Here is a 922,746-nt window from a genome sequence, read left to right on the forward strand (position 1 = left end):
GCGGCGTTTTGTTAGCGAAACTCGAACGCGCCCCACAATGCGGGCCGCAGCATTGCCTCGTCGGGAACGTCGCTCACGATGCCGGTCGCCTTGTTGTGCCAGTAGAGGCGCGCGGTGGTCTGGTTGCCGTCGCCGCGGAGGATGCCGATGTCGCCCTTGAGTTTCGCGCCGGGTTTGAGCCGGTCGGGCGCGAGGCCGAGGGTTTTTAGCGGGACGGCGATTTCATAGACGCCGTCCTTGCCGGCGGTGAATTGGATTTGCGCGCTCACGTCGTCCACGCGGTCGAAATGAATCGTGCGCCAGGGCGAGGAGAAGGGGACGCGGTCCCTTGCCTTTGTGCCTGGCACGACGGCGCGATAGAGCAGGGCGAGCGGCTTGCCTTTCACGACGGTTATGAGGAGGCGCTGGTCGCCGGCCACCGGGGTTTTGCGCGCGGGATCGGCGCCGGCGTCGGCGCCGATCATGATGTCGAGCGCGCCGCCGGTTTTGAACGGGGCGACGGGCTGCTCGCCGGTGTTGGCGAGGAGTTTCGGATCGCCGGTGCGCCATTGCGCATGGAGCCTGTCGCCGGAAACGGCAAGGGCGGCGGTGACATCGTAGGGTTTGCTCCGCGAGCTGAAGTAGGCGGCGACGCCCGCCTTGTCGATGTCGACAAAACGCGCGGCGCCCCAGTCGGGCGCGCCGGATTTTTGCATTTGAATTTCAACCGTTCCGCTGCCCAGCGAACGCTGGCGGGCGGCCTCGGCCTCGACGCGCCAGGCGGCGGCTTTTTCGAGATCGGAGGCGGTGATGTTGATGGGGAAATCGGCCAGGCGGCGAATGCTGTCGATTCCGTCGAGCCGGATGAGGGCGCTGCGCGCGCCATCGACGATGTAAACGTTGCCGTCGGAGGTGCTGGTGATTGTGGGCCAGAAGTTTTCCTCGCCGAGCGTGACGCCGTCGAGCGGCATGTTGCGCGTGGCGGAGGGCATGCGCCAGATTTTGCCCTTGCGCATGTCCTCGAAGAGCGTGGCGGCGAGCAGTCCGTCGCGCGTGAAAATGTGGACGCGCCCGTGGTTGGTGTTGGTGGCCCAGAGCGGGCCGGCGTCGGAGGTTTTGCCGGGGCTGAAGAAACCGCCGAGAAGTCGCGTCGGCGCGATGAGTTGCCCGGCGCGGTCGGGGGCGGGCGCGCGGTGCGAGGCGTGCAGCCCGGGCCACGGATTCGGGTAGCTCCATTTGGGCGCGGCGTTTTGCGCGCCACTGATCGAGAGGCGGTCGTAGGGTGCGATGCCGAGCGTGACGGCGGTCCATCCGTCGTTGAGCGGGGAGACGAGGACTTGCGCGCCGCCCGACGAGGCGGGTCGCATGACGCCTTCGGCGAGGACGACGGGCTTGGAAATGTCGTAGCGCGGTGCGCCGTTGTTCGTGAACCCGACGGGCGCAAAGCGGACGGACTGGCCCTTGGTTTCGTTGCCGAGTCGGGCGACGCAGAACGACAGGTCGGGCATGATCGTGACTCCATCAACAATGCCTTTGATATAGGAAACTTCATTGGGCTGGGCTTGTGCGTCGCCGTTCAAGTCGTGCCAAATGAAGAAGACATTGGCGCGGGCATTTTTGGCATTGAGGTCCGTGCCCTCGGGCCAGCGTTTTTTGAAGGAATCTGTTTTGAGGACTGCCCAATCGGCGGCGCGGCCCATGGCGGCGCACGGGCGCGCGAGTCCGTCGCGCTCGATAAACAAAAACGCCGTGCCATGTCCGTTGGTGGGATTGCTGTTGTAGCAGTTGGTGAAGTAACGCCTGCCTTTGAAATAAAGCGGCGTCTCGGGGCCGGCGCTGCGGAATGCGAGCGGCATGTCGGTCGCGCTGGCGCGGTGATAAACGCGGGCGAGCTCATAGCCGCCCTTGTCCCAATCGAGGCGAAACTCCATCGCGCCGTGTTTTTCGTCGGCGTAATAAAAGCGCGTGCGATCCACGGGATCGAGCGTGCCGCCTCCGCCGTATTTTCCGGGACCGTAGATCGCCTTGGCGAGCTTGCCGTCGGGGGTCCAGATGCTGACGCGTTTCGGCAGAAAATCATTTTCGGCAACCCAGAGGCGTCCGCGCGAATCAACGGCGAGGCCGAATGGATTGTTCATGTGAAGCGGATCGTAGGCGCCGGCGGCGGGTGCGCCGGGGTTCCCGATTGTGCGGAGCGGTTTTCCGTCGGGGGAAAACACTTTCACCTGATGGCTGTTTCCGTGGTCGCTGATGTAGAGGGTGCCGCGCGCGTCACCGGTGTTTTGCGGGCCATCAAAATTGATCGTGATGCCCGCGGGCGCCTCAAGGCCGGTGGAGATGAGTGCGGCGGGGGCGGGAAGGGCGGAGAGATCGGCGAGCGAGTCGTAGCGGACGAGGCGTTTTCCGGAAATGGCGAGGAGGCGGCCCTGTGCGTCGAAGGCGAGGCCGCGCGGTTTGTCGAGCGGGATGGTGGTGAGGTGCCCGCCCGAGCGCGCGTCCACAAACATGAGCTGGTTTTTTGCGGTGAGACTGACTGCGATGAGGCCGTTATAAACGGCGATGCCGCCGATCTCCTTGCTGACGATTGTTTCCATTTCGTTGGCGCCGCCCTGCATGGGGCCGGAGCCGGGGATTTTTCCGAGAACGTATTTGATGACTTCGCGATCCCTGCCGGCGAAGGCATCGTGCGCGTTGGCGAGCGTGATGTTCTTGTTGGCGACGACGGCGGTGATGCGCAGCTCGGGTGTGCGGGTATTTTTCCCGGATTCCCAAGCGGACGCGACATAGGCGACATCGCCGGGGACTTTTTTCGCGGGATCGTCGCCCGTATCGCGCGCCATGTAGGGCGCGGCCGTCCAATGGCCGCCGACCCAGCGCTTGCCGCCGAGTTTGCGGCCGTCGAGCGTGACCCAGGCGAGTCCGGCGGGACCCTCGGTGATGAAGCAGCCGAGCAGCACCAGCGGCTCGTTTGCGACGGGCGATTGGTCCGCGGGTATAAAAAGCGCGGACTGCGGCGGCGTGTGGTTGGCGAGCCAGGCGCCGGAGGCGTCCGCGGTGTTCCACGGAGGATTGCCCGAGGCGTAAACCGAAAATTCGTAGTGCGGCTTGATCTCGTCGCGCACAAGTCCGCGCACGCGGTATTTGCCCGGGGCGACGGGGCGCGCGGGAATGTTGAAGACGCCGTGCATGGCCGCGTCGGGATCGCGCCCGAGGTCGTCGCATCCGTCCCACCACGCGGTGTTTTCACCGGCGGGGAAGGGCGTGTCGGAAAAGAGATTGCGGACGCGCGTGCCGTCGGGGTTTTCGATGACGAGCGTGACGCGGCCGGCGCGCGGAAGCGTGAAGCGAATCGGAATCGGCGGGTGCGCGGGCGGGGACGCGTCGAGCGCGGCGGCGAGGCTGGTCGCGAAAGTTTCGGGCGCGGTTGCGCCGAGGGAGGAGAGCGCGAGAAGCTCGCCGAGCCAGACGCGTTTGCCGGATTTCGCGGGTTTCACGCCGTCGCCGAGCGGCGCGGTGATTTTGACGCGGATGGCGCGCGTGGTTATTTCTCGCTCAAAGGGGAGATGGAGCGTGGAGTGGCGCTGGGGCTGTTTGTTTGCGTCGCCCGCGTTCGTATTCAAAATTCCGATACGCTCCCAGTGGGCGTCGCCCGCGTCGCGGGGATTTTGCTCCTCCGGCCCCGCGTAGGCTTGCGCCTCGGCGGAGGCGAAGCCGGGGCAGACGGCGACAAGGCCGCCGAGCGCGACGGGCGCCGGCCATGTGAGAACCGTCCATTCGGGGCGCCCCGGGGAAACGGACGGGGCGGATGCGCCGGGCGTTTCTTTGGCGTTGATGTTTGCCCAGGCGCCGTTCGCACCCTCGGCGGTTTCGTTGGAAATGCGCCCGGCATATTGGCTGTCGGCGCTGGCCGAGGCGACGGCGAGCGGCGCGATGTTTGCGAAACGCCCGGAGAGGAGCGTCACCGCGCCGAGCGTGCCCGCGTAGTGCAGATCGGTTTGCGCGGCGGTGTGGGTGAAGCGCAGCGCGCTTGTGACGGTGCCGGGAGGTAGCACCCAAAGCGTGAGCTGCGTGGTCTTTTGGTTGTCGGCGGCGCTGAGCCAGTGGATGTTTCCCGCGGCTCCGGTTCCCGGAACCTTGTCCGTCATGCGGCCGGCGGAGAAACGTTGCGCGGGTATCCATTGCGATTCGTCCGCCATGTCGCCGGGGACGGGCGCGCCGGGCTTGAGAACGCTTAACCGCCCGCCGCCAAGGACGAGGATGGAGCCGATTTCTTGCGGCGTGTGAAACGCGATGCGCAGATGGCGCGGCCCGTGCCTCTTGGAGTTGCCGAAGGTGATTGTGTTTCCGCGCGCTGTGATTGGTTTTTCGGCTCCGTTTTCCCACTCGGCAAGGGCGTCGTCGTTGACAACGCCGCCCGGCGCGAGGCTGAAGGGGAACACGGGCGTGATTGCCGCGGGGGCGGCGGCCAGTGTCGGGGCGAGGGCAAGAAAAACGGCAATGGCGGCGGAATGGATTTTCATGGTTTTGTATTTGATAAATGGATACGTCAGCGCCCGGCGGAGCAGATGCTCTCAATCCGAAGGTCCGCGCCCTTGGCGGCGTTCGAAAAATCGGGGACTATTTTGAGCGTGTGCGCGCCGTCGCCGAGTTGCTTGGTGATCATCACCCAGGCGAAGAGGCATCCGGCGCCGTCCGTGGGACTGTCAAAGCGCTTGGTGCTTATGTCCCAAAGAAACGGGTCGGCGGCTTTCGAGTTTGGCTGCGGGACCGGGGCGCCGTCTATCCACACCCGAAACGGCGCCGTTATCGGGCTGCTCTCCCCACGAGTCCCACAAATGAACCGCGGAACGCGACGCTCAGCGGGGCGTTGGTTTCAGTGCGCGCGACATCGCCGATCCAGCGGCCCGAAAGCCGGTCGAACCACATGGCGTTGCGGTAGCAATGAACCCGACTCCACCCCTCGGGCAGCGGCGTGTTTGCGAGAACATGGCGCGTGCGTTCGGGGTAGAGATCGGGGTAAACTGTTTTCGGCGGAATGGGCGCGGTTTTAGGCGCGGGCGCGGCGGCCGCTTTCACAAACGCATCGCGCACGGCCTCGAAAAAAATCTCGTAACCACAATCGTCCGGGTGTGTGCGGTCCCTGCCGAACGGATACATTTTCACCGGATCGGCGCGCCCCTCGGCGATGGCGCGGCGCGCATGATTCATGATGTCGGCGGTGTGAAGGCCGTAGGCGTCGGCGAGTTTTTGGTGCGCCGCCGTGCGCGCGGGTTGCGCGGGGTCGGTGTCGATCATCTGCGCCTGCATGCAGGTGAGCACGGGCATGACTGCCGCGCCGGACTCGAGCAGGTTGCGAACAATGCGCTCGTAGCTGGCCATGTTAAACTCGTCCGCGCCGGATATGCCGTCGTTGACCGTGAAATCGAGAAAAACGAGATCGGGTATGTGCGCGAGCACGTCGCGGTCGAGCCGGAAGAGGCCGAGCGCCGAGCCGGTGCCGCCGATCGCGGCATCATGAAAATTGAAGGATGTGCGGGGATATTTTTCGCGGAGCCACCGCATCATGCGCCCGCGATAACTGGTTCGGTTGGGATCGGAGGCGTTTGCGCCCCAAGTGAGCGAGCCGCCGAAAAACACGACGGTGAGCGGCTCTCGGGCTTCCGCGCGCGCTGCGAAACCGGCGATGGTGCTGCCCTGGCGCGCGGGTTGCGCGGCGTTGGTGTTGATGCTGGCGCTCATGCAAAAAATAAGGATGGCGAGCGTGCGTATGACGCTGGAGACGCGATGTGTCATGTGGGGGGATTAGGGAGGTGTTTTATATATGATCAAAAAAATACGACGGCACGGGTTAAGCCGCACAGAAATCATACAGTCCGCGTTTGCGCGGCGCGGAGCCACGCGTTTAGTTCGCGAACGTCACGATGCCAAACTCGCGTGTGTGAAACGCGCTTCCCGAATGTTGTTCAGGTCGTTCACGCCGAGGTTGGGCGGCGCCCAATCGGGCTTGCATGAAACAACATCCCGCTCGATCCGCCATCCCCGTGCGCGTGGCGGCGATTGTCACTTGGCGGCCTGGGCGACTGCCACGGAGTCAAACCACGTGGCGCCTTTTTCCCCGTTGCGGCTGAAGATCGAGAGGCGGTTGAATTTTCCGGTTGTCAGATTCACGACGTCCGCCGCCTTGCCCAGGCTCGTGTAAACGGCCTTTGTCTCGTCGTAATAAAACACCTCGGCCGTCGCGGGAAACCGGTCCTTGCCGGGGGTGACGACGAGTTTGAACGAGACCAGTGCACCGGGCTTTTTGAAAAGGCGCGAGGTGCTGCCGACATTGGTTCGCGTGCCCTTGCCCGCGGGATCGCGATAGGCTATGCCGACGGGCAGCGCGGGGCGGAGCGAGAGCGTGACAAGATGGTTGCCGGTGGATTCGCGAAGAGTGATCTCAAAGCGGCTGCCATCCGTGCCCCTGGGGTTTTCCGTGCGAACCCGGAAATAAACCGAGATGGGGCCGTCCGCGAGATCGACGATTTTTGGAAGGTATGCGTTGGACGCCACATCCTTGCCGTCCGAGATGATTGACGGTCCCCAAAATGAATCGGCGATCAGGGCGTGTTTGACAACGGGTTCGCCGGCAACGCTCGTCCATTTGTTGCTGTTGTCCGCAAAGTCTTCCGAGAAGACGACCGTCTCGCCATCGGAGACGACCGGGAGCGCCGCGTGAACAGCGGACAATGTGAAAACGCCGGCTGCGAGGACGGCAAGGGCGTGAATGCGCGGAAGGACACGACGATTTTTGGGGAGGTTCATAAGAATAAAAGGTGCGAACGGAACCGTGGCAAAAATAGGCGTTTTGAAAATCCCAAAAGGGCCGAAAATCGTGATACAGAATCGACACACAAATAATGATAAACGGAACACTGCCGCTGAGTGTATGGATATCGTGCCGGTGTTCAGCGCTGCAAAAATGCCGCAACCAATGGGGTTTCCTCAACAAAACATGAGCACCAATCCCGCCCCCGCCTCCAACCCCTACGGATATTTTGACGACGCGAATCGCGAGTATGTGATCACTCGTCCCGACACGCCCCTGCCGTGGCTCAACTACCTCGGGCAGGACGATTTTTTCGGCCTGTGCACCAACACCGCCGGCGGCTACTCGTTCTGGCGCGACGCGAAGCTGCGCCGCCTCACGCGCTACCGCTACAACAACGTCCCCATGGATCTCGGCGGACGTTACCTCTACATCCGCGACGCGGCGACGGGCGATGTGTGGAATCCCGGATGGAAGCCAATGAAAACCGCGCTCGACCGCTACGAGTGCCGCCACGGCACCGGCTACACGCGCATCACCGGCGCGCGCGACGGCATCGAAACCGAAATGCTCTTCTTCGTGCCGCCCGGCGAAACGCTCGAACTCTGGCGCGCGACCATCCGCAACACCGGCCCCGTGCCGCGCAAAGTGCAGATCTTCTCCTTTGTCGAGTTCTGCCTGTTCGAGGCGCTCAACGACATGACCAATTACCAGCGCACGTATTCCATCGGCGAAGTCGAGGTCGAGCCCGGCGACGGCGCGATCTACCACAAGACCGAATACCGCGAGCGGCGCAACCACTACGCGCTCTTCGGCTGCGCGCATCCAATTAATGGATACGACACGGACCGCGACGCCTTCGTCGGCGTGCACAACGGCCTTCACGAACCGCAAGCCGTCCTCGCGGGCAAGCCGCGCAACAGCATCGCGCACGGATGGAATCCCATCGGCTCGCACTTCATCGAACTCGACCTCAAACCCGGCGAGACGCGCGAGTTTGCCTTCGTGCTCGCCTACATTGACCAGGGCCCCGACTCGCCGGAGAATCCCAAGTTCACGGCGCCCTTTGTCATCAACAAAACCAAGGGCCGCGCGATCATGGCGAAATACCGAGACATCGCCGCCGTGGATGACGCCTTCGCCCGCCTGCGCGCCACATGGGCCTCGCATCTGTCCGCGTTTCAAGTCACCGACTGCCCCGACCCGATTGCGGCGCGCATGGCAAACACATGGAACCAATACCAGTGCATGGCGACCTTCAACCTCTCGCGTTCCGCCAGCATGTTCGAAACGGGCATCGGACGCGGCATGGGTTTCCGCGACAGCAACCAGGACATCCTCGGCTTCGTGCACATGCTGCCCGACCGCGCCCGCCAGCGCATCCTCGACATCGCCGCCACGCAACTCAGCGACGGGACTTGTTACCACCAATACCAGCCGCTCACCAAAAAAGGTAACGCCGAAATCGGCGGCGACTTTTACGACGACCACCTCTGGCTCGTCCTGAGCACCTGCGCCTACATAAAGGAAACCGGCGACCGTGCCATCCTCGACACACCCGTCGGTTACGCGGACAAATCTGGCAGCCGCGACACGCTCCTGCACCACCTCGAAACCAGCATCGCCTACACGATGAAACAACGCGGTCCGCACGGCCTGCCGCTCATCGGCCACGCCGACTGGAACGATTGCTTGAACCTCAACTGCTTTTCCACCGAACCCAACGAGTCCTTCCAATGCGCAGGCGACGTCAAGGGCTCCATCGCCGAGTCCGTGATGATCGCAGGCCTGTTTCTCCACGCCACACGCGAGCTCGAAGCGCTCTACCGCTGGCTGCAACGCGACACCGACGCCGCTCGCATCGCGGAACAGCACGCGACCATGCTCGACGCCGTCGAAACCCACGCATGGGACGGCGAGTGGTATATCCGCGCCTTCGACGCGGCCGGAAAACCCGTCGGCTCGAAAACCTGTGGCGAAGGGAAAATCTTTATCGAAAGCCAGGCGTGGTGCGTGCTCGGCGGCGCAGGCGCAAACAACGGACGCGCACGGCAGGCGCTCGAAAGCGTTCACAAACATCTCTACACACCCGACGGCATCATCCTGCAACAACCCGCCTACTCGACCTATCACCTCAACCTCGGCGAAGTCACCAGCTACCCGCCCGGCTACAAGGAAAACGCGGGCATCTTCTGCCACAACAACACATGGATACATCTCGGCTGGTGCCAGCTCGGCGAAGGCGACCGCGCCTACGAGTATTACCTGAGCATTTGCCCCGCCGCGAAGGAGCAACAAATCGAAACCTACCGCTGCGAACCTTACGTCTATGCGCAAATGATCGCGGGCCGCGATGCCGCGACGCCCGGCGAGGCGAAAAATGCCTGGCTCACCGGCACCGCCGCATGGACATTTGTGACGGTCTCGCAGGGCATCCTCGGAATCCAGCCGACCTACGACGGACTGCGCATCGACCCGTGCATGCCGAAAAACTGGCCCGGCTTCACCGTGCGCCGTGTGTATCGGGAAGTTGAATACATCATCACCGTTCGCAACCCGAGCAACCTCAGCAAGGGCGTCGCCCGCCTCACCGTCGATGGCCGCGAAATCACGGGCAATGTCATCCCGGCGGCTCCGTCCGGTTCAAAAATCATGGTCGAGGCCGAACTTTGTTAACCCTGATCGTGTTCGCGAAAGGTCCGCTTTATTCCTATCTGTCCCGCGATTATTGTTTGCGTGTATGCTTTCTGTTTGCAGCGCGTGCGAACACTGTTGCGATTTGCATTGTGTAACATTCCCAAACACTCCCCATGCGCACGACCCTGACAGACATCAATGTTTCCATCCTGCCGCGGCTGCTTGCGGAGATGCGGTTCGAAACAGCCCGGCGCGCGGGGGCAATTTTGGTGGGAAAAAAAGAAACCTGCACGGCCGCGGCGGTGTTCGGTTTGCATGACGCGCATGTGTCGCTCGCTGAATTTCACGAGGCGCAGGCGCTGCTCGAAAAACATGGGCGGGTGCTGAAAGACGAGGCGTTCGCCGTGGCGCGCCGTCTCGCGGAGGATGCGCACGGGTTGATACGCGAAAGCAGTTACCGGATTTCTCCTGAAGCCGTGGCGGGGCTCACGCTCGACGAGTATCAGTCGAAATACCGCGCGCTCGCGAAGGAGCGTTACGAGGCCGCGCTCAAGAAAGCAAAAAGCGACGATGACAGGATGGAGCTGGCGTCGAGTTTGCGCAAACGAGGCATGGCGTTTCCCCCGGGGCTCGCGGCGGACGCCGGTTTGGAGCGCCCCAGTGTTGTGGCGGAAGACACCGCTCCGGGCACCGGCAGCATAAGCGGAGTGATCCTGATGCCGGATGGAACCCCCGCGTCGCGCGTGACGGTGACGCTCGGATTGCCGGTGCGCGTGGAGCATGCGAATCCGGCCGCCTACACGCACTGGGCCGCGGACTACGCGCCTGTCATCGGGCCGATGAAAAAACTCGTGACTCATACCGACGAGGCCGGCGCGTTTTGCATAAAAGACGTGCCGGAAGGCATGCAGGAATTTCTGGCCGTGACACTCGATGCGAACACGCATGCGATCGCGACGCGCTTTCTGGCCCGGGCGATCAAGGTGCGCGCCGGTGAGGAAACGAAGCTCGGGCGCCTGGTCGCCGCCGAATGGACAAGCGCGCCGTCGCGAGAGATTGCGAATCCGCTGCCGGCGGTTCTCAACGATGCCTCGGGTTGCGAATGGCGAAAACTCGGGGAGACGCGCCTGCATAATCCGTTTTATTACGAATTCAGAAAACAGGCGCTGCGTCTTAAATTGCCGGAGAATTTCAACGCGTCGGGCGAACCGCTGCGCGTCATGCTTGCCGGTGATGGATGCGGCGCGAACGGCATGGAGATATCGCATCAGGTCGCCGGGGATGATGTGATCGTGATGGTTGACTTGCCGGCTCGCTCGAATCGTTTTGTCGGTTTTTATGCTTCCGAAAACGCGAAGCCGCGGCCTGTGACGGCGGAGCCTTCCGGCTTTCCGCGCCTGAAGAAGGAGGGGCTGGAAAATGGCGAATGGATTATCGACACCGGTGCGGCGCAGTTTCGAGTCAGCGGCCCTGATGCGCGGCCTGACGCGCCGCCGATTGTCGCGGTGCGCGGTGTGGATGAGCGCTGGCGCGGTCGCGGGCGCTTTGTTTTTCCGGAGGGCGTGCGCGTTGTGAAGCGCGATGTGCGCATTGTTCACGAAGGCCCTGTGATGGTGGAGATCAGTTGCGAACATGCGCTGAGCAACGGTTCCGTTTACACGTTGATACTCACGGCATACGCGGGCGAGGCGTTTCTTGGTGCGCGCGAAATCTCGCCAAGGCTGGACGGGGCCGCCTTCGAGTTTTCGCTGAAGGAGTTTTCCGGCGGTCGCGGTTTTCGAAACTGGACGAGGGAGAATCCCGATGGCGGACGGCACTGGTTTAACCTTGAGGCGAAGGATGCCGTGCATGGCGAGATGGTGGAGTCGGTGCCCTGGTGGGTGCCTCCGCAATGTTTTGCCTTTGCGATGACGGCGGACGGCCTGGCCGAACGTGATTACGTGGGTGTTTTTTCGATGCGCCGCGGCGAGTGGATTGACCGCGAGTTCGAGCATATTGCGCAGGGGCCGCTCGGGGAGGACGGGAAGCCGAATTACGAGCTCGACTGGCCGTATCCCGAAATGCTCGGTTCGTCGATCTCGCCGATTCACGCGGGCACAAGCAGGGCCGGCGACGCATTTTTTCGCTTTGGATTTTTCGACGGGGAGAGGCGCTGGGGATTGTTCGTTTCCTCGCTGGAGGCAAACGACGGCGTGTGGAAGGAATTTTCCGCCGCGCAACATGCGTATTCGTCGCCACGGTTGCAGGATTTCAAGGACTGGCATTTCGACGTGCCCGACGCGCAGGCGCGCCCGCATGCCGTGGCCAAACGCGGGCAGTTGCCCGGGCTTCGGAGGAAGCGCCGCTCGCCGCGCTTCGAGCGCTTGTGGAAAAAAATCGCGGGGGACAATGTGCGCGGGCCGGGGCGGGGGCTGGCGTTTGCGGTCGATGGCGATCCGCTTGTTGCATGGCGCAAACGAACCGAGCTTGTGTGCATTGCCGAGGTGCGCAGCCGCATGGTTTTGCTCGGGCGCGACTGGTCCGACATGTATTCGCCGGTGCTCGGCCGGCCGATCACCGAGTGGGCGGAGGAGTATGACCTGATCGCCGCGAGCGGCGTGTTCAGCGAGGAGGACGAGCGCACGGTTCGCGATTTTCTCGTGCTGATGGGGCACATGTATATGGAGACGGATTTCATGAACTGGCGCTTCAACGCGCGCAACGCCAACTTCGAGGCCGATCGCACGGATATCGTTGGCGCGGTGTGCGCGGCGTTCGACGGGCATCCGGACTCGGGAAAATTTCGCGCGCACCTGGTTGATGTCACGAAGCGCTCGCTGAAAGTGTATTGCACGCCGGGCAGCGGCAAATGGCAGGAGAATCCCGCATGCTACTATTTGCAGGCGGCGAAATGCAGGATGAATCTTGTTTATCATCTGGTGCAGCACGGTCGGGTGCGCCTGGACGAGATTCCCTTGCTCAAGGATTTTTTGATGTGGGGAATCAATTTGCTGACGCCTCCGAATCCGGTCTCCTACGCGGTCATGCGCGACGGCGCCAAGGACGGGGCGGAGAGCGGGGCGTCCCTGTATGCCCGTGTCGAGAAGGTGCGCAAGATCGCGCCAATCGGCGACCATGCGACCGTCGGGCGCTGGCTGCCGGAACACTACGCGACGATTGGAAAACTGTTTCGCGACACGGGCGCGACGGAGGTGGATAGAAAATTCGGACAGGAATTAATCGACGCGTATTTCCTCTCCAACGCCGATGGCAAACGCCTGCTCACAAACTATGCGCTGCCCGTCGAGCAGGAGGGCGAGCAGCTTTTCCACGACATTTATTCGAGCGCGACATTCGGCAACCTGCCGCTGTTTTTCACCGTGATCGATGAGGAGGACATTCCCTCCGCGCCCGTGATAAAACTGGAGAGCCGCCGCCTGGAGGGATTTGGCGCGATGCTGCGCCACGGCGTGGACACGGAACGCGAGGGCTGCGTGCTGTTGAAACAAGGGCCGGGCGGATACCGTTATCACCGCACCGAGGGGGGCATCATATTTTTCGCGGACGGGAAGCCGCTTCTTTTTGACGGCGGCGAGGCGGGCGAGGCGTGGCGGCACAGCACGCTGTCGTTTTATGATGTGAAGATGCCGATGATGGCGGGACGCCTTGAAAAAGTTTTCACGGCCTCGCCCGCATTTCAATTTACCCAAGGCTCGCACGCGGGGCCGGTGCCGCCGGACGAGCCCGTGTGGTGCGGCGACAGGCCGAGCCGCGAGCGCATTCAGGACTGCCTCCGGCGCTACCATGCGCCCGCGGGCATTGTGCGTTCGCTGGCGTGGATCGACGGGCGCACGCTGGTTGTGCATGACGCGATTTCGGTGTCGCCGGAAATCCCCAGCCAGTGGCATTTGCAGGTCGTGGGCGGTTCGCCCCGGGGCGGCGCGCAAAACGGTTTTGTTTTCCCGGGACGATTCGGGGTGGATTTGCAGGTCTTGTTCCCGGGGCAGCAAATGGATGCGGAGTCGGTGAGCGAACTGCCGACGTTTGAATACCGCGGCGCTCCGTCGGAGTGGTTTGCCATGCAGCATCTCGAAGTCGCAAAGCGCGGCGCGCGCGAATATCTGGCGGTGTTGCAGCCGCTCGACGCGGGAAGGGGCGAGCGGGATCAGGTGTGCGCGGAGGCGTTGAAAGACAACTCGGGGCGCATAACGGGCGCGCGAATAACGGGTGCGGACGGCACTGTTAATCGTGTGTGGTTTGGACGCGATGCGCGCATCGACAGTCATGGCGAAGATCACGAATTTTCAGGAAAATCGGGCGGCTTGCTGCTCGGCGCCGACCGCCAGGTGCTGGCCCTGATGGGCGAGGGGAGTCTTTCGCACGGCGGGTGGCGCGTGGAGAGCGACGGCCCCGGGATCGCCCTAACCATCACAGGTTCGGAGGCGCGCATGGCGGCCCAAGGGGCCGGGGAGGTTCGCATATTTCACAATAACAAAACTGAATCGATATTGGTGGGCGCGGATATCGAGCGGCGGATTATTTTATAATTAAGACAAATTAAGATCATGTCATTTCATCACACCGAAAAACTTCCCCCCGATGTCAGCATCGACCAAAAAACCGGCAAAAAGATTTGGTCGGTGGGCACGCTCCGCTACACGCAGGGCGGGCTGCTTGTGTTGTTCGGGTGGCTGATGTTTAATGATTTCTTTTTGATGCTGATGGAGCAGATCAAGCCGAACCTCACCGGCATTCTGATCCGCAGCCACGGGGCGACAAACACTGAAATCGCGTTGTATTTGGGCACGCTGGGATCGCTGTTTACTTTTTGGATAAATCCGCTTGCAAGCACATGGTCGGACCGCACCCGGACGAAGTGGGGGCGGCGCAGGCCGTTTCTGCTGATCTGCACCCCGCCCATGGTTATTATCATGGGATTGATTCCGTGGATGCCCGATATTTGGAACTGGTTTTCGCACCTGCCGTTTGTCGCGCAGTTTTGCACGCCGGGGTCGGCGCGTGGCGCGGTCGCGGCGATCGGTTTTTGTTATGTGGTGTCGGGTGTGTTTAATAATTTTATTCTGGCGATCTTCACGTTGTTTTTTATCGACGTGGTGCCGAAGTCTGTGATGGGACGATTTAATGCGATTTTGCGAATCGTCACAATGATACAACAGTTTATTTGGAATTATTGGGTGTTCGGACTTGCCGAGCATAATATGAAATGGATTTACGGCGGTTTGGCCGGGGCATGCGCCGTCTGTTATATCGTGAGTTTGATCATGGTAAAGGAGGGCGAGTATCCGCCGCCCGAACCAATCGCCCCGGGTGTTGAAAAGCCCGCGTGGCATGTGAGAATTTTCGGTCCGGTGGCGACCTATGTGAAGGAGTGTTATTTAAATCCGTATTATGTGTGGGTATTTCTGGCGTTCCTGGTGTATCAGGGCAGCAATGTTGCGAATACGTTCCGGCTGTTTCACTGGAAGGAGACACTCGGGTTCAGCATGGATACCATAGGGAAAATGCAGGCGTGGCCGCAGCTTGGGATTGTGATAATTGGGTATTTGCTCGGCACGATGGTGGATAAATTCAAATCGCTTCGCATGATGCCGATTGCGCTGGGCTTGTGGGCTTGCGTGAACGTGGCGTCGTTTTTCTTCCTGCGCACACCCACGACAATGCTCATTTTCATGGGGCTTATCACACTGTGCCACTTTCTGTTTTCGATTTCATGGGGCGTGATGAATGTGGAAATTTATCCTCGCGCCAAGATGGGCCAGTTCTGCTCCGCGCAAACGCTTTCCGCCACTGTTTTTGTGATGCTGCTGAACCTCGTCGTTGGTCCGTTTTTCGATTGGGTGGACAATTATCAATTTGCCTATGCGTGGAGCGCGGTGTGGCAGTTTGCCGCGGTGTTTCTCTTTATAAAAGTGTATAGAAACTGGAAAAAGAAAACCGCCGAGGACGCGCGACTGGCGGCGGCCGGTGTGCCTGGGCTGCCTTCTGATATGAAATCATAAAACTTCTGTTTTCATACCCATGGGCAAGGCCGGTTATGTATAATGCAATTGGGCGGTTGCCTTGCACGCAGCGGATGAGGTTGCGCGGGCGGTGGCGGCGCACTGAATAGATACATAACGAGGAGCAGAAATCCAAAAGGCATCCCCATCCATTATGACAACCGACACAATCCCCTTGTGGAAGGACGCGGCGCCCGGCGCTCTTGGCTCCGCGCCCACCGATATCCCGACGCTCACGCGCCACGCGGCGGCAAACCCAAACGGCGCCACCATGCTCATCGTTCCCGGCGGCGGTTATTGCAGCCTGACCGGACACGAGGGCGCGGGGTTTGCCCCGTGGTTCACGCAACGCGGCATCACCAGTTTTGTCCTCACCTACCGGCTTGCGTCCAACGGTTATCGCCATCCGTGCATGATGCTGGATGTCCTGCGGGCCATGCGTCTCGTCCGGCATCTCGCGCGCAAGGAGGGGCGTGACCCAAGCCGCGCGGGCATCATCGGCTGCTCCGCCGGCGGGCACCTCGCCTCGACCGCGCTCACGCATTACGACGCCGGGCGGCCCGGAGGCGACGATCCCGTCGAGCGCGAAAGCGCGCGCCCCGATTTGGGCGTTCTTTGTTATCCCGTGATTTCGTGCGGCACGTCCGCCGCCCACGCCGGATCAATGGACAATCTTCTTGGCCCGAATCCTCCCGCCGATCTCGCTTGGCAAATGTCCACTGAAACCCAGGTGACGCCGCAAACGCCGCCCACGTTTCTCTGGCACACGCTGGAGGATCCTGTCGTTTCAGTGGAAAACTCCATGTTGTTCGCGAACGCGCTGAGGCGCGCGTCGGTGCCCTTCGCATTGCATGTTTTTGAAAAAGGCGGCCACGGACTCGGCATGCTCCCGGGCTCGCCACCGTGGACTGTGTGCCTTGAAGGCTGGCTGAGGGAGCGAAAGTTCGTGTGAAGGCGCGGGCAATTAAACTGAAATGGCGCGTTTTTGCCGGGTGCTTTGCATCGCGAGATCGAGGATTTGAATCGGACGGCGCGCCCACTCGGGAGTGATGACGAGCGGTTCGCCCGTCACAAGATGGGCGGCGATATTTTGGTAGAACTTTTCACCTTGGGATGGCGGATTTTTGCCGCGCGTGGTTTGGCGATCGCCTGTCGGCAGCATGATTGTGGTTTCGTATCCGGAGCTGTCGATGAGGTGCGTGCCGCGGGTGCCGACGATGCGGCCCATGCCGCGCTCGGGCAGCACGTCGATGCTGGTTTGCGTGAGGCTGACGCGCTGTCCGCTCGAAAAACGCGCGACGAGCTGGGCCTCGTCCTCGTTGAGCACGCCGGGCGGGTGCGCTGCGTTTTTTTCGGCGGCCCAAAAACCGTCCCACGCATAAGCGCTTACCTCGACGAGTTCGCCGCGCACGATTTGCAGGGCGTATTCGAGGAGGTGCACGCCCCAGTCGTAGAGACTTCCGCCCGAAATCTCGCGCGATGAGCGCCACCATTTTTGCGGCCGTTCGTGCGCGCCGGCGCGCAAGTCAATGCGGACGATGTCACCGAGCGCGCCGGAGTTAACAACGTCGAGCGCCTTCAATATACATCCGTCCCAATGGCGGTTGTGATAGGTGCTGACGACGGCATGGTGTTTTCCGGCGGTGGCGATCAGGGTGTCGCATTCGGTGGTGGTGAGCGCCATGGGTTTTTCGAGGACGCAGTGGCGTCCCGCCTCCAAAATTTGCACGCCGAGCGCGGCGTGGGTGTTGTGAGGCGTGATGACTGTGACAAGATCAACGGCGGATTTCGCGAGCATTTCACCGACGGTCGCGTAGGTTTCAATGTCGGGAAAATCAGCGCGCGCGGCATTGAGGCGGTCCGGGTTGATTTCGGCGACGGCCAGGGGCGTCATGCCCGCGGCTTTCATCTCGTGGAGGTGATGGCGTCCCATGTTGTAGGCGCCACCGTAGCCGATGACGCCGGTTTTGATTTCGGCGGGTGCGGAGAATTTTTTCATGATGTTTGTTGGTTTCAGAGAATGCGTGCCGCCCAGAGAAGGCCGCGCGTGACAAGCTCGAGGGCGGCGGGATATTTTGAGAATTCCCCGGGCGCGTGGCCGAGCGAACAATAAAAGACGCGCCCTTGCCCCCATTGTTTTGTCCATGCGACCGGCATGGTTGTGATGCGGTTTTCGTAAGTGTAATCAGTGTCGGCGAGAATGTGCAGGCCGGGATCGACGAGCATGTAGTATTGCTCGGATGAATACGCAAAACTGGCAGGCAAACCCGCCGTGGCGGGGTGGGCCGTGTCGCGGATGCGCACGGTGTAGTCGCCCACATGCGGATGCCCGGCAAAGATGCCTCCGGTCATCCATTCGTATTCGGTGTTGCCGCGAAAGGCGTCGCACATTCCGCCGTGAATGCCGCCGAGCCCGGCGCCGGAACGGATGGCGGATGACAATCCTTGCGTCTGCTCATTGGTGATCAGCCCCATCGTCCAGTTGGGAATAATGAGGGCGTAGTCGGAGAGGCGCTTTGTGTCCGCCAGGATGTCGAGCGAGGTTTCGTTGTCACACTCGACGCCCCGGGCGCGAAGTGAAGTGGCGAGAATCTCGGAAAATTTGGCGGGTTGGTGTTCGGGCCAGCCGCCGGTGAGGATGAGTGCCTTGGTCATGAGTGGGAGGGAGTTTTAGCGTGTGTTTTGCAGTTTCAACAAATCGGGAAGCAGGGCGGCGGCGATGAGGTCGTTGCCGCGGGCGTCGGGGTGGACGCCGTCTTTGGCGAGGGTTTCGGGAGGGAGGATGCCGTGGAGTGTCGCGAAGCGAGTGTTGTGTTTTTCGGCGAGCGCGCGGTAGGCGGCGGCGAGGTTGCGAAGGTTGGCCTCGCGTTCGCTGGCGATGGGTTTGGAGGGGCCGAGGGCGTCTTTGTTTATGTTGGGCGGAGCGATGAGGAGGATGGAAAAATCCGCGCCGCGGACGGCACGGGCATGTTCAATCATGGCGGTTATATTGGCGGTGGCCTTGGCGACGCATTGGGCGGAGGTGTCGCGGGAATCATTTGTGCCGAGCATGATCGCGAGCGCGGTGGCGCCGGGGTGTCGGGCGAGGGCGGCTTTGAAATCGGCAACGCTGCCGGTGGGGCGTCCGCCCTTGCCTTCGTTGATGAGCGTGAGCCGCCCGTCTGAATTGCGCGCGGCCCGCCTCACCCAGAGGCGTTCGCGATCGGCGGCCGGGAGCATGTTGCCCGCGGTGAGCGAATCGCCAAATACGAGGATGACGGCGTTTTGCTTCGGGGCGTTGCCCGAGGCCGGACAGACGGGACCCGAAATTGCCAGCATGAGGAAAGCCAGCGCGGCGATTATGGAGCGATTATGGGCGGGCATGAGTAGGGAAATCCGCATGCCGGATTACAATGCGGGCGCGGCCGCGTAGGCGCGCACTTGTGTGATCGCGGCGGGCGCGCCGTGCGTGGCGAGGACTTCGATTGAAAGCGTTTTTGTCGAGACGGGGGAGGGGAGCGTTATGGTGATCCAGCCTTGGTGGTTGTCTCGGATTTCGGCGAGCGGGCGCCCGTCGTCGGCAAGAACGCGGATGTCTTTTACGCAGAAGGGAACCGCGCGCTCAGGGTGCCTGTAAACCACGGTTTCCATCGGGTGCTCGTAATCGGCGTCGAGGCCGATGCGAATGTGCGAGATGGTTTGCGACTCGGGCCACGAAAGTGTGAGCGCGGGAGCGAGGTCGCCGTCCGCGGCCACCCAGGTGTTGGTTTGATTGGTGGGCCGGTGGTAGCCGTTGAGGATGTTCGCGGGCGCGTAAGGCCGGAGCGGCGGATCGAAACGGAGGGCAAAATTGCGTCCGTCCGGGCGCCTGTCGGCGCGGAAAACCTCATATTCCTCACCGCCGACATCGGTCTTTTTCTCGGCGCGCCAGTTGCGAAGGGCGAGCATGCCGGAGACGCGTCCGGTGGTTGTGTGCCAGCGGACGCCGGCGGCCGGACGCAGGATGAGAAACGCGTAGCAGTTTTCGGAAATTGTGATGTCGCTGAAATCGAGCGTGTGCGCCTGCCGTATTCCCTTCGTGATTGCGAGCGTGCGCGCGGCGAGAGTGACGTCTGGCGTGTGGTGGTTGGGATCGCTGGTCGTGCGAAGTTCCGCGTGGATTTCGACGGAGGAGTCGGCGTCGAGCGTGAGCGTGATGCGCGGCGCGGCGCCGGGCTGGAGGGGAAACAGTTGGGCGCGGGCGCAGTCGAGGGGAACCGCGTTGGCGTCCGCCGGCAGTGATTCGATGATGCGCTCGCTGCTGGCTGTGATTGCGGCTTGCCGCGCAAGATCGTCGGAATCGCGAAGCGGGATGGCCGGGATGTGCTGTTCGTCTCGCAGGAGCTGGCGTTGGAGGCGGGCCAGCGCGTCGCCTTTGCCGATGGCGCGGGGCAATTGATCCAGTTTTTTGCAAAGGGCGGCGGCGGTGCCGACAACCTGCCCGCCGATGGCGCAGGTGCACATGACGCGGGTGGAGCCGAACGCCACGTGTGTCGCGCTGATGATGCGGCCGGCGAGGAAGAGGTTGTTTATGTTGCGGCTGTAATAACAACGGTAGGGGATTGAATACACGCCTTTCGGAAAGACGTGATGCGATCCGGCGACGGGCGCGAAAAGTCCGTCGGCGGGATGGAGGTCGATCGACCATCCGCCGTAGGCGACGGCGTCGGGGTGGTTGCGGCGCCCGACGATGTCTTTTTGCGAGAGCATGTAGTCGCCCTCGAAGCGGCGGCTTTCGCGCTTGCCGGGAATGAGGCCGACCCAGTCGAGCGCGAGGTTTTCGGACTCGGGAAATTTGCCGGAGTTTTTAATGTAGTCCCAAATGCCATAGGTGACGCGCCAGAGCTCCCATTTTATTTTTTCGGTGTCGTGAATGGTGTCGAGGCGCCCGCCCCATTCGAGCCACCAGAGATGGCAGCCGTGCTCGGTGCCGGAGATGTGTTTGTGGCGCGGAATCTTGCTTTCGATTTCGGTGCCCTTGAGCGCGAAGGACGGCGCGACGTAGGGAACGGGATGGCCGGTATCGCGCGATTGGAAATAGATGGAGTGCCCGAGAAGGTGCCCGAAATCGTCCGAGCGCGCGAAGGCCTCGTCGAATTCCCCGCGAGGTTCAGCGCCCATGCGAAACGCGGCTCCGGCGAGAAAACCAAGGATGCCGTCGCCGGAGGCGTCGCAAAAGAGCGGCGCGCGGGCGATGTGCAGCGTGCTTGTCTGGGCGTTGAACGCGGTGACGGAGGTGATGCGCGCCTCGTCATCCGGATGTTTTTCGCAGGCGTGGCAGGCGGTGTTGAGGAGAAGCGTGACGCGCGTTTCGGCGGCGAGTTTTTCGAGGAGAATGGTGTCCCATACGACGGGGTTGCCGCCCGGGTTGCGCCAGACGTTTTCCATCATGATCTCGTTGATGATTCCGCCCTCGCGCGCCCAGCGGTTGTTTGTGGTCATGTGGACGGTCGCGCCGAGCACCCACAAGCGGACTTCGCTGGATGAATTGCCGCCGGGGACGGGGCGGTCCTGGATGAGCACGACATTGAGGCCGTGGCGCGCGGCGGCGATGGCCGCGCACGCGCCCGAAAGCCCTCCGCCCACCACGACGAGGTCGGCATCGTGTTCAATGGTTCGCAGGGTGCGCGAATTTTTGGGTGAATCCGTGATCATTTGATGTGTCTCCGAAAAACGTGCCGCCGTGCCAAGGCACACAGATTATATTAACTTACGACAATCGGAATTGTTGCGTCATGGATTGGATCACCCGGAGTCCGGCGACAATTTGTTCGGGTGTCGTGAGCGACGGATCATCGGCGGGAATTTCGCGACGGACGGCGCGGGCAAAGTTTTCCCATTGATACGCGCCGCTGCCGCCGGAAACTTCGGCGCGGGCGACAATCTCGCGGCGGCCGTTGGTTTCGCGGTTGCTCGCCATGACGAGCGCGAGTTCGCTTTTGGCGCCCGCGCGCTCGGGGCCGCAGTTGCGGTAGATGGTGCCGTTTTCGTAATTGAGCGCGAGCGTGTTGCGGTAGTGGTCGCCGTCGTTGATGCAGAACGAGGCGAAGATGCTGCCAAGCGCGCCGTTTTCGAAGCGAAGCGAGAGCTGGGCGTTGTCGGCGGTGGGGCGCTTGGTGAAAAGGCGGGTTTGAAAAACGTGCGTGCCGGCGACGGGGCCGAAGAGTTGGACGAGGTCGTTGATGAGGTAGATGCCGAGGCGGAAAATCGGGGCGGCGGGGCACTTGACGGGATCATCATACCAGGTGCCGTCGGGTTGCTCGCGGTAGGAGACATGGGCCTCGGCGCGCACGGCAACGGGGGCGCCGAGATCGTGTTCGCGCACCCAGCGTTGGATTTGCGCGATGTCCGGGGCGGGGAGGGGCGCGGGGGAATTGAGGTGCACAACGCGTCCGAGCGTTCGCGCCTCGCGGAGAACTTGCAGCGCGGCGTCGGGATCGGTCTCGAAGGGTTTGGTGGTGATGATGTCCTTCCCGGCGTTGATGATCCGGCGAATGAGCGCGGCGCGTCCGGCGGGGCCGGTGAAGAGGCCGATGGCGGGAATGGCGGGATCGTCGAGCAGGTCCTGGATGTCGGTGTGGATCGCGACCGGCGGGTGGCCGGCGGGGAGTTTTTGGGCGATGGCCTCGGCGCGGGAGCGGTCGATGTCGCAAAGCGCGACGAGGCGCAGATGCGGGGCGCCTGTGCCGTTCACGATTTGATCCACGATGTGCCGGCCAAAGTTGAGGCCGACCATGGCGAGGGGAATGCGGGTGTCGGGAGTTGCGGGCATGGGGAGGAGGGCGTGAGGATTATTTAACGCGCACTTCTTTTCCGGTTTTCGCGGAGAGGTAAATGGCGTCGAGGATTTTTTGGACGGCGAGCGATTCGGCGGGCTTCACATAAGGCTCGGCCTTGCCGAGAAGGCAATCGATGAAGTGAGTCATGCGGTTTGTGCTCGCATAGGGCGCCGATGTTTTGACCAGTTCGGTGACATAACCGCGCGGGGTGTCGCGAAAGAGCTGGAGCGGGGGAAACAGAATTCCCGCGTCGGTGCCGAAGAGTTGCGTGCCGTTGAAATCGGGCGCGGGCTGGTGCGCGGCCCACGATGCCTCGAGCAAAACGGTGCGTCCGCTCTTGAGTTTGATGAGGGCGACGGAGAGGTCGTCCACGTCGAACCGGCGGGACGGGTCGATTTCGCCCTTGCCCCAGTTGCCGTCGCCCAAGCCGCGCGGACCAAACTTCGAGTAGGTTTGCCCGCTGACGGCGGCCGCGTCGAACTCGCCCATGAGATACAGGCAGCGGTCAAGCGCGTGCACGCCGATGTCGTAGGTGGCGCCGCCTGACGCGTATTTTTTCTGGGTAAACCAGGAGCCGATGCGCGGGATTCCCGCGCGGCGCGTCCATGCGGTTTTGGCGTGGTAAACATCGCCGGGCACGCCGTCGGCAATGAGTTTTTTCGCGGTCTGCACCTCGGGCGTGAAGCGGTTGTTCTGGCCGACCATGAGAAGCCTTTTTTGGTTTCGCGCCTCGGCGACAAGCCTGGCCGCGTCCGCCGCGCGGGTGGCCATTGGCTTGTCGATCATCACATGTTTTCCGGCGCGAAGCGCGGCGAGCGCGACGGGCGCGTGAAGGTAATTGGGCAGCGCGATGGAAATGACGTCGATGCCGGGGTGCGCGATGAGTTTTTTGTAGTCGGTGACGACCTCGGGGATATTGTGGAGCTCGGCGGCCTCGGAGCCGCGCGCGGCCGAGGTTTCGGCAATGGCGACGACGCGGGCGTTCGGGTGCTTTTGAAACGAGGTTATGTGGTCAATGCCGATGCCGCCGGCGCCGATGACCGCCACGTTGTAGATTCTGTCGTTCTTCTTTTTGTCCTTCATAAATTGCGATGCGCGGGGCGCGGGCCGGCGTGTTTAGCAGCGGCCCCATTTTTTGAATTGCTCGATTGAGAGACGGATGGATTCGAGCGGTTCGTGGTTGTATTTTTCGATTTCAAGAACCTGCCATTCAAGCGCGCCCACGGAATCGGCGGCGTCGAAAATGGGGGCGAAATCAACCGGGCCCAGGCCGATTTCCTTTTCGTCCTTGAAGTGCATGAGCTTGATGCGGCGGCCTTGTTCGCGAATGAAATCGACCGGGTTTTTTCCGGCCGTGTGCAGCCAGTAAACATCGGCCTGGCAGAGGAGATTTTGGGGCGCCGAAACATCGAGCATCCAGTCGAGAATGAGCCGGCCCTCGACCGTGCGCACTTCGTGGTCGTGATTGTGGTAGTGAAGTTGGAGCCCGTGGGCATGGAGCCGCGCGCCGAGCTCGTTGAGTTCGCGCCCGAGTTCGCGGGCGGCCGCGGCGGTGGCGAGCATCTCGCGAGGGAAATATGGCACGATGATGTTTGTCGTGCCGAGCAGATGCGCCTCGCAAACGACCTTGTTAAAATCGCCGCGCAAGGCGGCGATGGAGACATGCTGGCCGGAGCACGCGAGGCCCGCGGCCTTGATCGCCGCGGCGGCCCCGGCGGCATCAAGGTTTCCGTAGCCGGCGGTTTCGACTCCCGCGTAACCGTGGGAGGCGAGTGGCGCGATGGCCGCGGCGAAATCGTCCTTCGTGAGCGTGCGAAGTGAAAAGAGCTGGAGGGATACGGGAGGTTTTTTCATTGGAAAGGAGGCGTGGGCGGGTTCAGGTTTTGTGTTGCGGATTGTTTTGCGCGAATGACCCAGCGCGTGGGTGAAAGTTCATCCTCGATTGAAAACGGCATGGATGCGCGGCCTTGGAGCGAGGCGAGGAGCGTTTGCAGAAAACCGCATTCCGGCGGCGTGGCATCGACGGGGCCGAGGTCGTCGTCTCCGATGACGAGACGCGTGGTTTGGCCGCCGCCCCGTGACTCGACGATGCCCAGTGTGCCGATAATTTTGAGCGATTCATCGCCCCATATTTTGGTGCCGCGGGGGTTGAGGTAATTGGCCGCGATGCTGGCGAGGCCGCCGTTTTTTAATGTGAGCAGGAATGACGCGGCCATGCGGAGCCCGCCGTCGGGGCGCGGATTGCCGAGCGTGGTTTCCGCGGCGCGAATCGATGCGATGGGAACGCAGGCGACGTGCTCCACAAAACGGAGCGCGTGAATGGCGTTCTGCATGATGATGCCTCCGTCAACAGCCTCGTCCTGCGGGCGGGCGTCGAAATATGGGTAGGATTTTTCGGCGATGATTTGCACGATTTCACCAAGGCGGCCCGAGCGGGCGATTTCGCGCATGGCGAGGTAGGGTTGCGCGAAAGCGGTGCCGGCCATTTCGTGGAAGGCGCGTCCTGTTTCGCGCGCGGTGCGAATGATGGTGTCGAGATCGGCCTCGGTCAGCGCGCAGGGTTTTTCGGCGAGCACATGCTTGCCCGCGCGGAGCGCGCGGATGGCTTGGGCCGCTTGATCGGCGCGTCGTGGCGAGCAGAGCGAGACGAGGTCGATGTTCGGATCCGCGAGGAGTGCGTCGAGCGTCGGATGCTCGCGAATCGCAGTGTCGTCGCGAAGCGGGGGCGGGAGTTGCCCGCGTGGGAATTCGCAAATGGCGGCGATGCGCGCGCCGGGCTGCGAGACGAGCGCGTTTTGGATTTGGTGGCCGTTTGTTCCGTAAAGAGCGACACGCAGCATGATGAGATTTATTTTGTTGATGGGGCGGGCCGCCAATGAGCTCGAGGCGGCGCGGATGTGCGCAAACGTATCAAGGGATTTCGAACGGAGGCAAAGGTGAATAATTTGATCACGGCGCCGGCTCGATCTTGATTTGATGCCGCACGGGCTTGACCGCGGCGCGCGAGTCCTCGCGCTGGGCGCTCATTTTGGAGAATAGTTTTTGCGTGATCGCCTTGTATTCGGGCTCGGCGTCGGGGAGGTCGCGGCGCCATTTGATGAGCGAATTGAGCGGGCCCTTGATGGCATCCGTTTCAAAACGCTGCTGAGCCTGCAATTTTTTGGTCGCCTCGAAGAATGGCGCGCAAAACGGGTTTTGCGGAAACTCGGCGGCCAGGTTGACGCCCGAAGCGAGTTGCGCGGCGGTGAATGTTTTTTGCGTGCCGCCCCAAGTCACGCGTGTTTTGGCGGGCGCGTTTTTGACTACGAGAAGCAGCCGGTTGAGCTCGTCGTTGAACGGAATGAACGCGGTCATGGCGAGCGTGCCGGAGCCGTTCGGCTCGCCGGTGAAGCAGAACGGGTATCGGGTGGATTCGACGTGGAGCAGGCCGTCGGAGTAGTTGATGACCCGGTGCCCCCCGGTCGCGCTTGCGCGTTTTGCCGCGTAGTCAACGGTGTAGGCGCCGATATCGCCGCTGACGCCGAGCGCCTTGAGAAAGGCGTAGGCCATGACGAGCTGGCCGTTTTCCCCGGGATGCACGCCGTCGCGGGCGAGCGCATATTTTTCGCCGTGCGCGGCCTTGGCCCTGGTCATCGCGTCCATCATGGGTGTGTGGACATCGGCGAAGAGGACGCCCTCGGCGGTTGCGACTGCGCGCGCGGCGTCGCGCAATGCCGCGAGCGTTTTATTATAGTCGTCCGCGCTGGCACCGGCGCGCTTGAACCCGGCGGGATCAACGACTCCGGGCGATCCGACAATGATCGCGCGCACGCCCCCGGCCTTGAGTTTGTGGACGGACTCCGTGGTGGCGCTGCGGTAGATGGCGACGGTCTCGTCGTTGACGCGCTGATAGCGCCCGTCGTTCATGCCGTAGCAAGTGGTGGCCACGGTGGGCTTGAAGGGAAGGACGTCGTTGTCAACGCGCGCGACAAAACCGCCCGCGCGCTCGCCGCCCCAGCCGAATTGCATGGACATGAGCCCGGGCGCGGGCTGGCAGAAAAGCAAGTATTGCTGGATGTGGAGCGAGTATAATTTCTGCTCGGTTATGGAATCGCCGCAGACGGCTACAAGGTCGCCCGGTTGCAGCACCGGGGCCGGTTTTGCCGCGCGGATGTCCTGGAGCGCGACGGCGATTATAAATGCGGACAAAGCAATGGTTAGTTTTTTCATATAATATAATTTAGTGTTAAAAATGACGTTGTATTATTCTTGTGACACAAACCACCGGACCGCATAGGCGGGGAGTGTTGTTTGCCCGGTTGCCGTCCCGCCCGAAATCGCGTCGCGCCAGGGCCCGCCGGGAAGTGTGAGCGTCGCGGGTGTTCCGGTGACGTTGTGCGCGGCGACAATTGTTTGCCGGGCGTCGCGCGATTGCCGGCGCACCAGGAAGAGCGCCGCGCCCTGGTCGAGGATTTGCTGCGCCGCGTCCGGATGAAACGCGGGAAGCGTGGCGCGGATTCTCAGCAGTTGTGTTATTCGAGAAAGCACCGCCGGGCGCAGGGACGCGGCGTCCGCGAGCTCGCTGTCGAGCGCGGCGGTGTCGAACGAGGGGCGGTTGATGCTGCGCGGGCGTCCCGTTGCCTTGACGAGGTCGGTGGCGTTGCGCGAGCCTAGGAGGGAAGGGAGGTAAAAGGCGGGGATTCCCATGAGCGCCATGGGCACGGCTTGCGACAAAACAAAGCGATCTATTTGCGTGGAGAGCGGAGTGTCGCCGGATGGATTGTTGATCGCATCAAAATAGGTGATGTTGAGTTCATACACGGAGATCGAGCCGTCGGAATTGAATTTGCCCGTGATGTCGCCGCCGTTTTTCCTGGCGAGATCGCAAAGCTCCGCGCGTTGCGCCTCCGTGAGGATGCCCTCGGTCGGGCGCATTCCGATGCCGTCATGCGTGGCGGTGATGTTCAAATAAGTGGCATTGGGGCCGATGTATTCGAGCGTGCGCGCCCAGTCGGTGAGCACGCTCGCATTGCCCGAGTGAAGGCTCCAGAGAAGAAGCGGGGGAAGGGAAAAATTATATATAATCTGCGCCTCGTCGCCCGCGTTTCCAAAATAACTGATATTCTCGTCGTGGGGGACATTGGTTTCCGTGAGCAACAGCACGTGGGGCGCGGCGATGTCTATAATATCGCGCCAGAGCTTTATTATTTCGTGGGTTTGCGGCAGGTGCGCGCAGGACGTGCCGATTTGTTTCCACAGGTAGGGAATGGCGTCCAGGCGGAGGACGGACGCGCCGTTGAGAACATAGAAAAGAAGCACATCGGTCATCTCGACCAGGACCTTTGGATTCTTGAAGTTGAGATCGACTTGGTCGGCGGAAAATGTCGTCCAAAAATATTCCTGTCCTCGCTTGGTCGCGAACGGATGCAGCAAGGGAAGATTGCGCGTGCGCAGGACGCCGCTGGTGTCCGTCTTGGGGTCGAGCCGGACAACGAAGTCCATGTAGTCGGGATCGCCCGCGCAATGCCCCCGGACGTAGCGGCTGTGCTGGGACGCGTGGTTGACGACGGCATCGGCGACAATGCGATAGTGCGAGGCGAGCTTTACCACGTCGGTCCACGCGCCCAGCTCGGGGCGCACCTGGCGATAATCAATAATGGAAAAACCGTCGTCGCTGGAAAAAGGAAAAAAAGGCAGCAGGTGGACGAAGCTGATGGCGTCGCCGATATTGGCGGAAAGAAACCGGTCAAGCGCCTGCAGCGGCGGGCGGTTTGCGCTTTGGATTGTGTCGGCGTAGGTGATCAGCAGGGCGTCGCGCTGGGACCAGCCGGACGCGCGCGAAATAATGCGCTGTTTGTATTCACGGGCGAGCGCGATCAGCTGGCGCGCAATGGCGCCGGCTTGTTCACTCGGATACAGAAGGGCGATTCGCTCGCGGATCGAATCCTCCTTTGTTTCATTGGCGTCGCCGGGCGAAACGAGGACGCTGCCGGTTGTGTTAAGATCGTTTGTTTCCATTATATAGAATTATAGTATGCGAATTATGTAAGGCTGCGCCCCGGCCGGATCGCGGCGGGCGACGCCAAACCAGCGCGAGCTCCACGGATGGCCGTTCTCGGACCACATGAGGCGGGTGGGGGGACCGGACTCGTGCCGGTGCGTCCATACAATGGACAGTCCGAGTTCGCCGCCGTCCGGCCATTGTGTGATGCCGATTGTTTTGTATGGTATGAAAATTTCGCCGCCCGTGGTTCCGTCGCCGCCTGTTTTATACGCGGCCTTCAATCCCGCGTTTGCATTCAAAAACGTGTCGCCCGGCTTGAGGATGATTTTGCCGGACGGTTTTATAATTCCATCAACCCATGAATACGGCCCGGCTGTTCCCAAGTGTTCGGGCGGGCGTGTGTCGAAATACACGGCAAACGAATCCTTGCCGATGTCACCGCGAGCGCGAAAGGCGAGGTGGATGCCATCGCGTCCCGCCTTGAGCGCCCATGTCGTATGACATTCCGCGGGTGTTTTCCTGTAATCGGCGTGGCCCCGGATCCAGCGCGCCTGCACGGGTTCCCCGACGGGAAACCATGCGCCGACGGTGTCCGCGCCAAGCCACTCATCGAGCGATCCATCGGTGATGGCCTCGCCCGAAAACACGGCGGCCTGGCGCACATAAGCGAGTTCGCCCGCGATTGGTATCTGGCCTTGTGGAGTTTCGATTGTTGTTGAAAGCGGAATGCGCCCGACAGGGGAGCCCTCGGGGATCGGCACATTGATTTTGCGGATGCCCGATGGTGTTTTAATGCGGACCGCCGCGGTCGCATTTGTGGCAACGATACGTTCGCGCACGAACCCTACCTCCGGGAAAAATGGCGCGGGGATGGCGCGGACGCGGTTTCGTCCGTTTGCATAATTCACGATTTGAAGAAAAGGCGCCGGCCCGGCGAACACATGCACGCAGGGATGTGCAAGAAGATCACCGGGCGCGCCGACTCCGGGCCATGTGAAATCGTGCGCGAGCTCGCCGCCGGGCTGAAGGGCGTAGGCGAGCGTCTCATGCCGGTCGTCTTGTGGAAACGGATAGATCGCGAGCGTGCCGGAGCGGGCAAGCGAAGTTGTGTTCGAAATGGCGAGCCGGGTGATAAGTGTATAGGCGCCTTTGTCGTTTTGTTTCCAAAGTGTTTTTCCCGTGATTTCGAGCGACGCGGGTGTTGTTTGCGAAATCGTGTTGGTGATGGTTTCGTAAACCGCACAGGCCAGCAACTGGTGGCCGTATGCGTTTGGGTGAATGGTGTCCCCGCCGTCCCCCGTTTCGGTCAATCTTGAGAAGATTTCATTATAATGACGCGGATAATACGGCCGGAGATTGCGGGCGGTTTGTGCGAGGCTGGCACCCGCCCCGGCGTTCCATAGCGCATCGAAGGTGCGCGCAACCGGCGTGTTGGTTTTGGCGCCGAGCATACGAAGCGCTCCGGCAAACCCCAGCGTGCGAAATATGGAGGCCTCTGGCGGCGGCGGATTTTTGTCACCGGGCCGGGCGAGAATGTTGATATGGGGCGTGGGTTCGAGAAGGATCACATCCGCGCCGCGCGCGCGCAGGTGATTGATGAGCCATTCTGTTTGCTCAATGTAGGATTCGACCGGGGTGAGCGCGCCTTGGTCGTTAAGCCCGAACATGATTAGCGCAAGATCGCAGGGGCGCGCATCAATGTCCCTCCCCGAGCGGCGCACCGCGGCATCGACGCTTTTGCCCGGATACGCGGCGCGCGCGACGGCGATATTTTCGTTGCCCGTGGCCCGCCGCAAATAACGCGCGAGTATTTCCGGATAGGGGCCGGTGGCGGTGACTGAGTCACCGATGGCGAGGATTGTGAACGGCTCGCCGCTTGCCAGGCGCTTGCCATTCAGGGGGAGCGTGCGGTTTAGCGCGGCGGCATCCGGCGCCGGGAGCGGTGTTTCGTCCGCAAAAGCGAGCGCGTCCGGATCGCTCCATGGAAATTGTGATTTTGCGTCCGCACGCGATTGACCCGCGAGGGCGAGGAACATCGAAAGAAAAATGTGCGTGATGAGCTTGTTCACGTTTGATTGGCAAAAGGGGTGAAGGCGTGTGCATGTTTGCTCCAATTACGGGTTTCGGCCAAGTCGTCTTGAAGTGTATGGAATATGTCCATAACCCGCCGCGCACACTGTATAGACTGTTTAAAACGCGGACGTTTTGGAGGGGATTGTGAATCCGGCTCTTGCAAAGTGTGCCGGCCCGCGCATCAATCGGCCGCGCTATGGCGCGCAAACAAGTTATCCGTGATCTCCCCTCGCTTCAGGAATATGTGAATGCGTTCAAATCCCTCGGCCCGCAGGCCAACCGGCAGGCGGCGATATTGGACCTGTTGCGCAAAGCCGCGGAAAAAATGCGCAGCGAGGAGTCGCGGCCGTTTTATTCGATGCGCCAGATCGCGGCGTTGTTTGAGCTTCCGCTGCGCACGGTGGCGATCGCCTACGAGCAGCTCGAAAAAGAGGCGGTGCTCAATCGCATCCGGGGATCGCAAACGATTTTGGAGGGGCGCGCGGCGACATCGCGCGATCCGGTGCGCGCGATTGTGGGGCTGCCGATCTGGCTGCACGCGATCGTCGTGTCGCCATATTCGCGCATGCTGTATCTCGAGCTGGAGGAGCGGCTGCGGTCCCACGGATTCGTCGCGGACATTATTTTTTTCCGGGACAAGGAGGCCACGAGCCCCGACTTTGCGAGGCGCCTGTTGCAGCACCGGCTCGACTATGTGATCTGGCACACGCCGCATCCGCTTGCCAACCAGACGCTGCTCTCGCTCAAGGATCACGGCATCAAGCAGATTCTCGTGCACCCGGCCGACAATCCGACGAGCATCACGCTGCCCATGTATTTGCAGGACTGGACGCACGCGTATGCGGAGATGGCGGCGACGTGGGCCGAGGCGGGGATCCGAAAAGTGATCGTGCCGGACCCGCTTTACCTGCCGTCGAAACGGGCGCTGCGGAGTTTCACCGTGACGCTTGAGGCGCGCGGGTTGAAGATAAAATCCGTCGCCGGCGACGCATCGACAATCCTGGCGGAAGTGAGGCAGCAGCCGGCCGCGCGATGCGCGGTGGCATTTCTCGACCAGCTGGGCGCGGAGACGATTTGCAATTGCGAACCCGTCATCATGGAGCAGGTGATGAATCAGTCGCGGGTTGCGTTTTGCCGGGGCCCCATTCGCGTGCCTTATTTTCAATACCGTCCGGTTGCGATTGATTGCATAGGATTTTCCCCCACGGAAGTCGCGCACCGTGTGGTGGGCGATTTGCGCTGGGGCATCGCGCCGCCCACAAAACAAACGCCCACATTCACCGCCGTCTATCGCCCGCAGGTCCCGCTGAGCGAGGCGGCGGATCTGCTGTGATTTATTAACAGAACGGACTCTCAAGCCTGCCGGCGACCGCGGTCGTGGCGATGGTGATCGCGGCGGTGGCGGCGCTGTTGTTCGAAGTCGTCCGCATGGGCAACACGATCTGGGTCGAGTGCCTTGAGCCTATTTGCGCGGGCCTGATCACCGGCGCCGCGCTGATCGGCATCGGCGACGCGCTGATACAAAACGTGCTGCCGACCGTGCTGCCGATCTGGTGAAGTAAAACGGCGGGATACTGTTTCCACCCAGCCTCGCCTCACTTCGCCTTCATCAGCAACAGCTCGCAATCGTTGAGCACTTCGCTGAGCACGAGCGCGTCAACTTGCGCGAGCGGGATTGCGTTTTTGTGGTCGGGATACATGCGCGGCGTGTAAAGGCCGGGCACAAAAAACACGCGCTCGATCGTCTGCTCGCCCGCGCCTTCCCAATAGCCAACCGAAAACCCTTCGTCGTAGTTGATCACCGCCGTGATGTCCGCTCCGGGGAATTGCTTCGTGTGCTCGTTCACCCAGCCCGCGTCCTGCGGTATGCCGCGCTGCCAGCCGAGTTTTTCCAGGCCGAACACAAGCGTCTGAGCCACGAGTTTTCCGCGCGTGGCGAGGTGCTTGATCTCCGCGCCCTGCGCGTGCTCCGGCGCGAGCGTGTGAATCGTCCGTCCGAGTTGCGCGAAGGGCGGCACGATTTCGTAGTCGCCAAATATCTGTCCCCACTGGTCGAGGAGTTGCTTTTGCCCGGACATTTGCAACGGGTGCGCGAGGCCGATGCTCGCGCCCGCCGCGTCGCCGGGAAGCGTAAAATCGGCGTCGTTCTCGTCGGCGAAAGTCTGGTCCTCCGTCACGCGAAACGCGCCGGTGAGCTTGCCCTGCGCGTCGTAAACACCCCAGAGCAGCAGGCGCGCGAGGTTGATCATCAGCGGTTGTTTTACGATCAGTTGCTGGAATTCGCCCGGAGCCCAGCGACGCCCGGTGACCATCGCCTGCTCCAGCCGCACGGCCTGGATTTTTGCGACCTCGGCGATTTGTTTTTTCAACAACTTCCACTCGGCCACGGCGGCGGGCGCGAGCGTGGCGTCGTCCTTCGCGCCGGGTTTTGGCAGGTCGGATTTGATCGTGCCGTCGGCATGGCGGATCATTGGTTTCATCTCCGGGCCGAGGATGAAGCGGAACTGGCGCGGGCCGAAGTCGAACACGCGCGAGCCGCGCTCATCGAGTCCGCAATCCGGCACGATGCGATCCTCCAGCTGCGCGCGCGACATGCCGCGCGTTTCCGCGATCGCCTCCATGCACTGCGCGGCGCGCTCCTTGATGCCCTTGAATTTCACCTTCTGCGCGATGCCGTTTATCTGCATGAGCGCGGTGTCGGTGCCGATTGCGCGCAGCACTTCGAGTCCCATGACGGCGCGCTGATGCTGCGACTCGCCCGGCCACACGCGGATGAGCGGCGCGAGTTTGAGCACGGAGCAGTCGCCTCCGAGAAGTCCGAGCGCGAGAAACGCCCACTTCTCCTTCGAGGGCGCGCCCTCGCCGAGCCAGAGCTCGAACAGCCGCCAGCCAAACGCGTCGAGGCTGTCGGCCTCGGCGTGTTCGCGAAGCGCGACGGCGAGCGGGTGTTTTTGCTCCGGCGTGCTCGCCTGGAGCGCGGCGATCACCTCGCCGAGTTGCGCCTCGCCGAGCGCGTATTGCCCGCCCGCGATGTCGAGAATGAGCGGCGTCAAGTCGGGCAGTTTCACCCACGCGGGCCTCTTGTTTTTTCCAAGCGGCGCGGCGGCGAGCGCCCCGCCCCACCACGCGGGAATTTTTTCCGGCGGCAGCGCCGGGTAAACTTTTTCAACGACATCGAGCACGCTCGCGCGGATGCGTGCGACGGTATCGGCGGGGAAATGCGCGAGCTGCGCCTCGATGAGCGCGGAGGCTCCGCGGCGCTTGAGCGTGTTGAGATAATCGACGGCGGCCGCCGCGCCCTTGCCGCCCCCGGCGGCGACGGGGATCAGCCCGGCCACGCTTTCGGCGGGATGCGCGTCGAGCCATTCGCGCGATGAGCGCGGGGCTTTTGAGTTGTGCGCGAGGTCGAGCATGTGCGGCGCGGCCTCGGGCGCGTGCACGCGCCCGAACTCGGCGAACAATTCCTCGGCATCCTCCTTTTTGCCGATTGCGGCGATGCTGCGCGCGATGACGTCGAGCGCGGTGAGCCCGGTGCGCGCGAGAAAACCGCGGATGTAAACAGGCCGGTTGAGCGGCAGTTTCAGGCGGCGCATATGAAACGCGACAAGCTCGGGCGTGCCGAGGCCGAGCACGATTTCCTGCGGGCAATGGTAGTGCGCGTGATCCCACGAGGTGTCGGCGGCGTAAAGGTTGTCCGCCCAGCTTTCGACGAGAGAGAGAGCCTCGTCACGCAGGCCGAACATCACGCCGAACATAAACGGCGCCGGCGGAGTGGCGTAAAAATCAGTCGGCCACACGGCGGAATTCCACGCGGCCTTGGCGGCCTCCTTCCACGCGGCGCGCTCCGCGGCGGTCAGCCACGGGAAAACGTATTTGCGAAACCCGTCGCGGTAAACGCGCATGCGTGTCATTTGAAAACCAAAGCCGCGTCCCCCAACCGGGCGAAACATGTATTCGATTAACTCGGCGGGCGTCAGCAAAACCGCGAGGCAACGGACAAACTCGGCCGGCACATAATTGTTTTTTGTATCGAGCGTCGCCGGCGCCTTTCCGGTGAACACGGTGTTTTCCTTTCGGATTTTTTCGGCGTGCTCGGCGGGTTTCTCATCGCGTTTGCGCGGCGCGAGCATGACCGAGCACCAGAACTCCGCCTCCTCGCGCGAAAGCTGCGTGACGGGCAGCGCGGCGGAAAAATCCCATTCCCAGCCGTATGTGCGCGCGCGCACCTTGGTCGCGAGTCGCTTCAGGCAATCCTCCAGGTCAAACGGCTTCGCGGGCGGCTGTGGGGCGAGCGCGGCGGACATCACGCGAACCGCGCCGTCGGGCAGCGGAAAATCCTCCGGCACGGCCGCCCAATCGGCGGCATCAAGATCGATCTCGCGGCGCAGCGCGGCGTTGATGGAAAACGCCGGCGCGGGTTCGGGTGCGGGAGCCGGCGCGGCGGCCGGTTGCGCGGGAACCGCCTCCTTCTTCGCGGCCGCGACGGGCGCGGGTTTTTCTTTTTTCGCAACGGGAGCAACGGGCGCCAGGGGCGCGCCGGCGGTTTTTTCGACGTAACCTTTTTTCGTTTTTTCGGCGACGAGCTTGTCGAACGACTTTTGCGCGTCGGAGTCGGAGGCGAACTCCTTTGTCTGCGTCTGGCCCGCCGTGCCGATGCGTCCGTAGTTCACGGTGTGCGCCTTGCCGTCGAGTGTGATTGTCCAGAATTTGTTGGAGGAACCGTCGGAGAATTCAAACGTGCGGGTGGTCATGATGCGCACGAGGCAACGGATTTCGGCGCGTTAATGCGATGTAAAAGGCGGTGGAAGAATCTGGAAATTTTCCAGTGTCGCGTATTCGCGAAACGCAAAATCGGCGGCGACGGTGAGCGCGAGCAGCGCGCCGATGTTTTGGGCAAAACCGTTCGCGTCCGGCACGAGCGCGTCCAGGCCGAGCGATCGCCCGAGCGCGGCGAGGCGCGCGCTTTCGGCGGCGGTCGCGGACGGGCCGAGCAGCCACGTCTCGGCGAGGTGCTCCTGCAATTCGTCGATGTAATCGTGCAACGCGTCGGCGGCGGTTGCGGCGATTGATAACGACGAGGAAAGTTTTTCGGGGGCAGCGGGCCGGTTGTCCGGGCCGCTTTGCGGCGGCGCGTCGTCAACCCACGGCTGGATGCAGGTGCGCCCGGAGGCGTTTTCAAAAACGACGCTCAACGGCGCGAGCACGAGCTCCGCGCCCTCAAGCCGGGCCTGCGCGCACACAAAACGCACGTTGCCGGGCGTGGCGCGCAACGCGGCGAGAAGCGACTCGTTGCCGGCGGAGGCGCGCGTCACGCAGGGGTGCGCGAGGACCGCTGTGCCGCCCTCGGCGTCGGCGAGGCGCGCGCGGATTTCCTGCGACGCGACGGAAAATACGACCTCGCCCGCGCCCGCGACGGGGCACACTGCGAGGCGCGCGGCGACGCGGCGCGGACCGAGCGCGGCGGGCGGCTCGGCGCGGAGTTGCTCGCGCAGCGCGGCGAAACTGGAAACGAGCAGCGGCGCGCGGAGCGTCTCCCACGCGCAGGCCTGCGGCGTCACGCTCACCGGCGCGCGGCCGGCGATGAAGCGGCCGGAGGGCGAGCGGCGCCCGCCCTTGACAAGGAGCTGTCCGCGCCCGATGGCGGCGAGCGTGGCGCCCTTGAGCGCGAAGGTGCGGGCGAGCGCGGCAAAACTTTTCGGCGTCCCGCCCGGCTCGTGCGCGAAGGCGCGCGTGATGGCGAGCGTGGTGCCGGTGTCGGCATCCTGGAGGTAGGCGGAAATTTCCGTTCCCGTTTTCCAGGTGCGCGCGGCGCAGCCGAGGCCGATCAGGCGCGCGGAGGCGATTTCCGTCTCGCGGTCGCGCGGCGTGCCGCGAATGAAAAGCGGCGGCACCGGCGACACGCCCGAGCGGATGGCGTCGGCGCGCTGGAGAAGCTCGGCGGCGAGCGCGAGAAAATCGCGCGGCGCGAAGCGGGCGTCGCGCGCGAGGTAGGCGGTGTGAAGCTCCGCGATGTCGTGCAGCACGTCGGCGGGCCAGACGAGCGCGGCGTCGCGCGCGAGCGTGGAAAGGAGGCGCCAGGTGTCGGCCTGGAGCGGCGAGGAGCGGGCGAGCCCGGTGGCGGCGAACGTGGCGAGTTCCGCCTCGATCTGGCCGAGCACGGAGAGCGCGGCGTCATCGGACGCGGCGGAAATTTCCGCCGCGGTGGAGACAAGCGCGGCGGTTTGCCCGGCGGGCATTTTGCGCGCGGCCCAAATGGAGAGCAGCGCGTGGCCGCAGGGCGCGGTGGCGGCGCAATCGCACACGGCGTAGCGCGGGTCGCGCGGCACGAGAAAATTAACCGTGCAGCCGAGCGTGTGCAGGTGCGCGCGCGGCTTTGCGCCCGTCCAGATTTGGATGACGTGGCCGGCTTCGAAATCGCGCCGCCAGCGCGCGAGCTCGGCGGGCGAAAAAAACGCGTCGAGTTGCGCGTCGGTGATTTCGGCGGGCGACCATTCGGCATTCGCGGACACGGACGTGTTTTCGCCTTTGGGCGCCGGCGCGGAGGTTTGCGAAAGCTGGTAACGGATGACGGTGCGCAGGACGTGCCGGCAGAGCGTTGTCGAGGGGCAGGTGCAGCGCGCGTCGGTGAGGCGCGCGCCGGCGGGCAGGCGGCATTCGGGGCCGTCCGACCAGCGCGCGGTGATGTCGCCCGCGGGCGTCTCCTCGAACTCGCACGCGAGCGCGGACGATTCGGCCTCCTGGCGCGCGCGCCGGGCGAGGCCTCGGTTCGCGAGCGAGGCGAGATCGTCGTCGTTGAGTGCGAGAAGGTCGGCGCGCATGGGTTTCGATTTTTGAAATTTGGGAAAATGTTTTCGTTGGGCAGGTGTTGCTCAGCCGACTTTTTGGGCGATCCATTCGGCGAGCTCGCCGGGTGTCATGGCGCCGACATGCGCGCCGAGTTGCGCGAGCTGGCGCGCGACGTGCTCGTCGTAACGCGGGCGCGCGTCGGGGTCGAGCGCGGCAAGGCCCAAGAGCGTGGAGCCGCCGCCGATGATGCGGCGCGCCTCGGCGTAAAGGCGCCCGACGGGCGCGCCCTCGAAGAAATCGGTGACGAGCAGCACGATGGCGCGGCGCGGATTGTCGATGAGCGAATGCGCGTAGTTGAGCGCCTGGCCGATGTCGGTGCCGCCGCCGAGCTGCACTTTCATGAGCGTCTCGACGGGATCGACGCAGTGCTCCGTGACATCGACGACGGCGGTGTCGAAGAGCACGAGGTGCGTGCGCAGCGCGCGGAGATTCCAGAAGCAGGCGGCGGTGATCGCGGCGTGGATGACGCTGTCGAGCATGGAGCCGGATTCATCGACGAGGATGACGAGCTGCCAGCGGTCGGTCTGGCGGCGCACACGCGAGTAGAAGTGCGGCGTTTGGAGGACGAGGCGTTTTTCGTCGGGCCGCCAGTGCTTGAGGTTGCGGCGGAGCGTGGTGCGGATGTCGAAATTTTTGGCAACCCTGACGAGCGAGCGGCGGCGGCGGTCGAGCGCGCCGCTGAAGGGCTGGCGCACCTCGGAGGCGAGCTTTTCCATGAGCTGCGCGACGACGCGGCGCACGAGGTCGCGGGCGAGCGCGAGCACTTGCTCGTTCATGAGGTGCTTGGTGTGGAGCACGGCCTTGAGGAGCGTCTGGCTGGGCTGCGCGCGGGCGAGCAGGTCGGGGTTGGTGACCATTTCCTGAAGCTGGTAACGCTCCAGCGCGTCGCGCTCGATTCGCTCGATTGTCTTTTGCGGAAAGAGGCGGTGAACGTGGTTGATCCACTCGGGCACGGTGAGCCGCGATTCGCCGAGATCGCCGGCGGGATGGCCGCCGCGGACGTTGCGCCCGGGGGAGTATTCGCGGTTGTAGAGGTAGGCGAGCGCGGCATCGCGCTCGGCGTCCTCGCCGGAAAGCCCGCCAAGCGTGGATTCGACGCCGTCGCCAAGCACAAGCCGCCAGCGCGTCTGGCGCGTGCGGGTTTGTTCATCGGAAGATGGCGGGGAAACATTACTCATTTGACGAGGGGAGCGCGGAGGCCGTGGCGGACGAGTTCTTGTTGGAGGCGGGATTCGAAGGCGAGCGCGCGGGCCGCGGCGGCGGGGGAAACGGCGAGCGCTGGAAGCGGCGCGGCGGCGGTCGCTCCGGTCGCCTCGAGGAGGCGGCGGGCGAGGTGGTCTTTTTCGCGGGGCGTGAAATAGGTGAAGGCGAGGCGGAGCGCGGGCAGCGCGGCGAGAAACATTTCCGTGTCGTAGGCGAGCAGGTGGCGGTCAATCGCAAGGAGCAGGTCGGGGTGGCGTTGCGACTCCTCGCGAGCGAGCGCGAAGACGCCTTGCAGGAAATCACCGAGTTCGTCGGGCGCGGAGGGGATTTGGCCCAGGATATCGGCGAGGCCCGTCTCGCCAAGCGACCAGAGCGCGCCCGCCGCGCCGCCGCGCAGGAGCGGCGGATGCGATGATGTCGCGCAGAGGCGGCGCAGCGTGGCGACAAGCCCGGCGGTGTCCCACGCGAGCGTTTTGCCGGCGGTGTGGACGGCGGCGAGCAACGCGCGCAGGCCCTTGATCGCGGCTTCGTCGGCCGCGGGCGCCTGCGCCTCGAGGAGCCAGATGGCGCGCGCGTGGGACTCGGTGAGCAGCGCGGCGATTTCATCGCGCGTCGCGGCTGCGGCCATGGCGACGGAATCGTTGTAACGATAAAGATAATACAGGTGGCCGAGCGCGCGCGCCACGCTCACGAAGGAGGCGTCGGCGCGAAGCAGCTCGATCACACGCGCGCGCAGTCGCGCAAAACCGTCGTGCCAGCCGGCGAGCGCGGCGTTTTCGACAAGGCGCGCGCCGGCGGCGTCCGGAAGCGCGGCGCCGTAGAGCGAGCGCTCGATGCACGCGGCGTCGAAGTCGGGCGTCCAGCGAAGCGCCCACGTTTCCCATAGACGCGAGAGGTCGTCGCGCCCGGTGAAGTCGGTGCCGTCCGTGCGCGAGAAGCCGGGGATTTCGAGGATGCGCAGGCGGTGCAGCGTGTGCGAGCGGGCGATGTCGCCGGGTTTGTCGAGCGCGAGTTCGAGGCGGCGCTCCTGGGAGGGCGGCTCGATGTCGTGCGCGCGGAGCGCCGCGGCGATGTCGGCGACGAGCGGCGGGAGCGGCGTGCCGGGCGCGAGGCGTCCGCGCGCGTCGCCGCGAAACACGGCGTGCAGCGCGTCGAGAAACGGATGCCGCGCCGCGCCGGAGCCGCGCGCCGCCGTGGCGATTTCCTCTTTCACAAGCGCGCCCGTGAGCGCGTCAACGAGGTCCGTGCGCCAGACGATTGCGTGGCCGCGCAGCGTGGCGAGCGCGGCGGCGGTGGTCTCGACCGCGACGAGGTCGGCGGTGCTCGCGGTTTGCCCGCGCGCGCGGAGCGACTGCGCTGCGGCGGCGAGGAGCGCGGCGTGCGTGCCCGGCGAATGATCCAGCCAGACGCGGTGATAGAAGCCGGGATTAACGAGTCCGGCCTCATAGCCGGTGAGCGAATCGAGGCGCTCGTAGGAATACGGCGTGAGCGCGATGCCGTGACCGCCGGCGGGCGGGCGCGGTTGACATTCAGGCGCGATGACACCGTCGGGCGGGCTGGCGGTGTTTTCATTGTATTCGTTTTCCGAATACAGGCCGTCGAAGAGCGCGGAGCTGTGGAAGCCGCCGGTGACGACGAGCACGGGGCCGAGCGGATGTCGCGCGAGCGCGGCGCGGATGCGCGAGAGCATGAACGCCTCGCGCGCGAGGTCGGCGGCGCTCGCGCCGCCGTCGGCGAGGCGGGCGTTGCGGCAGAACGCGTGGCAGCGGCGCAAAAACTCGTCTGGCGAAAGCGCGGGGTCGATTTCGAAGAGCGTGTCCCAAAGCGTGTCCCAGTCGTCCACGCCGAGGCGGCGGCAGAGTTGCGCGGTGTAAGAGGAGCGGCCAAGCGCGCCGTCGGCGTAACGGTTGGCGGCGCGGTCGAGCGCGGCGGTTTCGCTCCACGGCAGGTCGATGAACTCGGCGGGGATTTCGAGCGCGGCGGCGGCGCGGAGCGCAACCCACTCGGGGGAGAATTCACAGAACGGATAAAACGCGCCACGCCGGTTTTGCCCGGCGTCGGTGAAGTAGCTGTAGATCGCGATCGGCAGCGTGTGCGGCGCGAGCAGTTCGCCCAGGCGCGGATTAAAATCGGACGGGCCCTCGATGAGAACGGCGGCGGGACGGAGCCGGCGAACGAGTTCACCGACAAAGCGCGCGCACGCGGGGCTGTGATGGCGCACCGGAAAAAACACAACCGGCCCGTCGCACGACCAGAGTCGCGGATCGGCGTCGGCTTTCAAAAAAACTTCTGCGCGCGCTTCGCTCACTTTTCGGCGGCGGGTTGGGGCAGGTATTTTATGCCGTCGTAAAACTCGGGCCAGCGGCCTTTTTTGCGGGGTTTCACGACGTGGTGAAAATAATGTTGCAGGCGCTTGATGTCGTCGGGGCTGTCCTTGAGCGCGGAGCCGAGCAGGCTTTGCACGAGGTGCGCGGCGGAGATTTTTCCGCCGTCATAATAATAGGCGTGCAGGCCGGCGGCGTAGGCCACGGAGACCGCCTCGGCGGTGCTCATCACGGTGCCGAGCGGTTCGAGCGCCTTGCCCTCGGATGCGGTTTTGCCGGTGCGCAATTCGTGGAACGTGGTGAGGAGCACCTCGGTGAGGTCGGCGGGGAGCGCGAGGGGAATGCCGGCGCGGGAGAGGAGGCGCGACGACTCGCGGCTCACAAGCGCCATCTCGTCGGCGAGGTTCGCGATGGGCGAGACGGTTTCGAAATTGAGGCGGCGCTTGAGCGCGGCGCTCATTTCGTTGACGCCGCGGTCGCGGGTGTTGGCGGTGGCGATGATGTTGAAACCGACCTGGGCGTAGAGCGTGCGGCCGTCGTCCTCGCGCTCGGGAATCGCCATGACGCGGTCGGAGAGGATGGTGAGGAGCGTGTCCTGGATTTCGAGCGGGCAGCGCGTGATTTCCTCGAAGCGCACGAGCTTGCCGTCGCGCATGCCGCGGTGCAGCGGCGCGGGGACGAGCGCGCGGCCGGTCGGGCCCTCGGCGAGCAGGAGCGCGTAGTTCCACGAGTATTTTATCGCGTCCTCGGTGGTGCCGGCGCTGCCCTGGATGATGAGCGTGGAGTCGCCGCTGATGGCGGCGGCGAGCAGTTCGCTGAGCCAGCTTTTCGCGGTGCCGGGCTCGCCGACAAGCATGAGGCCGCGGTTGGTGGCGAGCGCGACAATGCAACGTTCGAGAAAACTTTGCGCGCCGACGAATTTCGGCGCGCCGGGCGAGTCGGGCGCGGCGCCGGGTTCGCCCATGATAAAACGAAGCACGGAGCGCGGGGTAAGCCGCCAGCCGCCGGGGCGCGGGAGATTTTTATCGGCCTCGGCAAGGCGCGCCAGTTCGTCGGCGTAAAGGATCTCGGCGGCCGGACGCTGAAGCGCGGCGTTCTTGGATGCGGATGCGGGGGATACGGGCTTGGCGGACATGAAAAAAGGATGTGCCGATGCGTCCGCGCGGGACAAGCACATCCTTTGTTTGCGAAAAGCGGCGGGGTGACGCGGCTGACGAGCGGCCCGCGGGAAGTATCACAAGCGTGTGACGGCGCGGCGCTACGCAGCGCCGCGGCGGATGTCGGCGGCGTTCACACAGTGGTCGAAATGCGCGTGCGTGAGTTGAATCGCGCAAAGGTCGCCGGGCCGAATGCCGAGTTTGCCGAAGAGCGCGGAAAGTTTTCGCGGGGTGCAGCCGGGACAGGCGTCGATGAGAATTGCGCGTGTATCGGCACCGTGGGTTTCCGTAATGAGATGAGAGAATCCAAATGCGCCGCGGATGGGCTGGATTTGGATCATGTGAGTTCGTTGTTTTTATCTTTCGCGCAACGGCGCGGTGATTCGAAACGGAATACGTTTCTCACTCCGTTTCCCACAGCACGCAGCTCAGCGGGGGAGGAAGAGGTTTTCGGCGGGCGCGCGGTAGGGGTGCGCGGGGTCGCCGGGGGAGTAGAAACGGTCGTGGTCGGCAAGTTGGCGCCATTTTAGTTTCACGACTTCGGGGGGAGTTTGATCGTTACGTCGTTTTCGGTGGCGTTGATCGCGAAGAGGAGGCGGTGCGGGCCCATTTCGCAGTCGGCGTTGTAGAGCGTGGCGGCGGCGGTGGAGTTTTCAGCGAAGAAGAATCGGAAGAACTCGTCGCGCGGGCGGGTGTAGTGGCGGAGAATCGCGCCGCGCGGGGAGCGACGGAATGCAATCCATTCGGCGAAACAGGCGTGCGTGCTGGGGAAGCGCAGGATGCGGGTGTAGTCGAGCGCGTTGAGGTCGCCGCGCAGATAGGTGTTGTTCACGCCTTGCTTGGAGCGGAGAAAATCCTGCCCGGCGGAAAACATCGGGATGCCGAGCGACATGCAGAGGACGGAGGCCATGAGGCGGGTGCGGCGGCGGTCCTTGTAGGTGGGGATGTTGCCGTTGTGGCCGGCGTTTTCCGTGATGACGTCGAGCCAGCAGCGGTCGTCGTGCGACTCGGAGTAGTTGACGGTTTGCGCCGGAAACTTGGCGAAGTGCCACGGGGAGCCCTTGAGGTTGTATTCGTAGGATTCCTGACTGGAGCCGCCGCGGACGTATTCGCGAATGAAATTGCGGTAGCCGTCGTTCCATGAGGCCCAGCCGGTGTCGCGGAGGGCGCCGGCGATGTGGCCTTTGAAGCTCCAGGGTTCGGCGATGAGGATGATGTCGGGTTTTGTTTTCTTGAGGGCGCGCTCGATTTCCTTGAGCGCGTCGATGCCGAGGAGCTCGGCGAGGTCGAGGCGGAAACCGTCAACGCCGAAGGTTTCGACGAGGTGCACGAGGCTGTCGATGATGAGGCGGCGCGCCATGGCGGAATCGGCATTGATGTCGTTTCCGCAGCCGGACCAGTTGGAGAGCGAGCCGTCGGCGTTGGTGTAGAAATAGGCGAGCTGGTCGATGTGGAGCAGGTGGGCGGGTTCGCCGACGTGGTTGTAAACGACATCGAGGATGACGGCCATGCCACGACGGTGGAACGCGGCGACGAGCTGCTGGAGGTCGTGGATGCCCGAGGCGCGGGCGGGGTCGGTCGAGTAACTACTTTCGGGCGCGAAGTAGTTGTTGGTCATGTAGCCCCAATGGTAGTCGCCGGGGGCGATGTTGTCGAATTCCTGGACGGGTTGGAGCTCGACGGCGTTGACGCCGAGGCGGTGCAGGTAGAAGTCGGGATGCTCGACCCATTTGGCGAGGCCGGCGAAGGTGAGGCGTTCATCGGGCGCGAGGTCGATGGGGGCGCGGGCTATGAGATCGCGGACATGCGCCTCGCAGATGACGAGGTCCTGCCATGCGGGCGTTTGGAAGCGCGCGTGGTCGTGATGGCGCCGATGGGTGAGCCGCGCGCGGTCGATGATGATGCCCGGGCCGTCGCGATCAACGGCGGCGAGGGCGTAGGGATCGAGGATGCGTTGCGCGGGGTTGAAGCGGGTGAACTCGTTTTGCGCGCCGTCGATGTGATACCAATAATACCAGCCGTGAAGATTTTGGGAGAGGGTGATTTCCCACGTGTGATCGGGGTTGCGCTGGAGGGGGTAGCGGTGGGGCGCGTCGGTGCGGCCGAGGTCGTCGATCACGCAAAGCTCGACGCTGCCCGCGCGCGGCGCGTAGATGCGAAAGAGGGTTTCGTCCTTGCCGGGGATGGCGCCGAGCGGCGCGTCGGTGCGGTGTTCCGTGAAAAAGGTGGTGGGGCGGAGCGTGGCCTGCGGGTCGTTGTTCCAATGGGCGCGGTTGTTGGCTGCGAGGTCGAGCGGCGTGTCGAGTGTGAATTGATAGACGTGGAGGCCGGTGCGGGTGGGGTCGATCTGGCGGTTGAGGTTGCCGGTGTCGTCGCGGACTGCGTTGAACGCGGACTGGGGAACTTCGAGCCACTGATGCTGCCCGGTGACGAATTTGAAGCGTTTGGGCGGCTGCGCCATGAAGTCGGCCGCGGGGCCGCTCCATGTGAGAAGCTCCGTGCCGTCGTGGTTCGCGAGGTGGAGTTCCCATTCGGGATTGCCGACGGCTTTCTGCCACTCGTTGTGGTCGCCGGCGAGATAGACTCGGGGGAGCGGCTGCCTGAGTTCGGCGGGGAGGCTTTCGGGCCAGATGCAGAAATGAATCTCGTTGGTTTTGTGGTCGATGTAGTAGGCGGTGTGCCGCGCAAATTGGAGCGAGGGAACGGGGGTGATGGAGGTGAACGCGGGGGCGTCCGGGCCGAGGGAAAGCGGGGGCGGGGTGCGTCCGCGCCAGTCGGCGGCGAGCTCGATGTGGCCGCGATTCGGCGCTTCGAACCAGGCTTGCGTGATCTTTTTTTCGCGTGTGCGTATGGGCATGGAAAAGTTTTCTATGAGTGGAAGAACAATCGCGGAAGCGCGGAAGTGCGAAAACGCGGAAAAATCAATGGGACACAGAAACACGGAACCGCCCCCGGTTCAAGAGGCGTGTGCAAAAGCCGGGGCGGAGTTGCGCGGCGCGATCTTGCGCGCTACGCCGGCATGTCGCTGCTGGGGACGGGGACTTTGCGCACGCGTTCGCGGTAGATGAGATACAGGCCCGAACCCATTACGATGGACGCGCCGACGAATGTCCACACGTCGGGGCGCTCGCCGAGAAAGAGCATGGCGAGTCCCATCGCGAAGACGAGCTGCGCGTAGAAGAAGGGCGCGAGCACCGTCGCCGTGGCGCGTTGATGCGCGAGGATGAGCAGCCAGTGCCCGAGCGCGCCGAACACACCCGTCAGCAGCAAGCCCAGCCATGTGCCGATTGTCGGCGGCGTTTTCCATGCGAAGGGGATGATGGGGAGCATGACGATCGTGCCGCAAAGCCCCGTGTAAAATATGGTGGTTTTCGGCGAGTCGTGCGCGGCGAGCATGCGCGTGGCGACGGCATACAGGGCGTTGGTGATCGCGGCCAAAACCGCGAGCGCGATGGCGGGATGCACGCCATGGATTCCGGGGCGCGTGATCACGATCACGCCCGCGAATCCGACGAGCACGGCCACCACGCGGCGCGGTCCCATTTTTTCTCCGAGCAACGGCCATGCGATGACGGCGACGATAAGCGGCGAGGAAAACGTGACCGAGGTCACCTCGGTGAGCGGAATGTATTGCAGCGCGGTGAACGAGCACACGGTCGTGAGCACGATGCCGAGCGAGCGCAGAATTTGCAGCCCGGGGCGCTTGGCTTTCAGCATGGAAGTGCCGGGCGAAGGGCGCAGTAGAACGAGCGTGATCAAAAAACTGCCGACATAACGGATCGCGGCGATTTGCAGCGACGGCAGTGACGCGCTCAGCCATTTGACCGTGGTGTCCATGCACGCGAAACATGCCACCGCCGCGACAAGCAGGGCGATGCCTGCGAGCGTGGTGTTGGCACCGCCGCCCGCATCGGATGCGGAGCGTTGGGCGGCGATATTGCGGTCAGGATTTTTAGACATGAAAAAGCGCCACTATGCGCACGGATGCCGGAAGTCGTCAATGGCGGCGCGGCGGCGTCTCGTTGCCGGACGCGACGCAGTCGGGGCCTTTGAGTTGTTCGGTAATCTTTTTTGCGAGGTGCGTTGCACCTCGTCCGGCGGCGGGACGCCGCCGCTCCTTGCGCGCGCGTCACGCCGCGAAGATTGTCCCGATTGTGGCGCTGTCCGCGTCGATGAGTTTGTGCGCGGGCAGTTGCGTGCGAAACCAAGTGCGTTGTTTTTTGACAAGGCCTCGGGTGTTTTTTGTGATTTCAGCGGCGAGGGATTCGGGCGGGAGTTTGCCGTCGAGCATGGCGAGGGTTTCGCGATAGCCGATGGCCCCGGAACCGCTGGTGTTTTTCTCAAAGCCAAGCGCGCGCAGACGGCGAACCTCGTCAACCAGTCCGGCGGCGAGCATCGCGTCAACACGGATGGCGATGCGTTTTTCCAAGTCGTCGCGCTCGCGGTCGAGCACGGCAATGCGCGTTTTCCAGCCGGCGAAAGGGAGGGGGCGGCGCGCGAAGTCGGCGGCGAGTTCGGCGAGCGTGAGGCCCGATGCGCGGCAGCGCTCGAGCGCGCGGGTGACGCGGCGCGGATTGGCGGTGTCGAGCGCGCCGAGCCCTTCGGGGTTGAGCGCGCGGAGCCGCGCGACAAGCGCGGGCAGGCCTTCCGCGGCGAGTTGTCCGGCGATTTCGGAGCGGAGCGCGGGCGGCACGGCGATGTCATCAATGACGGGCGCGAAAAACGCCTTCAGGTAAAAACCGCTGCCGCCGGTGACGAGGATTTGTTTGCCGCGCGAGGCGATGTCGTCAACGGCGGCGCGCGCAAGGGCGATGTAGCGGGCGATGTCCATTTGCCGGGCGCAGTCGCACACGTCGACCAGGTGGTGCGGCACGCGGGCGAGTTCGGCGGGCGCGGGTTTTGCGGTGCCAATGTCCATGCCGCGATAAAAGAGGAGCGAGTCGCACGAGACGATCTCCGCGTTGTTCGCCCCGGCCCAGCGAAGCGCGAGCTCGGTTTTGCCAACGGCGGTCGGGCCGGTGAGCACGTGTAGAATTTTTTCGTTGGGCAGGGACATGCGATTCGTCCAACATGCAAACCATGAAACGTCCTCACGCCAAGTCTGCGCTCGCGTTTGCCGCGGCAATTTTATCCACGCTCGCGTTTTTCACCGGATGCAAACCCAAGCCCGATTCGGTGACGATCAAGTCGAAGGTTGTGGCGAGTGATGATTTTTCGGGCGGCCTCGACAAGTGGGTCGTCGAACAAATGCCGGGCGGCACCGTGACGGCGGAAAACGGAGTGCTCACAATCACGGACGCGAAGGGCTGCACGGTGTGGCTGAGGGAAAAGCTGACCGCGCCAGTCGCGATTTCCTACGAGGTCACGATGAGCTCCGCCGCGCGCGTGTCGGACATGAACTGTTTCTGGATGGCGACGGATCCGAAGAACCCGAAGGATTTGTTTCACGCGAAGCACGGCCGCACGGGACAATTTGCGACTTACGACGCGCTCAACCTCTACTATGCCGGCTACGGCGGCAATGCGAACACGACAACGCGCTTCCGCCGTTACGATGGCACGGGCGCGCGTCCGCTGCTTCCGGAGCACGACCTCACCGACGCCGGGCACATGCTCAAGCCCGATCACACATACAAGATCGTGCTGATCGCGCAGGATGGCGAGGCGCGCTTTGTTTGCGACGGCAAAACAATATTCTCCTACAAGGATCCAAAGCCGCTCAAGGAGGGCTGGTTTGGTTTTCGCACGGTGGACTCAAAAATGCAGATCAAAAATTTCCGTGTCACCACGCTGGATGTTCACGAGCATTTTGAGGAGGAGAAGGGCAAGTAAGGTTTGGGCGGACCGTGGGGCGCTCGCCGAAAACCGCGCCATTGTTTCGCGCTTTTGGTGAAACAATTTAACACGCGGGCGATTTATACTTTCGCCCAATATATTAAGGCGCCTTCCCGCGCGGGGTCATCACACGCAAACTTTGCGACAGGATTTTCACTTCGATTCGCGCCGCCGCTTCGCGCGGTTCGCCGTCGGTGTGAATCAGGCCCGGCTCGGGACGTTCGATGACAAATCCCGGCGCGCGCAGGTGCGTGACTTTTTTGCTGCCATACAGGCGGCGCGTGAGCAGGCGGATCGCAAGCGGCAGCGCGTTGAGCAGCGACACGCCGCGCACCAACGTCAGGTCGAGCTGTCCGTCGTCGATGCGCGCCAGCGGAGTGATGAAGCCGTCGTTGCCGTATTGGTCGGAATTGCCGATCGCCAAAATAAACGCCTCCGCCTCGAGCCGTTGCTTTGCCGTGGCGGGTGCCGGGAGTTCGTTTTCATCGAGGGGCGTGATTGCGCAGGACGCCGGTTTGTAGCGGAAAAATTCCGAGAGGATGATTTTCAGGTAGCGCGGAAATCCGCGTTTTTTGAGCGAGCGAAACCGGGCACTGATCCCGGCGTCGAAGCCGAGTCCCATCATGTTGAAAAACGGATGTTCGTTTGCCATCGCCGTGTCGATCATGCGCGGCGTGCCGTCGACAAGCGCGCGCAGGGCGCTTTCGTCCGGGCGGGGAATGCCGAGGTGCCGCCCAAGTCCGTTGCCCGATCCGCACGGGACAAGGCCGAGCGCAACCGGGGCGGGCGCGTTGACGAGCGCGGTCGCGGTTTCGTTTATTGTTCCGTCGCCGCCGACCGCGACGACGAGCTCGCATCCGTCCGCGATTGCGGCGCGCGCCAGTTCCGTCGCGTGATGCGGACGCTCCGTGCTCACGAGCCGCGCATCGAGCACGCCCGCCGCGTTTTGCTCCGCGATGAACCGCCGCACCCGTTCGACAACACGCGGATTGCTGATGTTGTAACCCGAGCGCGGATTAAAAATGAAGCGGGCTTTTTTCACGGAATATTATTCGGGCATTGTTGGTTTAAGCTCATCGATATTCTCACTCAATCGTTACGCGGTCGATCACGACGCTGGAGTCGATGCCGTGGAGATGCAGCGTGTGCTCGCCCGCGGTGAGCGTGGAGGGCGGAAGCGGGATGTCGAAGGTGCGCTCGTTGGCGAGGACGCCTTGCGCCCACTCGGGTTTGCCGTCGTTGATGATGAGTTCGGCGAGTTGCGGTTCGGGGGCACCGTCGATTGCGTAGGCGATGCGGAGTTTGCCGGAGCCGTCGATGGCGTGCGTGGGGAGGACGTGGATGCGCAGGGTTGCGGAATTGGGTTGGGCGGCGAGGGTGTATTTAAAAATAAGAGTGGGGGCTGTTTTTGCTTCTAATATCGATGTCGCTGATGTCGTGGCGGGAGTAATGGTAGTGACTGTTCCTGAGCGTCCCAATCCGTCAATCGGAGTGAGCATGCCTGTCGTCCAGATTTCGATTTCACTGAGCGTCGCTTTCGCGAGCGGATTTTTCGGCGCGGACGGAAGCGGTTGCTGGAAATTGGGGACGCGCCATTTCGAGATGCGCATGGATTTCCAGTCGTTGTCGGCGGGTTCGAGTTGCATGAGGTGTCGCCATTTGCCGCCGGCGATGAGGTTGTTGTAGCGGTGCGTGATGCGCGCGAGCTGGAGGTTGAGGACGTCGGCTTGGTAGCCGAGTTTGTTGAGCGCGGTTTTGTCGCCGGCGATGTGCTTGAGCGCGGCTTCCTCGCCGGTGAAGTAGCGGTTGTTGGCGAGAATGGAGCCTTGCACGGGATACTCGACGAGTTGATAAAACGCGTCCTGCTTTTCGGCGGGGATGCGTTCGCGGATCGTGGCGAGGAGTTCGTTCATTTTGCGCGCGAGTTCGTCGCGGCGTTCGCGTTGTGCGGGGGTGAACGTGGATGGTTTTGGTTTTTCGCGAGGCAGCCACCATTGCAGGTGCTCGGGGCGGCGTTCGAAATTGTAGCGGTAATACATGTCCATCAGTTGCGCGATGTCGGGCGCGTGTTCGGCGCCGAATTCGCGCGCGGCCCATTGGCGCAGAAAATCGGTTTGCACATCCGGAAGCGTGGCGATGGAACCGATGTCCCATGCCATTTGCAGGAAAAACTCGGTGGTGATTTCGGCGGGCTTGATGTCGCCGACGTTGGCGATCCAGATGCGGTCGGCGCCGAGCTGGTGGGCTTTGTTCATTTCCTCCCAGATGAGCGCGGGCGGCGTGGTGCTGAGCCAAAGGTAGGCCATGGGGCGTCCGAGGTAGGAGAGGTGGTAGTAGATGCCGAAACCGCCGGTGCGTTTGCCGTCGCGCATGGCGGCGCGATCGGCGGCGGAGGGGAAGTTGCGGATGTAGCCAAAGTTGTCGTCGGGAAACATGATTGTGACGTCGTCGGGCACGCGCAGGCCGCCGCGGTAGAGGTCGAGCACTTCCTTGTAGGCGCAGAACATTTGGGGAACGCGCTCGACGCCGGGCGAAACGTGCTTGGCGATGAGCGCGCGCTGGTCGGCGAAGATTTTTTCGAGGCGGGCAATTTGCTCCTCCCTGGTTCCGCCGCCTTGCATGCCGCTGTCGTGGATGCCGCGCATGCCGATGGTGTAGATGTTTTCGTAACGGCCGTTGGTTTTGGCGCGCTCCTCCCAGTAGGCAAGGACGCCGTCGCGGTTTGTGGCGTAGTTGTAGTCCTTGTGGGGGGCGGTCCACTCGGTGACGTTGTTGCGGAGCATGGGCTCGGCGTGCGAGCTGCCCATGACGATGGCGTAGTCGGAGGCGAGCGCGGCGTTGGCGGGGTTGCTGTTGAACGCGGGCGAGCAGGCGTGCATGGCGGGCCAGAGTGTGTTGGCCTTGAGGCGCAGGAGGAGTTCGAAAACTTTTTCGTAGGTCTTCGGGCCGATGCCGCCGTTTTCCGGCTCGAAGGTTTTTGCGGCCCAAGGCTGGAGGCCCCAGTCCTCGTCGTTGATGAAAATGCCCCGGTATTTGACCGAGGGCGGACCGAAAACGTGCGTGCCGGCGGGAATCGAAATGCGGGTTTTCTTTTCGGGCGTGACGTCCGCCCACCAATGCCAGGGCGAAATGCCGATCATGCGCGAGAGTTCGTAAACGCCAAACGACGTGCCGCGCGGATCGCTGCCGGCGATGACGAGCGTGTTGTTGTCGAGCGTGGTGATGAGGAAGGTTTCCCATTGGCCGCGCAGTGCGGAGACGTCGAGTTTGCCCGATGCGACGAGCGAATCGATGAGCGGCGATTTGCCGAGCGTGCCGACAAGCACCGCGGGAGCAGTGCTTGTGATTGCAAATTTCAAATCTGAAATTTCAGAGAGGGCGGGGCGTTTGCCAGAGACGCGTTCGATGTCGGCGGCGAGGTGGTTGGCGGCGATGGAAACGACCTTGGCGTCTGTATCGGAATAATGGATACGCGCGACGACGGTTTCGCCGGCGAGCGTGAAGTTTGCCGCAGTTGCGTTGAGTTTCACGTAAGCCGGCGCGTCGCGGTCGCACGAAATCACGCCGTCTTTTTCGCGGAGCTCGACGACTTGGATGGAGCTGCGGCGGAGTTCGAGGTTGTTTTTGTCGTCGGGCGAAATGGTGCCGTTGCGTCCGGGATGCGTGAAATAGAAGCAATACGCGCGGTCGGTGGCGTGATCGACCACGACGCCGCAATGCCCGCCGTTCACGCCGTCATCCGCGCCCTTGCCGGGTTTGCCGAGGAGCGGATCGCCGGGCTGCGGCGTCCAGTTAAGGAGGTCGTCGGAGCGGTAAACGCCGATGCCGCGCCAGAGATCGACGAGCATCCAGTAGTGTCCGCGCCAGCGGAAAACATACGGGCCCTCGCCGGGGCGCTCGCCGACGCCGGCGCACTTGCCCTTGTCGGTCCAGTTGTGGAGGTCGGGGCTGTCGGCGTAGTAGATGGATTTGGCGTCGCGCTCGTTGTTATACCACATGCGCCAGCCGCCTTGAGGCAGCGGAAACACGCACGCGTCAATGACACGGTCGCTGGCGAGCGCGAGCGTGCTTTGGTAGTGCCAGTCGATGAGGTTGCGGCTGGTGAGGTGGATGATGTCGCGTGGGTGTTTCCAATCGGTGAAAACGCCGGGCACGAGTGTGAGATACATGTGGTAAACGCCATCGTGCTCGATGACGTCGGGCGCCCAGTGCGTGAGCGTTTTTGGGTCGGCGCCCGCGGGGACCGGGATGCCGTGGAAGCGCGCGTCGCAACGGTAGGTCCACGTCGCGCCGCCGTCGTTGGATTGCGCGATGCCGACGGGCGTGCCGTGCACCCAGCTCACGCCGTCGAGCCCGGGGACGTTGGCGCGGCGGTTGGTGTAGAACATGAGCCAGTTGTTCTCGGCGCGGTTGTGAATGACGACGGGATCGGCAGTGCCGTCGTAAATGGTGTCGCGATAAAGAGGCTTGGGCGCGCGTGCGCCGTCGGCGCGCGCGCTAATGCAGAATGAAAAATGAAAAATGAAGAATGAAAAGACGGCGAGGGCCAGGGTGCGTGGAGATGTGCACATAAAGGGGAAAGTGCGGAACGTGGCGCGGGCTGCCAAGTCTGCTGTTGGTTTTTCGCCATTTTGTGAAGTCGCGCATGCGTTAAACCAGCGCCCGTTCAAAGCGTGTTCGATCGCGCGCGTTTTTCCACTTCCACCGCATAAAATACTGCCTACACATTTCAAACATGCGATTTCTCCATTTCCTCGCGCTGCTGTTTCTTTCGGCCCTTCAGCCTTTCGGTCTTTCAGCCCTTTTCGCGTCCTCTTCCGTCTTGCGCATCGGCAATGGCGCGGAGCCGCAGGATATGGACCCGCAAACGATGTCGGCCTACACCGACCAAAACATCGCAATCGCGCTCTTCGAGGGGTTGGTGGCGATCGACGAGGCCACTTCGCAACCCGTCCCCGCCGTTGCCGAGAGCTGGGAGACCTCGCCCGACGGACTCACGTGGACATTTCGCCTGCGCGCCGGCGCCCGCTGGTCCAACGGCGACCCGGTGACCGCGCAAGATTTCGCGACATCATTCCGGCGCATCCTTTCACCCATGCTCGGCGCCGAATACGCCTACATGCTTTACCCGGTCAAAAACGCCGGGGCCTTCAACACCGGCAAGCTCTCCGATTTTGCGCAAGTGGGCGTCGCCGCGCCCGACGCGCGCACTCTCGTGCTCACGCTCGATGCCCCGACGCCGCACCTGCTCTCCATTGTCGCGCAACCGATGTGGTTTCCCGTTCACGCGCCGACGATTTTGCGCTTTGGAAAGCTCGACCAGCGCGGCACGGCTTGGACGCGCCCGGAAAACATCGTCGGCAACGGCGCGTTCACGATGAAAAGTTGGGAGCCGAACCGCCAGATCACCGTTGAGAAAAATCCGCTCTACTGGGACGCCGCCGGCACACGGCTCGACGCGGTCGTGTTTTTCCCGAACGACGACATTGCCACCGACGAGCGCAACTTCCGCTCCGGACAGGTTGACATCACCTACGATATTCTCCCCGAAAAAATCCGCGCCTACCGCAAAAACAACCCCGCCGCCCTGCGCATCGACCCGTTGCTGGAAACCTTTTTCCTGCGCTTCAACACCAAGCGCCCTCCGCTCGACAATCCGAAAGTCCGCGCCGCGCTCGCCCGCGCCATCAACCGCGACCTGATCGCGCGCGTGCTCCACAACAGCCGCACGCCCGCGCGCTTTTACACGCCGCCGAACACCGGAGGTTACACCTGCGCGACCGCGATTCCCGACGACTTCGCCGCCGCCCGCTGCCTGCTCGCCGAGGCGGGTTATCCGAAAGGAAAAGGGTTTCCGAAACTCGACATCCAGATGAACAACGACGCAGTCAACCGAACCGTGCTCGAGGCCATTCAGGAAATGTGGCGGCGCGAACTCGGCATCAGCGTCACAATCACAAACAAGGAATACCGCGTGTATCTCGACGCGCAGCGCGCCATTGGCTTCGACATCAGCCGCTCGCGCTGGGTCGGCGATTTCAACGACCCGATCACCTTTCTCGACATGTTTGTGACCAACGGCGGGCAAAACCAGACACACTGGAGCAACGCCGAATACGACCGCCTCATCGCCGAGGCCGGCCGCGCGTCCGACCGGGAGAAACGCTTCGAGCTTTATCAGCGCGCCGAAAAAATCCTCCTCGACGAGGCTCCGATCGCGCCGATCTTCTTTGGCACGCGCAGCTACCTGATTTCCCCGCGAGTGAAAAACTGGGTGCCCTCGCTCCTGGGAATCCACCGTTATCAAAAAGTGTGGGTGGAGTGATTGTCGGGGAATCTCAAAGGCAAACGCTTCGGTTTCGACGTTCCTAGCGTTAGCGACAGTCTGCCAACCGCCCTGCCTTTGGTGGCGCTTTCCCGTTTGTTTAGGTTGCGTTTGCTCCGTGCCAAGAGATCCGTGATCAGAACTCAATGCCCGCGGTTGCGAAGAGGGTGCGCGGACGCACGGGGCCGTAAAAGTAGGTCGGATCGCGGTCTTCGCCATTGTCGAAAAGGTCATCCTGACGATCATCAAACAGGTTTCGCACGCCGACGCCGATTTTCAGGTCCATGTGTGTTGAGAGGCGGAAGGTTTTGCTCAGGTTCAGGTCGAACTCCCAGAACTTCGGGGTTCTGCGATGAATGTCCGCCTCCTCGCCGACGGCCAGCATGCTGCCGGTGTAGTTGAGCAGGGACACGAATTGCCAGCCCGCGCCGCAATCGTATGTAACGGAGAATTTACCCGTCCATTCCGGACGCTTGACAAACTCTCTCGTGGTCAGGCCAGTGACGCGAAAGATGGGATCGTCGAAGCGCGCGCGGATGTAGCTGATGCTGCCTTCGAGTCGCAAGCCGGGGACGACCATCCATTGGAAACCGTTTTCCCAGACAAAAACCCTGGCGTCGGGGCCGTTGACGCGTTCCCAAATTCCCGTGCCGTTGACGTCGCTGTCGTCAATGTCGAACGTGTCGTGCAGGAATGTGTAGTGGACGGTCGAGCTGAGCATGAGGCGTTTTCCAAGGGAGGGAACCAGCCAGTCGGCGCCGAGCGTGAAGGAGTCCGAGCGCTCCTCCTCAAGGTCGGGCGAGTTGCGCAGAAAAATGGCGCCGCCGGAACTCACGCCGATGTGGAGATCCTCGTTGTAGGCGCCGGGGGCGTTGAAGCCCGCCGAGTATGAGGCCCGCAGTGTGAGGGCGTTGCGCGGTTGGTATCGCAAGGCGACGCGCGGCGAAAAGATGGCGCCGCCAACATTGTCATGCCGGTCGACGCGCACGCCGGGCACGAGCTCGAGCCCGGGCCGGATTGTCCAGATGTCCTGGGCAAAAAATCCGTAGGTGGCAAAGTCGTCGGTGGTGTCGGCGATGGCGGGATCGTTGGGGCGGTGTTCCTTCAGCTTTTCGTAACGGTATTGCGCGCCGTAAACGAGCTCGTGCGCGCCGAGTTTTTGCGTGACTTGGGCGTCCAGAAAAACGACCTGGTTGCGCGTGTCGCTCCAGATGCGATGCGCGACGGCGTCGATTGCGGACTGGTTTGCGGGATCGGCGGCGAACACGTCCAGCGCGGCCTCCTCGGCGGGCGTGGGATTGTCGGGATCGGCGAATCCGCCAGCCTCGTCGAACGCGCCGAACTCGGCGTCAGCCCGCGCTCCGTAGAACGCATCGCGTTGCAGGCGCAGGTAGGAGCCGCGCAGCGAATAGGAAAGGGCGGGCGTGAGCTGTTGCTCCCACTGCAGGTTGATCATGTGGATTTTGTGTGCCAGTGATTCGGCGACGCGGGCCTGTTCCTCGGGCAAGTCAAGCCGGTCGCCGCCGCGGTGCGACTGGTCGATGTATTGATAGGAGGCCTTGAGCAGCTTGTCCTCGTCGGGGCGATAGTGAAACTGAAGGCCGACGACCTTGTTTTCAAATTCGGGCAGTTCGGTGAATCCGTCCGTCGTCAAGTCGAGGCCGTCCCGGTTCTCCCATAGACCGTAGACGGTGAGGGCAAGTTTTTCAGATCGGTCCAGCCAGCTGGATTTGAAGGTGAACTTCCACTCATCCGCGTCGTTTTTCAAATTGGAGTAGCTCAACAGCGCGCTGGTGTGGTTGTGCGTTGGCATCGTGGTGATGAGGTTGACGACGCCGGCGACCGCCTCCGGTCCGTAAAGCACGGAACTGCTGCCTTTGACGATTTCGATGCGGTCGATGAAAATCGTGGGGAAAAGATCGGCGCCATAAACCTTGGCCAGTCCCGAGTAAAGCGGCGCGCCATCAAACAAAATCGCGGTGTAATCGGTGCTGAGCCCGAGAAGCTGGATTTCGTTGAGGCCGCAATTGGAGCAGTTCGACTCGAAACGGGCGCTCGGTATCAAGCGCAGGCTATCGGCGAGGGTGACGCCCCCGTGGGCCTTGATTTCGGATGCGAGGAAAAACTCGGTTTTGACGGGCGCGTCGGAAGCCAGCCGCTCCGTTCGCGTGCCCGTAGTGACACTCATGCGGTCCAAATTGATGACCTCATCGTCAGAATGGGGCGCGCCATTGGCAACATAACAATTTGTTATGATGAAAGTTACACTGATAATTTGTGCGATTTTGCTCTTCATGAAACGACTTCGAAAAGATAAGTTAAAAATTACGGTTAAAGATACAGAGACGCAGTCTCAAAAATAGATTCGGCTGTTTTGCGAATGAGACGCAAGAAAAATATTTTTAGTGGCACGCGCAATTCGCCCATGCTTAGATCCGCACCATACTTTGATACCGCCTCCGCATAAAAATCCATTCAACGCCCCGCTCCCCCAAAAAAATCCTCTCCGTCCCCACCTCCTCCCACACGCACACATTCTCTCTCATTATCCACCCAACTCAAATCTTCGACTCGCCATCCCGCTTAATTTCAAACATGCCGCTTTCGCTGTCATGAAACGCAATCTCGCCCAAATATTTTCCTTTTCGTCCATGCTCGCCGCCGTCGCCATCGTCGCCGGATGCGCGAGCAGCGGCTCAAAATCCGGCGCGGTCGAAGTCGTGCGCGTCTGGCCGGAATACCGCGCGGCGGAGTCGTTCGACCGCATCTCGGAATATTTTTCCGACAAGGAAAACACGGGCGGCCAAATCGTTCTTCGCACACGCCCCGAAAGTCGGGAGGGCTACTACTTTTTCACCCGCGTGAAAATCCCCGCCGATATTTCGAACGCGCGCATTGTGATCGATGTCATCATGCCGACCTCGCCCGATCCGAAAATCCACTCGCTGCCCGTGCCGCCGCTGCGCAAGGGCACGGTGCTTCTCAATCCCGGACTCACCGGCGCCGACTGGCCTGACGCAAAGGCCCGTCCCACGGCCTGGCGCATGAGGCTGCTCGCCGCCGACGGCGCGGAAATTTTTGCGCGCCAAAGCTATCTCTGGTCGAAGTAAGCGCGGCGATTTCACCGCGACTTCACGCAGGCTTCATACTGCGTTCACGCAGCGCGCGCATGCTCGCGCGCATGGAAAACCCTTCGCATCACTTCGCGCCAAAGAACTTCAACCAAAAACTCAGCGCCCTGTATTTTGCCGCGGCGCTTTTGCTCGGCTTCATCGCGTTCGGCATCACGGTCGTCGCCGCGCCGGATCGCTCAGCCGACCTGGATGATCCCGATGTTTCGCTTTCGCCTTATTTTCAGGTGAAGGGCGCGGAGGATGGCGTTGACGCGCTCCCGCTCAAAAGCACGCAGGTCGATGCCGTGCTCGCGGGCGTGATCGCCGGGGTGCGAGTCGTGCAAACCTACCAAAACGAGGGTGCGACACCGCTCGAGGCGCGCTACATTTTTCCCGCCTCCACGCGCGCCGCCGTCCACGGCATGACAATGACCGTCGGTGAACGGCGCATCGAGGCGCAGATCAAGGAAAAGGCCGAGGCGCGCAAAACCTACGAAAAAGCAAGGCGCGAGGGCAAAACCGCGTCGCTTCTCGAATCGCACCGCAGCAATGTTTTCGAGATGAATGTCGCCAACATCCTGCCCGGCGACACGGTGACCGTCGAGCTTCGCTACAACGAGCTCATCACTCCCGAGGAGGGCGAATACGAGTGGTTTTTTCCGACTGTCGTCGGGCCGCGTTACACGAGGAAGGCGACCGGTCCCGCCCGGGAAAAACAGGAGACGCTTCCGCTCGACCCGCTCGCCGGCTCCAAGCGCCTCGGCGGCGAAGGCCTGGCATACTTGGGCGAAAACGAGGATGGCGAAAACGAGCCGGTTTTCACGCTCACCGCCGAAATCCTCGCGGGCACCCGCGTGCAAAAAATGAAATGCGTTTCGCACCGCATCGACACGGAGGCGACCGGCGGAGGCGTGCGCGTGTCGCTGCCGCCGCGCGCGGGCATCGCGATGAACCGCGATTTCATCCTGCGCTACCGGCTCGCGGGCGGCGCGCTCGCCACGGGGCTCATGGTCGATTCGTTCAAGGGCGAAAATTATTTTCTTCTCACCGTGCAGCCGCCCGCGCGCGTCGAACCCGCGCAAATGCCGGCGCGCGATTATGTGTTTGTCATGGATGTGTCCGGCTCGATGTGGGGATTTCCGCTGGAGGTCTCGCAACGCCTTCTCAAGGAAATGCTGATCAACTTGCGTGACATCGACACGTTCAACGTGCTGCTTTTTTCCGGCTCCAGCCGCACGCTTTTTGAAACCCCGGTCGCCGCCACGACTGAAAATATCGCCGCCGCCATCGCCCTTTTCGAGAGCGGGCGCAAATACAACGATTACGGCGGCGGCACCGAGTTGCTGCCCGCGCTCAAGCGCGCGTTTGAGCTGCCGCGGACGCGCGCGGGCGTGTCGCGCAACATCGTCGTGATTACCGACGGTTATGTCGATCTGGAGGCCGAGGCCTACGCGCTCGTGCATGAAAGCCTTGGCGACGCCAACCTGTTCGCGTTCGGCATCGGCAGCTCGGTGAATCGCGAGTTGATCGAGCGCCTCGCGCGCGCCGGGCGCACCGAGCCGACCGTGATCGAAAATGAAAAACGCGCGCAAAACGCCGCCGAGAAATTTCGCAAAATGATCGAGTCGCCCGTGCTCACCAACGTGCGCGTCGAGTTTGCCGGCGGCTCGCTCAGCGCGCCCGACGTGCTCTCGCAGCGCCCCATCGTGATGTGCGGAAAATGGCCCGACCACATTGACCCCTCGACCCAGACAATCCGGCTGGGCGGCCAAACCGGAGGCGGCGAATGGAGCACGGAAATCTCCGTGGCCGACGCCGTTGACCTGAACTCGAACGGCACGCTCGCGCTGCTCTGGGCGCGCGAACGCTTGTGGGAGTTGAAGGACTTGCACGCGCTGCGCGCGGACGCGCCGAAACAAAAGGCGGCGATCATCGAGCTGGGTTTGAAATACAACTTGCTGACGCCCTTCACCTCGTTTGTCGCGGTTGATTTGACGCCGCGTTTGTCCGCCGATGCCGCGTCGCAGGCGAAAAAAGTAACGCAGGCTTTGCCGCTGCCCAAGGGCGTGAGCGAGCTCGCGGTCGGAGTCACCGAGGAAGCCGTCGACAGCGTGCCAACATCGCCGGAGCCGGAAACGGTCGCACTCCTGATTGTCGCCGCGATGGTCGCCGCGGTGATGTGGCGCAAGCGCGAGCAAAAAATGCGGAGAGGCGCGGCGTGAACGACAGCGTGCGCGAATTGCGCGGGCAAGCCGCTCCGTGCGCCGGCGTGCTTCTTGCGGGCTGGCCGGTGTTGCGCTGGTTTGTGGCGCGGCTTGGCGACGGCGGCGACGAACGCTTCGGCTTGGTCGCGCTGGCCTTGGCACTCGTATTGACGCCGCGCGCGGTGTGGCGCGAACGCATTGCGGCGTGGCGGTTGATTGTCGCGGGTGTGTTCGCGCTGGCCGTCGCGTTTCCAGTTTCGGGGACGCCCATGCTGTTGCGCGCGCTGTTGCTGGTATGCGCGCTGTCGGTTTTGTTTTGCCGGGGCGGGGGTGCGTTGGGCCGCGCGGGATTGCTCGCGTTGTCGTTGCCGGTGACGGCCACGCTGCAATTTTTCGCGGGGTATCCGCTGCGTGTGCTGACCGCGGAGCTGGGGCGTCCGTTGATCGCGTTGTTTGGTGTCGCAACGGAACGATCCGGCGTGGCGCTGGAGTGGGCCGGCGGCGTGGTGGTGGTCGATGCGCCGTGCAGCGGCGTGCACATGCTTTGGACGGGCGGGGTGCTGGTGTGCGCGGTTGCGGCGTGGCTGCGCCTCGGCGCATGGCGCACGGTTTTTTTCGGCGTCGCGGGATTGTGCGCGATCCTGCTCGGCAACACGGTGCGCGCGGCGGTTTTATTTTTTATCGAATCGGGATTGTGGCGCGCGCCGGGCTGGGCGCACGAAGGCGTGGGGCTGGTAATTTTTGCCGTGCTCGCCGCGGGTTTGTTGTGGCTGGGATTCAGGCTGAAGGGTGCGAATCACGAGGGTGGTGCAAAACCTCCGGCCAAGTCGAAATTGGATGCGCCATTTGAGCGGGTTCGGCTCAGCCGGAGGCTTCGCCCCACCGTGTTTTTTGTGTTTACGGTGATGTGCTCCGGCGCGGCGGTGATGCCGTTGATCGGCCAGCAAGGAACGGTAACCGCGGCGTCGGACTCGGACTTTCCCGGCTGGCCGGAGTTGTTCGAGGGCAAACCGTGGATACGTTTGCGGAATCCCCGGAACGCCGCCGCATTCGCCTCCGGATTCGCGGGGAAAACAGGCGTGTTCAAGCAAACCGGCGCCGATGGCGCCGGGCGCATTGTGGTGCTGCGCTGGATACGCGAGGCGTCGCGCGGGGTGCATCCGGCGGCGGATTGTTTCCGGGCGAGTGGGTTTGAGATCAAGCCGGGCGGACTCGTCCGCGATGCCAACGATGTGATGTGGTCGGAGTTTCTTGCGACGAAGGACGGTGAAACCTGGCGCGTGCGCGAACGCTGGCACGATGACGCGGGCGGAGCGTGGACGGATGTGTCGGCTTGGTATTGGGCAGCGGTGCGCGGACGCGGTCCGTGGTGGGCGGTGACGGTGGCGGTGGCGTGCGGCGATTGAGCAAGGCGCGCGTGTTGGGGCTCCGATTAGTTTTCCCGCCCCCTAGCTTCTTTCTTGTCGCGGGGGCCCGGGCCGGTGATCCTTTCGGGTTTCACAACCTTCCATGCAGCGAAAACACACAGCGCGCGATTTTGATTTTGAAAAATACGAACCCTCATTCTGGGCGTTGAACGCCCGGTGGATGGCGCCGCTTGCCGTGTTCGTGCTGACGGTGGTGCTGACGGTGCTTTCGTTTCCGCCGTTCAGGGCGATGGCGTTTGCGTATGTGTTTGCCGCGCCGCTGTGTTTTTGGGCGCTTACCAAACCGCGTTTCAAAACCTACGCGCTCGTCATGCTCGGCGCGCAGGCCGTGGCGTGGACGATCATTCTGTGGTGGCTGCATCATGTGACGTGGGCCGGCGTTTTCCTGCTCGGGCCGTTCGTGGGCGCGTGGATCGGCGTCTGGTATCTCGCGGTGTGGTGGGCCGCGCGCAATTTCGCGGGGCGTCCGTTCCTGGTGCGCGCCGCGGTCATGCTCGGGCTGGCGGGATTGTGGGTTGTCATCGAGTGGACGCGCGTGTGGTTCCTGAGCGGATTTCCGTGGCTGCCGCTCGGCGCGAGCCAGTGGTATGTGCTCTCGTTGTGGCAGGTCGCCTCCTATACGGGGCAGGGCGGAATTGCGTTTGTGCTGATCGTGTTTAATTTTGCGGTCGCCTCCTATACGCACCGAATTTTCAAGGAAAAACACTCGGGGCTTCGCAAGCGCAGTCCCGAGTTCAGCATGGCGTTGATCATGCTCCTGCTTGTGGTGACGCCGTCCCTGACCGATGTCTTGATGACTAGGCGGACCGAGTCGGTTGCCGTTTTTAAGCTCGTGCAACCCGATATTCCCGCGGCCATCAAGTGGTCCAAGGAGAACGAGGAGTTGAGCTACCGGGAGCTTCGCAGGCTCAGCCTGGAGACGAAGCCAAAGACGCCTCACCCGGAGGTCATTGTCTGGCCCGAGGCGGCGCCGCCTTATGCCGTGTTTGGCTGGCCTTCGAGCGCGGAGCTTCGCGAGTGGCTGGTCGATGTGTCGGAAAAAGCCAGGGCGCCGCTGCTCACGGGGGCGATCACCGCTGACGATCCCGCGCGACCCGACGAAACCTTTTACAACGCGGCCTTCGTGGTCGATGCCGGGCGCGGGGGCGTGCAACCCGAGGGCTACAAAAAGCGGCACCTTGTTCCGTTTGGAGAATACGTGCCGCTGCGTCCCTTGCTCGGCTGGCTGGAAAAAGTAACCGACGCAAGCTCGGGCGACACTCAGGCCGGCGCCTCGGCCAAACCGCTCTACATTCACACGCCGCGCCGGATCATCGCCGCGGGCATGCTGGTTTGCTACGAGGATATTTTTCCGAGTCTCGCCGTGAACAACGTGATCTCGGGCGCGGATGTGCATGTGGTCGTCACCAACAACGGCTGGTTCGGGCAGGGCGGGGCGGCCTACCAGCACGCGGCGCATTCGATGCTGCGCGCCGTGGAGACGCGCCGCCCCGTCATTCGTTGCGGCAACAGCGGCTGGAGCGGCTGGATCGACGAATACGGCGGGATGCGCGGGATGATGAAAAACAAGGATGATTCGATTTATTTTCGCGGCACCGGGACGTTCGTTGTCGAACGCGACACGCGCTGGGTCGGGACGGAAAGTTTTTATGTGCGATACGGCGACTGGTTTGTCGCGGTGAGCGGCGCGCTGGCATTTTTCGGTTACATGATGACGCGGTTTTTCCATCCGCGCGACAAGGCGCCGATCGCATACACCGAAGCCGGGCGGTGAGGAACGTCCTCAGCGCGCGTCGCCCGCGCGTTTTCGCAACTGGCCGCATGCCGCGTCGATGTCGCGTCCGCGCGGTCTGCGGAAATGCGCCACCGCGCCGCTCTCGCGCAGCACTTTTAAAAACGCCATCGCCGTTTCCTCGTCGGCGCCCTCATACGCCGCGCCGCTCAGGCTGGTTCCGGTCGGGTTGTAGCGGAGCAGGTTCACGTGCATCCGCCGTCCCTTTAACAACGCCGCCAGTTGGTGCGCCTGCGCGGGCGAGTCGTTCACGCCCTTCAACAGGCAATACTGAATCGTCACAATGCGTTTTGTCTTCGCCTGGTAGCGATCCGCCGCGGCCAAAATATCCTCCACGCGAAAACGCTTTCCCGCCGGCAGCAGCCGCGCGCGCGTGGCGTCGTCCGGCGCATGAAGCGACACCGCTAGGTGGATGTTCAAGTCCGCCTCCGCCATCGCGTCGATTCCCGGCACGATGCCGACGGTGGAAACGGTGATCTGCCGCCAGCCGAGATTCCCCATGCCGTTTGACGCAATCCGGCGCACCGCCTCAAGCACGGCGTCGAGATTCAGCATCGGCTCGCCCATGCCCATGAAAACAAGCGTCTGCAATCGCCGGCCCGCCATTGCCGCCTCGCGACGGATCGCCAGGAACTGGCCGACCATTTCTCCGGCGGTCAGGTTGCGTTCAAAGCCCGTTTTTGTTGTCGCGCAAAAATCGCAACCCATCGCGCAGCCCACTTGCGACGACACGCACCCCGCCGCGCTATCCGACGCAAAGTTCGTCATCATGACGGCCTCGACCGTGCGTCCGTCGGCAAGCTTCAGCAGCACTTTCACCGTGCCGTCCTCCGCTTGCTGGCGCGCCGCGATTTCGCAGCCCTTTGCAAGTCCGCGCAAATGCTCCGCCAGGCCCAAGGGCAATTTCAGCGCGTCAAAATCCGCCGCGCCGTCTCCCTCATAAAACGCCTTCAACACCCGCGCGGCGTGCATGGGTTTGTATCCGCGCGCCTCAATGTGGCGCGCGAATTCTTCCGTGGAAAAATCAGCCAGTGATGTCATGGGCGAACAAGGACTCGCATCGCGCGCGCCCTTGCGAGGGTGTTAATAGAGTTTTGTTGCCTGATGGATTTCCTTGAGGCGGGCGGCGGGAATTTTTTCGATTTTGCGGTCGTAGGTCAGCAGGCCGTTGACCTCGCCCTCGACGTCGGTTGTTTGCGTGTAAACGCCGGCGCACATGCCTTGGTTTTCCGCAAACTCACGGAGTTGCGAGAGGCGGTCGATGTAGTGTTTTTCAAGGTCGGCGGCGTTGTGATAAGTCTGGTAGCCCCAGTTGCGCTTGTTCGTCCACCAGAGATGGCCCTCGATGGGATAACCGAGCCCGCCAAACTCGCCGAGCACGAGCGCGCGGCGCGTGTCGTTGCGCTCCATGACGGGCATTTTTTCCTTGTAGTTGTGGTAGTCGAGAATGTCGCCGGCGCCGGTGTCGAGCCAGCCGCTGACGTTGTTGACGAGGCGGCCCGGGTCGCAGGCTTTCACGGCGGCGCCGATGCGCACGCTGTCGTATTGGCCCCAGCCCTCGTTCATGGGCACCCAGACGACGATGCTCGGATGCGAATAGAGCGCGTCGATCATGGCGCGAAGCTCGGTCTCGAATTGCCGCGCGGACTCGGGGCTGCGCACCACTTCCCGGCGTCCCTCGCGCCTGACGAACTGGCTGTCCTCGCCGGGGACGCGCTCGGGGCTCTCGACCATGCCGCTGGGCATGTCCTGCCACACGAGCAGGCCGATGCGGTCGCAGTGCGCGTAGTAGAGCGCGGGTTCGACCTTGATGTGTTTGCGGAGCATGTTGAAACCGGCTTTTTTCAGGTAGTCCAAGTCGAAGCGCATCGCCGCCTCAGTCGGGGGCGTGAGCAGGCCGTCGGGCCAGTAGCCCTGGTCGAGCGGGCCGTAGTGGAAAAGCGGTTTGTTGTTGAGCATCATGACGACGCCCTTAGGACCCTGGCCGAGCGAGATTTTGCGCATGCCGAAATAACTTTTCACGGAGTCGATCCGCTCGGCGCCGTCGGGTAGTTTTGCGTAAAACGCCTGCTCCTCGGGGCCGAAATAACGCACGGGATGCCAGGTTTTAGGGTTGATTTTTTCACCCTTGAACGGGTTCTCGACGCGGAACAAATCGATCTGCAAATCGTAGAGGTGCGGTGAGTCAGGGCTCCATGTTTTTGCGTTGGGGACCGGGATGTTGAGCTCGCGGTTGAGGCGTCCGCTGGCCTCGGCGACGAGCTTGCCGCCGTCGAGCACGCGCGCGCGGATGGCGTAGTGCGTTTTGCCGAGGGCGACGCGGTTGCCGAGCGCGGTGAGCGTGAGCAGGCCGGCGTCGAGGTTGGGCTCGCATTTCACGACGGCGATGCTCATTTCGGCGGGCACGGGTTCGAGCCAGACGGTCTGCCAGATGCCGGAGGCGGGCGTATACCAGATGCCGTGCTGCTCGAGTTTTTGTTTGCCGCGCGGCTGGTCGCCCTCGCTCGTGGGATCGGTGACGGCGACAACGAGCTTCTGCTCGCCGCCCGCCTTGATGTAGGGCGTGATGTCGAAGCTGAACGGATCAAAACCGCCGCGATGCGAACCGACGGGCGCGCCGTTCACGTAAATGTGCGCCTCCCAGTCAACCGCGCCGAAATGCAGGAGCACGCGCTGTCCGTCCCACGCCTTTGGAATTGAAAAGCTGCGGTGATACCAGAGGCGCTGGTCGGGTTTGAACCCGCGCGCGACGCCGGAAAGGACGGACTCGACCGGATAGGGCACGCGGATTTTGCCGTCGTATTTTGCGGGCGCGGGCGCGGCGATGGGCGTGATGGCGTAGTCCCACTGGCCGTTGAGATTTTGCCAGGCGGCGCGCGTCATTTGCGGGCGCGGGTATTCCTGCCAGCCGCGTCCGGCCTGGGCGTCGGCGGCCCAGGGGGTGAGCATGGGCGCGTCGGTTTTGGTTTCGTTTTGGGCGGAGGCGATTGCCGTGAGCGAAAGCGCGAGCGCGCAGAGGCCCAGTGCTTTTATCGACGATGTGATGTTTGGGTTTTTCATGAGAAAAGAGGGTGGGGGGGAGTATCCGTGGATTACGTCCGGCATGGAAACAGGGCGAGATAAATGCGGCGGGTTCCTGTCACATGCGCCCCATGTGTGCGAGCGCGAGCGCGACGGCGGAGACGATCGCGGTTTCGAGGCGCAACACGCGCGGGCCGAGGTGCGCGAATGCGAAATGCGCGGCGCGGAGCCGGTCGCGTTCATCCGCCGTCCAGCCGCGTTCGGAACCGAGCGCGAGGATGAATTCGGAATTCGGGGCGCGGGGCGCGGAATGGGAGGAAAGCAGTTCGCCCAGCGACGCGGGGGACTCGTAGTTGTCGAGCGCGACGCGTCGCGCCGAGGGCCGGTCGCGTGCCAGGCTCGCGAGGGTTTCGTCGAGTGTATTCGAAAACTCAATACGCGGGATGCGCGTGCAAAAAGCCTGCGCGGCGCCTGCCTCCAGGTGACGGCGGTATTCGCCGGTTGTCCAGAGCGTGCTTTGCGCGTAGGAAGGCTCGCCGCGCGCGGTCGTGGCAAAGTGCATTTCCGAAACACCCAGCGCGGTGGCTTCGTTGAGGATTTTGCGCGCGGTTTGCGGCCGCGGAAGTCCGATGACAAGCGTGACGGGCGGGAGTGGCGGCGGCTCGGTTTTGTCCCACGCAAAGGCGAGCGAAATCGCGCCGTCGGATGCGATACCGGAGAGCGTGCCTTTGCCGCGAGGGCCGTTGACGAGGCCTGCGTCGAAGGTGTCGCCCGGCCTTCGGCGAAGCACGCCGATGATGTGCGCGGCGCGCGCGTCGTTTTTCGCGAGCGTGACAGCGTCCCGCGAGGCTGTCGAAAAATCGTCAGGCGTGAAAAGGATGAGGTTCAAACGGAAAGCGGTGGATGAATTTTTTTACGGCGCGAAGAAACCGCTCAATCGCCCGTTTCTCCGAGAAGCTGCTCCTTGGTCGAGCGCGGGCGGATCACCGAGGCGGCGTCGCCTTGGTAATAGGCGATGCTGTTGGCGGGCATCGATTGCATCAGCCACACGTTCGAGCCGACGATTGAGTTTTCGCCGATCACCGTGTCGCCGCCGAGAATCGTCGCGCCGGGATACACGATGACGTTGTCGCGCAGCTCCGGATGGCGCTTCACGCCTTTTACGGGATGGCCCTTTTCATCCAGCTCGAACGACTTCGCGCCGAGCGTCACGCCCTGGTAAATCTTCACGTGATTTCCGATGCGCGCCGTCTCGCCGATCACGACGCCCGTGCAGTGGTCGATAAAAAAATGCGTGCCGATTGTCGCGCCCGGGTGGATGTCGGTGCCCGTGCGTTCGTGGCCGTATTCGGTCAACATGCGCGGCAGCAGCGGCACGTTCAGCAGGTAGAGTTCGTGCGCGATGCGTTGCAGCGAAATCACCAGCACGCACGGATACGCCAGGATGATTTCCTCCACGCTGCGCGCCGCAGGGTCGCCCTCATACGCCGCCACCACGTCGGTCTGGGTCACGCGGCGCAACTCCGGCAGGCATTCAAGCAGCGCCATTGTTTTTTCCTTCGCGCGCGTTTCGGCATCCTCGATACCCGCGAAAACAAGACTTTTGCGGATGTCGTTTGTGAGGCGCGTTTCGATGCTTTCCAGCATCCGGTCGACGAATGCCGGCACGTTTTTTTTCTCAAGCGCGTCCTCCCCGAAAAATCCCGGGAAAAGGACATACATAAAATCGCGCGCGAGCTGGTTGATCGATTCCTCGGCGGGCAGGTTGCTGCCTTCGAGATGGTTGATGCCGCCTTCGTTTTGGTAGGAGGCGAGCAGGGCGCGTTTGATGTTTTCGAGGTTCATGTTGTGTGCGACCAGTCCGAAATGACAGAGCCGCGTTTTTAATAAAACACTTTTTCCAGAAAAAGTCCCCGCGGCGGCGCGGTCTGCACGCGCGTCGTGCGTTTTCCACTTTTTAGCAATCCGCGCAAATCATCGGGCGCGAGCTTGCCTTCGCCGACCGCCACGAGCGCGCCGACGAGGCTGCGCACCATTTTATACATGAACCCGTCGGCCTCGGCGGCGATGCGCACATGACGTCCGCGTTTCGCGATTTCGAGCCGCCGCAGGTCGCGCACCGTGTCTTCCTTTGGCGGGCCGTTCAGCGCGGAAAACGCGCGGAAGTCGTGTTTTCCTCGCAAAATCGCCGCGCCTTTTTTCATCGCCTCGATGTCGAGCGGACGCGGGCGGTCGATTGCCCACGCGTAAGGCCGTGTGAACGGGTCGGCGTCGCCGAGATACAAATGATACAGGTAAAGTTTTCCCGTCGCCGAAAAGCGCGAGTGGAAATCCTCCAGCACCGCGCGCACGGACTTGATTTGGATTTGCTGCGGCAGCCCGCCGCGCAACGCCGCGCGCAGTTTTTCCGGCCCGTGTTTCCATGCCGCGTCGAAATGAAAAACCTGGCCGCGCGCATGCACGCCCGCGTCGGTGCGCCCGCTCGCGTGCACGCGAATCAGCTCGCCGAAAATCTCGCGCAGGCGCGATTCGATCACGTCCTGAATCGCGCGCCCGCCGCGTTGCGATTGCCAGCCTTCGAACGGGGCGCCGTCGTAGGCGCAGACGCATTTCCAGCGGATTATTTTGCCGCCGCTCACAAATCATCCTCCGTTTCGGCTTGAAAGCCTTCGGGCGCGGGCAAGCGCAGATTCTGCTCCAGAAAATCTTGCAGGATGATCGTCGCCGCGCGCGAGTCGATCAGCCCGCTTGCGCGCACGTCGCGCCGCTGGGCTTTTGGAATCGACGACTCGGCCTCATAGGACGTGAGCCGTTCATCCACCAAATGCACCGGCAGCTGAAACTCGCTTTCCAACCGCCTCGCGAACTTTTCGACTTCCTTCGCCTTGAATCCCTCGGAGTCGTCCATGTTGAGCGGCCAGCCGAGGACGATGTCGGTGATGCGCCTTTGCCTTATGACGGATCCGAGCGCGGCCCAGCGTTTTTCGGCGTCGGCATCCGTGAGGGCGGGCAGGGGAGTGGCCACGCCGATCTCGTCGCCGTAGCTCAGGCCGATGCGGCGTTCACCGTAATCTATGCCGATTGCTCGCATGAAAATTTTACGAGGAAAAAAGCAGCGCGCATGCGATGCGGCAAGACGGGAGTATTCGCGGCTGTGCGCAGGCGAAAGGCGGAACACTCACATTCTTTGTCATGCGGGCTGATCGTTTTTATGTTGTTGACCAACAGGTGCTTTTACATTGCTAGCAATGCTTCGGCTGCACTTTCGTCAGTCAGGAGGGTTTTTAGCATGCCTCCTTTTAGCGCACCGGCGATGGCGGGGGCGCGCACGGCTCCCGATGAGATCCCGATTACTTGCGGGATTTTGCGCAAGTCGTCCAAGTCGATGCTGATCACCCGGTCGCGCCAGTAAGAGGCGCATTCGCGGCCGTTTTTGTCGAAGAAACGTCCGCAGATTTCCCCGACCGCGCCGATTTTTCTGAGTTGAATGAAATCATTTTCATCCAACACGTTGCGTTCAACGTAAACCGAAAGATCGAGCGGCCCAACACCCACGATCGCGGCGTCCGCTTTTTTCAGGCGTTCGCTCACGGATCGGATTTGCTCGGAGGCCAGGAAAAAATCGCGCGTTTTCTTGTCCTCCACGAAGGCGGGCGTGCTCAGTGTCAGGAATTCGCCGCCCCAGAGCTTCACAAGGGAGCGTCCGAGTTCGAGCGAGTCAACGGAGGAGACGTTGGAATCGATACTGCCCATTGCCTGCACGATTGTGAGGCGCCGGGCGTCGTTGCGCCGGAAGCGGTGCACCAATTCGGAGACGCTGCGCCCGCCGCCCATCGCGAGCGTGCCGGAGTTTGGGAGCTGTTCGGATACAAACGGCGCCCCGAAGTGGCCGACTGTCTGGCGCGCGGTCTCGGGATTCGCGTTCGGCGCGGTTTTCACGACGGCGACTTCCGTCAGGCCAAACCGGGCGCATAACTCGTGCTCCAGCTTGGGGTTACGCGCATTGTATTGGTCGACCGAGATGCGGACGATTCCGCGCTCCAAGGCCACGGCCAGCATGCGCGAGATTTTGGTCTGCGAAACGCGGACGAGGTTTGTGATTTCGGCCTGCCCCAAGCCGTCCACGTAGTAGAGTGTGGCTACCAGGCGGAGTTCATCATCGGAATAGTCGGCTTTTCTGGGCATGGGATATTGAAGTAATAAATAAAGTGGTTGAAATAAAAGATTAAATATTTATTCATATAAACTTTCCAATCGACAAGTCTTTTTTTTCCCTTCTCTTTTGAACGTTGCCCGCGTTATTTAAATCCCCAGTAAATTTGCCTACTTATTTGATAAAACGCCCAATATTCCAACACCCAAGAAAATGAAAACCCGCACAGCATCCGCTCTAGTCATCGCCGCGCTTGTGGCGTTCCCTTTCCTTTCCGGCTGCGCCAGCAAGGATAAAGCGCAGTCCACCGCTTCCGCGCCCGGCGCGCCCGTCGGCATCGTCGCCCACCGCGGCGCCTCCTATGACGCGCCCGAAAACACCCTCGCCGCCCAAAAACTCGCATGGGAACAGGGAGCCGACGCCGTTGAGACCGATATCTACCTGACCAAGGACGGCAAAATCATCGCCCTGCACGACAAAACCACCAATCGCACCACGGGAAAGAAGCTCACGCCCTCGAAATCCACGCTCGCCGAATTGCGCGCGCTCGACGCCGGCTCATGGAAATCCTCGAAATACGCCGGTGAAAAAATCCCCACGCTCGACGAGCAGCTCGCGCTGATCCCCAGCGGCAAGCGCATGTTCATCGAAATCAAGGTCGGCCCCGAAATCGTTCCCGAACTCGTCCGCTGCCTCGCCAAGGCCGGCGCCGGCAAGCACAACATCACTTTCATCAGCTTCAACTACGACGCCCTCAAGGCCGCCCATGAGGCGCTCCCTGAAATCCCCGCCCAGTATCTCAAGGGCTACCGCGATCCCGCCAAGCGCAAGCCCGGCTATGTGCAGCCCACGATCGACGAAGTCATCAAGGAGGCCAAGACCGCCAATTTCACCGGACTCGACTTGCAGTCAACCTGGCCCTCAGCAAGGCCGACGTGAAACGAATCAAGGACGCCGGGCTCGAATTGCACGTGTGGACGGTTGACGATCCCGTCTTGGGTAGACATTGGATCGAACTCGGCACGATGAGCATCACCACAAATCGCCCCGCTTACCTGCGCAAAGAGCTCAAACTCTGAGGTTTCAGTTTTTTTTATTAAAAAACGCACCCGCACGCTTTTATTGGGACACCGACATAAATGACCACATCCGCGCAAACAGCAGACCCCTCCTCCGCAGAAACCGCGAAACGCTTTAAGTATTGGCAATGGCGCACGATCATCGCGACGATGGTCGGCTACGCCTTGTTTTATTTTGTGCGGAAAAACTTCAGCATGGCCATGCCCGGCATGGAGGCGGACTTGGGTATTTCGAAAACAAGCCTCGGTATCTTTCTCACACTCAACGGTTTGGTTTACGGCGGGTCGCGTTTTCTGAACGGCATGCTGGCCGACGTGCTCAACGCCCGCTTCTACATGGCGACGGGGCTCGCCTTGTGCGCGCTGGCGAACTTCGCGTTCGGTTTCGGCGTGGACATCGCCGCTTGGATATCCGGTGAACCTTCGGGGCCGGCCTTTTCAAACGCTCTGATCTTGTTTCTGGGCATCACTTGGGTGGTCAACGGATTCCTTCAAGGCTCCGGTTTCCCTCCCTGCGCGCGGTTGCTCACGCACTGGGTTCCGCCGAAGGAGCTCGCCACAAAAATGTCGGTTTGGAACACCTCGCACTCCATCGGCGCGGGTTTGGTGGTCATCCTTTGCGGATACATCATGGCTCACATGGGCACCGGTGAAAACCACACGGGCGCGTGGCGCTGGTGTTTCTGGATACCGGCAAGCATCGCCCTGCTCGGATCGATCGGGCTGTTTGCGTTTTTGCGCGACACTCCCACCGACGTCGGCCTGCCGGAACTGGAGGGCACCACGGTAAAATTGAAAAAAACGAGCGGAAAAACCAAATCGGCGGAGCACTTGGCGCTTCTGCGCGAAAAGGTGTTTTTTAACCCGCTGATCTGGATTCTCGGATTCTCCAACTTCTTTGTCTATGTCGTCCGTTTTTCCGTGCTCGATTGGGGGCCGACGCTGCTCCAGCAATCCAAGGGCGTGAGCGTGGCGAAGTCGGGCTGGCTGGTGGCTCTGTTTGAGATCGCCGGCATCGTCGGAATGCTCGTGGCGGGGTGGGCGACCGACCGCTGGCTCAAGGGCCGCGCGCACCGCACCTGCGTGTTTTGCATGCTCGGCGCCGCGATTTGCGCCATCGCCCTCTGGCAAATCCCCGCGTCCGCCCCCATGTGGATGCTGCTGGCCGTCCTTTGCTCCACGGGCTTTTTCATTTACGGCCCGCAGGCGCTCGTCGGCATCGCGGCGGCCAACCAGGCCACCAAAAAAGCCGCTGCCAGCGCCAACGGAATCACGGGCATATTCGCCTACGCGAGCACCGCCGTCTCGGGCGTGGGCTTCGGCTACGTCGCCCAGCACTACGGCTGGAACTTCGCCTACATCGCCATCATCATCATGGCGTTCATCGGCATGGGCGGCTTTTTGCTGATGTGGGGCGCCAAGGCCGACGGCTACGACGAGCAGGCGTGAGCCCCTCCTGTTATATTTTCCAATAAACCATCGCTTCTTATTTTAATATATAAACCCAAAATGAAAAAAATAATACTTCCGCTCGTAATATTGGCGTTCTGCTCCGCGCAAACGATGTTCGCCTGGGGCAAGAGGGGCCACGACTCCATCGCCTACATCGCCGAGTGCAACCTCACCCCGAAGGCGAAGGCCACCATCGAGAAATACCTGGGGAACCGGTCGATTGTATATTATTCCACATGGATGGATGAATACAGGCGGACACCGGAATATAAATACACGCACCCCTGGCACACCGGCGGGGTTGACAAGAACTTGAAAAGCACGCCCGAGGGACGCAAGCCGGACGGCGACGCGGTTGCCGAGCTCGAAAAAGCCATCGCCACCCTGAAGAATTATAAGAAACTCGACGCTGCCACGGTCAACCTGAACCTGAAGTTTGTAATACACCTCGCCGGCGACATGCACTGCCCCGTGCATATAAAGTATCCCGACATCAAAATGAATTTTAAGGTGAAGATGAAGGGCAGGGAAATGACATATCACGCCGTCTGGGATTCCGGCCTGATCGAGGCCTCGCACGCTTGGGGCTACATGGAATACCGTCACCAGCTCGACCGTTATTCGAACGCCGAGCGGATCGCCATGAGCAAGGGCACGCCCGCCGATTGGTTTCACGAAAGCGCGAAGGACTGCGTTAAAATCTACGACTGGGCCAAGCCGGGCGCCGATCTCGGCCAGGATTATATAAACCAGGCGCACGAGCTCGCGGAAATGCAAATTGTAAAAGCCGGCTACCGCCTCGCCCGCACGCTGAACGAATTATTCGACAATTAATATAAAGTTTTTTCAAAAACCGCTTCAATACAGGCCAGAAAAACGCGGATAAACTCAAATCAACACAGACGCCAAGCCTCCTGATTCTTGTATCTACTCCGCGTTCATCCGTGACCATCTGCGGTTAAAAGAATTTCTGATTTTTTTAATATAAACAAAGCATCCATGTTCTCATTTCTCAAACCCGCTCCCGCCGCGACTCCCCTGCCGTCCGAACGCGTTGACGCCGAATACAAGCGCCTGCGCATTCAAGTGTTTATTGGAATTTTTATTGGCTACGCCGCCTTTTACTTGGTGCGGAAAAACATGGCGCTGGTGATTCCGGACATCCTGGCGGACTATCCCCAATACACAAAGGCGCAGCTCGGCTGGGCGATCACGGGACTTTCGGCCGCCTACGGACTTTCCAAGTTTGTGATGGGCTCGGTGTCGGATCGCAGCAATCCGCGTTATTTTCTTCCGCTCGGCCTGCTTCTTTCCTGCGCGATCATGCTGGTGTGCGGCTTCGTGAAAGCCGTTTATTCGTCGCTGATATTGATCATCCTTTTGCAAACCCTGAACGGCTGGGTGAACGGCATGGGCTGGCCTCCCTGCGGAAAAACGATGGTGCACTGGTTCAGCTCGCGCGAGCGCGGCACCGTGGTTGCCGGCTGGAATGTCGCGCACAATGTCGGCGGCGGCTTGGTTGCGACCTTTGCGCTGTGGGGCGTCATGCTTTTTGGCGACTGGGGGGCGAAGTTTTATTTCAACGCAATCATCGCGGGCGTCATCGCAATCATCGCGTTTGTGCTGATGCGGGACACGCCCCAAAGTTGCGGACTGCCGCCCATCGAGAAGCATAAAAACGACTATCCCGAAAAATACTCCGCGGACAACGAACGCATCCTCAGCTTCAAGGAAATCTTTTTCAAAAACGTCCTCAACAACCGCTATCTGTGGGCAATCGCCATCGCCAACGCCTTTGTGTATTTTGTGCGCTACGGCGTGGTTGACTGGATCCCCACCTACCTGCAAACAGCGAAAGGCTTTTCCTTCAAGGAATCGAGCATCGCCTGGTCGCTCTATGAATACGCGGCGATCCCCGGCACGCTGCTTTGCGGCTGGATGTCCGACAAAGTTTTCAAAAGTCGGCGCGCCCCGGCCACGATCCTGTTCATGGCGATGACCCTGCTCGGTGTGCTCGTTTACTGGTTCAACGCGAACGGCCCGCTGTGGATCGACTACGCCGCGCTGATATCGATTGGCTTTTTCGTTTACGGCCCCGTGATGATGATCGGGCTTCACGCCCTGGAACTCGTCCCCAAGAACGCCGCCGGAACGGCCGCCGGGTTCACGGGATTTTTCGGATATGTGTTCGGCTCGGCGATCGCGGGAACCGGCGTGGGCTGGCTGGCGGATCACTGGGGCTGGAACGGCGTGTTCATAGTCATGGTCATCTGCTGCGCGCTCACGATGGTGTTTAGCGCGCTCACGCTGAAACATCGCAATACACCCAACGATAAGCTTGCATCAAAATAAAAGATCAATAAAACCGACTCCGCTGTCTTTGATCAGGCTGATTCGCCGCAAAACGCAATAACCCAAAATAAGCAAATTGCCATACGCAGATTTGAAACTCTCACCTGTTTTGAATATATATTCATTTTTTTCATCCCGTTTCCCCATCGATCTTTATTATCATGTCGTCGAAGTTTCCAGCACCATTGAGGCCGGTGTTGGAAAACGCGGCGACCAATGACATTCATTCTGACCAACACCCACGCGCTCCACGCGAGCACCTTTTTCTACGAAATAAACAACGATAAGTTAATGAGTTTAAAGAGATGAATAATTATTCGTTTTAAAAAACATTGACTCATGAATTTTCCTTACCAGCTTTTTCACACACCAGCCCACTGGGATTTATCCCAGTAACCGTTCGCACCAGAGTCTTGAAACCTCACTGCTCCTACACAGCCCCCTTTTCGTCCCCCTGTCCCGGCATGTTTAACTGAGAAACACGCCCATCGTTTTTTCGTAAAAAACCATAACATCCACCAGCATCACTGCACCACCATCCCATCTTCCAAATATCCCGTCATGCACACCACACTCCCTCGAACACGCTGAACAAACTGACTCCCCGCAAAGCAATGCGCGCCGCGCTGGCGGGACTTCTGGTCATCTTCGCCTGCGCCGCCACGCACGATGCGGTCGCGCAGGGGGCTCGCACTGACAATCGCCGCCTCTTCTGGACAGGTGCCAACGGCGACGTGTGGGACACCACCACGGCATCTTGGATGACCACAGGATCCTATCTCTCATACTTAAATAACACCGCAGGCTCCGACACCTGGGTTGCCACTGACGCACTTCCCGATGCTTCCTTCATCGCTGGCGATGTGGTCGTTTTCGATAGCTGGACAGATCGCGGGTTTGTTTGGACTGGAAGTGTGTGGACGGGCCCTTCGAGCGGGCCTGGAGGCACCCGGGTCATCACCATCGCCGATGGTGGTGTCACCGCTTCAGATGTCATTGTCAACGCAGTGAGAGCCGTCAGCACCGAGGATGGTAGTATTGCCGAGAGCAACTATGTCTTTACCGGGGGGCCATTATTGCCGATCCCGCTGCCGTGGCACCCGGCTCGGTGCAGCTTTCCGGCACTGGTGTCGGACTTGCCGCCGGAGCCATCCCCCCGCAGGTCGCCTTATCAAACTCGGCGCGGGCAGTCTTACCCTATCCAATACCGCTGCCAATCGGTTTGCCGGTGGAGTTCATCTTTTAGAGGGCACACTTACCATAGCCGACAATCGCGCCCTTGGAGATAATCACATTGTTATGAGCTACTTAACCAACGTAGGCGGCGTTGCGGGCACATACGGTGATTATTTTGGCGAGAATTTAATCAACTTGATCCAGCAACCAGGTGTTTCAACAGGAGGCAACTTGCTGCCTGCCGTAGTCTTGAGCTCCGCCGGAGATCTTTTCACCAATAGCGGGCTCAGTGACGTCACTCTTCATATAGCCGATACTGCCGATGGGATTGATATCACGGGGGACATGTTCATCGCCAACCGCATCGTCACCCTCACCATCGACGGTGATGCCACTATCTCCGGCCGCATTGTGGGCAATGCCGGCAGCTATGGCTCCAGCGCGGGCACCCTCATCAAAAATGGCGCCGGCACCCTCACCCTTACCGGCACTCGCAACTGGTTTTATGGTTCCAGCAAGAACTACAACCAGATCAACGCGGGACGTGTGATTCTTAAAAGTCCCCATGCATTGGGCAGCGGCGCAACAACTATTGATCCCGATGCCTATCTTGAATTTAGTGGCGTCAGCGGCACAATGCGGCAGGCATTTGTGGGTGGGGGACACATTGAGGTTACCCATGGCAGTGATCTCACTTTCAACTGGCGCAACGGCACGCTCGATGATTTTGATGGCATGTCGGGCAATGGGAGCTGGCATCCCGCCATGAATGAGATTGGCACTCTTGCAATTTCAGGGCAGTCCCGCTTTTCGGCTATTGCCAGCGGCACCTACTCCAGCGTACTTGGCGGCGCTAGCGTCTACGTTACCGTCACTGAAGGCTCCTCCCTTGTTATTGGACGCGAGGGTTTGTCGGCTCGTGGTTCTGGAGCCACCAAAATTCCGATGACCTATGCGATACTTGCAAATCGCATTGACCTTTCCGACCATTCCACGCTCGTTCTCAAACCCAATGCCTATCTCAGCACGGGCGCTCTCATCGTAACCGACACGACTTGTGCCATCGCTTTTACCGCCTCCGGTGTATCCCGACTTCGCTGGCAAGAGGGCATCGACCCGGACACCATCACCCTGGTCTCGACGGGCAGCAACAGCGCCCGCTATATTGTGCCCCATGGCATGGAACTCATCGTCAATGACATTCCCGTGCCTGTTTCTCCCAACGAGAGCCTTCCCAACGACAATAGCTCCTCCGGCTGGTGTCGCGAGTTTGTCCTTGTAAATCAGGGTGCCAATCCCCTCAAGGACATTGCCATGACGTTGACGGCCATTGATGCCATCCACGACACCGTTTCCTCGCGCCTTGCTGACGAACTGATTGACCCTGTTACCTTTCACGTTCCCGCCAAGGGACGCAAATGGGTCAACGCAGCGTGGGTGCGTTATCTCACCAGCGATCTTGATTACGACAACGAGTCAAGCACAACCCCTGGTGTTGAGGGCAATATCAAGGGAGTCATTGCTGGTCTCGACGGCATGCTTCCCGGTCGCGTTATGCTTGGGTTCCATGCAGGCATCGCTGAAAACGAGCTCGACACAACAAACGACACCTCCCTCTCCTCAAAACAAAAGTTTCTCGGTCTCCATGCGGCACAGCGTTTTGGTAAATTCTATCTCTCGTTTTCCGCCGATATCGGGCGTGTCACCACCGACTCCTTCCGACATGAAGACGATAATTATGTTCGCGGTAAGTGGGATACCTCATACTACTCCGGATCCATTCAGTTTGGGGGCGTCTTTGAATCGTGGGCTAAAATCAAGCTCAAGCCCTATGTCGGCCTTCGCTATTCCAAAATCAAAATCACCAATCACTATGAACGTGGAGCCTCCCCACTCGTGATCGATAATTTCAATGACACTTCGTCTCAAGTCTTTTACGGCGTGGCCTTGGGCCGAAAGTTCGTCATCTTCAACCGTGATCTTGCAATCGATCTTTCCCTTGCCCGCAAACACACCGTCACTGCTCCGCGGGCGACCTTGGATACTCACTATTTCGACTCGCCCAACACACCTGTTACCCTCAAACGTGGCGACTACTACGATGATCCCATTGCCATCGGCGTCTCTGCTCGTGCCGCTTTGAGTCCGCACACTGTCGTCGGGTTCGCCTTCGACTATGAAACCGCATCCAATCATGATCGCACCACCCTCTCGGCACTGGTCGCATACACTTGGTAATCGTTTTCACCAAACGAATTATCTCGGTTCCAATCGAAAGCACGCCATCATTTACAATTTCTTTTAACACCACGCTTCCCCTCCATGAAAACGCACCGTCTACCATCATTATTCGCCCTTGCCGCATTCTTTGCATTCATTGTCATGCATTCCCCGTTAATGGCGCAGAGCACCGGGCAAACCGTGACCGTCACGGGCCGCGTCTTTAATGTTGATTCCGGCCTTTACATCAAGAGTGCTGAAGTTCGTCTCGATGGCACGAACACAATCGTCTACACCGAGGACGGCGGTCTTTACAGCATTGTCGTCCCTGTCGGCAAGGTGTCCCTTACTGCTAGTTATGCCAATGCCCGTTCCTCCACACTTACTATTGAGGCGCGTGTGGGGGCTCCAAACGTGCTTGATTTCGAGTTGCAACCCATCAGTTTAAGCACGGGCATTGGCACCACGGGCACATCAAAGGCGATTTCCAGCTCCGACTTGGTGGTTCTCGAAAAATTTACGGTTACCTCGGAACGCGCCGGCCAAGCCCAAGCCTTCATGGAACAAAAAGCCGCCGACAATGCCAAGACGGTCATTGCCGTCGATCAGTTTGGTGAACTAACCCAAGGCTCGGTTGGCGAGTTTATGAAATATATGCCCGGCGTTACTCTTGATCTCGATGACGAGGGGGAGACCGCATATGTCCGCGTCGGCGGTCTTGATCCCAAGTATGCAGGTTTCTCCATGGACGGGATTTCGCTTGCCTCAGCGACCGAGGGCAGCACTCGCGCCAATCACTTCCAGCAAATGTCCATTACCGCCATCGAGTCTATTGAGTTCAACCAAACACTCCTCGCTCGCATGCCCGCCAACACTCCCGCGGGCAAGTTTGAGATGAAAACCCGTTATGCCTTCAACCGCAAAAAACCCGAAATCAGCTTTGATCTCGGTCTTGACGGCACCGGCGAGACTATCGAATGGGGCAGCGCCTACATGCCTGATAACAAAAAGCACAGGCGCACTTACATTGGCGGGCGTCTCGGTTTTGGCGGAGCTTTCCTCAAACGCCGTCTTGGCATTGAGGCAGCAGTTTCTCGCTACCAGCAATACCGGAATGACCAGCGGCATACTGTCCAATACACCTATCCTGTCGCACCCCACTATAACATTACGGATGGTCAGTTTCACAATCCGAATCCCGGCACCACTTTTGTCTCACGCAACGGCCATCTCGAAGCGGTGGAAGGTCCCTCCATCCGTCAAATTGAATGGCTCGACGGCCCGCGTATCAAAACATCCGAATCCGCCAATCTGTCCCTCGATTTTAAGATCACGCCCGAGCTCACATTTGCTATTCGCAGTCAATACACCTACAATGAGAATGAATATTTCAATATCTACTACCAGTTGCTTGGCACGAATCGCGACGATGACATGGACGTCAATCTCTGGGCACCTACCCCCGGTCAGCACCCCACTTCCACGCTTACTCGCTGGGTTGTGGATCCCACCGGCCCCGGTGGCACCCAAGCACTGGAATCCGTCCTTACGGAATCGCCCTCTTTCCGCGTCAGCAAGAACGAGAATTATATGATTTCCCCTCGCCTCAATTACAAGAAGGGGCCGCTCGAAATCCAATTGCGCACCGCCTATTCATATTCTCACACTAAATTGAGCGATGGCGACGAAGGACGCTTTAGAGCGGTTCGCAACCGTCTTGGTGGAATTGGCTGGATTGCCGAACGTCCTTCCACTGACTCCCCCGAATGGACCCTTACCCAAACCGCCGGCTCCCTTTGGACCGAACCCCAAAACATAGGTCGTGCGGCCACCTATCTATGGGATACTTGGTATGACGATCCTCATTTTGTCAGAAACACTCAGCTTTCCGGTTATCTCGACGTTACCTACGCCGCCCGCGTTTTCGGCCATCCCGTCACTTTCCGCACGGGCGGGGCGTCCTTGAGAATGTTTACAGACGCCGTTACAGCCGGAAGCGCTACGACTACATCGGCCCCGAGGGACTTCAAATGTCCGCACTCTTTCCGTTTGCTGACAACTACGTTTTCAACATGGATCTCGGAGGCAAGTCCGGTAACGTAAACCAGCAAAACTGGACTGTTGTTGATCAAAATGCGCTTTGGTCTGTTTATGAAGAGCACCCGGAATGGTTTCTGCTGAATGCGACGGACAATGTCCTTCAGAAGCTCGTGGGGCGACGTGATCTGACTGAAAACATCGACGCCCTCTACGCCGAGGCCACCACTCGTGTCGGAAAATTTCAACTCAACTTCGGTATTCGTGGTGAGCGCACCTCGACGGAGGCTAAGTTTACTCGGATGCTTTCCAAGGAGGAAATGGCCCTCGCTGAAAAATATGCCACACCGGAAGAAATTGCCACTGGGAAATTTAACACAGGCACCGTCGAAGGTGTCCGTTTTCAATATAACTATGGCAACCGTGACGTGCGCAAAGAAAATTACGAAAATCTGTTCCTTTCAGGTGGTCTCAAATACGATTTTACCAAAAATCTGAGGTTTCAGCTTTCGTTCTCCCAAGCCATTCTCCGACCCGACTACGGTAATCTTTCTGCCACGGTGAACTATCCGGACTACTATCCCACCAGTCTGTGGATTCCCAATCCCAAGCTCAAACCTGAGAAAACTACCAAATTTTATGCCGGCTTCCAGTGGTATCTCAAGCCCTCCGGTATCTTTGAAATTTCCGCATATCGTCTTGATATCAAGGGATTGCAAATCGGAAATATGCAAATATCCAAGGAGCAGGCGGAAGCCCAACTTGGTTACTCTCTTCAAGATGCCATGAAAGGCCTGTTGGAGGAGTCCGAGGTTGTGATTGACGAGGAAACTTTGGAATCCGACGAGGTTTACAAGTCTATGAGAGACATGGTTTACCGATCCACCATCAATGCCGCGGGCACCCGCACCGTTTACGGTATCACTGTCAGATACGACCAGCAGCTCACATTCCTTCCCGGTCCACTCAAGGGACTTGGTATTTTTGGATCCTTTACCACAGCGTCGTTGAGAAACGCTGAAATCGACGAGGAAAAAATCGGACGCGCCAGCAAATCCGCCAACGGTGGCATCAAATACCGCTACGGACGCTTCAATATACAGCTCCGCGGTTCTTGGACGGACGATGCACTACGGTCCATCACCCGCCCTTATCCCGGACGCAAATGGACGCTAAATGAATATCAATATGTAAAGGCTCGGTTTGTCGTTGATCTTTCAGGTGGTTGGAAACTCAACAAAAACTTAGAGCTCGTCTTTTCCATACGCAATCTCACTCAGGAACCTTATATCCGTTATTCCAACGTCCCTGATCGCATGAATTGGTATAGTGTTCCCGATACCATCTGGAATCTTAGCCTGAGGGGCAAATACTGAGCGAGCCTCCGCCGCGCGGTTTAAGTTTCAAGTTTAACTCCAAATCAGACTACCTTTTATGAACACACACGCTCACGAAGACGCCGTCATTCAAATTGAAAACGGCATCCACTCGCCTCTCCGTCAGTTTGCCGTTCCGGAGAAAACGCAAAATGCCTCTTCGCTTAAGTCCAAGCTCACCGCGTTTGCCGTCTTTCTTTCACTGGCCATCCTTTCACCCTCGATTTTTTCCCAATCAACGGAAACTGTTGGCTCGATCTCCGGAACGCCTCTTGTTCCCGATATTGACGGCACATATTATTATCAGGGATTTGATGCTGCAAACAATCGTTATGTTTATATAGCGCCATTTTCCATCACTGATATAGATACTGGTGTCGTCACCACCACTGGCACCTATTATTATGTGGATACCGCTGGAGTTAGCACCATCGGTGGGGCGGCCGGCTATCCAGTTTCCTCGCCTTACCGCGCCATTGTCTCCAACGGAAAGAACACCAGCACCTTCCAGTTCATCAACTCCCATGCCGGGCTCCATACTGTTGACGACTCGGGAACCAGTTATGCCGTGCGTTCGGGCACATGGTATGCAAACGACACCACGTTTACGCTTAATGGCGACGAGGGTGATGCGGATGGGTCGGGCATTTGGCTTGTCGGTTATACCGGAACCACCATTCACCCAGTCGCTTTTTCCGGCACCAATATCACGGTTGACGCCACCGTGGGCAGCAACAGTTCACGGCAAGCTATTTCCGTCCGCAGCGGCGCGTCGATTTATCTTTACAGCAGCACCATTTCAAAAACCGTCACGGCCAGCGGCGATGGTTCGGAAACCGTTTACATGGTGGCCAATCAGGAGGGAGCGGGCAGTTCCGCGACATTCTATGGCAAGGATCTCACTATCGTTACTTCTGGACAGGCACTCGAGGCATTCAACCAGGGAAATGGCAACACTTCCGTCGAACTCTACGACACCACCATAAGCAGCACCATCGGCGGCGCCAACGCCAACACACAGGTCTTCAATCTCAACGACCAGCAATCCCAAGGAGGCGCTCACTTCTATGGTGAAAATCTCACAATAGAAGTGACCAACACCAGCAACATGGCCATCCGCACCTTCGCTTTTGGTTATGGCGCAAATAGCATCACGCTCAAAGACTCCACTGTCACAACCGGCGGGGGCAAGGGCGCTGTTTTTCGTTGGAAAACTGCCGAAGGCACCGGCGGAAACGCTGGCGGCAATGAAGCGATGGCGGACGGGTTTACCAGCAAGGTTTTTCTGGAAAATACAAATGTGACAGCCAACGGTGATTACGCGCCGATTTTTCAGCAGACCGGACGTCTTGGTTGGGCCGAGGTCACTGGCGGCACTCTCACCACAACTGGCATAGGCTCGCCCATTATTCGCCTCGCCGGAGCCAATGATGCCAGGGATGAATCCAAGTTCACCGGCATTTTTAAGGGTGTCGTCATGGAGGCCCAGAATTCCTCCGCCATTGACTTGGACATGTCAATCAAGGATACGGCCAACTACGGCGAGGATGGAGGAGGTGTTGGCAAGGAAGTCACCACGCTTATTACCAGCACATGGGATCTCATTTTTGTCAGCTCCACTCTTACCGGAACAAGCGCAGCCCGCATGGCAACCGCGGGTGCTATTAACAGTCCCTACTCAACGTGGGTAAATATGAATGTTTTTGACTCCACCATCAATGGTTGCATTGAGATGCTTGCTGGGGGGTCCATTGACGCCATGGCCGAAACCACTGGCGCTAGTCTTGTCGTTCAGGGCACCAATTCTGTTTTCACCGGCGGCTTCTTTATCACCGGCACTGAGGGCGCGCGCAAAGTTCATCTAGCTAGATTCGATCTCACTGACTCCACTTTTACCGGCGATATCACCGCCACCAATCGTGGTGAGTCCGTTTTTAATTTCGTTCGCACTCCGCTCACGGGTGATATTGTTCTTTCCGGCTCCACCAACACTTATCTTGACTTTATAGACTCGTCCATAACCGGTGGCGTCTATATTGAGGGCACGGCAACTCTACGGAATCGTCCCGGGCTCGATCTCCACAACCGTCGCGCGGTTCTCAAAAATTCCGCCATTACCGATGGGTTTACACTCGCGGGCGCCTCCACTGTTGATCTCACGTTTGTCGGCGCGGATTCTGTCGTTTCCGGCGGTATCACCGCCACTGACACAGCCACGGGTGTTTTCCGTTTTGAAGAGAGCTCCTCCTTGAATGGTGGCGTCACCCTTTCCGGCAGTTCCTCGGTTTTCATCGTGCTTTCCAGCGTCGATCAATTCACTGGCGATCTTGTTGTGCGTGATCGCGCGACTCTCGCGCTTTCCACCTTTGCCAATACCCCCATCTATCTCAACCGCGGACTCACACTCGGCGGTATTTGGAGGATTCCCGGAAAAACTACCCTTGAGGGGTCTCTGGATATCACCAGTTCCCTCGGCACCATCTCAATTGCCAATGCGTCCCATGACAGCCTCATCCTTGCAAACGGACTCACAGGTAATGGTCGTCTAGCCATTGAATCTTTCGACAGTGCCACGATAGGTGGATCTGAAATTCGTGTGATTTACGATCAGACAGGGAATTTTGCCCCGGACGCCCTAATTCTTGCGCATCCCGTTGATTACGGTCTCTTCGCCTATGACCTCGAAAACCGTCCGGATGGCGCTTATCTTGTCGGTGGTCTCGATTCAGGTTCCTACGGCGCGGGCGGCGCGGCGGTTTTCAACACCCAAGCACTCGTTGTCGAGGAGTGGTATGCCGCCCTTGCGCCGATCAACTACCGACTCAATCAACTTCGCGAAAACAACAGGGGAGTTCTTACTGGTGAGGACTCCCCATCAAGTGGCGATTCGGGTTCGTTCTGGTTCCAATCCCGCTTCAATTATACCCGTGTTGACCTAGATGGAAGCTCCCGTGACTTCACTTCGCGTGCTGTTGGCCTTACCGCCGGCGGCGATGCTCGTTGGGATTATGACACCAGCACCGTTTCCACAGGCATCTTTGCCGATACTTCTCTTACCGGACGCGATTTTATCGGCACTGGCGATGGACACACTACCAGCGCTGGTGCGGGCGCTTACGTTCATTACCAGCACCGCACGGGAGTCTTTGTTTCTGCCATTGCCCGTTTCGATATTTACGAGCACTCCCTCAACAATAATGATCCCACTAATGATTTGAGCGGGGATTACCATTCCCAGGCTGGTGGTGTCGCCATCGACATTGGCTGGCGTTTCAATCTTGGTGATGACTCCGGCTGGTGGTTTGAGCCCGCATATCAGATCGCCTTGGCCAAATTCCCCAGTGTTTCCTACACCACCAAGTCCAACAGGGAGGACAATAATATCGTTGATATTGATATCGCTGACGCCCGTGCCACCCAAAACCTCTTCCGTTTCGCATTCGGCAGGGCTCTTGGCAAGCGATGGAGCATCCGCGGCCATGTCTTGGCGGCAACAATTGACGCCAGCGGCGGTGAGTTCACTGCCAGAGGCGTTGACAAGGCCGACTTTACAATCGCCGAGGATCGCGCCGAAGTTTCCCTTGGTGTTTCTTGGCTCGTCGGACGCGCCGGACGCCTGAATCTCGATCTTTCCTATACCGAGGCCGATGCCTATGACCGCCCCTGCTCCGTCTACTTCGGCTACAGCCACCGCTGGTAAAAACCGATAATTTCAAAAAATCATTATGAAAACGCCCGATGCCACCCCCACGATGACCACCACACGCCCGTCCCTCTTAAACTTGAAATTTAAACTTCCGTTTATCTGCGCCGCGCTAGTCGCAGCCACGATGCCCGGTCTTCGATCCGCCGATGTTATTTGGACACCCGGTGTCAGCGGTGACTGGACCAGCCCTGTCAACTGGCAAGGAGGAGTCCTTCCAACCGAGGCTGACAGTGTTCTTGCGGACTCCGGGACGATCACTGTGGGCGACAGTGTTATCGTCGGCGTAACAGGAACATCCAAGGCAACCGGCACCACCGCCATTGGGCTTACCGCCGACAAGTCCTCCTCTCTTATCATTACCAGTGGAGGTCATTTGGTTACGGACAACAAGGTTTTTTCGGTTGGCGAGGCAGGCAGTGGTTACCTCGAAATACAGAGCGGCGGCACCCTTCAGACCGGCGGTTATATTTATGGCAATCAAATAGGCAATATCGCCGGCTCCAGCGGCACGGTCGTTATTAAGGACGGTGGCGTGTGGCGCAGCTACGGAGGCATCTATGTGGGCAATAATGGCACAGGGCTTCTTCATGTCGAGGCCGGTGGCACCCTCATCATCGATGGCGGGGCGTCGCTTTATCTTGGCGAGCGCACCGGTGGCAGCGGCACTGCCATCATTGATGGTTACTTCGAGACTGGTAAGAATGCAGCGGGCAATCCTGTATACCAGCCTATTGGAAAAAATAGCACAGATAACAGCGTTTTTATCATCGGAAGCACAGGCACGGCCATTACCGCACAGATGAATATCGGTATGAATGCCGGTGCCGTGGGCACTGCCATAGTCTCCGGTTATTGGCAGGCCAATGGCAACAATGCCATCGGAAACAAGGGCACCGGCACACTCATTGTCGAGGCCGGCGGTTCTATCAATAGTTCATCGGGATGGATGCGCTTCGGAAGTGTCGCCGGCTCCTATGGCACCGGCACTATTGCGGGCTCTGTCACCATTGCCAGCACAATGACCGTTGGCAGCAGTGGCAATGGTGATCTTGTCATCCTCCCCGGCGGTTATGTTAAGGCGGCCACCTTCTATGTAGGCGAAAACGGCGTTGGTTCCGTATACATTGCCGAGGGAGCCACGCTTGTCAACACCGCCAACGGCTGGTTTGGTCGCAATGCCGGCTCATCAGGCACTCTTACTGTTGACGGAAATTGGCTCAAGAGCGCCTCAGGAGACGCCTACAACGTCATTGGAAACGGCGGAGCAACTGCCGCACCTAGCGTCCTCAATGTCGGCGTTACTGGCACTGTCATCAGCAACGATTTGCGTATTGGCGGTAACAACACTGTCGCCATTGTTAACTTGGCGGGTTTTTATTCTGGCACCCGCGCTGGGGCTACCGTCGGTCACGGTTCAAACTCTAACGGGACTCTTCACATCACCACGACAGGCACGCTTCTTGGTCGGACAGTTGGTGTTGTTGCCAACGCGGCCGGTTCGACTGGATCTGCCATAGTAGAAGGTCTCTGGCAGGTTGGCGGCAATTTTACTGTTGGTAATAATGCCACTGCTACAGGCAGTCTTGATATCAAAACCACCGCCAACGTCATCGCCGGCGGCAATTACACACAGAACTCGCTTTCTACGCTTTCGGTTGAACTCGACAGAGGGCGGGCAGCCGATACTGTTGACCCGTCCCTATCCCGGCCACTTCTTTCCGCAAACGGTGCCGCCATGCTTTCCGGGACGCTTTATGTTCATGGTGATGCGGTCGCCGATATCCCTGAATTCAAATACGATGGAAGCGGGTATGCCAAAGCCAGCACCCTCACAGGCATTCCTGTTCTGCGCGCATCTGGTGGTATCACCGGCGATTTTGATACGGTCAAAATTGATGGCATGGTTATCCCCTCAGGGCTCCCTGATTTTATTCGTGGTGGGGGGCTCAAAGTCAACGAAGGTGGTCCGGTGGATACCCGTTACGATATAGGCTACGGGCTCGCTTGGCGGAGTGGCGTTGGGTCAGCACACGGTGAGTTCACTGTGGATGCTGGTAAAACATTTGAGGTGGATCTCCAGCTTTCTGACCGTGAGCTTGTATTCGATAGTGGTTGGGACGGCAAATCGCTCATCAAAAAAGGTGAGGGCACCCTTATCTTCTCTGTCGAGAACGCCTACACTGGCTTAACTAAAATCGAGGCGGGCACCATCATATTTACCGGGCCCAAATCACATATCATGGGTGAACTCGTCAACCATGGTGTCATAGATCTCGGAGGCACCGGACAACGGCTCCTTACCGCTTCATCGCTTGCCGGTTCCGGCACCTACCGCATGACGGTGAACCTCAACAACGGCACCGGAGATCGCATCGCAATCACCGGTGATGCGGCGGGCGCCCATCGTTTCCTAATTACCGGCATAGGGAGTGGAGAGCCGCCCACCGGCGACGAGCCCATGATCACGCTTCTCAGCATCGGCGGTGTGAATGAAATCACCCACGAGTCCGACATTTCGATCAGCGGCACGACATTCCACGGTAGTTTCGACCACGGCGTTTTCAAATACGCTGTCGAAATGCGCGGCAATAATCTTGTCATCGTAAACACCGGCTTGGATCCTGTCGTTTTCGATACCATTCGGGGTGTTCCCGGTGCGCAAAGCCTCCTCTGGTTTGACCAGCAGGACAATCTAGGACGCCGTCTCGGCGAGCTTCGCGCTCCTCGTGACACTGGTTTCGGACTTGATTTTTGGGTCCGTGCCCACGCCGCCAGCACAACGATCGGCGGCGGTGACACGGAAATGCGCAAATCCGACGTGGATGTTTGGGGCGCTGAAATTGGCGGCGACTACACTTGGCGCTTCGACAGTGATCGACTCACCGTTGGTGCCTTCATTGGGTTTAATTCCGCCGATCAAGACTTCCAGTCAGTTCCCTATGCCAATTCGGCCACGGGTGACAGCGATCTGTTCAGCATCGGCGCTTACGCAGCCTGGCTTTCCGATGCCGGCTGGTTTGTGAATTCCTCCCTAACCACGTCCCATTACAAAAATAAATTCGATGCGGTTGACCTCAGTTACAATCACGCCACCGGCGATTACAAGGATCGCGGGTTTGGTGTGACTGTCGAGGGCGGGCGTCGTTTTGACATAACCAAGGGCTGGTTTGTTGAGCCGGCGCTGCAAGGAGCGGTCGTCCGTCTCATCCGCGGCAGCTACACCACCGAAGGCGATTCAAATGCAGGCGGCTTGCGCGTGCATGGTGCCGATGCCACCATCACCCGCATGCGCGGAGTCATGCGCATCGGGCGCGCATGGTCGTTCGGCAACGGACAATGGATGGAGATCGCCGGTCGCGGCGGTGCCGTCCGCGAGCGCAGCACCGGTGGCGAGGTCAACATCGGCGAAGCCAATCGCTGGCGGCCCAATCTCGACGGCGAGCGATTCGAGGCCGGCGTAGGTTTCTATTGGATGCCGTTTGAATCGGGCCAGCTCTACTTCGATTACGAATTTGCTTCCGGTAGCAGCTACCAGAAACCTTGGGGCATTAGTGTCGGATTCCGTCTGTCACTCTAAATACGTTCTTCATCCACTCTTAATACGCAGGCCCTCGCCCTTTTTTTCCCGGAAAGGCCGGGGCCTGCCCCATCAATGCTGTTCCTCCGATATGATGCGAATGTTCGCATCATATCAGCGAAACAACTTGTGCCGCATGGTGCGGTGTCCGTCTTTCCTCTGAATCCCCCTTTCTTTTTGATTGGGGAAAAGTTTTCCTCATGCCGTCAGTTTTTCAGTTTACTGCAATGACATCCCCTGTAAAAAAACTCCACACCTTGATTCTAATTGCCTTTTTGCTGACAACTTCCGTCGCATTCTCCAAGGTGATTATTAAAAATGACTTCGAAAAGGGGGTTCCCCGGGAATACAGCCCCGATAAGAACTTCAAAATTTCGACGGACACCGCTTATGCTCGCTCCGGAAAAGCTTCGTTGCATCTCGCCAAGAATGCCGGAGCCACATCAAATGCCGTTTATTACGATCTCGATGGACGGATGGATTTTGTCGATGCCTGCGAATTTTCCGTTTGGGTCTATACCAAGTCCAAGACAAGGGTCGCCATTTACATTTCGACGGACGATGGTGGCGGCCGTTACAATGTTGCCGAGGCATATGGCACGCTCACGCCCGGCAAATGGTGCCAGATGAAGGGGGTTGTCCACGCGGGTGACTGGCGCAAGCAGGATCAGCAAACGCGCTTTGTCATTCGCAGCTATGGCGAGTGCTGGGTCGACGACGTTTCGCTTGAAACCAGCACGACCGCGACGCCCGCGCAAGCGTGGCCCCGCCTCAAGGCAATGATCCAATCGAGGACAGCCAAGCGCATCTCAACCGTCAAACTTGGCGACACCCTCACTCTCGACGCACGCAACGCCGTCCTCGCTCCCGACACTGCCCGCGTGGAAGTTTCCCTGCCCGACACTGCCTCGACTATCATCCCGGAAGAGGGACTGCTGGTGTTTGCCATTAACGCCACGGAAGATCTTGCGCTTACCGGCTCGCTCCAGCTCGAACCCGACGCTGACCTGCGCCCCGGATTGCGCGTCACTGTGCTTGCCGACGACACTGTTATTGCTGCTCCCGCCGTAAAGGCCAAGGCGTGGAAGGGGACTCAATCCGGCAATCGTCCCGGCCCCGCACCGAACATCAAGGGCGAGCGCCCATCCTCTACCGTCCCCCTTGCGCCCTTCCGTCTAAGCAAGGGGCGCCATTATATCACTGTCGCGGGGCCCCACATCCGCTCCGGGGGCACCTTTGCGAAACTCGAACTGCAGGCCGGCACGCAGCCTGCCGAGAAGCCCCTCTACACCTTCGGACTTCTTTCCGACACGCATCTTGGCAGCGGCCGCCCCGAATGGATTAACCTGAAACTCAACGCCCAGGCTGGCGCCGAGTTGGAGGCTGCGCTCCGCCAGCTCAAGCGCGAAGGCGCTGGCTTTGCAATCATTGCCGGTGATATGACCGATGCCGGGCGCCGCAGCCAATACGATGAGCTTTCCCGTATCGTCAAGCGCGCCAACCTGCCCGTTTACGGCTGCCTCGGCAACCATGACACTTTCCGCGATTCGCGCAAAAAAGACATCGCGGAAACAATACCGAAACTCTTCCCCGATGGTCCCACGAACACCGACTATGCCTTTTCCAAGGCCCCCTGCGCTTCATCGTGCTCGACGGTTCCCACTGGTATGGCAAGGATGCTCCTGTTCAAGGGTTCAGGGGCGGCAAGGCCGACAAAACCACCTATCGCGAGGGCATGATCGATTGGTTGCGCGCCACCCTCGCCACTGATACCGGCACACCCACCATTGTTATTTCCCACTATGAATTCTTTCTCAATCGTGGTGTTTCTCCCGTGAGCGGTTATGATCTCGGCAAAGGCTCCTCGATGGATAAAAAGCTCATGACCACGCTTGCCGCCGCGCCCAATGTTGTCGCCACAATGAACGGTCACATGCATTACAACGCCGTTGGTAATTACCAAGGCATCACCAGCATTCAGACCCCAGCCTTTGTTGAGTGGCCCAACGCCTATCGCGTCTGCCGCGTCTACCCCGACCGCATTGAATGGGAAGTTCGCCAGATGTCCAATCGCGGACTTATCCGCGAGGGGGTGGTAAAAGAAAAAGCGCTCCTGTGGATGCTTTCCACTACCAATGATGACCTTGCCGGCACCGTAAAACTGGCACCGCGCACACCTGTGACGACCGTGATTGACGAGGATTTCGAGGGAAGCACCCTGCCGCGCAGCGTTTTCGGTTATCGCGTGAGCCGTGAGATTGACACAACCCGCGCACATTCCGGCAAATCTTCACTCCGCGTTAAGACGACGGGCAAGGATTGGGGGACCGTCGGTTTTGACCTCGACCAACTGATGGACTTCAGCGCCGCAGGGGAGATTTCCCTTTGGGTTTATGCCGAGCCCGCCGCGCGCGTGTCGGCGTATGTTTCCGCACAGGTAATCGGCAATAAGGATCGCCATACGGTCGCTCGTGTCGCCGGCAAAATCGAACCTGGTAAATGGTGCCAGTTGAAAGCGCAAATCCCCGCCGGCTACTGGCGCATGGACGAGAAAGACGTCCGCCTTGTGGTTCGCACCCACGGCGAATGTTGGATAGACAGTGTCAAAATGCGAGCAGTCAGATAATTCTCAAATAATTGATTTAACTAAAACGCACAAAGATATCAAAATAAGTTGTGTAAACTTGCCCTAAATAAATTTTATGAAACCCCTCAAACACCCAAACATAAACATGAAAACCAAATTTGCGGGTGCCGTGGCGACGCTCGCACTTCTCCTTACCCCAGCCGGTGCTCAAGTCACCACATGGGCAGGTGGCACTGGCGCATGGGATGTCGGCGCAAACTGGACGGGCGGCGCTGTTCCGCTAGGCACAGGCACCGCCATCGTAAACAACGGCCTCGCCAACATCGCTCTTGGGACAACTGGTTCCGTCGCGATTCTTGACATCGCCGATGGCATTGACTCCACCGGCACTGTCACCATCGATGGATTTCTCTACACCAATGCTGTTTCCTATATCGGCGGGCGTGGTGACGGCACCATTATTATTGGATCATCTGGAACTTACAAAATTAACAACTCCTTCCGAGTCGGTGGTTACACCGGAGCTGGCGATTCCCCGGGCGGCAACTTTCTGCTTGGTTCAGGCAATGGTCATGCTGTCATTTACGGGTTTCTTGATGGAGCGGGCAAAACCATCGCCGCCGGCTTCGGCGGAACGGGACGCATTGACGTCATGGCAGGGGGCACCGTCAGTAACAATAACGTCTATATTGGCGACCACGTCGGTGCCAGCGGCACCATCAACATCTGGGGCTCATGGGTAAGCAAAGGCAACGGCATCTATCTGGGTGACTCCGGCACCATGGGTATCGGTTCAAACGTCATAAACATCCATGATGGCGGATCCTTCGTCGTCAACGCCACCGCCAACGGCGGCGGTTTTCGTGTCAGTAACGGTGCCAATGCCTCCGGCATCGTCAATATTGCCCAAGGCGGCACCATGGCCCTCAACACCTCGGGTTCGGCGACTCATTTCTACATAGGCACCAACGCTGCCGGTGCCTATGGCGAAGTCAATGTCGATGGCTATCTTTCCTACATCACCACCTACACTGCCGGCGACCGCGTTTTCGCAGTCGGCTACGGCGGCAACACCACTAACGCATCCACGGCAAATGCCATTGGTGTCCTCAATATCGGCCAGACCGGCACCGTTTATATCCAAGGTGCAACCGAAGTCAGCATTGCTCGCATGGGTGTCGGTTCAGGCACTGCCACCAACCATTACGTCACTTCAGCTTCTGGCACCGTCAATGTCGCCGGTCTGCTCAACACCAATGGCACACAGCTTCTTGTCGGTCGCTCCGGTGATGGCTATCTAAACATCGCCCAGACTGGCACTGTTCTCGCTGGCAATATCCGTGTTTCCAACGGCAATAACGTCAATGGCATTTCCTACAGCGAGATAAATATTGAGGGTTATTTGGCCAGCACTGGCTGGCTCGATATCGCAGGCGCCGGCAATGCGGTCGTCAATGTTTTGGCCAGTGGCACTGTCATCACCGCCGACGACTTTACCACCGGGCGCAGCACCGGCTCCAAGAGCCCCATTAACACTGGCACCCTTAATATCTGGGGGTATGCCTTGGCTGGCGACCAGTTCGTCATCGGCAATCAGGGCAGGGGCTATGTCAACATCTACGACGGGGCCACTGTCATCGCTAAAACCAGTGTTGACCTCGCCATGAGCACGGGCACCAGTAGCGCCTACCTCAATCTTGCCGGCGGTGTCCTTCAAACACCCAAAATTATTCAGGGCTCCGGCTCCACAGCCACCATTCTCTTCAACGGTGGCACCATTCGCGCCGGCGCAAATGCGGATAACTTCTTCGTCAACTTTCCCGTTGTTGCTCTTGGCGGCGGTTCGCTCACGCTCGACACCCAGGCCTACGCCATCACTATCACTAACGCCCTCGCCGGAACCTCCTCCGCCACCTTGGACAAAACCGGCGTCGGCACACTCAAGCTCACCGCCGACAGTTCCGCCTACTCCGGAGCCCTCAACATCCGCTCCGGCATCCTCGCCAGCGGAAACGACAGTGCCAAGCTCGGCGGCAACGTCACTATTTTCGACGGTGCCGCGCTCGACCTCCGCAACGCCGACCTCGGAACCACTGGCAACCTTACCTTCGCGGAAGGCGCGGTCTGGGCCTATTCGTTGGACACCCAGCACCAGCTCGCCGCCAATAATCTCACCATTGCTGGTGATGGCACGCTTTACCTTGATCTCGGCAGCCTAGGCATTGCCGATCTCACCATGCCCGCCGCTTACACCCTCGGCACCTACACCACCGGCAACGGCATCTCCAATCTTGCCAACTGGACCGTGACCGGCGGCACCATTGGCTACGGGGCCGCCATAGACACCTCCTCCGTCGCCAATACCATCAAAGTCAACGTCAACACCGCCGGTGTGGACTTCCTCTACTGGCAGGGCGGCGACGGCAATTGGGATAGCGCCTCTGCCACATGGAAACTTTCCGGCACCGCGGTCAAGTGGGGCTATGGCGGTCTCGGAGTCTTTGATTCCGGCGCCGGCACAGTGACCATTACCGGCATCCAAACCTTCGATGGACTCCAGTTCGACGTGGACGGCTACACCCTCTTGGGCACGGGCACCCTTGTTGGCAATTTCCTTACAGGTGATGGTTCCGCCAATTTCAACGTCACTAACGCAGCCGCCACCGCTACCATCAACACCGCCGTCGTCGGCACCAATCTCAAAAAAGCCGGTCTCGGCTCTCTCACACTCGGTGGCCCCGTCACAGCCAGCGGCACCACCATCATCAACGGAGGCACGCTCTCCATCGGCGGACAGCTCGATAGCACCGGAGTTTTTGTCGGCAACACGGGCGACGGCACCCTCGAAATCCTCTCCGGCGGTGTCGTGCGCAGCAGCGGGGCCAACCGCATTGGCTTCACCGCCGGCGTCAACGGCTCGCTTCTTATCCGCGACGGCGGCCTCTGGCAAAGCACCGGCGGCGTTACGGTCGGCTACAGCGGCAACGGCAAAATCCATGTCGCCCAAGGCGGCGCGCTCATCCTTGACGGCGCATGCCTCTACATTGCCGACCAAGTCGGCTCCTCCGGCGCAGTTACCATCGACGGATACTACCAGAGTGGCGGCAACGGCACCTATTACCAGCCCATCGGCTATCGCGGCGTCGGCGCCTTCAACATCGGTCTCACGGGAACCGCCAGAACCGGCGGATTTGAAATCGCTCGCGAAGCCGGTGCCACGGGCAGCGGCACCGTTGCCGGCCTTTGGCAGATCACCGGCGTCAACAACACCGTCATCGGCAAAAACGGCGGCTCGGTCGGCGCCCTTGTCATTGAGTCAACCGGCACCATCATCAACTCCACCACCGCCGTCGGCAACTACACCGCCATCGGGCTCAACGCCGGGTCCAGCGGCACCGTCACCGTCCATGGTTATTTCGACACGGGCACCCGCTCCAATGGCACCAATGACGGCAACCTCATCATCGGCCATTCCGGCACAGGTCACATGTTTATCGAGCAGGGGGCGACGGTCCTCGCCTCCGGCACCGGTTCCACCACCGCCGCCCTTACCATGGGCAAAAACGCCGGTTCCTACGGTTATCTCAATGTCGCCGGCCTTCTTGACATGCGCGGCGGTGGTTATACCCGCATCGGCATAGCCGGAGCCGCCGACTTGGACATAGCCTCCACTGGCACGATGCTCGTTGGCCACTATTTTCAAATCGGCTATGGCGCACCCTCCATCCTAAACATCGCCGAGGGTGGAGCCCTTCGCACTGGCCAGTTCAACACTGGCGCCGATATCGGCTATGCGCATCTTTGCGCTGTGACAGCCAACGTCGCCGGCCTTTTCGACGTGAACGGTTCCCTGCATATCGCCCCTCATGACGACGAGACCTCCATCCTCAACATCGCTTCCACCGGCACCGTCACCACAAGAACCTACACCAGCATTGGCCACTACGTCGGCACGGGCACGGGGATTGGCACCATCAATGTCGATGGCTATCTGAACACTCCCACCTACCTCCTCGTCGGTGGTTCAGGCGCGGGTGTCATGAACATTGCAGCCACCGGCACGGTTATCGTTGGCTCATACGCCAATGTCGCCGCCAACGCCAACTCCAGCGGCACGGCCAATGTTGCCGGTTTTTGGCAAGTCGGCAGCAACCTGCGCATTGGGCAAAATGGATTTGGCGCGCTTAATGTCGAGGACAGCGGCACTGTTACCGTCGGCGGCATTTTCCAAATTGGCTCCTACCATTCGGGCACGGCGCTCATCGACGGTTATGTTCACGCCGCCTCGGACGCTTATGTCGGCACTTACAATGGTGGCACAGGTGTTGCAACCATCGGGCAGGACGGTGTCCTCAACGCGGTCGGCAAGCTGGTCATTGGCCACGAAGCCACAGCCTCCGGCACTCTTTTTGTTGAAGGTCTCGCCAAGTCTGAAAATCTCATGGTTGGATCCACTGGCACCGGCGTGCTAGATATTCAGTCCGGCGGCACGGTCGCTGTAAGCAATACCGCCTCCATCGGCTACAATGCCGCAGGATCCGGCATGGTCAATGTGGCGGGCTTCTTCGATATTGGCAATGATCTCAACATCGGCACGGCCGGCTCCGGCATGCTCGGCATTAAATCGGGCGGCGAGGTGCGTGTCGGTGGCACGACCTTTGTCGGTGCCACGGGCACGATCAGTGTCCTTGCCGGCGATCCCGGCGCAAACGCGGCCAAGCTTGGCGGCGATGTGATCATCCAGTCCGGCGGCATGCTCGATCTGCGCACAGGTCCGCTCAGCATCACTGACAACATTACCTTTGAAAACGGAGCCTTCTGGCATTACTCCCTCACCGGGAAGAACGAGCTCGATGTCAGCGGCACGATTACCATTGGCGGCTTCGGCACGCTCTACATCGACCCGGATGGATTGAATATCGAGACAGGCGTTCCCGGCGTTTATACGCTTGCCAACTATCAGGACATCGTCAACTCGGGCAGTCTGGCGTCATGGCTGATCATGGGCCCCGGGTTTTCCCACGACGGCGTCTTGAGCGCCAGCACGGCGCCCGGTTCGATTACCCTCAATATCGGCACCGCCAAGTATGACATTCTCGTCTGGAAGGGTGGGGACGGAGACTGGGGCGTGCTCGACACGGACTGGCGGCGTGAGGGAGCGGATGCCAATTGGAACCTCGGATCCCTCGGTCTGTTCCAATCGGGCACCGGCACCGTGACGGTCACCGACCGGCAAACCATTTCCGTCCTCCAGTTTGATGATGTTGACTACACATTGGAAGGCCCCGGCTCCTTGGCGGCGTATGGAGGCAACGCCTTTATCAACACCACCGCCGCCACTGGCACCGCCACCATCAATGTCGCGTTCGAAACTGAAACGCTCGAAAAGACGGGCCCCGGCACCTTGGTTCTCGGCGGTGCGGCCAAATTCACGGACAACGTCAGTGTGGAATCGGGAGCCCTCGAAATCGCAGCAGCAGGCACACTGGACACCGGCAGCGTCGAAATTTCCGCCACTGGCGCCGGCAGGACTGCCTCCGTCACCGTCGCTGGTGTCATGACAAATACCGGCACACTCCTCATCGGCGGCACTGGCGCCGGCACGGGTGCGCTCGTCGTTGCCGACGGCGGCGTTGTCAACCAAGGCAGTGACACCTTCGTCGGCAGTGCCGATAACGCGTCCGGCCTTCTCCATGTCGAAAACAACGGCGTCTTCACGCAGGCTGCGGGCAATCTCATTCTTGCCAATGAAGCCTCCAGCAGCGGCACGCTCATTGTTGAAGGCAGTGGCACCGTCAGCGTGGTTGGTGACATCATCATTGGCGCACACGGTTCAGGCACCGCGCTCATTGACGGCGAGCTCAGCAGCGGCACAAACATCTATATTGGTGCCAATGCCGGGGCGCAAGGTGTTGCCACCATTGGCCAGAATGGTTTCCTTGATGCTGCGGCAGACCTGATTATCGGCCGAGACGCCACCGCAACCGGCACCCTAGCCGTCGTGGGCAACGCCAAGTCCGGTGGCAATCTTTACCTCGGCCAAAATGACGGCTCCGTCGGCAATCTCCTCGACATCGCCTCCACCGGCACGGTCACCGTCGGCGGCACCACTTTTGTCGGCAACGCCGTGGATTCCCTCGGCACGGCCAAGGTTTCAGGTGTTCTCGACGCCACGGGCGGTCTCATGATCGGAAACCTTGGAACGGGCGTGCTTGAGGTTGTTACCGGTGGCACGGTGCAGGCCGTCGCCGGTTTACGCATTGGCGATGCCGTCGGCTCCAGTGGCACCGTCAGTGTCGGCGGTGTGCTTAATGTCAGCAGTAACATGTATATCGGCAACGCAGGCAAGGGCAGCTTGGAAGTCCTCGCCGGGGGAACCGTTTCCGCGGGCAGCAGCCGTCACTATATCGGAGATGATCCCACCATGGACAGCAGCAGCACCGGCGTCGGCAGCGGTGTCGGCTCTCTCATTATTCACCGTGACGGCTATTTCACCAGCGGCGGTATCAACGTTGGCCGTTACGGCGCAGGCGAGCTCACCGTTAAAACCGGCGGCACCCTCGTGCTCGACCACGCGACCCTCTACGTCGCGGGTGATTTGGGATACAATGCTTCCTCTTCCGGTATCGTCAATATTGATGGTTATTACCAAAGCGGCACCAACGGCACCTATTATCAGCCCGTCGGCTACGGCAGCAATGCGGTTGGCGTTTTCAACGTCGGCGCCACCGGCACTGTGTTCACAGGACAAATTAAGGTTGGGATTGAGGCTGGATCCACCGGCACCGTTAATGTTGCGGGTTTCTGGCAGATTAACGGCGGATCAAACGAAGTGGGCAGTAACGGCAATGGTTCGCTCATCATCGGGCAAAGCGGCACCATGATTATTCGCGGTGGAAACAACGACGATTACCTCCTCATGGCGCGCTACGCCGGCAGCTCCGGAGAGATCACCGTCCACGGTTTGCTCGACACCGGCACCCGAGGCCACGCTTCGAACGCAAACCTCTATGTCGGCTATCAGACTACGGATGTGATGACGATTGAAAGCACTGGCACGGTTATTGCCTCGGGCACCGGCGCGGGCACCCGCGTTATCACAGTTGGTCACGGTGCGAACAGCCACGGCACGCTCAACGTCAAGGGCTACCTTGCCGTCAACAACGGCGAGATGCTCGTCGGCAATGCCGGCACCGGCATCCTTAACATCGCCTCGACTGGCACCGTCACCGTTGACGGCCCATACCGTCAGGGAGTTAACGGCACGCTTATCGTCGATGCCTCCGGCTCGCGCACAAGCCCCTACATTACCGCCGAAAGAGCATCGCTTTCCGGCACGCTCGCGCTCGACGGTGCCAGTTTCGGTTATGGCACCGTGACCAAGGCCAGCGAGCTTACTGACTTTGGTGCGCTTGTTCTCAAGGCAACCTCCGGCACCATTGCGGGCAATTTCACTTCCATAGTCGGCATCGACGGCGGTGTGACTCCCGGTTACATCACGATTGGGGGGCAATCTTGGGATAATGGCGATGGCACCGCCTCCTACTATGCCGGATACCGCCTTGCATGGAATTCCCTGAATGGTGCACACGGCACTTTTGAACTCTCGGATGGCGAGACCTTCGAGGTGGACACGCCGCTTGCCAATCGTGTTGGCGAGGGCCTCTCCGCAGATTGGGATGGTAAATCGCTCACCAAGCTCGGTGGAGGCACGCTTATCCTCAGCGCGCAGAACATCTTTACCGGCACGCTCAACGTGGCCGCGGGCACCGTTCAACTCGGAGGCCCCGCCGCGCATAACTACAGGGGTGGTTTGGTCAATAACGGTGTGTTCGATTTCGGTGACGAGCCGCTTGTTCGTGCGGATCCCGCCACCTATCGCACCGTGTCGGTTGGAGGGATAAGAGCCGGCGAAACCGGGCTCTCCGGCAACGGCTCCATCCTCATGCGCGCCGACCCCGGCACCGGCGCGAGTGATCGCCTTATTGTCAATGGCAACGCCGAGGGAACCCACAATTTGGTTCTCAGTGTCGCCGACGGCGCCACTGCGCCAACCAGCGACAGCCCGGCGCCCGTTCTTGCCACGATTTCCGGCGAAAACAACGCCACCTTCACCGGCGGCCTTGACTTCGAGGGCACCAACTACGCCGTTGTCCAAAGCGTGCCCGGCACCATCATTCTCGCCACCAACGGCCAGTCCGATGCGTTCAGCGCGATCAGCAGCGTCCACGGCGCGCAAAGCGTCATGTGGTTCGCCTCTCAGGACAACCTCTACCGCCGCATCGGCGAACTGCGTTCCATCAGCGAGGAGCCCTCGGGCAAATACTCAGTTTGGCTGCGCGCCCGAGCCGAAAACTCCAGCTTCAGCTCCAGCACCAACATGCGTCCGTTTGAGATGGATCTTTACGGCTTCGAGATCGGCGCCGACAAGACCATCGCCGCCCTATCCGGACGCATGGCTCTCGGCGTCTACCTCGGATATGGACACGCCTCGCAAGACTTCGACGCGCGCAATGGCTCGGCCGACGGCGACAGCGACCAGCTCAGCCTTGGCGCCTATGCCGCATGGATGAACACCGAAGGTTGGTTCGCCAACGCGACCCTTACCGGCGCGCTTTACGACAACGAATTCACCTCGACCGCCCAAAACGGGTCCACTCCCACCAAGGGCAACTACGACGACACCGCCATCGGCCTTTCTCTTGAAGTCGGCAAGCGCATCGCGCTCGACCAAAAGATCGGCGCGGGCTGGTTCGCCGAGCCTTCGACGCAGCTTTCGCTCGTGTATCTCATGCGCGACGATTACACCACCAAGGGTGACAATCTTGCCGTGGACAGCGACGACGCGACCATCGCCCGCCTGCGCGCCACACTGCGCGCCGGACGCGCTTGGAAGCTCGCCAACAGCCATATCGAAATCGCCGGACGCATTGGCGCGGCCTACGAGGATAGCTCCGGCGGCAAAATCCGCGTGAACGACGGCACCCCGTGGCGTCCCAACGTGGACGGCGCTCGTGGCGAGGCCGGTGTGGGCTTGATCTGGCGTCCGACCGCCGCCGGCCAGCTCTACTTCGACTACGAGTTCGCCACCGGCGAAGGCTATCAGAAGCCTTGGTCTGTCAGTCTCGGCTACCGCCACGCTTTCTAATCAAAAAACAATCCGCGTATTGCAACTTGGGAGCCGTCACATATAGACGGCTCCCATTTTCGATACACACATCAACACACTCCGCGCACATTCGACATCACTTTCCAATGAAACACCCGTTCGCTATTTTACTCCAATCGATAATGCTAATGGCGTTTGCCATGACGCCCTCGCTTCGCGCAGCCGATGTCTGGGCCGATCCGACACGGCAGCACGAGGGGCTCGAGCCCGCCGCGGCGGCGATGACCGTGTTTGCGGACTCCGCTTCCGCCCGTTCGCTCGACCGCGCGAAATCGCCTTTCTACCGCTCGCTCAATGGCGCGTGGAAATTCAACTGGGTTTCGAGTCCCGAAAAACGTCCGCTCGATTTTTGGCGCGCCGATTTCGACGACCGCGCGTGGAAAACCATTCCCGTGCCTTCGTGCGTTGAAACCGAGGGCTACGGCATTCCCATCTACACCAACACAACCTACCCGTGGCGCGACGTGACGCCGCCCGACATTCCCGGCGACTACAATCCCGTCTCCAGTTACCGCCGCACTTTCGCCACGCCCGCCGAATGGCGGCGCGACGGACGCGAGGTGTTTATCACGTTCGAGGGAGTCAGCTCGCTGTTCACCGTCTGGCTCAATGGCAAAAAACTCGGCTTCAACAAGGACAGCCGCACCGCCGCGACTTTCCGCCTCACGCCTCATCTGCGCACCGATGGCGGCGAAAACATTCTCGCCGTCGAGGTGTTCCGCTGGAACGACGGCTCGTATCTTGAGGACCAGGATTTCTGGCGCCTGAGCGGCATCTTCCGCGATGTCTGGCTGTGGAGCGCGCCCGGTGTGCATCTGCGCGATTTCAAAATCACCACCACGCTCGACGCTTCGCTTCGCAATGCCACGCTCGCGCTCACTGGCGAGTTGAAAAACTACACCACCGCCGCCAGCGCCGCGTCCGTTTCCGCCGTGCTGCTCGCGCCCGGTGGCAAGCAACTCGCCTCGTTCGACATCCCCGCGGCAAACCTCGCCGCGTCCGCTTCCTCGCGTTTCGAAAAATCCATTCCCGTCACCTCGCCCGCGCTTTGGTCCGCCGAGTCGCCCGCGCTCCACACTTTGCTCCTCGCCGTGAAGGACGCCTCGGGCCGCGCGCTCGAAGTCATTCCGTGGCGCGTCGGTTTCCGGTCCGCCGAGATGCGCGACGGTCAGTTTCTCGTCAACGGCAAGCCCGTCCTTTTCCGCGGCGTGAATCGTCACGAGTGGGATGCCGACAACGGCTACACCGTCACGCGCGAGGGCATGATCGCGGACATCCTGTTGATGAAACAAAACAATCTCAATGCCGTGCGCACCTGCCACTATCCGAACACGCCCGAGTGGTATGCGCTTTGCGACGAATACGGTCTCTACGTGATCGACGAGGCCAACATCGAATCGCACGGCCAGATGAGCGAGACCTACGCGGGGCGCGCCATCGCGCTCGCCAACCTGCCCGAGTGGCACGAGGCGCATCTCGACCGCATTCGCCGCATGTATGAGCGCGACAAGAATCACGCCTGTGTCGTCGGCTGGTCGCTCGGTAACGAATCCGCGCACGGCAAGGCGTTCATCGACGGCTACAACTGGCTCAAGGAGCACGACGCCCGCCCCGTCCAATACGAGGCTGACAACAGCGGCGAGTTCACCGACGTGATTTGCCCCATGTATCCCACGCCCGAGTCGGTTGTCCACTATTCCGACCTCCCGCGCGCCAAGCCCTTCATCATGTGCGAGTATTCCCACGCGATGGGCAACAGCAACGGCGGCATCTGGGCCTACTGGCGGCCCATCTACGACGGTGCGCGCCACCTTCAGGGCGGTTTCATTTGGGACTGGGTTGACCAGGGCCTGCGCACGCCCGTGCCCGCGTCGCGCAAAGTCGAATACGTCGAGAATCCGAAATCGCTCACGCTCGATCCGAAGCTCGGCTCTTTCTACGCCTACGGCGGCAGCTTCGGCGAACCCGGACGTTTCCCGCACGACGGCAATTTCTGCGCCAACGGCCTCATCGACGCCGACCGCACGCCGCATCCCGGACTCGCCGAGGTGAAAAAAGTTTACCAGCCAATCCAGATGCGTGACGGAAGACCTGTGCAAGCCATGCACGGACATGTTCTGCCGTCGAATCATTATGGAGCCTACCAAATCACCATAACCAATTGGGCTGACTTTCAAAATACCGCCGACTGGCTCGACGCCGCATGGCGCATCACCGCCGAGGGACGTGAAATTCGTAGTGGCAAACTTGGTAAAAAAGGTTCTCTTTCCCTTGCTCCGCGCGAGACCAACACCGTCATCATCCCAAGCGCTCTCGCCTTCTCTCCCGAGCCGGGCGTCGAGTATTTCCTCGAAATTGACTTCACGCTCCGCGCCGACACGCCTTGGGCCAAGGCGGGCCACGTCGTCGCATGGGAACAATTCAAACTGCCCGTTGACGCTGTGTTTGTCGAAACCCGCGCCGCAAAACCCAAGCCCGACGCCCTCGCCGTCAACGAAACCGCCGCTGCCGTTACCGTCACCGGCAAAGCCTTCTCCGCCGCCTTCGACCGCGCCACCGGTTTCCTTGTCTCGCTCAAAACCGGCGACGCCGAGCTCCTTGAAAAACCGCTCGCGCCGCACTACTGGCGCGCGCCCGTGGACAACGACCGAGGCAACAAAATGATCGATCCCGGCAACCCCGCCCGCGGTGACGCGCTTCGCTCCACCGTGAGCTACGATGGCAAAAAGCCAACCTACGCCCGTCCCTCCGCCTACGGTCCCGGCGCGTGGCGCACCGCTCCCGACTCCTGGAAACTCGACCGCTTTGAGGTGGTGAAAAACGCCGGGGACGGAAGCGTCACCCTCACCGCCGCCGGCAAGCTGGAGGCGGTCAACCGCGCGCAAGTCCTCACATGGACGGTTTGCCCCGATGGCGATATTTTTGTCAGCCTCAAACTCTATGGCGACCCCGATCTCCGCGGCGCCGCCGAGCTGCCGCGCTTCGGAATGCAGACCACGCTCCGCGCCGGATTCGACAACCTCGCCTGGTTCGGCAAAGGCCCGCACGAAACCTATTGGGATCGCCAGGACGCGCGCGTCGGTCTCTACAAAAGCAAAGTCCGCGACCAGTTTTTCCCCTACATAAAACCACAGGAGACCGGCAACCACGTCGGCGTGCGCTGGATCGCTCTCACTGACGACAAGGGTCGCGGCCTGCTCGCTGCGAAGACTTACAACGGCCCGCTCCTCAGCGCCAACGCGCTCCACCAGACCACCGACGACCTCTTCTTCCCGACGCACAAGAAGGGGCAGTTTTATCCCTACCAGCTCCCCGAGCGCGACACGGTCACGTTCAACATCGACCTGCACCAGCGCGGACTCGGCGGCGACAACTCATGGGGCCGCCTCCCGCACGAGCAATACCGCCTCAACCGCTGGGCGCTCGAATACAACTACCGCCTCCGCCCGCTCGCCGGCGGCGAGGACCTCTGGAAACTCGCGCGTTAAAACGCTGATTTAAACAGAGTGATTCATAGATGACGCGGATGCGCGCAGATACAAACCACTGACCTTGGTATTTATCCGCGTTCATCCGCGTCATTTGTGGATAATAGAACAAACCAAAAATGAACCTCCCCAAAAAAACGCCCGCCCTTTTCGTTCTCGCGTTTCTGTTCGCCGCATCCGCTCTCGCGAACACCAATACCGCCGCCGACATCACCGGCTCCGATTTTAAAACCATCACTTTTCAGAACGGCTCCGACGGTTATTCCGGCACGGTCGATGTGCGCGTCGCAAAAAATACTCCCGCCGCGCACGACCCGAAATCCGCCGTCTTTTGGATTCAATACGAGCGCGATCCCGAAACCAATAAATTCAAAAACAACAGCGTCGCCTTGCTTCGCTTCGACAATCTTTTCGGCAACGCCCCCGGCCAGATTCCCCCCGGTTCGCCCATCGTCAAAGCCACGCTCCGTCTCCACTCCGGACATTCCAAAAACGCCGAGAGCCGCAATCGTCTCAACCTAAACCGCATGCTGGTTCCGTGGGACGCTTCCGCCGCGTGGAATTATCCCGCGTGGGGTCGCAATGGCATCCAGACCGACGATCGCGAGGCGGCTGCCGAGCCCGACGACCTCGCCATCTTTAACGAAAAAGATGTCGCCCGCGACTTCGACGTCACCCGGACGCTGCGCGCCTGGTCCGGCGGTGCGCCCAATCACGGCTGGCTCCTGCATCACGTTTTCCGCAAGACCTCCAACGCGCTTGGCATTGTCTCCTCGCATTCGAAAGCCGCGCAAAAACGTCCGCAACTCACCATCACCTACGACGCCAATCCGGCCAATCGCGCGCCCGTCGCCGCGGACCTTGCCGCCGCCCGCGCCGCGCCCGGCTCCGCCACGCTCTCCCTGCGCGCCGACGATCCCGACGGCGGTCCGCTTACCGTCACCTTCCTCGCCCGCCGCCGTCCCGACGCGGCCCGCGACCTCAATCTCGTCCTGCTACCCGACACACAGTATTACGTTCGCGAGCGCCACAACGGCACCGCCGCAATGTTCATCGCGCAAACCGACTGGGTCATTCGCCACGCCCGCCCCCTCAACATCGCCGCCGTGCTTCACCTCGGCGACATCACCGACCGGGGCGATGTCGAGCGCAACGAATGGGTCAATGCCGCCAATGCCATGTATCGGCTCGGCGATCCCGCCGCCACCGGTCGCCCCGATGGCATCCCCTACATCCTCGCCGTCGGCAACCACGACCAGCGTTACGAAAACGGCACGTGGGAAGGCCCCGCGACACTCTTCAACGAATATTTCGGCGTGAAACATTTTTCGCAAAAAAGCTACTACGGCGGCCACTACGGAAAGAACAATAACAACTACTATATATTCTTCGACTCGGGTCCCGAGAAATTCGTTGTCGTCTCCCTCGAATACGACGCGTCTGCGAAACGCCCCGAAGTCCTCCAATGGGCCGACGGCATCTTGAAAAAGCACGCCGACCGCCGTGCCATCATCATCACCCATTCCACGCTCACCCCCGGCATCCAGTCCGCGCACACCAAGGACGGCGCCGCCGCCTACGCCGCGCTCAAGGGCAATAAAAACCTCATGCTCCTCATCGGCGGACACATCACCGGCGAGGGCCGCCGCACCGACACCTTCAACGGCTCCACCGTCCACTCCGTCCTCATGGATTTTCAGTCCGACAAAAACGGCGGCAACGGCATGCTCGGCATGCTCACGCTCTCCCCGCGCACCAACAAAATCCACGCCGCCGCCTTTTCCCCGCACACCAACAGCGGACGGCTCGACGGCTGCGCGACCTACACGCTCGACTACGATTTCGGCGCAAAAATCGAAGCCTTCGCCAAAGTCGCCACCGTCGAGGTTTCCGCCGGCGCGACCGCAACCGCGACATTGGAAAACATGGACGCCTCCGCCACCTACGAATGGGTTGCCGAAATCAGCGACAAAGGCAAAACCACGCGCACGAGCGCCCGCGCGATTTCGAACAAATAAACCATTCCTGAAAAGAATCAAAAAACGCAGATACAAGCCACTGAATCTTGGCATTATTCTGCGGCATCCTGTGGATAAAAACCAACTAGGCAAACGATCACTACTTTACAAAGGAGCATCTAAAAATAAAAACGCTTGCATCTTCATCATGGAATGTCCCCGAAAAATATTCATATGAAAAGCTTTGATCGCCTCAAAATCACTGGCCTTGTGATTGTCTGTTTGGTTGCCGGTTTGCTCACACGAGCGCAAGATGTCGGCGCATCCACGTCTTCCGAGACGACGATTGATCATAAATCCCTAAATTATTTTATGAATGATTTCTGTAGAAAAAAAATATGGGGAAGTCATATCTTGGTCGAACACGTTGAAGCGCTTCGGGATGTTGTTAAAATAGTTAAATATTCCGAGCGTTGGCTGAATAATGTTCAGTCTTTTGCTGAAAAGACTGGGGATAAAAGAACAGGCCGGAAAGCAGGGATCCTGCTGGAGCGATTGAAAAATGTGAATATCACAGAGGTCGAGCAGGAGATGAACGCCAGTCTGAATATTGGCAGGCCATATTTTCAGTTTATTACTATAAATGAAACCGACGGAAAAGTCAGAAACACCGACCTGCCGCGTGACGTCGCCAGTAGGCATTTGCGGAAAATTAGCGGTTTGAAAAAAGAATTGATGAAGTTTAGTGAAGAGTGTCAAACGGTGCTGGATGGCACGCCCGAAGGAAAAGTGATCGCCGGCCTTTTCCCGTTAAGCAGGCATAAGGCAAATAAGACGGAGGAAATTATATTCACGCCAACAATCCCGGTGGAGAAAATTGCATATAATCTTGAGATGATGATTTATACCATACTCAAGCAAAATAACAATATGATTGAATATAATATACAAGTTCGCAATGTAATCCATGTTTCCACTTTTGTGGATTCTTTGAAGGAAAGCGGGGCCGGGGCGTTGCAGATTTTAAAAAAAATGTATGATGATTATGAAACAAAACAAATTCCGATTTATGAAAATATGCTAGATTTATTAAATAAGATGAACGAAGATCCGAACGCCCAAACCGTCGGGGATATGAAAGCATTCATAGACGAACATTTACCCAAAATATACGGATTTTTTTGGGAAAAATATTTAAACACCGCCTATTTATATAAACATCACATCCAGCCCATCATGGCGGCTGAAGGAAATGTGGTAGCGGGTGCGGGGGATGCATTGCGCTATCTTCTGTATGAATTGAACTCAGACCAGGGCCCCTTCCCCTTTCCCGAACAAAGTCTCACGCGGTAATTCAAAAACACTCGATTCGATCAAAGTTGAACAAACTCAGTCCTCATATATTACTAAAATAAGAAATACAAATTCTTCCTCCGTGTCCCAATAAATGAACTCAAAGAAATACACTTCACTCCTCCTCACTTCCCTCCTTCTTGCCGCGCCCGTTGCGTTTTCCGCCACCGCGCCGGTTCACACCGATTTTGAGCGCGGCGCTCCGTCGGACATCGACGAAAACAAACTCACCACCGCCATCGATTCCAGCCGCGCGCACTCGGGCAAAAATTCGCTGCGCATCACCTCCGCGCCGAAGGCCGCTTGGGGATACTACTCGCTCGAGCTCGACGGCAAACTGGACTTCTCCGAAAACTACGATTTCTCCGTCTGGGTTTACACCGAGAAAGCCACGAAAATCTCGGTCTACATATCCGCCGAGGACAGCACCGGCGAACGCTACACGCTGATCAACGGCGCCGGCGCCATCAAACCCGGCCAATGGTCGCGCCTGAGCGGACGGGTGTTTGCGGGCGACTGGCGCAAACAGGATCGCACTTACCGCTTCATCGTCCGCGCCAACGGCACCTACTGGATCGACGACCTTTCGCTGCGCCCCAATCCCGAGAAAACGCCCGCGCAAGTCTGGCCCCAACTCAAGACCGCCCTCAATTCCGCGGCGGGCAAACGCGCCTCCTCGCTCAAGCCCGGCGGCAGCCTCGCGCTTGACGCCCGCAACGCCGCCCTCGCCCCCGACATCACCCGCGCCGAAACTTCGCTGCCCGTCGAAGCCGCCGCCGTCATTCCCGCAGACGGCATGCTCGTTTTTGCCATCGACGCCAAGGATGACCTGAGCCTCACCGGTTCGCTCCAACTCGAGCCCGACGCCGACCTGCAACCCGGCTTGCGCGTCACCGTGCTCGCGAACGACACCGTTATCGCAGCCCCCGCCGTGAAAGCCGACGCGTGGAAAGCCGTCCGACGTCCGCGTGGCGCGCGCACCATTCACGGCGTTCCCGAGGGGCTCCGCGGCGAACGCCCGTCCGCCACCATCGCGCTTACGCCGTTCCGCCTCGCGAAAGGCCGCAATTACATCACCGTCGCCAGCCCGCATTTCCGCGGCGCGGGCAACTTCGCAAAACTCGAACTGCGCGCCGACGCCAAGCCCGCCGAGAAACCGCTCTACGCCTTCGGACTCCTCTCCGACACGCACCTCAGCTACAACCGGCGCGAGTGGCGCAACACCATGGCCGGCGCGCCCTCCGGTCCGCAACTCGAGGCCGTGCTCCGCCAGATCAAGCGCGAGGACGCCGCCTTTGCCATCATCGCGGGCGACATGACCGACGACGCCCGTCGCGACCAATTCTCCGACCTCGCCCGCGTCATCAAGCGCGCCAACCTTCCCGTTTACGGCTGCCTCGGCAATCACGACACCTCGCGCGACTCCCGCAAGGACATCGCCGCCACCATCCCGATGATTTTCCCCGACGGCCCGAAAAACGCCGACTACGCCTTCGCCCGTCCGCCGCTGCGCTTCATTGTCCTCGACGGTTCCTACTGGCGCGATTCGTCCGGCAAACTCCACGATCACCGCACCAACAAAAACGACAAAACCACCCCCGCGACGGCGCGCTCGACTGGCTGCGCGACACGCTCGCGAAGGACACCACCACGCCCACCATTGTCGTTTCGCACTATACGTTTTATTCGCACGGCGGCGTTTCACCCGTGAGCGGCTACGACCGCGGCAACTCGCATTTGAACAAGAACCTCATGGCCGTCCTCGATGCCGCGCCCAACGTCGTCGCCGCGATGAACGGCCACATGCACTACAACGAAGTCGCCACGCACAAAGGCATCACCTGCATCCAGAACCCGGCCTTCGCCGAGTGGCCCAACGCCTACCGCATGTGCCGCGTTTATCCCGACCGCATGGAGTGGGAAGTGCGCCAGCTCCCCAACCGCGGCCTCATCCGCGAAGAATTCATCCCCGAACTCGCCCTCGCCTGGCAACTCTCCACCGACGAAGGCGATCTCGCCGGCACCGTCAACCTGGCACCTCGCGCCAAAAAATAATCCCGCAGTGGCATCGCTTGCGGCGCCACCCATTCACTCCCAAACAAAGTGATCCACAGATGACGCAGATGAACACAGATTCAAACCGCTGATGTTTGTATTTTATCTGCGTCCATCCGCGCCATCTGTGGATAAAAACCGAAATGAAAACCAAAACTCCACATACCCGCCTCGCATTCATCTTCGCACTCGCCGCCATGTTTCCCGCGGTCATCATGGCGCAGCCGAAAATCGTCCAGAAGGCCACGCTTGAATATGATTTTCCCGGACGCTACGAGGGGCAGGCCGCGCAGGGCATGGCGATTTACGAGGAAGTCGCCCTGCTTTTTAACAACGAGGGGCATTGCCGGATTTATAATCTAAAAACCAAGAAAAAGCTTACCGAGTTCAACCTCGCCAGCCACGGCGGCTCCAACCACGTCAACTGCGTTTCCTTCGGCGTGGAACAACCCAAGGGCGCGTTTTTTCCGGTGATCTACGTCTCCGAGTGCTACGGCAACCGCCAGTGTTTTGTTGAAAGCATCTCGCCCAAGGGACCGCGCCTGCTCCAGACCCTCACAATAAAAACCGGCGGCATCGAGGAGCGCAGTTTCGACTGGGTGGTGGATCGCGAAAATAAATTCATCTATTCGCTCGCCAGTCAGTCGAAGGACGGGAAAAAGGGCGTCCAAGTCACCAAGTGGAATTTGCCGCCCCTTGGGAAAAAGAAAATCACCTTTCAGAAAGCCGATATCGTCGATCAGTTTTTTGTCGCCTTCCCAAATCTCACCCAGGGCGCGTGCATCCGCAAAGGTTACCTTTACCTGCCCGTCGGTCTCCATGACGCACCGGAGGGCGCGCCGGATTTCAAGAGCCGCGAAATCATCGTCGTCAACCTGAAGACAAAGAAGATCGAGAAGAGCATAGACATCAACGCCAGCTGCCCCTACGAGCCGGAGGACTGCGATTTCTATGGCGATACCCTGCTTTTATATTGCGGCCAGCAAGGCGGCCTCTGGCGCATCCCCGGCGTTTTATAAAAACCATCACGCAATTTGAACCAACCGCGGATGAACGCAGATTAACACAGATACAAACTTCCTGTTTTTTGTATTTATCAGCGACCATCAGTGTCCATCCGCGGTTAAAAAATAAAATGAAACAAAAAACTCCACATCACCTCCCTGCCTTCTCACGGGTCTTCGCTTTCGTCTTTGCGCTCGCCATCATTTCTTCCGGCAGCGCTGCCGCGCAAACATCCGCGAAGCAGCCCGCCGACACTCAAAGGGCGTTTAGCTTTATAAAAAAATCCGATGCCATGCTTCAGGAGCAGGCGCGGGTCATCTTCAATCAGGCCCGCAAGGTTTTCGCCGCGCACCCGCCCTCCGCCACGCCTTCCGACGAACGGCTGCTCGCCTTCTACGCGCTCGACTCGCTTTTCCACGACACCCGCCTCGACAAGGGCGAGGCGTTCACCGGGTTCATGGAGGACACCGCCAAGCGCGTCGCCGACACTCTTGCCGGCCCCAAGCCCGCCTCCGGGCTGCGCATCATCCGTTTTTATAATCACGGTTTTATTTTGCAAACGCCCACGGTCACGATCGCCATCGACATCGTGCGCGGCGGCAAGCGCGTCATCACCGGCGTCGAGGAGGAACCCTTCCTCGACCTGGAACTCATTCGCCCGATCATTGAGCGTTGCGACGCGCTTTTTGTTTCGCATCCGCACAACGACCATGCCGACCTCCGCGTCGCCAAACTTTTCACCGAGGCCGGCAAACCCGTCGTCGCGCCGCCCGGACTTTGGACGGATGTTTCGCCGCTCGTCCTCCATCCGCGCGCCGCCGACGCCACCGAGCCGATCGACATCACCGTCGCGCTCCGCTCCATCAAGTCGCCGCTCGCCGTGCGCGTTTATCCCGGACACCAAGGCAAGGTTCCCAACAATCTCTACGCAATCACCACGCCCGAGGGTAAGACCATCCTGCATTCCGGCGACCAGACTGGCGGCGGCGCGGACCTTTCCTGGCTTCTCAAAATCCGCGAGCAAATCCGCGTGGATGTTTTCCTCCCGCAATGCTGGATGTCGCGCCTCCCGCTCGTCGTGGAAGGCGTCGCTCCCGCGCTTGTGCTCACCGGCCACGAAAACGAAATGGGCCACACCATTGACCACCGCGAGTCCTATTGGCAATGTGTGCGCCGTGTGCAAAAAATCTCCGCCCCGTCATCCTCACCGCCTGGGGCGAACATGTGGACATTCCCTGACCAGCAATCACCATCAAATAAAAGGGTAGGGCGAACCCTCCGGGTGAGCCGCTCCGTTTCGAGCCTCGGCTCACTCTGAGTGAGCGCCCTGCCAAATCCAAATTTTTAAGCACCAACTCCAAACTCTAAACACACCAAAACATGATCACGAAAAAATCATTTCTCCTGCCATTTAGCCTCGCGCTGGCCCTGATGTTCAGCGCCGCGTTGAACGCCGCCGACCGCGTTGACCAACTGCGCGCGAAGCTCTTCTCGCGCGACATCCCCGACGTGCTCGTCGTCGCGCATCGCGGCGACTGGCGTTACGCGCCCGAAAATTCCATGCAGGGCATCGAGCGCTCGATCTCGCTGGGCGTGGATGTCGTCGAGGTTGATCTCCAGCGCACCAAGGATGGCGTGCTCATCCTTATGCATGACAGCACGCTTGAGCGCACCACTTCCTACAAAGGGAAGGGCGGCGACAAGGGCAAGGTCTCCGAGAAAACCCTCGCGGAAATCAAAAAACTCACCCTCAAAAACGGCTGCGGCATCAGGACGCCGCACAAGGTCCCCACGCTCGAGGAACTGCTCGTCGCCACCAAGGGCCGCGTGCTCATCAACCTCGACAAGGCCGACCGTTATTTCGACGAAGTCTTCGCGCTCCTTAAAAAAACCGGCACCACCCGCCAGATCATCATGAAAGGCAGCAAGCCCAACGATGAAGTTAAAAAGCTCTACGGCGCGTATCTCGACGAGGTCATTTACATGCCCATCGTGAACCTCGACAAGGAAGGCGCCGAGCAAATCATCCGCGATTTCCGCGCCGGCATCAACCCCGTCGCCTACGAGCTGCTCTACAAGCACGACACCAACCCGCTCCCCAAGCAACTCGCGCGCGAGCTGAAGGGCAACGCGCTCATCTGGTATAACACGCTTTGGGCAAACATGGCCGGCGGGCACGAGGACGAGTGCGCGATCACGCAAGGCCCCGACGCCGCCTACGGCTTCCTTATCGACAACCTCGGCACGCGCATCATCCAGACCGATCGCTCCGAGCTCCTGCTCAACTACCTGAAAAAACGCCGCCTGCACGACTGAGCCATGTAGGGGCGCACCTCGCGTGCGCCCTTGCGTTGTCCGCCTTGTGCGAACGCACGCAACCCATCCTTCGCGCCATCCGGGCGCGCGTAAAGCGCGCCCCTGCGATGGAGGCAGATTACTAAGCCCCAAAAACATCCCCTCTCAAAATCCCATGCGAAACCCCGCAGTTACATCCCTTATGAAACCCGCCACCCTCACCGCCGCGGCCTTCGCCGCCGTCACGCTCCCGCTCGCCGCCGCCGACAAGGCGCCCGCGCCCGGAAAACAACCAAACATTATCGTCATCCTTTCGGACGACATGGGCTACTCGGACATTGGCTGTTACGGCAGCGAAATCCGCACCCCCGCGCTCGACGCCCTTGCCGCCCGCGGCCTCCGGTTCACCCAATTCTACAACGGCGCCCGCTGCTGCCCCACGCGCGCCGCGCTGCTCACCGGCCTCTACGCGCACCAAGCCGGCATGGGCGGCATGACTCGCAACCAAAAACTCCCCGGCTACACCGGCTCCATTCGTGAAAACTGCATGACCATCGCCGAAATGCTCCGCCCCGCCGGCTACGCCACTTACGCCGTTGGCAAATGGCATGTCTCCCGCAACGCCAGGGAGACGCAAAACCTCCCCCTCCAGCGTGGCTTCGACCACTACTATGGAATGCTAATCGGCTCCGCCAGCTATTACGACCCCTCCTCGCTTGCCCGCGACAACACGATCATCACCCCCTACAACGACCCCGAGGGTTACCGTCCCGCCAACAATCAATTTTATCTCACAGACGCCATTGGCGACAACGCCATCCGCTACCTCGAGCAGCACGAGCGAAAAAAATCAGCCGGCGCGTCCGCGTCCAAACCCTTCTTCATGTATGTCGCGTTCACCGCGGCGCACTGGCCCCTGCAAGCCTTCCCCGAGGACATCGCCAAATACAAGGGCGCCTACGATGCCGGTTACGACGCCATCCGCCAGGCCCGTCATAAACGCCTGGCCGAACTCGGACTACTCCCTCCCGGCACCAAGCTCTCCCCGCCCGACAACACCGCGTGGAAAGACATCCAGGACAAGGAATGGGAAATCCGCTGCATGGAGGTTTACGCCGCCATGATTGACCGCATGGACCAAAACATAGCCCGCATCGTCGCCCACCTCAAAACCACCGGCCAGCTCGACAACACCGTCATCTTCTTCATGCAGGACAACGGCGCCTGCGCCGAAATCTTTACCCAAAGGGACAACCTCACCTTTCGCTGGCACAACGGCCCCCCACCAGCCACGCCGAGCGCCGCGTCCTCATGCGCGAGCCTCCCAACGCCGCCACCGCCACCTACGCGCCCCTCGGCCCCGACGACCTCCAGACGAGAAACTATCCCGTGCAAACCCGCGACGGACGCCCCATGCGCACCGGCCCCGCGGTCATGCCCGGCCCCGACGACACCTACATCGGCTACGGACAGGACTGGGCCAACGTCTCCAACACCCCCTTCCGCGAATACAAGCACTGGGTGCACGAAGGCGGCATCAGCACGCCGCTCATCGTCCACTGGCCCGCCGGCATTCCCGCCGCGCTCAACAGCAGCCTTGTCTGCACCCCCGCGCACATCATCGACATCGCCGCCACCTGCGTTGACTTGGCCGGCGCAAAATATCCCGCCAAACGCGGCGACACCGCGATCACACCGCTCGCTGGGATCAGTCTGCGCCCGCTCTTCACCGGCGCCCAAGTCCACCGTCCCGCGCCGATATTCTGGGAGCACGAGGGCAACCGCGCCGTGCGCGATGGAGACTGGAAACTCGTCGCCAAAGGCCACGACGGCCCTTGGGAACTCTACAACATGACCGCCGACCGCACCGAGCTCAACAACCTCGCCGCGCAACACAAGGACATCACCAACCGCCTCGCCACCGCATGGGAAAACTGGGCCGTTGAGGCCAAGGCCAAACCATGGCCCTGGGACAAGACGCCCCCCGTCCAAGGCGGCGCGGCCAAGTCAAAATCAAAAAACAAGTCCGCCAAAAAATAACCAGCCATTCTTTCCATGAAACCCGCCACCCTCACCGCCGCGGCTCTTGCCGCCGCCACACTCCCGCTTGTCGCCACCGCCGCCGACAAGACGCCCGCGTCCGTGAAGCAGCCAAACATTATAATCATCCTCAGCGACGACATGGGTTATACCGACATCGGTTGCTATGGCGGGGAAATCCGCACGCCCGCAATCGACAAGCTCGCGCAGCGCGGCCTGCGCTTCACGCAGTTTTACAACAACGCCCGCTGTTGCCCCACGCGCGCCTCGTTGCTTACCGGCCTCTACGCGCACCAAGCCGGCATGGGCGGCATGAACCGCAACCAAAAACACCCCGGCTACACCGGCTCATTGCGCGACAATTGCATGACCATTGCCGAAATGCTTCGCCCCGGAGGTTATTCCACCTACGCCGTCGGCAAATGGCACGTCTCGCTCGAATCAGGCGAACCGGCAAACTGGCCCTTGCGGCGCGGCTTCGACAAGTTCTACGGCACCATTCTCGGCTACGGCAGTTTTTATGACCCCGCCACGCTCTGCCGTGACAACACCCTCATCACCCCCCTCAACGATCCCGGCTACAAGCCGCCATCGGGAAAATATTATTACACCGATGCCATCGCCGACAACGCCGTGCTCTACATCAAGCAGCACCAGCGCGACAACGCCTCTGCGGACGGCTCCACGTCCAAACCCTTCTTCATGTATGTCGCCTTCACCGCCGCGCACTGGCCCATGCACGCGCTGCCCGAGGACATCGCAAAATACAAGGGCGTTTATGACAACGGCTACGACCCCATTCGCGCCGCGCGTTACAAGCGCGCAATCGAACTCGGAGTCCTCCCGCCCGGCACGAAACTCACGCCGTCCGACAATGCCGGCTGGGACAACGTGAAGGACAAGGAGTGGGAAGCCCGCTGCATGGAAGTTTACGCCGCCATGATTGACCGCATGGACCAGGGCATCGCGCGCATTGTCGCCCAACTCGACGCATCCGGCCAGCTCGACAACACCATCATCATGTTCATGCATGATAACGGCGGTTGCGCCGAGCCGCAAGGCCGCCAGCCCGAGCCCGCCGCCAACGTGCCCGCGCCCGGCGAGACATTCCGTCCCCTCGGCCCCGACGAGCCCCAGCCCAAGGCCCGCCCTCCTCACATGCAAGCGCGCGACGGACGCCCCATCCGCACTGGCGTAGGCACGATGCCCGGCCCCGAGGACACCTACATCGGCTACGGACACGACTGGGCCAACGTCTCCAACACGCCCTTCCGCGAATACAAGCACTGGGTGCACGAAGGTGGCATCAGCACGCCGCTCATCGTCCACTGGCCCGCCGGCATCCCTGCCGCGCTCAACGGCACATTTGTGCGCCCGCCCGCGCACATCATCGACGTGGCCGCCACCTGCGTTGATTTGGCCGGCGCAAAATATCCCGCCAAACGGGGCGACACCGCGCTCACACCGCTTGCCGGTGTCAGTCTGCGTCCGCTCTTCACCGGCGCGCAAACCTTGCAGCGCCCCGCGCCAATATTCTGGGAGCACGAGGGCAACCGCGCCGTGCGCGATGGAGACTGGAAGCTAGTCGCCAAGGGCTCCGACGGCCCTTGGGAACTCTACAACATTGCAGCCGACCGTGCCGAGCTCAACAACCTCGCCGCGCAGCACAAGGACATCGCCAACCGCCTCGCCGCCGCATGGGAAAACTGGGCCGTTGAGGCCAAGGCAAAACCTTGGCCTTGGGACAAGATCAAGCCCGGAAACGTCAACGCCCAAAAAACAAAAACCAAAAACAAAAGAAACAAAGGCGCGAAAAGTTAGACGCGTTGCCGTCCATGGCCGCCTTCCAATCTTCAACGCAATATTCTCACCACTAAACAAACACTAAATCCTAAGCCTAAATAAAAACCATGTCTTCATTCACCCGTCGCCAATTCCTCGGCACCGCCGCCGCGCTCTCCGCCGCTCCGCTCCTCTCGAAACTTCCCGCCGCCGCGTTTGCGTCCGGCTCGGACCGCCTCAAAGTCGGCCTCATCGGCTCCGGCGGACGCGGTGTCAGCGCCATGCGCAACTGCCTCGACGCCGATCCCTCCGTGATAGTCTGGGCCATCGGCGACGCTTTCGCCGACCGTCTTGAAAGCGCCCGCGACAACTTGGTCAACGGCACCCCGAAGAGCCGCAGGCCGCGCCCGCCCGTCGCGCCCGAGCGCCTCGCCATTCCGCCCGAGCGCCAGTTCATCGGCCTCGACGCCTACAAAAAAGTCATCAACTCCGGCGTCGATCTCGTCATCCTCGCCACGCCGCCGCAATTCCGCCCGGAACACATGGAGGCCGCCATCAACGCCGGCGTGCACGTCTTCGCCGAAAAACCCGTCGCCGTGGATGTCGCCGGCGTGCGTCGCGTTATCTCCGTCGGCGAGCTGGCGAAACAGAAGCGCCTCGCGATCGTCGCCGGCACGCAATTCCGCTACAGCGGCCACTACATCGAGACCATGCGCCGCGTTCACGACGGCGACATCGGCGAGCTTGTCGGCGGGCAGTTTTATTATCTGACAAACGGGCTCTGGCACCACGACCGCAAACCCGGCTGGACGGATATGGAATACCAAATTCGCAACTGGCTTTATTACACCTGGCTGAGCGGCGACCACATCGTCGAGCAGCACATCCACAACATCGACGTCATGAACTGGGCCTTCGGCGGACCTCCCCTCAAGGCCATCGGCATGGGCGGACGCCAGAGCCGCACCGACCCGAAGTATGGCAACATTTTTGACCACTTCGCCGTCGAGTATGAATATGCGAATGGCGTCCGCGTGCAAAGCATGTGCCGCCAGGCGCCCGGCGCGTCCACCCGCTCCAACAACGAGCGACTCGTCGGCACCAAGGGCACCGCCCGGCTCCCCGCAGCCATCACCGGCCCGAAAGCGTGGAAGTTCACCGACGACACGCCCAACGGTCTCGTCGCCGAGCACGTCGCGCTGATCAAAGGCATTCGCAACGGCAACCCGCTCAACGACGCCAAGCGCGTCGCCGAAAGCACGCTGACCGCAATCCTCGGGCGCAACTCCGCCTACACCGGGCGCGAAATCAACTACGCGTGGCTGCTCAACGCCTCCAAGGAAAACCTCACGCCCGAAACCTGCCGCTTCGACATGGCCCCGCCGAAAAGCGAAATCGCCATCCCCGGCGTTACGCCGCTCGTGTGACCTGGGAGCGCGGGCGTCCCGCCCGCACAACCCTCCAAACCTGCGGGCAAGATGCCCGCGCTCCCGGGATGCAGCCGCATCCCAATGTCCCTTCATTTCGGAAAAACCAACAATAACCACTGCCACCAACCGCCAGCCAACGCGCCACCATGAACCTGAACCGTCGCACCTTCCTAAAATCCGCCGCCGTCCTCTCCGCCGCCTCGCTCCCATTGGGCGGCGGAGGGATTTTTGCGCAAGCCGCGCCCGCCTCGACGTCCTCGCGTCCCGCGGGTAATTTCAAAAAATCCATCATGTGGGGCACCGTCAAAATGGAGGGCTCCGTGCTGGAAAAATGCACCGCGATCAAGGCCGCCGGATACGAGGGCATCGAGCCAAACAGCCACATGGACCGCCGGGAGGTGATCGCCGCCGCCAAATCGACCGGGCTGGCGATCAGCAGTGTTTGTTGCAACACGCACTGGAAAAAACCGCTCTCGCATCCCGACAGCGCAGTGCGCCGCGAGGGAATCGATGGCATGATCGTCGCGCTCGAGGACGCCGCCGCCTACGGCACCGACGCCGTGCTGCTGGTTCCCGGAGTCGTGAACGCCGAGGTTTCCTACGACGACTGCTGGACGCGCTCCGTCGAGGGCATCAAGCGGCTGCTCCCCGTCGCCGAAAAACTGAAAGTCCAAATCTGCATCGAAAACGTCTGGAATAAATTTCTCCTCAGCCCGCTGGAGGCGCGTCGTTATGTTGACCAGTTCAACAGCCCCCTCGTGAAATTCTATTTCGATGTCGGCAACATCCTCGACTACGGATGGCCGGAGCAATGGATCCGAATCCTTGGCGACCGCATCGCCCGCGTTCACTTCAAGGAGTTCAGCAAAAAAATCGCCGCCGAGCAGGGCGCCCGGAAAGGCTTCAAGGTGCCCTTCGGCGAGGGCGACATTAACTGGCCCGAAGTGATGACCGCCCTGCGCGGTTCGTATAAGAACAGATGGATCGCCACCGAGCAGGGAAGCAACAAAACGCCCGCGGAATTAACCGACCTGCACGCGCGCTTCGAAAAAATACTCAGGCTTCCATAGAGCTTGTTAAACTGCGAATAGACGCGAATAAACGCGAAGTAAATCCAGTCGGCCGAAGTATTCGCGTTTATTCGCGTCCATTCGCGGTTAAAAAAATAAAAACATTGTTTGAGTAATATATTATAAAAAACAGTAATCATGAAAAACAATACAATCGCACTGCTCGCCCTCGCTGCGTCATGCCTTTTCGCCGTCAATAATCTTCCCGCCGCAGCATCCTCCGCGGAATGCGACAGCGGCGTCAGGCTGCGCGTGTCGAGCTACAATATACGATACGACTCCGCAAAGGACGGGGAGTCGGGCAACAGCTGGGATGCGCGCAAGGCCGCCGTCGCCGACCTGATTAAGCAAAGCCAAATCGACGTCGTCGGCACGCAGGAGGGCGACGAAAGGCAGATGGCCGACTTGAAAAAACTGCTGCCCGAATACGATTACGTGGCCCATCCTTACGGGGGAAAACAGGGCAATATACACACGGCCGCCATTGTGTATAGAAGTGATAAATACAAGGTGCTGGACAAGGGCGTGTTTTGGTTTAGCGAGACGCCCAATGAAAAAAGCATCGGCTGGGACGCCACCGACACGCGCATCTGCACCTGGGCCAAAATGAAGGACAACGCCTCCGGGCGGGAATTCTATTTCTTCACCGCCCACTTCTACTGGCGCTACGTCACAGCGAGGCAGAACTCGGGCCCGTTGATGGTTCGCATGGTCAGGGAAATCACCAAGGGCAGCCTCCCCGTGATCTGCACGGGCGACTTCAACTCGCCCGACACGACGCCTCAATACAAGGCGATCACGGAATATTTGAAAGACGCCTATCATGCGACGGCCACCCCGCCGCTCGGCCCGAAGGACACCAACATGGGCGCCGGAAATTTCCGCGGCGAACCCAGGGGGCGGATAGACTTTGTATTCATCAACGACCGGACAAAAGTTCTGAATTACACAGTGCTTACCAGCACCTACGACAAAGGCCGCCACCCCTCCGACCACCTGCCGATCGTGTGCGACGTGCTGTTGACAAAATAGCGTGACCGATTCCCGTCATTTTGAAGTAGGGCACAGGACGTAGAATGCAGGACAGGGCACAGGGCTCATGGCACAGGACGTAGGGCTCAGGACTCAGAACGCCAGGCAGAGGACGCAGGGCGAACGAATCCTCATAAGCGTTGCCTTGTTTCAAGGCGCCAAAGGCGCCTCACTCGTTAGCCCAGGGTCGAGCCTGCGAGACCCTGGGATTTTGAAATAGGGAGCACGCGCCCTGAAGGGGCGCCACATGCATCTCCATCCCTCATGCAACATTCATCGCGATTTTTTAATGCTGAATACAAGATGGACGGCAAGGTGGGTAAAGGGATTGGGGCATGATGACGCGATGTTGTGGCACCCTGGCAGGGCGCATTGTTTCCCATCGGCAATCCGGGGGTGCACGCCACGCGTTCACCCCGGGCTTACGAATGGCACGCCTTTGGCGTGCGGCAAATGACAGACAAGTTAGCACCTATGGGGTTCGCCCTACCCAAAGGCATCAGCTCGCAATGAAATACCCAACGATCTCCAAAATCCGCCCCGTGAAAACGCTCAAAAGCTAGTCGATTATGTGCGCAAACGCTCATTTTGTTTGGAAAATGATACTTTGTGCGAGGTTGCTTGGCCTAAAAGTGCTTGAAACGTCATTTTCGCGCAAAAAGACTGAATAGGTTCTCAGTAGTCGTCGCGTATCACTTTTCGGTGCTGTCGCGGCGCTCAATATCCCCGGTCAGAATCCCATTAAAAAGAATCCCAACAATCGAAGTTTTCGAAAGGTTATCATGAAACCCGCATCCAAACCCACGCGCAAAGCTCCCCTCCTTCCCACCTCCCGACGCAGCTTTTTTAAGGAAGCCGCCGCCGCCGCCGGCGTCCTCATGCTGCCGGGCTCCACCGTCCTGCACGGCCAAAACCTCTCCTCCTATGAAACGGGCGGATTCATATCCAAGGACGGAAAACTCGACACGCACGAGCACCAAGTCGACCTCTGTGTTGTCGGCGCCGGCCTCGCCGGCATGTGCGCCGCCATCGCCGCCGCCCGCCGCGGCGCGAAAGTCGCCCTCATGCACGACCGCCCCGTCCTCGGCGGCAACGCCTCCTCCGAAATCCGCCAGTGGATTGTCGGTGCCGGAACCCGCGTCCGCGACCTGCAGGAAACCGGCATCATGGAGGAAATCCTCGTCGAAAACATGTATCGCAATCCGAAGCGCAACTTCGCCATATGGGACAGCATCCTCTACGAAAAAGTCCGCTTCGAGCCCAACATCGACCTCATGCTCAACTGCTCCTGCTGCCAGGCGGAAATGGACGGCAAGACCATCAAAAGCATCACCGGCTACCAAACCACCACGCAACGCTGGCACAAAGTCAGCGCGCCGATCTTCATCGACTGCTCGGGCGACAGCATCCTCGCCCCGCTCACCGGCGCCGATTACCGCTTCGGACGCGAAGCCGCCGAGGAATTCGGCGAGGAGTTCGCCGTGGCCAAGGCCGACAAAAAAACAATGGGCATGAGCATCTTGTTTCAAGTGCGCGAAACCGAGCACCCCGTCAGCTTCACACCCCCCAAATGGGCTCACGTTTTCAAGACCGACGCGGAAATGAAAAACAAGCCCCACAACATCTACGCCATCAACACCAACCTCTACTGGGTCGAGCTCGGCGGCGAGCAAGACGGCATCGGCGACACCGAGGAAATCCGCGACGAACTTCTCAAAATCGCCTTCGGCGTCTGGGACCACATCAAAAATTGGTGCCCGCAGAAAAACGCCGCGAACTGGGAGCTCGAATGGATGGGCTTCCTTCCCGGCAAACGCGAAAGCCGCCGCTACATCGGCGACTACATGCTCAAGCAGCAGGACGTTGAAAACCACCCCGTCTTCCCCGACACCATCGCCTACGGCGGATGGCAGATCGACGACCACCTCCCGGGCGGCTTCGCGATGGACTCCGTTGACGGCGAAAAACACCTCCGCAAACGCCGTCTCTCCGAGCCCTACACGATCCCCTACCGCTCGATCTACTCGAAGAACATCAAGAACCTCATGTTTGCCGGGCGCAACATCAGCGCCACGCACGTCGGCATCGCGACCACCCGCGTCATGGGCACCTGCGGCATCCTCGGGCAGGCCGCCGGCACCGCCGCCTGGATTGCCGTGCAAAACAAACTCACCCCGCGCGAGGTCGGAAAAACCAAAATCCGCGAAATCCAAGCCGCGCTCATGGAGGACGACTGCTTCCTCCCCGGCTTCAAGCGCGAAATCTCCCCGCTCTCCAAGCAAGCCGAGCTGAGCTGCGACTACGGCGACTGCTCGCAACTGCACAACGGCATCGACCGCCGCATCTGGGGCCGCGACAACGGTTACTACGGCAAAACCAAAAAAGCGATCACCTACACCTTCAAGAAACCGACCAAAATCTCGCAAGTGCGCCTCGTCTTCGACAGCGACCTGAATCGCGAACACACGGGCGGCAATCCCGACGGCGTCCTGACCTCGTGGGTGATGTTCCACCCGCTCTCGCACAACAAGACGAGCTTCGGCTTCCCCGGCTGCATGATAAAATCCTACCGCATCGAGGCGCGTGTCGGCGGCGAGTGGAAAACCGTTTTCGAGACCGACGAAAACTACCACCGCTTCATCCGCCTCGATGTCAACGTCACCGCCGACGCCGTGCGCTTCATTCCGTTCGCCACGCACATGAGCGCGAAAAAAATCAACGACTACGGCAGCTCCACCGCCCACCTGTTTGCGTTTGAGGTGAGGTGATCCGCAATGTCGGACTTTCATGGGGTAGGGCGAAGCCTCCGGCTGAGCCGAGCCCACCCGCATCCATGTATTGGTCTTAACTTGCATCGACTTAATTCGATTTAAGTCGATGCTTCACGGCTCAGCCGGAGGCTTCGCCCTACCCAAAGTCCCGAAAACCCAGCCATGAACACCCGCCCAAACTCCGACCATCCCACCCGCCGTGACTTCATCACCAGCGCCGCCGCGCTTACCGGCCTGTTCCTGCTTCCCCCGCGCTCCGCGCCACGCGCACCCCGCCCAAGCCCGTCTTCGTTGCAGGCAAAAACGGCGGCATCTTCAGCGGTCCCAACACGCCGCAAAACCCGCGATTCATCGCGCATCGCGGCAGCCATTCGCTCGCGCCGGAAAACTCGCTGCCCGCGCTGGAGGGAGCCGCCAAGCGAGGCTTCTGGGCCGTCGAAAGCGACGTGCGCCGCACCAAGGACGGCATCCTCGTCTGCCACCACGACGCCACGCTCAAAAAAATGTTCGGCGTCAACGAGCGCGTTGCAAACCTGACATGGGGCGAAATCAAAAAACTCACCTACACCCGCGGAAATGGACGCGAGAATTATCCCGCCGCGCGCCTCCGCATGCCGCTCTTCGCCGAGTATATTGAAATCTGCCGCGACCACGGAAGCGTCCCTTTCATCGAGATAAAAGACGACGTGACCGACGAGGTCATCCGCATGGTGCGCGACATGAAAATGGAGGAGCGCTCGGTCATATCGAGCAGCAAGTTCCCTCACATTGAGGCGGCGCGCGCGGCGAGCAAAAAAGTGTTCCTGCATCACATATTCAGCGACGAGGAGCACATGCAAAAACTCGTCCGCCTCGGCCACGCCGGCGTCTCGCACAAGCGCACCGAACTTGACGACATCTCCGCCGCGCTGGTCGAAAAAACGCACGCCCTCGGACTCCGCGTCTGCCTCCGCGCCGGCGACACAAAGGAAACCGTCCTCAAAATGCTCGAAATGGGCCTCGACTACATCCCCACCAACGCGATCTTGAAAATGTGACCCGTAGGGCGTCGCTTGCGGCGCCTGGTTTGCATCCGTGAAAATTCGCACAATGCCAGGCCACTGCGGACTCGTGGGCGTGGTCAAAAACAAACCGAAAAAATCCTTTTGGATTACGGACCTCAAACCTCCTTATTTTTGTATTTTATCTGTATTTATCCGCGTCCATCTGTGTTCATCTGCGGTTAAAAAACGAATAACAACACGCGCACCCATATGAAGCCGAAACCCCGCAAAACCAAACCGACAAACACTCCGCCCGCCAACGACGACACACACTCGCGCCGCGCCTTTTTATCCGGTTGCGCCAAGGGCATCGGCGGAGTCGCCGTCGCGGGACTCGCCGCGCCCTCGCTCCTCGCGACTCCCGCCGAAGCATCGCGACAAGCCGCCGCCCCCGTCGTCGGCGAATACGACGTGGTTGTTTGCGGTGGCGGTCCCGCCGGCTTCATCGCCGCCGTTGCCGCCGCGCGGGGCGGCGCGCGCACCGCCCTTGTCGAACGCTACGGCTTTCTCGGCGGCATGGCCACGGCCGGCCTCGTTTCCCCCATCAGCGTCTTCAACCTCAACGGACGTCGTGTCATCGGCGGCACGCCTTGGGAATTTATCGAAAAACTCTCCGCCATCGGCGGCGCCGGAGTGGACCTCCCCCGGGGCAATGTCACCTTCTGCCCGGAAAAATACAAACTCGTTGCCCAGCGCATGGTCATTGATGCCGGCGTCACCCTTTACCTTCACAGCTACCTGACAGACTGCCGCCAAAACGGCCGCGCCCTCTCGCACGTCGTCATCGAAAACAAAAACGGCGCCCAAACCCTCGCCGCGAAATATTTCATCGACTGCACCGGCGACGCCGACCTCGCCCTCCGCGCCGGCGTCCCCATGCAGCCCGCCCCGGAAAACCTTCAGCCCGCCTCCCTTATTTTTATGCTCGGCAACGTGGACACCGACGCCATTCCGCCAAACCGTCTCCGTCACGGACTCCCCGGATCGCAGGACACTGACTTCCGCGCCATTCTCCAAAAACTCTCCAAGACCCAAAAAATTCCCCTCTTCGGCGGCCCCTGGTATAACAGCACCCTGGCCAAGGGTGTTGTCGTTGTGAACATAACACGAACCGCCGCCAACATGGCCGACAACCGCGAGGCCACCGAAGCCGAGTGCCTGCTGCGTGAGGATGTGCACACCTTCGTTGACCTGCTCCGCAAACACGCCCCGGCCTTCCGTGACGCCACGCTTCTCACCACCGCCACGCAAACAGGCATCCGCGAAACCCGCCGCATCCTCGGCGCGCACACGCTCACCGGCGACGAATACCTCGCCGCAACCAAGTTCCCCGACACCATCGCCCGCGGCTGCCACCCCGTTGATATTCACTCAAGCAACAGCGCCCGTCAGCGCGCCGAATACCTCAAGCAACCCGGCAACGTCCCCTATCGCTGCCTGCACTCCCCCGGGTTTCCGAATCTTCTCGTCGCTGGACGCCCCTTTTCCGGAGATGAAGTCGCCTCCGCCTCCGTCCGTGTCCAAGCCTCCGCCATGTGTCTCGGCCAAGCGGCCGGTGCCGCCGCCGCCCTCTGCCTTGCCGATAATCGCGATGTCTCCCAAGTAAACATCGGCCGCCTCCGCGAAACGCTCATCCAGTCCGGCGCCATCCTGGACTAAACTTCGGACATGCTCCAAAAACTAAGCCAAACCAACCGCGGTTAAAAAACGAATGCCGGCACGCGCACCGATATAAGCCGAAACCCCGCAAAGCCAAACCGGCAAGCACTCGTGACGCGCCTTTTTGTTCGCTTGCTCCAAGGGCATCAGCGGAGTCGCCACCATCCCATCGTTTTTCGCCATAACCAGCGCAATTTGGGGCTTTGCGCGCGCGCGGTTTGGTGTTCAATTCGCGTGCTATGTTTACCGGTATCGTTGAAGAAAAAGGTCGTGTCGTTTCGTTTGTTCAGGGCAGTGCCTCGTGGCGCTTAAAGCTGTCCGCAAAAACCGTCATCGAGGGCGTCGCGCACGGCGACAGCATTGCGGTCAACGGCTGCTGCCTCACGGTCACCGATTTCGACGCTGCGGCGGGAACGGTGGAGTTCGACGTGCTCGAGGAGACGCGCCGCCTCACGAGTTTTTCGGCGCTCAACGCGGGTTCCGCGGTGAACCTTGAGCGCAGCCTGCGTTTTGACGGAAAGGTCGGCGGGCATTTTGTCACCGGCCACATCGACGGGCTTGGTGTGATTGAGATTTTTGAGAAGCGCGGCAACGACTACTACATGCGCGTTCGCGCCCCGAAGGGCAATGGCCGCTACCTCGTGAGCAAGGGCAGCATCGCGATCGACGGTATTTCGCTGACGGTCGCCGAGGTTGAGGATGACTCGTTTGCGGTGTGGCTCATCCCGACGACGATCAACGTGACCAATCTTTCGGAAAAACACTCCGGCGATCCGGTGAACCTGGAGTTCGACCTGCTCGGCAAATACGTCGAGAAGCTGACCGCGTTTCACTCTGGACGCGCCGGTTGATCGGGCGCACAAACGACACCGACCCATGCACGCCACACTCAACGCGATCGCCGACGAACTCCGCCGCCTCAAGGCAAGCGGCGTGAAGGATGTCGTCGTGTCGAGCGAGACGATGGTGGCGTTGCGCAACGCGGTCGAGACGCGCGCGCCGAAAACGCAGCCGGAACAACCTCAGGTCGCGCCCGCGCCGGTTGTTTACTCGCAACTGCGCCAGCCCGCGGCGCGGCACACCGCGCCCAAAAAAACCGAGCCGAAACTGCCGCCCCCGCCGGCGGTCACGCTGCCCGAGGGCGACAAGAAAACGCGCTGGGACGCGCTGCTCAACATGGTGACGACCAACCCCGTCTGCCTTGAGCGCGTGCGGCCCGGAAAAAAAGTCGTGCTTGGCGTGGGCAATCTCGACGCGAAAATATTTTTCTGCGGCGAGGCTCCGGGAGCGGAGGAGGAAATCAAGGGCGAGCCGTTTGTCGGGCCCGCGGGGCAGCTGCTCACGAAAATGATTCAGGCGATGGGCGTGAAGCGCGAGGATGTTTACATCGGCAACATCATGAACTGGCGTCCGGATTTGCCAACGCCGCCCGGCCGCGAGCAAATCGGCAACCGCCCGCCTACCGAGGAGGAGATGCTTTACTGCATGCCGTATCTGCGCGCGCAACTGGAGGTCGTGAATCCCGAATTGATCGTCGCGCTCGGGGCGACGGCGGCGAAGGCGCTGCTTGGTTTCGACAGCTTTACGACGCTCGGTTCGATACGCGGTCAGTGGAAGGAGTTCGAGGGCAAGCCGCTCATGGTCACATATCATCCATCATTCATTTTGCGCACCCCGACCAACCGCACCAAACGCACGGTGTGGGAGGATTTCTTGAAGGTCATGGAAAAGGCGAACATGCCGATCACGGACAAGCAGCGTGGATATTTTTTGGGGAAGTAAGCGCCGTTTCGAACGCGACTCGTTGGAGGCAGCGTAGGGTTTTTCAATAACCGCACTTTGGCAATTTGCCCGGTCGATGATATCGTATGGCCACTCAAACGGGCCTTTGTTTCACAAGGCGTGAAATAATAAGTAAGTCGTAAAAACGCTACGTGAGAGCGGTTTGGGCATGGCGTTTTTCATGGATTGTCCCGGCGCGTAACCTTTTTTCCGAATCGCGGTCTGTTTCGTTTTTGATTTTCCACACAACCATGTTGTCTCGATTCAGATGTCAGGTGCTTTTGCGCGCAATAAGCGCGGTTTTGTGCGGCGTTGTCATGACGGCCGCCGCATCGTCGGCCGTTGCACAGGATGCGTTTGATTTTGAAAAATTGCAGGAGCGTGCCGCCGCGATGGCTGCCAAGCCTTACGTCGCTCCGCCATCGCGCGTGCCGGAGGCCTTGAGGCGGCTGAATTACGACGAATACCGGCAGATCGCCTACAGGGCGGATCATGCGTTGTGGGTGCGCGATGATATTCCGTTTCGCATGCAGTTTTTTCATCCGGGGTTCATCCAGTTGCACACGGTGCGGATCAACGAGGTCGTTGACGGCAGGGCGGCGCGGATTCCGTTTTCGGCGGAGGCGTTTGACTATCGCGGCGCGGCGCAGGCCGCCGGTTCCGGTCTTCCGGCGGACATGGGGTTCAGTGGATTGCGCGTGCACAACCAGCTCAACAAGCCCGGCGTGTGGGACGACTTGATTGTGTTTCAGGGCGCGAGTTATTTCCGCGCGCTGGCTAAGGGCTCGCATTACGGGCTTTCCGCGCGAGGGCTGGCAATCGACACCGCCGGGCCGGGCGGCGAGGAGTTTCCGGTATTCGAGGAATTCTGGGTCGAGCGTCCCATGGCGAATGCGAAGGGTCTGCGCGTGTGGGCGCTCATGGACAGCCCGAGCGTGACGGGCGCGTATCAGTTTTTGATCAAGCCGGGCGGCGTCACCCTGATTGAGGTTAACGCGGTGATTTACCGGCGCGCGGCGAAGGCGGAGGGGCGGCAGGTTTTCGGAATCGCGCCGCTCACGAGCATGTTTTGGTTCGGCAAATCGAGCGCGTCGCATCCGGATGATTTGCGTCCGGAGGTGCACGACTCGGACGGGCTTTCGCTGCACACGGGAACGGGCGAGTGGCTGTGGCGTCCGCTCGACAACCCGCGCGCGATGAGTGTTTCCAGCTTCTCGGACGAGAATCCGCGCGGCTTCGGGTTGATGCAACGCGAGCGCGATTTTGAAAATTACCATGACATCGAGGCGGCGTATCATTTGCGGCCGAGCGTGTGGGTGGAGCCGGTTGGCGACTGGGGCAGGGGAGAGGTGCGCCTTGTTGAGTTGCCCACGCCGGACGAGACCAACGACAACATCGTCGCCTTTTGGTCGCCCTTCACGCTGCCACCCGCGGGCGAGCCGTTGCGCGTGTCGTATCGGATGCACTGGTTCAACGAGGCCGGCGGAAACACGCCCGCGCCCCGGACGGGAATTGTCGTTTCCACGCGCCAGGGAAGATCGTTTACGCACGAAACAAATCTGCGGCGGTTCTGGGTCGATTATGGCGGCGACGCTCTGGCGAAGCTGTCCGCCGGGGAAAAGGTGGAGGCGGTTGTGACCGTGGGCGACGGTGCGAGGGTCGCGCATGTGAGCGCGGAAAAAAATCCCCACAACAACACGTGGCGCGCCGCGTTTGCCATCGAGCCCGACGGTTCCGGAAAGCCCGTGGAACTGCGGTGCTTCCTGCGCAACAACCGCGGCGGGGCGCTCACCGAAACATGGAGTTACCTGTGGAATCCGGAGACGCGATGAACGACCTGCTGCCGGAGGGATTTCGCCCGCGCACCGGCTCAATCGAGGCCTGGAACGCCGCCTATGCGCGCGTGGAGGATTATCTGCGCGCGCACCGGATTCACTCGCGCCTGCACCAGAGCCGGTTGATTCAGGCGATTCTCGAGCACGCCGCGAAACGCCATGAGCGGAATCCCTCGCTTGATCCCACCACGCTTGCCGCCGTGGAAACCGAAGCGTGGATGGATCGCTGGTTCGGCGCGGTGTTCGCGGGCTGCGACGTTCCTGGGGAGCGGCTGGCGGCGACGGGCCGCGTGGCGCTGCTGCTCACGAACGGCGCGACCAAGTGGCCGTATTCATTCCTGGATACAGGCGAAATCCCGGAGGAGTTCGCGAGGACCATGCGCGAGAGCTCGATCACGGCGGGGCCGAACATGGCGGTGTCGAACATGGTGCCGAGGCCGATTGACCTGGGCGTGATCACCGGGGCGGCGGGCGAGACATTGGAGCGCATGGAGCGCTGGCCGGTTTTGAAAACATGCGCGCTCTGGATTTTTTTCGCGGCGGTCTTCGCGGGCATCTTTTTGTTCACCCGATAAGGCGGGTTTTTATCGCATGACAATAACTCCGCACGAACTGAACGCTCCTCGAAAAATTGCGCGCCGCAGGCGTGTGTTTTTCACGCTCGTCTTCATGATCACGGGCGCCGCGACGTGGCTCATGGCCGATCTGTTCTGGCGTTTCGACGGGCGGCTCACCCCGCTGGAGTGCGCGATGCTTGTGTTGTTTGTGATTTTGTTTGCGCAGATCGCTCTGGGGTTTGTGACGGCGCTGACCGGCTTTGTCATCTCGATCCGGGGCGGGGATCGCCGGCAGATTGCCAATACCATCGCGCCTGGCGAATCTCCGCAACTGGCGGGCACGGCGGTCGTGATGCCGGTGTTCAACGAGGATGTGAGCCGCGTTTTTGAGGGATTGCGCGTGGTGTTTCGCTCGTTGCAGGAGACGGGGCGGCTGGAGCATTTCGATTTTTTCATCCTCAGCGACTCCAACCAGCCAAACCAGTTGGTTCAGGAGGAGGTGGCGTGGGTGGAGCTTTGCAAGCAGGTCGGGGGCTTTGGAAAAATTTTCTACCGCAAACGCCGCCAGCAAATTAACAAGAAGGCGGGCAACGTGGCCGATTTTCTGCGCCGCTGGGGAAGGAAATACCGCTACATGGTCGTGCTCGACGCGGACAGCATCATGTCGGGCGACGCGCTGGTGAAACTGGTCGCGATGATGGAAAAAAATCCCGGAGTAGGCATCATCCAGACCGCGCCGCGCCTCGTGAACGGCGAGACGCTTTATGCGCGCCTGCAACAATTCGCGAACCGGCTCTACAGTCCGTTGTTTCTCGCGGGGCTGAATTTTTGGCAGCAGGACACGGGCAACTACTGGGGGCACAACGCGGTCATTCGCGTGCAGCCGTTCATCGAGCATTGCGGGCTGCCGGAGCTGCCGGGGCACGAACCGTTTGGCGGACGCATCCTGTCGCACGATTTTGTCGAGGCCGCGCTCATGCGCAAGGCGGGCTGGCAGGTGTGGCTCGCGGGCGATATTGAGGGCACCTACGAGGAGGGGCCGCCGACGCTGATCGACAGCGCCAAGCGCGACCGGCGCTGGTGCCAGGGCAACATGCAGCACAGCTGGCTGCTGCTGGCGAAAGGGTTCAGGCCGGTCAACCGCCTGCATCTGCTCATGGGCGTGATGGCGTATGTGTCGTCGCCATTGTGGCTGTTGTTCATGATGCTCGGCACCGTTTATGCCTTTGGCGTCGCAAACTCGCACGGGCGGGCGGTGGGAGAGTCGTTCGCGGGAGCGCTTGCGACGCACGGCGACGCGTCGGTTTTTGGCATGCCGATGCAGGCGACGGAGGCGCTCACGCTCTTTTTGCTAACGATGGTGATGCTGTTTGCGTCGAAGTTCATGAGCGTTTTCCTGACGCTGAAAAATCGCGATGCGGCGGAGTCGTTTGGCGGGAGAAAAAATCTCGTCGCGAGCACGCTGCTGGAGGTTGCGCTCTCGGTGTTTCTGGCGCCGGTCAACATGCTTTTCCACAGCAAGTTTGTCGTTTACACGCTGCTGGGGAAGGGCGTGTCGTGGGTCACGCAGAAACGCGGCGGCGATGACGGCACCGACTGGCGCGAGGCGATCATCACGCACGCGCCGCACATCGCCTTTGGTTTGGCGTGGGGCGCGCTGGCGTTTTACATCCGTCCGGTGTTCTTCTGGTGGCTTTCGCCGGTGCTGGCCGGGATGGTGTTTTCGATTCCGATTTCGATCGGCCTGGGAAAACTGCGCTTCGGGCGCGCCGCGGCGGAGGCGGGATTGATTCTCACGCCCGAGGAAACGCGCCCGCCGTATGAACTGCGCCGGTTGCGTTTGAACTTGGAGGAATGTTACAAGCAGATGCGTCCGCTGGATGTGTTGCGCGCTGACTACGGTTTGCTTCAGGCCGTGCTCGATCCGTATGTGAACGCCGTGCATGTTTCGATGTTGCGGCAAAAGGAGACGAGCAGCGAGGAGGCGCGCGAATACTTCGCGCACTTGCGCGACCGCCTGCTTTTGGACGGCCCCGGTGCGCTCGCGCAGAAGGAAAAAATGAGCCTGCTCCACGATGCGGAATCCATGATCTGGCTGCACCGCGAACTCTGGCGGCGTCCGGCGCGCGACCTTGCCGAATGGTGGCGGCTCGCCGTGCGCCAATACAACGTGCTCACAACCACTCCCGTGACGGCGTTGTATCGCTGATGGCGCGTCAAAACCGAAAACGGCGCGGCTTGCTCACAATTAAAACGTCCCGCGTTGCGCGTTTTGTCGCATCCAGTGGTCGACGAGCACCAGCGCGGCCATTGACTCGACAATCGGCACCGCGCGCGGCAGCACGCATGCGTCGTGACGTCCGCGCCCGGTCAGTTCCGTTTGCGCGCCGTGCGCATCGACGGTTTTTTGCGGCAGCATAATCGTGGCGGTCGGTTTGAATGCCACGTTGAAAAAAATCTCCTCGCCGTTGCTGATGCCGCCTTGCACGCCGCCGGAGCGGTTTGTCGCCGTGCGCGGTTTTCCGTCCTGCGAGATCCATGCGTCATTGTGCTCGGAGCCTTTTAACAGCGTTCCCGCAAAACCGCTTCCGATTTCAAAACCTTTCGACGCGGGCAGCGAAAGCATCGCCTTCGCCAGGTCCGCCTCCAGCCGGTCAAACACCGGTTCGCCCAATCCGGCGGGAATGCCGCGCACGCGGCACCGAATCACGCCGCCCACGGAATCGCCCGCGGCGCGCACTTCCTTGATGCGCTCGATCATCGCCTCCGCCGTCGCCGTGTGCGGGCAGCGCACCGCGCTGGCTTCGATTTGCCCGGGCGATGGAAACGGCATTTCCGAAAGCACGGTCTCCGGTATTGCGACATCCTGCACACGCGTCACGAACGCGCGGATTTCGACGCCCTTGGTTGCCAGCAGTTTTTTCGCGATCGCGCCGGCCGCCACGCGGCCGATTGTTTCGCGCGCGGAGCTGCGTCCGCCGCCGCGGTGATCGCGCACGCCATATTTCGCCTGATAAGTGAAATCGGCGTGCGACGGGCGGAATTTTTCGCGCATCTCGTCGTATGCGCCGGGGCGCTGGTCGGCGTTGCGCACCAGCATGGCGATTGGCGTGCCGGTTGTTTTTCCCTCGAACACGCCGGATAGGATTTCCACCGCGTCGGCCTCGTTGCGCGGAGTCACGATGTCGCTTTGCCCCGGACGCCGCCGGTCGAGTTCGGCCTGGATTTCCTCCGCTGTGATTGGCAGAAGCGGCGGGCATCCGTCCACCACCACGCCCACGCCCGCGCCGTGGCTTTCTCCCCAGGTCGTAATCGTGAACATCTTTCCGAAACTGTTTGGCATCGTGTCGATAAACACACCCGCCGCGGCCCCGCTCCGCAAGATTCAAATGGCAATTGCGAGCGCGATGGGGGGCTCTTGAAACAATGTAGATTTGGCCGGCCTCGTTTTGGAAATGCGACGGGAAAGTGTGATGGCGAATCGTGGCTTGGTTCGCGCGGGCGCTGGCCCAGTTCTTGCTTCAAGGCATGGATGAAGTCCGTAATCCGCCAAAGCTCGTGCTTGAGTTCCCGTCCAAAAAACCTCATCAGAAACCCTTTCGCATATCCTCGTTCCGCATTCCGATCTCCGCACCACACTTCCCACATGAGCGTAAGCCCAGCACGATTAAGCGCGATCTCAGCCGCCAACAACTACCGCGTCACCGCAACCGTGGCCTTCAATGAAAGCCACACCGCCGAGTTGTTTGGGCGGAATGTTTTCACCGACGAGCTCATGCAGGCGCGCCTTCCCAAGGCCATCTACAAGTCGCTTCGCAAAACCATCGAGACTGTCTCGAAGCTCGAACCCGCCACCGCCGACGCCGTCGCCACCGCCATCAAGGACTGGGCGCTCGAGCGCGGCGCGACGCACTACGCGCACGTCTTTCAACCGCTCACCGGGCTCACCGCAGAAAAACACGACAGCTTTCTCGAACCCGACGGCAAGGACGGCGCCATCGCCGAGTTTTCCGGCAAACAACTCATCCTCGGCGAATCCGACGCCTCCGCGCTGCCCTCCGGCGGCATTCGCGCCACATTCGAGGCTCGCGGTTACACGGCGTGGGATGTGACCAGCCCGTGCTACCTTCTCGAGAATCCCAACGGCGCCACGCTTTGCATTCCGACGGTTTTTGTCTCGTGGACGGGTGAAAGCCTAGACCTGAAAACCCCGATCCTGCGTTCCGCCGAGGCGCTCGACGAACAGGCGCGCCGCATACTGAAACTTTTCGGTCACACCGATGTTCCCCTCGTCACGCCGACCGCCGGCCCCGAGCAGGAATACTTTCTCATCGACCGCAATTTCTTCCTTGCCCGGCCCGACCTCATGACCGCCGGGCGCACGCTGTTCGGCGCGCGTCCGCCCAAGGGGCAGGAGTTTGCCGACCAATACTACGGCGTCATCCCCGAGCGCGTGCTCGCCTACATGCACGAGTGCGAGGCCGAGCTCTACAAACTCGGCGTGCCGATCAAGACACGCCACAACGAAGTCGCGCCCTCGCAATACGAAATCGCCCCCGTTTACGAAAACGCCAATGTCGCCGCCGATCATCAGCAGCTCACGATGATCGTGCTCAAGCGCGTCGCCCGCAAATACGGCTTCGAGTGCATCCTCCACGAAAAGCCCTTCTCCGGCGTCAACGGCTCCGGCAAGCACCTCAACTGGTCGCTCGGCAACAGCGTGCAGGGCAACCTTCTCGATCCCGGCGCCACGCCGCATGAGAACATGCAGTTTCTCGTTTTCTGCGCGGCGATCATTCGCGCCGTCCACCGCCACGGCGGGCTCCTCCGCGCCCTCGTCGGCTCGGCCAGCAACGACCAGCGCCTCGGGGCCAACGAGGCGCCGCCCGCAATCATATCCATCTTTCTCGGCGCGCAACTTTCCGACGTTTTTGAGCAACTCAAGAAAGGCCGCGCCTGCTCCTCCAAAAAGGCGGGCACCATCCAGCTCGGCGTGGACTCGCTTCCCGTTCTCCAGCGCGACACCGGCGACCGCAACCGCACCTCGCCCTTCGCCTTCACCGGAAATAAATTCGAGTTCCGCGCCGTCGGTTCCAACCAGTCCATCGGCGCGCCCCTCGCCGCGCTCAACACCATCGTCGCCGGCTCGCTCAACCGCATCGCCGACCAGCTCGAAAAAGGCGTCGCCGACGGCAAAAAACTTGAGGACGCCGTCTCCGAGGTCCTGACCCAGATCGCCAGGGAAAACGGCGCGGTCATATTCAATGGCAACGGCTACTCGCCCGAGTGGCACCGCGAAGCCGAGCGCCTCGGCCTGCTCAATTTAAAAACCACGCCTGACGCGGCCGTGTGGATGGTCGCGCCCGACACCGTCGAGTGTTTCGAGCGCATGAAGGTGCTCACCAAGCGCGAGCTCGAATCGCGCCGCGAGATCGCGCTCGAGCAATACTGCAAGGCGCTCAACGTCGAGACGCGCATCGTAATCGAAATGGTGAGCACAAAATACATTCCCACCGCGATTCGCTACCAAACCGAGCTCGCCCGGAACATCAACGAAATCAAGGCCGTTGGCGCCGTGCCCGACACGCGCCTTTTCGAACGCGTCAGCACGCTCATCGCCGGCCTTCAAAACGAACTCGACAAGCTCACCGGCATGCGCGGCAAGCAGGCGACACTGCCCGACCTGCTCGCCGAGGCGCGGCACTATTGCCACGAAGTTCTCCCGCAGCTCAACGCGATTCGCCAGGCGGTCGACGCCCTCGAAACCGTGTGTCCCGACGACACCTGGCCTGTGCCCACCTACGAGGAAATGCTGTTCATAAAATAAGGCCCCGGCCTTTTATCGAACATGCGTTGAGCGTTCTTTTTCCGAAGGCGAACAACGGCAGTGCGCAAAAAAACGCGCCGGATATTTCATCCGGCGCGTCTTGTTTTGAATGGCTTTGGGCCGGAGTTTTTTACTCCGTCTTGGCGGGGATTCGCTCAACAACCACGTTGCGGAAGGAGACGGGTTTGTTGGTGTAATACTGCAGGCCGATGCGGCCTTCGCCGACCATTTCGGCATATGGCTTTTGGAATTTGTTCTTGGTGCCGTCCGGGTTCTTGCCGGCTTCCTTCCACTTGGAGAGGTCGATGTTGATCACACGCTCGCCGTCGATCGCGACCTGGAGCTTCGGACCCTGGGCGATGACAGTGGCGTGATACCAGCGGCCGGGTTCGATTTCGATCTGGCGGCTGGGCTCGGATATGTCAACCACGGCGCCCATGGCGTATTTCGGATTTTTGGATTCATTTTGCTGAATCTGCACCTCGATGCCGTTTTGCACCCATTTGGAAATGTCGGTGCAGCGCAGGATGATGCCGCTGTCGCCTTTTTCCGCGCAGCGGAAGTCGAGGTTCAATGCGAAGTCGCCGTAGTTTTCCTTTGTCCAGATGGTGCCGTTGGCCTTGCCGGTGAGGACGCCGTCAACGAATTCCCATGTGCCTGCCTTGAACTGCGCGTTGGAGAGGGTGTCGTTAAAGAGCGGGCTGGGGCCGGGCCAGCGTTCGGTGCTGGAGGGGCGTTTCTTGGCCCATTGCTTGGAGATGTTCTTTTCATTGACATAACCGGCGGGGAGCACGCGGCCGTTGCGCAGGTCGTCGTCGCTGGCGGCGAGGGCGCGGTGAAACCAGTCAGCGCAGAGGGCGGTGTCGGCGTCGAGTTGAGCGACCGGCACTTTGTTTTCGTATTCCATGTAGGCGATGCCCTTGAATCCCTGGCGGCGCAGTTCGAGGATTTGCAGGGCGGCGTCACTCGCGCCGGTGCCCCACGGCATGTCCTGCGCGGCTTTCACACCGCGCTCGGTGAGGTCCTTGAAGTGGAGCGAGACAAGGCGGCCCTCGGCTTTGCGAAGCGTGGCGACGGGGTCGTAACCGCTGCGCGTCCAGTGGCCGGTGTCGGCGCACAGTCCCATGGTTTTCGCATGGGGCGCGACGGTGGCGAGGGCGAATTCGGGATCGGCGTAAACGGTTGGTTTCGCGTGGTTGTGGACTGCGGCCTTGACGCCGTATTCCCCGGCGAGTTTGGCGATGAGCGGTATGACGCTGGTGTCCTTCGGCTCGACGGCGACATCGCGCAGGCCCATTTCCTTGGCGAAGGCGAAGATTTGGCGCCACTCGTCCTCGGTCTTGCCGTTGACGACGCCGTAGCTGGTGAGGTTGAGGCCGCGTTTCTTGAAGAGATTGCGGACCTCTGCCTTGGCGGCGGCGCTCATGTTGTGCCCGAACTTTTCATCGACCTTGGCGGAGATTTTATGCCCGGGATAGGCTTGGATGTTTTTGATTTTCATCGCGACCGCGCGATCAAGGGCATCCTCGAGGGTGAGGTTGAATTGCTTCGTGCGGAAGGTGTATGACTGGAGGCCGAGCTCGATGCCACCGGAGGCGGCATTGAGCGATGCGTGAAGGGTGAAGAGTGAAAGCAGGAGCGCGGAGAGCGCGAAGAGTTGTTTTTTCATGATGAAGTTTGATGTTGCGTTGTGTTTGTCGTGGTGAGGACCGGAGGGCTGGTTGACTGGCTTCAAATTTTCAAATTTCTGGAATTTGGTTTTCTGAATTCAGTCCTTCAGCCCTTCAGTTCTTCAGCCTTTTAATACACGCGGTAGTTTTTGTTGATGAGGATTTGGGCTTCGGGCATTCCGGTGCACACGGCGCGGGTGGCGTCCCATTGGATGGGTTTGCCGGTGCGCAGGGCGAGGTTGCCGAGCGAGACGAATTCGGTGAGGCCGGCGGCGTGGTCAACGATGTTGGAGCCGGGCGCGTGCTCGCCGCCCTGGATGGCGTCGAGCCACTCGCGGTATTGGTTGGCCTTGGGAATGCGGCGGATGGTCCTGGCCGGGCGCTTGGTGAATTCCTTCATTTTCGACTCGGGCAGGAGCTTGACGGATTCCGAGTAATCGCTCGGCGAATACATGATGCCCTTGTCGCCGTAGTAGAGCGTGCCGCCGGTGCTGAGTTTGCCGTCGGCGCCGAGTTCCTTGGGGGCGACGGGTTTGCGGCCGCCGTCATACCAGACGTATTTGATGGGCGGGAGCGAGCCGCGCGCGGGGAATTCGTAGGTGATCGTGGAGGCCTTGGGGCCGCAGACGGCGGAGCCGCCCTCGGCGTCGGCGGAGACTTTGCAATCGCCGCTGAGGTTGAGCGCCCAGTAGGCGGCGTCCATGATGTGGCAGCCCATGTCGCCGAGCGCGCCGCAGCCGTAGTCCCAGAAACCGCGCCAGTCGAATGGGGCGAGGTTGTGCGTGTAGGGGCGCACGGGGGCGACGCCGAGCCAGAGGTTCCAGTCGAGCGTGTCGGGGCTGAGCGCATAGCGCGTTTTCTCGGTGTCCTTGGTGGGCCAGGGAACGTCCTGCGGCCAGATCGGGCGGCGTCCGGGCACGCCGGGGCGGTTTGTCCAGCTGTGGATTTCGCGCACCGTGCCGATGACTCCGGCGTCGATCCATTCCTTGGTGAGGCGCGTGCCTTCCTTGGCGTGGCCCTGGTTGCCCATTTGGGAAACAACACCGTGCTTTTGGGTGGCGGCCTTCAGGACGCGCGCCTCGCCGATGGTGTGCGTGAGGGGTTTTTCAACGTAAACGTGCTTGCCGCGCTCGATCGCCATGAGCGTCGCCGGGAAGTGCATGTGGTCGGGCGTGGAAATGGCGACGGCGTCGATCTTCTTGTCCATTTCCTCGAGCATTTGCCGGAAATCGCGGTAGCGGGGCACATTCGGATGTCCGTAGAACGCGCGCGAGCCGCGCTCGAAGTGCACGTCGCAAAGCGCGGCGATTTCCCCGCCGGCGTCGATAATGCCGGAGAGGTTGCTGTAACCTCGGCCGCCGATGCCGATGCAGGCAACGCGGACTTTGCGGTTGGCGGAGACGAGGTTTCTATACGGGGACTTCGCTCCGGCGGCGGCCCAGGAGCGCGAGATGAACGGCGCGCCGAACGCCACTGCCGCCGTGGCTGTGGCGGCGGTTTGGAGGAAGCGGCGGCGTGAGAGCGCGTTGGGAGTCGCGGATGTGTTTTTGGTATTGGAGTGTTTCATTGTTAGGGATGTGTTTTTCGGAGAGTTATTTCTTTTTCGGAGGCGGTGCGTAGGGAGGGGGGGAAGGTCGGGAATCGGAGGCGGCGGCGGGAATGAGAGGTCGCGCACCCAGATGTTGCGGAAGGAGACAAGGTCGCCGCCGTGGTTTTGGAGCGTGAAGGGCAGCTTGCCGGCGTGGGCCTTGTATGCGGGCAGGCCCCGATACTCGGTGGGGCCGCGGAGCACGGTGTCGTGCTGGACGACCACGCCGTTGTGGATCGCGGTCATGCGCGCGGGCGAGGCGAGCGAGCCGTCGGCATTAAAGCGCGGCGCGATGAACACGATGTCGTAGGTTTGCCATTCGCCGGGTATGCGGGATGCGTTCACCAGGGGCGGAAATTGTTTGTAGATCGATCCGGCCTGTCCGTTGGCGTAGGTCGGGTTTTCGTGGGAGTCGAGCACTTGCAGTTCGTAGAGTCCCATGATGAGCACACCGCTGTTGCCGCGGCCCTGGCCCTCTTTTTTGATGACGGCGGGCGAGCGCCATTCGAGGTGGATCTGCACGTCGCCAAACGAGGCCTTGGTGCGCAGGTTGCCAGTCTTGGGAACGACGGTCATGGAGCGTTCCGCGGGGTCGAGTTTCCAGCGCGGCGTGGCGTTTTTCTTGTCGGTTGACTCCCACGCGTCGAGATTGCTGCCGTCGAAAAGCACAACGGCGTCGGACGGAATTCCGGTCGACGCGGGCACGCTGACGACGGGCGGAACCGGTTCCCATTGTTCGGTGAGTTCGGGCCTTGGAAGCGGCGGAAGCTCGGTTGCGTTTTGTTGCGCGTGCGCGACAAGCGCGCAAGCGAACAAGCTCATGAGGGCAGGGATGCGTATTTGCATAAGAAGCGAAAAATTTAGGGCAGCAATTAACTACCCGCATCGAATCAGGGCGAGGCGAAAAAGCCTGAATATTTAGTCACATATTTTGCAGCTCGTAACTCAATATGCTCAGTGCGTAAACCGCCGCGGTTTCGCAACGCAGCACGAGCGGCCCGAGCGTCACCGGCTCGATGGCGGCGCCGCGCGCCGCGTCCATTTCAGCCGGGGAAAAATCACCCTCGGGGCCGATGAGCCAGAGCACGTTTCGGGGCGCGTTGTTTTCGTGCGCGGCGCGGAAGTCGGCGAGGATGGTTTTGAGCGTGCGCGCGCCTTCGTGAAGGCTGGCGATGAGGCGCAGGTCATAGCCGGCCCCGGGCGTCGCGCTTGCGCGCATGAACGCGGTCGCATTTTGCACGGGCTGGATTTCGGGCAGCCAGGGGTTGCCGCATTGCTTGGCGGCTTCGAGTGCGGCGACGCGCCACTTGTCCGTTTTTTTATCCTCACGCTTGGAGTCAAAGTGCACTTGGGTGCGCTCGCTTTCGAGCGGCACGATGCGCGCGGCGCCGATTTCGGTGGCCTTGCGCACGATGGCGTCCATCGACGGCCCCTTGGGCAGCGCTTGCGCGAGTGTGATGCGAAAGGGAAACGCGGCGGCCTGGCGCGAGGAAAGGACTTTGAGCACGGCGGCGTTTTTGGAATCGCGCGCGAGTTCGCAGGTCCATTCGCGTCCGTGACCGTCGAATGCGATCACGGGATCGCCGCGGCGGGCGCGATTGACCGCGACGAGATGATGCGACTCCTCGGCGGAGAGCAAAAGCTCCGTTGCGTTCGCGGCATCAGCCGGGCTTGGGCAATAGGAACGAAAATCGGGCACGGAAATAAGTAGAAAGCAGAAATTAGGAATTAAGAAGTCAGAAAATTGCGGGTGCCTGTAAATGTTGGTTCCATTGCGCATGCGCCGTTGCCATTGATTTGGACTTCTTAATTCTTAATTCATACTTCTTAATTTTTCACATGGCTTCCTCCTGGCTTCATCCGCGCGACGAACTCGTCGAAACAATGCGTCGCATCTATCGTTACAAGATGACCACCACCTCCGGCGGCAATCTTTCCATCCGCGACGCCGACGGCGGCATCTGGATCACGCCCGCGCGCGTGGACAAGGGGCGGTTGAATTCCTCCGACATTGTTTGTGTTCGTCCCGACGGCACGCGCGAGGGGTTGCACCCGCCGTCGTCCGAGTTTCCCTTTCACCGCGAAATCTACCGCAGGCGGCCCGACATCAAGGCCATCGTGCACGCGCATCCCGGCGCGCTCGTGGCGTTCAGCATTTGCCGGTTGATTCCGGACACGCGGGTGCAGGTGCTCGCGCACGCCGTCTGCGGCAAGATCGCCTATGCCGCGTATGCGTGCCCCGGCAGCGAGGAGCTCGGGCGCAACATCGCCGAAACCTTTGCGGGCGGCGCCGATTGCGTGATGCTCGAAAACCATGGCGTTGTGATTGGCGGGCGCGATTTGAAGGACGCGTTTCAACGTTTCGAAACACTCGAATACGTCGCGCAGACCCTTTGCAAGGCCGCCGCGCTTGGCAAAATCAACACGCTCACGGATGCGCAGCTCGTGGAGCGCGCGCTGCCCGGGCTTGCCGAGCTTCCCCATGCCGGGCCGACCAGCCGCGAGAAGGAGCTTCGCACGCAGATATGCGATTTTGTGCAGCGCTCCTACAGGCAGCGCCTGCTCACCAGCACCGTCGGGTCATACTCGGCGCGGTTGGCGGGCGATGAGTTTGTCATCACGCCGCGCCGCCGCGACCGCCTTGAGCTCGAACCCTCCGGCATGGTGCGCGCCACGATCAATGCCTGCGAGGCCGGCAAGCGGCCCAGCCGAGCGGCGCTTTTGCACGCGCTCATTTATCAAAAAAATCCGGATGTGGGCGCGGTCATCAACGCCCAACCCGCCCATGCGAGCGCGTTTTGCATGACCGACGCCGCCCTGAGCACGCGCACGATTCCGGAGAGTTTTATCATGCTCAACGATGTGCCGCGCCTGCGGCACGCGTGTGTCGTCGCCGACGCGGAAACAATCGCCGCGCATGTGTCGCTCGCCAAGCGCCCCGTCATCCTCATCGAAAACGAGGGCGCTCTCGTGGTCGGCAAAAACGTGCTCGACGCGTTCGACCGGCTCGAAGTGCTGGAGGCGACATGCGAGGCGCTTTTCCTCAGCCGCCCGCTCGGCCCGCTTGTCCCGATGCCGGACGCGGCGATCGACGAGTTGAAAAAAGTTTTCGGTGTCGAATAAACGGGCGCGCCGCCACCCGCGTTGGTTTGCTCAAACGTCCCGGGGCTTTCTTACTGTTGGCCGTCCGCGGGGTTGACGCTTTGCGCGGCGGTCGAACACGATACGGGCACTATGAGACTTGGTGTTCGCGCGCATGATTTTGGAAAGATGCCACTCGACGATCTGGCACGGCGGATCGCCGCGCACGGGTTGTGCTCGGCGCAGTTTGCCGCGGTCAAATCGATTCCGGATTTCGAATCGGACGCGGGACGCGTGAGCCCGGGGCTGGCGACCCATGTGCGCGATGCGTTTCGCGCGGAGGGCGTTTCGATTGCGGTGCTGGGATGCTACATCAACCTGGGAACACCGGACGATGCGGACGCGCGTTTCCAGATGGGGCGCTTCAAGGAATACCTGCGCCATGCGCGCGATTTTGGATGCGGCATGGTGGCCACTGAAACGGGGTCGGTGCGCGCGGATTTCGCATTTCATCCGGAGAACCATGGCGAGGCGGCGTTTCAACGCGTGCTTTCGCGCGTGCGCGAATTGGTGCGCGAGGCGGAAAAATTTGGCGTGTTCGTGGCCGTCGAGGGCGTGGCCTCGTATGTGGTCAACAATCCACGGCGCATCAAGCGGCTGATCGACGAGGTGGAGTCGAACAATTTGCAGATTATTTTTGATCCGGTGAACTTGGTGAACGCGGACAACCACAAGGACCATGACGCGATCATCGAGGAATCGTTTGCGCTGTTCGGCGCGCGCATCGCGGCGTTTCACGCGAAGGATTTTGTCATCACGCCGGAGGGCGCATACAGACAAGTCGCGGCGGGGACGGAGGGCGGATTGCTGAACTATCCGCTGTTTTTTAAACTGGCGAAACAGCACAAGCCTTACGCGTATGTGCTGCTCGAGGACACAAACCCGGAAACGCTGGCGCGCACGGTGACGTTTGCCCGGGAGGCATGGGCGCGCGCGTAGGGGCGCGTGTGTGTGTGCGCGAGCGGGGTGGGGCGACTACAATTTTGCAATCAACGCGTCGATGAAGGCGTCGAGAGTGGCTTCGCCCGCCTCAAAATCGACGGGGATTTTGTTCTCGCGCATCGTCTCGCTGGTGTGCGGGCCGATGCTGCCGTAGAGGGGCTGTTTCGCCTTTTCGCCGCGGCGGAGCGATGCGCTTTGGGCGACGAAGGAATCGACTGTCGATGAGCTGGTGAAGAGGAGGGCGTCGGCGCCGTGCTCGCGGTAATCGGCGGCGGCGGGATTGTCGGCGAGGTTTGTCTTTTCGGTTTTGTAGAGGGGGAGGCGGTCAACAATGGCGCGGGCGTCCTCGAGTTTTTGCACGAGTGTGTCGCGGTTGAGATTGCCGGTGACGACGATCACCTTGGCGCTGTCGAGGCTGTCGGTGTCGATAAGCGCGTCGGCGAGGGATTCGCCGGTGGCGGTCTTGGGCATGCACTCGACCTTGATGTGGTGCTTTTCAATTTCGCGGGCCGTGGCGCGTCCGACGCAGGCGAAACGCAGGAGCCCGAGCGCGCGAATGTCGTCGAAGCCCTTGAAAAACTGCTCGAAGAAAATGCGCGCGCCGTTGGCGCTGGTGAAAACGATCCAGTCATAGCTTCCGAGTTCGGCGAAGATTTCGACGAGGGCGGTTTTGTCGATGGCCGGGGTGACGGTGATGAGAGGGATGTCGAGAACCTCGGCGCCGAGGTTTTCGAGTTTTTCGCGGAGCCCGGCATTTTGCGCCTGCGTGCGCGTGATGACGATGCGGCGATTGAGAAACGGCTGGTTGTTACTGGCGTTGGACATGGAAGAATCACCCAAGAGCAACGCGCCGGGGATTCAGGGCAAGCGGATAAAATCGTTTTTCCGAGGGGTGCTTTTTCGACCGGCGTTTTGCCTTCATCTTTTCCGAAAAGGACGCGCAACCCCCAAGCAGCGCTGAACAGACCGGGCGCGCCGCGGACAACATTAAGGGCATAAGGGAGCTTTGATTTGCAAAAAACAAAATCAAGAGACCGCCCGCGCTTCTGCCTCATGAAACGTTTTCAGCCAGATGCCGCAGTTTGTGGAGGGGCCGGCCAAGTGTGACTTATTAGGTTACTTTTCGGATAAAAAATGGGCGCGTTTTGAATCGCGGTGAACGGATTTCGTATAAAACGCACTTAAAGGGCCGTGCCTTTTTTGGGTATGAAAAGCGCGGTCATGTTTGCGCCTTCGAGTTCGAGCAGTTTGATTTTTTTATCAATGCCGCCGGCGTAACCGGTCAGGCTGCCGTTTGCGCCCACGACCCGGTGGCAGGGGATGATGATGGAGATGGGATTGTGCCCCACGGCTCCGCCGACGGCCTGGCTGGACATGCCCGGCCTGCCCATTCGCCGCGCCATTTTTTTGGCGATTTCGCCGTAGGTGATGGTTTCACCATACGGGATTTCGCGGAGGATTTTCCACACCGCCTGGCGGAACTCGCCGCCTTCGGGCGCCAGGGGCAGTTCGGAGATTTCCGGCTTTTGGCCTTTGAAATAGCGGTCGAGCCATTTTTGCGCGGTTTTGAACACCGGCAGTTCGGGGGCTTCCCTCATGTTTTGGCCCGCGGTGGCGGCGAAGTATTTTTGTCCGGACATCCAGAGGCCGGTGATGTTTTTACCGTCGCTCGCCAGCAGAAGCGGGCCGAGGGGAGATTCGTGGAGGGTGGAGCAGGTCATGATTTTTCTTTCGTCGGATTGTTTACAAAGTGTTCCACAAGTTGACCGTCGCGTAGCCCCGCCACGGGCGCCAGTTTTCAGCCAGCGCCAGGATTTCCTTTGATGAACGCGGGGCGAGGGCTTTTTTCACGCCGTAATCGGTTTCCAGAAAAGCGTCGGGCCATCCCATGGCTCGCATGGCGATGTAGTGCGCCGTCCATGCGCCGATGCCGGGAAGCGTCATCAGTTTTTTCACCTCGGCATCCGGTTGCGCGCAAAGGCTGAAATCGACCGTTCCTGTTTCAAATGCCTTGGCCAGTTCCAAAATGGTTCGCGCCCTCGCACCGGTGACGCCCAGGGCGCACAAGTGGTTTTCAATCGGGCCGTCCAGCGCGACGATGTCCCCGGCCGATGGAAACACATGCGTCAACCCATCGACGCCGGTTTGGATCGGGGTGCCGTGGGCGTTGACGATTCGCGTGGCCAGCGTGCGCGCCGCCTTCACTGTGATTTGTTGCCCCAGCACCGCGCGCACCGCCATTTCGAACGTGTCAAAACTGCCGGGCAAGCGCGTGCCCGGGACGCAAGCGCCGGGCTTGATGGCGTTCATAGACGCGAGCGACTCATGCACGGCGCCGGGATCGCAGCACAAATCGAACAGATGCCGGACGCGCGACAGCACCTGCGGCAGCGCCGGCAGCAGGGCGACGTCCACGCTGACGGCCAGTGTGCGGTTTTCCGGTTGATGCGCCACCCGCACCCAGCCGCGCGCCTCGCGTCCGTCGCCGGTTGCAAAACGCGCGGTGCGAAAGTATTCGCCGCCCTCGACTTTTTCCACGCCGGGAATCGAGCGAAACTCAAGAAAGTCCAGCAGCTTTTGCCAGCGATAGGGCGGGCGATATCCCAATGACACCGTTATGGAGCCCTTGTTTTTTTCCGCATCCGGGAGCTTTTTCCGCAGTGCGGTGGGGGCGAGGCGATAGCGTTTTTTGAAAAGGTCGTTGAATCGTCGCAGGCTGCCAAATCCGGCCGCCATCGCCACATTCAAGACCGAGAGGGTTGTGCTTGTGAGCAGATTTTTGGCGAGCAACAGCCTGCACGTCTGCATGTATTCAACCGGCGTGACGCGAAATTTTTCCAGAAACGCCCTGCGCAAATGACGATCCGTGCAGCCGAGCCGCTTGGCGATTTCCCTGACAACGTCCCCGTGGGCGCAGTTCTCCTCCATCAATTTTGCCGCCCGGTAAACGAGCGCCGCCTTCGCATCAACGGGCGCGTTGCCGGGAGCGAGTTCGGGGCGGCACAAAAGGCACGGGCGAAATCCCGCGCGCTCCGCTTCCGCCGCCGTGTCGTAAAATGTGCAATTCGCGGCCCGCGGCAATCGCGCGCGACACACCGGCCTGCAGTAAACACCCGTCGACAAAACGCCGACAAAAAACCGTCCGTCGAAGCGGCTGTCCTTTCGCTTGAAAGCTTCATACCAAACCCGCGACTCTTGTGGGTCGCTTTTTTCCGATGGGGTTTGCGAGTGCGTGCGCATGATAGGTCGAACTTTTTGAAGTGTTGTTGTGGTGTTCTTTTAACACGTTTTTCCGAAACATACTCGCCATTTTCGGACATGCATGTGTTTTCCCCAATTAATTTTTGAATGGGTAGAATCTGGGGGGCGATGCAGGATGCGGAAACGCTGCAACAAGCCGGCGACGGGGGGCGACAGGTATGCGGCTCTGTTGGTGTTGAATGCGGTCGTGCGAAGCCTATTTCGATTGTGCAACACTTGGCACAATTAAAGTTGAGTGTATTGCAAAAAAATGGCCATTATTTGTGATAATTTTATTAAAAAGTAGCATTTTTTTACGTAACTCGCTCAGCCATAAGGTGGAGCATGATTGTTCATATCCACCCTCAAAAGGATGATTAAAAACCGTCACTCACAGTCTTTTCGTTTGATTCATCAGGTTGCGCTTTTAATGGCACTTGTTGTCGGCATGTGTGCGGCTAAACCGATTGTGGAGGCACAATCCACATGGCAGAAAACGGGCAATGGCACTTGGGGTGCGGCGGCCAATTGGGACAACGGCGTGCCAAACGCCGCCGACGCGACCGCCATTATCAGCAACGACCTCTCGGCGGGCAATCATACAATCGACCTTGCCAACCCCGGCTTCACTGTCGGCACGCTCAGCATCGAAGGCAGCAATGCCACGGCTTCCACGATCCTCATTCGCACTTCCACCTTAACTTTCGCGGCTTCGGGTGGCCAAAGCGCGTTTCTCAATTACCAGGGCAGCAATTACATCACTATCAGCAGTGTGATCAACCTGCTCAGCGATCTTACCATTCAGGCCGGCACAGATCCGTCGCTGCCCGCTTTTGCGAGCAAGCTGACGATTTCCGGGCGCATCGACGGCAATGGCAACACACTCTATGTCAACGCCGGGCACGCGCCCGCCACCACCACCATCAGCGGCGCGATCACCGGCGTTGGCACACAGCTCGTCAAGACCGGCGGCGGCGCGCTCGTCTTTTCCAATTCGAACAACACGTTTTCAGGCGGCTTGGATATTTCCGCCGGCACGGTTAACACCACCCTCGCCAAAGCTGCCGGCGCGGGCACGATTCTTGGCGGCGGGGTTGCCGCGACCGGGGCGAATTATCTCGGCCTTGGCGACATCCGGATCGCCAACACCGGAGTCTCGCTCACGATCAATTCCGCCGCGGGTAATTTCGCCAACCAGCACGCCACAATTGCGGGCGGCCTCATCACGCTCGACAAAGGCGGCAGCCTCATCGTCACGGAAAACGACGCGCGCACGGCGTTTCGCCTTGTCCTCAACTCCGGCACGATCAGCGGCGGTTCGGACGCGGGTGATCGCGGCGTCCTGGCGCTCAATGGCGCCGACTTTGTTTACAACGCCGACGGTTCCGGCGGCAGCGCCTTCATTGATGCGCCGACGCTTGTTTTCAACACCGCGCAAAACACCACGGCCATGAGTGTGACGCTCAACAACACCGTCATGCAATCCGGCCTCGGCCTCGTGCGCAAAACCGGCGCCAACGCACTCACTTTTGCCGCCGGCGACACCGGCACGTTTGTCGCCGACGAGTTCGTGATCGAGTCCGCCCTCGGCGCCATCACGCTCAACCAGACCGCGCTCGACCTGGCAAACGGGATCACCTTTTCCGGCGCCAACGGCATCTTCACGAACCAGCTGACAACCACGACCGGGGGCCAGGTGTCCTTCGGTCGTGCCGACCAGTTGGGCGCCTCCTCGCTCAACATCGGCGGGGGCGTCATCACCAATTTGCTGCTCAACGGCCACGACCAAAACTTTTCGAGCATGAACCTCGGCAATGCCGCGCGCCTCGGCCTTTGGTTTGACTCCGCCACGCCTTCCACGCTGGGCATAAACGGCCTCGTCTTCGCCGGAAACAGCGAAGCCAACCCGTTTGCTGAAAATTTCCTCTCCATTTACAACTGGACGGGCAATCCCGCCAGCCATCTGGGTGACGGCGCGGTCGTGTCCGGCGGGCACACGGTTGTCGCCGGAGGCGGTGTGGATCTGTCGAAAATCTGGTTTCGCGGTTACGCGCCCGGCGCGGTGGACTTGGGCGGCGGCGTGCTTGCGCCGGTGGACTTTCTCACCACCACGCTCACGGGCGGGGGCAACTGGTTTGATTTCGCCCGCTGGACTCTGGACATTCCGGACCGGGCGGGCACCACGGTCATCGCGCCCCAGTTTGGCTCCGAAACCTCCGTCAATTTGCAGGGGCGCTCCGTCACCTTGGGGCATCTGGAAACCAGCCATCTGGGAAGCAGTCACAGCCGCACGCTGACGTTCACCTCGGGCACGGTTATTTTTGACAGCGGCCTCATGGTTGGCGGCACCAAAATGGCGTCCACGATCAGCGGCACGGGCGGGGTGCGAATCGTAAGCGCGATTGTGTTGGAAAACGACCTCGTCGTCACCGCGACCGGCGTGGTTTACGCAAACGGCGATGTTTTATACGGAGCGGCTCTGGGGGGGCGTTGTCCGGCACCGGCAACATCATCGCCGAAGGGAATCTGGTGTTGTATGGAGGCTCGGGTTACGCGCCCACTTACACAGGCACCGTCCATGCCTACAAGAGAATGATGCTGGGCGCTTACAACCACACCACGACCGGTCAGTTGTTTTACTGGGGTGGCGCGCTTGTCATGCACGAGGGATCGAGCTTGGGCTTGGGTTACCATAACAATGTCGGACTGAACACCCGCCTCATCATCGACGGCGATTTTTCTATGACCGCCGTTTACCTGAATTATGACGGCGATGTGGAACTGACCGCCGACCGCGTGATCACCACCAGCGGGAACGGCCAAAGGCATACTTTCCCGGATGTTGGTTTCGGCCCGGATTTGAACCTGACCGGCGCCGGGGCGTTGACGTTGAACGCCGTCAACACGCTGGTCATGAACAGCGGCTCCAATGTGTTTTCCGGCGGCTTCACCAAGTCCGGCGGGGGCACGGTGCGGGCGGATCTGCACAGCGATCTTGTCATGGGCGCCCTTGATGCGGGGCACAATTATTACGGCAGCGGCAGCGTCACGGTTGCCGGCGGCAATCTGTCCGTGGCCAACAATGGCTACGATGCCTACTTGCGCGGCCTCGTCACCACGACCGGCGGCAACTTGTTGTTCATTGGCAGCGGCTCCACTGTCGTCAGCGGCACCGTGCTCATGGGGAACGGCCGCAGCTTCACCGGCACCGGCGGCGGTGCCATCGAGTTTACCGACGCGTCGGTTTGGCAAACGACGGGTGCGAGCGGCGCGAACCTGATTTTTGACGGGGACTTGGTGGTAAACACGGCGTTTGTCGGCACCGGCGCCACGCAGCTTTACGCGCGGCCCACTCCCAATACGGAAATCCACATCACCTCGACGATGAGCGGCGGCATCACGAATGTCGGCACATTTTTCAAGCAAAGCGCGGGCGAGGCGTATCTCCACACCCCCGTGCACCTCGCCGCGCTCAACATTCAGGCGGGCAATCTCATCATCGGCGGGCACGATTATATGCTGCCGCGCACGGGCACCGTTGCGCCCACTCTCGCGATGGGCGGCGGCTTGCTCACGCTGGCGGGCGGCTCGACGGGCTCGCCAAACGTGACCACGTTCAACACCCTCACACTCACTGGCAACGCCGGGCTTTTCCTCAACGAGCATTCGTCCCTGTTGTTCAAGGGCGGCGTCACTTGGTCGGGCACCGGCTTCCAACTTTCACTCACCAACGACAGCGGCATTTGGTCGACGAGCGGCGCCCCGGGTGACTACGACACCTATGTTTATTTCACCAGCACCGCGGGATTTTCCGGGGCCAATGCCTGGCGGCTCGACCGGGTGAGTTTCACCGGCTACGAGGCGGGCGCGGAGTTGGTTCAGGTGAGCGGCAGCAACCTCTGGTTTCTCGCTCCCACCGGCGCCTCGCTCAACGAATGGGTGGGCGCGCGCGGCACCGGCATCGACACCGACCGCCTGTGGGGCTCCACGGTCAACTGGGTCGGCGGCGTGTCGAACGCCGCGGGCCGCACCGCCGTGGTGCGCGACGCCGACGGCTTGCTCAATGGCAACCGCATCCTTGTTGATGGCGCGTTTACCGTGGGGCAGCTGCTGCTGGAAAGCTCCGGCGGGCAGGTCTTCACCGTCGGCGGCACCAATGCCGGGGTGCTCGTGTTCGACAACGGCGGCGACAACGCCGTCCTGTCCAACTCCGGCAACCACACCGCCACCCTCGAAACGGACATGCGCCTCGATGGCGGCCTCGATTTCCGTCACACCAGCCCGAACACGCTTTACTTTAACAGCCGCGTCTCCGGCAGCGGCGGCATCGTTTACAGCAGCAACACCCTGATGTTTGTCGGCACGGCGGACGCCAGCGGCACGAGCGCCAGCGATTTCACCGGCGGCTTTCGCATTGTCGGCAGCACCGCCACCACCACTGGCGCGGCGGGCCTGCCGGTGGTGCGGATCGCAGCCGACGGCTCGCTGTTCGGCAGCGGCAGCTACAATGGCACCGACGCGGCGGGCAGCATCCAGTCGCTGACAATCGGCGACGGCACGCCCGGACGCTGGTATTACGTTGGGCTTGATACCGCGAATTCGGTGCGCGTGGTTGACGCCTCCCTGCGCATCGCGGGCAATTGGAATTTCGGCATCGGCGGCAACAACACCGGCGTGCTCACCTTCCGCAGCGCCGATCCCGGCTATGTGGAATCCGGCACATGGACGCTGCAGGGCAGCTACAACAGCGCCGTGTTGAACATCGAGCAGGATTTGCAGGGCCCCGGTGGACTGCGCATGAGCCTTTATGGCATGAGAGTGAACTTTTACGGCAACAACACGTTTGCCGGCGATGTCATCCTCGGGCATCTTAATAATATGTCCACTGGCGTCGGCTCCGACAGCGCGCTGGGCCGCGGAGTGGTGCGGCTGGTGGCCTCCCACCGACTCGACGCACTGGGTGGCGCCCGCACAATCAGCAACGAATTTGAATTCAATAGCACCCAAACAAGTGAATTTATCAATGGCTCCTTTATCCTGAACCACAGCGGCACCAGCACGCTCGCGCGGGACACTTCCGTCTCCGGTAATGTGGTTGTGTCCACCGGGCATGTTTTCTCCGGGGCAGGCAGTTTGGTGATTGGCGGCGCATGGCGGTTGGAAGGCGCGCATGAATACAGCGGCAACACTTCCATCAATCGTGGATCGACGCTGTCCATCGGCGACGCGCAATCCATCAGCAGCGGCACGCTGTTTTTTATCGCGTCCAACGAACCCCAAAAAACTTCCACACTGGCCTCTTGGGGCGGCCCCGTCACCCTGGCGAACACGGTGGTGTTTAATCATTACAACATCGGGTTGGACGGCGCGGCTGGCGCGCTGACTTTGTCGCAGACCAGCGCCCTGCCGGTTACATTGACCAACAACACAAACTTCACGGTCACCGGCAGCGTTGTGTTCGGGGAAAACTTCCGACTCACCGGCGCCTACGGCATCAACAAAACCGGCGCGGGCATGTTGACTATCAACAATAATAACAACGATTACACGGGCGATACGACCATCACGAACGGCACGCTGCGGGTGAACGCCGGCGGCGACATCGCGCTCGGCGGCGCCACGGCGGCGGGCGAGCACTACCTGGGCATGGGCCATGTGAAATTCACCAGCGGCAACTTCGCGCGCATGCTCGAACTGGTTGTCGGCGGCACGGCGGTGGATATCCACGGCAACCTCGCACTCAACGGGAACAGCGCCGTGAACACCGCGAGCATCAACATCACCGACACCGCCGGCGCGATCAGCGGCGCGAATATCGGCACCAACCTCGTCGTCGACACCGACTCCACCATCAGCGGAAACGCCTACGGCTACCTTCGCACCGCCGGCGATGTTATCAAAACCGGCGCGGCCACGCTGCACTGGACCGGCGGCAACATCGTGACGTCCAACCTCGTTTTGCGGGAGGGCGCGCTCGACCTTGGCAGCGTGAACAGCACGCGCACGGGCTTGGGGAACTTCACGCTCGGCTCCGCCACGCTCAACGTCAGCGGCAGCCAAACCTTTGCGGGCACGCTCTTCAATCTCGCCGGTTCCGGCACCATCAACATGAACGGCGCGTCCGGCTCCTCGCTGCTCACCTTCGCGGATGTGGGCTCATGGAACGGCACGCTCGACATCATCAACTGGAACGGCGACAGCACCTACGGCGGGGGCCTCACCCAAGTGCGCTTTGTCAACGATGTCCTAACCGCTTTCGACCACGCGAAACTCGCCACGATCAGTTTTTACAGCAGCGGAATCATCACCTACGCGCCCGGCGCCAGGGTCATCAAAACCACCCAGCAGTATTACGAACTCATCCCGACCGGCGTGAGTTCCATTTGGAACGGCAACGCCTCCCTCAACAACTGGAGCAGTGTCGGCAACTGGGAGACAAATGTGGCGCCCGGCGGCCCCGGCTCGGTGGCGGTCTTCTCGACTACACTCCAACTCAACGGCACCCCGGTGAACATCGACGTCGCAAACCTCACGCTCGGCGGCCTCATGTTCATGAACGACACGGGCGAAAACTATTCGATCGGGGGGCTGGCGTTCACCTTCGAGCAAATGGATTCCGATGAGGTCGCAAACCTGACGCTGCAAAACAACAACTCCGTGACGATCGCCAACGCCGGCGTTGCCCTGGCCAACCGTCTCGTCGTGAGCACGGTCGGCACCGGCACGCTCACGATCAACGCGCCCGTAAGCGGCACGCAAGGCATGATCAAAAGCGGCGCGGGCGAGTTGGTCTTGGCCAGTAACGCCAGCAGTTTTTCGGGCGGCATCACCCTGCTCGACGGCACGCTGACCGCGGCCGCCAGCTCGTCTGCTTCCTCGGGTTCCGTGATCGCCGGCCCCCTCGGCACCGGCACGCTCACGGTGGCTGGCACGCTCGCCCCGACGCTCGCCTTCACCGCCGCCGGCGCGCAAACAATCGACAACGCCATCAATCTCGACAGCCAACTCGACGGCACCGACGCGGTGGACATCACACTCAAACTCGACGCCGCCTCCGGCAATGAAACGACGCTGATCGGCGGCATCGCGCAGAGCGGTTCCGGCGTTGCTTCCCTTGAAAAAACCGGCGACGGCGCGCTCACGCTCGCGGCCGCCAGCGCGCACACCGGCACGACCACTGTGAGCGCGGGCACGCTCGCCTTCACCGCAGCGAACGCCATCGCCAGCAGCACGGCGGTCATCGTCAACGCAACCCTCGCGACCGGCGACATCGAGCAAACGCTAACCAATCTCTCCGGCACCGGCCACATCATCGCGGGCGCCGATGGCAACAACCTTACCGGTCACGTCATCGCGCTCAACACCGAGGCCACGACCTACTCCGGCAGCATCACCGGCGACGGCGCGCTCACCAAAACCGGCACCGGCGCGCTCACGCTTTCAGGCACAAATACCCACACGGGCATGACCACCATCAACGGCGGCGTGCTCGCCGTCACCGGCTGGACAGGCAGCGCCTCGGCCATCCACATCGGCGGAGCCGCCGGCACGAGCGGCACGGTCAACGTCAGCGGATATTTCGGCGCCGTCGGCAACCTGTATGTCGGCAACTCCGGCACCGGCTTCATGACGATCACCGACAGCGGCACCGTTCAAAACGTTCACGGCTACATCGGCAACAATTCCTCCCGCCTCGGAGTCGTGACGGTGACCGATTCCAGCGTTTGGCAGAACACGGGCAACTTGTATGTCGGCAACTCGGGCACCGGTTTTCTGTCCATTGAAGGCAACGGCACTGTTCAAAATACCACCGCCTACATTGGCTACAACACCTCCAGCTCCGGCAGCGTGATGGTGACCGGCTCCGGCTTTTGGCTCAATACCGCCGACTTGTATGTCGGCCATTCCAGCAAAGGTTTCCTGACCATTGAGGGCAGCGGCTCTGTGCAAAGCTCCCAAGCCTATATCGGCTTAGGCACCTACGGCACCGGCACCGTGACGGTGACCGGTTCCGGTTTGTGGGATAATATGAGTGGTCTTGGTCGCATGTCTGTTAACAAGGGCCACCTGGCCATTTTGGAGAAAGGCACCGTTAGGACCGACTCCATTAACATCGGTCCCGGCACCGGCAACCAAGGCAGTGTGACTGTCGGTGGATCCGGCTCCTTGATCGCCCGCTTCATTGGTCTGGCCTACTCAGGCAAGGGCAAGGGTTACCTGACCATTACGGACAACGGCTTCGTGTCGGGCGAGGCTTACATCAGCGATGCCAAGGACGGCTATGGCAGCGTGCTGATCGAAAAATCCGGCCACTGGCAAACAAACAAGACTTATTATGCCGGCAGATCAGGCACCGGGGTTTTGACCATAACCGACAGCGGCTCCCTGACGGCGACCGGTGCCTTCACTGTCGGCTATGGCAGCGACAGCCTGGGCAACGTGACCGTCGAAGGCTCCGGTTTGTTGAGGGCCGCCGGTGTCCTTACCATTGGCAGTTCCGGACGGGGAAATCTGACCATCGAGGACAACGCCATCGTCAATACGGGCTGGGTTCGGTTCGCGGAGGGGAGCGCCGCTTCGGGCATCCTCAATCTCAACGGCGGCTTGTTGCAAACCGGATCGCTGGCCAAGGTCAGCGGCACCGGCACGATCAATTTTAACAGCGGCACGTTGCAGGCGACCAAGGGCGGCGCGTCGTTTATTTCCGGTTTCTCGGGCGCCAAGGGAAGCCTCGTCATTCAATCCGGCGGCGCGTTCATCGACAGCAATGCGTTCAGCATCGGTGTGGCTAGGAACAGCGGTTTCAGCGGCGCCGGCGTCCTGCACAAACTCGGCGCCGGCACGTTGACCCTCGCCGGCACGAGCACCTACACCGGCGGCACGGAAGTCGAGGCCGGCTCGCTCGTCATCGCCACACTATCCGCAACCACCAGCTCCCAGACGATCGGCACCGGCACGCTGGCCGTCCACACCGGCGCGTCGGCGTATGTCGCGCCGCCCGCAGCGGTGGCGAACTACACCTTCGACAACGACCTCTCCGGCTCCGGCCTGTTTGACGTGAACCTGTATGTGGCGACCAACACGCTCACGCTCACTGGCAACACCGACGCCTTCACCGGCACGGCCAATTTCCGCAAGGTCACCCACACCCTTTCCGGCGGCGCCTTCAACGCCGCGACACTCATCAGCTCCGCCAATAGCACGATCATCGCCGGCTCCGGAAGCAACCGCGTCGGCAACTTCGTCTTCAACGGCGGCAACGTGGGCTTCGACCTCTCCGGCACCGGCAGCCGCGCCGCCGGATGGATCGACACCGGCGCGCTGGAACTGAAATCCGGCAACGTGCGAGTGGACCTCGCCCAAGTGACCGGCAGTTCCGCGACCCCGCTCCTGCAACAGGACGAAGGCGTCGTGCGGCAACTCATCAACGCGCAATCCATCACCGGCTCCGTGTCGAGCCTCAAGCTGAACGGCGGCGCCGTTTCGCTCAGCTCCGTGAGCTCCGCGATTCGTCAAAGCTCCACCATCGCCGGCAACAACGGTGACGTCGCCACCGGCTACTACGCCGTCGCCATGACCTCGACCGGCGCCGCCGGCACCGGCACGGGCCTGTATCTCGGCAGCGTCCTCACGCGCCTCGACCTGCGCTCCGGCTACACCACGATTTTGGACGGCGACACGGACAACGTCGCGGGCGGCGACGAGTTCCACGCGCAAATAACCGGCGCGGGCAACCTCGGGATTCAGGCTACCGGCACAATCACACTCAACGCCGCCAACACCCACACCGGCACGACCACGGTTTTCGACGGCGCGCTTCGCCTCGGCATCGACGGCGCGCTCGGCAAAACCGCGCGCCTCGACATCCATTCCGGCGCGATCGCCGACATCAACGGCCGCGCCCAGACACTCGGCGCCTTCAGCGGCTCTGCCGGCTCGACGCTGCTCGTGAACGGAGGCACCGTCACCGGCAGCAACGCCTCCGTCTGGACAATCGACGGCCTGGTTGACGCCACCGCCGCCGAATCGGTGATCCAGGCCGCCGGCACCGGCATGACCGCAAACATAAACTCCGGCACGCTCCTGCTCGCAAACAGCTCCACGCTCGCCCTCGGCTCCGGCGCGCTCACCGTCGGCTCCGGCAACACCGCCGCCGCCGTCCTGGACATCAAGGACAGTCTCGTGAGCAACCAGCACGCCACCATTGGCGGCCTCGGCGGCAACGGCCTCGTGACGATAAGCGGCTCCGGTCTCTGGCGCAACACCGGCAACCTCGCCCTCGGCTCCGCAGGCGCCGGCGCACTGGCCATCGGCGACTCCGGCTCGGTCGCAGTCGGCGGCATCTATTCGCAAGGCGCCAACTCCACGCTGACCCTCACCGTGGAAAACAACCGTGGCCTCGGCGACGCCTTCATCACCGCGAACAGCGCGACAGTCGGCGGCACGATCAGCGTGGACGGGTTTGGCGCGGACTCGGTTTTTTCGACGGCCGGCGCGGTGCTCGCCAGTGACCAGCAGGTTTTGATCAAGACGACCGGCACGATCAGCGGCACATTCGCCAGCGCCACGCTCGACGGTTTCGACGCCGCCAACCTGCCCGATTACCTTTACGGCGGCATCTATAAAACCGCAGACGCGAAACAATATCTCGCCGGTGTGAACCTCTCCTGGCTCGGCGGCGAGACCGACGGCCACGGCAACTTCACCGTGGCGAGCGGCACGAGCTTCGACATGGACATTTCCCTCGCCGACCAAAACAACAGCCCCTACGCCAGCGGTTGGGACGGACGCTCGCTGACCGTTACAGCCAGCAACAGCGGCACCCTCGTCCTCAGCGCGAGCAACAGCTTCACCGGCGACATTTTCATTCGCAACGGCGCGCTCGTCGCCGCCACCGGCACGAACGCCGGCTGGGCGCTCGGTTCCGGCGCGAACACCGTTTATTACGACGGCGCCGCCGGTTCCGCCGCGCGTCTCGTCTTCGCAACCGGCGGCACCATGACGCAGCGCCAGATCATTTCGGCCGGTGCCAACGCCACGCTCGAGGCTGTGTCCGGCGCGGATCTCACTGTGACAACCGCCCCCCTCGGCTCCAACGGCGGCGCGGTTTATGTCAACGCCGGCGGCACCTTCGGCATCACCGGCGGCGTCACCTTCACGGGCAATCGCGGATCGAGTGTCAGCGCCAACGGCGCCGCCATCTACAACGCCGGCGAGCTCAGCGCCACCGGCGCGATTTTCGCCAGCAACACCACAGCCGGTTATGCGGGGGCGATCTACAACACCGGCACCATGTCACTCGCATCGGGCACCCTCGCGGGCAATTATTCCGCGATGCAAGGCGGGGCCGTTTACAACACCGGCACGATCCGCGGCTCCGGTCTTTTGTTCGCAAGCAACACCTCCGGCTCCAACGGCGGCGCCGTTTTCCAAGAGGGCGCCACGGCCGCGCTCAACCTGCAATCAAGCGTATTCGACGGCAATTACGCCTCCTCCGGCGGCGCGATATGGAATGGTTCCCTCGCGCGCGTTGAAATCGCGAACTCGTCAACATTCTCCAACAACCGCGCCGCCCTCAAAGGCGGGGCCGTTTACACCACGGGCGCCTTCACCGGCGGCGGCGTTGTGTTTGCCAGCAACACCTCGGCGGGCTTGGGCGGCGCCATTTATGCGCAGGCCGCCGACGCCGCGGTCACCCTGCGCTCGGGAACTTTTGCAAACAATTACGCGGCCTCCTCCGGCGGGGCGTTCCACGGCAACGGCGCCACCCTCGCCGGCGTGGACCTCACCTTCGACGGCAATGTGTCCGGCTCCCACGGCGGCGCGATCCACAACAGCGGCGTCATCTCCGGCACCAACCTCGTCTTCACCAGCAACACCGCGCGCGCCGGTTCCGGCGGCGCCATTCACAACGTATCATCAATGACCGTCGACATCACCACGGGAAGTTTTTCGAGCAACCGCGCGGGTGGTGGCGGCGGCGCGATTTACACGGCGGGCACGGTCGAGCTGAACGGCATTGTCACGTTCGCGGACAACCGCGCCGGCGACGGTGGCGCCGTTGCCGTCGCCGCCGGCGGGTATTTCACGAACACCGGCATGGTCAGGTTTCTCGACAACCGCTCGACCTCGACCGGCGGCGCGATCAGCGTCGGCGGCACCGTCAATATCGACGGCGCGCTTTTCGAACGCAATTATGCGGCGGCATCCGGCGGTGCGATTGCCGCGACTGGCGCAGGGACGATCATTGTCAGCAACGCGCTCTTCGTTTCCAACTCGAGCAACGGCACCAACGGCGGCGCGATTACCGTGTCCAACAACAGCCGCGCAACCGTGACCAGCTCCACCTTCACCAACAATCGCGCCGCAAGCAGCAGCGGCGCCATCGCCGCGTTCCCCGGGGGGCGGGTTTCGATTGAGGGCTCCCGTTTTGAATCCAACCACGCGGTCACCTACGGCGGCGTCTCCGAAAATTACCTGGGCACGCTCACGATCAACAACTCCGTGTTTGTCTCCAACAGCGCCAACAGCAATGGCGGGGTCATCGCCAACTGCGGCACCATGGGCATCGCCGGCAGTGTCTTCACCGGCAACTACTCGGGCGGTGGCGGCGGCGCGCTCTCCAACTACGGCGCGGCCTACGTCAACACGCTCACCGATGTCATCTTCACCAGCAACACCGCCGCGGGCGTGGGCGGGGCGATTTACAACCAGGGATACGCCAACACCGTCATCGCCGTCAGCTCCGGCTCTACACTCGCCTACACCGGCAACACCGCGCGCGGCAACACCGCCGCGGCGACTGACAGCGCGGGCGGTTTCCTCTACGCCCATTCCGGCAGCGTCGTCTTCGACATCGCCGGAGCCCTCGCCATCGGCGACGAAAACTCCATCGCCATCCGCGCCGACGGCATCGCCGCCGTGAGCGACACAATCGCGTTCACCAAAACCGGAACGGGCACATTGACGCTCTGGGCGAACAACGCCTACACGGGCACGACATTCGTGAACGCCGGCAAGCTGAGCCTTCGCGGTTACCTGGCGAGCGCGCACACAATCGTCGCGGCCAACTCCACCCTCGGCGGCACCGGCACGACCGGCGGCAACGTCACGATCCTCTCCCATGGCCACATCGCGCCCGGCGCGAGCCCCGGCCGGCTCACGATCCTCGGCAACTTGACGCTCGAAAACAACGCGCAACTCGACTGGGAGCTCGGCGAGCGCACCGATCCCGGGCACATGTATCACAGCGGCACGAACGACCTCTTGGTCGTCGGAGGCAACGTGACGGTGAGCGGCACGAGCCACGTGAACATCACCACGACGGCGACGCTGAGCAAGGGCGAGTATGACCTGATTAAATACACCGGCACGCTCGGCGGCGATTCGACCAACTTCGCCATCGGCACGATCAGCGGCGACGCCGACACCAACCTCGCCAAATACAAAATCGTCACCAGCGAAACGAACTGGATCAAGCTTGCCTACGATCTCAACGGCTACGCGATCTGGGACGGCGCGGACAAGGATCTGTGGGACAACGGCGTGGCGAACGGAGGCAACGGCACGTGGTATGCGCCCGGCGCCCTGTCGGGCACGCACACCGCGTGGACGGGCACCGACGGCAACTCCAACGGCGAGTGGGAACAGGGCGAGTTCGCAATTTTCAAGGGCGTTTCGGGCACGGTCACCGTCGTCAACTCCGGCACGACCATCGAACTTTCCGGCGCGCAATTCCGCACCGACGGCTATCTTCTTACCGGCGGCACCCTCACGACAAGCGGCAGCGACGCGAACATAATCCTGCGCGTTGACGACGAGGATTACCAAACGCCCGGCCTGCTCGTGACGACCACCATTGCGACGACAATCACCGGCACGCACGGCGTCGAAAAAACCGGCGGCGGCACGCTCGTCCTTTCCGGCTCCAACGACTACGACGGCATCACCGACATCCTCGATGGCATGCTCGTCATGGCAGACGAGCACGCGCTCAGCGTGCACACCGCAACCATCGCCGCCGGCGCGACCCTGCGCGTCGCCACCGGCAGCATGACATTCAGCAACACGCTCACCGGCGATGGCCTCCTCGAAGTCGATCTCGCATCGTCCTCCGACGCCTTCTCTTTCAGCCTTCAGTCCTTCAGTCCTTCAGCCCTTTTTTCAGGAACTGCCAAGTTCCTGAAAAGCGCGTTCACGCTTAACAACAACGCCCTTGCCAACGCCGACGTGATCCTCGGCGCGAACAACACAACCACCGTGGCCACCGGCACGCACGCCATCGGCAACCTCGCCATCGACGGCGGCGCGCTCGTCTTCACCCACGCGACCGGCACGCGAGCCGACGGCATCATCCGCACTGGCACGCTCGACGCCATCGGCGGCACGGTCACGATCACCTCGACTTACAGCGGAAGCACGGGGCTTTTCGCCAAGCCGCTCCTCCAGCAGGACGAAGGCTACCGCGTGCTGCTCATCGACGCGACCGCCGTCACCGGCACCAACTTCGCGCTCGCGGACGGCGCGACCACGACCGCCGCCATCAAGAACACCGCATCAGTCACGACCGCCACGGCAACCTACGCGCAAACGCTCGACTACACCAACGGCCTTTCAGTCGCCTACGAACTTACGCAGCTCGACCTCCTCGCCAACCAAACCACCACGCTCGCCGACGACACCGAGCCGCCCGCCGGCGGCTCGGAACTGCACGCGCTGATCACCGGAGCGGGCAACCTGCAAATCGACGCCACCAGCGCGATCACGCTCAACAACGCCGCCAACACCCACACCGGCACGACCCTCGTGAACACCGGCACACTCGTCAGCGGCACGAGCAACGCGCTCGGCAACACCGCATGGCTCGCCGTCACCGCCACCGCCGCCTACAACCTCAACGGCCACACCCAAACAATCGCCAACGGCGCGCAAATCGACGGCACACTCCACGGTTCGGGCAGCCTCGGGCTCGGCGGCCTGGCGACAATAACAAGCACCAACGCGAACTTCGCGGCGAACATCGGCGTCACCGGCACGACGATCATCGCCAGCACGCAAGCCCTCGGCACGACCACCGGCACCATCGCCATCGCCGCAAACGCCGCCCTGCAAACCGCGAGCGCCACGGGCGCCTTCACCAAAACCCTTGCCGGCTCCGGCGCCTTCGAACTTCTCGGCACGAGCACCATCACGCTCGCCGGAGACAACACCGCCTACAGCGGCACCTTCGCGATCTCCGCCGCCAGCCGCCTCGCCGCCTCTACCAATGCGAACCTCGGCAATGCCGCGCTCTCCGGCTCTGGCGTCTTCGAGAAAATCGACGCCGCGACCGCGCTCACGATCGACCACGCCAACACCACCTTCACCGGCACGACGCTAATCACCGGTGGCACGCTGCGACTCGAAAACCTCCAGGGCGTCGGCACCAGTGCTGTCATCAACAACGCGATCCTCGACCTCGCCGCCACGGGCACCTTCGCCAACAACATCACCGGCACCGGCACGTCCCATGTGTCCTCGGGGTCTTATGGGTCCTACACAGTCCTAACCGGCACCAACTCCACCGACTGGAACATCACCGGAGCCGCGCAAGTCTCCTCGACCACCAACCTCGGCGCGGGCAACACGCACATCGACGGCGAGCTCTCCCTTGCCGCCACCACCGCGTGGGCCTACTCGAACACCCTCACCGGCACCGGCACCCTCGCCGTCAACCTTTCCGGCTCCGCGTTCACCTTCAGCCCTTCAGCCTTCAGTTCTTCAGCCTTTTTCGAAGGCGTCCTCGCCCTCGAAAACACCACCTACAACCTCTTCCACAACACCGCGAACGAGTCCGCCCTCGCCAACGCGACGCTGCGCACGCAAGCCGGATCGATCATCAACCTCGGCACCAACAGCGTGTCGGGCACGATGAAAATCAACGGCCTCGAACTGATCGGCGGCACGATCAACGTGCACCTCCAGTCGCCCGACACCGCGCACGTGCTCGAAGTCAACGAGCTCACCGTCGCCAACGCGGACTCGGTGAGCTTCAACCTCGACACGAGCCTCACGCCCGCCGGCGCGCCGACCACGGGCAACTTCCTCGACCAGGACAGCGGCACGAACAGCATCCAGCTGGTCAAGGCGGCCTCGCTCGACGAGGCCGGCAAACAAATGAACCTGCTCTTCAATGGAGCGGCGCCCTCGAACACCGGCACGACGCTCATAGTCGGCGACGGGCACGGCAACACCGACATCGAGGCCACCTACAACTACGCCGCGTTCTCAAGCGGCTCTGCCCACGTCACCGGCAGCGCGCACAGCAACCACATCGAGGGCCCCGGCATCTACGTCGACTACCTGCTCACCGAACTCAAGACGAACACCAACCTCGTGCTCGACAACGCCGGAGCGACGGACACGGTCCTCGGCGCCAAAATCACCGGCACCGGCAACCTGACAATCCAGGCGCGCGACACGCAAATATTCCTCAGCCACTCGAACGCCTACACCGGCACAACCACGATCAGCAGCGGGACGCTCATCGCCGCCGCCAACGATGCGCTCGGCCAAACCGCCCACCTGCTCATCACCGGCACCGCCGCCTACAACCTCAACGGCCACACGCAGACAATCGCCAACGGCGCGCAAATCGACGGCACGCTCCACGGTTCGGGCAGCCTCGGCCTCGGCGGCCTGGCGACAATCACAAGCACCAACGCCGCCTTCGCCGCCAACGTCGGCGTCACCGGCACGACGATCATCAACAACACTCAAGCCCTCGGCAACACCGGCACCATCGCGATCGCATCCGGCGCGACACTCAGCGCGGACGGAGCGACCGGCGACCTCTCCAAGACGCTGGCAGGGCAGGGCGGGGTTTCCCTCGTCAACAGTGCCACGATCACGCTCACCGCCGACAACACAAACTACAGCGGCACCTTCGCGATCTCAGCTACCAGCCGCCTCGCCGCCTCCACCAATGCGAACCTCGGCAACGCCGCGCTCTCCGGCTCTGGCGTCTTCGAGAAAATCAACGCCGCGACCGCGCTCACGATCGACCACGCCAACAACACCTTCACCGGCACGACGCTAATCACCGGCGGCACGCTGCGACTCGAAAACCTCCAGGGCGTCGGCACCAGTGCCGTCATCAACAACGCGAACCTCGACCTCGCCGCCACGGGCACCTTCTCAAACAACATCACCGGCACCGGCACGTCCCATGTGACCCAAGGGTCTTATGGGTCCTACACAGTCCTAACCGGCACCAACTCCACCGACTGGCACATCACCGGAGCCGCGCAAGTCTCCTCGACCGCCAATCTCGGCGCGGGAGCGACCCACATCGACGGCCTGCTCGACATCGACAGCGCGACCGCCTGGCTCTACACAAACGCGCTCAGCGGCACCGGTATCCTGAAAGTGGATACAAACAACAACGCCTTCTCCTTCAGCCCTTCAGTCTTTCAGCCCTTCAGCCCTTTCCGCGGCGTCCTCGAATTGCACTCCGCCGCCTTCGATCTCTCCGGCACCAACACCGCCGTTCTCACCGAAGCGACCCTGCAAATCGACGAAAACGCCTTTGTCGCCACCGGCAGCGGCGCGCAGCAAATCGGCAACCTCACGCTCACCAGCGGCACACTCGGCTTCACGCTCGCCGCGAGCGGCACGGAGGCGGCCGGCATCATCCGCACCGGCACGCTCGCCGTCCACGACACCGTCCTGGTCATCGACACCGGCGCCCTCCCCGGCAACACACTCCCGCTGCTTCAGCAGGACGAGCCGCACACCATCACCCTCGTCGAATCGACCACCCTCGCGGCCGGCGGCAAGACGCTCATCACCGGCACGCAACTCGTCGACCAACTTGGCAACCAAATCACCGACGCCACGCAACTCGACATCGCCCAGTCCGGCGACATCGTGGCGAGCGGCACCTACGACTTTGCCGCAGTTGCGAGCAACACCGGCATCCATCTTTCCTACGAGTTGACCGCGCTCGACCTGCTCGCCGGCAAGACCACGCTGCTCACCGGCGACATCGACGACGCAATCCTGAACGGAGCCGACGAACTGCACGCCAAGGTCAGCGGCTCGGGCAACCTCCGCGTCGAGGCGGCCGGGTCGATCACGCTCAACAACACCAACACCTACACCGGCACGACCACCCTCGCCACCGGCACGCTCATCGCCGGCGCGAACGAGGCACTCGGGCAAACCAGTTTCCTCGTCGTGGAAATCCCCGCCACCTACGACCTCAACGGCAACACGCAAACCCTCGCCAACGGCGGCCAAATCGACGGCCTCCTCACCGGCACCGGCGCGCTTACCCTCTCCACCGGCACGTTGCTCGTCACCAGTTCGAACACCGGCTTCACCGCGCAAACCAACATCAATGCCCCAGCCACCGCGCGCATTACCGATATCGACGCGCTCGGCTCCGCCGCGATCGAACTCGAAGGCATCCTCATTGTTGACACAACCGGCACCGGCGCGCTGCAAAACACCCTTTCTGGCACCGGCACCCTCATCAAGGACAACACCGGCATCGTGGCGATCAACCACTCGAACGCCGGCTTCACCGGCGACGCGAGCATCGACGAAGGCCGTCTCATCGCCGCCAAGATCGACGCGCTCGGCACCGCCGCGATCACCGTCGCCGACGGCGCGGCCTTCGAGCAACTCAACGTCACCGGCACGCTGCAAAACGAACTCCACGGCGAAGGCCTTCACCAGCTCACCAACAGCACGCTCACCCTCGCCAACCCCGCCGGCTACACCATCGCCGCCACCACGCTCGACGCGACCAGCGCGCTCATCCTCGAAACCACCGGCTACCGCTTCCGCGCCCTCGAGCTGAACAACGGCGCCCTCGCCTTCGCCGCCACCGCCCCGACCGCCGCCGCGCAAATCGACACCCTCGGCGACACCACCGGACGCTTCATCCTCAACGCGAAACTCGCCGACATCACCGCCGGCATCAACCCCGCCGGCACCGTCGCCAATCACCTCGCAATCGCCGACGCCGGCGCGGGCCGCCACGACGTTTACATCAACCCCATCAGCGAACCACCCGCCGCGATCAACTTCGCCATCGAACTGATCACGACCGGCAGCGGCAGCGCCACCTTCGCAATGGCAAACCCCGGCGGCAAACTTGAGTATGACCTCACCACCATCGAACTGGTCCAGGGCGACGGCAGCGTCTACACGCCCGACACAAACAAATGGTATCTCTCGGACCGCAACCTCAGCCACGCCGCTGACGCGATCATCAACACCGCCTCGACACTCGCGCTCGACTGGGCCTACGCCCTCGACGCCCTCCACCTGCGCCTGGGCGACATCCGCGCCGAAACCCTCACCCGCTCCGACAATCCAAAATCCGGAAACCTCTGGATTCGCGCGCGCGGCTACCGCCTCAACGCGGCGAACGACCTCTCCGGCATGTCCTTCCGCCAATACGGCTGGGGCATGACCGGTGGTGCGGACAAAATCTTCGAAACCGAAACCGGCGTGCACCTGCTCGGCGCCTTCATCGACACGGGCGGAGTGGACCGCGACTTCGACAACGGAGGCAACGGCAAGACGCGCAACGTGGCCGTGGGCGCCTACCTCACGCTGCTCAAACAAACCGGCTGGCACCTCGACGTGGTGGCGCGCCTGGACCGTTACTCGAATGAATTTGAGGCCAAGGCGGTGGATGGTCGCACGACACGCGGCAAATACACAACCGGAGCGCAAAGCCTGAGCGCCGAGTTTGGCCGCCGCCTGCAGCGCACCGACGGCTGGTGGGTGGAGCCGGGAGTGCAAGTGGCGGTGCTCAGTCTCGACAGCGCGAACTACTCGACGCAAGCAACCGCCGACCAGCGCGCGATCGACGTGCACGTGGACAGCTCCAAAACCTGGCAATACCGCGCTCTTGTGCGCTTCGGAAAACAAATCCCCGGCAGCCGCTGGGCGCCCTATGGCAAGTTTGCGGCGGTCTCCGTGGAAAGCTCCGACGGCGAGATCAGCGCGCACGGCAAGACATTTGAAGCCAACTACGACGGCAAGCGAGTCGAGTTCGGCTTGGGCACGAGCTACCGCATCAACGACATCAGCCAAGTTTACTTCGACTACGAGTATGCGAAGGCCCAGTTCTACGAACGCCCCTGGTCCCTAAATCTCGGCTACCGCCGCTTTTGGTAACGTGGAAGCGGCGTCCCGAACCGTCGCCGCAGGCAGGCGGTTTTTCGGTAGAGCGAAGCCTCTGGCTGAGCCCGATGCGGCTCGGGTATCATGGGCTTCCAGCCCATGCCATTGGCAGTTCGGGTGGCGTGTGCGATCCGCCCAAGCCTGGCTTTCAGTCACACATTCAATCACATCCAACCATGATGGATTGAATGTTTGACCACTGATGCAGGCGGTATAAGCATAAAAACCAACACACGATTCACCACCCCACTCAAAACAACATTCCAAGGCAGCCACTCCTCCAAAATGCCCCATGATTTTATTTACGCCCCTGCTTCTTTTCTACGCAGCCCCTGTTTCCCAAATATCAAAAAGCAAGGCCCGGCCCCGCCTCAGCTCTCTTACCCTGTCACCGTTCGCAACTATCTGACAACCCATAATATCCGTAAAAAGTGACAAGACGCGACCTGGTCCCATTTTTGACCTTTATGAAAAGTTTCTCTTTTATTTATAAATTGTCAAAAACTCAAGCGATGCGTGTATGAATTTCGTCTTGCGTATTTGTTTATTAATTTGTGTGGCTTGCGCCGGATGCGTGTCGAAGAATGATAGTAAGTTGGCGCTTGGGCTTGCGTCTTGGGAGTCAACGCTTCCACCATATGACAGTGTTATGTCTCCCAAATCGGAAGGAGACCCTAGCGAATTGGTCAATGCTAAGACTGTTAGTTTGGAAGAGTTGACTCCTCTTATTGAAGCTTTGAACAAAATTGATAATGCTTATTCAGGATGCCGAGCGTATTCTGTTATTGAACTGTATAAAAATCAGTCCGAACCCGATCTTAAAACTGTTTATTCATATGATGGATCAAAACCGCCCAAGGAAGTATATAGTTTTTTTTTAATTAGGAATAAGAAGTTATCTGATTTTGCAAAGGCTCAACTGGAAGAATCCCTCATGAACCGGTATGGAAGCAAGCGGCTGCCAAGGCGTTCTCGTTCTGCCGTGGTGAAAATTTTTTTGCAACGAGGTTCTTGTTATGTTGATTATGAACGTGATATGTTGCGGTTTTCAGTCCTCACTGAGACTCAAAGCAATTATTTCTTCCAGAATAGTTTTCTAAGGAGAAAACAATATTATAATAAATTCCCGAGTAAGCATGAATATGTGATAGATATGTCAACAAATCGTTTGGTAGAATATAATATTTTATTCTCAAAACCCCTTAGTGTGGAAAAACTCAATGGTGATTTTTTAGACGTGTTTGCTTACAACAGTAAATTTGCTTATGCTGATAGTGATTTTCCTATATCTGCGGAAAATCAGGTTTACTTTAAGCACCCGTCTGAATTGGGTAAAGCTAAAGAACAAGATGGTGGGACTATAATAGTTACTCGAACGGATATGCGCAAAGTTAAGTGTTATGATGACCTCCTTAATGTCAAGATGGGGGAACTCGAAGTGCTGGGATTTGAGCCCAAATGAATTGGCTTGTTTATGATCGTTCCCAACGCCTTTTGTTGGGGACAAAAATGGGAGCCGAACGAAGATGACAGGCCGGTTTTTTTAAAGAAAGGGGGATTCTACAATCCGGGCGGGCGAAATGCCGGCATGATTAACGGGGATGCCGGCGCATCTGTTCATGGCGTTTGTGAGCGCGGGATGAAACCTGAGGCGGTGTCACTGCCCAGGGCACTCGACTATTGTAGCGTGGAAGCGGCGTCCCGCCGCTTTGCCTTTTTTCCGCTCGGCCAAACCCAAAGCGGCCTGGATGCCGCTTCCACCTTGCCGCCCGAACCGCCCCGGATCACCGGGACGGTTCGCCCTGCCGTGAAAGGCCCTAAAGCATAAGGACGTTGAAGCCAGTTCAGTATTCCTTGTCCGCATCGCGTGATGGCGTTGCGCGAGGTGCCCGGGAAATTTCTGGATGCGGATGCTCACGCAGAAAAAACGGCCATCGTGCGCGCAAAAATCAGGCTCGGGCAATATGAGTGTAATCTGGGTTATTTTTTTCCGCCGGTCGCGTCTTGAAACTCAATCATGTCTGCAAGCCGTGAAAAATAATCCACCGACCAAATATCCATGACCTTGGTGTCTTTTATAAACGGTCGGACATCGGCCTTAACCGTATCGATGTTTGTGGCGGCGATTTTTTCCTTCAACAGTCGTTTGAAGGATTGCTTCGTGAGTTCGCCTTTTTTGAGCGAGCCGAATTGATACGCGCGTTGGCGAAAGTGCTCGAAGTGCAGTTTTATCCCGTTGCGGACATACCACTCGAAATCATACCAATCCCGGCCCTTCACGCGGTTTTTCCATGTGCGAAACATGAGAGCGTGCATTTTGCCCGCATACAAGTCCGGCAGCGAATAGCAGCGTGTCATGAACGAAAATGGCAACAGGAGGAGTTTTTGCTCGGTCGAAAACCCCGGCGGCGGATGGATGTCCACTTCGAGTTTTATTTTGATGTCATGCTCTTTTTTGAAGCGAAGATCATACACGGCGGTGTCGTCTTTTAAAAAGGCCGACTCGACGTTGGTTCGCCTCGCCTTCTGCTTTTTGCTGATAATGATGTCGCGGCCCAGCGCCTTGAACTCGGCGGTTATCGCGTCGAAATAATGCTCCAGCGAAAACGCGACGTCCTCTTTCAGCAGCGAAAAATCCATGTCCTCGGAAAAGCGCTGCATGCCGTGGAAAATGCGCAGGCAGGTGCCGCCGTAAAACGCGGCCTTGTCGAAAAAACCGCCCCGATGCAGACCGGCCAAGGCGATTTGCTGCATTACTTCGTGAAGCGCGTTTGCGTAGTCATCGTTTGTTTTCACCTCGTAGCGGGAAAACATTTGGTCAAAGACGGAGGTCATTTTTTCAGCAGCTTGTAAAGGTGGGTGAGTTCGCTTTTCTTTTTTCCACACGCGGCGCATTGCCGGATGATTTTGGTGTCGAAGGCGGCGAGGGCGTCGAAATCAACGCGCATGTCCTCCTCGAGCCAGGCGCGCACGGCCTTCGGCGATTGCAGGCGAAGCCCCCGCGTGGCGACAATCATGTCGCACACCGCCTTTTCGGGCGAGGCGATGAGATAGGCGTATTGCTTTTCGATGATTTGCTGGCGGATGCCGATGGCGTGGTATTTGGCCAGGACGGTGACATACTCGAAATCACCGAGCGGCGTGGCAAATTTCCTTGCGCGCTTGGTGGTCATGGAGCGAACCGCGTGCACGCGCTCCGGTATCAATCCATAATGGGCCAGGGCGCTTTCGAGCGACACATAGGACGGTCCGTAGAGATTGTTTGCGATCAGTTCGCGGGAAAAAGTTTGCCCGTGGATTTCCCCGGAAACGAGGTATGTGCCTTTTTTCAACCGGACCAGCGCGCCCTCCTTTTCCAGTGACGCGATTTTTTTGTGGGGAGATTCGTAATCGGCAAAAACATCCGCCAGTTCGTTGAAGCCAACCGGAATTATTCCGAATTGGGCCAGGGGATTCGAATGTCGCCGGGACACCTTCATATAGCGAAAATTGATACGATAATGTAATAAAAAGTAATTATCTGTGCAAAAATCACTGTATTTTGCGTGTGGTCAATCGAAAACTCCAATCGTTGGGTCATTTTCACTGGAAGGATTTCAGCTGTTTTTTCCCAGAGAAAGCAGAATTCTACAATCCGGGCGGGCGAAATGCCGGCATGATGAATGGGGATGCCGGCGTATCTGTTCATGGCGTTTGTGAGCACGGGATGAAACCTGAGGCGGTGTCACCGCCCTGGGGCACTCGACTACCGTAACGTGGAAGCGGCATCCCGCCGCTTCCACCTTGCCGCCCGAACCGCCCCGACTCACCGGGACGGTTCGCCCTGCCGTGAAAGGCCCGAAAGCATAAGGATGTTGAAGCCAGTTCAGTATTCCTTGTCCGCGTAGTCGCCGTATTTTTCCATGACGAAGTCGATGTCCTTGTCGCCGCGTCCGCTCAGGTTCACGAGGATGTCCTCTTGCGGGCGCTCCTTGGCGAGCTTCACCGCGTAGGCGACGGCGTGCGCGCTTTCGAGCGCGGGGATGATGCCTTCGAGTCGTGAGAGTTGGAAAAACGCGTGGATGGCCTCCGCGTCCGTGGCGGTCACGGTCTTGGTGCGTCCGATGGATTTCAAGTAGGCGTGCTCGGGGCCGCTCGACGGATAATCGAGTCCGCTGGCGACAGAATACACGGGCGCGGGCTCGCCTTTTTCGTCGGTGAGCATGATCGAGTTGAAGCCGTGCATGATGCCCTCCTTGCCGTAGGTGAGCGAGGCGGCGTGGTCGCCGAGTTTTGCGCCGCGTCCGAGCGGCTCGACACCGTGGAGATCGACAGGGTCGTCGAGGAAGCCGGAGAAAATGCCCATCGCGTTTGAGCCTCCGCCGATACAGGCGACGACGTTGTTGGGCAGTTCGCCGGTCATCTCGATGAACTGCTCGCGCGCCTCGATGCCGACGACGCGCTGAAACTCGCGCACCATGAGAGGGAAGGGGTGCGGCCCCATGACCGAGCCGATGCAATAGATGCTGTTGACGGGGTCCTTCAGGTAGGCGTCGAACGCGGAGTCGACGGCCTCCTTGAGCGTGCGGTTGCCGAAGGTGACGGGCACGACCTTGGCGCCGAGGATTTTCATGCGCACGACGTTCGGGTGCTCCTTGGCGATGTCGACTTCGCCCATGTGGATTTCAACGGGGATTCCGAAATACGCGCCCGCCGTGGCGAGGGCGACGCCGTGCTGGCCCGCGCCGGTTTCGGCGATGAGCTTTTTCTTGCCGAGGTATTTGGCGAGAAGCGCCTCGCCCATGCAGTGGTTGAGCTTGTGCGCGCCGGAGTGGTTGAGGTCTTCGCGCTTGAGGTAGATGCGCCCGCCGCCGACCTTGTCGCTGAGGTTTTTGCAATAATAGACCGGCGTGGGGCGGCCCTGGAAGTGCTTGCGGATGCTTCGCAGCTCGCGGATGAAATCGTGGCTTCGGCAGATGTGCTGGTAGCCGCGATAGATTTCGTCCATCTGCTTTTGGAGCTCGGGCGGGACGAACGAGCCGCCGAACTTGCCGAAGAAGCCGCGCTCGTCGGGCACCTGCAGGTGCATCGGGAGCTGCGGACGTGTGTATTGCGTGGGTGTCTGTGTGTTCATGTGTGTGTTTGTTTTCTGTTGTTTGGTTTTGTTGAAACTGAAGCGCCGCGATTAGCCGGATGGGAAAAATAAAAAACCTGCCGGATAATGACGGCAGGCTTCATGTTTAAATGGAATCGGTGCGTTGATATTACAGTGCGTGAGCGTGCGTCATTGTCTCGTTGAGGAGCAACGCCAGCGCCAGGTGTTGTTGATGTTTTTGTTCAAACGCATGTCTGAAAATTGAAGTGGCCCGCAAAATGCGCGGTGAGGGTTTGCGGAGTCAAGGGAAAATATTTTTGGGCAAAGGGCGCTTGTGACGCTCCGTCAACGGCGCGATTTTTTTCCCCGGAACACTCCGCGCGCGTTCCAGAGGATCAGGAGCGCGTTGGCCGCGGCCATCGGCCACGCGCGCGGGGTCGCGCCCGAAATTATCGCGCCCGCAATCATCCACGCATGGATGCCGAGCGCGATTGCCGAGACGCAATAATCCGCCCGTCGCGCCGCCTGTTCGCGCCATTGAATATATGCCACGGCGCACCAGACGGCGAGCGCCGCGACCGCGCCGGCCCGGCAAAATTGCGAGGCGCGCGCGATTTTTTCCTGATGCTCCAGCAGGAGCGTCAGCAGCCAGAACAGCAGTTGGTTGAAGTAAAGAAAGCCGGTCACGAGCGCCGATATCAGGTGCGCGTTCACGGGGAACTGGCCTTTCTCATCGACCGGCACACGAGCGAGCAGGGCGCAGCCGGCGCAGCAAAAATGGGTCGCCGGGGGAGTCTCGTTCGCCGCGCTCGCGACTGTCTTGAACGGGGTGCCGCAGCGGCTGCATGTTACGTTTTGCATGATTGGGTTGTTCTTTGTTGGAAAGGAGAGGGGCGTTGTTTTTTGAATTTTTTCAGGGTTCAAAGTGCCGGATTATCAATTCCTGCAGGGTGGCCAAAAACATGTAGGCCATGAGGGCGCGGCGCGCGGCGGGTTGCAGCGCGTCGAAATCGCCGATGCCTTGCTCCAATGTTTCGTCGGGGATGTCCGCAAGCTGGCGCAGGCGCATTTGCAGGCGCAGCGCGGTGCAGGCGCGGATTATTTGCATGCTTTCGGCGGCGTTGATCGTGACGACGCCTGTTTCGAAAAAATTGCCGTCGAATAGCGCGAGCAGGACGCCGACACCTTCGTTTTGCGTGGAGAGGAGCGAGTCCCGCCACATTTCGTCCATTTCGGCGTCGTCGCCGTTTGCGGGCGGATGCAGTTGCACGGCGAGTTGCGTCTTGAGCTCGTCCGCGGTGGCCTTGAGCAAGTCCAGCAGCGGCGCGACGATTTTCAGGCTGAGCGTGATCTCGATGCGGCTCATTTGTCGTCGGCCTCCAGGATCGCCCGCAGGTGCCATTCGTGAAGCGTGTAGGCGTAGGCCTCGGCTTTTTCCCGCAGGCCGCACCACACGACGGAACGGCCTTGTTCGTGCACCTCGAGCATGTGCTTTTGCGCCGTCTGGTCGTCGAAGCCGAGGACCTTTTTGAAAACGAGCACCACGTATGACATTAGATTTACGGGGTCGTTGAGCACCACCACGCGCCAGCCGCCGTCCTTTGCGAGCACGACGTGGGTGTCTGTTTTCGGGACTGTGAGCGTTTGGGCCGCCATGTTTGCATTTCATGCAAACCTGCGCATTATGACAGCGCAACATCGCACTTGTCAGCCGCGCGCAAATAAAGCGGAAATGAGTGCCGCGCCACACGCACAACCATCTCCTTAAACCATGACCTCCACCCAACGCACAACCCATCGCTGGAAGTTTGCCCGCATCGGCGGACTCGACCAAGTCATTCTCGAAACAGCCGATGATCTGCTCAACCTCGACCAACTCGACCAGAAGCTCTGGGTCGCCCTGAGCTGTCCGGTGAAAAGCCTCGAATACGACGAGGACACCCTGCAACTGCTCGACACCGACAACGACGGGCGCATCCGCGTCGCCGAAATCACTGGCGCGATCAAATGGCTTTCCACGCGCCTCGCCGACGTGAGCGTCATCCTCAACCCGCAGCCGCAGCTGCCCCCCGGGGCGATCAACGCCGGCACGCCCGAGGGCGCGCTGCTGCTCTCCACTGCGAATCTCCTCATCAGCGAGGGCAAAGCCGGGCTCAGCGTCGCGGGCATCGCTGAAACGCGAAAGCAATTTCTCGACGGCCGTTTTAACGGCGACGGCGTCATTTCTGCCGACACCACCGACACGCCCGAGCTCAAGCAGCTCGTCGAAAACATCATCGCCACTCAAGGCGCCGCGCAGGATCTGAGCGGCAAGCCCGGCGTGACGCAGGAAAAAATCGACGCGTTTTACGATGCGGTCGCCGCGCACATCGCGCGCAATGCCGAGGCCGCGGCGACGCAGGTTTTTGTTTTCGGCAAAACCACGCCCGCGGCCCACGCCGCGTTCAAGGCCGTGCGCGAGAAAATCGACGACTACTTCGAGCGCTGCCGCCTGGCCTCGTTTGATCCGCGCACGCTCGCCGCGCTCAACCGCCCCGAGTCCGATTACGCAGCGATCATCGCGCGCGACCTCAAGCCGGGCGATTCCGACCTGGCCGGGTTTCCCCTCGCAAAAATCACGCCCGACAAGCCGCTGGCGCTTGCCGCCGGCATCAATCCCGCGTGGACGACCGCCGTCGGGGCATTTCTCTCCGACACGATGCCGGTCGCGTTCAACGCGGGCAAAACCGACATCACCGCCGCCGAGTGGGAGTCGCTGAAAACGAAGTTCGGCCCCTACGAAAACTGGCTCGCGGCAAACGCCGGCTCGCCGATCACCGCGCTCGGCGATGCGCGCATCGAGGAAATCCACGCGACCGCCGCCGCCGACCGCGACGCGCTCGGCAAACTCGTCGCGCAAGACAAGGCGCTCGAATCCGAATCGCTCGCGCTCAGCGACATCAACCGGCTCGTGCGCTACTACAGCCAGCTCGGCGTGCTGTTGCGCAACTTCGTGAACTTCGCCGATTTTTATTCGCTGAAACACTCGGCGATCTTTCAGGCGGGCGTGCTATACCTCGACAGCCGCAGTTGCGAGCTGTGCATCCGCGTCGATGATCCCGCGGCGCATTCCGTGCTCGCCGCGCTCAGCCGCGCGTGCATCGCCTACTGCGAACTCAAGCGCGCGGGCGAGGCGCCGGTGAAAATCGCGGCCTGTTTCACCCAGGGCGACTCCGACTTTCTGATGGTGGGGCGCAACGGCGTCTTCTACGACATGAAGGGGCGCGACTGGGATGCGACGATCACCAAGCTCGTCTCGAACCCGATCAGCGTGCGCGAGGCGTTTTGGTCGCCCTATAAAAAACTCATCCGCACAATCGAGGAGCATCTCGCCAAGCGCGGCGCCGCGGCCGAGGCCGCCACCGGCGCCAAGCTCGACAAGGTTGCGGAAAACACCGCCAATGCCGACAAGCTCGCCGCCACGTCCGCAACCGCGACACCCGAGGCGCCGAAAAAAATCGACGTCGGCACCGTGGCCGCGATTGGCGTGGCCGCGGGCGCGCTCACCGGCGCGATTGCCGCGATCGCAACCGGAATCGCCCGCCTCGCGCCCTGGCAAATCCTCCTCATTCCGGTGGCGTTGTTGCTGATCATTTCCGGTCCGTCGATGTTCATTGCCTGGTTGAAACTCCGCCAGCGCACACTCGGCCCGATTCTTGACGCGGCGGGATGGGCGGTCAACGGACGCGTAAAAATCAATGTCCCGCTCGGCACCTCGCTCACGGACATCGCCACGCTCCCCGACGGCTCGCAGCGCACGCTTCGCGATCCCTACGAGGACAAGGCGGCCAAGCGCCGCAAGCGTCGCATCGTGCTGGTCCTGGTTCTCGCCGCGCTCGCGGCCTTCGGCGCATGGGCGTGGATCGATCACATCGAGACGAACACATGGATTTGGGACCGGTTGTTGTCGTCGAAATAATCAAACGCGAAGGACGGCGCGGATTTTTTCCCGCGCCGTTTTCAATTTCCAAGTGAAGACCCCAGACCTGCTCAATATACGTTTATACAATCAATTGCTCTCCGGCCATGAGCTGAAGCAACCGCGTGAGGTCGTGTCCCGGATGGGCGCGATGCAGTCGCAATCGCTGGATTTGGCGAAGTGGGCAATCGGAACGCGTCTCGAATCAAAGACGGTTGCGGATGTCGAGAAGGCCTTGAACACGGGGAAAATCATTCGCACGCACATTCTGCGCCCGACGTGGCATTTTGTGGAGGCGGATGACATTCATTGGATGCGCGAACTTTCCAACCCGCAAATAAAGCCGATTTATCTCTCCTATTGCCGGATGTGCGGCGCGGACGAGGCGGTCATAGCGCGCGCCGTTCCCATCGTGGAGAAATCCCTGTCCAATGGCGGGCATTTGGAGAAGCAGGAAATCGGGGAGGCCCTGAAGGCGCGAAGAATAAAGACGGATGCCACCTTGCTGAATCTTATTATACAACGCGCCGAGATGGAGGGGATTCTTTGCAACGGGAAAATACAGGGGAATAAACAAACCTATACTTTGCTAAACGAATGGGTTCCCCGGAAACGAAACCAAACAATAAGCCGGGAGGCTGCGTTGGAACGCCTGGCTCGAAGGTATTTCACGAGCCACGGACCGGCGACGCTTCTTGATTTTGAGTGGTGGTCGGGCTTGTCGCGCACCGATAGCAGGCGCGCTGTCGAGATGATCAAAAACGATTTTGCATGTGAAAAGGCAAACGGGCGCGAGTTCTGGATGCGAAATGATATTAAGACTCCGCCGAAAGGAAGCGCGTCGGCATTGCTGCTTCCGCCGTTCGACGAATTTGTGGTGAGTTACAAGGACCGTTCCGAGATGATTCACGATGCGCATTATGGAAAGGTGATGACCAGGAACGGTCTCTTTTCCCCGACTGTGATGCTCAATGGCGAAATTGTCGGCTCATGGAAAAAGACGAGCAGGAAAGGCGCTGTTCAAATAGAGCTCTCCTTTTTCGAGAAAACGTCCAAGCGAAAACAAGAGCTTTTCGAGCCGGAGATGAGACGATTGGAGAAGTTTTATTCGGACAGGGATGAATAGCCATGCTTGGCAGCGAAGCGCGCGAACGGTTTGTTGATTATTAAAACCAGTGACACTGGTTCTCCACGATGAACGATGTGTCGATATGAAATATATACATATTATAATAATCGACTATTCATTCTGTATATTCTGTTAATTCTGTCATGATCCTTAAGACAGAATTAATTGGATGCGCAGGATGCGGACGGGAGTGGAGGCACAGACAGGAATGTCTGTGCTACCTTGATTGGTTTTTTTTCGATTTGATTGGTAACGTTGGGGCAGGGCGCCGGAATTGCAAAATATCAATTCTCCGCCACACTCTTCCGCCTTCCCGGCGAGCGATTAATAAATTGTAAATTATTGCGAAAAATATAATTGTGAAAACCCGTTTGCGATGCTGGGATTTCGGGTGTTCATTTGGTTTCTTCCGCAATCATAACCCTGAAAAATTCAAAAACGCCCACACTATGAATGCTTATGTCGCTGAACTCGTCGGAACCGCCATCCTAGTCCTTCTTGGTAATGGCATCGTCGCAAACGTGAATCTCACCAAGTCCAAGGGCAACGGCGGGGGCTGGATCTGCGTGGCCGCGGGCTGGGCCTGCGCCGTGGCCATCGCCGTCTATGCCACGGGGCGCTTTTCCGGGGCGCATCTCAATCCGGCCGTCACACTCGCGCTCGCCAGCATCGGGAGCTTCGGCTGGGGGCAGGTGGCCGGATACATCGGCGCTCAAATGGCAGGCGGCATCATCGGCGCGGTTCTCGTTTACCTGACCTATTTTGCCCATTGGGGCGTGACAAACGACGCCGCCACCAAGCTCGCCTGCTTCTCCACCGCTCCCGCCGTGCGCCGGATGGGGGCCGCCTTCGTCACGGAGGTGATCGGGACCGCGGTTCTTTTGTTCGGCATCCTGGCCTTTGGAAAAGTGGCATTGGGCGCGCCCAGCGGACAGGAGGCGTGGGCCGCGGTTGTGGGCACTTGGTTTGGGCCTGCGTTGGTCGGCCTGCTTATTTTCTCCATCGGCCTTTCGCTCGGCGGTCCGTCGGGGTATGCCATCAATCCCGCGCGTGACTTGGGCCCGCGCATCGCCCACGCCGTGCTTCCCATTCCCGGAAAAGGCTCCTCCGACTGGCAGTATTCCTGGGTGCCCGTCGTGGCCCCGATTGTCGGCGGCATCATCGGCGCGCAACTCTTCGTTTTGCTCGGGTTTTAGGGCTAAAAATTTAACCACGGAGAACACTGAGATACACGGAGGGAAAACAAGAATGCCAGAGAGGCAGAGGCCGGAAATTCAGGTCAAGCCCCAGACGTTCAGACGCTCCTCCTCCGTGCCGCTCCGTGTCCTCCGTGGTTAAAAATCAGGACACAGTATTTCAGGATAACTTCTTAATCCACTCCACTCATCGTTAAAAAATCCATCGTCATTCAACATCATGAGCTCCCAAAAATATATTCTGGCCCTCGACCAGGGCACCACCAGTTCACGCGCCATCGTTTTTGACCATTCGGGGCGAATCGTTTCTGTCGCGCAAAAGGAATACCGGCAGCATTATCCGAAATCCGGCTGGGTTGAGCACGATCCGTTCGATATTTGGGCGAGCCAAAGCTCCACGGCGGCGGAGGCCGTTTCCAAGGCAGATCTTTCAACCGACGCCATCGCCGCGGTCGGCATCACCAACCAGCGCGAGACCACGGTCGTCTGGGATAAGGAGACGGGCAAGCCGGTTTACAACGCCATCGTCTGGCAGGATCGCCGCACGGCCGATTATTGCGCCGAACTTCAAAAGCAGGGCATCGAGTCCATGATCCGGGAAAAAACCGGACTGCGCATCGACCCGTATTTTTCCGGCACCAAAATCCGCTGGATACTCGAAAACGTGGACGGCGCGCGCGCCCTCGCCGACAAGGGCCGCCTGCTTTTCGGCACCGTGGACACATGGCTGATCTGGCAGCTCACGGAGCGCAAGGTGCACGTCACCGATGCCACAAACGCCTCGCGCACCCTCCTGCTCAACATCCACACCGGCGATTGGGACGACGACCTGCTCAAGCTCCTCGGCATTCCCCGCTCCATGCTCCCCGAGGTCAAGTCCAGCTCCGAGGTGTATGGAAAAGTCGCCGCCGGGATTTATCCCGGCGGAGTTCCGATTGCGGGCATCGCCGGCGACCAGCAGGCCGCGCTTTTTGGCCAGGCATGTTTCGAGCCGGGCATGGTCAAGAACACCTACGGCACGGGCTGCTTTACCCTGATGAACACGGGGACGGAGGCCGTCACCTCGAAAAACAACCTTCTCACCACGATTGCCTGGCGCATCGGCAACCGCACCGAATACGCGCTCGAGGGCTCGGTCTTTATCGGCGGCGCGGTCGTGCAATGGCTGCGCGACGAGCTCCGCATCGTTTCCACCGCGCAGGAAGTTGACCGGCTCGCCGCCACCGTGCCCGATGCCGGCGGCCTCTACATCGTGCCCGCCTTCACCGGACTTGGCGCCCCGCACTGGGATCCCTATGCCCGGGGCATCGCCGTCGGCATCACGCGCGGCACCAATCGCGCCCACTTCTGCCGCGCGGCCCTCGACGCCATCGCCTTCCAAACCGCCGACCTCATCTCGTGCATGGAAAAAGACAGCGGACTGACGCTCTCCGAGTTGCGCGTGGACGGCGGAGCCAGTCACAGCCAGCCCCTGCTCCAGTTCCAATCCGACCTGCTGGGCAGGCCCGTGATCCGCCCGAAATGCGTCGAAACCACCGCCATGGGCGCCGCCTACCTGGCCGGCCTCGCCGTCGGCTACTGGACCAGCCGCGACGACATCACGAAAAACTGGCAGGTTGACCAGAAGTTCAAGCCAGACACCGCGCGCAAGGACATCGACACCCTGCGCACCGGCTGGAACCGCGCGCTGGAACGCTCCAAGGGGTGGGAGTTGAGTAATTAGGGCGTGGGTGACTGGGTTTGCTGTGGCCTCAGAATGTCAAAAAAGGCTGAGGTGTTTTCGGGTTTCCTTCATCGCGCATAGCAATGTTCGTGTGTTCATACCCCTCATACAGAATTCCGCCTCATACAGAATTAGCTTTTGACTGTAATAAAAAAATCATCTACTCAGACACTATGGAAAAAATATCGGAATTTTTAACTCCGTTAAGGGTAAAAATAGATCAACTACTCCTTGATCCTAATAACCCCCGCTTTGCAGAACTAGGCGAAAATATTGATCAAGTTCCTGAGAACCGTTTCGCTGAAGAAAGAGTTCAGAAAGCGGCTTTCGAAAAAATGAAAGTGCCAAAGTTTAACGTAGCTGAGCTTCGTGATACTATCAAAGAATTAGGGTTTCTTCCTATGGACCGTATTGTAGTTAGGGAGTGGAGAGAGAAAACAACGCCTCAAAAATATATAGTTATTGAGGGTAATCGCAGGTTAACAGCCCTTACGTGGCTGCTTGAACTTCATGACGCAGGAAAGGAAACATTCAGTAAAAATCAATTAGAGAGTTTGGGAAATTTTGAAGTTTTATTACTTGATAGCCAGCGTGCCCCAAAAACTGCACGATGGATACTACCTGGATTGCGTCATGTTTCCGGAATTAAGGAATGGGGACCTTATCAAAAAGCTCGAATGGTTTTTGAACTCCGCAATACGGGCAAAACACCTCAAGAGGTAGCTCAAAGTTTGGGACTATCGACAAGAGAATCCAATCAACTTTGGCGCGCATTTCTTGCTCTTGAACAAATGGGGAATGATGAGGAATACCAAGAATATGCCGAACCAAAGCTTTACAGTTACTTTGAAGAAGTTTTTAAACGTCCAAATGTAAGGGAATGGTTAGGATGGTCAGATGAACAACAAAAATTCACAAAAGAAAAAGAAATCAGAGAATTCTACGGTTGGATGAAAGGAGAAATTGGTGAAAATAATGAGCTTAGCGATCCAAAACTACCAGAAGCAAAATCTGTTCGTGATTTTTCAAAAATTATTGAGGATTCAAAAGCGCTCGCCATATTCCGTTCAAATGAAGGCACCTTAACACATGCTTTGGCCAGATTAGAGGCTGACAATCCTATTGATTACATATCAATCGTAACAACCTGCGAGTCTACACTACGTTCACTGCCGCCTGACATCTTGCGCAAGATGAATGAATCTGAATTGAATAATTTGGAGCTACTGCGTTCAAGAATCGACCAAATCTTAATAGATCGAACACATTTACTTGGAGGTAACAGTGGGGAAGTTAAATCCTGACATTGTTGCTCAATGGGTTGAGCAAGATTGCCAACAAACAGACTATCTACCAGTCCGTGATGTTCTGGCTATATCATTACGCAATCGAATCCCTAATTTATCTGAAGAACAAGCATCAGAGTATTCAGAAGAGCTCACTCAAGAAGTATGCAAATCACTAGAGTCTCGCATATATCAATATGCGCAAGATGGCATTATTGCGCCTTTTAAAATAGACTCTGATGAAGGAGCTAATTATATTAAATCCTCGTCAACTGTTGAGTCGGATTTACTGTTGGAATTACGAAAACGATCATCTGAAATATTCGAATTATTCTGCAAAGTGATTCTTTCAAAACTTTATGCGGAGGCATTTGTAGTAGGTGGATCACACGATGGAGGGGTGGATTTTTACGCAATAGGTTTACCGTGGGATAATTTGACAAATCCCATGCCTCCGTCCTCTAAAGCTTTGGTTATTGGACAATCAAAACGATACAAAAAAAACAATACTGTTGGTGAATGTGAAATCCGAGAATTTATTGGAGGGGCTATAAATCAGGCTGATGAACTTCGTCGAAAGCATCCTGATCGCGTTGGCTTACTAACGCCTCTCTTACTTGCATTTTGGACAACAGGCGATTTTTCTGTAAGCGCTAAAAAATATGCTCGAAAATTAGGCCTATGGTATTTGAACGGAATCGGATTAGCTCAATTAGCCACTCGCCTTGGATTGCAAGTAGCAGATTTAGATAATTTATATAATCAGCAAAATACCTCAGGCCTTGCTTTTTGACATTGGCGATACCGTCTGCGCGAAGGGATGCATCGCAGGCTTTCGCGGCCATATTCAGACATGGGCGAGTCGCCCATGCCACTCAATCCATCCCGATTCCACGGGCGAGACGCCCCAGAAAGACAACAGGGGGACGAATGCAACGCGGCAGCGCCCGGGAGCGCGGGCGTCCGCCCGCAGGGTTGGAGGGTTGTGCGGCGCACGCACCGTCTTGCGGGCAGGATGCCCGCGTTCCCGGGATGCAAGCGGCGCGTTATAGTGCGCCTTTGCTTACTTTTGCGCGGGCGCGGATGGCGCGGCGGGTGTCGGGGCGACTGCCGCTTTGACGTCGCCGCCGTTGTCGGCGAGGCGCTGGTAGAGGGCGAAGCGGTCGTTGACTCCTTTTTGAGCCTCGGCTTCGAACACCGCCACTTGCTCCGGCGACACGGAGCGGGCCACCAGTTTGTAGCGGTTTTCGGCGCGGGTAAACGTGCTCAGCTCGCCTTTCGGCGCGGCGCTGTCGAGTTGCATCGGGTTCTTGCCTTCTGCGGCGCGACGCGGGTCGTAGCGGAAGAGCGGCCAATAGCCGGTTTCCACGGCGAGTTTCTGGCGGTCGAAGCCTTCATACATGGCCTTGAAGCCGTGCGAGATGCAGGGCGCGTAGGCGAGGATGAGCGAGGGGCCGTCGTAGGACTCGGCTTCGCGGATGGCGTTGAGCGTTTGCGCGTCGCGGGCACCCATGGCCACGCGGGCCACGTAGACGTTGCCGTAAACGGTGGCGAGGAGCGCGAGGTCTTTCTTGCCGGTGGGCTTGCCGCCGCCGGCGAACTTCGCGGTTGCACCGAGGGGCGTCGATTTCGAGCACTGGCCTCCCGTGTTGGAATAGACTTCGGTGTCGAGCACCATGATGTTCACGTTGCGGCCCGAGGCGATGACGTGGTCGAGGCCACCGTAGCCGATGTCGTAGGCCCAGCCGTCGCCACCGAAGATCCAGACGGATTTTTTGACGAGGTAGTCGGCGACTTTTTCGAGTTCGCGGGCTTGCGGGTCGTTGATGCCGGCGAGGGCGGTTTTCAGTTCCGCAATCTTGGCGCGGAGCGCGGCGATGGCGGGATCGTTCGACTGGTCGGCGGTGAGGATGGCGTCAACGAGCGGCTGGCCGATTTGCGCGGCGAGGGCGTTGAGGAGGCGCTTGGCGCGGTCGGCGCTGCGGTCCATCGAGAGGCGCATGCCGAGGCCGAATTCGGCGTTGTCCTCGAAGAGCGAGTTGGCCCAGGCGGGGCCGCGTCCGTCCTTGTTTGTCGTGTAGGGCGTGGTCGGGAGGTTGCCGCCGTAGATGGAGGAGCAGCCGGTGGCGTTGGCGATGACGGCGCGGTCGCCGAAGAGCTGGCTGACGAGTTTGATGTAGGGTGTCTCGCCGCAGCCGGCGCAGGCGCCGGAGAACTCGAAGAGCGGGTCGAGGAATTGCACGTTCTTCGGCGTGTCGGCCTTGAAGCTGGCGCGGTCGATCGAGGGCAGGTCGAGGAAGAACTTGAAGTTGGCGCGCTCGCGTTCGCGGATCGGGTATTGCTCGACCATGTTGATGGCGCGTTTCTTCGGGTCGGCCTTGTTTTTGACCGGGCAAACGTGCACGCAGAGTTCGCAGCCGGTGCAATCCTCGACGGCGACTTGAAGGACGTAATTGTTGCCCTTGTATTCCGTGGATTTGAAGGGCACGGACTTGAAGCCCTCGGGCGCCTTGCTGAGGAGCGCGGGGTCGAAGAATTTGGCGCGGATGGCGGCGTGCGGGCAGGCTTGCACGCATTTGTTGCACTGGATGCAAATGGAGGCGTCCCATTCGGGAACCGTGGCGGCCATGTTGCGTTTTTCGTATTGGGCGGTGGCGGAGGGCCAGGTGCCGTCAACGGGAAATGCGGAGACGGGGAGGTCGTCGCCGCGGCCGGCGAGGATCATGCCGGTGACGTTGCGCACGAAGTCGGGCGCGTCGGTGGGCACGGGGGGCTGGCGGAGCGCGGTGGAGTCGGCGGCGGCGGGAATCTTGACTTCCTTGAGCGCGGAGAGGGCGGCGTCGATGGCGCGGAGGTTTTGGTCAACGATTTCCTGGCCTTTTTTCGAGTAGGATTTGATCGCGGCCTTTTTGATGTTGTCGATGGCTTCGTCAACGGGGAGCACTTCGCTCAGTTTGAAGAAGCACACTTGCATGACGGTGTTGGTGCGGTTGGCGGGGAGGCCGGCGGAGCGGGCGACGGCACTGGCGTCGATCGCGTAAACGCGGAGTTTTTTGGCGATGATTTCCCGCTGCGTCTCGGCGGAGAGGCGGTGCCAGGCGGTTTCGGTGTCGCCGGGGGCGTTGATGAGGAGGATGCCGCCCTCGGAGGCGCAATCGACGACGGGTTGCTGGTCGAGGAGGTTGAACTGGTGGCAGCCCACGAAGTCGGCGTTCTTGATGAGGTAGGGCGCGCGGATGGGGCGGTCGCCGAAGCGGAGATGCGAGACGGTGAAGCCGCCGGATTTCTTGGAGTCGTAAACGAAGTAGCCCTGGGCGTATTTGCCGGCGTCGACACCGATGATTTTGATGGTGTTTTTGTTGGCGCCGACTGTGCCGTCGGAACCGAGGCCGAAGAAGACGGCGCGGGTGAGCGTTTCGTCGAGGCTTTCGATGTCGAGGGTGTTGTCGTAGGGGAGCGAGAGGCCGGTGAGGTCGTCGTTGATGCCGATGGTGAAGGTTTGTTTCGGTTTGTCCTTGGCGATTTCCTCGTAAACGGCGGCGACCATCGGGGGCGTGAATTCCTTGGAGCCGAGGCCGTAGCGGCCGCCGGTGATCTTGATGCGCGTGGCTGGAGTATGCTCTCGAATCGCGCTGCTGCTATATACGCCACCTATTTGAATGTGCGAATTTTGATGAGAAAGCATTCCCTTATCCTCGCCGTGGCGGACGGCGGCGACGACGTCGAGATAGAGGGGCTCGCCAAACGCGCCGGGCTCCTTGGTGCGGTCGAGGACGGCGATGGCCTTGATGGTTTTCGGGAGCGCCTTGAGGAAGGCGTCGACGGGGAACGGACGGTAGAGGTTGACGGAGAGGACGCCGGTTTTTTGGCCCTTTTTGTTGAGCCATGCGGCGGTCTCGGCGGCGGTCTCGGCGCCGGAGCCCATGATGACGATAACGTGCTCGGCGTCGGGCGCGCCCTCGTAGTTGACGAGGCCGTATTTGCGGCCGGTGGCGGCGGCGAACTTGTCCATCTCGGCCTGCACGATGGCGGGGACGGCTTCGTAGAATTTATTGCAGGATTCGCGGGCCTGGAAAAAGACGTCGGGGTTTTGGGCGGTGCCGCGGATGGCGGGCGCGTCGGGGTTGAGGCCGCGGGAGCGGAAGGCGGCGAGCGCGTCGGCATCGATCATCGAGCGGAGGATGTCGTCGCTAATGCGATGCACGGTGTTGATTTCGTGCGAGGTGCGGAAGCCGTCGAAGAAGTGGAGGAAGGGGACGCGCGACTTGAGGGTGGCGGCGTGGGCGATGGCGGCCATGTCGTGCGCCTCCTGCGGGGAGTTGGCGGCGAGCATTGCCCAACCGGTCTGGCGGCAGGCCATGACGTCGGAGTGGTCGCCGAAAATGGAGAGCGCGTGCGTGGCGAGGGTGCGCGCGGTGACGTGCATGACGCAGGGGGTGAGTTCGCCGGCGATCTTGAACATGTTGGGGATCATGAGCAGGAGGCCCTGAGAGGCGGTGAAAGTGCTGGTGAGCGTGCCGCCCATGAGCGAGCCGTGCATCGCGCCCGCGGCGCCGGCTTCGGATTGCATTTCAACGACTTCGGGGATGTGACCGAAGAGGTTGGTCTTTTTCTGAACACCCCAGTCGTCCATGAATTCCGCCATCGGGGTGGACGGCGTGATGGGATAGATCGTGAAGACCTCCGTCATTTTATAGGCGACATGCGCGACGGCTTCATTGGCGTCGATGGTGGCCGGTTTGGATTTGGTGGTTTCGGAGGCGGCTTGAGTTGCGTTCATTGTTTCTAAATTATGAATTAACCTGTTTGTTTTTAAAAAATTATGAAATTAAGTGGAGATGATGAAAAACTGGGCTGATTGAAGGCGGGCGTTTTTTGAAATCGGGGGAAAATATGTCGTAATTATTTAAATAGATATTCGGCAGAGTAGCAGAGTCAACCAGTGGGATGGTTTTTGGAAAGATAAAATGAAAAAAAATGAGCTGATTTTGACCAAATCCTGCGCATATATTGCTTTTTCGTTCTCAATGAACACCGAGTGCCTGACGTGCTGCTTAAGATTGGTATACGTGAATATGTATATTTTGTTCAAAATTGTCGGATTTAAGGCAATTTATGCGCAATTTTCGGTAATTTGTGCTGGTTTTGACGCAGTGGCAGCTTGAAGAGAAATGCACGTGGCGCATCAAATGGGGGAGGGCAGTTTCGCCGTTCCGCGCAACGGCGACATTCCGACAACCGCTGTGTTTGCCACTCGTAATTCTCGGCGCGCTCGGCGAGCACACCCCCACCTGTTGAAAATCAAAGCTGGTTTGTGAATTGTGTAACCCCAATAGGTTACGCTTTGGATGAAAACAGTCCCATTTAGGCTGTCGGAAATGGAATCCCGTTTTTGGTTGGGATTCGCTATTCCTCGTCCAGCGCGGGCAGGATTTCCAGATTGGTGTCGCCGTTGGGAAGGGCGGCTAGATGCCAGCGCTGGCGGGTTATTTTTTTCAGGAAGGCGCGGTCATGGCTGACGAGCAGCATGGCGCAAGGGCAATCCGCGAGCGCTTCCTCGAGGCAGAGAATGCTCGGCAGGTCCATGTGGTTCGTGGGTTCGTCCATCACGATCAGGTGCGGGCCGCGCACGATGCCGAGCGAGAGCAGGAGCTTGCGCACTTCGCCGGGGCTGGGCTGCGCGCTTTCAAGCAGGCGGGCGGGGCGCGAGCCGAGTCGGCTGATCGTTGTCATGATGCGGCCGCGCTCGTCGTTGGGGTGCAGTTTGATTTTTTCCAACAGCGCGCGCGAATCCTCCGCGGAAATTTCCTGTGGCACGCGCACGAGTTTGTCCCCGGGGATTTGTAGGTTGGAGAGGATGTGCCGGATGAGCGTGCTTTTGCCGGAGCCGTTTGCGCCGGTGAGCGCGATGCGGTCGGCGCCGCCGATGGCGAGCTCGGGAAAATGCAGATGGCGGTTTTCGTTTTCGCCGAGCGGGAGCTTGCCCGCGGGCAGGCGCAGCAGGAAGTCGCGCGGCGAGTAGGATGCGCCGTCGATCCAGATGCCGGTTTCGTAACGCTTGGTGACTTGGATGGAGGCGCGCTCTTTTTCGACCCGGGCGGCGCGGCCGCGCATTTGCCCGGCGAGTTTGTTGGCGTAGGCGTCCTTGCCGGTGAGTTTGGCGAGGCCGCGCATGGCGCGTCCGTCAGGGTCGTTTTTGGTGAGCTTTTTCTGGTGCGAGCCGCGGGCGGCGGCGGCTTTTTGCTCGGCGATGACGCGGCGGCGCTGCGCCTCGGCGCGCAGACGGGCGGCGGCGTGTTTGAGCGCGTCGCTTTCGTTTTGCGCGGTTTGCTCCTCAATGTCCTGCTGGGCGAGCGCCTCGGTGATGTTTCCGGGGCGGAGCGTGGCGCGTCCATGGTCGAGCATGAGGCACCGGGTGCAGAGTTCGTCGAGGAGTTCGCGGTCGTGGCTGACGAGGATGCCGGCGCCGTGGTAGTTTTTCAGGACTTGGATGAGAAGTGCGCGCGCGTCGGAGTCGATGTGGTTGGTCGGTTCGTCGAGCGCGAGGATGGCGGGCTCCCTCCAGAAGGCCGTCGCGATTTGCGCGCGCTTGCGCTCGCCGTGGCTGAGTGTGTGCCAGCGCTCGGGCCAGTCGTCGCCGATGCGCAGGCGCGATTTGAGCGCGGAGGCGTCGGGCGCCCAGATGAAATCCTCGAAGAACGGCGGCGGGTCGTCGGTGCGCTGGGCGACGTAGAGCGCGAGGCCGTTTGCGTGCGCGCTGCCGTGCGCGGGCGCGAGCGCGCCGGTGGCGATTTGGAGCAGCGTGGTTTTGCCGGAGCCGTTTGCGCCGACGATGCCGGTCCAGGTGCGGGCGGGAAATTGCACGGTCAGGTTTTCAAAGATTGGCGCGCCCATGCCGGGATAGGAAAACTCGATGTCGGTGAGCGTGAGTTGTGCGGAAGACATTGCGGAAATTTTGGATTTTCGATTGCGGATTTGACGGACTGTCAGCCTTGCGGCCTCGGTAGGATTTGGGAAACCCGCGACAATGATGACGTGTGTCGCGGACCGGATAAACTTGAATGTCCGCGAAACCATCCGCGTCCGGGGGACGCGTAGGGAATGCGGTTCAAAAATAAGTTTAGCGAATCGAAATCATATTGGCCCGGACGACTGCGCCGCCGAGTGGAAAACATGTAGAACAGGTTTCGCGGATTCGTCCAGTTTCAAAAAAACAGCGGCGCGAGCGACTCGTGCCGCGTTCTCATTCCCGGGGTTCAGAGCATGTTTTCCAGGAATGCGCGGGCGCGCTTGTGGATGGGGTTCTCGAAAAACTCGGCGGAGGGGCGCGCCTCTAGGATTTCGCCGTTGTCCATAAAAATAACCCGGTTGGCGACTTCGCGGGCGAAAGCCATCTCGTGCGTGACGACGAGCATGGTCATGCGGGCCTCGGCGAGCTGGCGCATGGTGCGCAGGACTTCGCCCGTGAGTTCGGGGTCGAGCGAGGACGTGGGTTCGTCGAAGAGCATGATTTCGGGGCGCATGGCGAGGGCGCGGGCGATGGCGAGCCGTTGTTTTTGCCCGCCGGAAATTTGCGAGGGGTAGGCGTCGCACTTGTCCCAGATGCCGACTTTGTTGAGGAGGATTTCGGCCTCGGGGAGAATGTCAGCGCGGGCGCGCCTGGCCACGGTCATCGGCGCGGCGATGACGTTTTCCAGCACGGTCATGTGCGGGAAAAGGTTGAAGTGCTGGAACACCATTCCCATGCGCGCGCGGATGCGGCGGACCTTGGAGTCGGGCGCGTGGCGGCAATGCCCGTCGGGCGTGGTGTGCGCGAGGTTGTCGCCCCCGATGTCGATGCGCCCGCTGTCGATTTTTTCGAGGCGGTTGAGGCAGCGCAGGAATGTGCTTTTGCCGGAGCCGGAGGGGCCGATGATGGCGACCACTTCGCGTTCGGCGAGGTCGAGCGAAACGCCCTTGAGAACTTGGAGCTCGCCGAAACTTTTGCGGACATCGACCGCCCTGATCATTGTCTTTTTCTCAGTCATAGACGGCGTAGTGTTTTTCCATGCGCTGGAAGACCCAGGTGAGCAGGAAGGTCATGAGCAAATAAAAGACGGCCGCGACGACGAAGGGCGCGGGGCTGAAATCGCGGAGCACGATGCCGCGGACAACTTTCAACAGGTCGCTGAGCGCGAGTACGTAGATGAGTGAGGTGTCCTTGACGAGCGTGATGGTTTCGTTGCTGAGGGGCGGAAGGACGCGCTTGATGACCTGCGGCATCACGATGTGGCGCATCGTTTGCAGGTAGGTGTAGCCGAGAACCTTGGCTCCCTCATACTGGCCCTTGTCGATCGACTGGATGCCTGCGCGGAAAACCTCGGAAAGGTATGCGGCGTAGTTGAGCGTGAAGGCGATGACTGCGGTGAGAAAATCGGGGAGGATGATCGGAAAGCCGGGGATGTTTGGCAGCGCGAAATAGATAAAGAACATTTGCAGCATGAGCGGCGTGCCGCGCATGAGCCAGATGTAGGCGTTGACGCCGGCGGTGAGCAGGCGAAAACGCGAGATGCGCATGAGCGCGAGCGCGAGGCCGAGCGGCATCGCAAGAATCACCGTGATGAAAAACAGCTCAAGCGTGACCCGGGCTCCGTGGAGAAGCGGGACGATGTTGTTGAACAGAGTGTCCATTCGTTTGCCTCGAATGATTAACCCGCGCGCGGCCCTTGATTTGGCGCCGCCGGGGACGCGAGGATGGGTTTGGTGTTATTTGATGACGTTTCCGCCAAACCACGCACGGGAGATGTGCACGGCGGTGCCGTCCCGTTTCATTTCGTTGAGCACATTTTGCAGGCGCTCGAGAAGGTCGGTGTCGTCCTTGCGCACACCGATGCCGTATTCCTCGGTGCCAAAGTGTTCCCAGAGGATGACGTAATTTTCCGGTTTTTTGGCGACGTAATAACGGCCCACAACCTCGTCCACGACGACGGCGTCGAGGCGTCCAATTTCCAAGTCCATGAGCGCGGTGACGTTGTCGGCGTATGTTTTCATTTCACTGAAACTTTCAAATGCCTTGGTGTCGCGCTTGACGGCGTCAATCGCGCTGCTGCCCTCCTGGATTCCGATGACTTTGCCGGCCAGCGCGTCCTTCGTGCGAATGGGGGATTTCGACGAGACGACGATGACTTGGTGGTTCTCCATGTAGGGATCGGTGAAGGCGATTTTCTCCTTGCGCTCCTCGAGGATTGTGAGGCCGTTCCAGATGACATCGATGCGCTTGCTGGAGAGCTCCGCCTCCTTGGAGTTCCAGTCGATGGGCTTGAACTCGACGGCGCAACCCATGCGCTTGAACGCCTCGCGAGCCATGTCTATGTCGAAGCCGACGATGTTGTGCTGCTCGTCGCGAAAGCCCATGGGCGGAAAACTGTCGTCGAGTCCGACGACGATTTTTTGGTTTTGCGCGCTGCCGGAAGCGCCCGTCCGAGCGGAATCATTTTTGCCGCAAGCCGCGAAAAGAAGGCTCGCAGCCAGCGCGACCAGGACGGAAAAGAGTCTAATTTGCATGTGTCAATAGACTTAAAACAGAGGCGAAAGGTCAAGACGCATGTTCCATACACAGCCGCCCGGCGGGGCGCGGCCGATTGTTTGGAAACGCGCTTTGGCGGTGCTTCATTATGCGAGCAACGATTTGAGATCGGTGAGTGTGAGTTTTGCGCTGAGTGCGTCGCTTGCCTCGAAGACGTCGGAGAGCAGCGCGCGTTTGCTTTCCTGAAGCTGGAGAACCTTTTCCTCAACGGTGCCGCTGCAAATGAGTTTGTAGCTGGTGACGACTCGTTTTTGCCCGATGCGGTGGGCGCGGTCGGTTGCCTGCGCCTCGACTGCGGGATTCCACCACGGGTCGAAGTGCACGACGGTGTCGGCGGCGGTGAGGTTGAGGCCGGTGCCGCCGGCCTTGAGCGAGATGAGAAAAACGGGAGGTTCGGGCGCGCCGGCGGGCGGATTGTTGAAGCGGTCAACCTCGGCCTGGCGCGCGCGAACGGACATGGAGCCGTCGAGATAGGCGAAGGGGATTTGCTGCGCGTCGAGCTCCTCGCGGACGAGTGCTAGGAGTTTTGTGAACTGGGAAAAAACGAGCAGGCGGTGTCCGTCGTCGATGGCCTCGGAGAGGATTTCGCGGAAGGCGGCCAGTTTCGCGGAGGCAAAATTGGAGGAGTCCGGAGATAGGATGGTGGAGGAGCCGCTGTCAGGGTAGGGCGAACCCTCCGGGTGAGCCGCATCCCGCACCGGCTCAGCCGGAGGCTTCGCCCTACCTAGCAGCCTCGGGTCGCAGCAGACTTGGCGGAGGCGGAGAAGCTGGGTGAGCGTGGCGAGGCGGATTGCGTTTTCACTGGCGCCACTGGTTTCGAGGGCGAGAAGTTCGCGCTCGGTGTTTTGCTGCACGTCGCGATAGAGGGCGGCTTGGGCGGGCTCGAGTTCGCAGTAGATGACCTGCTCGATTTTCTCGGGAAGCTCGGGGGCGACGGCGGTCTTGGTGCGGCGCAGAATGTAGGGCGCGGTGCGGGCGCGGAGGCGCTCGTCGTGCCATGCGCGTTCGTCGCCGCGCGCGCCGGGCGGAACGGGGGCGAGGTAGCCGGGCATCAGGACTTCGAAAAGCGAGCGGAGGTCGTCGAGCGAGTTTTCGAGCGGCGTGCCGGTGAGCAGAAAACGCGAGCGGGCGCGAAGGGATCGGAGTGTGCGCGCGTTTTGCGTGCGGCGGTTTTTGAGATGCTGGGCCTCGTCGGCGATGAGAATGTCGAATTCGATTTTTGAAAAAAACGCGCTGTCTCGGGCGAGCGTGCCGTAGGAGGTGATGATCAGGTCGTGCGAGGCCGCGTCGGCCGCGCGGGCGAGGCGGTTGTTGCCGTGATGGATGAATGCGCGGAGCCGCGGGGTGAAATGCGCGGCCTCGCGCCGCCAATTTTCGACGAGGCTGGCGGGGCACACGACGAGACCGGGCGCCGCGCCGGAGCCCGGTGATTCCGAGTGCGCGGCGGCGAGTAGCGCGAGCGCCTGAAGGGTTTTGCCGAGCCCCATCTCGTCGGCGAGGATTCCGCCGAGCTTGTGGTTGCGGAGATGCCAGAGCCAGGCGGCGCCGATGCGCTGGTAGGGGCGGAGCAGGGCGTCGAGTTGCGCGGGCAGGGGCGCGGGCGCGAGCTTGGAAAGATTGCGGAGCGCCTCGCTGCGCGCGCGCCAGGCGGCGGGCGGCTGGAAGTGCGGGGCGATTTCCTCGATTATGCCCTCGGCCTCGGCGAGCGCGGCGGCGGGGATGCGATGCGTGCGGCGCGCGGCGGGCGCAAGGCCGGTGTTGTCCGATGCGAGGGCGTTTTGCGCGCGCGCGAGCCGGTCGAGTTGCGCGGGCGGGACGAGGTAGATGCGTTTGTTTTCGGCGTCCTCAAGATAGGAGCGGCTGGAGGCGATGGCGTCGTGTATTTTGTTTTCGGACACACCCTCCGCGCGGAGTCCGAGGGTCAGGTCGTAGCCGCCGGAGGCGGCGGGCGTGGCGTCGCAGGCAACTTCGGCGCGAGTGATGCGGGCGGTGTTCTTCTTGAAGTTGTCGGTGAACCCGGCGTGGTAGGTGTCGCGGAGATCGTCGCCGTGGGCGGCGAGGAAATTCAGGACTTTGTGGCGGTTGCGCAGCCACCATTTGCGATTCGACGGTTCGAGCGCGAAGCCGTTGGTTTTGAGCAAATCGAGTATTGTGTGGTAGGAAACGGATTCGCGGCTGGGCAGCGAGATGGCGAGGTAGTGCTCGGAGCCGTCGACCAGAAGGCCGGATGCCAGAGTGCCGGAGGAGGAAGACGCGGAGAGGTTGGGTTTTCGGTTGCCGCTTTCTGGCTTTCTGGCCTCTGGAATTCTTGCCTCCGGTTCCCCGGCCTCTTGCAAATGCTCGCTGGCGCCTTGAAGGGCGGCGTCATTCCATGCGAGAGAAACGGCGGGTTTGTTTATCCAGAAAAACAGCGGTTGTCCGGCGAGGGCGGCGATGAGCTGGCGCAGTTGGGCGCGGGTGAGTTGGATGAAGGCGGGCGGTTTTTGCGAGTTGCACCACGTTTGGATGAGCGCGAGCGCGGGGAGCAATGCCGCGGCTGGCGGAGCGGCGAGATCGATTTCGAGTTTGATCGGAATCGCATCGCGCGCGGCGGCGGCGGGAAGATTGGGCGGCAGATAAATACGGAGCATCAGCGAGAAGAGAATTGGATATCAGGATTGCCGGGCAGGCGGCCCGCGTCACTGCCGGAGTCAGGGGAAATATTTTTTTCGGGCCTTCACCTGCACGATTCGTTTTTCGGGAAGGATGTAGGCGGTGAGTGCGCCACCCATGACGCACGCGGTGTCGATGCCGAGCGACCATTTGAGCTTGTAGGTTTCAGGGCGCGGAGTGTGGCCGTAAACGACAAAGGGCGGGCCGCTCCAGAGATCGGCCCAAAAGGGCGCGTTGGGCGCGTCGGCGCGCTTGCGGGGGCGGCCCCCGGCGTCGATGACCTGGATGTTGGTGACGGTTTCCGCGGATTGTTTTTGCCAGGGGATTCCGGGAAGAAAACCGCCGTGCACGAAGACGGTGTTGAGCGTTTCCTCGTGGTGGGTGAGGGGCATTTGACCGATGTATTCCCAGTCGGCGGGCCGGAGCTTGGAGAAGGTGTCGATGTCGGTTTCGCGGAGATGCGAGGGATCCTTGGTTTTGTGGTAGGCGAGGAGGCGCAGCTCGTGGTTGCCGAGGAGGGCGGTGGCGTGGTGCTGGCGCGCGAGGTCGATGACCTTGCAGGAGTCGGGGCCGCGGTTGACGAGGTCGCCGAGCAGGATGAGCCGGTCGTCTTTCGCGAGGTTGAGAAGGGCGAGCAGGTCTGAAAATTCTTGGTGGCAGCCGTGGATGTCTCCGATGGCGATGATGCGTCCGGTCATTTTTTTCGATTTGCAGAAATTGACTGGCAGCACGGGCCGCCTCAAGTAAACAAGTTGGGTGATGGAAATATCGATACAGCCTCAGGCAACCGTTTGTTGGGTTTCGCAGCAGCCTTTCGTGGAGGGGCGGCGCGTGGTGAGCGTGCTGCTGCGCGGGCGGCAGAATCCGGATGAGATTATGAGGCGCGACATGCTGGAGTCGGAAGCGGGCAACTTCGTCGCCGACGGGCCGTTGATGTGCCGCTGGGTGCGCGAATACAAGCCGCGCAAGGCCAACGAAAACCCGGAGCGCGAGCTCAAGCTGACCGCGGAAAACCTGTTCATGACGCTGGTCGATCCGGCAACGGAACTGACGCCGGAGACGGAGCGGCTGGTGAAGTTTCTGGCGCTGATGCTGGAGCGAAAACGCGTGTTGCGCCCGAAAGGTCGCTCGGCGGACGGAAGCAAGAATCTCTACGAGCACGCAAAAACAAAACAAATGATCGAGGTGCCGGGCGGCGAGCTGACGCCGGAATTTTTCATGCAAGTGCAGGAGCAGCTGAGCGTGCTCGTGGGCGGTGGCGAACCGAAGGAAACGGAGCCGGAGGCGGAAGTGAAAGCGGAGGCCGTAGCCGAAACGGAAGCCGAGCCCGCATCGCCGCAAGAACCGGAGACGGAAGTAGCGATTTCTCAGGACGTGCCGGAATCGCAGCAGGAGCCGGCGCAAGATTCGCAGGAGCAGCAGGACGACGAGAAGCCGGTGACGCAGGAAGGGTAGGGCGTTCCGAGCAAAGCGACAGTTTAACCCTGTCCCGGTGAGCCGCGAACAATGCGGCATGCAAAATCGACCCCGCCTGGGGCTTCGTCCTACCGCGATTGCAGGCTGAATTTGTTCAGGCCGGTTTTGCGGCAGGCATCCATCACGAAGGCGAGTGTTTTGAGCGGGGTGTCCTCGTCGGCGCTGATCAGCACGGGAATGTCGCGGCTGACCTGTTTCACTTGTTGGAGCAGATCGACGAGTTGGGCTTCTGTGGCTGGTTTGCCTCCGAAAAGGATTGTGCCGTCTTTCTCAATCGCAATGGTGACGCCCTCGACGTTGAACTGGTTGGAGCCGGCGGTGTCGACTTTTGGGAGCGTGAGGTTGAGCGTTTGCGTGTTGGCGAAACGCATCGTCACAAACGCAAAAAAGACGAGCAGCACGAGCACGTCGATCAGGGGCACCAGCGGCAGTTCGGGCCGGTGGCGGCGTTTGACGCGTAATCCCGTTGCGCTCATGCGGACTTGGTGAGTTGGTTGCCCTCGGAGGCGTCGCCGCCGTCGGTTTTGCGATACTGGAGCACGCGCTCGAGGAGCACGTCGAGCTTGGCGGCCTGCGCGTCGATGCGTCGCTGGAGGTAGCCGTTGCCGATCAGCGCGATGACCGCGACAACAAGACCGAGCAACGTGGCCGAGAGCGCGTAGCCGACGCTTTCGGTGAATTGCACCGGGTCGGGCATTTTTGTGACCGGGTCGATTTTTGAAAACGCTGCGAGCAGGCCGGACACCGTTCCGATCAGCCCGATGAGCGGCGCGCCCGTGTAAATGACATCCAGGTAGCTGACGCCGCGCTCCATTTTCATGACTTCGAGGCGGGCGTAGGCCTTGGCGCCCTCCATGTCGCCCGGATGCCGTTCGACAAATCCGATGATGCGTCCGAGCGCCGAGTGCGTGCCGGAGACGATGTTTTGCCCGCCGAGCACGGAGTCGGCGAGGTCGATCGGGATGATGGCGGATTCGCGGAGCGCGATGCTGCGTTCGCAGATGATGAAGATTGCGGCGACGGAACAGAAACCGAGCGGGTAGGCGAGCAGGCCGGCTTCCTTGATGATGCGCATGCCATCAATGGCGGAAAGGAGGGTCGTCATTAACATGTATGTCGTGAATGTATGGCGTGATCTGACGCGGTTTTATAGAAAAATGTTCAGAATATTTTTTTGGCCCTTCCCTGCGATAAGAAAAACGACTTGGGCCAAAATCGCGCGCGACTCGAAATTCCGGCGCGAAACGCGTTTTGCTTCGCAAGCGCGCGCCTTCGTGACATCAAGCCGTTCCCGGGCGCATCCATTGCCGCGCGCGGTTCGCCAGAAAATCGATATACGCCGGCTGGTCGTTCAGGCACGGGATTTGTTGGAAGCACTCGCCGCCGGCATCGAGGAAGGTTTTTTGTCCGGCAACCATGAGTTCCTCGAGCGTCTCCAGGCAGTCGGTCACGAAGGCGGGCGAGAGCACGAGCAGTCGCTTGATGCCGCGGGCGGGTAGTTGCGCGAGGGTCTCGTCGGTGTAGGGCGAGAGCCACGGTTCGCCGACGAGGCGCGATTGGAAGGTGATCGAATACCGCTCCGGCGCGATTCCGGCGCGCGCGGCAAATCCGCGCGCGGTTCCGAGCACTTGGGCTCGATAACACGTCGCGTGCGCGGGCGAATCGACTTCGCAGCAGTCTTTCGCGCACAGGCAATGCGCGCGCGATTTGTCGGCTTCGCGCAGGTGGCGCTCCGGGATTCCGTGAAAACTGATCAGCAGGTGATCGTGCGGTTGCGCGAGATACGGTTTCGCCGACTCGACAAGCGCGGCCAGATAATCGTCGTCCTTGTAAAACGGCTGCACGCAGTCGATGCGCATTTGCGGCGCGAGCCGCGCGGCCTGCGCATAAACCTCCACGACGAGCGTTTCCCACGACGACATCGCGTAGTGCGGATATTGAGGGAAAAGCAAAACATGCCCCACGCCGTCCGCGGCCATTTGCGCGACCACCGACGCGATGGACGGCTTGCCGTAGCGCATGGCGAGATAAACCGTCGGTGGCGAGGGTAGGGCGAACCCTCCGGGTGAGCCGTTGCTTGGCGTCTCGATTGGCGCATTCGCAGTCGCCGCCGATTCCGGCTCAGCCGGAGGCTTCGCCCTGCTATCGCAGCCCAGCACCGCCGCCAGTTTTTCACGCACCGACATCGAGGTCACGACCAGCGGCGAGCCTTTCTCCGTCCAGATCGATGCATACGCATGGGCCGAGTTTTCGACGCGCCTCGGGATGATGATCCGGTTCACAAGCAACGACCGCAGCCATCGCGCGCGCGGACGGTCGATCACGCGCGGGTCGCCCAAAAACTCGGAGAGATAAGCGCGCACATCGGCCACGGCGGGCGAATCGGGCGAGCCGAGATTGACGAGGAGGACTGCGCGTTTGGACATGGGCGGCGGGCGGTGTGGTCGGTTTGTTTGATTGCGGCGCGAATTGCCCGACGGATCGCCAAAAATGTCAACGATGTTGGCTGTTGTTAACAATACGCGGGCCGGCTTTTCCACGGGGTTGCGCAATAGCAAGGCCTTGCGCGCGGCCTGGGCGCGCCGGGTGGTTTCCTTTCTCCCGTTGTCAACTATTGCGGGCGCTCCGTGTTCGGTGGCTGGATGCGAAACACCAAAACCAGCCCCGTCAAAACCGCCACCATGCCCGCGATTGCAAGCAAGGGCATGACATTTCCCAAGATTACGAAATCGAGAATCACGGTGACCACCGGCACGAGGTAAAACAGGCTGGTGACGTTGACCAGGTTTCCACTGCGGATCATCCGGTATAGCAAAAGTTGCGACCCGACGGAAATCACCAGACCCAGCCAAAGCAGCGGTATTATGAAACTCAGGTTGAGCTCAAAATGGAACGGTTGGAACGGGACGAAACACAGGCACAGCACCAGCGTCGCGAGATATTGCAGCGGCAGGACTTCAATGGATGGTTGCTGGATCCGTTTCTGCAACAGCGTGCCAAAGGTGATGCACAGCAGTGCGCCAAGCGCGAATAGCATGCCAAGCACGGACAACCTGGCCATCACCAAACTTTGGAAAACCACGAGCACCAGTCCGCCCAGCGCCAAGAGCAATCCGAGCAGGCGCCATGACGAGAATCGCCGCTCAGTCAGCAGCAACGTAAGAACCGGCTGCACACCCATCAGCGTGGCCAGCAATCCGGGGGTGATTCCGTGCGCCATGGCCTGAAAATAGCAGACTGAATAACATCCGATCAAAAGCAGTCCGACCCCGGCGACCTGCCAGCGGGTTCCCGGCTTGGGCAGCCAGCGGCGGCCTCGCAAACCGATCAGCAGCAGCGCGCCGAGCGCCAGGGAAAACCGCAGGATGAGGACCGCAAACACGGAGGAATGATCGAGCGCCCACCGGGTAAAGATCGCCGCGCTGCCCCATAGCAGCACAAACGCGCACATGATGGCGAAAACGGCCAATTTGGAAAATTTCGAATTCATTGCATGAATGCGGCATGGATGTGACAACGGGGCCGGTATCTTCCAAGCGCTGGATGGTTGATCTTCAGGAATTTTTGGCAGGTGATTTTTGACGTCGTTAGATTTTTTTACATTTGGAAAAATCACACCGGCCGCAAGAACAAGCTCTGATGCGCGTCGGCTATTTTCAAAAAAACGACACCGGCGCCCCGGGGATGGGGCTGTGGGCTGTTGCGTTCGTTAAGGGGGATTTGTTGCGCGCCAAAATGCAAACAGGGATGCCCGGAGCTGTCCTCTTTTCCAAGAAAACCGTTCCCTGTGGAGGCGCGAGATTGGTCGTATTGTGGTGAATTTAGGCGGGAATTTTTGCCTTTTGTTACGGCGGTAGCGTTGTTTTAATGCGCGTTTCTTAAATTCTTATGAGCAAACCACAGAAGCCCGTTGTTCTCATCATCCGCGACGGCTGGGGGAAAAATCCCCACGCCGAGCAGCACGCTTTTAATGCCGTCGAACTTGGCAATTGCCCGACCGACGCCATGTTGCACGCAAAATACCCCTGCACGCTTGTCAAGGCGAGCGGCCTCGACGTCGGCCTCCCCGACGGCGTGATGGGCAATAGCGAGGTCGGCCACGAAAATATCGGCGCGGGCCGCATCGTCGACCAGGAGCTCGTCCGCATCAATAAACTCTTCTCCGAAAAACGCCTCGCCGAAAACACCGTTTGGAAGGAAGCCCTCGAACGCGTCAAAACCCGCGGTTCCAATCTGCACTTCATGGGCATCGTTTCCGACGCGGGCGTGCACGGAATGCTCGAGCACCTTTACGGGCTTCTTGCGCAAGCCAAGGCCGACGGTGTCGCGCCGGACAAGGTTTTCATTCACGCCTTCACAGACGGGCGCGACACGCCCCCGACCAGCGGCATCGGCTTTGTGAAACAAGTCGGGGACAAGTGCCAGGAGCTCGGCATCGGCCGCATCGCCACGGTGTGCGGACGTTTCTGGGCGATGGATCGCGACAATCGCTGGGAGCGCGTCAGCAAGGCATACGATTTGCTCACGGGCCGCGCCGCCGTCGCCACCGCGCCGGACGCGATCGCCGCCGTCCAGCAATACTACGACAAGCCCCTCAGCGAGACGCAAAAGGGCGACGAGTTTGTCGCGCCGACCGCCATCCTCGGCGCCGACGGCAAGCCGGTTGCCTCGATTGCCGACGGCGACGCCGTTGTCTTCTACAACTACCGCGGCGACCGTCCCCGCGAAATCACGAAGGCCTTTGTCCTCGACAATTTCGACGGCTTCGATCGCGGCCAGAAACTCGACCTCTATTTCGCCACGATGGCCGAATATGAAACCGGCCTGCCCGTGCATGTGATTCTTCCGAAACCGCCCAAGCTGAAAAACATCCTCGGTGAAGTTGTCAGCAACGCCAACCTCGCGCAGTTCCGCTGCGCCGAGACCGAGAAGAACCCGCACGTCACCTTCTTCTTCAACAACTATCGCAAGGACCCGTTCCCGGGCGAGGAGCGCGCGTGTCCCGCCAGCCCGAAAGTGCCGACCTACGACATGCAGCCGGAAATGTCCGCTACCGAGGTTACGCGTCTCTCCAAGGAGGCGATTCTCTCGGGCAAGTTCTCGCTCGTCGTGGTGAACTACGCCAATCCCGACATGGTCGGTCACACCGGTTCGCTCCCCGCCGCGATCAAGGCGGTCGAGGCGACCGACAAGGGCGTCGGCGAACTCCTTGAGGCAGTCGCGCAAATGCAAGGCAGCGCCGTCGTCTGCGCCGACCACGGCAACTGCGAACAAATGTATGACCCCTCCGCCAAGGGCCCGCACACCGCGCACACGCTCAACCTCGTGGAAGTGTTTGTCGTCGGTGAAAAATATTCCGCGCGCAAAACCAAGATGCGCACAGGCGGACGCCTCGCCGACATCGCCCCGACGCTTCTCGCGCTCATGGGCCTGCCCAAGCCCGACGAAATGTCCGGCGTGAGCCTGGTCGTGGACGAGGAAACCCGTCCCCCGTATTGATTCGGATTCCGGAGGCGGCCGGCGCGATCATTGCGCGGCCGCCTTCCAAAAACATTCCGAGCCGCTCAGATTGGTTGTTTTCTGGCGATAAACTTATCGCAGCAAAATGCCTTTGGGCAGGGTGAAGCCTTGGGTTGAGCCGTGGCATTCCCGGCGCACCGGGACGGTTAGCCCTACCTCAAAATGTGACTGAATAAACCAAAACCGCCCTAATGGGCGCGGACTAGCGCGCTTGGGCGGCGGGTTCCAATTCAAAAACCTCCTCGGGCTTGAAGAACCGCTTGATTTCGATTTCCGCGTTTTCGACGCTGTCGGAGGCATGCACGACATTGATCATGCCGGACTCGCCAAAGTCGCCGCGAATAGTGCCCTTGGGGGCTTTTGAGGAATCGGTGGGGCCGAGCATCTCCCGGACGCGGGCGATGACATTTTCGCCTTGAAGCGCGACTGCGACCACCGGACGCGAGCTCATGAACTGCTCGAGTTTCGGGTAAAATGGAAAATGGGTGACGTGCGCGTAGTGAACGCGAAGCAGCGCCGGCGTGAGGATCATCATTTTACAGCCGATAATGGAAAAACCAGCCTGCTCAAAACGGGCAAGGACAGTGCCGACAAGTTTTTTGTCGAGGCAGTCTGGTTTAAATATGATAAATGTTCTTTGCATGTAGGTGAGTCAGGCAAGTTACGAAATAAATACGCACAAAGTGAAGCAAGATCTGCGTATATTGAGTCGAAAAACCCTTTTTTGTTGCATTATTTGGCGCAAAAATGCCCCAAACGCGGGTAATAATAATTCGTTTTCATAAATGGCATGGCCGTTTTTGGCAGGGCGGATTTGCTGTTTCGAGCAACAGTGACATTCCTCCAACCGCCATTTTTGCGGTCTCCGATTCCCGGCGTGCGGGCGCGCCGCGCTTGTTTTGCGAAGGGGCTTTTCTTGATGCATTGCTTGCGAAGCCCGCATTCTTGTTCAAAGGTTGTTTGACTGTTTAATATAATATGAACCCATCCGCAGCCAGTTTTCGCCGAACCAAGATTATCGTGACCCTCGGGCCCGCCACCGAAAGCGAGGAGATGCTCGAGAAAGCCATTCGCGCGGGGGCGGATGTGTTCCGGCTCAACATGGCCCACGCCAAGCACGATTGGACGCGCACAATCATCCGCCGCATTCGCGGGGTTTCGCAGCGCGTCGGGCGCGAGGTGGCGATCATGATGGACATCAAGGGGCCGGAAATTCGCACCGGCGATGTCGCCGCGCCCATCGAACTCAAGCCGGGCGAGATTTTCGACTTCACCATGCAGCCGGGCGACGATGGCGGAAGCAGCACGGAGATCCGCTCCGTGCATGTGAATTACAAGGACCTCGTCAACGATGTGAAGGTCGGCGACACCGTGCTTGTTGACAACGGGCTCATTCGCCTGGAAGTGCTCGAAAAACAGGACGCGCGCATACGCTGCCGCGTGCTGATTCCGGGCGAGCTGAAATCGAAGCGCCACATCAACCTGCCCGGCGTGCGCGTCAACCTGCCCTCGTTCACGGCCAAGGACAAGGGCGACACGATCATCGGCATCGAGGAGGGAATTGATTTTGTGGCGCTGTCGTTTGTGCGCGAGGCAAAGGACATCGAGACGCTGCGCGATTTTCTCAAGAAGCAGGATTCAAAGGCGGGCATCATTGCAAAAATCGAGGACCAGTCGGCCATCGTGAACCTCGACGAAATTGTGATGGCGACCGACGCGCTCATGGTGGCGCGCGGCGATCTCGGCATCGAGTGTCCGGTCGAGGAGCTGCCGATCATCCAGCGCAAGGCGGTGCAGGCCTGCCTCCGCCACGGCAAGGCGGTCATCATCGCCACGCACATGCTCGAGTCGATGATCACGCAACCGATGCCCACGCGCGCGGAGATTACCGATGTGGCAAACGCCGTCTTTGAGCTCGCGGATTGCGTGATGCTCTCGGGCGAAACAACCGTGGGCAAATATCCGATCGAAAGCATCGAATACCTCGACAAAATTTCGCGGCGCATCGAGCAATTGGAGACGGGGGAGGCCAGGCTGGTCAAAGTCGAGATTCCGGCGATTCCCGAAAAACTGAAAGTGCTGCGCTCGGCCGCGATGATGGCGGGAGAGATTGACGACGCGCGCATCATCACCTTCACGAGGCAGGGCGTGATTGCGCGCGGGCTGGCGGCGCTGCGCCCGGGCCGCGCGCCGATCATCGCGTTCACGCCGTATGTGGAAACGCTGCGCCAGTTGCGATTGTTGCGCTCGGTCATCGGAATCCTGATGCCGTTCGAGGCGAATCCCGACGACACGATTGACCATGCCATCGCGCATTTGAAACACACCAAGCAAGTGGACATCGGGGACAAGCTGGTGGTGGTCACCGACATCCTTTCGCACGACCGTCTCGTTGACAGCGTGCAATTGCGAACAGTGCGGTAACGGCAGTGGCGAGTCGTAGTGGGTGGCAGGCATAAAGTCACCCGCGGCTTTGCCGCAATATACTTTGAAAACACGACCATGGTGGACGCCTTTGAATTTCTGCCTGCCACTTCATTGTCGGCCACTTGCCCACGGTATTCCCAATCAGCGCAACTTTATGATTGAAAATGCCGGAGGCCTGCCATTGAAGAGCGTTTTGATCGAAGCCCTTTGTTCCCCATGAGCTCCTCTCCCCATGATTCCCCACTCAGCGTGCCGCCTTGCGCGGACATGCCGGTGGAGAAATCGCAGTGGTTCAGAAACGAGGTGCACGCTCATGACGCCAAGCTCAAATCCTACTTGCGCGGCGCGTTTCCCGCGGTTGACGCCGAGGATGTCGCGCAAGAATCCTATCTGCGCATTTGGCTGGCAAGCGTGGGGCAGCCGATCAAGTCGGCAAAGGCGTTTTTGTTCACTGTGGCCAGGCGTCTTGCGCTCGACACGATTCGCCACCGGAAAAAATCCCCAATAATTGCAGTGCCGGATTTGGCCGTGTTGAACGTCATGGATGAAGGCAGGGATGCCGCCGAGGCCGCGTCCACCAGTGATGAAATCGCATTGCTGGCGGAGGCGCTCGACTCGCTCCCCGCCCGTTGTCGTGAAATCATTATCCTTCGCAAATTCCAACATCTCTCCCAACGCGAGGTCGCCGAGCGCCTTGGCATCGCCGAGTGCACCGTCGAGGAGCAAGTTTATCGCGGCATCCGCCGCATGGAGGCGTTTTTCGTCCGGCGCGGCGTGATCAAGCCGTGGCAGGGCAAACGAGGCAAACGATGAGCAACCGCGCCGACAACAAGAGTGTTTCCGATGTCGCCGCCCGCTGGGTGGCGCGGCGCGACGCCGGGCTGACCCCTTTTGAAACGGAGGAGCTTCAACAATGGCTGGACGCGGACGAACGCCACCGGGACGCGTTCGATCATTACGCGCGCGCGTGGTCGGCTTTTGATCGTCCGGCTCGGGCGGGCGCGCAAGACGCGGTGATGCGCGAGCTTCAGGCGCGCTCGAAACGCAGGCGCGCGCGGCGGGTTAGCGCGATGTCCGGGGCTGCGTGCGCTTTTGCCGTGGTCTTGGTGTTTGCGCTCATGCGGCGGCAACCCGACGCGGGTGAATTGAGCCACGCCGGGGCGCAGCAGCAGTCGAGCGTGGTGGTCTCCCGGCCCGAGAGTCGAGTGCTTGAGGATGGTTCGACAGTGGAACTCAAGCCGGGCGCAATTATAGATGTGCGTTATGACGAAACAACCCGCCGCGTGATACTGGAGCGCGGCGAGGCGCATTTTCAGGTTGCGAAGGGACTTCCGCGCCCGTTCGTGGTCGAGGCCGGCGGCATGGAAGTGCGCGCGGTTGGCACGGCTTTCGCCGTGCAAATCGACTCCGCGCAAATGGAGGTTTTGGTGACCGAGGGCCGAGTCGCGGTGGAAAAAACGCAGTCTTCCGCGCCGGCGCCATTGGACACAACCGGCGGGGACGATGATCCCGGGGCGGAGTTGGATGATGCGCGGATACCCCCGACATTCGCGGCGGCATCGCCGGCCGTTCCCATCGTTCCCGTGGCGGTGCTCGGCGTGTGCGAACGCGTTGTTCTGGATATCACCATGCCCACGGTGACCGCGCCCGTCGTGACGCCGGTCTCGCCCGCCGAGCTCAATGCGCGCCTGTCCTGGCGCATTTCGAGACTGGAGTTTTCGTCAACGCCACTGGCGGAAACCGTCGCGCTGATCAATCGCTCCTCGCATTTGCCGGATGGGAGCGCGGGTGCGCGACTGGTGCTGGATCCGGCGTCGCCAGGGCTGGCGGCGGAACCCGTGAGCGGGGTTTTCCGCGCCGACAATATCGAGGCGTTTGTGCAAGTGCTCGGGTTGAGCATGGGCATTGAGGCCGAGCGCCGGGGTGACGAGATTATTTTGCGCAAGCCGCGGTAATGGCACTGCGTTTTGGCGGGCTCGGGCAAGGCTCAGGCATGGAGGCGTTTTCACGCGCATTAAAATTTTATCATTATTTTTGTGCCAGATTTTCCGCGGTGGGGCGTCTGCATTGGCATGGTTACTCGCATATCGATCCCCTCCCGGGTTCTCATTTGTTTGTTTTCATTTTTTGCCGCCGCCAGCCTTTGGGCCGGTGTGGACGGACCGGCCAGGCATGCTCTCGATATTCCCTCCGACTCGGTGGAAAATGCCGTCAAAAAACTCTCCCACCTGTCCGGCGTGGACATTCTTGTCCCGAGCAGAATCGTCCGTGGCGTGCGCACCAAGGCGGTCAAGGGTGAATACACCGCGCGCGAGGCGCTGGAGCTCATGCTCAAGGACACCCGTTTTGTCGTGGAGCAGGACGCGAAGACCGGCGCGCTCACCGTGCGCAGGGCGAAGGACGCAGCCCGCGAAAAAAAAGCCGCAGTCAAGCGCGCCGCCGCCGAACGAGCTGTCAGTGACGATGATTTGGCCGGGACTGACTCGGACGGATCACTCGCGGCGACATCATCTTCTTCCACCGCCGCCCGTCCGACCCCGCTCGTCCCGAATCCCGGTAGCGATGTTGACGAGGAAGTTGTCATAATGACCCCTTTCGAGGTCGTCGCCAGCACCAAGGGCGACGGTCGTTACGAAACCTCCCGCTCCAACGCCATCACCGGCACCAACCTTCCGCTGGATCGCGTGCCGCTCACCGCCGACATCTTCAACGCCGCCTTCATGGAGGACATGGGCGTCGTTGACCTCACTGAAATGCTCACCAAATACGCGGGCTTTTCCGAGCCGGTCATGGGCAGCGCCGAGAGCGCGCGCGGTTTCGAACCGGGTGACGAAACCGATTTCAAAAACCTCCGTGTTCGCGGCCTTGAGGCCACCAACCAGCGACGCGAGGGTTTTCTCCATTCCGAGGGCACCACGCTCGACTCCTTCGACCTTGACGCCAGCGAATACATCCACGGCTCCCAGTCGCTCCTCTACGGCGCCGGCGGTCCCGGCGGTGTCGTGAACTTCGTTGGCAAGCGAGCCCGTTTTAACAGGAAAAACGCCATCGCCTCCATGAGGTTCGACTCCGAGGGCACACGCCGCTATCAGGGCGAAATCAACTTCGGCACGAGAAAATTTGCCGTTCGCGCCGTCGGTGTGCGCGACGACACCAAATATTGGAAGCAGGACCTCGGACGCCGGCACAGGGGCGTTTACGCCACCGTCGCAGTGCGGCCCGTCAAGTGGCTCGTCATCCGCGCGGAATACCGCAAATTCAACCGCCTCGAACCCTTGGCGCAGTCCTACACCGCCGCCATCCCGAACGAATACCTGCCCGAGTGGGCGCGCAGCCCTTCCTCCACATACGCCTCGCCGCGCCTGCGCAATCTCCTCTATCGCGAGGGCGACGGCTACCTCGGCTTCAAGTGGAGCACAGTGGATTCCGTTGGCGCCGGCACCAAGGTGCGCTCCATCGACCACGAATACTACGGCGTTTCAGTGGAGGCGCGCGTCTCCCGCAACCTCTCCCTCCAACTGCGCGTCGGTCACGACGAGCGCGACAACTTCGCCCTCGCCTCCAAAAGCAGCGCCGCCATTTACCACCCCGAGTTCACCAACTCCACTCTCGCCGCCATCCGCGCCCTCTACCCCGAACTTGATGGCAAGTGGATTTACCGCGTCAGTTACGGTGGCGAGGGGGGCACCGGCGCCACCACCGGCCAGGTCATCAACTCCCAGGAGGGCTTCCGTTTGGCCGGCAACTATCGCTTCAATGTTGGCAAATTTTCACGCCATGAATTCAACCTTTCGTATCAAATGCTCGACACCGAGCGCAGCCATACTTCCCAGCGCTTCTACAAAACGGATGCCAACGGCAACATCATCATTGACCCCGATGCCAGCGCCGCCGATTCCCTCGGCCGCATCCCTCTCAATACCTCAAATTCCACCACATCCTCCGGAGGCGGCAACAACTACTGGAACGCGATCCACTCTGGTGGATGGTATGGCGTTTCCTGGCCTTTCACCAGAGTCACCCATCCCATTACCGGCGACACTTACAAACTCGACGACATCAAGCACCGTGGCTCGGTCACTCCCACCGCCTCCAACCCGCTCGGCCTCAACTCCGGCGATGGCACTTACCGCATTTTCGACATAGACGAGGATGCTGTCGCCGGCACGCTCACCAGTTTTTGGTGGGACGAGCGTCTCACTTCCATGGTCGGCTACCGCCGCGAACGCTTCGTCACCAATCGTCGCGACACCGGTATCAAGCTCGGTCCCAATACCATGGACACCGCAACCGCCGGTTTCACTTTCGACATCTGGAACAATATCCGCCTCTTTTACAACTACTCCACCAACTCAAATATCCGCGAGGACATCCAAATCCGCGACCTTTGGGATAACCCGCTTCCCTACGCGCGCGGCACCACGCACGAGGCCGGTTTCAAGTTTAACACGCTTAATCGCCGACTCTCCGGCGCCGCCAGTTTCTTTCACACCCTTGTCACCAAGGAAGCCATTTCCCTCTCCGGCTTCCGCAATGAATTCGATCCCGAGGGCATCAACGGCCGCCATATTGACAGCACGCCCTACACCATCCGCGACCGTCTCTCCAAGGGTTTTTCCCTTACCCTTACGGTCAAACCCCTCTCCGGATGGGAAATCTACCTCCGCTTAACCCATGCCCCCGGCACTGTTAAAAACACCAACAACTACCTCCCCATTCTCTACAACGACCAATTTCACACCATGCAGGTCGGCGGCAACACCGTCGTCGCTCAAAAACAATCCGACGGCAGCCTCGCCCCGCTCATGGTCAATGAAACCTATGGTGACGACACCTCGCCTCTCGTTCCGCTTCAGGTCGACTGGCTTCGCTACCCCGACATCAACCCCGATTATTACGCCCCGCTCGACTCTGCCGAGGGGTGGTCGCTCAGGCCTTCCACCGCGCGCGACCTTCTCTCCCAGAGCGGCGTCGGCACCGGCCGCACCGGCCTCCCTCTCACCGCCCACCAACTCCGCGATGTCACCGCCGCCGAGGCCACCCATCTTTTTTCCTCCACTGGCGAAAAAATCACCGGTTACACCGTCAACACCTTTGCCATGGAAAACACCTATCGCTTCACGCGCGGCCCCCTTCGAGGACTTACCCTTGGCCTCAACACCCAATACAGGGGCGACATCCGCCGATACTATTATAACGACGTTGCCGATGGCGGAAAACGCAAACTCTGGAAGGACCCCAACCGCCTCAATTTCGACGCCACTGCTCGCTATACCCTTCGCGTGTCCAAGAGCGTAACTTGGTCAATCAACCTTCACATCGTAAACCTTCTCGACAAACAGCGCATCATCCCTGTGGCCAGTTCCACCACCGGCGAAATCATTCTCGGGCGCCCCTATTACTCGCCCCGTCTCTTCATCCTCAGCAACACCATCCGCTTCTGACCAAACGCCACCGTCTGCCCATATCCATGAAAACTGCCGTTCAAAGCGAAACCAAGGTTACTCATTTCTCCAAAACTGTCCGCGCCCTATGCTTTCTTTCCTGCCTCTTGGCGCTTCAGCTTTTCAACCCGCTGCTTCCGCAGGTTCGCGCTGATGCCAACTGGACCGGAGCCGGCGGCGACAACGACTGGTTCAACACCGCCAACTGGAATGCGACGCCATCCGGCAATGTCACCATCGGCAACGCCGCCATGCCCAGCGGCACAGCCATCATCACCTCCGGCAGCGTCCTCGTGGACAAATACCTTTCCGTCGGCTACGAAAACGGCGCCAACGGCACCGCCGTCCTCATTCTCAAGGGCACAGGCACTCTCTACAATACCAGCATCGGCATGATTGGGCGCGGCGGAGCCTCCGCCAGCACCCATGGCGCCGTCTATATGAACGACTCCGCCGTTTGGATAAACACCAATGAAATCTCCGTCGGGCGAGGCGGCGCGCTCGGCAGCACCGGCTACCTTGAAATTGCCGGCAACGCCTCCGTTCAGGCCAAAAAATTTAACATCGCCGCCGGCAGCTCCGCTGTGCGCGGCGAAATGCTCATCACTGACAACGGACGCCTCCACACCACCGATGTCGCCTATCTCGGCGGCAGCGCCTCTTCAGCGATCAGGGACGTCGGGGTTGCGACCATCGCCGGCAACGGTTTCTGGAGCGCCACCACCGCCGCCACCAATTCCTATGGTTTCGTCATAGGCGCCTACGGCACCGGCACTCTCACCGTTCAGGACAGCGGTTCAATCGCCCTCACTAGAAACTCCAGCGTCGCCGCCATGCTCATCGGACGCTACGCCTCCGGCACCGGCGCGCTCATTCTCAAGGACAACGCCAATCTCAGCATGACAGGCAACTCCAACGCGGCAATCATGGTCGGTGAGAGCGGCAATGCCCTCTTCCAAATTTCCGACAACGCCGTTGCCAACATCGGGCGCGTCTTCATCTCCGCCAGCGCCAGCGCCCACGGCGCCATCGCACTCAATGGCGGACGCCTCACCACCCGCATTGTCGAAAACCGCCTCGGCACCGGCTCGCTTATTTTCGCCGGCGGCACACTTCAGGCCGCCGCCGACAACACCACCTTCATCCGCACGACGGGCGGCGCCTTTGCCGTCACCACCACCGGCGCGGGTGCGTTCATCGACTCCAACGGTTACGCCATCACTGTTGCGCCTTCCCTTTCCGGCGATGGCGGCCTGACCAAGCTCGGCGAAGGCGTCCTCACGCTTTCCGCCGCGCAAGGTTACACCGGCACCACTGCGGTCACCGCCGGGACCCTCAAACTCGCCGCCGCAAACGCACTCGCCAACAGCGTCGCCGTCACCCTCGAGTCCACCGGCAGCATCGACGGCAACGCCGCCGACCAAACCCTAAAAAACCTCTCCGGTTCCGGCGTCATTCTCAACACCGCCGGACTCACGCTCGACTCCGCTGCCGACACCGCATTTGCGGGCGACATCACCGCCGTCTCCGTTGCCAAAACCGGCGCGGCCAGACTCGCCCTCACCGGCACTGTCACCGGCGCCCTTGCCATTAACGCCGGCGTCCTCGACATCACTGGCGGCGACCTCCACGTAACGGCCGGAGCAACCATTGCCGGCACGGGCACCCTTGCCATCAACACCGCCTCCGGACTCCTCTCCGTCGGCTCGCTTGCTTTCGGCAGCGGCGCCACCGTCAACGCCGTCAATTTCGATCCCACTGCCGGCGCCACCGTTACCCTCGTCGATTCCGCCGCCGCCATCACCGCGCCCCTCTCCAGTCTCACGCTTCTCGCCGATGGCGTCGCTCCCGCCGCCAGCCTCGAGCGCTGGGTGCTTCCTGTGCTCGCTCTCGACTCCACCGGCAAACTCCTTCAGGTCGCCCCCGATCTCGCATGGAACACCACCACCTACGCGGCCCACGGCACTTTCGATATCGCTTCGGGCGACGCATTCACCCTGTCCGCCGTGTTTGCCGACCGCTCCGGCGCGGGCTTCACCCCGTTTGAAAACTGGGATGGCAAAACCCTCGTGAAAACCGGAGCCGGTTCGCTCACCCTCGCCACCGCCGCCGCCTATACCGGCACGACGCTTGTGTCCGGCGGCACTTTGCAACTCGCCGTTCCCGACGCCATCGCCGCTTCCACCGCCGTCCAAATCGCCCCCGGAGCCACGCTCCTCGCCGAGGGATCCCAGACGATAAACAACCTTGCCGACGCCGGCGCGGGCGGCGCTCCCGTGCTCGCCGCCGCCCCGGCCGGCGCCGATTTCGTTTTGTATTCAAATCAGGATACTACCTTCTCCGGCGTCATAACCGGTCCCGCCAGCGTCACAAAAACCGGCGCGGCCACGCTCGCGCTCTCCGCCACCGGCGCAATCGCCACGCTCGAAAATCTCACCGTCTCCGCCGGCGCGCTCGCCCTCTCTTCCGGCACGCTTTCCGCCAGCGGCACGTTTGCCCTCGCCGGCACCGGCACCCTCGCCATTTCCGCCGGCTCCGCGCTCATGCACACCGGCACCGCCGTCTTCGCCCCCGGCGCCACCATCAACATCCTGTCCTTCGCCGGCAATGGAGACGTTGATCTTCTCGTTTCCGGCGCACTTCTCCCGCCCGACGCCCTCACCAGCATATCCCTCCTCAACAACGGCGTTGCCAACACCCTTTCCATCGACACCTACAATCTTTACGAACTCAAAACCGACCCCACCGGCAACAAACTCCAGCTCGCCGCCGACCTCGTCTGGAACAGCACCGGCGCCGCCCATGGCACCTACAACATCGCCGCCGCCGCCATTTTCGATCCCGCCGTTTCTCTTGCCGATCGCGCGGGCGGCTCCTTCACCGCCTTTGCCGGATGGGATGGCAAATCGCTGACGAAAACCGGAGCGGGCACCCTTGTGTTCAACACCGTCAACACCTACACGGGCACGACGCTTGTGTCCGCCGGCACGCTGCAACTCGCCTCAAAAAATGCCATCGCAACCTCCACCGCCGTCCAAATCGCCCCCGGAGCCACGATCCTCGCCACGGGCACCCAGACGATAAACAACCTCGCCACCGCCGGGCCGGATGGCTCGGAGGCGCCAGTGCTTGCCGCCGCTCCCGGCGGTGCCGATTTCATTTTGTATTCAAACCAGGATACGACCTTTTCCGGTCTGATAACGGGCGCGGCCAGTGTCACAAAAACCGGCGATGCCGCCCTCACTCTTTCCGCGAGCAACAGCTTCACAGGTGGCGCCACTGTCGCCGGTGGCAAACTCATAGCAACCCGCGCCGACGCTCTCGGCGCCGGCAATCTCACCATCGCCTCCGGCGCGACGCTCGAACTCGCCGCCGCCGGCCCCGCCACCGAATTCACCGGCGTTATCGCCGGTGGCGGCGCCATTCTGAAAACCGGCGCCGGGTCAGTTACCCTCGCCGGATCTTCGCTCGCCGCGAAGGACATCCTTGTCGATGCCGGCGAGCTTTCCATTGGTGATGCCACGCGCGCCACCACCGCGACGGCCGTCAGCGCAACCATCGCCACCGGCGGCAGCCTCGCCCTCGGCGCAGGCAGTTCCCTCACCGTCAGCGATGCCACCGCGTTCGAAGCCGGCTCCTCCCTATCCCTTATTATCGGCTCCGGCACAGGCCCCTCGCTTGCCGCCACCGACATCACTCTGGGCGCTGGTGTTTCGCTTAACATCGCCGGCGTCACCGGCAACACCTCAATGCCATTCACCCTTGTCCAGGCCTCCAACGCCATCACCGGCACCTTTGCCACCATCTCCATTGGAGGAGGAGCCATTGATGGAGTTGCCGACTACCTCACCATTGCCACCGAAAAAACCGCCGACGGGAAACGCTATCTCATGGACGCCATCCTCACTTGGTATTCCACCTCCACCGGCGCGCATGGCACATTCACCCTCAATGACGCGGGAGGCGCCTTCACCCTTGCCGCCATCCTCGACGACCAGTCCGCCAATCCCGCCCAAAACTGGGATGGCAAATCGCTGACGAAGGCGGGCCTCGGCACCCTCGTCCTTGCTGCTGCCAACACCTACACTGGCACGACACTTGTGTCCGCCGGCACGCTGCAACTCGCCACTCCCAACGCCATCGCCGCCTCGTCCGACGTTCGCATTGAAGCCGACGCCACCCTCCTCGCCACCGGCGCCCAGACAATAAGCAACCTCGTTGGCACCGGCACCCTTCAAGGCGCGGCCGATGCCACGCTCATCCTCAATTCCACCCAAGACACCACTTTTTCCGGTATCATCGCCGGGCCCGCCGCCCTCCAGAAAACTGGCACGGCCACCCTTGCCCTCACTGGCGAAAACACCTTTGCCGGTGACATTACCATCGGCTCGGGCCGGCTTGCCGCCGCCTCGTTCTCCGCTCTCGGCACTGGCACCGCCATCCACATCGGCGCGGACGGAACCCTCGAACTCGCCATCGACGCCGTCGGCGGCACACTCGCCCAAACCCTTTCGGGTGCTGGCGTTTTTCACGCCAACAGTGCGGGTGGCATCCTCGAGCTCTCCACCGCCAGCCCTGGGTTCTCCGGCACTGCCGGTATTTCTGGCGGCACGCTTCTCGCCACCCATGCCGAGGCTCTCGGCTCCGCCGCCGTTAACATTGCGGAAAACGCCACCCTTGAATACCGCGACATTGCCGGGGCCGAGCTTTCCAACGCCTTCGGCGGCGCCGGCGTGCTCCTGGTCACCACCGGCACGCTTGATTTCGTTGCCGCCGGTGCCGGTGTCGCCAACATCACCCTAGACCGCTCCACGCTTACCCTTGCTCATACCCTCGCTCCCGGTGCGGGCGTCGCGAGTGTTACCGCCGGCCCCGCCTCTCGACTCGTTCTCGCTGCCGACAATATTCACCTCGCCGCCCTAAACCTTAATAACGCCACTCTTGCCTTCGCCTCTCAAGTTGGAGGTGGCTCTCCGTCGAATTCACACCGCACCGCAACCATTAACACCCTTTCGGGTGCCGGCTCCATCGAAATGAATGTCAACCTCGCGACCGCTGCCGCAGGCGTCAACCCCGGTGGCACGACCGCGGACTTCCTTCGCGTCACCTCCGCGGCCTCCGGTTCGCACACCCTCGCGCTCAACCTCGGCGGCACACGCCCGGCCAATCACGGCGTCACCATTGAACTCATTTCGACCGGCCCCTCCTCGGCGGCCTTCACTCTCGACGCCCCTGGCGAAAAAATTACCCTCGGCCTCACCGCCTACGAACTCAAGCAGGGCGATGGTTCAGTCCTCCTCCCTCAAACGACCTCGTGGTATCTTGCGGACGCCGGCTACTCAACCATTGCCGACACGATTTACACGCATGCCGCCATGCTCACCAACGACTGGCACCATGCTCTCGACACACTCAACCTGCGCATGGGCGACCTCAGGGCCACCGCCTCGGGCAAAAAACCTCCGAAGGCAGATCGTTGGTTTCGCTTCCATGCCAATCGCGTCGACAGTGACGACACGCTCTCCGGCGTCTCCTTCGACCAGGTGGCATGGGGCTTTACCTTCGGCGCCGACAAACAATTCCGCTCCGGCAACATCACCACCGCCATCGGCGCCTTTATTGATATCGGCTACCTTAACCGCACTCACGGCCCCGCTTCCACTGACTCCAAAAATACATCAGCCGGCCTTTATGCCACCTACCTTGCCGGCAGTGGTTGGTTCACCGACATCGTTCTCCGAATCGACCACTACGACAACGATTTCTCTCTCCCGACCCGCAATGCCCAAATCCAAGACGCGGGCTATAAAAATCTCGCCAAGGGAGCCAGTATCGAATTCGGTCGCCGCTTCGACGGCGCCAACTGGTGGTTCGAGCTTTCCGCCCAGGTTGCCGCCGTCCTGATAGACGAGGCCGACTACGACATCCATCCCGAGCAAATACGTTTGCACGTTGAAATTGATGAGATCACCGCAATCCATACCCGTGCCCAAACCCGCATCGGCCGGCGTCTCGGCAAAAGCAAATGGCATCCCTACGTCCGCCTCGCCATCGCCAATAGCAACACTCGCAACGGCGCCATCCGCACACCCGGCCTCGAGCGCACCCTCGACGGTTATGACGATGTCCGAGGCGAATTCGGCGGCGGTTTCACTTATGCCATTTCCCGCCGCAGTCAGTTCTTTGCCGACTACGAATACACATACGCGGAGAGTTACACCCGCCCTTGGTCACTGAACACCGGCTACCGTGTCGCGTGGTAAGCATCTTTGTCTCCTGAAATAATCACACCCATTGTGTCTTTTCCCCGCTGACAAAAAACAACGCCAGCCACACTAAATGAATCCCATGCGCACGATGAACAAAAACGAATCCCGGCACGGTTTTTACGGTCTGGTGCATGTTAACCGAAAACTTGGGAATGGAATGGCGCAGGGATGCGTGGCGGCGGTGATGGCGATCCGGGGCAACCTCGCGGTGCAGGACGTGCCGGTGCCGGAATTGCAGGAAAAACTGAAGGCGCGCGGCCAGCGGCTGCGCATTGAGGAGGCTCCAACGAGAACGGGCGCCAAACAATCGAAGGCGAAGGGTTGATGTGCCGCATGATTTGCGCAAAGATTCCGATTTCGTTCGTGAGCGTTGCCGCCTCAAAAAAACTCCCATGAAAACAAATTTGCTCAAAAAATTGCTCCTCCCCTCCGCCATGCTCGTGCCGCTCGCGGTGGTGGCCGCGCAGCAGACGCCAAACGTCATCGTCATTTTCATGGACGATATGGGCTACGGCGACATCGGCACCACCGGCGCCATCGGATACGAAACGCCCAACCTCGACAAAATGGCCGCCGAGGGCATGCGCTTCACCCGCTTCTACGCCGCGCAAGCCGTGTGCACCGCCTCGCGCGTCGGTTTGCTCACCGGGTGTTATCCCAATCGCATCGGCTATTCCGGCGCGCTTGGGCCGTCATCCCGCATCGGCCTTGGCGAGAAGGAGGAAACCATCGCCGACGTTTTGAGGAAAAAAGGCTACGCCACGGCCGCCTTCGGCAAATGGCACATCGGCCACCTTCCCCACGCGCTTCCCCCGCGTCACGGTTTCGATGAATACTACGGCATTCCCTATTCAAACGACATGTGGCCGCGTCATCCCACGAGGAAATTTCCCGACCTCCCCTTGATTGAGGGCGACAAAACCATCGAGCTGAACCCCGACCAGAGCCAATTCACCACCAATTTCACAAACAGGGCGTTGCAGTTTATAGATAAAAATAAAAACAAACCGTTCTTTTTATATCTCGCGCATCCCATGCCGCACGTTCCGCTCGCGGTCTCCGAAAAGTTCAAGGGCAAAAGCCGGCAGGGACTCTACGGCGACGTCATCATGGAAATCGATTGGAGCGTCGGCCAAATACTGGACAAGCTGAGGCGCGAGGGCTTGGAGGAAAACACACTCGTCGTCGTCACTTCCGACAACGGCCCCTGGCTCAACTACGGCAATCACGCGGGAACCACCGGCGGCCTGCGCGAAGGGAAGGGCACCAGCTTCGAGGGCGGGCAACGCGTCCCCTGCATCATGCAATGGAAGGGCACCATTCCCGCCGCCACCATTTGCAACAAACTCTCCTCGACCCTGGACCTGTTGCCCACCTTCGCCCACATCGCAGGCGCGCCCCTGCCCCCGCACAAAATCGACGGGGTGAATATCATCTCGCTCCTGAGGCACGAACCCGACGCCAACCCGCGCGAGAGTTTTTGTTATTACTACCGCAAAAACAACCTTGAAGCCGTGACCGACGGAAACTTCAAACTCATCTTCCCCCATCCCCATCGCACCTACGAAGGTTTTGCGCCCGGCGTTGACGGCAAACCCGGCCCCGTGAACGAAAAGGCCAAGCTGGAAATCCCGCTTCTCTACGACCTCCGCCGCGACCCGGGCGAACGCTACAACGTCATCGGGCAATATCCCGAAGTCCGCGCCAAGTTGGAGCAAATCGCCGCTGCCATCCGCGAGGACATCGGCGACGACCTCACCGGCGTCGTCGGCAAAAACAACCGCAGCCCCTCCATTGCCCCCCGGTGAACACCGGGCATGCTGCCGCTTTGCGCGGCATGACAAACCAACCATAAATCTCACTCATCCATGAAAACCCGCATCATCACCCTTGCACTCGCCATTACCCTCACGCTCGTTGCCACCGCCGCGCCGGCGCCGGTCGAACGCGATATCGTCATTTACGGCGACAACTCCGCCGCCGTCGCAGCCGCCGTCCAGGCGCGCCGCATGGGCAAATCCGTTGTCATCGTCGGGCACTCCTCCCGCGTCGGCGGCCTCACCACGGGCGGCCTCGGCCAGACCGACATCGGCAATCGCCATGTCATCGGCGGCATCTCACGCGAGTTTTACCGCGCCGTCCGCGACCATTATCAAAAACCCGAGGCGTGGAAATGGCAGAAGTCGGAGGAGCTTCGCGCCTCCAAAAACCGCACCGAGGCCGATGTCTGGTGGATTTTCGAGCCGCACGTCGCGCTCGACATCTACAACGGCTGGCTCGCGCGCGACGGCATCGAGTATGTTAAAAACGCCCGCCTCGACCGTTCGAAAAACGGCATCGTGAAAAACGGCGCCCGTATCATTGCCATCCGCGACGAGGCGGGGCGCGAGTATCGCGGCAAAGTTTTCATCGACGCCACCTACGAGGGCGACCTCATGGCGCTCGCCGGCATCACCTACACCGTCGGACGCGAGGCCAATTCGTTGTATGGCGAAGCACTAAACGGCGTGCAAACTGCCATGGACAAATGGCACCAGTTTTTCCCGGGCGTTGACCCTTATGTGCGAAAAGGCGATCCGGCCAGCGGCTTGCTGCCGTTCATTGACCCGACCGGCCCCGGCGTCGAGGGCGCGGGCGACAAGCGCGTGCAGGCGTATTGCTACCGCATGTGCCTCACCGATCATCCCGAAAACAGAATCCCGTTTATAAAACCGGATGGCTACCGCGAGGATTGGTATGAGTTGCTTTTCCGCAACATCGAGGCCGCGCCTGACCTCGCCACTGTGAAAAAGTGGATATGGATAAACTCCCCCATGCCCAACCGCAAAACCGACACTAATAATCGCGGCGGTTTTTCCACCGATTTCATCGGCCAGAATTACGATTATCCCGAAGCCGACTATGCAACCCGCGAGCAAATCGCACGCCGTCACCTGCTATATCAACAAGGCCTCATGTGGTCGCTCGCCTACCATCCGCGCGTGCCCGCTGAAATCCGCGAATTCGTCTCGCGCTGGGGCATGACCAAGGACGAGTTCATCGAAGGCGGCGGTTGGCAGGGGCAGTTGTATGTGCGCGAGGCGCGCCGCATGGTTTCCGACTTGGTGATGACCCAGCACCACTGCCAGGGCCGCGAAACCGTGAACGACTCCATCGGCATGGCCGCCTACACGATGGATTCGCACCACGTCCAGCGTTACGTCGACAAAAACGGCCACGTTCGCAACGAGGGCGATGTGCAGGTCGGCAAATTTCCGCCCTATCCCGTCGGCTACCGCTCGATCGTGCCGCGTGAAAGCGAGTGCGTGAACCTCATCGTGCCCGTGTGCATGTCCGCCTCGCACATCGCCTACGGCTCGATTCGCATGGAGCCCGTTTTCATGGTATTCGGCCAGTCCGCCGCCACCGCCGCCGCGCTTGCGATTGATGACAATGTTTCGCTGCAAAAAGTTGATTACAAGAAACTCCGCGCCCGCCTGTTGAAGGACGGCCAGATTCTCGAACGCCCCGCGGATTCAGGCACAAAAACAACCGCCGCAGCTACCGGCAAACTGGCGGAGAACCTCGCCGCGCTGCAAGCGCGCGGAATCATACAACAGCCCGACTACTGGCTGAAAAACGCCCGTCCCGGCAAGACCTGCGCAGGCCAGTCCGTCGCGACACTGATTGTGAACGCCGTCTCGAAGAAAAAGCCCGGCGTGACGCTCGACGAGGCGTGCGATTACCTGCACGCCGCCGGCCTGATGTCCCGTCCCGCCGACTGGAAGCGCTATGCGCAAAAAGGCAAAACCTGCACCGGCGCCAGCACGGAAAAACTCATCGCCGCATTGGAACAACTCACGCGGCCGTAAAAACAACAGGCCGGTAGCGAATGAGTTTTATTCTTTGGTGAGCACAATGGTAGGGCGGCGTCGCCGAGGCCGCCGAGTTTGGCTCCCGTAATACCCGGCGCGCGCGCCCTACCCATTAGGGCGTTACCGGTTTAAGTTGTCGCATGGGAAAGCCTTTTGGTAGGGCGAAGCCTCCGGCTGAGCCGAAACCTGAAACGAAAGCTTGAGACGAGTTCAAAACCTGAGACGAACTCAGCCCTTGCCTTTTGACATTGGCCATAACCACGACGGATGTGATTAAAAGTGTGCCTGAGCCCGATGCGGCTCGGGTAGCATGGGCTTCCAGCCCATGACATTGGCGGTTCGGGTGACGTGCGCGACCTGCCCATGCCTGGCTTTCAATCACACTTTGAATTGCACCCCACACCCAGCCACGACGGACTGAATGTTTGACCACTGATGCAAATGGCATAGGAATGAAAACCACCGCCCGATTCACCAATCTATTCAAACAACATTCCAAGGCCGCGCGCATCCCCGAAATGCACTATGATTTCCTTTACCCTCCATGCTTCATCTCTACGCAGCCCTTGTTCCCAAAATGTCAAAAGCAAGGACTGCCCCCGTCTCTGGTCCTCTTTTTTGCCTCCCATGAAAAGTGACAAAACACGACCTGACCCCTTCCAAAACCTTATCGGGAGTTATAGATGGCATTTATGAATAGTAAAATAATATATATAGCAAATGTTATCTTATTGCTCAGTGCTTGCGTGGGATGCGCAAGGAGCACCTCGAAACCACTTATAAATAGCATGTCTTGCGAAGCAGTGAACTATATAGAAGTGCACATAGATGATTTATTTGATAATCCGGACAGGTATAATGGCCAGCCGATATCGGTGGCAGGGATATATGCTGGATACAGAGACATGTGGCCAATTCTTTATAAAAACATTAGTGATTTTACGACGAAAGAACCTAAAATTGGTATTAGAATAAGTGGACGCATCGGACGCCAAACAAACTATATTAATGTTAAAAACGGTGCCCCTGTTATCATTCGTGGCATATTCAGAGTTCCAGAAGAAAATATGCTCAAATTATTTTTTGCAGATATTATTGATGTGGCCTCTGTAACAGGAGGAGATGAAGCCCAAAGAAGACTAAAAGAGAACTAAATGTTACGAGCCGAATTCTGGTCGTAAAATCTGCCGAAGTGGCGCCGTAGGGTTTTTACGATAATTCCGGCGTGTTGCCGAACTGGCATCCACATTTGTCGCCAAATTGCCGCGCTCCGGTCGTATTTACGATACGCATGGCAAAACCGCATTTGTTTTTGCCCCCATTTTTGACGTGCAGATTTTGGAAGGGGGCAGTTTGGAAGGGGGCAGGTCGTGTTTTGTCACTTTTTTTGACGGGAATGAAAGGTGACGGGTCGAGTTTTGTTGATTTTTCCCTTTAGTCGCAATGCGAGCGGGCGCCCTTCGCCGGGGTGACGTTCTCCTGAGTCCAGACGGCGGGTTTTGCGGGGCGCGACGGAAGCGGCTTGCGGTCGTTGGCGACGATGTTGACGAGGCGCGCGCAGCCCAGAGGGCCACAAAAAACAAAAGCCAGAATACCAGCCCCGCGAAATGCGACGGCCTGGTTTTCTGGCTTCTGGTTCTCTGGCGCTCTGGCCTCTGGTATTCCGGCCTCTGTTCTTCTGAATTTCCTCAGAGCTGCACGAACTTCGCCATTTTGATGGCGGGGAGGGCTTTGATTTCCTTGCGGGCGGCCTCGCTCGGCTCGGTGTCAACGCGCACGACCATGTAGGCGGTGCCGCCGGGCGTGAGGCGCGAGAGCGACATGTCGGCGATGTTCACCTTGTCCTTGCCGAGGATCGTGCCAATCGTGCCGACCATGCCGGGCACGTCGGAGTTTTCCAACACGAGCAGTCCGCCCTCGGCCAGCACCTCGACCTCGCGGCTGTTGATGTTGACGATGCGCGGTTGTCCGCCCTTGCCGATGAGCGTGCCTTGCGCGGAATAAATTTTCCCGTCCGGCGTGATGACATCGACCGCCATGAGCTCGGTGTAACCGCAGTCGTTGTTGGACTTAATGGTTTCGACCTGCACGCCGAGGCGCTGCATGAGCGAGGGGGCGTTGACGAAGTTGACCTGTTCGCCGCTGATGCGGCGCAGGTAGCCGCGCTGGATGGAGCGCGTGATGGCGTTGGCGTCAAGATCGACGATCTTGCCCCAATAGGTGATGCGGAGCGTGGAGATTTGCTGCGGCGAGATTTGCTGCACGAGCGTGCCGAGCTTGGCGCCGAGGTCGAGGTAGGGCCCGAGAATCTTGATCGCGGCTTCGTCGATCGAGGGCATGTTGACGGCGTTGCGGATGACTCCGCCCTTGAGCACGTCGGCGATTTGCTCGGCGATCTCGATGCCGACCGATTCCTGCGCCTCCGCGGTCGAGGCGCCGAGATGCGGCGTGAGCACGACATTGGGCATGGAGCGCAGCGGGCTGTCCTTGGCGAGCGGCTCGCCCTCGAAAACGTCGAGCCCGGCGGCTGCGACCTTGCCGGACTTGAGCGCCTCGACGAGCGCGCTTTCCTTTATGATGCCGCCGCGCGCGCAGTTGAAGATGCGCAGGCCCTTTTTGCATTTTTCAAAGGCCGCCTCGTCGATCATATACTTGGTGTCCTCGGTGAGCGGCATGTGCACGGTGATGTAGTCGGCTTGCGCGAGGATGTCGTCGAGCGTGGCGATTTCGACCTGCATGGCCTTGGCGCGGCTGGGCGCGAGATAGGGATCGTAGGCGAGCACGCGCATGCCGAACGCCTGGGCGCGCTTGGCGACCTCGCCGCCGATGCGGCCGAGCCCGATGACGCCGAGCGTCTTGCGGAAGAGCTCGATGCCGCTGAAAGCCTTGCGGTTCCACTCGCCGTTTTTCATGGACGCGGCGGCTTGCGGAACGGGGCGCGCGCCGCAGAGGATGTGCGTGAAGGTGAGCTCGGCGGTGGCGATGGTGTTGCCCGCCGGGGTGTTCATGACAACGACGCCGCGCTCGGTGGCGGCCTCGACATCGACGTTGTCAACTCCCACGCCGGCGCGTCCGACGACCTTGAGGAGCGGAGCGGCCTCGAGCACCTGCTTCGTGATCTTGGTTTCCGAGCGCACGGCGATGGCGTGCACGTCCTTGACGAGTTCGAGGACTTTTTCCGGAGAAGAACCGTAAGCCTCGATGACTTCAAAACCCGCTTGTTTTCGCAGGTATTCAACTCCTTTTGGTGATATTTTGTCGGCGACCAGGATTTTCATGGGAAAAAATGGAAACGAACAGGCAACAGGCTGGGGCACCGCGGCGCAAGTGGTTTTTACAGAACAGCGGTTTTCCATTTACGCGGGGCGGCGAATGGTGTGTGTTTCCGCGCATAAATTTTCCTCATGGCCACTTTCATTCATCCCACTGCCATCATCGAACCGGGCGCGCAGATCGGCGCGGATTGCGAGATTCTCGCGGGGGCCGTCATCAAGGAGGGCGTCGTGCTCGGCGACCGCGTGGCTGTGGGTGAATACTCGGTGATCGGCGGCGCGCCGCAATCAATCGGTTTCGACCGGTCTCTCAAGACGGGCGTGCGGATCGGCGCGGACACGGTCATTCGCGAGCACGTCACGATCAGCCGCGCGACACACGAGGGCTGCGCCACCGTGATCGGCGAAAAATGTTTTATCATGGCGACGGCGCACGTGGCGCACGATTGCGCGCTGGCGGACAATGTCATCATGGCAAACGCGGTGCTGCTGGCGGGGCACGTGAGCGTGGGGACGAGCGCGTTTATCGGCGGGGGCGCGGTCGTGCACCAATTTGTGCGCATCGGCGAAAGCGTGATGATAAGCGGCAACGCGTCGATTTCGCAGGACCTGGCGCCGTTTACGCTCGTGGCGGAGCGCGACGGCGTCGTGGGGCTGAATCTCATCGGGCTGAAACGGCGCGGCTTTTCGCGCGAGGCGATTCGCGAAATCAAGGACGCGTTTCGCGAGGTGTATCACGCGCGGACCAACATCCGCAATGTGGCGGCGGACGCGCTCGCGGCGGGGCGCTACGCGACGCCCGAGGCGGGGCTTTTCCTGCAGTTTTTCTCGGGCGGGAAACGCGGTTTCGCGCGCCTGATGCGCAAGCACGGCGAGAGCGAATCCGGCGCGCCCGCCGCGGATTAATGTGGAACGACGGCGCCGAAAAATTTGTCCCAAGAGCATGCACGAAAAACCGCGAAGCCCGATTGTTCCCGCGCTGATCACCCTGGCGCTGATCGGTTTTATGGCGTGGACGCTTGTGAAACACCAGCGGCGCGCGGAGGGGCTGGCCGCGGCTGAAAAAGCGCGGACCGAGGCAACGGATGACCGGGCGGCGTTGACCGCGGCGGCGCAAAAAGCCCGCGCAAATGCGTTGACTGCGGAGGCGCGGCGACTCGGCGCGGCGGCGTTTAAGGAGCAACTGGCGGCGCACCTCGACAACGACCATGTCCGGCGAAACGAGGCCGTGCTCGCGTTCAAGGACGCGGGGGCGCTGCAACGTTTTCTGGCGCGGGCGAAAGACGCGGGGCTGACGGTGATGTCGAGCTCGGAAAAGTTGCTGTCGGCGCGCGTGCGTTATGCGTCGCTCGACGGACTGGCGTCGGAGATCACGGACAACTCATCCGATTACGAGGAGGTTGGCGGCAACTTTATCGCGGAGATTCCAACCGTGCCGGAGACCGAGGCGCGCACGGCGCGTTCGCAGGTTCCCGTGCGCGACAATTTGCTCGGGGCGATCGGCGTTGCGGGCGCGGACAACAGCCAATGGGGGCGAGGCGTGACGATCGCGGTGCTCGACAGCGGCGTGGCGGCCGACGCGACATTCGGGCAGCGCGTGCGCAGGCTCGACGCCGGCCACGGCGTTTCAATTGAGGCGGGGGAGGGGCACGGCACCGCCGTGGCATCGCTCGCCGCGGGCGCCGCCGCCGACGCGCCCGGTGTCGCTCCCGCGGCCGACATCCTGAGCATCCGCGTGACGGATTCAAACGGTCTTGGCGATCTCTACACCATCTCGGAGGCGATCATGCAGGCGGTGGATTCCGGCGCGCAGATCATCAATGTGAGCCTCGGCAGCTACGGGACGAGCGCGGTGTTGTTGCGCGCGATTGAATACGCGATGCAGGGCGGCGCGGTTGTCGTGGCGGCGGCGGGCAACGACCAGGCGGCGCAGCTCATGTGGCCCGCCGCCTATTCGCGGGTGATTTCGGTGGGGGCGACGGACGCGATGCAGCAGCAGCTCATTTTTTCCAACTCGGGCGCGCAGTTGCAGATAACCGCGCCGGGTTACGCCATACTGGCCGCGTGGGCGGATGAGTCGCGGGTTGGCTTCACGGGCACATCGGCGAGCGCGCCGGTGGTGTCGGGCGCGATTGCGGCGCTGATGTCGGCCTATGGCGGAATCAGCGCGCAGGAGGCGTGGGCGATTTTGGTGGCGCACGTCAACGACGCCGGCGCGGAAGGGCGCGACGATGATTACGGCGCGGGCGTGATCGACCTTGGCTGGGCGTTGGAAAGCAACGATCCCACGCGCGTGGACACGGCCATTTCGAGCCATTATTACAACAGCAAGGACGGCACGGTCGATGTCGTTGTGCAAAACCGCAGCGCCACGGCCATGTCGGGGATGACGCTTGTGGTGGAGGTCAACGGGGCTGTCTCGAATGTCGCGCTGCCGTGGGTCGACGCCCGCGCAACGACTGTCGTGAAAGTGCCGGTGCCCGAGGGCGCGGAAACCATTGTGAACACAACGCTGCTCAACGCCGGCGGTGTGACCGACAAAAATCCGGCGAACAATCACAAGGCCAGTGTCGTTTCCCTGGGTGGCGGCGAGTGAGATTTGTCGCGCGGACCGAGAGTTGGCCTGAGGGCCTCCTTCGTTGCTTTGCAGACTTGGCAGGCGGCGCGAGTTGGTTTTTGTTGTCCGTTTCACGTTTTCAATGAGCACACGTCCAAAACGCGCTTACGACGCATCCTTCAAAGTCACCGACGCCTATCGCGCGTCGCTGCCCGACGTGATGAAATGTCCGAACGACATCGAGGGCGCGCGGGTCGCCATCCAGCAGGTCGGCATCGACGGGTTCAAGCTGCCCATGCGTTTCGCGTTGAAGGCGGGCTCGGGGAAAAAGGGCGGGGCGGCGGCGAAACATGACACCGGTCCGGTCACGCTCGAGGCCCGCGTCACCGGCACCGTTTCCCTCGACGCGGCGCGCAAGGGCATCAACATGAGCCGCATCGTGAGGACGTTTTACGAGCACTGCGCAGATGTGTGCTCGCCGGAATCGCTCGGGCGCATTTTGAAAAAATATCGCCGGGTTCACGCCGCGCTCGAGGCGCGGTTGCGCGTGGCGTTTTCCTTTCCCGTGTGGCAGGCCAGCCTGCGCAGCGGCCTGGGCGGCTGGCAGTATTACGACGCGGCGTATGAAGTGGCGCTCGGGCGCGCCGGCGAACTGCGCCGTTATGTGGAGATGGATTTTGAATACTCGTCGGCCTGCCCGTGCTCGGCGGAGCTTGCGGAACATGCGCGCGAGGCTCGCGGCGTTTTTGCGATGGGCCACTCGCAACGCTCCAGGGCGCGCGTTCGCGTCGAGATCGCGCCGCGCCGGGCGTTCACCGTTGATACGCTTCGCGAGCACTGCCGCGCCGCGCTTCGCACCGAGACGCAGGTGATGGTGAAGCGCGAGGACGAGCAGGCGTTTGCCGAGCTGAACGGGGCGCATTTGAAGTTTGTGGAGGATGCCGCGCGCCTGCTTTACGCGCGCTTGGCGGCGGATGCGCGCGTGCGCGATTTTCGCGTGATATGCGCGCATTACGAATCGCTTCATTCGCACGATGCCGTGAGCGTCATTTGCAAGGGCATCCCCGGCGGCATGAACGCCGACTCGCTGGATTTTCGGATGTAAACCCGCGCGGCCGACGTTGGCGCGCAATTTCGCAGTCCCTTCGCTGCGCCGGACCGGCGTTTTGCGTCTTGCAACTTGCAATCCCGTGTTGCCCGCGGGGCGTTGCAAATTGCAACGAATGGTGATTGGGAGATAATACTCTAGTTGTGTTTTATGTTAATACTTATGTTTTTATGAAACGCGTGAGGAGTTGGCACGCATATAGCTTAATGGAGAGAAGCATAAAACATCATGAACATCCTAAACTCACTCAGCTTTTTGATCTTTGGGCTTATCATGCGCTTCCTGCCGGTGTTTGCGCCGGCATTTGTGGCTCCTGATGCGCTTAATTCCGCGGCGGCCGAGGCGACGACACGCGGGACGCTTCTTGTGGCGGCGGGTTATGCGTTTGCCGCGTTGGGTGCATGGTTGCTTGTGAGGGAAATGGCGCGCATCACCAGACATACGACGGCGGAGGTTCGCCGCGAACTTCAAGCGACCCGCGAAACTCGCGAGACTGCCAACGAGTGCGAAGCCCGTGCCCACGGGCTGGCAAGTCAGGTAGAAGTGCATGCACACTACTAACATGCGCGCAATATGCGCATGATCATCCGGCGGATAATATTGATGAACTTGAGTGTTACTTGGGCACAAAATGCTCAAATCGGTTGACCGCGAGCCGCGGGGGACTACTGTCTTTCCTTTGATCCTCTGCAGTGTTCGAGGTGCTTTTCAATAACCGCTCTCGGCCTTTGAGTCATTACGGGAGCCAAAACCGCCGTGGAAGATGCTAGGCCGCACACCGGAAAGCAGACGCCGCGTAGGAGGCGCCCACCTTAACATAAAAAGGACTAGAGCCTTTGGGCATACGGCACAGGTGGAGGATCAATCCTTTTTAAGCAAAGAACCCCGGGATTTGCCCGGGGTTTTTTGTTGAGCGGAAGGTCGGGACTGCGGCGGCGGCGGATGCCGTGGTGACCGCCGCGCGCTTTGGATCGCGGTTTAATCGATGGGCGATGTATTCAATCGCAGGTGTATTTTTGGCGAGCTTTGGGCTCCTTCACTGGATGTGGCGTTTACAACGCAGGTGAAATCGGGTGCGTCGTCCGGCACGGGGATTGTGAACTCGAAGGGAAAGGAATCACATTCTTTTTCCGAGGATTGTCCCGCAATCGTCCAGCGCAGGGTGGCTTTTTGAAGAGGGGTGGCGTTGTTCTGAATCCAAACGTGCACGGTGGTGAGGTCGCGACCAAGTCGAAGGGCTGTCGCGGTTACCTGGCCGAAGGGAGTTGCGACGGTTGCGGTGCTGTTTTTTGGGAGGGATGGCGTCTTGGGATCGAGCATCGCGTCTTGGATTTCAGTTTGCACGGCGACGTCGTTGATGGCGAGGCAGGTGATGCCTTTGGGGGCGACTTCGATCGTGGCGCGGCCGTCGGTTAGCTCGATGGCGGGCGCGGGTTTGTTGTTGATCCAGACGCGCGCGGATCGTTTGCCGTCCATGCGTGCGCGAGACGGATCAATCGCGATGGTCGTTTTTACGGGTTGCGACGACTGGTTGGCGAACGCGAGGTAGAGTTTGCCGTTTCCCCGGGCCGCGATGTGGTTGAGTTGTATTGATTCGGTGGATACAAGCTTGGGCGGAAGCCAGAGCCATGTGTTGTTTTCGTCGTAGAATTTCCCGGGGCGGTTGCCGTAGACTTTGTTGCGGAAATAGGCGCCGGAATAGGTGTATTCGGAGGGGAAATCGATTTGGGCGTCCGAGCGCGCGTAAACATCAGTGACGAGATAATCCACAAGAAAGGCGGCCATCGGGAGCGGGTGGTTGTAATGCGCCGAGGTGAATTTTTTGATCTCTTCAAAGCGGCGCAGGGGATAATCGGTTTTTTGGTGAAGGGTGGTGTAGCCGTTGCGATAGGCGTAGCTGGGATAGTTGGCGTATCGCCCGACGACGGCGTTGCGGGCAATGTCCGTGAAGAATGTTTCGCCGGTATCGCGGGCAAGCCGGTTCATGTAACCGGCGTAGTAGGCGCTCATGAAAATGCCGCGGTGGCTGTGCGCGGTGGCGGCGCATTCGGCGGCGAGACCGTTGGCCGAGACGACCCACGAGGGCACCGTTTCCTCCGGAACGGGTTGATTGTTATAGACACCGCCGGGATTGGCGGTGAACGGGGTGTCGGGAATGGGCTCCATGTAGATAAATGCGGTCATGGCGCGCATGGCTTCGGTGGCGGCTTGGAGATAACGGTTGTCGCCGGTTTCATTATAAAGCTCGTAAAGCAAATCATAGGATGGCGCGACGTCGGGCCAGAAGCTGCTGAAGATGCCGGTGAATGTTGTGGCGGGGCGTGTGATGCGCGTGTCGATGTAAAGATCGGCGGCGGCACATGCTTCCTGGAGGCGCGCCTTGTCCCCGGTGAGGCGGTAGGCGGCGAGGCTGTTGAGGAGCGCCCGGTTGCTGGTGCCGTAGTTGTTTGCGAAGATTTTGGGAGCATTGAGCTTGGGGAGAATTTTGCTTGGGATGACGGGGTTGCGCTTGAGGGTAAGGTGGTGGGCGGCGACAAGATCGACGGGATAGCGGAATCCGTCGCCCAACATGGCGGGATCGCTGAAGGGGCCTTGATTGGCCTTGCGGGAAAGCATGTATTCGAGGGTGGGGAGCGCCCGGCGCCGGAGGATGTCGGCACGGTCAAGAACCAGCGCGAGGGAGAGCGGATCGGCGGCGGATTGCTGGCGGCCGACATCGGGGCCCGCGTCGTTTTGGTAACCCCATGTCTTGTATTTTGGATACCAGTAGGAGTATTTGTCGTTGAGGAAAAAATCGGTGAGGTTTTCGAGTGTCGTGTTGAGCGAGCAAAGTGTGTTTTCGCGAATGTCGCGGAAGCCGCAAAGGGTGGATGCGAGGTGTTTGTAGGTATCAAACCAGGCACCGCGGCGGGCGACGAGTCGAAGCGTGAAGGCGTAGCTGGAACTGGCCTCGACTCGCGATTCGGGGCCGCCGAGCACGGGCGCAAAGAGCATCGGCTGGACGCGGCCTCCGGCGTTGCGCACGAGCACGCCGAAGCGTGAGTCCGCGCGCGTGGGCATGCGAAAGCGGATTTCGCTCGCATCGGCGCCGACGCCAATGGCGTTTCCGTCGATGCCCGCCATGACGAAGGGAATGGTGCATTGAAACTCGCGCGTCAGGTATGAGCGGTTTGGAAAGCGTTTGTCCTGCCAGACGAGGGGCTGCCAGATCCAGTCCGCCTTGGCGAGTGTGGCGGAGGGCGCCCCGGCGTAACCGATGGAGATTTGGCCGGGAGCCGCGGCGTCGAGTTGGAAAGCGAGCGTGGGTTCGGTGCCGTCGGGAGGCAGGGCGAGGGTGGCGGTGAGGGTGTAGTTTGGTTGCGAGGGAAATATCCACCGGAGGTTGTCGCCATCGCGTTCGATTTTGATGGGGCGAAGGCGCGCGCGCGGTGTGGCGGCGGTGAAAAAATCCGTTTCCTTTTCCCATGTTGTGACGAGATAATTTATTCCCCTGACCGGGCCACTGTCCGTATATTTCGCGGAACGATTATCGAGTTTGGTTTCCTGTCCTCGGGGCTGAAAAACAACGAGAAATTCGGGCGAAAAAACTGCCTTCGCACCGCTTTGTTTTTCGGTGATGGCGAGGGTGCCGTCGGGTTGCGAGGACAGGGCGTAGTTGGCGTTTTCAATGTGTGCCGCGGGGCCGATGGTTTCACCCTGGCGCGCCCCGGCTGTTGTTTCGACGGCGGAGCCGGGGGCCGTGTTGTTTGTCGCTAGAATATCGGGTGCGGCCCATTCGAGTATGATCTGGCCGGCGTTGTCGGTATTGGAAAACTCGACGACGAATTCGTAGGGTTTGGCCTGTTGGAGATCGACGGCGCTTGTGCTGCGCGTGTTCAGATTGCTTTCGGAGGCGGCGCGTCGAATGACCGGCTTGCCGTCGATTTTGAGCGTGGCGGCGCCGGTGGCGCGAAGCGAGATAGGGTGCCTGCCTGAACGATTTGGAGTGACGGTGGCGCTCCATTGCGCGGAGCCCCGGCGACCGTTGGGGATGCTGTTTGCCAGCGCATGCGTTGAAACATCAATGCGCGCTTCGAATCGAGTCATGGTTGGCGCGCCACCCAGCCGCGGCGCGTCGTGATAAGAAACATCGAAACCGCTGTCGCCGTCGCGGGTCGTGACCGCGCCGACTGGTCCGTTGGCGACGGGCGTGAATGCGGGCTGCGCGGCGGCAAACATGCGGGGCGACAGGCAAACAAAAGCGGCAAGGGCAATGAGGACGCCGGAGGTTATCCGGCGGATTTGAAGTGGCGGGGGGAGGAGCGTGTTCATGGGAAAACTGGGAGGGAACTCTTGCCTCTTGGGCGGGCTTGGCAAGATGAGGCGGGTGTCAATCGTTGACCGGGTTTGCCGGGGCGCGTGGATTTGGTGTTTTAGATTGGTCAACGGTCTAATGCTTTGCGGTTCGCTGAAAAAGCTCCGTTATTCAATTTCGAGACACACTCATCCCCTTTGGTATTTTTTAGCTTTTCCCATGATCACACCCATTGCGCTTGCAGCGACGTTGTTTGTATTGCCGAGCCCCGACGGAAAGAGTCGGGCCGAATTAACAGTTGGAGCCGAGACCGGCGGAGCGCCGGTTTACCGGGTCGAGTTCGACGGGCGCGCCGTCACGAAGGATGCGGCCATGGGGATTTCCGTGGATGGCGTTGATTTTGGCGCGGGCTCGAAAGTGGTTTCGTCGGGGACGGGCAGGGTTGTGGAAAAGTTTCCGACGCGCGGCAACCATCGGGAGGTGACGCTGACGTTCAACGAGCTGGCGATTTCATTGCGCGACCAATCCAGCGGCCGCGATTGGCGCATTGAGGCAAGGATGTCCAATGATGCGTTTGCGTGGAGGTATGTGGTGCCGGTAAAAAAGGAGGCGCGGGGGCTCGTGAAAGGCGAGGCATCGGAGTTTCGGCCCGTGGACAATTGTCGCGTGTGGCTCGCGGAGCGCCCGAACAGCTGGAAGTTGAAAAGTTACGCGGGCTATTGGATGCGCGCCGAGTGGGGCGAGCTGCCGAAAATTTCGAAGGCCGGGCCGGTTCAATGCCCGCCGCTGGTTGTGGAGTTGCCGGCAATCCGTGCGGGAGAAAAGGCGGACGGCTGGCTGGTGTTTACCGAGGCGGGACTGCGCAATTACAGCGGCATGCGCTTGAGGGCGTCCGGACGGGCGGATGGCGGCGGTGTGAGCACGATTGCGGATTTCACGGAGGGCGCGGACGGATTTTTTGTTGAAGGTGATGTGGTGTCGCCGTGGCGCGTGGTGAAGTTTGCGAGATCACTGGACTCGCTCGTGGACACGACGGATTTGCTTGAGGCTCTTTCCCCGGCGGCGGACGCGGCTTTGTTTGCAAACAGCGATGCGTGGGTTCGCAGCGGCCGCGTCACGTGGCACTGGTGGAGCAAGCGGCGCGCCGGCACACCCGCCGAGGAAACGCACATGATGGAATGCGCCGCGAAGCTCGGTTTCGAATACTCGCTCGTCGACGAGGGCTGGCTGAAATGGGATGATCCGTGGGCGCGCGTGCGCGAGTTGACCGCGGCGGGAAAGAAGCGCGGCGTGGGCATTTTGTTGTGGCGGCACATGCGGGACGTGATGAATCCGGAAAATGGATACGCAGATTTGCGCGCGTATTTCGACAAGCTGGTCGAGTCGGGCGTGGCGGGGGTGAAGATTGATTTCTTCAACGCGGAGTCAAAAGCCATGGTTGATTTGCAGGAGGCGATCATGCGCGAGGGCGCGAAACGCAAACTGCTCGTGCTGTTTCATGGCTGCCAAAAGCCGACGGGCGAGACGCGCACCTGGCCGAATCAGCTTTCGCGCGAGGGAATTCGAGGCCTGGAATTGAACGGCATGGCGGAGGGGCCGATTACGGCGGAGCATAATTGCGCGCTGCCATTCACCCGGCTTGCCGCCGGGCCGGGCGACTACACGCCGCTGGGTTTTTCGGATCCCGGCGAGACGACTTGGGCGCACCAACTGGCATCCGCGGTTGTCCTTTTGTCACCGTTGCAAGTGATCGCGGAGTATCCGCCGATGTTGCTCGAGGATGAGCGGTGCGCGCCCGCGCTGGATTTGATCAAGGCGCTGCCGGTTGAGTGGGACGAAACGCGTGTGCTTGCGCCGAGCGCGATTGGCCGGTGCGTGGTCATGGCCCGGCGTCTCGGCGACGAGTGGTGGGTGGGCGTGTTGAATACGGATGCCCGGAAAATTGACGCGCTGGACCTGGGTTTTCTTGGCGGGGGAAAGTATGGCGTGGTGATGATTTCGAATGGAACGGGCGGGCAGCCGCTAAAGCGAACCGAGATCGCCCGCGTGACAAAAAAGAGCGTGATCCCCCTGGCATTGTCGCAAAACGACGGTGTGGTGCTGCGATTTATTCCGATAAAAAAATGAGCACAAAATCTTCCATGCCCGTGAAGTTCGGGCGTGTTTTTTCGGCCGTGGCATTTCTGCTGTGTGGTGCCTGCGCGACGGCGGCAGTTGAAGTCCGCGTGGCGGATTTCGGAGTGAGCCCGGACGCACGGGCGGATGCCACGCCCGGCGTGCGCGCGGCGTTAAGCGCAGCGCTTGATGCGAAGGGCGGCGCGACACTGGTGTTTGAGCCCGGCGAGTATCATTTTTATCCCGAGAACGCGCGGGCGCTGGTGCGCTATGTTTCGAATCATGACAACAGCCGCGCGCCGAGGCGGTTTGTTTTTGATGTGAGCGGCGCAACGGACTTGGTCGTCGACGGGCGCGGGGCGCGTTTTGTGATGCACGGCGATGTGACTCCGTTTTTGATTGAGCGCTCCGAGCGTGTGTCGGTGAAAAACCTGACGATCGACTGGAATGTGCCGCTGCTTTACGAGGGCGAAGTGCTCGCCGCGGATGCCAGCGGTTTTACCGTGCGGGTGAGGGCCGACGAACCGTTCGAGGTGGATCGCGGCGCGTTTGTCATCAGCGCGGATGGCGTGCGCTGGCCGATGGATACCTTTTGTGAATTTGCGGGTGACGGGAGCGGACAGGCGGCGGGTTCGGCCGATGCTTACGGGTTCCGTTACCATGCGGAAAAAACCGGTGCGGCCGACGGGCGCACGGTGCGTTTTTCGGTGACCGATAATTATGCGCTGCCACGGGTGCCGCGAGAGGGGAATATCATTTTCCTTCGGTGCAATTTGCGCGCGGCTCCCGCTTTTTTTATGGAGCGGTCGATCAAGGTGTCGCTTGACGGCGTGGCGATACATCACGCTCCCGGCATGGGGGTGATTGCGCAGCGTTGCGAGGATGTCACCTTGAGGGGCATGCGCGTGATTCCGAATGATTCGCTGGGGCGGCAAGTGTCCACGAATTTTGACGCGACCCATTTTGTCGGATGTCGCGGACGGGTGCTGATCGAGGACGGCGAGTTTCGCAACATGCTCGACGACGCGATGAACGTGCACGGCGTTTATTTGCAGGTATTGCGCCGGCTCGACGATTACAGGCTGGTGGTGCGCATGCCGCATTTTCAGGCGCAGGGCTTCATCGCGGTGGAGGCGGGCGACCGTTTGCGGCTGGCGCGCTTCGGCACATTGTTGCCGGAGGGGGAAGCCGTGGTGACAAAGGTTGCGCGACGCGGACCGGACGAGATGACGATCACATTTGACGCGCCGATTGCGGCGGAGGTGAATCCGCTGGATGCGCTTGAAAACATATCGTGGACGGCGGATGTCGTTTTCCGGCGCAATACGGTTTCGGGAAATCGCGCACGCAGCATTCTCGTGAGCACGTCAGGGCGCGTGATCATCGAGGACAATCATTTCAACGCGACCGGCTCGGCCATACGCATATCGGGGGATGCGCGCAGTTGGTTTGAGTCGGGGCCAGTGGCGGACGTGTTGATCCAGGGAAACACATTCACCAATCCGCTGCGTTGCGGTTACGGACGCGCCGCCATTGACCTGGATCCCGAGGTGGATGTGCCATCCGGCGGCACTCCGGGATATTATCATCGCAACATCCGCATTATTAAAAACAAGTTTAGGCTGTGCGACCGCGCGGTTTTGCTGGCGCGCTCGGTGGACGGGCTGGAGTTTTCGGAAAACACGATTGAGCTTGCGAATGATTTCGCGCCGCTGAACCGGCAAAAAACGGAGTTCGAACTGGTGCGTTGCCGGAATGTGCAATTGGAGCGAAACACTTTTTCCGGCTGGCCCGCGAAAGATGGCATTGTGGTTTCGGGCGACGCGGACAGTTTGTCCACGATGAGGTTCACCCCGGGGCAGGGGATAAAAACCCGTGAGCATGGAGCCAAGGGTCAACGGTAAACTGCCCTCGCGTTTGATAAAACTATGCGGAATTATTTACTACTATTAATTATAAACCCCGTCATCCAATGAAAAAACTATTCCCTGTTCTTGTATTGTCCGTTGGCCTTGTATCAGTTGTGTCGAAAGCGCAAATCGCTGTTGTGAAGGGTGACGCTTCGTCCGCCGCCGAGGTGTCCGTGAATGCGGCATACTCGCAAAACTTCAATTCATTGCCGGCCCCCGCCTCGACAAAACCGGACAAGGCGGAACCGCTCGCCTGGAAAAATAATGTCACGTTGCGCGGCTGGTTCCGTGATGTCGGGCACTCGAAGGGAGACTGTTCGGCAAGCGGCGCTTATGTCGACGCCCCGGCATTTTTTAATTACGGCTTGGACGGAAATCCGAATCGCTCCGTGGGATTTCGAAACACGCAGGGCAATGAGCGCGACGCGGCTGCCGCGATCGTATTCCTCAATGAAACCGGTGCGCCGATCAAGGGCGTGAAAATTTCCTACACGGGCCGCCAGTGGCGGCGGCAGAGCGAGGCGGCGACGACGCTGGTCGTGGGCTGGCGTTTCTTCGGCAAGGAATTCAACGCAGACACTTTCACCGCGCGCCAAAAACAATGGTGGACGGATGTTCCGGCGCTGACATTTACCGCGCCGCAGCTCGAGGGTAGCAATGTCGTGAATGGAATGGCTCCCGAGTGCATGAAAAAGTTTCCTGCGACCGAGGTGATATTCCGCCGCGGTGTGTATCCGGGAGAGTATTTTTCGATTCGCTGGTATTATCCGACGGATCCGAAATCAACCGGCAACGGGCTCGCGTTGGATGATGTTGAGATCGAGTTTATAAAATAACGTCGCAAGCGGTATTGGTGCAAAGCACGCGTGCGCAAGGAGGGGCGGCGTCCACGCCGCCCGACGAGGCCAGCGAGCCTCGCCCTTTGTCGGAGCGTGTTCGATTGTAAATACAAATGTGAATGGGAATATGCTCAAGTATTCGAAAAACGAATACGCGAGGGGCGCTCGCGTTGTTCGCGTCCGGCGGCGGGATGCCGCCGCTCCTTGCGCACGCGTCATTCGAATAACTGTGCGCATATGCATGCATAAACCGGGCTAACACGAGGGCGCACGCAAGGTGCGCCCCTACGAAAATCCAAGGGAGTAGACATTGCCGTAATATTATTGGAAGTCGGCATGCCGCCGGAATTGCAGCTTCACCTCGCTTAACAAACCCGCATCCAGCAGAGGAGATTTTTCATTAAAATAGTTCCATGATGAGAACGCCACCCGGTTTGACGACGGACGGGGTTGGTTGTTAATCAACCATTCGGGATAGCGCAAAAGAGCGCGTCCGTCGGAACCGAGCGCATCCCCCCACTCGCAATCATTCGTGTAATTATTGTCACCGATAAGGCGGTTGGTCCATGTGTTGGTCACCGCTATGGAAATTTTGTTTTCACCGGATTTTATATATTGAGTGATGTCCACTTCATAGGGGGCGTGCCACAGGACCGCGACGTGTTTTCCGTTTATTGTAATTGATGCCAGGTCCTTCACGGTTCCCAAGTTGAGGGAAATGGAGATGTTTCGCCCAACTTGATTCTCCGCGAGATGCACGGTGTTATGATAGGTGGCGGTGCCGGAAAAATATTTGACCTGTTCATTCTGGGACTTCGCCCAGGATTCAAGTTTTCCAAATGTGGCGGAGAAGGCGCGCCCCAAGGGTGATTTAAAATCAACATTCCACTCGCCCCCGATGAGGATCTCTTCAGGGACGCTTGCAATTGACGCACGCAAGGTCCGCCCCTCGGTTGTGCGCAATTCAAATACGCCCGGGCTGGCCGTTTTTACGCACCAACCGTTCTTTTTACTGGTTTCTATCGTGAAAGCCTCCGAAGGAATTTGTGAGGCGACCGATGTGATAAAGTCGGACTGGTTGATTGGCCTTTTAAAAACGACAAACAATGCCTGGCTGGGAGCGAATTGGAGTGTCACGTCGGTTCCGCTTTCGGTTGGTTGCCAGACACTCGCCGGGGTGATCTTTCCAGACTCGGGATCCCAAATTTCAGGGGCTTTGTCTTTGGCCCTCAATGATACTTTTATTTGTTTTGCCTTGGCCTCCGTATTGGAAAAGTAAAATATATCAATATCCCCCGCCTGCCGGTGGCTCCAGCAAATGGAGTCATCAAGGTTTCCAATAAATGCAACATTTGGCGCAATGTTCATTTTTTTAAGCGCCTCCCCGACCGTATAACCCCAGAGCACTTTGCCTTTCCCACAAACGTTCTCACCGGAGGAAGCTTGTGTATTATGTCCCCATATCCGGGAGGCGAGTTGTTGATGATCTTTTATATTGAGGGAGATGTCCTTGAGCCCTTTGGGCTGCGAGGGTTTGGGGCCAAGTATTGTTGCGCCTTGCGAGGCGAGATCGAGCAACTTTGTCAAAACGGCATTGGAGAGTTCGCCGGTGTTGGGGACGGCAAGCAGGTGGTATTTCCTTCCTGAGGGACTGACAAGTTTTCCGTTTTCCACGCGGACATGGCTTAGCAGTGTCTTTTCAGAAATGACATCACCTCCGGGAATATATTCGTCCAATGATATGAAGTCGGAAACTTTTTGGCCCTTTTGCAGCAGATATTGGGAGCGGCTCAGGTAGACAATCCACGCCTTGCCGGATTCATACCAGGTTTGATTGCGTCCGAAGTGTGTTCCCCACGGCCCCATGCACATGCCCGGTTTTATATTATCAGGAAAAGGCTGGTGGACCCAATGGTGCAGAATCAATCGGTTTACTCCCTTGGAGAATGCGACGTCCCCGCTGAACTTGAGCTGCGCGGGCGTTTCGTTCCAACGGCTTTGGGAGCCGCCCCCGGTAAAAGCCTCGGCGCTTAATATATTGATTCCAAAAAAGGGTATGGCTGCGTTGACGTGCCATTTGTCTATGTCGACCTTGCGCATGCGGGTCCAGAATTCCGTGGTGGGCAAATCGGAAAGATGCGCTGTGTCAAAAGTATTGAATGGTCTGGGCACATTGACGGGGCCCGTGGCGTAGGGTTCGATTTGTATCAACATGCCAAGCTCCTTGAGCATCTGTTTTGGTATGCCATAGCTGTATTCAATAAACATGTCGGAGACGGTTCTTTTCAAATCCCACTTAAATCCGTCGGTGGCTTGTTTGCTTTCGAGTGTGCGTCCCGCCAAAACCGGGAGCCACGGAACGATGTCATAGCCATTTCGTTTCAGAAACTCCGCCCGCATAAGGGGCGTCCAGTTTTGGTCTCCCGCCTCGTAGCTGTCGAAAAGCATGTAAGTGAGCGTTTCCCCCAAATATTCGCCGAGGTTCTTTTTCAGCGGCTCCAGAACATTGTTCATGTGGAGCGTCATGGTTTGCGCGCTCATCTTGTCGGCTTCGAGCGCGTCTATATTTTCGGGGGCGGAGGTTGGCTTGGCCCCTGTGGGCGTATGACCGAAACGATAAATAGTATAGCCGCCTTTTGGAATCTCACAGATTAACTTTCCGTCGGCGCGCATCTTGCCGGAAACATCAATAATATGCCCGGCGCCGGGTTCGCCATCGGGCACGAGCAACACGGCAATGTCCCTATAAAAATTCAACCTGGACGGGGGCTGTTCCAAGTAGCCGACAAAATGCCTCGGTCCGTTGATTTTCATTTCCGACCAGACGACATGTTGCATTGCGGTTTCGGGTTTGATCCAGGGGCCGCCGCTGACGGACCATCCGATGCAGTTGTGCATTCCCAATTCCAAGCCGAGCCGTTTGGCCTCCGCCATGGTATGCCGCATCAGCTCCCACCATTTTGCGTTAAAGTAATCCACGCCTGTTGAATAATTGTTTGCCAGCGGAGGATATCTGTCGGTTGCGGTGGAAACGAGTTGGAACAGTGTCGCGCCGGCGATGCCGGCCTCTTTCATGGCCTCCAAATCCTTTGTGATTCCTTCTTTTTCGACATTATATCCAACCCAATGCCACCAGACAAACGGGCCGGACTCTTTTGGGGGATTACGGAAATCCCCGGGGTTATATCTGACGCCCTTCCTGTTTTTTTCGCAGGGCAGTTAACAATGGCTGCGGCGAGAAAGATCACAAACAGCAGTTTGAATTTCATATAAAATATGACTTGAGGTGAAGAACCGGGTTTTGGGTGGTAAAGGTAATTTATCCGCTCACGAGCATTGTGCGCATGTGTCTTGATACACAGAGTATGCGTTTCATTATGAGTCTGATATTTTGGCTTGAAGGTAAACCTATTTTGCGGTCAACAATTGACTCGTTTCAGGAGCCATATTTTGAAACCAAACGATCCGGGCCGATCGCTGAGGTTTACCGTTGACTGTATCTCTCGTTGCCTCGGTTTCAAAAACTGTTGCCGTTGCTTTTGCTCAAAAAACATCCCCCCGGTTAGCCGGGCATTTATTGTGCGCATTCCCAAAATATCACAACCCAACATACCATGAACCGATCACGCTTCGTCCTGTTTTTGCTGTTCGTATTCACCGCGCTTTCAGCAACCGCCGCGCCCAATGCGCCAAAACTTCTCACGCCAAAACACAATGAGGTTTCGCTCAACGCCACGCCCGTTTTTTCATGGGCGGCAAGCCCCGGCGCCGTTGCCTATGAGATCGAGGTTTCGGCGGATTATGATTTCAAAACGATTGTCGTTCCCCGCACGCGCGTCGAGGGCACCAGTTTCACTCCCGCAAAGCCGCTCCATCGCACAAACCGTTTCTGGCATGTCCGGGCGATTGATTCCGCGGGGAATCCCGGCAAATGGTCGTCGGCATACATTTATCGCCTGCAACCCGAGCCGAAAACGAGCGCGCCCGCGAAAGCCCCGGCATCCGCGACGCCCGCCGCTTCGGCGGTGAAAGAAAGCAAGACGTTGAAATTGCTCACTCCGAAACATAACGAGGAATCCACCAACGCGACGCCCGTTTTCACATGGACGCCGGTCACGGGCGCGGTGGCCTACGAAATCGAGATCGCGGCGGATTATGAATATAAGAAAACCGTCGTTCCCGTGACGCGCGTCGATTCTCCGAGCTTCACACCGGCGGAACCCTTGTATCCGTCAAACCGTTTCTGGCGCGTGCGCACCATCGACGCGTCGGGCAAGGCGGGCAAATGGGCCGGGACCTTTGTTTACAAACTGAAACCCGCGCCGGCCTCGCAGGCGCGCGCGATGACAAAGCGCCCCGCGGTCTATCCGGCAAACAACCAAACCGGCATTGTGCAAAACCCGAGCTTCACCTGGGATGCGGTGCCCGGCGCGGTGGCCTACGAGATCGAAATTGCGGCGGATTTCACATACAAAAAAACGGTCGTTCCCGTGACGCGCGTCGAAACGCCGCGCTACGTCCCGATGCAGGCGCTTTATCCCTCCGCGCGTTTTTGGCGCACGCGCGCAATTCAGGCAAACGGCAGGGCGGGGGAGTGGAGCGGCACGCGTGTTTACAAGCTGCACGCGCCGGCAAACAAGATCAACATTCCCGCCAATGCGACGCTTGCCGAAATCCGCGCGGCGATTGACGCGGCGCCCGCATCCTCGCTCATCACTTTCGCGCCCAACGCCACCTACCGTTTGAAAATGAACCAAAAGGATTCGCATTTCCTGACGCTCAGCAAACGCGACGACCTTATTATCGACGGCAACAATTCACTTTTCATCATCGATAATCCCAGTGCCGGCGCGTTCAACATGCGCGAGTGCCAGCGGATCACGGTTCGTCGCTTCCGTTTTGATTACGATCCGCTGCCCCACTCGGTGGGCGTGGTCGAGTCGTTTAATCCCGGAGAAGGCGCCGCCGCCACGGTCACGCTTCGCAGCCTTCCCGGCTATCCCGATTTTGACGCGCCGCACATGATCGCGAACTGGTCGTGGGGCGTGATTCTTGATCCCGTCATCACCGGTCGCATGAAAGCAAAGGCTCCCCTTGTGATGAATTTCCCCGGCGCCAAGGTCTCGCGCAATGCAGCCGGCCCGAATCTCTTCGACGTGGCGGTGCCGCATGTCAACTACGGCAAGTTTTTCTCGAAGGGCGACCGTGTTGTCATTTTTTCCCGCGAACGCGGACGCAGCCTTTGCTCAGCCGAGATGAACTGCGATGACATCACTTTCGATCGCGTCACCACGCACGCATCGCCCGCCGGGCATTTTATCGCCGTCAATTGCTCGGATGTGAAAATCCTCGCGTGCGCGTCGTCGCCCAAGGACGCCTCCCGGGTTTACGCGGGCAATGCCGATGGCGCGCATGTTCGCGCCAATCTTCTCGGTCCGTGGATCGAGGGTTGCACATTCGACAGCATCGGCGACGACGGCATCGCGCTTTATAACAAGGGCATGGCGATCAATGCCAGGCCCGCAAATGACACGCTCACGGTTGCGGGCACGTTTATGAATCTCCAGCCCGGCGATGCGTTTGTCATTTTTAATCCGTTCGACGGCAGCCTTGTCGGGGAAACACGCACTGTCACCGCGGTGAAACCGGCGGGCGGCGGGGCGCATAATGTGACGTTCAAACCGGCCCTTGCCACAAAGGACGATTTTCCGGCGGGGGACAAAACGTGGTGGAAGAATGCGCAGCTCTTCAATCGCACGCGCCAGAATTCCGGGTTTGTCATAAAGAACAACACCTTCAAATCGGTGCGCCGCTACTCGGTCATCGTGCGCTCCACCGACGGGATCATCGTCGACAACGATATCACCGGTTCATCCAATTCGGCGATCACCCTGCTCAACGAACCGCATTCCTGGGCGAACGGTCTGCATAGCGAACGGGTGCTCATCGCGCGCAACAAAATCAGCGCCTCGACCGTTGACGGCTCCGCCTCGTCCGGCGGAAGCATCGCGGTGAATCTTCGCAACCTTAACACTCCATCCGTTGATGCGAAGGCCGTCGGCAAGGCGTCAACCAAGCCGGCGCGCCTGCATCGTGACATTCGAATCGAGAACAACACGATCACCGATTGGAATTATCACGCGATCCTGTTGCGCAGCGCAACGGGATGCACGGTCACGGGCAATGTGATCTCCGCCCCGGCGGGCGCGAAATTCATCGCGCCGGAAAAAGAGAACATCGCTATCCTGGTCGACAACACCGATGGCTGCGTGATTTCCGGCAACGACACCAGTGGCGACCCGCGCCTCGGTTCGCCCGAGCAGCGACTCACGGTCATCGACAGCGACAACGCCACGGTGAAAAACAACAAACCCTGACGCATGAAAAGGCGCGTGCGCAAGGAGCGGCGGCGTCCCGCCGCCGGACGAGGCCAACGGCCTCGCTCTCCGGCTGTGCGCGCTCGAATGCGAGTGCGCTCTCGAAGATGTTTTGAGTTAGGAAACCAATTGCGCGAGGGGCGCTCGCATTGCTCGCGTCCGGCAGCGGGACGCAGCCGCTCCTTGTCGCACGCGTGGTTTGGTCACAATTCCGAGACATGCCCGCAGCAGTGGCGTGACATTGCCCGAATTTCGCCGATTTTATTCATGTTATGAAAGCGACAATAAAACCCCTCACCCTTGCCCTTTTGTCCGCGGTGGTTCTTCCACTCGCCGCCTTTGCGGGCGCGCCGGACCAGTCTGATATTCAAGTTCGCATGAGCAAGGCCTTCGCGTGGCAGGCGGCCCATCGCACCACGGACACCAGTAAATACGCCATGGACAGTCACGCCGGCCCGCGCGGCTGGGTGCATGGCGCGTTCATGACCGGCGTCATGGAGGCGTGGCGCACCACTGGTGAGAACGCCTACATCGACTATGCGTGGAAATGGGCGGAAGACGCGTCGTGGCAGCCCGGTCCGCGTCCGATCCATGCCGATGACCACATCGCATGCCAGTCGTATATCGAACTCCACATGCTCGATCCGAAGCGCGCGGACATAAAACCCACCATCGAGACATTCGACAAATTGATCGCCCAAAAACACAAGGGCGCGGAATTGTTCTGGTGGTGCGATGCGCTTTACATGCAGCCGCCGGCATGGGCGCGCCTGGCCAAGGCGACCGGCGATCAAAAATATCTTGATGAGATGACGCGTTTATATTGGGAGGCGGTTGATTATCTATATGACTCGCGCGAGCGTCTTTTTTTCCGCGACAAAAACTACATGCCCCATGACAAGGATTTCCGTCCGTCTGCGATAAGGAAGAACGGAACGAAAGCATTGTTTCAGGAGCGGAATGGGGAAAAAATGTTCTGGTCGCGGGGCAACGGCTGGGTGTTTGCGGGGCTTCCGCGTATTATTGAATGGATGCCCGGGGGCGCGCAGCGGGAAAAATTCGAAACCCTTTTCAAAACAATGGCGCCGCGCATTCTCGAACTCCAATCGCCCGACGGACTCTGGCGCATGGGCTTGCTCGATCCCGACGCCTACGGCCATGGCGAGGTCAGCGGCAGCGCGTTTTTCATTTATGGTTTCACGTGGGGTGTGCGCAACGGCCTGCTTGACGCGCGCGCGTATGTCCCGGCGATCGAGCGCGGATGGCGCGCGTTGCGCTCGTGCCAGCGTCCGGACGGCATGCTCGGTTATGTGCAACCCATCGGTGCCGCGCCCGGGGCGCATTCATCGAAGACATATCAGGAATACGGCACGGGCGCATTTTTGCTGGCGGGGTCTGAAATCTTAAAACTCCTGCGCGCCTCTCCCGATGTGTTTGCGTCCGTGAAGAAGGCAGCCGCGCCCGAGGCCGCGGAGCAGCGCGCCTATCAAGTCGCCGTTTTGAAACGCGTGGCCGGGCCCGTCCTGAATGCGGCGGCCGAGGGAAAGCTGAAGGAAAAGCTCCCAAAAGTTTATGTCGGCCGCGACCGGTTTGCTCCGCTTGAGGCATTGGGACGCACGCTGGCGGGAATCTCGCCCTGGCTCGAACTCGGCCCCGGCGAGGATGCCGAGGGCAGGCTTCGCGCCGAGTATATCGATCTCGCGGTGAAGGCCATTCGTTGCTCGACCGATCCCAAGTCGCCCGCGCATTTGATCTTTAACGAACGCGGCCAGCCTCTTGTTGACACGGCGTTTCTCGCGCAGGCGCTGCTTCGGGCGCCGACACAATTGTGGGGCAACCTCGATGAAAGCGCGCGCGCCAATGTCATCGCGTCACTGAAGGCCTCGCGTGTCACCAAGGCGCAGAAAAATAACTGGGAGCTTTTCAGCGCCACCGTCGAGGCCGCGTTGCTCAAGTTTTCAGGGGAGTGCGAAATGAGCGCCATCGAAACCGCGGTGGCCGACCATGACTCCTGGTATAAGGGCGACGGCACATACGGCGACGGCCAGCCGCTCCACTGGGATTATTACAACAGCTTCGTGATTCAACCGATGCTTTGGGATGTGCTCGCGGTGTGCGCCGAGCAAAAACTCCCGATTGCGAATCGACTGCCCGTGATTCAAACCCGCGCGCGCCGGTATGCGGAAATCCAGGAGCGCATGATTTCGCCCGAGGGCTCGTTTCCGGTGATCGGGCGCTCGTCCACCTACCGCTTTGGCGCATTCCAAACGTTGTCTCTCGTCGCGTTAAAAGATGAGTTGCCGCCGACGCTTCCCCGCGGCGCCGTGCGCGCGGCGTTGAACGCGGTCATCAAACGAATGATCGAGGCGCCGGGGACGTTTGACAGCGAAGGCTGGTTGCAACGCGGCGTTGTTGGCGCGCAGCCGCAAATGGCCGAGCGGTATATCAACACCGGCAGCCTGTATTTGTGCACGTTCGGGTTGCTGCAATTGGGACTGCCCCGAGTGATCCATTCTGGACCGAGCCGAGCCTGCCCTGGACGCAAAAACGAATTTGGGCGGGCGAGGATTTGCCGGCCGATCACGCACTCTAATTTAACCGACAATCAACCGATGAAAACAAACCGCCTGATAACCGCCGGCATTTTTGCCGCGCAGATTTTCATGTTCGCAACAACCAATGCGGCCGCGTCCGACGAGGCGACGCTTTCGAGCCCCGCCGCGCGCCTGCAATGGCGTCAGTCTTCCGACGGCTGGAAACTCGGCGGCGTTGATGTGCTCGGCGACGTTGCGGAAGGGAAGGGGATTCCGCTTGGCGAACCCTCGGGGCAATACCGCATTCTCTATTCGGAAACGGAACCGGATAAAACGCCCGTGCCGTTTTCCCTTTCCGACCGCACGGATGTTTTTCCCGAGCCCATCTATAAATATCCCGTGCCGCGCTGGGCCAAGGCGACCATTCCCGCGGCGCTCAACCTCGTCGGCGAGGAGCGCGTTTTTTATCCGTCGGCAATGGAATCATGCGCCGATGGCTCGCTGGTGTTTCGCCACCGGACTGATGTGGCGGATGTGGTTGCGCGTTGGAAAATCGACGCCTCGTTTCCCGGAGATGTGTGCGTGGAGCTGACGCTCACCGCCCGCAAGGACGGCTGGTTTTCACTGCCCACGCCGACACTCGCCACGGTTGCGCCACGCGATCTGAAGTGGGCGGTGGTGCCGGGTTACTTCAAGGGTGATCGTTTCAACCGCGATTTCCCGCTCGCATTCGCATACGGCCACGGCTTGCCGGACCGCCCGGTCATCGCCAATGAAGGCGCGGCCTCCACGCTTGCCTCGATCATCACCAACAAGGCGGGCGCCACGCTGGCGGTTATCGCCGAACCCGGCGTCGTCGATCCGTATTCTGCCAACGCCGCGACCCGCGAAATCTGGCGCATCGGGCTTTCGCACATGAACCGGGCGGGCGAGCTCACGCCGACTCTTTACCGCGCGCTTCTCGGCAGCCGTGATTCGCGACTGGAGGCGGGGCAGTCGCTCACGTTTTCGTTTCGCTACTCATTGCGCGCAGACGATTGGTTCGCCGCCATCAAGCACGCCGCGGAGGACATCTATCGCGTGCACGATTTTCTCGCTTTGAAGAAACCGGTTCGTTCGCTCAGCCAGCGGCTTCACTCGCTTCACGAATATGTGACTGATGACGCAACGTCGCTCTGGCACACCGAGGAATTCGGCGGCATGACAATCGGGGCGCAGGCCTACAATGGCGGCGTGGTCGGCGCCCGGCGCGACCCGAAAATAAAGGGAGATTACGACGCCATGAAAAACTCCGACTATGGCGCGATGTGGATGCTTGCGCGGCTCACGAATGATCCGCGCCTCGTGCGCGACCGGCTGCCCTACGCGCGCAATTTTAAACTCGTCCAGCAACAAAGCGCCCCCGGCTTTTTCCAAGGCGCGGCGCTCGGCCAATACTATCTCGCGAAGTCGCGCCGCTTCGTCGAGGAGTGGGGCGATTATGTCGAGCCTGTTGCCATCACCTATTACACGATGCTCGACATCGGCAACATCCTGCTCTTCGAGCCCGGCGATGCCGAGTTGCGCGAGCGTTTGCGACTCGGAGCGGAGCGATTGCTGGAGTGGCAGCGCGCCGATGGCAGCTGGGCGGTCGCCTATGATCACGCCACGCACAAGGAGCTTTTCACGGAACTGCCCGACGCGCGCGCGACATTCTACGGCTTGATTGTCGCCTACCGGATTCTGGGTGACGAAAAATATCTCGCGGCGGCGCGCCGCGGCGCGGACTGGATGATTAAAAACGCGGTCACGCCCGCGCGGTTTCTCGGAGTGTGCGGCGATGCGCGTTTCGCCCCCGACTTTGCCACGGTGCAGGCCGCGCAGGCGTTTCTCGACCTTTTCGATATCACTGGCGATGTGCGCTACCGCGAGGCGTCAATCGAGACTGCGCGGCAGTATGTGACGGATGTGTTTACCCAGCCGCTTGCGACCAATGCGAAGAAAACGCACAAGAAAAACACACTCGCCGACTGGCAGATCAACCAGACCGGGCTTGCCTTCGAGCATGGCGGAACCATTGGCACGGCGAGCGGCAGCGGGCCGATTCTTCTCGCCAGCTATGCCGGCCTTTTCATCCGCATGGCGGGGATCACGGGCGAGCCGCTCTTCCGCGATCTCGCGCGCGCCGCCGTGCTGGGGCGCGACGCGTTTTTGCATCCGAAGACCCAGGCGGCGACCTACTACTGGCTGCATGTGAACGCGGGCCCCGGCTCCTTTCCGCATCATGCGTGGTGGCAGTTTGGGTGGATAACCGACTATCTGGTTTCCGAGGTGGAATTGCGCTCCGCCGGCGGCATTGCCTTTCCGCGCGGATTCCTCACGCCCAAGGTCGGGCCTCATGCGTGTTTTGGGTTTGCCCCCGGAAAGCTGTATGGGGAGGCGGTCAATCTTGCGTGGGGGAATGTCGACACGGGAACGCCCGAGGTGGATTATATTGTGGCTCGCGGCGCAAACGGTGCGCGCACGCATGTGGTTCTTTTGAACAACAGCGCGCGTCCGGTGAAAACGACGGTGAAGGCTCCGCCATCCGCATTTGTTGGAGTGAAGGCCAGCGCATGGAAAAGCGCGACAATCCGCACCTCGCCGGACCGGATGGCGAAACTTGATACCGCGCAATCCGAGTGGTCTGTGGAGATCGCGACATACGGGCTCGCGGTTCTGAGCTTGGATGCGGAGTGATGCCGCGCCGGTTTTCGTATATATAATAAAATAAGATTCTTTAGAGAGGCGCGTGCGCAAGGAGCGGCGGCGTCCCGCCGCCGGACGCGAGCAACGCGAGCGCCCTTTGCGTATTTGTTTTTCGGATACAAAGAGCGGATCCGAATGCGGTCCGGCCAAGTGCGAGGCTTTGGCCTCGTCCGGCGGCGGGGACGCCGCCGCTCCTTGCGCACGCGTGGTTTTTTATAAGGGAATCGGCGGCCGGGGATTATTTCTTTTCGCGCAATTTTGCGGCGAGCAGCGCGAGTGCGGCGGCGAGATACCATGCCGAGGGGCGCCGCCACCACCACCGCCGCCTTTGTTTCCATTGTCGGGATTTTCGGGTTGTTCCGGATTTGTCGATGTTCCCGATGACACGATGGCGGTCATGGTTTGCACTTTGTTTGTCGAGTCGATCCGCCGGATTGCGCGATTGCCCGAGTCGGCGACATACAAGTATTCGCCGTTGTTGCCGAGCGCCAGATCGCGCGGATGATTGAAGAGGGCGTTTGTTCCCGTGGCGTCCTTGAAGCCGGCGATGCCGGTGACGCCATCAGCTCCGGGGTTGCCTGCGAGCGTGTTCACGTAACCGCCGGCTGTTATTTCGCGGATGGTCGAGTTGCCCGTGTCGGCGACATAGAGCGTGCCGTCACCATCGACGATGAGTCCCTCGGGTTGGTTAAAAAGCGCGTCGTCGCGGTGTCCATCGACACTGCCGTGCACAGTGGCGCAACCTGCGTGAGTGGCGACGCTGTTATTGTGCGCGAGGTCGATTTTGCGAATGGTGTGGTTGCCTGTGTCGGCGACATACAGGATGCCCGCGGCGTGGGCGATTCCCGCGGGCGCGTTGAATTGGGCGGCGGTGCCGCTGCCGTCGAGCGTGCCGGAGGTGTTGAGCTGTCCGGCAACGATGACCGGGTTGCCGGTCGCGGCTTCGATTTTGCGAATCACATGGGCGGATTTGTCGGCGGCATAAATGTTGCCCGCGGGGTCGATGGCGATGGCGGTGAGTTCGCCGGAGATAATCGCGGGATGTGTTTTCACTTCGCGCCCGGCGCTGATGGTGCGCAACCGGGCGTTGCCGGAATCCGCCACATAGAGTGTGCCCGAGCGCACGGTTATTCCAACCGGGCGGTTGAGACGCGCGTTTGTGCCGGTGCCGTCCAGGGCGCCGCTTTCGCCGGGCGCGCCGGCAAACACATTCACATAGACATTGGTGCTTCCGGGAGGCGTGAGCGTGTGGATGACATTTTTCTCCTCGTCCGAAACATACACGATGCCCGATGCGTCAACGGTCAACGCGGCGGGCGTGCCGTGGGCGCCGGTTTGCGATGGCACGATGGTGAGTGTCGCGGCGGTGCTGAGCGTGACGCCGTTTTGACCGGTGATGCGGACTTGATAGCTGCCACTGTCTGCCGGGATTCCGGCAAGGGTGAGCGTGGCGGAAGTGGCTCCGGCGATGGTCTGGCCGTCTTTCAGCCATTGATAAGTGACTCCGCTTTCGGGCGTGGTCACGGAGAGCGTGACAGAGGCGCCGCACTCGGTGTTTTGACTTAGCGGTTGAGTTGTGATTTGCGGCGCGGCGGCGTTGGAAATGTCCACCCTGGCGTGGGCGCTGTCGAAGCTCTCACCGTAGGCGTTTGAGGCGGAAATCACATAGTAGTAATCTTGGCCGTCGGTCAGATTTGTCGCGTCTGTGTATTCGATGATAGTGGCATCAGGCGATGCGGCGATTTGCGCAATTTTTTGAAACGGTCCGCCGGGTGTTGTGGCGCGCTTGATGTTGTAGGTGACCGCTCCGGGAGCGGCAGGCCATTTGAGCAGCGCGCCGCCATTGTCCATGTTGGTGGCGTTGAGTCCGCTTGGGTTGGCGGGCTTGGTGCCGTTCAATGTGAAAAGTTGCGTGGTTACGGCAGCACCTCCGGTTTGCTCAAGCTGAACCTTGAAGCGCACAACATCGCCGTAGGAAATGTCATCGGCGGTGAGCTCGAAGGGGCTGTGTCTTTTGTCGCGACCGCGCGCGTGCCGCCGGAGGCGTCGACAAAGAGGAGCGTCATTTTGCCATCATCCGGAATGCCGCTGAGGGCGACGTAGAGCGAGTCCGCCCCGTGAGGCGAGCGAATGCGGAACGCGTGCAAGTCCTCCCATGTCGCGTCGATACTGGCGACGATGGGTTTTTCGGAAAGTGCGGGGGCGTCGGGCGCCATGGTTTCGCGCGCCGCGTCAAACGTGAGCACGACGAGTCCGCCTTGCGCGAGCGTGACGGTGAACTTGCCATCGGCGTCGGGGGCGAGCGTGGAGGTGTTGCCGTTGGCGTCGCGCAGCAAGGCCGATGCCGGGAGGGCGATGCCGAGGGCGGCTTTGTCAATAAACACGCGGGCGGTGGTGTTGTCGCGCGCCTGGTTCATGAGCACGAGGTGAAAGCGGTTTTCACTGCGCGCGGCGATGTGGTCGACCTTGGGCGTGTTGACGTTGAATTTCTGATTGTCGAGCCAGAGCCAGCACGCCGGATCGTCGAAAATCCTGCCGGGGCTTCCCCCGTAAATTCGCGAGGAGAACCAGACATATCCCTGCGATTTGACGTAGGGGAAACGGATCGCGCCGCCGGTGCGGGCGTCCGCGTCGGTGACAAGAAAATCGACGAGCATCGCGAGATGCACGGGCGCGTGATGCCAGTAGAGCGATGTGATGTCTGGGCCGTTTTCGGTGTAACCGGGATTGTATTGTAAATCTGAATACAGGGAGAGGTAGTAGCCGGGATACGAGGCGCCGCGGCCGATGATGGCGTTGCGCGCGTGCGTGCGCCAGTAGTCCTCGCCGGTGATGGAGTGAAGGCGCATGAGGTTGGCGGCCCACACGGCGAGCTGGATGTTGTTGAGTCCGTTTGGCGTGAAATAAGTGGAGGGCTGCTCGAGCCCGAGTCCGGTGGTGGCGGGCAGCCACGCGGGGACATTTTTTTCGGGGATGTTGAAGGTCGCGGGTGTGCCGGGGGGATGATTTGGCGGGAATCCGATGCGCTTCCGTTCGTCGCCATCCCACCAGATCGTGCGTGTGACGCTGAGCGTGCCGCCGGCGTAGAGCGTCAGGTTTGCGGCGGGATCGGCGGGGACGATGGGCGTCACCCATTGCCCGGCGGTGGTGAGGCTCGCCCCCTGTCTGGCGTAGGCCAGTATTTCGGCGTCGCCGGTCAGCTCATAGAGGTCGAGCAAATCCCACCAATAGGGATAAAAGGACACATTATAAAAATAGGATATGTCACGCGGCGTCTGGTTTGCCGTGGTGTTTCCAAACTGGGTCGCGGCCCAGGTTTTCGCCTCGGCTTTGATTGTGTTGAGAAGCGCGATGTCGGGCATGCTGCGGTGGAGCGCGAGTTTTTCCGACCATGCGGGAACCTGTCCGCCCGCGGTGACGACATTGGTGCCGTTCATCATGTAGTCGCGCAGCCACGGGTTGAGTCCGCCGAGGAGATTGTCGAACCCCTGCCAAAGCGCGGTGCCGTAGAAGCTGCTGCGGAGGAATGAGAGGCGGATGTCCTCCGGTCGTTTCACATAAGTCTGGTCGGTGCTGAGGGCGAAGTGCGCGGAGGAACGGCTGAGCATGAACTCGAGCGTGGGAAGGCCGCGCGTTTTATAAAACTCGTCGTCACGGGTGAGCCGCGCGGCGGACACAAGCATGAGCGGCGCCGAGTGCGTGGCGGTGCTTCTGCTTTCGATGTTGGACGGTCCCTTGAGATTGTCATACCAGCGGAATTGCGGGCCGGATTTTATGAGCTTGATAATATTGATGGCCTGCTCGGTGAGCGAGGTGTTCCACGGTTCGCGGTAATCGCGCAGTCTCAGGATGCCGGTGTCGGTGTCGCGCATTGTTTCGAACCAGGGCTGCGGAGCGGTGACCACCCACCATGCGGCGTTCAGCGTGTCGCCGTTGTTTTTCTGCGAATTGTGTCCGCCAAGCACGGGGGAAAAAACAACGGGCTGCGCCGCCAGTTCCGCGCCGAGCAGGGAAAATCCGTGCGTGGCATTGTCGCGCTCGGCCCATTCGGACGGAAGGCGGTCGGGATCGGCGACGACGCCGTGCGTGAGCGCGGGCATGCCGGAAATCTCGGAGGTTTCCACGAGGGCCATTGGATGCGGAGCCATCGAGGACATGATCATGACGGGCACATCGGGCAGGCGCTTGAATTGATAAAGCGGCGGCAGTTGCACGGCGGTGACTTTGTCGAAGGAAACACCGCCCGCGCCGGTCGCGGCGAAGGCGAGCGAATAGAAACCCGACTGCACCGTGGTCATGGAAACTTCCATGCGCGCGGCATGGCCGGATTCGGGCACTTGCCAGGTGACGGTGATCTCGTCGGGAAACCCGGTGACGACGGCGCCTTGGCGCAGTTTGTAGAGAATCTTGATTGTTTTTGCGTCGACAACTTGCGCGACGGAATCGGGCAGATACGCGGCGCGCGCATCACCCGCGAGGAAGACGTTGCGCGTGTCGGCGGGCAATGTCCACGTGCCGCCATTGAACGTCCAATTTTCAAACTCGGCGCTTTTCCAGCGCGGAGCCCAGCCGGGGCGGACGGTGGATTCCGCCGCGCGGATGAGATAAATGGGCTCGGCATTTCCCCTCCACGAAAGCGTGGCGGCGTTGCCGGTGAGAAATTCGATTTCGCGCAGCAGAAATTCCTGTCCGTCAACAGTCCGCGCCTTGCGGAATCGCAGCGCCATGTCGTGGGTGCGCAGTTCCGCTGCGACGCCCGCCGCGCCCTCGGTGACAGTGGGGTTTTCCAACCCCGGGGATTGCACGGGAACGCGCGCGGCCTGCAAGGGTGTTTGCCGGTAGGTGTTGAGCGAGGCGCGCTCGACCGCATTGGGATCAAGCCCGGCGCTGGTGACAAGCACCGCTTCCAGCCGTCCGAGATATTGGGCGGTGTCCTTCACTTCAATGGTATGCGTGCCGGAGGTGAGCGGGATTTCCTTAACTCGTTCCCAGCGCCATCCGTTTACTCCGTGCGCGCCGCATTCGATGTCCGGTTCCTGTCCGTCGACCAGCACCTTGAATCGGCGGCTGCCGGGGCTGGTGTCGTAGTCGCGGGTGTTTGCCCATATCGTGTAAGTGCCGGCGGTGGTGATGCCGAAACCGGCAAGGGCGGTTCCGCCTGTGTTGGTGGCCTTGATGAATATTTCCGTCGTGCCGTCCTGTCCGTCCATCACCTCCCATCCGCCGCATGCGCGAAAAGTCTCGGGTTCAAGCAGCACGGTGTTGCTCTTGCTTGCGGTCTCACCCTTGAGCGTGGTTGATGTGGAAATGCCAAACAGCAAGGCGCAGAGTGCCATTGGCAAAAACATAAGGCGTTGGATTACTTGATGGTGCATGGCCGGGCGATGATTTGGATAGCCGGGGGAACGGGGCATAGGGCTCTTGAATAATTAACGACATACTGACTATTCATGCCCGGGTGAAAACATATTGGTATTTCAACCGTTGACTCATTGCCTTGTAACGCAGAGGCGGCCCGGGGCGAAACCATTGCGTTGATAAATATATGAGTGTTTTTGTTATGAACACGCAACGGCGGCAGTCATGCGCGTGTTTGCTCGATTCAAACGCGGACGATTTCACGAAAATGAAGTCAACGGTAAACCAGCGAGGTTATTGCGAGTAAACAACACTTCTTTTGGTATGCGGACAGTCATTCACAACACGGCCCTGGATGCGTCCCCACTTATGTTTTTCCCCACAGCAGATTCTTTTTTGGCATGCGCCACCACACGGCCTCAATTACAAGATGGCTGTCCCCGAAGTTATGGTTTGTCTTTCCCCTCCCATTCCGCCGGCGACGCCCCGTTCGCCAATGATATAAGAACTGATTAGACCCGAAGCGCAACAGACTGCGCGGCCGCCTGGCTGTGAGTGTAAATAATATCATATATAATAAATAAAACCGAAACCGGAATTCCCTCATTTATATTATGCAAAGTCCCAAAAACGAATTTCCCACGGCCAAATTATTCTTCTCGTGGCTATCCCTGATGCTGCTTGCCGGCGGCGGGCTCACGGGGCAGACGGTGGTGGAGGTTGAACGAAACCGATTCGAAGGCTCCCGCTTTCTTATTTCCGGCACCTATGCCATCAACGTCCACAACGGCGTCACCTACACCTATCAGAACAGCTCCTGGTTTGGTGACACGAATGGCGGCGGCGCGCTTTTTGTGAACGGCGGCGTGTTCACCCTCGGTCCCGTGGACGGCGGCACGGGCAGGACTGTGTTCACCGGCAACATGGCCAGGCGCGGCGGCGCAATCACCATAACCGGCGGCGCCATCGCATCCCTCACCAACGTGCGTTTCGGCACGCTTTCCAATGCCAGCTCCGGCAATCGCACCATCGGCGACCACGGCGGCGCCATCGACCTCGTCGCCAATAATAGCACACTTATTCTCCGCAACGCCGAATTCTATCGCAATGTTTCCGAACGCGGTGTGTCGCCCGGCAGCGCCGCGACCGGCGGCGGGTTCGGCGGTGCGATCTACATCCCCAACAGCGGCATTCTTGAAGTTCACGATTCCACTTTCGGCAGCCTTGCGCAGGCCGACCCGATGGACTTCTTCAGCACGGGCTGGACACCGGCGGTCAATGCCGCGGCGGGCACGGATCGCGGCACAGGCAATTGGGCCATCGACGGCCGCGGCGGCGCCATCGCATCCCAAGGCAACGTTGCCGCGCGCATTTCCATTTATAACACACAGTTCTACCACAACACGGCCGCCCGCGGCGCTCTCAACGCCAACGGCGACGGTGGCGCCATCGCATTGTCGGCCGGAACACAGCAAGCCACCATTGAGGACTCGCTCTTTTACGGCAACCGCTCGCGTGGCGGTTTGGGCGGCGGGGCCATTTACGCCGACAATCCCAACATTGTCGTGAGGCTCAAGGACACGGTTTTCACCAACAACATCGCCACCGGTAACGGCGGCGCGATTTACCTGAGCGGCGGCACCGTTAATATTACCGCCACCAAGGATATCACTTACGAGGGCAATTACGCGGCGACTGGCGCCACCAACGCCACTCCCAGCGGGAGCAAGGGCGGCTTTATCTATATGAGCGGTGCTGCCATCACCAATATCGACATCGCCACAGGCGCGACTCTCACCATTGGCGGCAGCGCCAACTCCGCGCACGACACCCTTGCCAGCAGCAACACCAATGTCGTCATCAATGTGAACTCCGGCGGCGACACAGGCACGCTCATTTTGCACGGCGCCAGCACCGATTACAGCGGCGCGTTGAACGTCCATGCGGGCAGTGTTTTGCTGGGCGGCACCGCCGCGCGTTTCACCGGGACGAGCCAAATCACAGTCAAGGCCGGTGCCATTTTCGGCGGCGTAGGGATTGCCAACAACGTCTCGGTGGAAAGCGGTGGCGTCTTCCAAGTAGGGCCATCCGGCGCGGACAACATGGGTTCCGGCGTTCTAGGTGTGAGCGGCACGCTGAAACTTTCCGGAGGCTCCATGATCACCGGTCGCGGTTCCCTTGGAACAGCCCTCGACGGAGTCAACGTCGTCGTGTTGGGTTCCGCCGCGGGCGACTGGGTGACTGCCGATGTGCAGGCCAACTCGACCCTTGCCATTACCGGAACTTACACAAGCTCACTCACCGGTGCAGGTGGGGTGGTTAAAACCGGGGCGGGCGAACTGCACATGGGGCGCACCGGCGGTTATACCGGCGGCACTCGGCTGGAGGAGGGACTCCTCAGTATTTCCACCGACACGGCTCTCGGCACTGGCGCCGTCAGTATCACCGGCACGGACACAGGGTTGTATTTTAGGGTGGGTATGGATTTTGCCAACGCGCTGGATATTTCGGGCGGTGTCACACTGACGGCCGCTGTGGGCGACGTGTCCATGCAAGGCGCCATCACTGGAGCCGGCACCCTGATAAAAACCGGCGTGCGCGAGCTCATGCTCGGCACCAACGCCTCGGCTTTCACCGGTTCGGTAATCATCAATCAGGGCATTCTCTCCGGCGACATCAACGCAGCCTCCGCGGTGCGCCTTGAAAACTTCGCCACTTACGCGGGGAATCTCGTTCGTTCGTCCGGACAATTGCTCGCTGGTTATGGCAGCATCAACGGCAATCTCACCCTCTCCGGTGGCAAACTCTCCTTCGATTTTCGTAACTGGGTGAGCGGTGGGAGCCTTGCCCCTGATCAGATTCATGTAACCGGCAATATTTCAAGCACCGGCAATAATCTTATCAACCTCGACAATATCGGCGCCCAATCGGCTTACGCTCTCTTGGTTGGGGCGATCTTTCGGGGTTCGATTTCGCAAACTTTTCGGTGGCCACCGTCAACGGCGAGGCGCTGACCAACCGCTACGATCCCCGTCTCTCGATTAGCACTTCGGGCACGGTTTTTGTTGTCAGTCCCGGCGTGCGCAACTTGCGCATGACGTGGGCGGGAAGCGACACCGGCGCGCCCACAACGTGGGACGGCCAGGTTGGAAATTGGGGCGAGTCTTCGGGAGAGCGTTATTTCCGGGATGGCGACAGCGTGATTTTTGGCGCGACTTCGTCGGGTGTTATTTCCATCGACGCGGCGGGGGTGACGGTCGGGGATCTCTCCGTTGAGACGGCCGCGGGGCAGGCGCTCACTTTCGCGGGCGGCGGAATCACCGGCACGAATGCGGCGACCGATTCCGACCGGCATGTCGGCGGCGCGGACGGCTTGGTTTATCTTGGCGGCGGCTCGACCGCGGCGGTGACCAGCAAGCTCGTCAAGGCGGGCGAGGGCACACTTGTTTTTGATAATGACGCCAATGTTTTTATGGGAGGCATTGAAGTCCGGTCCGGCACCATTGCGTTCAGCGACGGCGGGCAGCTTGGCGGCGCGGGCATCAGCTTTACGAACAACGCGGCTTTGCGTGTCGATGCGACCACCGCGCTGGCGACCAATGTTTCCATCTCGGCTGACAAAACCGCGACATTCGACACGCGCGAAAACTCGCTCGAATACAGCGGCACCTTGACCTCGGCGGCTTCATCAAAAATTGCCAAGGCGGGTTCCGGCGACTTGTGGATAAACAACACAAACCAGGCCGCGCATCATGGCGCGACGGAAGTGCGGGAAGGGCGCTTGTTGTTGGCGGGCAACGCGAGCTGGGGCGATGGCGCCGTGACGGTTTCTCAAGGCGCGGGATTTGGCGGGCATGGCGTCGCGCAAAACGTGACATTGCTCGGCGGCGGCGCGCTGCACGCGGGCACGCCCGATGCCTTGGTCGCGGAGCGACTGACCGTCTCCTCGGCGCTCACCCTTAACGCGGGCTCGTTGGTCAATTTCAGCATTATCTCCGGCGCCGCGAATCCGCTTGCCAGCGTGAACTCGTCATTGATGGCCGGGAGTGTGAATATCGTCGGCGGAGGCGTGTCCGATATCACCATCGATTTGGACCGGCTCGTGAACGGCGTCTTTAATTTGGGCAATGCCTCGACGCTGACCGGGGCAAAGATCACGTATTTCGGGCAGGAACTGGGAGAGCGCCAAAAGATCACCTATGAATCGACCGCGGCTTCCGGCACGCTCTTGATCAAAATAGACATGCCGGACAACCAGGTCATGCAATGGACGGGCGCGGTGAATGGCAATTGGAACATCAATACGCGCAACTGGCAGATCGCGGGCAGCGGTTCCGCGTATTCTTTTGGCGATGGCGACAAGCTTGTTTTCGATGGCGTGGCCGATGCCGGAAATCCCGACAATCGCACGATCACGATCGCCGGCAGGCGCATGACGCTGTCGGACATGGTGGTCACGGGAACCGCGGATTATGTTTTCCGTGGTGATGCCCAGATCATCACCGACGCGAGCTCGGCGACATCCAACATCTCCGGCAGCGCCCAGGGAAAATTGGTCAAGGAGGGCGAGGGCACGGTGTCCTTTGAAAATGTTGGAAACGAATTCAAGGGTGGCGTCGAGGTGAAGGGCGGCGCGGTGGCGTTTACCAAGGCGGAGCAGTTGAACACGGGCGGCGCGGGGATCGTGCTCGATTCCGGCACGCTGCGGGCCGCCGACGAGCTGATCGTGTTGTCCGAGGCAATTAACATCGCATCCGGAAAATCCGGCGCGTTTGACACGGACGGGCACACCGTTCGCTACACGGGTGTGTTTGCCCCGGCATCGAGCGGCACGTTTGTGAAAACAGGTGCCGGTGTTTTTGAAATGATGGGCGACAACTCAGGATACAACGGATCCCTGCTGGTCGCCGGAGGCGATTTGCTGTTGCGCAATGAGGCGATGACGTTGTCACGACTCGGAGGCACCGTGCGTGTGACCGACGGGGGCACTTTTGGCGGCGAAGGCGAGGTTCTTGGCAGTGTGACCGTGGGGCGGGGCGGGGCGCTGAGAATCGGCGCCGCGGTGACCGGGGCCGAACAACTTTCAGTGGCCGATTTGCGCATGGAAAACGGCTCGATGATTTATGGCGGCGGCATCCTTGCCGGTAGCATGAAAATCGGCGCCGCCGAGGGGGATTTGATTACGCTGACCAACATCACCGCCAAGCCGGTGACCATCACCGCGGCGACCGGCGGCGATGGAACACTTGTGAAGGCGGGCGGCGGATTGCTCACGCTTTCGGGCACCGCGACGATGGGGCACAAGCAGACGCGCATCGAGGGCGGCATCGTGTATGTCCGCGACATTGATCCGTCGGAGATTTCCTCGCTCGTGCATTCCTTTGACCTTGCGGGCGGCTGGCTGGACCTGGCCGATGTGCGCGACTTTGGCGATGTGCCGTATGACCAGTGGACCAACTTGACGCTCAGCGGAAACGCGGGCGGTGTCATTGGTTATGGCGACGCGATCACGCTGCGCGAGGGCGATGTGGGCTTCCAGATCGGCGGCTCGGGCACGGGAGTCGGCGTGTTTGTCGTGGTGGACGCCGGCACCGGCACGGCCACGCTCAGCGGCAGCAGCAATTATGTCGGCTACACCCGGGTGGACAGTGGCGTGCTCGCCGTCAGCAATGATTTTAACCTGGGCAACACCGACACGAGCATCGCCGCTCCCCGCGATGTCATTCTCAACGGCGGAAACTTGCTCGCGGCCGGCGGCTTCACCAGCGAGCGCAAGATCGAGATGCGCCAGGCAGGCTCGGTCATCGTGAACAGCGGCACCGCCTCGTTGCTAGCCCTCTCCGGAACGGGCGACTTTACAAAGGAGGGGAAGGGCACGCTTTTCCTCACGCTGCCCGGTAATGAAACCAGCACTCACACTGGCGCAAAGACTGTTGTCGCCGGTGTCCTCCAGGGCCGCGCCAATGTGTTGACCGGCCTCATCACCAACAGCGGCACGGTGGCCCTTTACGCCTCCGAGGATGATTATCCAACCGGTGTGTTCACCGGCACCATCAGCGGCGGCGCGTTTGCAAAGGCCGGCGACGGCATCGCCGATATCGGTTCCACCGCCGCGTTTATCGGACTCTCTTCCGTGCGCGTGGAGGACGGCGTTCTTACCAGCACAAGCCGGCCGTTGGTAATCTCGGCCGCGGCATCCGTTGACATTGGAGATCGAGGCACGTTCAGCTTTCCCAAGGGCGGGGTGTTGACGACGCCGCTGGTTCGCAATCAAGGCATGATACGCGTCGGCTTTGGGGCGGGCGGAAGTGTCCCCAACGAAAAACTGACCATCAACGGCGATTACCATGGCGGCGCATCCAACGACGCTCCCGGTTATCTCACACTCGGCCTCGGATCTGTCGTGGGCGGGCAGGTGATCGACGCCGACACGCTTTACATCACCGGTTCGGCGACCGGCAAAACGCATGTGACTTTTGTGCGCCAGACCGGGAACGATCCCTTTGCGGACAATCTCGCGGGCCAGGCCGATTCGCTTCCGCTCAATGTGATTCGAGTGGAGGGCGGCGGCGGCGAGTTTCTCCAAAGCGGACGCCTCACCTATGGCGTAAAAGATTACGTGCTCACTTACGAGCCGGACACCGGCACGAGCCACTGGCGCATTTCAACCGCCTCCGAGATTCCGGCGATCGTGGCGGTTGACGCCGCGCTTATGCTTGCCAACCACGCCTCGTTTGGAGGTCTTTCCCAGCGCCTTGAATCGATGGGATTGCTCGACGGTTACAAGGGACGGCAAGGGTTCGATTTCTGGGTCAACGGCATTTATCGCCGCGACAAATTCTCGGACACGATTTATGACGGCGCGACCGCCAACACCTACGGATGGCAGGCCGGTGTGGATTACACCGATGCCAACCGCACGTTTGCGCTCGGCGTTTTCTTTGAGCAGATCACCTCGGACACCGACATGCCCTACGCCACCGACACCAAGTCGGATACCGACGGGTTTGGCGCCTATATCACCTACCGTCCGTCCAAGTGGTTCTTTAATCTCCTCATTCGTTTGAGCAAGGGCACCTACGATATAAACATTCCCAACACGCCCCAATTCGGCACCGACACCGGCAGCGCGGGTATTTCCGTCGAGGTCGCGCGCTATTATGAATTTGGCAACGGCTGGTTGGTGGAACCGCAAGTTCAATTCCTGTGGAGCCGTTCCAATGTGGACAACACGAAGGACAGCGTGCCCGTGTCCGGCATCGAAGATCCCCTCACCAACTACGGGCGCGAATATCGTGTGAGCGCGATCGATTACAGCTCGTTGCGCGCCAGCGTCATGGTCAGCCGACGCTTCGTCACCGGTAATAATTGGGAGCTCCGGCCCTATGCCCGCGCCTCGTTTGCCAATGAGTTTGGCGGCGATACTGACATGACGGTATATACAATCGGCGAGACTATAAAATATAAGAACTCGCTCGGCGGAACCTACGGCACGCTCAGCGGTGGCGCGACTGTGCGCATTCACGACCGTTTCGATATATGGACTGATCTGGCCTGGTATTGCGCCGGCAAGATCGACGGGTTCAGCGTCAACTTCGGCGCGGGCTATCGTTTTTGATAAAACGCGGGCATGCCGAAAAAATTATCCAAAACACATGCAGTCATGAAAAACCTTTTTATGAAAACCCCGAATGATATTGTTCGCGCCGCCTTGGCGGGTTTGCTGCCGTTTGCGGCGGTCGTTCCCCTTTTCGGACAGGCGGTAACCTCCCCCGTGAACGACGCGCCACCAAACCCGACGGTGCCCGTCATCACAGGCACGGTCAACCCGGTGGCGGATGACCAGGAGGGCGAGGAAGTCGTCACTCTCGAAGAATTCACCGTTAGGGCCAGCAAGGATGCGTCCTACATCGGCGCGACCGCCACCGCCGGCGCCCGCGTGGTGGCCGATATCCTAGAATTGCCCTTTTCCATTCAGGTGCTTTCCAAGGACTTTATCGACGATTTCCAGCTTCTCGACTTTGAGGACCAGGCCGCTTACATCGGCGGCATGACGCCCGGAGATCCCGCCACCGGTGCTCCGTCAAACAGCCTGCGCGGTTATGCCGTGCCCGTTTTCCGCAATGGTTTTCGACGCACCCAGCGCCCGGAGTCCAACAGCATCCGGCAGACCGAGGTCATTCGCGGTCCTCAGTCCGCCCTCTTCGGTCGCACCTCGCCCGGCGGCGTGGTCAACATGCTTTCCAAGCAGCCCCTGACCAAGTTTAAGACCGGCGCCACGGGCATCTACGGTTCCTACAACAATCGCCGCGCCAGCGCCTACGTGACCGGCCCGCTCATTCGCGGCAAACTCTTCTACCGCGTCGACACCGAGTATTACGATATGGAGCGCAACACCGACTATTGGTTCGACCGCACTTTTAATATTTCGGGTTCCGTCATCTATAAGTTTACGCCCAACACCGCGCTTTCCGCCGAGTTTGAGCACTCCAAGAAATTCATGAACGACTCGACTGTCGGCAGCTACTTTATCGACCGCACCGATGATCCGAACTACGAGCAGTTTTTGGCCGATCCGTTCAACGCCGCCTACCAGAATACTGAATACGGCAAAACGTATTGGCGCCGCGTGGCCTTGAGCGAGTATGGCGACGACGATGTGCGCGACAGGCTCATGTCATTTAACGCCGCCGGAAGCGAACGCCGGACCAAGCGTGAAAACGACTCCTTTTATCTGAAACTCGAGCACCGGTTCGCATCCGATGTTTCCATGCGCGTCAATTTCGGTTACTCCGAGCGCGATTTTACCCGGGATTCCCTTTCGTCCCTTTCCACATGGGATCCCGACTGGCAGGCCGGTTATAATGCCTCCTATGTTCCCGCCAGCGAGCATCCCCACGGAAACTGGGGACTTCAGAGCGGGAAGTGGACGCAGAATGACAATAACACCGCCGCCTATCCCGGACGCCGCGCGCAGGCGCTTCATTACGAATACGACTACAAGGAATACGGTTTCCAAATCGACTTCACCAAGAACTGGCGCACCGCAATCCGGCAAAGCTCGCTGCTCACATTCGATTACTTCCGTGAAAAAAGCAGCTTCCGTGAATGGTATTTGCGCGGCGATCCCACGGCAACCACCGGCAGAAACAGCGCCCTGCGCGCCGCCATCGCGACCATGCTTGGGTATCCCTCCGCGGCACAGTTGCCAAATGAGATATGGAGCGCATACATCTCGCCCGATCCCTTTCATCTTGATGCCGCGATTCCCCTGCCCGGCGGACGCACCATCTCGGCCAAGGACCTTTATTCGCTCACGCCCTCATTCGACAACGCCACCTATCCTTGGGCGCCGCGCAACGGTTACGATGACGTCGCCCGCTTGTATAGCAATATTTACGACATGGACCGCCTCACCTACGGCGCTCTTCTCAGCCATCAAGTTTCGCTTTTTAGTGATCGTGTTTACATGATCGGCACCATTCGGCAGGACTTCTCCGAGGTCGAGCGCAAGATCCCCTTCGACTGGGTGCTTTCCGAGCACGCGAAAGCCCAGGCGCTGCATCCGAATGTCGATCTGGGCAATCCCATAGACATGAGCAATCCCGCAGTCGCCCAGATTGTAAAAGTCGGGCGTGAAAACACAGGCAACACTCGCGCCATGTCCTACAGTGCCGGTATCTCCTACTCTGTCCTCAAGGACAAAAAACTCGTGGCCTATGTGAGCTACGGAAAATCCTTCGATCCTGCCATGCAGGTGGATCCCTTCAAGGGGACTATTTTTGGCAACCGCACGGCCAAGGGTGTGGACGCCGGCATCAAGGGCGTTCTTCGCGCATCCGGCGGCGCCGTGTTTCAATACGAGGTCGCCGTTTATAAGATCAAAGAGGAAAACGCCGCCGTGCAAAATCCGCTGTGGGAGGACAACTCCAACCTGGCCAGCGAGGTGGATGATCTTTCGGATCTGCCCGACTACTATGTTCCCGTGACGAGCAAGGGGCAGGGCATGTCCATCGACATCAAGGGTGACAATGTCTTCATTCGCGGCCTGGCCTTGAACGGCAAGATCGACTGGCTCGACAAAACCTACGATACCTATCCCGGCCGCGACGATCCCGAACAGCCCGAATATCGTGTGGGCGGTCGTTTCACCAACACTCCGGTGCGTTCAGTGGGCGCGGGCGCATCCTACAAGTTTCAATCAGGTTTGTTGAAAGGGCTGAAGCTCGGCATGTCCCACACCTACACGCCCCGGCGCCTGATGGCTTATTTTGATCCCGCCACGAGCAGTGTGCTCGCGCAGGACGAGCGCTGGCTTCCCCGCCAGAGCCTCTGGCACGGGTTCATCAGCTATCCCCGGCGTTTTGCGAAGCGTCTGGTGATTTTCCAAGTGAACGTGGTGAACATTTTCGACGACATGACCATCACCCCCGGCAGCTACATGCCCAATGGTCGTGAGGTCCGCGGCACGATAACCCTTGAATTTTGAGCTCCATGAAAACGTCCAATCTTTTTGCGCCTATGTATGGCATGATTCGCAACATTCTGTTTCCGGCTGCGCGCCTGGGCGCGTGCGTGCTGGCCCTTTCCGCGATTGCCTCTTCTTCCGCCCGCGCGGAAACGGTCAACGCCCAAGTCATGGTTGACTTCAACGGCTACGACAACACTGCGGGCCAGAACATTCTCTCCGGCGAAAATCTCCCGACGCAGGTTTACGGCATAGACACGGGCCTTGTCACCACCGGCACCCGGGACTGGCTCGGCGGCACCTCGGGGCCGCACGTTCTTACCGGATCGCTTTCGGCGCCCGCTTCCGTGCCCGGCTATGCCATTGCCCAGCAGGCCGGCGCGACAGACACATTTGTTCGTGTTTATGGTTCCCCCAATACCGTGCTTCGCCAGGCCTTCCGCGATCTCGCGTTGCCCATGAGCGGCACTGTTTGGGGCAGCTTCCTCCTCGAACAAAGCAAAACCGAAAGCGAGGACAATGCCGGCACGCCCGTCTTTCAAAAAACCGGCATTACTTTCAACACCAAATCCATCGATCCCGAGCTTGCCGCCAACGTCAACCGGCGTCGCATCTACGCGCACGGCGCCGACCTCGTCATCAATGGCACCAACGCCTCCGGCGATGACGCAGTCACTGTTTCCTCCGTCTTCACTGCCGGCCAGACCGCGCTCGTTCTTTTCCGCCACGACACTGCCAGCAAACAAACCGACCTCTGGGTCAACCCCGCAGAGCTCCCCGCCGATCCCGCTCTTCTTCTCTCCGCTTCCACGGCGATCCACTCTGGTGTGATTGATCTCTTCGGTTCGGGCACGCTCACCACTGTTGGTGTTGGCGGCAACTACTTCGTTGACAGGGACAGCCCCGGCTCCAGCCCCAACGGCCGCTCCGGCGATCTTGACGCGCTTCGATTTGATTCCTCCGCGCACGCCTATTACGCGGTCACGGGATTGTCGTTGCCGCCAGATTTTCCGCGCGCTCCGGTAATCTCCAATTTCAACGACACCGCGGTCGGGCAGATCGGCAGCGCAACAAGTGTGACCAACGACAACAAGGGAATCGGATTTTCCTCCGCCAAATGGGATGGCAGCGCCAATGAGACCGCGGGCAACCAATTCTCCTCCGTTGTTGCCATTGGTGCCGAGGATCTCACTCCTCCCGCCTACACGCGCTACGCCGTCGCGCAATCCGGCCCTCCGCGCTGCGTGTGGGGGAACAACGGTGTCATCACCAATATTCGCGGCGCATGGCGCACCCTTGCCAGTCCGCTCTCCGGCGAAATATGGGGCAGCTTCCTCGTCCAAAACGGAAAGTCCGGGCACACTGCCGGCCTCTACTTCAACCTTTTCGGCGGCGGAGGCGGCGCGCCGGCCAAGAATCGCTGGATCGCCGCCGTCGGCACTTCGCTTGTCGTGTATAACTACGGCGGCACCCAGGTCGCCGATGTTCCCGACGCATTCACCCTCGGTGAAACCGCCCTCGTTCTTTTCCGCATCAATACCACCACAAAAAAACTCACTGTCTGGATAAATCCCGTCCTCCCCGATAACACCACCGGTCTTGACTCGCTCACGCCCGCCTGCGACGTCACCACCGAGTTTCTCGGCGACGGCAATCCGCTCGAGCGCATCGGTGTCATGGTCACCGGAGGCCAGACCTCACTGACCAGCAGCGCCGATAAAATTGACGCCATCTGCCTCGCCTCCGGCGATACCGGCTATTACGCCGTCACCGGTTTGCTCGCGAAACCGATCATTCTCACGCAGCCGGAATCCCAAACCCGCACCACGGGTGAGACCGCGACCTTTGCGGTCAGTGCGACAAGCCAGTGGCCGCTAGTGTATCAATGGACGCATGGCGGCACCGCCATCACTTCGGGCACGGCCGCCACGCTGACGCTTTCCAACGTCCAGACTGGTGACGCCGGAGCCTATCAGGTGATGGTTTCCCACAGCGGCGGCATCGGCTCCGCAGTGTCCAACATTGCGGTTTTGACGGTTGGCACGCCCGAGCCGCTGGTGATCAACAGCGGCCCCACTATATCGCCATCCGAAACAGTGGGGGCGGGAGATGCCGTGACGATGACGATTTCGGCCTCCGGCAACGAACCGCTCACATACCAATGGCTGAAGGGCGGCGCGGCGATCGCCAGCGCGACTTCGGCCAGCTACGTCATTAGTTCGGCGGTCGTCGCTGACGCGGGTGATTACTCCGTTGTTGTTGATGATCCTGTTCACTCGCCGCTCACTTCCGGCACCGTCACGCTCACCGTCGTCGGCCCTCCCGTGATTCTCACGCAACCCTCGGGCACGACGGTGATCAAGGGAGCCCCGGCCAGCTTTGCCGTTTCGGCCACTTGCGCCACCGGGCCGATGTCTTATCAATGGTTCCATGATGGCGCCGAAATCACCGGCGCAACCGCCGCGACCTACGTTATCGATAGCACGGATACGACCGACGCAGGCGGATACTCCGTGAAAATTTCCAACGCTTCCGCTCCCGCCCACTATGTGATGTCCTCAACAGCCGCGCTCAAGGTGAGCTTGGTGGACGTCCTGGACGCCGCGGTGGTGGTGGATTTTAACGATCACGTCGTCGGGGCGCTGAACAATTCCGGCAACATCGGCTCCGGCGTGGGTTTTGACACCACGGAAAACAATTGGGCGGTGAACACCTCTGTCGTCCTGACGACGGCGATTGATCTGGCCGCGCCTGCCAGCACCCGCTATGGCTTCACGCAATCGGGCAATCCGAGGAGCGTCACTGCCGTCAACGCAACCGATTATGTGCGGCAAAACACACGCAAGCTTGCCACTCCGCTCACCGGTTTGGTTTGGGGCAGTTTTTTGGTGCAGCACAATCTTTCGAGCAACACAACCGGCTTGACGTTCAACTATGCCAATAACTCCACCACACCCGTTGAACGGTGCCGGCTGACAGCCGAGGGCACTTCGCTTGTCGCATACAGCGCGACGCAAAAGGCGACCGCCGCCGATGTTCTCACCTTTGGGCAAACCGCCCTCGTCCTGTTTTCCTTTGATACGGAAACAAAACAATTGCGCGTGTGGGTCGATCCCGTGCTTCCCGATGTGGCCGCGGAGATTGAAACGCTGACGCCCGTGATCGACACGACTCTGGACATCTTTACCAACATTGCGCCGCACGTGATTACCCCGAATCTCGAGCGCATTGGCGTCATGGGGCGCACGGTGCAGGGTAAAAGCTCGGTTGATCCGGCTTCCAATGGGTTTCTAGACTCCATCCGTCTGGCTTCCGGCACGGATGGCTATTACCGGGTCACTGGTGTTTCCATTCCTCCCGTGATCCTTGAGCAGCCCGTGAGCCGCATTGTGCCCGTGGGCTCGCCGGCCTCGTTTACCGTTTCCGCCACCGGCATCGGCGCGCTCGCCTACCAGTGGTTGCACGGCGGCACCGCCATTCCCACGGGCACGGCTGCCACGCTTTCAATCAATCCCACGCTTCGCGAGGACCACGGACAGTATGAGGTTGTCGTCTCCCATGCCGCCGGCGCCGGGTCGGTTGTCTCCAAGGCCGCCGCGCTGATTTTTGACGACGAAAAAGTGCCGATTGAGATTCTCTCGTTCGAGCTTGTTCCCTCCTCGACTGTGCACACCGGCACCGCGGTTTCGATAATCGTCTCCGCTACCGGCACCGTGTTCGACACCGAGCCGATCACTTACCAATGGTTGAAGGACGGTGTCGAAATTTCCGGGGCCACTTCCGGCACGCTTACCATGGATCCCGTCACCACTGCCGATACCGGTGACTACTCCGTGCGCGTGGACGACGCGGCCAAGGAACCCATCACTTCCGGCACGCTCCCGCTCGCCGTGATCGGCGCGCCCATCATCTTGGAGCAACCCTCCGGCACAACAGTGATCGGACGCTCGCCTGTCACACTTTCCGTGACGGCCACCAGCGTGAGCCCCATCCTCTACCAATGGCTGCGCAACGGCGTGGAACTCCCCGGCGGCACCGCCGCGGATTACGACATCGCCAGTGCGCAAATGTCCGACGCGGGTGACTATTCCGTGCGTCTCACCAACGCGGATTTCCCCACTCTCTACACCACGTTCTCAGCCACCGCCGCGCTCACCGTCATTCCGGCGGATATCGTTGGCGCATCAGTCGTGGCCGATTTCAACGATCACGCCACCGGCGGCCTTGCCGCCACACAGGACACCGGCATCGGTTTCAAACCCGGCAGCAGTTGGGACAGCGGCGGCAGCACGCTCACCAATATCGCGGCGGAAGACCTCGTTGCTCCCGAGGCCACGCGCTACGCCATCACGCAGACGGGCAACCCGCGCTGCCTGTGGGGCAACAACAACGATTTTGCCAATATCCGCATGGGCACCCGCCTGCTTGCGACACCGCTTTCCGGTGAAGTTTGGGGCAGTTTCCTCGTCCAGAACGGCAACGCCGAGCACCGCACCGGCATAACCTTTAACCTTACTCCCGGCGGGAGCGGCACGATAAAGGAGGATGACGGCACCAGTTCGCGCTGGCTCTACGCGCGCGGCACCTCGCTCGTCGTGCGTGACAACGCCGGGCAAGAGACCGCTATTGTCCCCAAGGTGTTCACCCTCGGGCAGACGGCGCTTGTGCTCTTCGCATACGATTCGACCGCGCAACGTCTTCGCGTTTGGGTCGACCCTGTGTTGCCGGATGGCGTGGAAGACCTTGCCGGGATCACTCCAACCTATGATAGCGGTGACACCGTGCCGTTTGATCTTTTCGGCATCGACGGCGCGTTGATGCGCGTTGGCGTCTTTGTCAACGGCGGCCAGGCTTCCGCCGCCACCGCCGGCAAGCTCGATTCGCTTCGCCTTTCCTCCGGCCCCGCTGGCTACGCCCATGTGACCGGCATGTCCGAGCCGCCGGTCATCGTTACGCAGCCCGCGGCAAAAACAGTCGTGAATCGCGGCGCGTCGGTAACGCTCACCGTTTCCGCCACCGGTTCCAGCCCGCTGCTTTATCAGTGGACATTGTGGGACGCCCCCATTCCCGGCGCGACGGGAAGCAGCTACACAATTCCCGCCGTCCAGGCGGAGCACGTGGGCAAATATCGTGTCATCGTTCGCAACGACGGCGGCGCGGCCTCGGCGACTTCCGACCTGGCGGTCGTTTTGATCAGTGAGGATATTATTCCGCTCGCCATCACACAGCAGCCGTCAATGAATCCCTCCACGGTGGAGGACGGCTCGCCGGTGTCTCTGTCGGTGGCCGCGACGGGCACGCCGCCGCTGGAATATCAATGGCGCAAGAATGGGGTGGCCATTGCCGGCGCGACGGGCAGCGCGTTTTCGATTCCCGTCTCGCATGTCGCGGACAGCGGTGACTACGATGTCGAGGTCGTCGATCTTTCGCGGGAGAAACTCACGTCGAGCGTTGTTCCGCTTCGTGTCCAGACACAGCCATCGATCATCACCCAGCCGCAGGATGCCGTGAGTTATGAGGGCGGTCCGGTGAGCTTCACAGTCGAGGCGGAAGGCACCGATATTACTTATCAGTGGAAGCGCAACGGCGCTGACATCGCCAGTGGCACGAGCGCCATGCTCACTCTTTCCAATCTCACCGCGGCGGACAATGGCGCCACTTACAAGGTGGTGGTCGCCAATGGCGTCGGTTCCGTTGAGTCGGATTCCGTCACGCTCACGGTCGAGGGATCGACAAATCCGCCGACGTCCGGCTCAACCGAATCCGCCGCGGACGCCACCATTGAAAATGGCGCCAAGGCCTCGGCAAATCTCAATGCCTCCGGGCTGCTTGTCGCCGCCCCGGGCACGGCGGACGGCGCGCGCAAGAGCTATCTCGCGTTTGACTTGCCGCTCGCAGTCGAGTCAACCGATGCCACCGCCGCGTCGCTCACCCTCACCCTCGGCGCCGAACCGTTCATTGCCACGGGCACGGCGGCGACGCCTCCGAACAATCCGGTCAGGCTTCGCTTGCACGGCATCGTGGACGGCAACGATGTTTGGGCCGAGGACACAATCACGTGGGACAACGCGCCCGCCGCGGCCAGCTCGCAAACCTCGCCCGGCGCCGGCACGATTCCTCTTGCGGAGCTCACCCTCGACACGGCCGCCTGTTCGCCGGGGGACACCGTCACATTTGCCGATCCGCGCATCACGCAATTCCTCAACTGGGCCGCCGGCCGCCGTGGTGATCTCTATGGCAACGGCAAGGCCAGTGATTCGGATCACAAGGTCACCTTCGTGATCACGTCCCTCGACACGGGATCGGATTTTGCCGGCGTTCGGTTTGCCGACAAGGAAGCCGGCGCCGCCGCTCCGAAACTCTTCTTCGACACCGCGGCGTCATCGACCCCGGTGGTCTCGGACAAACTCGAAAATGATCGCTACATTGTCACGCTCGCGGCGGATCGCGGCGTCGATGTGCAAGACAAGGCAACCGGCGCGACGAAGCGCTTCGCCGCCGCGTTCGAGGTGGTGCATAATCCGAACAGCCCGGAGATCAACTATGCCTCGGTTGACAATGTCGGCGGGGCCAATTTGCAGATCAGCCTTCCCTCATGGAAAACCGATCCCTCGCTTTCCGCCGAATTGGGAGCGCGCGCGCACGATTACGGCGCGGCCGAGGGCACGCGCACTTACATCACGTCCAATCATGCCGTGATCAACGACGGGCGCATCGTCTGGCGTTTTGCGCCGGCGGACAGCGCGATTGCCGGCTTCTTCGCCTCGCTCGAACTGCCGGCCGGCACGGAGGCGCCGCGCCTGCGCTGGACACTTTCGGCCGCGGAAGCGCGTTACTACGCGGTTTCCTTCACGGGTCTGCCCGAGGTTGGCAATGAGGATGTGAGCTCCTTCTACATGCCCGGGGTCTGGGATGATCGCCGCTTCCCCGACAAACAATATGTCATCGACGAAATCCGCGCGACCATACCCGCGGTGTTGCGCAAGCTGGTCGATGAGACGGTGACCGCCGGCGTGGTGGTGGACCCGTTCGAAATTCCGAATCGCGTTTCGACGCGCCACAACGGCGGCTTCGGACTCAGCGCCAACGACCTCGCGGCGGCGAGCAGCGTGCCGGCGATCATCGCGCCGCTCTACGGCAGCGCCGGTTCGCTCACGGACGGCTCCCTGTCATTCTCCGTCAGGCTCGTTGTCAATGAGGACACCGTTGATGCGACAATCCACGATGTCGTGACCGGCATTTACGGATTCCGCGATTACCGCCGCAATCTCGAGGGCGGCTCGCTCAACACCGCGCTCGACAACCTCGTGGACTTGCTGCTCACCGAGGACGTCGATCCGAACGACAGCGTCGCCAAGGGCTACAGCTACTGGCGCGCGAACGACAAGGCCAACGAGTATGTCAACGATTCCCCCACGCTCGTCCGCTTCCAGTCCGCCGCCACCGCGCTCGGGCTCGCGATGGTTCGCGACGATGCGGGTTATTATGAGAAGCGCGCGCTTCCCTCGATCGAGTATTTCATGTCACGCCAAAAGGACACCATGCCTTTTGCCTCATACGATCCCGCCAGTCCGATGGGTGGCCCGGTGAGCACGTATTATTCGACCGACTTCTTCACACTGCTCGCCCTCACAGGCGGTCGCACCAGCGCTTTTGCCACACTGGCGGACCAGGCTTGGGCGAATTCCTTCAGCGGCGGCGCCACGCTGCTGGAGGTGATTGGAAGCAGTTCCGATCTCTCGAAAGCCGACACCTACAACTACGTCTTTTCGACATGGCATTCGCTCATCGCCGGCTATCGCGCCACGGGCAAGGACGAGTATTTGAAGGACGCCCAGGTGATCGCCGACAATTACATAAAGTATCGTTACACCGAGGGTCCCGCTCCGGATTTCAGCGACGTCAAGAACAGCTTCTGGAACCAGGTCAGCGGACGCTGGGAATCCTTGCTGGAGATGCATGAACTGACCGGCAACGCCACTTATGCCGAGCATGCAGCAAAGGCCATGGATGAGTTTATCCGGCACATCCAATTCGCCCCCGGTGTGAATGAACTCACCGTGGATGGCAAAAGCGCGACGACACCGGCCATCAAGTCCGCGCTTGTGTCCGAGGTCGGCCTTACATCCGAGGCTTCGGCCACGTCGCTCAGCCATCGCGGTATTTTCATGAGCGCCTATGCCGCGCCCTCGCTCATGCGTGTGGCGGGGCTCACGACCGATCCGTTCTACGCGGCGGTGTCGCGCTCCGGCATCATCGGCCGCTGGCTCAATTATCCGGGCTACACAATACGCGATCATTATTACGCCGATTTGCTTCGCGCCGATTATCCTCTGCGCTGGTATTCGGAATACCTGAACACGGCGCACATGAACCATCCCGCCATGCTCGCCTCGATCACGATCGACTACCTCATGGCGGACACGGAATACAAATCGCAGGGCGCGATCAAATTCCCCTATCAGTTCAGCGATTCGAAGGCCTACTTCCGCGGTCGTGTGTATGGCGGCGCGCCGGGCGAATTCTACGGCGAAACCGGAATCTGGCCCTGGCTGCCGCGCGGTCTCGTTTCGCTTTCGGGCGAAAATGCCGTGCAGCTCAATTACGTCGCGGGCCATGGCAACGGCCGTCTCTACATCGTCTTCTCAAACCAATCGCCGGATGCGGTCACCGCCACCGTCACCGTGTGCTCCGACAAGGTGCAGTTCACACCGGGCGCGCGCATGCGCGTGTGGGCCGACAATGTGTCGCAAAGCCACGGCAGCTTCGAGAACGGCGTGACGACGGTCACTGTTTCGCCGGGCGGCATCACCGCCATTGCGATCGACGACGCCGCGGCGCAACTGGAATTGCAGGCCGACTATCAGCATGGCAACGGGGCGGCGCTGCCGGAGGAGAGCTTCAGCCAGCGCACGGATGCCGACATCGGTCGCATCACCGGCGCCGTCCTCTCGCTCTCGCCGACCCGCCAAAGCGCTTACGTTTACACCGACGCCGCGCCGACACTGCTCTCGGCCGCCACGCTCACTTACAGCATTGACGGCGGTCCGGCGCAGACCTTGGTGAAGGATGCGTTTCCGTTTGAGTTCAGCGTGCCGCTTCCCGCGGACGCGCAATACTTCACCTACTCCGTCACCGGCGTTCCCGCTGGCGGTGGCGCTGAGATCGGCGACAACGAAGCCACGCTTTATCTCACGCCGGCGCCCGTCATCACCAATCACCCTGTTTCATTGACCAAAAACAGCGGCGAGCCCGTGCTCTTCACGGTCACGACCGACGACCCGGGCGGCGTGTATCAATATCAATGGTTCAAGAACGATGTGCCCATCCCCGGCGCGGATCATTCGTCCTACGGATTCCTTTGCGCGGCGTCTGATGATGGCAGCGAGTTCTACGTCGTCGTCAGCAAGGGGCGCATTGATGTCGTCAGCGATCCCGCGACACTCACCGTCGTGCCCAAGCCCGATCTGTCGATAACGACCCAGCCCGTGGGAGCGACGCTTGCCGTGGGCAATTCCTATACGCTTGAGGTCCTGGCCGAAAACGCGTCGGGTTACCAATGGTTCAAGGATGGCCAAATCGTGCCGGGCGCGACATCGAGCACGCTCCTGCTTTCCGGTGCGGATCATGATTCGGGCAACTATTACGTTATCGTTTACGGCCTGATTGGCGAGGTTGCCAGTTTCATCACGAGCGACACGGTCGCGGTGACATTCACACCGGTTGCCGGGGCTCCCGTGATCACGAGCCAGCCGGAAGGCAAGGCGGTCACGGCAGGCACCGCGGTCACGCTTTCGGTGACGGCCACGGGCGCGACTTCCTACCAATGGTATCACGATGGGAACGCGATAGCCGATGCCACGACCTCGGTGCTGAATCTGATTGGCGTGCAATCCGAGAACGGCGTTTACCATGTCGTCGTTTCCAACAGCGCCGGCGGCACGGTTAGCGAATCCGTGGTGGTTTCTGTTCTGCCGCCGCCGCAAACCATCATTACGCAGCCAACCGGCGGAACGGTGCAGTATGGCTCTGGATACACGCTTTCCGTGGAGGCGTCCGGCGACGTCGATTACCAGTGGCGCAGGGACGGCGTCGCCATTCCCGGCGCGACTTCCTCGACGCTTGTGCTTTCGGGCGGCGCGGCGGATGCGGGCGTTTATGACGTTGTCATCATAACGCCGGGCGGCGTGATCACCAGCGCCCCGGCCACGGTGACCATCACTCCCAATCCGGACAGCGAGTTTGCCCAATCCTCTGGAATCGTGGCGGATGCCACCGGCGCCATTTATGTCGCCGACTCGACGCGCCACATTATTCAGGTGATCGCGCCGAACAAAACCATGACGACCTTTGCCGGCATATCCGGTTATTCCGGCGCGGTGGACGGCGCCCGCTTGCAGGCGAGGTTCAACAAGCCTTCCGGCCTCACCGTGCGCTCGGGCACGCTCTATATTGCCGACACTGGAAACAACAGCATCCGGACAATCAACACGGCGGGCATCGTCGCCACCCTGGTCGCGGGAAGTGGCAATCAACTCAAGGCGCCCGCGGGAATCGTCGCCGATTCGTCGGGCAATCTTTATGTCGCCGACAGCGGCAATCATGTGATCCGCAAGATCACCGCCGCCGGCTCCGTGAGCACGGTTGCCGGGGTGTTGTCCGCGTCGGGAACGGCCGATGCCAGCGGCACGCTCGCGAAGTTCAACAAACCCGCCGGCATTGCGCTCAATGAGACCGACGCGATGCTTTACGTCGCCGACAGCGGCAACCACACCGTGCGCGCAATCGCGCTCGCCAGCGGCTCCGTCAGCACGCTCGCGGGCATGCCGGGAACCCCCGGCAGCGACGACGGGGCGGGCGTCGCCGCCCGTTTTAATGCGCCGGGCGGCTTGGTTGTTGATGGCGATGGCGACATTTACCTCGCCGACACGGGCAACTCGCTTGTCCGGCGGATCACGCCGACCGGTGATGTGACGACTGTCGCGGGTTATCCCGGCATCGACGAAATTGCCGGCGTTCCCGGCTTCAAGGACGGCACGGGCACCAATGCGTGGCTGGACCATCCCGCAGCTCTCGCCCTCGCGCCTGATGGCAGCCTCTATGTTGCCGACAGCGGCAACAAGGCGATTCGCGCGATTGATGCTTCCGACAAAGTGACCACGCTCACAGTCACCTCGACAACAAGCGGCACGACAACTCCGCCGCCTGTGGACTCGGGCAACAGTGGCGGCGGTGGCGGGGGAGGCGGCGCGCTTTCGCTCTGGATGCTTGCCGCGCTCGGATTGCTTGCGGTCATTCGCAGAAAACTCGCGTAACGCGGACTGCTTTTCGAAATATAGGGCGTTACAAATGAAACGGTATCAACATCGGGTAGGGCGCGCGTTGGCCGCCCTGCTGGAAACGGCCTCGTCATTTTGAAAATGCGATAGCGCGATGAAAAGAATCATCACATTGTGCATGGTGTCGCTGGTGTGCCTGGCCGTTGGCCGTGCGCAGTGGTATCCGTTCAAGCCCGATCCCGTGATCACGGAGGAGCAGGCGGCGCGGTTGCATGCGGTCAGTCCGGCGTCCGCCGCGGTGGCGCCGATGAAGCCGCGGCGCGTGCTGGTGTTTTCGCGCACATGCGAATTTCGCCACAATCAAGGAATCGCGACAATCAAGCACCTGATGCGGCACACGGGTGAAAAAACGGGCGCGTGGGAGGCGGTTGTGAGCGATGACCTGGCGAATTTCGAACCCGCGGTATTAAAGGGTTTCGCCTGCGTGGTGCTGAATAACAGCACCGGCATGTTTTTTGCGGAGCCCGAGCCCGAGCTTGAAAAAATGCCGCCGGAACAGCAGGCGCGCATCAAGGAGCGCGACGCCCGCCTGCGCGACAATCTCATCGACTACGTGGAGGCGGGCGGCGGCCTTGTCGCCTTCCATGCGGGCGCCGACGCCTATCATCGCACCGGGCAATATTACGCGCGTTTCATAGACATGATTGGCGGCAATTTTGCCGGCCATCCATGGACGTCCAATGACACGACGGTCGCGCTTGTGGAGGATCGCGACTCGCCGATTACGCGCGGACTGTGGCCCGCCGGGGAATTTGTGATGCGGCACGAAACTTACATGTTCGGTGACGCCTTCGACCGCTCAAAACTCCGCGTGCTGATGGCGCTGGACATGGAGCGCTCGCCCAAGCGCAAGAACGCGCGCGCCGACGGCGACTGCGCGCTGGTGTGGATCAAGCGGCACGGCAGGGGCCGTGTCGCCTACAGCGGTTTCGGCCACAACATGAACATTTTCCTCATTCCCGGAGTTCAGGATTTGCACATGCGCCTGGTCCAATTTGCCTGCGGCGATCTGGCGGCCGACACCGCGCCCTTCGCCAAGCCGCCACGCCTCGCCGAAGGATCGCACGAGAAAAAATAGCAAGTCGGACGCCAAAATAACGCATGCGCAAGGAGCGGCGGCGTCTCGCCGCCGGACGCGAGCAACGCGAGCGCCTCTTGCGTGGGTGTTTTCGAATGCACAACTACGAAACGAGCGAGGCTTTCGCCTCGTCCGGCGGCGGGGACGCCGCCGCTCCTTGCGCACGCGTATTTGTTATTCAATACATTTTTGCGCGCTCACTTTCAAAAAGCGTGTAATCGCAATCCGGCAGGCGCGCTTTTTCCGGATTTCTGCGAATGTAACGCACGCAGCGTCCGAAGTGTTTTTCGTCACGCACGAGACGATCGAAATAATCCTTTTGCCAGCCGGGCCATTTATCACCGAGCAGGGGTTTGAGTTTGTGCGCCGTGTAGCTTTTCCACGTTTGCACGAGATCGATCAGCGCCACGCCATTAAGCGTGGCGAACAGCGCATGCACATGATTTGGCATGATGACAAACGCGAGCTGATGACTGCGCACGCCTTCAAAATGATGAAGCGCGCCAGCGACGATCCCAGCGGCCTCGCGCTGGCGCAGCGCACAACAGCCAATGCCGGAGTCGAGCAACGTTTCCATCTGCGAAGAAAATCGTTCATGGTATTCGCGTTCCTGCGCGGCGGTGTGCGGGGACGGATTCTGTTTCAGCCACAGGTCGCGCTCCCATATCCACTGTTCCCTCAGCGCGCGCGGTATGGAATCCGCAAGCCGGAATGTGACAAAATATGTCGCGTTCAGTTGATCCCAATGTGGGAGCCGGTTGCGAAGAAACTCAATTTCGGCGTAAGGGTTGAAGAAACGCAAGGGGGCATCGGGGATCATTAAAACCAAGCATGAGCCAAAAATAACGCATGCGCAAGGAGCGGCGGCGTCCCGCCGCCGGACGAGGCGAAAGCCTCGCCCGTTTCGCAATAGCGTATTCGAAAACACCCACGCAAGGGGCGCTCGCGTTGCTCGCGTCCGGCGGCGGGGACGCCGCCGCTCCTTGCGCACGCGCATATTTGATGCGTTATTTTTCTTCCACGAGCTTGGTGAAAACCAGCCTGGCTTCTCCGATCAAACCCGAGGGCAGGGGACCGTATTTCCATGGATAATAATCAGTCGGTTTGATGGTTTTCGGATCGGGATAATGCGTTTGCATCGAGTTTGCCCATGTCAGCCGTTCGCTCTCCGGCAAGGTTGCGTCGTGGAGGCAGCGGTTAACCCAGGTGTTTGCGACTGAGATTTGCAGGGCGTTCTTGCCGACGCGCACGCAGTCGGTGATGTCGAGTTTGTAAGGCGGGCGCCAAAGCGTTCCGGCTCGTTTTCCGTTTACGGTGACTTCGGCAACCTCGCACACTTGGTCGATTTCAAGATAGACGCGCTGGTTTGCCGCCACTTCGCGGGATGTGAGTTCGATGTCTTTTGTGTAAACCGCCATGCCCGAATAATGCCTTATGCCGGGCACGGGAGATTCGGTCCACGAGACGAGTTTTTCGAAATGCTGTGTGTCGGCTGGCGCGCCCCATTTTGATTCGAACGTAACCGCAAAAGGCCCCGAAATGGTTGTCGGGGGAGGCACATTCTTTTCGAAGAGAACCATTTTCGAGCCGTTCGCCTTTTTGATTTCAAGGTTTCCGGGCGCGAGGAATTCCGCGGCGAGTTTGCCCGTGTTGGTCATGAAAAGCTTGGGCTCGGCAGTTTTGTCCCGCGAGTCGGTGATCCCCTCAGTTTTATTCATGAACGCAACGACTTCGGACGCGGACAACGCGGATTTTTCAATGGAGAAATTCGAGGCGCTTCCCTTGTATTGGGCGCGGACGGCCGAGGGCGGGTGCACAATGCGCCCGGATGATTTCGAGGCGGCGGCGACTTGTTTCCCGTTTATATACAAAGCGGGTGTGTTGTTTTTATATACAACGGCGATTCGTGTGTTTTCCGCCACCGGGTGGTCATGGACGATGATGCTGTTGAGATAGCCCGCACCGTGTTCGAAAACGGCGATGGAGTTTTTGCCGACGCTCAATCCGGCGCAGGCGTGCTTCATGTCATTGAGCTTGATGTGCATTTGCTCGGGATAGAGCGCGAAGTTTTCGTTGCCTCCTCCTCCCGGGGCGATGCCGGCCGCCGAGGCTTTTGTGATTTTGCGAGTGCCCGACGGGGAAACCGTGACGGCGAAGGTGAAGTCGCCCGAGATTTTTGTGTTATCGACGGCTTTGCCGCCAGTCACGGATTTCGGGAATATTTCTTTTCCGTTGGCGATGATTTTGACAGCGGTGTCCCGTGACGGCGTTTTGTTTTCAAAAATAACAAACACCCCCTCCAATTTTCCGAGCGACAGCGGAATGAGGGTGCGGCCCTCTTCCTCGATGGCGGCGGGAACCGGCTCTGTTTTTCCGGTCTCAGGATGCCAGAGCGAAGCCTTTTTGCCGGTGACTCGGAAGGACATGATGCCGGAGCGTCCGGCGCTGGAATCGCGATTGATAACCCAGAACCATTCCGTGCCGTCTGCGTGTTCGCGGTGCTGCCAGGCGAGGTCCTTTGAGTCGGCGGCGTTGTCGAGGACGCAGGTGAAGGGTTCGCGGAGTTTGAGCGCGGCGATTATTTCGTCCGGTGTGTGGCCAACGTGAAGCGTGCCCTTGCCAAGGCGGCGGGCGGCCTTGGAGCCGTCGCCGAAAAGTTCGTCGGCAAGCGCGTGCCAGCGTTTTTTTGCCGCGTCGCCGCCGCGGAGTGTCGGGTTGAAGACAGGTTTTTGCCCGGCTGCGATCGTGGCTCCGGCGGCGAGAAGCGATTTGAGTTTTTCGAGGGTTTCGAGACGGAGCGTGGTATGCGGGGAAATGAACATCACATCGTAGCGCATTTGCCCGGGGCTGAGGAGGCGGCCGTTTTCGACGCGAAGAAAATCGCGGACGCCGTCGCCGTTGATGATGTCGTATTGGTGCGCGGTTTTCGTGGACAGGGAACCGGGTGTCGTGGGGATTTCGTCGGAATAGAAGTGGAGTATCCGCGCGGCGTATTTGCCCTGCTGGAGCATGTATTGGACGCGGGCGATGTAGCTGAACCAGGCCTTGGAAAGCGGCCACCACGGCATTTTTCGGTTTTGTGAAACGCCCCAAGGCTCCATCTGCCAGCCGGGGGCGCGCTCATCGGGCTGGTGCGTGTAGGTGTGGAAAACGGAGACGTTGGGACCGGCGAGCAGAAGCGTGTCGAGCGTGCCCTTCATAATCCACGGGGTTTCCGCCCAGTTGCCCTTGCGACTGGTGAGCGCCTCGCAAGTGACATATTGCTTTCCGTAAAAATGGGCGGTGGATGCGGTCTCGCGGGAAAACGCGGTGCGGATTCCGGCGACAACCCCGGCTTCGCGCGCGTCCTGCCAGACTTCGGTCATGGGAAAATCGGCCTCGCGGTAAGAGTTCATCGGGTCGCGCATGAAGATGCCGCTGGCGGGCTCGGTTTCGTATTTTAATCCGGCGTCGCGCGCGAGGGAGCCGAGCTTTCCGTAGAAATTATTCATGACGAGCGACGAGAAAGTGCGGCGGAGGTCGCGGAGAAAGTTTTCAGTTGTATCCACACTTCCAATACACTCACCGGCATAGACGGGCAGCCAGGGGAGGATGTCGTAGCCGTTTTGCTCGCGGAAATACCGGTCGAAGTTTTCGCTCCAGTTTTGGTGCCCGGCCTCCCATGAGTCGGTCTCGATGATGGAGAAGGTTTTCCCGGCGAGCGGGCCGGCGGCGGCGATCATTTTGCGGTCGTAGGAATCGAAATGATGCTCGACGGCGGATGGCTCGAATTTGTCCACTTCAAGGCCGCGCCCGGCGGGCGTGGCGGGGTGGATGACCTTGCCCGTCGTGGTGTAGCCGATGCGCATGACAACCCACTCGCCGTCGGGAACGCGCCAGCGAAGGGTGTCGCCGTTGTCGGCGGTGTTCGCGGTGAGATTTTGAATTTCGCCGGGTTTGAGAATAAGTTTTTCGGGATAGGCCGCGGTTGTGGCGCGGACCTGCCCATGCGTGGCGACGACGCCCGCCTTGGCGGGGAAATTGTCGATCGGGAAGGCGGCGCGGGAGTTTTCCCCGGGAGCGAGAAGTTCGATTTCGGAAAGTTGGAAAACATGCTCCTTCACCACGCCGCGATGCACGCGCTCGGTGGGTTTTTTGCTTTGATAGCGGACAACCCTCCAAAACTTGGCCCGGCGCGGTTCAAAGGATGCGGAGGTGTCGGACTGGTGAAATTTGAGCTCGCACACCTTTTCGAAATTCACGCCGTCGTCGGACGCTTCGAGAAAGATGTTTAGCGGAAGTTCATAAATCCAATAAACCTCTGTGAAAATTCCCGCGGCTTCAAACGGCTCGGCGAACTCGAGCGTGACGCCTGCAAATTGATCGGGGCTTTTTTTCTCGTAGGAGAAGCCGACGCGCTTGTCATCCGCCATGCCGTCAAAAAGGCGGACGAGGCCTCCCTCGCCGTCGCTGGAGCGCTTGGGCAGCCCGCCTGGGCCGGGACGGAATTCGCGCTGACCGCTGGTGGCCTTTGTGTATTCGTTTGATGGATACACGCGTTGAAGGACGCCCGGTTTGTGCATGGCGAGGAGGGCGGGGCGCTTGGCGGGCCATGCGAGGACGGCGATGTCGCGTGCGAAGTCGAGTTTGCGATCGAGCGCGGGAAGCGGGATGGTTTGCTCCGCTCCGTTTCCCGTGACGCGGATGGTTTTCATCGACAGCTCCTTCATGGACAGCTCGGGCGTGATCCACGGGCCGCCCGCCTCGGACCAGCCGTCGCAGTTGTGGATGCCGATGCCCATTCCGTATTTCGAGGCGGTTTCGACGGTGAACTTGAAAGTGTCGAACCACTCCGGCGAGCCGAAGATGAGCGGCCCCTGAAGCTTGCTGTTGACGGAAAAGATGCGCGCGAAGCCATAGCCCTTGCCGGCCATTTCGCGCAGGTCGTTTTCAATGCCTTCGCGCGAGACGTTTCCGTTTATCCAGTGCCACCAAGTCTGCGGCTTGGCGAAACCGGAGGGGGCCGCGAAGTCGGCGGTATTGAGCGTGTGCCGCGGAAGATCGGGGTTGTGGGTGGTGTATTTGTGGAAGTCCATCGACGCGCTTGCGGTGCAGGCAAGCGCGCCGCAGAGAAGCATGCCGGCGGCGAGCGCGTGTGTTTTCATTTGAGGACAGGCGGTGAAAGCGGTTCGCCCACGAAGAGCAGGCCGCAAAGATAAAGGCCGTGCTGTTCATAGGCGGCGTCGGAGAGCCCCGGTTTTTTCATGATGGCGGCCTTGTCGATTTTTTCGTCGAGCAATTCGATTCGCACGTGATGCTCGGTGTCCTCGAGCGGCCTGGGAACGAACCACGGCTTGAGCGGGTGGCGCCCGGGAGTTGAGAAGGCGTCAAACAGGGTGCCGGTTTCCACGATTTTGCCGTCGATGGTGCAGCGAAACTTTCCATTCTCCGCGCCTTTCAATCCGATGATTCCAAAGCGCGTGCCCTTGAACGAGAACTCGATCGAGGCGCCGGGCTTGAATGTTGACCAGACCGGCGGCGCCATTTGCCCCGCGTGACGGGTCACGACATCGGTTGCGGAGAGTTTTTTCCATGCGCCGGATTTTGCGGCATCGGCCGGGATGATGAGTTTTGCGCGCGTCCAATTGTCGGCGCGAAGCGGGGAGGGCAGGGGGGCGGCCGCGGGGAATCCGGTTTTGAGGAGCGCGGGGAGCGTGCGTTCGAGCGTAACGGCGTAAACGCGGTGACCGGCCCCGGTCGGGTGTGTTTTGTCCCGGGTGAAAATGATGCGGCCTTCGGAATCGTTTCCATTGGCGTCGGCTTTGACAGAGGCCGGCGCCGAGAAGACGAGCGTGTTTGCGGCAACACGGCGCGCCACCTCAACGCCGAAGTGAATCGTCGGAATGCCGTAGTGCGCGGCCACTTTTTCCATGGCAATCGCGCTTTGTTGATAATTGCCGGACTGGAGCGCGGGCAGTTGCGGTTCCGAAAGTGTGTAAACAAAGCAGATGTCGGTGTCCGGGCTCCGTGTGCGCACCTGGCGAACAATGCCCTCCATCTGCGCCTCTATGAGCGCGGGAGCGACGCCCCCGTCGTTGACCGCGAATTCAACGAAGAGGAGGTCCGGATTTTTTTCGAGAACATCGCGCTCGAGCCGGCAGGCGCCGTAGTTGGAGCCGGTGCCGGAAACCGCGGCGAAAATCTCCGTAAACTTGGCGTTCGGAAACGCGCGTCGCAAAATCTCGAGCGTGTGCACGCGCCAGCCGTTGGCCGCGGTGATGCTGCCGCCGAGAAAGGCCACGCGCACGTTTTGCTTGCGGTTTATTTTTTCCGCTGCGTTGGGGAGCCCGGCGCGGACATTGAGCTCATTCGCCCCGGGGGCGGATGCCCGGGCTGAATGGGAGACGGGGAAAATTGCCGTGAGCAGGAGCGCGGCAAGGAGCAGGGTGGTGTGTTTCATGGAGATAAAGTGTTAGTTGGGCAGAACGCTGGCAAAACTCGTGCCGAGCCGAAATGTGGACGGGCGGACTTCGCCTTTGCCGGTTGTGTTTTCAATGCGAAAGGAGACGGCGCAACCATAGGCGGCGCGTTTTTGGTTGATGTGCCAGCCGTTGGTGATGTTGGTGCTGCCGGCCGCGGTTATGTTGGCGTAGAAAAAGGGCTCCTCCCCGGGCAGCGGCTGGTCGAGCGGGAAGGCGCACACGCTGATTGCCGGATGATTGAGGCCGCGCCGCGGGGTTATCCGGGCGACGAGAAGATAATCGGTGTCGTCCTTGAAGAAGGGTTCTTTCCGGTCGCAGGCGGGCCAGGCGGTTTTTGTGTTCGCGGGCGACCATTCATTGCCGATCGACGCGAGGAGATTGTTGCCCGCGTCGACGCCGAGCGTGGCGACGGGTTTGCCATCGATGTTGAGAAGCGCGACCCGGGGCGCGGCGCCGGCGGTCTTGCGAAGGGTGAAACTGATGTAGCTGGGATGGCGGTCGTTGACGTTGATGGGGCGGGTGATCGCAACGGGCGCCGAGTCCGGGCCCGGTGCTTTCAACCGCGTCTCTTGTATCGATTTTTTGGATACAAGAGACGCGGGTTTGTAAACGCGCACATAATCCACGGCCATGAAGGTGCCGTCGGCGGCGTCCGAGAGGGGCGACCATTTGTCGCCCCAGGGGAGGTTGGCAAATATGATGTTCATCCGGTCGCCGGTGTAGCCGCCCATGTAGCTCCAATCGGGCTGGCCGTGGCGGCCGTAGGCGGATTTTTCGCGATCCGCGGGCCATTGTTTGAGCTTGCCGACGCCCGTGCGCCATTGGTCGCGGTTCGCGGGGTGTTGCTCGCCACGCCAATACTCGACGCCGTCGAGATAATAAATCAGTTCGGTTTCGCCGAGCCAGAGTCCCCACGTGTGATAATCCCCGAAGCTGTGAAGGGCGACCTGCCCCTGGGCTATGTCGACGGGTTTGCCTTTTTCGTCCCTTGCGTAGGCAAATGTTTTCCAGTCGTGCCACGCCTGGTTTCCATTGCCATTGAGCATTCCGGGGAGATCGGGAACCCGCACGTCCTTGCGCGCCTCGACGATGTCGATTTCGTAGCGGTCTCGAAAGCCGTCCTTGCCCGGGTTGCTGATCGAGGCGAGCCAGAAGGCGTTGTTCACGCCGGGGCATTGTCCGGATTTGAAACGGGCCTCGATGTAAACATTGGGGCCGAATGTGTCCCGTGTGTAAACGTAGCCGGATGTCCATTTGACTGTGCGTTTGCCGACGGTGCGCGACTCCTTGCGCACATGGAGGAGCAACTCGCCGTTTCGGACTTCGAGATTGTCGGGCCCGCGCGCGGTGTCGTGCTTGATCTTGGTTTCGTAGGCCTGCGAAACCCACACGCGTTCATCAAGCCGCGGTCCGTCAAAGTCGTCGGAAAAAACGAGCGCGAAGTTTTCGCCGAGTGTTTGCGGCGGGGCGGAGAAAAGGACTGAAAAGCCGAGGGGCTGAAGGGCTGAAATGAGCGCGAGGGCGGCGAGGCGTGTGATTGGGCGAATCATGGCGGTGTGTTGTCAGCGGATTGCGGGTGTCTGCCATTCGTGTTTTTTCAGTTCCGCGGCGACATGATCATAGAGAGCGCGCGGTTTGAGGTTTTCGTCTACAATGCCCCAACGTCGGTAGCCGTCGAGCCCGGTGCCGGGATAGCGGCTGGAATAATCGTTGAAGGACCAGAAGGAAAATCCGCATATCCACGGGCGCGCCCTTACGATGGCGAACATTTGGTCGAAGTGGTCCAGGCGTTCTTGTTCATTTTTCACGCGGTCGGCGCGCAGGCCAAACTCGGTGATGAGCACGGGTTTGTCCGGCCATGCCTCATGAACGGGATCGAGAAAGGCGGCGGCATCCTCGGGTTTGAAGTAGATGTTGGTGCAGATGAAATCGACGTGGCTCATGCTGAACGTCTCCGGTGGTTGCTGTTTTTCACGGAGTATGCGCAGCGGCCTGCCGATGGCGGCAAAGGTGACGGGACGCGTGGTGTCGAGCGACTTGACGAACGCGGACATTTGTTTGGTCCACGCGACACCCTCGGGCAGCCATGATTCATATTCGTTGCCGACGCTCCACCCGACGACGCTAGGGTGGTTCCATGTGGCTCGAACGAGCGCGCCCATGCCCGCCTTGAAACGGGACTGCAGTTCCGGTCGCGCAAGATCGGCGGCGGGCGTGCCCCAAATCGGATACTCCGCAATGATGAGCATGCCGTTGCGGTCGGCCCAATCGAGCGTGTGTTTGCTGACCGGATAGTGCTGGAGGCGCGCGAAAACCAAGCCCGCGTCTTTCATGAGCTGAAGGCTATGGGCGACGGCTTCGGGGGCGATGACTCCGTCAATCGTGTTTTTCTCGCGCGTGCGATTGCCGCCCGCGAGACGGACGGGCTCGCCGTTCAGCAAGAATTGTCCGTTGGCGATGCGGATTTCGCGGATGCCGAACGCGTCCGTGCGCGTGTGTCTGGAGGATGGCGTGCGGACGGTGACGCGGCTTTCGTAGAGCTTGGGATTGGCGGGGGTCCAGCGGGTGATGTTTTTGAGCGTGAACTCAGCCGTCGTCCTGCCGTGGAGCGTCCGGGTTGCGATTGGTTTTTCGGGATTCTCGGGATCAATGATATCAATATTAATGACGGCGTCCTTGGGCAGTTTTTCGATGCCGGGCCACAAGGTGATCGCGACGCGGGCGGTGGTGGGGCTTGTTGGCGCGGCCTCGATTTTTTGCATGTCAATGCGCGCGGCGGGAAGCGATTCCAGTCTTACGGAACCGAGGATGCCGCCGTAGTTGATCCATGGATACAACTGGTCGTTGGCGCGTTTGCCGGTGCGCGAGCCGGGGATCGTGTTTTCGTTCCAGGAGTTGTCCACGGCGACCACCAGATAGTTTTGTTTGCCGGGCTCGATGGCGGCGGTGGCGTCGATGGCAACGGGAATCCCCACGCTGTCATGCGCGCCCATATCGCGGCCGTTGAGCCAGACGCGGCATCGTTCGCCGATGGCTTCGAATGTGATTCGCCATTCGGTGTCGCCGGAGCCGGGCGCGACGGGAACAAAGGAGCGGCGATACCACATGACACCGGTGTATTCGCCGAAGCGGGCGTCGTTTGTCCAGCAATGCGGCGAGCTGGCGAAGTCCCATCCATTTGCGGTGGCGGGCTTGGCACGGTTCCAGTCGGCGGGCGGTTTGTGCCAGTCGAGTTGCTCGCCCCGGCGCATGGGATCCATGGCGAGAAACCAGCCCGCGCCGTCCAGCGACTGAACGGTTGCCGCTGATAAAGTGAAAAAAACAAACGGCGACAAGAGGAGCGATAGTAAGAGGCGTAGTGTGGGATGTGTCATGATATGAAGTGGGTTTAATTCAAAGTGATGTTGGCGAGGCGCGCGTGCGCAAGGAGGGGCGGCGTCCCCGCCGCCCGACGCGTGCAACGCGCGCGCCCGTTTCGCATATTGGGCAACGAATAACTCAAGCGATTCGATTGCCCGCCGGTTAGCGGCGAGGCTTGCGCCTCGTCCGGCGGCGGGGACGCCGCCGCTCCTTGCGCATGCGTCGGTTTGTTCACTTGGTTGTTTCATTTTGGCGGGGGACGGTGGAGCGGGATGGCTACGTTAAATGTTTCGCCGCCTCCGGGTTGCTTGTCGATTGACGCGGCGCAGAAGAGCACCGCGGGTTCGCCGTGATGAAGCCAGACTTGGGGGCGCTCAAGCGCATGCAGCGAAACGCGAACCCCGGCGGTTGTGGTGTATTCGGTTTTGCTGACGAGCGTGTTTTGGGCGGGATTCCACTCAATGCCGTCCGCTGACTCCATGAGGGCGAGCGAGCGGCCCGCGCCGGTGAAGAAACCTTTCATGTCCTTCACGACTGCCATGTATTTGTTTTCCTGAAGCCAGATGCACGGATCCTCGGCGGGAAAATCGACGTCGGTTTTGGTGAAGACGGGCGCGTCAATTTTAGTGAAGGGACCGGCGGGATCGCGGCTCGTGGCGACGACATGGGTGACGGGGCCGCCGAAGGGCAGGGCGCGCTGTTTGGCGACGGCCTTGTAGATCATGAGAAAGCTGCCGTCGGGCCGGCGTGTGACCGAGGGATTGGCGCAGCACAACGCATCGTGGAAACCGTCAGTCGTGTCGATGAGCGGCTTGTCGAACCTGCGCCACGGACCGTCCGGCGAGTCGGCAACGGCAACGCCGATGCGCTGGTTGTTGCGATGAGTAAAATTGAGCCCCTTGGTGGGACGGCGGTCCCCGCGGTTTCCCATGTAGTAAAGATAATATCGCCCGCCGGACTCCATGACCGCGGGATTGTGCGTGCAGTGGCCGTCCCAGAAATCAGGGCCACGCGGAGGCAGGGCGACATCGACAGGGAGATAGGGACCGAACGGATCGTCGGCAACCGCATGCGCGACTTCGCTGTGAGTGACCCATGCGAAGAATCCTTCCGATGCGCGCCAGCGCGAGTAGTAAAGGTGGCAGCGGCCATCGCGACCGCGCACCATCGTTCCGCACCAGACATGATAACCGGGCTCGCGAAAAATGGCGCGCTCCGGGACGGGTTGAATCCAACGCGCGAGGTCGATCGCATTGGCTGGCGCCGAACCAATGGCGGGCAGTCGCGTCATGATCAGGGAAGCCGCGCCAGCGGAGGCGATGTGAATGAATTGGCGGCGATTCATGGCGCGGATACACTGAATTCAAGAACATGCGACTTGGCGCGACCAAGGCCTTGAACGACAATTTTATCCTCATGCAAATCGTCGGTCGGTTTTTTTATCTGCTCAAGTATGCGCAGGGCGGAGTTGTTCGATTTTCCACTGAGACACGAACCCAGCATTGCGGCGGCCCCCAGCCCAAACACGCAGAAGCGCGAAAAATAGCGAAGACCGATGAGGCTCATTTTGATTCGAGTGTGAGGAGCGCGAAACCGAATGCGGGAATCTCGACGGGCCATGTTTTTGCGGTGGCGGACAATGGCACGGACTGGCCCAAGGCATCACGAAGGGAAACGCTTTTCCATGCGCCGGCGAGTTTGACGGGACTCGTGACGGTGCGCGGGCTGTTGTTGAGCAGGAGAATGAAAGTTTTTGCTTTGTCGGGAGACTTGGCCGTGAGGTAGTCGATCTCGGGGCGTCCCGTTTCAACATCAAGCCATGCGAGATTGGCGGGCTCGCCGTGGATTTGCCCCGGCGCGAAACCGAAGCAGGCGTGCGGGCCGACCTTGGGCGCGATGAAACCGCGCGGAAACGAAACCGCCCCCGCCGTGCGTAGTTGAATTTCGGATACAAGGTAGTCGGTGATCCAGCCAATCTGCCACCATGCGTGGTGGGGAACGAGCCGGGGCCGCGGTTAAAATTGCTCCAATAATAGGAGGCGACCTGTGTCTTCGGATCGAGAAAGGCGTCGCGGCCGAGCGCGCTCGCACGGGCGAGGTCCTTGAACAGCGGCTCGCCGGTGATCTGCGCCATGCGCACGTAGAGGCCGGCGTAGCTGGCGAGCAGGATCGGGCCGCCGCCATTGGCGCTGCCGATGGTGCTGCCGTGCTCGAAGGCGAGGCCGGTCTGGTTGATTTGCCAGTCGGCGACGGGAACTTTGTTGGCAACCTTGGCCTCGGTCGTGGCGCGCGGGTGCGTGAAAATTTCCGTGACATACTGGCGTGCGGTTTCGATCGCGGCGTCGCGGTAGCGGGTTTCGCCGGTGAGTTCGTGAAGGTCGAGAAGCCCCTGCGCGATTTGCACGGTGGCAAAGTCGGCGGCGAAACGCGCGTCGCCGCACACGCCGACAAAACGCGCGGGCTTGACGGCATTTTCGACGAGCCAGTCGGCGCCGCGCCGGGCCGCGTCGAGGTATTTTTTGTCGCCAAGGATTTTATGGGCGACGAGGAGTCCGTAAAAAGTGGGGCGGTAGTCGGGAAGCTCGGTGAAAAGTTGTTTTTGCGTGGCGTGGTCGTAGGCGACAACCCAGCTGCCGTCGGAGCGTTGCCATGCGAGGAGTCGTTCGGCCCCGAGTCGGAGGCGTTCGCGCAGCTCGGCGTCGCCCGGTTCGAAGAGCAGGATGTTGCCGATGTCGAGCATCGTGTAGTAGGTAAGCGCGACGGGTTCGACGTAATCGCCCCATTCCTCCGTGAAGCGACTTGATTTCGCGAGGTAGTATTGGCCGAGCGCGGCGCCTTGGAAAAAGCCGGGGGCGGATTGTTGCTGGACGAGTTTGAAATTGCGGGCGTGGGGCAGGCGGTCCTTCACGAGCCGGGGATCACCGGTGATGCGCGCGAGCATCCACATGGCGCCGTAGTCCGAGTTTTTCATCGCGTCATAATCGGCGGGGTTCGACTTGTCGCGATTGGCCCCGACAACGCCGCCGTTGTATGCCTGCGCGCCGATGGTTTTGTTTTCAAACTGCTCGGTGTGCCAGAGCGAGGTGGTGTCGTCGGTGACGTATTTGTGGAGCGAATGGAGCCGCTGGCTGAGCGAGCGGACGGGTTGCTTGAGCGCGAGAAAATCCCTGAGCGCATAGATGTTTTCCGTGGCGTGCTTGACCGCGGCAAACCAGTCGCCGCGCCGGAGCGAGTAGCGGAAGGAGAGCGCGAGGGTTTCGCCGGCTTCGAGCCTGGAGCCCTCGCCGCCGAGGAGCGGACGGTAGAGTGTCGGGGAGAGCTTGCTGTCGCGCGTCATGTGCGAGAGGCCGAGCCGCCAGCGCTCGCGCGCGATTCTTTTGTCCGAGGACGGATCGACAAGACCGGGCTCGGCAATGACGGCGAGGGTGACGCCGGCTTTGTTTGTGATGATCGAGGCGAGCGTGGATGCGGAGCCTTCGCCGACGATCACGGGCCGGTCGGGCAGGCCGTGGCCGTAGCACATGGAGAGCACGAGGTCGGAGTTCAGTTCCGAGCCCTTGTAATAGCCGGGAACAACCGCCCATTCGAGATCGCGGGGATCGACCGTGGCGAGCGTCGGCGTGGTCATGGAAAACCAGCCGGCTTTGCGGGCGGTGAGCGTGAGCGTGACGCGGATGTCGCCGGGAAACGACGGGTCGAGGCTCCAGCGCGCGGTGATGTCGGCAACATCCGTGGAGTGGGTGAATGTGCGCGATCCGTCGGGCGCGGTGGCGAGGTCGGATGGATAAAAGGCGTGTTGTTCGCCCGCGAGGTTGAACGCGGCGGGAAGGAACGACTTCTTCCGCGTTGGCATGATGTATTTGTAGTTGGGCTCGGGAAAAACGTCGCCGGTCGCCTTGAACCGCGGCGGAACGGGATCGGCGGGCGGTTCCGTGGCGGAATAGAGGATGGTGTATTGCCCTGAGGTTGTCCCGAGCGGAATCGCCGTGGCGGATGTCGTCGCGGATGCGGGCGTGAGGGCGCTGGCTGTCGTTAGGCGCCAGCCATCCGGGGCGCGGGTCCATTCGAGCCGGGCGGTCGTGTCGGAGAGCGAGGCGGTTTCCGTCGCGGAAGCGTATTGGTGAATCGCAAGGAGTGCGAGAATGCAGGCGGTTATGATCGCGCGTGAGGTTTTCATGATATTTCAAAAGCAGTGAGGCGGAGGGGCTGCATTGATGCTGATTATCCTTTGGAGCGGAATCATGATTACATGCAAGCAGGCCGGAGGTGAAATGCGGGAAGTGGTTTACCGTTGACAAGGAGGGGCGGCGTCCCCGCCGCCCGACGCGTGCAACGCGCGCGCCCGTTTCGCATATTGGGCAACGAATAACTCAAGCGATTCGATTGCCCGCCGGTTAACGGCGAGGCTTGCGCCTCGTCCGGCGGCGGGGACGCCGCCGCTCCTTGCGCACGCGTCGGTTTGTCCACTTGGTTTGTTTTGTGGCATGACTTCGAATCGCGCCCGTTTCGTGGGTCACGGAGCGTGCGCGTCCTTGTAGTTGTTTTTCTTTCTGGTCTCCACCAGCGCGCGGGTTTGGTTGAAAATCTCCATGTTACCGGTGGCGCGCGGATCGCGGGTTTTTAATTGGTAATCGCGCATTTGCTTTTTCAGCCGGGCCTTGGTTTCGGCGTGCGCGGGCGAGGCGGCGAGGTTGGTCTGCTGCCACGGGTCGGCTTCGCAATCGTAAAGCTCCTCCCATGTCTCGCCGGGCTTGAGCGAGGTGGGCGCGCCGCGATTGGGCGGAGTGGCGGAAGGCGGGCGGATGCCGTAGTTGATGATGTATTGATAACGTTCGTCCCGAATGGCTCGGGCTGCGCTGTTGTAAGGGGGCATCTGGCCGTGCCATTCGAGCCCGGTCACGGTAAAGGAGCGGGTGGAGTCAATGCGTCCGGATTTTTCCGAGAGCAGGAGAGGCAGAATGCTGCGTCCGCTCATGCTTTCGGGGACTGGCACGCCAGCGGCCTCAAGGATGGTGGGCGCGAAGTCGGCAAAGTTGACAAAATCATCCACGCGACGGGCGGCTTTCATGCGCGCGGGCCACATGATGGCGAGTGGTTCGTGGACACCCCAATCGTAGGGCGACGCCTTGGAGAGGGGGATTGCGGTGCCGTTGTCGCCGGTGACGATGATGATGGTGTTGTCGAGTTCCCCGGATTGTTCGAGCGTGTCGAGGATGCGGCCCAAGTCGTCGTCGGCGCGGCAAAGCTCATGCCAGATGCCCGCGCGCTCACGGCGCGACTCCGGTTTGTCAGTTTGAAATCCGGGCATTTTTATATCATCCGGTTTTATGCCGTGGCGCGTTTCGAGATGTTTGTGGTTGTTCGGATCGATGGGATGATGCGGCTCGACACAGCCGACCCAAAAATAAAAAGGCGTGCCTGCGGGGCGTTTTTTCAGGAAGGCTTCAAAGTTGGCGGCGTAGTCGAAATCGCTCATGCCCGGCGATCGTTCTTCCTTCGGACGTTTGATGTTGTTGCAGGCTTTGCCCGCGGGATTGCGGTAATCGCGTTTGGAAACACCGGGCGGCGGGATGCCGGGCCCCCAGCCCTTGCCGGTGTAGCCGGTATGATAGCCGGCGTCGGCGAGCAAATCGGGCAGGAGTGGAAATTTTTTCGGCAACCACGCTTGAATAAACGCGCCCTGCTCAAGCTCCCAGAAATTGCGTCCGGTAAGAAGCGAGGCGCGCGAGGGCGCGCACGACGGCGCGGAGGTGTAACAACGCGTGAAAAGGGCGCCTTTGCGCGCCACACGATCGAAGTGCGGTGTGGGAAGATTCGACCAGCCATAGGCGGAACGCTCCAGCCAGCTTTCGTCGTCGGTGATGAAGATGACGACATTTGGTCGGGATGAAGGAGGCGGTGCGGCGGCTTGCGCGATGTCAGGCGCAACGGTGGCGATTGCGGCCAGCGTTGAAATGACGGGCAACGAGGCGCGGACGGATTTTTTCATGTTCCAGAAGACGGGTTGCGCGCGGTGCGATGTTATTCGTGAATTGGCCGCATCCATTCGATTTTCACGGGGCCCAACAGGCCGGCGGGGCGGAGCGGGGAATCCGGCGTGTAGTGTTTCCATGTGCTGAAAGTGTGGCGGGGATTTGTTTGCGCGCCAGTGGTGTCGGCGAGCCATGCGGGAAGTTCGAGCAGGCGGCCGTCGGTGAATTTGCTTCTTCCGGGTTTCTGGTAGGGATAATCGACGGGGATGCGTTCGTCGCCGATGAGCCGGTTCACCCAGCTGTTGGTGACGCGGATTTCCAGCGTGTTTTCGCCAACGCGAAGAAACCGCGTGATGTCGGCGCGAAAGGGCGGCGTCCAAAGCGTGGCGACGTCGTGGCCGTTGACGCGCAGTTCCGCGAGGTCGGCAACGCGGCCGATGTCGAGCATGGCGTTGCAGCCTTGGGGGATGGCTGCGAGCGTGAACGTCTTTGTGTAGGAGGCCGCGCCCGAGTAGTGCTTGATGGCGTCGTCGTCGTGGTCGCTCCATGAGATGAGTTTGTCGAAGGTCGCGCGCGCGGGAGCGCCGAGTTTTTTGTTCTCGAAACCAACCTGCCAGGAACCGTCGATCTCGACGGGCGTCGCGCCTTGCGCGGAGGTGTAATAACGGCCCGCGTGCATGACGAACTCGGGGATTTTTGCACGTTGCGCCGGCGCGGTGGCGGCGGGTGTTTTTTGGAAAACAACAAAGAGCGATCCGCGCGGAGCGAGTTGCAGCGGGATGGAGGTGCGACGGTCGTTCATCGCGTGATGCGCGGAAGCCACGCGCGTTCCCGCCACGGCGTCCCAGATTTCGGGCGCGCGATTTGTCACGGCAAAATGGAAATCGGAAACGACGGGCGCATCGCCCTGGTTCGAGATGAAATAAATGTGCGCGCCGCCGGCTGCGCGGCGGTGGGTGAATTTGATTTTGCCACTGCCGACGGATTCATCCCACGCGAGGTCGGGCAAGCCGCCTGTCGCGATGTTCATGGCGTGCCGGAGCGATTCGTTGCCCCAGCGAATTTCGGCGACGAGCGAGTTGAACTCGGCGAGTTGTCGCAGGTCGGAAACTCCCGCCGGCGAGACGGGCGGGTTGCCGTGGATGAGGAGCCCCGCCTTGGAGAAATCCCTCAGCTTGCGCAGGGTGGCGATGCTCGCGGCCCAAGGCATTTTTGGTGTGATGAGCAGCCGGTATGACGGCCCGTGCGGCAGCGCGAGGCGGCCGTCGCGCATGGTCATCGCGTCGAGATCATGCGGGTAGGCGATGTCAAAATCGTCGGTTTCGGGGAAGCCCGCGATTTCATTTGGGGGATACGCATAACCCATGTCCTCCGTGTGCAGATAGAGCGCGGCGGCGTGTTTCCATCCCTGTTGGAGGAGAAACTGGCTGCGCGCGATGTAGCTGGTCCACGCGGGCATCGCGGGCCACCAGGTTTGCATGCGGCCAAAGCGCGTTCCGTAGCGTCCGAGCGTGAAGCCGGGCGCGTTGTTGGAAAAGGGCTGGTGCGCGTAGGTGTGGAGGATGCAGCGGTTGACGCCCGCCGCGAAGCCGTGGTCGCCGGGGAGCTTGAGGCTGGCGAGTGTCACGGACCAGCCGTCCTCCTCGGGGCGCGCGGAAAACGCCTCCGCCGCGAGTATGTGTTTGTTGTGAACATTGACGATGGATGCGCAGAGTTTGATGCGGGGCAGGCGGTTGTCGCTGCCGTGGTGCCAAAACTCGTTCATGACAACATCCACGTAAGGCTCGATCATGGCGGGGTTGAGCGGGCCGCCCTGGGCCTCGGCGTAAACGATCAGGCCGTGCTTGTGCGCGAGGCGTTGCATGACGCCGAAATAGTTTTTCGCGAGGCTGGCGTTGATGAGCGCGCGGAAATCGCCGAGCACGCATTCAGTGAACGCAACCGACTCGATAACGCGGCCCGTGAACACGGGAAGGAGCGGCATTATGTCGTAATTGTGCGCGGCGCGAAATTGCGCGGGGAGCGTTTCGGTCCAGTTTTGGAACCCCGCCTCGAAGCTGTCGAAAAGGAGTCCGGTGAGCGTCTTGCCCGCCAGCGGTCCGGCTTCGCGGATGATACGGCCGACGCTTTTTTCGAACTGAAATGCGACGGCGTCGGGATCGAGTTTGTCGCACTCCAATCCGTGGCCCTCGGGAACGGCGGGATGATTTTTTGCGCCGGTTGACGTGAAGCCAAAACGAATCACGGCCCAGCGGCCTTTTGGCAATGTCGCGCGGCAGTTGCCATCGGCATCGGCTTGCGAGGTGATGTTGATGATGCGCTCGCGCGGAATCGCGCGCGAGTTGTCCGTGTCAACGGGAACGCGCGCCACGGCGTTTGAGGTGAGTTTAATTTTCTTCTCCCAGTCGGGGAGCCGGAAGGGTTTGGCATTGGGCGGGTCGGCCGGAACGGCGAGCACCGCGACGTCGCGATAAAAATTCTCCTTGGCGGAGGGGCGCTTGAGCGTGACCTGAACCGGCGACGCGCCATCGCTTTCAATCGTTGTTTCCGTCCAGACGAGTTTTTTCATGGATCGCTCCGGCGTTATCCACGGGCCTCCGCTGGCCGACCATCCGGGCGTGTTCATCAACGTTACCTCCATGCCAAGTTTCGCCGCGGTCTTGATTGCGAACTGAACATGCTCGTGCCATTCGTCGGAGCCGTAGCGAACCGGGCCGGCGGGCAGGTAGATGCTTGCGTCGAAAAGTTGCACGCCCGCGATGCCGGCGTCGCGCATGGCGGTGAGGTCGGCTACGATGCCGTCCTTGGTGACGTTGCCGTTGATCCAGTGCCACCACGTCAACGGGCGCGCGGAATCAGGCGGCGCGTCGTATCCGGACTCGAGAGGCGTGGCGGCGTTTAGCGCGCCGATTGAAAAAAGGAGCGCGAAAAACGGAATCGCGCGGATGAAGAGGCGGTGAGTGGTTTTCATTGCGGGTTATGTCAGGGCGCGTGCGCAAGGAGCGGCGGCGTCCCCGCCGCCGGACGCGAGCGATGCGAGCGCCATTTGCGTGTTTGGTTTTCGAGCACAAAAACTGATTCGAGTGCGCAACAGCCGGGAGGCGAGGCTTTCGCCTCGTCCGGCGGCGGGACGCCGCCGCTCCTTGCGCACGCGTTGGTTTGAGATCATGAGGGGATGGAGACGGTGTGTGTGCCGTTGGGATACTCGCGCGATGCGACGACGGCGGCGCAACCTTGCGGAACGGTGAAGGACAGGTCGATCCGGCTGCCGTTGCGTTTGCATTGGCCCTCGATTTTTCCGGCGGGCGTGGGAATGACGAAGCTGGCCTCGTCGAGCGACGAGGGGAGTCGCGGCGCGATTTCGAAGCGCTTGAACGCCGGTTCGAGGATTCGCACTCCGGCAAAACCCTCGAAGAACAAAACCAGCGGCGCTGCACCCCAAGCGTGCGAGGCGCTGTGCGCGTGGACGCGTCCCGACGGCACGGGATGAAACACTTTCCAGTATTCCCAAGTCGTGCCCAGGTCCGCGTCGACGATGGGTTGGTAGCGTTCGCGGACGAGCCGCCATGCGAGGTCGGCGCGGTTGTGGCGCAGGAGCGCGCGCATGACCAGCGGCATCGAATAGGGGCTGCTGATGACCGTCTCCGCGCGTCCGAAATGCAAAAGGATTCGGCGGTTCCGGTTCGTGTTATTCAGGTGAAGAATGGCGAGCGCGTTGGTGGGTTCGGAGATGCTTTTGCTGGCCTCGCCATTCACATAACAATCCGGATAAGCGCCGCGGGAATCGTCCCATAGATGTTTCGATATGGATGCGGCGAGCGTATCGGCGCGCGCGGTGAAGGCCGCTTGCGCGGTGGCATCGCCCAATGTTTTGGCCAGGTGCGCGGCGGCCCGGAGTGATTCGAGATAGAGCAGATTTAACGCGGTGATGATGCCGCCGCGCTCAATGTCGAGCTTGGGGCCGGCGGGATAACCGCCGAGATCAATGTATGACCAGAAGGGGACGTTTTCGAGGAGGCCGTTTTGGTTTTCGTAACGGGTGAACCAACGCAGCGCCATGATGATGTTGGGCCAGAGGTCGGCGGCGGGCGTGATGTCGCCGGTGAAGCGATGGTAGTCGTCAAACGACGTGACCCACGCGAGGCAGTAGGACGGAATCGGCGACCAGTTTTCATGGCCATCGGGATAGCGGGATTTTGTGAGACCCTCGGCGTCCTGCGAATAGGCGATCTGGTAAAGCAGGCGGCGGTGAAGCCGCGAGTCGCCGCTGAGATAATAATTATAAACGGCCTGCCAGCGACCGTCGCCCATCCATTGCTGTTGCTCGCGACTGGGCGAGTCGATGAAGCCGTCCTGCATGCAGCCTCGCAGCGCGTGCGCGCAGATGGCGTGAAGCTCCCGCTGAAAACCGTCGGGCGTGCGGACATGGCCGTATTGGTTTACCGGATACATGCGCGTGCGCAGGCTCGCGCCGTGCAGCGTGAACGCGCCGCCGGGATTGCGGATGATGAGCTGCGCGTAGCGAAAGCCTTTCCACGCAAATGCGATTTCCAAATCGTTGCGCCCCCCGGACAGAATGAAACTGTCGAGCGGGCGTTGCGCGGGCGGATTGAAGAGCGCGCAACGTCCCTCAAAGAGATCCTCGGCATACGCGATGTCGATGCGCGTGCCCGCCGGAGCCGTGGCGGAGAGTCGGAAATATCCCGGGGTGACTCGCGCAAAATCGACGGTGATAATTGTGACGCGGGCGTTTCCCGATGCGGCAACGCTGGTTTCCGCGAAGGGCGAAAATGAAAGGCGGGTTTTGATTTCGTCCAGTTCGAGGCGAGCGCGTTGCGGGAAAAATGTTTCGTCTTCGTGCGCAGTGACAACCTGCGCGGAGGAAATGCGCGCGGCGGGGATAATGTTTTCCTCAAGCATCGGAATATCGCGGGGCAGCAGGCGGATGTAGGGGATTTGCTCTCGGCCAAGAGAGCGGGCCTTGGCGGCGGGCCAGGCGGAGTCGTCGAAGCCGGGCTGCGTCCAGTTTTCGGGCTCGTTGCGCGCGTCGAAAATTTCGATGGCGCCCTGGCAACCGTTGACGCGCGGGGCGTCGGGATCAAACGACGCGGAGCGATGCACCTTCCATGAGGCGTCGGTGCGAAGCGCGCGTTTTTTCCCCGAGCCGTTTTCGATGTCGAGTTCCGCCAGCAGGCATGGGACGCGTGGCAAATACTGGCCGGTGTTGTATCCGTAATAGAGCACTTGAACGGCGATCAGATTGCGGCCCGCCTTGAGATGCGGCGCAAGGTCGAGGATGTCGAAGGCTTGAAAGCGCGGATCGCTACGCGCCGGGCCGCGGACGATGTAAGCGCCGTTCACAAAAAGGCGGTAGCGGGAATCGGCGAAAATGCGTAGCGCGGCCTTGGTTGGCGCGGCGGGCAGGTCGAAGGTCTTTCGGAAGTAGCACCACTCATTGCGCGGAGTGTCGAAATAGGCGCGATTATCGGGAAACCAAATCAGGGCGGAGCGCGATGAGAAGATGCGTCTGTAAGTCGTGCCGGGTGACGCTTGGAATAAAGGTGCCGCCGTCTGCGAAGATTCTGGCGCGCCTGCGCGCGGTTTTGAAACCTGTGTGTCCGATGCCGCATGAGCGGTCGGAATCAGTGTGGCCCCAGCTGCGTAGAGGGCGGAGTTTCGTAGAAATGTGCGGCGTTTCATGGAGTTGATGGAGATGTTCGGTGGTGATGTTTCGTCAGGGCTTTGCACCCATTTCGGCTTTTTCGCCCGGTTCGGGTTCGCGGGGTTTTTTGCCGGTGATTTCTTCGTATTGTTTTCTCATTCCAAAGCTCTCGCCGTCGAAACGCACGCCGCCGCCTTCGTCGGCGAGCTTGTTGATTTTGCGTTTGAGGAAGCTGCCTTCCGTGACGATCTTTCCGGCGCGGATATCGGCCTCGGTGAATTTTGCGAAAAGGATTTCCTGCATGTCCTTTTGATAGCGTCCGCGATCATGGACGGCGTAGATGAAGCCGTCGGGGATTGTGTCGCGTCGGGGTAGGAGACGTGGGTGCGCTCGTCGAGGACGAGTTTGTGCTGCCAGGTTTTGCCGTCGTCGTCGGACAGCATGGCGGTCATGTTTTCGCGTTTCCTTGGATGATCGTTGACGATGAGGAGCAGGCTGCCGCTTTTGAGTTTTCCGAAGTAAAAACGCGTGTTGACGTTGAAGTCTTTGGTAAAGGGTTCGATTTCGCGCCACGTCCGGCCTTTGTCGTTGGAGACGGCCCGGGCGATGCCGTATTTGGCGCGGGCGAGCATCAACAGGCTGCCATCCTTTCGCTCGGCAATCATGTGCTCGGTGAAGGGCGTGTCCTTGATTTCGACATGGCCGGTATGTTCAAAGGGTTTGTCGTAACCGGTGAATTTCCAGACGTGCGCGCCTTTGCGGGCGGGAAGAGGGGCGTCTGTTTTTTTGCTCATCGGGTCGACCATGTGAAGCCATTCGCCGTCCGAGGTGACAAACTCCTTGTTGAGCGAGTATCCGTAGCCGGCGAAAACGGGTCCGCGCCATTTCGCCTTTGGGTTGTCGGGCTCGGTGGTATGGAAACCCCAGCAGGTGCGCGGGTGAATGCCGGGCGATTGCATGACGCGATGGACGAACCACCAGAGGCGTCCGTTCGGATCAAGCCAGAGGTGCGCGTCGCCACCCGCGCCGCCGAGGAGCTGCCGTCCGGGATCAAAAACGGCGACGGGTTTTGACCATGTGAGGCCGTCGTTGCCGCTTGTTACGAGGAGTTGGTAATTGTGTCCCTTGCCCTCGCCGATTCCGCCGGAATACCATGTTGCCCAGAGGCGTCCGCCGGGCGCGCGCTCGATGCTCGGAATGCCCTGCCAGAGACGCATTCGCGGCCAGTAGGCGGGATTGGGATTAAACTCCAGTCGCGGTGGCGTGAGCGTGGTGATGCCGAAAGTTTCCCTTCCCGCGACAGGCAGGCTCGCCGAGATGGCAAGGAGGATGCAAAGAAGGGGGATGGTTTTCATGGGGAGTGGTTGTTTCGTTTGGACATCTGCTCAATCACTCCGGTTGAAAATGCCGAGATCCCATTTCGTGTGCCACTCGACGACGGGCTTGCCGTTTTTGATGAAAAGCGGAAGCCATGCGTAGAGTCCCTTTTCGGCATGATCCGGTCTCCATAGGTCGAACATCGCGATGTATGCGCCGGGGCGTCCCTCGACGGGAATGATGCACGATATCTGTCCGCCGAATGTTTTTTCAGGGCCGAGGTTGTTGTGCGGGTTTGTGCCGGCGCAGGGATTTCCGAGGTCGGTGAACGGACCGGCGGCCGCGGGAGCGCGGAACGAGCGGGCGGCGTTGGGTTTCCAGCCCGAGGAGCCGGAGCCGAGCATGTAGTGGGTGCCGTCGCCGAGTCGAATCATCGCGGGCGCCTCGGTGAGCGCGGGGATTTCGGTGAGCACGCGATAATCACCGCGCGGGTGGAGATAGTCGTCGGTGAGCCGGCCCGCGACAAACGCCTTGTCGGGTTTGCGCACGGTGTAGTGCCAGACATCGCCCGCCGCATCGCGAAACATGCAAAAATCGCCGGTGCCCTTGGGCGAGCCTCCGCCGACAAAACGATGGCTGTAAGTGAAAGGGCCGGCGGGTTTGTCCGCAACGGCAACGCCAACATAGCCGGTATCGTAGCCGGATCCCGGAGGGTAGAGTTTGAAATACATCACGTATTTTTTCGTGCGCGGATTATAAACAACCTTTGGGCGCTCGAGGATGCAACCTGCCGCGATTTCCGATTTTGGGTTCTGATAATCCACGGAAAGCACGAGCCCCTCGTCCCGCCAATTATAAAGATCGGTCGAGGAATAACAATGCACGCCGCCGTCGGCCTTTTGCGCCTCGGAGCGGTTGGGCAGCTTGTGTTCGCCATGCCAATAATAGCGGCCGTCCACAAAAATAACACCGCCGCCATGGGCGTTTATCGGGGCGCCATTGGTGTCCAGCCATGCGGTGCCGGGTGAGAACGCGGATTGCCCGGGGGATCCGGGCAGCGCGGTGAGACTCAGGCAGAGGATGACGAACAGGCTGGCGGGTAATTTCATGATCGTGCTGATTGTTGGACATGCGTGGCGTGCGGATCGGTTTGATCCGCACGCCATGGGAGAACTGGATTAAGGCGATACGCTTATTCAGCGTAAACTCTGACGGCGAAAAGGGCGGCGGGGATGTTCGGGGTCGGATGCGCGACTTCGATCCGCAGGGAGCTCGTCGTGACAGGCTCGGGCAGGACGTGCTCGCGGAGCGAGAGGTAGTTGCCGGTGACTTCCACGAGGGCGCGGTTGGTGGCGGCGTCGCGTATCGTGTATTTGGATACACAGAAGGGCATGTCGCTTTCGGGATGGCCCATTTGCACGGATTCCATCGGGTGGTCGTAGTCGGTGTCGAAGGCGATTGCGACGCGGCGGATTTTTTGCGGCGCATCCCATGCGAGCGTGACGGCGGGCGCGTTGTCGTCGGGGGAGGCAGCCCAGGCGTTGGGCGCGGAGACGGGGCGGTCGATACCGCTGACGAGGTTTTCTACGTTGTGGAGCGCGACGGGCGGCTCGATGACGCAGGCGAGGTTTTCGCCGTTGGGGCGGCGTTGCGGGAGCCAGAACTCGAAGGTTTCCACGCCGCTATCGGGCTCGGGGGTTTGCACCGCCGACTTGGCGACGGCTTTGTTGGCCGCGTGCGTGAGCGCGAGGATTCCGGTAACGCGTTTGTCGGAGATTGCCGTTTCGACGAGCGGGTTGGCGTGGATGATGTAGAACGCGTAGCAGGAATGCGGAATGCGGATTGCGGATTGCGGATTGTTCGGATCGGGGAAGTCGAGCTCGAGGTTGCTGTCGCCGGCGGGGGTTTTTATTTCGCGGGTGGCGAGTGTGGTGTCGGGGGTGTGGTTGCCGGGTTTGGAACTGATGCGCAGTTCGACTTTCACGGTTGTCGCTTCCGCGGCGCGGACTTGGTAGGTGACGCGGGGCGCGGGGCCGGGGACGACTGGAATCATCATGGCCCACGAGGCGTCGAGCCGGCGGTATTGGCCGTTGGGCGGGAGCGCGGCGAGCGTGAGCGCGCTGGTGGCGGCGAGCTTGGCCTTGGGCGCGAGGTCGGCGGGATCGTTGAGCGCGAGGCCGGGGATGTATTGGCCGCGCTTGAGGAGTTCGCGCTGGAGCTCGGCGAGTTTTTCGCCGGCGGCGAGGTCGCGGGGGAGCGCGTTGTGTTTTTTGCAGAGCGCGGCGGCGAGGCCGACGGCGGCGGCGTTGTGCCCGCAGGTGGCCATGACGCGGGTCGAGCCGTAGGCGACGTGCGAGGCGCTGATGATGCGCCCGGCTAGGAAGAGGTTTTGGATGTTGCGGCTATACATCGTGCGGTAGGGGATGCCGTAAACGCCCTTTGCATGGTATTGCGTGCAGCCGTCCTTGGGCGAATAGACGCCGTCGGCGGGGTGCAGGTCGATGGCCCAGCCGCCGAAGGAAACGTCGTCGGGGTGCGGGATTTGTTCGATGAGGTCGCGTTGGACGAGCATCGTGTCGCCTTCGAAGCGGCGGCTTTCGCGTTTGCCGGCGAGCTGGCCGACCCATTCGAGGGTCATGGTTTCGGCCTCGGGAAAGAGGCCGGAGTTTTTGATGTGGTTCCAGACGCCGTAGATGACTTTCCAGAGTTCCCACTTGATTTCCTCGGTGTCGTGGACGGTGTCCATGCGCCCGCCGTATTCGACCCACCAGAGTTTGCAGCCTTGCTCGGCGGCGGAGAAGTTTTTGTAGCGGGGGATTTTTGTGATGTCGTCGAGCGCGAAGGAGGGCGGCGTGAACGTCACGGGTTTGCCGGTGTCGCGCGAGTAGAAGTAGAGGGAGTGGCCGAGGAGTTCGCCGAACTCGTCGCCGGGGGCCATGAGCTCGCCAAACTCGTCGCGCTTTTCGGCGCCCATGCGGAAGGCGGCCCCGGCGAGAAAGCCGATGGCGCCGTCGCCGGTGGCGTCGCAGAAGAGGGGCGCGGTGATGGTGTATTCGGTGGCGTTTTGCGGATTGAAGGCGCGGATGGAGCGGATGGTGTCGGCGTCGGATTTTTCGAGGTCGTGGACGATGGTGTTGAGCAGAAGGGTGATGTTGGGTTCGCGGCGCACCATGTCGAGGAGCAGGGCGTCGACGAAGACGGGGTTGCCCTCGCGGTTGCGGTGGGTGTTCTCGACCATGAACTCGTCGATGATGCCGCCTTCGCGGGCCCAGCGGTTGTTGTTTCCCATGTGCGAGGTCGCGCCGAGTATCCACAGGCGCACTTCGCTCGAGCCGTTGCCGCCGAGCACGGGCCGGTCCTGCACGAGCACGACCTTGAGGCCGGCGCGCGCAGCGGCGATCGCCGCGCAGACTCCGGAAAGGCCGCCGCCGCCGACTGCGAGGTCGGCGTGGATGCGCGTGGATTTGAAGGGACGGACGTGATTGGTGGGTGGATTTGTGATCATTTGAGAAGGAAAATTTATTTGGCGTTTTTATGGATGCGTCCGAAATAGAGCATGGCCCAGGCGGCGAGGTGGAGGAACGCCATCAGCCAGAACCACATGGTGTAGCCGCCGCCTTGCACGGCGCGGAGGATGGGGCCGAAGACGGCATACACGGCGCGGTCGAGAAAACCGACGGGGTTGCTTGCGACGGGCGAGACCATCGCGGAGACGAGCGTGTTCATGATGATGCCGCCGACGGTGCTGCCCGCTGCGACGATGCTGAACACGGTGCCGAGGCAGGACTTCGGAACAGTGTCGACAACGAGCGAGCTGATGTTGATGAGCCACGCGAGCGCGGCGATGATGACGATCGCGGTGAAGCCCATCGTGGGTGTCATGCCGGTGACGTTCACGACAATGATGGACACGGGCATGACGCACGCGCAGCCGAGCATGATCCACATGCGGGAGGCGGCGGGGGCGATTTTGCGTTTCTTAATGAGCACGCCCGAGAGCCATCCGCCCGCGAGGCTGCCTACGCCGGCGGCGGCGTAGACGATCCATGTTATCGTGAGTTGGCTTTGGTCGAGGCCGCGCTCGGCGTGCAAAAACTTCGGAAACCAGAACTGGAAGAAATACCAGGCGGGATCGGTGATGAGGCGCCCGAGCAGGAGCAGCCAGACGACGCGCGAGGAGAAGATTTGTTTCCAGCTCCACGGGGCTTCGTTGACGACGCTGCCGGCGGACTTGGCCTCCTCGGCGTTGGAGTCGGCGAGAAGTTTCAGTTCCTTTTCAGTGGCGTGTTTCGATTCCTTGGGCTGGCGGTAAACGAGCATCCACGGGATGAGCCAGAGGAGGCCGGCGAGGCCGGTCAGGATAAACGCCATGCGCCAGCCCGCGCCCTCGCCGAGCAGGTTGCTGACAAAGGGCATGTGCGTGGCGAAGGGGAACGCGGCGAGCGGAATGACGATGTAGGGCGCGACGGTTGCGCCCACGGTCGAGCCCATCGTGTAAACACCGATTGCGAGGGCGCGTTCGCGCGCGGGAAACCATTCCGAGACTGATTTGGACGCGGCGGGCCACACGCCGGCCTCGCCGAGGCCGAGCATGAAGCGGAAAAATCCCATGGAACGCACGCCGTGCGCGGCGGCGGTGAGCATGTTGCTCACGGACCAGAAGGCGACGAAGACGGCCATGCCCAGGCGCGTGCCGAGCTTGTCCACCATGCGGCCCGACACGAGGTAGGAGATCGTGTAGGCGATCAGGAAGATGTTGACGATGTTGCCGTAGTCGCGGTCGGTCAGGCCGAGGTCCTTCTGGATTGTCGGCGCGAGCGCCGAGAGCGTCTGCCGGTCGATGTAGTTGAGCACCGCGGCAAAGAAAACGAGCGTGATGATGAACCAGCGGAAATTGGGAATCTTCATGGTGGGAAATGCGGAGTTCGAGAGGTGGAATTATTTGGGCTCGGCGGTGAGTTTGAGTTGAGGATCGTAACCGTCCGCCGGGGCGAGGTCTTTGCTAAATTCGAAGGGGAAGGAGTCGTCCGTGAGTGTCGTTGTGGTGCCGCCGGTGGTGATGGTGAGTTTGGCGTTGTTCCATTTGGAGTCGTCCTCGCGCAAATAAGCGTAGAGCCAGGTCGAGCGGTCGCCGAAACTGAAGGTGGCGGCGCGGGCGTCGCCGGGCGCGAGTTTTTGCACGCCGGTGGTGACGGGTTTTGCCAGGTCCCGGCCGGGCGTCCAGCCGATGGCGGGTTTCGCACCCTCGATGTAAATGGCGCTGATGCCGCTTGCGGCCACATCGACGGGAATGCCTTCGCGCGGATTGCAGGTGATTGTTCCGATGTATTTGTTTTCCCGATACAGCCGCACCTTCGTGTTTGCGGGAAGCGTGGAAAAACAGGACGGGTTCAGCAGAACCTTTGAGGAGACCGGGGCGAAGGATTGATTCGTGAACGCGAGCGCGACGCCGCCGGAGTTGTGGGCCGCGATATGATTGAGCTCATCGGAGCCGGCCGTGACTAGGTTGTCGGGTATCCAGAGATTGAGGCCGTTGATGTCATACATTTTTCCGGGGCGGTGTCCGTAGAAGCGGCTTTGGAGGTAGGCGTAGCCCTCGATGTATTGGTCGGGGAAATGGATCGCGTCGCGACTGCGGGTGATGACGTCGGAGACGAGGTAATCGAGCACCATCGAGGCCATGGGCCAGACGTGATTATAGTGGATGGAATTGTAGCTCATTTTCTCGTGCGGGCGGAGCGCATAGTCCGCCTTTTCGTAAACCGTGGTGCGCGCGGTGTTGATGTGGTAGCCGGGAAAACCGCGGTAACGACCGATCACGGCGGAGCGGGCGATGTCGTGGAGGAATGTGTCGCCGGTGAGCGCCGCGAGGCGCAGCATCCAGGGCGCGTGGTGCGCCATGAAAATGGCGCGGTGGCCTGTCGCCGTGCCGGAGGATTCGGGATTGAGGCCTTGCTCGGAGAGGCGCCACGCGGGCGCGGTTTCCTCGGGAATGGGAATCGCGGGAAAGCCGCGCCGTCCCAGATACCAATACACGGGTGCCTTGCCGCCGATGTTGACGCGGATGTCGGTGTCGGGGATGAGCGGGCACATCCAGATGTAGAGCGCGTTGAGGCGCGCGCCGCGATGCGCGGCGTCGAGGTAGCGTTTTTCCCCGGTGGCCTCATGAAGCATGAGGAGGTCAAGCCAGCGGGGCACGTAGCCGGTCCAGAAAAACGTGCCCTGGCCGTCGGGGTCCTTGAATGTCGTGGCGGGTTTGTCGACGCGACGGGTGATGTAGGCGTCGGCGCCTTTGCGTGCGAGTTCAAGCCAGTGCTTTTCGCCGGTCGAGCGATAGAGCGCGAGGGCGTTCCACCAAGTCGGGCCGCGGGAAACATCATCGAGATTGATGACGCGGTCGCGCGGGTAGAGTTTGCGCGCGGTCTCGATGAACACGTTGGTGTTTCCGTGGCTGATATCATGAAGCGCCGCGAATTCGCTGACGGGCGCGCACGGGCCGAGCAGGGCGCGCGAGGGCGACTGGATCTTTTGCTTGGGATCGAGACTGAAGAGGAATTTTTCCCGGGAAAAAAGATACTCGAGGATGGGGCGCGCCCGGTCGTTGAAAAGTTCCGGGCGTCCGGTGACGAACGCGAGTTCGAGCGGGTTGAGCGAGGACACGTTTTTGACGGCGCCGGGAACGTCGGTCGAGTAACCGCAGCCGCGGAGCGGGGCGTTCCAGTAGGAATACTTGCTCATGCCATAGTCGATGATGTTGGTGAGCGCGGCGTTGAGGGTGCCGAGGGCGTTGTGGCGGCGGTCGCGAAAGTCGTAGAGTTCGCGGGCTATCTTTTCAAAGGCGGCGGTGACATCGGTGCCGGGAAGCGCGACGAGGCGGAGTTTGAACGTGAGCGTTTCGCCCGCCTTGCCATGCGATCCCGCGCCGCCGAGCATCGGAAAGAAGAGCATCGGGCTCAGCGTTTTTTCGGCGGTGCGCAGGGCGACGCCGAAGCGCGAGTTGTCGAATGTCGGGAGCGGTTGGAATGGCAGCTCGGACGGATCGGCGACCACGCCGTAGAGCGTGCCCCCATGCCGCACGAAAGCGCCGGGAAGCGGGCACATGTGCGCGGTCGTCAGGTAGGGAAGCATCGGGAAGCGGCGTTCCGTCCAGATGAGGGGCTGCCAGCCTTCCTCCGCGTCGGCCTCGGCGCAGGCGGGCGCGCCTGTGTAGCCGATGGAAAGGTAGCCGTCGCGCTTGCGGGTTGCCGTGATTGTGAGCGTGGGAAACGCGCCGGTCGTCGTGTCGAGCACGGCCGCGAGGCGGACGTTGGGGTTTGTGTCGGGGAAGGAAAATGTGCCGCCGGAATCCGTGCCGGTTAACTCGGTGCGATCGGCGGCGTCGAAGAGATTGAAGGCGCGATTGCGCATCGCGCCGTCGAGGATGCGTTCGTCGAAGCCGTCGCCGCCTTGCGTGATGTCGCGCTTGGCCACGGTTTTTGCGGCGCGCGACGGGTAAACTTGCCACGAGGGCACGTTGTAGGGAACGCCGGAAATGCCGGCGGGGCGCATGGCAATCTTGGGATCGTCGGTGCGAAAGAGAATGGTGAAGGCGGGCTGGAAACCGGACGCGGGCCGGCCGGTGTTTTGCGCGCGTAGACATGCAACCGACAGGAGCAGGCCGGACAGAATAACGGGAACTAGGCGGCGAAGCGATAATGGCATGGCTGTTGTTTTGGGAAAATAAACTGAGGGTTGCGAAGGGGATTGCCTTGATAAACAGATTTCAGGGGGCGCTTGGCAAAGATGTAGTCTGTCAACAGTTGACTCGTTGAAAACTTACAAATGCAGGGCGATTGAAACACCCGCCTCCCACTGAAAACAGGGATGCGCGGATTTCCGCTGAACGGGGCTTCCGCGGCGCAGGCGTCAACTGTTGACTTTGCCCCGCATTGTCGGGAGCGGCTGATAAACCGTTTGGTATGTCCAAGGATTACGAAACCCGAAACGCATACCCGCAGCCTCTTAATATCATGAAATTACTCCCGGTTTTGGCTTATGGCGCTTTTTGCGCCGGTTTATTAATGTCGCCGCTTTGCGCGGCCGATGTGCCGCTCTATCGCGACACAAATCAACCCGTGGAGGCGCGTGTGAATGATTTGCTCGGACGCATGACGCTTGAGGAGAAAATCGCGATGTGCCACGCCAACACCTACTTCACCAGCTCCGGCGTGCCCAGGCTCGGCGTGCCGGATTTGGTAATGTCGGACGGGCCGCACGGGGTGCACGAGGAGAGGCTTGTGCATGGTTGGGCGTCGGCGGGGCGCACCGATGATTTCACGACCGACTTGCCCGCCGGCACGGGGCTCGCCGCGACATGGAACACCGTGCTGGCGTTGCGTTACGGCGAGGTGCTCGGCGCCGAGGCGCGCGCACGCGGCAAGGACATTATTCTCGGGCCGGGCGTCAACATTGCGCGGACGCCGTTGTTTGGCCGCAATTTTGAATTTTTCGGCGAGGACCCGCATCTGGTCTCGCGCATCACCGTGCCCTACATTCGCGGCGTGCAGGCGCAGGGCGTGGCGGCGTGCGTGAAACATTTTGCGGTGAACAACCAGGAAATCGGCGCGCGCGAGGGCATTGACGCCGTTGTCGACCGGCGCACGTTGCACGAGATTTATCTCCCGGCTTTCAAGGCGGCGGTGCGTGAGGCGGATGTTCTCAGCGTGATGGGCGCTTACAACAAGGTGAACGGCGAGCAGGCGTGCGAAAGCGACACGCTGCTCAACAAAATCCTGAAAAAACAATGGGGCTTCACCGGCTTGGTGGTGTCGGATTGGGGCGGCGCGCACTCGACGATGGGCTGCGCGCTTGGCGGCCTTGACCTTGAAATGAGCGGACGCCCCAAGCGCGATTACGACGCGATGTATCTCGGCCGTCCCTTTCGCGAGGCGGTGGGGCGGGGGAGGGTGCCGGAGTCCGTGCTCGACGACAAGGTGCGCCGCATCCTGCGCGTGATGATGCGTATTGGTTCCTTGGATACAAATGGCGCGCGTCCGCGCGGCGCCATGAACACGCCGGCGCACCAGGCGGTGGCGCGCCAGGTGGCGGAGGAAGGGATCGTGCTTTTGAAAAATGAAGGGAACCTGCTTCCCCTCGACGTGGAAAAACTCACCCGCGTTGCGGTCATTGGCGGCAATGCGACCAGAAAACATTCGCCCGCGGGCGGGGGATTGCCCGGCGGGGGCAGCTCGGCGGTAAAGCCGCTTTACGAAATCACGCCGCTCGACGGTCTGCTTGCCAGGCTCGGCTCGCGGGGTGTGACGGTTACGCATACCGCCGGCTACAGCGCCGATGCGGCGGGCGCGGCCGGTGTTTCAAAACTCGTCGGCGAATCAGGCGAGACAAGCATCGCCGGCGAACCGGGCGAAAATGCGGCGATTGGCGCGCGCGGCGCGGCGGTGCTGCGCGAACGGGCGGTCGCGGCGGCAAGGGAGGCGGATGCCGTCATTTTTGTCGGCGGCTTTGACCACTCGGTGGAGACGGAGATGAAGGATCGCGTGGACATGTCGCTGCCTTACGGCCAGGTGGAGTTAATCCGCGCGCTCATCGCCGCAAATCCGCGCACTGTGGTCATACTCATCGGTGGCTCGGCGATGGAGATGGACTCATGGGTGCGCGATGCGCGCGCCGTGTTGTTTGCGCCCTATGGCGGAAGCGAGGGCGGCTCGGCGCTTGCGCGGATTTTGGCGGGAGATGTGAATCCATCGGGCAAACTGCCCATCACGCTGGCGCGCCGGCTTGAGGATTATCCGCCCCATGCCACGGGCGATCGCGCAATGTATCCGGGCGAGGGGCACAAGATTCAATACCGCGAGGGAATTTTTGTCGGCTATCGTTATTTTGACGAAAAGAACATCGAGCCGCTGTTCTGCTTTGGTCACGGGCTTTCCTACACGCAGTTCGAGTATTCGGATTTGCGTGTCGAACCGGCGTCCGGTGCCGGCGTTTCGCGCACGGTAAGTTTTCGCGTTACCAACACCGGCAGGCGCGAGGGCGCGGAGGTGGCGCAGGTGTATGTTTCGCAAAAGAACCCGAAGATAACGCGCCCCGTGCGCGAGTTGAGGGGATTTGAGAAAGTGTTTCTCAAGCCGGGCGAATCGCGAACTGTGACCTGCGCGCTGAACGCGGACGCGTTTTCGTATTATGACACGGAGCGTGACGCGTGGCGGGTGAGCGCGGGCGACTATGTCATCGAGGCGGGCGCGTCCTCCCGCGACTTGCGGTTGCGCACCGGCGTGAGCGTGCGCTGAGCGGTGCCAGTCGGCTCCCCGCGATATAAACAACTGTAATTTTTTTAGAGAGCGGCGCGTGCACAAGGAGCGGCGGCGTCCCGCCGCCGGACGAGGCGAACGCCTCGCCCGTTTTCCAAGACTAACTCAAGTTCGTTTTTGTATTCGAAAATCAAATACGCAAAGGGCGCTCGCGTTGCTCGCGTCCGGCGGCGGGACGCCGCCGCTCCTTGCGCATGCGTTGCTTAATCCATCACGAACCACCGGGTGGTGGTTGTGGGCTGGCCGGGCGCGGTTAGCTCAAGCCGGAAGCGGACGGATTTGTCCATTGCGATGCCGGGCAGGGAAAACTCATAGGGGAAGGCATCGAGTGTTTGTGTCACGGGTGCGGCGCCGTCGGTTTCGATTTCAATCGTCGCGATTGAGCCCGCGGGCGGCTGGGCGGCAAGGGCGACGTAGAGCGAGTCGCGACCAAAGGGGGAGCGAATGCGAAAGGCGCGCATTTCGCCCCAGGGCTTTTCGAGTTTGGTTGTTACCGGCTTGGTCTGGAGCGCGGGAATCGCGGGCGCGGCTTCCTCGTTCGCGTCAAAGGTGATGACAGCAATGCCGCGGGCGGGAAGGGTGACGGTGTATTGCCCCTGCTTGTTGGCGGTGAGCCTGGGCTTCGTTTTTGCATTGGGATTTCCGATGATTCGCAGAAACGGTTTTTTGCCGATGGGGATTCCGATGGCGTTCCGGTCAATGGTGACGGCGGCTGTCTCGGCACCGCGCGCCTGGTTGAGAATCACGAGATGAAATTTTGTTTTTCCGCGCGCGCCAAAATAATCGAGCTTGGGATTGTCCACGCGAAATTTCTCGCGATCGAGCCAGAGCCGGCATTCGGCGTCGTCGAAAACGCGCCCCGGACGGCCGCCGTAAATGCGCGAGGTGAACCAGACGTAACCTTGCTGTTTTGAGTAGGGAAACCTGATCGCGCCCTTGGTGCGCACATCGGCGTCCGTGACGAGGTAATCCACGAGCATCGCAAGATGGACCGGCGCGTGATGCCAGTAGAAGGATGTGATGTCGGGGCCGGTGCGCGGGTAATCCGCGTTTTGCATGATGTCGGTGAAGCCGGAGAGATAATATCCGGGGTAGTTGGCGCCGCGCCCGATGATGGTGTTGCGGGCGAAGGTGCGATAATACTCGTCGCCGGTTTCCCCGTAGAGGCGCAGGAGGTTGGCCGCCCACACGGAAAGCATGATGTTGCTCATGCCGTTGGTGCAGGCGTTGAAGTAGGTCGTGGGTTGCTCAAGGCCAAGCCCGACCGGGGAGACCACCCACGCGGGAACCTGTTTTTCGGGGAGATCAAATGTGACCGTCGCGCGCGCGTGCGGCTTGAGTCCGTCGGGCCAGCCGAGTCGATAGGAGGCGTCTCCCTTCCACCAAATGGTGTGATTGCAAACGTATTTGTTATTTGGATACAGCGTGGTGTTTCCCCCGGCGGGTTGCGGGGCGACCCAAAGGCCGGCGATGGTGTGCGCCGCGCCCCGCCGGGCGGCGTCGACGTAGCGTTGCTCCCCTGTGAGTTCATGCAGGTCGAGCAGGTCCCACCAGCAGGGATAATAGGAAACATTGTAGAAGGGCTGGATGCCGATGGGACTGGCAAGATTGGGGTTCGTCTCAAACGCCCGCGTTATCCAGCCGTCGGCGTTTGCCTGGATGCGTTTCAGCAAAGCTGCGTCGGGTTTTTGCCGATAGAGCGCGAGCCAGCCGGACCAATCGGTTTCAGTGCCGCTGTTCGCGGGTTTGAAGGGACGGTTTTCCGCATCGCGGATGTAGCTGTCGAGCCAGGGATTCAGGCGGCGGGTGAGGTCGTCGACGCCCTGCCAAACGACTGAACCATAGAATAAGTTTCTGAAGCCGATGCGCGAACTGTTGGTGGTGACGTAGGAATTGTTTTTGGGCTTGGTTGCGAAATGGGCGCTGGGGCGGCTGAGGAGATACTCGATTGTCGGAAGGGCGCGCTTCCAATAAAAGTCCTCGTCCTTTGTGAGAAGCGCGCTCGAAAGATAAATGAGCGGCGCGGCATGGGTGACGGTGCTTGGGCTTTCAATGTTTTCGGGACCCTTGAGCCGGGCGTCCCATCCGCCGGCCTTGTCGTCGGCAATGAGGTCAATGATGTTGAGCGCTTGGTCGGTGATCGAGGTCGTGACGGGTTCGCGATAATCGGTGACGCCGTAGAGCCGCGTGTCGGCGTCCCTCATAACCTGCTCCCAGGATTGCGGCGCCATGACCACGTGCCAGGCGGCGCGGAGTGTGTCGCCGCGTTTTAACTGCGAGCCGTCGGCGCCGAGAATCGGGGAGAAACTCCACGGCTGCGCCTCGCCGTTTGGCGCGAGAAGCGTGAAGCCGAACCGGGCGTTGGTTCTGCCGGGCCACGCCGTGTCGAGGAAATCGGGCGCGGCAACGATGCCGCGGGTGATTGCCGGCGATTCGGCGCGCGCCTTGGCTTCGATGAGCGCGTAAGGGTGCGGCGTGATCGAGGAGGTTATCATCTCGGGACCCTCGGGGATGCGGCGGAATTGGTAAACCGGGGGAAGCATGACGGCGGCGACCTCCTCGCGCGGCACGGACTGGCCGCACGAAAAGGCAAACGAATACCACGCGTCTTTGCCGACTTCGTGCGACACTTCCACGCGCGCTGCAAAGCCATCGGCCGGAAGGCTCCAGATTGCGCGAATTGTGGCCGGGGTGCCCGGCGCGCCGGAATCGGACTGGTATGTGACCTCAACTTTTCCGTTCGCAAGCTGGCGCGCGCTTACCGGATCGAAGCGCGCAATCGCGCCCGCGACATACGGATCGCGCAAGTCGGCGGCGCGGCGCATCACATGCCCGCCAAGGCGCCAGTCAACCTGCGCGTCGGTTTTCCACACCGGATAAAACGCATTGAATGAGGCGGTGTTTTTCTCACTGGACAATAGAAACAATGGTTCCGCGCCGGCATCGATGGTGAGCGGCTGACCCTTGGCGTTTTTGCAGCGAACCTCCCGCCATACACGATTCTCGCCGCCGGCGGTTTGCGTGGCGCGAAAAACAATGGTTGCCGTTTTGTTTTTCAGCTCCGCAAGTGTGCGCGAGTTCGCGTCGGGCGCCGAAGGCTGCGGCGCGTGGGCTGTGAAAACACGCCCGGGTTGGACGACGGGCGTCCGGACCGAATTAAAGCTGTTGCGCGGGCGGGTGTTGGGATCGATCGCGGTCGTGGTGAGGAGAATGGCTTCGAGGCGTCCGTAGTTGCGCGCGGTGTCGACGATTTCGATCATGCGCAACCCGGCGTCGAGTTTCATCTCGCCCACATGTTCCCACGCCCAGCCGTCCGCTGTGTGCGCGCCCGATTCGCGGGCGGCGCGCTCGCCGTCGATCTTGATAAGGAGGCGGCGTTTGCCGGACTGGTTGTTGATGAAATTCTGGGTGCGCGTCCAGACGTGGTAGGAGCCGGGTTGTGTTATGTTGACGCCCGCGAAAGCCGTGCCGGGCTGGTTGCCGGACTGGATGTGATCGCGGACGCGCTGCCACGAATCGAGCGCGATAAAAGTCTCCGGCTCGACAAGCAAAGTCGCTTCGGCGGCGCGAACGGGTTGTGTTGATGTGGCGAGCGCAACGCATGCGAATGCAAGCATTGCAAGGCCGGCGGCGGGGGATTTCAGCATGTGCATGTTTTGGCGGCGGAAGTAAGACGCGGTCGGTTCAAGAAGTGAACGAACTGCGCCACGCATGCATGCAGTCGCGGCTGAAAAAGGGAATGCCGATTTTGGTCAACATTTGACCTTAACCGCCGCAACCGGTTACTGCAGAAAGCCGAGGAACTCGGGATGCTTGCTCTTTTTCGAAGTGTGCGGGGATTTTTTCCTGCGCGCCGGGCGGGCGTTTGGCGATATAAGCGTGTAGCCCTCGCGCTGGTGGCTGTCCGCCATCACGACCTTTGGATCGTCCGGCTCGCCGGTGAGGTTCAGGTTGAGCTGGCTGATCACAAGTTGAAACGCCTCCTCGCCGACCAACGGATAACGATGATCCACCCCGGCCGCGTCGGTGGGCGGCTCGGAGCGGTCTATGCTCGCAAAGCACACATCCTCGGGGATGCGAACGCCGATCTCGCGCAGCAGATGATACACGCTCGCCGCGCTGATGATGACATCGGGATCGTATTTTTTCACCCATGCGCGAAGGTGTTCGTGCGAGATTTGCGGCTTGGGCAAAATGGGAATGCGATCGCCCGGCGGGATCTTTGATTGGTAATAGAGAAATGACGAAGTGAAGAGCTTGTGGCCGATGCCGCCTTCGTTGTAAGTCATGACAAGCCCCAGCCGGCGATGCCCGAGATTGGTGGCTGTCTCGAGGAGTTCGTCCATCATCTGGAGATAGTCGGGACACGCCCGATGCATGCGCGGCGAAAGAATGCTATAGCCGGCGGTGGCGGCGGAAAAACCCGTGAGGTCGAAATCGATTTTCGCGACACCGCTGGCAAAAGGCGCAAAAATAACACCGCGTATGCCGCGCGCGACAAGGATGGAGCGAAGCCGCCGGGCGTTCATGCCAAGCTCGACCAGATAAAACACATCGACGCCAAACCCGACATTTTTTGCGATATTTCGCACGCCCTCAAGCATGCCAAGGATGGGAGGGTAGTGCTGCACCTGCTCGCGCGTGAGCTCGGGGATTACGAATGCGATGTTGGACGGCGCGCGATCAGCGCGGGCGACACGCAAATGCACCATTAATTCCGAAATGCGCGGATCGGTGCGATAGCCCATTTCCTTGACGAGCTTGAGAATCGCGTCACGCCGCTCGTCGGATATTTTCGGACTGTTGCGAAGGGCGAGCGAAACGGTCGAAACAGAAACGCCGGCAACCTCGGCGATCTCTCTCATGCTGACTGTGGTGGAGGGGGGCATGATGGTTAAGATAAAAGGCGCGAACCTGCCGTAGTCAACTATTGACTTGGCCGTGCCATCACGGGAGCGATTGTATTACTACCCCGTATATTCCACATAGTAATATGTTGTTGCGAAATAAATTAGACTGCAGGTGATTGCGCGGCCCAGATGCCGATTGAATCAAGGAACGCGCGGCTGCATCGCACGGCAAGCATGAGGCTTGTGGACGCAAGCAGCTACAAATATTTGCGGAGTTTGGGGATTTTGGCGCCTTCTTGGTTCTCATTCGGGGCGGCCTTGGTTGCCATTGAAGCCTGTGTTTGGTCGTGAATCACCCTCAATCAACAAGAAAGCCCTCTCCGATGAGGAGAAGGCTTTTCTGGTAAAATGGTCGGGCCGGAGAGATTCGAACTCTCGACCTCTTGCACCCCATGCAAGCGCGCTACCAGGCTACGCTACGGCCCGAACAAAAGGAGACGCAGCAAGGCTGACACCGCGCAAACTTGCAAGCGGTTTTTTCTTAAAAATATTCGTCCCCGTTTAATCGCAGCTTCGCGCCCGGCTCACTTTCCGCGCAGGGCTTGACAAGACTTTCACGCAATAGTTAATTTCGCACGCATATATAAACGTTCACTTTGCGAAAACCAAAGGTGGGCCTCTTGGCCTGCTTTTTTTTTCCTCACACACCAACACCTTACAACATCACTATGAGCAACGAAATCCTCGCCGTCCTCGAATACATGGAAAAAGAAAAGGCCATTCCGCGCGCCGACATGATTGCCGCCATAGTGAACGCAATCAAAACCGCCGCGCAAAAGGGCGTTAACGCGGGCCAGGAGCTCAAGATCGAAATCGATCCCAAATCCGGCAAGCTCAAGGCGTGGGCGCTGCTCAAGGTCGTTGACTCCGTGAGCAATCCTAAGACCGAGATTCATATCGAAAAAGCCCAGGCGCTCCAATCCAGCGTGCAACTCGGCGATATCATCGAGCGCGAAGTCGATCCCGCCATGCTCGGCCGCATCGCCGCGCAAACCGCGCGCCAGACCGTCATGCAAAAGCTCCGCCAGTTCGAGAAGGATCGCATTTACGACGACTTCAAGGACATGGTCGGAAACATCGTCACCGGCACCGTCCGCCGCAGGGAGCGAGGGGACATCGTTGTCGATCTTGGCAAGGCCGAGGCGCTTCTCACCAGCAAGGAACAGGTTCCCGGCGAGGAATACCAGGCCGGCGATCGCGTGCGCTGCATCTTGCTCGAAATCGAATCCACGCCGCGCGGCCCCGAGATCATTCTCAGCCGCGCCAGCTCGAAATTTGTCCGACGACTCTTCGAGCTCGAGGTCACTGAAATCGCCGACGGCACCGTGAAAATCGAATCCTTCGCGCGCGAACCCGGTTACCGCACAAAAATTTCCGTCTCCACGACCGACCCGAAAGTCGATCCCGTCGGCGCGTGCGTCGGCGCCCGCGGCGCCCGCGTGAAGACCATCGTTCGCGAGCTCAACGGCGAGAAAATCGACATCATTCCGCACCACGACGATCCGCAGCAATTCATCATCGAGGCCCTCAAGCCCGCGGTTCCGCGCGACATGGTCTTCGACGAAAAAATCACCGCGTCTCCCTGAAGGTTGACTCGGAAAACCTCGCCATCGCCATCGGACGCAAGGGCCAGAACGCGCGCCTCACCTCGCGCCTTGTCGGCTGGAAACTCGATATCGAGGAATACAAGGCCGCCTCGGCCGACCCGCGCGAGGACGCCATCCAGTCGCTCATCAAGGGGCTCGGTCTCGACCGCGCGATTGCGGAGCGCCTCGTCAACATCGGCATGAACTCGCCCGCCGTCCTTGAGGACGTCGAGCTCGACGACCTCACCGAAGCCGGCTTCACTGCCGACGAGGCCGAGGGCATTCTTTCGAAGCTGCGGAAATAAAACCTCCGCGCTTCCCGCTCACCACCCATCGCACGGCGCCCCGCGCCACTCGCCACCTGACACCACACGATTAAGATTCACAGCGCAGCAAACACTTACCTGAATGAGTATCCGCATCCACGAACTCGCTAAAAAAATCGGCATGAACAACAAGGAATTGTTGGCCATGCTGAAAGAGCGCAAATTTGACGTTAAAAGCGTCTCCAGCACCATCGACAACATCAGCGCCGAGGCAATTGTGGAGGAGTTCGCGGAAAAAAACAAAACGGCCGAGGCCGCCGCGCAACCACCGCCACCCGCGCCGGAACCGGAGGCCGCGCCCGCGCCTGTTCAGATTCCCACGGTAAAATCCGCCGCCGATGTCGCGCGTGAAAAAGAGGAGGCCGCCCGCGCTAAAAAAGCCGCCGAGGATGCCGCCAGAGCCGCATCGTCACCGAGCCCCGCCGCTCCCGTCGAAAAGCCCGCCGCGCCCCGCAAGGCCGCCCCGGCTGTTCCGCCGCCGCCCCCCGTTGTTTCCGCGCCGAAGCCGCCGCCCGCAATTCCCGCGCCCAAGCCGGCTTCGCCGCGCCCCGCAAGCATTCCCGCCGTCCGCTCCGCGCCCGCGGTTCCACCTTCGCCTCCGCAAACTCCCGGAGTGCGTCCCGCGCCCTCGGCCGCGCCCGCGCAATCCGCTCCGCGCCCGGCTTCGCCGCCGCCCGCGGCACCAGTCTCCCGTCCTGTTTCCGCGCCCCCGCCGCCAGCGCCGCGCCCCGTTTCCGCGCCGCCCCCGCCGCCGATTGCAAGCGCGCCGAAACCGACGCCCGCAATTCCCGGCACCACGCCGCCGATTGCCCCGGCGTCCGCAACTCCGGATCAGCCATCCGAGGCCGGTGACGGCGAGCTGAAAATAATCAGCCTCAAGCCGCCCGTGATCGTGCGCGATTTTGCGCCCGCGCTCGGACTCAAGCCTTTCAAGCTCATCTCCGAGCTCATGGGCATGGGCGTGTTCGCCTCCATGAACCAGGCGATCGACGAGGGCGTTGCCATCAAGGTTGCCGAAAAACACGGCTACCTCCTTGAGGTCAAACACCGCGGTGACGCCGCCTCGCAGCAAGCAGCCAAGGCCGAGGAGAAAAAAGCCCGCGCCAAGAAAGCCGCCGCCGAGGACGACCCGAAAAACCTCGCCCCGCGTCCGCCCGTTGTCTGCATCCTCGGCCACGTTGACCACGGCAAAACCTCGCTTCTCGACAGCATCCGCAAGGCCCATGTCGCCTCGGGCGAAGCCGGCGGCATCACGCAGCACATCGGCGCCTACCAGATCGAATACAACGGCCGCAAAATCACATTCCTCGACACTCCCGGCCACGCCGCATTCAACAAAATGCGCGCGCGCGGAGCCGACGCCACCGACATCGCCATTCTCGTCATCGCCGCCGACGACGGATTCAAGCCGCAAACCGAGGAGGCTCTCGCCCACGCGCAAAACGCCAAGGTGCCGATCATCGTTGCCGTCAATAAAATGGACGTCAAGGGCGCCAACCTCGACCAGGTCAAGGCGCAGATGCAGCAGCACGGAATCGCCCCCGAAGACTGGGGCGGCGAGACAATCACCGTTCCTGTTTCCGCAATCAAGGGCACCGGCATATCCGACCTCATGGAGATGATCCTTCTCCAGTCCGACGTCCTCGAGCTCAAGGCCAACCCGAAGGCCGATCCCAGCGGTGTCATCATCGAATCCCAAATCGACGTTGGTCGCGGTCCGCTCGCCACCGTCATCGTGCAACGCGGCACGCTCAAGGTCGGCGACTCCATCGTTTGCGGCCAGCAATGGGCCAAAATCCGCGCCATGTATGACGACCGCGGCAACGCAATCAAGGAGGCTCCTCCCTCGACGCCCGCGCGCGTCATCGGCTGGTCCGGCGCGCCCGACAGCGGCGCCACATTCAAGGCAGTCAAGAACGCCCGCGAGGCCGAGCGCCTTGCCGAGGATGCGCAGCACGCCGCCAAGCTCGCCGCCACCTCCCAAGCCGCCGCGCCCAAGGAAACTTCCATCGACGCGCTCTTCGCCAACATCGCCGCCTCGCAACAAAAGACGCTCAAGATCATCATCAAGGCGGATGTTTACGGCTCCACCGAGGCGGTTCGCAGTGTTCTCGAAAACATCAAGTCCAGCAAAGTCGCGCTCGAAATCGTTTCGACCGACGTCGGCCTTATTTCCAAGAACGACGTGCTCATGGCCAGCACCGGCTCCGCCACGATCATCGGCTTCAACACCAAGCTCGAAAACGGCGTCACTCCGCTCGCCAAGCACCACAAGGTTCGCATCGAAACATTCGGCATCATCTACGAACTCGCGGACCGCGTGCGCGAAATGATGGCCGACCTCCTCGAACCCGATCTCAAGGAAGTCAAACTCGGCGCCGCCGAAGTGCGTGCCACCTTCCCGCTCGCGAAGGGCTTTGTCGCCGGCTGTCTTGTCACCGAGGGCAAGATCACTCGCAACGCGCAGTCCCGCCTCCGCCGCGGCAACAAGATCGCCTACGAGGGCAAAATCGAAATGCTCAAACGCTTCAAGGACGACGCCAACGAAGTGCGCGCCGGCCTCGAATGCGGCATCAAGCTCGGCGACTACAACGCCTACGAAATCGGCGACGTCATCGAGTGCTTCGAGATTCAAAAAGTCAGGGCATCGCTCTGACTTTGAAAGCCTGAAAACTTGAAAGTCTGAAGACTGAAAACGGCGCGAACGAATTTGATTCTTCAGCCTTCAGGCCTTCAGACATTTCCTTCACACATGTCCAACCGAACACTCCGCGTCAACGAACTCATCCAGCGCGAACTCAGCGACATTCTTCGCAAGCGATATCAGAGCGAGGCGGTGACGATCACCATCAGCGCCGTTTCGACCGCGCCCGACTTGCGCGACTGCCGCGTGCATGTCTCCGTGGTGGGCGATCCCGATTTCGCCGGGCAAAAACTCCGCTGGCTGCGCAAAAAGGAAAGGGACCTTCGCCAGGAACTCGGACGCCGCATCATCCTCAAATACATGCCCAAGTTCACCTTCGCACTCGACACCTCCACCGCGCGCGGCAACCGCATCCTCGGCATTCTCGACGAGCTGGAGGAAAAGGCTGAAAAACCGAAAGACTGAAGGGTAGAGGTCGGAGCGCCGGAATTTTGAAACTCCCAACTTAAACTTTCATCGGCGCGGCAGCGTTATTCCGACTTCAGGCTACTGTATTCTGACTCCTGACTTCTTTTTTCCTTATGTATTTCCCGCAACTCACACCACTTTTCAAAGCCCTTCTCGACTCCGTATCCGGCCAGCCCGTCGCCGTGATCGGTCACGCCCGTCCCGACGGCGATTGCATCGGTTCGCAAATCGCGCTGGCCCGCGTTCTCCAATCACTCGGACACAAAACAATCTGCGTCAACGGCGACCCCGTTCCCCGTCGCATCCAGTATCTCGTTGCCCCTGAAACTCCTTTTTTCCTTCCCGACGAAATGCCCGGAACCACCGAGCCGCAGTCCGGCTCGTCTGATAATTCCACACTCACATCCATCTTCGTCGATTGCGCTGACCACGACCGCGGCGGCGCCAAGGTTCGAAACCGCTTTCCCTCACCCGCGGGTTGCATCGACCATCACCTTTCCAACGCCGATTTCGCCGCGCACAACATCGTCGATCCCGCCGCCGCCGCCACTTGCGAAATGCTCGCGGGCATGTTTCTCGACCTCGGCCTTCCCATCGACGAAATCACCGCCAGGGCTCTCTACGCCGGCATCAACACCGACACCGGCCAATTCCGTTTCGGCAGCACCACGCCCCGCACCTTCAAGCTCGCCGCCGAGCTCGTCGCGCGCGGAGCCAGCCCCGCCGAGGCCGGTTACGAAATCTACGAGCGCGAAAGCTGGGGCAAACTCAAGCTCCTCGACGCATTCCTCCGCTCGCTCACCCGCGAGTGCGACAATCGCGCCTGCATCGGCATTCTCCCCGACGGCATATTCGACCTCACCGGCACCACGCCCGAGGACACCGAGGGGCTGGTCGATTACGCGCGTTGCATCGACGGCGTCGAAATCGGCGTGCTCATCGAGGAGCGCCCCGGCGCGATCAAGGCCAGCCTTCGCGCCAAAAATCCCGCCATGCGCGTTGACCGCATCGCCGCCATTTTCGGCGGGGGAGGGCACGCTTGCGCCGCCGGCCTCAACATGAAAAAAGCCCCGTCGCTCGCCGAATTTCGCGCCCAACTCGTCACCGCCATCGCCGCGCAACTCGACGCGGTAAAAAATTAAGAACCAAGATTTTCAAAATTAAAAAACAAACCCTCAGGCATCGCACATGCACTCGAACTCGTTTCACACGCGGCGCGGCAGCATCCGCTTCTTAATTCTTAATTCTTAATTTTCATCATGTTGGTTCCACCCAAAGAACTCGAGGGCGTCCTCCTCATCGACAAACCCACCGACCACACATCGCACGACGTGATCGCGCGCCTCCGCGGCATCCTGAAAATGAAACGCATTGGCCACGCCGGCACGCTCGACCCGATGGCCACGGGCATTCTTATCGTGCTCGTTGGCAAGGCCACGCGCGCCTCGCAATACCTCATGAGCGTGGACAAGGAATACACCGGCACGATCTCCCTCGGCAAGGTCACCAACACGCAGGACGCCGAGGGCGAGATGCTTGAGACGCGCCCGGTGCCGCCCTTTACGCAGGAGCAAATCCTTGCCGCCATGAAAACCTTCATCGGCGACCAATACCAGACGCCGCCCATGTTTTCCGCCATCAAGATCGACGGCGTCCCGCTCTACAAAGCCGCGCGCAAAGGCGAGGAAATCGAGCGCGAGCCGCGCTTTATTCGCGTATCCAAATTTGAACTACATCGTTGGGAAACGCCCGAGATCGACTTCACTCTCCGTTGCAGCAAGGGCACGTATGTGCGCACCATCGCGCACGACCTCGGCCAGAAACTTGAATGCGGCGCGCACCTCTCGCGCCTCCGCCGCACCGGCACTGGCAAGTTCACCGACGCCCAATGCGTGACCCTCGAGCACCTGCAAAAACTCCCGCGTCCCGAAATCGAAAAACTTCTCATCCCCGTCCACGAAGCCGTCCCCAGCGTGGCATTGTGAGGGGCATGACATTGAATTGACCGGATCGAGTCGAGTGGCGCGGGCAGCCAACTTGTGGGTTTCAGCGAATGTTCGGTTTACCTTGCCGTATTGTGGTAGGGCGTTCCGGGCAAAGCGACAGTTTGACTACCGTCTCGGTGAGTCTCGGCCATCCTCACTTCGAAAAACCTTCCCGGCCCTAGCGTTTGGGCGATGTGGAAACGTCGGTAATAACCAAATGGCAAAATGCCAAAGCCCAGAATTTTAATATCTGAAAATCCCGCAGTTTTGATTTTGCCTCGCCTGTGTCACTGCTTGGCGCGCGTCAAAATCAACTGCGTCAACGTTGTGTCAACCTGTCTCATTTTTTAATTTTTTCGGTGTTTTTCTCCGCTAATTTTAGCCTCATTGTCTCATTTATAAATTTTCTACTCATTGGTTTTCAGCGATTAAAGTAAATCGTTATTTTTGACGGCACGCGCATTGCTTAATGATTCCACATTATGAGCCGCATTTTAGGAATAGACCTTGGAACGACCAACTCCTGCATGTCCGTCATGGAAGGCGGGGAAGCCGTCGTCATCCCCAACGCCGAAGGCGCGCGCACCACGCCGTCCGTCGTCGCGTTCACAAAAACCGGCGAACGTCTCGTCGGTCAGGCCGCGAAACGTCAGGCCGTCACCAATCCGCAAAACACCATCTTCTCGGCCAAGCGCCTTATCGGGCGCAAATACGCCGAAATCCAAAAGGAGGCCGCCAGCTTCCCCTTCAAAATCGTCGAGGGCAAAAACGGCGACGCCTACATCGAGGCCAAGGTCGGCGACAAAACCGAGACCTTCGCGCCGCAACAAATCTCCTCGTTCGTCCTCGCCAAGATGAAGGCCGACGCCGAGGCCTACCTCGGTGACAAAATCACGCAAGCCGTCATCACCGTCCCCGCCTACTTCAACGACGCCCAGCGCCAGGCCACCAAGGACGCCGGCAAAATCGCCGGCCTCGAAGTCCTCCGCATCATCAACGAGCCCACCGCCGCCTCGCTCGCCTACGGCCTCGACAAAAAGAAGGACGAAAAAATCGCCGTCTTCGATCTCGGCGGCGGCACCTTTGACGTTTCCGTCCTCGAAATCGGCGACGGCGTTTTCGAAGTGAAGGCCACCAACGGCGACACACACCTCGGCGGCGACAACTGGGACGAAGCCCTCATCACCTGGCTCGTTGACGATTTTAAAAAGGACAACGGCATCGACCTCCGCAAGGACCCAATGGCTCTCCAGCGCCTCAAGGAAGAGGCCGAGAAAGCCAAGATCGCCCTCTCCTCCACGCAGTCCGTTGACATCAACCTGCCCTTCATCACCGCCGACGCCACGGGTCCGAAACACCTCAACGTCACGCTCACCCGCGCCAAGATGGAGCAAATCTGCGACACCCTCTTCCAGCGCTGCACGCCGCCCTTCCAGAACTGCATGAAGGACTCCGGCCTCGCCGCCAGCAACATCGACGAACTCGTGCTCGTCGGCGGCATGACCCGCATGCCCAAGGTCGTTGAAATCGCCAAGCAACTCGCCGGCAAACAACCGCACCAAGGCGTCAACCCCGACGAAGTCGTCGCCATCGGCGCCGCGATTCAGGGCGGCGTCCTCAAGGGCGACGTGAAGGACGTGCTCCTCCTCGACGTCACGCCGCTCACGCTCGGCATCGAAACCGCCGGCGGCGTCTCCACGCCCATGATCACGCGCAACACCACCATCCCGTCAAAGAAGACCCAAACCTTCTCGACCTACTCCGACAACCAGCCCGGAGTCGAAATCGTGGTCCTCCAGGGCGAGCGCCCCATGGCGCGCGACAACAAACAAATCGGCACCTTCAAGCTCGACGGCATCCCGCCCGCGCCCCGCGGCACGCCGCAAATCGAAGTCACCTTCGACATCGACGCCAACGGCATCCTCCACGTTTCCGCCAAGGATCTCGGCACCGGCAAGGAGCAAAAAATTACCATCCAAAACTCCTCCGGCCTCTCCAAGGATGAAGTCGAAAAGATGACCAAGGAGGCCGAGCTCCACGCCGAGGAAGACAAGAAGCGCAAGGAAGCCGTCGAAACCAAAAACCAGCTCGACAGCACCATCTACCAACTCGAAAAAGCCATGAAGGACGCCGGCGACAAACTTCCCGCCGACGTGAAAGGCAAAGTCGAGCCCGCCCTCGCCGACGCGAAAAAAGCATTGGAGAGCGACAACGCCGACCAAATGAAGTCCGCCTTGGAAAACCTTCAAAAGATCGGCGCCGAATTCTATCAACAGGCGCAGGCCGCCCAGCAAGCTGCCGGAGCCGCGGGCGCAGCCGACGCCGGCGCGCAACCCCCGCCCGCCGGTGAGCCGAAAAAAGACGAGCCCAAAAAAGCCGACGTAGTCGACGCCGACTTCGAAGTCGTCGATGACGACAAGAAGAAGGAATAAACCAATTAACTAACCACGGAGAACACTGAGTCCGCGGAGAAAACAGAACGCATGTTTTTCATCTCTGTGCTCTCAGTGTCCTCCGTGTTTAATTGAGTTTTTTTAAAAAATTTCCCCTCAACCAACAATCCTCAACCCAAACCAAAAACCAAAACACACTATGGCCAAAATCAAAATCAAGCCTGTCGGTGATCGCGTCCTCGTGAAGCACATCGAAGAAAAAGAACAAGTCCGCGGCGGCATCATCATTCCCGATTCCGCCAAGGAAAAACCGCAGGAGGCCGAAGTCATCGCGCTCGGCTCCGGCAAGAAAGACGACAGCGGCAAAGTCGTTCCCTTCGAAGTGAAGGTCGGCGACAAGGTCCTCATCAGCAAATACGGCGGAACCGAGGTCAAAATCGACGACGAGAAATACACCCTCGTCCGCGAAGACGACATCCTCGGCATCTTCGCCTAATCCACCACTCACCAAATCTGAATATAAGAATTTCAACCGCGGATAAACACAGATGAGCACAGATCAAAACAGCCGCAAAAAAGCACAAGATGCGCAAAAAGGAACAATTCCGTTCTTTGCGACTTCTGTGCCCCTTTGCGGCAATCCTGTTTGAATCTGCGTCAATCCGCGTCCATCTGCGGTTAAAATCCGAATCAGAACCCGCCTTAAACTTAATCTTAAAACTTAAACTTATTTAATCACATGGCAGCCAAACAACTCCTCTTCGACGAAGCCGCACGCCAGAAAATGCTCAAGGGCGTCGAGCTTCTCTCCAAAGCCGTCAAGGCCACGCTCGGTCCCAAGGGCCGCAACGTCGTCATCGACAAAAAATTCGGCTCTCCCACCGTCACCAAGGACGGCGTGAGCGTCGCCAAGGAAATCGAGCTCCCCGATCCCTATGAAAACATGGGCGCGCAAATGGTGAAGGAAGTCGCCTCCAAGACCTCCGACGCCGCGGGCGACGGCACCACCACCGCCACCGTCCTCGCCGAGGCCATCTACAAGGAAGGCCTCAAGCACGTCACCGCCGGCGCCAACCCGATCTTCCTCAAGCGCGGCATCGACAAGGCCGTCACCGCCGCCGTCGCCGAGCTCAAGAAACAATCCAAGAAAGTCAGCGACACCGAGGAAGTGCGTCAGGTCGCCACTGTCTCCGCCAACTGGGACACCGAGATTGGCCAGATCATCGCCGACGCCATGAACAAGGTCGGCAAGGACGGCACCATCACCGTCGAGGAGGCCAAGTCCATCGAAACCACCCTCGATGTCGTCGAAGGCATGCAGTTCGACAAAGGCTACATCTCGCCCTACTTCGCCACCAACAACGACACGCTCGAAGCAGTCCTCGAGGACGCCTACGTGCTCATCCACGAGAAGAAGATTTCCAACCTCCAGGAATTTCTTCCCCTCCTCCAGACCGTCGCCAAGACCGGCAAGCAATTCCTCATCATCGCCGAGGAAGTCGAAGGCGAAGCCCTCGCCGCGCTCGTCGTGAACAAAATCCGCGGCACCATCAACGTGTGCGCCGTCAAGGCCCCCGGCTTCGGCGACCGCCGCAAAGCCATGCTCGAGGACATCGCCATCCTCACCGGCGGCAAGTGCATCACCGAGGACCTCGGCCTCAAACTCGAGAACCTCACCATCGCCGACCTCGGCAAAGCCAAGCGCATCGTCGTTGACAAGGAAAACACCACCATCGTCCAAGGCGCCGGCAAGTCGTCCGACATCCAGGGCCGCGTGAAACAAATCCGCCGCCAGATCGACGAAACCACCAGCGACTACGACCGCGAGAAACTCCAGGAGCGCCTCGCCAAGCTCGCCGGCGGCGTCGCCGTCATCAATGTCGGCGCGGCCACCGAAGTCGAGATGAAGGAAAAGAAAGCCCGCGTCGAGGACGCCCTCCACGCCACGCGCGCCGCGGTTGAGGAAGGCATCGTCGCCGGCGGCGGCGTCGCCCTCCTGCGCACCGCCAAGGCAATCGACGCCCTCGAACTCGACGGCGACGAAAAGATCGGCTCGCAAATCGTGCGCCGCGCCATCGCGCACCCCCTCAAGCAACTCTGCGCCAACGCCGGCATCGACGGCGGCGTGGTTGTGAAGGAAGTGCTCGGCTCGAAAGGCGCGATCGGCTACAACGTGGCGACAGACAAGTTCGAGGACCTCGTGAAAGCCGGTGTTGTTGACCCGACGATGGTCACCCGCACGGCGCTGCAGAACGCGGCCTCGATCGCCGGCCTGCTCCTCACCACCGAGTGCATGATCACGGACATTCCTGAAAAGGAAAAAGCCGCTCCCGCCATGCCCCCTGGCGGCGGAATGGACTACTAATTGATTCCCGCAGGGGCGCCGCCTGGCGTGCGCCCTCGCGAGACAAAAACTCTCAAGGCGCGCCGCACTCCGGCGCGCTTTTTTTTACCCTTGGGCATACGCTTCCCGCCCCATTTTCCATTGCGCGCCGGTTTAATTCACACCATGAAAAGTGGAAAACCCTCCCCATGAAAATCCCCTCGCACAGCATTTTACCGCTTTTGCTTGTCGCACTCCTAGCCCTTGGCGCATGCAATTGCTCCAAGCGCTGAACGCGCGCCGCGGCCTGCCTCCCTCAAAACAACATTCCCTGCCGCCCGTCGGGCTCGTCATCAGCCGCGGGCGGGGCGACGCACTCCGGGCCTGCGTTGCGCGTGTTGTTTACATGGCTTGAAACGCGCCTCGCGCGCATCAACGCATCCTCGAAAGGCAGCAATAATAACGTGCTCATGCCGTCTCGCGCATCGCCGTCGAGCCACCTGGTTGCGTCTTCGGGCGGCACGATCATTGGCATGCGGTGATGGATCGGGCGCATCACGTTGTTTGGCTCCGTCGTGATGATTGCGCACGCCCCGTTCGCGTCGCGGTCGGGCGAGCTGTCCCAGATGCCCGCCAGAAAAAACGGACGTTCATCCCTCAACTGAAAAAGCCACGGAAAACGCGCCCGCCCGGCCTTTTCCCATTCATAAAAACCACTCGCGGGAATCAGGCAACGGCGCGACATCAGCGCATCGCGAAACCCCGCTTTCGAGAGCAGCGACTCCGCGCGCACATTCACAATCGGCGGCGTGCTCGTCCGCTGCACCCCGGCGCCATGCCATCGCAATCCCCAGTGCAGCGACACGCATTCGCGCTCGCGTTTCACGCGCCCCGGTTTTGCCCGGACCACTTTTATTTTCGACGACGGCGCGATGTTGTAGTTGTCGCCTGGATACGCGGTGTCGCCCTCCTCGTCGGGAATGCCCGCCGCCGCGAGAAGATCCCGCGCATGGTCTCCCAAAAGCATGTAACGGCAGCACATTGCGCCCAGAAGTTAAGCGCCTGAAGTTTCCCGTGGCAATTCCGCAATGAGCCTCACGGCTTCGCCCGCCGCCGCGAGGCCGAACGCCCCTGTCACAAACACCGCCGTGCCAAAGCCGCTCTCGCAATCGAGCTTGAGGTTGCTCCCCGGCTCCTGCTCGGTCGAGCATGTGCCGTCCGCCCACGGATAAACCGGCTTCTCCGCCGAATACACGCAGCGCACGCCGTAGCGGTGTCCCTCGCCGCGCGCGAACCCGTGGTCGCGGCGCAATTTTTTTCGCACCAGCCGCAACAAATCATCGCTGACGGATTCGCCGAGGTCGCCCGTGCGGATCGCGCTCGCGTCACGCTTGCCGCCCGCGCCGCCCACCGTCACGCAGGCGAGTCCGCGTTGCGCGCAACTTGCGATGAGCAGCGCCTTGTTTGTCACCGAGTCAATCGCGTCGATCACGCAATCAAAGCGTGTCGCAAGCATTCGCTCCGCTGTTGCCGAGGTAAAAAACTCCGGCAGTGTTTCGACGCGGATTTCCGGATTGATCAGCCGCATGCGCCGCGCAAGCACGTCGACCTTGGGCCGTCCGATCTCGCCCTCGATTGCGGGCAGCTGACGGTTCACATTGGTCACGCACACATCGTCGAGATCGATGAGCGTGAGCGCGCCGACACCCGAGCGCGCCAGGCCCTCGACCGTCCAGGAGCCCACGCCGCCCACGCCCACCACGCACACATGCGCGTCGTGCAAACGCGACAGTCCCTCGCGTCCGAATAATCGTCCCGCACCGCCGAAACGGTCCTGATAGTTCTGGGAAAGTTTTGTCATTCTGTTTTTCGAGGAGGATCGAAACCTATGGCCGGGCCGGGATGGTTTGCCCCGCCATCTTGTTTCACAGTTCCGTGTATTTTTCCGAGCGCCCGCGCGCCTTCTCGACCGGGTATTTTTTTCCGTTGGCCTCCATCTTTGATTCGATCGCCGCCGCCACGTCGATGCCGGTCGCGTTTGCAAACTCAAGCGCGTAGATGATCACATCGGCGAGCTCCTCCTCGATCTTTTTGCGCCGGGCCGGATCATTTTTTGCAATGTCGCGGGACGCGCCGGCCTCGGCCCAGAGAAAATGCTCCATCAATTCGCCCGCCTCCGCGGCGAGCGCCATGCTCAGGTTTTTGGGCGCGTGAAACTGCTCCCACTCGCGCTCGTGCACGAACGCGAGGATGCGCGCCTTAAGCTCGGCCACCGTTGTCTTATCATCATTCAGTGATTTCATAATCGGGTAAAATCTATGCGAAATATTCGCGGGACAAAATAAAAACTTGTCGGGAACCTGTGGACGAATATCCATGTCACTCGTCAAGTCCATCACATGAATCTGTCATCACAGCATTATCGCAGCCACGCCGGCGCTTCGTTTACGAAGGCCCGCGCGTGTGTTTTCTGCGTTCAATTGCGACAGATTTCCGTCATGTCCTGGACAAAGAAAACGAACGGCACGGGCAATACGGCATAAACATCCGTTTTTCTTTCGGAACACGTTTTAGCCAATCAAGCCCGGCCTTCTCAAACCCGAGAGAGGAGTAACTGCACACATGCACACAATGATCCACACCGACACCACAACCGAAACCGACAGTAGCAACCGCATTGCCAAATCCGAGTTCCGCAATCCGCACTACGATTGTCAGCACGAAGGTGACTCCATGAAACTCATCGTCTACGTTCCCGGCGTCGACGCAACCGGGGTGGACATTACGATGCGAGGCCCCGATCTCACGATCACGGCGCGCAAGAAACGATTTATCCGGCGAAACTGGAACGGCCTCCAGCTCGAGCGCGTGCAGCGCGACTACATGCTCTGCCTGCGCGTGGGTTACGGTTACGATCCGTCAACAATGACGGCGGACCTTCGCAACGGCATCCTCACGCTCAACCTGCCCGTTCGAGCGGCGAGCGTCGCGCCGCCTGTTCCCGTGCTCGCCGGGGCCGCGTGATAAGCGCGCGGCGTCCAAGGGCTCGCGCACACACTTTGCCGGCAGGTGTTTCCTTCCCCGCAGTCCCGGCCATCCGGGCCGTCTGCGCGGATGGGACGCCGCCGGTGCATGTATTCGAAAACAAATACGCGCGCGATGTTCGCGCGCCAATTTTCCCCTCACGCAAACTCATAAAACATCGTGCTCTCGCCCGGGGGCACGATGGCAAACGGACACCGCAGTTTCGCGTCGATCCCGTCAAGCGCGCGCTGGATCGCCTCGGCGCTGTTGCATTCGCGGCTGAGGTGCGTGAGGTAAATTTGCCGCCACGCCGGGCTCTCCACGGATTCAAGCAGTTCGCGCACCGCGTGATTCGAGAGGTGCCCGTGGCGGCCGCTGATGCGCTGCTTGGTCGACCACGGGCGCCGCTTGTCAGCCTGCAACATTTCCGGGCAATGGTTCGCCTCGACCACCAGCACCTCGGCGTTGCGAATGCGCTCGTGGATGTGCCGCGGCGTGTGCCCCAGGTCGGTCAGCCACGCGACGCTGCGCGCGGCGCCGTTGTTCTCCGGCGCGGCATTGCCGTGATGCGTGAACAAAAAACCCACCGGTTCCTGCGCGTCATGCGGCACGGAAAAACTTTCCACCTGCAGATCGAGAAAATCAAAGCGCGCGCCTGTCTCGAACAACTGCCACGCCGGGGTGTGCTTTAGTTTTGCCTGCACAACGCGCGCCGTCGCCCGGTTCGCGAACACTTTTATTTGCGCGTGTTTCGCCAGCCCGCAGATCGCCGACGCATGGTCGCCGTGCTCGTGCGTGATAAAAACCGCGTCGATGTTCGCAAGCGACTCACCCACGCCCGCAAGCAGTTCGTTCGTGCGTCGCGCGGAAAATCCCGCGTCAATCAGCACACGCGCGCGCGGAGTCTGGAGCAGCGCGCAATTGCCATCGCTGCCGCTCCCCAAAATACAAAAACGCATGCGCGGAACACTCATTTTTCGAGAAGCACGGATAAGATCACTTCGCGGGCCAAAACACAACACACACGCACGCCGGCACGCCGAATCGTTTTGCGGGCTCCGCGAGTTTCCCTGTCGTCGCGTCGATGCGGAAACTTGCGACGTTATTCGCATCCTGGTTCGCGCAGAGCAGCCAGCCGCCGTCCGGGCTGATCGCAAAATGCCGCGGGTGCGCCAGGCCGCCCGTGCGCTGCAAGAACGCCAGCCGTCCGCTCGCCGGATCGACGGCAAACGCCGCGATGCTCTCGTCGTTCGCGCGATTTGACGCATACAGGAATTTTCCCGAGCGATGCACCGCCACTTCCGCCGACCAGCGGCGTCCCGAAAAATCCGGGGGAACCGTCGAAACGGTTTCGATTTCGCGCAACCCTCCGGTCGCGGCATCGTAGGCGAAAACCGTCACCGTTGCGGCCAGCTCGTTGATCGCATACATGAACCGCGCGTCCGGGGAAAATGCCAGGTGCCGCACGCCGCAACCTTCCGCAAGCGCCGCGGCCACTTTGCCGTCGGCCAGTTTGCTTTCAGGCGTGATGCGATATGAGAAAATCCTGTCCGCCGCCAGGTCCGCCGCAAATGCGAAGCATCCGTCAGGGGACACTTTGATGCAATGCGGATGAGGCGCTGATTGCTGCGGATGTTTTCCCGTCAGCGTGTGCTCGACACGCGACGCGCACTCGCCGAGCGAGCCGTCCGCGCGAATCGGAAACGATTGCAAATACCCGCCCGAATAATGCGCAGTGAGCACTGTGCGCCCGTCCGGTGTGACCGAGATGTAAGTGCCGTTTGTCGCACCATCGGCGACTTGGTTGATAAGCGTGAGCCCTCCCGATTTCGGATCAATCGCGTATGCCAGCACAACACCGCCCGTCTTGTCGTCGCCGCCCACCGCGTAAAGCACCGGCAGTGTCGGATGCGTTGCCAGAAAGGTCGGGTTCGCCGCTTCCGCCGCCAGCGTCGGCTCGGATGTCGCGCCAACTTTTTCATCAAACCCCGCCACATAAATCCCCTGCTCGGAGGTTTGCGTGTGTAAGTGCCAAAATAAACGAACTGCCCGGATGTCGCGAGAGAAGTCATGATGAAAAGAAAAGTTGAGAGAAATAAACGCATGCGAAACCAAACCCTGTGCCAAGTCTATGGGAACGGATAAAAGGCGCGCCGCACCCGTTCGCAAGGGCGCAATTAAAAGAAAGATCGCCTCCTCTCTCCATTCCGACGCTTTCGGCTTCCATTTTGCCCGATTCCCGCTTCCTCTACGCGCTTTCAAACACACATGGCAGATTTTCTCACAGCCACGCCATCGACCGATGATTCCAAGAAATGCGAGCGCGCCTTTCTCGTCGGCGTGCAAACTCCGGGCATGAAACCCGGCGAGGCCCGCGAGTTGCTCGATGAGCTTCGCGAACTTGTTGAAAACCTCGGCATCGGCGTCGTCTCCGAGGAGCTTGTCAATTTGCGCACGCCCAATGCCGCCACGCTGCTCGGCTCGGGCAAGACGCATGCGGTCATCGCGGCGGCCCGCGCCGCGCACGCCGACTTGATCGTCATTGACGAGCCGCTCTCGCCCGCGCAACAGCGCAACTGGGAAAAGGAATCCGGCGTTGCAGTTATCGACCGCGAGGAGGTGATCCTCGATATTTTTGCCGAGCGCGCCAGCACGCGCGAAGCCGTGCTTCAAGTCGCGCTCGCCCGCATGGAATACTCGTTGCCGCGCCTCACTCGCGCGTGGACGCATCTTTCGCGCCAGCGCGGACGCGGAAAGCTTGGCGGCGAGGGCGAGACGCAGCTCGAGCAGGACCGCCGCATTGTGCGCGACCGCATCACGCACCTGCGCCTCGAGCTCTCCAAGGTCGTCAGCCAGCGCGACGTGCAGCGCCACCGGCGCATGCGCGTGCCGGTGCCGACCGCGTCGATTGTGGGCTACACCAACGCGGGCAAGTCCACGCTCCTCAACAGGCTCACCGGCGCGCATGTGCTCGCTGAAAACAAACTCTTCGCCACGCTCGACCCGACCACGCGCCAGCTCGTGCTGCCAAACAACCAGAAGCTCCTGGTCACGGACACCGTCGGCTTCATCCGGCGCCTGCCGCACCGCCTCGTGGAGGCGTTCAAGGCCACGCTCGAGGAGGTGATTGTATCCGATTTTCTGATACACGTCATCGACGTCTCGAACCCCGATTTTGAAAAGCACCACGCCACGACGCTCGCCGTGCTCGACGAGCTCGGCGCCGCGGACAAGACGATTGTCACGGTTTTCAACAAAACCGACCTCGCCGATGCCACCGCGCGCGCGCGTGCGCTGGCGCTTGCGCCCGACGCGTGTTTTGTGAGCGCGGCCACTGGTGAAAACGTGGACGTCCTGCTTGCCCGCTGCGCCGGGCTGATTGCCGACCAATACGCGTCCGCGCGACTGTATATTCCGCACACCCGTTACGACCTTGTTGCGAAACTGCACAAGCTCGGGCATGTGCAGCACGAGGAGCAATTTGACACCGGCGTGTATGTTGAAGGCCGCATTCCGCCCGCGCTTGCCGCCGCTTACGAAGCGTTTGCCGTTGCGAAAAAGCCGACAGGAAAGAAGAAACGAAAACAGTAACCCTTGGTTCCCCGCCCAATATTTCAAAAAATGCAGTTGCGATTCCAGTTACTACCGGGGGCCTACGTCGTCGCAAAACTTGCCGGTTCCGTCCCTGCGTTTCCAATGGAGGCGAAGCCACGCGCGTTGTTTTCGCTCACACTCACCGATGATGAAGTCTCGCTTGTGTGCGAGGAAGGCGGGGTGCCTGCATCGGCAGTGTGCGCAAGCATCCAGCGCGACTGGCGCGTCTTGAAAATTGAAGGCGTCCTGGACTTTTCACTTGTGGGAATCCTCGCGCGGATCACGGGGGTGCTTTCGTCGAAGGGCATCAGCATTTTTGCGCTCTCGACCTACAATACGGATTACATCCTGGTGCAATCGAAGTCGCTTCCCGCCGCGATGAGCGCCCTGAGGGCGGAGGGGTATGTGATATCCGAATAAAAGCCGGTGGATATGCGGAAAAATTGCGACTGGTGAAATCCCGCTCTTGACGTGTCTGCGAATCGCGCCAAGGTCATGCCCCTTATTTTGCCCGATGGTGTAATGGCAGCACAGGCGACTTTGACTCGCCTAGTCATGGTTCGAATCCATGTCGGGCAGCCAATGCTGAAACGGGGTATTTTTTTAGATTTCTAAAAAATCTAAAGTTTCCCTCCGGCTTTTCTCCAAAAAGAGAATGGTGCAAGCGCCGGGAGTCGAACCCGGATCAACGGCTTCGGAGACCGCTACACTATCCATTGTGCTACGCCTGCGCTGGTGGTTGCACGCGGGTAATTCACGGGGAATGTCGGGCGAGTTCAAGCATTCGTTTTTGTAAACGCCGGGAATGCTTGCCGGATGCGTTTGGAGGTTTTCGCGTGACTATAATGTGTGGGCGGCTAATTCTGGCGGACATGTTATCTTACTCCAAGGGCCGCGCTGTCATCGTGTTTCTCAAATGGATGCTGTGTTTTATCGCGCTGAACCAAGTGGTTGCCTTGATCTTTGCCGTGTTTGCGGCGGCGCGGCTTTTGTGCGCGGGCGAGGCGTTGACGCTGCAGGCCTTGATGGGCGCGATGACTTCGCCTTGGGTGGCCGCGATTGGCAACACATCGGCCTGGCTTGTGTTCATGTTTTGGGAGATGAAGAGCGTGCGGGTGCCCTGGCGCGCGGCGCTTGTGTGGCGCGCCAAGCCGGTCTTGCTGTTCGTGCCGGTCCTGCTGATCGGGCTGGGGATGATAATCTTGATCAACGAGCTGGACGTGCGTTTTCAGGAATTGCTGCCCATGTCGGACTCGTTCAAGCGGTTGATGGGCGACATGGGCGATGTCTCAAAGTGGCCGGTTGGCTCGACGGTGACGCTGGTGATGGTGGCGCCTTTCACAGAGGAGTTTTTGTGCAGGGGGGTGTTTTTGCGCGGAATGCTTAACAGGTTGCGTCCGTGGACGGCGATTGTGCTGTCGGCGGTTTTTTTCGCGGTCATGCACTTGAATCCGTGGCAGGCGGTGTCGGCGTTTACGATCGGGCTGGTGCTGGGGTGGATTTACATGCGCACGCGGTCGGTGGCGCTTTGCGTTTTTGTGCACGCGCTCAACAATGCGGTGGCGCTCTACTTCATGAGCAAAATGAACACCGTGTCCGAGGCTGATTTGTTTTGGGAAAACACTTGGTGGATGAATCTCGGCGGGGTGGCATTGCTCGCAGCGGGTGTGACGTGGTTGTGTCTCGCCACGCGCAAAGGCGCGCCACCGGATGAATACGCGGCGTCCAAACCCCCGCCGCTGCCGCAGATGTCGACGGAGCCGACGAGCAACTGAATCCGGAAAACGGAATGATTCGAATCGTCCTTGTGTATTTGCGGACGGCTTGCCGTTGGGCGCCAGCGGCGGCGACGCGGTGTTATTTCGACGGTGCCTCGGTTGCCGGTTCAGCTGGCGCTTGTTGCTGCGCGGCGGGCGCGGGCTTGGATTGCGGGAGATTGCGACGCACATCGAAAAAGCTCACGTAGATGATCATCGAAAACAGAAGGAGCATGAAGACGCTTTGCGTGGTTGCGATGACGCTTGCGGGCAGGGGGCGTCCGCGGAGTTTTGCGATGACAGCAAAGAGAATGTGTCCGCCGTCGAGCACGGGGATCGGCAGCATGTTGAAGATCGCGAGGCTGACGTTGATCAGGACAAGGAAATAGAAGACATCGATGATGCTGGATTTTGCCGCCGAACTGATGATCGTGACGATGCCGATGGGGCCGCTCATTTTGTCGAGGCCGATGTCGGAGTTGCGATTGCCGAGGCTTTTGAGCGTGCGCCAGGTGCGCGTGAAAACCTCCCCGATTTGCTCCCAGGGCGCGATGTGCACCGTTCTGACCGGGAGTATGGCGCCCAGTGTCACGCCAATCATGTAGGCGGGTTCCTTGGTCTGGGGATTTTCCGAGAGGCGAGGGGTGAGCGTGATTGTGTGCTCCTTGTCCGCGCGAGTGTATTTAAGGGTGATCGGCTTCTCCTTTGTTTGCGCGATATGGTCGATGATTGTCGAGGTGCTTTGGATTTCGCGCCTGTCAACCGTCAGCAGAATGTCACCGGGTTTGAGTCCCGCATCCGCTGCGGCGGAGCCCGGGACGATGTCCGCCGCGACGACTTTTGTGGCAATCGAGATGCCTATGCTGCGAAGATTGTCGCGCGAAACATAAGCGGGAAAAACATCAATGTCGCGGATCGCCCCGTCGCGTTTGATGGTGAGCGTGGCCTTGGGCTTGTCGTTTTCACCACGACCGGAGCCGAGCATGATGCTTTCGAAGATGTCGCTGAACGTGGAGACTTTGCGTCCGTCAACCGCGAGCACGGTGTCGCCCGCCTTGATGCCCGCCGCGGCCGCGGGACTGGTGATTATTTTGCCGTCGCTTGTTTCAATGCTCGGGCGCACAACGCCGATGACATTGGGTTGCTCCGATACCTGCTGGCCGACCGCCCATACGATTGTCGCGAGCAGGAATGCGAAGATCACGTTGAAGACCGCGCCGGCCGAGGCGACGATCACCTTGGTTGAAAATGAAATCGGCGGGAGTTTTTCAGCGGCGGTTTGGGTCTCGCCCTCGATCGCGCCCATGTCGGCGAGCTGCGGCAGCGCGACGTAGCCGCCGAGCGGCAGCCAGGAGAGCCGGTATTCGACGCCGTCCTTGCCGGTCCATGAAACGATTTTCGGGCCGAACCCAATCGAGAAGCGCTCGACTTTCATGCCGCGTTTGCGCGCTGCGAGAAAATGGCCGAGTTCATGGACAAAGATCGACACGCCCAGGAAAAAAATGGCGAGCGCGATATACCAGGCGTTGGAAAAAATTGTTTGGAGGAGATCCATCGGGAAAATTGGAGGAGAGGCTGTGAGGTGACCGGGCTGTCATTCTCGGTTGGTTGTGCGTCGCGGCTCAATGGTTTTTTTCATTGTCGGGGTTACAATTTTGTAAGGCAGCCGGGAAATCGGCGGCTTGGCGGGCGGCGGGTGGCAAAAATATTTTTTCGGTTTTCGGACTGTTTGGATTTCTTGGAAATTTACAGTTATTTTCCATTTTGCCCATAAAGCATTGTAAACATTTCACGTCCGGTTTCGCTGCATTCCACTTTTTTAAAAAACCGCATCCCTTGTCCACATGTCCCTTCGCGCTTTCACTTTTTCCGACGGAATCTCGAACAAATACTGGTATCTGCAGATCAGCGGGAGCAGCTTTTCGACGTTGACGGGGAAGATCGGCGGCTCGGCGGCGGGGAAACTTGAAACGAAAACTTTTCCCTCGTCCGAGGTTTGCGAAAAGGAGGCCGCCGCGCTTGTGGCGCAGCGCGTGCGCAAGGGGTTTGAGGAGGTCACGGACGCCGGGGCGCTGGCCGACGCCGCGAGCGCTTTTCAGTCGGTCGCGTCCGCACCTCCCGCGCCGGCCGCCGCGCCGCAATCCGTTCTTTCGCGTCCTTCGCTTGGCATACAGGACCAGGATGTTCGCAAATTTCTGCGCCTTTGCGGCAAGGGCGACATCGAGGCCGTCCGCTGTTTTCTCAAGGAGGGGCTCGATCCCGACGCGGCGACCGAGTGGGGGCACGCCTACGACGAGGCCATCAAAAACGGTCACGAGGAAATCGTCCGGCTTTTCACTCCGCTGATAAAGACATTCGCGTTTCAAGGCTCCGGACACATCGAAACCGCGGCGGGGCGGGGCGACGCCATGGTGCGCGTCATGATTGATTCCGGCCACGATGTCGCGCGCGATCCGCACGTCATAAAAATACTGCCGCACGTCGGCGCCGAGCTTGCCGTGGAGATCATCGGGCGCGCCGGGCTCGACTTAAAATCCGCCGCGTGCGAACACCTGCTTTGCCGCGCGATTGTGGCGAAGAACCGTCCGTTTGCCGACTGGCTTCTTGGGCACGGCGCGCAGTGTTCGTCGATCGATCCGCAAAGCGGGCTTGGCGTGATGCATGCGGCGCTTGAGCTCTACGGGCACGACTTGGATTTTGTCCGCCGTCTCGTCGGGGCGGGCGCCAAGGTCAGCGCGATCAGCCGCGGTCATCATGGCGGCGGTCTCACGGCGATTGAGCATGCCCGCGGTAAAATGAGCGCCGAGGTGGAGCATTTTGCCGCGGCGCACGATGACGGCGAAATTCCGCCGGAGGACCTTTTCCGCGCCGCGCGCCATGGCGGGACGCATTTGATCGAGCGCTATCTTTCCCGTCCGTTCAGCAAAATAAACGTGCGCGATTCGGCGGGGCGCACGCTTTTGCACCACGCCTGTTTTACGGAGCACGAGAGCGACGCGATCATCGTGGCGATGTTTCTCATCAAGCGCGGCATCGACGCCAACGCCCGCGATTCGCTCGGCCGCAACGCGCTGTTCTATTACAACTTCACCAGCTCCGGCACGCCCTCCGCGCTCGGCAAGCAGATAAACGCATTTCTGGGCGTGGACAATTTTCACAACGCCGTGCTGGCGGGCGTCAGCTCGATTATGTGGAAGGATTTGCGCGAGGCCGCCGGATACAAGGAGCCCGCCTCGCCCGGGGAGCGTTTCAAGCAATGGCTTTCCGGCGCGATCGGCGACCGCGACATGCTCACGCTCATTTTGAAAAAGGCCGGCGCCGATGTCGATTGCGCCGACAACGAGGGCATGACGCCGCTTCTGTTTCACGCGCGCCACGAGCCGCAAATCGACGGGCTGGACGCGCCGTGCGACGCGTCGCCGAACGCCATGGCGCGCGATCCGCACATGCGCCGCTACCATGCGCTTTGGTCGCTGCTTCGCGCCGGCGCGGATGTCACCCGGCGCTATCGCGACAACGGCGCGACGGCGCTGCATTGCGTGCAAAGCTCGGATATTTTTGAGAAGGAAAAACTGCACCAGCTTTTCCGCCGTCTGGGCGCCGATGTGGACGCCCGCGACGCGAACGGTCGCACGCCGCTGCACTACGCCGCGCTTTGCGTTAGCGAGGAACAGTTCATGGATCTTCACACCGAGGACGCCATCGAGGACCTCGTCACCCACGGCGGTGCGGACCCGAATATCGGCGACAATGACGGCAACACTCCGCTGCATCTGGCGCTGCGCAATCCGCGCGTCGGGCGTTATGCCTCCCGCGCGCTGCTCAAGCATGGCGCGAATCCTTTTGCGAAAAACAAAACCGGCCGGACGCCCGAGGACATCATGGTCGAGCTCGATGTCCGCAAGGGTTACGACGAGGCGATTCGCGAATACGTCGCCAAATCCCGCGCGCCGGGCGATGTCGCGATTGCGTGGAGTCCGGTGCCTATTGCCGGCAAGCCGGACGCGCCCGCCTCGCAACTCGCGCTCCGTGCCGCGCTCGCCCTCGGCAAATATGATATTGATTATATAACCGCGCTCGCGCCGGACCGCATCTTCGTTATCGGACTGCACGACCAGGCGCATTGTATAAACAGCCTCACGGGGGAAATCCTCTGGCGGCATGCCGGCATGCACTATCCGGTGATGCACGGCGGCACGCTTTATTGCGGACTCGACGACAAGCGTTTCGGCGCGCTCGATCCCGCCACCGGCGCGGAGCTTTGGAGTGTCGGCGTGGGCTCGGAAGTCCGGACGCCCGTTCAGATTCACGAGGGCAGGCTCGCCATTTTCAGCGCGGGGCGGGCAGTTGTCGCCGTGGATATCGCGGCGCGCGCGCAGCACTGGAAACTCACCCAGGACGAACGCGCGCCCGACCAGATTTTGCTCTGGAAAAACCAGGCGGTCTTTATCTCCCCGAAACTCGGCGAGGACATGCTTTGTTATGTGGACATTGCCAGCGGCGCAAAGACCGACGAGCAGTCCGTTAACATACACGATTCGCCCATGCTTCTGGTCGGCGACACCGCCTGGGCGCTCCTGTATCAGGAGCTTCACCGGCTGGACTTGGGCACGGGCAAATGCCTCCCCACGGGACACGAATTTGAGGACGACTCGCGCTGGCGCGATTACAGCGTGCGCCGGGTCATGCACCACGACGGGAAATTGTATATATTCACCTCCCTCCAGCCGCGTCAAAAGGACGCCGACGGCAATCGCGAAAAAAACACATACCGCCTCTGCGTCATCGACGGCAACAAGGCGCTGACGGTGACCGATTGCGAGTCCGATGGCGCGGTGGCGATCGCGGGCGACAAATTTATTCACCTCTCCCATGCCGACAGAAGGCTGGGAGTTTATAATTTGAACACAAAGGCGTGGGCCCACTGGCATTTCCCGTGGTTCACCGGCAGCGACGAGGTGGAGCGCCACATGCACATCTCCGACGGCTGCATATTCGTCAGCCAGAAAGGCGGCGACAAGCACGCCGAGCGCGACCTTCTCTATGTGATCGGCTGACGCGCGCGCGGCCCTTAAATAGTATTAATTTTTCCCATGAAACCAGAACTCGACACAGAATCCCGACTATTCAAGAAACCCTTCCATGTTGTATTCCGGAATGCAGGAATCGAATTTTTGATTCCCAAAAATTACAACAGCAAGATACAGGACCTCAAGCAGCGCCGTTACAAGGAAATCGACGGGGAGCATTACCTCTTCTGCAAAAGCGGCGACGGCACCTTCGCCATCGACCCGCCGGCCGCGGCGCCCGGATACACAATTTCCATTTCGCACATGCCCGAATACACGGCGGAGTTTTATTATCAAAACTACAGCGGCATGTATGAGGACATCAGCGCGAGCCTGCCCGACGATTTGCAGATGCCCGTCACGGCGCTCTCGGTCACGCCCGCGCCGATCGGCACCATCAGCTGCCAGCTTGTCCTCGACGCGCCCGCGGGCGGCGTTGTCCTCATGACGGGCAGCGGCATTCCGCGCGACGACCTTGATGAATTCACGGCCCTTGCCGAATATATAAAACCGTATGAGGGCGATATCCCCGACGAGTCGGACAAGGACGCATACAAGGCCAACACCTATCATCCCGAGATCAAGCCGGAGGACGAGGAGGTCGACGAGGACGATGCCGAGGGCGTGTCGCGCAGCCTGTATCCCGAGCTCAACGTTTACGACGCCGAGGATCACAAAAAATGTTACAAGGGCGACGAGGACCAGATCACCGTCGATCTCAAGGACAAGGACCAGATGCGCCGCGTGCTCAACTTCCTCATCAAAAACTTTGACGACATGGCCGACTATGAATTCGGCGAGGAAAAAGACGGCGAGTTCAAGGAGTATGATTTCAGGGCCGACGACATCGGCTACGACAGCGAAATCCCCTTTTACACGGCCGCGGCCGCCTTTCCCGAGCTTCACAAAAAAATACTCGCCTACATCGACCTCGCCATCGACTCCGACGGCGCCTGGCGCAACGACGAGGTGCCCAAAGGCATGAACGCCGCCTACGCCATGGCGATGCAGGACCAGAAATATATTCCGAAATATATACAACTCCTGCGCAGCATGGACATGGACCACGAGGTTTACCAAGGCGGCCAGATCGTTTCCATCGCCGCCAAGTGGAAGGATTACGACAACGTGCTCGCGCTTCTCGCCACCCGCGCGTGCACGGGCGCGGGCCAGCACGGGATCGAGACGCTCGGCTTCATCGTGGAGCATATTTTGCCCGAGTTGAAAAACGAGGGGCAGAAGCGGGACACGTTCATCGGCCACCTTTTTGTCGACGCCACCAGGCACCACGACCACACCCGCGGCCGCTACGACCAGTTGCTCAAATACTATATCGCCCCCGTGCTCGACATGCTCGAGGTCGATTACAACGAGCAAAAGGTCGAGATTGTGCTGCAAATAGCCGGAGCCGGAAGCATGCCCGGCGCCTCCGACCTAATATAATTTCCACCATCGGAAAAACCACCCAACAAAAAAACATAATACAATGATTACACGCACCTATTATAAAAACAAAAAGAAGAAGCAGGACTGGTTCATGCAGATCGACGGCACGACCATCGTCCACGGCGAGACGCCCGAGACGGCCGTGACGCTCACGCACCCCACCGCCGCTGCGATGGCCGTCACGATGAACGACCTCATCATGAAAAAGTGCAGCACCGGTTTTGAGTTCGACCGTGTCGAGCAAATCGAAACCGAGTCCGACAAAAAGGCGCGCACGGTTGGCGGCGTCGAGCTCGGCACCAATCAGTTTGTCGTCGATTTTGGCGACGCGGCCTCGCTCGAAAAAGTGATCCGCCAGCACAACGACCAGTATCACCAATACACGGACGCGGTTCAAAACAAGGGCGTCGCCTACGGCGCGGTCAAGGGCGGCAAGTTCGTCCCGCACGAGGCCAAAAGCGGCGACAACGAGCTCGATTTCTACATGGCCGTCGCCTCGCACGCAAAACTCCGCCCGATCCTCGCCGAGTTCATCGGCAAGATCTCCCTGGGCAATTATGAGCAGGATCCGATGATGCGCGATGCCGAGGTGCCGCTCGGATCAAACGCCGTTTATGCGCTCGCGCTCGCGGACAAGAAATACCTCAAGGCCCACACGGAGTTCTGCGACAGTATTCCCATCGGCTGTTACATCGCGCGTTTTAACGACGACACGCCCGACGGCGGCCGCCACGTTCCCGCGCTTCTCAACAAGTGGAAATACTCCGCCTCCGACGAGGACACGATGAACTTCCTCGTGGCGCAGCTCCTCCACGACGACAACGAATACGCAAAGGACGACATCGATTGCATCATGAAGGAGCACGGCTTGGAGGAGGCGCTGAAGGACAAGAAGTTCAAGGAGCTCCTCTACACGAAGTTCGCCTATCGCGCCGCCCACCTCGAAAGCCATCGCAATATAGAAGACCGCGCGCTCGGATTATACATATTCATTTCGCTGAACGCGCTTGGCATCACCTGCAGCAAGCAGGACGCGATGATCTTCGGCCACATGATTGACGATATCGGTTCCTATCCGAGCCTCGCCCAAATCATCAAGGGCGGCCTCGATCCCGAAGAAGACGACTATGTCCCATACGACGATATGGATGACGACGACGACGACGATGATGATGATGACGATGATGATGATGATGACGACGACGACGATGATGACGACGATGAGGACGAAGATGATGATGAGGACGAAGACGACGACGACGATGAAGATGAAGATGATGATTAAGGCCTAGCACACCAAACCGGGGTTTGGGCTGGCGGGTGAGGCTTCACTCATCCGCCGGCTCAAATCTTGTCATCGTCACGACTTCAAATCGGACCTCATAAAAACAGCGCGGGCGTTCAAGCCCGCGCTGTTTCATTTTCAGTCTTAAAACTTTCTCGTCGCACGGCGTCGAGCCGGTAGAGGACGTGTTCGCTCAACGGGTGATCGTGCGGGATCGAGGGGTGCCGGAACGCGGGCGGGTTCCCCGGCGTCATTCCGAGGCGTTGCATCACCGCTTGCGAACGGTGATTGCGGGTGGTGGTGATTGCCACGATTTCGGAAAGGCCGAGCCGGTTGAAACCAAAGTCGATGGAGGCGCGCGCGGCCTCGATTGCATAACCCTTGCCCCAGTGGTCGGGGAAAAGCCGCCAGCCGACCTCGACGCAAGGCATGAAGGGGAACGGGTGCCGCGGGATTTGCAGGCCGACGGAACCGATGAAAACGGGCGCGCTGTTTCCGGCGATTGTTTCGCGCAATTCGACGGCCCAGAAACCCCAGCCGTGCCCGGTAATGTGCGCGGCCCAGCGATCCATGATGACATCGCTCGCGGCGCGGTCATCGACGGGCATCAAAAACTCCATCACGCGCGGATTTCGGCAAAGCTCAAAAAACGGCTCGCGATCGGAATCGCGCCATTGGCGAAGACGGAGGCGCGGCGTGGTGAGTTCGGTGATTGCGGGAGCGGACATGGTGTATTTTTGGAGTGCGGTGGCAGAGGGCGCGTTAGCGACCGGCGACACCGCTTTGGATGATTTGTGGGTTTCCCCGGATGCGAAAGCGGCGTCGCCGGGCTGCGCCCTCTGCCGCCGCACTCCAAGGAGGTTTACAGGAAATTCTTCGCCACTCGGCGGGCCTCGGCGTCGAGGGCGAGGACGGTGTCGAGTGTGGCGGGGTCGCGCGCGGCCTCGGCGGCGAGGGCGGCGAGTGTTTTTTCAACGGTGCGCGGAATGCCGGGGAAGGGGAGTTTGTTTTCGAGAAAGGCGGCGACGGCGATTTCGTTTGCGGCGTTGTAGATCGCGGGGGCGGCGCCGCCGGTGCGCATGGTTTGCTTGGCGAGGGCGAGCATGGGGAAGCGCGTTTCGTCAACGGGACGGAAATCGAGCGTGAGCAGGCGGTCGAGGTCGAGCGCGCCTTCGGTGCCGGCGGCGCTGCGCGCGGGGTGGAGCAGGGCGTGCTGGATGGGAAACGTCATCGAGGGCGGGCAGAGTTGCGCGAGCATGGCGCCATCGGTGAACTCGACGAGCGCGTGCACGATGCTTTGCGGATGGAGCACCGCGGCGCATTGCTCGGGACGCAGCCCGAAGAGGATTTGGGCCTCGATGAGCTCGAGCCCCTTGTTGGCGAGCGTGGCGCAATCGACGGTGATCTTCGGCCCCATCGCCCAATTCGGATGCCGGAGCGCGTCGGCGGGCGTGGCGCTTGCGAGGCGTTCGGCCGGCCAGTCGCGAAACGCGCCGCCGCTCGCGGTAAGCGTGACGCGGCGCACGGCGGCGTCGGCGGGGCGTCCGGCGAGGCATTGGAAAACGGCGTTGTGCTCGCTGTCCACGGGGATGAGTTTCGCGTTGTGGCGGCGGGCCGCGTCCATCACGAACTTGCCGGCGAGCACGAGGATTTCCTTGCTCGCGAGCGCGAGTGTCTTGCCGGCCTCAATCGCGGCGAGCGCGGGATGGAGCCCCTGCGTGCCGACGACGGCGACGAGCACGGTGTCGGCCTCGGGGAGTTGCGCGAGCGAGAGCAGGCCATCCACGCCGGGGGCGTGGAGGAATGCGGAATGCGGAGTGCGGAATGCGGAATGTGAGACGGCGGCGGCGCGGGCTTTTTCGTCGAAGAGGGCGACGTGGGGGACGCGGAATTTTTCCACGATGCCGGCGAGCTTTTCCCAATTCGAATGCGCGGCGACGGCGACGAGCTCAAGCTGGTCGGGATGCGCGGCGATGACGCGCAGCGTGTTTTCACCAATGGAGCCGGTCGCGCCGAGCAACGCCACGCGCCTGCGGCGCGTGGCTAATGAAGAATGAGGAATGGAGAATGAAGAATGGTCGGAGGACATTCGTTATGGAGAATTTTCAGGAGAGCGTATGCGTCACTACATTCTACATTATTCATTATACATTCTACATTAGGCGCAGCAGCCAGAAGGCTGCTGGCGCCGTAAGAATGAGGCTGTCGGTCATGTCGAACATGCCGCCGATGCCGGGGGCCAGTTTGCCGGAGTCCTTGATGTCGGCGCGGCGTTTGATGATGGATTCGACGAGGTCTCCGATCACGCCGAGCACGGCGAGCGGCAGGGCGACGAGCGCGGCGAAAAGCGGCGTGAAACCCGCGGGCAGCCAGCGCGCGAAGAGCCACGCGAAGAGCGCGCTGATGAGCGCCGAGGTGATGACGCCGCCGACCACGCCCTCCCATGTTTTTTTCGGGCTGATGACGGGTGTCATCTTATGCTTGCCGCAGGCCATGCCGGTGAGGAGCGCGCCGGTGTCGCAAAGTTTGGTGACGATCACGACCCACACAAAAAACAGCACGCCGGCCGAGGCGCTGGGCGCGGTGTATTGCCCGATGATGCGCACGAAATAACCGAGCATGAGCGGCACGTAAACGAGCGCGAAAATCGTCGAGGAAAGCGTCTCCGTGCGAGTGGCCGGATCGCGTTCGCCGAGTATGCGGATGGCGGTGCCAAGCACGCCGACGACAAGCAGGTCGGTCGCGGTGAAATTCCATTGGGGGAAATAATAGGGCACGATGATCATCAGCCCCGCGACGACCATGCTCATGATTTGAAACGGATGATGGCCGATGGCGCGCGTGAGTTTGTTGAACTCGTAAATGGAAACAACGGCCATGAGCGCGACCATCCAAACGGCGGCGTGCGCGCCGACAAAATAGAGCAATGAAATGATCGCCGCCCAAAGCGTGAGCGTGGAAAAAGTTCGTTTGAGGATGACGGGCATGGGAGGGAAAGAGTGAAGAGTGAAAAATGAAGGGTGAAAAAGGAACCAGATGGAGGTGATTTGGGATTATTTAGGAAGGGAGGCGCGGCATTTTTTGATAATGGTGGTGAGGATGGCGATGAGCTGGTTTGCTTCGTCGGTGATATCGTGAAGGCGGTCGGATTGAAGAATGCCGGCCGCCTCCAGCAGGCGCAACCAATAGCGCGTTTCCCGCGCCTCCTTGCAGGCGATGGAGAGTTTGGCGATGTAGTCGGGTTTGCTCTGACTGCTTTGAGCTTCCTCCACGTTGGCGCCAACCGAGGTGCCGGAGCGGAAAAGCTGGCTGGAAAGCAAACGCGCTTCGTTAGTCGCGGCCCGGTCTGAAAGTGTGCGGCAAAGATTCACAATGCGCACCGCGAACAAAAAGGTGCGTTCACAAATGTCGTGCGGCATCCCGCCAGCTTCTTTTTTTTCACCCTTCATTTTTCACTCTTCTCTCTTCCGGCGACTTGCTCGCCGGTTTGTCCGAAGCGGCGTTCGCGCTTGGCGTATTCGGCGAGGCAGGCGAGGAGCTCGGCCTTGCCGAAGTCGGGCCAGAGCACGGGCGTGAAAATGAACTCGGCGTAGGCGCTTTGCATGAGGAGGAAATTGCTGATGCGCGTCTCGCCGGATGTGCGGATGACGAGGTCGGGATCGGGGATTTCGGCGGTGTAGAGGTGGCGCGCAAAGGCGTCCCAGGAGACGTCGTCGGGATTTTCTTTTCCTGCGGCGACGGCCCTTGCGTAGGCGGCGGCGGCATCGGCGATTTCGGTGCGCGAGCCGTAGTTGAGCGCGAGGATGAGCGCGCGGTCCTTGTGGTGCGCGGTGGCCTTGATTGTGGCGGCGAGCTCCTTGCGCACGGAAGGCGGAAGCGCGTCGGTGCGGCCGATGGTGCGGAGCGAGATTTTGTTTTTCTGGAGGGTCTTGAGCTCCTGCTTGAGGAAATAATTGAGCAGGCGCATGAGGCCGCCGACCTCGTCCTGCGGACGCTTCCAGTTTTCGACGGAGAAGGCGTAGAGCGTGAGGTATTTCACGCCGGCCTCAAACGCGGCGGTGAGCGTGGAGCGCACGGCCTTTGCGCCGCGGCGGTGCCCCTCGAGCCGGGGGAGGCCGCGCTGTTTCGCCCAGCGACCGTTGCCGTCCATGATGATTGCGACGTGCGTTGGCAGCGTCGCGTTCGGCAAAGGCTGTTTGTGGGCGGGCGGCATTTTTGGAAAACCGCGATTTAGGTGCGCCGCGCGGCGCGAGGCAAGAGTTTGTCTGAGCAAGGCGCGAAACGGCTGCCGGGAGATGATTTAATTTTTCCGTTGACAGATGTAATCGATAGATTGATTACGTTTGTAGATGAAAACGCCGCCCCGCATTTCCGAATCCGAATGGGATGTGATGAAAATCGTTTGGCGCGACGGCCCGTGCCAGGCGCAGGTCGTGATCGACGCGCTTGCGGAGCCGAACGAGTGGTCGGCCTCCACGATCAAGACGCTGCTCAACCGCCTGCTGCGCAAGGGCGTTTTGACACATGAGAAACTCGGCAAGTCCTATGTGTATGCCGCCGCGTTTACCGAGGCGCAGTGCCGCGCCGATGCCGCCGAGTCGTTCATCGACCGCGTGTTTGACGGGGCGCTTTCGCCGTTGCTGGCGCACTTTGCCGGTTCCGGCAAAAAACTGCGCAAGGAAGACATCGCCGAGCTCGAAAACCTGCTGCGCGCCTCAAAAAAGAAATGACGGGCATGCTTCTCGCAATCACGGTTCGCGGCACGTTTGTATTTCTCCTGACGTGGTTGTTGGATCGCGCGTTTCGCGGACGGATGAGCGCGCGCAGCCGGCGCGTGTGGTGGGTTGTCGTGCCGGTCAGTTTTTTGCTGCCCGCCGGTTTGCCGCTTTTTCCCGCGCCGGCGGTGGATCATGACACCGTCGCGGCGGCGTTTTCGCGGGCGGGCGATCCCGGCGTTGGCGCGGACGGGCTTGCCGCGGCGAGCTCGGGATTTTTTTCGATTTCGCCCGGGAGCGCGCTCGCGGCCGTCTGGTTGCTCGGGGTGGTCGCGTATCTGGCGGTTGTGATAATCCGGACGGCGCGGTCGTCGCGGCATTGGTCGCGCATTCGCCTGAGCACGGACGAGGCGTTGCTTTCGCTGCTGGAGGATTGCAAGGAGAAGGCGGGCGTCACGGCGCCGATCGGCATCGCGGTTGCGGGGGATATTCCGGCGCCGGCGCTGCTCGGCTGGTTGCGTCCGCGGATTTTGCTTCCGGAGGCCTTTGTTTTTCCCGGACAACGCGAAACACTGCGGGCTGTTTTGCTGCACGAGCTGGCGCACTTCCGGTCGCTCGACATTCCGTTGCATTGGTTGCAAACGCTCGCGTGCGCCGTGCATTGGTTCAACCCGTTCGCGCATCTCGGCGCGCGCGCGTGGATGCGATTTCGCGAGGAGGCGGCGGACGAGGCTGCGATCATCTGGTTCGGCGGGGACGGCGCGGAGGATTACGGGGAGGCCTTTGTCAACGCATTGAAACACAGCCGGATATTTTCACTCCCGTTTGGCTCGTCCACCGTTGTGAAGTTCAACCAAAACCACAAACAACGTATGATTATGATACTGAACCATGCCAAAAAAACTCCTCGGGCGCATCTCGCGGCTGTTGTTGCACTTGCTTTGACTGTTGCTGCAACGGTGTTGCCCGTGCAGGCCGACAATTCGGCGACGCCGGCCCAACCGGACACATCGACCCAATCCATAGATGGATGGCCGAAAGCCATTGACGCCAGCCTTACCATCGTGATCGAAAAAAACGGTAATATACGCTTCAACGGCAAACAAGCCACCGTGGATCAACTCGCTGTGCTCCTTCATCAAGTCAAAACAATCAGTCGCGATACGCCTGTGCTCATCAGCGTCGAAGAAAATACGCCGATCAAAGCGGTGGTCTTCGTCGTCGACGTTTGTCGTAAGATCGGCCTGAGTAAACTTAGCCTGCAATCGTGGTAGTCGCAAGTATCGACGCGAAAAAGGGGGGCTTCTTTCAAATCGTTTGACGGGCTGGTTTCGAGCACAACCTGCATTCCGTCAAGCTCGTCCTCCATTACAAGGAATGCTGGGATAAAGTGTTTGGTGTTTTGCGTGCGTTAATTTGCAGACGGATGCGCAAATCCCGGGTTGATTTGCCCCCGCCTGTTCCCACAACATGCAGCCGTCCGCCGCATCCGTCATTTTCGCGTATCAAAAAATCGAATACAAATTGGAAAAACATGAACAACGCATTTGAGCCCAAAATCCTCACGCCCGAGCAAGCCCGCGCCGAGCGCGACCGGTTGCACGCGGCGGGCGGGAAGCTCATTTTTACCAACGGCTGTTTCGACATTCTGCACCGCGGCCACGTCACCTACATGAGCTTTGCGCGCGCGCAGGGCGACGCGCTTTGCGTCGGGCTCAACAGCGACGCCTCCGTGCGCCGGAGCAAGGGGCCGAACCGCCCGATCAATTCGCAGGAGGACCGCGCCTATGTGCTCGGCTCGCTCCGCTCGGTTGATTACGTTGTGTTTTTCGACGAGGACGAGCCGAGGGATCTCATTGCAAAAATCATCCCGCACGTGCTCGTGAAGGGGCGCGATTGGGCGCACTATGTGAGCGGTCGCGACATCGTCGAGGCCAACGGCGGCAAGGTCGTGCTCGCCGACATGGTCGCGGGCCGCTCAACCACAAACACCATTGAGCGCGTGCTCGCCGTTTACGGCGGCAAGGAAAACGTCGATGTGAAAAGCGCTGACGCCGCGGCGGGCAAAACGGGTTCGGCGTAATATAAATCCCAACGATTTTTAACCGAAAGCGGGGCCGGCCAAGTCACCGTTTTCGGCAGTGTCTGGTGAAAAAACGGCAGGGGCAACAGGCGGCGAGATGAGGTAGGCCTTTTTAGGGCATTGATGAATAGCCGGACGCCGACAAACGCGCCGATGCTGCTGCTAGAGGTTCGGTCCATGAATGTGTTCGTAAACAATGGGGGGATGAAAGCAATCGGGGCGTCACACAATGACGCCTGTTGATTTAAATGGCGCGTGGATAAGGGTTACGTCGCCTGAAAAGGTAGCACAGACATTCCTGTCTGTGCCTCATGCGCGTTGTTTCAATGCTCTAAAACAGCACAGACAGGAATGTCTGTGCTACCTTTTCAGAGCATCTTTTGGGTTCCGCCGATTGGATTACGCTCCCGGCGCCAAGCCTCGGGTGCTGGTTTCGGCGAAGGTCATGATGCGCTGGAACTCGGGAGTTTGGGCGTGCTCGTGGGCGGTGAGTTTTTCCATCGCCTGGGTGCGGTTCAGGCCGTCGCGGAAGAGGATTCGGTAGGCTTGTTTCACGCGCTCGATTTGCTCGGGCGTGAAGCCGTTGCGCTCAAGGCCGATTTTGTTGATCGTGCGGATGGCCGCGGGGTTGCCGTCGGCGATCATGAAGGGGGCTATGTCCTGCACGATTTTTGAATAGCCGCCGAGCATGACATACGCGCCAATACGGCAGAATTGGTGCACGCCGGCGTTGGCCCCGAAGACGACGTGATCCTCGACCGTGACGTGTCCGGCGAGGCCGGCGTAGCCGCTCATGATGATGTTGTTGCCGAGCACGCAGTCGTGCGCGATGTGCGCGTAGCAGAGGACGAGGTTGTTGTTGCCGAGAATGGTGTGCTCGCCGTCGTTGGTGCCTCCGTGGACGGAGACGAATTCGCGGAAGGTGTTGCCGTCTCCGATGCGCACGCCGGGGTTGCCACCCTTGTATTTGAGGTCCTGCGTCTTGGCGCCAATGTAGGCGTAGGGGAAGACGTCGCAGTTTTTGCCGAGGTGCGTGTTGCCTTCGACGGTGCCGTGGTGCCGCACGCGGGTGCCGTCGCCGAGGCGGACTTGCGCGCCGATGTAGGCAAAGGGACCAATTTCAACGCCGTCGCCGAGTTGCGCGCCGGGTTCGACGACCGCGCTGGGGTGGATGAGAGAGGACATGTGGAAAATTTTGGATTGCGGATTTTGGATTAGGCGCTGCCGCGCCGTTGAATAAACGGGTTGTCTTTGTTTTTCGATTGCCGGTTTCGGATGCCGCTTGCGCAATCCAAAATCCGCAATCCAAAATCCAAAATTCAGCCCGCTCCCATGACGCCGGTTTCGGCGTCGACGAGGGTGAACATGAGCTCGGCGCTCGACACGACGTTGCCGCCGACGGTGCAGGTGGCCTCGGCGACGGCGAGTTTGTTGGCGCGGACTTTGGTGAGCTTGGCGTTGATGGTGAGCTGGTCGCCGGGGCGCACGGGGCGGCGGAACTTGATCTTGTCGGCGCTCATGAAAAACGGGGTGCGTCCGTCAACACTTACTCCGCGCAGGAGGAGGAGGCCGGAGGCCTGCGCCATGGCTTCGAGCTGGAGCACGCCGGGCATGAGGGGCTCCTCGGGATAGTGCCCCTGGAAATAGGGTTCGTTGATGGAGACGTTTTTGATGGCGACGAGCTCGTTATCGCCGATGAATTCGATGACGCGGTCAACCATCACGAAGGGATAGCGGTGCGGCATCATTTCGAGGATGCGCTTGATGTCGAGTGAGGTTTCGTTGGGGCGGAGCGTGTCGGCGCGGGCGGCCTTCTTTTTCGCGGGCTTCTTTTTGCGCTCGAGGAGTTTTTCGTAGAGGGCCTTGGTGAGGTCGGCGTTGATGGCGTGGCCGGGGCGCGTGGCAATGATGTGCGCCTTGAGGGGCATGCCGAGGAGCGTGATGTCGCCGATGATGTCGAGGATCTTGTGGCGCACGAACTCGTCGTTGAAGCGCAGGCCCTCCTTGGAGAGGATTTTGTCGCCCTTGATGACGACGGCGCAGTCGAGGGTGCCGCCCTTGATTTTGCCGAGCTTGAGCAGTTCCTCAATGTCCTCGTAGATGGTGAAGGTGCGCGCGGCGGCGATCTGCGACATGTAAACGTCGGGGTCGATCGCGATCGAGAGGTGCTGGGTGTGGATGCCGCGGTCGTCGGCCGAGGTGCAGGAGATTTTGAGTTCGTCGGCGGGGAGGGCGATGATGGTGGAGTTGCCGCGCGAGACGGAGACGGGGGCGTCGAGCGTGAAGTATTCGCGGTCCTTGTCCTGCTCGACGGGCTCGGCCTGAAGGATCATGTTTACGAAGGGGCGCGCGGAGCCGTCCATGATCGGGGGTTCGGAGGCGTTGATCTCGATGAGGACGTTGTCGATGCCGCAGCCGGTGAGGGCGGAGAGGATGTGCTCGACGGTGTGGAGCTTGGCGTGGCCGACCTGGATGGTGGTGGCGCGGACGAGATCGGAGATTTGGTCGACGCGGGGGCGGAGCTCGGGGCTGCCGGGCAAGTCGACGCGTTTGAAGACGATGCCGTGGTTTGCCGGCGCGGGCCGCATGGTCATGGTGACTTCTTCGCCCGTGTGGAGCGCTTTGCCTTGTATGGTGACTTCCCGAGCGAGAGTGCGTTGTTTCATTGGTCGGTTGAACGTTGTAAAAAGGGAGAAGCTTTAAAAACAATGAGCTTTGCGCAAGCGCGGAGATTGGGCGGGCAAACGGGGCGCAATGTGCGAAAATATTGCAATGTGGTGGGGCGCAGGGCGGGGAAGGGGGCTTCCTTGACGGCGCGTGAGTGCCGCATCGTTCATATTGGGATTCGTTCAGAAAATCAGCGTGTCCACGATTCCCTGCTGGACGATTGAGTGATTTATGCAGGTGTTTTGGGCAGCCGAGGCTGTTTGTTCACCATTCATCCTGACACTTTATGGATGGCAATAACTCTTCCGTCTTTCAATTCAGCAACAAGGTATAGTGTGCCAAACTGCAACAGCTTATTGTTTTTTGGCACCTGATAGGGATGAAGATTTTTCGAAACGAGTATGGAAAAACTTCCACTAACTTCGGTGATATCGGGAAATCTGCGACGTAATGCCTCTTCCGTAAGTCCGATAATCTCATTTTCGGCTTTGATAATTGAGGCGGCATCTGACGGTGCATGTTTTGTTGCGGGCTTGCACCCCAAGAAAACGCCACAGCAAAAACCAGATGCGACAAATAGACTGAATAATAATATTTTCACCGGGGTTTTAGTCACAGAACATCAATAACATGAAGGACAAACTGGGTGACGCGATCGACGCACTTATGATTCATCCATAAAATCCGTGTGGTTCGTGGTCAAACCCCAAGGCCTAAACTTCGATTGTGAGGCGTTGCGCATTAAAAACAAATCAAGTTAAAATGTGCGCACACTTGGCACAGACAGGAATGTCCGTGCTACTTTTTTGCCGGTTCCAGTTTGTATCCGTCCTTGCCGTCGAGCATGGTCCAGCCGGCGGCGGTGAGTTCTCCGCGGAGGCGGTCGGCGGCGGCGAAATCCTTTGCTTTTTTCGCGGCCCAGCGTTGCTCGGCGAGGGCGGTGATTTCGGCGGGCACTTCGATTTTCGGGGCGGCGGGTGCGTCGAGTTTCAGGCCGAGGGCGAACATGGCGCGCGCGAAAACCGGCGCGTCGAGTTTCGATTCGGCGGGGCCACGGTTGACGAGCGTGAAGAGCGCGCCGAGGGCGGCGGGTGTGTTGAGGTCGTCGTGCAGGGCGGCGAAAAACGGATCGAGCACGGCGGCGTCGCCACCGGAGGGCGGGAGCGCGGTGGCGAAGGCGCGGAAGGTGGCGAGCGCTTTTTCGGCGGCGTGGAGCGAGTCGAGTGTGAAGTTGAGTTGTTTGCGCGGATGCCCGGCGAGGAGCGCGTAGCGAAGCGCCATCGGCGTGTGGCCCATCGCGGCGAGCTGGTCGAGCGTGTAGAGGTTGCCGAGCGACTTGCTCATTTTTTTGCCGTCAACTAGGAGGTGCTCGCTGTGATACCAGTGGCGCGAGAAGGTCCGGTCGTTGCAGCACTGGCTTTGCGCGATTTCGTTTTCGTGATGAGGAAAGAGCAAGTCGACGCCGCCGGTGTGCAGGTCGATGGTCGGGCCGAGGATCGCCTTGCTCATGGCGCTGCATTCGATGTGCCAGCCGGGGCGCCCGGCGGCGGCGTTGCGCGGGCCGGGCCACTGGTTGGGGCCGTCCTCGGGCTTGTGCGCTTTCCAGAGGGCGAAGTCGGAGCCGTCCTCCTTTTCGTCGGCGTCGGCTGCGGAGGCCTCGGGTTTGCCGGCGAGGGCGGAGCCGAGCTTGAGCTCGCGCTCCTTGACGCGGGAGAGCGCGCCGTAGGCGGGATAGGAGGAGACTTTGAAATACACGGAGCCGTCGGGCGCGACGTAGGCGTTTCCTTTTTCGAGGAGCACATCGATCATGTTGACCTGCTCGCTCATGTAGCGCGGGTCGGTGGCGCGGGGCTCGTCGTGCGGGCGCAGGCAATTGAGCGCGTCGCAATCGGCGTGAAATTTTTCCGTCCACTGGCGGGTGACCTCGGAGAGCGTGCGGTTTTCCTCGCGCGAGCGGCGGATGGTTTTGTCGTCAACGTCGGTGATGTTGCGGACGTGGTGGACTTTGTCCTTGCCGAATTCGAGTTCAAGCAGGCGGCGGATGAGGTCGTTGACGACAAAGGTGCGGAAGTTGCCGATGTGCGCGGGCGCGTAAACCGTGGGGCCGCAGTTGTAGAAACGGAAAACGCCGTCGGGTTGACCGGGCGCGAGTTCGAGCGCGGTGCGTGTGAGCGAGTCGTGAAGACGGATGGACATGAGGGATGAATTAAGAATTAAGAATTAAGAATTAAGAAAGCAGAAATTCGAGCCTGCTTGATTCGGAGCCGTCGCGCGGGCGGCCCGGCGTGAGGCCGCGGCTGCTCGACGCTGCGCTGTCCATGTCATTATTCCTTTGATTTTCATCGTCGCCCGGGGCAAACCGTGTGGTGACGATGCTTCCGCTTTTCAGGCCCAAACCTCGACTGCCCGCATTTGCGACGACGCTGGTGTTTTTTTCCGCGCTGATCGTTTGCTCGCATGCGCGCCCCTCGGAATCGGCCGCCGAGTATTCGTTGCGCGAATGGCATGGCAGCGATGGTTTGCCGGACGAGGTTGTGCACGCGGTCGCGCAGGATGCGCAGGGTTACCTGTGGGTCGCGACCGAGGGCGGCATCGCGCGTTTTAATGGTTTGCGTTTCGACAACTTCGCGCCGCCGGCGGATGCGACCGGGCTTGACGGCGTGGCGAGCGTGGGGTCGCGCGGAGTGCCCGCCGTGGTGAATCATCCGGAGCACGGGTTGCTGTTCGCATACAGCACGGGCGAAATCTGGCAGTGGACGGGGCGCGAGCTTCGCCGCGCGCCGGTCGCGGCCCTTTTTTCCAAGGGGCGCATCGCGTCGTGGTTTGTGCAGGCGGACGGCGCGCTTTGGGCGGATTTTCTCGACGGGCGACTTGAATATGCGCGTGACGGGCGCGTGACGAAGGTCACGCTCGGGCACTCGTTGCTTGCGGGCCGCCCGCTGAGTTTTTCCGACGACGGGGAGGGCGGGGTGTGGATCGCGGCGCGCGCGGCGTTGTATCATTTCCGCGCGCAGGACGCCGCCGCGGCGGCCGCGCAAACCGGCGCCGCCGGCATCAGCCTGCCGCCTCACCCGGTTGATTTTGGGCGCGAGGAAATCAGCGTTGCCACGAGCCGCCACGGCAAACCTTGGATCGTTTTGGGCGAGGTGCTCGGACGATGGGATGGCGCGCAGATCGCCAACCTCATGCAGATGCCTCGCATGCTCGGGGCGCATTTCGTCCACGATCTCAAGGAGGATCGCGAGGGAAACCTCTGGGTCGGCACGCGTTCGCAAGGAGCCTACATGGTCAGGGCCGGCGGCGGCGAATACCAGCTCATGCCGGCATCGCATCGCACGGTGCGCTGCGTTTTTCAGGACAACGAGGGCAACATTTGGCTCGCCACAAACGGCGGCGGGCTCAACCGGCTTCAGTCGAAACGATTCCGCCTCTATGATTCCTCCGCCGGGCTCGACGACGACCTCACGTTTACCGTCAGCGAGGACAACTCGGGCGCGGTCTGGCTTGCCAATCGCGACGGCGGCATGGTGCGCGTGCGAAACGGCAGGATCACAAAAAATCCGCCGACGTGGCCGACCGGATCCGCGGGGCGCGTTTATCCCTGCAACGACGGTGGCGTCTGGTTCACGGCGGGAAGCGGCCTTTTCAGGACGAATGCCGACGGCGATTTGTTTCCGCGCGAATCCGATCCCGCGCTCTTCAAAAACATGCGCGTCATGTTTGTGAGCCGCGACGGCACGCTCTGGCTTGGCGGTGATGCCGGCGAGCTCGGGCGTTTCACCTCCGGCGGTTTTGTCACGTTCACACCTGGGGACGGATTTCCGGCGCAACAGCGTCCCGGCGCAATCGTCGAGGATGCGCAAGGCCGCGTTATTATTGGCACAAATCGCGGTGGCATTTTTGTGTTCGATCCGGCGGATTCGGCGCGCGATGGAGTGGCGCGGCTGCGGCCGTTTCGCGCGCCCGACTCCGCGCCCCTTGCCGCGGTGCGCAGTCTGCTCGTTGATGAGAACGGAACACTCTGGGTCGGCACCGGAGGCGCGGGCGTTTATCTTGTCACCGCCGACGGTCGCGAATTTTGCCTCGACAAAAACGCGGGGCTGCCCGACGCGATGATTTCGCAGATGCTCTTCGACGATCACGGGCGTGTCTGGTTTGGTTCCTCGCATGGAATCTTCAGCGCCGCGCGCGCTGATGTCGACGCATTCACGCGGGGCGAATTGTCCGTCGTCCGCACGTCCACCTTTGGCGAAAACGAGGGGCTCGATCACATCTCCTGCCTCAACGGCTACCAGCCGCATTGCTGGAAGACGCGGGACGGCACGCTCTGGTTCACCACGCGCCGCGGCGTGCTCGCCATCGATCCGCAGATCATTCTTCCCGGCCACGCCGCGCCTGTTTTCATCGACCGGCTTTATGTCGATGGAAAACCCGTCCCGCTCGCAACGGCGCGGGACTCCGGCGGATACCCTCCGGTGAGAATTCGTTCCGATGCGCGGCGCATTGAGGTTTTGTTTTCCGCGCTCAATTTCACCGCGCCCGAACGCACCACGGTTCGTTATCGCCTGGAGGGGTTTGACACCGACTGGCTGGCGGCGGGCGGTGCGCGCCGGCTCGTTTATCCGCGCCTTTATCCCGGGGAATACCAGTTGCAACTCGATGCCGCCGACGAGGCGGGGCTTTGGAACGCGCCCGACGAGGCCAGCGGCGCAGTCAGGCCCGATCTTTCGCTCACCCTCATTGTCGTGCCCTTCTGGTGGGAGACAATTTGGTTTCGCGCGGCGCTCGTGGTTTTGCTTGCGGCGCTCTTTGCGGCGGCGGTTCGCGCCTGGTCGTATCGACGCCTTCGCCGGCGCCTCGAACTCAGCGAGCGCGAGGCCTCGATCAATCGCGAGCGCACCCGCATCGCGCGCGACATTCACGACGACCTCGGCGCGAGCCTCACGCGCATCAGCCTCCTTTCCCAATACGACGCCGCGGACAACCCGGACGACGCCGATGCGCAACGCGCGTGCTTCGATGAAATCTATACGACGACCACGGCGGTCACGCGTTCAATCAACGAGATTGTATGGGCGCTCGACGCGCGCCACGACAACCTCGAAAGCATGGTGAATTATTTCGACAGCTACGCGCAGCGATTTCTCACCGTCGCGCGCATCCGCTACCGCCTCTACGCGCCGGCGCGCCTGCCCGATCTCGCGGTGAGCAGCCGCGTGCGGCACGACCTGTTCCTCGCCTTCAAGGAGGCGCTCAACAACTGCGTCAAATATTCCGCGGCCACCGAGGTCGTCGTGCGCGTGTCGATTGATGAGCGGACACTCGCAATCACAATCACCGACGACGGGCGCGGCCTGCCACCCGATGCGTGCGCGCCCGGTGTCGCCAGTTCCGGCGGGGGCGGCCAGGGGCTCGCAAACATCGGGCTCCGCCTCGCCGCCATCGGCGGAACCGCCGAAGTTCGCAACGCAGCAAACGGCGGAACCGAGGTTGCGCTGAGCATACCCATTAACAAAATCGAGACATGACCCAGCACGCAGACGCAACACCGCCCCCCGCGTCCAACGGACCCGTTCGCATATCAATCGTCGAGGATGATCCGCACACGCGGCGGCTTCTCGGCAACATCGTCACCGGCGCGTCCGGGATGCGTCTCGTGAGCGATTTTTCCAATTGCGCGGACGCTATCGCCGCGCTTCCCGCGCAACGCCCCGATGTCGTGTTGATGGACGTGAACCTCCCGGAAATGAACGGCATTGAGTGCGTGCGCCGCCTCAAGCCGCTCCTTCCGAAAACGCAGTTCATGATGCTCACCGTGTATGACGACACGGAAAACATTTTTGCCGCGCTCTCCGCGGGCGCGACCGGCTACCTGCTCAAAAGCACGAGTCGCGACGAGCTCATATCGGGCATTCAGCAAGTGCATGCCGGCGGCTCGCCGATGAGCAGCGCCATCGCGCGCAAAGTCGTGCGCTCCTTCGCGCAACCCGCGCCGCAACCGCCGCAGGTCCCCGCCGATCCGGGCTCGGAAATCGCCACGCTTTCCGAGCGCGAGCAGGAAATCCTCGGCATGCTGGCGCAGGGGTTTCTCTACAAGGAAATCGCCGACAAACTCGCGCTGAGCGTGTTCACCGTGAAAACCTACACCCGCCGCATCTACGAAAAACTGCACGTCCACTCCCGAAGCCAGGCCACGGCAAAGTATTTCCAGCGGTAGGGCAAAGTCTCCAGGCCGGGGCGGAAGTTTTTTTTTGCGGCGGAGAATTGCGGCGCGACGGAAGGTTTCGCCCCGCCTGTCTTGTCACCCCTTTGGACTACGCGGCGGAGGTTGTTTGCTGTCGCGCGGGCGGCCCGCCGCCTCAGATATTTGCGGCACGCCCCATGCCAACGCTTTCTCGCAACATCAACTCGCTCGCATCGATTTTGTTTCTGGTCGCCGCCTTTGGCGTTTGCGCGCGCGGTGATTTTGCCTCGCCCACATCCGCTTACAACCTCGCCGGTTTTGGCGGGGGACAACCGGCGGCGGGGAAATCGCGGAGGACGATTCGGCGTATCGGCGCGTTGCCACGCCGCTCGAATTCGTGACCGCCATCCGCGATGCCAACGCCGGAGCGCCCGCTGTGCGTGTGATCGAAATAACCGCCGATCTCAATCTCGGCTGGCTCGAGGTTTCGGCCGAGACGCGCGCGCTTGCGGCCAATCCGCTTCGGCCCCAAGCGGTCGCGCCGAAACTCCATCCCGTGCTCAAGGCCACCGGTGTTTCGATTCTCGACATCAAGCCGAGGAACGGCGGGCTTACTATTTTTTCCGCAAACGGCGCGACGGTCAGGCACGTCACGTTTAACATCAAGTCCACCTCGAACATCATTATCCGCAATCTTCGTTTTGACGAACTTTGGGAGTGGGATGAGGAGACGCGGGGCAACTACGACGCCAATGACTGGGACTTCATCACGCTCGGCAACGGCGGCCCGGTTTCCGATGTGTGGATCGATCATTGCACGTTCACCAAGTCCTACGACGGCATCATCGACATGAAGTCGGACGTGCGCAACGTCACCATTTCCTGGTGCCGTTACACGGGTGATGACGGCGCGACCAATCCGGGAAGTTTTGTGCGCCGCCAGATCGAGGCGCTTGAGGCGTCGCGTGCCGAAAATGGGTTTTACGATTTTTTGCGGACGAACGGTTTCGCCGCCGGAGACATTGCAACCATAGTTCAGGGGCAGAAAAAAGGCAGTCTTCTCGGGGCGCGGGAATTCGATCCCTCTAACGCTGTCATCACCGCGACCTTTCACCATTTGCTCATGGAAAACCTCTGGGATCGCGCCACGCCGCGCCTCCGCGGTGGAAACGCGCATTGCTACAATCTTTACGTTGACGACACGCGGGCGCTCGCCGCCAAGCGCCTCCGCGATGTGCGTGCCGCCGCCATGCCCGCCGCCGCGCGCGATGTGCTCAACAAAACCTACCATTTCTCCCCGCCGCTCAACGGTTGTATCTCGACCGAGGGCGGCGCGATCCTTCTCGAAAAATCCGTTTACATCGACTGCCTCCGGCCGCTTCGCAACAACCAGTCCGGCGCGGCCTCTGCCGCGTCGAAACCGCATTACACCGGCCGCATCCTCGCGCTCGACACCATCTATCAGTTGCGCAAGCCCGACGGCTCCATCGCCACCACGCGCGGCAACAGCACCGATCCCGGCAGTCCGCTCGGTCCGTTCCAGGCGCCGGTCATCCCCTTTGCGTGGAACCTGCCCGGCGGCGCGCTTCCGTATTCTTACACCACCGACGACCCCACGGAGCTCTCCGCCATTCTCACGGCCGGAGCCGGCGCGGGCGTTGTTGAATGGAGCAAGGAAAACTGGCTCAAGACGACCTATGCGACGGCCCCGGCGGATCGCCCGCCCACGATCATTGTCCAGCCCATGGCGCAAACCGCGGCCAGGGGCGGCACGGTCATTTTCACCGTCGCCGCGAGCGGCAGCCCCGTGCTCGCATATCAGTGGTGCAAGGGCGGAGTCCCGCTCGCCGGAAAAAACACCAGCACCCTCGCGCTCGAAAATATCGACACAAGCCACGCCGGCAATTATCACGTCATTGTTTCCAACGACCTCGACACCATCGACTCCAACGCCGTCGCGCTCACGGTTTTGCCGACGGGAAAAACACAAGTGATCGCCGTATCCGGACAGTAACCGCATGTCACCCCTTTGGACTACACCCCGCGCGGGCTTTCACCTCGCGAGTCAAAAATAACATGGCAAAAATCAAGACCAAGAAAACCGCTTTTCAGTTTCGTTAACCCGCGCCCAACCCTCGACCCGCACCCTCTTATGCATACCACCACCACGCCCACTCGTATCGTGCGCATCGCGACACTTGCCGTCGCGTTTGCCGCCTCGTTCGCCACCCTCCGCGCCGCGCCCGCGCCGACGATCCCCTCATCCGCCTACAACCTCACGGGCTTCGCCGCGACCACCACGGGCGGCGGGGTTATCAATGACACCGACGCCGCATACCGCAAGGTCACCACCGCGCTCGAGTTCATCACCGCCATTCGCGACTCCAACAAAACCGCCGGGGCGGTGAAGGTCATCGAGGTCATGAACGACCTCAACCTCGGCTGGAATGAAATCGGCTCGGAGGCGCAAAACCTTGATAGCAATCCCGCCCGCGCGCACGCCGCGCCCAAGCTTCACCCGACGCTCATCACAAGCGGCGTCACCCTTCTCGACATCAAGACAAAGGGCGGCGGCCTCACAATTTTCTCCGCCAACGGCGCGACCATCAAGCACTGCACCTTCAATATTAAAAACACCTCCAACATCATCATCCGCAATCTCAAGTTCGACGAAATGTGGGAATGGGACGAGGCCACCAAGGGCGACTACGACAGCAACGACTGGGACTTCATCACGCTCGGCAACGGCGGTGACACCACCAATATCTGGATCGACCACTGCACCTTCACCAGCGCCTACGACGGCATCACCGACATGAAGGCCAAGGCCAGCAACGTCACCTATTCCTGGTGCCGCATCACCGGAAGCGACGACGCCCCCGGCGGATTCATTCGCGCGCAACTCGACGTCCTCGAAGCCAGCAAGTCCAGTCATCCCATGTATAACACCCTGCGCACCAAGGCGGGCTTCACCATCGAGGAAATCGCCTTCATCACGCGCGGCGCGAAAAAAGGCATTCTCATGGGCGCCAACAGCCTCAAGGCGGAGAACGCGAACCTCACCGCCACCTTCCATCACATCCTCATGACGAACCTTTGGGATCGCGCGATCCCGCGTCTGCGCGGCGGCAACGTCCACATCTACAACGTCATTCTCGACGACACCGAGGCGCTCGCCGCCAAGCGCCTTCGCGACACGCGCGCCGCCGCCCTCGATTCCGCCGGTTTGAGCGCGTTGAACAAATACAAATTCAACCCGCCCCTCAACGGCGCCATCTCCACAGAGGACGGCGCCATCCTCCTCGAAAAATCCATCTACACCGACTGCCTCTGGCCCCTTCGCAACAACCAGACCGATCCCTCAAACGCCGCCTACACCGGAAAAATTCTCGGCCTCGACGTCATCTATAATTTCGACTCCACCACCATCCGCGGCAACAGCACCGACGACGGCAATCCGCTCGGCCCCTTCCAATCCGCCATCAAGCCCTTCTCGTGGAGCTTCGCCGACAACTCGCAGACGCTCCCCTACACGATTGACAACATGGACGACCCCTCGGTGCTCCCCGTCATCCTTGAGGCCGGAGCCGGCGCGGGCGTGATCGAATGGGCCGACACCGACGGCAAATACAACTGGCTCAAAACCACCTATCCCGCCGCGCCCGCGTCCGATATCGCGCCGGTGATCACCCTCCAGCCAAAATCGCAAAGCGTCATCGAGGGTTCCAGCGTCACACTTTCCGTCTCCGCAATCGCCAGCCCCGCGCCCTCCTACCAATGGTATAAGGATTCGTTGCCCGTCGCCGGCGGCACCACCTCCACGCTCACTATCGCGAGCGCTTCCGCCGCCAGCGTTGGCGCTTATTATGCGGTCGTCACCAACGGCATCGCACCCGATGCCACCAGCGCCACCGCCACCATCTCGCTCACGTCGCCACCCGCCGCCCCCGTTGCCGCCGCGGCGACCGGAATCACCGGCGAAGGTTTCACCGCCAACTGGGCGCTCTCGGCCAACGCCACCGGCTACAGCATCGACGTTTCGCCCGATCCGACCTTTGCCAACTGCTGGCCCGGTTATGAAAACCTCGCCGTCGGCAATGTCGCCAGCCACGCAATCACCGGCCTGAGCCCCGCGACCACGTATTACTACCGCGTCCGCGCCACCGTCGGCTCCTACAGCACCGCCGATTCCAATGCGATCGCCGCGGCGACCGCCGCCGTTGCAAATATTCCGGCGGAAGTGGACGACCCCATGGACGACACCGACCGTCTCAGCGCGCCCTCGCTCACCAACACCCGCTGGGTCGTTGCCAACAGCGCCAGTTACAGCCAGCTTGCCGCTACGACCGGCGGGATAACATGGACCCTTGCATCCGCCAATGGGACTCTCGCGGTCGGTTATTTCCCGAAAGTCACGGTGCCTGTTGGCGAAACATTGACCGCCACACTTGAGTTCACACCCGGGACCGCGGGCGCGACCGCGGACGGCTTCCGCTTCGCATTCCTGAGCAGCGGCAGCGATGGAATACTTTCGAACGATGTCACCAGCGGCACCAACGACGTCTTCAAAACGCACACCGGTTACGCGCTGTTCAGCAAGAGCGGCAATGTGGGCGGCGGCAGCACGGCTGCGCTGGCGGTGGATGCTTACAGGCGCAATGACAGCCCCGGCACGCCCGCGGATTTGCTTTCGAAGAGCGGGGATTGGACAAAGCAAAGCTCCAGCAGCGGCGCCTCCGGCAATCTTGTCGCCGGCTCCACCTACAAGCTCGTGTTCCAAGTCCTGAACAACGGTTCCTCGCTCACTGTCACGGAAAGCCTGACCGGCCCGGGACTGAGCAATGTGTCGGCTTCCTTCACGGACAACGCTCCCGCCGCGAATTATTTTGACGCGATCGCACTGCGCTTTGCGAAGGGCAGCAACCAGTTTGGCAGCATCACGCTCAACAGCCTCAAGGTCACGGGCGGCGTGGTTGAAACCGCGGTCGATCCGCTCCCCGCGATCTACAGCGCCCCGACCGCAAGCGGTGCGCAAGGCGCGGCGTTCAACTACGCCTGTGTCTCCACCAACGGAGCCACGAGCTACTCCGCCACGGGACTTCCCTCGGGCCTGAGCATCAACGCGTCGACCGGCGTCATCAGCGGCACGCCCGCGGAATACGGTTCCTTCGACGCCATCGTCACCGCGAGCAACGCCAATGGCGCGGGCGCGGACTTCACGCTCACGCTGACCATTGAGCCCGAACCGGCTGCCGCGCCTGTTGCCGCCGAGGCCACCGCGCGCACCGCCGAAGGTTTCACCGCCAACTGGACCGCCGTGCCCGGCGCGACCAGTTACCAGCTCGACATCGCCACCGACTCCGGTTTCACCACCATGGTCGCCGGTTACGAGGAACTCAATGTCGGCGATGTCACCAGCTACGCCGTCACCGGCCTCGATGCCGCCACCACTTATTATTACCGCGTCAGTGCCGTGACTGAATCCGTCGTCGGCAACGCCTCAGCGACCATTACCGTTGTCACAGCCGGCGAAGGCGGCGGCTACCTCGTCAACGACAGCTTCACCGATGCCGACCGCATCGGCGGCACCGACGGTTCCAGCACGCACAAGACAAACGGACCCTTTGTCGCCACTCCCTCAAGCGCGAACACCCAATGGGTGGCGAACCAAGTCAGCACGCTTGTCGCTACGGGCACGGGCTTGGTTTGGGGTTACACCGGCACGAGCAGCGCAACAGCGCTCGGCTATTTCCCCGATGTCACCGTGCAATCCGGCGTGCCCATGACCATCGCGCTCACATTCACCACGGGCACGACGGGCGGCACCGTGAACAACATCCCCAACAACCTGCGCATCGGCCTGATCAACGACACCGCCAGCGGCAGGGCCAACAACGACGGCATCTCGTCCACCGACGCCCGCTTCGAAGGCGACACCGGCTACGCCGTGTTTTCCGCCTCGTCCGTGGTCGGCGGGGGAAGCACCGCCGACATCGGGCTGAAAACTTACAAACGCACCCCCACTGACGACAAGAAAACCGACCTCATCAACACGGACGTCAACTGGACGAGCCTCGGCGCGAGCACCGGCGCCACCGGAAACCTCGGCGTGAACACGTCCTACACGCTCACGTTCACGCTGAATTACAACGGCAGCAAAATGACCATCAACACAAAGCTCGCGGGCGGCGACCTGGCGGGGTTTGACTACACGGTCGAGGATGAAACAAGTCCTGTTTTGACCTTCAACACGATCGCGTTCCGCCTTGGCAAGGGCGTCGGCCAGTTCAGCGAAATCAACTTCACCAACCTCAAGATTTGGGAGGGCGCCGAACCCGCCTCCGGTCCCGCCGCGCCCACGCTCGCCGAGCCGAACAGCATCACGGCGGAAGGCTTCACCGCCAACTGGAACACCGCCGCGGGAGCCACCGGCTATTATCTCGACGTCTCCACCGACCCGGACTTCGGCAGCTTCGTTTCCGGCTATGAAAACCTCTACGTCGGCAACAACCTCAGCCACGCCATCACCGGCCTCACGGCGGGCGTCACCTACTATTATCGCGTGCGCGCCGCCAACGCCGACGGCACCAGCGCGAGCACCGGCGCCAGCACGGCCGTGGTCACCACGGGCGGCGGTGGCAACACCTATCTCGTCAACGACAGCTTCACCGATTACGACCGCATCGGCGGCTTCGACGGTTCCGCGACCGCCCCCGACGCGCCCTTGGTCGGCACGCCCACCGCAACCAACACACAATGGGTTGCCAGCAGCACCAACACCCTCGTCGCCACCGGCACCGGCATGGTTTGGAATTACGCGGGCACCGGAAATTCCATGACCATCGGTTACTTCCCCGAAGTGACCGTGGCCAACAGCGGCACAGTCACCGTGCAGCTAAAGTTTACCACCGGCGTCGTCGGCACCGGCACGAACAACCTTCGCATCGCTCTCATCAACGACACGCCCAACGGCCGCTTTGAAACCGACGGCGTCTCGTCGGCCAGCGACTATTACAAGGGCGACACCGGCTACGCCATCATGTCCGCCGCCAGCAACATCGGCAACGCCACCGCCAACCTCGTCCTGCGCACCTACAAGCACATCAACCTCGAAACGACCGACTTGCTCGGCACCGCCGGAAACTGGGGCACGGCCACGGGCACCACTTCGCAGATCGGAAACAGCTCCGGCTCCACCGGCTATTTCCAGGGCGAAACAGACTACACCCTCACGCTCACCCTCGCGAAAAACACATCCGGCACCGAGATGACTATCGGCACCAAGCTCGAGGGCGGAAACTTCACCGGACTCGAATACAGTGTCGTTGACAGGGACACCACCGTTGCGATTCCCGGCAGTTTCAACGCACTCGCGTTCCGCCTCGGCGGCAGCACAACCCAGTTTGATCATCTCAAATTCACCAGCCTCAAGGTATGGGAGGGCGACGAGCCCGCGCCGGTTGCCGCCGCGCCCGTGATCACCTGCCCCGCCACCGCTTCCGCCACGCAAGGCGCCGCGTTCACTTACAACATCACCGCGATCAATTCGCCCACCAGCTACGCGCTCGCCAGCGGCGCGCTCCCGGCCGGAGTCACGCTCAACACCAGCACCGGTGTCATCAGCGGCACGCCCACGGAAAGTGGCACCTTCAACGTCACGCTCACCGCAACCAACGATATCGGCGCCAGCGCGCCGCACTCGCTTGCGATCACCGTGGCGACCGCGATCACCGAGCCGCCCGTCATCAACAGCGAGACAACCGCCACCGCCGTCATCGGCGCCGCGTTTACTTACACGATCACGGCGACCAACGAGCCTTCGAGTTTCGCCGCCACGGGGCTGCCCGCCAGCGGCAACCTCCAGCTCGACACCGCCACCGGCGTCATCAGCGGCACGGCCGCCGTCGGCGATCTCGGCACGCATACCGTCGTGCTCACCGCCACCAATGCCATCGGCGCGAGCGCGCCCGTCACACTCACGCTCACCGTGGAGCTGCCGCCCGCGCTTTCCGCCCCGGTCGCATTGCCCGCCACCGGCGAAACAACGACCGGCTTCATCGCCCGCTGGGAGGCTGTCACGGGGGCGGACAGCTACCGCCTCGATGTCGCGACCGACGCCGGGTTCACCAGTCTTGTTTCCGGTTACGGCGATTTGAACATTGGCACGATGACCGGCCGCATGGTCACGGGACTCTCCGCCGACACCGATTATTATTATCGGGTTCGCGCCGTGAACGAAGCCGGCCCCTCCGCCTCCTCCAACACCGGCGCCGCCCGCACCGCCAGCTCCGAGGTCGTGCTTGTTGACGATTCCTTCAACGACACTGATCGCATCGGCGGCTTCGACGGCACCAGCACCAGCAGCAGCTCGCCCGCAATCAACACGCCCACCTCCGCCAATACCCAGTGGGTTATCGGCAACGCCGGCCAGCTCATCGCCACCACCGGCGGCATGAACTGGAACTTCCTCGTCACAAACGCCGTTTCCGCACTCGGCTATTTCCCGACCGTCAATGTTGCCAACGGCACCACCGTCACGCTCCGGCTCAAGTTCACCACCGGCACGCTCGGCGGCGCGACCAGCGGCAACAACTTCCGCATCGTCATGATCGACAGCTCGCCCAACGGCTATCGCCAAACCGACGGCGCGGGTTCCACCGCCGATCCGTTTATCGGTGACAAGGGTTACGCGTTCTTCATGCCCTCGCCCGTCGCCGGGGCCAGCACCATGCCCGTGACTTTGCAGTCCTTCAAGCGCACCGCCCTCACGAGCGACAACCTCTTCGGCTCGGACGCCAGCTGGACGCGCTCCAACTCGGTGACGCAGGCAGACGGTCATCGTTTCGCCTCCAACACCGCCTACACGCTCACCATCACGCTCACGCGCAGCAGCGCCACCAGCATCACCACCAACGCGGTCATCACGGGCGGCAACTTCGACAACCTCATCTGCGAAATCGCCGACGCCGACACGCCTGTCACCAAGTTCGACACGCTCGGCCTGCGCTTCGGCGCCGGCATCAACCAGTTCAACCAGATCACGCTCAACAGCCTGAGGATCACCACCACCGGCAGCTCCGAGGTCACCGAGCCGCCCGTCATCACGAGCGCGCTCACCGCCTCCGCCACGCGCGGCGCGGCCTTCAGCTACACCATCGTCGCCGACAACGTTCCGACCAGCTTCACCGCCGAGGGGTTGCCGTCCGGCCTCGAACTTGAAACCAGCACCGGCGTCATCTCCGGCACGCCCACCGCCACCGGCTCCTACGCCGTCACCATCGGCGCGCACAACGCCATCGGTTCCGACACTCGGGAACTCATCATCACGGTTACCGCCGGCGGAAGCGATATCACCACGATCGTTCCTCCCTCGGGCGGGCTCACCAGCCCCGCGTCAACGGTGTTTGACGCGGCGGGCAACGCCTACATTGCCGACATTGCCGCGGGCGCGATCATGAAAGTCGCGGGCGACGGCACCGTCACCACCTTCGCCACCATCCCGCAGCTCGCTGTCGTCGCCGCCGACTCATCCGGCAACCTCTACGCCGCGGGCAATGACGGTAATGTGACAAAAATCCTCGCCGACGGCACCGTTGTCAGCCCCGCGCTCGCCACCGGAGTCACCACGCCGGGCGGCATCGCGGTTGATTCCGATGGCAATGTCTATGTGAGCAAAACCGCCTCCAACACCATCGTGAAAATCACCCCCGCCGGCGCGGTCAGCACGCTCGCCGGTTCGGGTTCCGCGGGCTCTGCCGACGCCACCGGCGACGCAGCCAGCTTTAACGGTCCCACCGGCCTCGCGCTCAATGGCAACACCGGCACGCTTTACGTCGCCGACACTGTCAATTGCACCATCCGCGCAATCGACCTCGCCACCGGCACGGTCACCACCGTGGCGGGGCGGGCGGGCGTCGCCGGGGACATTGGCAGCGAAGGCTCCGACGGAAAGGCGACCGATGGCACGCTCGACACGCCAGAGGCGATCACCATCGACGCCGCCGGCCTCCTCTACATCGCCGACACGGGCAACAATTTGATCCGCGGTTTCGATCCCGTTTCCGGCGCGCTCACCACGCTCGCGGGCGACTCTGGCTCGATCACGCTCGTCGCGCCCGCCGGCCTCGCATTCAACCCCGTCAGCGGCCTCCTCAACGTCGCCGACACGGGCAACGGAGCCTTGCGCGCGGTCACCATCAAACCCGTTATCGCCGCGCAGATTGTTGATCGCATCGCGAAGCTCGGCACAACCGTCACGCTCGACGGCACCGCATGGGCCTCGCCCGCCGCCTCCTATCAGTGGTCGGTGCACGGCACGGCTCTTGCGGGAAGCGAAGCCACCATCACGATCAATGTGAAGAGCGTCACCGACTCGGGCGTTTATACGATTGCCGCCTCCAACACGGCCGGCGAAAGCACCGCCGGCATGCGCCTCACCGTCACGGGCAACGACTCGACCCAAGGTCCCAACGACAACTCCCCGAACATGAACGACAGCGGCGGCGGAGGCGGCGCGCCCAGCCTTTGGATACTCGGCGCGATGGCCCTGCTCGCACTCGTCCGGAAATTCTCCGCGCGCCGCATGCCGGCCAAACTGCTCCCGCTGTTGGTGTTCCTTTCGTTCCTCGCCATTCACACTTCACCCTTCGCGATTGCGCAGCAGGCGACGCCCTCCGCCGAGCTGCCTCCCGACGATGAAATCATCACAATGTCCGCGTTCGAGGTCACCGGCCAGAGCATCAAGGGTTACACCGCCTCCGAGTCCGTCACGGGCACCCGCGTCGCCAGCCTGTTGCGCGATTTGCCGTTCAACGTCAACGTCGTCACCGACGAGTTTATCGCCGATTTCAACGCTTTCGATCTCGCCGACCAGCTCTCGAACGTCAGCTCCTTTTCACCGTCCGAAAATATCGGGCAGTTTCAGTTGCGCGGCTTCGAGGCTTCCACGCAGCTTGTTGACGGCTTCCGCCGCGTCGGGCTGACGGGAGTCACGGTTACTGATCGCGTTGAAGTCATCAAGGGCCCCGCCGCCTCCATCTACGGCGCGATTCAACCCGGCGGCGCGGTCAACACCCTGCGCAAAAAGCCAGCCGCCAAGCCCAAATACGGCCTCACCCTTGGCGTTGGCACCCACGACCAGGCGCGCGCTTCCTTTTACGCGACGGGACCGGTCGGGAACAGCAAGAAACTCTTCTACCGACTCGACACCGAATACCGCCGCACCGAGCGCCAGCAGGAGTTCACCAGAACGCGCAACGGCTACGCCGCCCTGCAGCTCGCCTACAAGCCGACCTCGCGCACCACGCTGTCGGTGTTCATCGACCACGCCGACCGCCACGATCATCCCGTCTCCCAGCTGGCGACCTCCGCGGCGCGTGTTGACATAGGCAATCTTCCCTCGTGGTTCCCCTACGACACCAGCGACCTTCGCCGCACTTGGGCGAAATATTTCACGCAATACTTTGCCCAGGATTTTGATTATTACGACATGAACTTCTACGGCCCCACCGCCGCGAAATACAGCCGCCTCACCTCGGGCAGCGTCACGCTCGACCACAAGGTGAACTCGCTTTGGAGCATCCGCGCCTCCTTCAACATGTCCACCAACCTCTCGCACACGGAGAACGCCAACATCGGCTACTATCCCTTCGGCTACGGCGTCATCAACGCGGCCACGACCGAGCCGCCCACCGCCGAGGTCAGGATCACGCCCAAGCACGCCGAAACCACCAACAAGGCCACCGGTTTCCAACTCGACAACCTCTTCCGTTTCGACACCGGCCCGATCAAGCACCAGCTCCTCGTCACCGGCGATTACTACCGCAATTCCTCGCGGGAGTTTTCGGCCACATGGTCCAACGCCTTTTTCTACGATCCGGCCGATCCGTATAATCTCGCGGGCAATCCCAGCTACGCCAGTTGGGATTACGCCACTTGGGACGATGATCGGTCGCCCTACAACCGGGTTGGCGACAACTCCAAGGTCATCAACCGCAACTACGGCCTCTTCGTGAGCGAGCGCGCCACCATGTTCAAGGGCCGCCTCATCGCCATGGCCGGGGTGCGCTACGACTACGTTGACTGCACCGCCACGCACATGCCCACGGACGACAACTACACGACCAAGGTCGTCGATTATTCGCCCGACTCGTGGACCTACCAGCTCGGCCTCACCGCCGTGATCAATCGCAACATCACCGCCTACGTCAACGCCAGCTCCGCCTTCGACCCGCAGCCGCAGCTCGACGAATACGACAACCCGCTGCCCAACAAGGAAAGCGACGGCTACGAGTTCGGCTTTAAGTTCACGCTCTTTTCCGAGGCGCTCAACATCACCCTCAACCGCTTCTACATCCGCCAGGAAAACCTCACCTACTCGGTCAACGATCCCGAGACCGGGCAAAAGGAGACAATCGTCACCGGCGAGCAAAAGGCCAAGGGTTACGAAATCGACTTCAACTGGCAGCTCACCCGCTCGCTCAACATCATCGGCGGCTATGGTTATGTGGACGCCGAGATCACCGACGCCGGAAAACTCAACTGGCTGAACAACACCACCCCGCGCCGCGTGCCCAAGCACAACCTCGGCATCTCCGTTCGCTACGAATTTGTCAGCGGCCCGCTCAAGGGGCTCTTCGCCACCGGCGGCGCGACTTATTACAGCAAGTCACTCGTCAACGCCGGTTCCGGCTATAACATCACGCCCTACAAGGGCACCGAGGATTTCAACCGCATGAGCCAGGAGTTAATCTACAACGTCCGCTTCCCCAACGGCGGCCTGCCTTATCCCTACCTTCCGGAAAATGCGATTGTCTCGTATTTCACCCCCGCAAGCGGTTCGACTCCCGCCATGCTCTATTGGACTGACAACCAGGGTGCCACCACTGTCGATGAGTTGAAAAAATACTCCTACGCCTCGCCCTATCTCAACGGCGCCGTGTATGTGATCGACGGGCGCACGCAAATCTACAACCGCTCCTCGGTCGTCTGGAAAATGGGCGTCGGATACAAATTCAAGGCCCGGGGCTTCGGCAAAAAACTGAGCCACAAAATACAGGTCAACATGAACAATGTCTTTAACGAAAAAAGCACCATCGGCGGCGGCATTCCGATTCTCGAGCGCAACGTGATGGTGACCTATTCGGTGACATTCTAAGGGCAAAAGAATTTGGTCAGGGATTGTTTAGCACGGGCGCGCATGCGCCCCGTGCGTGTTATCAGGCGGCTTTCGACGGACAATCATTCGGACAAATAAAAGCTCTCGAATCCCATTTTTATTCCGTGTGCCTTTGTCATGGAAAAAATTAAACGCGCCCCATTAGTTTTGCCCGGAAAAGTATTCTTAAACTATACCATATGCAAACTCGCTTTGGTCGTCAGCGGGTAGGGCGCGCTCGCCGAGCGCGCCGAGAATTACGAGAGGCAACCAAATGGCGGAACAAATGATTTCAGCCGTTTCCCAATACTTAAAAGAGCGGGGGCACCCGGACGTTTGTGCGGCTCCCGGGGAATGATTTTTAGTCCTGCAACACTGTGGAGTTGCGAAAAATCTGTGTATTTTTTACCGATTCACAGGCATGTTTTCGCAAGTGCTAAAAACGAAAAGCGTCCATTGTTTTCGATAATGAAATCAATTTTCCATAAAGCTTTTATGTTTTCTTAATTTGTTTTAAAACAGATAATTGCATAATTTAATTACAGACCGAAAAAGCTCGATTTTCTGATTATGGTAAATGCGGAATATGGTTTTGCGCGGACATCCCGGCCTGTTTATTCGGTCCGCGTGCAAACGCATAGTAGCATATAAAGTAAATAATAATGCTTGCATGTGAAAAAACATATTACTGTATTGGCGCCCGTATGGCTAACGACATCAAAAACGAAATTGCAGCAACAAAGGCAAAGCTGGCAGAACTTGAAAAGTTTCAGAAGATTCAGGGGAAACTTGCAGGCCTGCCCGCGGCTTATGGATTCAGTGACGTTGATTCCTTTATCAAGGCACTCAAGCGCGCCGGCGGCTCCAAGAAACCCGGACGTCCCGCCAAGGGCGCGAAGGTTGCCAAGGCTCCCAAGGCCAAAAAAGGCAAGAAGGGCAAGCGCGCCCGCATCACGCCCGAGGTGAAGGATCAAGTGAAGGCCCTCGTTGCCGGCGGCAAGACTGGCGCCGAAATTGCCAAGAGCCTTGGTATCTCGCTCCCGAGCGTTCAGAATATCAAGAAGGAATTCGGCCTCGTCAAAAAGCGCCGCTAATATCCTGGTATCTTGTTGCTATAAACAATCACAAAGCCCCCGGTTCCGCCGGGGGCTTTTTTTGCGGGAAGTGAACCGGCGGACGGGCCATTAACCGACGCGCCCGGTGATCGCGCCCTGCCTAAGGCGGGAACCTCATCCAGCGCCATGCTCGGGCTCTATAATAAATATGATGATTTCCGGCGTCTCATGCGCGAGACGCGCGATTCCTTGGTCAAGCTTTCAAAATTATAATATATAAAAAGGTAATTCAAGAAAGGGCGCGCCTGTTCGCGGACAGGCGCGCCTTTTTTGTGTATAATACCATTTGCGAATAAGTTTTATTCTTTGGGCGCCGTCAACGGTGGGGGCATGCCTCCCGTGATTCCCGGACACGCTTACCAAAGTCTACGATAGCCGAGGTTGATGGACCAGGGGCGGTCGTAGTTGGATGCCTTGGCGTATTCGTAATCGAAGTAAGCCTGGCTGATGTCGTTGATGCGATACATCACGCCGACGCCTGCCTCGAAACGGCAGCCGTCGTAGTCGGTGTCGAGGGTTTTGCCATGCGCGCGGATTTTGCCGCCGCTGCTGTCGACTCCGACAACGGCGAACTTGCCGTAGGGATGCCAGTTGGTGTTTTTGAACTGGCGCCCGCCGCGCACACGCGCGCGGTATTGGTAGTTTGTCGACGAGGCAACTGACACGCCGATGGCGCGTTGGACATCGGTTGCGGCGGTCGAGTAATCGGCGCTGTTGATCCAGAGCACGGAAACTTGGACGGCGGGTTCAATCCACCAGCCGTTGGATTGCATGAGCAGTTTGCCGGCCTCGAGGGAAAGGCCTTGCGCCTTGGATATGTATTTGCCGCGGGTGATGGCGCCGTTGTGGGCGCGCGCCTCGAACTCGTTGTCGTAACGGTCGATTTTGGCGACCATGTCGGCAAACCAGCCTTTGTCGTTGATGAGCGTAGCGTAGAGGCCGAAGCCGACGCTGTCGGTGTCGCCGTTGCCGTGATTGTCGAAGTCGCGATTGACGCCACCCATGTCGAGCAGCGCGCCGGCGAGCACGAGGCCCGCGGGGGTGTCAAAGCGCTTGTCGGCGCCGATATTCACACCCCAGCCGTATTGTTTGAAGCCGAGGCCGGAGAGTTCGTTGTTAGCGTTGAGGCGGTAGCCGCGCGAGCGAACCCAGAGGTTGCCGTTGTCCGCCGTGGCGAGGCCTTTTTGATTTTCCCACCGCAGTTCGCCCATGCGCAGATACAGGCTGTCGAGCGAGTAGTTCCAGTCGAGGGCGAGGGTGGAGGCGGTGTTGAGAATGGCGTCGGCGGCGTGCGAGAGGCCGGCGTCGGTGAGATACCATTTGCGGGTGTCGGGGATGTAAACGGAGCCGTCGCCTTGGAGGAGTTCGAGTGTGGTGAGGGCGTGCTCAAGTTTGCCGCCGGGGTTGGCGAGGACGAACTGCGCGGAGCCGTTTTCAATGGTGACAAGTTCGATGGCGGTGTTGATGACGGAGATGTCGCCGGTGGCGTTGACGTAGATGTTGTGACTGCCGGCGCCGGCGTCGGTGATGGTGAGCGCGTTGGCGATGGCGCCTGCGGGGTTGTTTCCGGCGGTCGCGGCGGAGAGGTCGGCGTTGAGGACAAAGTTGCCCGTGCCGTGGCCGAGGGCGTCGATGGTGGCGGTGCCGGTGGCGGTCGCGAAGGTGATGGTGCCGCTGTTCATATGGACGGCGCCGAGCGAGATGCCGTTGGCGCCGAGGCGCAGATTGCTGGGCTGGTCGAGCGCGACGGTGAGGGTGTTCGCAATGGCGTTGGCGCGGGTGACGAGGAGGTCGGCGCGGGTGAGCGCGAGCGTGCCGGTGCCGCGCAGGGTGTTGGCGAGGGTGCCGGCGGCGATGTCGCGCATTTCGTAGGTCGCGGCGGCGTTGATGCCGATGGTGGCGTCGCCGAGGTTGTCGGTGCGCGTGGCGGTGAGGCGTCCGGCGTCGATGGTGCCGGTGCCGTGGAAGTTCGCGCCGGAGGCGGCGAGGGTGAGCTCGCCGGTGTTGGTTTTTGCGAAGAGGCCGTCGCCGGAGAGGGCGTTTTGCAGGGTGCCGCTGTCGGCGGCGGCGATGTCGAGGTGGAGTGTGCCGGAGAGGGCGATGGCGGCGAAGCCGAGGCCGGCGGGGTTGGAGAGGCGCGCGGTGGCGTTGGCGGCGATGGTGGCGGAGGCGGCGAAGCCGGCGTTGGCTCCGGTGATGTCGAGCGTGCCGCCGGCGATGTTGAGCGTGGCGGTGTTGGTGCCGGCGAGCGCGCCGTCGATGGCTCCGCCAGCGGTGATCGCGAGCGAGCCGGAGTTGAGGTTGAGGAGCGAACCGGCGGCGGTCGTGATGGTGGTGACGGTTTGCGTGTGGGCGTCGAGGTCGAGCGCTCCGTCGGCGAGGATGTCGAGCGGGGCGGCGGCGCCGAGGACGTTGTCGGCCTTGGCGATCACGGTGCCGGTGGTGATGGTGCTGGCGCCGGAGTAGCTGTTGGAGCCGCTGAGGGTGATGCTGGAATCGGGCGCGGCGTAGGTGACGCCGCCGAGGCCGGTGATATCGGCGGAAAGGGTGGTGTCGGTCGCGCTCGCGGTGGTGAGGGCGAGTGTTTCGCCGGCTTGCACGTCGAGGGCGGTGAGCACGTAGTCGTAGTAGAGGCCGGCGGGCATCGCGCCCGTGCCGGTGTAGGCGGCCGCCTCGGTGCCGCTGACGGTGAGCGCGGTGTAGTCGTAGATGGCGTGGACGTTTCCGTAATCGACAATTTGTCCGTTGGAGAGCGCGGTGCCGTCGGCTTGCTTGATGGCGATTTTGCGCTGGGTGGGATCGTCGAGCGCGCCGGCTTCGACGAGGAGCGTGGCGTTGTTGGTGATGTTGTCCTGGTCGAGGAAATTTTTGTTGGTGCCGGTGCCGATGGCGACGGAGCCGGATGAGGTGTAGTTTTTAAACACAACCGTGCTGGCTGTCGTGTCGCTGACGGCGAGGGTGCCGACTTTGAGGACTTGCTCGGGCTGGACGCCGTTCATGTCGAGCCAGAGCGCGCCGCCGTTGAGGTCGAGGGCCTTGATTTGGCGTGTTTCGTTGTTGGTGTGGAGCGCGCCGCCGGCGTTGAGTTGCAACGCGGCGTTGACGAGGACGTCAGTGTTGGCGTTGGTGCCGAGTGTGAGCACGCTGTTCGTGAGCGAGACGGTGCCGGAGAAAGGGCTGGGGGACTGAAGGACTGATGAGCTGAAGGAGAAGCCGGCGCCGGAGGTGTTGATGGCGAGAACACCTTCGCCGGAGAGCGCGTGTCCGAAGGTCGTGGCGATGGTTGCCAGTTTGGCGTTGGATGCGATGACGACTTGCGCGGTGGCGCCGCCGATTTGGTTGTTGTTGTCGATGTCGGCGGTGCCGGTGACGGCGAGCGTGCCGGTGAATGCGGTGTTGTCCCCGCGCAGGCTGACGTTGCCGGTGACCAGGTTCACGCCGGAGCCGCTGATGGTGTTGGCGTAGGTGCCGGTGCCGGCGAGGTTGAGGGTGGCGTTGTTGGACACGGCGCCGGTGCCCGTGCCGAACAGGTTGGCGAGTGTGAGGGTGCCGCCGGTGATGGCGGTCGTGCCGTTGAAGGCGTTGCTCGATGTGATGCGCAATTCGCCGGATCCGGTTTTGACGAGTTGACCGTTGCCGGTGAGGGCGTTGCCGGAGCCGAGTTCGATGAGGGCGGCGTTGCTGGCGGTGAAGATGCCGGCGATGGCAAGGTCGGCGTCGGCGAGCTGGTTTTGCGCGGTGGCGATGAGTTGCGAATCGGCGGCGATGTCGAAGACGCCGGCGTGGTCGGTGTTGTCGGCGGCGAGCGTGACAGTGGAGGTGCTGGCAAGGGCGACGGTGCCGGTGCCGGCGATGGATTTGGTGAGCGTGCCTTGGGCGTTGTTGAACTTGAGGAGGCCTGTGTTGGCGATGAGACCGGAGGAGCCGAGGCCGTCGGTGTTGTCGAGGCGCGCGGTGCCGGTGGCGGCGATGGTAGCGGTGGCGTTGAGGCCGGTGTTTGCGCCGCGGATGTCGAGGAGGCCGCCGTTCAGGATGAGGCTGCCGGTGCCGGTGAGCGCGCCTTCGCTGATGCCGCCGTTGGTGATGACGAGGGCGCCGTTGGAGAGGGCGAGGGTGGAGTTGGCCGAGCCGCTGAATGCGCCGACGGTCTGCGAGTGGCCGGCGAGGTCGAGGGCGGCGTTGGCGGCGATGTCGAGGCGCGAGGTTTCGCCGAGGGCGGTTGAGGAGATGAGGATCACGGTGCCGCTGGTGATATGGGTGGCGCCGAGGTAGTCGCTGTTTGCGTTGCCGACGAGGGCGGTGCCGGTGATGGCGAATTGGTAGCCGCCGTCGCCGGTGAGCGCGGCGTCGAGGGTGTCGGAGGTCGCGCCGGCGTTGGAGAGGAGGATTTGCGTGCCGGTGCCGGCGATGAGTTGCGAGAGGCCGTAGCCGACATGGAGGCCGTTGTTGGTGGCGCTGGCGCGGTAGTTGTAAACGGCGGTGCCGCTGACGCCGCCGTCGGCGGCGAGGATGGTCACGTTTTGCGCGAGTTCGGGGGCGGCGATTGCGGAGCCGTCGTAGTTGGTGAGCGTGACGTTGCCCGCGCTGCCGACGAGGGTGGAGGACTCGACGACGTGGAGCTGGTAGCGCGTGGCCGAGCCGGAGTCGGAGAAGAAGTTGCTGTGCGGATCGATGGCGGTGTTGAGGGTGCCTGTCAGTCCGATGGCGAGGGTGCTGGTCGCGGCGAGGTTGAGCGTGCCGGTGACGAGCGTGCCGGAAAATTGGTTGATGTTGGAGCCGGGCGCGGCGGCGATTTTGAGGACACCGCCGTTGAGCGTGAGGTTGCCGATGGTGGCGTTGGAGAGCACTTCGGCGACGCCCGCGGAGCTGACACGGAGGGTGGCGTTGGCGAGGGCGGCGACGTTGGTGTTGGCGGCGTCGAGTGCGAGGTAACCGCTTTGGAGGTCGAGGGTGCCGGTGAAAAGGCTGAAGGGCTGAATGGCTGAAGGGCTGAAGGAGAAGTCAGCGCCGGAGGTGTTGATTGCGAGCACGCCCGCGCCGCCGAGCGCGCGGGCGAAGGTGGTGTCGCTCGTGGTGAGCCAGCCGCCGGCGGCGATGTCCGCGGTGGATGCGGCCGCGCCGAGGTTGGCCTCGTTGGCGATGGAGGCGGTGCCGCCGGAGACGATTTGCCACGCGCCGGCGAAGGTGTGCGCGGCGCCGTCGGTGGCGGCGAGGTTGACGGCGCTGCCGGAGATGATGGCGGTGGTGGTGTCGTCGCCGGCGATGTTGTTTGTGAATGTGCCGCCGAATGCGAGGTCGAGCGTGGTGTCGGCGGCGAGGGTTATGTTGCCCGTGCCGGTGGCGGCGTGGTGCGCAAGCTTGAGCGCGCCGCCCTCGACGACGGTGGTGCCGGTGTAGGTGTTGCTGCCGCCGAGGACGAGTGTGCCGCCGTGGATTTTGTGGAGGTCTGCGGTGCCGGTGAGTCGGGTGTTGATGGTGGCGGTGATGGCGGAGTCGCTTGCGTCGCCCGCGCCGACAAGGATCGAGGCGGTGCCGGAGACGGGAGTGAAGGTGAGTGTGCCGTCGTTGAGCACGTAGTCGCTGACGAGGAATTGCGCGCCGCTCAGCGTGACATCGCCGAGGGTGTTGCTGACGGTGACGGGACTGCCGATGACGGCGTCGGGGCCATAACCGAAGACGGCGAACTTGCCTTCGGTCCATGTCTTGTTGCTCACGCCGCCGTTGACGGTCCAGTTGGTGTTGCCGCCGGCGGTGCCGGTGTCCCAGATGCCGTTGCCGCCTTCGATCTGGTTGTTTGAATGATTGAGATCTCCGTCCCAATAGATGAGGTCGGAGCCTCCTTGAATGAGGTTTACTTGGTGGGCGGTTGCTAAATCGACCAGGAGGTCATTGGTGCCCAATCCGCTGCCGGTTGAATCGTTGAGTGCGTCAAAGCTGATCGTGCCGCCGCCAAGCAGGTCGCCCGAATAATTGATGAGGCGGTAGACGCCAATGCCGAAGCCGGTTTGCGCGGTGACGTGCAGGCTCGTCGTGCCTGTGAGGGTGAGGTCGCCGGTGACGTTGATCAGGTCGCTGGTGCCGTCGGCGAGCCCGTCCACCGCGTTGGGCGTGCCGAGCTTGAGGTGGAGGAGCGAGCCGTTGGCGAGCGAAAGGCCGTTGAGGATGGTGAGCGTGCCGGTGGCGGCGAGGTTGCCGGGGGAGAGGGTTGCGCTTGTGGCGAGCGTGACGAGGCCGGCGAGGGTGCCGGTGCCGGCGAGGGTTGAGTTTGCCGCGACAATTGTGTCCACGCTGGAAAGGTGTCCGCGCAGGTCGAGCTTTCCGCTGTTCACAAACGTCGTCCCGGTGTAGGTGTTGCGCGCCCACAGGGTCAAGGTGCCCGCGCCGGTTTTGGTGAGATTCACGCTGCCATCGGCTGCCGAGATGGAGTCTGCGTTATTGGCGATGGAACTGGCGTTGCCGATGTTGGCGGTCGCGTTGGCGCCGATGTCGAAGACCATGCTGCCGCTTGCGATGTAGAGGAAGCCGCCAGAGTCGTTGTCGATCGCCTTGTTGTTGGCGGCGGAGAGGGTTTCGTTCGCCCCAACCTCGAGAGTGATGTTGCCGCCGGCGTAAATCGCGCCGCCTTTTCCTGCCGCCGCAGTGTTGCCGGAGAAGGTGCCGGAGCCGAGCGAGAAGTCGGCACCGGAGTAAATTGCCCCGCCGGAGCCGCTGGTGGCGGTGTTGCTGGTGAACACAAGATTGGCGCCGGTAATGGTGCCGCCTGCGGTGTTGTAGATGGCGCCGCCGGAGGTGCCGGCCACGTTGCTTTCGAATGTGATGTTAGTGCCGGTGAAGGTGCTGTTGTTATTGTTATAGATCGCACCGCCTGCGTTGGCAAAATTTCCGGACAAGGTTGTTGAAAAGAGGGTGACCGTGCCGGTGGCTGTATCGCTGTAAATCGCGCCGCCTGCATTTGCCGAGGAGTTGCTGATAAAAAGCAGGTTGGAGCCTGTGAAGGCACCTCCGTTGACCACGGCTCCGCCGAGATTTCCTGAATAGTTTTTGGAAAAAGTTGACGAGGTCACGACGGATGTGGCCGGAAAGGTTCCAGATACATAAGTGAACAGGGCGCCGCCATAGGACGAGGCTGTGTTGCTGACAAAGAGCAGGTTGGAGCCGGAGAAGGTGCCGGTGTAATTTGCGACCGCTCCGCCATAGCCGGCGTAATTGCCCTCAAATGTGCTCAGTGTCACATCCGCCGATCCATAGGCATTGCGCATATAAATGGCCCCGCCCATGCTGCCGGCGGTGTTGCTGGTGAAAAGCAGGTTGGAGCTTTTCAGATTGTTGCCGTTGTAAATGGCTCCGCCGTCAGTCCTGGCATAGTTTTCGGTGAAGGTGCTGGAGGTGAGGACACCGGCATTGTTGAAATAGATCGCGCCGCCGCTGGTGTAGGCCCTGTTGTTCTCGAAAACAAGACCGGTGCCATCGAGGGTCTTTTCCGAATGGATGGCGCCCCCGGAATATTTGATGGCGGCGTTGTTGGTGAAGGTGCTTGAGACGATGGTGTCGGTGCCGCTCGATGCGGCGCTGAAATAAGCGCCCCCGTAAGTCGCGGCGGTGTTGCTGGCAAATAGCAGATTGGTGCCGGTGAACACTGCCGTGCTGTGGATTGCCCCGCCTCTGGCGTTGGCGGAGCGATTGCCGATGAAGGTGCTTGATACGAGGACGAGCATGCCGCTCCGGGCGTAGATCGCGCCGCCATTGCCGTCGGAAGCGCTGCCGGCCGCGGTGTTGCTGACAAACATGAGATCCGTGCCGTGGACGCGGGAGGCGGGCACGTAGCTGTCGACATGGATGGCGGCTCCGCCGAACTTTACGGCGTAGTTGTGCGAAAGCGTTCCCGATGCCAGGGTGAGGGTGCCGGAGCTGTTGACGATGGCTCCGCCGGTGCTGGCGGTGTTGCTGGTGAATACGAGTCCCGTGCCGGTGAATATGGCGTTGGCTCCGTGGTTTACCAGCGCGCCGGCCCAATTGCTCAGGGCCTTGTTGCCGGAGAACGTGCTTGTCACCAGCAACATTGTTCCTGTGTTAAAAACGGCTCCGCCACGATATGTGGACGAGTTATTGTCGAAAAAAACGTCGGTGCCGGTGACAAGGCCCGCGTTCTTGATCGCACCACCTCCATTGTAGCTGCTTTCGGTCAAACCGGCGAACGTGCCCGAGGAGATGTCTCGCGTTTGACCAGAGGTAATGTTCAATCGAGTAGTGTAGTTGGCCGCCGGCGCGCCCGCCGGGAGCGCCAGGCAAAGACATGCGACAATGAGCAACTGTGTTGCGGGAAAAAGGAGGGAAAATGACTTACGGTTCATCTTTTTTGTCTGCTTTGAAAAAAATAAGGACAGTTCGATTGTCGTGGTATATTTCAGAAGGGACATTCGGCCCAAGGCGGCATCCTGCCATTAAAATGGTCTAAACGATTAAACGACCTGCGTCCTGTGTGTTTTGGGGTGAAAAGTTGAAAAAATCTTTATTCGTTCTGGGTGAATGCCATGGGGGATTTTCCGGATTGCCCGGGCGAATATGCCTTTTTTGGAGGGACGGCTGAATTGTTAAATGACATGAACCAACCAAGAATTTGTTAAAATATGGTTGTTTTATTTATATGTCAATATGACGGTGATTTTAATAAATTTTTTTAATAATTCATTGCCCTGAACATCGTTTTTTTAATTTCAGACGCTTTTATGCGAAGTTTTAATAACGAGCACTCGTCCTGTGACATCGTGTTTTATTGGACAGTGGAATAATTTTACTGCGCCCCGCCTGCGGGACATGGCAGGCAGGGGCGGTTGAGATAATTGGGGATATTCGATTTGTATAGTCGCTTAGGCGATTGGTTGAATCTTTCGGATGTGCCGGGGCAGTCATGATCTCTCCAGACGTTTCCGTCCTGATAAAAGATATTTGTGCGCAATAAGTTACGCCGCGAAAACTCCGCCGCGAAATGTGTCGTGAACGAAAGAATTGTCCGCATTTTTTACATGTTCAAAATTGCGGACAAATACCCCGTGGCGTTCGACACCGACGGACGTCGCTCACGGGTTTAAAACCCGCGTCACGCATCCGGCATCGCCGGGTTTGGGCTGAACGGCTGTGAAATACCCACCTGATTCGCGCGCTAAAGATGTCGAACGCGCAAGCGCTGTCCATGGAGGCGTTGACGCAGGAGCGCGCGGTGAGAATCACCTCGCTGTGCAGCGCGTTTTACAACGAGCACATGGCGGAGTGGGCGCTCTTCCCGGGAACGCGGGCATCCTGCCCGCAATGAACAGTATTCAAAAAACGAATACGCGGTCATCCCATTATTTTGCGGGCAGGATGCCCGCGTTTGGTTCACGTTCAAGTCGCTAGTTCTAGCGGACTTAGTTGATTGTTAATGGTTTAGAACATGCATATAAGAGCACGAATTGACAGGGAAGTGAAGCTAAAAACAGCGATTTTGACAACATTCTGGCAACCCAACTCTCTTTCCTAGGTTGCCAGCTATCTCGTTGCATATCCAGTAATTGGATTACTTTAATCAGGTCATTAAATATGGGGATTTTGTCCGGTTTTGCACGCCCTATTTTTCGATTCGCTCAAAATGCCTCCGGTCATGCGTGATTTTCGATCCCTGCCTCGATGGCTTGCGGGCGGCGGCGGTGTGCCTGGTCACGCCCGCCGTGTCGGCTTCGTGGTTTGCGCATTACGCCACAACTCTCGGAAAACGGGGCGCAAAAAAACAACCGGACACAACGCCCAGACATCATTCGCTGGCTTCGGGCAGGGGCGTAACTCCATGTAGTTTTTCTTCCCTGTGGGTTCTATGCGAACGTGGCCCCATAGGCGCATGAAAAGCGTTGCTGTCAATCTGGAGCGCAGGCCGAGCTTGTCGAGGCCGAGAACAGATTGCATAGCAATGATACAATCTCGCGCGGGGCACGGCGCTTGCCGTCTCGGTCGAATACCGCCTCCAGAATGCTGCTTACAATGCGAACATTTGCTATTTGTGAATAACGAATCCACGCGTTCCCCAAACCACAAGGTAACGTTGCCGTATTCAGGTTCTCCTTGGTGGCGATTATTCCCATCCCTTGCCCGCATACCATCGCTGGTTATTTGACTTGAGCGCAGGGCCTACAAATTCGCGCAGCTCCGCCATCAATAGCGGGAACTGATCTGGCGGTGTTTTGAGCGCATTGCGCCCAAGAAAGCCATGCCATTGAGCCTGCCGGGCGGCATCGTTCACATATTCCGACGTGAACGGAAGCAGTTCTCCTTCCATGACGGTTCCCCTCCGACGAAAGGTGGCTGAGAGGGCTTGATGCAGCATGCTTCCGTCGAAGTCGAATCGCCGGGATAAAAACCACAAATCATGAAAATCCTTCATGCGCGTGTTGCGCGGGCCGATTGAAACGATGGCCTCGAATTTTTCCGCGACGACGGTGTAGATCGGATACGCGCGCACGCGCGGCGGCGGAAAATCCAGCAACACGGGAAAGTCGGTCACTTCCGGCGCGGGCGTCACGGCATCGCCGGACCCAACGTCGATCTGCATGGGGATGCGTGCCTTGCCGAGCCACGCCGTTATGTTGATGCGAACGCCTCCATACTCCTGTCCCTCGCGGATTTCCTCCGCGCGCACGGATGCCTCCTCAAAGTGCAGCCCATCCGGAGGCGCATTCGTGGCAATGATTTCTCGGAAGGCGTCAATTATGGCGTCGATTTCCATGTTTCCGAAGCCGAGGAAATCCACGTCCCTCGTTGGGCGTGGCACGCGATCATCCCACAGGACAAAAAGCAACGCACCTTTGAGAAGAAACCGGTCGGCATGTTTGGATTGTCCCAGTCGGTAGAGCAGGCGTTCGATGCAATAGCGCACGAGAATATCGTTGAAAGTTTCGTGTCTGGTGCGCGCCACGTTGAGCAAACGCGCTTTCACGGACGCCGGTAGGTTTTTTAGTTTGGTCATGGTAGCATTTCCAGATAAGGTTGCATGACGCGCGCGACCCGGCAAACGTGGGCCGCCGCTGCCAGCTCCGACATGGTGAACTTGCGCGTTCGCCAACCTTCCCGCAGTGCTTCAATTGCCACATCAATGCCGATCTTGTTGCGAAATTTAAAACAATCGGCCACCGTTTTCGCCGCCGTGTAAACACGCAGTCTGGCTTGGCCAGAAATCTTTTCGGTCATCACACCATAATGGAGCGCGGCAGGCGAAAATCGAACATAACGCATGGGGGGATGCGTAATACGGGGCGTCCATGCTTTGCCGTCAATGGCCATCCAGACCTCACGGGGGCTTTGAGTGCCGATTTCGTGGAGGGCTAGGGCCGTGGTCAGGCAAAGAACGCCGTTTGGCACGCGCAGACATGCGATCTCCCAGTCGTGCTTTTCGTCGATTTCCGCATCGCTTGGCGCATACACGCCTCGAGAAAAACGAATCAGCCGCCCGGCACGCACGAGCCTCCCAAGATAGGCTGTTGGCAGATTGTCTGCACGGAGATCGCGTGGACGCAGCGAACCTCGTTTGCGCGCAAGCTGTTCAATGAGTTTGGTCTTGGTCATTATGTTTCTAATACTTGGTAGAAAATATAAACTACCTAGGTTATGCAACATCAAATAAAAACGCCTGGAGCCTCGCTTATTTGCATTGTCGGAAATTAATTTGAAATTCTGTTGACATAGTAAAATTTAATCCACAAAACATATTCAATCCTAACACGTCATGCGCGATGATATTCACAAATCTGCACCGGTTAATTCCATGTGGCGGCGGTTTTTGAGGCATTGTAACCGCGAATCGGATCGTGACGACCGTGCGCGTGAAAGTGCGGAGCGGGCGCTGGCGGACGATTGCAATAAAGAATTTTCGCCCAAAATGCTCAATCAGTTATTGGAGCGATGCGACAAACGGGAGGCGGATCTTTTCGGGAGCAAGCTCACTGGTCTTGAGGGTGATCATGTCATGGGGCAACTGTTGGTCAATCGCTTGAAAATGGCGGAGAGAATGGGGGCAATTGATCGTGGCACTATTGAGCGGGCACTCGCTGAAGTAATCGCTGAGCGTGCTGAAAGCCAAGCGCGTGCGATGCGTGGTCACATTATGAAAGAACGCGGACGTGGCGTGGCTGAGTGCATGCAAGCGATCAATCGGCACATGGCCTCATTGCCTGTTATGGATTTTGCGCGTGACTTGATTACCAACTGCGGGCGATTGGTGGTTTCGCATAAGCCCAAACCTGTAGCTTTGGATGAAAATCTTTTATGTCAGTAGAAACTTCCCCAAACCCATTGGTGACAGTCCGAGCCGTCTTCTCTGGCGAAGGCTCGCATTCCCGTGTTCCGTCCGGGCAGATTCGTTGCGAAATTGGCACCAACGTCAGTTTGGTTCCAACTGAGTTGGAGGCTTTTTGTTTCAAGGAGCTTACTGTGCGAGACGAAGAACTGGTGTGTTTGGCGGGCATTGTTGCTTTTGCTGATCGCTTGGTGCGTCGAAAGGCGTCACTTGGTTGGAGTCGCAATCTTGAAATAGTCATGCCAGTGGCGGAACCGCGTTTTTGGCAGCAACCGGAAATCGTTGATACCTTGTTGGAAGCATTGCGTTATCTTACTGGAGACGCGTGGCGTTTTAAGTTCATTAAGCGCGCCGGACGTTTGCCTCGCGTGAGGCAGGCTGAAATGGATTTAGGGCAAGGCGAGTTCCAGGTTATTCCATTTAGCAACGGGATGGATTCGTTCGCGCAGTCCCGTCTGTTGCGAAAAGAAAGGCCTCACATATCGCCTATTCGTGTAACCGCTTGGAATCATGGTTTGGCGGGCAGTCGAACCTGGCTCACCGATGCGGATGGAACCCGTTATCGACGTGTGGCCGTTCCAATAAAGTTTAGTTTCAAGGGAAACGCAGATCAGACGTATCGCACGCGCGGGTTTCTTTTTTCAGTGCTGGCTGGCTTGGCCGCGCACATGTCGGGAGCCAAAAGCATTGTCATTCCAGAAGCAGGGCAAGGCGCGTTGGGGCCGTCATTGGTGCCCGTGGGTGCTGAATCACCGCATCGTGGATCGCATCCCGGATTCAGCCGTCGGATGGCGGCTTTTTTTCGGGCGTTCTGGCAAAAAACGATTTCGTTTGAGCATCCTCAACTATGGCACACAAAAGGCGAAGTTCTTACCATGCTCAAGAAAGAGAATCTTCATGAGGGTTGGGAAAAAACATTTTCATGCTCGCGCGGGCAAAGAGATATTCGCACTGAGCGCCATAAGAAGATTCACTGTGGCATTTGCTCAGGGTGCATGCTGCGCAGGCTGGCGGTGTTCAGCGCGGATTTGCCCGAGCCCGCCGACACTTATATGTGGCCGGATTTAAGCGCCAGTTCACTGGAAGAGTCGCTTTGCGAGGACGCCCGCCGTCCTGTTTCGACCAATGATTGGGATATTGCAGTTCATGCAGTCATGGCCATGGAAGACCTCGCACGCTTAGCCAACACACCAATAACCCATCCAAAAATGGAAAACGCATTGTTTGATGCTTTCGGGAATAACCCTCAGCAACTGGCCGGAGGGGCGGAACCGCTTCGTCGGCTTTTGTTGGCGCATCAGACGGAATGGCGTAAGTTTACCCAGCAACTTGGCCCAGAATCATGGGTCAACCAACAAATTGCGCATCTATGAGTTTTGTTGAATCAATTGATGCTGCCACGCTCGGCGAGCGACTTAGAGTTGCCCGCGCCAATGCCGGGCTTACGCAGGAAGACGCGGCCAAAAGGCTCGGTGTCTCCCGTCCGACGCTGGTGGCGATTGAACAAGGACAGAGAAAAGTTCGCGCCGAGGAACTGCGCACGCTTGCCGACATTTACGAGGCACGCTTTAATGATCTGCTGCGCTCAACGGCAGTGCATGTCGATCTTGTGGCAAAGTTCCGAAAAGGGGATTCCAAAAAACAAACGGAATTGGAAAAATCTGGAGAGGATGCGATTCGGTTACTGAATCGTTTGGCAACGGCATCGATGGAACTGGAATTTCGGTTGGGACAACGGCAGCAATCTTATCCTCCTCCAGAAAAACAAATCCTATCCGGCCCGCTTGAAGATCAAGCCGAGGACTTGGCGCTCGAACTCCGCCACCGCCTGGGTATCGGGTTGTCTCCGATTACCGACATCGTTTCATTGGTTGAATTAGAACTGGGAGTCCGAATTTTTTTCCGGCCACTGGCACCGCTGATTTCGGGTGTTTTCGCTTACGATGCGGCAGTTGGGCCGTGCATGTTGATCAATATCAAACATCCGCGTGAGCGTCAGGTTCTAACTATTGCGCATGAGCTGGGGCATTTTATGTGTGCGCGCAATTCACCGGATGTGGTGCATGAAGCAGCGCACGAGATTTCCAGGGAAGAACGATTTGTCACACTATTTGCAGTGGCTTTTTTGATGCCGGCGGTATCCGTGCGCAGTCGATTTCGTGACTATACGGCCGCGGGCGGAGCGTTTTCTCCAAGGAATCTGCTCTTGATGGCTCATTCATTCAAAGTTTCCGTGGAGGCCATGGCTCGACGCTTGGAAAACCTAAAACTTCTCAAGCAAGGAACCTTTGAATCGTTAAAGGAGCGGGGGTTTACCATTGAGGCGGCCAAGCGTGCGTTGGGTTTACCCACGGACGACGCACAATCTGCTCCACCACGCCTTACACTTATGGCCGTTGAAGCATATCGCCGGGGGTTGTTCTCGGAGGGGCAGTTGAGTAATATGCTTTCACTGGAACGGGTTCAACTTCGTGAACAATTGGACAACTTCGGAGGCGAAGAGTTGGATGATGCGCTCTCTCTCGAAAGTTAAACCCGGCAACGAGCCTCTATTTTTGGATACCAGCGTATTGATCAATCTGCTGGCAGCCGATTGCGTGGAGCTTATCGCCACCACATTGGGGCGCGTTTTGATAGTAAGCGAATATGCGGCTCGTGAATTGACGCACGACCCGCGTGACAACGCCGATGGACAAGAAGTGATCGGGCGGCTTGCCGCCAACGGGACATTAAAAATTGCGACACTCGATGATGGTCAGCTAACGCATTTTTATCGTTTGGTGGGGGCACCGCCGCCAGATGATCTTGGTGACGGTGAAGCAGCCACTTTGGCCTGTGCGGCCTTTTGTGGAATAGCAGTCATCGACGAGAAAAAGGCGACACGCATCGCCATGCGCGATTATCCCAACGTTGCACTATATACTACTCTGGATTTGCTCTGCGCAGATCAAATGTATCGCACTCATGGGGCAGCGCATGTGCACGATATGGTGACCAATGCGCTCACTGTGGGACGGATGCGAATTCCGCATGCATGGCGTTCTCGGCTAGATTCAAACATCACAGTAAAATCGTATTCCGCTATGGCGAACGGCTCCGCAATTTGCGGGCGAGTGGGGAGTAAGGGCTTAATTCGATCCTAAACAGATATTCCCGTCAAAAGAGGCGCAGTTGTTCGATTTCTGGAGTTTCCGGTGTCGGAATGCTGTCGAGTTCACTTTCCTCAATGTCATCCGTGTCGTCTTCATCGTCGTCCGCCTCATTCATTTGAGACTCGGTGGCGGAGTCAGCTTCGAGTTCATCAATTTCGAACGCCATTTCGGCGATGATTGTCGGGATTACGATCATCGGTTCGCCACCTGGCTTGGGCGGCAGGTCGAAATAACCCGAACACAGTCCGAGGGGGATGCCCTGGGAAAAGGCCTCGATTGAGAAGTCTCCCGACATGAGGCGGCGCAGCAACGCGAGCTTCCCCTGGACATGTTCCATCCAGTGGTGGCAAATCTCCTCATCCCAATGCGCGGTGGCGGCAAGTTTGTCCGGCGTGTATTTATCGGACTCGGCCAATTCGTGATAGAGGAGGTATGCCGTCTGCCAGAGTTCGGTGCGTTGGGCGTCGGTCGCGAAGTAGCCATGCAGCACGGCTTCGTCCGCATCAATGCCGACGGATGTGGGGGCGGGGAGCCGGTTACGGGAGCATCTCCGCACCGTTTTTCGGGCTTCGCGCAGCGCGGCTTCGCGTTGGCGGTCGTTTTCGGCGGCAATCGATTCGAGGAAGTTTTGCGTGACGATTTCGGTGGGATGCCGGGTGTCGGGCTGGTCTATCGGGAGCCGTGTGTGCCCGGCGAGTGAACGATACCCCGTGTGGCTGAATGGGCAAACACCGCGCTCGGTGGCGAGAAGTTCGCCGCAAAACATGCTTCGCTTGAAGAGCGCGGGGCGGCCCCGTATGGTGAAAAGGTATTCGTTGATTACCGTGCTCATCAGACAATCCCTCCCTCGTTGCTAAAGTGCAGTTTTTTGTCGTCGCCGATGTAGAGGTCGATTTCACCGAAACCGTGACTGGCGTGGGTGAGTTGCAGCATCGCATATTCGGCGGATTCGTCGTCGGTGCAGGTGCTCCAGAATCCAGCCCCGTGCCGGCACCTTGTAAGCCATAGGTTTTGACCGTTGTGCTCGTCATCGAGATGAGTCAGGTCGGTTTCGTTTTCGCGCATGAACCGCGAGCACTCCGCCCATGCGCTCAAGAGGGATTCGGTGGCGATGGAGGTTATGCCAAAATCATTGTCGAGCGGTTCGCCCTCGTCGTCGGTTGACGACCAAAGTGACGCAACCAAGTAGCCTCTCAAAAAACGAAAGATCGCGGTTTCACCGAGGTTGATGTTGTGGAGCAATTCGTTTCGCAGTGCCGTGAGCTTGCGGCCTTTGGGCAGGTTGAGGAGTTCCGAATCGAACGTCGTTTCGCATGTAATCATGATGTTTGACGGAATCAGGCGCGGTCCGTTTCCGGCGACATGTCGGAGTGTCTTCGGCCATGCCCGATTCACGCCGTTCCGAAAGCACACCCAGTCAAAGGACGCCGGAGCCTGTGCGCAGGCGTCCGGTGTGGAGCCTGACGAGCTATGTAGAGTCAGGACTACATTGACGGGTGTGGTATCGTGACGGAACACGCAGCGGGCAGCCACAGTGGGCGTATGCCCTAATTTCCATTGATTGCCAAAAAAGGGGCGTGTGCCCCTTCGATCAGTCCTCGTCGGAGAACATCAAGGTGAGAACTGGATCGGATGTGTCGCCCGGTCCCATGTGGAGTTTCAGCTTGTGGATTTCCTTGCCGAGTTTGACGTCGAAGAGCACCACGTCTGAAGTGTCGGCACCGCGTATTTGAAGCTTCGCCATTGTGCTGATGTCATGGAGGATTCCGCTGATGTCCTGTGAATCATCCTGGCGCATGACCGCTTCGATCGTCTGCCAAAGCGTGTCGGTGCAAGCGATCGGAAGTTTCCAATGCTGTTTGCTCACATCGTAGTTACTGAGGTCAACGAGCACACCGTCGTTGATGGCTTGTTTGCGAGTGTAGGAATAGATGACACCGCCGAATGGATCATTGTCGTTTGCGATCATGATTATGAATTGAAACCAGGCGCAGTCCGGTTCCGGCGTCGTTGCCGGTTGATCTCGGTGCCGCCCGATTTCGCCACGCGCAAACACACCAAGTCAAAGGCACGCGAAGCATGTGCGACGCGTGCCGTGGTGGAGCGCAGACCGAGCCGCGTCGAGGTCGAGAACGACCTTGATCTGGTGTGGTAAAATGCGGGCTTCACAGGGCGGGCAGGGAGTTTTCATTTGGAGTTTCCCTATAAAAAACGCGACAGTCGGAATGACCACCGCGCTGGTGATAAACGACATGAATTGAAGTCAAAGCCAACTGTGGCTGAGGGCGTTGGCATCACCGAAAAGAGTCCATGCGAGGTCATAAACCACGGAGTGCGCCGCGTCGAACCCACAGCCTCCCACATGGAGTGATTCGTGTTTACGATTGTAGCGCATCGCGAGTGCAGTCGCGACAGTCCAAGTGATGCGGAGCGGACGTCCGTTTTTCACCACATACAAATCCACAAACCGGCTCATGCCGCTTTGGCTGACATGCCGGAGGATGACGTAAACGGTGTCGCCGGATTTGAGATAGTCGCTGCGCAGATATTCGATTGCTTTCGCGCGTTCGGATTTAACTTCGGGCTGGGTCAGGGTCGCGGAGTCGTTTGACATAATGATAAGCGAAATCGTCCAACGTCCGCTTCCGGCGAAGTGCCGGGGCATCCGGTGTTGCCCGATTTCACCGACTTGCGGCACGCCAAGTCAAAGGCGCGCGTAGCTTGTCGAAGCGCGCCGTGGTGGAGGCGCGACGAAGGAGCGCACTACCTTGACGGCGTGGCAGACTATACGAACCCCAGGGCAGAGGGTTTTCCTCACCGCAAGTGGGAGGTGTGTGATGCCTGTTCCCTGATTTCCGCGTGCGTCGCGAATCGGCAACAGGCCCGCGAGGAGTTGCGGGTCGTTCTGAGCGGGGCGCAGCCGGAAGGCCGAAGCAGAGCCGCCAAGGAACGCAGGCGGACTGCGGAGGCTACTGGAGGCGTTAGCCGCGCGAGGAACGCTCCCGCATCTCTTCGCGCGTGTCGTAGTCGCATTCCGCTAACGCACGATGGCGCGCCGCGAAACAAGTCCCCCCGGGACGAAGGGACGCGGCGCGTTTTCGTGCCGGTCGGACGCATCCAAAATTGGGATACAAAAATTAGGGCAAATAGGACGCCCTCGCTTCCTCTATTTTGAGTCGCACGACGCCGATATGCTGCGGTGCATGGAAACCCTGAAAAAGACATTGCGCCTTGGCGCAAGGGGAGAGGCGTCCCGCTTACAAAAAACGCATGTGCGTTTCGAGTCTGCGCGGCCTGTCCGCATTATCGTCGCGCGTGTCGCGATAGTCGCGAGGGAGGTGCCATCGTGCTAAGTCCGAAGCCACAGTTGAATCTTGCGAACGCGCTCGGGTATTTCCGCGAGCATTTGTCCACGGGCGACTACTACATGGACGGCCATGTGGTCGCCGGCCAGTGGTGCGGCATCGCCGCGTCGATGCTCGGATTGGAGGGCGTTGTCACCGAGAAAAAATTTCTTGCGATGTGCCAGGGTTTTCATCCCGACACGGGGCAGCGCCTGACGATGCGGCACAACACGACCCGTCGCGATGGCGGGCACACGGTATCGAATCGCCGCGTGTTTTATGACTTCACTATCAGTCCGCCAAAGTCGGTTTCGGTGGTCGCGCTGTATCAGGATGCCCGCATTATCGAACTCCACGATCACGCCGCCCGCATGATGATGGACGAACTCGAAAAGTTTGCCGAGACGCGCGTGCGAAAGGACGGCGCAAACGGCGAGCGCGTGACCGGCGGCATGGCTGCCGCGCTGTTCCGTCATGACACGAGCCGGGAACTCGACCCGCATTTGCACACGCACTGCGTGGTGTTCAACGCGACCTATGATTTCGAGGAGGAAAAGTGGAAGGCGCTTCACGCGACGGGCATGTATCGGGCGCAAAAGTTTGCGGAAAATCTCTACTATCACGAACTGGCAAAAGGGCTCCGGCAACTCGGCTATGACATCGTCAATACGCCGACCGGATTTGAAATCCAGGGTGTGCCGGAAAGCGTGATCGCCCGGTTTTCCAAACGGCATCAACAGATCGACGCGGAGACAAAAAAACGGATCGAAATGGAGGGGCTGCACAGCAATGAAAAGGCGCTGCGCGAACAGGTGGCGCACGACAAACGGCGTCGGAAAATCAAGAACATGCCAGCGGAACAACTGCGTTCTCGCTGGTCTGCTGAGATGCCTGAATCCGAGCGCGCCTCACTTGCGAAAATTGAGCCGACAAAGCTGCCTCCGCCGCTGCCGGAAACATCCGTAGAAAATGCGGGCTGCCCCAATTAGTCGAATGGGCGGATGCCCACCTGTTTGAACGCCGGTCAGTCGTCGGCGATTACGAATTGATGTCGGCTGCGCTGGAGCGCGGGCGCGGTGAAAACTTCGGACTTTCCGACTTGGAAAAACAGGTGGCGCAGCGCGATTACATCCGCGATGCGCAGTCGCGGAAGATTACCTCGCGAGGTGTGCTGGCGTGCGAACTGGCGATCCTGCGCGCCGCCCAAAATGGGCAGAGGCGCCATGATCCCATGAGTGAAAATCATACACCGGACTCGTCACTTTCCTCCGAACAGAGCCGTGCGGTGTCGCGTATTTTGAAGAGCCGGGATTTTATCACGCTGTTCCAAGGCGGCGCGGGCACGGGGAAAAGTTATACCTTGCGCGAAGTCGCGCGCGGCCTTGCGGATGGCGGGCATCCCGTGGTGGTTGCCGCGCCACAGCATCAACAGGCGGATGATTTGCGGAAGGATGGCGTGGGAAACGCAATCACCCTGGCGCGGCTTCTTGCAAGCGGAACAAATATGCTGCCGCATGGTGCGGTTGTGATTGTTGATGAAGCCGGACAGGTCGGCGGAAAGGACATGCTGGCGTTGATCGAGCGTGTGCGGGCTTGTGGCGGACGGTTGATTTTGTCGGGCGACACGCGTCAGCAAGGCGCGGTGGCGGCATCGGACGCATTGCGCGTGATCGAGGAGCATTCGGGGTTGCGCCCGGTGCGGCTGATGTCGATTCGGCGTCAGAATCCCGATGCCGTGTCCTCGAAGGAATCGAAAGCGTTTGTGAGGAAATACCGTTCCGCGGTGAAGGCGGCATCGGAGGGGAGGTTGACGGACTCGTTTGATAAATTGGATTCGCTGGGATGCGTGCGCGAGCTCGACGCTGCGGATCGCAAGGCGGAGCTGGCGCGAGAATATTGCGAGGCGTTGAATCGCGGTGAAAAAGTGCTCGCGGTGGCGCAGACGTGGAACGAGGTGCGCGAGGCAAACGCGGCGATCCGCGACCGCTTGAAAAATGAGGGCAAGCTGGGTGAGAGCACGGCAGTCGAGTCGTTGCAATCGCTCGATTTGAGCGAGGCGCAAAAGCGCGATGTCCGGTTTTATGCGGGCGATGCGAAGGTGTGGTTTGTGCGCGACTACGGGCGGTTCAAACGCGGTGACTGCTGCGAGGTCGCCGGCGCGGATGAGCGCGGCGTAACCCTGGAAAAAGACGGACGAATCACGACGGTAAGCCACCGCTACGCGGACAGATTTGTGGTGGTGAAGACGCGTCAACAGGAGTTGGCGCGTGGGGATCGGTTGCAGATGAAATTTAATGGAAACTCAATCGAAGGAAGACCGATACGGAACGGCGAACTGGTGACGATATGTCGTGTGTTAAAAGACAAAAGCATCCGGGTTCGAGACGATGCGGGGACAATAAAAACACTCTCGCCGGCGCAACGGATGTTTGTGCCCGGTTACGCGGTGACGTCGTATGCATCACAGGGCAAAACAGTCGATACCGTGCTCGTTTCCCATGACGTCGAACAAGCGCCGATCAATCGACATCAATGGTATGTGGCCATCTCGCGAGCGCGCCAGAAAGTGCTCGTGCTCACGGAAGACAAGACGGCGCTGCGCGTGGCGATTGAGCGGGAGTCCGATCGCGAGCTCGCCTTGTCGATCAAGCCGGATGCGAGCGCAGCGCAAACACTGCATTCGGAACTATTGGCGGAATATGAAAATATCCGAGCCATGCGCGCGCACGAGCAACTGCGCACTTCGCACGCCCAAGCGGCATCACCTCCTTCGTTGCATCAGCACAATCAACAACCAACCCGAGGAATCCGAATATGACCCTAAGAGAAGCGATCGACCAACGCCGAAAGGCCATTGGCGCAAATAGTCCCGCAACGCAGCCCAAGCCGACCTCCGTGCAGTATGAGCGCAATGCTCGCAAGGATGATACGAAGCCGCCCCCGGCGGCATTGCCGCTAACGCTGCGATTATTTAGGATAGGAAAACGACGCTCGTCTTTCCCGTGGTCGTGTTATCAAGGCGCGGAGTTTTTTCCGAAGGGCGACGCAACAACTGACGCTGCCGGGTGCGAACAAATCCTGATGACGTTCATACACCACGAAGTGCTTGTGCGCGGCAAGAATTTGGAAGCGCTCATGGATGAGATTGACGGGTTGCGCGTAAGCGAACTTCGCGAAATCCCCGAAAAATTGCATCCGGGGGCCGAGGATGCGGATGACGAGCCGGTAATATTAAAAATTGAGGTGAAGAAAACCGGACGCTGAACGATCCGGTTTCGCGTTTTTATACAAACACAGAGCACGATTATACAATCCGGCGCAGTGTGATTGTGGCACGATGCGATGTTTCCACATGCTGACCCATCTTCTGATTGCCGTTGTTTGTTTGGGATGCGCGATGGTCGCGCATCACGCGCAGTCGTCGATGTCGATTGTGGTGGTTGCCATGTTCAGTGCTCTGGCGTTCTCGCAGATTCTTTGCGGAATAATGGCGTGGCGGGAACGTCGGCGAAGGCGCGCGAGGCCGATTTTGTCGCTGGGCGGATTTACGTGGTCGATGAATGATTTTTGCCGGGGATGGTTGATCACGGGTGAGACGGGCTCTGGAAAAACGCTGGCTGCGATCAACGCGATGTTGTGGCAGGTGTCGCGGAACTGTCCTCGCTGGGGCGGCATTTGCATCGACGACAAGGGACTGTATTGGGAAACGCTTTCGGCGATGTTCCGGCATCTGGGACGCGAGAAGGATTTGATTTTGTTGCAGGTGCGGCCCGAGGGTGCGCTCGCCGATTGGGAGCCGCCGCATACGTTTAATTTTTTGGAGGACATGCGGCTTCCCTATTCCGCAAAAGCGAAGGATGTGTGCGATGTGGCGGCATCGCTTGGGCAGGATGGCGATCAGACGTTTTTCAAGACACAGGCGGAAATCCAGATGGACTTTGCGTTTCACGCGCTTGATTGTGTCGGGCTGCCGGTGACATTGGGCAACACGCATGAGCTACTGGCGTCCGATGCCTTCATGGAGGAAATAATCGCGATGCTGGACAATAAGAACACGCCGGAATCGAGGACGTTGATCGCCCACTATGAGTCGCAAATCGCGAGCCAACCGACAGAGCAGTTGGGCGGTGTGCGCGGCACGCTGGCCAATCGGTTGAAACATTTTACGCAGCCGGACATCGCGCGTGTATTTTGCCCGGATAAATCATCGCTGTCGTTTGATGTGATAGATCAGGGAAAAGTAATCTGCGTGTCGATTCCGCAGCGGTTCAAAACGGAGCGACGGTATATCCATACGTTGTTGAAGCTGGTTTTTTACTCGCATGTGTTGCTGCGATTTGACCGAACGACAAAGGAGCGAGTCGGGGATAATTTGCTCATACTTTGGGCCGACGAAGCGCAGAAAATCGTCACCGCGAATGACGACGGCACGAGTGATTACAATGTCGTGGATGTGATTCGCGAAGCGAAGGCGACAGTCGTGGCGGCAACGCAATCCTACACGTCGCTTATCCCGCCGATTGGCGATGAGAAGAAAGCGAAAGTGTTCATCGCGAACATGGCGAACCGCATCATGTTCAAGGCGGCCGATGAAGAGTCGGCGAAAATTGCCGCCGACACACTTGGCAAAAAGAAATACCGAAAGCGCACCTATGGTTATTCGGCAGGAAAGCGCACCACGTCATTTTCCGAGGAAGAAAAGTATTACATCGAGCCGCATGAGTTTCGGAGACTGCGGAAGTTTCAGGCGGTCGTGCAGCACTGCGAGATGGGGTTTCGGCGGGTGTTGCTGCCGCCGCGCGAAGCCGACGGGCGCGTGAGCGGATGGTTTTGAAAATGAAAAATATGAATACAGAAACCGATAAAACTTGGTTTGAGACGCGCCGCGAACAACTCCGCAATCTCGGCGCGCACTTGCACAAGCATATCAAAGGACAACCGCACGTCATCGGGCGCATCGAGTCGGTGCTGCGGCGCGGCGAACTCGGCCTCGCGCATCCGGGGCGTCCGAAAGGCTCGTTCCTGTTTGTCGGGCCGACTGGTGTGGGAAAAACGGAAATCACGAATGCGTTCACGGGATATCTTTTCGATGGCGCGAAGCCCATCCGTTTCGATATGTCGGAATATCAGAACCAGTCGTCAGTCGAAAAATTGATCGGCGAAAAGATCGACGATATCGGTTTGCTCGGACGTGCGCTCGCGAAAGCGGACTGCGGAACATTACTCTTCGATGAAGTCGAGAAAGCGCATCCGCTCGTGCTCGACCTGTTTTTGCAAATCCTCGATGACGCAAGCATCACGCTCGCCACCGGTGAGCGAAAAAACCTCTCGAGGTTTTATGTGGTGTTCACATCGAACATCGGCGCATCCGAAGCGATGCGTATGCAATCCGCGCCATTCGCGAGCATTGAACGCACCGTGCTCGCTCGCGTCGGTCAGCAACTCCGTCCCGAGCTGGTCGGACGCATGACGGAGAAAGTTGTGTTTTCACGTTTGTCATTCGAGATTCAGCGCGAGATTTGCGAAGCAATGATTGCAAAGGAACTGATGCGCCTGCAAAAACTCGGTTATATATTGGAAATCACGCCAAATGATATCGAGGCGATTTTGCGTGAAGGTGTTCACAAAACTCTCGGAGCACGCCCCATGCGCGGCGCTGTTGAACGCGTTTTACAGAATCAAGTGATTTTTTCGGCGTTAAACTTGTAACTTCCAGCGAGTGGCCTTGGCCCCGAGTCGGATCGGGCAGGATTATTCGCGTCATCTGCAGCGGCGAAAGGCGGCATTATTTCCCCTCCACGCTCTTGTTATATTTATCGAGTGCTCGTTGGAGCTCGGCGGCCTTTTCGGGATGCTCGCCTATCAGGTTGTTTTTTTCACCCATGTCGTTGTTCAGGTCGAAAAGCTGCAACACGTTATTGTTGTCTTTTCTTATGTAACGAACGCGGAGGGGGCCGTTGCGGTATTTCCATTGGCCGGAGCGCACTGCGGTGTCCTCGAAACCGATGATATTCCAAGGTGATCCTGCGCCAGATCCGCCACGCAAGACCGGCATAATGTCGTGCCCGTCAGTCTCGTCTTCGCGCGAGTTGCGCACTCCGGCCATTGCCATTGCCGTCGGGAAAATATCGAGCGCCGAGAGCGCCTCGTCGATTATCCGCCCGGCGGGAATCACATCCGGCCACCAAAAGATGCCGGGGACGCGCACGCCGCCTTCATAACTGGAATTTTTGCCCTCGCGCAATGGCAGCGCCGAGCCTCCCGCGTCTTTTTTCGTGGTCCAAGGGCCGTTGTCCGAGGTGAAAATCACCAGCGTGTTTCGATCCAGCCCTTCCTCGCGCAGCACGCGAAGGATCTCTCCGACGGCCCAGTCAATTTCTTCCACGCAATCACCGTAAAGTCCGCGCGCGCTTTTACCGCGAAATGCCGACGACGCGTGCAACGGCACGTGCGGCATTGCCGGGGTCATGTAAACGAAAAACGGGGTCGCCTTGTTTCTTCGTATGAACGCGATTGTCTCCTCAGCGTAACGCTTCGTGAGCGTGTCCTGATCGGCCGGCCATTCCACGCATTGACCGCCGCGCATCAGCGGCGCCTTGGCCAATGCGGCTTTTGTTTTTTGGCGGGGCACGGCGCGGTAGTCATCGAGCGTTTTACCGTCGCGCAAGACGATGTCCGGAGCGGGCGGGATGTTCACCGGATCAAGCCACATGTCGTTTGAGTAGGGGAGTCCGAAAAAATAATCAAACCCCCGGCTGGTCGGCAGGTATTGCGGCAGGTGCCCTAGGTGCCATTTGCCTATGCATGCCGTGGAGTAGCCGCCGGTTTTCAATGCTTGCGCCAGCGTGATTTCGTTCAGATTCATGCCGTCGTCGCTGTGCGGAAAAAACACGCGGTCGTTCACTCCGGTGCGCTGCGGATAACGTCCGGTGAGCAGCCCTGCCCGTGATGGCGAGCATACCGACGCGGCAGCGTAGAACGAGGTGAGCCTCGCCCCCTCGCGCGCCATGCGGTCTATGTTTGGTGTTTTGATCAGCGGGGATCCGTAGCAACCAAGATCCTGATAGCCCTGGTCGTCGGTCAGAATGACAATGATATTAGGTTTTTTCTCGGCGGCACCAACAGTGGCGCCCATGAGCGCACCAGCGCCAAGTAACAGCAGTAGTTCGTTTTTCATTTTGATATGGGATTGGAGGTCTCTGAAAGGGAGGTTGATTTCGTTAATTGCACATCATGGAACATTTTCACTCAACAGGAGCAAGATACTGGAGATATTCAAACTTGAAACTCTTATCCTTCCGATAATCGCGTGTTTTCATGTTCTTAAAGGCGGATTCCATCTCCTTGTTGAGCATTTGAAGTTTTTTGGGGTCAAGTATCATGTCCTTTGTTTCTTTTCTCCATTTATATAACTCATTTTTTAAACGCTCCAGGGTTTCCTTGTATTCTGGGTTTCCCGCCAGGTTATTCCATTCATCAGGATCATTATTCAAATCATACAGCTCATATTCAGGTGGGAATCTCCATGTGTTGTAAGCTTGTTTGATCGTGTCCGATGACGCATTGATTTCCTCCTCTTTTGTTCCCGTGGAGAAGTGTCCCGCGCCTTTGAGATAAAGGGCGTAGTGCGGGTTTTCCTTTGCGTGGTTTATGTTTAAAATAAGCTTATACTGGGCGTCCCGGACACTTCTTCTCGGATAATGAACTTGGGGGAACGAACCCATGCCCCCGGCAAAAAGATATTCCCGCCATTGGGGTTTGGCCTGCTCCCAAAGCGCAAAGAGATTTTTCCCCGGCAGGGACTTCGGGACAGTCCCGCCCGCGATATGTATAAATGTCGGCAGTAAATCGATTACCGAAACCAACTCGTTCTTCACTTGTTTTTTTGAAATTAATTTCGGCCATTTTAATATAAACGGAATCTTTAGGCCTCCTTCATAATTGCTGCATTTTCCCCTGGAGAACTGGGCTCCGTGATCGGAGATGAAAATAATAACAGTATTGTCCGCCTTGCCCGTTCGTTTCAGGGCTTCGAGCAACAGGCCCACCGACTCATCCAGCCTGTTGATGCAGTTGTAATAATTAACCGTGTTTTCCCTGATGCGCTCGGAATTGGCGCCAACAAATGACAATCCTTTCTCAATTTCGCCTTCTTGCATGACTCTCGCGGGCCTTCCCTCCACTTGCGGTTGCAGGGGAAGGTGCGAGTCGGGAAAACTAACCATCAGGAAAAAGGGCTTGTCCGATGAATTAATAAATTCTTCCGCTTTTTCAGCATATAGCCCGAGGTTTTTCTTCTGGAAATTGGAGTGCCTGATTTCCCAGTAATCAAAAGGTATGTTCGATTCCTTGTTCACGTGAATCTTGCCGAGGCAGCCGGTCTTGTATCCCAGGTCTTTCATATACATGGGAAGCGTCCTGATGTTGGGAAACATTTCATATTTGTGCGTTGCCAAACCTATTTGACCGTTTTGATGCGGATACAATCCCGTGAGTATTGATCCCTGGACGGGCTGCAGACGGAATACGTCGTGTAAGCATTGCTGAAACGCGCACCCTCGCGCGCCAGACCGTCTATGTTTGGGGTCAGCACATTGGGATTCCCGTAACAGCCGAGATCCAAGGAGGCGTCCTCCGCGACAATAAATAAAATATTAGGCTGCTGTGAATATAATGAGGTCGCACACAGGCATCCCGTCAATGTGGTCAAAGGTAATAATAAACGATTCATGATGTTATATTTTTGGGGAGGATGGATCAGTTGCCGGTTTCCGCCGGTAATTTGAAGGTCGAGGCGGGCAGTGATTCGTCGTTGATGAGATTGCCCTCGGAATAGGGAGTCCATGCGTAGCGAACCTGACTCGGCGACGGAACAGCGGACGCGCTTAGCAGCACGCTGTCGCGGTCGAGTTTTGCCTCGGCGGGATGAAACTTGCCATCGGCTCCGGCCACCTCAAAGGCGCGCGGAGCGGAGCCATCGCTGGTGCGCAGTCTGGAGCCGGCTTGCGCAAATGTCACGCGGAGCACGTCAGATTCGGTTGTCATCGAAGCCGGAACGGGGCCGCCGCGCAAAATATTTTGTCCGTAAACTTGCGCCAGCGCGAGGCGCGTGAGGCGCGCGCCCACGGTGTGTTTGTCGCGCGGGTGAACGTCGCGGCGCGCACCGACATCGCTTGTCACCGCCATGCCGGCGTTCGGGATTTCATCGGCCATGCGGCGCTGGCTGTCGCGAAATTGCGGCCAGTTTTCGGATTTGTAGGGTCCGGCCTCGATGCTTGAGAGCTGGCAAAAGAAAAAGGAGAAGTCGCCCCGGCCCCAGCGGGCGCGCCAGTCGCGCACCAGCAGCGGGAAGAGTTGCTCGTGTTGCGCCACCCGCCATGCCGACAGGGCGTTGCTTTCGCCCTGATGCCAAAGCACGCCACGCATCGCGAGAGGAAGCAGCGGGGCAATGCCGGAATCCCACAGGAACCCCGGCTTGAACGGGTGATCGGGGCCGCCGCCTTCGACATTGGGCGCGAACGTGCCAGCCTTCAAAGCCACGCCGATATTTTCCATGCCGCGCTGACGGCACCAGGGATCCAACGCCTCGTTCTCGAGCCAGTTGCCCGCCGCCATCGGGCCCAATCGCGAATCCGCCGACAGCGTTTCACGGCTTACCCACGCCTCGGCGGGACTGCCGCCGACGGCGAGATTGATGACGCCCACCGGCACGCCAAGCGCGGCTTGGAGGTCGCGCGCGAAATAATAACCGATTGCGGAAAACGACGCGGCACTTCCCGGTTCGCAACGCGTCCAAGTGCCGCTGTAAAATTTCTCCGGTGTCATGCGTTCCAGAATTTTATCGGAAAACGATTTTGCGAAAACATACTTGCTCGCGAAATCCAGCCCCATCAGGCGCACTTGCGAATTGGCCGCGCGGGGCAGTTCCTCGTCGGCGCGAGCCTCCTTTGAGAGCGGCCATTCCATGTTGGACTGGCCCGCGCAAATCCAGACTTCGCCCACGAGCACGTCCTTGATTTCCAGAGTTTCGGGGCCGGAGATCACGCGCAGGGTGCGTGGCTCCGCGCTGGCTTCGAGCGCCGGCATGTCGGCGCGCCAGCGTCCGGAGTCGTCCGCCGTCGTTTTCACGTTGTGACCGGCAAACTCGACTGTGACCGCGGCTTTCGGCGCGCATGTGCCCCAGACCGGCGCGGGGCCGCCTTGTTGCAGCACCATGTGATCGCTGAAGGGATGCGCGAGTGTCAGTGCCTCCGCTGACGAAGCGGCCATTATCCATTCGAGCGGGAAGCGGGCGAAGGCTAGCATTTCGGCGGGGTAAGTTTCGCCAGTTTCGTAGAGGATGCCCACGCTGCCGTCCTTGAGCACGGCCATGCACGAGTAGGAGCTCGGGCGCGGGTCGATAAGCTGTCCGGCATTCCATGTTTTGCCGCCGTCAATGCTGGTGCGCACGGTCATGGCGACACGCAGCGTGGGCGAGTTGGGGTTGGAAAACAATAGCGACCCCGAAGGGTGCGCGATGAGGCTCGCCTGACAGCGCGGGTCGGGAACGGTAAACCACGGCGCGCTCCATTTTCCATTGCCCAAGCTGTCACTCCAATCATAGCGCGCCCAGAGACGCTTGCCCTCGGTGTTTTCGCCGCGCATCGAGAGCAGGAGCGCGCCATCGGGAAGCTGCGCGATTTGTGATTCGCTTGTTGTTGCTTTTCCGGGGATGGCGGGCGCGGAGATTTGCCACGTTTCGCCACCGTCGGCGCTCCAAATGAAGCAGGAGTGCGCCGGGCCACTGGCCTCGCGGAATTGCGCCGGGAAAACCAGCGTGCCGTCACGAAGCTGGATGCCGCGCCCGGGGCCTTGGAAACAGATGCGCCACACCGGATTCTTCACTTGACGGGTGATGTTGATCGGTTCGGACCAAGTCACGCCGTCGTCGGTGCTTTTTGTGAGAACGAGCTGGCCGGTTTCTTGGGGCGAAAGTCCGGGGCCGGAGCCGGCCCAGCCGCGCTCGCCGTGCGACCAAAGCGCGGCGACAAAAAGCGAGCCGGTTTTTTCGTCAACGAGCACTGAGGGATCGGTGACGCCGTTGCCCGCCGAGCCGGGGGCGTCGGCGGGGAAGTCGAGGATGCGTTGCATGGGACTCCATGTCGCGCCGTTGTCGGTGCTGCGCATCATGCCGATGTCGATGTCGGCGGGCACGTCGCGCGCGGCGGTGTTGCGCGCGTCAAAGACGGCGATGAGCGTGCCCTTGGGCGTGGTGGCGAGTCCGGGAATGCGGTAGGTGTGCACGCCATCGTCGCCTTGTTTGCGCACCACGGTGCGGAACAGGCCGGACGCCTCCGGTAGCGCGCGCTCGGCGATTTGTTGCGCCGAGTCAGTCGGCTCGCCCCAGCGGGCGCGGAGCACGGCGGCTATTTTTGCGAACTCCTGCTCGCTCATCGCGCGAGTCATGACGAGCATCTCGGCCAGGTCGCCCTTGAGGCCGAATTTGCCCGGGCAGTTTGAGCCGACGATCAGGCCGCCTTGCGGGGCGTCGGCAAATGTGGCGACGGTTTTCGAGCGCAGGCCGCCGGCGTCGGAGATCATGTGACGCACGGACAGATTGCCGAACTTGTCGCGGGTGAAAACAAAGGCGTGCGCCTGCCAGACGCCAGTGACGGCGGCGAGCGTGGCGCGATCGACTTTGTCGGCGTTGGTTTTGGCGGGCGTTGGTTGCGCGCCGGCCTGCCACTTGCCGCGGCGCACTTGCGCCCGGGAGAGGCCGGCTCCGGTGGCGCCGTCAAAGAGGAAGCCGGCGCTGTTGTCGGCAAGGCGCGCGTAGGCGATGATGGTGCGGTCGCCCGAGAGCGTGCCCCAAGGCTTGGCGGCGCGCCATATCGAGGACTCGCCGTCGAAACGCACAATGGTGCTCGCGCCGGAGGGCGTGTCCACGCGCACGGCTTTCGGCGTGCCCCGGATTGATGTCAGGTGCCGTTGCCTGGAGGCGTCATTTTCCCAGCCGATGACGCGGGATCCGTTTAGTTTCAGGCCCTTGTCAGCGCGATACCACGCGTAAATGATGTCGTCCCCAGCTTGCGCGCGCGCGTTTGAGGGCAAGAAAATACCGGAGGCGAATGTCATCGCCAATGCCAGCAGGAGGCGTGTGTGTGTTTTCATTTTATGTGCGGATGTTTGAAACGGAGATTTTCGCCGGACTACTTTTCGCGACTCATTTCATTTTGTTGAGGGTTGAAAAAGTCAGGCCATCGACAGACTTCTTCGACGGGAATATGAAGCTCGCGAGGTAGCCGGCCACGAAGCAGGAGATCAGCCCCGTCGCGGCATAGAGGAAAAAGTGCGCGTTGGTTTTGCTTTGCACGAAGTAGAGCACGAGCGCGCTGGCGAGCACGCCGATGACGGCGCTCGTGCCGCTTGCGCGTTTTGTGAAAATGCCGAGCGCAAACAGGCCGGCCAGGCCGCTTGCCGTGAGCCCGAGGATGCTGTTGTATGTGTCCCAAAGCGAAACGTGCCTGAGCTGCGCGAGCACGAGCGCGGCGACCGTGGCGAACACGCCGACGACGGCTGTCAGAATGCGCGCGAGGCGAAGCCCGGCGGCGCCATCGGCTTTTCCGCCGAAGCGCGTGTAGAAGTCCGTCATGCCCGCGGTGACAACGCTGTTCAGGCTGCCGGAAACCGTTGACTGCGCCGCCGCAAAAACGCCCGCGATGACAAGCCCCGCGACGCCGACGGGCAGGTTCTGCACTATATACACGGGGAAAATGGAATCCGTGGCCTGCGCGGGATCGAGCTGCGCGGGATTATTTTTATAATATACAAACAACGCCGTGCCGATTCCGAAAAACAGGACGCTCGCCGGCACCGCCAGGATGGCGTTGAGCCAGATGGAGCGCGCGGCTTTCTTTTCGTCGGGCGTGGTCATGTAGCGCTGCACGACGGCTTGGTCGCTGGTGTAGGGCACGAGACACACGAATATATTTCCCAGGAAAATAACCCAGAACGCGTTCGCCGTCGCCGATGGGCTCAGCGTCCAATTGAACATGTGGAATTTATTGCTTTCCGTGGCGGTCTTGAAAAAGCCGAAAATGCCGCCGTCGGTGCCGCCGATAATGAGCACAAGGCTCAAAAATGCCGCGCCAAGAAGCACCAGGGTTTGCACGACATCGGTCCAGATGACGGCCTCCATGCCGCCCATCACCGTGTAAACAACACAGAGGACTCCCATGAGCAGGATGCATGTCGTGACATCAAGGTCGCACACGGCGGAAAGCGCGAGCGCGGGGAGAAGCAGCACAACCGCCTGCCTGCCCAGTTGGAATAATATAAACGCTGCGCTGCCATACAGGCGCACGGGCAGGTTGAATCGTTTTTCGAGGTATTCGTAGGCGGAGGTCACGTTGAGCCGCCTGTAAAACGGAAGATAGACCGCGATGATAATCGGGGCGACGATCAACACCGGGAGTTGCGCCCAAAAGAATGTCCAGTCGGTGGCGTATGCTTTTGCCGGGATTGCCATGAATGTCAGCGAGCTGAGCATCGTCGCGTAAATGGCGATGCCGGCGGCCCACCACGGAATGCGCCCGCCGGCGCGGAAATAGTCGTTGGTGGTTTTGTTGCGCCGCGAGCAATACCAGCCAATGAGCACCATGCTAGCGAGATAACCGACAATTATAGCATAGTTTATCCAGCCGAAGCTTGCCTTGTGCCCGACGATCGTCGCCTTCCAGACATTGGGGGCTCGGATGCCCGGCTCGCTTTCGCCGCTGGTGATGACGAAGCCGCCGCCCCAGGGTGTCATGCTTGTCGTGACCACCGAAAACGGCGCCTCTCCCATCGTTACCCAAGTGTCGGTGATGGTGTGATAGGCGAGCACGCGGCGCGGAAACCCCTTGTGCTCGGGCGACCTGATGCCCCATTGCGAACCGTCGTCGCCGCCGACCAGCAGCAAATGCGTTTGCCCGGCGGCAATTGCCTGTGGCGGCGCGGCCGCCACGTTATTCGGCAGGGCGGCGAGTTGTTTCCATCCGCGCTCGGGATGAAACGACCACGCATCGGTGAGCCACTTCCGCTTGGTTTGCGAACCGTCGGGACGCGCGCCGCCGAACAGGTAAAAGGTGTCGCCCACCGCGCCCGCAGTGGCGAGAAAACGTCCGCCGTCCGGGCACGCAGGCAGCGTTTCCCATCCCACGCCGGTGTTGTCCAGGTTGAGCCTGTAAAAGACATTTTCGGCTTCATTGGCCGCGGGTGTTTCCAGGCCGCCCGCCACATAGACATGATTTTTTATGATGGCGCCCGTGAGCATGGCGAGCGGCTTGGGCAGGCCGGGCAGTGGTGTGAATTTTAAGCCGCCGGACGACGCGCGCGCGACGTGCAGCACTGTCGCGAAGTTTTGTTTCGCATCGCCGCCGCCGATCATCAGGAAGCCGTCTTTCCACGGCAGCGACAAACCGTAGCCCGACGGCTGCGGCAGCCGGCCTTCCTCGCGCCATTGCGCCCCGCCGGCTTCAAGCACGAAGACCTTGTCATACCAAGTTTTTGTCCCGCCTTCCCACGGGCGTTTGTCGGGAAAATTCGCGCCGCCGGCGGCGACGAGCGCCCCGCCGCATACGCCCGAGAACGCGCCCGCGAAACCTTCCTTGTCGGGAAGCGGCGGGAGCTGCTCCCATTTGATGGCGCCGGGCATGTCCGGCGTGTGCGATTTTGTGACCTCGTTTGTGACGTTGGCCGAATTCCGCTGGCGGGTGATGGAGACCGCGTCGCCCTCGCGCTTGCCGGTCAACTCCTGCCCATGCAACGCGGAGCTGGCGAGCACGCCGAGGACCAACATGGCCAGCGCGGAAACAAAACGAATGTTTGATGATTGCTGGCAACGAAAGGGTGTTTTCATGGAAAACGCGGGTGTTTGGGCATGGATTTAGAGGAAAAAATGAACGATGTTGAACGATGGCGAAGGGTATTGGAGGAACTTCGAATGCGCGGAGCGGGTGCTTTATTTTTTCACTGACAGAGACAACACCGAAGCGCCTTCCGTGAATTCCGGCATGAGATAGTGGACGCGGACAGCGAGCTGTCCGCCGCTGAGCGCGGGCGTGATGGCACCCAACAGCGCGCGGGCGAACAAGCGCATGTTGGCGGCGTAGCATGACGGTCGCGGCAGCATGTAATGATAACAAGACTCGCCGTCGCGGGAGATCACCGACACGTCCCGAGGCACGTCGAGGCCAAGTTTGGCGAGACAACTGGCGACCGTGAGGTAGTCAAAAGGATCGGCGACAAGAAGCGCGGTGGGAGGCGTCTTTTGCGTCATCAACTGGCGCACTGTCTCCGCGACGCCCTCAACCGTGGAGTTGTGATGACGAATAACTGGCGAGGCGTTTTCGACGGCAGTGCGTGCAAACGCCTCCTCAAAACCGGCCTCGCTGAGAATATCGCCCGCCCTCCGCGAGCGCTTGATGAGTAGCGTGATTCGCCGGTGTCCGCGACGCAGGAGCATGTCGGCCGCGTGGCGGCATGCCGCGCGGTAATCCAAATCGCAGCAAGGCAGGTCGATTCCCACATACGTCGAGCCGGCCACGACGCACGGGATGGCGTTTTTTTGAAACCACGCTTGCACGGCCTCGCTTGACAGGAGCAATATCCAGCACGAGTGAGGATTCTGTTGAGCGAGTTTTTTGAGCGCGCGCGCCGGGTTGGCCCGCGCATAGGCGCGTCCGTCGACCATGTGCAGTCGGCTGCCCCGCGCGTCCAGCATTACGCGGAGCTGGTCGATCCAGAAAATATGCGTCGGCAGGAGTTGGTGGAATTCGCCGCACACCAGCAAACCGACATTGCTGCCGGGAATGGCGGCCTTGCCCCGCCCGCGGCGTCGGGCGATTTTGTTGCCCACGCCCTTTTCGGTGGCAATGACGCCGTCCTTGCGCAACTGCGCCAGCGCGGCGCGCACCGTGTAACGGCTGACCTGGAGCGTCTCGCCGAGCTCGCGCTCGCCGGGTAGCCACTCAGTCCATGCGCCCTGGGCAATCTGCTTGCGCAGGATTGTCGCGGTTTGTAGCTCCAGCGAGTTTCTTTGCGGAGGGGTGATCATGGGGAGGGGGCGGGTTGGTTGAATTGAATGCACGGTATGCTCCGGCACGGCGCGTGGTTTTCAAAATAAATCTTCCGGTATGGTTACCATACCGGAAGATTTATCTTCAGGCAAGGCGGATTGTCGTTGAGCTTCGAGCCGCACTCATCACCTCCTCATCGCCCAAGAACCCATGAATAAAGTTTCGGAAAAAAACGCGGACGACGCTCCCGCCCCCTTTCAATTGCGCGGCTTGATTGCCGCGCTCTTCACGCCTTTCCAGAATGACGGGACGATCAACCTGCCGGCGGTCAAACCGGTGGTGGACCGCGTCATCGCGCAAGGGGCCTCCGGGCTTTACATACTAGGCAGCACAGGCGAGGGTCCCTTGCTGACCACCGCCGAGCGCGAGACAGTCGCGGAGACGGTGGTGGCCGCAACAGGCAGGCGCGTGCCGGTGATCGTGCAAGTCGGCCACGCCAGCCTCGTGGAAGCGCGCGGACTCGTCGCCCACGCGCAACGCATTGGCGCGGACGCGGTTTCCGCCACGCCGCCAAATTACTTCAAACCCGACACGCTGGAATCGCTCGTTGATTGTGTGGCCGAAATCGCGGGCGGCGCACCCGCGCTTCCGTTCTATTATTACAACCTGCCCAGCCACACCGGAGTGCGCTTCGACATGGTGGAGTTTTTGCGGCTCGGCGGAGCGCGCGTCCCGAGCCTGCGCGGCATCAAGTTTTCCGACCCGATGCTGCACGAATTGCAAGCGTGCCTGCGTTTCGAAAACGGACGCCATGACATCGTGTTCGGCGTCGACGAGATGCTTCTGGGCGCGGCCGCGACCGGCGTCGGCGGCGCGGTTGGATCCACTTATAACTTCGCCGCGCCGGTTTACCGGCGCGTGATCGACGCCTTCGCGCGCGGTGACATGGACGAGGCGCGCGAATGGCAGTTCCGTGCCGCGGAAATGGTGCGGGTGATAATCGACACGGCCGGACGCGGCGGATTGAAGGCGGTTATGGCGCTCATCGGCGCCGATTGCGGTCCGAGCCGCGCACCCACGGCAACATGTTCGCCGGAGTGTCGCGAGCTGTTGCGGCAGCGTCTTCAGGAACTCGGCTTTTTCGAGTGGATTAAAAACACACCATGAAATTGACACGGGAACGGCTGGCCGGCTTGCGACAAATCTACCGCGACGAACTCCTGGAGCGCACGATTCCGTTTTGGTTGCGCCACGGGATTGACTGCGAGCACGGCGGAATGCTCACGGGGCTGGCTCGCGACGGCACGGTCATCGACACCGACAAGGCGCTCTGGCTGCAAGGCCGCGCGGTCTGGATGTTTTCAACCTTGTGCAACACCATCCGGCGCGACGACGCCTGGCTGGAGGCCGCGCGCAGTTGCATCGGTTTCATCCGCGCGCACGGGCGCGGCCCCGGCGGCAAACTCTATTTTCAAGTCACGCGCGAGGGCGCCCCGCTGCGCATGAGGCGATATTTTTTCAGCGAATGTTTCGCCGCGATGGGCGCGGCGGCCTACGCAAAAGCCTCCGGCGAGCATTGCGCGGCGGAGGAGACGCTGGGGTATTTTTCCCGTTACATCGAGGGAATGATAATGCCTGACGGCGTCGCTCCGAAAGTGGATGCGGAGACGCGTCCCTCGCAAGGGCTGGCTGCGCAAATGATGCTCATCGTCATCGCGCAGGAAGTCCGCGCCGCGCTTGGCGATGTTGCGGTTGCCGGCGAAACGTGTTCGTCGTGGGTTGACCGCGCGGTGGAAACCATCGCGCGCGATTTCTACAAACCGGAGCATGGCGCCCTGCTTGAAACCGTCGCGCCGGACGGTTCGGTGATCGATCATTTCGACGGACGCACGCTGAACCCCGGGCACGCCATCGAATGCGCGTGGTTTATTTTGCGCGAAGCGAAGGAGCGGGGCGGCGACACGCGCTTGCGTCAACTCGGTCTCGCGATCCTCGACTGCATGTGGGCGCGCGGCTGGGACGCGGAGCACGGCGGTTTGTTTTCCTTCACCGACCTGCGAGAATTGCCCGTGCAGGAATACACTGCGGAGATGAAATTTTGGTGGCCGCACAACGAGGCCGAGATCGCCACCTTGCTCGCGTGGCAACTCACGCGGGAGCCGAAATACGCGGAATGGTTTGAGCGTGTGCGCGCGTGGTCGCGGCGAGTGTTCGCCGATCCGGAGTTTGGCGAGTGGTTCGGCTACGCGCATCGCGACGGCGCCATCGCGACACGCCTGAAGGGCAACATGTGGAAGGGGCCGTTCCATGTCCCGCGCATGATGCACCGTTGCGGTCAAATCGTGGACGAGCTCTTGAGCGAAACAGCAAAAACTCAATGACACCCTGCCTCGGCATCAAAGCCGCCTCATGCAAAAAAACATGATTGGCATTGGTATTTTTTAAAAATCCATACCTCTAATATATTAACTTGTGATAATAGTCACAGGAAGGAGGCGCGTGTCCATGTCGATATATATGGCATTTTTATACAAACACAAAATGTTTTTATACAATAAAGAATTATATTTTTCGACATATAATCGGCGTGCTCAGAACACCCCCTGCACCCATGCCGAGCGCCGCCAATTATACCTTCATACCCGAATATGACGACGGGGATAAACTTACTCATGTTGAGGGTGATGATGTAAGCATTTGGTATGGAGCGCCTGAACCGCATTTTCGCGGAGAGCACAGCCATGAACGCCATCAAGTGATCATTATGCCGGAATCCCAATCCAAAGCCGAACTATTTTGGCGCGAAACCAGCAAGGCGGCCAGATCTCAGTGGCTTACCGGCAGTATGATGTGCTTTATCGGGAAAGGTATTCCCCATGCCATGCGCTGGGAAGCCCAGGCTCCGTTGATTTGTCTTTGTGTAACGGAAAACTATCCCCGGCATTTCTCTCAAAATTTAAAACGACATGGCGTGTTTATTCACCCGTGGGGAAAATTTATCAGCGAGGACGCGTTGATGCGCGGATTGATTGAGCGCATCTGTGACTTGATCCGATCTCCGATCTGTTCGATTCCCAATTATTTCGCAGGATTGGGAACATCTCTGGCAGTCCAACTGTTGAACAATCCAAAGTTTTGCCAGCCCGCAACCACAACAGAAGATGGTCTCGCACCATATCAGCTTAAAAAAGTATTGGATTATATTCAGGCGCATTTGAGCGAACCAATTATGGTGGAGACCTTGGCCGGGGAGGTCCGATTGAGCAAAGGATACTTCACCCGCCTCTTCACAGCATCCACAGGACTGACGCCTCACCGTTATATAGTGGAGGAGAGGCTCAAAAGCGCAAAGGAGCTATTGCATCAAGGAACGATGAAAACCGCTGCAATCGCGGCGGAAACAGGGTTTCATGATCAAAGCCATCTTTCGCGCAGCATGCATCGTCAGATAACAAGGGGGATCGCTGCACATAGCACGAATATACAAACAGAGGGCACAAATATACAATCCAAGTCGGAAGAAACAGGGCAACATGGCGGCACACTTTGACCGGATTCCACGCAACGCGGGCCGGACAAAACAAAAATCCCGCCATGAAAAAACTTCCCACGCTTATTATTATCGGAACCGCCATGCTCACGACGGCACATGCACACGCCGCACAAATCACGTTCACCGCCGTGATCGCGCAAATACCCACCCAGGTGAAAACCGGCTTCCAATACGGTCTCGGCATTCTCTTCATGGTCGGGTTCATCTGGGGCGTCATCAACATCTGGGGCGGAGCGGATCGGCTCAAGAAAGGCGACGCCGACGGCAAGATGGGCATTGTTTCCGGCATTATCATTGCCGGTGCCGCCGCGATCATGGCCGCGCTTTTCTATATATTCGGAATGAGTGGCGGCGCGCTCACGCCGCAATTCTAACGAAAACCAATCGACACCGCTTTCACCATGAGCGACACATTGCGCATCACCGACACCAACAGCGCGAACGACTCGAAAGGTCGCGCGCTCGGCTTCGAGGGAAACGATTTTCTTTATGTCGTGATCGGCATCGTCGCGGCCATCGGCCTGTTCCTCGTTCTCTACGCAATGCTCGGCGTCGGACCGCTCACCGCGCTCGTCTTCACCGTGCCAGTCTGCATCGGTCCGTTCCTTTGGGTAGTGCTTTTCCGTCGCAACAAACCCGAGGGTTACGCCGGCGACTTCTTTGACGAACTGCTCAACCGCGAGGGCTGGAGCTATGCGCCGCACAGCCAGCCTTCACCCTCGCCCTTCAATTCCGTCCATGAAAACCGCCGCGCCTAACGGGCACTTCATAGAGGGGATGATCCTCTACGGTTCGCTCGAAAAGGGCGGCATCGCCAGCAAGGGGTTTCTTTTGCAACCGCCCGATTTGCGAGGCGGCACCATCACGCAACTCAACGCCTATCAGGACAAAATCCGCAGCCTTCTCGCCGCGCTCGGCGACGGGATGCGCGCGCAACTTCAATGGACGTGCAACTGCGATTACCGCCAGGAACTGACGCGCTACCATCGCGAAACCGAGCGCGTCGCAAACGCGCATATCAAGCGCGTGCGCACCGAACGCTTCGAGCGTTACTGGCGGCGAATGCACGCGCGCGATCTGCGGCGCGAGCAGCTTGTCCTTTTCGTTTCCACGCGCATCTACACTACCACGCCGACGACCGCCACGCGTGATAATCTTGCCGCCTACTACGCAAAACTGCTCGCGCAACTGCGCACGCGCTTTGACGAACTCACGTCATCCCTCCGCACACTTTTCGGCAGCGATACAACTGTCACGCCGATGGACGACCTCGCGCACTTCACCTACTACTCGAAATTCCTCAACCCCTCGCTCGCCGACGCCTTCGACATCGACTTCGCCGCGCGCTTCAGCCCGCGCCAAACGATCCAGGAAAACTGCTGGTGTTCCGACGGCGTCAACATTTCGAAACCCGCCGGATTTTATTTCGACGGACTGTATCACACCGTGTTCACGTTCAAGCGCTGGCCAAGTCGCACGTATCCCGGCATTGTCTTGCGCCTCACCGCGCTGCCGTTTCTCGACTACCAAATCACGGTCAACCTCGAACCGCTCCCGACCAAAAACGAGGTCGAAAAGGAGGAGCGCTCAATCGAGCGTCTGCGCGGCGAATACAAATCCACCGAACGCCACTCGCTACTCGTCGCCATCGGAAAAAAGGAACGCAAAGTCGAATCGCTCTCCACCGGATTCATCCGTCCGTTTTCGACGACCTACATCATTCGTGTTTGGGATGAAACCGAGCAGGCGCTTTCCGCAAAGTGCGCCGCCGTCAAAAATGCGATCAACAATCTCAGCGGCGCTCAGTATTACGAATGCGCCCTGCCCAGCACCGCGAAGAAACTTTTCTTCGCCTCATGGCCCGGTTGGACGCATTCGAGCTACCGTCATCGTAACCTTTATGCCGAGGACTCCTACTTTGCGGATTTGCTGCCGTTCTCATCGACGTTCACAGGGCATCTCGCCGAGGCCGAGGCGATCTACGACGGCGCGCAGCAAGGCAATCTCGTCGGACTGCGCACGTTTATCGGCAACCCGCCAACACCGCAGCACGCCGTCCTGCTCGGCGCGACCGGTGCGGGAAAGTCCGTCCACATGTGCGATCTTCTCGAACAAACCGCCGCCTACTACGATTACACCGTCATCATCGAGGAGGGTTTGTCCTACGGAAAGTTCACCGAAGCGATGGGCGCGAGTCCGATCATCCTACACCCCGACGGCGATCTCACGATCAACTATCTCGATACGCGCAAGCTCCCGCTCAACCAACTGCAAACCGCCACCGCTGTCGCGCTCGTCTCGCGTATGATCGGCGAGGCTGCCGACGAGGAAACGCAGCAAATCCGTCAGGCAATTCTCGGGCAATATATCAGTCAGCTCTATCAGGATTGTTTTGAGGATTGGTCGAAGCGGCACAGCGCGCTCATTCCGCAAATCCAGCGCATGGCGTGCGCCGCGCACAAATGGAAACGCGCTAAAATGCCACATGGCACGACCGACCTCGAATCCTACACCGAGTTACGCGACTTGCTCGCCCGCGACGACGATGAGGCGCAGCTATTCATAGCTAAAATACCGGAATCCGACATCACCGCGTTCCTGCAAAACCCGCAGACCGAGCGCTCTGTCATGGCGATGGCGCACGCTTGGTATGAGCCGGGCGATTATCCGCAGCACGCGAGCCTCGTCGAGTTGATGCAATTCTCGCGTTTTCCCGAACACAAAAAGGAAACCATTGATCACATTGCCACCCTGCTCGCCGCGTGGTGTGCGCACGGGCAATACGGTCGCCTCTTCGACGGCCAATCGAATATTTCGCTCACGGGCGAGGTGGCGCATTTCGAACTCGGTTACATTCCCGAGCAGGCCATCGAACTCAAAACCGCAGCCGGACTTTTGATAAACGGCTTTTCGCGTCAGCATATAATTTCGCTGCCGCGGGCGCAGCGGAAACGCATTCTCTACGAAGAACTCGCCCGTTTTCTCGACGTGCCTGGCGGCGAAAAGGTCGTCGCGGAATCTTACGCACAGCTGCGCAAGTTTTCATGCTGGACAGCCTCGATCGTGCAACAATACAGCCGGTTCAAAGACACGCGCATCCGCCCTGTTGTCATCGGAAACTCGAAGCAGTTTTTCCTCATGCGGCAATTTGACCGCAGCGACATCGCCGACATCGCGCGGGATATTTCGCTTCCCGAAAACGTCTGCGAGGCGATTCAAAATTATCCGATGCCGGAGCAACAACCGGAAGGGAAAAAGTTTTCGTCGATCTGTTTCTTCACACCCGTCACCGATCCTCCGCTTTGCGGCACGGTGCGAAACATTCAAGCGCCCAAAAAATCATGAAAACAATAATACTCATACCACCGGTTCTACTAATCATGGTGTTGCTTTCCGGCTGCGGCACGCTCGGCGGCTCGGCAACCGACCTTGCGCTCGCCGGCGCGGGCGGGACCATCGGCTACGAGGTCTCCGATCACAATGTCAGCGGTGCGGCTATCGGCGCCGCCAGCGGCTATGTCATCTCAAAGGTCGCGCAAACGCAGGTCAAGAAGGCCATCACCGACGCCGAGAAACGCGGTTACGACCGTGCGATGAATCAGGCCGTGAAGCAGCAATACTGGATCATTCAAAACCTGCAAAAACGCGAAGACGACACCGCCGCAGAATCGCGCCTCGTCGCCGTGCAAATTCCCGAGGCCACCACGCCCGACGGCGTCCTCTTAAAGTCCACCACCGTTTACATTCGCACACAGCCATGAAAAAGATTTTTGCATTTCTCGTTCTCACAACATCCACCGCGTTGAGCGTGCTCGTCTTCGCCGGCATGCCCGTCATCGACGGTGCCAATCTTATCAATAATAAGATTTCGCACATCGCCACCATAGCCAAGTGGGTCGAAAACATTGCGCAGCTAAAAACGCAAATCACACAGTTAAAAGAACAGGTCAGCATCCAAGGCCAGTTGCGCAACTGGACGGGCAACCCAGCCGATGTTGCGAAACTTCTCTCGCTCGGCATCCTCAGCGAAAGCGACCTCATGCGCGACTACGGACTTTCGCGCAACGACATCGCCCGCGCCACGCAAAGCCTCGACACGCTTTCGCGCACGGACGGAAACACCTACCGCTCCGTTTATGTTCCCGATCTCAATGGCGGTGCGGTCGCGCATGATCCGCTCACCTATCGCCGCCATGCGTTGCTCGACGCGCGCACGGACAATACCCGCACCGTCACCGACAAAACCCGCGCGCGCGAACGCGAGTTGCAGGAGGAAATCGCGCTCACGCTTTCCGAACTCCGCGGCGGTTCGACCGACGCGCAGGTGCAAAAACTCACAGCAAAACTGATCGTCTTGAACGGCCAGCTTTCGCAAATCGAGACCACGCGCCGCCGTCAGGTTGACGAGGTCATTCTGCAAAAAATCGCCAACGACAATCGCCGCGAAACCGAACAACTCGCCGCCGCCGAACTCGCCTCAAAGGACGGCTACATCGCCAACCAGCGCGTGGGAACATTCATGCGCTCGATCAACCCGCGCAAACACGTCCGCTGATTTTCCGCCATGGAAATGTTTCTGCCAGTCCTGGAAAACAAGATCATCGCGATGGTGACGGCGTTCCGTTTCGTCGTGTTCGCCATGCTCGTGGTCGGACTGGTCGCGCACTTGAGTCGGCATCATTATCATAACAGCCAGATCGTGCGGCCCATTGCCCGCGCCATCACCATTGTCGCGCTCATTGCCTCGATGCACTGGTGGTTTGCGCTCGCAGAAAACACCATGCTCGCGGCGGCGGATTACATTGATCCGCAATATAACGACAACCCCGCACGTGCGTCAGAACTGTTGCGCGAGGGCACCGCGCAAAACCCGGAGAAAAAGGAATGGTCGTGGCGCAAGCTGAACGAATCACTCTACAACGCCATCACTGATGCTGTGTCGTGGGTTTTTATACAAATCGGCACACTCGTCACCGCGCCGATGATAATACTGCAATATATATTGCGATGGATTTTGTATCTGCTCACGCCGTTTGCGCTCGCGTGCTTCATGATTCCGGGCGGCTCGCAAATCGGTGTCCGTTTTTTCCAGCAAGTGCTCGCTGTGCTCGCGTGGCCCGTAGGCTTCGCAATCACCAACCTTGTCGCCATCGCGATCTGGCAGGATTTCCGCATGATTGTCGGCGCGGAGGCCGCATCAGCTGACATGGCCGCCTTCTCGCCATTTCTCACCAATGTCGGCGGCATCCTCGCCGCGCTGACGCTGCTCATCGGAACGATTTCCACGCCGATTATCTGCCAGAAAATATTCGCGCAAGGTTACGCCTTCACCGGCGAAACCGCCAACCCCGGCGCGCTTGGACGTTCGGGCGTCGATATGCTCTACCGCGCAAACATGATCGGCGGCATGTTGAGCGCACCATCCGCGGCGACGACAACCGCTATGGCGGCAAAGGCAAACGAGGCGCCGCCACTGTCATCCGCCCAGACGACTCCAGGACTTTAACAAATGGAAACTGAATCTACACCAGAGCCGCACGAGCCCTTGCGCGAGACGCCTGTCGATAACTCCAGGCAGCTTCCGCCGGCAAAAACGAAACGTGGATTTTCGCCCGCGCGGCTTTTCGCAGACCACGCCTTTGCCGCGCGCATGTGGATGTTTGTCGCCTGCGGAGCGCTCATCCTTGTCGCCGTCCAGCCGTTTCTTATTATCGAAGCCTACCGCACGCGCGAGCGCGTCGTGGTTCTCGACGGCGGTGGAAGTTTTTCGATTTCGCCACTACTCGGTTTCGAGGAGGCGAAGGCATTGCACGAAACGCTCGCCATCTGGTCCGCGCTCGCGCTTCTGCAACGCAACCCGAAGAACTTCGATTTTCCCGATTTGCTGCAACGGCTCTTTCTCACCGACTCGGCAACAAAGGCGCAGAACGAATTGCTCGCCTCGCGCGAGGAGTTCGAGGTGAAACAAATTCATCAGAAACCAGAGGTGTTCAAAATCGACATCCTGCGCACGCGCGAGGATCAGGTGCTTGTGCGCATCGAGGGCCAGCTTGTGCGCACGGGTGTTTTCGAGCGGCAGGCCTTCGCCGAGTCACCGCGCTTTTCACTCACACTCACCCTTGTCCGCAACCCGGACATGATCGCCAACAAACGCTATCCGCTCGCCGTATGGAACTACGAATTCTCACTTCTATAAATTGCGCACTGCTATTTTGCAGCCTCGCTATGCCGCAAGCATACGCGGCCCCGCACGCTCCCGTCGTGAAACAATTTCCACTCGATGAGCGCGTCGTCTATGAAATCCCCATCGGCACAAACGTGCCGACGACGCTCATGTTTCCCTCCGCACCGTCCGCGCTCGAAAGCGCCGGCATCACCGCGAAACCGGAAACACCCGCGCCCGTGCTTCTCTCGCATGTTCCCGGACGTCATTATCTCAGCGTGCGCGCTCTCAAACCCGACGCGCAGGCCACCCTCAATGTCATCTGGAAAAATCACACTTATATTATTCGCTTCACCGCGTCCGAAAAGCCCTACGGCTCGATCACGTTTTATGAGGATCGCCTGGCCGGTCGCAGTGCCGCGCTCGCAAAGCGGGTTACGCCCGACGCGCTTCTCGGACTGCTCGACCGCGCGAAAACTTTTCGGCTCGTTCACGAGCAATATCCCGAGGCCGTGCAGCAAATCGAACACCGCGCGCCGCCAGCCGCCGAGGCCGTCACATGCTACAAGGATTTTTCCGCGACGGTTGAGGAAGTGTTTCGTTTCGATCCCGAGGATACGCTTGTATTCAAACTCAAACTCGAAAACACCGGTGACACCGAAGTCGCCTACCAGCCGCAAAGCCTTGCAGCGCGCATTGGTTCGCGCGTTTACACCGCGTCCATTTCCGACGCGTCCGGCTTGATTCCGCCTCACGCGGTGACGACGGCGTATTTCGCAATCACTGGAACGCCGGATGGCGGGCGCGCCAACCTCAGCGTAAAGAATGTTTTTAACATCATTGTGCCGCGTGTCACCCGCGATGTGCAGCTCGTCATTCCGCAATGAAGCGTTTTCTGAAATTCATAAAAACACCGGTCGGTAGCCTCACGATGCTCGCCGCGTTCATCGGCATCGGTGCGTTGCTCATCCACGGAAGCAGCAAGCGCGAACAACGTCCGACAATATCCGCGAGTGCGCACGCGGCAACCGCGCCCGTCGAGCGCCATACGATTTCACGCGGGGGACAGGAATTGAAAATCCCACAGCCGCACACACCGCCGCTACAAATACGAACGCCGCCTGCCGGCGACGAGGAAACCATTTCGCGTCCTCGTGCCGCACGCGGTGAAAAATCCGTTTCGCAAAAAGACACGCCAGCGCCCTTGCCGATCAGTTTGCTATCCGACGAGAACGCACGCGTGAATGATGTCACGCTCTCACAAAACTACGCGCCTTACGGGCGGCTCATTTCCTGCGAGACGGTTGTCACGCTTGAATCCTCGAAAATCGACACGCCCATCGTCGGCCTCGTCACCGAGGATGTCTGGCACGACGGACGCCTCATCATTCCCGCCGGCGCGGAAGTCCACGGACGCGCCGCCGCCGACCATGCGCGCGAGCGCATCGCCGCCTCCGGCCAGTGGATTGTCGTCTGGCGCGATCACACCACAAACAACGGTGTCGAACTTGTCCTCAACGGCATCGCCCTTGATCGCCAGCGCAACGAAGCAACAGGCGAGTTTGGTTTGCGCGATGGCAGCGCCGGACTCGTCGGCGACATCCTCAAAACCGACGACTGGCAGGAGATAAAACTTTTCGCCTCTACCTTCCTCGCGGGCATGGCGGGCGGTTTGCAGGAGATGCGCGACCAGACCAGCGCGTTTGGCGACGTGAGCCAGGTGCCGAAGGCGTCAGCAAAAAATGCCGCGCTACAAGGCACATCCGACGTGCTCAACGCCTATGCCGCGCGCATCCAGCAAATCATCGCGCAGGACGGCTACTACGTCCGCGTGCCCGCGGGGAAGCAATTCTACATCTACGTCACCCAAACCCTCGACAAATCGAAGGCCACTCGCGGCAACCTCCGCGCCGATCTGTGGCAAAAGAAAGAAACGCCATCACAATGAAAACACACGCGCTTATTTGCATATTCGCAGTCGCTTGCATTCCGCTCACCGGATGCTCGCTTTTCAAAAAGAAACAACCGCCGCCCGTTCAGACCATCGCGGCCTCGCCCGTGAGCGGCACCGAGCTCGATCCCGCCAACACGGAAAAATTGCGCCACGGCGAAACCATGCGCGCATATCCGGTGAGCCGATATGTCGATCCACGCGACCCGAACCTCATGCACGAGGCGCATATCGTCTATCGAAAGGAAAACCCTGCCGCGTGGAATCTCACGCCGCACGCTCCCACCGTCGTGCCGCTCGGGCCCGTGCTGGCACTGGCCGATCCCGCCGAGAAAACGCAACTGTTGCCCGCCGAGGTTGAGCAAAAGATGGCCGCGCAAAACCGGCTCATGGCCGCGCTCATCGAGCAGAACGAAACACTCACGGCGGAGCTTTCACGTCTCAAATCCGAGATCACCAAGCTCCGCGAATCACAAACCACCACAACAAAACCGGAAAAACAATGACCACAGAAACACCTCCCGCACCTCCCGAAACGGACAACAAAATCGAAGTCGAACCACTCGCGATTGGCACGCATCACCGCGCGAGTTTCGAGCAAGCGCACGAGCATCTCCTGAAAACATACGGCAAATCCCCGCCGCCCGACGACCTCATGCGCCTGTGGATCGCGTGTGCGACGCCCTGGGATATCACGCGCGAGTTTGAAGAATCCGTTTTGAACATCGCCGGCAGCGACCTCGTTCCCGACGACAACGGTCATTACGCCCAATCACTCCTCAATCTCTGATTCGTTTTTAACTTTGGGCGGACGTGCCCGAACAAGGTCAATCGCCACTGGCGGCCAGCCGCCTTGCTCAATCAATGGCTGGAGCAACCCAATACAAAAATACCATGTCACTAAAACAAGCTATCGCCGACAAGAAGGCTCGGGAGAACACCGAGCAGCGCATCAATCCCGAGGTCGATGCCAAGCTCACAAAATACATCTCGGATAATCCGAAATTGTATCAATACTACAACGATCTCACGAAGGAGCAGCTTATCCGAAAGCTCATGCTCGGAAAAATGCAGCGCAATGATTACACCCAGCAGCGCGACCAGGAAATCGTCAAATGGGTGGAGCAAAACCCCGACATCAAGGCGAAGGTCGAGGAGCGCATCAAAAATGTTCCCGCCGAAAACCGGCAGCGTGCTTTTGTCCGTGTCGCAAAGGATGAGGCCATGCGCCAAACTATGCGCGGTGGCCAAGGTGTTAGCGTCTGACAAACTGACAAACGCGGCGGCAGCCTGTGGATGAGGCTGCCGCCGCCAATTTCCCACACCAATCAACGATGCCAGAAGCCTCCGAGAATTTGAGCGACGAGCTATTTGCGCTTCTGGGTGACACACGCGAAACCGCTGCGGTTACGCTTTTCCTACAACTGCTGCGCGAGTCGCCATGTCTGCGCAACTGGCTTGGCACCGCGTTCCTCGAACCGCGCACCCGTTCGCGCCTTGCCGCCTATCTGCGCGGCGAGGAACACCACGCTAGCCGGGGAAGTCATCTGCTCGCATGGTTCGCTCACACCAGCGATGCGCGTGAATCGTTCACGGCCACGCTCGCGTGTGATCACAGGCCGGCGTCGGTTTCAACCTACGGCGGGCTCACTCGCGCGCAGGTTGTCCGGCTTGTTCGCCGTTATCAATCGGGCGGTGCAAGCGGCATCAATCTGCTCCCGTTCCTGCTAATCCACGCATGGCGGCAGCTCCCAAACAACGCGCGCCCGAGCGCCGCGCTTCTGCTCATGGGTGGCATGGTCTTGCAGGAGCTATTTTCCGACAAACTCTCATCGCTGCAACTCATGCGACATTTCACGAAAGCGGTGGAGTTTTTCCACGGCCAACTACACGGCACCATCACCCGAATGCACTTCGGCTACGTCAATTGGTGGAAGCTGTCCGTGCTTCACTACATGCTCAATCACCCCAAACCGTGTTACTGCACGAGGGATTTTTCCCAACACCTCGCCGCGCAGAAAATCAGCGTCGATCCAAAAGACCTGCGGCGCTTTTGCCAGAAACATGGGATTGTTCGGGATACGCGACCGGGGCGTCCTCGCTCTGGTTGAATAATATCGCATCGATAAACCGGGCGAATCCACCGGGTATTTTTAGCTGGTAACGCCTTCGGACGTGTTCTCAAACAAAGGCCGGAGTTGCGCGTAAAGGGGCGCGAGGTCGCGGATGCAATTCACTGCGACGTGCGCAGTGCGCCGTCTGTTTTGCTGCCGCAAGAAGCGGATCAATTTGCCGGCGAGCAGGACGTGCGCCGGTGGTTTTGGAAGTGCCGGCTTGCCGTCAAGCGCGCGGTGCTTCGGCTCGGTGGCGATGCCGAGTCGCGCGTAGGCCTGCCGCAAACTGAGTCCTTGCAAAAGCGCGGGATCGGCGGCTTCGCGGGCGAGTCGCATGTAACGGTGCGCCGTGCTCATCGAGCCTGTAAAGAAGTGTTTCAGCCAAGGAATCCACGCACCGTGTCCCGCCGAGTGGCGCACGCGCTTTTTTTCCTCGTTGAGCAACCGACCCGCGCGCCATGCGGCGGCAAGAGCCCCGTCAAGCGAATGACGGGACTCTGCTGTGAGACGTTGCGCCTCCGCGTGCAGGCGATTGATTTCTTTCGCTGCGGATGTCGCAGAAGCGGCGACGAGGGAAGGCATCGGTGATGTGCTCATGACTGCATCCCCGTGTTTTCGCGGAAGTCATTCGCGAGTTTGTGGACGCTTTGCGGTGTGCATCCGGCGAGCTCGCCGATTTGCTCGAACGTGAGTCCGCCAATCAAATCGGGGCGTATGCAATAGAGCGCCACTGTGGCGCGCAGTCCGCGACTTTCCAGTGTCGGCGCGTCGGACATCCAGAGTAACAGATGCGTTATGACTTCCAGCCCAAGCGCACGACCCTCGGCGCGCGGGTCAACGGGACCGGCGAAGAAGGCATCGACTTCGGGTGTGGCGGATGCGGTTTTATTGGAGCCGGGCTTATTGTGTTTTGTATTTGTTTTCATGATATGCGGTTTGGTTCGCCGCGCATCATGCTCTCGTTTTCCAAATCAAAATAGCGGACGGCGTGTGGGGTGATTTGTCCGCATTTCCAGCCGTGTTTTGTAGCTACAAAAAAGGCCGCAAATGCGGCCTTGTGAAAATAATCACAGTGTGACGAATATCGTCCTGCGAGTCAGGCGCGGGCTGGAACTTTCAGCCTGGTGCGGATGTGCATGATGACTTCATCGAGGTCGTAGTAAACAAAGTGGCCGACCTTGTGATAGGGAATGCGGCGCAGTTTTGTCCACTCGCGCAAGGTGCGGATGGAAGGCTCGCGCCCGACGGGGAAAATCCCGCTCAGGCGCAGGCCGGTGATGTCGGTCATCGGGTTGGTGATCGTGCAAGGCGTGGTGTGTGTTGTGTTCGGTTGCATGGGTGTGTTTGTGAGTGCTTCCATGCCCTTGCTTGCGCATCAACTTGTTGACAAATGCGGCCACGATCAGGCGGCGGCGGGCAGTGTCTCGGCTCCGGGCCTGCTCGCAGGGACAACGGCTATTGGGGCGATGGCGGCGTTGGTTTCCGCCCGCAGTTTGCCGCGCAGTGCTGGCATGATATTGAAGAAGGCTTCGGCCTCCTGCGGCGTGGTCACGTTCAAGTAATGACGGCGGATGATGCGCTCGGAGTTGCCCGCCTGCAACGCCGTGTCGCCCATCGAACGGAACTTCGCAACGTGCATTGAAATGAACGTGTGCCGCATCACGTCGTGCGAGAGCCCGAATTGCTTTGCAATGGCGGCGCGGGATTTTGCGAGCGATTTGTGGAGGATGGGGAACTTGTCGAGCGGGTAGGCTTTGAGCCACGCGGCGAGATTGGGCTGGATGTCGATGTTGCGCTTCATGTCCACTTTGGAAACGTCCGGCTCGATGTGAATGGTGCGCGTGTCGAGGCGCACGTCCTTCGCGGGCAGGCGGGAGATTTCCCCGTCCTGCACGCTCGGGCGTATGCCGGCGAACAGGCAGAGCGCGTAATAAGGCACGAACGCGCCGTCGTGGAGGGTTTCGACGTGGGCCATCAGCTCGGCGGCCTTCTGTGCGCTGAGCGTCGGCGCCGAACCGCGACTGTGTTCGAGCTTGTGGCGGCTGATTTTCGCGAGCGGATTTTTGGCCAGCCATTCCTTGGTGACGACGGCGAACCGGAAAAAGGTGAACAAGTGGCCGTAGCGCAGATTGACCGTCTTGCGCGCGGGATGGATTTGTGGGCGCGCGAGATTGCCTCGATTGAGGTAAGGCCTGAGCAAATCGGTAGTGAGATCGGCCAGGTTTTGCGTCGGGAACCAGCGCTGAAGCTCGGCGAACTCACTTTCGATTGTTTTGAGCTGGCGTTTGCCGATGACGTTTCGCTTCTCGTCGTCGCGGCGGATTTCGAGGTAGGCCTTCACCGCGTCGGCGAGGCTGATTTGCGAGGCCGGCTCCTTGTAGTGCGTCAGGCCGTGGTCGGCGTAAAAGGCCAGCGTGCGCGGCTTGCAGGCGAATTTTTGGAAGAGGATTTCGGCCTCGCGCACCTGCTCCTCGGAAAGGCTGGTGGTGACAGGGCGCAGGCTTGATTGGGTCTGCATGAGTTTCAAGTCGAGCGCGCCGCGTTCGACGAAGGCGTCCTGCTTGTTCTTGAAGTTTTTGCGGACACGGAGGCCGTGGAGCCAGCCGCTGACGCGCCACGAAGTGACGCCATTGCGATTCTTAAACGGTTTGACGGTGAAGTTTGATGCGGTATGCGTTTTCATCATTATGGTTGCCGCATCAACTGGCAACCTGACCGCAAACCGTCCTCTTTCCCTCTAGGGGTCGCCGGCAGGATGCCCGCGCTCCCAGGGGTCAATACCGGTAGTGCTCCGGTTTGTAGGGGCCGTTCACCGGGACGCCGAGGTAGGCGGATTGTTGCTTGGTGAGCTTGGTGAGCTTGACGCCGATTTTTTCCAGGTGCAGGCGCGCGACTTCCTCGTCGAGGCGCTTGGGCAGGCGATACACTCCGACTTCGTAACGGTCGCGGTTTTGCCAGAGGTCGATTTGCGCGAGCGTCTGGTTTGTGAAGCTGTTTGACATCACGAAGCTCGGGTGGCCGGTCGCGCAGCCGAGGTTCACGAGGCGGCCTTCGGCGAGGAGATAGATGCTGCGGCCGTTCGGGAATACAAACTGGTCGTATTGCGGCTTGATCGTGATGCGCTTCACGCCTTTCTCGGCGTAGAGGCGGCCGACTTGGATTTCGTTGTCGAAGTGGCCGATGTTGCAGACGATGGCCTGGTCTTTCATGCGCTTCATGTGCTCGAGCGTGATGACGTCGCAGTTGCCGGTGGTCGTCACGTAGATGTCGGCGCGGCCGAGGGTGCTTTCGATGGTGTTGACTTCGAATCCTTCCATCGCGGCTTGGAGGGCGTTGATGGGGTCGATTTCGGTGACGATGACGCGCGCGCCGAAACCGCGCAGGGAGTGGGCGGAGCCTTTGCCGACGTCGCCGTAGCCGCACACGCAGGCGACTTTGCCGGCGATCATGACGTCGGTGGCGCGCTTGAGTCCGTCGGCGAGGGATTCGCGGCAGCCGTAGAGGTTGTCGAACTTGGACTTGGTCACCGAGTCGTTGACGTTGATGGCGGGGACGCGGAGCGTTTTCGCGTCGAGCATTGGTAGAGGCGGTGCACGCCGGTGGTGGTTTCCTCGGAGACGCCGCGCCATTCGGCGGCGATGGGACGCCAGAAATTTTTGTTCGTTTTGCGGACGCGCTTGAGGAGGTTTTTGATGACTTGCTCCTCGGGCGAGGCGGAGGGCGTGTTGACCCAGTCGGAGCCTTCCTCGAGTTCGCAGCCTTTGTGGATGAGGAGGGTGGCGTCGCCGCCGTCATCGACGATGAGTTGCGGGCCCTTGCCGCCGGGGAAGGTGATGGCGCGCAGGGTGCAGTCCCAGTATTCCTCAAGGGTTTCGCCTTTCCATGCGAAGACGGGCACGCCGGTTTTCGCGATGGCGGCGGCGGCGTGGTCTTGCGTCGAGAAGATGTTGCACGAGGCCCAGCGGACGCTGGCACCGAGGTGCTTGAGCGTTTCAATGAGCACGGCCGTCTGGATCGTCATGTGGAGCGATCCCATGATGCGCACGCCGGCGAGCGGCTTTTTAGCGGACGCGCCGTATTTTTTGCGGATGGCCATGAGGCCGGGCATTTCGTGCTCGGCGACGGAGATTTCCTTGCGGCCCCAGGGGGCGAGCGTGATGTCGCGGACGTGATAGTTGGGCGCGATGGAGAAGGTGGGTTTGGACATGATTTTTATTTTGAATTTTCGATTTCGGATTTTGGATTGGGAGTCACCGCTCCGGAGGATTTCCGGATGACGTTTGAGCAACTCCAAATCCAAAACTCACTTATTTGACGGCGGCGCGGAGGGCGGCGGTTTTGTTGGTTTGCTCCCACGGGAGGCCGGCTTTGCCGAAGTGGCCGTAGTTGGTTGTCTCGCGGTAGATCGGGCGCAGGAGGTTGAGTTGCTTGATGATGTCGGCGGGTTTGAAGCTGAAGACTTTTTGGACGGCGCGGGCGATTTTTTCGTCCTCGACTTTGCCGGTGCCGAAGGTGTCAACAAACACGCTGACCGGGTGCGGGTAGCCGATGGCGTAGGCGAGTTGGAGCTCGGCGTATTTGGCGAGGCCGGCGGCGACTATGTTTTTGGCGGCCCAGCGCGCCATGTAGGCGGCGGAGCGGTCAACTTTCGACGGATCCTTGCCGGAGAAGGCGCCGCCGCCGTGGCGGCCCCAGCCGCCGTAGGAATCGACGATGATTTTGCGTCCGGTGAGTCCGGAGTCGCCCTGCGGGCCGCCGACGACGAAGCGGCCCGTGGGGTTGATGAGATACTGTGTGTTGCCGTTGAGGAGGTCGGCGGGGATGACTTTGCGGATGACGTTGTCGATGAGGGCGGACTCGATTTGCGCATGCTCGACGTCGGCGGTGTGCTGCGTGGAGATGACGACGTTGACGACTTCGATGGGGCGGTCGTTTTCGTAGCGGATGGAAACTTGCGATTTGGCGTCGGGACGGAGCCAGGCCCATTTCTTGCCGCCGGATTTGCGGATTTTTGTGAGTTCGCGTCCGAGGCGGTGGGCGAGCATGATGGGGAGCGGCATGAGCTCGGGCGTTTCGTCGCACGCGTAGCCGAACATGAGCCCCTGGTCGCCGGCGCCTTGCTCGGCGGTTTTCTTGCCCTTGGCTTTGCGTTTGTCGACGCCCTGGGCGATGTCGGGCGACTGGCTGGTGAGGTAGTTGTTGATGAAAACAGTGTCGGCGTGGAAGACGTCGTCGTTGTTTGTGTAACCGATTTCGCGGATGGCGTCGCGGACGATGGTTTCGTAGTTGAGCCTGGCCTTGGTGGTGATCTCGCCGGCGAGGATGACGACGTTGGACTTGACCATGGTTTCGCAGGCGACGCGGGAGGTTTTGTCCTGGGCGAGACAGGCGTCGAGGACGCTGTCGGAAATATAGTCGGCGACTTTGTCGGGGTGGCCCTCGCCAACGGACTCGGAGGAGAATACGAATGTTTTTGCCATGATAAAAAGAAGGAAGGTTACCCGAAAGGGTGGGGCGTTTTCCGGGGAGCGCAAGGCAATAGCATCAACGTATGCGGATTTCGTGATGCGTTTTTGATGCTGAGGGGATGGCTGTTGATTTTCCGCGATCCGCGCATCACGCGCGCATGAGTTTTCACGCTTCCATGCAATCCTGAATCCTGCCAACCTTGACCGCATCAACCCATCCCGTCCCCTTATGAAAAAACTACTTCTCGCTTTTGTCGCCTGTGCGTCGTTCGTGTGCGCCCAAAATCTTCGTGCCTCGGATGCGCCGGTGTATCACGAAGCTCTCATCAAGAGCATTGGAAAAAATGCGGTTTCGGTCAGCGGCGACCTTGATCCCGCGACTTTAAAAACAAAAAAATACCTGTTTGTTTATTATTCCGCGCACTGGTGCCCTCCGTGCCGCAAGTTCACACCGAAGCTGGTTGAATTCTACAACAAGAACCATGCGAACGGGGATTTTGACCTGATCTTTGTGTCGTCCGACAAGGGCCAGCGCGAAATGAACGATTACATGAAGGGCGAGAAAATGCCATGGATCGGCCTGAAGCTGGACAGCAAACCTGCAAGGGCACTGAAGAAATTGCGCCGCGGCACGGGCATTCCCTGCCTCATTTTGATCGATGAAACCGGAAAGGTCATTTCACAGAGCTACGACGAAAATAACAAATACACCGGACCATACACGGCATTGAGGGCTTACGAAAAAATCAAAAAGGACAAATAACAAGGGGCGAGGGTATAAATGATTACCGGCGGTGCCGGGTGAAGACGTGATTTCGAATCCGACCATCGATTATATTTTCTGGGACAAAGTTTATACACCGTGAAGATGCCGTAGCTGGCCAAAGTTCTCATGATAAAAGAATACACAAATGGAGAGATTACCATTGTCTGGCAGCCTGAAAAATGTGCGCATTCGGGCATTTGCGCCAAAACGCTGCCGGATGTTTACAAACCGCAGGAACGCCCGTGGATTAGGGCCGATAAGGCCACGACCGCTGAGCTCAAGCATCAGATAGGATTGTGCCCATCCGGAGCCCTCTCATGGAGGGACAATACACATAAATAAAAAACGCGCTCACGGTTTCACCGTTATCAATTCGCACGACACCGCGCGTTTGGTCGCGGGGTCGAATGTCACCAGCGCGGCTGACATGCGCACATCACCTTCGGCCACTTCGAAGCGGCGCGGCATGCCGTCGAGGAAGCGTCCAAGCACCGGTTTCACTTCGCGGCCCAGCACCGACGCGTAGGGGCCGGTCATTCCCACGTCGCACATGAACGCGGTGCCGCCGGGCAGCACGCATGCGTCGGCGGTGGGGACGTGCGTGTGCGTGCCGAGCACGGCGATGGCGCGCCCGTCGAGATGCCAGCCCATCGCCTGTTTTTCGGATGTGGCCTCGGCATGGATTTCAACAAAGACACCGTCGGTTTTGTCCTCAAGCTCGCGCAGGACGCGTTCGGCGCCGAGGAACGGGCATTCGGCTTTCATTCCGACGAACTGGCGGCCAAGCATCGTCGTCACGCCGAGGCGGAAGCCCCCGGCTTCGAGGATGACGTATTCGCGTCCGGGACACGCGGCGGGAAGGTTGGCGGGGCGGCAAATGCGGTCGAGCGCGCCGATGTCGTGTTCCCATCCTTTTTGATCCCACACATGGTCGCCGAGCGTGATGGCATCCACGCCCGAGGCGAGGAGTGTTTTGGCGATTGCGCCGGTGATGCCCGAGCCGGCGGCGGAGTTCTCGGCGTTGGCGACGACAAAGTCGATGGCGCGCTCGGCGCGCAGCGAGGCGAGTTTTTCAATCACAATTGCGCGCCCGGGTTTTCCGACGATGTCACCAATGAAGAGAAGTTTTAACATGGGGGAAAACATGCGTGAGAATCGGCGTAAATCGATTCAAATCGATTTGAGTCGATTTACGCCGATTCCCTCGCAAAATAACCAATATTTTACCCATGATTCCCATCACCGACCTCGCACGTTCAATCGGCATCAACCAAGACCACCTCTCGCTTTACGGCAACGACAAGGCGAAGGTTTCGCTGGCAGCGCTCGACGCGGCGCGGGCGCGCCGTCCGAAAAACGGGAAACTTATCCTCGTTTCGGCGATCACGCCGACCCCCGCGGGCGAGGGCAAGACGGTCACGTCGATCGGGCTCGCGCAGGGCATCAAAAAAAACGGGCGCTCCGCCGCGCTGGCGTTGAGGCAGCCCTCGATGGGGCCGGTGTTCGGGCGCAAGGGCGGCGCGGCGGGCGGCGGACTCAGCACGGTGCAGCCGGCGCGCGAGATCAACCTGCACTTCACGGGGGATTTTCACGCGATCACATCGGCGCACAACTTGCTCGCGGCGGTGATCGACAACCAGCTCCATTTCAAACAAACGCGGCTCGCGCCGGAGGGCGTGCTTTGGAAGCGAGTGCTTGATTGCAATGACCGCGCGCTGCGCTCGATTCGCACGGGAGTGGACTCGGCGACGGAGCGCGCGGGCGGCTTCGACATCACGGCGGCGTCGGAAATCATGGCGGTGCTTTGCCTGTCGGAATCGCTGGCGGATTTGCGCGCGCGGATTGACCGGCTTGTTGTCGGTTTCACCGCGGAGGGCGAGCCGGTGCGCGCGTCGGAGTTTCGCGTCACGGGTGCGATGTGCGCGCTGTTGCGCGACGCGTTAAAACCGAACCTCGTGCAAACAGCCGAGGGTGTGCCCGCGTTTGTGCACGGCGGGCCGTTTGCGAATATCGCGCACGGATGCAACTCGGCGCTGGCGACGCGCATGGCGCTTGCGCACGCGGATTACGTGGTGACGGAGTGCGGATTCGCGTTCGACCTCGGCGGGGAAAAATTCATCGACATCAAATGCCGCCAGACGGGACTCGCGCCGGACGCGATTGTGCTCGTGGCGACGATTCGCGCGCTCAAGATGCACGGTGGCGTGGCGCTCGCCGATCTTGAGAAACCGGACGTGGCGGCGCTCACCCGGGGCCTTGAAAATCTCGCGGCGCATCTCGACGCGGCGAGGAGCTTCGGGCGCCCGGTGACGGTGGCGATCAATCGCTTTCCCGCCGACACGCCGGAGGAGTTTGCGGTTGTTCGCGAGTTCTGCGCGGCGAACGGCACGGGGTGCGCGCTCTCGGATGTGTTCGCGCGCGGAGGCGAGGGCGGGGTGGAGCTGGCGAACGCGGTTGTGGAATCAATCGCCGCGGCGGAGAAAACCCTGTCGCCACTGGAGTTCGTTTATGCGGATTCGATGCCGGTGCGTGAAAAAATCGGCGCGATCGCGCGGCGAATCTATGGCGCGGACGGGGTGGATTTCCTGCCCGAGGCGGAGCACAGGCTTGCGTTGTTCGAGACGGCGGGGTTTGGCGGGCTGCCCGTGTGCATGGCGAAGACGCAAAACTCGATCAGCGATGACGAGAAGAAGCTCGGACGTCCGCGTGGGTTCCGCATCACGGTGCGCGATTTCGAGTTGGCGGCGGGCGCGGGATTTATCGTGGCGCTCACCGGCCGGATGATGCGCATGCCGGCACTGCCCAGGGTGCCGAGCGCCGAAAAAATCGACGTGTCGCCCGACGGCGAAATCACTGGAATATCGGGCGCGTAGCACGGTCCGCCAGTTCTCCGGCGCGCCTGTTTGACGGGCGTAAATCAATAAACGCGAACGAATCATTGAATCCGCGTCCTTATTTTCCTGTTAAAAACTCATGAGGAGAATGAAAATCAACAAAACTCGGCCCGTCCCTATTTTCATTCTTCCATTTTCATTCCTCTAAAAAAACTACGACGCCAGATTGGCAGTTTTTAAGACGCCAAAAAAGTTCGTAACATTTCAGGTATCGGATGCACGCTCGACCCTGCTCAGAGTTTTTATGACCTTAGAAACATTACCATCAAATGGTAATGGATTTATATATAATATTTTTAATCCGGCCGCAGTTTTATACTTAATTATTAGTGACCTGAATTTTAAAGAGGCCCCAAATCGGTAATGCTGTTTTTTCCAACCTTGTTTTACGCTGATTATTTCATTCAAAGAGATTGCTGTTTTTCGATACAATCCATCTCGATACTCTAACTGCTTTTCGGAGATTTGTATCCGGAAGCCTAAAAGCCAAAATCCCCACAGCAATGAAACGACAAAACATATTATGGACATTGGTGCATATCCATTCAATCGACCAACTTTTTGTAAGCACGCAATTGCAAGAAGTCCCCAAGGCCCTGATAACACCAAATATCCAAATAAGTTTGCTTTATAATTCAATGGCTTCATTTAGGGCAAAAAAGGGGCCGAGTATTGTTGATTTTCATTGCTTGTGCGCGGCGTGGGCGTGAGCGCGCGGCGGGGATGAGTGCCGTTGTGGGCATGGCGGGGAGGAGGCATTCTTGCCGCCGACCTTCCATTTTCGTGTGGATATTATTTGAGGGAGGTGCCGGAGGATGACGGCCCGGAAGAGGGGAGCGTGATGGCGGGGATTTCCGATGGTGTCGCGGCGGGAGCCGGGGCGGGGGCGATGCCTGTTGCGGGAATGTTGCCGGCGGGAGTCGATGCGTTTGCCGGGCGTTCCATGAAGGTGATGCGGTTTAGAAAATCGTTGAGGCGCCTGCGAAGGACGGCCTCCTCCTCGGTGACGGTTTTGTTGTAAGTGCTGTGCTCGAAAATGCGCTCGGCGAGCTCGATGCTGATCACGTAGATGTTGCCGTTGTTTATGAAGATGAAATTGCCGCGCTTGGCGACGTGACCCGACTTGGGCGGAAAAACAAAAACGCGATGGGCAAACGCGGAGCCGTTGGGCAGGAGCAGTTGCGTGAATAGCGTGCCGCCTTGCGTGCCGTTGATGAAGCGGGCGTTGGGCTCGGTGCTGGTGCCGGGGACGTTGCGGGTGAAATCGCGCTGGATGAATTGCTGGAAAAACCACACGAGGAATTCCTTGCGGCCGCGCTTGGTTTCCTCGGCGCGCAGCTCGTCGTTCATGCGAAAGCAGCCGATGGTCGCGTGCTCGCCGTATTCATCCTGGAAGGTGACGGTGTTTGGCGTGTCGTTTATCTGGCCGCCGAGCTCGGGGAGCACGGGGATGGAGACGCGGAAAAAACCGGTGGACGAGGTGTATTGGTCGTTCTCGACGGATCCGTAAATGTGATACTCCTCGTCGTCGCCGTAATATTCCTGATCGTCGGCAAATATGCCGGGCGCGGCGGCCTCCTGCGCGTGCAGCGCGGGCGCGGCGGCAAAAACGAACAGGGAAAAAAGGGCCGGCGGCACGGCGGTTAGTTTTTTCAGGTAGGATGTCATGTATGTGTGTGTGCGACCGGACGAGGGATTATGGTGCTTCGGGAAATAAGGGCGCATTTATAGATTTAAAATCGGAGGAGTTTCAAGCGCGAGTCTGAGGCGGCGGATTTGCGGGGAAATGAGTCCAGAGTTCGGGCGGGATTTCCTCGGGGCGGCTTTTGGGTGTGAATTGTCCCGCGGTCGCGAGATAATCGAACCAGTCGCCGCGCGCGCTGTCCGGCAGGCGGTCGCGAAGCAGCGCGCCGAGTTGTTTGCGGCGTTGCTGGAAACAGGCGCGAATGGCGGCTTTTGTTTCAGTCGCAAAAATAAAGGGGCGTGGCTTGCGCACGAGGTGAAGCAGATACGACTCGATGTCGGGACGCGGATAAAAGCAGGCGGCGGAGACTTTGTGGCCGGGCGCGATGTCGTAGGCGTTTTGAAGAAAGATGGAGATGGCGCTGTATTGTTTGGTGCCGGGCACGGCGGTGTAGCGTTGCGCGGCCTCCTGCTGGAGCATGAGCACCATGCGTTCGGGCAGCGGGCCGGAAAGAATCGCATCCATCCACGGGGTTGAGATGGCGTAGGGGAGGTTGGCGACGACTTTGAAATGCGGTTTCGAGCGAAGCGACAGGCCTGCCATGCGGAGTGCGGAATGCGGAATATTTGGGTAGGGCGAACCCTCCGGGTGCGCCGAATCAAGGGACGGTTCACCCGGAGGGTTCGCACTACCTGAAAATCCGGCGAGGGGGTGGTCGAGGGCGTCGCCGCAGATGAGGTGGAATGTTTGGGGATGCTTCGGGGCGAGCGTGGAGGCGAGGTGGGCGTGGAGCGTGGTGTCTTTCTCGACCGCGTAAACGTGAGCGCCGGTTTCGAGCAGGGCGTTGGTGAGCGTGCCGAGGCCGGGGCCGATTTCGACGACGGTGTCGGCCGGGGCGATTTGGGCGAGTTCGAGGGATTTGCGCACAATGTTGCCGTCAACGAGGAAGTTTTGCCCAAGAAAGCGCTTCGGGTTGTGTCCGAGCGAGGCGAGAAGTTCGCGTGTGGCGGAGGGTGTGAGCGGCATGCGGGAATTTTGATTTGGCGGATTGTAGCTTCGCCCGGAACGATTGCGCGCTGCCGTGCGGTTGCGAAAACGAAAAAGAATACGGGCGTGATTGTTGGCCGAGTGCGCGGCGTGTTGCACGCGCAAAAGTTGTCGTCAACATCGCGATCCGCGGCCAACCTCCGCGTTTTCGAAATGATCCCGCCGTTCTCATCACTGTTGAAACCGCGTTTGCTGCCGTGGCTGTTTTTGCCGGGCGGGGTGCTGGCGCTTGTCGCGCAGTCGTGGCCGGAGCTGGCGCGCGCGCTGGTTTACGACCGCTCGGCGATCATTGCGGGCGAGTGGTGGCGGATGTGGACGGGGAACTTCGTGCATTTCGGCTGGGTGCATTTCGCGCTGGATACGGGGCTGTATTTTTTGATCGGGTGGGCGCTGGTTTACAGGTATCGCTGGTGGCTGAACGTGGGCTGGCTCGTGCTGATGCCCTTGGCCGTGACGACAACGATTTTTGTTTTTGACGCGGACATGATTCGCTACGGCGGATTGTCGGGCGCGAACGTGGGCTGGCTTGTGATGCTTGCGTTTTTGGGCTGGCAGCAATCGTGGCGCGACTGGTTTTGGCCGGTGTTTCTGGGGATCCATGTGGCGGAGTTGATTTACGAGGCGCGGCTCGGCGGGCGCGGGGGTGGCATGATCAAGTTTGACGATCCCAACATCCGCGTGGCGACGCTCGCGCATATCGGCGGCGCGGCGTTCGGAATCGTGCTTTGGGGCGTGGTGAATCTGTTGCGCAAGCATGTGCTGACACCGGAGGCCGCCGCTGACGATGCCGCGGAAAAAAGGCGGGCGGAGAACCGCAAGGGGCGCGCGGGCGCATAGGGCGAGGCGGCTTGTTCCTTGTTGTTGCGCTTCCTCGTTGTTTGGGCCAAGGGTGGCTGCTTATGAAACCCACGTTACTCGTTCTTGCCGCAGGTATGGGCTCCCGTTTCGGGGGGCTCAAACAGATTGCCCCCGTCGGTCCGTCGGGCGAAACGCTTCTGGATTATTCGGTTTTCGATGCGATCCGGGCGGGGTTCGGGCGCGTGGTGTTTGTCATTCGCCGCGATTTTGAGGAGGTTTTTCGCGCGCAGGTCGGCGCGAAGTATGACGGGCGCATCGATGTGGGCTATGCGTTTCAGGCTATGGATGATTTGCCGCCGGGGTTTGGCGTGCCATCGTGGCGCGCGAAGCCTTGGGGCACGGGGCATGCGACTTGGTGCGCGCGCGGCGAGGTGCGGGAGCCTTTCGCGGTGATCAATGCCGACGATTTTTACGGCGCGGACGCGTTTCGGAAGTTGACCGGATTTTTGACGGCGGCGAGCGAGGGCGAGGCGGCGCTGGTGGGGTTCAAGCTGTCGCGGACGCTTTCGGAAAACGGCACGGTGTCGCGAGGCATGTGCGAGGTTTCGGCGGACGGATGGTTGCGCGATGTTGTCGAGCACACAAAAATCGCGGCGGCGGAAGTAGGAAGAGGGGAGGGGAAAAAGTATTCCGGCGACGAAACTGTTTCGATGAATTGCTGGGGCTTTTTGCCGGGATTTTTTGACGCGCTGGAGGGGCGGCTCACCGCGTTCCTGCGGCGCGATGAAACTTACGCGGAGGGAAGCCAGGATGAGTTTTATTTGCCCGCGGCGGTCGCGGCGCTGGTCGGGCGGGGCGGGTTGCGCGTGCGTGCGTTCACGGCGGACAGCGATTGGTTTGGCATAACGTATCCGGCGGACAAGCCCGGCGTGGTCGCCGCAATCCGGGAACTCGTGACGCGCGGCGAGTATCCGGGGGTGTTGTTTTGATTTTGACCGCTTTTCGGTCTTTTCAAAGGGCCGTTCTCACGTATTTTACACGCTTTTCCATTTGCATGCCCACTACTTATGAGCCGACCAAGCGCCCAGACTAAACGTTTGCAACAAATTGACGGATGGGTGTTTCCGTATATCTGTGCCTGCTTTACCTTTTGGCGCTGGCTCATGGATTTGATTTTCAGGCCCGACATAAAAACGGCGCCCAAGAACATTATTTTTCTGAAACTCGCCGAGCAGGGCTCGACGGTTCTTGCAAACGAGGCCATCCGGCAGGCTGTCGCGAAGGTGGGCAAGGAGAATGTTTTTTTCCTCATGTTCGAGGAGAACCGCTTCATCCTTGATGTGATGGACCTGATTCCGCGCGAGAACGTGCTCACGATTCGCACGAAGTCGGCGGTGTCGATGGTGACGAGTTGCCTTTCGCGTTTGTGGGAAATCCGCCGTCGCAAAATCGACGTGTGCATCGACATGGAGTTCTTCGCGCGCGCGTCGGCCATCATCGCCTACATGATGGGCACGCGGATGCGCGTCGGTTTTCACTGTTATTTTGGCGAGGGGCCGTATCGCGGAAACCTGTGCACGCATCGCGTGTTGTATAATTCGCACATGCACGCGTCGAAGACGTTTCTTTCGCTCGTGCGCGCGCTCGACAACGATCCCGATGCCTTCCCGACGTTTGGATTCACGCCGCCCGCGGAGATGTCGCTCGCGCATTTCAAGCCGGAGGATTCCGAGCGCGAGGAGGTTGCCGCGATGCTTCGCGAGCTCGCGGGAACGGACGCCTCCGGGCGCACGCGCCGAGTCATTTTGCTCAATGCCAACGCGAGCGACCTGATGCCCTTGCGCCGTTGGGAGAACTCGAATTACGTCGAGCTCGCGCGGCGGCTTTTGGAAACGCATTCCGACATCGCGATTGCGTTCACCGGCGGCCCCTCGGAGGCGGAAAAAATCGGAAAACTCGTTGCCGAGGTGAATGACGCGCGCTGTTTCTCGCTCGCGGGCAAGACGACGCTGCGCCAGCTCCTGATTGTTTACGGACTGGCGGAAATTCTCGTCACCAACGACAGCGGTCCCGCGCATTTCGCGGCGCTCACGCCGGTCGATGTGGTTGTGTTGTTCGGCCCCGAGACGCCGCTGCTTTTCGGCACGCTCAGCCCGCGCAATCACAACATCTGGCTCGGTCTCGCCTGCTCGCCGTGCATCAACGCGTGGAACAACCGCCAGACCGCCTGCAACAACAATCTCTGCATGAAAAACATCCCCGTGTCGCAAGTGTTCGACACGGTTTGCTCCGTATACAAACAACGCACCGCCCATCTTCAATGAACGACAAATCATCCCGCAATTTTCCGGAACACACGCGCAGTCTCAAGAGCGCGTCCGTCGCGCCGTCTGCCGCCTCCGGTTCCGCAACCGCCGCGTCCGAACCGTTGTCGACTCCGGTCGTGAAGCACGACTGGCACAGGATTCTGCTCTACGCGGCGATCATTGTGGCGACGGGTTTGTTTGTGGCGTCGCCGGCGTTTCACGGCACCTGGCTCTGGGATGACGACCAGGAAATCACCGCCAATGGTGCACTTCAGTCATGGGCGGGATTGAAAGAAATTTGGAAAGGCAATGTCGGAGCGGACTATCTGCCTCTTAAAACAACGATTCTCTGGATAGAATGGCATATATGGAAATTCGACAACACGTGTTATCATATTATAAACTCGATCTGGCACGTGATAAACGCGCTGCTGGTGTGGCAATTGTTTTCATTATTAAGAATAAGATGGGCGTGGATAGGCGGGTTGCTGTTTGCGATCCATCCGGTGCTTGTCGAGTCGGTCGCCTGGGTGTCGGAGCAGAAGAATACAATTTCGCTTATATTCATGCTGCTGTCGGCGATCACATTTATAAAATATCACGAGGGTGGCAAAACGGGGAATCTCGTGGCGTCACTAATATTGTTTGTGGCCGCGCTATTGAGCAAGAGCGCGGTCATCGTGCTTCCCTTCGCGTTTGTATTGTATAAATGGTGGAAGGACGACAGTTTGGAGCTTCGGGACACTCCTATTTTCATGGCGCTTGCCTCGTTTTGCGCCGCTGTTGCTTGCGGCACAATCGTCGCCATGAGATGGCTGGTGGGACCCGATACCATAAGCTCGCAGGCCAACTCAACGAGCTCGCTGATAAAGGAAATCATAGCGCCTTCCGGGAGCCTGAAATTCGCGGCCGGCATGCTTGTCGCACTTGTCATAACGTGGGGGTTTGTCCAGCTGTGGAACAAGAAAAAAGGCCCGCAATGGCGCGCGGTGAGACACCTTGTGCTCAGCACCGCGCCATTTTTTGCCATGGCGATAATAATCGCACTTGTTACGGTTTATTTTCAGCACAAGAACGCCATTGGCTCGGAGGTCATTCCGGTTGGCGGCAGGTGGTCGCGCATCGTGATCGCGGGCGCGGCGGTTTTCTTCTACTTGAAGCAGTGCGTGTGGCCGTTCGATCCGTATCCCTTGATGCCGATTTATCCGCGATGGGAAGTGCCGGAGAACCCGCCGCTGTGGATGTTTTTGCCTTGGGTGGCGTTTATCGCGCTGGTGATTTTATTCTGGGTTTATCGCAAAACTTGGGGGAAGCACCTGATACTCGGCCTCGGCTTTTTCTTCGGGTTCCTCGTGCCGGTGCTCGGATTTGTTGACATGTCCTACATGCGTATCACTTGGGTGGCCGATCACTTCCTGTATATATCGGTCATCGGCGTGATCGGGTTGATGATCGCGGGCGCGGCGAAACTATACGATTGCGTTTCCGACAAGGGCAAACCGTGGGCGATGGGCGCGGGCATCGCGGCGCTGGTGCTGGTGGCGTTCAACGGAAATTTATACAGCGACGTGTTTCTGAACGAGACAAACATGTGGCGCTACACACTTTCGAAAAATCCAGACGCGTGGCAGGCTCACAGCCGCTATGGCAAGGTGCTGCTCGACAGCGGCAACCGCGACGCGGCGTATTATCACATCCAGCAGTCCAACCGCCTGCGCCCCGACCTGGCCGAGACGAATAACAACATGGGTGTGCTTCTCCTTCAAAAAGGACGCAATGCCGAGGCGCTTCCGTATTTCCGGCGCGCGATGCGACTCATGCCGATCGGCGCGTTCATGGTGAATTATGCCAATGCGTTGACACAGGTTCAGCAGGGCGCCGAGGCCGCGCCGGTGTATGAAAGAATACTCAGGGCCGAGGGCGGCCCCAACTTCACGCAGATGTTGCGGGAAAGGGGATCCCAGACGTTGCAACAGCTGCTCTCCGAGCGGGGTAATGTGACGATTGGCGACTTGGTCAACAGTCCTGATGGCGCGGCGCTTGGCAAGCTGTTGAAAGCCAAATGCGGCGACTCCTACGAGCGTGTGCTCGGATTGAAGGGCGGCGCGGCGCTTGCGGAACTGATCAAGTTGCGCGTCAGCGACCCGCTCGACGATTTGCGCAAGGCCAAGACCGTCGATACGCTCGAAAACCTGGTCAAGGAGGAGAGCGGGGCGGCCCTCGAAAAACGACTCGCCGAAAAAGGAATCCTCAACGACTTGCTCAAGCTCGACGCCGGCGGCGAATTCAAGGAAATCTTCACGCTCAAGGGCAGCGCCGCCTATTTGGCATTGCGCAAAATGCGGGGCAGCGACGCCTACGAATCGATGATTCTCGACATGCGCGAGGAGCCGCTCGCGCACTTGCTCGAAATGCGCGGGGGCGACCTGTTCGGCAAATTGATAAAGGCGGACCAGCGCGAGGCATTTTCCCTGCTGCGTCAGATGAATGGAACCGAGGCGTTTGACGTCGTGTGCGAGATGATGGGCGGCGACCCGGTGACGCGATTGATTGAGATCGACGGTGGCAATCCCATCATCTGGACAAACTACGGTGTCGCGCTTATGCAGGCGAACCGCCGTGCCGACGCAGTTCTCGCGCTGCAAAAGGCGCTGAGGATCAACCCCAACCTTGCGGACGCGCGCCGCAACTTGGATATTGCTCAAAAAATGCAAACAGGCACAGCCGCTCCTGCTTTGATAAATCCCGCCGGTCTAGGCATTGGCGGCACGGGTATTCAGCAGCCGATGCAAATACCGTCCATCTTTCTCAATAAATAAAACAAACAATCATAATAATTGTGAAAGCCTTGAGTCGAATTGTTTCATGGGCCCGGAATCTCGCCGCGCAAATATCGTTGAAAAAACACCTGCCGTGGTGCGGCGCCCTTTTGCTAATAGTATTGATACTGTTCGGGAAGTATTTGTTTTCGACGACACACGTTGTTTCCGAGATAGGGACGGACATATATGCATATTACCTGCACTCGCAGACTTTCGCCTCGTCCGAGCTCGGACAGGGCAACCTTCCTGTTTGGAACCCCTACACCTACGGCGGACATCCGTTTTTGGCTGATTTTCAGTCGGCCATGCTGTATCCTCCATCATGGATACTCGGGATGCTGAATCCGGTGACGGCCATAAACTGGTGGGTGAGCATCCATGTGCTCCTGTTCGGATTGCTTGCCTACATATGGGCGGCCATGCGTGGCATGAAACCCGGCGCCGCCTTTGTGGCGGGTGCGGCGGCAATGCTTGGCGGCACGTTTTACATGCACGTGTATGCGGGGCATGTGTCAAATTTGGGCACCATGGCGTGGGCGCCTCTGGTGTTCATAGGCATCGACGGTTGGCTGCGCAGCAAACATGCGGGCTGGCTTGTCGCCGGCGCGGCGGGCGTTGCCCTGCAGGTTTACGCGGGACACCCCCAATATGTGTATTACACCGCGATCATAGCCGGCCTGTATTCTTTGGTGCACCTGCCGTATCTCGGCCGGCAATTCCGGCGCACGGCCCTCGGGCTTCTCGCATTGTATCCGATGGCCGTGCTGTTGTGCGCCGCGCAACTGCTGCCCGGGTATTGCGCCCTGTCCGAGACAGTGCGCTCCACGGGCGCGTCCTACGAATTCGCCTCGATGTTCAGCCTCAATCCCGAGAATTTGCTCACACTCTTCGCACCGTGGTTATACGGGGGGATGGGCAGATTGTATATTGGGGGCGTTGTTACCTTTGGGAGATGCAGTTGTTTTTCGGCATTTGCATGCTGGCGCTGGCGGCGCACGGCTTCGCGGGACTGAGCCGCGCCAACCGCTGGCGCACGGGCATAGTGCTTGCCTGCGTGCTCGTCCTGGCGATGGGCGCCTATATGCCAATATATAAATTATTATATAAATACGTGCCCTTTTACGGCGCGTTCCGGGGAACGTCGAAATTCATATATTTGTTCGGATTGTTCATGGCGATGCTCGCCGGTAACGGCATAAACCGCATGATTGTCGAAAACGGGCGAAACTTCAGATTGGCCGTCGCCAGCTTTGCAATCGCCGGAATCATTCTGGGCGCCGGGTTGTTGATTAAAACGGGCGCGCTTGAAAATACGTGGCAGCGCACCTTCGAGGCGCTTGCCACTTCAAAACAGACCTATTTTCAAGCTTCCGTGGCGTTTGCCCAAATTCCCGACTTCAAGGACACTGCCCGGTCGCTGACGGGCAATACGCTTATCGCCAATGGCGTGTGGCTTCTGGCCTTTGGCGCGTTGGTGCTCGGTCTGCGCCATCGCAGACAACTCGTTTGGGGCGTCGGCGCGTGCGCGGTCATCAATCTCGGCGTATTCGCATGGAAATCGACAAGCGACTTCGAGGCGGCGAAGGCGATGCTTTTGCCCCCCGCCAGCCTCGCCAAAACAAACCCCGCGGAATACGCTCAAAACCTGCCCTACTTCGCCAAGGTGATACGGCAAAACCAAGGCGATTACCGCACGTTGAATTTCCCGCTTTCATCGGCAAACATGTCATGGCGCGCGGAGGGCCTCTGGGGTTACGATCCCTCGGTGCTCAAGCGTTATGCCGAATACATGTATTTTTCGCAGGGAATCAACCCCGACGAGGCGAGCCAGAATCCGCCGTTCCGCCAGCAATCCCCCCTGCTTAATATGTTTCGCCTGCGTTACGCTTTCATGCCGGACGGCAAGGTTGTTGACATGGGCGAGCCGCTGACGCGCTTCCTTATCGTTTCCAAATATAAAGTGTTAAAGGAACGCGATCTGATTTTGAGCGAGATGACCAAGCCGGGTTTCAATCCCAAGCAGGAAGTCATTTTGGAAAGCGAACCGAACCCTGTTCCGGACAATGAAAACGTCGCTTATACGGTCCGCCTTCTCGGCGTGACATCGGACAGCTGGACGCTTGAAATCATTTGCGACAAGGCGACCCTATTGCTGATGACGGACGCCTATGCGAAGGGCTGGAAGGCGACGACGCAACCCGGAAGCGTGCAAACAAACTACGACGTCATGCCGGCCAACTACGCCATGCGCGCAATCCCGCTCGCACAAGGACGGCATGTGCTGAAACTGGAATACAAACAACCCGGGCTTGTCACCGGCGTGAAAATATCGTTGGCGACGACATTGCTGCTGGGCATCATCATCGGCGTGCCCGCGTTTCGCCGTCGATTGGATTTCTCCGTCAAGGAATCGATCATTCACGCGAATATTGACGATCCTGATATTGAAACGGTCAAATGCGCGAATTGTGGCGGCGACGAAACCGGGCTGGTCTGTAAAAAACAAGTGCCTGGCGGTCGTGTATACAGCATGGTTCAATGCAAACGATGCGGCCTTGTTTATATAAATCCGCGCCTGACACAGGAGGCCATTCTGGCAACCTACAGAGATTCGGCCTATTTTCAGCGGGGAGAGGAGGATGTCACCGGATACAACGACTATACGGTTGATCGCGAGTTGCATGAGAATTTTTTCTCAAGCCAGTTGAACAGCATCGAAAAACAGTTGCCCAAAAAAGGTCGGCTGCTGGATGTCGGATGCGCGTTTGGATATTTGCTGAACGAGGCGCGGCAGCGCGGCTGGCAGGTCACGGGCATAGAGCTTTCCGGCGGGGCTTTTCAGTATGCCAGAAATGAATTGAAATTGCTTGTGCATGACAAGCCGTTGCGGGAGTTGACATTTCCGCCGGCTTCATTTGAAGCCGTTGTGATGGACGATGTGATCGAGCATTATGGCGATCCCGCCGCGGAAATTCGCGAGGTTGCGCGGGTATTGACAAAAGGTGGTGCTTTCATGCTGCACACGCCCAACTATGCCAGCCCCTGGCGTTCCCTAATGGGAGAAAAATGGGTGCACCTCAAACCCGAGGAACATTTGTATTATTTTTCGCCGGCGACGCTTTCCGACATGCTGAATAAAAATGGATTTAAGGTTGTTTATGCGCGTGCCCGAGGCAAGGCGACCAATCTCGCCTATATCATAGGTGTGGCGAGAAAATTTCTTCCGGGGTTTGCGCGTTTGCTTGAAAAAACCATAGGCCGTCTTCCCATGGCCAAATGGGCATTTTCATTTCGTGGCGGCGGCATGGAAGTTCTCGCGATCAAAAAATGATGTTATGGTATATTTATAACATCATTGGCTCATATCCTCGCCATCAATGATAAGATGTATTGCATGGTGCTTGTTCAAAAAATCACGGTTATCTGTTATACGAGCCTGTCGATTTGCGGCTACAAATGCTCGATGCTCCACTCGACGCTTTTGTCCGGACCGATGGTCAGCCAGCCGAAGCTTGGAGGATGACCCCCGCGCGGCAGTGAAACGCTTCCGGGGTTCAGCCAGCGAATGCCGTCGATCACCTGGTCGCGCGGGATGTGCGTGTGCCCGTGCAGAAGAATGTCGCAATACTCACGCAGCAGGCCCGGGGGCGGCGCGTGGACAAGCTGGCAGCACACATCATGGATTTTGCGCCGGAGCGAGGTGGGCCACGGATAAAAATCGCAGTTGCCCTGCACAACATGCAGCGGCGGGCCGATCAGCGAAAGCTCGTCGAGAATGGCGGGCGCGGAGACATCGCCGAGGTGCCAGATCTCATCGGCGCCTTGGATGCGTTGCGGCAAATGCGGCGGGTAGCGGTCGTGTGTGTCGGATATGACGGCGATGCGCATGGGTGGATGAAAGGAGTCGGGATGCAGGAGTCAGGAGGATGAATCCGACGCTCCGGTCGCTGGATTTTTGTTTTTCCTTGGGAGTGTTTCGTATTTGAGCGCTTTGTTTGCCTGGTTGAAATTGGCGACAATTTGATTGCTGCGCTGCATGCATGTCGAGAGGTCGAATGCCCGGTCGTCCTTCAGTCGTGTGTTGAAGTCGGCCCAAGTTTGGCGGCTTTCATCCAAGGCCGTGATGAGGAGCTTTTGTCGTTTTGCTGTAATTTGATCGGGATTAAAACGCGGCGACGAGGTTTCCTCCAGAAGCTCTCGGTAGGTTGGGATGAGGCTGGAGTCGATCCAGTTGGCGAGCTCCCTTGTGTTGTTGTCGGAGGCAAACTTTTTCAGCACGCCATTGCGCGAGGTTCCAAGCGTGTTGAGCTTATTGAGGATCGACGCCTCCTTCGTTCCCCACGCGAGCTCGTCGGTGACCGAATAGTTAAAACGCGGCGTGAGTTTTATGCCGCCAAAAATCAGCGCTGTGAAAAGCAGGCCCGCGAGGCCGAGCGTTTGCAGGCGGCGGATGCGGCGCAGGCTCAGGTTGAGCGGTTGCGCGAGCGCCGCGCCGAGAACGACGCCGCCCACAAAACCGCCGATGTGCGCCGCGTTGTCGATGCCCGTCACAGCGGCGCCGAAGGCGATGTTATAGACGGCGAATGTGGCGGTGCTTTTCATGATCGGCTTGTAAACGGTCGCGGGAAGACCGCTGCGCATCCTGAGCATGTAGCCGAGGATTGCGCCGAAGACGCCGAAGACCGCGCCGGACGCGCCCGCGCTCCATGTCTGGTCGCCGTGCCAGATGATGCTTGCGAAACTGCCCGAAAGCCCGCTGGCGAGATAGATGAGCGCGTAGATGAAGCGGCCCTGCAACTTTTCAAGAAACGCGCCCGCCTGATACAGCGCCCACATATTCACGGCGATGTGAATGATGCCGTAGTGCATGAACATGCACGTGAGAAGCCGCCACCATTCGCCGTTGGTCGTGGCCGCGCCGTTGTTCGCGCCGTATTTTATATAGACGAGCATCCCGTCCTCCGCGGGCATGAACCAGCCCGCGCCGAGAAAACCCATTACAACAAACACGACAATGTTCAGCGCGATGATGATGTTCGTGACAGAGAAGCGCGGATTGTGGTGCGAGGAAACTTCCTGGAGTCGCTGGTAGAATTCAACGTGCCTGCGGTGTTCGGCGCGCGCGTGTGCGAGCTGCTCGGCGGTTGGTTCTGGAGGCGGATTGTGGCTGCTGTGCATTGATGGGCTCGTTGCATAAGCGAGGCCGGGGCGCGCGGCAAATACCAAACCAATAAAAACCACGCGCAATGGCGCGGCTCAAATCCGTGACAACAGGCGGGCGAAAAAAATCACGCGCGGATTTTTACCGAGCGGCCGTGGGCGTCGAGTTTTTCCATCGCGGCGAAGCGGCTCGTGACGTCATTGGCTTTTTTCACGCTCGCGGCGGCGTAGCGGACGATGCTTGTGCGGCGCATGAAATCCGCCGTGCGCAGGCCGCTCGAGAAGCGCGCGGTGCGCGCGGTCGGGAGCACATGGCTCGGGCCTGCGGTGAAATCACCGAGCGCGGTCGGGGTGTGATTGCCGAGGAAGATCGCGCCGGCGGTCGTGATTGCGCGAAGGAGTTTTTTCTCGGCGGCGGGCTTGGTGATGATTTCGAGGTGCTCGGGCGCGACGTAGTTGGCGATGTCGGCGATCTGGTCGGGCGCGGGCGCTTCGATGGCGAGGAATCCGCCGGTCAGGACGGCCTGCGTTTTTTCCGAGCGGGCGATCAATTTGAGTTGTGATTGGATTTCCCCGGAAATGGCGTCGATGATTTTTTGCGAGGTGGCGACGAGGTAGATTTTTTCGCGGCCGGAGCCGTGCTCGGCCTGGGCGAGGAGGTCGGCGGCCACGAAGTCGGCGCGCGCGGTGTCGTCGGCGATCACCATGAGCTCGCTGGGGCCGGGGAGCGAATCGACGCCGACGGTGCCGAAGACCTGGCGCTTGGCCTCGCAGACGTAGGCGTTGCCGGGGCCGAAGATTTTGTCGACGGCGGGAATGGTTGTCGTGCCGTAGGCCATCGCGCCGACGGCTTGCACGCCGCCGATGCGGTAAACTTCGTCGACGCCGGCGATGTGCAGCGCGGCGAGCAGGGAGGGGGAGACTTTGCCGGAGGGATCGGAGGGGGTGAACGCGGCGATTTGCGGGCAGCCGGCGATTTTCGCCATCGTGGCGGTCATGAGCACGGTGGAGACAAGCGGGACTTGTCCGCCGGGGATGTAGAGGCCGACGCGGCGGATGGGGTCGAATTTTTCGCCGACTTCCGCGCCGTGCTTGTTTTTTGCCGTCCAGTTTGCGGGGAGGTTTTTGCGATTGTAGGCGAGGATGTTCGCGTGCGCGGCCTCGATTGCCTTGCGCTCGGCGGCGGGCAGTTTTTTCGCGGCGTCGGCGATGAGCGTGGGTTTGACTCGGAATTCCTTGGCGCGGAGCTTGGCGCTGTCGAACTTGGCGGCGTAGTAGGATACGGCCTCGTCGCCGCGCGCGCGGACATCGGCGAGGATGGCGGCGACGCTGGCGGCGATTTCGGGCGAGGGCTCGGCGGCGCGGCAGAACGCGGCGAGTTCGTCGGCGAAGGTCTTGGAGGTGGCGGAGAGGGTTTTCATAAATGCGGAATGCGGATTTCGGAGTGCGGAATGAAGGGCGCGCAAGCGGTATGCGGGAAAGGAATGGGGCTATCTGGTTTGATAAATCCGCATTCCGAAACCCGCATTCCGCATTTTCCTCACTCCCACTCGATCGTCGCGGGGGGCTTGGAGCTGATGTCGAGGACGACCCGGCTCACGCCGCGGACTTCGTTGGTGATGCGGTTCGAGATTTTTTGAAGGAGCTCGTTGGGGATCTTGGCCCAGTCGGCCGTCATGGCGTCGATCGAGTCAACGAGGCGCAGCGCGATCACGTCGGCGTAGTTGCGTTCGTCGCCGATCACGCCGACGGATTTCACCGGCAGATACACGCAGAAGGTTTGCCAGATTTTGTAATAGAGGCCGGCGTCCATCATTTCATCCTGGAGGATGGCGTCGGCTTCGCGGAGGACGTCGAGGCGTTCCTTGGTGATGTCGCCGACGACGCGCACGCCGAGGCCGGGGCCGGGGAAGGGCTGGCGCCAGACCACTTCCTTGGGCAGGCCGAGCTTGGTGCCGACTTGGCGGACTTCGTCCTTGAAGAGCTGGCGGAGCGGCTCGACGAGCTTGAACTTCATGCGCTCGGGCAGGCCGCCGACGTTGTGGTGAGACTTGATCATGGCGGCGGGATTGCCGCCGATGGCCATCGACTCGATGACGTCGGGATAGATGGTGCCCTGGCCGAGGTATTCGATGCCTTCCCGGGTTTTGAGTTCGCGGACTTTTTTCTCGAAGACTTCGATGAAGGCGCCGCCGATGATTTTGCGTTTGCGCTCGGGGTCGTTGACGCCCTTGAGGCGCTTGAGGAAGAGTTGCGCGGCGTCGACGACGCGCAGGTCGATTTTGAAATGTTTGGCGTAGAGTTTCTCGATGTTTTGCGTTTCGTTTTTGCGCATGAGGCCGGTGTCAACGTAAACGCAGGTGAGTTGTTTGCCGATGGCCTTGTGGAGGAGCGCGGCGCACACGGAGGAATCGACGCCGCCGGAGAGGGCGAGGAGCACGCGGCCCTTGCCGACTTGGGCGCGGATTTCGGCGACGGTTTGCTTGATGAAGTCGGCGGTGGTCCAGTTTTTCGGGGTGTTGCAGATGCCGAAGAGGTAGTTGCGGATGATGTCCATGCCGTGCTCGCTGTGCGAGACTTCGGGGTGGAACTGGATGCCGTAGAAGTTGCGCTTGGTGTCCTGCACGACGGCGAACTCGGAGTTCTCGGTGCGGGCGACGGCGGCGAAGCCGGGCGGGAGCGCGATGAGGCGGTCGCCGTGGGAATTCCAGACGCGGAGCTTGCGGGGGAGGCCGGCGAGGAGCGGGGATTTTTTGCGGATGGCGAGCGTGCCGAGTCCGTATTCGCGGTGTTTGCTGCGGGCGACTTTTCCGCCGAGGATCCTGCCCATGAGTTGCACGCCGTAGCAGATGCCGAGCACGGGGACGCCGAGCTCGAAGATGGCCTTGTCGGGCATCGGGGCGTTGGGGGCGAAAACGGAGCCGGGGCCGCCGGAGAGGATGATGCCGGTGACGCCGTCGGCGCGAAGTGTCTCGGCGGGCGTGGCGAAGTGGTAGATCTTGGAGTAAACCTGGCACTCGCGGATGCGGCGGGCGATGACTTGCGTGTATTGTGAACCGAAATCGAGGACGGCGATGGTTTGGATCATGGGTGGCGTGTGGCGTTCGTGGGCGTTCTGTTTGTGTGGAAAAGCTGTGCAGATAATCGGGCTGGCGGGTGAACGGCAAGGGCGGAGTTTGTGTTGTTTGAAAATGCGGCCGGGCGGTCCTCCCTGCATTCCGCGCTCCTTCCCAATCAACCGAAGCAGGACGCAAGGACGTAATCCTTTTGGTCGAGATTTCTGTTCTCGCCTTGGCTTGGATTTTCCACATTTTTCGTGTTTTCATTTCGGCAACCGCCCACGAAGGCAGTTGCCGTTTACCTTAACAAACGCACACAAACCCACCAGCACCCACTCTCCGGATTCGCGTCCGGGCATAATCAAAATGAGCACACTTGATATAGTCCTGTTCTTTGTCGCAGTTATCTCAGTCATTGGCTTTGGCACCTGGAAAGGCATTGCCAACAGCAAGAACGAGCCGAAAGGCGCCAGTTCCTACTTCCTCGCGGGGCGCGGGCTGACTTGGTGGCTTGTGGGATTTTCGCTGATCGCGGCGAATATTTCCACCGAGCAATTTGTCGGGATGTCGGGGCAGGCGGCCGACTGGCTGGGCCTGGCGATCGCGTCTTACGAATGGCTCGCGGCCGTGACGCTTGTGGTGGTGGCGTTTTTGTTTCTGCCGAAACTTTTGCGCGCGGGCATCTACACCGTGCCGGAATTTCTTGAGCACCGCTATGGCGTGCTTTCGCGGACAATCATGGCGATCGTGACCATGGTCATCCTCGTCGGCGTGCCGACGGCGTCGGTGATTTTTGCGGGCTCGAAAGTCATCACGGTGTTTTTCCAGGGCACGACGATTCTCGGGCTCGACATGGGGAACATCACCGTGTCGTGCTGGCTTATCGGAATAAGCGCGGCGGTTTATGTGTTTGTCGGCGGTTTGCGCGCGTGCGCGTGGACCGACTTGATCTGGGGCTCCGCGCTCATCGCGGGTGGCGCGCTCGTGCTCGTGCTCGCCCTCAGCGCCATCGGCCAGAAGGATCCCGCGGAACTGATCGTCACGAAGGTGGCCACGTCCGATGTGACGGTGGCGCAGCTCGCCGACGCGGGCCCGATCGAACGCCTCACGTTGCTCAATTCCGGCCCCGCGATGGCGGGCGAAAACGGTGCGGGCGGCAAATTCCACATGGTGCGTCCGGCGTCGGACCCGGCGGTGCCGTGGACGGCGCTGCTCATCGGCCTGTGGATTCCAAACTTTTTCTATTGGGGGCTCAACCAATACATCATGCAGCGGACGCTCGGCTCGAAGTCTCTCGCCGAGGGGCAGAAGGGCATCATGTTCGCCGCGTTTCTCAAGCTGCTCATTCCGTTTGTGGTGATCATTCCGGGCATTCTCGCGTTCAATCTCTACCATGGCGATTTGCGTGAGCAGGCCGACATCAAGAACAGGCAGGTGCTGGTCGAGTTCCAGTCGGGCTCATCGGAGAAGGTGTTTCCGTTCACCGAAAACTTCGCGAAACGCGACACGGCGACGGCGCTGGCGCTTGTCTCGCACAACGCCGCGAAGGCGGGCGCGCCCCTTGAGGTTGGCGCCGCCTCGACTGCGACCGAGATTTTTGCGGCCAACACAAACTTGGTGGCGGCGGCGAACAAGAAGGGCGTGAGTTCGGCGACAAAAATTGTCGGATACGACTATGACGCGGCTTACGGCACGCTGTTGAAAAACCTGCTGAAACCGGGCTACACATGGTTCGTGCTTGCGGCGCTGTTCGGCGCGGTCGTGAGCTCGCTTGCGGCGATGCTCAACTCGGCCTCGACGATCTTCACAATGGACATCTTCCACAAGCTGGCGCCGCGAGCCAACGAGAAGGTGCTCGTGAACGTCGGCAAGGCCTGCACGCTGATTTTTGTTGGAATCGCGTGTGTCATTGCGCCGGGATTGGGCAGTCCGAAATACAACGGCATATTCACCTTCATCCAGGAATTCCAAGGCTTCATCAGCCCGGGCGTGCTCGGCGTGTTTTTGTTTGGATTTTTGGTGCACAAGGCTCCGCGTTATCTCGGCTGGCTCGGCATCGTCATCAACGCGGTGCTTTATGGCGCGCTCAAGGTATTCACGCCTGAAATCGCGTTTCTCAATCGCATGGCGATCTGCTTCGGCGTTGTCATCGCGGTGCTTACGGTGTGCACGCTCGTGAATCCGCTGAAGGAGCCGGTGAAGATGCCCGTGAACACGGCGATCGCACTGGAGACCTCGCCCGGCGTGAAGAAAGTCGGCATCGGCATCGTGCTGCTCACAATCGTGCTCTACATCATCTTCTGGTAAGCGCGATAAACGCGTCAGTGCTGACGCTTAAACTTAAAAAAGACCAGGTTCGCGCCCGGTCTTTTTTTGCGGGTGGTCTGCAAAATATACAATGGGTTCGGGGCATTGTTTTCTACCGTCTGCCCAAGGTCTCGCGAGTTCGACCCTGGGCTGCTGAATGGCGCACCTTTGGCGTGCGACAAATGACAAACAAGGTAGCGCCTATGAGGAAGCGCCATACCTTGGATGTGACAGCATACTTCAAAACGAGCTGGTGGATTTTAATGCAATATCATCTTTGTTTTTTCTCAAACGTATCATAAAGCGCGGGCAATAAAATCAGCGTCAGGAATGTCGCTGTTATGATTCCGCCGATGACAACGGTGGCGAGCGGGCGCTGCACTTCGGCGCCGGGGCCGGTGGCCAGGGCCATCGGGAGGAAACCCAGGCTGGCGACGAGCGCTGTCATCAACACGGGGCGCAAACGCGTGAGGGCTCCTTCGATGGCCGTGTCGCGGACGCTCAGGCCTTCGGCGCGGAGGGTATTGAAATGGCTCACCATCATCAGGCCGTTCAACACCGCCACGCCGCTCAGGGCGATGAAGCCGACGCCGGCGCTGATCGAAAAGGGCATGTCGCGCAGCCAGAGCGCGAAGACGCCGCCGGTGACGGCGAGCGGGATGCCCGTGTAAATGAGCAGCGCCTGGCGGAGGCTGCCGAAGGCGATGAAGATGAGGACAAAGATGATCGCGAGCGCGGCGGGCACGATGATCGCGAGGCGCGCGCGGGCTTGCTGCAGGTTTTGGAAGGAGCCTCCAAACTCGATCGTGTAGCCGGGGGGAGCTTGATTTCGGCGGCAATTTTTTGCTGCGCCTCGCGGACGTAGCTTTCCACGTCGCGGCCGCGGAGGTTGACCATGATCGCGGCGCGGCGCTGGCCGGACTCGCGGGTGATGGCGGCGACTTTTTCGGTGACGACGATGTCGGCCACCTGGCCGAGCGTGAGGAGGGTGTCGGGCGATTCGGCGCGGAGCGGGATGCGCAGGATTTCGTCGGTGCGGGAGCGGATGTCGTCCGTGACGCGCACGACGATGGGGATGCGGCGGTTGCCTTCGATGACCGTGCCGACGTCGGCCCCGGCGAGCGCGGTTTCGATGGCGGCGTTGAGTTCGGAGGCGTGGATGTTGTAGCGCGCCATGGCGTCGGGTTTGAGTTTGATTTCGAGGAGCGGGGATTTGCCGAGCGAGTCGAATTCGACGTCGGCGGCGCCGGTGATGGCTTCGAGGATTTCGCGCGCCTCGGTGGCGATGTGCTCGATTTGGTCGTAGTCGTCGCCAAAGACTTTCACGGCGATGTCGGCGCGCGTGCCTTCGAGGATTTCGTTGAAACGCATTTGGATGGGCTGGCTGAAGAGGTAGGCCTGGCCGGGGATGGCGGTTTCGAGCGCGGTGGTGAGTTGCGCGGCGAGGTCGGCCTTGGAATGCGGAGTGGGGAGTGCGGAATGCGGAATTGGCGCGCTGCGCGCGTCCGGCGACCTGGAGACCGCCGTTCCGTTCCATTGGTCGAAGGGTTTGAAGAAGATGTAGGTGTCGGCGACGTTGACGCCCATCGGGTCGGTGGCGACTTCCTGCGTGCCGATGCGCGAGAAGGTCGTGGTGACGCCCGGGAATTGTTGGTGGATGATTTGCTCGGTTTTTTCCTGCATGGCGACGGAGGCGTCGAGGCCGATGCTTGTGGTGCGGATCATGTGCGTGGCGAACGAGCCTTCGTCGAGTTGCGGGATGAACTCGGCGCCGAGGTTTTTAAATGTGTGCGCGGCGAGGGCGAAGAGCGCGATCGACGCGGCGACGATGAGCCAGCGGAGGCGGAGCGCGACCGCGAGGAGCGGGCGGTAGGCGGCCTTGAGGGCGCGGATGACGAGGTTGTCCTTGTGCGAGATGTTGCCGCGGAGGATGTAGCTGCTGAGCACGGGCATGAGCGTGAGCGTGAGGATGATCGCGCCGATGAGCGCGTAGATGACGGTGAGCGCCATGGGCTTGAAGGTCTTGCCTTCGATGCCGGTGAGCGAGAGCAGCGGGATGTAAACGATGGTGATGATGAGGACGCCGAAGAACGCGGGGCGGCCGACTTCCTTGGCGGCGGAGAGGACGGTTTGGTTGCGCTCGGAGGCGTTGAGCGGGCGTCCGATTTCGTGCTGCCGGAGGCCGAGCCGGCGGACAATGTTTTCGACCATGACGACGGCGCCGTCGATGATGAGCCCGAAGTCGACCGCGCCGAGGCTCATGAGGTTGCCGCTGAGGTTGGTCTCGACCATGCCGGTGATGGCGAAGAGGAACGAGAGGGGGATGGCGAGCGAGACGATGAGGGCGGCACGGATGTTGCCGAGCAGGAGCAGGAGAACGACCACGACAAAGATCGCGCCGTAGGTGAGGTTGTGCGCGACGGTGTTGATGGTGCGGTCAACGAGTTCGGTGCGGTCGTAAACGGTGATGATCTCGACGTTGTCGGGGAGGCGCGGGCGGAGTTCGTCGATTTTTTCGGCGATGCGGCGCGCGACGATGCGGGGGTTTTCGCCGGTGAGCATGAGGGCGGAGCCGAGCACGGCTTCGCGTCCGTTGTGCGTGGAGGAGCCGGTGCGGATCGAGGAGCCGATGGCAACCTCGGCGAGGTCGGAGACGAGGAGGGGGCGCGAGGCGAGTCCGCGGAACTTCACGGGCAGGCGCGCGATGTCATCGGTGGTTTGCACGCGGGAATCGGCGCGGATGATGATTTGCTCTCCGCCGATCTGGACCGCGCCGCCGCCGGCGTTTTCGGTGTTGGCGGCGATGATGTCGGCGAGCTCGGCGGTGGTGATGCCGGCGGCGAGGAGCGCGTCGGGGCGCGGGTAAACGAGGATTTGTTTTTCGTAGCCGCCGGAGGCGTTGACTTCGGCGATGCCGGGGACGGCGCGCAGGGCGGGCTTGATGACTTGGTCGTGGAGGAGCTTGAGCTCCATGAGCTGCTCGGGGCGTGTGGCGGGGATGGGGGAATGCGGAGTGCGGAGTGCGGAATGCGGAATGGGTTGTGTGGGTTGAGTGGCATGGGCGGCTTGCCCATGTTCAGGATGTTTGTGATCTGAAGACATGGCCGGGTCGGCCATGCCACTCAATCCGGCGGCGTCGTGTTTGTAATCGACAACGTAGTAGTAGATTTCGCCGAGACCGGTGGTGATGGGGGCGAGCTTGGGCGCGAGTCCGGGGGGAGCGACTCGGCGGCGTTGGCGAGGCGTTCGGCGACGAGCTGGCGGGCGCGGTAGATGTCGGCCGAGTCCTCGAAGACGATCGTGATTTGCGAGAGGCCGAACTTGGAAAGCGAGCGCATTTCGCGCGCGCCGGGGATGCCGCTCATTTCCATTTCGATGGGGAAGGTGACGAGTTTTTCAATTTCCTCGGGCGCGAGGTTTTTGACTTCGGTGTTGATCTGCACTTGCGTGCTGGTGATGTCGGGCACGGCGTCGATCGGCAGGCGGTTGACGAACCAGAGTCCGGCGAGAAGAAGCGCGAGCGCGCCGAGCAAAACGAGCGGGCGCTGGCGGAGTGAGAATTCGAGGATGCGATTGATCATTGGGAAAGAGGATGGAAAAGGAGTCAGAATACAGGAGTCAGGAGTCAGAATGTAGAAAGCCGGAGGCGAAGGCAGGAGGCTTGGTGGTTTGTAGCTGTCTCCTGACTTCTGACTCCTGCATTCTTTTTTTAGTGCGAGTGTCCGCCGCCTTTGGTGAGGCGGAGTTCGGTGAGCCAGAGTTGTTCGACGGCGGTGGCGGCGACGGGGGCGTCGGGCGCGAGGCCGGAGATGATTTCGGTGTGGGCGCCGTCGGTCATGCCGAGCACGACGGGCGTGCGGCGGTAATGGCCGTCGTGATAGAGATACGCGAAGGTGCCTTCTATGGTTCGAAGCACGGCGGTGTTGGGAATGGTGAGCTTTTGCTCGGGCGGGCCGATCAGCGGAATGGCGAGGCTGTCGCCGATGTCCGTGCCCGGAGAGGAGACGGACTTTGCAGTCTGCGCCATGTTGTGAATGTCGGCGAGCGCGAGGGTGACTTCGACTTGGCCGGTGGCGTGCGTGAGGGCGCGGTTAATGGCGAGGATACGCACGCCTTCGTGCGGGTGATCCTGCATGTCGTCGGCAACGGAGGGCGGGACGAGCGCGGTGACTTGCACGGGCGGGCCGGCGTCGACGACGGTGGCGTTGAGCATGACGCGGTGCGCAAACGGGCGCGTGACAATGCGCGTGGTGGCGAGGTTGATGGCGTGCGCCGTGGCGTCGTCGAATTTCAGGCCGTTCTTTTCGTCGTAGGTGACATTTGTGCTCTCGGACGCGCCGTGCGAATGGCCTGCGTGCGGATCGCGTTTTTGGGCGGGCTCGGTTTTGTGATCATGGCCGGGCGCGGAGTGGTCGCGGTCGGGCTTGGCATGATCGTGGTCCGCGTGCGGGTCTGTTTTTTCGGGGGCGCTGTGCGCGGCGTGATCATGACCGTCGTGGGCGTCGTGATCGCGGGCTGCGCGATTTTGGTCCGCGTGGTCGTGATTGTCGTGTTGTTGTTTGTTGTGATCGTGGCCCGCGTGATCGTGCCCCGCGTGGTCGTCGTGGCGCGAGCAGGAGGTGGCGAAGGCGAGGGCGGCGATAAGCGTGATGGCGAACAAAATGGGGCGCGACTTTGTCGCGTCCGGCGGCGGGACGCCGCCGCTCCTTGCGCTGGCGTGGTTCGTGGATGTTTTCATTCTACATTCTCCATTTTCATTCTTCATTTGGAGTTCGCGCCGCTTAGCGGAACGAGCTTCAGGCCTGTGAGTTCCTCGAGGCGAAGGGCGGCTTCGAGGGCTTCGTTGCGCGTGTCGAGGAGCGATTCGACGGCGTCGAGATAACTGTTTTGCAGTTCGATGTAGGTGGAAATGGGAACGGCTCCGAGGCGGTAGTGGCGGTCGGCGAGCGCGGCGGCTTCGCGGAATTTTGTTATCGTGTCGGGTTTCCATCGCGCGCTTTCGGCGAGTTTGGTTTGGAGGGTTTGGGCGGCGAGGAGGACGTCGCGGTCGAGTTCGCGCTCGGCAAGGTAGGCGGCGGCCTCGGCCTGGCGGCGGCGCGACTCGGCTTCGTTGACGGCGGCGCCGGAGCGTCCGGTGACGGGGAGCGGGATGGAGAGGCCGATGCCGAAGGAGCGCTCGGTGCCATCGGCTTTTTCCTGCGAGTAGTAGGGGCTCACGGCGATGCCGGGGTAGCGTTCGTTGCGGGCGAGGCGGACGGCGTAGCCTTGTTGCTCGAGTTCGACGCGGCGCATGCGGTATTCGAAGTTGTTTTCGCGGGCGGCGGCGAGGAGGGCGTTGCGCTCGGGCGGCGCGGCGAGTGTGGCGGCGTAATCGTGCGGGGCGTCGATGCGGAGCGGGGCGTCGGGGGCGGCGCCGCGGAGCTGGTTGAGCTCGATGAGCGCGGCGTGGAGCGCGAGCTCGGCCTCGGTGGCGCGGCGCTGGAGCGAGAGCTCGGAGGCTTCGATGACGCGCGTGTCGAGGAGCGGGGTGAGGCCGGCGGGATCGCGGGCGAGGAATGTTTCCTTGAGCGCGGTGAAGCGGTCGGCGACTTCGCGAATGGCGTCGGCGCGGGTGGCGGCGGAGTGCAGGCCGGTGGCGAGGACGCGCGCGCGGGCGGTGAGCGCCTGGTCGAAGCGCGCGAGGCCGAGCTCGGCGAGGGTGATGTCGCGGCTGGCGATGGCCTTGCGGAGCGGGAGGCGTCCGGGCCAGTCGAAGGTTTGCGTGAGCGAGACGGACCACGCGGCGCCTTCGCCCGCGAGGGAGCCGTCGGACGCGCGAACGCGCGTGCGCCCGAGTTCGACGGAAAGCTCGGGATCGGCGAGGCGCGTGGCGGCGCGCGCGCTGGAGCGGGCGGCGGAAATCTCGGCTTCGTAGAATGCGCGCTCGGGATTTTTCGCGCTGATCTCGGTGATGAGCGCGGGGATGGTTGTGGCTTCCGCGGCGGGAGCGCCGCGGAGAAGAGTGAAGGGTGAAGAGTGAAGGGTGAATAGGAGGGCCAGGGCGATGTGCGGGATGTGCTTCATGTTGTGTGTTTGTTGTAGTTGAAAAATGGATACGGGACGGGCGGGGGAGGGCTTCGCATGGGCGCGCGCGGCGGCGTCGCGGGCGAGGCGTCGGGATGGGAAGAACCTGTCAATCCGCGCGGGGATTGATCAGGCGAGGGAGGCGGCGGGGGCGCGCGACACGGGCGCGGTGCGTTCGGTGAAATGTCGCGAGGGTAACCAATCAGGCGGATCGGAGGGGAAGGAGGGGGGGGGGCGTTCGAAAACGCAAAGTGCGATTAGCGAGGCGGAAAGTGTTTCGATGAGGCAGGCGCACGCGTTGAGGGCCGATGGCTCGGGGGCGTTGAGGTGCTCGGCGGTGTCAAACCAGGAGGAAAACTCGACGAGCACGCAGGTGTCGTGCGCGTGCTGCGTTGTGTCGGTGTGATGGTCGCAACCGGTTTGGTGGTCGTGATCGATGACGTGCGCCTCGATGAGGCCGATTGCGTCGAGCATGCAATGCTGCGTCGCCGGCAGCCAGATGGCGGCCATGAAGAGGGCGATGCATTGCACGAGGGGGCGCATAAAGCATGAAAGTTGTCGCGAGCGACGGGGCTTTGTCAAGTTGCGGCTTGGAAATGACGTGCTTGTGAAATGAAATTTGTGTGCTAACGTTCCCAACACAACGGCAATGGATTTCTGCCGCCCCTTTACGGGGAAACCGCCGGTCGCGAGACTTGCTGATGATTCCTACTTGGTGTTCTCATTACATACAAAAGGAATCTCTCATGGCACTCTACTTTTGGATAGCTCTCGGCAGCGCGATTGGCGGATTGGCGCGATTCGCGCTTTCCGGTTTTGTCGCGCACCATGTCGGTGAAACGTTTCCGTGGGGCACGTTTATCGTCAATGTGAGCGGCTCGTTTCTGATCGGATTTTTTGCAACAATCACCGCTCCTGACGGGCGGTTTCTGGTCGGGATCACGGCGCGCCAGTTTGTTATGACCGGCATTTTCGGGGGCTTCACGACGTATTCGTCGTTCAGCATCCAGACGCTTGCGCTCGCCCGCGAAGGCGAGTGGTTTCACGCGGGAGCCAACGCCACGCTCACGTTTGTGATCTGCTTTCTGGCCGTGTGGCTCGGCTATGTGTGCGCGACTTTTATCAATAATCTGAAATGAGGCCGCATCAGGGCGCCTCCGATGGGTTTTGTTTTTGCCGCGCGTTTTTTGTCGATGAGTCTTCCGCGGCGAAGCGTCCTTCACTGACGCATGCGACGGGACAAAATACGCTGCGAACGCGGGCGCATGTCTTGCGGGGCTATTCCGATGCGGTTGGTGTTTTGATGGGCGCTTATTTGGCCGGCTCGGGTTGCAGCGCATCGGCGGGCGGAGTGCCTTTGTCGTTGGTTTGCTCGACGGTCTTTTCCTCCGTAGGGGGATAGGCGACTCGCGAATGCAGCATGTTCAGAAGCGTGAGGACAAAGCTGTTTCTGATTTTGTTCAGGTCGGCAAATGTCAGCGGCGCGTCGTCGAGCTGCTCGTCATCCATGCGATCCCTAAAAATCTGGTCGATCAACTCGCCCAGGTGTTGCGGCGTTACTTTGCGCATCGAGCGCGAGGCCGCCTCGACACCGTCGGCGAGGAGGATGATCGCGCTTTCCTTGAATTGCGGGCGCGGACCATCGTAACGGTAAGTGGACTCGCTCACCGGAACGGGGTCGAGGCCGGGCGAGTTTTGTATCGCAAACGGCGGGCGCGTGACAACCACGGGCGGGGTTGTTCCCCCGTGGTGCGGAATCGGCGAGGCGGAGCCGCTGGCCTGATAGCGTTTTTCACCGAGCGCCCTGTGATAGAAAAAGCGAATCAGGCTCGTGCCGTGGTGCTGCTGGATGACGTCGATGACCGCGCGCGGGAGCTTGTTTTTGATTGCGAGGTCAACGCCGTCCTTTACGTGCGCCTTGATGATGAGCGCGGAAAGCGAGGGGTTGTTTTCGTCGTGCGGGTTGGCGCGGTCTCGCTGGTTTTCCGTGAAGTATTCGGGTTTGTTCGTCTTGCCGATGTCGTGGAAGAGCGCGCACACGCGGGCGAGCAGCGGATTGGCGCCGATGGCGTTGGCGGCGTTTTCCGCAAGCTGCGCCACGACGAGCGAATGGTGATAGGTGCCGGGCGCCTCCATTTGCATGCGCCGGAGGAGCGGGTGATTGTAGTCGGTGAGCTCGAGCAGCGTGATGTCGGTTGTGCGCTGGAAAAGCGTTTCGATGATCGGCAGCAAGCCGACGACGATGACGCCGGTGATGACGCCGTTTATCAGGCCCGTGAGTATCTGGCGGGGCACGGTGAAATCGGGGCCCAGGAATGACTGCTGGTCGATGATGCCGAAGAGCAGCGCGAAGCACGAAACGGCGATGCCGCCATAAAGCGCCGCGCGCATGATGCTGCTGCGGCGGCGGACGTGGCGGCATTGGTAGGTGGCGATGATCGACGCGAAGAAGGTGAGCACGAGCACGTCGAGCCGGTTTCCGTAAATGACGCTCGTGAACACGGAGATCAGCAACGCCATGAAAATGGCCGAGCCCGCGTCGATGAGAATCACGACAATGATCGGCGCGATCGCGGTTGGCGCCAGATACGGCAGGATTGATGCAGCCTCCGAGTGGTGCATGAAATACGGCAGCTCGCTCAACCAATAGGTGACCCGCACAAGGGCGAGGTTGAAAACGACAACGAGCGCGAGGAGCGCGAGGCGTCCGTTGCTCTGGAGCGTCTCGGGGTCCTCGATGCGCATGTAGATGGCGCACGCGAGCACCATTGCGAGCACCACGAGTATACGACGTAGAAATTGCATGTCGGCCGAGCTGCTCTCGGTGTTGTGCTCGAGCTGGTAGGCGCGATAGGCCTCGAGCATTTCGTATTGCTCGGATGTCACGCGCTTGCCGTTTTCGATGATGATCTGCCCCTTCTCAACATGGACGACCGGTGAGGGCATTTTTATCGTGGCCTCCATCTTGAGCGCCTCGGTGGCAACCTCGTCGAAGCGGATGTTGGGCGCGAGGCCGTTGTCGAAGATGCGGGCGATTGTGTAGATCGTCCTGCGCCGCAGACCCTCGCTGGCCAGGCTGACGCGCAATTCGCTGCGCGCGTTTTCAAGCGTGCGCACGGTGCGTTCCACGCTTTCGCCGCCGGGGCGCGTTATTCGCAGCAGCGTGGATGTGCCGTCGGACGCCGTCATCATGGCAAGCGCATTGTCCTGAATGCCGTCCTTGCAGATTTCGCGCAATGTTTGCAATGCGGTCTCGGCGATCTCGCGCCGCCGGTTGGCGTCGCCGATGTCGAGCAGCGTCCGCACCTCTGCCGCCGTGGTGTTGTAGGGGCCGCGGGCGTTGAATGCGACCAGGAGCGCGTTGAACGACGCGGTGCGCACGGGATCCTCGGCGCCCTCGGGCGGGTATCTTTTTTCAAACGTGTCCAGGTCCGCCAGCAAGTCCTTGATCGCGGCCTCGAATTTCTTGAGCGGCTCGTCGTCGAGCTTGTAAACGCGGGGCACGCGGTTGCGGATTTGCTCGCGCGTGAGCTCGGCCTGCTGGTGGCTCACGTAATCAAACGCGACGTTTGCGGTGATTTGCACCCCGGCGACCTGGTTCGGGTAAATCGGAATCGAGCTGCTGTTGATTCCCACGTAGCTGATGAACACGATTGAGGACGCCGTCGCGATGAGGATCAACGTCGTGACGAGCCTGTGGGTTGCGAGGAATTTCCAGACGCGCGAGTTGACGAGAGTCTTGCGTTTGCGCGGCTGCTGGCCACCACCTGGAAGGGTGCGTAGAGTATCAATCAGAGACATGAATGCGGTATGATTTCTTGAAACATATTTGAAAACAACCGTCCGCAATTAGAAGAAACGCGCGCGATTTAGCTAGGCTAATTGTGCGCTTAATTATTCCTCGGCGATTGCGGCATCTGGTTTGCAATAAACGATCGTGACGCAGAACGAGCCTCGGATTTTTTTCGGAAGAAATGTTTTGGTCAGGATTAACGGGATTTGCAGGATTCACACACTACGGCTGCGAATGCCGGAATCTTTATCCTGTCCATCTCGTTAATCCTGTTTTCAAAACGGGTTTTGGCCCGAGTCGCGTCACTTCACTTCCAAATCCACGTATTTCCACGGGTAGTTGTCCAGGAACGTGGTGCGGAAATTCTTTACCCGCGGGGAAATGATTCTCGCGTAGGTGTAGAAATAGATCGGCATGATCGGCAGGTCGCGCAGCAGCATTTTTTCCATGCGCTGGTAGACCGCATAACGCTCCTCCTGCGTCTTCGCCTCGAGCGCCGCGTCGAGCATGCGGTCGTATTCGGCGTCGCCCCAGTTCGTGTTGTTGTTGCCGCCGCCCGTGCGCCACAGGTCGAAAAACACATGCGGATCGACATAGTCCGCGATCCACCCCGCGCGCTGCACCTGAAAGTTCATCGTCTTCTGCGAGTCGAGATACACCTTCCACTCCTGGTTGTAGAGGCCGATTTCGACGCCGAGGTTTTTGCGCCACATCTGCTGCAGCGCCTCCGCGATGATGCGGTGCTTCTCAAGCGTGTTGTAAAGCAGTTCGGTTTTTGGAAACCCCTTGCCGTTCGGATAACCCGCCTCGGCCAGCAGGCGTCGCGCTTCGGCGATGTTTGCCTTCAACGCCGCGTCCGGCGCCGGCGTGTAACCCGCCACATCCGGCGGAACAATCGTGTAGGCCGGTTTTTCATCGGCGAGCGTCACGTATTTCACCAGCCGCTCGCGGTTGATCGCCAGCGCAAACGCGCGCCGCACTCGCACATCGTCGAACGGTTTGCGCTTTGTGTTGAAGCGATAAAAATAAACGCCGCAGTAGGGATCGATGCGCAGGTGCGAGTCGGGCGAGCGTTTGTAGGAGGGGATTTTTTGCGGCGGAAAATCGTAGGTGATGTTGAGCTGCCCCGCGCGATACATGCGCTCCTCGTTGTCGGATTGCGTGACGGGATAAAAATCAATGCCGTCGAGTTTCACCGTTTCGCGATCCCAATATGTGGGCGAGCGCCGTGTTGAAATAATCTGGTTCTGCTTCCACTCCGTGAGCACGAACGGGCCGTTGCCGACGAGATTTCCCGGACGCGTCCAGCGCGAACCCTTCGCGTCTACCGGGCCGAATTTTTCAATCACCGAAAGCGGCACCGGAAACCACGCGTAATGCGTGAGCGCGCTCAGGAAAAACGGCGCGGGCCTCTCGAGCGTGAGCACCAGCGTGCGCTCGTCGGGCGCGCGCGCGCCGACGGTGGAAAAATCCCCCGTTTTTCCCGTGTAGTAATCCGTCGCGCCCTTGAGCAGAAAAAGCATGTAGGCGTATTCGGTGGCGAGCTTGGGCGACAGCATGCGCGCATACGAACGCACGAAGTCGTTTGCCGTGACCGGCTCGCCGTTCGACCACTTCGCGTCCGCCCGCAAATGGAACGTGTAAACAAGCCCGTCGTCCGACACCTCCCAGCGCTCCGCCACGCCGGGAATCACGCCCAGGTCGTCGGGCGAATTGTTCACCAGCCCCTCGAACAACGCGCTCACCAGGCGGTGCTCCACGCTTCCGGAAATCACCTGCGGATCGAGGTCCTGCGGCTCGTCGCCATTGCCAGCGCGAAGGATTTTTTGCTGTCCCGCCGCGGACACGGCAAAATAGGCTGCGCTCAAACAGAGAAGGAGGATGCGATGGACGTTCATGCGTAGTAAAGATACAGATCAAACAAAACGATCATGACCATGAAAAGGGCAATCGCCAGCCTCGCCGCCATGGAAATGCCGTAACCCACGCCCGCGCCAAACCCGGACTTTACCGAGCTTTCCAAGCCTTTCCTCGCAAAAATAATTTCCGCGACAAACGCCCCGATGACCGGCCCGAGCAACAGGCCGAACGGCGCGAAAAACAGGCCGACAATTCCGCCCACCGCCGCGCCGAACAAACCCCACCGCGTCGCGCCGGCCCATTTGGCGCCGACGAGTGTTCCAAGGAAATCCACCACGCGCTCCAGGATCGCGCAAACCACCAGCGCCACAATCGTCCACCACGACAGCACGTCGGGCAGAATCAACTTGTGGATGAGCGCGCCGACCACCGGCAGCACCGCGCCCGGCACCACGGGGATGAGCGCGCCAAACGGTCCGCAGACCAATCCGATCACGAGCGCGCTCCAAGCGAGAATTTCCAATGTGATTTGCATGTCGATTAATTCAAACAGTGGCGCGTTTTGGCGCGCGTTTGTGTTTTGGCGGACGCGCGCAAACGGACTCGCGCAAACAGCGCCCTTATTTCAACAAAAACCTCACTGCCGCGAAGTAGCCCTCCAAGCCGAGGCCGCTGATCATGCCGGCGCAAGCGGGCGCGGTCAGCGATGTGTGGCGGAATTCCTCGCGCTTGTAGATGTTTGAAATGTGGACCTCGACAGCAGGCAAATGCGCGCCAAGAAGCGCGTCGCGCAAGGCGACGCTCGTGTGCGTGTAGGCGCCGAAGTTGACCACGAGGCCGTCGAACTTCGCGTCGGCGAACGCGGCGATTTTGCCCACGATTTCGCCCTCGATGTTGGATTGGAAAAACTCAAGCGCGGCCTTGCCGTCGAACTCGGCCTGCAGTTGCCGCGCGAGCTGGTCGAGGGTGGTGGAGCCGTAGATTTCCGGCTCGCGTTTGCCGAGGCGGTCGAGGTTGGGGCCGTTAATGATGCCGATTTTTTTCATGATAAAATTATTTGTCGCGGTAAGGCGAAGTCTCCGGCTGGGCCGCGATGCGCGGGACGGCTCAGCCGGGGGCTTCGCCCTACCTTGAATGCTCGTATTTCATAATGGGTTGTCCGTGGCGATGAATTTCCACGGGAGGCCGAAGCGCTCGGAGAGCTCGGCGGCGAGGGCTTTCACGCCGTGCACCTCGGTGGCGTAGTGGCCGCAGAGGTAGAGGTTGAGTTTTTGCTCCTGCGCGACGTTGAACCATTCCTCGCGGAGTTCGCCGGTCACGAGCGTGTCGACGCCGGCGGCGGCCAGTTCGCGCATGGCGCTGTTGCCGCTGCCGCTGCAAAAGGCGATGGCGCGCGGTTTGGTCGAGCCGTATTCGATGGCCGTCACGCGCGGATAGAGTTTTTGCAACTGCGAGCGCAGCGACGCGCGCGACGCCTTGTGCGCGGCGACCCAGCCGACCGGCTCGCCGTCGTGCACCATGAACGGCGTGGCGGGCGAGAGACCGAGCTGGCGAGCGAGCAGGGCGTTGTTGCCGATTTCGGGATGCGAATCGAGCGGCAGGTGCGACGAATAGAGCGCGCAGTTGGCGCGCATGAGCGTGGAGACGCGGTCGTAAACGGGGCCGGTGATCGGGCGGGGCATGTCCCAATACATGCCGTGGTGCGCGATGAGAAAATCGATGCCGGCGGCGGCGGCCTTGCGGAACGGCGTGATGCCGGAATCGACGATGGCGCCGATTTTGGTGACGCGCCCGTCGTTGGCGAGTTGGAGTCCGTTAAACGCGCCGGGCGCGTCATTGAACGCGGTGCGGCGCGTGCGTTCTTCACAATAGGCAACCAGTTCGTGGAGTGTGGGCATGCGGGGAATATTGGCTGGCGCGACGCGGCCTGCCAAGTCTGCTTCTAACAAGTTAGCCGCCCGAAATACATTCGTGATTGGTAGTGCATTTCAACGCGTTCGTTTTGCGCGTTCCCCTCGAATATGCTTCGCAGTGCCGCGATGAATTGCGTGTGATTTGGGTGGTTTTTGTTCGGCGCGTATGACGACGACAGGGAGCGTCCGATGAATGCCTCGAGGTCCAGTGACTGCGTTTTTAAAAATTCGACGAGTTGATATTTGTCCGGCGCAAAAAACTCGGCGATGATTGATTCATTCACGAGCGCGTGGCGTGAGCGCGCGTAATCGGGCGCGAGGTGGCGAAGGGTGGCTTCGTAATCTTCGAGGAATGGAGTTCCCGAGGTTTGGCGCTCATTCCAGACAAGCGCGACAAAACCGCCCGGCTTGAGGATGCGCGTGAACTCCCGGCGCGCGCCGGCATGGTTGAACCAGTGGAAGGATTGCCCGGCGGTGACAAGGTCGATTGACCGCGGGGGCAGGGTGGTGGACTCGGCGGTGGCGTCGATGCTGGCAAATCGCGGGTTGGCGCCGAGAGTGCGTTCCGCGGCGACGCGCATTGCGGCATTGGGTTCGACGGCGTGAACGCGGGCGGCGTGCGGAAGCAGGTGCCCGGTCAATATGCCGGTGCCGGAGCCGATGTCGGCGATGATGCTGCGCGCGGGCGAGAGTTGTGCGCGAGTGACGAGCTCGGAAATCAGTTGAGGCGGATAAGTGGGGCGGTAACGGACGTAGTTGTCCACGCGATCGGTGAAGCGTGCGGTTGGATCGAGAGGCATGGTCAACGATGGATTGCAGGGTGCCCCCTCCTTGGTGAACCGGGCGCGCGAATCGGCCCGGCCGGAGGATTCGCCCCGCCTGATTACCTCACGTCGTGCGCGGCGGCGCGGTTTAGGGCGCTGGCGACGGCTTTGATCGAGGCGAACTCAATGCTGGTGTCCTCGCCCACGCCGTAATAGGTGCGGCCGCGTTCCGACTTGATTTGGATGTAGGCGGCGGCGCGCGCCTCGGCGCCCTTGCCGAGCGAATGTTCGCTGTAACTGATGAGTTCGAATTTTGGCAGCCCGGTGCTTGCGGCGAGCGCGCGCACAAAGGCGTCGATCGGGCCGTTGCCCTGGCCGGTGATTTTTTGCGGTTTGCCGCCGTCGATGCGCACAGTCGCCTCGCAACGCACGGTTTTGTCGCGCTTTTCGGCGGTCTTGCATTGGTCGACCGAAAGCGGTGTGTCGCGCTTAAGATATTCGTCCTCGAAGGCGGCGAGGATTTCCTCGGGGGAGAGCTCGGTGCCCTTGGCGTCGGCGATGTCGTTGATGAGCTTGCCGATTTCCTTGTGCATGAGCTTGGGCAACTGATAGCCGTAATCCGTTTCGAGCACGTAGGCGACGCCGCCCTTGCCCGATTGCGAGTTGATGCGGATGATGGCCTTGTAGTTGCGGCCGAGGTCGGCGGGATCGATGGGCAGGTAGAGAACGTCCCAAGGTTTGCCGGGGTGCTGGTGTGGCATGGATTTTTTGATGGCATCCTGGTGCGAGCCGCTGAACGCGGTGAAGACGAGTTCGCCGGCGTAGGGATGGCGCGGGGGCACTTCCATGCGCGTGCAGCGCTCGTAGGTTTCGCGGATTGAATTGATGCGGCTGAAATCGAGCCGCGGGTCGATGCCGTGCGAATACATGTTGAGCGCGACGTTCATGATGTCGAGGTTGCCGGTGCGCTCGCCGTTGCCGAAGAGCGTGCCCTCGACTCGGTCGGCCCCGGCCAGGAGCGCGAGCTCGGTGGCGGCGACGCCGGTGCCGCGGTCGTTGTGCGTGTGCAGCGAGACGATGCTGAGGTCGCGGCGCGTGAGGTGCCGGCACATCCACTCGATCTGGTCGGCGTGGACGTTGGGCGTGGCGTATTCGACGGTCGCGGGGAGGTTGAGGATGATTTTGTTTTCGGGCGTCGGCTGCCAGACATCGGTGACGGCCTCGCAGACTTCGAGCGCAAAATCGAGCTCGGTGCTGGTGAAGCTCTCGGGCGAATACTCGAGGCTCAGGTTCATGCCCCCGGCGACGAGCGGCTGCGCGTGTTGCTTGAGGAAGCGCGTGGCGTTGATGGCGATGGACTTGACCTGATCGCGCGAGGCGTTGTTGAAAACGTATTCGCGCTGCTTGGGAGAGGTGGAGTTGTAGAGGTGGAAAATGACGTTTTTCGCGCCTCGTATGGCCTCAAGCGAGCGTGTGATCAGCTCCTCGCGGCACTGGCAGAGCACCTGGATGGCGACATCGTCGGGGATGCGGTTTTCGTCGATGAGACGGCGGCAGAAATCAAACTCGATTTGCGAGGCGGAGGGGAAGCCGACCTCGATTTCCTTGAAGCCGATTGTGTGGGCGAGCATCTCGAAGAACTCGAGTTTTTCGGCGACGCTCATGGGCTGGGCGAGCGCCTGGTTTCCGTCGCGCAGATCGACGCTGCACCAGACGGGTGCGCGAGTGATGGTGCGGTTGGGCCACTGCCGGTCGGGCAGGCTGACGGGAGGGAAGGGAACGTATTTTGTGATGGATGCTTTTTGCATGTGAATGCGAACTGGCGAAAATTTAAAATAAAAGGCGAAGGCTATTGCGAGGAGGCGACGCGTGTAAATGTCGCAAACCGCTGCGCGCACATTTTGCGGGCGGTGAAAACAGGCTTGGTTGATGACGCACGATCAGCCGCGAACGCGACCCTCTCGGATCGTGCGCCTAAATAAGTCGAAGAGCCTGTGCGTTGTTTCGCATGTGATGAATCGCACGGAAAACGCGGGCGGTGTTTTAGTCAAGCGGGGATTTTCGTGAAGAAGCTTTCAGGGTATGATTCAAGCCGGGGAAATTGGAGCAAAGGGCCATTAACTCAAAGATGCGCGCCTACATCACAACGGTCGCGAAGAACCCCGCCCCGCTTGCGGGCGTGTTCTTTTATATAATGAATAAATGGCGTTGGGCAAAGCAGTGCGGTTTTCGTTTCCTTGGTGACGAAAACCGCACTGCCGTTGAATGCGCTTTGGTGCCGCGCCTGTTTTATTAAAACGTCCCTTTTACGCCAAAGGTGATGTAGCTGCCGAGTTCCTGGTAGCGGCTGTAGGTTGCGTAGCTCGGGGTGCCCGGCGCGGCGCGGTAATTGCCATTCACGCGGTTGGTCAGGTCGGAGACCGATGCGAAGAGTTTGAACTGCTTGCAAATGCTGTATTCCGCGTTGAGCATCCAGCGACGGTAGGCCGGTTGATAATTATAGGTGCCGGGCCGCTCCGTGGCGCCTTCCGCCACCATGGCTTTCCTCACCACGTCCTGGTCTATATAATTCAATTTGATAAACCAACGCGGACGGATGTAGCTTATGCCAACGGAAATGTTGCGCGGGATGAAGCCGGAGAAATCGGCCGCCCTGTCGCCCTTGGTGTTGAGCTTGGTCATGTTTCCATAGATCTGAAAGTTCTTGAGGAATCCCGGGAGGAAGTGAAGCGACTGGCGATAGCTGAGTTCAAAGCCGGTGATCTTGGCGTCGCCCACATTGTTTCTGGTCTCTATGACATAACCGTCGTAGGTTCCGTCGGTCGGCAGATTTTGTTGTTCCAGCAGGGCATCGGTCACGGGGGTTTGTATAACGCCGAAGAAATTGCTGACATCTTTCTGGAAGACGCTGATGGCTCCGGAGCCGCCCTTGATGTCGTAAACTTCCAGCGACAAATCGTAGTTGTTTGCCGTCCACGGGCGCAGCGCCGGATTGTTGATGGTGATTTTCGCGTTTGTTGCCTCGGGATCGGTGATGGTGGTGCCCGGTATGAGATAGTTCACATTCGGACGCCCGATGGTGCGCGCGTAGGCAAGGCGCAGCACAACCGAATCCCCGATACGGTAGCTGGTGTTGAGGCTGGGATACAAATCGCTGTAATCACTCGATGAGGAGGCTCCGCGCTCTTTGTATCGCAGCTTGCTCAGCTCCGCCGCATCGCTCGTGACATTGATGGGTTTGTTATCCCCGTCCTTCATAATGCTGCCATCCGGGTTTCGTTTATATTGTGCCGTAATATCGTCCAGGGGACCTTTGCCTTTGATGTCCGTCTGCTCGAAGCGCACGCCGCCAGTCAGCCAAAGGCGGTTGTTGAAAAGGCGCGCGTCGGCCCGCACGTATGCGGCGGATATTGTCTCCTTGAATTCAAACGAATTGGTGACGCGGTTTTTATGCTCGGTGGCCTCGTTGATCACAAACCAGGAGGGATTTTGCTGATAAAGCTCATACATCTTCTTGTTGCTGATTTCACGGAACACATTCCCATAGATTGTGGGCGGGGCGGAGCTCAGGAAATTCTCGTCGAACACATCGAACAGTCCCGCTTTCCGATCTCCCGCCGCGGAGGATCCGTTCGGGCGAAAATTGTATGGAGTTGTCACCAGCACGCGGTGGCGGTCGGTCCTGTCGGCGGCGAAGCCGGTCTTTATGGTGATCGGGACGGAGCCGTAAAACTTGCGGCTGGCATTCAGCCGAAGCGACGTGTTCTTTCCGAGCCCGTCCTGGAAGCGTTTCTCGGCCGTGTTGATAGTATAATTCTCCCCGTTGAATATATCGACCGGATTGCCTGATTTGTTGGTCACTGTATATTTTCTGGCAATGCCGTGGAGGGGAATGTCGTCGCCGCGAATGATCAGGCTGGTGAGTTTCGCGTCGACTTTATAAAAATAGCCGTTCGCATCCGTCTTCACTCGATAATGGGCGTCCGAGTAGTCGGCGTTCATTTCAATCACCCATAGATCGCCGCGATGCGTGTATTTCAGGTTGAGCTGCCGTTGCTTGTTGTAGCGTTGATACCATCCCGCCCCGGTGCCTATGGTCACGCTGCCTTTCGCGGTGTCGGCACCCTGGGTGTGGGTGGCGTCGCCCGTGGCGCCTGCGCCGTAGTTTACTATCATGTTGCTGCGGGCGATGTCGAATGTGTTGATTTTCAGTTGGCCGCCGATGGATATTATATCCCTTGGAGTGATCTTGAAATCGAAGCCCAGCTGGCCGCCGTAGCTTACGTAGAGTTGGGGCAGGGCGTGCCAGGTGCCGGCGGTCTGGACGTTCCTGACGCGATCCCAGGTGGGCTCAATGTCAACGGTGTCGCTGTCGTCGTCCGCGGGTTTGAAACGCCAGGAGTTGGACAGCGCGGCAGTCATGGCCACGCGCTTGGTGAGCGCGCCTTGGAAGGAGATGCTCGCGGAGGGGACCATGCCGTGGGGCGACACTTCCTTGGTCTGTCCTTTGGGGTAGTTGAATTTTGTCAGTCCGTTGGTGCTGTTGGTGATTCCGGTCACGCGATAGTTGAAGGCGGGCCGCTTCAACTCGAAGCCGTTTTTCGCGATGATATTAATCGTGCCGCCCAGGCCGGATGCGGGCATGTCGGGGGTCGGCACCTTGGACACTTCCACGCGGGATGCGTTTAGGAAGGGCACGTCCACGAGGTTGACCGTGCGGGAGGGGCTTCGGGCGCTCGCCACCGAGCCGCCGTCGAGGGAAATGTTGGAAAAGTTTGACGGAAAGCCGCGAAGCGAAACTTCGTTGGGGCCGACATCGCCGTCGACGTTTACCCCGACGCCGGGGAGGAAGTGCAGGAACTCGCCGATGTTGTCGTCGCCTTGGTTGCCGTATTGGTCAAGCGCCACGACGCTTTTGCTGCTGGCGGCGATCCGTTGCTCGTTTAGTGAAATTGCCTGGGCGGTCATCTCGCGGTCCGCGGTTACTTGGTATGCCTCAAGCACGACCACCTGTCCGTCGTCCGAGTCGTAGGAGCCGAGTCCGGTCCTGCGGAGTTCGGCCTCCACCTGCGCCGGTTTGTCGGCGGCGACGGTCAGTGTGCGCGTCCAGGTTTGCATGCCGTAAAACGATATGCTCAGGCGCACTTCGCCGACGGGAACTCTCGTCAGTCGAAATTGCCCGGTTTGGTCCGTTTGCGTGACGGGGCCGTCGGGCAATATCTTCACCTGGGCATTCTCCAGTCCCACTCCGCTGAGTATATTGGAAACCCGGCCCTCAATCGCGCCGGTGGTTTCTGCCGCGAGCGCGTCGGCGGAGCCCGCGATTATTATTATCATGACTAATAAAAATGAAATAACATGCCGCGCGGCTGTAAATATCGCGGAAGGGGAATGATGGCCGGCGTTTGCGACTGGCGGGCGGCCAATGTAATTTTGTATACTGTTAATATATTTCATGGGGTTTATGGGTTGATGTTCTTATTTTTGGACAAAGCTAGCGCTGTGCGGCTTGATATTGGCCTCACAAGGGAACGGGCCGCGTGTTTGTGCGCGCGGCGCGCGGTCAACCGGCTGTTATTTTTTTATGCCGTTTTTAGTGTTATTCTTTTCTTCCTGCCTTTCGGTTTTCTTGCGCCACCAGATGGCGAGAGAGGCTCCGGTTATGTTCATGAGCGGACTGCAAATGGCCGGCGCCAGTCCCATCGTCGCGGCCTTGCCCATTTGCAGGGCGAGACCGGCCGCGAGGCCGCCGTTTTGCATGCCGACCTCTATCGCGATCGTGCGGCAGCTTTTCTCGTCGAAGCGGAACAGGCGCGCCAGCCAGTAGCCGAGAAAGTAACCGCCGCAGTTGTGCAGCAGGCACGCGACAATCAGGAGCGCGCCGATGCGCATCAGGTTGTCGCGCCCGGCGGCGTTGATGAACACGATCGTCAGCAGCAGGCCGACCATCGAGAACACGCCGAGAAACTTTTCAACAAACCTGGCGGCGGATTCCTTGCGCAGAAATATCGCCTTGAACACAAGGCCGGCGGCAATCGGGAAAATGACCAGGTTCACGATGTCGCCCGCCATTTTCCAGTAGTCGATGTCGAGCGACTCGCCGACGAGCCAGTTCATCCAGAGCGGCGTCATTATCGGGCCGAGCAGCGTGGCGACTGTGGTGAGCGAAAGTGACAGCGCGATGTTCGCCTTCGCCAAAAAATTCATCACGTTGGACGCGATGCCGCAGGGCACGCACCCGACCAGTATTATGCCCGCGGCGACCTCCGGCTCGAAGGGCATCAGGCTGGCGATGGTGAAGCCCACGAGCGGCATGATTAGAAATTGCGCGCCCACGCCGACAAACACCGCGCCCGGTTGCACGATGATCTGCCTGAAATCCTTCAGCGCCAGTTGCGTGCCCATTCCGAACATGATGACTTGCAGGATCGGAATGACAAAACCCGTCGTTTTAAAGCCGAACCACGACTCGTATAAACCGGGAAAATACATGGACGTAGTCACGCAGCCGATGACCACGAGCGGATAGGAAAACGGTTTTGTGTTTTCGGAAAACTTGGCCGCGCCCGCCGCCGCGAACCAGAACAACGCAAGCGCGATCCCGCCGGCCGCAAACCAGCCCGCCGCTGTGCAAACGCCAAAGGCGGCGAGCATGAGCAGGAGCGAGGCGGCGGCCAAAGTTTTTATGTTTTTTAATATCATTATTTATACAGTCGAAAAAACGAAGGTGGGCGGCGGGTCAGAAATTACTATTTTTTGGAGGCTGGGCCGCCGGTTTTGCATATTGGGGCAGGCCGGCGCGGAGCGTGTCCATGCCGGCTTGCAGTCCGGCTTGCAGCCGCTCGATGTCGGAATCGAGGGAGATGAAGCGCAGCCCGTCCTCGTAGAATTGCCCGACGAATTCCGGGTTCACAAAATTGCCGCCGCCCGCGATGCCTCGCGCCTTTGCGCTTTTCAGGATGTGCCGCACGGCGTCGCGCACCGGACCCTCGACGAGGTTGTTTGGATGCCCCATCGATATGGCGAGGTCGGTGTTGCCGATGAACGCGACATCCAGCCCCGGCACCGCGAGGATGGAGTCGAGATTATCGAGCGCTTTTTGTGTCTCGATTTGGGCGACCAGGACCAGGTTGTCGTTGGCCATTCGTGTGTAGGCGTCGCGATCCTGCCCCTGAAAAAGCGTGTGCGGGCAACCGAAGGAGAGCCCGCGCCGGCCCTCCGGCGGATACTTCATCATGGCGAGCGCCTCGCGCACGTCCTCTGCGCTTTCGACCATCGGCACGACAATGCCGGCGACGCCGATATCGAGGACGGACTGGAAAAACTCGCGGCGCACGGCGGGCACGCGCACGAGCGGCTGGCAGCGGAATCCGCGAAAGCCGGGGATTATATAGGAGAGGTCGTGCATCGTGTAGGAGCAGTGCTCCATGTCGAAGATGGCGAAGTCGTAGCCCGCCGCGTCGAGGAGCGGGGCGAGGTTAGGGCTGCGAATTTCGCAGACGAAAATACCGGCGACGGCGCCCCCGTTTTTCAGGGAGGTCTTTAGCGAGATGGTTGGGTTTAGCATTGTGGAAAATTCTTTGCGGAGTGATTTGTGATTTCGCGGCGCGATCGAAAAAGCGGTTACTTGGCGGCGGGCTTTTTTTTCGGCGGCGGTTTTTTGAGCCACGGATTTTCGGGGTTTTTGCCGCTGACGGGTTTGCCGGGGATGGGCGGCAGTTTCGCCCGCACGTAAACGGCTTGGTGGCGGTTGTCGTCGAAGGTGAAATTGATCCATTGCAGGTCGGGCGTCACGTAGCCCTCGGGGTAGTGGACATTGCGCCCCGGGCCGTCCACGGAATCGGCGATGACGACGCGCTGGTAGGGCCATGTTTTCATGCCGTCGAAACTTATCCAAAGCGAGAGGGGCCAGCGGCTGTAGGGATTCGGATTGTGCAGCAGCGCGGTGGTCCAGTCGTTCACGCGGAGCAGGATTGTTTTTGAGGACGGGTTGGGGATGTCGGTTTTCTCGGCGAGCGCCGGCCATGTTTTGCCGCCGTCGAAGGAGTCGGCCCTGTATAAAAACGTGGCCTTGCCGCGCGTGCGCTCGGGCCGGATGAGCATGACGAGATGGTCCTTTTCCAACTCGGCAATGGTGTTCTCGGCCCAAAGATAAGTGTCGTCCGGAATGGGCAGCTTGATGTCGCCGTGCTCCGTGAAAGTCCTGCCGCCGTCGGTGCTGATGAGGACGCCGTTGCGCGAGTTTATGACCGGTGTCGGATAGGGCGTCGTTTCGTTGCCGGCCTTGTTGTTGCGGCGGACGACCTCGCTGTTGTGGTCGTTCAAGTTGCCGAGATAATGCTGGTAGGGAACGACGAGGTTTCCGCTTTGCGTCCAAATGTGCGAGCGCACGAATGTCGCCGCGCCGAGGCGGCCCGGAAGGAGCTCGGGGGTGTTCCACGTTTTGCCGTTGTTGTCGCTGGTCGCGACCCACGAGCGCCAGGAATTGCGCAGGTGCCCGGCGTGCGTGGAGAAAAACAGCATGATCTTTTGCCCGGAGACAATCGCCTCGGTGGGCAACTGGCCAATGTTGATGCCGGCGCGCTTAATGTTGGCGTCGAGCATTTGCATGGGCGACCAGGTTTTGCCTTCGTCCTCGCTGTAAATGACGGCCATGAAATTATTGGGATCGGGCTCCTTGTCGCCGCCGGTGGCGAACCAGATTGCGAGGCGTCCGTCGGGCATCACGCGGGTGACGACATCGCCGACGTGGCGGTTGGGAAGAATGCCGTCGTAGGCGACGACGACCTCGTCCCGCGCGGCGTCGAGCGCGGCCTGCCTGGCGAAGTCGGGCGCGCCGCCGGCGGTCAAAGCACCGGCGGAAAAAACGGCGCAAATGGCGGCCGCGGCAATCGCGGACAGCTTATGATTCAAAAACGAACGGGGTGTGCTCATCGGGTGGAGGGGATGTTGTTTCAAGTTGAGGTCGCGGAGTGGAAACTGCGCCGTGGCAGTGGACACCGCCTTGAAAGAACACCCCCGCCGGACGTTGCAAGCCGTAAGCATACTCCGGCCCCCATAATGCCCGATTCCTTGCAACATAATGTCCGGTTTTTGATAATTATAAAAATTATTTTACACCAACATTTTTATCACGGGAGCGATTATAATAGTGTTTTGCCTATGAATTTTGAAAACAATATAAACATTTTTATTCTTTCACCGTTTTATTATTCGTGTTTGGTTTCGTTCGTTTTGAAATCAGTTTAATCAACAAAAACGCCGACATGCTCTTTCGCGAACTCTCGGATTTCCGCGCCACGATAGAAGGATTCGGGGCGCGCCACGCCGCAAAGCGCGTCGGGGAGAACCCCGCGCTCATGGGCAATCTCAACGAGATTCTCAAGCGGCTCGCCGATGCCGCGAGGCGCGGCAACTACCCCGCGTTTCGCGAGGCCGACAAGCGGCTCCACCAGGCGATCATGGAGACGTCCGGCATCCCGGGCCTGGCCGACGCGTGGCGGATCATCTGGGAAAAACTGGCCGCGTTTCACCAGCGCCAGTTTTACGAGGGCGTGCCCGATTTGCGAACGCACATCGGCGAGCACACCTATTTGGTGGAGGCGATCGGGATGCGCGATCCCGCGGCGGCGGAGGACGCGGCGCGCAGCCATATCGAGGCGAGTTGGGTGCGCATGGCGGCGACACGCGGAACAGGCGCCGCGAGCAATGCGCTGCACCTGGCGTCGGCGTATATGTCGTCGCACCTGCAGTATCAACTGCGGCTTGACGACGTGGCGGCGCGGGTTGCCTTTACCAGCCCCGGAAACCTTTCGCGTTTGTTCAGGCAGCAGCATGGCATGGGGTTTCAAGCCTACTTGCAGCGCCTGCGCATGGCGAAGGCCGCCGAGTTGCTGGCAAGCACAAACCTGCCCGTCACGACGATCACGCGCCGCGTGGGCTATCGCAGCCCGTCGCTTTTCGCCCAGCATTTTTTCCGGCATTACAGCCAGCGCCCGAGGGAATGGCGGAAGGAGAAAAAAACAGGGCTGCGCGCGGATTGAAAATTTTGGGGACGGCGAAGTGCAGGCACATCGAAGCGAGCGTGTTTTTGTAGCGCGGACTGCCAAGTCTGCCGGTTTGAGAATCGTTTCGGAGGCAGACTTGGCAGTCTGCGCTACGATTTGGCCAGCGCGTCGATTTCGGCGAGGAGGCGCCGCCGTTTCGTCTCGCTGATTTGCGCGACTCCGAATCCGTTGCGGGCGAGTTGGGCGAGCTCGGGTTTTGTGAATTTGGCCTCGGCCGCCAGCGCCGCGTATTCGTCGGTGAGCGTGTTGTTGAACACGAGCGGATCGTCGGTGCTCAGGGTGCAGCGGATGCCGGCTTTCATGTAGGCGCGGATGGGATGCTTGCGGATTGAGGGCACCACGCCGAGGCGCACGTTGCTGATCGGGCACATGTCAAAGGTGACTCCGCGGTCGCGCGCGAGGGCGACGACTTCGGGATCCTCGATGGCGCGCGTGCCGTGCTGGATGCGCGTGACGCCGAGCTTTACGATCGCCTCGCGCACGCGGGCGGCGCCGTCGAACTCGCCCGCGTGGGCCTTGGTGATTTTTCCGGCGGCGCGCATGCGCTTCCACACGCGCGAGGTCCATGCCTCGGTGGGCAGGGTTTCGAGTCCATGCAGGTCGACGCCGGTGATGTTGTCACAGTCGGCGATGCCGTCGATCACGGCGCGCATCGGGCCGCGATAGTCGTTGCGAAGCATGCCGACGAAGACGCGCACTTCGAGCCCGCGCGGTGCGGCGGAGAGGATTGCGGCGGCAATTTCGGAGGGCGGGATTTTCAGGAAATGCGTCGCGGCGAGGTGGAAGCTCGTCTCGACGTAGCGGACGTTTTGCGCGGTGTGTTTTGCGAAGATCGCCTTCGCGCCCTCATAATAGCGCTCGGTGCTTGTGAACCAGGGGAGCGCGTGGCCGAGCAGGATTTCGTCGAAGCGCTCGAACTTTCGGATGCGGTGGCGCGGCGCGTGGAAAAACGGGTTCGCGGGGTATTCGCGCGGTTTCCATTTGCGGAGCACCTGATAGGGCAGGGCGCCCTCGACGTGGAGATGCGTTTCGGTCTTGGGGAGGGCCCGGATGAATTTTTTGAGCGAGGGTGCGAGTTTGGTTTTTTGGGATGCGGGCTTCATTGGTTTTTCCGATGTGTCTAACGGGCCGTGGCGATTTTGAAAATACAAAACCGGCAGGCGCGGAGTGAGCGCGCGGCTGCCGGTTTTTAATACGAGGGCGCGCGTCAGGCGCGCGCCCTGCGTGAATGTTGGTTGGGCTTAGCGGCCTTTGTTCACATCACCGATGAAGGTGTTGTGCGCGCCGGTGACTTTGCGCAGGGTGCCGCCGAGGAGCTTCATGCTGCTTTCGGTTCCGATGTATCCCCACTCCTTGGCGAAGCGGATGTTTTTGCGGACGGTGCCTTGCTGCTCGTCGAGAATCTTGAAGAAGTTTTCATAGTCCTTGGCGAGGGTCTGGCGGTTTTTGAGCGCGCCCATGTCGACGGCCTTGAACTTCCCGGCCATGTCGGCGATTTCCGCTGCGAGGGCATCGGCGGGATCGAGCAGGTCCTTCACCTTGGCAACGGCCTCGGCTTTTTGCGCGTCGGTTTTGCTTCCGGTGCCGGAGCCGACTTGGACGAGGCGCTGGTCCATGAGGATGTCCATCTGCTGTTCGCATTTGGCCATGATGTCGCGCATGTTGAGGATGTAGATGCCGATGGGGTTTTTCTTGAGGGCTTCGCGCTCGGCGGCGGAGGCGATCACTTCAGAGCGGCCGCCCATTTCGCCGGTGGCGCGCGCGATTTGCTGGACGAGCTCCTCGATGCGCGGCTTGAGGTCGAGGAATTTCTTGTGTTTGTCGTCCTTGTAATCCTCGGCCTTGTAGTAGTTGGTAAGCGTGCCGATGGCTTTGTTGAGCTCGGCGGCGCTGTCCTTGGCGAGCTTGATGCGGCTGTCGAAAAACTCACGGTCTTCCTTGGAGAAGGAGGAGGGCGCGGCGAGGTTGTTTTTTGCGAGTTTGTCGTAGGGATTGACGCCGATCAGCACCATGTTCCAGCGCGGTTTTTCGCCGGTCACGCCGTCGCGGGAGACCCACGAGGCGGAGGCCTCGGTGGTTTGCATGATTTTCTTCAGGGGTTCGCGGGCGAGCTTGTTGAAATCGACAAGCTTGTTGTGAAAGCCGATGGCTGCGTTGCCGGCCTTGTCGCCGGAGCCGGAGCTGGAGCTGCCGGAGGAGGATGATTTTTTGCCGCAGGCCGAGAGCACGAGCAAGCCGCACAACGACGCGAGCAGCAGGGGGAGGAATTTGCGTGTGTTTTGCATGATTAGAGAACCAGACGTTCCTTTGCCCGGCTAAATGTGTCAAGAATCCGTAAAGAAAATGGAAACGCGGTTTGTTTTTCCACATTTGTGAGAAAAATTAATAAAGAACGCGTCCGCGCTAGAACCGCGCCTTCTATCGGGCAAAAACGGTTTGTGTTCGGGGGAAACGGACATATCGTGAATGTATCAAAAAATTGCGCCGCCGCACGCGCGGTCGCACGGTTCAAATCAACAACATATCACAACAAAACCCACATTCATCATGCCCATACAAGTTGGTTCAAAAGCGCCTGATTTCTCACTCAAATCGAAAAATGCCGAGGGCATCGTCGTTGACGTCAAACTCAGCGACAACTTTGGCAAGCGGCAGACGGTTCTGCTCTTTTTCCCTCTCGCGTTCACGAGCGTTTGCACGCGCGAGATGTGCGACACTTCCGGCGGCCTCGCCGAATACCAAAATCTCGGCGCCGACGTGATCGCGATCAGCGTCGACAGCCCGTTCGCGCAGGATGCGTGGGCCCGGGCGAACGGCATCAAGCTCAAGCTCGCCTCCGATCTCAACAAGACGGTCGCCACCGCCTACGACGTGCTGCTCAAGGACCTGAACGGTATCGGAAGCACGGCCGCGCGCGCGGCATTCGTCATCGGCAGGGACGGCATCGTGAAATACGCCGAGCAGACACCCACGCCGAAAGACCTGCCCTGTTTCCCCGCGATCAAGGACGCGCTCGCGAAATAATTTTTCATTGATTATTGCGCAAACCGGTCTGCCGGATCAGACAGACCGGTTTAATTTTTCGTTTTCCACTTCCAGTTTCCGACACATGACCACGCCAGCAAATCCCTTCGACACACTGCAAACTTTCGCCGCCAACGGCGCATCGCACCGCTTCTACTCGCTGCCCGCGCTTGAGGCCGCCGGCGCGGGGCGCATCTCGAGACTGCCGGTTTCGATCCGCCTCGTGCTCGAGTCGCTCCTGCGCAACTGCGACGGCAAACGCGTCACCGAGCAGGCGATCCGCGAGCTCGCGGGGTGGAGCGCGAAGGCGCCGCGCACGGAGGAGATCCCCTTCGTCGTCGCGCGAATCGTGTTGCAGGATTTCACCGGCGTGCCGCTCCTCGTCGACCTCGCCGCCATGCGCGCCGCCGTCGCGCGCCTCGGCAAGAATCCGAAAATCATCGAGCCGCTAGTGCCCGTCGATCTCGTGGTTGATCACTCCGTGCAGGTTGATTTCGCCGGCACGCCCGAGGCCTACGCGCGCAACCTCGACATGGAGTTCAAGCGCAACCGCGAACGCTACCAATTCCTCAAGTGGGGCATGCAGGCGTTCGACACGTTCAAGGTCGTTCCTCCCGGCATCGGCATCGTGCACCAGGTGAACCTTGAATACCTCGCCAAGGGCGTGCTCGCCGATTCCGCGAACGATATTTATTATCCCGACACGCTCGTCGGCACCGATTCGCACACCACGATGATCAACGGACTCGGCATCGTCGGCTGGGGTGTCGGCGGCATCGAGGCCGAGGCCGGCATGCTCGGCCAGCCCGTTTATTTTCTCACGCCCGACGTCGTCGGCGTGCACCTCACCGGCGCGCTCCGCGAAGGCGTCACCGCCACCGACCTCGCGCTCACCATCACGCAAATGCTCCGCAAGGCCAAGGTCGTCGGCAAGTTCGTCGAGTTTTACGGTCCCGGCGCCGCCGCGCTGCCCGTTGTTGACCGCGCGACAATCGCCAACATGGCGCCCGAATACGGCGCGACGATGGGCTTTTTCCCGATCGACGCCGAGTGCGCAAATTACCTCCGCGCCACCGGTCGCGACGAAAAACAAATCGCGCTCTACGAAGCCTACTACCGCGCGCAAAATCTCTGGGGCATCCCGCAGCGCGGCGACATCGACTACTCGACCGATCTCGAGCTCGACCTCGCCAGCGTCGTTCCGAGCGTCGCCGGTCCGAAACGCCCGCAAGACCGCATCGAGCTTCCGAAACTCAAGGAGGAGTTCGCCGCCGTGTTTTCAAAACCCGTCGCCGAGGGCGGCTTCGGCAAAAGCGCGGAAGAATTGAAAGACAAGAATGTAGAAGTCAGGAGTCAGGAGTCAGAAGTCGGAGGGGCGCTTTCGCGCCAGACTGATTCCGCGAAGCCGGAGGGCTCGTCTCCTGGCTCCTCTACTCTCCGCCACGGTTCCGTGCTCATCGCCGCGATCACGAGTTGCACAAACACCTCCAACCCGAGCGTCATGCTCGCCGCCGGCCTGCTCGCGAAAAAAGCCGTCGAGCGCGGACTCAAGCCGCACCCCGCCGTCAAGGCCTCGCTCGCGCCCGGTTCGCGCGTAGTCAGCGATTACCTCGCCAAGGCCGGACTGCAAACCTACCTCGACCAGCTCGGCTTCGACCTCGTCGGCTACGGCTGCACCACCTGCATCGGCAACTCCGGCCCGCTCGACGCGCGCATCGAGGACGCCGTTGTGAAAAACGACCTCGTCGCCGCCTCCGTCCTCTCCGGCAACCGCAACTTCGAGGCGCGCGTGCACCAAAACATCAAGGCCAACTTCCTCATGTCGCCGCCGCTCGTCGTCGCCTTCGCGCTCGCGGGCCGTGTTGACATCGACATGGGCAGCGAACCCATCGCGACCGACGCCGCCGGCAAACCCGTTTACCTGCGCGACCTCTGGCCCACGCTGCAAGAGATCCGCGACCAGATGCAGACCGCGCTCAAGCCCGAAGTCTTCCGCAAACTCTACACCGACTTCGCCGCGCAAAATCCCAAGTGGAACGAAATCCCCGCGACCGCCGGCGACGCCTACTCGTTCGACGAAAGCTCGACCTACATCCAGGAGCCGCCCTTCTTCGCCGGCTTCTCGCTCGAGCCCGGCACGATCAGCGAAATCCACGGGGCGCGCCCGCTCGGCATCTTTGGCGACTCCGTGACGACCGACCACATCTCGCCCGCCGGCGCCATCAAGAAAACCTCGCCCGCCGGAAAATACCTCCTCGACCACGGCGTCGCCTGGGAGGATTTCAACAGCTACGGCTCGCGCCGCGGCAACGACCGCATCATGACGCGCGGCACCTTCGCCAACGTCCGCATCAAAAACCTGATGCTCGGCGGCGAGGAAGGCGGCAACACGCTCTACTCGAAAACGCCGGCCGGCGCGCCCGAAAAAATGTCGATCTACGACGCCGCGATGAAATACGCCGCGGACAAAACGCCGCTCATCGTGATTGCCGGCCAGGAATACGGCACCGGCAGCTCGCGCGACTGGGCCGCGAAAGGCACGAACCTCCTCGGCGTGAAAGTGGTCGTAGCGCAAAGCTTCGAGCGCATTCACCGCAGCAACCTCGTCGGCATGGGCGTGCTTCCGTTGCAATTCAAGGAAGGCGTGACCGCGCAAACGCTCAAGCTCGACGGCAGCGAAACCTACGACGTGCTCGGCCTCGACGGCGGCATCAAACCGCAGCAAGACCTGACGCTCCGCATCACGCGCAAAGACGGCGCGGTGGAAAACGTCCCCGTCCGCTGCCGCATCGACACGCCCATCGAGATCGAATACTACCAGCACGGCGGCATCCTCCCGTATGTGCTGCGGCAGATCGTAGGCCAAAATTAAGCCTGTTATTTGGACGGAATTAACAGAATGGACAGAATGCAAACCAAGCGAAGAATTCATTCTCTCCAGTCTGTTAATTCTGTCCGAAAATTTGTCTGACGATTCGCGACCTCTTGCGAAGGAAAAACTAAAATCCAATGCCGGAAACCGCAAAACCAGTTTATCTTGTCGACGCCTATTCCGATCCGGTTGTGATACGCATCACCGGACGCGCCTCGTTTCAAAACAGCGCGACAATAAACGATTTTATTTCGGAGTGCATGCGGCAGGGGAAAACCCATTTCGTGATCGATTTCCAAAACTGCGAGAGCATGGACAGCACCTTTCTGGGCGTGCTCGCGGGCGCGGCGTTAAAGTTGCGCAAGGGCGATTCCGGCTCGCTGGTGCTGGCGCGCATGGGCAAGCGCAATCTCGAACTCGCGCGCAACCTCGGTTTGCAGCATTTGGCGACGGTGGAGTGCGGCGATTTTCCGATGAACTTCGGCGCGCCAAACACACCGCTTTCGGCCAGGGCGATGACGGAACTCGACCACGCCAGGCTCGCGCTCGAAGCGCACGAAAACCTTCTCGCCGCCGACGAGGGCAACCGTTCGAAATTCCAGGATGTGGTCGCGTTCCTGAAAAACCGCGTCGAGCAAAAATAAGCGCAAAAAAATGCGCCGGGGTATGCTTGCCCTGGCGCTAAAATGTGGCCCGCCTTTGGGGCGTGACTTGACTCCGGATATTTACTTGAGCGCGGCGGTCACCATCGGGCGCAGCATCTTGGTCCAAACGGCGTAGCCGGCCTCGTTCATGTGCAGCTTGTCGGCGAGATAATATTCCGGGCGCACGTTGCCCTCGGGCGTGAGGATGTGGTCGTTCATGTTGAGAAACGTCAGCTTCGGGTCGGAGTGGCAGAACGCGGAGAGGTAGGTGTTTGCCAGCGCGATTGTGGAGCGCTGCATCATGCGGCTCTCGGTGAAGGGGATCGAAATATAAATCAACTTGGTTTCGGGCAGCTTCTTGTGCAGCTCGGCGCAGAACGCGCGGAAGTCCGATGCCACCTCCTCCGCCGTTTCCCAGGCGTTGATATCGTTGCCGCCACTGAAAAAGACGATTAGACGCGGTTTCGCCGGCATCACGAGCTTGTCAAAATAATACGTGCAGTTTGCGATCCGCGAGCCTCCGAATCCGCGGTTGCGCACGGGCACGCCGGGGAAATCCTCTGCGAGCGTTTTCCACAAACGGATGCTCGAGCTGCCGAGGAACAGCACGCCGCCTTGCACGGGCGGGTTTTCGCGATCCTGCTTCTCGAACGCGGCGATGTCCTTTTTCCAGCGTTCGTGCCTTGGGTTGACGGCCGCCAGCGAGATCGCATGGGCGAGAGTTAAAAACAGGGCGACAGTCAGGAATGCTTTTTTTGGGAGTGTTTTCATAAGATTCGGGGAAAGTCATTATTGTTGTTAATAGCTTTTGAAAACACCCAATTTTTTCGAACTTTCGACGGGGAAGGGTTGCGCGCGCGCATGACAGGGCAGACTTTGGACCCATGAACAAACAACCCTCGCGGATCACCCGCCGCGCCGCGATTAAAACACTCGGCGTGTCCGCCTCGCTGCTCGGCCTCAAGCTTTTCTCACCTGAACTTGGCGCCGCGCCCTCGGGGTCGTCCGCTCCCAAATCCGGCGTCACTTATCCTTTCGCGCTTCCGCCGCTCGGTTTTGATTACGCCGCGCTCGAGCCGCACATCGACGCGCGCACGATGGAGATTCATCACGGCAAGCACCATCAGGCCTACGTCACCAACGCCAACAACGCGCTCGCCTCGCACCCCGCGCTTCAAAAGCTCGACATCGCGGAACTGCTTTCGCGCATCAACGGCGGCGCCATCGACGAGCCGCTTCGCACCGCGTTGCGCAACAATGTGGGCGGTCACGCCAACCACGCATTTTTCTGGCGGATACTTGCGCCGCGAGCAAAAGGCTCCGCGCCGGCGTCCGGCGAAAACGCGCTGCGCCTCGCCATTGAAACCACCTTTGGCGGCCTCGCCGCATTCAAGGCGCAATTCGCCGACGCCGCCATGAAGCGTTTCGGCAGCGGCTGGGCGTGGCTCGTCGTGTCACGCGAGACGGGCAGGCTCGCGATCACCACATCCGCGAATCAGGACTCGCCGCTTCTTTCCGGGGATGTTCCCGTGCTCGGCCTCGATGTGTGGGAGCATGCGTATTATTTGAAATACCAGAACCGCCGCGCCGACTACATCGCCGCATTTTGGAATGTCGTCAACTGGTCGCGCTGCGGCGAATTTTATGCCGCGGGCCGCCCGTAGGTGACGGCCGCGGGATTGCCCGCCCCAAATCGCCTGTTTTACAAAAAGCAGACTTGGCAGTTTGCGTCGCGATCCATTTAAGAGGCCGTTGTTTTGAAAAAACTCACCCTCGCCACCCGAAAAAGTCCCCTTGCGCTTGCCCAAGCCGAATTGGTCGCGGCTCGTTTGCGCGCCTGTCTTGGCGTGGAGGTCGGGCTGCTCAAGGTTGTGACGACCGGCGATCAGCGTGTCGAATGGTCGCTCGAGGAACGCGGCGGCAAGGGCCTCTTCACAAAGGAGCTCGAGCACGCGCTTTTTAATGGCGACGCCGATATCGCGGTGCATTCCACAAAGGATCTTCCCGGTGACATGCCCGCGGGGCTGGCCATCGCGGGGTATCTTCCGCGTGCCGATCCGAGCGATGTGCTTGTGCTCCGCGCCGGCGTCACCACGCCGAAAACAATCGCCACCGGCAGCCCGCGCCGGCGGCTGCAAATCGCGAAACTTTTTCCCGGCGCGCAGTTCACCCAGATTCGCGGCAACGTGGACACGCGCCTGCGCAAAATCGCTGATGGCGAGGCCGACGCGACCATCCTTGCCGCCGCGGGACTCGCGCGCCTGCGCATCGGCAACTGGCCCGGCGTGGAGTTTCACGCGCTTGGATTTGAGACCATGGTTCCCGCTGTCGGCCAGGCTGCGATTGGCGTGCAATGCCGCGAGGCCGACGTCGCGAAATACGCCCCGCATTTTGACGCGGAAACCGCGCGACATATCGCTCTTGAGCGCGCCTTCCAATCCGCGCTTGGTGGCGGGTGTCACACCGCGCTCGGCGTCCATGCCGCGCGCGACACGCTGTGGTTTTTTCACGAGCAGACCGGTTCGCACAATCTTCCGCTTGCGCCTGATGATTTCAGCAATCCCGACGAAACCGCCCGCCGCGTGCTGGCGCGCTTGGGGCTTAATCTTTAGTCGAACTCAAACAAAACCAAATCCCAAAACATAACCCTCAAACACGATACCATTATGAAACGCAGAGACTTTATTAAACTCAGCTCACTGGCCGGGGTCGCGCTGGCCGTGCCCCATTCAGGCTTGCTCGCGAAAGTGGCGGACCGCAAGGGAGCTCGCCCGGCCGGCGCCGGATCGCTCGCGGAGGAATTTGTGAACGTTCCCGACTCGTCGCGCCCGGGCGGTTATTGGTGGTGGATCGACGGGCAGGTGGACAAGGCGGGCATCACGCACGACCTCGAGGAGTTCGCCGCGAAGGGAATCGGCACGGTGCTGTTCGTGAACTCCACAAACCTAGGCCCGGCGGACCGGCGGCTCAAGGGCGTGGCGTTTTTGTCCGGCGAGTGGATGGAATTATACAAGCACGCCGTGCGCGAGGCCGACCGGCTCGGCATCGAGTTCGGCGTGAACCTGAGCGGCGGCTGGTGCATGGGCGGACCGTGGATCGAGCCGCGTTATTCGGGGCGCTGGTTTTTGCAATCGCGGCATGTCATCGAGGGGCCGGCGAAGTTCGACGACGCGCTTCCGCTTCCGGGCGGCCGCGACGGTTACGACAAGGTTTTTAATCCGCCAGGCTACAAAGCCTACATCGACCTGCCTCTTGAAAAGCTCGATTACCGCGACACGTGCGTGGTGGCGTTTCGCGACGACGCGGGCGACGCGGCGCGCTTCACCGACAAGGAGCGGCTTGAGTTTCTCCCCGCCAAAACTAACCGCCGCGACGCAAGCAACCACGCGCTCTCGCGCGACGTGGTCGGCCCCACGCTCGGGGCGTGGCCGGCGCATTCCTCGGACAAGCCGATCGCGCCGGAGAATGTCGTTGATTTGACATCGAAGGTTTCCGCCGACGGACGCCTGCGGTGGGACGTTCCCGCCGGTCGTTGGGTGATCGTGCGCACGGGGCATCGCATGACCGGCTCGCGGCTCATGATCGCGCCGCCCGAGGCCGACGGCCTTTCGGTTGACTGGCTCGCGAGCAAGCCGGTGGACATTCAGTTCGAGAACATCGGCAAGAAGTTTTTGGAGGGCGGAAAAGTCAACGGACGCAACACGCTGAAATATTTTTGCAGCGACAGTTTCGAGGACGGTTTTCCGAACTGGACCGAGGATATTTTGAAAGAGTTCGAGGCGCGGCGCGGCTACGATCCGCGTCCCTACACGCCGGTGATGAACGGATTCATTGTCGGCAGCGCGGAAATCTCCGACCGCTTTTTGCACGACTACCGGAAGACGGTCGCCGATTGCATGGCCGACAGGCACTACGCCTACTTCGGCAAAAAGTGTCACGAGCTTGGCATGGAGGCGCAGCATGAGTCGGCGGGGCCGAGCCGCTCCGGCACGATGTGCATGGACTCGCTCAAGAACCTTGGCCGCGCGGATCGTCCGATGGGCGAGTTCTGGATGGGCACGCGTCACGACGAGCCCGGCGGCCTCGATCCCAAGCTCCGCTACGGCACCTCGCGCCTTGAGGAAGGCCAGAACAAGGTGACCAAAATGGTCGCGTCCGCCGCGCACATTTACGGCAAAAAAACGGCGTCGGCGGAATCGTTCACGACGATGCGCCACTGGCAGGATTATCCGGGCAACCTCAAGCAGCAGGCCGACCGCGCCTTCTGCGAGGGCATCAACCATTTCTCGATTCACACAACGACCGCCACCAAGTCCACACTCGGAAAACCGGGCTACGAATACTACGCGGGCACGCACTTCAACCCGAACGTGACCTGGTGGCACCACGCCGGCGCGTTCCTGAAATACATCGGGCGAAGCCAGCACCTGTTGCGCCAGGGATTGTTTGTCGCCGACGTGCTGTATTACAACGGCGACTGGGCGCCGAACATCGTTCCGCCCAAGCGCATCGATCCCTCGCTCGGCTTTGGTTTCGACTACGACGTGTGCAACGCCGAGGTGCTGCTCACGCGCCTCTCGGTGGCGAAGGATGGACGCCTCACGCTGCCCGACGGCATGAGCTACCGCGTGCTCGCGCTTCCCGAAACCGACCGCATGCCCGTCGAGGTGATGGAAAAAATAAAGGCGCTCGTAAAGGCGGGCGCTACGATCACCGGGCCTCGTCCGGAAAAAGATCCGGGCATGAAAAATTATCCCAAGTGCGATGCCGCCGTGAAAAAACTCGCGAGCGAAGTCTGGGGTGATTGCGACGGGAAAAACCGCACCGCGAACAAATACGGCCGCGGCCGCGTTTTCTGGGGCGTGACGCTGCGCGAGATTCTTGCGAAGGACGGCATCGGCCCCGATTTCGCCTGCGCCGAAAACACCGCCGCCGCCGACAAGTCCACCGGCGTCGCGCACGCGAGCCGCACGGGAATGGACTTCATTCACCGCAGCGTCCCCGGCAAAAACGGCGCGGAAATCTACCTCGTCGCAAACCAGTCGCCCCTCGCGCAAACGCAGGAGTGCGCCTTCCGCGTGACCGGCCGCGCGCCGGAAATCTGGAACGCGGTTGACGGCACCATGCGCGCCGCGGCGCACCGCGAGGAGCGCGGCCGCACGGTGGTGTCGTTGGATTTCGCGCCGTTCCAATCGTTCTTCGTTGTGTTCCCCGCGACGCCGTCCGCCCTCGCCCAAAAGGCCCGCGCGAAAAACTTCCCGCAATACGCCGACGCCGCCGAGCTGTCCGGCGCGTGGACGGTGAAGTTCGACCCCGCGTGGGGCGGTCCCTCGAAGGTTGAGTTTGCCGCGCTTGAGGATTGGACGAAGCGCTCCGAGCCGGGCATCAAGTATTATTCCGGCTCCGCGTTTTATACAAAACGCTTCGATTATAAAAAAGGCGCCCGCGACAAGGACGCGCGCGTTTTCATCGACCTCGGCACGGTTCGCGACATCGCCGGCGTGAAACTCAACGGCCATGATTTCGGCACCGTGTGGACATCTCCGTGGCGCGTTGATGTGACCGACTTCATCAAGGACGGCGCGAACACGCTGGAGATCGAAGTGGTCAACCAATGGCGCAACCGCCTCGTCGGCGACGCGATGCTGCCCGAGGAAAAACGCATCACCTACACCAACATCCCCGTTGATCCGAAAAAAATGCCGCTGCTCCCGTCCGGCCTGCTGGGCCCGGTGAAGCTGGTGCTCGGAACCTGACACAACGTTTGCACACCACGCGTGCGGAAGGAGCGGCAACATGGAGATCGCCGCTCCGTTCCGCACGCGTCATTATTGAGCATATCCTGTATCTCGCGCATCAACTTCACACGGGCTTAAAGAGTAGGGACGGTCACATCGCCTGTTTTCGAATTCAGGCATTTTTTGCATATAAAACATCATTGGGAGGATTCCCCGTTTTGCATCGATGCGATAAATTGGCCCGGGTTTTTCACACACTACTTTTGATTCGTCCCTATCATAACCGGACTCCATGCCATGAAACCAACCGCCGCCATCCTGTTCATTTGCCTGTTCGCCATCGCCTTTTTGCAGTCCGCCGCGACGGTTTGCGCCGCGCCCGCGGCATCGGTGCTCGAGCAGGGCTTTGTTCGCCCGCCCGACGCCGCGAAACCCTCGACGTATTGGTGGTGGTTCAACAGCAACGTCAACAAGACCGGCATCACGCGCGATCTGGAGGAGTTTCGCGCCAAGGGAATCGGCGGTGTCGTGCTCATCAATTCCACGATCGGCTTTGGCACGCGCCCGATTCCGCAGGGCCCCGCGTTTCTCTCGCCCGAATGGCGCGAGCTTTTCCGGCACGCGATGCGCGAGGCGCAGCGACTGGGCATTGAGGTGGGCATCAACCTGAGCACCGGCTGGTGCATGGGCGGGCCGTGGATCAAGCCGGAGGACTCCGGCCGCTGGTTCTTGCAATCGACGCTGAGCGTGACGGGGCCGAAAAAATTCTCAGGCGCGCTGCCGCTGCCCGGCAACCGCGACGGTTACGACGGCGCGCGCCATTTGTTTGTCAAAAATTACGTGGACCTGCCGCTTGATCAACTGGATTACCGCGATACAAAAATCATCGCGTTTCCCGAACCCGATCAGGCGGCGAAAGCCATGTCGTTTTCAGGCGAGCGCTTGAGTCTGCTTCAGGCGAAAAGCAACCGTCTCGACGCGAGCAGCCACGCGTATGCGCGGGAGGTCATGACGCCGGTGCGCGTGCCGTGGAAGAGTGAGCGCGGCGACCTGCCGCTCGCCGCAAACAACGTGATCGACCTCACGGACAAAGTCGGCGCGGACGGACACCTCGAATGGGACGTGCCGCCGGGGCGTTGGGTGATTTTGCGCACGGGCCATCGCATGACCGGTGCGCGCACGGCCTATGCGCTGCCCGAGGCCGACGGATTGGAGATCGACTGGCTGAGCGCGCGCGGCGTCGAGGCGCAGTTCGCGCACCTCGGAAAAATTTTCCTCGAGGAAACCGCGGCGGCCGGCGTGCGCACGGGCGTGAACGGCACGCTTAAGTTTTTTCACGACGATAGTTTCGAGGACGGTTTTCCAAACTGGACCGCCGACATTCTCGAACAATTTCAACGCCTTCGCGGCTACGACGCGACACCCTACCTGCCGGTTTTTGCCGGGCGCATCGTTGGAAGCGCGGAGATTTCCGACCGCTTTCTCCACGACTATCGCCGCACGGTCGCCGACCTCATGGCCGACGAGCATTACAAGCGTTTCGAGGCGCTGTGTCGCGAACACGGCATGGAGGCGGAGTCCGAGGCCGCCGGTCCGAGCTGGTCGGCGACGATGTGCATGGACGCGTTAAAAAATCTCGGACGCGTGAGCAGGCCGATGGGCGAGTTCTGGCAGGACAACTACCGCTTTGTGCAAAACGGCCAGAACCAAGTGGGCAAAATGGTCGCCACGGCGTCGCACATTTACGGCAAAAAAACGGCGTCGGCGGAGGCGTTCACCACATTCGCGCACTGGAGCGATGATCCCGCCGCGCTCAAGCCCACCGCCGATCGCGCGTTTTGCGAGGGCATTAATCGCTTCGTTTTTCACACCTCCACGGCCACCCGCCCGGAGGACGGCAAGCCCGGTTACGAATACGGCGCCGGCACGCACTTCAACCCGAACATCACTTGGTGGGAGCAGTCGGGTGCGTTTCTCGACTACCTCGCGCGATGCCAGCATTTGCTCCAAAGCGGGTTGTTCGCGGCCGATGTGCTTTATTACAACGGCGACTGGACCCCTAACATTGTCGAGCCCAGGCACACGCCGCCCGGACTCGGCGAGGGCTACGACTACGATGTGTGCAACACCGACGTATTGCTCACGCGCCTTTCCGTGTCGCCGGAAAACGGAAAACTCGTGATGCCCGACGGCATGAGCTATCGCGTGCTTGTGCTGCCGAAGACTGACCGCATGCCGCTCGAGGTTGCGCGAAAAATACGCGACCTTGTGCAAGCAGGCGCCACGGTGATCGGCCCGCCCCCGGCGCAGACGCCCGGGCTTGGCGGCTATCCGCAATGCGATGACGAGGTGCGCGGCATCGCCGCCGCCGTGTGGGGCTCCTGCGACGGCGCGACCCGCGTGGAAAACCGGTTCGGGCGCGGGCGCGTTTTTTGGGGAATGAGCGAGCGCGCGGTGCTCGAGCGCGACGGGGTGTATCCTGATTTTGAATACAATGCGGGGGCGGGGCCGCTCGACTGGATACACCGCGCGCTGCCTGGCGCGGATGGAGGCGCGGAGATTTATTTTGTGGTCAACCGCAACGCGCGCCCGGTTCGCGCGGAGTGCTTGTTTCGCGTGGCCGGTTTGCAGCCGGAAATATGGGATCCCGTCACCGGCGAACGCCGCGCCGCCACCGAGTGGTGGGGCGAGGGTGGGGGAGCGTCCGCCCGCGCCAACGTGCCGCTCGCGCTCGCGCCGCATCAATCGCTGTTCGTTGTTTTCAGAAAACCCGCCCCGGCAAATCCCCGTCCGCAACGCGTGGCGAGCCGCTTCAACACGCTTCCACTTGCGCCCGCGCAGGAAATCACGGGCGCGTGGACGCTGGCGTTTGACCCGGCTTGGGGCGGCCCGGCGAAAGTCGAGTTTTCCGGCCTGATGGACTGGACGCTGCATCGCGACGAGGGCATCCGCCATTATTCCGGCACGGTCACTTACACCAAGCGTTTTGACCTCGTATTTGAGGTGCCGGAAGGCCGCCGCATCGTTCTTGATCTCGGTGTCGTGAAAAATCTCGCGGTCGTGCGCCTGAACGGCGTCCCGCTGGGCACGGTCTGGACGGCACCGTGGCAGGTGGACATCACCGAGGCGCTCAAACGGACGGGCAATGTGCTGGAAATCGACGTGGTGAACCTCTGGCCGAACCGATTGATCGGCGACAAATACCTGCCCGCCTCGCAAAAACTGACGCGCACCAATATCCCGCTCAAGGACGATGCCGCGCTCCTCCCGTCAGGCCTGCTCGGCCCCGTCTGGATATTGCGGGAAAACCGCTGAATGCCCCTTCGGTTTTCCTTTGGCGCGAGCAGTCGCCGAGCGCGCGGGTGAGATGCATATATTGTATGCGCCATTGTGGGCATATCCTGTATTCCACGTGAATGCCCGGCATATTGTCGGCGGGCGTTCCCCTGTGCGTTTCACTTGAGAATGCAATTATTCTGCAGTGATTTTCGGAGAGACACTATTTTCCCAAGGGAGAAATGTATTATTTCTGATGTTGGGCATTTTTTGTATATAAAAAATCATTGATAGGATTCTCCAATATATGGCTATGCGATAAGCTTTGGGCAGATTTTTCATAAATTGATTTCCCCGATCCCCGTCATTTGTGCCTCCCCCGAGCAGCCGTCTCGTCCAAATAGCCAAAATAATTCATCCCGCGCTTTCAGTAAAAATTTTGCGAATAAACCCAAACATAAACAATCCCATGAACACTAAAAAATACCTCCGGCTTGGGCTCGTCCTCGTATCGGGCCTGGTTATCATTCCCCATGCTCTTGTTGCGCAAGCGGTCGCACCCGTGCCCGCGGCACAATCACAGGCGCCTGTGAACGTCACCGCTGCTGAGCGCGTGTCGGCGGGCGATGAAGTTGTCGAGTTGAGTCCGTTCGTTGTGCAGGGAGAGCGGGACACCGGGTATGCCGCCACCGACTCGCTGGCCGGCACGCGGTTTCGCACTCCGCTCAAGGACATTGCCGCGTCAATCAGTGTCGTGACCAAGGATTTGATGGACGATCTCGGCGCCAACACACTTGAGGATTTGCTCATATACACACCCGGCACCGAGGTCATGGGCATTGGCGGAAACTATTCCGGTTCCTACAGCAAGTCGGACGGCTCGCAGAACTTCGAGGATCAGCGCGACTCCGCAACGACCACCACCCGCGTGCGCGGTCTCGCCGCGGCGGACCAGACGCGCAATTTTTTCCTCAGTCCATACATACCGATGGACGGTTACAACACCCAGAGTGTCACGGTGAATCGCGGCGCCAACGCCATCCTCTTCGGATTTGGCAGCCCGGCGGGCATCATAGAAAACTCGTTGATCGCGCCGATGTTTAAAAACCGCGGCAACGCGCGCTTTTCCTTTGGCAGCTACGACACCTACCGGCTTTCACTCGACGTCGAGCGCGTGTTGGTAAAAGACAAGCTCTCCGTCCGCGTGGCCATGCTCGACGACAACCGCCGTTACGAGCAGGAGTTCTCATTCCGCGACCAGGAGCGGTATTACGGCGCCGTCACTTACAAGCCGTTCAAATACACATCACTCCGCGTCAACGCCGAGCACGGCCACATCGACCAGCGCATGCCGCGACTCGACCCGCCGCTCGACAGCCTGACCACTTGGTGGGATTTTGATCAGCCCACCCGAACAAACGATTTCACCGCCAAGAAAACCCTGGATCCCGCGCGCGGTGTGGAGACGGCCTATCAACGCGCCAACAACCTGGACGGCATGGCGGGCAACTGGAGCAGCAACCCCGCGCTGGTTTATTTTTCGGCGGATGACGCGGTGCATTCGGATTCCTATATCGGCTATGTCAATGTGCCCGCGGATTATATCGGCCTTAACAACGGCATCGGAACCTACCGTTTTCTGGCGCCGCGCAGTTCGCGCGAAATCGCGCAAAATGTCGCGCCCGTGGATCCGCTGGCCAACTTCACCGTGGCCAAGCAGATCACCGACCGTTCCATCTTTGACTACCGCACCTACATGATCGACGGTCCGAACAGCGGGCTGTGGATCGATTTTGACTCGGCGAACATCGCGGTCGAGCAGTTGTTCCGCGCCGGTCCCGGCGGCCGGGGCGGCGTCGAGGCGGTTTATGATTACCAGCACAGCACCTCGTCGATGCATCGCACGCTGAATGGCTATCGCGGAAACAACATATTCGTCGATGTAAACACAGTGACCATAGACGGGCGGCCCAACCCGAATTTCGGACGGCCATTCCTCTCCTCCAGCGGCATGTATAATCACATCGACAACAAGCTGAAGACCTGGCGCGGCACGGCGTTTTTCCAGTATGATTTTAATGAGCACGGAAACAACTTCCTCCTCAAGCTCCTCGGCGTTCAGAGTTTCAACCTCATGGGCTCGCGTTACAAGCGCGTGCAAAACCTTCGCTCTGGATATAATGCGGTGGTGGATCCCGCCTTCTCTGTCGGAACCGCGAACAACAACTCACTGGGCACTTACCGCAAGATAACCAACATCGTGTATCTCGGGCCCTCGCTTTACGGCGCGGACAGCGCGGCGGGCGCAAACCTGCCGGGCGTGCGTTCCACGATGGTGTTTCCCTCGTCGGTGGATGTCAGAACACTGAACCCCACGACGGGTTATGTTTGGGGCAAGCAGACCGTCCCCGTTTACACTTACGAGGACGATTACGCTTACACCACCAACACACGGCAGCGCGACATCAGCAAGGTCGAGTCCGTCGCCTTTGTCTGGCAGGGCAACTGGATGGACAACATGCTCGTCTCCACGCTCGGCTGGAGAAAAGACACGGACCGGACGCAAAAAGGCCCGGGCACCGGCAAGAGCATACCCGCTGATCCCATCACCAAAACGGTGAGCCTGAGCGTTCCCATGCCCATGGGTGATGTCATGGAGACCGAGGCGGACACATTCAGCTACGGCCTCGCGTTGCACGTGCCGCCGCGGTGGTTCGCGCGCATTCCAAGCAAGCCCACGCTTTCGCTGTATTATAACAAGTCGGAAAACTTCGACGTGGGCGCCGGCATGCGTGTCGATATTCTCGGCGATCGCATCTCGCCCCAGCAGGGCAAGACCAAGGAATACGGCTTCCGTGTTTCAGCGTTCGACAACCGTTTCAGCCTTCGGGCGACCTGGTATGAGACCACCCAAAACAACATGACCGACACGCGGGTGCAGGTGACGCTGAACCGTGTTTATGACTTGGAAATGCAGCTCATGGAAAACATGCCCAAGGCGCAACTTGATGCCGCCGGTTATGTAGGCTATGACAGCTCCGACGCCTCCAATCTCTTTCTCCGGTATCTCGCCAATTACCAATGGCGCGAATACAGTGTCAGGGACGACGGCACGCGCGACATCTCCGGTCCCGTCACCCCGTCGGGAATCGCGGCCACCACCCGTTCCGTTTCCAAGGGCGTGGAAATCGAGGCCGTGTTCAACCCCACCAAAAACTGGCGCATCATGTTTAACGCGGCCCGGCAAAAGGCCACGCGCGGCGAAACCAGCGCGTTGCTCGACGCGCTCATCTCCGACCGGCTTCCCCAGTGGCAGAATCCTGCGATATGGGAATTTGACCTCTCAACCGTGCAGCGTGTTGACCGTTATGTGACCCAATATATCACCGGCCCGATGACCACGGCCAAGCTCTCCAATGGCGAGTGGACGCCCGAGCTGCGCGAGTGGCGCGTGAATGTTGTCACCAATTACAACTTTGACCGCGAATCGTTCCTCAAGGGGTGGGGCATTGGCGGCGCCATGCGCTGGCAGGACAAGGTTGGCATCGGTTATCCTGTCATAGAGAATCCCGACTGGAAGACCGGCATGGCTGCCGCGGACAAGATGATCACCGATGTGAAAAACCCGTTCATGGGACCGTCGCTTACAACATTCGACGCCTGGTTGAGCTACCGGAGAAAAATCTGGAAAGGCATCGAATGGAAAATACAGCTCAACATAAGGAATCTCTTTAACAAAAACCTGTTCATCCCCGTGAAAGCGAACCCCGTGACATTGAATGACATCAATACCTACGAGGTCGCGGCCTATCGCATCGGCGCCGAGCGGACGTATGAAATCACATCGACGTTCTCCTTCTGAGCAACGCGCTTAAGGTAACGAATCGGTTTTCCAGGCAAATGCGGAAAACACAGGAGACTCGATTGGTGCAAGACGTTGCAAGCAACGCCTTGCACCAGCGTCTTTCCTGTGATGAAAAATTGCCCGGTATTGAGGCACTTTGAGTAAGCGATTCGAGCAAGCGGATGGGGATGCATGCGGAATAAACACCAGCGCTTCCCCCCCCCCCCCCCCCCCCCCATAAGTTTTTCCCGGCGCAACCCGGATCTCCATGCAGTGAAACCAAGCAATGTATTCCATGCCATGAAATCAGCCACCATCCTCCTTGTCCTCTGTGTGTTTGCCGCGACTTTGGTTCGCGCGGCGGCTCCCGCGACTTCAACGCTTGAGCGCGATTTTGTCGCGCCGCCCGATGACGCGCGGCCCTGGGTTTATTGGTTCTGGTCGGATGGAAACATCACGCGCGAGGGCATCACCGCCGACTTGGAGGCGATGAAGCGCGCGGGTGTCGGCGGCGTGATCATCATGGAGGTCGATCAGGGTGTGCCCAAGGGGCCGGTGCGGATCGTGACGGCGGAGTGGCGCGAGATGTTTGTCTTCGCCACAAGCGAGATGCAGCGGCTTGGCCTGAAGCTCATCATGAACAACGATCCCGGCTGGACCGGCTCGGGCGGCCCTTGGAACAAGCCGGAGGACTCCATGCAAAAGGTCGTGTGGACGGAGCGGCGCGTGTCGGGGCCGGCCAAGTTCGACGCCGTGCTGAAACAGCCGCAAACCAACGAGGATTTTTATCGCGACATCGCCGTGCTGGCGTTTCCAACGCCGGAGGCGGAGATGCGCGTGATGCGCGACGCCAAGCCGGTCATCACGACAAACGCGACAACGCCGGCCGCCGAAAATCTTTCCCTTCTCATCGACGGCGACCAGGGCACGGGCGTGCTTCTGGCGCGGCCGCAAAACAGGAGCGAATCGCCGAGCGTGCAGTTCGAGTTCGCCGAGCCCTACGAGGCCTGCCTGCTCGATGTCGCGCTTGTGTTCGGCGAGCGCGCCGGGGCGAAGGGCCGCGTTTTGTGCGAGTTGCAGGCGTCCGACGACGGGCGCGTGTTTCGCGAGATTGCGCGCATGCAGGCCAATTCCACGAAGGCGTTCGCACCGGTGAAGGCGCGGTTTTTCCGCGTGGTGCTGGGCGGCAACGAGGCTTCGCTGGACGGCTTGCGCGTAAACGAGATCACGCTGGCGTCGGTTTTTCGCATCGAGGATTACGAGCGCAAGTCCGGCTTGGGGCTCGCCGCGTCGCCGGAGGCCGCCGCGGACGCGAGCGCGGGCATGACTGTATCCAAAAACCAAATACTCGACCTCACGGAAAAGATGCGTGACGGGCGGTTGCGGTGGGACGCTCCGGCGGGCGAGTGGACCGTCATGCGTTTCGGCCACACATCGACGGGCAAGAAAAATTATCCCGCGCCCTCCGACGCGCGCGGGCTGGAGGTTGACAAGCTCAGCGCCGATGCGCTCGACCGGCATTTCGACGGATTCTTGGGCAGGCTCATCAATGAGTCCGAGGCGGCGGGTGTGAACGCGGGCACGTTCACCGGCTTTCATGTCGATAGCTGGGAGGTCGGCTACCAGAACTGGACGGGGCGTTTTCGCGGCGAGTTCACGCGGCTGCGCGGCTACGATCCGCTGCCGTGGATGCCCGTCCTCACGGGGCGCGTGATCGGCGACGCGGGCGTGAGCGAGCGGTTTTTGTGGGATGTGCGCCGCACGATTTCGGACATGTTGAACGAAAACTACGCGGGGCGCATGACCGCCCTCGCGCGCAAGCACGGGAGGATTTTTTCGCTCGAGGGTTATCGCAACGGGCCTTTCGACCCGCTGACTTACACCGGGCGCGCGGATTTGCCGATCGGCGAATTCTGGATCAATCCCGATCCGGAAAACCTGCATCCGAGTGTGAAGACGATGGCGTCCGCCGGTCACATTTACGGGCGAAACATCATCGCGGCGGAGGCGTTCACGGCGACGGATTTGCAGAGCAAGCATCGCGTGCATCCCTACGTGGCGAAGGCGGTCGGCGACGCGGCGTTTTGCGCGGGCATCAATCATTTTATCGTGCACCGTTATTCGTTGCAGCCGTGGACGGACGAGCGCGCCAAGCCCGGCATGACGATGGGGCCGTGGGGCTGGGAATACGAGCGCACGGCGACGTGGTGGGAGCAGAGCCGCCCGTGGCACGAATACCTGGCGCGTTGCCAGCACATGTTGCGGCAGGGCAGGTTTGTCGCGGACATTTGTTATTTGCAGGACGAGGAGGGCATTAAAAATCCGCCGCTTCGCAAGGAGGTGCAACCGGCGCCGCCGAAGGGTTACGATTACGACCTGTGCTCCGGCGAGGTCGTGCTCACGCGCATGTCGGTGAAGGACGGCCGCCTCGTGCTGCCCGACGGCGTGAGCTACCGCGTGCTCGTGATGCCGCGGCAACGCCTGATGTCGCCCGAGCTTCTGCGCAAAATTCGCGACCTCGTGCGCGACGGCGCGACGGTGCTCGGCGAACCGCCGCTGCGCTCGCCGAGTCTCGCCAACTACCCGGCGTGCGACGACGAGGTGCGCAAGCTCGCCGCCGAGTTGTGGGGAAATTGCGACGGCGTGCGCGTCAAGGAACGAGCGTTCGGCAAGGGCCGCATCATTCGCGGACGGCCGCTCGCGGAGGTGCTGGCGAAGGCGGGCGACGCGCCGGATTTCGTTTTCCAATCCGCCCGCGCCACCGGCGAAAACTCGGCGGGGCAAGCCGGGCCGCGCGTGCATTTTATTCACCGCGAGACGGCGGCGGAGGACATCTATTTCGTGGCAAACCTGGAGGCCGCGCCCGCCGACATCCGCGCGGTGTTTCGCATGAAGAACCGCAAGCCCCAGCTCTGGCGCCCCGAGCAGGGCGTGATTGAGGACGCGCCTGTTTATGAAACCGCCGGCGCGCGCACGAGCGTGCCGCTCAGGCTGGAGGCGCGCGAGTCGGTGTTTGTTGTTTTTCCAAAAGACCAGCCGGCGGACTCGAGGCGAATCACCGCGGTGTCCCGCGGGCAGGATGTCTTGATTGACACCGGCGTGCGGAAGGATTCCGGCACCTCCGCCGGCGCCGCCTCGAAGGGCGTCGGCGGCGATTTCAGTTACGCCGTATGGGTGAACCCCGCCGCCAACATGACCGTGCCGGTCGAGGATTTCGCGGGCACCTCGTCGCTGAACGTGACGCGCAACGACTTGCTCTACGCGCCGCAGGGCGTGGAGTTTTACCAGGACCCAACCGCCGCGGGCACCGGCCTGGCCATCGGCAAAAACGTCGTCTGCGTGATCGAGCACAGCTCGTTTCATTTTGTGGCGACGCTCGTCTATGAAATTTCGCTGAACAACTGGACGCATGTGGCGGTTGTCTATAAAAACGGACGCCCCAATTTATACATAAACGGTAGCCACGCGCACACGGGTTTGCGCTCGCTGTTCAACCCGCGCGGCGCGACCAACGTGCCCGCGGATGCGCGCGCCGCGGCATTCAGAGGGGAGCATTCGCCGTTGCGGTTGTTCGACCGCGCGCTGAGCGAGGCGGAGATTCGCGAGCTGATGCGCTCGACACCGAAGGAACCCGCCTCGGCCGTGGCGAAGTTTGTCCCCAAAACAACATCCGCAAGCGAACCTTCGCCGCTGTTGAGTGTTTCGATGGAAAAGGACTGCCCCGTCGTGTGGACCAGTGAGCCGGGCCGCTACAAAATTAAGCGCGCGAAAGGACGCGCCATCGAAGTCGACACCGGACCGATGCCGGCCGCACAGGAAATCGCCGGCCCGTGGCAGTTGCGCTTCCCGGAAGGATTGGGCGCGCCGCCCGCGGTGGAGCTGCCCGCGCTCATGTCGTTGAGCGAACACAAAACGCCCGGCGTGAAATATTTCTCGGGCACGGCCGCCTACACAAAAACCTTCACCCTCGCTGCCGGAATGCGCGCCGAGGGCCGCCGCCTCTGGCTGGACTTGGGCGACGTGCAGGCGATTGCGCAAGTGAAGCTCAACGGGCGCGACCTCGGCACGCTCTGGAAGCCGCCCTTCCGCGTCGATATTACCGACGCGTTGCGCGATGGCGACAACACGCTCGAAATCGCGGTCACCAACACCTGGGTAAATCGTCTGGTCGGCGACGAGCAACTGCCCGCCGACCGCGAATGGGTGCGCGTGCCTCGCCGGCGCGGTTACGGCCTGAAGGCGTATCCCGACTGGTTCCTGCGCGGCGAATCCAGCCCGACGGGCCGCGTCACCTTCGCGACGTGGAAGCATTACGACAAAAACTCCCCGCTCCCGCCCTCCGGACTGCTCGGCCCCGTCGCCATTCGCCCGCTCGCGAAGCTCAAGTGCGAGTGAGGATTTTTACCGCGAGTAGGGATTGTCCCTGAACAAGAAATAACCACGGAGATGCACAGAGATGGAGTAAAAAAATCATTGGCGATTCTTCACGAATTTCTCCGTGTTCCTCAGTGTCCTCCGTGGTTAAAAACCGGAACCCCTTAATTCATGATACCCCCTAAACATGCTCAATATTCCCATGACACCTGTAAATCCGACAAAACCCGCAATGAACCATGTTGAGCGCTTTCGCGCGGTCATGCGTTTCCAGCCCGTGGATCGCATGCCCCGTTGGGAATGGGCGATGTGGTGGGACAAAACCATTGAGCGCTGGCATGGCGAGGGTTTGCCCGCCGGCCTGAATGATGTGTTCGATATCTCATGCCATTTCGGGCTCGATCCCTATAAACAATTTTGGTTCAGCACGACCGAGTCCACAATCGAGGCGGTGCAGCACCATGTGGAGGGAGTCGTTGCCGGAATGGATGATTATCTTGCGCTGCGCCCGAAGATTTATCCGAGGCACGAGGAGGCCATCGCCGGCATGGCCCCGTGGGCGTTGCGGCAGAAGGACGGCAAACTGGTGGTGTGGATTACGCTCGAGGGATTTTTCTGGTTTACGCGCACGCTCATGGGATTCGAGCAGTTCATGTATGCCTACATCGACCAGCCGGAACTGGTGCACAAAATCAGCGAGGATTTGCTTGCATACAATCTCGATCTGCTCGAACGAATCTCGCGCGTTTGCGTGCCCGTGTTCCTGACCATCGCCGAGGACATGTCCTATAACAACGGCCCCATGATTTCGCGCGCGATATTCGACGAGTTCATGGCCCCCTATTATCGCCGACTGATGGAGCGCGTGAAGGAACTCGACGCATTCGCCATCGTGGACACCGACGGCGATGTCACAAAACTCGTCCCGTGGCTGCAATCGGTCGGCGTGGACGGCGTGCTGCCGTTGGAATACCAGGCCGGTGTCGATGGGTTGGCGCTGCGCGAGGCTTATCCCGATTTATTGATGATTGGTCATTACAACAAACTCGTCATGAACCAGGGCGAGGCGGCGATGAGGCGCGAATTCGAGCGCCTGCTGCCCCTCATGCGCCGAGGCGGTTTCATTCCGAGCGTGGACCACCAGACTCCGCCCGGAGTTTCCCTGCAAGAATACCATCTATACCTGCGCCTGCTGCAGGAATACACACAGCCCGACTTGCAGGGGTAATTTTGCAGTTATTGACTAATTTCTTCGTCGCGCGAGTCACACTTACTGATAGCGCGGGGACCATATTCTCGCCCTGTATATTGTGCAGGCGGGGGTGGTGCGTGTGAATGACAAATCGCCCGTGGCCGGGTCGTAGAAGGAAACCGTGTTTGTCGTGTAACGGCACGGGCCCGGTTTGTTGGATGACTCGGTGACAATAATTTTTCCGTTCTTCCCCGGCAGCTTCCCGGCCGATTTAATATTAACCCCGTCGAATCGCTGCGCGTCACCGGGGGCCGGCGTGAATGTTTTTTCTATTTTATTATAAATATATACTCCGGAATGATCGGCATACCATAGTTTATTAATATCATCAAAATCCGGGGAGAGGTCATGCGGCCATTTGAGTCCATTTGGGGCCGCTCCGCGCGGCCTGATACTTCTTTTGGACACATCCTCGGTGATTGTCGGACGCTCCTTCGTTCCGCCAATAATATAGGCAAAGATGCCGTGCCATTCCTTGCCCTCGATATGAATCGTGCCGCCCGCCCACAGGATGTTGTATGCCGGATCCCAAAGAAGGGCGTGGGCCGCGTAAAGCGGCGCCTCGGCATAATCATCCGTCACGGCGGGGTTGGAGGTGTTGTATATTCGCACCCAGTTGCCCTTGCCGGGGCGGCGTTGTCCCGTTCCCGCGACGGCGAGGTTGCCGTTGGGGAGGAGTTCCACCGCGTGAATGTTCGGGTCTTCCGCCGACGGATAAATTTTCTCCCACAGTTTCTGTCCCTTTACATGGGTGCCGGCGGGCTCATGTGCCACCACGGCGAGCCAGCGTCCGCCCTGCACGGCGCAGACCGACGCGGCCTTGCCGGGAAATCCCGTTGTGTTGCGAAGCTTCAGGTCGCCCACGCCGGCTCCCATCGCCTTGATGGCGTCGGGGGAAAAGCCCAGTTCGGGCACGGGTTTGAACTGCCACAGCCGGGTGGATGCGTCCCATGTCGTGTTGTTGTAATTATAGACCTCCACTGATTTTTCGGCGGTGTTGCTGATGGCGATGAAATCCGTGCCGGATGTTGGGGTGGGGGAGGGTGCTGCGGAAATGGCGCAAACTGAAAGCGCGGTGAGAATCAAAGTCGCCGCACGGTGTGCGACATGGAATCGTTTTGATGCAGGGGCGGGGTGTGGCGTTTTCATAAAAGTTTTTTGCGATCTGAAATGCACACAATGGCTTCGCGATACGAATGCGAGGCAAACCTTGTTGCGGTCATGCGCAAGCTCGTCGGGCGGCTCGACAACGTCTTCGCCGCCCGGCGCCTTGCGTGGCGCGTTACCGCACGAAAACGAGATACATGTTCGGCTGGTCGGGGAGGTCGCGCTTGGTTTCGACGTTGTCACCCATCGTCACGCTTTCGCCGGTTTTGGTTGAGCGTGTGAAAAGCGTCATGGGGCGGCCGAGGACGTTTATCTTTTGCGGCGTCTTCGCAAACTGGCCCGTGAGCCATGCGGGGCGCGGGAGGCGGTCGTCGTGCGCCACCGTGATCGTCGTGTTCGCGGGCACCGAGATTTCGACAAAATCAACCGCGCTGTAGAGCGCGTCGCCATTGGCGGCTTGTATCCAGTCTGCGGATACGAGCGCGGCGGGCAGGTCGGCGGGCAGCGGCGAGTCGATGTCAACGTAGGCGTTTTTGCCGGGGCGCGCGTCGATTTCAAGGTGCACGATCGCCGACGCGGGGCCGGAATAGGAATATGTTTTTGTGTGGCGGCCGGACATTTTTTCGGCTGCTGCGGCGGCCTTGACAAGCGGGGGGCGGGGAGTGGCGAGGGCGGACCAGTCGGGGGTTTTTTGTGGCGCGAACTGACATGCCTGTTTTTCGGAGGCAGACTTGGCAGTCTGCGTTACGGCGGCGAGCGTTAGCGTCGCGTTTTGCAGTCCGGACGCGCGCGCGGTGAGCGTCACTTTGCCGGGGTTCGGCGTGCTGCGAAGCGCCACGCGGTTGATGCCGCATTCGAGGTCGAGCCAGGTGTTGTTGATCGATCCGGGTTTGCCGCTGTTGTAGCCGCCGCGCCAGAGGGCCGGGCCGGCGAGTTCGAAATCAACGCGGTCCTGCCATGTCGGGCAGCGGTTGCCGTCGGCGTCGATTGCCTCGACATCGACGAGGGCGACGCTGGAGCCGTCGGCGATGAAATCCGGCGCGTTGTCGAGGAGCGTCATGCGCAGCGCCACGGCCGGGCCTGCGGTGCGGAGGGTGTGACTGGCGAGTTTTTTGCCGTCGCGATACGAGATCGCCGTGAGCGTGCCGGGTTCGAACGCGATGTCGGGGAATGTGAACAGATACGTTTGCTCGGGCGCGGCGCGGCCGAGGGATTTTCCGTTGAGCAACAATTCCACGCTGTCGACGTTGTTGTTGGCGACGACGTGGATCGTTTTTTTCGTGCCCGCCGGATACGTCCAGTGGCCGATGATGTGCGCGCGCGGGTCGTCGCGCCACATGACTTGGCAGACGTAATACGCCTCTTTCGGCAGGCGCACGCCGTCGACTTCGCCGGAGGCGCGGGCGACCTCGGTCTCGACGCGGCCGCCGCTGGTGCTGTCGGAAAAAATCCAGTTCGCGCCGCCGGAGTGCGCGGCGGGGCCGAGTTTTTTCAGGTAATGGGAGATTTGGTTGACGGCAAATTGCTCGGAGTTGAGGCGGTAGGTCTGGGTTTTTCCGGGCACGGCGGCGTAGCCGAAACTCGGAGGCGACTGGTCGTCCCAGACGCGGCGCGGGGATTCCTCGCGGTTGTATTCGCCCTCGACGACGGGCAGGCGCGCGATTTCGCGGCCGCCCTCGGTGCCAACGCCGATATCCATGAACTCGGCGGTGATCTCGTCGGCGCGGCGGTGCGCGTAAACGCGGCCTCCGTGCGGGTCGTATTTGTCCATGTGGCCGCGGAGCTCGGCGGCGTGCTCGCGCGTGACTTTCTGGTTGCCGCCCTCCCAGATGAGGATGCCGGGGTTGTTGCGAAAATAGATGATGATGTCGCGGAAGAGCGCGGAGCGCAGTTGCCACGCGGCGCCGGTGGTGTCCTTTTCGCCGTCGGCGCCGGGTTGGAGCGCGATGATGCCGAGGCGGTCGCCGGCCTCGATGGAGGCGGGGCCTCCGGCGGCGTGGCCCCAGCGCACGAAGTTCGCGCCGGCTTCGCGCATGAGCGCCATCGTGTGGAAATGGAGCCAGTCGGGTTGCGCGGCGCCGAGGCCGGGCCATTCGTTGGTGGGTTTTTGCCCCCAACCGCGGAGCTTGAGGTGGCGGCCGTTGATGAAGAAGCCCTCGTCGGGCGTCCAGCGGACGGTGCGGATGCCGAGGGGGATTTCGGCGCGGTCGATATTTTTGTCGTCAACGGCCAGCGTGCAGACGACGCGGTAGAGGTGCGGGTGGCCGGGTTCCCAGAGGAGCGGGTTGGCGATGTCGCCGCGCAGTTGGAGCGTGGCAGAGCGGCCGGGTGCGAGGTAGGCGGTGACGTTGCCGCGGTAAACGGAGCGGTCGCGGGCGTCGAGGATTTCGACGAAGACGGTCGCGTTTTCACCGTCGGCGCGGTCGTTGCGGACGGGGACGTCGATGCCGACGCGGGCGTTTTTTGCGCTGATTTCGAGGGCGTAGGCGTAGGGACCCTCGGTTTCGAGAAACGAGTAGAGCGGAAGCGTGATGTGGAGCGGGTCGGTGACGTGGAGGCGGACGTTGCGGTAAATGCCGCCGTGCGCGGGATGCCAGTGCGGGTTGTTCCAGGGGATTTGGTCGGCCCGCAGCTCGTCGAGCGAGGCGGGCATGTCGCGCTCCATTTTGACGAGCATGTCGTGGAGCGAGCCGGGGCGGTCGCGGCCGGGCGCGAGACGCGCGTTCGGGTCGGGATCCTTCATGAAGCGATTGTCGCTCATGACGGCGAGGACGTTGGGCTCGGAGTCGCCGGCGGGGCGCAGGTGCGGCGTGAGGTCGAAGCCGAACGGGCTGAAGCCGGTTTTGCTGGCGCCGAGTTTTTTGCCGTTGAGCCACACTTCGCCGATCTGGCGCACGGCCTCGAATTCGATGAACACTTTTTTCCCGCGCCACGCCCCAGGCGTGGGGAAGGTCTTGCGATACCAGGCGCGGCCGCTCCACTGCTCCCATTCGCCGCGGTGGCCGGCGAGCGACCAGTTGTCGAATGTGTCGGTGTCGTTGAACGTGTGCGGGGCCGAGACGCGCTCCCACGCGCTGTCGTCATGCGCGGGATTGGCGGCGCCGGCGGGATCGGATTTTGTGAAACGCCAGCCGGGGTTAAAATCGATGGTGGCGCGCGGGCTGCCGGCGGCTTGCGCGACGAGGGTTAGGAACGCAAGGGCGAGGACGGGGACGGTGAGTTTTTTCATCGGAAAAAAGTTCCCATTAGCTCGCCTCGGCGCGCGGGGAAACGCAAGAGCCAAGATGGGCGTGCGCCCAAATTCGGAAAGGTGCCCGCGCGGACGGGAAGTGGCGGGGCGATAAAACTAGAAGAGAGGCGCGCTTCCTCCTCCGGCCGTGTTCAAGGCGGTAAAATTAAAGAGGCCCGGACTTTTCATCCGAGCCTCATGGGTTCTATCTAAGAAAACAAACGCTTAACGGGAGGCATTGTGCCTGGTTCCGTGGCCGTATTCGATGAAGCCCATGGTGATGAGCGACAAAACGACCCCGTAACCCAAGATGCCGGTTAACTTCACGGTGGCGCTCACCGGAGCCACAAGGATCGCCAGGGCGATCAATACGGCAACTATGAGAGCTGCGAAGATTGAGCGGTTGTTTTTCATGTTGGTTACTTTCTGTTTAGTGTTAGTCCACTCCGAGACGGAATGGAGATGCCATTAAATTACCATAAGGATGCAATAGGGGAAATATTTAGATTTTATTGCAACGATAGTTTAAAACTATCAATTTGACGTAACTTTATGGAAATCCATCAACTACGCTATTTCGTCGCGGTCGCTGAAACGGGCAATTTTACCCGTGCGGCCGAGCGCTGCAATGTTTCTCAACCTTCGTTGAGTCAGCAGATTATAAATCTTGAGTCGGAGCTTGGTCATAAACTCTTTCACCGTCTCGGGCGCAAGGCCGTGCTCACTGAAAGCGGCGAGCTTTTTATCGGACGCGCCCGGCGTGTCCTGCACGAGGTCGAGGCTGCCACGCGCGAAATCAAGGACGCTCCCACGCTCGAACGGCGCATCACTGTCGGCGCGATTCCCACCGTCATGCCGCATCTCATGACTGCCATCATCGGGCAGGCGCTCCAAAAGCACCCCGATCTCATCATCCACGCCCGCGAGGATTTTCGCCCCGCTCTTGTCAAATCCGTGCTCGAAGGCGATCTCGACATGGCGCTTGTCTCCATGCCCGTCACCGACACCCGAATCGCCGTCGAGGCGCTTTTCACCGAGCCACTCCTCCTCGCCGTCTCGAAAACGCATCCCCTCGCGACGCAACCGACCGTCTCGGGCGACGACCTTCGCAACGAAACCTTCGCGCTTCTCGGACATTCGAGCGCCCTTGCCGCCAAGATTCAGGGGTTCTGCGGCGCGCACGATTTCGAACCCATGATCGGCTATCGTTGCTCGCAAATCGCCACGGTGAAATCCTTTGTCGCCATGGGGCTGGGCATTTCCATCCTTCCGCAGCTTTCGCGTGTTTCCGTGGACGACTCGCGCATTGTCTATCGTCATCTCAGCGGACGCGCCCCGACCCGTGAAATTGCCCTTATCCGCCACCCGCAACGCTACCAAAGTCGCGGCGCCTCGCTCTTTCTCGAAACCCTTCGTGAAAGCATCAAACCCCTCGCCGCCGATGGTGTGTGAGTTTTTGTTCGCGGTGAAACGCGGGCGGTGTCCGGCATGCGCGCGCCGGACGCATGCGGAGCCACGCTCAACTTGATATTGCCCGCGCGCCGGCACGCCTTCATCCAATGTATAGCAATCCATGCGCCGCCTACGCCGCATATTTCTCGTCCTCCTTGCCGCACTGATCATCGGTGTGCTCGCATCGCCGTGGTGGATTGCGCCGGTGTCTCGCCCGCTGCTCAAGCGAAACGGCGTCACCTTCGCCGCCGCCGATACCAACGGCTACTCGCGCCTCGTGCTTTCCGATTTGATGGTCGCCACGCCGGCCGCCGACATTTCCGCCGCCCGCGTCGAACTCGACACGCCCTGGCTGCTTCTTTGGCGCCGCGCGTTTTCGCAACCCGGCCCCGTCACAATCGACGACTGCCGTGTCACAATAAAAAACACGCCCGCCCGTGCCGATGATGCCGCGCCCGCATCATCGCCACGAGGTCTCCGGCCCGTGTTAGGCACGGTTGATTCCATCCTGTCGCAACTCACCCCGTGGCTGCCCGAGTTGCGGCTCAACCAAGGCCGGATCGAGATCGCCGGCGCGCCTCTCGAAATCGATTCAATCAACTGGCGTTCGGACAAAAATAAATCCCTCCTCGAAATCGCCTCCGCACGCTACCGCTACCACTCCGCCACCGCATCCATCACATTGGAAAACGCGACCGGCATGCTTGCGCTGCACCTCTCGCACACCGATCCCGGCAATCGTGCCAATACCATCGATGCCACTCTTGCCGGCGAAAACCTCGCCGCAACCATCAAGCTCCTCGACCAAACCGCCGCGCTCACCGCCCGTTTCGATCCCGCCGGCTGGCTTCCCTCCGAGGCGTTGCTCGACGCCCCGACACTTTCGCTCACCGCCGGGCAGCTCGACCGCGTCAGTATTCCCGCGCCCTACACAACCGCGACCGGCTCGGCGCGCATCGAATATCGCGACGCCCGCCTCACCGCCGACATCGCCGCCCATGCCGAAGCCGCGCCGGAAGAATCCGCCCCGCCCCTCGACATCGCCTTCCACGCCCAAGGCACGCCCGAACAAATCGACATCACCGTGCTCGACATTGCGATCCCCGGCGTCACCGCAAAACTCTCCGCGCCCGTTTCCATCACGCGCGATCTTCGCCTTCTCTCGCCGCAATCCCGTTTCACGCTCGACGCCGATCTCGCGCAACAACCCTGGTTCGCCGCGCAAGGCCGCGTCACCGGCGAAGTCGCGCTCGATTCCACGCGCTTCGACAAACTCCATGCCGACGCCCGCCTCCAGGCGGAAAACATCCAGCTCGCCGGAATCGCCGTAGACCGACTCGCGATCAACCTCACCCAGGACGATCACCTCACCCGCCTGAACGCCCTCGACCTCGCGCTTCCCGACGGCTCGCAACTCAACGCCTCCGGCCAATACGACATCACTGCGCGCACGCTTTCCAAAACCACGCTCTCCGCCCGCGTTCTGCCCGCGGCCGTCGCCCATTTCCTGCCCGCCGGAGTCGCTTTTGATGGCATCACGCTCACCGTTTCCGCCGAGGGACCCGCAACCGCGCCCGAGCATCGCGGCTCCATCGAAATCCAAAATACGCGCGCTTCCGTGCTCGAGAATCCCGTCAACATCACCGCCAGTTGGCGCGGGCGGGACCTCGCCGCCGACGCGCTCAACCTCACGCTCAATGCCGCCGGGACCGATCTCATCCTCACCGCCACCGGCATCTCCGCGCAAAGCGTCACGCTCGCCTCGGCCTCCATTCGCAAAAACAACACCAGCCTCCTCTCGCTTCTCGCCCCCGCCACCTTCAGCCGCGCGGCCGACGGCTCCTTCACGTTCGAGCCCCTTTCGTTCGCCTCGCCCGATGGTGTGTCCAAGTTATCGCTGCAGGCCGCCGTCGCGCGCGCCATCTCGCTCTCCTTCACCGCCGCCAACATCGACTCCGCGCTCTTCTCCGACCTCGTCGACACCGGGCCGCTTCCCTGGCATGTTGCTTCCGCCGAAATTAACGCCTCGCTGCCCGATCCCGATGCCGCGCTCTCCGCGTCCGTCACGCTCGACGCCCGTTTCGACTACGCGCAAACGCTTCCCGCCGCCGCGCGTGAAACGCCCGGACTGCCAGACTCCGCGCTCATCAATGTCGCCGCCAGTCTTACCCCCAAAGGCCTGAGCATCGACCGCCTCACCGTCAGCGAAACCGCGAGCCGTTCCCTCGTCGCCCACGTTTCCGGCACCATCCCGATCACCGTTAGTCCCGTCGGCGAAACCCTGTTTCGCATGGACAAAAGCGCCCCGCTCGCGCTCAGCGCCCACACCCAGCCCAACAGCCCTTTCTGGCATAATCTCGCCGAGGCCACCGGCATCACGCTCGAATCACCGCGCATCAGCGCTCGCGTCGAGGGCACGCTGCGGAAACCCGACGCCCATGCCAACATTACCATCGCGCGCCTCAGCTTCGACCAAACCCGCTGGCCCAAGCGCTTCGCCAAGCTTCCCGCTCTCCCGCCGCTTCCGGAAATCACCGGACTCGCAACAAAACTCAACACCGACGGCTCCACGATCAACCTCGCGCAATTTTCCCTGCTCCTCGCCGGGCAACCCGTCACCGCCGCCGCGCGTTTTACCCTCGATAAAAATCTCTCGCCGAACATCGAGACCCTGAGCCTGGACACCAACGCCGACCTTTCCGCTTTTGCCGAATACAGCAATTCCATCCTCGCCCCCCGCGGACGCCTCGAACTATCGCTCAACCTCGTCCCCGGCAAACCGCTCGAGGGCCGTCTCCAGCTTCACGACGCCGCGCTTCGGCCGCTTGCGCCGCTCGGCGTTGTCAATGCCATCAACGCGGACGCGCGACTCACGGGCCGCCGTTTCGAAATCGCCACCGCCACCGCCCTCATCGGCAACCAGCCCGCCACGCTCACGGGCAGCGTTGTTTTCCCCGACAACACCGTGGCCGCCATCCAGCCCGACCTCGTGCTCAAGGCGTCCAATGTTCCCTTCGCCCGCGAACCCGGGCTGCTCGTTCGCGGTGACATCGACCTGCGTATCAAGAATTCGGATACGCCCGCCGGCTCCGTTCCGGTCATACAAGGCGCGCTCCGGCTTCGCGACAGCCTCTTCCTCGCCGACATGCGCTCCTTCTGGGCCACCCGTCCCGCCAGCGGGCCGGAAAGCCGTCCTCCATTTTTCGCCATCGAGACACCCCCGCTCGACAAGTGGCGTCTCGACGTCGACGTGCGCGGCCCCGGCTTTTTGCGCATCAACACCACCGTGTTCGCCGGGCGCCTTTCCGCCGCGTTCAAGCTCGACGGCACGCTCGGCGACCCGCGGCTCGTCGGCGACGCCACCATCGACAGCGGCAAAGTGCTCCTGCCCTTCGCCACCTTTACCGCGCAATCCGGGCGCGTTCGCCTCACCCAGGCGGCCCCGCACATGCCGCGCATCGAGTTCACCGCCGCCTCGCGCACCCTCGGCTACGACTTGCGCATGGAAGTCCGCGGCACCGCCGAAAACCCGCGCCTCACCTTCACATCCAGCCCCGCGCTCACCTCCGAGCAAATCCTCCTCATGGTCATGGCCGGCGAGGCTCCGAACAACGAAATCAATTACAGCGACCAGCAGCGCGCGCTCAGCTTTGGCACCTATCTCGGGCAGGGACTCATCAACGACATCTTCGGCCTCTCGCCCGACGAAAGCCGCCTCACGCTCATCAGCGGCGAAAAACTCACACGCCAGGGCCGCGAAACCTACACCGTCGAATACAAGCTCGACGAACGCTGGACCGCCGTTGGCGAATACGACGAGTTCGACGCCTATAACCTCGGCATGCGCTGGCTCGCCTACCGCAGCAAAATCCGCGGCCCCGCCGCCCCGCTCAAGCCAAGTGAGAAAACCGCGGACGCCGAAAAAAGTTCCCCTCCAAAAATCAAAGTTCGCGGGCGCGGGTTCTGGGCAAACCTCACCAGCAAGCGCATGCTCCAGCGAACGCTTTCACTCGACAAAACCCACGGCTCCGCGCTCACCGCCAACGAAGTCGAGGACGCCGCGTTCCTTCTCATCTCGCAACTTGTCGAAAAGGGTTACATGCACCCCAAGCTTACGATCACAGCCATTCCGGCGCCGCCCGCCGCGCCGCTCACCTTTACCACAAACGAAAGCCTCGAACTCGACCTGCCCCGCGAACTTTCAGCAACCTCGGCCCGCTTCAAAATCGAAACCGGCAAACGCTACAAACTCAACGAGGTCACTTTCACGCACACAGGCCCGTCCACCATCGCCGACGACGACGCGCGCCAGTTCTTCCTTCCCGACACGGGCCTCTTCGGCGACAAAACCATCCCCTATTCGCCTGCCGCAATCAGCGGCGCCGCCGCCGCGCTGGAGGAAACCCTGAAGCAACGGGGATATGCCGGCGCGCTCGTCACCGTCGCCGACCTGCGCATCGACGACGACACCGGCCGTGTCGCCGCGCAAATCAACATCAACGAGGGTCCCTTGTGGGAAATCAATTCGCTCGACGCCCGTTTCCCCGAAACCGTCCAAGTCACCGCGGTTGAAACCAACGATATCGCGCTCGAAACCCTGCTCGCCAGACTTCGCCGCGATTTTGTTTCAAAACCCTGGTCGCAATGGACGCAGCAGGACATCGCCGAGCAAATCCGCCAGTATTTTTATCGCAAAGGCTACCCCGATATCACCGCGCAAATTGCAATCACCACACCCGCCGCGCCCGATTCAACGGCGCCCCGGGCCGACGATGCGCGGACCGTTACGCCTGTCGCCGTTCGTGTTGACATCACACCCGGCCCGCAGGTGCGGCTCGGCATTGTCAAAATCGAGGGCAACCGCCACACGCGCCCCTCGCTCATCAGCCGCCGCATCCGCCTCCTCCCCGGCGATCTCCTCAACCCGCTCGCCATCGAAGCCGCGCGCTTCCGCATCAGCCGCCTTGGCGCCTTCCGCGGCATCGAGGCCGGTTATGCGCACGATGGTTCCGCCGAACGCGACCTCACTTTTACCCTCACCGAAAGCCCGGGCACCAATCTCTCGCTCCTCCTCGGCTGGGGCAGTTACGAGCAGTTGCGCGGCGGTTTTGAAATACGCCGCCTCAACACGCTCGGCATCGCCGACCAGACGCGCCTTCAGGTCATCCAGTCATCCAAAAGCACCAACGGCGATCTCACCTTCAGCGTGCCGGACCTCTTCGCCCGCAACGTCAACGGCTCCGTGAGCGCCTTCGGCCTGCGCCGCGAGGAGGCCGCCTTCAAGCGCATCGAATACGGCGGCACCGTCACGCTCCGCCGCGCCTGGCCCAGGCGCGGTTACGAGGTGAGCAGCGGCTACACCTACGAGTCGCTCAACAACACCCGCGACTCCCTTTCGCCCGAGGCCGGAAAAACCGCCCGCACCATCGCCGCCACCATCAACCTCAGCATCGCGCGCGACCGGCGCGACAATCCCCTGTCTCCAAAAAGAGGATACAATTGGTATCTGCAGGGCGAGTTTGCCAGCCACTACCTCGGCGGGCGCACCGACTACCACCGTTATCGCGCGGGGTTCAACTATCACACTTCCTGGGGGCGAACCCGCTGGATTCACGCCGGCATCTCGCAGGGCCTCATCTCGCCCTTCGGCGATCGCGACACGCCGCTGCCTATCAACAAACTTTTTTATCCCGGCGGCGAAAACACCATCCGCGGTTACCAGGATGGCGAAGCCGCCCCGCGCGATGCCAACGGCGCTTTTCTCGGCGCGAAAGTTTACACGATAATCAACTTGGAGCTCGAACAGGCGCTGATCGGCAACCTGAACTTTGTGATCTTCTACGACCTGCTCGGGGCCAGCGCGAACCTCGCCGATTACCCCGGCAACGAATGGTTGAACAGCGCGGGCGTGGGCTTCCGTTATCACACAATTCTCGGCCCACTCCGTCTCGAATACGGCCGCAACCTAAACCCGCGCACCGGCGACCCCGGCGGCACCCTCCACTTCTCAATCGGCATCCCGTTCTAATCTCTTGCATCCTTTTCAGCCCTTCAGTCTTTCAGTCCTTCAGCCTTTCCCTTTCTCCCGTGCCAACCGCAATCCTCGCATTCAACACCAACAACCAGCTCGCCATCCGGCGCGCGGGCGCCTCCGCGCAACTCGCCTTCACCGGCGGCGATCTTCCCGAAACCCTCGCCCGCCTCGAGGCCGCTTTCCAAGCGCACACCGGCCCCCGCGCCGCATTCACCACCGGCGACGACCTGCAAGTTCACCTCGCGCAAGTCACAGGCGAACCCGTCGATCGTGAAATTCATTTTGCCTCCATCGACTCGTTGCAATCCGCGCCCGACGCCCTCGACCCAGTCCTCGCCGGTGTCCTTGCGCAACTCGACCCGCACCTCATCGCCATCCCCTACCTGCACCTCGGCGAGAATGATTTTATCTACAAATTTCGTCCCGACAAGGAGCGCAACAGTCGCATCTATCAATTGGACGACAACGCCCGAGCGCTCTACCAATCGCAACTCTGCTCCGCCATCAAGGCCCTCTCGCGCGCCAACGAACGCACCGCCTCCGCTCCCGTCCCCCTCGACTTTGGCGCCGTCCGCTACCTTATCCCCAGTCACTTCGGATTTTGTCTCGGCGTGAAAAATGCCATCGAGCGCGCTTACGAAACGCTCGCCGAAAATCCCGGCCGCCGCGTCTTCATGCTTTCCGAGCTTATCCACAATCCCTACGTCAACGAAGACCTCCGCCGCCGCGGCCTTCTTTACCTCCAAACCGACAAGGGCGAGCCCATCCCGGATAATGCCGGGCCCCGTCTCGGCGCGACCAACTCCACCCAAAAAACTGCAAGAGTCCCGCTCCTCTGGGACACCCTCACCCCTGACGATATCGTCATCATTCCCGCCTTCGGCGCAACCGACGACGACAAGCGGCGCCTTGTGCGCAAGGGTATCCCCGTCCTCCAATACGACGCCACTTGCATGCTCGTGGAAAAAGTCTGGAAGGCGGCGCGCGCCTTCGGACGCGAGGGCTTCACCATCATCATCCACGGCAAGCACGAGCACGAGGAAACCAAGGCCACTTTCTCCAACGCCCGCCGCCACGCCCCCGCGCTCATTGTGCGCAACCTTGCCGAGGCCCGCATCCTCACCGACATCATCCAAAGTGACTCGGGCGATTCGTCCGTGCTCGCCGCCGCCCGCGAAAAATTTGCCGCCACCTTTGACGGCAAGCACACGCCGGGCTTCGACATCACCCGCGACCTCCAGCGAGTCGCCGTGGTCAACCAAACCACGCTCCTGATGAACGAAACGCTCGCGATTATAGAGCACCTCCGCTCCGCCTACGCGGCCAAATACGGCCCCGTCGAAGCCGCCGCCCGCGTCGGGGGCAACGCCAAGCGCGACACCCTCTGCTACGCCACGCAAGTCAATCAGGACGCGCTCAGCCTCGCGCTCGCCGAGCCGCTCGACGCCGCCATTGTCATTGGCGGCAAGAACTCCTCCAACACCTACCAGCTTTACCGCCTCTGCGAGCAGGGCCTCGGTCCCCGCGCCTTTTTCATCCAAAGCGAGCGCAACATCCGCTCGCTCGACGCCATCGAGCACTATCATTTCCCCGCCCACGGCCCGCGCGTCACCGCCGCCCCCTTCGAGAATACCGAGATCAAACCCCTCCCGCGTCCCTCCGCGCCGGGGCAACCGCTTCGCATTCTTATCACCGGCGGAGCCTCCTGCCCCGACGGCATCATCCAGCAAGTCGTTGCAAAAATAAATTCACTCCTCCCCGCCCAAACCATCCGCCCCATTGATGCCGTCCTTGGCGATCTGGAGCGCCATGACAAACCTGCGTAATCATGGCGCGCGATTTCCGTGAGAAACGTCTTTGTCGCCGCGCCGGTTAAACTCCCGGGATGTTTACGGGAAAGATGGCGTTGGGGCGTTTTTCCTTTTTGAAAATCTCGACGGCTTTTTTGACCAGGTCGGCGCGGGTGGAGGCCAGGTTTTCTTTTTCACCGATGTCGTTGGCGAGGTTGTAAACCTCCCAGTCGCCGGGTTGTTTTTTGTTCAGGTTTCTGCGCAGCACTTTGTATTCGCCGACGCGAACGGCGGCTTGTCCGCCGTATTCGGGAAACACCCAGACCATCGGGTTGCGCTCGGGCGGACACCCTTGTCCAGCATGACGGGGAGGAAGTTGACGCCGTCGCCGCGGGCGGGCTTTTCAATGCCGGCGGCGGCGCAAAGCGTCGGTGCGTAGTCGGGGAAATAGGTCGGGAAATCCGTGGTGGCGCCGGCGGGGATTTTTCCCGGCCAGCGCATGACGCAGGGGATGCGAATGCCGCCTTCGTAAACGGAGCCCTTGAAGCCGCGCAGGCCCGCGGTGGAGTTGAAAAAGTCGGCGTCAACGCCGCCGGTGTTCCAGCGTTTCGAGTTGCGCCCGGGCAGCGTGGTGCCGTTGTCGCTGGTGAAAATGATGAGCGTGTTGTCCGCGATGCCGAGCTCGTCGAGTTTCGCCATGATTTTGCCGACGTATGCGTCGAGCCCGGTGATCATGGCGGCGTAAGCGGCGCGCGGGCGTGTTTGCGGCGTGTAGCCGTTTTCGCCGCGATAGGCTCCGGCGTCCCAACTTTCGGGATAGCTGTCTAGGTATTCCTTTTCGGGCATCAGGCTGACATGCGGCTCGGTGGGGGTGTAATAAAGGAAGAACGGTTTTTGCGCCTTCGCCTGCGCGTCGATAAACCGGAGCGCGTCCTCGATGATGAGCGGCGAGGCGTGTTGCGCGCCAGTCCACGTGGCCATGTCGACGGGTTGGTCCGGCGGCGACTTGGCGCGCCCGGGAACCGGAGTTGGGTTGATGATGATTTTCCGGTCATCGTTCCAAAGATGCGGCGGATAATAGGAGTGCGCCATGCGCTGGCAGTTGTAGCCGAAGAAATGGTCGAAGCCGCGCTTGAGCGGATCGCCCTCGGAGCCGACCGGCCCCATGCCCCATTTCCCGACGACCGCCGTCGCGTAGCCCGCTTTTTGGAAGAGTTGCGGAAACAGGGTGTGTTCGGCGGGAATCGGGAATTGCCCCTCGGGCTGTATTTCCTTGTTGCCGCGAATGGGCGAGTTGCCGAGGTGCAGCCCGGTCATCAACGTGGTGCGCGCCGGCGCGCAGACGGGGGCGCCGGAATAGCTGTTGGTGAAGCGGAGGCCTTCGCGGGCGAGCCTGTCGATGTTGGGTGTTTTTATTTTTTGCTGCCCGTAGCAACCGAGTTCGCTCCAGCCGAGGTCGTCGGCCAGGATAAAAACGACATTGGGCTTTTTGATATCGCCGGCGGGTTGCGCGGCGAGGCAGAGGCCCGCGGTGGAGGTGGTGAGCGCGAGGAGGGTCAGGGGACGCATGGGGAAAGGAATATCATTCCGGTTTTTCAAATCAAGGGCGGGGTTGCGGAATGGCGTGTGTTTCGCCGGCCCGACACAACCCTTTGCCGCGGGTATATTTTTTATCGGGGAAAATTGGTGGAGCAGACCGGGATCAAACCGGCGACCTCGTCGTTGCGAACGACGCGCTCTATCAACTGAGCTACTGCCCCAAACACAAGATTGGAGGTTCTGATGGATGCGCGGGCGTTAGTAAAACTATTTTTTCGTGTTTTGTGAAAATGGCGCGGAGCCGCCCTCCGTTCATGTAAGCGCGTGCAGGAGCGCGTGGAGCATTTCGAGGCGCGGGGTGGGGACGTTGCGCGCCTTGGCGCGGCGCATGGGCTCGCCCCATATGGATTCCACCTCGACTTCGCGCTTGGCGAGGTAGTCGATGAGGCTGGAGGGTTTGTAGGCGCCCATGGGACGCGTGGTGTCGAGCTGCTTTTGGACGAATGATTCGGGGATTGCGCAACCGTGCGCCGCCGCCGCGGCCGCGATTTCGCGCATGAGCGCCGCGGCCTCGTTTTCGAGCACGGGATCCGCCATGATTTTGTCGGTCGTGATTCCGCCGGCCGCAATCGAGAGGCCGTTGAAGGGCACATTCCAGACGAGTTTGCGCCAGCGCAGTTCGATGAGGTTGTCGCTGACGGTGGTTTTGACCCCGGCGCGGGTGAACTTTTCAGCAATGGCGCGGAGGCGCTCGGTTGCGGGACGTTGAAACTCGCCCAGGCTGAGCGCGCCGGTCGAGGTGCATGAAATCTCGCCGGGCGCGAGGCGGTTGACACAAATGAAACAAATCCCGCCAAGTATGTGTTCGGCGCCGAAAATGGCGGCGAGTTCCTCGTCGGAGCCGAGTCCGTTTTGCAAGGTCAGGATCGCGGTGCCGTCGTGGAGGAGCGGCGTGATGAGTTCGCGGAACGATGCGTTGGCGGTTGTCTTGAGGGCGATGATGACGAGGTCGCACGGGCCGATTTCGCCGGGCGTGGCGGCGGTGTGCAGTGTTTCGGGCGGCAGGTGAAATGTTTCGGTTGGCACCGAGACGGTGAGACCGCGCTTGCGGACGGTGGCGAGATCGCCGCGCATGAGGAAGTGGACGTTTTCGCCCGCCCGGGCGAGACGCGCGCCATAATAGCAGCCGAGCGCGCCGGCGCCGACTATGGCGATTTTAGGTGAAGCGGCGTTGGTGAGCGTGAGGTTCATCGGAATTTGAAAGGCCTGCCATTATGGAAACACACGGGGACCGCATGGGAATCAAATATTGTCCCGTGGCGCGTTTTTGGCGAACCAACAGCAGCGCACGAACAACCGCATCCCCTGGCTCGCGGGCGTGGGTGCAAAAGAGGCTTGGTTGACACAAAGGGGATGATTTTGCGGGGCGCGGGCTAATTGCTGCTTGATTGCATCAACGGCGCAGGTTTCTTTTCCAACCTCTCCTTCCATGAAAACATACCTTACTCTTGCTCTCTCGATTCTTCTGCTGGGTCTTGTTGGTTGCTCGACTGTTTCCGAAACCGGACGTCGGCAGCTCATCCTTCCGAGCGTTCTGCAAAACGAAAACCAGACGGGACTGGCGGCATTTGCCGACATTAAAAAATCCGAAAAAATCTCCACCGACTCCAAGGCCACCGCCCAAGTGCAGCGCGTGGGCAACCGCATCAAGGATTCCGTGATGAAGTCGCATCCGATGTCCGATGCCGAATGGGAGTTTGTGTTGTTCGAATCGGATCAGGTGAACGCTTTTGCCCTGCCCGGCGGCAAGGTCGGCGTTTACACCGGCTTGCTCAAGCTCGTGTCCGGCGACGACGAGCTCGCCATCGTTATCGGCCACGAAATCGCGCACGTCACATCCCACCACGGCTCGGAACGCGCCTCGCAGACCTCGCTCGCGAATGTCCTCTCCCAAGTTGGCAGCAGCGCGCTGGGATACAGCGAATTGGGCGACACGGCCAAAAAAGGCATCATGCTCGCCTACACGGGAGCGGCGCAGGGCACGCTGCTAAAATACTCGCGCGATCATGAAACCGAAGCCGACGTCATCGGCATGCAATTCGCCTCGGGCGCGGGATACAATCCGCAGGCCGCTGTGACTTTCTGGAAAAAAATGGCCGCGCAAAGCGGCAAAGGCCAGTCGTCGGGAGTTTCCGCGATGATTGAAAAATGGACCTCCACGCACCCGCCCGATGCCGAGCGCATTGCCAAGCTCGAGAGCCTCGTGCCGAAATACATGCCCGTCTACGAGCAGGCAAAATTGCAGTATAAATAATAGCCGGGCCAAAGGCGGCGCGGACATTTCTGTCCGTGCCGTGAATTGTTCGCCGCTTTGCACAGACAGGAATGTCTGTGCTATTTTTTTACCCGCCCAACTTGGCCCGCAGATAGGGCGCGGTTGGCGAGTTTTTGACTTTCAGCAGGCCGGCAAGCGCGCCCTGATAAATAAGCTCGCCACCTGCCGGGCCGCCCTCGGGGCCGAGCTCGATAATGTAATCGGCTTCCGCAAGCAAATCGAGATGGTGCTCAATCACGACAACGGTATGGCCCTGGTCAACGAGCGAGTGGAGGACATGGATCAACTTCTCGCAATCGCTCAGGTGCAGGCCGATGGTCGGCTCTTCAAGCAGGTAGAGATTGCGGGGTTGCTCGCCGCGTAGGTGCTCGCGGTAGCTGACAAGTCCGTGTGTGAGCTCGGTGACGAGTTTTAGCCGTTGCGCCTCGCCGCCGCTGAGGGTGGGGGAGGACTGGCCGAGCGTCAGGTAACCAAGCCCGCAATCGACCATGAGCTTGCAAACCTGCGAGAGCCTGCTGTGAAAATCGAAAAACTCCACCGCCTCGTCGAAGGTGAGCTGGAGCACCTGCGCGATGCTTTTGTTTTTCCAGGTGATGTCGGCCATGTCGGGCGCGTAACGAGTGCCTCGGCAGTCGTCGCAGACCAAATACGTGTCGGGCATGAACGCCATTTCGAGCTTGATGCGTCCCGCGCCCTGGCACGTCTCGCAGCGCCCGCCCTTTGTGTTGAATGAAAAACGCGACGCGGTGTAGCCGCGCATTTTTGCCTCGGGCAGCGTGGCAAAAAACTGGCGGATTAAGTCGAAAATTCCAAGGTAGGTGGCGGGCGTCGAGCGCGGTGTTTTGCCGATGGGATCCTGGTCGACCTCGATGACGCTCCTGAATGCGTTGCCTCCGGTGAGGGTGTTGAACGGAGGCTGTTTTGACCCGGCAAGTGACTCGTCCTCGAAGCCCGTCGCCTTGACGAAGGCGTTGCCGCGAAGCACGGGCGTTCCGGTTTTGATTGCGTGGGCGACCGCGGGATGCAGCAGGTCGCGAAACAGGGTCGACTTGCCCGCGCCGCTCGGCCCCGCAATCATGATGAGCCGCCCAAGCGGCAGCCGCAGGTCGAAACCCTTTAGATTGCGCAAGCGCGCCGCGGTGAGTGTGAGCCAGTCCGACATGATGAAAACGCGCACGATGCGCCACCGTGACAGGATTTCAAACCCGGATTTTTAAGGACGGGATTTGTGGGATTAACAGGATAAAGACTGCCGCATTTTATTATCATCAGACTGCCGGACAATTTGCGTCGATTTATTTGCGGCGAAGGTTATAGGAACATCCTTTTTCTTATGAAACCAACACGCCCCTCGCTTGCCTCCAAAACTAAAAACGCAGCGCAAGCCGCCTTCACCATCGGCATCGATTACGGCACCAACTCCGTGCGCGCGATCATCGCGCGCTGCTCCGACGGCGCCGAGTTCGGCTCCGCCGTCTTCAACTACCCGAGCGGCGCGCAGGGCATCCTTCTCGACAAACGCGACCACAACCTCGCCCGCCAAAACCCAGCCGATCATCTTCTCGGCCTTGAAAAAAGTGTGCGCGGCGCGCTCGCCATCGCGAAAAAGCAACCCGGCTTCAATGTGTCGCGCATCGTCGGCATCGGCGTTGACACAACCGGTTCGAGCCCGATCCCCGTTGACAAAAACAACGTCCCGCTCGCGCTCCACAAACGTTACGCAAAAAACCTCGCCGCGCATTGCTGGCTATGGAAGGACCACACCGCATGGCGCGAGGCCGCGCGTATCACCGGGCTCGCCGCGAAGCACCGACCGCAATACATCGCCAAATGCGGCAACACCTATTCGTCGGAGTGGTTCTGGTCGAAAATTTGGCACTGCCTCAACACCTCTCCGAAAATCTTCGCCGCCGCTCACTCGTGGGTCGAGCTCGCCGACTGGATTCCGTCCGTGCTCGCGGGCGTGAAAGATTCTTCCGCCGTCGTGCGCGGCGTCTGTTGCGCGGGACACAAGGCGCTTTACGCCGACGACTGGGGCGGCCTGCCCGACAAGGAATTCCTAAAACTCCTCGACCCGAAACTCGCCGCGTTGCGCGACCGCCTTTACGAAAAGGCGCACGACGCCACTACGCCCGCCGGCGCGCTCTGCCCCGAATGGGCCAAGCGCCTCGGCGGACTCACCGCCGGCATCCCCATCGCGATCGGTGAAATGGACGTGCACTACGGCGCGATCGGCTCCGGCGTGCGCGAGGGCACGCTCGTCAAGGTCATCGGCACCTCGGCCTGCGATTGCGGTGTCGTTTCCGCCTCGAAAAACGTGCCCGACATTCCCGGCATTTGCGGCATCGTGCGCGGCGCGATTTTGCCCGGCTACTATGGCATCGAGGCCGGCCAGTCCGCCGTCGGTGACATTTTCAAATGGTGGGTTGAGGTTGTTTGCCAGGGCGAAGGCAAAACGCACCGCGAACTCGCCGCCGAGGTCGTGAAACAAAAACCCGGCCAGTCCGGCCTGCTCGCGCTCGACTGGAACAATGGCAATCGCAACATCCTCGTCGATCAGCGCCTCACCGGCCTGCTCCTCGGCCAGACGCTTCACACCACGCGCGCCGAAATCTACCGCGCGCTCATCGAGGCCACCGCCTTTGGCGCGCGCGCCATCATCGAGCGCTTTCGTGAATACGGCGTGCCGATCAAGCGCGTCGTGTGCGCCGGCGGCATCGCGGAAAAAGACCCGATGCTCATGCAAATCTTCGCCGACGTGACTGGCTGCACCATGCACGTCACCGCGTCGAGCCAGGCCTGCGCGCTCGGCGCCGCGGTGGGCGCGGCCGTGCTCGCCGGCGCGCATCGCGATTTCCCCGCCGCGCAACGCGCGATGACTGCCGTGAAGCCGCGCCACTACAAACCCATCGCGGCCAACCGCAAAACCTACGACAAACTCTACGCGCTCTACCGCCAGCTCCACGACGCCTTCGGCGGCATAAACAAATCCGCCGACCTGACAAACGTCATGAAGGACCTGCTGACCATCAAGGAATCTCAAAACTAAAATTAACCACGGAGGACACGGAGAGAAGACCAGAAAGCCAGAGAGCCAGAAATCCAGATTAAGCCCAGGATGTTCAGCGCCTCTTACTCCGTGTCTCTCCGTGTCCTCCGTGGTTAAAAAAAGGGCGTCGCAAGCGACGCCCTGAGTAAATCATAAAAGGGTGGGGCGCTGGTCTTACTCCTCCACCGGCATCACGGTTTGGATGTGCAAATCCTTGAGCTGCTTCGCCGTGACGGGTGACGGGCTTTGCGTCATGAGGCACTGGCCTTTTTGCGTTTTCGGGAAGGCGATCACGTCGCGAATGCTCGTCGTTCCGCAGAGCAGCGCGCAGAGGCGGTCGAGGCCGAAGGCGATGCCGCCGTGCGGGGGCGCGCCGTAGGTGAACGCCTTGAGCATGTAGCCGAAACGGCTTTCGACCACGTCCCGCGGGATTTGAAGAACCTCCTCGAAAACTTTTTTCTGCAACGCGGGCTGGTGTATGCGGATCGAGCCGCCGCCGAGTTCCATGCCGTTCAACACGAGGTCGTAGTGCTGGCCGCGCACGCGTTTCGGGTCTGTATCCAAATATTGGATATCCTCCGGCACGGGCGCGGTGAAGGGATGGTGCGTGGCGACGTAGCGCTTTTGCTCCTCGTCGTAGGTCATCAGCGGGAAATCGACGACCCAGAGGAATTTCCAGTCGTCGTGGCGGATGGTGAGCTTGCCGCGTTTTACGAGCAGTTGCGCGGCGTCGAGGCGGATGCGTCCGAGGATCGCGCAGGCGCGCTCCCATTCGGCGGCGGCGAAGAAAACAATGTCGCCGTCCTCGATGGCGAGGCGCTTGGTGAGCTCGGCCTTTTCGTCGTTGGTGAAGAATTTGACGATGGGCGATTTCCATTCGCCGCCCTCGACCTTGATGAAGGCGAGGCCCTTTGCGCCGAGCAATTTGGCGGTGTCCTCGAGCGACTTGAGCTCGCCTTGCGTGATGTCCGCGAGACCCTTGGCGTTGATCGCCTTCACGCTGCCGCCGTTGGCGACGGTGGCTTGGAAAACCTTGAAGGAGGAGTTTTTGAATGTGTCCGAAAAATCGACGAGCTCGAGCGCGAAGCGCATGTCGGGCTTGTCCACGCCGAAGCGGTTCATGGCGTCGACAAACGGCATGCGCAGGAAGGGCGTCTGCACGTCGTAGTCGAGCACGTCCTTCCAGACTTTTTTCAACATGCCCTCGAAGAGGCGATACACGTCCTCGCGGTCGATGAACGACGCCTCGACGTCCACTTGCGTGAACTCCATCTGGCGGTCGGCGCGCAGGTCCTCGTCGCGGAAGCAACGGGCGATTTGGAAATAACGCTCAACGCCGGCGACCATGAGGATTTGTTTGAATTGCTGCGGCGATTGAGAGAGCGCGTAGAACTGGCCCGGCCAGATGCGCGAGGGCACTAGGTATTCGCGCGCGCCCTCGGGCGTGGATTTGAAGAGCGCGGGCGTCTCGACCTCGATGAATTCCTCCGCGTCAAAATAATCGCGGATCGCCTTTGCCGTCTTGTGGCGGACGCGGAGGTTGTTGCGCATTTTCGGGCGTCGCAGGTCGAGGTAGCGGTAGGTGAGGCGCATGTCCTCGTTGACCTTGTCGCCGCCGGCGTCGTCGAGGGGGAAGGGCGGTGTTTCGGAGATGTTGAAGATGCTGAGCGCGGCGGCCTCGACCTCGACCTCGCCGGTGGGAAGCGCGGCGTTGACGGTGCCCTCGGGGCGTTGCGCGACCTGGCCGCTGATGGCGATGACGGACTCGGGCTTGAGGTGCGCGATGTCCTTGGCGAGCGCGGGATTCGAACTGGCTTCGAGCTTGATTTGCGTGACGCCCTTGCGGTCGCGCAAGTCGACAAAAACGATGCCGCCCTGGTCGCGGATGGTGTCAACCCAGCCGGCGAGTGTGACGGTCTGGCCGATGTCGGCCTTGGTGAGCTGTGCGCAGTGATGTGTGCTCTTCATGGGAAAAATGGAAACCGCACAGCAAATTGGACGCCCTCGCGACGTGCAAACAGAAATTGCAGGCGGGGGATGCGTTTTGCGTATCTCAAAATTTTAACGAACTACGCTTGCGCCCGGGAGCGCGGGCATCCTGCCCGCAAGATGGCGCGACGCGCCACACAAACTTCCAAACCTGCGGGCAAGATGCCCGCGTTCCCGGGTTCAAACCGCCGCGGCGGCTTGCGCGAGCAGCGCTTTGCGGCGGGCGGTGTCGCGTTTGCGATCGGTGGGGATTTCGAGCACGCGCACGCCGCGCTCGGGGAGCGTCGAGATGAGTTTTGTGAACTGCGTCCAACTTTCGATGCGTGTGTGCTCGACGCCGTAGGTGGCGCAGAGTTTGGCGAAGTCGATGTTTTGCGGCGTGGCGAAATATTCCTCGAACGGCGGGTCGAATTGCGCGACGGGCAGGTGCTCAAAAATTCCGCCGCCGTTGTTGTTGACGAGCACGATGGTGAGGCTGCCGCGTGTGCGCGATGCGTTTGCGAGCAGAAAGCCGTTGGTGTCGTGCAGGAGCGAGAGGTCGCCGGTGAGCAGCACCGCCGGGTTGCCTGTGCCGTGCGCGACGCCGAGCGCGGTCGAGAGCGTGCCGTCGATGCCGTTTGCGCCGCGGTTGTGGTGGATGAAATGGCAGCGGTCGTTTGCGGGCCAGAAGTATTCGGCGTCGCGCACGGGCATGGAGTTGGCTATGAAGATGTTTGTTTGCTTCGGGAGATGTTTCGCGAGCAGCGACGTGGCGCGCGGCTCGAACAGGTCGGTGTCGGCGACGGTGTCGAGCGCGGTGTCGAGCGTTGCGCGTGCGGATTTTTCGGCGCGCGCCCAAGCGTCGCGATAATCGTCGGACGCGCTTTTTGGCGGATCCCTGAAGGGGGCGATGTGGTTGCCGCGCACCCAGGTGGTCCGGCAGTGCAGCGCGTCGCGGTTGTGAAAGGTCGGCGCGACCATCAGCACGGCGGGCTGTGTATTTTCGATCCAGGCGCGCAGGATTTTGCTCGTCGGCCAGCCGCCCGCGCACAGGACGAACGAGGGCGCGAGCGACGCGGCGGCGGCCTCGTTGCGCAATATCGCGTCGTAGGCCGAAACGCGGATGACGCTTGGGCTCGTCTCGAGATGCCGCTCGTGCGAAAGGGCGTCCGCCAGCACGGGCCAGCCCGTCGAGGCCGCGATCTCGGATGCGTTTTGCACGCCGCCGGGGCCGGCGATGATGAGGCCGCGTTTTTCGCGGCTCAAATCGCGAATGGGCGCGAAGACGGTATTGTCCGAGCATTGCGCGCCGGCGTCGAAATGCCGCCAGTTGTCGTGGAAAAATTCGGCCTCGATGCGCTCGCGGTCCACGATGCCGTTTTTGTCCTCGACCGGCGGCAGCGGATCGCGGAAGGGCGCGTTGAGATGCACGGGGCCGCGCTCGGGCTGCGTCGATCGTGCCACCGCGAAGGCGATGGTCTGGCGCAGGTAGCGCAGGCGCTCGATCGCGGGCTCGGGCACGGCGAGCTCGTGATACCAGTTCACATGCGAGCCGTAGAGTTTTTGCTGGTCGATTGTCTGGCCGGACGAGCACTCTCGCATCTCCGGCGGACGGTCAGCGGTGATGACAACGAGCGGCGCGCCGCTTTCTTGCGCCTCGATGATTGCGGGGAAAAAGTTGGCCGCCGCCGTGCCGGAGGTGCAGACGAGCGCGACGGGACGCATGGAGGATTTTGCGATGCCGAGCGCGAAAAACGCGGCGGAGCGTTCGTCGAGGACGGGATGGGTTTCGATCCGCGAGTGCCTGGCGAGGGCGAAGACGAGCGGCGTGGAGCGCGAACCGGGCGAGACGACGGCTTGTTGCACGCCGCAGCGGTGCAGGGTTTCGGCAAGCACGCCGCACCAAAGCGAGTTGGTGTTTCGAAAATCGAGTTCGTTGAAGCCGGGCATGGTCGCTATTTGGAAACCGCAAAGCCGCGCGAATCAATGCGAATAACAAGCGGTGTTTTTATTCACCACTGAGACACGGAGGGCGCGGAGAAAACCCGGAAGGGAAGTTATTCCAATTTTGAAACTCCGGGTCTCCGGTGTTCTTGGCGGCAAATCAACTCATCCCAGCAATGCGTCGCGGATGGCGCGGAATTTGATTTCCGTTTCCTCGAATTCCTTTTCCGGCGAGGAGCCGGCGACTATGCCGGCGCCGGCGTAGAGGCGCGCGTTCGGGCCGTCGATGAGGGCGGAGCGCAGTCCGACAAAGAACTCGCCATTGCCGTGCGCGTCGATCCAGCCAATGGCGCCGGCGTAAAGGCCGCGAGGGAAACCTTCGAGTTCGCGGATGCGCGCGACGGCCGCCTCGCGCGGCGTGCCTCCGACGGCGGGCGTGGGATGCAGGCGGGCGAGCGCATCGAGCAGGCGCACGCCGTCGGGCAGTGGCGCCTCGACGGGCGTGTGCAGATGCTGGACGTTGGCGAGTTTGCGCAGACCGGGTTGCGCGGGGTGGGTGAGTTTCAGGCCGAGCGGCTCGAGGCGTCGGCGGATCGAGTCGAGCACATGGCGTTGCTCACGGACGTCCTTTTCGTTGTGAAGCAGGGTGGCGCCGAGCGCGGCGTCCTCGCTTGCCGACGCGCCGCGCGGCGCGGAACCGGCGAGCGCCTCGGTGAGGAGCCGGCGGTCGCGCACGCGCAGGAGCCGCTCGGGGCTCGCGCCGATGAAGCTCTGGCCGCGTCCGTTTGCGAGCGAGAAGCTGTAACAGTCGGCGAAGCGCTGTCGCAGGCCGTTGAGGATGCGCAGCGGGTGGAGCGGCACGGCGTCGGGCGCGGCGAAGTCGATTGCGCGCGCGAGGACGATTTTGTGAAACTCGCCCGCCGCGATGAGCTCGAGCGCGCGTGAAACAGCGGCGCGGTAGCCGGCGGTTGCGGTGGCGCGGGTTGCCAGCCCGCGGGGCAGGGTGCTTTTTCCCATGCCCGGGCTGGCGGCCTCCGCCACTTTCTGGTGCGCGTGCCAGACTTTTTTGGTGAGGGCGGTAATGTCGGAGTCGGGTGTGACGATAAAATTCGCCACGGCGGTCGTGCGTCCGTTTGCCAGGGCGACTTGCCAGCGGGGGACAAATATGCCGGCGGATTCAAAGGGTTCGCCGGGTTCGGTGTCGTTGAAAAATGAATACGCCGTGAAAAAATGCGGACCGGCAAAAGGCGCCGTCTGGTCGCCGACGGCGATGGCGTCGGCGAGCGTGGAGTCGATGAATCGCTGGCAGTCGGCGAAGCGTTGCCCGCCGCGGGCGCTGAATTCGAGAACGGCCTCGGCCCCGGCGAGCGCGCAATTTTCCGCGGGGCGTTCGACGTAGAAATGACGCTCGTTCGGCTCGAAGATCAATTCGAGCACGGCGAGCGGATCGAGCGCGGGGACTTCGAGCGTGATGCTGACCAGGCGCGGGCGGTTGATCGCGACGGCCATTGCGCGGCATTGTTCGAGAAAGTCGAGCAGTGCGACGGGATTGGCGTTGGCGGTCGGGTCGATGGGCAGAATCGTCATGAGGTGGCGCGGTGGTTCGTTTTTTAGCGGGATTTTTTCAATATATTTTGGACGTTATTCTCAAGACGCTCCGTTGGCGCGCCTTTTGGGGAGGGCGGTTCTATTCATCATCTTTCCAACGCCAGTTTTTCAACGGCTCAAGCGCCCCACCACATCGGTCGCATCTTTCTTTTCCGGGATGCTGCGCGTGTTTGCAGTCTGGGCAAATCATCGCGCTATCATTTTCCGATGCACCCTTTCTTGTTATGAACGCAAAAAGGGGAAAGAATATTAAAAAATTAATAATAAATTGCAGGGGAATCTGTGTCTTGGCCTCCTCAAGCGACATCGGTCCCACGGGGGGATGCAATGCGCCCCTAAGCCCGCCAAACACATAAAGCGTCGCAAACAATATCGCTACGATGAAAGCCCACAGAACAGGCTGCTCAATCACCTTTTTTCGGCGGGCTGCAGCTTTCTGCTCATCACATTTTTTATCTTCTTCTGTTTTTCGAACCCACATTATTGTTTAGTTTTGATTCTCAAACGCGAGTGTTCAAATCGTCACGCGAACACTATTTTCACGCCGTGGTTTTTTATTGTCTCGAACCAGGGGCGGTTTTCGGGGTGGTCGCTGGTCACGAGCACGTCCACGTTTTCCCAGGGCGCCATTTGCGTGAGGCCGAATTTGCGGAACTTGCTGTGGTCGGCGAGCATGACGCGCAGGGAGGCGTTGCGCATCATCAGGCGGACCGTGGCGACGAGCGTGTCGGAGGTGTCGAGCAGGCCTTCCTCGTCCATGCCGCGCGCGGAGAAGAACACCACGTCGGCGCGGTATTCGCGCAGCGCCGCCTCGGTGCGCGGGCCGTAGAGCGCGTCGCCGCGTAGGTCGAGCGTTCCGCCGGGCAGGAGGATCTCGGGGCCGCCGCCGGACGAAAATCGTTGCATGAACGAACCGCAGACGTTGATCGAGTCGGTGATGATGGTTCCGCTGCGAATGTGCTGCGTGAGCTTGAGCGTGGTCGAGCCGCCGTGGATGAACGCGACGCCGCCCTTTGGAAAAAACTCGATCGCGCGCGCGGCCAGGCGCGCCTTTTCGTCCTCGAACCAGCGCTCGCGCATGACGAAGGGCAGCGAGCCGTCGCCGCCCACCGGCAGGCGCCGGAGTCCGCCGTGCACACGCCGAGCGAGGTTGGTTTCGGCGAGCCTGATGAACGCGCGACGGATGGTGGCCGCGCTTCCGCCGACCAGTTTCATCGCCTGTTCGGTCGTCAGGAAATCGCAGGCTTCGAGTTGTTTCAAAATGGCTTCTTCGCGGCGTTTGTTCATGGCTCGGGATTGATAAAAATGTTTTGTTTTGATACTTGAAAAAACGATCAAAAAACAAACGAAAATGCGCGCAAACGCTCATATTGTTTGAAAATAAAGTTTTTTACGGGGCAAATCGGGCTGAAATTGCTTGAGCGCTCACTTTGGGAACAGAAAAATAAAGCACACTTTGCAACGACCCCGGTGGCTGCCTCATTTCCGCGGTTATTGGTCATGGTCGGAGCCTCATTGTCCCAAAAATCCAACACTCAATTCGCCCAAAGGAAACACACCGCATGAAATCCACGCGAATTCTTCTCCCCATCCTCTCCCTCGCGCTTGCCGCGAATCTCGTTTGCGCCGCAAACCCCGCCTCCGATATCCCGCAACGCAAACGCCAGTCTCCCGACGCCGTCCGTGTCGTTTCCGCAAACGTGCGCCATCCCGTCAAGGCCGACATCCCCGGCGGCAACGGTTGGGATGCGCGCAAGGAACTCGCCCGCGACGTGCTCCTCGCCCAGGACGCCGACATCATCTGCTTCCAGGAATTCAACAATCCGCAATACGATTATCTCAAGGAGCGGCTTCCCGGTTACGAGGCGTTTGGTTTTGTTGAAAGAAACACCGACGGGCGAAAGGCCAACATGGTTTTCTATTCGAAAAAACGCTTTGAGAAAATCGCGGGCGACGGCGCGTTCCTGTCGCCGACGCCGGATGTTTACCGCTCCAAGTTCGAGGAATCCGCCACCGCGAGCAGCTTCACCTGCGTGCGCCTCAAGGATCGCCTGACCGGGCGCGAACTGATTGTCTGGAACACACACTTCGATTACAAATATCCCGCCGGACGTGAAAAGCAGGCCGGCGCGCTCGTCGAGCAGATGAAAAAACATCCTCCCGGCATCCCGCAAATCATCACCGGCGACTTGAATTGCGACGCCGGGACCCGGCCCGTCAAAATCCTCAAGGCCGCGGGCTTCATCGAAACCTATGCGACGATTCACGGCCCCTCGGACCCCGGCTACACCTTCCACGCGTTCGAAGGCCACAGCCGCGGCAAACCCGGCGGCAAAGTTGACTTTGTGTTTTGCAACGACCGCCTTCGCCCGACCGCCGCCGAAATCATCAAGGACAATCGCAACATCGACGGTGTCCGCCGCTATCCCAGCGACCACTATTTCGTCTCCGCCGAACTCGTTTACGAAAAAGACAAAAAATGAAATTCACCAAAGCGACCAATTTCAGTGCCGTAGGGGCGCACCTAGCGTGCGCCCTCGCGTCCGCCCGTGTTTTGGATGCGCACGCAACAGTCTTTCGTGAACCAGGGCGCACGCAAGGTGCGCCCCTACGATGAAAGCCAAACCCATTTCTCCCAACCAACATTCACCACACCACACACAATAATATGAGCACTAGCGAAACTCCCGCAAAACAAACCATAATCACCATCGTTGGCTCCGGCATGATGGGTTCCGCGCTTGTCTTCCCCGCGAGGGAAAACGGCCACACCGTCCGCCTCGTCGGTTCGCCGCTTGATGGCGAAATCATCGACGCCTGCCGCAAGACCGGACGCCATCCGAAGTTCGTGAAGGATTTCCCGGCGGGCGTGGAATATTACAAGATCGAGGAACTCGACAAGGCGATGGACGGCGCGGACCTGCTCATCTGCGGCATCAGCAGCTTCGGCGTCGAGTGGTTTGCCGAATACATGCTCCCGCGCATTCCCGAAACGCTGCCCGTCGTCTCGGTCACGAAGGGGCTCATCGACGACGGCACCGGCCAGCTCATTTCGTATCCCGAGTATTGGGCGCGCCGCGCCGCGCCGCGCAAACTGCGCCTCAACGCCATCGGCGGCCCCTGCACCAGCTACGAACTCGTGGCGCAGGACCAGACCGTGGTGACGTTCTGCGGCGAGGATCTCGAGACGCTTCGCTGGATGAAGGGCCTGATGCAGCGCCCGTATTATCACATCGCCGTTTCGACCGACGTCATGGGCGTCGAGACCGCCGTCGCCCTCAAGAACGCCTACGCCTACGGCGTGTGCATCACGGTCGGCGCCTGCGAGCGCGTTTACGGCATCGACAGCATCCCGCACTACAATTCGCAAGCCGGCGCGTTCGGGCAGTCCATGCTCGAAATGCAAAAACTCATGCGTCTCCTCGGCTCCAGCAACGACGAGGCGCTCGCCGTCGGCATCGGCGATTTGTATGTCACCGTCTTCGGCGGACGCAATCGCCTGCTCGGCAAGCTGCTCGGCCGCGGCCTGCCGCTCGACGCCGCGTTGAAGGAGCTCGAAGGCATCACGCTTGAGGGCAACGTCATCGTCGTGCGCATCGTGAAGGCGCTCCGCGCCTGGGCCGCGCAAGGCAAGGTTGACCTCGCCGAATACCCGCTCATCGCCCACCTCGGCGAGGTGCTCATTGATAACAAACCCGCGAATATTCCGTGGGAGGCGTTTGTCGCCGAGAAGCGCTGAGGCATGTGAGGGCGCACCTTGCGTGCGCCCTCGCGCCCGCACGCTTTGCGGATGCGCGCGCCGAACACGCGCGCAAACAGTCATTCACACACGAGGGCGCGCGCAAGGCGCGCCCCTGCAAGAAACGAAAATCTTACCAAACCCAAAAACCGACATGCACACACATCACCCGAAACTTTCACACGCGCGCTTCCTCGCGCGCATCGCCGCCGCATTTCTCGTTCTGGCCGTTGGCACGGCCTTCGCTAAAGTCACGCATCCCGACATCACGCCCGCCGCGGGCATCGACCTTTACGGCACGATTCTTGACGACGTCGGCGCGCCCGTTGCCGGTGTTGTTGTGAGCGACGGCTTCCAGTGTGTCGCCACCGACGCGAAGGGCGTTTACCAGATGAAGCGCAACCCGAGGGCGCGCGTGGTGTATTACTCCACGCCGGCGGAATACGTCATCAACACCACCGGCAAACCCGGCAAGGGTGGTCTGGGACAGTTATACGCAAAACTCGGCGCCGAAAAACGCTACAACTTCGACCTCACGCGGCTGCCCGCGCCCGAGACGGAGTTCACGCTCATCGGCGTCGGCGATCCTCAGGTGCGCTACTTTTCCGACCTCGGCCGTTTCAAAAATGAGACCGTTGCCGACATCCGCGAATTCGCCAGGGCCTCGCGCCTGCCCTGCTACGCGATTCTTCTCGGCGACATCGGCTTCGACACCATGCACTATCACCAGCCCATGCGCGAAATCGCCGACCTCGCGGAAATCCCCTACTTCGCCGTCATCGGAAACCACGACCACGACGAGTCCGTCAAGGGCGACGACCACAAGGCCAGCGCGGGGTTCGAGGCGATTTTTGGCCCGGTCAATTTTTCCTTCAATCGCGGCGGTGTGCACATCATCGGCATGGACGACATCATTTACAACGGGAGGCTCAGCTACAAAACCGGCATCACCGACGAGCAGATCGAGTGGTTGCGCCAGAGCCTGAGCTTTGTGCCGAAGGACAAAATCATCGTCCTCGCCTACCACGCCCCGCTGCGCGAAAGCGGCGCGCAAAACCGCGAGAAATTGATGAAACTCTTCGAGGGTTACGCGGAGGTTCACATCCTGGCCGGCCACACGCACTATCACGAGAACTACATCATCAAGAAACCGATCGCGGCCTACGAGCACATCCTCGCCACCGCATGCGGCGCGTGGTGGCGCTCCACGCTCAATGTTGACGGCGCCCCGAACGGCTTCGGCGTCTTCACCTTTAACGGAAACAAAGTCGCCGACTGGTATTTCAAGGCCGTCGGCCACCCGGTCGGCTTCCAGATGCGGCTCTATCCCGGCGACATGAAATACGGCGGCCCCGGCGGCAAATTCTCCTACGGCAAAACCGCGAACGACATCGTCGTCGATGTCTGGAACGCCGATCCCGAATGGAAAATCGTCGCCTATGAAAACGGCGTCGAGGTCGGTCCGTTGAAAAAACTCCCGCGCGTGATCGACGCCTACTCGGCCGGTTACCATGTGGGCGTGGTCCAGCGCTCGCTCAAAAGCTATGGCGCCGGCGGCGACGGCAAGGGCACAAACCGGCACCTCTACATCCACACCAAGAAGGATCCAAACGCCCGCGTCGAAATCCACGCCACGGATCGCTTCGGGAAAACCTACGTCGAGAGCGAGCTCACCACCGACGTTTCCGAAGCCGCGCCCCCGTTGCACTGAGACGCGCCCTCCCGATGAATATGCAACGCACAATGCACACATTCACGCGCATCGCCGCCTTTCTCGTTCTGGCCGCTGGCACGGCCTTCGCGAAAGTTGCGCATCCCGATATCACGCCCGTCGCCGGCATCGACCTTTACGGCACGATTCTTGACGACGTCGGCGCGCCCGTCGCCGGTGTTGTTGTGAGCGACGGTTTCCAGTGCGTCGCCACCGACGCGAAGGGCGTTTATCAAATGAAACGCAACCCGAAGGCGCGCATGGTGTATTACTCCACGCCGGCCGCTTATGTTGTCAACACGCTCGCCAAGCCCGGCGACAAGGGCGGCTCGGCTGCGTTTTACGCGAAGCTCGACAAACACGCCGGGCTGCAACGCCACAACTTCGACCTCGCGCGCCTTTCCGCGCCCGAGCGGAAGTTCACGCTTGTCTGCATCGGCGATCCGCAAACGAAAAGGGACGAGCAGATCGTGCGCTACAAAAAGGAAACCATCGGCGACCTCCGCGCATTCGCCCGCGCCTCAGTCTCGCCCTGCTACGCAATCCTCCTCGGCGATGTTTGCGGCGACGCGATGGACTTGCACCGCCCCATGCGCGACGCCACCGCGCTGGCCGGCATCCCGTTCTTTGCCGTCATCGGAAATCACGATCACGACGCGTCCGTCAAGGGCGACGACCACAAGGCCGGCGCGGGTTTCGAGTCGGTTTTCGGTCCGCTCAATTTCTCCCTCAACCGCGGCGACGTTCACATCATCGGCATGGACGACATCCTCTACAACGGCAGCAAAAACTACAAAAGCGGCTTCACCGACGAGCAGGTCGAGTGGTTGCGCCAGGACCTGAGTTTCGTCCCCAAGGACAAAATTATTGTCCTCGCCTATCACGCCCCGCTCGGCCACGGCAACGCGCAAAACCGCGAGAATCTTATGAAGCTCTTCGAGGGTTACGCCGAGGTTCACCTCATGGCCGGCCATTCGCACAACCACAGGAATACTATTATCAAAAAACCGATCGCCGCCTACGAGCACGTCACCGGCACCGCGTGCGGCGCGTGGTGGCGATCCACGCTCAACACCGACGGCACGCCCAACGGCTACGGCGTCTTCAACTTCAACGGAAACAAAGTCGCCGACTGGTTCTACAAGGCCAACGGACGCGGGCGTGATTACCAGATGCGGATGTATCGCGGCGACGCGAGCTTTGGCGGTCCCGGCGGCAAGTTTTCCTACGGCAAAACCGCGAACGATGTCGTCGTCGATGTCTGGAACGCCGACTCCAAGTGGAAAATCGTCGCCTATGAAAACGGCGTCAAGGCCGGCGCGCTGAAAAAACTTCCCCGCATGGTTGACGCCTATGCGGCCGGCTACCATGCGGGCGTGCTCAACAATCAAAGACCGGGCTACGGGCATGTTCCCCCGGCACGAACCAGCACCTCTACCTGCACACCAAGAAAGACCCCGACGCCCGCGTCGAAATCCGCGCGACCGATCGTTTCGGAAAAACCTACACGCTTGACGAATACACCACCGACCACTCCCTCGCCGAGCCGCCGCGTTGACGCGCGCCCCGCTTTCCCTATTTAATCAAGCCTCAACCCAAAACACGACATGCACAAACACCACCCGACATTTCAGCGCGCGCGATTCCTTGCGCGCATCGCCGCCGCATTTCTCGTTCTGGCCGTTGGCACGGTCTTCGCGAGCGCAAAGCATCCCGACATCAAGCCCGACGCGGGCATGGATCTTTACGGCAGCATCATCGACGAAACCGGCGCGCCCGTCGTCGGTGTTGTCGTGAGCGACGGCTTTCAGTGTGTGGCCACGGACGCCCGGGGCGTTTATCAGATGAAGCGCAATCCGAAGGCGCGCATGGTGTATTACTCGACGCCCTCGGAATACGAAATTCACACGCAGGCCACAGCCGTTAAAAAAGGCAAGGGCTCCTCGGCGGTGTTTCACGCAAAACTCGACAGGCGCGGAAAACAAAAACGCTTCAACTTCGACCTCAAGAAACTCCCCGCGCCGGAAAAGCTGTTCACGCTCATCTGTGTCGGCGATCCGCAGACCTCGAACGACACGAATATCGTGCGCTACCGGAACGAGACCGTCGTCGATCTCTACACATTCGGCAAAACCTCCAAGCTGCCCTGCTACGCCATTCTTCTCGGCGACATTTGCAGCGACGCCCCTCAATACCATCGCACCATGCGCGATTACACCGGCCTCACTGAAATACCTTATTTCGCCGTCATCGGAAACCACGACCACGAGCAGGCGATCACCGACGATTACAAAGCCTCGGCGGACTTCGAATCGGTTTTCGGCCCGGTCAACTTCTCGTTCAACCGCGGCGACGTGCACATCATCGGCATGGACGACATCCTCTACAACGGCAGGACCGACTACAAAAGCGGCTTCACCGACGAGCAGGTTGAGTGGCTGCGTCAGGACCTGAGTTTCGTCCCCAAGGACAAAATCATCGTCCTCGGCTATCACGCCCCGCTCTACGAGGGCGAGGCCAAGAATCGCGCGAAGTTGATGAAACTTTTTGAGGGCTACGCCGAAGTTCACCTCATGGCGGGGCACACGCATGATCATCGAAATTTCTTCGTTAAAAAACCGATCGAAGCTTACGAGCACATCCACGGCACCGCCTGCGGTGCATGGTGGCGCTCGACACTCAACAAGGATGGCGCGCCAAACGGCTACGGCGTCTACACCTTCAACGGGAACAAGGTCGCGGACTGGTATTTCAAGGCCACCGGCTACGGTCGCGGCTACCAGATGCGGATGTATCCCGGTGATGTGACCTTTGGCGGCAAATATTCCTACAAACAAGGGCCGAACGATGTTGTTGTCGATGTCTGGAACGCTGATCCCGAATGGAAAATCATCGCCTATGAAAACGGCATTGCGGTCGGTCCGGTGAGAAAGCTTCCCCGTATGGTTGACGCTTACGCCGTCGGTTACCACGTAGGCGAGCTCGGTGCGAATAGCACTGGCTACGAGACAAAATCGAACCAGCACCTCTACGTGCACACGAAGAGAGACCCCAACGCTCGCGTCGAAATCCGCGCCACGGACCGTTTCGGGGTCACCTACGTCGTGCGCGAACTCACAACCGACCTTTCCCGCGCCGGAAAATATCCGCGCTGAGCATTCGCACACCTGCATCAACCCGCCCGCCTTCCCGCCATGTCACTCCAAAAAAAAACACGCACCACGCGCCGCGATTTTCTGAAAGGCGCCTCCGCCACCAGCATCCTCCTCGCGATGCCCTCCGGCATCCTCGGCGCGGCTCCCGCCGTCCTGAAACCGCCCGCGCCCGTGGCGTCCAAGCCGCGCCGTCCGCGCAAGGGCATGCGCACGCACGAGAACAGCCCGGTGATTCTTCGGCGCGAATTGTCGGCCGATCTCGTCGTCGTCGGCGGCGGGCTCTCCGGCATATGCGCGGCAATCGCGGCGGCGCGCCACGGCGCGTCGGTCGTGTTGTTGCAGGACCGCCCCATGCTCGGCGGCAACGCCTCCAGCGAAATCCGCATGGGCATCATGGGCGCGCACGGCCACAACAACAAGGAAACCGGAATCCTCGAGGAATTGCAGCTTGAGAACATTTATCGAAACCCGCTGATGCGCTACACGCTCTGGGACGACGTCATGCTCTCGGCGGTCCTCGCCGAAAAAATCACACTGCTGCTCAACACGAGCGTCCACTCGGTCGAGACGGAGAACAATGTTATCAAAACCGTCACCGGCTGGAATCTTCATGAGTATTGCGAATACACGGTGAGCGGGCGCGTTTTTGCGGACTGCTCGGGCGACAGCATCCTGCGGCTCTCCGGCGCGGAGTTTCGCACGGGGCGCGAGGCGACGGACGAATTCGACGAGAGCTTCGCGCAGCCTCGGGCCGACGCGCACACAATGGGCAACTCCATCCTCATGCAGTTGCGCGAATGCAAGGAGCACCGCCCCTTCATCCCGCCGGCATGGGCGCATCGCTACACCGACGCAAACGCCCCGAAACACCGCAAGCTGCGCGCCGAGGACAATAACTTTTGGTTCATCGAATACGGCGGATTGATCGACACCATCGGCGACGCGAACAAAATCCAATTCGAACTCAAGCGCGTCGTTTACGGCCTCTGGGCCTACATGAAAAACCACCCCGACGGGCGCTGCAAAAATTACGAGCTGGACTGGGTCGGCTCGCTCCCCGGCAAGCGCGAGAGCGCGCGCCTCGTCGGCGATGTCATCCTAAACCAGCGCCACGTCATGGACGCCGGGCGCTTTCCCGACAGCGTCGCCCACGGCGGCTGGGTGCTCGACGACCATCATCCCGGCGGCATTCATTACGACGGCGAGCCGTCCAAGTTCGACTATCCGCCCGTGCCCTTCGGCATCCCCTACCGCAGCCTGTATTCCAAAAACATCGACAACCTGTTTTTCGCGGGAAGAAACGTTTCCTGCACGCACGCCGCGCTGAGCACGATACGCGTCATGGCCACTTGCGCCGTCATGGGCCAGGCCGTCGGCACTGCCGCGGCGCTGACGAAAAAACACGGCTGCATGCCGCGCGATATTTATAAAAAACACATCGCCGAACTGCAGGCGACCCTTCTCGACGACGACCAGATGATCCCGCACCTCCGCCGCAAAGTCTCCCCGCTGACATTGCAAGCGACAGCGCAGTTCGAGGCGCTGCGCGCCGGGCACGATCGCAACATTGAAAAAGGCGAGTGGGGCACCGGCGCCGGCAGCGGCACCGGCGGCACCAAATACAGGTGGCAGGACAAACAAATCGAGACCGGCGTCTGGCTCAAGCAAGGCGAAACCGCCCGCTACGAATGGCCCGCGCCCGTGATGATTTCCTCCGCCCGCGCCGTGTTCGACACCGAGCTTTCCTTCCGCGGCAAACGCATGCGAAAACTGGAGGGGACGACCGATTACAAGGAACTGCCCGCGATGCTCGCCAGGGAGTTCGCGCTGGAAGTCCTCAAGGACGGCCAATGGATGGAAATCGCCCGCGAAAAAGAAAACCGGCGACGCTTCTGGCGCGTGAAATTCCCCGCGGTCAGCTGCACCGCCGCCCGCCTGAAAGTCATCTCCACCTGGGGCGCGAAAACCGACGCGCACGTATTCAGCTTCGAGGTTGCGTGATTATGAAAGCCACACGCACACATGAAACAATCCATGTAGGGGCGCACCTTGCGTGCGCCCTCGCGTCCGCCCTCGTTGGGGCTTCGTGCGCAAACAGTCTTTCGCAAACGAGGGCGCACGCAAGGTGCGCCCCTACAAATTCATTTCCCCAATGACCGCAAAAAACACACTGCTTCCCCGCGTTCTCGCCCTTCTCATTTTTGCCGCCGGATTTTCTTTCGCGCGCGCCGAGTCCGTCAAGGCCGGCGACATCCTGCCGCCGTGGAGCGAGGGTTGTCTTGACATCCACCACATCAACACCGGGAGGGGCGAATCCTCGTTTATCATCATGCCAGACGGCACGACGATGCTCGTGGACGCCGGCTCTATCGCCGGGAAACCTCGCTGGAGCGCCGAGGCGCGCCCCGACGGCTCGCGCTCCGCCGGCGAGTGGATCGCCCGCTACATCGGACGCGCCATGCGCGCGACCCCGAAAAAAAACGTCAGCTACGCGATGATTTCGCACTTCCACATCGACCACATGGGCGCGGTGGGAAAAGACACGCCCGACTCGCGCATCGGCCCCTACAAGGCCAGCGGCATCACCGAGGTGGCGGACTTCGTTCCCTTTGAAAAAATCATCGACCGCGCATGGCCCGACTACAAGGGGCGCGGCGGCCCGTGGAATGACGCGAAAATGAAAAACTACCGCAAGTTTGTGGGCTGGCAGATCGCGAACAAGGGCATGAAGGCGGAGCGTTTTAAGGTCGGCGTCAACAACCAGATCACCCTCGTCAACAACCCCGCGAAATATCCCAACTTCGAAATCCGCAACCTCTCCAACGACGGCATTGTCTGGACGGGCACGGGCGCGGAAACGCGCGACGCACTCGGCGGGCACACGACCAGCGGAAACAAATGCAGCATCGCCTTTCGCCTGGCCTACGGAAACTTCACGTATTTCAGCGGCGGCGATCTCGATTGCAGGGGCGTGGAAACTGGCGGCGTCGACATCGAGGCGGAAGTCGCCAAGGCCTCCGGCCGCGTGGATGTCATCAAGGCAAACCACCACGGCAACTACGACGCCAACGGCCCCGGCTTCATGCGCGCCCTCAGTCCGCGGGTGGTAATCATAGACTCCCATGGCGCCAGCCAGCCGTCCATGAACGTATGGCGCCGCCTGCGCGACAAGAATCTCCTGCCAACCCCGCCGGATGTGTTTGCGACAAACCTCATGGAGGCGACCGCGCTGGCCATGAACGAAAAGCCCGAAAAGGTGGGCGCCCGCAGCCATGTCGTCGTTCGAGTCAGCCCCGGCGGCGAAAAATACTTTGTTTATCGCGTGGACAACACCGATGAAAGCGACCGCGTCCAGTCCGTCCACGGTCCCTACCACTCGAATTAGAAAAACAACGTTTCAAAAAGCACGCACCCAAAAAATCCATGAAAACACCGACTCTTGGCATTATCGCATTTTTTGCTTTTGCAGCGCTCTCCATTCCCCCCGCCCGCGCCGACGCCGTCAAGGTCGGCGACACCCTGCCGCCGTGGAGCGAGGGTTGCCTCGACATCCACAACATCAACACCGGCAAGGGCGAGTCGTCGCTCATCATCATGCCCGACGGCACGACGATGCTTGTGGACGCCGGCGACATCAACGCAAAGGGAGGCGGCCTCGTTGACGCGCTGCCCGACGACACGCGCCTGCCGGGCGAATGGATCGCCCGCTACATCAGCCGCGCGACCGCAAGCACACCGGGCCGCGCGCTCAATTACGTGCTGCTCACCCATTTTCATTCCGACCACATGGGCAAGCTGGTGAAGACCTCCAGTGATTCGTCCGCCGGGGGCTACAAACTCGCCGGCGTCACCGAGGTCGCCGAGCATGTTGCGTTTGAAAAAATCGTCGACCGCGGCTGGCCCGATTACGATTTCCCGGAGCCGATCAAGGGCGCGATGATGGCAAACTACCGCAAGTTCGTGGACTGGCAGATCGCGAACAAGGGCGCGAAGGCGGAGCGCTTCAACGTCGGCGTGAACGACCAGTTCGCGCTGCGCCACAATCCCGCGAAATATCCGAACTTCGAGATCCGCAACATCGCCGCCAACGGCGTTGTCTGGACGGGCCTCGGCGCAAACACGCGCAACCACTTTCCCGACCCGAAGGACGTGGCAAAGGGCGCGATCATCGAGAACAATTGCAGCATCGCATTCCGCCTGTCCTACGGGGCGTTCGATTATTTTGTCGGCGGTGACATCAGCGTGGCCGGAGTGGAAAACGCCGCGCCCGCCGACCGGCTTTGGATGGACATCGAGCGGCCCGTCGCGCTCGTCACCGGTCCCGTCGATGTGATGAAGGCCAACCACCACGCCTATCGCGACGCCAACAGCGCGTTTTTCCTGAGCGCGCTCCGTCCGCGTGTGATCGTTGTCCACGTCTGGACCGCGCCGCAGCCCTCCGCCAACACCTACAGCCTGATGCGCTCGAAAAAAACGTGGCCCGGCGCGCGCGACATTTTTATCACCAACCAGCCCGAGTCCGCGAAATTGGTCACACGGGTTGATCCGAAGGGGCCTCCTCCGGGGCATGTCGTTGTCCGCGTGAGCCCGGGCGGCGCCGAGTATTTCGTTTATGTGCTCGAGGAAACCAACGAGAGCGGTCGCGTGAAATCCGTCCACGGCCCCTACAAATCACGGTAAGAAAAAACATCACCCGCATAACACCCACCCAAAAAAACATGAAAACACTTATTCGCAGCGTGCTCGCGCTTTTTGTTTTTGCCGCCGGCGTCTCCGGCGTTCGCGCCGAACCCGTCAAGGTCGGCGATTCACTGCCGCTGTGGAGCGAGGGTCTGCTCGACATCCACTTCATCAACATCGGCGCGGGTGAGTCGTCGCTCATCATCATGCCCGACGGCACGACGATGCTCGTGGACGCCGGCGACCACGGCCGCCCCGACGCCTACCATCTCTCCACGCTGCCCGACTCGACTCGCCAGGCGGGCGAGTGGATCGCGCGCTACGTCAAGCGCGCCACCACGAACGCGCCCGGCGACGCGATCAATTACGTGATGATTTCGCATTTGCACGGGGATCACATCGGGAGCGTCAAAAAGCACACGCCGCCCGCCGCCTCCGGCGCCTACAAGCGCATCGGCATCAGCGAGGTCGCCGAGCATGTCGCGATTGAAAAAGTCCTCGATCGCGGCTGGCCCGACTACAATTTTCCCGTGCCGCAAAAAAGCGGCGTGGTCACCAACTACCGGAAGTTTTTGAACTGGCAGGTCGCGAACAAGGGCGTGAAGGCCGAGCGGTTCAAACCCGGCGTGAACGACCAGATCGTGATGAACCACAACCCCAAGAAATACCCGAATTTTGAAATCCGCAACCTCGCCGCCAACGGTGTCGTCTGGACGGGAATCGGCTCAAACACGCGCAATCATTTTCCCGACCCGAAGGACGTGCCGCCGGGCGCGATCATCGAGAATCTTTGCAGCATCGCGTTCCGCCTGTCCTACGGCGAGTTCGATTATTTTTCCGGCGGCGACCTCAGCGTGAACGGAACGGACAACGCCTCGACCGCCGACTTGTGGAGGGATATCGAGCGGCCCGTCGCGCTCGTCACCGGTCCAGTCGAGGTGATGAAGGCCAACCACCACGCCTACTACGACGCCAACAGCCCGTTCTTTCTCGCCTCGCTGCGCCCGCGGGTGATCGTCGTCTCCACGTGGTTCACCGCCCATGTGGCGCTCAACACCTACCGCCGGATGCAGTCCAAGACGCTCTGGCCCGGCGCGCGCGACATTTTTATCACCAACCAGCCGGAGGCCATGAAACTGGCCGCGCGCCTCGACCCGAAGGATCCGCCCCCGGGCCATGTCGTCATTCGCGTGAGCCCGGGCGGGGCCGAGTATACCGTGTATGTTCTCGACGAAACCAACGAGAGCGCCCGTGTGAAATCCATCCACGGCCCCTACAAATCGCGCTGATTTTTTCCAATGACACCAAATGTTGAAAATGCACTAAAGGCCGCAACCGACACCAAGGCGCTCTTGGTCGGGCGCGGTGTTCTGCGCGAGGCCGCGCCGCTGTTCAAGGAACAGTTCGGCGACAAACGCGCGCTCATTGTCGCAGACACCACCACGTTCGGCATCGCCGGGCGCGATGTGTCGGAATTTTTGCGCCAGGGCGGCGTGCCGCAGGACGAGGCGTTTGTGTTTTCCGAACCGGAAATGCACGCCGAATACCATCACGTCGAGGCGCTCGCGGAGCGCCTGCGCGCCACGGACGCGATTCCCGTCGCCGTCGGCTCCGGCACCGTGAACGACCTGTGCAAACTCGCCGCGCACCTCGTGGAGCGGCCCTACATGATCGTCGGCACCGCCGCCTCGATGGACGGCTACACTTCGTTCGGCGCGTCCATCACCGCCGACGGCGCGAAGCAAACGTTCAACTGCCCCGCGCCGCGCGCCGTGCTCGCCGACCTCGACATTTTCGCGCGCGCGCCGGCTGACATGACCGCCGCCGGATACGCCGATTTGTTTTCGAAAGTCACCGCCGGCGGTGACTGGCTCGTGGCCGACATGCTCGCGGTGGAGCCGATTATTCCGCGCGCGTGGGACATCGTGCAAGGCGGCCTCGCCGACGCGCTCGGCGATCCCGCCGGTGTGCGCGCGGGCGACGCCGTCGCGCTCGGAAAACTCGTCGAGGGTTTGATGCTCGCCGGCTTCGCCATGCAATACTCGCGCATCAGCCGTCCCGCGTCCGGAGCGGAGCATTACATCAGCCACCTCTGGGACATGGAGGGTCACCGTTATCGCGGGCACGGCGTGTCGCACGGTTTTCAAGTCGCAGTCGGCACCGTCGCCATCCTCGCGTTTTACGAGCAGCTCTTTAAGCACGATCTCGCCGCGCTCGACATCGAGCGCTGCTGCGCCGCGTGGCCGGAACTCGCCAAGGTGGAGTCGGACGCGATGGCCGAGTTTGGCAGCACGGTGTTTCGCGATCGCGTGCTTTCCGAGAGTCGCGCGAAATACATCAACAAGGAGCAGCTCGCCGCCAAGCTCGCCCTGGTGAAGCAAAACTGGATCGCGCTCAAGCCGCGCCTGGAAAAACAACTGCTTCCCGTCGCCGAGGCGCAGCGCCTGCTGCGGCTAGCGGGCGCGCCTGCGGAGCCGGAGGATGTCGGCGCGAGCCGCGCGCAATTGCGCCGCGCGCTGACCGTCGCCCCGATGTTGCGCAACCGCGTCACCGTGCTCGACCTCGCCCATTACACCGGGCTGTTTGACACCTGCATCGACGGCCTTTTCGGGAAGGGCGGCCGCTGGGAAATCTAACCCGCGCCGCGACGCGAAAAACCTTCGTTCACCGTTCGCATTTTTAATCTCAAAAAACAAAAAACACATCATGAAAACAAACCTCGTAACCACAATCCGGCGCCTGCTCGCGGGCGGCTTGTTCCTCGCCGCCGCGACCGCCTTTTGCGGAAACGCCACGCTCGAGCATCCCTTTGTCGGCACCTACAAACGGGAGGCCGCGCAAGGCATGACCATCCACAAGGACACCGCCTTCCTGTTCAACAACACGGGCATCTGCCGCATGTATAATCTCAAGACCGGCGAGTTCATCACCTCGTTCGAACTCGACACGCTCGCGCCGGAAAACCATTCCAACTGCGCCGACTTCGGCGTGGAGTATCCCGCGGGCAACCACTCCTATCCGGCGATCTATGTTTCAGAGTGCTACGGGAAAAGGCGCTGCTTCGTGGAGAGCATCAACGAGGCCGGCGCAAAGCTGATACAAACCCTGGCGGTAAGAATCGGCGGCAAGGACAACAGTCCCTTCGACTGGTATGTGGATCGTGATAAAAAATTCCTGTATTCAATCGCCATCGTCGCGGACGACAAAGGCATGAGGGATTATCGTCTCACGAAATACCGCCTGCCCGCGTTGAGCGCTGGTGATGTCAATTTCACCAAGAGCGACGTCATCGAGCAGTTCACCATCAAGTTCTCCCAGTTGAGCCAGGGCGGGACAATCCGCGGCGATTATCTCTATCTGCCCGTCGGCCATCCGAAACCCTCCGGCACCAAGAAAGACCCGAAGGACCGCGGCCTGCTCGTCGTGAACCTGAAGACAAAACAAATCGAAAAAACGCTTGATCTCAACCAGCTCGCCGTCGAGCCGGAGGACGTCGCGTTCCACGGCGACAAACTCCTGATGTATTGCGGCCAGTCGGGCGGCCTGTGGCACATCACGGGCTTCTGATTCAGGTAGGGCGAACCCTCCGGGTGAGCCGTTCGCAATTTCGGCTCACCCTGAGGGTTCGCCCTACCAAAGTCGCCCCACCAAAATCACAAAACAACCCTCATGAAAAACACCGTCATTGCCGGCGTCCGGCGCGCGTTCGCAGCAGCCGCGTTTTTTGCCGCCGCCTCCACCGCATTTTGCGCGGGCGCCACGCTCGCGCATCCCTTCCCGGGCCAATACAAGGGGGAGTCCGCGCAAGGCATGACCATCCACAAGGACACCGCCTTCCTGTTCAACAACACGGGAGGCTGCCGCGTGTATAACCTCAAGACCGGAGCGCTCGTCAACGAGTTCAAACTCGCCAGTGCCGCGCCGGAGAACCACGCCAACTGCGCCGATTTCGGCGTGGAGTATCCCGCGGGCAACGACACCTACCCGGCGATTTATATCTCCGAATGTTTTGGAAAACGCCGCTGCCTTGTGGAAAGCATCAACGAGGCCGGTTCGAAATTGCTGCAAACGCTGGAGCTTAAATCCGGCGGTCCCGAGGAACTGCCCTACGACTGGATCGTGGATCGCGAGAAAAAATTCCTCTACGCCATCACGCTCGTCTCGGATGAGGGCGGCATGAAGGAGGCCCTTGTCACAAAACTCCGCCTGCCCGCGCTGGGCGAGGGCAACGTCATTTTTGCAAAGAAGGACATCATTGAGCAGTTCACGATCCGCTTCCGCAACCTGCACCAGGGCGGCACGATTCGCGGCGAGCGCCTCTATCTGCCGCTCGGCCGCCACAAGCCCCACGGAAAGAAAAAAGACACGCGCGACCGCGCCGTGATGATCGTCAACCTGCGGACAAAACAAATCGAGAAAACCATCGACCTCAGCGACGACATTCACGTCGAGCCGGAGGACGCCGCGTTCCACGGCGACGAGCTGCTGGTGTATTGCGGACAAGCAGGCGGCCTGTGGCGCGTCAACGGACTCTGACCGCGCGCGCATCCACACACACACACTTTCACTCCCACTCACTTTCACACGGAAAAACACACACGAAACAACATGGAAAAACAAAAAACCACCAAGAGCTTTCACTACTGGCAATGGCGCACCATCATCGCGACGATGGTCGGCTACTCGCTGTTTTATTTCATCCGAAAAAACCTCAGCGTGGCCATGCCCGGCCTGCAGGCGGAGTTCGGCATCACGAAGGCCCAGCTCGGCATCTTCCTCACCGCGCACGGCCTCATCTACGGCGTGTCGAAATTTGTCAACGGCATCATCGGCGACCGGGTGAACGCGCGCGCGTTCATGGTCTTCGGGCTGCTCGCCGTTTCGTTGTGCGGCCTCGCCTTCGCATCCGGCCCGACCATCGCCGCGTTTTTCGCCGGCTCGAACACGGGCGAGAAATTCACCGCCGTGCTCGTCGTCACGCTCGGCGTGATCTGGATGATCAACGGCTTCTTCCAAGGCACGGGATTTCCGCCCTGCGCGCGGCTCATCACCCACTGGGTGCCGCCCTCCGAGCTCGCATTCAAGATGTCCATCTGGAACGCCTCGCACTCCATCGGCGCCGGTTTCGTCGTCGTGCTCTGCGGCTACCTCGTGATGCTCGGCTGGCGCTGGTGCTTCTGGGTGCCCTCCATGATCACCATCGTCGGCGCGGGCGTGCTCTGGCTCACGCTGCGCGACACGCCTTCGTCCGTTGGCCTGCCGGAATTGCCGGGCACGGAAAAGAAATCCGAAAAAACGGACACCGAGGCCGACCGCGCCGAGTTCAAACAATTCCTCCGCAAAAAAGTGTTCCTCAATCCGATCGTCTGGCTCTGCGGCTTCGCCAACTTTTTCATCTACACCATCCGCTACGCCATCCTCGACTGGGGCCCGACCATGCTCGGCGAGTGGAAGCACATCTCGATAACAAAATCCACGTGGATGGTCGCCGGCTTCGAGATCGCCGCCATTGCCGGCATGCTCGTCGCGGGCTGGGCGACCGACCGCTTCTTCAAGGGACGCGCCGCCCGCGTGTGCGTGCTCTGCATGGCGTTCGTGACGGTCATCCTGGTGGTTTTCTGGCTGGTGCCGCTGCCGACTCTGGCGCTGGTTCCGGTGCTCATGGCCGCGGGATTTTTCATCTACGGCCCGCAGGCGCTCACCGGCGTGATCACGGCCAACATCGTCACGCGCCGCGGCGCGGCGACGGCGATCGGCTTCACCTCGCTGTTCTCCTACGCCAGCACGGTGCTCTCCGGCTGGGGGCTCGGCCTGGTGGCGCAAAACTACGGCTGGGCGCCCGCCATCGGCGTGCTGTGCGGCGCGGGCGTCATCGGCCTCATCGCCTTCCTCTGCCTGTGGAACACGAAGCGCGACGCCTACGAGGACGAACAGGAGGGCGCAGCGTAAGCCGCGGCCCCCTTTCCGAGGCGGACGTCCGCCTCGGAAACAACAGCTGAAAAAAGGAAACTTTAGGCGGGCATTTTTGTCGGGTTTTTGCCTGACTGAAAATGCCCGCAACTTTTGCCCGGGATCATCGTCACGCAAAAACCAAAACCCATCCTCTTTTCACTCTCAAAAAATCGTGTCTGTGTTCTTATTTTCCGACAAAGCCCGCCGCTCTCCGTTTTCGCAATCTTACCGTTCAGGCAAAATCTTCTTGCTGGTGCTTTTTTTGGGCTGCGCCATCCCCGGCTTCGGACAAAAGGCGGGCACGTCCACCGAACCCGCCGCCGAATCAGGCGGCAAGACCGTCCCCGTCACGCTCGCCGCCACCACGGAGTCCGGCAACCAGGGAAAAAAAGGCGCGGGTGACAACTCCTCCTCCACGTCATCCTCGACTCCCGCCGCCACCGCGGAAAACACCGTCGTGCTCGACACCTACACCGTGAAAGCCTCGCGCGAGGGCGGCGTTGTCACCGAGGGTCCGCAACCCGTCCAAACCTACGACTCCGCGCAAATCAGCGATTCCGGCGCGTTCAACATGGAGGACTTTCTCGAGGACCTGCCGCCCGCCGAGGACGGCGACGAAGTGCTCATTCTCATCGACGGACAGCCCGCGCACATCGACCCCGAAACGATTCCGCTCGACATGATCGAGCGCGTGCAAGTCAGCCTCTACGGATCGATCCCCGAACTCGGCGCCTACGCGCAAGGCAAGGTCATCAACATCATCCTCAAAAAAGACTACGTCGGCGGCGACATCGGCGAGCGCATCCGCGTCGCGGCGGCAGGCGGCGGATTTCACCAATACACAAAATTCTCCATGAACGTCACCAAGCGCCGCTGGAGCTATTTTCTCAGCGGCGTTTATTGGAAGACCAACGAATTGCTCGCCTCCAGCCGCGAACTCTCGCGCAACCAGGACCACACCTACCGCGACGGCACCGACATGCGCCTCGCCTGGGGCACCCCCGGCGTCGTGCAAGCCGCCAGCGGCAACCTCGCCGGCATCGTCGATTCCGGCGGCAATCCCGTCGCCTCCGCGCTTGTGCCCGAAAACCAAAACGGCCTCTCGCTCGCCGCCTCCGATTTTCTGGCCGGCGACACCGCGCTCTCCGCCACCGCCTACGGACAGCGTCGCTTCAACACATCCGACTATCGCATGCTCATCGCCCCCACGCGGCGCTACAACATGAACGGCTCCGTCACCTACAAGCGCGGCGACCGCTTCCGCATCAGTCTCAGCGGAAACTACACCGACACCAAGGTCGAGCGCATCGGCGCGCCGCCCGTCACCGCCGCGTCCTCCAAGACACTCGTGCCCGCCGCCTACAACCCCTTCGGGCAGGACGTCTATGTTGGCCTCGTCCACACGGAATTCGGCCCCACGCGCCAAACCGCGCGCACCCGCAACGCGCAATTCGGCCTCAAGATGAGCGGCAAAATCGGCGACATCACCCCGCCGGCTCCCGGCCAGCACAGCACCGCGTGGAACTGGAGCAGCAGCATCGGTTATCAACGCTACCGGTCGCGCACCATCGCCACCGACCTCGACAAGGACGCGTTCACCGCCTCGCTCAAGGCCGACGATCCCGCCCTGCGTTTCAACCCCTTCGGCGATCCCGCCCTCGGCCCCGTCAACGCGCACCTTTACCCCGGCCTCACCGTCTATCGCACGCGCTTGGACGACATCACCAACGTCCGCTACAACGCCGCGGCCAACGGCCCGCTCGCCATCCTCCCCGGCGGCCCGCTCCGTCTCGCGCTCGCCGCCGCCTATCACCACCAGGACCGCGACCGCGAAAACACAAACGCGACCTCCGGCAACCCCGCCAAGACGGAAAAAACCAACGACTCCGGCGCCGGCTCCGCCTCGCTCAACGTGCCCTTTTTCGGAAGGGCAAACTCCGCGCCCCTCCTTCGCCGCCTCGAAACCAACGCCTCCTACTGGCAAAACATGCAAAGCCAGGGCAACCGCCGCCGCAGCTACGCCGGTGGCCTCGTCTGGTCGCCGGCGCGCTCGCTGCTCTTCCGCGCCCGCTACTCGGTTTACGAAAACAAACCCGCCACCTCGACCTTTGCCGGCTCCGAGTCGCTCGTCACCGAGACCTTCATCGACCGCGCCCGCGACGACGAAACCGTCACCGACGTCACCGTTTTCACGCGCGGCTCCATCTCCGCCGTGACCTCGAAAAGCGAAACGCAAACCCTCGGATTCACCCTCGAACCGACCTTCCTGAAAGGCCTGCGATTTTCCGCCACGCACAACGTCCGCCAGCGCCACTGCATCTACCAAAGCAGTTTCAGCGCGCAGGAAATCATCAACAACGAAAGCTCGTTCCCCGGCCGCGTCATCCGTGACGACCCCACGCCGGCGGACATTGCGCAAGGCCTGCCCGGCCGCATCACCCGGATCGACACCACGCCCGGCAACACCGGCGAGGCCGAGGTCCGCGACCTGCGCTTCTCGCTCGAATACCGCCTGCCCAGGCAGCAATACGGCCGCATCATGCTCCGCGCCTACGCCACGCACGTGCTCGATTCGGAATACCAAGTGGCCCCCGGCGTTGACTACACCTATCGGAGCACCAGCGGCAACAATCCGCCCGAATGGACATTCCAGGGGCAGGCCTCGTGGAACCACAAAGGCTGGAATACGGTTATTCGTGTGAACCACACCGGCCCGCGCATGAACGCGCCCATCGACGACCCGGAAAACCCGACATACACGACGGTGAACTTCGACCTGAGTTATCAGTTTCAAAAACCGATCATCGGAAAATTTGGCCGCCGCCTCCGCATTGGCGTGGGCATAGCGAACTGCTTTGACGTCGACCCGCTCTACGCCGACACCGTCTCCGGCTACCGCACCGGCTCTCCGCTGGGCCGCATGTATACCTGCTCCCTCACGCTGCCGATGTGACGGACGGTTGCGAGAGTCACGCCTCACGTCGCGTCAGCAATCTGGAGGGGCTCCTGCCAACCTTCGAAAGTTTCGGAGCGTTGGTTTTTCTTCCCAATTCACACAACCTCTACCCAAGTCCGCAATCTGGAGCAGTCTAAATAAAACTGCATTCGCGTTGGGTATTGGCACGCTTGGCGGGCGCGCCGTTTTTTGAATGTCAAGTGCGGCGGTTGGCAGAATGTCGCGTCGCTCGGGCCGGCAAACCCGCTCTGCCAAAAACGGCCGCGCTATTTATAAAAATAGTCTATTTTATCTTCCCGTTCTCAAACACCACTTTGCCGCCGACGATGGTGTATTTGACGCGTCCTGTGAGGGTTTGGCCGGACCAGGGGGAGTTGGCGGACTTGCTTTGGCCTTTTTTGGCGTCGTATAGCCATTTTTCCTTTGGGTCGAAGAGGCAGATGTCGGCGTTCGCGCCTTCGGCGAGTGTGCCGGCCTCCAGATTCAAGAGTTGGGCGGGTTTTCTTGTCATCAGGTCGATGACGTGGGGGAGCTTGAACTTCGACTGGCGCACGAGGATGTCGAGCGTGACGGGGAGCGAGGTTTCCAAGCCGAGGATGCCATTGGGGGCGTTGTCAAATTCGCGGTCTTTTTCGTAGTCGGTGTGCGGGGCGTGGTCGGTGGCGATGATGTCGATGGCGCCGTCGCGCAGGCCTTCGATTATGGCGAGGCGGTCCTCCTCGGTGCGGACGGGCGGGTTCATTTTGTAGTGGGTGTCGTAGTGCTCGAGGGCGGCGTCGGTGAGCGCGATGTGGTGCGGGGTCGCCTCGGCGGTGATGCGGGTGCCGCGCGCCTTGGCGCGGCGGATGAGTTCGACGGAGTATTTCGAGGAGATGTGCTGGCAGTGGATGTGCGCGCCGGTGTAGGAGGAGAGGATGACGTTGCGCGAGACGATGATGTCCTCGGCGGCGTTGGGCCAGCCGCGCAGTCCGAGTCGGCTGGACATGACGCCTTCGTTCATCACGGCGCCTTGCGTGAGGGAGTGGTCCTGACAATGGTCCATGACGGGGAGGTCGAACATTTTGGCGTATTCGACGGCGGAGCGCATGAGGGCGTTGGATTGCACGCAGTCGCCGTCGTCGGTGATGGCGACGACTCCGGCGCGCTTGAGCGAGCCGATGGGGGCGAGGGCCTGGCCTTTCATGCCTGTGGTGATGCAGCCGGTGGGATAAACGCGCACGACGGCGTCGCGGTCGGCGGCGTCCTTGATTGCCTGGATGGTGCCGGCGTTGTCGGCGACGGGCGATGTGTTTGGCATGCAGACGACGGTGGTGAATCCGCCCGCGGCGGCGGCGCGGCTGCCGGTGGCGATGGTTTCCTTGTGCGTCTGGCCGGGCTCGCGGAAGTGGACGTGGACGTCAACGAGACCGGGGCAGGCGACGAGGCCGGCGGCGTCGATTTTGCGCGCGCGTTTTTTCGCGGCGGCGGAGAGCGAGGGGACGATTTTACCGGCGTCGTTGACGTAGAGGTCGCCGATCGCGTCGCGTTTGGCGGCCGGGTCGATGATGCGGGCATTTTGGATCCAGAGTGTGGGCATGATGTGGGAAGAAAAGGCTGAAGGGCTGAAGGATGGGACGGATAAGACTGATAGGGCCGATGGGACAGATGCGCGGGCTAGTCCGCCGCGATCACGTTTTCCGGCTGGCCTCCGGAGCAGAGATATAGCACCGCCATGCGGACCGCGATGCCGTTGGTGACTTGTTCTAGGATCACGCTGTTGGGGCCGTCGGCGAGGTCGTTGTCGATTTCGACGCCGCGGTTGATCGGGCCGGGGTGCATGATGAGCGCCTTGGGGTTCAGCCACGAGGCGCGGGTTTTGTTGAGGCCAAACATGCTCGTGTATTCGCCGAGCGAGGGGAAGTGGTTCGCGCTTTGGCGTTCGTGCTGGATGCGCAGGAGCATGACAACGTCGGCGCCGGCGAGGGCGCCGCGGAGGTCGTGCGAGACCGTCACGCCGAGGGCGGTGAGGTGGCGCGGGACGAGGGTCGAGGGGCCGCAGAGGGTGACGTCGGCGCCGAATTTTTTCAGCGCGTGGATGTTGGAGCGGGCGACGCGGCTGAAGAGGATGTCGCCGAGGATGACGATTTTTCGGCCTTTGAGCGAGCCGAGGTGCTCGCGCATGGTGAAGGTGTCGAGGAGGCCTTGCGTGGGGTGGGCGTGCGCGCCGTCGCCTGCGTTGATGACGGGGATGTCGAGGAGTTTGGAGAGGTAGAGGGGCGAGCCGGAGGCGGCGTGGCGCAGGACAATCATGTCGGCTCCGAGGGCGCGGATGTTTTCGGCGGTGTCGCGGAGGCTTTCGCCTTTCGTGGTGGAGCTGGCGGAGGCGTCGAAGCTGATGACGTCGGCGCTGAGTCGCTTGGCGGCGATGTCGAACGAGATGCGGGTGCGCGTGCTCGGTTCGAGGAAGAGGTTGACGATGGTCTTGCCGCGCAGGGCGGGGACTTTTTTCACGCTGCGACCGAGGATTTTCTTGAAGGCGGCGGCGGTGGCGTGGATTTGGTTAATTTCGTCGAGGGAGAGTTCCTCGAGCGTGATTAGGTCTTTGCGGGTCCAGGGCATGGGAGAAGAGTGAATGGTGAAAGGTGAAGAGTAAAAAACGGAGGGCGCTACCGCGCCGGTAAGGTGCTGGTGATTTCAATGGTGTCGAGGGCGGGGTTGGCGGGGTCGATGTGGGTGCGGATTTTTTCGTTGGCGCCGACGTCGAGCTGGATGCCGGTGTAGTTGGCGGCGATGGGGAGGCGGCGGTCGCCTCGGTCAACGAGCACGGCGAGTTCGACGCGCTCGGGGCGTCCGTGGTCGAAGACTTCGTTGAGGGCGGCGTTGATGGTGCGGCCGGATTGGAGGACGTCGTCAACGAGGATGACTGTGGCGTTGTTGACATCGCCGGGGATGTGCGTGGGCGCGAATTCCTTGGGGATGGGATGGCGGCCGATGTCGTCGCGGTGAAAGGAGATGTCGAGCACGCCGGGTCGCGCGCCGGGGATCATGGTGGCGAGCCGGCGGGCGAGGGTGACGCCGCCGTTGGCGATGCCGAGGAGGAGGATTTTTTCGCGGGCCGGATGCCTTTGGGCGATGGCCTTGGCGAGTTGCTCAATGGCGATGTGGATCGCGTGGCCGCTTTCTGTTTCACGTGCGGCGGTTGTTTGTTTTTTTGATTTGCTGATTTTGGCGGGCACGGGTGTGTGTTTTGGCACGGGCTTGGAACGGGGGAAGATTATTTTATCGAAATGAATCGCGCCGCGTGGGGTTTGGTCGCGGATTTTTTGCGCGCCACGGTGCTATGGCAGGGTGGGGTGGGCGCGACGTCGGGGCTGGGTGCGTTGAGAAATCATTGAGCGGCGGCCGTTGTGCGTTTCGGGCGTTTGTTTTATTCTTTGCGCGTTCCCGCTTTTGGCGTCGAATGGCGCAAGGGCCTCCTCCTCGCCCCGCCGCCTTTTTCACACTGGAGAAAACCCATGCGACATAGAAAGTCTTCCTCATGAAAAAAATCCATCTTTCCCCGGCGCCTTTTTTACGCGCGCTGCTTGCGCTGGTTGTCCTGGCCGGCGTGCTCCGCGCCGATGACGGCGTCTCGCTGGAAACCGACAGCACTTTTCCCGACATCGAAAACTGGGCGGGCACAAACTGGCAGAGCGCAGGCTGGCCCGCGATCCAGTTGAAAAAGAACCGCATCGACCGTTCCATCGTGCAGCTCGGCTTCGACTCGGTGTCGCCTTACAACACCGGCGCCGGTCCCAACTTCCTGCTGCGCGTGCGAATCGGCGGGCGGTTTGTTTTTCTGACAAACTCCGCGGAGGTCGCCGCGTCGAAGCCCGGCGCGATTTTGATGCAAAAAAAGGAGCGCATCTTCGAGGGCGTTCTTCCGAACGGCGGCGTGCTCGCGGAGGCGGCGGTCGATTACGGGCGGAGCACGGTGCACTACACCGCCGGCGAACTGAATCCGGGCAACACTAACGATCCCCGCTTCACGTCGCTGCGGTTCATCCCGCGCAATGGTGGCGGCTCCGACGGCGCGGCTGGTAGTGGGGGCGCGGTTTCGGACTGGGCACCGTTGTCCTTCGGCATTCCGGCCTACTACGCCGGCGCGAATTGGTCTGTTGCCGCGTGGCCCGGCGCGCGCGGAAAAACCGTGGGCAAACGCGCGACAGTTCGGCTCGGCTTCGACGGCAGCTCCGTGTATCGGGGCGGCGCGCAGGCGCAGGATTTTCTCTGCCGTCTCGTGTTCAAGACCGGCGGCACGGTTTTTCTCAGCAACAGCCCCGAGGTCGCGCGTCGCAAGGGAGATGTCACCGTGATGGAGCGGAAGAACGGTTGCTTCGAGGCGGTCATTGACGGATTGGGCGAGCTGAAGGAAGTGGCGGTTGACTTCGGCGAATCCACGATGGCCTACGGGCGCGGAACATGGAGCCTCAACAAAAAGAACGCCGCCGACGTGCGCTTCAATAGCTTGGACATTTCTCCCGTCGCGGAAGCGCAACGCGCAACCGCCGCGCCGCAGGCACAACCCGCCAAACCGGCGACCAGCGCGCAAGCGAAGGAGTATTCCTCGCCCGCCTATTACGGCGGTCCGAATTGGCTCGTGGCCGTTTTCACAGGCGCGCGCGGACTGAAGCTGTCGGGGAAAAATACGACGCTGTGGCTGCACTTCGATGGCGCGTCGTGCTTCAACACAGGCGAGGACGTGAGTTTTCTTCTGCGCGTGGTTTTCGAAAATGGGAAAACAATCTATGCCTCGAACTCCGAAACAATCGTGACCGCCGCGCCGGGTGGAATGACTGCAAAATTTTCGCTGAATAAAACGGCGCGTTATTTCGAGGGCGCGCTTGTCGGGCTGGGCAACGGCGGCGCGGTTCGCGAGATCGCGGTGGATTTTGGCGAGAGCACAAGTCATCTCCCCGTGCCGCTTAACAAGCGAAACAATAACAACCCGCGCTTCACAAAACTGACAGTGCTCGGCGATCAGTGAAACCCGCGATATGAAATCAAGCGCCGGCAAAAGTGATAATCATGGTAGGGCGAAGCCTCCGGCTGAGCCGCAACTGTGCGAATGTCATATCGGCCGCGGCTCAGCCGGAGGCTTCGCCCTACCGGTTGTGGCGGCCCTCATTTTGGGTTTCATCATGCCTGTTGTCATGGATGCCGGCGCGAGCTCTGAAATCGTCACTTTGCGCCGGTCGGCGGCTTCCGTCGGGCAAGGTTTCGCATCCGTGAAAATCGATGATTGCAAAATAATCGTCACGCGTGATCGCGATAAAAACGCGCCTGAAAAATATATAATAAAAGGAGTGTGTTATTCCAACGATGCAAACGGTCTCACGTTTTATGAAAACCTCGATCGCGACTTGGAGTTATTGAAGGCGATTCACGCAAACTCGATCAGGACATTCAGGCCGTTCGCCGCCTACAAGGAGGGCGCTGAGACAGTCGAGCTCGATTACGAGAAAACCAAGCTCATGCTGGACAAGCTGGCTGGGGCGGGAATCTCCGTCACCGTCGGCTTCGATTCCGCGCGCGACATTATCGGGGGCATCCGCGACGACGCCACGGGGCGCGTGTATCGCGAGGCGTTTTATATGGAATATATAAAAGCCTTTGCCTCGCACCCCGCCGTGCTCGCGTGGGCTTTTGGCAATGAGTATAATTATAAATACGCGGAGTGGTTTGGGGGCGACAAGGGCAGATGGCTCGCCATCCTCGCCGACGCGGTGAAAAACGCAAAGGCGGTGAGTGCGCGACCGACCGCGGTCGTCCATGGCGAGTTGCCCCGAGAAGCGGAAATGCTCGAATACCGCGCCATTCACGGATTGGATATGGTCATGCTTAATATATACCGCGGCCCCGGCTTCGGCACATTATACAAGGATTGGAAATCGCTGTCGCGCGCGACGCCCATGCCCGTCGTGCTCTCTGAATTCGGGCGCAGCTCGATGGACGGGCGCGGCAACGACACCAGCGCGCTCCAGGCCGCGTGGCTCGAAAAAATGTGGGCCGAAATCGAGTCCAACTCCACAGGAAGCGGCGCGGGCGGTTATGTTTTTTCCCTGAAAGACGAGGCGTGGAAGGGCGATTTCGATTCGGGCCCGAACATCGGCCTTGAAAGTCATCTGGGCCTTTTCACCGCAGACGGCCAACCCAAGCCGGCGGCGCGAGTGCTCATGCGATTATGGAAGGCGGCGGAACATGAAAAGGAACTTCGAGGCAAAAATTAAGCGCTTGTTTTTGACGCCGTTCGCGTCGTGGTTGTTTGTCGCGCTGATCGTGACGGGCGCGGTCGTCATGCTTGTATTGCTGCGTCAAAATCGGGCGCATGATGTCGCCGAGGCGCAGCGCCAGGCGCAGCTTCGCGCCGCCGCCATCGCCGATCGCGCCAAGCTCTCCGCCGGCTTGATGGAAGTGCTCTTTTCGGACGTGCAAGGCGCGCTCACCGCGACGCTCAACGCCGTGCCGCGCGAGGGCACGCTCGCTTTTTTGGAGCGCTGGCGCGAAGTGAATCCCCTCGTTGCCGACGCCGCGCTTGTGAATGCGCTCGGCGTGCCGGACCCGGGCGCGACAGCCATCGCTCCGATGATGGCGGACTGGCTTTCGAAGACGCCGTGGCATTCCGGTGCCGTGGCCGAAAAAATCCCGGCGCCCGAGGATTCATCCGCTACCGCATGGGAACCGCTTCGTGAAAAATTGCGCACCGCGGCCGCTCGCGCTCCATGGCATGCGCGCGGTGATGATACAGGGGAACCCGGTTCCGACGGCATCGCAACCGGCAGCGTCGGCGCGCTGCCGCCAAGCGATGATTATACAAAAAGGGAAACTTGGCCCGAGCGCCGGCGACGGCTCGGCATTCCCTTCGCCGAGCGCGCGGGTTGGGACGGCGCGCCCGGCGGACTTTTTGCGTGGCGCATGTGCGATGACGATATCGTGATGGCCGTCAGCGTGAATTTGCACGAACTATCGCGCCTGCTCTCCATCGCGCTTCCGTCGGAAGCGCAAAGCGGCGGGCGTTATCAATTGCTCACGGCCGGCGGCGATGGGTTTCCGATTCACGATGAGCTGCTTCCCGGCTGGCGGGTTGCCGCCGCGCACAACACCTCCGATGTCAGCGCGCTGTTTTCCGGGGAAACATTATACATCAGCGCATCGCTCCTCGTGATACTTGCGGCGTCGCTTGGGATTTTGCTGCTGCTCGGTTTTCAAAAACGGATGCGCGAAAACGAAATCATCGCGGCCGTCACAGACTACGCCTCGCACGAGATGCGAACCGACGTGCAGGAAATTTTATGCTGCACCGATCCGGATGCGCTGTCATCGGACGCCGCTGTTGAGCATCTGACAAAGGCGCGGACCTCGATGATCTATTACGCGTCCGGGCGACTTTCCGAAACGGTGGCCTTTGTGCTGGATTTTTTTCCGCGTGTCATGCGCGGTGGAAAATTGTGGACGGAAAATGTCAACGTCAGCCAAGTCGCGGGAAAACTGCTGGATGAATTCACGACTGTCATGCGGACGGCCGGAATCCCGATGGGCTTTCTGTCGGGCCCTCCCGAGGAGCCTGTTCACCTTGCGAGCAATGAAACCGCGATTTCCATCATCCTGCGAAACCTGATCGAGAACGCCTGCCTGCGCGCGCCGGCGGACAATCGCATGGTGGAATTATTCATAAGGGAAAACGCGGCGGCGGGCATGATTGAGCTGCGTGTTCGCGATTACGGTCCCGCCATTCCGGGTGCCGAACTCGGGCGCATTTTTAAGGCCCGCTGGCGTCCCAAGGATGAGGAGCGCGGCCACGGCATCGGCCTGCCGTTGTGCAGAAAACTGGCCCGTTCCCTTGGCGGTGATCTTGCCCATGAAACCCCGGCCGACGGCGCGGGCGGAAACATCTTCATCCTGTCACTGGCAAATAATAAACAGACATGAATAATATAAACAACGGCGCGGTCCTCGTCGCGGAGGATGATCTGAACCTCGGCCTGTTTTGGGAGGAGTGGCTGATGAGGGCGGGCTACACCGTGACACGCACGACCAACAAAGCCGACGCGCTCGCCGCATTCGAACCAGGCCGCCTCGCCCTTGTTGTGCTCGATATGCGGATGCCCGCCGCGCGAGGCCGCGGTGTGAATAATAAAGCGGGTTTGCTGGCTGCCAGGGAAATGCGACGCCTCGATCCCGATGTGCCCGTGCTCTTTCTCACCGCGAGCAACGACGAGGAAATCGAGGCGGACGCGCTCGAACTGCCCGGCAATGGCAAAACGGGTTTCACTCGAAAACCGTGCGGAATGAAGGCGTTTCAACTCCGCGCGCGCGAAATGGCGCGAAACAATCAATTCTCCTTCGGTCCGCGGGTCGTGATCAATGCAAGCACGCACACCGCCGCGATCCCCGGCTCCGGCGAGCCGCGACGCCTGTCGCCGCAAGTGCTCGACCTGGCCGTGGTGTTTGCGCGAAACAAAAATGTTCGCCTGAGCCGGGCGGAGCTGGTCAGGCAATGGGGCTGGGACGAGGCGTCGCTGGATGAGTGTATCCGCAAACTGCGCGACGCGGTAAACGATGCCGAACACACAATAATAAAAACAATACACGGCACCGGTTATATATATCAATCGTAGGGGCGCGCCTTGCGCGCGCCCTGGTGTGCGAATGATTGTTTGCGTGCGAATTCACAACGCGGACGGGCACGCGAGCGCCCGCAAGACGCACCCCTGCGGGGCATTGAGATTTCATTGAAACACGCGGTTTAAGCCGCACTCGATTTTTGATATGATGTGTGCAACGCCCGCGGAAAGAGAATGCACAACGCGACTCCGACGCGCGGGCGTAAATAATAAACAAAAACCGCACACCATGACTTCACCAAAACTCCGCCGCCGTTGCGCGGCCTTTCAAAATGCAAACCCGCGCGCCTTCGTCCATGCCGCACTGGCGTTTTGCGCATTGATGATATTCGCTCCCGCCGCTGGCGCGGCGGACACCTCAGCCGAATCCACCAGCCGAACCACGCCGGATCAAAAATGGTTTGTTGATGCCGGGATCATGACGCACATAAGCAGCGACCTGAGCGGCCTCGGTTTTAATATTCGCGGAGGTCGTTATATTGGCGCGGCGGACAGGCTCACGCTCGACATGGGCGCGTGCTTCGACCTGGACCCGAAGGTAACCGGGCGTTTTTCGTATTATCGCAGCGGCAGCAGCACAATTCACCACGACGGAAAAATCGAAATCAAGCAGACCGTCATTCCCGTTTTGTTTGGGTGGCAGCACGAATGGAAAACTAAAAGCGGGATGTTTGCCTGCGCCTTCGGCCCCACGGTCGGCGCGGCGTATATTGATGCCAGCGAGGAGCGAAACCCCCGCGTGAGCAACACGAGCAACGTGATGCGCAGTGATGACGGCGTCGCCTTCATGTATGGCGCGACACTCAGCCTGCGCTGGAATATTCTCCGCAATAACGATCGGCTCTATGTTGACTGCTCGCTCGCCGCGCTCGGCGCGACAAAGGTGAAACTCGATAAGTTTTCCGAAAACATAAACCTGTCCGGCGGTCGTCTGGCCGCGGGCATCGGGTATCGGTTCTAACTGACTCCTGCCAATCGCCGGAAGGCGCGAACATTTGGTTTCAATCAAATTTGCGCCTCCGGTTGATTGCGGCATAATGATCGGAGTTTTTCATCAGCCATTCCCTGAACCCAGTCTTGCGCGAGTCGTGTTGACACGGAAGAGAGTGCTTGAAAAATCCAAGAAGTCGCGCACCGTGACGAATCTCGCACTCGGAGGAGTGGCTGAGTTGGTTTAAGGCACCTGACTTGAAATCAGACGTGGGCTCACGCTCACCGGGGGTTCGAATCCCTCCTCCTCCGCCACTTAACATGTTTAATATAAACATGTTAACATTCGGATGAAATTAGGTTGCCACGTGACGCGGCAACCTAATCGATGAAAACACAAACCGCGTTATTTGTTCTCAAGCCATTCAAAAACCGCAATGGCGTTACATCCTACCGTGTGAGTGGCTGGCTTCATGGCGAGCGAATCCGAAAAAACTTCAAGACCCGTCAAGAAGCGGTTGTCGAAAAATCCACCCTCGAAATCAAAGCGGCGCAGATTGCCTCCGGGCTGCGTCCCACAGCGACTATTCTATCCCCGGAGCAACAAAGCGAGGCAGAGGCTTTGTTCCTGAAAATAAAACCACTGAATCATTCGTTATCCTTCTACGTTGATTATGCATTGAAAAACTACCGTGAGGTAGAGCACAAAATTCCTTTGACGAATGCCGTGTTCGAATACCGTGCGCAACGAGCTCAAGATCACGCCAAGGGTTTGATTTCAGTTTCACAGATAAAGGCTATCAAAAATCACATGACGCATTTGTGTAATTCATTTCCCAATGTGCTCGTTTCAGACATAACGCCAGATCATCTCAGGACTTTTTTCGGGCGGGGAAACGCGACGCTCAAAACGCACAACAATCGCCGCGGCATTGTTTCGACTTTCTTAAAATTCGCCATGGATAAAGAGTGGATTTCAAAAAATCCTGTTGCCAAAATCCCGCAATATCGGATTGCGCATAAGCGCGGTTCAGCGGCTACGCTTTCGGCGAATCAGGCGGCTGAACTGATGGAATATGTCGAAACATTTCACGAAGGGCGTTTGGCCTCTTATTTTGCGCTATGCTTGTTTGCCGGCATCCGGCCTGATATTGACCAGGGTGAAATCGCCAAATTAAGGCCCGAGCACATCAATCTGGATACAAAAGTCATCCGAATTGAGCCGGAGGTTTCAAAGGTGAATATGAAACGAAATATCACGATACAGCCGAATCTGGATGCGTGGTTGAGTGCGTATCCGTTGAAGAAATATCCGGTGGTCATAACCAACATGAAATACCTGCGGATCAGGATATCGAAAAAATTCAATCTCACGCATGATGTGTTGCGCCACACATTCATTTCGATGCATGTGGCGAAGTTTCGCTCAATGGGCGACACGGCGTTACAAGCTGGAAACTCGGAGGAAATAATTCGCAAGCATTACCTCGACGTGAAAAGCCAGAGCGAGGCCGAGGTGTTCTTCTCCATTATGCCAAAACTGCGAGCCGTGCCGAAAGCGGTGGCACCGACAACACCTGCATCGGCCGCACCACTTGCATCCAGCGATCCGATTTCCCGTGCCGCGTGAAACATGTGCAACGTGACGCCACTACATGGGTAGCATGGAAACTACAATCGCATACAATCACCCGTCACTTATCGACATCAACGGCCTGCGTTTTTGCGGAATTTTTCCGGCAGGACGCGAGCCGTCCATTCGCACCTTGCGAGAATGGACACGCAATCGTCGCATCCCGCATCACCGCGTGGGGCACTTCGTTTATTACGACCTTGCCGAAGTCGCGCTCCACATTCGCACGAAACTTTTCGTGCCAGCGCGCGGGTAAAAACAAAACAATACAACAATAGTTTTCCCAACGAACGCCGCATGCGCCGCACATGCGGCGTTTTTCTTTTTTATACCTATAAATCTCATTCAAAAAAATTGGGGCAAATCAACACAGAGGCGCGCCCCTATTATGTATTCACAAGCAGGAGCAGGATGCGGGGCGAAACAACCACGCTCATGAATATACAAAATAATAAAACCAATCATCAAGACACACCAGCCCGCGCGTCCGCCAGTGACGAAGCGTTTTTCGCAGACCCCATTGACCCGAAAGTCGAGGCCCGCGCAATGACACTGGAAGCCCTCACGCATGTCCTGCTTTGGATTTCCGAAGGAAGCACGCTCGTGCAACGCGGTCTGCGCTCGACCATCGTGTTGCGTCAAGTGCGCCCCGACCTCATCGGCGGCATGACCTTGGAGGAAATCGGCGAACAGGCCGACTGCACCCGGCAGACTATTCACAAACTTGCGGACGACTTTCGCAAAAGCATGGGACTCGCATTATGAAAACGGAAATAATCATATCTGCGGATGCGCCGACAAAGCACTCCGCCGCGTCCGCCATTTCAGAGATAAACCGCCTGCACGCGGAGGCGCAACGGCTTGTCGGCGAGTCCCGAAGCTCACTCGATGCCGCGCTGACAGCCGCATGGCGCGCGGGGAAACTCCTCATCGCTGAAAAAGCGAGCATCCGCAGACACGCCGGACGCGGCGCGTGGCTGCCGTGGCTGAAGACTTGTTTTCATGGCGGAGTGCGCACCGCGCAACGCTACATGCAATTTGCCCGGCGTGTTGACTCACCGGACGCATTGTGCGGGCTCGGCTTGCGCCAGGCATATTTGCGACTTGGGATTTCCATGTCGTCAAAGACTTCTCCCGATTCCCAGCGTGCCCGCCCGCTGAAACGCCCAACTCATGCCATGCTTGCAGCAAAGTTGATCCGATTGCTTCGCAATAGAAAACATAATGGTTCCAGACTCGGATCGCTCATTCACCCTTCGCCAGAGCTTGACACTCTTTATACATTGTTGGGCGAGTTGTATGAATCAACAAAGCACGTCTGAAAATGAGATGATGTTTGCATGGGCATCTGTGCAAAAATGCAAAAATCGCGTTTTTATTCCGAAAAAACACGGAAACATCCAATACGCGGAAAAATAATCAGGGCAAAATGGCGGCATGATTTCCCCTGATTTCGCCGCAATCGGCGGAGGATGGAATGAATCGAAAAACTCCCGCCATGAAAAAACTCTCCTCTAAAATACTCCGCGCGGTTTTCGCGCTCGCACTCGCGTCGCTCGCGACACTGATGGCAACACCCGCGCACGCCGCGCAAATTATGTCCGCCACGGTGATCGCGCAAATACCCACACAAGTGAAAACCGGTTTCCAATACGGTTTGGGCATCCTCTTTATGATCGGCTTCATTTGGGGCGTCATCAACATTTGGACGGGAGCCGACCGCCTCAAGAAAGGCGACGCGGACGGCAAGATGGGCATTGTTTCCGGCATCATCATCGCCGGTGCCGCCGCGATCATGGCCGCGCTCTTCTACATATTTGGCATGAGTGACGGCGCGCTGACTCCGCAATTCTAACAAAACCGCACCGCCATCGTCATGAGCGCCGAACTGCGCATCACCGACACAAACAGCGCCAACGACAGCAAGGGCCGCGCGCTTGGCTTCGAGGGAAACGACTTCGTTTATGTTGTTGTCGGCATCGTCGCCGCCATCGGACTTTTTCTCATTCTCTATGCAATGCTGGGCGCGGCGCCAGTCATGGCGCTTGTGTTTTCCGTGCCGGTATGCGTTGGCCCGTTCCTATGGGTAATGATGTTTCGCCGCAACAAGCCCGAGGGCTACGCCGAGGATTTTTTCGACGAACTCCTCAACAAAGAGGGCTGGAGTTTCGCGCCGCAAAGCCAGCCGGCACCCGTAATCCGCCATGAAAACCGCCGCGCCTAACGGATACTTTGCCGAGGGTTTGCTCATCTACGGCACACTCGAAAAAGGCGGCATCGCCAGCAAAGGTTTCTTGCTGCAACCGCCCGATTTACGAGGAGGGAGCGTTGCCCAGTTAAACGCCTATCAAGACAAAATCCGCAGTTTGCTCGCGGCACTTGGCGACGGAATGCGCGCGCAACTCCAATGGACGTGCAACTGTGACTACCGGCAGGAGTTGACCCGTTACCATCGCGAAACCGAGCGTGTGAAACATCCGCACATTCGCCAAATTCGCACGGAGCGATTTGAGCGTTACTGGCAGCGAATGCACCGTCGCGATTTGCGGCGCGAACAACTCGTGCTGTTCATCTCAACCAATCTCGACGCATCCGTGCCGCCAAAATCAGCGAAGGCGAAACTCTCGCACGATCACCTCGCGGCGCATTATGAAAAAATCCTCGCGCAACTGCGCACGCGCTTTGACGAATTGACCGCCACGCTACGCACGCTCTTCGGCAGCAACACGACGGTCACTCCGATGGATGACCTCGCGCACTTCACCTATTATTCCAAGTTTTTGAACCCCTCGCTTGCCGATGCCTTCGACATCAACTTTACCGCGCGATTCAATCCCGCGCAAACCATACAGGAAAATTGCTGGTGTTCAGACGGCGTGAATCTCCCGAAACCCGGTTTCTATTTCGACGGGCGTTATCACGCTGTTTTCGCCTTCAAGCGTTGGCCGAGCCGGACATATCCGGGAATCATTTTGCGACTCACCGCGCTGCCGTTTCTCGACTATCAAATCACCGTCAATCTCGAACCGCTCCCGACAAAGACCGAGGTCGAAAAAGAAGAGCGCGCCATCGAACGCTTGCGCGGCGAATACAAGGACACCGAACGCCACTCGCTCCTCGTCGCCATCGGCAAAAAGGAGCGCAAGGTCGAATCACTCTCGACCGGGTTCATTCGCCCATTCTCGACCACCTACATTGTTCGCGTGTGGGATGAAACCGAGCAGGCGCTTTCCGCAAAATGCGCCGCTGTCAAAAATGCGATCAACAATCTCAGCGGCGCGCAGTATTACGAATGCGCCCTGCCCAGCACCGCGAAGAAACTTTTCTTTGCCTCATGGCCCGGCTGGACACGTTCAACCTACCGCCATCGCAACCTATACGCCGAGGACACTTACCTTGCCGACTTGCTGCCGTTCTCATCGACATTCACCGGACACCTCGCCGAAGCCGAGGCGATTTACGACGGCGCGCAGCAAGGAAACCTCGTCGGCTTGCGCACCTTCATTGGCAATCCGCCGACGCCGCAGCACGCGGTTCTTCTCGGTGCGACCGGCGCGGGAAAATCCGTCCACATGTGCGATTTGCTCGAACAAACCGCCGCTTATTACGATTACACCGTCATCATCGAGGAGGGCTTGTCCTACGCCAAATACACCGAGGCGATGGGCGAGCGTCCGATACTTCTGCACCCCGATGGCGACCTCACAATCAACTACCTCGACACGGGGAAACTTCCTCTCAGCCAGCTTCAAATGGCCACCGCCGTCGCGCTTTCCTCGCGCATGATCGGCGAAGCCGCCGACGCGGAGACGCAGCAAATCCGGCAGGCCATTTTGGGGCAATACGTCCATCAGCTTTACCAGGACGCTTTCGATGATTGGGCAAAACGCCACCAAGCACTCATGCCGGAGATTCAGCGCATGGCGTGCGCGACAAATCTCTGGAAACGTGCGAAAATGTCGCACGGCACCACCGACCTCGAATCATACGCCGAGCTTCGCGACCGCATCGCCAGCAATGACGACGAGGCGCAGCAATTCATCGCCGCGATTCCCGAGGCGAACATCACGCGCTTCCTGAAAGACCCTCAAACCGAGCGCGCAGTCATGGCAACGGCGCACGTGTGGTATGAACCGGACGACTACCCGCAGCACGCGAGCCTTGTCGAATTGATGCAATTTTCGCGTTTTCCCGAGCACAAGAAGGAAACCATTGACCACATTTCCACGTTGCTCGCCGCGTGGAGTGCGCATGGACAATACGGACGGCTTTTCGACGGACAGACAAACATTTCACTCACCGGAACCGTTGCCCATTTTGAACTTGGCTACATTCCCGAACAGGCGACTGAACTCAAAACTGCCGCAGGTTTGCTCATCACCGGCTTTACCCGCCAGCACATAATTTCACTGCCGCGCGTATTGCGAAAACGCATGCTCTACGAGGAACTCGCCCGTTTCCTCGACGTGCCTGGAGGCGAAAAAATCGTCGCCGAATCTTATGCGCAGTTGCGCAAGTTCTCATGCTGGACTGCCTCGATTGTTCAACAATACAGCCGTTTCAAGGATACCAGAATCCGCCCCGTCGTCATCGGCAACAGCAAGCAGTTTTTCCTCATGCGGCAATTTGACCGCAGCGACATCGCCGACATTGCCCGCGACATCGCGCTTCCCGAAAACATCTGCGAGGCGATTCAAAACTATCCGATGCCGGAACAGCAGCCCGATGGGAAAAAGTTTTCGTCGATTTGCTTTTTCACACCCGTCACCGACCCGCCGCTTTGCGGCACGGTGCGCAACATCCAAGCAAAGAAAAATTAGAAATTATGAAAACAAACATCTGCATGCTCATACCACCATTTCTATTGATTATGGTGTTTCTTTCCGGCTGCGGCACGCTCGGCACATCGGCGACCGATCTTGCGCTTGCCGGTGCTGGCGGGGCCATCGGTTACGAGGTTTCCGATCACAACGTCAGCGGAGCGGCCATCGGTGCCGCCGGTGGCTATGTCATCTCGAAGGTCGCGCAAACACAGGTGAAAAAGGCCGTCACCGATGCCGAGAAGCGAGGCTATGACCGCGCGATGAATCAGGCCGTAAAGCAACAATACTGGATAATCCAAAATCTCCAAAAACAGGACGACGAAACCGGCGCGGAAGCACGCCCCGTCACAGTCACGCTTCCCGAAACCACCACCAACGACGGCACCATATTGCGACCCACCACCGCCGTCATACGCGCTCAATAACAGCCCCAAAAATCAATCCACATTATCATGAAGAAACTATTCGCACTTTTCGTTCTGGCGGCATCGACCGCGTTAAGCGTGCTCGTTTTTGCCGGTATGCCCGTCATCGACGCGGCCAACCTTGCCAACAGCCAGATTTCGCACATCGCAACCATTGCCAAATGGGTTGAAAACATCGCACAGTTGAAGGCGCAGATTACGCAGTTGAAAGAGCAGGTCAGCATTCAAGGGCAGTTGCGAAACTGGACAGGAAATCCCGCTGATGCCGTAAAACTTGTTTCGCTGGGGATTCTGACAGAGCGCGACCTAATGCGTGATTTTGGAATGTCGCGCACCGACATCGCCCGCGCGGCGCAAAGCCTCGACACTCTCACGCACACGGACGGCAACACCTACCGTCCCGTTTCCGTGCCTGATCTCAACGGTGGCGCAGTCCAACACGACCCGCTCACCTATCGCCGGCATACGTTGATTGACGCTCGCACAGACAACACACGTCTTGTCACCGATCAAACCCGCGAACGTGAGCGCGAATTGCAGGAGGAAATTGCCCTCACCCTGGCCGAACTTCGCAGCGGTTCAACCGACGCACAGGTGCAAAAACTCACCGCCAAACTCATCGTCCTGAACGGCCAACTTTCGCAGGTTGAAACCGCGCGTCGCCGTCAAGTTGACGAAGTGCTTCTCCAAAAAATCGCGAACGACAACCGTCGCGAAATTGAGCAACTTGCCGCCGCCGATCTCGCGGCAAAAGACAACTACATCGCCAACCAGCGCGTTGCGACTTTCATGCGCTCACTCAACCCGCGTAAAAACGTGCGGTAGCCAAGTGTCCAAGCTGTCAAGTTGCCAAGGTTGGGGTCTATTTAGACATCCTAAAAGATGTCTATTTTACTCATATTGACATTCTTTAAGATGTCCATTTATTGAAAATCGACACTCTTAAAGATGTATGAAAACACAACTCCAAGAAATCCTGCTTCGCGGTTTGGATGAGGAAATCGAAGCCAAGCACGACTTGCGTGGGAAAATCAACGCACCCGCAAAAGGCTGGCTGCGCGCTGTCCGCGAAGCCTTGGGGCTAAGTCAGCGCGACATTGCCGCGCGTATGCGCATCCGCCAGCAGCCCTATGCCAGCATGGAAAAGCGCGAGGCCGACGGCACTGTTTCACTTTCCACATTACGACGCGCGGCGGATGCGCTTGATTGCGAACTGGTTTATTTTCTCGTGCCGAAGGAACAGGCTGCAAAATCGTTTGCCGAGCTTGCGACACGTGATGACGCAGCACTCAAACATTTGCGCGCGACCGAACACTCAATGGCCTTGGAGGGCCAGGCGGTTGGCGACCTTCCGGCCATGCCCGCCCCGCAATCACCCGCACCGGAAAACGACGAAAAAACCAGCCGCCCATGAATTCCATTTTTTCCGCCGGCGACGACGCGCAGACACCGCTTGCACCGGAAGAATTGCACTCGCTCAAATTGAGCCTTTCCACGCGCGGCCAGCTTAACGAAGTCGAACGCCTGAACATCAACGAGGCGCGTGTGTGGGCCATGTCGAAATCCGTGTTAAAACGCGCGGACTTGGCGACGGACTTTTTTGCGCGGGAACTGCACCGCCGCATGTTTAACCAAGTTTGGAAATGGGCCGGCCAATACCGCACGACCGAACGCAATCTCGGATGGGAATGGCACCGCATTCCCGAGGGGATGCGAGTCCTCATGGACGATTTTCGAGCATGGGTGCAATACGCCACCTATCCGCTTGATGAAGCGGCGGTGCGCCTGCATCACCGGATGGTGGTCATTCACCCGTGGCCAAACGGCAACGGACGGCATTCGCGCCTATTGGCCGACGTGTTGCTCGCAGCCAACGGCGGCAAGCCGTTGACATGGGGCTCCGGCTCAAACCTCGCGCAATCCGGCGATGTTCGCGCAAACTATATCGCCGCCCTGAAAGAAGCCGACCAAGGCGACATGCAACGGCTGATTGCTTTCGCAAAGAGTTGAAAAGTGTTCGACTGAAACATTTTGAGCTTCATTTTAAACAAGAATGCATATCATAAATTCATGGGTATTTTCAAAAACGCGATAGATTCAATAGTCTTAGGCATAGAAGATTATAATTCAGACGACCCAAGACGAATTCTTTCATCTACAAGAAACTTGGTTGCGGGTATTCTTCTTCTCATTAAACATCGTCTGGCAGAACTCAGCCCATCAGGTTCCGATGAGGTATTGATAAAACAACGTGTATTACCCGTGCTTGATGCTTCTGACGGCGTTGCGTGGAAAGGCGAAGGCAAGAAAACCGTGGATGTGCAGCAAATGAAAGAACGGAGTGACAGTCTCGGGATAACTGTCGATTGGAAAAGAGTCGAAAAAATCGTTAAGCACAGAAACGACATTGAACATTATTTTAGTTCACTAAATCATTCAGCGCTCAAAGGCTTGCTGTCAGACTCCTTCATAATAATCAGAGATTTTTTGCGCACCGAACTATGCTTAGACCCACTTGTTGCGCTAGGTGAAGAAACTTGGTCAACCCTAACGGAAGTTTCTGAAATATTCATAAAAGAGAAAGCTGAATGCCTTGATAATATGGAGTCAATTGAATGGGAACATCCATTTCTTAAAGAAGCGATTACGGAGTGGGTATGCAAAAAGTGTGGTTCATTTCTCATTGATGTCGAAGAACCGCATGTCGAGCCCGAGTCTGTAACCTTCAAATGTCGTAGTTGTGGAGAGAAATATGACTACGAGACTGGCGCCGAAGGCGCTATAAAAGAATATTATGTCACAGAGAACTATATAGCAGCAAAAGAAGGCGGAGATCCGGTAACCGCAGAATGTCCGAATTGTTTTCGAGAAGCCTATCATCTGAGTGAGGATGTCTGTCTAATATGTGGCGAATCAGTAGAACGCAGATGCCAACGATGCTATACCTCCATTCCTAGCTGTGAACTTGATGGAAGCGGATATTGCTCCTGGTGCAATCATATGATGTCAAAAGACGACTAACTACTCCTTTCGTTATTTTGCACTGATACTGAGTTAGCAAGACCTTGAATCAATCCTGCGCTTACCAAATCTGAAATATTCCCAGATGCTTGGGTTGGTTTTCTTGGAAATTGGTAGTCAATGTTAATTCCGCTCAGACTCATGCTTTCAGACATTCCGGTTGGTATTTCAGTTGTTCGGCCATCGTAATCAGCATGTTCTACAAATCCGGCATGACATATTCCGCTAGTGAGATCAAATGTGACGATATATTGATGTTCATCTATTTCAGAACCATCAATCCTGTAACCTTGAAATAAATACGTCTGATTACAGTCACTTCCAGAAGCCATTACTACAGCAGTGTTAAATTTCTCTGTGAGCGTTTCTGGAAGAAACTCAGGAAACTCTGATGGATTTATTACGCGATAGGTATAGTTAGGGCAAAATTGCGCCCACTCATCTTGAGTCCATTTTGATGGAAACGGATAATATTTGTTACGTTTAGGCATGTAGTATGAATATTTAATGCATTGAAAATTAACTATATTTACATTTTCCCATGTCTAAACTCGTCGAATGCTCGACAGAGAGGCGTTCCGTTTTTTATGTGTCTTTTCCCGACAGGTGTTCGTGATAACTTTTCCTTCAAAAAAGCAACGAGTTCATCAAACCTATCGACAGACAGATAATATCGAGTCCGAGTTTTTAGTCTAAACTTCCGCTTTATCGCTGTTCCAATTATTGCCCAGCGCTCTTTTTCAGTGGGATATAACTTTGTTGCATAATCCGAATACAACCCACAGAGATAATCCATATAGTTCGACATATTGGCATCTGCACCGATGCTGTTTTTCGGGTAATTTCTATCAGTGCCAAATGTCTGCTTAATATTGATGGGAGCGCTATTGTCGCCAGCGATGGAGACTGCAACAGACTGTTTTTTAGCGGTAGCTCGGGCAACACATGCCAATCCAATTTTTGAAAAAACACGCTCTGCTTGTGTCGCTATCTGTCGGCTAATTTCAACAGCCCCCTGCGCTTCATGCATTTCTTTTATGCGTTGAAGCAACGGAACCGTATATCGCTGTGGATTTTTATCCACCAGTGTGTGGCATGTCGGGCAAAGCAGTAGCAAATTCGGGAACTCATCTCTCTCTTTCACAGATAAAGTTGGCGAAAATCTAGGACCAGTTTTTCGTTTGGCCTGAATGTGGCAAATTTCCACAAGCAATGAGTCATCCCTTACAAGTTTGGAATGACAGTCAGGCATTGCACATTTGTTTCCCGATTTTGCGAATAGACGCTTAACAGTGGTTAATGTGATCGGCATATAGCGGCTGGAGGTTAATGTCGTTCTAAAGCATGAGAATGATTGTTTTAGATACAGAGACGACACAGAAATTCTCTTTTTCGCGTTTTTATTCTCAAAAAACACGGAAACGTCCAATACGCGCCCAAGCAATCGAGGCATACTGGTGGCACGATTTGCCCTGAATCCGGTGGCTCGCGCCAACGAGGTTCGGACATTCGGCAACAAAAACCCGAACCATTATGGACCTCGTTCTGCCAGTTCTGGAAAACAAAATCACCGCGATGGTGACGGCGTTCCGCTTTGTTGTGTTTGCGATGCTCGTGGCCGGCCTGATCGCCCGCATGAGCAGGCAGCATTACACCAACAGCGAAATCGCGCGACCGCTCGCGCGAGCCATCACCATCGTGGCCCTTGTTTCCTCGATGAACTGGTGGTTTCCGCTCGTGGAAAACACCATGCTCGCGGCGGCGTCATACCTTGACCCGCAGTATAACGACAACCCCGCTCGCGCGTCCGAGGAACTGCGCGCGGGCATCGCGCTGAATCCCGAGAAAAAGGAATGGTCGTGGCGCAAGCTGAACGAATCGCTTTACAACGCAGTCACCGATGCCGTGTCATGGGTGTTCATCCAGATCGGCGCGCTGATTTCCGCGCCGATGATAATCCTGCAATACATACTGCGATGGATTCTCTACCTGCTGACGCCGTTCGCACTCGCGTGCTTCATGATTCCCGGAGCAACCCAAATCGGCGTCCGTTTTTTTCAACAGGTGCTTGCCGTTCTCGCGTGGCCGGTCGGTTTTGCGATCACCAACCTTGTCAGCATCGCCATCTGGCAGGATTTTCGCTCAGTGGTCGGCGCTGATCCCGCGACACTCGAAATGGCCGCTTACTCGCCATTTCTTACCAACGTCGGCGGCATACTCGCCGCGCTCACGTTGCTGATCGGAACGATCAGCACGCCGATCATTTGCCAGAAGATATTTGCCCAAGGTTACGCGTTCACGGGTGAAACCGGCAACCCCGGCGCGTTGGGAAAATCAGGAATAGATGTGCTCTATCGCGCCAACATGGTAGGCAACATGTTCACGCCTCGGGCCGGAGCGGTTTCCGCAATGGCGGCGCAAGCAAATGGCGCGTCATCCAGCACAAGCCAATCAAACGCCGCACCTCCGCCTTCGCCAGCCCCTTCCACTCCCGGACTCTGACAAATGAACACTGAAAAACAGCTCGATGCGCCATTGCGTGAAACGCCGGTCGATAATGCCGTGCGACTCTCGCCACCGAAAACAAAACGCGCGTTTTCGCCGGCAGGACTATTTGCCGACCATGCCTTTGCCGCGCGCATGTGGATGTTTGTCGCGTGCGGCGCGCTCGTTCTCGTGGCGGTCCAACCTTATCTGATAATTGAGGCTTACCGTGCTCGCGAGCGCGTTGTCATCCTGGACGGCGGCGGAAGTTTTTCGGTGTCGCCGCTACTCGGTTTCGAGGAGGCGAAAACGCTTCACGAAACGCTTTCGATCTGGTCGGCGCTCGCGCTTTTGCAACGCAACCCGAAGAACTTCGATTTTCCCGATTTACTGCAACGATTGTTTCTCACCGACGCCGCGACCAAGGCGCAGAACGAATTGCTCGCCTCGCGCGAGGAGTTCGAAGTGAAGCAGATTCACCAGAAGCCGGAGGTTTTCAAAATCGACATCCTTCGCACGCGCGAAGACCAAGTGCTTGTGCGCATTGAAGGCCAGCTCGTGCGCACCGGCGTGTTTGAACGACAGGCGTTCACTGAATCCCCGCGCTTCGCACTCACCCTCACCCTTGTCCGCAACCCGGACATGATCGCCAACAAACGCTACCCGCTCGCCGTATGGAACTACGAATTCTCACTCCTCTGACACGCATCACTTGCGTGCTCGCATTCGCGGCAATCAGCGCCGTCGTCATACATGCCGGTTCAAAAACTACCGCTCCCGTCGTGAAACAATTTCCGCTCGATGAGCGCGTCGTCTATGAAATCCCCATTGGCATGAGCGTGCCGACGACGATCATGTTTCCCTCCGCGCCGTCCGCGCTCGAAAGCGCGGGCATCACCGCCAAGCCGGAGACCCCCGCGCCCGTTTTGCTCTCGCACACGCCCGGACACCATTACCTCAGTGTCCGCGCGCTCAAGCCGGACGCGCAGGCGACGCTCAATGTCATCTGGAAAAACCGCACCTACATTATCCGGTTCACGGCGTCCGAAAAACCCTACGGCTCCGTCACTTTTTATGAGGATCGTTTAGCGGGTCGCAGTCCGGCTTTGGCAAAACGCGCCACGCCCGACGTGCTTCTTGAACTCCTCGACCGCGCAAAATCCTACCGCATAGTCCGCGACCAATATCCCGAGGCGGTGCAACAAATCGAACACCGCGCGCCGCCAATCAGCGAAGCCGTCACGCGCTACAAGGAGTTTTCCGTGACCGTCGAGGAAGTTTTTCGCTTCGACCCCGAGGACACCTTGATCTTTCGCTTGCGGCTGGAAAATACCGGCGACACCGAGGTTGCCTACCAGCCCCAAAGCCTCGCCGCGCGCATCGGTTCGCGTGTTTACACTGCGTCCGTTTCCGACGCATCGGGACTCATCCCGCCACACGCGGGCACCACGGCCTATTTTGCCATCACCGGAAAACCGGACGGCAGTCGCGCCAACCTCAGCGTGAAAAACAAATTCAACATCATTGTCCCTCGCGTCACCCGCGACGTGCAACTCATCGAGCCGCGATGAAACGCATCATCAAGTTTGTCAAAACCCCTGTCGGAAGCCTCACATGTCTTGCCGTCCTAATCGCCATTTGCGCGTTGCTTGTTCACGGCAACGACAGCCGCAGCCAACGCCCCAACATCACGCAACCGCCCGCCGCAACCGCGCCGATGGAACGCCACACCATCACTCGCGGCGGACAAGAACTCAAGGTTCCCTCGCCCTCGCGTCCAGCGCAAACCGCGCACTCGCGCGCGCCCGCAGGCGATGAAGCGGAAACAATTTCCCGTCCGCGTGCCGCGCGAGGCGAACAATCCGCCGCGAAAACCAACGAACCCGCGCCACTGCCAATCAGCTTGCTTCCGCCTGACGGCGCCACCGCCCGCACAGCCGATCTTTCAAAGGATTATGCTCCCTACGGGCGGCTCATCCCATGCGAAACCGTGACCACGTTGGAATCATCGAAAATCGACACGCCGATCATCGGCCTTGTCACCGAGGACGTGTGGCACGACGGACGTCTTATCATTCCCGCAGGCGCGGAAGTTCACGGACGCGCCGCAAACGATCATGCGCGCGAGCGCATCGCCGCGTCCGGCCAGTGGATAATCATTTGGCGCGACCGCACCACGAATAACGGAAACGAACTTGTCATAAACGGCATCGCGCTTGACCGGCAACGTGACGACATCACCGGAGAGTTTGGTTTGCGCGATGGAAGTGCCGGACTTGTCGGTGACATTTTGAAAACCGACGACTGGCAGGAAATAAAACTTTTCGCCTCTACCTTCCTCGCGGGCATGGCGGGTGGTTTGCAGGAAATGCGCAACCAGACGACCGCGTATGGCGACGTGACCCAAGTTCCGAAGGCCACCGCCAAGAACGCCGCGCTCCAAGGCACAGCCGACGTGCTCAACGCCTATGCCGCGCGCATTCAGCAAATCATCGCCCAGGACGGCTACTATGTCCGCGTGCCCGCGGGGAAGCAATTTTACCTCTACGTCACCCAAACCCTCGACCAGTCGAAGGCCACGCGCGGCAACCTCCGCGCCGACCTTTGGCAAAAGAAAGAAACCGCGACACCATGAAAACCCGTTCGCTCATCCTCATACTTGCAGTTGCCTGCATTCCACTCGGCGGTTGCTCGCTCTTCAAAAGAAAAGCGCCGCCGCCCGTAATCCACACCATCGCCGCATCGCCGGTAAGCGGCACCGAACTTGACCCGGCCAACACCGAAAAACTCCGCCAAAGCGAAACGCTGCGCGCGTATCCCGTGAGCCGATACGTTGACCCGCGCGACCCGAATCTCATGCACGAGGCGCACATTGTGTATCGCAAGGAAACTCCCGCCGCATGGAATCTCGCCCCGCACGCGCCGACTGTCGTGCCGCTCGGCCCCGTGATGGCATTGGCCGACCCAGCCGAAAAACCGCAGTTATTGCCCGCCGAGGTTGAGCAAAAAATGGCCGCTCAAAACCGCCTTATGGCCGCGCTCATCGAGCAGAACGAAACACTCACCACGGAGCTTTCCAATCTGCGAAAGGAAGTCGCGCAACTGCGCAACAAACCCGCCGCAACAACTGAAAACACAACCACAACGAAACAACCATGAGCACTAACGCGCCACCCATGCCCGAAAACACAACAGAGGAAACGAAGGACTCAACCGATGCCGTCGTTCCTCTCGCCATCGGCCCGCATCACCGGAAAAATTTTGAGCAGGCCGAAGCGCACCTCGCCAAGACTTACGGCAAATCGCCGCTCGCCGACGATCTTATGCGACTATGGCTTGCCGGCGCGCCGCCTTGGGAAATCACGCGCGCTTTTGAGGAATCCGTGCTGAATATTTCCGGCAGCGACCTCATCCCCGACGACGACGGCCACTACGACCAGACTCTTCTCGATCTATAAACCGCACTCACCGTTTTTTGGGCGAACCCTCGCCCGCACAAGGTCAACCGCCACTGGCGACCAGCCGCCTTGTTTCACCAATGGCTGGGGAAAATCCACAATCAAAACATGTCACTCAAACAATCCATTGCGGAGAAAAAAGCCAGGGAAAGCGCCAACACCCGCATCAACCCTGAAATCGACGCCAAACTCACCAAATACATCGCGGACAATCCGAAGCTCTACGATTACTATAACGAAATGACCAAGGAGCAGCTTATCCGAAAGCTCATGCTCGGCAAAATGCAGCGCAACGAATACACCCAGCAGCGCGATCAGGAAATTATCCAATGGGTGAATCAAAACCCCGACATCAAGGCGAAGGTCGAGGAGCGCATCAAAAATGTCCCCGCCGAAAACCGGCAGCGGGCATTTGTCCGGGTCGCCAAGGATGAGGCGGCGCGCCAGTCAATGCGTCAGCCCGCAGGAAACGGCATTTCCGCATAGGAAACAAAACTGCTTCAAAACGAGCGGGGCGATGCGTGAAACATTCCTCCGCTTTTTTGCTTTCATGTCTGACAATCCAACCAGCCTTGACGACGCCCTTTTCGCAACGATTGCCAACGGAAGCGATGCGGCTTGCGTTACGCTTTTTATTCAACTTTTGCGCGAGTCCCCAAACTTGCGGCACTGGCTTTTCAGCGCGTTTCTGAACCCCGACACGCGCTCGCGCCTTTCCCGTCACCTTTCAGGTAAGACGCATCCTCCGCGTCATTCCGCGCATGGACGGCACTTGCTCTCTTGGCTCGCAAACACCGATAAAGCGCTTGCGCGCGATGCGGTCTTGCTTTCGCAAAATCACACAACTTCCGCGCCTTACGGAGGGCTCACGCACGCGCAAGTCATCAACCTGATCCGACGTTATCAAGCAGGAGGAACGAAAGCATCGGGAGGAATAGAACTCTCCGCGTTTTTGCTCGCGCACGCTTGGCGGCGCGCGTTGCCCGATTTGTCAAATCGCGCCGCATTGCTCCTGATAAGCGGACGTTTTTTTCAAGCTGCATTTTCGGGACACTGTGCGAATCTCGAACTCGTTCAGAATCTTGTCAAAGCAGCGGAATTTTTTCGCGGGCAGCCACGAGGGTCAATCACGCGGGCGCATTTCGGTTACACCAACTGGTGGAAACTTTCAGTGCTCCACTACATGCTCAACAATCCCAAACCGCGCTATTGCATACGCGATTTTAGACGACATCTGCGCACTCAAAAAATCATCGTCGAAACCAAGGATGTCCGGCGATTCTGCAAAAAACACGGCATATTGCGAAATTCACGCCCAGGCAGACCGTCCGAATAATTTTCTCTCTAAAATTGACTCCATGTGGAATACAAGTGTTGACAAATACCGCGCAAACGGTTCTTGAGGATTTTGTGTCACCGCTTTTTCGCATCGCATCAATTTTTCTACTGGCAATATGGATGCCAGCCACAATGCATTGCGGAATTGAGGCAATAAGTCTCTCTACAGCGGAAGCCGCTGCGACTGAATGTTGTGACGGTTATTCATGTGCTAGTGATAGCTGTGCGGTAGTTGAATCAGGCATGGCAATAACGCTAGCAACACTCAAAGCTCCGATTCCTTCGCTTGTTGCATGTATATGCATGCTTTGCGAGCAGCTGCTGACTCCGGTGTTGCCGGAAAAATGCACATTGGCGGGGTCAGATTACGACCGTCCGCTTGATTGGATTCAAGGCTGGCAATTTGTCCGCCGCGCCGCGCCATTATCGCGCGCGCCTTCGATGATTGGTTGATTAGTCCCTGCGCGGACTAGTCGTTTTCTCGCGTCAACTCCTGTTGTGCACGCTTTTGCGTGTTCGAATCACAGGATGCTTCGTTCCTCGCCCCTACGCAGACAGCCAACCAATCCATCGATTCATGAAATCATTAGTCTTTTCACATCCTTTTAGATATATTCTTTCACCAGCACTATTGCTGGCAATCTCATCTATCGCGTGCTCTTTGTATGCACAAGACGCACCGCCTGCAAAGCTCACCGAGTCATCGGTAGCAGCGCTCTCGTTGGATGATCTCGTCAATGAGATCACTTTGAATAATCCTGAACGTCGCCTCTACATTGAGGAACTTGACGCCTCGCGTGTATCCGCACGAGTAGCTGGTCGCTGGTCCGAACCAGAACTCGGTGTGGATGCTGGCTACAAGCGGCTTAAAGATTCATCGGGAACAAATGTCGGAGACGGAATGATATGGAGCGTATCCATCACACAAACGTTCGAGTGGCCCGGTCGTCTTTCATTGCGCAAGGCCATCGCCAGCCGACAGGTCGAATTAGCGAAATTGGGAATTTCACGTTTTGAAAATGCCCTTGCTTCTCGCGCTCGAATACTTGCGTTCGGCCTCTACGCAGCCAACGAAAAGGCCAACGCAATCCGTGAGGTCTCAGAGCGCTTTACATCACTCAAGGAGACTTTTCTAGCACGCGACCCCGCAGGTATCACGCCCCTACTTGATACACGCGCCATTGAAGCAAGCGAACTTGCACTTCGACGCCGTGCAACGGAGGCCGATCTTGCTGTGCAAGCCGCACTCGTAGAGATCAATCAACTGCGCGGCGTCCCTATTGATGCACCGTTGCGCGTGAAAGCCAAAAGGTTTTCTTTCGACGATGCGCCCAGCACTCAAAGCCTGCTCGTGGCTGCGCGTGAAAACAACTTCGACTACCGCATGCGCCAAGTTGAATTGGAGCAACAGGGATTTGCCGTAAAACTTGCACGCAATGAACGCTATCCCTCCGTAAGTGTCGGGCCATATATATCACGGGATAATATCGGTGACCGTGAAACTATCGTTGGTCTGACGATGAGCGTTCCACTGCCTGTCACCGGCACGCGACGCGCAGCGGTAGACATTGCGAGAGTGCGACAACGCCAGGCCGAAGCCGCAGCTTTGGTTGCACAACGCGAACTCGAGCGTGATGTTGTGACCGCAGCTCAAATTTTCACTGCAAAACTCACCGAGGCGCGGCAATGGACGTCCGATGCTGCTAAGAAATTTTCCGAAGCGGCAGAGTTGGCCGACCGTCACTATCGCATGGGGGCGGTAACAATCACTGCCTACATCGAACTTCAAAACAGTTATCTTGATGCCGTGGAAGCGCTGCTATCCACGCAAACCGAAGCGCTTGAGTCCGGGCTAAAACTTCAAGAACTCACCGGCATCAACCTCAACCCTGTGGAGGTTGCACAATGAAAAAAAACGCATGCTTTATTATGGCATTCGCCGTTTCAGGGTTTGTATTTCTACTCGCAGGATGCGGGGAGAGAAGCCCGACACAACAGGTCGCTCAAAATATATCCGAGCACGCAGAGGATTCGCATACTGATGAAGAAGGCGTCGCATTCAAATCAGGGCAAGGGCTTCTGATTACGCCCGATGTAATCAAGGCATTGATGCTCGAAACAGCAGAGGCCGACGAACGTCCGATTTCCGAGGAACGCAGCGCGACCGCTTACATATTTGCGACGTCACCTAAAATCCTCGCTAGTGCGCTTGTGCCGGAATCCCAGGCAGCGGGCTATTCAAATGCTATTTATAGAGGGGCGAAACTCCTGCGCATCGATCGGGTCACCGACTCGGCCACGCGGATGACGGAGCTTATTTTTGAACTCGACGATTCCTCATCGCAGACGAAGCCCGAGCCCGGAAATTTTGTGACGTTCCCAGTATCCTCGCCGCCGCGCACGACGCTTGTCGTGCCGCGATCAGCCGTTCTTGAGACGGCAACCAACAAAATTGTGTATGTGGTCAATGGAAACGGGTATCTGCGAACTGTCGTTCAAACCGGCATACGTTCCGCCGATTATATTGAAATCACGGACGGCCTCTATGCAGGCGACATTGTTGTCACGTCACCCGTTGAACAACTCTGGCTTTCCGAACTGCGCCTGACCAAAGGCGGCGGGCACAGCCATTGAGCCACCACACAAACTTAAAAACTAACACGATTTTCCCATGATTGACAAAATTTTGGAGTTCGCTTTGCGCCAGCGCATATTTGTGCTTATCGCCGCAGTTGCGCTCATTCTTATCGGCTTATGGTCGGCGACACGCCTTCCCATTGATGCCGTTCCGGACATCACAAATGTTCAGGTTCAAATCAATACCTCTGTGCCTTCTCTTGCGCCCGAGGAAATTGAAAAATTGGTTACTTATCCAATCGAGGTGGAAATGGGCGGCATCGAAAAAATGCTCGAAGTTCGCTCCATTTCCAAATTCGGACTTTCGCAAGTAACGCTCGTGTTTCAGGAGGGCACGGATATTTACCGCGCGCGACAACTCGCCGGTGAACGATTGCAAGCCGTCCTCGAGGAGTTGCCACCGGGTGTAATACCTCGACTCGCTCCTATTACGACAGGGCTTGGCGAAATTTACCACTACACTATTCGATACAAGCCTGACTTCAAAGACGTTCCCGCAGACCCGATTGATCGTCTGCGTGAACTGAAGCTCGCACAGGATTACATCGTAAAACCATCGCTGCGCACTGTGCCTGGAGTTACAGAGGTGAATACATCAGGCGGGTATGAGAAGCAAATCGTCATCACGCCCGATGCCGGAAAACTCACGAGTGTAGGACTTACAATTGGTGAAATCTCGGATATAATTGCAGAGAATGTCTCAAACGCCGGAGGCTCTGTTGTTGAGAAAGGCGGCGAAGCCGTGACGGTGCGCTCTGTGGGTCGCGTGCAGACAACGGAAGAAATTGCCGATTTGCCATTAAAGTTCTCAGGGGCGCGCACTGGCATTCTGCGCATCAAAGATGTTGCCGGGGTCGCTATTGGCTCAGGCGTGCGAACCGGCTCGGCGACGCGTGATGGTGAAGAAACCGTGCTCGGCTCGGCGCTTATGCTCATCGGCGAAAACAGCCGCATAATATCAAGTCGCGTGCATGACCGTATAGAGGAACTACAATCGAAACTTCCTGCGGGAATGGAAATCGACACCGTGTATAATCGCACGGATTTGGTAAACTCCACCATTCGCACCGTTGAAAAAAATCTTTTTGAAGGTGCAATTTTGGTGATCGTCGTTCTCATCGCCCTTTTGGGCAACTGGCGCGCCGCGCTGATCGTAGCTACGGCAATTCCGCTCTCAATGCTCTTCGCGATGACAGGAATGGTTCGTTACGGCGTCTCTGGAAATTTGATGAGTCTCGGAGCCGTAGATTTTGGGCTAATTGTAGACGGAGCTGTTGTCATGGCGGAAAACGTCGTGCGAATGCTCGCCCACAAGCAGCATGAATGTGGGCGATTGCTTACCGCAAAGGAACGCCTGCAAACCGTGCTCTCTGCATGCAAACAAGTGGGGCGTCCGACAGTCTTTGGCGTCGCCATCATTACCATCGTTTATCTGCCTATTTTTTCCCTCACAGGCACCGAGGGGAAAATGTTCACACCGATGGCGTTTACTGTGGTGTTTGCTCTCGTCGGCGCACTCTTACTCGCGCTCACGCTTGTTCCGGTTCTCTGCTCGTTTTTCATGAGCGCCAAAGTAAGCGAAGGCGATAACATTGCCATACGTTTTGCAAAACGGGTTTATCGCCCGATACTTCATTTGAGCCTGCGCCTGCGGTGGATTGTCGCCACCGTCGCCATTGCCGTATTTGCGTTTTCTGCATGGGTGTTCACACATCTCGGCGCTGAATTTATTCCTCAGTTGGATGAAGGTTCTTTAGCCGCGCAGATGATTCGGACGACCAGCATCGGCCTTAATGCCTCGTTGGACATGCAGACCGCTGCGGAAAAGCTCATGCTAGAAAAATTTCCGGAGGTTACACATACTTTCGCGCGTGTAGGCACATCTGAAGTCGCCACCGACCCGATGGGTGTAAATGTCGGCGACAGCTACATCATGCTCAAACCGCCAGCGGAATGGCGGAAAGTCAATGGACGCACCATCACCAAGGATGAACTGACGGATATGATGTCGAAGGAGCTATCCGTCCACTTCCCCGGACAAAGCTACCTCTTTTCACAACCCATCGAATTGCGTTTCAACGAACTGCTTTCCGGCAGTCGGGCCGACATTGCTATCAAGGTTTTCGGCGATGATTATGAAACGCTCGAAAAAGTTGCGGGAGAGGTTCGTGAAATTGTCGAAAAAATTCCCGGTGCGGCCGATGTAGAATTTGACGCGGCAGGAAAAGCGCCAGTGCTCCAAGCTGTCATGAATCGCGCGGCGATGTCGCGCTATAATGTCCATGCCAGCGAAGTGAACAAAGTTATAGAGACAGCGTTTGCTGGTGCCGAAGCTGGAGTTGTCGTTGATGGTAATCGGCGATATCCGATCGTCACACGACTTACGGAACGGGCGCGCCGCGATTTTGAAAACGTGGCAACGCTTCCAGTGAAAACGGCGGACGGAAACCTCATCACGCTCGGACAAGTCGCCGATGTAAGCGTCACAGAAAGCGTAAATACAATCTCGCGTGAGGCATTCCAGCGGCGCATGGCGATACAGGTGAACTTGCGTGGGCGCGACGTGCAAAGTTTTGTCGAGGAAGCGCGCGCAAAAATTACCGAAAATGTCAAAATACCCGAAGGCTATTTTGTCGAATACGGAGGCGCCTTCAAAAATCTGCAAGAAGCGCGCGCACGACTTGCCATTGTCGTGCCGGCGGCACTCGCGCTTATATTTCTGCTAATCTTTTTGGCGTTCGGAAGTGTGAGACAGGCGCTTATAGTATATACTGGCATCCCTCTGGCTGTCACTGGTGGCATATTCGCATTATGGATGCGAGGGCTGCCGTTCTCCATTTCGGCTGCGGTTGGATTTATCGCGCTCTCAGGCGTCGCCGTGCTCAACGGCGTGATGATGATTTCTTTTATAAATCAACTGCGTGAAGAGGGGCGAAAAGTGCGTGATGCCGTAATTGAAGGCGCGCTCACACGCCTGCGCCCCGTTCTTATGACGGCGCTTGTTGCAGCTCTCGGCTTTGTCCCGATGGCGCTTGCCACAGGCCCCGGAGCGGAAGTGCAGCGTCCCATCGCGACAGTCGTAATCGGAGGCATCATCACGGCTACATTCCTCACGCTTGTTTTGCTACCCACGCTTTACTGCTGGCTCGAGCGGGATAATGCGAAACCCAAAGAGAAAAATTCCTGAGAGCGATCACAACCAACAACCAAAACAAAAAATATGAAAACAACCCGTATCATAATACTCACAGCCATCTGCGCAGTGGCTTCCATCACTGCGCTTATTGCCAAGCCTATCGCCGGTCCCAAAGGCGGACGCATTGTGACCCAAACGTCCCCTCATGTGGAGTTCCTCGTCGGGAAAGATCGTATAGTCACCGTCTCCTTTTACGACGACGCATTAAAATCAACACCCATTGCAAACCGAATAGTGACTGCCATCGCAGAGGCTAAATCGGGCAAGACGAGACTTGATTTCATCGAAAAGGATGGCGCTCTCGTTTCGGGCAAACCGCTCCCTGATGGCGATGGTTATACCATTGTTCTACAAGTGCGTGATTCCGATGGCGCACGCCCCAAAAACTATCGCATCGTTTTTCACGATGAAGTCTGCGCGGAATGCAAACGTGCCGAATATGCGTGCATTTGCGAAGGTGAAGATGCGCACAAACACTGAAAGGAGGGTTTATGAAAAACATAGTTGCATTCATTCGCCCATCAAAGGAAGACGCTGTGCGTCAGGCACTGCACGAGATGCCAGGCGTCACCGGAGCGACCTTTTCTGATGTGCGTGGCTTCGGACGCGGGCGCGGTCATGACCAAAGCGCAAGCTCTCGTGATGAAGCTCTTGTAGGCACACTCCGAAAGGTCCGCATCGACCTTATGGTTCCCGATAAGCACGCAGATTCAATCGCGCTTGGGATTGCTGTGGCAGCCCGAACAGGAAACCGGGGGGATGGAAAAGTATATATTCTGTCCGCTGAAAAAGCATTGCGGATAAGCACCGGTGAAACTGGTGCCATCGCAGTGTGATGAAACGAAAAACAATCGAAGCACTAACCAGCCATGCCACAATCACACTCCACGCACGATAGTTCCTCGCAGCATACCGACGCAGGCACCCTCAACCATGAAGAAAAATCCAACCGCCTTGAAACAGCCAGTCTCTTAATTTCAGGTGTCTTGGTTGCAATATCACTTGCAAACTTATGGGGAAATGTATTGCCGGAAATCGCGAAGGAAATTTTTGCGTTTACTGCAATACTTGCGGGTGGCTGGTTCTTGCTTCCGAAAGCATGGAATGCAGTTTGCCGATTGCGACCCGACATTAACTTGCTCGTCGTCATCGCAGCAATCGGGGCGAGCATCATTGGTGAGTGGCTGGAAGCATCCGCAGTAGTATTCCTGTTTGGCGTCGCGGAATGGCTTGAAGGTTGGGCTGACCGTCGTGCGAAGCGAGCCACCGAGGCACTGCTTGAACTCGCGCCCAAGACCACTCTTGCGCGCCGCGATGGAGTATTTGTCGAAATACCGGTGGAGCAAGTCACCGCAGGGGAAGTAATCGCGGTCAAATCAGGAATGGGCATTCCGCTGGATGGTGAAATTATCACAGGGGAATCCGCTGTCAACCAAGCGCCTATTACTGGCGAATCAGTGCCCGTGGATAAAAAGCTGGGCGACCCTGTCTTTGCCGGAACAATCAACGGAGAAGGTTCGCTTGAAATCAAGGTCACCAAACCTGCCGCAGATACAACGCTCGCGCGCATAATCCGTCTTGTTGCGGAAGCACAGGAACAAAAAGCACCGACGCAGCGGTTCGTGGATACTTTTGCCAAGTATTATACGCCCGCGGTCACACTTGCCGCGTTGCTCATCTTTCTTATGCCACCGCTCTTAATGGGCGGCGGTTGGAGTGTTTGGCTCTATCGTGCCTGTGTGTTGCTCATCATCGCATGCCCCTGCGCATTGGTGATTTCCACACCGGTCGGAATCGTCGCAGGACTCACCGCGCTCGCCCGACGTGGTGTGCTCGTAAAAGGTGGCGAACATCTTGAAACGATTGCCAAGTTACGTGCGCTGGCAGTCGATAAAACCGGCACAATCACCGAAGGAAAACCTCGCGTGCTCTCGATTGAATGTATCACTGCAAAATCCGAGACAGAAGTGCTCTACATCGCCGCTGGAATCGATGACCACTCTCCTCATCCGATTGCCAAGGCAATTGTCACCTATGCCAAGGAGCATGCTGTTGCTTTCACACGTGCGGCAAATTACCAGTCACACAGTGGTCGAGGCGCGGAAGGATATATAGATACGCATCCCTATTTTGTTGGTAATCATCGCTTCGCACACGAGCTTGGCCTTTGCACATCCTCGCTTGAAGTAACGCTAAGAAACTATGAGGCCAAGGGACAATCTGTTGTTATTGTCGGACACAGGCCGAATGACACATGTGCTGGCAAGATTCTTGGCGTAATCGCCGTGGGCGATAGCCTGCGTCCAAACGCACGAACTGCCGTGGCGAATCTCCGAGCAGCAGGCATCGAACATATTGTAATGCTCAGCGGCGATAATCAGCACGCTGCAGATTACGTCGCAAAAGAAGCCGGTATAGACGAAGCACGTGGCGACCTGTTGCCCGACGACAAGGTGTGCGCCATCAAAATACTGAGAGATGCTTACGAAAGTGTCGGCATGGTAGGTGATGGTGTGAACGACGCTCCGGCAATGGCCACTGCAAACATTGGCATCGCGATGGGTGCGGCAGGCACCGACGCTGCAATCGAAACTTCCGATATCACACTCATGCAGGATGATCTTGGTAAAATTGCCGAGACAATCCGCATCGGACGACGAACTCTTTCTATCGTTTATTTCAATATCGCTTTCGCGCTCAGTCTCAAGGCACTTTTCCTCATTCTGACAGTGCTCGGCTACGCCAATCTCTGGCTGGCTGTCTTAGCTGACACAGGCGCAACACTCCTAGTTGTCGCGAATTCACTGCGACTTTTGAAGGTGTCCACCAAATGACTACGGACACCTCCGAGTAAAACGGCACTGATCGGCGCCCGCATCACTTTTGCCTCAAACAAACGGCAAAAATAAAAACAACAATACAAATACATATATAATCATGAAACCCTATATAAAATACACTTGGTCACTGCTTTTTAGCATTCTCGTCGCAGGCATTCCAATCTTCGCCCAGACGGAATCAGCAGACGATTCATATGCGACACCCAAGACTGCTGGAGCGAACTTGAGTCTGGAAGGAGGCATTGCAGTCATGTGGGGCAATCCCGGTGTCGAAGGCACGCAGACATTTGTCGGAGCCATGGCCGCGTTTGGCTGGAGAATAAACGAACGCAACAAGATTCAAATCGAAGCAGGCGCGCTCAAGGCAAATGACGGCGGCGGGCACAATTATTATACACCCGGAAGCAATAACACCGACCTTGATTATTTTGCTGTTCCGCTGCTCGCCTCATACAGTTTTTACATTCCACTCGGAACGCAAAAACGCTGGGAAGTTCGGGTCGGTCCAGCGGCCGGTCTATATATGATGAAAGTCGATGCCGGTGCTCCGCACAATAGCGGTTCGCGCCATGTGAAAAGCAACGACACAGATAGCACCTTTGCATACGGTGCCGGAACCGGCGTAACGTGGCACATTTCAAAGCATCTATATCTCGACGCAGGCTACCGGTATCTGCGCACTGGTGAAACCGATTACACCCTTTTTGATCGCAAGGTTAAATTCGACGCTATGGACACGCACACGTTGAACGTCTCTGTTGGTTGGAAATTCTAGGCCGCTCGCACATAGAACAAAAGCGATTCTCTCTAGTGGCGGCATCAGTCAAATATCATGATTACGTGCCGCCATTGTGAGAGATTCATACGAAGAAAATGTCCCTGACTCAACATAACACTCCGCAACGCATCGGTATTATCGCAGGCATTGGCCTGTATCCGGTAGAACTTGCGAAATTATTAAAAAATAAAAATTACGAAATATATTGCGCGGCAATACGTGATCATGCACTTCCTGAAATCGCGAAATATTGTGTCGAATACCAACCGATGGGGCTGGGACAATTCGGCAAAGCCATCCGCTTTTTCAAAAAGCATAATATCACCTCAGTCACAATGGCCGGTGGTGTTAAGAAACGCCTACTATTTTCCGCAGATTTTTTATGGAAACATTTTCCTGATTTCTATACCGCCCGGATTTTTTCCCAGCACATTCTCTCCAAGCAAAAATCGCAAGGTAATGACTCGCTTTTGATGCGATGTGTCGAGGCATTTGAATTACAAGGAATCCACATCACAGCAGCAACAGATTATGCCCCTGAGCTTATCATGAAACAAACCACCCTTACAAAAAGACGGCCATCCTCAAGCGAATGGAAAGATATTCAATACGGCTGGAAAGTCGCTCGCGAAATTGGACGTCTTGACATTGGTCAAAGCGTGGCGGTTAAGAATCAATCCATCATTGCGGTGGAAGCACTGGAAGGCACTGACGGCTGCATTAGCAGAGCAGGTTCCCTTTGTCCATCTGGTGGGTTTACCATTATAAAGATAGGAAAACCAAATCAAGACATGCGATTTGATGTTCCCTATTTTGGAGTGGAAACGCTCAAGAATCTTGTCGCCTCGGGTGCCTGCGTTCTGGCAATGGAAGCAGGCAAAACTGTTACGGTCGAAGCTCAGGAGTGCGCCGATTTTGCCGACAAGAACGATCTGTGCGTAGTTTTCGTTGAAGATGGCACTGCGCAAATGGCCGATTAGTCTGAAAATTAGCTATTTAAGCAAAACCATAATGCAGTCATGTTGGCACCTTGCAGCGCTTGTGAACATGCATATAATATATCGCGCTTTTATTTTGAAAAACCGCGTTTTTGTCCAATACGCAAAAATGATTTTCAGATACAAAGTGACCATCGCTTCATATCAGAGCGGTAGCCGCATTCCGATATGTTTCCCCAAAAAACAACTCATGGTAAACAGATCGACGCACATGTGCATAAACCATGTGTTAATGGTAAACCCGGTGGATTTTCATCCGCACTCGCATACCACCGGTTCAGGGAAATCGAAATATGCTGTAACCGGCAGCCAACTTGTTTTTTACCAGAACAAAAGAATGCACATCACAAATTTTTTCTCTTGCTCGAAGATAACATCAAAACAGAAATCACATGGGAGTTTTCATCTTATAGGGAACATTGCCAAGTAATCGGGCAGCATCTTATTTTCGTTGAGTCAGGGATCAGACATTCATTAAAATGGGAAAAAGCGGCATCATTTATTTGCCTCCTGTTGCATGATGAACTTTTCACCCAAATGACCCATGATTCAACTTGGCGTGGGATACAGATTAGGGAATGTAATGAGCTAGAAAAAGGAGACCTTCTTATTTGGTATCTAGCCTATATTCTCCAAAAAATAATAAAATCCGAATTGTCGGACGAACCAACTATATTCATTGAGGCTATTTGCATCATATTAGCGAATCAACTGTTCAAAAAGACGCAAACTGATAAGCAGCCATTATTGGTAAGCACAGGATTGAGTTCAGAACAGTTGCGCATTGTGCGCAGTTACATACATGACCACCTTTGTGAAACCGTGCTGGTGCCTCATTTGGCGGAGATCATCGACATGAGTAAGGATCATTTCACGCGTCTCTTCAAAAATACAATGGGTGTCACTCCCCACCGATACATTCTTTTGAAACGACTCCAACTGGCTCAATCGCTCATAGTCGAGGGAAAGATGCGATTGTCTGAAATTGCGCTTGCAGTCGGCTTTTGCGATCAAAGTCACTTGTCGCGCAATTTTCGCAAATTCTGCGCTGAACTCTCAAAGCAGGGAGATGATGGCCAGATATTGGGCTAACGGGACGGTGAGGCCAACAATCCATTTGCCGCACGATCTTGCAGAAAACGCTCCACGGCCCCGCGCATGGGACGCGCGCCTAGTGTTTTGTGGCACCCTTCCCGCAAGATCGTCTCCAAGTCTGCCGGAGTGACCGTGATAATGTGCCCAAGTTTATGCAAACGGGCGCATTCTCCCGCGATCATGGCCTCGCAGATTTCGCGTTGCACATCGTAACTCAGACGGGAGAACACAATTTTTTCAGTCATACGGCCCACAAGTTCAGGCCGGAGCTGTTGCCCCACCCGCGCGAGCACAGTGCGCTCAATACTCGCAAAGGGGGCGGACTGCATTCGCATCGCTTCCCCCGCGCCTATGTTTGAGGTGAAAACGACATAGAACCGCGAGAGGTTTTTCCGTTCTCCAGTGGCGAGTGTGATGCTCGCATCATCGAGGATTTGCAGGAAAAGATCGAGCACGAGTGGATGCGCCTTTTCCACTTCATCGAAAAGCAACGTGCCGCAATCCGCCTTTGCAAGCGAGCGGCCGAGCAACCCAATATCACCGACTTTTTCACCAATGAGTTTTTCAACAGACGATTGATTTTGATACTCCGACATATCGAAACGAACGGGTTTCATCCCGTTGAAAAGATAATCGGTGAAGGCATTTGTAATTTCTGTTTTTCCAACACCGGTCGGGCCGACGAACAAAAACGAGCCTTTGGGACGCCCCGGATGCGCAAGGCCGAGTTCGCCCCTCCGCAACACGGATTCGACACGTCCAATAACATGCGATTGTCCCTTGATGTGCTCGTGAAGATGCGCGCCGAGGTTGCGGAGTTGTTCGCGGCGTTGGCTGAACCAATCGACGCCGATGTTTGCACAGGCAGGCAGGGATGTATTCATGGAGAAAAAATCTTAGCGAAACCACTCGCACACGCGCCCATCGGCTTCACGCGGCGGAAGCACCACACGGCGAAATCCCGATTCACAGTGTTGCACCACAGCCTGAAACTTCCGCAGCCGGCGAAACTCATGTGGTTCGATATAATATTTTTCCTCCTCGGAAAACGAGGTCGTGCGCTTGCCCGCCGAATAGCCATAGGTGCGTTTCTTGTATTTCTTTTTGCCGAGCGTGTCGGCGGCGATTTTTGCCGATTCCTCATCGGCGGCCTTGAACATGATGCGGTTTGCCATGTTCGCGATGAACACCTTTGCCTTTTTCTCATCGCCAATCGGCGGAATGAGCGATGTGTAGCTTTGCGTCGCGGCCACGACGGTTGCCCTGGCTTCACGCATCACATCCACAACATTGTAATCGCTCGTGCCGTCATGATTCGCGGTCACGATCTTTTGCGCTTCATCCGCCCATAAAACGAGCAAGTTGTCTCCGGCGCGTTCCTTCGAGGGTCGGTCGAAACGCAGCAGCACATGCGAATAAAACACGAGCTTGAGAAGTGTGTGGATATACCGGCGTTCAGTTTTGAAGCGTTGTGGAATCGAAACGCATATCACTTTCCCCCGGTCGATTTCTGAAAAGGAGAAGGTCGATTTTTTCGGACAAAACACCTCCGCAATATCAAGCGGCGTGAAGTGTTTCAGCCGATTGGCAAGCGTGCCGCGCACACCGCCAAGTTGTTCGATGGGCTGGCTGGCAATTTGCGTTTCGTAATGAGTAAGCAACTCGCGCGCTTCCGGCGTGTTTTTATTGTCCAACATTCCGACAATTTCCCTCATCATCACATCCGACGAGAGCAATTCGTAAGCATTATCGAGCGTGACGGGCATCCCGACGCACGCCAGCGCTTGAAATGCAAAGCTCATCTGAATTTCCGCCTGTGTCTTGAAAAACGTCTGGTCGCCATCCTGCCCGAGCGACGCGGCCACATCGCAAACATCCTTGGCCTTTGCCGAAAAAGGCAGGCGGGCATCCTCAAGATAATTAAACGTGTGTGGCGGCTCCCAATCGGCGGGCGCGCTGTCCGGTCGCACTTGCAGCAAAATCAAATCGTCCTCGCGCCCGAGGTGCTTGAACATCGCCGAGAGTGTTTCCCAATAGAGTCCCTTGTCGTCGATGCAGATGCCGCCCCAACGCGGACAGTTTCGCGAAACCTGCCAGAGCATCGCATTGATCGCCGAAAGCGTCTTGCCGCTTCCCGTTTCGCCGGTGACGAGCCACCCGCGACAAAAGTCATTCTGCGACCAAGAAAACCCGCCCAGCGTCAAAATCGGTTTCGCACGCGGGCGACTGCGCACCGCCAGCACTCCGCACACCATCTGCCAGACGGCAAATAAGCCGAACCCCGTCGACATCGCCATCGCGACATACGAAGGCACTCCGACTCGCAGCGCACCCCAAGCGCATACGAGACTCACAGCGACAAGAAGCAAGTGTAACGGCATAATGGCAAAGATGGTGCGCTCTTACGGTGTAAGAGTGCATCCATGTCGCAAGCATGCCAGTTTCCATCATCCTTGGCTTGGACATTCCCGCGATTTTTGAGAACAAAAACGGGAAAACATAATTTTCCAAGTTACCCGAGCCACTACCGAGTAAAAGTGCCAAGAAAAGGAATTTTGCAGTGGAACTTAGCCCGACAACCTACATAACTTGTTGACTCCATGGACATCGAAACAACCAACGCCGTAAAGCTGTTTTTTCCAAATCCCTCATTGGTTCAGGTGTTTTTTGAATCAGTCGCAAACTCATTGGATGCGAACGCCTCTGAAATCTCAATTAACATCGAAATCCAAAGATTCTCGGCACCAGACACGCTTAAAATAACCATTAGCGATAATGGAGACGGTTTTACGAACGAAAGTTTCGAACGGTTTGCCCGTCTTTTGAAGCCACAAGACGCATTCCACAAGGGGCTTGGTCGATTGTTATTCCTAAAGTATTTTGCACGCATTGAGGTCAACAGTGTGTGGGGAGATAATAGGCGTCAGTTTACGTTCTCAGAAGCGTTTCGCGACGAGAGTAAATTGGAGAAACTGGAGAAAATTCAGTCAAATACGACTACACTCGTTTTCACTAACTTTATAGGTGAAAGACTTAAATCTTATGATGACATAAAACCGGGCGCGCTAAAAACTCGAATCATTGAACAATTTTTGCCGACGTTGCATGAGCGCAGGCGCACTCAACGTCCGTTTTTAATTAAAATCAGCCTCCAAACCGAAGAAAGTAACACACAAAAAGAGTTTTTCTCTGATGATGAAACAATCACAGCAGATGACCTACCTGAACTTCAATCTGTCAGTATTGAAGACCCACTCCTTGATGCATATGAAGGCGTGGAAATGTGGTTTCGAGTAAAGGCAGGAATGGGGGAGCGCACACTTTTGACCGCAGTGAGTATAGATGGCCGCACTATTCCCATTAAACTGTTGCAACCTCATGCCGTGCCTCCCGACCATTCGGGCATTTTTCTTTTTGTGTCCCAACTTTTCAAAGGTGCTGCGGATACCTCACGGCAAAAATTGATATTACCGGACAATATATCCGAGCCTGATCTATTAAGTGTATTACGTCGTGAAGTCGGGAAAATATTTACAGAGAAAATTCCACAAATAGCCGAAAAAAACGAAGAAGCTAAAAACCAATTTGAGAAACAATTTCCCCATTTGCTCGGCCTTTTCGAAGAAAATACTGTTGGACTTATCAACAAGGATGAGGCGCTCGACATCGCTCAAAGCAAGTTTTTCAAAGCCCAAAAAGAAGTTTTACAGTGTGAGGAGCTAACCGACTCTACATTTGAAAAATCATTGGAGCTATCGTCGCGCTCTTTGACAGAATATATTTTATACAGAGACAAGATAATTCGAAAATTCAAGGACATGTCCGGCGACAACTCCGAAGCGGAAATTCACAATCTTATTGTCCCGCGTTATCAAGAGTTCGAAGAGAGTGACTTGATACGGGACGTTTACAGCAATAACGCATGGCTTTTGGATGATAAGTTTATGAGCTTCCGCACCATTCTTAGCGAAGCGCGCATGGATTCCGTAATAGGGGCTATTACGCTTAATGAGGAAGCGACCAAAGACGAAGGACGTCCCGATATAGCCATGATTTTTTCCGCTGATCCAGCGGTAGAAGCCTCCGTTGATGTCGTTGTTGTCGAAATTAAGAAAAAAACCGACGACGAGAAGGAAAACGAATACGCAATTAATCAGTTGTTAGACCGCGCGGTAAAACTTGCCGCCCACTGTCCAAATATACAGCGCATATGGTATTATGCTGTTATTCAGGTTAATGACACTATGGCGACTCGGCTTGAGCAGCGAAAGTGGGCGCCGCTCTTTTCCCGAGGGAAAGTTTATTACCAGGAGTTTCCCACAAAGCGTCCAAATGGCTCGGTTGTTCCTACACCAACATTTGTCATGTCATTCGATGCCATCGTTGCCGACGCCGAATGTAGGAACCACACATTTCTAGAAATCCTTCGACATGGGATGAAAAAGTTTGCTGATTCAAATACACAATCACCGACAAGTGAAAAACGGGATGAGGACTAAATTTTGCTTTAGCTAAAATTGCTTTTGCGCTTCGTCTTTGGAAGCGTTGACGAACTCCTTGAACTCGGGGTTATATTTTTCTTCTATTTTTTTCATACTTGTCGGTCGAATCACTCGAATTGCCGGCTCTTTTCGCGTCCAATTGAACTTGATTGGGCCGGGTTTTATGAGGTCAGTTTCAGTTTCTGCGGAAGCATCCCAAATTTGTTGTATTTTTCTTTCCAACGCTTCTTTTGCCAACAGGTATGTATTACTGTATTTTTTTCCGCCCTCTCTCGGTTTTCCGAGCATCTGATTTAATTGTTTTTGAGCTGTTTCTTGTGCCGCTTGCTCAGTTGGCGCGCGAAATAGACGCCCTTGATACGAGTGCAGCTGCGCATCACGTATAAATTGAATATCAAGACGCCAACCACCTTCTTCTTCCGAGAAAGCAGCTATTGCGCTCAACTGTAAGCCATCCTTAACAGCCTTAACGACATCTTCTTTTTTTGCGATTTTAGCTTCAACGTATTGCATGGATTGTTAGATTACCTTCTGAATCAGTGGAATAAAGAGAAATTGACTTACAATTACCATCGTTTGTTTGGATGACGGGTGACAAGTGTGGATTTATGCCAAGGGTCCATAAAGCAATTTCAACCCTTTATCCTACAACTTGTTGACAGATATTTCTAAAACTCTTGCCGTTTTGCCAGCAATCTCAACATCAAGGTATTTCTCTGATATTTCGCATAACGCGTGAAGAGCCATTTCTTCGATAGCGCCAATAATGTTGATGAGGTTATACCCGTGCACAATTACTTCATGGCGCAGGAAGACGAGATTCAAGCGTTCGCATTTGTCTGATGTGCCAATAAATGTGGCAGATGGACTAAACCCGATACCCTGAAAACAAGCCCACGGGAGAACCCAGCATTGTTTGTCCAATTTCATGACTCGCAGAAACACTGGTGGAGATGCCGTTGGCGTTGAGGCCGGGGTGGTGATTGAGAGCGTGTCAGAGATACCGTTTGGTTTATTAGCTGCGTTGCTTACAGCATGCGCCATACGGCGACGCTCGATTTCTTCTCGAAGGCTCATGGTCGTATTCCTCTGTTTGTTGTATGGTTTTGTTGTTGTTGCGGAGGCGGCACCCACTGTCTGACTGACTCATGCAAGCGTTGTCGCGCTTGCAGTGACAATCGGTGTTGATGCTCCTCCATAAGTCTTTCGCGCATTCGCTCGACCGTCGCATCGTCCGGCTTGATCGACAGCGCCAGTTCGCGGTCGGATTCGCGCTCGATGTTAAGGCGCAACGCTTCCTTGTCGCCGGTGAACACGACGACTTTCCGCCGCGCACGCGAGATGCCGACATACCATTGGTGCCGATTTATCGGCGTTTGCTCGGCGTCATGCGAAACGAGCACGGTATCGACGGTTTTTCCCTGCGATGCATACGAAGTCACTGCGTATCCCGGCACGAACATTCGCTGCTCCGCGGAGAGTGTTTTTATCGTTCCCTCGTCGTCTCGAACCCGGATGCTTTTGTCTTTTAACACACGACATATCGTCACCAGTTCGCCGTTCCTAACCGCCTTTCCTTCGATTGAGTCTCCATTAAATTTCATCAGCAGCCGATCCCCACGCGCCAACTCTTGTTGCCGCGTCTTCACGACCACAAATCTGTCCGCATAGCGGTAGCTTATGGTCGTGGTTCTTCCGTCTTTTCCCAAGGCCACGCCGCGCTCGTCGGCGCCGGCGACCTCGTAACAATCACCACGCTTGAATCGCCCGTAATCACGCACGAAGAAAACTCGCGCATCCGGCGTGTAATACCGTGCGTCGCACTTTTGCGCCTCGCTCAAATCAGTCGATTGCCAGGACATGACCGGCACGCCTTCGCCCAGCTTTCCGGTTTCCCGCAAGCGGGAGCGAATCGCGTCGTTGGCCGCGCGCACTTCATCCCAAGTTTGGGCAACGGCGAGCACCTTTTCCTTGCGGGCAAGCGCATCGCAATACTCGCGCGCCAGTTCCGCCATGCGATCTTCGACATCGAGTTCGCGCACGCAGCCGAGCGCGTCCAGTTTGTCGAACGAATCCACCAAACGACCTTCCGCCGCCGCTTTCACCGCCGCGCGGTATTTTCGGACAAACGCCTTTTCTTCCCTCGACTGCACGGTTTGCGGGTCTTGGCGGCGAATCGCGCCCAGACGCACCGTTTGCAAACTCGTATGCTCCTCAATCGCACGCAACGCATCGGATGCCGCAACCGCGCCTTGCTGCCGGATGTCACCCGACAAAATCAATCGCCCGCCGCAAGCCTGCACTCGCTCAATCAACGCGCGCATGTCGCGTCCGCCGACTTGCCCCGCCTCATCGACAATCACGACCGCGCCACGCGGCAAACGGGCGTTCGCGCCGACCGCGAGCAACCGCGCGAGCGTGTCCGCCGAGGCCAGCCCGTCGCGCCGTAAATCTGCCGCTTGCTGATGTTGCGGCGCGATCACGACGACCGGATGCCGCGCCGCTTCCAATCCCCGCACGACTTCTCGCAGCGCAAAGCTTTTTCCCGTGCCCGCGCCGCCCTGAAAAACCGTGATAAAATCGCGGCTGCGCAAAATGCGCGAAACCGCCGCGCGTTGCTCCGCCGAAAGTGACGGTGCGGGTTGATGCGCCGCATTGAACGCGGCGTGATTTCGCACCCCGTTTTGAGCGGCAAGCACAATGGACAATTCGCAAGAAAGCGCATCCCGCGAGGTCAGCTTGCGCGACTGCGCATCGCGGATGTATCCGCGTTCCGCCACGTTTTTTTCCAAGTCCGCCAGCGCAAAATTTTCACCGCGCCCGCGCTCCAAAACTGACGACATCAACTCGTAGTCACCGACGACCGAACGCCGTTCAAACAGGTGAGCATCCGCCCATTCAACTAATTGGGGCAGCCCGCATTTTCCCACGGATGTTTCCGGCAGCGGCGGCGGCAGCTTTGGCGGCCCGATTTTCGCAAGCGCGGCACGCTCGGGTTCCGGCATCTCCGCAGCCCAATGAGGCCGCAGTTGCTCCGCCGGCATGTTCTTGATTTTCCGACGCCGCTTGTCATGCGCGACTTGCTCGCGCAGCGCTTTTTCGTTGCCGCGCAATCCTTCTGTTTCGATTCGTTTTTTCGTCTCCGCGTCGATCTGTTGATGCCGTTTGGAAAAGCGGTCGATCACGCTTTGCGGCACCCCTTGGATTTCAAATCCCGTCGGCGTGTTGGTGATGTCATAGCCGAGTTGCCGGAGCCCTTTTGCCAGTTCGTGATAATACAAATTTTCCGCGAATTTTTGCGCCCGATACATGCCCGTCGCGTGAAGCGCCTTCCACTTTTCCTCGGCAAAATCATAGGTCGCGTTGAAGACCACGCAGTGCGTGTGCAAATGGGGGTCGAGTTCCCGGCTCGTGTCATGCCGGAACATCGCGGCGGCGACTCCGCCGGTGACGCGCTCGCTATTCGCGCCGCCTTTGCGCACGCGCGTCTCTGCAAACTTTTCCAGTTCATCCATCATCACACGGGTCGCGTGATCGTGGAGCGCAATAATGCGGGCATCTTGATACAACGCGACCACCGAAACCGACTTCGGCGGACTGATCGTGAAGTCATAAAACACGCGGCGATTCGACACGGTGTGCTCGCCATCCCGGCGCGTCGTATTGTGCCGCATCGTCAGGCGCTGGCCCGTGTCGGGATGGATACCCTGGCACATCGAGAGAAACTTTTCCTCGGTGACAACGCCCTCCAAATCGAGCATCGACGCGGCGATGCCACGCCACTGACCGGCGACCACATGACCGTCCATGTAATAATCTCCAACGGCCAGATGCTCGCGAAAATATCCCAGCGCATTGGCGAGATTCAACTGCGGCTTCGGACTCAGCATGACGATACCTCCCATGCGACCGGCGCGAAACAAATCGGGACATGCCGCGCGCACTCGAAACGCACTTGCGTTTTTTGTGAGCAGGACGCCTCTCCCCTTGCGCAAGGGCGCAATGTCTTTTTTAGGGCTTTCATTCCCGCACCATACCGGCGCATTGCGAATTAAAATAGGGGCTGGAAGGGTATCGCATTTGCCCTGATTTTGCCGTGCGCGGACGGATGTGGGAAATAAGTCGCAGCACTTTTATCCAACCGGCACGAAAGCGCGCCGCGCTCCTGCGTCCCTTGTTTCGCGACGCGCCATCGTGCAAACGCGGAGTAATTATTGCGCGAGCCAAACGCCCAAGCGGAACAGGGCGGCGGGAGGCCCGCGTTGGCTTTCCGAGAGTTCGTTGCGTTGTGCATCTGTTTCGCGCCGCCTCCCGCCGCCCTGTTCCGCAATGGCGTTTTTGGCGGCGCTGATGAACGGCGCACCTGTCTCGAAAAATAGGGGCAACCATGCCGCTTACAAGCCAATGCAAAGGAAAATAGCTCTGCCCTGATTTTCCATTATCGCACACCGTCAAGGTCGTATGCTCCTTCGTCGCATCTCCACCACGACCGCTCGGCGCACGCGCGCCAAGCGGTCTTTGACTTGGTGTGCCGCTGGGCGGGGAAATCGGGCAACAGAGGATGCCCCGGCACGACGCCGGAGACTTTCGTTGCGCGACTTCGCTTCATAAAATGACCAGCGACACCGCTCAAAAAACTAACGCTTCCGCTAAGAAATCCGAACACGAGGAAGCCCTCGAATATCTAAAGGAACAGATCAAACCTGGAGACACCGTTTACACGATACTTCGGCACGTCAGCAAATCGGGGATGAGCCGCCTTATCGACCTCTACCTTGTGAAAGGAAACCAACCCTTCCGAATCACATGGAGCACGGCCAAAGCACTCCGATACCCGTATGATCGTAGATACGACGCCGTTCGCATCGGCGGGTGTGGAACCGATGTCGGATTTTCGTCGGTTTACAATCTCGGTCACGCACTCTTCAGCGATGGCTACCAACTCAAGCACCAATGGCTTTGATGCGGCAAAAGCACGCTCCAAACATGAAGCGCGACGGCACCGCCACCGTCGCGTTTTTATTTGGGCATCCTTACGGAGCGGAACTTCTCACCTTGTGTAATGCGCCCCATTTATCGCGAGCGTATTTTACGAAAAATCTGTATCAATTTTGTCCATCATCCTCTGATGTGGGGGTGATATGAAACCGCCACAAATGAAGCACATTCCCTTGATAGTTTTCGGGAATACGCACGCCTAATTTACTCGCATCCACTTTAGGCGTGAAAGAGGTAATTTGCCCATTATCTGACGTAGCATTTTTATACCGATTTGAAACCATTCCACTGAGATAGCCAATGGTATCAAAACCTTGATTTTCTGACGGTGTCTCTGGCGCGATTGCTATTTCGCAAAAGTCCAATTTGCCATCGCTGATTTTTGCAGTCTTAGTGAATTTATTCCATTCGCCATAGTGCATTAGGAACCAAGCTATTTGTTTTTCCTCGGCATCCAAAATTTCTTCCAAGCCTGCATGGAGCGATATGCGTTCAATCGTAAAATTAGTTTCTCCGGAATGACCGATATCGCGAGCTTTCGAAGTATCGGCATACAAACGCAATGAAAGTGGCGAAACCGTGCCTATCAGCGAGTCTCCTATTGCACTCATTTCATTATTTTTCATCGCAACCGGGAATGTCAGCCGAAAGTCCTTGCTTTCGGGGCACTTGAGCACAGATGAATCAATTAAAGTCCAAGTATTCCAACGAGACCAATAAATCGCGAACTTTAAAGGAATGCCCATTATGGCAGCATAACGAGTCAACGATTCCAAGTATGCTTGCTTAATTCGAAACGGCTGAGGCGGATTCTTCTCATAATGATTTTTTACCTCCACTAAGAATTCCGTCCCTTCAGATGTGACTATCCGGAAGTCAGGTCTATTAATGCCCTCGCATTCGCTAAAAAACATACCCGCGTCTTCTTCCAGAATTAACTTACACTTGCCCAAGGCGGCAGCGACATATGCAAACATAGACTGAACCCGCTGCCCGTGAATACGAATAGGGTTCGCCTTCTGCTCACTCAATACCCCTTCGATTTTGCTCAAAAAATTCCCACAGGCAGGCCCATCAACAAGTGACGTATCATGCGAATAGGCGCTATCGCCTAAGATACGCAAGAGTTCGCTGGGAATATGGTCGCTACGTTTCAATGAATGAAGCATTACTTCGTAAAGTCATTGTTCAAGAAAACTTGATTGTTGAAGTTGCATCACAGTTTAAACTCCTAGCAGATTTCACGCAAGCAACCCTCTTGATTCAACGCCTACAAGTCCTATCTGAATGAAACTCAAACGAACGCACATCGCCGTGCCCCGCGCGCCATTATGCCACGGCTGTTCAAGGTAGTGCTCGTTCCTCGCCTCCACCTTGACAGCCGTGTTTTTCTGCGCCTATCGGGGCACAGCCGAAAAAACACAAGGAAGTTTCATTGCGCCGCTCGCTGGCGGCTGGCCGATGTTCCGTCCGGCAATGGTGTGCGAAGGTTTAACATGGTCGCGCCACCGTGCGTTGCCCGCTTTGCCCGTGACCTGCGAAAACGCGCAGAAACGCTGGACTGCCCGAATAAGGCCGACGCCCGCACCGATTCCACAAAGAAGCAAACGCCATCGGACATCACATCGCAGGCAACTGCCAAAACCGCCATCGTGCCCAATCGCAATTTGCGATGAAATCGCATTGCCTCCCTCAATTCCGCAAAAAGAACCGAGTGTGACGTGCAACTGTCCCGAATCTTGATTTAAGACGTGCAAAATCGTAAAAATCAGGCAGTTTAGAAAGAGAATATGTATTCAATAACTGAATACATACAAGGTGAAAGCTATGCTGGAATGGGCACTAGGTTGCCACAAGGTTGTCAAAAACGCTTCTTTTTGCTTCCCTTGATTGCTCTTTTCTGCTACTGTATTCTTGTCGTAAAACATTAATAATCAACAAGTCCGCTAATCTCAACGACTTAATCGAAAGCACGGAATAGGGTTCGAATCCCTCCTCCTCCGCCATGCGGCTTCGGTGTAGTGAAATTACTTTTCGGAGGTTTTTTCTTTTGAGGGTATGGGAATCCCTTCATCCAAGGCTTTATCTCTTCTTTTGGCGCGAAGGTAGAGTTCGTGCACTGCATCAGCGGCATCCGTCCCTATGACTCTTGCTTGATCATCAGACATATTGTTTTTCGAGGGAATCATGAGATTTTTGCCTTCCAAATATTGATATACTGTTTGGTGGCGCTTTACACCGGTTTTGTCGTAAAACTCAACCATGAGACCGAAGACATCTTTGATTGATCGCGACATCCAAATCTTTTCATAAAGGGCCGGATCGACAAGGCTCGGAGGCGGCGGGTCTAACAGATCAGCCAATCGAGGTTGTAGTTTAGCGGCAGATAGCTCAGCGCGGAGGGTTTCCAGTCTTCTTTTATCCGCTCTATCCTCCCATTCCTTTGTCCTGTTTCTTCGCTCTTCCTTGTTGACGATTTCAGACTCGAGACGGGCAATGCGCTCGACGAGATAAACGCGATATCTTGCTTCGCTATCTATTTCCAATCGTGCGTTGTGTTGGCCGATGTGTCTTCCAATATAATAGGCAGCAATGACGGCACTCAACGCAATGACCACAAATGCGAGAATCCAAACTTTCCCTGCTATGCTTTTCTTGGTTGCGCGTTCGCTGCCGCATGGATCCATATCAAACCGTTGCTGTGCGTTCATAGGGCTATCGTGCTATTGTTTCCGCATAGGTGTGGGCGAGTTTTTTCACCGAGACGAATTTGTCCTGCCAAATGCGTCATTTTCGATTGCGATTGGTATTACTGCTCCGCGGTGAAAATATAATTGCCGGATTCGATGGTGTAGACGGCCTTGTTATTGGCGCCGGCATCATGCAGGGCGCGGACGCCCTTGGCGTTTGCGACTGCAACACCGCCTTCGCGCACGGTTGCCGGATTTTTGGTCGGAATGTGGACCGTGGCGGTCGAGCCGGTGGGTATTGAGATTTTCAATACAAATTTTCCGCCTTCCTTTTTCCATGCGCACGCGACCGGGCCGCGAGGTGATTCGTAGGTGGCGCGGGCCCAGGTGATGTCTCCGACGACTTGGGGCTTGATGAAGATTTTGCGGAAGCCGGGGCCTTCGGGATCGGGCTGCACGCCCACAAGGTCGCCGTAAAACCATTCCGTAACCTGGCCGAGCATGAAGTGGTTTTGCGAGGTTTGGCGGCGGGCGTTCCATGCCTCGGTCAGGCTGGTCGCGCCTTGGGCGAGTTGGTAGGCGTAACCGGGTTTTTCGTCGCCTCGCGTGAGCATTTTGTGGATGAGGTCGGAGCGGCCGTTGTTGGCGAGGGCGCGGAGGAGATAGCGATAACCGACATCGCCCGAGGTGACTCCGTAGTCGTCGGCTTGAAGGCGCGCGACGAGTGTGTCGAACGCGACTTTGCGACGTTCGGGCGGGACAAGGCCGAGCGCGAGGGGCATGGCTTGCGCGGTTTGCGAGCCGGTGGCGTAGGTGGCGATGTTTGGATCGTCGGTGAAGGGTTTTTGCGCGGGGTCGCCGTCGTTGTTGAGGAAGGCGCGGTTGAAGGCGTCGGCGATTTTTGCGGCTTCCTTGTTCAGGCGCGAGGCGTCGTCTTCGCGGCCGATGACGGTGGCGATGCGCGCGAGCGTGTGTGTGATTTCGTAATAAATGGCGGTGGCGGTGAGGGGCACGGGGGTGAGTTGCGAGACGCCGGGGCGGCGCGGCCCGGAGTCAAACCAGTCGCCAAGGCCGTGCGAGAGGATATATTTTTTGGCGCGGGTGTTGAGATAGTCGACGTAGTCATCCATCGCGTCGAAGTAGTCTCGCAGGGGTTTGTCGTCGGCGGTCCAGATGTAGTGCTGCCAGGCGGCGAGGACAAACGCCGCGCCCCATTCGGGGGAGTCGCGGAAGCCGCCGGCGAAGATGGTGTATTCGGGCGCGATGTCGGGGACGAGGCCGGAGGGGAGTTGCGAGTCGGCCATGTCGCGGAAGCATTTTGCGAAGAGGCGCGCGGCGTCCCATTCGTAGCGGAGCGCGGGGCCGTTGAGGTGGTATTGTTCGAGCCAGCCGAGTTTTTCGCGGTGCGGGCAGTCGGTGAGGACATGCGCGAGGTTGCTGCGCTGCGCCCAGCGCACGAGCGTGCGGATGCGGTTGAAGAGTTCGTCCGAGCAGGCGAAATCTCCTGCGGTCGGCGTGTCGGAATGGGTGACGAGTGATTTGATTTTTTCGACGACGGGGCGGTTTTGGCCGCCGTCGGGCGGGATGCGCTCGACCTGAATGTAGCGCGTGCCGTGGTAATAGGTGTCGGGCGTCCACGATTCACCGAAGGGATCGCCGCGCAGCGTGTATTGCCAGTAGGCGGCGCCTCCGCCGACCGACCTGCGGTCGAGCGCGCCGGTGTCGGGATCAACGAGCTCGGCGGGCGTGAGGCGCACGATGGAGCCGGCGGGGCCGCGCACGGTGAGCGAGGGCATCATCGAGGCGTTTTGCCCGAAGTCGATAATGCTGACGCCGTCGCGTATTTGTTTTTCGGATACAGGTGAGAATTTCTCGAAATGGTTGAAATGCGGGGATGCGAGCGAGAGTCCGCGGAATTTGCCGGCGGGGCCGGGGGTGGTTGCGGCGGGCGTCCACGCGCTGTCGTCAAATCCGGAGTCGGTCCAGCCGCGCGGTTCGAGGCGGGCGTCGTAGTCCTCGCCGCCGTAGAGGTTGGAGTAGGTGGCGGGGCCAGTCGAGACGCGCCAGGCGCCGTCGGTGCTGATTGTTTCGACGAGGCCGTCGTCGTATTCGAGGCGGATTTGTCCGTAGGCGGCAAGGGGACGGAAGGGTGTTGTGAACTTGTGATAGCGGTTCAGCGGGTCGGGCCGGATGTTGTAGAAGCCGCCGGAGAGGATGAGCGCGAGGACGTTGGAGCCCTCGTGGAGTCGCGAGGTGATGTCGTAGGTGTCGTAGAGGACGGTTTTGTCGTAGTTGGTCCAGCCCGGAGCGAGGAGGCCGGTGGTGATGCGCGTGCAACCGACGGAAAACTCATAATGGCCAAGGCCGGTGATGTGGGCGAGCGCGCGGACAAGGCCGGGGCGCACGTTGAACTTGCGGCGCAGGAGAAGGGTGGTGTTGGCGCGCGGGTTGTGGTCGGAGGTGTCGAGTCCGTCCGTGAGCGCGCCGGGCTGCCAGTTCACGCTGTCGTCGCTGATGTCGCTCGCGGTCACGGGGGCGTTGACCGCGATGTTCTTTTTGTCGGGGCCGGAAAGGACTTCGATCTGGCTGAGGGCGAGAACCGGTTTGCCGTCGGCGGGCGCGCGGAGCTTGGTTGCGGTGACTCGGAGGTAGCGCGCGATGGCGGTGTGCGTTGCCGGGGGCGTGCGCATGATGACGGCGCTTCGCGGATTGAGATCGTTTGCGGTGTCGTCGGAGATGGTGTGGATGCGGTGGGCTTTTTTGAAGGCGGGATCATCCGACGCCTCGATTTTAAAACGAACGGGAAAACCGTGCCGGTCCGGAAAACCGTGCCGGACGGCGCGAAGGATGACCGTGTCGATGGACTGCGGCGAGCCGAGGTCGAGCTGCACCCATTTGGGAGCGTTTGCGTGTTTGCCCTCGCGAGAGCAGAAGCCGAACGCCTTGCGCTCCCATTTGAGAAGCTCGGGGTCGGTGATCCATTGCGCGCCGGGCTGCCAGCCGGGGCCGAGCGGAGTGTCGAGCACGCCCGTGGTGAAGGTGGCGACGGGGCTCCACTCCGAGGCGCGAGAGCCGGGGGCGTTGCTCCATGCGCGAACTTTCCAGAAAACTTGCTGCGAGGTGGCGAGGGGGCGTCCGTTGTAGGGGATGTTGAGGGTTTCGGAAGATGTGACGCGTCCGCTATTCCAGAGGTCGCCGTAGTCGCGCGCGAGACGCTCGGCGTTCGTGGCCGCGAGGATTTCGTAGGCGACTTGGTTTTCGCCGCGCTCAGGCGAGGAGATGCGCCAGCTGAAGCGCGGCTTGTCGGAGTCGATGCCGAGCGGGCTTTCGAGATTTTCGCAGCGCAGCGAATCGACCGCAAGCGTGGCGCGCGCGGCGGATGCGAAGGCGAACAAAGTGACAATCATCGCAACCGCCGCGAAGGCGTGGCGCGACACGCATGTTTTGCAGATCATCGTTCCGATACGAAACATGAAACGATGTTTTATGCGCATGGGACGCAAGGTGAAGCGGAAACGCAGAAAACTGCGGAAAAATTACCAAATTTTTTTGAACGCATTTGATGAAAATTAAGACGTGATTTCGCGCGCTTGATTTGAGCGGGCTGGCTTGTAGTTGTTTTGCATGGTGCAACCAACCGACACGCCTCGCCGTCCCGAAATCCTCGCGCCCGCGGGGGATTGGGAATGCGTGCGCGCGGCGGTCGAGAACGGCGCCGACGCGGTCTATTTCGGACTGGAACGCTTCAACGCCCGCATGCGCGCGAAAAATTTTACGCAGGCCGACCTGCCCGCGCTCATGGAGTTTCTGCACAAGCGCGGCGTGCGCGGTTACGTGACGTTCAACACGCTTGTGTTTCCCGGCGAGATCGACGAGGCGCGCGACTACGCGCGCACAATCATCGCCGCCGGGGCCGACGCCGCCATCGTGCAGGATGTGGGCGCGTGCAAACTCATCCGCGAAATCTCGCCCGATTTTCCGATTCACGCATCCACGCAAATGACGGTCACGAGCGCGGCGGGCGTTACGCTTGCGCGCGAACTCGGCGCGTCGCTCGTGGTGCTCGCCCGCGAAAACACGCTCGCCGACATCGAGGCGATCCAGGCCGCGCAGCGCGCCTCCGGCCATGCGCCGCTTTCGATCGAGGTGTTTGTGCACGGCGCGCTTTGCGTGGCCTACTCCGGCCAATGCCTGACCAGCGAGGCGCTCGGCGGGCGCTCCGCCAATCGCGGCGAATGCGCGCAGGCGTGCCGGCTGCCTTACGAGTTGATTTGCGACGACCGCAAGGTCGACCTCGGCGACCGGCGCTACCTGCTCAGCCCGCGTGATCTCGCGGGCATCGACGTGCTGCCGGAACTCGTGCGCCTCGGCGTCGCCTCGCTCAAAATCGAGGGTCGCCTGAAATCGCCCGAATACGTGGCGAGCATCACGCGCGTTTATCGGGCGGCGCTCGATAAACTAATGAAGAATGAAAAATGTATAATGGAGAATGGCGGGGGCGATTCGCAGTCCGGGACTGCCTCGCGTTCGAAATATGAACTGGAGATGACTTTTTCGCGCGGGCTGGGGACGGGCTGGTTTCGCGGCATCGACAATCAAAATCTCGTCCACGCGCGTTTCGGCACCAAGCGAGGCGTGTTTTTGGGCGAGGTCGCGCGCGTGCAAAACGAAAGCGTCACGCTCCGCCTCGTCGCGCCGCTCAAGCCGGGCGACGGCGTTGTGTTCGACGCGGGCACGCCCGAAATCCGCGAGGAGGGCGGCCGCGTTTACCAAGTCGATGCGCGCCCCGGCGGCGAAACGACGCTGCGCTTCGGCCATGGCGACATCAATTTCGGTCGCGTGCGCTCCGGCCAGCTTTTGTGGAAAACCAACGACCCCGCGCTCGACCGTGAATTGCGCGCCACCTACGACGGCGACAAGATTCGTCACACGCGCTCCGTTGACGCCGAGGTGCACGGCCGCGCCGGCGCGCCGCTCACGCTGATTCTCAACGACCGCGCCGGGCATGTCGTGCGCGAGGATTCCGCGGTCGCGCTCGCGCCCGCGCAAACCCAGCCGCTTACGGAGGCGCGCTTGCGCGATCAACTCGGACGCCTCGGCGGCACGCCCTACAATCTTGGCAAGCTCGCTTCGCGTCTCGAGGGCGACGTCATGCTGCCGATGAGCGAGCTCAATCGCCTGCGCCGCGCCGCCGCTGAAAAACTCACCGCCCTGCGCGCCGCGCCGAAACGCTGGACGATTCGCTCCGGATCGAGTGGCACGGGCGACTCGCCCGTGTTGCATAATGCGACGAATCACGGGCGAGCCGCCCGTGCCACCCAACCCGACGCACCCGAAATCATTCCCGTCCTCCGCAATCTTTCCCAGCTTGAGGCGGCGCTCACGGTTCCGGACATCGCGACGGTTTATTGCGAGTTCGAAAACCCAAAGCACTACCGCGAGGCGGTGGCGCGCGTCCGCAATTTGGGGAAACCGGATTTTGAAATATGGGTTGCGCCGCCGCGCATCACCAAGCCCGGCGAGGAATGGATACTCGCGCAAACACGCTCGGCGAACGCCGACGGCTACATTGTGCGCAACGCCGACCACCTGCGCTACTTTGCGGACGATCGCAAACGGGGCGATTTTTCGCTCAACGTCGCCAACCAGATCACTGCCGAATATTTTCTCGCACACCACGGTCTGGAGCGCGTCACGGCATCCTACGACCTGAACATCGCGCAACTCGAGGCTCTGTTGCTGGCGTCGAACAACGATGCGTGCGCGCTCATGCCGGCATCCTACGACATTACGATTCACCAGCGCATGCCGATGTTTCACATGGAGCACTGCGTGTTTTGTTCGTTCCTCTCCGACGGCAGGGATTATCACGACTGCGGACGCCCCTGCGAAAAACACCGCGTGCGCTTGCGCGACAGGACGGGCGCGGAGTTCCCGCTCAAGGCCGACGCCGGATGCCGCAACACCGTTTTCAACAACCGCGCGCAAACCGGCGCCGAGTATGTCGCGCGACTGCTTGCGCTCGGCGCGCGCCATTTTCGCGTGGAGTTTGTTGACGAGACGCCCGGCGAAGTCGTGCAAACGCTCGCGCGCTACCGCCAACTCCTGCGCGGTGAAATCGACGGCGCGGCACTCTGGCGCGAATTAAAACTGCTCAACCAACTCGGCGTGACGCGCGGCCAAATGGAGGCCGCCCCGCGGATAATCCGCCGCAAAAGTTGACGGGAACGCGCTTGCGCCTGGGAGCGCGGGCATCCTGCCCGCACAAACCTCCAAACCTGCGGGCAAGATGCCGGCGTTCCCGGGGTGATCAGAATTTGAGATGCGCGGCTTTTTTTCGGAACACGGTTTTTGTCATTCCCTCCCATTGGAGTTTTCCACATGCTGCGCGGTTTTTATTGCACCGCGAAACCCTACCATCTGTTTGACCTAATGACCGTTGACACACCTACCATCGTCACTTTTGCCGTTTATATTGTGCTTATGCTCCTTGTGGGCTGGCTTGGATACCGCTCAACGAGCAACCTGTCCGATTACATCCTCGGCGGACGCAGGCTCGGCAGTTTTGTGACGGCGCTGTCGGCGGGCGCGTCGGACATGAGCGGCTGGTTGCTCATGGGGCTGCCCGGGGCGATTTTTCTTTCCGGCGTGTCGCAATCGTGGATCGCAATCGGCCTCATCATCGGCCAGTGGTGCAACTGGAAATTCGTCGCGGGCCGCCTGCGCATCTACACCGAAAAATGCGACAACGCGCTCACGCTCGCCGATTACTTCAGCGTGCGTTTCAAGGACAAGAGCAGCATCCTGCGCATTTTCACGGCGGCGGTGATTCTTGTGTTCTTCACACTTTACTGCGCGTCGGGTGTCGTGGCGGGCGCGCGTTTGTTCGAGTCGATGTTCGGCATGCCTTACAACACCGCGCTCTGGATTGGCGCGCTGGCGACGATCACGTATGTGTTCATCGGCGGCTTTCTCGCCGTGAGCTGGACGGACACGATTCAGGCCTCGCTCATGATCACGGCGTTGATCATCACGCCGCTCATGGTGATTTATTCGGGCGGCGGAGTCGCGCAAAGTTTTGCCGACACGGTGGCGGTGAAGCCCGGCTTCTTCAGCCTCACGCACGATCTCGACACGCTCGCCATCATTTCGCTCGCGGCGTGGGGGCTCGGTTACGTCGGGCAGCCGCACATTCTCGTGCGTTTCATGGCGGCGGAAAGCGCTGCGAAGATTCCGGCCGCGCGGCGCATCGGCATGACATGGATGGTGGTTTGCCTCGCGGGCGCGGTGGCCGTGGGCGTTTTCGGCTGGTCGTATTTCGCAAACAATCCCGCGATTGCGGGCGCGGTGAGCAAGAACAGCGAATTGGTGTTCATCGAGCTGGTGCGCAATCTTTTCAATCCGTGGATCGCGGGCGTGTTTCTGGCGGCGATTTTGGCGGCGATTATGAGCACGCTTTCGTGCCAGTTGCTCGTCACATCGAGCGCGCTGACGGAGGATATTTACCGCGCGTTTCTGCGCAAAACCGCGTCGCAAAAGGAGCTCGTCTGGTGCGGGCGCATCATGGTGCTCGTCGTCGCGGTGATCGCAATTGTCATCGCAATGAATCCGAACAGCAAGGTGCTCAAAATGGTCAGCGACGCGTGGGCCGGTTTCGGCGCGGCGTTCGGTCCCGCCGTGGTGCTGTCGCTTTTCTGGCCGCGCATGACGCGCAACGGCGCCGCCGCGGGCATGTTCGTGGGCGCGGCGACGGTGCTTTTGATGATCCTGTTCAAACATCATCTGCCCTTTGCGATTTATGAAATCATCCCCGGCTTCGTCCTCGGCGGAATTACCATCGTGGTTGTGAGCCTGCTCGGCAAGCCGCCCGCGAAGGAAATCGTCGAGCGCCACGAGGCGGTGGACGCGGAAGTGCGCGGAATGTAGGGGCGCACCTGGCGTGCGCCCTCGTTTTAGAGAATCATTTTGTTTGCGCGCCCGGCCGTAATGCGGACGGGCGCGAGGGCGCACGCGAGGTGCGCCCCTACTTGACAAACCGCCGCTTCATGACGTCGCATGGAGGGCATCATGGATCATCCCTTTCTCGACGCCCGTTTTGAAATACCCTGGTCGCGGCTTACGCCTGATCGCGTCAAGGCCGACATCACCAAGGCCATCGCCGACGCGAAGGCGCAAGTCGACGCCATCGCCGTGCTGCCGCTTGGATCGCTCACTTACGAAAACACGTTTGCCGCGCTCGAGCGCGTGACGGAACACTTCAGGGGCGTTTGGAATCGCGTCGAGCATCTGAAGTCCGTCGCGGACTCGCCCGCGGTGCGCGCGGCCTACAACGAAATGCAGCCCGCCGTCACCGCGTTTGTCGCGAGCATTCCACTCAACGCGGAATTATGGAAGCGGCTGAAAACGTATTCAGAATCCGGGGACGCGAAGGGCGCGGCGCGCAAGCCGGTCGAGCTTCGCCTCATCAGCGAAACGCTCGCGGAGTTTCGCCAGCAGGGCGCGGATTTGCCGCCGGAGAAACGCGCGCGCATGGCCGAGCTTGAAAAGGAGCTCGCGCAACTCACGCAGAAATTTTCCGAAAACGTGCTAGACGCAACCAATGCCTACGAGCTCGTGATTACCGACGAGTCGCGTCTGGCCGGGCTGCCGGAGCGCGCCAAAAACGCCGCGCGCGCCAACGCCGAATCGAAGGGACTCTCCACGCCCGAAAAGCCCGCGTGGCGTTTCACCTTGCACGCGCCGTCGCTCAATCCCGTGCTCACCTACGCGGACGATGCAAGTTTGCGCCGCGAGCTGTTCGAGGCGTCCAACGCCGTCGGCGCGCAGGCGCCATCCGACAACACGCCGCTCATTCCGCGCATCCTCGCGTTGCGCGCCGAGAAGGCCGCGCTGCTCGGCAAGGCGCATTTTCCGGACATGATTCTCGAGCGCCGCATGGCGAAATCCGGCGCGCGCGCGATCGCGTTCGTCAACGACCTGCAGCGCCGCACCAAGCCCGCCTTCGATCGCGAGTGCGGCGAATTGGAGGCGTTTGCGGGAAGGAAGGGCGAGCACCTCGCGCCGTGGGACATCAGTTATTACGCGGAAAAAATGCGCAAGAAACTCCACGATTTCGACGAGGAGGCGCTGCGCCCGTATTTCCCGGCGGATCGCGTGTTCGCGGGGCTGTTTGAAGTGTGCAATCGCATTTACGGCATCACCGTCAAGGAGCGCGAAACCGGCACGGGATCGGGCAAGGTCGAGGTGTGGCATCCCGACGTGAAGTTTTACGAGATGTATGACGCAAACGGCACGCATCTCGGCTCGTTCTACTCCGACTGGTATCCGCGCGAGTCGAAACGCTCGGGCGCGTGGATGGACGCGTTCGTCACCGGCGGGCCGCGCGCGGACGGTTCATGGGCGCCGCACCTCGGGCTGATTTGCGGCAACATGACGCCGCCCGTCGACGGCAAACCCGCGCTGCTCGACCATAGCGAAGTCGAGACGATTTTCCACGAGTTCGGGCACCTGATGCATCACTTGTTTGGGGCTGTTCCCGTGAAATCGCTCAACGGCACCAACGTCGCGTGGGACTTCGTCGAACTGCCCTCGCAGATCATGGAAAACTGGACGTGGGAGCGCGAGGGTTTGGATTTGTTTGCGCGCCATTACGAGACGGGCGAAAAAATCCCGGACGAACTTTTCCGCCGCATGATTGCCGCGCGCAATTTCCGCTCGGCGTGCGGGCAGATGCGCCAGCTTTCGTTTGGCACGATGGATTTGCTGCTGCACATCAGCGCGGGCGAGTTCAAGCGCGAGCCCGACGTAGAGCCGGGCATCCGCCGCCTGATCACCGACTGCCTGATTCCGACCAACCCGCCCGCGCGCACGAACGTGAACCGTTTTCACCATTTGTTTTCGAGCCCGGTCGGTTACGCGTCGGGGTATTATTCCTACAAATGGGCCGAGGTGCTCGACGCGGACGCGTTCACACGATTCCAGCGCGAGGGCATTTTTAACGCGGCAACGGGAAAGGCGTTTCGCGACACGGTTTTGAGCAAGGGCAACAGCGAGGACGCCGACAAACTCTACCGCGATTTCATGGGCCGCGACCCAAGCATCGACGCGCTGATGAAACGCAACGGGCTGGCGTAAGGCGACTTCCGATTCGACTTAAGTCGACCTGTGTCGATTTAAATCGATCCAAGTCGAATTAAGCCGAACGAGATGGAAATGTGGCAGCCTTTGATTGACATTGAAACCCAATCTCATCTTAGTCGTGGTTTATTTTTCTCTAAATGACGACACAACCGCATCAACGCACGCATGGCCACGGCGCACCGCAGCGCATGAAGCTTACCGAGCTTCCGACGGGGGCGTCGGGGCGCGTGTGCGAGTTGTCCGGGAAAGTCGAGGTGTGCCAGCGGTTGCGCGAGATGGGGTTTTGCGAATCGGCGGTCGTCGATAAGATTTCCGGGCGGCACACGCTTCTCTGCCAACTTTGCGGCGTGCGCGTGGCGCTCAGCTCGGTTGCGGCGCAGCATATCGTCGTCGAACCAATCCGCGGCGCGGCGGGGCGCGCGGCGTGAGGTTTCTGCAATCCTTTTTAACCGCAGATGAACGCAGATCAGAATAGCCGCAAAAAAGCGCAAGAGACGCAAAAAGGAAAAACTCCGCTTTTTGCGACTTCTGCGCCTCTTTGCGGCCATTCCTTCCGGTCGCGACTGCGCCTCACCACTTCCTTCCGCGGTTAAGTTTTTCCCTTTTTCATGCCAAACATCCGCAAACTTTCCGAGCTCACCATCGGCGCGATGGCTGTCGTGCGCGAAATGCCGAAGACCGGCACGGCTTCGCTGCGTCTGCGCGAAATGGGATTGTTACCCGGCGCAAAAATCACGTTCATGCGTGCCGCTCCGCTCGGCGATCCGCTCGAAATAAAAGTGCGCGGTTACAATCTCTCGTTGCGCAAAAGCGAGGCCGAGCTCGTGATTGTGGAGGCGACGGAATGAGAGCGCGTGAGCAAGGAGCGGCGGCGTCCCGCCGCCGAATGGGTGCATCATGCATGCCGGTATTTTTACGCTGCAACCTATTGGATTACACTTTTCAGCGAGGCTTCACCTCGTCCGGCGGCGAGACGCCGCCGCTCCTTGCGCACGCGCGCCTCGAATGACCATGAGTGTTAATCACACCAAATCTTCTCCTCCTTCCGCGCATTCGCGTCCGCTTGTTTACGCGCTCGTGGGCAATCCGAATTGCGGCAAGAGCACGCTGTTCAACGCGCTCACCGGCTTGAAGCAGAAGGTCGGAAACTATCCCGGCGTCACAGTTGAGAAAAAGGTTGGCGCCGCGTATTCGCAGCACGGGCATCCGATCACACTCATCGATTTGCCGGGCGCGTATTCGCTCGCGGCACGCTCGCCCGACGAGGCGGTGACGCGCGACGTGCTTCTTGGCCGCCGCGCCGACACGCCGCAGCCCGACCGGATTTTGTGCGTCGTCGACGCGGCTAACTTGGAGCGAAATCTTTACCTCGTGCACCAGGTGCTCGATCTCGGGCGGCCCGTGATTCTCGTGCTCAACATGATGGATCTCGCGGAGCAGGCGGGGATCAATATTCGCGTGGCGCGCCTGGAAAAACTGCTTGGCATTCCCGTGATCGCCTGCGAGGCGGCCAATGGAAAGGGCATCGTCGATATCAAGCTCGCGATGAGCCGCGCCGATCTGCCGTTGTCGCGCCATGCGTGGGATGTGCCCGCGGCGATCGCGCCGGCGGTCGCGGAGTTGCAATCGTCGCTCGTCGCCAACGACGGCAAGGCGCCGCTCATCGCGCGCGCGGAGGCGTTGCTGCTGCTCACCGACCAGGACGCGATGCGCGTGGCCGGATCGACTCCGCTGAGCGCGCGCACGCACTCGATTCTTGAGCATTGGAAAAAGCGCTGGGACGCCGGGGGGATGGACTGGTCGGGCGCGCTCGTGAACAGCCGCTACGACGCGATCTCCGCGATTTGCGCGGGCATCGTTGAGCAAAAGGAAAACGCGCGCACCGGTCCGTCGCGCAGCGACAAAATCGACGCGGTGGTGACGCATCCGGTGTGGGGCTGGCTCGTGCTCGGCGCGCTCATGACGGTGTTGTTCCTGAGCATCTTCACGTTTGCCGGATATCCGATGGAGCTGATCGAGAGCTGGTTCGACGGGCTGGCGGGCCGGGTGAAGGAATCGATGGCGCCGGGCGATTTGCGCGACTTGATCACCGACGGCGCGATCACGGGCGTGGGCGGCGTGGTGGTGTTTTTGCCGCAGATATTGATTTTGTTTTTCTTCATCGGCCTGCTCGAAAGCACGGGCTACATGGCGCGCGCGGCGTTTATCATGGACCGGGTGATGAGTTTTGTGGGACTGAACGGAAAGGCGTTCATACCGCTGCTCAGCGCGCACGCGTGCGCGATTCCCGGCATCATGGCCGCGCGCACAATCGAGAGCCCGCGCGACCGGCTCGTCACAATTTTGATCGCGCCGTTCATGAGCTGCTCGGCGCGCCTGCCGGTTTATTTCCTGATGATCGCGACAATCGTGCCGGGCGGCGAGGCGTCTCTGGCCATGAAAGTCGGCCTGATGATGCTCATGTATATGCTCGGGCCCGTGGGCGCGTTTGGCTTTGCGTGGCTGTTCAAGCGCACGCTGCTCAAGAGCGAGCCGCCGGTGCTGATCATGGAGCTGCCGCCGTATCGCCTGCCGCGCATTCGCGACGTGCTGCTGCACATGTTCGAGCGCGCGTGGATGTTTTTGAAACGCGCGGGCACGGTGATTCTGGGGATTTCGATCGTGCTGTGGTTTTTGTCGGCGTATCCGAAGATGGATGTGGCGGAAGAAGCGAGCCAGAGACCAGAGGCCAGAGGCCAGACGGAGATGGTGGCGGCGAACGCGGAGGCGGTTGTTGTTACCGAGAATGGCGGAAATGAAAGCGAGCAACTGCGGCATAGTTTCGCGGGCATGGCGGGGCGCGCGATCGAGCCGGTTATCAAGCCGCTCGGTTTCAACTGGGAAATCGGTATCGGGCTGATCGGTTCGCTGGCGGCGCGCGAGATGTTTGTCTCGACGATGAAGGTGGTCTACAACGTGGAGAGCGAGGGCGATGACGACGTGGTGCCGTTGCGCGACGCGCTGGCGAAGGCCACGTGGCCCGACGGACGTCCGCTGTTCACGCCGCTGGTGTGTCTGACGCTGATGATATTTTATGTTTTCGCGATGCAATGCCTGGCGACGCTCGCCGTGGTGAGGCGCGAGACCAACTCGCTTCGCTGGCCGCTGTTCCAGCTCGGTTACATGACAGGCACCGCGTGGGTGGTGTGTTTCACGGTTTACCAAGTGGGAACGCTGCTCGGATTTTAACCGCGAATGGACGCGAATGAACACGAATAAAAACAGGAGACGGCGCTCGCAAGGTAGCACAGACATTCTTGTCTGTGCTGAGCGGCGCACGATTCACGGCACAGACAGGAATGTCTGTGCTACCTTGCCATGAACGCGACATTTCAGACCGTGACGGCGTTGGTGATCGTCGGGATCGCCGCGACATGGCTTGTGTGGCGTGCGTGGAGCAAGCGCAAGAAACCCGGCTGCGGCGACAACTGCGCGTGCCCGGCGGACGAGTTTAAGAAGAGGCTCAAACGATAGGGCGGAGCCTCCATCAAAGGCGCTGGGTGTTTTGTGAACGGGAATGACGGCTTGCATCGGGCGGGTTGTGATTTTTTATCAGCGAGTCTTGAAAACGATCGACCGGCATATTTTGCGCGAATGGTTGGGCTTCCTGCTCATCGTGGTGTTGGCCACGCTGGGGATGTTGCTCGTCCAGTGCATGATTCAGGACTTCGGCGATTTGCGAAACAAGGGTGCGAATGTCGTGGACATGGGGCAGTATTTCGCGGTCAGGGTGCCGAGTTTTTTGTCATTTGTGCTGCCGATCATCCTGCTCGTGTCGCTGCTGTATGTGCTGGGACGGCTCCATCGCGGAAACGAAATCACGGCGATGCGCGCGGCGGGGCTGAGCTACGGGCAAATAACGCGGAGCATTTGGGTCGTGGGCGTGCTGATGTGCGGCGTGATGTGGTGGCTCAATGCGAGCATCGTGCCCTGGTCGGTGGAGAAATCGCTGACAATGTTGCAGGAACTTGGTTTTCGCAACGAGGCGAAGGCCGCGGCCGACGCGGGTTCGATCGGGGTGACGCGCACGGTGACGTTCGACAACGACCGCGAGGGACGCCTCTGGTTTATGAATCGTTACAGCCGCTACGCGCAGCGCGGTTACGGCGTGACGGTGTCCGAGTTCACCGTGCGGAGACAGGAAAAGCTGCGCATCTACGCAAAGGAGGCCCATCTCGACAAGGAGCTCGGCTGCTGGGTGTTTCACAATGGGCGCGAGACTTTGTTTGATCCCGAAAACGGCGCGGTGACGGGCTCCGCGCCTTTCGACGAGAAGGCGGTTTTATATTACAAGGAGGACCCTGAGTTGATGCTGAGTTTCGACGTGAAACCGAAGGACCTGTCGTTTTTCCGGCTCAGGCAGATCATGGATTATTTCGAGGTGCTGGAGAGCCCGAAGCTCAAGATTTACGCGATGCGCTACTACGGGATTCTGGCGGGAACATTTGCGCCGCTGATTGTGATTTTGATCGCGATCCCTTTTGCCATCACTGGCGTGCGCGTGAACCCGGCGGTCGGCGTGTCGAAATCGCTCGGTTTGTTTGCGATTTATTTTGCGCTGGAAAAAGTGGCCGAGTCGATGGGGTCGCAGGGCATATTGTCGCCTGTTGTCGCTGCATGCCTGCCGGGCGCTGCGTTGCTGCTCATCGGCGGTTGGTTTTACGCGCGGATGCGCTGATGTGATAAACCGCGTTGAGGGGATGCCGGAGAAACAGTCTGTTTTCAGTTTTTAAACGCGACTGATTTCATAGGGCGTGCAGCCTATTGGGAGCCACTGAAGCGAATGACATTTGGGGCAATATCCGTGGCGTTATGGACAACGGTTTTTTGCCTGATAATGCTGTTTGCGTGTTCGCTCGGGTGGTGAAATGTCTCTGGCTCGGGATAAAAAAATCGGACGAAGCCGACTGCTTCGTCCGATGGAAGAGGGTGAATTAACGGGATGCTTACTTTTCCTCGACGAGTTTTGAGAACGCGAGTTTTGCCGTGCCGATCAGGCCGGAGGGCAGGGGGCCGTGAGCCCAGTGAATCGAGTTGGCCGGCTTGGTCTTCTTGGGATCGGGAAAGTGGACGTCCATTGTGTTCGCCCAGGTGAGGCGCTCGGATTCCGGCAGGGTGGCGTCATGCAGGCAGCGGTTCACCCATGTGTTGGCCACGGCGATTTGCAGGGTGTTTTTGCCGGGGCGCACGGCGTCGGTGATGTCGAGCCGGTAGGGCGGGCGCCAGAGCGTGCCGGCGAGTTTTCCGTTCACCGTGACTTGCGCGACTTCGCAGACTTGGTCGATTTCAAGATACACTCGCTGGCCCGCGGCGGTTTCGTTTTTGTCGAGCGTGATCTCCTTCACATACGTCGCGACGCCGGAGTAGTGCTTGATTCCGGGCTCTTTTGACTCCGTCCACGAGGTGAGTGTGTCGAAGCGTTGCGGTCCGGCGGGCGCGCCCCATTTGGCGTCGAATGTAACTGTCCACGGGCCGGCGAGCGTTTTGGGCGCGGGGATTTTTTCGGCTGCGAGCGAGCGTGTTTGGCCGTCGGTTTTCTTGATTTCAACTTTTCCGGGCGTGAAAAATTCCGCGCCCATTTTGCCCTTGGTTGTCACGTAGAGGCGCGGCGATTTTTGCTTCGATTCTGAATTGTCGCATTCGGGGGACGGTGTTTGGGCGCGCGCGTCGGAGGCGATTTTTTTGGCGTCGAATGTCGTGTCATGCACGGAGAATCCCGCCACCTTGCCCTTGAACGAACCTTGGAGGCTCGCGGGCGGGTGGACAACGCGGCCGGAGGCGGAGCCGGTGGCGATTTGTTTGCCGTTGAGGTAGAGCGTGGGGACGTTGTTTTTGTAGGCGAGGGCGATGCGCGCGTTTTCGGGCACGGGGTTGTTCCAGACGAGCACGCTGTTGCGGAAACTGGTGCCGTGCTCGAACACGGCGATGGAATTGCGGCCCACGCTCAGGCCGGCGCAGGCATGGTTTTTGTCGCCGACTTTTTTGTGCATTTCCTCGGGGATGAGGACGACGTTTTCTTTTGCCAGCGATACGATGCCCTTGGTGCTTTGCGCGGTGACGGGGCGGTCGGCGGCGGGCGTGACGGTTATGAAAACAGTGAAATCTTTCGTGATGATTTTGTTGTCAACCGGAAGCGGTGGCACGACGGGGAACACCGGCTGGCCGTTCACGGTCACGCTCGACGCGGTTTGCGAGCGCGGCGCGTTTTTGCCGCCGAACACAACAAAGACGCCTTCGAGGGGCGCGAGCGAGAGGGGGATGCGCGTGCGGCCATCGGCTTCGTCGAGCACGGGCGCGGGTGTGATCTCGCCGGTTTCGGGGTGCCAGATCGAGACGGTTTTGCCGGTGACGTCGAAGGACATGATTCCCGAGCGCGGCGCGGCGGAATCCTTGTTGGCGACGTGGAACCATTCGGAGCCGTCGATGTGCTCGCGGTGGGTCCAGGCGATGTCGTTGGGATCGGACAAATCATTGAGCCTGCATGTGAACAGTTCGCGGAGGCCGAGGGCGGCGATGGCCTCGTCGGGCGTGTGGCCGGCATAGAACACGCCCTTGCCGATTTTGCGAGCGGACTTGGAGCCGTCGCCGAAAAGTTCCGCGACGAGTTTTCGCCAGCTGGCGTCGGCTTTCGCGCCGCCGCGCAGGGTCGGGTTGAAGGAGGGCTTTTTTTCGGCGGATACGCGCGCGCCCGCCTCGACGAGAGCTTTTAGTTTTTCGAGTGTTTCGGGGAGCAGCGTGGTGTCCTTGGAGACGACCATGAGCTCGTAGTTCATGCGGCCGGGGCTGACGAGGCGTCCGTTTTCAACGCGGAGAAAGTTGCGCACGGCGTCGCCGTCGGCGATGTCGTATTGCTGGCTGGATCGGAGCGGAAGGTAGGCGCTTCCCGAGGGGATTTGGTCGCTGTAAAAGTAGAGGACGCGGTTGGCGGGCTTGCCTTGCTGGAGCATGTATTGCGTGCGCGAGATGTAGGTGAACCACGGCTTGGAAAACGGCCACCAGGTGAGCTTGCGATTTTGGGCGGTGCCGTAGGGATTCATTTGCCAGCCGGGGGAGCGTTCGTCGGGCTGATGCGCGAAGGTGTGAAAAACGAGGAGGTTCGCGCCGTCGAAAAAGCTGCTGTCCACCGTTCCCTTGAGGCTCCAGGGGGAATGCGCCCAGTTGCCGCGCCTTCCGGTGATCGTCTCGATGGCGACGTGGCGCTTGCCATAAAAATGCGAGGCGCTGGCGGCCTCGGCGCGCCGCGATATCTGTGTGGCGCCTGCGCCGCCGAACCCGAGGCCGGAGCCGGAACCGGCGATGGCGCCGGAGATGCGAATGCCGTCGATGAGGCCCGGCGCGGCGCGTGGCGGCTGCCAGAGGGTTCCCATCGGGACGTCTGAGGCGCGGTAGCCGCCGAGCGGGTTGCGCGCGAAGCTCTCAACGAGGTCCTGCGCCTCGTAACGCAGGCCGGCGGCGTGGATGCGCGCGGCCATTGTCTCGTAGAAGTTTTTTGCGATGAGGGCGGCGAAGGTTTGGCGGAGGTCGCGAAGGAAGTTTTCCGTCGCGGTGATATTTTCAATGCACTCGCCTGCGTAAACGGCCAGCCACGGCAGGATGTCGTAGCCGTTTTGCTCGCGGAAATAGCGCTCGAAATTTTGCGTCCAGTTTTGGTGCCCCGCCTCCCATGAGTCGGTTTCGATGACTGAAAATGTTTTCCCTGCGAGCGGGCCGGCGGCATCGAGCATTTTTTTCGGATAACCGTCGAAGTGCTGGTTGACGAAGGCGGGCTCGAACTTGTCCACCTCGAGGCCGCGGCCCTCGGCGGTCGCGGGATAAGTGGTCTTGCCCGTGGTGGTGTAGCCGACGCGCATGACAACCCACTCGCCGTCGGGCACGCGCCAGCGGAGGGCGCCGTCGGTGACGCTGGCGGTGAGGTTGTGAATTTCACCAAGACGAAGGGCTCGCGCGGACGGGACGGCCTTGGAGGGCGCCGCGCCCTCGGGGCCGGGACCGCGGTCGCTGGCGGCGCCCGACATGAACTTGAATCGCGTGACGGGCGACGGCCCCTCGGGACCCTTCGCGGGCCAGGCGAGCACGGCGATGTCGCGGACGAAGTCGAGTTTGCGGTCGAGCTCGGGCAGCGCGATGGACTGCTCCGCGCCGTTGCCCGTAACGCGAAGGGTCTTGAACGTGAGCTCCTTCATTGATTGTTCGGGAGATATCCACGGGCCGCCGGCCTCGGACCAGCCGTCGCAATTATGAATGCCGATTTCGATGCCGTATTTCGCGGCGGTTTCGGTGGCGAAGCGAAAGAGGTCAAACCACTCGGGCGAGGCGAATGCGACCGGCGCGGGATTTTTGTCGCGATTGCCGATGGAGAAAACCTGCGCCTGCCCGATGCCCTTGTCGGCCATCTCGCGCAAGTCGGCCTCGATGCCCGCGCGGGAAACATTGCCGTTGAGCCAGTGCCACCAGGTTTGCGGACGCGCCCAGCCCGTGGGCGACGCGAAGGCCGCGGCGTCGAGCGTGTGTTCGGACTGGTCGGGATTGTGGCTGGTGTATTTGAGGAAGTCCTCATCCGCGTTTGCGGCGTGAGCGAGCGTTCCGGCGAGCAACAGGCTGGCGGTGATTGATGGGATCAGTGCGCGGAGTTTCATTGGGTGTCGGGTGTTTTTTTATTGGGTGTTGATGCGAAAATGGGGATGTGGCGGATCAAATCAGAGGGCGTGATGATAAGGGAAAGGGAGCGTCCAATTGAGGCTGGAGAGGGAAGGGGATGGGCGAAACGCGAGGCGGAAATCTTACTGAACGGGGAGGAAAAGGTATGCGTTGAAGGAGTCGGATGGTTAGGGAAATGAGGTGTATTTATGATGCAAGTCGGTCATATAATTTTAAGGAAAGTCCTTATTCTCAAATGACCGTCAAGCCCTTTCAGGAATTTTCAATTCATTCGCACATTTGAAATGCGCATTCGGTTGCTGTTGAGAAAACTGGGAGCGGCGGCGGCGATGTCTGAGGGCGAGCCAAAAACAAACGCGGCGGCTCCTGAGTGAAGCCGCCGCGCTGTGAGTTATTCGACAAAAATCAGAATGCGTGGCGGTAGCCGAGGCTGATGGACCAGGGTTTTTGATATCCGCTGCCGGTGGCGAACTCGTAGTCGAAGTAGAGCTGGCCGGCGACGGTAGGACGCCAGATCAGGCCCGCGCCCGCTTCCACACGGCTGCCATCCACATTGGGGCGCCAAGGGGTGCTGTCGCCAACACGGATTTTGCCGCCGGTGCTGCGTTCCCCAGCCGCGCCGGCGCGGCCTGCGATCTCCATGCGGCCGGTGTTTAGCTTCCACCCGCGTCCGATGCGCAGTGTGGCGCGCAGGCGGGAGATGGTCATGTCGCTGCCGTCAACATTGAGATTGTTTGCGCCCTTGGTGTGGTAATCGTCGCGCATGAGCCGGACGTAGGAAACTTGGGCCAGGGACTCGGCAAACCAGCCCGCCTCGGGGTTTTCGCCGAGTGCGATACGCTTGCCGAACTCAAACGAGAGACCGATGGCGTTGTCGTTGTAGTCGCCCTTGGTGCGGTTGCCGCTTTGGTCGGCGGAGCTGAAGTCGTTGTCGAAGCGGGCTCCGGCGAGGGTTGCGTTGGCGAACCAGCCGGTGTCGTTCAACCACGCGGCGTAGGCACCGAGGCTGAGTTGGTCGCTGGTGCCGTCGGCGGTGCCGGTGCCGGCGCGCGGATCGAAGTCTTGCGTGGCGTGACCGTAGCCGAAATAGACGCCGACTGCGAGCCGTGCCGAGGGAATTGCGAAGGTCTTGTCCGCGCCAAATTCAAAGCCGTAAAGATCCATGTCAAACGGGCGCATGTTGGTGCTGGCGTTCAGCCTGGAGCTTTCGGCGCGGGCTCGCAACCACACCGAGTAATTGCCGGCGGGTGTGTTTTCGGGCATGCGCATTTCGCCAAGGCGGCGCGAGAGGTTGTCCTGCGAGGCGAACCACATGAGGCTTTGCGAGCCGGGAACACCCGCAATTGGGTTATAAACGCCAGCCGCGCCGTTGGCGACGAGGCTGATCGTGCCGGGGGCGGTTTGGACTGCGGCGTAGTTGGTGCCCTCGAAGTCGAGGCCGCCGGTGAATGTGGCCGTGTTGCGCCCCGAGATCGTGGCGACGACGGTCGCGGGGCTTTCGATGGTCGGCGCGGTGGCTCCGTCAGCGGCGCGAATGATGAACCGGTGGGTGCCCTCGGCGTTGCCGTTGACGATGAGGCGGTCGCTCACGCCGGTGCCGGGGTCGGCGCTCATGCGGATGGTGCCGTTGCCGGAGAGTCCTTTGACCGTGGCGGTGCGGTAGATGTCGGGCGCGACTTGGGGGCCGAAGTCGAACACGCCGTTGTTGGCCAGGGCACTGTAGTTGTGCATGGCGGTGCCGCTGAGCCGAATCGTGCCGGAGACGATGTTGAGCGTGCCGCTGAAGGTGTTCTGACCGCTGAGGATGAGCGTGCCCGCGCCTTTCTTGGTGAGCGATTTTTTGTCCCATGCGGGGTCGGTTTCGCCAACGCGATCGGTGAGAGGCGTGTCCACTTCGAAGGTTTGGCCCGCCTCAAGGGTGAAGGTGCCGTGCGCGCCTGTGAGCGAATTCCATGCGAGTCGGTAGCCGGCGTAGTAGGAGGCGGAGCCGTCGTTGTTGGCCTTGGCCTGGCCGCCGATGGAGAGGTAGTCGGGGAGGGCGGAGCCGTTAACGCCGGTGACGGTGGTGAAGCCGCCGCCGATGGTGCCGGATGTGGCGTGGAGGATGAGGATTCCAAGATCGGAGAGTTCGCTGGCTTTGGCGACCGGCGCGTAACTGAAGGAGGCTCCGTCGAGTGCAAGCGTGCCCGACAGCGACGCGCTTTCGGCGGTGATGTAGGCGGTGGAGCGCGAGGCCGAGGCGGCCACGCTCAGGACAGAATTCATGCCCTGCCTATACTGGCCGCCGACCACCACCGTGCCCGTCGAGGCGATGTTGAGCACGGCCGTGCCGGCATTGCCAACGATGGCATTGCCATTTTTGAGGGAGAGCAGGCCGGCGATGTCGAGTGTGCCGTTTCCGGTGGTATTGCGTCCCATGCTGAGGGCGGCAGTGTCGCCGCCCGTTGCGCTGGCGATGACCACGCCACCTGCTTCAATGAGCATGTATCCGGTGCCGGAGTGTCCGATAATGAGGTTGCCGTCGGTTGCGCTGTTTGAGCGGATGCCGGTGTCGAGATGCCCCCGGATAATGGCGGTGCCGCTGGAGTTTTCATTCAGGCCGACAACGAAATAATTGCCGACGTGGGTGGTGGAGACGAGGATCGTGCCGGTATTCTCAATGACGAGGTTGCCGATTGAGCCTTCGTTTTTGCCAATCACATTGTTGTTGACGCCAGAGATTAACCATAGGCCGGCAACAGTGCTGTTGCCTTCGGCCCCGGCTTCACGGCCGAGCTCAAAGGCGCCGCTCCTGACGGTGCCGGTCGCACCGATGTCGAAAGTGCCGACTCCACGGTAGCCGACGGGTTGGTAATAGGTGCCGCCGCCGCCGCTCTCATAATAACCGTCAATGGTGACGGAGCCCGAGGAGCCAACCTGATTGGCGATGTAGAGGCATTGGTCGTCAAGGATGAGCGAGCCTCCCTGACCGACTTGGATATTGCCGGTGCCGCTGTAACCGACGGATATGCCCCGGGTGCTTTGCCAGAGGCCGCCGTTCCGAATGATGAGGTGTCCGGTGACGCCGGCATCGTAACCGATGTTGTTGCCGGCTCCGGCGCTGACAGTTCCCCCATTGAGAATTTCAAGCGTGCCGTTGCCACTGTTGCCAATATACAAGGGACTCGTTGCGATATTGTAGTGGCCGGCGACGTTGACCGTGCCGGAGGATCCGGCTGCATAACCAATGAAGCCCGTGCCGCCGACGGTGACGGTGCCGGTGTCCTTGATGTCGAGCACGCCGGTGCTGTCGGCGCCGTAGCCGACACGGAGGTCGTTTCTGACATTCCAGTGGCCCGCGACATCGGCGTGGCCGGTGGAGTCGGCATTCCATGCGATGCCCGCGGCGGCGTTATTGACCTCACCGCCCCCGATGATGTTGAGATAGCCGGCGCCGCTCATGCCGACGGCGAGGTTGCCGTCAAAGTTGAGCAGTCCCGCGACATTGACCGTTCCGCTGGATCCGACGGCGTTGCCGATGAGGCCATTGTCGCCGATGGCAACGGTGCCGCTGGAGGTGATGTCGAGGAGGTTGCCGGTGGAGCCGGCGTTTTGCCCGAGATAGAGATGGGAGCCAGCCTTGGCGAGGCCGGCGACGGTGAGGGTGCCGGTGGCATCGTAGCCAATGGTCAGGTAGCCGGTGGTGTCGAGGACGCCGTCATTCCCGATGGTGGCTTCGCCTTGGGCGCCGCTGTAAACGCCGATGTAAGTGTTGCCGTTGCCGGTGAGGGTGCCGTCAATGAGCGCCGTGCCCGAACCGTAGGCGCCGATGTGGATGTGGCCGGCCGAGCTGGCGGTGCCGCCGGTTTCAACAATGAGTGTGCCGGAGGTTGCCGTCTCGCCGGCGGCGCCGCCGCCGATGCGAAAATAGCCGGACGTTTGTTTGAAGAGACCTCCAGTTTCGACGTGAAGAAGGCCGGCGCCGTCGGCGGAGGAGCCGACGGCAGTATGACTGCGTTGGTTGACAACACCGCCGTTTGCGACGACGAGCGCGCCGTTGAGCGTGCCGCCGATTTGAAGCAAGCCGCTGTTTGTCAGCACGCCCGCGACGCGAACCGTGGGGGCCGCGCCTTCGATTAGCACTTCCGTGGCGGTCATGGTGCCGGTGGTGGAGACTTCGAGCGCGCCGTTTTTGACAAGGGCCGCACCGTCAAAAGTGGCATTGCCGCCGAGGACGAGGGTGCCAAGACCGCTTTTGTTGAAGCCGGGGGTTTTAATGGCGGTGTTGATGGTGGCGATGTCCGTGGCGGAGACTACTTTTATTTCGGCAGCGCTCAAGGAGGTCAGCGTGCCGGTGCCATTCAGGGTATAATCAACACTGGTGATGTCACCGAACTGGAGGGCGTAAACAGTGTGCAGTCCGGTGACGTTCACAATGCCCGTGCCGGTGTCGAAAATAGCGAAGGCGCCGTCGCTCCACACGTCGGAGGCGTTGCCGCGTTTCCATGTGGTGCTGGTGGTGTCCCAATCGCCGTTGCCTCCCTGCCAGAGAAGGCGGTCAACGCTGGCGTCGCCAATGAAGATCTTTATGGCATTGGGGGTGGAGCCGAGGTCGAATTGGATATTGTAGTCGTCCACGGAGAAGTCACCGCCGGCGATATCCCAGCCCAGAAGGTTGTCCGTGCCGGATATGGCATAATAGTTGGCGATGGTGTAGAGGCCGATGGTGGAGTCGATGTTCAGGCCGTCACGGTCGAGAATAAAGGTGCCGTCGCCGTCAAAGATGAGGGTGCCGGAGCTGGCGACGCTGAGGGCGTGGGTGCCGGTGAGCGAGTAGCGCCAGATGGCGCCGTCGGCGAACGTGACGCTGTCGTTGATTGTCAGGGCGGCCTCGCGCATGTCGAGCGCGCCACCGGAGGCGATGGCGAGGGTGTTGATTGTGGCGTCGGCCGCGGAGGAGCGGATGCTGCCGCCGTTCTCCACGTAAACTTGGTTGAGTTTTGCGCCGACGCTGGTGTTGGGATCGGCGGCGAGGACGAGGGCTCCTTTTTGCACGGCGATTGTGCCGGTGAAGGCGGTGCTGTCGGCGGTGAGCGCGAGGCTGCCGGAGCCGGTTTTGACAAATTTGCCGTCGATGGTGCCGGCGAGGGCGTTGGTGGCGGTGATGGTGAAGCCGTTGGTGTCGAAGGCGAGCGTGCCGTCATTCAGGTTGAGGTCGGCGAAGTTCACGAAGAAGTCATCCGTGCTGGCCGCGGCTCGCAGCGTGCCACCGTTGATGATGAGGGTGGATGCGCCGGCGCCGCGGGCGAGCTGCGTGGTTTGGAGAACGCCGCCGTTGAGGGCGAGCGTGCCGCTGCCAGTGGTGGCGTTGTAGCCGATGATTGTGGTGCCGCCGACGATGACCGTGCCGCCGGATTGGAGATCGAGCGTGCCGGCGCCGTTGTTGCCGATGGCGAGGTTGCCGGTGATGCCCCAGAGGCCGGAGACGGTGGCAGTGCCGGAGGAGCCAGCTGCATTGCCGATGAAGCCAATGCCGCCGGTTTTGACCGTGCCGGTGGTGGCAATGTCAAGATAGCCGGTGCCGTTGTTGCCAACGTAGAGATTGCCGATATTTTCAAATCTGCCTGCGACGGAAACGGTGCCGCTGGAGCCAACGGCGTTTCCTATGTGGCCGCTGCTGCCGACGGTGACCGTGCCGGTGTTTTTGATATCGAGGAGGTTGCCGGTGGCGTTGGCGTTGTAGCCGACGTAGAGGTTGGTGCCGACCTTGGCGAGACCCTTGACAATGAGCGTGCCGGAGGATGTTGCGTTGTAACCGATAGTGAGGAGACCGGCGCCACTGAATGTGCCGGTTTGCCCAATGGTGGCAACGCCCTGGCTCCCGGCGTAAACGCCAACGTAGGAACTGGCGCCGCCGCGGAGGTAACCGTCGATGAGGGCGGTGCCGGAGCCATAGGCCCCGATGTGTATGTTGTTGGTGATGTCAACGGTGCCGCCATTTTGGATGATGAGCGTGCCGGAGGTGGTGGTGTCGCCGACGGCTCCGCCACCGACGCGAAAGTAACTGCCGGTTTGATAGAATGCACCGCCGTTTTCAACGAGTAGGAGGCCGGAGCCGGCGCGTCCAATGTAGGTTTCGACAGCCTGGTTGACGACACCGCCGTTGGCGACGACGAGCGCGCCCGAGCCTTCCTTGCCGATGTTCAAGATGCCGGTGTTCGTCAGGACGCCGGCGACGCGGAGGGTCGCGGTATCGGCCGCATCCGGTGCGATTTCCACAATGTCGGCGTTCAGGGCGCCGGCGCCGGCGATTTCGAGCGTGCCGCCCCGGATGACGGTTGTGCCGGTGGGGGCGACGTTGCTTCCGAGGATGAGTGCGCCGGGGCCAACCTTGTTGAGGTTTGTGCCGGCGAGGGCGGTGTTGATGGTGGCGGTGGCGCTGGCGACCGTGACGTTGAAGTTGAGCGCGCCGTTGCCGGCAAGAGTGTTGCCGGCGAGGGTGCCGGTGCCGGCGAGGGTATACCCGTTTACATTGAACTGGAGTGCGTCGAATGTGTGAAGTCCGGTGACGTTTACCGTGCCGGAGCCGGAATCGAAGACGCCGAGACCGCCGTAGCCCCATTTGACCGCCGTGCCGGAAATCTTCCATGAGGCGGAGGACGCGTTCCAATCGCCGTCTCCGCCCTGCCAGTCGAGGAAGTTTACGCCGGCGGAGTTGAAATTGAGTTTAATGCTGCTTCCGTCCGAAGTGTCGATGGTGGCATTGTAGGCAACGGTGCCGCCGTTGATGGTCCAGTTTTCGAGATTGTTGATGCCGATGCCGGTGGTGTAGGAACCGAGCGTGTAGGTGCCGGGCATGAGATCGCCGACACCATAGTTGCCGAGGTCGAGGAAGAACGTGCCGTCACCGGCAATGGTAAGATTATTGGCGATGAGCTGTTGTTGGGTTTCGAACGAGTATATCCAGACCGCGCCGTCGTTGAAGGTGAGGTTGCCGGTGGTTGCGAGGGCGTCATTGCGGAGGTCGAGCATGACGCCGTCGAAGATAGTGACGTTGCCGCCGAGCTTCGCGCTGGAATTGCCGCTGGCGAGGATTCCGGAGCGGATGTTGATGGTGCCGGCGTAGGCGGAACTGTCGGCGGTGAGGACGAGGGTGCCGGCGCCGATTTTATTCAGGGTGGCGCCGGATGAGCCGGCGAGGGCGTTGGTGGCGGTGACGGCAAAGGCCTGGGTATCGAGGGTGAGGGAGCCGGCGCCAAGATCGACGACAGGGATGTTGGAGAAAAAGTCATCAGTGCTGGCGGTGGCGCGGATGGTGCCGCCGTTGAAAAGCATGGTGGCGGTGCCGAGGCCGCGCGCAATCTGGCGGGTTTCAAGGACGCCGCCGTTGAGAATGAGCGTGCCTTTGGCGTTGACGTTGGCGGAGGCGAGGCGGACGCGGTCGGCAATAAAAAGGCCGCCGCTTTCGATGGCGAGGCTGCCGGTGCCGGACTGGCCGATGTCGGAGTAGCCGGTGGCGGCGACGAGGGTGCCGGCGATTGTGCCGGTGCCGTGGCCGGTGTAGCCGAGGGAGAATGCGACGTTGTCGGAAGTGGTGGCGGCGGCCACCGCAGTGCCTCCGGTCTCGATGAGAAGCGCGCCCTGGCCACTCCAGCCGATACCAAAATTGGCTTGGGCGGCGTGAGCTCGGGCACCAGTGTCGAGGTAGCCGCCGCTGCGAATGATGACGTCGCCATTGCTGGAGGCACCTGAAACGGCGGAGGCGACGTAGTTGTTGGCGCCACGCTGGATGACGGTGCCGCCGGAGAGAATCTCAAGGGTGCCGGTGCCGGAACTGCCAATGCGAATGTTGGTGGCGACATCAAGCAGTCCTGCGACGGTGACGGTGCCAGAGCCGATGGCGGCGTTTCCGATGTAGAGGTGGTTGCCGATTTTGACAGTGCCGGTTTGCCCAATCTCAAGGGAGCCGGGGCTGTTGTTGCCAACATAGAGGTAGGTGCCTACACCGAAATAGCCGTCAACGATGGCGGTGCCGCCGACGGGGCCAACTGCGGTATTGTTGACGTTGTAGGAGCTGTTGCCGTCGCCAATGATCGAGAAGGTGCCGACGATGACGGTGCCGCTTTGTCCGATTTCGAGGTGACCGTGGCCGGAGCGTCCGACCTTGAGGTTGCCGGAATCGAGCAGGACGCCGTTTACGATGGCGGTGCCGGAGGAGTTGCTGACGGCGTTGGTGGAGGAGGCCATGCCGAGGTGACCGACGCCTATTTCCGTGCCGCTGAAAATGACGGTGCCGGTTTCGGTGATTCTCAATATGCCAACACTGGCGGCGTCGCCGACGCTGTCGCTTTGTCCGTTACCAATCCGCATTTGGCCGCTGGTGTTGGTGGCATTGATCACGCCGTTGACGATGACTTCGCCAGTGTGGTTGAGGGCGTTGCCGATGTTGAAGTTGCCGCCGATGTTCCAGATGCCGTCGATGGTGGCGAGGTTGTGGGTGGGGGCGCTGGCGGCGTTGCGACCGAGGAAGGCGTTGGCGGAATTGGTGAGCATGGCGCCCTCGGCAAGGTAAAAGGTGCCTGAGCCGTAACTGCCGACGTAAAAGGTGCTGGCGCGGACAGAGCCGGAGCCGAGAACGGAGAGCGAGCCGGCGCTGCCGGCGGCATCACCAATGGAAAGGTTGCCGGTGGTGTTATTCCATGTGCCCGAAACAATGACTGCGGCATTGTCGCCCGCAGCGAGGCCGATGTTGGTGCTGTTAATCGTGGCGGTGTTGACGACGAAGAGGGTGCCGCCGGCGAGGTTGATGGTATTGCTGGCGGCGAGCGTGGCGGGTGTGGTGAGCCCGGCGTCGGAATACCAGTTGTCGTCGGTGATGGCTCCGGTGCCGCCGCCCCAATAAACATCGGCGGCGCTGACGGATTGCTGGGGCAGGGCGATCGCAAGGAGTGTCGCTAGGCTGAATGCAATGGATTGGAGGCGTTTCATAAGGGTTTGCTGTTTCATTTGGTTAGTTGATGAAATGGGTTTGCCTTGGCGAAAGGCTGTCTTCGGGGAGGGGGCGTTGGGCTGGACGCCAAAGTAATGTAACTATTTTATTAAAAGCAAAGGACAATTGGATTGGTCAATTTTTTAAGCGAGGAATGATTATTTCCTCATTTGCGCAAGTTGCGCGCAAATCGTCTGGTTTCACTCGCGACGCCGGGGGATTTTCACTCGAACCCGCAGAGCGAGATGCCCCACGCCTTGGCCTGCGCGACCACGGCTGGCTTGTCGAGCATGATGACGCGGCCCGCCTCGAGCGCGGCGGCGTGCAGGCCGGATTCGCGCATCACTTCGAGCGTGCGCTGTCCAAAAACAGGCACGTCAAACCGGTAGTCCTGGTTGGCCTTGACCGTTTTCACGAAGAGCGTGCCGTCAGTCTTGAATGTTCCCGCGCGGCGCAGCATTTCGTCGGTGCCCTCAAACGCCTCGACCGCGAGCACGGTGCCCTTGCGGACGACGCAGCCCTGGCCGATGTCGAGGCGCGCGGATTCGCGCGCGATGTGGATGCCGTGATCCAGGTATTCGTTGTTGATGGGGAATTTTCCCCCGGTCATGACGCCTGTCGAGGCGAGTTGGTCGTCCAGGAAACAACGGGCGTCGAGCATGCGCACGCCGGCTTTTTCGATTTCGGCGGCGAGGGCGCCAAAAATTGTTTCCGCGTTTCGGCGTTTCAACGAAAAAAGAATTTTGATTGCGAGCAGATCGGGATGCAGTCCGCCGAAAAGGCGCTTGGGCGTGATCTGCCCCGCCATGAGCGCGTAGCCGGCGCCAAACTCGCGCAGCGCGCGCAGGGCCTTGCCCAGTTGCCCGACATAAACCATGCGGCGTTCGGTTTCGGGGAAAGTTGCGTAAAGCTCGGGCGGTGTTTCCTCATGAAACGCAAGCAGCCTGATCGGTATGCCAGCCCGTCGTATCGCATCGGCGACGAGCACGGGGTATCGCCCCTGGCCGGCGATGAGCGTGATGGGTTTGGCGGTGTCGAAATCTTCTGGAAGAAAGCGCGATAACACGATGGGCAAATGCGTAATGCCCGTGCCGCCGCGCTGGCAAGGCTGGAAACGGGTGTGTCTCCCCGATGGGAGGGCGCGATGTGATTCGACTTAAACCGATTTGGATCGATTCAAGTGGAGCGATGCCGCCGCGGCCGAATGTAAAACGTCCCGGTCTGCATTGGCGCAGGCCGGGACGTGGTATGATGATTATGTTTCGGGCCGCCTCGTTTTATTTTTTCGAGGCTTCGGGAGATTCGGTTTCGTCAACGAGGACAAAGCGGGTGCCGCCGCGGCTCCAGATGCGGAGGAGCGTCTTTTTCGAGGGCGGGTTTTCGGTGAGCTTGACGGCTTCGTCTGCGTTGGCGACGGGTTCGCGGTTGATTTCCTGAATCACGTCGCCGGGGCGCAGGCCGGCGGCGGCGGCGGGCGAGTCGGGATCAATGTCGGTGATGACCGCGCCGGTGATGTTGCTTGAAATGCCGTAGGCGCGGCGGGTGCGGGCGTCGAGATCGGCCACACCGACGCCGTTGAGCGTGCCGTTATCCTCGGTTTTGGCGCCGCCGGATGCGTCGTTGCCGGCTGTGTTTTTCTCACCGGGTTGGTTGCCGACGACGATGGCGAGTTGCTCGGGCTTGCCGTCGCGCATCACGGTGATGGATGCGCTGGTGCCGGGAGCGACGGCGGCGACGGCGAGGCGGAGCGTGCGTCCGTCCTTGACGGCGCGTCCGTTGAAATCGGTGATGATGTCGCCGGGCTTAATGTCGATTTTCGAGGAGGGGCCGTCGGGCGTGACTTCGGCGACGAGCGCGCCGTCGGCGTTCTTGAGTTTGAATTGCTCGGCCATTTCAGGCGTGAGGTTTTGCACGGCGACGCCGATGAAGCCGCGGACGACTTTGCCATTGGCGACGAGTTGCTCCATGACGCTGCGGACGAGGTTGGAGGGAATGGCGAGGCCGATGCCCTGGAAGCCGCCGGAGCGGGAGAGGATGGCGGTGTTGATGCCGATGACGCGTCCGCTCATGTCGGTGAGCGCTCCGCCGGAGTTGCCGGGGTTGATGGAGGCGTCGGTTTGGATAAAATCTTCGTAGCCCTGGCCGTCCTCAATGATGCCGACGCCGCGTCCGAGGGCGCTGATCATGCCGGCGGTGACGGTCTGGCCGATGCCGAAGGGATTGCCGATGGCGAGCACGCGGTCGCCGACTTCGAGCTGGTCGCTGTCGGCAAAGGTGGCGGCGGGCAATCCGCCGGCCTCAACCTTGATGACCGCGATGTCGGTTTTCGGGTCGGTGCCGATGACCTTGGCCTTTAATTCGCGTCCGTCGTTGAGGGAGACTTTGATTTCATCGGCGCCGGTGACGACGTGCGCGTTGGTGAGCACGTAGCCGTCGGCGGAGACGATGACGCCGGAGCCGAGGCCGGTTTGCTCGGGCTGGCGTTGCATGCGGCTGCCGCGGCGGTTGTTGCCGCGATTGCCGCCGTTGCTGTCGTCGTCGCCATACGGTCCGAAAAACGGGCCGAAGAAATCGCGGAATCGCGGGTCGCTGAAAAATGGATTGTCGGCGATGGGGACGTTTTTGGCGCGTTCGGTGACGAGCACCTTGACGACGCTGGGCGCGACTTCCTTGACGATGGGCGCGTAGCTTTCGGTGGCGGAGGGCGCGGTGCGGGTGAGCGGAGTGGCGTCAACTTTCATCGTGACGCCCGGCTTCGAATCCTTTTGCGCGAAGGCGACGGCCGAGAGCGTGATCGCAGCCACTGCGACAAGGCTGCCGCCGAGGAGGGCGAACGGGCGGCGTGCGGTTTTTGCGTGATGGGCGGGTTGCGTGTTGTGGTTTGTCATAAGAGCGGATGTTTGAAAAATGGATGTGTCTTTTGGAATGTTGCGCCCCAACTATCGCACGAATTATTTTCGGATATCTTTCGGGAAGCTTACTTTTTTGTAATTTTCCGTGTCCTTTTGCGAGATTGGGAGTAATGTTTTCCGGTAAAAATTTTCAACAACCATGACCGTTCACGATCGTCTCGCAGCCCATCTCTCGAAAACTCCCGACACTGCCAGCGCCAACTGGGTCGCCGCCAATGCGACCGTTGTCGGCGATGTCACGCTCGGCCCCAAAAGCAGCGTGTTTTACGGGGCGGTGTTGCGCGGCGACATTGCGCGGATCGTGGTGGGCGAGGGCTCGAACATTCAGGACAACTGCGTGGTGCACCTGGCGGACGATCTCGACGCGGTCATCGGCGACTGGGTGACCGTGGGCCACGGCGCGATCATCCATGCGTGCACGATTGAGGACGAGTGCCTGATCGGCATGGGCGCGACGGTGCTCGACGGCGCGAGGGTGGGGGCGCGGAGCATTGTGGGCGCGGGTGCGGTGGTGACGCCGCGCACGGTGATTCCGCCGGGCTCGATGGTGCTCGGCGCGCCGGCAAAGGTCGTGCGCCCGCTCAGCGAGGAGGAGCAGGCTAAGCTCAAGGGCTGGGCCGAAAAGTATGTGCACGTTTCCGCCGCGCACGCGGCTGCGCAGAAATAATGTGCGAATTGTGAAAAGGCGGTAAGTTGTGCATGCGCGCCTGTTTTTGCGTGGTGGATGCGCGCAAGGAATGGCATGATTTCCCCGATTGAAAAAATTGTGTGCAAGGTTTTTGCGTGTTGCCTTTTTTCGCGGGCTTCAATTTCCACGTTCATGTTATTCGCCATGGGTGGGTAACAACGCATCCTAATTCCATTACATACTATTATGAAAAAACTCATTGTTGAATTCATCGGCACCTTCTTCCTGGTGTTCACCGTCGGCATGGTCGTCAACCAAGGCCCCGTCCTTGGCGCGCTTGCCATCGGCTCCGCGCTCATGGTCATGGTTTATGCCGGCGGCCATATTTCCGGCGGCCATTACAACCCGGCGGTGACGCTCGGCGTTTTCCTGCGCGGCAAATGTGAGGCGAAGGATGTCGTGCCCTACTGGATCGCGCAATTCGCGGCTGCGGTCGTGGCGGCGATTGTTGTTTGCCTCGCGGTCGACGCGAGCTTGAGCCTCGGGGTGGGCGGCGGCATTGAGAAGGTCGTTCCGTGCATTATCGCCGAATTCATCGGCACGTTCGCGCTTGTCTGGGTGGTGCTCAACACCGCCACGTCCAAGGGCACCGCGGGCAACTCGTTTTACGGGCTGGCGATCGGCTTCACGGTTTTTGTCTGCGCGATTTCGGTCGGCGGCATTTCCGGCGGCGCGTTCAACCCGGCGGTCGGCCTCGGCGTGTTCGCGATGGGCAAGGCCAATCTCGCGATGCTCGTGCTCTACATCGTCACCGACCTCGTCGGCGGCGCGGTCGCGGCGCTCACCTACAAGATTGTCAACGGCAACGACTGAGTTTTTCGCTGACCGCACTTGTTTCGAAAGCCGGACATTTTTGTCCGGCTTTTTTTGCGCATGAAACCGGGCTCGATATTTCACGGCATGCCGCATAGTTTTGCGCGCATGAATTTTCGAATTCGCAATTTCTCCCTCACCCGCTCCGCCTCCCGGCACCCTGGCGTTTTGGCGTCCGGCCTTCTCGCCTCCATCCTTTGCCTGTTGCTTTGCTCGTGTGCGTCGAAAAATACCAAGAGCGCGGCGCAGGGCGAGCCCGCCATCGCCTACCTCTTCACCTACTTTACCGGCAACGGCAAAAGCGGCCTGCACCTCGCCTGGAGCAACGACGGCTACAAGTGGAACGCCCTCGGATCGGGCGCGAGTTACCTGAAGCCCCGCGTCGGCGAGTCGAAACTCATGCGCGATCCCTGCGTGGCGCGCGGCCCCGACGGCGTTTATCACATGGTGTGGACGACTTCATGGGACGGGCGGACAATCGGCCACGCATCGACGCGCGATTTTCTCACATGGTCGAAACAGGACGCGATTCCGGTCATGGCGGGCATCGACGGAACGCGCAACTGCTGGGCGCCCGAAATCATTTACGACGATGAGGCGGGGCAGTTTGTCATCTATTGGTCATCGACGGTTGAGGGACGTTTTTCCGAGACCGCCGGCACATCTGAAAACAAATACAATCATCGTCTCTATTACACGACCACGACCGATTTCAAAAACTTCCCGCCCGCGCAATTGCTCTACGAGCCCGGCTTCAGTGTGATTGACGGCACGCTCATCAAGTTTGGCGGACTCTGGCAGCTCATCGTGAAGGATGAAACCGTGACTCCCCCGAAAAAACATTTGCGCATTGCGACCAGCGCGCGTGCCACGGGGCCGTTTGCCGCGCCGCCCGCTGCCCCGTTCTCTCGCGATTGGGTTGAGGGGCCGGCGGCATTTGTCGGGCGCGAAGGCGAGGTGCTTGTATATTTCGATGTGTATCGTGAAAAACATTACGGCGCGATGCGTTCGCGCGATATGAAAACGTGGGAGGATGTGACCGACAAAATCTCGCTGCCCTCCGGGGTGCGCCACGGCACAGTGATCGAAGTGCCCGTGACCATCATCGACAGGTTGCGCTCAATCGATCTTGCCATGAGGCGTCCGCCGCCGCGGGCACCGTTGATTCTGCCGTGAGGCTTGGTGCGCCGCTTGGCAACTTGCCTCGCGGGGCGCGCGGCGCCGCGCTCATGGTTTGGCGAAAATACCTTCCGTGAAAGCTTTTCCACGAGGTAAAAACAGTTGCCTTGTGAGGCTGCTTAGCGCCCTCGTTCACGCCCCGATTCGTTTTATCGAACACGGGCTTAATACATGCAATTTCACGCCAATTATTGAACCTAATATCATCATGCGAAACCTCACCATCACACTCCTTGGCTTGATAATAATGACATCCGGAATCGCGAATGCCGCTGTTGAAACTACCGATGTTTTTGTTTCCGGCCGCGACGGTTATCACACGTATAGAATACCGTCCATCGTGCGCATTGCGGACGGTGACTTGCTCGCCTTTGCCGAAGGGCGCAAGGGCGGCAAGGGCGACGCCGGCGACATCGATTTGCTGGTGAAGCGTTCCAGCGACAACGGCCGCACATGGAGCTCCGCGAGCGTGATCTGGGATGATGCCGGCAACACTTGCGGTAATCCCTGCGCTGTGGTCGATGGCGACACGGGTGTTATCTGGCTTTTCGGCACGCACAACCTCGGGACGGATCGCGAGGTGGACATCATCAACAAGCGCGCCGCGAGCACGCGCACGGTGTGGGTGATGCACTCGCGCGACGGCGGGCGCACGTGGTCGAAGCCGGTGGATCTCACGTCCACGCTCAAAAATCCGTCGTGGGGCTGGTATGCGACCGGTCCCGGCGTCGGCATCCAAATCGCGCGCGGCCCGAACAAGGGGCGGCTCGTCATTCCCTGCGTGCACAGCTACGATGATCCGCAGGGCAATTTGCGCGGAGGTCCGTATGAATACGGTTCGCACAGCATTTACTCCGACGATCACGGGAAGACGTGGAAGCTCGGCGGTGTCATTCATCCGAAGATGAACGAGTGCCAGGTGGTCGAGCTCGCCTCGCCCGCCGGCGCGATTGAGATGAACATGCGTTCGTATTTTGATAACGGCTGCCGGGCGGTTGCGCGCAGCAGGGACGGCGGCGTGACATGGACCGGGCCGGTCGACACGCCCGCGCTTGTCGAGCCGCGCTGCCAAGCGAGCGTGTTGCGCCACAGTTGGCCGAAAGGCAAGAAACCCGGCGTCATGCTGTTCTCCAATCCTGCGTCAAAAACCGCCCGCGAAAACATGACGGTGCGCTTGAGCGAGGACGACGGGGCGACATGGCCGCGTTCATTGGCATTGCAAGGGGCGTCCGCCGCGTATTCGTGCCTCGTGTCACTTTCGAACACGGAGGCAGGCTGCCTCTACGAGGTCGGCGGCAAGACCCGCAAGCAGTCCTATCAGCGCATCGTCTTCGCGCGATTCTCATTGGGTGACATTAAATGAGGTCAACGCACGAGGAGTGCGCCGGGCGGCAAGCCAGCGCGTGCATTGACATAACGGGGGCGAGCCGCTCATTTTTTCACATCATATAGAAAAACAGCACTCCCTTTAACGATGACTCCCCAGGAACAGCAACTCGACGCCTATCTCAATCAACTCAAGGCCATGGGCCTTACCGACGAAATGATCGAGGCCTACAAGCAGCAATTCGCGGCCTCGATGAACGCGGCGTCGCAGTGGAACCAGAATATCTCCCAGTTCACGCAAAACATGCAGCAGTTCAACGAGCTTTTCGGCGACGGTGATGGCGACGACGACGAGACCGGGGGCTCCGAAATCACGCTTTCCGACAAAACCACGCTCACGCCGGACGAGCAGCGCGCCGTGGCTTGCGGCGCGGATCTGTGCATGCTCAACGACCAATATCTCAACGACCTTCCCACGGGCCTCGGCAAAAAAAACTGCCGCCAGCTTCTTTCCCAGTGGTGGGATATCGACGGGCGCGAAGAAATGCTCGAAACCATCGCGCGCCTTCAAAAAACGGGGCATCGCGGACAGTTTAAAATCATCGCGCAGGCTTACACGATTTTGGACGCCAAGGAAGGGAAACGCTACCTCCGCGAGGATCTCGCGGGCGTGATGGACGAGGACGTTGCGGTCGAACGCCTCCGCAATCTTCGCGACGGACTTGAGCAATTTGTCGAGGACGGCCTGATCAGCTCCGAGAAAAAAGTGCCCGACATGATGGTGTGGGATTTTGCCCGCATCATAAACATTTCGCGCGCCGGTTTCGACGCCGGTTATCTGGAGCGTGAGGAGGCTCTCGCCTCGATCATGGACGCCGCCGCAAAAATCGGCGCCGCGTATGGTTCGTGGAAGGAAATGTCGGTCGCCTACCAATTTGCCCGTTATGTCTGGACTGGCGACGACACCTACGAACTGATGAAGGCCAACATGGACGTCCTCTTGAGCGATCCCAAAAGTCCGTGGGTGACGATTGAGTGGTGACGGTGCAGCGCAGACAGTTGTTTGCCGCATGAAATACACGCCCATCAAGCCGCCGCTTACCGGCGAAACGCTCGAAACGCTTTCCGATCGCCTCAAGGAGCGCGGCGAGCCGGCGTTTCGCGCCAGGCAAATCCTCGAATGGCTGTATAAAAAGCGCGTCCGTTCCTGGGATGCGATGACCAACCTTTCCAAGCCGCTCCGCGCCTGGCTCGCGGACACGTTTGAACTCATGCCCGCCGCGCTCGTGCTCGGGCGCCAGTCCGCCGACGTGACCGACAAGCTCCTGCTCGAGCTTGGGGACAAATCGCTCATCGAAACCGTTATCATCCGCGCGCCGCAGGATGGCGTGGGCGTCGATCACTCGCGCAAAACAATCTGCGTTTCAACCCAAGTCGGTTGCGCGATGGCCTGTGTATTTTGCGCGAGCGGGCTCGCCGGGCTCAAGCGCGATCTCACCGCCGGCGAAATCGTCGCGCAACTATTGCAGGTTTGTTATCGCGAGGACGCGCTCACGCCGCGTGCGCATGCGGAGCTCGCCTCGTTCGACAACATCGTCGTCATGGGCATGGGTGAGCCGCTTGCCAACTACGACGCGCTCATGCGCGCGCTCACAATCGTCAACGCCGACTGGGGGCTCGGTTTCGGCGCGCGCCGCATCACGGTTTCGACGAGCGGGCTGGTTCCGAAAATCCTGAAACTTGCCGACGAGCCGCTCGGGTTTCGCCTCGCGGTTTCGCTGCACGGCGCGACCGATGAGGTGCGCGAAAAAATCATGCCCGTGAACAAGGCCTATCCGCTCGCGAAACTTTTGCCCGCGGTGATGGCGTTTTCCGAAAAACACGGACGCATGATCACGCTGGAATTCATCCTGATCGCGGACGTGAACGACTCGTTTGATCAGGCGGAAAAGTTGCGCGACATCGCGCTCGACCTGCACGCGCATGTGAACCTGATTCCCTACAACACCGTCGAAGGGCTGCCGTGGAAACGTCCGAGCAACAATCGCCAGGAGCGTTTCGCCGACGTGCTGCGCAACGCTCGGATCTCGGTGACATTGCGCCGCGAAAAAGGTCACGACATCGACGCCGCCTGCGGCCAATTGCGCCTGCGGACGGAAAAGGAACGGGAGCAGCAGTTGTAGCGCGCCTGAAGGGTTGCGACTTCGCGGACATGCCGCTCGCAAAAGCGTTTTAATCCCTCATGTGAGACGCCAAGGGTAGGGCGGTTGGTAGGCTATCGCTAACGCTCGAAACACCGAAACCGTTGCTTCGTCACATACAGTCCACGGCGTGAGTGACGCGCGCCCTGCCTGTTTGCCGTTCAGGGTTTCCCCATCATTATTTGGATGCTGTTTTTTTGAGAAGCGCCTGGGCTCTTTGTTTGGCGTCGGGATTTTTTTTCAGGAAGTCCAACAGTTCGGCGCGCATCTCCTTGATCGCATCCTGGGTCTGTTTGTTGCGCAGCATTTCGTTGGCGATGATGGTTCCGATAAATTTGCCCGCTTGCGTGTCCGACGGATAATGCACGCCGCCGATCACGCGACACCACATGGTTTCGCGCACGTCGTTCATGAACAGGATTTCGTATTCGGGCATCGCCTTGCCGAGGAACACCGCCCAGAGCGCGCTCGCCGAGGAATGGCCGCTTGGATACGAGGTGTTGTCCTGCCGTTCCACGCAAGGGTCGACACCAAGTCCGCGGTCATAGGGGCGGACGCGATCCCATTGTCTTTTCGATGCGCGAACGACCGGGCGGCGTTCGTTGGTGGCCTTTGTCAGAATGGCGATCGTGCGCGGCAGGTTTTTTTCGTTAAACGCGGGACCGAAAACTTGGGTGCCCATCGAGAGGCTGTCGTGGGCGCAGACCCGCTTTGCGCGCGCGACTTGCGCGGGGGTGCGGTCCTTTTGCACTTGAAGCACGGTTTCAAGGTCGGCCATTCCCGCCGGGGAATCATTGGCCGGCGGCGGAGGAACCATCGCGATGATTGCCGCGGGGTCTGTCGTGAGAAAACGCTGATCCGCGGCACCGGCTGTGGCGGCGAGGAGGAACGCGATTATTACTGTTATGACGGGAGCTTTTCTCATTGATGTGTGCTGTGCTAAGGGTGTGTGTGATTGTTTGTCTGAATGAATATTCAGGAGGCGAGGTCTTGTCAGAGTTGTGTCGCAAACCGGTGAGGTCAAGGCGTGAAGCATGCCATTTGGGCATGCGGAAGTTATTTGTTTCAAGATGAATAAACATTCAAAATGAAATATTGACCATCCTTTTATTATGCCCTGCTTTGGTCGAATCCGGCCGTGGCCGGCGGACAATTCCTCCTTCTTAGTATCCCGCTAATTCTTATCCCGAAATCTGATTTATGCCCTTTCTGAAACCCTCTCTCCGACGCTGGATTATTGTTGCGATCATATTCGCGGCGATGGTGCTCAATTACATCGACCGGGTAACCATCTCCTTCCTCAAGGATGAAATACAAACGATGTTTGGCCTCGATAATTTCGGCTACGCGCTGATCGCCAACGTGTTTATTTTCTTCTACGCCATCATGTATCCCGTCTCCGGCTGGCTCATCGACCGCTTTGGACACGGCGACGGTGTCCGGCGGTTTATGTTTGGCGGCATCCTGCTTTGGTCATCCGCCTGCATCGCGGCGGTGTTCACTCGCGTTGCCTGGACGTTCGGCGCCTGCCGCGCCGTCCTTGGCGCCGCCGAGCCGATGGCTTACGCCGCGCAGCTCCGCGCAGTCACGGAATGGTTTCCCAAGAAACTTCGCGCGACGGCCAACAGCCTTTGCGTTGCCGGCGGCACCATCGGCATGGTCATCGCCGCCCCGCTCCTCGTCGGCCTCAAGGAAACCTACGATTGGCGCGCCGCGTTTCTCGTTCCCGGTGTGCTCGGCGTCATTGTGGCCGTGCTTTGGTTTGCCTTTTACCGCAATCCGCCCGCCGAGGTGCTCGCCGAAAACACCGGCGAGGCTTCCTCCACGAAAGGCGCCGCCTTCACATGGCCGCAACTTTGGAAAACACGCACGCTTTGGGGCGTCATCCTCATCCGTTTCATCAGTGATCCCGTCTGGTATTTCTGTCTTTTCTGGCTTCCCGGCTACCTCAAATCCGCCGGTCTCAGCGAGCAGCAAGTCGGCATGTTCGGATGGATTCCGTTTCTCTTTGCCGCACTCGGGGGCATCGGCAGCGGAATTGTCTCCGACTTCATGGTGCGTTCCGGCATGGCGCCGCTTCGCGCCCGCAAAGTTCTGCTCACGACCATCGCCCTCGTCATGCCCGTCTTCGCATTCACCCCGCACATTGCCAGCCCCGTTGTGGTCATCGCCATATTCAGCGCCGTATGCGCCATTTGCTTGAGCTGGCTTTTTAATGTCCCCGTCATCCTGACCGAGACCTTTCCCACGCGCAACGTCAGCGGAGTGCTCGGCATCTCGGCCGGTTTCGGCGCCCTTGGGTCCGTGATATTCAACCTCTTCGTCGGGCGCGCGCTTGATACTGTCGGCCCCGTTCCCATCTTCGCCGTCATGGGCGGCCTCCACCTGGTTGCCGTCGCCGTGCTTTGGACAATGGCGCGAAAAGAAAACCCGCCGTCCGCCCGTTAGTTTATAATTTATATATATAACTCATTAAAAATAATATTATCATGAAAACCGAAAATAATACGATTATCGAACCGTCAAGGGAAACGCCAATATACAAGGAAACAGACGTGCTGGTCGTCGGCGGAGGCCCCGCCGGCATCATGGCCGCGCTGGGCGCGGCGGAGGGCGGACAGCGCGTGACGCTTGTCGAGGGGCTCAGCCATGTGGGGGGCAATCTCACCACCGGGCTTCCCATCCTTGGTTTTCTCAGCCAAAAGCAGGAATTGATTATAAAAGGCCTGCCGCAAAAACTCATGGAGCGGCTCAAGGCGAAGGGCGCGGCCAGCGAGCACCAAGCCTGCCCGCTGCATGTCAGCCTCACAATCATCGACCCGGAGGCCGTCAAGACCGAGGCGATGAACATGCTTCTCGAGGCGGGCGTGGAGATTCTCCTGCACATGATGTTTGCCGATGCGATTGTGGAGGACGGCAAAATCAAGGGATGCGTTTTTCAAGGCAAGGCGCGCCGCGAGGCGATTCTTGCCAGGCAGGTGATTGATTGCACGGGGGACGGCGACGTGGCTTTCCTCGCGGGCGCGCCTTGCGAGAAGGGGGACGACAAGGGCGGCATGCAGCCCCCAACGCTCATGTTCCGCCTCGACAACGTGGACACGGACAAGCTCCGCAACAGCATCGCTGGGCAACCGGGCTCGTATCAGATGGACTTCATCCCTCCGGATTATTTTGGCAAAAACAGCCGCTTCATCACGGTCGGCTTGCGCAACCTGATAGAAAAAGCCCGCGCTGAAGGCGTGCAGATTCCGACTGATCGCACGATTATTATAACCGGCATCAGGAAAGGCGAGGCATGGATCAACATGACGCGCGTCAAGGACATCGACGGCTCCGACCCGCACAGCCTCACCGACGGCGAGATCACCGCGCGCAAACAAATCGACGGCATTGTTAAATACCTGACCGGTTATGTGCCCGGGTTTGAGAACGCATGGCTGTCCAACACCGCGCCATTTCTCGGCATTCGCGAATCCCGTCGCGTGGTGTGCAATTATATGCTGAATCGCGACGATCTCCTGAACTGCGGCAAGTTCGACGATGCGATCGCCGTCGGCAGCTATCCGATTGATATTCACCGGCCGAACGACAACGACTGCACGCTTGAATGGTGCGGGGATTGTTATGATATTCCCTACCGCTCGCTCGTGCCGCAAAAAATCGAGAACCTATTCATCGCGGGCCGCTGCATAGGCACGACGCACGAGGCGATGGCCGCCACTCGCGTGATGTCCACCTGCATGGCCGTCGGCGAGGCCGCCGGGCGCGCCGCGGCGATGTGCGTCGCCGGGGGAATCCCGCCCGCGTCGCTCGATGTTGAACAGCTTCGCGAAAAATTGCGGTCAAGCGGAGCCTACTTGCGCTCATAGTAGAGATTTAAATTTTTTGATTATATATAATAAAAAATGAAACAATACGGTTTCCCTGGCTCCCTTCGCTTTTATGCCGCAGCCGCGGCGTGCGCGTTTTTGTTTTCGTCGGCCCATGCCGGGTCCAATCTGGATGATAAAACACTGACGTTCCAAAACGGCCTTGCCGGTTATGCCGGCGCACTGGAGGTTGGCATCGACCAGAATGAGCCGGGGGTGCTTGGCGCCAAGTCCAACAACCTTTGGATCGAACGGCATGAGAGCAAGGGCGAGCAACTGAAGGCGAAGCAGGCGCTGGTTCGTTTTGATAATATTTTCGGTTCGGGGGCCTCGCAAATTCCTCACGGCGCAAAAATATCGAAGGCGACATTGCGTCTCAATGTGGGCTCGAAAAAAGACGCGATAACTTATCACCGAATATTTCTCAGCCGCATGCTCGTGCCATGGGGAAAGGATGCCGCGTGGAAATACAAAACGTGGGGCGACGACGGAATCCAATACGACGGGCGCGAGGCCGTCGCCGATCCCGACGCGCTCTTTGTCCCCAATCTCAACAACACAGCCTACGAGATTGATGTCACCGAGTCGCTGCGTGCGTGGGCGGGCGGGCAGCCGAACAACGGCTGGGTCTTGTATTCAACGCGCACGCACCATGTGCCGGCGGCCTTTATCACGTCACGGGTGGACAGACGGGAGTTGCGTCCGCTTCTCCGCGTCACCTACGACGCCAATCCCTCCAATATCGCGCCCGTGGCGACAAACCTTTCCTCGACGTTTGCAAACGCGACCACCGCCACGCTTTCCCTGCGTGTGACTGACCCCAACAAAGACGCACTAAGCGTCGCATTTTATGGACGCAAGCAGGCCGTCGCCGCGGATGATTTCCAGATTATACTCCTGCCCGACACACAATATTATACAAACGAGCGGCTCGGGGGAAAATCAAAGATGTTTGACGCCCAGACCGAGTGGATCGCCCGCAATGCCAGGGCGCGCAACATAGTCGGCGTGCTCCATCTCGGGGACATCACGGACCACGGGGATATTCATGAAGATCAATGGAAACTTGCCCGCCGGGCGCTCTATAAACTTGAGGATCCAAAACTGAGCGGCCTGCCCGAGGGTGTTCCCTATTGCCTGGCCGTCGGCAATCACGATCAGCGTTATCCCGGCCCCGACGGAAAAATCAATAGGGATGGCCCGGCGAAACTGTTTAACAAGTATTTCGGCGTGAACCATTTTAAGGGGAAAAGTTATTACGGTGGAAATTACGGCGATAATAATAACAATCACTTCACGCTGTTTGAGTCAGGCGGAACGAAGCTCGTTGTGATCGGTTTGGAATTCGGTCGCCTCAGAAACGATCCCGGAATCCTCAAGTGGGCCGGCGATGTTTTGACCAAGCATGCGGACCGTCATGCGATTGTTATTACGCACGCGACCCTTTTTCCCGGAATTCCGGGAGAATTTCAGGAGGACGGCGAGGCCGTTTATGCCGCGCTAAAGACGCACAAAAACCTCATGCTTATCGTGGGCGGACACACAACGGGCGAGGGCCATCGCACGGACACTTACAACGGCTTCGTCACGCATTCCATCGTTCAGGATTTTCAATTCGATGAAAACGGCGGATCGGGGTTTCTTGGCGTGCTTACTTTTTCACCGCGCACCAACGAAATTCGCGTGGCCACCTATTCGCCCTACACGGACAAATCGCGCACCGACTCCGCGGCGCAATACACGCTTGCGTATGATTTCGGAGCCAAAATCGAGCCTTTCAAAAAACTCGCCACAGTGAAAACCGCGTCGGATGCCGAGGCTAAATACAAGTGGAAGGGCAGGGCGGCTAACTCGGTTTATGAATGGTATGCCGAGATTTCAGATTCCAGAAAAACAACCCGCACCGAACTCCAGTCATTCATTCACGCCCCGGCGAAATGAAGAAAATTCATTGAGGGAGGCCCGACGCCAGTCCACTTGTTGGACGCCTTTACCGACCGCTAACTCCTAGGAAAATGGTGCCTAGAGAGGGGGCGCTCATTTCATAGGAGAGTAAAATCGCGCTGGCTTGAAAAAAGTGATGCGAGGGAGGCGCGTTCCCGGGCGCGCCCACTGATGCGCATGAAAAATAACACTCTGGCAATCACCATAAAATCATTTGAGGTGACTTGCCTCGGGGGACATTGCACTTTTTGGGGCCATGTCCGCTTCGCCCCCTTTGGTCTCCGCTAATAAAAGAAAAATTCCCTTCGCATGGGAGATCGTTGTCTGGCTCTGGCTCGCCTACTTCATGAACCAGGCCGACCGGCAGCTTTACAGCGTCGTTCAAAAACAGGTGCAGGATGCCCTGAGCTTGAGCGATATCCAGGCGGGGCTGGTCAACACCGTGCTCATCGCTTCGATGGCGGTGATGATGCCCATCGCCGGCATTGTCGGGGATCGCGTCTCCCGCCGCCGCATCATCCTGTTCAGCCTGCTGGCGTGGAGTCTTGCGACAATGTTGACCGGCTTCACAAACGGCCTTGTTTCGCTCATTGTCGTGCGCAGCCTGGCGACCGCCGTGGGCGAGGCGTTTTTCCTTCCCGCCGCCACCGCGATGATCGGCCAGTATCACGTCAAGACGCGCGGGCAGGCGCTCGCGATTTACCAGACCGCGCAGTATTTCGGCGCGGTGTCGTGCGGCTGGGCGGGCGGTTGGATCGCGGGGAAATACGGTTGGGAGCACTCCTTCTGGTTGTTCGGCGGCGCGGGTGTCATTCTCGTCGCGCTGATGTGGCGCCGTTTGAAGGATGCGCCCAAAACCGCCGCGGCCACCGCCGCGCGCGAGCCGATCGGCGCCGTTCTCGGCGCGTTGGTGCGCACGCCGACCGCGCTGGTGCTGACGCTCGCGTTGGGTTGCTCGACTTTTGTCAACATGGGCTGCCTTTCCTGGATGCCCACGTATTTGCAGCTGGAGCCGTTCAATCTCACGCCCGCGAAGGCCGGCGTTTTCAGCATGCTGTATTACCAGATTTTCTCCTTCGTCGGCGTGCTCCTTGGCGGGCGCATCTCGGACAAGATTGTCGGGAACCGTCCCTCGTTCCGCGTCGAGTTGTCCGGCATGGCGCTTCTGTTGTGCGTGCCCACGCTCTACACCATGGGCGCGACGCACAACCTCTGGCTTGTTTACGCGATGCTTGGCGCGTTCGGTTTCTTCCGCGGCCTCTACGATTCCAATATCTACGCCTCGCTCTTCGATGTCACCTCGCCGCGCCACCATTCCACGGCCACCGGTTTGATGACCGGTTTTTCGTTTGGCGTCGGTTCGCTCGCCCCGCTTTTTCTGGGCGCGATCAAGCAGTCCTACGCGCTCAGCACCGGCATCTCGCTGCTCGGGGCCGTTTATGTTGTGGGCAGCCTTGCGCTCCTCGTCACCGCGCGCGTGTTTTTCCCCTCCGATTTTGCCCGCAACCGTCAAAGCATTCCTTCCTCAAACAACGACAACCAATAAAAAACCACCATGAAGAAAATCCTCCTCCTCGCACTTTTGGCATTTGTTCCCCTGCTTGCCCGCGCTCAAAGCAGCGCGCCCTACACCGACGGCCCCGTATGGGAAATGACGCTCGTGCGCACCAAGCACGGCATGGCCGACGAATACCTGCGCAGCATCACCAAGACGTTCTGGGCCGTCATGGAGGAGGCGAAAAAGCAGGGAATCATCATGGATTTCAAAGTCTTCTACGGCCTGGCCTCGTCACCGTCGGACTATGATGTCATTTTGCTCACGCAAACCAAGGACATGGCCTATCGCGACAAGGCCCGAGAGCTGCTCGATCCCATTGTGATAAAGCTCGAGGGCAACACCGCGAAGCAGCGCGAGACGACGAGTGTGCGTCTCGATATGCGCGATGTTTTGGGTTACAAATTGATGCGCGAAATCTACCTCGACGGCGGGCCCGCCGCCAAGAAGGGGAAGAAGTAAAACGGAACAACCCCGTGGGGGCGCACCTTGCGTGCGCCCTGATGCCGGCCCGCTTTGTGCATACGTGCGCAAACAGTCTTTCGCATGCGAGGGCGCGCGCAAGGCGCGCCCCATAAGATGGAAATCTATATTATGAAAAGAACGAAAGACATGCCCCGGCGCTTCAGGAATGTTCTGTGTTTTGCCGCGTGGTTGGTTTTGGCCGCAAACCTGTCCGCAAATTCGGGAAACAATGTTATATACATCGGAGCGGAGGGAAAAGAGGCGTCCGCCAAGGAATTGGCCGACGCATACAAGCAGCTTGCCACGACCGGCGGCGTGATTGTGCTGCGCGGACCTGTGCGCATAAAAGGCAACTTTGACGCGCCCGCTCACGACGCGCCCGTCACCGTGACCGGCAGTCTCGACGGCGCGAGAAACGCCTCCGCGAAACTGATATTGAACGCATCCTATCGCGTCAACGGCCCGACGACTTTCGAGCGTCTCATGTTTGTGACGGAGGGCGCGGATTATCGTTATCTCCACTGCAACGGCCACGCGGTTGTGCTCGGCGGGGGCATTGTCTGCCAGTCTCCGCCGAAGGGCAAGTATCCCACCATCGTCGGCGCGTCCCAAAACAAAACGCGCGGGCGATCCGGCTCGAATGTCACCATCAACAGCGGCCAGTGGTATACCGTGGTGGGCGGCGCGATTGACGAGGGTGCGCCCACAAATGGCAACCTTCGCATGGTGGTCAACGGCGGGCGTTTTTACGGCGCGGTGTGCTCGGCGGGCGTCGGACGGCACACGGGCGACGCGGAACTGGTGATCAACGGCGGCACTTTTTATAATAGTGTTTCCGGCCTCGGAAACATAGCCGGGGCATCCCTGACGGGCGCCATCCGCGTCACCATAAACGACGGGCGTTTTTATAATGCAATTTCGGCCACGCGGAATAATGAAGCGGAGTTTTCCGGCTCCTACACGCTTGCGATCAACGGCGGCGTTTTTACCTCGGTCACCGGCATCACCGGCACGCGCGGCGTGCGTGGCGGCGCGAAGTCTTCCATTGTGGTGAATCCTGCGTCGCTGCTCGACGAGAAAATCAGGGGCAGCCTCTCGTTTATCAATCCGATCATCAAGGGCGCCGATCCGTGCGTGTTTTTGCACGACGGTTATTATTATTGCACGACCACGGGCGGCTCGCGGCTCGAGGGATACAAGGCGGCGAATCTTTCCGATTTTCCATACGCCCAGCCGGTGATCATTTGGCAGCCGCCGCCCCGGCGCGAGTTTTCAAAAAATCTCTGGTCGCCAAAAATATATTATTTCGGCGCGGAGGATGTCGGCGAAAAATTGGCGGGCCACTATCTCTACGTTTCGGCCAACGACGGTAGCGACAACGCCGCCGCCGACCAGCGCATGTATGTGTTGCGCAGCCTGACCGGCGATCCGCTCGGCCCTTACGGTTCGCCGACGGACGGCGAGTTAAACGTGCCCGCGCGAATGACCGCCGCGCAGGGGAAAAAATTCAATCGCGAGTGGACCGTCGGCCCGAAGGTTTTGCAGCACAATGGAAAACTTTACTTCATCTGGGTGGGCCGTATCGGCGACAGAAACTCGCGCAATGTCGGCGATCACTGGCAGTGTCTTTACATCGACGAGTTGATCAATCCGTGGACGGTTTCCGGCAAGCCCGCGATGATATGCCGCCCGACGCTCGATTGGGAAAAACACGGCGCCGGGCGCGCGAGCGACGGACGCATGCTGCCGGAGGTTGTCGAGGGCGGCGCGCCGGTTTACAGCGCCGACGGCACGCTCTACCTGCTCTACGCGGCGAGCGGATACTGGACGCCGCACTACGTGATCGGATTGATGAAACTGATCGGCGACGACCCGATGAATCCGCGCCATTGGCAAAAGGCGACGCAGCCGATCTTCAAGGCATCGAAGGACGTCATCGGCCCCGGCAACGCCTGTTATGTGCCGTCGCCCGAGGGCAATTCGCACTGGGCGATTTATCACGCCTATGTCGGGAAAAAAACAAAAGGCGTGCCGCGGCAGCTGTTTGCCGAGCCCTACGTGGCGAACGACAGGGGAGTCGCGATCAGCGCCGGCGAGCCGCTTCCGCTCGGCACGCCGCTGAAGATCGAGGCCAACCCGATGCCTTTGCGGAAAAAAATCAGCGGCTTCACCGGGCCGCTTCCGCCACCCGATCCCGCGCTTGCTGCGGACGACAAGGACATCGCGCCACTCCCCTCCTGGCGGCAACCTCCGCGCGCCCGGGCGCAACAACAGCAGCAACAATCGCAACAACAACAAACGTCCGGCGCATATCGTCCGCCGCTGACCGACTGGCGTTTTGACAAGGGCCCCGATCCGAAAACGAAAGGCGACCTGCGCCTCTCGGGAAACACGCTCCGGCTGACCGCCGATTTCAGCCGTGGCAAACGTTACGTCGGCGCGGTGTGTCCCGTTGCGTTTCCCGACGTTTCAAGGGTGAGTTTCAACGTAAGGACAAATCAGAAAAAACTTTTGGTGCGGCTCAAGGATCGGACGGGGCAAATCCACCAGCACAGTTTTAACACCAAGCCGGGGGAGCCGGAAACGATTGTCGTTCCGTTCGAGGCCGGGCTCAGCGGCAAACCCTGGGGCGGCGCGAACGACGGCAAGATGCACCTGCCCGTCGGCGAGTTCGAGATCATCCTCGCCGCGGAGCACGCGGGGCGCGAGGGGTTTTGCGAAATCTCCGACGTGCGCCTGATCGCCAGCCCTCCCGCAAAGCCGGCGGAACCGCTGCGGCTCGACGACTACGACGCGCGCAAAATCACCGTCAACGGCAACGCGTCCGTCGAGAAGCGGGGCGACTTGCTCGTCGTCACGATTTCCGGCGGGCAAAAAATATCCTGGCCCGGAATCAATTTGCGCCCGCAAAACGGCACGCAATTTTTCGACCTCGCCCGCTGCTCGGTTCTGGCGATGGACGTGAAAAATCTCACCGGCGCGCAGATTGGCATCAAGTGCCAGATCGAAAACCCCGGCTCCAACGGACGTGAGAATTGCATACGCGGCGGCATCGCGCTCGACGCGGGCGAGTCCGGCACGATGCGCGTGCGCTACCACCGCAACGGCATCGCCCCGGACGACGTGAAAATCGAGGGCGTGAAAAACTCACCCGAGGGATTGAAGGGCCGCTGCACGCTCGATCTGGCGCGCATCACAAACATCATGCTATTTGCGAATCCGCTGGGCGCGGAGGTGAAGTTCGAGGTGAGCAACATCCGCCTGGAGGAACCTTTCGCCGGCGCGCCTGACGCGCTCAAAAGCACCTCGACATTTTATCCCGCGTTCGACCGTTACGGACAATACAAGCACAAGGACTGGCCCGGAAAAACGCGCGCCGACACGGACCTCGCGAAAGACCTCGCCGACGAGGACGCCGATCTTGCCGCCAACCCGCGCCCGCCCTCGTTCAACCGTTACGGCGGCTGGGCCGACGGCCCGGCGCTTGAGGCGACCGGCGCGTTTCGCACGGTGAAGCACGGCGGCATGTGGTGGCTGGTCGATCCCGAGGGAAAGTTGTTTTTTTCGCACGGCATCAACCAATTTTATAATGCGGAGCTGACCGGTGTCACATTGCGCGAGCATTATTTTGAAAACCTTCCCGAAAAAAATTCCCCCGGGGGGCGCGGCCTCTGGCGCAAGCAGGCTTACCTGGCGGGCACGCCGAATTTCTATCGCGACAAAAAAGTAACGCCCGACGCCTTTGATTTTTTCGGCGCCAACCTCCGCCGCAAACACGGCGACGACTGGGCCGGCGCGCACAAAAAACGCCTCTATGCGCGCGCCGAAAGCTGGGGTGTCAACACGCTGGCAAACTGGACGCACAAGGATTACATCCGCGACGGACGCATGCCCTACGTCGGCCAGGTCGGCACGCCCGACGCGGTCACGATCAAGGGCCACGGCGGAAGCGCGGCGCGTTTTTTTCAAGACGTGTTCGATCCGGGCTTTGAGGAGGCCGTCGAAAAGGCGCTGCGAAAAAATTGGGCCTTTGCCGCGAACGATCCCATGTGCATCGGTTTCTTCGTGGACAACGAGCACGCGTGGGGAGGCGAAACCGCGCTCGCCGAGGCCGTCTTGCGCAGCCCCGCCTCGCAGCCCGCCAAGCGCGAGTTCGCCCGCAGGCTGGAGAAAAAATACGGCGACATCGCCAACCTCAACGCCGCGTGGAAAACCAGGCACGCGTCGTTCGCGGCCTTTCTCTCCTCGACGCAGCCGCCGGATCGCGCGGTGGCGCGCGCCGACCTGGTTGAGTTCAATAATGCCCTGAGCGACCGTTATTTTGAGGGCGCGCGCAACGCGGTTCGCCGTTTTGCGCCGGGGCGGCTTTACCTTGGCTGTCGTTTTCAAACGGTTCCGTCCGCCGCAATCATGCGTTCCGCCGCGAAATTTTGCGATGTCGTCAGCTTCAACCTCTACGAATTCAGCGTGGAGGCGCTTCGCCTGCCCGACGCGATCGATACGCCGGTCATCATCGGCGAATTCCATTTCGGCACGATAGCCAACGGCCATTTTCACCCGGGCCTGCAAGGGTGCGCCGACGAGGCGGATCGCGGCCGCGCCTACCGGCGCTATGTGGAAGGCGCGCTGCGCAATCCGCTGATTGTCGGCACGCATTATTACCGGCTCATCGACCAGTGCCCGACGGGCCGGAGCCTCGACGACGAAAGTTTCCAATACGGATTTCTCAGCATAACCGACCGGCCTTATCCCGACATGGCCGACGCGGCGCGCGCCGTGGCTCGCCGCATGTATGCCCTCCGCGGCGGCGCGAGCGAATGAGCCAAACCACCCTGCGGCTTTCCATGAAAAACAAACCCGCCCTCATCCTCATTTTTGCCCTCGTCCTGTCATGCGCCGCGCTTGGCGCCGCAACCATCCGTCCGGTCGAGCCGCGCTGTGAGCATCGTGACAATCCCCTCGGCCTTCGCGAAACGTGGCCGCGCCTTACTTGGCGGCTTGAGGCGGTCAACGCCGCCGACCGGGGACTCTCGCAAAGCGCGTGGCAAATCCTCGTCGCCTCCTCGCCCGAAAAGCTCAAGGCGGACGAGGGCGACATATGGGATTCCGGACGTGTCACCGGCGCGGACGTTCGCGCGGTTTTCGCCGGACGCAAACTCGACACGCTCCAGCAGGTTTGGTGGAAAGTTCGCGTTTGGGACGGGGGTGGCCTCGCCTCCGGCTGGAGCGAGACAGCCACATGGTCGCGCGGGCTTGAAGAAACCGTGACGCTGCAAGACTGGCCGGGCGGATGGATCGGCCTCGACCCCGATGACAGGCAGCGCAACGAAAACCTCACCGACGCCCAGCGCGAACGCGCCGCGCGCCGCATGTTGAAATGGGTCACGGCCGTGACAAAAGACCATCAACGCCCCGCGCAATCCGCGGACGGCTCCAAGGCCGCCACCGCCTTGACCGCATGGTTCAAAAAGAGCTTTCACATAAAGGACAAACCGCGCATCTCCCGCGCCGTCATTTGGCTCGTGCCCGACATGGAATGTGAAGTCTGGGTCAACGGCGAGCGCGCAGGCGCAGCCGCCCGCTGGAATGTCACACGGCAGATCGACATCGGCTCCTTCCTCATCAACGGAAACAACCTTGTCGCCTTGCGCGTGACGCAAGACGACGGCAACGCGCCGGCCGTGTTTGGCGAGATCGAGATGTTCATCCCGTCCGGGACGCGCCGCGAACCGATTGACGGAAACTGGCTTGCCGCCCTGTCGGACGCCGCGAGACCCGACGCGCCTGAGCTGGCGGGCGACGACACATGGAGCAAACCCGAGGCAAAAACCAGGTTGCGCAGCTTCACAAACGGCACGCACTACTACGCTCCGGCCGCCATGTTGAGGAAGGAGTTTTCCGTGGGCAAACCCGTGCGCCGCGCGCTGCTTGTCGCCACCGCCGCCGGAGTCTATGAAGCCGAGATCAACGGCCGGCGCGTCGGCCACGATTTCTTCTCGCCCGGCTGGACCGAATACCGCCGCCGCCTGCACGCGCAGACCTACGATGTCACCGCCTTGCTCAACGATGGCGCGAACGCCATCGGCATCACGCTCGCCGACGGCTGGTTTTCCGGCACCGTGGGGGCTTGGGGACTGCTTGGAAAACGCCAGGCCTACGGTGGTTTCCCGCGGGCGCGCGCCCTGCTTGTTATCGAACACGACGACGGCAGCGTCACGCAAGTGCCCACCGACAGCAGCTGGAAGGCAAGTTTCGGCCCCATTCGCTACGCCGATCTCATGCAAGGCTGCGGCTACGACGCACGGCTGGATATGCCGGGCTGGACGCTCCCCGGTTTCGATGACGCCAAGTGGAAAAAGCCCAACTCCGGCGAGAAACCCCGCTTGGCCGACGGCCCGCGCCCCTTCGCCCAAACCGTGATCGAGGGCGCCACGCTCGACGGCGTGCGCATCACCGAGACCCTGCCGGCCCGCTCGGTGAGAAAAACCGCGCCCGGAACATGGCTCGTGGACTTCGGCCAAAACTTCGTCGGCTGGGCGCGCCTCAATGCGCGCGGAACCGCCGGCACGCACGTTATTTTTCGCCACGGGGAAATCCTCAACCCCGACGGCACCCTGCACACCACAAACCTGCGCGGCGCGGCGCAGGTTGACGAGTTCTGGATGCGCGACGGCGAGCAGGTGCTCGAGCCACGTTTCACCTTCCACGGCTTCCGTTACCTTGAGGTGCGCGGGCTTGAGCACGAGCCGTCCGCGACGGATTTTACCGGCATAGTCACCCACACCCCGATAAAACGCACCGGATGGTTCGAGTGCTCCAACCCGCTTTTGAATCAACTTTATTCCAACATAATCTGGAGCCAGCGAGGCAACCACCTCGAAATCCCCACCGACTGTCCGCAACGCGACGAACGCCTTGGCTGGACCGGCGACATACAATTCTTCGGCGGCACTTCCGTTTACAACTACGACATGCGCGCACTTCTCGAGCGCTGGCTCGAAACGCTCATCGCCGACTCGCAAAATGCCGCGGGCACCTTCCCCGGCAACGCACCCGCCTACCCGGGCTACCACATGCGCCCCTCGAGCGGGTGGGGCGACGCTGCCATAGTTGTCCCCTACATCCTCTGGCGGCAATACGGCGAGACACGTCCCATCGAGCGCCACTTCGACGCGCTCCTGCGCTACATGGACTGGCTTGAGCGCCGTTCGCGCGACGGAATTGTGGTGGTCCGCAGCAGTCTGGGCGACTGGTTGAACAAGGGGGGCACCGCCAAGAAGGAGGTGATTGACACCGCGTTTTACGCCTATGTTTGCGACCTCATGTCGCAAATGGCCGCGCTCATCGGGCGCGACGCCGAGGCCGCGCGCTTCCAGAAACTGCACAAGGAAGTGCGCGCGGCCTTCGAGCGCGAGTTCCTGCTCGCCGACGGTTCCATTTTCGAAAGCAGCCAGACAGGCTACGCGTTGGCCTTCACCATGGGGCTGGTGCCCGAACATCTTCGCGAAAAGATGTCGGCAAAATTCAACGACAGTATCGAGGCCTTTGACTGGCACCTTGCCACCGGATTTATCGGAACCGCGCGCCTCATGCCCGCGCTCTTCAACGCCGGGCTCGACGACACCGCATGGCGCGTGCTCCTTCAGGAAAGCTATCCGTCATGGCTCTACCAAGTGAAGCTTGGCGCGACCACCATGTGGGAAGCTTGGGACGGCTTCATTCCCGAGACGGGCCGGATCAAAGGATCGCTCAACCACTACGCGTTTGGCGCGGTCGGCGAATCGTTTTACCGGCACATCGCCGGCATCAACACCGCCACGCCAGGATTCCGGGACATCGTGATCCGCCCGCGACTCGGCGGCGGGCTCACTCACGCACGCGCCGCCTACGAGGCCGTGACCGGCCGTGTCGAGAGCGGTTGGGAAAAACTGCCCGACGGCGGCCTAGCACTTGATGTGACAATTCCCGTCGGCTCGCGCGCGAGGATTTTCATTCCCGCGCGCGCTGCTTCCGCCGTTACCGAAAGCGGCCGCGCCCTCGGCGCGGCGCCCGGCGTGCGCGTGCTGACCTCCGAAATCTCCGGAGAGGTCGTATGCGAAACCGGCTCGGGCGTGTATCGTTTCGAAGTGAAACCTTGAATAACAGCGCCGCGATGGAAGGCCGATGCGCGCACTGTTACGAAACACTGACACCCACGATTAATATAAAACCGCAATATATGCGCGGAAGTCCAATCCCCGCAATCCAACCGCCACGTTCGGGGCAATGCTCACCCGTTTGCCTCGTCCATTGCCGTTTGCCCGGAGCGATCGACAAAATTATGGCGATAATCGCGGGGTGAAATATTGCGATGCCTCCTGAACCATGTGGAAAACTGCGGCAGGTGGGCGAAGCCCAAATCGTAGGCGATTTCCTTGATGCTGGCACGCGAGTTTTCCAACCGGTCGCACGCGGTTCGCACGCGCCGGTTGTCCCAATATTGAAACGGCGTTTGTCCGCGCGCGTCCCTCCAGATGCGGTCGAGCTGGCTCGCGCTCACGCCAGCGGCCCAGCTCACCTGTTCGCGGTTCCACGGCAGGTTGGTCGGCCAGTTGTCGATGAACGCCATGCTTGCGTTGATGCGCGGGTCGCACTGGTCCGGCTCGCGTATGTAGATGCCCGCCTCATGCAGGCGCGGATACAACGCGCCCATGAACGACCAGACGAGCGTTTGCAGATGGATGCGCTCCTCGAAAGTGCGGCTCACATACACATGGTCGTCGGGAGTCAACCCGGACGGGTGCCGCACGGTGACATAACGCCCGACGCTGGCGATGGCGGCCTGCATCTCCTTGGTTCCCTTCATGACGTGCACCGGCGGTCCCGCCCACTCGGCGGAGCTGGTGTCCACGCTCAAGTGGAGCGATTCGAGTTGCGAGTCGGGCGTGAACGCCTGGTGCCGCCGTCCCAGCGCGGGCACCAGCACGACCCAGTCGCCCGCGCCGGCCTGCAGGCGATGGTTGGCGTATTCCATTTTCATCGAGCCGCGCAGCATGCGCCAGATGATAAAGTTCACGGTCATGAACGTGCCCGACTGAGTGTTTGGCGCGCCCTTGTAATAACAAAGAAGCCTGCAACGCACCGTGTTCCAGTCAAACGGATGTCCCGCCGCGCCCGGCGCCAAAACAGGCAATGGGGATGTTTTTTGCGGGGTTGTTTTTGTTTGAATGCGCACAAAAATAAAGTTCTGCGCAATGGATCGAAAGTCAACGAGGAAAACGGGTCCAAATTTCAGCAAGCCATAGTGAAAAGAGTCTCTTTTGTTCGTGGCGCGAGTGCCCTCTGGATGCATGGCAAATGTTAACATCCCGGTGTTTTCCCGCGATGGTCGTCCTGAGGCTGATGCGCACAAAGAATAACTCTCTGACGATTACCGTAAAATCATTGATGGTGACTGCCAATGGTTGTGACGCAACATCAACAGCGGTGATACCCTGTCCGTTCCATCGGCTTTTTATGGTAGAATAATATAAAATGAAAACATCCCTGCTGCCCCTCTTGCATGCGTCTTGGCTCTTCCCCTCACCAACAGCCCTCGCGATTGCGTTCACGAATTATACAGGCAACTTGCCGATCAGTGAGCCGCGGTCGAAAACTGGAAAACAAAAAAGCAACTCATAACATCTCAACTCCACTCATCCCATGAAAACCAGCACCTTCATCATCGCCATTGTTTCCGCCCTCGCCATTGCGCCTTGCGCGATGGCGAAAAAAATTGCGTCGGATAATTTCGATTCCTACACGCCCGGCTCCACGCTGGTCGGTAACAAGGGAGGGAAGGGGGCGTGGAAATCTCCTTGGACGGGGCGGAGCGAGTTTGTCACGATCACCAATGCGCCGGAGGACGTCGTCACGCTCACGCTTGACAATGGCGAGGTGCGCGGCGGCGGCAACGCGCTCAAAATATCCGGTGCGCGCACGGGCAGGGAACACTTGAATGTGCTGGAGCGCCGCATTCCCGAGATGAAGGGGCCGGATCTTTTTGTGAGCCTCCTTTTCAAGATCAAGAACGACGACCAGATCGCGGGCGGCAATGACGGAAAACCGATAACCAACACCAATCTGGTGCAATGGTTCGCCGAGGATGATACGCATGAATTCCTAAAAGACCTCGCCGCATTCATAGGCTGGAAGGGAAAGGCCGGCGCGCGGTTGGCGGAGATCGACGAGGGCAGCACGATGCCGGAACGCCTGGTGGCCGGGCGGACGTATCACCTTGTCATCAAATACACCGGCTGGAACAAAACGAAGGACGGTCGTTATCAGTGGTGCCGCATTTGGATCAACCCTTCGGTCAACGACGAATACACGCAGAAAAAATCGATCACCTACGCGCGCATCGGCAGGACCGCCGGTTACGGCAGCAAGGGCATTCGCGGTTTGTATGTGAACACGCTCGGGCTCAATGATAGCGGCAAATATCATCTCATCGACGACATCCGCCTCGGCACCACATGGGCCGATGTGGTCGGAAAGCCGAAAAAGTGACCGCTTGCCAATGACCATGGACACCGTGACAGACCGCCTCATGCGCATGAGAATAATATCATTAACCGTCCTCGTCTTTGCCACGCTTCCGCTTTTTGCCGGAGCCCCGCGTGTTTATAATAACGCCGACGGCATTGTTCATAAAATGGCCGATCCTTACATCCTTCAACATGACGGGCGCTATTATCTTTATGGAACCGATGACGCGCCGCCGGCCATCAACAAGGGGTTCACGGTTCGCGTTTCAACCGATCTTGTGAACTGGAGCGCCCCTTGCGGCGCCGGACCGGAGGGGCGCGCGCTCGACGCCCCCGATGTCTTTGGCGAACGCGCCTTTTGGAGCGCGCAAGTCAACGAGCGCAACGGCGTTTTTTATATGTTCTACACCGCGGAGGAACACATCGCCGTTGCCACCAGCAGCTCTCCACTCGGTCCGTTTGTCCAAAAAGTTAAGACAACGATGCGTCCCCAAAAAACCATCGGCGGCATGCCCTTTATTGATACCGACGGACGCGCTTATCTTTTTTATACCGCCTTCGACAACAAGGCCAACGAAGTCTTTGTCGAGGAAATGACCGATGACTGGATGAGCGCGAAACCGGAAACGCGGCGGCGTTGCATTTGGTGGACCCAGCCCTGGGAAAACAGCGATCCACGTCCCAAATACAAACGCTGGCCCGTCAACGAGGGCGCTTCGATCCTCAAGCACAAGGGCATATACTACATGTTTTACACGGCCAATCACTTCATGAGCCCCAAGTATGCCGTCGGCTACGCCACCGCCGCGACTCCACTCGGCCCTTGGATCAAGTCCAAGGACAATCCGGTGCTCTCCCAAACCCCTATCGTGCGCGGCGTCGGCAGCGTCTCCTTTGTCACCGCTCCCAACGGCGATCGCTACATCGTTTATCACGCGCACAAGACCCCTGACACCGTCCTCCCTCGCAAGATGTGCATGGATAGAATCGAGTTCGTTCCCAACCAAGTTGCCGGCCAGCCTGACATTCCGAAAATCCACGGCCCGACCGACACACCTGTCAGCGTTCCTTGGTAGTAACAGGTAATATAAATCGGCCTGAAAAATAGAAACCACTCGCATCATGAAGCCCTTTTCGTCCATCCGCAGGCTCCTCCGCATTCTGGCGCCGGTGACCGCGTTCGCCGCATTCCTGTTTATGTTTTCCGCCAAGTCCTTCGCCGCCGATGGTGATGGCGACGTGGCCATTCTTCCGTCGGAACAGGACTGGTCGTTTGAGCGCGGCCCCGACCCCGCGAGCACCGGCACGCTGGAAGTTTCCGGCAAAACCATTCTCCTCACCGGAGACTTTTCCCGCGGCAAGCGCTATGTCGCCGCCGCGTGCGCCATCAGGTTCCGCGAGGTGAACCGCATGCGTTTCAAAGTTTATACCAACCAGAAAAGAAACTTGATCGTGTTCCTCACGGACTCGACCGGACAGATTCACCTGCGAAGGCATCCGGTCAAACCCAGGGAAATCCAGAGTGTCACCGTGGCGTGGGGCGCTGGAAAATCCAAGGAGTTCAGGAACGGTGCGAATGATGGCGTGGTGCATCTTCCCATTAGAAAAGTCAGTGTGTTGCTCGACTCGGCGGAAGTGGACAAATACGGTTTTTGCGAAATCTCCGACGCGCGCCTGTTCAGGCCGCCGATGCGGAAGACGGCTGCGTTCGAGAGTTTCGACGCGCGCAAAATCACCGTCGATGGCGGCGCCTTTGTTGAGCCGGGGCAGCAGGACTGGGCCTTTAATCGCGGCCCCGACCCCGCGGCCGTCGGCACCCTGGAAATTTCCGGCAAAACAATTCGACTCACCGGTGATTTCACACGCGGCAAACGTTACGTCGCCGCCGAGTGCGCCATCAGGTTTCGCGAGGTGAACCGCATGAGTTTCAATGTCATCACCGATCAGGAAATTGTGATGGTGCTTCTCACCGACTCGACCGGACAAGTGCACATGCAAAAACATCGAGTGAGGCCCGGTGTTCCAAAGACAATCAACGTCAGGTTTGTTGCTTCGAAAAATTTATGGGACGGCGCCAAGGACGGCGTGCTGCATCTCCCCGTTGGCAAAGTCGGCATTCTTGTCCACTCGGACGAGGTGGTCGAACGCGGATATTGCGAGATCTCCGATGTCCGCCTGTTCAAATAAGGGCTCATCTCAAAATTTTGAGATGTGTGAAGGGGCGTGTGTGCTGACAAAAATTTTGAGATGCGTCCGTCAAATAACATGCCTCAAAATTGAACGAGAAACACGCTGGGCAGTCTCATAAAAAGTCTATTTGGGATGCCGCGCTATGCGCACCAGAATTAAGATTTTATCGGCGAGCATTAACCCAAAATGGATGATTTTTTGCGGAGCGTGTGCAGGATTGGTAGTGAAGTTTACGACCCTTTTATGAAACCCGTCCCCTGTAAAGTTGCCTCCCTTGCCTGTGCATTGTTTGTGCTGTCCGGCACGATTGTCGATGCCGTCGCGGCAGACAATGCACTGAAACTGACTCCGACAAAAAATGCCGATGGATCGCTTGGTTTGTCCGTGTCCATGCCGGGCGCGGCGTCCGCCAAGCAGGCCGCGCCATTGCGCGTGTCGCTATGGGAAAAACAAGATGACGCGGATTCGAAGCGCCAGTCGGCCGCCGCTCAAGATTCCGCGGACATGCGCTGTCCGAACCCGGCGCAGTGGCGCTTTGAAAAAAGCCCGGACCCGCTCACGAAGGGCGGTTTGAAGCGCAATGACGGCACGCTTCGACTGGATGGTGATTTCGCCAAGGGCAAACGATATGTCGCCGCCGCGTGTCCGGTTGCGCTCGCCGGCGCGGTTGAGATGCGCCTTCAAGTTAAGACCAATCAAAATCGTTTATTGGTGCGCATCGTTGATGCGACCGGCCAGAACCATCAGCACAGTTTCGATGTCATTCCTGACGGGACGCAGGAGTTGATAATCCCGCTCGTTGCGGCAAAGGAAAAGAATTTCTGGGACGGCGCGAAGGACGGCGTCTTGCACACCCCGCTCAAGCAAGTCAAATTGCTGGTGGCAAGGGACACACTGGACAGTGACAAGGATCTCGGGTTTTGCGAATTTTCCGATGTGCGCCTGCTCGGTCCCGAGGCAGTGAAAGCGCAACCCGTGAATCCCGCCACGGCGCCCGTCACGTTGCAGGGCGGCTACGCCTCGTTGCGCGGAGCCGGCGGCGAATGGCTTGGCACGGGCGTGCTGAAAACGCCGAAGGGCGCCGCGCTCGAATTCACCGATCGCTGGACGGTCGGGAAAAATACATTGCGCCTGCGCCGCGAGGTGCGCGTAAAAGGAAACGCGCCCGGCGGATTCACGAGCGTGGCGTCGTTGCAACTCGTCGATGCCCAGCCGTGGCCGAAAATGGAGTGGTTCGCGCCGGGCATGATTTACGGCAACTTCGACCACATGAGGGACAACTCGTTTGGTTCGGGCAATTATTACAAGCCGGGCGATTACACGGTGTGGATACGCGAGGATCGCATGCCTGCGCCGTTGCTCGCGGCGCGCATGCCCGCGGGCGGAAGTTTTGCGGTGCTCAATTCCGCGCCCGACAGCGCCACCACCGCTGCGGAAGGGCAGGGGTTTTCACGCGAACCGATGACCGACGCTCGTTTTCGTTTTGGCGCGATCGTGGCGGAGGAGCGTCCCGAAGGAACCACGCTCGGTTATGCGGTGCCCGGTTCGGAGGGCACGTTGAGTTACGGACGGAAAACGGGCGCGGGCCCCGAGGTCGAGCAGAAGTGGCGGCATCGCTACAACCCACTGTCGGATAATTTTGTCCAACGCTACGAGGTGTCATTTTGGTTTGGAAAAACGAAGGACACGAACGATCTCGTTGCGCGTTCCTGGCGCTGGGCGTGGGATGAACTTGAGCCGCGGGTCAATCCGCAGGACATCGAGACCATGCGCGCGAGCATGGTGGATGTTTTGAACCAAAATTACATCGAGATCGACGACCGCGCCGGCGTGCAATTCCTCGCGCTCGCGGTGCCCGGCGGGAAACCGCATCCCAATCCGAAGGTCATTCTCGGCTTCACCGGCTACGCGCTCGGCTCGGCGGAGATGATGCTTGTCGAGGCGAATCGCAATCCCGACTCGGAGCGCGGCCGCCTGTTGCGGCGCAACGCGGAGAAGGCCATCGAATCCTTTTTGCGCATGCCGATAAACCCGCCGCTTACCGAGGGCTTTTTGTTGAAGTCGGGCGGTGCCGCGCTCTCGACCTGGCCCTCGGGCAGGAAAGTCACCGAGGCGCAGTCGATTTACCTGCGCAGTTTTTGCGACGACATGAAGTCGCTCATGCGCGCCTACGAGCGCGAGCAGAAGGCCGGACGCACCCGCGCCGAGTGGCTTGCGTGGGTGCGCAAGTTCGGCGACTGGCTGCTCACGCAGGAACAGCCCGGCGGCGGGTTTCCCCGCTCGTGGCACGCGCTCAGCGGCAAGCTTTATTCCGCGTCCACCACCGGCACGTTTAATGTCGTGCCCTTTTACGCGCAATTGTATCGGGTCACCGGCCACAAGCCGTATCTCGACGCGGCGTTGCGCTCAGGTGAGTTCGCATGGAACACCGGCCACGGACGCGCGCGCTTCACGGGCGGCACAATCGACAATCCCGATGTGATCGACAAGGAGGCCGCCACGATTGCCCTGGAGGGTTACCTTGTGTTGCACCACATCACGCGCGACCAAAAGTGGCTCGACCGCGCGCGCATCGCGGCGGACATCGCAGAGACGTGGATGTATATTTGGAATGTCCCCATGCCCGAGGATGCGGACAATGAGAAACTACACTGGAAACGCGGCGTTCCCACCACGGGCATTCAGCTCATCGCCACCGGCCACTCGCTCAACGACGCCTACATGTGCTGGGACGTGGAAAGCTACGCGCGACTTGCGCGTGAAACCGGCGACTCGCATTACATGGATGTTGCGCGAATTTTGCTGCACAACACCAAGGCGATGGTTGGCACGCCGGAGGATCACCGCGGCACGCTCGGGCCCGGCTGGCAGCAGGAGCACTACTGCTTCACGCTGACGCGCGGAATCGGCCGCCATCGCGAATGGCTTCCGTGGGTCACGGTCAGTCACCTGCGCGGCATCAACGACCTCATCGACTACGATCCCGAATTATACAGGCAGCTCGCCGGGGAATAATCACCCATTTCTTAGGGGCGTCGCAATCGACGCCCTCCACAGATTCGCCCCTCAACCCCTAGCCAATCATTCAGCCCCGCATCCGTTATTTTTATTCCACTCAAAACTCCCACTCGTCCCATTATGAAATCATACCTATACCCATTGTTTGCCCTTCTTGGCCTGCTCGTCGCATTGCCGTCCGCGCAAGCGCAGTCCGCTGGCACAGGCTCCGTCTCGGGGCGCGTTTTTAATCCCGCGACCGCGGAGTATATTCGCAACGCCCAAGTGCGCGCTCTTCAAACCAGTGAAACCACTCTTTCTGAATCCGGCGGCTTTTACCAACTCACCCATTTGCCTCCTGGTGAGGTGGTCATCGAAATGAGCTATGTCGGATTCCAAACCGTTCGATCTACCGTGACGATTGTCGCGGGCCAGACCGCCACGCTGGAGTTTACCCTTTCCCCGGAGGGCCGCGCGCCCGGCGGCACGGCGGATGATGATATCGTGCAGCTCGAAAAGTTCGTCGTATCAACAGAACGCGAGGGCCAGGCCAAGGTAATCATGGGGCAGCGCGCATCCATGAACATCGGCCAGCACGTCGCCTCCGACGTTTTTGGCGACAACACTGAGGGTAACATCGGTGAGTTCATGCGCAACCTTCCCGGCGTGATGCTAAACACCTCGGATGGCGAGGTTCAGAACGTCAGTCTTGGCGGCCTCGGCGCCGAATACACCAGCGTTACCATCGATGGCGTGCCCGCCGTTACCGCGGACGCCACCTCGTCCAGCTCGCGTGCGCCGAAATTTACCACACTCTCCCTCAACAGCATCGACTCGCTCGAAGTCACCCGCACGGTCAGCGCCGACATGGACGCCAACGCTCCTGCCGGCACCATCAACTTGCGCAGTAAGCGCGCGTTTGAAAACAAAGGGCAGAAACTCATAACGCAGGCCAACTTTACCATGAGCTCCTTCGGGGCGACTCTCGACAAGGAAGTCGGCCCGCATGACACCAGCGACACCCACAAGATTCGCCCTGGCGGCTTGATCCAATACTCCAATGCCTTCAACAATAATTTCGGCATACTGATCAATATCAGCGAGTCCAACATCTACTCCGAGGAAAGCCGGGCTCTTACCAATTACAACCGGACACCCACTTCGACGGATCCCCGCCCGGAGGTGCCCTCATCCTATGAATTTCGGCATCACTCCCGTCTCAACCGTCGTTTTGCCAGCAGCCTCACAATGGACTGGCGCGCCACCCGGCGCCTGACGCTTTCACTCACGGGAATATTCAATTACTCTCGCTTGTTCGCGAACCAACGCAACATGCAGTTCAACAACTATGCCGGCAGTCAGGGCGGCACGCGGGACATGGTTAAGGGCGAGGATATGACCCGCAGCATTTACACTACCTATGGCACAACCGTGGTTGTAAATCCGCGCATTGCCGCGCGCCTGGGGCAAAGCATCACGATTACTCCCAAGTTTGAATACCGCTTGGGCGATTTAAAACTGGAAGGCCTGTTCAGCTACTCCGACGCCCTGGCTTGGTATGATCCGATGGGGCGCGAGGACGCGGTTCGGGGCCTGGCCAGCTCGACCGCCGCTAACGCGCTTTACAGTGTGCAGCGCGGCCCGGGCGTTGTTGATGCCGATTACAAGGTCACGCAAACCGACGGCCCTGATCTCTCAAACCCCGCATCCTTCACTTTTCCAAAGGTTTACCTTGGCGACGGGCGCAGGGCGAGCACGAAGACCAGGACGGCAAAACTGGACGCCACCTATCTCACACGCATTCTGCACCCGATCAAGTGGAAGGCCGGTTTCAAACTGGCGAATACCAAATGGCATTATCAAGACACGAGCGAACTGTATCTGGCCAAATACACCGGCCCGCTCACACTGAGTGACTTTGCATCGACCTATGAGTGGGCTTCGGACATTAACGGCATGGAAATCAAAACCCTCTCCGGCGGCGGCATTTTCATGCCGAACCTCTTTGCCATCGGTGCGCGCTACAAAACAAACCCCGAGGAATTTGTGTCCGATGTGTCAGCCACGAATTATTATAACGGTCATGTTAACTATCAGCGTAATTATGAGGAGGACATCAACGCCGGCTATATTATGGGCACCAGCAAAATCGGTCCGTTCATTATTCAGGCCGGCGTGCGTCGCGAGGACACAAGGTCAAAAATTCGAGAGATTGATGCTTACACTCCCGAAGAAACCGAGGCGCAAGGCTACGCGGTGGGCAGCGATGGAATTGCGACTAGCATTGATGGTGTGGAGTGGCAGTTTCTCTCCCGCCCGCGCGTGCTGAAGAAAAAGAGCTACCATAATTATTTTCCCAGCGCCTCGATCAAATATCAAATCACGCCCAATCTCGATCTCGTTGTCGCCGGAAACAAAACCATCCGCCGTCCCTCTTATTATGACTCCACTGGTATTTTTTTGGTCAACGATACGACCAAGAGAATTTCCCTTCCCAATCGCGATATCGAGCCGGAGCGCAGCCAGGGTTTCGCCGCCCGCCTGAGCTACTATTTCAAGCGCATAGGCCAGTTGAGCGTCGCCGTTTACCAGACCAGGGTCACAAACATGATCGCCACCACGGATGAGATGACCGCGGAACAGGCCGGTTACGATGAAACCTATCCCGGCTACAATCCGAAATACGCCGAGGATTATCGCTTCACCCTCAAGAACAATTCCGGCGCTCCGGTGCGGGTGCGCAGCATGGAGATCGCTTACTCACAAACCCTCGGCTTTCTCGGCCCTGCGTTCCGCCGCTGCAACGTCCATATCAATTACACCCGCAGCTATGCTGATGGAATCAAACCCATGCTGTCGCCTTATACGCTCAGCACCGGGTTTCACTACACCTACAAAAAGCTCATCCTCTGGTCCAATGTCAATTGGTCCGACGATTTTCCCACCTCCGCCACGGGCTATAGCCTTCGCCGCCACCGCACCCAAGTTGATGCGGGTTTGGGGTGGAACATTGGCAAGGGTTTCATGTTCGGCCTCAACGCCCGCAATATCAACGACGCTCCCCACATCCACATGCAGCGTGTCCCTCCAAACGATACCGTGTTGCAGGATTACCTTCGCGTCGGGGCCACCTGGACCTGCTACATCAAAAAGACCTTCTGATGTTTATGTGAAATCCCCAGTCGGCCAAACCCGCCGCAAAACCAGCAATCAAAAAACAAACCCATATTTTTCATGAAAATCACCGATATTCCCCACACGCTTATCTTCCTGTTCCGCGGATTGCCGGCGTTATTGCTGGCGGCATTTATTATAACAACAGCACCGGAGGCGCGGGCCGCCGTTGTGGCCACCGACAACTTCGACAGCTATACGGTCGGCACCACTGTTGTCGGCGGTGTCAGTGGCACGGGCTGGACCGCCGCATGGACCGGGCAAAACGACTACGTCACCGTGGTCGGCGGCAGCAATTCCATCACCTACACCCTCGACAACGGCGAGGTTCGCGGCGGCGGCAACGCCCTCAAGATAACCGCCCCGAGCACCTCGGAAAACATCGGCGTCCTTGAGCGCGCTGTGCCTGAAATCACCGACGGCGGCGATGTCTTTGTCAGCCTCATCTTCAAAATCAAAAGCGGCACCGATACTGACGTTGACCATTATGACGGCGAAACTTTCACCACCAATAACAATATCTATTATCTGGCCGGCGACGGTGACAAAAGCCCCACCCATGATGCCTCCGGCTTCGCCGGCTACAAAGGCATGGCTGGGGCACGCCTTGCCGGCGGATGGGTCTCCATCAACAACAAAAACGAAGGCAAGGCCGACGGCTTGATCGTGGGGCAAACCTATTTCCTCGTCATCCGCTACTCCGGCTGGAACACTGGCTACCAAGGCTACGACACCATCACCACATGGCTCAATCCCGCCACCACCGACGAGGGCGTGGGCACCAAATCCGGCAACAATACCTCCAACGACAAGACCAAGGCCATAACCCGCGAGGGCAACACCTCCCCCTACGGCAGCAGCAAATTCAGCAGCCTTTACCTGAACACCCTCGGCCTCAATCCCTCGAGTCGCTTTCACATCATTGACGACGTCCGCGTGGGCCGCAATTGGGCCGACGTGGTCGGTATCCCCATGCCCGTTGTGAACACTATCACGCCGTCCAGTGTCATGGCCGGAAACACTATCGTTGTCGCTGGCAAATACCTTGCCGATGTCACCGTGACCATCGGCGGTGTTGATGCTGTGATCAATTCGCAGACCGACACGACAATGACTGTCGTCGTGCCTCCTTCGCTTGGCATGGGCACGCAGGATGTTGTTATTACCGGTCCCGGCGGAACCACCACCAAGTCGCTCACCGTTATCCGCCCGCCCATCATCAACTCCGCTACGCCCGACACCGGTGCCGGAGGCGATACTGTAACCATCGAAGGACTCAATCTTGAGGATGTTGTCGTAACGATTGGTGGCATCCGTGCCGCAGTCGTTTCCCAAACCGGCACGACAGTGGTCATCACCATTCCCCGTGGACTGGCCACCGGTGCGCAAACAATCACCGCCACCAGCAATGCCGGCGAGGATACCATCGCGTTTACCAACACCTCTCCCACGCCGTCCGCGCCTGACGCCATCGGCATCACCCCCCTTGATTCCCGCACCGGTGCAACCGTTACGATTACCGGCAGCAACCTCGTCGGCGCATATTCCGTGACTGTTGGCGGCGTGGCGGCCGAAATCACCAGTCGCACGGACGAAGCCCTGACCATTGTGATCCCCGGGGACTCGCCAACGGGGAGTATCCCGTAGTCATCACCACAGCCGGCGGCGAAACCAGCACCACAGTCACGCTCACCGACGTCATTGCGACCGACAACTTTGATGATTACGCCGCGGGCGACATGCTTGCCGGCGCCTCCGGCGGCAGGGGATGGAGCGGCGCATGGGCCGCGAATGCGGGCGTCATTGTGACCGACAACCCCGACGACATCATCACCTACACAATGAGCGACGGCACTGTCCTCGGCGGTGGCAAGGCGATCAAACTCGCCGCGGACACTCCCGTCAGCGCCACGCTTCCGCGTCTTATCGAGCGCGACCTCGCCGCGCCCGTCACCTCCGGAGATGACGTGTTTGTCAGCTTCATTTTTAAAATCAAGAATCCCAACGCTCCCGACGGGGAACTCGTTCCCGCCGGCGACAACATCACTTCGATCTGGTATGCAAAAGATTCGGATCCCAATCTCCGTTTCGACTCACTCGGCTACATCGGATATTCCGGCAAGGTCGGTGCGAGCATGGCCGCGCCCACCGGCGCGACGCTCGTCTCCACGCAACTCAAAACGGGGCAGACTTATTTTGCCGTGGTTCGCTACAGCGGCTGGGATGGCAGCTCTTACAAAAAATGCCGCGTCTGGCTCAATCCGGCAACTAACGACGAGACCGCCGTCAGCACCACGATCACCAACGAACGCACCGTGACAACCGCGGGCGTCGGCTCTGATTCTTTCCTTGGATTGTGCGTGGGCGGCTACGGCATCACATCCGGCGGCCGCTACCAAGTGATCGACGACATCCGCGTCGGCTACACGTGGACCGCCGTCACCAATCCGCGCACCACGTTTATCGCCTCGGAGAATTTCGATTCCTACGCTCCCGGCTCAAAACTTGCCGGCGCCGTCGGCGGCACCGGCTGGGATGGGCCTTGGTCCGCCAAAAACACCGCCACGATCATTGACGATCCCGCCGATGCCGTCACTTACACGCTCAACGATGGCACCGTTCGCGGCGGCGGATCGGCTCTCAAAATCTCCGGCACGGGCGTGAATGCGGCGACCACCGTTGCCGCAGTGCTCGAACGCCGCTTTGCCCGCGTGCCCGAGGGCGAGGATGTTTATGGCAGCTTTGTCTTCAAGATCAAGGATCCCTCGCTTCCGGACGGAACCCCGCTTGTCGGCAACACCTGCGCCCTGTGGTATGCCGCCGATGCCGCAAAGGATGAGTTGCGCGACATCGCCGCGTTCGCCGGCTACGGCGGCAAAGCAGGAGGGCGACTGGCTGGCGGCTGGCCGACTGTCACGACTCCGCTGGTCGCAGGGCAAAGCTACCTGCTGGTCTTCCGTTACAGCGGCTGGAACGATGGAATCCAAGCTTACGACAACTGCCGAGTCTGGCTCAACCCAACCACTGACGACGAGGCCAGCACCGATGCCGCGATCACCGTCGAACGCGCCGGCAACTCCGCCGGCTATGGCAACACTGACGTTCGCGGCCTCTATGTGAACACCCTCGGTCTCACCCTCAACGGCGCCTATCACGTCGTTGACGACATTCGCGTCGGCACGGATTGGGCGTCTGTCGTCGGCGAACCGACGCCGTCTTTCGACCCCGGCACGCCGCCGCAACTCAGCGCGCTGCCCACCGGCGAGTTCGTTGCGGGCGACACCATCACCCTTGCGGGCAATAATTTCACCGGTCTCACCCGTGTGTTGATTGGCGGTGTCGAAGCCCTGGTGACGGCTTCGACCGACACCACGATTACAGTTGTCATTCCTGAAAACGCCGCGGGCGGCGCGGTTGCCGTGTTCACTCCCAGCGGTTGCAGCATTGCTGCTGACTCGCTCACAATTGCCACGCAACCTTCGTTTGTGACAAACCCCGCAGCCACCCAAGTCGCAGTAGAAGGTCGTCCCGTTGACCTCACTGCTGATGTATGGGCACATGGTGCCATTTCCTACGAGTGGCAATACCGTGCCAACGACACAGCCGCCTGGGAAACTGTTCCAGGCAGCATCAGTGTCGGTGCCTACACCAACGAACTCTCGCTGCTCATGCCCGACGGCAAGAACGGCTGGCAATTCCGCTGTGTGGCCTCCACTGCCGCGGGCTCTGTGGAGGGCACGCCCGTTATACTCACCGTGATCGAAAACCTCCTCGATGCGCCCGCCGGTCTTGTCACGGGATCCGGCGACTATTCGCAGTTCGTCTATGTTTCCGACCGCGCCGCGCACACAGTTTCCGTCCTCTCTCCCAATGGCAGCTTCGCGTTGCTCGCGGGCAAAACCGGTTATTCGGGGAACAGCGATGGCAATGGCGATGGGGCCCGTTTTACCCGGCCTCGAGGCCTCGCGTTTTCATCCACGAATAGCCTGATTGTCGCCGACTATGGCAACGGTCCTTTGCGCTCCATCGCACTTGACACCGCCGCGGTTCAAACGCTCAACGCCACCGGTCCCGATGCATGGCTTGCATCTCCCGCCGCCGTGGCCACGGATGCCGCTGGCATGACCTACATCGCCGACACCGGCAATCAGCTCATCAAACGCCTCAATGCCGATGGTGTGATGGAAATCTTCGCGGGTTCCGCCATATCGGGCACCGACAACGGAGCCTTGCTTGACGCGAAGTTCAAGAACCCTGCGGGCCTTGCAGTTTCAACCTCGGGATCGCGCATCTATGTCGCCGATACGGGTAATCACGTCATACGTCTGATTGACCTCTCCACCGGACAGGTTTCCACTTTCGCTGGACAGATGGCGTCCCCCGGTGCGGTCGATGGAGCGGCCCTTTCTACCGCTTCCTTCGACTCTCCCACGGGCATCGTGCTGGATAGCTCAGGCGATCTCTATGTGGCCGACTCCGGCAATTCCCGCATTCGTGTCATCACCACAAACACAACGGGTGCCGCGGAAGCGGTCGTCACGCTCGCAGGTTCGGTTCCCGGATTTCGCGACGGTCCCGGCAAAACCGCCTGGTTTGACGCTCCCGAGGCGCTCGCCATTGGTGCGGATGGGGTTCTCTACGTCGCCGATACCGGCAACGGCATCATCCGTCGCATCGATACCAGCGCGGATGCGATTGTCTCCACTCCTGCCATGAAAACCGTCACCTATCCTCCCTCCGGAGGCACGGATCCCGATGGGGACAATGGAAGCGGCGGCGGTGGTGGTGGCGGCAGCACGTCGATTTGGTTCCTGCTCGCGCTCGCGGCCAGCGCCGCCCTGCGCGGACGCAAAAAATAAAAGGCTCTCGCGCCGCATATGCCACCTGCCGGGTTTGAGGGTAGGGCGAAGCCTCCGGCCGAGCCATTCCCCGTATGCTGGCGCGAAAATATTTTCCCATCATGAAATCGAACTCTGTTTCATTCCCTCCCGCGCTCGCGGAGACTATTCAAAAGGCCGGCGTCATCGCTGTCATCGTCATCGACGATCCCTCCAATGTGCCGCCGCTGGCCGACGCGCTTTTGTCCGGCGGGCTCAACGCCATCGAGCTGACGCTGCGCACGCCTTCCGCGCTCGAATCGCTATCCGCGTTCAAGAAGCACGCGCCGCAAATGTCCGTCGGCGCGGGCACCGTGCTCACGCCACAGCAGCTCTTGCAGGCGCGCGACGCCGGGGCGGACTTTGCCGTCGCGCCCGGTTGCAATCCGCGCGTGCTCGCCGCCGCCGCCGAGGCCGGGGTGCCCTTCGCGCCCGGCATCGCCACGCCCAGCGACATCGAGGCCGCGCTCGAATTCGGCTGCCGCCTGCTGAAGTTTTTCCCCGCCGAGCCGTCCGGGGGCCTCGCCTACCTGAAGAACATGACCGCGCCTTACGCGCATCTCGGGTTGCGATACATCCCGCTCGGCGGAATCAGTTCCGCCACCGCCGCCGCGTGGCTGGCCGATCCGCTCATCGCCGCGCTCGGCGGCTCGTGGATCGCCCCGCGCGCGCTCATCCAGTCGCGCGACTGGGCCGCGATCAAACAGCGTGCGCAAGAAGTCGCCGCGATCATCCGCGACACAAGATGAACTAATTTTCGATTTTCGATTCTCGATTTTCGATTGCGCGCTACCGCGCGGCACCGAGATCGAAAACGGGGTGGAAGCTCCCAATCGAAAATCGAGAATCGAAAATCGAAAATTCACACCATTCCACATTCTATGAAAACCATCGTCACCTTCGGGGAAATCATGGCGCGGCTTTGTCCTCCGGGCAATCGGCGCTTCATTCAAAACATGCCGGGCTCACTCGAGCTCACCTTTGCCGGCGCGGAGGCCAATGTCGCCGCGTCGCTTGCGATTTTCGGCGCGCGCGCGCGCTTTGTCACCGCGCTTCCCGACAATGTCATCAGCGACGCGTGTGTGCAAAACCTGCGCGGGCTCGGCATTGATACCACCCGGATACTGCGCGTCAAAAACGGGCGGCTCGGTTTGTATTTCGTCGAGAAGGGCGCGAACCAGCGTCCCAGCAATGTCGTTTACGACCGCGCGCACAGTTCCGTCGCCGAGACGTCCGCGGATAAATACAACTGGTCCGAAATCTTCGCCGACGCCCGCTGGCTCCACATTTCCGGAATCACGCCCGCGCTTTCCCGCATCGCGTTTGAGTCGTCGCTCGCCGCCGTCCGCAATGCCAAGGCCGCCGGGCTTTCGGTTTCGTGTGATCTCAACTTCCGCAAAAAACTCTGGCAGTGGGAGCCCGGCACTCCCGCCGCCTCGCTCGCGCGCCGTTGCATGAGCGAGCTGCTGCCGTTTGTCGATGTGGCAATCGCCAACGAGGAGGACGCCTCCGACGTGCTCGGCATCCACGCCGAGGGCAGCGACATCGAGGGCGGGCACTTGGAGATTGGTCGCTACCCGCAAGTTGCTCGCGAAATCACGCGCATGTTTCCCAACATCAAAAAGGTCGCCATCACGCTGCGCGAAAGCATTTCCGCCACGCACAACAACTGGGGCGCGATGCTCTACGACGCGGAGGCGGGCGAGGCCTGCTTCGCGCCGATGAGCGGCGACACCTACAAGCCCTACGAGATTCGCAACATCGTGGACCGCGTTGGCGGGGGCGACAGCTTTGCCGCCGGCTTGATTTTTGCGCTCAACACACCGGAGCTCGCCGCGCCGAAAACCGCCATCGCCTATGCGGTCGCCGCGTCGTGCCTCGCGCATTCCATCGAGGGCGATTTTAATTTCAGCACGCGCGCCGAGGTCGAGTCGCTCATGCGCGGCAGCGCCTCGGGAAGAGTCGTCCGCTGAAAATGAAAACACAAATCGCACGCGCATTCATTCCTGCGGGGGCGCACCTCGCGTGCGCCCTCGTGTTCGCCCGATTTGTGCAACCGCCCGCAAACAGTCATTCTCATGCGGGGGAGCACGCAAGGTGCGCCCCTACGGGCTTCACTCGGCTTCCCCTTTGTTTTCGCGAGAACCAATAAAAATGACAAACTTCGAAAAAAAATACGATGTGATCGTGGCCGGCGCGGGTGTCGCGGGCGTGTCCGCCGCGCTGGAAATCGCCCGTTCCGGGCGCAGCGTGGCGTTGCTCGAAAAAACCGTGATGTGCGGCGGACTGGCCACGGCGGGTTTTGTCTATATTTACCTGCCGCTGTGCGACGGCTACGGCACGCAGGTCAGCTTCGGCCTCGCCGAGGAGTTGATGCATGCGAGCGCGCGTTACGGTCCGGGCGCGCCGCCGACGGACTGGAAAAACGCCGCGCCGGGAAAACCCACCAAGCGCCTCATGCTCGATTTTTCCCCGGCCGCGTTCACGCTGGCGATGGACGAGATGATGAGCCGCGAGCCGGCGATCGACCGCTGGTATGACACGCTCGTGTGCGCCTCGATTGTCGAGGACGGGCGCATCAAGGGCGTCGAGGTCGAGAACAAGAGCGGGCGCGGACGCGTCCTCGCGGACATCGTCATCGACGCGACGGGTGATGGCGACGTGGCCGCGCGCGCGGGTTGCGCGTTTCACGAGGAGGGCAACAAGCTCACGATTTGGGCGCTGCAAACATCGCTCGCCGTCGCGCGCCAGGCGGCCGCCAAGAACGACGCTTCGGGTTTTCTCGACTTTCAAATGATCGGGCTGGAGGGCGAAAACGTCGATCCCGCCGCCAAGAAAAAAAACTATCCTTGGCTCGGCACGGACGGAAAATCCGTGAGCCGTTTCACCATCGAAACGCGCGCCGCCCTGTTGAACCACTACGCGAAACTCCAGTCCGCGAACAACGCCGACACCTCGCGCGAAAACCTCTACCCGCTGGTGCTGCCAACCATGGCGCAGTTTCGCACCACGCGCGCGATCGCCGGGCGCGCCACGCTCGACAGCGGGATGGCGTGGACGCGTTTTGATGACAGCATCGCGCTTGTCGCCGACTGGCGGCGACGCGGCAGCGTTTGGGAAATCCCCTACGGCGCGATGGTGCCCCTGACGGTGGACGGACTGCTCACCGCGGGGCGCTGCATCTCGTCGCACAGCGACGCGTGGGAAGTCACGCGCGTCATTCCGCCCGCCGCTCAAACCGGACAGGCGGCGGGCATCGCGGCGGTGCTCTCGTTGCGTCGCGGCATTCCGCCCGCGCAACTCGCCGCGGCGGACATACAGGCGGAACTGCGCCGGAAAAATCTTCCCTTCCATTTCGACGAGGTCGGTCTGTCCGCGCCTGAATCATCATGACAAAAAACTCCCATGACATCGGCGTGTTGATCGCCGCCACCGTTGCGACCGCGTGCGCGCTGCCGTCGCACGCGCGCGCCGCGCAGGCCGCCGTGCCGGATGAACGCCCGCAAAACATTCTGCTGATTATTTCGGACGACTTGAACTCGTGGATCGGCCCGATGGGCGGGCATCCGCAGGCAAGGACTCCCGCGTTGGACAAGCTCGCCGCGCGCGGCGTCACCTTCATGAACGCGCACTGTCCCGCGCCGCTTTGCAATCCGTCGCGCGCCGCCTTCATGTCCGGCCTGCGCCCATCGACGACAGGCATTTATTTGAACGGCCACTACTGGGTTCGCTACATCGGCCGCGGCCTGTGCATCAACGACCACGTCCGCGATCACGGCTTCAAATCCTACTCCGCCGGAAAGGTGTATCATTACAACAAATACCGCGCCGCCGATTGGGACGAGGTTTTCTACGAGCGCGACGACACGCTGCCGGGCCCGGCGGGCAGAAACGCCAAGCGCCGCCCCGGCCCGTATGGCTACCGGATGTTCACCGACGGCGAACCCTCCGAACCGTTTAACGAAAAGCGCGACGAACGCACACTCATCGATGCGCGCGGCGTTGACTGGTGCATTGAAAAACTCGGCTCGGTGAACGCCAAAAAACGCTTCTTCATGGCGTGCGGCATTCACCGTCCGCACACGCCCTGGGATGTGCCGAAAAAATACTTCGACATGTATCCGTTGGAAACGCTGGAGCTGCCCAAGACATTGAGGGACGACTTGTCCGACGTGCCCGCGCCGGGCGTCGAGTTCACCAAGGGCGGCAAGACCCACAAAACAATACTCGAAATGGGAATCTGGAAGGATCGCGTGCGCGCCTATCTCGCCGCCATTTCTTTCATGGACGCGCAAGTGGGCCGCCTGCTTGACGCGCTCGCCGAGTCGCCGCACGCGGAAAACACCGTGGTGGTGTTCGTGGGCGACAACGGCTGGCATCTCGGCGAAAAGGAGCACTGGGGAAAAACGACGCTCTGGGCGCCCGCCTCGCAGGTGCCGATGATCTGGGCCGGCCCGGGTGTCGCCAAGGGTGCGAAGACCGATGCCGCCGTGGACTTGATGAGCCTTTACCCGACGCTGTGCGACATGGCCGCGATCACGACGCCGAAGCACGTCGATGGCGCGAACATCAAGCCGCTCCTTAAAAATCCCTCCGCAAAATGGAGTCGGCCCGCGCTCACCACGATGGACAAGGGCAACCACGCGATCACGACCGCCGACTGGCGCTACATCCGCTACGCCGACGGCTCCGAGGAACTCTACAACCGAAAAAACGACCCGCGCGAATGGACAAACCTCGCCGACAAACGGGAGTTGAAATCGGTGAAGCGCGAACTCGCCGCGTTCCTTCCGACGAAAAACGCCGAGCCCGTGAAATATGAGGCGAACAAACGGTGATTCATAAATGCGCATAAAAGATAAATATTTTCGCGCCATGGAAAAGTCATTGGCCGTGACTAAAACGAGGCGCGACGCATCCTGAGAGACTGCGCATAAAACTAAACAAGGTAAAAAACACATTTCCCAGACAGATGATACCGCTGCAAGAAATCCAAACAGACGTGCTGGTGATCGGGGCCGGAATTTCCGGCCTCCGCGCCGGGCTGTCCGCGCGATGCGCGGGCGCGTCCGTTTTGATTGTCTCCAAGGGCGCGGCGGCGTCGCCGGGTGTCATCGGCTTCAACGCGCCAGTCGGCCCGGACGATTCGGTGCAGTCGTTTTTCGAGGACACGTTCAAGGGGAGCATTGAGCTCGCGAATCCGGCGCTTGTGCGCCTGCTCACGGAAAACGCGGCGGCCGCGGCGGTCGGAATGGAATCGCTCGGCCTCCGGCTCGACCGCATGCGGGACGGCGCGTGGCATTTGCAAAAGGCGCTCGGCTGTTCTCACCCGCGACTGCTGCACCAGGAAAACCGCACCGCGCGCGTCGGCATGGCCGCGTTGAAACGCGCGCTGGCAAAAGGCGGCGCGATCACGCGGCGCGACATATTTGTCGTGGAGCTGCTGACGACGCGCGAGGGCGTGATGTCCGGCGCGCTGGCGGTTGATGTGCGCGAGCGGAAAATTTTGTTCATTCGCGCGGGCGCGGTGATTCTTGCGAGTGGCGGCGGGGGCGGCATCTACGCGGGCGGCACTTATCCGAAAAGCCTCACGGGCGACGGCTATGCGCTGGCGTTTCGCGCGGGCGCGGAACTGGTGGATATGGAGTTCGTGCAGTTCGAGCCGTGCCACTGCGTTTATCCGAAACGCCTCGGGCTGAGCACGACTTTGTTCGCGCACGGCGGTCGTTTGGTGAACGCGCGCAACGAACGGTTCGTGCTGAAACAATATCCGGCGGGCGAGGGCGCCGCGCCGAAGGACGCGCTTGCCCGGCTCGTCGCGCTGGAGATCCGCGCGGGGCTCGGCACGGAGCACGGTGGCGTCTGGTGCGATCTCACGGACATTCCCAAAAAGTTTATCACGGAGGGACACTCCGCGTATTATCGTTTGTTTTTGAAGCACGGAATCGACCTGACGAAACAACGATTTGAAGTCGGTCCAGCCGCGCACACATTTCTCGGCGGCGTTGCGATCAACACGCGTTGCGAAAGCACGGTGCCGGGCTTGTTCGCGGCGGGAGAAGTGGCGGGCGGTGTCCATGGCGCGAATCGCATCGGTGGAAACGCCGGCACGGAAATCCATGTGTTCGGCGCGATTGCCGGCGCCAATGCCGCGGCGCATGCCAAGAGCCGCGGCGCGCGAACTTTGCGCGATGCCGCGCGACGCGCCGAAAAACTGGCTGCCTCGCTTTCGGCGAAAGGCCGGAGCGGACGCTGGAATGTTTTCTCAAAATCAATCCGCGAATTGATGACATCCAAGGTTGGCGTTGCCCGCGACGAGGCGGAATTGCACGAGGCTTTGGGCAAGTTGAAAAAAATCGGCGACGAAGCCGCCGGGGTTGAGTGTGAAAACTCGCTGGAAAATTTTGTCGGGCAAATCGAAATTCAAAACATGGCGCGGGTCGGTGCGTGCGTGGCGGAGGCCGCGTTGCGCCGGCGGGAGAGCAGGGGAGTGCATTACCGCTGCGACTATCCGAAGCGCGACGACGCGCACTGGAAGAAAAACATTTATCTCCGCCAAATCGACGGACGCATGCGCGTTTCTTCGCGCAAGAAAGGAGCGTCCGCATGAGCGTTATGCAGATCAGCCGTAGGGGCGCACCTTGCGTGCGCCCTGATGTTCGCCCGCTTTGGGGCAGCGTGCGCAAACCGTTCTTCGCGCACGAGGGCGCACGCAAGGTGCGCCCCTACAAAATGTCGCGGCTCGCATCCGAATCGCTCGCGCGCGCAAGCAAAGGTCGCGTGCACAGCGTGTTCACCCGGTGCTTTAATATCACCACGCCGGCCGGCGACTGGCTCACCGTGGCGCTCGCGCCGTTTCCTCAGACGCCGGATTCGATCATCGTGAACGCGAGCGGAATCGGCGCGGATTTTTCCCCGCAACTTTGCGTCGTGGCGGGCATGCCGGTTGAAATTTCGCGCGAAGAAATTTCGATTCCGGATGCGGATGTCGTGTTTGCATTTTCCGGCGCCGAAATCTTCGACACACGGCGCGAACCATTCGTCCGATCGAACCGCGCCGCGCACAATCTCGCACTGGCGGAAGAGATTATTCAGCGTCATGGCCGCGAGTGTGACTTTCCGGAATTGCAGCGACGAATCACGCCCGCGATTGCCGCGTTGCGCGAGGGGATTTTGCGCAACGATGCCGCGGCAATCCGTGCGCAATGCGAGGCGCTGCTCGGCTTGGGCGTCGGCCTGACACCTTCGGGCGACGACATTCTGTGCGGCGTCACGGCGGGATTGTTTCTCGGCGGCGTGACGGAAAACGAAAACCAATTTGTGCCCGTGCTTCGCGAACTCTTGCCGACCGCCGGCGAACGCACGACCGATATAAGCGTCCGCTCGCTCCGCTTGTGCGTGGTAGGCGAGATCAGTGGCGTCGTTTTTGACGCGGCGCGCGCCATCATGTGCGGCGAGGCGCGCGAGGTTGACCTTGCGATATCCGCGTTGCTCGAAGTGGGCGGCACATCGGGCACGGAGATGGCGCGGGGACTGTGCCTGGGCATTCAACTCGCGGAGGAATTGCGCGGATAAACGAGAACGAAAAACGAAAATCAACCGAGATTATTTTCTATGCAGATCAAATGTATCATCCGACCAAATGAGTATCACGACTCCGTTTTCCTGATGGGCGTCGCCCGACAGGCGGGCAAGCTCCCGGGCGTGCAGCGCGCGGCGCTCGGCATGGGCACGGTCATGAACAAGGGCTTGCTCAAGGACATGGAGCTCTACGACGAGGCGGTCGAAAAAGCCGCTCCGAACGACTTGATGATCGCGTTGCGAGTCGAGAACGACGAGGCGTTTGCCGCGGCGCAGGCGGAGATCGAACGCCGCTTGAAGGAGAAGCATGTCGCGCGCGCATCGACCGGCGGCGGCGCGCCCGAAAGCCGCACCATTGCGATGGCGCGCGCGGCTGATCCCGGGCTCAATCTCGCGATGATTTCGCTTCCCGGCGAATACGCCGCGACGGAGGCAGCCAAGGCGCTCTCGCAGGGGCTGAACGTTTACATGTTTAGCGACGACATTTCCTACGAGGACGAGCGCATTCTCAAGCAACTCGCCCGCGAGAAAAACCTCTTGATGATGGGGCCGGGTTGCGGGCTGACGTTTGTGCAGCAAACCGCCGTCGGCCTCGCGAGCAAGGTGCTGCCAGGCCCGATCGGTTTGATCGCGGCGTCGGGCAGCGGCTTGCAGGAAACGATGGTGCAAATCGACCTCATGGGCTCGGGCGTGTCGCAGGGAATCGGCACCGGCGGACGCGACTTGCGCGACGAGATCGGAGGCATCACGACGTTGCAGTCGATGGATATTTTGGAGGCCGATCCCGACACAAAAGTGATCGTGCTCATCTCGAAGCCGCCCGGAAAGAAAACCGTCGAGACCGTGCTCGAGCGCGTGCGCCGCTGCAAGAAACCGGTCGTGGTGAATTTCATCGGCGGCTCCCCGAGGCGGTCGCCGCCGCGGGCGCGCACTTCGCGGCGACATTCGAGGAGACGGCGGCGCGCGCCGTGAGCCTCGCGCTCGGCAAGCCTTACCAGCCGCGCGATTTCAGCATGAGCGACGCCGGGGCGAAAGACCTCGTGGCGCGCGAGCACGCGGGCTACGGAAGTGGACAGCGTTTTCTGCGCGGGATTTTCTGCGGCGGCACGCTCGCCGAGGAAGCAATGATGATCATGCGCGCGACGCTGCCCGAGATTCATTCCAACACGGCGGTGATGCCGGAGTTCGCGCTCAAGGACGCGCGCGTGAGCGTGGCGCACTCGGTCATCGACATAGGCACGGAGGAATTTACCCGCGGACTTCCGCATGCGGCGATTGCTCCCGCTCCGAGGATCGAGCGCTTCAATGCGGAGGCCGCGGACCCTTCGGTGGCGGTTATCCTGCTCGACTTTCTCCTGGGCTACGGCTGCCACGCCGATCCCTGCGGAATGATGGCCGCGCCGATTGCCGACGCGATTGCGGCTGCGAAAAAAGCCGGGCGCCGCCTGACCGTCGTCGCGTCGATTTGCGGCACCGAACACGACCCGCAACGGCTCTCCGCGCAAAAACAAAAACTGCTCGACGCGGGCGCGATCGTGATGCCGAGCAACGCGCAGGCCTCGCGACTCGCGGGCATGATCGCGTCGGCCTTTCAACCGATGAAAAACGGAAAGTAATTTGTCATGAGTTCCAATCCCACCAATCCATTTGTCGCGCCGATCAAGGCAGTGAATATCGGCGCGGAATTATTTGCCGACGGCTTGCGCGAGCAGGGCGTGGAGGCGATCCAGCTAAAGTGGCAGCCGCCGCCGGAGGAGGTGCTCAAGCACCAGTCCTCGCTCGCCAAACTGCGCGGCGGAAAATGCGCCGACCGCATCGCCGCCGCAAACGCCCGCGCAATCGACGCGCTGCTCAACGCCGATCCGCATTGGATCGACATGAAGCCCGCCATCGAGGTCGTGCCCGGCCTGAAAAAAAACATGATCCTCAAATCGGGCCCGCCGCTCCCCTGGGAAAAATCGTGCCCGACGCAGAAAAATGGCGTCATCAACGGCATCATTCACGAGGGGTTGGCGGATACGGCGGAGGGCGCGATTGAGTTGATCAAGCGTGGCGAGGTCGAGGTCGCCTCGGCAAACGACTACGCGATTGTCGGCCCCGGCGCGGGAATCCTCACGCCTTCGATGGTCGTGAACGTCGTCGAGGATCGCGCCACCGGCAAACGCGGTTTCTGCGCGCCCTTCGAGGGACCGAACCAGGGCGGCCTTTGCGGCTGGGGCACCTACAGCCCCGAAATCCGAAAATTCCTCAACGAGCTTTACGACACCATCGGCCCGATGCTCTCACGCATCCTTCGCGCCGAGGGCGGTATCGCGATCCGTCCCATTATCAGGCGCGGCGTCGAGATGGGCGACGAAACGCACACGCGCCAGGACGCTGAGGGGCTCATCCTCATCAACCAGCTCTTGTTCCTGCTCATGAAACATGAACCCGCGCAGAACGTCGCGCGCGACGCGTGCGTTGATTTCCTCGAAAAGACGGAGCGCTTTTTCCATCCCATCGGAATGGCGTCGGCGATGGCGACGGTGCAGTCGATGAAAAACATCGAGGGCGCCACGGTCGTCACTACGCTGTGCGGAAACGGCGTCGAATACGGCATCAAGATCAGCGCGCTCGGCGACCAATGGTTCACCGCACCCTCGCCGCAACTCACGGGGCAATACATCGCCTCCGACGCGAAACCCGAGGACACGCTCCCGTGGATCGGCGACAGCTCGGTGCTCGAGGCGATCGGCCTCGGCGGTTTCGCCGCCGCCGCCTCGCCCGCGGTCGCGCGCCTGCTCGGGCACACTTATGCCGAGGCGATTGCGCAGTCCCGCGAACTCGCGGAAATCTGCCTGACCGCCAACCGCAATTTCCTCGTGCCCGCGCTCGACTACAACGGCTCCCCCGCCGGCATCGACATTCTCAAGGTGCTCGAGACGGGCATCCAGCCCGCCGTGCACGGCGGCATGATTTCAAAGACAGGACTGCGCGTCGGCGCCGGCGTGGCGCGCGTGCCCCTCGCCTGTTTCGGCAACGCACTGGAAGCCTACACAAACCAATTATCCAAAATCGCATGAAAACAAAAACTCCCTCAAAAAAAATCCCCGCCGCAATTTCCACCAAAGGTCTCCTTGCTGGGCAAGTGGCCGTCGTCACCGGCGGCGCGCAAGGCATCGGCGAAGGCATCGTTCTCGCATGCGCCAGGGCCGGCGCGGACATCGCGTTCACCTACATGGGCGCCACGCCCAAAAGTCGCGCCAAGGCCAAGCGCACCGCCGAGGCCGTTCGCCGCATCGGACGCCGCGTGGTGTTCGATATCGTGGACGCGACAAGCGAGCAGGACACGGAAACGTTCATGCAGCGCGTCATTTCCGAACTCGGGCGCGTTGATATCATGGTCAACAATGTCGGCGGCGCCGGCACCGTGCCCGAGGGCGGTTTCGCCGCGCTACCGCTCGATTACTGGCGCTCGCAATTGGACAAGAATTTTTTCAGCGCCGTCATGTATTCGCGCCTCGCGGTTCGCGACATGCTGCGCCGACGCAGCGGCGGCTCGGTCATCAACATCGGCTCAATTCACACGGCGAAAGTTTTTAACACAAAGTTCGTCCCCTATTCGTGCGCGAAGCAGGCCATGAACCAGCTCACGCGCGACCTCGCCGTCGAGCTCGCGTCGAAAAACATCCGCGTGAACTGCATCGCGCCCGGCCTCATAAAAACCGCGCTCACCGTGGGGCGTTACGACGCCGCGTGGTGGTCCGACATCAGCGAGCGCATTCCCATGCGGCGCGCCGGAGTGCCGTCGGAAATCGGCGACGTGGCGGTCTTCCTCTCGTCGAAGCAGTCCAGCTATCTCACCGGCCAGATCATCTACGTCGACGGCGGCGGCGCCGACGGCGGTTGGAAATTATAGTATTATGCCGCGCTACGACAGGTGCGTCACGCTGGTTTTAATACAACAAATTTAATCATATAGTTTTTATACAATGGAAATAGCCAACGGCATACATCTGCTCAAGTGTCCGCTCGATTCGTTGTGGACCGGCGTCTTCGTGCTGGCGCGTGAAAAACTCGTCGTCATAGACACCGCGTTTGACCATTCGATGACGGATGTCGTGTTGCCTTATATAAAAAAACTGGGTCGCGATCCCGCCGACATCGACCTGGTTGTCAACACGCACATCCACGGCGATCACATCGGCGGAAACGCGCGATTGATGCGCGAAACGAAGGCGAAATTTGCCGCGCACAAGCTGGCTCGCGAGCGGCTTGCCAATCCCTATTTCCATTTGAACAAAATCCGCAGTCGTTTCGCGCCGCTTGTTCCGTTTCAGGAAATCAAGTCGGGGCTGAATCCGCAGGAAATCGACATCGACCTTGAGCACGACCAGGAAATCGACCTCGGCGACTCAAAGCTGCGCGTGCTTCACACGCCCGGCCACGCCGTCGAGGGAATCTGCCTGCACGACAGCGCATCGGGGATCCTCTTCACGGGCGACGCCCTGCAGGGGCGCGGAACAATGAGCACGGGCGTCGGGCTTTATTTCGACCTCGACGCATACCTGCTCGCGATTGCGAGCGTCGAGGCGGCGCTTGCGCAAGACAACGTGAGCATGATCGCCGCGTCGCATCCGTTTGACCCGATCTCCGGCTTGGTGCCCGTGGCTGAATGCGCCGACTTCCTAAAACTCTGTCGCGACACCTCCGATAACTACGACAAAATCATACGCGAATACATGGCGGAGCACGGCGATTCGCCCGATTTACGCGAAGCCGTCCGGTGCATGTTGGCGCATGCGGGAATAACAACAACTCCGGGTGTTCCGGTGCTCGCCTATCACACCGCCGCCGCGCATTTGGCGAAAATCGATCCGTCGAGGCAATGGGGAGAGCCATTGTGAAAACGCTTGCGCAAGGAGCGGCGGCGTCCCGCCGCCGGCCGCGAGCGGCGCGAGCGCCCCTGGCGTATTTGGGTTTCGAATACAAAAACGAATTCGCATGCCTTCCGGCGAAGGGCGAGGCCCGCTGGCCTCGTCGGGCGGCGGGACGCCGCCCCTCCTTGCGCAAGCGCCGCTCCACGCTTTCTCGCGCGCTTCTCATTCGAAATAACGAATAACATAATCATCACAACAATAATATTAAATTAATATATATAAACCATGAAAAACAAACTGCGCAGCAAATGGGAATTCGGTGTGGCAACCGTGAAACGCGACGGCATTTTATACGGCCTCGGTTATACAAAGGAGGAAATCGACCGGCCCTATATCGCCGTGGTCAATTCCTGGAATGAATACAATCCCGGCCACGTTCATCTGCGCGAGGTTGCCGAGCGCGTGAAGCAGGGCATCCGCGAGGCGGGCGGCCTGCCGTTCGAGGTTGTGACCACCGGCTTGTGCGACGGCCTCGTGCTCAAGGATCCGCGTTACATCGAGCTTCCCAGCCGCAATCTCATCGCCGACGAGGTCGAGCTGAACATCGAGTCCAACCTGTTCGACGGCATGGTGCTGTTGAGCACGTGCGATTCGATTGTGCCCGGCCACCTCATGGCCGCCGCGCGCATCGGCATCCCCGCAGTGCTCGTGACGGGCGGCTACATGCCCAACTGTATTTTCCGCGGGCGCGACATCGGCGTGACCGAGGTTTCCGACGCCATCGGGCAAGTCATGGAGGGTCGCATGAAACGCGCCTGTTTCGACGAAATGGTCGGCTGCGGCCACGCGGGGCAGGGCGCGTGCGGCGAGATGACAACCGCCAACAGCATGTGCTGCGCCGCCGAGGCGATGGGCATGACGCTGCCCGGCAACTCCACCGTCGACGCCACGGACAAGCGCCGCCTCTGGTCAATCGCGCACAAGGCCGGCCACCACATCATGCGCATGGTCAACGAAGGCATCACGACGCGCGATCTCATCACCGAGAAATCCATCGAAAACGCCATCATCACCGACCTCGCCATCGGCGGCTCGACGAACCTCCTGCTGCACATCCCCGCCATCGCCACCGAGGCCGGGTTTGATCGCGACTGGTGGAAGTTTTTCGACGAAGCCTCGCACCGCGTCCCGCTACTGACCGGCATCTCGCCCAGCGGACGTTATTATTTCAAGGACTTCGACGCCGCGGGCGGACTGCCCGGCCTGTTGAAAAACCTGCTGCCATTGATGCACGCCGACATCCCTACGGTAAACGGAAAAACGCTTGCGGAAAACGTCTCCAGCGCGCGCGTGTATAACAAGGACGTGATTCGCGACCTGGACAACCCCGTCACCAAGGCCGCGGGCATAGCGGTGCTCTACGGAAACATCGCGCCGGAAGGGGCGATCCTCAAGGCGGCGGCCGTCGATCCCTCGCAATACCAGTTCGAGGGTGTCGCCAAGGTTTTCCACGATGTCGATGACGCCGTGGCCGCGTTGCGCCGCAAAGAAATCACGCCCGGCATGGCGGTCGTCATTCGTTATCTCGGTCCCAAGGGCCGCTTCGGCACGACGGCGTTTGCGTTCCAAAAGGAGCTCGCGGGAATGTCCATCGCCAAGCAGGTCGCGATCATCACCGACGGACGTTTCTCCGGCGGAACCTCGGGCCTGAGCATCGGATACGTCGCGCCCGAGGCGGCGATTGGCGGCCCGTTGAACGCGGTGCAGGACGGCGACAAAGTCATCATCGACATTGAAAAACGCGCCATGAACATCGACGTGAGCGACGAGGAAATCAAACGCCGCCAGGCCGCCGTGACATGGGAGTTCGACGAAACCAAATACAGCCGCTTCCTGCGCCTCTTCACCCGCAACGTCACCTCCACCGCCAAGGGTGCGACGTGGATTTGAGTATTGCAACATAGCCGAAGGACAGTCGTCGAAAACGGGGATGCTGGCATTCTGGCCAGCATCTCAAAATCATCTGTGATCTTGAGGATTCTCTGTTTGCGAGCGCGCACGAGTCATGTCGCTTGTCGCCCGTCATTTCGCAGTCGGCGCAACTCGGTCGTCTCAATCATGCCGCATACCGGCTAAGTTTTCGCTTTTTGTCAGCCCGCCCCATGCTATTGATAGAGAAACCGGATTCCGGGGTCTTGTAGAAAGGCGGCCTTTGCCCACCGATTAAGTGTCGCCGCTCAAAATACACAGCATCGCGGGCTTGATTCATTTCGTTTTCGGATGCATCGAAATGGAAAAATACGGAAAAACTTCCTTCCAAAAAAACTCCCGCGCATGAATCCCATGAAAAACATCCCCTTGCTCGCCGTCCTTGCGGTTTTCTCCGTATTCAATCTCTCATTCCTTCGCGCGGCGGAGCCGCGGTCCGCGCCCTATGTGGCCCGCGAATACAATCTGCGCGTTCCGGCCAAACTCACTCATGCCGCGCCCGTGAATCTTGGCGGGGGGCAGCGAGGTTTCGTTTTTCTCTTTTCGGAGGAAAGCAACGTCGATCCTTTTGAGGGCAGTTTCTTCTTTCCCAAACATCCGCCTTTTCTCGCCGTGTTCACCGAGGCCGGAAAGGAGCTCTGGCGCAAGGAGCTCACCTACGCGCTGCCGGGCACATGGTTCATCCCCGTGCTCCCGCTCGACATGGACGGCGATGGCATTGACGAAATTTATTACGTCAACAACACCGGCCCGAAACCTTTCGTCTATAAAAATTATAAACTCGAGCGTCTCGACTCGCGCACTGGAAAAGTCACCGCCGCGATCTCCTGGCCCCAGCCTACGCACAACCAGGCCAACAGTTACAAATGGCGCTTCTCGCTCGTCGGCGGACGCGCCCGCGACGGCGCGCCCGTGCTCGTCGCCGGTGTCGGCACTTACCGCGACATGCGCCTGCGCGCCTTCGACGCCAACCTCAAAAAGCGCTGGGAGGTCTATTATCCCGACGACTTCGACGGCCCTCGCGCCAGCCACTCGACCGCCATCCTCGACCTTGATCGCAACCGCCACGGCGCGGGCCAGTTCATGTGGGGCGAGCGTTGCATTGATTTCGACGACGGCAAGGAACGCTTCGTTCTCGACCGCGACGCTTGGTATGACCATTCCGACACCGTCCTGCCCGTTTACGACAAGGCCACGGGCAAATGGGACTTTTGGACAACGCGCGAAAAGGGCGACGACGGCAAGGTGCCCCGCGCCGTGATGTTCGACCAGGATGGCAAACGCCTCTGGTCGGTGCCGGACATGCGGGGGCACTTTCATTACGGCTGGGTTGGCAATTTCGGCCCCGCCGGCGAACGCATCGCGATGGCCGGACGTTACGCGCTCTCCGAGGAACAGCGAGACACCGCCCGCGCCTCCGGCGACACCAGCAAGGCGGCCACGTCCGTGTTCAGTTTTTACGAGGCCAAGACGGGCAAGCCGCTTCCCGCGCCAAAGTTTCCGCCGTCAGGCCGGGTGGTTGATTTCAACGGCGACGGTTTCCACGAAATATTCACCGGCGGCGTGCTTTACGACCGGTTCGGCAAAAAAATCTTCTCCGTAAAAAAAGCCGGCGCCCTCATGTGCTTTCACATCCTCGACCTGCCCGGCGAGCAAATCATGCTCAACACCGGCAACGGAAAAATCCAAATCTGGGCCGACCGCAACGCCAAGGACGCGCCCGGCATGGCCGCCCGTTACGCCGACCCGCTCTACCGCGAAAACGTCCGCCACTCCGCCGTCGGCTATAACGGCCGCGTTCCGATTCTGAATTATTGAACCGCCGCGGACCCGGGCCGCCGCTGGTAAAACCACCACAACACTCCCGCCGCCAGCGGATGCAGCAGCGCGCCCGCGATAAAAAGCGCCGGGTAGCCAAACTGCGCCAGAAGCCAGCCCGCCGTGAAATTCACCAGCGCGCCCGTGCCGGCGCCGCAGGCGTTGATGATGCCGACGCACGTGCCCACTTGATGGCGGGGCATCACGTCGGCCATCAGCAGGTTTGTGAGATTGAACCACACGAGCGCCATTGCCTGGACCACGCACAGAATCGCGATCACGCCCGCATGGCTCGTCACAAACGGCATGATGATCATGGCGGGCGAGAGGCACGCGGTGAGCTGCAACAACCGCAACCGCCCTTTCTGGGGCGTCCACCCCCGGTCGATGAGCACATCCGAAAAGCGGCTCAGCACCATGTTCATGACCAGCGAAACGGCGAAGGGGATCCAGCCGACCCAGCCGAGTTTTGCAAAGGACATGTCGAGTTCCTCCTGCAAATATCCCGGCTGCCAAAACATCAGGAAAAACCACAGCGGATCACTGATGGCGCGCGCCAGTATCAATCCCCACAGCGTGCGATTGCGCAACAGCGACGCCAGCGATGAGGAGGCGCTTGCAACCGGCGAAGTCGCCGCGGGCGCGGTGTATTGGGGCGGATTGCGGTCCGCCATTATCCACATCAACGCCAGCGCGACACCCGTCAACCCGGGCACGATAAACGCCCATCGCCAGCCAAACGCCGTCGCCAGCGACACGGCCAGCGGCGTCACGAGGATGTTGCCCGCCGACGAAAAGGGTTTGCTGAACATGTTGGCCGTGCCGCGCCGGTCATGGGGAAACCAGGTGACGATGGTCACCATCACCATCGGCACCACGCCCGCCCCGGCGAAACCCAGCGCCATGCGGCACGCGGCGAACTGCCAGAGTTGCGACGAGGAGGCCGTGAGCAGTGTCACGGCGGACATTGTGCAAAGGAAAACAGGCATCATCACACGGGTGCCGAAGCGGTCGATCAGCCGTCCCGCAAAAAAATATCCGATCGTGTAAGGCACCATGAAAATGGCGGTGAGCCAGCCGTATTCGATGTCGCTCCAGCCGAACACGCCCTTGAGCGTGGTTTTGAGCACCGAGAGCGTCTGCCGGTCGAGGTAATACATCATCCCCGCCATCCCCGCCAGCGCCAGGATATACCATGCCCGAAACGGGATGCGGGGTTGCTGTTGGGGAACCTGTGGCATGCGCTAAAAATCAGCAAAGGGCGGTCACGTGTAAATCAATTAAAACTGGGGTATGTGTATATTTGACTGTTTGATAGTGAATTAAATGTAACAGTATAGCCATTATATGCTGCGGGCTCTTTTGTTGTCTTGAAAACCTTGTGCGCCGCGCGTCCCGACGTCGCGCAGATTTACACCGCCACCTCGATAAACCACTGCGAAAAACGTGCGCGATGCCATTCGCGTGACTGCGATCAAATTACCGCTATCGTAGCCTTCGTCGGCGGTGGCAAATCCAAATGCCAAAGGAGCACATACTTCTTTTAAAATAGATCCCAATACAGGGAAAATTTCAAAAATATGAGACATATTACCCCCAATCCGGATTACCTCTCAATTCGCGGAAAGTAGTTAAATGAGTTAACGCTCAATATGAAAAACCAGACACACACTTTAATAAAGATACACAACCAGACGCGCCTACTCCGCATAGTCACGATCCTTTAACGCTAGGTGGCGTGATGCCGGCTAATCCAAATGAACTACCTCGATAATAATGAATGCCATACAAGAACTTCAAAATTGGTTTGAGCATCATTGCGATGATGCCTGGGAGCATGGAGATTGTATACTGTGTGTTGGCTATCAATAAAATCGATAAATCCGAAAGGTATTGGTATTGGTGTTGGACTGAAAGCTCGACTTTCAAAGCACGCGGTGGTCCCAAAAACATAGAGGAGATGATTGTTTTTTTATAATGTGGGCAAAAAACGCAAGAGCCTGATTTTATCTAGTCGTTCCTAAAAAGTCGTTTTACACGAGAAAGAGTCGAGCGGGGGCAGGCTGGATACTACCTTTTGGCATAACGCCGACGGCAACGCGATTCGAACCGCTGCACTGGTGCGCTCCGTGCCATCCTGCCCGGGGATAACACGCGTCATGACGTGCGAGGGTGGGGCAGTATTACGCGAGGGTGGGCAGGGTGATGTTGCGCATGTCCAGACCGTCAGATTGTGTTTCGTGGACGGGAGCCGTCACTTGGGAGGGCGCGATCGTTGTGTCGCGCAATACCAGTGTCGCCGACAGGCGGATTGACGGCAGGCTCAGATTGATTGCGTCGGCTTCGTCACTTTCCCAGTTGTTGACTATCAGGCGTTGCAACATGTCCACCGCGGCCTCGGCCATCTTCTCGACATTGTGATCCACGGTGCTCAACGCCGGGGTCATTTGCTCGGTGAAGGGCAGGTTGTCGAATCCGAACAGCGAGCAGTCGCGCGGCACCTTCACGCCGTTGCGCTGCAGCTCCCACATCGCCCCGGTCGCCACCATATCATCAAGCGCGATCAGCGCCGTCGCGCGTCGTTTTGACGCCAGGTAGAGCTCCGCCAGTTCGTGGCCGTAGCGCATGCCCAGATGCCGGTGTTCCGGCATGTCAAACACATCCACGCATGTTTTCATGTCCAGCCCGCGCGCCTTGAGCGCCTTGCGCACACCTTCATGCCTCGGCACGCCCATTGGAAATTTTTTGCTGATGCCCAGCAGCGCGAAATGCCGGTGCCCCAAGTCGAGCAAATGGTCGGTCACTTTGGCAAGGGCCTCGGTGCGGTCGAGCGACACGGTGTTGCTATCACCCGGCCTGCGCGGCTCAAGCATCACCGCGGGTATTTCCGCATTGCGCAGCATTTGCAGCCACGTCTCGCGCACCTCGGGCGGCGGCGCGTCCACCAGGATCACGCCGTCCGCGCGCATGGATATGAAACGCTTGATCATGTCGGTGCCGCGCACCGGGTCGTCCTCCGAAATCGCCATGAGCGAATGCAATCCCCGGTTGCTGATGCAGTGGTGCGCATGGGTGATTTTTTCAACCGCCACTTGTGTGTTCAGGTTGCGAATGCTCAGGCCGATCACCCCCGTGCGCTGTCCGCGCAATCCGCGGGCGTGGGGACTTGGTGAAAAATGCAGTTCGCTCATCGCCCGCCTGACGCGGGCAACGGTTTCCTCGCTCACACCGGGTTGTCCGTTGATTGCGCGCGACACGGCCCATCGGGATATTCCGAGATGCTTGGCTAGTTCAGCGGTGGTGTGGATTGTTTTACTCACGATGCCGTGTCTGTAAAAAAGTGGTGATTTTGAGCCCGGAAAGCAATGGTGTTAATCGATAGACGCATGTAATGGAGGGAAAATAATTGACATGCAAGCTAACACGTGTTGGCCTTTGTGTATTCACCCGATTCCCCGTGCTGTCTTCCCCCTCGCCAAAACATACGATTTTGTCCCGACGCGAGCGTCGGTGGGACTGGCGTTGTTGGATAGCTGGCGCGTGCCTGATCGTTGCCGCGGTCCTGGCATATAGCCGGACTTTTTCGGTGCCTTTCATTTTCGACGACCTTTTTTCGATCCCCTACAACGAAAGCATTCGCAGCCTCGGCACGGCTTTTTCCCCGCCCAACACAAATGGCGAAACGGTCAGCGGGCGGCCGCTGGTCAATTTCACGCTGGCTTTGAATTATGCCATCAGCGGCAACCATGTGTGGAGCTATCATGTGGTGAACCTGTTCATTCATGTGTGCGCGGGGTTGGCACTCTTCGGTTTGGTGCGACGCACGCTGCTGTTGCCCTCGATGCGCGAGCGATTCGGGCGGGATTCGCTCCCGATCGCATCCGCAATCGCCGCGCTTTGGATGCTGCACCCGATGCAAACCGAATCGGTGACGTATATCGTGCAACGCGCCGAGTCGTTGATGGGACTGTTTTATCTGCTGACGCTGTATTGTTTTGTGCGGGGCGCGTCCGTCGTGACGCAGACTGCCAAGTCTGCCTCCGTCCAAACCGGCAAACTTGGCAGTCTGCGCTACGTCGGCTGGCTCGCCCTTTCCCTCCTCTGCTGCCTTCTCGGCATGGCCTCGAAGGAAGTCATGGTGTCGGCGCCGTTGGTCGTTTTTTTCTATGACCGCGCGTTTGTTTCAGGTTCATTCCGCAAGGCGTGGGCCGGGCGGCGCGCGTATTATTTGTTGCTCGCGTCCACGTGGATATTGACGGCATGGCTCGCGCTCCGCACCGGCAGTCGCGGCATGACCGCCGGTTTCAACACCGAGGTTTCCGTGTGGACCTATTTGCTCACGCAATGCCAGGCCATCCCGCACTACCTGCGCCTTGTGTTCTGGCCGAGCGGACTTGTCTTCGATTACGGCACGCCACTCGTCACGAGCCTCGGCGAAGTCTGGTTGCGCGGCCTTTTCATCATCGTTCTCCTCGGCGCGACCGTTTGGGCCTGCGTGCGCAAACCCAAGCTCGGCTTTCTCGGCATTGTGTTTTTCGCGGTGCTCGCCCCCACGTCGAGTTTTATTCCCGTGGCAACGCAAACCATCGCCACGCACCGCATGTATCTGCCGCTCGCGGCGCTGGCGGTGCTGGCGTCAATGGGCGTGTGGAAGCTGGGCGGACGCAAAGCCGTCCAGGTTTTCGCCGTCATTGCAATCGCCTTGGGCGCGCTCACCTTTCACCGCAACCTCGCATACCAGAGCAACCTTGCCATCTGGTCCGACACTCTCGCCAAGCTTCCGGAAAAAGACCGCGCGCGCGCCAGCAACAACCTCGCCCACGCCCTCATTGATGACGGACGCGCGGCGGAGGCGATCGCCCTCTGCGTCGAGGCCGTCCGCCTCAAGCCCGATTTTACGCAGGCCTACAACAACCACGGCTACGCCCTCGCCAAACTCGGCCGCTTCAACGACGCCCTCCTGTATTACGACAAGGCGCTCAGCTTCGGCCAGAACGGGATGGATGTGACGCTCAACAATCGCGGCTACGCGCTCTACAATCTCGGGCGTTACGAGGACGCCATGCGCGACTACCGCGGCGCGCTCAAGCTCCGCCCCTCGTATGCGGAGGCCCTCAGCAATTACGGCAACGTGCTCTGCGCCATCGGCCGCTACGACGAAGCCATGCGCCAACTCGACGAGGCGCTACGCATGGACCCCGAATTCGCCGCCGCATGGAATAACCGCGGCAACATATTCGCCGCCATGGGAAACAATCCCGACGAGGCGCTTCGTTGCTATAAAAAAGCCGCCGAGCTCGATCCCTCGCTTGCGCTCGCGATCGACAATGTCGCCCGCTACGCCGTCTTCCTCGGGCGCTCCGAAGAGGCGCTTCCCTATTTCGAGGTGCACGCACGCCTCAAGCCCGCGGACGCACTCGTCCGGCAAGGATGGGGAAACGCGCTCATGCTGCTTGGCCGCTCCGCCGAAAGTATTCCCCACTTTGAGCGCGCCCTCGAACTCGACCCGGCTCTCTTCGTCTCGCGCCACAACCTCGCCATCGCACTCGTCGAGACTGGACGCCCCGCCGACGCCATTACCCACTTCGAAAAAGCCCTCGCACTCCAGCCCCGCTCGGCGCCCCTCCATCACAATTACGCCGAGGCCCTCGCCAAGGTCGGTCGCATCGACGAAGCCATCGACCGCGAGCGCGAGGCGCTCCGCATCCAGCCCGATTTCGTCTGGGCGAAGGAACAACTCGACGCCCTCCTCGAACAACGGCGGAGGGCCTCCTCCGTCGCACATTTTACACAACCATGAACGCCCAAAAACAACCCAAACCCACGATCCTCGCGCGCGTCGCCGCCGCGCCGCTCCTCACAGGCATCCTCCTCCTTGCCGCCACCACACCCGCCGTTGCCGCCGACGTTGATTTCAACGGGAGCCTTGGCTCCGGCGCCACCAGCCCCGGTGACAACATCCTTGTCGCCATCGGCACCAACACCACCACCTACACCCATACCCACACTGCGCCCGATGGCACGCAGGTCACCGGCACCGTCACGCTCGGCACCCCCGTGCTGCGCACCAGCAACGACGCCATCTCCCTCGCAGGAGCCACCGCGGGCGGCGGCATCACGATCAAGCCCGCGTCGGGCGACGGCACCGTCTGGGCCGTTATTGACGGCAATGCTAGTGACACTGCCGCATCCCGCCGCCGACTCATTGCCATTTCCGAGCCCACCAACACCGCCCAAGGCTCGAACTATGTTATCAACCTCGACAACGTCATGCTCACGAACGGCTACGCCGGAACCTCAAGCAGCGGCGGCGCGATGAGAATCAACGGAGGCACCGTCAACACCCCCGACGTGACCGTGGCCGGCAACGCGATTTTTTACAACAATAAGGCGGGCCGCGTCGGCGGCGCGATGCAAGCCGGATCAAGCGGCCTCATCTTCACAGGCGCGGTCATCTTCGACTCCAATTACGCCGGCACTGCGGACGGACTGGCCTTCTCCTCATACCACGGGGGCGCCATTGCGCTCAGTATCGGCTCAACCGCGACGGGCACCCTTGCGCTCGCCTTTAAAAACGACGTTTCCTTTCTCAACAACATCGCAGGCGGCCAGGGCGGCGCGATTAACTCCGGCAACAACCTTGCCGGTTCCACCATCACCCAAAAAACCATCGAATTTTACGGCAACGCCATCTTTGAAGGCAACGTCGGCGGCGCGACCGCCGCCGATGCCAACGGCAAGGTCACCGCCATCTCCACCGGACACAACGGCGGCGCGATTTATGCCAACACCGGCACTCCCCTCATTTTCAGCGGTTCGGGCTTCGCCAGCTTTGTCAGAAACCTTTCCAGCGGCATCGGCGGCGGCATCTACTCCCGCAGTTCGGAAGTCCGCTTTGTTGACGATCCCGCAAGCACCTTCACGGGCAACCGCGCGTTCACCTTCACACGCAATGTTTCCAACACCTCCAACACCGGCAACGGCGGCGGAGCCATCCATATCAACGACAATAAAAATACCTCCAACCTCATCTTCGACGCGAAAAACTCCACCATCAACGCCTCCTACAATGCCGCCACCAAGGGGCAAGGCGGCGCCTTCCGCGTCGGCGGCAGTGTTTACATGCTTCAAGGCAACTTCACATTCTTCGGCAATCAGGCAGGCTTCAGCGGCGGCGCCATCGCCGCCTCAAACGGAGGCTTCAGCACGGGCAAGTCCAATCGTGTGGAACTGCGCTCAACCGGTGTCTTTGAAAGCAACCTTGCCGCAAGCTACGGCGGAGCCATCTACGCCGCCCAAAGCGGCAACAACTCCATGCTCTTCAGCACCGAAAGCGCCGGTTCCTCCATCCTCTTCAAAAACAATGCCGCCGGGCTCGGCGGCGCCATCTACATCGGCAATTCCGGCACCATTTCGCTCAACGCGCTCGAAGGCGACATCACCTTCACCGGCAACCGCCATAAGGTAACCTTCGCCGGCGCTCTCGACGCCCTTCTCATCCACGGCGGCTCCGGTGACAGCACCGCGGGTTTTCTCTCCGCCGATTTCACCACTGGCGTCCCCAACGATATCTATTTCGCCGCCAACGACCTCACCCTCGCCCTGAACGCCGACGCGGGCCGCGTCATCTCCTTTGACGGCGGCCTCGCCGGAGCCGATTCCACCACCACGCTCACAGTCAGGAAAACCGGCCTCGGCGATGTCGTTTTCGGCGTGCCCTCCAACCATGTCGCAGGCAGCAACACCAACGACATCACCGCCACCACCACCGTCACCGAGGGCGTGTTTCGCCTCACCGGCGGCGCGCAGTGGGGAAGCGGCGCCGGCTCGCTCACCGTCTCCGCCGGAGCCACCCTCGGCGGGCACGGCACCTACAATGACAACGTCACAATTGACAGCAACGCCAGCATTCTTGTCGGCGACAAAAACGCCTCCACTGCCCAAAAACTCGTTTTCGCCCAAGACCTCACCCTCGGCGACACCACTTATTACTACGACCTCGTCGGTTCCACCGGGGCCGCCGACACCTACGACCAGCTCGTTGTCAACGGTTCGCTCACGTTTGCCGGCACGCAGACCTTCGACATCACCGGCATAGGCAGCGGAACCTACACGCTCATCACATCCGACAACGTCATCACCGCCAACACCCCGGTTTACCAACTCCAATCCAATGGCGCCGCGCTCACCACCCGCTACACCATCACCAGCCCCATCGCCCTTTCCCCCGATGGCAAAAGCCTCTCCTTTGCCTCCACCATGAGCAACCTTGCCGTCAAATGGAACGCCGCCGCCGGCAACATCTGGCAGGACAATGTCGGCGCCAACTGGACAACCGACGCCGATGCCAACGAGTTTTATTTCCGCAACGGTGACACGGTGACTTTCCCCTCCGTCGCGTCCGGCACCATCGCGGTCGCCGCCGCCGGCGTCAAAGCCGCCGGCATCGCCATCGACACCGATTCGGGCCGCGACTACACCTTTACCGGCGGTTCAATCACCACCTCCGCGCTTCCCTCCGACACCACGCTCACCACCCCCGACGCCAACGCCAAACTCGTCAAAACCGGCGCGGGCACGCTCACCTTCGCGAACGCCGCCAACACCTTTGCCGCCGGCATCGACATCGACGCGGGCACACTCGCCTTCAACAGCGGCGACCAGCTCGCCACCGGGCCCGGTGGTGCCATCACCTTTACGGGCGACGCCACGCTCAAGGCCAACCCGTCCGCCGCCACCTCCCCGATCAACCTCGCGTCAGCCATCGTAATCAACCCCGCCAAAACGGCCACCATCGACCTCTCCGCCCGCGGCCTCACGCTCACCGGCGACCTCTCCGGCTCCGGCAACATGCTCAAGACCGGCACAAACGTCCTCACCTTCGCTGGCAACGGCCTCGCCTACACGGGAGCCATTACCATCGATGCCGGCGTCCTCACCCTCGACTCCACGGCGGCCCTCGGCGGCTCGATCACCCTCACCGGCAACGCCGCGCTCACCGGCAGCGGCACCGCCACCGGCAGCCTCACCGCCGCCTCCGGAGCCTCAATTCAGGCGGGCGACGGAACCTCTCCCTCCACGCTCACACTCGGCACGGTCGCCATCGACAACACCACCCTCAAGTTCGGACTTTATGGCGGCACCAACGCTGCCACCGGCTACAACAACTCCGACACTCTCAACGTCTCCTCTCTCACGGCCACCGGCTCCAATACCATCGACATCTTTGGCGACGCGCAGCGCGGCGATTATTACCTCGGCAACATTTCCGTTCTCAACACCCCCGACACCATTGTCACCCTCAACGGCTTCTCTCAAATCCCCGGCGCCCGCCAGGGCGCGAGCATCGTCACCAGCGCCACCAACTCCGCCGATCTCCTCCTGCGCTACTCGGCCGACTACTCCCGCAACATCACATGGACAGGCTCCAGTAATTCCGGCTGGGACATCGGCTCCGACAACTGGAGCGGTTCCGACAATGTCACGAAATTCGGCTCCGGCGACACCGTCATCTTTGCCGGCGCCTCCACGGTCTCGTCCACCATCAACATTCTCGGCTCCAGCCAGCAGTCCGTCGGCGATATCATCATCCAAGGCGACGCGAATTACACCTTCACCGGCCAGGGCATCAAAGCCAGCGCCGCCAGCGTCATTCAAGACGCCCTCAGCGAAAACCTCGCCACCGCGCAGGGCAAACTCGTCAAGACCGGTTCGGGCACCCTCACCTTTGACAACGACGCCAACCTCTTCACCGGTGGCATCGACATCACCGGTGGCGTTATCGCTTTCAACGCCGCCGACCAGATCGTGACCGATGGCACCGCCTTCATCACCTTTGACGGCGACGCCACCCTCCGCGCCGATGCCGACGCCATGATACTTGGGAATAACATTCAAGTCCTCGCCGGCAAAACCGGCGCCATCGACACCCAGGCCAACGCACTCATGTTGACCGGCACCCTCGGCGGCGGCGGCGTCCTCGCCAAGGCGGGCTCCGGCACGCTGGCCTTCACCGGCGACGGAACCTCCAGCACGGGCACCATCGCCCTCAACGAAGGGGTTCTCATACTCGCTTCTTCCGTGCCATTTGCCGCCGCCGTGGACGCCGCCACCGACACCATCCTCGCGGCCACCGGCACCCTGTCCGGCAAAGTCAGCATCGCCGAAGGAGCCGCCCTTGTAGTTGGCCTCGACTCCACGGACGCAGCCCTTGATGTCTCAAACCTCCACCTCGCCAACGACGCCATTCTCACCAGCGCGCCCGACGCCACCACCGTGCTCTCCGGCACCGTCACCCTCGGCGCAGCCTCCTCGGACCTGGCCGCCATCGCCATCATCGGCGAGGATACGGAGCTTCGCGTCACCGCCGCCATCCAAGGTCCCGGCGGCATCAACAAAACAGGCGATGGCGCCCTGACGCTTGTCGGGGATGACGCCATTGCCTACGCCGGCGCCACGCAAATCACCGAAGGCATTCTCCGGCTCCGCGACATCGCCGCGCCCTCCACCTTCAGCAAAGACATCAACCTCGCCGGCGGCTGGCTCGACATTTCCACCGGGACTGGCGTCGCTGATGAGACGACCGCCACGCGCTGGGACTCGCTCCCCGGAGCCCTCTCCTACACCGGCACCTCCGGTGGCGTCATAGGCGCCAACGACCTTTTCACCTACACCACGGGCACCATCGCCTACGCACACGCCGGCAGCATCTACCTCGTCGTCAATCCGGGCGACGGCAACACCCTCACGCTAGCCGGCAACAACAGCGCCAACACCGGTAACATTCGCATCGACAGCGGCACCCTCGACATTGCCGAATCCGCCAACCTCGGCGGCGGCTCCAACACCATCGTCTTCAACGGCGGGCAACTCCACGTCACCGCCACCACGGGCAACGCCGGCAGCTCCAACCGCAATGTCGAGCTCCGGGCCGACGCCACAATCACCGTTGACGGTGCGACAGTCTTCGCCGTCGGCGAGGTCTCCGAAACCGGCACCCCCCGCTTGCTCACCAAAAAAGGCGACGGCACGCTCACTCTCGGAGCCGCCAGCACCCGCTCCGGCGACACAAACCTTGAGGAAGGCACCATCTCCATGATCGCGGACAACGCCCTCGGCACCGGCGCGTTTAATGTCGCGGGAGCCAGCGGCACGCTCTCCTTCAACACCGGCAACATCACCGTCTCCAACACCATATTCCTCGGCGCAAACACCCTCTCCATCAACAGCGCCAATTCCGGCACACTCAACGCCGAGATCATCGGCACGGGCGGTATCACAAAATTCGGCTCCAACACCCTCACCATCACCAAGGCATCCGAATACTCCGGTCCCACCACCGTCGCCACCGGCACCCTCCGCGCGGGAACGGCAGACGTTCTCTCGCCCAATTCCGACTTTTCCATCAACGGCGGTTCCTCCGCCACCACGACCACATTCCCCGCGCTCGATCTCCAAGGTTTCGACCAGACCGTCGCCAGCCTCTTCAGCAGGGGCAATGTTTACCTCAATGGCGCCACACTCACCCTCGGCTCCGGCAACGGCACATTCACCAATGCCGGCTACCTTTACATCGGCAGCGGCGCAACCCCGGGCACGCATGCGCACATCCGCGGCAACCTCGTCGGCGAAACCGCCATTTACAGCGGCACCACCGTCCTTTACGGACGCCCGAGTTCCATCACCATTCGCATCGGTCTCGACGACGACGGCCTCGTCGCCGCGCACGACAAGCTCACGGTCCACGGAAACGTCACCGGGCAAAACACCCTCATCTTCGCCATGTCCGGCTCCTCCGTCACCCCTTCCGGCACCGGCGGCGTCGGTGGCGCGCTCACCCCGATACTCGTCCCCTCGGTGAACAATATCGTCGCGCAAATGTCCGGGGTCGCCCTCATTGAGGCCACCGGCGACATGGCTGCCGACGCCTTTGTCCGCAGCGTTTACCCCAATCGCGTTTATGATGCCGACGGCAACGAACTCATTCCCCATGTGGACACGGCCGGCAACATCACCACCCTCGGCGCCGCCGTCTCCCCGGAAATCCCCGCCACAATCGCCATTGACGCCACGGCATATCTCGTTGGGAAAACCACGATCGACTCCCTCAACCAGCGCGTCGTCGACCTCCGCCTCGACAGTGCCAGCAACATGCGGCACGGCATGGATCTCTGGCTGCACGGCCTGAAAACCGGCGACAGAATCCGGGGCTCCACCTACAAGGATTCCGACGTCTCCTCTCACGGCGCGCAGATCGGCCTCGATTATTCGGATTTCGGCGGAGACGACACCCGTTTCATTCTGGGTATATTCGGCGACTATATGTCATCCGAGCTCAAGCAAACCGGCATCGCGAAAACCAAGGCCGAGGTGTATGGCTGCGGCATCTACGGCTCCTATCAGCGCGGCGCATTCTCACTTGATCTCATAGCCCGCGCCTCAAAGGACGACTACACCATCTCCGTCGCCAACGCGCCCGATTTCGAGCTTGATGGCACCACTGTCGGCGGATCGGTCCAGATGTCCTACGCCATTAACTTCGAGTCCATAAGCTGGACACTTGAGCCGCAAATCCAGGGCGTTGTGCAACGACACAAAATCAACAGCGCCTCCGACAGTTTGGGACGGCCGTTCACGTTCGACTCAATCGATTCCCTCTCGGGCCGGGTCGGCCTCCTCGTCTGGCGCAAGTATGATGGCGCGGGCAGCATCACCGTCATTCCCCGCCTGCGCCTCAGCGTTCATAATGAGTTCCGCACCAAGACCACGCTCCACTACGGACGCACGGACTACTCGAACAACCTCTCTCAAACCGCCGGGCAGGTCGATATGGGCGTTATGTTCCGCATGGCCGACTGGATTGAGACAAGCGCCGGCGTCTCGTTCTTCTACGGAAACAAAATCGGAAGCCTCTCCCTCGATTTCGGCATGCGCTTCCGCTGGTAACGCAGCCTCACCCGTCAATGCCAAAAACCCGAAACCTTTCCAAAACACACTAAAACCATGAAGCTTACTACCCTCACCACCAGCGCCCTGAAAACCGCGCTCCTGCCAGCCGCCACGCTTGCCCTGGCCATCGCGCTTCCCGCCCAAGCCGTCAAGCCCGCCCAGTCAACCGCCACGCGCGCCGTTCCCGTCACCACGACCACCGCGCAGTCCGACGATAACAAAAGCCAGGACGACGACATCATCGAACTCAGCGTATTCGAAGTCAGCGCCGGGTCGCAAACCGGCTATGTCGCCAACGAGTCCATGACCGGCAGCCGCATGCCCACCAAGGTTATCGACCTGCCCTTCAACATTGACTTCGTCACCAGTGAGTTCTTCGACGACTTTGCCATCAATGATTTCAGCGAAATCGTCGAGGGCGGCGTCATGACGTTTGACCAGGACGCCGGCAACGAAAGCATGATCCGCGGCATCCGTGCCAACGGCCAGCTTTTCAACGGATTCTGGATGCCCGCCGGCACGCCCATCCCCATCTCGTTCACCGACCGCACCGAAGTTCTCAAGGGACCCAACGCCGGTATTTACGGGCAGACCGCCCCCGGAGGCATGATCAACACCGTCTCCAAGGCGCCCAAAAGCAAACCCTCCCAATCCGTTCGCGTCTCCATGGGCAATTACAACCAAATCAACTCCCGTATCGAAAGCACGGGACCCATTGCCAAAAACACCAGCTACTATGGCACCATCGAATATAAGGATCGCAAGTTCGACCAACCCTGGCGCCGCAACACCACCACCTCCTTCGGCGCGAGCCTCCTCCACAAATTCAACTCCAGCACTTCGCTTAAAGTGGACATAACTGGAGCCCTCCGGCGCAACGATGCTCCCGCCAACCGCATCCCCTACACCTTCGACTCCAACTACAAAAACGAATACTATGACCCCGAAACCGGCGCCACCGCGTCCTCCACGGGGCGGTTCTATGGCCTCGCATGGGAGCTGGCGGACACGAGCGGCACCGGATCGAACAGTTGGGAGGACACCGACACCTACAGCATTTTCGCCACACTCGAAAAGCGCATCAACTCGGTCTTTTCCTGGCGACTGGGAGGCAGCTACACCTACAAGCACTCGCGTGCCTTCAACAAGTTGCCTCTCACCGTTTACGATCCCGATCCCGACCACGCCGATGTTAACAACCCTTACTCATCCAGCTTCTGGGGCCTCTCCCGCACGCAAACCTCGGACTCCTCCTTTACCGCTCCCCGCTACGACATCAACAATCAGGACAACGGCGGCGTTCAGGGCGACATCCTTGCGCGCTACAATCTCTTCGGCAACAAAAACGCGGAATGCCGCACCCTGTTCACCTTCGACTTTTCCTCCCGCTATCAATACTCCGAGCGCTGGGCCATGCCCGCCGCCCTCAAAAACGCCCCCGTCTCCAACCCGACCAGCGGGCCATCCACACAAAACGCCGTCGATCCGAGCGTCTTCCCCTGGGATCCGAATACCATTGGCACCTACGTCAACGGCCACTACATTTCAGAGCAATACTTCTGGGCCAATTATTGGATGCCCGTCGTCAACCCCATTGATCGCGAGACCGTCTACATCGACTTCGACAAATACTCCCAATACGACATCTATCACGTTCCCGACTTCAACAGCGATACCTACGTAAAACGCTCCAGCACCCGCAATCGCCGCGATGTCTTCGGCGTCATGATGCGCCAGCAAATGATCCTCTGGCAAAGGGCCATCTTCTACGCCTCGGCCCGCTTCGACAACGTCACCTACACCTACGAAACGGAAAGTTTCCCCTCGTGGTCGGTCAAACAATACCCGCAATACGAACCCTGGTATCACGCCGATTACAAACACAGGACCGCCAGGTGGCACTCGACGGCTTTCAAGCCAAGCGCGGGCTTCAACGTTCGCGCCGTCCGCGGCATTCAGTTTTATGGGAATTACAGCAGCTCCTTCAATCCCTCCGGCCAGACCGTCAACGGAAAGCAAAAGGAAGTTGTCGTTCTCCCCAATGAGGAAGCCTGGGGCTACGACTATGGTGTCAAATTTTCGCTCCTTAACGAAAAGCTCACCGGCACGGTCGGCGGCTTCTACATCAGCCAGAAAAGAATATCCCGGAGCGAGCAGGACCCCCTCACCGGCGAGAGCTACAGCCAGGCCGTTGGCAACATCCTCAGCCGCGGCATGGAGGCCAACATCAACTATTACGTCACTCGTTCCCTCTTCGTGAAAGCCGGCTATTTCCACACCAACGCCAAATGGATTTACGCCGGGGCCGACAAGGATCTTCAGGGACGCTCCTATGAAAACGTCCCCTCCGACATCGTCACCTTCTCCGCCAAATACACGTTCCAAAACGGCATCCTCAAGGGGCTCAACTTTGGCGCCAAATATCAGCATATCGGCACCTGCCGCGCCGAAAAAGGAAAGGCCTTCACCCTCAAGTCGGAGGACGGCGACATGCAGCCCGTCGGATACAACAGCGGCGTTCGCGATCTCATGGTGCCCTCCGTCTATCTCATTGACGCCTTCATCAGCTACAAATTCCGCTGCTCCATCTTCGGCCGCAAAACCACGCACAGCGTCAACCTCAATGTCAAAAATGTGCTGGACGAACTTTACGTCACCAATTCTCGCGGTGTCGGCGACGGTCGCACATTCCTCGGCACCTACAGCGTGCAGTTTTAATCCACAAGGGCCCATACCGTGAAAAGCAATTCCACAGCACGGGCGGCGGCCCGGTGCAATGCCCGCGGTATAAACGCATGCGACGCACCGCTCCTTTCCTCAAGCGAATGACTCCTCGCCAGCGGCGACGAGTCCCCTCGCGTTCACCGACGGCCTCGTCCTCCTTCCACCTTCCAGCATGGGCCACCCGCCTCAAACTGTGCCCGCCGAGCCGTCCAAAAAATAATCCCGCGCCACCTTTCGTATCACAACTTTCACCTTTATGAAAAACATCCGCACACTCCTCGCCTTGTCCGTTCTCTCACTTTTCGTCGCCGCTCCGGCGGCGTTCGCGGCGCGCCAGACGCTCATCATCAACCGTGACTGGACGTTTAATTATTTCCCGAAGGAAAAGCCCTCCGCCTTGGAGATCGCCGCCATCACATCCGCCGCCTACGATGACTCCAAGTGGCCCGCGATCGCGCTCCCGCACACATGGAACACCTTCGAGACTACCGGCGACCAGCATCTCTTTATCCGCAGCGCCGACGAGAAAACCGACACCTACTGGTGGTTCGGCTGGGGCTGGTATCGCAAGCACCTCGCCATCGACCAATCCCTTTCCGGCAAGCGCATCGCGCTCGAGTTCGACGGCGTGCAAAAATATTCGCGCCTCTATGTGAACGGCCACTTTGTCGGCGAGCACAAGGGCGGCTACACCAGCTTCTCGTTCGACATCACTCCGCACGTCCGCTTTGGCGCCGACAACCTCATCGTTGTCCAGGTCAACAACCGCCAGTCCGACGCCGGCTACGGGCTCATCCCGCCCGCCACCGCCGGCAACTTCAGCGTTTACGGCGGCATCTATCGCGAGGTTCGCCTCGTCGTCACCGACAGGCTCCACATTCCCTATCAGGGCAACGCGTGGCATGAGGGCGGCACCTTTGTCACCACGCCCAAGGTCTCCGAAAAATCCGGCGAGGTCCGCGTTCGCACTTGGGTGAAAAATGACCACGACACGCCGCGCACCGCAAAACTCGTCACCACGGTTGTCGATGCCGGCGGCAAAAAAATCCTCGCCGCCACCGCCACGCAAACCATCGCGCCCGGCGTCATCCACGAGTTCGACCAAAACCTCGGCGCCGTTGCCAACCCGAAACTCTGGTCGCACGAAACGCCATACCTCTACACCGTCCAAAGCCAAGTCCTCGACGGAGATCGCGCCGCCGACACCTATGCGTCACCGCTCGGCTTCCGCTGGTTCGAGTGGAGTTTCTCCGACAACCGGCTCGTCCTGAACGGCAAAAAAATCTGGCTGCGCGGCATCAACCGCCATCAGGAATTTCCCTGGGTCGGCGACGCCATGCCCAAATGGATGCACGACCGCGACTGGCGCGACATCCGCCACAACATGGGCCTCTATTTCCAGCGCACCGCGCATTATCCCAACGACCCCTTCATGTATGATCTCTCCGACCGCATCGGTTTCATCCACATGGAGGAACTGCCCAATATCAAGGACATCGCCTTCGACCGCGCCACGCAGAAACAAAACGCCATTGAAATGATCCGCCGCGACCGCAACCACCCCAGCATCGTCATCTGGAGCATGGGCAACGAAACCGACCAGCCCGCCGACTCCGACTGGGCCTATGCGGAGGACACCACCCGCCTCATCTACATGCGCCGTTGCGATCACGGCACGCAACACGCCGGCAACCACATTCAGATAACCGACAAAAACATCGCCATCGAAAACCTCCTCCGCTGCACCGTGCGCGGCTGGCTCAACGAGGACGACCACGATTTCGGCGTCATGACCGGCCGCCCCGACTCCTCCCAAGTCACCGGCACCGAGGAATGGCAGCACTACCGCAACCGCAGCTCGCGCGACATCCTCAACTCCAACGTCGTCACCTGGCTCTACGCCGACCATGGCTGCCGCCGCGAATACCTCAACTCGCCCGTCCTCAACGTGAACCCCAAGGGCTGGGTCGACGCATACCGCTTCCCAAAACTCACCTACTATCTCTGGCAGGCCAACTTCAGCTCCACGCCCATGGCCAGCATCCACCCCTCGTATTGGCGCCCCAAATACATCGGCCAAAAACACGACATCCTCGTGGACTCCAACTGCGATGAAGTCGAACTGCTCCTCGACGGAAAGTCCCTCGGCAAACAAAAACCCTCCGCCGCCGACAAGCACGTCGTCACCTTCAAAAACATCACCGTCACCCGCGGCACCCTCACCGCCGTCGGCGTCAAAAAAGGCAAGCGTGTCGAAACCACGCTCGCCATGTCCGGCGAACCCGCGCGCCTCGTCCTCACCGCCTCGCACAAGGCCATTCCCGCCGACCGCTCCGGCATCGCGCAAGTCACCGCCGATGTCGTCGACGCCGCCGGCAACCACGTTTACGGCGCGAACCCGCCCCTCACATGGCGCCTCACCGGCGCGGGAAAACTCGTCGGCCCCGCCCAATACACAACCGACACGCACGACATCCACTCCCGCTCCGGCTTGATGTATATCGACACGCCTATTTCCAACGTCGTCCGCTCTGCCGCCGCGCCCGGCGATATCCGTGTCACCGTCAGCGCGCCCGGCCTCGCGCCCGCCGAGATCATCATCAAGGCTGTCGCGCCCGAAGCCCCCGCCGCCACCGGCATAACGGAACCCGCGCTCTCCGACGCCAACCGCCGGCCCGTCGCCCGCGATCCCAATTTCAAGACAGTCGTGTTCGCGCAAAAAGCGCAGTATATCGAGGAAATCCGCCCCGACGCCGATTTCACGCCCGACGCCTCCGGCGGCTACCGCGCGCAAGTCACGAAGTTTGTCGCCGACCGCAACCACGGCGTCGATCCCTTCAGCTCCGACTACCGCGCCTTTGTCGAGCGCATGATCCAGATCACCACCGATCGCGGCGGCCACCTCGTCGCCGACGACTGGAATTTCGAGGCCCGTAAAATCAACGAAAAAATCGGCAAGCCGCCTTCCGACAAAGTCAAGGCCGCCAAGCAAAAAGCCGAGCGAAAGAAAAAACTGAAAAAATAAAATCTCTTTGGAGTGCGGTGGCAGAGCGAAGCGCCGACACCGCTTTGAGCACCTTCCGCCGCCTCCAAAACCCAACACAAACCAAGGAACACAGAGGACACAGAGAACCACAGAGTTTTGGGAGACCCCAAAGCCTTCCACGCTCCCCGGCGAATCATCACTCATTCATTTTTAATTAAAAAACCAAGGCAAAGAAACCGCAGATAAACACAGATGAGCACAGATAATAAAAACCACCGAACCCCGCCCTTCATCCTTCCTCATCTGCGCCCCTCCTTGTCCCTTTCCGAAATCTTAATCTTAAATTTAAACTAAACGCCATGCGCCACCACCTCCGACTCCTGTCATTATTCATTCTGCATTTTTCATTATTCATTAGCGCCGCGCTAGCGGCGCGCATCGACGTCACCGCGCATGGCGCCGTCGGCGACGCCAAGACACTCAACACCGCCGTCCTGCAGAAAGCCATCGACACCGTCTCCAAATCCGGCGGCGGCACGATCTACTTTCCCGCCGGCCGTTTTCTCACCGGCGCGCTCCACCTCCGCGACAACATCACACTCCACCTCGACACCGGCGCCGTGATCCTCGCGAGCCCGTCGATGAAGGATTATCCGAACAAACATTTCCTCATCGGCCGCGACATCAAAAACATCGCCATCGAGGGTCGCGGCACAATCGACGGCAACGGACGCGCCTTCTACGACGAAAACCTCAAGCCGATCCCCCGTCGCCCCAGCCCCTTCATCGAACTCTGGGGCTGCAAAAACATCCGCATTGAAAACATCACCATCCGCAACGCCCCCGGCTGGACCATCCACCCCAAGAATTGCGACGACGTTCAGATTCGCGGCATCTCGCTCCTCAACGACATCACCCTCGTCAACACCGACGGCATCGACATCGACAGCTCGCGCAACGTCATCATTTCCGACTGCCGCATCGAGGCCGGCGATGATTGCATCGTCATCAAAACCACCAACCGCGTGCCGACAGGCGAAAAGAAAAAAGCCGTCTCCACCGAGCAACTCCCCTGCGAAAACATCGTCGTCACCAACTGCATCCTCGTCAGCGCCGCGAGCGCGCTGAAGCTCGGCACCGAAAGCCACGCCGACTTCCGCCACATACGCTTTGACAACTGCATCATCCGCGACTCCCGCACCGGCCTCGCCCTTATGTGCAAGGACGGCGCGACGATGGAGGACATCCACTTCAGCAACATCACCATGACCACCAAGCCCAAATGGGGCAAGGGCTACGAATGGCCCATCACCGTTGACCTTGAAAAACGCACCGACGCCTCGCGCCTCGGCGCCATCCGCAACGTCACCTTCAACAACATCACACTTTTCACCAAGGGTCGCGTCATGGTCGCCGGCCTGCCCGAGCGCCCGCTCGAGAACATCGCCTTCAACAACATCACGTATCGGGTTTCTGGATACGAAAACATAAAGGGCGCCAAAAAGGTGAAGGGCGGCAACAGCAAGGGCGCCGCCGACACGCCCGAATACGGAAGCACGCCCTCCATGTTCATTCTCGCGAACCTGAAAAACATAACCATCGACGGCCTCGACCTCACCTGGCCCGCGCCCACCGACGCCACGCCCGCCCGCCACATCATCGGCGCCGAAAACCTCGTCGCCCCCGCGTTCCGAAATCTCCCCAAGGAAGCCAACATCCCCGGCCTTCCCCCGTTGTCATCAAATAACTCAACCCAACCGCACCCGACCTCTTAATTCTAAAATTTTCCGCCATGCGTCCACAAACATTCCTCATGATTTCAGCCATTCAGCTCTTCAGCTTTTCAGCCCTTTCCCACGCCGCCACCGTCGATGTCACGGCTCATGGCGCGCGCCCGGATGGGAAAACCCTGAACACCGCCGCGCTCCAGCGCGTCATCGACGCCACCTCCGCGTCCGGTGGCGGCACGCTCACTTTTCCCGCCGGCCGTTATCTCACCGGCACATTGATCCTCCGCGGCAACATCACGCTGCACCTCGAAACCGGTGCCACGCTCCTCGCCAGCCCCAACCTCGACGATTACCCGCCGCAAGAACGCCAATACCGCGAAGGCATCATCGAAATCGACGGCAAGCACCAGGGCGGCTACCCGATGCGCCACCTCATCTACGCCTTCGACGCCGAGAACATCGCCATTGAGGGTCGCGGCACAATCGACGGCAACGGAGACTCCTATTTCAGCGCGGACAAAACCACCGCGCACGCGCGCCCCACGCCCCTCATCGAGCTCATCAACTGCCGCCAGGTTCGCATCGACAACATCACCATCCGCAACGCCCCCGGCTGGACCATCCATCCGAAAAATTGCGACGACGTGCGCATCCGCGGCGTCTCCATCCTGAACCATCTCCGCGCCATCAACTCCGACGGCATCGACATCGACAGCACCCGCAACGTCATCATCTCCGACTGCCGCATCGAGGCGGGCGACGATTGCATCGTCCTCAAAACCACAAAGTCCCTCGCTGGTGAAACCCTTCCCGTCGAAAACGTCACCGTCACCAACTGCGTCCTCATGAGCGCCGCCACCGCGCTCAAGCTCGGCACGGAAAGCCACGGCGATTACCGCCACATCCTCTTCAATAATTGTGTCATCCGTGACTCCCGCACCGGCCTCGCCCTGTATTGCCGCGACGGCGGTGTCATGCAGGACATCCGTTTCGACAACATCACCATGACCACAAAGCCCAAGTGGGGCAAGGGCTTCGAACTGCCCATTGTTGTCGAGCTCAGCAAGCGCGAGGCCGCCTCCCTTCTCGGCGCCATCCGCGACGTCTCGTTTAACAACATCCAAATCCACACCAAGGGACGCGTCATCATTCGCGGCTTCGATGAAAACACACCCGTCGAAAACATTTCCCTCAACCGCGTCTCGATCAATTACACCGGCGCCGAGCAATACAAGAACATCGGCAAATCCACAGGCCCGATGGCCAAGTTCGATTCCAAAAAAGGCGTGAACTACTACGCCGTCCCCGCCGGCATCATCTGCGCGCACGTCGCGGGCCTTCGCATCGACGGCATCGACGCCTCGTATTCAAAACCTGAATACGCCCCCGCCTTCACCCAGTTCCTCTACCAGGACGGCGTCCGCGCACCGCGCCTCGGCGACATCACCGCGCCCTTCGAAAGGTAACGGTGGCACGGGCTGCCAGCCCGTGTTCCGTCCCCTCGGTCTTATTAGTCCTATTCGTCCTAAAAAGATCTCCTCCTCGCCATGCGCTCCCGCCACACACTCGCCGCCTTCGCGCTCCTCGCCGCTTTCGGCCTTCAGCCCTTCAGTCCTTCCGCCCTTTCCGCCGGGCCCTTGACGCAAGGCGACATTGCATCCCTCCGCGCGCAAATCCGCGAAAACTTTTCCGTCCCCGAAACCCTTCTCGCTCTCGATGCGCGCACCCACCGCGCCTTCACACCCGCAACCGGCGTGCGCGCCGAGGCCGTCACCTACGCCACGCAATTCGGCATGCGCGTCCCCGCCATCCTCTACCTGCCCGATCCGCTTCCCAAGGGCAAAATCCCCGCGTTCATCGTCGTCAACGGCCACGGCGGCGACAAATACGCGTGGTATTCCTACTATTGCGGCATCACCTACGCACGCGCCGGCGCCGCCGTCCTCACCTACGATCCCGCCGGCGAGGGCGAGCGCTCCCGCAACCGCAAATCCGGCACGCGCGAACACGATTATCTTCGCGGCTCCGACACGATCACCGACGCCGACGCCGGCCGAAAACTCCTCGGCCTCATGCTCACCGACGTCATGCAAGCCGTCAGCTACGCCGCCTCGCGCCCCGAAATCGACGCCACCCGCATCGCGGCCGGCGGTTATTCGATGGGCTCCTTTGTCATGAGCATCGCCGGTGCGATCGAGCCGCGCCTCCACGCAGTCATCCTCACCGGCGGAGGCAATCTCGACGGCCCCGGCGGCTATTGGGACAAGTGCGACAAACCCATGTGTCAGGGCCATCCCTACCAGTCGCTCCTGTTTCTCGGCGACCGCCCCGCGATCATTTACGCCCTTCAAGCCGACCGCGGTCCCACGCTCATCTGGAACGGACGCGACGACATCTGTAACATCAAAAAAACGCAGGAACCCTTTTTCGACGACCTCCGCGCCCGCGCCGCCAAACTCACCTCGTCTGAAAAACAAAAAAACATTTTCACCTACGGCTTCACACCCAAGCCCGCGAGCCACCGCCCCTACTTCATAACAAAACCGCCCGCCATCTGGCTCGCGAAGCAGCTCGACTTCCCGAACCTCACGCCCGGCCAAGTCGCCGCGCTGCCCGAAGTCCACATCAGCGAATGGGCAAGTGAAACCGGCTACCCGATGGATCGCGGTTATACCTCCGAGGAGCGCGAGGGTGGGGCAATGGCCGTCGGCGACAACGTCCCCGCCATCGCCCGCGACCAGCTCAGCGTCTTCACCGCCGCCGAATGGGAAACAGTCAAGGCCGGCTACACATTCGACACCTGGCTCAAAAAAATCGGAGCCACCACCAACAAGGACAAACCCAAGTGTCCGAAAAAATCCTAATCCAAAATCACGCCAATCCTGTAACAAATCTCTCACACATCATGCACCACCGCACACTCGCCGCCCTCACCATCCTCGCAGCCTTCGGCCTTCAGCTCTTCAGCCCTTCGGTCCTTCTCTCCGACACCCGCCTCATTGAGAAACTCGAAGTCAACGACACCGGCTACCTCCTCTACAACGCCAGCCATTGGATAGAGCAGGGCGGCATCCGCGTCGGCGCGCCGCTTTACGGTGACAACGAAAACCTCCCCGAACCCGAGCGCGCCGCCGTCGCCGCGCTTCCCGCCGAACTCGTATCCGTGGATTGGATACAACCCTCCGCCCTCTCCGCCGCCTTTGTCAAGAGCCCCTACTTCGGCGACAACCTCGCCAACTTCGTGCTCCGCGAACCCGCCGAAATCCACATCGCCCACTCCGACGCCATCGCCGAAAAACCCGCCTGGCTCGCCACCCGATACACCGCCACCGCCGGCAAACTCACCGACACCCTCGGCCGCGCCTTCACCCTCTACAAACGCACCGCCGACGCCGGCGAAAAAATCATCCTCGGCCCCAACGGCTCCGCTTCCGCTCCCATGTATCTCGTCCTGGCAAAACCGCTGTCCTCAACCGCGACCCGTAAACTGGAAACTGGATACTCGAGCAACGTCACGGACATCGCCGCCGCCGGCGCGCGCGGCGACGGCCGCACCATCAACACCACCATCATTCAAACCGCCATCGACGATCTCTCCGCCCGCGGCGGCGGCACGGTCCTCGTCAGCGGCGGCATCTACGTCACCGGCGCGCTTGAACTTCGCGACAACATCACGCTCCGCATCGAAGCCGGCAGCATCCTCCGCGCTTCGCCCAATCCCGCCGACTTCCCGCCCAAGCACGCCAGCGTCCCCGGCTTTCGCAGCCACGAACCCCACCAGTTCATTTTTGCGCAAAACGCGAAAAATATCACCATCACCGGCGGCGGCGTCATCGACGGCTACGCCATCCGCCAGGGCTACCCCTGGGGCGGCCGCAACAACGAGCACGAGCGCCCGCGCCTCATCCGCATGTTCTCCTGCCAAAACATCCGCGTTGAAAACATCACACTCATCCGCGCCGCCAACTGGACGCAATATTACGAAACCTGCACCGACCTTGTTTTCCGCGACCTCCGCATCCGCTGCCACACCGGCGTGCACAATCAGGACGGCATCGACATCTCCGGTTGCAGCAACGTCGAGATCGACGGCTTCCACGCCACCACCGGCGACGACGCCATTTGCATAAAAGCCCTCACCCTCACCCCCGCCGAAAACATTCGCATCAACAACCTCTACTCGCCCTACGCCAACTGCAACATCCTCAAGATCGGCACCGAGACGCACGGCGCGTTGAAAAACCTTCACGCCACCAACATCGAAGGCGTCACCCGCTACTCCCTCTCCATCGAGACCGTTGACGGCTCCATCCTCGAAAACATCACCTACGAAAACGCCATACTCTACGATTGCGGTGCGCCCATTTTCGCTCGCCTCGGCGCGCGCGGACGCACCTTCAAAGGCGGCCCAAATCCCGCCACCCCGGGCGCCCTCCGCAACGTCACCTTTCGCAATATCCGCAACTATGCCAACACTTGGGGCGCCGAAAAACGCGGCATCGGTCTCGGCGCCTCCTGCTCGGGCGTCGAGGGGCTCCGCATCCAGAACCTGACAATTGAGGATTGCGATTTCACCTTCCACGGCGGACAGACCGATCCCAAGGTGGTCACGCGCGCAGTCCCCGAAAACGAGAAAAAATACCCCGAATACATCACCTTTGGCGTGTGTCCCGCCTACGGCCTCTATCTCCGTCACATCGACGGCCTCACCGTGCGCAACAACCGCATCCGCTCCGCGAACACGGACGTCCGTCCTCCCGTCGTCCTGGAGGACGTCCACAGCTCGACCCTCACCAACAACATCCTCCAAACCTTCGCCCTCACCGCCGCACCCGAAGTCCACACGAAATAATTATCATCCCTTTGGAGTGCGGTGGCAGAGCGAAGCGCCGACACCGCTTTGAGCACCTCCCGCCGCCTCCAAAACCCAACACAAACCAAGGAACACAGAGGACACGAAGCGCGCACGAAGCTGCGCGACAGGAGGCCATCAAGGCACCGCACTCTTTCTCGCAAAAAAACAATCCGAGGAACCCTCAGATAATATAAACCACTGGCAATCCATCTTCATTTCTTTCCGTATATGCGTCCATCCGCGGTTAAAAAACAAAACATCATTTCGCCAAAAAATCACTCGTCCACCAGCGAGCCTCCCAAAACTCTGAGCCGCGCTCCGCGCGCTCTGTGCTCTCTGTGTTCCTTTCCTTTTTTTAATTTTTTCTGACACGCCATGAAATCCGCATTCCGCACTCCGCATTCCGCATTTCCCCTCCTCGCCGCCCTCGCTCTGCTCGCCGCCTTCAGCCTTCAGCCCTTCAGTCTTTCAGTCCTTCGCGCCGGCGCTCCGGCGCCGGCGCCCATGTCCCTGCGCCTCGTTTCACTGAACAACGGCCAGTGGATGGATAAAAATAAAACCGCCGAAGTGCGCCGCGAAGTCGACCGCATCGTCTCCGAAGGCTTCAACGCCATCTCCATCGGCACCTACAAATTCATGCCGGCCTACTTCATCGACTACACCAAAACCCCGTATCCCGAGGCCCAGCAATTCGACCCGAAAAAAAGCGCGTCCCAACTCGAAACCCTCCGCGCCAACATTCGCTACGCAAAGTCCAAGGGCATCCAGCGCGTCGTTTCGCGCTCCTATTCGCACTACTGCCCGCTCAACTTTTGGGAGGCGCATCAGGCGGAGCTCAATCCCGGCGGAATCTTCAAGCGTTTCCTCGAAAACGCCCACCAAAACAACATCTACAAAGAGTCGCTCCAGAAACGAAAGGCCGAGGCCGTCGTGCCGCACGCGCAATGGACGAATCCCGTCTTTCGCAATTTCTTCATCTACTCCACCTCGCGCATGCTCGACCTCATCCCCGAGCTCGACGGCTTCCTCAACGCCTACGCCGAGGCCGCCTGGACGCTCACGCCCGACACCCTTCGCGCGGATAAATGGAAAAGCTGGAAGGAAAACGTCGATTACGCCGCCACCGACGCGAACTTCGTCGACTACTGCAACACCCTCTACGCCCTCCTTCAAAAGAAACGCGGCGACCGCCTCTTCCTCGGCATGCGCGACTGGTATGTGAAACCCGAAACTCTCGCGCAGCTCAAAATGCCCCGCTCCCAACTCTACATGTCGATCAAATACGCCGGTTACGACCAGCCCCTCGTCAACTATCCGCCATGGGGCAAGGATCTCCTCGACGCCGGCTACTCCGTCATCCTCGACATCATCGTCTTCGACGCCGAGCACCCGCACCCCGTGTATTGGTATGACGGCGACATCATCGAAAAAACTTTCGCCAACATGCGCGCCGGCGGCTTCACCGGAATCGCCTACCAAGACTACCAGCTCAAAAGCAAAACCGGCGACGCCCTCGACCACCCCGTCCGCCGCCTCACGCAAAAAACCGTCGGCGCCGCCATCGCCGGCAAACCCTTCACCAACGCCGACGCCATCGCATTCCTCCGCCCCCACTATCGCGACGGCGCCGAACCGCTCCTCCGCAGCCTCAAAGCCGTCGCCCTCGCGCAAGAGTCCTTCATCAAACTCAGCCCCGCCTGGTTCTGGCGTGGCGACGGCCTCACGCCCGGCGGCCTCGACGTTCCCCGCCTCTGGAAACTCAACGACGAACCCGAGGCGCCATCCGGCATGGCATTCGTCCGCCAAAACGCCATCAGCGTCCCCGGTTATGTCGCCGCCACGCTCTCGCCCGATCCCGCTTCCGCGATCGCAAAACTGAAATCCGACACCGGTCCCGACGCCCGCACCCCCGTCGAACTCATTGCCGAAATGCGCCGCCATGCCGACGACTCCGTGACCGCCGCGCTCGAGTTTCGCGCCAAGGCGCCGGCCAAGGCGCCCTACCTGCGCGACCTTGTTGCCAGCGCCTTCATCCACCAACAACTCGTCGCCCGCGACACCGCCTTCCTCGAAGCCGCAATCGCCTACTACCGCGCCGGCGCAAACTGGGACGGCCGCTACCATAAGGACAGGAACGCCCCGCTCGCCCCCCGCCCCGGCGTCGATGTCGCCGCGGAAAAAGCCGCCTGTCTCGACGCCATGAACCGCCTCGTTTACCACGATCAAATCATGGCCGAACTCCTCAAAAACTACGCTCCCCGCCGACCCACCCGCCGCAATTTCAAAGGTTATCCCGAAAGCCTGACCATGGCGCAAATCCTCGGCATAAAACTCGCCAAACCCGCCCTCGACCAAACCGAATACAACCGCATCGAAACCCAAATCCTCGGCAAGTAAACGTAGCGCGGACAGCCAAGTCTGCCTCCTCTTAAAACCAAAAAACCTGAATACTAAATAACCACGGAGTTCACTGAGAGCCACGGAGAAAAACCGTATTCAATCCATCCATCGCCCCGACTTTTAATCATCCCTTTTCTGCATTCGCGCCTATTCGCGTTCATTTGCGGTTAAAAATCCTCCTCCGTGTTCCTCAGTGAACTCCGTGGTTAAAACCAAGCCGTCATAATTTCCACTAACCAATAACCATAACCTTAAACCTTAAATCTCGCTCACCATGCTCACTCGCCGCACCTTCCTCACCGCCACCGCAGCCGCCGCCGGCATCTCGGCCCTTCAGCCCTTCAGCCTTTCGGCGCTTTCCGCCGCCGCTCCGGCCGCGACCCGTCGCCGACCGAAAAACATCGGCGCGTTTTATTTTCGCGCGCACCTCTACACGCTCGTTCCCCGGCACGTTCGCGAGGACATGGAGTGGTTGCGCGACGCGGGCATCAACACGCTGGTCATCGGCGTGCAGGAGCAGGATCTCGCCTCCGCGCGCGAAAACATTGACCGAATCAGCGCCGAGGCGCACCGCGTCGGCATCAAAATCTGGGTGATTCCCAGCCGCTGGGGCAACCTCATCGCCGGGGCCGGCAAAGTTCCCTGCACCTTCACCGGCAAGAATCCCGATTGCTGGGCTCGTCGTGAAAACGGCAAACCCATCATGGGCGGATTCGGCCCCTACGCGAGCATCCATCACCCCTACACCTTCGACCGCTACACCAAAATGCTCCGGCGCGTGCTCGACCAATGGCCCGTCGAGGGAATCATCTGGGACGAACCCAAGGCCTACAACATCCTCGACTACAGCCCCGCCGCCAAAACCGCCTTCGGCGGCACGATTCCGAAGGACGTCCGCCCGCACCGCCAGGCCTTCGCAAAGTTCTTCGCGCGCCTCAACGCCGTCATTAAAAAACACTCGCCCGGCTGCTACATGTCGATGTTCACCTACGCCACGCTCAAGCAGGAGGAAATCGAGGACCTTGCCGACCAGTCCGACCTCAACGCCTTCGGTTGCGACGGCCGCCCGTGGGCGCTTGCCGACAAAGGCGCGGATGACAGCGACCGCAATGCGCCCGCCAAAAAATGCCTCGTTGACAACAGCGCGCGCTTTATCGAAACCGCCCGCCGCCACGGACGCGATACCTTTGCCCTGATTGAGAACCACGCAATGCCCGCGACGAGCAACCCGATCATGGACCGCCGCCTCCCCGAAGTCCTCGCGCAAGACTGGGACAATCTCTTTTGTTATTATTACCCGCGTTCCTGCGACGATCCCGACGCCAGCATGGCGATCATCAAAAAACATATTTCCAAACTCTGACACACGCGGAGCAAAAAGGGTGGGGGACTCGGGGCCGCGCATTTGCAAGTGCCCTGGCTCCGCGTCCCTGTTCCTTGTCAACATCGACCCGATTGTCGGGCCCCCGCGCGCCGCATTGCGAAAATGCGCCGCGCCCGATGGCACGTTGGAGGAATTGAAGGCGGCGCTCGGAGTGAAGTGCACACCGCAGGCGATTAACTGGGTTCTCAAGAAGATGGGACTGACATATAGAAAAGACGTTGCGGACAAGCACATCGAAAGAGCGAAGGGAATTAACAAAACAGCAGGTGGCACCTATCGAGAGCTAATCATCACCGACTTCTGCATCACTCAAACTGGGCCATTGCAGGCAAAACGGCTCAACCTCGTGTTTTTCTCAAACTCGCCGGAATTATTTTCGAACCAGGTTGGGTTAGGCTTAACTCATTGTTTTAAAATTAGTTAAGTGGTGCCCAGAGGGGGACTCGAACCCCCATGCGGTTAGGCACAGGCTTCTGAGACCTGCGTGTCTACCAATTCCACCATCTGGGCGACTTGGGAAACTGCAAAAGACACACTGCTGTCGAACGCGCGGCAAGCATAGAATTTCAGTGTTTTAATGCGCGCGCCTTTTTGCGTTTCTAATCAGCATACGACAACACTGAACTGTAGTAGGCAGGATGAGATCTGACAGTTGAGGGAAGCCCCATGGGACTTCAGAGTGAACGACAAACCAGAAGACCCAAGCGAAGGAAGCCCCCATGGGGGCTTCGCGCAAAAATCCGAAAAAAATGAACCTCAACGAAAAAATAATCCGCAACAAAGTCGGCCTGCTCAAGCTGGCCGAAGAACTCAACAACGTATCGAAGGCCTGCCAGGTGATGGGGCTGAGCCGCGACACCTTCTACCGCTATAAAAATGCGGTGCAGGAGGGAGGCGTGGAAGCGTTGATCGACAAGAACCGGCGTGTGCCGAACCACAAAAACCGGGTGGACGAGCGCATCGAGAAACGCATCTGCGAACTGGCATTGGACAATCCCGCGCTCGGACAAGTGCGAGTGGCCAATGAACTGCGTCAGAAAGGCCTAATAATCTCGGCGGGCGGAGTGCGCTCGGTATGGCTGCGACATGAGCTGCAAACCTTCAAGCTGCGACTCAAGGCACTTGAGGCGCACATTGCCAAAACCGGCGCGGTGCTCACCGAGGCGCAAGTCGTCGCCTTGGAACGCAAGGCCGCCGACGATGTGATCGACAACGAGATAGAAAGCGCGCACCCCGGATATCTCGGCTGCCAGGACACCTTCTACGTGGGCACCATCAAAGGAGTCGGGCGTATCTACCAGCAAACCTACATCGACGCTTACAGCAAAGTCGCCTGCGCCAAACTCTACACAACAAAAACACCGCTTCCCGCGGTCGACCTGCTCAACGAACGCGTGCTGCCGCTCCACGAGGAAGGCGGCATGGGAGTGTTGCGCATCTTCCCTTCATTACGTCGAGGTTGTCGGCACGACGCGGATCGAGCCGCTTGTGTGCTATGCCCGTTTTTACTTGAGATCAACCGATTATTTAATCAGGTTGCGGTATAGATCGGAGGTTGTTGCGTCTTGTGTTGTGAGAAGAATCCTAAGTCTGCATCTCAAGGGGTTTCACATAGGAAGATGATGCAGCCTTCGATTCTCCTATTTCACTCTCGATGATATAAAGTCGACGCCCCACCATGAAACAGGACGCCAAGCTCCGCCAACACACTGTCGCAAGTCTTTGCACATGTTAGCATATTCCAGCTACAGCCTTTACTTGCGGAATTGGCATGCCGTGCATGATCGGCGGGATGAACAACATCAAATCACATCCAGAACAATCAATCCATCAGCGCAAGCGCGTCATGCCGTTCGCCAAGCCTCACCACATGGTGAAACCGGCCTACATACACGGCGACGGAGCGGCCGCGCGCTACCTTGGTTTTGCCGACGTGCAGGGACGCATGTTTCGCATCTGGGCACGCGAGATGCGCATTCCGTTCGCAATCGTCGGGGGGCGTGCGAACTACCGCATAGCCGACTTAGACGCCGCGTGGGAGCGCGCCGCGTCGAAGGAGCGCGTCACTGACCGATCTTTCGCCTTGCCAGCCCCGCCCCGCCTGCGCTTCGTTCGCGGCAGGCCGTGAAACGCCTACCAAAACAGAGTCGCACATCGCCCCATGCTGGGCGGTGGAGGGTGTCACGACTGGCACCCAAGTTTCACCCATCGCTTGGCATGGGGTCTTTCATAACCGCGCGGAAGAGGCCGTGAAACGCCAACGCCGCGCGCAACAAAACCAGTCGCAATGAAAAACAAAACCTCGATCGGGGAACGCGCCAGCGTCCGCCCCACCACCAAGAACACGCCCGCAAGCGTTTCAAACACCGGAGATGCCGCCAAGGCATCACGCCGCCAACCAGAGCCTTTTAAGGCATCCGCTCCTTCCGCTCATGTGCAATCTCGCCCCGCCCCGCCAAAGCCCGGCAAATCAAAAGGGACGCCGCGTAAACGCCGTCTGGAATCCTTCACCGTGAGGATGAGTCCGCAACAAGCTCGCCTCATCCGCCGTTTTGCTGCCGTGTTGCGAGCCACTCCCAGCGACATGCTGGCATCGTTGGCTTTATCTGAGATTGCGCATGGAGGGAATGACCATTCGCAAGCTGAGCTGGATTGCTATAACTCCGCCCTGATCGAATTGATTGTGCAACGCAGAGTCCCTGAAGATCGCAGTAGCGAACTTGTCGGCTTCACGCATGTTTGTCGGCATAGCGCACGAAAGGACGGTGGGGCATGAGTGTATCGAAGACGCCACTTGATATGATAATTAACGAGATTCATGCACTCCGCACCGATCTTGTTGAGGAGATGCGCCTATTGCGGCACGCCGTCGATGCGCTGTGCAATGACCACGCGCCTGACGCCGATGAGTCGGACGTGGAGATTTCGACGGCGGAGGCCGCGGAATTCATGGGATACTCGAAATCTTCCCATGCGTGCTTCCGCGATGCGGCGCGCGACAATGGGGTTTTCCCGACTGGAAATCGTGCGCGCTTTCGCTGGAGGAAAAGCGATTTGCTTAGATGGAAGGCGAGCCCGAAATACGCGATGTTGCGTGTTCGCATTCACAGCGGCAGACTTACACGGCGCGCTCACAAGTGAATCAAGAAACACGGCCCGTCCTGCCATCCGGTGGGGCGGGCTTGTTGTTTTCCGACCCCGTCCCGCGAAATAAAACAACCTGAAACAATCCAGCATCTTGGGGCACTTGTTCCCACTAGGCGTTCCCACTAGCCATTTCTCAAAACTTAAGTTATTGATTATCAAGATGGTGCGGCTGGACGGAATCGAACCGACGAGACCTGCTTGGAAGGCAGGAGTTTTACCACTAAACTACAGCCGCGTGGGAAAATCTTGCGTTGATAATTTCGTGTTCGCGCCAGTGGTCAAGCTTTCGCTTTGGATTTCGTCTTGCTCGGATAGACGATTCCACACGCATCCAAGCGAACGCACAGCCCAAGCGAAAGTTGGATTGATTGGATGTGTTGCACGAAACCGGCGCGCAACACAGTTTCCTCACTCGAAAGAAGGGGGCGAGTCAAACGCTTGGCGAATGGGAATGTCGTGTGCTCAGCGGCTGATGTCGCCGAGCATTTGGTCGAGCGTCGTGTAGGATTCGAGTTGCTTGAGCGCGGCTGCACAGCGGTCCTTCGAGGCCAGGGCTGTGTTTTCGGCGAGAAATACGATGTAGCTGGCCACGTTTTTCGAGTAGTTGAGCAGGCCTTCGTCGCTCACCGAATAGAAGCGGGCGCGTTGCTGGTAACCGGCGGGCGAGTGATCGCCGAGCGCGGTTTTTTCCGCCTTGCCGCCGCCGGCAAGGACATGGAGGAAGTTGTATTCGAACCAGAACATGTGCTCGGGGCTTGGTGTGAGCGAGTCAATCGCGGCGCGGGTGGCGGCCTCGTTGGCGAAGACGTCGGTGGGTTTGCCGGATTTTTCGAGGGCGTCGACGATGAAGCTGCGCGCCATTTTTTGTTCGGTTGCGTCGGTCGCGAACGCGCCTTTGACGGCGAGCTCGACTGTGAATTGATACCAGTCTTTCCAGAGTGCCTGGTCGGCGGGGTTCTTTGAGGCGTAGAGGGCTCGACCCATTTCGTAGGTGTAGCGTCCGCTGGTTTTGATTTCGAGGCAGCTGCCGGTGACTGCGCCCATGACTTGGTAGTTTTCAGCGGACTTGCCGGAGCCGGAATGGAAGCCGATGCTAACGCCGAATTGTTTGCAGACGTTCCACTGCTTTTCGATGAGCGCCTTGAGCGCGGTGTTGTCGGGGTAGGGCATGTTTTTCTGGAAGCCGAATGCGGGGGCGACGAAGTTGATTGTCATTCCCATCGCTTCGCAGAGGGCGAGCATGATGGCGGTGGTTTCGGGCGTGGTGAGTCCGGGGAGTTCGTCGATGGAGAGTTCGCGGAGGTAGGCGCAGCCTTCCTTGGTTGCGAAGAGTTGCTCGCGGGCGATGCGGTATTTTTCGTCGCGCACTTTCATTTTTTTCATCGCGGGCCAGACGTAGGCGAGGAGCTTGGCGAGCGCTTCCTCGTCGAGTTGGAGGCCGGCGGCGGCAACGCGTGTTTTCACTTTTTCGACGAGTTCGGGCGCCATGTTTTCGGCGACCCAGGCGCGGGCGTCGTCGGGGGCTTTTGTGAGGGCGAGCTCGGGCGAGATGTCGAAGGTGATGTAGCTGGCGAGCACGCATCCGCGCACGAGTTGGTCTTCGCGCACGTCGAATTTGCCGCCGATGGGCTGGTGGTCGGCGTTGAAGCTCCACGCGATGCCGCGTTTGTGGAAACCGGTTTTGAGTTTGGAGATCACGCAGCCGTGGCTCATGCCCTCGACGGACTGGCCTTGGTGGCCTTCGGGGACGTTGGTGCCGATGAAGGGGAAGGGGACGGTGTCGAGTTTGCCTTCAAGCATCGAGTTCACGTCGTAAACGAGTTCGCGCGGGATGGAGTTTTGGTTGGCCGTCATGCCGACTTCGAGCGCGCTCATGGCCCACTCGACCGCGGGCCAGTGCAGCGTGGTGAAGCGCGCGCCGATGCCGAGCGTGCTTTGTCCGAGGCGTTGCGACGCGGTGGGAAAAATGGTCGATTCGGGGTTGTGCTCCTGAATGAGGTTTTTGATGCGAAGGAGGTTTGCGAAAGAGGCGGGGAAGGCGACTGCGCCCTCGTTGAGGGCGACTCCCTCGGCGAGCACTTTCACGGCGTCGGCACCGAGTTCGGCGATGGGGGTGAGTTTCCACGCGCAATCACCGGTCACGTCCTCAAGTAATATCCATTGTCCGGCCTCGGTTTCAAAAACGCTTTTCGGGTAGGCCTTCACGTCGGGCGAGGCGTTGGCGAGTTTTGCGGCCAGCGCGGGCCAGTCGAGGCAGAAGTCGGGCGACACGCAGGGGTTATTGGCAATGCGGAGGTTGTTTTTGAGGAGGAACTGGTTGATCGAGGTTGTGGAGATCATGGTGTTTTTTGTTGTTTTGGGTTGATTGGAAAAAGGACTGAATACCTAGGGTTTTTGAAAAACGGACACGAGAACATTTACGAAATTTAAGACGGTAGCGAGTGCAAAAAAAAGTTTTTGCCGCGTCTTGTCGCAAAGGCATCCCGCGCCGGATTGTGGTGCGGCGGAGCGCATGATTCCGCTCCTTCCCGGGGCCGCCGGTATTTTCCTCGCTATGCGGTTTTATGCCGCGCAACGCATTGTTGTCCGCGGCGTTTGGAGTTTTTTTTGGGGGATTAAAATTGATTAGCTTTGGAGCCGGTAAGCCGGATTATGTAAGGCGCGCGTCCGAAGATTTGCGCCATGACCGTCATTTCTCTAAGCCGCTTGCGCGACTTCCGCGTCTTGCGACGCGATGCGGCATACCCGCGACTGTGGGACGGGCCGTCCAGCCGCCTATTTTGCCTTGCACCGGATTGGGTTTTTCGTGCCGCCCGCCTTGCGGCGGGGCGCGGTGGTCTCTTACACCACCTTTTCACTATGACCGCGCGCGCGGTCTTTCGACTTGGCGCGCGGCTACTTGTTTTCTGTGACACTGTCCGTCAACGCGGGATGTGGCCCGTGTTGCCCCGGCTTGAGCGGAGGCGTGTCCGATCGGCGCGGGCGCAGCCTTGCGGCGGCGCGCACCGGGTCGGCGCGACAACTTTTCTTGCCGGGAGTCCTGCCCTGTGGTGTCCGGACTTTCCTCTCTGAGATCAAAGAACTCGGAGCGACGATCTGGCTCCAAAGCTAAGGAGTGCAGACAATGCAAACGCGCCCCGGCAACGCAATCACGATTGCGGCCCCGGGGCGCGTTTTGATTCAGATGTGTGTTTTGCGCGTGTTATTTGGCTCCCGCCGCTTTTTTCTCCTTGAAGAACACAAAGAAGATTAGGGCGATCACCGCGGCGAACATCGCGGGCCAGAACCAGATTTGCTGCCAATTCTTGGTTACGACTTCGACTCCGCCGACGATTTCCGTGGTGGTGTTTTTTCCAACGAGCCAGTTGATGGCTTGCGCGCCGATCAACATGCCGACGCCTTGCGTGATAAGAACGAAGAAGCTCTGCGCCTGTCCGCGGACTTCATGCGGGGTGTCCTTGTCCACATAAATCTGTCCGGCCACGAAGAAGAAGTCGTAGCAGATGCCGTGGAGGAGAATGCCGCCGATGACCATCCATGCCACTTTTTCGGGCGCGCCGAGGGCGAACAATCCGTAGCGGGCCACCCACGCGAGCATTCCGAAGAGGAGCATCTTTTTCACGCCCAGTCGGACGATGATCAGGGGCATGATTGCCATGAAGAACACTTCCGACATTTGCCCGAAGGTCATCTTGAACGCGGGGTCGGCCAGACCGGAGAAATCGACGAAGTTGCGCGCTTGTTGGTAGTAACCCGAAAGCGGAATGCAGATAAGCAGCGAGCAAAGCATGAAGAGCGCGAACTGCGGATTTTTGAGCAGCGAGATTGCGTCGAGGCCGAGCAACTGCCCCACGCTGACCTTCTTGCCGGCGAGCGGCGGGGGCGTGCTGGGAAGCGCAAAGCTCATGAAGCCGAGGGCGACGCCGGCGATGCCGACGAGATAAAACTGCCAGGGCGATTTGTCGCCGCCCGGAAGAAGCATCGAAACAACCAGCCCCGCGATGATCCAGCCGATGGTGCCGGAGACGCGGACGATGGGGAATTGTTTTTCGACGCTTGTGAGATGCGCCAGGGCCACCGAGCTGCTAAGCGCCAGCGTGGGCATGTAGCACAACGCATGGCCCAGCATCAACAACACACACGGATGCCAGAAGCTCGTCGGCGCGGTTCCCGCCACCGACTCCTTCGTGATCATCATCGGAATCAAAAACATGAAGACCGCCCCGATGAGGTGCAGTATGCCGAGCACTTTTTGCGACGCGAAAAAACGGTCCGCGATCATGCCCAAAAAGATGGGCGAGACAATCGCCGCGATCGGGCACACGCTGAAAACCCAGACGGTCAGGCCGCCAAGTCCCAAGTCATTGAGCCAGCCCGTCACGGGCACATACCAAGCGCCCCAGACAAAAAACTGGAGAAACATCATGGCTGATAATACCGGAAGCGCGCCGGCCGAGGGTTTCGCGGAAGCGGATGAGGAGGTCATATTTGATAACGCTGCAATATTGGTTGGTTGAGGGTTGGTGTCCTTGGAATTGAGGACGCAAGAGCCAGAAAACAGATGCGAATCTATGAATACGCATCCGTTTCAGGTCAATCTTTGGAATCAAAATAAATGCGGCATAAATATGCGTGGTGCTGTGGTGTGTGATCCCTTATTCCAACCGTGAACACCAAGGCTTTTGGGTGCGCGTGTTCATGCGCATGAGTGTCCTACTCGCCAACCAAAATATCCGACCTGAATAACAATGTCGCATGTTTCATTTGAGGTAAACCATGGGGGAAATCGGACGACATACCTCTGCAGTTGGCGACAGGTTTCATCAGCTTTTGTTTTGGAGCATCCCAAGAATGGTTGAAAAAATCTTTTGAAGGTGAGCGCAAAATACGGCGCAAATGGCATGGAATAATTATTCTTTTAAGATGTTCTTGTCGGAAACATTAATCATGCCGTAATCGAATTGAACCCTATTTTTTCCCTATGCGCACCCAACCTTCAGCCTGTTGTCTCAAGTCTGTATTTGCCGCAACCGCCTTGTTTGCGGTTTTGCTTTCCTCTGCGGGATTCGCCGCCGAGCCGCCGCCCGGCTTCACGGCACTGTTTAACGGCCGCGACCTCGACGGTTGGTGGGGCGCGAAGACCGAGGACCCGCGCAAATACATGGCCATGTCCGCCGACGAATTCGCGCAAAAACGCGACGCCAGCCTGGACGACATTCGCGCGCACTGGAGCGTCGACAACGGCGAGCTCGTCAACGACGGCAAGGGACTCTTTCTCACCACCGACAAGTATTACGGCGACTTCGAGCTGCTTCTCGAATACAAGGCGCTTCCGCTCGGCGACAGCGGCGTTTACTTGCGCGGATGCCCGCAGGTGCAGATTTGGGATTACACCAATCCGAAGGAGCTGAAGAACGGCGCGGACAAGGGATCCGGCGCGCTTTGGAACAACTTCAAGGGCTCGCCGGGCCGCTTCCCGCTCGTGCTCGCCGACAAGCCGTTCGGCGAATGGAGTCACCTGCGCGTCATCATGGTCGGTTCGCGCGTGTGGGTCTGGCTCAACCACCAGCTCACCGTGGACGGCGCCATCATGGACAACTATTACGACCGCAAGCTCCCGAAGGCTGAGCGCGCCCCGATTCCGCCGCGCGGCCCCATCCAACTCCAAACACACGGCTCGGAAATCCGCTGGCGCGATGTCTTCATCCGCGAAATCCCCGGAGCCGAAGCCATCTCGATTTTGCGCAAACGAAGCGGCGTCGGTTTCTCGCCCATTTTCAATGGCAAAAACCTCGACGGCTGGGCGGGCGCGATCGACGCCGTGCGCGCGGAGAATGGCGTGATCACCTGGCAGCCGAAAAAAGGAGGCACACTTTACACGAAGGCCGAGTATTCGGATTTCGTGGCGCAGTTGGATTTTAAACTTCCTCCCGGCGGAAACAACGGCCTCGCGATTCGTTATCCCGGCAAGGGCAATCCCGCTTATGCCGGCATGTGCGAGAGCCAGATCCTCGACGACAATTACGAAAAGAATACCGGCAAGAAGCTCAAAAAACTTCAGGTGCACGGTTCCGCCTACGGCATGGTCGCGGCGCATCGCGGCTACCAGCGTCCCCTCGGCGAGTGGAATTATCAGGAAGTCACCGTTGTCGGCTCGACAATCATGGTCGAGCTGAACGGAACGCCCATTCTCAACGCCGATCTTTCGACCGTCACCGAGTTCATGGACAACAAGCAGCATCCCGGCAAGGATGTCGAAAAAGGTCACTTCGGATTCGCCGGGCACAACGATCCCGTCGCCTTCCGCGAAATCGCCATCAAGCGGCTGAAATAAACAACCACCACAATTTTTTCGTCCACCTGTTTACCCATTCACACATGAATACAAAATCCCGCTCCACCTCGCCCTTCGCCCTCGCGCCGCACACGCGCCGTTCGTTCTTGAAAATGCTCGGCGCCGCGGCCGCCACAGCGCCGTTCATCACACGAAACCTCTTTGCGAACACGCCCTCCATGCGAATCCGCCACGCCGCCGTCGGCGTGGGCCACATGGGCTGGCAGGATCTCGTGCAAATCGCTGGTTGCGACAACCTCGACATCGTCGCCCTCTGCGATGTGGACGAAAAATTCCTGGCCAAGGCCAAGGAGGCTCATCCGAACGCGCGCGTTTTCCGCGACTGGCGCAAAATGCTCGACGCAATGGGCTCGCAAATCGACACGATCAACGTGTCCACGCCCGACCACATGCACGCGGCCATCGCCGTGAGCGCCATGCAGCGCGGTATCCACGCCTACGTTGAAAAACCACTCGCGCACGAACTCCACGAAGTGCGCCGCATGGCCGAGATCGCCCGCGAGAAAAAACTCGTCACGCAAATGGGCATCCAAATTCATTCCAACGCCCACTATCGCATCGCAGTGAAAACGCTCCGCGAAGGCGCCATCGGCAAGGTCCGCGAAGTGCATTCCTGGTGCTATAAAACCTGGGGCGACGACACCCCGATGCCCACCCGCACCGATCCCGTGCCCGCGGGTCTCGATTGGGATTGCTGGCTCGGCGTCCGCGAGGCGCGCCCCTACATCGGCCCCGATTATTATCATCCGAAAAACTGGCGCAAACGCCTCGACTTCGGCACCGGCACGCTCGGCGACATGGCCTGTCACATTTTCGATCCCGTCTTCAAGGGCCTCGATCTTGCCGCGCCCATTTCCGTTCGCTCCGAGGGACCGCTCTCCGAGCACGGCAACTGGGCGCTCAACGCCCGCGCCATCTACACCTTCGCCAAGACGCGTTACACTGCCGGCGACACGATGCGCCTCCACTGGTATGACGGCACCGAGAGGCCGCCCGCCGAGGTCACCTCCCTCATCGAGCTCGACAAGCTCAAGGACAACAAACTGCCCAACAACGGCTCGATATTTGTCGGCGAAAAAGGCGCGCTCCTGCTCCCGCACTACTCGCGCCTCTCGCTCTATCCCTCGGTGAAGTTCGCCGACTTCCAACTGCCGCGCGAACGTGGCGCAAACCACTGGAAGCAGTTCATCGATGCGTGCCGCGGCAACGGCAAAACCACCACGCATTTTGATTACGCCGGCCCGCTCACCGAGGCCGTGCTCCTCGGCGGCATCGCCTCCCGCTTCCCGCAGACGACGCTCAAGTGGGACAGCCCCGCGCTGCGCTTCGACCTCGCCGCCGCCAACCGCCACGTCCGCCGTCCCTACCGCAAAGGCTGGGAAGTCGCCGGGCTCTGACTTGTGGGGGCGCACTTGGCGTGCGCCCTCGTGCCAGCCCGCTTTGTGCGAACGTGTGCGAACAGTCATTCGCATACGAGGGCGCACGCCAGGTGCGCCCCTACGTCGCAAAATTACCACACGAAAATTCCTTAATTCCGCCAAAACCCAACCATGTCCACAGAAACCGCTCCCTCCACCAACGCCGCCGAACGCATCGCCGTTTGCTCATGGTCGCTCGAACCCGCAAACTTGCGCGACCTGCTCGACAAGCTCGCGCTCACCGGCGCGACTCGCGTGCAACTCGACCTCGACCCGTTGCATGTCTCGCCCGACGCATGGCGCGATTGCGCCGCCGTATTTGCGCAGAACAAAATCGCACTCGTCTCCGGCATGGTGCGTTGCGTCGGCGAGGATTACTCGACGCTCGAAAGCATTCGCGTCACCGGCGGCATCGCGCCCGACGGCACATGGGCGCAAAACCTCGAAAACTTCGGCAAATGCGCCGCCATCGCCGCGCAACTCCGCATTCCGCTCATCACGCTCCACGCCGGATTTTTCCCGCACCAGGAGGACAAGACCGGATTCGAAAAAATGATCTCCCGCGTCGCCGCCGTCGCGAACCTTTTCGCCTCGCACGGCATCGCCCTCGGCCTCGAAACCGGCCAGGAAACCGCCGCCGAGCTCGCGGAATTTTTGACCGCGCTGAACAACAAAAACACCGGCGTGAACTTTGATCCCGCCAACATGATTCTCTACGGCAAGGGCGACCCGATTGACGCGCTCGACGTGCTCGCGCCGTGGCTGCGCCAAATCCACATCAAGGACGCCCGCTACGCCAAAACCGCCGGCGAATGGGGCGAGGAAGTCGCGGCGGGGGAGGGCGCCGTGGACTGGCCGCGCTTCCTCGAAAAACTCGCCTCGCTCAACTACACCGGCGACCTCGTCATCGAACGCGAAGCCGGCGCGCAACGCGTCGCCGACATCCGCACCGCCCGCGAGCTGCTCGCGAAATATTTAGGCAATAAATAACCAAGGTAGGGCGAACCCTCCGGGTGAGCCGTTCGCCGTTTCGGCTCACCCGGAGGGTTCGCCCTACCAAAGCTTCGGGGGGAATTGGAATCAATCGCCAAAACATCCAATCTCTTCGCGCCTCTTTGCGGCCATTTCTTTTGATCAGTGAAATCTGCGGTTAAAAAACATTCTTCAAAAATCTACACATGAAAAAACAAAAACACATTAACGTCGCCGTGGTCGGTCTCGGCTTCATGGGAGTCACTCATCTGCGCGCCTGGCAGAAAGTCCGCAACGCGCGCATCGTCGCCGTGTGCGACGCGATTCGCCAGCCCGAGAACGGCGTGCTGCGCGGAGTCTCCGGCAACATCAAGCGCTCCGACGACATCCACCTCGGCGCCAAGGTGCGCAGCTTCCGCGAATTCGACGCGCTGCTCGAAGCGCCCGGCGTTGACGTCATCGACATCTGCACGCCCACCGCGTTGCATCCCGCGCAAGTCATCGCCGCGTTGCGCGCGGGCCGCCATGTGCTCTGCGAAAAACCGCTCGCGTCCACCTCGGCGGAGACAAAAAAAATCCTTCAAGTCGCGAAAAAATCGCGCGGTTTCCTGATGCCCGCCATGTGCATGCGCTTCTGGCCCGGCTGGCGCGAACTCAAGGAGCTCATCGCCAAAAACACCCACGGACGCCTGCTGACCGCCAGCTTCCGTCGCGTGTCGCAAATGCCCGGCTGGAACGCCGCGCAAACCTATTCCACCGCGGCGGCAGGCGGCGCGCTTTACGACCTGCACATTCACGACACCGATTTTGTCCATTACCTTTTCGGGCGACCCGCGTCGGTTTTTTCGAGTGGCGTCACCGGTCCCAACGGCGCGATCAACCACATCGTCACCCAATACCAATATCCCAAGGGCCCGGCGGTATCCGCCACCGGCACCTGGTTGCACCAAGGCGCCTTCAACATGGGCTTCACGCTCAACTTCGAGCGCGCGACGCTCACCTGCGACCTGACAAACGGAGGCGCGTGGCATATTGACGCCATCGGCAAAAAAACGCGCGTCATCAAGCCCCGCGGCACCGACGGTTACGATGCGGAAATCCGTTACTTCGCGGACTGCCTCGCGCGCGGCGTAGCCCCGGAAGCGGTCACTGTCACCGATGCCGTCGCCACGCTCCAAACCTGCGAAGCCGAGGAACGCTCCGTCCGCCAATCCCGCTGCGTAAAACTCGCCTGACACAAAACCGCGCAAACCCCACCCGTAGGGGCGTCGCTCGCGACGCCCTTTTTGTTTGGCGACTCTTGGATTGCCTCCAATCCATCATCGCGCATTGTTCCTTTAAGAGCTTTTCTTCGCCTTGACTCAGCCGGCCAATCCCTAACCCAAAATGAAATCAAAACACCTATCCAACTACCTTCTGACATTCGTGGTGTTTGCGGCGTCACTGATCTCTCCATTAAACGCGCAAAGCGAGGATGAGGCGGCATTGGCAAGAAAGATAGCCTCGGTTCGAGATGAGTTCAGCACGATGGATTTGGAATATTTTCTCGATGTTTATGTGGCTGGTAAATCGGACCATGAGTTTTTTTTCACTAATATTATAAATAAAAAATCGCCTTTGGTTAGACAGTGCAGAATAATCAAACAAACAAGCGACTGGCTGGAGCAGGTGAAGGCTTTTTCCTTGCGAGAGAATGACAAGATCACAGTTGGGAAAGTGAATTCTTTATTAAGGGAGATTGGCATGCTCAGAATTGAGCAGGTTGCCCGGGAGATAAAGGAAGACAATAATGTTAATTATCCAGTTTATACTGGATATTCACGCGAGATGTCAGGAGAGGATTACGACGCGACTATTAAACAATTGGATAAAAATTTAAAACGCGTTTTTAGGATAAAAAACACAAATAACAAAATTAATAATTTTTGGAATGTTTTTTTTGACATTAATAAAGAGAAAGAAGAGGTGAAAAAGCTGAATTTAGAGAATCCGCTTAATCCGGAAGGTATTCTGTTTGAACAGGGGAGGAAAGTCGATAGATTGAATGAGGTCGCATACGGCGAACTTAAGCGAGTTGATCGCATTCGCAGGTATAATTATATGACACTGAGCCTTCTTACGGGTGTTCCCTTTAAAGAATTTGACTTGTTGAGCAATTATATCAATGAAGGGAAAATGAAAATAGCGACAATGATCGCCAAATTGGACGAGCATGTGGTGTTTTGGGAGGATTTTGTCATGAGGTTGAATGATTTGAACGAAAATCCAACAGAAGAGAAAATACAAGAGTTCGCAGGATTAATAATTAAAAACCGAACCAATATTCATTCAAATTATCGGATTTTTTATATAAGATGGGTTGATGTATATAGGAATTGCGTTAAGCCAGTTGTTGAGGTCGTGACAAAAAAATATTCTAGGATTGATCTTAATGGTGATGCGATAAGGTGGTTCTGGATGTATGATAATTTCGTTAAGGGGCGTCCTCTGTCTAGCGCTGCCGCCAAAGACCGCTAGGGCATGAGTTTCGCAAGGCATCCGGTTTGCACCGGAACGGCGCACCAATTCATTTTCCCATTTAGTTCACCTTTGCCCCGGCAATGACTTCGACTTGGGGGAGTTTGGCGGCGGTGAGTTCGCAAGAGAGCATGGGGAAGGAGGAGGCGTGATATTCGGCGTGGATGAGCCGGTCGGCGAAACCGGGGTTGGCTCGACCGAGATTGTGTTTTTGCAAGAGCGTGACGGCGGCGGGCGAAAAGACGAAGCCGTTTTCAACGGACATGGCGGCGAGCGCGGAAATAGCCTCGGATTTTGGAAGTTTGTAATGATGCTGGAGCGCAAAATACGTTTTCGTGACAACCAGATCACTAACCGCGCAGTGCCCGCCAGAGTTGATAATGTCCATCACGCGGTTGATGGTTTTTTTGGCACGCGCCTCGGGCTCGCCGGTGATCAGGCGCAGGACGACCGAGGTATCACGACCAACGGTCGCTCATCGTTTGGCGCAACCCTGTTCAATGCTTTTTCGGACAGAGGCCATGTCGTGGCTGGCAACCTTCTCTGCGTAAGGGCGGGCGATGCCGAACCAAGCGGGCTGGGGGCGGGGCGCCGCTTCGGATGATGGCGAATCGGGCTCATCCAGCCATTCGGAAAACAAGCTTATCGCGATGGCCCTGACGGGTTTGCCGGTAAGCGCGCTTTTGGCTTTTACCCTGCGATACAGGTTGTCGGGAATATCAAGCGTGGCGTTCATTGAATACAGGTTGTTGTATTACAGGGTTTCCGTCGAGGTGCGAAAGATTGACGTCCTACGGGGAGAATTGCGGTTGGCATATCTGATCGGGCGTAAGGAATATGGCTGACTGGGGTTCGTTGGTGCAGGCCGATTGTCTTGCGCTGTGCGGTATGGCGCGATGGGGATCGTAAATTTTTTCAAAACATTATTTGCCAACCACACCAAGGCATTTCACATGTTTGGGGATGATCATCGGCATCCCCAAGGAAATCAAAAATGGAGAAACTCGCGTATCAGTAACGCCCGCGCTTGTCGCGCGGTGCGTCAGTCTCGGAGCCACGGTGCTCGTGCAGAAAGGCGCGGGAATGCCCGCCGGGTTTGCCGATGCCGAGTATGCCGCCTCCGGCGCGAAGATCGAATCGAAGGCGCGCACGATTTGGAAAAACGCCGAACTGATCGTGAAGGTGAAGGAGCCGCTCGAATCCGAATACGGACTGCTGCAAAACGGCCAGACACTTTTCACTTATCTGCACCTCGCCGCCGTGCCAGACCTTGCGAAGGTTTTGCTCAAGAAAAACGTGCTCGGCATCGCCTACGAAACCATCGAGGCGCGCGACGGCTCGCTGCCACTACTCAAGCCAATGTCGCAAATCGCGGGACGTCTTTCGCTCCAGATCGGCGCTTATTTTCTGCAAAGCCAGAATGGCGGCTCGGGGGTGTTGCTCGGCGGCGTGCCCGGCGTGAAATCGGGCGCGGTGGCGATTGTCGGCGCGGGCAACTCCGGCGCGCACGCGTGCCGCATCGCCGCGGGCATGGGCGCGCGCGTCACGATTCTCGACCTCGACACGCGCAAGCTCGACATGATCGACGACCTGTATCGCGGCGCCGTCACCACGCTTGCGGCGAATCCCGCCAATATCGAGGCCGCCGTGGCCAACGCGGACCTCGTTGTCGGCGCGGTGCTGATTCCGGGGGCGAAAGCCCCGGTTGTCGTCACCCGTCAAATGGTGCGGCAAATGCGTCCCGGCAGCGTGCTTGTTGACATTGCGGTCGATCAAGGCGGCTGCATGGAAACGATCCGCCCGACATCGCACGAATCGCCCACCTACAAGCGCGACGGAGTCGTGCACTATGCGGTGCCGAACATGCCGGCGATGGTCGGGCGCACCTCGACAATCGCGCTCACGCAGGCGACGGAGCCGTTCCTTGTGCGCTTTATCGAAAAAGGCGTGAAGTCCGCGATCGAGGAAACTCAAGGCCTCGCCAAGGGCGTCAACACGCGCGACGGCAAAATCGTGAACACGGCCGTCGCGAAAGCGCTTGGATACGCCTGATAAACCAGTCCGTTTTTCCAACCCCCGCAAATCCTGCTCATCCCGCCCGCAATTCCATTCAACGATGGTTTGAGCGGCATGAGTGTCTTGTCCGTGGGAACGGATGTAACGTTACACGAGTTTTGCTTTGCCGTTTTATTGCGCGTGTCCACAGGATTTCCTGAAAGGCTTGAACGTTCCCCGACATGAAAAAAAACGACATATTGAAGGCCGGCGTCATCGCCCTTGCGGCTCCCTTGTTTACGCAGGCCGGTGCGACTGTGAAAAACATTGTTGTGATTCTGGCCGACGATCTCGGCGTCAAGGATCTCGGTTGTTATAACAAGGGCACTTTTTATGAGACTCCAAATTTGGACAGGCTTGCCGCGCAGGGCGTTCGCTTCACCAATGGTTATGCGTCCTGTCCCGTGTGCAGTCCCTCGCGGTTCGGTCTGATGACCGGGCGCTATGCCACGCGCGCCGACGCCACCGACTGGTTTGGCGCGAAGCGCGGCGGCAGATTTCAACCGGCGCAAATGATTCATCACATGCCGCTGGAGGAGGTCACCCTGGCCGGGCGTTTGCGCGAAACGGGTTACCAGACGTTTTTTGTCGGCAAATGGCATTTGGGGGAGGATGAAAAATACTGGCCCGAGCACCGGGGGTTCGACACCAATGTTGCGGGTTGGATGCGGGGAAGTCCCGGGAGCTATTTTTCCCCTTACAAAAATCCGCGCCTGCCCGACGGCCCCGCTGGAGAATTTCTCACGGACAGGCTTGCGAGCGAAAGCATCGCGCTTTTGCGGAGCAGGGACAAGACGCGTCCTTTTTTGCTGTATCATAGTTTTTACCAAGTGCACACGCCGCTGAGGGCTCCGGCCGAGTTGATTGAAAAATACAAGGCAAAGGCGGAAAAACTCGGTCTTGATCGCGGGGAAGATTTTGGCGAGGAGGAGCAATCCTGGCAGCGCGCCCAGCCGCGTCGCGTGCGCATTCGGCAAAACCATGCCGTCTATGCGGCCATGGTGGAGAGCATGGACACCGCGGTTGGGCGGATTCTGGACGAGCTCGGCAAACAGGGCCTTCTGGAAAACACCCTTGTTATTTTCACATCCGACAACGGCGGGTTGAGCACCAGTGAAGGCCACCCCACATGCAATTTGCCTTATCGCGGAGGCAAGGGCTGGATGTATGAAGGCGGGTTGCGCGTGCCGTATATTGCGAGACTTCCCGGAGCGGCGCGCGACGGGCGCGTATGCGACACGCCGGTGTGCGGCATCGATTTGCTGCCAACCACGCTTGCATTTGCCGGCGCGGCGTTGCCGGCGAATCGCGAGATCGACGGTGTCAACTTGATGCCCCTGTTGGAAAAAAATGAAGCGCCGGAACGGGATGCGCTTTACTGGCATTATCCCCACTACGGCAATCAAGGCGGGTTTCCCTCCTCGGCCATTCGCATGGGCGATTGGAAACTGATAGAGCGGTTGGAGGACGGGCGAGTGCACTTGTATAATTTGCGCGCGGACATCGGCGAAAAACGCGATCTGGCTTCGCGGGAACCCGAGCGTGTCGCCGAAATGCGTGCGAAACTTCATGCTTGGTATAAACAAACCGGGGCGCGTTTCTTGGAACCCAAGCCCGGCGGTCCGGTTCCTTGGCGGCCTGATGATAAATGATAATAAACATCAGGCGACATTTCCGCACTGTTGAAAAGCAGCGGTAACACGAAACCAAATGATATGTCGGCGATACCGGACGTCTGTCGCGATATTCCCTTCGCGCACATTTCGAAATGTCGCCTTTATACAGCTCGCTTGGCATTGGTGGATTTTTTGCAATGATTCCGGCCATGCGTATTCGAATTACCCTTTTCATCATCGCTTTGGTTGCGCTCGTTTCCGGCGGGTTTGGCTTGCAATCCGCAGTCAACGCCCAGGTTGCCTGGCCCGAAGTCACTCGCGAGGCGAAGCCTTGGACGCGTTGGTGGTGGCTTGGCAATGCGGTTGACGAACAAAACCTCTCGCGAGAACTCAAGCTTTTCGCCGAGGCGGGACTCGGGGGCGTGGAGATCACGCCGATTTATGGCGCGAAGGGCTATGAGGAGCGTTTCATTCCGTTTCTCTCGGAGCGTTACATCGAGGTGCTCGGCCACACAATCAACGAGGCAAACAAACTCGGACTTTCGGTTGACATGGCCACGGGCACGGGATGGCCGTTCGGCGGTCCGCAGGTGCGCGACGAGGACGCCGAACTCAAAATCGCGTTTGATGCCGAGCGGAAGTTTGCGCCCGTTCCCACAAACTTTCGCGTGAAGCGCGCCGCGCCGGGAGGCGAGGGCTTGGTGATCAATCCTTACTCGGCCGATGCGCTCGCGCGCTATCTCGCGCCGATTTCGGACGCGCTGGCGAAGCTGCCCGAGGGCGCGCGCGTGCACGGGCAACTTCATGATTCATTTCAATACAAGGCAAACTGGGCGAACGAGCTTCCCGCGGCGTTTGAAAAAATGCACGGCTACAAACTTGCCGATCATTCCGCGCTTCTCTCCACGCGCGGCGCCGGCATTTCCGCGCTTTCGCCCGGGGACGCCGACAAGCTCGCGCGCATTAAATCCGATTACCGCGAAACGCTTGCCTCGTTGCACATGGATTTCGTTCGCGAGTGGGTGAAGTGGACGCATGGCGTCGGCGGAATCGCGCGCGAGCAGGCCCACGGCGCGCCGGCCAACCTGATCGACCTTTATGCGCTCGCCGATATTCCCGAAACGGAAATCTACGGTTCGTCGGTGTTTCCCATTCCCTATTATCGCAATTCCGACGCGACCGGACGCCGTGAGTCGCCGCACCCGCTTGTCAACCGCTTCGCGTCATCCGCGGCGCACCTTGTCGGGAAGAATCTCGTCTCTGCGGAAACATTCACCTGGACTCGCGAGCATTTTCACGGGTCGCCCGCGGCGCTGAAACCCGAGCTTGATCAACTTTTTCTCACAGGCGTGAACCATGTTTTTTATCATGGCGCGGCTTACAGCCCCGCGGACGTGCCGTGGCCGGGCTGGCTCTTCTACGCCTCGACGCAATACAATCCGCGCAATCCGCTCTGGCCCGCGTTCACCGCGTTCAACACTTACATCACCCGCGTGCAATCCTTCCTGCAAATGGGGCGGCATGATAACGACATGCTCATCTACTGGCCCGTTCACGATCTCTGGCATCGCGCCGCTGGCTGGAATCGCAACTTCGGCGTGCACGGCAGGGGCTGGATGCTCGACTCGCCGACCGAGGAAATCGCGCGCGTCCTCGTTGCGCAGGGGCGCCAGTTCGATTTTGTATCCGACGATCAACTACAAAAAGCGGTGGCCGACAAAACACGCCGCGCCTTGGTCACCGAAAGCGGGGCGGCCTACAAGCAACTTGTCGTTCCGCCGGTCACGCACATGCCCGTGGAAACCTTTGCCGCCATCATACGGCTCGTCGAAGCCGGCGCGCAGGTGACCTTCATGAAGGACATCCCTCGCGATGTTCCCGGTTTTGCCCGCGTTGAGGAGCGTCGCGCCAGACTCAGCCAGATGCAGTTTGGGTTTCCCTCCTCGTTCAATCCCCGCGCGCCGCTCACCCCCGTGCGCACCATGCGCGGCACCTTTCACGTCATGTCAATGGAGGCGCTCGAGAAAATGCCCGCGCCGTTTGCAAACCAAGGCCTCGGCATGGTGCGTCGCAAATATGACGGCGGCGAAATCTACTTCCTCACCAACCTCACAGGAAAAGCGTTTGACGACATGGTCACGCTGAAGCTCGGACGGCTTCCCTCGCCATCCGAGGCCGAAAATGAAGTCGCCACAATTCACGATCCGCGCACGGGCACCATCGGCATGGCCGACCTTCATCGTGTTTCCGGAAAAATTCCGCGCACGGAAATACGCCTTCAGCTCGCGCCCGGCGAAAGCCTCATCGTCAAGGTTGCCCGCGACGGCGCGCGCACCCGCCTCTGGAAATACGCCAAGCCCGCGGGAATCCCCGTGACGATTTCTGACGACCTCGAATGGCGCGTCACGTTCACGGAAGGCGCGCCCGCGATTCCGCCAGCCTATGTCACTCGCGAACTCAAGTCGTGGCCGGAGCAGGGGGGGGAGGCCGGGCGCTACGCGGGCACGGCGCGCTACGAAACGACATTCACGCTGCCCGAGGGCGCGAAATATGACGAATGGCAGCTCGATCTCGGGGATGTGCGCGAGGTGGCGCGTGTTTTTGTCAACGGCAATGAAGTCGATTATCTTTGGTGCCTGCCGTTTCGCACACGCGTGGGCAAACATTTGAAGCCCGGTGAAAACACGCTCGCAATCGAGGTCACAAATCTCGCGGCAAACCGCATCCGCGACATGGATGTGCGTGGCGAACAATGGAAAAATTTCCATGAAATCAATTTTGTGAACGTCCACTACAAGCCGCTCGACGCCTCGAAGTGGCCGCTGCAACCCTCCGGCCTTCTCGGCCCCGTGACGCTCACTCCTTTGAAATTGGAGTGAGATGCGGCGACGCCGCGCGTCATGCCGCGTTCCGAAATATGGACGCCGGTTGATGCGTTCCAAATTGATGGGCAGCGCCTTGCCGCTTGTTTGCTGGACCGCGACTTTCGAGTTGGCGCAAGTGCGGCCGACTCGAAGTTTGGAATGCCGAAGGGGCGGAGCGCCGAGACTTATCTTGCGCGCGGAACGATTACCACAGGGCAGGTTGCCTTGCGCAGGACGGTTTGCGTGGTGCTGCCGATGAGCAGGTCGTAGAAGGCAGTGTGGCCGTGCGAGCCCATCACGATATAATCGGCCTTGTGTGTCTGCGCTTCCGCGAGAATCCCGGTTTGGGCGGGCCCGCTGATTTGCACGGTTTGCACGTGTTGCATGCCGCGGGATTTCAGTTCTTCGCTGATTTCGGCGAGGCGGCGCGTGGCGTGTTTTTCACTGGAGGCGATGGTTTCCTGGAAGTTTTCCATCGTGAGACCATAGTCGCTCGTGATGATCAGTGGTTGCACGACATGGAGCAAAACAATGCGCGCGTTCATGGCGGAGGCGAGGGTGGTCGCCGCTTCGATAACCCCTTTCGTGGCTTTCGAGAAGTCGATTGGAACGAGTATCGTTTTCATGGCGATTTCAGGATACGCGGGATTTGTGTTTTGGCCATGACGAAATGATGTTTTCGGAACAAAAAAATGAAAAACACGGGTGTTTCGGATGCGGGTTTTGTTGCGCGTCATTTGACGTTCGTTTTCTGCCTGCGCGACGAGTTTACCCCCTGATGCGGGGCGTGTATGTTGGCTCTGCATCATGCGACGTCTTCATGGCGGCAGTGGCTCGCTTGTAGTCCAAATATTTTGAGGCCATTAAAATGACATGGACATAGCCCGTGTTTTTGAGCAAAACATAGGCCTGTTCCTCAATGATATGAATTCCCCATACACTCTCGGCAGTTGTGCTAGGTTTATCTTAGGAGTGGTTCTCCTTTTTGGCCTCGCTTCTTTTTCACCTGCCGTTGCTCAGACTAGGCTCGGCATCAAGGCTGCGCCCAATGCTACGAATGGCGAGATCGTTGAGCTGCCGCGCTACACCGTCACTGATTCGCGCATCCTTCCGCCGCCCGAATCTTGGCGCCATGCCACGTTACCCGGCTACGAAATTCTCTCCAATGCCCGCGATTTCACCACTCAAAGTTTTCTGAAGGATTTTCAGCAACTCCAAACCGCCATCGGAATTGTATGGCCGACGCTGGTAGACAACAGAGCCAACATTCCCACTCTGATAATCCTTTGCGCGCGGGGAAACTCCTTTCAACAATTCGTTCCGGAGGATGCCGATCCCAGCGTTTTTATCACACGCACCAGCTTATTTGTGGAGGACAAGGAGCGCGGGGCCATTGTAATCGACTTTACCATGCAGGAAGTGTTCGAAGACCAAATACTTGAAGATAGCGAGGGACAGAAAATTTCCGCAATGAGCGATCCTTATGGTGAGTTTTACCGCCAATACTCGCGGTTTCTTATGCGCCATGCAAACGGCGGCGTGCCTCTCCCTGAATGGTTGGAGGAGGGCTTATCCCGTCTTTTCACCACGCTCGATTTTCGCAAAAAATGGATCGAATTTGGAAAAGTGGAGCACGGCTTTAGTCAAGCTGTAGCATCCAGTCTCGAACCGGGCGGCGGATGGATTCCTGACGGCACAGAAGATCTCAATGAAATCGATGCTGGGGGTGGTTGGTGGAATGCCACTCCGCATTCGCCAGCCGCTAATATTGGGGGCAGGCCCGAAGGTGGTCGAACCACAACCAAGAGCAGGAGGGAGCGGCACGGCGCCATCTTTTCATTCGACAAAATGTTCGATTACGAAAAAGGGAAATCGATAACACTCAATCAAAGTCGCTGGAGCAACCAGTGTTTCGCTTTTGTTCACATGTGCATTTACGGGTTGGAGAAAAAATATCAAAAACAATTTATCAAATTTGCGCTACGCGCGTGCAAGGGGCCGGTGGGCGAAAATGATTTCAAGGAATGCTTCAACCGCAGCTATGAGCAGATGGCCACCATGTTGAGCATGCATGTGGATACGCTCGCGCAACAATCGGTTCTGTTCAAGGTCAAGCGAGGAATGGAGGGATTGCCTGATCCAATGCCGGTCGAATTGCGCGAAGCCACGCAGGCCGAGATCGGGCGCATCAAGGGCGAGGCGCTTCGCCTTGCCGGGCATGCAGATGCCTCGCGCGAGGCGTTTATCGTCCCCTACCTGCGTCAGGAGCGTGACGCAGGGTTGCTTGCCTCGCTTGGTTTGCTCGAATCGCTTGAGCAACGCGACGCGCGTGCGCGCAAATTCCTCGAGGCCGCGGCCAAGGAAAACGTCGTGCGTCCGCGTGCTTATGTGGAGCTTGCGCGCCTGCGGCTGAACGAGGCGCTGGCCGCCCCGGCGGGGGCCAACGGCAGGCTTAGCGCGACGCAAACCGCCAGCGTGCTCGAGCCGCTTTTCACGGCGCGCACGCAGCCGCCGCCGATGGAGGATGTGTATTCGCTCATTGGATACACGTGGATGTGCAGCGACGCGACGCCCAAGGAGTCCCATCTCGAGGTGTTGCTCGAGGGCGCGTTAATATTCCCCGGGAGCGCGCGTATCATGCATCATGCCGCCACACTCTACGCGCTCCACGGCAGCAACAAGACTCTGGCGAAATCACTTGTCGACATGGGCGTCAGGATATCGCCCGACCAGGAAACGCGGGAAAGTTTCGAATCACTTCGCGGCAGGTTGAATTAGACTCGGCGGCGGTGGGGCAAATTTCAAAAGATGCGCCACCTTTTTTCATTATCAGGTTTGCTCTAAAGATTCCTTCTCCATTCAATGGATCCTCTCTGCATCAAATCCATTCACGGTATCGGATTTATCCTTGGTCTGGCCTTGGTTCTCAGCTTGGCCGTGCATACGAGCGCCAGTGCGCAAAGGGGGCTCAACATCAAGGCTGCGCCCGATGGCGAAATTGTCGAGCTGCCGCGCTATACCGTCACTGATTCGCGCATCCTTCCGCCGCCCGAATCTTGGCGCCATGCCACGTTGCCCGGCTATGAAATTCTTTCCAATGCATCCAGCCGCGCCACGCGCAGGTTTTTGGAGGATTTCCAGCAACTCCAGAAAGCTGTTCAGATTGTCTGGCCCACGCTAGTCGATAATAAAATCAATATTCCTACGCTCATCATCATTTGCGGAAAGGGAAATTCCTTCGCCCCTTTTGCGGAAAAAGCGAAGGAGGCTGGTGTTTTCATCACACCGACAAGTCTTTTTGTGGAGGACAGGGAGCGCGGGGCCATTGTCATTGATTTCTTTTTGCAAGAAATGACTGAAAGTGGGGTGTTCTCATCGCTCAACGATCCCTCACTTGCAGGGATGTTTGGCGACTCTGTCGATGAACCAGTCGGCATCCTGGCCGAAGAGACAACAAATGGTTCCTCCGCATCGGGTATTGACCCTTACCAAGAGTTTTACCGCCAGTATGCGCGATTCCTCATGCGTCGCGCCAACAACAATAAACCGATTCCTCCGTGGCTTGAAGAGGGGCTTTCCCGGCTTTTCGCAACACTTGATGTGAGGAAAAAGGCCATTGAGTTCGGACGTGTTGAATATTTTGGCGGAGGAAAGATATTCAGCATGGGCGCGATGGCGGGGGATGGCGCAGCGGAGAGGGAGGCGTTCACTCCCGTTTTTGTTGCATTCGGCCACCTCGACTCTTTGAGCGAAATCATCGACTATGACCCCGAGGGTGATATGCCGCGTCCTTCTGACTGGGGCGATGCCAGTTTCGCCTTCGTTCACATGTGTCTTTATGGTCATAAAAAAAAATACCAGAAGGCGTTTCTCACTTTTTCCCGGCGCGCGATGACCGGCCCTGTGACGGAGGACGATTTCAAGGAATGTTTTGGTCGCACATACAAACAAATGACCATGATGCTGCGCGGGTATGTTGATGCCTCCGACCATGGTTCCATTCTGTTCAAGGCGAAGAAAGGCACGGATGGATTGGGCGACCCTCCTCCTATTGAAATTCGCGAGGCCACGCAGGCCGAGATTGGGCGCATCAAGGGTGAGGCGCTTCGTTTGGCCAACAACATGGAAGCCTCGCGCGAGGCATTCATCATTCCCTACCTGCGCCAGGAGCGTGACGCAGGGTTGCTTGCCTCGCTTGGTTTGCTCGAATCGCTTGAGCAACGCGACGCGCGCGCGCGCAAATTCCTCGAAGCCGCGGCCAAGGAAAACGTTGTGCGTCCGCGTGCTTATGTGGAGCTTGCGCGCCTGCGGCTGAACGAGGCGCTGGCCGCCCCGGCGGGGGCCAACGGCAGGCTTAGCGCGGCGCAAACTGCCAGCGTGCTTGATCCTCTGTTTACGGCCCGCAATCAGCCGCCGCCGATGGAGGATGTGTATTCGCTCATTGGATACACGTGGATGTGCAGCGACGCGACGCCCAAGGAGTCCCATCTCGAGGTGTTGCTCGAGGGCGCGTTAATATTCCCCAGGAGCGCGCGCATCATGCATCATGCCGCCACACTCTACGCTCTCCACGGCAGCAACAAGACCCTGGCGAAATCGCTTGTCGACATGGGAGTCAGGATATCGCCCGATCAGGAAACGCGGGAAAGTTTCGAATCACTTCGCGGCAGGTTGGAGCAGGAGCATGTTCAGGCTGCAAATTGATGAGGCATTTCTCCGCTTGTCTGATTCCGCGGAAGCGGCAACATGCTGTGCTTTCAACCTTATTCCCCTCGCATGCACATGAACAAAATCATTCCGGCACTCCTGTTGTTTTTCGCTTCGCATATCGCCTTGGCGGACAATCTGTATATTGCGTCGTTTAACATTCGCACCGACGCCGCCTCCGATTATAAAAAATTCGACGGCTGGTCGCAGCGCGTTCCCGTCATTTCCAGTCTCATCCGTTTTCACGATTTTGATTTTGTCGGCACGCAGGAGGTGAAACCCAACCAGCTCGCGGACATGCTCAAGCTCATGCCGGAATACGCACACATCGGCGTCGGCCGCGACGATGGCACGGAGAAGGGCGAGCACTGCGCCCTGTTTTATAAAAAGGACAAATACACGCTGCTCGAGCAGGATACTTTCTGGCTTTCCGAAACCCCCGGCATCGCCGGAAGCAAGGGCTGGGACGCCCGATACGCGCGCATTTGCACCTGGGGTAAATTCCAGTCCAAAACCGGTGCGAAGCAAACCGTGTATATCTTCAACCTGCACATGGACCACAAGGGCGTGCAGGCGCGCGAGGAGAGCGCAAAGCTCGTGCTCAAAATGATGAAATCGATCGCCGGTAAATCGCCCGCCCTCATCATGGGCGACTTCAACGTGACGCAAATAAGCGCCCCCTATGCCGTTCTCGCAAAGTCGAATTACGTGACCGATTGTTTCGACGCCGCGCCGATTAAGCACCTCCCCAACGGCACCTTCAACGGTTTCAACGTAAACCGTCGCACCGACGAACGCATCGATCATATTTTTGTGACAAAACAATTCACCGTCGAGCGCTACGCGATTCTAGGTGAATGTTATTGGATTCCGGTTCCCAAGGAGTTGATGAAGGAGGGCGACACCGAAAAATCGCTTGCGAAAAAAGGCCTGCCCAAGCTCCCGTCCGATCACTTCCCCGTCGCGGTTAAGGTGCGCTTGGCCGAGTAATCTTTCGACGCGCCTGGCGCTTCCAGTCGCCGGCGCGTTTTGAAAATCTTACTGCCTTCCTGGCGTTAACTTCTGGTTGTCTTCACACCCGTATTTTGCGCTGTTCAGCGGGGGCGGGTGCGGGCAAGTTACGCATATGCGCTTCAATATTATTTCCCGAATTGGTTTATTCTTCGCATTGGCAATCAGCGGTGTTGTCGGCACTGCTCTGGCAGAAACTCCGTTGCGAGTGGTCAGCTACAACATCCATGCCGGGCGGGGAATGGACAAGCAGCTCGACTTGGCGCGCATCGCCGGGGTTTTGCGGCAGCTTAATGCCGACGTAATCTTGTTGCAGGAAGTGGATGTGCGCACCAAGCGTTCGGGCGGCGTTGACCAGGCGACGGAATTGGGGCGGATGCTGGGAATGCGCTCCTATTTCGCGAAGGCCATGAGTTATGGCGGCGGCGAATACGGAAACGCGGTTTTGTCGAAACTGCCGTTTGCGCACACGTCCACGCTGGCGCTTGTGGGCGGGGTCGAGCCGCGCTCGGCGGGAATCGTGGAAATCGTGCTGCCCCGAATCGGCGCGAAGGATGCGGCGGCAGCGAACAATGGATTTCGGGTCATGTTGGTGAGCGTGCATCTGGATCACAAAAAAAAGGAAACGCAGATGGAGCATGCGAAACTGATTTCGACGGAAGTGGCGCGCCTGATGGATAAGAACTCATCGGTGGTGGCAATCTGGGGCGGAGATTTCAACGCGAGGGAAACCTCGCCGATTTGGGATGCGCTAGGAAAGGAACACAACTGGTCGATGCCTAAAAAACACGAAACGGCGAAAGCAACATTCCCTTCTCACAATCCAAAATCGGAAATTGACTGGTTCTTATACCGGACGCGCGGAACAAAAAAAACGACACTTGCGGTGCGGGAATACAAGGCGGTCTCAGAGCCTATGGCCTCGGATCATTGTCCCGTGGTGTTTGCCGTGGAGCTGCGCGACGGGCGGTAAGGCGCCCGGCCTTGGGTGCGCCGCGATTGGAATCAATTTCCTCATAACTCGACTTGCTTCGATACAAGTCGATCTGCGTCGATTCATGTCGAGGGGACGCGTGACGCCCTACCGCTTGAAGAACGAGTCGAGCGCGTTGAGGCTTTTTAGCGGGGCGGATTTTTTTCCGGGGGCGGGCGTCGTCGAAATGAGCGGCTTGGGCGCGGGCGGCGTGGCCGCGGCGGATGCGCCGGACGGAGGCGCGCCGGTTTTTCTCAGCGCGGCCAGCGCGCGGTCGAGTTTCACGGCAGAGACGGGCCCGGCGGTGCCGAGTTCCTGCGCGAAGAGGCTCACTCGGAATTCCTCGACGAGCCAGCGGAAGGTTTGCGCTTCGGGGCGCGGGGCGGCGGCGAGCGACGCGACGGCTTTTTCGTAGGGCGCGAGTTGCTTGGCGCGCTCGGCGTCCTTCGCGGGGTTTTGTTTGTGGCGTTCGGCGCGCAGGCGCATCGCCTTCAGGTAGCGCGGGAATTGCGAGAGGCGTTCGAGCGTGACGGACGGGTCTTGCAGAAAATTTTCCGAGACGAGCGAGGCCGCGTCGCGCGCGAGCGTGGCGTGCGCGCCGGGGAGGACTTGGAGCGTGACGCGCGCGGTGAGGATTTCGCGAAGCAGTTCGGTGAGGCGCGGGATGATCGTGCGCACGTCGTGCGTGGCTTGCGTCGCGGCAGCGGCGAAGGCGGATGCGGTGAGCGCGCGCACACGCGCGGGGTCGCAGATGTGGCGGCGCAGGAGCGCGAAGGCGCCGGCCTGGAGTTTTTCGAAGGAGAGAAAGGATGCGGCGAGCGGGGCGAGGGAGCGGAGGCTTTTGGCAAGGTCGCGCTCCGTCCAGGCGAGCTCGTATTTGAGGTGGAGTTCGAGGAGGCGGAATAGGCCGCGCCGGGTTTCCCCGCGCGCGTTTTCGGGTGTGCGAAAGAGGCGGAGCGAGACGCCGTCGGGTGTTTGCGCGGCAGGGGTGGCCCGCCCGCGGGGTTGTTTGCCTGGCGGAACGGGCGCTGACTGGCCACTGCACAATCCCGGATACGCCTCGACGGGGACGCCGGCGAGGTCGCCGATGATGATGCGCTCGGGGATGTCGCCGAAGGCCCATGTCTCGGCGGGCGGTTTTTCGTGGCGTTTGCGCGCGCGTTTCCACATGGCGGGATCGTCGCGCGAGACGGCGGCGCTGACTTCGCGGGTGCGGGCGCCGAGCGCGGCGCGGATTTCGTCGAGTTCGCGGCTGGCGCAGATTTCCCCTCCGTCGTCGTCGAGCACGCGGACGCGGACGCGGAGGTGGTCGGGCGGCGGTTTTTGCGCGAAGGTGACGACGGGGATTTGAATGTTAAAGCGCTCGGCGATTTGCGCGGCGAGGGATTCGGCGATGGTTTCGCGGCGGCCGGTGAGGCGGTCTCGCAAGGTGATTTGTGCGGCGAGCGTTTTTGCGGTTTCGGCGAGGGGCATGAACGCGCGGCGGAGTTCCTTGGGCACGGCGCGCAGGTGGTGCTCGACCTTGGCTTCGAGGTGCCCGGGCACGGCCCAGTCGAGCGCGGCGGGCGTGAGCGCCTCGGCTTCGCGGATGTTGACTTGGATGGTGACGCCGTCGTCGGCCTGACCGGGCTTGTAGGCGTAGGAGAGCGGGAGCGCGCGGTTTTCGAGGGGGACGGTTTCGGGGAAGGCGAGGGTGTCGTGCCGGAGTTCCTCGGGCGCGCGCAGGTCCTCGATTTGCATTTCGAGGAAATGCGGGTCGCGCGGTTTGCGTTCGCGGACGAGGGTTATGAGTTCGGGGACGGCGGACACGGCTGAATGTTGAATGCGGATTTCGGAATGCGGAATTACAGACCGAGGCAGGGCTTGTTGTGCCGCTTGCGTCTGGGATTCCGCATTCCGCATTCCGAAATCCGCATTCAACCCGAGGCGCTCGGCGTAAAACCGGTAGACGCCTTCGTCGAGGTTCATGTAGCGGTTGTCGCGGGCGCGGGTGAGGAGGTCCTCGACTTTTTCGCGAATGGCGCGGTTGTGGATGAGGAAGTCGAAGGGCCAGGTGATGGTGTCGTTGACGAGCGCTTCGCGGATGAATATTTCGGTGGCTTCGCGCGGGTTGATTTTGCCGTAGCCGACGGCGCGGGTTTCGAGTTCGAGGCCGTGGAGGCGCGTGCGTTGCTTGATGAGGACGCGGCCTTTTTGCTCGTCCCAGAAGGGTTTGCTGTGGGTGCGCTTGAGGAGGTGCTCGCCGAGTTCGATCGCCCATTGCGGGTCGATGCGGGCGCAGGTGCGCGCGTAGAGGCGCGTGGTTTCCATGATTTCGGCGGCCATCAGCGCGGCGGGCGCCTTTTTGTTGCGCGCGTCGTTGCCGCGCGTCGATGACGCGTCTTTTCGTTTCGGCTCGTCGCGGGTGAAGAGGACGGAGCCGGGGAAGATGGCGACGCGGCGGTCGTGCGTGGACTTGTATCCGCCGCGCTCGTCGTCGCGGAGCGCTATGTTGCCGAGCAGGCCGGAGAGGATGGAGCGGTGGATGGCGCGGTAGGCGGGCGTGCCGTAGTGGAGGGGGACGCCGCCTTCGCGCGCGAGGCGTTTGGCGTCGAGTCCGTCGGCGACGGAGCTGGGGCGTTTGCGAAAGTCGTTGCGGGTGGTGAGGACTTCGAGGAGTTGCGCGTGGATGTCGCGCCATTCGCGCATGCGGGTGTAGCTGAGAAAATGCTCGCGGCAGAATTTGCGCAGGCGCGACTGGGTCATCGTTTCGAACTGGTCGTGAAAGGTTTCCCATATGTTGAGGAGCGTGAGGAAATCGGAATCGGCGTGGGCGAAGCGGCGGTGCGCGGCGTCGGCCTGGGCTTGTTTTTCGAGGGGACGTTCGCGCGGGTCCTGGATCGAAAGGCCGGCGGCGATGATGGCGACTTCGCGCACGCATTTCTCCTTGCGCGCCTCGAGGATCATGCGGCCGACGGTGGGATCGACCGGCAGGCGGGCGAGTTCGCGACCGAGGGGGGTGAGGGAATGTGGTTCCGAGCGAAGCGACATGCCCGCCATGCGGATTTCGGAATGCGGAATGTCGGACTTTGGCGGGGTGGAATGTGCCGCTTGCGTCTGTAATTCCGCATTCCGCATTCCGAAATCCGCATTCGCCAGCGCTCCCAGCTCGTCGAGCAACGCGTAGCCGGCGCGGATCGATTTCGCGGCGGGCATGTTGATGAAGGGGAAGCGTTCGATGTCGCCGAGGCCGAAGGCCTTCATGCGGAGGATGACGTCGGCGAGGTTGGCGCGCTGAATTTCGGGCTGCGCAAAACGGGGGCGGTCGTTGTAGTCGTTTTCCGAATACAGGCGGACGCACACGCCCTCGGCGACGCGGCCGCAACGGCCCTTGCGCTGGTCGGCGCTCGATTGCGCGATTTCCTCGATGGGGAGGCGGCGCGTGCGCGCTTGCGGGGCGTAACGGCTGACGCGCGCGAGGCCGGTGTCCACGACGAAGCGGATGCCGGGAATGGTGAGCGAGGTTTCGGCGATGTTGGTCGAGATGACGATTTTGCGGCGTTGCGTGGGCGCGAAGACGCGCTGCTGTTCGGTGTTGGAGAGGCGGCCGAAGAGGGGGATGATTTCGCAGTTTTTCAGGCGCGCGGAGGCGGAGCGGCCGCGGCCTTCGAGGAGGTCGGTGGTTTCGCGGATGTCGCGCTCGGCGGGCATGAAGACGAGGATGTCGCCTCCCGCGCCGGTGTCGGTTTCGCGGACGATGCGCTCGACGGCCTCGACGGCGCCGTCGATGTAGTGGAGCGCCTCGGCGCGGGCGTTTTTGTCGTTTTCGTCGGAGGCGGAATCGGAGCCGAGGTCGTCGAGCGGTGCGTAAATGACTTCGACGGGATAGGTGCGGCCGGAGACTTCGATTATCGGGGCGTCGTCGAAGGCTTTTGAAAACATCTCCGTGTCGATGGTGGCGGAGGTGATGATGATTTTGAGCTCGGGGCGCTTGAAGCGGAGGTTGCGGAGGTGGCCGAGGAGGAAGTCGATGTTGAGGGAGCGCTCGTGCGCCTCGTCGAGAATGACGGTGTCGTAGGCGCGGAGCATGGGGTCGCTCTGCACTTCGGCGAGGAGCATGCCGTCGGTCATGAACTTGATGACGGTGGCGCGTGAGGTGCGGTCGTCGAAACGGATTTTGCAACCGACTTCGCGTCCCCAGTTGACGTTGAGTTCCTCGGCGACGCGGCGCGAGATGGAGAGCGCGGCGACACGCCGGGGTTGTGTGCAGGCGATTTGCCCGTGCGAACCGCGTCCGGCGGCGAGGCACATTTTGGGGATTTGCGTGGTTTTGCCGGAGCCGGTTTCACCGGCGAGGATGACGACTTGGTTTTGCGCGATGGCGGCGGTGATTTCGTCCGCGCGCGCGCTGATGGGCAGTTCCGGCGGGAATTCGAGCCGGAAAGGGAAGGGGGTTCGGCCTTCAACGGGCGGTTGGGAGGAATCTGATGAATTATCGGTCACGCAGAGGGAAATTAAGAATTAAGATTTGAGAAGTAAGAAGCCGGAAATGTTGGGGCGAAAGTTTTCTCGTTTTGCATTTTGGTGAATTGGCGGATTGTCCTTCTTAAAATCGTCATTCTTGATTCTTAGTTTTCCACCATGCCAGCCAAGCCTCCACCCATTCCCGAACTCGTTTACCAACGCGTAATGAAAGTCGCGCGGTTCGACGGCCACATGATCATGTGGATCGCCGGTATCGGGGCGCTCTTGGCCGCGGCGGGCGGTAACTACACAGCTGCGATGGTGGCGTGCCTCGTAGCGGGCACGGGCGCGATGGAGATACAAGGTTCGCAACAACTGGCGCGCGGTGACGAAATGGGCGTCAACTGGCTGGTTCGAGCGCAATTGCTGCTCATGTTTGTGATACTCGCCTATGCGACATGGCAGCTCACGCATTTCAACGAGGAATTCTACCGGGAATTGATTCCGCAGTTTCGAGAATACACGGAACAGGCAAGCAGGCGCTACAAGGTGGACAATCCTTATGACGCGCTCGACGACGCGCAGCTCATGCTATTGTTCCGGATGTGCCACACGCTGCTTTACGCAACGGTGGGATTTGTGACGTGCATATATCAGGGTTTGATGGCCCGGTATTATCACAAGCGCCGCGCGGCAATCGCACAGGCGCTGGACGGACTTTACGGGATGGAATGAGGCGCGCGCGGAATCAGCCAGCATAAACCGAACTTGTGAACACTCAAAAACACTGGGGCGAGTGCCGTGGTGTTTGAGTGTGTGTGTGTAAACTTGGCCGGGCAATGATGTCGGGCGCGCACGGGCGGTTTCTTTTTTCTCCGCGGCCTTGGGTTATTTGACCATGGCGGCGGATTCAATTGCGCGAACTCCGGGCTTTGGGTTTACCGCTGATTCAATCAGCGCCGCGGCAATCCGGTCCGCCGGGTTGACTCGCCAGCGGCGCGGTAGCAGAAAACCGAACGCCGTCAGTCCGGCGACAAGCATCCGCTCTCCAAGGCGAAACTCCCGGCGCTTGCCGCCGATCACTCCGGGGCGCACATGCGTCAGGGATTCGAAGCCGACGGCCGCCAGATCGCGTTCCAATTCACCCTTCACCCGGTTGTAGAAAATCCGCGAGCCGGCGCTTGCGCCGATGGCCGAGTTCAGCGCATAGGCCGGTGTGCCGTGCCGTTTCGCCAGCCGCGCCACGGCGAGCGGGTAATCATAATCCACGCGCCGGAACGCCGCCTGCGAGCCGGCCTTGCGGATCGTCGTGCCGAGCGTGCAAATGACGGCGTCCGCCCGCCACCAGTCCGCGTCGGCCGGGAGGTTGTCGAAATCGACCAGGGGCGCGCGGAGTTTTGGGTGCGCGTCCGGTGCGCGACGGCCCGGCGCCGTCACAGCGCTTATGCGCGGGTCGGCGAGCGCCATGCGCAAAACGTGGCTTCCAACAAGTCCGGTTGATCCGACAAGAAGTAGTTTCATGTGCAAGCGAGTGTCGGCATTATTCGGCGACGTGGATTGGGTTGCCGTCGAGGATTTTTGCGGGGTTGGCCGGGTCGCGTTTCCAAATGTAGAGCGGCGGATGCGCGGGGGCGCGGTCGAGTTGCTTGAAGAGGGCGGTGGCGTCGCGTTTGTAGAGGGTGAGGTCGTTGACGCCGTCGGCGTCGCAACTGCAGATCGCGGCGTGCGCCTTGTGGATGCGGGGACGGCCGATGATGCGGGCGGCTTGGGAATGCGGAACTCGGAGTTCGGAATGCGGTTCAGAGCGAAGCGAAAAGCCTGACATGTTGGTGGGCGCGGATTTTTTTTGGAGGACGAGAAAACTGTAGGGGAGGCTGCGCAGATCGACACCGGCTCGTTTGCCGAATTTCACCCAATCCGAATCGGCGTAGATGTTGCGCGGGGGCTCGGCAAAATTGTGGCACCAGTGGCGTTCCGCGCCGGGTGCGAGGAGTCCGCAGGGCGCGGCGTGTGCGCAGGGGGCGATGATGTCGAAATCGCCGCGCAATTTTTCGCGCACTGACACGAGCGCGCGGCTGTCGGCATGCGTGCCGGGTTCGACCCAGATGACCGCCTCGGCGCGGCGGGCGAGGGCGGTGAGTTCGGCGAGCGCGGCGTCGGAAAGTTCGTTGATGACGTGGCTGAGGAGGAGGACAAATGCGGAAGGTGGAGTGCGGAGCGCGGAGTGCTCGATCTTCAAGTCGGGGAAATCGCGGCGGGCGACTTGCGCGGCGTAGTCGCGCGCGAGGGGCGAGTGATCCCAGAGGTGCAATGTGTCGAAGTTTTCCGGCCCGAAGGCGCGCAGCACGCGGCGCGAGGCGATGCCGCTGCCGCATCCCCAGTCGAGGAGCGTGCGCGCGGGGGCGGGCGGCGTCCAGTTGCGACGGCGGAGTTCGGAGAGGACGGAGTCCCATTTCCAGCCGATGCGTTCGGCGTAGGTCATGTCGTAGTTGGCGAGGTCGGCGGGCGTGCGCCAATAGGGGCCGCTGGCGGCGGTTCCCTTGATGAAGCCGTCGCGCAATCGGTCGAGCGCCTGCCAGTCGAGTTGTGTCCAATCCATGCCGGTTAGAGAGGCGTTTTGCGGCGGAGTGACAAGCCGGTTTGTGCGTTTGCGCCTGGGAGCGCGGGCATCTTGCCGCCCGTTTGGAGGCTTGCGCGGCGCGGTGTGCCGCGCCGTCTTGCGGGCAGGATGCCCGCGTTCCCGGGTGCAAGCGTGGTTTGAGCAAAATTTTGAGATGCGTCCGTTTTTCCACGCCGGTTATTTCTTGTCTTCAAAAATGGCCGCGGTTGCGTGATAAGTTTTCTGATATGTCCGCAAACAACACACAGGCTGCGAAACTTGTTTTGGATATCCGCGCCGAACTCGGCGAGGGGCCGATTTGGGATGCGCGGACAAACGCGCTGCTTTGGGTGGATATCGAAGGCAGGCGCGTGTGCCGGTTTGATCCGGCGGCGAATGGCGGGCGCGGCGAAAATCGCGAGTGGCCCGTGGGCTCGATGCCGGGCACGGTGGCGCCGACCGAACGCGGCGATTTGCTGGTGGCGTTGAACGAGGGCGTGGCGCGGTTCGACATGGCGGACGGGCGCGTGGAAATGCTGTGCGCGCCCGACGGGTTTGATCCGTCGGTGACGCGTTTCAACGACGGCAAGTGCGATCCGCGCGGGCGCTTTGTCGCGGGGACGACGTCGCTGCAAGGGAAGCGCGGTGCGAGCGCGTTGTATGTGGTGGAGGCAACAGGTGCGAATGGAAGCGCGCCGGTGATGCGGCAAATTCTCGGCGGCGTTTCGATTTCAAACGGACTGGCGTGGAGCGCGGACGGGCGGAGTTTTTATTACATAGACACGCCGACGCGCGAGGTGGCGGTGTTTGATTACGACTTGGATCGCGGCGAACTCGGGGCGAGACGCGTGGCGTTTCGTGTGCCGGACGCGCTGGGTTATCCGGACGGGATGACAATCGACGCGGAGGGAATGCTGTGGGTTTGCCTGTGGGGCGGGGCGGCGGTGACTCGCTGGAATCCGGCGAACGGCGAATTGCTCGCGAAGCACGAGGTGCCGGCACTGCATGTGACTTCGTGCGCGTTTGGCGGACCGGATTTGGCGACGCTGTATATCACGACCGCACGGGTGGACACGGCTGCGGATGTGCTCGCGAAATACCCGCAACGCGGCGGGATTTTTTCGCTGCAACCGGGCGTGCGCGGCGGGCGGGCGTTTGAATTTTCGGGGTAGAAATAGAAAAGTGTAAAACGGGGATTTCTACAAAACTCTGACTAGCTGAATCACAAAAACCAGAAACGTGCTCATAATGCATAGAACGGTCAAGGGGAGCGCATATTTATATGCGTAAACAATGAGGTCGTCCTTGGCATTCAACTTCAGATTCTTGTTTTCGAGGAGATAATGCCATGTGCCGCCCATGCTGGTTCCTGTTATTCCGCGTGTTGTTTTTATATTTATATAAATATACCTTTTCAGAAGAATGGTAATAACAGTTAACACGAATGTGAAACACGCCATTATGATTACGATAACCATTGGCAGATTTCGGGATTATCAAATGATTCGGCGGGCGGGAAAATCCGGCGCGCGTGTTTTTTAAAATGGCTGCGTGCGCTGGCAGAATTGGAGGGCGAGGCCCCAGGGGTCGCGCATCATGAGGAGGGCGTTGCCGTTGGGAGTCTCCTCAACAAAGAAGGTGGCTCCGGCTTTTTCCAGGCGGGCGCGGTCGGCCTTGGTGTCGGTCGAGACGAAGGCGACGTGGAGGACGAGCGGGGGCTGGTTGGCGTAATCGGGATAGGGCGCGGCGGGGTTGCTGTAGATTTCGATGAAGACGCGGCCGGTTTCGTCGGCAAGGAAATGCGTGTGCGGCGCGGCTTCGACGCGGCGGGCGACCGTGAGGCCGAGGTGCTCGACCCACCATGCGGCTTGGGCGCGGGCGTCGGGAGAGTTGATGGCGAAGTGTTCGAATTTCATATCGGAGGTGGTTTGTTTATTAGGATTGGGTGAAAAACTGCACGATTTTGGCGCGCACTTCCTCGCCGCCGTCGTCGAGGAGGTAGTGGCCGACGTCGGGGAAGTGGTGCGTGGCGGCTTCGGGGTAAACTTTGCGCCAGCGGTTGTAGAAGTGATCGTTGAAACAGAAGTCGGCGCCGCCCCAGACGATGAGTTTCGGGTTGGCGACGAGGAGCGGGAGGTTGCGCTCGATGGCGGTCAGCGTGGCGTGGGTGGGGTGTGCGGGCGACATGGGGATGTCGCGGACGAATTCGTGCACGGCGACGCGGTTGGCCCAGTTGTTGTGGGGGAAAAGATAGGCGCGTTTTTCGTCGGGGGTGAGTTTGCGACGGTGCATGGTCATCCATGTGGCGGGCCATGCGAAGCCGTTGAAACCGCGGACGATCAGGGCGCCGATGCCGAGGGGCGCGCGGCAGAGGCCGATGCGCGCGGGCATGTGAATGTCGGGGAACGCCGCCGTATTCAGAATTGTGATACGCCCGATTTTTTCGGGATGGCGCGTGGCGAAGCCGAAGCCGATTGCGCCGCCCCAATCGTGAACGATGAGGTGAATGCGGCGGAGGTTGAGCGATGCGACGAGCGTCTCGATGTCGGCGATGCGTTGCGCGAGTGTGTAGGGATAATCGCGGGCGGAGGGTTTTTCGGAAAGGCCCATGCCGATGTGATCGGGGGCGATGCAGCGGAGCGAGGGCGAGAGGGCGCGGATGATGTCGCGATAAAAAAACGACCACGTGGGATTGCCGTGAAGCATGAGCACGGCTTCGTCGGTGCGCGGGCCTTCGTCGGCGTAGTTCATGCGCGCGCCGCGGGGCGTGACGAAGGTGTTTTGTGCAAAAGGATAGAGGGCGCGGAGCCAGTCGGGGCGGGAGGAATGCGGATTGCGGATTGCGGAGTGCGGATTGCCGGACTCGGGCGAATGAACGGGTGTTTCGTTTGTCTGCGATTGCGGATTGGCGAAAGGTTGTTCTTTCGGAATTTCGTTTCCGTGTGGCGGCGCGTCATTCCGCATTCCGCAATCCGCATTCCGCATTTGTGTGTCGTTGTTCATCACCATTCGACTCCGAGCATGAGGCAGTTGAGGCCGCTGCCGATTCCGAGGAGGGCGACGCGGTCGCCGGGTTTGACGGCGGAGTTTTCGGCGGCGAGGGCGAGCGTGACGGGGAGCGAGGCGGAGCCCATGTTGCCGAGTGTTTCAAAGGTGGAGAAATCCTTGGCGAGATCGAGTCCGACGGTTTCGTAGAGTTTGCGGCGGTGCACGGATCCGACTTGGTGGCAGATGTAGCGGTCAATGCCGGCGGTGTCCCATGCGGTGGCGGCGGTGAAGTCGGCCCAGGTTTCGCGGGCGAGGCCGACGCCGGCGATGAGGAGTTGCTCGGAGTCGGTTTGCATGGCGAGGGCTTCGGCGCCGTGGGTGTCGCCCTGGCAGAGGTCGTTGTATTGCGTGGCGGCGCGCCCGGCTCCGCCGATGAGTCGCGGGGCGCGGCTGCCGGCGGGGAGGAGCGAGCGGTGGCAGAGGATGGCGGCGACGGCTCCGGAGCCGATGGTGAGGTTGGCGAAATAGGGTTTGATTTCGTTGCGGTTGAGCGGCGCGGTGGTGAGGTGCGCGAGGGTTTGCTCGATGAGGGGGCGTCCGTTTTCGCCGGAGACGATCATGCCGGCGCCGATCTGGCCGGATTCGATGAGACCGGCGAGGATGACCATGCTGTTGAGAAAACCGAGGCAGGCGTTGGAGACGTCGAAGATTTGCGCGCGGGCGGCGAGGCCGATTTTGCGGTGGGCGAAGGAGGCGGTGGCGGGTTCGAGCATGTCGCGGCAAACGGCGGCGTGCGTGAACATTTCGATTTGCTCGGCGCGGAGGGAGGATTTGGCGAGCACGGCGCGTCCGGCGGCGGCGCTGGCGTCGGATGCGCGCGTGTGCGCGGGCCAGTGGCGGCGCTCGCGAATGCCGGTCATGAGTTCGAGGCGGCCGAAGGGCAGGCGCAGGCGTTCGTAGAGCGGGCGGAGTTGTTCCTCGATCGCGGCGGATGTCCAGACTTCGTCTGGCAGCGCGATGGCGAGGGATTCGATGTGGGTGTTTGCGAAAATCATGAATGGGTGGCGGAGTGTGCGAGCGCTAGAAATTCCAAATTTCAGTGATCAAATTCCAATAGAATTCCAGATTCCAGTATTTAAATTCCAAGAGGCGAGGCTGCGCCTCGTCCGGCGTCGGGACGCCGCCGCTCCTTGTGCAGGCGCGAGTTTGGTGCGATTTGTTTTTTGGAATTTGATCACTGGAATTTGGAATTTCCACCGGCGCCAACCGGTGGCTCGGGTCGCATTGCGAGTTTGATGATTTCGGCGTCGTAGAAGTTGCCGCCAAGGCCGGCGTCGATGGTGAGCGTGGTGGCGTTGATGCCGCTGGCTCGCGGGCTGAGCAGGAAGACGGCGGAGTCGGCGACTTCCTGCGTGGCGAGGTTGCGTTTGCGGAGGGTGAGTTTTTCGGAGTAGAGGTAGCTTTCGATGTAGCCGGGGATGCCGGCGGAGGCGCTGGTTTTGAGCGGGCCGGCGCCGACGATGTTGAAGCGCACTTCGCGCGTGGCGGGATCGGCGGAGAAGGATTTGGCAAGGAAGCGCGAGGCGGATTCGAGCGAGGCCTTGATCGGGCCCATGTAGCCGTAGTTGTCGGGCGTGACGAGGAGCGACGAGATGCCGATGGTGACGACGGAGGCGTCGGACGCGAGGTGCTGTTTGAAGGCGCGGGCGATTTCGACGAGCGAGAAGGCGGAGATGGTCACGGCCTGGAGGAAGTCGGCGCGCTTGGTTTCGTCGAAGGGTTTCAGGCCCTCGGAGTAATTGGCGAAGGCGATGGAGTGGACGATGCCGTGTATGGGCGCGTGTCCGGCGGCGGCGATTTCGGCGGCGAGGCGCGCGGGCGCGCCTTCGTGTTCGACGTCGCAGATGAAAACGGGTTTTCCGGCGAGAAGGGTTTCGAGGGATTTTTTGCGCGCCTCGGAGCGGACGCTGTAAATGACACGCGCGCCTTGTTCCTCAAGCGTGCGCGCGATGTGCCACGCGACGCTTTTGCGATTGGCGACGCCGAAGACGACAAATGTTTTTCCGGCGATTTGGAGGAAGTCGGTGCTCATGTTGTTTCAGTTTTTCCGATTTCAGCCCTTCAGTCCTTTAGCCCTTCAGCCTTTCCTGTTTGGCCTTCGGGTGTTTTCCAGACGACGGAATAATCGACGTTCATGACGCGCGTGCCGTCGGGTTTTTTGATTGAGCCGGTCATCATGGTGAAGCCGCCGAGGGTTTCTTTTTTCCTCACGTCGATGACGATGGTGTCACCGGGATAAACGGGGGTGCGGAAGCGCACGTCGTTTATTTTGGCGAGGAGCGGCACGCCTTCGCCGGGTTTGGCGCCCGCGGCCTGCGCCTGGCGGGCCATGTAGAGCGCGCCGGTTTGGAAGACGGCCTCGCAGAGCAGCACGCCGGGCGTGATGGGCGCGCCGGGATAGTGGCCGCGATAAAAATCCTCGTCGGCGCGCCATGTGCGGCGGGCGGTGAGTCCGTCGGCGGTTTCGGCGACGATTTCGTCCACAAACAAAAACGGCGGGCGGTGCGGTATGAGTTCTGTGACTGCTTGCGTTGACATTGGTAAAAGGAGAATGAGAAGGGGCGTTTTGATGCGAGGCAAGAATCCGTTCTTTCACAAATGCGCAAAGTTGCCTACAAACACCGTTTTAATTTTGAAGACGCCGCGGAACATCCAGCTCATCGGAACCGAAGTCGCCATCGCGTGGGACGATGGCAGCGAGTCGTATTTTCAGGGCGAAAAGCTTCGCGCGGCGTCCCCGAGCGCCGAGACGCGCGGCGAAAAGGACATCCTCGGCAATCAATACGGCGGGGACGGCCCGAGGGAGTTTCCGGGCGTGACGGTCGTCGGCTGGGCGCGCGTGGGCGATTACGCGCTGCGTTTCGATTTCAGCGATGGACATAATTCCGGCATTTACAGCTACGAATACTTGCTCGAACTTGCCGGTCGATAAATCCAAAATCCTCAATCCAAAATTTCCACACACCATGAACTATCCAGCACGCACCAATAATCAGGAGATCGAGCTTGGCTCGACGTTTCAGCCGAAGTTCGGCGAGGACGGCCTCATCCCTTGCATCACGCAGGACATCACCACGGGGCAGGTCCTTATGTTTGCCTTCATGAACGCCGAGTCGTTCGCGCACACGCTCAAGACGCGCAAGGCCACCTACTGGAGCCGCTCGCGCAAAAAACTTTGGGTGAAGGGAGAGGAGTCCGGCAATGTGCAATGGGTGAAGGAAATCTACACCGACTGCGACCAGGACGTCGTCCTCGTCAAGGTTGAGCAAACCGGCTCGGCCAACGCCTCCTGCCACAACGGCTACAAGAGCTGCTTCTACCGCAAGTTCGCCGACCTCGACACTGCCGCCGCCGGCACCGAATACAAACTCGCGACAATCGCCGAACGCCTCTTCGACCCAGCGACGGTGTATAAGAAGAAGTAGTGAGTAGCGGGTAGTGAGTAGCGAGTAGATAGGTCGGCTAAATCACGCTTGCGTCCGGCTTCTACCCGCTACCCGCTACTCACTACTTTTCATTTCCGCCATGTCCGCCACTTGGGATATTCTCAAAGTCATTTCCGATCCGACTCGGGTGCGTCTGCTCGCGTTGCTGCAACACGAGGAACTCGCCGTCGCGGAAATGCAGGATATCCTCGGCATGGCGCAATCGCGCATCTCGTCGCAGCTCGCGATTTTGCGGCAGGCGGGGCTTGTCGCGGATCGCCGCGAGGGGAAGAAGTCGTTTTATTCGTCGGTCGCGCAAGCCGATCCCGCGCAAAACGCGCTCGTCAAGGCGGCGTGCAATGCCGCGGCGGGCGATCCCGCGCTTGTCGAGGATCGAGAAAATCTTGACCGCGTGCTCGCGCGCCGGCGCCAGCAATCCGAGGCGTATTTTAACCTCATCGCGGGCAAGCTCGGCAAAAACCATTGTCCAGGACGTTCGTGGGAGGCCATCGGGCATCTCGCGCTCCGTCTCACGCCCGCGATCACGATTGCCGATCTCGGGGCGGGGGAGGGGTTGATTTCGCAACTCCTCGCGCGCCGCGCCGAACGCGTTTGGTGCATCGACAATTCGCCGCGCATGGTCGAGGTCGGCACCGAGCTCGCCAAGCGCAACAAGCTCGCCAACCTCGCCTACAAACTCGGCGACATCGAGGACGTGCCGCTGCCCGACAAGTCGGTCGATCTCGCGATTCTCAGCCAGGCGCTCCACCACGCGCAGCATCCGCAAAAAGCGGTCGGCGAAGCGTGGCGTATACTCCGCCCCGGCGGACGCCTTCTCGTGCTCGACCTGAAGGCGCACACGTTCGAAAAAGCGCGCGAACTTTACTCCGACGTTTGGCTCGGGTTTCAGGAAAACGTGTTGCACGGTTTTTTGAAAAAAGCGGGCTTTCAGCAAGTCGAGGTTTCTGTCGTCGCGCGCGAGCCGATGGAGCCGTTTTTCGAAACGCTCCTAGCGAGCGGAACGAAGGCCTGACGCGCGTAGGGGCGCACCTTGCGTGCGCCCTCGTGTTTGCCCGCTTTGTGCAGGCGCGCGCAGGCAGATTTTCGCACGCGAGGGCGCACGCGAGGTGCGCCCCTACGGCGTGTTTTTTCTGCAAATCCAACTTGCGCGATGCGGCTCTGGTGAAACAATCATCCGTTTGTTCAGTCTTAGCACATTTTCAAACACACCCATCTCCACATCACAGCTTATGATTACCGGTCCCGTTTGGTCCAAGAAACTCCGCGAAGAAATTGGCAAGGCAGTCATCGGTCAGGAGGCCACCATCGAGCGGCTGCTCGTCGCCCTGCTCGCCAATGGCCACGTGCTTCTCGAGGGCATGCCCGGCCTCGCGAAAACCCTCCTCGTCAAATCGCTCGGCACCGCGCTCGGCGTGCAGTTTGAGCGCATCCAGTTCACGCCCGACCTTCTGCCGAGCGACGTCGTGGGCACGATGGTTTTCCAGCCGAAAACCGGCGAGTTCGTGTCGCACCGCGGCCCGATCTTCGCGAACCTCGTCCTTGCCGACGAAATCAACCGAGCCCCCGCCAAGGTGCAAAGCGCGCTGCTTGAGGCCATGCAGGAGCGGCAGGTCACCATCGGCGGGCAAACCCATCCGCTCCCGAAGCCGTTTTTCGTGATGGCCACGCAAAACCCCGTCGAGCAGGAGGGCACTTATCCGCTTCCCGAGGCGCAAACCGACCGCTTCCTTTTCAAGCTCATCGTCGACTACCCGAGCAGCGACGAGGAATCGCAAATGATGCAGCGCTGGGGCCAGGTCACCAAGCAGCCCGAACTGCTTCCCGTTTCCAGCGGCGAGGAGCTCCTCTCGTTGCGCACGGAAGTGGACAAGGTGCACGTCGCGCCCGCGATGCAGGGCTACATGCTCGCGCTCGTTCGCGCCACGCGCGCGCTGGCCGCCGATCCGTCCACGCAACTCGAGCCGAACGCCAGGCGCCATCTATCCTTCGGCGCCTCGCCCCGCGCCTCGCTCGCGCTCTACCAGGCTTCGCGCGCGCTCGCATGGATGCGCGGGCAGGATTTTGTCAGCCCGTCGCTCGTGCAAGACATCGCAACCGACGTCCTCCGCCACCGCATGGGGCTGACCTACGAGGCCGAGGCTGAAAACATAACCACCGACAAAGTCGTCGCCATGGTGCTTGACAAAACGCCGGTGCCTCGCCTCTGACGAGGAAGAGTGAAGAGAAAAGGGTGAAGGGTGAAAGCACACCCGGGATTCTCTGGAATTACATCATCACTTTTCTGATTTTCACTCTTCATCTTTCACTATTCTCCCTTCCATTCCATGGCCCTCACGCCGCAAAATCTCCTTCCGGGAATTTCCAATCCGCTCGCGCTCCTGCGCAAGCTGGAGTGGCGCGTGCGCAATGCCGTCGAATCCACGCTCGGCGGCATTTACCGCTCGGCGTTTCGCGGGCGCGGCATGGAGTTCGACCAAGTCGTGCGCTACGAATTCGGCGACGATATCCGCGACATCGACTGGAACGTCACCGCGCGCCTCGGCGAGCCCTACCGGAAAAAATTTGTCGAGGAGCGCGAGGTCACGCTGATCGTCGTTTTCGAGGACACGCCCAGCCTGCAATTTGGCTCCGCGGGCATTTCCAAGCGCGAGGCGCTGCTCGAACTCGCCGGGCTCGTCATGCTCCTTGGCGCGGTCAACCGCGACCGCGTCGGCACCATTCACGCCACGCCGCGCGGCTACACGCTTCACGAACCGGTGCGCGGACGCGGCCCCATCATGCATGCCGCCGCCGAACTTTTCGGCCAGCCCGCGCCCGACATCACCGACGGCGCCACGACCGCCGCGATTCCGTGGCAGCTCCTCTCGCGCTCCGCGCCCAAGCACAGCATCATGATCTGGCTCGGCGATTTTGCCCCGCGCCCCGCGCCCGAGGGCTGGCCGATTTTTCAGCGCCGTTACCAAACGATGGGCTTTCGCATCGACGACCCGTGGGAGCGCGCGATGCCCGCCGGGGAGGGCTTCGCCGCCTACGATCCGGTGAGCGGACGCCTCGTGAACATCGGCGGCACCTCCGCCGAGCGCGCCGCGCACGCACGCTGGCGCGAATCGCGCGACACCGCATGGCGCTCGCTTTTCCCCGACCAGTTCAGCCGCCTCCAAGTCGGCACCGACGAAAACCGCCTCGATGCGCTCGTCCGCTTTTTCCACCGGAGAATGAGCGCGCGCTGACGCGCGCGCAAAAATCTCAAATCCCAAAATCCCAAATTCCCAAATTCCAAATAAATTTCAAAAATCTCAAATGACCAAATCTCAAAACAGACATTCGAATGCACGCCTGCGCAAGGAGGGGCGGCGTCCCGCCGCCCGACGAGGCGAAGCCTCGCCCGTTGGGATTTTGAGATTTTGGGATTTGAGATTTATTTGGAATTTGGGATTTCGGAATTTGGAATTCCTCCCACAGGAGGGCACCTCATAACCACTGATGTTTGACGGCACCTACATCTTCAAAGACCCGCTCTGGTTTCTCGCGCTGCTCGCCATCCCCGCGATCATGTGGCTGCGCTCGCGCCGCACCGTTCCCGTGTTGATCGTTCCGTTTGCCGCCGCCTGGCATCGCGCGTCGCTCACCGGCCCCTCGCGCTGGCCCGTCATTTTCGCCTCGCTCGGAATCGTCCTCATCACCATCGCGCTCGCGCGTCCGCAAAAAGTCGAGGACAAGCGCGAAGTCCATACGAAAGGCTACGACCTCATGCTTGCCATCGACCTTTCCAGCTCGATGCTCTCCGAGGATTTTTCCGAGGGCAGCACGCCCATCAACCGCCTTCAGGCGATCAAGCCTGTCATCAAAGCCTTCATCAACGACCGCCCCAGCGATCGCATCGGCGTCGTTCTTTTCGGCGGGCGCGCCTACACGCTTGCGCCTCTCACTTTCGACCACGACTGGCTCGCGCGCCAGATCGAGCAAATCAAAATCGGCCTCGTCGAGGATCGAACGGCAATCGGCGACGGACTCGGGCTTGCACTCTCGCGTCTCGATCAACGGGATCGCACCGAGGATGGCAGCAAGCGCAAAGGCGCATTCGTCATCCTTCTCACTGACGGCGCAAACAACGAAGGCATGCTCTCTCCGCGACAGGCCACCGAAATCGCCAAGGAGCGAAACATCCCCGTCTATACCATTGGCGCCGGGCGCGAGGGCTGGGTGCCGTTTCCCAGGTTTGACAACAATGGCAATCGCATTGGCGCGCGCCGCACCATCAGCGATCTCGACGAGGAAACGCTGCGCACCATCGCGCGCGAAACCGGCGGCCTCTATTTTCGCGCCCGTGACAACAACACCATCAAGTCCGCGTTCGCCGCCATCGACCGCGCGCAAAAAATCGAGTTTCAAGCCAAGTCCTACCTCGTCACCACCGAATATTTCCACTGGTTCGCCATTCCCGGCGGCGCGCTCTTTTTGCTCGCCGCATTGTTCACGCGCCTGAATACGCGCGCTTCATTCCGCACTCCGAGTTCCGAACTCCGCACTTCCACCCAATGAGTTTTTACTGGCCGCAACTTCTCTGGCTCCTCGCCATCCCCGTGTTTTTCCTGCTCGGGGAAATCGTGCGCCGCGCCGGTGTCGCGTTCACCTACCCAAAAATCCTCCGCGCTCGCGCCGGCCGACGCTCGCTCCGGCTTGAATCCGACAATCCAAAATCCAAAATCCAAAATCCAAAATCGTCCCGTCCCCGCGTGCTGCTCTACCTCGGCCTCGCGCTCGCCATCGCCGCGTGCGCCCGTCCGCAATGGGGACGCATCGAGGAACCCGTTTTCGACCAGTCCCGCGAAATCCTGATCGCGCTCGACCTCTCGCGCTCGATGGACGCGACCGACGTCAAGCCCACGCGCCTCGGCCGCGCGCGCCTGCTCGTTTCCGGACTCCTCTCCGACCTCAAGGGCGAGCGCGTCGGCCTGATTGTGTTTGCCGGCACCGCGTTTTTGCAAAGCCCGCTCAGTTCCGACTACGAAATCCTTCGCGACTTCCTGCCGCTCATGGACACGAAGTATCTTCCCCAAGGCGGCACCGATTACACCGCGCTCCTGAACTCCGCGCTCGGCTCCTTCAGCCAGGGCGACGGCGCCGACCGCTTCCTCATCATCCTCAGCGACGGCGAGGCAAACGATGACACCTGGCGCCCCCTCGTTGACAAACTCAAGGAGCGAAACATCCGCGTTGTCAGCCTCGGCGTCGGCACCGAGGCCGGCTCGATCATGCCCGACGGCGCGGGCGGACTCATCAAGGACGAGCGCGGCGCGGTCGTGCTCTCCAAGCTCGAAAGCAAAACCCTTCGCGAACTCGCCGAGGCCACCACCGGCGTCTATGCCGACGCCAGCAGCTGGGTCAACCTCGCCGAGATCATCGAGCAAACCGTCGCCACCGGACGCAAAGGCGCGTTTCGCGAGGAAAACCGCGTGCGCCTCGCCGAGCGCTACCAATGGCCCCTCGCCGCGGCGCTGCTCCTTCTCGCGTTCAGCTACTGGTTCGAGTTTCCCGTGCGCCCCAAGAACCGCGCCATCCGCCTCGCCCCGCAAAAAGCCAAAGCCCCCGCCAACGTAGCGCAGACTGCCAAGTCTGCCCCTCCGCCACTCGCATGACACTGCGCCCGACATCTCTTTTTTCAAAAATCCTCGGTCGGATCAGCCTGATCGGACTGGCCGGCTTGCTCTGTCTCCCGCTCCCGCAACTTTCCGCCATCGAAGTCGCGAAACCCGCCGAACCCGCCGAGCCGGCCGCGCCCGTCGAGGATCCCGCGAAGCCGCTTGGCGAACTCGTGGGCCGGCTCTCCGCGCTCGACACGCTCGCGCCGCGCGACTTCGCCGACTTCGCCACCGAGACGATCGCCTACAGCCAGGCCGTGCAGGCGTCGAAACAACCTGTATCCGAAAAACCAATACGCGACGCGCTCGCCGCCGTTGACCAGGGCCGCAAGCTCGACCCCAAGGCCGCCGACTGGGACGACCTTCAATCCCGCCTCGAAAAATTCCTCGAAAAACCCGAGCAGCAAAACCAGGACCAGCAGCAACAGGACAAAAACGACCAGGACAAGCAGGATAAGGACAAACAAGACCAGCAGCAGAATCAGCAGGACAAGCAAAACCAGTCCGGCGACAAAAACGACGACCAACAAAACAAGCAGGACCAGCAAAACCAACAACAGCAGCAGGGCGACAAGTCCGACCAGCAACAAGGCGACCAGCAAAACCAATCCGGCGAAAACCAGGACCAGCAGCAACAGCAAGGCTCGCAGGATCAGCAAAACCAGCAATCCGGCGACCAAGAGCAGCAGCAACAACAGGACAAACAGGACGGTCAGGGCAAAAACGACAACGCCCAAGAGCAGGAGCCGAAACCCCAGCAGCAATCCGCGTTCGGCGACATGCAAAAAAAGACGAGGACAAGCAAGACGCCGGCCAGCAATCCCAGGAGCAGCAACAACAACCCGAAGCCCAGCCCGAACAATCCGAAAACATGCAGCAAATCGGCGGCTCCGACGGCAAGGATCAGAAGCCCATCGACTCGCGCCTGATCATCCCCATGCAGCAGCTCGATCAAGTGCGCGACAAGGACGCCCCCGCGATTCTTTTCCAGCGCATGCAAGCAGCCCAGGACGGCGGCCAGCAGCAACAATCCGCGCAACAACCCAAAGGCAAGAATTGGTAATATGAATTTTCGATTTTCGATTTTCGATTTTCGATTGGCTGCCGCCGTGCCGAAAAGGCATGGGCTAAATGACACGGATATGCCCGTCCACGACGCCCCGGATTCGTCCGTGTCGCGCAGCCCGTGTGTTTCAGCCGCAAACTTCCCGTCTGGAGCGGCAGCTCCCAATCGAAAATCGAAAATCAAAAATCGAAAATTTTCCTCACTTTCCGCCATGTCACGTCTCTCCGCATTCCTTCTTTTTTCGCTCTTTACCTTTCACCTTTCAGCCCTTTCCCAAACCATCCGTTGGGATCCATCCGGCGGCAGCCTTGCCAAGGGCCAGGTCAGCCAGATTCAGCTCGTGTTTGAAAACTGCCAGCCGCAGGGCAGCGTCGCGTTCCCCCCGTGGCCGGCCTCGAACTTCAGCACAACGGCAGCCGCTCGCAAAACTTCAGCAGCATCAACGGCCGCAACGTGCAAAGCGTTTCCTTCGGCTTCAACGCCCGCCCCACCACCGAGCAGCGAGTCACCATCCCCGCGTTCAAGATCAACACCGACAAGGGCGAGATCACCGTGGCGTCCGTCAGTTTCGACGTCGGCGCGGCCACCGTGCAGGGCGGACAACTCACGCTCGACCAAGTCGTCGGCTCCAAGTTCGTCGTTCCCCAAACCGTCTGGGCCGGCGAGGTGTTTCCCCTCACGTATCGCATCACCGCGCTAAAACGCTTCCTCAACTCGCTCGGCAGCGAGCATCCCGAGTGGGATTCGCTCCCGCTCAATCCCGAGCCCTGGCCGAAATACCAATTGGCCGACGAACTCAAAAACGGCGAGCCGTGGATCAACGTCACCTACACCACCCGCGCCATCGCGCGCGATCCCGGCGCGATCACGCTCAACCCCGCGCGCCACGTCGTCGCGCTCAACACCGGGCGCCGCGACATCTTCGGCTTCGCGCAACAGGAGCAATTTGCAATCACAAGCGACCAGCCCAAAATCACCGTCAAGCCGCTTCCCGCCGGCGCGCCCGCGAAATTCTCCGGCGCGGTCGGCCAGTTCAAACTCGAATCGAAAATCGTCCCCGAAAACGCCGCCGTCGGCGAACCCATCACCTGGACGCTCACGCTTTCCGGCCAGGGCAACTGGCCCGACATCCAATCGCTCCCGCCGCGCTCCGTTTCGAAAGATTTCCACGCCATCCAGCCGCAAGTGAAACGCACGCCGCAGGGCGAAAACGCGCTCTACGAATTCACCCTCTCCGAGGACGTCGTGCTCGTCCCCACCAAGCCCGGCCCCTACACGCTCGGCCCCGTCGAATGGAGCTACTTTGATCCCGCGCAAGGTCGCTACGTGACCATCACCGCGCCCGCCGCAAAAATCGACGTCACTCCCGCCGCCAACGCCGCCGCGCCCATCTTTGCCGGCTCGGGCACGCAAGCCGCGACGCCCGCACCCGACGCGCTCACACTCGCCGACGCGCCGAAGCAGCCCGCCAACATCCCCGGCGATCCGCTTCCCTCCGCCGCTCCCGCGCCGACACCGCTCCCGCGCTCCCCGCTCATTCTCTATCTTCTGGCCGCCGGCCTCTGGCCTCTTCTTCTCTGGCTCGTCCTCGCGTTTCTGCGCGCGCGCCGCACCGATCCAAACCGCCCGCAACGCGAAGCCCGCGCGCGCATCCAGAAAACACTCGCCGCAATCGACGAGACACCCGCCGCCGAACGCGAACGCCTCGCCTCGCTCCTGCAAGCCTGGCAGCACGACACCGCCATCCTCTGGAAAATCCCGCAAGTCGTGCCCTCCGCGTCGCTGTTCCTGAAAACAAACGACAAGGAAACCGGCGCCGCATGGTCGGCGCTCTGGAGCGACAGCGAACGCGCGCTCTACCGCGCCGGCTCGCCGCTTCCGCCCGACTGGAGCTCGCGCGCCCACGCCGCGCTCGCCGCCAAACGCGCGCGCGGCTTCAACCCGTTCTCGCTCTTCGCTCCGCGCAACCTCTTCCCGCTCGCCGCGGCGCTGGCTGTTTCTTTTTCACTTTTCACCCTTCACCCCTCACTCTTCGGCGCCACCAACACAAGCTCCGCCCAAACACCGGAAGCCGCATACAAATCCGGCGATTTCAAAACCGCCGAAACCGCGTGGCGCCGCGCCGTCGAGGCCGCGCCGACCGATTGGGTGTCGCGCCACAACCTCTCGCTCTCGCTCGCGCAACAAGACCGCTGGGCCGAGGCGGGCGCGCACGCCTTTGCCGCGTTTGTGCAGCACCCGAACGAACCCGCGGTGCTCCGCAATGTGCTCCTCACTCTCAGTCGCGCCGGATACACGCCGAGCGCGGTCGCGGAAGTCACGCGACCCGGACCGGTGCGCGAAGTCGCACTGCGCTTTGCGCCCGCGCAATGGCAATGCGCGCTCGGCATCTCGGTCGCGCTCGCCGCGCTCGCCTTCGCGTTTGTGCTGCTCGCCGTTTACGGACGCCGCTTCCGGCTGCCGCTTTTCATCCTGGCAGGCGCGGCGTTTGGCTTCGCGGCGCTTGGCGTGACGGTGTCGCTGCTCAGCCTTCACGCCTACGGTTCCGCGAAGGACGAACGCGCGGTGATCGTATGGAAGTCGGGCTCGCTCCGCTCGATCCCGACAGTCGCCGACACGACGCAAAAAACCACGCCGCTAGCCGCGGGCACGGTTGCGATTGTTGACAAGGATTTCCCCGGCTGGGTGCGCCTCGTTTTCGAGGACGGCCAAACCGGCTGGGTGCCAAGGGAAGACACCGTGCGCTTGTGGAAGTGAGTTTGCGGGCGCGCGGCGGTTTTACGCATTCGGCAGGTTGTTCAGGAAAACGAGGATTTCCTTCAATCGCGCGAGCGGCTTGGGGCGGCGAGTCGCGGGAAGCGCGTGCCGTGCATCACAAAATCGTCGTGCTTGCCGGTGTTGCGCAGGCATTTCAGGCGGGTGCCGGCGGTTTCCACGCTGAGGATGTTTTTCTGCTCCGCGCGTATCCGGATTTCGGTGATTAAAAACAGCGCCTTCACTTCGTCGCCGTATTTGCCGAAGCGGTCGCGCAGGTCGTTTTGGATTTGCTTGAGCGCGTCGGGTGTTTCGGCGAGCGCGAGGCGGCGATAGAAATCAATGCGCAGCCGCGTTTCCGAAATATACGCGCTCGGGATGCGCGCTTGGATTTTCGGAATCTCGACAATGCCGCTGGCGGCGTCCTCGGCCGCCTTGATCGCGGAGTAGGACGTGGCGTGGGCTTGGGAGGGCAGGGCGCGCTCGCCGGAATTGGGTTTGGATTTTGTGGCGGCTCCGGACGGCGGCTTCGGCGAAGCCTCCCTGCCTTCATCCGCCTCGCCCACATAGACAAAATCGAGCTTCACATTTGCGCGAATGCTTGCCGCCGATTTTTCGCCTTTCAGGCGCGCCACCGATTGCCGCAACAACTGGCAATACAGCTCGAACCCGACGCCGACGATGTGGCCGCTTTGCTCCGCGCCCAGCAGGTTTCCCGCGCCGCGCAGTTCGAGGTCGCGCATCGCGATGCGGAAGCCCGCGCCGAGCTGGTTGTGCGCGCGGAGGGCGTTCAGGCGCTGGCGCGCGATTTCCACGAGGTGCGTGTGACGGTGCAGCAGCAGATACGCGTAGGCTTGGTGCTTGAAACGACCGACGCGGCCGCGGAGTTGGTAAAGTTGCGAGAGGCCGAAGCGGTCCGCGCCCTCGATGATGATTGTGTTGCAGTTCGGAATATCGAGGCCGCTTTCGATAATGGTGGTGCAGACGAGGATGTCGTATTTGCCCGCGACAAAATCGGTCATCACATGCTCAAGGTCCTTTTCGTGCATTTGTCCGTGGCCGACGCCGATGCGCAGGTCGGGCAAAAGTTCGCGCAGGCGCGCGGCGACGAGGTCGATTGTTTGCACGCGGTTGTGCAGATAAAAAACCTGCCCGCCGCGGCGCAGCTCGTGGCGCACGGCCTCGACGATGAGTTTTTCGTCGTAGGTTTTGACGATGGTCTGGACGGGGTGGCGGTTGGTGGGCGCGGTTTCGATGACGCTCATGTCGCGCGCGCCGGTGAGCGCCATGTAGAGCGTGCGCGGGATCGGCGTGGCGCTCATCGAGAGCACGTCCACGGTGGCGCGCATGGTTTTGAGGCGCTCCTTGTGCTTCACGCCGAAGCGCTGCTCCTCGTCGATGACAACGAGGCCGAGGTTGCGAAAGACGATGTCTTTTTGGAGAAGGCGGTGCGTGCCGATGAGGATGTCAACTTGTCCGGCGGCGGTGGCTGCGATGATTTTGTTCTGCTCGCCGCGCGTGCGAAAGCGCGAAACCATTTCGACGATGACGGGGTAGCCGGCCATGCGCTCGCGAAAGGTGTTGAGGTGCTGTTGCGCGAGCACGGTTGTCGGCACGAGGAGCGCGACTTGGTATCCGTCCTGCACGGCCTTGAACGCGGCGCGGATGGCAACCTCGGTTTTGCCAAAGCCGACATCGCCGCAGATGAGGCGGTCCATGCTGCGCTCGCGTTCCATATCGGCCTTGGTTTCATCAATGGCGCGGAGTTGGTCGCGCGTTTCGGTGAAGGGGAATGACGCCTCGAATTCCTTTTGCCAGGTGGTGTCGCCTCCAAAGGCGTGTCCGGCCTGGGCTTCGCGCGCGGCCTGGATGCGGAGCAACTCGGCGGCGAGGTCGATGGTGGCGACTTCGGCGGCGCGGCGTGTTTTTTCCCAGCGATTGGTGCCGATGCGCCCGAGCTGCGGACGCGTTTTGCTGAGGCCGACGTAGCGGCTGACGAGATGCGATTCCTGCAACGGAACGTGGAGCGTGACGCCGTCGTCGAACTCGAGCGAGATGACTTCGCGCATGCCCGTGGCGTGGTCGATTTTTGCGAGACCGCGATAGATGGCGATGCCGTGCTGGATGTGGACAACGAGATCGCCCTCGACGAGCTCGGAGAAGTCGAGGAGCTGGTCGACTTGGGCGCGCTGCACGAGCGCGCGTTGTTGCAGCGCCGCGCCGCCGGCCCGTCGCGCGCGCTGGCGTCCGAAGAGCTCGGTTTCGGTGATGTAGAGCGCGGGTTGGAAAGGCGGCGCAGATATTTCTGCCTGTGCCACCTTGCGCGTTATGCGGAAGCCCTCGTTCAATGTGCCGCGCAGGTAGCGCGGACGGATTTTTTTGAAGGCGGTTGTGCCGGCGAGGATTTCCTTGGCGCGGTTTTCCTCGCCCTCCTTGGCGGTGATAATCGTGAGCGCGTAGCCGTCGCGGGTTGTCCATTGGGCGACTTGTTTCAGGAAACGCGCGCGGGCGTCCTCCTCGGCTTGGAGGCGTTCGTTGGCGACGAGATCATTGGAGGGATAACTGCGGTGGTGAACAAGGCTGTCGGTTTCCCAAACAACTTCGCGCGTGCCGGGCGCGTCGAAAATTTCGCTGGCCTCGTCGAGATCGCTGACTCCAAAAAGTCCGGAGACTTTTTGGAGAAGGGTGAAGAGTGAAGGGGGAAGGGGGAAATCGGACGCCGGCGTGGTGTTGACGCCGGTTTCGCTGGAGAGCGCGTTGAAATTTTCCTCCAGCATTGCGGGTTCGACGAACAGTAGGTTTGTGCCGGCGGGAAGGTAATCGGCCATGCCCGTCTTCGACGGCTCAAGGCGCACGCGCGGACTGGCGGAGAGCGTGATGCTGGCAACGGATTCGCCCGAGCGTTGTGTGACCGGATCGAAGGCGCGGATGTCCTCGATTTCATCGCCGAAAAAATCGAGACGATAAGGTTGCGTGGCGGTGATCGGATAAACGTCGATGATGCCGCCGCGCACGGCGTAGCTGCCCGGGGCCTCGCAAACGGCCTCGCTGTCGTAGTCGAGCTCGCGGAGTTTTTCTATCAGCGCCTGAAACGGCTGCGCCTGTCCGCTCGAGAGCGTGATTTCCGCCGTGGCAAATTGCGCGAGGGCGGGGACGGGTTGAGACAATGCCGCGGGCGTTGTGACAATCAGTTTGGGGCGTGAAAATTTTGGTTCAGCGTTAAGGGAACCTCGCAGGGCGGAGAGGACGGTGAGGCGGTCGGCGCTGGCGGCAAAGGCTTCGCGCATGTCGCGCGTGTCGGGCATCGATTCGGGGAGGATGTAGATCGCGGCGGAGTTTCCGGTTTTCAGTTTGCGGTTTCCAGTTGGGGAATCTGTTGCGCCGGCAGTTTCAAAAAACGCGATGTCCTCGGCAAGTTGTTCGGCGAGCTTGGATTCGTCGACAACGATCAACCACAGCGGTGCGGGGTGGGCGCGCACGAGCTCGCCGATGACTGCGCCGCGGGCGGGCGGGCAGACTCCGACGTGCTTGGCTCGATACGGAATCGCTGAGGCTGACATTTATGTCGCAGATTGAACAACGAAGGTGCCGATGCGCGAAGTTTTTTTAATCGCGGAAGCGCGGAAGAGCGGAAATTCAGAAGGGAGTTTGATTCCGTGCTTCCGCTCTTCCGCGTTTCCGCGATGGGGTTTTCCTATTCGACGACGAGGGTGGTGCTGGCGGAGTGGGAGTTGTATTCGGGTGCATACATGCACTGGATTTCGGCGATGCCGCTTTCGTAGACGCCGCGCAGTTGCACGCGCACCGGATACTCGAACACGTGCGTGCCGGCGGACAGCCAGTCCATGAAGAAGTGCGTGGCGGTGTCTCGCGTGCTCTCATAATAACCGAGGCCGTTTTTCCAGCGGTAGCCGCTCAGGACGTTGACCGGCTCGGTGCCGCTGCCTCGCTGGTCTTTCAAGTGCACGAACTCCATGTCTCGGTCGGTGCGCAGTTCGATGCGCGCGATGAGGGTGTCGCCGGGTTCGAGCTTGGTTTTGTCGAGCGCGACGAGGGTTGGGCCGCTCGATGTGTTGATTTGTTTCCAGAGGGTTTTCTTGAGCGTGAGCGGTGTGCCTTCGTGCGGGGTGATTTTGTCGATGGTTTGAAGATACTGCCAGGTGACGCCGCCCCACGCCGGGCCGGCGTCGGTTTTGGTGACGGTGATTTTTTCGCCCATTGACGGTGTGATCGAGGGGCCGGGGATGCGTTCGCGATAATAGCCGGTGCCGGCTTCGGATTGGGCGGGTTCGATTTTTTTGCCGCCAAGTGAAACGGTGACAAGGGCGTCGGAGGCGAGTTTGTCGGCGCCGCGCAAGAGCAGCGCGTAGACGGCGTCGGCGGTCGCCTTGGTGCTGGGCCAGGCTTGGGTTTGTTTTTGCTTGAGCAGCCAGAGTTGGAGGTCGGAGACGGCTTGGGTGTCGCGCGCGACTTCGTCGAAGACTTCGATCATGAGCGCTTGGGTTTCGATTGGGGCCTGCCACCAGAACCAGCCGCGGTTGGTGTCGGCCCAATACATGCCGAGTTCGTCGTGGTTTTTGGCGTGTTGCTTGAGCGAGGTGACGATGGCGGCGGGTGTGGCGGTGTCACTCATGCGGGCGAGCGCGAGGGCGGCGTGGCCTTGGGATTGGCGCGGGAGCGAGAGCCAGTGTTTGCGGGCTTGCGCGGTGTAGAAGTCATAGGCGGCGCGGGCGGTGTCGGGGATGGGGATTTCTTTCAGGTAGAAGCTGCGCGTGTAGAGTTGGAATGCGTCGGCGCTGCGGATGTGGTTGCCGTCGGGGTTGAAGTTTTTCGTGGCGATGAGCTCGGCGTGGTGTTTGGCGAGGGCGGCGTCGAGCGCGGTGACGGCGCGCTTGAGCATGGTGTCGGCGCGGTTGTCGAGCGGGATGCCGAAGTGGCGCAGGCGCGCGAATCCGGCGACGAGGTAGCGGGTGATGTAGTCGCTGCCGCGTCCGCCGGGGAACCATGCCCAGAGTCCGTTGTTCATCTGGCGCTCGGCAAGTTGCGCGATGATGGCCTGGGTTTGCGCGGCGGTGCGGTTTGCATCGAAGAGATTTCCGATGGCGCGGCGGTTTTCACTTTCGCGCGTGGCGTCGCGCAGCCACGGGGTTTCCTCGATGAGCACGGATTTGAGGTCCTCGTTTTTGAGGAGGGGCGATTCGAGCGCGGGGGTGTTGCGCCATTGCTCGAAGACGCGCGCGATTTTCGGGTCGGAGTTGGCAATGTGCGCGGCGAGGGCGTTGGCGTAGTAGCGGTTGAAGAGTTGCTCGGTGCATTCGTGCGGGTATTCCATGAGGTTGGGCAGCGCGAGCACGGCATACCAAGCGGGGTTGCTGGTCATTTGCACGGTTAGGGATTCGTGGCGAAGGGCTGAAGGACTGAAGGATTGAAGGGCTGAAGTTTCGGACTCGGCCAGCTTGGGGAATCGGAAGGTGTAAGTGCCTTTGTCGCGGACGGGCAGCGTGATGGATTCGGTGACGAGCTGGCGGCGGCTGAGGACGGGCAGGAAACCCTCCTCGCCGTCGCTGACCGCGCCGGTGGAGGCGACGGCTTTGTAGGTGAGGAAACCCTGGCCGTCGGAAACATAAATGCGCCATGAAATTGTTTTCGATGAATTTGGTGCCAATGTAAAAGGACGCTTGGGGCGATTAGCTTCACCATCTATTGTTTCAAAGGTGAATATATCCATGTCTTTCAGCGTGCTGGCGTCGGCGAAGGTGAGCTGGGCGGATCCGGTTTGCGGCTTGTCCGTCATGTTGGTGACTTTGACGGTGAACTCGACGGTGTCGCCTTCGCGCAGGAAGCGCGGTGGGTTGGGCTGCACCATGAGGTCTTTCGCGGTGACGGCGGTGTCGGTGAGGATGGCGGAGCGCAGTTGTTTGTCGTGCGCGAAGCCGAGGAACTTCCAGCGAGTGAGCGCCTCGGGCACGGTGAACTCCATGCGCACGGAGCCGTCCGAATCGGTGAGGAGTTGCGGGAAGAAGAAAGCTGTTTCGTTAAGGTTCTTGCGCGCGGTCACGGCGGCGAGATCGGGGGCGGAAGCAGAAGGGTTTGACGCGTCTGGCTCAAGACTGACGCCGGGCATGGATTTCATGAACTCGCCTGTGCTGGCACTACCCAAAGTAGCACTGTCCATCTTGGAATCCGCATAGCGGAAATCTAAACCCCCAATCCTCGCTGGACTTGCGGGTGCTGCTCTTTGCTCGACGATAACTTGCGCTCGTCCTTCCCTTTCGCTTGTTACCATAAACCTATCTAACATGACGATTTCGCTACCGTTGTTATAGTAGAAGTTTATCCCGGCAAAAGGCAGACGCTCGCTTGATGCCCAGTGACGGTAGGGTGGTTTGTTTTGGACGCGGCGCTGACGAATGTGGAGGTCGTTCACCATTGTTCTGAAGCTGACGGCGTCGTTGGTGGTGCCCCAGCCGGAACTGCGATTGTAGTTTTGACGGAATATGCCGGTGAGGTCGCTCCATTGATGCGGGGAGAATTGGTCGAGCGAGGCGTCGTAGAGGGCGGCGGCGAATTCGGCGGCGGCGTGCTCGGCGTCGGGGCCGGTGATGCGTGCGGTCCATGTTTCGCGTCCGCCGGGGACGAGTTTGGAATTAAAATGCTCCCATGTGATTTTGAGTTTTTTGGTTTCCCAGGGGACGGAGATTTCGCGGGTGGCGGAGACGAGGCGGTTGTCGCGGACTTGGAAGACGCGCAGGGTCACGCCGCCGCGCATGGACTCAGTGATCGGGAGCGTGATTTTTTGCTGTGTGACGCCGGCGTCGGTCCAGTAGCTGCGGAGGATTTTGCCGTTTTGCTCGAAGCTGACGAGGGCGCGCGCGGTGTCGTAACCGGAGCCCCAGAGCGCGGTGAAGGTGTCGCCGGGTTGCAGCGTGAGCGACGAGGCGGCGAAGACAAAATCCTGCTTGTTTTCGTAGCGGGTGGCGTCGGGCGCGAGGACGCGGATTTCGGTGCGGGCGGCGACCGTTTTTCCAAAGCGGTCTTTTGTGCTCACGATGGCGCGGTAGAGTCCTGCGGGGAGTTTGGCGGCGATTTCGGCGAGGCCGGTTTTTGCATCGGTCGTGAAGGTGTGCGTGGAGAGAGCGTCGGGGGATTCGGGCCAGTTGCGGATGTCGGCGGGGTTGGTGTTTTCGGACTCGGGTGTGTATCCATAATAATAATACGTGTGGAGTCTGGCTTGCGGAATCTTGTCGGGTTGCTTGAGCGCGTGAATGGCGACGGTGCCTTGCGCGGACTGGCTGATGCCGTCGAGCGTGGTGGTTTTTATTTTCAGGGTGACGGGGGCTTGGTCGGTTTGCCATTCGGCGGCGGAGATGTCGGCGGCGAGCGCGGTGTAACCAACGGAGATGGTGCGGCTGGCGGTGCGGGTTTCGCCGGTGGTGTCGGTGACTTCGGCGGTGATGGTGTAGTCGAAAATAGGCTCGTTTTTCGCGTCGGCGGTTTTGTCGGGGTGGGCGGTGAATTGGATTGTGAACTTGCCGGCGGCGTCGGTGGCGATCGTGTCGTGCGCGATTTCGCGGGTTTCGATGCGCGGCAGGAACCATGCGCACCAGCGCGGCCAGCGGACGATGCGGCGCACGCGCCATGTGACTTTGGCACCGTCGATGGGCGCGCCCGTGTAGGCGGTGGCGGTGCCGGTGAGCGTGACGGCGCTGTCGAGCTTGGGCGCGGTTTCAGGCGCGGGGAGCGTGACTTCGAACTTGGGGCGTTTGTATTCCTCAATGCGGATGCCGGTGGCGCCGCGTTCGCCGCTTGTCGTGGAGATTCGGTAGTAGCCGGTGAGCCGTCCGGCGGGGACGGTGAAGCTGCCGGAGAGCGAACCGAAATCATTTGTGGTGAGTGTGACGCGGGCCGCTTCCTTGCCGTTGGGGTCGTTGAGGATGACGGTGGCGGTGTGTTGAGCGAGTGGCGTATAATCGGCGTTTTCGTTGTCGGAGCGGAACACGACGCCCTTGAAGCGGATTTCCTGACCGGGTCGGTAAATGGAACGGTCGGCAAAGAAGACGATGCTGTCGTAGGGCGATGCTGGCGTTTGCGGATGCGAGTTGAGATAGATCGTACCGGGCGAGGCCACTGCCTGGCCGCCAGGTGCGCGCGCCAGAAGAACGTAATTCGGATATTCGTTTTCGAGGTAGGGCGTGGGGATGGTAAACGAGCCGTCGGCCTCAGTGGTGGAAGCGGGGAGCGCGAGGCGGTCGCCCTTGGTGGTGGAGCGCCATGCAGTGAGCGTGACACCGTGTTGAGGTTCGCCGGTGGTGGCGTTGACGACGTAGCCGGTGAGCGGGCCTTCGTAGGATTGGTTGCGGATGATGGCCAGATCGCTCACCCAAACCGGAGCGTGGGCGAGGAGATTTTTGTTGTCAGAAAACGACTCATCAAAGCTGGCGACGATGAAGTAAAAACCGGGGGAGAGGTCGGTGGGCGAGGGGATTTTTTCATCGCGATAAGCATGGTCGGGTGTGGGAGGGAGCGTGGTCGTCCATTCTTTTGCGGGGGCGGAAGCCAAGAGCGCGTTGAACTCGTTGCGCGAAATATTTTCGGGGCGGTTGTGGCTCTTCTGCAAAAACATTTCCCACTCGCAGGGGATGGCTCGGAGATAAAGTTTTTGCTGGTTGCGGTAGCGGATTGTGATTTCGGGCGCGGGGTGCGCCCATGTGCGCTCGGTCATGATGCTTTGAAGCGAGGGAGCGTCGAGACGGGCGATGAGATTACGACAGTCGTTGGCGAAGGGCGCGCGAGGGTGGAGGCGGATGCCTTGCTGCGCGGCGGCGTAGGCGGCGGCTGGATCGGTGCTTTCGAGGAGCTGGGCGAGGCGCAGGCAGGCGGTGGTGGCGACGTGGAGTTTCTCATTGCGCGCGATGTAGTCGCGAAGCGCGGCGAGGTGGCGTTCGCGGGCGGGCTGGCCGAGGAGCGATGCTGCCCAGTTGATACGGTGCAAGTCAGCGTCGGTGAGGGCGACTTGTGGCTGCGGATCGTCGAGGTGGAAGCGGAGGAGTTGTTGGTAGAGTTGGACGGCGCGCAATGACGGCGAGATGCCGGCGCTTCCGGTGCCGGCAGCATTCCACGCGAGGAATTCTTCGAGGGAGCCGAGTATGGGGGAGTCCGCTTCGGGTTCGAAGGCGTCTTCGGATTTGGAGACCCCTTGGTCGCCGGCGCTGTAGAAGGCGATGGCTTCGTTGATCAGAAAATCGTAGAGGGTGGGGCGGTAGGTGTCGGGGAGTTCGCCTTTGGCGATAAGGGGTTCAAATATGTCGATGGGCGTGCGCTGGAGTGCGGAAGGATTGGCGAGCGCGGCCTCGAAATGTTGCGCGGTTTTGGCGAGAACGCGGCGGGCATCCCATGTGAGGAAATCGTCGGAGGGCTGCTCGGAGGTTTGAGTTCGTTGAAGGAGATGCCAACGGTTGGCTTGATAATACTCCCACCATGTTTTTGCGAGCGCGGCTTCGAGAAGCGGGCGCATTGACGCAGGGAGCGCGGGTGCGTGGTCGTCGGCCAGCCAGGTGTTGAGTGCGCGAATAGCCGTGGCCGCTTGCTCTCGGGGTTCTTCAATAAAGGCGTCGATTTGGGTTTTGGCGAGAATTGCCCGAACGGCTTCGGGCCATGTTTCATCCGCAATGGCTCCGGTGATTATTTTATCGAGCGCGGCGGAGGCGGTTTTGGGCTGGCCTGCTTTTTGTGCGTCGGCGACAGCGCGCCAGTCCGCGGCGCGATTCGCCGCGAAGAGTGAAGTGTGAAGGGTGAAGAGTGAAAACAGGAGCGCGAGGACGAGCGGGAGGTTGCGTTTCATATAAAGGGAAAACGGTTGAGTTGAGTTTTTATTAACCATGGGGGGCACGGAGAGGCACGGAGGAATTCATGAGGAATAGCTGATCAATTTTCCTCTGTCTCTGTGTATCTCCGTGTTCTCCTTGGTTAATTATTGGTTTGTTTTTTCGGCGAGTTCTTCGAGGGGGTAGGTGATGATTTCGGCGATGGTGGGATGATACCAGGGAGCGCGAAGCATGTCGTGGACTGTCGCGCGCATTATGAGCGGGGTGCTGAAGATGTGAATCAGCTCGCCGGCGTCGCGGCCCACGATTTCGGCGCCGAGGATGCGGCCGCGTTTTGGGTCGGCGAGGACTTTTACGTAGCCGGCGTTGGCGTCCATGAGGATGGTTTTGCCGTGGTCGTTGTAGGGATAGCTGGCGGCGATGAAGGGGATTTTTTTTGCGCGGAGTTGGCTTTCGAGCAGACCGATGGTGGCGAGCGCGGGGTCGGTGAAGACGACGTTGAGGAGGTGCGCCGAGGAAAGGATTGCGGGGATCCGCGGCGGGCGGGTTGACGGGAGAAATGCGTGGCGGGCGGCGAGTTCGCCTTGGGCGATGGCGAGGTGCACGATGTCGTTGGGACCGCAGACATCGCCGCCGGCGTAGATGTGCGGCGTGGTGGTTTGCTGGTGGCGGTTGGCGCGGATGCGGCCGGCGGGTGTGAGACGGACGCCGGCGGCGGCGAGATTGAGGCCGGCGGTGTTGGGTTCGCGTCCGAGTGCGTTGAAGAGGTGGGCGGCTTCGCGGGCGACGCTTTTTGTGGCGCCGTTGTGCGTGTGCGCGAAGGTTACGCGGACGCCACGTTTTGTCTGCGCGATTTTTTCTATGCGAGTGTGGGTAAAGAGTTCGACGCCTTCGTCGCGGAGCGCCTGTTGAATGACGGCGCTGGCCTCGGGGGAGTGGTCGCGGAGGATGTTGGGGCTGCGCTGGATGAGCGTCACGCGGACGCCGAGGCGGCGGAGGTATTGCGTGAGTTCGACGGCGATGATGCCGCCGCCGAGGACGATCACGCTTTTGGGGATGAAGTTGAGGTCGAGGACGTCGTCGCTTGTCCAGTGCGGGGTGTCGGCGAGGCCGTGTATTGGTGGAGTGGATACGCGCGAGCCGGTGGCGATGAGGATTTTTTTTGCGGAGATCCGGGTGCGTTTGTCGTCGTTGAGTTCGACGGTGTGCGGGTCGATGAATCGGGCGTTTGCGCGGTAGAGGTCGTATTTGCCGGAGTTCATGGCGCGCGCGCGGTAGTCGGCGAACTCGGCGATGATTTTTTTCTTCCGCGCGTGCATGGCGCGGATATCCGGGCGCGCGACGGGGATGTGGAGGCCGAAGGTTTTGCCTTTTTGCGCGAGGTGCAGGACCTCGGTCATCCAGAGGAGGGTTTTCGAGGGCATGCATCCGCGAAGAATGCACAGGCCGCCGAGTTCGCGCGCGCCGTCAACGATGGCGACGCGTTTGCCGAATTCGTCGCGCGCGACTCGCGCTGCGTTAAAACCGGCGGAGCCGCCGCCGAGGACGAGAAGGTCGTAGGGTTTGGTGGGCATGTGAAAAAGGTTTGGTGGCGTTAAATTTCAGGCAGGGGAGCGGCGGAAGGGTGATGAGTGAATGGTGACGGGTGAAAACGGGAGAAGTGCGCTTTTTCTTCACTCTTTATTTTTCAGGTTTCACTCTTCCGCGCAGCGGTTCAGGCGCAAATGGAGGCTTGGATTTCGCGGGCCTTTTCGGGGGTGGTGAGTTTTTTGACGAGCACCAGTCCGAAGTCGATCGCGGTGCCGGCGCCGCGCGAGGTGATGATGTTGGCGTCAACAACAACGCGTTCTTGCATGAGCGCGGTGGGGAGTTCGTTGAGGACGGATGTGTGGCAGGTGTAGCGGAGGCCGGCGAGGAGGCCCGCGTCGTTGAGGACGGTGGGCGCGGCGCAGATGGCGGCGAGCCAGCGGCCGGCCCCGGCGTGGGCGCGCACGAGCGCGGAGACGCGCGGGTCGGCGCGGAGGAGTTTTACTCCGGGGCCGCCGGGGATTAATAGCATGTCGTGTAGTTTTTCCGGGTTTGCGGAAAGTGTGGCGTCGGCTTGGATTGTGATGCCGTTGCGGCCGTTTACGGAGAGGGTTTCCGTGAGCGAGGCGGTGGTGACCTCGACTCCGGCGCGGCGGAGCATGTCGATGGGGGCGATGGCTTCGAGTTCCTCAAAACCTTCCGGCAATAGTGCAAGGACTGTTGGCATGATATGGGAAGAGTGAAGTGTGAAAATGAAAGGAGTCAGAATACAGGATTCGGGAGATGAAGAATTATATGTTGAAAAATGAGACTACACAGAATGAGTGCGGTTGCACTCGGAAAGTTTGGTGGGGGCGGCGCGGGACGGGATGCGCAAAAAAGCCGAGCAGGGGCTCGGCTTTCCCGGGACGCGGGTGTGTTTTGGCCTTGTTTTACGAGACCGCCTGCGAGTTGGCCTCGATGAACTCGCGGATCACTTCCATGCGTTTGCGCTGGCGTGTTTCCTCGTCGATCTCGGCGCGCGAGCGCAGGGCCTCGTTTTGCGCCATGGCTTTTCGCATTTTCATGAGGGCGGAGTTTTGCAACTGCCGGATGCGTTCGCGCGTTATGCGGAATTTTTTGCCGATTTCCTCAAGCGTCATTTCGACGGCGTCTCCGAGGCCGAAGCGCAGTTTGATGATTTCGGCTTCGCGCGGGTCGAGCGAGTCGATCATGTTGCGAAGATCAATGCTGAGATTGCGCGCGCGCAGGCTGTCAAACGGGTTCGCGGTGTTTTCATCGCCAATGAGTTCTCCAAGGGGCGCCGAATCGCTCTCACTGCCGACGGGTGCGTCGAGCGAGCTTGGGCGGGCGCTGACGGACTTGAGGTGCGTAACCTTGGCGGTCGGAATCTGGAGTTCGGCGGCGAGTTCCTCGTCGGTCGGCTCGCGTCCGAGCTCCTCGCTGAGCGCATGGGCGGCGCGGCGCAATTTCGAGATTTTTTCGACGAGATGGACGGGCAGGCGGATCGTTTTGCTTTGGTTGGCGAGGGCGCGCTTGATCGATTGTTTGATCCACCACGCGGCGTAGGTGGAGAGTTTTCCGCCCTTGTCTGGGTCAAAGCGTTCGACGGCCTTGATGAGGCCGATGTTGCCCTCGCTGATGAGGTCGAGGAAGGGGAGGCCGAAATCCTTGTAATCGCGGGCGATTCTCACGACGAGGCGGAGGTTGGCCTTGATCATGTGGTCGCGGGCCTCCTTGTCGCCGCGGAGAATGCGGCGGGCGAGGGCGGTTTCCTCCTCCAGGGTGAGGAGCGGCGTCCTGCCGATTTCCTGCAAGTAGAGTTGCAGGTTGCTTCGTCCGGCGGGCTCGGACTCGACGGCGGCGGCCTCGTATTTTTCAAGAAACGACGGCGGCGCATCCGGCGACGGCATGCGGTTTGGCGCGAAGGGGAGTGCGATTGTCAGTTCGGTTTCATCATGCTGTGCATGTGTGTTTTCTTGGTATGTTTGATTGAACATGGGCTGCATTTCTACTTGTGTTTGAATGCTTTTGTGGGCGTGTCGCTGATGTTGTTCGATTTCAAAATGGGCAAAAAATTGTTAATAAATAGCGATTTGGCAGGCGTTTATATTTTATTTACAATTTCGCAGGCAAAACCGAAGCCCCCGGCTCGGAAACCCAACAAAAATCGTGTGTGAGGGCGTGCGGCGTGCGCTACGAACACCACGGCGGCAACCAAAACCACACGTTCCCGAGGCAAACACACCCGAAAATGCGGGGCGCTCGTTTTTAGGCTCAATGTATTTGCATGGCGGGCTTTCAGCCTTCAATTATTCCGAGAATTCATGACCAGCCTTTCAACCGAACTTTTTGTCATTTTCCTTTTGTTGCTGGCCAACGGCTTTTTTGCGCTCTCGGAGATTGCAGTCGTCTCGGCCCGCAAGGCTCGCCTGAAGCAGCTCGCCGACGAGGGTAAGACGCGCGCCGCGGTCGCGCTCGCCACGGCGATCTCGCCGACCCGCTTTCTGTCCACCGTGCAAATCGGAATCACGCTGATCGGTTACACGAATGTCGCATTCAGTAGCGAGACCGTCGGCAAAAAACTGGATGTGTTGCTGGCGCAGGTGTCGTGGATGCCGGCGTTCACGCGGGAAATCGCCATCGCGCTGGTTGTTGTTGTGCTGACGCTGAGCACGGTTGTCCTGGGCGAACTGGTGCCGAAACGAATCGCCCTTGCGTATCCCGAGCGCATCGCGATGTGGACGGCGCCCATCCTCAACAAGCTCGCCGCCGTGGTCTCGCCGCTTGTCGCGTTGCTGTCATATTTGACCGAGGGATTTCTGCGCATTTTCGGACTAAACAAGGCGCCGAAGGACTCGCCTGTCTCGGACGAGGAAGTCAACATACTCATCGAGCAGGGATTGCACGCGGGCGTGTTTAACAAGGCCGAGCAGGAAATGGTGGAAGGCGTGCTCGAACTCGACCAGATGGCCGTGACCGCGATCATGACGCCCCGCCCGAAGATTGTTTTTCTCAACCTCGACGACACCGAGGAGGTGAACTGGCGCAAAATCGTGGCGAGCGGCCATTCGTATTTTCCCGTTTACCAAGGCAGCCGCGATCATGTGCTCGGCATGGTTGCCGTGAAGGCGCTCTGGGCGCATTCGGCGATCGGGTTAAAAACCAATTTGAAGGACCTGCTCGTTTCGCCGCTGGTGGTGCCGGAGACGATGATGGCAATGCACCTCCTGGAGTCGTTCAAGAAGACCGGCAAGCACATCGCGCTTATAACCGACGAGTTCGGCGCGATCCAGGGGCTCGTCACGCTCATTGACGTGCTCGAGGCGATTGTCGGCGACCTGCCCGCGCAGGACAGCCGCGAGGCGCCCGCATCGAAACAGCGCGAGGACGGTTCGTGGCTGATCGACGCCACGCTGACCACGGGGGACTTAAAATCGCTGCTCAACATCGACGAGCTTCCCCACGAGGAGGAGGCGGATTTTCAAACGCTCGGCGGTTTTATGGTGACGAATTTCGGACGCATTCCAGCGTCCGGGGACTTCTTTGAATACGCGGGCTGGCGCTTCGAAATCGTGGACATGGACCGCCACCGCGTGGACAAGGTGCTCGTGAGCAAAACGAAAACGGACGCGCCCGACGAGACGACGAAGTAACACGTAGCGCATTCAGCAATATCGTGATTCACTTGAGAACACAAATGGCATCTCGTGATTCGTCAAAATACAGACACCCTGCGCGGTTGCTGCTGATTATATTGTCATGTTTTTTGTATGCCGGATGCGCGTCCAGCACTTCCAAAGAGAAGCCTGAACCGTGGAGTGGTTTGGCTCGCAAAATTGACGTTCCTCGTGAGGAGTTGGAGGCAATTGCCAATGATGCCACCAAAGCGCATGATCTTGTGGCACGTGGGATGCGCAAAGAAGAGGATGGGGGTATTACTGTGCTTTTGGCGGAATCGCGAATAGCGCCTGGAGTAATGCTCGTATTCTACAAAAAAACGAATGAGGGGTGGGTCGTGGATAAAAACGGTTTTTTTCTGGGGAATATCACAATGAAAAAATGGCCGAAAGTAAGCCGCAAGAATTGGTGAGACGAGATTTGCAGCGCAGGTTGCCAAACCTGCTTCAATAGATGCGTAGGGGCGTCGCGAGCGACGCCCCTACGAGAGTAATTTTGTCATGGGCTGCGAGCTCAGTTGCTTGCCGGGGCTGATGGACCAGCCGACCTGGAAGTCGGCCGCGGGAACCATTTTGCCGTATGGGCGTTGCAGGCGGTGAATGCGGAGGATGCCGTCGGCAGTGGCGATGTGGATGATGCTGGTGTCAGAGGGGAGGATGGTGCCGGGCGGGAGCGGATCTGCCGTGCCAGCCAGGCCGCCGGCTCCCCACATCAGGGTATTGCCAAATGACACACAACTAACCTTGCCCTTGTAACCCGACAGTATGCTCATCCATGTGGGAATGGTCCATTCCACACTATCTGCCTGGCCGAATTTTATCGGGTAGGTGCCGTTGATTTCGACGCTGCACGCGGGCCACGGATAAAGGCCGTTGATGCGGGCGGCGAGCACGGCGGCGGGGACGTTGAAGTCGAGCGCGCCGTCTGCCTTGTCAAGGCGCCGGCAAAAGGTGGCGTCCGCCTCGTTTTGTTCGGTGAACTGAAGCTCGCCGGTTGCTAGTCGGGGAAGCGCGCGGGCGATGAGTGGGACGCAGGCGGCGGCGAGTTTTTGCTCCACGTCGAGCGCCGTATCCAGATTTTCGATACGCACGCGCTCAACGTCGGCGACGGGGCCGGCGTCGAGTTTTCGGACGATGCGCATGAGCGAGACGCCGGTTTCGCGCTCGCCGCACGCGATGGCCGTCTGGATCGGCGAGGCGCCGCGATACTTGGGGAGCAGCGAGGTGTGGAGGTTGAGCGTGCCGAGGCGGGGCGTGTTGATGAAGTCGTCGCGCAGGATGTGCCCGTAGGCCATGACGAGCGAGAGGTCGGGCTCGAGCGCGGCGAGTTCGGCGCGGGTTTCGTCGGTGAGTTTTTCCGGCTGGTGCACGGGGATGCCGCGCTCGAGCGCCCACGTTTTTATGGCGTTGGGCCGGATTTTCATGCCGCGCCCCGAGGGGCGGTCGGGTTGCGTGTAAACAGCGACGATGCGCGCGTGCTGTGCGCCGTCGGCACCGGCAATCCAGTTGAGGAGCGGCAGCGCGATCGGGTCGGAACCCATGAAAACAAGGCGGAGCATGGAGAAGGGGAAGAGTGAATGGTGAAGAGTGAAAGAACGGCACTGCGGCCGGGATTGTGGCTTGTGCGTTCGACAATTTAAGCCGCTGTGAGTAATCAGTCCTCGATTGTTTCGAAAGGTTGAAAATCGTCGTCATCTCCGCCGGGAGTTTCGTCGACGGGCGAGTTTTTACGGAGGCGGGCGAGATGCGCGCGTTTTTCGTCGCTGTATTTGCCGACGCGCTCGGGGTCGATTTTTTTGCCGACGAGGTCGAAATAAACGGGGCAGCCGTGGAGATCGAATTCGTTGATGACGCCGGCTTCCAGGTAGCGGCGGTAATTTTCGGCGAGGTTTCCCTCGCGGTTGCAGAAAATTTTTATCCGGAAGGGGTGATTGCTGGTTTGCGTGGCGTAGTAGATGCGGAAGCGGCGGCCGGCGACGGCGGGCGGCGGTGTGCGCTCGGCGAGGTGGACGATGAGTTTGTTGAGTCGCGCGGTGGGGATTTTTTTATCGAGGACACGGTGGAGTTTCACGGCGCTATTCAACATGCGCGACACTTCGTAGCCGCTCATGGCTGAGACAAAGATGAGGGGCGCGCCGGGCGTGAAGTAGAGCTGCTCAAAAACAGCCTTCTCGTATTTCTCGCGGTATTCGCGCTCGTTTTTGAAACCGCGCAGGGCGGTGGAGGCGGTCGTGCCGTCGGCGAAAGCCTTGTGCACGAGATCCCATTTGTTGACGACGACGATGATGGGTTTGTGCTCCTTGATGGCTTCGCCGGCGATGGCCTTGTCCTGCTGGGTGACGCCTTCCATGGCGTCGAGGACCACAAAGACGACGTCGGTTTCCTTGATCGAGTCGAGCGAGCGGAGGCGCGAAAAATATTCGACGGGCGATGCGAGCTTGGTCGCGGCCTTGATGCCGGCGGTGTCGATGAGGCGGAATGGGTGGAGTTTTTTGTCGCGTCCCCGGAATTGGAAATCGTGGGTGACCGCGTCGCGCGTGGTGCCGGGCACGTCGCTGACGATGAGGCGGTCGGAGCGGAGGAGTCGGTTTGAGAGCGAGGATTTGCCGACGTTGGGGCGCCCGATGAAACAGACGCAGAGCGGGCGCGGCGCGTCCTCTTGTGTTTCAACTGCCTCGGCGGTGTCGCTGGCGTCGAGGTGATTTTTAATCGCGGTGCGAAGATCGGTTTCGCCGCGTCCATGCTCGGCGGAGATGAAGAGGGGCTCGCCGAGGCCGAGTCGGTAGGCTTCGGCGATGTCGATTTTTTCCTCGCCGAAATCGGCCTTGTTTACGACGAGGAGCACGGGCTTTTTGCCTTTGCGCAGCTCGGCGGCGATGCGTGTGTCGAGCGCTGTGAGGCCTTCGAGTCCGTCGACGACAAAGAGGATGAGCGTGGCCGTGTCGATGGCGAAGGAGACCTGCTTTTCGGACGCGGCGATGAGTTGCGCGGGCGTCTCTCCGCCCTTGAGCCCGAGTCCGCCGGTGTCCTGGAGCGTGTAGTCGCCGTCGGCGATGCGCGTAGCGACGACGTCGCGCGTGATGCCGGGCTTGTCGTGGACAATGGAAATGCGCTTGCGAGCGAGCCTGTTGAAGAGGCGGCTTTTGCCGACATTGGGACGACCTACGATGACAACGGAGCGGGACATGGAAAAAAAGGAGTCAGGATTCAGAATACAGGAGACAAAAGGGCGCTGCCGCGCCGAAAATTTTTTAATGATGAGATTTGGTTTGAGACACTGGCGATCCGGCTCTCCGGCCTTTGGCTTTCCGACTCAGCCTTTCAGCCGTTCAGTTCTTCAGCCTTTCCCACGCTACGCTCCAGCCTGGGTGTCGAAGGTTACTTTGTTTAGGTTGTTCTGCTTGAGATCGTCGATCAGCGAAATGATTTTCTGGTAGGGCACGTTGCCGTCGGCGCGGATACGGATGACGATGTTTGCCGGGTTTGCGCCAATGGCCTTGAGGCGGGTGCGGAGTTCGGTGAGCGTGACCAGTTGTTGATCGATGAAGTAGTCGCCTTGTTCGCGGATGGTGACGGCGATGAATTGGGTTTTCGGATCGGGCTTCAGGCCTTCGGATGGAGATTGGATGGGCAGGTTTACGGGAATGGTTTGCTCCTGATTGATCAGGGGCGTGGCGATCATGAAGATGATCAGAAGCGTGAAGCCGAGGTCGATCAGGTTGGTGACGTTCAACTCTGCGATCGGGTGCGACTGGCGCGGGCGTCTGACAAAACGGGACATTGTGGTGGAAGTTCTGAAGTTCTGAAAACCTGAATGCTGAATTTCGGAACTTCGTCGGTGTGAGATTTGTAGTGTTTGGGATGATTTTTTCAGCCTTCAGGCCTTCAGGTTTTCAGGCTTTTCCCCTTACTGTGATTCGAGTTCGATGCGGTCGGAGAGGGAGCTGGCGAAGTTTTCGAGCTCGGTGATGAGGCGTTTGTTGTTTGAGAAAAGATAATTGTAGCCGAACATCGAGGGGATCGCGACCACGAGGCCGGCGACCGTGGTGAGGAGCGCGGAGGAGACGCCCGGCGCGAGTGTCTGGATGCTCGCGGTTTGCTGCACGGAAACGGCGCTGAAAGATTCCATGACGCCCCAGACGGTGCCGAGCAGCCCGAGGAAGGGCGCGCCGGACACGATCGAGGCGAGAAACACCATGCTCGACTCGTAGTTGAGGATCTGGCGCGAGAGGGCGCGCTGGAGGGCGTTTTCGGTGTGCTCGAGACGGTATTGTTTTGTGTCGATTCCCTTGGCCTTGCCTATTTCGGCGGCGCGCCAGTAGGCGTTGATTGCGTCGGCGAAAAGGTCGCCGTAGGGGATCGAGCGTTTGTTGCGGTAGGACTCGGGGAGATCGAGCAGCGAGCGCTGGTCGCGGAGGTGCTGGTCGAAGGCGAGATTGAGCCGGCGGAGTTGCGCGAGGTCGTTGCGTTTGCCGATCATCACGGCCCATGCGATGATGCTGGCCACGGCGAGCCCGCACACGATGACCTTGCCGACAAGATCGCAGCGCATGAACACATCAACAACGGAAATACTTGCCAGAATCGAATACATGAACGTGAAAACAATGAAAATGGTTTGAGCTTTGGAAAACGAAGGATGAAGCGTTGCGTTTTTTAGGGGTGGGCATCAACAGGAAAAGGGCGTTTGTGCGCGGTTTTTCTTTGCGGGAGGCGGAATGCGTGCGGGGTTTTTCGCGCGAAGGCGGATTGGGCGCATTTTCGATGTTGCGCCGCGCGCCCGCCGATTGCACACAGACAGGTTCATTTTTTCACTCATGAGTCTCGACACGCCCAAGCCACAATCCATCAACGGCGCCGCTTTCAAGGTCGGCATCGTAGCCGCGCGCTTCAACGGCGTGCTCGTCGATGCGCTTCTGCATCAGGCATACGAGACGCTCGTCAGCGCCGGCGTTAAGGAAAAAAACATCCGCATTCACCGCGTGCCCGGCTCGAACGAGGCGCCCTCCGCCGTGCAACTGCTCGCCGCCTCGCAAAAGCCCGATGTTCTCATCGCGCTCGGCGTGCTCATCCGCGGCGACACCATCCATTATGAAGTGATCGCCGACGCCTCCGCGCACGCACTCCAGCGGGTCGCGCTCGACACGCGCACGCCGGTCATCAACGGCATTATTGTCGCCGAAAACCAGCAGCAGGCAAAAACGCGCTGCCTCGGCAAGATTGCGCGCGGCAGCGAGTTCGCGCACACCGCGCTCGAAATGGCCGCGTTGAAGAAAACCCTTTCCGCAAAAAAATGAACCACGGTAAAAAAGGCATCTTTGCCCAGCGCCGCGACGGCCGCGTCGCCGCCATGCAGTTTCTCTACGCCTGGAGCCTCAACACGCCCGCGAACCTCGCGCAGGACCTGCACGTGTTTTTCCAATCGCAACAAAACCCCCGCGAGCATTACGCGTTTGGCGAGGAGCTCATCAATGGCGTTATCGAAAACCTCGGCGAGATCGATGCCCGCATCAAGGAGTTCGCGCACAACTGGGAGTTCGACCGCATCGCGCGCATCGACCTCGCGATCTTGCGCATGGCGATTTTCGAGATGACGCACCGCAAGGACATCCCGCCCATCGTCTCCATCAACGAGGCCATCGACCTCTCGAAACAATTTTCCACGCACGATTCAAAACGCTTCATCAACGGCATCCTCGACCGGCTTAAAGACCAGCTCGGACGCGACGCCCGAAAAGCCGGGTGATTTTGAAAGGCTGAAAGACTGAAGGGCTGAAAGGCTGAAAAAGAAAATCAAAGGCCGGAGCGCCAGAACGCCGGATTCCGCCCCTTTCCGCATCTTAAATTTGAATCTTCAACCTAAAACACTCACCGGCGCGGCAGCGCCCTCCTGAATCCTGTATTCTGACTCCTGACTCCTTCTGCCTTCAGTCTTTCAGCCCTTTTCTTATTTTCATGTTTGGTTTATTTAAAAAATTCAAAGACGGCCTTTCGAAAACCGTCACGGCCATTGCCTCGAAAACAGCCGCGCTTTTTGGCGGCAAACCAATCGACGCCTCATCGCTGGAAACGCTGGAGGAGGCGCTTTACACGGCGGACTTCGGAGTCGAGACAACCGAGGAAATTTTGCAGGAAATTCAGTCCGCCTACAAAAAGGACAAGACGCTCCGCGGACAGCAGGCGGCCGAAATCGGCGCGGCGGTTTTGCGCCGTGTGCTCGCCGGCTCCGAGGGACGCCTTGAGGACACGCCGCCGTCCACCGCCGACGACGGCGCGCCGAATCCCACGGTCATCGCCATGATCGGCGTCAACGGCTCCGGCAAAACCACCACGTCGGCCAAGCTCGCGTGGCGCTTGCGCGAAGACAACAAAACCGTCGTGCTCGCCGCGTGCGACACCTTCCGCGCCGCCGCCGTTGAGCAGCTCAAAACCTGGGCCGCGCGTCTTGAGCTCGACATCGTCGCGAGCCACACCGGCGCCGATTCCGCGGCCGTAGCCTATGACGCATGGCAGGCGGCGAAGGCGCGCAAGCGCGACGTCCTCATCGTCGATACCGCCGGGCGCCTCCACACCAAGGCGAATCTCATGGAGGAACTTGCGAAAATCCGCCGCGTGCTCCAGAAAAACGACCCGTCCGCGCCGCAACATCGCTGGCTTGTTGTCGATGGCAGCCTCGGTTCCAATTCGATCCAGCAGGCGAAAGTTTTCCATGAAAGTTTCAACCTCACCGGCCTCGTGCTCACGAAACTTGACGGCACCAGCCGCGGCGGCGCGATTGTGGGAATCTACCGCCAGCTCAAGCTCCCCATCTATTTCCTCGGTTTCGGCGAGCAACCCGAAGACCTCCAGCCCTTCTCAATCGACAACTACGTGAACGCAGTCTTCGGCTTGGAGAATGGGAATTAAGCCATCGCGCGTCCAGCGTCAGGAACAGAAAACCTTGCGCAGGTGATCTTGATAGCGGGCGATGTCGGTTTCGATATCGGGCTGCTTGATGACGTCGTTGCACATGAAGGTGGGCAGTGGCGACATGCCGAGGAATTGGTTGGCCTTGTGAACGGGCAAATACACGCCGTCCACGCCCACTCCCCCGAAAAATTGCGCGGGATCATCAAATGCCTCCACGGGCGCGTTCCAAGTCACGGAGAGCATGTAGTGCTTATTTTTGACGAGTCCTCCGGAACCGTATTTGGCGTCGGAGTGACGGCTGCGCCCGTCGCTTGCGTAGAGCTTGCCGTGCCCGGCGGTGAATATGTCGTCGATGTATTTTTTGATGATCCACGGCGGCCCCATCCACCAGCCGGGCATTTGGTAAATGAGCGAGTCGGCCCACAAGATTTTGCCGACCTCGGCCTCGATATCGTAGCCCTGATCGACATGGGTGACTTGGATATCGTGCCCGTTCGCGCGAAGGAACGTCTCCGCGACTTCCGTGAGCGTATTGTTCAGCCGGCCTTCGGAATGCGCAAATCGCTTTGCGCCGTTGATAATAAGTATGTGCGACATGGGTGTTGGTGTGATTTGAGTTTGTGATGCTGATGCGAGCGATTGAAGTGGGAAAAACGTAACCGCAGATGAACACAGATTGACGCAGATTTAAACCGGCAATCTCAAACAGCCAATCCGTTTGCCCGCTTTGGAATGTGCAAAGATTGCACGTTGCTTTTCCCGGAGCGTTCTCCTGCTCGTCATTTGTTCCTTTTCACGATTTGCGCACGTTCGGGATTATAGCGGTAATCTTCAATGCTACCGTCTTTCAGTTTTTCGATGGCCTCCTCAATCACGGAAAATGGAACGAGGAACCATTCACGCGGCTCAATATTCGTCCCAAAGCGATCCTTCAATTCCACATCTAGACGTGCGCTGGCAAAAAACTTATGAAGCAATGCTTCCAGTTTTTCCCTATTGATGTTTGCCAGCTTAAAAGTGGCCACGATCTCTACGTCCGCCAAAAGGTAAGTTGGATCCTTCTTGGCGTTTGCGATGCGGTTTTTTACATCGCCGCCAGTGACGCCAATTTTGTGCAGCACGTTGCGATTTTGAGCGACGAAGGGATGATCGGATTTGCTTCGCAATACATAAACACAGCCGGTTGCGACGTCGTCCTCCTCTGTTTGATCAGAGAAAAGCGGGCCATGATCAGGTTTTGTGATACGTCTGCTTGTTTTGTCCTTGTTCAAAGCACGTTGAAGTGAACGGACGAGGAGGTCGCTTTCGGTGCCATTGTCGTATATTACACGGAGGCGGCGGTCGGGACGTCCGTAGTCATTCACAAACGATGCTCCCACGCTCGCGACCAGTATCTTTTGTCCATCGAGGATAAACATGTCTCCCTGATTAACCTCGGCGTTGTCTTGATATTTGAGGGTTTGTCGAGAGCCATCGGTTAACTCTTGCTGCACCTTCTCAAACATGGGTTTGAAGTGGTCGAAATCCGCGCAGAGGGTGCGCCGAGCAACCTCCTCAGCGGCTTTGATTTCTTCACGAGAACGCACATGCACAAGTTGGCTGATTTCACTCTGTTGCCCGTCCACTCCCAGCGATTCCAGCAAGGCCGCATCACTTGAATCCTCGTTTACGCAACAAGCCTCGGGTTCATTTTTTTTTCCGAGCAGCCCGTGTTTGTCCAAGGGTTCCAAAATTCCGAGACACTCTACTGAGTCGCGAATGCGTTCCAACCTCACGGCATAGAGCCGTTCAAATATATCTCGATCTTCGCCATGTTGGGGCAGGCGTCCGTGCGCTTCGAAAAAGTGTTCGATTTCCTCGAAACCTGCGATGATACGTTGTTCCTTTGGAGTGCGTCCACTGGCGGGCTCGGACTCGACTTCCACACCGAGTTTGTCCAGTAACTCAAGATCGTCGTTTGTGATGCGTTCAGCCATTGTCGTTTTCCTTCACTTTTCTTTGCAGGAATGCGATGCCCTCGGCCATTCGTTTTTCCCACGGATCCATGGCGGAAAGCGAGGGGAGGCGACCTTTCTCATGTTTGAAGCGCAGGGCGCGTTTTGCGAGGTCACGCGCTTCTTCAAGCGTCAAAGTGGAGCGACGTCCGACGATGATTTGTTCAACCTGTTTCAGCCGTTCCTCTGTCATTGATTTCGCGAGGATCGCATAAGCCTCGCCAAAAGGGTTGATGCGGTCAATCAAATCAATGTCGAGCTCCGTTACCGAAAGGGCAAACTTACGAACGCCGTCAATGAGCGCGGTATTTTTTGACTCGTGAGTGTTTTCATCAGCCAACGCTTTTTTGGCCTGCTGCACAAAATTGAGCGCGGCGATAGCGTGTTGCCGCACGGCCTCCTGATCTTCGTCGGCAAGCAACGGATATTTCTCTTTCACGATTTTTCCCATGCGCACTTGGGTAAGCTCCTCCGGCACGAGTTCATGGTCAAACATGCCGCGTTCGATGGCCTGTTTATCCTGGACGAAAGTGGTGATGAGTTCGTTCAAATCTTCCTGAACAATCCGTGTGGCTTCGGGGCTCTTGGGCTCCACAAGTCCCTTGATTTCCATTTGGATTTTTCCCGTTTCGGGATTCACGCCCACGTTACACTTGTTGGGATCATAACCGCCCTCGCCATAGTCGAAGCCGGAAGTCGGTGCATTATTTGGATTCTTGGGTTTGAACTCAAATCGCGGAGCCAGCACTTGTTCCATCAACAGACTTGCGGCGATGGCTTTGAGTGTGTCGTTGATCGCTTCAGCGACCGCGCTTTCTGTGGCGTCGGGTTCGGCGATGAGATTGGTGAAGCGGGCGCGAGCCTTGCCGGGAGCGTCGCGCGTGGCTCGCCCGATGATTTGCACGATCTCGGTAAGGCTCGAACGGTAACCGACAGTCAGCGCATGTTCGCACCAAATCCAGTCAAAGCCTTCCTTGGCCATGCCGAGCGCGATGATGATGTCCACGTGCTCGCGGTTATCCTTCTGCGCGGGGTCGCGAAGAGATGCTAGCACCTTGTCGCGTTTGGCCGGTTCGTCGTCCACGAGGTCCGCAATTTTGATCACCTTGCCGGCGGCGGTCTTCACGCGTTGAAATCCGGTTTGTAGATCGGTGCCTTGCCATTCGCCGAGCTCCTCGATGATGTGCTCCACTTCGCGAACCTTATCCTTCGTGCTCTCCTTTGAATTCACGTTGGGGATGTGCACGATGGTTTTTTCATCCGGATTCAACACTTTGAGAATCTCATCGGTATAGCTGCCAGCGTAGAAATAGTAACCGATGTCAAGTTGTTTGAGATATTCGTAACCGTTGAGTTGCTCGTAGTAGGTGTAAGTGACGGTGTCGAACTTGGCTTCGTCGTCGGGGTGCAGCACGGCCTCGGCGTCGCCTCGGAAGTAAGAGCCGGTCATCGCCACGATGTGGGCTTTGTCGCGAGCCATGAACTGGCGGATATGGTCGCCGAGACGATTGTCGGGATTTGCCGAAACGTGGTGAAACTCGTCCACCGCAACCAAACGGTCGTCGAAAACCTCCACCCCGAAACGTTCGACCGCGAAGCGAAAGGTTGCGTGGGTGCAGACCATCGTCTTGTCGGAACTCTCCAAAAACTTCTTCACCGCCTCAACTTTGCCACCGTCGGTTCCTGGTGCGTCACACAGGTTCCATCTGGGTTCGACTTTCCAGTCCGCCCAAAAACCGTGCTGGCTTAGCGGTTCATCGCGAAAGCTCGCTCCGATGGTTCGTTCGGGCACGACGATGACCGCCTGCTTGATTTTTTGATTTTGAAGCTTGTCGAGCGCGATGAACATGAGCGCGCGACTTTTGCCTGATGCCGGCGGCGATTTGATAAGCAGATATTGTTCGCCTCGTTTTTGGTAGGCGCGCTCTTGCATCGGGCGCATGCCGAGTTCGTTGGACTTCATCGAACGCCCGTTGCGGGCGTAGGTGACTGAAACGGAAGGAATGTTTTCTTTCATGATCGTATTGCAATGGTTCCAAATAATCGTCCGCTTTGCATCTCGTTGAACCAGTCGATATGCTTACCATAAGCATCTTTAAAGTCATCGTGTTCGAAAGCTTCTAGTGCCCATGTATCATTCTGCCGCTCAAAGGTCAGTATCTTACCATCATAGGCTCCGTAACCGTGTTGCTCTGGGGTCGGTAGCGTCAATTTTTCCATGGCATTATTTCCAAAACGCAAGGATCGTTGAATTATTACACCATCAGGAGTGCGCATCCGCAACTCTCCCAACAAGCTGTTCTTAGTCGGATTGGAAACTTCATTTAATCCTAAATGGATATGCGACCCTCTGGGCAAATCAAACTGGTTTCCAGGCCTATGATTACCGCGATTCTTGGTTACGTATCCCACATCTACCCAAAACAACTTTCGAGTTATCTTCTCAGGTTTGTTGCGTGGAACCACTACCGGCGCAGTAGCCTTCGTCCATAGATTCTCATATTCGTTGATAATGTTGTCAAAGGGAACCGACTCCTCCCAAAGTTGCTCTAAGATTGAAACGACTGCTATTCCTTCGGCTGACTGGCTTCGTTCATAATTAATTAAGCATCCCGCCTCAATACCGCTTGTAAGCCCGAGACCGGAGAGATTTCCAGAGCCAACTAGCTGTTCGCTAGGCTTTCCCAGCCCGTCCACCGCAACAACCGTCTTGAGATGGAAGCTTTTTCGGGGCGTGAAAGATTGGGATTTCACAACATGGGCACCGTCATATATCCGAATCTCACTATTCTGAGCCAGCTCTGCCATCTTACGAATAGCCGTTGGATGACTGCGCCCGTAATCAATACCAAAGATCCAACGACAATGCTGGATACTTTTGAAGCAATCTTTGAGCCCATGCATCTGTGCGGCTCCTGAGTCTGTGACATATGCGAAGGCAGCAATTAGCGACTGTGGATTTTGAGAAAGCATGTTCCGCCAATATGCTAACGCTGGCGTGCCTTCAGGAACTTGAATAAATGATTTCATGGATGCTTTATTCTTTGTTTTCATAATTTCTAAAAAGAATTTCTAGTCTCTCACTATCATTCTTGAACTTGCGGCCAATATAGATTCGTTCAACAACCTCATCATTTGCTTCGTGAGCAAATTTAAGGTTTTTCGGCATTTGATCTGGGTCGTAGAGATCGGCTATTGTCGCTGGATAATGTGATTCACGCGCTAACAATATATTTTCAGCGCAACAGGTGAGTTCTTTTTTGTTTATTTCCGTTAGTCGAGGAACAGGAAATGTATTCCATCCTAATGTGTTCGAATAGCGAAAATCCGTTTTCATTTTCCCGCATACAGTGCCGATCCAGACGATATGCATGCGTGACATAATTAATGACATATTCCACAGAGGCGCATCATAAATAGCGAACAACAGGTCGCTGACAATCACGTCCGCGTTGAGAAGATCGACTGGCAAATAAGGTCTCTTTTCTGACGAAACCTTCGCAATGGCAAGAGAGTGTTTTTTCGCTGTGCCGGCTATTTGAACGAAGCGATGCGGTTTCTGTGCATAGGCGCGAGTAGAAGAGGCGCTACTTTTGAGGCGAAACTCCCGAACACGCTTTAGGACAGTAGATAAAAAAGGATGTCGTTCAGCATACTCTCTCTGATTGTCCTCGATCCAAACGCACCAACGAGGTTTGCCTTGAATCATTTGTTCAGAACCTAAGTAGGGACGGATAAAGGCAGATATTTCAGGATGAGTTTTGAGAACCACATCTCTTTCCGAAGTCGAAAGGATGAAACTACCTCCATCCCGAGGCATGTTTCCAAAAAGCATGGGGGCGAGATTAGAGATCGGGATTCGGCATTGCTTAATTTCTACATGACTACCAGCTACAAGATAAGCATTAATGTGATCTGTCCGTTTTTCCACGATATTATTATCACTATCGCTTGAGTAAATACGCTTATCCGTCGAATTTCGTTGTGAAAGCCCAACGATTACAACGATAACTCCAGCATTGTGTGTTGCTAGGTTCGCCCACTTAAACGAAGTGTATGCAAAAGCGATTTTGACACCCTTCGCAAACAGAAGGGGCCAAAGCATCGGAACTTGGAGTCCCTGACATATAGAGTTGGTCGCAACGAAAGCACTATCACTCGGAGAATACTTGCTAAATTCAGCTGCTTTCATGAACCAGCCCGATACGTAGTCTAGTGATTTCCAATTGTCAGTGTCTGGCCCAAAAATATCCTTCAAGTCCTCCTTTTGCTCGCTGGATTGCCATTTGCTTCCCAAGTAAGGCGGGTTCCCGCAAATATACGTTTCACCGCCTTCGTTTTCAAAATCAATCTCGGCTTGCTCGAGCGGCGTTTCGAACAAATCATCGGCACGGAGTTTCACACCTTTGTTTGTGGGCGGGCAGACGGAAAGCCAATCGAGGCGCAGGGCGTTGCCGCGAGTGATCCAGTTGGCGGCTTCGAGCGGGAGGAACTCGGCAAGGGCGAGTTGTTGTCCTCGATGGAGCACGTCGCATTGATACTTGGCGATGATGAGGGCGAGGCGGGCGATTTCGCAGGAGAAGTGGCGGATCTCGATGCCGCGAAAGTTGGTGAGCGGAATGTCGGATTTGCGCTCGCGCTCGCCACGTCGCTCGTTGATGACGGCTTCGATGGAACGCATTTCTTTGTAGGCAATGACGAGAAAATTGCCCGAACCGCACGCGGGGTCGAAGACGCGGATGCGGGCGATGCGCTGGCGGAGGTTGAGGAGTTTGCGCGCATTGTCCCCGGCCTCGTCGAGGCGGGCGCGGAGATCGTCGAGAAAGAGCGGATTGAGAACCTTGAGGATGTTGGGCACGCTGGTGTAGTGCATGCCGAGCGCGCCGCGTTCTTCGTCGTCCGCTACGGCCTGAATCATGGAGCCGAAGATGTCGGGATTGATCTTTGTCCAGTCAAGGTTACCGATATGGAGAAGGTAGGAACGGGCGATTTTGGAAAAACGCGGCACCTCCACGCTGTCGGAAAACATGCCGCCGTTTACGTAAGGGAAGCTGTTCGCCCAGCTCTTGATGCCTGCCGCCTCGCGACACTTATTCCGAACGGGGGTGTTCATCGCGCGAAATAACTCGGAAATCACCTCGTGGGTATTGGAGGAGTCTCGTGCGCTCATCTGATCAATCGTTGCGGTGAAGAGCTGTTCACCGTGAAAAATGGAGGTATCCTCGGCAAAGAAGCAGAAAATCAGCCGCGCCATGAAGTGGTTGAGATCGGCGCGCCGAGCCTCGGTGTCCCAGTCGGGATTCTCCTTGAGCAACTCAATATAAAGGCGGTTCAGGCGACCGGTGGCCTTGATATCAAAAGCGTTTTCGCTGATCTGCCGGACGGTGGTAATGCCGGCAAGCGGAAGAAAAAAACCGAAATGGTCGTGAAAATCGGGGTAGGCGCAGGCGACGGTGCTACCATCGACGAGATTCTCGGCCTGAAATTCGGAGCCGTCGGTCGCGAGAATAAACTTGGCCTTTTGCGCGGTGGTCTTCGGGCTTCCGCGCAAGGTTGCAAGCGTGGCAGGCACTTCACCGACAGCGCAGGTTTTGATGTGAATGTTATTTCGCTGAAGGACGCCGCCGATGTCGGACTGGTTGGTGTTGCCAGTGCGAAGTCGGCGGATCGTGGTTTCCTTGTTTCCGAAAGCTTCGAGGAAGGCATAAGGAAACTCGCCGATGTCAAATGGGGCTTCGGCGAGACGGGACACTGCTTCTTCGATTTCAACGGCATTCATATTTTCAACCTTTATGCGCGATGGATCCAAAAAGACCGCCTTTGATGATGCTCGAAGAATGAGGTTTCATGCCGCTATTATTTTGTGGATCTAATAATCTTGAGCATTCGCTCAATCGATAAACCGCTTCGTCAGATTCTCATACGCGTCGATGCGGCGGTCGCGGAGGAAGGGCCAGTGGGTGCGGGTTACGTCCACTTTGTCGAGATCGACGGGGACTAGGAGGATTTCTTCTTTGTTGGTGCTCGCTTTCGCCAGGATTTGGCCGCTGGTGCCGGCCACGAAACTTTGGCCCCAGAACTCGATGCCGTCTCCGCCGACACCGTCGATCACTTCGTGGCCGATGCGGTTGATTGAGGCGACGTAGCAGCCGTTGGCCACCGCGTGCGAGCGCTGGATCGTCTCCCACGCGCCGTGCTGGTTGATGCCGTATTCGGCTTTTTCTGACGGGTGCCAGCCGATGGCGGTCGGGTAGAAGAGTATTTCGGCGCCTTGCATGGCCGTGAGTCGCGCGCCTTCGGGATACCATTGGTCCCAACAAATGAGGACGCCGATTTTGCCGTAGCGGGTTTCCCAGGCGCGGAAACCGGTGTCGCCGGGCGTGAAGTAGAATTTTTCGTAGAAGAGCGGGTCGTCGGGAATGTGCATCTTGCGGTAGATGCCGAGGAGCGAGCCGTCGGCGTCGATGATGACCGCGGTGTTGTGGTAAAGGCCGGAGGCGCGTTTTTCAAAGAGCGAGGCGACGATTACGACGGCGTGTTTTTTGGCGAGTTTCTGGAACGCCTTGGTTGTGGGGCCGTCGATGGGCTCGGCGAGCTTAAAATAGTCGTGGTTCTCGCTCTGGCAAAAATACTGCGAGCGGAAGAGTTCCTGCGTGCAGATGATTTTCGCGCCTTTGCGGGCGGCCTGCTCGGCGAGGGCGAGCGTTTTTTTGAGGTTCGCCGCGGGGCTGGCGACACAGGCGTGCTGGAGGAGTCCGAGTGTGACTTTCATGAGGAAAAATTAGGAAGTAGAAATTAGGAATTAGGAAGTAGAAAACGGAGGTGTTTCCCGGCTACACGATCAACACCTGGTCGCCCGCGCGCACTTGGTCGTAGAGGTCTATTATGTCGAGGTTGCGCATCACGATGCAGCCAGCGCTTTGCGGCGTGCCGATGAGGTCCTCGCGGTTCGTGCCGTGGATGTAGATGTAGCGATCGTGGCTGTCCACGTCGCCGCCGAGGTTCACGCCCGGCTCGAGTCCGCGCAGCCAGAGTATGCGCGTGGTGACGAGCGCGGTCGTGGCGGCACCGGCTTCCCTCGCGGCGGGTTCGCTGAAATGAAAACCCGTCGGGCGGCGCGCTTTGAAAACCATTCCCGGCGGCTGGCCCGCGCCGATGCGCTCGGCGATTTCATGCAGGCCGCGCGGTGTGCCGAGCGAGTTCTTGATGTTTGAGGGCGGGCGTTTTGACGTGGAAATCGTGTAGCCGCGCACGAGCGCGCCGGCGCGAAAGAACTGCATTGTCTGCGTGTCGATGCGCACGAGCAAAATTCGTTCTGCGGGCTTGATGCCAAGCCGCGCGCAGTTCTTAGTTATCGTTTCCCACGTTTCCATTATCGTCTGAATAAAATGAATCCATCACTCACAGTTGGCATCGTCGGCGCGACCGGCGCGGTTGGTCAAGAACTCGTGCGTCTCATGCACGAGCGCAATTTCCCGTTCACCACGCTGAGGCTCTTCGCCTCGGCGCGTTCCGCGGGCAGGACAATCGAGCACAGCGGCAAAAAATATGTCGTTGAGGAAGCCAAGCCGGGCGTGTTCGCCGGGGTGGATCTGGCGTTTTTCGCGGCTGGCGGCTCCGTGACGCGCGCGCTGGCGGGCGACGCGGTGAAGGCCGGTTGCCTCGTGATCGACAAGAGCTCCGCGCTTCGCCAGGAGCCGGACATCCCGCTCGTGATTCCCGAAATCAACCCCGAGAAACTGCGCGCGCACAAGGGCATCATCGCCAATCCGAATTGCTCGACCGCCGTCATGCTCATGGGCCTGTGGCCGCTGCACCAGTTGTTCGGCGTGAAGCGCGTGATCATTTCGACCTACCAGTCCGTGTCCGGCACGGGCGCGGAGGCGGTGCGCGAGCTCGAGGACCAAGTGCAGGCGCATGTGGCGAAGCAGCCGCTCGTGAAAAAAGTTTATCCGTATCAAATCGCGTTCAACTGCATCCCGCACATCGACACCTTCGACGACACCGGCTACACCGGCGAGGAGACGAAGATGGCGATGGAGAGCCGCAAGATCATGGGCCTGCCCGGGCTGAAAGTCTCGGCGACGACCGTGCGCGTGCCGGTGGTGCGCGCGCATTCGATTTCCGTGTGCGCGGAGTTTGAGCGTTCCGTTGATGTCGAGAAGGCTCGCGCGGCGGTGGCGGCGTTCCCGGGCGCGGAGCTCGTCGATGATCCGGCGAACAAGAAATATCCGACGCCGGTTGATTTTGCGGAAAAAGTGAAATGCGGCGTGGGTCGCATCCGCAAGGACACCGCGTTTGAAAACGGCCTTTCGTTCTGGGTGAGCGGCGACAATCTCTGGAAAGGCGCCGCGCTCAACGCCGTGCAAAACGCCGAGCTGATGATCCGCGAAAACCTGCTCAAGCCGCAACAAGGCTGAGCGCGGGACATTGCGCGGCACGGCCGGCTCCCCGTATATCAAAGACAGCTCCCCAAGCGTTCCATGTGCGCTTTCCGGACAGCAAATCCGGTGCGCTCATTCGACGTGACTGTCCGAGACCTTGAAGTTTTTCAAATAAGCGAGCAGTTTGCTGCGCAAAAACGAACTGTCCCGTTGGTCGACAGTCGTAAAATGCACGTCGACCCAAATCCCGCCGGAAACACAACTGGCACGCATATTCACATTGCGCGTTCGTTTGTCGCCAGTCTTCAAATCGTAGAGCATCACATCCCAGTTGCGGGTTTTTTGGCAATCAGTGTCCCCTATAACCGTGAAGCCCTCGCCCGACAGTGTGGCCCGCGTTTCGTCCCACAGCGTTTTCACATTTGCATAATGGTAATCGGATGCCGGCCTAAGCCAGGCGATTACTTTAATGTCCTCACCTGAGTCTTGAAACAGGAAAAATTCAGTTTTTATATGAGTTTTCCTTTTCTGCAGTAACAGGGATTTTGTTTTTATAAACAGGCTGCCTGGTGTTTCAGCGGGAGCGTTTATTATCACGCCTTGTTTTGTATATTTCAAATGAAAGCCCCTTGCCTCGGCAACATTCACTTGCAGTGTGTTGATATAATCAATGAGAGCCTTGCGCATGTCAGCGCGTTGCGATGCGATTCCCATGGAGGAAAGCCTCAAGTCTATCCACGTGCCGTCTTCCAGCAGGTTTGCCCTTAGTGTTACCTGCAATGTGTTTTGTGTCTTAATTGGAATCTCCAATTCATGCACCATTACGTCCCATTCTTTGATTTTGAGATATTCTAAGTTTTTGGCCTGTTTTGGAGTATCCTTTTTCCACAGATCCCTGGCCGTTTTATACTTGAATTTGTATATTGGTGAAAACCAGCCCGACATGATCACATTCGCAACCATGTCCCTGCCGATAAAATATCCGGGGTCGCCGCGTCCTATGGCTAAAGCCCCGGGGGTGGCCTTGTAATTTTTTGAGGGCAGCAGGAGGCTGACTCGGCTGATGTCCGGATTTCCGATCACTGTGCCATGCTCGTTTTGCGTTATCTGTATCGAAGACTGTGCGCTTTCCTCCTCTTTATTTTCCGAGAGAGGCATGGAAATTTGCATGTTTTGCGCAATATTTAATATCTCGTTTAGTTCATTGCTATTATCGAGTGTCTTGATCGGAACGGTAATCATGGCCGTGTGGCCGCTGTTATATCGTATATGGATTACTCCAACTCCTTTATATTCGGCTAACCCGGCCCCTGTTATCATCGAGACGATCTTTTCCCATACCAGCACTTGATAAAGGATGATCGCATTGTCTGTTTTTAATTCATTCAGCGACACAGGCTGCTCCTTGAGGGAGGCGCTGAGCCTTTCGATGCTGGCGCTCATGTGCTCAATAAATTTCTCCTCGGTGGCCGCCCATCCGTGCTTGAGCCGATCCAGCGCAATCTTGCCGGCGTTCTCATTCTTTTCGGGGCTGATCAGATTGATCCAATACACTTTCTCGTTGGATCTGGATGTGTTCAGATTCGCCGACCAGCCCGAGGGCAGTGTGATTGTTACGAATGACCCGGTTTCAAGTTGTATTGTGTCGGCGCAGGCAAGGCCGAGGACGAGCTGCGTTAACAGGACAATGATTGTTTTTTTCATGGGACTTGGTTGGTCGCGGACTGTTTTCAGGGAATCTTGGTTCAACACGTCCGCAACCCAATACTGATGCGATCTTTGTCGGGAATCGCCGCGCTTTGGTTGACACCTCGGGTCAGGATTGCAGATTTGGGAGAACTTTTTTGAATTTTTTTAACGCCATATCATTTTATGTCCGCCAATTCTTCCGCTTCTGTTGAATTTGATTCCGTCGAGTCCGCCATTCAGGACATTGCCGATGGAAAGATGGTCATTGTCACCGATGACGAGGGCCGTGAAAACGAGGGCGATCTCACCATCGCCGCTGAAAAGGCGACGCCCGAGCATATCAACATGATGATCCGCCACGCGCGCGGACTCATTTGCACGCCGATGACGGAGCCGCACCTCAAGCGCCTCGGCATCAGCCCGATGGTGCAGCAAAACCGCGAGTCGCACAAAACCGCGTTCACCGTTTCGGTCGATGCCGCCGAGGGCATCACCACGGGCATCAGCGCGTTTGACCGCGCGCGCACGATCAAACTCCTCGGCGACCCGAACACGGGGGCCGACGAACTCGTGCAGCCCGGGCACATCTTTCCGCTCGCGGCGCGCTCGGGCGGCGTGCTCGAAAGGGCGGGGCACACCGAGGCGGCGGTCGATCTTGCCGCGCTTGCCGGGCTGACTCCCGCGGCGGCGATTTGCGAGATCATAAACGAGGACGGCTCCATGGCGCGCATGCCCGACCTTGTTGAATACAAAAAGAAGTTCGGCCTGAAACTCATCTCCATTTCGTCGCTCATCGAATACCGGCACAAGCGCGAGCAGCTCATTGAGGAGGTGTGCGCGAAGCCTTTTTCGTCGGAGTTTGGCGAGTTCACGCTGCATGTTTTCCGCAACAAGCTCGACCATCGCCAGCATCTCGCGTTCGTGATGGGCAAACCCGGCCCGGGAGCCGCGCTTGTGCGCGTGCAAAGCGAAAACTTGCTCAGCGATGTGTTTCGCGCGCGCGGCATGAACGGATATCACGCGCTCACCGTTTCGCTCGCGGCGGTTGCGCGCGAGGGCGCGGGGGTGGTCCTCTATATGGAGCCTGCCGATCACGGGGCGGGCAACGTCCGCCGCCTTGGCTTGACGCCGGGCGAGATGCCGGCGCCGATGGGATTCCGCGACTATGGAATCGGCGCGCAAATCCTCTCTGCGCTCGGTTTGCAAAAAATCCGCCTGCTCACAAACAACCCGCGCAAAGTCGTCGGACTCGCGGGATATAATCTCGAAATTGTCGAGCAGGTGTCGCTTTAAAAAAACTTTTTTCGCAAGGACGAAAAGGCGCAAAGATTTGGCCGGGTTTAACTTGGCTCATCTTTGCGCCTTTGCTGTTTCCTAATTTGAAATAAACTGCAACTTTCGCGCGCTGCCCTGTGTTCTGTGCATGAACAATGAAACACAAAAGCCAGTTTCACCCTCGATGCCGCCCGTGTCCGCGGAAGCACGCCCGCACATGAGCACGTCCCGGGAAACAGACTTTTCTCTCTTCATGCGCAAACACCAGAACATGGTTTTTACCACTGCCGCGCGCCTGACCGCCAACGACGCGCAGGCCGAGGACATCGCCCAGGAGGTTTTTATCAAGGCTTACGATCATTTCGACGCGCTCCGCGACGAACCCGCCGCGCCCGGCTGGCTGCGCACCGTCGCCACGAATCTTTCGCTCAATCACCTGCAACGCTATCGTAAGCGCTGGCGGTTTTTCTCGGAGTTCCGACGCGCCGACGACGATGACTCGTCCGAAAACACGCCCGAGGTCGAGTGGGCCGCGCCCGAAACGTTTTTTGACGACATCGACCGCGCCGACCGGCGCGCCTGGATCGAAAACGCGCTCGCCAAACTTCCCGAGCACCAGCGCGTGCCGCTCGTGCTCTTCCACTACGAGGACATGCCCTACGACGAAATTGCGAAAACCCTGCGCGTTTCGCTCTCGAAGGTGAAGATCGACATCCTGCGCGCGCGCGCCGCGCTTGCGCGCACGCTCACGCAAAACCCCGCAAACCCGGTTTCAAAATGAACAACACACCGCAACCTCACGATTCCAACGACCGGCTCGCCCGCGAAATCCACCGCGTGCTCCGCGCCCAACCCGACCGCGCCGCCCCCGACTCGCTTGAGGCGCGCGTGTTTGCCGGGATCGAGCGTCGCGCCGCGCTTCCGTGGTGGAGGCAGTCGTTCTCGCGCTGGCCGATCGCGGCCCGCGCCGCGTTCATGATTGTTTCGGCGGCGCTCGCGGCCGTGATGATTGTGACATTCGCGCGCGTGCTGAACATCGTGCCCGCGCAGATCGAATCGCGGACGGGCGCCTTGGTTTCGGACTACTGGGAAATTATCACCGGTTACTGCGCCCGTTATCTGGCGGGCATACCGTCGCATGTCTTCGCGATCGCGGCGGCCGTGATCGGCGCGTGTTACGCCGCGCTCTTCGGCTTGGGCGCGGCCGCGTATCGTTATTTTTGGAAACCCGGCGCGCGCCACTCCGAACCTGTTTCGCACACATGACCAATCCTTCAACAACGGCCCGACCATAAAACTCTTTATCATGAAAAAAATCTTACATCTTTTCACACTGCTGGGCGCATTCAGCGTCCTCTCATGCGGCGTGCTTCAATCGCAGGACAACACGCCAGCGGAGCCCCAAGCTCTGCCGCCAACGGAAGCCGCATCGGGAGAAACTCCTCCCGCGCCGGATGCGCAACCCGCTTCCGATACGACAGCCGGCGATGATGAAAAACCGGCCAAACCCGAAAAGAAGAAACGGAAATCGCGCGACCGCGCCTCTGCTTCACGAGCCAGCGGAGAGATCGTGACCTTTTTTTCCGACGCCATTGTTCCCAAGGATAAAAAAGTGGAATCCGCCGTTGCGGTTTTCGGTGATGTGCGGGTTGACGGCAGCGCGAACGAGGCGGTTGCGGTCATCGGTTCGGTCACGGCCAACTCAAAAGTGCACGAGGCGGTTTCGATTGTCGGCTCCACGACTGTCAACGGCGGAGCAAGAGAGGCGGTCGCGGTTGTGGGCAATGTCTATGTGAACAGTCACGTGACGGGGCAGGTCGTTGCCGTCGGCGGAGGCGTGGAGCTTGGCCCGGACGCGCGCGTGGACGGCCAGGTTGTCGCGCTCGGCGGCGGCATTAAGCGCGACGAATCGGCGATTATCGGTGGGGAGATCGTGGAGATGAAGCTGTTCAACGACATCAACGGTTTTAACGTGTGGATCACGCAAGCGATTGCGAAGGGGCGCCTGCTCGCGTTCGATTCGGCGCTTGTGTGGGCGTGGATTATCGCGGGTGGTTTCCTGCTGTGCTATTTGCTCACGGCGTTGTTTGTCCCGAAGGCGGTCACCGCGGGCGCGGAGGCGCTGGAGCAGCGTCCCGGCGGCGCTTTTCTGGCGGCGCTGCTCACCGCGATCATAGCGCCGATACTCGTGGTGCTGCTGGCCGCGACCGGCGTCGGCATTTTCATTTTGGTTTTTGCAAAACTCGCGCTCGCCCTGGTGGGCAAGGCGGCGTTTCTCGCATGGATCGGACATCGCGCCAGGATAACGCATCCGTTGTTTGCGGTCCTTTTCGGTGGTGTGGCGCTCGCGCTGCTCTATTGCGTGCCCGTGCTTGGCATTGTGATGTGGAAGTTCAGCAGTTTCCTCGGCGCGGGCATGGTGGTTTATGCCGCGCTTCTGGCGCTTCGCCGCCGCCGCGACGAACGCGATGCGGCGCGCGTCGAAATGGCGGCCGCGGCCGCGGCGAATCCCGCGCAGTCCGGCGAGCCTCCCGTCATCACCGGAACGGAGATTGTCACGTCCCAAACCGCCGCGTCGTTCGCGACACGCGCGGGCTTCTGGGTGCGCGCGGGGGCGCTGTTGATCGATTTTGTGTTGATCGCGATTGTGGCGAATGTGTGCCACATGGGCGTGCTGATGCTGCCGTTGTTCGCGGTGTATTGCGTCGTGATGTGGGCGTTGCGGGGAACGACGATCGGCGGCATCATTTGCGGCCTGAAAGTTGTGCGCCTGGACGGACGGCGGGTTGACTGGGTCACTGCGATTGTTCGCGCGCTGGGCGGCTTCATATCCGTGGCGCCGGCGGGGCTTGGTTTCATCTGGGCGGCGTTCGACGACGAGCGCCAGGCTTGGCACGACAAAATCGCCGGCACCGTGGTCGTTTACGCGCCCAAGGGGCAGTCACTCGTTTGAATACGAAATTCGGAATCTTCGTTTCGCGTTTTTAATTTTCCCATGAAACTCATCCTTACAATTCTTCTCTGGTGCATTCTGTGGGCGTTGTGCTGGCCGCTGGCGTTGCTCGTGCTTCTGGTGCTTCCGTTCATCTGGCTGCTTTCGATCCCGTTCAAGATATTTGCGGTATGCTTGAAGTCGCTGCTGGCGTTGCTCGAATCGCTTCTGCTTTTGCCCGCGAGGATGCTCGGATACCGGGTGTCGTGAGGGCGCGCCGGATTGCGCCAAATGGACGGGTTTTTCTTGTGCGGGCTTGCCGCGCATCCGTTGCCGCGTATCTATTTTCGGCAAATGTCCTATTGCGTGTCACGATTTCAGACCATCCGCCGCCGCACCGTCGAGGTGCGGGCCGGCGTCGTCGGCATGGGCGGGGAAAATCCCATCCGCATCCAGTCCATGACGACGAGCGACACGCAGGACGTCGCCGCCACCGTGCGCCAGTGCGTCGCGCTTGCCGGGGCCGGTTGTGAAATCATCCGCGTCACCGCGCCCAACGTCCCCGCGGCAAAATGCCTTCGCGATATCCGCGCCCAGTTTTCCGCCGCCGGTTTTGCGGACATCCCGCTTGTCGCCGACATCCACTTCCTGCCCGCCGCCGCGATGGAGGCCATCGAGCATGTCGAAAAAGTTCGCGTAAACCCCGGCAACTACGCCGACAAAAAAAAGTTCGCCGTCAAGGATTACACCGACGCCGACTACAATCAGGAACTCCAGCGCATCCACGACGCATTCACGCCGCTTGTGCTCCGCGCAAAAACACTCGGACGCTCGCTTCGCATCGGCACCAATCACGGCTCGCTCTCCGACCGCATCATGAACCGCTACGGCGACACGCCGCTCGGCATGGTCGAAAGCGCGCTCGAATTTCTCCGCATCGCCCGCGGGCACTCGTTCGACCAAATCGTGCTCTCGATGAAAGCCTCGAATCCCAAGGTCATGATTCAGGCCTACCGCCTCCTCGTCGAGCGCATGCAGCAGGAGGACATGCACTACCCGCTGCACCTTGGTGTGACCGAGGCTGGCGACGGCGAGGATGGACGCATCAAGGGCGCCATCGGCATCGGCAGCCTCCTTCAAGACGGACTCGGAGACACCATCCGCGTTTCCCTCACGGAAGACAGCATCCACGAAATCCCGGTCGCCCGAGCCCTTGCCGCCAAGGCAATATCCCTCTGGCAAAACCCGAAGAGCAACCCAATAGGCTGCGCCTCGGATTCCATCGATCCGTTCCATTTCGCGCGGCGTGATATTGTGCCGCTCGCACTTGCGCCCGCAGCTGAAATCTCCGTCGAGCAACCGCCTCGCGTCATTGCGCGTGCCGCCTCCGTTTCGGCGCTGTCCGAGGTCATTGAAAAACTCGCAACGCTTGCGGACACGCCCGCCGAAGCCGTGCTTGTGCCTGTCGCGAACGTCGCCGAGCTCCGCGCGCTGCCCCCGACCGGCAAGACGCTCGTTCTCGAAATCCCCGCCGCGGTTTCCGCCGACGAGCTTGAGGCAAATCTTTCCGCTCCGCACATCATCCTGCGCACATTCACCGCTCAAGATACCGCGGCTCTCCGCGCTTTTGCCGAGGTTGCCACGAAACGAAACCTCGCTCTCGCCATTGCCACCACCGCGGCTGATTTTGCCGCGCTTGCCCCGGCGCTCGCCGCGCTCACGCCCGCCCCGCGCATTATCCTCACCCTCGCGGAGGAACCGCGCGCCGTCGCGCCCGCGCATCCAACTTCTGGATACAGGCAGCTCGCCGAGGCGCTCCGGACTCTCGCGCCGTCCCCGTTTGCCCGCGCGCCCATCTGGATACGCAACACCGCCGCCACCGCGCTTGCCTCCTCCGGCAATCCCGGCTCCCCCGATTTTCTCTCCCGCCTTCTCGATGCCTCCATTCTCACCGGATCGCTTCTTTGCGACGGCATCGGTGACATCGTCAGCGTCGAAACGGAAAACGATCCCGTGCGCGCCACCACGCTTGCCTACAACATCCTTCAGGGCGCGGGCGCGCGCATTTCGAAAACCGAATTCGTCGCCTGCCCCTCATGCGGACGCACGCTCTTCGACCTGCAAACCACCACGCAGCGCATCCGCGAAAAAACCGGACACCTCAAGGGGGTGAAACTCGCCATCATGGGCTGCATCGTCAACGGCCCGGGCGAAATGGCCGACGCCGATTTCGGCTACGTCGGCGGCGCGCCCGGAAAAATCAACCTCTACGTCGGCAAAACCTGCGTCCAATACAACATCCCCCAAGCCGAGGCCGACAATCGCCTCATCGACCTCATCAAGCAGCACGGCAAGTGGACTGACCCGGCGTGAAAAAGACACCGAAAACTGGGTGAATAATCTCGACCGCCACACAAATTTTTAGCATTTTTTACCTTTGATTTTCGTTTCTCTCTCTCAAAAATTTTCCCCACGCCGACCTCAAAGATGGCAACAAAAAAATTGAAAAAGTTATCACCAAACCGAGTGTGAATAACTTGTTGGAAAGTTCATCTTGCCAGCGCTTTTTTTGTCGCCGTTATTGCCGTCCTGAACATCCTCCCGGATTCGAACGCATCGTTCTTTCACACATCACTGATTCTGCTTCCCCGTAGCTCGCGAAGAGGTTTCCCGCATCCACCGAGATACCAAGCTGTTGCCAAGGCCAAAAAACCTGCCATCAACAAGGTATCTCTCGACACAATTTACTCTTCCCTGGCACGTGCAAAAGCCGCGTCCGCGATGTGTCCCAGAGCGCCCGTTCGAGCCCATTGTGAATAAACCAGCTCAACCAACACTCAATCGGACATGCCTACACTCTCCGCCCCTCCATTTGGGAAGCCGTAAAAAACGACTTCAAGACCCTCTTTTCCGAGGAGGTCTACCACATGTGGTTCAATCACCTCGTGTGCCTTGAGCAAACCGAGGACACGATCACCCTGGGCACGCTTACGGATTTTGCGGCCGGCTGCATTCACACATACTATCTCGACCTCATCAAACAACGCCTGCAACTCGCCACGGGGCGTGATTACAACGTGATCGTGAAGAAAAACCCCGACGCAAGCGCCGCGCAGGCGGCGCAGCCCGCTCCCGCAGCGCCGCAGGTCGAGACATCCCGCATCCCCGCGCGCCGCATTGTTCGCGCCGCCGATGAGCCCGCCCGCGTCAACACCACGCTCGACCCCCGCAATACTTTCGACACATACGTCGTTGGTTCCAGCAACCAAATGGCGCACGCTGCCGCGATGGCCGTCGCGCAGGCTCCCGCGCAGGCTTACAACCCGCTTTTCGTTTCAGGCAGCACCGGCCTTGGCAAAACGCACCTCATGCACGCCATCGGCCACGCCGTGCTCACGAGCAACCCTCACGCCAAGGTCGTTTACCTGACCACGGAAAAGTTCACCAACGAATACGTGCAGGCTATCAAGGAAAACGCCCTTGCACAGTTCCGCCGCCGCTACCGCAGCGTCGACGTGCTCCTCCTCGACGACATCCAGTTCCTCAGCGGCAAGGAGGGCATTCAGGAGGAGTTTTACCACACCTTCAACGACCTCCACACCGCCGGAAAACAAGTTGTCCTCGCCAGCGATCGCCGCGCCTCCGAAATCAAGGATCTCGAAGCCCGCCTTGTCTCGCGCTTCGAATGGGGACTGCCCACCGATATTCAGGCGCCGAATTATGAGACACGCCTCGCCATCCTCCGCAGCAAGGCGGCCCTCTTCAAATACGACCTCCCCGGCGACGTGCTCGAGTTCATCGCCAAGAACGTCGCCAAAAATATCCGCACCCTCATAGGCGCGCTCATCAAGGTCGCCTCCACCGCCTTCCTGCTCAAGACCGGCCCGATCGACGTCACCCTCGCCGAAAAACTCCTCCAGCCCATCCTCATCGAGCAGGCGCAAAGCCAGCTCACCATCGAGGCGATCCAAAAGCGTGTTTCCGACCACTACGAACTGCGCCCCGGCGACATGGTCAGCAAACGCCGCCCCGCGAACATCGCCTTCCCCCGCCAGATCGCCATGTATCTCGCCCGCCAGCTCACCAAGCACTCGCTTCAGGAAATCGGCGCGGCCTTCGGCGGACGCGACCACGGCACCGTCATCCACGCCTGCAAAACCGTCGAAAACATGATGGAGCAGGACTCCTCCGCGCAACGCTCGGTCGAATTCCTTCGCGCCCAGCTCTCGCGCTAAACGGAACAGGATATCAGGACTGGAATATCAGAGCGTTAGTTCCGGGCGACCAGTCCGCCGCCCCCTGCCGAAGCTCCGTTTTCACTCTTCATTTTTCCCCCTTCACTCTTTCCATGACACTCACGCCCGAACAAAAAAACGAAGTTGCCAACTGGGTCGCCGCAGGTGACACGCTCGCCGACGTCCAGAAAAAACTCGCCGAGCACTTTAATCTCACCCTCACCTACATGGATGTTCGTTTTCTTGTGGACGACCTTGATCTCACGCTCAAGGACCCCACGCCTCCCCCGGCGCCATCGCCAGCCGCGGACGCGCAACCACCGGCAGGCGCCGCTCACGGCGGTCCGATGGAGGACGACCTCGACAACGAAAGCCTCCCTCCCAACCACCTCGCACAAAACCGTCCCTCGCCCTATCCAGGCGACCCGTCCGATGACGAGGATTTTGCGGAGGACGAATCCGTCCCCGCAGCCGCGCACGATGTTCCTCCCGCCAACACCAATGTCCGCGTCGAGTTGGACAACGTCACGGTGATTCCGAACGCCGTTGCGAGCGGCAGCGTTACCTTTACCGATGGAGTGACGGGCAAGTGGTTTGTGGACAACTACGGCCGCCCGGGTTTTACGCAAATCAGCCAGCCCGACTACCGTCCCACGCAAGCCGACGCCCAAGCCTTCATGCAGGAACTCAGCGCCGCCCTGCAAAACCGCGGTTTCTAAAAAGGGTGGGGGAAAGTCTCAGACTGAGCCGAAATTGTTCGAGTATCGTGACGGGTTCCTGCTCAGCCCGGAGGCTTCGCCCTACCAATCAAGTATTACGCTTGTCCCATCTGCGCGGGATCAGCCAGCGTCCCGCGCACGATTTCGCCGGGCAACCGAATAAATACTTACTTTTTCGCCCAGTCCAAAATTACGAAAGCCCGCCGACCAAACGGCTCGGCATCCTCCTCGAATGCAAACGAGCCGTCATCAACAAGCCGCTCCGGCCCGGCGCAATAAAGCAACGTTTTCGACGCGTCGTATTGCATCGGTTTTTTGATAAACGGATCTTCCGGAACCGAATCCATATAAGCCGGCACAAGCACATCAAGCGATTTCGGCAGCGTATGATAATCCAACCAATAGGCGCGCAATGCAAACGCACAGGCGATCTGTCTAGTTATGGCCTGCATATTCAGCATACGTATATATACTGTTTCACAATCAATTACGCTCGCGACTGCAATGGCCGCGCCTGACGAATTCGGCCGAATGATATGCCGCAATTCATCCACGTTTTCATACGTCTCACGGGTAGCTTGGTCGAATACGGGTGAAATATCATTGCTCGCATCCTTGATAACATCACGTGTCAACTGGCACAATCTTGCACGGGTCATATTTAGCTTATAAAAATAACGCCAGCTGGAACGGGAAACCGGTGGGAAAAAATACATTCCTGGCTCACGCAATCTCAAACAACCCTCATGAAACGCATACGACCCTTTCATCATTTTAATAAAGCTGTCCTTATTTAATTCTTCTCTTGATAGACGGTGGGAGATTTCGAGACATATCGATTTGTCACTGAATTGTTCCAAGCTTTGCATCGCTGCCGCCAAGCACATTGCATCGGCGGACAAGCCCGATAAAAAAGTGCCCATACGCCCGTCGGGCGCGGCCATGTAGCGCTGTGCAAAATTTCTAACCAAATACAGCTCACTCATCACCTCCTTTGAGAGACCGTATTGCATCTTATGTTTCCATCTGGATTGCATTAAGCGCATGGTGTTTATGAGCGCCAAAATGGTATGGTTGTCCTGAAAAATATCATTGATTTCCTTGGAAGCTACGCCGAACTGCAGCTCAGGCTTTTTTATGGCTTCAAAAAAAAGCGCTATCGCCGGGTTGTTTTTTTCGATTATTAATCGGACCATTCGGTCATCGCCCTCTGATTCACCACTCAAATCTGAGTATAAAACTGAATAAAATTTTTTTACAGAAGATCCATCGGTCAGTTCCAGTTCAGGGAAATCTTCATGCGCTATCTTTAGTGTCTTCGACAGCTCTCTCATCACAACCATCGCATTATCCTCATCCGCCACGGTTTTTATAACTGGACGCAAATCCGAATCATCCGGGCACGGCGCGTCATAAAAAACCGCGACCAACGCGGCCACGGCGAGCACTGCCGCAAACGCTGACAAAGCAAACACAATTTTCCGGCGGCGTTTCATGCGTTTGTTGGGATCATGTGTTATGCGTTGTATTGCATTGCACTCACTCCATTTGCTCCGGGTCGGCAAGTGCCACGCAAGCTGATTCACCGCGGATGCGGATGCCGTTCACCTTTTCAATGATCAATTCCGCGTGTTCCTCGCGCACGTCGGCAAACGTGTGCCGCTGATGAATGTCGATTGCGCCCACTACATCCGCCGGCAGCCGTGTGACCCCGGCGACCTTGCCCACAATGTCCGCCGGCGTGACAAGCTGCTTGCGTCCCACGTTGAAAAACAAAGTTACGAAGCCCGCCTCGCGTCCCGTGCGCGCCGGACGGTCGTATTTCTGTTTAGCAGTCTTGAACGCCGACTTGTTCTGTCTGCCCGCGTTGTCTGGCTTGCCCTGTTTCTTCGGCTTGTCCGCAAAAGGTTTCTTTTTCCAGTCGGCCTTTTCCGGCGGCAGATCAATCTGCGCCGGGGGCGCGGTTTTCTTATCACCCTCGCCGCCAATCGTCATGTGAATCACCGCCGCGATGATGTCCGTGCTCGCATAACCCTGCTCGAGCAGGCGGTCGATCAGGCGATCCTGCTTGCGATATTCCGCGGCGTCGAGGGTGCTGCGTAGCTTTTCGAAAAACTGGTTTTCACGCGCTTCCTCCACGAGGTCGAGCGACGGTATTTTTTCGCGGCGAATTTTCAACTTTCCGTAACGAATCATGTTTTGCAGCGAGTAGAGCTCGCGTCCCGAAACAAACGTGAATGCCTTGCCCGACTTGCCCGCGCGGCCCGTGCGCCCGATGCGGTGCGTGTAATCCTCGGCGTCGTTCGGCAGGTCGAAGTTAAACACGACCTCGAGGTCGTCCACGTCGAGCCCGCGCGCCGCCACATCGGTCGCGATCAGGAACTCAAATCCGCGCCGGCGAAACTTGTCCATCACGCGCGTGCGCTGCGCCTGCGAAATGTCGCCGTGCAGCCGCTCGGTCGCGTAGCCGCGCGCGTGCAAGTGCTCGTCGAGCTCGTCAACCATCACTTTCGTGCTGCAAAAAACAATGCCGTAGCGGAAATCGTTTATGTCGATGATGCGCGTGAGCACCTCGATCTTCGAGCGCCGCTCCACCTCGAAATAAACCTGGTCAACCTGGGGCGCGTTTTGCGCGACCGCCTCGATTTTGATGCGCTTCGGATTGCGGCTGTATTTGCGGATCAACTCCTCGATTTGCCGGGGCATCGTCGCCGAGAAAAACAACGTTTGGTGCTCCGTCGGCACCTGCGTGAGCACGCGCTCGATGTCCTCGCGGAACCCCATGTCGAGCATTCGGTCGGCCTCGTCGAGCACGAGCATCTTGAGCTCGTCGAGCCGCAGCGTGCCGCGCTCGATGTGGTCGATCACGCGCCCCGGCGTGCCGATCACGATTTGCACGCCGCTTTCCAGCGCGCGAAATTGCCGGTCATACGATTGTCCGCCGAAAATCGGCACCGCGTGCACGCCGCGTTTGAAAAGCGAGATTTTCGCAACCTCCTCCGCCACTTGCACCGCCAGCTCGCGCGTCGGGCAAAGCACGAGGATTTGCACCTTGCGCATTTTCGGATCGATCTTCTCGACCATCGGAATTGCGAACGCCGCCGTTTTTCCCGAGCCGGTTGACGAAAGCCCGACAATATCCTCGCCCGCCATGATCGGCGGAATCGCGGCGGTCTGGATTGGCGACGCCTCCTCGAAACCCATCTTGTCAACGGCCTTCAATATTTCGGCGGACAAGCCGAGTTCGGAAAAACGGAGATTGCTCATTTGCCGGACGATGCACGTTGCGCGTCTCAAAGCGAGCCGTAGATTTTGCGGGCGAAATTTTCAGGACAAGATTAACAGAATGAACAGGATTCAATCCCTCTGGTCGCGCAAACGCCAATAAACTCCAAATCCCGTTAATCCTGTCCTCAAATTTCGAAATCTGTTTCTAGCACCAGCCCCTTTTGAAGTCCGAAATCTGAGATTTGAGATTTGCAGAATCAGCGAGCACCGAGCAGGCTTCGCGCCATTATGAGCAAATACACAGCCCCCGAATTCCTCACCGACCTTCTCCACGCCCGTTCTCCCTCGGGCTACGAATTCGAAGCCCAAAAAGCTTTCGACAAACACGTCAAAACTCACGCCGACGTTTACGAAAAGGACGCCATGGGCAACCGCCTCGCCACGCTCAATCCCAAGGGCGACCCCGTCCTCATGCTCGCCGGTCACATGGACGAGCTCGGCCTCCTCATCACCTACGTCAACAAGGACGGCTACCTCTACTTCCAAACCATCGGCGGGCACGACCGCACCGTCATCTCCGGGCGCCGCGTCATCATCCAAACCGCCAACGGCCCCGTGAAAGGCGTCACCGGAAAACGAGCCATTCACCTCATGGACGAGGCCGACCGCAAAAAAGTCCCCGAGATTCACGAAATCTGGATCGACATCGGCGCGCGTTCCAAAAAAGACGCGCTCGCCCGCGTTTCCATCGGCGACTGCGCAACCTACGACCACGAGTTCGAGCTCATCAACGGCAGCATCGGCGCCGCCCGCGCCTTCGACAACAAAGTCGGCGCCTATGCCGTCGGCGAAGTCATTCGCCGACTCGCCAAACAAAAGAAAAAACTCGCGGCCAAAGTCGTCTCCGTTGCGACCTCGCAGGAGGAAATTGGCACGCGCGGCGCCGCGACCTCCGTCTATGCCGTCAACCCGCACATCGCCATTGCCATCGACGTCGGCCACGCGACCGACCACCCCGATTGCGACAATCGCAAATACGGCGAAACCACGCTTGGCGGCGGCCCGATCATTTGCCGTGGCGCGAACATCAACCCGAAAGTTTACGACCGCCTCGTCAAGTGCGCCAAAAAACTCCGCATCCCCTACCAGCTTGAGGCCGATCCGCGCCCGACCGGCACCGACGCCCGCGCGCTGCAAATGGGCCGTGGTGGAGTCGCCACTGGCCTGATCTCCGTCCCTCTCCGCTACATGCACACCCCGAGCGAAATGGTCGATCTTGAGGACGTCGAAGCCTGCGTAAAACTCCTAGCCGCCTTCGCTCTCTCCCTCGAAAAAGGCGACTACGCGCATTGGTGAATCGCCATATTTTTCACTATTGTAAGAAGTCAAACTTGCCACTTCCAAACAAAATACAGTCAGACGCACTCTGTCTTCCACCATCAACTCATTTATCGCCAACTTCTAACCATTTAGAAGCAGGCCACTTCGCGTAGCTTCGGCCGCTGTTTATACAGAACCCCGAGAAATTTCGCCAAGGAAGCACCGCTGATATGCGCTCCCGTTGGGAGCGCGCATCGAAAGCGTCTTCCTTTGGGCTTCATCTCGGGTGCCTTGTATGGGACGCAATTAGATGCGTCCTTTTTTTATTGGATGCATGACTGCTACAAAACTGGTTGAACTCATAAGATTTAAGCATACAACAAACGACCATATTGCCCATGCTCCCCCGCGTCTTTTTCGTCTTATCAGTAATTTTGCTTCTGAATTCCGCGCTGACCGTGCGAAGTGCAACGCAAACGCCATTGCTGCCCACTGTCACCGGCACTCACTATTACCTTGGCGGTGGCACTATTTCAAAAAGCGCGCATGCCTGCGGCAATGGCTCCAAAACCATCTATTTGAACGGTAATCAGGAAGGGGCGGGTAATTCCGCGCACTTCGAAGGCCAGGATGTCAACATATGGGGGGCACCTACGGATCCGGCTCGGGTGCCAATACCATCACCCTCGAGGACACCACTATCCGCGCTATTGAAGCGGGTATCGTCTTTAACTGGATAGCCACCACCGCCACCACAGGCGATGCCACTTTGCTCAACACCGATGTTACTACTACTCTCGATCACTCCCCTGTGTTTCAACAGATTGGTGGTTGGGTGAGCATTACTGTGACCGGTGGGTCCCTTTCTACCGCTGGTGCGGATTCGCCCATCATTCGTCTGGCCTCCCAAAACAATAACACTGCCAGCACTCGGAGCACCGTCATCCTGAAAAATACCGTTCTTACTTCCGGAAGTGCTACCGCTATTGACCTCAACATGGATGCCGACGATCCCGGCGGCATACTCACGCCTGTAAGCACCATAGACGGGGACTATTTTGACATTATTGTCCAAAGCTCCACCGTTTCCGGAAAGGTTGCGGCTACCCGTATCGCCACCGGTGGGAGCCACGAGGTTCCCCGCTCGGGCAACACCAAATTTTTCATCTTCGACTCCACTTTCTCCGGCGGCATCATGATGGTCTCCGGCAGTGGCTATAGGGAAACCAGTGGTAACCTGCTAACCCTTACCGCCTCCAACGCTGTCTTTGATGGCGGCATGATCATAACGGGCACTGAGGCCGCTCAACGCAGCAATCAAGCCATCCTCTACGTCTATGATTCCTCTTGGACGGGCGACATCGAACTCACCAACCGGGGCAACTTGGTGCTTCAGTTTTCCAACACCCCCATTGACGGAGGTTTCATCCTCTCGGGCTCCACCAACACTTACATTGATCTCATCAATTCGTCTGTCACTGGTGGTATTTCGATTGATGGCACCGCAACCCTCCAGAATCGCTACGGTCTCGACATCAACAATCGTCGTGCCGCCGTCCACAATTCCGTCATCACTGGCGGATTCTCGCTTGCTGGTGCCTCCACGATTGACCTCCCTTTCAGCGGCAACACCGTCGTTTCAGGAGGCATAACCACCACCGGCTCCTCCACCGGCGTTTTCCGACTTGAGCAGGGATCCTCCATCAATGGCGGCATCACTCTTTCAGGAACTTCCTCCGTCTCTATTGTGCTCTACAGCGGCGGCCAGCTCACAGGCGATCTCGTTGTAAATGAACGCGCCACCCTCTCACTCTCCACCTTCGCCAATAATATTCCCATCTATCTTAACGGAGGCTTCACCCTCGGCGGCACTTGGAGGATTTCTGAGAAAACTGCTCTTGAGGGTGGCTTAACCCTGTCCGGTTCCCTTGGCACCATTTCCATCGCCAACGCGGGCACGGACAGCCTCGTTCTCACCAACGGCATGACTGGCAAAGGCCGCCTCGACATTGAATCCATTGACTACTCCAATATTGGCAAAACCGAGATACGTATTATCCACGACAAAACCGGAACCTTGCCTCCCGACGCCTTTGTTCTCGCTCAACCCATTGACTACGGTCTCGTCGCCTATGACATCGCAAACCGTCCGGATGGCGTTTTCCTTGTTAATGTTGCTAGAAAGGCTGTTGCGCAATTACTTAAAGACCAACTCGAAGCGCCCGGCGTAGCGACAATCACCGTGGACGACAACGTTCCTCTTTCATTGGTCGGCGGTGCAACCGTGGCCTCCGGTAAAACCATTGTCGGAGCCAGTCACAATTCCGGCATCATCGGCAGTCTTACCATTCCGGAAAATGCAAACGGCATCGTCATCCTTGGCATTAACTTCACCGACGGCACGCTGGCAATCAATGGCGCTGTTGATGTTGAGATTACACATTGCACGTTCACCGACACGCCCGTCATCATCACGGACGGCGCGGACAACATCACCTTCTCGTGGAATAAATTCACCGCGATGACTGGCGGCGGCTCGGCCATGACCATCTCCAATGCGGGCGCGGGCACCGGCATCCTCCTTCACAACAACCTGTGGAGCGACGGCCTGAAAACCGACATGCCATCCGCAACCAACGCGCGCGCTTACATGTTCAACAATTATTTCACCCCAACGGACAACAGCAGTGCGACCAGCGCGGGCGCGGACGCGCAAATCCTCTCGATCAACAATATCTACCAAAACACAATCAACCCGCTCGCCAAACAATCCACCGGATTGCTGCGCGCTTCGGGCAACTTCACGACCGCGACTTCCGGCTCCAACCCCAGCGCGACGGGCGACGACACGGTGTTTGTCCCCGCCTACTCGCACGTCATGCAACCAGCGGGCATCGGCACGCCGCTAAGCGCCACCGTGCTGGCAAATCTCATCACGGCCTATGCGGGAAACACTGCGGGCAAATACTCGCATACTCCCGTCATGACCAACGGCACCGCCAGCATCAGCGCAAGCGTGTCAGGCAATGCTTCAAGCAAGACCAACACTAGTGCCCATGTGCCAACTTCTGGCGGATTCACACTCACGGCAAACGCAAGCGGTTTCACGCCTTCCACGCGCCAGTGGTATCGTGACAACTTTGCCATTACTGGCGCGACTGCCGCCACTCATACCGTTACCAACGCGAGCGCGGCCACGCATGCCGGAGCCTACACTGTGGCAATGACGACCTCCGACGGTGAAATCGTGACATCCGGCGCGTTCACCGTGACGGTTGGGGCGCTCGCCGCGCCCGTTATCACGACGCATCCCGTGTCGAAAACAATCAATGTCGGCGGCAGCGCAACCCTCAGTGCCGTGGCGACCGGCAACAACCTGACATACCAATGGCGAAAAGGAGGCGTGAACATCTCCGGTGCGACCGGCTCGAGCCATACGATAAGCAACGCGCAGCAATCCCACGCAGGCAGCTACGCGGTCATTGTGGCCAATGCGTCCGGCACCGTCACCAGCAATGCCGCCACGCTCATCGTCAACACCAGCGGCAACGACAATTCTGGCGGCGGTGGAGGTGGTGGTGCCCCAAGCCTGTTGTATCTTGGAGTTTTCGCGATTCTTGGGGCTCTGCGCCTGCGCGCGCAGCGCGGATAGATTACAAGGCAGCCCGGACATTCCTGACTGTGCAAAAGATGCCGTGAATCACGACACGGGCAGAAATGTCCGTGCGACCGTTGCAAACGGGCAACTGCCTTTGTCTTGGTGCTATTCGCCTCAAATCCTGTTCATTCTGTCCATTCTGTCCAAACGTCTGCTTGGAGATTTTTCAGGATTTCGGGATTTGGGATTTTTTCTTTGCCAGCCCTCGCTGTTTGGCGATGTATTTCCCTTTTCCTCATGACCACGCTCAACGCCACACCGCTCAAAACACTCGACCCGGAAATCTACGACTGCATCAAGTCCGAACTCGGGCGCCAGCAAAGCCACATCGAGCTCATCGCCTCGGAAAACTTTGTCGTGCCCGCCGTCATGGAAGCCCAAGGCAGCGTCCTCACCAACAAATACGCCGAGGGTTATCCCGGCAAACGGTGGTATGGCGGCTGCGAATTCGTTGACCAGGTCGAGCGACTCGCCATCGAGCGCGCCAAAAAACTCTTCGGCGCCGAGCACGCCAACGTGCAACCGCACTCCGGCTCGCAGGCCAACTTCGCCGTTTACACCGCCGTGCTCCAGCCCGGCGACAAAATCCTCGGCATGAACCTCAGCCACGGCGGACACCTCACGCATGGAAACCCCGCCAATTTCTCCGGCAAACTCTACAAATTCGTGCAATACGGCGTGCGCGAGGACAACGGCCTCATCGACTACGACGAGCTCGCCAAAGTCGCCGCCGCCGAGCAGCCCAAGATGATCACCGTCGGCGCCAGCGCCTACTCGCGCATCATCGACTTCAAGCGCATGTCGGAAATCGCGCAAAGCGTCGGCGCGTATCTCTTCGCCGACATCGCGCACATCGCAGGCCTTGTCGCCACCGGCATCCACCCGTCGCCCGTGCCCTACGCTGATTTCGTCACCACCACCACGCACAAAACCCTGCGCGGCCCGCGCGGCGGCTTGATCATGTGCAAGGAAAAGCACGCCAAGGCGATTGACTCCGCCATGTTCCCCGGCGGCCAGGGCGGCCCGCTCATGCACGTCATCGCCGCCAAGGCAGTGTGCTTCGCCGAGTGCCTCAAGCCCGAGTTCAAGGCCTACACGACGCAGCTCGCCGCCAATTGCAAGGCGCTCTGCGCCGCGATGGAAAAACGCGGTTATAAAATCGTCTCCGGCGGCACCGAAAACCACCTCTTCCTCGTCGATTTGCGCGCGAACCTTCCCGAGCTCACCGCGAAGAAGGCGCAGGAAACGCTCGATCTGGCCAACATCACCTGCAACAAAAACACCGTGCCCTACGAGACACGCTCGCCCTTCCAGGCGTCCGGCATCCGCCTCGGCACGGCGGCGGTGACATCGCGCGGCATGAATGAGGCCGACATGGACGACATCGCCATGTGCATCGACCAAGTGTTGAAGGCAATCGGCACGCCCGACGAGGCCACCGCGATCGAGGCGTCCAAAAAACGCGTCCTCGAGCTGACGGCAAAATACCCGCTGCCCTACACGATGGCGTAAGGTCATTTTTCGACGTCGCGTCATAAAGCGACGGCATTGCAGGGCGCGCTTTAAGCGCGCCTTTTTTGTGTGAACGCATCAGCAAAAGTCATTCACATGCGCGGGCGCGCACGCGGGGTGCGTGCCCCATCGGCGCGAGCTTGTTTGCTGGCGCCTTTGGCGTGCGGCAAAAGATAAAGAAGTTAGGCGCTATGCGACGCGCCCCTGCGGTAACACGCGATTTTGCGGATGCTCACGATGCCAGGATTTTGTCGATGCTTGCGATTTCCGCGTCGCTGAAGTCTGTGTTTTTCAACGCGCCGAGGTTGTCATCGATTTGCTTGGTTTTGCTTGCGCCAATGAGCGCGGTCGTCACCACCGGCTGACGCAAAACCCAGGCGAGCGCCAATTGCGCGAGGGATTGTCCGCGCGCTTTTGCCATTTCATTGAGCGCCCGAAGCTGCGCGAGCTTGGCCTCGGTGATATCCTCCGGTTTCAGGAAGCGCGGATCGTGCGCGGCGCGCGAATCGGCGGGGATGCCGTTCAGGTAGCGATCCGTGAGCAGCCCTTGCGCGAGCGGGCAAAAGGGAATGCAGCCAATGCCTTCGCGCGCGAGCACGTCGAGCAGGCCGTGTTCCGGCGTGCGTTCATACATGTGGTATTTCGGCTGGTGGATCAGGCAGGGTGTGCCGAGGTCGCGGAGGATCGCGGCGGCGCGGGCCGTTTGATCGGGATTGTAGTTGGACAGCCCGGCGTAAAGCGCCTTGCCGGAACGCACCGCATGCGCAAGCGCGCCCATGGTTTCCTCAAGGGGTGTTTCGGGGTCGAAACGGTGCGAGTAGAAAATGTCCACGTAGTCGAGGCCGAGTCGCTTGAGGCTTTGGTCGAGCGAGGCGAGCATGTATTTGCGGCCGCCCCATTCGCCGTAGGGGCCGTCCCACATCAGGTAACCGGCCTTGGTGGAAATGATGAGTTCGTCGCGATGGGCGGCGAGTTCCTCGCGGAGAATGCGTCCGAAGTTGGTTTCCGCGCTGCCCGGAGGCGGGCCATAGTTGTTGGCCAGGTCGAAGTGCGTGATGCCTTTGTCGAACGCATGCAAAACGAGCGTGCGCGCATTTTCGAAAAACACGTTGTCGCCAAAGTTGTGCCACAGCCCGAGCGAGAGCCGCGAAAGTTTCAGCCCGCTGCGGCCGCAGCGTTTGTAGATTGAGGAGTCCGAATAGCGCGAGGGAGAGGGTGTGTGCATGAGTTATTGTGAGATCGGTTAAGGATTTTGGATTTTTTTAGAATTTAAGTTTTTCCTCTTACGCGCCCCCGAGCGCTTTGTGAAGCGTTTCGAGTTCGTTGCGTAAACGCGCGACTTCCGCCTCCAGCGCGGCGAGGCGCTGCTCGACTTCGGGAGGAAGCGTTTGCGTGACAGTGACCGGGGTGGCTTCCGGCGCATCGGCGACGGGTTCGCCCGTCAGGAGTTGCGCCCAGCGCGCCTCTTTTTGCCCGCGTTGCGGAGGGAGTTTGCGCGCGAGCGGTTCGGCGCGCGCGGCGAGATCGGCGAGAATTTGCTCCAATTCGCCGACGGTGGCGGGCATGGCGGCCATGCGTTCGCCGCGTGTGCGGAGCTCTGCGGTGGTTTGCGGACCGCGCAGGAGCAGTTCGGCAAGAATCACGCGGGCGGTCGACTCCATCGGATAAACCTGGTCGAGCATGTGCCTGAATTTAGCGACGCGCGCCTCCGCGCCGGCGAAGTGCGTGGCGAGCCGTTTCTGGCGCAGGCCGTCGAGCGCATGCTCGATGTCCTCGTGCGTGGCGGCGAGAATCGGGTTGCGGTTGTTGCGCTGGTTGGCGGCGTTGACAAGCGCGTTGAGCGTGAGCGGATAGATGTCGGGCGTGGTGAGTTCCTTTTCAATCAGGCAACCGAGCACGCGCGCTTCGAGCGGCGAAAGAATGTTGGGATTTGAGGGAGTCAAATCGGGCTGCGTTTCTGTTGTCATGCGCGCAAGCATCACCGCGCGCTCGATTCTGCGCAAGGGCGTTGCTCAAAAAACAACACTCGTGGCCGCCGCGGGCAGCCGCGAACGGGCTCAGGGTTTGCTGATGAGGGCGACGGCGTGGGCGGCGATCGCGAGGGAGCGGCCGATGTCGTCGGAGCCCTCGTTGGTCGTCGCTTTCAGGCCGATGCAATCGGTCGCGATGCCAAGCGATGCGGCGAGTGTGTTTTTCATTTCATCGAGCCGGGGCTGGATTTTCGGTTGCTCGGCGATGAGCGTGGCGTCGATGTTGACGGGGCTCCATCCGCGCTCGGCAAGGGTGGCGATCACGCGGCGGAGGAGGATTTGCGAATCGATGTCCTTGCAGGCGGGATCGGTGTTCGGAAAAAAGTGACCGATGTCGGGGAGGCCGGCGGCGCCGAGGAGGGCGTCACAAATGGCGTGCGTGAGGCAGTCCGCGTCGGAGTGGCCGTCGAGACCGATGGGCGACTCGGCAAAGCGGACGCCGCCAAGAATCATGGGGCGTCCGGCTTTGGTGCGATGGATATCATAACCGTGGCCGATGCGGATGGGCATTTTTAGAGTGGAACGTTTCAGTTTTTTTTGCGGAGCGACTCAATTTGAGGGCGCGGCGCTTTTGTTCCAAAGCGCATTTTCCTCGGCGATGCGCTCGATGGAGTTGTTGATGAACTCAAAATAGGAGAGGTCGGCGGGCGTGGTGAGCTTCGGGTTGGGGTGGGGGTTTTCCAAAAGCGCGACGGGATGGTTGAGGAGTTCCACGGCGGCGGCGTCGTCCGTGATCTCCAGATCGCGGTCGATGATGCGGGTGTAGGCCCTGGTGATGAGCTCGCGGCTGAAAACCTGCGGAGTTTCCATCGCCCAAAGATTGGCGCGGTCGATTGTTTTGAGGCGGCCCTCGCCGGAGTGTTGCTTGATGGTGTCGCTCACGCGGTGCGCGAGCACGACGGCGTGTTCGCGGCGGACGATCTTGAGCAGGCCGACGAGTTGTTCGGGGCGCACAAAGGGGCGCGCGCAATCGTGGATGAAAACATGCTCGATGTCGGGGGCAGCGCCTCGAGCGCGGCGGCGACCGAGGCCTGCCGTGTGCGGCCGCCGCGCACAAAAATGGCGGGAGTCGGCGCGTAGGCGGAAAGCGCGGTGAGCTGGCGCTGGTCGCGGGTGGTGACGATGTAGAGATCGGCGACGCCGCTTTCCATGAATGCTGCGACGGAATGCGCGAAAAGCGGACGTCCGCCGAGGGGGACGAGCACCTTGTCGGTGACTGCGCCTTGCATGCGCTTGCTTGATCCTGCGGCGAGTAAGATGGCTGCGGTGCGGCTCATTTTTGGAAGTTAAAAGTTAAGAGTTGGGAAGCGGAAAGTAAAACGAATACAGGCGCGTCATCCATCATTGGCCTGCGTCTGGTTGTGACGCTGTCCAAGTTCCTCCATGATTGCGCGGGCGGCGGCGGCGGGATCGGGAGCCTTGAGAATGGGGCGGCCGACAACGATGAATGACGAGCCCGCGCGCGCCGCCTCGGCGGGAGTCATGGTGCGCTTTTGATCGTCGGTGCCCGCGGCGGCGGCGGAGCGGATGCCGGGCGTGACGAGTTGCATGTGCGCGGGAAGCTCGCGGCGAAGCACGGGGACTTCGAGCGGCGAGCAAACGAGGCCGCGCAGACCCGCGTCCGTGGCGAGTTTTGCGAGGCGCAAAACCTGGGACTCGGGAGCGGCGTTGACGCCGGTTTCGGCGAGGCCGGCGGCATTGGTCGAGGTGAGGACGGTGACGCCGAGGAGGAGCAGCCCGGGCTTGGTTTGCGCTGCGGCTTTTTGCGCGGCGACCATCATTTCCCGTCCGCCGCAGGTGTGGAGCGTCAGCATGCCTATGGGAAGCGGCGCGAGCGATTCAACGGCCTTGGCGACGGTGTTGGGGATGTCGTGGAGCTTGAGATCGAGAAAAACATTGAATCCCTCGTCGGCGACGGCGCGGACATAATCGGGGCCGTGGGCGGTGAACATTTGCAGGCCGATTTTCACCCAGTTGAGCGATCCGCGCAATTGGCGGAGCAGGGGCGCGGCTTCTTCGCGGGTTGGAACGTCGAGTGCGAGAATCAGGTCGGTGGACATTGCGGAAGTGTTGAATGCGGATTGCGTGACGCGAAATGTAGGATGCGCGGGGCGCGGGTTGCAATCGCAGTTTTTGGATAATGATTTGGACGCCGGGCATTGGGTTTCTGTGGTCAAATGCCGGGCGCTCTTTATTTTCATAAATAAACCTTCATAATTTGGGCTCCGATTTCTGGTTGCGGCGATTGCGGAGTGCTCGCAAAAATCATTGCCATGAATCACAAGTCCGTGCGCCGGTTTTTATTTGTTTTGTGTTTGCTCGCGCTTCCGTTTGTTCGCGCGGAAAACAACGAGCCCGCGGTGCCGCCGCTCAAGCGGCTCGCGAACGACCAGTCGGAATATCGCCGCTTCACGCTCGACAACGGCATCAAGGTCATCCTGCTCTCCGACCCGAAGCTCAACAAGTCCGCCGCGTCGCTCGCCGTGGGCGCGGGGTCGCTCAGCGATCCTCGCGACAGGCAGGGGCTCGCGCATTTCCTCGAGCACATGCTTTTTCTCGGCACGGAAAAATATCCCGACGTAAACGATTACGGAAACTACCTTACCAGCAACGGCGGCTATAACAACGCCTACACCGCCGACGACCACACGAACTACCTTTTCGAGATTCGCCACGAGGCGTTCGAGGGCGCGCTCGACCGGTTCGCGCAATTTTTTATCGCGCCGCTTTTCACGCCGGAGTTCACCGAGCGCGAGTTGAACGCGGTCAATTCCGAGAATCAGAAAAATCTCGAAAACGACAGATGGCGTTACTGGCAGGTTCGCCGTTCGCTTTACAGGGCGGATCATCCGGCAAATCATTTCGGCACAGGCAACAGCGACACGCTCGCGGGCGTGTCGCGCGAGGAATTGCTCGATTTCTACAACAAGCACTACAGTGCCGACCGCATGACGCTTGCGCTTACAGGGCGCGCGAGCCTCGACCAGATGGAGCAGTGGGTTCGCCAGTATTTCTCTCCCATAGTCAATCGAAAGCTCGGCCCGATTCGCTATGATCCCGACTATCTTTCGGAAAAGCCGGCACTGCGTATCGTTCGCGTCGAGCCCATCATCGATGGGCGCGAGCTTGGACTCGAGTTTCGCATGCCCGCCATTCAGCGCTACTGGGCGTCAAAGCCCGATCACCTTTTGCGTTTTATTCTCGGCTATGAAGGTAAGGGTAGTTTGCTGTCGCAACTCAAGGCGGAAGGGCTTGCCACTGGACTCAGTGCCTATGGCGGTGATGAGACACAGGATTATGGACGTTTTCAGATATCCGTGGCGCTCACGCCCGAAGGGTTGCAAAATTACGGACGCGTGCTTGATCTCGTTTTCTCCACCATCGCCGATATGCGCCGCGCCGGGTATCCTGGCTATTTGTTTAACGAGCGAAAGATGATGGCTGCGCTCGACGAACTCTATGACGACAAGGGCGAAGGTTCTCAACGGGCTGTTTTTCTCGCAAACCAGATCGCGACGTGCCCGCTTTCGATCGCCGAGCGTGTTCCTTACCTCTGGCTTCGCGAAGATTCCGAAGCCTACGAAAAATTTCTTTCGTATCTTCGACCAGACAACATGCTCGTCAGCCTTGTAGCCAAGGGCGTCGATACCGATGCAACCGAAAAATATTACGGCACCAAGTATAGCTACCGTGAAGAGACTGGTCCCGCTTATGACAAGCTCATCACAGCACTCAACTCATCGGCATTGCCCAAGGGTGTCACGATTCACTTGCCCGAGCCAAATCCCTATATTCCGGCTAACTCAACTGTGCACGCCGTCACACCGATGCTCCTCATCAACGAACCCGGACTCAGTCTTTATTATTCACAGGACACTGAATTCGAGCGCCCAATGGTTACGCAAATATTCAACTTCCGTCTTCCGCGTTCGTTTGCATCACTCGAAAATGCCGTTGCGCTTAATTACTATGCGGCATGCGTCAACGAGGCGCTCAACGAAATCACTTATGTTGCAGGAGAGGCTGGGCTCAGTGCGCGTGTTTCCACTTCGCTTACCAACGGCGTTACGCTTAGGATCAGTGGCTATAACGAATCTGCCGAGCGTCTTCTCGACACGATTTTATCCCATCTCGTCGACTTTGAACTTAGCGAGGAACGCTTTGCTGCAGTGAAGGATTACACTGTTCGCGGCCTCCGCAATTTCGAGCGTGGCGACGCCTACCGTATCGCCATGACGACGCTCAATAGCATCACCGGCGAGTTCGTTTACCGTCCCGACGAGCAGATCGCCGCCGCCGAAAAAATGACGCTCGCCGACGTGCGCGCCTTTGCGCGCACGCTCTACAAAACGGGCAAGGTCGAGGCGCTCATTTACGGCAACGTCACCGGTGATGACGCCGTCGCGCTGGCGCGAAAATTCCGCAGCCACAAGCCCGCGCCCGAAAGCGCGCTGCTGCGGGATCGTTATCTGGAGATTGCGGCGGGCGCGGAAGTGCGGGCAACCGAGAAGCTCATCGTCAACAATTCCGCCATGGTGCTGCGCTACAAACTCGGCGATACCTCGCCGGAGATGCGCGCGGCGGCAGTCGCGCTCGGCATATTTGTGGCGGAGCCGTTTTTCACGGAACTGCGCACGCGCCAGCAACTCGGCTACATCGTCAGCGGCGGCGCGGCACCCGGGAAAACCGAGAGCATCGCCTATTTTATCATTCAGTCGGGCAATCATCCGGCGGACGAATTGGAAAAGCGCGCGCTCGCGTTCATCGGCGCGCTGCCCGATCAACTCGCCGCGCTCGACGATGCCGCGTGGGCGCAGATCATCGCCGGCGCCCGCTCGCGCCTTGAGGAAAAGGACAAGTCAATCGACGAGCGAGCCAGCCGCCTCTACGCGCTCGCCTACGATTACAACGCGGATTGGGAGCGCCGCGCGCAAACACTCGCCGCGCTCGACAAACTCACGAAGGCGCGCGCCGTCGAAATACTGAAAAACGCGTTTGATGAAAAAACGCGCGGACAAATCACCGTGCTCGCCTTCTCGCGCGACCACGAGCCATCCGACGCGAACGCGCCGAAGCCGACGTTTGATTTCGAAAAACGCGCCGAGTGGAAAAAGACGCGGAGCTACAAGTGAGCGTGTTTATCAATGCGGCACGGACATTCTTGTCTGTGCGGAAATTATTCGGCCAATCCAAGGCACGGACAGGAATGTCTGTGCTTCCGTTATGAGTGCTGATTACGAAAAGCCGATCGGCCCCTGGGTGCGGCGCGCGAAGGAGCACGGCGAGGGCGTGATCAAAAAGCTCACGCGCGACGAGCTCGTTGCGTGCGTGATGCATGTGGACGAGCGCATTATCGCAATCAACAAACCGGGCGACATTCCGTGCCATCCGTCGAAGGACGGCCCGTGGTCGAGCCTGTCGGGCGCGGTGCGCGAGCATTTCGGCGACGCGGCGGCGCACTTGATTTTTCGCCTGGATCGCGAGACGAGCGGAGTGGTGGTGTATGCGCGCGATCCAAGGACGGCGCGGCGTTTGCAGATGGCCGCGCAGAATCGGAAGTATGACAAAGCATACTTTGCGATACTATGCGGCGAGATGCGCGAGGTGGTCGCGGTCGATCAACCGCTTGGTCCCGATTACGATTGTCCGGTCGCGATTAAAAACAAGGTCGTGCGCGCAGGGCAGGGGCAGTCGGCGCGCACGCGGTTCGAGCCGTTGCAATGTTCGGGCGGTTTCACATTCGCGCGGGTGACCACGGAAACCGGGCGCAAGCACCAAATCCGCGCGCACGCGCAATGGCTCGGGCATTCGCTCGTTGGCGACAAAATCTACGGTCCCGACGCGCGTTTGTTTCTTGAGTTTATCGAGACGGGGTGGACGCCGAAACTGGCGGGGCGATTGCTGATGGCTCGGCAGGCGTTGCACTGCGCGGAGATCGACTTGAGGGCTGCGGGCGTGGACTATGTTTTTCGCGCGCCGCCGGCGGCCGACATGCTGGAGTTTGGCCGCGAACGGGGTTTTGATTGCTCGAAGTGGCTGGCGTGAGCGCGCCGAAAGGACGCTGGTTCAGCGCGATTTCCAGAGTGTCTTGAGCGGAGGGGGCTCGACGGAAACGGATAGTTTTTCGGGGGAAAAGATGTCGCGCGGAAGATCGAGTTTCACGCCCGTGAGCAACACGTTGAAGTCGGTGCCGTTGCCCGTGGTTTCGTTGCGGAGTTCCGCTTTGCGCAGGAAAAACATGTCGGACACTTTGTGAAAATCCTTCAGGCGCATCGTTTTTTTCACGGCGCCACCGGGGCCGAGGATTTCAAAGACGGTGATCGTGCGATAGCCTTCGTCGTAATAAAGGCGCACGCCGGTCAGGTCGGGGCGCGCGTTGGCGATCTCGGCGGGCGGGCGCATCAGGAACGCGTGCGTGACGCGGAAGTTGCCCGATCTCAATCCTTCGTAGGTGTGGTCGTTCCAGTGGATGAAGGGCATCTGGAGTTCGAAGGCGCTGAGGTCCGTGCCCGCAAGCGGCTCGAACATCGCCGAGGGATCAAGTCGCGCGGCGGCGGATGACGCGGACCCGGCTTGGCCGCCGTTCGTGTTGTTGTTGCGCGAATAAGTCCACACGGCGCTTTGCGGGCCGCTCTGGACGAGGAGGTCGCGCTCGTCGTTTTGCGAGCCGGGGCGGAGCGTGATGCGCGTGACCGGCCCGCGTTCGTTGCGACTGCCCCACATGCGTCCGGGGATGATCGTGCGCGTGCTGGTTCCCTTCGGGCGCAGGATGAGTTGGAACTCGAAATAAAAATCGCCGTCGATGGCGCTTGTGCGGATGGCTTCGAGAATCGCGCGGCCCTTGTCCTGGTCAACGGGCGCGGCCTGCCGGTAATCGGGAACGGATGGCGTGATGCTGCGCGATTGGGCGAAGGCGTGCGCCGTGCCGAAAATACAGAAAAGGCAGGCGAAAATAATCGCCTGCCCCGGGATGGTTTTGCCGCCGGTGGTCATTGTGTCTGTGACAATGGCTGGTGGCGCAAGTGCCGCGTTATTGCTGCGCGGGAGCGGGAGCTTCCGGCGCGGGCGTGCCCGCCGGAGTCGCGGCGGGGGTTGCCTCCACTGTCGTGTTTTGCGGCGATGTCACGGGCGCGGCGGGTGCGGCGATTTCGGGAGCGAGAACGCCCGAGGTGCCGCGGTTCGCCACATAGATGTAGCCGAGGTAAAGGGCGAAGGCCAGGACGAAGAAAATAACCGCGCCTTTGATGGTCGCCTTGCTGAGCACATTGCTGGTTTCGGCGCCGAAGGTGGCCTCGGCCATGCCCCCGCCCATGGCCGCGCCGACGCCGCCGTCGTTCTTGGCGCGTTGCATGAGAACAAGAAGCACGACAATGATGGAGACAAAAACCAGGACAAGAATACCTACTGTGAGAAGAATGCTCATTGGAAAAAGATGAGGAGAAAGCAGACTGAAACGCGGTTTGTCAACATGCGAGCACGGGGTCTCGATTTTAGGGGCAATTTCATGCGCGGGCGCGGCAAGCGGCAAAAGCGAGGCTTGCGGCTGCCGTTCGCTTCGAATTTACCCGGTGGAGGTTTTTGCCACTGTCGTTTTTTCGAAAATGCGGGCTTTAAATCATAATAATTTGCCGACAAAAATTGTGGCATGTTGCCCCTGTCTTTGTTTGCGACCCTCTTGCGCGGATCGATGCGGATGTTTTTTGCGGCGTTTTTATTTGTCGCGACCATCCCGTTTCTTTGCGCGCTCGACTGGCTGCCCATAACCGACGAGGACCGCGAGGCCGTGGCATCCATGATCGATCCCGACGCCGGCGCGGAGATCCTCCACCGCGTCAAACAAATCGACGACAGCGGCCGCAGGGGAGTCACCGATGAATACATTCGCATAAAAGTGTATAACGAAAAAGGCGTCAGGGAGCTTTCCAAGATCGACGTGCCCTATGACGAGAAAACCGAGCGCATCAGAAGCATTGAGGCGCGCGTTATCAAACCCGACGGCACGATCATCAATGTTGATAAAAAGGACTTTTACGACCGCGAGATCATCAAATACGGCAACTTGCGCGTGCGCGTGCGCTCGTTTTCGTTTCCGCTCGTCGAGCCAGGCATGATCGTGGAATACAAGTGGCGGCGGCGGGCGACGGAGAACATCATCGCGCTCAAGCTGGATTTTATGAGCGAAATGCCCACTCGCCGCGTGCTCTTTCGCATAAAGCCCCAGCCGCTTCCGCCCGGATTTCGCACGATGGGCTTTTTCCGCCATTGCGGGGAGCATAAGTTGCAGCGCGGAAAGGATGGATTCGCCTTCATAGAAATGACCGACCTCAAGGCCGCCGGCACGGAACCCTACATGCCGCTCGCGGCCGATGTTCACCCGTGGATGGTTTTTTATCCGACCTATGGAAGCCCGTCGATGCATTGGTCCTTCATCTCGCGCGGGCTTGCCGCAATTGTGGAGGAGACGACCAAGAGAAACAACAAGCTCGTGAATGAAACCGCCGCCGCCATCACAAAGGGGCTCGACATGCCCGAGGATCGTCTGGCGGCGATCAACGACTACTGCCGTATCCAAATAAAGAACACAGACCACGACACGCAGCCGGGGGAGCAGGAGTCGTCGAGACGCAACAAGGGGCCGCGAAAACCAGCCGATGTGATAAAGGCCAAATCCGGCGACACTCTGGAAATCAACATCCTGTTCATCGCGCTTGCCAAGGCGATTGGCCAGGATGTGAAACTTGCGTTGAGCGCGAGAAAAACCAATGGGGCATTTTTGAAGGACATGCCCTCAATCAGGCAGTTGCCCGACCCGCTGGTCGCGGCGCACATCATGGATACGTGGCATTTTTACGATCCCGCGCACCGCGATGTGTCCACGGGCATGTTGCACTGGGTTAATGAGAGTCAGGTTGTCATGATTCCGCGGGAGCGCGGGTTTCGCTGGCAGGTCACGCCCATGTCTCCCGTGGAAAAATCCCCCGTGAAACGCACGGCCCGCCTGCGTCTCGACGCGGAAGGCGGGATCGAGGGCGATGTGAGCATAACGCTTTCGGGGCACCCCGCGTGCGACGCGCGCGAGCGGTTCAGGTCGGAAACACAAAACAGGGTTGAGGAAATAATTCGCGAAAGCGTGCAGGCGCGCTTCCCCAATGCCGAGTTGTCCGGCGCGGCCATTGCCAATCTGGACGATGCGACGAAGCCGTTCGTGATCACATACAATGTGCGGGTGCCCGCGTATGCGGAGCGCGCGGGCCAGAGGTTGTTTTTCCAGCCGGGCTTTTTCAGCAAGGGACGGGACGCCCGCTTCACGGCGGAATCGCGCGCATACGACATCCGTTTCAACTATCCCTCGCTTGATGAGGATGACGTCGTGATCGCGCTTCCGGCGGGCTACAAGATTGAGGAGGGTTCGGCGCCCAAAGTGGTGGATCGAACCAAGTGGGGGCGTTACAGCATCGAGATCGCCCTCAACCGCACCAAGAACACGATCATCTATAATCGCATTTTCGAATTCCTGCCCGTGCACATGCCCGCGGCGAAGTATTCCGACGTCAAAAGAATCTTCGATTTCGTGCACCTCCAGGATTCGCACACGCTGACAATCCGCGCGGGCGAATAAAAATCATCAACCATTAGGCCCCGCTCCATCTGCGTTCATTCAACAAATTCGCATTCTCAACCCCATATTATGTTTCGAAAATACAAGCTCCCGGCAGTCCTTTGTATTCTAGCGGTATTTCTGACGCATTCATTTGCTCGCGCCTATGACAGAATTCCAGCGCATCAACGCATGCTTGCCTTTGTTGATTGGATTGCGCCGACGCCGGAGGAGCTTTCAGCGACGGCCTCCACGATAGATCCCGAGGCGGGCGCGGAGATCCTCCTCAGAATGAGGCAAATCGACGACAGCGAATACATAGCTCCCGCCACCGATGAGTATTTCCGAATCAAAATTTTCAACGAAAAAGGTGTCAGGCAATTCACCAAAGTGGACATCACTTGCGAACCCGGTGAGCGTTTTGTCACTTCGGGGGCTCGCGTGATCAAGCCCGACGGAACGATTATTAACGTCGATGAAAAGGCGTTTTATGATCGTATTACCATAAAGTATGGCGGCAAGAAGGCGCGCACGCGCTCCTTTTCATTTCCCCAACTCGAACCTGGCGATATCGCCGAGTATAAATACTGCATTACCGCGAATGACAACATTGTCGCGGCCCGTTTCTATTTTCTGAGCGAGATACCCACACGGCACGCCGTTTTCCGGATAAAACCCGCGCCGCTCGCGGCCAGCTACAAGACAATGGCCTATTTTTACAAATGCGACGAGGTGAAGGTGCAGCACGACGATGACGGTTTCAATTGTATTGAACTGAAAAACCTTCCCGCGCATGTGCCCGAACCCTGCATGGAACCCGATCAGGACGCACAGCCGTGGATATTGTTTTATCCGGTAATGCGCGGGCAGACCGCCCAGGCATTTTGGGAGAAAACTGCCAAAGATGCGGGCAAAAGGGTTGAGCGTTATGCAAAAAAACCGAGCAAACTCGTGAGGGAGACGGCGACGCGCATCGTTGCGAATGCGACAAGCACCGAGGAAAAACTGGCGCGCATCAACGACTATTGTCGCACGAATATAGTCAATTACTGGGTCTACACGCCGAAGGGCGGGCATGATGAAAAGATTCGCGCCATGCGAGACCGCTCTCCCGACGAACTGATCAAAACCAAGCTCGGAAACAGCGACGATATTCCCGTGCTGTTTGTCGCACTTGCCCGCGCGGCGGGCATTGATGCGCGCATCGCCCTCTGCGCCAACCGCAACGACGGCGTTTTCAAAATGACGCTGCCCATCGAGTATTACCTCAACGAGATATTCATTGCCGTTAAACTCGACAAGGGCTGGCGCATGTATGATCCCGCGCACAACATGGTGAGCCTCGGCATGCTGCGCTGGCAAAACGAGGGCGTGCCCGCCTTGATTGTCATGCCGAAGGGCGCGGAGTGGATAACGACGGCCATGACGTCCGCCAAGCGCTCGCTCACGAAACGCACCGCAAAACTGCGCCTCAATGAAGAGGGCACTCTGTTCGGCGATGTGACCATCGAATACAGCGGGCAGGCCGAGATTACCGCGCGCTACCAGTTTCACAACGAGACCGATAAGAGGATTGAGGAGCTAGTGAAAGAAGACGTGCAAGCGCGGCTGCCCAACGCCGAGTTGACCGACATTAATGTTACCAACTCAGGCAATGTATTAAAGCCGCTGGTGCTCACATACAGCGTCAAGGTTCCCGGTTATGCCGAGCGCACGGGGCAGCGGCTTTTCATACAGCCGTGCTTTTTTACCAAGGGCGAACCGGCCCGGTTCACGCGGGACACGCGCACGCACAATATGTTTTTCAGATACGGCGAGTCGTTCAAGGACGAGGTCACGATTCAGGTTCCCGCGGGTTTCGCACTGGAGGAGGGCAGCGCGCCGGTTAACTTGGAACCGGGAAATTGGGGTTATTATAAAACCAGCATCGCGCTGAAAAAAAAGACCAACGAAATAATATACACGCGCGAGTTTGCCTTCGCGCCGCTGCTCGTGCCCGCCGAGGCCTACAAGGCGGTCAAATACATATTCGACACCGTGCATTCCAGGGACTCGCATACGCTGACCCTTCGCTCGGGAGGATAACCACGATTCATATTAATCCGACTATAAATCATGTTTAACAAATACCCATTATTGCTGGCTTGCGCGATGTTCGCCCTTTTCCCGTGCGCTCATGCCGCGAAGCTGAAGCTGCCGCCGTGGCTGGCCGAGGCCTCGCAACGGCAGGTGCCGCTGGAAAAGGACACGGCGGCGGTCGTGCTGCATGACGAGGAAATCTGCGAGGTTTCCTCCAGCGGGCGCATGACCACCGCGACCAGGCGCGCGGTGCGTGTGGTGACGCGCGACGGCCGGTCGTCCGCGAGCGTGATCATTAGATACGATTCGTCCACCGACAGGGTTACCGGCTTCAAGGCGTGGCTGGTCCGGCCCGATGGCGAGGGGAAAACTTATACAAAAAACCACACAGTCGATATCGCGACTTCATCGGCGGCTGTTTACGCCGAGTCGCGCGAGGTCAGGTTTTCCGCTTACACCGATGCGTTTGAGGATTGTGTTTTCGCTTGTGAATACACGGTGGAGGACAAGGGCGTGTTTGGGCAAAACATCTGGTCTTTTCATACAACACAGCCGGTTGCCCTGTCTCGTGTGACCTACAAGATTCCGAAGGGCTGGTCGGTTGTTGCGAGCATGATCAACCACGAGCCCGTCCAGCCTGTGGTGAATGGCAACACCCACACGTGGGAAATGCGCGATTTGCCCGCGTTCAAGATCGAGCCGCTCAGCCCCTCGTCATCCAAGATCGCACCGCGCATGAACATCGATCTGATACCGCCCGCGGACATGAGGAATCCGCCGCGTGTCACGTTTCCCGACTGGAAGGCGGTTTCCCTGTATAATTCCGCGCTTTATGTGAAACCCAGCACGCCCGACGCGACAGTCGAGGCAAAGACCCGCGAATTGCTGGCGGCGGCGGGCCCCGGGCTTTGGGAGCGCATCGACGCGCTGGCGCGCCACGCGCAGGGCATCAACTATGTGCAGATCGCAATGAACGTGGGCAGGGGCGGCGGTTACACGCCGCGCAACGCCGCCGAGGTGCTGCGAACCGGTTACGGCGATTGCAAGGACAAGACCGCGCTTTTGCGCGCCATGTTCACCGCTGCGGGCATTGAATCGTATGCGGTGACGGCCTTTTCGGGCGACCGGTATTTTGTGACCGAGGCGTGGCCGACGCCGATGCAGTTCAACCATGCCATCATTGCGATCAAAATTGATGATCCCTCGATTAGTTCGCCGATGATTGTGGAGCACCCCTCGCTCGGGCGGTTGTTGTTCTTCGACCCGACCGATCCCTACACGCCGCTGGGCGATCTGGATTACAACCAGCAAGGCTCGCTCGTGTTTGTGCTCGCGGGCGAAAACGGCGGGCTGGTGCGGCTGCCGTTCACCTCGCCGATGGCGAATCATCTGGATCGCACGATCACCGCGCAGGTTTTTGAGTCGGGCTCGATTGGCGGGCGCATCGTCGAGCAATACACGGGGCAGGCCGCCGCGAGGTCGCGCGCGATTCATCGCCTGCCCAGGGTGAAGTTTGACGAGGTGATTCGCGGATGGGTCAACGACACCGTGCGCGCGGCGAAAATCTCAAAAGTGGACGCGGTTGACGAACAACAGCAGGGCAGGTTCAAGATGACGGTGGATTTCGCCGCGCCGGGTTACGGGCAGTCCATGCGCGGGAAGCTGCTGATCTTCAAGCCGGCGATTGTGAGTCGTCGCGATTTTGTTCCGCTCACAAAACCCGAGCGGACGCATCCGGTCGTTCTTGAGCCGCGTTCCTACAGTGAGCTGAGCGACATTTACATTCCGCGGGGATTTCAAGTCGACGAACTGCCGCCGCTGGTGGAAACAGCAACGCCCTTCGGAAGCTACAAGGCCGTGTGCACGTATGACGCCGCGACGCACCACGTGAAATATCAACGCACGCTCGTGATGAACGCAGCGGAAATCCCCGCCGCCGATTACGCCAGCGTGCGCGATTTCTTCGAAACCATCCGCAAGGCCGAGCAAACGCCGGTGGTGCTAAGCAAGGAGCAATGAGCTCTTTGGCCGCCAAAAAAAACTCTGGGTTGTTGACACGGCATGCATAAAGCCTTTCATGTGCCTTCAGATTTCCACGATTTGCCTGGCGCTGAAGTTTCGCCGAATGCTTAAAAATCCGGATTCCGGAGTAATTGATTAATGCCTTTGTTCGACACGTTTTGGTGCGGCTTATTGTTGGCTTGAAAGGCCCTGCATTTGTAAAAATGCGCCTCCACATTCCGACGCGGAAATCGACCATCAACCGATTTGGTTCTCACCTTTTCTCTTACTATCAACACCTTGCACTACAATGGACAAAAAAGACACTCCGGCGTCCGACGCGCCTGAAAAGACGCCCGCGCAACAAGCCGCCCCCGCCGCCGAAGCTCCCGCGACAAATCCCGAATCCGTGGCAAATCCCGCACCCGAGCCCAAGCCGGAAAAACCCGACAATACGATTCGCGTCGAAGGCGTGCTCGACATCGACACGCAAAAAGGCGGCAACGGCCAGCTCCTCGACCTCGCGCGCTACGGCAAACGCCGGCCGACCGATGTTTTTGTGCCGAAGGAATTGATTCGCCGCTTCAAGTTGCGCACCGGCTCCGTCATCAGCGGCACCGCGTATCCCGCCGAGGGCAAATTTCCGAACCCCAAGATGAAGTTCATCGAAAAAGTGGACGGCCTCGAAATCGACGAGCGGCGCGCCAAGTTCGACTTCAACTCACTCACAACCATTTCGCCCGAAAAAATGCTCCGCATGGAAACGAAGGACGAGCGCATGACCACGCGCGCCGTCGATCTTTTCTGCCCGGTTGGCAAGGGCACCCGCGGCCTCATCGTCGCGCCGCCGCACACCGGCAAAACCACGCTCTTGCGCGACATGGCGCTCGGCGTGCTCGAAAACAATCCCGAGTGCCACGTCATGATCCTCCTCGTTGACGAACGCCCCGAGGAAGTCACCGATTTCAAACGCTCCGTGGCCGCCGAAATCTGGGCGTCCTCAAACGACGAGCAAATCGAAAACCACATCCGCGTTGCCGACCTCTGCATCGAGCGCGCCAAGCGCCTCGTGGAAACGGGCAAGGATGTCGTGCTTTTTCTCGACTCGATCACCCGCCTCGCCCGCGCCCACAACAACGCGCGCCACGGCGGCAAGACCATGTCGGGCGGCATTGATTCGCGCGCGATGGAAAAACCGCGCCAGCTTTTCGCCGCCGCGCGCAATACCGAGGAAGCCGGCTCGCTCACCATCGTCGCCTCCGTGCTCGTCGAAACCGGCAGTCGCATGGACGACATCATTTTCCAGGAGTTCAAGGGCACCGGCAACATGGAGCTCGTGCTCGACCGCAAGTGCGCCGAGATGCGCCTCTGGCCCGCCATTAACATTGCCAGCTCCGGCACCCGCCGCGAGGAACTCCTCATCGACGCCAAGAGCCTCGACTCGATCCATTTCTTCCGTCGCGCCCTCGTGCAGCAGCGCATCGAGGAGGCGACCGAGACAATGATCATGCGCCTCTCAAAAACGAAGAACAACGAGGAGTTCCTGAAACTCATCGCGCGGTAAAGGACAATGGCACGGCGAACGACGCTTGCGCAAAAAGTGGCGGCGTTTTGCCGCGGAATGGGGCTGCCCATCGCCGCGTTGATTTCCGTTTTTGTGTTTTCGCCTTTCGGGGCTTCAGTTTTTTCAGCCCCGGCATTCGACTCCGCCGGTTATGAAACTGTCTTAATTCCCAAAACAAAAACTTCGATTTATGTCGGCAGCGTCACGTTCACGATGACGCCCTTTGTGCGGAGCGAGGGACAAGTTTACACAGCCGAATACAAGGCCAGCGTTGTGCCGTTTTTTTTCTTCAGCGAAAGCGGCCGGTTGAGCATCAACTTTACGGATGAACAACTCGCCCGGCTCGAGCGCGGTGAGCGGGTGGATTTTACCGGCGATGGCAAAAACAAGAAGAACAAGGGCCGTCGCATTCTCGGCCACGCCCAGGCCGAAGCCCCCGGCGCGCGAACGGGCAAAATAAAAGTGCGCGTTTTCGTCACCAAAAACACCGACCTCGTTCTCGACACCACCTACACTTTTGCCGAAAAAAAAGAGACGGAGGCCGGAATGCCGGAGGCCTGAGCCCTCAACAAGGGGCTGTTATAAAGAAGCATGACTGTTTAGCGGGGCGTATTTCGCAACCGCCGTGCTTTTTGTCCCGCAGTATTCGCGTGCCCTGCGGCGATTCCCGGCGGAAAATACGTTTCCCCTTTATTCGTATTTTTTTAATATTTCTCCCGCTTGCGCGTTGAGTGTGCATTCATCAACCTACCCGGTATCCCATGAAAACCTCGACCATTGGCGCGGCCGCATGCCGTGCGTTGTTTATTGCTGCGATGTTTTGCAGCCCCGTGCTTGCCTTGGCGCAAGACACGCGCACGCCCTCGAAAATCACGGCGGTCACCGTCTACACTGATCGCGCCATTGTCACTCGCACAGCCAGCGTCGAATTGTCGGCGGGCGAATCATGCATTGCGCTCGAAAAACTCCCCGTCGATTTGGTCGACGCTTCCGTGCAGGTGCGGGGAAGGGGAACCGCGGCGGCAACGATTCTTGATGTCACGACCGCGATCACCCACACCGACAAGGTTGACGCGACCAGCCAGCCGCGCGTCAAGACGTTGCAGGATGAGCTCAAGGCCGTCGACAAAACGCTCCGTGCTCTCAACGACCGCAACACCACGCTTCAATGGCAGGTGAGCCTTGTCGGGAAAATCGAGGATGCCATTGCCGCGCCTCCGGCAAAGGACGCGCCCGCGTCGCATCCCAAGATCGAGGACATGCAAAAATTGTTGGATTTTTCGCGCGAGAACCGCGCAGCGCTTGCGGTGGAGGGACAGAAGCTGTCGGACGAAATCAATGAAACGCAGGGCAGGCGCGTCGCACTCCAATCACAGCTGAACGAAATTCTCCAAGGCGGCAGCGCGCGCAAAAGTTACAAGACCGTTACCGTGCGCCTGAATGCCGCGAAGTCCGGTTCGCTGGATTTGACACTCGACTACACGGTGCACGGCGCGAGCTGGACGCCCGCTTATGACGTGCGTTTGCGCGCCGAGGAGCGTGTGGTGGAGTTGGCGTATCACGGCATTGTGCGGCAGTCGAGCGGTGAGGACTGGAAGAATATTGCCCTCACGCTTTCCACCGCGCGACCCGGACTCGGCGGCAGCGCGCCCGAGGCGAAGCCGTGGTATGTGGATGTGTTTGTGCCGAAGCCGGCAGTGGACGCGAGCAGTGGATCGTTCAATAGAACAGGAGCGGTTTCTTTGGGTAATAGCAACGCGCTCATGCTCAACACAGCGGCCATGGACAATCGCTTTAATAACGACATGGCGGGCAATCGGTATACTTTCGCAGCAAACGGGGACGGTTATACAGGAGGAAGGCTCACAGCCGCGCCTGCGCTCTCCGTTGTCACTTCCGACTATGCCGTTGCCAAGGTGGATAACACCACCACGAGCGCATCGTTCAAGATCGCCGCGGCAACGAGCATTCCGAGCGACAACACTCCTCAAAAGGTTAGCATCACGACAGCCAAGCTCGGCGCGAAACTGCAATATCAGTCACTGCCCGCCTTGCAGGAAACCGCATATCTCAGCGCTTACGTGGACAATTCGACCGAATTCCCCCTGCTCGCCGGCAGCACGAATGTTTTTCTCGACGATGCGTTTGTTTCCACTTCCTCAATCAAAACCGTGATGCCCTCGGAACGATTTCAACTCTCGCTCGGCGCCGACGAGGGCGTGGCGATCAAGCGCCGTGTCGTGAATCGTTTCTCGGAAACCACCGGACTCACAGGCAAGGGCCGCCGCGTGACGTATGAGTTTCTTGTCACGATCACGAACAAAAAGAAAACCGTCGAGCGTGTTGTCTTCAAAGAATCGCTTCCCATCTCGCGCAACGAAAAAATCGTTCTGAATGTGCTCGCCCCCGCCGAGCGTGATATCGGCACGGTGGAAAAACCGGGCAAGGAGGTTACACGCGAGGAAAACAACACACTTGTCTGGCGCATCGACATGAAGCCCGGCGAAAAACGCGAAATTCCGGTCAAGTTCAACATTGAGTATCCCGGCGACATTCAGGTGACGGGCTTGGAGTGAGAGTGAAATTGGGCAAGGGGGCTGTATTCCGTCGCCCGACACAAGATGGGAGATCCACGCCGCAAGGCATTGATTTCCCATCAATTTTTGTATTCAAAAGCCAAATACAAAAGAGAATGTCTCGTGCCGCGCACGCCGTTTTTTGAACGCCAAATGCGGTGGTTTCGGCGTTTCGAGCGTTAACGACAGTCGGCCAGCCGCCCTGCATAAACGACCACGGCGTGGATGCGGTTACTGGCAGAATGCCGTTGTTGCGAAGCGCGATGAAAGCGGCCTGCGCTCAGGTTTTTATCGCGGGGAGGCTCCAGATATCCTTGGCGTATTCGCGGATGGTGCGGTCGCTTGAGAACTTGCCGACACGGGCGGTGTTGAGGATCGCGGCGCGGGCCCACTTGGCTTTGTCGCGATAGAGCGCGTCCACTTTTTCGTGGGCATCGCTGTAGGCGCGGAAATCGGCCAGCACCATGAAGGGGTCGCCTCCGTTCAACAGGCTGTTGTGCAGCGGGGCGAAGGCGCCGTGCTCGCCGGGCGTGAAATAGTCCGAGCCAATCCAGTCGATGATGGCGCGGAGTTCCTCGTCGGCGTTGTAATAGTTCCACGGGTTGTAACCTTTGGCTCGGAGAGCCTCCACTTCGTCGACGTTCATGCCGAAGATGAATATGTTTTCGTCGCCGACCTCCTCCTTGATTTCCACGTTGGCGCCGTCGAGCGTGCCGATGGTGAGGGCGCCGTTGAGGGCGAGCTTCATGTTGCCGGTGCCGGAGGCTTCCTTGCCGGCGGTGGAGATTTGCTCGGAGAGATCGGCGGCGGGGATGATCTTTTCGGCGAGCGAAACGCGGTAGTTGGGCAGGAAGGCGACCTTGATTTTGCCGCCGATGCGGGTGTCGGCGTTGATGTGCGCGCCGATGACGTTGATGGCTCGGATAATGTTTTTCGCGAGGTCGTAGCCGGGCGCGGCCTTGGCGCCGAACACAAAGACGCGGGGCACGATGTCGAGGTTCGGGTTCTGGAGGATGCGGCGGTAGAGCGCGAGGATGTGAAGGAGGTTGAGGTGCTGGCGCTTGTATTCGTGGAGGCGTTTGATTTGCACGTCGAAGAGCGCGTCGGGCGAAACTTCAATCTGGCAATCGGCTTTGATGATGGCGGCGAGTTCGTTTTTGTTGTCGCGCTTGACTTCCATGAACGCCTTTTGGAATTCGGATTTGTCGGCGTGGGTTTCGAGGCCGCGGAGCAGGTCGAGATCGCATGCCCAGTGGTCGGTGCCGAGGGTGCTGGTGATGAGTTTCGAGAGGCGGGGATTGCAGTCGAGGAGCCATCGGCGCGGGGTGATGCCGTTGGTTTTGTTTTGGAAGCGCCCGGGGAAGAGTTCGTCGTATTGGGGGAAGAGTTGTTTTTTGAGGAGCGCGGTGTGGAGCGCGGCGACGCCGTTGACGGCGTGCGAGGCGACCACGGAGAGGTTGGCCATGCGCACGGATTTGCCGCCGTTTTCCTCGATGAGGGAGCAGTCGCGTTTTTTGCCGTCGTCGCCGGGCCAGCGCGCCTCGACGAGGCGGAGGAGCCGGTCGTTGATGGCGTAGATGATCTGGAGGTGGCGGGGGAGGACGCGGTCGAAGAGGCCGACGCTCCATTTTTCCAATGCCTCGGGAAGGAGGGTGTGGTTTGTGTAGGCGAAGACCTTGGTGACGATGCCCCAGGCTTTTTCCCATTGCATTTCCTCCTCGTCGAGAAGGATGCGCATGAGTTCGGCGATGGCGACGGCGGGGTGGGTGTCGTTGAGCTGGATGGCGATTTTGGAGGGGAAGTTGTCCCAAGAATTCTCGGGGTTGCGGAAGTGCCGGCGCATGATGTCGCGCAGGGAGCAAGCGACGAAGAAGTATTGCTGGATGAGGCGCAGTTCCTTGCCGTTTTCAGTTTTGTCGTTGGGATAAAGAACCTTCGAGATGGTTTCGGTGACGGCCTTTTCGCGGACGGCCTCGACGTAGCCGCCGGAGTTGAACGCGGCGAGGTCGAACTCGGAGGCGGATTGCGAGGACCAGAGGCGGAGGAAGTTGACGGTGTTGGTGTCGTAGCCGGCGACGGGGATGTCGTGGGGGATGCCGATGATGGCGTCGGTGTTGACCCAGCGCGGGCGGTAGTTGCCGCGGTCGTCGAAGACGTTTTCCACGCGACCCTTGATTTGAATGGTGACTTTGTTTTCCGGGCGCGCGATGCCCCAGGGCGTGCCGCCCATCATCCAGGAGTCGGGATGCTCGACTTGGGAGCCGTTGACGAATGCCTGGCGGAAGAGGCCGAATTCGTAATAGATGCCATACCCGATGGCGGGCAGGTCGAGGGTGGCGAGCGAGTCGAGGAAGCAGGCGGCGAGGCGTCCGAGGCCTCCGTTGCCGAGGCCCATGTCGGATTCCTCGTTGAGGATGGTTTCAAAGTCGACGGGGATGTCGGGATCCTTGATGGCCTCGCGGGCGGCATCGTAGAGGCCGGTGTTGTAGAGGTTGCTCTCGGTGAGCCGTCCCATGAGGTATTCGAGGGAGAAATAATACAGGCGGCGGACATTGTCGCGGTTGTGCACGGCCTGGGTCGAGATCATGCGCGAGAGGATGTGCTCGCGGACGGCGAGCGAGGTGGCGATCCACCAATCGTGCGGCTGGGCCGAGTGGAGGTCGCGGGCCAGGGTATAGGTGAGGTGGCGGAAGATGGCTTGCTTGAATTTGCCCGTGCTCGTGGCGTCAAATGGCGATGTGGTTTCCGGGCTGGGGCAGGGGGAGTTTGGCCAGGATGCGTCTTTCGACGCGGCTGTTTTTCCGGAAGCGGTGCTTTTTTGTTTTTTGCTGTTGGTTGCCATGTGAAAACTGAAATTGGAATCTTTCAAAAATGAATCCTCCTAGGGTGACATGACTGTGTGTCCGGTCACGTCTAAAATGCGACTGTTGGCCGCATAGGGGGCGGCTCCCAAATGTTGCAGGGTAGAAACCCGGGAGGCCAACCTGCACGCGGGGCTTTGCTCTTCCCTTTGTGGTGAAGTTTCCAAAGTATGAGCGCCGCAGTTTGATTTTCGATTTACCATGCCGACTTTTGAAACACGACTCATGCAGGCGGGCGACTGGGACGAGGTTGCCCGGTTAATCCATGCCTCGCTCAACCTTTGGTATGAAAAGAACCGCGGCTACCGGCTCGTGAGCGGCGGCTGGGAAACGATGCTGCTGTTCCCTCGCGTTTACGAGGACCTTGATCCCGGCTGCTGCGTGATGGCCGTGGAAACCTCGTCACAGCGTATCGCGGGCGTGTGTTTTTTTCACCCGCGGCCCACGCACGTCGCCCTCGGCATCATGAACACGCATCCCGATTTTTTCGGGAACGGCGTCGCCTCCCTGATGCTCCGGTATATCACCGACGATGCGAAGCGGCGGGGAGTGCCCGTGCGGCTTGTGTCAGCCGCGACCAATGTCGATTCATTCTCCCTTTACAACAAGGCGGGGTTTGTGCCGACGCGGTTTTTTCAAGACATGACGGTCAGGGTTCCCGAAAGCGGTTTCGATGTCGCCGCCCCGCACGGCTGGACTTTTCGCGACGCGACCGTCGGGGACATCCCTCAAATCGTCGCGCTCGAAAGGGAGCTCGCGCACATTGAGCGGGAAAAGGATTATCATTTCTTTTTGCGCAATCCCGGCGGCATCTGGCACATGAGCGTCCTGGTCGGGCCGGATGGCGAACTCGGCGGGTTTCTCGCCTCGGTTAATGACCCCGGGAGCAACATGCTCGGTCCCGGCGTGGCACGCAACGAGGAGCTGGCTGCGGCCTTGGTGCGCGGGGAACTTGGATTCCATCGCGGTTGCTCGCCGGTCTGGCTTGTCCCGTCCGAGTCTCGTCGGTTGGTGGATGCGATGTATGCGATCGGGACGAAAAACTGCGAGCTGCACATCACGCAAGTTCTCGGGGATTATACGCGGGAAACAGGCATCGTCTTCCCCACGTTCATGCCCGAAACAGGATGATTCAGACGGAGATTGTTGGGGGGGCGGTAATCGACGAATGTCAAAAACAAGGCATGCCCCTGTCTCAGACATTCTCGTCCGTCGGTCATGCTCATAAAAGGTGATAAAACATGCCCCGGCCCCGTTGGCTGTTTCCGGTTCCTCGACTATTATTATAAAGAATGTTTCGCCGGCAATGGCATGGGCAATTTTTTATAATCCGTGCCCCAGCGTTCCATTGATTTTAATATCGGAATCAGGCTCCTGCCAATCGATGATAAGGTATATTCTACTTTTGGCGGGATTTCGGCATAAACCTTTCTTTCAATCAGCCCCCTTTCTTCCATTGATCGAAGATTTAGTGTCAGCGAACGCTGGGAAATGCCGGATATGTTTCTTTTCAGTTCGCCGAATCTTTTCTTACCCCCGATCAAATCATAGATAATCAGGACGCGCCACCTGTTTTCCAGCAGTTGCAGCGTCGTTTCGACGGGACATGGTATATAATTCTTTTTCATCATGTAACCTCTTGGTATTGCCCAATAGTATAATAAATGTGCCTATCTGAAAATATTGTGCCTACTTTACTTTATCACTCAATTTGTATTATATTGTAAATGTAACAAAGGTTAATTATTAAAAAACAAGGATATATATGATCAAGAAAACAGTGTTGTTTGTTGTTTTGGAGCAATATGCCGATTGGGAACATGCTTTCCTTTCCACATCGCTGCAACATGGAATTAATGGGAAAGAGCCTTCTTGCGAGGTGAAAGTTGTGTCGCCCGGTCAAGGCCCCATACACTCCAATGGCGGATTCACCACCATTCCGGACTATGATATTGATAATGTGCCCGAGGATTATGCGGGCCTGATTCTTGTCGGAGGGTATTCCTGGTTTTCCGAAAGCACGGGAAAGCTAACGGAAGGAGCCCAGCGGATAATTCCCCTGGTCGAAAAAGCATTCGCCAAGGGGAAGGTGATTGGCGCCATTTGTAATGGCACTGTATTCCTGGGCATGGCCGGTTTTCTGAACGTCCGCAAACATACCAGTAATGGGATTGAAAACTTGGAGAAACTGGCGGGAAGCAACTACGCCGGAAAAGCCAACTATCGGGATGCGCAAGCTGTGCGGGACGGAAATCTGATCACGGCCAACGGGACCGGATTTCTAGAGTTCAGCAGGGAATGCATGCTTGCCTTGGATGCTTATTCCGGGGGCGACATAGAGGCCAACTACAGTTTTTTCAAAAACGGCTTGTGCCAATGAAATGATCCGGGGGGGCAGCCGTTTGTCGTCCCCGGCGGGGGAGGGTTGGAGTGGCGCTTAGTTGAGGGTGTTTGTCGTCTGAAAAGCGGCACGGAATATTCCTGCCTGTGCAGTTTTAAGGCAGTGGAACACAGTGAATAGAAACACGGACAAGAATGTCTGTGCTACCTTGACTAAGCGCCATTCAGGCCTGGGGTATTTTTCTGTCTGCTGGTTTCCGGGGAATTTATTGCTTGTCGCCCCATTCCCACTTTGTCGTTCCGTCCGCGTTTTTCCCGGCGTCGCGCTGGGTGAATCCGCCTTTTGCAAAGCCGCCCCCGATGACTTGCATCAATGGCAGGAGAAGCACGAGGATCAGGGCGACTATAAACATATCGTAAGCCATGAGCCCGATGGCCGCCAAGCCGACGGCATAGATCGGCGTGACGAGCAAGGTCCTGAAAAAACCATCTCTTATACAACCATGTATAAATAAATAAACCACGATGCCCGCCTGCACGCCAATGAAGACTTTGAATATGGCGGCTTCCCTTGTCGCGCCGGTTCTCGTGTCCATAAACATGCTTATGATCATGACCACAAAAAGGCCCAATGTTGCCAGTGCAGCCAACCCGATCGAATTTCCCACGACTCCGGACTTTTTTCCGACGAACATCATCGTTTTGAACCAGAGGAAAACCTGCACGAACAAGAATCCGGAAAAACACAGGAACCGAATCACGGCCCATTTCCACCCCACGACGGTGGGCAGGTAAAAAGTAAAGCCGTTCGAGTGGGTGAGGAAATATATTTCGAGGGCCGACAGCAGCATCACCACGACAGCCAGCAGGAGGATCCTCATCCACCCTAGAAAACCAAGGCACAATATCACCAGCCCGGCCGCGGCAAGGATGACGCCTCCCTTCAATGTTTGGTTTTCAAGCAGAGCGAGTTTTTCGTAGCCAGCCTTCATTTCCTTCGCCGTCTCGTCGAGCGGTGTGAGGGTTTTTATTTTGAGATATCCGGTGAATTCCTTGCCCGTGGACGGGGATTTGTAACGCACCTCGCACCAACCGCTCTTCAAAAGGCGATTCGCATGCACCTGCTCGCCGTGCATGATCATCCATCCTTGGCTCGCGCTGTTCATGCTGGTTAGTGATGGTGTGTTGAACAGGTAAAGTCCGCGTCCCTCGGGCTGGTCGGGCGTGAATTTTTGCGCCGAAACTATCATCGGCAGCAGGGTCATTAACAGGAGTATGATTCTTTTCATTGGGTTAACTTCTTGTTTTGGTCTGGGAATGTTTCACATGAAGATGTGAGGGAGGATATTCCGGGAATTGTTGATTTTTATAGTTTGAGGTTCCTTTCAACAGTCACCGTTTTTGTCATGAGCGGCGTGTGCTGCAACTCGTTATTTTGACAGAAGCAAAACTACCCGAACCCTTCAGGCGTTTGGGGGGCTTGCGCCACCGAGCTTACCCCACTTTTCGAGGTGATTTTTGATCATGCTTTCATCCGCGCGGATCACTCCCGCCCGGCGACACCGCTTTTGTGCGCAGTGAAAAATCCTCAAATCGCTCAAAGCGGTGTCGCCGCTTTGCTTTGTGATTGCACCCGCCCGCTGCGCGGGCAGCCCGGCTGCAATCAGCCCTTCGGGCCATCGCCTTGCGGCGATGCCATCTCCGCGCTGCCGCGCTACGTGCCACCGCACTTCAAAACGCATCGGCTTCGCGGGCAAAATCAGTTTGGAGCAATTCGAAAATCAACAAACTTCGGCCCGCCCCCTTCAAAATTCCCTTTAAAAATTCCCGACTCGCACTCATCAATCAGCAAAACCACCCCCCATGAAAAAACACATCCTGTCATCACTCCTTGCTGTTCTTTTGATTGCCGGTTCCACCGCCGCCGCGTCCGCAGCTGAAAAAACAAAAGTCGAAATCGATGCCGGTTTTCCGGGTGGCAACATCATCGTAGTCGATGCCGGCGAGAGCGTCGTGCAACTGAAACAGGACTTGCGCGACACCAAGGGCAGATGGTTCTACTGGTCGTTCCGCGTCCGGGGCGCGCAGGGCAAAACGCTGGAGTTCCAGTTCGACGACAAAATCATCAGCTACCTCGGCCCGGCGATCAGCAAGGACGGCGGAAAAACATGGACATGGCTTTACAACAAAACCGGCAACCTCCCTTACTCAGCCGTCTCCTCCGCTTTCAAATACACATTCGGCAAGGATGACACGGAGGTGTTTTTCAGCCTCAGCCCCAATTACACCGAAAAGGAACTCAACGCCTTCCTCGAAAAGCACAAAACAAACCCCGCGTTGAAAATCGGCACGCTCTGCAAAACAACCAAGGGCAGAAACGCCGAGTTGCTCCGCGTCGCCGGGCAAAACCCAAAGAGCGGCTTCAAAGTTGCGCTCACAGCAAGACACCACGCCTGCGAGACGATGGCCAGCTACGCCCTTGAGGGCATCGTTGACACCATCCTTTCCGACACCCCCGACGGCCGCTGGCTGCGCGAACACGCCGACTTCCTCATCGTGCCGTTCATGGACAAGGACGGTGTCGAAGACGGCGACCAGGGCAAGAATCGCAAACCCCACGACCACAACCGCGACTACGCCAAGGAAATTCACCCGACCGTCCGCGCCTTCAAGAAACAAGTTTCCGAATGGATTGACGGGCGCCCCGCGGTTCTCTTCGACATGCACTGCCCCAGTGAAAAAGGCAAAACCCTCTTCTTCTTCACCGAGGCCGCCGAGTTGAACAAAAAGATTTCGGACAATGTGAACCGTTATTGCTCCATACTTGAGGCGGAAAGAAAAAGCCCGCTCTACTACAAAAAATCCCACAACCGGATAGCCAAAAACTCAAAGAACCCCGCCTTGGTGAAATGCAACACCTGGTTCATGACCCTGCCCGAAACGATCGCCGCCATGACATTGGAGATACCCTACGCCCTCGCCGCGGACATCGGCGCAACGGACGGCGCCGCCGTGACAGCGGATCGCGCGCGTCTGTTCGGAAAAGACATGGCGAAGGCGCTCCGTATCTTCCTCGAAACCCAGCCATGACACCGCCCGAGGCCTTGGCGTCGCACTGTCCCCATTTTCACCCTCCTTCAAAATTTTCTTCTGACTTTTCTCGAGTCCGTCGGCCATGCTCCTAAAAAGTTACAAAACACGACCCTTTTCGGCTTCGAACATCAACGGGCGAACACGGCTTGCGGCTCCAAGTATTCTTCAAGTCCGTAAATCCCGAACTCCCTGCCGACTCCGGATTGCTTGACACCGCCTGCGGGGATGCCCGCTTCGTCGAGCAAATCGAAACTCTCGTTGACCATCACGGCGCCGGCCTCAATGCGTCCGGCGATTTCTCTACCATGTTCCGAATTGGATGTGCTTATCCATCCTTGAAGTCCGTAAATTGTGTCGTTGGCGATGCGGACGGCGTCGTCTTCCGTCTTATATGTAATCACGCAAAGCACGGGGCCGAAAATTTCCTCGCGCGCAATGGTCATGTCGTTGTTAACGTTGGTGAATATCGTCGGCTTCGCAAACCAGCCGGCGTCCAAGCCGTTCGGATGGCCCTCGCCACCCGCCAGCAATTTCGCGCCTTCCGTGATGCCTTTGCGAATGTATTCTTGCACGCGATTGTATTGTATTTCGTTCACTAGCGGGCCGATGACGGTGTCCGCTTGATTGGGATTTCCAACTTTCCATGCGGGCAGCGCGCGCAGAAGCGCGGCTTTCATTTCCTCCAAACGATGCGCGGGAATAAGCAGGCGGCTGCCGGCAATGCAGGCTTGTCCGTTATTGCGAAAAACCGCCTCGAGTGCAAAGACGGCGGCCTTGTCGGCGTCCGCGTCGTCGAGGACGATGTGCGGCGATTTGCCTCCCAATTCCAGTGTCACGCGCTTGATGGTTGCCGCCGCCTCGCACATGACAGTTTTTCCCGTGCTGGTCGAACCGGTGAACGAAATTTTTGCCACATCTGGATTTCGCGTTAGTTCAGTCCCGACAACATTTCCGCGCCCGTTCACCATGTTGATGACTCCGGCGGGCAGTCCGGCATCATGAACGCACTCGGCGAGAATCCGCGTTTGAATTGTGCTGAGTTCGCTCGGCTTCACCACGGTCGCGCATCCGGCGGCAATGGCTGGCGCGAGTTTGTTGCACACCATAAAAATCGCCGAGTTCCACGGCGTGATCAGGCCGGCCACGCCAATAGGTTTCATGGTCACAACGGAAGGTCCCAGTCGTTTTGAAAACGAATAATTTTCCAGCGTCTTTTTCATGTTCAAAAAAACTTTGGCCGCTCCACGAATGGAAAATTTATTATGCAACGGCACACCTCCATATTCCTCGGTTCTGGCCGCGACGTGATCCGCCTCGCGCGCCAAAACCGCGTCGTGCAGGCGTTGCAACATTTCGGCGCGCTCGGAAACGGATGTCCGCGAAAACGCCTCGAAGGATTTCTTCGCAGCTCGCACGGCGTCGCGCGCGTCTTCCTCGTTTCCAAGCAAAACCCGCCCGATGACGCGTTTGTTCGCGGGATTGATTAAATCTATCGTTTCCGTTCCGCGTGATTCCACGAAGTGTCCGTTGATATAGTGCTGTGTGATGTGTTTCATTTTGTTACCTGATTTTTTGGTTTCGCGCGCACCACCGCCTCGGAAAAATATTTGCGACCGATCCAAAGAACGATTGCCGCCGAGCCGCCCAAAAGCGCGTATGTGAGCGCGATCGCAATCCGGAGATTTTCCCCGCTCGCGTATTTGTTCAGAAAAACAAGCAGGCTGGGCCCGAGGGTCATGCCGACCGCGTTATAACACATGATAAAAATGGCGGAGATTCGACCTCGGTATTCAACTGGTGTCGCAATTTGCAACGCCGCTCCGGCCACTCCCGAAAAAGGCTGAATGAATTGGATGGCTGCAAAGCAGAAAAGCACCGCGGCGAGTGACGAACCGAAGCCGAATCCCACGCCGCCAAGAATCGCGGCCATCGCCGCCACACGGGCGAAATGCCGCATGTGCGCGTCGCCTCTCCCGCGCGCAAAAGATCGATCAACCCGCCAGCCCGCGAAAATGTGACCGCACGAAACGGGAAATTGCGAAAGCGCGAAAATCGTTCCGACAACGCGTATGTCGAGCGAGTGCGCCCGAATCAAATACGCGGGCATCCACGCGGAAACGCCGTGCACCATCGCGCCGAGCAAACTAAATCCGGTAAAATGCAGCGCAAAAAACGGCAGGTTGCCGCGGACAAACGCACCGAATCCTTTTGAGCCGCGTCCGGAGGCAGTTATATTTTCAGGGCTTGCGCGAACAGCTGGAATCGCAAACGCAAAAAACGCTGCCGGAATCCCGATAATCCCCACGGCCAAAAACACGATCCGCCACGGGGCGCCACCGCCAATCACAGGCAGCGCGTCTGTCGCAAACGCACCGGCCCAGGAAATCATGAACCCGCCCAAAAGATACGAGCTTGCGACGCCGATTTGCGTTCCGGTGGCAAGCACGCCGAGCGCGAGCGACAATTTTTCGGCGGGAAATAATTTGCCCAGCACGCTCCATCCCGCCGGTTGCAAAACGCTTTGCCCGATTGCCAGCAACGCGCGCGCGAAAACCAGCCCTGAAAACGAAGCTGCCAGTCCGAAAAAAATCGTCCCCGCCGACCACACCAGCACGCCGAGAAAAAGAATCCGCCGACTTGACCATCGGTCCACAATCCACCCCATTAGCAAGCTGCCGATGAGAAATGCGATTGCAAAAACAGGCCCCTGCAACAGCCCCATTTTAATGTCATCCAAACGGAAGGCTTCCCTTATCGGATCAACCACCAGCCCGATGAGAAACCGGTCCACGCTGGCAAGCGCCGTGAGGAAAACGAAAACACCAACCACAGCCCAAGCCTTCCAATTTCGGAAATGCGAATGAGTGTTTTTGTGGGTGCGAGTGTTGTCGTGAACCATGCTTCCCCGTGAATATAACCGCCACCGCGCAAACTTTGAATGCGCGCGCGTTCAGAAAATCATAGCGCGCATTCAAGACGCGCGTTTCGCGCCAGCGCACTGTTGCCAATTTGAAAACGCGCGCATGATATTCTTTTTCAAACGATGGCAGACCCCTTATCGGACATTCTCAGACTGGCAAAAGTGGAGCCGACGGTCGCGGGCGGATTCACCGCCGGCGGCGCGTGGAGCATTCGTTTTCCCGCGCCGGATAAGCTCAAGTTTTTCGCCATCCTAAAAGGCGGATGCTGGCTGGCAATCGACAATCACAAGACGCCCGTCCGCATCGAGGAAGGCGATGTCATCCTGCTCTCCCTGCAAACATCCTTCATACTTGCGGGCGACTTGAGTGCCGTGCCATTGGACGCGGTTAAACTCTTTGAAAAAAGCAAAACACAAGTCATCGGTGATGCCGAGGATTGCGTGCAAATCGGCGGACACATCCGCCTTGACGGGGCGAGCGGCGCGATTCTCGAGGACGTTTTGCCACCCTTCATTCACATCAAGGCAGCCTCACCCCAAGCCGCGTCCGTCAAGTGGCTGCTCGACCAATATGTCCGTGAACGCGCCCGTGTTTTGCCGGGTGGCGAAATCACCGCCGCGCATCTGGTCGGGCTCATGTTTGTCCAGATTTTGCGGCTTTATGTCGATGAAGGCGCGCCACTGGCCTCCGAGTGGCTTCGCGCCATCGCGGACAAACAGCTCGCACCGGCATTGCGACTGATGCACGAGACGCCGGGACGTTCCTGGCGGATTGACGAACTGGCGAAAGCCTCCGGCATGTCGCGAACGGCGTTTGCGGTGCGTTTCAAGACCGTCGCCGGCATCGCGCCGCTCGCCTATCTCACGCAATGGCGCATGCGCCTTGCGGAACACGCTCTGCGCGAGGAAAATGCGACGCTTGCCGCGCTCGCCGAGCGACTCGGTTACTCGTCGGAAAGCGCTTTCAGCAATGCGTTCAAGCGCGTCACCGGTTGCACCCCGCGCGCCTGCAGGCGCGCTCATTCACGCCGAGCGCGATGATTTTTATGTTCGCTTTTGATTTTGAGCATGGCCGGCTCGAAGAAAAATTCCTTCTCGCCAAACGCCGGCTTGAGCTGATCGAGCCTTGTCGCCTTCTCGTCGAACTTCGCGAAAAACACGCGCCCGGCCCACGACGGCTCGCGGCCCTGGATGAACTTCAACACGAAAACCTTTTCGCCTCGCACCTCGGCGATGCCATCGACGAGCACCTTGCCCGGCATCGCGGACATCGACGGCCCGCGCACCGTGCGCCCGAGGCCGGACAGTCTCCGATAAGAAAGTGAAAAGGGGCCGGCTGAGTTTTGTTGATTAAATATCCAAAACAGGGCCGGCCTATTTCCGCTCACCCCTTCATCTGGCTGACCAGATCGGCGACTGTGGCTTTGGCGTCGCCATAGATCATGCGGGTGTTGGGCATGAAGAAGAGTTTGTTTTCCAGGCCCGAGAAGCCCGTGCCTTTGCCGCGCTTGAGCGCGAAAACTGTTTTCGCCTCGTGCGCGTTGATGATGGGCATGCCGTAGATCGGGCTCGACGGGTCGGTCGCGGCGGCCGGGTTCACGACGTCGTTCGCGCCAATCACAATCGCCACGTCAACCGTCGGCATGATCGGGTTGATGTTGTCCATTTCGACGAGCTGCTCGTAGGGCACGTCGGCCTCGGCGAGGAGCACGTTCATGTGGCCGGGCATGCGGCCGGCGACGGGGTGGATGGCGTAGCGGATTTCGGCGCCGTTGTTTTCCAGGAGTTCGCCGAGCTCCTTGACGACGTGCTGCGCTTGCGCGACGGCCATGCCGTAGCCGGGGATCACGACGACGCTGCGCGCGGCTTCGAGTATGTAATACGCGTCCTCGGTCGAGACGGCTTTCATTTCGCCTTGCTCGGCGCCGCCGCCGGAGCCCGACGAGGCCGCGCCGAAGCCGCCGAAGAGCACGTTGCCGAGCGTGCGGTTCATGGCCTTGCACATGATGACGGTGAGGATGAGGCCGCTCGCGCCGACGAGGCAGCCGGCGACGATGAGCACGGTGTTGCCGATGATGAAGCCGGCGAAGGACGCGGCGACGCCGGAGAGGGAGTTGAGCAGCGAGATGACGACGGGCATGTCGCCGCCGCCGATGGGAATCACGCCGAGCACGCCGAGCAGGAACGCGCCGCCGATGAGCGTGTAGAAGGCCGTGGCGGAGTAGTCCTTGAGGGCGAGCGCAAGCACGACCGTGGCGGCCACAAGCACGAGCATGACGACAAAGTTGATCGCCTTTTGGCCGGCGAAGAGGAAGGGGCGGCCGGACATTTTTCCGGAGAGTTTCAGGTAGGCGACGAGCGAGCCGGTGAAGGTGATGCCGCCGACGATCACGGTGAGCGCGCTCACGATTAGGGTGAAGCGCATCTCGCCGGAAACGGGGAGGAGCCCGAGCACGGGCAGCGTGGCGTATTCGGCCCAGGCGACGAGCAGCGAGGCGAGGCCGCCGAAGCCGTTGAGCAGGGCGACCATTTCGGGCATGCCCGTCATCTGGACGCGCTTGGCGAGGATGCCGCCGATGAGCGCGCCGAGCGCGATGCCGCCGGCGATCCACGCGTAGCCTTGGATGCCCGCGCTCACGATGCCCTGGTCAAAGAGCGTGATGATGACGGCGAGGAGCATGCCGATTGCGGAGAGTCGGTTGCCGCGGCGCGCCGTGGTGGCGGAGCCGAGCATTTTTATGCCCATGATAAAAATGCCCGCCGAGACGATGTAGGCGATTTGGATGGCGATGTCTCTCATGGCTTATTTGTCCTTCTTCTTGAACATGCCGAGCATGCGGTCGGTGACGACGTAGCCGCCGACGACGTTGATGGTGGCGAGCACGAGCGCGCCGAAGCCGATCCATTTGGCGGCCTCGCCGCCGATGTGCGCGGTGGCGATCATGGCGCCGACGATGGTGATGCCGGAGATGGCGTTGGAGCCGGACATGAGCGGCGTGTGCAACTGCGAGGGCACTTTCGAGATGAGCTCGAAGCCCAGAAACGCGGCAAGCGTGAAGATGAACAGGAGGAGCAGTAGTGTTTCCATGTGTGTGTTGTGAGAGGGGAAAAAGGTGTGCTGTGTGGGTGTTGCGGCTGGATGAAAAAAATCAGGCGGTTGTTTTTGGCGCGAAGCTCGGGTGGACGACCTGGCCGCCGTGCGTGATGAGGCAGCCGCCCATGATCGAGTCGGCGGTGTCGATGGGGAGTTGTTTTTCCTTCGCGTTCCAGAAGTGCGTGATGAAGTTGGTGAGGTTGGCCGAGAGCATCTGGCTGGCGTGGAGGGGCAGGGTGCGCTCCAGGCATTCGGGGCCGATGATGGTGACGCCGTTTTCGGTGACGGTCTCGCCGCCGGGCTTGGTGAGCGCGACGTTGCCGCCGCCGGACGCGGCGAGGTCGACGATGACGCTGCCGGGTTTCATGCCGCGCACCATTTCGTCGGTGATGATGACGGGCGATTTGCGTCCGAAGAGCTTGGCGGTGGTGATGATGACGTCGGATTGCGCGCAGACCTTGGCCATGCCGGCGCGTTGTTTTTCGATTTGCTCGGGCGTGAGTTCCTTGGCGTAGCCTTGCGCGGTCTGGCCGGTGTCGCCGAGGTCGATTTTGACGAACTTGGCGCCGAGCGACTTGACCTGCTCCTCGACGACGGGGCGCGTGTCGAAGGCGTCCACGCGCGCGCCGAGGCGCTTGGCGGTGGCGATGGCCTGGAGGCCGGCGACGCCGACGCCGACGATGAACACGCGCGCGGGCGAGAGGGTGCCGGAGGGCGTCATCATCATGGGGAAAATTTTGTTGAGGCGCGTGCTGGCGAGGAGCACGGCTGCGTAGCCGGCGAGGTTGGCTTGCGAGCTGAGCACGTCCATTTTTTGCGCGAGGGTGGAGCGCGGGATCATTTCGAGGCTCACGGCGCTGATGTTTTTCTGCGCGAGGGTCTGGATGAGGGCGGACTGGTTGAACGGGTCGAGGAAGCTGAGGTGGAGGCAGCCGGGCTTGAGGCGCGCGATGCGCTCGGGCGTGGGGGCGGCGATGCCGAGCACGATGTCCGCCGAGGCGAGGGCGGCGTCTGCGTCGCCGGTCATGGTGGCGCCGACGGCTTCGTAGTCGGAATCGGGGATGAGGCAGGTTTTGCCGAAGCCGCGCGGAAGGGAGACGGCGAGGCCGGCGGCGACAAGCGTTTTTACCGAATCGGGCAGCAGCGTGACGCGTGTTTCGTTCGGTGTCGTTTCAATGGGACAGTGGATGTGCATTGGTGAAAAATTGCTGTCGGTGGATTGTGGACGTTAAGCGTTGGCTTGTCGCTACGTGCAAGAAAAGTTGCATGTCAGAAGTCAGGGCGTTGTGGCAATGGGTTTTTCGAGAAATATTTGGTTGTCCACGGATTTTACAAAACACGGGTGGCGAATCGGATGTGGGCACCCTGAAAATGTGGTTCGTTTTACTGCGAAAAAGGACGTGCAACTCGGCGGGCTTGAGGCACAATGCGAATCAATCTTATGGACGCCGAAAACCCTGCACGCGAACACAGACTGAATGTTTCACGCCAGCTCCCGAAGGGTTTTCGAACGCGTCGCGGGGTGAACTGGGGCATCATCGGCCTGCTCTACACGTCGTTCTACATGTGCCGCTATAATTTCTCGATAGCGAACAAGTCGATCGCGACGGAATTCGGGTTTTCCAACGAGCAGATCGGCTGGATCATTTCGGTGAACATGTTCGCCTATGCGTGCGGGCAAATCGTCAACGGACTGCTCGCCGACAAGCTCGGCGGAAAACGCGCGATGCTGATCGGCGTGGCGGGCACGATCATCATGAACATCCTGTTCGGCGTGGCGTCGTTTGCCGGGCTTCTCTGGTTGTTCGTGATGCTGCGCGGCATCGACGGGTATTTGCAGGCGTTCGGCGCGCCGGGTTTCATCAAGATCAACGTCACCTGGTTCAACAAGCGCGAGCGCGGAAAGTTTTCCGGCATCTTCGGTTTCATGATCAATCTCGGACGGCTGGGGATTTTCTGGCTCGGGCCGTCGCTCCTCGCGGGGTTTACGCTTTTCGGAATGTTTCATGTCGATCCGTTGCACTGGCGCTGGCTGTTTTGGGTGCCCTCGGGCATCGCGATGACGGTTGCGATCGTGTTTGCGTTTGTCGTCAAGAACACGCCGGAGGAGGCGGGCTACCATGTTGACGAATTGAAGGATCAGGACACCGCGGCAAACGGCGGCGCGAGCGGCGAAAAGGAGCCGACCGTCAAGGATGTGTTTTTGCGAATCGTCTCCAATCCGGTGATCTGGATGGTGGCGTTTGCCTATGCGTGCACGGGCACCGTGCGCCAGAGCGTGGACCAATGGTTCCCGCGTTACGTGCAGGAGGTTTTCAGCACGGATTTGAAGGGGCCTCACTTTTTCTGGCTGGGGACGTTGATTCCGATCGTGGCGTCGGCGGGTTCGCTGGTGTCCGGGTATGTTTCCGACACCTTTGCCAACGGACGTCGCGCGCCGGTGGCCGCGGTGATTTATTTTATAGAAACAATAATCATCATCCTGGCCGCGCAGGCATCGACGCTCAACGGGGTCATTGTGTTTTTCATCCTCATCGCGTTCACGGCCAACTCGACGCATTCGCTGCTCGGCACGGCCGCGGCGATGGATATCGGCGGAAAAAAGATGGCGGGATTTGCCTCGGGCGTGATTGATTCGTTCCAGTATTTCGGCGGTTTTCTGGCGGGCTTCCTGCTGGGGCGACTGCTCGACGGCAAGGGCTGGGTGTTCGATGTGTTCAGTTACCTGCACAACCTGATACTCGGCACGCCGCCCGAGGGCCACATGGGCTGGGGATTGTATTTCTACTTCATGGCTCCGTTCGGCATGACGGGCTGCATATTGATTTTGATCGGCGCGAGAATGAGCAAGAAGCGCGGAATGACGTTGTAGCGAGGACTGCCAGTCCTGCCTCCGCGCTCAGCGCGCTTCGGGGTTACCTTCCTCGAGGGCATGCGTCATTCACTTGCCTTTCGCCCGCACCGCATGTTTGCGGTTCGGAAAAAGTGTCCGGCAAATTTCGCACACCGTGCCATCGCAACCGCGCGCCGTGCAATGCTCGCGCCCGTAATAAATCATTCGCAAATGCAGCGCGTTCCAGTGCTCCCTTGGAAACAGTTTTTTCAAGTCACGCTCGGTTTGCACCACGCTTCGCCCGTCGCTCAGCTCCCAGCGAAACGCAAGGCGGTGGATGTGCGTGTCCACCGGAAACGCCGGCACGCCCCACGCCTGCGCCATGACGACCGACGCTGTTTTGTGTCCCACTCCGGGCAACGCCTCCAGCTCCTCAAACGTGCGCGGCACACGGCCTCCATGTTTTTCGACAATGATTTTTGAGAGCCCCGAAATCGCCTTCGATTTTTGCGGCGTCAAGCCGCACGGCCTGATGATCCGCGCGATCTCCGCGACCGGCAGGCGCATCATTTGTTCGGGAGTCCGCGCGCGCGCAAACAACCCGGGCGTGACCTCGTTCACTCGCTTGTCCGTGCACTGCGCCGACAGCACGACCGCCACGAGCAGCGTGAACGCATCCCCGTGCTTGAGCGGAATCGGCGTCTCGGGATAAAGCTCTGCCAGCCTTTTATCAACGTAAGCGGCGCGCGCCGCCTTGGTTTTGAACGGAGAAGATTTGCCCGGCATGGCCGTTACGAGAACCCCTCGCGGGCCGCATCGCGAGCGAAAAAGACGCAAGGAAAACGGACTTTGCCAAAAAATCGGACACGAGACTCTTGCGGCTTGCCTTGTGCGCCGCGACATGGCGTTCTTCTGGTTTTCAGGAGCAAAACAAACACCCAACCCAACCAACAAAAAATCATCATGTCCTCAGCCCAATATCTCGATTCCCTCTTCAACCTTAATGGCAAAGTCGCCGTCGTAATCGGCGGCACGGGCGAACTCTGCGGCGCGATGGCCGAGGGCCTCGCCGGCGCGGGCGCCGAAGTCGTCCTCGTCGGGCGTAACGAGGAAAAAGCCAAGGCCCGTCTCGCAAAAATCACCGACGCCGGCGGCAAGGGGTATTTTGTCGCTGCCGAGGCGAGCAGCAAAAAAGCCATCGAGGATTTGCTCGCCACCGTCCTCCAGCGCTCCGGCAAGGTCGATATCGTCGTCAACGGCGCGGGTGTGAACTCCGCCACGCCCTATCTCGAAATTCCCGAGGACGAGTTTGACCGCATCATGAACATCAACCTCAAGGGCGTGTTTCTCGGCTGCCAGATTTTCGGCAAATACCTCGTCGAGCGCGGCGAAGGCGGCTCGATCATCAACCTCGGCTCGATGTCCGGCGTGATTCCGCTTTCCCGTGTGTTCACCTATTCGGCCTCGAAGGCGGCGGTGCACAACCTCTCCAAAAACCTTGCGCGCGAATGGGCCGAGAAAAACGTCCGAGTCAACATCCTCGTCCCCGGCTTTTTCCCCGCCGAGCAAAACCGCAAGGTGCTCACGCCCGACCGCATCGCCTCGATCATGGGCCACACGCCGATGAAGCGCTTCGGCGAGGCCAACGAACTGGTCGGCGCCACGCTCCTCATGGCAAGCGACGCGGGCAAATTCATCACCGGAGCCGAAATCATCGTCGATGGCGGCTACCATGCGATGACGATTTGAGTTTCTCCGATCCATTTGGAAAAAGGCGCGGACTTTTTTAGGTCCGCGCTTTTTTTAGTTTTGTAGCGCGAATGAACACGATTGCTTGCTTGCCATTCCGCAATCCGCATTCCGAAATCCGCATTTCAAAAAAAGATGGAACGAATCACCAGCCTTCAGAACCCGCGCGTCAAGCAGCTCGTGCGCATGCGCGACCGGCGTCCGCGCGATGAGGCGGGCGCGTTTCTCATCGAGGGCTACCGGCAAATCCGCCGCGCGCTCGAAAAGAGCATCAAGCTCTCCGAATTGTATTTTTCGTCCGATTGGTTTCTCGGCGAAAACGAACCCGCGCTCATCGAGCAGGCGCGCGCGGCCGGCGCGCAGGTTGTCGAGCTCTCGAAGGACGCGTTTTCCAAGGTCGCGTATCGCGAGCGTCCGGACGGTTTGCTTGCCGTCGCGCCGCAATGGCACAACACGCTTGAATCGCTCGAACCGATTCTGAACGGCAAGGCCGCGCCGTTTTTGCTCGTTGTCGAGGCGATTGAAAAACCGGGCAACCTCGGCACGATTTTACGCAGCGCGGACGCGGCGGGAATCGACGCGGTGATCGTGTGCGATCCGGTGACGGATATTTTTAATCCAAACGTCGTTCGCTCATCGACGGGCGTTTTGTTTTCGGTGCCCGTGGTTATTGCGGAGAGCCAGCCGGTGCGCGCGTGGTTGCGCGAGCGCGGCATTCGCGCCGTGGCCACGACTCCCTCGGCGACCGGGCTGCACTACGACGCCGATTTGCGCGGCCCGCTCGCGATTATCATGGGCAGCGAGCAATACGGCTTGAGCGATTTTTGGCTGGCGGAAAGCGACGCGCGCGTGCGCATTCCGATGGCCGGTCAGGCCGATTCGCTGAACGTGGCGATGGCGACAATCATCACGCTGTTCGAGGCGGTGAGGCAGCGAAGGTAGCACAGACATTCTTGTCTGTGCCGTGAATCGTGCGCCGCTTTGCACAGACAGGAATGTCTGTGCTACCTTGTGCGGCGGGGCATCAAACCCATCGCGCCGATTATTGCGCGGAAGGGCGCGAGGAGCACGAGCGCCATGGCGAGTTTTACGCACAGGTCGCCCGCGCCGAGTGTGATCCACGGCAGGCCGGTGCCCGCGAAGGCGATGCTGAAAAAGATCAGCGTGTCGATGGAGGACGCCACGCACGAACCGAGCAGCGGCGCCTTCCACCAGGTCTTTTTGCGCAGTTGGTTGAACACCGCGATGTCGAGCAGTTGCGACACGATGAACGCCGCGCCCGACGCCACCGCCACGCGCCATTGCACTTGCGCGAGCAGCGAAAACGCCACGCCGCACACAAAGCCGACCCACGCCACGCGGCGCGCGAGCGACGGGCCCGCCCAGCGGTTGCACACGTCGGTCACAAGATATGTGAGCGGATACGAAAACGCGCCGTAGGTCAGCCAGTCGTTTATCGGATACTGCACGAGCACGTTTGAGAGCAGGACAACGCCCGCCATGCTCAACACCGGCAGCACGATGCGCCGCCACGAAAAGCCGCCCTCGGCGGCACCAGTTGGATTATTGTTCATGTTCAATTTTGTTATAGCGGGTGGTTGAAACCGCGTGGGGGAAGTGCTGAAAACCTGAAGGCTGAAAAAGACAGAAGGCCAGAAGACCTGAGTGTCTGAGGCTGAAGAGCCAGAATCAAAAGTTTAAACTCAAGGTCATTTTTTGATCTTCAGCCTTCAGGCTTTCAGGTTTTCAGGCTTTTTCTTCAAAACGTGTGGATTGCTAGGCCGGAGCGGAGTTTGGGTTCGAACCAGGTGCTCTTGGGCGGCATGATTTCGCCGGCATCGGCGATGTCCATGAGTTGCTCCACGGTGGTCGGATACATCGAGAAGGCCACGCCGCCGTCGGCGTCAACGCGCTTCACGAGTTCGTCCGTGCCGCGGATGCCGCCGACAAAATCGATGCGTTTGCTGGTGCGCGGGTCGTCGATGCCGAGGAGCGGCGCGAGGAGTTTGTTTTGCAGCACGCTCACGTCGAGCCGGTCAACGGGGCCGGCGTTCGCGTCGGCGGTGCAGCGGAGTCCATACCATTTTCCGCCGAGATACATGCTCACGCGGCCAACGGCGTCGGGCGATGGGTTTGCGTTTTCCTCGAGTCCGAAAATATTTTTCACACTGGCGAGAAACGCCTCGGGCGTGTGACCGTTGAGGTCGGCGACGATGCGGTTGTAGGGAAGGATTTTCAGTTCGTTCGCGGGGAAGAGCACGGCGAGGAACCAGTTGTAGTCCTCGGTGCCGTTGTGTTGCGCGTTGCGCGAGCGGCGGAGGCGGGCGACGCGCGCGGCGGAGGCGGCGCGGTGGTGTCCGTCGGCGATGTAGGTGACGGGCACGGCGCCAAACGCGGCGATCCACTCGGCGCCGCCGGCCACGCGCCAGAACGTGTGGCGGATGCCGTCGGGCGCGGTGAAATCGTGGAGCGGTTTTTCCGTGGTCTTGGCGTTGACGAGCGCGGTCACGGCGGGTTCGTCGCGATAGGTGAGGAACACGGGGCCGGTGTTGGCGCTGATGGTGTCGATGAGGCGCGTGCGGTCGTCCTCCTTGTCCTTGCGCGTTTTCTCGTGCTTCTTGATCAGCTCGGCGTCGTAATCCTCGACGTTGGTGAGCGCGACGATGCCGCGCTGCACGTGCTCGCCCATTTGCTGCTGGTAAACGTAAATGCACGGCTCCGTTTCGCGGACGAGCGCGCCCTCGCTTTGGAGCTTCTGGAACATTTCGAGCGCTTTGGCGTAAACCTGGTCGCTGTAAATGTCGGTGCCGGCGGGGAAGGCGATTTCGGCGCGGTCAACGTGCAGCAGGCTGAGGGGCTTGCCGGCGGCGAGCGCGGCGGCCTCGGTTGTGTTGACGACGTCGTAGGGCACGCAGGCCACCTCGGCGACGAGTTCGGGTTTAGGAACGAGACCTTTGAAGGCGCGGATTCTCATAAAAATGCGGGATGCGGATTTGGATTGTGGAATGAAAAACCGTGAAGGGTGGGGCCGCCCGGCGCGTGCGTCAAGCGAGCGCGTGCACACGGCGCGGTTGTGCTTTGCGGGACGGACTCACTCCACCGTCACCGATTTGGCGAGGTTGCGCGGTTTGTCCACGTCGCAGCCGCGTTCGAGGGCGATGTGGTAGCTGAGGAGCTGGACGGGGATTGTGGCAATGACCGGCAGGACGGCTTCGTGGCAGTCGGGCAGGTGGATGATTTCGTCGGCGACGCCGGGCGGGAACTCGCAGCCCTCCGTCGTGATGACGATGGTTTTGCCTTTGCGGGCCTTGATTTCCTGGATCGATGAAACGAGTTTGTTGAAGATTTCCCCCTTGGGCGCGAAGAAGACCGCGGGGCATTTTTCGCTCACGAGCGCGATGGGGCCGTGCTTCATTTCGGCGGCGGGGTAGCCCTCGGCGTGAATGTAGGAAATCTCCTTCAACTTGAGCGCGCCCTCAAGCGCGATGGGGAAGAGCGAGAGGCGCCCGAGGAAGAGCATGTCCTGATAATGCGCGTAACGCTTGGCGATGTCGCGGATGTGGGCGGCTTGTGTTTCGAGCACGCGGCGCACGAGGTCGGGCACGGACTTGATCGCCTGCGCGTAGGCGAGGCCGTCGTTGTAACTCATGTCGCGCATGCGGGCGATGTAGAGCGCGAGCATGGCGCCGATGAGGATTTGCGAGGTGAAGGCCTTTGTCGATGCGACGCCAATTTCGGGGCCGACGTGCTGGTAAATGCCGCCGTCGGATTCGCGCGCGATGCTGGAGCCGACGGTGTTGTTGATCGCGAGCACCTTGTAGCCTTTGCGCTTGGCCTCGCGGAGCGCGCCGAGTGTGTCGATTGTCTCGCCGGACTGGCTGAGGACAAAGAAGAGCGTGTTGCGGTCGAGCGGGGTGTTGCGGTAGCGGAACTCGGAGGCGTATTCGACTTCGACGGGCAGGCGCGCGTAGCGCTCGATGAGGTGCTCGGTGACGAGGCAGGCGTGCCACGCGGTGCCGCAGCCGAGGAAGACGATGCGGTCAACCTGGCGAAGCTCGGCGGCGGTGAGGTTGAGCCCGCCGAAATTGGCCGTGCTTCCGTCCTCGGAGAAACGGCCGCGCATGGAGTTTTCGAGCGCGGCGGGCTGCTCGAAAATTTCCTTTTCCATGTAGTGTTTGTAATCGCCGAGCGAGGCGGCCTCGATGTTCCAGCTCACGGTGTCCACGACGGGGTCAACATCCTCCTCGTTTTGCGTGATGATGGAAAACTCCCCCGGCGTGATGTGCAGGAGCTCGCCGTCCTTGAGATAAACGACGTTTTGCGTGCGGCTGACGAGCGCGGCGACATCGCTGGCGAGGATGTATTCCTGGTCGCCGACGCCGAGGACGAGCGGCGAGGCCTTGCGCGCGGCGACGATTTCGCCCGGGCAATCGGTGCAGAGCGCGGCGATGCCGTAGGTGCCCTCGACGTGCATGAGCGCGCGGCGCACGCTCTCGAAGAAACGGCTCTTGCCGGAGTCGGGCGCGGGCTCGGGTTCCTTGGCGTAGTGGTAGGCGATGAGATTGCAGAGCGCCTCGGTGTCGGTTTCGGACGAAAACGCGTAACCCTTGCCGGCGAGAAATTTTTTCATGCCGGAGTAGTTTTCAATGACGCCGTTGTGGATGAGCGCGAACTTGCCGTCGCTACTGGCGTGCGGGTGGGCGTTGGCGTCGGTGACGCCGCCGTGCGTGGCCCATCGCGTGTGGCCGATGCCGGTCGTGCCGGTGAAGCGGTGGCGGGCTGCCTCCTTGACGAGGTTTTCGACGCGGCCCGTTTTTTTTGCGATGTCGATCTGCCCGCCTTGAAGGACGGCGATGCCCGCCGAATCGTAACCGCGATATTCGAGGCGCTTGAGGCCCTCGATGAGGATTGCCGCTGCTTTTTGCTTACCGACGTAACCGACGATGCCGCACATGTGGAATTAGGAAAATTTGATTGTTGAGAATTTATTTTTCTTTTGACTCGCGAAACTAGGGACAAAACGGAAAAGTGTGGTGACACTTCAGCCCTATCAGAAAAAACATACCTTAATAGCATACAACCATGGCGACACAAAAAGTTATCTCGGTGATTATGGGCGGCGGGCGCGGAACTCGCCTCTATCCTTTGACAATGGAACGATGCAAGCCGGCGGTGCCTCTTGCCGGCAAGTATCGACTGGTCGATATTCCGATCAGCAACTGTCTTAATTCGGGATTCAACCGCATCTTTTTGCTGACGCAATTTCACACGGCTTCGCTGCACCGCCACATTCAAAACACCTATCGCTTCGATCCGTTCGGCGGCGGGTTTGTCGATCTTTTGTCCGCGGAGCAGACCGAGAAATGCGCCGACTGGTATCAGGGCACGGCGGATGCGGTGCGCCGCAACCTGCAACACTTCCGCAATTTCCCGCACGATCTGGTGCTCATCCTTTCGGGCGACCAGCTTTACCGGATGGATTTTCGCAAGATCATCAACCAGCACATCGAGACCAACGCCGATGTGACGATTGCGGCGATTCCGTGCCCCGTGTCGAAGGTCGAGGGGCTCGGCTTGATGCGCGTGGAAGACGATCTTTCCATCGCCGAGTTCGTGGAGAAACCCAAGGATCCGGCGGTCATCAACAAGTTCACGATCAGCGACGCCGTGCACGACAAGCTCCAGCAAACCAGCAAGGGTGAAAAGCACTGCCTCGCGTCAATGGGCATTTACGTTTTCAACCGGGCGGTCATTGCCGAGGCGCTCAACAATACGATGACGGACTTTGGCAAGGAGGTCATTCCGAGCCTGCTCGGGCGCCGCCGTTTGTATTCGCACATTTTCGAGGGCTACTGGGAGGACATCGGGACGGTGAAGGCGTTTTTCGACGCCAACCTCGCGCTTGCGCAGCCGCTCCCGCCATTCAACTTTTTCGACGAACAATCGCCGATCTACACGCACGAGAATTATCTGCCGGCATCGAAGATCAACAAATGCGATGTCGATTACACGGTCGTCGGCGACGGTTCGATCGTGGAGGATTCGTTCATCAAGCACAGCGTGCTCGGCATCCGTTCGTTTATTCGCAAGGGCTGCCGCCTCGAGGACGTGGTCATGATGGGCGCGGATTATTACGAGACGCCCGAACAGTCCGCGATGAACGCGCGCCAGGGCATCCCGTTGCTCGGGCTCGGGCACGGTTGCGATATTCGCGGCTCGATCATCGACAAAAACGCGCGTATCGGCGACAACGTGAAACTTTCACCCGCCGACAAGTCCGACGGCACCTACGCGCACGGCATCATGATTCGCGACGGCGTGTTGATTGTGCCGAAGAGCTGCGTCGTGCCGAGCAACACGGTGCTGTGATCAGCAATTCCCGCCACGGTCGAGGGAGCGGGAATCTCCGACTCCTTCGCGTTGCTGTGTAAATTAAACCGCGTCCGTCATTGGACGGACGCGCTTGGCGAACGCGCCGGGACTTACGGGCGACAGACGCGACAATATCTGAGCGACCGTCCTAGCAAGAACGGTCGCGCAATTTCAAAATCCGGTTAAAACCCTTTGATCTGGAAAAGGCTCGAAACGCTTTCGTTGTTGCTGATGCGCATGATCGCGTTGCCGAGCAGACCGGCGATGCTGAGCACGGTGATGTTCAGGTCGCGCGGGTCGGTGGGCACCGAATTGGTCGTGATGAGCTCGTCGATCGGGCCGTTGCGCAGGCGTTCGTAGGCGATTTCGTTGAGCACGCAGTGGCTCACCGCGGCGCGCACGGAGCGGGCACCGCTTTCGCGGAGCATCGTGGCGGCGGCGACAAGCGTGCCGGCGGTTTCCGTGATGTCGTCAGCGAGGAGCACGTCGCAGCCCTTTACCTCACCGACGATGTTTGTCGCCTCGACGCGCGTGGCGGAGCGGCGTTTTTTCGCAACGAAGCCGAGGCCCGCGCCAAGGATGTCCGCGTAGGCCGCGGCCATTTTGAGGCCGCCGACATCGGGCGAGCAGACGACAAGGTTCGATTTGTCGAGCTTGTTGAGATAGTCGAAGAAAACGGGCGACGCGTAGAGATGATCGACGGGGATGTCGAAGAAGCCCTGGATTTGCTGGCAGTGCAGGTCCATGGTGAGCACGCGGTTCGCGCCGGCGGCGGTGAGGAGGTTGGCGACGAGCTTCGCGGTGATGGGCACGCGCGGCTGGTCCTTGCGATCCTGGCGCGCGTAGCCGTAAAAGGGAATGACGGCGGTGATGCGCGCGGCCGAGGCGCGCTTGGCCGCGTCGATCATGATGAGCAATTCCATCAGGTGATGGTTTGTGGGCGGACAGGTGGGCTGGATGATGAACACGTCCTGCCCGCGCACATTGTCGTCGATTTTGACGAAGGTTTCGCCGTCGGGAAACGTGGTCACCTTCGCGGTGCCAAGCGGCACGCCGATGCTCTGGCAAATTGCCTCGGCGAGAGGCTTGTTTGCGTTACCCGAAAAAATTTTCAGCCCTGATTTTGCGCTCATGTGGAAAAGATTGTTTATACGTTTGGGGGGCTTATGCGGAAGCAGATTTTTTAAATTGTTTTTCCAAGTCGCTCACGCGCTGGAAAAGTTCGGGTAAACGCTGGCGGAGAATATTTATGCGCTGCTCCAACATGTAGGGCGTGCCGGGTGTGCCTTTCAGCTTCGCACCGGCGGGGACATCGCCCGCCGCGCCGGCTTGCGCGGTGAGGACGGCGCCCTTGCCCACGCGGATGTGCCCGCCGAGGCCGACCTGACCTGCGAGCACGACGTAATCCTCGAGCACGGTGCTGCCCGAGACGCCCGTCTGCGCGCACACGAGGCAGTGCTTGCCGATGATGACGTTGTGCGCGATCTGCACGAGGTTGTCGATTTTGGTGCCCTCGCCGATTTCGGTGCGGCTGAAACGCGCGCGGTCGATGGTCGCGCCCGCGCCGATCTCGACGTCGTCGTGGATGACAACGTTGCCGACCTGAGGCACTTTTTCGTGGCGGCCCGCGACGAGTTCGTAACCGAAGCCGTCGGAGCCGACGACGACGTTGGACTGGAGGCGCACGCGGTTGCGCAGCTCGCATTCGGAGGCGATGCGCGCGCCGGCCTTGATCCAGCAATCGTCACCGATGCGCGCGTTGCGTCCGACGAAGCATTGCGCCTCGATGTGCGAGCGCTCGCCGATGACCGCGCCGCTTTCGATCACGCAGAGCGGCCCGATCGAGGCGCTGGCTGCGACGCACGCGCCGGGTTCGATGATGGCGCTTGGATGAATGCCGGGCGCTGGCTTGGGCCAGAGGAGTTGCTCGACGCGCGCGCAAAGCTGCGCGATGGCGACCGAGGGATTATTGACAATGATAAAAAGCTGGTCGGGTTTGGGTTCGCCGTCGTAATCGGCTGGCAGGAGCACAACGCTCGCGGCGGTGGCGGCGACCTCGGGCTTGTATTTCGGGTTGCCGAGAAATGTCAGGTCGCCGGCCTGCGCCTCGCCGAGCGATGCGATGCCGCGGACGGGCAGGGTGGTGGAGCCGCGCGTGGAAATGGGTTTTACGATTTCGGAGATTTGAGCCGTGGTGAACGAAATATCCATGATTCCAAAACACAGTGCGCGCGCGGGTTTGCGTGGCAATGAATAATCCGAAACTCTTTCGATTTGCGGCGGCAAGGGGCGTGTTTTTTCGAAATAATGAAAAAATCTCGGCAACGGTGGCCTGCTTTGCTCAAAGTCTCGCGCATACGACATGCCGAACGATTCGCAAAAAAACGCTCCCGCCGCGCCACGTCCCTCATCCGCGCCCGCGCAACCGCCTCCCCCGCCGCGCGAGGAACGCCGGCGGCCTTGGGCGCAGCTAAAATATTTCACGTTTCAGCCCGCTATTTTTCCGCGCCTGCTCGGCGCGGTTTCGCCCGACGCAAAACCGGGCGATCTCGTCACGGTTTACGACAAGGCGGGTTATCCGCTCGGCGCGGGCCTGTATAATCCGTGCGCGAAAATCGTGCTGCGCGTGGTCGCCCACGGCGCGGACGCCGCCGGCGGTGACGCGGGCGAGGAGTATTTCGAGCAGGCCATCCGCCGCGCCGTGGAGTTGCGCCGCGATTTGTTCAAGCTCGACGAATCGACCGACGCCTACCGCCTGATCAACTCCGACGGCGACGGGCTCAGCGGGCTGACGATCGACCGCTACGCCGACACACTTTTCTGCGATGTGTATTCATTCGGCATCGCGCAACGCCTGCCGCGCTGGTTGCCCTTGCTGCACGAACTCGCCGGGACGAAGTTTGCGCGCGTGCATGTCGATCACGACATCGGCTCGCTCGAGGGCATCAAGCCGTCCGTGTTCAACGATACCAACGCCGCCGCGCCGCGCCGCGTGAAGATTCGCGAAAACGGAATCCGCCACGAGGTTGATTTTGCCGAGGGGCACAAGACCGGCTTTTTCTGCGACCAGCGCGAGAATCGCCGCGCGCTCGCGCGTTTCACGAAGGGCGCGCGCGTGCTCGATCTGTGCAGTTACACCGGCGGCTTTTCGCTCTCCGCAAAAATCACGGGCGGCGCGGACGATGTCACCGCCGTCGATCTCGACGAGGCCGCCATCGCGCAAGCCAAGCGCAACGCAAACCTCAATCAGGCGCGCATCAAGTTTGTGCACGCCGACGCGTTTGCCTACGCGCGCCAGATGCAGACCAACGGGGAAAAATGGGACGTCGTCGTGCTCGACCCGCCGAAATTTATTTTCACGCGCGACGAAAGCGGCAACTGGGAGGGGCGCCAGAAATACGAGGATCTCAACCAGCTCGCGATCAGCCTCGTGAAACCGGGCGGCATTTTTGTGACGTGCTCGTGCTCGGGTTTGTTGAGCCTTGAGGATTTTGAGCAGCACGTGATCAAGGCCGCGCACCGCCTGAACCGCCGCCTGCAATTTTTCGACCGCACGGGCCCCGGCCCGGATCATCCGGTGTATTCAAACTGCCTCGATAGCCGTTACCTGAAAGTTTTGTGGAGCCGCGTGGTATGAGCACGAATATCCAGCAAAGCAGCACGGACATTCCTGTCTGCGCCACCCTCATCACGCAAACCGGCCCCGCGCTGCTGATCGACTCCGCGTCGGCGCGCGTGCAGCTTGCATTGTTGCGCCCGGACAAGGACGCGCTCTGGGAAACGCAAACCGGCGAGGCGGGCACGGCGATATTTTCATGCGCCGAAAAACTACTCGCCCGCGCATCTCTCAAAATCGACGGCGTGGCCGCGTTTGTTTTTTGCGACGGCCCCGGCTCGGTGCTCGGCATCCGCACGGCGGCGGTGGCGCTGCGCGCGTGGCGCGTGTTGCGCGAACGCCCGGTGTATTCGTATTGCAGCCTCGCGCTCGCGGCGCGCTTCCTCGCGAAGACGGAAAACGCCCGCAACCTCTCGCTCATCGCCGACGCGCGCCGCGACACATGGCACCATGTCGGCATCGACGCGGAGGGCAGTGTCTCCGCGCTGCGCCGCGTGCCGACGGCGGAGCTGAACGGCGCGCTCGCGATGCCGGAGCATTTTCGCAACTGGACTCCGCTGCCGCCCGATGTGCGCGTCACGCCCTACGCGCTCGAAACGATGCTGCCCGCGCTCGCCGGCGAGCCATTGTTCACCCCCGCGCCCGAGCCGGATGCGTTTTTGCACGAGGAACCCGTTTACCAAACATGGACGCCGCGGATTCATCAGGCGGGCTGATGCCTTGAAACCCCGCGGCAATCAGGCATATTTGAACCCAAAATGAAATCACGACTTCCACTCCGCTGCTGGGCAGAGATCGACTTGGCCGCGCTTGAGCGCAACCTGCGCCTCATCCGCGCGTCGCTGCCGCCGCATATGCGCTACGTGGCGGTCGTGAAAGCCGATGCCTACGGGCACGGTTTGCAACAGGTCGCGGCGCGCCTCATGCACGCCGGTGCGGACTTGTTTGCCGTGGCGAATCTCGCCGAGGCCGCGTCGTTGCGCGAGATCGGTCCCGGCTGGCCGATCCTGCTGCTCTCGCCGCTCCTGCCTGAGGAGGACCGGTATCTGGTCGAATACGATTTGATCGCAACTGTTTCGACGAGTGACGAGGTGCGGCGTTTCGACGCGGTCGGGCGCGCGGCGGGCAGGCCCGTCACCGTGCACTTGAAAATCGACACCGGCATGGGGCGCGCCGGCATCTGGCATGAATGCGCGGAAAAATTATGCGCGGAAATTCTCGCCTCGCCCAACATCAAGCTCGGCGGCGCTTACACCCATTTCGCGAAACCCGACGAGGATCCCGCGTTCACGGACGAGCAGCGAAAGCGTTTTCTAAAGGCGCTGGCGTGCTGTCCGAAACTCGATCTTTCGCAGCTTTTTGTGCACGCGGACAACAGCGCCGGGCTCGACACGCTCGAGGCCGCCGGACCGTTCAACGCGGTGCGCATCGGCCTGCTCCAGTTTGGCATTGTGCCGGGGCGCGACGGACTTTTGGCGCACGTGAAAACGGAGCCGACATTCAGCTTTAAAACGCGCGTGGGCATCGTGAAAAAACTGCCGCTTGGCACGGGCATCAGTTACGGCAGCACGCACACGCTCCGGCGCGACAGCACGGTTGCCGTTCTTACCGCGGGTTACGGAGACGGCATCCCGCGCTCGGTGAGCAACCGCGCGAGCGTTTTGGTGCACGGCATTCGTTGCCCGATTCTCGGTCGCGTGACGATGGACCAAACCGTCATCGACATCACCGACATCCCGACAATGACCAAGGTCGCCAGCGGGGACGAATGCGTTATTATTGGACGCCAGAATGGCGCCGAAATCACGATCAGCGAGTTCAGCCATGCCGCCGACACGATCCCGTGGGAAACCCTGTGCTCGGTGACAAAACGCGTGCCGCGATTGTATAAAACCGTGCTGGGGGTTTAGCGGAGCATGCGCCTTCGAGGTTTGTTCATTTTTGAATGCCATGCCGCGGTTGAATCCAGGCGGGGAACCATGATGGAAAACATTGCGTCATTCGCGTCCACTCGAGGTTAAAAACAATTGCCGAACATGCACACCCATCACTCACACTTCCGGCGCGCGCAATGGCGGGTGCTCGTCGCGGTGATGATCTGCTACCTGTTTTATTACACCGGCCGCCACGCGCTCGGGTTCGCGATTCCCGGCATTTCCGCCGAGCTCGGCATGAGCAAGGAACTGCTCGGCTGGGCGTCCGCGGGCATGTTGTGGGCGTATGCGCTCGGGCAGGTTTTCAGCGGCGGCGCGGGAGACCGGATCGGCGGACGCCGGATGATGACCGCCGGCGCGCTCCTGTCCTTCGCGCTGAACTGGGTGACAAGTTTCGCGACCGGCTTTGTCACGCTCTTCGCCGGCTGGAGCCTGAACGGGCTCGCTCAAAGCATGGGCTGGGCACCCGGCACGCGGCTCGTCGCAAACTGGTGGGGGCCGCGCGAGCGCGGTTTTGCCTTCGGACTTTTTTCGCTCGCGGCGGGTTTCGCTTCGGTGCTGGCGTTTGGCGCCTCGATTTTTGTGATCGACGGGCTCGGGCTCAACTGGCGCTGGCTGTTCCGCCTGCCGGTGCTGCTCATGCCGCTGGGCGCGCTCGCCGTGTGGCGGATGTCGCGCGATCATCCCGCCGATCTCGGCTTTGAAAACCTGGAGGACGAGGCGCCGCCCGAAAATGTCCGCGCGACATTAAAATCCGCCGGCGACGGCGCGCCGCCTTGGAGGCGTTACCTCGCGATTCTTGGCAACCGCGAACTGTTGCTCGCCAGCCTCGCGATCGGCTTTCAAAACGCCGTGCGCTTCGCGCTTTTGATTTGGGTGCCCGTGTATTTTCTCGACGGTGACGGTTCCGGCGGCGGCGGTGTTTGGGCGAGCCTGGGACTTCCGGCGGGCATGGCCTTGGGCGCGTTTGCCAGCGGCTGGGTTTCGGATCGCTTTTTCGGTTCGCGCAAATCCGGCGTCATCGTGATCTTCATGACTGTCGCGGCGATTCTCGCGGTCGTCCAATACCTGCTGCCGTTCGGCCACTGGGCCGCGTTGCCCATCCTTTTGTTTCTCGGATTTTTCGGCTGCGGCTCGCAATCCGCGTTCTGGGCGATGGCTCCCGATTTGCTCGGGCGCGCCAACACAAGCACCGCGATCGGCATCATGGATTTTTTCGCCTATCTCATCGCCGGCCTTTGCGGGCCGTTGATCGGCTGGCTGGTGCAGCACGACCCCGTCGCCAACAGCGGCGGCGAAAACACATCGCTCGTTTTTCTTTTTGTCGCGCTGCTCTCCGCCTGCGGCGCGGCGGTCGGCTTCCTGATAAAACGGTGAATTGAAAGTGTCGTTGCAATCAACCGGCGCGCCCATACATTGATTCAAAATCAATAAACACGAAGTCATCGTTGAATTAATGTCCCCCTTTTTGACCCTTTCCCCTTACCGCCCATGATCTCGATCAACATCCCCGAAGAAATGTCCGCGGCCACGCTGCCCGGCAATAGCACCGCCAAGCTCGAGGCGCGCCGAGTTCCGCAACCCGGTCACGGCGAAGTCCTCATCCGCATGAAATGCTCGACCATTTGCGGCTCCGACATCCGCTGCATTTATCACGAGCACCTCGGCAAGGGCCCCGAGGGTTACCAGGACGGCATGATCGCCGGGCACGAGCCCTGCGGCCAGATCGTCAAGGCCGGCCCCGGTTGCCGCCGCTTTCGAGAGGGCGACCGCGTGATCGTCTATCACATTTCCGGCTGCGGCGTGTGCAACGACTGCCGGCGCGGCTACATGATCTCCTGCACCAGCGAGAAATTCCGACGCGCCTACGGATGGCAGCGCGACGGCGGCATGGCCGACTACCTGCTCGCCGAGGAAAAGGACCTCGTCCATCTGCCCGACTCGCTCAGCTACGCCGACGGCGCGCAAGTCGCCTGCGGCTTCGGCACCGTTTACGAAGGCCTCGAAAAAGTCGGCATCAGCGGAAACGACGCCGTGCTCATCACCGGACTCGGCCCCGTGGGGCTCGCCGCCGGCGCGCTTTGCCGCAAACTCGGCGCACGCAAAATCATCGGCATCGACGTGATTGACGACCGCCTGAAAATCGCGCGCGACCTCGGCCTCTGCGACGAAGTGCTGCGCTCCGGCCCCGACAACGTCGACGAGGTGCGCGCGCTCACCGGCGGCCACGGCGTCGAGCGCACCGTCGAGTGCTCGGCCAACGCAAGCGCGCGCAACACCGCGCTGCGCGCCACGCGCAAATGGGGCCGCATGGTCATGATAGGGGAGGGCGGCAGATTGGAAATGAATCCCTCGCCCGACATGATTCACGACCAGAAAATGCTTTACGGTTCCTGGGTCACCTCGATCTGGCGCATGGAGGAGCTCGTCGAGCGCCTCGTGCGTTGGAATCTGCATCCCGCCGAACTGATCACGCACCGTTTCCCGCTCGAAAAAGTCAACGATGCCTACGCGCTCATGGCCTCGGGCCGGTGCGGCAAAGTTGCCGTCTGTTTCGACGAGGAACTTGCCTGAAACGAAGGCCTGTTGGTGGCTTGCCGGCTTCGTCGAGCCACTCCCGTTTCCCGCGTTTTATTTTGCATTTTTGTGTGGCAACGCGGACGGCGTTTCGTGATCGTGCGGATTCCACTATGAATCCTGTTCTAAAACTGTTACTCGAAGGCGGCAGCCTCTCGACCGCGCAAATGGCGCAGGTCGCGGGCATTTCGGCCGCCGAAGTTGAACAGCACCTGGAACAGTTGAAGAAAGATAAAATCTTCCTCGGCTGGCGTCCGGTGCTCGATCTCTCGCGCGAGGCCGCCGCAGCCGCGGCAGTGCGCGCCGTAATCGAGATCAAGGTCACGCCGGAGCGCGGGGGCGGGTTCAACCGCTTCGCCGAGCGCATCGCGAAATTCGACGAGGTCGAGTCGTGCTACCTCATGTCGGGCGGTTATGATTTGCTGGTGTTCGCGCGCGGCGCGTCATTGCAAAAAGTCGCCGCGTTCGTGTCGGAAAAATTGTCCACCGTCGAGGGCGTGCTCTCCACTGCGACGCACTTCATGCTGCGCTGCTACAAGGAGCAGGGCTACCTGCTCGAAAGCGACGGGGACAGTTCCTCCCGCCTCGCCGTTTCGCCATAACCCCAAACCAGCTAGGAGCACTTGAATTAAAATGAGCACCGACCCAAACAAGTGGGTGGCGGGCCACGTGGCCACGCTGCCCAAGAGCGGCATCCGTGATTTCTTCGATCTGGTTGCCAAAATGAAGGGGCAGGACGTGATTTCGCTCGGCGTGGGCGAGCCCGATTTCGTGACGCCGTGGCGCGTGCGCGAGGCGGCGATCTACGCGCTCGAGCAGGGCAAAACCTACTACACGGCAAACCTCGGACTGCTCGAGTTGCGTCGCGCGATTTCGAAATACGTGGCCGAACACTTCGGCGTCGAATACCGTCCCGACGACCAAGTCCTCGTGACCGTCGGCGTGAGCGAGGCGGTCGATCTGGCGTTTCGCGCGTTTTGCAATCCGGGCGACAAGGTGATGTTTCACCAGCCTTGCTACGTGTCGTATCACCCGAGCGTGACGCTCGTGCACGGCACCGGCATCGCCGTGCCGACCTATGCGAAGGACAACTTCGCGCTGACCGCCGAGGCACTTCGCGCCGCGTGGCAGCCCGGCGCAAAGATCCTCATGCTCAACCTGCCGTGCAACCCTACCGGCGGCACTTGCACGCGAGAGCAGTTGGAAAAAATCGCCGAGTTCTGCCGCGAAAAAGACCTGCTCGTGTTGAGCGACGAGATTTATTCCGAGCTCACCTTCGACGGCGTGCACACGAGCATTGCGAGTCTGCCGGGCATGGCCGAGCGCACGGTTTTCCTGCACGGATTTTCGAAGGCGTTTGCGATGACCGGCTGGCGCATCGGCTATGCGTGCGGCCCCGCCGTGCTCGTCGACGCGATGATGAAGGTGCACCAATATTCGATGATGTGCGCGTCGATCATTTCGCAGGAAGCCGCGCTTGAGGCGCTCACCCACGGGTGGGACGACGTGTGCCGGATGCGCGAGCAGTATCACCGCCGTCGCGACCTGGTTGTGCGCCGCTTCAACGAGATCGGCCTGAAATGTCATTCGCCGCGCGGTTCGTTCTACGCGTTTCCGAACGTCACCGCGACCGGGCTCGACGAAAAGCAATTCGCAGTGGAATTGCTCGAAAAGGAAAAAGTCGCCGTGGTGCCCGGGCAGGCCTTCGGCGAAAACGGCGCGGGTCACGTGCGCGCTTGTTTCGCAACCAGCTACGAGCAGCTCATCGATGCGTGCGATCGCATGGAGCGGTTTGTGGGCGCCAAACGGTGAGCTCCGAGCGTCTTGATTGAATTGCGTGGCGCGAGTGGATTGCTTGCGCCACGCAATTTGCCAATTTGCCGCTTTCAGGTTTTGGGGATTAGGCGATTCGCAAGATTGTCAACCGGCATTCCTCGCTCCACAGTTCGCATTCCCATGACCCGCACCGATCGTCTTCTTGCCACCCTCGCCGCCCGCCCGCTCCAATGCGACGGCGCCACGGGCACGCAACTCCAGCAACTCGGCCTGCAACCCGGCGAGTCCTGCGAACGCTGGGTGCTCGATCACCCCGAGCGCGTCCAGCTCGTCCATCAACGCTATCGCGAGGCCGGCGCTGATCTGCTCACCACAAACACCTTCGGCGGCACCACGCTTTCGCTTGCCTCGCACGGCCTCGATTCGCGCGCCGCCGACATCAACCGCAACGCGGCGCGCCTCGCCCGCGAAGTCGCCGGCGACCATGCGTGGGTGCTTGGCGACATGGGCCCTTTTGGCGGCATCCTCGAACCCTACGGCGAGACCGAGCCCGGCGCCGCGCGCGATGCTTTTCTCGCGCAGGCCGCCGCGCTTGTCGAGGGGGGCGCGGATGCGATCCTTGTCGAAACAATGTCCGATCCCGCCGAGGCGGCGCTGGCCGTTGAAGCCGCGCGCGAAGCCGGCGCGCAATTTGTCATTTCCACCTTTGCATTTCAGCACACGCCCGCCGGTTTTCGCACCATGATGGGCGCTTCGCCCGCGGTTGCGGTTCAGGCCGCGCTTGATGCAGGGGCCAGCGTCGTCGGTGCGAATTGCGGCACGCAACTCTCGCTCGAGGATTACGCAACCTTGGCCGTCGAGCTCGTCGAGGCCGCGCACGGGATTCCCGTGATCGTGCAACCCAACGCCGGGTCGCCCGCGCATGATCCCGCCACCGGACAAATCACCTACGCAACCACGCCCGCCGCCTTTGCGGAAGCGGCCGCGCGATACATCACGCTCGGCGCGCGCATCGTCGGCGGCTGCTGCGGCACCACACCGGCGCACATTTCAGCATCCGCCGCGCATAACAAAAAAACAAAGGCGTGATTGTCGCGAGGCGAGGGTGGGGAGGTGATTGCCTCACGCGACTTTTTTGCGGAAGAGCACGGCGGCGCTGGTGAGGGTGATCGCGCAGATGACGAGCAGCGGCCAGGCGAGTTGCGCGGCGTGGGCGACCGTGGCGTCTTTCAGGTAAACCGCCTTCACCACTTCCATGAAATGGCGGATCGGGTTTATCCAGGTTATGTGTTGCAGCCACACGGGCATGTTTTCAATCGGGGCGGCGAAACCGGAGAGCATCATCGCGGGCATCATGAACGCGAACATGCCGAGAAAGGCCTGCTGCTGCGTCGCGCAGAGCGATGAGACGAAGAGGCCGACTCCGGCGAGCGCGAGCGCGTAGAGGATGGTGCCGAGGCAGAGGATGACGAGACTGCCTTGAAACGGAACGTGGTAAATGAAAACGGCGGCGAGCAGGATGAGCGCGGCCTGGAATGACGCGATGAGGATCGCCGGCACGATTTTGCCAGCCATGATCATCTCCGGCGTGTAGGGGGAAACGAGGAGCTGGTCGAAGGTGCCTTGCTCGCGTTCGCGCGCGACGGAGAGCGTCGTGACGATGAGCACGCCCAGCGTCGTGATGAGCGCGATGAGGCTGGGCATGATGAAGTTGATGTAGTCGAGATTCGGATTGAACCAGTTTCGCACGACGAGTTCGGAGGGCGCGGTCGCGGTGTTGCGCGCGGAGGCGAGGTCGCGCTGGTAGTCTTGCACGATTTGCTGGATGTAGCCGGCGGCGATTTGCCCGGCGTTGGTGCGGCGTCCGTCGAGCAGGATCTGAAGTTGCGGGGCGCCGTTTGCGCGCGCGATTTGCGCGGAGAAATCGGACGGGATTCGGACAACGGCGAGCGCGCGCTGATGCTCGATGGTGTCGTTGAGTTGTCGCGGGTTGTCGATGTCGATGAACTCGGTGAAGGTGACGGCTTGCGCGCGGAGGCGTTGCGTGAGCTCGATGGCGGCGGGGCCCCGGTCCTGGTCGTAGATGGCGAGCGCGGCGTTTTTGATTTCGAGCGTGGCGGCGAGCGGGAAGATCGCGACTTGCAGGATCACAGGCATGATAAGAAGCATCCGGCTTTGTTTGTCGCCGAGGACGATTTGAAGCTCCTTGCGGATGAGTGTGATGAGGCGGCGGAACATGGTTAAATGCGGAATGTGGATTTCGGAATGCGGAGTGGGTTTGAGGTGAGATATGAGTTTGGGAATGCGGTGATTTTCATTCCACATTCCGCAATCCGAATTCCGCATTCATTCGAGGCGTTTGCGGGTGAGTTTGGCGGTGAGGCCGATGAAGAGAGCGGCGGTGCCGGTGAGGAAAAGCAGCGGGTAAAGCAGGGTGCGCCAGGAGTCGCCGACTTGGAAAAGCGTCTGGATTGAGGTCACAAAATAGCGCGCGGGTATGGCGCAGGTCACGGCGCGGATGGGCGCGGGCATTGAACTGATTTCAAAGAGAAAACCCGAGAGCATCATCGCGGGGAGGAATGCCGCGATGAGGGCGATTTGGGCGGCGTTGAACTGGTTGCGCGTGGCCGTTGAAAACAGCAGCCCCATGCCGAGAACGCTGAGCAGAAACAGCGAGCCGCAGGCGAGAAGGGGCGGCAGCGAGCCGCGGAATTGCACGCCCATGACAAAATGCGCCACGGCGATGCAGAGCAGGAGCACGATCATGCCGAGCAGGTAGTAGGGGATTATTTTGCTGAGCAGGATTTCGAGGCGCGAGACGGGCGACGAGAGAAGCGATTCCATCGTGCCGCGCTCCCATTCGCGCGCGACAACGAGCGCGGTGAGCAGCGCGCCGATCACGGTCATGATGAGGGTGATCGAGCCGGGGATGAGATAGTTGCGGCTCTCGGCGCTCGGGTTATACCAAAACGTGCTTTCGATGGAGATCGCGGGCGGCATGGGTTGGCCGCGGGCGGCGGCGCGCTGCGCGAACCAGTTTTGCCATGCGCCGCGCGCGTAGGCTTGGACGAAGTTTGCGGTGTTGGGTTCGGTGCCGTCGGTAATAACCAAAAGCGGCGCGGGCTCGGGCGGCTCGCCCGCGGTGAGCGCGGATTCGGCGCGGCGTATTTTTGCGGAAAAATCGGACGGAATCACAACGAAGCCGCGAATGCGCGAGCGCGTCAGCGCCTCGCCGGCGAGGGCGGGCGAGGCGTAATCGGTGACATCAAGATAAGGCGAGCCGGTGAGGCTGGCGGCGAACTGGCGAGCATCAGCCGAAGTGTCCTCGCAGATGAGCCCGATGCGCGTGACGCCGGTGTCGAGATTGATGCCGTAGCCGAAGATGAACAACATGACGACGGGCAAAATAAACGCGATGAGGATGCTCGTCGGATCGCGAACGATCTGAAGCGTTTCCTTGCGGCAAAGCGCGCGCAGGCGGCGGAGGGAAAATGACGAACAAATGTTCATTGCGAATGCGGGGTCCTTTTTTGGAGTGCGGTGGCAGAGCGCAGCGGCGACACCGCTTTGCTGTGTGTGCGCAAACCCCCAATCGGGAAGTCTTCCAAGCGGCGTCGCCAGGATTCGCCTTCTGCCGTCGCATTCCAAAGTGAATCATCAGCGTATCGGTTCATATTCATCGGGAACGTTTAATTTGTCGGTTTTGAAACTGTAGATGGTCTTAATTTGCGCGTTGCTTGCGGTGCTTTCGAACCATCCGGCGGAACACCAGGGATACTGGTTGGCGACCGGAACCAAACCGTGTTTCACGGGATTTTGATGTGTGTAATTGAGGCGTGCGTGATACGATTTTTCGTAAGATAAGCGTGTCTCCCAATAATTATGCCAGACTTTGCGCGCCGCCGCGTCGTCCAGTTTGTTTATCCACTTTGCTGTTTTCTCGTGCAGCAGGGAGATCATCGCGCGAAGGCTGTTCGCGTCCTTGGATTTCTCCGGCGCATGGGCGACAAAGTGATAGTGATTTGAGAATATCGCCCACGCCTCAAGCGTCCAGCCATGCTCGGCGGAAACCTGAAGAAGTCCGCGTTGCAACACGTCGAGGCGTTGTGGTTCTTGAAAGTAGTGTTGTTTGTTATAAGTGCCGGCAGTGACAAAATACGTGCCTGCTTCGCGCAGTCTGTGCTCCGGAGCATGCGGCCATGAGATGGCGTGAATGTGACGTGTTGTTTGCATTGGGGTGAGGGCGTTGGTGATTAATCATTCGGAGCGCGATGACGGAGGAAACACAAGCGAGCGACGACTTCGCTTTGTTGAGTGTGACTGGGAAAGCTGGCGTAAGATGCTCAAAGCGGTGTCGCCGCTTCGCTTTGCCACCGCACTCCAAAGTTTCATGAGTCGCTCCTTTCCACGAGCGCGATAAACGCATCCTCCATCGTCGGGGTTGGGTTTTCAGCGCTGGCGGCTTGGTGTTTGAGGTCCTCGGGGGTTCCGGTGGCGATGAGCTTGGAACGGTAAACGAGGCCGATGCGGTCGCAGTATTCTGCTTCGTCCATGAAGTGAGTTGTGACCATCACCGTGACGCCGCGCTGAACCGCCGCGTAGATGTGCATCCAAAATTCGCGGCGCGTGACGGGATCGACGCCGGAGGTGGGCTCGTCGAGGAAAAGTATGTCGGGGCCGTGCATCACCGCGCAGGCAAGCGCGAGGCGTTGCTTGTAACCGAGCGAAAGGATGTCGGCTTTTGTGTTGTGATAGGGCGCGAGGTGAAAGCAGTCCGTGACGGCGTCGATGGCGTCGCGTTGCGCGGTGCCGTGGAGTCCGTAGGCGCCGGAGAAGAACGAGAGGTTTTGCGCGACGGTGAGGTTTCCGTAGAGCGAAAATTTTTGCGCCATGTAACCGATGCGCTGGCGGGCGCGCGCGGGGCTGTGCGCAAGGTCGATGCCCACGGCGCTGGCTTCCCCGCTGGTCGGCGTGAGGAGTCCGCAGAGCATTCGGAATGTCGTGGATTTGCCCGCGCCGTTGGGGCCGAGGAGGCCGTAGATTTCGCCGCGCTTGATGTTGAGGTTAATGTGGTCGGCTGCGGTGAAGCTGCCGAACTTGCGCGTGAGGTCGCGGGTCTCGATCACGGTTTTCCCGTCACGGGGAATGTCGCGGAGAATGTTCGCAAGCGATGAATTGCCTGATTGCGCGCCGCCGAGGATGTCCATGAAGGCGTCCTCGAAACGCGGCGGGGCGGCGGCGGCGGCGATTTCGCCACCTAATGAAGAATGAATAATGGATAATGAAAAATGGGGCGCTGCCGCGCCGGTGGTGGAGTCTTGCGGGCTGTTGGCTTGGGCATTTTCCATTCCCCATTTTTCATTCTTCATTAGCGCAGCATCGCTGCGCGTAACGATTCTGATGTTTTGCGCCTGGATGGTGGCGTCGAGGATTTGCGGGTTCGCGGCGAGTTCAGTGAGTTTTTTGCGGCGGATTTCGGCAGGGGCGGCGATTGTGAAACAGCGGCCCTCCATGCGGCGGGTGAGATCGCGGGGCGGGCCGGAATAGAGCGGCTTGCCTTCGTTGAGCAGGAGGACGTCGTCGCAGCGTTCGGCTTCGTCGAGATAGGCGGTGCTCCAAATGATCGCGATGCCTTCGGTGGCGAGTTCGCCGACCATGCGCCAGAGTTCGCGGCGCGAGATGGGATCGACGCCGACGCCGGGCTCGTCGAGGAGGAGCAGGCGCGGCGTGCCGAGGAGCGCGCAGGCGAGTCCAAGTTTTTGTTTCATGCCGCCGGAAAGTTTTCCGGCGAGGCGATCGGTGAAGCGCGCGAGGTCGGTGAACTTGAGGAGACGCGCAAAAGTTTCGTCGCGTTCGGCGCCGACGACATTTCTCAGGTCGGCGTGAAAGGTGAGGTTTTCGATGACGCTGAGGTCTTCGTAGAGGCCGAACTTTTGCGGCATGTAACCGATAATGCCGCGAAGCCCGGCGGCATCGCGAATCGGGTCCCGGTCGAACACGCGAATCGCGCCGGAGTCGGGCTCGAGGAGTCCGGCGATGATGCGCATGAGCGTGGTTTTGCCCGCGCCGTCGGGACCGACAAGTCCGGTGATGCGACCCGTGTTTATGGTCGCATTGACTCGATCAAGCGCGGGCACGGACATGCCGGCGAAGCGGCGCGTGAGATCGGTGATGTGGACGGCGGGGGACATGGGGAAAGGTGAAGTGTGAAAGGTGAAAGATGAAAACCGGCGGGCTGAATTGCCTGTGTGTTTTTTCACCTTTCACCTTTCTAATTTCTCATTTTCAGCGGGCGCAACGCGCACGCTGACGGGCATTCCCTGCCGGAGCATGTTGTCGGGATTTGTGACGGTTATGCGAAGGCGATAGACGAGCGTGGTGCGCAGGCTTTCGGTCTGGACGGTTTTGGGGGTGAACTCGGCGCGCGGCGAGATGTGGCCGATTTTGCCCTGATAAGGTTTTCCGGGACGCGAGTCGGTGAAAACATCCACAGTCATGCCGGGCGCGATTTTTCCGAGGTCGGGTTCGTTGATGTAGGCGCGCAGCCAGACGGGGTTGTCGAGCGACAGGGTGAACACGGTCGCGCCCGCCTGCGCGATGGCGCCGGGTTCGAGCGCGCGCGTGGAGATGGTTCCGGCGGAGGGGGCGGCGAGTGTTGTATCCGACAATCGGATACGCGCGGTTTCAAGCGCGGCGCGGTTTTGCGCGACTTGGGCGCGGGCTTTTTCAATGTCCTCTGCGCGATAGCCGGCGAGCAGCAGATCAAGGGCGGCCTTGGCGGACTGAAGGCGTTTTTCGGCGATGAGGACGGCGGTGGCCGCGTTGTCGTAGTCCTGCTGCGGCGATGCGTTTTGCCTGAGAAGCTCGGCGATGCGCTTTGCGTTGACCTGATTGTTTGCGAGCGTGGCTTCGAGTTCGTTGACGGCGGCCCGGGCCTGGGCGATTTCCTCGGCGCGATAGCCCGCGACGAGGCGCGCGAGCTCGGCCTCGGCGACGGCGAGCGCGGCCCCGGCTTGCGCGACTTCCTGCTCGTAGGGCGCGGCGTCGATGCGGGCGATTGTATCGCCGGGCGCGACGGGGTCGCCTTCGTCCTTGAGGATTTCGGTGACGCGGCCGGAAACGCGAAAGCCGAGATTCACTTCGCGGATATCGACATTGCCGTGGAGCGTGAGGTGCGTGGCGTCCTGTTTTTCGAGGGACGAGTGCCAGAACCACGCGCCCAAGCCGGCGGCGGCGGCGAGAAAAAGAATGAGGGGGATTTTGCGTTTCATGTGCGTGCGGGTTTGGCGAGTTTGTCGATGTTTTCGCTTAAAATGGCGGAGATCGTGGCGCGGGTCTGCCGGTCCAGCGTGTCCTTTCCGAGTCGGCGGCAGATCGCGGCGTTGGCGAACACGAATGAGAGGATTTGCCCGAAAAGCATGTGCGCGCGGATGATGCACTCCTGCGTTTCGGGGTTTCGTCCCGTTGCGATGCCAAAAAGCCGGGTGACCGTTTTGTGCAAGGTCTCCATGCCGCTGCCAAACACGATGTCGAAACCGGCGGTGGGTTGCGTTTGCTCCCGGACAATCAACCTGGCGGCCAGCAGTATTTCACCCGAACTCAATGCGTTGTTTGCAAAGCCGCCCAGCAGCGTCTTGAGCATGTCGCGGGCGTCCGCGCGCGACGGATTTTGGATGCGCTCGTCCCCGTATGCGGCGGTGAACCTGTTCAGGGCGGCCTGCACGCGGTTCACCACGATGGAGCGAAGGAGCTCCTTGTAGAGCTGCTCCTTGCCTCCGAAATGATAGGAGACAAGCGCGACGTTGGTGTTTGCGTCGCGGGCGATGTCGCGGATGGAGGCGCCGTCGTAGCCGCATTCGCCAAACACGCGGAGCGCCGAGGCGAGAAGTTTTTCGCGCGCGGTTTCGGGGGCGGCGGACGGGGCTGGTTTTACGGAAGGTGTCCGGTTCATGGTCGAATGGATTTAAACATTTGTTTAAATTAGTCAATCATTTGTTTAATGCCTGTGATTTGCCGCGCGCATGGATGGGTGTGGGACCTCATCCGGGGGCGAAACAAAAAATGAAATAAAATTTTAATAAAACGCCGGCTGGCGCGTTGTCATGATGAACGCAGAGACCAACCAACAACCACTCCAGGAACGAAAGGCATAACATCATGATCACCCGATTCATCATACCAGCCACAATCACCGGAACCGCATGCGCGGCCTTGTTCTTCGTAAATCCCGCCGAGCAGCAGCCGCCGCCCAAGAAGAAAGCCGAACCCATTGTCATCACCTTTCCTCCGCTGCCGCCAGTGCCTCCCCCCAAGACCCAGGAGGACAATGCAAAACCAACAATCGACGTCAGGGATCTCAAGCCGCCGCCGATGCTGTCGGACACGATTTCCACGGATATCGATCGCGCGTTTGTCACGCCATTCAATCCGACCATTCCCGCGCCGAACCTCAATGACGGCGCCACCATGACGCTGCCGACTGGCAATTACGAAGATGCCGCAAATGCCGGACAGAAACTGGCCGACACATTCCGGCTGGTGGATCTCGACAACAGGCCGCAGACACTATTCCAAGCCTCGCCGGAGTATCCCTACACGCAAAAGAACACGGGCAATCCGGGCGAGGTGATCGTGAACTTCACCGTAGATGAGCGCGGTCATGTGCAGGATGTGCTGGTTGTGAAATCCTCGCATCCGGACTTTGACGCGCCGACGGTGCGCGCGGTCAGCAAGTGGCGTTTCGAGCCGGGCCGCAAAAATGGCAAGCGCGTCAAGTTCCGCATGAGCGTGCCGATCGCATTCAACCTTAACGACGTTTGAGCAAGCACGGTTTTGGTTCCGTGATGGAGTGAGACAAAGGGGATGGAACAAAGGCGCGGGTGTCGCAATGATGCCCGCGCCTCTTGCGTATTTGGTTTTTGAATACAAGGCGGCCTTGCCGGAATTCGGGCTGAAAACTTACCGGGAGTCTTCAGAGGCGGCGGGTAATAATTCGGGCCGCGCTTCGTCGCCGGGCATTTCGTAGGGGAGCCGCCAGGTTTTTGTGCCGTCTGAATTGGTGAAATACAGGCGGGATTCGCTGAGGTGCGAGGGATTCCCGTCGGCCCAGAACGCATAAAATGGATCGGCGGCAGGCTCGGGACGGCGGACATAGCCGTGGTTAAATTCGCTGGAGTTGGTGACCCGGCGCTCGCGTTTCCATGAGACTCCGTTGTCATTGCTTGTCCACACGGCGACCTCGCCGCCGGTGCCGTAACGCTGCGGGCCGGTTTCCGTGGGGGCGATAATTTTCCAGTTGTTGCCGTTCACGTAGATGCTGCCCATGTCGTAGTTGTGGTCGGAGGTGGTGATGGTGCGGGTTTCCCATTTTCCGTTTTTCCAGTGCATTAGAAACCACTCGCGCGGATCACCCTTGGGGCCGGGCTCGCCGGCGCGGCTTACGATGCAGAGCAGGATGGGGTTGCCCGACGCGTCGAAATTGAGGTCGCAGGTATACATGAATTTCCCCTGCGATTTCAGGTCAACGAGCAGGGCGGGATTGTCGGGTGAGGTGAGCGGGAGCGCGAGGGGGGCGCCGGCCGCGGTGGTCCATGTTTTTCCGGCGTCGGTGGTCTGCGCGTAGTAGATGTTGGTGCGGCGGTCCACATGACTCTCAGGGTGGTAGTTGAAAAATGTCGCGTATTTTGTGACACGTTTTCCGTCGGCTCCGGCGCCCGTCCAGCGGCCGCTGGTTTGGTAGTGCCCGCCAAAGGCGGCGAGCGCATGATCCTCGCTCCACGCGCGCCCGTCGGCGCTTGTTTTCCAGAAGAGGTTTCGGGCGGGGCCGTTTTTGGTGCCCTTGAAATATTTTGTGAACAGGAGAAAGAACCCTCCGCTGTCATCCGGGCCGTGCCAGATTTCGGGATAGGTGAATTCCTGCCGCGCGACGCATTCGAATTCACCGATGTCATAGGGGCGCGTGCTTCGGAAAATAATACCGGGGCGTCGTCTGCCGCGTCCGCTTTTGAGCACCCAGATATGTCCGTCGGCGTCAATCTGGATGGATGCGTTGTCATGTGGATCTTTGACTGAGGGATCGGCGTAGAGCGCGACGGGGCGGGGGACGGTTCCCTTTTCGTGGTCGTAATACGAGACCATGATGACGAGGAGGCGCTGGTCGCTCGCGGGTGTGCCGCCCCAGGTGAAAAATGTTTTTTTCACCGCCGGCGCATAAACGGCGAGCGGCTGGTGGTTGGCGGTGTAGGTGCCGAGGCCGCCCGAATACTTGTCGCCGTATTCAAACTTGAACCCGAGCGTGAACCAGATGCCGCGATAACCGTCGGCGCGGACGGATTTGCGGATGCCACCCTCGGGAAACGCGGTCGGGGCGTTTTTTTTGAAACTGTGCGTGAATGTTACCCGCTCCGCGACGGGAGATGCCCCGGGTGCCGCAATGGCATTGGCGGTTTTGGGCGAGGTTGATTCCGCCGCGCGGCTACCGGGCAATGCGATGGCGAGGAGCGCGAGGGCGAGCGCGAGTGTTCGGGGATGTGGGCGGGGCATGGAAAAATTCTCGGGTCCTGGCGCGGTTTGAAATCGACCGACCCGTGGCGATGAAACGTGTTGATGGCGAGCCCGGCAGGGCGGAATCCTTCACTCTATGGCGGCGACGCGGAACGAGCGGCCAGGGAGATGGATGACGTCGTCGATATATTTGCCGAGCAGTTCGCTGCCGAGCGGAGACTGGGGGGTGACGATCATGATGGTTTCATCCTGAAAGGCGAACTCCACGCCGCCGTTGCGCGGGCCGAGAAAATATTTCGAGGGCCGGCCGCGAAGCTCGAGCGTGATCACCGCGCCGACAGCCACGGGCTGGCCGATCTCGAATGTGGGGAGTTCGAGGGTTTTGTAGAACTCGATGTTGTCGCGCATCTCGCCGGCGAGATTGGCCTGGCTTTCGGCGAGGTAGGCGGCCTCCTGGCCGTGTGTTTCGTATTTGGTGGTGGCCTTGCTTTCCTCGTGCGTGGCTTCTTCGCGCGCCATGAGGGCGGCGCGTGAAAGCATGTCGAGGTCGGCTTGCAGTTTTTCGAGAAGAGCCTGTCGGAGAAGGTTTTTGTCCATTGTTTTTTTTTAGATAAAAATTTCGGGTTCGCGACGAGTCATAAAAAGTGTTTCGAGCCGGTTGACCGTCGCAAGAATTCTCGGGTCGTCCATGTGGCGCGCGTCGTTGGGGCAGACTTTTACGCAGTAGCAGCAACTGATGCATTTATCCTTGTCGGTCAGGCGCGGATTTTGGCGGTCAATCGCATCCGTCGGGCATCCTTCGACGCACGTGTGGCAATCAATGCAGTTGTCGTTTGCGACGGGGGTGATCCCGGAATTAACAACGGGTTTTTCGTAGGGAAAATGTCCGGGCACGTCGACCAGGCCGCTCGCGTCCATCGTTGCGGATGCGAGGGTTTGCGCCTTTTGCAGGAAGCGGGCGCCGAAGCCGTTTCCGGCGGTGGCATCGTCGGCGTCGGGACGATTGGCGGCGACCTTGCTTGAATAGGAGTGCTCTCCGAGAAACGCGCCCGCGGCGATGGGCATGAAGCCTGCGGCGATCGCGCAGTTTTTCAGTTCGATGAGCGCGTCGTCGTAGTGGCGGTTGCCATACACGGCCACGATGGCCGCGGGTGTTTTGTCCGCGGTGATGCCGGCGAAAAACTCAGTTGAGATGCCGGGAAGCCGTCCGCCGTAGACCGGAAGCGCGATGACAACGAGGTCTTTGCTGGAGAAATGGTGCGGCTGCTTGCGGCTGGAAACCGCGGTGCGGTCGATTTCCTGAAGCGGCAGGGCGATGCCCGTCGCGATGTTCTGGACTGTGCGCCGCGTGGTGCCGGTGGGACTGAAATAGACGAGGCTGAGTTTTTCGAAGCTCATTGTGTGTTGTCAGATTGAGTGCTTTTTGGCGCGGGGCGAGGGATTTTTATCTGGTGCGCGCGTTTGTGTTCGCGCACGAAAAATCGAATTGGCGAAACCGTGTTCCGGCGGTTTTATGCAAAACATGCCTTCAAAGCCTTCCTCCGGTTTCAAACTTGATTTGCCCGCGCGTCCGCGCCGGCTGCGCCGCAACGCGAGTGTGCGCGCGCTTGTGGAGGAGACCGTGTTGCGTCCGGCGGATTTTATCGCGCCGCTGTTTGTGATCGACGGGAAGGGCGCGCCGGAGCCAATTGCCTCGATGCCGGGCGTGGCGCGTTTTAACGTCGCGGATTTGGTGCGGGAGTGCCGCGCGCTTTGGAAACTCGGCGTGCCGGCGGTCGCGTTATTTCCCAAAATCGACGCCAGGCTCAAGGATCCCTCGGGCTCGATTGCGCTTGATGAGGACGCCTTGGTTTTGCGCGCCGTGCGCGCCGTGAAAAAAGCGCTGCCCGGGCTGGTCGTGATGACGGACATAGCGCTCGATCCTTACACGAGCCACGGGCACGACGGTTTGCTTTCTGACGATGGACGCGAGGTGTTGAACGACGCCACCGTGGAGGTGCTCGCAAAAATGGCCGTGCTGCATGCGCGCGCGGGCGTGGATTTTGTCGCGCCGTCCGACATGATGGACGGGCGCATCGCGGCGATTCGCAAGGCGCTCGACGCGGAGGGATTTGATCAGACTGCGATCATGGCGTATTCGTCGAAATTCGCGTCGGCATATTACGGACCGTTTCGCGACGCGGTCGGCAGCGCCAAGGCCGCGGGCACGAGCTTGCTCGACAAGCGCACCTATCAGCTCAATCCCGCCAACCGCCGCGAGGCGATTGCCGAGGCGATCATCGACGAGGGCGAGGGCGCGGACATCCTGATGGTGAAACCCGCCGGCCCTTATCTGGACATCATCCGCGACGTGCGCGAGGTCACGCGCAAGCCGCTCGCCGCGTATCAGGTTTCGGGTGAATACGCTCAGCTGCATGCCGCCGCGAAACTCGGCTGGCTTGACCTTGAGCGCACGAGCATGGAGTCGGTGCTCGCAATCAAGCGCGCCGGCGCGGACATGATTCTGACGTATTTTGCCAAAACTCTGGCAGTGCGCTTGAAAGCGTGATCGCCACCAACAGCCGCGCAGTTTTCCCGAGGGGGGCGCGTTGATGCCAAACGCGCGAAGCGCGAAAAAATAAAAAAAAGCTGTTACCTTGTCCGGCAGGCGCGGTTTATAGGGGACAACAAATAGTCCCGCATTAATGCTTTCCATACGATCCATCACCAAACGCTTCGGCGGGTTCACCGCGCTGGACGAGGTTTCCCTCGAAATATCCCCGGGCGAATGTTTCGGCCTGCTCGGGCCAAACGGCGCCGGCAAGACGACGCTCATGTCGCTCATCGCCGGGCTTCGCAAACCGGACGGCGGCACGATTTCGCCCGGCAAATCCGGCGCGCGCGCCTCGCTCGGCTTGGTGCCGCAAAACGTCGCGCTCTACACCGACCTGACCGCCGGGCAGAACTTGGAAATCTTTGGCAAGCTGCAGGGATTGCGCGGCGCGACATTGCGCGAGCGGGTGGGGGAGGCGCTTGAGGCAGTGCAGCTTTCGGAGCGCCGCAAGGATGTCGTGAAAACATTTTCGGGCGGCATGCAGCGCCGCCTTAATCTCGCCGCGGCGCTCCTGCACCGACCGGGGTTGCTGCTTTGCGACGAGCCGACCGTCGGCGTCGATCCCCAGTCGCGCAACGCCATCTTCGACTACCTCGGGCAACTCAATCGCGACGGGCTCACGATCATTTATTCCACGCATTACATGGAGGAGGCGGCGCGCCTTTGCTCGCGCATCGGCATCATTGACCACGGAAAAATCCTCGCGCTCGGCACGCTCGACGAGCTGCTTGCGCTGCTGCCGTTCGAGGACGAGATCATTTTTCCAAACACATCCGAAACGAAACTTTTCGCAGAGCGCATGGCGCCGCATGGAAAACTTGTTTCGGAAAACGGCGCGCAATATCGATTCTTTCCGCAGCTTAAACTCTCGGAGTTTTACCGGCGCGCGGAGGAACTCAACCTGCCCGCGCGCCTTTTCGCGCAGCAACGTCCCACGCTCGAGGCGGTGTTTTTGCACCTGACCGGGCGCACCTTGCGCGACACGAAATAAACCGGCGAGAGCCATTCACCCCTGATTTTTTGAAGCATGTCCATCATCCTCACTTTGCTCCGCAAGGAATATCTGATTTTCAAGTGCGACCGCGCCGCGTTCGCGCTTACTTTTCTCGTGCCGGCGCTGATGATTTATATATTCGGCATGGTCTTCGGCATCAATCGCGCCGACACCGGCCCGAGGGGAATTCCCCTGGCCGTCGTCAACGAGTGCGACAATCCGGCCGCGCTGCGCCTGGTCGATGTGCTGCGCGCCGAAAAGGGTTTTAGGATAATCACCACAACAACGCCGGACGGCGGCGCGGCGCGCGACCTCGAGGCCGGCGACTTGAAACCGCTCATGCGCGACAATGTGTTTCGTTTTGCAATCGTGATTCCCTCAAACCTGATTGAAACCAGCACGGTTGGCGTGAACCTGAAACTGCTTTCCAACCCGCGCAACGAGATCGAAACGCAAACAGTCAACGGCCTGCTGCAAAAATGTATTTTTTCGAACGTCCCCCAACTGCTCGGCCAGTCAATGCAAGCCAGCATGAAATCGATGCTCGGCGGCGCGGGGAAGGACAAGCTCAACCGCAACATCGCGGGCGCCATTTCAGAATCGTTTGACATCAATGAAACCGAGGTGCTCAGGGAGCTCGAGGCGGGCAATTTTGGCTTCGACCGGATAACCTCTCGCGCTGAGGGCGCCGCCGATGACGGAAAAACAAAGAAAGGCAATCCGCTCGGCGAACTAATAAAAATCGAAAACGAGCAGGTGGTGGGCAAGGATGTGAAAAGTCCCGCGGCGGCGCGCAATGTGGGCGCGTGGGCGGTCATGTTTCTCCTGTTTTCGGTCTCCCATCTGGCGATCACGCTTTTTGAGGAAAAACGCGCCGGTTTGCTTCAACGGTTGATGTCCTCCTCGGTGCGGCCCTCGCATGTGTTGTGGAGTAAATTTTTGTTCGGTGTGCTTCTCGGACTTGTGCAATTGATGGCGCTTTTCTGCGCGGGCCGCTTGCTATACGGGCTGGATATCGTCTCGCACTTTGGTCAGCTCCTGCTGGTGAGCGCGGCTGCCGCGGGGGCATGCGCGGGCTTCGGAATGTTGATTGCGTCAATCGCCCGCACCTCCGCTGCTGCGGGGTTCCTGACAACACTTTTGGTGATGCTGATGAGCTGCCTCGGCGGCGCATGGGTGCCGGTTTCGTTCATGCCGGAAGTCGTCCAAAAAATCAGCGTGTTCACGATTCCTTACTGGGTCATCGAGGGATTCATGCAAGTATTCTGGGAGGGCGGTTCGCTCGCGCGACTCGCGCCGACAGTCGGCGTGCTGTGCGGCATCACACTCGCCGCGATGAGCGTGGCCTGGTGGCGGTTCAAACGCGGGACGATTTTTGAGCCCTGAGCGGCGCGGCCGGTAAAATTTGAATCGAGAAGATTTTCATTGATTTTCTTAATTTTCAATTTATACCGAAAATTATGAATTCCGAACTAAGGCAAGCGAGGGAAAGTTTCATCGCCCAATGGGGCGCGATGGGCACGGCGTGGGGAATCAACAAAACAATGGCGCAGATTCACGCCCTGCTGATGATCGCCCCCGGGCCGGTGAACACGGACGAGGTGATGGAGCAGCTCGGCATCAGCCGGGGAAACGCGAACACCAATCTGCGCGAGTTGGTGAATTGGGGGCTGGTTCGCACCGTTTTTCAGAAAGGGGACAGGAAGGATTATTTCGAGTCCGAAAAAGATGTGTGGAAGATGTTCTGCTGCATTGCGAGGGAACGCAAACGGCGCGAAGTGGAACCGGTCTTGAACGCGCTTGGACAGTGCGCCGAAAAGACCGCCAAGCTGAAGGGGGCCGAGGCGGAGACGTTTAACAAAACCGTCGGGGATTTGCACGACTTCGTGGGCATGGTCGCGGGCGCTCTCGACAGGATCGGTCGCAGCGAACAAAGCGCGGTCATGCCGGCGCTGATGAAATTGCTGAGTTAAGCGCATGCTTGTGATGAGAATTGCGAGGATGGGTTTGGTTAAATGTTTCAGAAAATATTGAAAATAATGAATGATTCAAAACATGTTGTAACCGGGGCGTTCGGATTGTCCGGCCGTTATATTGCGAGACGCCTGCTGGGGCGCGGGATTTCCGTGGAGACGCTGACAAATACGCAGCCCAAAGCCGATCCGTTTGGCGGTCGTGTTCGCGCTCATCCGCTGAACTTTTCCGACGCCGACGGCTTGGTCCGCGCGCTTGATGGCGCGGACGTTCTCTACAACACCTATTGGGTGCGGTTCGACTGCAAGCGCTTCACCCACGAGCAGGCGGTGCGAAACACGTTTGCGCTTTTTGATGCTGCGGGGCGCGCGGGCGTGAGGCGAATTGTGCACGTGAGCATTATGAATCCGGATTCGCGTTCCGGGCTGCCTTATTTCCGGGGGAAGGGACAGATTGAGGAATACTTGCGCGCCGGGGCGGTGCCGCACTCCATTTTGCGCCCGGCGGTGCTTTTTGGGGACAATGCGATTTTGTTGAACAACATTGCGTGGATGCTGCGGCGTTTTCCGTGTTTTGGCATTTTCGGGGATGGAAAATACAAGATCGAGCCGGTTCATGTGGATGATCTCGCGGCGCTGGCGGTCGAGCATGGCGCGCGCACGAAAAAAAGCGTGACGCTCGACGTGAAGGGGCCGGAGTCATTCGAGTATCGCGAACTGGTGCGCGCGATCGGCGGGGCGATTGGATGCGAGCGCCGGTTGTTTTCGATTTCGCCGGCGACCGGTTATTTTTGCGGCAAACTGATGAGTGTTTTGAAGGGCGACGTGGTAATCACACGGGAGGAAATCCAGGGATTGATGGCCGGCCTGCTTGCGACTGACTCGGAGCCAAATGCGCCGACACGATTGAGCGACTGGCTTGCCGCCAACCGGGACTGGCTGGGCGGGCGTTACCAAAACGAAATGAAACGGCGCGTTTAGCGAAACGGCCAACCAAGGGCATTCCCCTGAATGCCATTGGCCGGTGCAATATGCCCCGCGGCGTTGCGTTGGAATCATCCGGCATAATTTGCAACATCTCGTCGCTTTTGTTTTCATACTGTTACAAATCCATGCATATTGCCGGGGCGCAACTGGCCGTGTTTTTTGCTCATGATGAAACCGCACATTTTTTATAATTTTCCGGAAGGTGTATTTTTGACGCTGGTTTTGTTGTGCGGCGTGTGCGTTTCCGGCACCGCACAGACATTCCAGTCGCCCGGCAAGACCCCGCCGCCGAGGGCCTCGACAACAACCTCGTCGGGAGCGCCGCGCGATTTTTCGAATCCCGCCTATGGGGACTCGCTTTCTAACGGCGGCGCGGCGGGCAACGGCGCGTATGCGGTTACGATTCCGCTCACCACCGAGGCGATGACGCAGCTTGCGCAACAATCCGCCGTCGTTGTTGCCAGTCCGGGCGCGGACACCAATCCCGCCGGCGAGGTCATTTCCGCCACGCGCTCCAGCCTTACCATGAACGCCAATCCATGGACGCCGGTCATGGGCGAGTTTCATTATTCGCGTTATCCGGCGGCGGAATGGCGCGACGAAATCCTCAAGATGAAATCGGGCGGCATCGACATCGTGGCGACGTATGTTTTCTGGATACACCACGAGGAAATAGAGGGGCGCTTCGATTGGAGTGGCGATCGCGACTTGCGGCGCTTCGTGCAAACATGCGGCGAGCTGGGCATGCGCGTGATGGTGCGGCTCGGCCCGTGGTGCCACGGCGAGGTGCGTCACGGCGGGTTGCCCGACTGGCTCGTGGCGAGCGGCTGCCGGCTGCGCTCCGACGACCCGCGCTACATGGACAAGGCCCGCATTCTCTACAGCGAAATCGCCGCGCAAATCGACGGTCTGCTTTGGAAAGACGGCGGGCCGGTGATTGGCGTGCAACTTGAGAACGAATACCGCGGCCCCGCCGAGCACCTGCTCGCGCTCAAAAAAATGGCAATCGACGCGGGCATGGTCGTGCCGCTCTACACGCGCACCGGCTGGCCCGCGCTTTCCACCCCGATGCCGCAGGGCGAAATCGTGCCGCTCTACGGTGTTTACGCGGAGGGATTTTGGGATCGTGAAATCACACCGATGCCGGGCAACTACTGGACGGGTTTCCGTTTCACGACGCTGCGCGTTGACAGCAACATCGCGAACGAGGCGCTCGGGCGCGACAACGTCGCCGACGATCCCGATGTCGCGTCGTATCCCTACATGACTTGCGAGATAGGCGGCGGCATGATGAGCTCGTATCATCGGCGCCTTCTCATCGACCCGCGCGACATCGAATCGACCACGCTCGTAAAGCTCGGTTCCGGCAGCGTGCAACCCGGCTACTACATGTATCATGGCGGTGTGAATCCCGAGAGCGCGACCGGCGTCACGCTTCAGGAAAACCAATCCACGCGCTTCACAAACTGGAACGACCTTCCCGAAAAAAATTACGATTTCCAAGCGCCCCTCGGGCTCGGCGGCCAGGTGCGCCCGCACTACCACCTGCTGCGCCGGCAGCATTTGTTCATGCACGATTTTGGCTACCTGCTTTCGGGTATGCCCACCGTGCTGCCCGCGAACCGCCCCTCCGGCAAGGACGACAAACGCACGCTCCGCTGGGCGATGCGCTCGAACGGCCGCTCCGGTTTTATTTTCGTCAACAACTACCAGCGCCACCAATCCATGCCGATTCATCGCGGCGTGCAATTCGCGCTCAACCTGCCTCCTCTCGAATCCGTCTCGCCGCTCCCGAGCAGCGCGGACGCCACGCGCGCCGCGGGACTGTCCGGCACCACGCTCGACGCCGCGCGCCGCGCCGCCGTCGCGCAAGCCGTGAGCAAGCGCATGGTGCCGGTCGCGCCGGTGGACATTCCCGCGGACATCTCGTTTTTCTGGCCCTTCAACTTCGACCTCGGCAACGGCGCCATCCTCGCCTACGCGACCGCGCAGCTACTCTGCTTTGCCGACACACCCGACGAAAAAGAGCGCGTCTATTTCTTCTCGGAAATCCCCGGCATTCCGCCCGAGCTTGCATTCAACGACCTCACCGTGCGCGACGTTAGCAACGCCTCCGGGCGCCAGCGAAAAGGCGACGGCCTCGTGCGCATCACCAGTCCGAAAAGCGGCCACTCGCCCGCGATCACGCTGCGCTCCTACGACGGCAGGGCGATCAGCATTGTGATTCTTTCTTACGCCGATTCGCTCAACCTCTACAAACTCACCTGGGGCGACGAGGACCGCGTATTCCTCTCGAAACATCCCGTCACAATCGACACCGACGAAACGCTCCGAGTGCACGCTCCCACGCCCGATCCGGTGGGCGTGCTCGTGTATCCGCGCCCCGACCCCAACGCGCCCGGCGCGAAAAATGGAACGAAGTTCGCGCGCTGGCTGCTCGCATTCCTGACCGGCATCCAGGCGGGCGAGGGCGTGTTCGCAAAAATCACCGTGCCCGGCGCTGCAAACCCCGCGCTCGCAAAAGTCGCCGCGCCCCGTGTCGAGAAAATGCGCGACGCAGGCCCGCCGCGCGAAATCCCTCCCGGCAAATCGCCCCGACCCGTTCCCGCCGCGCCCGTCGCCGCGGATTTCGCCTCCGCGGCCGCATGGAAAATCGCACTTCCCGCTGGAGTCTGGAAAAATCCAACCGAGCCAATCCTGCGCATTCACTACACAGGCGACGTCGCCCGCGTGTTGCTCGACGGAAAACCCATTCTCGACGATTTCTACAACGGTCTCCCGCTCGACCTGCCGCTCTCGCGCCTCGCCGAAAAACTCGACGCCGGCGCGCAACTCACCGTGGAGATATTGCCCCTGCGCAAAGACGCGCCGATCCTGCTCCCGAACAGCGCGTTCCCGCGTTTCGGCCCGCGCGCGTCGATAGTCGAGTTGGGCAAACTGGAAATCCTGCAAACCTTCACGCACACCCTCGTGCCATCAATCAACGACGGCACGAGCGGCGACGAGGAGTGATGCCATTGACAGGGCGGTTTTGGCGAAACCACGCGCCTTCGCAAACAGGTTTGCTTGATTGAGGTAGGGCTAACCGTCCTCGGTGAGCCGTGACGCGCTTTCGGCTCAGCCGGAGGCTTTGCCCTACCAAGATGTGCCAATATTATAACGCGCGATTATCGCTCGAAAAATTCATACTCGATATTCCACCGGGCCGTCTGGGCGGGAGGAATCTGGAATAGTGTGTAGGGTTCCAAACAGGCGGTGGCGGGACATGCCCAGAAGACGATGTGCGAGAGTTGTCCGCTGCCTTTGGCGCGCACTCCGGCTCCCGATTTTCGGTTGCATAGCTCGAAGGCGTAGCCGGTTTGAGCGGGATCGTGGCCGTGGAGGTTGCCCATGAAAACTTTTTCGCCGGGGTTTAGTTCGCGCGAGAAATTTATGCCGGTGTCGGTTAGCGCCACGCTGTCATACGCCTCGCGCCAGTCGCCTTTGGGGGGAAGGGGAGGCGGATCTCGGTGTCCGGTCCCGTGGTCATGCCGTCGATGGTGAAAAAGTTGTGGTTGTAAACTTGTCCCTCCAGCGGTTTCACGCCTGTGTTTTTGAGGGTGTATTCGATTCGCAGGCCGGGTTTGTCGGAGGTGAGTTGCAATGTTTTGCGGTAGTCGTAGCCGAAGCCGCCGCTGGCGAGTGTGTGTTGGAAATCCACCCGGTCGGCGCTTATGCCGGTTTGTCGTTTGCCTTTGTTTGCGATCGGATAGGTCAGGAAGCGGTCGTAGGGGGCTTCGGAGATTTTGCGCAATGCGCCCACTCCGATTTTCAGGAATTCGTCTCCTGCGGCGGCGTCTTCGTAACCGGATTGTGTGAACTCATCGACCGGGCCGCAGATGCCGTCGTGCCGCAACGGATCGTGCGCGGGAAACCATTCGCCGAAGTAGCGGTGTCCGCGCCAACGCAGGTCGCGAATCACGCCCGCCCAATCGAAGCGCGCGCCGCGGTAGTAGCCCGCGTCGGAATCCGGCAGGCAGATTTCCGCCTGGACGCCGTTGGCGGAGATGCGCGCGGCGGGAAAATCCGGCGACGTAGGGGCGCACCTTGCGTGCGCCCTCGTGGGCGAGTGTGTGTGTGCGGACGGATTCACAAAGCGGGGCGGCGCGAGGGCGCACGCGAGGTGCGCCCCTACATGGTTTTTTCGTAAACGAGCACGGCGAGGGCGTGCTGGCCGAGCGAGACTTTGCCGCCGTCCTTCGAGACGGTGGCGCCGTTGGCCGTTCTGGATTCCTTGTATTTGTAGCCGGGGACGGTGATCGCGGTGGTTTGCGGGGCCTCGACGGTTTGCGTCACCACCACCGCCATGCCGTTGCCGTTGGTGTAGGCGCGGGCCTCGACTTGCGGGTTGGAGTTCGTGAAACCTTCGGTGTCGCGATAGGTGCCGGCCACGATCAGGTCGATGTAGCGCTGCTTGATCTCGTTGATTTTCGCGAGGTAGGCCTGATAGGTGGGCGTTTTATCGATGAGGTCGCGGCAGCGGTAGATTTCGATGTCGTTGACCAGGCCTTTCAGGACGGTGTTGTTGACGCGGCGCTCGATGTCGGTGTCGTCGCGGATTTCGCGGTCGGAGACGATGACTTCGGGGAATGTGTAACGGAACCAGTCGATGAAGCTGTTCGGGCCCGCCGTCGTTGTGTAGATGTGTATGTAGTCGCAATATTGCGCGGTGGCGTCGGTGAGCCATTCGGTGCCCAGGGCGAACTCCGGGCTCTTTTTCATGTTTTGCGCGCGTATCTTTTTTAGCACGGCGGCCTTGTCGGCGAGCACGCGGTGGTTGGGGATGGGGAACTCTCCGCTGATGTCCCAGTTGGTCGTGCGCTCGACGTAGCCGAGCTGGTCGTAGAACACGCTGTCGGCGCCATAGTCGTAAGCGCGGGCCGCCCATTCGAGGAGCATTTTCTGCCAGCGCGGGTCGCGTGTGTCGGCAACCACGAAGGTGCGCGCGTTGTAGCTTCCCAGAAACGTCGCCATGCCCGTGAAGCGATACTGCTCGGTGAGTTCCGCGCCGGTGTTGTCCTTGTAGCAGATTTCTTTTCCGGGGCCGTTTTTGTAGAACTCGCTTTCGCGGTCGATGAGCTTGCCGTTGAAATAGAGCAGCAACCGGCCGCCGTTCTTTTTGTAATCGGCGATTGCTTTTTTCCAACCCGCGTCGCCGCCCTGCGCGGGGTCGGCGTCGTAATGCGGGTTGCCGTTGTCCATGCCTGTTTCCCACCAGCCGAAGGCAAACACGGTGTCGGCGCCCACGCTTTCGCCCACATTTTTGATGCGACCCGGAAGGTCGGTGTATTTGAAAAACTGTTCGCCGTATTGATGACGCAGGATTATTCGCTGCCAGCTTTTCATGCGCTTGACCCACGCGGGCGGATCGCGGTGCTCCCACCATGTGTCGGCCCAGCGACGGTAGAGTTTCGAGGTCTGGTGCCATGTGCCCGAGTAGGGGCCGATGACGTTTGCGTCGCACTTCCATGTCTGGCCGTTGACACATTGCGGATATTTATAGAAGCCGGCCTCGAGTTGCGTGAAGTTGCCCGCCTTGTCGGGATAAAGGCGCAAGCCGTGCCAGGTGTCCTGGAACGAAGGGTCGTGACTTCCGAAATAAAGGCCCTGCGAGTCGCTGAAAAACGCGAAGCAATTCGACGCGCAGGTGGTGACGAAACGGGCGGGATACCTGACATCCCATTGCCGGAAATACTGCGCGGGGCTGCGGTATGGGGCGGCGGTGTTACCCCTTTTCATGATCTCCTTGCGCACGTCGTTGAAGACTTGGCCGCCGGTGTCGGTTATGAGCAGCTTGTGGTCTTTTGGCAGCGGCATGTTTGCGACGAGCGGATAATGCAGCTCGCGGATGACGGTGTGCGGCTCGTTGTTTTTCACCTCCGATGAGAAGCGCACAAAGTCGTCCTCGAGCGAGATGTCGAACCGCACTTGCATGTCCAGCGCGCGTCCGTCCAGGGTCAGTTTGTCGTAGCTGATTGTTATGATGCCGTCCTTCCGCGAAACCTTGGGCGCCTGCGAGTCCGCCGTCACCTGCAGTTCCTTGTATTTCGGTGTGTCGTAATAGAGGCGCCATAGATGCCCGCTGCCGGCGTAGTTCTGCCCGGTCTCAAGATTCTTGAGGCTGGCAAGCTCGCCCTTGTCGGTGATCGACACCTGGAGCTTGTCATTTACGAGCGTGTAGAGTTGCGAGGCGGCGGCGGTTCCGGCCATCGCGGCGAGCAGGGCGAATGCGGCAAACGCGCGCATTAATTTTGGCAGGGCGGGCATCTTGCATCTGATCGATTGCATGAATGTGTGTGTGGTTTGAGGTTTGTGATTTTGCGGAAAACAAAAAAGGGCGGGGCGCGACAAGCGTAACGCTTACGCTGACGGGGCGAACACGCTCGGCAAACAGCCTTTTGCGGCAAACCATTTCTATTTTGCGACATTGACCGGCGCGGGCGGAATGTTTGGCCTTGGAACGCATCGGCCACCATGATTCTCGCCATCGAAACATCCTGTGATGAAACTGCCGCCGCGCTTTTTGACCCGGCGCGCGGCATCGCGCATGAATGGGTGCATTCGCAAATCGCGCTCCACGGACGCTACGGCGGCGTCGTGCCCGACCTCGCCACGCGCGAACACCTGCGCACCATCGCGCCGCTGCTCGAACGCGCGCGCGACGCGTCGGACGGCTTTTCGGGTGTCGCGCAAATTGCCGTCACGCACGGGCCGGGACTCGCCGGATGCCTCGCCATCGGTGTCGCCGCGGCAAAATCGCTCGCGCTCGCGCTCGGCGTTCCGCTTGCCGGAATCAACCACCTGCGCGGCCACGCGTTTTCGCCGTTTATCGCGCTGCATGAGTCGGCCCCGGAAAAGTTCGACGAAAATTTCGCCGCGCTGCTGCCGCACCTCGGACTGATCGTTTCGGGCGGCAACACGATTCTATTCCGCATCGACCGCGACCGGCGCGTCAGTGTCATCTCGACCACGCGCGACGACGCCGCGGGCGAGGCGCTCGACAAGGGCGCAAAACTCCTCGGCCTCGGTTATCCCGGCGGTCCGCTCGTCGAAAAACTCGCCGCCGAAGGCAAGGTTGACGCCTTTGATTTTCCACGCGGCATCGGACCGCGCAGCGATCTCGACTTTAGTTTTTCGGGCCTGAAAACCGCGCTTCGTTACACGCTCGAAAAAATGGCGCCCGACGTTCCGAGCGAAGAGAGAAGCCGGACAATCACCGCGCGCATGCCCGACCTGTGCGCGAGTTATCAACAGGCAGTGATCGACGCGCTTGTGCGCAAGACCACCAATGCCCTTGCGCAAAATCGCGCCTCTTCCGCCGACAGCTATGCGAGCATCGGCCTGTCCGGGGGCGTGGCGAACAACAAAACGCTCCGCGGCGCGTTCGAGGGCATTGCAAAAAAGCACCGCATTCCGTTTCTCATGGCCGAGCCGCGCCACACCGGCGACAACGCGTCCATGATCGCCTTCGCCGCCTGGGCCGACCCCGGTGCGAAGCCCGTCGCAATCCCAACCCTCGCCATCGATCCCGGTTTGGAGTTGGCGTGATATTTAGCCTAACCCACCAAAATCGATGAAAAAAATCCTTACCCTAATATTGCTTTGTTCCGCGTTCGCCATTCTGCGCGGAGAGACAGTGCAGCTCGGAAAAAATGGACAAGTCCAAGTAACGCCTCCCGCGGGTTGGCAGATCGAATGGCAAGAGGATGCCTTCGGTTTGGACAATCACACCGTGACTCTCATCGCCAACAAAAACCGCAAACCCGGATGCACGATTGTGATCGCGGCGGGCGAGCGACAGCCCGCTCACACGGACGCCTCGTTTCTTGCCTACATTAAGCAACTATACGCGGAGGGCGCCGATCAATTCGTCGAAAAAACGCCGACATACACGAGACTGAACATAAAGGACGGCATCGGTTATTATTGTGTCGCAAATTACGCGGCCATGGCTGGAAAGCCGCCGACGGAAGGCGCGGCCAAAGTTTGCGGTTTTGTGCTCATCTATCGCAAACACGCGCCATTTGTCACGGCGACGCTTTATGTTGATGATCCCAAGGATCCCGCGCTTGACCTGATGGTGAAGGCCGTCAGCGAAATGCAATTGTCATTTCCCGATTTTCCGGCGGGCCGGATTCGCTACGACTCCGGAAGCTCCATGAAAATAGACATTCCCAAAGACTGGGGGGCGATGCGCGAACGCGGTTCTCCACTGCCCGACATGGAACGGACCTTTGACCTGAAGCTCAATCCGCCTGCCGGAGAAAAAGCGTTGCTCACCATAACAGTCGGGCGTCTCCAAAACGGAAAGCCTCTCACGAAGCGGCAATTTGAGGCGCTTGCTCAAAAACTGGCCGCTCCCATTTTTCCCGAGGCCGTCGAGAAGAAGGCAACCTACACCGAAATGCAGGTGCGCGGCGGACAGGGATTGCATTGTGTCTTCACCGACGCGTCACTCGTCAACAAAACCCCCGTGCCGAATCAATACAAATACGTCGGCCTGTTTCTGGCGAGTTATGACAACGGATGCCTCGCGTTTGCAACGGCGCTCACGGATGACCCAAACAGCGAGAGTTTTAAACTCATGCTGAAAACCTTTTCCAGCATCGAGCCGTCGTTTGCCGAGGAGATAAAGACCCCGCCCGTCCAAATCACAAAAACCAAGCAGGGTTTTTTGATCGGCAGCGCCGCCAGCGATACCACGTTGCTGATTCCGTCCAAAAAATTCAAACGGGAGAAAATCGAAAAGAACGCCCGGGGCGGGCGCGGCAATCCCGGGTATTTTTTTGGAAAAGATGAAAAATCGGGCGTGATAATCTCGGGATGGTTTGAGCCGGCAGCCCAATTCCAATACAGCGACGCCAGGCAGATGTGGACGCATGAAGGGCTTACCAAGGCGAAAAATGCCGAGTTAAAAACCATCAATGAATGGGATGTCATCATATACGACATTGCCGCGGGAAACGGTCCGCTGAAACAGGTCAACATGAGGGCCCATTACCTGAAAGATGACGTTTGGATCGACTTGCACCTGTCGATCACAGGCACGCGTTCCAGCGCGGACATGCGCAAGCAAATATCCGATTACCTTGGCACAATAAAACTGTCACGGACGGCAGCGGGAACCAGGTGATCATGGGGATCGAAACGCCTTTTGTTCCGAAAGGAACACGGGCGGGCGATTGGTATGGTTCCCCCGATTGCTGGAGACTCGCGAACCGTCACGCAGCATCTTGCTGCAAAAAAACCCTTGTCGCACGGGCGCGGGGGCTTAACTTTTAAAACTTCGTCAAGTTAAACAGGCTTCGGCCAAATCAAAACCACCAACGCACTCATCATGATCGTTACAACCGCAGAACTCTTCAAACACGCCTACGGCAAATACGCCATCGGCGCCTACAATATCAATAATGCCGAGCAGACAATGGGCCTGTTCAAAGGATGCATGGCTTCGAAGGCTCCTTTCATTATCCAGATTTCCAAGGGCGCGCGCAAATACACCGACAAGCTCATGCTTGAAGGCATGATCCGCTCCGCCGACACCATTTTCCCGGACGCCATCTTCGCCGTTCACCTCGACCACGGTGACGAGGAAACCTGCTACGATTGCATCAACTCCGGCTTCTACAGCTCCGTCATGATCGACGCCTCGCACGATCCGTTCGAGAAGAACGTCGAGATCACCAAGCGCGTCGTCGAGGCCGCCCACAAGAAGGGCATCTCCGTCGAGGCCGAGCTCGGCATGCTCGGCGGCGTCGAGGAGGACGTGAAGGTTGAGGACGGCGCGGCCACGCTCACCGATCCCGCCGAGGCCGAGGATTTCGTCAAGAAGACCGGCTGCGACTCGCTCGCCTGCGCCATCGGCACCTCGCACGGCGCCTTCAAGTTCAAGGGCAAACAATCGCTCCACTTCGACGTGCTCGAGAAAATCAAGGCGCGCCTGCCCGGCTTCCCGCTCGTCATGCACGGCTCCTCGTCCGTTCCGCAGGACGAAGTCGCGCGCATCAACGCCGCCGGCGGCCAGATCAAGGACAGCGCCGGTGTCAACGTGAACGAATACCTGCCCGCCGCGAAACTCGGCGTCACCAAGATCAACATCGACACCGACGGCCGCCTCGTCTGGACGCGCGTTCACCGCGAGTTCTTCCGCGACAAGCCGGGCGAGTTCGACTTCCGCGCCCCCGGCAAGGTTTACATCGAGGAATACGCGAAGTTCATCGCCAGCCGCAACGAGCTCCTCGGCAGCGCCGGCCAGCTCGACGATCTCCGCGCCAGCCTCAAGAAGTAAGCGGACTCAACGCATTTATTTGATCAGAAACATCACGCGACTCCGGCAACGGGGTCGCGTTTTTTTATAGCGCGAATCGCCAAGTCCGCGCAAAAACTTGGGGAGATCGCTCAAGTCTGATGCGAGTGCCTGTTCGCAGCGGCACTCCATTGTTAGTCGGAGCCACTTGATTGGCGCGTGCGTTCCAAAAAAACTCGAAAATAAGCCGCATTCTCGCACGAGGCGCCTTCCACCCAAAGCAGGCTTGTTGCTCAAACCTTGGGTTCCCAGCCTCGTTCGTATTCGCGGGTCCAGTAACGTTGCGCTTCGGGGTTGCCTAGGATGCGGCCAGTCGCGGGATCGGTGGCGAGCGTCGCGCCGGTGCGGAGCGATATGTTGGCGAGCTGCATGAGAAGCGTGCATTGGTGGCCTTCCTCCACGCTCATGTTGAGCGGGGCGCCGTTGCGGATGCCGTCGAGGAAATTGAGGATGTGAATTGCGTCCAGTCTTTGCGCGGGGCTCACCTTGTTGTTCGGATCGATGGTGTTATCCCGCTTCACCTCCTTGATCATTTTTCCCTTCGGGTCGTAGATTTTATAGTCATTGCCGCCCGATATGTAAACGCTGCCCGCGTCACCGTAAAAAACGACACCGACGGTGCTGCCTTCGATGGGCTTCGGGTTGCAGCTGTGGCCTTCCCAAGTGAGCGTGGCGCGGTCGCCGAAGTTGAACGTGGCGATTTGCGTGTCGGGCGTTTCCCAATCGTCCTGATAATAATAGCGGCCGCCGAGCGAGCTTACCTTCGTGGGATATTTCAGGTTCATGCCCCAGCAAAGGAGGTCGATCATGTGCGTGCCGTTGTTCAATGATTCCGCCGTGCCCCAATTCCAGAACCAGTGCCAGTTGTAGTGCACGATGTTGTCGCGATAGGGAACTCGCGGCGCGGGCCCCTGCCACAAATCCCAATCGAGCGAAGCGGGGACGGGCGCGGGGTTTCCCCTGCCGATCGAGGTGCGTTTGTTCGCATACCAGCCTTTGCCGAAATGCACTTTGCCGATTCCACCTGACTGGACGTGCCGGATTGCCTCAACAACATTGGGCCATGAGCGGCGCTGCGTGCCGATCTGGACGACCTTGCCGTATTTTTTCGAGGCCTCGACAAGCATTTCACCCTCAAGCGGATTGTGGCTGACGGGTTTCTCGAGGTAAACGTGCTTCCCCGCCTGGAGCGCAAGAAGCGCGGCGGGAGTGTGCCAGTGATCGGGTGTCGCAATCACGAGGGCGTCGATGTCCTTGTCTTCGAGTGCGCGCCGAAAATCGCGCTGCGCGGCGGGAGTTTTGTCCGTTCGGGAGGCGAGGGATTTGAGGCATTTTTCGATGGCGCGCCCGTCAACGTCGCAGATGCACGCCACTTCGCAGCCGGGTTGGTTTGCGAAATTGGCGGCGAGGGCCCTGCCGCGCGAGTTGACGCCGGCCACGGCGACGCGCACGCGCTTGTTTGCGCCCGCGATCTGCGCATAGCTCGCGGCGCTGAATTGGGGGAGGATGCCGCCAAGGGCGAGCGCGGCGGCTCCCGTTGATGTTGTTTTGATGAAGTTTCTTCTGGTCGTGTTCATAATTATTTTGGCGGGTGTTTTTGCGGGTTCATGCCAGGCGGCGGGCGGCGGCTTGGGCGGCGAGGCTCAGCTCGGCGGCCTTGAACGCGCGGGTTTGTGTCATGGCGTTTTCGGTGCGGTTGAGGCAGTCAAGGATGAGCTGCCCGAAAAAGGGAAACCCGGTTTGTCCGGTGACGTTGAGGTGGCGCTCGTTTTTTTCATCGACGATGTAAACGTGATTCTCGGTGCGCTCGCGGGCGACGTCGATGTAGCCGCGCAACTCAATCGTGCCCTTTGTGCCGAGAATAAAAACGCGTCCGTCGCCCCATGCGCCGAGGCCGGCGGGCGTGAACCAGTCAACGCGCGTGTAGAGGCTGGCGCCGTTGGGTGCGATGGCGAGCGCCTCGCCGAAGTCTTCCAGTCCGGGGTGGTCGGGATTGTTGAAATTGGCGACGGCGGAGGCGCTCACGGTTGCGTCGTCCGCGCCCGTGTAGGCGAGAAATTGTTCAAATTGATGGCTGCCGAGATCACAAAGGATGCCGCCATATTTTTCGCGTTCGAAAAACCAGCGCGGACGCTTGGCGGCGTTGAGCCGGTGCGGGGCGAGGCAGATGACTTGGAGCACACGTCCGATGGCGCCATCGCGCACGAGGCCGGTCGCGAACACACCCGCCTCGCTGTGAATGCGTCCGCTGTAATACACCATGTATTTGCGGCCTGTGCGCGCGGCGGTTTCGCGCGCTTGGGCGAGCTGCGTGAGCGTGGTGAAGGGCGGCTTGTCGGTGAAATAGTCCTTGCCCGCCTCCATCGCGCGACAGGCGAGCGGGCCGCGTTCGCAGGGAATTGCGGCGGTGGTGACGAGACGCACTTCGGGATCGTCGAGGATTTCGTCGTAGGCGCGCGCGACTTTCAGGCCGGGATGGCGTTTGAGAAAGGCGGCGCGTTTTTTTTCGTCGGGCTCGTAAACCCATTTGAGCGTCGCGCCGGCGTCGATGAGCGCCTTGCACTGCGCGTAAATATGACCGTGGTCGAGATGCGAGGCGGCGATGACAAACTCGCCGGGCTTCACGACGGACTTTGGCATGGCCTGTCGGGGCGCGTATTGCATTCCGTCGGGCGCGGAGGCGGGCGCGGCGCGCAGGATGGTTTCGGACAGGGCGCCGACGGCAAGGACACCCGCGCTGGCGGCAAGAAAGCCGCGCCTGTTCATGGAGGAGGGAGGGGCTGGGGGAGGACGCATGGTTGTTGTTTTATGATTTTACTTCGCGGACTTCGCCGAGTCGGCGGACGAGCAGGCACACAAGGATGAAGGCCAGCGGATACAGGATGGCGCCGGTCGTGAACACGGCCGCGAAGGGCGATGTCGTCGCGGCGACGCGGCCTATGGCGAGTTGCGAGATCACACCCATCACGCCGCCCATCATTCCTCCAATGCCGGACACGGTGCCGACGACATGTTTCGGAAAAACCTCCGCGGGCAGTGTGATGTTTGCCCAAGCCGCGTGGCTGAACATCGCCACGCAGAGCAGCGTCACCGCGAGCGCGGGGCTTGGCGTTTGTGTGATGAGCAGGAAGCTGAGCGGTATCAGCACGGTGGCGGTTGCCATGACCGTCTTGCGCGAGCGGTTGAGGTTCCATCCGAGCGCGCCGATGAGCCAGCGGGGAATCGCGCCGCCGGCGATGTTTCCGAGCGCGAGCGCGGCGAACGGGATGCTGCTGTAGATGCCGAGCTGCCCGAGGCTGAACCCGTGCTCGTCCTGCAAATATTTCGGCACCCAGAACGCGAGGAAATAGGAAATGGGATCGGTGAGCATGCGCGCCGCGATGCAGCCCCAGGTTTCCTTCATTTTGAGCAGGTTGATTAGGGGAATTTTTTTCATCGTCCCGGTTTCCTGCGCGGTGCGCCCGCTCTCGATGACGGCGAGTTCAGCGTCCGTTATTAGCGAATGCTTGCGCGGCGATTTGTAGAGCACGAGCCAGCAGACGAGCCACACCAGCCCGAGCCCGCCGGAAATGAGAAACGCCGAGCGCCAGCCCGCCGCGAGCGAGATTCCCACGATGATGGGCGCGGCGATGCACGCGCCGATGGCAGTGCCCGCGTTGAAGATGCCGATGGCGAGCGCGCGTTCCTTCATGGGAAACCACTCGGAAACGGCCTTCACGCCGGCGGGGAAGTTGGCCGCCTCGGTCGCTCCGAGCAGGAAGCGGAAAACCGTGAACTGCATCGTGGTGCGGGCGAAGGCGTGCAGCATGCTGGCGAGTGACCAGCCGCTGACGAACCACGCGAGCGCCTTGCGCGTGCCGAGTTTGTCAACCACCCATCCGCTCACCGCATACATGACCGTGTAACTGGCCAGAAACGCCGACGTGATGAACGAATAATGCGTGTCGGTGATCTCCGGGATGTCCTTTTGTATTGTGTTGAAAAGAATGGAGAGCGCCTGCCGGTCGAGGTAGTTTAGTCCCGCGGTCAGGCAGAGCAGTCCGGCGATATACCATCTGAGGCCCTGGATTTTCATTGTGGGTGGGGAGCGTTTTTTTGCGGGGATGTTTTTCCAAAAATTCAAGCGCTTCGTGTCAGCTTCGCCGAGCCGCGGTCGAGGTAAAGGATCGCGTTCGGGTGGAGCCTGAGCACGCTCGCGGGGCAGGCCGTGCCGATGCTGCCGCGGAGGGCGGCGCGCACGGCCTTTGCCTTGAGCGGGCCGGGCACATGCACGCTGAGCTGCCGTGCGTGGCGAAAGACAGGCACGGTGAGGCTGAGCGCGTGACTCGGAACATCGTCGATTGTCGCGAAACAGCCGTCGTTGACTTGCTGGCGGCGGCAGGCGGCGTCGAGCTCGACGAGTTTGATGAGTGCGGTGTCCTCGAAATCGGCGACAGGAGGGTCGTTGAAGGCAATGTGGCCGTTTTCACCAATGCCCATGCAAATAAAATCAATGGGCTGCGCGGCGAGCAGGCGTGTGTAATTGGCGCAGGTTTTTTCGATGTCGGCGGCCTCGGCCTTGATCGGATGAAACTTTCCGATTTTTACATGGCGCAGCAAATGCTCGTGCAGGTAATGGCGGAAGCTTTGCGGGTGCGAGGCCTTGAGGCCCGCGTATTCGTCCATGTGAAAGGCGGTGATTTTGGACCAGTCGAAAGCAGTGTGGCCGTGCCGCGAGGCGGCGATAAGCTCCGCAAGAAATTCGTTTTGCGAGGGCGCGCAGCCGAAGATGACGCGCGCGCGGCCTTTCTCCTTGATGATGGCGCGAAGCGCGGCGGCGGCGGCGCGCCCGGCGGCGGCGCCCAGCGCGGCGCGGTCGGGATGGATTTCAACGGCGAGGCGTCCGAAGGTTTCGTAGTGCGCCGGGCGCGCGGTGTCGGGGTTGTGTTTCATGGGATGTCAATTGATGCGCTTGCACCGAAGGCGGCGGCGGCCTTGGTGGACCAGAGTTCGCGAGCCTCGGCGGTCGGGATGCCGAGATATTGCGCGGTGAGAGCCACGCCGCGGTCGGGAGTGAGTGTCGATCCGGCAAATCCGCCATCGGGGCCGCGTGCGATGAGGTCGCCGCCGACGAGCGTTTCGAGACTGCCGAGTGTGTAACGTCCCGGCGGGGCGCCGGCAGCGGCCATGCAATCGGTCGTGAATAGAATTTTCCCCTGCGGTTTTGCGCGGACGAAATTTTTCAGCACAAAGGGAGGCAGGTGGATGCCATCGGGAATGAAGCACGCGGTGAGCTCGTCGCGTGCGAGGAGGCGCTGGATGATGTTGTCGTGGCGCGGGAGTGATTGCGGCGCGCCGTTGCCGAGGTGCGTGCAGAAGCGCGCGCCGGCGCGGATGGCGTCGTCGATTTGCGCGGCGGTCGCGTTGCTGTGGCCGATGGAAACATGCACGCCCTGCGCGGCGAGCGTGGCGATGAATTCGGCGCTGCCCGGCCACTCGGGCGCAAGCGTGACGAGGCGGATGTTTCCTCCGGCGGCATCTTGCAGGCGCGCAAAATCGGCGGCGTTTGGCGCGCGCATCGGCTCCGCGGGATGCGCGCCGCGGTAGCCGGGTTCCGGACTTAGCCAGGGCCCCTCGAGGTGATAACCGGGGATGGTTTTCGCAATGACGGGGTCGGCGGCGCGATAGCTTTCGATGCGCGCGAACTGCGTGGCGAGCCGTTCGATGGTGTCGGTGATGAGCGTGAGAAAAATCGCAGCGACGCCTCGCGCGCGAAGTGCGTCGACGGCCGCGCGCAGTTGCGCGGCGGTGAGTTCGTGCCGCTGAAAATCGACTCCGGCAAATCCATTGACCTGAAAATCAAAAAGTCCGGGCATGGCGGGGTGGGGCGAGTTTACGGTTTCAGGATTTCGTCGAGGGCAACGGGGGCGCCGTTGCGCTGTTTGCTTAGTTCGGCGGCTTCCATGAAGGCCATGATTTCGAGCGTTTCTGCGTAGGGGACGGGAGGCTTGCCGGTTTTGAAGAATGTGATGATTTCCCTCACCAGCGGCGCGTAGCCAGAGGCCGCGTTTTCGGTGAGCGGGGCGTTGGCGCCGAGGAGTGTGAGGCCGAAATACGATTTTGTGTCGCGCATTCCGCGAATGGTTCCGATGCGTTTGTCGGGCCAGATGCCGGTGATGATGTCGGTGTCGTCCGTGTGGATGCGTTGCACGGTGGCGCATCCCGCGCCCATGACGGCGTAGAGGCTTTCGACGGAATGGATGCCATACCAAAAAAGGTCCGGAGTTCTCGGTTCAAACGCGGCGGGCCCCCAGACGAAGACGCCTTTGATCGCGCCCATTTTGGCTGTCTGCGCGGCCTTCGCGAGCGCGGGTTTTGCGAGGGTGTAACGCAATGACGACGCGCTGAATACGGGCGTGCCGTGCTGTTCGGCGAGGCGGATGATTTCGACGGCATCGCGATAGGTCGAGGCGAGCGGCTTGTCGATGAACACGGGTTTGCGGAACGGAATGACGCGGCGCGCGAGGTCGAGGTGCGCGCGCCCGTCTGCGCTGAGGATCATGATGGCGTCCACGTTTTGGGCGAGTTCCTCGATGCTCGCGGCTGCGGTGATGCCGGGCATGGCGAGGAGACGTTTCATGAATCCCTCGACGCGGTTTGCGCTTAGCGGCATGTCGGCGCTGAAGGTCTTGAAAACGGAGGTCACGCGCACGCCTTCGACGGGATCATTGGCGGGGGGCGTGTTGATGAATTTGGCGAAGGCTGGCGCGTGCGAGGTGTCGGCTCCGATGATGCCGATGCGCAATTCGGCGGCGGCGAGAGCGGCTTGTAGAACCAGGGCAACGGCAAACAGGGCGTGGAGTTTTTTCCATCGCAGGATATTTTTCGGGCGATGCGAGTCGGGGTGCATGGGCATAGTTGGCGCTTTTGGAGCGCGGGAAGACAATCCAAGAATTGGTAAACGTTAACCTGCGTTTCCCTCGTTTTAACGCGGCGTTTAGAGGTTATCTTGGATTACGTTTTTCTGACTTTTTAACCACGGAGAACACTGAGGCACACGGAGAAACTCGTGAAGAACTACCGGTGGGATTGTTTCACTCCGTGCTGCTCCGTGTGCTTCGTGGTTATGCCCCGCCCAGGGATAAGCCCTTATTCCGCGGCGGCTTTTATTTGCTCGATGGGCATGTCGTGCAGTTTTAGGTCGGGATTTTTTTCCATGAAGTAGCGCATCGTCCAATCGTTCGGGAAGAGCGCCACGGGGTTGTCGAATTTGTCGGTGCCGAAACTCACGCCGCTCGCCACGACGAGCGCGGACGGGTTTGCGAGCGAGGGATGCGGCTCAAGCCATTTGAGAAGCGTCCAGTTGGTTTGCTCTAGGCGCGACTCGGCGTTGTATTCGCTTTTCAGGCGCCATTGCACGACTTCGAATTGCAGCGGGCCGACGGCGGCGAGGAGCGTCGCGCCGGGCGGGGCGTTGCGCGGGGTGAAGGATTGCACGACGCCTTCCTGCAAGAGCTGCTCAAGGCCGGCGCGGTATTTTTTGGCGTCGGAGCTGGTCGGGTTCGAGAGGTAGGCGAACACTTCGGGCGGGAAGCGCGGGATTTCGTCGTAGGCGATGGCGCGGTCCTCGGTGAGCGTGTCGCCGATGCCGAAGGCGTCGTGACCGACGAGGCCGATCACGTCGCCGGGCCAGGCTTCGTTGACGGTTTCGCGTTCCTGGCCGAAGAGTTTGTGCGAGGAGGAGAGGCGCACTTGCTTGCCGGTGCGCTGGTGCGCGACGACCATGTCGCGCGTGAACCGGCCCGAGCACACGCGCAGGAATGCGATGCGGTCGCGGTGCTTCGGGTCCATGTTGGCCTGGATTTTGAAAATGAAGCCGGAAAACTTTTCGTAATCGACGGGGACTTCGCGCGCCTCGGTGGGCGCGGGCGCGCCGGGCACGGTGATCGAGACGGAGCGGCGCGGGGCGGGCGGCACGGAGTGCTTGAGGAAGCCGTCGAGGAGGAGCTGGATGCCGAAGTTGTTGATCGCGCTGCCGAAATAGACGGGCGTTTGCTGTCCGGCGTGGATGGCGGCGAGGTCGAGGGGATGCCCGGCGCCGTCGAGCATGGCGAGTTGCTCGGTGGACTCGTTGAAGGTGTGGTCGTCGAGCTTGCCGCGCACGGCGGGGTCGTCGAGGCCGGTGATGTTGACGGGCGCTTCGTAGGCGCCGTTGGGCACGCGCTCGAAGAGGTGCACGGCGCGCTCGGTGCGGTCGAACACGCCGCGAAACGAGGGGCCGCTGCCGAGCGGCCAGACGATGGGCGAGGCGGCGATGCCGAGCACGCTTTCGAGTTCGTCGATGAGCGCGAGCGGGTCGAGCGTGGGCCGGTCGCACTTGTTCATGAAAGTGAAGATGGGGATGCCTCGGCGGCGGCACACCTCGAAGAGTTTGCGGGTTTGCGGCTCAACGCCCTTGCCCGCGTCGATGACCATGAGCGCGGCGTCAACGGCGGTGAGCACGCGGTAGGTGTCCTCGGAAAAGTCCTTGTGGCCGGGGGTGTCGAGGAGGTTGACAGCGCAGCCGTTGTAGTCGAATTGGAGGACGGTCGAGGAGACGGAGATGCCGCGCTGTTTTTCGAGTTCCATCCAGTCGGAGGTGGTGGCGCGCTGGTTTTTGCGCGCGGTGACGGTGCCGGCGAGGTGGATGGCGTTTCCGTAGAGGAGGAATTTTTCGGTGAGCGTGGTTTTGCCCGCGTCGGGATGCGAGATGATGGCAAAGGTGCGTCGGCGTGCGATTTCAGCGGCGGGAGACATCGTGTGAATGCGGAGTTCGGAATGCGGAATGAGAAAACCGCCAAACGTAGCGGGGCGGGTGCGGGTGCCAACAAGGAAAATCTTTGCGGACGGGAATTCTCCTCGGGGCGGATTGCTCTTATCGTGTCATCCCATCCTCTATGGCGCTTGCAATGTGATCACGCATTCCAGGTGGCGCGTTTGGGGGAAGAGGTCGAAGGGCTGGACGGCGGTGAGTTTGTAGCCGCGGGCGGTGAAGTGGGTGAGGTCGCGCATTTGCGTGGCGGGGTCGCAGCTCACGTAAACCACAGCGCGCGGCGCGTAGGCGAAGAGTTGCGAGAGGAAGTTCTCGTCGCAGCCTTTGCGCGGCGGGTCGATGATCACAACGGTGTCGCTCGGCAGAAAATCGAGTCCGGCGAAAATCGCGGAGGCGTCGCCAGCACGGAAGGTGGCGTTGGCGATGTTGTTGGCCGCGGCGTTTTCCCTGGCGAATTGAACCGAGCTTTCACTAATCTCGATGCCGGCGACGCGTTCAAATGCGCGCGCGGCGGTGAGCGCAAAGAGTCCGCTGCCGCAATACGCATCGACGAGATGGCGCGCGCCCGAGGCCGCCGCCTGCTCGCGGACGTAGCCGGTGAACGCGGGGAGAATGAACGGGTTGTTCTGGAAGAAATCACGCGCGAGAAAGTGTAGCGTGATGTCGCCGACGCGTTCGTTGATGATGCGGTCGTAATCGGTGGTGACTTCGCCGCCGGCATCGCGGAGGAGAAGCGTGGCTCCGCGCTTGAACTCACCCGCGGCGGCGCGGGTGCGGATGTCGGCGCGGAGCTCGGGTAGGCGGGCATTGATGGCGTCGGTCGCAATGTCGCAGCGCGGGACGTCGAGCAGTTCGTGGCGCGTGCCCTGCTTTAGAAATCCAATGCGCATTTCCGAATCGGCGTCGGGCCTCGGTGCGTTGAAATGCGGCGTGATTTTGGAACGGTAGCCGTATTGTTGCGGGGAGGCGATGACAGGCGAGACGGGGAACTCGATGCCGGCCATGTGCCGGAGCAGTTCCTCGACTTGGCGGCGTTTCCATGCGCGCTGCTCGGTGTATTCAAAATTCTGATACTGACATCCGCCGCAGCGTCCGAAGAGGGGGCAGCGCGGCGTGATGCGGTGCGGGGACTGAGTGAGGACGTCGAGGAGATCGGCCTCGGAGTAGTTTTTGTGGTTGCGAAAAACGCGCGCGCGAACGCGTTCGCCGGGCAGGGCAAAGGGAACCATCACGACCCATCCGGAGGATGCCGACGCGGCCGCGTCGAGCAGGGTGGGGGAGTTTTCGGCTGGCAGCGCGATGCGTCCGAGTCCGACGCCGCGGTTGGTCAGCGTGTGGATTTCGAGTTCGATTTCCGCGTGATAGGGAAAGGGATGGTCGTTGAAGCGTTTTTTTGCCACGCGGAGAGAAAGAGGGGAATGGCTGGATGCGGCGAGCAGGAAGGAGTTCAGGGCGAAATATTTTTTTCACGTTCATTTCCCATAATGAATATAATTATGAAAGGTGCTGTCCTAGTTTAAAACAGCCGCAGTCGCAGACGATTTATTTTACGCTTTGGCCTTCGGCGACCCAACTGAAGAGTTTTTTCTCGTATTTGCCGGAAGGTTCCGCCTTTTATTTTAAATCCTGTTTTAATCATGTTGCCCTATTGGTTTCAGGTTTTGCGAAAACTACCGCCTTCACTTGCGATTTTGGCCGCCTTTGTCATCGCGAGCGCAAGCGATGTTCGGGCGCAGAGTTACGCGCCGGAAACTTTTTTCCATGATCCCGTGCAGCGTGTTTTTCCCGTCGAGCTGGCGCGGGTGCTGGCCTGGCGCGAAAACATCGCGGCAAACGCGGACATCACCGAAATTAAATACAGCGTGAATTGTGCGAGCGGAGGCTCCGCCGAGTGGACGTTTCGCTGGCTTGACGCTCGTGGCGAGACATGGCGCGAGGCGCAAATTCGCTACGAGGCTCCGTTGTTGCGCAGCGGGGCTCAATTTTACCGGGAGGTGACGCGCCAGTTTTTGCAGGCACGCTGGGCGCCGTTTGAATCGGCGCAAACCGGGGAGATCGAGAACGCTTTCTGGGAGGGGCAGGATTGCTTGGGGATGTCACGTCTTGCAACTGTGCGCGCCGCCAAGGCGGAGGAGTCTGCGTTGCATCGCACTGGCGACGCGGCGGCGGCGGCGCGCCAGGGCGGACACTTGCTCGTTTGCGCGCTGCCGGGCATGACCCGGATGATCACGCTCGATTCGACGCTTGCCGCGCGCGGGGCGGCGTGGTTCGCGCTCGCGCAAAGCGCAGTCGGCAGTGAGGCCGGGGCGGAACGCCCGTGGGCATCAGTGCTCTGGCTTGCGCGCCGCCAAAATCAGGCCCGCGAGGTCTGGCACGGGCACGGGGCGGGCGGCAAAACAACGCAGCCCGCCGCCGTATCAACCGACGAGGCTGTCGAAAATCAGTCCGCGAATGTCGCAATCGACTGGTGGAGGTTTATATTCAGTCCGCATACGCCGCGCGAAGCGCGCTTGCAAGCAGGGCGTATTGATTCGCCGGCGTGGGGGGTTGCCATGCTTTACAGCAGCGTGCCGGAGACAAGTGATGTCCTTTCCTTTGCCAGATGTCTGAAGCTCGTTGCCGACATTGAGTATGAGGCGGCTCACGATTACGTGGCCGAAATTCAGGAACGCGCAATATGGAGATTCAATTGGGATACACTGGCATGGTTTCATTCAGCGAGGAGAGAATGGCTGGCGGCCTTGCGCTCATGCGGTGAGAAGGAGATCGGGGCGATTCCGGGCGTGTTTGCTGCGCTCGAAAAAGCGTCCGCACCAAGTGCGAATGATCTTTCAAAGGAAAAAACCGACGCGTTTCTTGTGGGGTTCCGCGAGGCGGCGGAGCTTGTTCGCGCGGGGTATCACCAAGGCTCCGGCACGCTTGCGCCGGTGGCAACGGTCACTGCCCGTGATTTACTTAACCATGGATGGGAGTTTTTCGGCATCGCCTTCGCGCAACGCTATCACTTCATGCAATCAGTCTCCGAAAATGATCCCGAGCCGGCGGCCTTCTTAGGCAGGCTGCTGGGGCTTTTCCCCGAGTTTGGTGTGTTTCTTCACAAAGACAAATGGGACCCAAATTTGCCGCGCATCAGCAACATCAACCGGTTGCAACGCGTGGAGGTGGCGGGCTACCAGTTGTCGGCGGATTTCGATGCCTCGTTTGGCGTGTTTCCGAGGTTCGGCCAGGTCAATCCGCAGCGTGCCGCCATCATGGCTCAGCGAAGCTGGCTCATGCGCGAGCATTTGACGTGGAGTTTCTGGGGCGTCGCCGCGGGCAATGCCGACCCGAAACAGATGTCGGCTTTTTTGCACAGGCTTGCCGATGAAGGCGGCCCTCTCATGGATTATGGCGCGCTCACTGTGATCACAAACCCTGTCAATACCGCCATCATGGCACGAATCCCGGATATTGATGATTTGCGAAAACGCTTTGCGAGGGACATTCAGCCGAGCTACATGCCATGGATATGGGTTCTATGTAATGGGCAGACCGAGGGCATGACGTCTTTTGAGCGAGCGCAACACATCGAACGAATCTACTGGCAGGGCGTGGCTGTGCCGGGCCTTGTGGGCGAGTCGTTTGCGCAATACCAGCGCGCCAATGCGATTGATGACATCAAACGCTTACACAAGCGACTCGCCGGCGAAGTGTTCCATCACGCTGATTACGCCAATAATGTTGCGAACGGCCCGTATATTATCGCTTTGTATGAAAATGATGGCGCCACCGCGCGCGAGATCACTGGCAGAATGAATGCCGGCCCAATCACTTACCGATGGATTGAGCTCTACTACGCGCTCATGTTTGGAAACGTCAATGCTTTGGAAAAATTGTGCAAGGACAGGCAGATTGATATGCCAAGCGACCCGTTCTGGCAGACTGCCGTTCCGGGCTTGATAGAGCTTTGGCGCGGACTGTCGGGAAATAGTATAGGCGAAGGGCGGCGCGCGCTGCTTATGAATTATGCAAAGCAAGAAAAACCCCTGGGGGCCGAAATTCTGTGGCTGTTCGCGCGCCGGCTCAATCTCAGTGGAGATGAAGCTGCGTTGCTCTTTAACAGAGAGCCCCCCGTCTTTCTCTTGGAAAATAGCGCCTATGCCGCCTATTATCGTGATGATCGCGAGGCATTCAAGACGGCGCTGGTGCAATTGGAGGCGCAAAAGGCCTACACGTCCGTCAACTCATACCTATTATTGCAAAACCTGCGCCGCAAACTGCTCGAAATACCGCCGGTTGAAAATACCGCCGACCCGCGACCCGCAGATTGGAAACCGATCGAGGACGAGTTGTTGGATGTTATACTAAAGCGCATCCAGTCGAAATCGACCGCAACATCAAGCGCCACACATCCGTGAAACCGATGGAAAAACAACCCGCCATTTCCGTTTTCAACCGCCACGCGGCGCTCCGTTGGCTTTCGCCAGCGTCGAAATTTGCATGCGCTCTAGCCGCTTTCGCCTTCGGAATCATCGCAAACGCTGCCCCATTGGGAAAAAATAACACGGTGACCATTGTCAATGGAATCGGGCGTCCCTACACTGTGTATATTGACGGCAAACCCCATGTCTTTGAGGAAGGCGCGGGCGTGCTGCACCTGTCGTTTCCATCGGGGAAACATACCGTGCGCGCCTCAATTGAGGCGCCGGGCGGCGCGGTCGATTACAAGGGCGAATTTGAAATTGACGGGGGCTCGCTCCTGGGCGGCCTGTTTAATAAAAGCGCCACCATAATCAACCCCGACCGCACGGCTGTCATTTTATACGCAAAAATAGGAATATCCAAAGCAGGAACCCCCGACGCCCAGTATGTGTATGACGACAAGTCCACGGTGCATGTCGGCGAGGATATAATCCAAGTGCCCGTTGCCGACTATTATTTTTCCGACAAGCCGGACATGGCGAGTTCGTGGACGGGCTGGCGCTCGCACGTTGACATGCTGCGCCTGCCGCCGGCATCCATGGTTGCTTATATAGAAGGCGTAACCAAACGCTCCGACGCGGTTGCCTATCTCAACCGGCTTGGCCGGCTGAATCCGTCCGACAGGCGCGTGAGCATGTGCGCCGCGCACTACCTGACGCCCGCCGAGGCGGAGCGGTTTTTCAAAATGCACCTCGACACCCGCCCCGTGCAAGTGCCCTGGCATGAAAGCTACCAAAATTACCTGCGCTCGCAGCCCCCGAGCAACACTATGGACAGTCATTACCGCCCGCTGCTCGCCGGTGCCGATCTGGATGACGGCGCGTTGCTCTATGTCATTGCGCGAGGAATCGACCGCAGGGACAACTACGAGGTGGGCGAGTTATACAGAAAAGCCCTGCGCGCAAAAAAACCATGCGCCAGTGCATGGCTGGCACTGGCGAGCGAGGCGGAGGATTTGCTGGATTTCGACCTGGCTCTCGTTCGTCTGGAAAAAGCCGAGCAGTCCAATGTGGATACAACCGGTGCGGGTGTGGACCGGATCGCGCTGTTGCTGGCGCTCGGACGCAAAGACGAGGCCTTGGAAACAGTAAAACGCCTGCGCAATGAAAATCCCTTTGATTTTTTCGCAATGGCGAAATACATGCATCTGCTGGGCTATTGCGGTGGAAGCGAGGAGGAAAAGGATGCTGCCATAAACGGATACGAATTGGCGCCTGACGTGGAAGTCTCATACCGGCATCGCATGGATGCTGTTGCCGTGCTGGAGGCGGCGTATTGTTATGGCAAGGGGGACTCGAATGGCTACGTCCACAATTTGCAACGAATCGCAGAGGCCCCCTGGGTTATGTTCAACCGGGCATTGATCAGGGGCGACCACCGGCAGGCGCGCGCCGTTCTGGACAAATCGATGGCGGATAACTTTTACAACTGGCTGTTGTTGTATATTGTCGCCTGTGAGCACGGAGACACAGTGGCTGCGGAACAATACTTCACACTGGCGCTTGAAAAAATGAAGCGTGGCATGAAGGGGCCGAGATGGACAGCCGAGTCAATAGAACAAACTGGCGACGCGAATCCCGCTGTGTATATACAGAGCCAGTATACCCCGCAGGTGAAGCGGGTGTTGTTTTGTGCGTTTGGGTGGCGTTTTCCGGCGCGGCGTGAGGCGTTTTTTCACTGGGCGCGGCGCATGAACTACGAAGTGGAATTTCCGCGTCTCCTGCTGGAGCAGAACATGCAATGCCAGAATTCCTTTTTGTGGACAGTGCGATAGCGCGCGATGGATGCCGTGGTCAAGAACCACGCAGGTAGAAGCAGACGGTTGGTTGGCGGGGGCTTTTGCCGCCGAGGCGTTTGGCGAGTGTCCACGCGGGAGGTGTGGCGAGTGTGAGTTCGCCGGGCATTTCGAAAACGATCACGGGGGCGATGCTCGCGGCGAGCCCGGAAGGTGCTCAATGGAGAATTTTTCCACGATTTGTCATTTCCGTGATGGATATATTTATGAGATTTGCGGCCCGGTTAAAAATAACCGCCGTCGTCGGTAATTTGTTTCACGCTCCGGCCTTCGGCGACCCAGCCGAAGAGCTTTTTTTCGTTGGCCTTGATTTCCTCGGCGCGCAAGAGCACTTCGTGGGCGATGGCGCGCGGCACGCAAACCACGCCGTCTATGTCGCCCAGGAGCACATCGCCGGGGCGGATGATCACGTCGCCGATGAGAATCGGGACTTGATAGTGCGTGATGAGGCAGCGGCCGAGACTGCCGTTGGGAATGCGGTATCGGTAGAAAACAGGAAAGTCTTTTTCCAGTATCTGGTGTGTGTCGCGGATGCCGCCGTCGATCAGCGCCGCACGAACTCCGAGGCTGACGGCGGTGGCCGTCATCACTCCACCCCAAAGCGTGGCTTTTTGGTCGCCAGAGGTGTCCCATGCGATGAATGCGTTTTTCGGCAGTTCCGAGAGCATTTGCGCGCGGTAGGACATTTCGCCGGTGACTTTGACGTTGGGCGCGCTTTTTACCGTGAAGGCGAAGCCGGCGACGGTGCGGTTGGGGCGCAGCGGGAGTATGTGGCCGGGCAGCCCTTGGTCGAGCAGGGCGTGTTCGCGGAGCACGTCGCTGACGGCGCCTGCGTAGAGTTGCTCGTAGCGTGCGAGCAGTTCCTCGTCGGGCACGGGAAAAGTCACGTCGGGCGTGTGTTCTCGCTCAGCGATTAACTTTTCGAGATTCATCATCCCGACTTCTTTTTTGTATTGGTCAATGGACATGGTGGAGGAAAGTTTGTGGTTGTTGTTTGCGCGACGGTCAGAAGCAGAGGCCCATGCCGCCATCGACGGGGATGTCGGCGCCGGTGATGTAGCGGCCCGCGTCGGAGCAGAGCAGCGCGGCGAGGGCGGCGCAGTCTTCCGGGCGTCCGATTTTTCCGAGGGGGATTTTTGATTCGACGAGTTTTTTGTAATCCGGATCGGACAGCGCGGTTTCATTGCGCGCGGTGCCGATGGTGCCGGGCGCGAGATTGTTCACCGTGATTCCCGATGGCGCGAGTTGGGCGGCCAGATTTTTGACCATGTTTACAAGCGCCGATTTCGTGGCCGCATACACAAGCATTTGCCGGTGCGGGCGGACTTGCTGCACCGAGCCGATGTTTAGTATTCGTCCCCATCCGGTTTGTTTCATTCGGGGGGTGGTTTCTTGTATCAACTGGAGCGTCGAGCGGATGTTTGTGTTTATTTGCCGCGTGAATTCGTCGGCGTCGATTGCCTCCCAGTCGCGGCGGATTTGCAGCGAGGCGTTGGTGACCAGGATATCGACATTGATGTTGTTGGCTGCGGCGAATTCGCGCCAGCTTTCGCGCAGGTTGTCCGTCATGATGTCGAAGCGCCACAGCCATGTTTTTGCGCCGAGGGCGGCGGCATCGGCGGCGGTTTGTGAGGCAAGCGCGTCGTTGCCGAGGTAGGTTATGACAACGTCGGCGCCGTTTTCGGCCAGCGCCAGCGCGATGGCGCGTCCGATGCCCTGGCCACCGCCGGTCACCAGCGCCGTTTTTCCGTGGAGGTTGAACAATTGCTTTATCATTTGAATTTTTGCTTGGGTTTTCGCATCAGAGGCCGCCGACGGTGGGATACCAGTCGGGGCGTCGGGGGTCCTGATGAAAACGGGCGTAGTAATCGCCGTGCTCCTCGTAATAGCGCTCGTATTTCTCCATTTTGTCCTCGTCGAGCGTGACGCCGAGGCCGGGACCTTCGGGGACGCGGATGGCGCCGTTTTCATATTTCATTTTTCCTCCAACGATAATGTCGTCGAGCAGGTAGTGGTAATGCGCGTCGCCGGGCATGCTCATTTCCGGAATGGTGGATGCGGTGTGAAGCATGGCGGCGAGCTCGATGCCGAATTCGGCCCCGGAGTGCATGGCGACGCCGAGGTTAAACGTGCGGCAGACGGCGGCGAGGTCCTTCACGCCGCGCGGGCCTTCCCAATAGTGAAGGTCGGTGAGTATTATATCAATTGAGTTGAGGTGAATGGACGGGCCGAGATCGTCGAATTTGTTCGGATACATGTTTGTCGCAAGCGGGATGCGGACTTGTTGTTTAACGGCTCTCATGCCCTCGAGTCCCCACGAGGGGTCCTCGAAATATTGAATCTCAAGGTGCTCCATGCGCTTGCCGGCCTTGACCGCTGTGGCGACGCTCCACACGCCGTTGGGGTCAATGCGAAGGCCGAAGTCGGGGCCGAGTTTTTCGCGGCAGAGTTCGAGCGCGCGCACTTCTTCCATTGGATCCATGACGCCCGCCTTCAGTTTCATGGCCGTGACGCCGAGTTCGTCGCGCAACTGCACGCAGTGATTGGCGATGTCCTCCGCAGTGGTGTCGTCGCCGCCGCCCGGCCGGTCGTAGCGCCAGAACAGGTAGCCGATCATGGGGATGGCATCACGCAGTTTGCCGCCGAGCAGGCGATGGACGGGGACGTTGCACGCCTTTCCCATGATGTCGAGGCAAGCCATCTCGATGGCTCCGTAGAGACGCGCGTTGGACAGGTAATAAATGCTGCGCAGCACCTTTAGTTTTATTTTTTCCAAGTCGAACGGGTTTTCGCCGATGATGCGCGGCTTCAGCTTGAGCAAGGCGCCGCGAGAGTCGCCGCCGCCGACTTCGCCGAGGCCGACGATTCCCTCGTCGGTGACAAGTTCGAGCACGGTGCGCAGCAAGTAGCCCGGATGGACGCCGGTGTTGTGGCGCAGCATGCAATTCATTGGAATCGCGACACAGCGGACTTTGAGATCTATAATTTTCATATTTTTTGGTTTGGTTGTTCCTGGTAAAAGTCCCTTGGGAAAAAGAATTTCATGCCGATTAAAACGAGCGCGGCGCCCAGCGCGTAGAAGACCGACAATAGCATGATGCCGAGATCCAGGCCGGCCGCGGTTTTTATATAACCGAGCAGAACCGGCGCGATGGCGCCGATGACAAACGCAAACGAGAGCATGACGCCCATGGAGGAGGCGCGGTAGCGCGGCTCGATGACATCGTAGAGCGCGGCGAAGAGGTTGGAGTCATACATGCCGCGAAATATGCCAAACGCACCCATTGCGACGTAGCACCACAGCTTGTCCCCGGCGACGGCGATCCAGTAGATAAAGGGCGCGCCGAGCAGCAGGCCGGCGATTTCGATTTCCATGCGGATTGTTTTTCGGCGCGCGGAAAGCCTGTCGGAGATGCGCGCTCCGAGCATGACGCCGAGGAATGCAAACACGAAATGATACAAGGTCGAGTGAAGCCCCGCCTGCGCCAGCGAGAGGCCGAACTTTTCATACAAATAAGTGGGAATCCAGGTCAGGTAGCCGACGCTGACGATTTGCATGCAGCCGAACGCGAGGCTGAGAAACCAGACTGTGCGGCGTGAAAAAACGGCGCGCACCGTCTCGGCGAAGCCGTGCCGCGCGGCCTTTGTTTCCGGCTCCGGCATCGGTGTGTCGTGGACTTTCATCCACACGACCAGCGCCCAGAGGATTCCGACGCCGCCGAAGGTGAAAAAGGCGGCGCGCCAGCCGTAGCGCTCGCCGATGTAGCCCGCGATAAAGCCGCTCGCGATGATGCCCGCATAGAGCGAGGTTTGGTGCAATGAGAGGGCTGTCGCGCGCGTTTTTGGGTGGAATTGCGCGAGCAGCGAGGTGGCGGCCGGATAATAAAACGCCTCGCCGCCGCCGGTGGTGATGCTGCGGAAAACAATCAGCATAACAATGCCGCCGGCGAAGCCGGTGAGCAGCGTGCCAACGCTGAATATTAGCAGGCTCAGGAAGACGATTTTTTTGCGACTGACCAAGTCGCCGGCAAATCCCGCCACCGGCACCAGCACGCCGTAAACAAGCGTGAAAGCACTGACAACCCAGCCGATTTGCACATCGCTCAAACCGAGATCGGCCTTTATCAACGGGATGACCACGTTGAAAATCTGCCGGTCGCCCTGGTTGAGAAAATAGGCGACCCAAAACAGCGAGGCCAGCTGCCACTTGTAGGATGACTTGGGGGTTTTCATGGGAAAAAAGACGGCGGCAAAATGGTGGTGTTAATACTATTTTTAATACAAGAGGCAATTCGCGGCGGGCACAGCTTGAGCGGGCCTGGTGATTGCCCGTTATGCCAGCATCCTCATGAATTTCAGGCTATTCGCGATAGGTCGAACCCTCCGGGTGAGCCGTTAACCACTCACTCGGAGGGCTCGCCATACCAAAACCCAAAAGATTAAGGGCGTTGGTATTATATAATGGATGCGTATGCGGGTGGCTTTTCGCGCACGCGGGGTCGCATACGGCGCGGCCCCGCGATATAAGGTTTTATTGTGTAATAATATTATTCAAGGGTGACGGAGTCGCCGTCGGTTTTCAGGTGGAAGGTGGCGGTGCGATCCCGGCCGGAGGCGTCGCGCCAGGTGATTTTATACTTGCCCTTGAATCCGCGAAAGGCGGCGGTGCCGGTGCCGGGATTTTTTATGGTCATGTTTGTTTTCCACTCGTGGTTGATGAGTTGGTTGAGGGCGTGGAAAGAGGGCTTGGGCTGCATGTCGCGCGTGAAAAGACCGGTGGTGGTGGGCTCGCCGCGCACGCCGCAACCATCCACGACGTTCCACCAGGTGATTCCCATCATGTTTTTGATGCTGAACCACATTCTATATAGATTGCGCGCCATGATCGCCTGAATTTCTTGGCCTCGCGCGTCATCCCCCGGGGCCGTTATTGTGATCTCACTCAAATGAATGGGCAGGTCGGCCTTGGAGAGCGTGTCCATGCGGGTCCATATTTGATCGGGCCACACCGGATATTTTGGGGACTTAAGCTGCTTCCCCTCGGCTATATCCAGGCCGTGTTGCGGGTTGAACAGGTGAAACTGCACGCCCAGAATGTCGATGCGGCTTCCGTTTTTCCGCAAGTCCATGACTTGTTCGAGATATCGCTCGTCGCTCCTCGTTGTGGTTTCGTTGATATTAAACAACACCGACTTTGGGAAAACGCGATCGGCGATCGCATACGCCTTGTGCGTGTAGTCGCCGGGCAGCAGCACGCCATATGCGCTGCTGCACACGGCGTTTCCGGTCACGCTGGTGCCTTTGAAATCCTTCACGCTTTCGTTGACCACGTCCCAGCTCTGCAAACGGTTTCCGTAATACTTCGCGATCTCCGCAATGCGCCTTTCCATGTGCCGGTTTAACTCGCTTGTGTAGACGGGGAGCATTTTTTCGATTTCCGCGACCGGAAGCTTGTGGAGATTCTTGGCGCCCCCGATGCGTTTGATCTTTTCCTTTTCATCCTCCGGGCAGAACCGGGTGAACAGCCATTCGGGGTGATGCCAGCTTTTGATTCCCCATACGAGAGGGTGCCCAAGCATGCGGACGCCCTTGCTTTCGCAAAACTCGACGATTGGATCGGTCGCGGGACGCCGCCAATGGGGCTGTTTTTTCGGGTCTCCATTTTGAGTGACCTCGTTCCAGTATGCCTCGGTGTCGCGGATCTCCCCCTTGAATCGCGGCTTGCCCGGCTGCATCTCGAATTTTTTCCAATAAAAGGGCACTGTTGCCGAATTGAACAGCGAGCCGTAAAGCTCCTTGTATTTGCGATTCCGCTCGGGGGTGCCGAGCTGGTTGAAATTGAATATATGCGCGCCGAAGACAAAATCGTGCGTGACTTGCTCGATTTTGATATCGGCTCCCGCGGGGATGACGCGGGGCAGTTTTATAATGGCGTCAGCCTTGCGGTTTTTGTCGATGTCGCGGTCGATTTTTTCCTGCACTTTGGGGTTCCACTGTTCCCAGTAGGCGGGCGACATGGGATCGGCGATTGCAAGAGAGGACAGTCCGAGGACCGCCAGTAGGAGGAGTGTATTTTTGGGTTTCATGGCAAGTGGTGATGACATTGGAAAAAGCGAGGGGAGGAATGCGAATGGGGGATTGTTTTCAAAAGGGTTCTTATGCGGTCAAAGTCGGTTTCGGTGGCGAGGCGCGGGGGGCGTGTTACGGGTAAAACTACGGCCGTAGGAAGGAGGTAACTCAAGATAAAATTGAATTAATATTTTTCTGTATTGAAAAAATTATGACGATTGATTTGTTTTTTTCTGAAATGAATGCGCATGAAATCCAAATCTTGAAAAAATGAAGTCCAACAAGGGAAAGAGATCGGAGAAAAAAACGTCTTCCAGCATACCACCGCACACGGTGCCGGTATTGTTGAAGGCGCTGCGGATATTCGAGTCCGTGGCGCGCGGTGAGGCGGAAACGCCCAAGGAGCTTGCGGCGGCGCTGGGAGTTTCGCCGACGACATGCTATCGCATCCTGCAAAGTTTCCGAGTCGCCGGCTGGCTGCAGCCCGGCGCGGGGGGGCGTTTGCACTGTCCTACGGGCTCGCGCCGTTGATGCGCCCGCTGTTGCAGAACGAATTGCTCGTCGGGAGTGTCCGCGAACCGTTGCTGGCACTGGCTCGAACGGCCGGATTGACGGCGAAACTGAGCCTGCGCCAAGGGGACTCCGCAGTGACTGTGTTTGTGGCGGGTTCGCCGCGCAGCACGGCAATCTCGACGCGCGTGGGCGCGTGTTTTCCACTGGCGCTCGGATCAAGCGGCGCGGCGATTCTTGCCTCGTTGCCGGAATCGGAGGCGAAGCGGATTTTGGATGCGGCCCCCGCGGAGGCATGGCGCTACCAAAAGCGGGCGGATGCCGAGCGCCGGGTGGGGGAGTGCCGGCGGGACGGATACTGTTTCGACACGGGATCCTACCAGCCCCAGTTGCACACATTATCAGCCCCGTTGCTGGTGGAGCGGCACGGGCTGACCGCCTCAATCACGCTGCTGGGGTTTTCCCAAGATTTCGCGCCGCCGATGCGGGCGGAGCTTGTGCGTGAGATACGTTTCACCGCGGGTGGTTGTGCGCATCTTTTGGAAAGCCAGTCAGAAAACATTCACCACGGAGAACACTGAGGAGCACGGAGATCAGAGAGCTAGGAGACCAGAAAGCCAGAGAGCCAGTTGGCCAGAATGACTGATGAGCTGCCTCATGTGTTCTGGATTCTTTTTCTTCTTCCTCCGGACTCCGTGATTCTCCGTGTCTCCGTGGTGAATATACTTCTTCCCGGCTCGCTCTACTTTGTGCGCAGGTAGAAGCAGACGGTGGGTTGGCGGGGGCTTTTGCCGCCGAGGCGTTTGGCGAGGGTCCAAGCGGGAGGTGTGGTGAGCGTGAGTTCGCCGGGCATTTCGAAAACGATCACGGGGTCGGTGCTTGCGGCGAGCCATTCGGCGGTTTTGGCAAAGAAGATGGGGGCGAGGTTGTCTATTATTTCGTAGGGCGGGTCGATGAAGACGAGTTCGGGCGGAGGCGAGCCGGCGGGGGGCGTCCAGGCGGCGAGATCACATTGGGAGACGTGGAGCGTGCGTGGGTCGTGCGCCGCGCTTTTGCAGACGGCGGCAATGTTGGCGCGGAGGCAGGTTGCGGCTTTTGCGTTTTTTTCGACAAAACAACCGCTCGCCGCGCCGCGGCTGATGGCTTCGAGTCCGTAGGAGCCGCTGCCGGCGCAGAGGTCGAGGAAATGCGCGCCGGGAATGCGCGAGGCGATGCTGGAGAAAACGGATTGGCGGAGTCCGTCGGTCGCGGGCCGGACGGCGTCGCCTTTGGGGACGGTGAGCGGGATTCCTCGTGCTTTGCCTCCGCTTATGCGCATGGGTTAGGAGTTATTTCTAATTAAGCCTGAAACCCGGGGTTTAACCGCCGATGGACGCGAATAATCAAATACATGATGCGACGACTTCACGACGAGCTTTGCCGGATACAAACCGATTGGCCGCAAAGAGGCGCAGAAGTCGCAAAGAACGGAATTTTCCCCTTTTGTGCCTCTTGTGCTTTTTTGCGGCTATTCTGGTCTGCATTCATATTTGGCTTCGATTTGATTGAGTCGCGGCAGGGGCAAATCGTGCGAGATCATTCAGCGATCCGTTATTATTCGGCGGCGGGTTGATCGGCGTCCGGCTTGGCTTTGGCCTTGGGCTTGCGGGCGCGGGGGCTCCGGTGGTTTTGCGTTTTGCCTTGGCGGGTTTGGCGTTGAGCCAGACTGAGGTTTCGCCGGCTTTTTCAAAGAGGCCGAACCAGAATATCTCGCCGTTGTGCTCGACGAAGGTGGGCTTTGTGTCGGCGTCGGGCGGCACGACCAGTCCGGCGTTGGTCAGCCCGGCGACAAACTCGGTTTCGCCTTGGTCTAGCGCGCGCGCAAGATAACCGACTTCGCCGGATACGCCGCTGCCGCGTTTGTTGGATTTGAGCAGCGGGCGGACGAGATCCAGGGGAGAATGCGGAGTGCGGAGTTCGGAATGCGGAATGGGGGCGGCGTCGGGGGCGGGCGCTGGGGCGTCGTTTGCGGCGTTTGTGTCGGCAGGTGCGTCCGGTGGCGGGGGTGTCGAATCGGGTGTCGCGGGTGGCACTTCTGCGACGGGGTCGGAGGGGGCGGACTTGGCAGTCTGCGCACCATCGGCGTCGGCGGGGGGCGTGGCTTTTTTGGCGCCGTTTTTGTTGTCGCGGGCGTTGATCCAGATGTTGCCGCGGTTGTCCTTGTTGAGCCAGTAGAGCGAGGTGCCGATTTCGACGAAGGTGGGTTTTTCGTTGGGCGCGGCAGGGATTTGGAGGCCGAGGTCGGTGAGCGCGGCGGTGAGTTCCTCGTCGGTGGTTTCGAGCGCGCGGGCCAGGAAGCCGACGCTGCCGGAGATGCCCGGGCCGTGGCGGTTGCGGCGCATTTTCGGGCGGATACGTTCGAGGATGGGGGCGTCGGGGCCGACATCCGCCGGCGTGATTGCAGTTTTTTGATCTGAATTTTCAGTGTCGGAACCAGCGGGGGCGGATTCTTCCGAGGAGGCTTCTTTTGCGGATGCCTCCTGCCGTTCGGCGCGGCGCTTGGCGGCTTCCTCGGCACGGGCGGCGCGCTCGGCGTTTCGTTTTTCGACGCGGGCTTTTTCCTCGGCGCGCTCGGCGGCGAGTTCCGCGTAGGCGGGATCGTCGGGCGAGAGCGGGGTGGCGGGGACGGTGCGGAACTTGGGCTGCGGTTTTTCGCGGGTGTTGATGAAGAGTTGTCCGCGGTTGTTGCGGTTCACCCAGTAGAGGTCGTCCTCGAATTCGAAATACTCGGGTTTGGCGTCCTCGGCCTCGGGGATGGTGAGTCCGCATTCCTTGAGCGCGCCTACGATGTCGCGCTCGGGGAGTTGCCAGCGTTTGACGAGGTAATCGACGGCGACGGACTGGCCGGGGCCTTTTTGGTTGTTGCGCATGTGGGGCTTGAGCGCGTCGAAGAAGGTCGGGAGGTCATCGTCGAAATCGAGGTCGTCCCATTCGTCGTCCGTGTCGTCATCCTCGGCGAGGGCCTCGGGGTCGTGGTCGCGCTCGGTGTCGCGGACGGGGCGGAGGGTGGCGGCGGATTTTGAATTGTCGGAATCGGCGGCGGCGGGCGCGGCGGGGGATTCGGTGTCGGCGGGGGCGGGCGGTGTTTGCGACGCTTCGGCGGCGGGGGCGGATGGGGCAGACTTGGCAGTCTGCGTTACGTCGTCGGCGGCGGGTGGCGGCGTGACCGGGACGAGCGCGGCGGGCGGTGTCCAGTCGCGTTGCGTGGGGCGGCGGACGAGGCCGGTGAAGGCGAGCGAGTTTGTCGGCGAGGGCTGGTAGTTGACGATTTCCCATTCGTCCTTGCCGAGGTTGTTGAGATAGGTTTCGAGGAGCGCGGGCGTGGCGAATCCGTGGATGCCGCTTGTGATGACTTTGTATTCCCAGAGGGCCATGTGTGTGAAAAGTGTGAAGAGTGACGGGTGCGGAGTGAAATTGGCTGGGTCGTCCGCTGAATTTGTAAAACTGACGACGCGCAAGGCATCCCAAATCGCGCGGGGTTTGCCGAGACTTATTTCTTGGAGATTTTACGGGACGAATTTTTACGCGCTTGTTTCCACGGCGCTCACGGCTAAAAGGGACGGCACTATGCTTACTAAAAATAGGTTTACCCGTTTTATTGGTTCTTGCGCGGCGCTGGCGGTTTTGTCGGGCGCGGTGGCGCTGGCCGCGCCGGACACGAACGAGATCGCGCCGGTGCCCGCCGTGGCGCAGAAGCGCGTGGCTAGCGTGCAGATTATCGTTTCGCCCGATCATCAGGATTGGTCTTACAAGGTCGGCGAGAAGGTGAAATTCACCGTGAGGGTGATGGCTGACAACGAGCTGCTGGAGGGCGTGCGCGTCGCTTATCGCGTGGCTCCCGACATGATGCCCGCCGAGGAGGTGAAGGCGGTCGTGTCCGCGAACGGCCTCGTGATCGACGGCGGCACGATGAAGACGCCGGGTTTCCTGCGTTGCGTGGTGACGGCAAACGTGGGCGGAAAAAACTACCGCGGTTTGGCGACGGCGGGATTTGAGCCGGAAAAAATCAAGCCGACCCAGACCGAGCCGAAGGACTTCGACGCGTTTTGGAACGAGGGCAAGGCCGAGCTCGCAAAGATTCCGCTCGATGCGAAGCGCACGCTGCTGCCGGAATACTGCACCTCGACGGTGAATGTTTACCATGTGAGTTTTCGCACGGTGGGCTCGGCGGGCGGGCGTTACCAGAGCCGCTTCTACGGAATTCTTTGCGAACCGAAGGCGCCGGGCAAATATCCCGCGATTTTGCGCGTGCCGGGCGCTGGCGTGCGCCCCTATGTGCCGGTGAACACAAGCCTCGCCGAGCGCGGCGCGATCACGCTCACCGTGGGCATCCACGGCTTTCCCGTGAACCTGATTCCGGAAGCCTACGACCAGATGCGCAGCAGCACGCTGCGCGGTTATCATCTGTATAACTTGGACGACAAGAATGCGTATTATTACCGCCGTGTTTACCTGAGCTGCGTGCGCGCGAACGACTACCTGACATCGCTGCCCAACTGGAACGGCAAGGACCTCGTCGTGACGGGCGGTTCGCAAGGCGGACAACTCACGATCGTGACGTCGGGGCTCGACCCGCGCGTGACGGGCTGCGCCGCGCAATTCCCCGCGTATTGCGACGTGACCGGTTACCTGCACGGCCGCGCCGGCGGCTGGCCGCACATGTTCAGGCCTGACTCGAAAACGGGCAAAAACTTCCACGCCGAAAACCCGCTCAAGATCGAGACGACGAGTTATTACGACGCGGTGAATTTCGCCAAGCGCATCAAGGCGCCGGGGCATTATTATTGGGGCTACAATGACGAGACCTGCCCGCCCACGTCGATGCACGCGGCCTACAACCAAATCAAGGCGCCGAAGGTGCTCGATCTGGCATTGATCGCGGGCCACCCGATCATCCCCGAGGCAGCCGACGCGGTGAATGCATGGATTGTTGATTTTCTGAAACTGCCGGCGGCAAATCTTTAATAATTGATATCGAGCGAAGCACGCGGGGTCGTCGTTTGCGGCGTCCCCGCGTTTTTTTTTATCGAGTGCGGTTCGCGGCGGAAACAAGATTTGCGCAATTGGGTCTGCGATCGGCGATGATTTCGCGGGAGGGATAATATATCCCCGCGGAATTCCGGGACATGCTCGCGATGCCTGAAATCTCACTTTGCCACTTGTCTCATGGCGCGGGCGCTGTTTCTCTTCGCGGTTTAATTTTTATGAAATACTGGTCCAAGTTCTTCATCCCGACGCTCAAGGAAAGCCCCGCCGACGCTGAAATCCCCTCGCACAAACTGCTCGTGCGCGCGGGCATCGTGCGCAAATTGGGCGGCGGCCTTTACACCTACATGCCGTTCGGGCTGCGGGCCATTCACAAGATCACGCAAATCTGCCGCGAGGAAATCGACCGTGGCGGCGGCATTGAGCTTTGGATGCCCCATGTGCATCCCGCCGAGAGCTGGACAAACGGCCCGCGTTGGGCGGCGGCGCGCGAAATCATGTTCCGCGCCGACAGCGCGAGCGCCACACTGGGCGCGGCCAAGGAGCCGGAGTTTGTGCTCGGGCCCACGCACGAGGAAATCATCACGCCTATCGTCAAGGCCGAGATCACAAGCTATCGCGACCTGCCGAAAAACTTTTATCAAATCGCCACGAAATTCCGCAACGAGATCCGTCCCCGCTACGGGCTCATGCGCGCGCGAGAGTTCATCATGATGGACGCGTATTCGTTTGATGCGAACGACGAAAGTGCGACCACGAGCTACATGGCAATGAAGGCCGCCTACGAGGCGTTTTTCCGCAGGCTCGGCGTGCAGGCGATTGCCGTCGAGGCCGACACGGGCGTGATGGGCGGCAGTTTTTCGCACGAGTTCATGGTGCCCGCCGAGGTGGGCGACGACGACATCATTTACTGCGAGGAAAGCGGCTATGCTGCCAATCGCGAAAAAGCCACCAGCGCCATTGTGCCGAAGGACCTGGCCGAGGCCGCGCCTGTCGGAGCGGTTGAGGAATTCGCGACGCCGGGCGTGACGACCATCGCGCAGCTCGAGGCCGCGCCTTACAACGTGGCCGCCGACAAACAATTCAAGACGCTCGTTTACATCGGCGACGGAAAACCGTTCATCGTGATTTTGCGCGGCAACGACGAGCTTGAGGAGGCGAAGCTCGGCTCGCTCGGTTTTGCGTTGTGCCGCCCCGCCACGCCCGAGGAAATCGAGCCGGTGCTCGGCGCGAAACCCGGCAGTCTTGGCGCGGTCAAGGGCACGATCAAAGATCCCGGCGCGCTCGCGGGTATTTTTGCCGACCGGGCGATCCAGCTCGTCGGCAACGGAACCACGGGGGCGAACAAGGACGGTTTCCATTTGCGCAATGTCAACGTGGCGCGCGATCTCGCGATCACGAAGTTTGGCGATTTCCGCCGCGTGCGTCCGGGCGAGCCTTGCCCGGTTTCGGGCAAGCCGCTGAAGGTGCGCCGGGGCATCGAGGTCGGCCACATTTTCAAGCTCGGCACGAAGTATTCGGAAAAATACGGCGCGGTTTACACCGACGACCAAAAGCAGCAGCACCTCATGGTGATGGGCAGCTACGGCATCGGCATCAGCCGCACGATGCAGGCGATCATCGAACAGGGGCACGATGCCGACGGCATCATCTGGCCGTGGCCGGTGGCGCCGTTCCAAGTGCTCGTTTGCCTGCTTGATCCGCAAGCCGCCGATGCC

The 922,746-nt window shown here is 59.8% G+C and carries 606 protein-coding genes, 7 tRNA genes, 2 other RNA genes, 9 pseudogenes and 1 riboswitch (1 of these 625 cut by a window edge); of the genes and pseudogenes, 356 read left to right on the forward strand and 268 right to left on the reverse strand.

Translation table 11 applies throughout. The features are described 5' to 3' along the window. Positions 1 to 11: 11 nt before the first annotated feature. The 4 genes from CKA38_RS08835 to CKA38_RS08845 form a co-directional block, all read right to left on the reverse strand. Positions 12 to 4,499 (reverse strand): NHL repeat-containing protein, encoded by a 4,488-nt coding sequence (locus CKA38_RS08835; protein WP_108825142.1) that lies wholly within the window; start codon positions 4,497 to 4,499, stop codon positions 12 to 14. 26 nt (positions 4,500 to 4,525) lie between these two features. Then, on the reverse strand, positions 4,526 to 4,768 hold the full coding sequence (locus CKA38_RS16375) for a hypothetical protein (RefSeq protein WP_236918974.1): 243 nt from the start codon (positions 4,766 to 4,768) through the stop codon (positions 4,526 to 4,528). A 14-nt stretch (positions 4,769 to 4,782) separates the two neighbouring features. Next, positions 4,783 to 5,772, reverse strand: coding sequence for an SGNH/GDSL hydrolase family protein (locus CKA38_RS08840; protein WP_236918975.1), 990 nt, complete (start codon positions 5,770 to 5,772; stop codon positions 4,783 to 4,785). Between the two features lie 267 nt (positions 5,773 to 6,039). Then, on the reverse strand, positions 6,040 to 6,783 hold the full coding sequence (locus CKA38_RS08845) for a hypothetical protein (RefSeq protein ID WP_108825143.1): 744 nt from the start codon (positions 6,781 to 6,783) through the stop codon (positions 6,040 to 6,042). 190 nt (positions 6,784 to 6,973) lie between these two features. On the opposite strand from CKA38_RS08845, the gene CKA38_RS08850 reads away from it, so the two are divergent. The 4 genes from CKA38_RS08850 (at position 6,974) to CKA38_RS08865 (ending at position 16,375) form a co-directional block, all read left to right on the forward strand. Next, positions 6,974 to 9,463 carry a glycoside hydrolase family 94 protein gene (locus CKA38_RS08850; protein ID WP_108826513.1) on the forward strand — a complete coding sequence of 830 codons (2,490 nt, stop codon included), beginning with the start codon at positions 6,974 to 6,976 and terminating at the stop codon, positions 9,461 to 9,463. A 134-nt stretch (positions 9,464 to 9,597) separates the two neighbouring features. Next, positions 9,598 to 13,950 carry a peptidase associated/transthyretin-like domain-containing protein gene (locus tag CKA38_RS08855; protein WP_108825144.1) on the forward strand — a complete coding sequence of 1,451 codons (4,353 nt, stop codon included), beginning with the start codon at positions 9,598 to 9,600 and terminating at the stop codon, positions 13,948 to 13,950. Positions 13,951 to 13,968: 18 nt separating this feature from the next. Further along, entirely contained in the window at positions 13,969 to 15,423 is a 1,455-nt protein-coding gene (locus CKA38_RS08860; RefSeq protein ID WP_108825145.1) for an MFS transporter, read from the forward strand. 154 nt (positions 15,424 to 15,577) lie between these two features. Next, complete coding sequence (locus CKA38_RS08865) at positions 15,578 to 16,375, forward strand: alpha/beta hydrolase (RefSeq protein WP_108825146.1); 798 nt, start codon at positions 15,578 to 15,580, stop codon at positions 16,373 to 16,375. Positions 16,376 to 16,387: 12 nt separating this feature from the next. On the opposite strand, the gene CKA38_RS08870 is transcribed toward CKA38_RS08865, so the two are convergent. From CKA38_RS08870 to CKA38_RS08920, 11 genes are all read right to left on the reverse strand, one after another. Further along, complete coding sequence (locus tag CKA38_RS08870; protein WP_108825147.1) at positions 16,388 to 17,422, reverse strand: Gfo/Idh/MocA family protein; 1,035 nt, start codon at positions 17,420 to 17,422, stop codon at positions 16,388 to 16,390. A gap of 14 nt (positions 17,423 to 17,436) precedes the next feature. Next, the gene (locus CKA38_RS08875; protein ID WP_108825148.1) at positions 17,437 to 18,078 is read right to left on the reverse strand and encodes a ThuA domain-containing protein; all 642 of its coding nucleotides are present in this window, start codon (positions 18,076 to 18,078) and stop codon (positions 17,437 to 17,439) included. Between the two features lie 15 nt (positions 18,079 to 18,093). Beyond that, complete coding sequence (locus CKA38_RS08880) at positions 18,094 to 18,786, reverse strand: SGNH/GDSL hydrolase family protein (RefSeq protein ID WP_161554812.1); 693 nt, start codon at positions 18,784 to 18,786, stop codon at positions 18,094 to 18,096. 24 nt (positions 18,787 to 18,810) lie between these two features. Beyond that, entirely contained in the window at positions 18,811 to 21,096 is a 2,286-nt protein-coding gene (locus CKA38_RS08885) for an FAD-dependent oxidoreductase (RefSeq protein ID WP_108825150.1), read from the reverse strand. A gap of 55 nt (positions 21,097 to 21,151) precedes the next feature. Beyond that, complete coding sequence (locus CKA38_RS08890) at positions 21,152 to 22,213, reverse strand: Gfo/Idh/MocA family protein (protein ID WP_108825151.1); 1,062 nt, start codon at positions 22,211 to 22,213, stop codon at positions 21,152 to 21,154. A 19-nt stretch (positions 22,214 to 22,232) separates the two neighbouring features. Beyond that, positions 22,233 to 23,303 carry a Gfo/Idh/MocA family protein gene (locus tag CKA38_RS08895; protein WP_108825152.1) on the reverse strand — a complete coding sequence of 357 codons (1,071 nt, stop codon included), beginning with the start codon at positions 23,301 to 23,303 and terminating at the stop codon, positions 22,233 to 22,235. Between the two features lie 33 nt (positions 23,304 to 23,336). Further along, complete coding sequence (locus CKA38_RS08900) at positions 23,337 to 24,074, reverse strand: sugar phosphate isomerase/epimerase family protein (protein WP_108825153.1); 738 nt, start codon at positions 24,072 to 24,074, stop codon at positions 23,337 to 23,339. Then, entirely contained in the window at positions 24,071 to 25,060 is a 990-nt protein-coding gene (locus CKA38_RS08905) for a Gfo/Idh/MocA family protein (RefSeq protein WP_152032755.1), read from the reverse strand. Before CKA38_RS08905 ends, CKA38_RS08900 begins: the two co-directional genes overlap by 4 nt. Positions 25,061 to 25,169: 109 nt before the next feature. Beyond that, positions 25,170 to 26,429: an SGNH/GDSL hydrolase family protein gene (locus CKA38_RS08910; protein WP_108825155.1), complete on the reverse strand. Its 1,260-nt coding sequence runs from the start codon at positions 26,427 to 26,429 to the stop codon at positions 25,170 to 25,172. A gap of 33 nt (positions 26,430 to 26,462) precedes the next feature. Next, positions 26,463 to 28,217 carry an alpha-amylase family glycosyl hydrolase gene (locus CKA38_RS08915; RefSeq protein WP_108825156.1) on the reverse strand — a complete coding sequence of 585 codons (1,755 nt, stop codon included), beginning with the start codon at positions 28,215 to 28,217 and terminating at the stop codon, positions 26,463 to 26,465. A gap of 9 nt (positions 28,218 to 28,226) precedes the next feature. After that, positions 28,227 to 30,272 carry an SGNH/GDSL hydrolase family protein gene (locus CKA38_RS08920; RefSeq protein WP_108825157.1) on the reverse strand — a complete coding sequence of 682 codons (2,046 nt, stop codon included), beginning with the start codon at positions 30,270 to 30,272 and terminating at the stop codon, positions 28,227 to 28,229. Between the two features lie 200 nt (positions 30,273 to 30,472). Between CKA38_RS08920 and CKA38_RS08925 the strand changes: the two genes are divergently transcribed. Together CKA38_RS08925 and CKA38_RS16740 are read left to right on the forward strand one after the other, a co-directional pair. Continuing rightward, entirely contained in the window at positions 30,473 to 31,609 is a 1,137-nt protein-coding gene (locus CKA38_RS08925; protein WP_108825158.1) for a hypothetical protein, read from the forward strand. Between the two features lie 95 nt (positions 31,610 to 31,704). Further along, the gene (locus CKA38_RS16740) at positions 31,705 to 31,833 is read left to right on the forward strand and encodes a hypothetical protein (RefSeq protein ID WP_257791564.1); all 129 of its coding nucleotides are present in this window, start codon (positions 31,705 to 31,707) and stop codon (positions 31,831 to 31,833) included. A gap of 38 nt (positions 31,834 to 31,871) precedes the next feature. Here CKA38_RS16740 and CKA38_RS08930 read toward each other — a convergent pair whose 3' ends face one another. From CKA38_RS08930 to miaA, 9 genes are all read right to left on the reverse strand, one after another. Next, entirely contained in the window at positions 31,872 to 35,027 is a 3,156-nt protein-coding gene (locus CKA38_RS08930) for a DUF4132 domain-containing protein (RefSeq protein WP_152032756.1), read from the reverse strand. Positions 35,028 to 35,057: 30 nt separating this feature from the next. Next, positions 35,058 to 37,094 (reverse strand): hypothetical protein, encoded by a 2,037-nt coding sequence (locus CKA38_RS08935; RefSeq protein WP_108825160.1) that lies wholly within the window; start codon positions 37,092 to 37,094, stop codon positions 35,058 to 35,060. 51 nt (positions 37,095 to 37,145) lie between these two features. Continuing rightward, complete coding sequence (locus CKA38_RS08940; RefSeq protein WP_108825161.1) at positions 37,146 to 38,300, reverse strand: VWA domain-containing protein; 1,155 nt, start codon at positions 38,298 to 38,300, stop codon at positions 37,146 to 37,148. Then, the gene (locus CKA38_RS08945; protein WP_108825162.1) at positions 38,297 to 40,606 is read right to left on the reverse strand and encodes a DUF5682 family protein; all 2,310 of its coding nucleotides are present in this window, start codon (positions 40,604 to 40,606) and stop codon (positions 38,297 to 38,299) included. The genes CKA38_RS08940 and CKA38_RS08945 overlap by 4 nt, the downstream gene beginning before the upstream one ends. A gap of 23 nt (positions 40,607 to 40,629) precedes the next feature. After that, the gene (locus tag CKA38_RS08950) at positions 40,630 to 41,784 is read right to left on the reverse strand and encodes an ATP-binding protein (RefSeq protein WP_108826514.1); all 1,155 of its coding nucleotides are present in this window, start codon (positions 41,782 to 41,784) and stop codon (positions 40,630 to 40,632) included. Positions 41,785 to 41,907: 123 nt separating this feature from the next. Further along, complete coding sequence (locus tag CKA38_RS08955) at positions 41,908 to 42,147, reverse strand: MBL fold metallo-hydrolase (protein WP_108825163.1); 240 nt, start codon at positions 42,145 to 42,147, stop codon at positions 41,908 to 41,910. Between the two features lie 191 nt (positions 42,148 to 42,338). Beyond that, positions 42,339 to 44,663: an alpha-amylase family glycosyl hydrolase gene (locus tag CKA38_RS08960; RefSeq protein WP_236918976.1), complete on the reverse strand. Its 2,325-nt coding sequence runs from the start codon at positions 44,661 to 44,663 to the stop codon at positions 42,339 to 42,341. A gap of 152 nt (positions 44,664 to 44,815) precedes the next feature. Continuing rightward, positions 44,816 to 45,766 (reverse strand): DMT family transporter, encoded by a 951-nt coding sequence (locus CKA38_RS08965; protein WP_108825164.1) that lies wholly within the window; start codon positions 45,764 to 45,766, stop codon positions 44,816 to 44,818. Between the two features lie 169 nt (positions 45,767 to 45,935). Then, positions 45,936 to 46,862, reverse strand: coding sequence for a tRNA (adenosine(37)-N6)-dimethylallyltransferase MiaA (gene miaA, locus CKA38_RS08970; protein ID WP_108825165.1), 927 nt, complete (start codon positions 46,860 to 46,862; stop codon positions 45,936 to 45,938). A 23-nt stretch (positions 46,863 to 46,885) separates the two neighbouring features. Here miaA and CKA38_RS08975 point away from each other — a divergent pair, with 23 nt between their 5' ends. Beyond that, positions 46,886 to 47,638 (forward strand): DUF6250 domain-containing protein, encoded by a 753-nt coding sequence (locus CKA38_RS08975; protein ID WP_152032757.1) that lies wholly within the window; start codon positions 46,886 to 46,888, stop codon positions 47,636 to 47,638. A 103-nt stretch (positions 47,639 to 47,741) separates the two neighbouring features. On the opposite strand, the gene CKA38_RS08980 is transcribed toward CKA38_RS08975, so the two are convergent. Beyond that, a complete protein-coding gene (locus tag CKA38_RS08980) occupies positions 47,742 to 48,683 on the reverse strand; it encodes a diacylglycerol/lipid kinase family protein (RefSeq protein ID WP_108825167.1) in 942 nt (313 codons plus the stop codon). Positions 48,684 to 48,726: 43 nt separating this feature from the next. After that, positions 48,727 to 52,212 (reverse strand): glycosyl hydrolase 115 family protein, encoded by a 3,486-nt coding sequence (locus CKA38_RS08985; RefSeq protein ID WP_108825168.1) that lies wholly within the window; start codon positions 52,210 to 52,212, stop codon positions 48,727 to 48,729. Positions 52,213 to 52,376: 164 nt separating this feature from the next. Between CKA38_RS08985 and CKA38_RS08990 the strand changes: the two genes are divergently transcribed. Continuing rightward, positions 52,377 to 53,966 carry a peptide ABC transporter substrate-binding protein gene (locus CKA38_RS08990; protein ID WP_108825169.1) on the forward strand — a complete coding sequence of 530 codons (1,590 nt, stop codon included), beginning with the start codon at positions 52,377 to 52,379 and terminating at the stop codon, positions 53,964 to 53,966. Positions 53,967 to 54,102: 136 nt separating this feature from the next. On the opposite strand, the gene CKA38_RS08995 is transcribed toward CKA38_RS08990, so the two are convergent. Next, positions 54,103 to 56,154 (reverse strand): TonB-dependent receptor plug domain-containing protein, encoded by a 2,052-nt coding sequence (locus CKA38_RS08995; protein ID WP_161554814.1) that lies wholly within the window; start codon positions 56,152 to 56,154, stop codon positions 54,103 to 54,105. Between the two features lie 424 nt (positions 56,155 to 56,578). Here CKA38_RS08995 and CKA38_RS09000 point away from each other — a divergent pair, with 424 nt between their 5' ends. The 4 genes from CKA38_RS09000 to lnt all read left to right on the forward strand — a co-directional run bounded on the left by CKA38_RS09000 (position 56,579) and on the right by lnt (position 62,484). Beyond that, entirely contained in the window at positions 56,579 to 57,076 is a 498-nt protein-coding gene (locus tag CKA38_RS09000; protein ID WP_108825171.1) for a hypothetical protein, read from the forward strand. A 71-nt stretch (positions 57,077 to 57,147) separates the two neighbouring features. Beyond that, complete coding sequence (locus CKA38_RS09005) at positions 57,148 to 59,301, forward strand: VIT and vWA domain-containing protein (RefSeq protein ID WP_161554815.1); 2,154 nt, start codon at positions 57,148 to 57,150, stop codon at positions 59,299 to 59,301. Continuing rightward, positions 59,298 to 60,689, forward strand: a complete 1,392-nt coding sequence (locus CKA38_RS09010) for an archaeosortase/exosortase family protein (protein ID WP_161554816.1) — start codon at positions 59,298 to 59,300, stop codon at positions 60,687 to 60,689. Before CKA38_RS09005 ends, CKA38_RS09010 begins: the two co-directional genes overlap by 4 nt. A gap of 103 nt (positions 60,690 to 60,792) precedes the next feature. Beyond that, positions 60,793 to 62,484 carry an apolipoprotein N-acyltransferase gene (gene lnt, locus CKA38_RS09015; protein ID WP_108825174.1) on the forward strand — a complete coding sequence of 564 codons (1,692 nt, stop codon included), beginning with the start codon at positions 60,793 to 60,795 and terminating at the stop codon, positions 62,482 to 62,484. Positions 62,485 to 62,493: 9 nt separating this feature from the next. Here lnt and rlmN (CKA38_RS09020) read toward each other — a convergent pair whose 3' ends face one another. From rlmN (CKA38_RS09020) to CKA38_RS09050, 7 genes are all read right to left on the reverse strand, one after another. After that, entirely contained in the window at positions 62,494 to 63,543 is a 1,050-nt protein-coding gene (gene rlmN / locus CKA38_RS09020; RefSeq protein WP_108825175.1) for a dual-specificity RNA methyltransferase RlmN, read from the reverse strand. Positions 63,544 to 63,585: 42 nt separating this feature from the next. Beyond that, positions 63,586 to 65,562 (reverse strand): glycoside hydrolase family 2 protein, encoded by a 1,977-nt coding sequence (locus CKA38_RS09025; RefSeq protein WP_192881129.1) that lies wholly within the window; start codon positions 65,560 to 65,562, stop codon positions 63,586 to 63,588. Positions 65,563 to 65,641: 79 nt separating this feature from the next. Then, positions 65,642 to 66,412 carry a 16S rRNA (uracil(1498)-N(3))-methyltransferase gene (locus CKA38_RS09030; RefSeq protein ID WP_108825176.1) on the reverse strand — a complete coding sequence of 257 codons (771 nt, stop codon included), beginning with the start codon at positions 66,410 to 66,412 and terminating at the stop codon, positions 65,642 to 65,644. 44 nt (positions 66,413 to 66,456) lie between these two features. Then, complete coding sequence (locus CKA38_RS09035) at positions 66,457 to 67,368, reverse strand: serine O-acetyltransferase (protein WP_108825177.1); 912 nt, start codon at positions 67,366 to 67,368, stop codon at positions 66,457 to 66,459. A 38-nt stretch (positions 67,369 to 67,406) separates the two neighbouring features. Continuing rightward, on the reverse strand, positions 67,407 to 68,162 hold the full coding sequence (truA, locus tag CKA38_RS09040; RefSeq protein WP_108825178.1) for a tRNA pseudouridine(38-40) synthase TruA: 756 nt from the start codon (positions 68,160 to 68,162) through the stop codon (positions 67,407 to 67,409). Continuing rightward, entirely contained in the window at positions 68,159 to 68,614 is a 456-nt protein-coding gene (gene ruvX, locus CKA38_RS09045; protein ID WP_108825179.1) for a Holliday junction resolvase RuvX, read from the reverse strand. The genes truA and ruvX overlap by 4 nt, the downstream gene beginning before the upstream one ends. A 143-nt stretch (positions 68,615 to 68,757) precedes the next feature. After that, positions 68,758 to 69,708 (reverse strand): sugar-binding transcriptional regulator, encoded by a 951-nt coding sequence (locus CKA38_RS09050; RefSeq protein ID WP_108825180.1) that lies wholly within the window; start codon positions 69,706 to 69,708, stop codon positions 68,758 to 68,760. A gap of 181 nt (positions 69,709 to 69,889) precedes the next feature. Here CKA38_RS09050 and CKA38_RS09055 point away from each other — a divergent pair, with 181 nt between their 5' ends. From CKA38_RS09055 to mdoH, 36 genes and pseudogenes are all read left to right on the forward strand, one after another. Then, entirely contained in the window at positions 69,890 to 70,615 is a 726-nt protein-coding gene (locus tag CKA38_RS09055) for a glycerophosphodiester phosphodiesterase family protein (RefSeq protein WP_108825181.1), read from the forward strand. Further along, complete coding sequence (locus CKA38_RS15730) at positions 70,612 to 70,755, forward strand: hypothetical protein (protein ID WP_161554817.1); 144 nt, start codon at positions 70,612 to 70,614, stop codon at positions 70,753 to 70,755. Before CKA38_RS09055 ends, CKA38_RS15730 begins: the two co-directional genes overlap by 4 nt. Positions 70,756 to 70,815: 60 nt before the next feature. Beyond that, entirely contained in the window at positions 70,816 to 72,204 is a 1,389-nt protein-coding gene (locus CKA38_RS09060) for an MFS transporter (RefSeq protein ID WP_108825182.1), read from the forward strand. A 60-nt stretch (positions 72,205 to 72,264) separates the two neighbouring features. After that, entirely contained in the window at positions 72,265 to 73,041 is a 777-nt protein-coding gene (locus tag CKA38_RS09065) for a S1/P1 nuclease (RefSeq protein WP_108825183.1), read from the forward strand. 165 nt (positions 73,042 to 73,206) lie between these two features. Next, entirely contained in the window at positions 73,207 to 74,559 is a 1,353-nt protein-coding gene (gene pgtP / locus CKA38_RS09070) for a phosphoglycerate transporter protein PgtP (protein ID WP_108825184.1), read from the forward strand. 1,053 nt (positions 74,560 to 75,612) lie between these two features. Then, positions 75,613 to 75,810 (forward strand): annotated as a pseudogene (locus CKA38_RS16970) (autotransporter-associated beta strand repeat-containing protein); the annotation flags it as partial. Positions 75,811 to 75,858: 48 nt separating this feature from the next. Next, positions 75,859 to 77,973: an autotransporter family protein gene (locus CKA38_RS09075; RefSeq protein WP_236918977.1), complete on the forward strand. Its 2,115-nt coding sequence runs from the start codon at positions 75,859 to 75,861 to the stop codon at positions 77,971 to 77,973. Positions 77,974 to 78,057: 84 nt separating this feature from the next. Further along, a complete protein-coding gene (locus CKA38_RS09080; RefSeq protein ID WP_108825186.1) occupies positions 78,058 to 80,058 on the forward strand; it encodes a TonB-dependent receptor plug domain-containing protein in 2,001 nt (666 codons plus the stop codon). Beyond that, positions 79,986 to 81,368: a TonB-dependent receptor domain-containing protein gene (locus CKA38_RS09085; protein ID WP_236918978.1), complete on the forward strand. Its 1,383-nt coding sequence runs from the start codon at positions 79,986 to 79,988 to the stop codon at positions 81,366 to 81,368. Before CKA38_RS09080 ends, CKA38_RS09085 begins: the two co-directional genes overlap by 73 nt. Positions 81,369 to 81,426: 58 nt before the next feature. Next, a complete protein-coding gene (locus CKA38_RS09090; protein WP_108825188.1) occupies positions 81,427 to 85,068 on the forward strand; it encodes an autotransporter outer membrane beta-barrel domain-containing protein in 3,642 nt (1,213 codons plus the stop codon). A 25-nt stretch (positions 85,069 to 85,093) separates the two neighbouring features. Continuing rightward, positions 85,094 to 88,651: an autotransporter outer membrane beta-barrel domain-containing protein gene (locus tag CKA38_RS09095; RefSeq protein WP_108825189.1), complete on the forward strand. Its 3,558-nt coding sequence runs from the start codon at positions 85,094 to 85,096 to the stop codon at positions 88,649 to 88,651. Between the two features lie 227 nt (positions 88,652 to 88,878). Beyond that, positions 88,879 to 90,390, forward strand: a complete 1,512-nt coding sequence (locus CKA38_RS09100; RefSeq protein ID WP_161554819.1) for a metallophosphoesterase — start codon at positions 88,879 to 88,881, stop codon at positions 90,388 to 90,390. Then, positions 90,297 to 91,277, forward strand: coding sequence for a metallophosphoesterase family protein (locus CKA38_RS09105; protein ID WP_152032758.1), 981 nt, complete (start codon positions 90,297 to 90,299; stop codon positions 91,275 to 91,277). The genes CKA38_RS09100 and CKA38_RS09105 overlap by 94 nt, the downstream gene beginning before the upstream one ends. A gap of 106 nt (positions 91,278 to 91,383) precedes the next feature. Continuing rightward, positions 91,384 to 100,386 carry an autotransporter outer membrane beta-barrel domain-containing protein gene (locus tag CKA38_RS09110; RefSeq protein WP_161554820.1) on the forward strand — a complete coding sequence of 3,001 codons (9,003 nt, stop codon included), beginning with the start codon at positions 91,384 to 91,386 and terminating at the stop codon, positions 100,384 to 100,386. Between the two features lie 107 nt (positions 100,387 to 100,493). Next, on the forward strand, positions 100,494 to 103,895 hold the full coding sequence (locus tag CKA38_RS09115) for a glycoside hydrolase family 2 TIM barrel-domain containing protein (protein ID WP_108825193.1): 3,402 nt from the start codon (positions 100,494 to 100,496) through the stop codon (positions 103,893 to 103,895). A gap of 119 nt (positions 103,896 to 104,014) precedes the next feature. After that, positions 104,015 to 105,913, forward strand: a complete 1,899-nt coding sequence (locus CKA38_RS09120; RefSeq protein WP_108825194.1) for a DNRLRE domain-containing protein — start codon at positions 104,015 to 104,017, stop codon at positions 105,911 to 105,913. 174 nt (positions 105,914 to 106,087) lie between these two features. Continuing rightward, positions 106,088 to 107,206, forward strand: coding sequence for a hypothetical protein (locus CKA38_RS09125; RefSeq protein WP_108825195.1), 1,119 nt, complete (start codon positions 106,088 to 106,090; stop codon positions 107,204 to 107,206). A 94-nt stretch (positions 107,207 to 107,300) separates the two neighbouring features. Further along, a complete protein-coding gene (locus CKA38_RS09130; protein WP_108825196.1) occupies positions 107,301 to 108,917 on the forward strand; it encodes a carbohydrate binding domain-containing protein in 1,617 nt (538 codons plus the stop codon). Continuing rightward, positions 108,914 to 109,261, forward strand: coding sequence for a metallophosphoesterase family protein (locus CKA38_RS09135; RefSeq protein ID WP_108825197.1), 348 nt, complete (start codon positions 108,914 to 108,916; stop codon positions 109,259 to 109,261). Before CKA38_RS09130 ends, CKA38_RS09135 begins: the two co-directional genes overlap by 4 nt. Positions 109,262 to 109,404: 143 nt before the next feature. After that, positions 109,405 to 110,280, forward strand: coding sequence for a hypothetical protein (locus tag CKA38_RS09140; protein ID WP_152032760.1), 876 nt, complete (start codon positions 109,405 to 109,407; stop codon positions 110,278 to 110,280). Positions 110,281 to 110,396: 116 nt separating this feature from the next. Then, positions 110,397 to 111,584, forward strand: coding sequence for an MBL fold metallo-hydrolase (locus CKA38_RS09145; RefSeq protein ID WP_108825199.1), 1,188 nt, complete (start codon positions 110,397 to 110,399; stop codon positions 111,582 to 111,584). Between the two features lie 62 nt (positions 111,585 to 111,646). Next, a complete protein-coding gene (locus CKA38_RS09150; protein WP_192881130.1) occupies positions 111,647 to 112,582 on the forward strand; it encodes a glycerophosphodiester phosphodiesterase family protein in 936 nt (311 codons plus the stop codon). Between the two features lie 301 nt (positions 112,583 to 112,883). Next, positions 112,884 to 113,729 (forward strand): annotated as a pseudogene (locus tag CKA38_RS16825) (sulfatase-like hydrolase/transferase); the annotation flags it as partial. A 266-nt stretch (positions 113,730 to 113,995) separates the two neighbouring features. Next, entirely contained in the window at positions 113,996 to 114,601 is a 606-nt protein-coding gene (locus tag CKA38_RS16830; RefSeq protein ID WP_338031080.1) for a sulfatase/phosphatase domain-containing protein, read from the forward strand. Positions 114,602 to 114,616: 15 nt separating this feature from the next. Continuing rightward, positions 114,617 to 116,422 carry an arylsulfatase gene (locus tag CKA38_RS09160; protein ID WP_108825200.1) on the forward strand — a complete coding sequence of 602 codons (1,806 nt, stop codon included), beginning with the start codon at positions 114,617 to 114,619 and terminating at the stop codon, positions 116,420 to 116,422. An 89-nt stretch (positions 116,423 to 116,511) separates the two neighbouring features. Next, entirely contained in the window at positions 116,512 to 117,810 is a 1,299-nt protein-coding gene (locus CKA38_RS09165; RefSeq protein WP_108825201.1) for a Gfo/Idh/MocA family protein, read from the forward strand. 149 nt (positions 117,811 to 117,959) lie between these two features. Further along, a complete protein-coding gene (locus CKA38_RS09170) occupies positions 117,960 to 118,883 on the forward strand; it encodes a TIM barrel protein (protein ID WP_108826517.1) in 924 nt (307 codons plus the stop codon). A 138-nt stretch (positions 118,884 to 119,021) separates the two neighbouring features. Continuing rightward, complete coding sequence (locus tag CKA38_RS09175) at positions 119,022 to 119,915, forward strand: endonuclease/exonuclease/phosphatase family protein (RefSeq protein WP_108825202.1); 894 nt, start codon at positions 119,022 to 119,024, stop codon at positions 119,913 to 119,915. 782 nt (positions 119,916 to 120,697) lie between these two features. Further along, a complete protein-coding gene (locus CKA38_RS09180) occupies positions 120,698 to 122,683 on the forward strand; it encodes an FAD-dependent oxidoreductase (RefSeq protein ID WP_108825203.1) in 1,986 nt (661 codons plus the stop codon). A gap of 353 nt (positions 122,684 to 123,036) precedes the next feature. Beyond that, positions 123,037 to 123,723, forward strand: coding sequence for a glycerophosphodiester phosphodiesterase (locus CKA38_RS09190; RefSeq protein WP_257791582.1), 687 nt, complete (start codon positions 123,037 to 123,039; stop codon positions 123,721 to 123,723). A gap of 216 nt (positions 123,724 to 123,939) precedes the next feature. Continuing rightward, complete coding sequence (locus tag CKA38_RS09195) at positions 123,940 to 125,388, forward strand: FAD-dependent oxidoreductase (RefSeq protein ID WP_108825206.1); 1,449 nt, start codon at positions 123,940 to 123,942, stop codon at positions 125,386 to 125,388. Positions 125,389 to 125,627: 239 nt separating this feature from the next. Next, positions 125,628 to 126,239, forward strand: a complete 612-nt coding sequence (locus CKA38_RS09200; protein ID WP_108826518.1) for a riboflavin synthase — start codon at positions 125,628 to 125,630, stop codon at positions 126,237 to 126,239. 25 nt (positions 126,240 to 126,264) lie between these two features. Continuing rightward, on the forward strand, positions 126,265 to 127,170 hold the full coding sequence (locus CKA38_RS09205; RefSeq protein WP_108825207.1) for a uracil-DNA glycosylase: 906 nt from the start codon (positions 126,265 to 126,267) through the stop codon (positions 127,168 to 127,170). Between the two features lie 317 nt (positions 127,171 to 127,487). Next, positions 127,488 to 129,002: an OpgD/OpgG family glucan biosynthesis protein gene (locus CKA38_RS09210; protein ID WP_202863889.1), complete on the forward strand. Its 1,515-nt coding sequence runs from the start codon at positions 127,488 to 127,490 to the stop codon at positions 129,000 to 129,002. Beyond that, the gene (locus CKA38_RS09215; protein ID WP_152032761.1) at positions 128,969 to 129,580 is read left to right on the forward strand and encodes a hypothetical protein; all 612 of its coding nucleotides are present in this window, start codon (positions 128,969 to 128,971) and stop codon (positions 129,578 to 129,580) included. Before CKA38_RS09210 ends, CKA38_RS09215 begins: the two co-directional genes overlap by 34 nt. 16 nt (positions 129,581 to 129,596) lie before the next feature. After that, positions 129,597 to 131,771, forward strand: a complete 2,175-nt coding sequence (gene mdoH / locus CKA38_RS09220) for a glucans biosynthesis glucosyltransferase MdoH (protein WP_108825210.1) — start codon at positions 129,597 to 129,599, stop codon at positions 131,769 to 131,771. 39 nt (positions 131,772 to 131,810) lie between these two features. Here mdoH and aroC read toward each other — a convergent pair whose 3' ends face one another. Continuing rightward, complete coding sequence (aroC, locus tag CKA38_RS09225; RefSeq protein WP_108826519.1) at positions 131,811 to 132,905, reverse strand: chorismate synthase; 1,095 nt, start codon at positions 132,903 to 132,905, stop codon at positions 131,811 to 131,813. A gap of 303 nt (positions 132,906 to 133,208) precedes the next feature. On the opposite strand from aroC, the gene CKA38_RS09230 reads away from it, so the two are divergent. Beyond that, the gene (locus CKA38_RS09230; RefSeq protein ID WP_108825211.1) at positions 133,209 to 135,389 is read left to right on the forward strand and encodes a glutamine synthetase III family protein; all 2,181 of its coding nucleotides are present in this window, start codon (positions 133,209 to 133,211) and stop codon (positions 135,387 to 135,389) included. Between the two features lie 130 nt (positions 135,390 to 135,519). Here CKA38_RS09230 and CKA38_RS09235 read toward each other — a convergent pair whose 3' ends face one another. The 3 genes from CKA38_RS09235 to CKA38_RS09245 all read right to left on the reverse strand — a co-directional run bounded on the left by CKA38_RS09235 (position 135,520) and on the right by CKA38_RS09245 (position 140,346). Continuing rightward, positions 135,520 to 137,058, reverse strand: coding sequence for a 3-keto-alpha-glucoside-1,2-lyase-like domain-containing protein (locus CKA38_RS09235; RefSeq protein WP_152032762.1), 1,539 nt, complete (start codon positions 137,056 to 137,058; stop codon positions 135,520 to 135,522). Positions 137,059 to 137,189: 131 nt separating this feature from the next. Further along, the gene (locus CKA38_RS09240) at positions 137,190 to 139,469 is read right to left on the reverse strand and encodes a 3-keto-alpha-glucoside-1,2-lyase-like domain-containing protein (RefSeq protein WP_152032763.1); all 2,280 of its coding nucleotides are present in this window, start codon (positions 139,467 to 139,469) and stop codon (positions 137,190 to 137,192) included. 100 nt (positions 139,470 to 139,569) lie between these two features. Beyond that, a complete protein-coding gene (locus CKA38_RS09245; protein ID WP_108825214.1) occupies positions 139,570 to 140,346 on the reverse strand; it encodes an RsmE family RNA methyltransferase in 777 nt (258 codons plus the stop codon). Between the two features lie 140 nt (positions 140,347 to 140,486). Between CKA38_RS09245 and CKA38_RS09250 the strand changes: the two genes are divergently transcribed. After that, positions 140,487 to 141,770, forward strand: coding sequence for a class II aldolase/adducin family protein (locus CKA38_RS09250; RefSeq protein ID WP_108825215.1), 1,284 nt, complete (start codon positions 140,487 to 140,489; stop codon positions 141,768 to 141,770). A 147-nt stretch (positions 141,771 to 141,917) separates the two neighbouring features. Next, positions 141,918 to 142,727 carry a sugar phosphate isomerase/epimerase family protein gene (locus CKA38_RS09255; protein WP_161554822.1) on the forward strand — a complete coding sequence of 270 codons (810 nt, stop codon included), beginning with the start codon at positions 141,918 to 141,920 and terminating at the stop codon, positions 142,725 to 142,727. 36 nt (positions 142,728 to 142,763) lie between these two features. On the opposite strand, the gene CKA38_RS09260 is transcribed toward CKA38_RS09255, so the two are convergent. The 3 genes from CKA38_RS09260 to CKA38_RS09270 form a co-directional block, all read right to left on the reverse strand. After that, entirely contained in the window at positions 142,764 to 143,555 is a 792-nt protein-coding gene (locus CKA38_RS09260) for a uroporphyrinogen-III synthase (RefSeq protein WP_108825217.1), read from the reverse strand. Between the two features lie 356 nt (positions 143,556 to 143,911). Then, positions 143,912 to 144,451 (reverse strand): methylated-DNA--[protein]-cysteine S-methyltransferase, encoded by a 540-nt coding sequence (locus tag CKA38_RS09265; RefSeq protein ID WP_108825218.1) that lies wholly within the window; start codon positions 144,449 to 144,451, stop codon positions 143,912 to 143,914. A 22-nt stretch (positions 144,452 to 144,473) separates the two neighbouring features. Continuing rightward, the gene (locus CKA38_RS09270) at positions 144,474 to 145,970 is read right to left on the reverse strand and encodes a DNA-3-methyladenine glycosylase 2 family protein (RefSeq protein WP_108825219.1); all 1,497 of its coding nucleotides are present in this window, start codon (positions 145,968 to 145,970) and stop codon (positions 144,474 to 144,476) included. 469 nt (positions 145,971 to 146,439) lie between these two features. On the opposite strand from CKA38_RS09270, the gene CKA38_RS09275 reads away from it, so the two are divergent. The 4 genes from CKA38_RS09275 to CKA38_RS09290 all read left to right on the forward strand — a co-directional run bounded on the left by CKA38_RS09275 (position 146,440) and on the right by CKA38_RS09290 (position 167,979). Beyond that, on the forward strand, positions 146,440 to 148,566 hold the full coding sequence (locus CKA38_RS09275) for a beta strand repeat-containing protein (protein ID WP_161554823.1): 2,127 nt from the start codon (positions 146,440 to 146,442) through the stop codon (positions 148,564 to 148,566). Next, entirely contained in the window at positions 148,461 to 166,145 is a 17,685-nt protein-coding gene (locus CKA38_RS16745) for an autotransporter-associated beta strand repeat-containing protein (RefSeq protein WP_108825221.1), read from the forward strand. Before CKA38_RS09275 ends, CKA38_RS16745 begins: the two co-directional genes overlap by 106 nt. Positions 166,146 to 166,800: 655 nt before the next feature. Further along, positions 166,801 to 167,613, forward strand: a complete 813-nt coding sequence (locus CKA38_RS15390) for a hypothetical protein (protein ID WP_152032766.1) — start codon at positions 166,801 to 166,803, stop codon at positions 167,611 to 167,613. A gap of 12 nt (positions 167,614 to 167,625) precedes the next feature. Beyond that, positions 167,626 to 167,979 (forward strand): hypothetical protein, encoded by a 354-nt coding sequence (locus CKA38_RS09290; protein ID WP_108825223.1) that lies wholly within the window; start codon positions 167,626 to 167,628, stop codon positions 167,977 to 167,979. A 152-nt stretch (positions 167,980 to 168,131) separates the two neighbouring features. On the opposite strand, the gene CKA38_RS09295 is transcribed toward CKA38_RS09290, so the two are convergent. The 7 genes from CKA38_RS09295 to CKA38_RS09325 all read right to left on the reverse strand — a co-directional run bounded on the left by CKA38_RS09295 (position 168,132) and on the right by CKA38_RS09325 (position 172,881). Next, positions 168,132 to 168,986 (reverse strand): nucleotidyl transferase AbiEii/AbiGii toxin family protein, encoded by an 855-nt coding sequence (locus CKA38_RS09295; RefSeq protein WP_108825224.1) that lies wholly within the window; start codon positions 168,984 to 168,986, stop codon positions 168,132 to 168,134. Beyond that, complete coding sequence (locus CKA38_RS09300) at positions 168,983 to 169,630, reverse strand: type IV toxin-antitoxin system AbiEi family antitoxin domain-containing protein (protein ID WP_108825225.1); 648 nt, start codon at positions 169,628 to 169,630, stop codon at positions 168,983 to 168,985. Before CKA38_RS09300 ends, CKA38_RS09295 begins: the two co-directional genes overlap by 4 nt. Further along, complete coding sequence (locus tag CKA38_RS16390) at positions 169,627 to 169,854, reverse strand: hypothetical protein (RefSeq protein ID WP_108825226.1); 228 nt, start codon at positions 169,852 to 169,854, stop codon at positions 169,627 to 169,629. The genes CKA38_RS09300 and CKA38_RS16390 overlap by 4 nt, the downstream gene beginning before the upstream one ends. 162 nt (positions 169,855 to 170,016) lie before the next feature. Continuing rightward, complete coding sequence (gene trpB, locus CKA38_RS09310) at positions 170,017 to 171,264, reverse strand: tryptophan synthase subunit beta (protein WP_108825227.1); 1,248 nt, start codon at positions 171,262 to 171,264, stop codon at positions 170,017 to 170,019. A gap of 306 nt (positions 171,265 to 171,570) precedes the next feature. Further along, entirely contained in the window at positions 171,571 to 172,086 is a 516-nt protein-coding gene (locus CKA38_RS09315) for a hypothetical protein (protein ID WP_152032767.1), read from the reverse strand. Positions 172,087 to 172,138: 52 nt separating this feature from the next. Next, positions 172,139 to 172,591, reverse strand: coding sequence for a DUF2017 family protein (locus CKA38_RS09320; protein WP_108825229.1), 453 nt, complete (start codon positions 172,589 to 172,591; stop codon positions 172,139 to 172,141). Then, on the reverse strand, positions 172,588 to 172,881 hold the full coding sequence (locus tag CKA38_RS09325) for an ATP-dependent Clp protease adaptor ClpS (protein WP_108825230.1): 294 nt from the start codon (positions 172,879 to 172,881) through the stop codon (positions 172,588 to 172,590). The genes CKA38_RS09320 and CKA38_RS09325 overlap by 4 nt, the downstream gene beginning before the upstream one ends. A 115-nt stretch (positions 172,882 to 172,996) precedes the next feature. On the opposite strand from CKA38_RS09325, the gene CKA38_RS15735 reads away from it, so the two are divergent. The 6 genes from CKA38_RS15735 (at position 172,997) to CKA38_RS09345 (ending at position 181,310) form a co-directional block, all read left to right on the forward strand. Next, the gene (locus tag CKA38_RS15735) at positions 172,997 to 175,183 is read left to right on the forward strand and encodes a hypothetical protein (protein ID WP_161554825.1); all 2,187 of its coding nucleotides are present in this window, start codon (positions 172,997 to 172,999) and stop codon (positions 175,181 to 175,183) included. 142 nt (positions 175,184 to 175,325) lie between these two features. Further along, entirely contained in the window at positions 175,326 to 176,309 is a 984-nt protein-coding gene (locus CKA38_RS09330) for a winged helix DNA-binding domain-containing protein (RefSeq protein WP_257791583.1), read from the forward strand. Positions 176,310 to 176,761: 452 nt separating this feature from the next. Continuing rightward, on the forward strand, positions 176,762 to 177,508 hold the full coding sequence (locus CKA38_RS09335) for an MIP/aquaporin family protein (protein WP_108825232.1): 747 nt from the start codon (positions 176,762 to 176,764) through the stop codon (positions 177,506 to 177,508). Positions 177,509 to 177,728: 220 nt separating this feature from the next. Then, positions 177,729 to 179,231: a glycerol kinase GlpK gene (glpK, locus tag CKA38_RS09340; protein WP_108825233.1), complete on the forward strand. Its 1,503-nt coding sequence runs from the start codon at positions 177,729 to 177,731 to the stop codon at positions 179,229 to 179,231. Between the two features lie 173 nt (positions 179,232 to 179,404). Continuing rightward, positions 179,405 to 180,535 (forward strand): ParB N-terminal domain-containing protein, encoded by a 1,131-nt coding sequence (locus tag CKA38_RS15395; protein WP_152032768.1) that lies wholly within the window; start codon positions 179,405 to 179,407, stop codon positions 180,533 to 180,535. Beyond that, on the forward strand, positions 180,504 to 181,310 hold the full coding sequence (locus CKA38_RS09345) for a restriction endonuclease (RefSeq protein WP_161554827.1): 807 nt from the start codon (positions 180,504 to 180,506) through the stop codon (positions 181,308 to 181,310). Before CKA38_RS15395 ends, CKA38_RS09345 begins: the two co-directional genes overlap by 32 nt. 270 nt (positions 181,311 to 181,580) lie before the next feature. Here CKA38_RS09345 and nifJ read toward each other — a convergent pair whose 3' ends face one another. From nifJ to CKA38_RS09385, 7 genes are all read right to left on the reverse strand, one after another. Continuing rightward, on the reverse strand, positions 181,581 to 185,297 hold the full coding sequence (gene nifJ / locus CKA38_RS09350; protein WP_108825235.1) for a pyruvate:ferredoxin (flavodoxin) oxidoreductase: 3,717 nt from the start codon (positions 185,295 to 185,297) through the stop codon (positions 181,581 to 181,583). Between the two features lie 626 nt (positions 185,298 to 185,923). Continuing rightward, on the reverse strand, positions 185,924 to 187,462 hold the full coding sequence (locus CKA38_RS09360; RefSeq protein WP_108826520.1) for an ATP-binding cassette domain-containing protein: 1,539 nt from the start codon (positions 187,460 to 187,462) through the stop codon (positions 185,924 to 185,926). A gap of 311 nt (positions 187,463 to 187,773) precedes the next feature. Then, the gene (locus CKA38_RS09365; RefSeq protein WP_108826521.1) at positions 187,774 to 188,526 is read right to left on the reverse strand and encodes an amino acid ABC transporter ATP-binding protein; all 753 of its coding nucleotides are present in this window, start codon (positions 188,524 to 188,526) and stop codon (positions 187,774 to 187,776) included. Between the two features lie 10 nt (positions 188,527 to 188,536). Further along, positions 188,537 to 189,187: an amino acid ABC transporter permease gene (locus tag CKA38_RS09370; RefSeq protein WP_108825237.1), complete on the reverse strand. Its 651-nt coding sequence runs from the start codon at positions 189,185 to 189,187 to the stop codon at positions 188,537 to 188,539. 75 nt (positions 189,188 to 189,262) lie between these two features. Further along, a complete protein-coding gene (locus CKA38_RS09375) occupies positions 189,263 to 190,054 on the reverse strand; it encodes an amino acid ABC transporter substrate-binding protein (RefSeq protein ID WP_425482499.1) in 792 nt (263 codons plus the stop codon). 114 nt (positions 190,055 to 190,168) lie between these two features. After that, complete coding sequence (locus tag CKA38_RS09380) at positions 190,169 to 192,712, reverse strand: DEAD/DEAH box helicase (protein WP_108825239.1); 2,544 nt, start codon at positions 192,710 to 192,712, stop codon at positions 190,169 to 190,171. Between the two features lie 60 nt (positions 192,713 to 192,772). Continuing rightward, positions 192,773 to 193,432 carry a metallophosphoesterase gene (locus CKA38_RS09385; RefSeq protein WP_108826522.1) on the reverse strand — a complete coding sequence of 220 codons (660 nt, stop codon included), beginning with the start codon at positions 193,430 to 193,432 and terminating at the stop codon, positions 192,773 to 192,775. Positions 193,433 to 193,493: 61 nt separating this feature from the next. On the opposite strand from CKA38_RS09385, the gene CKA38_RS09390 reads away from it, so the two are divergent. After that, positions 193,494 to 194,189, forward strand: a complete 696-nt coding sequence (locus CKA38_RS09390; RefSeq protein ID WP_236918981.1) for a hypothetical protein — start codon at positions 193,494 to 193,496, stop codon at positions 194,187 to 194,189. Between the two features lie 89 nt (positions 194,190 to 194,278). Here the strand turns inward: CKA38_RS09390 and CKA38_RS09395 are convergent, their stop codons facing one another. The 4 genes from CKA38_RS09395 to CKA38_RS09410 all read right to left on the reverse strand — a co-directional run bounded on the left by CKA38_RS09395 (position 194,279) and on the right by CKA38_RS09410 (position 197,700). Further along, complete coding sequence (locus tag CKA38_RS09395; RefSeq protein WP_108825240.1) at positions 194,279 to 194,686, reverse strand: ExbD/TolR family protein; 408 nt, start codon at positions 194,684 to 194,686, stop codon at positions 194,279 to 194,281. Continuing rightward, positions 194,683 to 195,321, reverse strand: a complete 639-nt coding sequence (locus CKA38_RS09400; RefSeq protein ID WP_236918982.1) for a MotA/TolQ/ExbB proton channel family protein — start codon at positions 195,319 to 195,321, stop codon at positions 194,683 to 194,685. The genes CKA38_RS09395 and CKA38_RS09400 overlap by 4 nt, the downstream gene beginning before the upstream one ends. 169 nt (positions 195,322 to 195,490) lie before the next feature. Beyond that, positions 195,491 to 196,636 (reverse strand): ferrochelatase, encoded by a 1,146-nt coding sequence (locus tag CKA38_RS09405; RefSeq protein WP_236918983.1) that lies wholly within the window; start codon positions 196,634 to 196,636, stop codon positions 195,491 to 195,493. Between the two features lie 185 nt (positions 196,637 to 196,821). Beyond that, positions 196,822 to 197,700, reverse strand: coding sequence for a DMT family transporter (locus CKA38_RS09410; protein WP_202863890.1), 879 nt, complete (start codon positions 197,698 to 197,700; stop codon positions 196,822 to 196,824). Between the two features lie 113 nt (positions 197,701 to 197,813). Between CKA38_RS09410 and CKA38_RS16395 the strand changes: the two genes are divergently transcribed. Together CKA38_RS16395 and gpmI are read left to right on the forward strand one after the other, a co-directional pair. Continuing rightward, positions 197,814 to 198,029 (forward strand): hypothetical protein, encoded by a 216-nt coding sequence (locus tag CKA38_RS16395; RefSeq protein ID WP_152032769.1) that lies wholly within the window; start codon positions 197,814 to 197,816, stop codon positions 198,027 to 198,029. 69 nt (positions 198,030 to 198,098) lie between these two features. Continuing rightward, positions 198,099 to 199,709, forward strand: a complete 1,611-nt coding sequence (gpmI, locus tag CKA38_RS09420; RefSeq protein WP_108825243.1) for a 2,3-bisphosphoglycerate-independent phosphoglycerate mutase — start codon at positions 198,099 to 198,101, stop codon at positions 199,707 to 199,709. A gap of 223 nt (positions 199,710 to 199,932) precedes the next feature. Here the strand turns inward: gpmI and ndk are convergent, their stop codons facing one another. Beyond that, positions 199,933 to 200,373: a nucleoside-diphosphate kinase gene (gene ndk / locus CKA38_RS09425; protein ID WP_108825244.1), complete on the reverse strand. Its 441-nt coding sequence runs from the start codon at positions 200,371 to 200,373 to the stop codon at positions 199,933 to 199,935. 335 nt (positions 200,374 to 200,708) lie between these two features. Here ndk and pyk point away from each other — a divergent pair, with 335 nt between their 5' ends. The 9 genes from pyk to CKA38_RS15400 all read left to right on the forward strand — a co-directional run bounded on the left by pyk (position 200,709) and on the right by CKA38_RS15400 (position 218,878). Continuing rightward, positions 200,709 to 202,154: a pyruvate kinase gene (gene pyk, locus CKA38_RS09430; protein WP_108825245.1), complete on the forward strand. Its 1,446-nt coding sequence runs from the start codon at positions 200,709 to 200,711 to the stop codon at positions 202,152 to 202,154. Positions 202,155 to 202,373: 219 nt separating this feature from the next. Then, positions 202,374 to 202,970: an RNA polymerase sigma factor gene (locus CKA38_RS09435; RefSeq protein ID WP_108825246.1), complete on the forward strand. Its 597-nt coding sequence runs from the start codon at positions 202,374 to 202,376 to the stop codon at positions 202,968 to 202,970. Continuing rightward, positions 202,967 to 204,112 (forward strand): FecR family protein, encoded by a 1,146-nt coding sequence (locus tag CKA38_RS09440; protein ID WP_108825247.1) that lies wholly within the window; start codon positions 202,967 to 202,969, stop codon positions 204,110 to 204,112. The genes CKA38_RS09435 and CKA38_RS09440 overlap by 4 nt, the downstream gene beginning before the upstream one ends. 117 nt (positions 204,113 to 204,229) lie before the next feature. Further along, positions 204,230 to 207,601, forward strand: a complete 3,372-nt coding sequence (locus CKA38_RS09445; protein ID WP_108825248.1) for a TonB-dependent receptor — start codon at positions 204,230 to 204,232, stop codon at positions 207,599 to 207,601. A 26-nt stretch (positions 207,602 to 207,627) separates the two neighbouring features. Continuing rightward, entirely contained in the window at positions 207,628 to 213,864 is a 6,237-nt protein-coding gene (locus tag CKA38_RS16780) for an autotransporter outer membrane beta-barrel domain-containing protein (protein ID WP_108825249.1), read from the forward strand. 85 nt (positions 213,865 to 213,949) lie between these two features. Then, positions 213,950 to 214,195 (forward strand): hypothetical protein, encoded by a 246-nt coding sequence (locus CKA38_RS09455; protein ID WP_152032770.1) that lies wholly within the window; start codon positions 213,950 to 213,952, stop codon positions 214,193 to 214,195. A 67-nt stretch (positions 214,196 to 214,262) separates the two neighbouring features. Further along, complete coding sequence (locus tag CKA38_RS09460; RefSeq protein WP_108826525.1) at positions 214,263 to 215,678, forward strand: sulfatase family protein; 1,416 nt, start codon at positions 214,263 to 214,265, stop codon at positions 215,676 to 215,678. Between the two features lie 60 nt (positions 215,679 to 215,738). Next, entirely contained in the window at positions 215,739 to 217,721 is a 1,983-nt protein-coding gene (locus CKA38_RS09465; protein ID WP_108825251.1) for an FAD-dependent oxidoreductase, read from the forward strand. A 791-nt stretch (positions 217,722 to 218,512) separates the two neighbouring features. Continuing rightward, on the forward strand, positions 218,513 to 218,878 hold the full coding sequence (locus CKA38_RS15400; protein WP_152032771.1) for a hypothetical protein: 366 nt from the start codon (positions 218,513 to 218,515) through the stop codon (positions 218,876 to 218,878). 534 nt (positions 218,879 to 219,412) lie between these two features. Here the strand turns inward: CKA38_RS15400 and serA are convergent. After that, entirely contained in the window at positions 219,413 to 221,002 is a 1,590-nt protein-coding gene (serA, locus tag CKA38_RS09470; RefSeq protein ID WP_108825252.1) for a phosphoglycerate dehydrogenase, read from the reverse strand. Between the two features lie 126 nt (positions 221,003 to 221,128). Here serA and lpxA (CKA38_RS09475) point away from each other — a divergent pair, with 126 nt between their 5' ends. From lpxA (CKA38_RS09475) to ssrS, 5 genes are all read left to right on the forward strand, one after another. Further along, positions 221,129 to 221,902 carry an acyl-ACP--UDP-N-acetylglucosamine O-acyltransferase gene (gene lpxA / locus CKA38_RS09475; RefSeq protein WP_108825253.1) on the forward strand — a complete coding sequence of 258 codons (774 nt, stop codon included), beginning with the start codon at positions 221,129 to 221,131 and terminating at the stop codon, positions 221,900 to 221,902. A gap of 37 nt (positions 221,903 to 221,939) precedes the next feature. Next, complete coding sequence (locus tag CKA38_RS09480) at positions 221,940 to 223,592, forward strand: S8 family serine peptidase (protein WP_108825254.1); 1,653 nt, start codon at positions 221,940 to 221,942, stop codon at positions 223,590 to 223,592. Positions 223,593 to 223,695: 103 nt separating this feature from the next. Continuing rightward, positions 223,696 to 224,658, forward strand: coding sequence for a GTP cyclohydrolase FolE2 (gene folE2 / locus CKA38_RS09485; RefSeq protein WP_108826526.1), 963 nt, complete (start codon positions 223,696 to 223,698; stop codon positions 224,656 to 224,658). Between the two features lie 231 nt (positions 224,659 to 224,889). Further along, on the forward strand, positions 224,890 to 225,222 hold the full coding sequence (locus CKA38_RS09490) for a hypothetical protein (RefSeq protein ID WP_152032772.1): 333 nt from the start codon (positions 224,890 to 224,892) through the stop codon (positions 225,220 to 225,222). 120 nt (positions 225,223 to 225,342) lie between these two features. Further along, positions 225,343 to 225,525, forward strand: a non-coding RNA gene (ssrS, locus tag CKA38_RS09495) — 6S RNA. Between the two features lie 114 nt (positions 225,526 to 225,639). Here the strand turns inward: ssrS and CKA38_RS09500 are convergent. After that, positions 225,640 to 228,972 (reverse strand): PA14 domain-containing protein, encoded by a 3,333-nt coding sequence (locus CKA38_RS09500; protein ID WP_108825256.1) that lies wholly within the window; start codon positions 228,970 to 228,972, stop codon positions 225,640 to 225,642. Between the two features lie 202 nt (positions 228,973 to 229,174). Between CKA38_RS09500 and CKA38_RS09505 the strand changes: the two genes are divergently transcribed. From CKA38_RS09505 to CKA38_RS09515, 3 genes are all read left to right on the forward strand, one after another. Beyond that, positions 229,175 to 231,082 carry a glycoside hydrolase family 97 protein gene (locus CKA38_RS09505; protein WP_161554829.1) on the forward strand — a complete coding sequence of 636 codons (1,908 nt, stop codon included), beginning with the start codon at positions 229,175 to 229,177 and terminating at the stop codon, positions 231,080 to 231,082. Next, positions 231,079 to 232,974: a right-handed parallel beta-helix repeat-containing protein gene (locus tag CKA38_RS09510; protein WP_108825258.1), complete on the forward strand. Its 1,896-nt coding sequence runs from the start codon at positions 231,079 to 231,081 to the stop codon at positions 232,972 to 232,974. The genes CKA38_RS09505 and CKA38_RS09510 overlap by 4 nt, the downstream gene beginning before the upstream one ends. A 68-nt stretch (positions 232,975 to 233,042) precedes the next feature. After that, entirely contained in the window at positions 233,043 to 233,816 is a 774-nt protein-coding gene (locus CKA38_RS09515) for a hypothetical protein (RefSeq protein WP_152032773.1), read from the forward strand. Positions 233,817 to 234,140: 324 nt separating this feature from the next. Here the strand turns inward: CKA38_RS09515 and CKA38_RS09520 are convergent, their stop codons facing one another. Further along, positions 234,141 to 237,038 (reverse strand): glycosyl hydrolase, encoded by a 2,898-nt coding sequence (locus tag CKA38_RS09520; RefSeq protein WP_425482500.1) that lies wholly within the window; start codon positions 237,036 to 237,038, stop codon positions 234,141 to 234,143. 395 nt (positions 237,039 to 237,433) lie between these two features. On the opposite strand from CKA38_RS09520, the gene CKA38_RS09530 reads away from it, so the two are divergent. After that, positions 237,434 to 240,196 carry a right-handed parallel beta-helix repeat-containing protein gene (locus CKA38_RS09530; protein WP_108825262.1) on the forward strand — a complete coding sequence of 921 codons (2,763 nt, stop codon included), beginning with the start codon at positions 237,434 to 237,436 and terminating at the stop codon, positions 240,194 to 240,196. A gap of 272 nt (positions 240,197 to 240,468) precedes the next feature. Beyond that, positions 240,469 to 245,448 (forward strand): DUF2264 domain-containing protein, encoded by a 4,980-nt coding sequence (locus CKA38_RS16410; RefSeq protein ID WP_236918984.1) that lies wholly within the window; start codon positions 240,469 to 240,471, stop codon positions 245,446 to 245,448. 222 nt (positions 245,449 to 245,670) lie between these two features. Here the strand turns inward: CKA38_RS16410 and CKA38_RS09545 are convergent, their stop codons facing one another. Together CKA38_RS09545 and CKA38_RS09550 are read right to left on the reverse strand one after the other, a co-directional pair. Continuing rightward, entirely contained in the window at positions 245,671 to 247,356 is a 1,686-nt protein-coding gene (locus tag CKA38_RS09545; RefSeq protein WP_152032775.1) for an SMP-30/gluconolactonase/LRE family protein, read from the reverse strand. A 17-nt stretch (positions 247,357 to 247,373) separates the two neighbouring features. Then, positions 247,374 to 250,793, reverse strand: coding sequence for a hypothetical protein (locus CKA38_RS09550; protein ID WP_108825265.1), 3,420 nt, complete (start codon positions 250,791 to 250,793; stop codon positions 247,374 to 247,376). Between the two features lie 636 nt (positions 250,794 to 251,429). Here CKA38_RS09550 and CKA38_RS09555 point away from each other — a divergent pair. From CKA38_RS09555 to CKA38_RS09575, 5 genes are all read left to right on the forward strand, one after another. Further along, entirely contained in the window at positions 251,430 to 253,829 is a 2,400-nt protein-coding gene (locus CKA38_RS09555; protein WP_108825266.1) for a beta strand repeat-containing protein, read from the forward strand. Then, positions 253,802 to 258,433, forward strand: a complete 4,632-nt coding sequence (locus tag CKA38_RS09560; RefSeq protein WP_108825267.1) for an autotransporter domain-containing protein — start codon at positions 253,802 to 253,804, stop codon at positions 258,431 to 258,433. The genes CKA38_RS09555 and CKA38_RS09560 overlap by 28 nt, the downstream gene beginning before the upstream one ends. 45 nt (positions 258,434 to 258,478) lie before the next feature. Continuing rightward, a complete protein-coding gene (locus CKA38_RS09565) occupies positions 258,479 to 261,304 on the forward strand; it encodes a TonB-dependent siderophore receptor (RefSeq protein ID WP_236918985.1) in 2,826 nt (941 codons plus the stop codon). 5 nt (positions 261,305 to 261,309) lie between these two features. Next, on the forward strand, positions 261,310 to 272,598 hold the full coding sequence (locus CKA38_RS09570) for an immunoglobulin domain-containing protein (protein ID WP_108825269.1): 11,289 nt from the start codon (positions 261,310 to 261,312) through the stop codon (positions 272,596 to 272,598). 118 nt (positions 272,599 to 272,716) lie between these two features. Then, complete coding sequence (locus CKA38_RS09575) at positions 272,717 to 273,700, forward strand: ThuA domain-containing protein (protein WP_108825270.1); 984 nt, start codon at positions 272,717 to 272,719, stop codon at positions 273,698 to 273,700. A gap of 178 nt (positions 273,701 to 273,878) precedes the next feature. Here the strand turns inward: CKA38_RS09575 and CKA38_RS16415 are convergent, their stop codons facing one another. Beyond that, on the reverse strand, positions 273,879 to 274,151 hold the full coding sequence (locus CKA38_RS16415) for a transposase (protein ID WP_236918986.1): 273 nt from the start codon (positions 274,149 to 274,151) through the stop codon (positions 273,879 to 273,881). Here CKA38_RS16415 and CKA38_RS16420 point away from each other — a divergent pair. Next, positions 274,140 to 274,523 (forward strand): hypothetical protein, encoded by a 384-nt coding sequence (locus tag CKA38_RS16420; protein ID WP_236918987.1) that lies wholly within the window; start codon positions 274,140 to 274,142, stop codon positions 274,521 to 274,523. The two genes, CKA38_RS16415 and CKA38_RS16420, sit on opposite strands and share 12 nt — an antisense overlap. Positions 274,524 to 274,707: 184 nt before the next feature. Here the strand turns inward: CKA38_RS16420 and CKA38_RS09585 are convergent, their stop codons facing one another. The 15 genes from CKA38_RS09585 to CKA38_RS09650 form a co-directional block, all read right to left on the reverse strand. Beyond that, complete coding sequence (locus CKA38_RS09585; protein WP_108825272.1) at positions 274,708 to 278,844, reverse strand: glycosyl hydrolase; 4,137 nt, start codon at positions 278,842 to 278,844, stop codon at positions 274,708 to 274,710. Further along, positions 278,841 to 280,139, reverse strand: coding sequence for an SGNH/GDSL hydrolase family protein (locus CKA38_RS09590; RefSeq protein WP_108825273.1), 1,299 nt, complete (start codon positions 280,137 to 280,139; stop codon positions 278,841 to 278,843). Before CKA38_RS09590 ends, CKA38_RS09585 begins: the two co-directional genes overlap by 4 nt. Positions 280,140 to 280,151: 12 nt before the next feature. Beyond that, positions 280,152 to 281,711 carry a glycoside hydrolase family 16 protein gene (locus tag CKA38_RS09595; protein WP_108825274.1) on the reverse strand — a complete coding sequence of 520 codons (1,560 nt, stop codon included), beginning with the start codon at positions 281,709 to 281,711 and terminating at the stop codon, positions 280,152 to 280,154. Positions 281,712 to 281,723: 12 nt separating this feature from the next. After that, entirely contained in the window at positions 281,724 to 283,535 is a 1,812-nt protein-coding gene (locus tag CKA38_RS09600; RefSeq protein WP_161554831.1) for a glycoside hydrolase family 2 protein, read from the reverse strand. Positions 283,536 to 283,765: 230 nt separating this feature from the next. Beyond that, positions 283,766 to 284,866 (reverse strand): glycoside hydrolase family protein, encoded by a 1,101-nt coding sequence (locus tag CKA38_RS09605; RefSeq protein ID WP_108825276.1) that lies wholly within the window; start codon positions 284,864 to 284,866, stop codon positions 283,766 to 283,768. Between the two features lie 102 nt (positions 284,867 to 284,968). Next, positions 284,969 to 287,698 carry a glycerophosphoryl diester phosphodiesterase gene (locus CKA38_RS09610; RefSeq protein ID WP_108825277.1) on the reverse strand — a complete coding sequence of 910 codons (2,730 nt, stop codon included), beginning with the start codon at positions 287,696 to 287,698 and terminating at the stop codon, positions 284,969 to 284,971. Positions 287,699 to 288,034: 336 nt separating this feature from the next. Continuing rightward, positions 288,035 to 289,510: a sulfatase family protein gene (locus CKA38_RS09615; protein WP_161554832.1), complete on the reverse strand. Its 1,476-nt coding sequence runs from the start codon at positions 289,508 to 289,510 to the stop codon at positions 288,035 to 288,037. Positions 289,511 to 289,542: 32 nt separating this feature from the next. Beyond that, a complete protein-coding gene (locus CKA38_RS09620) occupies positions 289,543 to 292,464 on the reverse strand; it encodes a glycosyl hydrolase (protein ID WP_108825279.1) in 2,922 nt (973 codons plus the stop codon). A 6-nt stretch (positions 292,465 to 292,470) separates the two neighbouring features. Then, positions 292,471 to 292,662, reverse strand: a complete 192-nt coding sequence (locus tag CKA38_RS15405; protein WP_152032776.1) for a hypothetical protein — start codon at positions 292,660 to 292,662, stop codon at positions 292,471 to 292,473. Further along, positions 292,659 to 295,193 carry a family 78 glycoside hydrolase catalytic domain gene (locus CKA38_RS09625; RefSeq protein WP_108825280.1) on the reverse strand — a complete coding sequence of 845 codons (2,535 nt, stop codon included), beginning with the start codon at positions 295,191 to 295,193 and terminating at the stop codon, positions 292,659 to 292,661. Before CKA38_RS09625 ends, CKA38_RS15405 begins: the two co-directional genes overlap by 4 nt. A gap of 117 nt (positions 295,194 to 295,310) precedes the next feature. Further along, positions 295,311 to 296,510, reverse strand: a complete 1,200-nt coding sequence (locus CKA38_RS09630) for a sialidase family protein (protein ID WP_108825281.1) — start codon at positions 296,508 to 296,510, stop codon at positions 295,311 to 295,313. A 30-nt stretch (positions 296,511 to 296,540) separates the two neighbouring features. Further along, the gene (locus CKA38_RS09635) at positions 296,541 to 297,581 is read right to left on the reverse strand and encodes a family 43 glycosylhydrolase (protein ID WP_108825282.1); all 1,041 of its coding nucleotides are present in this window, start codon (positions 297,579 to 297,581) and stop codon (positions 296,541 to 296,543) included. An 83-nt stretch (positions 297,582 to 297,664) separates the two neighbouring features. Beyond that, the gene (locus tag CKA38_RS09640) at positions 297,665 to 299,977 is read right to left on the reverse strand and encodes an FAD-dependent oxidoreductase (RefSeq protein WP_108825283.1); all 2,313 of its coding nucleotides are present in this window, start codon (positions 299,975 to 299,977) and stop codon (positions 297,665 to 297,667) included. 14 nt (positions 299,978 to 299,991) lie between these two features. Beyond that, entirely contained in the window at positions 299,992 to 301,380 is a 1,389-nt protein-coding gene (locus CKA38_RS09645) for an MFS transporter (RefSeq protein ID WP_108825284.1), read from the reverse strand. 30 nt (positions 301,381 to 301,410) lie between these two features. Beyond that, positions 301,411 to 304,173: a YyaL domain-containing protein gene (locus CKA38_RS09650; protein WP_108825285.1), complete on the reverse strand. Its 2,763-nt coding sequence runs from the start codon at positions 304,171 to 304,173 to the stop codon at positions 301,411 to 301,413. Positions 304,174 to 304,481: 308 nt separating this feature from the next. Between CKA38_RS09650 and CKA38_RS09655 the strand changes: the two genes are divergently transcribed. Continuing rightward, positions 304,482 to 306,761: a glycoside hydrolase family 3 C-terminal domain-containing protein gene (locus tag CKA38_RS09655; protein ID WP_202863891.1), complete on the forward strand. Its 2,280-nt coding sequence runs from the start codon at positions 304,482 to 304,484 to the stop codon at positions 306,759 to 306,761. A 224-nt stretch (positions 306,762 to 306,985) separates the two neighbouring features. On the opposite strand, the gene CKA38_RS09660 is transcribed toward CKA38_RS09655, so the two are convergent. The 3 genes from CKA38_RS09660 to CKA38_RS09670 form a co-directional block, all read right to left on the reverse strand. Then, positions 306,986 to 310,429, reverse strand: coding sequence for a hypothetical protein (locus tag CKA38_RS09660; RefSeq protein WP_236918988.1), 3,444 nt, complete (start codon positions 310,427 to 310,429; stop codon positions 306,986 to 306,988). A gap of 135 nt (positions 310,430 to 310,564) precedes the next feature. Then, a complete protein-coding gene (locus CKA38_RS09665) occupies positions 310,565 to 311,671 on the reverse strand; it encodes a LacI family DNA-binding transcriptional regulator (protein ID WP_108825287.1) in 1,107 nt (368 codons plus the stop codon). 370 nt (positions 311,672 to 312,041) lie between these two features. Further along, positions 312,042 to 312,118, reverse strand: a tRNA-Pro gene (locus tag CKA38_RS09670). A gap of 242 nt (positions 312,119 to 312,360) precedes the next feature. Between CKA38_RS09670 and nusA the strand changes: the two genes are divergently transcribed. From nusA to groL, 8 genes are all read left to right on the forward strand, one after another. Further along, entirely contained in the window at positions 312,361 to 313,278 is a 918-nt protein-coding gene (gene nusA / locus CKA38_RS09675) for a transcription termination factor NusA (protein ID WP_236918989.1), read from the forward strand. Positions 313,279 to 313,686: 408 nt separating this feature from the next. Beyond that, a complete protein-coding gene (infB, locus tag CKA38_RS09680; protein WP_108825288.1) occupies positions 313,687 to 316,260 on the forward strand; it encodes a translation initiation factor IF-2 in 2,574 nt (857 codons plus the stop codon). A gap of 96 nt (positions 316,261 to 316,356) precedes the next feature. Further along, positions 316,357 to 316,713: a 30S ribosome-binding factor RbfA gene (rbfA, locus tag CKA38_RS09685; protein ID WP_108825289.1), complete on the forward strand. Its 357-nt coding sequence runs from the start codon at positions 316,357 to 316,359 to the stop codon at positions 316,711 to 316,713. A gap of 116 nt (positions 316,714 to 316,829) precedes the next feature. Further along, entirely contained in the window at positions 316,830 to 317,858 is a 1,029-nt protein-coding gene (locus tag CKA38_RS09690; RefSeq protein WP_108825290.1) for a DHH family phosphoesterase, read from the forward strand. 117 nt (positions 317,859 to 317,975) lie between these two features. Beyond that, positions 317,976 to 318,701 (forward strand): tRNA pseudouridine(55) synthase TruB, encoded by a 726-nt coding sequence (gene truB, locus CKA38_RS09695; protein ID WP_108825291.1) that lies wholly within the window; start codon positions 317,976 to 317,978, stop codon positions 318,699 to 318,701. Positions 318,702 to 319,183: 482 nt separating this feature from the next. After that, positions 319,184 to 321,133, forward strand: a complete 1,950-nt coding sequence (gene dnaK / locus CKA38_RS09700) for a molecular chaperone DnaK (RefSeq protein WP_108825292.1) — start codon at positions 319,184 to 319,186, stop codon at positions 321,131 to 321,133. 160 nt (positions 321,134 to 321,293) lie between these two features. Further along, on the forward strand, positions 321,294 to 321,590 hold the full coding sequence (locus tag CKA38_RS09705; protein ID WP_108825293.1) for a co-chaperone GroES: 297 nt from the start codon (positions 321,294 to 321,296) through the stop codon (positions 321,588 to 321,590). Positions 321,591 to 321,833: 243 nt separating this feature from the next. Continuing rightward, positions 321,834 to 323,459 (forward strand): chaperonin GroEL, encoded by a 1,626-nt coding sequence (gene groL, locus CKA38_RS09710; RefSeq protein WP_108825294.1) that lies wholly within the window; start codon positions 321,834 to 321,836, stop codon positions 323,457 to 323,459. 274 nt (positions 323,460 to 323,733) lie between these two features. On the opposite strand, the gene CKA38_RS09715 is transcribed toward groL, so the two are convergent. The 3 genes from CKA38_RS09715 to CKA38_RS09725 all read right to left on the reverse strand — a co-directional run bounded on the left by CKA38_RS09715 (position 323,734) and on the right by CKA38_RS09725 (position 325,720). Further along, the gene (locus CKA38_RS09715) at positions 323,734 to 324,459 is read right to left on the reverse strand and encodes an SOS response-associated peptidase (RefSeq protein ID WP_108825295.1); all 726 of its coding nucleotides are present in this window, start codon (positions 324,457 to 324,459) and stop codon (positions 323,734 to 323,736) included. Between the two features lie 12 nt (positions 324,460 to 324,471). Then, positions 324,472 to 325,278 (reverse strand): tRNA threonylcarbamoyladenosine dehydratase, encoded by an 807-nt coding sequence (locus tag CKA38_RS09720; RefSeq protein ID WP_108825296.1) that lies wholly within the window; start codon positions 325,276 to 325,278, stop codon positions 324,472 to 324,474. Between the two features lie 64 nt (positions 325,279 to 325,342). Continuing rightward, positions 325,343 to 325,720 (reverse strand): nucleotide pyrophosphohydrolase, encoded by a 378-nt coding sequence (locus tag CKA38_RS09725; protein ID WP_108825297.1) that lies wholly within the window; start codon positions 325,718 to 325,720, stop codon positions 325,343 to 325,345. A gap of 328 nt (positions 325,721 to 326,048) precedes the next feature. Between CKA38_RS09725 and CKA38_RS09730 the strand changes: the two genes are divergently transcribed. Continuing rightward, positions 326,049 to 326,441 carry an Hsp20/alpha crystallin family protein gene (locus CKA38_RS09730; RefSeq protein WP_236918990.1) on the forward strand — a complete coding sequence of 131 codons (393 nt, stop codon included), beginning with the start codon at positions 326,049 to 326,051 and terminating at the stop codon, positions 326,439 to 326,441. A gap of 158 nt (positions 326,442 to 326,599) precedes the next feature. On the opposite strand, the gene CKA38_RS09735 is transcribed toward CKA38_RS09730, so the two are convergent. After that, a complete protein-coding gene (locus CKA38_RS09735) occupies positions 326,600 to 327,415 on the reverse strand; it encodes an MBL fold metallo-hydrolase (protein WP_236918991.1) in 816 nt (271 codons plus the stop codon). A 22-nt stretch (positions 327,416 to 327,437) separates the two neighbouring features. Beyond that, on the reverse strand, positions 327,438 to 328,709 hold the full coding sequence (locus CKA38_RS09740) for a lactonase family protein (RefSeq protein WP_257791566.1): 1,272 nt from the start codon (positions 328,707 to 328,709) through the stop codon (positions 327,438 to 327,440). On the opposite strand from CKA38_RS09740, the gene hflX reads away from it, so the two are divergent. The 3 genes from hflX (at position 328,710) to CKA38_RS09755 (ending at position 330,617) form a co-directional block, all read left to right on the forward strand. Next, on the forward strand, positions 328,710 to 330,032 hold the full coding sequence (gene hflX, locus CKA38_RS09745; protein WP_108825299.1) for a GTPase HflX: 1,323 nt from the start codon (positions 328,710 to 328,712) through the stop codon (positions 330,030 to 330,032). It abuts the gene before it with no gap. A 30-nt stretch (positions 330,033 to 330,062) separates the two neighbouring features. Beyond that, on the forward strand, positions 330,063 to 330,455 hold the full coding sequence (locus CKA38_RS09750) for an ACT domain-containing protein (protein ID WP_108825300.1): 393 nt from the start codon (positions 330,063 to 330,065) through the stop codon (positions 330,453 to 330,455). Between the two features lie 88 nt (positions 330,456 to 330,543). Next, positions 330,544 to 330,617, forward strand: a tRNA-Gln gene (locus CKA38_RS09755). Positions 330,618 to 330,691: 74 nt separating this feature from the next. Here the strand turns inward: CKA38_RS09755 and CKA38_RS09760 are convergent. From CKA38_RS09760 to CKA38_RS16430, 3 genes are all read right to left on the reverse strand, one after another. Then, positions 330,692 to 330,766 (reverse strand) — tRNA-Arg (locus CKA38_RS09760). 149 nt (positions 330,767 to 330,915) lie between these two features. After that, positions 330,916 to 331,245, reverse strand: a complete 330-nt coding sequence (locus tag CKA38_RS16425) for a hypothetical protein (RefSeq protein WP_236919307.1) — start codon at positions 331,243 to 331,245, stop codon at positions 330,916 to 330,918. Between the two features lie 18 nt (positions 331,246 to 331,263). Continuing rightward, complete coding sequence (locus CKA38_RS16430; protein WP_236919309.1) at positions 331,264 to 331,476, reverse strand: hypothetical protein; 213 nt, start codon at positions 331,474 to 331,476, stop codon at positions 331,264 to 331,266. Here CKA38_RS16430 and CKA38_RS16435 point away from each other — a divergent pair. Then, positions 331,388 to 331,810, forward strand: coding sequence for a CPBP family intramembrane glutamic endopeptidase (locus tag CKA38_RS16435; protein ID WP_338031106.1), 423 nt, complete (start codon positions 331,388 to 331,390; stop codon positions 331,808 to 331,810). The two genes, CKA38_RS16430 and CKA38_RS16435, sit on opposite strands and share 89 nt — an antisense overlap. Positions 331,811 to 331,892: 82 nt before the next feature. Here CKA38_RS16435 and rseP read toward each other — a convergent pair whose 3' ends face one another. Then, a complete protein-coding gene (gene rseP / locus CKA38_RS09770; RefSeq protein WP_108825302.1) occupies positions 331,893 to 333,347 on the reverse strand; it encodes an RIP metalloprotease RseP in 1,455 nt (484 codons plus the stop codon). 289 nt (positions 333,348 to 333,636) lie between these two features. Between rseP and CKA38_RS09775 the strand changes: the two genes are divergently transcribed. The 3 genes from CKA38_RS09775 to CKA38_RS09785 are packed head-to-tail and all read left to right on the forward strand — an operon-like array spanning position 333,637 to position 339,592. After that, positions 333,637 to 336,849: an outer membrane protein assembly factor BamB family protein gene (locus CKA38_RS09775; protein WP_108825303.1), complete on the forward strand. Its 3,213-nt coding sequence runs from the start codon at positions 333,637 to 333,639 to the stop codon at positions 336,847 to 336,849. 36 nt (positions 336,850 to 336,885) lie between these two features. Beyond that, complete coding sequence (locus CKA38_RS09780; protein WP_152032779.1) at positions 336,886 to 338,304, forward strand: hypothetical protein; 1,419 nt, start codon at positions 336,886 to 336,888, stop codon at positions 338,302 to 338,304. A gap of 43 nt (positions 338,305 to 338,347) precedes the next feature. Then, positions 338,348 to 339,592: a hypothetical protein gene (locus CKA38_RS09785; protein WP_108825305.1), complete on the forward strand. Its 1,245-nt coding sequence runs from the start codon at positions 338,348 to 338,350 to the stop codon at positions 339,590 to 339,592. A gap of 116 nt (positions 339,593 to 339,708) precedes the next feature. On the opposite strand, the gene CKA38_RS09790 is transcribed toward CKA38_RS09785, so the two are convergent. From CKA38_RS09790 to uppS, 5 genes are all read right to left on the reverse strand, one after another. After that, a complete protein-coding gene (locus tag CKA38_RS09790; protein ID WP_108826530.1) occupies positions 339,709 to 340,320 on the reverse strand; it encodes a GNAT family N-acetyltransferase in 612 nt (203 codons plus the stop codon). A 134-nt stretch (positions 340,321 to 340,454) separates the two neighbouring features. Next, entirely contained in the window at positions 340,455 to 341,681 is a 1,227-nt protein-coding gene (gene dxr, locus CKA38_RS09795; protein WP_108825306.1) for a 1-deoxy-D-xylulose-5-phosphate reductoisomerase, read from the reverse strand. Between the two features lie 64 nt (positions 341,682 to 341,745). Beyond that, a complete protein-coding gene (locus CKA38_RS09800) occupies positions 341,746 to 342,579 on the reverse strand; it encodes a phosphatidate cytidylyltransferase (RefSeq protein WP_236918992.1) in 834 nt (277 codons plus the stop codon). A 66-nt stretch (positions 342,580 to 342,645) separates the two neighbouring features. Further along, positions 342,646 to 343,041, reverse strand: a complete 396-nt coding sequence (locus CKA38_RS09805) for a four helix bundle protein (protein WP_338031081.1) — start codon at positions 343,039 to 343,041, stop codon at positions 342,646 to 342,648. Beyond that, positions 343,038 to 343,805, reverse strand: a complete 768-nt coding sequence (gene uppS / locus CKA38_RS09810; protein ID WP_108826532.1) for an undecaprenyl pyrophosphate synthase — start codon at positions 343,803 to 343,805, stop codon at positions 343,038 to 343,040. The genes CKA38_RS09805 and uppS overlap by 4 nt, the downstream gene beginning before the upstream one ends. Before the next feature lie 136 nt (positions 343,806 to 343,941). On the opposite strand from uppS, the gene CKA38_RS09815 reads away from it, so the two are divergent. The 3 genes from CKA38_RS09815 to CKA38_RS09825 all read left to right on the forward strand — a co-directional run bounded on the left by CKA38_RS09815 (position 343,942) and on the right by CKA38_RS09825 (position 346,390). Next, positions 343,942 to 344,322: a BlaI/MecI/CopY family transcriptional regulator gene (locus tag CKA38_RS09815; RefSeq protein ID WP_108825308.1), complete on the forward strand. Its 381-nt coding sequence runs from the start codon at positions 343,942 to 343,944 to the stop codon at positions 344,320 to 344,322. Positions 344,323 to 344,327: 5 nt separating this feature from the next. Next, entirely contained in the window at positions 344,328 to 345,581 is a 1,254-nt protein-coding gene (locus CKA38_RS09820) for a M56 family metallopeptidase (RefSeq protein ID WP_161554834.1), read from the forward strand. Between the two features lie 260 nt (positions 345,582 to 345,841). After that, entirely contained in the window at positions 345,842 to 346,390 is a 549-nt protein-coding gene (locus CKA38_RS09825) for an adenylyltransferase/cytidyltransferase family protein (protein WP_108826533.1), read from the forward strand. 399 nt (positions 346,391 to 346,789) lie between these two features. On the opposite strand, the gene lpxA (CKA38_RS09830) is transcribed toward CKA38_RS09825, so the two are convergent. The 4 genes from lpxA (CKA38_RS09830) to cysS all read right to left on the reverse strand — a co-directional run bounded on the left by lpxA (CKA38_RS09830) (position 346,790) and on the right by cysS (position 351,253). Then, positions 346,790 to 347,575, reverse strand: coding sequence for an acyl-ACP--UDP-N-acetylglucosamine O-acyltransferase (gene lpxA, locus CKA38_RS09830; protein ID WP_108826534.1), 786 nt, complete (start codon positions 347,573 to 347,575; stop codon positions 346,790 to 346,792). A 134-nt stretch (positions 347,576 to 347,709) separates the two neighbouring features. Next, positions 347,710 to 349,056, reverse strand: a complete 1,347-nt coding sequence (locus CKA38_RS09835) for a bifunctional UDP-3-O-[3-hydroxymyristoyl] N-acetylglucosamine deacetylase/3-hydroxyacyl-ACP dehydratase (protein WP_108825310.1) — start codon at positions 349,054 to 349,056, stop codon at positions 347,710 to 347,712. A 272-nt stretch (positions 349,057 to 349,328) separates the two neighbouring features. Then, positions 349,329 to 349,673 (reverse strand): hypothetical protein, encoded by a 345-nt coding sequence (locus CKA38_RS15410; RefSeq protein ID WP_152032780.1) that lies wholly within the window; start codon positions 349,671 to 349,673, stop codon positions 349,329 to 349,331. 182 nt (positions 349,674 to 349,855) lie between these two features. Next, entirely contained in the window at positions 349,856 to 351,253 is a 1,398-nt protein-coding gene (gene cysS, locus CKA38_RS09840) for a cysteine--tRNA ligase (RefSeq protein WP_108825311.1), read from the reverse strand. A 176-nt stretch (positions 351,254 to 351,429) separates the two neighbouring features. Here cysS and CKA38_RS09845 point away from each other — a divergent pair, with 176 nt between their 5' ends. The 6 genes from CKA38_RS09845 (at position 351,430) to CKA38_RS09870 (ending at position 369,491) form a co-directional block, all read left to right on the forward strand. Next, positions 351,430 to 354,585 (forward strand): sensor histidine kinase, encoded by a 3,156-nt coding sequence (locus CKA38_RS09845; protein ID WP_108825312.1) that lies wholly within the window; start codon positions 351,430 to 351,432, stop codon positions 354,583 to 354,585. Continuing rightward, positions 354,582 to 355,274 carry a response regulator transcription factor gene (locus CKA38_RS09850; RefSeq protein ID WP_108825313.1) on the forward strand — a complete coding sequence of 231 codons (693 nt, stop codon included), beginning with the start codon at positions 354,582 to 354,584 and terminating at the stop codon, positions 355,272 to 355,274. Before CKA38_RS09845 ends, CKA38_RS09850 begins: the two co-directional genes overlap by 4 nt. A 164-nt stretch (positions 355,275 to 355,438) precedes the next feature. Then, on the forward strand, positions 355,439 to 355,642 hold the full coding sequence (locus tag CKA38_RS09855; protein ID WP_108825314.1) for a hypothetical protein: 204 nt from the start codon (positions 355,439 to 355,441) through the stop codon (positions 355,640 to 355,642). Continuing rightward, positions 355,639 to 357,255 (forward strand): pectate lyase family protein, encoded by a 1,617-nt coding sequence (locus CKA38_RS09860; protein WP_108825315.1) that lies wholly within the window; start codon positions 355,639 to 355,641, stop codon positions 357,253 to 357,255. The genes CKA38_RS09855 and CKA38_RS09860 overlap by 4 nt, the downstream gene beginning before the upstream one ends. A 138-nt stretch (positions 357,256 to 357,393) precedes the next feature. Then, positions 357,394 to 368,397, forward strand: a complete 11,004-nt coding sequence (locus tag CKA38_RS09865) for a putative Ig domain-containing protein (protein WP_108825316.1) — start codon at positions 357,394 to 357,396, stop codon at positions 368,395 to 368,397. A gap of 704 nt (positions 368,398 to 369,101) precedes the next feature. Continuing rightward, positions 369,102 to 369,491: a helix-turn-helix domain-containing protein gene (locus tag CKA38_RS09870; protein WP_108825317.1), complete on the forward strand. Its 390-nt coding sequence runs from the start codon at positions 369,102 to 369,104 to the stop codon at positions 369,489 to 369,491. Positions 369,492 to 369,868: 377 nt separating this feature from the next. Here the strand turns inward: CKA38_RS09870 and CKA38_RS09875 are convergent, their stop codons facing one another. Next, on the reverse strand, positions 369,869 to 377,863 hold the full coding sequence (locus CKA38_RS09875; protein WP_152032781.1) for an autotransporter outer membrane beta-barrel domain-containing protein: 7,995 nt from the start codon (positions 377,861 to 377,863) through the stop codon (positions 369,869 to 369,871). Between the two features lie 815 nt (positions 377,864 to 378,678). Between CKA38_RS09875 and CKA38_RS16440 the strand changes: the two genes are divergently transcribed. After that, a complete protein-coding gene (locus CKA38_RS16440; RefSeq protein ID WP_236918993.1) occupies positions 378,679 to 378,822 on the forward strand; it encodes a hypothetical protein in 144 nt (47 codons plus the stop codon). A 792-nt stretch (positions 378,823 to 379,614) separates the two neighbouring features. On the opposite strand, the gene CKA38_RS09880 is transcribed toward CKA38_RS16440, so the two are convergent. Beyond that, a complete protein-coding gene (locus CKA38_RS09880) occupies positions 379,615 to 380,505 on the reverse strand; it encodes a nucleotidyl transferase AbiEii/AbiGii toxin family protein (RefSeq protein WP_108825319.1) in 891 nt (296 codons plus the stop codon). Beyond that, a complete protein-coding gene (locus CKA38_RS09885; protein WP_108825320.1) occupies positions 380,502 to 381,101 on the reverse strand; it encodes a type IV toxin-antitoxin system AbiEi family antitoxin domain-containing protein in 600 nt (199 codons plus the stop codon). The genes CKA38_RS09880 and CKA38_RS09885 overlap by 4 nt, the downstream gene beginning before the upstream one ends. A 160-nt stretch (positions 381,102 to 381,261) precedes the next feature. Between CKA38_RS09885 and CKA38_RS09890 the strand changes: the two genes are divergently transcribed. The 4 genes from CKA38_RS09890 to CKA38_RS09905 are packed head-to-tail and all read left to right on the forward strand — an operon-like array spanning position 381,262 to position 384,974. Further along, positions 381,262 to 381,810 carry a hypothetical protein gene (locus CKA38_RS09890; protein ID WP_108825321.1) on the forward strand — a complete coding sequence of 183 codons (549 nt, stop codon included), beginning with the start codon at positions 381,262 to 381,264 and terminating at the stop codon, positions 381,808 to 381,810. Further along, on the forward strand, positions 381,801 to 383,204 hold the full coding sequence (locus CKA38_RS09895; RefSeq protein ID WP_108825322.1) for a 7-cyano-7-deazaguanine synthase: 1,404 nt from the start codon (positions 381,801 to 381,803) through the stop codon (positions 383,202 to 383,204). The genes CKA38_RS09890 and CKA38_RS09895 overlap by 10 nt, the downstream gene beginning before the upstream one ends. After that, a complete protein-coding gene (locus CKA38_RS09900) occupies positions 383,174 to 384,364 on the forward strand; it encodes an XRE family transcriptional regulator (RefSeq protein WP_108825323.1) in 1,191 nt (396 codons plus the stop codon). The genes CKA38_RS09895 and CKA38_RS09900 overlap by 31 nt, the downstream gene beginning before the upstream one ends. After that, positions 384,303 to 384,974: a PIN domain-containing protein gene (locus tag CKA38_RS09905; protein ID WP_152032782.1), complete on the forward strand. Its 672-nt coding sequence runs from the start codon at positions 384,303 to 384,305 to the stop codon at positions 384,972 to 384,974. Before CKA38_RS09900 ends, CKA38_RS09905 begins: the two co-directional genes overlap by 62 nt. A 13-nt stretch (positions 384,975 to 384,987) precedes the next feature. Here the strand turns inward: CKA38_RS09905 and CKA38_RS09910 are convergent, their stop codons facing one another. From CKA38_RS09910 to CKA38_RS09925, 5 genes are all read right to left on the reverse strand, one after another. After that, on the reverse strand, positions 384,988 to 385,815 hold the full coding sequence (locus CKA38_RS09910) for a hypothetical protein (protein ID WP_108825325.1): 828 nt from the start codon (positions 385,813 to 385,815) through the stop codon (positions 384,988 to 384,990). Then, positions 385,815 to 386,306, reverse strand: a complete 492-nt coding sequence (locus CKA38_RS09915; RefSeq protein WP_152032783.1) for a hypothetical protein — start codon at positions 386,304 to 386,306, stop codon at positions 385,815 to 385,817. Before CKA38_RS09915 ends, CKA38_RS09910 begins: the two co-directional genes overlap by 1 nt. Positions 386,307 to 386,574: 268 nt before the next feature. Beyond that, positions 386,575 to 386,952 carry a DUF6573 family protein gene (locus CKA38_RS09920; protein ID WP_152032784.1) on the reverse strand — a complete coding sequence of 126 codons (378 nt, stop codon included), beginning with the start codon at positions 386,950 to 386,952 and terminating at the stop codon, positions 386,575 to 386,577. 93 nt (positions 386,953 to 387,045) lie between these two features. Beyond that, a complete protein-coding gene (locus CKA38_RS16445) occupies positions 387,046 to 387,237 on the reverse strand; it encodes a hypothetical protein (RefSeq protein WP_236918994.1) in 192 nt (63 codons plus the stop codon). Between the two features lie 9 nt (positions 387,238 to 387,246). Continuing rightward, entirely contained in the window at positions 387,247 to 387,597 is a 351-nt protein-coding gene (locus tag CKA38_RS09925) for a hypothetical protein (RefSeq protein WP_108825328.1), read from the reverse strand. Between the two features lie 732 nt (positions 387,598 to 388,329). Between CKA38_RS09925 and mobF (CKA38_RS09930) the strand changes: the two genes are divergently transcribed. From mobF (CKA38_RS09930) to CKA38_RS15415, 3 genes are all read left to right on the forward strand, one after another. Continuing rightward, complete coding sequence (gene mobF, locus CKA38_RS09930; protein WP_161554835.1) at positions 388,330 to 389,316, forward strand: MobF family relaxase; 987 nt, start codon at positions 388,330 to 388,332, stop codon at positions 389,314 to 389,316. Positions 389,317 to 389,375: 59 nt separating this feature from the next. Then, positions 389,376 to 391,145: an ATP-dependent DNA helicase gene (locus tag CKA38_RS09935; RefSeq protein WP_108825330.1), complete on the forward strand. Its 1,770-nt coding sequence runs from the start codon at positions 389,376 to 389,378 to the stop codon at positions 391,143 to 391,145. Positions 391,146 to 391,408: 263 nt separating this feature from the next. Then, entirely contained in the window at positions 391,409 to 391,591 is a 183-nt protein-coding gene (locus CKA38_RS15415) for a hypothetical protein (protein WP_152032785.1), read from the forward strand. Positions 391,592 to 391,631: 40 nt separating this feature from the next. Here CKA38_RS15415 and CKA38_RS15740 read toward each other — a convergent pair whose 3' ends face one another. Next, a complete protein-coding gene (locus CKA38_RS15740) occupies positions 391,632 to 392,276 on the reverse strand; it encodes a hypothetical protein (protein ID WP_161554836.1) in 645 nt (214 codons plus the stop codon). Here CKA38_RS15740 and CKA38_RS15745 point away from each other — a divergent pair. Continuing rightward, positions 392,259 to 393,161, forward strand: coding sequence for a type IV secretory system conjugative DNA transfer family protein (locus CKA38_RS15745; protein WP_161554837.1), 903 nt, complete (start codon positions 392,259 to 392,261; stop codon positions 393,159 to 393,161). The two genes, CKA38_RS15740 and CKA38_RS15745, sit on opposite strands and share 18 nt — an antisense overlap. Before the next feature lie 11 nt (positions 393,162 to 393,172). Further along, positions 393,173 to 394,036, forward strand: coding sequence for an AAA family ATPase (locus tag CKA38_RS09950; RefSeq protein WP_161554838.1), 864 nt, complete (start codon positions 393,173 to 393,175; stop codon positions 394,034 to 394,036). Positions 394,037 to 394,112: 76 nt separating this feature from the next. Here the strand turns inward: CKA38_RS09950 and CKA38_RS09955 are convergent, their stop codons facing one another. The 5 genes and pseudogenes from CKA38_RS09955 to CKA38_RS09975 form a co-directional block, all read right to left on the reverse strand. Continuing rightward, positions 394,113 to 395,504 carry a sulfatase family protein gene (locus CKA38_RS09955; protein WP_202863893.1) on the reverse strand — a complete coding sequence of 464 codons (1,392 nt, stop codon included), beginning with the start codon at positions 395,502 to 395,504 and terminating at the stop codon, positions 394,113 to 394,115. A 67-nt stretch (positions 395,505 to 395,571) separates the two neighbouring features. Next, positions 395,572 to 397,172, reverse strand: a pseudogene (locus CKA38_RS09960) (sulfatase family protein). Beyond that, complete coding sequence (locus tag CKA38_RS09965) at positions 397,085 to 400,477, reverse strand: exo-alpha-sialidase (RefSeq protein ID WP_108825335.1); 3,393 nt, start codon at positions 400,475 to 400,477, stop codon at positions 397,085 to 397,087. The pseudogene CKA38_RS09960 and the gene CKA38_RS09965 overlap by 88 nt, the downstream one beginning before the upstream one ends. Before the next feature lie 52 nt (positions 400,478 to 400,529). Continuing rightward, a complete protein-coding gene (locus CKA38_RS09970; protein ID WP_108825336.1) occupies positions 400,530 to 403,205 on the reverse strand; it encodes a sodium:solute symporter family protein in 2,676 nt (891 codons plus the stop codon). 102 nt (positions 403,206 to 403,307) lie between these two features. Then, complete coding sequence (locus CKA38_RS09975) at positions 403,308 to 404,402, reverse strand: substrate-binding domain-containing protein (protein WP_108825337.1); 1,095 nt, start codon at positions 404,400 to 404,402, stop codon at positions 403,308 to 403,310. 172 nt (positions 404,403 to 404,574) lie between these two features. On the opposite strand from CKA38_RS09975, the gene CKA38_RS09980 reads away from it, so the two are divergent. The 16 genes from CKA38_RS09980 (at position 404,575) to CKA38_RS10055 (ending at position 418,142) form a co-directional block, all read left to right on the forward strand. After that, positions 404,575 to 405,531 carry a dihydrodipicolinate synthase family protein gene (locus tag CKA38_RS09980; RefSeq protein WP_108825338.1) on the forward strand — a complete coding sequence of 319 codons (957 nt, stop codon included), beginning with the start codon at positions 404,575 to 404,577 and terminating at the stop codon, positions 405,529 to 405,531. Next, positions 405,528 to 406,745 (forward strand): AGE family epimerase/isomerase, encoded by a 1,218-nt coding sequence (locus CKA38_RS09985; protein ID WP_108825339.1) that lies wholly within the window; start codon positions 405,528 to 405,530, stop codon positions 406,743 to 406,745. Before CKA38_RS09980 ends, CKA38_RS09985 begins: the two co-directional genes overlap by 4 nt. Before the next feature lie 230 nt (positions 406,746 to 406,975). Then, positions 406,976 to 407,914: a helix-turn-helix domain-containing protein gene (locus tag CKA38_RS09990; RefSeq protein ID WP_108825340.1), complete on the forward strand. Its 939-nt coding sequence runs from the start codon at positions 406,976 to 406,978 to the stop codon at positions 407,912 to 407,914. A gap of 44 nt (positions 407,915 to 407,958) precedes the next feature. Continuing rightward, a complete protein-coding gene (locus tag CKA38_RS09995) occupies positions 407,959 to 408,291 on the forward strand; it encodes a hypothetical protein (protein ID WP_108826536.1) in 333 nt (110 codons plus the stop codon). Between the two features lie 27 nt (positions 408,292 to 408,318). Continuing rightward, positions 408,319 to 408,675, forward strand: a complete 357-nt coding sequence (locus CKA38_RS10000; protein ID WP_108825341.1) for a hypothetical protein — start codon at positions 408,319 to 408,321, stop codon at positions 408,673 to 408,675. Further along, positions 408,656 to 411,262: a VirB4 family type IV secretion system protein gene (locus CKA38_RS10005; RefSeq protein WP_108825342.1), complete on the forward strand. Its 2,607-nt coding sequence runs from the start codon at positions 408,656 to 408,658 to the stop codon at positions 411,260 to 411,262. The genes CKA38_RS10000 and CKA38_RS10005 overlap by 20 nt, the downstream gene beginning before the upstream one ends. Continuing rightward, complete coding sequence (locus tag CKA38_RS10010; protein WP_152032787.1) at positions 411,259 to 411,678, forward strand: hypothetical protein; 420 nt, start codon at positions 411,259 to 411,261, stop codon at positions 411,676 to 411,678. Before CKA38_RS10005 ends, CKA38_RS10010 begins: the two co-directional genes overlap by 4 nt. After that, the gene (locus CKA38_RS10015) at positions 411,675 to 412,472 is read left to right on the forward strand and encodes a TrbJ/VirB5 family protein (protein WP_108825344.1); all 798 of its coding nucleotides are present in this window, start codon (positions 411,675 to 411,677) and stop codon (positions 412,470 to 412,472) included. Before CKA38_RS10010 ends, CKA38_RS10015 begins: the two co-directional genes overlap by 4 nt. A 15-nt stretch (positions 412,473 to 412,487) precedes the next feature. Beyond that, on the forward strand, positions 412,488 to 413,423 hold the full coding sequence (locus tag CKA38_RS10020; protein WP_152032788.1) for a hypothetical protein: 936 nt from the start codon (positions 412,488 to 412,490) through the stop codon (positions 413,421 to 413,423). A gap of 3 nt (positions 413,424 to 413,426) precedes the next feature. Beyond that, complete coding sequence (locus CKA38_RS10025) at positions 413,427 to 414,113, forward strand: hypothetical protein (protein ID WP_108825346.1); 687 nt, start codon at positions 413,427 to 413,429, stop codon at positions 414,111 to 414,113. A gap of 65 nt (positions 414,114 to 414,178) precedes the next feature. Beyond that, complete coding sequence (locus CKA38_RS10030) at positions 414,179 to 414,967, forward strand: hypothetical protein (protein WP_152032789.1); 789 nt, start codon at positions 414,179 to 414,181, stop codon at positions 414,965 to 414,967. Further along, positions 414,964 to 416,028, forward strand: coding sequence for a TrbI/VirB10 family protein (locus CKA38_RS10035; RefSeq protein ID WP_108825348.1), 1,065 nt, complete (start codon positions 414,964 to 414,966; stop codon positions 416,026 to 416,028). Before CKA38_RS10030 ends, CKA38_RS10035 begins: the two co-directional genes overlap by 4 nt. Beyond that, on the forward strand, positions 416,025 to 416,537 hold the full coding sequence (locus tag CKA38_RS10040; protein ID WP_108825349.1) for a hypothetical protein: 513 nt from the start codon (positions 416,025 to 416,027) through the stop codon (positions 416,535 to 416,537). Before CKA38_RS10035 ends, CKA38_RS10040 begins: the two co-directional genes overlap by 4 nt. Next, positions 416,534 to 416,821 (forward strand): hypothetical protein, encoded by a 288-nt coding sequence (locus tag CKA38_RS10045; protein ID WP_108825350.1) that lies wholly within the window; start codon positions 416,534 to 416,536, stop codon positions 416,819 to 416,821. Before CKA38_RS10040 ends, CKA38_RS10045 begins: the two co-directional genes overlap by 4 nt. A 104-nt stretch (positions 416,822 to 416,925) precedes the next feature. Beyond that, positions 416,926 to 417,297 carry a hypothetical protein gene (locus CKA38_RS10050; protein ID WP_108825351.1) on the forward strand — a complete coding sequence of 124 codons (372 nt, stop codon included), beginning with the start codon at positions 416,926 to 416,928 and terminating at the stop codon, positions 417,295 to 417,297. A gap of 68 nt (positions 417,298 to 417,365) precedes the next feature. Further along, positions 417,366 to 418,142: a hypothetical protein gene (locus CKA38_RS10055; protein ID WP_108825352.1), complete on the forward strand. Its 777-nt coding sequence runs from the start codon at positions 417,366 to 417,368 to the stop codon at positions 418,140 to 418,142. Between the two features lie 42 nt (positions 418,143 to 418,184). Here CKA38_RS10055 and CKA38_RS10060 read toward each other — a convergent pair whose 3' ends face one another. From CKA38_RS10060 to metK, 6 genes and pseudogenes are all read right to left on the reverse strand, one after another. After that, entirely contained in the window at positions 418,185 to 418,742 is a 558-nt protein-coding gene (locus CKA38_RS10060; RefSeq protein ID WP_108825353.1) for a DUF3102 domain-containing protein, read from the reverse strand. Then, positions 418,739 to 419,071 (reverse strand): hypothetical protein, encoded by a 333-nt coding sequence (locus CKA38_RS10065; protein ID WP_108825354.1) that lies wholly within the window; start codon positions 419,069 to 419,071, stop codon positions 418,739 to 418,741. Before CKA38_RS10065 ends, CKA38_RS10060 begins: the two co-directional genes overlap by 4 nt. Positions 419,072 to 419,241: 170 nt before the next feature. Further along, on the reverse strand, positions 419,242 to 419,481 hold the full coding sequence (locus tag CKA38_RS10070; RefSeq protein WP_192881132.1) for a MerR family transcriptional regulator: 240 nt from the start codon (positions 419,479 to 419,481) through the stop codon (positions 419,242 to 419,244). 66 nt (positions 419,482 to 419,547) lie between these two features. Continuing rightward, the gene (locus CKA38_RS10075; RefSeq protein ID WP_108825355.1) at positions 419,548 to 420,831 is read right to left on the reverse strand and encodes a tyrosine-type recombinase/integrase; all 1,284 of its coding nucleotides are present in this window, start codon (positions 420,829 to 420,831) and stop codon (positions 419,548 to 419,550) included. A gap of 88 nt (positions 420,832 to 420,919) precedes the next feature. Further along, positions 420,920 to 422,352, reverse strand: a pseudogene (gene ahcY / locus CKA38_RS16890) (adenosylhomocysteinase). 100 nt (positions 422,353 to 422,452) lie between these two features. Further along, positions 422,453 to 423,625 (reverse strand): methionine adenosyltransferase, encoded by a 1,173-nt coding sequence (gene metK, locus CKA38_RS10085; RefSeq protein ID WP_108825356.1) that lies wholly within the window; start codon positions 423,623 to 423,625, stop codon positions 422,453 to 422,455. 217 nt (positions 423,626 to 423,842) lie between these two features. On the opposite strand from metK, the gene CKA38_RS10090 reads away from it, so the two are divergent. Together CKA38_RS10090 and CKA38_RS10095 are read left to right on the forward strand one after the other, a co-directional pair. Further along, the gene (locus CKA38_RS10090; RefSeq protein WP_108825357.1) at positions 423,843 to 424,376 is read left to right on the forward strand and encodes a thioredoxin-like domain-containing protein; all 534 of its coding nucleotides are present in this window, start codon (positions 423,843 to 423,845) and stop codon (positions 424,374 to 424,376) included. 129 nt (positions 424,377 to 424,505) lie between these two features. After that, complete coding sequence (locus CKA38_RS10095; RefSeq protein WP_108825358.1) at positions 424,506 to 424,721, forward strand: (4Fe-4S)-binding protein; 216 nt, start codon at positions 424,506 to 424,508, stop codon at positions 424,719 to 424,721. A 9-nt stretch (positions 424,722 to 424,730) separates the two neighbouring features. Here CKA38_RS10095 and CKA38_RS10100 read toward each other — a convergent pair whose 3' ends face one another. Then, entirely contained in the window at positions 424,731 to 425,513 is a 783-nt protein-coding gene (locus tag CKA38_RS10100; protein WP_108825359.1) for a TIGR00282 family metallophosphoesterase, read from the reverse strand. Positions 425,514 to 425,590: 77 nt separating this feature from the next. On the opposite strand from CKA38_RS10100, the gene CKA38_RS10105 reads away from it, so the two are divergent. Further along, positions 425,591 to 427,252, forward strand: coding sequence for a formate--tetrahydrofolate ligase (locus CKA38_RS10105; RefSeq protein ID WP_343192843.1), 1,662 nt, complete (start codon positions 425,591 to 425,593; stop codon positions 427,250 to 427,252). A gap of 225 nt (positions 427,253 to 427,477) precedes the next feature. On the opposite strand, the gene CKA38_RS15420 is transcribed toward CKA38_RS10105, so the two are convergent. The 3 genes from CKA38_RS15420 to CKA38_RS10115 all read right to left on the reverse strand — a co-directional run bounded on the left by CKA38_RS15420 (position 427,478) and on the right by CKA38_RS10115 (position 429,983). Beyond that, positions 427,478 to 427,921 carry a hypothetical protein gene (locus CKA38_RS15420; RefSeq protein WP_152032790.1) on the reverse strand — a complete coding sequence of 148 codons (444 nt, stop codon included), beginning with the start codon at positions 427,919 to 427,921 and terminating at the stop codon, positions 427,478 to 427,480. Between the two features lie 144 nt (positions 427,922 to 428,065). Beyond that, positions 428,066 to 428,941, reverse strand: a complete 876-nt coding sequence (locus tag CKA38_RS10110; RefSeq protein WP_152032791.1) for a hypothetical protein — start codon at positions 428,939 to 428,941, stop codon at positions 428,066 to 428,068. An 82-nt stretch (positions 428,942 to 429,023) separates the two neighbouring features. Next, positions 429,024 to 429,983, reverse strand: coding sequence for a ribosomal RNA small subunit methyltransferase A (locus CKA38_RS10115; RefSeq protein WP_108826537.1), 960 nt, complete (start codon positions 429,981 to 429,983; stop codon positions 429,024 to 429,026). Between the two features lie 174 nt (positions 429,984 to 430,157). On the opposite strand from CKA38_RS10115, the gene rrtA reads away from it, so the two are divergent. The 6 genes from rrtA to CKA38_RS10140 all read left to right on the forward strand — a co-directional run bounded on the left by rrtA (position 430,158) and on the right by CKA38_RS10140 (position 439,261). Then, positions 430,158 to 430,841: a rhombosortase gene (gene rrtA / locus CKA38_RS10120; protein ID WP_152032792.1), complete on the forward strand. Its 684-nt coding sequence runs from the start codon at positions 430,158 to 430,160 to the stop codon at positions 430,839 to 430,841. A 62-nt stretch (positions 430,842 to 430,903) separates the two neighbouring features. Next, on the forward strand, positions 430,904 to 431,791 hold the full coding sequence (locus tag CKA38_RS10125) for a nucleotidyltransferase family protein (RefSeq protein WP_108825363.1): 888 nt from the start codon (positions 430,904 to 430,906) through the stop codon (positions 431,789 to 431,791). A gap of 174 nt (positions 431,792 to 431,965) precedes the next feature. After that, positions 431,966 to 433,126, forward strand: coding sequence for a glycosyltransferase family 9 protein (locus tag CKA38_RS10130; protein WP_161554840.1), 1,161 nt, complete (start codon positions 431,966 to 431,968; stop codon positions 433,124 to 433,126). Next, positions 433,123 to 435,927: a tetratricopeptide repeat protein gene (locus CKA38_RS10135; RefSeq protein ID WP_108825365.1), complete on the forward strand. Its 2,805-nt coding sequence runs from the start codon at positions 433,123 to 433,125 to the stop codon at positions 435,925 to 435,927. The genes CKA38_RS10130 and CKA38_RS10135 overlap by 4 nt, the downstream gene beginning before the upstream one ends. A gap of 77 nt (positions 435,928 to 436,004) precedes the next feature. Beyond that, positions 436,005 to 436,943 (forward strand): glycosyltransferase family protein, encoded by a 939-nt coding sequence (locus CKA38_RS15750; RefSeq protein ID WP_161554841.1) that lies wholly within the window; start codon positions 436,005 to 436,007, stop codon positions 436,941 to 436,943. After that, complete coding sequence (locus tag CKA38_RS10140; protein ID WP_161554842.1) at positions 436,883 to 439,261, forward strand: class I SAM-dependent methyltransferase; 2,379 nt, start codon at positions 436,883 to 436,885, stop codon at positions 439,259 to 439,261. Before CKA38_RS15750 ends, CKA38_RS10140 begins: the two co-directional genes overlap by 61 nt. Positions 439,262 to 439,380: 119 nt before the next feature. On the opposite strand, the gene CKA38_RS10145 is transcribed toward CKA38_RS10140, so the two are convergent. The 4 genes from CKA38_RS10145 to guaA all read right to left on the reverse strand — a co-directional run bounded on the left by CKA38_RS10145 (position 439,381) and on the right by guaA (position 444,178). Continuing rightward, positions 439,381 to 439,818 (reverse strand): metallophosphoesterase family protein, encoded by a 438-nt coding sequence (locus CKA38_RS10145; protein ID WP_108825367.1) that lies wholly within the window; start codon positions 439,816 to 439,818, stop codon positions 439,381 to 439,383. A gap of 30 nt (positions 439,819 to 439,848) precedes the next feature. Further along, positions 439,849 to 441,108 (reverse strand): rhomboid family intramembrane serine protease, encoded by a 1,260-nt coding sequence (locus tag CKA38_RS10150; RefSeq protein ID WP_152032793.1) that lies wholly within the window; start codon positions 441,106 to 441,108, stop codon positions 439,849 to 439,851. 110 nt (positions 441,109 to 441,218) lie between these two features. After that, positions 441,219 to 442,511, reverse strand: a complete 1,293-nt coding sequence (gene hisD, locus CKA38_RS10155; protein ID WP_108825369.1) for a histidinol dehydrogenase — start codon at positions 442,509 to 442,511, stop codon at positions 441,219 to 441,221. A gap of 119 nt (positions 442,512 to 442,630) precedes the next feature. Beyond that, positions 442,631 to 444,178, reverse strand: coding sequence for a glutamine-hydrolyzing GMP synthase (gene guaA, locus CKA38_RS10160; protein WP_108826538.1), 1,548 nt, complete (start codon positions 444,176 to 444,178; stop codon positions 442,631 to 442,633). 337 nt (positions 444,179 to 444,515) lie between these two features. Here guaA and CKA38_RS15755 point away from each other — a divergent pair, with 337 nt between their 5' ends. Beyond that, on the forward strand, positions 444,516 to 446,456 hold the full coding sequence (locus CKA38_RS15755; RefSeq protein WP_161554843.1) for a sodium:solute symporter family transporter: 1,941 nt from the start codon (positions 444,516 to 444,518) through the stop codon (positions 446,454 to 446,456). Between the two features lie 271 nt (positions 446,457 to 446,727). Here the strand turns inward: CKA38_RS15755 and CKA38_RS10175 are convergent. From CKA38_RS10175 to CKA38_RS10195, 4 genes and pseudogenes are all read right to left on the reverse strand, one after another. Continuing rightward, positions 446,728 to 450,037: pseudogene (locus CKA38_RS10175) on the reverse strand (efflux RND transporter permease subunit). A gap of 128 nt (positions 450,038 to 450,165) precedes the next feature. Continuing rightward, entirely contained in the window at positions 450,166 to 451,194 is a 1,029-nt protein-coding gene (locus CKA38_RS10185; protein ID WP_108825373.1) for an efflux RND transporter periplasmic adaptor subunit, read from the reverse strand. 23 nt (positions 451,195 to 451,217) lie between these two features. Further along, positions 451,218 to 452,519: a TolC family protein gene (locus CKA38_RS10190; protein WP_108825374.1), complete on the reverse strand. Its 1,302-nt coding sequence runs from the start codon at positions 452,517 to 452,519 to the stop codon at positions 451,218 to 451,220. A 129-nt stretch (positions 452,520 to 452,648) separates the two neighbouring features. Further along, positions 452,649 to 453,062 (reverse strand): hypothetical protein, encoded by a 414-nt coding sequence (locus CKA38_RS10195; protein ID WP_108825375.1) that lies wholly within the window; start codon positions 453,060 to 453,062, stop codon positions 452,649 to 452,651. A gap of 93 nt (positions 453,063 to 453,155) precedes the next feature. Further along, positions 453,156 to 453,237, forward strand: a riboswitch (Fluoride riboswitch). A 28-nt stretch (positions 453,238 to 453,265) separates the two neighbouring features. Here CKA38_RS10195 and crcB point away from each other — a divergent pair. Next, positions 453,266 to 453,658, forward strand: a complete 393-nt coding sequence (gene crcB, locus CKA38_RS10200) for a fluoride efflux transporter CrcB (protein ID WP_108825376.1) — start codon at positions 453,266 to 453,268, stop codon at positions 453,656 to 453,658. Between the two features lie 172 nt (positions 453,659 to 453,830). Here the strand turns inward: crcB and CKA38_RS10205 are convergent, their stop codons facing one another. The 11 genes from CKA38_RS10205 to CKA38_RS10255 form a co-directional block, all read right to left on the reverse strand. Beyond that, positions 453,831 to 456,320 carry an HD family phosphohydrolase gene (locus CKA38_RS10205; RefSeq protein ID WP_108825377.1) on the reverse strand — a complete coding sequence of 830 codons (2,490 nt, stop codon included), beginning with the start codon at positions 456,318 to 456,320 and terminating at the stop codon, positions 453,831 to 453,833. Positions 456,321 to 456,614: 294 nt separating this feature from the next. After that, the gene (locus CKA38_RS10210) at positions 456,615 to 458,210 is read right to left on the reverse strand and encodes a peptide ABC transporter substrate-binding protein (RefSeq protein ID WP_108825378.1); all 1,596 of its coding nucleotides are present in this window, start codon (positions 458,208 to 458,210) and stop codon (positions 456,615 to 456,617) included. Then, entirely contained in the window at positions 458,207 to 458,707 is a 501-nt protein-coding gene (locus tag CKA38_RS10215; RefSeq protein ID WP_108825379.1) for a DUF456 domain-containing protein, read from the reverse strand. The genes CKA38_RS10210 and CKA38_RS10215 overlap by 4 nt, the downstream gene beginning before the upstream one ends. An 85-nt stretch (positions 458,708 to 458,792) precedes the next feature. Continuing rightward, complete coding sequence (aroQ, locus tag CKA38_RS10220; RefSeq protein ID WP_192881133.1) at positions 458,793 to 459,218, reverse strand: type II 3-dehydroquinate dehydratase; 426 nt, start codon at positions 459,216 to 459,218, stop codon at positions 458,793 to 458,795. Between the two features lie 99 nt (positions 459,219 to 459,317). Then, the gene (locus CKA38_RS10225; protein ID WP_108825381.1) at positions 459,318 to 460,070 is read right to left on the reverse strand and encodes a Nif3-like dinuclear metal center hexameric protein; all 753 of its coding nucleotides are present in this window, start codon (positions 460,068 to 460,070) and stop codon (positions 459,318 to 459,320) included. Between the two features lie 44 nt (positions 460,071 to 460,114). Further along, positions 460,115 to 460,885, reverse strand: a complete 771-nt coding sequence (locus tag CKA38_RS10230) for a class I SAM-dependent methyltransferase (RefSeq protein ID WP_108825382.1) — start codon at positions 460,883 to 460,885, stop codon at positions 460,115 to 460,117. A gap of 83 nt (positions 460,886 to 460,968) precedes the next feature. Beyond that, complete coding sequence (gene leuA, locus CKA38_RS10235) at positions 460,969 to 462,657, reverse strand: 2-isopropylmalate synthase (protein ID WP_108826539.1); 1,689 nt, start codon at positions 462,655 to 462,657, stop codon at positions 460,969 to 460,971. A 484-nt stretch (positions 462,658 to 463,141) separates the two neighbouring features. Next, positions 463,142 to 466,186 carry a TonB-dependent receptor domain-containing protein gene (locus tag CKA38_RS10240; RefSeq protein ID WP_161554846.1) on the reverse strand — a complete coding sequence of 1,015 codons (3,045 nt, stop codon included), beginning with the start codon at positions 466,184 to 466,186 and terminating at the stop codon, positions 463,142 to 463,144. A gap of 237 nt (positions 466,187 to 466,423) precedes the next feature. Then, positions 466,424 to 467,551: a bile acid:sodium symporter family protein gene (locus CKA38_RS10245; protein ID WP_108825384.1), complete on the reverse strand. Its 1,128-nt coding sequence runs from the start codon at positions 467,549 to 467,551 to the stop codon at positions 466,424 to 466,426. Positions 467,552 to 467,588: 37 nt separating this feature from the next. Continuing rightward, positions 467,589 to 468,416 carry an HpcH/HpaI aldolase family protein gene (locus tag CKA38_RS10250; protein WP_161554847.1) on the reverse strand — a complete coding sequence of 276 codons (828 nt, stop codon included), beginning with the start codon at positions 468,414 to 468,416 and terminating at the stop codon, positions 467,589 to 467,591. A 56-nt stretch (positions 468,417 to 468,472) separates the two neighbouring features. Continuing rightward, positions 468,473 to 469,783, reverse strand: coding sequence for a sialidase family protein (locus CKA38_RS10255; protein ID WP_152032794.1), 1,311 nt, complete (start codon positions 469,781 to 469,783; stop codon positions 468,473 to 468,475). 332 nt (positions 469,784 to 470,115) lie between these two features. Here CKA38_RS10255 and CKA38_RS10260 point away from each other — a divergent pair, with 332 nt between their 5' ends. Next, positions 470,116 to 470,892 carry an FCD domain-containing protein gene (locus CKA38_RS10260; RefSeq protein ID WP_152032795.1) on the forward strand — a complete coding sequence of 259 codons (777 nt, stop codon included), beginning with the start codon at positions 470,116 to 470,118 and terminating at the stop codon, positions 470,890 to 470,892. A gap of 113 nt (positions 470,893 to 471,005) precedes the next feature. Here the strand turns inward: CKA38_RS10260 and CKA38_RS10265 are convergent, their stop codons facing one another. Continuing rightward, complete coding sequence (locus CKA38_RS10265) at positions 471,006 to 472,019, reverse strand: adenosine deaminase family protein (protein WP_108825388.1); 1,014 nt, start codon at positions 472,017 to 472,019, stop codon at positions 471,006 to 471,008. Positions 472,020 to 472,157: 138 nt separating this feature from the next. Next, positions 472,158 to 473,201, reverse strand: coding sequence for a YiiG family protein (locus tag CKA38_RS10270; RefSeq protein ID WP_108825389.1), 1,044 nt, complete (start codon positions 473,199 to 473,201; stop codon positions 472,158 to 472,160). 262 nt (positions 473,202 to 473,463) lie between these two features. Here CKA38_RS10270 and CKA38_RS10275 point away from each other — a divergent pair, with 262 nt between their 5' ends. From CKA38_RS10275 to CKA38_RS10285, 3 genes are all read left to right on the forward strand, one after another. After that, positions 473,464 to 473,940 (forward strand): redoxin domain-containing protein, encoded by a 477-nt coding sequence (locus CKA38_RS10275; protein WP_108826540.1) that lies wholly within the window; start codon positions 473,464 to 473,466, stop codon positions 473,938 to 473,940. A gap of 85 nt (positions 473,941 to 474,025) precedes the next feature. Beyond that, positions 474,026 to 476,812 carry an aconitate hydratase AcnA gene (gene acnA, locus CKA38_RS10280; RefSeq protein WP_108825390.1) on the forward strand — a complete coding sequence of 929 codons (2,787 nt, stop codon included), beginning with the start codon at positions 474,026 to 474,028 and terminating at the stop codon, positions 476,810 to 476,812. A gap of 137 nt (positions 476,813 to 476,949) precedes the next feature. Further along, positions 476,950 to 477,456 (forward strand): STAS domain-containing protein, encoded by a 507-nt coding sequence (locus CKA38_RS10285; RefSeq protein WP_108825391.1) that lies wholly within the window; start codon positions 476,950 to 476,952, stop codon positions 477,454 to 477,456. An 81-nt stretch (positions 477,457 to 477,537) separates the two neighbouring features. Here the strand turns inward: CKA38_RS10285 and CKA38_RS10290 are convergent, their stop codons facing one another. Further along, positions 477,538 to 478,227, reverse strand: coding sequence for a GDSL-type esterase/lipase family protein (locus CKA38_RS10290; protein ID WP_108825392.1), 690 nt, complete (start codon positions 478,225 to 478,227; stop codon positions 477,538 to 477,540). A gap of 113 nt (positions 478,228 to 478,340) precedes the next feature. On the opposite strand from CKA38_RS10290, the gene CKA38_RS10295 reads away from it, so the two are divergent. From CKA38_RS10295 to CKA38_RS10325, 7 genes are all read left to right on the forward strand, one after another. After that, a complete protein-coding gene (locus CKA38_RS10295; RefSeq protein WP_108825393.1) occupies positions 478,341 to 479,120 on the forward strand; it encodes a superoxide dismutase in 780 nt (259 codons plus the stop codon). Between the two features lie 93 nt (positions 479,121 to 479,213). Beyond that, on the forward strand, positions 479,214 to 480,068 hold the full coding sequence (gene hemC, locus CKA38_RS10300; RefSeq protein ID WP_108825394.1) for a hydroxymethylbilane synthase: 855 nt from the start codon (positions 479,214 to 479,216) through the stop codon (positions 480,066 to 480,068). Between the two features lie 54 nt (positions 480,069 to 480,122). Next, positions 480,123 to 483,212, forward strand: a complete 3,090-nt coding sequence (locus CKA38_RS10305; RefSeq protein ID WP_108825395.1) for a glycosyl hydrolase — start codon at positions 480,123 to 480,125, stop codon at positions 483,210 to 483,212. Between the two features lie 279 nt (positions 483,213 to 483,491). Beyond that, entirely contained in the window at positions 483,492 to 486,509 is a 3,018-nt protein-coding gene (locus tag CKA38_RS10310; RefSeq protein ID WP_108825396.1) for a glycosyl hydrolase, read from the forward strand. A 430-nt stretch (positions 486,510 to 486,939) separates the two neighbouring features. Beyond that, positions 486,940 to 490,332, forward strand: coding sequence for a TonB-dependent receptor plug domain-containing protein (locus tag CKA38_RS10315; protein WP_108825397.1), 3,393 nt, complete (start codon positions 486,940 to 486,942; stop codon positions 490,330 to 490,332). 282 nt (positions 490,333 to 490,614) lie between these two features. Continuing rightward, positions 490,615 to 494,709 (forward strand): glycosyl hydrolase, encoded by a 4,095-nt coding sequence (locus tag CKA38_RS10320; RefSeq protein ID WP_161554848.1) that lies wholly within the window; start codon positions 490,615 to 490,617, stop codon positions 494,707 to 494,709. Between the two features lie 181 nt (positions 494,710 to 494,890). Beyond that, complete coding sequence (locus tag CKA38_RS10325; protein WP_161554849.1) at positions 494,891 to 495,916, forward strand: uroporphyrinogen decarboxylase family protein; 1,026 nt, start codon at positions 494,891 to 494,893, stop codon at positions 495,914 to 495,916. A gap of 42 nt (positions 495,917 to 495,958) precedes the next feature. Here the strand turns inward: CKA38_RS10325 and CKA38_RS10330 are convergent, their stop codons facing one another. The 3 genes from CKA38_RS10330 to CKA38_RS10340 all read right to left on the reverse strand — a co-directional run bounded on the left by CKA38_RS10330 (position 495,959) and on the right by CKA38_RS10340 (position 500,690). Beyond that, a complete protein-coding gene (locus tag CKA38_RS10330; RefSeq protein ID WP_152032796.1) occupies positions 495,959 to 497,089 on the reverse strand; it encodes a DUF6528 family protein in 1,131 nt (376 codons plus the stop codon). A gap of 133 nt (positions 497,090 to 497,222) precedes the next feature. Further along, the gene (locus CKA38_RS10335) at positions 497,223 to 500,276 is read right to left on the reverse strand and encodes a glycoside hydrolase family 2 protein (protein WP_108825401.1); all 3,054 of its coding nucleotides are present in this window, start codon (positions 500,274 to 500,276) and stop codon (positions 497,223 to 497,225) included. A 225-nt stretch (positions 500,277 to 500,501) separates the two neighbouring features. Beyond that, the gene (locus CKA38_RS10340) at positions 500,502 to 500,690 is read right to left on the reverse strand and encodes a hypothetical protein (protein WP_108825402.1); all 189 of its coding nucleotides are present in this window, start codon (positions 500,688 to 500,690) and stop codon (positions 500,502 to 500,504) included. Positions 500,691 to 500,828: 138 nt separating this feature from the next. Between CKA38_RS10340 and CKA38_RS10345 the strand changes: the two genes are divergently transcribed. From CKA38_RS10345 to ispH, 3 genes are all read left to right on the forward strand, one after another. Continuing rightward, positions 500,829 to 501,728, forward strand: coding sequence for a LysR family transcriptional regulator (locus CKA38_RS10345; RefSeq protein WP_108825403.1), 900 nt, complete (start codon positions 500,829 to 500,831; stop codon positions 501,726 to 501,728). Between the two features lie 121 nt (positions 501,729 to 501,849). After that, the gene (locus tag CKA38_RS10350; protein WP_108825404.1) at positions 501,850 to 507,756 is read left to right on the forward strand and encodes a translocation/assembly module TamB domain-containing protein; all 5,907 of its coding nucleotides are present in this window, start codon (positions 501,850 to 501,852) and stop codon (positions 507,754 to 507,756) included. Positions 507,757 to 507,815: 59 nt separating this feature from the next. Further along, entirely contained in the window at positions 507,816 to 509,588 is a 1,773-nt protein-coding gene (ispH, locus tag CKA38_RS10355) for a 4-hydroxy-3-methylbut-2-enyl diphosphate reductase (protein WP_108825405.1), read from the forward strand. Positions 509,589 to 509,634: 46 nt separating this feature from the next. Here ispH and CKA38_RS10360 read toward each other — a convergent pair whose 3' ends face one another. The 4 genes from CKA38_RS10360 to CKA38_RS10375 all read right to left on the reverse strand — a co-directional run bounded on the left by CKA38_RS10360 (position 509,635) and on the right by CKA38_RS10375 (position 512,342). Next, positions 509,635 to 509,820: a hypothetical protein gene (locus CKA38_RS10360; RefSeq protein WP_108825406.1), complete on the reverse strand. Its 186-nt coding sequence runs from the start codon at positions 509,818 to 509,820 to the stop codon at positions 509,635 to 509,637. Continuing rightward, positions 509,802 to 511,121 (reverse strand): arylsulfatase, encoded by a 1,320-nt coding sequence (locus CKA38_RS10365; RefSeq protein WP_108825407.1) that lies wholly within the window; start codon positions 511,119 to 511,121, stop codon positions 509,802 to 509,804. Before CKA38_RS10365 ends, CKA38_RS10360 begins: the two co-directional genes overlap by 19 nt. Positions 511,122 to 511,236: 115 nt before the next feature. Continuing rightward, positions 511,237 to 511,312 (reverse strand) — tRNA-Ala (locus CKA38_RS10370). Positions 511,313 to 511,403: 91 nt separating this feature from the next. Then, positions 511,404 to 512,342, reverse strand: a complete 939-nt coding sequence (locus CKA38_RS10375; RefSeq protein ID WP_108825408.1) for a 2-dehydropantoate 2-reductase — start codon at positions 512,340 to 512,342, stop codon at positions 511,404 to 511,406. 238 nt (positions 512,343 to 512,580) lie between these two features. On the opposite strand from CKA38_RS10375, the gene CKA38_RS10380 reads away from it, so the two are divergent. Continuing rightward, positions 512,581 to 513,405: a M48 family metallopeptidase gene (locus CKA38_RS10380; RefSeq protein ID WP_108825409.1), complete on the forward strand. Its 825-nt coding sequence runs from the start codon at positions 512,581 to 512,583 to the stop codon at positions 513,403 to 513,405. Between the two features lie 88 nt (positions 513,406 to 513,493). Here the strand turns inward: CKA38_RS10380 and CKA38_RS10385 are convergent, their stop codons facing one another. After that, complete coding sequence (locus tag CKA38_RS10385) at positions 513,494 to 514,588, reverse strand: excinuclease ABC subunit UvrA (protein WP_236918997.1); 1,095 nt, start codon at positions 514,586 to 514,588, stop codon at positions 513,494 to 513,496. 171 nt (positions 514,589 to 514,759) lie between these two features. Between CKA38_RS10385 and CKA38_RS10390 the strand changes: the two genes are divergently transcribed. Further along, positions 514,760 to 516,475, forward strand: coding sequence for a ribulokinase (locus tag CKA38_RS10390; protein WP_108825410.1), 1,716 nt, complete (start codon positions 514,760 to 514,762; stop codon positions 516,473 to 516,475). A gap of 174 nt (positions 516,476 to 516,649) precedes the next feature. Here the strand turns inward: CKA38_RS10390 and aspS are convergent, their stop codons facing one another. The 5 genes from aspS to CKA38_RS10415 all read right to left on the reverse strand — a co-directional run bounded on the left by aspS (position 516,650) and on the right by CKA38_RS10415 (position 523,282). Continuing rightward, positions 516,650 to 518,443, reverse strand: a complete 1,794-nt coding sequence (gene aspS, locus CKA38_RS10395) for an aspartate--tRNA ligase (protein ID WP_108825411.1) — start codon at positions 518,441 to 518,443, stop codon at positions 516,650 to 516,652. A 201-nt stretch (positions 518,444 to 518,644) separates the two neighbouring features. After that, positions 518,645 to 520,393, reverse strand: a complete 1,749-nt coding sequence (gene menD / locus CKA38_RS10400; RefSeq protein WP_108825412.1) for a 2-succinyl-5-enolpyruvyl-6-hydroxy-3-cyclohexene-1-carboxylic-acid synthase — start codon at positions 520,391 to 520,393, stop codon at positions 518,645 to 518,647. A 159-nt stretch (positions 520,394 to 520,552) separates the two neighbouring features. Further along, on the reverse strand, positions 520,553 to 521,974 hold the full coding sequence (locus tag CKA38_RS10405; protein ID WP_108825413.1) for an isochorismate synthase: 1,422 nt from the start codon (positions 521,972 to 521,974) through the stop codon (positions 520,553 to 520,555). 100 nt (positions 521,975 to 522,074) lie between these two features. Beyond that, positions 522,075 to 522,476, reverse strand: a complete 402-nt coding sequence (locus CKA38_RS10410; RefSeq protein ID WP_108825414.1) for a hypothetical protein — start codon at positions 522,474 to 522,476, stop codon at positions 522,075 to 522,077. A gap of 41 nt (positions 522,477 to 522,517) precedes the next feature. Continuing rightward, on the reverse strand, positions 522,518 to 523,282 hold the full coding sequence (locus tag CKA38_RS10415; protein WP_152032798.1) for a DeoR/GlpR family DNA-binding transcription regulator: 765 nt from the start codon (positions 523,280 to 523,282) through the stop codon (positions 522,518 to 522,520). A gap of 275 nt (positions 523,283 to 523,557) precedes the next feature. Between CKA38_RS10415 and CKA38_RS10420 the strand changes: the two genes are divergently transcribed. The 14 genes from CKA38_RS10420 (at position 523,558) to CKA38_RS10485 (ending at position 544,185) form a co-directional block, all read left to right on the forward strand. Then, complete coding sequence (locus CKA38_RS10420) at positions 523,558 to 524,478, forward strand: endonuclease/exonuclease/phosphatase family protein (RefSeq protein ID WP_108825416.1); 921 nt, start codon at positions 523,558 to 523,560, stop codon at positions 524,476 to 524,478. Between the two features lie 185 nt (positions 524,479 to 524,663). Next, positions 524,664 to 525,734 carry a glycerol-3-phosphate dehydrogenase gene (locus CKA38_RS10425; RefSeq protein ID WP_108825417.1) on the forward strand — a complete coding sequence of 357 codons (1,071 nt, stop codon included), beginning with the start codon at positions 524,664 to 524,666 and terminating at the stop codon, positions 525,732 to 525,734. Positions 525,735 to 525,888: 154 nt separating this feature from the next. Continuing rightward, positions 525,889 to 527,445, forward strand: a complete 1,557-nt coding sequence (locus CKA38_RS10430) for a calcineurin-like phosphoesterase C-terminal domain-containing protein (RefSeq protein WP_108825418.1) — start codon at positions 525,889 to 525,891, stop codon at positions 527,443 to 527,445. A gap of 32 nt (positions 527,446 to 527,477) precedes the next feature. Continuing rightward, positions 527,478 to 529,028: a calcineurin-like phosphoesterase C-terminal domain-containing protein gene (locus CKA38_RS10435; RefSeq protein ID WP_161554850.1), complete on the forward strand. Its 1,551-nt coding sequence runs from the start codon at positions 527,478 to 527,480 to the stop codon at positions 529,026 to 529,028. 24 nt (positions 529,029 to 529,052) lie between these two features. Continuing rightward, a complete protein-coding gene (locus tag CKA38_RS10440; RefSeq protein WP_108825420.1) occupies positions 529,053 to 530,600 on the forward strand; it encodes a calcineurin-like phosphoesterase family protein in 1,548 nt (515 codons plus the stop codon). 39 nt (positions 530,601 to 530,639) lie between these two features. After that, complete coding sequence (locus tag CKA38_RS10445) at positions 530,640 to 532,601, forward strand: FAD-dependent oxidoreductase (RefSeq protein ID WP_108825421.1); 1,962 nt, start codon at positions 530,640 to 530,642, stop codon at positions 532,599 to 532,601. Positions 532,602 to 532,752: 151 nt separating this feature from the next. After that, complete coding sequence (locus CKA38_RS10450; protein ID WP_108825422.1) at positions 532,753 to 533,985, forward strand: ComEC/Rec2 family competence protein; 1,233 nt, start codon at positions 532,753 to 532,755, stop codon at positions 533,983 to 533,985. A 38-nt stretch (positions 533,986 to 534,023) separates the two neighbouring features. Then, positions 534,024 to 535,280 carry a ComEC/Rec2 family competence protein gene (locus CKA38_RS10455; protein ID WP_108825423.1) on the forward strand — a complete coding sequence of 419 codons (1,257 nt, stop codon included), beginning with the start codon at positions 534,024 to 534,026 and terminating at the stop codon, positions 535,278 to 535,280. A gap of 38 nt (positions 535,281 to 535,318) precedes the next feature. Next, positions 535,319 to 536,569 carry a ComEC/Rec2 family competence protein gene (locus CKA38_RS10460; protein WP_108825424.1) on the forward strand — a complete coding sequence of 417 codons (1,251 nt, stop codon included), beginning with the start codon at positions 535,319 to 535,321 and terminating at the stop codon, positions 536,567 to 536,569. Between the two features lie 9 nt (positions 536,570 to 536,578). Continuing rightward, positions 536,579 to 537,916, forward strand: coding sequence for a sn-glycerol-1-phosphate dehydrogenase (locus tag CKA38_RS10465; protein WP_108825425.1), 1,338 nt, complete (start codon positions 536,579 to 536,581; stop codon positions 537,914 to 537,916). Positions 537,917 to 537,986: 70 nt separating this feature from the next. Further along, the gene (locus CKA38_RS10470) at positions 537,987 to 538,847 is read left to right on the forward strand and encodes a hypothetical protein (RefSeq protein ID WP_108825426.1); all 861 of its coding nucleotides are present in this window, start codon (positions 537,987 to 537,989) and stop codon (positions 538,845 to 538,847) included. A 102-nt stretch (positions 538,848 to 538,949) separates the two neighbouring features. Then, complete coding sequence (locus CKA38_RS10475) at positions 538,950 to 539,816, forward strand: hypothetical protein (RefSeq protein WP_108825427.1); 867 nt, start codon at positions 538,950 to 538,952, stop codon at positions 539,814 to 539,816. Positions 539,817 to 539,888: 72 nt separating this feature from the next. Next, positions 539,889 to 541,229, forward strand: a complete 1,341-nt coding sequence (locus tag CKA38_RS10480) for an MFS transporter (protein ID WP_108825428.1) — start codon at positions 539,889 to 539,891, stop codon at positions 541,227 to 541,229. A gap of 250 nt (positions 541,230 to 541,479) precedes the next feature. Then, positions 541,480 to 544,185 carry a TonB-dependent receptor gene (locus CKA38_RS10485; RefSeq protein ID WP_152032799.1) on the forward strand — a complete coding sequence of 902 codons (2,706 nt, stop codon included), beginning with the start codon at positions 541,480 to 541,482 and terminating at the stop codon, positions 544,183 to 544,185. A 286-nt stretch (positions 544,186 to 544,471) separates the two neighbouring features. Here the strand turns inward: CKA38_RS10485 and CKA38_RS10490 are convergent, their stop codons facing one another. The 3 genes from CKA38_RS10490 to pyrR all read right to left on the reverse strand — a co-directional run bounded on the left by CKA38_RS10490 (position 544,472) and on the right by pyrR (position 547,421). Beyond that, complete coding sequence (locus CKA38_RS10490) at positions 544,472 to 545,764, reverse strand: dihydroorotase (protein ID WP_108825430.1); 1,293 nt, start codon at positions 545,762 to 545,764, stop codon at positions 544,472 to 544,474. 77 nt (positions 545,765 to 545,841) lie between these two features. Then, positions 545,842 to 546,786, reverse strand: coding sequence for an aspartate carbamoyltransferase catalytic subunit (locus tag CKA38_RS10495; RefSeq protein ID WP_108825431.1), 945 nt, complete (start codon positions 546,784 to 546,786; stop codon positions 545,842 to 545,844). Positions 546,787 to 546,833: 47 nt separating this feature from the next. Next, positions 546,834 to 547,421, reverse strand: coding sequence for a bifunctional pyr operon transcriptional regulator/uracil phosphoribosyltransferase PyrR (gene pyrR / locus CKA38_RS10500; RefSeq protein ID WP_236918998.1), 588 nt, complete (start codon positions 547,419 to 547,421; stop codon positions 546,834 to 546,836). Positions 547,422 to 547,705: 284 nt separating this feature from the next. On the opposite strand from pyrR, the gene CKA38_RS10505 reads away from it, so the two are divergent. The 18 genes from CKA38_RS10505 (at position 547,706) to CKA38_RS15425 (ending at position 563,662) form a co-directional block, all read left to right on the forward strand. Beyond that, positions 547,706 to 549,193: a hypothetical protein gene (locus CKA38_RS10505; RefSeq protein WP_108825432.1), complete on the forward strand. Its 1,488-nt coding sequence runs from the start codon at positions 547,706 to 547,708 to the stop codon at positions 549,191 to 549,193. A gap of 154 nt (positions 549,194 to 549,347) precedes the next feature. Next, positions 549,348 to 550,436, forward strand: coding sequence for a glycoside hydrolase family 2 TIM barrel-domain containing protein (locus CKA38_RS10510; RefSeq protein ID WP_161554851.1), 1,089 nt, complete (start codon positions 549,348 to 549,350; stop codon positions 550,434 to 550,436). Next, the gene (locus CKA38_RS10515) at positions 550,408 to 552,135 is read left to right on the forward strand and encodes a sensor histidine kinase (RefSeq protein WP_108825434.1); all 1,728 of its coding nucleotides are present in this window, start codon (positions 550,408 to 550,410) and stop codon (positions 552,133 to 552,135) included. Before CKA38_RS10510 ends, CKA38_RS10515 begins: the two co-directional genes overlap by 29 nt. Beyond that, entirely contained in the window at positions 552,132 to 552,824 is a 693-nt protein-coding gene (locus CKA38_RS10520) for a response regulator transcription factor (RefSeq protein WP_108825435.1), read from the forward strand. Before CKA38_RS10515 ends, CKA38_RS10520 begins: the two co-directional genes overlap by 4 nt. A 235-nt stretch (positions 552,825 to 553,059) precedes the next feature. Further along, a complete protein-coding gene (locus CKA38_RS10525) occupies positions 553,060 to 553,791 on the forward strand; it encodes a hypothetical protein (protein WP_152032800.1) in 732 nt (243 codons plus the stop codon). Between the two features lie 193 nt (positions 553,792 to 553,984). After that, positions 553,985 to 554,075 (forward strand) — tRNA-Ser (locus CKA38_RS10530). 73 nt (positions 554,076 to 554,148) lie between these two features. Then, the gene (locus tag CKA38_RS10535; protein WP_108825437.1) at positions 554,149 to 555,390 is read left to right on the forward strand and encodes a tyrosine-type recombinase/integrase; all 1,242 of its coding nucleotides are present in this window, start codon (positions 554,149 to 554,151) and stop codon (positions 555,388 to 555,390) included. A gap of 34 nt (positions 555,391 to 555,424) precedes the next feature. Next, on the forward strand, positions 555,425 to 555,649 hold the full coding sequence (locus tag CKA38_RS10540; RefSeq protein ID WP_236918999.1) for a helix-turn-helix domain-containing protein: 225 nt from the start codon (positions 555,425 to 555,427) through the stop codon (positions 555,647 to 555,649). Between the two features lie 179 nt (positions 555,650 to 555,828). Further along, on the forward strand, positions 555,829 to 556,158 hold the full coding sequence (locus CKA38_RS10545) for a hypothetical protein (protein ID WP_152032801.1): 330 nt from the start codon (positions 555,829 to 555,831) through the stop codon (positions 556,156 to 556,158). Beyond that, positions 556,155 to 556,715, forward strand: a complete 561-nt coding sequence (locus tag CKA38_RS16460; protein ID WP_108825439.1) for a hypothetical protein — start codon at positions 556,155 to 556,157, stop codon at positions 556,713 to 556,715. The genes CKA38_RS10545 and CKA38_RS16460 overlap by 4 nt, the downstream gene beginning before the upstream one ends. 176 nt (positions 556,716 to 556,891) lie before the next feature. Further along, positions 556,892 to 557,248, forward strand: coding sequence for a hypothetical protein (locus CKA38_RS10555; RefSeq protein ID WP_108826542.1), 357 nt, complete (start codon positions 556,892 to 556,894; stop codon positions 557,246 to 557,248). A 21-nt stretch (positions 557,249 to 557,269) separates the two neighbouring features. Further along, entirely contained in the window at positions 557,270 to 557,617 is a 348-nt protein-coding gene (locus CKA38_RS10560) for a hypothetical protein (RefSeq protein WP_108825440.1), read from the forward strand. Next, positions 557,598 to 560,213, forward strand: coding sequence for a hypothetical protein (locus CKA38_RS10565; RefSeq protein ID WP_108825441.1), 2,616 nt, complete (start codon positions 557,598 to 557,600; stop codon positions 560,211 to 560,213). The genes CKA38_RS10560 and CKA38_RS10565 overlap by 20 nt, the downstream gene beginning before the upstream one ends. A gap of 5 nt (positions 560,214 to 560,218) precedes the next feature. Next, positions 560,219 to 560,641, forward strand: coding sequence for a hypothetical protein (locus tag CKA38_RS10570; RefSeq protein ID WP_152032802.1), 423 nt, complete (start codon positions 560,219 to 560,221; stop codon positions 560,639 to 560,641). Positions 560,642 to 560,668: 27 nt separating this feature from the next. Further along, positions 560,669 to 561,466: a TrbJ/VirB5 family protein gene (locus tag CKA38_RS10575; RefSeq protein ID WP_108825443.1), complete on the forward strand. Its 798-nt coding sequence runs from the start codon at positions 560,669 to 560,671 to the stop codon at positions 561,464 to 561,466. 127 nt (positions 561,467 to 561,593) lie between these two features. Beyond that, positions 561,594 to 562,055: a helix-turn-helix domain-containing protein gene (locus CKA38_RS10580; protein WP_108825444.1), complete on the forward strand. Its 462-nt coding sequence runs from the start codon at positions 561,594 to 561,596 to the stop codon at positions 562,053 to 562,055. Beyond that, positions 562,052 to 562,651 carry a mobile mystery protein B gene (locus CKA38_RS10585; RefSeq protein ID WP_108825445.1) on the forward strand — a complete coding sequence of 200 codons (600 nt, stop codon included), beginning with the start codon at positions 562,052 to 562,054 and terminating at the stop codon, positions 562,649 to 562,651. The genes CKA38_RS10580 and CKA38_RS10585 overlap by 4 nt, the downstream gene beginning before the upstream one ends. A 60-nt stretch (positions 562,652 to 562,711) precedes the next feature. Continuing rightward, positions 562,712 to 563,662, forward strand: a complete 951-nt coding sequence (locus tag CKA38_RS15425) for a hypothetical protein (RefSeq protein WP_152032803.1) — start codon at positions 562,712 to 562,714, stop codon at positions 563,660 to 563,662. Here the strand turns inward: CKA38_RS15425 and CKA38_RS15430 are convergent. Together CKA38_RS15430 and CKA38_RS15435 are read right to left on the reverse strand one after the other, a co-directional pair. Further along, on the reverse strand, positions 563,659 to 564,153 hold the full coding sequence (locus tag CKA38_RS15430; protein WP_152032804.1) for a hypothetical protein: 495 nt from the start codon (positions 564,151 to 564,153) through the stop codon (positions 563,659 to 563,661). The genes CKA38_RS15425 and CKA38_RS15430 overlap by 4 nt on opposite strands. Positions 564,154 to 564,191: 38 nt before the next feature. Continuing rightward, positions 564,192 to 564,974 (reverse strand): hypothetical protein, encoded by a 783-nt coding sequence (locus tag CKA38_RS15435; RefSeq protein WP_152032805.1) that lies wholly within the window; start codon positions 564,972 to 564,974, stop codon positions 564,192 to 564,194. A 221-nt stretch (positions 564,975 to 565,195) separates the two neighbouring features. On the opposite strand from CKA38_RS15435, the gene CKA38_RS10595 reads away from it, so the two are divergent. The 17 genes from CKA38_RS10595 (at position 565,196) to CKA38_RS10675 (ending at position 582,483) form a co-directional block, all read left to right on the forward strand. Continuing rightward, complete coding sequence (locus CKA38_RS10595) at positions 565,196 to 566,164, forward strand: hypothetical protein (RefSeq protein WP_108825447.1); 969 nt, start codon at positions 565,196 to 565,198, stop codon at positions 566,162 to 566,164. A gap of 3 nt (positions 566,165 to 566,167) precedes the next feature. Continuing rightward, positions 566,168 to 566,848, forward strand: coding sequence for a hypothetical protein (locus CKA38_RS10600; RefSeq protein ID WP_108825448.1), 681 nt, complete (start codon positions 566,168 to 566,170; stop codon positions 566,846 to 566,848). Beyond that, complete coding sequence (locus CKA38_RS10605; protein ID WP_152032806.1) at positions 566,821 to 567,717, forward strand: single stranded DNA-binding domain-containing protein; 897 nt, start codon at positions 566,821 to 566,823, stop codon at positions 567,715 to 567,717. Before CKA38_RS10600 ends, CKA38_RS10605 begins: the two co-directional genes overlap by 28 nt. Further along, complete coding sequence (locus tag CKA38_RS10610) at positions 567,714 to 568,781, forward strand: TrbI/VirB10 family protein (protein ID WP_108825450.1); 1,068 nt, start codon at positions 567,714 to 567,716, stop codon at positions 568,779 to 568,781. Before CKA38_RS10605 ends, CKA38_RS10610 begins: the two co-directional genes overlap by 4 nt. After that, a complete protein-coding gene (locus CKA38_RS10615) occupies positions 568,778 to 569,305 on the forward strand; it encodes a hypothetical protein (protein WP_108825451.1) in 528 nt (175 codons plus the stop codon). The genes CKA38_RS10610 and CKA38_RS10615 overlap by 4 nt, the downstream gene beginning before the upstream one ends. Then, on the forward strand, positions 569,302 to 569,604 hold the full coding sequence (locus tag CKA38_RS10620) for a hypothetical protein (protein WP_108825452.1): 303 nt from the start codon (positions 569,302 to 569,304) through the stop codon (positions 569,602 to 569,604). The genes CKA38_RS10615 and CKA38_RS10620 overlap by 4 nt, the downstream gene beginning before the upstream one ends. Positions 569,605 to 569,712: 108 nt before the next feature. After that, positions 569,713 to 570,090: a hypothetical protein gene (locus CKA38_RS10625; RefSeq protein ID WP_108825453.1), complete on the forward strand. Its 378-nt coding sequence runs from the start codon at positions 569,713 to 569,715 to the stop codon at positions 570,088 to 570,090. An 885-nt stretch (positions 570,091 to 570,975) separates the two neighbouring features. Beyond that, complete coding sequence (locus tag CKA38_RS16465; RefSeq protein ID WP_152032807.1) at positions 570,976 to 571,395, forward strand: hypothetical protein; 420 nt, start codon at positions 570,976 to 570,978, stop codon at positions 571,393 to 571,395. A gap of 124 nt (positions 571,396 to 571,519) precedes the next feature. Next, positions 571,520 to 572,851, forward strand: a complete 1,332-nt coding sequence (locus tag CKA38_RS10635; protein ID WP_108825455.1) for a TolC family protein — start codon at positions 571,520 to 571,522, stop codon at positions 572,849 to 572,851. Further along, positions 572,848 to 573,576 (forward strand): efflux RND transporter periplasmic adaptor subunit, encoded by a 729-nt coding sequence (locus tag CKA38_RS10640; RefSeq protein WP_152032808.1) that lies wholly within the window; start codon positions 572,848 to 572,850, stop codon positions 573,574 to 573,576. Before CKA38_RS10635 ends, CKA38_RS10640 begins: the two co-directional genes overlap by 4 nt. Positions 573,577 to 573,613: 37 nt before the next feature. Beyond that, positions 573,614 to 576,766: an efflux RND transporter permease subunit gene (locus tag CKA38_RS10645; protein ID WP_108825457.1), complete on the forward strand. Its 3,153-nt coding sequence runs from the start codon at positions 573,614 to 573,616 to the stop codon at positions 576,764 to 576,766. A gap of 33 nt (positions 576,767 to 576,799) precedes the next feature. Next, positions 576,800 to 577,255 carry a hypothetical protein gene (locus CKA38_RS10650; RefSeq protein ID WP_108825458.1) on the forward strand — a complete coding sequence of 152 codons (456 nt, stop codon included), beginning with the start codon at positions 576,800 to 576,802 and terminating at the stop codon, positions 577,253 to 577,255. An 11-nt stretch (positions 577,256 to 577,266) separates the two neighbouring features. After that, on the forward strand, positions 577,267 to 577,611 hold the full coding sequence (locus CKA38_RS10655) for a P-II family nitrogen regulator (RefSeq protein WP_108825459.1): 345 nt from the start codon (positions 577,267 to 577,269) through the stop codon (positions 577,609 to 577,611). A 33-nt stretch (positions 577,612 to 577,644) separates the two neighbouring features. Next, a complete protein-coding gene (locus tag CKA38_RS10660; RefSeq protein WP_108825460.1) occupies positions 577,645 to 579,609 on the forward strand; it encodes a heavy metal translocating P-type ATPase in 1,965 nt (654 codons plus the stop codon). Between the two features lie 103 nt (positions 579,610 to 579,712). Then, complete coding sequence (locus CKA38_RS10665) at positions 579,713 to 580,390, forward strand: outer membrane protein (RefSeq protein ID WP_152032809.1); 678 nt, start codon at positions 579,713 to 579,715, stop codon at positions 580,388 to 580,390. Positions 580,391 to 580,488: 98 nt separating this feature from the next. Further along, positions 580,489 to 581,373, forward strand: a complete 885-nt coding sequence (locus tag CKA38_RS10670; protein ID WP_108825462.1) for an LpxI family protein — start codon at positions 580,489 to 580,491, stop codon at positions 581,371 to 581,373. Positions 581,374 to 581,559: 186 nt separating this feature from the next. Then, entirely contained in the window at positions 581,560 to 582,483 is a 924-nt protein-coding gene (locus tag CKA38_RS10675) for an AraC family transcriptional regulator (RefSeq protein WP_108825463.1), read from the forward strand. On the opposite strand, the gene CKA38_RS10680 is transcribed toward CKA38_RS10675, so the two are convergent. Continuing rightward, on the reverse strand, positions 582,480 to 583,370 hold the full coding sequence (locus tag CKA38_RS10680) for an AAA family ATPase (protein ID WP_108825464.1): 891 nt from the start codon (positions 583,368 to 583,370) through the stop codon (positions 582,480 to 582,482). The two genes, CKA38_RS10675 and CKA38_RS10680, sit on opposite strands and share 4 nt — an antisense overlap. Positions 583,371 to 583,382: 12 nt before the next feature. Next, positions 583,383 to 584,867: a type IV secretory system conjugative DNA transfer family protein gene (locus CKA38_RS10685; RefSeq protein ID WP_108825465.1), complete on the reverse strand. Its 1,485-nt coding sequence runs from the start codon at positions 584,865 to 584,867 to the stop codon at positions 583,383 to 583,385. Between the two features lie 219 nt (positions 584,868 to 585,086). On the opposite strand from CKA38_RS10685, the gene CKA38_RS10690 reads away from it, so the two are divergent. After that, entirely contained in the window at positions 585,087 to 586,985 is a 1,899-nt protein-coding gene (locus tag CKA38_RS10690; RefSeq protein ID WP_108825466.1) for an ATP-binding protein, read from the forward strand. A gap of 12 nt (positions 586,986 to 586,997) precedes the next feature. Here CKA38_RS10690 and CKA38_RS15445 read toward each other — a convergent pair whose 3' ends face one another. The 3 genes from CKA38_RS15445 to mobF (CKA38_RS10700) all read right to left on the reverse strand — a co-directional run bounded on the left by CKA38_RS15445 (position 586,998) and on the right by mobF (CKA38_RS10700) (position 590,878). After that, a complete protein-coding gene (locus tag CKA38_RS15445) occupies positions 586,998 to 587,501 on the reverse strand; it encodes a hypothetical protein (RefSeq protein ID WP_152032810.1) in 504 nt (167 codons plus the stop codon). Between the two features lie 132 nt (positions 587,502 to 587,633). Beyond that, positions 587,634 to 588,065, reverse strand: a complete 432-nt coding sequence (locus CKA38_RS15450) for a hypothetical protein (RefSeq protein ID WP_152032811.1) — start codon at positions 588,063 to 588,065, stop codon at positions 587,634 to 587,636. Next, positions 588,062 to 590,878 carry a MobF family relaxase gene (gene mobF, locus CKA38_RS10700; RefSeq protein WP_161554853.1) on the reverse strand — a complete coding sequence of 939 codons (2,817 nt, stop codon included), beginning with the start codon at positions 590,876 to 590,878 and terminating at the stop codon, positions 588,062 to 588,064. Before mobF (CKA38_RS10700) ends, CKA38_RS15450 begins: the two co-directional genes overlap by 4 nt. Positions 590,879 to 591,600: 722 nt before the next feature. Here mobF (CKA38_RS10700) and CKA38_RS10705 point away from each other — a divergent pair. After that, positions 591,601 to 591,951 (forward strand): hypothetical protein, encoded by a 351-nt coding sequence (locus CKA38_RS10705; protein ID WP_108825469.1) that lies wholly within the window; start codon positions 591,601 to 591,603, stop codon positions 591,949 to 591,951. A 142-nt stretch (positions 591,952 to 592,093) separates the two neighbouring features. On the opposite strand, the gene CKA38_RS10710 is transcribed toward CKA38_RS10705, so the two are convergent. The 3 genes from CKA38_RS10710 to CKA38_RS10725 form a co-directional block, all read right to left on the reverse strand. Beyond that, entirely contained in the window at positions 592,094 to 593,143 is a 1,050-nt protein-coding gene (locus tag CKA38_RS10710; protein ID WP_152032813.1) for a hypothetical protein, read from the reverse strand. Positions 593,144 to 594,013: 870 nt separating this feature from the next. Then, positions 594,014 to 594,697: a hypothetical protein gene (locus CKA38_RS10720; protein WP_152032814.1), complete on the reverse strand. Its 684-nt coding sequence runs from the start codon at positions 594,695 to 594,697 to the stop codon at positions 594,014 to 594,016. Between the two features lie 98 nt (positions 594,698 to 594,795). Then, the gene (locus CKA38_RS10725) at positions 594,796 to 598,131 is read right to left on the reverse strand and encodes a family 78 glycoside hydrolase catalytic domain (RefSeq protein WP_236919000.1); all 3,336 of its coding nucleotides are present in this window, start codon (positions 598,129 to 598,131) and stop codon (positions 594,796 to 594,798) included. 169 nt (positions 598,132 to 598,300) lie between these two features. Here CKA38_RS10725 and CKA38_RS10730 point away from each other — a divergent pair, with 169 nt between their 5' ends. The 8 genes from CKA38_RS10730 to CKA38_RS10765 all read left to right on the forward strand — a co-directional run bounded on the left by CKA38_RS10730 (position 598,301) and on the right by CKA38_RS10765 (position 609,533). Beyond that, positions 598,301 to 600,898, forward strand: a complete 2,598-nt coding sequence (locus CKA38_RS10730; protein ID WP_108825474.1) for a U32 family peptidase — start codon at positions 598,301 to 598,303, stop codon at positions 600,896 to 600,898. A gap of 210 nt (positions 600,899 to 601,108) precedes the next feature. Then, complete coding sequence (putP, locus tag CKA38_RS10735) at positions 601,109 to 602,602, forward strand: sodium/proline symporter PutP (RefSeq protein ID WP_108826543.1); 1,494 nt, start codon at positions 601,109 to 601,111, stop codon at positions 602,600 to 602,602. A gap of 141 nt (positions 602,603 to 602,743) precedes the next feature. After that, positions 602,744 to 604,810, forward strand: a complete 2,067-nt coding sequence (locus CKA38_RS10740) for a M3 family metallopeptidase (RefSeq protein WP_108826544.1) — start codon at positions 602,744 to 602,746, stop codon at positions 604,808 to 604,810. 143 nt (positions 604,811 to 604,953) lie between these two features. Further along, positions 604,954 to 605,244, forward strand: a complete 291-nt coding sequence (locus CKA38_RS10745) for a FeoA family protein (RefSeq protein WP_108825475.1) — start codon at positions 604,954 to 604,956, stop codon at positions 605,242 to 605,244. A gap of 180 nt (positions 605,245 to 605,424) precedes the next feature. Next, complete coding sequence (locus tag CKA38_RS10750; RefSeq protein WP_108825476.1) at positions 605,425 to 605,664, forward strand: FeoA family protein; 240 nt, start codon at positions 605,425 to 605,427, stop codon at positions 605,662 to 605,664. Positions 605,665 to 605,827: 163 nt separating this feature from the next. Then, the gene (gene feoB / locus CKA38_RS10755; protein WP_236919002.1) at positions 605,828 to 608,044 is read left to right on the forward strand and encodes a ferrous iron transport protein B; all 2,217 of its coding nucleotides are present in this window, start codon (positions 605,828 to 605,830) and stop codon (positions 608,042 to 608,044) included. A gap of 129 nt (positions 608,045 to 608,173) precedes the next feature. After that, entirely contained in the window at positions 608,174 to 608,329 is a 156-nt protein-coding gene (locus tag CKA38_RS10760; protein WP_108825478.1) for a FeoB-associated Cys-rich membrane protein, read from the forward strand. An 88-nt stretch (positions 608,330 to 608,417) separates the two neighbouring features. After that, the gene (locus CKA38_RS10765) at positions 608,418 to 609,533 is read left to right on the forward strand and encodes an LptF/LptG family permease (RefSeq protein WP_161554855.1); all 1,116 of its coding nucleotides are present in this window, start codon (positions 608,418 to 608,420) and stop codon (positions 609,531 to 609,533) included. A gap of 268 nt (positions 609,534 to 609,801) precedes the next feature. Here CKA38_RS10765 and CKA38_RS10770 read toward each other — a convergent pair whose 3' ends face one another. The 4 genes from CKA38_RS10770 to CKA38_RS10785 form a co-directional block, all read right to left on the reverse strand. After that, positions 609,802 to 613,491 (reverse strand): glycosyl hydrolase, encoded by a 3,690-nt coding sequence (locus CKA38_RS10770; protein ID WP_108825480.1) that lies wholly within the window; start codon positions 613,489 to 613,491, stop codon positions 609,802 to 609,804. A gap of 427 nt (positions 613,492 to 613,918) precedes the next feature. Continuing rightward, a complete protein-coding gene (locus CKA38_RS10775; RefSeq protein WP_108825481.1) occupies positions 613,919 to 622,498 on the reverse strand; it encodes an autotransporter outer membrane beta-barrel domain-containing protein in 8,580 nt (2,859 codons plus the stop codon). Between the two features lie 206 nt (positions 622,499 to 622,704). Continuing rightward, positions 622,705 to 623,547 (reverse strand): LpxI family protein, encoded by an 843-nt coding sequence (locus CKA38_RS10780; RefSeq protein WP_108825482.1) that lies wholly within the window; start codon positions 623,545 to 623,547, stop codon positions 622,705 to 622,707. Positions 623,548 to 623,758: 211 nt separating this feature from the next. Next, a complete protein-coding gene (locus tag CKA38_RS10785) occupies positions 623,759 to 625,369 on the reverse strand; it encodes a DegQ family serine endoprotease (RefSeq protein WP_108825483.1) in 1,611 nt (536 codons plus the stop codon). Positions 625,370 to 625,532: 163 nt separating this feature from the next. Here CKA38_RS10785 and CKA38_RS10790 point away from each other — a divergent pair, with 163 nt between their 5' ends. The 6 genes from CKA38_RS10790 to rlmN (CKA38_RS10815) all read left to right on the forward strand — a co-directional run bounded on the left by CKA38_RS10790 (position 625,533) and on the right by rlmN (CKA38_RS10815) (position 631,582). Then, on the forward strand, positions 625,533 to 626,060 hold the full coding sequence (locus CKA38_RS10790; RefSeq protein ID WP_108825484.1) for a gamma carbonic anhydrase family protein: 528 nt from the start codon (positions 625,533 to 625,535) through the stop codon (positions 626,058 to 626,060). A 207-nt stretch (positions 626,061 to 626,267) separates the two neighbouring features. Then, positions 626,268 to 626,894 (forward strand): MIP/aquaporin family protein, encoded by a 627-nt coding sequence (locus CKA38_RS10795; protein WP_192881134.1) that lies wholly within the window; start codon positions 626,268 to 626,270, stop codon positions 626,892 to 626,894. A 108-nt stretch (positions 626,895 to 627,002) separates the two neighbouring features. After that, the gene (locus CKA38_RS10800; protein ID WP_202863894.1) at positions 627,003 to 628,070 is read left to right on the forward strand and encodes a glycoside hydrolase family 43 protein; all 1,068 of its coding nucleotides are present in this window, start codon (positions 627,003 to 627,005) and stop codon (positions 628,068 to 628,070) included. Positions 628,071 to 628,281: 211 nt separating this feature from the next. Further along, the gene (locus CKA38_RS10805; protein ID WP_108825486.1) at positions 628,282 to 629,436 is read left to right on the forward strand and encodes a sialidase family protein; all 1,155 of its coding nucleotides are present in this window, start codon (positions 628,282 to 628,284) and stop codon (positions 629,434 to 629,436) included. 111 nt (positions 629,437 to 629,547) lie between these two features. Beyond that, a complete protein-coding gene (locus CKA38_RS10810; RefSeq protein WP_108825487.1) occupies positions 629,548 to 630,441 on the forward strand; it encodes a DUF1266 domain-containing protein in 894 nt (297 codons plus the stop codon). A 28-nt stretch (positions 630,442 to 630,469) separates the two neighbouring features. After that, on the forward strand, positions 630,470 to 631,582 hold the full coding sequence (gene rlmN, locus CKA38_RS10815) for a dual-specificity RNA methyltransferase RlmN (RefSeq protein WP_108825488.1): 1,113 nt from the start codon (positions 630,470 to 630,472) through the stop codon (positions 631,580 to 631,582). Positions 631,583 to 631,778: 196 nt separating this feature from the next. Here rlmN (CKA38_RS10815) and CKA38_RS10820 read toward each other — a convergent pair whose 3' ends face one another. Further along, on the reverse strand, positions 631,779 to 632,525 hold the full coding sequence (locus CKA38_RS10820) for a phosphatase PAP2 family protein (protein WP_161554856.1): 747 nt from the start codon (positions 632,523 to 632,525) through the stop codon (positions 631,779 to 631,781). Positions 632,526 to 632,800: 275 nt separating this feature from the next. On the opposite strand from CKA38_RS10820, the gene CKA38_RS10825 reads away from it, so the two are divergent. The 7 genes from CKA38_RS10825 (at position 632,801) to CKA38_RS10855 (ending at position 647,571) form a co-directional block, all read left to right on the forward strand. After that, positions 632,801 to 634,048: an MFS transporter gene (locus tag CKA38_RS10825; protein WP_108825490.1), complete on the forward strand. Its 1,248-nt coding sequence runs from the start codon at positions 632,801 to 632,803 to the stop codon at positions 634,046 to 634,048. Positions 634,049 to 634,089: 41 nt separating this feature from the next. Continuing rightward, on the forward strand, positions 634,090 to 635,469 hold the full coding sequence (locus CKA38_RS10830; protein WP_108825491.1) for an FAD-dependent oxidoreductase: 1,380 nt from the start codon (positions 634,090 to 634,092) through the stop codon (positions 635,467 to 635,469). Positions 635,470 to 635,505: 36 nt separating this feature from the next. Continuing rightward, positions 635,506 to 637,410 (forward strand): DNRLRE domain-containing protein, encoded by a 1,905-nt coding sequence (locus CKA38_RS10835; RefSeq protein ID WP_108825492.1) that lies wholly within the window; start codon positions 635,506 to 635,508, stop codon positions 637,408 to 637,410. 259 nt (positions 637,411 to 637,669) lie between these two features. Further along, on the forward strand, positions 637,670 to 638,959 hold the full coding sequence (locus CKA38_RS10840) for an MFS transporter (RefSeq protein WP_108825493.1): 1,290 nt from the start codon (positions 637,670 to 637,672) through the stop codon (positions 638,957 to 638,959). A 9-nt stretch (positions 638,960 to 638,968) separates the two neighbouring features. Further along, positions 638,969 to 639,430 carry a hypothetical protein gene (locus CKA38_RS10845; RefSeq protein WP_108825494.1) on the forward strand — a complete coding sequence of 154 codons (462 nt, stop codon included), beginning with the start codon at positions 638,969 to 638,971 and terminating at the stop codon, positions 639,428 to 639,430. A gap of 132 nt (positions 639,431 to 639,562) precedes the next feature. Beyond that, positions 639,563 to 644,254, forward strand: a complete 4,692-nt coding sequence (locus CKA38_RS10850; protein WP_161554857.1) for a family 43 glycosylhydrolase — start codon at positions 639,563 to 639,565, stop codon at positions 644,252 to 644,254. Between the two features lie 23 nt (positions 644,255 to 644,277). Continuing rightward, positions 644,278 to 647,571, forward strand: coding sequence for an alpha-L-rhamnosidase (locus CKA38_RS10855; protein WP_152032816.1), 3,294 nt, complete (start codon positions 644,278 to 644,280; stop codon positions 647,569 to 647,571). Positions 647,572 to 647,702: 131 nt separating this feature from the next. Here the strand turns inward: CKA38_RS10855 and CKA38_RS10860 are convergent, their stop codons facing one another. After that, positions 647,703 to 648,494 (reverse strand): helix-turn-helix transcriptional regulator, encoded by a 792-nt coding sequence (locus tag CKA38_RS10860; protein WP_161554858.1) that lies wholly within the window; start codon positions 648,492 to 648,494, stop codon positions 647,703 to 647,705. A 620-nt stretch (positions 648,495 to 649,114) separates the two neighbouring features. Here CKA38_RS10860 and CKA38_RS10865 point away from each other — a divergent pair. The 20 genes from CKA38_RS10865 (at position 649,115) to CKA38_RS10970 (ending at position 679,423) form a co-directional block, all read left to right on the forward strand. After that, positions 649,115 to 649,960 (forward strand): hypothetical protein, encoded by an 846-nt coding sequence (locus CKA38_RS10865; protein ID WP_108825498.1) that lies wholly within the window; start codon positions 649,115 to 649,117, stop codon positions 649,958 to 649,960. Positions 649,961 to 649,976: 16 nt separating this feature from the next. Then, positions 649,977 to 651,014 carry a glycoside hydrolase family 43 protein gene (locus tag CKA38_RS10870; RefSeq protein ID WP_161554859.1) on the forward strand — a complete coding sequence of 346 codons (1,038 nt, stop codon included), beginning with the start codon at positions 649,977 to 649,979 and terminating at the stop codon, positions 651,012 to 651,014. A 46-nt stretch (positions 651,015 to 651,060) separates the two neighbouring features. Beyond that, positions 651,061 to 652,125, forward strand: a complete 1,065-nt coding sequence (locus CKA38_RS10875; RefSeq protein ID WP_108825500.1) for a hypothetical protein — start codon at positions 651,061 to 651,063, stop codon at positions 652,123 to 652,125. Positions 652,126 to 652,371: 246 nt separating this feature from the next. Continuing rightward, the gene (locus CKA38_RS10880) at positions 652,372 to 655,143 is read left to right on the forward strand and encodes a glycoside hydrolase family protein (protein WP_152032817.1); all 2,772 of its coding nucleotides are present in this window, start codon (positions 652,372 to 652,374) and stop codon (positions 655,141 to 655,143) included. A 123-nt stretch (positions 655,144 to 655,266) separates the two neighbouring features. Further along, the gene (locus CKA38_RS10885) at positions 655,267 to 658,287 is read left to right on the forward strand and encodes a TonB-dependent receptor domain-containing protein (RefSeq protein WP_108825502.1); all 3,021 of its coding nucleotides are present in this window, start codon (positions 655,267 to 655,269) and stop codon (positions 658,285 to 658,287) included. 72 nt (positions 658,288 to 658,359) lie between these two features. After that, complete coding sequence (locus CKA38_RS10890) at positions 658,360 to 659,946, forward strand: IPT/TIG domain-containing protein (protein WP_108825503.1); 1,587 nt, start codon at positions 658,360 to 658,362, stop codon at positions 659,944 to 659,946. Between the two features lie 92 nt (positions 659,947 to 660,038). Further along, positions 660,039 to 663,158, forward strand: a complete 3,120-nt coding sequence (locus CKA38_RS10895; RefSeq protein WP_108825504.1) for an NHL domain-containing protein — start codon at positions 660,039 to 660,041, stop codon at positions 663,156 to 663,158. Positions 663,159 to 663,259: 101 nt separating this feature from the next. Next, entirely contained in the window at positions 663,260 to 663,925 is a 666-nt protein-coding gene (locus CKA38_RS10900; RefSeq protein WP_108826546.1) for a bifunctional 4-hydroxy-2-oxoglutarate aldolase/2-dehydro-3-deoxy-phosphogluconate aldolase, read from the forward strand. A gap of 132 nt (positions 663,926 to 664,057) precedes the next feature. Further along, the gene (locus CKA38_RS10905) at positions 664,058 to 665,149 is read left to right on the forward strand and encodes a sugar kinase (protein WP_108825505.1); all 1,092 of its coding nucleotides are present in this window, start codon (positions 664,058 to 664,060) and stop codon (positions 665,147 to 665,149) included. A gap of 181 nt (positions 665,150 to 665,330) precedes the next feature. Beyond that, positions 665,331 to 666,569 carry an FAD-dependent oxidoreductase gene (locus CKA38_RS15455; protein WP_161554860.1) on the forward strand — a complete coding sequence of 413 codons (1,239 nt, stop codon included), beginning with the start codon at positions 665,331 to 665,333 and terminating at the stop codon, positions 666,567 to 666,569. Beyond that, on the forward strand, positions 666,566 to 668,014 hold the full coding sequence (locus CKA38_RS10920; protein ID WP_108825506.1) for a sulfatase: 1,449 nt from the start codon (positions 666,566 to 666,568) through the stop codon (positions 668,012 to 668,014). The genes CKA38_RS15455 and CKA38_RS10920 overlap by 4 nt, the downstream gene beginning before the upstream one ends. A 134-nt stretch (positions 668,015 to 668,148) precedes the next feature. Beyond that, the gene (locus tag CKA38_RS10925; protein WP_108825507.1) at positions 668,149 to 669,786 is read left to right on the forward strand and encodes an FAD-binding protein; all 1,638 of its coding nucleotides are present in this window, start codon (positions 668,149 to 668,151) and stop codon (positions 669,784 to 669,786) included. After that, entirely contained in the window at positions 669,783 to 670,751 is a 969-nt protein-coding gene (locus CKA38_RS10930; protein ID WP_108825508.1) for an oxamate carbamoyltransferase subunit AllH family protein, read from the forward strand. The genes CKA38_RS10925 and CKA38_RS10930 overlap by 4 nt, the downstream gene beginning before the upstream one ends. Before the next feature lie 39 nt (positions 670,752 to 670,790). Next, positions 670,791 to 671,729 (forward strand): AllF/FdrA family protein, encoded by a 939-nt coding sequence (locus CKA38_RS10935; protein WP_108825509.1) that lies wholly within the window; start codon positions 670,791 to 670,793, stop codon positions 671,727 to 671,729. Continuing rightward, a complete protein-coding gene (locus CKA38_RS10940) occupies positions 671,726 to 672,373 on the forward strand; it encodes an AllF/FdrA family protein (protein ID WP_108825510.1) in 648 nt (215 codons plus the stop codon). Before CKA38_RS10935 ends, CKA38_RS10940 begins: the two co-directional genes overlap by 4 nt. A gap of 6 nt (positions 672,374 to 672,379) precedes the next feature. Then, positions 672,380 to 673,819, forward strand: coding sequence for a YlbE family protein (locus CKA38_RS10945; protein ID WP_108825511.1), 1,440 nt, complete (start codon positions 672,380 to 672,382; stop codon positions 673,817 to 673,819). Further along, the gene (locus CKA38_RS10950) at positions 673,816 to 674,655 is read left to right on the forward strand and encodes an SDR family NAD(P)-dependent oxidoreductase (protein WP_161554861.1); all 840 of its coding nucleotides are present in this window, start codon (positions 673,816 to 673,818) and stop codon (positions 674,653 to 674,655) included. Before CKA38_RS10945 ends, CKA38_RS10950 begins: the two co-directional genes overlap by 4 nt. 73 nt (positions 674,656 to 674,728) lie before the next feature. Beyond that, positions 674,729 to 675,643 carry an MBL fold metallo-hydrolase gene (locus CKA38_RS10955; RefSeq protein ID WP_108825513.1) on the forward strand — a complete coding sequence of 305 codons (915 nt, stop codon included), beginning with the start codon at positions 674,729 to 674,731 and terminating at the stop codon, positions 675,641 to 675,643. Positions 675,644 to 675,901: 258 nt separating this feature from the next. Next, entirely contained in the window at positions 675,902 to 677,566 is a 1,665-nt protein-coding gene (gene ilvD / locus CKA38_RS10965) for a dihydroxy-acid dehydratase (RefSeq protein WP_108825515.1), read from the forward strand. 393 nt (positions 677,567 to 677,959) lie between these two features. Continuing rightward, positions 677,960 to 679,423, forward strand: a complete 1,464-nt coding sequence (locus tag CKA38_RS10970) for a polysaccharide lyase 11 (RefSeq protein WP_152032819.1) — start codon at positions 677,960 to 677,962, stop codon at positions 679,421 to 679,423. On the opposite strand, the gene CKA38_RS10975 is transcribed toward CKA38_RS10970, so the two are convergent. The 3 genes from CKA38_RS10975 to CKA38_RS10985 all read right to left on the reverse strand — a co-directional run bounded on the left by CKA38_RS10975 (position 679,417) and on the right by CKA38_RS10985 (position 682,743). Further along, entirely contained in the window at positions 679,417 to 680,664 is a 1,248-nt protein-coding gene (locus CKA38_RS10975) for an MFS transporter (protein WP_108825517.1), read from the reverse strand. The two genes, CKA38_RS10970 and CKA38_RS10975, sit on opposite strands and share 7 nt — an antisense overlap. Positions 680,665 to 680,766: 102 nt before the next feature. Beyond that, positions 680,767 to 681,012 carry a hypothetical protein gene (locus CKA38_RS15460; RefSeq protein WP_152032820.1) on the reverse strand — a complete coding sequence of 82 codons (246 nt, stop codon included), beginning with the start codon at positions 681,010 to 681,012 and terminating at the stop codon, positions 680,767 to 680,769. 594 nt (positions 681,013 to 681,606) lie between these two features. Further along, positions 681,607 to 682,743, reverse strand: a complete 1,137-nt coding sequence (locus CKA38_RS10985; protein WP_108825519.1) for a LacI family DNA-binding transcriptional regulator — start codon at positions 682,741 to 682,743, stop codon at positions 681,607 to 681,609. Positions 682,744 to 683,009: 266 nt separating this feature from the next. On the opposite strand from CKA38_RS10985, the gene CKA38_RS10990 reads away from it, so the two are divergent. From CKA38_RS10990 to CKA38_RS11035, 10 genes are all read left to right on the forward strand, one after another. Next, the gene (locus CKA38_RS10990; protein ID WP_108825520.1) at positions 683,010 to 685,223 is read left to right on the forward strand and encodes a tetratricopeptide repeat protein; all 2,214 of its coding nucleotides are present in this window, start codon (positions 683,010 to 683,012) and stop codon (positions 685,221 to 685,223) included. Then, complete coding sequence (locus tag CKA38_RS10995) at positions 685,220 to 692,368, forward strand: autotransporter-associated beta strand repeat-containing protein (RefSeq protein WP_108825521.1); 7,149 nt, start codon at positions 685,220 to 685,222, stop codon at positions 692,366 to 692,368. The genes CKA38_RS10990 and CKA38_RS10995 overlap by 4 nt, the downstream gene beginning before the upstream one ends. A 57-nt stretch (positions 692,369 to 692,425) precedes the next feature. Continuing rightward, a complete protein-coding gene (locus CKA38_RS11000; RefSeq protein WP_108825522.1) occupies positions 692,426 to 695,089 on the forward strand; it encodes a TonB-dependent siderophore receptor in 2,664 nt (887 codons plus the stop codon). A gap of 262 nt (positions 695,090 to 695,351) precedes the next feature. Beyond that, positions 695,352 to 698,120, forward strand: coding sequence for a glycoside hydrolase family 2 protein (locus tag CKA38_RS11005; protein WP_108825523.1), 2,769 nt, complete (start codon positions 695,352 to 695,354; stop codon positions 698,118 to 698,120). Positions 698,121 to 698,440: 320 nt separating this feature from the next. Then, a complete protein-coding gene (locus CKA38_RS11010) occupies positions 698,441 to 699,856 on the forward strand; it encodes a glycoside hydrolase family 28 protein (RefSeq protein WP_108825524.1) in 1,416 nt (471 codons plus the stop codon). Positions 699,857 to 699,873: 17 nt separating this feature from the next. Continuing rightward, entirely contained in the window at positions 699,874 to 701,277 is a 1,404-nt protein-coding gene (locus CKA38_RS11015) for a glycoside hydrolase family 28 protein (protein WP_108825525.1), read from the forward strand. A gap of 81 nt (positions 701,278 to 701,358) precedes the next feature. After that, positions 701,359 to 702,675, forward strand: coding sequence for an alpha/beta hydrolase family protein (locus CKA38_RS11020; protein WP_108825526.1), 1,317 nt, complete (start codon positions 701,359 to 701,361; stop codon positions 702,673 to 702,675). 41 nt (positions 702,676 to 702,716) lie between these two features. After that, entirely contained in the window at positions 702,717 to 704,663 is a 1,947-nt protein-coding gene (locus CKA38_RS11025) for a glycoside hydrolase family 28 protein (protein ID WP_161554862.1), read from the forward strand. A 378-nt stretch (positions 704,664 to 705,041) separates the two neighbouring features. Next, positions 705,042 to 707,063 carry a hypothetical protein gene (locus tag CKA38_RS11030; RefSeq protein WP_108825528.1) on the forward strand — a complete coding sequence of 674 codons (2,022 nt, stop codon included), beginning with the start codon at positions 705,042 to 705,044 and terminating at the stop codon, positions 707,061 to 707,063. 277 nt (positions 707,064 to 707,340) lie between these two features. Next, positions 707,341 to 708,429, forward strand: a complete 1,089-nt coding sequence (locus CKA38_RS11035) for a hypothetical protein (RefSeq protein WP_108825529.1) — start codon at positions 707,341 to 707,343, stop codon at positions 708,427 to 708,429. Positions 708,430 to 708,875: 446 nt separating this feature from the next. Here the strand turns inward: CKA38_RS11035 and CKA38_RS11045 are convergent. Beyond that, a tRNA-Leu gene (locus CKA38_RS11045) sits at positions 708,876 to 708,960 on the reverse strand. A 239-nt stretch (positions 708,961 to 709,199) separates the two neighbouring features. Between CKA38_RS11045 and CKA38_RS11050 the strand changes: the two are divergent. The 3 genes and pseudogenes from CKA38_RS11050 to CKA38_RS15465 all read left to right on the forward strand — a co-directional run. Continuing rightward, a pseudogene (locus CKA38_RS11050) lies at positions 709,200 to 709,889 on the forward strand (helix-turn-helix domain-containing protein); the annotation flags it as partial. Positions 709,890 to 710,320: 431 nt separating this feature from the next. After that, entirely contained in the window at positions 710,321 to 710,578 is a 258-nt protein-coding gene (locus CKA38_RS11055) for a hypothetical protein (protein WP_236919003.1), read from the forward strand. 159 nt (positions 710,579 to 710,737) lie between these two features. Continuing rightward, the gene (locus tag CKA38_RS15465; RefSeq protein WP_152032822.1) at positions 710,738 to 711,226 is read left to right on the forward strand and encodes a hypothetical protein; all 489 of its coding nucleotides are present in this window, start codon (positions 710,738 to 710,740) and stop codon (positions 711,224 to 711,226) included. Between the two features lie 532 nt (positions 711,227 to 711,758). Here CKA38_RS15465 and CKA38_RS11065 read toward each other — a convergent pair. From CKA38_RS11065 to CKA38_RS11080, 4 genes are all read right to left on the reverse strand, one after another. Next, positions 711,759 to 711,832, reverse strand: a tRNA-Gly gene (locus CKA38_RS11065). 227 nt (positions 711,833 to 712,059) lie between these two features. Beyond that, a complete protein-coding gene (locus tag CKA38_RS11070) occupies positions 712,060 to 713,937 on the reverse strand; it encodes a tagaturonate epimerase family protein (protein ID WP_108825534.1) in 1,878 nt (625 codons plus the stop codon). Between the two features lie 285 nt (positions 713,938 to 714,222). Beyond that, positions 714,223 to 714,705: RNase P RNA component class A (gene rnpB / locus CKA38_RS11075), an RNA gene on the reverse strand. A 94-nt stretch (positions 714,706 to 714,799) separates the two neighbouring features. Continuing rightward, a complete protein-coding gene (locus CKA38_RS11080) occupies positions 714,800 to 716,083 on the reverse strand; it encodes an MFS transporter (RefSeq protein ID WP_108825535.1) in 1,284 nt (427 codons plus the stop codon). 495 nt (positions 716,084 to 716,578) lie between these two features. On the opposite strand from CKA38_RS11080, the gene CKA38_RS11085 reads away from it, so the two are divergent. The 5 genes from CKA38_RS11085 to CKA38_RS11105 all read left to right on the forward strand — a co-directional run bounded on the left by CKA38_RS11085 (position 716,579) and on the right by CKA38_RS11105 (position 722,859). Next, positions 716,579 to 717,931, forward strand: coding sequence for a 3-keto-disaccharide hydrolase (locus tag CKA38_RS11085; protein WP_108825536.1), 1,353 nt, complete (start codon positions 716,579 to 716,581; stop codon positions 717,929 to 717,931). A 44-nt stretch (positions 717,932 to 717,975) separates the two neighbouring features. Further along, a complete protein-coding gene (locus CKA38_RS11090; protein ID WP_108825537.1) occupies positions 717,976 to 719,349 on the forward strand; it encodes a Gfo/Idh/MocA family oxidoreductase in 1,374 nt (457 codons plus the stop codon). A gap of 153 nt (positions 719,350 to 719,502) precedes the next feature. After that, positions 719,503 to 720,360, forward strand: a complete 858-nt coding sequence (locus tag CKA38_RS11095) for a sugar phosphate isomerase/epimerase family protein (RefSeq protein WP_108825538.1) — start codon at positions 719,503 to 719,505, stop codon at positions 720,358 to 720,360. A 188-nt stretch (positions 720,361 to 720,548) separates the two neighbouring features. After that, on the forward strand, positions 720,549 to 721,577 hold the full coding sequence (locus tag CKA38_RS11100; RefSeq protein ID WP_108825539.1) for a Gfo/Idh/MocA family protein: 1,029 nt from the start codon (positions 720,549 to 720,551) through the stop codon (positions 721,575 to 721,577). 151 nt (positions 721,578 to 721,728) lie between these two features. Next, positions 721,729 to 722,859: a hypothetical protein gene (locus CKA38_RS11105; RefSeq protein WP_152032823.1), complete on the forward strand. Its 1,131-nt coding sequence runs from the start codon at positions 721,729 to 721,731 to the stop codon at positions 722,857 to 722,859. A gap of 61 nt (positions 722,860 to 722,920) precedes the next feature. On the opposite strand, the gene CKA38_RS11110 is transcribed toward CKA38_RS11105, so the two are convergent. Then, entirely contained in the window at positions 722,921 to 723,247 is a 327-nt protein-coding gene (locus CKA38_RS11110) for a PIN domain-containing protein (protein ID WP_108825541.1), read from the reverse strand. Positions 723,248 to 723,334: 87 nt separating this feature from the next. Then, complete coding sequence (locus CKA38_RS11115) at positions 723,335 to 723,595, reverse strand: hypothetical protein (RefSeq protein WP_108825542.1); 261 nt, start codon at positions 723,593 to 723,595, stop codon at positions 723,335 to 723,337. 227 nt (positions 723,596 to 723,822) lie between these two features. On the opposite strand from CKA38_RS11115, the gene ald reads away from it, so the two are divergent. From ald to CKA38_RS11130, 3 genes are all read left to right on the forward strand, one after another. Beyond that, on the forward strand, positions 723,823 to 724,911 hold the full coding sequence (ald, locus tag CKA38_RS11120) for an alanine dehydrogenase (protein ID WP_108825543.1): 1,089 nt from the start codon (positions 723,823 to 723,825) through the stop codon (positions 724,909 to 724,911). A 185-nt stretch (positions 724,912 to 725,096) separates the two neighbouring features. Next, positions 725,097 to 726,566, forward strand: a complete 1,470-nt coding sequence (locus CKA38_RS11125) for a sulfatase (protein ID WP_202863895.1) — start codon at positions 725,097 to 725,099, stop codon at positions 726,564 to 726,566. Positions 726,567 to 726,739: 173 nt separating this feature from the next. After that, positions 726,740 to 729,409: a glycosyl hydrolase gene (locus tag CKA38_RS11130; RefSeq protein WP_161554864.1), complete on the forward strand. Its 2,670-nt coding sequence runs from the start codon at positions 726,740 to 726,742 to the stop codon at positions 729,407 to 729,409. A 170-nt stretch (positions 729,410 to 729,579) separates the two neighbouring features. Here the strand turns inward: CKA38_RS11130 and CKA38_RS11135 are convergent, their stop codons facing one another. Beyond that, the gene (locus CKA38_RS11135; protein ID WP_161554865.1) at positions 729,580 to 730,020 is read right to left on the reverse strand and encodes a universal stress protein; all 441 of its coding nucleotides are present in this window, start codon (positions 730,018 to 730,020) and stop codon (positions 729,580 to 729,582) included. A gap of 247 nt (positions 730,021 to 730,267) precedes the next feature. On the opposite strand from CKA38_RS11135, the gene CKA38_RS11140 reads away from it, so the two are divergent. The 4 genes from CKA38_RS11140 to CKA38_RS11155 all read left to right on the forward strand — a co-directional run bounded on the left by CKA38_RS11140 (position 730,268) and on the right by CKA38_RS11155 (position 736,085). Then, entirely contained in the window at positions 730,268 to 732,172 is a 1,905-nt protein-coding gene (locus CKA38_RS11140) for a hypothetical protein (protein ID WP_152032824.1), read from the forward strand. An 84-nt stretch (positions 732,173 to 732,256) separates the two neighbouring features. After that, positions 732,257 to 734,098, forward strand: coding sequence for a hypothetical protein (locus tag CKA38_RS11145; RefSeq protein ID WP_108825547.1), 1,842 nt, complete (start codon positions 732,257 to 732,259; stop codon positions 734,096 to 734,098). A 78-nt stretch (positions 734,099 to 734,176) separates the two neighbouring features. Continuing rightward, the gene (locus tag CKA38_RS11150; protein WP_108826549.1) at positions 734,177 to 735,091 is read left to right on the forward strand and encodes an endonuclease/exonuclease/phosphatase family protein; all 915 of its coding nucleotides are present in this window, start codon (positions 734,177 to 734,179) and stop codon (positions 735,089 to 735,091) included. 76 nt (positions 735,092 to 735,167) lie between these two features. Beyond that, the gene (locus tag CKA38_RS11155) at positions 735,168 to 736,085 is read left to right on the forward strand and encodes an endonuclease/exonuclease/phosphatase family protein (protein ID WP_152032825.1); all 918 of its coding nucleotides are present in this window, start codon (positions 735,168 to 735,170) and stop codon (positions 736,083 to 736,085) included. 108 nt (positions 736,086 to 736,193) lie between these two features. Here CKA38_RS11155 and CKA38_RS11160 read toward each other — a convergent pair whose 3' ends face one another. After that, complete coding sequence (locus CKA38_RS11160; RefSeq protein ID WP_108825549.1) at positions 736,194 to 740,567, reverse strand: DUF3418 domain-containing protein; 4,374 nt, start codon at positions 740,565 to 740,567, stop codon at positions 736,194 to 736,196. Positions 740,568 to 740,705: 138 nt separating this feature from the next. Between CKA38_RS11160 and CKA38_RS11165 the strand changes: the two genes are divergently transcribed. Next, positions 740,706 to 741,263 (forward strand): hypothetical protein, encoded by a 558-nt coding sequence (locus CKA38_RS11165; RefSeq protein WP_152032826.1) that lies wholly within the window; start codon positions 740,706 to 740,708, stop codon positions 741,261 to 741,263. A gap of 153 nt (positions 741,264 to 741,416) precedes the next feature. Here the strand turns inward: CKA38_RS11165 and CKA38_RS11170 are convergent, their stop codons facing one another. Both CKA38_RS11170 and CKA38_RS11175 read right to left on the reverse strand, forming a co-directional pair. Next, entirely contained in the window at positions 741,417 to 742,049 is a 633-nt protein-coding gene (locus tag CKA38_RS11170; protein ID WP_108825551.1) for a Rossmann-fold NAD(P)-binding domain-containing protein, read from the reverse strand. Positions 742,050 to 742,068: 19 nt separating this feature from the next. Beyond that, positions 742,069 to 743,127 carry a small ribosomal subunit Rsm22 family protein gene (locus CKA38_RS11175; RefSeq protein WP_108825552.1) on the reverse strand — a complete coding sequence of 353 codons (1,059 nt, stop codon included), beginning with the start codon at positions 743,125 to 743,127 and terminating at the stop codon, positions 742,069 to 742,071. A 248-nt stretch (positions 743,128 to 743,375) separates the two neighbouring features. Between CKA38_RS11175 and CKA38_RS11180 the strand changes: the two genes are divergently transcribed. Further along, positions 743,376 to 744,299 carry an SMP-30/gluconolactonase/LRE family protein gene (locus tag CKA38_RS11180; protein WP_108825553.1) on the forward strand — a complete coding sequence of 308 codons (924 nt, stop codon included), beginning with the start codon at positions 743,376 to 743,378 and terminating at the stop codon, positions 744,297 to 744,299. Positions 744,300 to 744,665: 366 nt separating this feature from the next. On the opposite strand, the gene CKA38_RS11190 is transcribed toward CKA38_RS11180, so the two are convergent. From CKA38_RS11190 to CKA38_RS11215, 5 genes are all read right to left on the reverse strand, one after another. Further along, positions 744,666 to 745,043 carry a VOC family protein gene (locus tag CKA38_RS11190; protein ID WP_108825555.1) on the reverse strand — a complete coding sequence of 126 codons (378 nt, stop codon included), beginning with the start codon at positions 745,041 to 745,043 and terminating at the stop codon, positions 744,666 to 744,668. A 19-nt stretch (positions 745,044 to 745,062) separates the two neighbouring features. Beyond that, positions 745,063 to 746,130, reverse strand: coding sequence for an alpha/beta fold hydrolase (locus CKA38_RS11195; RefSeq protein WP_236919004.1), 1,068 nt, complete (start codon positions 746,128 to 746,130; stop codon positions 745,063 to 745,065). Continuing rightward, positions 746,130 to 747,170, reverse strand: coding sequence for a 3-oxoacyl-ACP synthase III (locus CKA38_RS11200; RefSeq protein WP_108825556.1), 1,041 nt, complete (start codon positions 747,168 to 747,170; stop codon positions 746,130 to 746,132). The genes CKA38_RS11195 and CKA38_RS11200 overlap by 1 nt, the downstream gene beginning before the upstream one ends. 179 nt (positions 747,171 to 747,349) lie before the next feature. Beyond that, entirely contained in the window at positions 747,350 to 748,207 is an 858-nt protein-coding gene (locus CKA38_RS11210; RefSeq protein ID WP_108825558.1) for an enoyl-ACP reductase FabI, read from the reverse strand. Positions 748,208 to 748,236: 29 nt separating this feature from the next. After that, positions 748,237 to 748,713 carry a 3-hydroxyacyl-ACP dehydratase FabZ family protein gene (locus tag CKA38_RS11215; protein WP_108825559.1) on the reverse strand — a complete coding sequence of 159 codons (477 nt, stop codon included), beginning with the start codon at positions 748,711 to 748,713 and terminating at the stop codon, positions 748,237 to 748,239. A gap of 94 nt (positions 748,714 to 748,807) precedes the next feature. Between CKA38_RS11215 and CKA38_RS11220 the strand changes: the two genes are divergently transcribed. The 10 genes from CKA38_RS11220 (at position 748,808) to CKA38_RS11265 (ending at position 759,086) form a co-directional block, all read left to right on the forward strand. After that, entirely contained in the window at positions 748,808 to 749,107 is a 300-nt protein-coding gene (locus tag CKA38_RS11220) for a gamma-butyrobetaine hydroxylase-like domain-containing protein (protein ID WP_108826551.1), read from the forward strand. A gap of 34 nt (positions 749,108 to 749,141) precedes the next feature. Next, positions 749,142 to 749,600: a phosphoribosyl-AMP cyclohydrolase gene (hisI, locus tag CKA38_RS11225; protein WP_108826552.1), complete on the forward strand. Its 459-nt coding sequence runs from the start codon at positions 749,142 to 749,144 to the stop codon at positions 749,598 to 749,600. A gap of 100 nt (positions 749,601 to 749,700) precedes the next feature. Continuing rightward, the gene (locus CKA38_RS11230; protein ID WP_108825560.1) at positions 749,701 to 750,633 is read left to right on the forward strand and encodes an ArsR/SmtB family transcription factor; all 933 of its coding nucleotides are present in this window, start codon (positions 749,701 to 749,703) and stop codon (positions 750,631 to 750,633) included. Positions 750,634 to 750,850: 217 nt separating this feature from the next. After that, complete coding sequence (locus CKA38_RS11235) at positions 750,851 to 751,828, forward strand: AAA family ATPase (protein WP_108826553.1); 978 nt, start codon at positions 750,851 to 750,853, stop codon at positions 751,826 to 751,828. Positions 751,829 to 751,945: 117 nt separating this feature from the next. Next, complete coding sequence (locus CKA38_RS11240; protein WP_108825561.1) at positions 751,946 to 752,851, forward strand: DUF58 domain-containing protein; 906 nt, start codon at positions 751,946 to 751,948, stop codon at positions 752,849 to 752,851. 253 nt (positions 752,852 to 753,104) lie between these two features. Further along, positions 753,105 to 754,163, forward strand: a complete 1,059-nt coding sequence (locus CKA38_RS11245) for a VWA domain-containing protein (protein WP_236919005.1) — start codon at positions 753,105 to 753,107, stop codon at positions 754,161 to 754,163. After that, complete coding sequence (locus tag CKA38_RS11250) at positions 754,160 to 755,260, forward strand: VWA domain-containing protein (protein ID WP_236919006.1); 1,101 nt, start codon at positions 754,160 to 754,162, stop codon at positions 755,258 to 755,260. Before CKA38_RS11245 ends, CKA38_RS11250 begins: the two co-directional genes overlap by 4 nt. Then, a complete protein-coding gene (locus tag CKA38_RS15470; RefSeq protein ID WP_152032827.1) occupies positions 755,257 to 756,192 on the forward strand; it encodes a hypothetical protein in 936 nt (311 codons plus the stop codon). Before CKA38_RS11250 ends, CKA38_RS15470 begins: the two co-directional genes overlap by 4 nt. Further along, positions 756,135 to 756,326 (forward strand): hypothetical protein, encoded by a 192-nt coding sequence (locus tag CKA38_RS11260; RefSeq protein WP_108825563.1) that lies wholly within the window; start codon positions 756,135 to 756,137, stop codon positions 756,324 to 756,326. The genes CKA38_RS15470 and CKA38_RS11260 overlap by 58 nt, the downstream gene beginning before the upstream one ends. Before the next feature lie 387 nt (positions 756,327 to 756,713). Next, complete coding sequence (locus CKA38_RS11265) at positions 756,714 to 759,086, forward strand: BatD family protein (RefSeq protein ID WP_161554866.1); 2,373 nt, start codon at positions 756,714 to 756,716, stop codon at positions 759,084 to 759,086. A 62-nt stretch (positions 759,087 to 759,148) separates the two neighbouring features. On the opposite strand, the gene mfd is transcribed toward CKA38_RS11265, so the two are convergent. The 5 genes from mfd to CKA38_RS11290 form a co-directional block, all read right to left on the reverse strand. Beyond that, a complete protein-coding gene (gene mfd, locus CKA38_RS11270; RefSeq protein ID WP_236919007.1) occupies positions 759,149 to 762,643 on the reverse strand; it encodes a transcription-repair coupling factor in 3,495 nt (1,164 codons plus the stop codon). A gap of 134 nt (positions 762,644 to 762,777) precedes the next feature. Beyond that, positions 762,778 to 768,924, reverse strand: coding sequence for an alpha-2-macroglobulin family protein (locus tag CKA38_RS11275; protein ID WP_161554867.1), 6,147 nt, complete (start codon positions 768,922 to 768,924; stop codon positions 762,778 to 762,780). 129 nt (positions 768,925 to 769,053) lie between these two features. Beyond that, entirely contained in the window at positions 769,054 to 770,481 is a 1,428-nt protein-coding gene (locus tag CKA38_RS11280; RefSeq protein WP_108825566.1) for a dihydrolipoyl dehydrogenase family protein, read from the reverse strand. A gap of 140 nt (positions 770,482 to 770,621) precedes the next feature. Further along, complete coding sequence (locus CKA38_RS11285) at positions 770,622 to 771,161, reverse strand: DJ-1 family glyoxalase III (protein WP_108825567.1); 540 nt, start codon at positions 771,159 to 771,161, stop codon at positions 770,622 to 770,624. A gap of 205 nt (positions 771,162 to 771,366) precedes the next feature. After that, entirely contained in the window at positions 771,367 to 772,434 is a 1,068-nt protein-coding gene (locus CKA38_RS11290; protein WP_236919008.1) for a sigma-70 family RNA polymerase sigma factor, read from the reverse strand. A 327-nt stretch (positions 772,435 to 772,761) separates the two neighbouring features. Here CKA38_RS11290 and CKA38_RS11295 point away from each other — a divergent pair, with 327 nt between their 5' ends. Beyond that, positions 772,762 to 774,090: a hemolysin family protein gene (locus CKA38_RS11295; RefSeq protein WP_108825568.1), complete on the forward strand. Its 1,329-nt coding sequence runs from the start codon at positions 772,762 to 772,764 to the stop codon at positions 774,088 to 774,090. Between the two features lie 44 nt (positions 774,091 to 774,134). Further along, positions 774,135 to 774,527, forward strand: a complete 393-nt coding sequence (locus CKA38_RS15475) for a hypothetical protein (protein ID WP_236919009.1) — start codon at positions 774,135 to 774,137, stop codon at positions 774,525 to 774,527. A gap of 69 nt (positions 774,528 to 774,596) precedes the next feature. Here CKA38_RS15475 and fmt read toward each other — a convergent pair whose 3' ends face one another. The 4 genes from fmt to CKA38_RS11315 form a co-directional block, all read right to left on the reverse strand. Then, positions 774,597 to 775,673 (reverse strand): methionyl-tRNA formyltransferase, encoded by a 1,077-nt coding sequence (gene fmt / locus CKA38_RS11300; RefSeq protein ID WP_236919010.1) that lies wholly within the window; start codon positions 775,671 to 775,673, stop codon positions 774,597 to 774,599. Positions 775,674 to 775,768: 95 nt separating this feature from the next. Then, positions 775,769 to 777,301 carry a ribosome biogenesis GTPase Der gene (gene der, locus CKA38_RS11305; protein WP_108825569.1) on the reverse strand — a complete coding sequence of 511 codons (1,533 nt, stop codon included), beginning with the start codon at positions 777,299 to 777,301 and terminating at the stop codon, positions 775,769 to 775,771. Positions 777,302 to 777,466: 165 nt separating this feature from the next. Further along, complete coding sequence (locus tag CKA38_RS11310) at positions 777,467 to 777,895, reverse strand: ExbD/TolR family protein (RefSeq protein WP_108825570.1); 429 nt, start codon at positions 777,893 to 777,895, stop codon at positions 777,467 to 777,469. 126 nt (positions 777,896 to 778,021) lie between these two features. Further along, the gene (locus tag CKA38_RS11315) at positions 778,022 to 778,708 is read right to left on the reverse strand and encodes a MotA/TolQ/ExbB proton channel family protein (protein WP_108825571.1); all 687 of its coding nucleotides are present in this window, start codon (positions 778,706 to 778,708) and stop codon (positions 778,022 to 778,024) included. 223 nt (positions 778,709 to 778,931) lie between these two features. On the opposite strand from CKA38_RS11315, the gene ribH reads away from it, so the two are divergent. The 3 genes from ribH to ftsY all read left to right on the forward strand — a co-directional run bounded on the left by ribH (position 778,932) and on the right by ftsY (position 781,020). Then, entirely contained in the window at positions 778,932 to 779,411 is a 480-nt protein-coding gene (gene ribH / locus CKA38_RS11320; protein ID WP_108825572.1) for a 6,7-dimethyl-8-ribityllumazine synthase, read from the forward strand. Beyond that, on the forward strand, positions 779,408 to 779,860 hold the full coding sequence (gene nusB / locus CKA38_RS11325) for a transcription antitermination factor NusB (protein ID WP_108825573.1): 453 nt from the start codon (positions 779,408 to 779,410) through the stop codon (positions 779,858 to 779,860). Before ribH ends, nusB begins: the two co-directional genes overlap by 4 nt. A gap of 209 nt (positions 779,861 to 780,069) precedes the next feature. Next, positions 780,070 to 781,020, forward strand: coding sequence for a signal recognition particle-docking protein FtsY (gene ftsY, locus CKA38_RS11330; RefSeq protein WP_108825574.1), 951 nt, complete (start codon positions 780,070 to 780,072; stop codon positions 781,018 to 781,020). 18 nt (positions 781,021 to 781,038) lie between these two features. Here ftsY and CKA38_RS11335 read toward each other — a convergent pair whose 3' ends face one another. From CKA38_RS11335 to CKA38_RS11365, 7 genes are all read right to left on the reverse strand, one after another. Then, entirely contained in the window at positions 781,039 to 781,620 is a 582-nt protein-coding gene (locus tag CKA38_RS11335) for an NAD(P)H-dependent oxidoreductase (protein ID WP_108825575.1), read from the reverse strand. A gap of 182 nt (positions 781,621 to 781,802) precedes the next feature. Then, entirely contained in the window at positions 781,803 to 782,999 is a 1,197-nt protein-coding gene (locus CKA38_RS11340) for a GIY-YIG nuclease family protein (RefSeq protein WP_108825576.1), read from the reverse strand. After that, positions 782,992 to 785,034, reverse strand: coding sequence for a DEAD/DEAH box helicase (locus tag CKA38_RS11345; protein WP_108825577.1), 2,043 nt, complete (start codon positions 785,032 to 785,034; stop codon positions 782,992 to 782,994). Before CKA38_RS11345 ends, CKA38_RS11340 begins: the two co-directional genes overlap by 8 nt. Further along, the gene (locus CKA38_RS11350; RefSeq protein ID WP_152032829.1) at positions 785,031 to 786,071 is read right to left on the reverse strand and encodes a hypothetical protein; all 1,041 of its coding nucleotides are present in this window, start codon (positions 786,069 to 786,071) and stop codon (positions 785,031 to 785,033) included. Before CKA38_RS11350 ends, CKA38_RS11345 begins: the two co-directional genes overlap by 4 nt. Further along, positions 786,055 to 788,796, reverse strand: coding sequence for a class I SAM-dependent DNA methyltransferase (locus CKA38_RS11355; protein ID WP_108825579.1), 2,742 nt, complete (start codon positions 788,794 to 788,796; stop codon positions 786,055 to 786,057). Before CKA38_RS11355 ends, CKA38_RS11350 begins: the two co-directional genes overlap by 17 nt. A gap of 111 nt (positions 788,797 to 788,907) precedes the next feature. Next, on the reverse strand, positions 788,908 to 789,789 hold the full coding sequence (locus CKA38_RS11360; RefSeq protein WP_108825580.1) for a carbon-nitrogen hydrolase: 882 nt from the start codon (positions 789,787 to 789,789) through the stop codon (positions 788,908 to 788,910). Positions 789,790 to 789,850: 61 nt separating this feature from the next. Further along, complete coding sequence (locus CKA38_RS11365; RefSeq protein ID WP_108825581.1) at positions 789,851 to 790,390, reverse strand: L,D-transpeptidase; 540 nt, start codon at positions 790,388 to 790,390, stop codon at positions 789,851 to 789,853. A gap of 15 nt (positions 790,391 to 790,405) precedes the next feature. On the opposite strand from CKA38_RS11365, the gene CKA38_RS11370 reads away from it, so the two are divergent. Then, positions 790,406 to 791,437: an aspartate-semialdehyde dehydrogenase gene (locus tag CKA38_RS11370; protein ID WP_108825582.1), complete on the forward strand. Its 1,032-nt coding sequence runs from the start codon at positions 790,406 to 790,408 to the stop codon at positions 791,435 to 791,437. Between the two features lie 96 nt (positions 791,438 to 791,533). Here the strand turns inward: CKA38_RS11370 and CKA38_RS11375 are convergent, their stop codons facing one another. Continuing rightward, the gene (locus CKA38_RS11375) at positions 791,534 to 793,105 is read right to left on the reverse strand and encodes a hypothetical protein (protein ID WP_108825583.1); all 1,572 of its coding nucleotides are present in this window, start codon (positions 793,103 to 793,105) and stop codon (positions 791,534 to 791,536) included. Positions 793,106 to 793,273: 168 nt separating this feature from the next. Between CKA38_RS11375 and ribB the strand changes: the two genes are divergently transcribed. The 8 genes from ribB (at position 793,274) to CKA38_RS11415 (ending at position 802,251) form a co-directional block, all read left to right on the forward strand. Next, entirely contained in the window at positions 793,274 to 794,383 is a 1,110-nt protein-coding gene (gene ribB / locus CKA38_RS11380; RefSeq protein ID WP_108825584.1) for a 3,4-dihydroxy-2-butanone-4-phosphate synthase, read from the forward strand. 235 nt (positions 794,384 to 794,618) lie between these two features. Further along, the gene (locus CKA38_RS11385; RefSeq protein ID WP_161554868.1) at positions 794,619 to 795,146 is read left to right on the forward strand and encodes an RNA polymerase sigma factor; all 528 of its coding nucleotides are present in this window, start codon (positions 794,619 to 794,621) and stop codon (positions 795,144 to 795,146) included. Continuing rightward, positions 795,143 to 795,631 (forward strand): hypothetical protein, encoded by a 489-nt coding sequence (locus CKA38_RS11390; RefSeq protein ID WP_108825586.1) that lies wholly within the window; start codon positions 795,143 to 795,145, stop codon positions 795,629 to 795,631. The genes CKA38_RS11385 and CKA38_RS11390 overlap by 4 nt, the downstream gene beginning before the upstream one ends. Positions 795,632 to 795,671: 40 nt before the next feature. Beyond that, a complete protein-coding gene (locus CKA38_RS11395) occupies positions 795,672 to 797,318 on the forward strand; it encodes an RDD family protein (RefSeq protein WP_108825587.1) in 1,647 nt (548 codons plus the stop codon). A gap of 42 nt (positions 797,319 to 797,360) precedes the next feature. Next, positions 797,361 to 797,567 carry a hypothetical protein gene (locus tag CKA38_RS11400; RefSeq protein ID WP_108825588.1) on the forward strand — a complete coding sequence of 69 codons (207 nt, stop codon included), beginning with the start codon at positions 797,361 to 797,363 and terminating at the stop codon, positions 797,565 to 797,567. An 84-nt stretch (positions 797,568 to 797,651) separates the two neighbouring features. Continuing rightward, positions 797,652 to 799,670 (forward strand): (E)-4-hydroxy-3-methylbut-2-enyl-diphosphate synthase, encoded by a 2,019-nt coding sequence (gene ispG / locus CKA38_RS11405; RefSeq protein WP_108825589.1) that lies wholly within the window; start codon positions 797,652 to 797,654, stop codon positions 799,668 to 799,670. Between the two features lie 497 nt (positions 799,671 to 800,167). Continuing rightward, positions 800,168 to 801,532 carry a chromosomal replication initiator protein DnaA gene (gene dnaA, locus CKA38_RS11410; RefSeq protein ID WP_257791587.1) on the forward strand — a complete coding sequence of 455 codons (1,365 nt, stop codon included), beginning with the start codon at positions 800,168 to 800,170 and terminating at the stop codon, positions 801,530 to 801,532. A gap of 113 nt (positions 801,533 to 801,645) precedes the next feature. Next, positions 801,646 to 802,251 carry a hypothetical protein gene (locus CKA38_RS11415; protein ID WP_108825591.1) on the forward strand — a complete coding sequence of 202 codons (606 nt, stop codon included), beginning with the start codon at positions 801,646 to 801,648 and terminating at the stop codon, positions 802,249 to 802,251. 167 nt (positions 802,252 to 802,418) lie between these two features. Here CKA38_RS11415 and CKA38_RS11420 read toward each other — a convergent pair whose 3' ends face one another. Both CKA38_RS11420 and CKA38_RS11425 read right to left on the reverse strand, forming a co-directional pair. Continuing rightward, positions 802,419 to 803,747 (reverse strand): hypothetical protein, encoded by a 1,329-nt coding sequence (locus CKA38_RS11420; protein ID WP_152032830.1) that lies wholly within the window; start codon positions 803,745 to 803,747, stop codon positions 802,419 to 802,421. Between the two features lie 43 nt (positions 803,748 to 803,790). Next, positions 803,791 to 805,518, reverse strand: a complete 1,728-nt coding sequence (locus CKA38_RS11425) for a DEAD/DEAH box helicase (protein WP_108825593.1) — start codon at positions 805,516 to 805,518, stop codon at positions 803,791 to 803,793. Positions 805,519 to 805,767: 249 nt separating this feature from the next. Between CKA38_RS11425 and CKA38_RS11430 the strand changes: the two genes are divergently transcribed. From CKA38_RS11430 to glyA, 3 genes are all read left to right on the forward strand, one after another. Beyond that, positions 805,768 to 806,835 (forward strand): M42 family metallopeptidase, encoded by a 1,068-nt coding sequence (locus CKA38_RS11430; RefSeq protein WP_236919013.1) that lies wholly within the window; start codon positions 805,768 to 805,770, stop codon positions 806,833 to 806,835. 604 nt (positions 806,836 to 807,439) lie between these two features. Then, positions 807,440 to 810,451 (forward strand): immunoglobulin domain-containing protein, encoded by a 3,012-nt coding sequence (locus CKA38_RS11435; RefSeq protein WP_108825594.1) that lies wholly within the window; start codon positions 807,440 to 807,442, stop codon positions 810,449 to 810,451. 243 nt (positions 810,452 to 810,694) lie between these two features. After that, positions 810,695 to 811,969 carry a serine hydroxymethyltransferase gene (gene glyA / locus CKA38_RS11440; protein WP_108825595.1) on the forward strand — a complete coding sequence of 425 codons (1,275 nt, stop codon included), beginning with the start codon at positions 810,695 to 810,697 and terminating at the stop codon, positions 811,967 to 811,969. Between the two features lie 232 nt (positions 811,970 to 812,201). On the opposite strand, the gene mgrA is transcribed toward glyA, so the two are convergent. The 5 genes and pseudogenes from mgrA to pyrF form a co-directional block, all read right to left on the reverse strand. Further along, complete coding sequence (gene mgrA, locus CKA38_RS11445) at positions 812,202 to 813,194, reverse strand: L-glyceraldehyde 3-phosphate reductase (protein ID WP_108825596.1); 993 nt, start codon at positions 813,192 to 813,194, stop codon at positions 812,202 to 812,204. 58 nt (positions 813,195 to 813,252) lie between these two features. After that, the gene (locus tag CKA38_RS11450; protein ID WP_192881135.1) at positions 813,253 to 813,936 is read right to left on the reverse strand and encodes a YceH family protein; all 684 of its coding nucleotides are present in this window, start codon (positions 813,934 to 813,936) and stop codon (positions 813,253 to 813,255) included. 90 nt (positions 813,937 to 814,026) lie between these two features. Continuing rightward, positions 814,027 to 814,509: a 2-C-methyl-D-erythritol 2,4-cyclodiphosphate synthase gene (gene ispF / locus CKA38_RS11455; protein ID WP_108825597.1), complete on the reverse strand. Its 483-nt coding sequence runs from the start codon at positions 814,507 to 814,509 to the stop codon at positions 814,027 to 814,029. A gap of 39 nt (positions 814,510 to 814,548) precedes the next feature. After that, positions 814,549 to 815,276: pseudogene (ispD, locus tag CKA38_RS16975) on the reverse strand (2-C-methyl-D-erythritol 4-phosphate cytidylyltransferase). Positions 815,277 to 815,333: 57 nt separating this feature from the next. After that, positions 815,334 to 816,059 carry an orotidine-5'-phosphate decarboxylase gene (gene pyrF, locus CKA38_RS11465; RefSeq protein WP_108826558.1) on the reverse strand — a complete coding sequence of 242 codons (726 nt, stop codon included), beginning with the start codon at positions 816,057 to 816,059 and terminating at the stop codon, positions 815,334 to 815,336. 213 nt (positions 816,060 to 816,272) lie between these two features. On the opposite strand from pyrF, the gene CKA38_RS11470 reads away from it, so the two are divergent. Both CKA38_RS11470 and CKA38_RS11475 read left to right on the forward strand, forming a co-directional pair. Beyond that, positions 816,273 to 819,131 (forward strand): insulinase family protein, encoded by a 2,859-nt coding sequence (locus CKA38_RS11470; protein ID WP_152032831.1) that lies wholly within the window; start codon positions 816,273 to 816,275, stop codon positions 819,129 to 819,131. Positions 819,132 to 819,222: 91 nt separating this feature from the next. Continuing rightward, complete coding sequence (locus tag CKA38_RS11475; protein WP_108825599.1) at positions 819,223 to 820,044, forward strand: RluA family pseudouridine synthase; 822 nt, start codon at positions 819,223 to 819,225, stop codon at positions 820,042 to 820,044. 21 nt (positions 820,045 to 820,065) lie between these two features. Here the strand turns inward: CKA38_RS11475 and CKA38_RS11480 are convergent, their stop codons facing one another. Further along, positions 820,066 to 820,992, reverse strand: coding sequence for a hypothetical protein (locus tag CKA38_RS11480; protein ID WP_108825600.1), 927 nt, complete (start codon positions 820,990 to 820,992; stop codon positions 820,066 to 820,068). Positions 820,993 to 821,029: 37 nt separating this feature from the next. After that, positions 821,030 to 821,422 (reverse strand): preprotein translocase subunit SecG, encoded by a 393-nt coding sequence (gene secG / locus CKA38_RS11485; RefSeq protein WP_108825601.1) that lies wholly within the window; start codon positions 821,420 to 821,422, stop codon positions 821,030 to 821,032. Positions 821,423 to 821,644: 222 nt separating this feature from the next. On the opposite strand from secG, the gene CKA38_RS11490 reads away from it, so the two are divergent. The 6 genes from CKA38_RS11490 to CKA38_RS11515 all read left to right on the forward strand — a co-directional run bounded on the left by CKA38_RS11490 (position 821,645) and on the right by CKA38_RS11515 (position 831,817). Further along, positions 821,645 to 823,618: a transglutaminase family protein gene (locus CKA38_RS11490; protein WP_108825602.1), complete on the forward strand. Its 1,974-nt coding sequence runs from the start codon at positions 821,645 to 821,647 to the stop codon at positions 823,616 to 823,618. A 171-nt stretch (positions 823,619 to 823,789) separates the two neighbouring features. Further along, complete coding sequence (locus CKA38_RS11495) at positions 823,790 to 825,682, forward strand: DUF3857 domain-containing transglutaminase family protein (protein ID WP_161554869.1); 1,893 nt, start codon at positions 823,790 to 823,792, stop codon at positions 825,680 to 825,682. Between the two features lie 30 nt (positions 825,683 to 825,712). Beyond that, a complete protein-coding gene (locus tag CKA38_RS11500) occupies positions 825,713 to 827,695 on the forward strand; it encodes a DUF3857 domain-containing transglutaminase family protein (protein ID WP_108825604.1) in 1,983 nt (660 codons plus the stop codon). A 292-nt stretch (positions 827,696 to 827,987) separates the two neighbouring features. Then, on the forward strand, positions 827,988 to 829,241 hold the full coding sequence (gene rho / locus CKA38_RS11505) for a transcription termination factor Rho (protein ID WP_108825605.1): 1,254 nt from the start codon (positions 827,988 to 827,990) through the stop codon (positions 829,239 to 829,241). A 6-nt stretch (positions 829,242 to 829,247) separates the two neighbouring features. Further along, complete coding sequence (locus tag CKA38_RS11510; protein WP_161554870.1) at positions 829,248 to 829,802, forward strand: hypothetical protein; 555 nt, start codon at positions 829,248 to 829,250, stop codon at positions 829,800 to 829,802. Between the two features lie 200 nt (positions 829,803 to 830,002). After that, the gene (locus CKA38_RS11515) at positions 830,003 to 831,817 is read left to right on the forward strand and encodes a mucoidy inhibitor MuiA family protein (RefSeq protein ID WP_108825607.1); all 1,815 of its coding nucleotides are present in this window, start codon (positions 830,003 to 830,005) and stop codon (positions 831,815 to 831,817) included. 280 nt (positions 831,818 to 832,097) lie between these two features. Here CKA38_RS11515 and CKA38_RS11520 read toward each other — a convergent pair whose 3' ends face one another. Continuing rightward, a complete protein-coding gene (locus CKA38_RS11520) occupies positions 832,098 to 834,659 on the reverse strand; it encodes a glycogen/starch/alpha-glucan phosphorylase (protein WP_108825608.1) in 2,562 nt (853 codons plus the stop codon). 220 nt (positions 834,660 to 834,879) lie between these two features. Here CKA38_RS11520 and CKA38_RS11525 point away from each other — a divergent pair, with 220 nt between their 5' ends. Beyond that, on the forward strand, positions 834,880 to 835,809 hold the full coding sequence (locus tag CKA38_RS11525; RefSeq protein ID WP_108825609.1) for a GNAT family N-acetyltransferase: 930 nt from the start codon (positions 834,880 to 834,882) through the stop codon (positions 835,807 to 835,809). 152 nt (positions 835,810 to 835,961) lie between these two features. Here CKA38_RS11525 and CKA38_RS11530 read toward each other — a convergent pair whose 3' ends face one another. Next, positions 835,962 to 836,309 carry a winged helix-turn-helix transcriptional regulator gene (locus CKA38_RS11530; protein WP_108825610.1) on the reverse strand — a complete coding sequence of 116 codons (348 nt, stop codon included), beginning with the start codon at positions 836,307 to 836,309 and terminating at the stop codon, positions 835,962 to 835,964. 134 nt (positions 836,310 to 836,443) lie between these two features. Here CKA38_RS11530 and CKA38_RS11535 point away from each other — a divergent pair, with 134 nt between their 5' ends. Then, entirely contained in the window at positions 836,444 to 837,058 is a 615-nt protein-coding gene (locus tag CKA38_RS11535; protein ID WP_108825611.1) for a DJ-1/PfpI family protein, read from the forward strand. A gap of 226 nt (positions 837,059 to 837,284) precedes the next feature. Here the strand turns inward: CKA38_RS11535 and CKA38_RS11540 are convergent, their stop codons facing one another. After that, entirely contained in the window at positions 837,285 to 838,307 is a 1,023-nt protein-coding gene (locus CKA38_RS11540; protein ID WP_108825612.1) for a hypothetical protein, read from the reverse strand. Between the two features lie 222 nt (positions 838,308 to 838,529). Here CKA38_RS11540 and CKA38_RS16485 point away from each other — a divergent pair, with 222 nt between their 5' ends. After that, the gene (locus tag CKA38_RS16485; RefSeq protein WP_152032832.1) at positions 838,530 to 838,958 is read left to right on the forward strand and encodes a hypothetical protein; all 429 of its coding nucleotides are present in this window, start codon (positions 838,530 to 838,532) and stop codon (positions 838,956 to 838,958) included. Further along, positions 838,882 to 840,108 (forward strand): M14 family zinc carboxypeptidase, encoded by a 1,227-nt coding sequence (locus tag CKA38_RS11550; protein WP_108825614.1) that lies wholly within the window; start codon positions 838,882 to 838,884, stop codon positions 840,106 to 840,108. The genes CKA38_RS16485 and CKA38_RS11550 overlap by 77 nt, the downstream gene beginning before the upstream one ends. A 131-nt stretch (positions 840,109 to 840,239) precedes the next feature. On the opposite strand, the gene CKA38_RS11555 is transcribed toward CKA38_RS11550, so the two are convergent. Continuing rightward, positions 840,240 to 841,667: an aldehyde dehydrogenase family protein gene (locus CKA38_RS11555; protein ID WP_108825615.1), complete on the reverse strand. Its 1,428-nt coding sequence runs from the start codon at positions 841,665 to 841,667 to the stop codon at positions 840,240 to 840,242. After that, positions 841,664 to 843,010, reverse strand: a complete 1,347-nt coding sequence (locus CKA38_RS11560) for an MFS transporter (protein ID WP_108825616.1) — start codon at positions 843,008 to 843,010, stop codon at positions 841,664 to 841,666. The genes CKA38_RS11555 and CKA38_RS11560 overlap by 4 nt, the downstream gene beginning before the upstream one ends. A gap of 144 nt (positions 843,011 to 843,154) precedes the next feature. On the opposite strand from CKA38_RS11560, the gene CKA38_RS11565 reads away from it, so the two are divergent. Continuing rightward, the gene (locus CKA38_RS11565) at positions 843,155 to 844,072 is read left to right on the forward strand and encodes an AraC family transcriptional regulator (RefSeq protein ID WP_108825617.1); all 918 of its coding nucleotides are present in this window, start codon (positions 843,155 to 843,157) and stop codon (positions 844,070 to 844,072) included. Here CKA38_RS11565 and CKA38_RS11570 read toward each other — a convergent pair. The 4 genes and pseudogenes from CKA38_RS11570 to CKA38_RS11585 all read right to left on the reverse strand — a co-directional run. After that, positions 844,051 to 844,344 (reverse strand): annotated as a pseudogene (locus CKA38_RS11570) (lysine 2,3-aminomutase); the annotation flags it as partial. The gene CKA38_RS11565 and the pseudogene CKA38_RS11570 overlap by 22 nt on opposite strands. 71 nt (positions 844,345 to 844,415) lie before the next feature. Continuing rightward, on the reverse strand, positions 844,416 to 845,831 hold the full coding sequence (locus CKA38_RS11575) for an NAD(P)(+) transhydrogenase (Re/Si-specific) subunit beta (RefSeq protein ID WP_108825618.1): 1,416 nt from the start codon (positions 845,829 to 845,831) through the stop codon (positions 844,416 to 844,418). A 3-nt stretch (positions 845,832 to 845,834) separates the two neighbouring features. Continuing rightward, positions 845,835 to 846,119, reverse strand: a complete 285-nt coding sequence (locus tag CKA38_RS11580) for an NAD(P) transhydrogenase subunit alpha part 2 (protein WP_108825619.1) — start codon at positions 846,117 to 846,119, stop codon at positions 845,835 to 845,837. Positions 846,120 to 846,180: 61 nt separating this feature from the next. Continuing rightward, the gene (locus CKA38_RS11585) at positions 846,181 to 847,320 is read right to left on the reverse strand and encodes an NAD(P) transhydrogenase subunit alpha (RefSeq protein WP_108825620.1); all 1,140 of its coding nucleotides are present in this window, start codon (positions 847,318 to 847,320) and stop codon (positions 846,181 to 846,183) included. Between the two features lie 327 nt (positions 847,321 to 847,647). Between CKA38_RS11585 and CKA38_RS11590 the strand changes: the two genes are divergently transcribed. After that, positions 847,648 to 848,997 carry an MFS transporter gene (locus CKA38_RS11590; protein WP_236919017.1) on the forward strand — a complete coding sequence of 450 codons (1,350 nt, stop codon included), beginning with the start codon at positions 847,648 to 847,650 and terminating at the stop codon, positions 848,995 to 848,997. Positions 848,998 to 849,066: 69 nt separating this feature from the next. Here CKA38_RS11590 and nth read toward each other — a convergent pair whose 3' ends face one another. Beyond that, a complete protein-coding gene (gene nth / locus CKA38_RS11595; RefSeq protein WP_108825622.1) occupies positions 849,067 to 849,744 on the reverse strand; it encodes an endonuclease III in 678 nt (225 codons plus the stop codon). Positions 849,745 to 849,921: 177 nt separating this feature from the next. Here nth and CKA38_RS11600 point away from each other — a divergent pair, with 177 nt between their 5' ends. Further along, positions 849,922 to 850,707, forward strand: a complete 786-nt coding sequence (locus CKA38_RS11600; protein WP_108826559.1) for an SDR family oxidoreductase — start codon at positions 849,922 to 849,924, stop codon at positions 850,705 to 850,707. A gap of 135 nt (positions 850,708 to 850,842) precedes the next feature. After that, entirely contained in the window at positions 850,843 to 851,649 is an 807-nt protein-coding gene (locus CKA38_RS11605) for a TrmH family RNA methyltransferase (RefSeq protein WP_108825623.1), read from the forward strand. 62 nt (positions 851,650 to 851,711) lie between these two features. Here the strand turns inward: CKA38_RS11605 and CKA38_RS11610 are convergent, their stop codons facing one another. From CKA38_RS11610 to glmS, 3 genes are all read right to left on the reverse strand, one after another. Then, positions 851,712 to 852,281, reverse strand: coding sequence for a queuosine precursor transporter (locus CKA38_RS11610; protein ID WP_202863897.1), 570 nt, complete (start codon positions 852,279 to 852,281; stop codon positions 851,712 to 851,714). Positions 852,282 to 852,466: 185 nt separating this feature from the next. Next, positions 852,467 to 853,681 carry a DUF1015 domain-containing protein gene (locus CKA38_RS11615; RefSeq protein ID WP_108825624.1) on the reverse strand — a complete coding sequence of 405 codons (1,215 nt, stop codon included), beginning with the start codon at positions 853,679 to 853,681 and terminating at the stop codon, positions 852,467 to 852,469. Positions 853,682 to 853,798: 117 nt separating this feature from the next. After that, positions 853,799 to 855,661 (reverse strand): glutamine--fructose-6-phosphate transaminase (isomerizing), encoded by a 1,863-nt coding sequence (glmS, locus tag CKA38_RS11620; protein WP_108825625.1) that lies wholly within the window; start codon positions 855,659 to 855,661, stop codon positions 853,799 to 853,801. 128 nt (positions 855,662 to 855,789) lie between these two features. Between glmS and CKA38_RS11625 the strand changes: the two genes are divergently transcribed. Then, positions 855,790 to 857,076 carry a glucose-1-phosphate adenylyltransferase gene (locus CKA38_RS11625; protein WP_108825626.1) on the forward strand — a complete coding sequence of 429 codons (1,287 nt, stop codon included), beginning with the start codon at positions 855,790 to 855,792 and terminating at the stop codon, positions 857,074 to 857,076. A gap of 185 nt (positions 857,077 to 857,261) precedes the next feature. Here the strand turns inward: CKA38_RS11625 and CKA38_RS11630 are convergent, their stop codons facing one another. Continuing rightward, complete coding sequence (locus CKA38_RS11630) at positions 857,262 to 858,212, reverse strand: ribose-phosphate diphosphokinase (protein ID WP_108825627.1); 951 nt, start codon at positions 858,210 to 858,212, stop codon at positions 857,262 to 857,264. Here CKA38_RS11630 and CKA38_RS16980 point away from each other — a divergent pair. After that, positions 858,203 to 858,271 (forward strand): annotated as a pseudogene (locus tag CKA38_RS16980) (hypothetical protein); the annotation flags it as partial. The gene CKA38_RS11630 and the pseudogene CKA38_RS16980 overlap by 10 nt on opposite strands. On the opposite strand, the gene lpxD reads toward CKA38_RS16980, so the two are convergent. Continuing rightward, entirely contained in the window at positions 858,244 to 859,290 is a 1,047-nt protein-coding gene (gene lpxD, locus CKA38_RS11635; protein ID WP_108826561.1) for a UDP-3-O-(3-hydroxymyristoyl)glucosamine N-acyltransferase, read from the reverse strand. The pseudogene CKA38_RS16980 and the gene lpxD overlap by 28 nt on opposite strands. 151 nt (positions 859,291 to 859,441) lie before the next feature. Here lpxD and CKA38_RS11640 point away from each other — a divergent pair, with 151 nt between their 5' ends. The 8 genes from CKA38_RS11640 to CKA38_RS11675 all read left to right on the forward strand — a co-directional run bounded on the left by CKA38_RS11640 (position 859,442) and on the right by CKA38_RS11675 (position 868,071). After that, positions 859,442 to 860,716: a class I SAM-dependent rRNA methyltransferase gene (locus tag CKA38_RS11640; RefSeq protein ID WP_108825628.1), complete on the forward strand. Its 1,275-nt coding sequence runs from the start codon at positions 859,442 to 859,444 to the stop codon at positions 860,714 to 860,716. Beyond that, positions 860,713 to 861,411, forward strand: a complete 699-nt coding sequence (locus CKA38_RS11645; protein ID WP_108825629.1) for a peptidase M22 — start codon at positions 860,713 to 860,715, stop codon at positions 861,409 to 861,411. Before CKA38_RS11640 ends, CKA38_RS11645 begins: the two co-directional genes overlap by 4 nt. A gap of 42 nt (positions 861,412 to 861,453) precedes the next feature. Continuing rightward, on the forward strand, positions 861,454 to 862,605 hold the full coding sequence (gene alr, locus CKA38_RS11650; protein ID WP_108825630.1) for an alanine racemase: 1,152 nt from the start codon (positions 861,454 to 861,456) through the stop codon (positions 862,603 to 862,605). 126 nt (positions 862,606 to 862,731) lie between these two features. Next, a complete protein-coding gene (locus tag CKA38_RS11655) occupies positions 862,732 to 864,006 on the forward strand; it encodes an MFS transporter (RefSeq protein WP_108825631.1) in 1,275 nt (424 codons plus the stop codon). A 114-nt stretch (positions 864,007 to 864,120) separates the two neighbouring features. Beyond that, positions 864,121 to 865,203 (forward strand): zinc-dependent alcohol dehydrogenase family protein, encoded by a 1,083-nt coding sequence (locus CKA38_RS11660; protein WP_108825632.1) that lies wholly within the window; start codon positions 864,121 to 864,123, stop codon positions 865,201 to 865,203. Positions 865,204 to 865,319: 116 nt separating this feature from the next. Beyond that, positions 865,320 to 865,808, forward strand: a complete 489-nt coding sequence (locus tag CKA38_RS11665) for an Lrp/AsnC family transcriptional regulator (protein WP_108825633.1) — start codon at positions 865,320 to 865,322, stop codon at positions 865,806 to 865,808. A 31-nt stretch (positions 865,809 to 865,839) separates the two neighbouring features. After that, a complete protein-coding gene (locus CKA38_RS11670; protein ID WP_108825634.1) occupies positions 865,840 to 867,018 on the forward strand; it encodes an aminotransferase class I/II-fold pyridoxal phosphate-dependent enzyme in 1,179 nt (392 codons plus the stop codon). Between the two features lie 144 nt (positions 867,019 to 867,162). Beyond that, positions 867,163 to 868,071 carry a homocysteine S-methyltransferase family protein gene (locus CKA38_RS11675; RefSeq protein WP_108825635.1) on the forward strand — a complete coding sequence of 303 codons (909 nt, stop codon included), beginning with the start codon at positions 867,163 to 867,165 and terminating at the stop codon, positions 868,069 to 868,071. 33 nt (positions 868,072 to 868,104) lie between these two features. Here CKA38_RS11675 and CKA38_RS11680 read toward each other — a convergent pair whose 3' ends face one another. From CKA38_RS11680 to CKA38_RS11705, 6 genes are all read right to left on the reverse strand, one after another. Next, positions 868,105 to 869,220, reverse strand: a complete 1,116-nt coding sequence (locus CKA38_RS11680) for an ABC transporter permease (RefSeq protein ID WP_108826562.1) — start codon at positions 869,218 to 869,220, stop codon at positions 868,105 to 868,107. A gap of 108 nt (positions 869,221 to 869,328) precedes the next feature. Continuing rightward, positions 869,329 to 870,492, reverse strand: coding sequence for an ABC transporter permease (locus tag CKA38_RS11685; protein WP_108825636.1), 1,164 nt, complete (start codon positions 870,490 to 870,492; stop codon positions 869,329 to 869,331). A 147-nt stretch (positions 870,493 to 870,639) separates the two neighbouring features. Continuing rightward, on the reverse strand, positions 870,640 to 871,215 hold the full coding sequence (locus CKA38_RS11690; protein ID WP_108825637.1) for an REP-associated tyrosine transposase: 576 nt from the start codon (positions 871,213 to 871,215) through the stop codon (positions 870,640 to 870,642). Between the two features lie 155 nt (positions 871,216 to 871,370). Next, complete coding sequence (locus CKA38_RS16490) at positions 871,371 to 873,173, reverse strand: ATP-binding cassette domain-containing protein (RefSeq protein ID WP_108825638.1); 1,803 nt, start codon at positions 873,171 to 873,173, stop codon at positions 871,371 to 871,373. Between the two features lie 72 nt (positions 873,174 to 873,245). Further along, on the reverse strand, positions 873,246 to 874,253 hold the full coding sequence (gene hlyD, locus CKA38_RS11700; RefSeq protein WP_108825639.1) for a secretion protein HlyD: 1,008 nt from the start codon (positions 874,251 to 874,253) through the stop codon (positions 873,246 to 873,248). Continuing rightward, complete coding sequence (locus CKA38_RS11705) at positions 874,250 to 874,933, reverse strand: CerR family C-terminal domain-containing protein (RefSeq protein WP_108825640.1); 684 nt, start codon at positions 874,931 to 874,933, stop codon at positions 874,250 to 874,252. The genes hlyD and CKA38_RS11705 overlap by 4 nt, the downstream gene beginning before the upstream one ends. Positions 874,934 to 875,139: 206 nt before the next feature. On the opposite strand from CKA38_RS11705, the gene CKA38_RS11710 reads away from it, so the two are divergent. Then, positions 875,140 to 875,802 carry an energy transducer TonB gene (locus CKA38_RS11710; RefSeq protein WP_108825641.1) on the forward strand — a complete coding sequence of 221 codons (663 nt, stop codon included), beginning with the start codon at positions 875,140 to 875,142 and terminating at the stop codon, positions 875,800 to 875,802. Positions 875,803 to 875,940: 138 nt separating this feature from the next. On the opposite strand, the gene CKA38_RS11715 is transcribed toward CKA38_RS11710, so the two are convergent. The 3 genes from CKA38_RS11715 to CKA38_RS11725 all read right to left on the reverse strand — a co-directional run bounded on the left by CKA38_RS11715 (position 875,941) and on the right by CKA38_RS11725 (position 878,883). Then, positions 875,941 to 877,524, reverse strand: a complete 1,584-nt coding sequence (locus CKA38_RS11715) for a BNR-4 repeat-containing protein (RefSeq protein ID WP_236919019.1) — start codon at positions 877,522 to 877,524, stop codon at positions 875,941 to 875,943. Between the two features lie 90 nt (positions 877,525 to 877,614). Continuing rightward, positions 877,615 to 878,082: a transcription elongation factor gene (locus tag CKA38_RS11720; RefSeq protein ID WP_108825642.1), complete on the reverse strand. Its 468-nt coding sequence runs from the start codon at positions 878,080 to 878,082 to the stop codon at positions 877,615 to 877,617. Between the two features lie 9 nt (positions 878,083 to 878,091). After that, a complete protein-coding gene (locus CKA38_RS11725; RefSeq protein ID WP_108825643.1) occupies positions 878,092 to 878,883 on the reverse strand; it encodes a 4Fe-4S binding protein in 792 nt (263 codons plus the stop codon). 124 nt (positions 878,884 to 879,007) lie between these two features. Here CKA38_RS11725 and hemB point away from each other — a divergent pair, with 124 nt between their 5' ends. The 6 genes from hemB (at position 879,008) to CKA38_RS11755 (ending at position 887,044) form a co-directional block, all read left to right on the forward strand. Beyond that, entirely contained in the window at positions 879,008 to 880,033 is a 1,026-nt protein-coding gene (gene hemB / locus CKA38_RS11730; protein WP_108826564.1) for a porphobilinogen synthase, read from the forward strand. Between the two features lie 136 nt (positions 880,034 to 880,169). After that, entirely contained in the window at positions 880,170 to 881,069 is a 900-nt protein-coding gene (locus CKA38_RS11735; protein WP_108825644.1) for an ABC transporter ATP-binding protein, read from the forward strand. Between the two features lie 36 nt (positions 881,070 to 881,105). Further along, positions 881,106 to 882,458, forward strand: coding sequence for an ABC transporter permease (locus tag CKA38_RS11740; protein WP_108825645.1), 1,353 nt, complete (start codon positions 881,106 to 881,108; stop codon positions 882,456 to 882,458). Between the two features lie 74 nt (positions 882,459 to 882,532). Further along, on the forward strand, positions 882,533 to 883,045 hold the full coding sequence (locus CKA38_RS11745; protein WP_108825646.1) for a GbsR/MarR family transcriptional regulator: 513 nt from the start codon (positions 882,533 to 882,535) through the stop codon (positions 883,043 to 883,045). A gap of 66 nt (positions 883,046 to 883,111) precedes the next feature. After that, positions 883,112 to 884,026, forward strand: coding sequence for an SDR family oxidoreductase (locus CKA38_RS11750; RefSeq protein WP_108826565.1), 915 nt, complete (start codon positions 883,112 to 883,114; stop codon positions 884,024 to 884,026). A gap of 171 nt (positions 884,027 to 884,197) precedes the next feature. Continuing rightward, positions 884,198 to 887,044 carry a beta-galactosidase gene (locus tag CKA38_RS11755; RefSeq protein WP_108825647.1) on the forward strand — a complete coding sequence of 949 codons (2,847 nt, stop codon included), beginning with the start codon at positions 884,198 to 884,200 and terminating at the stop codon, positions 887,042 to 887,044. A gap of 155 nt (positions 887,045 to 887,199) precedes the next feature. On the opposite strand, the gene CKA38_RS16015 is transcribed toward CKA38_RS11755, so the two are convergent. From CKA38_RS16015 to CKA38_RS11765, 3 genes are read right to left on the reverse strand one after another with little or no spacing between them, the layout of a single operon-like run. Further along, the gene (locus CKA38_RS16015; RefSeq protein ID WP_202863899.1) at positions 887,200 to 887,487 is read right to left on the reverse strand and encodes a hypothetical protein; all 288 of its coding nucleotides are present in this window, start codon (positions 887,485 to 887,487) and stop codon (positions 887,200 to 887,202) included. Next, positions 887,478 to 888,164, reverse strand: a complete 687-nt coding sequence (locus CKA38_RS16020) for a hypothetical protein (RefSeq protein ID WP_202863900.1) — start codon at positions 888,162 to 888,164, stop codon at positions 887,478 to 887,480. Before CKA38_RS16020 ends, CKA38_RS16015 begins: the two co-directional genes overlap by 10 nt. Positions 888,165 to 888,202: 38 nt before the next feature. After that, entirely contained in the window at positions 888,203 to 890,359 is a 2,157-nt protein-coding gene (locus CKA38_RS11765; protein ID WP_202863901.1) for a DUF6259 domain-containing protein, read from the reverse strand. A 186-nt stretch (positions 890,360 to 890,545) separates the two neighbouring features. Between CKA38_RS11765 and tsaD the strand changes: the two genes are divergently transcribed. The 3 genes from tsaD (at position 890,546) to CKA38_RS11780 (ending at position 894,359) form a co-directional block, all read left to right on the forward strand. After that, complete coding sequence (gene tsaD, locus CKA38_RS11770) at positions 890,546 to 891,619, forward strand: tRNA (adenosine(37)-N6)-threonylcarbamoyltransferase complex transferase subunit TsaD (protein ID WP_108825648.1); 1,074 nt, start codon at positions 890,546 to 890,548, stop codon at positions 891,617 to 891,619. 25 nt (positions 891,620 to 891,644) lie between these two features. After that, positions 891,645 to 893,204: a hypothetical protein gene (locus CKA38_RS11775; RefSeq protein ID WP_108825649.1), complete on the forward strand. Its 1,560-nt coding sequence runs from the start codon at positions 891,645 to 891,647 to the stop codon at positions 893,202 to 893,204. A 204-nt stretch (positions 893,205 to 893,408) separates the two neighbouring features. Continuing rightward, positions 893,409 to 894,359, forward strand: coding sequence for a class II fructose-bisphosphate aldolase (locus CKA38_RS11780; RefSeq protein WP_108825650.1), 951 nt, complete (start codon positions 893,409 to 893,411; stop codon positions 894,357 to 894,359). A gap of 251 nt (positions 894,360 to 894,610) precedes the next feature. Here the strand turns inward: CKA38_RS11780 and CKA38_RS11785 are convergent, their stop codons facing one another. The 8 genes from CKA38_RS11785 to CKA38_RS11820 all read right to left on the reverse strand — a co-directional run bounded on the left by CKA38_RS11785 (position 894,611) and on the right by CKA38_RS11820 (position 904,568). Further along, positions 894,611 to 895,954, reverse strand: a complete 1,344-nt coding sequence (locus CKA38_RS11785) for a Gfo/Idh/MocA family oxidoreductase (protein ID WP_108825651.1) — start codon at positions 895,952 to 895,954, stop codon at positions 894,611 to 894,613. 28 nt (positions 895,955 to 895,982) lie between these two features. Beyond that, a complete protein-coding gene (locus tag CKA38_RS11790) occupies positions 895,983 to 897,041 on the reverse strand; it encodes a Gfo/Idh/MocA family protein (RefSeq protein WP_343192844.1) in 1,059 nt (352 codons plus the stop codon). A 142-nt stretch (positions 897,042 to 897,183) separates the two neighbouring features. Next, complete coding sequence (locus CKA38_RS11795) at positions 897,184 to 898,452, reverse strand: MFS transporter (protein WP_152032833.1); 1,269 nt, start codon at positions 898,450 to 898,452, stop codon at positions 897,184 to 897,186. Positions 898,453 to 898,496: 44 nt separating this feature from the next. Next, positions 898,497 to 899,309 carry a glucosamine-6-phosphate deaminase gene (locus CKA38_RS11800; protein WP_108825654.1) on the reverse strand — a complete coding sequence of 271 codons (813 nt, stop codon included), beginning with the start codon at positions 899,307 to 899,309 and terminating at the stop codon, positions 898,497 to 898,499. Beyond that, a complete protein-coding gene (locus tag CKA38_RS11805; RefSeq protein ID WP_108825655.1) occupies positions 899,306 to 900,232 on the reverse strand; it encodes an N-acetylglucosamine-6-phosphate deacetylase in 927 nt (308 codons plus the stop codon). The genes CKA38_RS11800 and CKA38_RS11805 overlap by 4 nt, the downstream gene beginning before the upstream one ends. A gap of 17 nt (positions 900,233 to 900,249) precedes the next feature. After that, positions 900,250 to 901,272 carry a Gfo/Idh/MocA family protein gene (locus tag CKA38_RS11810; RefSeq protein ID WP_108825656.1) on the reverse strand — a complete coding sequence of 341 codons (1,023 nt, stop codon included), beginning with the start codon at positions 901,270 to 901,272 and terminating at the stop codon, positions 900,250 to 900,252. A 233-nt stretch (positions 901,273 to 901,505) separates the two neighbouring features. Further along, positions 901,506 to 903,152, reverse strand: coding sequence for a peptide chain release factor 3 (locus tag CKA38_RS11815; RefSeq protein WP_108825657.1), 1,647 nt, complete (start codon positions 903,150 to 903,152; stop codon positions 901,506 to 901,508). A 138-nt stretch (positions 903,153 to 903,290) separates the two neighbouring features. Next, positions 903,291 to 904,568, reverse strand: a complete 1,278-nt coding sequence (locus tag CKA38_RS11820) for a class I SAM-dependent RNA methyltransferase (protein WP_108825658.1) — start codon at positions 904,566 to 904,568, stop codon at positions 903,291 to 903,293. A 594-nt stretch (positions 904,569 to 905,162) separates the two neighbouring features. Between CKA38_RS11820 and CKA38_RS11825 the strand changes: the two genes are divergently transcribed. Both CKA38_RS11825 and CKA38_RS11830 read left to right on the forward strand, forming a co-directional pair. After that, on the forward strand, positions 905,163 to 907,565 hold the full coding sequence (locus CKA38_RS11825; protein WP_152032834.1) for a hypothetical protein: 2,403 nt from the start codon (positions 905,163 to 905,165) through the stop codon (positions 907,563 to 907,565). Between the two features lie 149 nt (positions 907,566 to 907,714). Continuing rightward, positions 907,715 to 909,403 carry a tetratricopeptide repeat protein gene (locus CKA38_RS11830; RefSeq protein ID WP_152032835.1) on the forward strand — a complete coding sequence of 563 codons (1,689 nt, stop codon included), beginning with the start codon at positions 907,715 to 907,717 and terminating at the stop codon, positions 909,401 to 909,403. 19 nt (positions 909,404 to 909,422) lie between these two features. Here CKA38_RS11830 and CKA38_RS16750 read toward each other — a convergent pair whose 3' ends face one another. The 6 genes from CKA38_RS16750 to CKA38_RS11855 all read right to left on the reverse strand — a co-directional run bounded on the left by CKA38_RS16750 (position 909,423) and on the right by CKA38_RS11855 (position 915,510). After that, positions 909,423 to 909,548 (reverse strand): hypothetical protein, encoded by a 126-nt coding sequence (locus CKA38_RS16750; RefSeq protein ID WP_257791567.1) that lies wholly within the window; start codon positions 909,546 to 909,548, stop codon positions 909,423 to 909,425. Positions 909,549 to 909,648: 100 nt separating this feature from the next. Beyond that, positions 909,649 to 910,392 carry an RraA family protein gene (locus CKA38_RS11835; RefSeq protein ID WP_108825661.1) on the reverse strand — a complete coding sequence of 248 codons (744 nt, stop codon included), beginning with the start codon at positions 910,390 to 910,392 and terminating at the stop codon, positions 909,649 to 909,651. Between the two features lie 37 nt (positions 910,393 to 910,429). After that, a complete protein-coding gene (locus tag CKA38_RS11840) occupies positions 910,430 to 911,200 on the reverse strand; it encodes an SDR family NAD(P)-dependent oxidoreductase (RefSeq protein WP_108825662.1) in 771 nt (256 codons plus the stop codon). Positions 911,201 to 911,225: 25 nt separating this feature from the next. Continuing rightward, a complete protein-coding gene (locus tag CKA38_RS11845; RefSeq protein WP_108825663.1) occupies positions 911,226 to 912,416 on the reverse strand; it encodes an enolase C-terminal domain-like protein in 1,191 nt (396 codons plus the stop codon). Beyond that, a complete protein-coding gene (locus CKA38_RS11850) occupies positions 912,413 to 913,657 on the reverse strand; it encodes an MFS transporter (RefSeq protein ID WP_108825664.1) in 1,245 nt (414 codons plus the stop codon). Before CKA38_RS11850 ends, CKA38_RS11845 begins: the two co-directional genes overlap by 4 nt. A gap of 314 nt (positions 913,658 to 913,971) precedes the next feature. After that, on the reverse strand, positions 913,972 to 915,510 hold the full coding sequence (locus CKA38_RS11855; protein ID WP_236919021.1) for an endo-1,4-beta-xylanase: 1,539 nt from the start codon (positions 915,508 to 915,510) through the stop codon (positions 913,972 to 913,974). Between the two features lie 253 nt (positions 915,511 to 915,763). On the opposite strand from CKA38_RS11855, the gene CKA38_RS16985 reads away from it, so the two are divergent. Together CKA38_RS16985 and CKA38_RS11865 are read left to right on the forward strand one after the other, a co-directional pair. Continuing rightward, positions 915,764 to 916,024 (forward strand): helix-turn-helix domain-containing protein, encoded by a 261-nt coding sequence (locus CKA38_RS16985; RefSeq protein ID WP_108825665.1) that lies wholly within the window; start codon positions 915,764 to 915,766, stop codon positions 916,022 to 916,024. Further along, complete coding sequence (locus CKA38_RS11865; protein WP_108825666.1) at positions 915,931 to 916,584, forward strand: IclR family transcriptional regulator domain-containing protein; 654 nt, start codon at positions 915,931 to 915,933, stop codon at positions 916,582 to 916,584. The genes CKA38_RS16985 and CKA38_RS11865 overlap by 94 nt, the downstream gene beginning before the upstream one ends. Before the next feature lie 161 nt (positions 916,585 to 916,745). Here CKA38_RS11865 and CKA38_RS11870 read toward each other — a convergent pair whose 3' ends face one another. Together CKA38_RS11870 and CKA38_RS15765 are read right to left on the reverse strand one after the other, a co-directional pair. Beyond that, positions 916,746 to 917,321, reverse strand: a complete 576-nt coding sequence (locus CKA38_RS11870; protein ID WP_108825667.1) for an RsmD family RNA methyltransferase — start codon at positions 917,319 to 917,321, stop codon at positions 916,746 to 916,748. Between the two features lie 205 nt (positions 917,322 to 917,526). After that, positions 917,527 to 919,416, reverse strand: coding sequence for a DUF4177 domain-containing protein (locus CKA38_RS15765; protein WP_161554874.1), 1,890 nt, complete (start codon positions 919,414 to 919,416; stop codon positions 917,527 to 917,529). 193 nt (positions 919,417 to 919,609) lie between these two features. On the opposite strand from CKA38_RS15765, the gene CKA38_RS11885 reads away from it, so the two are divergent. Together CKA38_RS11885 and CKA38_RS11890 are read left to right on the forward strand one after the other, a co-directional pair. Beyond that, positions 919,610 to 921,007: an acetylxylan esterase gene (locus CKA38_RS11885; protein ID WP_108825669.1), complete on the forward strand. Its 1,398-nt coding sequence runs from the start codon at positions 919,610 to 919,612 to the stop codon at positions 921,005 to 921,007. Positions 921,008 to 921,246: 239 nt separating this feature from the next. After that, a protein-coding gene (locus CKA38_RS11890; RefSeq protein WP_108825670.1) for a proline--tRNA ligase crosses the window boundary here: on the forward strand, positions 921,247 to 922,746 show its 5' portion. Its footprint extends 276 nt past the window's final position; the window shows 1,500 of its 1,776 coding nt (coding positions 1–1,500); it begins with the start codon at positions 921,247 to 921,249; the stop codon falls past the right edge of the window.

Source organism: Ereboglobus luteus (assembly GCF_003096195.1).
GTDB lineage: Bacteria > Verrucomicrobiota > Verrucomicrobiia > Opitutales > Opitutaceae > Ereboglobus > Ereboglobus luteus.

Bases quoted from the DNA above. Each gene is read 5' to 3' on its own strand.
- CKA38_RS08835 (WP_108825142.1), bottom strand. From the start codon at position 4,499: ATGAAAATCCATTCCGCCGCCATTGCCGTTTTTCTTGCCCTCGCCCCG.
- CKA38_RS08840 (WP_236918975.1), bottom strand. From the start codon at position 5,772: ATGACACATCGCGTCTCCAGCGTCATACGCACGCTCGCCATCCTTATT.
- CKA38_RS08845 (WP_108825143.1), bottom strand. From the start codon at position 6,783: ATGAACCTCCCCAAAAATCGTCGTGTCCTTCCGCGCATTCACGCCCTT.
- CKA38_RS08850 (WP_108826513.1), top strand. From the start codon at position 6,974: ATGAGCACCAATCCCGCCCCCGCCTCCAACCCCTACGGATATTTTGAC.
- CKA38_RS08855 (WP_108825144.1), top strand. From the start codon at position 9,598: ATGCGCACGACCCTGACAGACATCAATGTTTCCATCCTGCCGCGGCTG.
- CKA38_RS08860 (WP_108825145.1), top strand. From the start codon at position 13,969: ATGTCATTTCATCACACCGAAAAACTTCCCCCCGATGTCAGCATCGAC.
- CKA38_RS08865 (WP_108825146.1), top strand. From the start codon at position 15,578: ATGACAACCGACACAATCCCCTTGTGGAAGGACGCGGCGCCCGGCGCT.
- CKA38_RS08870 (WP_108825147.1), bottom strand. From the start codon at position 17,422: ATGAAAAAATTCTCCGCACCCGCCGAAATCAAAACCGGCGTCATCGGC.
- CKA38_RS08875 (WP_108825148.1), bottom strand. From the start codon at position 18,078: ATGACCAAGGCACTCATCCTCACCGGCGGCTGGCCCGAACACCAACCC.
- CKA38_RS08880 (WP_161554812.1), bottom strand. From the start codon at position 18,786: ATGCCCGCCCATAATCGCTCCATAATCGCCGCGCTGGCTTTCCTCATG.
- CKA38_RS08885 (WP_108825150.1), bottom strand. From the start codon at position 21,096: ATGATCACGGATTCACCCAAAAATTCGCGCACCCTGCGAACCATTGAA.
- CKA38_RS08890 (WP_108825151.1), bottom strand. From the start codon at position 22,213: ATGCCCGCAACTCCCGACACCCGCATTCCCCTCGCCATGGTCGGCCTC.
- CKA38_RS08895 (WP_108825152.1), bottom strand. From the start codon at position 23,303: ATGAAGGACAAAAAGAAGAACGACAGAATCTACAACGTGGCGGTCATC.
- CKA38_RS08900 (WP_108825153.1), bottom strand. From the start codon at position 24,074: ATGAAAAAACCTCCCGTATCCCTCCAGCTCTTTTCACTTCGCACGCTC.
- CKA38_RS08905 (WP_152032755.1), bottom strand. From the start codon at position 25,060: ATGCTGCGTGTCGCTCTTTACGGAACAAACGGCCACCAAATCCAAAAC.
- CKA38_RS08910 (WP_108825155.1), bottom strand. From the start codon at position 26,429: ATGAAAAAACTAACCATTGCTTTGTCCGCATTTATAATCGCCGTCGCG.
- CKA38_RS08915 (WP_108825156.1), bottom strand. From the start codon at position 28,217: ATGGAAACAAACGATCTTAACACAACCGGCAGCGTCCTCGTTTCGCCC.
- CKA38_RS08925 (WP_108825158.1), top strand. From the start codon at position 30,473: ATGGCGCGCAAACAAGTTATCCGTGATCTCCCCTCGCTTCAGGAATAT.
- CKA38_RS16740 (WP_257791564.1), top strand. From the start codon at position 31,705: ATGGGCAACACGATCTGGGTCGAGTGCCTTGAGCCTATTTGCGCGGGC.
- CKA38_RS08930 (WP_152032756.1), bottom strand. From the start codon at position 35,027: ATGACCACCCGCACGTTTGAATTCTCCGACGGTTCCTCCAACAAATTC.
- CKA38_RS08935 (WP_108825160.1), bottom strand. From the start codon at position 37,094: ATGCGCGCCGACCTTCTCGCACTCAACGACGACGATCTCGCCTCGCTC.
- CKA38_RS08940 (WP_108825161.1), bottom strand. From the start codon at position 38,300: ATGAGTAATGTTTCCCCGCCATCTTCCGATGAACAAACCCGCACGCGC.
- CKA38_RS08950 (WP_108826514.1), bottom strand. From the start codon at position 41,784: ATGTCCGCCAAGCCCGTATCCCCCGCATCCGCATCCAAGAACGCCGCG.
- CKA38_RS08955 (WP_108825163.1), bottom strand. From the start codon at position 42,147: ATGATCCAAATCCAGCCCATCCGCGGCGCATTTGGATTCTCTCATCTC.
- CKA38_RS08960 (WP_236918976.1), bottom strand. From the start codon at position 44,663: ATGCCCATACGCACACGCGAAAAAAAGATCACGCAAGCCTGGTTCGAA.
- CKA38_RS08965 (WP_108825164.1), bottom strand. From the start codon at position 45,766: ATGTCTAAAAATCCTGACCGCAATATCGCCGCCCAACGCTCCGCATCC.
- miaA (WP_108825165.1), bottom strand. From the start codon at position 46,862: ATGTCCCTGCCCAACGAAAAAATTCTACACGTGCTCACCGGCCCGACC.
- CKA38_RS08975 (WP_152032757.1), top strand. From the start codon at position 46,886: ATGAAACGTCCTCACGCCAAGTCTGCGCTCGCGTTTGCCGCGGCAATT.
- CKA38_RS08985 (WP_108825168.1), bottom strand. From the start codon at position 52,212: ATGTGCACATCTCCACGCACCCTGGCCCTCGCCGTCTTTTCATTCTTC.
- CKA38_RS08990 (WP_108825169.1), top strand. From the start codon at position 52,377: ATGCGATTTCTCCATTTCCTCGCGCTGCTGTTTCTTTCGGCCCTTCAG.
- CKA38_RS08995 (WP_161554814.1), bottom strand. From the start codon at position 56,154: ATGAGTGTCACTACGGGCACGCGAACGGAGCGGCTGGCTTCCGACGCG.
- CKA38_RS09000 (WP_108825171.1), top strand. From the start codon at position 56,579: ATGAAACGCAATCTCGCCCAAATATTTTCCTTTTCGTCCATGCTCGCC.
- CKA38_RS09005 (WP_161554815.1), top strand. From the start codon at position 57,148: ATGGAAAACCCTTCGCATCACTTCGCGCCAAAGAACTTCAACCAAAAA.
- lnt (WP_108825174.1), top strand. From the start codon at position 60,793: ATGCAGCGAAAACACACAGCGCGCGATTTTGATTTTGAAAAATACGAA.
- rlmN (WP_108825175.1), bottom strand. From the start codon at position 63,543: ATGACATCACTGGCTGATTTTTCCACGGAAGAATTCGCGCGCCACATT.
- CKA38_RS09025 (WP_192881129.1), bottom strand. From the start codon at position 65,562: ATGAAAAACCCAAACATCACATCGTCGATAAAAGCACTGGGCCTCTGC.
- CKA38_RS09035 (WP_108825177.1), bottom strand. From the start codon at position 67,368: ATGAACCTCGAAAACATCAAACGCGCCCTGCTCGCCTCCTACCAAAAC.
- ruvX (WP_108825179.1), bottom strand. From the start codon at position 68,614: ATGCGAGCAATCGGCATAGATTACGGTGAACGCCGCATCGGCCTGAGC.
- CKA38_RS09050 (WP_108825180.1), bottom strand. From the start codon at position 69,708: ATGCCCAGAAAAGCCGACTATTCCGATGATGAACTCCGCCTGGTAGCC.
- CKA38_RS09055 (WP_108825181.1), top strand. From the start codon at position 69,890: ATGAAAACCCGCACAGCATCCGCTCTAGTCATCGCCGCGCTTGTGGCG.
- CKA38_RS09060 (WP_108825182.1), top strand. From the start codon at position 70,816: ATGACCACATCCGCGCAAACAGCAGACCCCTCCTCCGCAGAAACCGCG.
- CKA38_RS09065 (WP_108825183.1), top strand. From the start codon at position 72,265: ATGAAAAAAATAATACTTCCGCTCGTAATATTGGCGTTCTGCTCCGCG.
- pgtP (WP_108825184.1), top strand. From the start codon at position 73,207: ATGTTCTCATTTCTCAAACCCGCTCCCGCCGCGACTCCCCTGCCGTCC.
- CKA38_RS09075 (WP_236918977.1), top strand. From the start codon at position 75,859: ATGAGCTACTTAACCAACGTAGGCGGCGTTGCGGGCACATACGGTGAT.
- CKA38_RS09080 (WP_108825186.1), top strand. From the start codon at position 78,058: ATGAAAACGCACCGTCTACCATCATTATTCGCCCTTGCCGCATTCTTT.
- CKA38_RS09085 (WP_236918978.1), top strand. From the start codon at position 79,986: ATGTCCGCACTCTTTCCGTTTGCTGACAACTACGTTTTCAACATGGAT.
- CKA38_RS09090 (WP_108825188.1), top strand. From the start codon at position 81,427: ATGAACACACACGCTCACGAAGACGCCGTCATTCAAATTGAAAACGGC.
- CKA38_RS09095 (WP_108825189.1), top strand. From the start codon at position 85,094: ATGAAAACGCCCGATGCCACCCCCACGATGACCACCACACGCCCGTCC.
- CKA38_RS09100 (WP_161554819.1), top strand. From the start codon at position 88,879: ATGACATCCCCTGTAAAAAAACTCCACACCTTGATTCTAATTGCCTTT.
- CKA38_RS09110 (WP_161554820.1), top strand. From the start codon at position 91,384: ATGAAAACCAAATTTGCGGGTGCCGTGGCGACGCTCGCACTTCTCCTT.
- CKA38_RS09115 (WP_108825193.1), top strand. From the start codon at position 100,494: ATGAAACACCCGTTCGCTATTTTACTCCAATCGATAATGCTAATGGCG.
- CKA38_RS09120 (WP_108825194.1), top strand. From the start codon at position 104,015: ATGAACCTCCCCAAAAAAACGCCCGCCCTTTTCGTTCTCGCGTTTCTG.
- CKA38_RS09125 (WP_108825195.1), top strand. From the start codon at position 106,088: ATGAAAAGCTTTGATCGCCTCAAAATCACTGGCCTTGTGATTGTCTGT.
- CKA38_RS09130 (WP_108825196.1), top strand. From the start codon at position 107,301: ATGAACTCAAAGAAATACACTTCACTCCTCCTCACTTCCCTCCTTCTT.
- CKA38_RS09140 (WP_152032760.1), top strand. From the start codon at position 109,405: ATGAAAACCAAAACTCCACATACCCGCCTCGCATTCATCTTCGCACTC.
- CKA38_RS09145 (WP_108825199.1), top strand. From the start codon at position 110,397: ATGAAACAAAAAACTCCACATCACCTCCCTGCCTTCTCACGGGTCTTC.
- CKA38_RS09150 (WP_192881130.1), top strand. From the start codon at position 111,647: ATGATCACGAAAAAATCATTTCTCCTGCCATTTAGCCTCGCGCTGGCC.
- CKA38_RS16830 (WP_338031080.1), top strand. From the start codon at position 113,996: ATGCCCGGCCCCGACGACACCTACATCGGCTACGGACAGGACTGGGCC.
- CKA38_RS09160 (WP_108825200.1), top strand. From the start codon at position 114,617: ATGAAACCCGCCACCCTCACCGCCGCGGCTCTTGCCGCCGCCACACTC.
- CKA38_RS09165 (WP_108825201.1), top strand. From the start codon at position 116,512: ATGTCTTCATTCACCCGTCGCCAATTCCTCGGCACCGCCGCCGCGCTC.
- CKA38_RS09170 (WP_108826517.1), top strand. From the start codon at position 117,960: ATGAACCTGAACCGTCGCACCTTCCTAAAATCCGCCGCCGTCCTCTCC.
- CKA38_RS09175 (WP_108825202.1), top strand. From the start codon at position 119,022: ATGAAAAACAATACAATCGCACTGCTCGCCCTCGCTGCGTCATGCCTT.
- CKA38_RS09180 (WP_108825203.1), top strand. From the start codon at position 120,698: ATGAAACCCGCATCCAAACCCACGCGCAAAGCTCCCCTCCTTCCCACC.
- CKA38_RS09195 (WP_108825206.1), top strand. From the start codon at position 123,940: ATGAAGCCGAAACCCCGCAAAACCAAACCGACAAACACTCCGCCCGCC.
- CKA38_RS09200 (WP_108826518.1), top strand. From the start codon at position 125,628: ATGTTTACCGGTATCGTTGAAGAAAAAGGTCGTGTCGTTTCGTTTGTT.
- CKA38_RS09205 (WP_108825207.1), top strand. From the start codon at position 126,265: ATGCACGCCACACTCAACGCGATCGCCGACGAACTCCGCCGCCTCAAG.
- CKA38_RS09210 (WP_202863889.1), top strand. From the start codon at position 127,488: ATGACGGCCGCCGCATCGTCGGCCGTTGCACAGGATGCGTTTGATTTT.
- CKA38_RS09215 (WP_152032761.1), top strand. From the start codon at position 128,969: ATGGAGTTACCTGTGGAATCCGGAGACGCGATGAACGACCTGCTGCCG.
- mdoH (WP_108825210.1), top strand. From the start codon at position 129,597: ATGACAATAACTCCGCACGAACTGAACGCTCCTCGAAAAATTGCGCGC.
- aroC (WP_108826519.1), bottom strand. From the start codon at position 132,905: ATGCCAAACAGTTTCGGAAAGATGTTCACGATTACGACCTGGGGAGAA.
- CKA38_RS09230 (WP_108825211.1), top strand. From the start codon at position 133,209: ATGAGCGTAAGCCCAGCACGATTAAGCGCGATCTCAGCCGCCAACAAC.
- CKA38_RS09235 (WP_152032762.1), bottom strand. From the start codon at position 137,058: ATGAAAAAACAACTCTTCGCGCTCTCCGCGCTCCTGCTTTCACTCTTC.
- CKA38_RS09240 (WP_152032763.1), bottom strand. From the start codon at position 139,469: ATGAGCTTGTTCGCTTGCGCGCTTGTCGCGCACGCGCAACAAAACGCA.
- CKA38_RS09250 (WP_108825215.1), top strand. From the start codon at position 140,487: ATGGCTTCCTCCTGGCTTCATCCGCGCGACGAACTCGTCGAAACAATG.
- CKA38_RS09255 (WP_161554822.1), top strand. From the start codon at position 141,918: ATGCCACTCGACGATCTGGCACGGCGGATCGCCGCGCACGGGTTGTGC.
- CKA38_RS09260 (WP_108825217.1), bottom strand. From the start codon at position 143,555: ATGTCCAACGCCAGTAACAACCAGCCGTTTCTCAATCGCCGCATCGTC.
- CKA38_RS09265 (WP_108825218.1), bottom strand. From the start codon at position 144,451: ATGACCTGCTCCACCCTCCACGAATCTCCCCTCGGCCCGCTTCTGCTG.
- CKA38_RS09270 (WP_108825219.1), bottom strand. From the start codon at position 145,970: ATGCGCACGCACTCGCAAACCCCATCGGAAAAAAGCGACCCACAAGAG.
- CKA38_RS15390 (WP_152032766.1), top strand. From the start codon at position 166,801: ATGTCTCCCAAATCGGAAGGAGACCCTAGCGAATTGGTCAATGCTAAG.
- CKA38_RS09290 (WP_108825223.1), top strand. From the start codon at position 167,626: ATGATCGTTCCCAACGCCTTTTGTTGGGGACAAAAATGGGAGCCGAAC.
- CKA38_RS09295 (WP_108825224.1), bottom strand. From the start codon at position 168,986: ATGACCTCCGTCTTTGACCAAATGTTTTCCCGCTACGAGGTGAAAACA.
- CKA38_RS09300 (WP_108825225.1), bottom strand. From the start codon at position 169,630: ATGAAGGTGTCCCGGCGACATTCGAATCCCCTGGCCCAATTCGGAATA.
- trpB (WP_108825227.1), bottom strand. From the start codon at position 171,264: ATGAACACACAGACACCCACGCAATACACACGTCCGCAGCTCCCGATG.
- CKA38_RS09315 (WP_152032767.1), bottom strand. From the start codon at position 172,086: ATGCAAAACGTAACATGCAGCCGCTGCGGCACCCCGTTCAAGACAGTC.
- CKA38_RS09320 (WP_108825229.1), bottom strand. From the start codon at position 172,591: ATGAGCCGCATCGAGATCACGCTCAGCCTGAAAATCGTCGCGCCGCTG.
- CKA38_RS09325 (WP_108825230.1), bottom strand. From the start codon at position 172,881: ATGGCGGCCCAAACGCTCACAGTCCCGAAAACAGACACCCACGTCGTG.
- CKA38_RS15735 (WP_161554825.1), top strand. From the start codon at position 172,997: ATGACCTCCACCCAACGCACAACCCATCGCTGGAAGTTTGCCCGCATC.
- CKA38_RS09330 (WP_257791583.1), top strand. From the start codon at position 175,326: ATGGGCGCGATGCAGTCGCAATCGCTGGATTTGGCGAAGTGGGCAATC.
- CKA38_RS09335 (WP_108825232.1), top strand. From the start codon at position 176,762: ATGAATGCTTATGTCGCTGAACTCGTCGGAACCGCCATCCTAGTCCTT.
- glpK (WP_108825233.1), top strand. From the start codon at position 177,729: ATGAGCTCCCAAAAATATATTCTGGCCCTCGACCAGGGCACCACCAGT.
- CKA38_RS15395 (WP_152032768.1), top strand. From the start codon at position 179,405: ATGGAAAAAATATCGGAATTTTTAACTCCGTTAAGGGTAAAAATAGAT.
- nifJ (WP_108825235.1), bottom strand. From the start codon at position 185,297: ATGAACGCAACTCAAGCCGCCTCCGAAACCACCAAATCCAAACCGGCC.
- CKA38_RS09360 (WP_108826520.1), bottom strand. From the start codon at position 187,462: ATGTCTTCCGCACAACTCACGCTCACCGACATCGAGTTTTCCTATCCC.
- CKA38_RS09365 (WP_108826521.1), bottom strand. From the start codon at position 188,526: ATGATCAGGGCGGTCGATGTCCGCAAAAGTTTCGGCGAGCTCCAAGTT.
- CKA38_RS09370 (WP_108825237.1), bottom strand. From the start codon at position 189,187: ATGGACACTCTGTTCAACAACATCGTCCCGCTTCTCCACGGAGCCCGG.
- CKA38_RS09380 (WP_108825239.1), bottom strand. From the start codon at position 192,712: ATGCTCCGTATTTATCTGCCGCCCAATCTTCCCGCCGCCGCCGCGCGC.
- CKA38_RS09385 (WP_108826522.1), bottom strand. From the start codon at position 193,432: ATGACCGGACGCATCATCGCCATCGGAGACATCCACGGCTGCCACCAA.
- CKA38_RS09390 (WP_236918981.1), top strand. From the start codon at position 193,494: ATGGAAATATCGATACAGCCTCAGGCAACCGTTTGTTGGGTTTCGCAG.
- CKA38_RS09395 (WP_108825240.1), bottom strand. From the start codon at position 194,686: ATGAGCGCAACGGGATTACGCGTCAAACGCCGCCACCGGCCCGAACTG.
- CKA38_RS09400 (WP_236918982.1), bottom strand. From the start codon at position 195,321: ATGTTAATGACGACCCTCCTTTCCGCCATTGATGGCATGCGCATCATC.
- CKA38_RS09405 (WP_236918983.1), bottom strand. From the start codon at position 196,636: ATGTCCAAACGCGCAGTCCTCCTCGTCAATCTCGGCTCGCCCGATTCG.
- CKA38_RS09410 (WP_202863890.1), bottom strand. From the start codon at position 197,700: ATGAATTCGAAATTTTCCAAATTGGCCGTTTTCGCCATCATGTGCGCG.
- gpmI (WP_108825243.1), top strand. From the start codon at position 198,099: ATGAGCAAACCACAGAAGCCCGTTGTTCTCATCATCCGCGACGGCTGG.
- ndk (WP_108825244.1), bottom strand. From the start codon at position 200,373: ATGCAAAGAACATTTATCATATTTAAACCAGACTGCCTCGACAAAAAA.
- pyk (WP_108825245.1), top strand. From the start codon at position 200,709: ATGAACCCATCCGCAGCCAGTTTTCGCCGAACCAAGATTATCGTGACC.
- CKA38_RS09435 (WP_108825246.1), top strand. From the start codon at position 202,374: ATGAGCTCCTCTCCCCATGATTCCCCACTCAGCGTGCCGCCTTGCGCG.
- CKA38_RS09440 (WP_108825247.1), top strand. From the start codon at position 202,967: ATGAGCAACCGCGCCGACAACAAGAGTGTTTCCGATGTCGCCGCCCGC.
- CKA38_RS09445 (WP_108825248.1), top strand. From the start codon at position 204,230: ATGGTTACTCGCATATCGATCCCCTCCCGGGTTCTCATTTGTTTGTTT.
- CKA38_RS16780 (WP_108825249.1), top strand. From the start codon at position 207,628: ATGAAAACTGCCGTTCAAAGCGAAACCAAGGTTACTCATTTCTCCAAA.
- CKA38_RS09455 (WP_152032770.1), top strand. From the start codon at position 213,950: ATGCGCACGATGAACAAAAACGAATCCCGGCACGGTTTTTACGGTCTG.
- CKA38_RS09460 (WP_108826525.1), top strand. From the start codon at position 214,263: ATGAAAACAAATTTGCTCAAAAAATTGCTCCTCCCCTCCGCCATGCTC.
- CKA38_RS09465 (WP_108825251.1), top strand. From the start codon at position 215,739: ATGAAAACCCGCATCATCACCCTTGCACTCGCCATTACCCTCACGCTC.
- CKA38_RS15400 (WP_152032771.1), top strand. From the start codon at position 218,513: ATGTCTTGCGAAGCAGTGAACTATATAGAAGTGCACATAGATGATTTA.
- serA (WP_108825252.1), bottom strand. From the start codon at position 221,002: ATGAAAATCCTGGTCGCCGACAAAATATCACCAAAAGGAGTTGAATAC.
- lpxA (WP_108825253.1), top strand. From the start codon at position 221,129: ATGGCCACTTTCATTCATCCCACTGCCATCATCGAACCGGGCGCGCAG.
- CKA38_RS09480 (WP_108825254.1), top strand. From the start codon at position 221,940: ATGCACGAAAAACCGCGAAGCCCGATTGTTCCCGCGCTGATCACCCTG.
- folE2 (WP_108826526.1), top strand. From the start codon at position 223,696: ATGAGCACACGTCCAAAACGCGCTTACGACGCATCCTTCAAAGTCACC.
- CKA38_RS09490 (WP_152032772.1), top strand. From the start codon at position 224,890: ATGAACATCCTAAACTCACTCAGCTTTTTGATCTTTGGGCTTATCATG.
- CKA38_RS09500 (WP_108825256.1), bottom strand. From the start codon at position 228,972: ATGAACACGCTCCTCCCCCCGCCACTTCAAATCCGCCGGATAACCTCC.
- CKA38_RS09505 (WP_161554829.1), top strand. From the start codon at position 229,175: ATGATCACACCCATTGCGCTTGCAGCGACGTTGTTTGTATTGCCGAGC.
- CKA38_RS09510 (WP_108825258.1), top strand. From the start codon at position 231,079: ATGAGCACAAAATCTTCCATGCCCGTGAAGTTCGGGCGTGTTTTTTCG.
- CKA38_RS09515 (WP_152032773.1), top strand. From the start codon at position 233,043: ATGAAAAAACTATTCCCTGTTCTTGTATTGTCCGTTGGCCTTGTATCA.
- CKA38_RS09530 (WP_108825262.1), top strand. From the start codon at position 237,434: ATGAACCGATCACGCTTCGTCCTGTTTTTGCTGTTCGTATTCACCGCG.
- CKA38_RS16410 (WP_236918984.1), top strand. From the start codon at position 240,469: ATGAAAGCGACAATAAAACCCCTCACCCTTGCCCTTTTGTCCGCGGTG.
- CKA38_RS09550 (WP_108825265.1), bottom strand. From the start codon at position 250,793: ATGGCACTCTGCGCCTTGCTGTTTGGCATTTCCACATCAACCACGCTC.
- CKA38_RS09555 (WP_108825266.1), top strand. From the start codon at position 251,430: ATGCAAAGTCCCAAAAACGAATTTCCCACGGCCAAATTATTCTTCTCG.
- CKA38_RS09565 (WP_236918985.1), top strand. From the start codon at position 258,479: ATGAAAAACCTTTTTATGAAAACCCCGAATGATATTGTTCGCGCCGCC.
- CKA38_RS09570 (WP_108825269.1), top strand. From the start codon at position 261,310: ATGAAAACGTCCAATCTTTTTGCGCCTATGTATGGCATGATTCGCAAC.
- CKA38_RS09575 (WP_108825270.1), top strand. From the start codon at position 272,717: ATGAAAAGAATCATCACATTGTGCATGGTGTCGCTGGTGTGCCTGGCC.
- CKA38_RS16420 (WP_236918987.1), top strand. From the start codon at position 274,140: ATGATTTGGCATGATGACAAACGCGAGCTGATGACTGCGCACGCCTTC.
- CKA38_RS16415 (WP_236918986.1), bottom strand. From the start codon at position 274,151: ATGCCAAATCATGTGCATGCGCTGTTCGCCACGCTTAATGGCGTGGCG.
- CKA38_RS09585 (WP_108825272.1), bottom strand. From the start codon at position 278,844: ATGAAAACACACGCGCTCGCCGCCGGCATGCTTCTCTGCGGCGCGCTT.
- CKA38_RS09590 (WP_108825273.1), bottom strand. From the start codon at position 280,139: ATGAAACACACCACCCTGCTCCTTGCCGCGCTCCTGCTCACGGCAATT.
- CKA38_RS09595 (WP_108825274.1), bottom strand. From the start codon at position 281,711: ATGATTCGCCCAATCACACGCCTCGCCGCCCTCGCGCTCATTTCAGCC.
- CKA38_RS09600 (WP_161554831.1), bottom strand. From the start codon at position 283,535: ATGACACATCCCACACTACGCCTCTTACTATCGCTCCTCTTGTCGCCG.
- CKA38_RS09605 (WP_108825276.1), bottom strand. From the start codon at position 284,866: ATGAATCGCCGCCAATTCATTCACATCGCCTCCGCTGGCGCGGCTTCC.
- CKA38_RS09610 (WP_108825277.1), bottom strand. From the start codon at position 287,698: ATGAAAACCTCACGCGCGATCATAACCGCCTGCATTCTCGCACTCCTT.
- CKA38_RS09615 (WP_161554832.1), bottom strand. From the start codon at position 289,510: ATGAAAAAATCCGTCCGCGCCTCGTTGCCCGTCATTTCAACGCTGGCC.
- CKA38_RS09620 (WP_108825279.1), bottom strand. From the start codon at position 292,464: ATGAAAACCACTCACCGCCTCTTCATCCGCGCGATTCCGTTTTTCGCG.
- CKA38_RS15405 (WP_152032776.1), bottom strand. From the start codon at position 292,662: ATGATCTCAAACCAACGCGTGCGCAAGGAGCGGCGGCGTCCCGCCGCC.
- CKA38_RS09625 (WP_108825280.1), bottom strand. From the start codon at position 295,193: ATGAAACGCCGCACATTTCTACGAAACTCCGCCCTCTACGCAGCTGGG.
- CKA38_RS09630 (WP_108825281.1), bottom strand. From the start codon at position 296,510: ATGAAAACCATCCCCCTTCTTTGCATCCTCCTTGCCATCTCGGCGAGC.
- CKA38_RS09635 (WP_108825282.1), bottom strand. From the start codon at position 297,581: ATGAAATTACCCGCCAGCCTGTTCGTCATCCTCTGCCTGAGTCTCACC.
- CKA38_RS09640 (WP_108825283.1), bottom strand. From the start codon at position 299,977: ATGATCACAAATCCACCCACCAATCACGTCCGTCCCTTCAAATCCACG.
- CKA38_RS09645 (WP_108825284.1), bottom strand. From the start codon at position 301,380: ATGAAGATTCCCAATTTCCGCTGGTTCATCATCACGCTCGTTTTCTTT.
- CKA38_RS09650 (WP_108825285.1), bottom strand. From the start codon at position 304,173: ATGCCATTATCGCTTCGCCGCCTAGTTCCCGTTATTCTGTCCGGCCTG.
- CKA38_RS09655 (WP_202863891.1), top strand. From the start codon at position 304,482: ATGAAATTACTCCCGGTTTTGGCTTATGGCGCTTTTTGCGCCGGTTTA.
- CKA38_RS09660 (WP_236918988.1), bottom strand. From the start codon at position 310,429: ATGCTGAAATCCCCCGCCGCCGGCCTTGCAATGCTTGCATTCGCATGC.
- CKA38_RS09665 (WP_108825287.1), bottom strand. From the start codon at position 311,671: ATGCCCCCCTCCACCACAGTCAGCATGAGAGAGATCGCCGAGGTTGCC.
- nusA (WP_236918989.1), top strand. From the start codon at position 312,361: ATGAGCAACGAAATCCTCGCCGTCCTCGAATACATGGAAAAAGAAAAG.
- infB (WP_108825288.1), top strand. From the start codon at position 313,687: ATGAGTATCCGCATCCACGAACTCGCTAAAAAAATCGGCATGAACAAC.
- rbfA (WP_108825289.1), top strand. From the start codon at position 316,357: ATGTCCAACCGAACACTCCGCGTCAACGAACTCATCCAGCGCGAACTC.
- CKA38_RS09690 (WP_108825290.1), top strand. From the start codon at position 316,830: ATGTATTTCCCGCAACTCACACCACTTTTCAAAGCCCTTCTCGACTCC.
- truB (WP_108825291.1), top strand. From the start codon at position 317,976: ATGTTGGTTCCACCCAAAGAACTCGAGGGCGTCCTCCTCATCGACAAA.
- dnaK (WP_108825292.1), top strand. From the start codon at position 319,184: ATGAGCCGCATTTTAGGAATAGACCTTGGAACGACCAACTCCTGCATG.
- CKA38_RS09705 (WP_108825293.1), top strand. From the start codon at position 321,294: ATGGCCAAAATCAAAATCAAGCCTGTCGGTGATCGCGTCCTCGTGAAG.
- groL (WP_108825294.1), top strand. From the start codon at position 321,834: ATGGCAGCCAAACAACTCCTCTTCGACGAAGCCGCACGCCAGAAAATG.
- CKA38_RS09715 (WP_108825295.1), bottom strand. From the start codon at position 324,459: ATGTGCTGCCGTTACATGCTTTTGGGAGACCATGCGCGGGATCTTCTC.
- CKA38_RS09720 (WP_108825296.1), bottom strand. From the start codon at position 325,278: ATGACAAAACTTTCCCAGAACTATCAGGACCGTTTCGGCGGTGCGGGA.
- CKA38_RS09725 (WP_108825297.1), bottom strand. From the start codon at position 325,720: ATGAAATCACTGAATGATGATAAGACAACGGTGGCCGAGCTTAAGGCG.
- CKA38_RS09730 (WP_236918990.1), top strand. From the start codon at position 326,049: ATGATCCACACCGACACCACAACCGAAACCGACAGTAGCAACCGCATT.
- CKA38_RS09735 (WP_236918991.1), bottom strand. From the start codon at position 327,415: ATGAGTGTTCCGCGCATGCGTTTTTGTATTTTGGGGAGCGGCAGCGAT.
- hflX (WP_108825299.1), top strand. From the start codon at position 328,710: ATGGCAGATTTTCTCACAGCCACGCCATCGACCGATGATTCCAAGAAA.
- CKA38_RS09750 (WP_108825300.1), top strand. From the start codon at position 330,063: ATGCAGTTGCGATTCCAGTTACTACCGGGGGCCTACGTCGTCGCAAAA.
- CKA38_RS16430 (WP_236919309.1), bottom strand. From the start codon at position 331,476: ATGACCGCGAAAAAAACCGCCGACAGCACAATCGCCGTCCACGGACGC.
- rseP (WP_108825302.1), bottom strand. From the start codon at position 333,347: ATGGATCTCCTCCAAACAATTTTTTCCAACGCCTGGTATATCGCGCTC.
- CKA38_RS09775 (WP_108825303.1), top strand. From the start codon at position 333,637: ATGTCCCTTCGCGCTTTCACTTTTTCCGACGGAATCTCGAACAAATAC.
- CKA38_RS09780 (WP_152032779.1), top strand. From the start codon at position 336,886: ATGAAACCAGAACTCGACACAGAATCCCGACTATTCAAGAAACCCTTC.
- CKA38_RS09785 (WP_108825305.1), top strand. From the start codon at position 338,348: ATGATTACACGCACCTATTATAAAAACAAAAAGAAGAAGCAGGACTGG.
- CKA38_RS09790 (WP_108826530.1), bottom strand. From the start codon at position 340,320: ATGTCCGCTCCCGCAATCACCGAACTCACCACGCCGCGCCTCCGTCTT.
- dxr (WP_108825306.1), bottom strand. From the start codon at position 341,681: ATGTCCTCCGACCATTCTTCATTCTCCATTCCTCATTCTTCATTAGCC.
- CKA38_RS09800 (WP_236918992.1), bottom strand. From the start codon at position 342,579: ATGCCCGTCATCCTCAAACGAACTTTTTCCACGCTCACGCTTTGGGCG.
- CKA38_RS09805 (WP_338031081.1), bottom strand. From the start codon at position 343,041: ATGAAGGGTGAAAAAAAAGAAGCTGGCGGGATGCCGCACGACATTTGT.
- uppS (WP_108826532.1), bottom strand. From the start codon at position 343,805: ATGCCGCCCGCCCACAAACAGCCTTTGCCGAACGCGACGCTGCCAACG.
- CKA38_RS09815 (WP_108825308.1), top strand. From the start codon at position 343,942: ATGAAAACGCCGCCCCGCATTTCCGAATCCGAATGGGATGTGATGAAA.
- CKA38_RS09820 (WP_161554834.1), top strand. From the start codon at position 344,328: ATGCTTCTCGCAATCACGGTTCGCGGCACGTTTGTATTTCTCCTGACG.
- CKA38_RS09825 (WP_108826533.1), top strand. From the start codon at position 345,842: ATGAACAACGCATTTGAGCCCAAAATCCTCACGCCCGAGCAAGCCCGC.
- lpxA (WP_108826534.1), bottom strand. From the start codon at position 347,575: ATGTCCTCTCTCATCCACCCCAGCGCGGTCGTCGAACCCGGCGCGCAA.
- CKA38_RS09835 (WP_108825310.1), bottom strand. From the start codon at position 349,056: ATGAAACAACGCACTCTCGCTCGGGAAGTCACCATACAAGGCAAAGCG.
- cysS (WP_108825311.1), bottom strand. From the start codon at position 351,253: ATGTCCATCCGTCTTCACGACTCGCTCACACGCACCGCGCTCGAACTC.
- CKA38_RS09845 (WP_108825312.1), top strand. From the start codon at position 351,430: ATGCTTCCGCTTTTCAGGCCCAAACCTCGACTGCCCGCATTTGCGACG.
- CKA38_RS09850 (WP_108825313.1), top strand. From the start codon at position 354,582: ATGACCCAGCACGCAGACGCAACACCGCCCCCCGCGTCCAACGGACCC.
- CKA38_RS09855 (WP_108825314.1), top strand. From the start codon at position 355,439: ATGCCAACGCTTTCTCGCAACATCAACTCGCTCGCATCGATTTTGTTT.
- CKA38_RS09865 (WP_108825316.1), top strand. From the start codon at position 357,394: ATGCATACCACCACCACGCCCACTCGTATCGTGCGCATCGCGACACTT.
- CKA38_RS09870 (WP_108825317.1), top strand. From the start codon at position 369,102: ATGGCTAACGACATCAAAAACGAAATTGCAGCAACAAAGGCAAAGCTG.
- CKA38_RS09875 (WP_152032781.1), bottom strand. From the start codon at position 377,863: ATGAACCGTAAGTCATTTTCCCTCCTTTTTCCCGCAACACAGTTGCTC.
- CKA38_RS16440 (WP_236918993.1), top strand. From the start codon at position 378,679: ATGTCGAACGCGCAAGCGCTGTCCATGGAGGCGTTGACGCAGGAGCGC.
- CKA38_RS09880 (WP_108825319.1), bottom strand. From the start codon at position 380,505: ATGACCAAACTAAAAAACCTACCGGCGTCCGTGAAAGCGCGTTTGCTC.
- CKA38_RS09885 (WP_108825320.1), bottom strand. From the start codon at position 381,101: ATGACCAAGACCAAACTCATTGAACAGCTTGCGCGCAAACGAGGTTCG.
- CKA38_RS09890 (WP_108825321.1), top strand. From the start codon at position 381,262: ATGCGCGATGATATTCACAAATCTGCACCGGTTAATTCCATGTGGCGG.
- CKA38_RS09895 (WP_108825322.1), top strand. From the start codon at position 381,801: ATGTCAGTAGAAACTTCCCCAAACCCATTGGTGACAGTCCGAGCCGTC.
- CKA38_RS09900 (WP_108825323.1), top strand. From the start codon at position 383,174: ATGGGTCAACCAACAAATTGCGCATCTATGAGTTTTGTTGAATCAATT.
- CKA38_RS09910 (WP_108825325.1), bottom strand. From the start codon at position 385,815: ATGAGCACGGTAATCAACGAATACCTTTTCACCATACGGGGCCGCCCC.
- CKA38_RS09915 (WP_152032783.1), bottom strand. From the start codon at position 386,306: ATGATTACATGCGAAACGACGTTCGATTCGGAACTCCTCAACCTGCCC.
- CKA38_RS09920 (WP_152032784.1), bottom strand. From the start codon at position 386,952: ATGATCGCAAACGACAATGATCCATTCGGCGGTGTCATCTATTCCTAC.
- CKA38_RS16445 (WP_236918994.1), bottom strand. From the start codon at position 387,237: ATGTCGTTTATCACCAGCGCGGTGGTCATTCCGACTGTCGCGTTTTTT.
- CKA38_RS09925 (WP_108825328.1), bottom strand. From the start codon at position 387,597: ATGTCAAACGACTCCGCGACCCTGACCCAGCCCGAAGTTAAATCCGAA.
- CKA38_RS09935 (WP_108825330.1), top strand. From the start codon at position 389,376: ATGTCGGCTGCGCTGGAGCGCGGGCGCGGTGAAAACTTCGGACTTTCC.
- CKA38_RS15415 (WP_152032785.1), top strand. From the start codon at position 391,409: ATGACGTTCATACACCACGAAGTGCTTGTGCGCGGCAAGAATTTGGAA.
- CKA38_RS15745 (WP_161554837.1), top strand. From the start codon at position 392,259: ATGGACTTTGCGTTTCACGCGCTTGATTGTGTCGGGCTGCCGGTGACA.
- CKA38_RS09950 (WP_161554838.1), top strand. From the start codon at position 393,173: ATGAATACAGAAACCGATAAAACTTGGTTTGAGACGCGCCGCGAACAA.
- CKA38_RS09955 (WP_202863893.1), bottom strand. From the start codon at position 395,504: ATGAAAAACGAACTACTGCTGTTACTTGGCGCTGGTGCGCTCATGGGC.
- CKA38_RS09965 (WP_108825335.1), bottom strand. From the start codon at position 400,477: ATGAAAACACACACACGCCTCCTGCTGGCATTGGCGATGACATTCGCC.
- CKA38_RS09970 (WP_108825336.1), bottom strand. From the start codon at position 403,205: ATGAAAACACCCTTTCGTTGCCAGCAATCATCAAACATTCGTTTTGTT.
- CKA38_RS09975 (WP_108825337.1), bottom strand. From the start codon at position 404,402: ATGATCACCCCTCCGCAAAGAAACTCGCTGGAGCTACAAACCGCGACA.
- CKA38_RS09980 (WP_108825338.1), top strand. From the start codon at position 404,575: ATGAATAAAGTTTCGGAAAAAAACGCGGACGACGCTCCCGCCCCCTTT.
- CKA38_RS09985 (WP_108825339.1), top strand. From the start codon at position 405,528: ATGAAATTGACACGGGAACGGCTGGCCGGCTTGCGACAAATCTACCGC.
- CKA38_RS09990 (WP_108825340.1), top strand. From the start codon at position 406,976: ATGCCGAGCGCCGCCAATTATACCTTCATACCCGAATATGACGACGGG.
- CKA38_RS09995 (WP_108826536.1), top strand. From the start codon at position 407,959: ATGAAAAAACTTCCCACGCTTATTATTATCGGAACCGCCATGCTCACG.
- CKA38_RS10000 (WP_108825341.1), top strand. From the start codon at position 408,319: ATGAGCGACACATTGCGCATCACCGACACCAACAGCGCGAACGACTCG.
- CKA38_RS10005 (WP_108825342.1), top strand. From the start codon at position 408,656: ATGAAAACCGCCGCGCCTAACGGGCACTTCATAGAGGGGATGATCCTC.
- CKA38_RS10010 (WP_152032787.1), top strand. From the start codon at position 411,259: ATGAAAACAATAATACTCATACCACCGGTTCTACTAATCATGGTGTTG.
- CKA38_RS10015 (WP_108825344.1), top strand. From the start codon at position 411,675: ATGAAAAAGATTTTTGCATTTCTCGTTCTCACAACATCCACCGCGTTG.
- CKA38_RS10020 (WP_152032788.1), top strand. From the start codon at position 412,488: ATGTTTCTGCCAGTCCTGGAAAACAAGATCATCGCGATGGTGACGGCG.
- CKA38_RS10025 (WP_108825346.1), top strand. From the start codon at position 413,427: ATGGAAACTGAATCTACACCAGAGCCGCACGAGCCCTTGCGCGAGACG.
- CKA38_RS10035 (WP_108825348.1), top strand. From the start codon at position 414,964: ATGAAGCGTTTTCTGAAATTCATAAAAACACCGGTCGGTAGCCTCACG.
- CKA38_RS10040 (WP_108825349.1), top strand. From the start codon at position 416,025: ATGAAAACACACGCGCTTATTTGCATATTCGCAGTCGCTTGCATTCCG.
- CKA38_RS10045 (WP_108825350.1), top strand. From the start codon at position 416,534: ATGACCACAGAAACACCTCCCGCACCTCCCGAAACGGACAACAAAATC.
- CKA38_RS10050 (WP_108825351.1), top strand. From the start codon at position 416,926: ATGTCACTAAAACAAGCTATCGCCGACAAGAAGGCTCGGGAGAACACC.
- CKA38_RS10055 (WP_108825352.1), top strand. From the start codon at position 417,366: ATGCCAGAAGCCTCCGAGAATTTGAGCGACGAGCTATTTGCGCTTCTG.
- CKA38_RS10060 (WP_108825353.1), bottom strand. From the start codon at position 418,742: ATGAGCACATCACCGATGCCTTCCCTCGTCGCCGCTTCTGCGACATCC.
- CKA38_RS10065 (WP_108825354.1), bottom strand. From the start codon at position 419,071: ATGAAAACAAATACAAAACACAATAAGCCCGGCTCCAATAAAACCGCA.
- CKA38_RS10070 (WP_192881132.1), bottom strand. From the start codon at position 419,481: ATGCAACCGAACACAACACACACCACGCCTTGCACGATCACCAACCCG.
- CKA38_RS10075 (WP_108825355.1), bottom strand. From the start codon at position 420,831: ATGATGAAAACGCATACCGCATCAAACTTCACCGTCAAACCGTTTAAG.
- metK (WP_108825356.1), bottom strand. From the start codon at position 423,625: ATGGCAAAAACATTCGTATTCTCCTCCGAGTCCGTTGGCGAGGGCCAC.
- CKA38_RS10090 (WP_108825357.1), top strand. From the start codon at position 423,843: ATGAAAAAACTACTTCTCGCTTTTGTCGCCTGTGCGTCGTTCGTGTGC.
- CKA38_RS10095 (WP_108825358.1), top strand. From the start codon at position 424,506: ATGATAAAAGAATACACAAATGGAGAGATTACCATTGTCTGGCAGCCT.
- CKA38_RS10100 (WP_108825359.1), bottom strand. From the start codon at position 425,513: ATGTTAAAACTTCTCTTCATTGGTGACATCGTCGGAAAACCCGGGCGC.
- CKA38_RS15420 (WP_152032790.1), bottom strand. From the start codon at position 427,921: ATGAAGCCATTGAATTATAAAGCAAACTTATTTGGATATTTGGTGTTA.
- CKA38_RS10110 (WP_152032791.1), bottom strand. From the start codon at position 428,941: ATGACATCCTACCTGAAAAAACTAACCGCCGTGCCGCCGGCCCTTTTT.
- CKA38_RS10115 (WP_108826537.1), bottom strand. From the start codon at position 429,983: ATGCCGCTCACACCCTCCGCCACACGCGAACTTCTCGCCTCGCTCGGA.
- rrtA (WP_152032792.1), top strand. From the start codon at position 430,158: ATGATCCCGCCGTTCTCATCACTGTTGAAACCGCGTTTGCTGCCGTGG.
- CKA38_RS10125 (WP_108825363.1), top strand. From the start codon at position 430,904: ATGAAACCCACGTTACTCGTTCTTGCCGCAGGTATGGGCTCCCGTTTC.
- CKA38_RS10130 (WP_161554840.1), top strand. From the start codon at position 431,966: ATGGATTTGATTTTCAGGCCCGACATAAAAACGGCGCCCAAGAACATT.
- CKA38_RS10135 (WP_108825365.1), top strand. From the start codon at position 433,123: ATGAACGACAAATCATCCCGCAATTTTCCGGAACACACGCGCAGTCTC.
- CKA38_RS10140 (WP_161554842.1), top strand. From the start codon at position 436,883: ATGCAGTTGTTTTTCGGCATTTGCATGCTGGCGCTGGCGGCGCACGGC.
- CKA38_RS10145 (WP_108825367.1), bottom strand. From the start codon at position 439,818: ATGCGCATCGCCGTCATATCCGACACACACGACCGCTACCCGCCGCAT.
- CKA38_RS10150 (WP_152032793.1), bottom strand. From the start codon at position 441,108: ATGCACAGCAGCCACAATCCGCCTCCAGAACCAACCGCCGAGCAGCTC.
- hisD (WP_108825369.1), bottom strand. From the start codon at position 442,511: ATGAAAACCCTCTCCGCCACCTCCAAGACCTTCGCCGACGAACTCGCC.
- guaA (WP_108826538.1), bottom strand. From the start codon at position 444,178: ATGATCCAAACCATCGCCGTCCTCGATTTCGGTTCACAATACACGCAA.
- CKA38_RS15755 (WP_161554843.1), top strand. From the start codon at position 444,516: ATGAGCACACTTGATATAGTCCTGTTCTTTGTCGCAGTTATCTCAGTC.
- CKA38_RS10185 (WP_108825373.1), bottom strand. From the start codon at position 451,194: ATGAAAACATCCACGAACCACGCCAGCGCAAGGAGCGGCGGCGTCCCG.
- CKA38_RS10190 (WP_108825374.1), bottom strand. From the start codon at position 452,519: ATGAAGCACATCCCGCACATCGCCCTGGCCCTCCTATTCACCCTTCAC.
- CKA38_RS10195 (WP_108825375.1), bottom strand. From the start codon at position 453,062: ATGCGCCCCCTCGTGCAATGCATCGCCCTCTTCATGGCCGCCATCTGG.
- crcB (WP_108825376.1), top strand. From the start codon at position 453,266: ATGGCACTCTACTTTTGGATAGCTCTCGGCAGCGCGATTGGCGGATTG.
- CKA38_RS10205 (WP_108825377.1), bottom strand. From the start codon at position 456,320: ATGTCTCTGATTGATACTCTACGCACCCTTCCAGGTGGTGGCCAGCAG.
- CKA38_RS10210 (WP_108825378.1), bottom strand. From the start codon at position 458,210: ATGAACGTCCATCGCATCCTCCTTCTCTGTTTGAGCGCAGCCTATTTT.
- CKA38_RS10215 (WP_108825379.1), bottom strand. From the start codon at position 458,707: ATGCAAATCACATTGGAAATTCTCGCTTGGAGCGCGCTCGTGATCGGA.
- aroQ (WP_192881133.1), bottom strand. From the start codon at position 459,218: ATGAAAAAAATCGGCATCATTAACGGCCCCAACCTCGACCGCCTCGGC.
- CKA38_RS10225 (WP_108825381.1), bottom strand. From the start codon at position 460,070: ATGCCCACACTCCACGAACTGGTTGCCTATTGTGAAGAACGCACGCGC.
- CKA38_RS10230 (WP_108825382.1), bottom strand. From the start codon at position 460,885: ATGCCTCTCGATCCAACCGCACGCTTCACCGATCGCGTGGACAACTAC.
- leuA (WP_108826539.1), bottom strand. From the start codon at position 462,657: ATGCAAAAAGCATCCATCACAAAATACGTTCCCTTCCCTCCCGTCAGC.
- CKA38_RS10240 (WP_161554846.1), bottom strand. From the start codon at position 466,186: ATGATAATAATAATCGCGGGCTCCGCCGACGCGCTCGCGGCAGAAACC.
- CKA38_RS10245 (WP_108825384.1), bottom strand. From the start codon at position 467,551: ATGATATTAAAAAACATAAAAACTTTGGCCGCCGCCTCGCTCCTGCTC.
- CKA38_RS10250 (WP_161554847.1), bottom strand. From the start codon at position 468,416: ATGCTAAACCCAACCATCTCGCTAAAGACCTCCCTGAAAAACGGGGGC.
- CKA38_RS10255 (WP_152032794.1), bottom strand. From the start codon at position 469,783: ATGAGCACACCCCGTTCGTTTTTGAATCATAAGCTGTCCGCGATTGCC.
- CKA38_RS10260 (WP_152032795.1), top strand. From the start codon at position 470,116: ATGCTCTTTCGCGAACTCTCGGATTTCCGCGCCACGATAGAAGGATTC.
- CKA38_RS10265 (WP_108825388.1), bottom strand. From the start codon at position 472,019: ATGAAGCCCGCATCCCAAAAAACCAAACTCGCACCCTCGCTCAAAAAA.
- CKA38_RS10270 (WP_108825389.1), bottom strand. From the start codon at position 473,201: ATGCAAAACACACGCAAATTCCTCCCCCTGCTGCTCGCGTCGTTGTGC.
- CKA38_RS10275 (WP_108826540.1), top strand. From the start codon at position 473,464: ATGCCCATACAAGTTGGTTCAAAAGCGCCTGATTTCTCACTCAAATCG.
- acnA (WP_108825390.1), top strand. From the start codon at position 474,026: ATGACCACGCCAGCAAATCCCTTCGACACACTGCAAACTTTCGCCGCC.
- CKA38_RS10285 (WP_108825391.1), top strand. From the start codon at position 476,950: ATGCCGGAAACCGCAAAACCAGTTTATCTTGTCGACGCCTATTCCGAT.
- CKA38_RS10290 (WP_108825392.1), bottom strand. From the start codon at position 478,227: ATGAAAACACTCCCAAAAAAAGCATTCCTGACTGTCGCCCTGTTTTTA.
- CKA38_RS10295 (WP_108825393.1), top strand. From the start codon at position 478,341: ATGAACAAACAACCCTCGCGGATCACCCGCCGCGCCGCGATTAAAACA.
- CKA38_RS10305 (WP_108825395.1), top strand. From the start codon at position 480,123: ATGAAACGCAGAGACTTTATTAAACTCAGCTCACTGGCCGGGGTCGCG.
- CKA38_RS10310 (WP_108825396.1), top strand. From the start codon at position 483,492: ATGAAACCAACCGCCGCCATCCTGTTCATTTGCCTGTTCGCCATCGCC.
- CKA38_RS10315 (WP_108825397.1), top strand. From the start codon at position 486,940: ATGAACACTAAAAAATACCTCCGGCTTGGGCTCGTCCTCGTATCGGGC.
- CKA38_RS10320 (WP_161554848.1), top strand. From the start codon at position 490,615: ATGAAATCAGCCACCATCCTCCTTGTCCTCTGTGTGTTTGCCGCGACT.
- CKA38_RS10325 (WP_161554849.1), top strand. From the start codon at position 494,891: ATGACACCTGTAAATCCGACAAAACCCGCAATGAACCATGTTGAGCGC.
- CKA38_RS10330 (WP_152032796.1), bottom strand. From the start codon at position 497,089: ATGAAAACGCCACACCCCGCCCCTGCATCAAAACGATTCCATGTCGCA.
- CKA38_RS10335 (WP_108825401.1), bottom strand. From the start codon at position 500,276: ATGAAAAAACTCACCGTCCCCGTCCTCGCCCTTGCGTTCCTAACCCTC.
- CKA38_RS10340 (WP_108825402.1), bottom strand. From the start codon at position 500,690: ATGAAAAACAACCGCTCAATCTTCGCAGCTCTCATAGTTGCCGTATTG.
- CKA38_RS10345 (WP_108825403.1), top strand. From the start codon at position 500,829: ATGGAAATCCATCAACTACGCTATTTCGTCGCGGTCGCTGAAACGGGC.
- CKA38_RS10350 (WP_108825404.1), top strand. From the start codon at position 501,850: ATGCGCCGCCTACGCCGCATATTTCTCGTCCTCCTTGCCGCACTGATC.
- CKA38_RS10365 (WP_108825407.1), bottom strand. From the start codon at position 511,121: ATGCGTCCCCTGACCCTCCTCGCGCTCACCACCTCCACCGCGGGCCTC.
- CKA38_RS10375 (WP_108825408.1), bottom strand. From the start codon at position 512,342: ATGAACCTCACGCTCACCAACGCCGCTTCACCTAAAATCGCCATAGTC.
- CKA38_RS10380 (WP_108825409.1), top strand. From the start codon at position 512,581: ATGAAAACATACCTTACTCTTGCTCTCTCGATTCTTCTGCTGGGTCTT.
- CKA38_RS10385 (WP_236918997.1), bottom strand. From the start codon at position 514,588: ATGTCGGACTGGCTCACACTCACCGCGGCGCGCTTGCGCAATCTAAAG.
- CKA38_RS10390 (WP_108825410.1), top strand. From the start codon at position 514,760: ATGAAACCAACACGCCCCTCGCTTGCCTCCAAAACTAAAAACGCAGCG.
- aspS (WP_108825411.1), bottom strand. From the start codon at position 518,443: ATGAAGAGCACACATCACTGCGCACAGCTCACCAAGGCCGACATCGGC.
- menD (WP_108825412.1), bottom strand. From the start codon at position 520,393: ATGCCCGGCTTCAACGAACTCGATTTTCGAAACACCAACTCGCTTTGG.
- CKA38_RS10405 (WP_108825413.1), bottom strand. From the start codon at position 521,974: ATGACGATTCTGCCCATCGACCCGACCGCCAACGCCAATCCCGTCGCA.
- CKA38_RS10410 (WP_108825414.1), bottom strand. From the start codon at position 522,476: ATGTGGGTTCGAAAAACAGAAGAAGATAAAAAATGTGATGAGCAGAAA.
- CKA38_RS10415 (WP_152032798.1), bottom strand. From the start codon at position 523,282: ATGAACAAACGCCGCGAAGAAGCCATTTTGAAACAACTCGAAGCCTGC.
- CKA38_RS10420 (WP_108825416.1), top strand. From the start codon at position 523,558: ATGAAATCCACGCGAATTCTTCTCCCCATCCTCTCCCTCGCGCTTGCC.
- CKA38_RS10425 (WP_108825417.1), top strand. From the start codon at position 524,664: ATGAGCACTAGCGAAACTCCCGCAAAACAAACCATAATCACCATCGTT.
- CKA38_RS10430 (WP_108825418.1), top strand. From the start codon at position 525,889: ATGCACACACATCACCCGAAACTTTCACACGCGCGCTTCCTCGCGCGC.
- CKA38_RS10435 (WP_161554850.1), top strand. From the start codon at position 527,478: ATGCACACATTCACGCGCATCGCCGCCTTTCTCGTTCTGGCCGCTGGC.
- CKA38_RS10440 (WP_108825420.1), top strand. From the start codon at position 529,053: ATGCACAAACACCACCCGACATTTCAGCGCGCGCGATTCCTTGCGCGC.
- CKA38_RS10445 (WP_108825421.1), top strand. From the start codon at position 530,640: ATGTCACTCCAAAAAAAAACACGCACCACGCGCCGCGATTTTCTGAAA.
- CKA38_RS10450 (WP_108825422.1), top strand. From the start codon at position 532,753: ATGACCGCAAAAAACACACTGCTTCCCCGCGTTCTCGCCCTTCTCATT.
- CKA38_RS10455 (WP_108825423.1), top strand. From the start codon at position 534,024: ATGAAAACACCGACTCTTGGCATTATCGCATTTTTTGCTTTTGCAGCG.
- CKA38_RS10460 (WP_108825424.1), top strand. From the start codon at position 535,319: ATGAAAACACTTATTCGCAGCGTGCTCGCGCTTTTTGTTTTTGCCGCC.
- CKA38_RS10465 (WP_108825425.1), top strand. From the start codon at position 536,579: ATGACACCAAATGTTGAAAATGCACTAAAGGCCGCAACCGACACCAAG.
- CKA38_RS10470 (WP_108825426.1), top strand. From the start codon at position 537,987: ATGAAAACAAACCTCGTAACCACAATCCGGCGCCTGCTCGCGGGCGGC.
- CKA38_RS10475 (WP_108825427.1), top strand. From the start codon at position 538,950: ATGAAAAACACCGTCATTGCCGGCGTCCGGCGCGCGTTCGCAGCAGCC.
- CKA38_RS10480 (WP_108825428.1), top strand. From the start codon at position 539,889: ATGGAAAAACAAAAAACCACCAAGAGCTTTCACTACTGGCAATGGCGC.
- CKA38_RS10490 (WP_108825430.1), bottom strand. From the start codon at position 545,764: ATGCCCACACTCTGGATCCAAAATGCCCGCATCATCGACCCGGCCGCC.
- CKA38_RS10495 (WP_108825431.1), bottom strand. From the start codon at position 546,786: ATGCCCTGGACCCGCAAAGACCTAATCACGCTCGAGGAACTCTCCCTC.
- CKA38_RS10505 (WP_108825432.1), top strand. From the start codon at position 547,706: ATGAAAAAAATCCATCTTTCCCCGGCGCCTTTTTTACGCGCGCTGCTT.
- CKA38_RS10510 (WP_161554851.1), top strand. From the start codon at position 549,348: ATGCCTGTTGTCATGGATGCCGGCGCGAGCTCTGAAATCGTCACTTTG.
- CKA38_RS10515 (WP_108825434.1), top strand. From the start codon at position 550,408: ATGAAAAGGAACTTCGAGGCAAAAATTAAGCGCTTGTTTTTGACGCCG.
- CKA38_RS10520 (WP_108825435.1), top strand. From the start codon at position 552,132: ATGAATAATATAAACAACGGCGCGGTCCTCGTCGCGGAGGATGATCTG.
- CKA38_RS10525 (WP_152032800.1), top strand. From the start codon at position 553,060: ATGACTTCACCAAAACTCCGCCGCCGTTGCGCGGCCTTTCAAAATGCA.
- CKA38_RS10535 (WP_108825437.1), top strand. From the start codon at position 554,149: ATGAAAACACAAACCGCGTTATTTGTTCTCAAGCCATTCAAAAACCGC.
- CKA38_RS10540 (WP_236918999.1), top strand. From the start codon at position 555,425: ATGGAAACTACAATCGCATACAATCACCCGTCACTTATCGACATCAAC.
- CKA38_RS10545 (WP_152032801.1), top strand. From the start codon at position 555,829: ATGAATATACAAAATAATAAAACCAATCATCAAGACACACCAGCCCGC.
- CKA38_RS16460 (WP_108825439.1), top strand. From the start codon at position 556,155: ATGAAAACGGAAATAATCATATCTGCGGATGCGCCGACAAAGCACTCC.
- CKA38_RS10555 (WP_108826542.1), top strand. From the start codon at position 556,892: ATGAAAAAACTCTCCTCTAAAATACTCCGCGCGGTTTTCGCGCTCGCA.
- CKA38_RS10560 (WP_108825440.1), top strand. From the start codon at position 557,270: ATGAGCGCCGAACTGCGCATCACCGACACAAACAGCGCCAACGACAGC.
- CKA38_RS10565 (WP_108825441.1), top strand. From the start codon at position 557,598: ATGAAAACCGCCGCGCCTAACGGATACTTTGCCGAGGGTTTGCTCATC.
- CKA38_RS10570 (WP_152032802.1), top strand. From the start codon at position 560,219: ATGAAAACAAACATCTGCATGCTCATACCACCATTTCTATTGATTATG.
- CKA38_RS10575 (WP_108825443.1), top strand. From the start codon at position 560,669: ATGAAGAAACTATTCGCACTTTTCGTTCTGGCGGCATCGACCGCGTTA.
- CKA38_RS10580 (WP_108825444.1), top strand. From the start codon at position 561,594: ATGAAAACACAACTCCAAGAAATCCTGCTTCGCGGTTTGGATGAGGAA.
- CKA38_RS10585 (WP_108825445.1), top strand. From the start codon at position 562,052: ATGAATTCCATTTTTTCCGCCGGCGACGACGCGCAGACACCGCTTGCA.
- CKA38_RS15425 (WP_152032803.1), top strand. From the start codon at position 562,712: ATGGGTATTTTCAAAAACGCGATAGATTCAATAGTCTTAGGCATAGAA.
- CKA38_RS15430 (WP_152032804.1), bottom strand. From the start codon at position 564,153: ATGCCTAAACGTAACAAATATTATCCGTTTCCATCAAAATGGACTCAA.
- CKA38_RS15435 (WP_152032805.1), bottom strand. From the start codon at position 564,974: ATGCCGATCACATTAACCACTGTTAAGCGTCTATTCGCAAAATCGGGA.
- CKA38_RS10595 (WP_108825447.1), top strand. From the start codon at position 565,196: ATGGACCTCGTTCTGCCAGTTCTGGAAAACAAAATCACCGCGATGGTG.
- CKA38_RS10600 (WP_108825448.1), top strand. From the start codon at position 566,168: ATGAACACTGAAAAACAGCTCGATGCGCCATTGCGTGAAACGCCGGTC.
- CKA38_RS10605 (WP_152032806.1), top strand. From the start codon at position 566,821: ATGGAACTACGAATTCTCACTCCTCTGACACGCATCACTTGCGTGCTC.
- CKA38_RS10610 (WP_108825450.1), top strand. From the start codon at position 567,714: ATGAAACGCATCATCAAGTTTGTCAAAACCCCTGTCGGAAGCCTCACA.
- CKA38_RS10615 (WP_108825451.1), top strand. From the start codon at position 568,778: ATGAAAACCCGTTCGCTCATCCTCATACTTGCAGTTGCCTGCATTCCA.
- CKA38_RS10620 (WP_108825452.1), top strand. From the start codon at position 569,302: ATGAGCACTAACGCGCCACCCATGCCCGAAAACACAACAGAGGAAACG.
- CKA38_RS10625 (WP_108825453.1), top strand. From the start codon at position 569,713: ATGTCACTCAAACAATCCATTGCGGAGAAAAAAGCCAGGGAAAGCGCC.
- CKA38_RS10635 (WP_108825455.1), top strand. From the start codon at position 571,520: ATGAAATCATTAGTCTTTTCACATCCTTTTAGATATATTCTTTCACCA.
- CKA38_RS10640 (WP_152032808.1), top strand. From the start codon at position 572,848: ATGAAAAAAAACGCATGCTTTATTATGGCATTCGCCGTTTCAGGGTTT.
- CKA38_RS10645 (WP_108825457.1), top strand. From the start codon at position 573,614: ATGATTGACAAAATTTTGGAGTTCGCTTTGCGCCAGCGCATATTTGTG.
- CKA38_RS10650 (WP_108825458.1), top strand. From the start codon at position 576,800: ATGAAAACAACCCGTATCATAATACTCACAGCCATCTGCGCAGTGGCT.
- CKA38_RS10655 (WP_108825459.1), top strand. From the start codon at position 577,267: ATGAAAAACATAGTTGCATTCATTCGCCCATCAAAGGAAGACGCTGTG.
- CKA38_RS10660 (WP_108825460.1), top strand. From the start codon at position 577,645: ATGCCACAATCACACTCCACGCACGATAGTTCCTCGCAGCATACCGAC.
- CKA38_RS10665 (WP_152032809.1), top strand. From the start codon at position 579,713: ATGAAACCCTATATAAAATACACTTGGTCACTGCTTTTTAGCATTCTC.
- CKA38_RS10670 (WP_108825462.1), top strand. From the start codon at position 580,489: ATGTCCCTGACTCAACATAACACTCCGCAACGCATCGGTATTATCGCA.
- CKA38_RS10675 (WP_108825463.1), top strand. From the start codon at position 581,560: ATGTTTCCCCAAAAAACAACTCATGGTAAACAGATCGACGCACATGTG.
- CKA38_RS10680 (WP_108825464.1), bottom strand. From the start codon at position 583,370: ATGAATACATCCCTGCCTGCCTGTGCAAACATCGGCGTCGATTGGTTC.
- CKA38_RS10685 (WP_108825465.1), bottom strand. From the start codon at position 584,867: ATGCCGTTACACTTGCTTCTTGTCGCTGTGAGTCTCGTATGCGCTTGG.
- CKA38_RS10690 (WP_108825466.1), top strand. From the start codon at position 585,087: ATGGACATCGAAACAACCAACGCCGTAAAGCTGTTTTTTCCAAATCCC.
- CKA38_RS15445 (WP_152032810.1), bottom strand. From the start codon at position 587,501: ATGCAATACGTTGAAGCTAAAATCGCAAAAAAAGAAGATGTCGTTAAG.
- CKA38_RS15450 (WP_152032811.1), bottom strand. From the start codon at position 588,065: ATGAGCCTTCGAGAAGAAATCGAGCGTCGCCGTATGGCGCATGCTGTA.
- mobF (WP_161554853.1), bottom strand. From the start codon at position 590,878: ATGCTGAGTCCGAAGCCGCAGTTGAATCTCGCCAATGCGCTGGGATAT.
- CKA38_RS10705 (WP_108825469.1), top strand. From the start codon at position 591,601: ATGACCAGCGACACCGCTCAAAAAACTAACGCTTCCGCTAAGAAATCC.
- CKA38_RS10720 (WP_152032814.1), bottom strand. From the start codon at position 594,697: ATGAACGCACAGCAACGGTTTGATATGGATCCATGCGGCAGCGAACGC.
- CKA38_RS10725 (WP_236919000.1), bottom strand. From the start codon at position 598,131: ATGATCTGCAAAACATGCGTGTCGCGCCACGCCTTCGCGGCGGTTGCG.
- CKA38_RS10730 (WP_108825474.1), top strand. From the start codon at position 598,301: ATGGTGCAACCAACCGACACGCCTCGCCGTCCCGAAATCCTCGCGCCC.
- putP (WP_108826543.1), top strand. From the start codon at position 601,109: ATGACCGTTGACACACCTACCATCGTCACTTTTGCCGTTTATATTGTG.
- CKA38_RS10740 (WP_108826544.1), top strand. From the start codon at position 602,744: ATGGATCATCCCTTTCTCGACGCCCGTTTTGAAATACCCTGGTCGCGG.
- CKA38_RS10745 (WP_108825475.1), top strand. From the start codon at position 604,954: ATGACGACACAACCGCATCAACGCACGCATGGCCACGGCGCACCGCAG.
- CKA38_RS10750 (WP_108825476.1), top strand. From the start codon at position 605,425: ATGCCAAACATCCGCAAACTTTCCGAGCTCACCATCGGCGCGATGGCT.
- feoB (WP_236919002.1), top strand. From the start codon at position 605,828: ATGAGTGTTAATCACACCAAATCTTCTCCTCCTTCCGCGCATTCGCGT.
- CKA38_RS10760 (WP_108825478.1), top strand. From the start codon at position 608,174: ATGAACGCGACATTTCAGACCGTGACGGCGTTGGTGATCGTCGGGATC.
- CKA38_RS10770 (WP_108825480.1), bottom strand. From the start codon at position 613,491: ATGAAACTCCGCGCACTGATCCCATCAATCACCGCCAGCCTGTTGCTC.
- CKA38_RS10775 (WP_108825481.1), bottom strand. From the start codon at position 622,498: ATGAAACAGCAAACCCTTATGAAACGCCTCCAATCCATTGCATTCAGC.
- CKA38_RS10785 (WP_108825483.1), bottom strand. From the start codon at position 625,369: ATGACAAACCACAACACGCAACCCGCCCATCACGCAAAAACCGCACGC.
- CKA38_RS10790 (WP_108825484.1), top strand. From the start codon at position 625,533: ATGACCGTTCACGATCGTCTCGCAGCCCATCTCTCGAAAACTCCCGAC.
- CKA38_RS10795 (WP_192881134.1), top strand. From the start codon at position 626,268: ATGAAAAAACTCATTGTTGAATTCATCGGCACCTTCTTCCTGGTGTTC.
- CKA38_RS10800 (WP_202863894.1), top strand. From the start codon at position 627,003: ATGAATTTTCGAATTCGCAATTTCTCCCTCACCCGCTCCGCCTCCCGG.
- CKA38_RS10805 (WP_108825486.1), top strand. From the start codon at position 628,282: ATGCGAAACCTCACCATCACACTCCTTGGCTTGATAATAATGACATCC.
- CKA38_RS10810 (WP_108825487.1), top strand. From the start codon at position 629,548: ATGACTCCCCAGGAACAGCAACTCGACGCCTATCTCAATCAACTCAAG.
- rlmN (WP_108825488.1), top strand. From the start codon at position 630,470: ATGAAATACACGCCCATCAAGCCGCCGCTTACCGGCGAAACGCTCGAA.
- CKA38_RS10820 (WP_161554856.1), bottom strand. From the start codon at position 632,525: ATGAGAAAAGCTCCCGTCATAACAGTAATAATCGCGTTCCTCCTCGCC.
- CKA38_RS10825 (WP_108825490.1), top strand. From the start codon at position 632,801: ATGCCCTTTCTGAAACCCTCTCTCCGACGCTGGATTATTGTTGCGATC.
- CKA38_RS10830 (WP_108825491.1), top strand. From the start codon at position 634,090: ATGAAAACCGAAAATAATACGATTATCGAACCGTCAAGGGAAACGCCA.
- CKA38_RS10835 (WP_108825492.1), top strand. From the start codon at position 635,506: ATGAAACAATACGGTTTCCCTGGCTCCCTTCGCTTTTATGCCGCAGCC.
- CKA38_RS10840 (WP_108825493.1), top strand. From the start codon at position 637,670: ATGTCCGCTTCGCCCCCTTTGGTCTCCGCTAATAAAAGAAAAATTCCC.
- CKA38_RS10845 (WP_108825494.1), top strand. From the start codon at position 638,969: ATGAAGAAAATCCTCCTCCTCGCACTTTTGGCATTTGTTCCCCTGCTT.
- CKA38_RS10850 (WP_161554857.1), top strand. From the start codon at position 639,563: ATGAAAAGAACGAAAGACATGCCCCGGCGCTTCAGGAATGTTCTGTGT.
- CKA38_RS10855 (WP_152032816.1), top strand. From the start codon at position 644,278: ATGAAAAACAAACCCGCCCTCATCCTCATTTTTGCCCTCGTCCTGTCA.
- CKA38_RS10860 (WP_161554858.1), bottom strand. From the start codon at position 648,494: ATGACCGTGAACTTTATCATCTGGCGCATGCTGCGCGGCTCGATGAAA.
- CKA38_RS10865 (WP_108825498.1), top strand. From the start codon at position 649,115: ATGAAAACCAGCACCTTCATCATCGCCATTGTTTCCGCCCTCGCCATT.
- CKA38_RS10870 (WP_161554859.1), top strand. From the start codon at position 649,977: ATGGACACCGTGACAGACCGCCTCATGCGCATGAGAATAATATCATTA.
- CKA38_RS10875 (WP_108825500.1), top strand. From the start codon at position 651,061: ATGAAGCCCTTTTCGTCCATCCGCAGGCTCCTCCGCATTCTGGCGCCG.
- CKA38_RS10880 (WP_152032817.1), top strand. From the start codon at position 652,372: ATGAAACCCGTCCCCTGTAAAGTTGCCTCCCTTGCCTGTGCATTGTTT.
- CKA38_RS10885 (WP_108825502.1), top strand. From the start codon at position 655,267: ATGAAATCATACCTATACCCATTGTTTGCCCTTCTTGGCCTGCTCGTC.
- CKA38_RS10890 (WP_108825503.1), top strand. From the start codon at position 658,360: ATGAAAATCACCGATATTCCCCACACGCTTATCTTCCTGTTCCGCGGA.
- CKA38_RS10895 (WP_108825504.1), top strand. From the start codon at position 660,039: ATGCTTGCCGGCGCCTCCGGCGGCAGGGGATGGAGCGGCGCATGGGCC.
- CKA38_RS10900 (WP_108826546.1), top strand. From the start codon at position 663,260: ATGAAATCGAACTCTGTTTCATTCCCTCCCGCGCTCGCGGAGACTATT.
- CKA38_RS10905 (WP_108825505.1), top strand. From the start codon at position 664,058: ATGAAAACCATCGTCACCTTCGGGGAAATCATGGCGCGGCTTTGTCCT.
- CKA38_RS15455 (WP_161554860.1), top strand. From the start codon at position 665,331: ATGACAAACTTCGAAAAAAAATACGATGTGATCGTGGCCGGCGCGGGT.
- CKA38_RS10920 (WP_108825506.1), top strand. From the start codon at position 666,566: ATGACAAAAAACTCCCATGACATCGGCGTGTTGATCGCCGCCACCGTT.
- CKA38_RS10925 (WP_108825507.1), top strand. From the start codon at position 668,149: ATGATACCGCTGCAAGAAATCCAAACAGACGTGCTGGTGATCGGGGCC.
- CKA38_RS10930 (WP_108825508.1), top strand. From the start codon at position 669,783: ATGAGCGTTATGCAGATCAGCCGTAGGGGCGCACCTTGCGTGCGCCCT.
- CKA38_RS10935 (WP_108825509.1), top strand. From the start codon at position 670,791: ATGCAGATCAAATGTATCATCCGACCAAATGAGTATCACGACTCCGTT.
- CKA38_RS10945 (WP_108825511.1), top strand. From the start codon at position 672,380: ATGAGTTCCAATCCCACCAATCCATTTGTCGCGCCGATCAAGGCAGTG.
- CKA38_RS10950 (WP_161554861.1), top strand. From the start codon at position 673,816: ATGAAAACAAAAACTCCCTCAAAAAAAATCCCCGCCGCAATTTCCACC.
- CKA38_RS10955 (WP_108825513.1), top strand. From the start codon at position 674,729: ATGGAAATAGCCAACGGCATACATCTGCTCAAGTGTCCGCTCGATTCG.
- ilvD (WP_108825515.1), top strand. From the start codon at position 675,902: ATGAAAAACAAACTGCGCAGCAAATGGGAATTCGGTGTGGCAACCGTG.
- CKA38_RS10970 (WP_152032819.1), top strand. From the start codon at position 677,960: ATGAAAAACATCCCCTTGCTCGCCGTCCTTGCGGTTTTCTCCGTATTC.
- CKA38_RS10975 (WP_108825517.1), bottom strand. From the start codon at position 680,664: ATGCCACAGGTTCCCCAACAGCAACCCCGCATCCCGTTTCGGGCATGG.
- CKA38_RS15460 (WP_152032820.1), bottom strand. From the start codon at position 681,012: ATGTCTCATATTTTTGAAATTTTCCCTGTATTGGGATCTATTTTAAAA.
- CKA38_RS10995 (WP_108825521.1), top strand. From the start codon at position 685,220: ATGAACGCCCAAAAACAACCCAAACCCACGATCCTCGCGCGCGTCGCC.
- CKA38_RS11000 (WP_108825522.1), top strand. From the start codon at position 692,426: ATGAAGCTTACTACCCTCACCACCAGCGCCCTGAAAACCGCGCTCCTG.
- CKA38_RS11005 (WP_108825523.1), top strand. From the start codon at position 695,352: ATGAAAAACATCCGCACACTCCTCGCCTTGTCCGTTCTCTCACTTTTC.
- CKA38_RS11010 (WP_108825524.1), top strand. From the start codon at position 698,441: ATGCGCCACCACCTCCGACTCCTGTCATTATTCATTCTGCATTTTTCA.
- CKA38_RS11015 (WP_108825525.1), top strand. From the start codon at position 699,874: ATGCGTCCACAAACATTCCTCATGATTTCAGCCATTCAGCTCTTCAGC.
- CKA38_RS11020 (WP_108825526.1), top strand. From the start codon at position 701,359: ATGCGCTCCCGCCACACACTCGCCGCCTTCGCGCTCCTCGCCGCTTTC.
- CKA38_RS11025 (WP_161554862.1), top strand. From the start codon at position 702,717: ATGCACCACCGCACACTCGCCGCCCTCACCATCCTCGCAGCCTTCGGC.
- CKA38_RS11030 (WP_108825528.1), top strand. From the start codon at position 705,042: ATGAAATCCGCATTCCGCACTCCGCATTCCGCATTTCCCCTCCTCGCC.
- CKA38_RS11035 (WP_108825529.1), top strand. From the start codon at position 707,341: ATGCTCACTCGCCGCACCTTCCTCACCGCCACCGCAGCCGCCGCCGGC.
- CKA38_RS11055 (WP_236919003.1), top strand. From the start codon at position 710,321: ATGGTGAAACCGGCCTACATACACGGCGACGGAGCGGCCGCGCGCTAC.
- CKA38_RS15465 (WP_152032822.1), top strand. From the start codon at position 710,738: ATGAAAAACAAAACCTCGATCGGGGAACGCGCCAGCGTCCGCCCCACC.
- CKA38_RS11070 (WP_108825534.1), bottom strand. From the start codon at position 713,937: ATGATCTCCACAACCTCGATCAACCAGTTCCTCCTCAAAAACAACCTC.
- CKA38_RS11080 (WP_108825535.1), bottom strand. From the start codon at position 716,083: ATGACCTCCTCATCCGCTTCCGCGAAACCCTCGGCCGGCGCGCTTCCG.
- CKA38_RS11085 (WP_108825536.1), top strand. From the start codon at position 716,579: ATGCGCACCCAACCTTCAGCCTGTTGTCTCAAGTCTGTATTTGCCGCA.
- CKA38_RS11090 (WP_108825537.1), top strand. From the start codon at position 717,976: ATGAATACAAAATCCCGCTCCACCTCGCCCTTCGCCCTCGCGCCGCAC.
- CKA38_RS11095 (WP_108825538.1), top strand. From the start codon at position 719,503: ATGTCCACAGAAACCGCTCCCTCCACCAACGCCGCCGAACGCATCGCC.
- CKA38_RS11100 (WP_108825539.1), top strand. From the start codon at position 720,549: ATGAAAAAACAAAAACACATTAACGTCGCCGTGGTCGGTCTCGGCTTC.
- CKA38_RS11105 (WP_152032823.1), top strand. From the start codon at position 721,729: ATGAAATCAAAACACCTATCCAACTACCTTCTGACATTCGTGGTGTTT.
- CKA38_RS11110 (WP_108825541.1), bottom strand. From the start codon at position 723,247: ATGGACATTATCAACTCTGGCGGGCACTGCGCGGTTAGTGATCTGGTT.
- CKA38_RS11115 (WP_108825542.1), bottom strand. From the start codon at position 723,595: ATGAACGCCACGCTTGATATTCCCGACAACCTGTATCGCAGGGTAAAA.
- ald (WP_108825543.1), top strand. From the start codon at position 723,823: ATGATCATCGGCATCCCCAAGGAAATCAAAAATGGAGAAACTCGCGTA.
- CKA38_RS11125 (WP_202863895.1), top strand. From the start codon at position 725,097: ATGAAAAAAAACGACATATTGAAGGCCGGCGTCATCGCCCTTGCGGCT.
- CKA38_RS11130 (WP_161554864.1), top strand. From the start codon at position 726,740: ATGCGTATTCGAATTACCCTTTTCATCATCGCTTTGGTTGCGCTCGTT.
- CKA38_RS11135 (WP_161554865.1), bottom strand. From the start codon at position 730,020: ATGAAAACGATACTCGTTCCAATCGACTTCTCGAAAGCCACGAAAGGG.
- CKA38_RS11140 (WP_152032824.1), top strand. From the start codon at position 730,268: ATGGACATAGCCCGTGTTTTTGAGCAAAACATAGGCCTGTTCCTCAAT.
- CKA38_RS11145 (WP_108825547.1), top strand. From the start codon at position 732,257: ATGGATCCTCTCTGCATCAAATCCATTCACGGTATCGGATTTATCCTT.
- CKA38_RS11150 (WP_108826549.1), top strand. From the start codon at position 734,177: ATGAACAAAATCATTCCGGCACTCCTGTTGTTTTTCGCTTCGCATATC.
- CKA38_RS11165 (WP_152032826.1), top strand. From the start codon at position 740,706: ATGCCAGCCAAGCCTCCACCCATTCCCGAACTCGTTTACCAACGCGTA.
- CKA38_RS11170 (WP_108825551.1), bottom strand. From the start codon at position 742,049: ATGAAACTACTTCTTGTCGGATCAACCGGACTTGTTGGAAGCCACGTT.
- CKA38_RS11175 (WP_108825552.1), bottom strand. From the start codon at position 743,127: ATGGATTGGACACAACTCGACTGGCAGGCGCTCGACCGATTGCGCGAC.
- CKA38_RS11180 (WP_108825553.1), top strand. From the start codon at position 743,376: ATGTCCGCAAACAACACACAGGCTGCGAAACTTGTTTTGGATATCCGC.
- CKA38_RS11190 (WP_108825555.1), bottom strand. From the start codon at position 745,043: ATGAAATTCGAACACTTCGCCATCAACTCTCCCGACGCCCGCGCCCAA.
- CKA38_RS11195 (WP_236919004.1), bottom strand. From the start codon at position 746,130: ATGAACAACGACACACAAATGCGGAATGCGGATTGCGGAATGCGGAAT.
- CKA38_RS11200 (WP_108825556.1), bottom strand. From the start codon at position 747,170: ATGATTTTCGCAAACACCCACATCGAATCCCTCGCCATCGCGCTGCCA.
- CKA38_RS11210 (WP_108825558.1), bottom strand. From the start codon at position 748,207: ATGAGCACCGACTTCCTCCAAATCGCCGGAAAAACATTTGTCGTCTTC.
- CKA38_RS11215 (WP_108825559.1), bottom strand. From the start codon at position 748,713: ATGTCAACGCAAGCAGTCACAGAACTCATACCGCACCGCCCGCCGTTT.
- hisI (WP_108826552.1), top strand. From the start codon at position 749,142: ATGAACTATCCAGCACGCACCAATAATCAGGAGATCGAGCTTGGCTCG.
- CKA38_RS11230 (WP_108825560.1), top strand. From the start codon at position 749,701: ATGTCCGCCACTTGGGATATTCTCAAAGTCATTTCCGATCCGACTCGG.
- CKA38_RS11235 (WP_108826553.1), top strand. From the start codon at position 750,851: ATGATTACCGGTCCCGTTTGGTCCAAGAAACTCCGCGAAGAAATTGGC.
- CKA38_RS11240 (WP_108825561.1), top strand. From the start codon at position 751,946: ATGGCCCTCACGCCGCAAAATCTCCTTCCGGGAATTTCCAATCCGCTC.
- CKA38_RS11245 (WP_236919005.1), top strand. From the start codon at position 753,105: ATGTTTGACGGCACCTACATCTTCAAAGACCCGCTCTGGTTTCTCGCG.
- CKA38_RS11250 (WP_236919006.1), top strand. From the start codon at position 754,160: ATGAGTTTTTACTGGCCGCAACTTCTCTGGCTCCTCGCCATCCCCGTG.
- CKA38_RS15470 (WP_152032827.1), top strand. From the start codon at position 755,257: ATGACACTGCGCCCGACATCTCTTTTTTCAAAAATCCTCGGTCGGATC.
- CKA38_RS11260 (WP_108825563.1), top strand. From the start codon at position 756,135: ATGCAGCAAATCGGCGGCTCCGACGGCAAGGATCAGAAGCCCATCGAC.
- mfd (WP_236919007.1), bottom strand. From the start codon at position 762,643: ATGTCAGCCTCAGCGATTCCGTATCGAGCCAAGCACGTCGGAGTCTGC.
- CKA38_RS11275 (WP_161554867.1), bottom strand. From the start codon at position 768,924: ATGAAACGCAACCTCCCGCTCGTCCTCGCGCTCCTGTTTTCACTCTTC.
- CKA38_RS11280 (WP_108825566.1), bottom strand. From the start codon at position 770,481: ATGCCCACCAAACCCTACGACCTTCTCGTCCTCGGCGGCGGCTCCGCC.
- CKA38_RS11285 (WP_108825567.1), bottom strand. From the start codon at position 771,161: ATGCCAACAGTCCTTGCACTATTGCCGGAAGGTTTTGAGGAACTCGAA.
- CKA38_RS11290 (WP_236919008.1), bottom strand. From the start codon at position 772,434: ATGTTCAATCAAACATACCAAGAAAACACACATGCACAGCATGATGAA.
- CKA38_RS11295 (WP_108825568.1), top strand. From the start codon at position 772,762: ATGACCAGCCTTTCAACCGAACTTTTTGTCATTTTCCTTTTGTTGCTG.
- CKA38_RS15475 (WP_236919009.1), top strand. From the start codon at position 774,135: ATGGCATCTCGTGATTCGTCAAAATACAGACACCCTGCGCGGTTGCTG.
- fmt (WP_236919010.1), bottom strand. From the start codon at position 775,673: ATGCTCCGCCTTGTTTTCATGGGTTCCGACCCGATCGCGCTGCCGCTC.
- der (WP_108825569.1), bottom strand. From the start codon at position 777,301: ATGTCCCGCTCCGTTGTCATCGTAGGTCGTCCCAATGTCGGCAAAAGC.
- CKA38_RS11310 (WP_108825570.1), bottom strand. From the start codon at position 777,895: ATGTCCCGTTTTGTCAGACGCCCGCGCCAGTCGCACCCGATCGCAGAG.
- CKA38_RS11315 (WP_108825571.1), bottom strand. From the start codon at position 778,708: ATGTATTCGATTCTGGCAAGTATTTCCGTTGTTGATGTGTTCATGCGC.
- ribH (WP_108825572.1), top strand. From the start codon at position 778,932: ATGAGTCTCGACACGCCCAAGCCACAATCCATCAACGGCGCCGCTTTC.
- nusB (WP_108825573.1), top strand. From the start codon at position 779,408: ATGAACCACGGTAAAAAAGGCATCTTTGCCCAGCGCCGCGACGGCCGC.
- ftsY (WP_108825574.1), top strand. From the start codon at position 780,070: ATGTTTGGTTTATTTAAAAAATTCAAAGACGGCCTTTCGAAAACCGTC.
- CKA38_RS11335 (WP_108825575.1), bottom strand. From the start codon at position 781,620: ATGTCGCACATACTTATTATCAACGGCGCAAAGCGATTTGCGCATTCC.
- CKA38_RS11340 (WP_108825576.1), bottom strand. From the start codon at position 782,999: ATGGCTGAACGCATCACAAACGACGATCTTGAGTTACTGGACAAACTC.
- CKA38_RS11345 (WP_108825577.1), bottom strand. From the start codon at position 785,034: ATGAAAGAAAACATTCCTTCCGTTTCAGTCACCTACGCCCGCAACGGG.
- CKA38_RS11350 (WP_152032829.1), bottom strand. From the start codon at position 786,071: ATGAAAACAAAGAATAAAGCATCCATGAAATCATTTATTCAAGTTCCT.
- CKA38_RS11355 (WP_108825579.1), bottom strand. From the start codon at position 788,796: ATGAATGCCGTTGAAATCGAAGAAGCAGTGTCCCGTCTCGCCGAAGCC.
- CKA38_RS11360 (WP_108825580.1), bottom strand. From the start codon at position 789,789: ATGAAAGTCACACTCGGACTCCTCCAGCACGCCTGTGTCGCCAGCCCC.
- CKA38_RS11365 (WP_108825581.1), bottom strand. From the start codon at position 790,390: ATGGAAACGTGGGAAACGATAACTAAGAACTGCGCGCGGCTTGGCATC.
- CKA38_RS11370 (WP_108825582.1), top strand. From the start codon at position 790,406: ATGAATCCATCACTCACAGTTGGCATCGTCGGCGCGACCGGCGCGGTT.
- CKA38_RS11375 (WP_108825583.1), bottom strand. From the start codon at position 793,105: ATGAAAAAAACAATCATTGTCCTGTTAACGCAGCTCGTCCTCGGCCTT.
- ribB (WP_108825584.1), top strand. From the start codon at position 793,274: ATGTCCGCCAATTCTTCCGCTTCTGTTGAATTTGATTCCGTCGAGTCC.
- CKA38_RS11385 (WP_161554868.1), top strand. From the start codon at position 794,619: ATGCGCAAACACCAGAACATGGTTTTTACCACTGCCGCGCGCCTGACC.
- CKA38_RS11390 (WP_108825586.1), top strand. From the start codon at position 795,143: ATGAACAACACACCGCAACCTCACGATTCCAACGACCGGCTCGCCCGC.
- CKA38_RS11395 (WP_108825587.1), top strand. From the start codon at position 795,672: ATGAAAAAAATCTTACATCTTTTCACACTGCTGGGCGCATTCAGCGTC.
- CKA38_RS11400 (WP_108825588.1), top strand. From the start codon at position 797,361: ATGAAACTCATCCTTACAATTCTTCTCTGGTGCATTCTGTGGGCGTTG.
- ispG (WP_108825589.1), top strand. From the start codon at position 797,652: ATGTCCTATTGCGTGTCACGATTTCAGACCATCCGCCGCCGCACCGTC.
- CKA38_RS11415 (WP_108825591.1), top strand. From the start codon at position 801,646: ATGACACTCACGCCCGAACAAAAAAACGAAGTTGCCAACTGGGTCGCC.
- CKA38_RS11420 (WP_152032830.1), bottom strand. From the start codon at position 803,747: ATGAAACGCCGCCGGAAAATTGTGTTTGCTTTGTCAGCGTTTGCGGCA.
- CKA38_RS11425 (WP_108825593.1), bottom strand. From the start codon at position 805,518: ATGAGCAATCTCCGTTTTTCCGAACTCGGCTTGTCCGCCGAAATATTG.
- CKA38_RS11430 (WP_236919013.1), top strand. From the start codon at position 805,768: ATGAGCAAATACACAGCCCCCGAATTCCTCACCGACCTTCTCCACGCC.
- CKA38_RS11435 (WP_108825594.1), top strand. From the start codon at position 807,440: ATGGGGGGCACCTACGGATCCGGCTCGGGTGCCAATACCATCACCCTC.
- glyA (WP_108825595.1), top strand. From the start codon at position 810,695: ATGACCACGCTCAACGCCACACCGCTCAAAACACTCGACCCGGAAATC.
- mgrA (WP_108825596.1), bottom strand. From the start codon at position 813,194: ATGCACACACCCTCTCCCTCGCGCTATTCGGACTCCTCAATCTACAAA.
- CKA38_RS11450 (WP_192881135.1), bottom strand. From the start codon at position 813,936: ATGACAACAGAAACGCAGCCCGATTTGACTCCCTCAAATCCCAACATT.
- ispF (WP_108825597.1), bottom strand. From the start codon at position 814,509: ATGCCCATCCGCATCGGCCACGGTTATGATATCCATCGCACCAAAGCC.
- pyrF (WP_108826558.1), bottom strand. From the start codon at position 816,059: ATGTCCACCGACCTGATTCTCGCACTCGACGTTCCAACCCGCGAAGAA.
- CKA38_RS11470 (WP_152032831.1), top strand. From the start codon at position 816,273: ATGAATCACAAGTCCGTGCGCCGGTTTTTATTTGTTTTGTGTTTGCTC.
- CKA38_RS11475 (WP_108825599.1), top strand. From the start codon at position 819,223: ATGAGTGCTGATTACGAAAAGCCGATCGGCCCCTGGGTGCGGCGCGCG.
- CKA38_RS11480 (WP_108825600.1), bottom strand. From the start codon at position 820,992: ATGACCACCGGCGGCAAAACCATCCCGGGGCAGGCGATTATTTTCGCC.
- secG (WP_108825601.1), bottom strand. From the start codon at position 821,422: ATGAGCATTCTTCTCACAGTAGGTATTCTTGTCCTGGTTTTTGTCTCC.
- CKA38_RS11490 (WP_108825602.1), top strand. From the start codon at position 821,645: ATGTTGCCCCTGTCTTTGTTTGCGACCCTCTTGCGCGGATCGATGCGG.
- CKA38_RS11495 (WP_161554869.1), top strand. From the start codon at position 823,790: ATGCTTGCCTTTGTTGATTGGATTGCGCCGACGCCGGAGGAGCTTTCA.
- CKA38_RS11500 (WP_108825604.1), top strand. From the start codon at position 825,713: ATGTTTAACAAATACCCATTATTGCTGGCTTGCGCGATGTTCGCCCTT.
- rho (WP_108825605.1), top strand. From the start codon at position 827,988: ATGGACAAAAAAGACACTCCGGCGTCCGACGCGCCTGAAAAGACGCCC.
- CKA38_RS11510 (WP_161554870.1), top strand. From the start codon at position 829,248: ATGGCACGGCGAACGACGCTTGCGCAAAAAGTGGCGGCGTTTTGCCGC.
- CKA38_RS11515 (WP_108825607.1), top strand. From the start codon at position 830,003: ATGAAAACCTCGACCATTGGCGCGGCCGCATGCCGTGCGTTGTTTATT.
- CKA38_RS11520 (WP_108825608.1), bottom strand. From the start codon at position 834,659: ATGGCAACCAACAGCAAAAAACAAAAAAGCACCGCTTCCGGAAAAACA.
- CKA38_RS11525 (WP_108825609.1), top strand. From the start codon at position 834,880: ATGCCGACTTTTGAAACACGACTCATGCAGGCGGGCGACTGGGACGAG.
- CKA38_RS11530 (WP_108825610.1), bottom strand. From the start codon at position 836,309: ATGATGAAAAAGAATTATATACCATGTCCCGTCGAAACGACGCTGCAA.
- CKA38_RS11535 (WP_108825611.1), top strand. From the start codon at position 836,444: ATGATCAAGAAAACAGTGTTGTTTGTTGTTTTGGAGCAATATGCCGAT.
- CKA38_RS11540 (WP_108825612.1), bottom strand. From the start codon at position 838,307: ATGAAAAGAATCATACTCCTGTTAATGACCCTGCTGCCGATGATAGTT.
- CKA38_RS11550 (WP_108825614.1), top strand. From the start codon at position 838,882: ATGAAAAAACACATCCTGTCATCACTCCTTGCTGTTCTTTTGATTGCC.
- CKA38_RS11555 (WP_108825615.1), bottom strand. From the start codon at position 841,667: ATGAAACACATCACACAGCACTATATCAACGGACACTTCGTGGAATCA.
- CKA38_RS11560 (WP_108825616.1), bottom strand. From the start codon at position 843,010: ATGGTTCACGACAACACTCGCACCCACAAAAACACTCATTCGCATTTC.
- CKA38_RS11565 (WP_108825617.1), top strand. From the start codon at position 843,155: ATGGCAGACCCCTTATCGGACATTCTCAGACTGGCAAAAGTGGAGCCG.
- CKA38_RS11575 (WP_108825618.1), bottom strand. From the start codon at position 845,831: ATGAGAGACATCGCCATCCAAATCGCCTACATCGTCTCGGCGGGCATT.
- CKA38_RS11580 (WP_108825619.1), bottom strand. From the start codon at position 846,119: ATGGAAACACTACTGCTCCTCCTGTTCATCTTCACGCTTGCCGCGTTT.
- CKA38_RS11585 (WP_108825620.1), bottom strand. From the start codon at position 847,320: ATGCACATCCACTGTCCCATTGAAACGACACCGAACGAAACACGCGTC.
- nth (WP_108825622.1), bottom strand. From the start codon at position 849,744: ATGCCGGGCAAATCTTCTCCGTTCAAAACCAAGGCGGCGCGCGCCGCT.
- CKA38_RS11600 (WP_108826559.1), top strand. From the start codon at position 849,922: ATGTCCTCAGCCCAATATCTCGATTCCCTCTTCAACCTTAATGGCAAA.
- CKA38_RS11605 (WP_108825623.1), top strand. From the start codon at position 850,843: ATGGAACGAATCACCAGCCTTCAGAACCCGCGCGTCAAGCAGCTCGTG.
- CKA38_RS11610 (WP_202863897.1), bottom strand. From the start codon at position 852,281: ATGAACAATAATCCAACTGGTGCCGCCGAGGGCGGCTTTTCGTGGCGG.
- CKA38_RS11615 (WP_108825624.1), bottom strand. From the start codon at position 853,681: ATGAGAATCCGCGCCTTCAAAGGTCTCGTTCCTAAACCCGAACTCGTC.
- glmS (WP_108825625.1), bottom strand. From the start codon at position 855,661: ATGTGCGGCATCGTCGGTTACGTCGGTAAGCAAAAAGCAGCGGCAATC.
- CKA38_RS11625 (WP_108825626.1), top strand. From the start codon at position 855,790: ATGGCGACACAAAAAGTTATCTCGGTGATTATGGGCGGCGGGCGCGGA.
- CKA38_RS11630 (WP_108825627.1), bottom strand. From the start codon at position 858,212: ATGAGCGCAAAATCAGGGCTGAAAATTTTTTCGGGTAACGCAAACAAG.
- lpxD (WP_108826561.1), bottom strand. From the start codon at position 859,290: ATGGATATTTCGTTCACCACGGCTCAAATCTCCGAAATCGTAAAACCC.
- CKA38_RS11640 (WP_108825628.1), top strand. From the start codon at position 859,442: ATGCCGAACGATTCGCAAAAAAACGCTCCCGCCGCGCCACGTCCCTCA.
- CKA38_RS11645 (WP_108825629.1), top strand. From the start codon at position 860,713: ATGAGCACGAATATCCAGCAAAGCAGCACGGACATTCCTGTCTGCGCC.
- alr (WP_108825630.1), top strand. From the start codon at position 861,454: ATGAAATCACGACTTCCACTCCGCTGCTGGGCAGAGATCGACTTGGCC.
- CKA38_RS11655 (WP_108825631.1), top strand. From the start codon at position 862,732: ATGCACACCCATCACTCACACTTCCGGCGCGCGCAATGGCGGGTGCTC.
- CKA38_RS11660 (WP_108825632.1), top strand. From the start codon at position 864,121: ATGATCTCGATCAACATCCCCGAAGAAATGTCCGCGGCCACGCTGCCC.
- CKA38_RS11665 (WP_108825633.1), top strand. From the start codon at position 865,320: ATGAATCCTGTTCTAAAACTGTTACTCGAAGGCGGCAGCCTCTCGACC.
- CKA38_RS11670 (WP_108825634.1), top strand. From the start codon at position 865,840: ATGAGCACCGACCCAAACAAGTGGGTGGCGGGCCACGTGGCCACGCTG.
- CKA38_RS11675 (WP_108825635.1), top strand. From the start codon at position 867,163: ATGACCCGCACCGATCGTCTTCTTGCCACCCTCGCCGCCCGCCCGCTC.
- CKA38_RS11680 (WP_108826562.1), bottom strand. From the start codon at position 869,220: ATGTTCCGCCGCCTCATCACACTCATCCGCAAGGAGCTTCAAATCGTC.
- CKA38_RS11685 (WP_108825636.1), bottom strand. From the start codon at position 870,492: ATGAACATTTGTTCGTCATTTTCCCTCCGCCGCCTGCGCGCGCTTTGC.
- CKA38_RS11690 (WP_108825637.1), bottom strand. From the start codon at position 871,215: ATGCAAACAACACGTCACATTCACGCCATCTCATGGCCGCATGCTCCG.
- CKA38_RS16490 (WP_108825638.1), bottom strand. From the start codon at position 873,173: ATGTCCCCCGCCGTCCACATCACCGATCTCACGCGCCGCTTCGCCGGC.
- hlyD (WP_108825639.1), bottom strand. From the start codon at position 874,253: ATGAAACGCAAAATCCCCCTCATTCTTTTTCTCGCCGCCGCCGCCGGC.
- CKA38_RS11705 (WP_108825640.1), bottom strand. From the start codon at position 874,933: ATGAACCGGACACCTTCCGTAAAACCAGCCCCGTCCGCCGCCCCCGAA.
- CKA38_RS11710 (WP_108825641.1), top strand. From the start codon at position 875,140: ATGATCACCCGATTCATCATACCAGCCACAATCACCGGAACCGCATGC.
- CKA38_RS11715 (WP_236919019.1), bottom strand. From the start codon at position 877,524: ATGCCCCGCCCACATCCCCGAACACTCGCGCTCGCCCTCGCGCTCCTC.
- CKA38_RS11720 (WP_108825642.1), bottom strand. From the start codon at position 878,082: ATGGACAAAAACCTTCTCCGACAGGCTCTTCTCGAAAAACTGCAAGCC.
- CKA38_RS11725 (WP_108825643.1), bottom strand. From the start codon at position 878,883: ATGAGCTTCGAAAAACTCAGCCTCGTCTATTTCAGTCCCACCGGCACC.
- hemB (WP_108826564.1), top strand. From the start codon at position 879,008: ATGCCTTCAAAGCCTTCCTCCGGTTTCAAACTTGATTTGCCCGCGCGT.
- CKA38_RS11735 (WP_108825644.1), top strand. From the start codon at position 880,170: ATGCTTTCCATACGATCCATCACCAAACGCTTCGGCGGGTTCACCGCG.
- CKA38_RS11740 (WP_108825645.1), top strand. From the start codon at position 881,106: ATGTCCATCATCCTCACTTTGCTCCGCAAGGAATATCTGATTTTCAAG.
- CKA38_RS11745 (WP_108825646.1), top strand. From the start codon at position 882,533: ATGAATTCCGAACTAAGGCAAGCGAGGGAAAGTTTCATCGCCCAATGG.
- CKA38_RS11750 (WP_108826565.1), top strand. From the start codon at position 883,112: ATGAATGATTCAAAACATGTTGTAACCGGGGCGTTCGGATTGTCCGGC.
- CKA38_RS11755 (WP_108825647.1), top strand. From the start codon at position 884,198: ATGATGAAACCGCACATTTTTTATAATTTTCCGGAAGGTGTATTTTTG.
- CKA38_RS11765 (WP_202863901.1), bottom strand. From the start codon at position 890,359: ATGCAATCGATCAGATGCAAGATGCCCGCCCTGCCAAAATTAATGCGC.
- tsaD (WP_108825648.1), top strand. From the start codon at position 890,546: ATGATTCTCGCCATCGAAACATCCTGTGATGAAACTGCCGCCGCGCTT.
- CKA38_RS11775 (WP_108825649.1), top strand. From the start codon at position 891,645: ATGAAAAAAATCCTTACCCTAATATTGCTTTGTTCCGCGTTCGCCATT.
- CKA38_RS11780 (WP_108825650.1), top strand. From the start codon at position 893,409: ATGATCGTTACAACCGCAGAACTCTTCAAACACGCCTACGGCAAATAC.
- CKA38_RS11785 (WP_108825651.1), bottom strand. From the start codon at position 895,954: ATGAACACGACCAGAAGAAACTTCATCAAAACAACATCAACGGGAGCC.
- CKA38_RS11790 (WP_343192844.1), bottom strand. From the start codon at position 897,041: ATGCAATACGCGCCCCGACAGGCCATGCCAAAGTCCGTCGTGAAGCCC.
- CKA38_RS11795 (WP_152032833.1), bottom strand. From the start codon at position 898,452: ATGAAAATCCAGGGCCTCAGATGGTATATCGCCGGACTGCTCTGCCTG.
- CKA38_RS11800 (WP_108825654.1), bottom strand. From the start codon at position 899,309: ATGAAACACAACCCCGACACCGCGCGCCCGGCGCACTACGAAACCTTC.
- CKA38_RS11805 (WP_108825655.1), bottom strand. From the start codon at position 900,232: ATGCCCGGACTTTTTGATTTTCAGGTCAATGGATTTGCCGGAGTCGAT.
- CKA38_RS11810 (WP_108825656.1), bottom strand. From the start codon at position 901,272: ATGCCCATGCACCCCGACTCGCATCGCCCGAAAAATATCCTGCGATGG.
- CKA38_RS11815 (WP_108825657.1), bottom strand. From the start codon at position 903,152: ATGTCTCCCGCCGCTGAAATCGCACGCCGACGCACCTTTGCCATCATC.
- CKA38_RS11835 (WP_108825661.1), bottom strand. From the start codon at position 910,392: ATGTCCATTGACCAATACAAAAAAGAAGTCGGGATGATGAATCTCGAA.
- CKA38_RS11840 (WP_108825662.1), bottom strand. From the start codon at position 911,200: ATGATAAAGCAATTGTTCAACCTCCACGGAAAAACGGCGCTGGTGACC.
- CKA38_RS11845 (WP_108825663.1), bottom strand. From the start codon at position 912,416: ATGAAAATTATAGATCTCAAAGTCCGCTGTGTCGCGATTCCAATGAAT.
- CKA38_RS11850 (WP_108825664.1), bottom strand. From the start codon at position 913,657: ATGAAAACCCCCAAGTCATCCTACAAGTGGCAGCTGGCCTCGCTGTTT.
- CKA38_RS11855 (WP_236919021.1), bottom strand. From the start codon at position 915,510: ATGAAACCCAAAAATACACTCCTCCTACTGGCGGTCCTCGGACTGTCC.
- CKA38_RS16985 (WP_108825665.1), top strand. From the start codon at position 915,764: ATGAAGTCCAACAAGGGAAAGAGATCGGAGAAAAAAACGTCTTCCAGC.
- CKA38_RS11865 (WP_108825666.1), top strand. From the start codon at position 915,931: ATGCTATCGCATCCTGCAAAGTTTCCGAGTCGCCGGCTGGCTGCAGCC.
- CKA38_RS11870 (WP_108825667.1), bottom strand. From the start codon at position 917,321: ATGCGCATAAGCGGAGGCAAAGCACGAGGAATCCCGCTCACCGTCCCC.
- CKA38_RS15765 (WP_161554874.1), bottom strand. From the start codon at position 919,416: ATGGCCCTCTGGGAATACAAAGTCATCACAAGCGGCATCCACGGATTC.
- CKA38_RS11885 (WP_108825669.1), top strand. From the start codon at position 919,610: ATGCTTACTAAAAATAGGTTTACCCGTTTTATTGGTTCTTGCGCGGCG.